Below are 910,265 nucleotides of genomic sequence, written 5' to 3'. Positions count from 1 at the left end.
CGTCACTCAGCCAACGAAGGAAGCACCCCAAGGGTCGGATAGGACGCCATCGCGAGCACGTGCCGATCGTGTACCGAATCCCTGCATCAACGGCCAAGGACTGACATGACCCGAAGGACATATGCAGGGCCCATCATCGACGTCTCGTTCGACGCGGACGTCTGCTGGCACGCCGCCGAGTGTGTCCGGGGCATGCCGGAGGTCTTCGACGTGTCCAAGCGCCCCTGGATCGATCCCACCCGGGCCGACACAGAGGACTCCGCCCAGGCCTTGCGGCGCGTCGTGGGGCGGTGCCCATCCGGTGCGCTCGGCATCATCGAGTCCGGAACCGGACGACTGTCATCCGCGTAGTCCCCGTCATCCAACGCCGCGCCGCGCCGACCAACTCGTCCGTCGAACTCCGGGCACCTGTCCACTCGCCGTCCCTCGTGACCGACCAACCGGCTGCCATGACCGCTCGACTAGACGGCGTAGCGGTCGCTCCACTCACCCACGCTGATTCTGCGCCGGACGGATCGCCCCGGTCTGCGCGCATCCCTAGGAGACCCCATGCGATGGCGACCCGCCCTGGCGTCGAGCCTGCCCCGGACGACGAGACCAACCCCCGTGATCAAGATGCTCCTGGGCGCGGCCCTGACGACTGCCCTGGTCGGAACCGCCCTGTCGGGGACGTCTCAGGCATCGCCGCCAGAGGTCCGCGCGGAGCCCGCGGGGCCTCCTGGCTCGAAGGATGCCGGTCGCTGGCAGGTCGAGCCGCTGTCGGGGGATCGGTACGTCGTTCGGTGGACGTCGCCGAAGAGTCTCCCGATGACCTCTGATCGACCGACGATCCGTGGCGCAGGGTTGTCGTTCGGGCCTGCGACCGTACGCGACGACGGCCGGACGATCGAGGCGGTCGTGGTCAGTGCGTCGGTGCCCGATCCGGCCATGCTCGACGTCGCTCTGTCGGGCGACCATCTCGAGGAGTCACTTCCCGCCCGCTCCTTCCGCGCTCCTCTCGACGATCCCACTCTGAAGGGTCTGCCATCCACCCTCCCGCTGCCGGCACCTGACCCGGGCGTCGCTGGACCGCACGCCACGTCGACGAGTGACTACGAGTTGCCGCGGCTGAAGGTTCCGGGCCTGCTCGAGCCGATCGAGATGGTCGGACACGTCGTCGAGCCCGTGGCTGACGCCGACACCGGCAACCGGCCGCTCGTCCTCTTCATCCCCGGGCGCCACGCGGTCTGCTATGACCCGGACGACCCTGAGGCAGTCTCGACCCGGTGGCCGTGCACCGGTCGGTTCGACGAGGTCCCGACCCACCTCGGTCACCACTACCTGCAGCAGGTGCTCGCATCGCAGGGTCACACGACGGTGTCCGTGGGCTTCAACGGCGTGAATGCACAGGACGACGCGCTCGGCGATGGCGGCGCCGACGCCCGGGCCCGGGTCGTCCTGCGTCACCTCGACCACTGGGTCGGGCTCGCCCGCGACCGGCAGGTCGACCTGGACCAGGTGATCCTGGTCGGTCACAGCCGCGGCGGCGAGGGGGCCAGCCGCGCCGCGACACGGATACCGCTCTCCGCGCCGTACCGCGTCGCCGGGCAAGTGCTTCTCGCGCCGACCAACTTCGCCACGAACACCGCGCCCTACGTGCCGACCGTGACCGTCCTGCCCTCCTGCGACGGGGATGTCGCCGACCTCCAGGGACAGGGGTACACCGATACATCCCGCGACGTCATGACCGACGACACCTCTCTGAAGAGCTCGGTCCTGGTCATGGGTGCCAATCACAACTTCTTCAACACCGAGTGGACCCCGGGCGTCTCCGCGGCACCGTCCGTCGACGACTGGGGTGGACCGGCAGACCAGCCGTGCGGACGCCGGACTCCCGAGCGTTTGACCGCTCCCGAGCAGCGCGCCGTCGGCACGGTCTACGTCGCCGGTGCCGTCGGTCTCTTCACGGGTCAGGTGGAGTACCTCCCGCTCTTCGACGGCTCGGCCGCCACGACCCCGTCCGTTGGCGACGCCGACGTCCGATCGCATGCGATCGGCGGGGGCCGTGACGTGCGACGGCCGGGGATCGAGGCGACACCGACGACGTCCTCCGGGAGTGCCAGGGCTCGCCTGTGCACGGGACGAGTCAGCAGTGGCCAGGTCCGGATCGAGGACTGCCTGCAGCGGGCCCGTGCCGTCACCCCGCACTGGGTCGCGTACGGCGACAGGACTCCTCGCCGCATGTTCTGGGAGATGACCTGGTCCCGGTCCGGCGCCGTCGCGGGACTGCGATTCGATCAGCCGCTGGACCTCGACTCCGCACGACTGGAGATGCGCACCATCGTCGCCCCCGGGATCGCCGCCGAGCTGCGGGTCCGGATCACCGACGGTGCCGGCGACAGCGACACCCTCCCTCCCGTGGGGGGAAGCAGTCTGCCTCCGCTCATGGCAGCCGGGAGTGCCTCCAAGATGTGGGCACAGTCAGTCCTGGTCGACGCGAGCGCGGCACGCGGGGTCGACCTCAGTGACATCCGCTCGGTCGAGCTCGTCGGCGGCGCCGGCGGGGGCAGACTCTGGGTGGCGGACCTCGCCGCGGCGCCGCTCACCCTCGCGTCCGTGCCGGCGATCCGGGCACCCCAGGTCCATCTCGGCGAGCTCACCATCGCCGAGGGAGATCCGAGCGGCGACCGACCGACGATGCGGACTGCTCGGGTGCCCTTCGCCATCACCGGCACGGTCACCCGGCCCGGGCGGCTGCTCGTGGTCACCGACGGACTACAGCCCGTGAGCAAACAACGCTTCACCGTCGAGATCGCACCCGGTCAGACCACGGGCTCGATTCCGGTCCGCTACCGCGTGGACCGGCTCGACTCGGGGCCTGCCGGCGCGTCGTACATGGCCGTGTGGCCGTTGCTGGGGCTGGCCACCGACGACTATCTCGGGAATCTCGTGGTCCGCGACGATGACCCCACGCCGGCGGTACGACTCCACCTGACCCGCAGGGTGCAGGAAGGGCAACCGATCGTGATGACGGCCCGTCTCGTCGAGTCCGTCGGCTACGCCTGGCGAGTCACCCTCGAGTTCGTCGGCGGTTCCGGCCCGCGCGCGCTTCGAGGCACCGACCTGCGGCGCCCCTGGCTCCGCCGCCAGGGCATCACCGGCGACCTCGACCGCCCTCTGTCCCGTCTCGGATTCTCACTGACGGGCTCCGCCCCTGGAGGCCGAAGGACGATCCGGATCGAGATCCCCACACGCCGGGACCGAGCAGCCGAGCCGCCCGAGCGGGTCGCTATCGCCTACTCCGACAGCATCGGCGGGAGGCCTCCGCGCACCAGCACCGTGGTCGTTCGCGATCGAAGGTGACGGGGCATCCGTGTCGGGTGGTTCGATCCGGCCATGAGCAACGGGTGGCGGGTGCCCCGGCAGGCGCCCTGCGCCGCGGGGGAGTGACGACGGTCCACGGGACGAGCGCAGATCTGCGCGTTTCCGCCGCTACCAGGGAATCGAAAGATCCACATCGTGGCCCCCACAGCTTGTGGGGGCCACGGTCGTTTCCAGGCACCTCGAGTGTCGACGGTGCCGGCACAGACGGGTAGGACGTCGGGGGCTGGCTCCCAGCTGGCCGAGGACAACAGCTGGGCGCAGTCGGTCGCGCATCGGATCTGGAGATGGATCGCGAAGACGCCTGCACGGTCCTCCTGGATGGACACCTAGAAGCGTCCGGCTGAGGTCCACGTCATCGTGAGCTTCGAGGACCGCGACGCGCAGCGCATGCTCGTCCGCGGCGACACGCTGTTCGCCTACGTCCCGATGTCCGCCGCAAGTCCACCTCTGACGAGCCGGCCCGCACGTGGAGCAGCCCGGCACCGGTCGGGCTCGCACCGCTCAGCTGAGATATCGCCGCATGATCAGGCGCGGCATTCCGCTCGCGACGGCGTCGGTGGCACCCACGACGCCGAATCCGGCACGGTCGAACATCGACTTCGTTCCGACGAACGCCATGGTGAGGTCCATCCGGTCCGGCGGGTCGACCGGGTGCGCCTCCACGGCAGGAGCGCCGTGCGTGGCGGCGTAGGCGACCGCACCTTCGAGCAGTGGTGCTGTCACGCCTTGTCGACGGTGGCCCGGGCGAACCACGACGCACACGATGCTCCACACGGGGAGGTCGTCGATGGGCCGGATGAGGCGCGAGCTGGCCAGGCGAGTGATCTCGGCGCGGGGCCCGATGTTGCACCATCCCACGGGCTCGCCATCGCGGTAGGTCACGACCCCGGGCGGATGGTCACGCTCGCAGAGAGTCCGCATGGCCTGCTCCCGGCTTCCGCCACCCAGTTGCTCGATCTCACCAGCCCGCAGCCTGTGGGACAGGCACCAGCAGTGGTGGGCGCGTCGAGTGCGGTTGACGACGTCGGCGAAGTCCTCGAAGCGGTCCGGGGTCAGGGGATGCGTCTCCCACGTCATGGGGCCAACTCCATCACGCCCCCGCGCTCACGGTCGCCGCATGAGCACCGTGCGCCCGGGCACGCAGCACCGGTCGAGGCGCGGCGCTCCCGCGTACAGTCGTGGGGGATGGCTGAGCCGCACGCTCCCGATCGCTCGGTGGGCACCCTCGGGTTGACCTTCGTCGCGGTCGGCGGCGTGGTCGGGTCCGGCTTGCTGTTCGCCCCGCTGTTCGCGGCGCAGCAGGCCGGGCCTGCCGCCATCCTCGCGTGGCCGGTCGCGGGCCTGATGTTCACCGTGATCGCGCTGGTGTACGCCGAGATCTCCGCGATGCTGCCGGTGGTCGGCGGTCTCGGGCTGCTGCCCACCTTCAGCCACGGGCAGGGGGTGGGGATCGCGATCGGGTGGGTGGCCTGGGTCGGCTACGTGACCGCCGCACCGATCGAGACCCAGGCCATGCTGGAGTACGCCAGCAACGAGCGGGCCTTCGACTGGCTCTTCGTGGCCGAGGCGTCCGCGAGCGGACAGAGCGCCCTGAGCCTGCCGGGGCTGGGGGCCGCGGCCGTGGTCCTCGTCGCGTTCACGGCGCTCAACGCCTTCGGCGTGGCGCTCTTCACCAGGGTCAACACCGCGCTGACCTGGGTGAAGCTCGTCATCCCGGTGGTCATCGCCCTCGCGCTGCTCACCCGGTTCTCCACCGCGCCGATCCGCGAGACGGGGTTCGCTCCCGAGGGGATGGTCGGGGTGCTGAGCGCCGTCACCACCGGCGGCGTCGCCTTCGCGTTCCTGGGGTTCCGGCATGCGCTCGACCTCGCCGGCGAGGCGAAGCGGCCGCAGCGGACCATCCCGGTCGCGCTGGTCGGGGGCATCGCGATCTGCACCGTGCTGTTCACCGTCCTCCAGCTCGGCTTCATCGGCGCGACCGACCCCGCCGACCTCGATCGCGGGTGGGCCGGCCTGGGCCGCGGCGGCGCGAACGGCCCGCTCGCCGCCCTGCTGTCGGGCCTCGGCATGGCGGTGCTCGCCCGCGTCGTCGTGGCGGACGCCGTGCTCGGGCCGTTCGGCGCGGGACTGGTCTCCACCGCCTCCACCGGCCGGCTCGCGGTGGCGGTCGCCCAGAACGGCCTCTTCCCCCGCGCCCTCTCGGTCTTCTCGCGCCACGGCGTCCCGCTGCGGGCGATGCTGCTGAACCTCGCAGCCGGGCTGGTGCTGCTGGTCGCCTTCCGCGACGGCTGGTCGGAGCTGCTCGCCTTCAACTCCGGCGCCATCGTGCTGTCGATGTGCCTCGGCCCGGTCACCGTCCTCGCCCTGCGCCGCCAGGTCCCCGACCGCCGGCGGCCGTTCCGGCTGCACGGGGTGTCGGTGCTGGCGCGGGTCGCCTTCGTCGCGATCAGCCTGGTCATCTACTGGACCGGGTGGGAGACGATGAGCAAGCTGACCATCCCGATCGGTCTCGGCGTCGCGGTGCTGGCGTGGCGCGCCGTCCGCGACCCGCAGCTGCGCCGCTCCCTGAGCCTGCGCTCGCTCGTCTGGCTGGGCCCCTACTACGCGGGGCTGCTCGTGCTGACGTTCGCCGGCAGGTTCGGCGGCGGGCGCGAGTGGCTGCCCCTCGGGGTCGACATGGTCGTGGTGGCCGCGTTCGCGCTGGTGCTGTTCGAGTGGGGCGTGCGCTCGGCCCTGCCCGCGTCGGCGGCGGCGGCGGCGGTCGCCGCCGTCCCGGAGGACCGGTCCTGAGGGGGCGTGGGTGCTCAGCGCCGGCGGCGGCCCAGGAGCCAGGCCGTCGGGCAGCCCAGTAGCACCACGGCCATCTACCGCGCCGTGGTGGCCGCCCGGGCGCAGGCAGCCCTGGCCCTGGGGGTGGTCCACCTGCACCGCGACTGCACCGAGATGTCGCGGCCCATCCTGAGCGCAGCGGGCTGGTCGCGGTGACGACCACGACGCCGTACCTCTGCTCACTCGCTGCGCCCCGGCAACCGAGCTGACCACGCACGGCGGGCGGGGTGATCCTGCCCCGCCCGCCGATGCGGACCGGTCACGCCTGCCCGGTGGCGGAATCGCGTCGGCGCGGCCAGGCGTGGACGACGGCCACGGTGAGGGCGACGCCCGCGCCGAGCAGCCACCACGGGAAGCCCACCGCGGCGCGGGGCCCGTCGCCCGGGACAGCGTCCTGGGGCACCTCGCCGACGCGTTCGCCGGTCACCAGGATCCGGTGGCTGTTGACGCCGAGCGGGGTGCAGGTCACGAGCGTGACCAGGTCCTTGCCGGGCACCGGTCGCAGCGCCTCGGTCTCGTCCGCCTCGACGACCTGGGTGCTCCTGACCCGGTAGGCGATCGCGGTGCCGAAGACGTCGACGACGAACCGGTCGCCGACCTCGACCTGGTCGAGGTCGTCGAACATCGTGGCCTCCGGCAACCCGCGGTGGGCCGCGATGACCGCGAGCGTGCCGCGTCCGCCGACCGGCAGGTGCGAGCCCTCGAGGTGGCCGGCTCCCTGGCGCAGCACCTCGTCGGAGGTGCCGTGGTAGATCGGCAGGTCGACGTCGATGCCGGGGATGACCACGTGGCCCATCACACCGGAGCCGTTGATGTCGAGGATCGAGTCGTAGTCGAGGGAGGGGTCGCGGGGAGCGCCGCTGCCGGACGGCTTGCGGGACCCCGCCTCGAGGAGGGCGCCGCTGGTCAGGGCGGCGTTGTAGCGCTTGGCCCGGCGGAGGTGCGCGGCCACCTCCGCCGGCGCGGCGCGGCGCAGGTCCGCCTGGTAGGCCTCGGTGACCTCGGCCTGGTTGACGGCGCTGAACCAGCTCGCTGCGCTCGGGTAGAGCAGCATCCCGCTGCCCAGCACGACGAGCAGCGCCACGACGACCGGACCGGCGACGAACGAGGCCGTCCTTCCCCCCGTGCGGGGGGAAGGACGACCCGTCCGTGCGGTGCGCATCGGCAGCTGGTCGCCTGCTCGTCGGTCAGGACCGCGCCGCACGACGGCGCGTGGCCACCGAGAGCGTCAGCGCCAGGCCGAGCACGAGGGCTCCGGCCGCGAGCAGCGCCGCGCGACCCTCACCACCGGTGTCGGGCAGCTCGGGCGTGACCTGCTGCACGTTCTCGATGGTGACGTCGACGCCGGTGGTGGCGCCGGTGCTGACCGCGACCGGGGTGTAGGCGTCGTCGCCGCTCGGGGTGACGAAGCCGGCCGGGGCCTGGACCTCCTTGAGGACGTAGCACCGCGTGGTCGCGCTCGCCTTCTCGTTGACGCTGTCGCTGACGAACAGGCCGTCGACGGAGATCTTGCCGTCCGCGTCCGAGGTGAAGGTGGACTTCCCGTCCACGGTCAGCGGCGACCCGGTGGGAGTGGCCGCGGTGCAGCTCGTGGCGTAGGGGTCGGCGGCGGCGTAGACCTGGAACTGCGCGCCCGCCAGGCCGGTCCCGGGGCTGGCGGCGTCGGTCTTCTTGATGACGAGGTCGCCCCAGCTGGTCTCGACCGTGTTGGAGGTGAGCCCGTTGGTCTCGGTGGGGTCGTTGACGAACACGGTCGCCTCGTTGGTGATCGTGCCGTCGCCGATCGACTCCACGGTGCCCTCGAAGGTCGTCACGAGCCGCTGGTCGGCCTGGGTGGCCAGCCAGGTCAGGCCGGCGGGGGTGAAGACGACCCGCACGGTGTTGCCGTCGACCTCGACGGTGTAGTAGGAGGCGTCGACCTTCGCGCCGTCGAGGGTGACGCCTGCGACGCCGACCGAGCCCAGGCGCGGGTCGAGGACGTCCTGCACCACGTAGCTGTCGAAGCCGGTGCCGGGGGCGAGGCCGGGCACCCGGGTGGTCACCGGGAAGGAGACCGTGCTGCCCAGGCCGAGGCCGTCAGCGGGCTGAGCGGTGACCGACTTGGTGATGTCCACGAGGCTGTTCTTGGGGTAGACGTGCACGTCGTAGAGCCAGCCGTCCTCGAACGGCAGCGGGATGGTGACGATGAACGGGTGGGCCCGCTGGACGACGGACGTGGGCGCGTCGGTCTCGACGACGACGTACGCGCCGATCCGGTCGAGGTCGAGGCGGGTCGTGCCGTCGGCGCCGGTGGTGCCGACGTCCTTCGCGGCACCGACGGTCCACGGGCCGCTCGGCGCGCCGGGGCCACCGGTCAGGGTCTTGCCGTCGGCGGACACCTCGAGATCGTCGAGGTGGTCCCAGTTGCGGGGGACGGTGAGGTCGACGGGCTTGCCGTCGGCGTCGAGGATCTCGTAGACGGTGAACTCCACGCCTGCGACCGGCGGGGACGGGATCGGGGTCCCGGTGCCGTCGGGGTTCTGCTCGGCGCCGGTGCCGACCTGGTTCTCGTGCTTGTGCACGATGATCGAGCCGGTGGCGTCCTCGTCGATGTTGCCGAAGCTGGGCGCTGCGGTCGCGCCGGTCGCCATCCCCAGGGCGGTCCCCAGGGTGAGCGTCCCGGCGGCGAGCATGGTGAGGAAGCGCCTCCTCCGGGTCCTGCCTGTGTGTGACACGGTTATCCATTCCTTCCTGGCGTCCGGGCTGCTGAGCGCACCCGGATGACCTCGCGCCACGGTCGTGGCGCTGGCTGTGGGGCCACCGGACGTGGTGCCGGTGGGGGTCAGGTGTTGCGGGCTCGGCGGGCGCGAGCGCCGCGTCGGAAGCCGAGGAGTGCCCCGAGGGAGAGCAGGAGCACCCCGCCCGCGAGATAGGCGTCGCGACCGAGACCACCGGTCGTCGGCAGTGCGAGGGACGGCACCGACTGGTTGACGAAGCGGTAGACGGCGTGGGTCCCGGCCGGGACGGTGACCGGGTCGTCGGGGTCGACCGCGCGCCACGTGCTACCGCCGTCGGTGCTGAGCTCGACCCGGTCGAGGTGGTAGCCGTCGGGTGCGGTGTCCGTGGGGCGCTCGCCGATCCGGTAGGGCTCGCCCGGACGGACCTCCCAGGTGGGGGCGCCGTCCAGCGTCGCCGCGCCGGGCGTCTCGTGGTCGGCGAGATCGAGCTCCGAGGCTCCGGGCTGCGCCGACAGGGTCCAGTCGTCCGGCTCGGCGTCGCCGTTCTCGACCTGCTTGAGGAGGGACAGCCGGGCCGTGGTGTTGGCGATCAGGCAGGAGACGTCCTGGCCGGGGCGCAGGGTGACCTCGTCCCCGGTCGCATCGACGGGGCGATCCGTGCGCGCGTCGACGCACTGCCAGCCCTCCTCGGTGGGGACGTACTCGTCGGGACCGCGCTCGCTGAGCTGGTAGGCGACGTCCGCGGAGACCTCGACGGTGGTGCCGCTCGCCGCGTCCTGGTGGCCGGCCAGCGCGTCCGCCGGGCCGGTTGCCGAGAGCCGCCAGTCGGCCGGCGACCGGTCGCCGTACTCGACCTCCTTGAGCAGGGTGAGCCGCTGGGCGCAGGTGACCTCGTTGGTGATCTCGTAGCGGTTCGCCGACTGCGCGAGCGTCACCGACGCGGTCGCCGTTCCGTTCTGCAGGTCCACGCCGCCGCTCGGCAGGCCGTCGCCGGTGAGGGTGCTGCGGGTGATCGTGCAGCCGGCGACCGCGTCGTCGATCACGACGCTCTCGCCGATCCGGACCTCGTCACCGGGCTGGTGGCCGGCCTGCCACACGCCCCACTCGGGGTCGGTGCCGGCCGTCGGTTCGAGCGTGGGACGGGCCACGAGCCCCTCGGGCTGGCTGCCGTGCGGGTGGCGCTCGCCGTCGACGACCCAGGTCTTGTCCACCCGCAGGCGGGCGGGCACCTCGAGGCGGTAGTCCTCGACCTCGCCGCGCTGCGAGACGCCCAGGGGCTTCTCGGCGGTCGCGCGGTCCTCGGCGATCCGGACCCGGAGGTAGGTGTGGGTGCCGGCGGGGCTGGTGTCGGCCGGCACCGTCCACGTCAGGTCGACGGAGTGCGGGCCGCCCGCCGCGCATTCCGCGGTGGCCGAGCGCTCGCCGGGGTCGAAGGACCCGTCGCCGTTCCAGTCGATCCAGGCCGAGACGTAGGACGTCCCGGTGCTCGGGCCGTAGCAGGCGACGTCCTCGACGACGAAGGGCTGCGGGCTCGACGCGTCGAGCACCCTGGCCGGCAGGGCGAACCCGTCACGGGCCAGGCTCGAGGCGCCCAGGCCGTCCTCGTCGGCGGTGCCGTGGACGTCGTCACCATCGGCCGGGACGCTGTCGCGATAGCTCTGCTCGGCGTCGACGCTGTCGCCCAGGATGCTGCGCCTCGGCAGCTCGTAGCGCGCCTGCGCAGCGGTGGACAGGTTGGTGGTGACGCCCTTGCGGATCACGCCGTCGGTCCACTGGGGCTGGAGCAGCGCGCCCGCCCGGCCGTAGCTGAGCGGCGCGTCGCCGAAGTCGCTGGTGAGCACGTAGCCCAGAGCGATCGCGCTGTAGCCACGGCCCTGGGTCTCCACCCGGGCGGACACCTGGGCGGCGTCGGAGGTGTTCTCCAACAGCGCTACCGCGGTCGGCCCGTGGCCGTTGGGGTCGGGAGTGGGCCATTCGTAGCCGTTCTGGTTGCTGCACTCCTGCCCGTCGACCCCCATGCGCAGGGCGCTGCCCTCCCAGGTCGCCACGCTCGATGCCTGCGTGCAGGTGCGCTCCTGCTCCAGCAGTCGCCACGTCGCGTTCGGGTCGGTGGCGCGGGCCTGGACCCACTCCGGGCCGATGTTGTTCCCCGTGAAGGCGAAGTTGCGCGAGCTCGAGGCCTCCGCGTCCGCGAAGACGATGCCGTCCAGTGGCATCGGCTCGCCGTCGAGGCTGGCACTGCAGGAGAAGTCGAAGGACATCCGGGCGCCGTCGGTCTCGGCGGCGGCGACCGGGGAGGGCGCGCTGTCGGGCACGCCCGGGTTGGGGTTGCCGAGCCCGATCACCATCTCGTTGGGATTGCGGTAGTCGTCTGGGTAGGTCGGTGTCCTGCCCGGCGTCTGCTCGGCGTACCCGGCGCCGCCGATGTTGTAGAGGTCGTCCAGGGCGTCGCCCGCCCAGCTGCCCGGGGTGTAGGCGACCAGGGGAGGCGTGAGTGTCTCGCCGGTGGTGGAGCCGTTCGGGCCGGTCTCGAGCGACGGCTCCCAGCGCAGCCCGCTGACGGTGCAGTCGACGCGGAGGGTCTGGTCGCCGAGCCGGCGGGTCGTGGTCACCGTCTTCGTGCTCTGCGGGTCCTGCAGGACGATCTCGTTGTTGCGGGACCCCCACTGGACCCAGTCGATGAGGTCGACGTACCGGCCCTTGCTCGTGGGGTGGTCCGCGAAGGCGGCGTCGGCCGGCTGTCGGCCGGCGGCGACGTCGATGGTCGCCAGCCCGGTGGCGGCCAGGGCCAGCGCCGCGGCGATCCGTACGCCGCGGCGACAGGCCCGGCGCTCTCGGTGGTGGCTCATCTGTCGAACTCCCGGTGTGAGGCGTGCTGGTTCACCGACAACTCGATAAATCTGCTGGTGCGATATCTGCATCGGCAACTATAGGCGCGGCAGATACCCGCGGTAGGCGGGGGGTGCCCGCTCGGGGGTCAGCCGGGGCCGGGGGTCAGCCGGGGCCGGGGTCAGCCGGGCCCGGCTCGCAGGGCCGGCGGTGGTTACGTGCCGTCGGCGAGGCGGCGCAGATAGGTGAGCACGTGGTGGGCCTCGGCCGCGCTCTGGAACGGTGCGACGCTCTTGCGGGCCAGCTCGCGGTGCCCCGCCACGGCCTTGCGGGCGAGGTCGAGCCCCGCGGGGGTCAGGGACACGAAGACGACCCGCCGGTCGCGGTCGTGAGCGCTGCGCTCGACGAGGTCCCGTTCGACGAGGCGGTCGATCACCTTGGTCGCGGAGCCGCTGCTGTAGAAGATCGCCTGGGCCAGGTCCTGCATGCGCGTGCGGTACCCGTCCGCCTCGAGCAGGCGCCGCAGGACGTCGAACTTGGGCCTGGTCAGTCCGTGCTCGTCCTTGAGGTGGGCCTCGAAGACGCGGATGAGCCGGTCGTGCGCGTGGACCAGGGCGTGCCACGTCTCGCTGGCGTCGAGGCTGGTCTCGCTCATGGCCGCCTTTCCGCACGAGCCGCAGGTGTCGGCGGGCGTCGGCCCGCCGGCGCGGACTCTACCGCCGCGCCGGCGCGAGGTCCGAGGCCGGCTCGTCGAAGAAGAAGGTCACGTCGCGGACGGCCGACGCGCCACCGCCCTCGAGAGGGGCGATCAGCCGACGCGCCAGGTCGGGGCGATCTCGCGCCGGTAGCGCCCGCCCGCGACCTTGGCGAAGGCGAAGGCGACCGGTGCCGGCACCTGCTGGTGCATGCCTGCCACGTCGGAGGCGTCGGCGCCGTCGCGCAGCCACTCGACGAGGTTGCCCATGCTCGAGAAGTGCGCCCGCTTGACCTGCTTGAGGGCCGCCTTCATCGAGGGCGCGTCCTGGTAGGCCGCCGTGATCGGCTCGAGGTCGCGCTCCTCGTGGGCGAGGTGGTCGAGGAGGACGGTCGAGAACTGTGCGACCGCCGTCCGGGCGGCGCCGGCCTGCGTGGAGGTCGGCGTGGTGCGCAGCGCCCGCACCTCCCGGCTGGCGACGTCGAGGGCGTCGCGCATCGCCTGGTGCTCGCCGTCGAGGGCGGCGAGCGAGGTCAGGTCGGCGTCGGTCTGGCGCAGCGCGGGCCAGAAGTACTCCTCCTCGAAGTCGTGGTGGTCGTGGAGCTGTTCCTCGAAGAAGTCCCAGGCCACCACCAGTTGGTCGGCCCGTGCCTGGGAGCCGTCGGGGAAGGAGGCGAGTGCGGCGTCGAAACGCGCGATGTCCCGCCGGAAGGCGGCGTGGATGACGGTGTTCATGGTCAGGTGCTCGGTCATGGTCGGACTCCTCGGGGAGGTGACGCCGGAGGCGACCGGCGGGACTCGCTCGTGTGGACGTCCCGCCCTGGCCCGCGGGGCGGGTGCAGGGCGCAGGCGTCGTCCGAGGTGGAACGTGAAGGTCCCTCGACGGTAGGAAGGCCCGCCGCCGGCGGTCAAGAGGATTGACGGCGGATCGCGTGGGGGAGCGGTCGGTGTCCCTAGGGTGGCCACCGTGGACGACGACACCGAGGCCGCCGCCCGGGGGTCGCGCCGCCGGGAGCGCACCCGCGCCCTCCTCCTCGACGCGGCGGAGTCGCTGATGTCGCAGCGCGCCCCCGAGGAGATCAGGGTCGAGGACGTCGCCGCGCAGGCGGGGATCTCGGCCGCCTCGGTGTACGTCCACTTCGGGACCAAGGACGGCCTCCTCGCCGCCGTCACCGAGCGGGTCCTGGCCGTCGCCACGGAGGCGCTCCGGTCGGCGTACGCCGCGGAGACGTCCCCGCTCGAGCGCTTCGCCGGCGTCGGCTCGGCGTACCTGCGGCTGCTCCTGGACCACCCGGCGGTGGTGAAGTACCTGACCGTCACCGGCGAGCGCGGTCCCCGTACGCCGGTCGAGGACGAGGTGGTCGCGCGGTTCAGCCAGCTGCGAGAAGAGTTCGAGCAGAGCATCCGCGACGCCGTGGAGACCGGCGCGATCCGGCCGGTCGACCCGGAGCTGCTGTCGTACTTCCTCTTCGGCGCCTGGAACGGGGTCGCCGCGCTGGCGCTGCGCCGGGACGCCCTGGTGCTGGCGCCCGAGCGCGTCGAGCTGGCCGTGATCGAGGCCGGACTGGCCCTGCTGGAGGGCCTGATCCTCGATCCGCCGTCCGCGTGACGTGGTTGACTGGAGTCTGACTCCAGATTGCCTTCCCCGAAAGCGACCGTGATGACGCAGACCACGACGCCCCCGACGCCGAGCCCCCTGGCCGCCCCCGAGACCTGGGACGTCGTGGTCGTGGGGGCCGGACCGGGCGGCCTCACCTGCGCGGCGTACCTCGCGGCCAACGGCAAGCGGGTGCTGGTGCTGGAGGCCAACCAGGTGGTCGGCGGCAGCACCCAGGTCTTCCGCCGCGCGGGCAACAAGTTCGAGTTCGACGTCGGCACCCACTACGTCGGCGAGTGCGGCCCCGGCGGCCGGATGCAGACCGCTCTCGCGGGCCTGGCGCTGACCGAGCGGATCAACTGGCTGCGCCAGCGCCCGGAGGGCCACTGCCAGATCATGATCCCGGGCACGACGTTCCAGACGCCGACCGGTTGGGACACCTACCTCGAGCGGCTGGTCGCGGCCTTCCCCGAGGAGGAGGCGGGCCTGCGCCGCTGCGTCACGGTGATGCGCACCATCGCCACCCGCGAGCGGCCGCGGCGGCGTCCGTTCGCGCTGCTGCGCTGGGGGGTGCGGCCGATCACGACGCTGATGGCCGCGTGCGGACTCAGCACCGACGCGCAGGCGGTGATCCTCGCCGAGAACGGCGACTACACCTGGCCCCCGCACCGGACGCCGACCGCCATGCACGCGGGCTTCCTCCACCACTACCTGCAGGCCGGCGCCTACTACCCGCGGGGCGGTGGCCAGGTCATCGGCGCGCACCTCACCGACGTGGTCCAGACCCACGGCGGCCGGGTCCGCACCAAGGCCCGGGTCGAGCAGATCCTCATCGAGGACGGCCGCGCCGTCGGCGTCCGGCTCCGCGGCGGGGAGGAGATCCGCTCCGAGGTCGTGGTCTCCGCGGCCGACTTCAAGAAGACCTGGGCCGAGCTGGTCGGCGCGGAGCACCTGACCCGACGGCTGCGGCGCAGGCTGGCGAACCTGGAGATGACGCTGCCGATGTTCGCGGTGTACGTCGCGCTCGACGTCGACCTGCGCGAGCGGGACACGCCGCCGCTCGCCTGGGTCTGGCCGACCAACGACGTCGACGGCTACTACCGCGAGGTCGCCGCCGGCCGCTGTCCCGAGCGGATGCCGGTGGGCATCAGCTGCCCCACCGCCAAGGACCCCGAGGGGACGCACTCGGCACCCCCGGGCTACTCGACGCTCGAGCTCGTGAGCTGGGCGCCCAAGGAGCACGCCTTCTGGAACGTGGAGTCCGGCCCAGCCGACGGCGGGGCCTACGGCCGCGAGGAGCGCTACCTCCAGCTGAAGGAGGAGCTCACCCAGCGCGTGCTCGACACCGCCGAGCTGATGATCCCCGACCTCCGGGAGCGGATGGTCTTCTGCGAGGCGTCCACGCCCATCACCCAGGAGCGCTTCACCCTCACCACCGACGGCTCCTGCTACGGGATCGCGCCGCTGCTGAAGAACCTCGGCCCGTTCCGGCCGCGGGTCACCACGCACCTCCCGGGCCTGTTCCTGGCAGGGGGCAGCACCGAGCACATGTTCGGCATCAACGCCACGATCCACGGCGGCATGGGCACGGCCGGCGCCGTACTCGGTCGCGACCTGTTCCAGGAGGTGCGCGACGGCGCGGTCTTCGTCGACGAGGCTCGGCTGACGGAGATCACCGAGGACTTCGACCCGCTCCTCGCGTCGAAGCCGGGCTCGGTCATCCGCCGGCCGGCGCGCCGCCGTCCGCGGGTCGACGCCTGACCCGATCCGCCACGAAGCTCACGCTCGGACGGCAAAGGTTCGTCGTCCAGGCGTGAGGTTCATCGGCCGACCGATGAAACTTTCGGGAGCGCCGGCAGGACGGATCGGAGCCCGCCACACCCCGCGGCGAGCACGCAGACGGCGGCGGCGAGCAGGAAGGTGACCGGCAGCCCGGCCAGGTCCGCGAGGCTCCCGGCGGCCGAGGAGCCGGCCGCCTGCCCGAGGACCAGGGCGATGAAGACGGCCGCCGTGCCGCTCGCCGCCCGGAGCGGGACCAGCTCGGCGGTCCAGGCGATGAGGGCGGAGGACGCGGCCACGAACGCCCACCCGAAGACGCCGCACGCGAGGACCGCGACCGGGAGCGGCCCGGGGATGGCGAGCACCGCGATCGCGAGGGCCACGGCACCGGTGGTGACCAGCCAGGCGCGGGGCGCGGGGCGTCGAGCGAGCGCCGGCGCGGTCAGGACGGTCGCGGTGCCCCCGACCCCGAGGGCGATCCAGGCCAGCACGGACGCGGAGTCGCTGGTCCCCGACGAGACCAGGTGCGCCCGGCCGTAGGTCCACACGGTCGCCGAGGCCGCGCCGAGCAGGAACGCCCCGACGGCGGGTCGGAGCAGGGCCGCGAGCCACCGGCCGCTGCTCGGGGGCGGGTCGACCTGGGCCGGCGTACGTCCCGGGCGGTCGAGGAGCAGGACGGCGGCGCCCGCCGTCGCAGTGAGCACTGCGCTGGTCGCGAACCCGACGCGCCAGTCCGGGAGGAGCAGCGCGAGCAGCCCGGCGACCACGAGGCCCGGGCCGGTGCCGGCGTTCACCGTCGCCTGCGCCCGGCCCACCCGGGCAGCGGAGAGGTTCCGTCCCACCACCGCCACCAGGCCGGGGGAGGCGAGCCCGGCTCCGGCCGAGGCCAGGACGGCCGACGGCACGAGGACCGTCGTGGTGGTCGCCACCGCCATGGCGATCGACCCCGCGGCCGCGGTCGCCACCGCGCCGAGGACGAGCAGCCGGGGTCGGCCGCCGGCGACGAGCCCGGCGAGCGCCCCGACGCAGTACGCGGCCGACGCCCCCGACGAGACCTGGCCCGCGGCCGCGGAGCTCATCGGCACGGACGCCTGGATGTCGGGCAGGAACAGGCCGTAGGCGAGACGCACGAGCCCGTACGTGCCGGCGATCAGGCAGGTGCCGGCGACCACGAGGGCGAGCTCGCGGTCGACCTCGAACGATAACGACCGTTTCACTTCGTCAGCATAGAGTCCCAGGTGTGGGCACCCGCGACTCCACCCGGAACCGACTGCTGGACGCCACCGACGAGGTGGTCTTCGCCGGCGGCGACACGACCGCGCCGGTCGACCGGATCCTCGAGCGGGCGGGCGTCTCGCCGGCCACCCTCTACCGCGCCTACGGGAGCAAGGAGGAGCTCGTCGCCGCGGCCCTCGACCGTCGGCACCGCGAGTGGCTCGACGCCTGGGACGCGGCCGTCGCGCGTGCGGCCACCGACCGGGGGCGGCTGCTGGCGGTCTTCGACGCGCTCGAGGAGTTCGAGGCGCGGGACGACGGCGCCCGGTGGTGCGCCTTCCTCGGGACCGCCGCCGGGTACGCCGACCCGCCGCCCGTCCTCGCTGCCGCGGTGCGCCAGGACAGCGACTCCCTCCGGGTCCGACTGCAGACGCTCGCCGAGCCGGTGGCCGGCCCCCGAGCGGGGGAGCTCGCCGAGGCCGTCCTCCTGGTTGTCTCCGGCCACCTGGCCATGCGCCTGCGCCCCGGGGCGGCCGGCGCCCCCGTGTCCGCGGCCCGGGAGGTCGCCTCCGTCCTGGTGGACCACGCGGCCCGGGCTCGCCGGTAGTCGCCAGCGCCATGATGTGAGCGCTCACAATCTGAACGTCCCCTCCCGCGTCCAGCCCTTGACTGGCGGGATGTGAGGGCTAACATCTGTGGCACTCGTCACATCGTCGGACGCGTTGCCGCGACCGACACCCCCGGCGATCAGCGACCCCGCACGACACCCCTCCGACGACAAGGGTTCGGCATGCGCATGAGAAGGACACGACTGGTCTCCGCGATGGTGGCGCTGGCGACGGGGGGAGCGCTCGCGCTCACCTTCGTCACCCCCAGCGCCGCCCAGGCGGCGGAGATCGGCGAGGACATCGTCACCAACGGCGGGTTCGAGGACACCGCGGTCGCCCCCTGGGTCGGCCGCGGGGGAGCGACCGTCGCGCGCACCACCGAGGACAGGGCGACGGGTCAGGGCAGTCTCCTGGTCTCCGACCGCCCCAACTCGGTCAGCGGGGCCCTCCAACGGCTCCCCGTCGAGGCCGGCGCGACGTACGACGTCTCGTTCAAGGTGAAGTACACCGACGCCGCCTCCTCCTCGCCGGTCACGTTCAACGGCACGGTGGACTACGGCTCGGCCGAGGGCGGCGCGCAGTACGTCGTCCTCGTGAACGCGTCCGTCCCCCGCGACCAGTGGACGGAGGTGTCCGGTGAGGTCACCGTGCCCACCGGCCGGAGCCTGACCAACTACCAATTCTACGTCGAGAACACCTACGACCTGCCCGCTGGCGCCTACCCCGGCTCGTTCCTCCTCGACGACGTCAGCTTCGTGAAGACCGCCGAGGGTGACGGCACGGACCCCGAGCCGGTCGCCGATCCGTTGGAGCGCAACGACAACACGGCGGAGGGCAGCTACGGGGCCTTCGCCAAGACCCCCGGCACCGACGCCGCCTCGCGCCGCGGCAACCCGCTGGTGACGCAGAACTTCGGCGCCGACCCGTGGGCGATGGAGTACCAGGGCCGCACCTACGTCTACTCCACCAACGACACCCAGGAGTGGCCGGAGTACCTGCAGACCGGGGAGGACAACAACTACGGGTCCATCAACCAGATCAACGTGTGGTCCAGCGCCGACATGATGAACTGGACCAACCACGGGTCCATCAACGCCGCCGGGCCCGACGGCATCACCCGCAACGCCACGCCGCGGCCGGCCAACTCCTGGGCCCCCGCAGCGACCGCGAAGGACGTGGACGGGGACGGGTCCGACGAGTTCTTCCTCTACTTCGCGAACAGCGCCGGCGGGATCTGGGTCCTGCAGGGTGAGTCCCCGGTCGGCCCCTTCACCTCCCCGCTCGACCGCGCGCTCGTCGGCTTCGACACCCCGGGGGTCCGGGGCAACACCGACCCCGACGCGACCGACGTGGTGTGGCTCTTCGACCCGGCCGTGCTGGTCGACGACGACGGTGAGGCCTACCTCTACTTCGGCGGCGGCGTGCCCACCACCGACGGCGGCGCCAACGACCCCGACACCGCCCGCGTCATCCGGCTCGGCGACGACATGGTCAGCACTCAGGGGGAGGCGAAGCTGATCGACGCCCCGGCGATCTTCGAGGACTCCGGCATCCACAAGGTGGGCGACACCTACTACTACACCTACTGCACCAACTTCTCGCACACCGTCCCCGGCCTCGGCCGCGGCGACATCGTCGTCATGGAGTCCCAGAGCCCCATGGGCCCGTGGTCGGCGCCCGAGCTGGTCTTCCCGAACCAGAACCGGTTCTTCGGCGTCGGCGGCAACAACCACCACGCGTTCTTCCAGTTCCAGGACGACTGGTACCTGACCTACCACGCCCAGACCCTCGACCTGGCGCTCCAGGGACAGGGCAACACGGCCGGCTTCCGGAACGCGCACATCGATCCCGTCACCATCGCCGAGGACGGCACGATCACCGAGGTCGTCGGCACCTACGAAGGTCCCGGGCAGCTGAAGGCCCTCGACCCGTACGCCCGCCCGATCTCCGCGGAGACCATCGCCTGGCAGGCCGGGACCCGCCAGGGGTACGTCGGCGCCGCCACCTTCGAGGGGCAGACCCCGACGCCCAAGCTCACCAGCGTGCACGACGGTGACTGGACGTCGTTGGCCGGCGTCGACTTCGGCGAGGCCGGCGCCACCGGCATCACGGCGCGCGTGCTGCCCCGGGCCGGCGGCACCATCACCGTCAGCACCTCGCCGGACCCGGCGGACGCCGCCAGCGTCCTGAGCACGATCGCGGTGCCGGCGGGAGGGGACGAGTGGACCGAGGTGACGGCTGAGCTCCCCGCCGGCGCGCTCGCCGGCGTCCAGGACCTGTTCTTCCGCTACGCCGGGGAGGGCGAGGACCAGCTGTTCGACGTCGAGAGCTGGACGTTCACCGACGGATCGGTCGTCGAGCCGACGGAGACCTCCGTCATCGTGGCCGACGCCATCGTCGTCTACGGCCGGACCGGCTCGCTCCGGGTCACCGTGGTCGGCGCCGACGCCGGTGTCGTCTCGACCCGGGTCGGCGGCCGCACGGTGACCGCGACGGTCGACCGGCGCGGGCGGGCGACGCTGTCGCTCCCGGCCAGGACGCTGCGCCCGGGCACGAGGCGGCTCGCGGTGCGCTACGCAGGCACCGAGCAGTACGCCCCGAGCTCGGCCACCGCGGTGGTGAGGGTCAAGAAGGCCCGCGCCGAGGTGGTCGCCTCCGCGGCGTCGAGGGTCGAGGCGGGCACGGTCCTCACCGTGAAGGTGCGGGTCAAGGTCGACGGCGTGACCCCGACCGGGGACGTCAGGGTCGCGCTCCGGCCCGGCAATGCTGCGACGGAGACCGAGGCGCTCAGGAACGGGGTCGCCACCGTCAGGATCCGGGTGCCGAGGGGCACGAGGCCGGGCGCCACGACGCTGCGGGTCTCCTACCAGGGCAGCCGCTACGTCCGTTCGGACACGACGACGCGGACGATCAGGGTCACTCGCTGACCCTGGGCGGTGCGAGCAGGGCCGACGGTGGCAGCACGCACCGTCGGCCCTGTTGTCGATGAGTCCGCAGCGTGGGCGCCCTCGCGTACCTAGCCGGGCTCCCGGTTGGCCACCAGCGGGGACAGCCACCGGCTGGCCGGGTCGGCGTCGACCAGCAGCGACCGGACCAGGATCGAGAGCGGGACCGCCAAGATGGCGCCGAGGGGACCGATCACGCCTGCCCAGAAGATCAGGGAGAGGAAGGTGAGGGTGGAGGTCAGCCCGACCGTGTTGCCGACGACCCGGGGATGGATCACCGAGCCGATCACGAAGTTCACCCCCAGGTAGATCAGCACGACCGCCAGCAGCAGACCGGGGCCGCCCTCCAGCAGGGCGAGGACGGCGGGCGGCACGAGCCCGATCAGGAACCCGACGTGGGGGATGTAGCTGGTGAGGAACGCCAGCAGCCCCCACAGCAACGGATCCGGGACGCCCAGGAGCTCCAGGGCGACGGTGTCGAGGACAGCGGCGATCAGGCCGAAGACCGTGGAGACGAGCAGGTACCGCCGGGTGTCGTGGGCGAAGCTGCGGAGGGCGGCGACCAGGTCGGGGCGTCCCCGGCCCGCGGCGGCGAGCTGATCCGAGAACGTCCGTCCGTCGGCCAGCATGAACAGCACAAGCGCCAGCATGAGGACCAGGCCGGAGACCAGCCCGTAGACGTCGGACAGCGCATCGGTGGCCACACCCACGACCTTGCCGAGGTCCAGCCCGTCCCCGACGTTCCGGATCTGCTCGGTCGAGACCCCCGCCCGCTCGAGCAGGCGGATCCCGTCCGAGACCATGTCGTTGAAGTCGTCCTCGTACCGGCGGAGCAGCGTGGCGAACTTGGCGGTGGCCGCCACGATCGACACCGCCAGCCCGATCATCACGGCGGTGACCAGCAGCAGGCACAGCACCGTCGACGCCCAGCCCCACACGTGGCGGTCCAGCCTGACCCGCAGCGGGTGCACGGCGATGGTGAGGACCAGGGCGAGGAAGGCGGGACCGATCAGGCCGGCCGAGGTGCGCATGCCGGAGATGACCAGGAACGCCGCCGCGAGCCCCAGCAGCACGACCAGGCCCCGCGGCAGCCCGGGCCTCTCGGATGACGTCGTCGGCACGGGACTCCCTCCCGCTCGGCCGCGCCGCGACGTACCCGAGCTGGTCCGGCTCCACGTGACTCGGTCCACCGGCGCCGGAGTGGTGGACCCCTACCGGGCTCGACGATACGCCGGCGCTGCGTCGATGCTCGCTGAGTCGGTGCGGCCGGAGCCTCCGTGGGTCCACGCGGGACAATGCAGACATGGTGGAGCAGAGCGCATGGATGCAGCAGGTGGCGGCAGACCCGGACCACTCGTCCTGGTACGTCGAGCGGTTCCGCTCGATGGCCGCAGCCGGTCACGACCTGGCCGGCGAGGCGCGCCTGATCGACGCGATGGTGGGGCGTGGGGCGCGCATCCTCGATGCAGGCTGCGGCCCCGGTCGCGTGGGTGCCGAGCTGGCCCGGCGCGGGCACGACGTGGTCGGCGTCGACGTCGACCCGGTGCTGATCGAGGCGGCTGGCGAGGACCACCCCGGCCCTCGCTGGATCGTCGAGGACCTGGCCGAGCTCGACCTCCGGGCCCACGGTGTCACGGAGCCCTTCGACGCCATCGTGTGTGCCGGGAACGTGATGACGTTCCTGGCGCCGAGCACCCGCGATGAGGTGCTGCGGCGCTTGAGGAGGCACGTCCATGCCGAAGGTCGTGTCGTGATCGGCTTCGGGGCCGGCCGCGGCTACGAGTTCTCCGAGTTCCTGACCGATGCCGGCCGAGCCGGGTTCGAGCCAGACCTGTTGCTGTCCACGTGGGACCTGCGACCGTGGCGTGCGGAGTCCGATTTCCTGGTCGCAGTCCTCAGGCCCATCTAGCCGGGCTCCCCGTCGCGGCGCGACCCAGGTCAGCGCTGGGGCTCAGGTGCCGGCCGGGGGGTGGCGTCCTTGATGAAGTTCCCGCTGATCCTCTCCTCGCCGCAGGGCTTGAACATCGACACGACGTGGCGCCGCGGGTCGTCCGGGTCGACGCACGCGGTGGCGGGGTCGCCGGGTGACCAGTTCCGGTCATTGACGGAGTGGTGGTCGTAGCCAACCCGCCCACGGCGAGCACGCCGACGACCGCGACGCACCCGATCGCCTTCATGCGCTCAGGGTCCCACGGTGGCGACGACGAGCGTCGAGTGACGCGAAATGGCTGCCGATCGGGCTGAAGAGCGGCCATTCCGCGTCACTCGACGGGGCGGCTACCTCCGCGTCACGCGGAGGGTGACCCGCTTGCTCCAGGCGGCCTCGTACTCCTCGCCGGCGACGACGAGCAGGCGGAGGCGGTGGGTGCCCGCGGCGAGACGGGGGAGCACGACCGTGCGGCTGCCGCGGACCTTCGTGGTGCGGATGACGCGGCCGCCGTCGTACACGAGCACCGTGGCGCGTGCGGAGGAGATGCCGGAGACGCGCGCCTTCAGCTTCGCCCGCTGGTCGACGCTCACCTTCTTCTTCACCAGCCGCACGGACACCGACGGGGCCGCGCGGGCGACCTTGAGCGTGGCGGTGGCCGCGCTGCCGGCGACGGTCGTGGACCCGGCGTACGTCGCGGTGACCAGGTGCGTGCCGACGGGCAGGTTCTTCGGCAGGGTCACGGTGGCCGTGCCCCCCTCGAGGGTGCCGCTGACCGTGCGGCCCGCGACCTCCACCGAGACGGTGCCCCGCGCTGACGGGTCGGACGCCACGGACACGGTCGCCGTGGTGGCGGTGCCGTACGTCGTGGCCGTGCGGGCGAGCGTCAGCGAGGTGACCGACGCGGCCGGACCGCTCCAGGACAGTGCCGGGGCGTGCTCGGTGCGCATCCCGGCCTTCGCCTGCTGCTCGAGGGCGTACCCCATGCCCAGCACCTCGGCGTCGTCCCAGGCCCGGCCGACGATCTGGACGCTGTTGGACTGGCCCTCGGCGCTCGTCCCGATCGGCAGGACGGCCGTCGGCAGGCCCGCCGTCTGGGTGATGACGCCCGACGCGCGGTCGGAGCTGAAGATCGCCGACGACGCGTCGTTGTTGCCGGCGCTGGTCAGGAAGCCGGGGTAGATCACCGCGTCGACCGGCGTGATGGCCTCCGCGGACTCACCGAAGGCGGTGGTCATCCAGCGATCGGCGCTCTCCTTGTACGCATCGCGACGGGCCAGCAGGTTCGTGACGCTGGCGTCGTCCATCGGCTGGGCGGTGTAGTTGCCCGACACGTTGTACGGCAGGTTCGCCGGGTGCTCCATGAGCTGCTCGGTCGTGTACGGGAACGTCGCCGGCCGCTGCTCGGCGATGTAGCGCTCCCAGCCCTCGGCACCCGCGTTGCCCGTGGTGGGGAAGCTCCCGGTGGGTGCGGGCGGGGCGGTCTGCCCGGTGGCGAGCGGGACCAGCCTTCCGCCCGCGGCCTCGATCGCCGTCCTGGCCTGCTCCAGGGCGACCTGGCCGGCGTCGTCGTCGGTGATCGCGCTGGACCGGAAGGCGGACGGGATGTAGCCGACGGCCTTGCCGCGCAGGGCGTCGGTCCGCAGGGCCGACTTCCACTCCGCGGGCCGCAGGCTGTTGTCGACGCGGGAGGTGAGCAGGTCGTCGGGGTTGTTGCCGGTGGTCCGGGTGGCCGTGGCGTCGAGCATCGAGGCCAGGTCGGTGACCGACTTCGCCATCGGGCCGGCGTAGTCGGTGGCCCAGGTCAGCGGCATGACGCCGTTCGTGCTCGTGAGGCCGTCGGTGCCGCGGAACGTGGCGAGGCCGGCGCCGGTCGCCGGCGCGTAGAGCGAGACGCCGGTCTGGGTGCCCATGGCCGCCGCGGCGAGGTCCGCCCCGACCGCCGTGGCCGAGCCGCCGCTGGAGCCGAAGGAGGTCTTGGACGGGTAGAGCGCGTTCCAGGTCTGCTTGAAGCCGCTCTCGCTGAACGAGCCGGAGTTGGCGAACTCCGAGAGGTTGGTCTTGCCGATGATGACGGCGCCGGCGTCCCGCAGCCGCGCGACCTGCCAGGCGTCCGCGCCGGGCTGCCAGTCCCGCAGCGCCAGGGTGCCGCCCGAGGTCGGCATGTCCTTGGTGTCGTAGAGGTCCTTGAGCGCGATCGGGACGCCAAGGAGGTCGCCGGTGCGGCCCGCGGCGCGGGCCCGGTCCGCGGCGAGCGCCTGGGCGACGGCGTCCTTGGCCACGGTGATGAAGGAGTGGAAGCCGAGCGCGCCGTCGTCGTAGGCCTCGATCCGGTCGAGGTAGGCCTGGGTGATCTCCACCGAGGTGACCTCGCCGGCGACCATGGCGGCCTGCAGGTCCGCGATGGTCTTGCCGGTCACGTCGTAGGCGACCTCGGTCGTGGTCTCCGCCTCGGGGTCGGCCGCGGGCAGGTCCAGCGGCTCGGCGCCGGCGCAGGCGGCGTCGTAGGCGGAGATGTCCCAGTTCTGCAGCGTGCAGATCTCGTCGAGCGTGAGGGTCGAGAAGTCCGGCGCCGCGGCCAGCCCGGCGGTGTCGGTGGCGATCTGGGTGGTGTCGCCGAGCGCGCCGACGACGACGTACTGGACCAGCGACTCGGTCTCGCCCGGCTCGACGGTCAGCTCGCGCACGAACCCGAGGTCGTTGGACCGGCTGCCGGTCGGGACGTACGCCGTGGCGAAGGGGTCGGACTGCTGGTCGCCCAGCTCGTCCACGCCGGACCCGGTCACGACGCCGGTGGGCCGGGTGTTGCCGGGCGTCGTCGCTGCGATCCAGGTGTCGGCCGGGTCGACGGCGGCGTCGCCGCTGCTCGAGGCGCTCACGGTCGCCTTGTTCGGGCTGGGGGTCCCCGTCGCCGGGGTGGTGAAGCCGGAGCCCAGCGAGCCGCCGAAGGAGACCTCGAGCGTGACCGGCTCGGTCGCGGTGTTGGTGAAGGTGTCGAAGAAGCTCGTGGTGTTCGTGGCGGTCGTGACCTGGACCTTGCGGCTCAGCAGGACGTCACCGAGCCGCACCGACCGGGTCGAGCGGTAGGAGCCCGGAGCGCCGGCCGTGAGCCCGAAGCCGCGCATCATCTCGTCGTTCATCCGCGGCTCCTCGCCCGCGGGCGCGTCGACGTGCACGAAGATGTTGCCGAACCCCTCCATCCGCGAGCCCGAGACGTTGCGGATCGATCCGGTGTCGAGCCCCGGACGGCGCGCGTCGTTGATGAAGACGTTGGCGCCGTTGGCCGTCGTCAGGTTGGTCAAGGCCTGGGCCGGCGGCGTGACCGCGAGGACGCCGAGGCCGACCGCCGCGGCCACCGGGGCGGCGGCGAGGCGGACGGTGCGGCGTCCGAGGTGGCGAAGGGACATGGAGGAGCGCGCCTTTCGTGGCGGGGGAGGAGGACGCCCATTCCTAGGCGGCCCGTGTGTCGGGCCGTGGTGGGCTGCATTGCGCGGGTGTAACGAAAGCCGGGTCCGGCGGGCCGGAGTCCTTGCGCCCGGTCTCGGGCGCCCCTACTGTCTGGCCGTCGTCCGGACAGGTGTCCAGCAGAGGATCCGCCCGGGGCAGGAGGAGACCGAGATGGCGAACGCCGTGATGCCGGAGATCGGGTGCTACGGCCTCGCCGGGCACACCGACAACCCCCGCGACCTGGTCGGCGAGGCGCGCCTGGCGGAGGAGCTCGGCATCGGGTCGATCTTCCTGTCCGAGCGGTTCAACGTGAAGGACGCCGGCGTCATGGCGGGCGCGGTGGCGGCGGTGACCGAGCGGCTCGGCATCGGCACCGCGGCGACCAACCACAACACCCGGCACCCGTTGGTGACCGCCACGATGGCGACGACCGCGCACCGGATGTCGGGCGGCCGGTACGCCTTCGGGCTCGGCCGCGGCTTCGGCGTGCTGTTCGACGTGATGGGGCTGCCCCGGGTGACCGGTGCCCAGCTGACCGACGCCGTCGGGATCTACCGCGACCTCTGGCACGGCCGGGCGGTCGTCGGTCACGACGGGCCCGCGGGGGCCTACCCCTACCTCTCCCAGGACAGCTCCTTCGACGAGGACATCCCGATCCTGATGACCGCGATCGGCCCCCGCAGCCTCGAGCTCGCGGGACGCCTCGCCGACGGCGTCGTGCTGCACACGTTCATGACCGACGAGACCGTCGCCCGGTCCGTCGCGACGGTCCGCCGCGCCGCCGAGGAGGCCGGCCGGGACCCCGCGTCGGTCCGGGTCTGGTCGGTGCTGGCGACCGTCCAGGACTCGCTGCCCGAGGAGCTGCGGCTGCGCAAGCTGGTCGGCCGGCTCGCGACCTACCTGCAGGGGTACGGCGCGGTGCTGGTCGAGGCGAACGGGTGGGACCCGGCCGTCCTGGACCGGTTCCGCGAGGACGAGCTGGTCCGGGGGCACCAGGGCGCCTTCGACGCCGTGGGCACCACCGAGGACCTCCGCTACCTCCGGGACGAGGTGCTGCCCGCCGACTGGCTGGCCGCCTCGGCCACCGGCGACGCGGCGAGCTGCGCCGCACGCATCCAGGACCAGCTCGACGCCGGGGCCGACAGCGTGGTCCTGCACGGCGCCACCCCGACCGAGCTCGCCCCGGTGCTGGAGGCCTGGCGCGGGGTCCGGCCCGCCGCCCTCGACCGGCTCCCCGTCAACCCGGGGAAGGCCCGCGGCTGAGCCCCAGCCGATCTGGCGGAGGGTCTTGCGCTCCCGGCGGGCGCAGGACACACTGGACAGGTGTCCAGCCATGTGTCCGTCTCGCCTCGGCAGAGCCTGAACCCCCGGCAGGCCGAGACCGCCGCGCGGCTGCTGGCCGCCGGACGGGAAGAGCTGGAGGCGGTCGGCCACGAGGCGCTCACGGTGCGCAGCGTCGCCCTGCGCGCCGGGGTGTCCCCGGCCACGGCGTACACCTACCTGGCCTCGAAGAACCACCTGTTCGCCGAGCTGTTCTGGCGGTTCCTGACCGAGGACGAGCACCCCGGCCCGGTGGGGGACACCCCGCTCGCCCGGGTCCGCTCGGTCATCGAGCGGCTCTCCGAGCAGCTGGCCTCGGCCCCGAAGCTGGCCGCCGCGGTGACGCCGGCGCTGCTCGGGTCCGACCCCGACGTGGAGCGGCTCCGGCTCCGGATCGGCGCGGAGCTGGTGGGCCGGTTCCGGTCCGCGCTCGGCGAGGACGCCGACCCGGCGCTCGTCGAGGCCATCGCGCTGGCGTTCTCCGGTGCGCTGCTCCAGTCCGGGATGGGGCTGCTGGGCTACACCGAGATGAAGGAGCGGCTCGACGCCGTCGTCGCCGTGATCATGAGAGGCAACACATGAGTCTCCTCCAGAGCACTCCGATCGTCTTCGATCCCTACGACTACGCCTTCCAGGAGGACCCCTACCCGGTCTACCGGCGCTGTCGCGACGAGGACCCCCTGCACCACAACGCCGAGCACGACTTCTGGGTGCTGACCCGGCACGCCGACATCCAGCAGGCGATGCGCAGCGAGGGCACCTACTCCAACGCGATGGGCGTCTCGATCGACAAGAGCGCCTGGGGTCCCGACGCGCACAAGGTGATGTCGTTCCTCGGCATGGACCCGCCGCGCCAGCAGCGGCTGCGCTCGCTGGTCTCCAAGGGCTTCACGCCCCGCCGGGTGCGCGAGCTCGGTCCGCGGATCCAGCAGCTGACCGACCACTACCTCGACCAGTGCCTCGAGCGCGGCACCTTCGACTGGATCACCGACTTCGCCGGCCGGCTCCCGATGGACGTCATCTCCGAGATGATGGGCGTGCCCGAGGCGGACCGGATCGAGGTACGCCGGCTCGCCGACCTGGTCGTGCACCGCGAGCCCGGCGTCCACGACGTGCCGCAGGCCGGCATGGAGGCCAGCCTCGAGCTGGTCGTCTACTACGCCGACATGGTCGAGCAGCGCAAGAAGCGCCCGACCGAGGACCTCACCAGCGCCCTGCTCGCCGCGGAGATCGACGGCGACCGGCTCACCGACGAGGAGATCATCGCCTTCCTCTTCCTGATGGTGGTGGCCGGCAACGAGACCACGACCAAGCTGCTCGGGCACGCGCTCTTCCACCTCACCCGGCACCCCGAGCAGTACGACCGGGTCTTCGCCGACCCCGCCCAGCCCGACGACCTGGTCGTCCCGTGGATCGAGGAGACGCTGCGCTACGACACCTCGAGCCAGATGGTCGCGCGGCACCTGCTCGCCGACGTCGAGCTGCACGGCAAGGTCGCGCCGCAGGGGTCCAAGGTGCTGCTGGTGCTCGGCGCCGCGAACCGCGACGACCGGGTCTTCTCCGACCCCGACCGCTACGACATCTTCCGGGACAAGGACGAGGTCGCCCAGCTGCTCAGCTTCGGCGGCGGCCGGCACTTCTGCCTGGGGGCCAACCTCGCGCGGCTGGAGGCCCAGATCGCGCTGCGGGAGCTGGTCCGCCGGGTCCGCCACGTCGAGGTCGACCACGACCTCTCGGTGCGGGTGCACTCCATCAACGTCCGCGGCTTCGCCTCGGTCCCGGTGCGGATGGAGACCCGCTGATGCCCAAGCCCGTGCACCCCGACCGGCGCCCCGCGGTCATCACCGGCGCGTCCTCCGGGATCGGCGCCGCGACGGCGCTGGCGCTCTCGGCCGCGGGGCACCCCGTGGCGCTCGGCGCCCGGCGCGTCGACAAGCTCGAGGAGCTCGCCCACCAGATCCGGGAGGCCGGCGGCGAGGTGTCCGCGCACGCCCTGGACCTCACCAGCGACGAGTCGGTGCAGACCTTCGCCGCCAAGGTCGGTGCCGACCTCGGCGAGATCGAGGTCGTGGTCTCGAACGCCGCCCAGCTGGGCCCCGGCGCGATCCACGAGGTGGACAGCGCCCGGTTCGCGCGCGAGCTCGACGTCAACCTCGTCGGCGCGCACCGCCTGGTGCACGCGTTCGTGCCCGCCATGGCGGAGCGCCGGCGGGGCGACCTGGTCTTCGTCTCCTCCGACGTGGCGGTGCGCGCCCGCCCGTTCATGTCGTCCTACGCGGCCGGCAAGTGGGGCCTCGAAGGCATGGTGAACGCGCTCCAGATGGAGCTCGAGGGCACCGGCATCCGGGCCTCGATCGTGCGCCCCGGACCCACCCAGAGCGAGGCCGGCTCGGACTGGGACGAGGAGCTCGCCGCGTTCGTCATCACCCAGTGGGTCCGATTCGGCCTGGCCCGCCACCCCCGCGTGCTGCGCGCCTCGGCGATCGCCGACGCCATCACCGCCATCGTCACGGCGCCTCGGGGCGTCCACCTCAACCTCATCGAAGTCACCCCCGAAGCGTCCGTGGAGGACCCGTCATGAGCGTCACCAGCACCGACGGCCAAGCACTGCTGGCCGACATCCCCGAGGTCTCCACGATCCTGGACGACCAGAGCCCCGAGGTGCCCGAGATCATCCGCGGCACCGGGCACCTCCCGGAGATGCGGGTCGACCCGATCGGGCTCTTCGACCGGCTCCGCGCGGAGTGCGGCGACGTCGGTCGCTTCCGCCTCGCCGACCGCGACGTCGTCCTGGTCAGCGGCGCCGAGGCCAACGAGGCGTTCTTCCGGGCGCCCGACGAGCTGCTCGACCAGGCCGCGGCGTACCCCTTCATGACGCCGATCTTCGGCGAGGGCGTCGTCTTCGACGCCTCGCCCGAGGAGCGCCAGCAGATGCTGAAGAACCAGGCGCTGCGCGGCGACATGATGCGGGGGCACGCCCAGACCATCGAGGGCGAGATCCGCCGGATGGTGGCCGACTGGGACGACGAGGGCGAGATCGACCTCCTCGACTTCCTGGCCGAGCTGACCATCTACACCACGTCCGCGTGCCTGATCGGCAAGCCGTTCCGCGAGGAGCTCGACGGACGCTTCGCGCAGTACTACCACGAGCTCGAGCGCGGCACCGACGCCATCGCCTACGTCGACCCGTACGCCAAGATCGAGAGCTTCGAGCGGCGCGACGCCGCGCGGGTGCAGCTGGTCGCGCTCGTCCAGGACATCATCGACCGGCGTACGCAGCGCGGGAAGGTCGCGCGGGAGGACCGCGACCTGCTCGACGTGCTGATCTCGCTGGACATGTCGGCCGACTACATCACCGGCATCTTCATCTCGATGATGTTCGCCGGCCACCACACGACCAGCGGCACCGCGTCGTGGGCGATGATCGAGCTGCTGCGGCGCCCCGAGGTGATGGCCGACGTCGTGGCCGAGCTCGACGAGCTGTACGCCGACGGCTCGGAGGTCTCCTTCCAGGCCCTGCGCTCGATCCCCGTGCTGGAGTCCGCGTTCAAGGAGACCCTGCGGCTGCACCCGCCGCTGATCATCTTGATGCGCCTGGTCCGCGAGGACTTCGAGCTGCTCGGCTACACGATCCCCGCCGGCACCGTGATCGCCGCCTCGCCGCGGGTCTCCAACCGCCTCGAGCCGGACTTCCCGAAGGCGCAGGAGTTCGACCCCTCGCGCTACCTCGACCCCCGCCAGGACGACCTGCAGAACCGCTGGACCTGGATCCCGTTCGGCGCCGGCAAGCACCGCTGCGTCGGCAACGCCTTCGCGATGATGCAGATGAAGGCGATCTTCTCGGTGCTGCTGCGCGACTTCGAGTTCGAGATGACCCAGCCCTCGGAGAGCTACCGCGACGACACCTCGAAGATGGTCATCCAGCTCGAGCAGCCGGCCACCGTCCGCTACCGGCGCCGGAGGAAGTGAGCCCGCCATGAGGGTCGTGGCGGACCTCGGCCTGTGCCAGGGCCACCAGATGTGCACCGGCGAGGCGCCCGACGTCTTCGCCTTCGACGAGGACACCGACCTGGTGGTCCTCACCCAGGAGCACCCCGACGAATCGCTGCGCCCGCAGGTCGCGGCCGCGGTCAAGTACTGCCCAGCGATGGCGCTGGCCATCGAGGAGGAAACCCATGAGTGAGCTGTCCCGTGCCGAGATCGAGGAGTTCTGGGAGTCCTGGCTGGAGGTGAACCGCGAGGCCGAGCGCACCGGCGACTGGCGGGTGATGGCCGACGAGTACGCCCTGGACGCCACCTACGGCTGGATGTACTCCGTCGACGAGCACTTCATGGCCGTGGGCCGCGACCAGATCCGCGACTGGGCCATCGGCATCGAGATGGACGGCTTCGACGGCTGGCACTACGACTACCAGGTCGCGGTCATCGACGAGAAGAAGTCGATGATCGTCGGCTTCTGGAAGCAGCGCTCCGGGATCGTCGACGACAAGTCCGGCCAGGAGTTCGAGATCCTCGGCCTCGGCGGCAGCTGGTTCGGCGTCGAGCGCCAGGTCGGCGGGCTCGACGACGGGCAGATCAAGATCGCCTGGCAGCGCGACTGGTTCGACATGCCCTCGACCACCCACACGTTCGTGGAGATCCTCAAGTCCGGCAAGGCGCCCGAGACGCTGCTCAAGCGGATGGAGGTCTCCGGCCACGGGGTGCCCGGCCACTACCACCTGAACGACCTGCCCTCGACGGTGTGGCCGCCGCCGGTCGAGGAGGGTCGCTACCTCGTGGAGCCGACGGCTGCGGAGCCGTCCGCGTGAGCGCCCTGGCCACGCCGCCGGCCCAGCAGCTCGTCGACGGCAAGCTCTCCGGCGCGAGCGACGGCGCGACGTACCCGATCCTGAACCCGGCGACCGGCGCCGAGATCGGCGTCGCGCCCGACAGCACCGCCACCGACGTCGAGGCGGCGATCGCCGCGGCGCGCCGGGCCTTCGACGAGACCGACTGGTCGACCAACACCGAGCTGCGGGTGCGCTGCCTGCGGCAGCTGCACCAGGCGCTCCTCGACCACGCCGAGGACTTCCGGGCGCTGACCACCGCCGAGGTCGGGATGCCCGGCTTCATGATGGGCGCCGCGGGCTTCGACGTCCCGGTCGAGAGCCTGAAGTGGGTCACCGACCTCGTGGAGTCCTACGAGTTCGAGACCGACCTCGGCGTCGCCGCGCCGATGGGGATCAAGTCCCGGCGCACCGTGCGGCGCGAGGCGGTCGGCGTGGTCGCCGCGATCACGCCGTGGAACGTCCCGACCCAGATCAACCTGGCGAAGGTCGGCCCCGCGCTCGCGGCCGGGTGCACCGTGGTGCTCAAGCCCGCCCCGGACACCCCGTGGGTCGCGGCCGAGCTCGGCCGCCTGGCCGCGGAGCACACCGACATCCCGGCGGGCGTGTTCAACGTCGTCACGCCGCGCTCCAACGAGGTCGCCGCCCAGCTGACCTCCGACCCCCGGGTCGACATGGTCTCCTTCACCGGCTCGACGAACACGGGCCGGGCGATCATGGCCGCCGCGGCCCCGACGCTGAAGCGCGTCTTCCTCGAGCTCGGCGGCAAGTCGGCGGCGATCGCCCTCGACGACGCCGACGTGGCCGCGGTCGCCGGCGCGACCGCGTTCACCGCCTGCATCCACGCCGGTCAGGGCTGCGCGATCACCACGCGCCTGGTCGTCCCGCGGGACAGGTACGACGAGGCGGTGCAGGTCGCCGCGAGCACGATGGAGTCGATCGGCGCCAAGGACCCGGCCGACCCCGGCGCGATCTGCGGCCCGGTGATCTCGCAGGTCCAGCGCGACCGCGTCGCCTCCTACCTCGACCTCGCGGTCGAGGAGGGCGGCACCTTCGCCACGGGCGGCACCGTCATCGACCAGGACGGCTACTGGATCCAGCCCACGGTCATCGCCGGGCTCGACAACTCCTCGCGCGTGGCGCAGGAGGAGATCTTCGGCCCCGTGCTCGTCGTCATCCCGCACGACGGCGACGACGACGCGGTCCGGATCGCCAACGACTCGGCGTACGGCCTCTCCGGCTCGGTCGACTCCGGCTCGCTGGAGCGCGCCAAGGCCGTCGCCGCCCGGATCCGCACCGGCACGCTGGCGGTGAACGGCGGCGTCTGGTTCAGCCCGGACGCGCCGTTCGGCGGCTACAAGCAGTCCGGCCTGGGACGCGAGATGGGCGTCGCCGGGTTCGAGGAGTACCTCGAGACCAAGACCATCGCCGAACCGGCTTAGGGAGAAGACATGCGTTTCGAGAACAAGGTCGTCATCGTCACGGGCGCCGCCCAGGGCATCGGCGAGGCCTACGCCAAGGCGCTCGGCGCCGAGGGCGCGTCGGTCGTCGTGGCCGACCTCAACGAGGAGTCCGGCGAGCGGGTGGCCAAGGAGATCGAGGCGGCCGGCGGCACGGCGATGTTCGTGCGCACCGACGTCTCGTCGGCCGAGTCGGCCCAGGCCGCGGTCGCCCGGACCGTCGAGGTGTACGGCGGGCTCGACGGGCTGGTCAACAACGCCGCGATCTACGGCGACATGCAGTTCGACCTGCTGATCAGCGTCGACTGGGACTACTACCGCAAGTTCATGTCGGTCAACATGGACGGCGTCCTGGTGATGACCCGGGCGGCGTACCCCGCCATGCAGCAGCGCGGGGCGGGCGCGATCGTCAACCAGTCCAGCACCGCGGCGTACCTCTACTCCGGCTTCTACGGGCTGGCGAAGGTCGGCGTGAACGGGCTCACCCACCAGCTCGCCCACGAGCTCGGGGGCATGAAGATCCGCGTCAACGCCATCGCGCCGGGTCCCACGGACACCGCGGCCACCCGCACGCAGGCCGGCGGGGCGTCCAAGGAGCTGGTCAAGGGCCTGGCCCTCAAGCGGATGGGCCAGCCCGAGGACATGGTCGGCGCCTGCCTCTTCCTGCTCTCCGACGAGGCATCGTGGGTGACCGGTCAGATCCTCGCCGTCGACGGCGGACAGACGTTCCGCGCATGAGCACCGTCGGCTTCGTCGGCCTCGGGATGATCGGGAAGCCGATGGCGCTGCGTCTCGCGGCCTCGGAGCTCGACCTGCTGGTCCACGACGTGGCGCCCGAGCCCGTGGCCGAGCTGGAGGCGGCCGGCGCGAAGGCGGTCGGCAGCGTGGCCGAGCTGGCGGCGTCGGTCGAGGTGCTGTGCGTGATGGTGCGCGACGACGACCAGGTGCGCGAGGTGCTCGGCGAGGCGCTCGGGGCGGCAGGGGAGGGGCTGACGGTCGTCATCCACTCCACGGTCGCGCCCGGCACGCCGGCGCAGCTCGAGGATGTCGCCGCGCGGCACGGCGTACGCGTGCTGGACGCGCCGGTCAGCGGCGGCCCCACCGGGGCGGCCGAGGGCACGCTCGCGATCATGGTGGGGGGCACCGACGACGCGTTCGCCGCGGCCCGGCCCGCCCTGGAGGTGATGGGCGCCAAGGTCGTGCACGCCGGCGAGATCGGCGCGGGCACGCGGTTCAAGCTGGCCCGCAACCTGATGCACTTCGTCTCCTTCACGGCCGCCACGGAGGCGATGCGGCTGGCCGAGGCCTCCGGGCTCTCGCTGAAGGACCTCGGCGCCGTGGTGCGGCACACCGACGCGATCACCGGGGGGGCCGGCGCGATCATCCTGCGCGAGACCACCGCACCGATCGACCCGGCCGACTTCTGGCACGGGGTGATGACGCACGTCGTCGCGCTGGGCGAGAAGGACCTCGGCTTCGCGATCGAGCTCGCCGACGACCTCGGCGTCGACGTACCCCTCGCGCGGATGGCGCGGGAACGACTGGCGAAGGGACTGGGCCTGTGAGCGACGGAGCCGGCAAGTTCGACGACCTCCCCGAGACCCGGCGGCGCGGGCTGGAGAAGATGGAGGAGGTCTACGGGTTCGAGATGACCGACGGCACCGGCGACTTCTTCGGCTACACCGCCGACCACCTGTTCGCCGACATCTGGAACCGGCCGGGGCTCAGCAACCGCGACCGCCGGCTGCTCCTCATCGGCCTGCTCGCCGGCTCCGGGGGACAGGACGTGCTGACCATCCAGATCCCGGCCGCGCACGCCGCCGGTGAGCTTGACGACGAGGCGCTGCGCGAGATCGTCATCTTGATGTGCCACTACGCCGGCTGGCCGATCGGCTCGCGGATCAACGCGATCGTCGAGGACACCATCGCCAAGGCGGCGCGGAAGAAGGCGAAGCGCGAGGCTCAGGACGAGAGGTAGGCGGTGACCGCGTCGCGCAGGCCGATGCGCGCCTCCTCGATGTCGAGGTAGGTGCTCATCCCGTGCTCGACGCGGAGCCCGCGCATCGCGGCGGGCAGCATCGCCCGTACCCGCGCCAGCCGGACCCGGTCGACGTCGAGACCGGCGAAGGCGGTGTCCACCGCGCCCGCCCAGTGCACGTCCCAGGCCGCGATTGCCCGCGCGGTCCGGGGGAAGGCCACCTCGAGCTCGCCGCGGTCCTGGGGGAGCGCCGTACGCAGCTGGTGTATCGCGCGGGAGATCGGGAGGTCCAGCGCCCGCCAGAGCATCTCGACGACGGCGTCGACGCGCTCGGCGAGGTCGGTCTGGTCGGGCATGTGGTCGAGCATCGGTCCGCCCTCGACCGCCACGAAGTCGAGAACCGCGGCCCAGAGCCCGTCCACGTCGCCGAACTGGTGCTGCACCGTCCCCCAGGTCACGCCGGCCTGGCGGGCCACGAGGTTCGCGCTGACCGACTCCGGGCCTCCGGTGGCCAGGCAGCTCACCGCCACCCGCAGCACGTGCTGGCGGGTCTGCAGGCCCCGCCGGTTCAGGCGGGTCCCCTTCGCGCTGAGGCCGGTGCCCTCCGTGCCGTTCGTGCCGTTCGTGGTCGTCGTGCCGTCCACAGTCTCTCCCAGGTCGTCGTCCCGGCATCTGGACCAGGTGGTCTGTCCCGGGTGGATTTCGCGTGACCCGGATCACGCAAAGCGGCCCGTGTGGCGCTCGGATGTGCGATCTTCGCATTGGCACCTCGATGACCTATTCCCATAGTACCTTGGATGAGGTTTGATGTGTCCGCGATCACATCGGTCGCCTTCGGGAGGAGAAACACAGATGCGTTATCAGCGACTGGCCCGGGTGGGAGCCGTAGCGGCCAGCATGCTGCTGCTCGCGCCGGCATGTTCGTCGGACCGCGAAGGCAGCGACCCCGGCGAGGGGGGTGGCGGCGAGACCACTGCGGCCGCCGCCGACCTGCCGACCGACACCTTCGGCGACCTGGAGTCGCCCTGCGGCGAGGGCGACGCCAAGGGCTCGACCGACCAGGGCGTCACCGACGACTCGATCACGATCGGGTACGGCGACGACAAGGGCTACCCGGCCACGCCCGGCCTGAACCAGGAGATGGGCGACGCGATGGACGCGTTCATCGAGTGGTGCAACGGCCTCGGCGGCATCAACGGTCGTGAGCTCAAGGGCAACCGGTACGACGCCGCGATCTTCGAGTCCGCCCAGGTCATGAAGGAGTCCTGTGCGCAGGACTTCATGATGGTGGGCCACGGCTTCGGTCTCGACGAGAACGCCGAGCCGGAGCGGATCAAGTGCAACATGCCGACCGTCCCGGGCTTCACGATCTCGCCGGCCGCCTCGATGGGCCCGATGCACTACCAGGGCATTCCCGGACCGGTCGACGGCTTCAACGTCTCGACCCAGGAGATTCTCCTGGACCTGTACCCGGAGTTCGCCAAGGTCGGGATGGTCAACAGTGACTCGCCCGCCGTCGACCAGGGCCTGCAGCGCTACTTCGACAACTGGGAGGGCGTCGGCAGCGACGTCACCGACTGCGGCATCCGGCTGAAGTCCGCCGGTGGCGACAACTACCGCGCGATCATCCAGAAGTACAAGGAGTGCGGCGTCACCACGCTGTTCACCTTCACCCCGCCGTCGCCGCCGATCTACTCGTTCCTCGAGGCCGCGAAGGTGGAGGGTCTCGACCTGATCATGGGCTCCGAGGCGACCTGGTACCTCGACGCCGTGCTCGACGCCAACGTCGGCGAGCTCACCGAGGGCGTCAAGGTCGGCATGCAGTTCCAGCCGTTCGAGAACGCCGACGTGATCCCGGCCGTGGCCGACTACATCTCCATCCTCGACGCCACGGGCGGCGTGCAGGGGCTGCTCGGCATGCAGTCGGCCTCCTCGTTCCTGCTCTGGGCCCAGGTCGCCAAGGACTGCGGCTCCGAGCTCACCCGCCAGTGCATGGTGGACGGGCTCTCCCAGGTCACCGCCTGGACTGCTGGCGGTCTGCACGCCGAGAGCAACCCCGGCGACAACCGGACCCCGGTCTGCGGGCTCCTCACCGAGGTCAGGGGCGATGCCTACGAGCAGATCTTCCCGGAGGAGAAGGGCGAGTTCTTCTGCGCCGAGGAGCGGAAGGCTCCCGCGTCGGCCTGGGGCGGCATCGAGCTGACCGAGGACCGGATCGCCACGAAGTACCTCACCGACGACGTCCTGACGCCGTCGCGCTGAGCGCCTCATCGGTGCGGGGTCCGGTCGCCGCCGGCGGCCGGGCCCCGCACCACCGTCCGAGCTTGCTGACGTTGTTCCTGAAGTAGTTCCCGGGGAGGGACTTCGTGGACCTGTTCCTGACCTACACACTGGTCGGTCTGGTGATGGGCGCGGTCTATGCGATCGCCGCCTCCGGCCTGGTGCTCACCTACACGACGTCGGGCGTCTTCAACTTCGCCCACGGCGCGCAGGCGATGCTCTCGGCGTTCCTGTACTGGCAGCTCACCGTGGGCTGGGGCGTTCCCGTCCCGGTCGCGTTCGTCCTGGTGGTGCTGGTCATCGGCCCGGTGACCGGGGTGCTGCTGCACCGCACCCTGATGCACGGTCTGCGCGACGTCGCCGAGGTGACCAAGGTCGTGGTGACCGTGGCCGTGCTGCTCAGCATGGTCTCCCTCTCCCAGTGGATCTGGAACCCCTCCGAGCCCCGGTCGATGGAGATGCTTTGGGGCAACGCGAGCTCCTTCGAGCTGCTCGGGGTCCGGATCCGCTACCACGAGCTGCTCTGCCTGGTCGCTGCCGGCGCCCTCGCGATCGGCCTGCGGCTGCTGTTCACGCGCAGCCGCGTCGGCGTGACGATGCGGGCCGTGGTGGACGACCCCGACCTGCTGCGGCTCAACGGCTACAACCCCGACCGGGTCGCGATGGCCTCCTGGGCGGTCGGTGCGGCGCTCGCCGCGCTGGCTGGGGTCCTGGTGACTCCCGTCGCCGGCGGGTCGCTCGAGGCCAACACCCTCACCCTGCTGGTGATCGACACCTTCGCGGCCGCGATGTTCGGTCGGCTCAAGAGCATCCCGCGGACCTTCGTGGGCGCGATCTTCCTCGGGCTCGCCTCGACGTACGTGCTGGCCTACGCGCCGACCGAGTGGGACTGGGTCGGCAACTTCAAGACCGCACTGCCGATGATCGTGCTGTTCCTGGTGCTGCTGGTGCTGCCGCAGGAGCGGCTGCGCGGCGCCCAGCAGCGCACCCGGGAGCGGGCCCGGGTCCCCTCGGTGCGCTTCGCGGCCGGGTGGGCCGTGGCGTTCGTGGCGATCATGTTCGTCGTCACCCAGGTCGCCGACCCGCTGATGCTCGGGCCCTGGGCGGCGGCGCTGACGTTCTCGATCATCGCGCTCTCCCTGGTCCCGCTGACCGGGTACGCCGGCGAGATCAACCTCGCCCCGCTGACGTTCGGGTCGATCGCGGTGATCGTGGCCTTCCACGTCGGCGTCCGGGGGACCGGCCTGGACTCGCACCTGTCCTGGCAGGGGATGGTGGCCGGTGTCGCCGCCGCCGCGGTGGTGGGCGGCCTCGTGGCGCTGCCGGCGCTGCGGCTCCGCGGGCTCTACCTGGCCCTGTCGACGATGGCGTTCGGCGGCCTGGTCTCCGCGCTGGTGCTCAGCGAGGTGACGCCGCGCGACTGGCCGATCTGGGGCGAGAACACCATCTTCCCGGCCGCGGTCATCACCATGCCGCCGCTGGACGCCGGACCCCTGGACCTCAGCGAGGACGCGACCTTCCTGATGTCGCTCGCGGTCGTCTTCGCGCTGCTCGGGGTCGCGGTCATCGCGCTGCGCAACAGTGGCTACGGGCGCCGGCTCGCGGCGATGAAGGACAGCCCGGCGGCGGCGGCGATGCTCGGGCAGTCGCTGGTGCGGCTGAAGCTCAGCGTCTTCATGCTGTCGGCGGCGATCGCCGGCCTCGGCTCGATCCTGATGGCCACCGCGGCCGGCTCGGTCGCCCCGGACAACTTCATCATCACCGCCAGCCTCGCGCTGGTGATGCTCACGGTCGTGGGCGGGGTGAGCTACGTCAGCGGTGCCCTGTTCGGCGGCTTCATGGTCGGGATGGGGTTCTCGCTGATCAACGGCACCTTCGGCGCCCTCGCGGCCGACAGCGCCATGTACTCCGGGTTGTTCGGCTCCCTGAGCCACCTCTTCGCGATCGCGATCGCGCTGACCGGGATCGGCGTGAACCGCAACCCCAGCGGCCTGGTCAACGACATCTGCGAGTCCTACCGGCCGCTGCGCAACGCGATGCCCGTGCTGTACGTCGGCCTCGCGGCCGGGGCGGTCCTGCTCGCCCTGAACCTGGCCGAGGTGATCGGCGACTGGAGCCTGGCGATCGGGATCCTCTGCGTGGTCATGCTGCTGCCGGTGCTGGGGCGGATGTGGATGCCCGACCGGGTGATGACCGCCGGCGAGCTCGCCGCGCACCGGGCCAAGGAGGCCGAGGTGGATCCGGAGCTGAAGGCCCTCGACCGTCCACTGAGCGCCGAGGAGCGCTACGACCTCGACACCTATCTCGGCCTGCCGCCCCGGGTGCTGCCCGCCCTGGACGAGGCCCCCCGCGACGCCCCGGAGGTGGCTCGTGTCTGACGCAGCGAACCGGACGACCCCCTTGCTGGAGACCCGCGGCATCAGCGTGCGGTTCGGCGGCAACACCGCCGTCGACGACGTCAGCCTGAGCGTGCAGCCGGGCTGCGTGACCGGGCTGATCGGGCCCAACGGCGCCGGCAAGACCACGCTGTTCAACACGGTGACCGGCATGCAGCGCCCCACCTCGGGGCGGGTGCTGCTCGACGGCGCCGACATCACCGGCCGGCCGGTCGCGAAGCGGGCGTCCCTCGGGATCGCCCGCACCTTCCAGCGCCTGGAGCTGTTCCTCACGCTGAGCGTGCGCGACAACGTCCGGGTGGCCGGCGACATCGTCAAGGCCGGGCGCCGGCTGCGCGGCGCGTCGTACGACGTCGAGGCCGAGACCGACCGGCTCCTGGAGCTGACCGGGCTGACCCCGATCGCGGACATGGAGGTCTCCGCGATCCCGACCGGCCGTGCGCGCGTCGTCGAGGTGGCCCGGGCGCTGATGACCCGCCCCCGGCTGCTGCTCCTCGACGAGCCGGCCTCGGGACAGACCGAGCAGGAGACCGAGGAGTTCGCCGAGATGCTGGCCGGGCTCGCCGAGTCCGGGCTCGGGATCTGCCTGGTCGAGCACGACCTGCCGCTGGTGATGAAGCTGTGCCGCACCATCCACGTCCTCGACCAGGGCCGGCTGATCGCCTCCGGCACGCCGGCCGAGGTCCAAGCCTCGCCCGAGGTGGTCGCGGCCTACATCGGCGGAGAGGTCCTGGCATGAGCATCACCATCAACGACCGGCCGGTCGGGCCGAGCGAGCCGGAGGTGGTGCCGCCGGTCCTCGAGCTCGTGGGGGTGCGCGCGGCGTACGGCCCGATCCAGGTCCTGCACGGCGTCGACCTGACGGTGCGCCCGGGCCAGGTGGTCGCGCTCCTCGGCCCCAACGGCGGCGGCAAGACCACCACGGTCAAGGTCGCCGCGGGCCTGCTGCCGACGACCGGCGGCGAGCTGCGCTACGCCGGCCACAAGGTCGACGGCGTCAACGCCGAGACCGCCGCGAAGATGGGCGTCTGCCTGATCCCGGAGGGTCGCGGGGTCTTCGCGAACCTCACCGTCCGGGAGAACCTCTGGCTGGCGACCGGCACCGGCGCCTCCCGCGAGCAGGTCGAGGAGCGCGCCTACTTCCGGTTCCCGATCCTCCAGGACCGCCGCAGCCAGCTGGCCGGCTCGATGTCGGGGGGCGAGCAGCAGATGCTGGCGCTCTCCCGCGCGCTGGCCACCGACCCGGCCGTGCTGCTGCTCGACGAGCTGTCCATGGGGCTCGCCCCCATGATCGTCACCCAGATGTACGACACCGTGGCCCAGCTGGTCGAGGAGGGGATCTCCGTGCTCGTCGCCGAGCAGTTCGCGCGCACGGTCCTCCCCATCGCCGACGTGGCCGCCGTGATGCTGCAGGGCCGGATCGCCGCCACCGGCACTCCGGCCGAGATCGAGGACACCCTGTCCGCCACCTACCTGGGGGGATGACTCCAACTCCATGACCGCCAACACCGCCGAGGAGACCACCGTGACCAGCCGTCCCGGCTCACGCAGCGAGACGTTCACCGACGCCGTCTCCGAGAAGAAGCTCAAGAGCGGCCGCGCCTCGCGCGACAGCACCGTCCGCGGCATCGGCCTGGCCGCGATGATCATCGGGGTGGTCGGCGCGTTCCTGGCCTACCAGCTCTCCCTGGGCTACGACGACAGCCGTGAGATCGGCTCGGCCCAGATCCTGGCCGTCGCCTTCACCGCGCTCACCGTGCTCGGCGCCGGGCTCTACATCACCGGCGCGCTCTCCCAGCTGATGCGGCTGTGGCTGCTGCGCCAGGTCGTGGAGTCCCAGGAGCGCCACGACGAGATGGTCGCCGCGCTCCGCGACTCCCGGGTCTAGGCACCAGCGGCGCTCGCCGTACCCGCCCGTGCTCCGGCGCGGGCGGGTCCGGCGAGGTCAGAGCCGACCCGCCGGCGCCGGGATGTCGGCGTACGTGAGCAGCCCGGGCCGGGCGGCCACGACGTGCCGGATGGCGTGCACGACCGGCATCGCGGTGATCGTCATGCCGATCCCGTGCATGTCCTCGACGGTGAGCGTCTCCAGCGGCTGGTCGGGCATCAGGCCCAGGGTCAAGGTGACCTGCGGGGAGCCGTCGACCTCGATCCGGTAGGCGTGGTCGGCGGGCATCTCGGGCTCGAGGCGACGGTCCATCACCCACCGCTGGTGGAGCTCGATGACCTCCCGCTCGTCCACGATGCCGACGAACCGGACGTCCAGCCCCGCCACGGTCCCGGCGGCGATCGGCCGCCCCGGCAGGTCGAGGTCGCGGACGGCGGCCGCGAAGTCCACGCGGCACTCGACCCGGTCGACCTCGAGGCCGAGGCAGTCCGCGAGGACGTGCACCCCGTCCTCGAAGACAGCGACCGCGGCCCGGACGTCGTCGGCGTGCCCGGGGTCCCCGACCGGGCGGCCCCAGCCGAGCCCGTCCATGTTCGCGTCGCTCGCGAACTGGCTGACGTCGACGGACTCCACGGAGCGGACGTGCCGGACCTCGCGGCAGATGCCGGTCGCCACGGCGGCCAGGAGCTGGGCGTAGCCGGGGTTCATCCCGCTGCCGAACAGGCTGGCGCCGCCGGCCAGGGCGGCGTCCTCGAGCCGGGCCCGGGTCCCGCTCGGGAGGCTGTGCCCGGTGAGGAACTCCGCCGTGGTCACGACGTCGACCCCGCTGCGCAGGATCCGCTCGACCGTCTCCGGCTCGAAGTGCAGCGGCGTGTAGACGACGCAGTCCGGGGAGGTGGCGAGCAGGGCGTCGACGTCCCCGCTGGCCAGGACGCCGCAGGGCTCGGGGAGCCCGCACAGCAGGGCGACGTCCTGGCCGGCCTTGTCCGGGCTCCACGCGTAGCAGCCGGCCAGCTCCAGGCCGGGGTCGCGGAGGATCGCGCGCACGGTGGCCCGGGCGACGTTGCCGGTGGTCCACTGCACGACCCGGAGGGGTACGGCGTCGGTCGGGGTCATGGGCACGCTCCTCAGAGCAGGTCGGTGATGGCCTTGAGGCCGTTCTCGTAGAGCACGCCCGGCAGCATCCCGCCGTCCATCTCGATGGTCGTGCCGTTGATGTAGTCGGCCTGGCCCGAGCACAGGAAGACGACGGTGCGTCCGACCTCCGCGGGCGTGCCGGCCCGGCCGAGCGGGACGTCCTTGAAGTACGTCGCGCCCTCGCTGTCCTCGCCGAGCACGAACTGCTGGAAGTTGTCGGTCATCGTGGGGCCGAGGGCCAGGCAGTTGACGCGCGCCGTGGGACCCCACTCGATCGCCAGCGACCGGGTCAGGTGGTCCAGGCCGGACTTGGCCGCGCCGTACGACACCAGGGTGGGGGCGCCCGCGGGGTGGCCGGCGCCGCTGGAGATGTTGACGATGCTGCCGGTGCCGTCCTGGTTGCGCATCTCGCGGTAGACCCGGAGCGCGAACCACAGCGGGCTGATCAGGTTCATCTGCACGGCGAAGGCGTGGAACAGCGCGCTGCGCTCGAACTCGTCGGCCGCCCGCGGGGAGCCCTGGATCTTCTGCACCAGCTCGGGGACCGCCTCGGGGCTGGGGGAGGGGACGGTGCCGCCGGCGTTGTTGACGAGGATGTCGATCCGGCCGAACTCCTCGACGACCCGGGTCACGAAGGCCTCGATCGAGGCGATCTGCCCCTGGTCGCACACCCACTGGCGGGAGCGCTCGGCCCCGCCCTCGACGGTCTCGGCCCCGGGCAGGCCCGGCAGCTCGCCGCGGGAGCAGCCGATGACCGTGGCCCCGGCGCGCAGGAGCTCGTGGGCGATGCCCACCCCGACGCCGCGGCTGGTGCCGGTCACGATGGCGACCTTCCCGGACAGGGGGAGGTCGGTGGACGGCGCGGATCCGGTCATGGCGCCGAAACATAATCCACTCTATGGTTCGTCGGCAAGGACCAGAAAGGGGCGCCTCCCATGACGCGTCGTGTCATCCAGTTCTCCACCGGCAACGTCGGTCGCGAGTCCCTCCGCATGCTCATCGAGCGGCCCGACCTCGAGCTCGTCGGCGTGCACGCGTCGTCCCCGGGCAAGGTCGGTCAGGACGCCGCGACGCTGGCCGGGCTGGCGGAGCCGACCGGCGTCCTGGCCACCGACGACCGGGACGCCCTGGTCGCGCTGGGCGCCGACTGCGTGGTGTTCACCGCCCAGGCCGAGACCCGGCCCGAGGAGGCGCTGGCGGACCTCTGTGCGTTCCTCGCCGCGGGCAGCGACGTGGTCTCCACCTCGTTCGTGTGGCTGGTCAACCCCGCCGGCGCCGACGCCTGGCTCCTCGGGCCGGTGGAGGACGCGTGCCGGGCCGGAGGCTCCTCGCTCTACGTCAACGGGATCGACCCCGGCTACTCCGGGGACACGCTGGCGTACGCCGCGCTCGGGCTCGCCGGCACCGCGACCAAGGTCGTCGTCCAGGAGATCTTCGACTACGCCGACTACGACGACGGCGACTTCACCGGGGTCACCTTCGGGTTCGGCCGGCCCGCCGACGCCGACCCCGTGATGATGGCGCTCCCCGGCGTCGTCGCCTCGGTCTGGGGCGGCAGCGTGCGCCTGCTCGCGGACGCCCTGGGCGTCGAGCTCGACGAGGTGCGCGACCGGTGGGAGAACTGGCACACGCCCACGCGGATCGGCTGCACCATGATGGACGTCCCGGCCGGCGGGGTCGCCGCCGTCCGGTTCGCCGCGGAGGGCGTGGTCGACGGGGAGCCGGTCATCGTCGTGGAGCACGTGAACCGGCTGACCGAGACCGCCGCGCCGGACTGGGGCTACCCGCCCGTCGGGCACACCGGCGTGCACCGGGTCCGGGTCGAGGGCCACCCGGGGATCGAGATCAACAGCCACGTCGGCCTCGGGGACGTCGCGACCACGCACGCCGGCGTCGTCTCGACCGCGGCGCGGGTGGTCAACGCCATCGACGCCGTCTGCGCCGCGCGTCCCGGGGTGCTCACGGTCGACGACCTCCCGGTGAACCTCGTCGGCCGGGTGATGTCATGAGCCCATGGACTCCTTCAAGGCCACCGGTCTGACCCCGGGCTCGGCCCCGACCCGGCCGGGGACCGGACGCCAGGCCCGCGCCGAGGCCACCCGGTCCCGGATCATCGACGAGACCGTCGACTGCGTCCTGGAGCAGGGCTTCAGCGCGGCCAGCGCCAAGCACATCGCCGAGCGTGCGGGCGTCACCTGGGGCGTCGTGCAGTACCACTTCGGGGACCGTGACGGGATCCTCGCCGCGGTGGTCGAGGCGGGACTGGTCTCCCTGGTCGACTCCATGAGCTCGGTGGAGATCCCCACCGGGTCGCTGCGGGAGCGGGTCGAGGGCCTGGTCGAGGCCGGCTGGAACGCCTACACCTCGCCCCTGACGCGGGCCGGCCTGGAGATCCTGGTCGCCACCCGCACTGCCCGGGGCGCGACGCTGGAGTCCCAGCTCGAGCCGTTCGGGCGCGAGGTGGCGCGCCTGGCCCGCACGGTGCTCCCGGAGGCCGGCAACGCCGGCCGGGTCCTGTTCCTCGCGCTGCGCGGACTCGCCCTGGACCAGCTGCTCCACCCGACGACGAGGGACTCGCGCGCCGACCGGGCTGCGATCGTCGAGGCCGTCCTGTGCCAGCTCGGGGACGCCGCAGCGCGCGACTGAGCGGGGCTCAGCTGCGGCGGGCGCCGGGGTGCGTGCGGTCGCGGGGGGCGTTGAACGCCCACAGCGTGTACTGGTCGACGCGCTCGACCAAGGTGCGGAGCCGGCGCGGGTCGGCGCGGTGGCTGCGGGGCTGGGTGCTGCTGCGAGTGGCGTTTGTGATGACGTCCTCCGGGGTGCGATCGAGTCCTGCGGGCAGGACGCTTGAGTCTCGTGCGGTCCTGGGGGGAACACCTGCCCGGGGCCAGACATGCCCCGGACGCGCCGGAGACCGACGTGAGTCCGTTCACTCCGGCCGACCGCGTGGTGGGGTGTCCTCATGGCGATCTGGATCAATCCCGCCTGCAGCAAGTGCCGGCTGGCGACGGAGGCGCTCGACGCGGCCGGCGTGGAGTACACCGTGCGCCGCTACCTCGACGACCCGCCCACGCGCGCCGAGCTCGACGAGGTCCTGGGCCGGCTCGGTCTCGAGCCGTGGGACGTCACCCGCACCGGGGAGCCCGAGGCCGCCGCGGTCGCGGCCCTCGGGCGCACGCCCGAGGACCGGGACGCCTGGGTGCAGGCGCTGGTCGACCACCCCCGGCTGATCCAGCGGCCGATCCTCACCGCCGACGACGGCACCACCGTGATCGGCCGCGACCCGGAGTCCCTGGCCAGGGTCCTGCCCTGAACCCAGCATGAGATGCAGCGTGCCCGCCGGTCCCTGCGGGGACCGGCGGGCACGAGCGACGACCGTGCGCGGCCGACTAGCGCTTGATCGCCTTGAACGCCACGGAGAAGACCCCGGCGTCGTCGCGCGGCAGGCCGCGGCAGCTGTACTGCGGGTTGGCGGCGGGGTCCGCGGCACCGCAGCGGAACCGGGTCGAGGCGTTGACCAGGGTGATGGTCACGCTCCGCACCGACTTCTTGCCGAACGCGACCTTGGTCTTGCCCTTGCCCTTGCGGTTCAGCGAGATCGAGGTCCGCTCGACCTTGCCGCTCTTCTTGCGGACGGTGACCACGGCGCCGGGCGAGGCCTTGCGCGAGGGGCCGTCCACCCGGATGCGCACCTTCCAGCGCTTGCCGCGCAGGCCCTTGCCGGGAACCACGCGGGCGTGCTGGGCGGCAAGGTGGTTGATCGCGACCGAGCCGCTGACCGAGCGACGCGACTTCTGCAGCACCGCGGAGTTCACCGGCGGCTCCGGCCAGGACTTGCCCTCGGGGTAGGTGCGGCCGGGCGTGACGTTGGCGGCCGCGAAGGACCGGTAGACCTTGTCGAACCCGCCGCGGCGCTTGAGGACCTTCTTCAGGGCCCCGGTCGAGTAGGGGTTCTTCCGGCCCTTCGGCGAGGCGCGCTTCCAGACGTCCTTGACGATCCCCTTGCCGAAGCGGCCGCCGAGGTACTCCCAGAAGACCCAGTTGCCGTACTGGTTGGACGCCGTGCTCGAGAAGGTGTCGAGCGGCAGCCACGGCGCCTGGACCTGGCTCGAGGGCAGGAACTGGCGGTTGTCGTTCACCTTGTCGGCGAACCGCTCCTCCATCCAGGTGGCGGTCGACTCGAGCAGCCAGCGGTCCTCGGTGTAGTCGTAGGCGAACTGGACGGCGTGGAAGAACTCGTGGGCCGCGGTGACCTTCAGCGTCGGCTTGGGGGCGGTGCCGAACTGGGCCCGGGCGAAGTCGTTGTCGAGCACGCAGTAGCCCATGGCCTTCCCGGCGTACTTGCGGCCGGGGCGGACCCACTCGGGCACGCAGTAGCCGTACAGGCCGCGGCCGCCGAGGTCCTTGAGGTAGACGTCGAACTTGCCGTTGCCGCCGTTGTTGCGGGGGGCGCGGCGGTCGCCGAGCGGCTTGCGGAAGCCCAGCTTGCCGACCTGGTGCTTCCACACCTTGTCCATCAGCTTCAGGTTGTAGCGGACCCAGCCCTTGCTCGGCGGGGCGTCGGCGGTGCTGGTGACGTAGTGGACGCAGACCTTCTTGCCGCACTTCTTCCGCGACGGCACGGCGTACCCGTCGCCGAGGCGGTCGTCCGCCCCGTCGGTGGGCCGGGCCATCAGGTCGCGGGCCCGGGCCTGCTCGTCGGGGTCGAGCCGGGGCAGTGCGACGAGCAGGTCGCGCATCGCCAGCGTCCCGTGGGGGGCCTCGGCGTCGCCCGACTTCGCGGAGTGCGGGGCCGGCTCCTCGGCGAGCAGCTCGGTCACGGTGGCGAGCGCCTGCTCGGCGTCGTCCTCGCCGGTGGCCGCCGGGACGGGGGCGAACGGCGCCGGGTCGAACAGGTCGTCCGCCGAGGCGGCGCCAGCCGGGAGGAGGGTCAGCGCGAGGGCGAGCGCCACTCCGACGGCGGCAGGGGTACGGCGCAACGAGGCCACGTGTTCTCCATCTCCAGGGGAACGGCGCGTCCGGGAGCGGCGCCGACGCGGTGAGCCTGCCGCATTGTCCCCCCGCGGCAAAACCATCGGCGTGTCACGCCGTGCCGGAGATCTTCTCGATCAGGGCCGTGGTGGAGATCGCGGGGGTGCGCGGCAGGTAGACGACCTCGCAGACGTCGCCGAGGTCGTCGAAGCGCCCGGCCCAGTCGTCGCCCATCACCAGCACGTCGGCGGCGTACTGCGCGATGTAGTCGCGCTTGAGCTCGAGGCTCTCCTCGACGAAGACCTCGTCGACCGGCTTGAGGGCGGCGACGATCGCGAGTCGCTCGGCCTGGCTGAAGACCGGCTCGCGCCCCTTCTTGCTCAGGTTGAGCGCGTCGGCCGACACCCCGACCACGAGGCGGTCGCCGAGCGCCGCTGCTCGTTCGATGACCCGCAGGTGACCGACGTGGAAGACGTCGAAGGTGCCGAAAGTGATGACCGTGCGCGACATGGCGGTGATTGTGTCATCACCCCACCGGCAACAATCGTCCCGTGGCCCCGACGCAGATGATCTCGACCGACCCCCTCGCCGACGAGCAGCGGCGCCGCGGCCTGCGGCAGATGCGCACCGTGGCGGTCTCGCTGCTGCTGCTCGCGGCGGCGGTGTACGTCGTGACGCTGGGGGAGGACGGCGTCCTCGGGTTCGTCAACGCGGGCGCGGAGGCCTCGATGGTGGGCGCGATCGCCGACTGGTTCGCGGTGACCGCGCTGTTCCGGCACCCCCTGGGCCTGCCGGTGCCGCACACTGCGCTGATCCCCAAGCGCAAGGACCAGCTGGGGCAGGGGCTCGAGGAGTTCGTGGGGGAGAACTTCATGCAGGAGGCGATCATCCGCGAGCGGCTCGCCGCGGTGGGCCCGTCGCTGCGGGTGGGCCGGTGGCTCAGCGACCCGCGCAACGCCAAGCGGGTCGTCGACGAGGCGGCCGAGGTGGGGGCGATCGCGCTGAGCAAGGTGCGCGACGACCACGTGGAGTCCCTGGTCCGCGACGCGCTCGTCCCGCGGTTCCACGAGGAGCCGATCGCCCCGCTGCTCGGCGGGCTGCTCGGCGAGACGCTGCGCGACGACCTCCACCACGGGCTGGTCGACATCGCCCTGCACGAGCTGCACGACTGGCTGGTCGCCAACCCCGACACCGTCGCCGAGGTTCTCGTCGAGCGGGCGCCGTGGTGGACGCCGCCGAGCATCAACGAGCGGGTCACCGCCCGCATCCACGTCGAGCTGGTGAACTGGGTGGCCGACATCCGCGAGGACCCGCGCCACCACGCGCGGCAGGCGCTCGACTCGATGCTCGCCCAGCTCGCCCGCGACCTGCTCGAGGACCCGGACACCCAGGCCCGGGCCGAGCGGCTCAAGGACCGGCTCCTGGACCACCCGCAGGTGCTCGCCTCGGCGGTCTCGCTGTGGAACGCGCTGCGCCGGGTGCTCACCGGCTCCCTCCAGGACCCCGACGGGGCGCTCCGGCAGCGGCTGATCCTCGAGGTGCACGCCTTCGCCGAGCGGCTCGCCGAGGACGCCGACCTGCGGGAGCGGCTGGACCGCCGGGCCGCGGACGCGGTGGTCTTCGCCGTGGAGCGGTACGGCGCGGAGGTCACCGCGGTCATCACCCACACCATCGAGCGCTGGGACGGCAAGGAGGCGGCGGACCGGATCGAGCTGCACGTCGGCCGCGACCTGCAGTTCATCCGGATCAACGGCACCATCGTCGGCGGACTGGTCGGCGTGTTGATCCACGCCGTGTCGCTGCTGGTTCACTAGCCCCATGGCCGAACCGTTCGACGTCCCCATCCGCGACGACTCGATCCGGCTGGGTCAGTTCCTCAAGCTCGCGAACCTCGTCGAGTCCGGCGCCGAGGCCAAGCCCGTCATCGCCGCCGGCGCGGTGACGGTCAACGGCGAGGTCGAGACCCGTCGCGGCCGCCAGCTCGTCAAGGGCGATGTCGTGGTGCTCGGCCCGCAGGCAGCCCGCGTTGCCGACGAGGCGTCGTACGACGACGGGCTGCCGTGGTGAGTCTGGTGAGCCCGGCTACCGCGGAGCGGCGGCCAGTGCGTCGCGGTCCAGCTCGCGGTGGGAGCGGTAGCCGGCGTTGCCGAGGGTGAGGTCGAGCTCGGCGAGCAGGCAGCGCAGCACGTGCTCGACGCCGGCCTGGCCGGCGAGCGCGAGGCCGTAGAGGTACGGGCGGCCGAGGAGGACGGCGTCCGCCCCCAGCGCCAGCGCCTTGACCACGTCGGGGCCCGAGCGGACCCCGGAGTCGAAGAGCACGGCCATCCGGTCGCCGACCGCGTCGGCGATGGCCGGCAGCTGGTCCAGCGAGGCCGCAGCCCCGTCGACCTGCCGGCCGCCGTGGTTGGACACGACGACCCCGTCCAGGCCGTGCTCGGCGGCGAGCCGCGCGTCGTCGACGTGCTGGACGCCCTTGAGCAGGATCGGCCCGTCCCAGCGCTCGCGCAGCCAGGGCAGCTGGCCCCAGTCCAGGCCGGGGTTGGGGAAGACCGACGCGAAGGCGATGCCGGCGGCGCCGGGGTCCTCCTCCGGCGACTTCTCCAGCCGGCGCAGGAACACCGGGTCGCTGGTGTAGTTGGCGGTGCCCACGGACTGCAGGAACGGCAGGTAGCCCCGGTCGAGGTCGCGCGGACGCCAGCCGAGCAGCGTCGTGTCGACGGTGACGACCAGGTGGGTGTAGCCGGCCGCCTTCGCCCGGGCCAGGAAGCTCTCGCACAGCTCGGGGTCGGTCGGCCAGTAGAGCTGGTACCAGCGCGGGCCGTCGCCGTTGGCCTCGGCCGCCTCCTCGATGGAGTGGCTGGCCTGGGTGGAGTGCACGTAGGTCAGCCCCATCCCCGCGGCCGCGCGGGCGGTCGCGAGCTCGCCGTCGGGGTGGGCCAGCGTCTGCACGCCGACCGGCCCGAGCAGCACCGGTGCGGCCATCGCCGTGCCGAGCACGTCGGTGGCGAGGTCGCGCACGGCGTGGTCGCGCAGCATCCGCGGCACGATCCGCCACCGGTCGAACGCGGCGACGTTCGCCCGCGCCGTGGCCCCGCCGCCGGCGCTCGGGACGACGTACCCCATCGCCTCGGGGGAGAGCACCTGGGCCGCGTGGGACTCCAGCGCGGTGAGGTCGGTGGTGATGTCCGGGGCCTGGTCCAGGAACATCCCGTGGAAGTAGATCGACGACTGGTGGTCGCCGAAGTGCGGCATCGTCCGGGGGCCTGTCAGGAGACGCCGAGCAGGTCCACCACGAAGATCAGCGTCTCGCCGGGCTTGATCACGCCGCCCGCGCCGCGGTCGCCGTACCCCAGGTGCGGCGGGATCACGAGCTGGCGGCGGCCGCCGACCTTCATGCCCTCGACGCCCTGGTCCCACCCGGAGATGACCTGGCCGACGCCGAGCCGGAACTTCAGCGGCTCGCCGCGGTTGTACGACGCGTCGAACTCCTCGCCGGTGGAGAGGGCCACGCCGACGTAGTGCACCGAGACGGTGCTGCCCTTGGTGGCCTCGGGGCCGTCGCCCTCGGTGACCTCGGTGACCACGAGGTCGGTGGGCGGGGCGAAGTCGGGGAACTCGATCTCGGGCTTGTCCATGTCGCCAGCCTAGATCAGTCCGGCTCAGGCGACGCGCGGGTCCGGCTCGGACGGGGCCAGCCAGCGGGTCAGCGCGGCGTCGACCTCGGTCGGGATGATCGGCTTGGTCAGGTAGTCGTCCATGCCGGCGTCCAGGCACCGCTGGCGCTCGCCCTCGACGGCGCCGGCGGTCAGCGCGATGACCGGGGTGCGCCGCCCGTCCTCGCTGCGCCGCAGCTCGCGCGTCGCGTCGTACCCGTCGACCTCGGGCATCTGGCAGTCCATCAGCACCGCGTCGTACGACGACCGCCCGAGGAGGGCGAGCGCCTCGCGGCCGTCGTCAGCGACCTCGGTGCTGAACCCGAGGTGCTCGAGGATGCCGACGGCGACCAGCTGGTTGATCTCGCTGTCCTCGACGACGAGGACGTGCCCGCGGTACGGACGGTCCTCCGAGCGCGGCGCCAGCACGCCGGAGACCGGACGCTCCGAGCCGCGTGTCTGCAGCGCCTGCACCAGGGCCTCGCGCAGCCGGGCGAGGTGCACCGGCTTGGTGAGCCGGGCGGAGATGCCCGCCTCCTCCGCGGCGGCGGCGCTGATCTCCGGCCCGGAGGTCAGCAGCACCATGGCCGGCCGCGGCGGGCGGCCGCGCGTCACGGCCTGGGCCACCTCGATGCCGTACATGCCGGGCATGCACATGTCGAGGACGGCGAGCTGGTACGGCTCGCCGCGCGCGGCGGCCTCGCGCAGCATCGCGAGGGCGATGTGGCCGTCCTCCGCGACGCTGGGCACCAGGCCCCACGCGGCGGCCTGCTCCTGCAGGACGACGCGGTTGGTGTGGTGGTCGTCGACGATCAGCACCCGCACGCCGGCCAGCACGTCCGTCGCCGACGTCGCCGTCGGCCGGGGGTCGCGCGCCGGCTGCAGCGGGACGGTGAACCCGAAGGTGCTGCCCGCGCCGAGGGTGGAGGTCACGTCGATCTGCCCGCCCATGGCGGTGACCAGCTGCTGGGAGATCGCCAGGCCGAGGCCGGTGCCGCCGTAGCGGCGGGTGGTGGAGGAGTCGGCCTGCGCGAAGGCGTCGAAGAGGTGGACGCGGTCCTGCGGGGCGATCCCCACGCCGGTGTCGCGGACCTCGAACCGCACGGCGAGCGACCCGTCGCTGTTCCGTCCGGCGAGCCGGACGGAGAGGACGACCTCGCCGCTCTCGGTGAACTTCACGGCGTTCCCGAGCAGGTTGAGGAGCACCTGGTGCAACCGGGTGGGGTCGCCGCGCAGGTCGAGGGGGAGGTCGGGCGTGCAGTAGGCCAGCAGCTCGAGGCCCTTGCCCTGCGCGGACTCGGCGATCAGCGCGGTCGCCTGCTCGACGACCTGGGAGATGTCGAGGTCGACGTCCTCGAGCTCGAGGTGGCCGGCCTCGACCTTCGAGAAGTCGAGGATGTCGTTGATGATCGTCAGCAGCTGCTGGCCGGCGCCCTGGACGCCCTCGGCGTACTGCCGCTGGCGGTCGTCGAGGTCGGTGTTGAGCAGCAGACCGGTGAGCCCGATGACGCCGTTCATCGGGGTGCGGATCTCGTGGCTCATGGTGGCCAGGAACGCCGACTTCGCGCGGGAGGCGTCGAGCGCGGCGTCCCGGGCGGTGGCCAGCTCGAGCTGGGTGCGGCGATCGGACTCCAGCAGCCGCGCGGTCCGCACGAAGGTGAGCGTGAACAGCACGGCGAAGCCGCCCACCTGGGCCCACACGTCGCGAGGCTCTGCCGGCCCCAGGTCGAGCAGCGGCAGGACCAGCGGCACGAGCAGGGGGAGCACGGCCATCCCGGCGCTGCGCCGGACGCCCTTGCTGCTCGGCTCGGCGTCCTCCTCCGCGACGCGGGCGACCGGGACGAACAGGGCGCGGGCGATCAGCGCGGTGCCGATCACCCAGCCGACGGCCAGCAGCGAGGCCGGGCTGCCCTGGTCCGCCAGGAGGGCAGCGGTGTCGGCGGCCAGCCAGCAGCCGACGCCGGCGGTCAGCCGGACGGTCGTCCAGGACCGCGAGCGACGGTCGAGCAGCACCCTCAGGACGAGGGCGAGCAGGACGGCGTCGAGCAGCGGGTACGCCGAGACCAGGACCCGCTCGCGGAGCGAGGTGTCGTGGGGACCGAAGAGGGTGTCCTCGATCGAGAGGGACCAGAAGACCAGGAAGCTGACCACCAGCACGGTGATGACGTCCAGGACGGCGTCGACCCCGGCGCCGCGGAGGCGTCGCGCCAGGACGACGACGAGCGCCGCCCCGACGTACCCGTAGCTGGCCAGGTGCAGCAGGTCGGTCCAGCTCGCCTGGCCGCGGACCGGCGTCGTGCCCTGCAGCGCGCCGATCACCTCGACCAGCGCCAGGCAGAACAGGCCGACGACGATCAGGCTCGCGACCAGCCGTCCCCGGGCACGGGAGCGCCCCGCGTCGTGCCAGCTGGCGTACGCCGGCAGGGCGACCGTGCCGACGAAGCTGAGCGGGCCCACGACGGCGGCGCCCGGCAACGCGACGAGCTCCCAGAGCGCGTGCACCGCGACGCAGACGAGGCCGCCGACGTAGAGAGGCAGCATCGGCCGACCGCCAGGCACGTGCAGGTGCATCGTCCACCCTTCCTCGGGGCCGCGCGGGCGCGCAGCCGTCGTACGACGTCCACCGAGGCATCGGCTCGCGCAAGGTCGGGCTGAGGACTTGTGGGCCACGACGCCGGGATGCCGGGTCGCCCCTGATCGACCGCGCGGCGGCGTGCGACCATGTGGCCCGCCCGGTGCGCCGCCCGGGCCGGCGGGAGCGGACGAGGTGGACGTGGACGACGACGCGCGGCAGGAGCCGGACCCCGCGAAGCCACCCGCCGACGAGCGCGCACCCCGGCGGCGGCTGTCGGTCTGGTCGGAGACGCTGATCCTGCTCGCGACGGCGCTGGTGCTGTCCTTCCTCGTCAAGACGTTCCTGGTCCAGGCCTTCTACATCCCGTCGGGCTCGATGGAGCCGGGGCTGGAGGTCAACGACCGGATCCTGGTGCAGAAGGCCTCCTACTGGCGGGGCACGCCGGAGCGCGGCGACACGATCGTCTTCGAGGACCCGGGCGGCTGGCTCGGGCCCGGCGAGGACGCCGGTCCCACCACGCCGGTGGCCACGGCGCTCGGCAAGATCGGGCTGTACCCGACCGGCGGGCACCTGGTGAAGCGGGTCATCGGCGTCGCCGGCGACGTCATCGAGTGCTGCGACGACGACGGCCGGCTCCTGGTCAACGGCGAGCCGCTCGGCCGTGGGTTCACCAAGAACCCCCAGGAGTGCGACGGCCCGATGGTCAACGACTGCCAGAGCGACTGGAGCGCCGGACCGGTGCCCGAGGGCTACCTGTTCGTCATGGGCGACCACCGCAACGCCTCGGCCGACTCCAGCGTGCACCTCTGCCGCAAGGACGAGACCGACTGCGTGCCCGGCGCGGAGTTCGTGCCCACCGACCTCGTCGTCGGCAAGGTCTTCGCCCGCGTCTGGCCCGCCGACCGGTTCTCGATCCTGGACACGCCCGAGACCTTCAACGCCCTGGACTGACGGCGTACCTCGGCGGCGCACCAGGCCCCGCGAGTCGGCGCTTGTGTTCGCGGCCCGGCGGGACACAGGTCCCGTCGGTGGTTGAGCAGCGAGGAGCGCCAGCGACGAGCGTTGTCGAAACCCGGTGATCCGACAGGCAACCCCGACCCCGGCGTATCGAGACCCGCGAGTCGGCGCTTGTGTTCGCGGCCCGGCGGGACACAAGCGCCGACTCGGCGGGTGTTTCGGTGGGCGTGTCGAGACCTCCGCCTTGAGCTCCGACCACCGGCGGGGGTGGCGGAGGTCTCTCGGCTCACCGGGTCTCGACAACGCTCAGGCGCAGAGCGCCTTCGCTGCTCGACCACCGGCGGGCGCAGAGCGCCTTCGCTGCTCGACCGCCGGCGGGACACAAGCGCCGACTCGGCGTTCCTGGGGATGCGGTCAGGTCTGGTGGACGTAGCTGTCGAGCTGGTCGCGCTCGAACTCCAGCTGGCCGATCTTCTGCTTGACGACGTCGCCGATGCTGATGATCCCGACCAGGCGGCCGTCGTCGACGACGGGCACGTGCCGGAAGCGGCGGTCGGTCATGACGTGCATCAGCTCGTCGAGGTCGGTGTCGGGGTCGCAGGTGTGGACGTCGGAGGTCATGATCGCGCCGACGGTGTTCTCGACGACCGTGCCGTCGCGGTGCAGGCGTCGTACGACGTCCCGCTCGCTGACGATCCCGTCGACGCTGGTGCCGTCGCCGCTCACGATCAGCGCGCCCACGTTGTGCTCGGCCAGCAGCGCGAGCAGCTCGCGCACCTCGGCATCGGGACCGATCGTGACGACGGTCGTGCTGGGCTTGGCCTTGAGGACGTCACCGATGCGCATCTGCACCTCCAGGGTCGCGGAATCCTGACCGTAGCGGCGCCGGGACCCGGCGTACACCCTCGTCTTGCGGGCCGCTCAGGACGGGGGACGGCGGGAGCGCAGGTCGGAGACCGAGCCGGGCCCGCTGCGGCGTACGTCGGGGTCGTCGTCGTCGTCGGGGAGCGCGCCGAGGAAGGACAGCGCAGCCTCGTGGAGGTGGCCGTTGGAGGCCAGGGCGTTGCCGCCGAAGGGGCCGTCGGTGCCGTCGAGGGAGCCGAACCTTCCGCCGGCCTCGCGCACGATCACGTCGAGCGCGGCCATGTCGTAGACCTCCAGCTCGGGCTCGGCGGCGAGGTCGACGGCGCCCTCGGCGAGCAGCATGTAGGACCAGAAGTCGCCGTACGCCCGGGTGCGCCAGCAGCGCCGCATCAGCGCCAGGACGTCGTCGAGCCGGCCGCGCTCCTCCCAGCCCTGCAGCGAGGCGTAGGCGAACGACGCGTCCTCGAGGCGGCGTACGTCGGAGACCTGGCACCGGGTCGCCTGGTGCAGCGAGCGGCCGGTCCACGCGCCCTTGCCGACCGAGGCCCACCAGCGCCGGTGCAGCTGCGGCGCGGAGACCACGCCGAGCACGACCTCGTCGTCGACGACGAGCGAGATGAGCGTGGCCCAGACCGGGACGCCGCGCACGAAGTTCTTGGTGCCGTCGATCGGGTCCACGATCCAGCGGCGCCGGCTGTCGCCGCTGGAGCCCTCCTCCTCGCCGGTGATCGCGTCGCGCGAGCGGGTTCGGCCCAGGGTGCGCCGGATCATCTCCTCGACGGCGCGGTCGGCGTCGGTGACGGGGGTGGTGTCGGGCTTGCTCATGACGTGGAGGTCGAGGGCCTTGAACCGCGCCGTCGTGAGCGAGTCGGCGTCGTCCGCGAGCAGGTGCGCGAGCCGCAGGTCGTCGGTGAAGTCGGTGGGCACGGGCACAGGCTAACGATGAGCCTTTTGGTTTAACGTTCACCCATGGAGATCAACGGTCTGCCGCTGCACGCGCTGGTCATCCACGGCGCGGTCGTCCTGGGGCCGCTCGCCGCCCTCCTGGCCCTCGCGTACGTCGTCCCGCGCACCCGCGACTGGGCGCGCTGGCCGATGGTCGCGGTCGCCGTGGTGGCGGCGTGCTTCGTGGTGCTGGCCTACCTGTCGGGCAACGACCTGCTCGACAGCAACCCGGCCCTCGGCCAGCTGCCGGACGTCGCGACCCACCAGGACCGCGCCACGGTCGCGCTCTGGGTGACGCTGGTGTTCGCGGTGGTGGCCGTCGTCGCGGGGGCGCTGCACCGCCGCTCCGGCGCCGTCCGCCTGCTGCTCTCGGGGGCGCTCGCCGTCCTCGCCGTGGCCACCCTCGTCGCGGTGGTGCTGACCGGCGACGCCGGCGCGAAGGCGGTGTGGGGCGGGCTCTAGTGGAGCGGGCCGCTTCGCGCGGCCAGCAGCCGGCGGAACGACGAGACCCGGTCGGGGTCGGCGGTGCCCGCCGCGAGCGCCTCGTCGAGGCCGCACTCCGGCTCGTCCTCGCCGTGCGTGCACCCGCGCGGGCACTCCTCGGTCAGCTCGTCGAGGTCGGGGAACGCCTCGATCAGGTGCTCCGGCTGGACGTGCGCCAGCCCGAAGGACCGGATGCCCGGGGTGTCGATGATCCAGCCGTCGCCCCCCGGGAGCGCGAGCATGTACGCCGAGGTCGAGGTGTGCCGGCCGCGCCCGGTCACGACGTTGACGTGACCGACGGACCGGTCGGCGTCCGGCACCAGCGCGTTGACCAGCGTGGACTTGCCGACGCCGCTGGAGCCGACCAGCACGCTGGTGCGGCCGGCCAGCTGCGCGCGCACCTCGGCGAGGTCGCCGCCGCGCTCGGTGACCACCCACGGCACCCCGAGCGACCGGTAGGTCGAGAGCAGCGTCTCGGGGTCGGCGAGGTCGGCCTTGGTGAGGCAGAGCAGCGGCTGCATCCCCGCGTCGTACGCCGCGACGAGCGCGCGGTCGATCAGGCGCGGCTGGGGCTCGGGGTCGGCGAGCGCGGTGACGATGACGAGCTGCTCGGCGTTGGAGACGATGATCCGCTCGACCGGGTCGTCGTCATCGGCGGTACGCCGCAGCACGGTGCGCCGCTCGGTGACCTCGACGACGCGGGCCAGGGTGCCGGGGGCGCCGCTGACGTCGCCGACCACCCGCACCCGGTCGCCCACGACCACGGCCTTGCGGCCCAGCGACCGGGCCGTCATCGCGGTCACCGTCCGGCCCTCGACCAGCAGGGTGTAGCGGCCCCGGTCGACGGTGACCACGACGGCCTCGACCGCGTCGGCGTGGGCGGGCCGCTCCTTGGTGCGCGGGCGGGTGTGGCGCCGGGGACGGTCGTAGTGCTCGACGTCCTGGTCGGAGTAGCGGCCCGACGACATCAGAACAGCCCGGACCAGAAGCCGGGGAAGTCGGGGAAGGTCTTGGCCGTCGTCGCGACGTCCTCGACCAGGACGCCGTCGACGGCCGCGCCGACGATCACGCCGGCGTGCGCCATCCGGTGGTCGGCGTAGGTGTGGAAGACCCCGCCGGTGAGCGGGGCCGGGCGCAGGTCGAGCCCGTCGGGACGCTCGGTGACGTCGGCGCCGAGCCCCCCGAGCTCGGTGGCGAGCGCCGCCAGCCGGTCGGTCTCGTGGTGCCGGATGTGGCCGACGCCGCGCAGGTGGGACGGCGTGCGGGCGAGCGCGCAGAGGGCGGCCACCGCGGGCGTGAGCTCGCCGACGTCGTGCAGGTCGAGGTCGACGCCCTGGAGCTCGGTGGGACCCGTGACCCGCAGCCCCGCGTCGGTCAGCGCGACCTCGCAGCCCATCAGGGTCAGGATCTCGCGCAGGGCGTCGCCGGCCTGGGTGGTCTCGCGCGGCCAGTCGCGCACCGTGACCGTGCCGCCGGTGGCCGCCGCGAGCCCGAGGAACGGGGCGGCGTTGGAGAGGTCGGGCTCGATGACGTGGTCGGCGGCGCGGACCGTTCCCGGGGCGACCGTCCACCGGTTCGCGTCGGAGTCGTCGACCTCGACGCCGTGGTGGCGCAGCACCGCGACGGTCATGTCGAGGTGGGGGAGCGAGGGCACCGGCTTGCCCTCGTGGCGGACGTCGACGCCCTGCTCGTAGCGGGCGCCGGCGAGCAGCAGCGCCGAGATGAACTGGGAGGACGCCGACGCGTCGACCACGACCGTGCCGCCGCGGACCGAGCCGGTGCCGTGCACCGTGAACGGCAGCGAGGTGCCCTCGACCCGGACCCCCAACTCGCCGAGCGCGGTCAGCACCTCGCCGACCGGGCGGGACCGCATGTGGGCGTCGCCGTCGAACGAGATCGTGCCGCGGGAGAGCCCGGCGATCGGCGGCACGAACCGCATGACGGTGCCAGCGAGGCCCACGTCGACCGTCGCGTCGCCGACGAATGGCGCCGGCGTCACGGTCCAGTCCTCGCCGCTGGTGTCGACGGCCGACCCGAGCGCGGTGAGTGCCGCCGCCATCAGCGAGGTGTCCCGCGATCGCAGCGCGCGGCGTACGACGCTGGGCCCGTCGGCGATCGCCGCCAGGACCAGCGCCCGGTTGGTCAGCGACTTGCTGCCGGGCAGGGTGACGACGGCGTCGACGGGCCCGGTGGCGCGCGGCGCGGGCCAGGGGTCGGGGAGGCTCGTCACGCGCGGCACTCTAGCGGCGGGGTCAGGACACCTTCGCCTTCACCAGCCGAGCCTCGCGGCCCGCGGCCTTGGCCAGGTGCTTGGCCTCGCGGCGGGCGTCCTTGGCGGCCCGGCCGGCGCGCCAGGCCACGCCCGGCTTGCCCTCGGTGTCGCCGGCGGCGATGAGCAGCCCGCCCAGGATCGAGGCGTTCTTGGCGAAGTGCAGCTTCTGCTGGGTGCGCTGGGCCGGGTCCTGGGTCTCCCAGAAGCGGTGCCCGGCGGCGGTGGTCGGCACCAGCGAGGCGGCGAGGACGAGCGCGGAGACCCGCGGCATCCGGCCGGTGGCGAAGGCGAGCGCCGCGGCGATCTGCACGCCGGCGTTGAGCCGGACCAGCGTCGCGGGGTCCTGGGGCAGCGGGACACCGGCGTTCTTCGCGATCGGCACGACCTTGTCGGTGACGGGCTGCGCGCGGGTGGCGGCCGCCTCGGTGTTCTTCAGGGCGTTCGTGGCACCGACCAGGAACGTCGAGGCGAGGAGGGGACGGGCGAGGAGGCGGCTGGCGATCATGGCCTCCACTTACCCCGGCAGGGGCCGGTCCACGCCCGCTGGAGGTCCTAGGGTGGACCCATGTGCGGCCGCTACGCGTCCACCAGGCGCCCGGAGGACCTCGTCGAGGAGTTCGAGATCGCCGAGGCGATGGTCGCCGCGCCGCTCGAGCCCGACTGGAACGTCGCCCCCACCAAGGAGGTGTACGCCGTCGTCGAGCGGCCGCCGTCCCGGGAGTCCGAGGAGCCGCCGCAGCGGCAGCTGCGGGTGCTCACCTGGGGGCTGGTGCCGTCGTGGGCGAAGGATCCCTCGATCGGCAACCGGATGATCAACGCCCGGATGGAGACGGTGGCCGAGAAGCCGGCGTACAAGCGGGCGTTCGCGAAGCGGCGCTGCCTGCTGCCGGCCGACGGCTACTTCGAGTGGTACCCCACCTCCCAGAAGGGGAAGTCCGGCAAGCCGCTGAAGCAGCCGTTCTTCATCCGTCCCCAGGACGGGTCGACGCTGGCGATGGCCGGGCTCTACGAGATCTGGCGGGACCCGACGCGCGAGGAGGACGACCCGGCGCGGTTCCGCTGGACGTGCACGGTGATCACCACGGACGCCGAGGACACCCTCGGTCACATCCACGACCGGATGCCGCTGATGGTGGAGCGGGACCGGTGGGGGCAGTGGCTGGACCCGACGGCCTCCTCCGACTCGCTGCTCGACCTGCTCACGCCCGCGGCGCCGGGCCGGCTCGAGGCGTACGCCGTGTCGACGCGGGTCAGCAACGTGCGCAACAACGGGCCCGACCTGGTCGAGCCGCTCCCGCTCGAGGACGTGCCCGACGACGTCGTCCAGGACGTGCTCCGATGAGCGCCGGGCCCTCGGCGACCGGTCCGGTGGAGCAGCGGATCGACACGCCGCACGGCGAGGCACGCCTGATGACGTACGCCGCGGACTCGCCCACCGCGACGCTGCTACTCAGCCACGGCGCGGGCGGCGGCGTGGACGCCCGCGACCTGGTGGCGCTGGCGGGCGCGCTGCCCGCGCTCGGGCTCAGCGTCGTCCTGCTCGAGCAGCCGTGGCGGGTCGCGGGGCGCAAGCTCGCGACCCCGCCGCCGACGCTGGACGCCGCCCTGCTCGCGGCCGTGGCGGCCCTCCGGGACGGGGCGGCGGCAGGCCCGCTGGTGCTGGGCGGGCGGTCCGCCGGCGCGCGGTCGGCGGCCCGGTGCGCCACCCGGGCCGGCGCGGCGGGCTGCCTGGCGCTGTCCTTCCCGCTGCACCCCCCGGGCCGGCCGGAGAGGTCCCGGCTCCCCGAGCTGCTCGGCGCGGGCGTCCCGGTCCTGGTCGTCCAGGGCGAGCGGGACACGATGGGCACGCCCGACGAGTTCCCGCCCGGGGTCGAGCTCAGCGTGGTCCCGGACGCCGACCACGGGCTCCGGGTGCCGGCCCGCGCCGTGGTCTCCCAGCAGGAGGCGATGGAGATCGTGGTGGAGTCCGCGCTGGAGTGGGTGGTGCGCGAGGTGGCCGGGAATGGCACGCCTGGCCCCGGCGTTCAACCGACGTGATGGCCCTGCTCGACGCACCCGCCCCCGGCGTATCCTGGGAGGCGATGACTGACTTCACCGATGCCGCGCTCGACGACCTCGAGACCGTCGACGTCGCCACCGAGACCGACGCCGAACGGGCCGCGCGCTTCGAGCGCGATGCCCTGCCGTTCCTCGACCAGCTCTACTCCGCCGCGATGCGGATGACCCGCAACCCGGCGGACGCCGAGGACCTGGTCCAGGAGACCTTCGCGAAGGCGTTCTCGTCCTTCCACCAGTTCCGGCCCGGCACCAACCTCAAGGCCTGGCTCTACCGGATCCTCACGAACACCTTCATCAACAACTACCGCAAGAAGCAGCGGCAGCCGCAGCAGTCGATGGCCGAGGACGTCGAGGACTGGCAGCTCGCCCGCGCGGAGTCGCACACCTCCAGCGGGCTGAAGTCGGCCGAGACCGAGGCGCTCGAGCACCTGCCCGACTCCCAGGTCAAGGACGCGCTGCAGCGGCTCCCCGAGGAGTTCCGGCTCGCGGTCTACCTCGCCGACGTCGAGGGCTTCGCGTACAAGGAGATCGCCGAGATCATGGACACCCCCATCGGCACGGTCATGTCGCGGCTGCACCGCGGCCGCCGTCAGCTGCGGGACATGCTCCAGGGCTACGTCCGGGCCAACGACCTGCGGCCGGTGCCCTCCGCGCGTCAGGGGAGCGACGCATGAGCGACCGCCCCGACCACGCCGGCGACGCCGGCCACGTGCACGACCACGGCCCCGAGGACATGTCGGCCGGCGAGTGCGCCGACTACCTCGAGCAGATCGTCTACTTCATCGACAACGAGCTCGCCGAGGCCGACTGCGACGCCGTCCGCGTCCACCTCGACACCTGCAACCCCTGCCTGGAGAAGTACGACCTCCAGCGCACGGTGAAGTCGGTCGTGGCCCGCTCCTGCTCCGAGGCGGCTCCCGAGGAGCTGCGCCGCCGGGTCATGCTCCGCATCCGCGAGGTGCAGGTCCGGATCAGCGAGGGCTGAGCGGCTCCCGAGCTGGGCGATGCGCCGCCCGACGGTGTGGGCTCCACCACTAAGGTGGCCCCCTTACTCGTCGGTACGGCGGTTCGCCCGCCCCACAGCTCGGGAGTCCCATGTCCACTGCTCGTCTCCGCCCCCTCCGCTCGCTCCTCGTCGGCGGGGCCACCCTGGTGCTGGCCCTGGCGCTCGGCTCGGCCCCCGCGGCCGCCGGCACGCCCAGTGATGTCGTCACCGGTGGCGACCCGATCGACTACGTCGCGCTCGGCGACTCCTACAGCGCGGGCCCCCTGGTCCCGGCCCAGCGGCTGGACCCGCTCGGCTGCCTGCGCTCGACGAACAACTACCCGGCCTACCTCGCCGGGTACTTCGGCGTCCGCAGCTACGTCGACGTCACCTGCTCCGGCGCCCAGTCCGCCGACCTGACCAAGCGGCGCCAGTCGACGATCGTGCCGGGGCCGAAGCCCGCGCCGCAGGTCGACGCCCTCTCCAAGGAGACCGACCTGGTGACGATCGGGATCGGCGGCAACGACTACAAGCTGTTCGGCTCGATGATCGAGGTGTGCGAGGCCGTGGCCGAGCTCGCGCCGAAGGGGGCGCCCTGCCGCCGCCACTTCACCAACCGCAAGGGCGTGGACACCAAGCTCCGCGACGCCGCGAAGATCCAGGCGAACGTCGGTCGGGTGGTGCGGAAGGTCCACCGCCGCGCGCCCGGCGCCGAGGTGTACGTCGTGGGCTACCCCCGACTGCTCCCGGAGCGCGGCACCTGCAACGCCGTGACGTTCGCGGCGGGTGACTACCGCTGGGGCAACCGCGTCGAGCGGCGCCTCAACCGGTCGCTGAAGCGCGCCGCGAAGCGCCAGGGCGCGACGTACCTCAACCTCTACCCGGCCTCCCGCGGTCACCACGCCTGCGCCGGCAGCGAGGCCTGGATCAACGGGAGCACGCTCGACCCGCTCCGCGCCGCGAACTTCCACCCGTTCCAGCGGGGGATGCGGGGAGCCGCGGAGGAGATCTACCGCAAGCTGACCGGCGGTGGGACGGCCCCCGACCACGCGGTCGCCCAGCCGCCGCTCGCCTTGTCGGCACGGACGGCCACCACCCCGCCGGCGGGTGTCACCTCGTCGTGGCGCACCTGGCTGGACGAGCAGCGCGGCTGACGCGCTGACCGTCCCGGCATCGACCCTCGCCCGCCCCGCCGATCACGTCGGCGTGGCGGGCGAGGTCGTTCGGCCCCCGGAACGCAACGAACCCCCGGCCCAACGGGCTCGGGGGTTCAGTGCGAGTGGCTGCGCTCAGGCGTTGGGGCGCTTGCCGTGGTTCGCGCCCTTCTTCTTGCGAGCGCGGCGCTTGCGGCCGGTCTTGCCCATGGTGTTCTCCTCAGGATCGGGGTCGACCCGTGAGAGGGCCGGAGCACAGTGTCTCAAATCGGCGGGGCGAGGGCGAATCAGGGGGTCAGTCGGGCCAGGAACCGCTCCGCGTCGACGACGACCCGGGTGACCTCGCCGGAGGCGACCACCTTCGCCGAGCCCGCGTTGCGGGCGGCGACGGTGAAGCGGTGCAGCCGGCCGTCGACGTACGCCGTCGAGGCGGTCACCTCGACCTGCTGGCCGACCGTGGACGGCGCGAGGTGCTCGAGGGAGACGCGGGTGCCGACCGAGGTCGCGCCGGGGGAGAGGGACTCCTCGATCGCGGCGCAGGTGGCGGCCTCGCACCACGCGAGCATCCGCGGGGTGCCGAGCACGGGCAGCGAGCCCGACCCCAGCGCCGCCGCGGTGTCCTCGTCGGTCACCGTGAACCTCAGCGTGGCCTCCACCTCAGAGCTCCTTGCGGAAGGCGATCAGGTCGACCTCGGGCAGCGGCCGCCAGTCGCGGTCGGGCATCCGGGTGAAGCCGAGCCGCTCGTAGAGCCGGTGCGCGTCGCTCATCTCGCGCAGGCTGGAGAGCGCGACCGCGGACGCACCGTCGGTCCTGAACCGGTCCAGCACCAGCTCGACCAGCGCCCGGCCCACCCCGCGGCCCTGGGCGGTCGGCGCGACCGCCAGCATCCGGAACTCGCCCTCGTCGTCGGTGGCGATCTCGCGCCACCGCGACCCGGGCGGGCAGATGGTGACGCAGCCGAGCAGCTCGTCCGCGGCGGACGTCGCGACCCACAGCTCGGCGTCGTGGTCGCGGGAGGCCGCGTCCTCCAGCCGCGCGACGTAGTCGTCGTGCGCGGGGTCGCCGATGAACGGCTGGTAGGCCGCCACGGTCACGGCTCCGGCGGAGAGGTAGTCGGCCTGGGTGGCGCGGCGCAGGACCAGGTCGTCGGCGAGATCCGGCATCGGCTCAGACACCGAAGGTGCTCCGGGGGTACGCCGCGTCCACGTCGGTGATCACGTTGACCAGGTACGGCACGTTCGCCGCGAACGCCCGGTCGAGCGCCGGCCCGATCTGGCGCGGGTCGGTCACGGTCTCGCCGGCGCCGCCGAGCGCCCGGACGACCCCGTCGTACGCCGTGCCGGGCGCGAGGTCGGCGGCGACGTCGTACCCGTAGAGCATCTGCATGGGTCCCTTCTCCAGGCCCCAGGCGGAGTTGTTGCCCATCACCATGACCACGGGGAGGTTGTGCCGCACCAGCGTGTCCACGTCCATCAGCGAGAACCCCGCGGCGCCGTCGCCGAGCAGCAGCACCACCTGCGCGGACGGGCGCGCGATCCGGGCCGCGATGGCCGCGCCGAGGCCGGCGCCCAGGCAGCCGTAGGGGCCGGGGTCGAGCCAGCCGCCGGGGCGCTTGGGCTCGACGTACTTGCCGGCGAAGCTGACGAAGTCGCCGCCGTCGCCGATGACCACGGCGTCCGCCTCGAGGCGGGGCACCAGCTCGCCGTAGATGCGGGCCGGGTGGATGGGGTCGGCCTCGGCGCCGAGCAGCAGGGCGTCGCGGGCCGCGGCGGCGCGCACCGTGTGCTGGAGGTCCGTGGTCCAGTCCGACCAGTCCCCGCCGGAGAACCGGCGGTGCAGGCCGTCGAGCGCGGCGGTGAGGTCGCCGGCGACGGACGCCGCGAGCGTCGCGTGCGCGGAGACCTGGCCGGGGGAGTCGGCGACGTGGACGACCTGCGCGTCGCCGAACACGCCGTAGGAGAGGCGGAAGTCGAGCGCGGTGCCGACCACGATGACCAGGTCGGCCTCCTTGAGCGCCTTGCCCCGCGCCTTGGTGACGAGCAGCGGGTGGCCGCCGGGGACGACGCCGCGGCCCATCCCGTTGGTCAGCGTCGGCACCGAGGTGCCCTCGACCAGGCGGAGCGCGGCCTCCTCGGCGCCGTCGGCCCACACGTCGGTGCCGAGCACGAGCACCGGGCGGCGGGCGGCGCCGAGCAGCCGCGCGACCGTGTCGAGGGCGTCGGGGTCGGGGTCGAGCCCGTCGGGTCGTACGCCGGTCGGCGCCGGGCCGGTCGACTCGGCGAAGAGCTCGTCCATCGGCACGTCCACGAACACCGGGCCGCGGTGCGGCGACCCGGCCAGCGTGAACGCCTCGGCGAGGCCGGGGAGGATCTCGGCGGCGGTCGGGATCGTCCGGGCGAGCTTGGTGACGGGGGCCAGGATCGGCGGCTGGTCGAGCTCCTGGAGGCTGCCGCTGCCCCAGCGCTTCTGGGGGGCCCGGCCGCCGACGACCACCATCGGGGAGCCCGCGAACTGCGCCTGCGCGATCGCGCTCACGCCGTTGGTCACGCCCGGACCGGCGGTCAGCACGGCGAGGCCGGGCACGCGGGTCAGCTTGCCGGTGGCCTCGGCGGCGAACGCCGCGGTCTGCTCGTGGCGGACGTCGAGGAGCCGCATCGGCGGGTCGGCGTGCACCGCCCCGTCGTACATGGGGAAGACGTGCGCCCCGGAGAGGGTGAACATGGTCTCGACGCCGTGCGCGCGGGCGACGGCGACCGCCAGGGCGCCGGCGTGGCCGGACAGGGTCTCGGACGTGACGTCGGTCATGCCCGGAGGCTACCCGCGGGTGTCCCCCGAGGGCGCGAGGGTGTGCGGGTTGGTCGACCGGAGCGCCTCGACCACCACCAGCAGCAGGTCGGACCGGACGGCGGGCGGGCGCGGCCCCAGCGCGAGCTGGAGGTGCAGCGCGCGCAGGAACGTCTCCGCGTTGCCGCCCGCGAGGTGCGGGTCGCGGCCGTCGTACGACGAGCGGGTGCGGGCCCCGGCGGCGAGCCGCGCGACCCAGGGCTCGAGCACGTCGAGCGGGACGGTGTCGCGCCGCAGCACGGCCAGGACCGCGGCCGCGAGCCGGTCCGGCTCCCCGTGGGTGAACAGCCGGTCGACGGGGAGCAGCACCCGGTCGGCGACGACGTCGAGGACGACGGTGAGCTCGGGGGCTCCCAGGTGCGGCGAGGCGGCGAGGGAGGCCAGCGCGTCGGCGCCGTGTGCGACCGCGCGCGCCCAGCCCTTGTCGGGCACCCAGCCGCGCAGGTCGTTCTCGCGCAGCAGCCAGGTGGCGAGCCGGTCGCCCCACTCGAGGACCTTCCCGACGGGCACCAGCGGGTCGGCGTTCGCGCGGGCGAGGCACTCGCCGAGGAGCAGCGCGGAGTAGCTGCGCCGGAAGACGCCGTCCGACTCCGGCTCGCCGAGACCGGGAGCCAGGCCGGTGGCCATGCCGTCGCCGAGCCCGACCAGCAGGTCGTCGTACACACCGCGGTGGATCCAGGTGGAGAGGGTCGGGTAGGCGAGGCCGTCGCGCACCGCCGGGTCGGGGTCGCCCAGCATCCGGGTGAGCTCGGCGGTCAGGTCGTCGAGCGGCCGGTCGTCGGGCACCGCCAGGCCACCCGCCTGGACCTGCTGCCAGTAGGAACCCGCCATGCGCTCCATGGTGCCAGGGACCGGGTCCGGTCCAGACCGGTGGTCTCACGGGATGGCTCGGGACCTGCCGGCGGCGGGTGGGGGAGCCTCTAGCCTTGCCGGGTGCCGACGATGACCGAGCTGGTGCGCAGCCACACCGACCTCGACGACGACGACGTCGCGTGGCTCCAGCTGCTGCAGGCGGACTGGCAGATCATCGCCGACCTCTCCTTCGCCGACCTGGTGCTGTGGCTGCCGGACCGGGAGGGCCGCGGCTTCTGGGCGGCGGGGCAGATGCGGCCGACGACCGGCCCCACGGCGTACGTCGACGACGTGGTCGGCACCTTCGTGCCCGCCGGCCGCCGGCCGATGCTGGACACGGCGTACGGCCAGGGCCGGCTGGTCCGCGAGGGCGACCCGGAGTGGCGCGACGACGTCCCGGTGCGGGTCGAGACCATCCCGGTGCGCCGCGCGGGACGGGTGATCGCGGTCGTGGGCCGCAACACCAACCTGCTCGGCGTGCGCACGCCCAGCCGCCTCGAGCTCTCCTACCTCCAGACCGCGGCCGACCTGACCCAGATGATCGCGCACGGCCACTTCCCGGCCCCGGGGCAGCGCAGCGACCACGCGGACTCACCGCGGGTCGGCGACGGGTTCCTGCGGGTCGACGCCGGCGGCCGGGTGGTCTACGCCAGCCCCAACGCGCTGTCGGTCTACCGCCGGCTCGGGCTCTCCGGCGACCTCACCGGCCTGGCGCTCGCAGACCTGACACGCGACCTGGTGCCCCCGCGGCGGCGTCCCGACGAGGAGACGCTGAGCGCGGTGCTCGGCGGGCGCGCCCACCGCGACACCGAGATCGGCTCCGACGCGGTGTCGCTGATCGTGCGCAGCATCCCGCTGCGTCCCGAGGGCGAGCACATCGGCGCGCTCGTGCTGGTCCGCGACGTCACCGACCTGCGCCGGCGGGACCGCGAGCTGGTGACCAAGGACGCCACGATCCGCGAGATCCACCACCGGGTGAAGAACAACCTGCAGACCGTCGCCGCGCTGCTGCGCCTGCAGGCCCGCCGGATCGACTCCGAGGCGGCCAAGGCCGCGCTCGAGGAGGCGGTACGCCGGGTGGGGTCGATCGCGATCGTGCACGAGACGCTGAGCCAGGCGGTCGAGGAGACGGTCGCGTTCGACGAGATCGCGGACCGGCTCGGGGCGATGGTGACCGAGGTCAGCGCGATGGGCGGGCGGGTCCGGGTGCGGCGGGAGGGGTCGTTCGGGCACCTGCCGTCCGAGGCGTCGACCGCGCTGGCGATGGTCCTCACCGAGGTGCTGCAGAACGCCGTCGAGCACGGGTACGCCGACGACGACGACGAGACGTCGACCGGGGAGATCCTGGTGCGCGTGGAGCGGATCGTCGGGCGACTGCACCTCACCGTCGACGACGGCGGCCGCGGCCTGCCGTCCGGGTTCACCCTGGACGGGTCGACGAACCTCGGGCTCTCGATCGTGCGCACGCTGGTCGAGTCCGAGCTCGGCGGTCAGCTCGAGCTCGGACCGGTGCCGGACGGGCCGGGCACGCGCGCGGTCGTCGACGTACCCCTGGACTAGGCGCCTGGAGCAGTCCCTGAGTGGTCGTGGAGCAGCCCAGGGGCGTCAGGCGGTGCGGACCCGGGCGCGGGCGTTGCGGCGCTTGAGCGCGCGACGCTCGTCCTCGCTGAGGCCGCCCCACACACCGTGGTCCTGCCCGGCCTCGAGCGCCCACGCGAGGCACTGCTCGCGCACCTCGCAGCGTCGGCACACCTGCTTGGCCTCCTCGATCTGGAGGATGGCCGGACCGGTGTTTCCGATCGGGAAGAACAGTTCCGGGTCCTCGTCGAGGCACGCGGAAAGGTGGCGCCAATCCATGGCTGGGAAATCCCTCATCTCTGTACGTACGTGCGTGCAGGCCAGTGGTCTGCTCGAACCTGCGGGCGCTCGGGGCACCATGAAGTGATGCATCTTCGAACGCCAGTCCAGACTGTCAAGGTCCGGAGCGCGGCACAAGGGTTGCTGTGGTCTCGTTCGTCACAGAGGACACACCGACCTTCCGGTACCCCCTGAACACCAGCCTACTCTCTGAGGTGTGATCCCCTCGCGCACCGACCTGCCCCGACCGCTCCTCCTCGCGGCCGCCCTGGCCGGCGCCGAGGCACTGGCGCTGCTGGTCAGCGCCCTGCTCGAGCTGGTCAACGTCTCCGCCGTCCGGGTCACCATGGGCGTCTCCACGGCCGTCTTCTTCCTCGTGTGCGCCGCCGGCCTGGGACTGAGCGCCTGGGGCCTGACCCGGCTCGCCACCTGGTCGCGGTCGCCGGTCGTGCTGGCCCAGCTGATCCTGCTCGGGGTGGCGTGGAGCTTCCGCGGCGGCGACACCACGCTGGTCGCGGTCGGGCTCGCGATCGTCGCGGTGGCGGTGCTCGCCGGCGTCCTGCACCCGGCCAGCACGGCAGCGCTCGTCGACGACCCGACGGGGGAGCGGACCCGGGAGGAGCAGGGCGGCTAGTCGGCCTGCTCGAGGGAGGTCCGCAGCCGCTCGAGGGTGCGGTTCAGCAGCCGGGACACGTGCATCTGGGAGACGCCGATCTCGGCCGCGATCTGCGACTGGGTCATGTTCTTGAAGAACCGGAGCAGCAGGATCTTCTTCTCCCGCGCGTCCAGCCGGTCGAGCAACGGCTTGATCGACTCGCGGATCTCGACGTGCTCGAGGCCCTGGTCGTCGACCCCGATCGCGTCGAGCATGCTGGCGGTGCTGTCGTCGGAGTCGTCGGTGGCGTCGAGGGAGAGGGTCGAGTAGGCGTTGCTGGACTCGATGCCCTCCACGATCTCCTCCACCGTGCAGCCGATCCTCTCGGCCAGCTCGCGCGCCGTCGGCGACCGGCCGAGGCTCTGGGTCAGCTCGGCGCTCGCGGTGCCGATCTGCATCCGCAGCTCCTGGAGCCGGCGGGGGACCCGGATCGCCCAGCCCTTGTCGCGGAAGTAGCGCTTGATCTCGCCGATGATCGTCGGCGTGGCGTAGGTGGAGAACTCCACCCCGCGCTCGGTGTCGAAGCGGTCGATGGACTTGATCAGCCCGATGGTGCCGACCTGGACGAGGTCCTCCAACGGCTCGCCGCGGTTGCGGAACCGCCGTGCGCAGTGCTCGACCAGGGGCAGGTGCAGGTGGACCAGCGCGTCACGGGAGCCGTCCCGCTCGGCCTGGGTGCTCGCCTCGCCCTGCAGCACGGCGAACAGCTCGGCGCTGCGCCGTCGGGTGATCTCCACCGCGGTCGAGGGAGGAGGGCCCGCTGGGGGGATCGGCTCCGGGGATGCCCCGTTCATGTCAGGCGTCGGAGTCGGGCTGGCCGAGGTGGAGGCTGGAGCGCATCGTCATGGTGACGGCGAACCGTCCTGCGGTCGCGTCGACGGCCGCGCTGCTCGCGAGGGTGGTCAGCACCTGCCACGCGAAGCTGTCGGGGTCGGCGGCCGCGGGCGCGGAGGAGCTGACCGCGACCGTGATTGTGAGCTCGCCCGGCAGCACCCGGAAGTGGCACTCCAGCGTGGCGCCCGGATCGGCCTCCGGCAGCACCAGGGCACAGGCCTCGCCGACGGCGATCCGCAGGTCCTCGATGTCGTCGATGGTGAAGTCGAGACGCGCAGCGAGCCCGGCGGTGGTGGTGCGCAGCACCGACACGTAGGCCCCGTCGGCCGGGAGCCGCAGCTCGACGTCGGCGCCCGCGGCCCGCGGGTCGGAGTCGGTGAATGCCATCTCTGTCCTTCGTCGTGGGGACCTGCGGTGACCATAGGGCATCGCGGCGGGCACCAGGTGAACGCGTTCCGAACGTGTCCTGGGGCTCACTCCAGCGATGTTCGGGCCAGGAGGTCTCAGGTCCCCCCGTGCCCCGGCCGATAATCGGGCTAGGACCTCCGATCTAGGTGTCCTAGGAAGGAGCCTCGTGCTCCGTTTGCCCCCCGGTGCCCACCGCCTCGTCACGCCCGCGCCCCCGCGCCCGTCGACGACCCGCACGCGGCACACGCTGTTCTCCGTCTCGGCCACCCTGCTCGTGAGCGGCATCGTCGTCCTGGTCACGACGTTCGCCGGCTCTCCGGCGGCCCACGCCGCCCAGGGCGGGGTGGGGCTCGGCACCGCGACGCCGTACGCCGTGCTGGCCGGCCAGTCGGTGTCCAACACCGGCCCGTCGGTGATCTCCGGTGACCTCGGCGTCAGCCCCGGCACGGCCGTGACGGGCTTCCCGCCCGGACTCGTGCGGGCCGGGACCGTCCACGCCGCGGACGCTGTCGCCCGGCAGGCGCAGGACGACCTGACCACGGCGTACGTCGACGCCGCGGGACGCGGCCCGGCGGTCGACCAGACCGACAAGAACCTCGGCGGACAGACCCTGGTCCCGGGCGTCTACCGCGCCTCGACAGACCTGGCGCTGAGGGGCACCGTGACCCTCGACGCCCAGGGGGACCCGGCCGCGGTCTTCATCTTCCATGCCGGCTCCACCCTGACCACCGCGTCGAGCAGCGTCGTCGCGCTCGCCAACGGCGCCCAGGCGTGCAACGTGTTCTGGCAGGTCGGCAGCTCGGCGACGATCGGGACGACCACCACCTTCGTCGGCAGCGTCATGGCCCTCACCAGCATTACGGCGGGCACCAGCGCGACGATCGCCGGCCGGCTGCTGGCCCGCAACGGCTCGGTGACCCTGGACTCCAACACGATCACCCGGCCCGCGTGCGCCACCGCCCCGCCGGTCCCGACCACCACGCCGACGCCGACGCCGACGCCGACGCCCACGCCGACGGCTACACCGACGGCTTCCCCGACGGCGCCCCCCTCGGCCACCCCGTCGGCGGACCCGACGGACCCGACGGACCCGGCGGACCCCTCGACCCCGTCGAACCCCTCGACCCCGTCGATCCCCCCGGCGGACCCGGAGAGCCCGAAGGGCCCCTCGGGTCCGGGAGGACCGCCCGCGTCGTCGCCGCCGGGCACGCCGGGCACGCCCGGCACGCCTGACGGTCCGTCCGGACCGCCGTGGGTGCCCGAGGGGCACCCGCCCACCGGACATGCCGCGTCCGATGCCGCCACGGTCCCGGGCGGCCCGGCCGGCGGGACGTGGATCGGCCTCGGCCTGATCGTCCTGGGCGGGCTCGCCGCGCTCGGCGGGAAGAAGGCCCGGCGGCCGCACCGCCGGCACTGATGGCGAGTCACCGTGGAGCCCGTCGGCTGGGGCGCGGAGTCGCCCTGGCGGTCTGCGCGGCCGCTGCCGTCGCCTGCGTGAGCGTCGGGGTGGCTGGACGTGGTGACGGGCACGCCATCTCGGCGACCCCCGGTTCGACCTCGAGCCCCGCCCTCCCGGCGACGGATCCGCAGGTCGCGGGGGAGCGCGTCCCCCGCGGCGTCCGAGCGCCGGTCCGTCTCGCCATCCCCGCCATCGGTGTCTCCACGCCGCTGGTGGGGCTCGGCCTGGAGGAGGACCGCACCGTCGAGGTCCCCGAGGACGCCGACCGGGCGGGGTGGTTCGAGCTCGGGCCCCCGCCGGGCGTGACCGGCTCGTCGGTGATCCTCGGCCACGTCGACTCCGCCGCCGGGCCGGCGGTCTTCGCCCGGCTCGAGGACCTGGAGCGCGGCGACGTCGTCGAGGTCGGCCGCGCGGACGGCTCCGAGGTCGCCTTCGAGGTGCTGCGCCTCGAGCTCTACCCGAACGCCGAGTTCCCCGCCCAGCGGGTCTACGCCGCGAGCGGGGCCCGGCGTCTCAACCTGGTCACCTGCGCAGGCGACTACGACGCGGGTCGCGGCGGCTACCAGTCGAACCTGGTCGTCTACACGCGTCAGGTCGCCCGGACCTGAATGCACTGACGCCGCCCCGGTCGCGTGGACCAGGACGGCGTCGAGGGTGGAGCAGCAGGCCGCAGGCCTGCGGAAGGGCTCAGCCCTTCTTGGTCTCCCAGAAGATCTCGGCGATCTCGTCGATCTTCGCGAGCAGCTGGTCGGCGACGTCGGCGTCGAGGACGGCCTTGGTGCCGCCGCCACCGCCGGCGAGCTTGGTCGCCTCGTTGAACAGCGTGTGCAGCTGCGGGTACTTCTCGAAGTGCGGGGGCTTGAAGTAGTCGGTCCACAGCACCCAGAGGTGGTGCTTGACCAGGTCGGAGCGCTGCTCCTTGATCAGGATCGCCCGGGTGCGGAAGTCCGGGTCGTCGTTGTCGGCGACCTTGGCGATGATCGCCTTGATGGACTCGGCCTCGAGGCGGGCCTGAGCCGGGTCGTAGACACCGCAGGGCAGGTCGCAGTGGGCGGAAACCTCGATCGTGGGGGCGAACAGTCGCGCGAACATGCGGGTCCTCTCGTCTTCGTCGTTCGTCGTCGCTTCGGGGATCAGCCAGGTGGCTGCGCCTCACGCCGCGACCACGCTGGCTGCGAGACTACTCCGCGTGTCGCACGCAGCACGAGTGGTCCGACGGCTGGCGGGACGGGTGCCCCGGCTGGGGCTGGCCCGCGTGTCGGGCGCCTCGATGGCGCCCACGCTCGCGGCAGGCGACCGGCTGGTGGTCGACCACCGCGGGGCGGTCCGCCCGGGACGGCTGGTGGTCGCGCGGTTCGCCGACGGCACGCTCGCGGTCAAGCGCGCGACCGAGCGGCGTACGACGGCCGCGGGGGACCCGGCGTGGTGGCTGCTGAGCGACGACCCGGCGGCCGGGGTCGACTCGCGGCACCGCGGCCCGGTGCCCGAGCGCGACGTCCTGGCGGTGGTGCGGGCACGCCTCTGGCCCCGCCCCCGCCCGGGCCCCCTGCTGTGACGGAGGCCACCTGGTCGGCCTCCGGGCGACCCCCGGCGGGGCATGCCCGCTGTGCCAGACTGCGGAGACCCACGCAGCCCCGCACGGCTCCTGGTTCCGCGGCACCACCCTGTCCGCGTCGAGCTGTCCGAGCCCTGTCCGCCCCGCGCCTGGAAAGTCCGACTGATGAGCGACCACCTGACCCCGAGCCCCACCCCGCTGCCGCACCCGCACGCGGGTGACCCGGTCTTCGACCTCCACGTCGGCGGCAAGATGGAGGTGCGCTCCACGGTCGCCCTGACCGGGCGCGACGAGCTCTCGATGGCGTACACGCCGGGCGTGGCGCGGGTCTGCGAGGCGATCGCGGCCGACCCGGCGATGACCCAGCACTACACCTGGGTGCCGAACACCGTGGCCGTGGTGACCGACGGCACCGCGGTCCTCGGCCTCGGCGACATCGGCCCGGCAGCGGCGATGCCGGTGATGGAGGGCAAGGCGGTGCTCTTCAAGCAGTTCGGCGGCGTCGACGGCATCCCGATCTGCCTGGACACCACCGACGTCGAGGAGATCATCGAGACCGTCGTCCGGATGGCGCCGAGCTTCGGCGGGATCAACCTCGAGGACATCTCCGCCCCGCGCTGCTTCGAGATCGAGGACCGGCTCAAGGCCCTGCTCGACATCCCCGTCTTCCACGACGACCAGCACGGCACCGCCGTGGTGGCGCTCGCCGCGCTCACCAACGCCCTGCGGCTGACCGGCCGCAGCTTCGACACCACCCGCGTCGTGATCGGCGGCGCCGGGGCGGCCGGCGTGGCGGTCACCAAGATCCTGCTCGAGGCCGGGATCACGGACGTCGCCGTCACCGACCGCAAAGGCGTCCTGCACTCCTCACGCGAGGACCTGACCCCGGTGAAGCGGGCGCTGGCGGCGATGACCGCCGACCTCACCGGCCGCACCGGGTCGCTGGCCGACGTGCTCGTCGGCGCCGACGTCTACATCGGCGTCTCGGGCGGCAACGTGCCCGAGGAGCACGTGGCGCCGATGGCGCCCGACGCGATCATCTTCGGGCTCGCGAACCCCACCCCGGAGGTGCTGCCCGAGGTCGCCCACCGGCACGCGCGCGTCGTGGCGACCGGCCGCTCGGACTTCCCCAACCAGATCAACAACGTGCTGGCGTTCCCGGGCATCTTCCGCGGGGCGTTCGACGCGCACGCCTCCGCGATCACCGAGGGCATGAAGCTCGCGGCCGCGCAGGCGCTGGCGGCCCTGGTCGGCGACGACCTCGCGGAGGACATGATCATCCCCTCGCCGTTCGACCCGCGGGTGCCCGGCGCGGTCTCCTCCGCGGTCGCCGAGGCCGCCCGACGAGACGGCGTCGCACGCCGCTGACACCGGCTGGGTAGGTTCCTTCCCATGTTCGCCGTCTACGCCGACCGGTTCTCCAAGAGCGACCCCGTCTCCGCCCTCCAGGTGGGGGAGCGGCCCGACCCCGAGGTGCCCGACGGCTGGACGACGGTGACCGTCAAGGCCGCCTCGCTCAACCACCACGACCTGTTCTCGCTGCGCGGCGTCGGCCTCCGCGAGGAGGCGCTGCCGATGATCCTCGGCTGCGACGCGGCGGGGTACGACGAGGACGGCAACGAGGTCGTCGTGCACGCGGTCGTCAGCGACCCGGCGTGGACCGGTGACGAGACCCTCGACCCGCGGCGCTCCCTGCTCTCCGAGCGGCACCAGGGCACGTTCGCCGACAAGGTCGCGGTGCCGCGCCGCAACGTCGTCCCGAAGCCGCCGTCGCTGTCGTTCGAGGAGGCCGCGTGCCTGCCGACGGCCTGGCTGACGGCGTACCGGATGCTCTTCACCCGCGGGGACCTGAAGGCGGGGGAGACCGTCCTGGTGCAGGGCGCCGGCGGCGGGGTGGCCACCGCCGTCATCACGCTGGCCCGCGCCGCCGGGCTGCGGGTCCTCGCCACCAGCCGCGACGAGGCCAAGCGCGCCCGGGCGCTCGAGATCGGCGCCCACGAGGTCTTCGAGTCCGGCGCCCGGCTGCCGGTCAAGGTCGACGCGGTGATGGAGACCGTGGGCAAGGCGACCTGGTCGCACTCGATCCGCTCCCTGCGCCCCGGCGGTCGGATCGTCACGTCCGGCACCACCTCCGGGCCCGACCTCGACGACGCCGAGCTGACCCGGATCTTCTTCCTGCAGCTCAGCGTCATCGGCTCGACGATGGGCACCCGTGACGAGCTGGCGTCGCTGGTCTCGCTGCTCGACGCCTCCGGCGCGCGGCCGCTGATCGACCGGGTGCTGCCGATGTCCGACGCGCGGGAGGGCTTCGCGGCGATGGCCGGCGGCGACCTGTTCGGCAAGATCGTCTTCACGCGCTGATGGCCCGCCACCCCGCCCGCCACCCCGCTCGCCACCTGGTCACCGGTGCCGGGTCCGGCATCGGGGCGCTGCTGGCCGAGCGGCTCCGGTCCCGCGGCGACGAGCTCGTCCTGCTGGCGCGCTCGGAGGCCCGGGCGGCTGACCTGGGTGCGGCGCACCCGGGCGCGTCGGTGCTGGTCGCCGACCTCGCGGACCCCGCCGCCCTCGAGGAGCTGGCGCTGCCCGGCCGGCTCGACTCGGTGGTGCACGCGGCCGGGGTCGTCGACCTCGGTCCGGTCGCCGAGCTCAGCGCCGCGTCCTGGCAGGAGCAGCTCGCGGTCAACCTGGTCGCGCCGGCGGTGCTCACCGCCCGGGCGCTGCCGGCGCTGCGGGCCGCGCGCGGCACGGTCGTGATGGTCAACTCCGGCGCCGGGCTGGTCGCCCACGCCGACTGGTCGGCGTACGCCGCCGCCAAGCACGGGCTCCGGGCCCTGGCCGACTCGCTGCGGGCCGAGGAGGCGCCGCACGGCGTCCGCGTGAGCAGCGTCTACCCGGGCCGGACCGCCACCCCGATGCAGGAGCGGGTGCACGCGCAGGAGGGCCGGGAGTACGACGCCGGCGCGTGGATCGACCCGGCGACCGTCGTGGACGCGATCGTGCACGTCCTGGACCTCGCGCCGGACGCGACCGTGCCGGACCTGACCATCAAGCCGGGCCCGCGCGCCTGACGCCGGCCGGGCGGGGGCTCAGGACCGGGACTCCCAGTTGCTGGCCCCGACCAGCACCATCCGCAGCTGCGTGCGGGTCGCCTCGATGACGTGCTTCTCCACGTCCGGGCGCGCCGCGGCGTCGACCAGGGACTCGGCGGTCGCGACCATCGCGGTCACGATGAGGTTGGAGAGCACCGCGAGGTCCTCCGCCGACCAGCTCTCGGTGCCGGGCAGCCGGGCGAGGTCCGTGGCCAGCTCGCGCTCGCACAGCTCGATCTCGTGCCGGATGGCCTCGCGCACCGACAGCGGTCCCGCGGTCCGCTCGCGGGCGATGAAGGAGAAGTGCGCCCGGTTCTGACGCACGTGCGAGGCGAGGATGTCGACCGAGCGGTCGGCGATGTCGGAGTACGACGGGCGGCCCTGGCGGATGTCGCGCAGCGTCGCGCGCAGGGACACGAACGACTCGTCGACCAGGGCGAGCCCGAGCGCCTCGATCGACTCGAAGTGCCGGTAGAAGGCGGTCGGCACGATGCCGACCTCCTTGGCGACCTGGCGCAGGGACAGCGCCACCAGGCTGCTGTCCACGCACAGGGAGAGGGCGGCGTCCAAGATGGCACGCCGGGTGCGTTCCTTGCGCTCGCCACGGGTCTCCGTCACGACGGTCGATCCTATCAGTGTACATGTGTGCACCATCACGGCTCGCCCCGGTTGACCGGGGCGTCCGGCGGGGCAATGGTTGGGTGTACGAACGTGCACCGAATCTCCGGAAGGAGCCCCATGAGCGTCGCCGGCACCCTCCTCCGCTCGCGGGCCCTTGCCGCGCTGACCTCCCCGCACGGCGTGGACCGCTACCTCGAGCTCGTGAACCCGATGTGGGCCGCCCACGAGGTGCGCGCGCGCATCGTCGGCGTGCACCGCGAGGTCGACGTCCCGGGCCACCCGCCCGTGGCCACGCTGACCCTCCAGCCCACCGCCACCTGGCGCGGCCACCGCGCCGGCCAGCACGTGCAGGTCGGCGTGGAGGTCGACGGCGCCCGGCGCACGACGCGGGTCTTCACGATCTCCAGCCCCGACTCCCGCCCGGGCGACCGGTTCACGATCACGCTGCGGGCCAACCCCGGGGGAGTCGTGTCCCGCTTCCTCGCGGAGCGCGCGCAGCCCGGCACGGTCCTGCACCTCTCGCAGGCGCAGGGGGAGTTCGTGCTGCCCGACCACGTCCCCGAGCAGATCCTGCTGGTCTCCGGCGGGTCCGGCATCACCCCGGTGATGTCGATGCTGCGCTCGCTGCAGCGCCGCACCCACCGCGGCCGGATCACCTTCCTGCACTACGCCCAGAGCCCCGAGCACCAGATCTACGCCGCGGAGCTCGACGAGATCCGCCGCTCCGGCGACGGGATCGACGTGCACCTGCTGCATCCCGAGCTCGGCGACCCGGCCCTCTCCCCGGCGTACCTGCACCGGCTGCTGCCGGGCTACCAGGACGTCCCCACCTGGGCGTGCGGCCCCGAGCCGCTGATGAAGGCCGTGCAGGCGGCGTACGACGGGTCCGACGCGCTGCGCACCGAGTACTTCCGCCCGCCCCGGGCCTCGTCCGGCGACGCCGGCGGCGAGGTCGTCTTCGAGCGGTCCGGGAAGGCGGCGCCGAACGCCGGCACGCCGATCCTCGACCAGGCCGAGGCCCTCGGCCTCACGCCAGAGTCGGGCTGCCGGATGGGCATCTGCTTCTCCTGCGTCTCGCGCAAGACCGAGGGCACCGTCCGCAACGTCCTGACCGGCGAGGAGTCCTCGCTGCCCGACGAGGACATCCGCATCTGCGTCTCCGCCCCCGTGGGCGACTGCTCCGTCGACCTCTGACACTCCCAGGAGGAACCATGAGCACCACCGACACCACCCCGACCGTCCGGCTCACCGCCGAGCAGCTCGACCAGCTCGGCGAGGAGCTCGACGCCCTGCGCCAGCGGATCATCGCCGACCTCGGCGAGGCCGACGCGACGTACATCCGCGACATCGTCAAGGCGCAGCGCGCCTTCGAGGTCGCCGGCCGCGCGCTGTTCTACCTGCCGCCGGCCTGGCCGCTGGCCGTGGCCTCGCTGAGCATCTCCAAGATCCTCGACAACATGGAGATCGGCCACAACGTCATGCACGGCCAGTACGACTGGATGGGCGACCCGGGCCTGAACTCCCGGATGTACGAGTGGGACAACGTCTGCCCCAGCGAGCAGTGGAAGAACAGCCACAACTACATCCACCACACCTACACCAACATCCTCGGCAAGGACCGCGACATCGGGTACGGCGTCCTGCGCATGGACGAGGACCAGCCCTGGCACCCCTACTACCTCGGCAACCCGGTCTACGCCCTGCTGCTGATGCTGTTCTTCGAGTGGGGCGTGGCGATGCACGACCTCGAGGTCGAGAACCTCGTCGCCGGCAAGCGCAAGGTCTCCGAGAACGCCGCGCTGCACGCCGGCATCATGCGCAAGGTCAAGCACCAGGCGCTCAAGGACTACGTGCTGTTCCCCGCGCTGACCGGGCCGCTGTTCCCGCTGACCTTCGCCGGCAACGCGACCGCCAACCTGGTCCGCAATGTCTGGGCGTTCAACATCATCTTCTGCGGGCACTTCCCCGCGGGCGTGGCGACGTTCTCGCAGGAGGAGTGCGAGGACGAGACCCGCGGCCACTGGTACTACCGCCAGCTGCTCGGCTCGGCCAACATCACCGGCGGCAAGCTCTTCCACATCCTCACCGGCAACCTGTCCCACCAGATCGAGCACCACCTCTTCCCCGACCTGCCGGCGCGCCGCTACCCGCAGATCGCCGGCGAGGTCCGCGAGGTCTGCGAGCGCTACGGACTGCCGTACAACACCGGATCGCTCGGCAGGCAGCTCGGCAGCGTGGCCCGCAAGATCTGCCGGATGGCGCTGCCCGACCGCCCCGAGGAGACCCGCACGCCCGGCCCCGTTGTGGCGGAGCCCGCCGCCGCATGACACTGGACGCATGAAGGACCAGCTGAGCAAGGCCGAGATCCGCAAGGACGCCGTCCAGGGGACCGTGGAGGCGGCCGCCGCCGCGGCCGGACAGGTGGCCACCATCGTGACCACCGCCGTCCGGGACGTCGCGGTCGCGGTGGGCGGGTTCGCCACCGAGGTCTTCGAGATCCGCGACTCCGCCCGCCGGGCGTCGCTGGAGCAGGGTCACCCGGAGGACTGAGGCGAGTCCTGGGTGGGGACAATTCACCGGTCGACCGGTGAATCTTCCCCTTGACCGATGAAACTCCGTCGGTCAAGCGCCCGTTCCTCCGGTCGACCGGTGAATCTTCCCCCCAGCGCGACCGCGGGCCGGCGACCGGTCAGGCGAAGGACATCCGGAACCCGGCCATCCGGAACGACGCCAGCGGCCGGTGGCCGGCGAGCCAGCCGAGCGGTCCGTCCGGGGCGAACTCCCAGGTGCCGCGGCACGGCAGCGCCTTGCCGGAGCCGCGCAGCTGGGCGGTGGCGGGCTCGGTGTGGTCGTCGATCGGCGGCTGCCAGGTGCTGCCGCGGAACGGCGTACGCAGCGTGGCGCGGGAGACGTCGGTGAAGCGGGCGTGCGCAACCGGCTGCCGCTCGATCGAGGTCGACCACTCCGTGCGGGTCACCGGCCCGCGGTAGCTGGACTCCAGGGCGAAGTCGCACAGCCCCTTCGGGATCGCCCAGAGCCCACGGCCGCCGGCCACCGAGGCGGGGGAGTCGACCCAGATGTCGGTGATGCTGACCGCCCGGGACCCGCCCTCGGGGCGGACCGGACGGGCGACGAGCAGCTCGGAGTAGGTCAGCGGACTGCCCGCCTCGTAGGAGACGAACGCGGCGCCGTAGAGCCCGGCGGGCCGGAGCTCGTCGACCGGCTCCCGCAACCGGAACAGTGAGAGCCAGAGCTGGCCCACCATGTTCCACGGGGCCGGCGGGTACTCCACGTCGTACGCCGGGTCTGCGGGGCTCGTCATGTGCTCACCCTAGGCGGGTCGGACGGGCTGCGGGGCCGGTCCGGCTCAGTCCTCGGGATCGTCGAGCCGGGCCAGCCAGGTGGCCAGCCGCTCGACGGCCGACTCGTGCTCCGGGTAGGCGTCGGTGAACGCCTGGAGCTGCTCGGCGAGCCACGCCAGGGTGACCTCCTCGTCGCCCCGACGTCGCTGCAGCTCCTCGATGCCGCGGTCGGTGAAGTACATCTGCCCTCCTGTCTACGTCCCCGGCGCTGCTTCCCGGCTCACCGGGTCTCGACACGCGGGTCACGGCCTCGCAGGCTCGGCCGTGCCGCTCGCTCGACCACCACCGACGGGTCCGCTGTCGCGTCCCCGTCAGGCGAAGGCCTGCTCGAGGAGCTCCTTCTGCTCGGCCTGGTGCCGCTTGACCGTGCCGACCGCGGGCGACGACGACTCGGGCCGGGTGACCGGCACGACCTTGGCGTCGACCTCGGGCCAGGCGTTGAGCGCGTAGTGCGGCCACGGGCCCATGTTGCGGGGCTCGTCCTGCACCCAGCGCACCTCCTTGAGGTGCGGGTAGCGCGCGATCTCGGCCTGGATGTCGTCGAGCGGACGCGGGTAGAGCTGCTCGATCCGCCCGATCGCGAACCGCTCGCCGTTCTCCCGCTTGGCGCGATCCACCATCAGGTCCCAGGTGACGCGCCCCGAGCACAGCAGCAGGACCTCGACCTTGTCCGGGTCCGCCTGCGCGTCGGTGATGAACGGGCGGAAGGACCCGGAGGTGAAGTCCTCGGGCTGCGAGGCGGCCTCCTTGCGCTTGAGCATCGACTTCGGCGTGAAGACGATCAGCGGCCGGTGCTTCTCCCCGAGCGAGTGCTGGCGCAGCAGGTGGAAGTACGACGCCGGCGTGCTGGGCTGGGCGACCACGAACGCCTCGTCGGCCGCCATGGTGAGGAAGCGCTCGATGCGTGCCGAGGAGTGGTCGGCGCCCTGGCCCTCGTAGCCGTGCGGCAGCAGCAGCACGACACCCGACTGCTGGCTCCACTTGCTCTCGCCGGCGGTGATGAACTCGTCGATCACCGTCTGCGCGCCGTTGACGAAGTCGCCGAACTGCGCCTCCCACAGCACCAGCGCCTCGGGGCGGGCGACGGAGTAGCCGTACTCGAACCCGAGCGCGGCGTACTCCGAGAGCAGCGAGTCGTAGATGTAGAACCGGGCCTGGTCCTCGGTGAGCGAGGACAGCGGCGTCCACTCGTCGGCGTTGAGCCGGTCGATGATGGTGCCGAACCGGGACACGAACGTCCCGCGCCGGGAGTCCTGGCCGGCCAGGCGGACCGGCCGGCCCTCCATCAGCAGCGAGCCGAGCGCGAGGATCTCGCCGGTGCCCCAGTCGATCGGGCCGGCAGTGATCGCCTGCGCGCGCCGCTGCAGCTGCGGCATCACCTTGGGGTGCACGGTGAAGCCCGGCGGCGGGGTGACGTAGGCGTCCGCCATCCGCTTGAGGTAGTCGACCGGGACGGCGGTCTGCGCGTCGCCCGCCGGCTTGTCCGGGTAGTCGGGGACCGTGGTCCACTCCGAGGGCTGGGTGCTGGCCTCGCGCACCTCGGTGAAGACCCGCTCGAGCTGCTGCTGGTAGTCGCGCAGGACCTGCTCGGCCTCCTCGACGGTGATGTCGCCGCGGCCGATCAGGGACTCGGTGTAGAGCTTGCGGACCGAGCGCTTCTGCTCGATGAGGTCGTACATCAGCGGCTGCGTGTACGACGGGTCGTCGCCCTCGTTGTGACCGCGCCGGCGGTAGCAGACCAGGTCGATGACGACGTCCTTGTTGAACGTCTGGCGGTACTCGAACGCGAGCCGTGCCACCCGGATGCAGGCCTCGGGGTCGTCGCCGTTCACGTGGAAGATCGGCGCCTGGACCATCCGCGCGACGTCGGTGGCGTACAGCGAGGAGCGCGAGGACCCCGGCGAGGTGGTGAAGCCGACCTGGTTGTTGACGACCACGTGGATGGTGCCGCCGGTGCGGTAGCCGCGCAGCTGGCTGAGGTTGAGCGTCTCGGCGACCACGCCCTGGCCGGCGAACGCCGCGTCGCCGTGGACGAGCAGCGGCAGCACCGGGTAGTCGGCGCCACGGTCGAGCACGTCCTGCTTGGCGCGCGCGATGCCCTCCAGGACCGGGTCGACCGCCTCGAGGTGCGAGGGGTTGGCGGCCACGGAGACCTTGACGGTCTCACCCGACCCGGAGACGAACTCGCCCTCGGCGCCGAGGTGGTACTTCACGTCGCCCGAGCCCTGCACGGTGCGCGGGTCGATGTTGCCCTCGAACTCGCGGAAGATCTGCGAGTACTTCTTACCGACGATGTTGGCGAGCACGTTGAGCCGGCCACGGTGGGCCATGCCGATGCAGACCTCGTCGAGGCCCGACTCGGCGGCGGCCTCGCAGATCTCGTCGAGCACCGGGACCGTGGTCTCGCCGCCCTCGAGGCTGAAGCGCTTCTGGCCGACGAACTTGGTCTGCAGGAAGGTCTCGAAGGCCTCGGCCTGGTTGAGCTTCAGCAGGATCCGGAGCTGCTCCTCGCGGGGCGGCTTGGAGTGCGGCTGCTCGACCCGCTCCTGGACCCACTGGCGCTGCTCGGGGTCCATGATGTGCATGTACTCGATGCCGGTGGTGCGGCAGTAGGAGTCGCGCAGGATCCCGAGGATCTGGCGCAGCTTCATGAACCGCCGGCCCTCGCCGCCGAACGAGCCGGTGGCGAACTCACGGTCGAGGTCCCACAGCGTGAGGCCGTGCGACTCGATCTCGAGGTCGGGGTGGCTGCGCTGGCGGTACTCCAGCGGGTCGGTGTCGGCCATCATGTGGCCGCGCACCCGGTAGGCGTGGATCAGCTCGAGGATCCGTGCCTGCTTGCTGATCTCGTCGTCGTGGGACGCGGTGATGTCGTTGGACCAGCGGATCGGCTCGTAGGGGATCCGCAGCGACCGGAAGATCTCGTCGTAGAAGTCGTCCTGGCCCAGCAGCAGCTGGTGCACGCGCTTGAGGAACTCACCCGACTGGGCGCCCTGGATGACCCGGTGGTCGTACGTCGAGGTCAGCGTCATGACCTTGGAGATCGCGTTGCGGGCGATCGCGTCCTCGGAGGCGCCCTGCCACTCCGGCGGGTACTCCATCGCGCCGACGCCGATGATCGCGCCCTGGCCCTTCATCAGGCGGGGGACCGAGTGGCTGGTGCCGATGCCGCCGGGGTTGGTCAGCGAGATCGAGGTGCCCTGGAAGTCGGTGACACCGAGCTTGCCGTCGCGGGCCTTGCGGACGATGTCCTCGTAGGCGGTCCAGAAGCCCGCGAAGTCCATGACCTCGGCGCCCTTGATGCTCGGCACGAGCAGCTGGCGGCTGCCGTCGGGCTTGGGGACGTCGATCGCCAGGCCGAGGTTGATGTGCGCGGGGGTGACCAGGTTCGGCTTGCCGTCGCGGACCTCGAAGCCGTTGTTCATCTCCGGCATCGACTTCACGGCCTTGACCAGCGCGTAGCCGATCAGGTGGGTGAAGGAGACCTTGCCGCCGCGCGCGCGGGCGAGGTGGTTGTTGATGACGGTGCGGTTGTCCCAGAGCAGCTTCACGGGCACCGAGCGCACCGACGTCGCCGTGGGCACCTCGAGGGAGGCGTCCATGTTCTGGGCGGTGCGCGCCGGGGCGCCGCGCAGGACGGTGTAGGTCGGCTCGCTCTTCGCGGGCTCGGCGTCGGTCGGCCCGGCGTCCTTCGCGGAGTCCTTGGCGGTGGCCTTGGCGGTGGCCTTGGCGGCGGGCTCCGCGGCCTTCGCGGCCGGCTTCGCGGCCGGCTTCGCGGCCTGCTTGGGGGGCTCCGCGGCCCTCTTCTCCGCCGCGGGCTTGGCAGCCGGCTTCTCGGCGGCCTTCTCCGGAGCCTTCTCCGCCGCCGGGGCGGCCTGCGGCGCCTTCGCGGGAGCGGACGCGCCGGCGCCGTTCGCGCCACCGGTGCCGTTCCCGGACTTGAAGAACGCGGCCCACGTGGGATCGACGCTCCCCGGGTCGGCCTGGTACTGGTCGTACATCTCCTCGACCAGCCACTCGTTCGCACCGAACTCGTCGGACGGGGGACCCGAGTGGGGGGACTGCTGAGGAGACTGGTTGCCTGGGGACTGCGGCACGACTTGCTTCGCCTCTTCCGATGAGCGCGCGTGGATGGGTTTCCGGTGCCCCAGGCTAGTCCCCCACGCCAGCAATTGCAGGGGTCCGGGGCGCCAGTCGGACAGGCTGTCGTGCGTTGTACGTCACGACGCCGCGCCGCTGCCCATCGTACCGACGACCCGAGGAGCCCCGCACCATGACGACGACCCGACGGTGGAGCCGTGCGAGCGCTGCGGCAGCCCTCGTCCTGGCGCTCGTGGCGAGCGCCTGCAGCGGCGACGACGGGGACGACGACGAGGAGCCCGGCGCCCCCGCGAGCCCCCCGGCCGCGGCCGCCGGCGTCGAGACCACCGCGACGATCGGGCGGGTCAGCGGCAGCAGGCTCCCCGGACCGCGGAAGAAGCAGGTCCGCGACCAGGTCACGAAGGTCCTCGACCCCTGGATCGACGCGGCGTACGTCGGGGGCACCTGGCCGCGCTCGGACTTCGACGACGCGTTCCGCGGGTTCACCCGCGGCGCGCGCCGGGACGCGCGCGCCGACCTCGACCTGATGAGCAACGCCGACATCGGCGAGCGGGTCGACTCGGTGACCGCCACGCGCCGCCGGCTCCGGCTCGACGTGCTGGCCGTCGCCGGCCGGGCCGTCGGGGTCACCGCCCGCGTGCACCTGGCCTTCCGCACCACCGGCGAGGTCGAGCGCCGGGAGTCGGTGCGCGGCCGGCTGTTCCTGACCCGGGGCGAGGACGGCTGGCGGGTCTTCGGCTACGACCTCTCCGCGGGCACCGTCGGTCCCCGGGGCGCCACCAACGGCAAGAACGACACGAGGGGGAGCACCCGATGAGCGGCACGACGACCTACCTGGGACGTCAGCGGGTCCGCCGGGCCCTGCGCACGGTGGCGCTGGCCTGCGTGCTGGGGGTGGCGGCCCTGGTCGTGCCCGACTCGGCGCCGCACTCCGAGCAGGTCTCGCTGGTCAAGGTCGACCGCGCGGCCGGGGTCGACGTCGACCCCGACGTGGTGTGGATCCTGGCCGTCGGCTCCGACGCACGCCCGGGGGAGCAGATGAACCGCACCCGCGGCGACGCCCTCCAGCTGGTCGGCATGGACACCCGCACGGGGGCCGCGACGACGATCGGCATCCCGCGGGACTCCTGGGTCCCGATCCCGGGCCACGGCTCCAGCCGGGTCAACGCCGCGCTCACGTACGGCGGCCCGCAGCTGCTCGGCGAGACCGTCGGGGACCTGGTGGGGATCACGCCGGACTACGTGTTCGTGACCCGCTTCCCGTTCTTCGAGGACCTGGTCGACGACATCGGCGGCATCGAGGTCCGCAACCCGCGGCCGTTCTCCGACGTGAACCTCAAGGACGACGGGTTCCGCGCGGGCCGGATCCACCTCAACGGCTACGACGCGATGGCCTTCGCCCGGATCCGCAAGACCCTGGCGGGCGGCGACTTCGACCGCTCCGCCAACCAGCAGATCGTGCTGCGCGGCATCCACGCGAAGGTGCGGGGGCGCGCCGACGAGAGCGGCTTCATCGAGCGCGGCGTGCTGAGCGTGATGGAGCACCTCTACACCGACCTGCCGCCGGCCGAGCTGTTCCGGCTGGCCCAGGCCGTCGCCCAGGTGGACCCGGGCAGGATCACCGGCTGCGTGCTCCCGGGGAGCATCGGCAACGTGGGCGGCGCGAGCGTGGTGCTGCCGAACGTGACCACCGCGCGGCGGTACGGCGACCTGGCGCGCCGGGACGCGACGATCGAGCGCTGCTGAGGCGGTCTCCGGACCCACGTGACGTGGGTCCGGACCGGTGGATCGGCCGGTGATCTAGGAGTGCCTCCGGCAGGATTCGAACCTGCGACACCTGGTACCGGAAACCAGTGCTCTATCCCCTGAGCTACGGAGGCAAGCGCTCAGTGAGCGCGGTCGAACCGTACCTGCCCTGGTCCGTGCGAGGGAAACCGGTCCCCGCCGATACGCTGGTGGGGTGACTCCCGCGCAGCTCTCCACGACCATCGTCGACGGCCTCACGGCCCTCGTCGAGCAGGGCGTCCTCGCCCTGCCCGACGGCGTCCCCGCGGAGGTCACGGTGGAGCGACCGCGGCAGAAGGGCCACGGCGACTACGCCACCAACGTGGCCCTCCAGCTGGCGAAGAAGGCCGGCACCAACCCGCGGGCGCTCGGCGAGCTGCTCGCCGAGCAGCTGCGCGCCGCCGACGGGATCGCCGGCGTCGAGGTCGCGGGCCCCGGCTTCCTCAACATCAGCGTCGAGGCGGGCGCCCAGGGCCTGGTCGCGGCCGACATCGTCGCGGCGGGGGACTCCTACGGCCACACCCGGACGCTGGCCGGCCAGCGGATCAACGTCGAGTTCATCTCTGCCAACCCGACCGGCCCGCTCCACCTCGGCCACACCCGCTGGGCGGTGCTCGGCGACGCGGTCGCCCGGGTGCTCGCGGCCGCCGGCGCCGAGGTCGCCCGGGAGTTCTACATCAACGACCGCGGCGTGCAGATGAACCACTTCGCCGAGTCGATCATCGCGGCCGGCCTCGGGGACCCGACGCCCGAGGGCGGGTACGCCGGCGCCTACATCGCCGACCTGGCCAAGGCGGTCGAGGCGGCCAGCCCCGGGATCTTCGCGCTCCCCGCCGAGGAGCGGCTGGCGGCGGTGCGGGCGAAGGGCTACGAGCTGCAGCTCGCCGAGCAGCGCGAGCAGCTCGAGGCCTTCAACACCCACTTCGACGTGTGGTTCTCGGAGCTGTCGCTGCACGAGTCCGGCTCGGTCCCGGAGACGCTCGCGCACCTCAAGGAGCTCGGCCACGTCTACGAGGAGGGCGGCGCGCTGTGGATGCGCACCACCGACTTCGGCGACGACAAGGACCGGGTGCTGATCAAGTCCGACGGCGAGCTGACCTACTTCGCCTCCGACACGGCGTACTACCTGAACAAGCGCGAGCGCGGCTTCGACCGCTGCATCTACATGCTCGGCGCCGACCACCACGGGTACGTCGGGCGGCTGCGGGCGATGGCGGCGTGCGTCGGCGACGACCCGGACCAGACGCTCGAGGTCCTGATCGGGCAGCTGGTCAAGATCCTGCGCGACGGCGAGGAGCTCCGGCTCTCCAAGCGGGCCGGGACGATGGTGACCCTCGAGGAGCTGTCCGACGAGATCGGCGTCGACGCGCTGCGCTACTCGCTGGCGCGCTACCCCGCGGACTCCCCGCTGGTGCTCGACGTCGCCGAGATCACCCGGCAGTCCAACGACAACCCGGTCTTCACCGTCCAGTACGCCCACGCGCGGGTCGCGAGCCTGCTGCGCAACGCCACCGACCTGGGCGTCGAGGCCGCGTCGCACCCCGAGCTGCTCACGCACGAGAAGGAGGGGCTGCTGCTGCGGGCCCTCGCGGAGTTCCCGCGCGTCGTCGCCAGCGCGGCCGAGCTGCGCGAGCCGCACCGGGTGGCGCGCTACCTCGAGGAGCTGGCCGGCACCTACCACCGCTTCTACGACGTCTGCCGGGTGCTGCCGATGGGCGACGAGGAGACCACCGACCTGCACCGGGCCCGGCTGCTGCTCGTGCAGGCGACGCGCACGGTCCTCGCCAACGGTCTGGGGCTGCTCGGGGTCTCCGCGCCCGAGCGGATGTGACCGGCCGATGACCCACGAAGCCGGCTGGGCGCACGCGCCCGGCGCCCTCCGGGGGCCGTCGTGGCTGCGCGAGCCGGAGGACCCCGACGCCCTCGTGGCGCACCTGTGGTCCTCGACCGCGCACAAGGTCGACGGCGTGCTGCACGTCGGCGGGGCGGCGGTGGCCGACGTGGTCGCCGAGCACAACACCCCGGCGTACGTGCTCGACGAGGCGGACTTCCGGGCCCGGGCCCGCGCCTTCCGCGACGCGTTCTCGGCCTACGAGGTCTTCTACGCCGGCAAGGCGTTCCTGTGCACCGCCGTCGCGCGGTGGGTGCAGGAGGAGGGGCTCAGCCTCGACATCTGCTCGAACGGCGAGCTCAGCGTGGCGCTGCGGGCCGGCTTCGACCCGGCCCGGATCGGCCACCACGGCAACAACAAGTCGGTCGCCGAGCTGCGCCGCGCGATCGCGGTGGGCGTCGGGCGGATCGTCGTCGACTCGCTCCAGGAGCTCGAGCGGATCGAGATGATCACCGCGGAGACGGGGCTGCGCGCCCGCGTGATGATCCGGGTCACCGCCGGCGTGGAGGCGCACACCCACGAGTACATCGCGACCGCCCACGAGGACCAGAAGTTCGGCTTCTCGATCACCTCCGGCGACGCCTTCGAGGCGGTACGCCGCGCGGAGGCGGCCCCGGGCATCGACCTGCTCGGGCTGCACTCCCACATCGGCAGCCAGATCTTCGACTCCTCCGGCTTCGAGGTCGCGGCCCGGCGGGTGCTCGCCCTGCACGCGCGGGTCTCCGAGGAGCTCGGCGTGACGATGCCCGAGATGGACCTCGGCGGCGGCTTCGGCATCGCCTACACGACCCAGGACGACCCCGCCGACCCCGCGCAGCTGGCCACCGAGATGACCAAGATCGTCGAGCACGAGTGCCGCGCGCTCGGCGTCCCCGAGCCGCGCCTGTCGATCGAGCCGGGCCGCGCCATCGTCGGCCCCGCCATGTGCACGGTCTACACCGTCGGCACGGTCAAGCCGGTCCGCCTCGACGGGGGCGCGGTGCGTACCTACGTCTCCGTCGACGGCGGGATGAGCGACAACATCCGCACCGCCCTGTACGACGCCGACTACTCCTGCACGCTCGCCTCCCGCTCCTCCGCGGCGCCGCCGGTGCTGTCGCGGGTGGTCGGCAAGCACTGCGAGGCCGGGGACATCGTGGTCAAGGACGAGTTCCTGCCCGGCGACGTCGCCCCCGGCGACCTGGTCGCGGTCCCCGGCACCGGCGCGTACTGCCGCTCGATGGCCTCCAACTACAACCACGCACTGCGGCCGCCGGTGATCGCGGTGCGGGACGGCGTGGCGCGCGTCCTCGTGCGCCGCGAGACTGAGGACGACCTGCTCGCGACGGACATGGGTGATTCTTGATGGAGGGCGCGAAGCCGCTCAAGGTGGCGGTGCTGGGCTGCGGCTCGGTGGGCTCGCAGGTGGTGCGGCTGCTCCAGGAGCAGGCCGGGGACCTGACGGCGCGCGTGGGCGCGCCGGTCGAGCTCGTCGGCGTCGCCGTACGACGACTGGACGCGACGCGTGAGGTCGAGGTGCCCGACGGGCTGCTGACCACCGACGCCGAGGCGCTCGTCGCCCGCGACGACGTGGACCTGGTCGTCGAGGTGATCGGCGGCATCGAGCCGGCGCGGTCGCTGATCCTGTCCGCGCTCGAGCACGGTGCGAGCGTCGTGACCGCCAACAAGGCGCTGCTGGCCGAGGACGGCCCGACGCTGTTCGAGGCCGCGGAGAAGCACGGCCGCGACCTCTACTACGAGGCCGCCGTCGCCGGCGCGATCCCGATCCTGCGGCCGCTGCGCGAGTCGCTGGCCGGTGACCGGGTCACCCGGGTGCTCGGCATCGTCAACGGCACCACGAACTTCATCCTCGACAAGATGGACACCGCCGGCAGCGGCTTCGCCGAGGCGCTGGAGGAGGCCCAGGAGCTGGGGTACGCCGAGGCGGACCCCACCGCCGACGTCGAGGGCTTCGACGCCGCTGCCAAGGCCGCGATCCTCGCCTCGCTCGCCTTCCACTCCCGGGTCACCGCCTCCGACGTGCACCGCGAGGGCATCTCCGAGGTCACCGCCGCCGACGTGCAGTCCGCACGCGACATGGGCGCCGTGGTCAAGCTGCTCGCGATCTGCGAGCTCCGCCCCGGGCCCGGGGGAGAGGACGCGGTCGCCGTGCGGGTGCACCCCGCGATGATCCCGCGGTCGCACCCGCTGGCGTCGGTCCGCGAGGCCTACAACGCGGTCTTCGTCGAGTCCGAGGCCGCGGGCCAGCTGATGTTCTACGGGCCGGGCGCCGGCGGCTCGCCCACCGCGTCCGCGGTCCTCGGCGACCTGGTCACCGTCGCGCGCAACACCCTCGCCGGCACCCGCGGCGCCGGGGAGTCGGCGTACGCCGACCGCGCGGTGCTGCCGATGGGGGAGACCCGCACCCGCTACCACGTGGCGATCGACGTCGAGGACCGCGCCGGCGTGCTGGCCCAGGTCGCGCTGGCCTTCGCCGAGCACGACGTGTCCATCCAGACGGTCCGCCAGGAGGGCCGGGACCTCGACGCGCAGCTCGTCGTGGTCTCCCACGAGGCCACCGACGCCCAGCTGAGCGCCACCGTGGACCACCTGCGGGGCATGGAGATCGTGCGCGAGGTCACCTCGGTGATGCGCGTCGAAGGAGACGCCGAATGAGCACCACGGCCGTGCCGACCCGCACCCACCAGTGGCGCGGGGTGATCGAGGAGTACCGCGACCTGCTGGAGATCCCCGCGGGCACCGCCGCGGTGACGCTCCGCGAGGGCGGCACCCCGCTGGTCCACTCCGAGTGGCTCTCCGGGCTGACCGGGGCCGAGGTCTGGCTCAAGGTCGAGGGCGACAACCCGACCGGCTCGTTCAAGGACCGCGGCATGACCGCCGCGATCTCGGTCGCCAAGCACGACGGCGCCGAGGCGGTCGTCTGCGCCTCCACCGGCAACACGTCCGCGTCGATGGCGGCGTACGCCGCGAAGGCCGGGCTCAAGCCGCTGGTGCTGGTGCCGGAGGGCAAGATCGCCGCCGGCAAGATGGCGCAGGCGATCCTGCACGGCGCCCAGGTGATCATGGTGCGCGGCAACTTCGACAACTGCCTGATGCTCGCCAAGGGCCTGGCCTGGGACTACCCGGTCGCGCTGGTGAACTCGGTGAACCCGGTGCGGCTCGAGGGCCAGAAGACCGCGGCGTTCGAGATCGTCGACTTCCTCGGCGACGCCCCCGACTACCACCTGCTGCCGGTCGGCAACGCCGGCAACATCTCGGCGTACTGGCTCGGCTACGGGCAGTACGCCGACCTCGGGGTCGCCACCAAGCGGCCGGTCATGCGCGGCTTCCAGGCCGAGGGCGCGGCGCCGCTGGTGACCGGCGAGCCGTTCCCCGACCCCGAGACCCGTGCGACGGCGATCCGGATCGGCAACCCCGCGTCCTGGAAGCTGGCCGAGGCCGCCCGCAACGAGTCCGGCGGGTCCTTCGAGTCGGTCAGCGACGACCAGATCCTCTCCGCCCAGCGCGAGCTGGCCTGCCACGACGGCGTCTTCGTGGAGCCGGCGTCGGCCGCGGGGATCGCCGGGCTGCTCCAGCAGCTGGCCGCGGGGGAGTCCTACGCCGGCAAGCAGGTGGTCGTCACCGTCACCGGCCACGGGCTCAAGGACACCGTCACCGCGCTCGAGGGGTTCGGCGCGCTCGTCGACACCGTCGTCGACGCCGACGTGACCGCCGCGGCCGAGGCCGCGGGTCTCGCCTGAGCGCGTCGATGCCCGATCCCCTCGCCGGCTTCGTCACCGGACCCGTCCGGGTCTCCGTGCCGGCCACCTCGGCCAACCTCGGTCCCGGCTTCGACTCGCTCGGCCTCGCGCTCGACCTGCGCGACGAGCTCGAGGGCGAGGTGCTGCCCGACGGCCTCGTCGTCGAGGTCCGCGGCGCCGGGGCGGACGCCGTACCCCTCGACGAGCAGCACCTGGTCGTCCGCGCCCTGCGCGCGGCGTTCGACGTCCTCGGCGGCCAGCCGCCGGGGCTCCGCCTGACCTGCGCGAACGTCGTCCCGCACGCCCGGGGGCTCGGCTCGTCGTCCGCCGCCATCGTCGGGGGCGTGGCGCTCGCCCGTGCGCTGGTGACCGACGGGGCCCGGCTGCTCGACGACGACGCCGCGCTCCGGCTGGCCGCCGACCTCGAGGGCCATCCCGACAACGTCGCGCCCGCGCTGCTCGGCGGGTTCGTGATCTCCGGCCGCGAGTCGGGGGAGTGGTACGCCGTCCGCTCGCCCGTCGACGCCCGGCTCGGCGCGGTCGCGTTCGTGCCGCCCGACCCGGTCTCGACCGAGGTCGCCCGCGGGCTGCTGCCGGCCGAGGTGCCGCACGCCGACGCCGCGGCCGACGCGGGACGGGCGGCCCTGCTGGTCGCGGCGCTCGCCGGCCGGCCCGAGCACCTGCTCGCCGCCACCCGCGACTTCCTGCACCAGGCGTACCGCCGCCCGGCCATGCCGGCCACCCTCGACCTGGTGGCGCAGCTGCGGGCCGAGGGGCACGCCGCGGTCGTCTCTCCGGCGCCGGACCCACCGTCCTGGTGCTCGTCGACGGCACCGACGTGACCGGTGTCGAGCGGCTGGTCGGACGCTGCCCCGAGGGCTGGGCCGTGCACCGCCTCGGGCTCGACCCGCGCGGCGCCGTCGTCCTCGGCTGACCGGCCGCCGCCGCGCTCCACCGGCTGTCACGCGGTGTCCACCACTGTGGTGCGGTGCTGCAGCACCGCGGTACAGCTGCGAACACCGCGTGACAGCGGACAATGCCATCCGCCCGTCGTCCGCAGCCGGGTGGGGAGCTGGTGGTACATTGACGCCGCGCCGCTCAGCTCGGCGTGGTACCTCACCGGACCTCCTCCTGGACGTTCCCCGGGTGCCCACCCTCTCCTTCACCGTGCGGGACACCGCAGCACACCCCCGCGTGCCTCGAGCACGGCGGCGGGAGGGTCCGACCAGCAGCCGTGTCGCCCGCCGGGCGCACGGCACTTTACGTGGGAAGGACCTCACGTGACCGAGACCATCGACTCCTCGTCCGCTGCTCCCGAGCCGTCCGGCTCGGCGCCCAAGAAGCGCGGCGCGGGACTGAACTCCATGCTCCTCGCCGACCTCAAGGGCCTCGCCGGGAGCATGGGGATCGCCGGCGCCGGCGGGATGCGCAAGGCGCAGCTCGTCGACGCGATCAAGTCCGCGCAGGCCGGTACCGCCGGCAGCCGCCCGGCTCGTACGACGGAGCAGCCCGCCCAGGACAAGCCCGCCCAGGACAAGCCCGCCCGGGACAAGCCCGCCCAGGACAAGCCCGCCGAGCAGCAGCAGGCCGCGGCGCCCGCGTCGGAGCGTGCGGACCGCCCGGAGAAGCAGGACCAGCCGGAGCCCCAGGCCCAGCAGCCGCGGCGCACCCGCCAGCGGCGCGAGAAGCAGCCCGAGCAGGACACCAGGCAGGACACCGGGCAGGACCAGGCGCCCGACACCAAGCAGGACCAGCGGCCTGCCCAGGCCGAGCAGCAGCGCGAGGAGCGGCAGGCCAAGCGCGACCAGGAGCAGGACCGCCAGCAGCAGCGCGAGCGGCAGGCCAAGCGTGACCAGGACCAGGACCGCCAGCAGCAGCGCGAGCGGCAGGCCAAGCGCGACCAGGACCAGGACCGCCAGCAGGACCGTCAGCAGGACCGTCAGCAGGACCGTCAGCAGGACCGCCAGGGCCACCAGCAGCAGCGCGACCAGGACCAGCGGCGCGACCAGGAGCAGGAGCGCCAGCAGCAGGAGCGGGACGCCGCCGACGACGCCGATGGCCGCGGCCGCAACCGCCGCCGTCGCGGGCGGGACCGCGAGCGTCCCCGCCCGGGGCAGCCGGTGAGCAGCAGCGGGCGCAACGAGCCCGACACCACGATCCTCGAGGACGACGTCCTGGTGCCGGCGGCCGGCATCCTCGACGTGCTCGACAACTACGCGTTCGTGCGGACCAGCGGCTACCTGCCCGGCGCCGACGACGTGTACGTGTCGCTCTCGATGGTGCGCAAGTACGGCCTCCGGCGCGGTGACGCCCTGGTCGGCCAGGTGCGCCAGCCCCGCGAGGGGGAGCGCAAGGAGAAGTTCAACCCGATGGTGCGCATCGACAGCGTCAACGGGGCCGAGCCCGACGCGTCGCGCCACCGCGTCGAGTTCAGCAAGCTGACGCCGCTCTACCCCACGGAGCGGCTGCGCCTCGAGACCGGCCACGACAACCTGATCGGCCGGGTCATCGACATCGTCGCGCCGATCGGCAAGGGCCAGCGCGGCCTGATCGTCTCGCCCGCGAAGGCCGGCAAGACGATGGTCCTGCAGTCGATCGCGAGCTCGATCACGGCCAACAACCCCGAGTGCCACCTGATGGTGGTCCTCGTCGACGAGCGCCCCGAGGAGGTCACCGACTTCGAGCGCTCGGTCAAGGGCGAGGTCATCTCCTCGACGTTCGACCGGCCGCCCGCGGACCACACGATGGTGGCCGAGCTCGCGATCGAGCGGGCCAAGCGGCTCGTCGAGCTCGGGCACGACGTCGTCGTCCTCCTCGACGGCATCACCCGGCTCGGGCGCGCCTACAACCTGGCCGCGCCGGCGAGCGGCCGGATCCTCTCCGGCGGCGTGGACTCCGCGGCGCTCTACCCGCCCAAGAAGTTCTTCGGGGCCGCGCGCAACATCGAGAACGGCGGCTCGCTGACGATCCTGGCGACCGCCCTGATCGAGAGCGGCTCGAAGATGGACGAGGTGATCTTCGAGGAGTTCAAGGGCACCGGCAACATGGAGATCCGGCTGCGCCGGGAGTTCGCGGACAAGCGGCTCTTCCCCGCCATCGACCCGATCCAGTCCGGCACCCGTCGCGAGGAGCTGCTGCTGTCGAAGGAGGAGCTCGCCATCGTCTGGAAGCTGCGCCGGGTGCTCGCCAACCTCGACGGCCAGCAGGCGCTGGAGCTGCTCCTGGAGCGGCTGCGGAAGGCGCAGAGCAACTACGAGTTCCTCACCCAGGTGCAGAAGAGCACGCCGACCGTGGGCGGCGACGACTGAGAGTTGCGTTGTGGACCGGACGACGGCGGCTTGCGGCTAGGCTGCGGCAAGACCATCGCGGGCGCTGCCCGCGGGGATCATGGCAGGAGGAAAATAGGTGGCACGGATCCTGGTCGCGGACGATGACGTCGACATCCGCGAGCTCGTGGAGTTCAAGCTCTCGACGCTCGGGCACGACATCACGGCCGTCTCGGACGGCCAGGCGGCCATCGAGGCCTGCCAGGCCGAGCGGCCCGACCTGGCCGTGCTCGACGTGATGATGCCGGGGGTCTCCGGGCTCGACGCCATCCGCGTCATCCGGGCCGACCCGAGCCTCGCCGACCTGCCGGTCATCCTGCTCACCGCCCGGGCGCAGGAGTCCGACGTCGAGACCGGCTTCGACTCCGGCGCCGACGACTACATCACCAAGCCGTTCAGCCCCCGTGAGCTCGCCTCGCGGGTCGAGGCGCTGCTGTCGCGGTCCCAGTAGACCTCCGGGAATGCCGCCGATTACCCCGGTGTTTCCAGAGGTGGCACACTGCAGTGCTGGTTCCGGTTCACGGCGTCCGCACCGCGCGGCGACGACCCGGCGACTGAGAGGACAAAGGACATGAAGAAGGACATCCACCCCGCGTACGTCGACACCCAGGTGACCTGCACCTGTGGCGCGTCGTTCGTCACCCGCAGCACCGCGACGTCCGGCAAGCTCCACGCCGACGTGTGCTCGCAGTGCCACCCGTTCTACACCGGCAAGCAGAAGATCCTCGACACCGGCGGCCGCGTCGCCCGGTTCGAGGCCCGCTACGCCAAGGCAGCCAAGAAGTAGCTGTCCCCGAGCGCCGGTTCCTGCCCACGGGCGGGGACCGGCGTTCGTCATTTGTCCGTCTCGCCGTACGACCAGAGGAGCCCCCGTGTTCGAGGCCGTCGAGGGCATGCTCGCCGAGCACGCCGCGCTGGAGGCCCAGCTGGGCGCGCCGGAGACGCACGCCGACGCCCGGCTCGCCAAGCGACTCAACCAGCGGTACGCGCAGCTCTCCGCGGTGATCGGCGCCTGGCGCGAGTGGCTGCACCTCGGCGACGAGGTGGGTGCGGCCCAGGAGCTCGCGGGGGAGGACCCGGCCTTCGCCCAGGAGGTCGAGGCGCTGCTCGCGCAGCGCGCGGTCGCCGAGGAGCGGCTGCGCCACCTGCTCGTTCCCCGTGAGGCGACCGACGACAAGGACGCGATCCTCGAGGTCAAGTCCGGCGAGGGCGGCGAGGAGTCGGCGCTGTTCGCCGGCGACCTGCTGCGCATGTACACCCGGTACGCCGAGTCGCGGGGCTGGCGCACCGAGGTGCTCGACGCCACCGAGTCCGACCTCGGCGGCTACAAGTCGGTGACGGTGGCGGTCAAGGCCCGCGGCGCGTCCGAGCCCGGCGAGGCGCCGTACGCGCTGCTGAAGTTCGAGGCCGGCGTGCACCGGGTCCAGCGGGTGCCGGTCACCGAGTCGCAGGGCCGGGTGCACACCAGCGCCGCCGGCGTCCTGGTGCTGCCCGAGGCCGAGCAGGTCGACGTCGAGATCAACGACAACGACCTGCGCATCGACGTCTACCGCAGCAGCGGGCCCGGCGGCCAGAGCGTGAACACCACCGACTCGGCCGTCCGGATCACCCACGTCCCCACCGGCATCGTGGCCAGCTGCCAGAACGAGAAGAGCCAGCTGCAGAACAAGGAGCAGGCGATGCGCATCCTGCGTGCCCGGCTGCTCGCCGCCGCCCAGGAGGCCGCCGACGCCGAGGCGAGCGACGTACGCCGCAGCCAGGTCCGCACCGTCGACCGGTCCGAGCGGATCCGCACCTACAACTTCGCCGAGAACCGGATCTCCGACCACCGCACCGGCTACAAGGCCTACAACCTCGACCAGGTCCTGGACGGCGACCTCCAGCCGGTGCTGGCGTCCTGCGTGCGGGCCGACCTCGAGGCCCGCCTCGAGGCGCTCGAGCAGTGAGGGAGCGGCGCACGGCCCGCGACCTGCTCCGCTCGGCGGTCGAGTGCCTCCGGGCGGCGGAGGTCCCGAGCCCCGAGCACGACGCCGGCGCGCTGCTCGCCCACGTCCTGGGCACCGAGCGCTCCCGGCTCTTCCTCGTCGAGCAGGTCGCCCCCAGCGCCGTGGAGGAGTACGACGCGCTGGTCGCGCGCCGCGCGAAGCGCGAGCCGCTGCAGCACCTCACCGGGGTGGCGTACTTCCGGCACACCGAGCTCCAGGTGGGTCCCGGCGTGTTCGTGCCGCGGCCCGAGACCGAGCTGCTCGCCGGGTGGGCGGTCGACCGCGCCCGCGAGCACGACGAGGCCGTCGTCGTCGACCTGTGCACCGGGTCGGGGGCGATCGCCCGCGCGGTGGCGACCGAGGTGCCCGGCGCGCGGGTGCACGCCGTCGAGCTGGATCCCGCCGCGCACGCCTGGGCCGAGCGCAACCTCGCCGGCACCGGCGTCGACCTGCGCCTCGGCGACCTCGCGGACGCGTTCGAGGACCTCGCCGGCACCGTCGACGTGGTCGTCTGCAACCCGCCGTACATCCCCCTGGACGCGTGGGAGTCGGTCGCGGCCGAGGCGCGCGACCACGACCCCCACCTGGCGCTGTTCTCCGGCGACGACGGCCTCGAGGCGATGCGGGTGCTGGAGCGGCGCGCGGCCCTGCTGCTGCGCGGCGGGGGAGTGGTGGGCGCCGAGCACGCCGACCTCCAGGGCGAGTCGGCGCCGGCGGTCTTCAGCGGCACCGGACGCTGGCGCGACGTGCGCGACCACCCCGACCTGGCCGGTCGCCCGCGCTTCCTGACGGCGCGACTGGCACGATGATCCCGTGACCGAGCGCTACTCCACCGCCTCCGACGACGAGCGGGAGGCCGCGGTCGAGGCCGCCAGCCTGGCCGTCCAGCGCGGCGAGCTCGTGGTGCTCCCCACCGACACCGTGTACGGCGTGGGGGCCGACGCCTTCGACCCCGCCGCGGTCCGCGCGCTGCTCACCGCGAAGGGCCGGGGCCGCGAGATGCCCCCGCCCGTGCTGGTCAGCTCGGCGACGACGCTCGACGCGCTGGCGACGCGGGTCCCGGACTACGCCCGGGCGCTGGTGGAGGAGTTCTGGCCGGGGCCCCTGACGCTGGTGTGCCACCAGCAGACCTCCCTGCAGTGGGACCTCGGCGACACCCGCGGCACCGTCGCCGTCCGGATGCCCGACCACCCGGTGGCGCTGGAGGTCCTCGAGCGCACCGGCCCGCTCGCCGTCAGCTCGGCCAACCGCACCGGCATGCCCGCCGCCACCGACGCCGACCAGGCCGAGGAGATGCTCGGCGAGGCGGTCGCGGTCGTCGTCGACGCGGGGGAGTCCCCGGGGGGCGAGGCCTCCACGATCGTGGACTGCACCGGCACCCAGGGCCGGGTCCTGCGGCGCGGCGCCCTCGACCTCGCGACCCTGAACGCCGTGCTCGAGCCGCTCGGGGCGATGCTCACGGACGAGGGCTAGCCGGAGTGCGCGAGTACGTCCTGGTCTTCCTCGTCGCCGCCGTGGTGACCTACCTGCTCACGGTGATCGCGCGCGAGATCGCGCTGCGCACCGGCGCGGTCGCGAGGGTGCGCGACCGCGACGTGCACGACGAGCCGATCCCCTACCTCGGCGGGCTGGCGATGCTCGGCGGCCTGGTGGCGGCGTACCTGGTCGCGCGCGAGCTGCCCTTCCTCTCCCTCGGCGGCCCGTTGGTGTTCCGGGACGCCGGCGTGGTGCTGATCGCCGGGGCGCTGATCTGTGCGGTGGGGGTGCTCGACGACCTCTTCGAGCTCGACGCGCTCACCAAGCTCGGCGGCCAGGTCCTGGCCGCGGCGTTCCTCATCGGCTTCCAGATCCAGTACGTCTTCTTCCCCTGGACCGACGGCCAGCAGTTCTCGCTGGACGCCGCCCAAGGGGCGCTGCTGACCGGGTTCGTCGTCGTCGCGACCGTCAACGCGGTGAACTTCGTCGACGGCCTGGACGGCCTGGCCGCGGGCGTGGTCGGCATCGGGGCGATCGCGTTCTTCGTCTTCTCCTACGAGCTGACCCGGCTCAACAGCGCCGACCGGGCGACCACGGCAGCGCTGCTGAGCGTGTGCCTCGCCGGCGCCTGCCTGGGGTTCCTGGTGCACAACTTCCACCCGGCGCGGCTGTTCATGGGCGACAGCGGCTCGATGCTGATCGGGCTGGTGCTCTCCGCGAGCGCGGTGACGCTGACCGGCCAGTTCTCCGGCTCGCAGCTGAGCCAGGGCGGGGCCGGGGCCCAGGCGAGCCTGCTGCCCACGCTGCTGCCGCTGCTGCTGCCCGTCTCGATCCTGCTGGTGCCGCTGCTCGACCTGGTGCTGGCCGTCGTCCGCCGCACCCGGGCCGGGCGCTCGCCGTTCGCCCCGGACAAGGAGCACCTGCACCACCGGCTCCTGGAGATCGGCCACTCCCAGCGTCGCGCGGTGGCGATCATGTGGCTCTGGGCGGCGCTCGTGGCCTTCGGCACCGTGCTCGCCAGCCTGTACGCCGGCCCGGCGATCTGGATCTCGCTGGCGGCGGCGACCGCGGTGACCGTCGGGCTGACCTTCCTGCTGCCGGTGCTGCACAAGCCCCGGGTGCTCGAGGTGCTCGACGAGGCCCCCGAGTCCTGACCGGACGTACCCGGCCCTGGATCGTTCCAGTTCGGCCCGTCCCGGACTTTGTGATAGTTTTCACGAGCGGCCCGAGAAGGGCCGCTGACGACCGCGAACCCCACCGAGAACGGCCGCCGGCATGACGACCCAGAGCACCCGCAGCTCCCCGCGGAGCCGCCGCAGCGGCGGCGCGGTGATCCTGCTCGGTGCCGGGCTCGGCGCCCTCGCGGTGGGTCTCCTCGGCGCGGCCGCGGGCGCCCTCTTCGGCGGCGCCCAGGCTGCCCTCGGCGCCCTCGTGGGCGCCGCGCTCGGGGTGGGCGTGCTCGCCTTCGGTGCGGCCACGGTGCACGTCGTCGCGGGCCTGCTGCCGTCGGCCTCGCTGCTGGTGGCGCTGATGACCTACGCGCTCCAGCTGCTCCTCGTGCTGGTGGTGCTGGCGGCCCTCGACGACTCCGCGGTGATGGGGGAGACCCTGTCGCGCGAGTGGCTCGCCGGGTCGCTCATCGTCTCGGTCCTCGCCTGGGTCGTCGCGCAGGTCGTGATGGCCACGCGCGTGCGGATCCCGACGTACGACGATCCGTCGACGACGGGTCGGGCCGGTGGTGAATCGTGAGCCCCCAGCCTGCTAGGGTCCGGACCGCAATGAGTCAGCAGGGGCGGTCGGATGCTCCCGAGGACACGCCCAAGGACGACCCTTGGCAGGCATTCAGCCAGATCGTCGCGGGCGTGCTCCTCTACGGCGGCCTCGGCTGGTTGGCGGATCGCTGGCTGGACACGTCGTACCTCGTGGCCGTCGGGATCGTCATCGGTGCCGGGCTGAGCCTCTACATGGTCCTGAAGCGGTTCGGCCACCACGCGCCGCCGACATTCCCCGAGAAGTGACGTACATGAAGGAGACACGGCGTTGATCGCTGGCAACCTCGCAGCCGCGCTCGTCCCGCTGGCCGGTGGCGGTGGCTTCACCCCGCCCGGCCCGGCGGACTTCGACCTGCCCCCGATCTTCGGCGGAGTCACCAAGCCGATGGTCATGGTGGTCCTCTCCGCGGTGCTGATCTTCGCGGTCACCTACGCCATGTCGCGCAAGGCCGAGCTCGTCCCCGGTCGCCTGCAGTACGCCGGGGAGTGGGCCTACGGCGGTGTCCGCAACGGCATCGCCCGCGACATCATCGGCGCCGAGCACTACATGAAGTTCGTGCCGTACCTGTTCACGCTCTTCGCCTTCGTGCTGGTGAACAACTACTTCGGCCTGGTGCCGCTGATCCAGTTCCCGACGTTCTCGCACTCCGGGTACGCCTACGGCCTGGCTCTGCTGAGCTGGCTGCTCTACAACGGCGTCGGCATCTGGAAGCACGGTCCGCTGGGCTACCTCAAGCACACCTGTGTGCCCGCCGGCGTCCGCGGCCCGGTGCTGCTGCTGATCGCACCCCTGGAGTTCCTCTCCAACATCCTGGTCCGCCCGGTCACGCTGGCCCTGCGTCTGTTCGCGAACATGTTCGCCGGCCACCTGCTGCTGATCCTGTTCGCGCTCGGTGGCGAGTACCTCCTCTTCGACGCGTTCTCACCCATCAACGCGGTCGGCGGCGTGCTCGCCTGGGTGATGTTCTTCGGTGTCTCGGTCCTGGAGCTGCTGGTCATGTTCCTCCAGGCCTACGTCTTCACCCTGCTGACCGCCATGTACGTCTCAGGTGCTGTCGCCGACGAGCACTGAGCAGCGCACTGTGCCCGTCGGGCATCGTGAGCACCACGAATCTGTTGCAGTACCAAACCGAAAGGAACACTCACCGTCATGAATGGTGACATCAACGGCTCGCTCAACATGCTCGGCTACGGCATCGCCACGATCGGCCCCGCGCTGGCCGTGGGCCTGATCTTCGCGGCCTACATCAACGGCGTCGCCCGTCAGCCCGAGGCCCAGTCGCGCCTGCAGTCGATCGCGATCCTCGGGTTCGCGCTCGCCGAGGCGCTCGCGATCATCGGCATCGCGCTCGCCTTCGTCCTTTCCTGACGCGCGACCCTCAGACCGGAGTGACCCATGCGTGAATCGATCCAGGCGGCGGAGGAGCTGAATCCGCTCATCCCGCACGTCTCGGAGATCATCCTGGGGGCAGCCGTCTTCCTGGTGCTGCTCGCAGCGATCTGGAAGTTCGTCGTCCCCAACTTCGAGCGCGGGTTCGCAGAGCGGACCAAGGCGATCGAGGGCGGACTCTCCGCCGCCGAGACCAAGCAGGCCGAGGCCGACGCCAAGCTCGCCGAGCTCGAGCAGCGGCTTGCCGACGCTCGGCACGAGGCGGCTCGGATCCGCGAGGAGGCCCGCGAGCAAGGGGCCGCCATCGTGTCCGAGATGCGCGAGCAGGCCCAGACCGAGGCTGCCCGGATCGTCGACCACGGCAAGGCGCAGATCGAGGCGGAGCGCCAGCAGGCGGTCACCTCGCTCCGTGCCGAGGTCGGCACCCTGGCCACGACGCTGGCCGGCCGGATCATCGGCGAGAGCCTCGACGACGACGCGCGCCAGTCGCGGGTCGTGGAGCGGTTCCTCGCCGACCTCGAGGCCGGCACGCCCGGGAGCGGGGTCAACTGATGAGCCTGCGCGGTGCCTCGGCCGACGCCTTCGCGGCGCTCGACGCCGAGCTGGAGACGGCCCTCGGCTCGGCCAGCGGAGCGTCGGTGTCGAAGGTCGGCGACGACCTCTTCGCCGTCTCGGTGACGCTGCGCTCCGAGGGGGCACTGCGTCGGTTCGCCTCCGACGGCTCGATCCCGACCGAGGCCAAGACCGGCCTGGTCCGGGAGGTCTTCGGTGGCAAGATCGACGAGATCACGCTGGGCCTGCTGAGCACGGCCGTCTCCCACAAGTGGACGGCCACCCGCGACCTCGCCGACACCCTCGAGCACCTCGGTGTCGTCGCGATCGTCCGCTCCGCGGGTCCCGACGCGGGTCGGCTCAGCGACGAGCTCTTCGAGCTCGCCCAGCTGGTCAAGAAGCACCCGGAGCTGCGCGACGCGCTCTCCGACCCGGTGCGCTCGCTCGAGGACAAGGCGGCGCTGGTGCACGGGCTGCTCGACGGCCGGGCGCTCCCGGCCACGACCACCCTGGCCGTCAAGGCGCTCTCCGGCACCCACCGCACGGTGGGCGTCGCGCTCGAGCAGTTCCAGCGGACCGCCGCGGAGGTGCACGGCCAGGGCGTTGCCACGGTCCGTGCCGCCCGCGAGCTGTCCGGACCCGAGCGGGAGCGCCTCCAGCAGGCGCTGACGCAGCAGTACGGCCGTCGGGTCCACCTCAACCTCGTCGTCGACCCGAGCGTCCTCGGCGGCATCCGCGTCGAGATCGGTGACGACGTCATCGACGGGACGGTCTCCAGCCGGCTCGACGACGCGCGCCGCCGGCTCGTGGGCTGACCCCACACCACCCAGACCTGAGCAGAGACAAGAGAGAAGGCACAACGATGACGGAGCTCTCCATCCGTCCGGAGGAGATCCGCGACGCGCTGCAGAAGTACGTCGCCGACTACCGGCCCGACGTGGCCAGCAAGGAAGAGGTCGGCACGGTCGCGGAGGCCGGCGACGGCATCGCCCGCATCAGCGGCCTCCCCTCGGCGATGGCCAACGAGCTGCTGGAGTTCGAGGACGGCACGCTGGGCCTCGCCCTGAACCTCGACACCCGCGAGATCGGCGCTGTCGTCCTCGGTGACTTCGACAAGATCGAGGAGGGCCAGACGGTCCGCCGGACCGGCGAGGTGCTCTCCGTGCCCGTCGGCGACGGCTACCTCGGCCGGGTCGTGGACCCGCTCGGCAACGCGATCGACGGCCTCGGCGACCTCGCGACCAACGGCCGCCGCGCGCTCGAGCTCCAGGCGCCCTCGGTGGTGCAGCGCAAGTCGGTGCACGAGCCCATGGCGACCGGCATCAAGGCGATCGACGCCCTGACCCCGATCGGGCGCGGCCAGCGCCAGCTGATCATCGGTGACCGTGCGACCGGCAAGACCACGATCGCGATCGACACGATCATCAACCAGAAGCAGTACTGGGAGACCGGCGACCCGACCAAGCAGGTCCGCTGCATCTACGTCGCGATCGGCCAGAAGGGCTCGACCATCGCCTCCGTCCGGGGCGCGCTGGAAGAGGCCGGTGCCCTGGAGTACACGACCATCGTCGCGGCTCCCGCGTCGGACTCGGCGGGCTTCAAGTACCTCGCCCCCTACACCGGCTCGGCCATCGGCCAGCACTGGATGTACGAGGGCAAGCACGTCCTCATCGTCTTCGACGACCTGACCAAGCAGGCCGAGGCCTACCGCGCCGTGTCGCTGCTGCTGCGCCGCCCGCCGGGCCGTGAGGCCTACCCGGGTGACGTCTTCTACCTGCACAGCCGGCTGCTCGAGCGCTGCGCCAAGCTCTCCGACGAGCTCGGTGCCGGCTCGATGACCGGCCTGCCGATGGTCGAGACCAAGGCCAACGACGTCTCGGCGTTCATCCCGACCAACGTCATCTCGATCACCGACGGCCAGATCTTCCTGCAGTCGGACCTGTTCGCGGCCAACCAGCGCCCGGCGATCGACGTCGGTGTGTCGGTGTCCCGCGTGGGTGGTGCCGCGATGACCAAGGCGATGAAGGCCGTCACCGGCTCGCTCAAGGTCGACCTGGCGCAGTTCCGCGCCATGGAGGCGTTCGCGATGTTCGCCTCCGATCTCGACGCCGCCTCGCGCCAGCAGCTCGACCGCGGCCAGCGCCTGATGGCGCTGCTGCGGCAGCCCGCCTACTCGCCGTACCCGGTCGAGGAGATGACGGTCTCGCTGTGGCTGGGCACCTCCGGTCGTCTCGACCGGGTCCCGGTCGACGACGTGCTCCGCTTCGAGGCGGAGTTCCTCGACTACCTGCGCCGCTCGCACGAGGGCATCCTGTCCGCGATCCGCGAGTCGCTGAAGTTCGAGGACGACACCGCCACCGCGGTCGAGGACGCCTACAACTCCTTCCTCGACCAGTTCGAGACCTCCGAGGGCGGGTCGATCAAGGTCGGCCACGAGGCTGCCGCCGAGGCCCTCGAGGACGAGGACCAGGAGACGATCGTCAAGCAGAAGCGGGGCTGACCCATGGCCCTCTCGCTGCGTGAGTACCGCGCGCGGATCAAGTCGACGGAGTCGATGAAGAAGATCACGCGCGCCATGGAGCTCATCGCTGCGTCCCGCATCATCAAGGCGCAGCAGCGGGCGAAGGCGGCCGCGCCGTACGCCCGTGAGCTGACCCGCGCGGTCTCGGCGGTGGCGACGTTCTCGAACGTCGACCACCCGCTGACCCGCGAGGAGGAGAACCCGAAGCGGGCCGCGGTCCTCATCGTCACGAGCGACCGCGGACTGGCCGGCGCCTACTCCTCGAGCGTGCTCAAGGAGGCCGAGCGCCTCGCGGAGAAGCTCCGCGGTGAGGGCAAGGAGCTCGACGTCTACATCTGCGGACGCAAGGGCGAGGCGTACTACAAGTTCCGCAACCGCCCCGTGGTCCGCGTGTGGACCGGCTTCTCCGACCAGCCGTCGTACGACGTGGCGGCCGAGGTCGGCCACGCCCTGATCGAGTCCTTCCTCAAGGACCAGGGCGAGGGGGGCGACGTCGACGAGGTGCACGTGGTCTACACCCGCTTCCGCTCGATGCTCACCCAGGAGCCGACCGCCGTGCGGCTGCTGCCCCTCGAGGTCGTGGAGGCCGAGGAGGGTGGGCCGGAGGACGAGTCCGTGGGCCGCGCCGCCGGAGAGGTGCTCCCGCTCTACGAGTTCGAGCCGTCCGCCGAGGAGGTGCTCGACGGGCTGCTCCCGCAGTACGTCCAGAGCCGGATCTTCTTCTCCCTGCTGCAGTCGGCGGCCTCCGAGCTCGCCGCCCGCCAGAAGGCGATGAAGTCCGCGACCGACAACGCCGACGAGCTGATCAAGAAGTACACGCGCGTCGCCAACCAGGCCCGCCAGGCCGGCATTACCCAGGAAATCAGCGAGATCGTCGGTGGCGTCAACGCGCTCGCCGACTCCAACGCCGGGAGTGAGTGAGAGACATGACTGCCACTGTGGAAGAGACCCAGCAAGACTCGAGCGCCGGGAGCACCGGGCGCATCGCCCGGGTCACCGGCCCGGTCGTCGACGTCGAGTTCCCTGCGGACGCGATGCCGGAGATGTACAACAAGCTCGAGGTGGACCTCGAGCTGAACGGTGAGACCAAGACGCTCGTCCTCGAGGTCGCGCTGCACATCGGCGACGGCATGGTCCGCGCCATCTCGATGCAGTCGACCGACGGACTGGTGCGCGGCGCCACCGTCACCGACACCGGCGGGCCGATCACGGTCCCCGTCGGCGACGTCACCAAGGGCCACGTGTTCAACGCGGTCGGTGACGTGCTGAACCTCGAGGAGGGCGAGACCCTCGACATCAAGGAACGGTGGGGCATCCACCGCAAGGCGCCGGCCTTCGACCAGCTCGAGGCCAAGACCACGATGTTCGAGACCGGCATCAAGGTCATCGACCTGCTGACGCCCTACGTCAACGGCGGGAAGATCGGCCTGTTCGGTGGTGCCGGCGTCGGCAAGACCGTGCTGATCCAGGAGATGATCGCCCGCGTCGCCAAGGACCACGGTGGTGTGTCGGTGTTCGCCGGTGTCGGCGAGCGCACCCGTGAGGGCAACGACCTCATCGAGGAGATGACCGAGGCCGGCGTCATCGGCCAGACCGCCCTGGTCTTCGGCCAGATGGACGAGCCGCCGGGCACCCGCCTGCGGGTCGCGCTGTCCGCGCTGACGATGGCGGAGTACTTCCGCGACGTCCAGAACCAGGACGTGCTGCTCTTCATCGACAACATCTTCCGGTTCACGCAGGCGGGCTCGGAGGTCTCCACCCTGCTCGGCCGGATGCCGTCCGCGGTGGGCTACCAGCCCAACCTGGCCGACGAGATGGGTCAGCTCCAGGAGCGGATCACCTCGACCCGAGGCAACTCGATCACCTCGCTGCAGGCGATCTACGTGCCCGCGGACGACTACACCGACCCGGCGCCGGCGACGACGTTCGCCCACCTCGACGCCACCACGGAGCTCTCGCGCGAGATCGCCTCGCTCGGCATCTACCCCGCGGTGGACCCGCTGACGTCGACCTCCCGGATCCTCGACGCCCAGTACATCGGGCAGGAGCACTACGACTGCGCCATCCGGATCAAGCAGATCCTGCAGCGCAACAAGGAGCTCCAGGACATCATCGCGATCCTCGGTGTCGACGAGCTCTCCGAGGAGGACAAGATCATCGTCTCCCGGGCCCGTCGCATCCAGCGGTTCCTGTCGCAGAACACCTACGTGGCCAAGCAGTTCACCGGCATCGAGGGCTCCACGGTCCCGGTGAAGGACACCATCGAGGCGTTCAACAAGATCGCGGACGGCGAGTACGACCACGTCGCCGAGCAGGCGTTCTTCATGTGCGGCGGTCTGGACGACGTCGAGGCGAAGTGGGCCGAGATCCAGAAGGGTCTCTGATGTCCGAGCACCTGCAGGTGGAGCTCGTCGCGGCCGACCGCACGGTCTGGTCCGGCGAGGCCACCATGGTGATCGCGCGCACCACCGAGGGTGACGTGGGCGTGCTGCGCGGCCACGCGCCGATGCTGTCCCTGCTGACCGAGGCGGTCGTCGAGATCGCCGAGGCCGACGGCGGCATCGTCGTGGCGGCCGTGGACGGCGGGTTCCTCTCGGTGGCCGGCGACCGGGTCTCGATCCTCTCCGAGCGGGCGCAGCTCGCCGGCGAGATCGACGCCGACGAGGCCCGCCGCGAGCTGGAGGCGGCGCGGGCGCACGACGTCGACGACCCGCGCGAGGCCGAGCGCCGGATCCGCCTCGCCGAGGCCCGGATCCGGGCGACCGAGAAGGCCTCCTGAACCACCCTGGAGGCGGGGGTCCGGTCCGCCGGACCCCCGCCGTCCACCCCCGTGGGTGCCCGCTAGGGTGAGCCCTTGAGGACCGGGGGGACCCCCGACGGAAGGGGGACGGGATGCCCTGGTGGCAGTGGCTCCTGGACGCCGTCGTCCTTCTGGTCGGCCTCGTCGTCCTCCTCGCCGTCGCGCTGATCGTCCGCCGTCGGGTGCTCTCCCGCCACGGCGGCACCTTCGAGCTCAGCTACCGCGTCCGATCCGAACGGATCGGGCGCGGTTGGCTTCTCGGTCTCGGTCGCTACTCCGGCGAGACGCTCGAGTGGTTCCGGATCTTCTCGCTCTCGCCCCGCCCGAAGCGCACCTGGCAGCGCTCGGAGCTCACCTTCGTGGGACGCCGCGCGCCGTCCGGGCCGGAGGAGATGGCGCTCTACCCCGACCACCTCGTCATCGCGGTGACCAGCCGCCGCGACGGCCCGCTGGAGCTGGCGATGAGTCCTGCGTCGCTCACCGGCTTCCAGGCGTGGCTCGAGGCGCGTCCGCCCGGCACCGACTGGAACCAGAGGCGCTGACCGCCTGACCCGCGGGCTCCGATGCTGCGCAGCGGCGCGGCTTCTGGTGGACTTCCGGGGTGTCCGACGCCGTCCTCGCCGCCCGCAACGCCGCCGGCCTGTCCTTCGCGCTCAACGGGCTGCTCTTCGCGACCCTGGTCTCCCGCATCCCGGCGGTCCGCGAGCACCTCGACCTCGGCAACGGCGCCCTGGGCCTGCTGCTGCTCGCCATCGCGGCCGGCTCGGTGCTCGCCCTGCCCCTCACCGGCGCGCTGATCCAGCGCTCGAGCGCGGGCGCCGTGGTGCGCCTCGGCGCGGTCCTGGACGCGTGCGGGCTGGTGCTCGCCTCGGTCGGCGCCGGCGTCGTCGAGGAGGTCGGCCTGACGGCGGTCGGCCTGTTCGTGCACGGCATCGGGATCGGGATCTGGGACGTCGCGATGAACGTCGAGGCGGCCGAGGTCGAGCGCGAGCTGGGCCGCACGGTGATGCCGCGCTTCCACGCCGGCTGGAGCTTCGGCTCGATCGCCGGTGCGGCCCTGGGCATCCCGATGGCGGCGGCCGACGTACCCCTGCCCGTGCACCTCGGGGCCGTCGCCGTCGTGGTGGTCGTGGTCGCGGTCTGGTCGGCCGGGCGGTTCCTGCCCGCGTCGCCACCGGTCGAGGACGAGCACCGGCCCACCAGCGCGGCGTCCGCCTGGACCGAGCCGCGGACCCTGGCGATCGGCGTCATGGTCCTCGCGTTCGCGACCGTCGAGGGCACCGCGAACGACTGGCTCTCGCTGGCGCTCATCGACGGGTACGACGCGCGGCACTGGGTCGGCGTCACGGGCTACGCGCTGTTCGTGTGCGCGATGACGACCGGGCGGATGCTGGGCCCGGTGCTCCTCGACCGCTGGGGGCGGGTGCCGGTGCTGCGGCTCTCCGCCGTGACCGCGGGCGCGGGCATCTTGCTGGTGGTCCTCGGCGGCGTCTGGCCGGTGGTCGGGCTCGGGATCCTCGCCTGGGGCCTGGGCGCCTCGCTCGGCTTCCCGGTCGGCATGAGCGCGGCCGCCGACGACAGCAGGCACGCCGCCGCCCGGGTCAGCGTGGTCGCCACCATCGGGTACGGCGCGTTCCTGGCCGGCCCGCCGCTGCTCGGCTTCCTCGGCGACCGGATCGGCACCCTGGAGGCACTGCTGGTCGTCGCCGCGCTGATGGTCCCCGCGGCGCTCACGGCGTCCGCCGCGCGGCCCGCGGCGCGGCCGACGGCCGAGCGGCCCACGGTCGAGCGGGCCTGAGCGGCGTCAGCGGGCGTCAGCCGGTGCGGGTGCCGAGCTGGTGCCCGGGGTGGACCGCGACGTACCGCCGCACCGGGACCGGGTCGCGGCGCTCGTAGCCGTGGGGGAGCCACACGTCCCCGACCTCGGAGAGGTAGACGACCTGCCAGTGGTAGAGCCCGGTGAACGCGCGCGGGTCGGCGCGCAGCACCGCGGCGTACCGCTTGACGCCCCGGACGTACGCCGGGTGGTTGTTGTAGGCGTACAGCGCCCGGTCGAGGCGGCCGCTGCGGCCCCCGCCGCGGTCGGCGAGGTAGCGGGCAGCGGCGAGGATCGCGTCGCGCGGGTCATCGATGTCGCCCTTGCCGTACGCCGCCCAGGTGGCCGGCATGAACTGCATCGGCCCGCGGGCCCCGGCGACCGAGGTGCCGCGGATCCGGCCCATGCCGGTCTCGACGAGGTTGATCGCGGCGAGCACCTCCCACGGCACGCCGTACCGGCGCTCGCCGAGGCGGTAGTGGGCGAGCAGGCGGCGGGCCGGCGCAGGGGCGACGATCCGCCACGCCGGGAGGCTGTCGGAGAGGCTGCTGTGCATCCCGCGGAAGTCGCGCCGGGCGGCGACGTGGGCGCGGGCGGCGGCTCGGAGGCGGGCCGGCAGCAGCCGGTAGGTCCGCGGCTGCCAGCGCTCGGTGCGGGCGAGCTGGCGGTAGAGGACCTGGGCGTCGAACGCGGCCTGGCGCACCTCGGCGGCGGGGGCCGTCCCGCCCCGCACGGTCCGCTCGGCGTCGACGATCCGCTCGGCGAGCTGTTCGGGGGACGCCGCCGGCCGGGGGGCGCGCAGGACTGCTGCGGGCTTGGCGTCCCGACCGGTCGATGGCGTGGCCTCGTTGGTGAAGGACAGCTCCGCCGCCGGCTCCTCCGGCTCGGGGGACCCGCCGCAGCCGGTGAGGACCAGGGCGGCGACCAGCACCCCGAGCGCGCTCGAGCGGGTCACCCCCGCTCGCCGCCCGGGACCCACAGGACGTCGCCCTGCTCGCGGTTCGCGTGCCGGGCGAGGATGAAGAGGAGGTCGGAGAGCCGGTTGAGGTAGGTGATCGCGACGGTGCTCATCGTCTCGGCGTGCAGCTCGTGGGCCGCCCACGCGGACCGCTCGGCACGGCGTACGACGGTGCGCGCGACGTGCAGGTGGGCCGCGCCCGGCGTACCGCCGCTGAGGATGAAGGACCGCAGCGCCGGGAGGTGCTCGTTGTAGGCGTCGCACCAGGCCTCGAGCCGGTCGACGTACTCCTGCTCGACCCGCAGGGGCGGGTACTCGGGGTCCGCGACGATCGGCGTGCAGAAGTCGGCGCCCACGTCGAAGAGGTCGTTCTGCACCCGGGTCAGCACCGCGACCACGTCGTCCTCGAGCCCGCCCTGCGCGATCGCCAGGCCGAGGGTCGCGTTCGCCTCGTCGACGTCGGCGTACGCGTGCAGCCGCAGGTCGTTCTTGGTCGTGACGCTCATGTCGCCCAGTCGCGTCTGTCCCGCGTCGCCGGTGCGGGTGTAGATCCGGGTGAGGTTGACCATGGCTTCGAGCGTAGTCCGACACACGCCGGCTGGATTCGCGGCCCGGAACGACACGGGTGTGTCGGACTACCCCGGCTGGGCCTCGGCGGCGTCGACGAGCTGACCCACCGCGCGGACGTAGGCCGCCACCCGGGAGCCGGAGGCGGGGAAGTCGGTCACGGGCACGCAGAGCACCACCGACGCGCCCCGCTCGCCCTCGAACCGGTACGCCGTGGGCTCGGCCACGGGCCGGTAGCCCTCGAACGGCTCATGGTCGGCGGGGGAGGGCGCCTCCTGGCCCGAGGGCGGCACCGGGCGGACGGTCAGGCCGAGCCGCATGCCCGCGACCCGCCGGCGCCGGGCGAGGAGGTCGGGGTCCGCAGCCAGCACGGCCCGTGCGGCGACCCAGTCGGGGTCGTGCACCGGGACCCGACCCTCGTCGGGGTCGTCGCCGAAGTCCATGGCCATCTCGGGCGCCGCGTCGTCGGCGGTCTCCATGCGCTCCGGCGACGGCAGCGCGAACCACTGCAGCACGACGTCGAGCGGGGGCGTGGGCTCTCCGTCGTCCGTGGTCCCGCGGCTCCCGGGCCCGGTCCCGCCGTAGCGGTCATCGCCCTCGCCGTCGCCCTCGCCGTCGTCCTCGTCGTCCAGGCCCACGACCAGCAGCGACTCCGCCTCGTCCCACTCCCACTGGCCCGGGTCGACCTTGCCCCGCGCGAGCACCGCGTCGTACGCCGGCCGCCCGGCCGCGACGACCGCCGCGGCCACCCAGTGCATCGTGTCGCTGCCCCGGATGCGCCGCGGCCACCGGCACCCGGTGACCAGCCGCTCCTCGTGCTCCTCGACGAGGTCGCTGAACTCCTCGCCCTCCCCGTGCTCGCGCAGCAACGCCTCCAGCCGGGCGCACGACGCGTCGTCCGCGACCCCGCCCAGCGTGCCGATGAGGTCCCAGAACCGCTCCGGTGTCATGCCGGGACCCTAGGCACTCGGCGGGTAGTCCGGCACGTTTCGGTCGCGAAAGGGCCCCGGACCCGACCGGAACGTGCCGGACTATCCCGACTCGTTGAAGAAGACACCACCGACACGACGAAACTCGTGGGGCTGGTGGTGCAACCAAACGGCCGCGCGGAGCGTCATGGTGGGTAGCAGGACCACATCGGGGGCTGCGGCGCCGGGAGGCCAGCATGGAGATCACGACGGACGGGCCGACGCTCGTGCTCGGTGGCTCGTTCGACGTGCGCAGCACGATGGAGGTCCGCAACGCGCTCTACGAGCTGCTCGCGGCGCACGACGGGGACGTCGTCGTCGACCTCAGCGAGGTCGAGCACATCGACGTCACCGCGCTGCGGGTGCTGGCGGTCGCCACCCGCCAGTACGGCCGCACCGGGCATCACCTCGTGCTGCGCGGCTGCCGTCCCGCCGTGCTCCGGATGCTGCACCTGTCCCACCTGATCCGGGTGCTCGAGGTCGAGCGCTCGGCCGCCACCGCCTGATCGCGCGCGTGCTCGGCGCCCGGTGTCGGGTAGGCCACAGTCTCGCCCGGTTACCAAGCGGTAGGTCTGGTCCTACCCTTCACACCATGACCGACCAGCAGCGACCGGTTCGCGACCGCCCGTGGGTGATGCGCACCTACGCCGGCCACTCCACGGCCGAGGCGTCGAACGCGCTCTACCGGAACAACCTCGCGAAGGGGCAGACCGGGCTCTCGGTCGCCTTCGACCTGCCGACGCAGACGGGCTACGACCCCGACTCCCCGATGGCGCGGGGAGAGGTCGGCAAGGTCGGCGTCCCCGTCCCGCACCTGGGCGAGATGCGCAAGCTCTTCGACCAGATCCCCCTGGGCGAGATGAACACCTCGATGACCATCAACGCCACGGCGATGTGGCTGCTGGCGATGTACCAGGTGGTGGCCGAGGAGCAGTACCCCGACCTGTCGCCGGAGGAGGTCGCCGCGCAGCTGGCCGGCACCACCCAGAACGACATCATCAAGGAGTACCTCTCCCGGGGCACCTACGTGTTCCCGCCCGAGCACTCCCTGCGCCTGATCAGCGACATGATCGCCTACACGGTCCACCAGATCCCGAAGTGGAACCCGATCAACATCTGCAGCTACCACCTGCAGGAGGCCGGCGCGACGCCGACGCAGGAGCTGGCGTACGCGCTGTGCACCGCGATCGCCGTCCTCGACCAGGTCAAGGACTCCGGACAGGTCGACGAGCAGGACTTCGAGAAGGTCGTCGGCCGGATCTCGTTCTTCGTCAACGCCGGCGTGCGGTTCGTCGAGGAGACCTGCAAGATGCGCGCGTTCGTGCAGCTGTGGGACGAGATCACCCGCGACCGGTACGGCGTCCAGGACCCCAAGATGCGCCGGTTCCGGTACGGCGTGCAGGTCAACTCGCTGGGCCTGACCGAGGCGCAGCCGGAGAACAACGTCCAGCGGATCGTGCTCGAGATGCTCGGCGTCACGCTGTCGAAGAACGCCCGCGCCCGCGCGCTCCAGCTGCCCGCCTGGAACGAGGCGCTCGGCCTGCCCCGCCCCTGGGACCAGCAGTGGTCGCTGCGGCTGCAGCAGGTGCTGGCCTTCGAGTCCGACCTGCTGGAGTACGACGACATCTTCGACGGCTCGCACGTGATCGAGGCCAAGGTCGCCGAGCTGGTCGAGAGCGCCCGCGCCGAGATCGACCGCGTGCAGGAGCTGGGCGGCGCGATCGCGGCCGTCGAGTCCGGCTACATGAAGCAGGCCCTGGTCTCCAGCCACGCCGCCCGCCGCGGCCGGATCGAGTCCGGCGAGGAGATCATCGTCGGGGTCAACAAGTTCGACACCACCGAGCCCTCGCCGCTGACCGCCGACCTGGACGGGGCGATCATGGCCGCCGACCCCGAGGCCGAGCGCACGGCGGCCGCGAGCGTCGAGGCGTGGAAGGCCGCGCGCGACGAGGACGAGGTCGCGGCCGCGCTGGCAGCGCTGGCCGAGGCCGCCAAGACCGAGGCCAACCTGATGGGCCCGACCCTGGCCGCCGTCCGCGCCGGCGCGACGACGGGGGAGTGGGCCGGCACCCTGCGCGAGGTCTTCGGCGAGTTCCGCGCCCCCACCGGCGTGAGCGGCGCCGTCGGCGTCGCCGAGGTCGGCGCCGGGCTGGCCGCCGTGCGCGAGCGGGTCCGGGCGACCGGCGAGGAGCTGAGCGGTGGCGGCGGCGGTCGGCTCCGGCTGCTCGTGGGCAAGCCGGGCCTCGACGGGCACAGCAACGGTGCCGAGCAGGTCGCCGTACGCGCTCGTGACGCGGGGTTCGAGGTCGTCTACCAGGGCATCCGGCTGACGCCCGAGCAGATCGTGTCGGCCGCCGTGGCCGAGGACGTGCACTGCGTCGGGCTCTCGATCCTGTCGGGGTCCCACATGGAGCTGGTCCCGGCGGTCCTCGAGGGGATGCGCGCCGCGGGCATCGACGACGTCCCGGTGATCGTCGGCGGGATCATCCCCGACTCCGACGCCCGCCGGCTCAAGGAGGCCGGCGTCGCGGCGGTGTACACGCCCAAGGACTTCGGGCTCACCGAGATCATGGACGGGATCGTCGACGTGATCCGAGCGGCCCAGGGCCTGGACTGACCGTGTCCTCCCGTCTCGTCCTCGCCCGGCACGGACTGGCCGAGTACGAGACGGACCTGGTCACCGACGACGGCGGCACCCTGAGCGCCGAGGGACGTGAGCAGGCGCGGGCGCTCGGCGCCCGGCTGGCCGGCGAGGGCATCGACGCGGTGTGGTGCAGCCCGCTGTCGCGGGCCGTGCAGACCGCCGAGATCGCCGCCGGCGTGCTGGGCGTCGGCGTCACCGTCCGCGAGGGCCTGCGGGAGTACGGCGTGGGCTTGCTCGCCGGCACCGACGGCAGCGAGCGCGAGGTCATCGGGCCGGTGTTCGACCGCTGGGTCGACGGCGACGACGCGGCGCTCATCCCAGGCGGCGAGGCGGTCGCGGGAATCGTCGCGCGGATGACCCGGGTGCTGGACGAGGTCGCCGACCGGCACGAGGGCGGGAGCGCGCTGGTCGTCAGCCACGGCGGCGCGATCATGGCGACCGTGCCGGAGCTCCTCGCCCGGCCGCGGCGTACCGCCTGGGACCTGCTGCTGGACGGGGGTGGGTTCGTCGAGCTGGTCCGCGACGGCCCGGTGTGGACGAGGAGATGAACACGGAGATGAACACCGTGTTCGCGGTCACACAGGGAAGGCAAGCCTTACCTGCCTGGGGTAGGGTCCCCACCGTGGCGAAGAAGACCAAGACCGCGAAGCTCCCCAAGACGGAGTGCTGCGTCTCGAAGTCGAAGTGCGACCGGTGCCCGCTGCGGATGCTGCAGGAGGGCAGGCTGCCCGAGGGGTATACGGTCAAGAAGCGCAAGCTCGTCCGGGTCGACGGCAAGAAGGTCACCAAGAAGCGGCTCGCGAAGGCCGCCTGACCCGCCACTTCCACGCACTGGAGCCCCGATGCCCGCCGCTCGCTTCACCGACCAGCTCAACGTCCAGATCGGCAACGAGCTGGCCGCCCACAACCAGTACCTCGCCTGCGCGGTCCACTACGACGCGCTGACGATGCCGCGGATGGCCGCGTTCTTCTACGCCCAGGCGCTCGAGGAGCGCGAGCACGCGATGATGATGGTGCAGTACCTCCTCGACACCGACACCGAGGTCGTCATCCCCGGCGTCGACGCGCCGATCTCGACGTTCGCCGACGTGACCGAGCCGGTCGCCCTCGCGCTCGCGCAGGAGAAGCGGGTGACCGAGCAGATCAACGGCCTGCTGCGGATCGCCCGCGAGGAGTACGACTTCGCGTCCGAGCAGTTCATGCAGTGGTTCATCAAGGAGCAGGTCGAGGAGATCGCGACGATGTCCGACCTGCTCGCCGTGGTGACCCGCAACCGCGACGACGTCGACGACATCGAGGAGTACGTCGCGCGCGAGCCCGGCGACGCCGGGCCCGACCCCACCGCCCCGCGGGTCGCCGGCGCCTGACCGCTCCCGTGAGCCGGGTGATCGTGGTCGGGGCCGGGGTGGTCGGGCTGACCTGCGCGGTCCGGCTGCTCGAGGCCGGCCACCGGGTCGACGTCGTCGCGCGCGACCTGCCGCGGGAGACGACGTCCGCGGTCGCGGCCGCGATCTGGTACCCGTACCGCGCGTTCCCGCCCGAGCGGGTGGGCGCCTGGGGGGCCCGCACGTTCGAGGTGCTCAGCGGGCTCGCCGGGGACGCGGCGTCCGGGGTGCGGATGGTGCCCGGCACCGAGGTGCGCATGACCCCGGCCGACCCGCCGTGGTGGGCCTCGGCGGTGCCCTCCCTCGAGCGCGCGACCGACCTGCCCGCGGGGTACGCCGAGGGCTGGTCGTTCACGACGCCGGTGGTGGAGATGCCGGTGCACCTGGACTGGCTGCGCGCCCGCGTCCACGACCTCGGCGGCACCCTGACCCGGCTGAACCTGGCGGCGCTGCCCCTCGGCGGCGACGTCGTGGTCAACTGCGCCGGCCTGGGCGCCCGGCTGCTCGGCCAGGACCTGAGCGTGACCCCGGTGCGTGGCCAGGTGGTCGTGGTCGAGCAGGTCGGCATCGACCGCTGGTGGCTCGACTCCGCCGCGCCGACGTACGTCGTGCCCCGCACGCACGACGTGGTAGTCGGCGGCACCGACGAGGAGGGGGAGTGGAGCCGCACCCCGTCACCGGAGACGGCGCGCGACATCCTGGCGCGGGCGACCCGGCTGGTGCCGGCGCTCGCCGACGCCCGGGTGCTGCGGCACCGGGTCGGGCTGCGTCCCGCACGCCCGGTGGTGCGGGTGGAGCGCGTGGGCCGGGTCGTGCACTGCTACGGCCACGGCGGCGCCGGGGTCACCCTGGGCTGGGGCTGCGCCGACGAGGTCGTCGCCCTGGTCTCCTGACCAGGCGTCCGGCGCGCGGTGCGGCGCGGTGGCAGGCGGGGCGGTGCCGCTAGGCTCCACTCCGTGAAGGAGGGGCGCACCGACGGAAGCCTCTTCCGCAAGCTGTTGGACGCCGCGCCCGACGCCACGGTCATCGTCGACCAGGACGCCACCATCGTGATGTCGAACAAGCAGATGGAGAACGTCTTCGGCTGGACCAGCGAGGACCTCGTCGGCCAGCCGGTCGAGGTGCTCGTCCCGGGACGGTTCCGCGGCAACCACGACGCCTACCGCAACGGCTTCATGTCGACCCCCGCATCCCGCCCCATCAACGGGGTGGCGCTGCACGCGCTGCGCCGGGACGGGCAGGAGGTCCCGGTGGAGATCTCGCTCTCGCCGCTGGAGACCGACGAGGGGCTGCTCGTCTCCGCCGCCGTCCGGGACATCACCGAGCGGCTGCGGATGGAGGAGGCGTCGGTCCGGATGCGCGACGAGCTCATCGCCACCGTCTCCCACGAGCTGCGCACGCCGCTGACCTCGATCATCGGCTACACCGAGCTGCTCGCCGACCTCGACGAGTCCCAGGTCGGGCCCGTGGCCCGGTCCCTGGTCGCCGTGATCGAGCGGAACGCCGCCCGCGAGATGCGCCTGGTCGACGACCTGCTGACGATGGCCTTCCTCGACGGCGACCGGCTCCGGATCGTCCGCGAGCCGATGGACCTCGCGGAGGTCGCCCGCCGGGTCGTCACCGACCACCGCTCCGCCGCCCCCGAGGGGAGCCTGCGCCTGGTGCTGGAGGCGGACGAGCCGGCGCCGGTCTCCGGCGACTTCTACCGGCTGGTCCAGGTGGTGGAGAACCTGGTCACGAACGCCCTCAAGTTCAGCGCCGCCGGCGACGAGGTCACGGTCCGGGTGACCGCGACGCCCGACGCCGCCGTGCTGGAGGTGGCCGACACCGGCGTCGGGCTGCACCCCCACGAGCAGGCCCTGGTCTTCGACCGGCTCTACCGCACCCCGGGAGCGGTCGCCGCGCACACCCAGGGCGCCGGGCTCGGGCTCTCCATCGTGCGCAAGATCATCGAAGCCCACGGCGGGCAGGTCACCGTGGACAGCGCGCCGGGCGTCGGCACGACCTTCCGGGTCGCGCTGCCGTACGACGCCCCCGACCCCGCGTAGGCGAGCGGGCTCAGTCCCGCAGGCCGCGGTCGACGGCGAGCACGGGTGAGCGGCTCACTCTTCGACCCCTGAGGGAACTGTGGTGGATCCGTTCAACCTGCTTGAACGGATCCACCACACTCCGGGCGGTCATGTGGATCCGCTCGATGACCTGCGCCCTCTACGGGGGCTGACGCTAGAACAGTCGGTGGCTCGGGTCGTCGAGGCCCCGGAGCGCGTCGTAGTCGACGACCGCGCAGGAGATGCCGCGGTCGGTGGCGAGCACGCGCGCCTGCGGCTTGATCTCCTGCGCGGCGAAGATGCCGCGCACGGGGGAGAGCAGCGGGTCGCGGTTGAGCAGTGCGAGGTAGCGGGTGAGCTGCTCGACGCCGTCGATGTCGCCGCGGCGCTTGATCTCGACGGCGACGCTGAGCCCCTCGGCGTCGCGGCACATCAGGTCCACCGGCCCGATCGCGGTCGGGTACTCGCGGCGTACCAGCGTCAGCCCGGGCGCCAGGGTCGCCGGGTGCTCGGCCAGCAGCTCCTGCAGGTGCTTCTCGACGCCGTCCTTCTGCAGCCCGGGGTCGACCCCCAGCTCGTGGACCGACTCGTGGAGGACCTCCTCGATGAGGATCCGCAGCGTGTCGTCGCTCTTCGACGTCACCGTCCACTCGACCTGGCCGTCCTCGGTGGTGCCCTCACGCAGGGTGCACGGCGGGGACATCCAGTTCAGCGGCTTGTACGACCCGCCGTCGGAGTGCACCAGCACCGAGCCGTCCGCCTTGATCATCAGGACCCGGGTGGCCATCGGCAGGTGGGCCGTCAGCCGTCCGGCGTAGTCGACCTGGCAGCGGGCTACGACGAGTCTCACGGGCGGTGAATCTACCGGCGTCCGGCCGGACCGTTGCGCACGGGACCGGGGTCGGGTTGGCTGGGTCGGCATGGCGGGTCTCGGCGCGGTCCCTTCGGCAGGTGTGGCGGCGGGGGCCGACCCCGGCTGGATCAGCAGCGTCGAGGAGGCGATCAACGACGCCTTCGACCCGTTCGCCACCGCGGTCACCTCGGTGGTCTTCTGGGAGCTGCCGCTCGGGGAGTACTCCTTCCCGCTGATCGTGCTGTGGCTGGTGGTGGCCGCGGCGGTGTTCACCGTCTACTTCCGCGGGGTGCAGTTCACCTCGCTCGGCACCGCCGTGGCCCTGGTGCGGGGCACGTACTCGCGGCAGAGCGACCCGGGCGAGGTGACGCACTTCCAGGCGCTCGCCTCGGCGGTCTCCGGCACCGTGGGGCTCGGGAACATCGCCGGCGTCGCGGTGGCCGTGACCATCGGGGGACCGGGCGCGACGTTCTGGATGGTCCTGGCCGGGCTGCTCGGCATGTGCACGAAGTTCGTCGAGTGCACCCTCGGCGTCCGCTACCGCGAGGTCCACGAGGACGGCACGGTGACCGGCGGCCCGTTCCGCTACCTCCCGGTCGCCTTCGAGCGGCTCGGGCCCGTGGTGAGCAAGGTCGCCGTCACGGTGTTCGCGGTCGCGCTCATCCTCTTCGGCGCCCTCGGCGGCAACGCCTTCCAGTCCAACCAGACCTACGCCCAGGCGGTCGAGATCACCGGCGGCGACGACGGGTTCCTCGCCTCCTCCGGTGCCGCCCTGATCTTCGGGCTCGTCCTCGCCGCGCTGGTCGGGGTGGTGATCCTCGGCGGCGTGCGGTCGATCGCCCGGGTGACCTCCAAGCTCGTGCCGTTCATGGCGGTCCTCTACATCGGGGCGTGCCTGCTGGTCATCCTCGGCAACGTGAGCGAGGTGCCGACCGCCCTCGGCACCATCGTCTCCAGCGCGTTCGACCCCGAGGGGGTGACCGGCGGCGCCGTCGGGGTGCTCATCGTGGGCTTCCAGCGGGCGGCGTTCTCCAACGAGGCGGGGGTCGGCTCCGCACCGATCGTGCACTCGGCGGTGAAGACCAAGCACCCCGTCTCCGAGGGCTTCGTGGCGATGCTCGAGCCGTTCATCGACACCGTGGTGATCTGCACGATGACCGCGCTGACGATCGTCATCGCCGACACCCCGCTGTACGCCGACCTGCTGGACGCGTCCGCGGCCGGGGAGACGGTCACCAACGACACCGGCGTCGTGCTCACCTCGCGCTCCTTCGACTCCTTCCTGCCCGGCTTCGACAACGTGCTGGCCCTCGCCGTGGGGCTGTTCGCGTTCTCCACCCTGATCACCTGGAGCTACTACACGCTCAAGGCCTGGACCACGCTGGTCGGACGCAGCCCCGCCAAGGAGAACGCCTTCAAGCTGCTCTTCTGCGTCTTCACCGCGCTCGGCGCGGTCGTCGACCTGGGCTCGGTGCTCTCCTTCGCCGACGCGATGCTCTTCATCTGCGCGGTGGTCAACCTGTCGGCCTGCTACCTGCTGCTGCCGAAGGTCAAGGAGGAGTTCCGCAGCTTCCGGGCCGGCCTGCGGTCCGGTGAGATCGCCGAGGTGCCGCGCGACGAGCGCGCGTCGGGCTGACCTGGGAGGATGCCACGGTGAGCCCGCGACCCGCGCCGTACGCCGTCCGCCTGGCGCGCCCCTCCGACCTGCGCCACCTCGCCGCGATCGAGGACGCGGGCGGTGCGCTGTTCGAGGGGCTGTGGGGCGACCTGGGAGGGGACCCGCTGACCGACCCGCCGCCGACCGGAGGGCACCGGGCCGACCGGCCGGGGTTCCTGCTCGTCGCGGGCGACCCCGTGGTCGGCTTCGTGCACGTCCTGGAGATCGAGGGCGCGGCACACCTCGAGCAGCTCTCGGTGCACCCCGACGCGATGCGCCAGGGGGTCGGGACGGCGCTGGTCCGCGCGGCGCTGGAGGAGGCCCGGTGGGCCGGGCACGAGGAGCTGTCGCTGTGCACCTACCGCGACGTGCCGTGGAACGGGCCGTTCTACCGCCGCCTCGGGTTCACCGAGGTCGAGGACCCCGAGCCGTGGCAGCGACGCCTGCGCGAGCACGAGACGGCGCTGGGGCTGGACCGCCACGGGCCGCGGGTGGTCATGCGCGTCGCGCTCGGGCGACCAGCCGGGACCTAGTCTGGGGGCGTGGTGCAGACGCTCTTCATCCTGCTCGTGGTCCTCGGCCTCGTGGTCGCCTACGGGGTCTCCCAGCGACGCGGCCGGCGCCGCGAGCTGGAGCGTCAGGAGCAGGCCCTCGCGCCGGTCCGGCGCACGGCCGCGGAGGACGTCACCGCGCTCGGCGAGCAGCTGCAGGCGCTCGACCTGGAGGTCGCGGGCCGGGAGCTCGACCCGGGCGCCCACGCCGACTACCAGCGCGCGCTGGACGCCTACGAGTCGGCGAAGGCCGCGGTGGACGCCCTCGAGCGACCTGAGGACGTCCGCGGCGTCACCGAGATCGTCGAGGACGGCCGCTACGCGATGGCGTGCGTGCAGGCGCGCGTCGAGTCCCGGCCGCTGCCGTCCAGGCGGCCGCCGTGCTTCTTCGACCCCCGGCACGGCCTCTCCGAGATCGACGTCCCGTGGCGCACCCCGGCCGGCGACGTCCGTGAGGTGCCCGCCTGCGCGCTGGACGCCGACCGGGTGCGCCAGGGCGCGGAGCCCGACGTGCGCAAGGTGATGGTCGGCGCCCACCGGGTGCCCTACTGGGCGGGCGGCGCGGCGTACCAGCCCTACGCCGCCGGCTACTTCGGGGCGTTCGCGCCGATGAACTGGATGTTCATGGGGATGATGTTCGGCGGCCTGGGCGGGTTCGGTGGCTTCGGGGGTGACGGCGGCGGCGACGGCGGTGACAGCGGCGGTGACGGCGGTGACGGCGGTGACGGCGGTGACGGCGGCGGTGGGGACAGCGGTGGTGACGGCGGCGGCGGCGGAGACGGCGGCGGCGACTTCGGCGGGTTCGGCGACTTCGGTGGCTTCGACTTCTGAGGACGTGTTCGGGGTCACTGTTACCGGGCGGTAATACGTGTCATGATCCGGGCCATGACGACCTCCCCTGAGTCCTCCGCGCGCACCTTCTCGACCATCGGAGTGGTCGGTCTCGGCACCATGGGCGCCGGCATCGCGGAGGTCTTCGCCCGGCACGGGTACACCGTGGTCGGCGCCGAGAAGGACGACGAGGCGCTCGAGCGCGGGCGCCAGCACCTCGAGCACTCGACGGACCGCGCGGTCAAGCGCGGCAAGCTCACCGAGGAGGAGCAGGCGGGCCTGCTCGGCCGGATCACCCTCACCACCGCGCTCGCCGACCTCGCCGACGCGGACCTGGTCATCGAGGCCGTCGTGGAGTCGATGGACGTCAAGAAGGCGATCTTCCGCGAGCTCGACGGGATCGTCGCGCCGGACGCCGTGCTGGCCACGAACACCTCCTCGCTGTCGGTGACCGAGCTCTCCACCGCCACCGCGCGGCCCGGCCGGGTCGTGGGCGTGCACTTCTTCAACCCCGCGCCGGTGCAGGACCTGGTGGAGATCGTCCGCACCGTCGTCACCGAGGAGGCCGTGCTCGCCGACGTGAAGGCGCTGGTCGAGGCGCTCGGCAAGAACCCCGTCGTGTGCGGCGACAAGGCCGGGTTCATCGCCAACACCCTGCTCTTCGGCTACCTCAACCACGCGGTCGCGATGTACGAGGGCAAGTACGCCTCCCGCGAGGACATCGACGCCGCGATGCGCTACGGCTGCGGCTACCCGATGGGCCCGCTGGCGCTGCTCGACCTGATCGGCCTGGACACGGCGTACGAGATCCTCGAGACGATGTACCGCCAGGGCCGCGACCGCCTGCACGCGCCGTCGCCGGTCCTCAAGCAGATGGTCACCGCGGGCCTGCTGGGCCGCAAGACCGGACGCGGCTTCTACACCTACGAGGCGCCCGACAGCCCGGTCGTCGTCCCCGACGACAAGACCCCCTCCGCCGACGAGAAGCCTGAGCTCCGGCGCGACATCCGGAGCGTCGGCGTCGTCGGCACCGGCACGATGGCCACCGGCATCATCGAGGTGTTCGCGAAGAGCGGCTTCGACGTGACGTACGTCGGCCGCAGCCAGGACAAGGTCGACGGCGTCGTCGCCGCGATCACCAAGAGCTTCGACAAGCAGATCCAGCGCGGCCGGGCCACCGAGGAGACCAAGACCGAGGTGCTCGGCCGGCTCACCGGGTCGATCTCGCTCGACGACCTCGCCGACGTCGACATCGTGGTCGAGGCGATCGCGGAGGACCTCGCGGTCAAGACCACGCTGTTCGCCAACCTCGACGACATCTGCAAGCCCGGCGCGATCCTCGCCACCACGACCTCGTCGCTGCCGATCATCGCCTGCGCGCAGGCCACGAGCCGTCCCCAGGACGTCGTCGGCATGCACTTCTTCAACCCCGCGCCGATCATGAAGCTGGTCGAGGTCGTCTCGACGGTCTCGACCTCCGAGGACGTCACCGAGACCACCCGCGCCCTGTGCGAGCGGGTCGGCAAGGTGGCCGTCTCCTGCGCCGACCGCGCCGGGTTCATCGTGAACGCGCTGCTCTTCCCCTACCTCAACGACGCGGTCAAGATGCTCGAGGCGCACTACGCCACGGCCGACGACATCGATACCGCGATGAAGCAGGGCTGCGCGCTGCCGATGGGCCCCTTCGAGCTGCTCGACGTGGTCGGCAACGACGTGTCGCTGGCGATCCAGCGCGAGCTCTACCTGGAGTTCCGCGAGCCGGGCTTCGCGCCGGCGCCGCTGCTGGAGCACCTGGTCACCGCGGGCTACCTCGGCCGCAAGACCAAGCGCGGGTTCCGCGACTACAGCGCGCGCTGACCCGCGCGGGCCGCGTCACCAGGTGACGCGGAGGTCGAGCGCCGACGACGGCACCTGCGGGTCGTCGGCGTCGACCGTGGCGAGCAGGTGCGCCTCGCGGTGGCCGGCCCCGCGCCCGTTCGGCCTGAGCGCGAGGCCCTCGACCTTGGCGACCCGGCCGTCGAGCGCGGGCAGCATCGCGCGCGCGGCGACCTCACCGTCGACCCCGCCGTCCACCAGGACGGCGAGGGCGGAGGCGACCACCGGGCCGTCGTCGTAGGCGTTCGGGCTGTCCTCAGCCGCGGCGCTGACGAGCGTCGTCCGGTCGTCGACGGCGACCGCGTCGGTGACCGCGAGGCCGTCGCCCAGGTGCACCTCGCGCGGCCGCGCGATCCGCACGCTGGCGGGGTCGAGGGATCCGCGGGTGGCGGCGACCAGGTCGTCGAGGGGTACCTCGAGGCTCGCCGACGGCAGCCCGCCCGCGGGGCGGCCGCGATGGAACCAGCGCACGGTGCCGCCGGCCACGGCCGCGCCCTCGAGGTTGAGCTGGTCGGGCGGCACGCCGAGGACCTCGGCGACCCGGGGGTACAGCGGCGCCAGGTCGCCGACGACGGGCTCCCCGCCGGGCTCCGGCACGAGGACCGAGCGCATCCGGGCCGGGGTGGACCCCGACCCCAGGAGCAGCACGCCGTCCTCGGCGCCGTCCCTCCCGGGGACCGGGCAGGCCGCCTCCAGGTCGGGCTTGAGGTGCTTGGTCCCGTGCGCCTCGTCGAAGACCTCGTGCCCCGCGACCGCGGGCAGCAGCCGCACGGGGTCGCCGGCGCCGTCGCGCCACCAGCAGGCGTGGGTCGCGTCGTCCTGCGCGACCAGCCAGCCCCCGCCGTACGGCGCGACCGCGGAGGCGGCGCGCACCGGCGAGCCGTCCCGGAACCGGAGCGGCAGCACGCGGTCGACGCTGATCCGCACGACGTCCTCAGCCGCGGACGTACCCGCGCCGCACGGTGCGGTCCAGGATGCCCAGGGTGGCGCGCAGCGCGTTCTCGCTGAGCACCGGGAAGATCCCCATCGCGCGCCAGTCGGGGTGGATGTCGGACCAGTCGTAGAACGAGGTGACCAGCGTGCCGTCGCTGCCGTCGGGGTCCGGCTCGAGGCGGTAGCCGTAGACGTGTCCGATCTGCGGGCGCACCCGGCCGAGCACGGTCCAGGAGATCAGCCGGTCCGGCTCGAGGTCGCGGATCGTGACGGTGACGTCGTAGCGGCCCATCTCGGGGAAGTCGTTGAGGGACTCGCGGTCCATGTGCACGGTGAAGGTGTCGCCGGCCGCGGCGACCGGCTCGCCGGTGGCGCCCTGGAGCATGCCGGAGGAGTCGATCGCGATGTGGCCCTGCGGGTCGCAGAGGACGGCGAACACGTCCGCCGCCGGTGCGGCCATCAGGCGGCTGGTCTCGATGCGCTCCTCGCTGCTCTCCTCGGTGGTCATGGAGGGATGGTGCCACGGGTAGCGTCCCGTCCGTGCGCAGATTCGTGACGACCCTGCTGGCGCTCGTGACGACGGCCGTGATCACGACCGTGGCCGCCCCGGCGTACGCCGTGGAGCAGCTGCCGGTCGGCACCGACGTGGACTACCAGCTCGGCGGGGTGCGGTCGGTGCCGGACCGGGTCGGGATCGTCGTGCGGGACCGCACCGAGGCGCCGACCGGGCGGTACGACGTCTGCTACGTCAACGGGTTCCAGACCCAGCCCGGTGCCCGCGGGTTCTGGCGGGACCGGATGCACCTGGTGCTGCAGCGCGACGGCCGGCCCGTCGTCGACGAGGACTGGGGCGAGTGGCTGCTCGACCTGCGCACGTCGGCGAAGCGCCGCCAGCTGGCGCGCATCGTCGGGCGCTGGACGGCCGGGTGCGCGCGGGACGGCTTCGACGCGGTGGAGTACGACAACCTCGACTCCTTCACCCGCAGCCACCGGCTGCTGAAGCGGCGCCACGCCGTCGCGTACGCCCGGCTGCTGGTGCGGGCGGCGCACCGGTCCGGGCTCGCCGCGGGCCAGAAGAACCTCGCCGGCCTCCGCGGCTCGCGGATCGGCTTCGACTTCGCGGTGGCCGAGGAGTGCGGCCGGTACGACGAGTGCGGGCGCTACGTCGCGGCGTACGGCCGGCGGGTGGTGGTGGTGGAGTACCGGCGCCGTGACTTCCGCGCCACCTGCGCTGAGCACGGCGACCGGCTCCCCGTCGTGCTGCGCGACCGCGACCTGACCCCGCGCGGCCTCCGGGCCTGGTGCTGACTAGCCTCGGCGCCATGGCTTCCGCGTCCCGCTCGTCCGGCCTCCACACCACGGAGCTGGGGGAGTCCGGACCCCTGGTCGCGTTCTGCCACGGCCTCTTCGGGCAGGGCAAGAACTGGACCACCGCCGCCAAGGCGCTCGCCGTCGACCACCGGGTGCTGCTCGTCGACATGCCGCACCACGGGCGGTCGGCGTGGCGGGAGCGCTTCGACTACGTCGAGATGGCCGACGAGGTCGCGGGGCTGTTCTCCGCCGACGACCCGGTGGCGCTGGTGGGGCACTCGATGGGCGGCAAGGCGGCGATGGTGCTCGCCCTGCGCCACCCCGAGCTCGTGGAGCGGCTGTGCGTCGTGGACGTCGCGCCGGTCGCCTACCCGGAGCGCAGCGAGTTCGGCGGCTACATCGAGGCGATGCTGGCCCTCGACCTCGACGGACTCGAGCGGCGCAGCGACGCCGACGAGGCGTTGACCGAGGCTGTGCCGCACCCCACCGTGCGCAGCTTCCTGCTGCAGAACCTCCGCCGCGACGGCGACGGGTGGGCCTGGATGCCCAACCTCGAGGTCCTCGGCCGCGACCTCGACCTGCTCGGCGGCTGGCCCGAGGAGGCGCTCGCCGACGCCCCGCCGTACCGGGGCCGCACGCTGTGGATCGCCGGCGAGACCTCGCCGTACGTCGAGGATGAGTACGCCGCCGCCATGGACCGCTGGTTCCCGAACACCCGCCGGGTCACGGTGAAGGGCGCCGGCCACTGGGTGCACTCCGAGCAGCCCGAGGTGTTCCTCGAGGTCCTGCGCCGCTTCCTCGCCGGCTGACCTCCGGCTCGCCCTCCGGTGGTTGAGCAGCGAAGGCGCTCTGCGCGTCGCCGGTGGTTGAGCAGCGAAGGCGCTCTGCGCCTGAGCGTTGTCGAAACCCGGTGGGCCGAGCCGGGGCCTCGATCACCACGCTCGACCACCGAATCGCTAGCGTCGCCGCATGAGTGACCAGGTCGACTCGGCGGAACAGTGCGTCTTCTGCGGGATCGTGGCCGGGACGATCCCCTGCGCGAAGGTGGCCGAGGATGCGACGACGTTCGCCTTCATGGACATCGATCCCGGCTCGGACGGCCACCTACTGGTGATCCCGAAGCGCCACAGCGCCGACCTTGTCCAGATCCCCGCCGAGGACCTGACTGCTACCACGCTGGCCGCCCAGCGGATCGCGATCGTCGCGCTTTCCGAGCTCGGCGCCGACGGGGTGAATCTGCTCCACTGCAGTGGCGTCGCAGCGTGGCAGACCGTCTTCCACTTCCACCTGCACGTGATCCCGCGCTATCGCGACAAGGGCAAGGACCGGCTGGAGCTGCCGTTCGAGCCCGGCAGACTGGCTGACACCGAGGCCATCGCCGAGCGCGCGAGGAAGCTCGCCGCCGCGCTCTAGACCTGTCAGGTCCCAGCGGCCTACGTCCGTCGGTGGAAGGTGATCTTGCCGTCGGGACGGCAGGTGCTGGCGTACGCCGGGTCATGGGCCCGGGCATGGTGCTTCGGACACAACAACCGGGCGTGGTCGATGTCGGTGACTCCGCCTTGGCACCAGGCCGGGTCGTGGTGGGCGTGGCACATGCCGGGTGGCCAGTCGCAGCCCTCGGCGGTGCACCCGCCGTCCCTGATCGCGAGGGCGATGCGTTGGGTCTTGGTGTGGAAGCGGCGGGTGCGGCCGAGGTCGAGGACCTGGGACTTGCCGCCGAGGACGGCGGGGATGATCCCGGCCTCACAGGCCAACCGGCGGGCCTGTCCGGCGCTGATGGTCGCGCCGGTGTCGAGGTGCGCGACGCCGTGGCCCCCGCGGAACGTCTCGAGGCCCATCAGCACCACCGCGGTGGCGTTGACGCCACCGGCCTCGGGCAGCACCCCGGCCGGGATCCGTTCGATCAGCTCGCAGAACGCTTGTCCGAGCCGCTCCGGACCCGGGCGCCGCACGGGCAGCGTCCCGTGGCGGGCGGTTTGGGCTTTCGGTGCGGCGATGGCGTGCAGGGCCTTCTTGAGCATCTGGGCTTGGGCGGTGGGGAGCTGGAACTTCCCGTAGGTGGTGCCGTGGCCGTCGTCGGTCATCGTCAACCGGGTGTGTGCCCGGGCGCGTTCTTCCTCTGCCTCGATCACCCTCGCCTCGTGGGCCTCCCCGATCTCGGGGGCGACCACGTCCAGCAACCGCTTGCCGAGGCGGCGTAACGCGACCGGGTCGTGATGGGCTGCCTCTGTCAGCAGCACCTCAACCGCGCGATCGCGGACATCCACCTCGATGTCGTCGGGGAGTGCGTCGACGGCGTCAGTGATGACGAGTGCTTGGTCGGGGTTCACCCGTCCTTCGGACAACGCGACCCGGACCGGCTCAAAGGTCTCCCTGTCGAGGGATTCGGCGAGGCGCATGAACCGGTGGGTCGAAGTGCGGGACTGCCGGGTGGTGACGGCCAACCAGTTCGCCAGCGATGTCGCGCCGTTGGTCTCGGCGGTGCCGGCCTGTTGGGCGCGGACCGCGACCCTCGCCTGGAGCTCGGTGATCTCGGACTGCAACCGGTTCAGCTCGACCAGCGCCTGACCCGCGGCGTGGGCGTCCATGGAAACCAGCCAGGCGTCGCGCATCGCGGCGACGTTGTCCGCGGTGCGCGCGACCAGCCCGGTGACCGGGTGGACCCCTGCGACGGTGGCTGCTGACATGGCTCCATTCAAGCCGTGACCACCGACAGTTCCGGGGTCTGAACGGGGTCTCCACAGGGCGCTCAGATCACGACTCGATCACGAAAACCGACACCCCTCCACAACCCAAGTTGCGGACTGTGGACACCGCTCACCCCCGGTGGTCGAGCAGGGACGAAGTCCCGGTGTCGAGACCCCCGCAACCGACGTACAACCCCGACCGAGGCCCTGCCTCACCTCACCGGGTTTCGACATCGCTCAGGCGCCGGGGCGCCTTCGCTGCTCAACCACCGGCAACCGGTGGTCGAGCAGGGACGAGGTCCCGGTGTCGAGACCCCCGCAGCCAAGCCGCCCACCCCGATCAAGGCCCTGCCTCACCTCACCGGGTTTCGACAACACTCAGGCGCAGAGCGCCTTCACTGCTCAACCACCGGAGGGACCCGCCGTCGTACCGGTGGTCGGGCAGCGAGGAGCGCCCGCCGTACCGGTGGTCGGGCGATGTCGAGACCCCTGCAGCCGACGTACCACTTCGATCGAGGCCCTGCCTTCCCTTACCGGGTTTCGACATCGCTCAGGCGCCGGGGCGCCTTCGCTGCTCAACCACCGGGTGATGCCTCGATCGAGGCCCTGCGTTACCTCACCGGGTTTCGACATTCGCTCAGCCGCCAGGGCGCCTTCGCTGCTCAACCACCGGTGATGCCTCGATCGAGGCCCTGCCTCACCTCACCGGGTTTCGACAACGCTCAGGCGCCGGGGCGCCTTCGCTGCTCAACCACCGGTGACCCGCGGGGCGCCTTCGCTGCTCAACCACCGGGGGCGTCAGCCGGGGGTGGACTGGCGGGCGCGGTAGGCGGCGACGGCGTTGCGGTTGCCGCAGGCGGTGGAGCAGAAGCGGCGGGACCGGTTGCGGGAGAGGTCGAGGACGACGCCGCGGCAGTCGTCGTCGGCGCAGACGCCGAGGCGGGACATCTCGTCGGCGCGGATCACGTCGACCATCGCCATCGCGGTCTCGACCAGGAAGCGGGTGGCGAGGGGGGCGTCGTCGGCGACCGCGTGCAGGTGCCAGTCCCAGTCGTTGTGGCGGACCAGCCGGGGGAGTGCGCGAGCCTCGGCGAGCATCCTGTTCACGAGCTCGACAGCGTCGTCGCGGTCGGCGGTGAGCAGGTCGTAGAGCCGCGGGCGCAGCTCGCGCACCGCCTCCAGCTCGGCGCGGGTGCGGTCGTGCCGTCCGGTGTACCCGAAGCTCGTGAAGAGCTCGTCGAGGTCCGCGACCGTCTGGAGGGTGTCCGGCTCCAGGCCGGAGTTGGCCAGCGTCGCCGCGGCCTGGAGGGCCACCTCCGTGTCATGGGTGAATACCACGTTGACAGGTTACCGTAGGCGACGTACTGTCATGAACCATGACGACGATGACTCATGACACTCCTGCGTCGCCGTCCGTCGCGCCCGGATCCCGTCTGGCCGCCGGCCTCGTGCTCGCCGTGGTCTCCGCGGTGTCCTTCGGCATGTCGGGGGCGCTGGCCAGCGGCCTGCTCGACACGGGGTGGACGGCGGGGTCGGTCGTGCTCGTCCGGGTCGGCCTCGCCGCGGTCGTCGTCCTGCCGCTCGGGCTGGTCGCGCTGCGCGGCCGCTGGTCGCTCGTCCGGCGCAACGCCGGCCTGATCACGATGTACGGCGTCCTGGCCGTCGCGGGCGCCCAGTTCTGCTACTTCTCCGCCGTGTCCCACATGCAGGTCGGGCCCGCGCTGCTCATCGAGTACACCGCGCCGGCGGCAGTCGTGGTCTGGCTCTGGCTGCGCCACGGCCAGCGGCCCGGTCCGGTCACCCTCGTCGGCGCCGGGCTTGCCGTGCTCGGGCTGGTCCTCGTGCTCGACCTGATCTCGGGCGCCGACCTCAACACCGCCGGCGTCCTGTGGGCGCTCGCGGCGATGGTCGGCGCGGCGACGTACTTCGTCATCTCCGCCGACGAGTCCAACGGGCTCCCGCCGCTGACCCTCGCCGCGGGCGGCCTGGTCGTCGGGACGGTCGCGCTCGGGCTGCTCGGTCTCGTGGGCCTGATGCCGATGACGGCGACGACCGACCCCACGTCGTACGCCGGCCGCGAGGTCGCGTGGTGGGTCCCGCTGGTCGTGCTGGGCCTGGTGACGGCCGCCGTCGCCTACGTCACCGGCATCGCCGCCGGACGCCGCCTCGGCTCTCGGCTCGCGTCGTTCGTGGCGCTGCTCGAGGTGGTCGCGGGCGTCGGGTTCGCCTGGCTGCTGCTCGACGAGCTGCCGCGGCCGATCCAGCTGCTCGGCGGCCTGCTCATCCTCGCCGGCGTGGTCGCGGTGAAGCTCGGCGAGCGCACGGTCCGCGCCGAGGAGCCGACCCCCGCCTGAGAAAGTCGGCGCCGGGGTGCAACATCCCGGCCCGCCCCGCCGTGTGTTGTGCATGGATGTGGGAGTGACCGACTTCGAGGCGTGGGCGGAGACCCGGCTCGCCGGGCTGCTGCGCTTCGCCTACCTGGTCACCGGCTCCCAGCAGGCCGCCGAGGAGGCGGTCCAGTCGGCGCTCACCCGCGCGTGCGAGCGGTGGTCGCGGGTCAGCCGCACCGAGGACCCCGACGCCTACGTGCGCCGGATGGTGGTCAACGAGCACGTCTCCGGCTGGCGGCGGGCAGGCCGGCGGGAGGTCCCGGTCGCCGAGGTGCGCGACCAGGTGCGTGACACCGCCGTCGACCCGACGGCGCTCGTCGACGAGTCCGACGCGGTCTGGCGGGTCTGCTCGACCCTCCCGCGCCAGCAGCGCGCGGCGGTGGTGCTGCGGTTCTACGAGGACCTCGAGTACGCCGAGGTCGCGTCGCTGCTGGGCTGCTCGGAGTCCACGGTCCGCTCTCACGTCCACCGGGCCCTCACCGCGCTGCGGGCCGCCCTGACGACGCAGGAGGACCGATGACCGACGACCTCGAGCAGCTGGTGCGCGAGAGCCTGCACGCGCGGGCCGAGCGCGTGGACACGACCGCCCCGCTGGTGGGCCGGGCCCGCCGGTCGGTCCGTCGGCGCCGCGGCGCCCGCGCCGGACTGGCGGCCGCCGCGGCCGTCGCCGCCGTGGTGGGCGTCCTGAGCGTCGTCGACGGCACCGACGCCGTGGCGCCGGAGCCCGGTCCGAGCCCGACCGAGGCCGTCGACCCCGCCGAGCCGGCCCGGGACACGTGGCGCACCGAGTACTGGCACGATGTCGCCGTCGACGTCCCCACCGACTGGACCTGGGGGCCGGCACCGATGCGCACGGCCGGCGGCGGCCTCTACGTCTGCGGTGGCCGTCCGAGCCGGCCCTACGTCGGTCGCCCGGTCTTCATGTCGGACGCGTGCTTCGGCGGGGACTCCCTGGGTGACCCGGCGGCGCCGTACGTCTGGCTGGGGGCGCCGCTCGAGCCCGGCACCGTCGACGTCGGCGACGGCTACACCCAGGAGACGGTCGAGGCTGCCGGCACCACCGTCACCGTCGCCACCCGCGACGCCGGGATGCGTGAGCGGATCCTGGCGACCGTGCGCGCCGACGCCGCGCCGTGCGGCCCGGCGCAGGGGCAGGACGACGACACCGTGTGTGCGTTCGAGCTGGACCCGAGAGGACGTCCGAACGACCTGCGGTACGCCGCGCCGCTCCCCGCCGACGCCGGCGCCGCCTTCGAGGGGGCCTTCGACCGGGCCCGGCCGTTCCCCATCGACCGCCGGTGCGACGTGGGGCGCCCGACCGAGCTCGTCCTCGTCGCCGTGGCCGACCGCCGCTACGAGGTCACCATGTCCTCGAGCGGCTGCTCGCTCGTCGCGAGAGGAGAGGTCGACCTGCGCAGGCTCACGCCGGAGCTCGCCCGTCCCTGGGTGGTGGGCGGACTGGGCACCACCCTGTTCGGACCCACCGGCGGCCTGGGCGGCACGCTCGCCGACTTCGTCGGGGAGCGCCGCTGAGCCGCTACCGCGCGTCCTGCCTTTTGACGTGGACCTCGCGGACCAGCAGCAGGATCGCCGCGGCGGTGGGGATGGCGAGCAGCGCGCCGACGACGCCGAGCAGCGCCGCGCCGACCAGGGCGGCGATCACGGTGACCGAGCCCGGGATGTCGACCGAGCGCGCCATCACCCGTGGGTAGATCACGTAGTTCTCGAACTGCTGGTAGATGACGTAGAAGATCACGCAGAAGATGCCACTCTCCACGTCGGTGGCGAACGCGATCGCGGTGACGATGACCGCGCCGATGGTGGCGCCGATCATCGGGATCACGTCGAGCAGGGCCACCACGAACGCCAGCGCCACGGCGTACTCACCCAGTCCGATGGCGAACAGGAAGACCAGCGAGGAGAGGCCGGCACACAGGGCGACCACGAAGGCGCCGGAGACGTAGCCGCCGATGCTGTCGACGATCCGGTCACCGAGCTTGGTGACCCGGTCGCGGCGCGAGGCGGGGGCCAGGCGGTAGAGCGCACCGGTGGTCGTCTTCATCGAGGCGAGGAAGTAGAGCGTCAGCACCAGGATGATGAAGGCGTTGAAGAGCGCCCCGAGCACCGCGAGACCCACCCCGAGCGCGCCGCCGAAGACCGTGGAGGCGAAGTCGCCGTTGGCGACGTAGTCCTGGAGCTTGTCGAGGACCTTGAACTCGGCGTTGAGGTCCTGGATCCGCTTGCTGCGCTGCAGCTGGTCGATCCAGTCCGGAGCGTTGTCGGTGATCTTGCGGATCTGGTCGGTGATCACCGGGACGATCGCGACGAAGAACAGCCCCAGCGCCACGAGGAACCCGACGATGACCGTCAGCACCGCCCAGGGGCGGGCCAGTCCGCGCCGCTCCAGCCACTGCACCACGGGGTGGAGCCCGGCGGCGATGAAGAACGAGACGATGACCAGCACCAGGGTCGAGCCGATGCCGGTGAGCTTGTCGAAGAGCCACCAGGCCAGGGCGAACCCGAGCCCGCCGACCAGGCCGACGAAGAACGGCGCCTGGTGGTCCAGCGGGGGACCGGGACGGCCGAGGTCACCGCGTGAGGTGCGTGCTCCGGGTCCGTCGTCGACGGTCACCGGCGCGGTGTCCGCCGTGGCGCCGGCGCTGTCGGCGCCGGCGCTGTCGGGCGTGCTCGGAGGAGGTACGGCGGGGGCCGGCGCGGCCGCCCGCTCCTCGCTCAAGCGTCGTCCTCGCCGAAGCCCGCGACCACGTCGCGCAGCGAGGCGAGCTGGGCGGTGATGGCGTCGCGGCGCTTGCGGAGCCGCTCCAGCTCGGCGCGGGTCTGGGCGAGCTCGCGCTCGGCCTCCGCGTCGCCGGTCGAGCTGATCGACTCCGACTGGGTGCGGGCGGAGGTGACGATCTGCTCGGCCTCGCGACGGGCGCGGGAGAGCAGCGCCTCGGCCTCGGACTGCGCCTGGCGCCGGTGCTCGGTGGCCTGGTTGGTGGCCTGGCGGGCGCGCTCCTCGGCGGCCGACGCGCGCAGCTCGGCCTCCTCGACGAGCTTGCGGGTCTCGGCGGTGGCGCTGTTGTGGAAGTCGGTGGCCTCGCGGGCCAGCCGCTCCTTCTCCACCGCGAGCATCCGGCGGGCCTCCTGGACCTCGCGGTCCGCGGACGCGCGGGCCTGCTCGACCTCGCGCTGCGCCGAGGTGCGCAGCTCGGTGGTCTCCTGCTGGGCGGCGAGCCGCAGCTGCTCGGACTCGCGCCGTGCGGAGGCGAGCAGGTCCTCGGCCTCGGCGCGGGCGAGGTTGCGCTCCTGCTCGGCGTCCGCGACCGCGCGGCTGCGCTGCTGGTCGAGCTCGGCGAGCTGCACGGTGCGCATGTCCTCGGCCTCGCGGGCGGCGTCGGCCCGGATCGCCTTGGCGTCGCGGGCGGCCTGCTCGCGGATCTCCGCGGCGTCCCGCTCCGCGAACGTCCGGATCTCGGTGGCCTCCTCCTCCGCGAGGCGCAGCATCGCGCTCGCGCGGCCCCCCAGGCCGGCGTACGAGGGGTTGGCGTTCTCGGCGAGCTCGTGCCGGGCCGCCTGGAGCTGCTCCTCGAGCTCGGTGGCGCGACGCTCGGCGTCCGCGAGGGTGGCGCCGAGGCCGGCCCGCTCGGAGGCGAGCTGGGCGAAGGCGCCGTCGACCGCACTCGGGTCGTAGCCGTTGCGGCGCACGACGGGGAACGACGGGGTGGTGACCGTCGTCGACGGTCCGGCCGCGCGCTGAACCGGGGGACGGGCGGGAGCGGACCGGGTCGCGGGCGGCGCGACGGCCGGACGCTGGCCGGCCGGGGCCGGGGCGTTCCGCTGCTGGTCCACGACGGGGATGACCTGGGTCGTCTCGGCGTCGACCGGCTCCTTGTCCGACTCGTCGTCGAAGATGGACAGGCCCTGGTCACTCATGGTCGAAGCATCCTTCTTCCGGTCGGGGGGAAGTTCGCCCCCATCCTCCACGATCGGCGGGAAAGAACCCACCCCGGTGCGACGGGTGTCGGGCACCGGGGTGGGTGGCTGCGGCGTGCCGCGGGGGGAGGTCCGCTCAGACCCCGCGGAACCGGTTGATCGCCGTCTCGTGCTGGGCGCGGAGCTCGTGGTCGCGCACCCCGAGGCCCTCCTCGGGAGCCAGGCAGAGGACGCCGACCTTGCCCTGGTGCTTGTTGTGATGGACGTCGAGCGCGGCCTGGCCGACCTCGTCGAGGGTGTAGGTCCGCGACAGGGTCGGGTGGATCTTGCCCTGGGCGATCAGGCGGTTGGCCTCGAACGCCTCGCGGTAGTTGGCGAAGTGGCTGGAGACGATGCGCTTGAGGTTCATCCACAGGTACCGGTTGTCGTACTCGTGCATGTACCCGGTCGTCGAGGCACAGGTGGTGATCGTGCCGCCCTTGCGGGTCACGTAGACCGAGGCGCCGAAGGTCTCGCGGCCCGGGTGCTCGAAGACGATGTCGATGTCCTCGCCGCCGGTGAGCTCGCGGATCTTCTTGCCCAGGCGCTGCCACTCCTTGGGGTTCTGCTCGGTGCCGTCCTCGTTCCAGAACTGCCAGTTCTCCTCGGAGCGGTTGATGATCATCTCCGCACCCATGGAGCGCACGATCCGGGCCTTCTCCTCGTTGGACACCACGCAGATCGGGTTGGCGCCACCGTTGAGGGCGTACTGCGTCGCGAAGCCGCCGAGGCCGCCGGAGGCGCCCCAGATGAGGACGTTGTCGCCCTGCTTCATCTGGCCGGCGTTCTTGGAGACCAGCTGGCGGTAGGCGGTCGCGTTGACCAGCCCGGGGGAGGCGGCCTCCTCCCAGGTCAGGTGGGCAGGCTTGGGCAGCAGCTGGTTGGACTTGACCAGCGCGATGTGGGCCAGGCCGCCGAAGTTGGTCTCGAAGCCCCAGATCCGCTGCTGGGGGTCCATCATCGTGTCGTCGTGGCCGGCGGGGTCCTCGAGCTCGACGGAGAGGCAGTGGGCGACCACCTCGGTGCCCGGCTTCCACCTCGTCACGCCGGGGCCGGTCTTGAGCACGACGCCGGCCAGGTCGGAGCCGACCACGTGGTAGGGCAGGTCGTGGCGCTTGGTGAGCTCGGAGAGCCGGCCGTAGCGCTCGAGGAAGCCGAACGTGGAGACCGGCTCGAAGATCGAGGTCCAGACGGTGTTGTAGTTGATCGCCGAGGCCATCACCGCGACGTACGCCTCGCCGGGACCGAGCTCGGGGAGGGCTACGTCCTCGACGTGCAGGGACTTGCGCGGGTCCTTCTCCCGGGTGGTGAGGCCCTCGAACATGTCCACCTCGTCCTTGTGCACCGTCACGGCGCGGTAGGACTCGGGGATCTCGAGGTGGGCGAAGTCCTCCGCTGTCGTGCTCCCTGGGTCTTCTGAGGCGGCGAGGATGGCGTCGAGGATGTGCTGCACGTCGGCTCCTGGGGTCGGGGTGGTGGGCGGGACATTACCCACCGGTAACAGGTCGGGACACCCCCTGTGACCCACGTCGCGTCAGCGGGCCGGCTGCACCAGCTCGACGAGCACGCCGCCGGCGTCCTTGGGGTGCACGAAGTTGATCCGCGAGTCGGAGGTGCCGCGCTTCGGGGCGTCGTAGAGCAGCCGCAGGCCGCGCTCGCGCAGCACCGCGCTGACCTGCTCGACGTCCTCGACCCGGTAGGCGACCTGCTGGCAGCCGGGGCCGTTGCGGTCGATGAACTTCGCGATCGTGGAGGTCTCGTCGATCGGCGCGAGCAGCTGGACGTGCGAGCCGGAGTCGCCGACGGCCATCATCGCCTCGCGGACGCCCTGCTCCTCGTTGACCTCCTGGTGGGCCAGGGTCATGCCGAGGGTGTCGCGGTAGAACGCGATCGCCTCGTCCAGGTCGGGCACCGCCATGCCGACGTGGTCGATGGCGGTGAACAGGTGCTGGGGCAGGCCGGAGGAGGGGGTCGCGTCGCTCATGACGCCATCGTCGTATGTCGGGCGCGGCACCCGCGACCGGTTGTGACATGCGCCTCACGTGCCCCGGCTCGCAGCCCCTCGCCACGCATGTGACCGGTGGGTAGGGTCCGGGTCATCGGCCCGTCCGCCCCCAGCTGGAGGAACCCATGTCAACCGTGATCGTCGCCGGGGCACGCACCCCCATCGGCCGCCTCAGCGGCGGCTTCAAGGACCTCACCGCCGCCCAGCTCGGCGGCCACGCCATCAAGGGCGCCTTGGCGAAGGCCGGGGTCTCCGGCGACCAGGTCGACTACGTGATCATGGGTCAGGTCATCCAGGCCGGCGCCGGGCAGAACCCCGCCCGGATCGCCGCGGTCGAGGGCGGCATCCCCATGCGCGTCCCCTCGATGACGATCAACAAGGTCTGCCTCTCCGGCCTGAACGCGATCGCGCTGGCCGACCAGCTGGTCCGCGCCGGCGAGTGCGAGATCGTGGTCGCCGGGGGCATGGAGTCGATGACCAACGCCCCGCACTTCCTGCCGAAGTCGCGCGAGGGCATCAAGTTCGGCGACGTCAAGCTCGTCGACTCGATGGCCTACGACGCGCTGTACGACCAGTTCACCTCGCAGGCGATGGGCCTGCTGACCGAGGAGTGCAACGCGGCCAGCGCCAACCTGACCCGCGAGGAGCAGGACACGTTCGCGGCGTACTCCCACCAGAAGGCGGCCGTGGCCTGGAAGAACGGCGTCTTCGACGACGAGGTCGTGCCGGTCTCCATCCCGCAGCGCAAGGGCGACCCGGTCGTGGTCAGCACCGACGAGGGCGTGCGCGGCGAGACCACCGCGGAGTCGCTCGGCAAGCTGCGCGCGGCGTTCTCCAAGGAGGGCACGATCACCGCCGGCTCCTCCTCGCAGATCTCCGACGGCGCGGCCGCCGTGGTCGTGATGAGCAAGGCCAAGGCCGAGGAGCTCGGCCTGGAGTGGCTCGCCGAGATCGGCGCCCACGGCCAGGTCGCGGGCCCGGACTCCACGCTGCAGCTGCAGCCGGCCGTCGCGACGGCCAAGGCGTGCGAGAAGGAGGGCATCAGCCCGACCGACCTCGACCTGGTCGAGTTCAACGAGGCCTTCGCCGCCGTCGGCATCTCCTCGGCGCGCGAGCTCGGCCTCGACGACGCCAAGGTCAACGTCAACGGCGGCGCGATCGCACTCGGCCACCCCGTGGGCATGTCCGGCGCCCGGGTGGTCCTGCACCTCGCGCTCGAGCTCAAGCGTCGCGGTGGCGGCGTCGGCGCGGCCGCCCTGTGCGGCGGCGGTGGCCAGGGCGACGCGTTGATCGTGCGTGTCCCGAAGGGCTGAGCAGGACCTCGAGGGCCTCGTCGCGCGCGCCCGCGCCGGCGAGGCCCGGTCCGTCGCCCGGCTGATCTCGCTGGTCGAGGACGAGTCGCCCCGGCTGCGCGAGGTGATGGCGGCGCTCGCGCCGCACACGGGTGGGGCGCAGGTCGTGGGGATCACCGGCTCGCCGGGGGTCGGGAAGTCCACGACCACCAGCGCGCTGGTCCGTGAGCTGCGCGCCGCCGGCAAGCGGGTCGGCGTGCTCGCGGTCGACCCGTCCTCGCCGTTCTCCGGCGGCGCTCTGCTCGGTGACCGGGTGCGGATGCAGGACCACGCGTCCGACGACGGCGTCTACATCCGGTCGATGGCGGCGCGCGGCCACCTCGGCGGGCTCGCCTGGAGCACCCCGCAGGCGATCCGGGTGCTCGACGCCGCCGGGTACGACGTGGTCCTCGTGGAGACCGTCGGGGTCGGGCAGAGCGAGGTCGACGTCGCCGCCCAGGCCGACACCACGCTGGTGCTCCTCGCCCCGGGCATGGGCGACGGGATCCAGGCGGCGAAGGCCGGGATCCTCGAGATCGGCGACGTGTACGTCGTGAACAAGGCCGACCGGGACGGCGCCGACCAGGTACGCCGCGACCTGCGCTCGATGCTCGCGCTCGGCGAGCGGGCCGAGGGCGCCTGGCAGCCGCCGGTCCTGGCGACGGTCGCGCAGGCGGGCACCGGCCTCGCCGAGGTGCTCGGCGCGATCGACGAGCACCACGCGTGGCTGGACGCCACCGGCGAGCTCGCGCGGCGGCGTACCCGTCGGGCGCGGAGCGAGATCGAGGCGATCGCGGTCACGGCCCTGCGATCGCGGTGGGCCGGCGTGCACGGCCGCAGCGAGCTCGACGGGCTCGCCGCGCGCGTGGTGGCGGGGGAGTGCGACCCCTACGCCGCCGCCGACGAGCTGCTGGCGGCGTCCGAGGACACCTGACGGCGCCTGACCGGCTCGGCCGTCAGGCGAGCTCGCGGGACGCGGTCGCGACGAAGGCGGCGAGGTTGGCGTCGGTGAGCGCGGTGCGCGCCACCGTCCCGACCGGGTCGAGCCGGGCCGCCGCCGAGCGGCAGACCACCCCGAGGAGGACGCCGGCGGCGACCGGGAGGAGACCGTCCAGGAGCTTGCCCATGCCCGGAGCATCGGCCGGCCCGGGTCGCACCTGTGGGGAAGTCGCGAACCGGGCCGGGTCCGCCGGCCTACCGGCCGCGGACGGCGACGTCGACCCAGACCGCGCGGTGGTCCGAGGACGGGAACGGGAACTCGCCGGTCAGCCGGGACAGCGGGTCGGAGGGCACCGGCCAGAAGACCCCGGCACCGCGCACCCGCAGGTCCCGCGACGGGAGCACGTAGTCGGCGCGCAGGTTCCCCGGCGCGGTGTCCGCGAAGTCCGCGGTGTCGTACGCCGGGTCCGAGACGTGGAGGGCGTTCGCGCCGCCCTGCCGGGCCGCGGCCTCCCGGCCCCCGGCCGAGCGCGGCAGCGGGTCGGTCACCTGCCGCAGGTCGAGCAGCTGCTGGATGGCGCCGTCGACCGAGTCGCCGTCGGCCGGGTCGCTGTTCTGGTCGCCCGCGATCACGAACGAGGCGCGGCGGTCCAGCCCGCCGGTGCGGCCGCGGTCGTCGTACATGTAGTCCTCGCCCGAGACGTAGTCGGCCCAGAACCGGATCTCGTCGTGGTTGCGACGGCCGTTGCGGTCCTCGGGGCCGTCGAAGGTGGGAGGCGTCGGGTGGGAGACGAGGAAGTGCACGGTCTCGCGGCCGATCCGGACGGGCACGTCCCAGTGGGACTTGCTGGACAGGCGCAGGTCGGCCCGCTCGGCGCGGGAGTACCAGTCGGTCGGCAGCAGCGAGCCCGGCATGTCCTTCCACAGGAAGCGCTGGAAGGTCCGCACCTGCTTGCGGTCGATCGGGTAGCGGCTGAGGACGGCCATGCCGTACTGGCCCTCGAACTCCCCGAAGCCCTGGGCGTCGTTGCCGCCGCCGACCGACCCGTTGTTGTCGAGGTCGTGGCCGGTGGGCACGCCGGTGTTGGACGGCGCGACGAAGGTGTGGTGGTAGCGGATCGGCCGGGCACCGTGCTGGCCGACCTCGAGGTAGTTCTTGCGGAACAGGTCGACGGCCTTCCCGCCCGGCACGAAGTCCACCTCGTTGAGCAGCAGGACGTCGGGCCGGGTCCGCTGCACGATCTCCGCGACCGCGGCCGCCTGGGGGTCGTCCGGGGTCGAGAGGTCGGAGACCAGCTCGCCGGCGCTCGCCCGGTTGAGCGAGGCGTTGAACGTCTGGAACCGCACCTCCCGCTGCCCGTGGTGGTGCTTCCCGGCGGCCGACGAGCCGCTCGTGGCGCTCGTGGCGCTCGACGGGGCGGCCGTGGTGGCCGCCGTGGTGAGCATGGACGCGGCGATGACGGTCGCGGTGAGGACCGCGGCTCCCCGAGAGAGGTTCATGCGGGGAGCGTCCCCATCCCGGGGGGCGGGAAACCGAACCGGGGATGACGTCGGGGTGCCGCAGGCGTGTCCCTAGGATTGGGCGCATGAGCCAGCAGCCGTTCTCCCGACCCGGTGCCATCGACCTGTCGGCGTTGAAGCGACCCGCCCCGAGCGCCCCTCCGGCGGGCGGTGCGCCCGGTGCCCCGGGGGCGGGCGGCGGCCCGGCCGCGGCCGGCGCGGGGGGCGCGGCGGTCGGCGGCTCGGCGTACGCCGTGCAGGTCACCGAGCAGACCTTCCAGGACGTCGTCGAGTCGTCGATGACGGCCCCGGTGCTGCTGTGCTTCTACTCCCGCACGCGGATGCCCGAGAGCGGCCGGCTCGCCGACGACCTGGCCACGCTGGCCGACGAGTTCGAGGGCCGGTTCCTCGCGGGCCTCGTCGACATCGACGCGGCTCCCGGCATCGCCCAGGCGATGCAGATCCCGTCCATCCCGCTGGTCGTCGCCGTGATCGACGGGCGCCCGGCGCCGCTGATGCAGGACGCGCTGCCGCTCGAGGAGCTGCGGGCCGCGCTCACCCAGGTCGTCCAGCAGCTGACCGCGCAGGGGATGACCGGACGCCACCAGCCCCGCCACGGCGGACCGGTCGCGACCGAGGACGGCGAGCCGCCGGTCGACCCGCGCTACGCGCCCGCCCAGGACGCGATGGAAGCGGGCGACTTCGACCGCGCGGTCGCGGAGTACCAGGCCCTGGTCACCGCCAACCCCGCCGACGCGGAGGCCGCCGCCGGGCTGGCGATGGCGAAGGTGCTGCAGCGGGTCCAGGGTGTCGACGCGGGGGCCGCGCGCGCGGCCGCCGCGTCGAGCCCGGACGACGTCGCGGCGCAGACGCTGGTCGCCGACCTCGACCTGTTCGACGGGCAGGTCGAGGACGCCTTCGCGCGGCTGGTCGAGCTGGTCCGGCGTACGTCGGGCGACGAGCGTAACGCGGCCCGCGAGCACCTGCTCGGCCTGTTCGCCGCGGTCGGCAACGACGACGCCCGGGTGCTGAAGGGCCGTCAGGCGCTGGCGTCGGCGCTGTTCTGAGTCGCCGCCGCCGCTAGGCGGCCAGGGCGGCCAGGACCGCGCTGACGGCGGGGGAGCCGGCCATGCTGCGGCGGTGCACGGCGACCACGTCGCGGGTCGGCACCGGGTCGTGCGCGGGGAGGGCCACCAGCCCCGCGCCGAGCGGCTGACGGCCCAGGCGCGGGACGAGCGCGATCCCGAGCCCGGAGGAGACCATCGCGAGGTGGGAGTCGAACTCCATCGCGGTGTGCGCGATGCGGGGCAGGCGCCCGGTGCCGTCGTACATCCGGTGCAGCCACTCGCGGCAGATCGTGCCCTCGGGGGTCGCGACCCAGGCCTCGTCGACGAGGTCGGCCGGCGCGACCCGGTCGCGGCCGGCCAGCGGGTGGTCGGCGTGCACGACCACGTCGGCGACGTCCTGCGCGACGAGCGTGGTGTCGAGGTGGTCGGGGACGGCGAGCGCGACGTCGCCCCAGCGGTGCACGACCCCGACGTCGGTCTGGCCGCTGGCGACCAGGTCGACGGTCTCCCAGGGCTCCCGCTCGGTGAGGGTGACGGTGAGGTCGGGGTGGCGGTCGAGGAGGTCGCGCACGACCGGCGCGACCAGGCCGCGCATGGCGGTGGAGAACGTCGTGAGCCGGAGGTGGCCGGAGACCGCGCCGGCCTGGCGGTGCAGCCCGGACTCCAGCTGCTCGAGGTCGGTCAGCAGCCGGCCGCCCTCCTCGACCAGGTGTCGGCCGTGGCCGGTGAGCATCACGCCGCGGCCCACCCGCTCCAGCAGCGGGACCCCGGTCTGCCGCTCGAGGCGCTTGACCTGCTGGGAGACGGCGCTGGGCGTGAAGCCGAGGGCGTCCGCCGCCGCCACGACCGAGCCGTGGGTGGCGACCGCGCGCAGGGAGGTGAGCGCACCGAGATCGATCATGCAGCGATGCTACCTAGTCACCCTCACGAGGATTCGCTGGTGCTTCATGGTGCCGGCGCGAGAGGCTGACCGGGTGGACCGCCGTGACTCCCTCCTCGCCGCCCTCGTCGCCGCCGTGTGGGGGTTCAACTTCGTCGTCATCGACTGGGGGATGGGCGGCGTGCCGCCGCTGCTCTTCCTGACCGCCCGGTTCCTGCTCGTGGTGTTCCCCGCGGTGCTCCTGGTCCGGCGGCCGGCCGTGCCGTGGACGACGCTGGTCGCGGTCGGGACGTTCATGTCGACCGGTCAGTTCGGGTTCCTGTACGTCGCGATGGCGACCGGCATGCCCCCCGGCCTGGCCGCGCTGGTCCTGCAGGCGCAGGTGGTCTTCACGATCGTGATCGCCGCGGGCGTGCTCCGCGAGGTGCCGACCGCCGCGCAGGCGGCCGGCGTGGTGCTCGGCTCGGTGGGGCTGGCGGTCGTCGCGGCCGGCCGCGGGGGACACGTGCCGGCCACCGCGCTCGCGCTCTGCCTGCTCGGCGCGCTGTCGTGGGGCATCGGCAACGTGGTCTCCCGGGCCGCCGGGGTGTCGGGCGGGCTCTCGCTCACCGTGTGGTCGGCGACCGTCGTACCTCTCCCGCTGCTGGTGCTCGCGCTCCTCGTGGAGGGGCCGGCGGGGCTCGCGGACGGGGTGGCGGCGTTCGGCTGGGAGGCGGCGCTCTCGACGCTCTACACCGCGGGACTCGCCTCGCTGCTGGGGTACGGCCTGTTCAACTCGCTGCTGGCGCGCAACCCCTCGGCGGCGGTCGTCCCGTGGGTGCTGCTGGCGCCGGTCGTGGCGATGACCTCCGCCTGGCTGCTGCTCGACCAGTCGCCGAACGCGGCCGAGGCGGGCGGCGGCGCGCTGCTCGTGGTCGGCGTGCTCGTGGCGCTGCGCTCCCGCCGTACGCCGGTCGTCGGCGACGTCGCCGTACCCAGCGGTGCGCAGGCAACCGTCACGGCACCCGGAACGGTTGCCTGCGCACCGCCCGGACGCGGCTAGCGCCCCGACTCGGTGTACGCCGGGCCGTCGCCGCGCAGCCCCGCGAGCGCGGAGCGGACCCGCCGCGCGGTGAAGTCGGCGCACCGCTCGTCGACCTGCTCGAGGGTGCAGAACTCCGCGGAGCGGATCTCGCGCTCCTGACGCACCACCTGCTCGAGGACCGACGCGTCGTGGGCGCCGCCGTCGAAGACCAGGCAGAGCGCGTCGTCCCAGCCGCTCCACGGCGGCAGCCAGTCGGTGAGCACCAGCGGGCCGGCGGGCAGGGTGAGCCCGAGCTCCTCCTCGACCTCGCGCGCGACCGCGACGTGCGGCGACTCGCCGACCTCGACGACGCCGCCGGGCAGGTCCCAGTCCTGCTTGTAGGTGAGCTGGCACAGCAGCACCCGGTCGTCGGTGTCGCGCGCCAGCAGCTGGGCGATCGCGCGCTTGCGGGGCAGGAAGGAGTTGAGCAGCGCCCGGAACCCCTCCGGCTCGTGCACCGGCACGTCGCTGGCCAGCCGCGCGTAGACGATCCGGTCGACCGGCGAGCCGTCGACGGTCACGCCGCGCATGATCCCCTCGCGGCGCATCCCCGACCAGGTGGCGACCCGCTGCGCCGCCTCGTCGTCGGGGTCGACCAGCGCCTCCACCCGGGCGTGGGTGGCGAGCGCGGCGGCGACCTCGCGGCGTACGACGTCGACCGGCTCGTCGGGGGCCCAGCTCAGCCGGGCCACCCCCTCCGCGACGGTGTGCGCGACGGTCTGCTCGGTCGTCGGCTCCTGGGTCACGCGCTCAGGCTAGTCGGCGGTCTCGGCCCGCCGGAACCACACCGTGGCCAGCGGGGGGACGACGATGTCGGCGTGGGCGGGCTGGCCGGAGTGCTCGCCGGCGACGCCGGTGATGGCGCCCATGTTGCCCACCCCGGACCCGGTGTACGCCGAGGCGTCGGTGTTGACGACCTCCTCCCACGTGCCCTCGGCGGGCAGGCCGAGGCGGTAGTCGTGGTGGGGGACCGCGGCGAAGTTGGCGACGCAGACCACGTCGGGAGCCCCCGGCGCGCGGCGCACGAACGAGAACACGTTGTGCCCCGCGTCGTTGGCGTCGATCCAGGAGAAGCCCTCGGGCTCGTGGTCGAGCCCCCACATCGCCGGCGAGGAGGTGTACGTCGTGTTCAGGTCACGCACCAGCGCGTGCACGCCGTGGTGCTCGGGGTGGTCCATCAGCCACCAGTCGAGCTCGCGCGACTCCGCCCACTCCGACTCCTGGCCGAGCTCGGCGCCCATGAACAGCAGCTGCTTGCCGGGGTGCGCCCACATGAAGCCGAGGTAGGCGCGCAGGTTGGCGAGCTGCTGCCAGCGGTCGCCGGGCATCTTGCGCAGCAGCGAGCCCTTGCCGTGCACGACCTCGTCGTGGCTGATCGGCAGCACGTAGTTCTCCGACCACGCGTAGACCAGGGAGAAGGTCATCTCGCCGTGGTGGTGGGCGCGGTGCACCGGCTCGTTGGCCATGTAACGCAACGAGTCGTGCATCCAGCCCATGTTCCACTTGAAGCCGAAGCCGAGGCCGCCGGCGCTGGTCGGCTCGGTGACGCCGGGCCAGGAGGTGGACTCCTCGGCGATCGTCACGATGCCGGGCACCCGCTTGTAGACGGTGGCGTTCATCTCCTGGAGGAACTGCACCGCCTCGAGGTTCTCGCGGCCCCCGTGCTTGTTCGGGGTCCACTCGCCCTCCTCGCGGGAGTAGTCGAGGTAGAGCATCGAGGCGACGCCGTCGACGCGCAGGCCGTCGGCGTGGAACTCCTCGAGCCAGTAGAGCGCGTTGGCGTAGAGGAAGTTGCGCACCTCGTTGCGCCCGAAGTTGAAGATGTGGGAGCCCCACTCCTTGTGCCAGCCGCGCTGGGGGTTGGGGTCCTCGTAGAGCGGGGTGCCGTCGAACTTGACCAGCGCCCACGGGTCGGTGGCGAAGTGCCCCGGCACCCAGTCCAGGATCACGCCGATCCCGGCCTGGTGGAGGCGGTCCACGAGCAGCTTGAACCCGTCGGGGTCGCCGAAGCGCGAGTCCGGCGCGAAGTACGACGTGACGTGGTAGCCCCACGAGCCGCCGAACGGGTGCTGCATCACCGGCATCAGCTCGACGTGGGTGAACCCCAGGTCGGCGAGGTAGCCCGGCAGGTCCTCGGCGAGCTCGGCCCAGGACCAGAAGCTGCCGTCGGGGTGCTTCTTCCACGACGCCAAGTGCATCTCGTAGACCGACATCGCCTCGGCGACCGGGCGCTTGTCGGGCCGCGCGGCCATCCAGGCGTCGTCGCCCCAGTCGTAGGTCGACTCGAAGACCAGCGAGGAGGTCGCGGGCGGCGTCTCGGCCCAGGCCGCCATCGGGTCGGCCTTCTCCCGCCACTCGCCGTCCGCGCCGAGGATCGCGTACTTGTACGACGTGCCGGTGCCGATGTCGGGCACGAACAGCTCCCACACGCCAGAGCTGCCGAGCTGGCGCATCGGGTGCTCGCGGCCGTCCCAGGCGTTGAAGTCGCCCTGGAGGCGTACGCCGCGCGCGTGCGGCGCCCAGACGGCGAACGAGGTGCCGGTGACCGGCTCGGAGAAGCCCGCGTAGTGGTGCACGCGCGCCCCGAGCACCGTCCAGAGCAGCTCGTGGCGGCCCTCGTTGATCAGGTGCAGGTCGACCTCGCCGAGCGTCGGCAGGAACCGGTAGGGGTCGTCGACGACCAGCGGCTCCCCGTCGTAGGCGACCTCGACGCGGTAGTCGGGCACGTCGGCGACCGGCAGCACACCGACCCAGACGCCCTCGTACTCGTGCTCGAGGCGCGTCTCCTCGGTGCCGTAGCGGACCACGACCGAGGAGGCGAGCGGCCGCAGCACCCGGACGGTCACGCCGCCCTCGTGGGGGTGCGGGCCGAGCACGCCGTGCGGCTGGCCGTGCTCGCCGCGCACCACCAGCGCCAGCTCCTCCTGGGGGACCGGCTTCACGGGTGCGGGGGTCTGCGGGGAGTTCGCGGGGGTCATCGGGCTCCGATCCTGGTGATCGCGGCGAGGGGGATGGACACCCAGCTCGGGCGGTTGCGCGTCTCGTACACGGTCTCGTAGACGGCCTTGTCGGCGACGTAGGCGTCCAGGAGCAGGCGCTGCTCCTCGGTCGGCTCGCCGCCGGCGTAGGCCACCAGGAAGTGGTTGCGGTTGCGGTGGGCCCACTCCTCGGCCCGGTAGGCGAGCTGGCTCGCCTCGTGGGGCTCGTGCTCGGTGTGGGTGCGCTCCACGACGTGCGGGGCGTACTCGAAGGAACGCAGCATCCCGGCGACGTCGCGCCAGGGGGAGTCGGGCAGCCGGCGCTCGGCCAGCGGCTTCGCGGGCTCGCCCTCGAAGTCCACGATCTTCCAGCCGGTCGAGGTGCGCAGCGTCTGGCCCAGGTGCAGGTCGCCGTGGATGCGCTGGACGTCGAGGCCGGGCAGCCTCGCCACCCGGTCGTACGCCGCGCGCAGGGCGTCGGCGTGGTTCGCGAGCTCGGGGACGACGGCGAGGGCGGCGTCGAGACGGCGGTTCATCGCCGCGGCGAGCTCGCGCGCGGCGTCCGCGCCCCGCCGCTCGGTCGGGAACTGCTCGGCCAGCGACTCGTGCACCTCGCGCAGCGCGTCGCCCAGGCGCGAGGACTCGCCGGCGAAGTCGCCGCCGACCTCGTTCGCGTGCAGGTCGGCCTCGGCGAACAGGTCGCGCACGCTGGTGAGGGCGAGGTCCCAGCCGTCGGTCGCGGTGCGCAGGAACTGCTGCAGCATCGCGAGCTGGACGATCTCGCCGTCGGGCCGCAGGTGCTCGAGCCAGCCGTACAGGGCCGGCACGTGGGTGGAGCCCGCGACGGTGAGCTTCTCGTGGATCTCGATGTCGGGGTTCACGCCGGGGGTGACCTTGCGGAACACCTTCATCAGCGCGTCCTCGCCGTACGCCACCGAGGAGTTGGACTGCTCGCCGGAGAACAGCGTGGAGTGCACGCTGGTGTCCACGGTCCACCCCGGCAGCCGCCGGAAGTCGAGGGACTCGTGGCGGTGGCTGCCCACGGGCTCGGCCGCCGCGAACGAGATCAGCCAGTGGGCCATCGCCTCGCGGTCGTGCAGGGCGTCGTAGGCGTGCACCCAGCCGTCCTCGGCGTCCTCCCACCAGCCGACGAAGGCGTGGTCGAGGCGCGACTGCGCCTCGACGTAGAACGCGAGCGGCACCTGGTAGAGCTCGGTGCCGCCCTCCTCGTCGTGGTAGGTCAGCTCGACGAGGTGCAGCACGACCCGGGGGCCGTCCTCCGCGCCACCGGGCACGTCGCCGACGCGCTCGACGTCGGAGACCTCGAAGGGGCGGCCCTTGCCGCCGAACCAGCGGGTCTTGCCGAGGTAGTCGACGAGGACCTGGGGGTCGATCGGGGGAGTGCTCACAGCAGCTGACCCTCCTCGGGGTTCTCGGGCGGGGTCAACCGGAACCAGTAGAACCCGTAGCCGGCCAGGGTGAGCAGGTACGGGAGCTCCCCGATCACGGGGAACGGCACGCCGCCGAGCAGCTCCACCGGCCGGCGCCCCTCGAAGCGGCGCAGGTCGAGCTCGATGGGCTGGGGGAACCGGGAGAGGTTGTTGACGCAGAGGATGACGTCCTCGTTGCCCTCCTCGTCGACGTACTCGCGGGCGTAGGAGAGCACCGTCGGGTTGGAGCCGCCGAGGTCGTGGAACGCGCCGAGGCCGAACGCCGGGTGGTGGCGGCGGGCGTGGATCATCCGCCGGGTCCAGTGCAGCAGCGAGGAGGAGTTCTCCAGCTGCGCCTCGACGTTGACCGACTCGTAGCCGTAGATCGCGTCCTGGACCACCGGCAGGTCGAGCTTGCCGGGGTTGGCCGAGGAGAAGCCGGCGTTGCGGTCGGAGGTCCACTGCATCGGGGTGCGGACGCCGTCGCGGTCACCGAGCCAGATGTTGTCGCCCATGCCGATCTCGTCGCCGTAGTAGAGCACCGGGCTCCCGGGCAGCGAGAGCAGCAGCGCGTTGAACAGCTCGATCTGGTTGGTGTCGTTCTCCAGCAGCGGGGCCAGCCGCCGGCGGATGCCGATGTTGGCCTTCATGCGGGGGTCCTTGGCGTACTCGCCCCACATGTAGTCGCGGTCCTCGTCGGTGACCATCTCGAGGGTCAGCTCGTCGTGGTTGCGCAGGAAGATGCCCCACTGGCAGTTGTGGGGGATCGCCGGCGTCTGCTCGAGGATCTCCGAGATGGGGAAGCGCGACTCGCGGCGGACCGCCATGAAGATGCGCGGCATCACCGGGAAGTGGAAGGCCATGTGGCACTCGTCGCCGCCGACCTCGAAGTCGCCGAAGTACTCGACGACGTCCTCGGGCCACTGGTTGGCCTCGCACAGGAGCACCCGGCCGGGGTAGTTGTCGTCCACGAACTTCCGGACGACCTTCAGCACCTCGTGGGTCTCCGGCAGGTTCTCGCCGTCACCGCCCTCGCGCTCGAACAGGTAGGGCACCGCGTCGAGGCGGAAGCCGTCCATGCCCATGTCGAGCCAGAACTTCATCGCGTCCATCATCGCGTCGAGGACCCGGGGGTTGTCGAAGTTCAGGTCGGGCTGGTGGGAGAAGAACCGGTGCCAGAAGTACTGCTGGCGCACCGGGTCCCAGGTCCAGTTCGACGGCTCGGTGTCGACGAAGATGATCCGGGCGTCCTGGTACTTGTCGTCGGTGTCGGACCAGACGTAGAAGTCGCCGTACGGGCCGTCCGGGTCCGAGCGGCTGGCCTGGAACCACGGGTGCTGGTCGCTGGTGTGGTTCATGACGAAGTCGATGATCACCCGGATGCCGCGCTCGTGGGCTTCGTTCAGGAAGTAGCGGAAGTCCTCGATGGTGCCGATCTGGGGGAGCACGCCGGTGTAGTCGGCGACGTCGTAGCCGCCGTCGCGCAGCGGGCTCGGGAAGAACGGCGGGATCCACAGGCAGTCGACGCCGAGCCATTCCAGGTAGTCGAGCTTCTCGACCAGGCCGCGGAAGTCGCCGGTGCCGTCGCCGTTGGAGTCGCGGAACGACCGGACCAGGACCTCGTAGAAGACCGCGGTCTTGAACCAGTCGGGCGTCGAGTACGCCGCCTCGCCGGCGTCCACGCCGGAGTCGGTGTGACCGTCGACGATCGGGTCCTCTCCCAGTGCGGGCCCCTCGTCGATGGGCGTCGGCCCGGTCTCGAGGGAGTCTGGCTGGGTCTGGGTCACGCGGTCCTCCTGACCGTCAGGACATGGGCGGGCTCGTGGTAGGGGTCGAGCCGGACGTAGTTGTTCGCGCCCCAGCTCCACTCCTCGCCGGTGATCTCGTCGCGCACGAGGAACGTGTCGCCCCACTCGCGGCCCATCGCGGGCAGGTCGAGGTGGACGGTCGTCTCGCGGGTGGCGTGCGGATCGAGGTTGACCACGACGATGACGGTGTCGTCGCCGTCGAGGGTCTGCTTGGAGAAGCACAGGACGCTCTCGTCGTCGGTGCTGTGCACCACGACGTTGCGCAGCAGCTGGAGCGCCGGGTGCTGGCGGCGGATCTCGTTGAGCCGGGTGAGGTACGGCGCGAGGGTGCGGCCCTCGCGCGCCGCGCCCTCCCAGTCGCGGATCCGGATCTGGAACTTCTCGGAGTCGAGGTACTCCTCGCTCCCCGGCTTGATCGCGACGTGCTCGTAGAGCTCGTAGCCGGCGTACACGCCCCAGCTCGGCGACCCCGTCGCGGCGATCACCGCGCGGATCTTGAACGCCGCCGGGCCGCCGTACTGCAGGTAGGCGTGCAGGATGTCGGGGGTGTTGACGAAGAAGTTCGGCCGCATCAGGTGGTCGGACTCCGAAGAGAGCTCGAGGAGGTACTCCTCGAGCTCCCACTTGGCGGTGCGCCAGGTGAAGTAGGTGTAGCTCTGGTGGAAGCCCACCGCGCCGAGGCCGTGCATCATCGCCGGGCGGGTGAACGCCTCGGAGAGGAACACCACGTCGGGGTCGGTGCGCCGGACCTCCTTGAGCAGCCACTCCCAGAACGCCAGCGGCTTGGTGTGCGGGTTGTCGACGCGGAAGATCCGCACGCCGTGCGACATCCACAGCCGCACGATCCGCAGCACCTCGCGGCAGATGCCGGTCGGGTCGTTGTCGAAGTTGACCGGGTAGATGTCCTGGTACTTCTTGGGCGGGTTCTCGGCGTACGCGATGGTGCCGTCGGCCCGGGTGGTGAACCACTCCGGGTGGCTGGTCACCCACGGGTGGTCCGGCGCCGCCTGCAGCGCCAGGTCGAGCGCGACCTCGAGGTCGAGCTCCCGGGCGCGGGCGACGAACGCGTCGAAGTCCCCGAACGTGCCGAGCTCGGGGTGGATGGCGTCGTGGCCGCCGTCCTTGCTGCCGATCGCCCACGGCGAGCCCGGGTCGTCGGGGCCGGGGGTCAGGGTGTTGTTGGGTCCCTTGCGGTTGACCTCGCCGATCGGGTGGATCGGCGGCAGGTAGATCACGTCGAACCCCATCTCCGCGACGGCGTCGAGCCGCTCCGCCGCGGTGCGCAGGGTGCCGCTGGTGATCGTGCCGGTCTCGGGGTCGCGGGTCGCGCCCTCGGAGCGCGGGAAGAACTCATACCAGCTGCCGTACAGCGCGCGCTGCCGGTCGGCGTACGCCGGGTAGGGGCCCTCGACGGTGACCAGCTCGCGGAGCGGGTGCGCGACCAGCAGCGCCTCGAGCTCGGGGGACTGGAGCACGGCGAGGCGTGCGCCCGCCGGGCGCTCGGTGTCGGCGCAGGCGGCCAGCGCGGCGGTGAGCAGCTCGTGCCCGGCCTTCTCGGTGCGGGGGAGCTCGGCCTGCACGCGCTCGAGGATCAGCCGGCCCTCGGTGAACATCAGCTCGACGTCGATCCCAGCGGGGATCTTGATGCCCGCGGCGTGCTGCCAGGTCGCGATCGGGTCGGCCCAGGACTGGATCTCGAAGGTCCAGGCGCCGACGACGTCGGGGGTCACCCAGGCGTCGTAGCGGTCGGGCACCTCGGCGTGCTTGGTCATCCGCACCGGGTCGCGGCGGGTGCCGCTCGGGTCGGTGAGCACCACCTCCGCACCCAGCTTGTCGTGGCCCTCCCGGAAGACCGAGGCCGAGACGGGGAAGGGCTCTCCGACGGTGGCCTTGGCGGGCAGTCGCCCGAGGTCGACCACGGGCTTGACGTTCATGACAGGGATGCGTCCGACCATTGCTCCAACTTAACGAGGGCGTGCGGCGGGCATTTCCGTGCCGCCAGGGACGTCCGAGGTGTACCCACTCGCCCCGGAACGAACCAAGGAAAGCAGGGTGCCGGCGCGGTGGCGGACGGGGGGTTGGATCGTTCCAGTGGAGACGCTAGCGTCGCTCCGGTGCGCGCCATCCGACGGTTCACCGTCCGCCCCGTCCTCCCGCCTGCCCTCGCGGCGCTGAGCGACCTCGCCGGCAACCTGCGCTGGTCCTGGCACCCGGCGACCCAGGACGTGTTCGCCGAGGTCGACGGCGCGCTCTGGGAGTCCACCGGCCGCGACCCGGTGCGCCTGCTGGGCGCCGTGAGCCGCACGCGGCTCGAGGAGCTGGCCGCGGACGCTGGGTTCCTCGGCCGGCTCGGGGCGGCGCGCGCGGACCTCGCGGCGTACCTCGCGGAGGACCGGTGGTACCAGCGCACCGGCGGCGACGGCCCGCGCGCGATCGGCTACTTCTCCCCGGAGTTCGGCATCACCTCGGTGCTGCCGCAGTACTCCGGCGGCCTCGGCATCCTCGCCGGCGACCACCTCAAGGCGGCCAGCGACCTGGGCGTGCCGATCGTCGGCGTCGGGCTGCTCTACCGGCACGGCTACTTCAAGCAGGCCCTCTCCCGCGAGGGGTGGCAGCAGGAGACCTACCCGGTCCTCGACCCCGACGGGCTGCCGATCTCGCTGCTGCGCGAGCAGGACGGCACCGGGGCCCGGATCACGATCGCGATGCCCGACGGCCCGGACCTGATCGCCCGGATCTGGGTCGCCAGCGTCGGCCGGGTGCCGCTGCTGATGCTCGACACCGACGTCGAGGGCAACCCCGACCACTACGTCGACGTCACCGACCGGCTCTACGGCGGCAACAGCGAGCACCGGCTGCGCCAGGAGCTGCTCCTCGGCGTCGGCGGCGTGCGCGCGCTGCGCACCTACGCCCGGATCACCGGGCACCCCGAGCCGGAGGTCTTCCACACCAACGAGGGGCACGCGGGCTTCCTCGGGCTGGAGCGGATCCGCGAGCTCACGGTCGCCGAGGACGGGCCGCGGCTCGACTTCGACACCGCGCTCGAGGTCAGCCGCGCCTCGACCGTCTTCACCACGCACACGCCGGTGCCGGCGGGCATCGACCGGTTCGCGCTCTCCCTCGTCGAGCAGTACTTCGGCGCCGCGGGGGCGACCCCCGGCGTACCGCTGGAGCGGATCCGGGCGCTCGGCGCCGAGGACTACGACGGCGGCGACCCGTCGGTCTTCAACATGGCGGTGATGGGCTTCCGGCTCTCCCAGCGGGCGAACGGCGTCTCCCAGCTGCACGGCCACGTCTCCCGCGGCATGTTCAACGGCCTGTGGCCCGCCTTCGACGAGACCGACGTGCCGATCGGCTCGATCACCAACGGCGTGCACGCGCCCACCTGGGTGGCCCGCGAGCTCTTCGAGCTGGCGGCGCGGCACGGGGCCGACCCCGAGGGCGACCACACCGACCCGTTCTGGGCCGTCGCCGACAAGGTGCCCGGCACCGAGGTGTGGGCGGTCAAGCGCCAGCTGCGCGAGCGGCTGGTGCTCGACGCCCGCCGCCGGGTGCGCCGGTCGTGGGAGAAGCGCGGCGCGGCGGACGCCGAGCTGACCTGGATCGACGACGCGCTCAGCCCCGACGTGCTGACGATCGGCTTCGCGCGCCGCGTCCCGTCGTACAAGCGGCTCACGCTGATGCTCCGCGACCCCGCGCGGCTCAAGCGGCTGCTGCTGGACCCCGAGCGCCCGGTGCAGCTGGTGATCGCGGGCAAGGCGCACCCCGCCGACGACGGCGGCAAGCGGCTGATCCAGGAGATGGTGCGGTTCGCCGACGACCCGGAGGTGCGCCACCGCATCGTCTTCCTGCCGAACTACGACATCGCGATGGCCCAGCCGCTCTACCCCGGCTGCGACGTGTGGCTGAACAACCCGCTGCGCCCCTACGAGGCGTGCGGCACCTCGGGCATGAAGGCGGCGCTGAACGGCGGCCTGAACCTCTCCATCCTCGACGGCTGGTGGGACGAGTGGTACGACGGCGAGAACGGCTGGGCGATCCCGTCCGCCGACGGCGTCGAGGACCCCGACCGCCGCGACGACCTCGAGGCCGACGCGCTGTACCGCCTGATCGAGCAGGAGGTCGCGCCGCGCTTCTACGACGTCGACGAGGACGGCGTGCCGACCCGCTGGGTCGAGATGCTCCGGCACACGCTGAAGTCGCTCGGGCCGAAGGTGCTCGCCACCCGGATGGTCCGCGACTACGTGCGCCAGCTCTACGCCCCCGCCGCGGCCAACGCCCGCCGGCTCGACAGCGACTACGCCGGTGCGGCGGAGCTCGCGGCCTGGAAGCGGACCGTGCGCGCCGCGTGGCCCGGCGTACGCGTCGAGCACGTGGAGAGCGACGGCGTCGGCGACGCCCCCGAGGTCGGCGCCACCATGCACGTGCGGGCGTTCGTCGCCCTCGGCGGCCTGCGGCCCGAGGACGTGGCGGTGCAGCTGGTCCACGGCCGGCCGACCGGCGAGGACGTGCTGGTCGAGACCACCATCGACGAGCTGGCGCTCGCGGAGACCTACGAGGGCGACCGGCACCGCTTCGACGGCGACGTGGTGCTCGACCACGCCGGCGCCTTCGGCTACACGGTCCGGGTCGTGCCCCGCCACGCCTCCCTCGTCTCGCCCGCCGAGCTCGGCGTGGTCGCTCTCCCCGGCGCCTGACCGCCGACCCGTCGGCCCTGGGCTGTCGACGGCGCGCGTGGTGGGATGCCGGGATGAGCAAGGTCACCGAGGAGAGGAACCGGCGGCTGCTCCGGGTGCGCGACCTGATGGACCGCAGCTATGCCGACGCGCTCGACGTCCCCACCCTCGCCGGGCTCGCGTGCGTGTCCGAGTCCCACTTCATCCGCACCTTCCGCGCCGTGTTCGGCGAGACGCCGCACCGCTACCTCCAGCGCCGGCGGGTGGAGCGGGCGATCTGGCTGCTGCGCACCACCGACCGCAGCGTGACCGACATCTGCGTCGAGGTCGGCTTCACCAGCCTCGGCACCTTCAGCCGGGTCTTCCACGAGATCGTGGGCGAGAGCCCCACGGCGCACCGGCGCCGCGGGTCCGTGGGCCCCGTCCCGAGCTGCTTCGCCCACGCCTGGCTGCGGCCCGCGAGCACAGCGATTTCGGAGAAGCGGGCGTCCGTGTCCCAGCACTAGCGTCGACCCATGATGAAGCGACTGAACATCTCCGGCATCTACGTCCTCGACCAGGACGAGGCCCTCGACTTCTACGTCGGCAAGCTCGGCCTCGAGGTCGACACCGACCTCGACCTCGGGTTCATGCGGTGGCTGACCGTCTGCGTGCCCGGGGACCCCGACCACAAGATCCTGCTCGAGCGGCCCGGGCCGCCGGCGATGAGCGAGGAGACCGCGGAGCAGGTGCGGGAGATGGTCAGCAAGGGGGCCGCGGGCGGCCACCTGTTCTTCGCCGTCGACGACGCCCACGCGACGTACGCCGAGCTGAGGACGCGCGGCGTCGAGCTCACCGAGGAACCCACGGAGCAGGCGTACGGCATCGACTTCGGGCTGCGCGACCCGTTCGGCAACCACGTGCGGGTCGCCCAGCTCAAGCAGGGGTGACTGCTCAGTCGGACAGGTGGGGCAGCAGGCTGAGCTCGCGGACCAGCGCGGCGTAGCGGGACCGGCCCAGGCCCGTGGAGATCTCGTCCTCGACGCTGCGCTCCGCGGCCCGCAGCCGGCCGGCCAGCTCGGTGCCCATCGGGGAGAGCGCCACCACGACCCGGCGCTTGTCGGCGGGGTCGATGCGCCGTACCACCAGCGCCCGGTCGACGAGCCGGTCCACGTGCCGGGTGAGGGTTGCGCTGGGCACCACCGCAGCGGTGGCGACCGACGCCATCGGCAGGCCCGGCCGGGCGAGCAGGACCGCCATGATCCGCCAGTGCTCCACGCTCAGCCCGGCCTCGGCGAGCACCGGGCCCAGGCGCAGCCGGACGGTGTGCTCGGCGTGGGCGAGCAGCAGGCCGAGGCTGGGGCCGACGAGGTCGCCCGTGTCCTCGCCCATCCGGCCCGCCAGCTCCTGAGGAGTCATTCGTCTCATCTCACGTCTTCCCGAGCACGTCCGCGCCGCGCCGCCCTATCGTAGGCGACCGTCCGGGCGGGCAGCGTCGCTCTCTGGTCACGCCGAGCCCCACCGCGCACCGGAGGTCCCCGTGCAGGTCGACGCGACGAGGCGGGGCGCCCGGGAGGCCGAGACGCTCTCGATCGCCTTCGTGGTCCCGCTCCAGGGCCCGACCGGCCTGTACGGCCCGTCCTGCCTGACGTGCGGGCAGCTCGCCGTCGAGCAGCTCAACGCCGCGGACGGGATCGCCGGGCGCCGGGTCGAGCTCGTGGTCGTCGACGCCGGCCGCTCGCCGGAGGCGGTCGCCGAGGAGGTCGGGTCGCTGGTGGACCAGGGCCGGGTGCAGGCGGTCGCCGGCTGGCACATCTCGGCGGTGCGGGTCGCGATCACCCGACGGGTCGGCGGCCGGGTCGTCTACGCGTACGCCGCCATGCACGAGGGTCGCGACGACACCCCCGGCGTGTTCATGCTCGGCGAACGCCCGGTCAACCAGCTGCTGCCGGCCGTCCACTGGATGCGCGAGCAGCTCGGCGTCGGCCGCTGGGCGGTGGTCGGCAACGACTACGTCTTCCCGCGGGTGACCGCGGCCACCACGCGGGCCGCCCTCGAGGACTCGGCGGCGGAGATCGTCAGCGAGACCTACGTCCCGCTGGGGACGACGGACTTCCGCGGCGTCCTCGACGGGCTCGACCCGGGCCGGGTGGACGGCGTGATCATGCTGCTGATGGGTCAGGACGCGGTGCGCTTCAACCGCCAGTTCGCCGGTCGCGGGCTGAGCGGGTCGCTCGTCCGGCTGAGCCCGGCGGTCGAGGAGAACACCCTGCTCGGGGGCGGGGCCGGCGCCCACGACGGGTTGTACGCCGCCGCGGCGTACTTCGACGGGATGGGCACGGCGGAGAGCACGGCGCTGAGCCGCGACTACCACGACCGGTTCGGCCCGTGGGCGCCCGCGCTGAACGCGGTCGGGGAGTCCTGCTACGAGGCGATCCTCTTCCTCGCCCGGATGGGCCGGGTGTGCGGCGGCGTCGACGTGGCGGACGTCGCGGCGATGACCTCGGGCCAGTTCTACGACAGCCCCCGCGGCCTGCTGCGGCTCGACGGCAACCTGCTCAACCAGGACGTCTACCTCGCGGCCGCCCGCGGCCTGGAGTTCGAGGTGCAGCAGCAGATCGCCCGGACGACCTGAGGGCGTCACGGGAGCCGCACCGTGGCCCGGGCCTGCGCCCAGGTGTCCGCGAGGACGGCCTGGTGCGCCTCGGCGGCCAGCCGCCGCACGAGGGTGCCGCCGCCCTCCAGGTCGAACCGGTCCGGGCCGGGGTCCCCCGGGAGGTCGGCGCCGAGGAGCAGGACCGACCCGAGCACCCGGTGCCCGCCGAGGAGCATCCCCGCCGTGTCCGGGGCGAGGCCCAGGTCCTCGACCAGCACCGGCGCCCCGTCGACGCGGGCCTCCAGCCGGCTGCGGAGCGTGCCGGGCCACTCGCCGTACCGGCCGAGCACGAGGGTCTCGCGCAGCGCCAGCCGGGCGGTGGGGGCGAGGTCGACGACCGTGCGGCGGTCCACCTCGGAGCCGGACACGGCGACGAACGGCTCGCCGTGCCAGACCAGGGTCGCGCCGGCGGCGAGCTCGACGTGGACGTCCCACCGGGCGCTGCCGCCGCGCATGTCGTACGCCACGGTCCCAGCCGGCTCGAGCAGCTCCAGCGCCGCTCCGGGGCCGACCCGGACCCAGGTCGTGAGCACGTCGCCGGCGAGCAGCAGCGCGCCCTCGGGCACCAGCGCCACCCGGGCCGTCCGCTCGTCGGCGGCGACCAGCATCGGCCGGAGCACGGGCCGGTCCGGGCCGCCCACCGCGTGCATCCCGACCCGCAGCCTGCCGCCCTCGGCGGGGCGGTCCACGGTGATCGTGGTGCGGCTGCCCTCGCCCTCGCCCTCGCCCTGGACGCCGCCGCCGTCGGCCCGGTCGGGCGCCCGGTCAGGCGTGGACGTGGTCATGGCTGTGGGCCGCCATCGGTCCGGGGTCGCGGGGGACCAGCGACCCCGTCCGGTGCCGGTCCAGCTGGGCGCGGACCCAGCCCGTGAGCGCGGCCACGGACTCCGGGTCCGTGCGCGAGAGCGCGACCACCGGACCGCCCTGGCGCGCGGTGTGCGCGTCGGCGACCATCTGCGCGCAGTCGACCCCGACGTACGGCGCGAGGTCGGTCTTGTTGACCACCAGCAGGTCGGCGCGCTCGATGCCGGGCCCGCCCTTGCGCGCGACGTCGCCGCCGCCCGCGACGTCGAGGACGAAGACCTGCACGTCGACGAGCGCGGGGGAGAAGGTGGCGGTGAGGTTGTCCCCGCCGGACTCGAGCAGGACGACGTCGAGGGGGTCGAAGTCGGCCTCCAGCTGCTCGACGGCGATCAGGTTGGCGGTGATGTCGTCGCGGATCGCCGTGTGCGGGCAGGCGCCGGTCTCGACGGCGCGGATCCGCTCGGCGGGCAGCACCCCGGCGGAGCGGAGGAAGCGGGCGTCCTCGTCGGTGTAGATGTCGTTGGTGACCACCCCGAGCCGCAGGGAGTCCGACAGCTCGCGGCACAGCAGCGCGATGAGGGAGCTCTTGCCGGTGCCGACGGGGCCGCAGACCCCCAGGCGCAGGGCACGGGCGGGACCACCGGTCCGGTGGGACGACGTCTCAGGCACTGAACAACCTCCGGGAGCTGACGGCGTGGGCCTCGGCCCACACCTCGATCTGGGGTGCCCCCGCGGCCGGGACGGCCTCGGGGGTGGTCAGGGGGGCGACCTCGGCGGCCAGCCGGTCCACCTCGGGCAGGGCGTCGAGCACCCAGCCGGTGGCCTCGGCGGGGTCCAGCGGCAGCAGCTTCAGCGCCGCCGCGGTCACCGTCTGCACGTCGTCGTAGCCGACGAGGCGGGCCAGCGCGGTGGCGTCCAGCTCGCAGGCGACCGCCGCCGCGGCGAGGGCCAGGGCGCGCGAGGGCCCCGCGGCGGCGGCGACCGCACGCACCGGCTCGCTGTCGGGCCAGAGCCGCTCGGCCAGCCGGAGGAAGGCGCGGGCCTGCGCCCGGGAGGTCCGGCGCATCGCCGCGCTGGGGGTGCGGGCCGCCCAGGCCCGCTCGACCGGCTCGACGGGGCGGCCGGCCTCGAGGTGGTGCCGGGCGACGACCGCGGCGGCCGCCTCCACCCGGGTGACGGTCCGCAGCCGCGTGCGCAGGTACGCCGGCACGTGCGCGGCGGTCAGCCCGTCACGGACCGCGGGCTCGAGCCCGCCGGACTGGGTGTGGCCGGCCACGGGCAGGCGGGCGTCGGACAGCAGCATCAGCAGCAGGTCCCGGGACACGGCGGCCACCTCAGAAGAGGGAGTAGAGCTGGGCGAGCGGCAGCTCCTGCGCGGGCGCCGGCTCGATCAGTACGCCGTCGACGGTGATCGCGAACGTCTCCGGGTCGACCTGGATGTCCGGGGTCGCGCTGTTGTTGACCATGTCCGCCTTGCCGACCGCCCTGGTCGGGGTGATCGCGGCGAGCCGGCGGCGGAGGCCGAGCCGCTCGGCGAGCCCGTCCTCGAGGGCGGCGGGGGCGACGAAGGTGACGGCGTGGTCGGCGCCCGCCCCGTCCGCGGGGTCGACGAGGGTGTGCCGCATCAGCACCGGCTGGGGGGTCGGGATCGACGCGTTGGGGTCGCCCAGCGCGCCCCACACGAGCGCGCCGCCCTTGAGCACCGCCTCCGGGCGGATGCCGAAGAAACGGGGGTCCCACAGCACCAGGTCGGCGAGCTTGCCGGGCTCGACCGAGCCCACCTCGTGCCCGACGCCGTGGGCGATCGCCGGGTTGATCGTGTACTTGGCGACGTACCGCTTGGCCCGGGCGTTGTCGGCCGGCCCGCCGAGGTCGGCGTGGTCGCCCAGGCGGTGCTTCATCACGTGGGCGACCTGCCAGGTCCGGCAGATCACCTCGCCGATCCGGCCCATCGCCTGGGCGTCCGAGGACGTGATCGAGAGCGCGCCCAGGTCGTGCAGCACGTCCTCGGCCGCGATCGTGGTGGCGCGGATCCGGGACTCGGCGAAGGCCAGGTCCTCGGGGACCTGCGGGTTGAGGTGGTGGCAGACCATCAGCATGTCGAGGTGCTCGGCGACGGTGTTGACGGTGTGCGGCAGGGTCGGGTTGGTCGACCCCGGGATCACGTGCGGCAGGCCGGCGACCCGCAGGATGTCGGGCGCGTGGCCGCCGCCGGCGCCCTCGGCGTGGAAGGCGTGGATCGAGCGCCCGCCGATCGCGGCGACGGTCGACTCGAGGTAGCCGGCCTCGTTGAGGCTGTCGGAGTGCAGGGCCACCTGGAGGCCGTGCTCGTCCGCGGCCCGGAGCGCCGCGTCGATCGCGGCCGGGGTGGAGCCCCAGTCCTCGTGCACCTTGTACGCCGCGGCGCCGGCGAGCGCCTGCTCGGCCAGGCCCGCGGCGCTCACCGTGTTGCCCTTGCCGAACAGCAGGACGTTGAGGGGCATCGAGTCCAGCGCGCGGTGCACCGTCCGGAGGTGCCAGGCGCCCGGGGTCACCGTCGTCGCCTTCGAGCCCTCGGAGGGTCCGGTGCCGCCGCCGCCCACGGTCGTGATCCCGGTCGCGAGCGCCTCGAGGAGCTGGGAGCGGGAGATCAGGTGCACGTGGACGTCGACGGCGCCGGCGGTGAGGATCCGGCCCTCCCCGGAGACGACGTCGGTGGACGGGCCGATCAGCAGGTCGGGGTGGACGCCGTCGGCGATGTCGGGGTTGCCGGCGCGGCCGAGCGCGACGATCCGGCCGTCCCGGATGCCCACGTCGGCGCGCACCACGCCCCAGTGGTCCAGCACGACCGCGTTGGTGATGACGGTGTCCAGGGCACCCTCGGCGCGGGTCGCGGTGCCCTGCGCCATCGACTCGCGGATCGACTTGCCCCCGCCGAAGACCGCCTCCTCGCCGCCGAAGGTCAGGTCCTGCTCGACCATGACCCACAGGTCGGTGTCGCCGAGGCGGACCTGGTCGCCGACGGTCGGCCCGTACAGCGCGGCGTACTCGGCGCGGGTGATCTCAGCCATCGGCCCGGACCTGGATGCCGGGGACCCGGCGGCGACCGCGCAGCGCGACGACGTCGACCTCCCGCGACGCGCCGGGCTCGAACCGCCGCGACGTGCCCGAGGGGATGTCGAGGCGGAAGCCGGCCGCGGCCACCCGGTCGAAGTCGAGCGCGGCGTTCACGTCGGGCAGGTGGATGTGCGAGCCGATCTGCACCGGCCGGTCGCCGGTGTTGAGGACCACGAGCGTGCGCCGCTCGTCGGGACCGCGGTCGGCGTTGATCTCGACGGTGCCGGGCGCGACCCGGATCGCGCCGGGACCGCTGGTCTGGTGGGACATCGTGGAACTCCTCGGGGAGGTGCGGTGTGGGGGGCGGCGGGGGCCGGTCAGGCGATCGGGCGGTGCAGCGTGACGAGCTTGCGGCCGTCGGGGAACGTGGCCTCGACCTGGACGTCGGTGACCATCTCCGCGACGTCGGGCATCACCTGGTCGCGGGTCAGCACCTCGCGGCCGCGGGTCATCAGGTCGGCCACGCTCGCGCCCTCGCGGGCGCGCTCGATGACCCAGGTGCTCAGCAGCGCCACGGTCTCGGGGTGGTTGAGCCGGACGCCGCGGGCGAGGCGGTCGCGGGCCACCATGCCGGCCACGGCGAGCAGCAGCTTCTCGGTGTCGCTCGGGGTGAGGTGCATGCTCAGACCGCCATCGCCGTGCGGACGTCCTCGACGGCCCCGGGGCCGCCCTCGCCGCTGGACGTCACCCGCCCGGACTCCAGCACGTAGTAGCGGTCGGTGACCCGCAGCGCGAACCCGACGTGCTGCTCGACGAGCAGCACGGAGAGGTCCCCCCGCGCGGTGAGGTCGGCGATCACCCGCTCGATCTCGGCGACCACGTTGGGCTGGATGCCCTCGGTGGGCTCGTCGAGGATCAGCAGCCGCGGCTCGGTCAGCAGGGTCCGCGCGATGGCGAGCTGCTGGCGCTGGCCCCCGGAGAGCAGGCCGGCCCTGCGGCGCAGCAGCCCGGTCAGCGCCGGGAAGGTGTCGAGGACCTCCCCGAGGAGGCGCTGGCCCTCCGGGCGCCGGTCGGCCACCAGCCGGAGGTTCTCCATCGTGGTGAGCTGGGGGAAGGCGAGCTGGCCCTGGGGCACGTAGCCCAGGCCGCGGCGTACCCGTTGGTGCGGCCGCATCCGGGTCACGTCCTCGCCGTCGAGCAGGATGGTCCCGTGCTTGGCCGGGAGCAGCCCGACGGCGGCCCGCAGCAGCGTGGTCTTGCCGGCGCCGTTGTGCCCCATCACCGCGACCGCGCCGCCGCGCGGGACGACCAGGTCGACGTCGTGGACGACCGTGGTCCGGGCGTACCCGACGCTGACTCCCGTGAGCTCCAGCATCAGACCACCTCTCCGGCCGCCTCGGCGGCGACCGCCTCGGGATCGGCGAGGACGGCGTCGCCGGTGCGGCCCAGGTAGACCTCCTGGACCCGCTCGTCGGCCTGGATCTCGGCGACGGACCCCACGGTGAGCACCTTCCCGGCGTGCATGACGGTCACCTTGTCGGCGAAGCTGCGGACGAACTCCATGTCGTGCTCGATGACCACGATCGTGCGCTCGGAGCCGATCCGCCGGAGCAGCTCCCCGGTCTCCTGGCGCTCCTCGGCGCTCATCCCGGCGACCGGCTCGTCGAGCAGCATCACGCGGGCGTCCTGGACCAGCAGCATGCCGATCTCCAGCCACTGCTTCTGCCCGTGCGCGAGCACCCCTGCGGGGCGGTCGCGGAGCGCCGTCAGCCCGACGGTCTCGAGCGCCCGCTCGACGTACTCGGGCATCGAGCGCCGGGCGAGCGCGAGCTGCCAGGCCCGGCGGTGGACCCCGCCGGCGATGTCGAGGTTCTGCGCGACGGTGAGCTCCTCGAAGACGGTGGCGGTCTGGAAGGTGCGGCCGACGCCGAGCCGCACGATCCGGTGGGACCGCATCGAGAGCAGGTCGCGGTGGCGGTACCGCACCAGGCCGGTGCCCGGCACCAGGCCGGTGATGGCGTCGACCAGGGTGGTCTTGCCGGCGCCGTTCGGACCGATCAGGAAGTGCAGCTCGCCCTGGAGGAGGGTCAGGTCGACGCTGTCGACCGCCTTGAAGCCGTCGAAGTCGACGGTCAGGCCCTGCACCTCGAGGTAGTCCAGGCCGCGGGCGGTCATGCCGCGCCCCCCGTCCCGGCGCGGGTACGCCGGGTGGCCGCGGCCCACAGCCGGGGCGGCAACGAGGCCAGGCCGGCGGGGATGAGCAGGATCACCACGATGAACAACGCTCCCTGGAAGTAGGTCCACTGGTTGGGGAAGGACTCGGAGAGCGCCGACTGGCCGTAGCCGACGGCGAGCGCGCCGAGCGCCGGTCCGAGCAGCGAGGCACGACCGCCGAGCGCCACGCCGGCGATCAGCAGGATCGAGGCGGTCGCGTTGACGTCGGAGGGCGAGATGATCCCCGCGATCGGCGCGAACATGGCGCCGCCGATGCTCGCCATGACGGCCGCGATCACGAACGCGACCAGCTTGATGTTCGCCGGGTCGTGGCCCAGGAAGCGGACCCGGTCCTCGGCGTCGCGGGTGGCCACGAGCAGCTCGCCGAACCGGCTGCGCTGGAGGTGCCAGGCCAGCACGAGGCAGCCGATCAGCAGCCCGGCGGCGATGGAGTAGAGCATCCGCCGGTTCACCGGGTCGTAGAGGTTGTAGCCGAAGAACGACGGGAAGCTGTTGAGGCCGTTGAAGCCGCCGGTCTGCTTGATCGTCGCGACCAGCAGCGTGGCGAACGCGACCGCGAGGGCCTGGTTGAGGATCGCGAAGTACGCGCCCCGCACGCGGCGCTTGAAGATCGCGAAGCCGAGGACGGCGGCCACGACCGCCGGCACCACCACGATCGCGACCAGGGTGAACGCCCCGCTGCGGAACGGCTCCCACCAGCCGGGCATCGTGCCGTCGCCGTAGAGCACCATGAAGTCGGGCACGTTGCCGGGGCCGGCGGCCTCCAGCTTGAGGTGCATCGCCATCGCGTAGCCGCCGATGCCGAAGAACACGCCCTGGCCCATCACGAGCATCCCGCCGCGCCCCCAGGCCAGGCCGATGCCGACGGCGGCGATCGCCCAGCAGCAGTACTTGCCGAGGTTGCCGAGCCGGAAGTCGCTGAGGACGGCCGGCGCGACCACGAGCAGGGCCAGCGCGAGCAGGCCGATGCCGAGGAGGCCGCCCCAGGTCCGGAGCAGCCCCGCGACCCGGGCCGGAGCCGCCGTACGCCGTGGCCCGGTCATGCCAGCCCCCGGGTGCGCACGGTGAACAGCCCCTGCGGGCGGACCTGCAGGAAGATGACGACCAGGGCGAAGGTGACCACCTGGGCCGTGCTGCCGCTGAACCAGTCGGTCAGGAAGGCGGTCACCACGCCGACCAGCCAGGCGGCGATCACGGTGCCCCGGAGCTGCCCGAGCCCACCGGCGACGACGACGAGGAACGCCGGGATGATGTAGGTGGTGCCCAGGTTGGGGTTGGTGCCGGAGGCGAGGGCGAGCGCGACCCCACCGATGCCGGCCAGCCCGGAGCCGACGAAGAAGGTGATCCGGTCCACCTGCCGGGTCGAGATGCCCATCGTCTCGGCGAGGTCCCGGTTCTGGACCGTCGCCCGGATCTGCCGGCCGAACGGGGAGTACTTGAGCAGCGCGGCCAGCCCTCCGAGCGCGGCGACCGCGAGCGCGATCGTGAACATCCGGGTGTAGGGCCAGTTGTAGCCCAGCACCGCGAGGCTCCCGTCCAGCCAGCCGGGCTGGCGGACCGGGTCGCCCTGGGCGCCGAAGAGGTCCTTGGCGAGCTGCTGGAGGACCATGCTGACGCCGACGGTCACCAGGAGCGTGTCGAGCGGGCGGTGGTACATCCAGCGGATGACGCCCGCCTCGAGCGCCAGCCCCAGCAGCCCCGCCACGGCGAAGGCGACGGGGATCGCGAGGAGGACCGAGAAGTCGGCGTTGGTGACGACCTGCTGGGTCAGGTACGTCGCGTAGGCGCCGGCCATCAGGAACTCGCCGTGGGCCATGTTGATGACGCCCATCTGGCCGAAGGTGAGGGCCAGGCCGAGGGCGGCGATCAGCAGGATCGCGGCGGTGGACGTGCCGGTGAGCAGGGGCGTGGTGAAGGACTCCATGCCGACCTTTCCCGAGTCGGGGTCCCGCGCCGTGCCGGCGCGGGACCCCGTCGTGTGCTGGTGATCAGGGACAGGGACGCGTCACTCCGCGTTCGGGTCCCACCAGTCGTAGCCCTCGAGGAACGGGTCGGGCTCGATCGGCTCCTCGGAGCTCCACACCACGTCGAACTGGTTGTCGGCGTTGATCTTGCCGATCAGGCCGGTCTTGGCGATGTGGTGGTTGTCGCCGTCGATGGTGACCGTGCCCTCCGGCGCGTCGAAGGAGACGCCGTCCGAGGCGGCGTTGATGTCGTCGACGGCGAAGGAGTCGGCCTTCTCCACGATGTTCTTGTAGAGGTGGAGCGAGGTGTACGCCGCCTCCATGGGGTCCGAGGTCGGGCGGTCCGCGCCGTACTCGGCCTGGAAGGCCTCGATGAACGCCGTGTTGGCGGGGGACTCCACGGACTGGAAGTAGTTCCACGCGGCGTACTGGCCGGTGACGTCCTTGCCCATCGCCGGCGCCTCCTCCTCGGCGATCGAGACCGAGATGATGGGGGAGGAGTCCGGGCCCAGGCCCTGCTCGTAGTAGGCCTTGATGAAGCCGACGTTGGACGAGCCATTGATCGTGTTGAACACGAAGTCGGGCTTGGCGTCGACGATCTTGGCGACCTGCGTCGACCAGTCGTCGCTGTCGAGCGGGACGTACTCCTCGCCGACGATCTCGATCCCGAGCTCGGCGGCGTACTGCTTGATGATCTTGTTCGCCGTCCGCGGGAAGACGTAGTCCGACCCGGCCAGGAACAGGGTCTTGGCGCCCTCGCTGGCGAGGAAGTCCATTGCCGGGATGATCTGCTGGTTGGTCGTCGCGCCGGTGTAGTAGATGTTCTCCGACGCCTCGAGCCCCTCATACTGGACCGGGTAGAACAGCAGGCCGCCGGCGCCCTCGACCACCGGCAGCATCGCCTTGCGCGACGCGGAGGTCCACCCGCCGAAGACCGCGGCCACGCAGTCGCTGGTGAGCAGCTTCTGGGCCTTCTCGGCGAAGACGGCCGGGTCGCTGGCGCCGTCCTCCTCGACGGGCTCGATCTTCTTGCCCAGGATGCCGCCGTCCGCGTTGATCTCCTCGGCGGCGAGCAGCAGCGAGTCGCGGACGGTCTGCTCGCTGATGGCCATCGCGCCGGACGTGGAGTTGAGGAAGCCGAGCTTGATGGTCTCGCCCGAGGTGTCGACACAGCTCTCGGCAGCCGGGCTGCCTTCGTCGTCGGCGGACTTCGAGCCGCCACAGCTGCTCAGGACCAGGGCGGCGGCCAGGATGGATGCGGAGCTCGTCGCCAGACGAGCGCGGGACTTGGACACGGATGGAACCTCTCGGGAGAACCACACCTCACGAGCACGACGTCGTGCTCTCTTGCCGAGGACCGTAGGAACGCCCGGTTACCAGTTACTACCAAATGGAATTAAATCCGTGTTACGGATCAGGCCTCGAGGACGACGACCGTGCGCCGGCCGATGGCGATCCGCTCGCCGGCCTGGACGCGGGTCCCGACGGGGAGGTTGACGTCGGTGGAGAGCACGACCACGCCCTCCTGGACCCAGTCGTTCTCGGGCAGCTCGACGCGCTGGGGGAGCCAGCCGGAGTTGAACCAGAGCATGAACGAGGTGTCCACGAGCTGCTCGCCGCGGGGGCCGGGCTCGCGCAGCGGGGCGCCGGAGACGAACATCCCGACGGTGCGCAGCTCGGGGTCGTACCAGTCGTCGCCGGTCATCTCGCGGCCGCTCGGGTGCAGCCAGGCGAGGTCCTTGGGCCCGCCGCGGATGGTCGGCCGGCCCTCGAACCAGTGCCGCTGCCGCAGCGCGGGGTGCTCACGGCGCAGCCGCAGCGCGAGCTTGGTGATCTCGTAGACGTCGAGCCACGCGTCGTCGGGCCGCCAGTCGATCCACGAGGTCTCGTTGTCCTGGCAGTAGGCGTTGTTGTTCCCGCCCTGGGTGCGGCCGCGCTCGTCGCCGGCGGTGATCATCGGGACGCCGTTGGAGAGGCAGAGGGTCGCCATCATGTTCGCGGCCTGCCGGCGGCGTACGGCGACCAGCGCGTCGTCGTCGGTCTCGCCCTCGAGGCCGTGGTTCCAGGACCGGTTGTTGTCGGTGCCGTCGCGGTTGTCCTCGCCGTTGGCCTCGTTGTGCTTGTGCTCGTAGCTGACCAGGTCGCGCAGCGTGAACCCGTCGTGGGCGGTGATGAAGTTGACCGAGTTGTACGCCGAGCGGCCGTCGTCGGCGTACAGGTCCGAGGAGCCCGCGAGCCGGGTGGCGACGGTGCGGATCCCCGAGGTGTGGTTGCGCCAGAAGTCGCGGATCTCGTCGCGGTACTGGTCGTTCCACTCCACCCACGGCGGCGGCATCCGGCCGACCAGGTAGCCGTCCATCGAGGCGTCCCAGGGCTCGGCGATCAGCTTCACGTGCCGCAGCACCGGGTCCTGGCCGATCGCGAGCAGCAGCCGGCTGTTCATGTCGATGTCGTAGCCGGTGCGGGTCAGCGCGGACATCAGGTCGAAGCGGAACCCGTCGACGTGCATCTCGGTGACCCAGTAGCGCAGCGAGTCGAGGATCAGCCGCAGCGCCTGCGGCTCGCCGGCGGCGACGGTGTTGCCGCAGCCGGTGACGTCCCAGTAGGTGTCGTCGAAGATCTCGAGGCCCGACTCGGCGTCCCGCTGCGGCTTCACCCGCTTGTAGAAGCCGCGGTCGTCGAGGCCGCGGAAGGACAGCGTCGGCCCGAGCGCGCCGCCCTCGGCGGTGTGGTTGTAGACCACGTCGAGGATCACCTCGAGGCCCGCGGCGTGCAGGGTCTTGACCAGGTGCTTGAACTCCGCGACCTGGCCGCCCCGGTCGCCGCTGGAGGAGTAGCCGGCGTGCGGGGCGAAGTAGCCGATGGTGTTGTAGCCCCAGTAGTTCACGGTGCCCCGCTGGAGCAGCGCCGGCTCGGAGAAGAACTGCTGCACGGGCAGCAGCTCGACGGCCGTGACGCCGAGGTCGTGCAGGTAGTCGACGACCGCCGGCGTCGCGAGGCCGGCGTACGTGCCGCGCAGCTCCTCGGGCACCCGGTCGTGCAGCTTGGTCATGCCCTTGACGTGCGCCTCGTAGATCACCGTGTCGCGCCAGCGGCGGCGCATCGGGGCGTCGCCCTCCCAGTCGAACGACGGGTCGACCACGACGCTGCGCCCGGTGTGCGGCGCGGAGTCCTGCTCGTCGCGGAGCGTCGGGTCGTCCTGGTCGTACCCGAACAGCGCCGGTGCGGGGTCGATGGTCCCGGACGTGGCGAGCGCGTAGGGGTCCAGCAGCAGCTTGTGCGGGTTGAACCGGAACCCCTGCGCGGGGTCCCACGGGCCGTCGACGCGGTAGCCGTACCGGGTGCCGGGGGCGATGTCGGGCAGCGCGCCGTGCCAGATGCCGAGGGAGCGCTCGGTGAGCTGGTGGCGGGTCTCGGCGCCGTCGTCGTCGAAGACGCAGAGCCAGCACGCGGTGGCGTTGGGCGCGTGCACGGCGAAGTTCGTCGACTGCGGCGACCAGGTCGCGCCGAGCGGCCAGTTCTTGCCGGGCCAGACCAGCGCCCGCTGACCGAGATGCGTCCAGATGCCAGGGCTCACGGTCTCCATCGTCCACGATGGTGGCAGAGTGCCGGACGCGAACGGCGCACGGGAGGGGAACAGCCATGGGAGAGCTCGTACGGCTCGAGGTCGAGGACGGGGTCGGGACGATCCGGCTGGACCGGCCGAAGATGAACGCGCTCGACGTCCGGATGCAGGAGGAGATCCGGGCGGCGGCGACCGAGGCGACCGAGCGCGACGACGTCCGCGCCGTCGTGCTGTACGGCGGCGAGCGGGTCTTCGCGGCCGGCGCCGACGTCAAGGAGATGGCCGACATGTCCTACACCGACATGGTCAAGCGCTCCGGCGGGCTGCAGTCGGCGTTCACCGCCGTGGCCCGGATCCCCAAGCCGGTCGTCGCCGCGATCACCGGCTACGCCCTCGGGGGTGGGTGCGAGCTGGCGCTGTGCGCCGACGTCCGCTTCGCCGCCGACGACGCGGTCCTCGGCCAGCCCGAAATCCTGCTCGGCATCATCCCCGGCGCCGGCGGCACCCAGCGGCTCACCCGCCTGGTCGGCCCGTCCCGGGCCAAGGACCTGATCCTCACCGGCCGGTTCGTCCAGGCCGAGGAGGCGCTCGCGATCGGCCTCGTCGACCGGGTGGTCCCCGCCGAGCAGGTGTACGCCGAGGCGGTGGCCTGGGCTGGCCAGTTCAGCCGCGCCGCGGCGTACGCCGTGCGGGCCGCGAAGGAGAGCATCGACCGCGGCCTCGAGGTCGACCTGGAGACCGGGCTCGAGATCGAGCGCCAGCAGTTCGCGGCGCTGTTCGCGACCGAGGACCGGACCATCGGCATGCGCTCGTTCGTCGAGAACGGGCCGGGCAAGGCCGATTTCGTCGGTCGCTGACCGCCGTCCGGGCGTCCTCGTCGGCTCCGCCCCGCGCGCCGAGGTTTGCGCACGGCGGCGCTGTGCCATCCTCCCGTCGTGGCGAAAGAGAGCAAGACGGTGGAGCGGTCCGGCGCGGCGAAGATCCGGGTGGTGGCCGCGCAGGTGGTCTGGTTGCTGTGCGCGCTCCTCGCGCTGGTCCTCGCGGTCGGCGCCCTGCTCGTCGCCATCGACCAGACCAACGAGTCCAACGGCCTGGTCTCCTTCATCCTCGACCTCGCCGACGCGGTGGACCTCGGGGTCTTCGACCGCAGCAACGGCGTCATGGAGTTCACCACCCGGTCGGCCAACGCCCTGGTCAACTGGGGCCTCGCGGCCGTGGTCTGGCTGATCATCGGCCGGCTGCTGGACCGGCTCATCCGCCCCTGACTGTGAGGTAGCCAACCGTCCCGCCGGTTCCTTGCGTGGTGACCGGCCGGTAGCCTCACCGTCACATTCGAGTGCACAGGAGGGGCCTCGCGGCCATCACCATGAACATTGTTGTCTGTGTGAAGTACGTGCCCGACGCCACTGCCGATCGGCAGTTCGAGTCGGACAACACCGTTGATCGCGTCGGCGTCGACGGGCTGCTCTCAGAGCTCGACGAGTACGCCGTCGAGCAGGCCCTGCAGCTCAAGGAGAAGGCCGGTGACGACACCACGGTGACGGCGCTCTGCGTCGGCCCGGAGAAGGCGGTCGACGCCGTCCGCAAGGCGCTGCAGATGGGCGCCGACCAGGGGATCCTGGTCACCGACGACGCGATCGCCGGCTCCGACTACATCGCCACCTCGCTGGTGCTGGCCAAGGCGCTCGAGAAGGCCGGTGCCGAGAAGAAGGTCGACCTGGTCCTCTGCGGCATGGCCTCGACCGACGCCTCCGGCAGCGTCGTCCCGGCGATGCTCGCCGAGCGGCTCGGCCTGCCCCAGGTCACCTTCGCCTCCGTCGTGGAGACCCAGGGCGACCAGGTGCGGGTCAAGCGCGACTCCGACACCGCCACCGAGGTGATCGGCGCGACCATGCCGCTGGTGCTCTCGGTGACCGACCAGACCGGCGAGGCGCGCTACCCGTCGTTCAAGGGGATCATGGCGGCGAAGAAGAAGCCGCTGGAGACCTGGGCGCTGTCCGACATCGGCGTGGACGCCGGCGAGGTCGGCCTCTCGGTGGCGTGGAGCGCGGTCGAGGAGACCGCCGCCCGCCCGCCGCGCACGGCCGGCGAGATCGTCAAGGACGAGGACGGCTCCGGCGCCACCGCGCTGACCGAGTTCCTCGTGTCCAAGAAGTTCATCTGAGGACTGGGGAGTAGTAGAGATGTCTGAAGTCCTGGTCGTCGTCGACCACGTCGACGGCGCGATCCGCAAGCCGACCTACGAGCTGCTCACCCTGGCCCGGCGCCTGGGCGAGCCCGCGGCGGTGTTCTTCGGGTCTTCCGCGAAGGGTGCCGAGGTCGCCGAGAAGCTCGGCAAGCACGGCGCCGAGAAGGTCTACGTCGTCGACGACGCCGAGATCAAGGGCTACCTCGTGGCCCCCAAGGCCGAGGCGCTCCAGCAGCTGATGGAGAAGGCGTCCCCGGCCGCGGTGCTGTTCGTCTCCGGCTACGAGGGCAAGGAGGTCGCCGCCCGCCTGGCGATCAAGACCTCCTCCGGCCTGATCACCGACGCCGTCGACATCGAGGACGGCGGGGTCACCACCCAGTCGGTCTTCGCCGGCAACTACACCGTCAAGGCCAAGGTCACCCACGGCGTCCCGCTGATCACGGTCAAGCCCAACTCCGCCCCGGTGGAGGAGGTCGGCGCCGCCGGCACCGTCGAGGAGTTCGCCGCGACGATCTCCGACGGCGCCAAGACCGCGCAGATCGTGGCCCAGCAGCCGCGCAAGGCGACCGGTCGCCCCGAGCTCACCGAGGCCGCGATCGTGGTCTCCGGCGGTCGCGGCACCGGCGGCAACTTCGAGCCGGTCGAGGGCCTCGCCGACGCGCTCGGCGCGGCCGTCGGCGCCTCGCGCGCCGCGGTCGACTCCGGCTGGATGCCGCACACCTTCCAGGTGGGCCAGACCGGCAAGACCGTCTCGCCGCAGCTCTACGTCGCCAACGGCATCTCCGGCGCGATCCAGCACCGCGCCGGCATGCAGACCTCGAAGACCATCGTCGCGGTCAACAAGGACGACGAGGCGCCGATCTTCGAGCTCGTGGACTTCGGCGTGGTCGGCGACCTGCACGCCGTCCTCCCCGCCGCCACCGAGGAGATCAACAAGCGCAAGGGCTGAGCCTTTCGGCCCACGGACGTGGGAGGTTCGCCGGCACCTGGTGCCGGAGAACCTCCCACGTCGCTATTTCCGGACCGGGCAGCCCGGTCCGCACGCGGTCGGCGTCCCACTCCAGCCCCGGGATCTCAGCACCGCACCGACCGTGGCGGCCAGCCGGCAGGGCTGGAGCACCTGGGCCCAACCCGCGCGCAGCGTGACGCTGCCGCCGGCGGCGGAGGCGAGGTCGCGCTCCAGGTCGTGCCAGCGGTCCCGGATCCGGTCGTGGCCCAGCCTGCCGTCGAGCTCGACGACCGTCGCCAGCCCGACGTACTCGACGTCGCGGTACGTCGGCCGGGCGCCCAACCCGTCCCGGCGCTGCCGGTGCCCGGTCGGCAGGCCGTGGGGCCGCTCGACGTCGCGGAGGTACCGGCGCTCGAGGGCGGAGTAGGCCCCGCCGGCCACGTCGTCGAGCACCTCGGCCAGCAGGCGGCGCCGGGGGAGCCGGACGAGTTCGGCCAGGATGCCGGCGAGCCGGGCCGGGGTGGTGAGGCGTTGCTGGCAGGCGTCGGCCAGGACGGCGACCGCTGCGTCCTCCCGGCCCGCCTGCGCCGCGGTCGTGAGGACGGCGTGCTCCACCCGCACCCGGGGTGGCCCCAGGTGCAGGAGCGTGTGCGCTTCGAACGCACTCGACCGCGACGTACGGACACCGGGAGGGTCGTGCACCCGTCGGTGGTGGGCGACGACCACGTCGATCGGGGCCGCCTCCGTGCCGGGTGCGGTCAGACCCCAGGCCCGCAACGCCGAGGGCCCCGACAGCGCGGCCGGCGCGTGGACCAGGACGGCCGCCCAGGCCCGTTGCGGCCACGTCCGCGGGCCGGTGTGCGCGACGTACACCCCCTCGTGGACGCGGGCCCACTCGCGGCGGCGGAGGAGCCGCTCGATGTCACCGTCGCCGCCGCCCGCGGCGACCACCTGGCGTCGCGAGACGACCTGCTCCTGGTCCGCCAACAGGCGCGCCACCTCGTCCCCGTCCACCGCTCGACCCTGTCGCCGTCGGCGCGCGCCTGCCACCCGTCGTCGGCGCCCTGTGGATGAGGCCGACCTGGGAGGTTCTCCGGCGCCAGGTGCCGGAGAACCTCCCAGGTCCTCAGCGACCCCGGCGGCCCGGCTCCTTGATCACGCCGATCTTCGGGACGACCACCCGGCGTGCGCCGGGCTTCCCGCGGAGCCGGATCTTGCGCAGCGCCACGTTGTTGCCGGTGTCGGACTCGACGAGCCGGTTGCGGGGGTTGGCGACGACCGCGATCCAGTACTTGCCGTTGGGGAGCCCGCGCAGGTCGAAGGACTGGCCCGCGCGGAACTGCTCGTAGGTGTCGCCCCAGCCCGCGGCGAGCACCTCCCGGATGGAGAGCGAGGAGTAGTCGCCGCAGGCTGTCTCCAGGTCGTCGTTCTCGACGTCCCAGTCGGCCGCCGGCACGGTCAGGTCGACGGCGTCGGTGTTGGCGAGGCAGAACGCCTCCTTGCGCGACCGGACGACCTGGGTCTTGTCGGCCCGCAGCAGCGTGTAGGTCGCGAAGTCCTTGAAGTGCCAGTGCTGGTGGGACGGCTTCTTGTCCCAGTGCATGTGGCCGACCTCCTGGTAGCCGGTCTGCTCGCCCTCGGCGTCGAAGAAGTACTGGTAGGCCTCCATCTCGTCCTCGCCCTCCTTGCGGAAGCCGTCGACGACCAGCGGGCTGTCACCGGCGTTCCAGACCGTGGCCGAGAACCGCAGGAAGTTGCCGCTCCTCGCCATCCCGATGCCCCAGGCGGGCAGCGAGCGCAGGTCGGGCACCGGTCCGTCGGGGGGCGCGGCGGCGGGCCCGGACGGCGGGGCGGCCGCCGGCCGAGCGCCCGGTCCTGAGACGCGCGGGGCGGGGGAGGCGGGGCGGCGGCCCTCGGGGCCAGCCTCGTCCTTGACCACGAGCCGGGTACGCCGGGTCGCCTCGGCCCGGGAGAGCCCCATCGGCCTCGCGTACGGCGCGGCGATGCGCGCGACCATGGTGTACCGGCCGGCGCCCAGGCGCAGCGGCCGGTCGTACCCGAGGATGGTGCTCGCCCAGCCGTCCTGCACGCCCTGCACGGCGCCCAGGCTGTAGGGGTTGTACGCGCAGGTGCGGGGGTACGACGAGGTCGCCGCCGCGTCCGGACGCACCCGCTCGGTGGTCCCGCCGAAGCAGGCGTGGGCGCTCATCCGCACCGGGTCGGCGCCCTTCCTCTTGAAGGTGAGGCTGACGAAGCCCTTCAGGGAGCCGAGCCGGCGCATCGCGCCACGGGGCAGCACGACGTCGCCCCGCGACTCCGAGCGCCAGACGGCGCGGACCGGCTGGTCGTACGCCGACCGGGTCGCCCACACCTCGAACGGCTCGCCCTCGGCGACCAGGCGCAGGCCGAGGTCGGTCCAGACCTTGCCGCGGTAGCCGTGCACGGTCTGCCTCGGCGGGGCCCAGAGGGAGACGGGTGCGGCGGCGGCCGCCCGGGTCGTGGGTGCGGACGGGGCGCCGGCACCGGCGGGCAGGACGGCGAGGGTGGTCAGCGCCAGCCCGCCCAGGGCCGTGGCGGCGAGGAGGCTGCGGAGGGGGCGACGGGGCACGGGTGCTCCTCGGGGTTCGGCAGGGTGCGGACGGGTCGGACGAAGGTAGGACGCCACCCGGCGCCGGATGGTTGCCTCACTACGCTGGACCCATGAGCTCGATGCCGGACACCGCCACCCCGCACGCGGTCACCGAGGTCACCGAGGCCGCCGTCCGGGCCCGCGAGGCCGCGCAGGTGCTGGCCCTCGCCACCCGGGCGCAGAAGGACGCGGCGCTGCTCGCGATGGCCGACGGGCTGCTCGCGGCGTCCGACGACCTGCTCCGCGCCAACGCCGAGGACGTCGCCCGCGCCGAGGAGACCGGCACGCCGGCGGGCATCGTCGACCGGCTGCGGCTGACGCCGGACCGGGTCGCGGGGATGGCCCAGGGGCTGCGCGACGTCGCCGGGCTGCCCGACCCGGTGGGCGAGGTCGTCCGCGGCGGCACGCTCGCCAACGGGCTCGAGCTGCGCCAGGTGCGGGTGCCGTTCGGCGTGGTCGGCATCATCTACGAGGCCCGGCCGAACGTGACCGCCGACGCCGCCGGCATCTGCCTGAAGTCCGGCAACGCGGTGCTGCTGCGCGGCAGCTCCAGCGCCCGGTCCAGCAACGCCGCGGTCGTCGCCGTCCTGCGCCGCGCGGTCGCCTCCGTCGGGCTGCCGGCCGACGTCGTGCAGTCGGTGCCGGGGGAGACCCGCGAGAGCGTCACGGCGCTGATGCGGGCCCGCGGCCTGGTCGACCTGCTGATCCCGCGGGGCGGCGCGGGGCTGATCCGCACCGTCGTCGAGGGGTCGACGGTGCCGGTCATCGAGACCGGCGTCGGCAACTGCCACGTGTACGTCGACGCGGCCGCCGACCTCGACAAGGCGCTGGCGATCGTGCTGAACGCGAAGACCCACCGCACCAGCGTCTGCAACGCCGCGGAGTCGCTGCTCGTGCACGCCGACGTCGCCGAGACCTTCCTGCCCCGGGTCGTCGCCGCCCTGCAGGACGCCGGCGTCACCGTCCACGGCGACCCCGCGTTCACGGCGTACGACGGGGTGGTGGCGGCGACCGACGACGACTACGCGACGGAGTACCTCTCCCTCGACATCGCCGCGGCCGTGGTCGGGTCGCTCGACGAGGCGGTCGCCCACATCCGGCGCTGGTCGAGCCAGCACAGCGAGGCGATCGTCACCGAGGACCTCGGCGCGGCCCGGCGGTTCGTGGCGATGGTCGACTCCGCGGCGGTGCTGGTGAACGCCTCGACGCGGTTCACCGACGGGGGCGAGCTCGGCTTCGGCGCCGAGATCGGCATCAGCACCCAGAAGCTGCACGCCCGGGGACCGATGGGCCTGCCCGAGATGACCTCGACCAAGTACGTCGTGACCGGCGACGGCCATGTCCGCTGACCCCTATAGACTCCCCGCATGCTCAACGTCCTGACCACCGTGCTCGCTGCGGAAGAGACCCACCACGAGATCGACCAGGCCCTCTCCTGGGGCATCGGCGCGCTCGCCCTCGTGATCCTGCTCGGCATGCTGGCCGGGCTGATGGCGTTCGGAGCCGGCCGCGACCACAGCTGACGGGCAGCCGGTCGCCCGTCCCCGCCGCGTCGGGGTGATGGGCGGCACGTTCGACCCCATTCACCACGGCCACCTCGTCGCCGCGTCCGAGGTGCAGGCCTGGTTCGACCTCGACGAGGTCGTCTTCGTCCCCACCGGCGACCCGTGGCAGAAGTCCGACCGCGAGGTCTCGCCGGCCGAGCACCGCTACCTGATGACGGTCATCGCGACCGCCGCCAACCCGCGGTTCACGGTCTCCCGTGTCGACATCGACCGGCAGGGCCCGACGTACACCCGCGACACGCTGCGCGACCTCAGCGCCCAGATGCCCGGGGCGGAGCTGTACTTCATCACCGGCGCCGACGCGCTCACCGAGATCTTCACCTGGCGCGACCCCGACGAGCTGTTCGCGCTGGCCCGGTTCGTGGGCTGCACCCGGCCCGGCTACACCATGGACCCCGACACGCTCGCCTCGATCCCCGCCGACCGGGTGACGATGGTCGAGATCCCCGCCCTGGCCATCTCCTCCTCCGACTGCCGCGAGCGCGGGCGTCGCGGGGAGCCGGTCTGGTACCTCGTCCCCGACGGGGTCGTCCAGTACCTCGCCAAGCACGACCTCTACCCCGCCAAACCGACCGGAGATCCCGCATGACTGCCACTGACCACGCGCTCGAGCTCGTGGCGGCCGCCGCGCGCGCGGCGTCCGACAAGCTCGCCACCAACATCATCGCCTTCGACGTCAGCGAGCAGCTCGCCATCACCGACGCCTTCGTGCTCGCCTCGGCGAGCAACGACCGCCAGGTGAAGGCGATCGTCGACGAGGTCGAGGACAAGCTTCGCGAGATCGGGTCCAAGCCGATCCGCCGCGAGGGCGAGCGCGACGGCCGGTGGGTGCTCATCGACTACGGCGAGATCGTCGTGCACGTCCAGCACGAGGAGGAGCGGCAGTTCTACGCCCTCGAGCGGCTCTGGCGCGACTGCCCGGCGATCAAGCTCCCCGCCGACGTGACCGGGCCGCGCCCGGCGTGACCCCGGGCCGCACCCTCGTCCTGCTGCGCCACGGCCGGACGGCGTACAACCACGCCAAGCGGGTCCAGGGCCAGCTCGACGTCGAGCTCGACGAGGTCGGCCGGACGCAGGCCGAGGCGGTCGCCCCGGCGGTGGCCGCGCTCGACCCGGCGCTGCTGTGGTCCTCGGACCTGGCCCGCGCGCGCGAGACCGCGGCGTACGTCGAGAAGGCCACCGGCCTGGCCACGACGCACGACGAGCGGCTGCGCGAGATCCACCTGGGGGAGCGCCAGGACCTCACCCACGAGCAGTACGCCGCCCGCGCGCCGGAGGAGTTCGCCCGGTTCCGGCGCGGCGACTACGACGCCGCCCTCGGGGGCGAGCCCACCGCCGCTGTCCGCGCGCGGATGGTCGCCGTCCTCGGTGACCTGCTGGCCGCCCTGGGTCCCGGCGAGACCGGGGTCGCGGTCTCGCACGGCGCGGCGGTGCGGGTCGCGGTCGGTGCGGTGCTGGGCTGGCCCGACGACCTGTTCCACACGCTGCGCGGCCTCGACAACTGCGGCTGGGTGGAGCTGCGCGAGGACCCGGACGCCGGCTGCCTGCGGCTCGCGGCGTACAACCGGGTGGTCGCTCCCGAGGGCACCCCCGGATTTCGTTTCGTCGAGGCGTCTGGCTAGTATTCCGCAGGTCGATCACCGGAGACGGTGACGGCAGCACGGGGCTGTGGCGCAGCTGGTAGCGCATCTGCATGGCATGCAGAGGGTCAGGGGTTCGAGTCCCCTCAGCTCCACCGAAGGTGCAAGGACGGCGGCGGTTTCCTCAGGTGAGGGAGCCGCCGCTGCTGCTTCTCAGCCCTCGTCGCGCTCGAGGAAGTCGCCGGCCGTCCGGCCCACCAGCGAGGCGAGCTCGTCGATCGCCGGGTCGTCGTGGCGCCGGAAGCTGAAGCACGACTTGCCCCGCATGCGACGACGCAGGTCAGGGGAGACGCCGTCGAGCAGGGCCGGGTCCCGGTAGATCGGCATGTAGTGGAACGAGACGTTGCTCTTCCGGGCCGCGATGGAGGCGAACATCTCGGGCTCGGGTGCCGGCGTCTCGAGGTAGACCGAGCCGGGCTCGTCGACCTTGACTCGGCACGTGGCCAGGAACGGCACGAGCAGCTCTCGGAGCCGGGCGAACGTGGCGACCAGCTCATCGGCGTCGGTGTCCATCCCTGATGCTAAGGCGCGACCGAGGGGGTTCGGTGGCTCCCGGGGTCCTCGTGGTCTAGGTTCTAGAACGTGTTCCAGTTCACAGCGCCCAGGAGTGCCCGATGACCGACTTCGACCTCTCGACCGTCTTCCGGACCGTGGCCGCGGCGGTGCCCGACCAAGAGGTGGTCGTGTGGCGCGACCAGCGGGTGACGTACGCCGACATGGACCGCCGCATCGACGGCCTGGCGCACTACTTCGTCGAGCGCGGGCTGGGGTGCCGCACCGAGCGGGACGCCGGCCTCGCGGGGCACGAGTCGGGCCAGGACAGCGTCGGGATCTACCTGCGCAACGCGCCGGAGTACCTCGAGGCGATGCTCGCGGGCTACCGCGCCCGCGCCGCGTCGTTCAACATCAACTTCCGCTACGTCGAGGAGGAGCTGCTCTACCTGCTCCTCGACGCCGGCACCCGGGCGCTGGTCTACCACGCCGAGTTCGCGCCGATGGTGGCGGCGGTGCGGGACCGGCTGCCGGACCTCGAGGTGCTGGTCCAGGTGGCCGACGAGTCGGGCAACGCCCTGCTGCCCGGCGCCGTGGACTACGAGGACGCGGTGGCCACTCCTGCCCCGGCCGCCGGCATGCCGACGCCCTCCGGCGACGACCTGTTCCTGCTCTACACCGGCGGCACCACCGGCATGCCCAAGGGCGTGCTGTGGCGCCAGCACGACATCTACGTCTCCTCGATGGGCGGGACGCCGTTCGGCGCGAGCGAGCCGTTCGCGTCGTACGAGGCGATCGGCCAGGCGGCGCGGGAGGCGAACGGCGGCATGGGGCTGCTGATCATCCCGCCGCTGATGCACGGCGCGGCGCTGTGGGCGACGTTCTTCGCGATGACCTCGGGCGGCAAGATCGTCTTCCCCGACGACGTGCGGTCCTTCGACCCGGCCAACGCGCTCGCCCTCGCGGCCCGGGAGCGGGTGGCGAGCATCCCGACGGTCGGGGACGCGATCGCGCTGCCGTTGGTCGAGGAGATGGAGCGGACGTCGTACGACCTGTCGAGCCTGTTCGCGCTCGGCAACGGCGGCGCCGCGCTCACCACCGGCGTGCGGGAGCGGCTGTTCGCGGTCGCACCGCACGTGATCGTCCTGGACTCCGCGGGTGCCTCGGAGACCGGGCTGCAGATGAGCCAGGCGGTGGGCAAGGGCGGCTCCACCGAGGCGATGGTCTTCACGCCGAAGCCGGACACCGCGGTCGTCGACGACACGATGACCCGCGTGCTCGCCCCCGGGGAGAGCAACGGCTGGCTCGCGCGCAAGGGCCACATCCCGCTGGGCTACCTCGGTGACCCCGAGAAGACCGCGCGCACCTTCCCGGTGGTCGACGGTGTGCGCTGGGCGGTGCCGGGCGACCGGGCGAACTTCCTCGAGGACGGCCGGATCCAGCTGCTCGGGCGCGAGAGCGTCACCATCAACTCCGGCGGCGAGAAGATCTTCGCCGAGGAGGTCGAGCGGGCGATGGCCGCGCACCCCGCCGTCCGCGACGTGGTCGTGGCCGGGCGACCCTCGCAGCGCTGGGGGAGCGAGGTGGTCGCGATCGTCCAGCTCGAGGAGGACGCCGAGGCGACCGACGAGGACCTGCTCGCCGAGTGCGGCCGCCACGTGGCGCGCTACAAGCTCCCGAAGGCGATCGTGCGGGTGCCGTCCGTGCAGCGCAGCCCCGCCGGCAAGGCCGACTACCGCTGGGCCAAGGCCCAGGCGGGCGGCGAGCCGGCGGCGTCCGTCTGAGGTCGTCGGCGCTGGGGCACCGACGGGCGGTGACGGGTCGGTCACGCAGGTAAGGCTTCCCTTTCTGGAATCATTCCAGAAAACCTGCTTGGCTGGGGGCTTCCCAACCGAGAGGAACTCTCCGTGTCCGACCTCCTGCACGCCGGTGCCCCCACCCACGTCGCCCGCCCGGCCTTCCAGGCCTCGCCCCGGCTGGCCGAGCACCTCCAGCAGGTGCTGGTCGACCTGACCGACCTGCACCTCCAGGGCAAGCAGGCGCACTGGAACGTCGTCGGCCTCAACTTCCGGGACCTGCACCTCGCGCTCGACGAGGTCGTCGACGCGGCCCGCGAGTTCTCCGACACCGTCGCGGAGCGGATGCGCGCGATCTACGTGACTCCCGACGCCCGCGCCGCCACCGTCGCCGCGCGCACCAGCCTCGCCGAGTTCCCCGCCGAGGAGGTCAACACCTCCGTGACCGTCGACCTGATCGCCTCGGCGCTGTACGCCGTCGCGGGCACCATGCGCCGGGTGCACGACGAGGTCGACGCCGAGGACCCGACGTCCGCCGACGTCCTGCACGCCGTGCTCGAGCGCCTCGAGCAGCTCGCCTGGATGATCGACTCCGAGAACCGGGTCGCCGGCAAGAGCCTGCCGCGCCCCGTGCACCGCTGACCGACCACCCAGGGGGACCGGGTCGCCCCCGCTAGGAGACCTCCTCGAGGTCGTCCCAGTCGACGCTGGCGAGCCGGGCCTGGTACTCCGCGACCAGGCCCGGCCAGTTCGTGGTGATCCGCGTGCCGTCGACGTACCAGCTGTCGCACCCGGCGAAGACGCTCTCGCGCAGCCGGTCCTGCATCTCGCGGTCCCAGGCGTCGTACCGCTCGGGTCGGACGCCGACCACCCGCGCGTCCCCGTCGGCGATCCGGCGGGCGACCTGGGCGACGTAGGAGGCCTGCGCCTCGAGCATGTTCACGATCGAGCTGCCGCCGAGGTTGGTGTTCGGCCCGTAGATGCAGAACAGGTTCGGGAACCCGGGCACGCTCAGGCCGAGGTGGGCGCGGGCGCCGTCGGCCCACGCCGCGTGGAGGTCGCGGCCGCCGACCCCGGTGACCGTGAGCGGCTCGAGGAAGCTGGTGGCCGCGAAGCCGGTGCCCCACACGACGACGTCGACCTCGTGCAGGCGGCCGTCTGCGGTGCGCACCCCGGTGGGCTCCAGGCCGGTGACGGCCTCGGGAACGACCTCGACGTGGGGGCGTGCGAGCGCCGGGTACCAGTCGTTGGAGAACAGCACCCGCTTGCAGCCGATCGGGTCGTCGGGGACCAGCCGGCGCCGCAGCCCGGCGTCCGGCACCTGGCGCCGCAGCTGTGCGCGCCAGGCCAGCCGCAGCCCGCCGAGCACCAGCCGGCCGGAGCGGGAGTGCCCGCCCTGGGCGCCGGTCAGCAGCTCGGTCACCCGGAACCAGGCGCGCCGTTCGGCGGCGACCAGGCGGGGGAACCGGCGCAGGACGCGCTGGTGGACCGGGCGGTAGGCCTGGTCCGGCTTCGGCACGATGTACGGCGCGGAGCGCTGGAAGACGGTCAGCGCGCCGACCCGGTCGACGATGCCCGGGACGAACTGGATCGCGCTGGCCCCGGTGCCGACCACCGCGACCCGCTTGCCGGTGAGGTCGAGGTCGTGGCGCCACTGCGCGGAGTGGAACGACGGCCCGTCGAACCGGCCCGGCAGCGCCGGGACCACGGGGTTCGAGAGCTGGCCGAGGGCGGCGACCACGAGGTCCGCCTCGTACGTCGTGGGGCCGTCCGGGCCGACCGCGTCGACGGTCCAGCAGCGCCGCGCCTCGTCGTACGTCGCCGCGGTGACCTCGGTCCCGAAGCGCACCAGGTCGCGCAGGCCGTCGCGGGCCGCGGTCTCGCGGAGGTAGTCGAGGATCTCCGGCTGGGTGCCGTAGCGGCGGCTCCAGTCGGGCTTGACCGCCCACGACCAGGAGTACAGCGGCGACGGCACGTCGCACGCCGCACCCGGGTAGGTGTTGTCGCGCCAGACCCCGCCCACGTCGTCCCCGCGCTCGAGCACCACGACGTCGGTGACGCCCTGCTCACGGAGCGCGTGCACGGCTCCCAGCCCGCCGAACCCGGCTCCGACCACGACCACCCGAGGCTGTCCCATGGCCGAGACGCTAGGTCCGCGGGACGGACGGATGCGCCGCACGGGAGCGGTCGGGTTGATGATTCCGGACATGCGCCTGCCCCCGCCCGCCGCCGCGGACTGGCAGTTCCCGCGCGCGGTCGCGGGCGTCGCCGTCCTCGTGCGGTACGCCGCGGCGCGCGGCGTGGCGCCGTCGCTGCTGCTGGCCGGCACCGGCCTGCGCCCGGCCGACCTCGACCTGCCCGACCGGGACGTGACCGCCGCGCAGGAGCTGCGGGTGGTGCGTACGCTGCAGCGGATCCTGCCGGGGTCGGGCGCGGCGGTCGGCGCGGCGTACCGGCCTGAGACCTTCGGCGCCTTCGGCTACGGGCTGCTCGCCAGCCGCACGGTGCTGGACGCGATGGAGCTCGCGCTGCGCTTCATCGACCTGAGCTTCACCTTCGCGATCCCGCGTGCCGAGGTGGTGGGCGAGGAGGTGGTGGTGACCGTGGACGGCAGCGGGCTGCCGCGCGACGTCCGCGCGTTCCTGGTCGCCCGCGACGCGACCGCGATCAACACGGTGCTCGCGGGGCTGGTGCCGGGCGGCGTCGGCGCGGTGCTGACGCTCGGCGAGGACGCGGCCGAGCTCCGGCTGCCCGTCGCCGAGCTGGACCGGCCGCTGCCCACGCGCGGGTCGCCGGAGACGGCGGCGGCGGTGTGCCGCGACGTGGTCGCGCCGCGGCGCTCGCGGACCGGGCTGGTGCGCGACGTGCAGGTGCTGCTCACCCAGCGGCTGCCCGACGGCGCCCCGATGGCCGCGGTCGCCGCCGGGCTCGGGCTGACCGAGCGCAGCCTCCGCCGCCGGCTCACGGCCGAGGGCACCGGCTACCAGGCGCTGCTGGACGAGGTCCGGTCCTCGATCGCGTGCTCCCTCCTCGGCGGGCGCGCCACCATCCCCGTCGCCGACGTCGCCGACCGGCTCGGCTACACCGACCCCGCCGCGTTCGTCCGGGCCTTCCGCCGCTGGACCGGCACGACGCCGGGGGCGTACCGGGCCGGTTGTCGGTTTCCCCGGATCACCGGGGAAACCTGATGTTCTCGGCCGTCGTTCTCCCTGAGAACATCAGGTTCTCCCTGATCACCGGGGAATCCGACCGCCGCCGCATCGCGGTCAGGTGATCGTCATCCCGCCGTCGACGGCGAGCGTCTGGCCGGTGACGTAGCCGGCGGCGTCCGAGGCGAGGAACACGACCGCGGCGGCGAGCTCGCGCGGGTCGCCCTTGCGGCCGACGGGGATCCGGGCCTGCTGGGACTCCAGGTAGCCGGGCGGGTACTGGTCGGTCATCTCGGAGGTGAAGAACCCCGGCGCCACCGCGTTGACCCGGATGCCCTTGCGGCCGGTCCACTGCTGGGCGAGGTCGCGGGTGAGGCCGATCAGCCCGGCCTTGGACGCGGCGTACGCCGCCTGGGGGAGGCCCGCGGTGGTGAGGCCGAGGACCGAGGAGATGTTGATGATGCTGGACCCTGGCGCCATCACCCGGCCGCAGGCCTGGGCCATCCAGTAGCAGCCGTTGAGGTTGACGTCGATGACGCCGCGGAACTGCTCGGGCGTCTCGCGGGTGGCGGGCACCGCGCTGCCGATGCCGGCGTTGTTGACCAGGACGTCGACCCGGCCCAGCTCCTCGACCGCCCGGGTCACCAGGTGGGTGCACGCGTCGGGGTCGGCGACGTCGGTCGCCACGCACACCGCGCGGCGCCCCGCCGCCTCGACCAGGGCCGCGGTCTCCGCGAGCCGGTCGGCGCGACGGGCGCCCAGCACAATGTCGGCGCCGGCCTCGGCCAGCGCCTGGGCGAACGCGACGCCGAGGCCGCTGGAGGCGCCGGTGACGATGGCCACCCGGCCATCGAGGCGGAACAGGTCGGTGACGGTCATGCGCCGCAGCCTAGGACGGGATCCCCAGCGTCTCCCGCAGGGCGTCGGCGGCGCTCACCTGCGGTGCCCAGCCGAGCTCCTCCTTCGCCCGGGAGGTGTCCATCACCGCGGGGTGCGCGAGCGCCTCCACCCACTGCGCCGGCTGCGGCAGGCCGGGTACGGCGGCGGCGAGCCGGGCCGCGGCGTGCGCGGGACCCGTCGGGAGCGGCACGGGGATGCCGCCGAGGATGCGGACGACGTCGCCGGCGGTCAGGGTGTCGTCGGCGGCGATGTTGTAGGCGCCGGGCGGGCCGGCGGCCACCACGCACTGCAGCAGCGCGCGGCCGACGTCCCCCTCGTGGACGAGCTGGATCGGCAGGTCGGGCACCGGCACCGGCACCGGCGGCAGCCGCCGGGGGAGCCACGGGAGCAGCGCACCGGCCCACGCCGGCAGCGTCACCTTGCCGCCGACGGCGTTCGGGCCGACCACGATCGGTGGCCGCAGCAGGTAGAGGTCCATCTCGCCGTGCTCCTCGGCCTCCTCGCGCAGCAGCGTCTCGAGCTCGGCCTTCTCCTGGGCGTAGAAGAGCCGGTCGGCGGGCCGGGTCGGCCAGTCCTCCGTGATCCCGACCGGGTTGTCGGCGTGGAAGCCGTACGCCGCGACCGAGCTGGCGTAGACGAACCGCCGGGCGCCCGCGGCCGCGGCGGCGCGGAACGCGTTGAGGGTGCCCTCGACGTTCACCGCGCGGCTCTGCTCGGGCGACCCGCCGACGATGAGGAACGCCAGGTGCACCACCACGTCGGCGCCCGCGAACGCCTCCGCGAGCGCGTCGGGGTCGCGCACGTCGCCCTGGCGGTACGTCGCCTTGCGCCAGCCGAGCTCGGCGGGGTCGACCGCGCTCCGGGCGACGCCCACCACCCGGCGTACCCGGTCGTCGGACTCGAGCAGCGGCATCAGCCCGGAGCCGAAGGTGCCGGTGGGGCCGGTGACGGCCACGGTGAGGTCGGTCTCGGTCATGGCGGCCCCGTACCCCGCGCTAGGATGGCCCCATGCGCAGCGCCCTGCTCCTTACCTAGCCGCGTCGACGAGCACGACCCGACGCGGCCGCCCCTCGTGACCGAGGGGCTTTTTCGTGCCCGGAGCCACCCAGTCGAGCCAGTCGAGACAGTCGAGACAGCGCGGAGAGAACCAGATGAGCGAGCACCACACCGAGCAGCCCGGGCCGGCGTACGACGTCGCGGCCGTCCAGGAGAAGTGGCGCCCGGTCTGGGAGCGGCTGGACCCCTTCCGCGCGGGGTCGGCCGGCGAGGGCGCGGAGAAGCGCTACGCGCTGACGATGTTCCCCTACCCCTCGGGCGACCTGCACATGGGGCACGCCGAGGTGATGGCGCTGCACGACGTGGTCGCGCGCTACTGGTGGCAGCGCGGGTACGACGTGCTGAACCCGATCGGCTGGGACTCCTTCGGCCTGCCCGCCGAGAACGCCGCGATCCGCAACGACGAGCACCCGGCGACCTACACCTACGCCAACATCGAGACCCAGGCCGAGTCGTTCCGGCGGTACGCGGTGTCCTTCGACTGGTCGCGCCGGCTGCACACCTCCGACCCGGAGTACTACCGGTGGACGCAGTGGCTGTTCCTGCGCTTCCGCGAGCGCGGGCTGGCCTACCGCAAGAACAGCCCGGTCAACTGGTGCCCGAACGACCAGACCGTGCTGGCCAACGAGCAGGTCGTCCAGGGCACCTGCGAGCGCTGCGGCGCCGAGGTCACCAAGCGCGAGCTGAACCAGTGGTACTTCAAGGTCACCGACTACGCCCAGCGGCTGCTCGACGACATGGACGCGCTGCAGGGCACCTGGCCGGACCGGGTGCTGGCGATGCAGCGCAACTGGATCGGCCGCTCCGAGGGTGCGCACGTCGACTTCGACATCGCGCTGGCCGACGGCGGCACCCGCACCGTCCGGGTCTTCACGACCCGCCCGGACACGCTGTACGGCGCGACGTTCATGGTGATCGCGGCCGACGCGAAGCTGGCGGCCGAGGTCGTCGCGCCCGACCGGGCGGACGCGCTGGCGGCGTACCTCGAGGAGGTCCGGAAGGCCTCCGACATCGACCGGCTGGCGACCGACCGCCCCAAGTCCGGCGTCGACCTGGGCGTCACCGCGACCAACCCGGTGACCGGCGAGCAGGTGCCGGTGTGGGCCTCGGACTACGTGCTGGCCGACTACGGCACCGGCGCGATCATGGCCGTGCCCGCCCACGACCAGCGCGACCTGGACTTCGCCCGGGCGTTCGGCCTGCCCGTGCGCCGCGTCGTGGACACGGGGGAGGAGAACCCCGAGGAGACCGGCGTCGCGACCACCGGCGACGGCAGCTACGTCAACAGCGGGGAGCTCGACGGCCTGGGCGACAAGACGGCCGGCATCGCGCGGATCATCGAGCGGCTGGAGGCCGACGGCCGCGGCACCGGCACCGTCAACTTCCGGCTGCGCGACTGGCTGCTGAGCCGCCAGCGCTTCTGGGGCGCGCCGATCCCGATCGTGCACTGCCCCGACTGCGGCGAGGTCCCGGTGCCCGACGACCAGCTGCCGGTGCGGCTGCCCGAGAACCTCAAGGGCGCCGACCTCAAGCCCAAGGGCACCTCGCCGCTGGCCGCGGCCGAGGACTGGGTCAACGTCGACTGCCCCTCGTGCGGCGGCCCGGCCAAGCGCGACAGCGACACGATGGACACCTTCGTGGACTCCTCGTGGTACTTCCTGCGCTACCTGGACCCGCACTACGAGGACGGCCCGTTCGACCCGGCGCAGGCGCGGGAGTGGATGCCGGTCGCGCAGTACGTCGGCGGCGTCGAGCACGCGATCCTGCACCTGCTCTACAGCCGCTTCTTCACCAAGGTGCTGCACGACATGGGGATGCTCGACTTCGTCGAGCCGTTCTCGGCCCTGCTGAACCAGGGCCAGGTGATCAACCAGGGCAAGGCGATGAGCAAGTCGCTGGGCAACGGCGTCAACCTGGGCGAGATGATCGACCGGTACGGCGTGGACGCCGTCCGGCTGACGATGGTCTTCGCCGGCCCGCCCGAGGACGACATCGACTGGGCGGACATGTCGCCCGGCGGCGCCGTGAAGTTCCTGCACCGCGCCTGGCGGCTGGCCGGCGACGTCACCTCCGCGGCCGGGACCGCCCCCGAGGGCGGGGACGTGGCGCTGCGCAAGGTCGTCCACCGCACCCTGCACGACGCCGAGCAGCTGCTCGAGGGGCACCGCTTCAACGTCGTGGTCGCCCGCACCATGGAGCTGGTCAACAGCACCCGCAAGGCGATCGACTCCGGCCCGGGTCCCGAGGACCCGGCGGTGCGCGAGGCGGCGGAGGCGGTGGCGATCCTGCTGTCGCTGGTCGCGCCGTACACCGCGGAGGAGATGTGGGAGCGCCTGGGCCACGAGCCCACCGTCGCCCGCGCCGGGTGGCCCGCGGTCGACCCCGCGCTGCTGGTCGAGGACTCGGTGACCGCCGTCGTCCAGGTGCAGGGCAAGGTCCGGGCCCGCCTGGAGGTCGCGCCCGACATCAGCGAGGCCGACCTGGAGCAGGTGGCCATGGCCGACCCCGCCGTGGTCCGGGCGATCGACGGCAAGCCGGTGCGGAAGGTCGTCGTGCGGGCCCCGAAGCTCGTCAACGTCGTCGTGTGAGCGGTTCCTCGTCTAGCGTTCGGGGCATGCCGGTCCGGATCGTCACTGACTCGACCGCGATGCTGCCGCCGGGGCTCGCCGCCGAGCGGGACATCGCGGTGGTCCCGCTGCAGGTCGTCATCGGTCCGCGCGTCCACGACGAGGGGGCGGAGGGGGCGCGGCCGGAGGCGGTCGCGGCCGCGCTGCGCTCGTTCACGCCGGTCAGCACCTCGCGGCCGGCTCCCGCGGTCTTCGCTGACCTTTACCGCCGGCTGGCCGACGAGGGGGCGGAGGAGATCCTCTCCATCCACCTCTCCTCGGACATGAGCGGCACCTTCGAGTCCGCGCAGCTGGCCGCGCGGGACGCGCCGGTCCGGGTCGTGACCGTCGACAGCCGCCAGGTCGGCGTGGCCACCGGGTACGCCGCGCTGGCGGCCGCCGCGGTCCTCGCGGCCGGCGGCGGCGCCGACGAGGCGGCCGAGGCCGCCCGGGCGCGCGCGGCGGCCTCCTCCTCGCTCTTCTACGTCGACACGCTCGAGTACCTCCGCCGGGGCGGCCGGATCGGCGCCGCCGCCGCGCTGTTCGGCGGCGCCCTGGCGGTCAAGCCGCTGCTGCGGATCGAGGACGGCCGGGTCGGCCCGCTGGAGCGGGTCCGCACGTCGGGCCGTGCGCTCTCGCGGCTCGAGGAGCTCGCGGTGTCGGCGGCGGGGGACCAGCAGGTCGACGTCTGCGTCGCCCACCTCGCCAACCCCGACCGCGCCGCCCAGCTCACCGAGAAGCTCGGCGAGCGCCTCGCCGAGCAGCTCACCGACGGCGACGGCACCCGCGACGTGTGGTGCGGCGAGCTGGGCGCCGTGCTCGGCGCGCACGTCGGGCCGGGCATGATCGCGGTCTGCGTGGCGCCCCGGCTCTGAGCCCGGTCCTCGTGCACGGACGGGCGGGGCCCGGTGGGCCATGAGTCGTCCACAGTCGAGCCTCTGGACCGGCTCGTCCCCAGGCCCGCGCGCACGCCGCCGGGTGGTCGCCGTACCTCCCTAGGTTGCTGGCATGCGCAGCCGCCGACCGAGCACCGAGCACCAGGAGGCCGTCTCCCGACGGCTCGCCCAGCTCAGCGCCGAGCTCGCTGCCGCGCGTCCCGAGGGGCCGGTGGCCGGGTGGGAGGCCGGGTCGGCGGCTGGCGGGGACGACGGCCGGGCGTGGTGGGTCGACCACACGCGCGTCTCGGGGCGCTCGCTCCCGCCACCAGCGGCGCCGCTGCCGGTGCCGGCGGCGCCGGCAGCGGGGTCCGAGGCGGGCCCGCCCCCCGCCGTACCTCGTCCGGGGCGGCACGCCGCGCGCCGCCGGCTGTCGCTCCGCCGGGCGGCCGACGACCTGGTGCCGGACACCCTCCGCGGACGGGTGGCGATCGGCTCCGCGCAGCTCGCGGTGGTGGCGGTCCTGGTGGCGGTCGGGCTGGCGGTCACGTGCTGGTGGGTGGTCCGCAGCGACGCCGACCCCGTCTCCGGGCGGCTGACGGCCGCGCCCGCCGGGGCGCCGCTGGCCACCCCGGCCGCGCTGGCCGCCCCTTCTCCGTCGGTCCCTGCGGCGCCGGGGGGCGCAGGGGCCGGCGGGGCCGACGCCGCCGGCACCGTCACCGTCGACGTGGCCGGCAAGGTGCGGCGACCGGGCATCGCGGTCCTCGACGCCGGCTCGCGGGTCGTCGACGCCCTCGAGGCGGCCGGGGGAGCGCGGCACGGGGCCGACCTGTCGGGGCTCAACCTCGCGCGAGTCCTCGTCGACGGCGAGCAGGTCCTCGTCGGCGTCGCCGCCCCGTCGCTCCCGGCGGCCGTGGCCCCGTCCGGGGCGCCCCCGGCCGCGCCGGGCGGGCCGCTGGTCGACCTCAACACCGCGACCACGGTGCAGCTGGAGACCCTGCCCGAGGTGGGACCGGTGACCGCGCAGGCGATCATCGCCTGGCGCGACCAGCACGGCGGCTTCACCGCGGTCGAGGAGCTGCTCGAGGTCGACGGCATCGGTGCCGCGACGCTGGCGACCATCGCCCCGCACGTGACGGTGTGAGGGCGCCGCGTGCCGATCGAACGGGGGAGCCGCCCGACCTCCGGATGCCGCTGCTGGGTCTCGCCGCGTGGCTGGGCGGGCTCGCGGCCCACCTCCTGTCGGTCGCCGAGGTCGCCGCCGCGGGAGGCGCGGCCGTCGTCGCGGTCGCGGTGCTGGCCCGGAGGCGGGGCCGGCGGGCGGCGCTGACCGGGGCGGCGGCGCTGCTCGTCGCGACCGCGGTGGGCGGCGTCGCGCTGGTCCGGCACGAGCAGGTCGGCCGCAACCCGGTCGCCTCCCTCGCCGACGCCCGAGCGGTCGTCACGCTCGCCGCGTCCGTGACCTCCGACCCGCGCACCGTGTCGGGACGGTACGGCGACCGGGTGCTGGTCCGGCTGCAGGCCCGGGAGGTGACCGGCCGCGGCCGCACCCACCGGCTCCGGACGCCCGTGCTGGTCATCGGTGACGCGTCCTGGCGGACGGTCCCGCTCGGCACCACGGTGCGCACCACCGGGCGGCTGGCCCCCGCCGAGGACGGCGACGTGGCGGGGGTGCTGGGCGCTGCGGGCGACCCCGAGGTGCTCGCGCCCCCCGACGTCTGGTGGCGGGGCGCGGGCCACGTCCGGGAGTCGCTGCGCGACTCCGTCGCCCACCGGCCGACGTCCCAGCGGGCGCTGGTCCCCGCGCTGGTGAGCGGCGACGACTCCGGCGTCCAGGGGAGCCTCGCCGACGACTTCCGGACGACCGGGCTGACCCACCTGCTCGCCGTGTCCGGCACCAACCTGACCCTGGTCGTCGGGTTCGTTCTGGTGCTCGCCCGGTGGCTGCGCGTCCGCGGCCGGTGGCTGTACGCCGTCGGCGCGGCCGGCATCGTCGGCTTCGTGCTGCTGGCCCGCACCGAGCCGAGCGTGCTGCGCGCCGCCGCCATGGGCACCGTGGGACTGGTGGCGATGGGCACCGACGGCCGTCGCCGGGGTGCGCGGGCCCTCGGGGTCGCGGTCGTGGTGCTGCTGCTCGTGCAGCCCGCGCTCGCGGTGTCCATCGGGTTCGCCCTCTCGGTGCTCGCGACCGCGGGGATCCTCGTGCTCGCCCCCGGCTGGCGCGACGCGCTGGCCCGCTGGACGCCGCGCTGGCTGGCCGAGGCGGTCGCCGTACCCGCCGCGGCGCAGCTCGCCTGCACACCCCTGGTCGCCGCGATCTCCGGCCAGGTCAGCCTGGTCGCGGTGGCCGCCAACCTGCTGGTCGCCCCCGCCGTCGGGCCGGCGACGGTGCTCGGGCTGATGGGTGGTCTGGCCGGACTGGTCTCCGACCACCTGGGCCGGGCGGTCGGCACGCTCGCCGCCTGGTGCGTCGCGTGGATCGTGACCGTCGCCCGGCGGGGTGCCGAGCTCCCGACGGCGGCGGTCGACTGGGGCACCGGCGTCCTGCCGCTCACCCTGCTCACGCTGCTCAGCGTCGCGGTGGCCCTCCTGGCCCCGCGGGTGCTGCGCCGCCCGTCGACGGGACTGGCCTGCGCCGTCCTCGTGGTGGTGGTCGTCGCCGTCCGCCTGCCGACGCCCGGCTGGCCACCCGCGGGCTGGGTCCTCGTCGCCTGCGACGTCGGGCAGGGGGACGCGCTGGTCGTACGCGCCGGACCCGGTGCGGCGATCGTCGTGGACGCCGGACCCGACCCACCGGCCGTCGACCGCTGCCTGGACCGGCTCGGCATCACGGCGGTGCCGCTGGTGGTGCTCACCCACTTCCACGCCGACCACGTCGACGGGCTCGCCGGGGTGCTGGAGGGCCGGGAGGTGGGGGTCGTGGAGACCAGCCCGGTGCTCGACCCCACGTCCGGCGTCGCCGCGGTCGAGCGTGCCGCGAGCGCGGCCGGCGTACCCCTCCGTCCTGCCGTGCCGGGCACCCGCGCCGTCGGCGAGGCCACCGTGCAGGTCCTCGCTCCCGCCGTTCCGGTGCGCACCGGTCCCGGCGACGGGAGCGCGGCCAACGACGCCAGCGTGGTGCTGCTGGTGGAGGTCGACGGGGTGCGGGTGCTCCTGACCGGCGACCTCGAGCCGCCCGGCCAGGCTGCGCTCGCCCGGTCGCTTCCCGGCCTCGCCGTCGACGTCCTCAAGCTGCCCCACCACGGCAGCCGGCACCAGGACCCGGCGTTCCTCGCCTCCCTCGACGCGGACGTCGTGCTGGTCTCCGTGGGCGCCGACAACGACTACGGGCACCCCGCGCCGGAGGCGGTGGAGCCGCTCCTCGCGTCCGGGGCCGACGTCCTCCGCACCGACCTCGACGGCGACCTGGCGGTGCTCGCCACCGGCGCCGACGGGCTCGGAACGGCGACCCGGGACTGACCGGCACCCTGACCTGCACGGGCCGTCGGAGCGCTGTGGCAGGCTGGCCCCACCATGGCGAGAGGTCCGAGTGCAGCAGACGTCCTGGGTCGCGTCACCCTGGTGACCGGCAAGGAGGAGTTCCTCAACGAGCGCACGGTCCAGGCCGTCCGCGAGGCGGTCCGGCGCCACGACGCCGAGGCCGAGCTGAGCGAGACCACCGCCTCCGACCTGTCGCTGGCGACCCTGGGCGAGATGGCCGCTCCCTCACTGTTCTCCAGCATCCGGTGCGTGGTCGTGCGGGGCCTCGAGCAGCTGCCCGAGGAGTCCGTCGACGGCCTGCTGGCGTACGCCGCGGCGCCGTCCGACGAGGTCGCGCTGGTGCTGGTCCACGGCGGCGGCCCCAAGGGCTCCGGGGTGCTCACCAAGCTGCGCAAGCTCCCCACCGTGACCGACTCCCGCTCCGGTGAGCTGAAGGTCTCCGAGCTCCCGGCCTTCGTGGCCGGCGAGGTCCGCAGCCACGGCTCGAGCATCGACCGCGCCGCCGCAGACTTCCTCGTGCAGTCGGTCGGCCAGGACCTCCGCTCGCTGTCCGCGGCGGCCCACCAGCTCACCCACGACTTCCCCGGCGAGGCGCTCGACACCGAGAAGGTCAAGCGCTACTTCGGCGGGCGCGCCGAGGCCAAGTCCTTCGCGGTCGCCGACGCGGCGTTCTCGGGTCGGCGCCAGGCCGCGCTCGAGGAGCTGCGCTGGGCGCTCGACGGCGGCACCGCGCCGGTCCTCGTGACCTCGGCGTTCGCTGCGGGAGCCCGCGGGCTGGCTCGTTTCAGGTCCGCGCCGTCGCGGATGCGCGACAACGACCTGGCCCGCGAGGTCGGCGTCCCGCCGTGGAAGCTGCGCACGATCCGCGACCAGGCCCGCGGCTGGACCGACACCGGGATCGCCCGTGCGATCCGGGCGGTGGCCCAGGCCGACGCCGACGTCAAGGGAGCCGCCACCGACGCGTCGTACACCCTCGAGCGCCTGGTCCTCACCGTCACCGGCCTGCGCGACCGCTAGCTCCTCCCGCACCCCACGAGGTAGTCCGGCACGTTCCGGTCGGGTACGGCGGGGTGTCGGCAGCCGGAACGTGCCGGACTGTCCCGGAGAACCCGGCCGGTGGCACGTCGGGGTAGTCCGACACACAGTCGCTGTTTCCGGGCCTGAGAACAGCACGGGTGTGTCGGACTATCGCGTCAGCGGCTCAGCGGAGGTAGTCCGGCACGTTTCGGTCGGATACAGCGGGGTGTCGGCGGCTGGAACGTGCCGGACTATCCCGGGGAAGCCAACGCGAAAAAGGCGCCGCCCCCGAGGGGACGACGCCTTCGCGTGCCGGGCTCAGAGAGCGGCGGACTTCCGGGCGATCGCGGACTTGCGGTTCGCGGCCTGGTTCTTGTGGATCACGCCCTTGGAGGCGGCCTTGTCGAGCTTCTTGGCGGCGTCGCGGGCGGCCACGACTGCGGCGTCCTTGTCACCAGCCTCGGCGAGCTCGCGGAACTTGCGGACAGCAGACTTGAGTCCGGTCTTCACGGCCTTGTTGCGCTCGTGAGCCTTCTCGTTCTGCTTGTTCCGCTTGATCTGGGACTTGATGTTCGCCACTACTAAGCCTTCGTCCTCGGTTGTGGATGCTGCTCGGAGGTGTTGCAGAAGTCAGATGCGGTCGGCGCAGGCTGCTGCCAAGCACGCGACGAACAAGGTTAGCAGCGGCGCCGGAGGCCTCCCAAATCGTCCTCCGCCGAGGTCACGACCAGCCCCGTCGCTCCGCGAGCCAGTCCCAGACGACGTCGCCCTGCCACCGCTGGAAGTCGCGCAGGTACGGCGAGGTGGGCGGCACCCGCTCGTCGGCCTGCCGCCAGAAGTAGCCGACCAGCAGCGCCAGCAGGACGTCGACGTGCTCGCGGGGCACGTCGCGGGTCAGCGGGAGCCGGGCCAGCAGGGCGTCGACGTCCAGCCCGTCGCCGCGCGGGCCGATCATCAGCATCACGGTGTCGAGCCAGGGGGCGCCGACCGCGGGCCAGTTCCAGTCGCAGAGCAGCACCCGCCCGTCGGCGGCGAGCAGCAGGTTGTCGTCGCGGACATCGGTGTGCACCAGCGTGTCGCCGGCCGTCACGGCGGCGAACCCGGCGGCCAGGCCCGCCGCCTCGTCGAGGTGCGGCAGGTCCGGGCGGGTGGCGCGCAGGTGGTCCCAGGCGGCCGGCCAGTCCGCGAGGTCCTCGGCCAGCGGGTCGAGCTCGAGCTCGGCGGGAGGCGGGGTCAGCACCGGGACCATCCGCTCGAGCACGGCCGCCGCGGCCTCCAGGTCGGCCGGGCGCCACGGGCGCGGCGGCGTACCGCCGTCGACGTGCTCGATGCCGAGGACCACCCAGTCCTCGCGGTCGTGGAGCCAGAGCAGCCGGGGAGCCGGCGCCTCCGGCGGGAGCGCGGCGAGCTTGCGTGCCTCCTCGCGGTAGGAGAGCGCGAAGCTGCGCTGCGCCAGCACCGACGCCGCCTTCACGAAGTGGCGGCTGCCGTCCGCGCACTCCAGCACCGAGGCGAAGCCCGGGGTGTACCCCCCGCCCTGCGAGGTGGCGGCGACCACCGGCGAGCCGCACTCGCGCTCGACGAGGGCCCGGACGTGCGGCGGCAGGTGCGCCCACTCCAGCCGCCGGGCCGTGCGGCCGTGGGGGACGGGGCTCGGGAGGGGGCGGGTCACGCCCACATCCTCGGTGCTCAGGCCCGGCTCGTCGCAGGGAGGGCCGCGACGCGGGCGGACTCGGGTCGCCAGCCCGGCGGTCCGAACACGTAGCCGAGCTTGTCGCGCAGCGTGGGCGCGCGGCGTACGTCGCGCAGGATCGCGGCGTACTCGTGGGTCTGGAGGCGGAGCAGGTTGTGGGTGCCGACCGGCGTCGTCAGGCCGTACGTCGGCCGGTGCAGCTCGGGCTGGAAGCTCCCGAAGAGCCGGTCCCAGACGATCAGGATGCCGCCGTAGTTGCGGTCCAGGTACTCCGGGTCGCTGCCGTGGTGGACCCGGTGGTGCGAGGGGGTGTTGAGCACCAGCTCGACCGGCCGCCACAGGGTGCCGACCCGCTCGGTGTGCACGAAGAACTGGTAGACCAGCGAGACCGAGAAGCCGAGGAAGACCAGCGCCGGCGGCACGCCCAGGAGCGGCAGCGGCGCCCAGGCGACCAGCTCGTGGGAGTTGTTCCACTTCTGGCGCAGGGCGGTGGAGAAGTTGAAGTACTCGCTGGAGTGGTGGGCCTGGTGGGTCGCCCAGACCAGCCGGACCCGGTGCGCGACGCGGTGCGCCCAGTAGAAGAAGAAGTCGACGCCGAGCAGGGCGATCGCCCAGGTCCACCAGGCGTCCGCGGGCAGGTGCCACGGGGCGACGTAGGCGAACAGGACGGAGTAGACGACCAGGCCGAGGCCCTTCCACAGCGACAGGGCCAGGACCGACACCGCGCCCAGGCTGAGGCTGGTCACCGCGTCGCGCCGGTCGTACGCCGGCTTCGCGCCGTCCTCGACCTCGTCCTCCAGCAGGTGCGCGGCCACCGCCTCCACGAGCACGAACAGGACGAAGAACGGCATGGCCAGCGCCACCGGGTCGCGCAGGGCCTCGGGGATCGAGTGCCAGAGGTCAGTCACGGAAGCATCATGCCGTCCCGTCGAGTCGGGGTCAGGCGTTCCGGCATGGGAGGATGTCGGGGACCGTCCCGACCCCGTACGTCGAGAAGAGCCCGTGCCTCCCAGCCTTCCGCAGCCCGGCCAGACCGATCCCGCGATCATCAGGAACTTCTGCATCATCGCGCACATCGACCACGGCAAGTCGACCCTCGCGGACCGGATGCTGCAGCTCACCGGCGTCGTCGACGCCCGCGCCGCCCGGGCGCAGTACCTCGACCGGATGGACATCGAGCGCGAGCGCGGCATCACGATCAAGAGCCAGGCCGTGCGGATGCCGTGGACGGTGCCGGCCGGCAACGACCAGGCCGCCGACCCCGGCAACTACGTCCTCAACATGATCGACACCCCCGGGCACGTCGACTTCACCTACGAGGTCTCCCGCTCCCTCGAGGCGTGCGAGGCGGCGGTGCTGCTCGTCGACGCGGCCCAGGGGATCGAGGCGCAGACGCTCGCGAACCTCTACCTCGCGATGGGTGCCGACCTGCACATCATCCCGGTGCTCAACAAGATCGACCTGCCCGGCGCGAACCCCGACAAGTACGGCGCGGAGCTCGCCGGCCTGGTCGGCTGCGAGCCCGAGGACGTGCTGCGCGTGAGCGCGAAGACCGGCGTCGGCGTCGAGGCCCTGCTGAACGAGATCGTCAAGCAGACCCCGCCCCCGATCGGTGACGCCGACGCGCCCCCGCGCGCGCTGATCTTCGACTCCGTCTACGACACCTACCGCGGCGTGGTCACCTACGTCCGGGTCATCGACGGCAAGCTCACCCACCGCGACCGGATCAAGATGATGTCGACCGGCGCCGTGCACGAGATGCTCGAGGTCGGCGTGATCAGCCCCGAGCCGGTCAAGGCCGGCGACCTCGGCGTGGGCGAGGTCGGCTACCTGATCACCGGGGTGAAGGACGTCCGGCAGTCGCGTGTCGGCGACACCGTCACCAGCCAGCACCACGGCGCGACCGAGGCGCTGGGCGGCTACAAGCACCCCAACCCGATGGTCTACTCCGGGCTCTACCCGATCGACGGCGACGACTACCCGACGCTGCGCGACGCCCTGGAGCGGCTGCAGCTCAACGACGCGGCGCTGACCTTCGAGCCGGAGACCTCCGGCGCGCTGGGCTTCGGGTTCCGGATCGGCTTCCTCGGCCTGCTGCACATGGAGATCACCCGCGACCGCCTCGAGCGCGAGTTCAACCTCGACCTCATCTCGACCGCGCCCAACGTGGTCTACGAGGTCGTCATGGAGGACGGCACCGAGCTGGTGGTGACCAACCCGAGCGAGTACCCCGAGGGCAAGATCGCCGAGGTGCGCGAGCCGGTCGTCAAGGCGACGATCCTCAGCCCCAGCGACTACATCGGCACGATCATGGAGCTCTGCCAGCACAAGCGCGGCAACCTGCAGGGGATGGACTACCTCTCCGAGGACCGCGTCGAGATGCGCTACACGCTGCCGATGGGCGAGATCGTCTTCGACTTCTTCGACCAGCTGAAGTCGCGCACCAAGGGCTACGCCTCGCTCGACTACGAGCGCTCCGGCGAGCAGGCCGCCGACCTGGTGAAGGTCGACATCCTGCTGCAGGGCGAGCCGGTCGACGCGTTCTCCGCGATCGTGCACCGCGAGGCGGCGTACTCCTACGGCGTGATGATGGCCGGCAAGCTCAAGGAGCTGATCCCGCGCCAGCAGTTCGAGGTGCCGATCCAGGCCGCGATCGGCGCCCGGGTGATCGCGCGCGAGAACATCCGCGCGATCCGCAAGGACGTCCTCGCCAAGTGCTACGGCGGCGACATCACCCGCAAGCGCAAGCTGCTCGAGAAGCAGAAGGCCGGCAAGAAGCGGATGAAGAACATCGGCACCGTCGAGGTGCCGCCGGAGGCGTTCGTCGCGGCGCTCTCCACCACCCAGCCGACCGAGAAGGCCGGCAAGAAGTAGCGCGGGTGCCCCTGACCCTGCCCGACGGCGTGCTCGCCTTCGCCGCCCGCGGGCCGGCGTGGGCGACCTGGGTCGAGCGCCTGCCCCGGCTGGTCGACGACGTGGTCGAGGAGTGGGAGCTGGTCGCCGACGGCCCGGCGACGCACGGCTGGACCGCGCTCGTGCTGCCGGTGACCGACCGCGACGGCACCCCGGCCGTCCTGAAGCTGGTCTGTCCGGGTGAGGAGGAGGAGCAGGAGGCGCTGGCCCTGCAGCGGTGGGGCGGCGACGGCGCCGTCCGGCTGCTCCGCGCCGACCCCGGGCGGCGCCTGCTCCTGCTCGAGCGGCTGCACCGGCGCGACCTCACCGAGGAGTGGGACCTGGCGGCGTGCGAGGTGGTCGCGGGCCTCTACGGTCGGCTGCACGTGCCCGCACCCGGCCGGCTGCGCCGGCAGACGGCGTACGTCGAGCGCTGGACCGACCAGCTCGCCCGGCTGCCCCGCGACGCCCCGGTCCCGCACCGGCTGGTCGAGCAGGCGATCTCCCTCGGTCGCGACCTGGTGGCCGACCCCGCGAGCCACGGGACTCTGGTGCACGGCGACCTGCACTACGAGAACGTGCTCGCCGCGGACCGCGAGCCGTGGCTGGCCATCGACCCCAAGCCGGTGGACGGCGACCCGCACTCCGAGCTGGCGCCGATGCTGTGGAGCCGGTGGGACGAGCTCGCGGGCGACGTCCGCGGGGGAGTGCGGCGGCGCTTCCACACGCTGGTCGACGCCGCCGGGCTGGACGAGGACCGGGCCCGCGACTGGGCGGTCGTGCGGGCGGCGCACAGCGCGATGTGGGAGCTCCAGGACCACCCGGACGCGCCCGACCGCACCTGGCTGACCGCCTGCATCGCGGTCGCCAAGGCGGTCCAGGACTGACTTTCCGGATTCGTGAACGGTCCCCGGCGCCTGGGAGGATCCGCGGGTGGCCCACCTCGTCTCCGTCAACGTCGGCACCCCCCGGGAGGCGCCCTGGGCGGGGATCGGGCGGACCAGCATCGACAAGGTCGCCGTGGCCGGCCCGGTCGACGTCAGCCGGCTCGGACTGGCAGGTGACCAGGTCTCCGACACGGTGCACCACGGCGGGGTCGACCAGGCCGTCTACGCGTTCGCGCGCGAGGACCTCGACGCCTGGGGCGCCGAGCTCGGCGAGGAGCTGCGCGACGGCCAGTTCGGCGAGAACCTCACCACCGCGGGCCTCGACGTCAACGAGTCCGAGATCGGGGAGCGCTGGCGGATCGGCGACGTGCTGCTCGAGGTCGCCTCGGTGCGCACGCCCTGCAACGACTTCAAGGTGTGGATGGGGCGCAGCGGCTACGACAACCGCGCCTGGGTCAAGCGGTTCGCGCTCGTCGGTCGCCCGGGACCGTACCTGCGGGTGCTGGCCGAGGGCCCGATCGCCGCGGGCGACCCGCTCGAGGTCGTCCACCAGCCGGGGCACGGCGTCACCGTCTCGATGATGTTCCGCGCCATCTTCACCGAGCCCGCGCTGCTGCCGCGGCTCCTGGAGGTCGACGGGCTGGCCGCCAAGGTGCGGGTCAAGGCCGAGGCGTACGTCGCCGCCTGCCGGTGACCTGGGCGGTCCTCCGCCTCCTGACGTCCTCCGGGACGTCATGCGGTCCGGCGGGTATCGGCACCAGGTCGGATGACGTCCCGGCCGGCGACCCGCACCTCACCGCGATCCCGACGCCGATCCCGACCCCGGCCGCGACCCCGGCCGCGACCCCGGCCGCGACCCCGGCCGCGACCCCGGCCGCGACCCCTGGTGCGGTCCACACCGGCCGTCCGAGTCGGCGGGAACGGTTACCGGCGGGTTCGGAAGTGACGTAGGTTACGCCTCATCAGCCCGCGCCGGGAGGGTCGGGTGACCCGCCTCCTCCGGTCAACCAGCAGGAGAGACATGCCCGTCAACCACGACACGAGCTTCGTCGACCACCTCGACCCCAACGTCGCCGTGCAGTTCCTCGACCGGGTCAAGGCCTCGCAGGACGCGGAGGCCTACCGCTTCCCGCGCGGCGAGGCCTGGGAGTCGGTGACCTGGAAGCAGGCGGGGGAGCGCGTCTCGCAGCTCGCCGCCGGACTGCTCTCGCTCGGGATCGAGTCCGAGCAGCGCGTCGGGATCGCCTCCAACACCCGCTACGAGTGGATCCTGGCCGACCTGGCGATCATGTGCGCCGGTGCCGCCACGACCACCGTCTACCCGTCGACCAACGGCGAGGACACGGCGTACATCCTCGGCGACGCGGAGTGCCGCGTGGTCTTCGCCGAGGACGACACCCAGGTCGCCAAGCTGACCGCCCACAAGAACGAGCTCCCGCACGTCATGAAGGTCGTGGTCTTCGACGGCGCCGGCGACGGTGACTGGGTGATCACCCTGGACGCGCTGGCCGAGCTCGGCGACGCCTACCTCGCCGAGCACCCCGACGTCATCGAGCAGACCGCGAAGTCGATCGCCCCCGACCAGCTCGCGACGCTGATCTACACCTCCGGCACCACCGGCCGGCCCAAGGGCGTCCGGCTGCAGCACCGGTCGTGGGTCTACGAGGGCGCGGCGATCAAGGCGCAGAACATCCTCCACGAGGACGACCTGCAGTTCCTCTGGCTGCCGATGGCGCACTCGTTCGGCAAGGTGCTGCTCTCGACCCAGCTCGCCTGCGGGTTCGCCACCGCCATCGACGGCCGCGTGGAGAAGATCGTCGAGAACCTCGGCATCGTGAAGCCGACGTTCATGGGCGCCGCGCCGCGCATCTTCGAGAAGGCCCACGGCCGGATCGTCACCATGCAGCAGAGCGAGGGTGGCGCCAAGGAGAAGCTCTTCCTCAAGGCCTTCGAGGTCGGCATCAAGGTGCAGCGGCTCCAGCGCGAGGGCAAGCCGGTGCCGTTCGGGCTCAAGGTGCAGCACGGCCTGTTCGACAAGCTGGTCTTCAGCAAGGTCCGCGACCGCTTCGGCGGACGGGTGCGGTTCTTCATCTCCGGCTCCGCCGCGCTCAACCAGGAGATCGCGGAGTGGTTCAACGCCGCGGGCATCCTGATCCTCGAGGGCTACGGCATGACCGAGAACGCCGCGGGCGCGACGGTCAACCACCCCGACGACTACAAGATCGGCTCGGTCGGTCCCGCTCTGCCGGGTGCGCAGATCCGGATCGGCGAGGGCGACGAGGTGCAGATCAAGGGCCCGCACGTGATGGAGGGCTACCACAACCTCCCCGAGGAGACCGCGAAGGCGTTCACCGAGGACGGCTGGCTGCGCACCGGCGACAAGGGCAGCATCGACGCCGACGGGTTCCTCACGATCACCGGCCGGATCAAGGACCTGTTCAAGACCTCCGGCGGCAAGTACATCGCCCCCTCCTCGATCGAGTCGAAGTTCAAGGCGATCTGCCCCTACACCAGCCAGTTCATGGTCTTCGGCAGCGAGCGCAACTACGTGGTCGCGCTGGTCACCCTCGACCCCGACGCGATGGCGGGCTGGGCCGAGGAGAACGGCATGTCCGGCGCGTCGTACTCCGACATCGTCACCTCCGAGGCCGCCAAGAAGATGGTCGCCGGGTACGTCGAGGAGCTCAACAGCCGGCTGAACCGCTGGGAGACCATCAAGAAGTGGGAGATCCTCGACCACGACCTCACCATCGAGTCCGGTGAGCTGACCCCCTCGATGAAGGTCAAGCGCAACGTCGTGGAGGACAACAACCAGGAGCGGATCGCCGCGCTCTACGCCTCCTGATCCACCTGCTCCACCAACGCTCCAGTACGCCGAGTCGGCGCTGGTGTCCGGGTTCTCCACAGGACACAAGCGCCGACTCGGCGTTCTCGGCGGACACAAGCGCCGACTCGGCAGTTGACTGGTTCGAACACATGTTCGACAATGGGGTGTGTCCGCAGCCGCCTCCTCCCTGACGCCCGACGTCCCCGACGTCGCGCAGCTGCGCGAGCGGATGCAGCGGATGACCGACGGCGTCGCGCGGGTGCCGCTGCCGGTGCACCCGGCGCTCTCCGGGGTGGTCTCGCTGCACGCGGGGTCCAGCTACGAGGTCGACGGCCTGGCGCTGGCGATGACCCTGCTCGCCGGTCCCTCGCGGGCGGGGGACTGGTGCGCGGTCGTCGGGGTCCCCGACTTCGGGGCCGAGGCCGCGGCCGAGCTCGGCGTCGACCTGGGGCGCACCGTCCTGGTGCCCGACCCCGGCGAGCAGTGGCTCGAGGTGACCGCCGCGCTCGTCGACGTCACCCCGGTGGTGCTGCTGCGCCCGGGCGGCCGGGTCACCCCCGCCGTGGCCGAGCGGCTCGGCGCCCGGCTGCGCAAGCGCTCGGCCGTCCTGCTGGTCCAGGGGTCCTGGCCGCGCAGCGAGGCGCGGCTGAGCGCCGACGAGCCGGCCTGGTCCGGGCTCGGCCGCGGCCACGGCCACCTCAGCGCGCGCCGCGTCTCGGTGTCGGTACGCCGCGGCGCGGCCCCGCCCCGGCGCACCGACCTCTGGCTGCCCGACCCCGCCGCCGGCGTACGCCGTGCGGTGCCGGGGACCGCGCCACTGACCGCGCCGCGCGTCGTGCGCGAGGCCGGCTGATGCCCGGCCGGACGCGCGGTCCCGACCAGCGGGTGCTGGTCGTCTGGTGCCCCGACTGGCCGGTGACGGCCGCGGCCACCGAGGCCGGCCTGCCCCCCAGGGTGCCGGCCGCCGTCTTCCACGCCAACCTCGTCCAGGCCTGCAACGGGCCCGCCCGCGCCTCCGGCGTACGCCGGGGCATGCGCCGCCGTGACGCGCAGGGGCGCTGCCCCGAGCTGGCGGTGCTGGCCGCCTCGCCCGACCGCGACGCGCGCACCTTCGAGGACGTGCTGGCCGCGGTGGAGGAGATCCGGCCGGGGGTGGCGCCGCTGCGTCCCGGGCTGGTCGCGCTGCGCTCGCCCGGCCGGTTCTACGGCGGCGAGGCGGAGGCGGGCGCGGTGCTCGCCGAGCGGCTGGTGACCCTCGGGGTCTGGGACAACCGCACCGGGGTGGCCGACGAGCTGTTCACCGCCGAGCAGGCGGCCCGCCGGGCCCGTCCCCAGGAGAGCCTGGTGGTGCCGGCCGGCGGGTCCGGGCAGTTCCTGCGTGAGCTGCCGGTCGACGTCCTCGACGAGCCCGACGCGGTGAGCCTGCTCAAGCGGCTGGGGCTGCGCACCCTCGGCGACCTGGCCCGGCTGCGGGCGGTGGAGGTGCGCGACCGGTTCGGCCCCCACGTCGCCTGGGTGCACCGGGTGGTCGCCGGCGAGGGCTCGGTCCACCTCCCGACCCGCACGCCGCCGCCCGAGCTCGCCCGGCACGTCGACTTCGAGCCGCCGCTGGACTCCGCGGAGACCATCGCCTTCAGCGTGCGCCGCACCGCCGACGACCTGGTCGCCGGGCTGGCCCACCTGGGCCTGGTCTGCACCGAGGTGCGGGTCGAGGCGCGCTGCGAGGGCGAGGACCCCGAGGGCCGGCCGGCCTCGTCCCGCACCTGGCTGCACCCGCGCTTCTTCACCGCCGCCGACCTCGTCGACCGGCTGCACTGGCAGCTCCAGGGCGGCTTCCGGGCCGGTGACGTGCGCTCGCCGGTGGCCCGGGTGCGGTTCGTCCCCGAGACCGTCGTCCCCGACGCCGTCCACGCCGACGCCCTCTGGGGCGGCACCGACGAGCGGGTCGGCCGCGGCATCGCCCGGGTGCAGGGGATGCTCGGCCACGACGCGGTCGTCGTCCCGGTGCTGCAGGGCGGCCGCGGCCCCGCCGACCGGCAGGCGTGGGTGCCGTGGGGGGAGCGGCCGACCGGGCTGCGACCCGCCGGGCCGCCGTGGCCGGGCTCGCTGCCCCCGCCGGCGCCCGCCCGGGTGCTGCGCACCCCCTGGGCCGCGGAGGTGTACGCCGAGGGCGGGCGTCCCGTCACCCTCGACGACCGCGGCACGCTGACCGCCGAGCCGGCCGTGTTCCGCGCCTCGCCCGACGAGGACCGCCAGCCGGTCGCGGCGTGGGCCGGTCCGTGGCCGGTCGAGGAGCTGTGGTGGGAGCCGGGCGGGCGCCGGGTGGCGCGCTTCCAGGTGGTCGGCGTCGACGGGCGGGCCTGGCTGCTCACCCTCGACGGCGGGGTCTGGTGGACCGAGGCGGGCTACGACTGATGGGCTGGAACAACCCCGCCAACATGTCCTGGGGCGAGCTCGAGGCCCGGCTCTCGGGGCGGCCGCGGCCGCAGGACCCGGAGGCGCCGATCTCCACGCGCAAGCGCGCCCAGGCCGAGGTCGACGTACCCCTCCCCACCGGGCCGGTCACGCCGTACGCCGAGCTGCACTGCCACAGCAGCTTCAGCTTCCTCGACGGCGCCAGCGGCCCCGACGACCTCGTGCACGAGGCGGTCCGCCTCGGCCTGCACGCGCTGGCGATCACCGACCACGACGGGTTCTACGGCGCCCCGCTGTTCGCCGAGACCGCCCAGCCGCACGCCCTGCGCACCGTCTACGGCGCCGAGCTCTCCCTCGGCCTGGACCGGCCGCAGCTGGGCGTGCCCGACCCCGAGGGGAGCCACCTGCTGGTCCTGGCCCGCGGCGTCGAGGGCTACCACCGGCTCGCCGGGGCGATCACCGACGCCCAGCTCCGCGGCGACGAGAAGGGCCGGCCGCTCTACGACCTCGACGAGCTCGCGGAGCGCGCCGGCGGTCCGTCGGACGGGCACTGGCTGGTGCTCACCGGCTGCCGCAAGGGCGCGGTGCGCCAGGCGCTGGCCGCGAGCGGGCCCGCGGTCGCGGCGGCCGAGCTCGACCTGCTCGCCGCCCGGTTCGGGGCCGGCAACGTCGTGGTGGAGCTGACCGACCACGGCCTGCCGCGCGACTCCGCCGACAACGACCTGCTCGCCGCGGTGGCCGCCGACCGCGGGCTGCCGGTGGTGGCCACCAACAACGTCCACCACGCGCGCCCCGAGGGGCACCGCCTGGCCGCCGCGATGGCGGCGGTGCGGGCGCGGCGCAGCCTGGCCGAGATGGACGGCTGGCTGCGTCCCTCGGGCGCCGCGTCGCTGCGGTCGGGCGAGGAGATGGCGCGCCGCTTCGCCCGGCACCCCGGCGCGGTCGCGCGCAGCGTGGTGCTCGCCGACGAGGTCGCCTTCGACCTGCAGAAGGCGTCCCCGCGGCTGCCCAAGAAGGGCATCCCCGAGGGGCACACCCCGATGAGCTGGCTGCGCGAGCTGACCGAGCGCGGCTTCGCCGAGCGGTACGCCGGCCGCCCGCTCGAGGCGGAGGCGCGGGCGAAGGTCGAGCACGAGCTGACCGTGATCGACCGCAAGGACTTCGCCGGCTACTTCGTCATCGTCCACGACATCGTCGAGTTCGCCCGCTCGCAGCGGATCCTGTGCCAGGGCCGCGGCTCGGCGGCCAGCTCGGCGGTCTGCTACGCCCTCGGCATCACCGCCATCGACCCGGTCTTCTACCGGCTGCCGTTCGAGCGGTTCATCTCCGCCCACCGCGACGAGGAGCCCGACATCGACGTCGACTTCGACTCCGACCGGCGCGAGGAGGTGATCCAGTGGGTCTACGAGCGCTACGGCCGCCACAACGCCGCGCAGGTCGCCAACGTGATCGGCTACCGCCCCAAGATGGCGGTCCGCGACGCCGCCAAGGCGCTCGGGCACGCGCCCGGCCAGCAGGACGCCTGGTCCAAGCAGATCAGCTCGTGGAGCGAGGTCCGCTCGGAGAACCCCGGGCCCGACAGCGCCCCCGAGCCGGTGGTCTCGCTGGCCAACGCCCTGCTGGGGGCGCCGCGCCACCTCGGCATCCACTCCGGCGGGATGGTGCTCACCGAGCGGCCGATCGGCGAGGTCTGCCCGATCGAGCGGGCGCGGATGGACAAGCGCACCGTCCTGCAGTGGGACAAGGACGCCTGCGAGTTCATGGGGCTGGTGAAGTTCGACCTGCTCGGCCTCGGGATGCTCTCCGCGCTCGACCACATGATGCGGATCTCCGAGACCCACCTCGGCGAGCCGTGGGAGCTCAGCACCGTGCCCAAGGAGGAGCCCGCGGTCTTCGACATGCTGTGCCGGGCGGACTCGGTGGGCGTCTTCCAGGTCGAGAGCCGGGCCCAGATCGGCACCCTGCCGCGGCTGCGGCCGCGCACCTTCTACGACCTGGCGATCGAGATCGCGCTGATCCGTCCCGGGCCGATCCAGGGCGGGGCCGTGCACCCCTACATCCGCCGGGCGACCGGCCGCGAGCCGGTGACCTACCCCCACGAGGAGCTGCGGCCGGTCCTCGAGCGCACCCTCGGCGTCCCGCTCTTCCAGGAGCAGCTGATGGACATGGCCAAGACCATCGGCGACTGCACGCCCGACGAGGCCGACCTGCTGCGCCGCGCGATGGGGTCCAAGCGCGGTGTCGAGCGGATCGAGAGCATCAAGGACAAGCTCTTCGCCGGCATGCGGCGCCGCGGCATCCACGGCGAGGACGCCGAGGCGATCTACCTGAAGATCCTCTCCTTCGCGAACTTCGGCTTCGCCGAGAGCCATTCGCTCTCCTTCGCCAAGCTCGTCTACGCCAGCTCCTGGTTCAAGCTGCACTACCCGGGCGCGTTCCTGGCCGCGCTGCTGCGCGCCCAGCCGATGGGCTTCTACTCCGCGCAGTCGCTGGTCGGCGACGCGCGCCGCCACGACGTCCGGGTGCTGCGTCCCGACCTGACGCACTCCGCGGCGGTCGCCGACCTCGAGCTGCTGCCCGGTGCCGAGCCCGGCCCGACCGGTCTGGACGCGTGCCTCGAGGACCACCCCCGACGTACCGAGTTCGTCGAGGGCACCCCCGACCCGACGCCCGTCCACCGCCGCGACACGGCGTACGCCGTCCGCCTGGGGCTGGACTCCGTGCGCGGCATCGGCGCGGACGTGGCCGCCCGGATCGTCGCCGCCCGGGAGGAGCGGCCCTTCGACGACCAGGTCGACCTGTCCCGGCGGGCCGGGCTGGAGCCCCGCCAGCTCGAGGCGCTCGCCACCGCGGGGGTCTTCGAGAGCGCCGGGCTGAGCCGGCGCCGGGCGCTGTGGAACGCCGGCTGGACCGAGCGCGACGACCAGCTCGAGGGGCTGCGGGTGACCGGCGAGGCGCCGCAGCTCCCGGAGATGGACGAGGTCGAGACCACGATGGCCGACCTGTGGGCCACCGGGATCACCCCGGAGGCGCACCCGTTCGTGCACCTCCGCGACCGGCTGCGCGCCGGCGGGGTGCTGTCGGTCGCCGACCTGGCCACCGCCGAGGCGGGTCGGCGGGTGACGGTGGCCGGGATGGTCACCCACCGGCAGCGGCCCGGCACCGCCGGCGGCACGACGTTCCTCAACCTCGAGGACGAGACCGGCATGCTCAACGTCATCTGCGCCGCGGGGGTCTGGCGTCGGTACCGCCAGGTCGCCGCGTCGTCGGCCGGCATGGTGATCCGCGGGATGCTCGAGCGCGAGGACGGCGCCACCAACCTGGTCGCCGACCGGCTCGGCGCGCTCGAGGAGCTCTACCCGCAGGCCGGCCAGGCGCTGCGGGCCCGGCACCGCTCGCGTGACTTCCAGTGATCGAGGACGCGACGGAGCGTGTCGAGACCCGGTGGGCCCACACGCCGCGTCGTACGCACGCCTGAGACCATGGAGGCGTGCCGTCCGCTCTTCCCCCCGGCGACCCGGTCCCGGCCGACGGGTCGCTGCCCCCCGCAGCGCTGACCGGCCTCGGGGAGCGACCCTTCGGCCTCTACGTGCACGTGCCGTTCTGCGTCGTGCGGTGCGGCTACTGCGACTTCAACACCTACACCGCAGAGGAGCTCGGGCCGGTGGGCGGCGCGCCCGGCGCCTCGCGGGGGACGTACGCCGAGGCCGCGATCGCCGAGGTCCGCCGGATCCGGCGGGTGCTGGGCGACCGGGACCTGCCCGTCTCCACCGTCTTCTTCGGCGGCGGCACGCCGACGCTGCTCAGCCCGGCCGACCTGGGCTCGGTGGTCGCGGCGATCAACGCCGAGCTCGGCCTCGCCCCGGACGCCGAGATCACCACCGAGGCGAACCCCGACAGCGTCACCGCCCGCGACCTCGAGGAGCTCCGCGCGGTCGGCTTCAACCGGATCTCGTTCGGCATGCAGTCCTCGGTCGACCACGTGCTCCGGGTCCTCGACCGCACCCACGACCCGGCGCGGGTGCCGGACGTCGTGGCCTGGGCCCGCGCCGCGGGGTTCGACCCGGCCGAGGGCGGCAGCCTCAGCCTGGACCTGATCTACGGCACCCCCGGCGAGAGCCTCGCCGACTGGGAGACCACCGTGGAGTCCGCGCTCGCCTGCGCGCCCGACCACGTCTCGGCGTACTCCCTCATCGTGGAGGACGGCACCGCCCTGGCCCGGCAGGTGCGCCGCGGGGTGCTCCCGATGCCCGACGAGGACGACCTCGCCGACAAGTACCTGCTCGTCGACGAGCGGCTCAGCGCGGCCGGGCTGGAGTGGTACGAGGTCTCGAACTGGTCCACCGGCCCCGACACGAGGTGCCGGCACAACGTCCTCTACTGGACCGGCGCCGACTGGTGGGGCGTCGGCCCCGGCGCGCACTCCCACGTCGGCGGGGTGCGCTGGTGGAACGTCAAGCACCCCGCGGCGTACGCCGACCGGCTCGCCGCCGGTGTCAGCCCCGCGCACGCCCGCGAGGTGCTCGCCCCCGAGGACCAGCGCGTGGAGCGGGTGCTGCTCGAGGTGCGGCTGCGCGACGGGCTGCCGCTCGACGTGCTCGACGCCGCCGGCCGCGCCGCGGTGCCGCGGGTGGTGGCCGAGGGCCTCGGCGTGACCGCGGGGGACCGGCTGGTGCTCACCCAGCGCGGCCGGCTGCTGGCCGACGCCGTGGTCCGCGACCTGCTGCCCTGAGAAACCCCTAGGCTGCCCCCATGACGCAGGGACCGCACGAGGACGACCCGACGCAGCCCTACGGGCAGCAGCCGCCGTACACCCAGCCCCCGACCCAGCCGTACGCCGCCGGCTACCCCGGCTACCCCGGTTTCCCGGGTGCCCCGGGTGCGGTCCCCGGGGCGCCGTACGGCGTGCACCCGACCACGGGCATCCCGTACTCGGAGAAGTCCAAGCTGGTCGCCGGCCTGCTGCAGATCCTGCTGCCGCTCGGCATCGGCCGGTTCTACCTGGGCGACAGCGGCATGGGCGTGGCCCAGCTGCTGGTCACGATCTTCACCTGCGGCGTCGGCGGGCTCTGGCCGTTCATCGACGGGATCATCATCCTCGCCACCGACAGCAAGGACTCGCAGGGCCTGATGCTGCGGAGCTAGGTGCGTGCTGAGTTCGGGACCCGACTGGGTTTCGAGACGGCTCGCTCGTCCTTCGCAGGCTCAGTCCGAGCTCGCGACGAAATCGATGAGCTCCTCGACGCGACCGAGGAGGGCGGGGTCGAGGTCGTGGTAGGACGAGACGCGGCCGAGGATCTGCTTCCACGCACGGGCGATGTCGGCCTGGTCGCGGTGCGGCCAGCCGAGATGCTGGCAGACGCCCTTCTTCCACTCGATCGTGCGCGGGATGTCGGGCCAGCGCTCCAGCCCCACCCGGTCGGGCTTCACGGCGGCCCAGACGTCGATGAACGGGTGACCCACGATCAGCACGTGCTTGCCGATCGGGGACCGGGCCACCGACTGCGCGATCCGGCTCTCCTTGGACCCGGCGACCAGGTGGTCGACGAGCACGCCCACCCGCCGCTGCGGGCCCGGGCGGAAGTCGCGGAGGTGCTCGGCGAGGTCGTCGACGCCGTCGAGGTACTCGACCACGACGCCCTCCACCCGCAGGTCGTCGCCCCAGACCTTCTCGACCAGCTCGGCGTCGTGCCGGCCCTCGACGAAGATCCGGCTGGCGCGGGCGACCCGGGCCGGGGCGTTCGGGACGGCGACGGACCCGGACGCGGTGTGGGTCGGCTTCGCCGGGGCCGTGCGGTGCACCGGGGCGGTGAGGATCACCGGGCGACCCTCCAGCAGGAAGCCGGGGCCGAGCGGGAACGTGCGGCGGCGCGCGCGGCGGTCCTCGAGGGTCACGGTGTCCAGGTCGCGGTCGACGGCGATGATCTCGCCGCACCAGTCGGTGGTGACCTCCTCGACGACCGCGCCGATCTGCGCCGGGGTCTCCACGGCCCGGCCGCGCTTCGGGGCGCGCCAGTCGGTGGAGAGGACGTCGGAGCCGTATCGGTCTGCCACGACCGCCACGCTAGGCCTCGGCGCCGACGGCGCCGGGGACGCGCGCCGCTCAGTCCTGCTGTGACGTGTCCGACGTCTCAGCGGCGTCCTGGTCGGCGTCCTGCTCGCCGTCCTGGTCGGCCTGCTTGCCGCCGGTGAGCAGGTCGTCCACGGACTCGCCGGGTTCGAGTCCCTCGGCCAGCGGGTTGTCGTCGGCGGGCACCAGGTCGTCGGGCAGCGCCTCGTCGGGGACGCCCGTGGTCGCGTCGGACTCGTCGGTGGTGTTCTCGTCGCGGTTCGTCATGGGCGAGCAGGTACCCGCTCAGACGAGAGGCAGGCGTCGCTGGCCGCGGGGCAGGTGCTCGTACCCCCGGCGTACGGCGTCCACCAGCCGCTCGCGCGGGTAGGGCCACTCGGTGGCCTCGAGCGCCTGGGCGGCCGGCACCCCGCGGGCGGCCAGGTCGCGGATCGTCTCGGCGACCACGCCGATCGCGTTGCGCTGCTCCTCCACGAAGGCGCGGTCGACCGGCGCCCCGTGGCCCGGGACCACCACGCTCGCGGACGTGGTCAGCCCGAGGACGATGTCGAGGCTCCACGGCCACTCCAAGGGGTAGCAGTCGGACCCGAAGCCCGGGACGCCGTCGGTGAGCATCGACTCCTCGACCAGGTCGCCGGCGAGCAGGACGTCGGCGTCCGGCACGCGCAGGACCAGGTCGCCGCCGGTGTGCCCGCGCCCGGGGTGCACCAGCTCGACCTGCCGGTCGCCCAGGTCGAGCGCGACCGCGGAGGAGAACGTGTGGTCCGCCGGGACCACCTCGGTCGCGCGCACCTCGTCGCCGCGGGGGTCCTCCGGGTCGGCGTCGTACAGCGCCTTGGCGCGCTCGCCGGCCTCGACGGTCCGCTCCGCCGCGGTCTCGTGGGCGTGGATCGGGACCGCGCCGTACGCCGTGCGCAGGGTGCCGTTGCCGAAGGTGTGGTCGAAGTGCTCGTGGGTGTTCACGATGCCCAGGACCGGGCCGACCCCGAGCCGGCGTACGTCCTCCACGACCTCGCGGGCGGCGACGGCGGAGGCGGTCGTGTCGACGAGCAGCACGCCGTCGGCACCGCCGACCAGGCTGACGTTGACGTCGAACCACGCGTAGCGCGCGACCCAGACCCGGTCGGCGACCTCCGTGAACGGCATCCCGGCAGGCTAGCCGGGAGGACCTGTCGCCGGTGTCAGCGGAGCCCGGAGTGCAGCTCGCGGCGCAGCAGCTCGCCGAGCTCGGCGGGGGTGCGCGCGGCGCGGGGGAACTCGACCCGGGCGACGTGCCCGCCGTCCACGTCGACCCAGTGCACGTGCACGCCGGTGGTCGTCAGGTCGCGCAGGGTCACGCCCAGCACGTCGGGCAGCGGCGTCCCGGTGGCCGTCGCGACCGCGTGCCGCAGCTCGTCCTGATGGCTGGTGCCGGCGTGCTCGGCGGAGCGCTGGAGGTAGCCGCGGTTCAGGTGGTGCACGGGGGAGCGGAGGGCGTCGGAGGGGACCCGCACCGAGGCCTCGCCGGTCTCGGTCCCGAGCAGCGTGAGGTCCACCTCGAGGGTGACCCGCACCCGGGACGCGTCGCAGCAGGCGCACGCCTCCGCCGCGTGGGCGCGCAGCTGGCCGGCCAGCGTGAGCCGGTGGTCCCGCTCGGGCGAGCCCGGCTCGCCGAGCCCGCTGCGCAGGGTGAGCAGGACGTTGCGCCGCTCCTGGCCGGCTGCCGCCAGCGGGCTGTCCGCCGGGCACGAGAACGTCGGGGTGCCGCCCGCGTCCTGCATCCCGACGGTGTCGTCGAGGACGGCGTCCGGGCACCCGTCCACGACCAGGCCGACCGAGGCCGGGCAGGACAGGATGCTGCGGGCGAGGGCGACGTGCTCCGCCGGGTCGAGCAGGGGTCGATTGGTGCGGTCCACCGTCATGCACGCCTCCAGGTCGCGTTCAGCAAGGCAAGCCTAACCTTTGTCCGTCCCGAGGGGAAGGTGTGTCCACTGGCACGCCGCGTACACCGGTCCCGCCTTGTAGCATTGGCACTCCAGACGCGCGAGTGCCAAAAGGCCGCTCGCACCGGCGACGAGGAGGCGGGATGCAGGAGGAACGTCGGCTCGCGGTCCTGCGGGCCATCGTCGAGGACTACGTCGCGACCGAGGAGCCGGTGGGCTCCCGCGCGCTGGTCGAGCGCCACCGGCTCGGGGTCTCCCCGGCCACCGTCCGCAACGACATGGCCGCGCTCGAGGACGAGGGCTACATCACCCAGCCGCACACCAGCGCGGGCCGGGTCCCCACCGACAAGGGCTACCGGCTCTTCGTGGACCGGCTCAGCACCGTCAAGCCGATGAGCACCGCCGAGCGGCGCGCGATCTCGACGTTCCTCGACGGCGCCGTCGACCTCGACGACGTGGTCCAGCGCTCGGTGCGGGTGCTCTCCCAGCTGACCCGCCAGGTGGCGGTCGTGCAGTACCCCACGCTCTCCCGCTCCACGGTCCGCCACGTCGAGCTCGTGCCCCTGGCCCCCGCCCGGCTGCTCGCGGTGCTGATCCTCAGCACCGGACGGGTCGAGCAGCGGGTCGTCGAGCTCGGTCGCGACCTGACCGACGACGACCTCGCCGGGCTGCGCGCCCGGGTCAACCGCGCCGCCACCGGTCAGGTGATCGCCGACGCCGCCACCGCGCTGCGCGCCATGGTGCCCGAGCCGACGGCCGGCGACGCCGCCGGCGACGGCCCCCAGGACGGCAGGGACGACGGTGGCGTCACCGCCGCGGTCGTGGACACGCTGGTGGAGGCGATGGTCGACCACCGCTCCGACGAGCGGATCGCCGTCGGCGGGGCCGCCAACCTCGCGCGGTACGGCGACTCGTTCGACTCCGCGGTCCGGCCGCTGCTCGAGGCGCTCGAGGAGCACGTGGTGCTGCTCAAGCTGCTCGGTGAGGCCAGCACCGGCGGAGCGGTCACGGTGCGGATCGGCGCCGAGGGGCCCTACGAGCAGTTCGCCTCGACCAGCGTGGTCGCCACCGGGTACGGCCCGCGCGACCAGGCGCTGGCCACCCTGGGCATCGTGGGCCCCACCCGCATGGACTACCCCGGCACGATGGCGGCGGTGCGCGCGGTCGCCCGCTACGTCTCCCGGATCCTCGACGAGGGCTGAGCCCCGCCAGCGTCCCGCCCCGACCCACAGACTCAGCACCACAGACTCAGGACCACAGAAGGAACCCCACGTGAGCCAGGACCCGTACGAGCTTCTCGGTGTCGCCCGCGACGCGGACGCCGACGCCATCAAGAAGGCCTACCGGCGTCTCGCCCGTCAGCTGCACCCCGACGTGAACCCCGACCCCGAGACCCAGGAGCGGTTCAAGGAGGTCACCCGGGCCTACGAGGTGCTCTCCGACCCGCAGAAGCGGGCGGCGTACGACCGCGGCGGCGACCCGTTCGGCGGGGCCGGCGGGTTCGGCCAGGGCCCCGGGTTCTCGTTCACCGACATCATGGACGCGTTCTTCGGCGGCCAGGGCCCGGGCGGCGCGGGCGGTCCCGGCGGCCGCGGCCCGCGGTCCCGGTCGCGCCGCGGCCAGGACGCGCTGATCCGGCTCGAGATCGAGCTGGCGGAGGCGGCGTTCGGCGTCACCCGCGAGCTCAACGTCGACACGGCCGTCCAGTGCAGCACCTGCCACGGTGAGGGCGCGGCGCCGGGCACGCACGCCGTGCCGTGCGAGACCTGCCGGGGCCAGGGCGAGGTCGCCCACGTGCAGCGCTCGTTCCTCGGCGAGATTCGCACCCTGCGCCCCTGCGCGGCCTGCCGCGGCTTCGGCACGATCATCCCGGAGCCGTGCCGCGAGTGCTCCGGCGACGGCCGGGTCCGGTCGCGCCGCGCGCTGACCGTGAAGATCCCCGCCGGCGTCGACAACGGCACCCGCGTGCAGCTCGCCGAGCAGGGCGAGGTCGGTCCCGGCGGCGGGCCGGCGGGCGACCTGTACGTCGAGATCCACGTCGCGCCCCACGAGACGTTCACCCGGCAGGGCAACGACCTGCACTGCACGGTCACCGTGCCGATGTCGGCCGCCGCGCTGGGCACGACGTTCACGCTGCCCACCCTGGAGGCGGACGTCGAGCAGGGCGCCGACTCGGGGGTGGAGACCTCCTTCGAGCTCGAGGTGCGGCCCGGCACCCAGTCCGGCACGCAGCAGGTGCTGCGCGGCCGCGGCGTACCCGGCCTGCGCGGTGGGCGCGGCGACCTGATCGTCACGATCGCCGTCGAGACGCCGACCCGGCTCGACGCCCGCCAGGAGGAGCTGCTGCGCGAGCTGGCCGCGATCCGTGGCGAGGAGGACCCGACCGGGCAGGTGAAGCCGGGCTCGAAGTCGGTCTTCGGCCGGCTGCGCGACGCGTTCAACCAGCACTGAGCCACCGATGTCGCTGCCGGTCCACCTCGTCCCGTCGCTCGCGGGGGTCTCGGTCGGCGCCCCGGTGACGGTCGAGGGCGACGAGGCGCACCACGCGGTCGCCGTACGCCGGCTGCGGGTGGGGGAGTCGGTCGTGCTCACCGACGGCGCCGGCACCTCGGTGGTCGGCGAGGTGAGCTCCACCGGCAAGCGGGTCTTCGCGGTGACCGCGACGTCGGTGGACGTCGTACCCGCCCCGGAGCCGGTGGTCACCGTCGTCCAGGCGCTGCCCAAGGGCGACCGCGGCGAGCTCGCGGTCGAGGTGCTGACCGAGGTGGGCGCGGCCCAGGTCGTGCCGTGGGCCGCGTCCCGCAGCGTCGCGGTCTGGAAGGGCGAGCGGGCCGAGAAGGCCCTCGGCCGGTGGCGGGCGACGGCCCGTGAGGCGGCGAAGCAGGCCCGCCGGTCGTGGTTCCCGGAGGTCGCGCCGCTGGCGAGCACCGCCGAGGTGGTCGCGCTGGTCGAGGCGGCGTCGCTCGCCGTGGTGCTGCACGAGGACGCCACCCTCCCGCTGGCGTCGCTCGACGTGCCCGCCTCCGGGACGGTGCTGGTCGTCGTCGGTCCCGAGGGGGGCCTGACCAAGGAGGAGGTCGCGGCGTTCGTGGCCGCGGGCGCCGCGTCGGTGCGGCTCGGCGGCGAGGTGCTGCGTACGTCGACCGCCGGCGTCGCCGCGGTCGCCGCGCTGCTCTCCCGGACCCCGCGCTGGGGCGCCCCGGACTAGCGCGCCAGCAGGCGTTCGACCCGCGCCGACTCCGACGCGAGCCCGGACTGCTCGCTGCGGGTGAGCGGCCGCAGCGTCTCCAGGACGTGCACCCGGCCGTCCTCGACGCGCCACAGCCCCTCGAGCCAGCCGTCGACGAAGAGCGCGTTGGCGGTCCCGCCGTTCACGCCCATCCACGCGTTCCGCTTCTCGGGGTCGGTGACCCGGTCGCGCCGCGCGTGCGAGAGCCAGACGTTGTCGTAGCAGCCCAGCAGGCGCACCGGCGCCGGGACGTCCTCGTCGGCGAGCTCGCCGTCCGGGACGTCGTACAGGGTCCGGCCGGCGTCGTCCTCGTGCCGGACGAGGTCCGTCATCGCCGCCAGCACCGGGCCCAGCCGGGTGACCGCCGACCAGGCGGTGACGTCGGCCGCCGTCGCCGGCCCGAAGGCGCGCAGGTAGCGGCGCACGACCTCCGGGACGTCCGGGGGTGCGGCGTCCCAGCCGTCACGGCCGAGCCACGCGTCGGCGTACTGGTAGACGACGCCGCCGGACCGCTTCCAGCACCCGCGCGGGGGCAGCTGGGCCAGCGGCGCGGCGAGGCGCGCGACCTGACCGAGCGCGGTGGCCGGCCGGTCCGGGAAGGCCTCGGCCAGCCGCTGGGCGAGCTCCTTCTGGGCGAGCGGCCCGTCGGCGAGCGCCGCGCGGAGCGCCGCGGCGAACGCGGCGCGGTCCACGTCGGCGGCGCCGCGGACGTTCTGGCTGCTGCGCAGCTCCTGCTCCATCCGCGGCTGGGTCCAGGCCCGTAGCGGAAGCGCGTCCTCGGCCGCGAGGAGGTGGATCGTCCCGCGCATCGTCAGCAGCCGGACCAGGGTCCGGTCCTCGAGCCCGCGGGTGACGTCGGCGGGGTCGAGCTCGGAGAGCCGGGCGGCGAGCGAGAGGTACGGCGGCAGGTTCTCCTGGGCCTGCAGCCCCACCAGGTGCCGCGCCTCGTCGACCACCGCGGCGTCGACGCGCTCCAGCAGGTGCTGGCGCTGCAGCAGCGTCCGGTTGAGCCGCCTCCGGCTGAGCCTCACGCCCGCAACCTACGCCGACCCGGGGACAACCCCGCCGAGTCGGCGTGAGTTGACGCCGGGGAGCGCCAACTCACGCCGAGTCGGCGTACAACTCACGCCGACTCGGCGTAGGTTCTCCACAGCTACTCGACGGTGATGGTCTTGCTGTCGGCGTGGGGGCCGGGGCCCTCGCCGGCGGAGGGGTCGTCGGTCATCGCGACGAAGGTGTACTCGCCGGGCGCGAGGCCGGACACGTCGACCTCCGCCTCCCAGGGCCACAGCCGGTCCATCCAGCCCTCGGCGGTCGTGAAGCCGTCGAGGACGACCTTCCGGCCGCGCCGTACCTCCCACGGCACGGTGGCCTCGAAGGAGCTCGCGACCCCGCTGGCGGTGAAGGTGCCGGACACCGTCGCGCCCTCCTCGGGCGCGGTGACGTTGACCAGGCCCAGCACCTCGAGCGGCGGCCGGGCGGTGACGCCGCGGGCGGTGTCGACGCCGAAGAGCGTCACCGGCGCCCCGTCCAGGAACACCCGCACGGGGGAGCGCTCCTGCTGCACGCCCTGGAGCGTGAGGACCAGCTGCTGCGCCGCGAGCACCGACTCCTCCGAGGAGTCCTGGCCGGCCGGCGTCGTCCAGGACTCGTCGGCCAGCTCCACCCGGAACCCCTCGCGGTCGTGGGCGACGCTCGCGAACGCGCCGTCGGGGTACGCCGTCCGGTAGTCGGGGTCGAGCGCGTCGCCGGCGGTCATCAGCGCGGCCGCCGCCTCGAGCGGGTCCTCGGCCCCGACCCGGCGGAACTCGCGGAACAGCCGCGACCCCTGGGGAGTGTCCGCGACGAAGTAGACCGGCACGGTGACCGTCTCCTCGGTGGCCCCGTCCTCGGAGGGCGACGGCGACCCGGACGGCGACGTGGACGGCGACGTGGACGGCGACGTGGACGGCGGTGCGGACGGCGAGCCGCCGACGGGCGTGGGGTCCTCGGCGCGCGGCTCGTCGTCGTCGCCGCAGCCGACCAGGGCGACGGCGAGGGCGGCGGTCAGCGCGAGCGCGGCGACGCGGGTGCGGGGAAGGGTGGTCATGGCCCCATCCTCGGCCCCCGGGACGGGTTTCCGTGGGACCATGGCCCGGGAGGGAGCACCTGTGAACGACAACGACTGCCTGTTCTGCCGGATCGTCGCCGGGGAGATCCCGGCGGAGACCGTGCGCGTCACCGAGCGCACCGTCGCCTTCCGCGACATCAACGCGCAGGCGCCGCTGCACGTGCTCGTGGTGCCGAAGGACCACTACGCCGACGCGGCCGCGCTCGCGGCCGGCGACCCGGCGGCCTCGGCCGAGCTGGTCACGACCGCCGCGGCGGTCGCCGCCGCCGAGGGGTACGACGACTACCGGCTCGTCCTCAACACCGGAGCCGGCGCTGGGCAGACCGTCTTCCACACCCACCTCCACGTGCTCGCCGGCCGGCCGCTCTCCTGGCCGCCCGGGTGAGGCGCCTCCGGGCCCTGGCCGCAGCCGGCGTGCTCCTGCTCGCGGCCGCCTGCTCCGCCGGCGCCGACGAGGGCGGCACCGAGGACGGCGACGCCCGACCGGCCCCGACGACCAGCCCAGCCAGCCCGTCAGCCAGCCCGACCAGCCCGTCAGCCAGCCCGACCAGCCCGTCAGCCAGCCCGACCGGCTCCCACTCCGCCCACGCCGCGGCGAAGCCGGGCAGGCAGACGCCCCTGCGTCGCGGCGAGGACCGGCGCACGCTGACCATGCAGGCGTCGTACACGCCGTCCGCGCCGACCGGCGTCGGCACCGACGACTACCGCTGCTTCCTGCTCGACCCCGAGCTCGAGCGCGACTCCTGGCTCACCGGCACGAACGTGCTGCCCGGGGACCCCGACGTCGTCCACCACGTGATCCTCTTCCGGGTCCCTCCGGAGAAGGTGGCCGAGGCGGAGGCCAAGGACGCCGAGTCCGCCGACGAGGGCTGGACCTGCTTCGGCGGCACCGGGCTCGCCGGGGAGTTCGCCAACGTCGACGACGCCCCGTGGCTGGGTGCCTGGGCGCCCGGAGGCGACGAGGCCGTGACCCGTGCCGGGTACGGCGTGGACCTGCCGCGCGGCAGCCGGATCATCATGCAGGTCCACTACAACCTGCTCTCCGGCGCCGCGTCCGACGTCTCCGCGACCCAGATCCGCACCATGCCTCGCTCGACCGACCTCACGCCCCTGCACACGTTCCTGATGCCGGCGCCGGTCGAGCTGCCGTGCCGGCCGGGCCGCGACGACGGTCCGCTGTGCGACCGCACCGCCGCCGTCGAGGACGCCAAGGCACGGTTCGGGCAGGGACCCGGGTCCACGGCGGACATCCTCTACTTCCTGTGCGGCGGCGAGCCCCGGGCCTCGCGGACCACCTCCTGCACGCGCCGGGTGCAGCAGCCGGTCACGATCATCGGCGCCGCCGGCCACATGCACCTGCTCGGCCGCTCGCTCCACATCGAGGCCAACCCCGGCACCCCCGAGGCGCGCACCGTCCTCGACATCCCGCTCTGGGACTTCGACGACCAGGGCTCCCGGCCGGTAGGGCCGGTCGGCCTCGACGCCGGGGACACCGTGGAGATCACCTGCACCCACAGCCAGCGGCTGCGCGACAAGCTGCCGGCGTTCGCCGGCCAGCAGGAGAAGTACGTCGTGTGGGCCGACGGCACGACCGACGAGATGTGCCTCGGGATGCTGTCCGTCGCGTTCGGCTGACCCCCGGACCGCTCAGGGTCCGAGGTCGCGCACCAGCCGCAGCACGTAGAACACGACCGGCATCGCGAAGACCACGAGCATCACCCAGGCGGTGATCCGGTGCAGCGGCTTGGTGGCGTCGAGCTTGCCCGCGAAGTCGAGCAGCGCGCCGTCGGGGACCCGGTGGTCCAGGCCCATCCGCCGGGCGTCCTCCGGGAGGTGCTGCCCCGGGAACCAGGACGGCGGCGCGTCCTCGTCACCTCGGTCCCAGGAGTCCTCGTCGTCGTCCCAGGCCCCGTCGACGGGCTCCCGAGGCGCGGCCATGCGTCCACCGTACGTCGCCGGCCGCGCGACCGCCCGCAACCGGCTCGATGCGTGCGGACCGCTCCCGTAGCATGGAGCGCGCTCCAGCACCTTCCGGAAAGGCCGCCCGCACGGGCATCCATGACAGACAGCCACCACGACGGGGCCCCGCAGGGCCCTCGACCGACCACCCGCCACACCGTGGTCGTGCCGAACAGCATCAACATGGTCAGCCTCCTGGGGCCGGGTGATGAGCACCTCGGCATCATCGAGGGGGCCTTCACGGCCGAGATCCACGTCCGGGGCAACCGGATCACCCTCCACGGCGAGCCCGGCGAGGTCGCGCTCGCCGACCGCCTGGTCGAGGAGCTGGTCGCGATCATCCGCACCGGCCAGGGCGTCACCTCGGAGACCGTCGAGCGGGTGATCACCATGCTCCGCGCCGAGACCACCGAGCGCCCGGCCGACGTGCTGAGCCTCAACATCCTCTCCAACCGCGGCCGCTCGATCCGCCCCAAGACGCTGAACCAGAAGCGCTATGTCGACTCCATCGACAAGCACACCATCACCTTCGGCATCGGCCCCGCCGGCACCGGCAAGACCTACCTGGCGGTCGCGAAGGCGGTCCAGGCGCTGCAGTCCAAGCAGGTCAACCGGATCATCCTGAGCCGGCCCGCGGTCGAGGCCGGCGAGCGGCTCGGGTTCCTGCCCGGCACGCTCACCGAGAAGATCGACCCCTACCTGCGGCCGCTGTACGACGCGCTGCACGACATGCTCGACCCCGAGCTGATCCCCAAGCTGATGGCGGCCGGCACCATCGAGGTCGCTCCGCTGGCGTTCCTTCGCGGCCGCTCGCTCAACGACTCCTTCATCATCCTCGACGAGGCGCAGAACACCACGCCGGAGCAGATGAAGATGTTCCTGACCCGGCTCGGGTTCGGCTCCAAGATCGTGGTCACCGGCGACGTCACCCAGACCGACCTGCCCAGCGGGCAGAAGTCCGGCCTGCGTGCGGTCGAGGCGATCCTCGACGAGGTCGAGGACATCTCGTTCAACCGGCTGACCAGCCACGACGTGGTCCGGCACCGGCTCGTGGGCCGCATCGTCGCGGCGTACGACGACCACGACGCGCGCGCCGAGTCCGCCCTCGAGCGCAAGCAGGGGCCCCGCCCGTGAGCATCGAGGTCCTCGACGAGTCCGGGCACGACCTCGACGTCCAGCACCTGGCGACGCTGAGCCGCTTCGTGATGGACCGGATGCGGGTCCACCCGCTCGCCGAGCTGTGCATCAAGGCCGTCGACGAGGCGACCATCGCCCAGCTCAACGAGCAGTGGATGGACAAGGAGGGCCCCACCGACGTGCTGGCCTTCCCGATGGACGAGCTGCGTCCCGGCCTGGTCGACGAGGACCCGGAGGAGGGCGTGCTGGGTGACCTGGTGCTCTGCCCCGAGGTCGCCGTACGCCAGGGCGAGACCGCCGGGCACGGCACCACCGCCGAGCTCGAGCTGCTCACCGTCCACGGCATCCTGCACCTGCTCGGCTACGACCACGCCGAGCCCGAGGAGCACGCCGAGATGTTCGGGCTCCAGGACCGGATCCTCGCCGAGTGGCGGGCCGAGGACCGTGACGAGCCCGGCGCCGAGACCCGCGCCGACGGGGCGGCCAGGTGAGCTCCGGCGATATCGGGCTGCTGGTCTCGGCAGCCGCCCTGGTGGTCCTCGCGGGCGCCTTCTCCGCCGCCGAGGCCGCGCTCGCGTCGTTCTCCCACGCCCGCGCCGAGGAGCTCGCCGCCGAGCGCAAGCCGGGCTCCAAGCGGCTGCTGGCGATCCTCGGGGACCCCGCCCGCTACCTCAACACCGCGCTGTTCCTGCGGCTGCTGTGCGAGATCGCCGCGATCGTGCTGGTCACGCTCCAGATCGACGAGCAGTTCGACGGCGCGTGGTGGGAGAGCGTGCTCACCGCCATCGGCGTGATGCTCGTCGTCTCGTTCGTGGTGATCGGGGTCGCGCCGCGCACCCTGGGCCGCCAGCACAACGAGGCGGTGGCCCTGTTCTCCGCCGGCCCGGTCGCCGTGGTCACCAGCGTGCTGGGCCCGCTCCCGCGGCTGCTGATCCTGATCGGCAACGCGCTCACCCCCGGCAAGGGGTTCGACCAGGGCCCGTTCTCGACGGAGACCGAGCTGCGCGAGCTCGTCGACCTCGCGGAGGCCTCGTCGGTCATCGAGACCAGCGAGCGCAAGATGATCCACTCGGTCTTCGACCTGGGCGACACGACCGTGCGCGAGGTGATGGTGCCGCGCAACGACGTGGTCTACGTCGAGCGGCACAAGAACCTGCGGCAGACCATGTCGCTCTTCCTGCGCAGCGGCTTCTCCCGGGTGCCGGTCATCGGCGAGAACCTCGACGACATCGTCGGGTTCGCCTACCTCAAGGACATCGTGCGCCGCGACTTCGAGGCCCCCGACGCCGAGACGACCGAGCGGATCGACTCGGTGATGCGGCCGGTGCAGCACGTGCCGGAGTCCAAGCCGGTCGACGAGCTGCTCCGCGAGATGCAGGCCCGGCGCCAGCACATCGCGGTCGTCGTCGACGAGTACGGCGGCAGCGCGGGCATCATCACCATCGAGGACCTGCTCGAGGAGATCGTCGGCGAGATCACCGACGAGTACGACGAGGAGGGCGTCGAGGTCGAGCGCCTCGACGAGGAGGGCACGGTCCGGGTCTCCTCGCGCTTCCCGGTCGACGACCTCGAGGAGCTGTTCGGCTTCGACGTCGAGGAGGAGGACGTCGACTCGGTCGGCGGCCTGATGGCCAAGCACCTCGGCCTGGTGCCGATCCCGGGCTCGACGGTCCTGGCCCACGGGCTGCGGTTCGTGGCCGAGGACGCCGCGGGGCGGCGCAACAAGATCAGCACCGTACGGATCTCCCGGGTCGGCCGCGACCCGGAGGCCGCCGAGCAGGAGGAGAGGGACACCGCGGATGCCTGACGCCACGCTGTCGGCCGAGGACGCCAAGCTCGTCACCCTGGCGCGCGCCACCCGGGCGCGCACCCGCGCCGCGGAGGGCGCCGCGCTCCGCGACGCCGACGGACGCACGTACGCCGGCGCCACCGTCGCGCTGCCCTCGCTCAGCGTCTCCGCGCTGGGCGTGTGTGTCGCGATGGCGGTCGCCTCCGGGTCGACCGGGCTCGAGGCGGCGGTGCTGCTCACCGACGCCACCGAGGTCTCCGAGGACGACCTCGCGGCCCTGCGCGACCTCGCCGGGCCGGGGGTCACCGTCCACCTCGGCGACCCCCGCGGGACGGTCGGCTCGACCCTCTCCACCTGACCCTCCCGTCAGCGCGAGGAAACCCCGCCGACACGGCGGGGGAGTACCTTTGCTGGGGTGACACCGGCGGGCTCCCGCGCGAGGACACCCACCGCCGCCTGGCAGCAGCACGGGCGCGCGGTCGAGAGGCTGCGCGCGTCGTACGCCGCCATCCCGCCGGGCGCCCCGGTGCGGCTGGCGAAGCGGACCTCGAACCTGTTCCGCCCCCGCGCGGCCACCGAGGTCCCGGGCCTCGACGTCAGCGGCCTCACCGGCGTGATCGAGGTGGACACCGCGGGCCGCACCGCCGAGGTCCAGGGGATGTGCACCTACGAGGACCTCGTCGACGCCACCCTGCCCCACGGCCTGGCGCCGCTGGTCGTCCCGCAGCTGCGCACGATCACGCTGGGCGGTGCGGTCACCGGCCTGGGCATCGAGTCGACCAGCTTCCGCCACGGGCTGCCCCACGAGTCCGTGCTGGAGATGGACGTGCTGACCGGCGACGGCGAGGTGGTCACGACCGCGCCGGGGGACGAGCTCTTCGACACCTTCCCCAACAGCTACGGGTCCCTGGGCTACGCGACCCGGCTGCGCATCGAGCTCGCGCCGGTCGCGCCGTACGTCGCGCTGCGCCACGTCCGGGTCGAGCCGCGCCTGCTCCCGCGGACGATCGAGTCGGTCGTGGCGACCGGCGAGCTCGACGGCGTCCGGGTCGACGGGCTGGACGGCGTCGCGTTCGCGCCGGACGAGGTCTACCTGACCGTCGCGACCTGGCAGCAGGAGCCGGGGGAGACCAGTGACTACACCGGCCAGGAGATCTACTACCGCAGCGTCCGGGACCGCGGGACCGACCTGCTGACCGCGCACGACTACCTCTGGCGCTGGGACACCGACTGGTTCTGGTGCTCCGCGGCGTTCGGGGTGCAGCACCCGGTGGTCCGCCGGCTCTGGCCGCGGCGCTGGCGGCGCTCGGACGTCTACCACCGTCTGGTCGGCCTCGACGAGCGGTGGGGCATCGTCGCGCGCCTCGACCGGCGCGCCGGCCGCCCGCAGCGGGAGCGGGTCATCCAGGACGTCGAGGTCCCCGTGGACCGGCTGCCCGAGTTCCTCGCCTGGTTCGACGGCGCCGTCGGGATGCGGCCGGTCTGGCTGTGCCCGCTGCGCCTGCGCGGGGCGAAGGAGTGGCCGACGTACCCGCTCGCGGCCGGCACGACGTACGTCAACGTGGGCTTCTGGGGCACCGTCCCCGTCGGTCCCGACGCCCCCGACGGCCCGGTGAACCGGGCGGTCGAGGAGCGCGTCCACGCCCTCGGCGGGCACAAGTCGCTCTACTCCGAGGCGTTCTACGACCGGGAGACCTTCGACCGCCTCTACGACGGCGCGCACCTCGCGGAGGTCAAGCGGCGCCACGACCCCGACCACCGATTGACCGACCTCTACGACAAGGCGGTGCGAAGACGATGACCTCCTCCCCGAACGGGACCATGCCGATCGGCGACGCGCTCGAGCTGCTGCTGCGCGACGGGCTGCCGGTCCGCTTCACGGCGTACGACGGCTCGAGCGCGGGCCCCGCGGACTCGCCCGTCGAGCTCGAGCTGGCCAACCAGCGGGGGCTGCAGTACCTGCTGACCGCGCCGGGCGACCTCGGGCTGGCGCGGGCGTACGCCGCGGGCGACCTGCGCCTGCACGGCGTGCACCCGGGCGACCCCTACCCGGCGATGCAGCTGATCCTCCACCACACGAAGTTCCGGCGGCCCGGCCCGGCGGAGCTGCTGACGATCCTGCGCGGCCTCGGCCTCGCGAACCTCCGGCCGCCCCCGCCGCCGCCGCAGGAGCACCTGCCGCGCTGGCGACGCCTGGTCGAGGGCATGCGCCACTCGATGCGCCGCGACGCGGAGGCGATCCAGCACCACTACGACGTCTCGAACGCCTTCTACGAGCACGTCCTGGGCCCGTCGATGGCCTACACCTGCGCGGTCTACCCCGAGAAGGACGCCAGCCTCGAGCGGGCGCAGGCCGAGAAGCACGACCTGGTCTGCCGCAAGCTCGACCTGCGGCCCGGGCAACGGCTGCTCGACCTCGGCTGCGGGTGGGGCGGGATGGTCGCCCACGCCGCGGAGCACTACGGCGTGCGCGCGCTGGGCGTCACCCTCTCCCGCCCCCAGGCGTCCTGGGCGCAGGCGGCGGTCGAGCGGCGCGGCCTCGGCGGCCGCGCCGAGGTGCGGCACGCCGACTACCGCGAGGTGCAGGAGACGGGCTTCGACGCGATCAGCTCGATCGGGATGACCGAGCACATCGGGATCCGCGCGTACCCGGCGTACTTCTCCTTCGTCCGCGACCGCTTGCGCGACGAGGGCCGGATGCTCAACCACTGCATCACCCGGCCGCACAACCGGCCGGTGGCGACCGGGGCGTTCATCGACCGCTACGTCTTCCCCGACGGCGAGCTGATCGGGTCCGGGCGGATCATCACGGCGGCCCAGGACGCCGGGCTCGAGGTCATGCACGAGGAGAACCTCCGCGCGCACTACGCGATGACCCTGCGCGACTGGTCGCGCAACCTGGTGGAGAACTGGGACGCCTGCGTGGCCGAGGTGGGGGAGGGCACGGCGCGGGTCTGGGGCCTCTACCTCGCCAGCTGCCGGCTGGGGTTCGAGGGCAACGTCGTGCAGCTGCACCAGGTGCTCACCGTCCGGACCAGCCCCGAGGGCTCCGACGGATTCCCGCTGCGACCCTCGTGGTGACTAGCCTGCTCCGGTGAGCACCCGGGCCCGGCAGTACGACGCGCAAGTGCTGCGTCGCGAGCGGCTCACGCCGCACCTGCTGCGGCTGGTGCTCGGCGGCCCGGGGCTGGCGGAGTTCGCCTCGACCGGCGTGCCGGACGAGTGGGTCGGCCTGGTCGTCCCGGGACAGTTCCAGAGCCGCTACTACACCGTGCGGTCGTGGGCCGACGGCGAGCTGATGATCGACGTCGTCGTGCACGACGTCGGCCTGGTCACCGAGTGGGCGCAGCTCCAGGGTCCGGGGCAGGTGGTCGGCGAGACGGTGACGGTGACCGAGCCCAAGGGCTCCTTCGCCCCGCCGCCCGGCGCCGGGTGGCTGATGCTGGTCGGCGACCTGACCGCGCTCCCCGCGATGGCGCGGATCGCCTCCGAGACCGACCTGCCGACGCGGGTCTGGGCCGAGGTGCCGGAGCGGCCCGAGGGCTACCTGCCGGACGGGGTCGACGTGACCTGGCTGCCGCAGCCCGGCGACGGGCAGAGCGCGCTCGCCGAGGTCGTGACCGACCTGGAGTGGCCGCCCGGGGAGGGCTACTTCTGGATGGCCGGCGAGTCGGCGCAGATGCGCGCGATCCGCAAGCACCTGATGCGCGAGCGGCGGTTGCCCTCCACGGCGTACGACGTGATGGGGTACTGGCGAGGGGTGACCCAGCGCCAGCCCCGCGCGGTGGACCCGGGCCCGATCTGGCGGGCCGGCAAGGCCGCGGGCAGGACCGACGAGCAGATCTGGGCAGACTACGACGCAGCGAGGGATGGCACATGAGCGAGCACAAGAGTGGGTTCGCCTCGTTCGTCGGGCGCCCGAACGCCGGCAAGTCGACGCTGACCAACGCGCTGGTCGGTCAGAAGATCGTGATCACCAGCTCCAAGCCGCAGACCACCCGCACCGTGGTCCGCGGCATCGTGCACCGCCCCGACGCCCAGTTGGTGCTGGTCGACACCCCGGGGCTGCACCGGCCGCGCACCCTGCTGGGGGAGCGGCTCAACGACCTGGTCAAGACGACGCTCGCCGAGGTCGACGTGGTCGCGGTGTGCCTGCCGGCCAACGAGAAGGTCGGCCCCGGCGACCGGTTCATCGTCGCCGAGATGGCGAAGGTGCGGCGCACGATCAAGGTCGCCGTGGCGACCAAGACCGACCTGGCCACGCCGGAGCAGATCGGCCAGCACCTCCTCGACATCCAGCGGCTCGGCCAGGAGGCCGGCATCGAGTGGGCCGAGATCGTCCCGGTCTCGGCGAAGGACGGCGACCAGGTCTCGCTGCTCGAGGACCTGCTGGTGGGGCTGCTGCCGGAGGGGCCGCAGCTCTACCCCGACGGCGAGCTCAGCGACGCTCCCGAGGAGACGATCGTCGCCGAGCTGATCCGCGAGGCCGCGCTCGAGGGCGTCCGCGACGAGCTCCCGCACTCGATCGCGGTCGTGGTCGAGGAGATGCGGCTGCGCGAGGACCGCCCCGAGGACAAGCCGCTGCTCGACGTGCACGCCAACCTCTACGTCGAGCGCGACTCCCAGAAGGGGATCGTCATCGGCCACAAGGGCAGCCGGCTGCGCCAGGTCGGCACCGACGCCCGCAAGCAGATCGAGGCCGTCCTCGGCACCCCGGTCTACCTCGACCTGCACGTCAAGATCGCCAAGGACTGGCAGCGCGACCCCCGCCAGCTCCGCAAGCTCGGCTTCTGACCCGACCCGCCCGGCCTAGTCGGGGACCCAGCACAGGCCGTAGGTCTGGCCGTCGGCCCACTGGGCGGGGGTGGGCCACTCGTAGCCCCAGCGGAAGTCGAGGGGGTCGGTGGCGGCCGCGCGGCCGGCGTCCTCGCAGGGCGTCTGGCCGGCCTGCCGGACGGCGCCCGCGCCGGGGTAGCGGCCGGCGGGCAGGTCGACGACCGCCACGGCCCGCCACGAGTGGGCGGCGCTGCACACCACCCGGGCGAACGCCGGGGCGTCGGGGGCCGCGGTGCCGCACATCCCGTAGCGGTCCCGCCCCGCGGGCCGGCCGAGCGCGCCGGCCACCCGTCGGGCGAGCGGAGCCAGCCGGTCGGGGCCGGCCACGGCGATCACGTCGCAGCGGAACCACCGGGCGCCCTGGTCGGACTCCTCGAGGGTCGGGGTGAACCACACCGCCCGCAGCATGCTGAGCCGCCGGTCGTCCTCGGTCCCGCCGAGGAACCCGCCGAGCCGCCGGGGACACGTGGTCGCGACCTGCCTGCGCACCCGGGCGGAGTCGACGGCGAGCAGGTGGCCGTCGACGACGGTGTCGAGCTCGCCGACCGCGAAGGTCCGCGCGGTGTGCCTGCGGGCGCACGGCACGGGCTCGGCGTCGACCGTCGGCGCCAGCGCCTCGGCGTACGTCAGCCGGTAGCAGGCGCCGGTCTCAGGGGCCGGTACGGCGGCCGCGCTCGGCCGTGCGGTGGGTGACGCGCCGTCGGCGGAGGGGGACGTCGAGGGCTCGGGGTCGCCCGGCTCCTCACTGCCGGAGCAGCCGGAGAGCAGGGACCCGAGCAGCACCGCGGCCAGCAGCACACGCGCGGTCACGTCGGCGTCTTGACCCAGCAGATCGAGCGCCGGTTGCCGAGCTTCCACTCGGCCTCGTGGAACCGGGTGTAGGCGAAGTCGTAGCTCTCGGGGAAGTCCAGCCAGTAGCCCACCGACGACTGGCAGTAGTCCCGGCTGGTGACCTCCACGAGCCGGTCGCCGGGGTACGGGGCCTTCTTGTCGCCCACCTTGATCGTGGTGACCGCGCGCCAGTCGTGCTCCTCCGAGCACGGGGTCCGCGGGGCGCCCGCCACCGACGGCCCGGCCACGCACGCCATCCACCGGTCCGGGGGGAGCCCCTCGAGCATGCCCTCGGCGTCGGCCGGCAGCTCGAGGTACGCCGGGGTCTGCTCGCCGCCGCCGACCAGGTCGCAGCGGTACCACCGCGCGCCGTCGTCCCAGGCCGCCTCGGAGGGGCGGAACCAGGCCCAGCTCAGCACCGTGCGCAGCACCGTGCTCTCGTCGGCCTCCAGGAAGTCCATGAACGCGTCCGAGCAGGACCGGTAGGCGAACGCCCCCAGGCGCTCGTCGTCCCACGCCACGTCGGCGAGGTCCTCGGGCAGCTCGTCGACCAGGATCGTCTGGGCGGTGTGCGGCTCCTCGCAGGACACCGGCGGCGTGGCGTTGCTGCGCGCTGCGACGTCCTCGGGCGTGAGCACCCGGCAGGCGCGGTCCTCGGGCGGCTCGACGGAGTCGGCGGGGTCCGGCCGGTCCTGGGAGCCCTGCCCGCAGCCGGCGAGGAGCACGACGCTCCACGCGACCGCCAGCGATCGGCGGGGGAGCGCCCGGGGCCCGGTCACGCGCACGCAGGCCTCCTCGGTCTCGTCCGGCTGCGTTCGATCGTAGCCCGGCGCGCCTGCGGCCCCGCGGACCGGACGGCAGACCGGACGGCCTAGGAGACCCGGACGGCCGGCGCGGTCTCGGGGGTCTCGGCGACCTCGTCGCGGAGGTTCTTCAGGATCCGGGAGAGCAGCCGGGAGACCTGCATCTGGGTCACGCCGAGGTCCGCGCCGATCTCCTCCTGGGTGCGGTCCTCGAAGAAGCGGAGGTAGAGGATCCGGCGGTCCCGCTCGGAGAGGCGGCGGACGACGGGTGCGAGGGCGACCCGGGCGTCTGCGGCGTCGCGGTCGTTGTCCTCGTCGGGGATGAGCGCGCCGAGCGTGGTGGGCGACTCCTGCCCGACCGGCAGGTCCAGGGACGTCGGCTGGAAGCACCCGAACGCCTGCAGCGCCTCCTGGTACTCCTCGAAGCCGATCTCGAGGTGCGCCATGACCTCGGCGTCGGTCGCCTCGCGGCCGAGCTGCTGGCCGAGGTCCTCGATGGCGTGGTTGACCCGCCACTGCAGCTCCTGGATCCGCCGCGGCGGGCGCACGGTCCAGCCCTGGTCGCGGAAGTAGCGCTGCAGCTCGCCCCGGATCGTGGGCACGGCGTAGGTGAGCAGGTCGTTGCGCAGGTGCGGGTCGAAGCGCATGACCGCCTTGGTGAGGCCCTCGTAGGCCACCTGCACGAGGTCGTCCTGGGCGATGCCCCGGTTGCGGTAGCGCGAGGCGACGGCCTCGGCGACGCCCCGGTTGATCAGGACGACCTCCTCGAGCAGGCGCCGGCGGGTGGCGTCGTCGACGTCCCGTGCCCGGTCGAGCAGCTCGGCAGTGCGATCCGAGCGCTGCTGCCGGGTCAGTCCGCGGTCTCCGTCGCGCGGTGCGGCGGCCCGCGGGCGCTCCGCCTTGGGTGCAGCAGATCGGTGCTGAAGCTCTGTCATGGCTGTCCATCCCGAGTGACGGGTCCTCGCCGTGTGCTCAGCGAGTCAATGGGCTCGCTCGGCCGGACGCTCTCCGTGGGAGAGGCTGTTCAGGGCCTGGGGCCCACCGTCGTACTGCTGTCTGATACCCGTCGCCGGAACCCCCCAACCCGCGCCAGGCCCGAATCACCCCTTCGGGCGGGCCGGACCACTTGGGCCGCCCGCCCCGGGCGGACCGTTTCGCCCTGGGTGCCCCGGGTACCGCAGGGGCGACCCGGGGGCGACAGCGGGACGACAGCGGGACGAGGGAGACGGCGGATGAAGGCAGTGACGTGGCAGGGCCGCATGGACATGCGCTTCGAGGACGTGCCGGACCCGGTGCTCCAGGTCGGCACCGACGCCATCGTGCGGATCACCTCGACCGGGCTCTGCGGCTCCGACCTGCACCTGTACGACCCGCTGACGCCCTTCATGACCCCCGGCGACATCGTCGGGCACGAGCCGATGGGCGTGGTGGAGGAGGTCGGCTCCGAGGTGCGCGACCTCAAGGTCGGCGACCGCGTGGTCGTGCCCTTCAACGTCAGCTGCGGCACCTGCTGGATGTGCAGCCGCGACCTCTACAGCCAGTGCGAGACCACCCAGAACCGCGAGCACGGCACCGGCGCCAGCCTCTTCGGCTACAGCAAGCTCTACGGGCAGGTCCCCGGCGGGCAGGCAGAGCTCCTCCGGGTGCCCTTCGCCGACAAGCTGCCCATCAAGGTGCCCGAGGGCCCCGTCGACGACCGGTTCCTCTACCTCTCCGACGTGCTGCCTACCGCCTGGCAGGCGGTGGAGTATGCCGACGCGGGCGCCGGCGGCACCCTGCTGGTGCTCGGCGCCGGCCCGATCGGTGACATGGCGGCGCGGATCGCGATGATGCGCGACCAGCGGGTGATCGTGGTCGACCGCGTGCCCGAGCGGCTCGCCCGGGTCACCGCCCGCGGCGCCACTGCGCTGGACCTGGAGGACGGCGAGGTGGCGGAGCGCGTGCGCGACCTCACCGACGGTCGCGGGGCCGACGCCGTCATCGACGCGGTGGGCATGGAGGCCCACGGCTCGCCGATCGCCGAGGTCGTCCAGAAGTCGCTGCGCCTCCTGCCCAAGAAGGTGCAGGAGACGATGATGCTGCACGCCGGCGTCGAGCGGCTCGCCGCGCTCTACAGCGCCTTCGAGGCGGTACGCCGGGGCGGCACGGTCTCGATCTCGGGGGTGTACGGCGGCGCCGCCGACCCGATCCCGATGATGCAGCTCTTCGACAAGCAGCTGCAGCTGCGGATGGGCCAGGCGAACGTGCACCGCTGGAGCGACGACATCCTCGAGGTGCTCGGCCGCGACGAGGACGTGCTCGGTGTGGAGGGCTTCGCGACCCACCGGCTGCCCCTGTCGGAGGCCCCGGCGGCGTACAAGTCCTTCCGGGACAAGGAGGACGGCATGGTCAAGGTGGTCTTCACCCCCTGACCCGCCCGGGCAGGACGACGGCACGAGGAAAGGCAGTCGCGTGAGCGCGGACGAGGAGCTCAGGGCTCAGCTCGACGACCTGCTCGGCATGGACACCGACACGGAGTCGGTGCTCCGTGCGTTCGAGCAGGCGCCGTCGCTGCTCGCCGTGTGCGAGGGCGTCGACCTGGTCCTGACCGCGCTCAACGCGGCGGCGCGCGAGGTGTACGGCGACCGGCTGGGCGTGCCGCTCCGTGAGGCGCTCGGCCCGCTGGGCGAGGACATCGCGACCTGGACCGAGGAGGCCTACGGCTCCGGCACCCCCGTGGAGGGCCGGCTGTGGCGGATCCCCGGGCCGCGCGGGGACGACGCCGTAGACGTCCGGTGGCTGCGGTTCTCGCTGGTCCCGGCCCGCGGGCCGGACGGCGCGGTCTGCGGCGTGATCAGCCTGGCCGTCGACGTCACCGACGAGGTACGGGCGCGCGCGGACGCGGAGCGCCAGGCGGCGGACCTCCAGCGCCGGCTCGCGGCGGCCAGCGACAACCTGGTCTCCCTGCAGGACGCCCTGCTCCCGGAGAGCCTCCCGATCGCCCCCGGCCTCCGGCTGGCGGCGCGGTACCTCCTCGCCGAGGACGGCGCCCGCGCCGGCGGGGACTGGTTCGACGCCGTGGCGCTCGAGGACGGTCGGGTGGTGCTCACGGTCGGCGACGTCGTCGGTCACGGGGTGCGCGCCTCGGTGGTCATGGGGGAGCTGCGGACGCTGTTCGAGGAGCGGGTGCGCCTCGACGGCGACATCGTCGCGGCCCTCGAGGTGCTCGAGCGCCGGGCGTCCCGGGTGCCCCAGGCGCGGGCCGCCACGGTCTGCGCCGCGGTCCTCGACCCGGCCGACGGCAGCTTCGAGTACTGCACCGCCGGGCACCCACCGCCGCTCGTCGTCTCGCCGACGGGCGACGCGTCGTACCTCCCGGTGACCGGCGCGGGTGCGCTGGGCTCGGGCATGCCCTTCCGGTCGCAGCGCCACGTCCTCGCGGAGGGCGACCTGGTGCTGCTCTACAGCGACGGGCTCGTGGAGCGGCCCGGCCGGTCTGCGGTGCAGAACACCCTGGACCTCTCCCGGGTGGCCGCGGAGGTGGTCAGGGCCGCTGCGGACGCCGATGAGCCCGCGGCGGCGGCGGTGGCCCGCGAGACCGTCGCCCGGCTGATCCGCGAGACCGGGTTCGGCGACGACATCACCGTGCTCGCCGCCCAGCGGGCGACCCCGCCCGACCCGCTGACGATGACCGTGCCGGCGTTCCCCGACACGCTCCGGGCGGTCCGCCAGAACCTCGGCGACTGGCTCGCCGGGATCGGCGTGGGCCAGCTCGACGAGCTCGCGCTCCAGCACGCCGTGGGCGAGCTGGTGAGCAACGCCGTGGAGCACGCCTACGAGCCGGACCGGGCCCGCCAGGAGGCGGTGGTCTCGGTGCGCGCCGCGCTCCTGGCGGGCGGAGTCGTGGAGATCGAGGTCTCCGACCGCGGCACCTGGCGCCCGCCCGGTCCGGCCGGGACCCGCGGTCGCGGCCTGGCGATGGCGAGCGGGTTCTCCGACGACCTGCACGTCGTCCACGGCGAGCAGGGCACCCGGGCGGTGCTGCGCCAGCGGCCGACCACGGCCGTCGACCTGCTCACCGGGGCGACCATCGGCGGGGCCACCGGGCCGGACGAGCCGATGGGGATGCGGCAGGAGGACGGTCTGGTCGAGCTCAGCGGCGCCCTGGACCAGCGGTGCGCCGACGAGCTGCGACGCCGGCTCTCGCACGCGACCCGTGGCGGCATCATCGACGTCGTCGTCGACCTCACGACCGTGACGTTCCTCGGCAGCGCCGCGGTCCAGGTGCTCTTCGACGCCATGCTCACCGGACGCGAGGGGGAGCGTCCGGCGCTCACCCTGGTGGCGCCGCCGGGGTCCGCGGCGCAGCACGTCCTGGAAGTGGTGCGGCTCCCGTACGCCGTGGAGCGAGGCAGCACGCCCCGGGCCTGAAACCGAGCGGGCCGACGGTGAAGGTCCTGAATTCACCCGCGGGGGTGAACCCCTGGGCTGTACCTGGTGGTGTAGACCGCCTAGGGTCGAGTCATGGAAGAAAGGCCGTTCGCGGCGACCGCAAGCCCGGGTCTGCTGAGTGTCAGTGGGTCCGTGGACGAGTACGCCGTCATCGCGCTGCGCAACGCCCTGCGCGAGCAGACCGACGAGTACACCGCCTCCCTCGCGATCGACCTCTCCGACGCCGACTACCTCCCCAGCGTCGCCGTGAGCGTGCTCGTCTCGGCGATGCGCGCCACCGAGCAGAACGGCGCGGAGCTCGCCCTCGTCGCCGCCCAGGGCACGATCGCCCAGCGCGTCCTCATGGTGTGCGCCCTGCCCTACCGCGACTCCGTCGAGGTGGAGACCACCCCGCCCGACGCCCCGGTCATCGCCTGACCCGTCCCGGTCCGACTGCTCCGGTCCTAGTCCATGAGTCGAGCGCTCAGGAGTCGAGCAGCGCCGCGACGGTGCCGCCGAGCTCGTAGGCGGCCGACCGGTCGTCCTCGCTGACGTCTCCGACGACCTCGAGGACCTCCGCCACCTGCCGCCACGGCAGCGCGCCGACGATGCCGAGTACCGAGCGCACGGCGCCGGTGGTGTCGTAGCGGCCGTGCACCCAGAGCCCGAAGGGCTTGCGGGCCCCGCCGCCGGGGCCGCCCGCCGACCCGTCGTCGGTCAGGGCGCCGCCGGCCTGCAGGAAGACCGTGTCGAAGAAGTGCTTGAGCGCCCCGCTCATGTACCCGAAGTTCGCGGTCGTCCCGAGCAGGTAGCCGTCGGCCGCGAGCACGTCGTCGGCGTCCGCCTCCAGGGCGGGGCGGACCACGACCTCGACGTGCTCGATCCCGTCCGCGCCCGCCCCGGCGAGGACGGCGTCCGTGAGCGCCTGCACGCCGGGCGTGGGCGAGTGGTGGACGACGAGCAGCCGGGGCATGCGCGACCGGGATGGGGTGTCTGCGGAGCGGGGTACGCCGGGGGTCAGCGCAGTGCGTCGACCTGCTCGCCGAGGCCGTGCTCGGCGGTGAGGTCGTCACGCATCTGGCCGAGGATGCGGTTGAGCAGGCGGGAGACCTGCATCTGGGTGACGCCGAGCTCCTCGCCGATCTGCTGCTGGGTGCAGTCCTCGGCGAAGCGCAGGTGCAGGATGCGGCGGTCGCGCTCGGAGAGCTGACGCATGACCGGCTGCAGCATCACCCGGGCCTCGAGTGCCTGGCGGTCGGCCTCGTCGTCGATGGTGAGCAGGTCGCCCACCGTGACGTCGCCCTCCTCGCGGACGGGGTGGTCGAGCGAGGCGGGCTGGAAGCAGCCGCGGGCCTCGAGCGCCTCGAGGACGTCGGTGACCGGGACGTCGAGCTCGGTGGCGATCTCGGCGGCCGGCATGGTGGTGCCGTCCTGGCGGCCGGTGCGGTGCAGGTGGTGGACCTTCGCGTGGATCTCCTGGATCCGGCGCGGCGGGCGCACGGTCCAGCCGTGGTCGCGGAAGTAGCGCTTGAGCTCACCGGACATGGTCGGCACGGCGTAGCTGAGGAAGTCACGCTCCTGGGCGACGTCGAACTTGCGCGCCGCGCGCACCAGGGCGCAGGCGGCGACCTGCTCGAGGTCCTCCAGCGGGACGCCGCGGTTGCGGAACCGGCGGGCGACGGCGTGGGCGACCTGGAGGTTCAGGACGACCACCTCGTCGAGCAGCCGGTCGCGGTCCGCCGTGTCGGTGGCCGCCTCGGCAAGGAGGGAAGCGGTCTTCTCGCGCCGGATCTCGTCCGGCGTCTCGCGGTGAAGCGCTCCAATACTCATGGGTACTACTTGCCCCTCCCGGGACGCGGTTGAAACTCCAACCAGGACTTTCCACCCGATGGGGTGAGTTCGTCGCCGGTCCGACCCGGTCTGGCCCGGTCTGGCGCGTGGCGGGACGGGGGCCGCGGTTCCGGTACGTTGTCGGCCCATGGGGGCGCTGCCGACGATCGTGATCGTGGACGACGCGGCCGACGTCCGCTCCCTGGTCCGGACCCGGATCCGGCTCTCGCGCCGGCTCGAGGTCGTGGGCGAGGGCAACGACGGCCGCGAGGCGGTCGACCTGGTCACCCGGCTGCGGCCCACGATGCTGCTCCTCGACGTCTCGATGCCGGGGGCCGACGGCCTCCAGGTCCTGCCCGCGGTCCGTGCTGCCTCGCCCGAGACCCTGGTGGTGATGTACAGCGGCTTCGAGCGCCAGGGCCTCGCCGAGCGGACCGCCGAGCTGGGCGCGGCGGCGTACCTGAAGAAGTCGGGGTCGCTCGACACCCTCGTCGACGAGCTGCTCGGCGTCCTCGACGGGCGGCGCCCCTCGTCCCCGGCGACGACCACGACCGACCCGGGCGACTCCGGGGGCCGGCGCGACCCGGTGCTCGAGGCGCACCTGGAGCGGTTCCGCGAGGTGTTCGAGGACGCGGCCATCGGGATGGCGACGCTGACCCTCGCCGGACGCGTGGTGCGCGCCAACCGGAGCCTCGCGTCCCTGACCGGCCGCTCGATCCAGGAGCTGGTCGGCCTCGACTACGCCGAGCTCGTCGAGGACGTCCCCGACGGCCTCGACCGGCTGCTGCGCGCGGTCGAGGCGGGGGAGGACGTGGCCCAGGTCGAGCATGCCGTGCCGGGGCTCGACCTGCGCCTGCTGACCACGCTGACGCCGGTCCGCGACGTGCACGGCGTGCCGCTCTACCTCTTCCTCCAGGCCCAGGACGTCACCCGGCAGCGGGGTGCGGAGGAGCAGCTGCGGGAGACCGAGCGACGGTTCCGGATGCTGGTGGAGGCGGTCCAGGACTACGCGATCTTCATGCTGGACCCCGACGGGCACATCGCGAGCTGGAACGTCGGCGCCGAGCGCACCAAGGGCTACACCGCCGCCGAGATCATCGGCCAGCACTTCCGGGTCTTCTACCCGCCCGAGGTCCAGGAGGCGCGGCACCCGGAGCACGAGCTGCAGATCGCGCTGCGCGAGGGCCACTACGAGGAGGAGGGGTGGCGGATCCGCAAGGACGGCACCCGCTTCTGGGCGCACGTGACGATCACGGCGGTCCGTGACGAGGACGGCAGGCACGTCGGGTTCACCAAGGTCACCCGGGACAGCACCGAGCGTCGGTCGGCCGACGAGGCGCTGCGCCGCAGCGAGCAGCGGTTCCGGATGCTGGTGGAGGCGGTCCAGGACTACGCGATCTTCATGCTCGACCCCGACGGGCGGATCGCGAGCTGGAACGCCGGGGCGCAGCGCAGCAAGGGCTACCTCGCGGACGAGATCATCGGCCGGCACTTCCGGATCTTCTACCCCGTCGACGTGCAGCAGGCGCGCCATCCCGAGCACGAGCTGGCCACGGCGCTGCGCGAGGGCCACTACGAGGAGGACGGGTGGCGCGTCCGCAAGGACGGCACCCGCTTCTGGGCGCACGTGACGATCACGGCCGTCCACGACGAGGCCGGCCGGCACCTGGGCTTCGCCAAGGTCACCCGCGACACGACCGAGCGGCTGCGCGCCGCGGAGCAGGAGGCCCGGGCCGCCGAGGCGCTCTCGGCCGCCAACCGGCTGCTCCAGGAGGCCGCCGACGAGCAGGCCCAGTTCCTCGCCATCACCGCGCACGAGCTGCGCGGACCGGTGGGCGTGCTGGGCATGTCGGCCGAGACCCTGCACCGGCACTGGTCGGACCTGGTCGAGGAGGAGCGCGCGGAGTTCCTCACGAGCATGGTCGACAGCGCCGCGCAGCTGAACCGCCTGCTCTCCGACCTGCTCACCACCTCCCGGCTCCAGGCGCGCTCCCTGGACCTGCGCCCGGAGCCGATCCAGGTGCGCCAGCACCTGACGACGCTCGCCGCGACGCTGCGGAAGACCCACCCCCAGGCGGAGGTGGTCCTCGACGGCGACGAGGACGCCACGATCTTCGCTGATCCCGGAAGGCTGACGCAGGCCGTGGACAACCTGCTGACCAACGCGCTGCGGCACGGTCGCTCGCCGATCCGCATCGAGACGCGCACCCACGAGGACCGCGTCGACCTCGTGGTGACCGACGCGGGCACGGGCGTGGTGCCGGAGATGCAGGAACGGCTCTTCGAGCGGTTCGCCACCGGCGACCGTGGCGGCACCGGCCTCGGGCTGCACATCGTCCGCGAGCTGGCCCGGGCGCAGGACGGCGAGGCGGCGTACGACGAGCAGGCGCAGGCGTTCGTGCTCAGCCTCCCGCGCGCCCGGGTGGACGCCTCCGCAGCGGGCGCCCCGTGAGCACCGCGGGCGGGGAGGGCAACCCGCCGGCCGCGCCGATCCGCGTCCTGCTGGTCGACGACGCCGCCGACGTCCGGCGGCTGGTCCGCACCGCGCTGCGCTTCCGGGGCGGGTTCGAGGTGGCGGGGGAGGCCGCCACCGGAGCGCACGCGGTCGAGCTGGTGGCCGCCCTGCAGCCCGACGTCGTCGTGCTCGACCTGGGCCTCCCCGACCTCGCCGGCCGCGACGTGCTGACCCGGGTGCGCGAGTCCGCGCCGGAGACGCGGGTGGTGGTCTTCTCCGGGGCCGAGGCCGACGACCGCACCTGGTACGAGGAGCGGTCCGACGGCTACGTGCTCAAGAACGACGACCTGGACTACCTCGTCGACCTGCTGGTCACCGTGGGCCGGTCCCACCGTGCCGTCGCGTCTGTCGACCTGCCCCAGGAGCTGGGCAGCGTCCGCCAGGCCCGGTCGCTGGTCCGGCAGGCCCTCGACGACTGGGAGCTGCGGCACCTCGAGGAGGAGGCGGTGCTCGTGGTCAGCGAGCTGGCGACCAATGCCTTGAGCCACGCCCGGTCGTCGTACCAGGTGCGGATCTACCACAACCCCAGCACCGTCCGGATCGAGGTGCGGGACGGGGGCACGGGGACGCCGGAGCCCCAGCCGGCCAGCGCGACCCGCGAGGGTGGCCGCGGCCTGCTCCTGGTCTCCGCGATGTCGGTCTCGTGGGGCCTCGAGCAGACCCCCCAGGGCAAGGTCGTGTGGGCCGAGCTCGCCCACGGCCGCGCCTGAGCCACGTAGGCTGCCTCCCGTGAAGACCAGACTGACCTGCCCCTGCGGGACCGTGATCGTCGGCGCCGACGAGGACGAGCTCGTCGCCCGCACCCAGGAGCACCTCGCCGCGGAGCACCCCGGCCTCGAGTACGACCGCGACTCGATCCTCTTCATCGCCACCTGACGGCTGGCCGGACCCGGCCCGGTCTCCACCCGGAAGGGTGAGTGGCACCCGATGTCGTTTTGCCGGGGGTCCGCCGGGGAATCACTGGAGCAGGAACAGATCGCCCCCGCCCCGGCTCACGCAGATCGGCGCGGGGGCGAGCTGTGTGCGGGGTCGCCGCCGCTCAGCGGCGCCGCAGCCCGCACACCGCCGGGCCCTCCAGCACCTCCCCGTCGACGTCGAAGCGGGATCCGTGCAGCGGGCAGTCCCAGCTCTTCTCCGCGTCGTTGAAGCGCACGACGCCACCCAGGTGGGTGCACACGCCGGAGACCCGGCGCTCGACGCCGCCGACGACGGACACGCCGGTGGGGGTGCCCACCCGGTCGTAGCGCACGGTGCCCTCGCCCTCGCCCGGCGTGGGACCGAGCCCGGGGTGGAGCGCGGGCCGCAGCCAGCCGTCGACCATCTCCACGCCGACCTCGGCGTTCAGCCTCGCGGAGTCGAGCAGGCCACGCAGCTCGGCTGTGTGCCAGGGGCGCAGTGCGTCCGCCCAGTCCATCCGGCCGCCGAGCATCGTCGCGCTGAGCGCGAGCGCCGCGGCGACGCCGTTGGTCATCCCCCACTTGGAGTAGCCGCCGGCCACCATGAGGTCCTCGCGGCCCGGCACCAGCGGCCCGGCGAACGGCAGGGCGTGGTGGGGCAGGTAGTCCTGGGCGGACCAGGCATGGGTCTCCTCGGCTCCGGGGAACCACTGCGCCGTCCAGGACCGGAGCTCCTCGATCCGGGACTGCTCGGAGACCGGGGCGCCGACCTTGTGACCGTTGCCCCCGACCAGCAGCAGCGGCCCGTCCTCGTCCGGGACGTCCCGCAGCGATCGCGAGGGGGAGTCCGCGGAGAGGTACATGCCGTCGACCATGGCGTGCGGCGTCCGGAACGCCAGCCCGTAGGAGCGGGAGGGCTTCATCCGGGCGAAGAACCCGCCGCGGTCGAGCACCGGCATGTTGGTCGCGACGACCACCGAGCCCGCCTGCAGCTCGCCGTGGGCGGTCAGCACCCGCACCGGGTCCTGGCCGGTCACGCCGGTGACCCGGGCTCCCTCGACGATGCGGACGCCGTGGGACGCCGCCTCGAGCGAGAGGGCGTCGAGGAGCTCGCACGGGTCGAGCTGCACCTGGTCGTCCATCCGGACCGCGCCCCGGGTGGGGTAGGGGAGCGGCACCTCGTCCTGCCAGGTCACGTCGAGGCCGGCGGCCCGGCACGCGTCGAGCTCGGCCCGGAGGGAGCGCTCGCCGCTCGCGCCGTTCGCGTAGGTGTACGCCGGCCGCCGCTGGAGCGGCACGCCGTGCTCCTCGCAGAAGCGGACCACCCAGGCCTGTCCCTCGCGGTTCGCCTCGGCGTACTGCCGCAGCACCTGCTCGGGGTGGCGGCGGGCGATCCGGCTGTAGTGGGTCCCCTGGAGCAGGCTGACCTTGGCGGTGCTGCGCCCGGTCGTCCCGACGCCCACGTGGTCGGCCTCGAGGACCGCGACCGACCGGCCGGCGCGGCCGAGCAGGAGGGCGGTCGTGAGACCGGTGATGCCGCCGCCGATGACCACGACGTCGTAGGCGCCGGAGAGCTCGGTGACCTCCTGGGGTGTGCGCGGGTGCCGGTCCTGCCAGAGCGAGACCAGGGTCATGCCTTGGTCTCCCCGCGGTCGCCGGAGTCATCGGAGCCCTCGGAGTTGTTCACCCGGATCTCGCGCCCGCGGCGGACGTCCTCGGCGTCCTTCTTCTCGGCCTTCTCGATGTTGCGGGTGTCGCGGGGCGGCAGCTGGAGGGTCTCCTCGGCGGCGACGCCGGACTGCAGCTCGCGACCGCGCTCGAGCTCGGCGTCGAGCTCGGCGCCGAAGAGCAGGGCGAGGTTGGTGATCCAGAGCCACAGCAGGAACGCGATGACGCCGGCCAGCGCGCCGTACGTCTTGTCGTAGGAGGAGAAGTTGGCGACGTAGAAGCCGAAGGCCGCCGACGCCAGGATCCAGGTGAGGATCGCGATCAGCGCGCCGACGGAGACCCAGCGGAACTTCGGCTGCTTGACGTTGGGGGTCGCGTAGTAGAGCAGGGCGACCATGAAGACGACGACGGCCAGCAGGATCGGCCACTTGGCGATCTGCCAGATCAGGACGGCCGTGCTGCCCAGGCCCACGGCCTCGCCGACCGACTCGGCGACGGGACCCGTGAGCACGAGGGCCAGCAGGACGGCCGCGGCGAGCACGACCAGGACCGCGGTGAGGAGCAGCATGGCGGGGCGGAGCTTCCAGACCGGCCGGCCCTCGCGGATCTCGTAGACCCGGTTCATCGCCCGGCCGAACGCCCCGACGTACCCGCTGGCCGACCACAGGGCGCCGGCGATACCGAGGATCAGGGCGAGGCCCGCGCCCGGCGCGTTGGCCAACTCGCGCAGCGTCGGCTCGATGCTGTCCACCACGCCCCCGGCGCCGATGTCGCCGAGGATCTTGAGGATCTCGTCGACCGCCTTGGGGCCCTGGCCGACGACGCCCAGCACCGAGGTCAGGGCGATCGCGGCCGGGAACAGCGCGAGCACCGAGTAGTAGGTGAGCGCGGCGGCCAGGTCGGTGCACTGGTCGTCGCTGAACTCGCGGACCGTCTTGCGCAGGACGTAGATCCAGGAGTGCTTGTCGAGGTCAGCGGGGGAGTCGACCTTCCCGCTGTCGGGGTCGGTGTCGGGGTGCGGCCGGTCGGTCAGCTCGGACTGCGGGCCGTCGTCTGCGTGCGCCATGCGGGGCCGGTGCCCAGCACCGGCCCCGCTGATGCGCTCAGACCGTGGTGGCGAACCGGTCCCAGACGCGGTGGAACGCCATCTGCGCCGAGACCTCCGTGAAGACGTCCGCAGCGCTCTCGCCGGTGACGATGCCCGCGTCGGCGGGAGCCACGCCGGACGCGGTCAGCGCGGCCACGCCCTCGCCCCAGGCGCCGATCACCTTGGCGTGCCGGTGGCACTCCTGCACCATCAGCACGACCCGCGGGTCGACGGTGACGGTGTCGGCGGCGCCGGCCTTCTCGTCCCGGTTCGCCAGGGCGTCGGGCGCCGGCTTGGGCGAGCCGGCGAGCAGCAGCACGTCGTACTCCACCGACCGGCCGGTCGCGAACGTCCGCTGCACGGGCATCGAGTCGATCATGCCGCCGTGCGGGCCGATCAGCAGCGGCACCATGCCCGCGGCGTGGATGGTGCGCCGCAGCGCGGCCACGCCGGAGAGGTCGCCGTCGGGGTCCACGACGATCCCGACCATCCTGCCGTCGGGCGGGAACGGCCCGCCGATCTGGGAGAGGGCCGGGCTCGGCTCGCTGTCGATCAGCGGGACCGTGGGCTCCGGCGCCGGCAGGCCGAGGCCGGTGGCCACCTCCTGGCAGAGGACGGGGTCGATGTTGGCCAGGCACTGCAGCTGGCGCTCCTTGATCACCTGCTCGTAGCACTTGCCGAGCTCGAAGGTGTAGGCGCGCACGATGTGCTCCCGCTCCACGCCGGTCATGCTCAGCCAGAACTGGCGCACCTGGCTGTAGTGGTCGTCGAACGACGCCGGGTTGGCGCGCACCTTCGTCGCCTCGGCAACCTTGGCGGCCACCTCGACGAAGGCGCGGGTCTGCTCGTCGGAGAGGTCCGCGCCGGCCGCGAACGGGCAGCCGCCGTCCATCGAGTTGGGCTGGTACGGCGCGACCCCGGCGTGCACCGCGTGCTGGTGGAAGCCGTCGCGGAGCATGTCGTTGACCGGGGCGTGCGGCCGGTTGATCGGGATCTGGTTGTAGTTCGGGCCGCCCAGGCGGGAGAGCTGCGTGTCGATGTAGGAGAAGAGCCGCGTCTGCAGCAGCGGGTCGTCGGTCACGTCGATGCCGGGCACCAGGTGTCCCACGTGGAAGGCGATCTGCTCGACCTCGGCGAAGAAGTTGGTCGGGTTCGCGTTCAGCGTGAGCTTGCCGATCGGCTGCACCGGGGCGAGCTCCTCGGGCACGATCTTGGTGGGGTCCAGGAGGTCGATGCCGGCGAACATCTGGTCCGGCTCGTCCGGGAAGACCTGGACGCCGAGCTCCCACTCGGGGAACGCGCCGGCCTCGATGGAGTCGTAGAGGTCGCGGCGGTGGAAGTCGGGGTCGAGCCCGCCGACCATCTGCGCCTCCTCCCAGGTGAGGGAGTGCACGCCCAGCTTCGGCTTCCAGTGGAACTTCACCAGCGAGGTGCCGCCCTCGGCGTCGACGCACCGGAAGGTGTGCACGCCGAAGCCCTCCATCATCCGGTAGGACCGGGGGATGCCGCGGTCGGACATGTTCCACATCGTGTGGTGCTGGGCCTCGGTGTGCAGCGACACGAAGTCCCAGAAGGTGTCGTGGGCGCTCTGCGCCTGCGGGATCTCGCGGTCCGGGTGCGGCTTGCCGGCGTGGATGACGTCGGGGAACTTGATGCCGTCCTGGATGAAGAACACCGGGATGTTGTTGGCGACCAGGTCCCAGTTGCCCTCCTCGGTGTAGAACTTCGTCGCGAAGCCCCGGGTGTCGCGGACGGTGTCGGCGGAGCCGCGCGAGCCGAGGACGGTCGAGAAGCGCACGAAGACCGGGGTCTCCTTGCCCTTCGCGAACAGGCCCGCCATCGAGATCGACGCGGCGGTGCCGTAGCCCTCGAAGACGCCGTGCGCGCCCGCGCCGCGGGCGTGCACGACCCGCTCCGGGATGCGCTCGTGGTCGAAGTGGGTGATCTTCTCGCGGAGGTGGTGGTCCTGCAGGAGGGTCGGGCCCCGCGAGCCCGCCTTGAGGGAGTGGTCGGTGTCCCGCAGCCGGGTGCCGGTGGCCGTGGTGAGCCAGGTGCCCTGCTGGGCGCGGGCGGTGGGCGACGACGGAGCGCCGCCGGTCGCCGTACGCACCTCGGGGGCGGCCTGGTCGGGCTTGGGGGGCAGCGGGTCGTGCGGGGTGGTCGGCTCCTCGAAGGTGGGCGGCGCCGATCCCGGCGTACCGGGGATCTTGGGTTCGGCCAGCTCGCTCGCCTTGTCGGCGACGGCGCTGGCGGCGTTTTCGATGGTGTCCTTCGCGGCCTTGGCCGCTTGCTTCGGGTCCATGCCTTCCCGTAACCCGGACGGCCCTGCGGGACACCCCCCGGCGGTCGATTGTCGTTCGCGCGCACGGGGTACTTTCAGTGTCATGATCGAGACCCTCACGGCAGTGCCGGCCGGCTTCCTGGACTCCGCTCGCGGGCGGGGTCGCGGGTGCTGACCCCGAAGGCCCGCGGTCGCCTGAGCGCGGCGGTCGTGGAGACCCTGACCGCCGGCAAGACCGACGTGGCGGCCGTGGACCCCGAGTCTCCCGAGGACGCCGCGATCGCCCTGTGGTCGCTCTACGAGCTGCACTACCGCGGCTTCGACGACGTCGACGACGCGATGGAGTGGCACCCCGCGCTGCTGGGGGTCCGGCACGAGCTCGAGCAGGACCTCGAGGCGACCCTGCGGTCGCGCTACACCCCGCACGCCTACGAGGGCGACCTCGCCGAGGCGCTGTTCACCTACGTCGCCGAGCACGACGGACCCTCGATCGCGCGCCACGTGCAGACCGGGGCCGACGAGCAGCAGGTGCTCGACCTGGTCCGGCTCCGATCGGTCTACCACCTCAAGGAGGCCGACCCGACCTCCTGGGTGGTCCCGCGGCTGCCCGCCGCGCCGAAGGCGGCGCTGGTGGAGCTGCAGTTCGACGAGTACGGCGGCGGCGACCCCAACAAGCTGCACCACCACCTGTGGGCGCTGAGCATGGACGACCTGGGGCTGCGCGCGGAGTACGGGGCGTACGTCGACGACGCACCGCTGGAGATCCTGGAGCAGAACAACGCGATGTCGCTCTTCGGCCTGCACCGCCGGCTCCGCGGGGCGGCGATGGGCCACCTCGCGGCGTTCGAGGCGACCAGCTCGATGCCCTCGCGGCGGATGGTGCAGGGCCTCGAGCGGCTCGGGCTGAGCGACCAGCTGGTGCGCTACTACGCCGAGCACGTCGAGGCCGACGCCGTCCACGAGCAGCTCGCGGCCCGGATGATCTGCGGCGCCCTGGTCGCCGAGGAGCCGGCGCTGGCCGACGACGTGTTCTTCGGCGCGTTCAGCTGCCTGGACCTCGAGGACCGCTTCGCCCGGATGCTGCTCGACCAGTGGGGCGTCGCCGCGTGAGCGACGGTCGGAGCTTCGACCACCCCGACATCGTGCTGTGCCCGGGTGGGCCGATGCTGCTGCGGGGCAAGCACACCCTCGAGGACACCGACGGAGTCGTGCACCGCACCCACCGGCCGGTCTCCGCGGTCTGCCGCTGCGGCAAGTCGGCCACCAAGCCGTGGTGCGACGGCACGCACAAGCTGCTGCCGCCGAAGCTGCGCCCCAGCTAGCTGCGCACGCCGAGTCGGCGCTTGTGTCCGCGCAAGTACGCCGAGTCGGCGCTTGTGTCCGCGGCCGGTACGCCGAGTCGGCGCTTGTGTCCGCGCGAGTACGCCGAGTAGCAGCCTCCCTCGGCGTGCCGGGTCCCTTGCCGGGTCTCGACACCGGGACTTCGTCCCTGCTCGACCACCGGAGGCGGGACTTCGGCACGCCGAGTAGCAGCCTCCCTCAGCGTGCCGGGTACCTTGCCGGGTCTCGACACCGGGACTTCGTCCCTGCTCGACCACCGGAGGCGGAATCTCAGTACGCCGAGTAGCAGCCTTCACTCGGCGTCGCGGGTGCCTTGCCGGGTCTCGACATCGGGACTTCGTCCCTGCTCGACCACCGGAGGCGGGACCTCGGCACGCCGAGACGCAGCGAGGGCTACTCGACCACCGAGGTCAGGCGCGCGACGACGCCCCGCTCGTACTCCCGGACCTCGGCCAGCCGCAGCGGGCCGTCGAGCGCGGCGCCGAGCGAGTCGGCCTGCGCCCGGGTGCCGAGCTGGAGCAGGGCGGAGCCGCCGGGGAGCAGGTGCTGCTCGGCGGCCGCGACGCAGGCCCAGGCGACGCTGAGCCCGTCGTCGCCGCCGTCGATGGCGAGCAGCGGGTCCTCGGGGAACCGGCCGGTCTCGGCACGGCGTACCCACGGCGGGTCGGCGATCACCAGCGCGAACCGCTCGTCGGGCCGGATCGCGGCGTCGATCGCGCCCTCGCGCACCTCGACGAGCTCCGCCAGCCCGGCGGCGGCGGCGTTGCGGCGGGCGAAGGCGCAGGCGACCGGGTTGAGGTCGACGCAGACCAGGTGCCGGGGCTCGTGGGCCACGGCGAGCAGGCCGATCTGCCCGGCGCCGCTGCACAGCTCGAGCACCGGGCCCTCGGGTCCCGTGCGCAGCAGCTCGGCACCCCAGACGGACTGGGCCGCGGTCCAGGGACGAGGCCGCAGCACCCGGTCGTCGAAGACGATCTCGAGGCTGCCGAAGTCGACGGTCTCCTCGGCCAGGGCCCCCGCGGTCACAGACGGCCCTCGACGACGAACGCCAGCCGGCGCAGCGTCTCGACGTTGCGCCACGCCAGCGGGACGTCGCGGAGCGCCTTGGGGCCCAGCGCGGCCGGCCCGGAGACGGCGTCCTCCTCGATGACGACCTCGGTGTCGGCGCCGGAGGGCTCGAGGCGCAGGACGACCTCGGCCTCGCCGGCCGGCCAGGCGCGGGCGCGCAGCTTCAGCAGCGAGCCGGGCCGGGCCTCGAGGACCTCGCTGTTGTCGTCGATGAGCAGCGGCCAGGTGCCGACGGAGTGGTAGAGCTTCGAGCCCACGGCGGGCCAGCTCTCGTCGACCTCGCGCATCCGGGAGGCGCCGACGACCCACAGGGGGTAGAGCCAGCCGTCGGCGAGCACCGACCAGACCTGGTCGGGCGTGGCGTGGATCAGTCTGCTGTTGCGGCTCATGCGGCGGCACCTCGGCTGCTCGAGAACGGGGCGGAGGAGGTGTTGGACCCTCCGGGGGCGTCGACGGGCTGGTCCTGGACGTTCTCGTCGCCGCCGAGGATCGCGCCCATCACGACGAAGATGGCTCCGACCAGGATGAAGACGGCGATCGCCCAGCCCGCCATGGCGCGGTTCGAGAGCTTCATGACCGGGACGGTACCCAGGGGGTGCCCGGCCACACGACGGCCGGCATGGCATCCGCCACGTCCCGGGCCGCCCAGGACGGGCCGCGCGGCGTACGGCGGCGTCGGTTAGGGTGGACCTGTCATGCCGCGACTCCTCCTCCTTCGCTGCCGCAGCGAGGTCTGAACGCCGGACCCCCTCGCTGCGGGTGAGTGCTGCGCGACCGGCTCCCGGACCAACCCCGCGAAGAGGACCCCGTGACCATCTCCCCGCAGAACCCCAGCGGCATGCCGCACGACCGCTACCGCGCCTTCCCGCCCGTCGACCTGCCGGACCGCACCTGGCCGTCCCGCACGATCACCCAGGCCCCGCGCTGGTGCGCCGTCGACCTCCGCGACGGCAACCAGGCGCTGATCGACCCGATGTCGCCGGCCCGCAAGAAGAAGATGTTCCAGCTCCTGGTCGACATGGGCTACAAGGAGATCGAGGTCGGCTTCCCGAGCGCGAGCCAGACCGACTTCGACTTCGTGCGGATGCTGATCGAGGAAGACCTGATCCCCGACGACGTCGTGATCCAGGTGCTGACCCAGGCGCGCGAGGAGCTCATCGAGCGCACCTATGAGTCGCTGCGCGGCGCGAAGCAGGCGATCGTGCACCTCTACAACTCCACGAGCACCCTCCAGCGCCGGGTGGTCTTCCGCCTCGACATGGACGGCATCGAGGACATCGCCGTCCAGGGCGCGCGGATGTGCCGCAAGTTCGAGGAGCGGATCCCCGAGACCGAGGTCTTCTACGAGTACTCCCCGGAGTCCTACACCGGCACCGAGCTGGAGTTCGCCGTCCGCGTCTGCAACGCCGTGCTCGAGGTCTTCGAGCCCACGCCCGAGAAGCCGGTCATCATCAACCTGCCGGCGACCGTCGAGATGGCCACCCCGAACATCTACGCCGACTCGATCGAGTGGATGAGCCGCCACCTCCACCACCGCGAGAACGTGGTGCTCTCGCTGCACCCCCACAACGACCGCGGTACGGCGGTCGCGGCCGCCGAGCTGGGCTACCTGGCCGGCGCGGACCGGATCGAGGGCTGCCTGTTCGGCAACGGCGAGCGCACCGGCAACGTCTGCCTGGTCACCCTCGGCCTCAACCTGTTCACCCAGGGCGTGGACCCGGAGATCGACTTCTCCGACATCGACGAGGTCCGCCGCACGGTGGAGTACTGCAACCAGCTGCCGGTCCACCCGCGGCACCCCTACGGCGGCGACCTGGTCTACACGGCGTTCTCCGGCTCCCACCAGGACGCGATCAAGAAGGGCCTCGAGGACCTCGAGCGGCAGGCGGCCGAGCAGGGCGTGCCCGTGCGGCAGCTGCCCTGGGAGGCGCCGTACCTGCCGATCGACCCCAAGGACGTCGGCCGCAGCTACGAGGCGGTCATCCGGGTCAACAGCCAGTCCGGCAAGGGCGGCGTGGCCTACGTGCTGAAGAACGAGCACAAGCTCGACCTGCCGCGCCGCGCCCAGATCGAGTTCAGCCGGGTCGTCCAGGAGCGCACCGACGCCCTCGGCGGCGAGATGACGCCGGACGCGATCTGGGAGGTCTTCCGGGCCGAGTACCTCACCCGCGAGACCCCGCTGCGCCTGGACTCCGTGCACACCTCGTCGGCGGCGGGGGAGAAGGACGAGCTCACCGTCGGGGTGTACGTCGACGGGACGCTGCGCAGCCTCGAGGGCAGCGGAAACGGTCCGATCGCGGCGTTCGTCGACGCGATCAACGGGCTGGAGCACGAGCTCGACGTGCGGGTCCTCGACTACGCCGAGCACGCCCTGTCCGCCGGCGGCGACGCCCTCGCCGCGGCGTACGTCGAGTGCGCGGTCGGCGACGAGATCCTCTGGGGCGTCGGGGTGGACGCGAACATCGTCACCGCGTCGCTCAAGGCGGTCATCAGCGCGGTCAACCGGCGCGCCTGACGTCCGGCAGCGGGTCGGGGGTCCCCTCCACTACATTGCGGGGCATGTTGGTCTCCGAGCGGATCGGCCAGTTCTTCCTCGAGGGTGAGCACGGTCGCGACCGGCTCGAGTACACCGAGTACGGTGCGGGCGACTCCTGGGTCGTGCTGCTGCACGGCCAGCTGATGCCGCGCCGCATGCAGCAGCCGCTGGCCCGGGCGCTGGCCGCCGAGGGGCTGCACGTCGTGACCCTCGACCTGCTCGGCCACGGCCGCTCCGACCGCCCGGCGGACCCGCACGCCTACTCGACGTCGGCCTGGGCCGAGCAGGTGCTGGCGCTGCTGGACCACCTCGGCGCGCCGCAGGCCGTCGTCGGCGGCACCTCCCTGGGGGCCAACGTCTCCCTGGAGGTCGCCGTGCTCGCGCCCGAGCGGGTCCGCGGGCTGGTCCTGGAGATGCCGGTCCTCAACAACGCCCTGGAGGCCGGCATCCTCGCCTTCGGGCCGCTGCTGTTCGCGGCCCGGTTCCTGCCGTTCACCGTCAACGGCCTGCGGCTGCTCACCCGCCCGGTGCCGCGCGGGATCGTGCCGTTCTGGGCGGGGATCGTGCTGGACACCCTCGACCAGCGGGCGGACGCGGTCGCGGCGGTCGTGCACGGCCTCTTCTTCGGCCGGGTCGCGCCGTCCTCCGACCAGCGCCGGGCGATCCGTACGCCGGCGCTCGTCGTCGGCCACCCGGCCGACCCGATCCACCCGGCCGCCGACGCCGCGATGCTGGCCGACGAGCTCCCGAACGCCACGTTCCTCCGGGCCCGCAGCATCCTGGAGTGGCGGCTGCGGCCCGAGCGGCTCGACCAGGCCGCAGCCGGCTTCGCGCTCGGCTGCTGGCGGACCCCAACCGGCACGCTGGCCAGCACCACGGGGCGTCGGCGCGGCGGCACGCGCTAGACGGCGCACAATGGTGGGGTGCCTCTCTACCGCGACGAGGCGATCGTGCTCCGCACCCACAAGCTGGGCGAGGCCGACCGCATCATCACCCTGCTGACCCGTCACCACGGACGGGTGCGCGCGGTGGCCAAGGGCGTCCGGCGGACCAGTTCGCGGTTCGGGTCGCGGCTCGAGCCGTTCACCCACGTCGACCTGCAGCTCGCCGAGGGCCGCAACCTGGACACGATCACCCAGGCGGAGACCCTGTCCCTCTTCCACGCCGGGCTCGGGCTCGACTACGACCGCTACACCGCCGGGACGGTGATGCTCGAGACCGCCGAGCGGCTGGTCTCGGAGGAGAAGGAGCCCGCGCTGCAGCAGTTCCTGCTGCTCGTCGGCGGCCTGCGCGTCCTGGCCTCGGGGGAGCGCGGCCCCGGTCAGGTGCTCGACTCCTACCTGCTGCGCTCGCTCGCGGTGGCCGGCTACGCGCCGTCGTTCGCGCACTGCGCCCGCTGCGGCCTCGAGGGCCGGCACCGCTGGTTCAACCCGTCGATGGGCGGGGTGCTCTGCTCGACCTGCCGGGTTCCCGGCTCCGCGAGCCCCGCACCCGAGACGCTGGCGCTGCTCGGTGCGCTGCTCGCCGGCGACTGGCCCGAGGTCGAGGCGGCCGAGCCCCGGCACCTCAAGGAGGCCGGCGGCCTGGTCGCGGCGTACCTCGCCTGGCACCTGGAGCGGGGGCTGCGCTCGCTGGCGTATGTGGAACGCTGACGCCGTGAAGCGCTCCGTCCGCAGCCCGGCCCCGCACCCCTCCGGGGCCACCCCGCCGGCGGTCCCGCGGGACCTCGTGCCCCGCCACGTCGCGATCGTCATGGACGGCAACGGGCGCTGGGCCAAGGACCGCGGCCTGCCCCGCACGAAGGGCCACGAGCAGGGCGAGAGCTCGCTGTTCGACGTGGTCGAGGGCGCGATCGAGATCGGCGTCAAGGCGGTCTCGGCGTACGCCTTCTCGACCGAGAACTGGAGCCGCTCGCCCGACGAGGTCCGGTTCCTCATGGGGTTCAACCGCGACGTGATCCGCCGCCGCCGCGACGAGATGCACGAGCTCGGGGTGCGGGTGCGCTGGGCGGGCCGCGCGCCCCGCCTGTGGCGCTCGGTGGTCAAGGAGCTGCAGGCCGCCGAGGAGCTCACCCGCGACAACGACGTGCTGACCCTCACCATGTGCGTCAACTACGGCGGTCGCGCCGAGCTGGCCGACACCGCGCGCAGCATCGCCCGCGAGGTCGCCGCCGGCCGGCTGGACCCCGAGAAGGTCGACGAGAAGGTCTTCGCCCGCCACCTCTACGTGCCCGAGCAGTCCGACGCCGACATGGTCTGGCGCACGTCGGGGGAGCAGCGGCTCTCCAACTTCATGCTGTGGCAGGCGGCGTACAGCGAGTTCGTCTACTCCGACGTGCTCTGGCCCGACGTCGACCGGCGCCACCTGTGGGAGGCGATCGAGGTCTACGCCCGCCGGGACCGCCGGTACGGCGGGGCGGCGCCGAACCCGGGCTGAGTTTGTCCAGGGAAGGCGGGGACACCGGGGTCAGCATGCGCCAACCCCCCTCCCTGCGACTGGTCGACGCCGTCCGGGCGTTGGTCGTCACCGGTGAGCCCGATCCGCGGATGCTGCAGGTCGCCTTCGCGGCCTTCGTCGGCACGGACTTCGCGATCCGCGGCCTCGGGGGCGGCGACCTCGAGCTGGCGGGCTGGCCCGGCGCCGGCCTCGCGCTCACCGTGCTCGCCACGGTGCTGGCCTTCGTCGTGCCGTGGCACCGGCTCGGTCCGCAGTCGGTCACGGTGCTGCCGGTGCTGGACATCGCGGCGCTCGGCGCGATCCGGGTCACCCAGGACGGCAGCGCCGCCGGGATCCTGGTCGTGGTGCCGGCCCTGTGGCTGGGTCGTCAGCTCGGTCAGCGGGGCGCGGTGGTCGTGGTCGTCGCCGTCGCGGTGCTGGCGGCGCTCCCGAGCATGATCATTCTCGGCACCGACCCCGTCGCCGTCTCCCGCGCGCTGCTGATCACGGTCGTGGCCGGGTGGAGCGCCCTGGCGATCGCCTACAGCCTCGAGCGGATCCGCAGCGAGCGGGACGAGGCGGAGCGGCGCGGCGCGGAGCTCGCCGAGGCGATGGCCACGATCGAGCAGCACCAGCGGGCCTCGCAGGCCATCTTCGACGCGGTCGACGTGGGGCTGGTGCTCCTGGACAGCGACGGTCGGTACCAGGGCTTCAACCGGCGCCAGGCCGAGTTCCTCGACCTGGGCTACCCCGACGGCTACCGCGGCCGGGCCGGCCAGGTCGGGCTCGTGTTCGGCCCCGACGGCGGCACGCGGCTGCGGTCCGAGGAGACCCCGGCGTACCTCGCGGCCGGCGGCGAGGAGTTCGAGGACCGCCGGGTCTGGGTGGGGTCGGACCCGCTGAGCCGCCGCGCGCTCTCGGTCTCGGCGCGCTCGCTGCGCGGACCGGACGGCGTCCTCGAGGGCGCCGCCCTCGCCTACAAGGACGTCACCGAGCTGATGCGGGCGATGGCGGTCAAGGAGGACTTCGTCGCCCTGGTCTCCCACGAGCTGCGGACCCCGCTCACCTCGATCGCCGGGTACGTCGAGCTGCTGCAGGACCGCTCCGACCTGCCGGACGGGGTCGACCGGCAGCTCGAGGTCGTCGAGCGCAACGCCCAGCGGCTGATGCGCCTGATCGGGGACCTGCTCGAGAGCGCCCAGCTGACCGCCGCGAGCGCGCTCCCGCTCGTCCGTCGCCGGTGCGACCTGGCGAGGATCGTCCGCGATGCCGTCGAGGCGGTCGGTCCGGCCGCCGACACCGCGGGCCTCACCCTCGCGGCCGACCTGCCCGACGAGCTGTGGGTGTTCGCCGACTCGCTGCGGATCGCTCAGCTCGTCGACAACCTGCTCTCCAACGCCGCGAAGTACACCCCCGCCGGGGGCAGCGTCGCCGTCTCGCTCGGCATGGACGGGACCCGGGCCGAGCTGGTGGTCCGCGACTCGGGGATCGGCATCGCCGCGGCGGACCGGGACCGGCTCTTCACCCGTTTCTTCCGCGGGGTCCAGGCGGAGCAGCAGGCCATCCAGGGGGTCGGCCTGGGGCTGAGCATCTGCAAGAGCATCGTGGAGAGCCACGGCGGCCGGATCGAGGTCGAGAGCGAGCTCGGCGTCGGGAGCGTGTTCTGCGTGCGGCTACCGCTCGGGGTCTGAGGGTGCGGTCGCCGGGTGGAGGTTTCCCCGGTGATCCGGGGAAACCTGACGTTCTCAGCCATCGCGACGGCCGAGAACATCAGGGAAAGCCTGAGAAGTCGCGGCGGGCGCGCGGGACGTCGTACGACCTGGTCGCCATCACCGCCACTTCGTATGACGTCCCGGGCGGACACCAGCGCCGACTCGGCGGTCCCGGGCGGACACAAGCGCCGACTCGGCGGACCAGCGCGGACACAAGCGCCGACTCGGCGTCACCCCGGGATCCGTAGGCTCGGAGGCGTGACCCTCGCACCCCCGGAGACCCTGGCCCTCGACGACCGCTTCGCCCGTGAGCTGCCGGAGCTGGCGCTGGCGTGGCAGGCGGAGGAGACACCGGACCCGCGGCTGCTGGTGCTCAACGAGCCGCTGGCGGTCGAGCTCGGGATCGACCCCGCCGCGCTCCGCACCGAGGCCGGCCTCGGGCTGCTGACCGGCACCCGCCCGCCGGCGGGGGCGACCCCCGTCGCGCAGGTGTACGCCGGCCACCAGTTCGGCGGGTTCAGCCCGCGGCTCGGCGACGGCCGCGCGCTGCTGCTCGGCGAGCTGACCACCCCCGACGGCCGGCTGCTCGACCTCCACCTCAAGGGCTCCGGCCGGACCCCGCTCGCCCGCGGCGGCGACGGCCTGGCCGCCGTCGGCCCGATGCTGCGCGAGCACGTCATCAGCGAGGCCATGCACGCGCTGGGCATCCCGACCACCCGCTCGCTCGCGGTCGTCGCGACCGGCCGGCAGGTACGCCGCGAGACCCTGCTGCCCGGCGCCGTGCTGGCCCGGGTGGCGAGCAGCCACCTGCGCGTCGGCAGCTTCCAGTACGCCGCGGCGAGCGGCGACGTGGACCTCACCCGCCGGCTCGCCGACCACGCGATCGCCCGCCACCACCCGGCCGCGGCCGAGGCGGACCAGCCGTACCTCGCGTTCTTCGAGTCCGTCGTCGCCGCGCAGGCCCGCCTGGTCGCGCGCTGGATGCTGGTCGGCTTCATCCACGGCGTGATGAACACCGACAACATGACGATCTCCGGCGAGACCATCGACTACGGCCCGTGCGCGTTCCTGGAGGGCTTCGACCCCGCCACCGTCTACAGCTCGATCGACCACGGCGGCCGCTACGCCTACGGCAACCAGCCGGTGGTCGCCGAGTGGAACCTCGCCCGCTTCGCCGAGGCGCTGCTCCCGCTGCTGCACGACGACGAGCAGCAGGCGGTCGCGCTGGCTGTCGAGTCGCTGGAGTCGTTCCGGCCGGCGTACGCCGCTGCCTGGTCGGCCGGGATGCGCGCCAAGCTCGGCCTCCCGGACGGCCTCGACGATGCCGTCGCGGCTCCCCTCGTCGAGGAGCTGACGGCGCTCATGCAGTCCGGCAAGGTCGACCTCACGTCGTTCTTCCGCGCCCTGGGCCGCGCCGCCCGGGGCGACGCCGAGCCGGCCCGCGGCCTGGTCCTGGACCTGCCCGCCTTCGACGCGTGGCTGGAGCGCTGGCGCGCGCTCGGCCCCGACGGCGACGCGATGGACCGCGTCAACCCGGTCTACGTGCCGCGCAACCACCTCGTCGAGGAGGCGCTCGCGGCCGGCACGGCCGGCGACCTGGCCCCGCTCACGGACCTGCTCGAGGCCGTCACCGCGCCGTACGACGAGCGGCCCGGGCTGGAGCGGTACGCCGCGCCGGCGCCCGGTGACTTCGGGGAGACCTACCAGACGTTCTGCGGCACCTGACCGGGCCCGCCGACCCCGCCCTCGACGAACGCGCGGAGCGCGCCGCCGTCGTCGGCCCAGGCGGCGCGGAACGACGGGTGCAGGCGGAGGGCGTCGACCTCGCCGGCGGGGATCCACCGGTGCGCCTCGCTCTCCGCCCGGTCCTCCAGCTCGAGCAGCGAGCGGGGCTCGGCGAGCACGGTCTCGTACTCCCAGCCGCCGCACGACGCGACGTACGAGCCCCGGACGTCGACCGCGCCGGCGTCGACGCCGAGCTCCTCGTGCGCCTCGCGCAGCGCGGCCTCGACCGCGGACTCGTCGGCCTCGCGGGCACCGCCCGGGACCGACCAGGTCCCGCCCTGGTGGGTCCAGCGCGCCCGCCGTTGCAGCAGCACCCGGCCGGAGTCGGCGAGGAGCAGCCCCGCCGCGCCACGTCGTCCCCAGTGCGCGTGCCCGTGCCCGCAGATCGCCCAGCCCATGCCCCGAGACTAGGCTCGCCCCGATGAGGTCCCACGTCTCGCAGGTCGCCAGAGCTCTGGCCGCCTGGCTCGCCTACGGGCTCGCGGCGGCGCTGGTCGTGCTCCCCGTGGCCGTGGTGTGGGCGCTGCAGGACGCGTCCTTCGAGGACCGCCTCGGTGCGTTCCCGGTCGAGGTCTCCCTCGCGCACAACGGCGTCTCGACGCTCGACACCGGCATCCTGGGCGAGCTGTACTGGGAGCGCACCGGCACCGCCGGGCTCGGCGCGTCGATCCGCTCGACCGGGCCGCCCGAGGCGGGCGGCACCCTCTCGTCGTACGTCTCGCCGGAGTTCCTCCGCGCCAACGCCGCCTTCGTCGACGACCCGAGCGAGGTCGCCCGGGCGTACGGCCACGAGCTGCGCTCGGAGGTGCTCGGCCGGCTGCTGCGGGCCGAGGTCGTCGCGGCCGTGGTGCTCGGCGGGCTGCTGGCGCTGGCGTTCCGCGGCCGCCCGCCGCCCGTCCCGGCGTCCCAGCGCAGCCCGGGCCGCCGCGTCGCCCTCACCGCAGCGGGCCTGGTGGCCGCGACCGGCGTCTCGACGTTCGTCGCGGTGCAGGGCTTCCAGGCCTGGGACGGCAACCGGGAGATCGAGGCCGGCTACCCGATGCCCGGCGTGGAGGGCCTCAGCTTCAGCAGCGCCCAGACCGTCGAGGTGGCCCAGCAGGTCCAGCCGTTCATCGAGAAGAACACCGAGCGCATCCGGGCGGACGCGCGCCGGTACGAGGCCACCGCGACCGAGGCGCTCGAGGACGCCCTGCCGCTGCACGACCTGGCACCGCGCGAGGGCGAGCGGGTCGTGCTCGCCGAGGCGGACCCGCAGGGCAGCCTGGTCGGCACCCGGGTGCGCCGGGCGCTCTACCCGATGCTCGCCGAGGAGCTGGGCGAGGACGCGACCACCGTGCGCACGATCTCCGGCGACATCAGCTCCAACGGCACCGTGGCCGAGGAGGGGTTCGTGCGCGGCGAGGCCGCCGCCAGCCCCGACGTGCCGACCGTCGCGGTGAAGGGGGACCACGACTCCGAGACGACCGTCACCCAGCTCGAGGAGAACGACGTCCAGGTCCCGGACCTGGAGGTCGTCGACGTCGACGGACTGCTCCTCGCCGGTGCCGCCGACCCGGCGTTCAAGGCGCTCTTCGGCGGCCTGGTCACCAACGACTCCGGGCGCGAGGAGGACGAGGTCGGCGCGGACCTGCGGGAGGTCGTCGACGCCGAGGTCGAGGACGGCGAGGGGGTGCTGGCCCTGCTGCACCAGCCCCGCGCCGTCGCCGGCTACCTCGGCGTCGCGAGCACCGCGGAGCTCACGGTCACCGAGGGCCGGGAGACCACGCCCTGGGACGACGGCGTCCCCGACGCGCCGCCCGGCGGGGTCAACATCGGGCACCTCCACGACGCCGAGGGGCCGTGGGTGCTGTGGAACACCGGCGAGGACCCCGACGACCTGGTCACCTGGACGGTCGTCAGCCAGCTCGGGACGTCCGGCGGCGTCGAGGAGACGCCGACGTTCAACCGGTTCTCGACCCCGTTCTCGGTGCCGCTGAAGACCGTCTCGGTGCAGCTGCAGTACGTCGACGCCGACACCGGCCTGCACACCGGCTGGGCCGGGATCGACATCTCGCCGGAGGGCGCCGTCACGATCACTGACCGGATCGACCTGGGCCTCCCGGGCGGCGAGCCGCTGACCCGCGAGGAGCTCGGCCTGCCCTGACGCCGGTCCAGACGATCCGGATACGCCCCCGCGGGTCGGCAACCAACGGGGCTCGGGAGGCGTCATGGTAGGTGAGGAGCCCGACGGTGCTCCCGTCCGACGAGGAGACGCACGTGACCGCAGGGGAACCGCTCGCGCCGCTGGAGCCCGTCGTCCCGGTCGGGGACGCGTCCCGGCTGCCCGCCCCACACCTGCGCCTGGTCGTGGAGCCGGACGTGGAGCACGAGCACGAGTGGCGGCTGCGTGGCGTCGAGTTCGACGACGGCGGGTCGGTCCGCGAGTTCGGGTGCGGCTCCTGCGACGCGGTCTGGTTCGACTGATCCCGCGCGGCCCGGGGCGAGGAGGGCCGAGACCCGGTCGTTAGGGTGACGCCGTGACCCGCCGTACGACGTACCGCCTGACCTCCGCCGCCGCGGCCGCCGTCCTCGTGGGCGTCCTGGGCGCCTGCTCGTCCGACGACGAGGGCAGCGCCGAGGACCCGGCGTCCTCGCCGACCCCGTCGGCCACGCCGTCCTCGGCCGCTCCGTCGACCACCGAGTCGACCGCGCCCGAGTCCCCGAGCCCGTCGGCGAAGCCGGCCGGGCCCCAGCTGGACGTCGAGGTGTCCGGCGCCGACGTCGGCCCGAACGCCGAGGAGATCGAGCTCGAGGTGGGGGAGCCGCTGACGCTGCGCTTCGACTCCGACCGCGCGGGCGAGCTGCACGTGCACTCCCGGCCCGAGCAGTACGTCGAGTTCGGGCCCGGCCGGTCCGAGCAGAAGCTCGTCATCGACTCGCCCGGCGTGGTCGAGGTCGAGGAGCACGAGTCCGGCGTCGTGATCGCCGTCCTGCGCGTCGGCGGCTGACCGGATCGGGTCCGGGAGGATTGAGTCAGCCCCGGATGTGGCACTGGGGGAGCATGACCTCGCTGGTGCTCCCCGCCGTCCCGCGTTCGACGAGCGTCGCGCGCCGCGCGATGGTCGTCTGCCTCGGGAAGTCCGGCGTGCCGGCCGACCAGATCGACGACGCCGCGGTCGTGCTGAGCGAGCTGGTCACCAACGCCGTGCTGCACGGCGGCCGGAAGACCACCGACGACCACCTCGAGGTCACCTGGACCGTCCTGCGCGACCGGGTCCGGCTCAGCGTCCGCGACTCCGGGCGGTGCGGGCGACTCGCGCCGGGCCGCGCCTGCTCCGGGGCCACCTCGGGACGTGGCCTCCGGATCGTCGAGCACCTCAGTGACCGCTGGTGCGTGCAGGAGAACGGCGGCACGCTCGTGACCGCCGAGCTGGGCCTCGTGGGCTGACCGGATCTGCCGTCTGCTGGGATGGGTGGGTGGACCTCGCCTCGCACCTGAGCAACCTCCCGCCGGACCCCCGCGTCGTCGTCAGCGGCAACCACGCCACCCCGTGGCACACCCTGGCCCTGGTCGACGCGGCGCTGCCGTCGTACCGGCTCTGGATGCTCAACGCCCAGCCGGGCATCCCGGACCGCGACGGGGTGGTGCTGGAGACCTCGTTCGTGGGGCCCGGCATGCGGCGCAGCCCCCGGCTCTCCTACGTGCCGTCCCGGCTCTCCCTGGTGCCGACCCTGTTCGCCTCGGTGATGCCGCCGGACGTGGTCGTCCTGCACACGACCCGGCCGCGGGGCGGCAAGGTCTCGCTCGGCATCGAGGTCAACGTGCTGCCCGCGGCCGTCGAGGCGGTCCGGCGCCGCGGCGGCCTCGTGGTCGCCCAGGTCAACGACAGCCTCCCGTGGACGTACGGCGACGCCGAGCTCGACCTGGAGCTCGTCGACGTGCTGGTCGAGGCCGACGAGCCGCTGGCGCACGCGCCCGTCGTGGGCGTCGACGAGCCCTCGGCGCGGATCGGGGCGCTCGTGGCCGAGCGGGTGCCCGACGGTGCGACCCTGCAGGCCGGCATCGGGGCGGTGCCGGACGCGACCATGCGCGGCATGGTGGACCGCCGCGGGCTGCGGATCTGGACCGAGATGTTCTCCGACTCCGTGCTGGCGCTCGAGCGGGCCGGCGCCCTCGACCCCGCGGTGCCGGTGACCGCGTCGTTCCTCTTCGGCTCCCAGGAGCTCCTCGACTGGGTGGACGGCAACGAGCGGGTGCTGATGGCGCGCACGGAGGTCACCAACGACCCGGGACGGATCGCCCGCAACCCCGCCATGGTCAGCGTGAACACCGCGCTGCAGGTCGACCTGTTCGGCCAGGCCAACGCCTCGCGGATCCAGGCGCGCATCCACTCCGGCTTCGGCGGGCAGACCGACTTCATCGTCGGGGCGCTGCACAGCCCCGGCGGCCAGGCCGTGATCGCGCTGCGGTCCTGGCACCCCAAGGCCGACGTCTCGACGATCGTCCCGCTCGTCGACGAGCCCGTGACGTCGTTCCAGATGAGCGCCGTGGTGACCGAGCAGGGGGTCGCGGAGGTGTTCGGGCACACGCAGGGCGAGCAGGCGCGGCGGCTGATCGAGCACGCCGCCCACCCCAGCGTGCGCGAGGAGCTGCGCGAGGAGGCCGTCGAGCTCGGCCTGCTCGGTCCCTGAGCGTCGGTCCCTGAGCGCTACCCGGGAGCCGGGACGACCAGCCGCCGCCCGGTCACCTCGCGCGGACGGACGAGGACCCACAGCGGGCGCGGCCCGGCGGGCCACGGCTCGACGGGCGGCGGCGTCCCGTCGTCGCCGGTGTACCAGAGGTGCGCCGTCCCCTTCACGAGCACGCTCCACCCGGTGTGGCCGGCGTCGTCGAACCGGTCGCACTCCACGGCGACCCGGCTGTCGTCGGCCTCCCGCGCCAGCGCGGCGTACGCCGTGGTCCGGATCCAGAGGGTGCGGTCGGTGATCCCGTGGTTGACCGGCACGACGACCGGGCCCTCGGGCCCGGTCCAGGCGATGCGGCTGACGGTCTGCTGGGCGAGCAGCGTCCAGCACTCGTCCTCGGAGAGCGTGGCCAGCCGGCCCCCGTCGCGGGGGGCCGGCTGGGAGCTCGGTCCTGTCGGCGCCATGGTCAGCGGAGGACGGGGAACTTCTGGACCAGACCGGTCCGGCTCCACGGACGGCCCAGTCCCCAGGTGTCGCCGGCGCGGAGGGCGGCGAGGACGACCAGGGTGAGGGCGCTGAGCAGGTGGTCGTCGATGACCGGGTTGTTCTCCGGGGGCAGGACGACGGTCCACATCAGCACGTAGAGCAGGGCGCCGGCACCGGCCGCGAGGCGCATGCCGATCCCGAGGAGGAGCGCGAGACCGATGCCGGCCAGGCCGAGCATGAAGAGGGTGTCGGCCCACCAGGCGCCGGCGATGTCGTTGTACAGGCTCTTGAAGGGGCCGTCGGCGCCGAAGGCCAGGAAGCCCTCCGTGGGGCTGCCGCCGTTGATCCAGGCGGCGTCGCCGAACCGGTCGACCGCGCCGGTCTCGTCGCGGCCGGTGCTGAAGCCGAGGGCGAGGAGCTTGTCGAAGAAGGCCCACAGGAACGTGAAGCCGAAGCCGATCCGCAGGAGGGCCAGGGCGTGGCGGGCGAAACTGCCGACCGTGACCTCGTCCTGGGCCGTGGGGGTGACGTGGCGTTCGGTGGCGGTGTGCTCGCCGTGGACGGTCATGGCGGTGTTCCTCTCACTCGATGGTGCCTGTCGATGTGCCTCCAGGCTCCCGCCGATCCGCGTGCGGCGGGAGAGGCGGCGGTCACGGCTCCGTGCGGGTCTTTGGTCCCGTCCCCGGGCGGCAGGCGCGATGATCGGTCCATGAGGTCGGAGATCGAGCTGGACGCCGAGGACTGCCGCGCGCTCCTCGCCCGGGGGGTGGTCGGACGCCTCGCCTTCTGGGCGTACGACGGGCCGCGCATCCACCCCGTCAACTACGCCGTCGTCGGTGATGCCGTCGTGGTCCGCACCACGCCGACGTCGGGGCTGGCCCGGCTGGCCCGGGAGGAGCCGGGCGCCACGGTCGCCTTCGAGGTCGACGGCATCGACCACGCCGACCAGCACGGGTGGTCGGTGCAGGCCCGCGGGCCGCTGGCGGAGGTCACCGACCCCGACGAGCTGGCCGAGGTGGAGCGGACCCGGCCGCCGCGCACCTGGGCGCCGGGGGAGCGGACGGTCCTGGTCCGGCTGCGGTGGACCGAGCTCACCGGGCGGCAGCTCGGCACCGGCTGGGACGCGACCCGTACGGAGGGCTACGGCAGGGTCACCTGATCCGGGTCGGCCCCCAGGAGGCCAGCACGTCCCGGACCGGACGGCGCAGGGTCCGCGGCAGCGTGCTCCGCGCGATCTCCTGCCAGGCGAGGCGGACCACCAGCTGCGGGTGCAGGCTGCCGTCGAGCACCTCGTGGCGCAGGGCGTCCCGGGTCTCCCGCACCTCCACCACCTGGCTGACGGGGACGACCGAGAGCTGCTCGTCCGTGGCCCGCAGCCACAGGGCGCTCAGGGCCTCCCCGGCCCGCAGCCGGTCCTCCGGGGCGTCGTGGTCGGTGCCGAGGACGAGCACGCCGTCCGAGCCGGCGAGCAGGTCGTCGTCGGAGCCGCGGTCCACCCACAGACGCTGCTCCTCGCGCAGCCCGGGGTCGGCCGCCTGCGCGTCACGGGCCCGGGCGCACAGCAGCTCGGTCCGGTGCCGACCCGGCAGGTCGACCACGGGCACGACCACGACGCCGGCACCCGACGCGCTCGCCGCGAGGTCCTCGAGCAGGCCGGCGGCGACCGGCCACGAGGTGAACCGGCGCCGGTCGGTCACCCGGGCGGCGATCGCGGCGAGGTCGCGGGCACCGGTCGGCGACGGCGTCGACGGGACGAGCCGCGTCCGGGCGAGCAGGTCCGGGCGCCCGGGGTCCGGGAGCCGGTCGACGGTGGTGGACCAGCCGTGGGCCGCGGCCGCCAGCGTGAGGTGGTGCAGAGCCGCGCCGCAGCTGATCAGCAGGTTGCGCCCGTCGGGGTCAGACGCCGTGAAGAGACGGCTCTGGTCGGCGTACAGCTCGATCGTGTCGCCCGCGGCCCGCCACCCCCACGGCTGGGAGTTGTGCACGCTCGGCGCCCGGCAGGCCAGCCCGAGCAGGGCGTGCACGTCGGCCGGGGCAGGCGCGCTGCTGGCCATGCTGCGGGACGGCATGGATCCTCCTGGGTGGGTCGGGTACCCCCGATGGTCAGCCCCGACCCCGCCTCCTCATCAGGGTCCAAGGTCCCGAACCGACGGGCCGACGGCCCGGGCGTCGGCCCGGCGCCGTCCTCGGCGGGGCCGCGAGCCGCTAGGTTCGGGGCATGGCCGACGACCAGCGGGCCCCGATCCGCGTGTTCCTCCTCGACGACCACGAGATCGTGCGCCGCGGCATCCGCGAGCTGCTGGAGAGCGACGGCGACATCGAGGTCGTGGGGGAGTCCGGCCTCGCCGAGGAGGCGACCCGCCGGATCCCGGCGCTGCGCCCGGACGTCGCGATCCTCGACGGCCGGCTGCCCGACGGGTCCGGCATCGACGTCTGCCGCGAGATCCGATCGGTCGACCCCTCGATCCGGGCGCTGATCCTCACGTCGTACGACGACGACGACGCGCTGTTCGCTGCGATCATGGCCGGCGCCGCCGGGTACGTCCTCAAGCAGGTCCGCGGCAGCGACCTCCTCGACACGGTACGGCGGGTCGCCGACGGCCAGTCGATGCTCGACCCCGCGGTCACCGCGCAGGTGCTGGAGCGGCTCCGCTCCGGACCGCCCAGGGACGAGGGGCTGGAGCGGCTGACCGGGCAGGAGCAGCGCATCCTGGACCTGATCGCCCAGGGGCTGACCAACCGGCACATCGCGCAGGAGATGCACTTGGCGGAGAAGACCGTGAAGAACTACGTCTCCTCGTTGCTCGCCAAGCTGGGTCTCGAGAGCCGCACCCAGGCCGCGATCTACGTCAACCGCCGCAAACCCTGAGTGCCCCCGCCCGGGATTGGTAGCGTGCGGCGCATGGAGCCGGAGCCGCCGTCAGGGGTGGAGCAGTCCCTGGGGCTGGCGGAGGCGGACTTCGACGAGCTCCTCCGCGAGGTCCTGGGGCGGGTGCACGGCGTGCTCGACGAGCAGACCCGGCTGCGGCTGCTGCTCGACGCCGTCATGACGATGGCCGCCGACCTCTCCCTCGACAGCGTCCTGGCCCGGATCGTCGAGGTCGCCAGCCGCCTGGTCGGCGCACGGTACGCCGCCCTCGGCGTCATCGGCGGCGGTCCGCACCGGCCGTTGAGCACCTTCGTCCACCACGGCATCGACGACGAGACCGCGGCGAGGATCGGCGCGCTGCCGCGCGGGCACGGCATCCTCGGGCTGATCATCGACACGCCCGCGCCGCTGCGGCTGCACGACCTCGCCGAGCACCCCGCGTCGTACGGCTTCCCGCCGGAGCACCCGCCGATGAGCTCCTTCCTCGGGGTGCCCGTGCGGATCCGCGGCCAGGTCTTCGGCAACCTCTACCTGACCGAGAAGGAGGGTGGCGGCGACTTCACCGACTCCGACGAGGCGATCGTCGTGGCCCTCGCGGCGGCGGCCGGCGTGGCGATCGAGAACGCCCGGCTGTACGGCGAGGCCGCGCAGCGCCAGCGGTGGCTGACGGCGACGGCCGAGGTGACCCGGCTGCTCGTCGGCGGCGAGGCCGCCGGGTCCACCGACGAGGCCCAGGTCGAGGCCGACGCGCTGGCGGCCGTGGTGTCGCTGGCCTGCGACGCCGCCCGGGCGGACGCCGCGTGGGTGCTCCGGCCCGGCGTGGACGGTCCGGCCGTCGTGGTGGACGGCCCGGCCGCCGTCGCCGACGTCGGCGCCGCCGGCCTCGGGGCGCCCGACGGCCGCGATCGCGGGGACCTCGGACCCGCCGTCACCGTCCCCCTCCAGGTCACGGAGGGGCCGGGCGCCCTCCTGGTGCTGGCCTGGACCCACGAGTCCGCGCACCACCGCGAGCTCGACCTGTCCCTGCCGGCGGCGTTCGCCGAGCAGGCGGGGCTGGCCGTCCAGGTCGTCCGGGCCCGCGCGGCCCAGCAGCGGCTGGTGATCTTCGAGGACCGCGACCGGATCGGCCGGGACCTGCACGACCTCGTGATCCAGCGGCTCTTCGCGGTGGGCCTCGGCCTCCAGGGGACCGCCCGCCGAGTGGAGCAGGCCGAGGTCGCCGCCCGTCTCGAGGAGGCCGTCGACGAGCTCGACGCCACCATCAAGGACATCCGCCGCTCGATCTTCGCCCTCGGGGAGAGCGACACGGGCTCCGACCTCCAGGGCGAGGTCACCCGGATCGTCGAGCGGGCCGCGCAGACCCTGAAGTTCCGGCCGTCGCTGCGCTTCGACGGCCCGGTGCGCACGCTCGTGCCCACCGACGTCGCCCCGCACCTGCTCGCCGTCCTGGGGGAGGCGCTGTCCAACGCGAGCCGGCACGCGAACCCCTCCGCGGTCGACGTCCACCTCTCCGTCGGCAAGGACGTGTCGCTCACGGTCAGCGACGACGGCCGCGGGCTGCCCGAGGAGCGCCGGGAGAGCGGGCTGCGCAACCTGCGCCAGCGCGCCCAGGCCCTGGGCGGCACCTGCGAGGTGGAGTCGGCCCCCGGTCAGGGGACCACGGTGCGCTGGAGCGTCCCGGTCCGCCGCTTCGGCGCCTGAGCAGCGGCCGGGATCCCGGGAGAGGCCGGGGAGTACGCCGTGGCCCGCAGCCCTCAGCGCGCGACCGGGCCGGTGTAGGTGCCCCGCCCGGTCGGCAGCGGCAGGTCGAGCGTCGTCCGGATGCCCGGGGCGGCCGCACGCACGTCCGGGATCGCGTTCACGATCCGGCCGCAGGCCGCCACGATCGCGGCGTGGTTGTGGTCGCCGTGCTCGCTGCTCGGCACCACGTCGACCACGTAGCTCGGCTCGCCGATGATCTCGACCCGGTAGGAGCCGCCGCCGCTCGCCGGGCGCGCCCAGTCGGGGCGGAGGTCGTCGCGGGTCCGGGTCACGTGCTCGACCACGATGGCCGGGTGGCCGGCGACCATGCCGCTGATGGAGAACTTCAGGGCGGCGATCGTGCCCTTCTCGATCCGGCCGGCGGCGATGTCGTAGCCCTCCGGCGCCGGCTCGGCCTCCCAGTGCTCGACGACCTCGTCGACCTCGATGCCGAGACCGTCGGCCATCATCCGGATCGCGGTGCCCCAGGCCAGCGCGAGCACGCCGGGGAGGAAGAGCAGCGGCGTGTCGGTGACCGGCTTGCCGAAGCCCATCAGGTCGAACATCACCTCCGCGCCGTCGTACGTCGCGTAGTCGGCCAGCTCGTAGCACCGGATCTGCTCGATCCGCTGGCAGGTGCTGGCCAGCGCGAGCGGCACCAGGTCGCTGGCGAAGCCGGGGTCGACGCCGGTGATGTAGAGGCTCGCGCCGCCGGCGCGGGCCGAGGCCTCGACCTTGTCGATCACCTTGGCGGGCATCGTGCCCCAGGGGTACTGCAGGGTGCCCGGCGCCGAGCCCACGACGTCGATGCCGGCCTCGAGCAGCCGGCGTACGTCGTTGGTCGCCTCGACCGGGCGGGTGTCGCCCATCGCGCAGTAGACGACGCACTCGGGGGCCGCCGCGATGAGCGCGTCCAGGTCGCCGACGGCGGCGACGCCCGTGACGGTGTCGACGCCCGCGAGCTCCCCGGCGTCCTTGCCGACCTTCTCCGGCGTGGACGTGGAGACCGCCACCAGCTCGAACCGGTCGTCGGCGATGAGCTGGCGAAGGGTCAGTCGGCCGGCGTTGCCGGTGCTGACCTGAGCGACGCGGATGGGCATGGCGACTCCTGAACTGGAACGTGTTCTACCTGTCGGAAAACGATGTTATCGTCCCGCGCATGGGACGTGTCGAGGGCAAGGTCGTGCTGATCAGCGGGGGCGCGCGCAACATCGGCGGCGCCAGCGCCCGGCTGCTGATCGCCGAGGGGGCGCAGGTCGTGATCGGCGACCTGCTCGACGAGGAGGGCGCGGCGCTGGCCGAGGAGCTGGGTGACGCCGCCCGCTACGTCCACCTCGACGTGACCCGCGAGGAGGACTGGACCAGCGCGGTCGAGCACACCGTCGCGGAGTTCGGCCGCCTCGACGTGCTCTTCAACAACGCCGGGATCTTCAACGGCGGCAAGCTGCAGCGCTACCGCACCGACCAGTGGCAGCAGATGCTCGACGTGAACCTCACCGGCGCCTTCCTCGGCGCCCGCGCCGCGGCCGACGCGATGATCGCCGCCGGCGGCGGCTCGATCATCAACACCTCCTCGATCGAGGGCCTGCGGGGCACGCCCTGGGCGCACGGGTACGTCGCCTCGAAGTGGGGCCTGCGCGGGCTCACCAAGTCCCTGGCCCTCGAGCTCGCCCCGCACGGCATCCGGGTGAACTCGCTGCACCCGGGGCGGATCAGCACCCCCGCCACCGACGCGATGCCCGAGGACCTGATCCCGATCCCCCTGGGCCGCCCGGGCACCTGCGAGGAGGTGGCGGCGTTCGTGCTCTTCCTCGCCGGCGACGAGTCGTCCTTCGCGACGGGGGCGGAGTTCGTGATGGACGGCGGGACCGTCACCGCCATCCCGACCAAGATCTGAGCGCCGCGCCCCGGCGTACGGCGATGACGCGACAGCCGCTCACCGCGGAGCAGGTGTACGACGCGGCGCTGGCGATCCTCGACGAGGACGGCCTCGCCGGACTCAACGCACGGCACCTGACCCGCCGGCTCTCCTGCTCCACCAAGACGCTGTACCAGCTGGTCGGCAACCGCGACGCGATGGTGCGCGGCATCGTCCGGCACGCGTTCCTCCGGATGGACCTGGAGTTCCGGCCCGGACCGGACTGGCGCGACAGCCTGCGGAGCTGGGCGCGGACCCTGCACGCGGCGCTGCTGGCCCGGCCCTACCTCGGCAGCCTGATGACCGTCGAGGACCGGGACGCCACGGTGGCCTATGTGAACCGGCTGGTGGACGTGCTGGTCGAGGCCGGGTTCCGCACCCGGACGGCCGTCGAGGTCGCCGGCAACGTCGGCCACTGGACGATCGGCTCGACCCTGCTCGACCTCCGGGCACCCGGCGAGTGGGACCAGCCCGAGCGCTTCGAGGCCACGCTGGACTGGCTGGTGCGGGGCATCGACCAGGCCGTAACCCAGGGCCGAGAGGAGCGTTGAGCCCCGCGTGAGGCGATCCTGGCGACGAGTCCCGACCTGGCTGGCGGCCTGCTCCGTCGGCGTCCTGCTGAGCCTCGCCCCCACGGCCCCACCCGCCGGGGCGGCCGCGGCGGCGGCGGTCTACCACGTCAGCGCCACCGGCAGTGACGCCGGCAACGGCAGCCACGCCTCGCCCTGGCGCACGATCGCGAAGGCGACCTCGTCCGCGCCGGTCGGCGCCGTGATCATGGTCGGCACCGGCACCTACGCGCCGTTCACCGTCACCAAGGCGGGCCAGACCGTCACGGCGGCGCCGGAGGCGTCCGTGGTGGTGCAGGGTCGCGCCGGGGTCCAGGACGTCGTCCGGATCGCCGCTCCCACGGCGACGGTGAAGGACCTGACGGTGAAGGGCTGCGTGCCGAACCCGAACCCGGCCGGCGGCTTCAACGACAACGGCAGCAGCGCGGTGCGCATCCACGACGGCGCCCACGGGGTGACCGTCGCGGGTCTGAGGATCCGCGACAGCCGCGGCACCAACAGCCACGGACTGCGGTTCGGCTGCTACGGCATCCTCGCCCACGGCGCCAACGCGTCCAAGATCGTCGACAACGACATCGCCGGCACCGGCTCCGGCGTCTACGTCATGGGCGGCGGGGCCGGGACGCTCGTGGCCGACAACCGGATCCACGACAACGACGTGCTGATCCGCAACACCCCGGGCAACGACGACGACTACGGCGCCAACGGGATCAGCTTCGCCAACGTGAGGTCGCTCCCGGGCCCGGTGGTCACCAGGAACATCATCAAGGGCAACTTCGGGCCGTCGTCCGACTACGGCTTCGACGGCGGCGCGGTCGAGATCTTCAACTCCTCGCACGTCTCGGTCCTCGCCAACACCATCGCCGACAACGAGAACGTCCTCGAGACCGGCAACAGCCCGAACGGCCGCAACCTGCTGGGGGAGTGCATCGGCAACGTGTTCGCCGGCAACACCGTCAGCGGGCGTGCGCCCGGCAGCAAGCTGGACCGGTCCATCGGAATGATCCTGCGGTGCGCCACCGGCATGGTGGTCAAGGGCAACAGCTTCACCGGCATCGACTGGTGGGTCTACGAGATCACCACGGGCGACAAGTTCGCCAGCAACGTCAACGGCCTGACGATCACGGGCAACTCCGTGATCGCCGACCAGAAGGTGTACGCCCTCGGGGTCGACCCGTTCGCCACGGCGCTGGTGCTCGACGCCAACCGGATCCGCCACACCGGGAAGATCTTCGCCAACCACGCCGACGGATCGACCAGCCCGGACCTGGCCGACTGGCAGCGGCGCACGCTGCGGGACCTGACCTCCACCAGTCTCTGACCCCGGTGCCGACGATGTCTCGGGTGGGCCGGGTGCTCGCCGGTGCGGTCGCCGTCGTCGCCGCGACGGTGCTCCCTCTGGCGGCGTGGACGGCCGGTGCCAGCCGGTTCGGCCCGGCGGACCGCGATCCGCACGGCTTCGGCCTGATCCTCGGCGCGGTCCTGGCGATCGCCGCCGCCGTGGTCCTCGCGGCGGCGGCGCCCCTCGCCGTCCCGGCTGGTCAGCGGCCGCGGGTGCAGGTCCTGGGCGCGTCGCTCCTGGTGGTCGTCGTCGTGCTGGTCGTCGCCGCGGTCCTCACCGCCTGAGAGCGCCCGCTCAGGGCGACGCCGTCGGTGCCGGCGTCGTCGGGGTGCTCGACGGCGAGGGGGCCTGCTCGGGCACCTCGGCGGGCGACTCCGACGGCTCCTGGGTCGGCTCCACCGAGGGCGCCGGGTCCGACGGCTCCTCGGCGGGCCCCTCGGACGGGGCGTCGCTGGGCGCGGATCCGTCCGTCGGACCGGTCGGGTCCTGCTCGGGCCGGTCCTGGCGGTCCTGGTCCTCGTTGCCGTCGTCATCGGACGACGAGCCGTCGCCGGTGAACGTCGAGCTCGAGTCCCTGTCGCTGCCGCCGGTGTAGGAGGACACGCTGCGCCCGGTCACCGCCTCGAACGAGGCGATCACCACCAGGGCCAGCAGGAAGGCGCCCGCGGCGCTGAGGCCGATCCGCTTCCACGGCAGCAGGGCCAGCCGCTCCCGCAGGCTGGCCGTGGGCTCGCCCCCGTCCAGCGCGGCGCGGGCACCGTCCAGCTGGTCGTCGGCCGCATCCAGGTGCGCCTGGACCGCCCCGGTGTCGTTCCGGCGGCCGGCCCGTCGTACCTCGGCCTGGGCGAGGCCCGCCTTCTGCAGCGCCGCCTCCTGCGCCTTGGCCATCGTGCGCTTGCTCCGGGCCAGGCCCTGCGCGTAGAGCTGGCTCGACACGGTCACCAGGACGCTGCCGAGCGCGGCGCCGATCAGCGTGCCGGCCGCACCGAGGGTCGAGAGCAGGACAGCGGTCGTGACCGCCGCGAGCGCGCCCGCGATGGTCTTCACCCAGTCGATCTTGGTCTGGTCGTCGTCAGTCATCTCGGTCCAGAGTGCCAGCGTGGGCCGCATAGTTCACATGCGCGCCGGACCCCGGCGGACGACGCCAGGCGTGCTGCGCCCGCGACCGTGGCACGTCTCACCCAGGGGGCGCCGGCAGGAGGGCCTGACCGCCTCCGTGTCGGTGCGTGCCTGCGATCCTGGAGGCGTGACGACGACGGAACGGCGGCCGGCGAGCCGCTGGCTGGGGCCGCTCGTCGCCGATCTCGCGTGCGTGCTCGCGCTGGCGGTCGGTGGCAAGAACTCGCACGACGCCGGTGACTCCGCCTGGGCGGTGCTCGCCATCGCGTGGCCCTACGCGCTGGCAGCCGGACTTGCGCACGCCTGGCTGATCTCGAGCGGCCGGCGGACATCTCGGGCCTGGCCCGAGGGCGCGATCGTGCTGGCGGTGACCTACGTGCTGGGCATGCTGCTGCGCGCGATCTCGGGTCGCGGCCTCGCTCCCGGGTTCCTCGTCGTCGCCGCGCTCTTCCTCGCGGTGACGATGCTGGGCTGGCGGGCCGTGGCGCTGGTCTCCACGCGTCGTCGCGCCCGGCGCGCGGCGTAAGCGCCCGGCTCAGGCGGACTACTCGCCGGTGAAGAGCGGCATCGGCTCGTGCGCGACGTCGGCGGCGAGCAGGGACGGGTCGAGGGCGAGCGCCCGCAGCGCCTCCACCGGGACCTGCCAGTCCGCCTCCTCGACGTCGGCGCCGCGGACGTACTCCGACGCGCGGGTGCTGACGTTGTCGGCCGAGTCGACGGCGACGACCCGTGACCAGGCGAAGGTTCCGGGGTCGCGGCCCTCGACGTCGGCCATGGTCAGCAGGCGCGGTGAGTCGCCCCCGACCTGCGAGATCGGCCCCACGCTGGTCGTGAGCAACGAGCCGTCCTCCAGGGTGGTCTCGGTGCACTCCGCGAGGGTGCCGCGGGCGAGCCCGGAGGCGCAGGCGCCCTCGAACGGGTAGTTCTCACGGTCCTCCTGCGCGAAGCCGCCGACGGTGAGGTTGACCCGCGGGGTCCCGGCGGGCCGGTAGTCCAGCAGGAACACCTGGGCGGCGGGGTCGCCCGGCTCGACCGGCCGGCCGAGCACGTCGTTGACGCTCCAGCGCGGCTCGCCCAGCGCACCGGCGTACGGCGTGAACCCGTCGGCCGCGACGGCCTCCATGACCTGGTCGAGCGGTCCCGAGCGCAGCACCGGCTCCGGGGCCTCCTGGGCGACCGGGTCCGCGTCGCTCCCGCGACCGATCACGCCGGTCCCGTCGAGGGCGGCGACGGCCGTGACGGCGGTGACGGCCAGCGCGCCCGCGCCGGCGACGAGCCTGCGCAGGCGGAGGGTCTGGCGACGACCGGTGCGCATCGCGTCGGCGGCGCTCAGCCGGACGGGTGGCTCGTCGGCGAGGTGCTCGCGCAGCAGGGTCGAGAGGTGGTGCTCGGTCATCAGTGGCTCCAGGGCTCGGTGAGGGTCGGGAGGTGCTGGCGCAGCGTGGCGATGGCCTTGGCCGTGTGGCTCTTGACCGTCCCCTCGGCGAGCCCGAGCGCTGCGGCGGTCTCCGCCACGGAGCGGTCGTCGACGAACCGCAGCGCGATCACGGCGCGCTGCTGGGGCGGCAGGGTCGCCAGGGCGGCGGCGAGGTCGAGGGGTACGTCCGGCTCGACCACCGCCCGGTCGGGTACGACGCCGCCGACGACGTCGCGCGGCCGGCGGGTGATCCAGCTCAACGACTCGTTGACGACGGCCCGGCGCACGTAGGCCTCGAGACCGTCCCGCCTGATCCTGGGCCAGGCCCGGTAGACCTTGACGAACGCTCGTTGGGTCGCGTCCTCCGCCGCGTGCCAGTCGTGGGTGACGACGTAGGCCACCCGGCGCAGGGCGGCGACGCGAGCACCGTAGAAGTCGGAGAACTCCGTGTCCCGGTCGGCTCGCTGCATACCGTTCATACTCCGCCGACCCCGCCGCAGGTTCACCCCGCGCGGGAATCGGCCACGCTGCACGGCGGTGATCACCAGCCTGTGTGAAACGGTTCAGGCCCGAGGTCGTCGGCGGGATATCCGGGGGACCGTGACGGGATCCGGTCAACCTGAGCCGGTTCCCTAGCCGTCCGAGAAGGAACATGAAACGCTTCAGCGCGCGTGACGGTCGCCACGCGATGGCGGGCTGCCCCGGCAGCCGTGGGCTCGACGGATGGGGAACCAGTGACACGACTTCTGGCGCACGGCAGCAGGCTCGGAGCGGCGGTGCTGACCGCACTCGGCCTCCGATCGCGGATTGCCGGCATGATCGTCCTGGCGCTCGGCCTGAGCGGGCTGGTCGCTGTCGGCGGGGCCGTCGGGACCGCCGCGCAGGCGCAGGCAGCGCCGCCGCGGGTCTGCGAGGCCGCGCTGAGCAGCGGGAACAACAAGGTCGTGCTGCTGAAGCTCCCGGCGACGGGGACCACCGGCGCCGACTCCTACGCGGGCGGCCACCTGGCGCCGGCCCGGGCGCAGGAGTGGACCGACTACTCGCTCGAGGGCGACGCCAGCACGCCGAACACCCTCGCGGTCTCGTTCCGCCAGAACGCCAACAACGGCCCGTCCCTGCAGTTCGCCGCCGGGAAGAACAGCCTCGGCCCGCTCCGGCTGAACAACGGCGGCTGGGCGGCCGACGGCAACCTCCCGCTGCCGGCCGGCACGCTGCAGCCCGGTGAGCCCTTCCACTTCAAGATCGACGTGCGCGGCCAGCAGGTCACCGTCTCGATCGACGACGTCCAGGTCGCGCAGTACTCCCGTCCCTGGATCCCGGCGTCGGGGACGATCGGCATCCGGGTCGACGGCGGCGAGACCGGGACCCTGGACAACCTGGTCGTGCGTCGGCTCGACACCGGCACGTACCTCTATGCCGACGACTTCGAGGACCGGGCCATCGGCACGAGCGGCGCCACCGCCGCCGGCTACGACGGCCTGGAGGTCGTCAGTGTCTGCACCGTGCCGGACTCCCCGGAGGACGCCTACTGGATCTGGAGCTCCGACGCGACCTCGGTCAACAACTGGACCGCCTTCCGCAAGACCTTCACCGTCGACGACGTCGCCGAGCTGCCCGCGACCGTGAACGCGCGGATCGCCGCCGAGACCAAGTACTGGCTCCACGTCAACGACGAGCTGGTGGTCTTCGAGGGCAGCGTCAAGCGCGGCCCCAACCGCCACGACTCCTACGTCGACAACGTCGACCTGCGCCCGCACCTGAAGGCGGGGGAGAACACCGTCGCGGTCCTCGCCGTCTCCTACGGGCGTGGCGGGTTCGCCGGACCGTACGCCGGCAAGGCCGGGCTGTTCTTCGAGGCCCCGGACCTCGGCCTGCGCTCGAACGACACCTGGAAGGCGCGCAAGCTCGACGCCTACGGCTCGATGTCGGTGGACACCAACTACCGGCTCGCCGAGCCCAACGTCCGCTACGACGCCCGTGCCGAGGTCGCCGGCTGGGAGAGCTGGACGAAGGCGGACTTCGACGAGGCCGCCTGGCCCGCCGCGGTCACCTCCGGCAACGAGGGCAGCTCGCCCTGGAACCTCCTCGTCGACCGGCCGATCCCGCTGCTGAAGTACGACGAGCAGTACACGACGTTCGCCGTCACCGACCCCAAGGTCAAGGTCACGACCACCGCCGGCGGCGGCACCCAGTACGAGGTGCGGATGCCGGTCAACCACCAGCTCACGCCGTACGTGAAGCTGGGCGCGGACACCGAGCCCGGCAGGACCGTCGGTCTCAAGACCGACCGCGCCACCGTGCGGGGCTCCGGGATCGAGCAGGCCGTCCAGGCCGAGTACGTCACCAAGGCCGGCGCCCAGGACTACGAGTCGCTGGTGTGGATGAACGGCGACAAGCTGTTCGTCACCGCCCCCGCCGGTGCTCAGGTCGAGGAGCTCGGCTACCGCCTCTCCGGCTACGACACCGAGTTCGACGGCTCGTTCACCTCCGACGACGAGTACCTCAACAAGCTCTGGACGATGGCGCGCGACACCCTCTACGTGACGATGCGCGACTCCTACATGGACTGCCCGGACCGCGAGCGGTCGCAGTGGTGGGGCGACGCGACGAACGAGCTCGAGGAGGCCTTCTACGCCCTCGACCCCGCGGCGGCCGACCTGGCCCGCAAGGGCATCACGAACCTGATGGGCTTCCGCGACGGCGACCTGATCCCGACCCAGGCGCCCGCGGCGAGCTTCTCGGAGCTCCCGGCCCAGTCGCTGGCCGGCCTGATGAGCTTCTGGATGTACTACGAGTACTCCGGGGACGCCACCGCGCTCGAGGAGACCTACCTGCCCTCCGTGGCCTACCTGCGGACCTACAACATGGCGGCCGACGGCCTCCTCAAGCACGACCGCGGCGGCACCTGGCACTGGCACGACTGGGGCTACAACGAGGACGGTCGCCTGATCGACACCCTCTGGTACTACATCGCCCTCCAGTCCACGATGAAGTCGGCCGACGCCCTCGGCGTGCCGGCGGACGACGCCGCGATCACCTGGATGCAGGGCCGCGCGGACTCGATTCGCGACAACCTCGACAAGCTCTGGGTCGAGGGCAAGGGCTACTACGAGTCCACCGGTGACGGGCGCGCCGACGACCGCGCCAACGCGCTCGCGGTGTACGCCGGGCTCGCGAAGCCGAGCCAGTACGAGCAGATCCGCGACGTGCTGGTCAACATCAAGAAGGCCAGCCCGTACATGGACAAGTACGTCCTCGAGGCGCTCTACCTGATGGGCTACCCGGACGACGCGGTGGCGCGGATGAAGGACCGCTACGCCCCGATGGTCAACGACCCCGAGCACTCCACGCTCTGGGAGTTCTTCGCCGGTCCCGAGCAGGACGCCGCCGGCACCTTCAACCACGCCTGGACCGGCGGGCCGCTGACGATGATGAGCCGCTACGCGGCCGGCATCCAGCCGATCGAGCCGGGCTTCGCCGAGTTCGCCGTACGCCCGCAGCTCGGTGCGCTGAAGACCGTGGGCGCGAAGGTGCACAGCGTCGGCGGGAAGATCCAGGTCGGCATCGACGCGCGCAACCGCCAGGTCTACGCGCTCGACGTCCTCGTCCCCGCCAGCACGGTGGCGCAGGTGCACCTGCCGACCGTCGAGCTGTCGGACGTGACGGTGTCCGGCACGCCGCTGAGCGAGGCCGCCGGCGTGCTGGGCGCCGAGGTCGACGAGGAGACCGGCGAGACCGTGGTGCGGGTCGAGGCGGGGGACTACTCCTTCGCCGTCGCGTCGCCGCCCGCGGCCGTCTCCCTGCCCGCGGTCGGCACGGTGAGCGCGGGCGACACCGTCTCGGGCTCCGTGCAGGTCGAGAACACCGGCCGCTCGCGGATCGACACGATCTCCGCCGTCGTCGACGTGCCGGGGCTCACCGAGCCGATGACCCTGACCGGCGGCCCGCTGGCGGTGGGGGAGAGCACCGAGCTCCCGTTCACCCTCGTGGTGCCCCAGGGCGCCCGCAACGGCTCGACGTACGACGCCGAGGCCGAGGTGACGGTCTCGTACGACGGTCAGCAGCGGGTCTTCGACCTGAAGACGACCGGCTTCCTGCGCGTCGCCGCCGACGTCACGGTCGACCAGGTCGTCCTCGGCGAGCGCGTCGGCGCCTACCCGAAGACCGGGCGGTGGACGGTCACCACGATGGTCCACAACAACGGCAGGACGCCGGTGACCGGACGGCTGGTGGCGCGGTCGGTGGACCGCGTCCTCGAGGCCGGCGCCCCCTCCGAGCTCGTCACGGTCCCGGCCGGCGAGTCCCAGCAGGTCGAGGTCACGGTGCACGGCGGTGGCGAGTACTGGCTGCCGATGATGCAGTCCGCGACCGTCGACTTCGTCGACCGCGGCTCCGTGCTCGCGACCGCGACCAGCGGCACCCGGCTCAAGTGGTACGGGCCGAAGGGCCAGGGCTGGAACGCCACCGGTGCGGCGGCGATGGAGGGGACGAGGGACTTCGTCGACTTCGGCGACGGCGGCTCCGGATCGACGGGCAACGCCCCGGCGAACGTGCGACCCGGCCCGACGGAGCTCGCGCACAACCTGCGGTGGAACCTCGACGCCGGCATCCCGGTGGGCGGCACCAACAGCGAGGGCGGGCTGACCCGCCGGTTCACGTGGGCGCGTGACGCCAGCTGGTACAGCGTCGATGTCGGCGTGACCACCGGCGAGCCGTTCGTGCTGAGCATGCGCGAGACCGCGGACACCTCGGTCGCGAGCACCGTCGCGGTGGTTCAGAAGCAGCCGAAGCTCTACAAGATCCTGGTCGACGACGTGCTCGTCCGCCAGGTGAAGTACCTGGTGCCCAACGAGGGCGTCGTCGGCAACACCCTGGCCAACTACCAGGTGCTGGTGGACGACCCGGCCGCGCTGGACGCTGACGGCGACGGGAAGGTGACCGTCAAGTACCGCTACGACGGTCCCGACCAGGGGTTCTACGACCCGTCGCTGACCGACCTGTGGGTCTCCGACCCGGCCGCCCCGGCGGTCGACGACCAGGCCCCGACCGTGTCCGCCGCGCCGGCGGACACCACGGCGTACGGCGACCGCGGGTGGATCACCGAGCCCACGACCCTGGTCGTCACGGCCGTCGATGACGTCGACGGGTCGCCGACGGTGACGGTCGCGCTCGACGACGCGCCCCGCACGCCGTACACGGCACCCGTGCCGGTGGGCTCCGACGGCACCCACGTGCTGCGGTACGCCGCCTCGGACGCCTCGTCGAACACCTCTGCCGAGCAGTCGCTCACGGTGAGGATCGACGGCACGAAGCCGGTGCCGGCGTTCGGGGCCTGGCCGACCGGGGTGATCCGGGAGGGCGAGGTGCCCGCCGAGCCCGCGTGCCAGGGCACGGACGCGACCTCGGGCGTGGCGTCCTGCGTGCAGAAGGGCTACTCGACGGAGGTCGGCGCGCACACGATCACCCAGACGGTGGTCGACAACGCCGGCAACCGGGCCCGCGCGACGATGGACTACGTCGTCGTCGCGGCCGATCCCGACGAGCCCGCCACGGACACGGTCACCAAGGTGAAGCTGAACCAGTCGCAGCTACGCCTGGTCAAGGGCGGGAAGCTCCGCCTGGAGGAGGGCGTCTACTACAGCGAGGGCAGCCCGTCGTACCACGGCGCGGTCGTCTGGACGTCGTCCAACCCGAAGGTCGCGAAGGTCAGCTCCGCCGGTGTCGTGAAGGCGAAGAAGAAGACCGGCAAGGTGAAGATCACCGCGACCAGCGTGAGCGCCGGCGCCTCCGGCAAGAAGCTGTCGGCCAAGATCACGGTGTCCGTCGTCGCGAAGAAGCCGAAGGCGAAGGTCACCAAGGTGCGCGCCTCCGTGCCGAAGACGGTCAAGGTCGGCCAGTCGGTCTACGTCACCGGAAAGTACGCCCCGGCGAAGGCCACCGGCGTCAAGGTCAGCTACCGGTCGTCGGCACGCGGGGTGGCCGAGATCGACGCCGCCGGCCGGATCCTCGCCAAGAAGAAGGGCACGGCGAAGATCGTCGTGAAGGCCGGCGGAAAGGCGAAGACCTTCATGATCACCGTCAGGTAGTCAGCGCGAGAGGCGGGCGGCCCGGCATCGGGCCGCCCGCCTCCGTGCGTCACCGGCTGCGGGCCGTCAGGCCGCCGACGTGGTGCCGGCCGTGGTCCTGGCGCTGCCAGGTCTTCCACTTCTTGCCGTGGCCGGGCTCGGTCGCCACGCCGTTGACCGCCGAGGTGTCCTTGGCGAAGGTCAGCACCGCCGTGGCGATCGCGTCGGAGTTGACGTTGAGCGCCCCCATGTTGATGTTGCCCCGGAGCCAGTAGTCCTCGTCGAGCTGGTCGTAGAGTGCCTCGTCCTGGCCCTCCCCGGTGAGGTTGTCGCACGGCTGGTGGTAGCACGGGTCGTACGCCGCGCCCGCCACGCCGCCGTACAGCGCGGCCTCCTCCTCGGTCTTGACCCCCTCGGCGCCGGTGAACAGGCCACCGGCCGGGATCCCGACGGCGATGAACGGCCCGTAGTCGGAGCGCCCGGAGAACTCGCTGTCCTGGAACGGCTGCCCGCGCCGGGTGTAGAACCGCTCGAAGACGTCCTCGATCTGCGCCGAGCCCTCGGGGATGAAGCCCTCGGGTGCGGTGCCACCGGAGTTGTCGCCGTCGTACACGCCGAACATGTAGTTGGGCGAGGCGACCATGTCGAAGTTGAGGTAGAGCGCGATCGCCGCTGCCTCCTCCTCGCTCAGCTCGGCGACGTAGTGCTCGGAGCCGAGCAGGCCGCTCTCCTCCGCGCCCCACCAGGCGAACCGGACCCGGTTGGCAGGCTTCACCTTCATCTTCGCCATCTTCAGCGCGACCTCGAGCAGCGCGGCGCTGCCGGAGCCGTTGTCGTTGATGCCCGCACCCTCCTGGACGCTGTCGAGGTGGGCGCCGGCCATCACGACGTTGTCCCGGCGGCCCTTGCGGGTCTCAGCCAGGACGTTCCAGGTGGTGCGCTCCTCGGACGTGTACTCGACCGTCACGGTGACCGTGGCGCCCGGCGTGGCCGCGAGGTTCACCCCGGTGTCGTAGGACGCGAAGACCGCCGGGATGGTCAGTCCGGTCGCGTCGCCGATCATGCCGACCAGACCGGTGCGACCCGGCTGGCCCTCGTTCATGACGACGACGGCAGCCGCACCCGCCGCCTGGGCGTTGAGCACCTTCACGGAGAACCCGCAGGTGCCGCGCTGGACCAGCGCGATCGACCCGGCGGTGAAGCCGGCGAAGTCCTCGGGCTCGCACCCGCTGGTGTTGGTGCCGACCGGTGCGGCCGGGTCGAGCACCAGGCCGACCGGGACCAGGGCTCCGGTGGCGGTGCCCTCGGGCGAGCCGGTGTCGAAGTTGTTGCGCAGGAAGTCCTGCTCGTCGACGAACTCGGTCGGCTGCGGGCTGACCCGGGCCAGCTCGGAGTTCTCCTCGAAGTAGTCGAAGGTGAACTCCTGGACGGTGGGCCGGTATCCCGCGTGCCGCAGCGTCCTGGCGACGTACCGGACGGAGGACGCGTAGCCCGGGCGCCCGGCAGCGCGGTCGCCGTCCTCGTCGGCGACCTCCTGGAGGGCTCGGAGGTGCTTGAGCACGCCCTGGGCCGAGACGGCCTTGGTGAGCTTGCGGACGGAGTCGTGCTTCCCGTGGTGGCCGTGCGAGCCGTGGCCGTGGTGGTGGCCGTGGTGGCCGCCGCGTGGTGGGTCGGCGTACGCCGGGACGGTGGCGGCCGCGCCGAGCACGGCCAGCGCGACACCCGTCGCGGTGAGGTCCCTGAGGGATCTGGACATCGTTGTCGGTCTCCTTCGTCAGGCCCGGCGGGGCTTGCCGGGTCCAGCGAGGCTAGGACGGCACTTCCGCGGTTGAACAGGGCGACGAACGCACGCACCCCCCGCTACGGGGGCGGACGGGGCAGAAATCCCCAGAATTGTGGATGGCCCGACGCATCTACCTGATCGTGCACTTCACCTCCGATGCGAGCCTGTACGACCAAGTCGGTCTCATCGAGGAGTTGCGAGATCTGCTCGGCGTCGAGGTCGACGTGCTCTCTGACGGGGCTCACGCAGCTCGTCGCCGAAGCGCTGCCGCACCGCATCGGCGAGGCCGTCTCACGCCTCCCGGACGAGCTCACTGACCGTCACCGAGGGGCACCGGGTTCTCGAGGACCGGTTACCCCGGGACGTATCGGGGCCTCGCCCCCGAGCAACCCGGCTCTCGCCCGTAGGGTGGCGGCCGCTCGTGGATGCCGACCGCGGGACGTCATCTCGTCAGTGAAGGAAACGTATGTGCCGAGTGCTCGCCTACATCGGGCCCGAGATTCCGCTCGAGAGCTTGCTGCTCACGCCGTCGAACAGCCTGGTCAATCAGGCTCTCGATCCTGAGCACTACCCAGACCTGCAGCTGGCAGGCTGGGGATTCGGTGCCTGGAGCGAGCACCTGCTCAAGCCGGAGGATCCCTTCATCTACCGCCGGCCCATGCCTGCCTTCTACGACGACAACGCCAACCGCATCATCCCCAGTCTCCAGGCGAGCACGGTGCTCGCCCATGTGCGCGCAGCCGTCTACAACTCGACGACCGTCATGGTCGACGAGAACTGCCACCCCTTCTCCTTCGAGAAGACTCCCTGGATCATCGCGCAGAACGGCGACATGCCGAACTGGATGCTCCTGCAGAGGGAGCTGCTGCAGCACTGCGAGGACAGGTACCTCAAGCAGATGCGGGGCACGACGGACACGGAGTTCCTCTACGTGCTCCTGCTCTCCCTGCTCGACGGCGACAGCGACGAGGACGTCCAACGCGCGATCGAGAAGATGGTCCACCTCATCTCCCAGGCGATGGAAGCCCTCGATCTCCCTGCCCTGACGAAGATGAAGATGGCCCTGGTGTCGCCGGACCGGATCATCGGAGTCAACACCGGCCTCGGGCACCAGGGCGAGACCAACCCGGTCGGGGACTGGAAGAAGCTGCGGGAGTCCGGTCCGGGCACAGAGGACTTTGCCCTCTCGATGCTCCTGGAGCCGATGTACATGCTGATGGGTCGCCACGTCCCGAGCGACGGCACGTCCTTCGACTTCGAGGCGTGCGACGAGAACGAGGCATCGGCCGCCGTGTTCGCCTCCGAGGCCCTGACGGACGACGCCGAAGGCTGGTCGCACGTCGAGTTCGGGGAGATCGTGTTCCTCCAGAAGACGGGTGACCACGTGTCCAGGACCGTCAACAGGTTGTCGGTCTAGGCGCGCCCCCACGCCAGGGGCGGTGGGTTGAAGCCGATTCCTACGTGCCCTCAAGCGGCGGAATGACGCGAGCCGGGGCTCCGGGCTCCTTGCGGTCGCCCAGCACACGAGGACGCTGAGGACGCCTGGCGTCCCCGACCGAGCCGTCCGGTCAGCTGACGCGCGATCGCCACTCGTGCGGGCCAAGGCCCCGACACTCAAGTGGACCTGGGCGACGACCTTCGAGGACTTCGCGCCGCACTAGTACGTGAAGGGCGGTCGGACGCCTGACTTCACCCGCGACGACAGTCGCCGCGTGGGGCGGGCGGTCCGCACATTCGGTGAGGCAGGAAGTTCTGAAAGCGCACGAACCTCTACCTGTTCACGAGGACCGGGCGCCGGAAGATGTGGTGCATGTTCGGTGATGTGCCGAAGTCACCCGGCATCGTCAACCTTGCGCACACTGAGCGCACGTACGGTCCGCAGCGAGACTTCGATGAGCAACGACTCACGATGCTGCGGCTCGAGAGCGACGATGCCTGAGCGCGTGCAAGCGGCGATCTACTGCCGGATCAGCAAGGACCTCGACCAAAAGCAGGAGGGCGTCGACCCCAGGAGGAGGTCTGCCGCGGGCTTGCCGAGCGCCTCGGGTGTGGGTCTGCGTCGAGGATGCGCTCCTCACAACGTGCAGACCCGGCCCCGAGCGGTTTCCACGTCCTGGCTGTCGCGCGTTCCCTGGGTGCACGTCTGATCGCACGGCTAGCGTCTCGCTGTGTCGAACTTCGAGAACGTCAAGGACATCATCGCGATCGTTGCCGCGCCACTGTCGGTCATCGCAGGTGGTCTGTTCGCGGCGCGAGCCTCTGCAAAGCAGGTCGAGGCGTCCAACGACGACCGAGCGCGCGAACGTGATCATGCCGAAAAGGTTCGTGCCGGCGGCGTTGGAGATGGCGACAGCGACCGGCCCGTCGGCGTGGTCGCGGAGCCCACGCGGAACCCGTTTCGAGGACAGAACGAGTCTCCTCGCGGCGGTGGTGGGCTGTCCGGGTTCGTGGTTCACGAGCGCGACTGTGCGTCTTGGGTCGGCGCACGCACTCGGAGCCCGAGGGTCCGCTGACCCCAGGGGCGTCGGGTGCTCTCCCGTCGCAATCGCAGCGGGGGAGTGCGATATCACGACAAACTCGCAGAGATCGGGGCCGCAACGACTTCCTACCCAGTTCTAGGGCATTATCTCCACCCCGCCCCCTGACGCCGTTAGGTTGCCAAGCATCCGCATTCTAGGGGGCACCCACGATGCTCAACCTCATTCGCCGTGCCGCGACGGTTCTCGGCGCAGTTGCGGCAGTGATACTGCTGGGCGCAACAGCAGCGTCGGCTGACTGTCACGGGAACGGAGTCAACTCCGGGAACGGATACAAGTTCGTAGGGGCGCCAGGTAGTCAGCAGACAATGACCTGGTCCCTGCCGGACAGGAGCACCTACGTGCGGTCAGAAACCGGGGCCGCGATGAGTTTGAGCATCTGCTTGGAGGCCCGTTCGGACTGGATGACGCAAAGCGGTCACTACGACGCCCGCGCTGCCCGCAATTGTGATGACGGCAGTTCCGTCGCGGGCACCTGGAAGGAACCATCGAGTTGGGGCGGACGGGCCGTCACCGGGCTTCAGAAAGCAGCCGGATGCAAGTACGTGCAAACGGCAGATCCGTCATATGCCGACTGCGACTACGTAGAGGAGTCGGTGGGCGGATGCCCGTTCCAGAGCGGTGCGGCCCGGGCGTGGACCGCTTCGAGTCATGCGATGTTTCTCAGGCGTCAGAACGGCCAGCTTGAATCGAACAACGGAGGCGATGTCAATGCTGCCGACCGCTGACCCGATCGCGGCCCTCTTGGATTCTGCCTGGGCGTCGCGCACGCTTCGGGCCCTAGGGCTCGGCCTGCTGCCGGCGTTCATCCTGGGTGCGTGCGGCACCTCTACCGACGAGCCCCGTTCCGGCCCCGGTGCGGACGATGCCGAGTTTGCCGCAACCGCTACGGAGACACAGGCGCGTGCGGATGCGCTCCTTGAGGCGATCGCGGGAGATGAGCTTGAGCGGGAGGCGGCCCACTTCTTGGAGTTCAAGCAGTTGAACCGGACGTTTGACGAGTGCATGGCGACAGAGGGCTTCAAGGTCCCTTCTGGATTTCTGCCAATCTGGACGGGCTACCGCGCCAACGGCACTTCCGGGGCGTGGATGGGGGCGCTGGGTCGTGCGCCGTCGATAGCTGCTCTCGCTACTGCTGAGTCCATTCGCGCCGGAGAGGGAGGCGACGAGTTCGGTGCCGCCGTGGAGAAGGACGCCTACCAAAGAGCCGTAGGGCGCTGTTCCGTCGACGAGCCGGTCGTTGACCTGGGCGACCGTCCCGGTGTCCCGGAGGGCGCCGACGACCTAGGGGTGCGGTTCACGGCACTCATCGAGCAAGTTGATGCCCAGCTAGGCTCGCTCGATCCTTACCGGGAGTGCATGAGCAAAGCCGGGTTCGACCTCCCCGCCGACGGCGCTCAAGGTTGGCAAGGCCTTCACCTCTACCTGACCGGGCAGATGCCGCTTCCGCCCGTTCCAGGAGAGGAGGCGAGCCGGGCCTGGTCCTCCTACCTCGAGTTGGAGGCTGCGGCCTTGGACTCTGACGAAAGATGCCGGAGCGCGAAGTACCAGGAGGGCCTCGCTCTGCTGGAACCGCTGCTTGACGAGTTCGTGTCGGTGTACGCCGAGGAGATCGCCCGGATCGAGGCAGGTTGGGAGCGGTCCGTGCTCGCTGCCCGCACATCAGGATTCGGCGCCGGTGGCTAGCTCACGGCCGGAAGTCGCACGTCGAGCAGGCGACGCCGTGAAAAGGGACCGGTGGGCGCGTCGCGCCGTTCTGAGCGCGGTTGCGGTTGTGGTCGTAGCGCTCGTCGCCTCTGCCTACGTCAACGCGCGCGGGCCGGATGCAGATTGCTCCCGCTCCCCCCAAGCCCATCCCGAAGACGCAGTCGGAGTACCTGTGGCGCGGATCCGGGAGTACCTCGCCCAGAAGTACGCAACCGAGCCGCGGTACGTCTCACCACTACCGGATGGCTCGGACGGCTACGAGTTCTCGGTGCTCGATGCTTCCGGCCACCACAACCACGGCCGGGTCCGCGCCGAACGCGCCCGGCGGGGTGGGGGCTGGCTGATCGTGACGACCAATACCTGCGGCGACTAGTCCCAGCCCGCGACCCTACCCCCGCCGGCCCTGGGCCCGAGCTCTTCCTTGGCCTGGGCGCAGCAGTCGCGCACCCCGGGTCCTTCGTCAGGGGTTCTCAGCTGCTGGCGAACGTAGGGGTTCGGGTCAGGGGCGGAGCTCCGGTGCCCGTTCGAGGATCGGGTCGTCGGGGGCTAAGGTGACGTCGCGTGGGTGGGCGGCCTCGATGCGGTTCAGAACCGCGGAGGAGACCCCGAGGATCCGCGAGGCCGCTGATCGGGACTTCCCGCGTGCGGTAAGGCCGCGGGCCGCGGTGGCGTAGCGGGCCTCGCGTGAGCGCGCGTAGGCCTTCTCCTCGACTCCGCGGACGTAGGAGACGAACTGGTCGCGCAACCGCGGGTCGACGTCGTCGAGGTACGGCTCGAGCATCGAGCGTCTAGCAGCGGTCCGGTGGGCGAAACCGACCTGGTCGCGTACCTGCGCGGGGAGGCGGTCGAGGAACGCGGTCGCCTGACGCACCATGTCCCTCTCGGCCTCGTCGTGCAGGCCGCGGCTCCACGCCAGGGCACTCGTGTGGGCGACGACGCGGCGAATGACGCGCGGATCGGTGCCGGTGGCTTCTCCTTCGAGGTGTGCCGCGACGATTTCAGCGACGTCGGCCTCGGGCAGGAGCGGATGGTATGCGGGCAACGCCATGACTCTCGGGGCGAGCTGTTTTGCGTCGGCGTCCAGTTGGGCGCCGCGGACAACGTTGAAGACGCCGAAGCGGAGGAGCGACGAGATGCCCTGGAATCCGAGCGACGCGCCGAGAAGAAGCAGCAAGCGCGGCAACGCCATGAGCAAGCCCAAGAGGGCGCGTTGGTCGCCACGGCAGCCCTTCGCGGCGAGATTGCATCAAGTGTCGGGAACCGTCACAACGAGAGCACCGAGGTCGTCCGCAGGTTCATGGAGGCTACGGCTCGGTTCACCCTCGAACTTGGCGAGAGTGAGACTGCCAAGATCCAGGCATTGGTAGCCGACTACATCTCGGGCGGTAGCGGGAGCCCGTCATGGGAGGCGCTCGACGAAGCGCTGGCCGCCTACTCCAACGCTCTCGCGACGTACAACTACTGGGACCCCGAGGACGACGATTCCTGACGGGCACGACAGCCGCATCTGAGCCTAGAAGGTCATGCCGAGAAGCCTCCTCGGTACATGCTGGCCGGCCCTGAGCGGTCTCCATCGAGCGTGGGCGTTACTCCCAGCGGTTTTTGTCTGTCCAGCGGAAGCGGTTGTCGTCCATCCGACGCTTCTGCAGGTTGTGAGCCGACTTCAATACAATCGCGACGAACCCCACGCCCGCCGCAATCATCGTCTTCTCCAGGCCATCCAGCGGCCTTTGGTCATCAGTCATAGAAGCTCGCTCAGCCGTCTCCGCAGCCCGTCTCCTGCGCTCGTTGCTGAACTGGGCGCGGTGCTCCTCACGGCGGCTTCGTGCCTCTTCGCGGAGCCGTGCCCTGCGCTCTTGGTCGTCAGTCATCAGTCTTCCTCGTCCATGCCGTCTGAGGTTAGCGCCGGAGCGCGCATACCCGCTCGGAACGTCCCCGCCGAACCGTGAGCCGTAGGCGCACATCGCGGTGTTGCCGGACGCCACCTGAACGGCGCCTGGGGCCGGGTCGAGGGGACTTCCTCGCAATGTGCTGAACCGGCCCCGAGCGGACACCAACGTCAGGGCGTGCGAACGACCCAGCCTGCGCCGAGTTTGCGCTCGGTCCACCGAGCAGCCGTCTTGAAGGCCACGCCCGTGCCGCCTCGCGTGTCGGTCCTGGACACGAGCGGAAGCACGAAGGTCCGCCCGTTCTGCGCGAACCACCAGCCATCGAGCGCCCGGCGAGCCTGACGGGCCTTGCCTGCCGGGACCTGAATGACGCCGATGGAGCGCTTACCGTGACCGGCGGGGACGTAGGTGATCTCGGCCCACCGGCGACCCTCGTAGCCGTACTGGTCAAGGACGGTCGCGAGCCATGCGCCGTGGCCGCGTCCGTCGATGCGGTTGGCGGTGCGAGAGGTCGCGTCGTTGCAGTAGGGCTCGCACTCTGGGGCGGCGGCGGCCGTGCCAGGGCCAACCGAAAGGGCCAGGGCACTGGCCAGAGCGCATGCGGTCATTCGGAGCCCGAGAGTCATGTCATCAACGGTAACCGCGGCGCTTCCCTCGGACCTTCGCTTTGGCGTGAACGGCCGAGCAGTCTTCGGCGAGACTGGGTATGTCAAAGATAGGGTTTTGACGAGGCAAAGCCGCATGGCCACGCATGCCGTGACGGGCACGCGTCCGATCTCTAAACGCCGCGTCCTTCGCGGGGGTATGACGCCGGTGTTGACGCGTCACTTCAGACGCTACTCGGTGAGTACAGGCCGACGCTCGTGCGAGTGAGGACCGCAAGCGTCCGAGCGCTCGTAGAGTGCGGACGTGAGCATCTCGAATTGGGGACCTTCAGAGATCTCGGCAGCAGCGGCGGTTGGCGGGCTAGTCGTTGCGGTCGTTGTTGCGAGCTTCGCTGGGGTGCAACTGCGACAGGCGAAGCGCCTCCGCGAAGAGCAGGCGCGCCCGTACGTGATCGTGGATGTTGAATTCCGAGGCACTGGCGTGAGCATCGTGGTCCAGAACATCGGCTCGACACCGGCTTACGACGTTCGGGTCACCTTCGACAAGCCTCTTCAAACCACGATGACTCGCGGGAAAGACCTGCAGGATATCGCGATCTTTACTCGCCCAATCCCCATGATCGCTCCAGGACGGACGATCCAGGTCCCGTTCGACCGCATGCCCGACCGGCTGAAACGCCGCGATCTGCCGACGGAGTACGTAGCGACGGTGGAGTACCGGGACTCCCGGAGGTGGGGGACGCGTGAGGAATACCCGTTTGATCTTGCGACATACGAGGACACCTTAGTGCCGAAGAAAGGCCTACCCGAAGTAGCCCGCGCCGTCGAGGAATTGAACAAGAGCTTAAAGTCGATGAAGACGCACAACGCCTTAAGGGTCCTTACTTCAGACCGTGATCGGGAGACTCGTCGGGAGTCGCGAGAGATTGCCGTGGAGCAGTTCGCCCGTTCAGTTCGGCGTAGTGGCCCAGTCGCCGGGTCGCGCATGTACTTGACGAGTTGGGTCGAGCAGAACCGGTGGCGGTGGGGCGGCTGACCTTGGTTCGAGGTTTGCATACCGCCGAAACTTGGAAAATTCCGCGCCGCCGCGAAGCGTTAGTCGGGTCCAGTCCCAAGGTCGATCTAAGCGGACTAGGCGGTACGACGCCGGGTTTTCGGTCAGTTTCACAGGCCGTCCAAAGATGGCTCCCAAGCGCTTAGCTCTGCCGTTCGTTCGCCTCCTTCTGCTTCATTCTGACGGCCCAGTAACCCGCGCCTGCTACTGCGGCGAGGAGAGTACTGGTCCCGACGGTCCAGAGGCGATCGCTCCAGGTCATCATCACGAGAGGTGCCACGCCCGCGACGATGACCATGATCGAGACAGTGACGTAAAAGAATGCACCGCGCGTGGCGGCTGCCTCTTGCCGCTGAAGGACATCAGCGATGGTCTCCAGCGTGGCTAGGTGATCGGCACCATCCTCGACGCTAGCTTCCAGTACGGCAGCTTTGGTGGTGTCGGGAATGTGTCGAGTCGCCGGGAGAGTTGCGAGTTTCGGCAGAAGGTTCTCGAGGCTGGAATCGAATCTGCTTGACGCGTCCAGTTGAGCGGCTGCCTGCTCCCGAAACTTCTGCATCGAGGTCAAGAGGCCGGGCGTGAGAAACCGGTTCGCATCGAACTTTGGCATCACCCTATTGATCGTGTCTCGCAACTGGGCACGGTGCGGCGCCCACCACTCCTCGTACGCCGTGTCAAACGAGCGCTGCTGGGTCTCATTGAGGATGCCGTTGTCAGGTCTCTGCAGCGCCTGGATCGTCCCGATGCTCATACGGCGGACCATCGCTGGCGTGAAATGTTCAGGCGGGTTGGTGGGGTCCCAACGCCACCCATCGTCGGGTTCGTCGTCCTCAAGCGCATCCAGATCGAGGTCCACCACAGGAGACATGATGCAGGACGGACACCCTTGTGGGTCTTTCGTCGCCGACCTAGGTCGCTGCTCGAGACTCGCGGGCCCAAGGAGGGATAGGTCTGGGTTAGGTGTCGCCTTGAGAGGCTCTTGTACTAGCAGCGGCGGGGAGCGGACAGGGCCTCGCAGGGGCAGTCGGTCGTTCCCGGAACCAGTTGCGGGCGCCAAACTTGCTAAACAGACGCTCGAAGAACGCCTCGATGGCATACCCCAAGCAGTAGTTACGCCCTGATGCGGTACGTTCTTTAGCCTGTTACCAGATCTTCTTCTGGTGCGGGTGACACCGAACGCGCGGCGGCCCCACTGCCCGCGATAGACGCATGGGGGAAGAATGAAAAGTTTCGACACTCGCGCGTATAGCGTTTCTGATTTTGCCGAATGGCACGCGGCTGGGCGGCTCGTGCTAGATCCCAAGTTTCAGCGCCGATCCGTCTGGACCCGCCAGGCGAAGTCCTATCTGATAGATACCGTTCTCCGCGGAAAACCCATGCCCAAGGTGCTGATCACCCAGTCGCTGGTGGACGGCCAAAATGTCAGAACCGTTGTGGACGGGCAGCAACGCCTGCGAGCGATTCTCGAATTCCTTGATGGTAGTTTTACGGTTCTTCATGGACACAATGAGGAGTATTCGGGAACCGAATACGACGATCTGCCAGGCGACGTGAAACAGGCGGTCTGGCAGTATGAAATCGGCGTGGATGTTCTGTTCGAGACGGAACTTAGCGAACTGCTTGATACTTTCGCTCGTTTGAATACCTACTCGGTGAAGCTCAATGCAACCGAGCTGCTGAATGCCACATACCTTGGAGCGTTCAAGACCACGGCCCACGCCCTTGGGCACAAGTATGCTCAGTACTGGATGGATTCGAAGGTGTTAACTGCACCTAAGGTCGCCCGTATGGCTGAAGTGGAACTCTCCGCCGACCTCCTGGGGGCCCTCATGGACGGCGTAACTCCCAAGAAGAACGTCCCAGCACTTTACAAAAAGTATGACTCTGAGGGTGCTGAGGTCGCGGTAAGTCGCGCAGCGAGAGAGTTCCATGAAGTGATGCGGTTCATCGGCGACGTTTTCGATCCGCAAGACTTGGCGTTAACTAACTTCAACAGGGTCCATCTCTTTTACTCACTGTTCGTCTCGGTGGCGAACATGCTCACCGGGCGTCCAGATCTTGGGATTAGTCGGCCAAGCGCCGTTGTTCCGCACAGAGTGAGGATCGTGCTCGACGACATTTCTGCTGAGTTCGATGAATACGCCGCAGGCGATATTAGCGCCGGAGACGGCGGGCTCGACAAATTTGTGGATGCGTCTAGGCGTGCAACGACGGACGCGGATAAGCGTCTCCTCCGCTCTGTGTTCATCAGCAAACGACTCCATGCCTGACTCCCCGACCAGCAGTTCTCTGGACGTGTGGGCAGTCTTCGCCTTAGGGATCGACGGGTGTCGAAAGGTGCGATCCGATGTTATCGAGGCGGCTATCCCTCCCGCGAGTATGCATTTAGTCTACGAGTCGATTCTGCTCCGAGCATTTCGCACGCTGGAGACAGGACTGGAGCAAACATTCTTCACTTACATGCTGGGCGGCGCTACGGTCGCCGGGACTCCAGTGGCCAGTTGCTTGCAGGCACGAGGTATAGCGCATGTTCAAGAAGTGCTCTTAGGGTCGGGCAGCAAGTTCGTTGAGTGGACAGACGCTAGGACCATTAGAAATCGATCGCTCCTGTTTTTTAATCCGGAGAACCCGATCGATCTCAGTTTGGCGACCTCAGCTCAAGCTATGGATTGGATGAGAAGTCTTAGAAACCATATTGCGCATGACAGCGTCGAAAGCAAGAACAAGTACGTCCGCGCCCTCGAATCCATCCTGACTGTGGCCCCGACTTCGCCTCCCACGGCGGGCGAATTTCTGGCCACACGTCCCAGCAGGGGCCCAATGAAGAGTCGTGAGCCTCTCTCATATTTCCTTGACCAGTGCGAGATTCTCATGAAGAACGCTGTCGAATATGCAGAGTCGCCACTAGAAAACTAGTGCGGCCATGTGCGCGCGAGCGACACGTTCGCTGCAAAGACGCGAACTTATTTACCACGGCTGATGCGCCGCCAGCGCACCACCCCTCCCGGGCGTCCGTGTCCTGGTCGACGCCGGGCGCCGCTGCGTCTATCTGGGCGGATAGACGCAGGTCGAGCTCAGGGGTCGTTGAGGTGGGACGGCGTGCTGTCGGCGACCACCGCTCCGCGTTGGCCCAGCGGGCGCTCAGGACCGGTGGTGGAGTCGTACCCGGTCTGCCTCTCCGACTCACCGTTGACCGCCGCTCCGAGCACGATGAGCAGGACGGTGACCCACAGCCAGAACATGCTGATCGCTACACCGGCGAGCGAGCCGTAGGTGGTCCCGTAGGTGCCGAGGTTCTGCACGTACGTGAACAGCGCAGCGGAGGTGGCTGCCCACAGCACGGTGGCACCGATCGCTCCCCACGTCGTCCATCGCCATTGGGGGTTCTTGCGGTCCGGGGCGAACCGGTAGAGGACAGCAAGCATCGTGCCCATCACGACTGCCAGCATCGGCCAGGCCGCGATCGCCGCCACCCCGCGTACGTAGCTGGGAGAGTCCTCGATGGTCCGGGAGATCATGCCGGCAAGGGCGATCACCGCGCCCAGCAGGAGCGCCCCGCCGAGGACGAAGAGCAGGCCGAGGAAGGTCCGTCGCAGAAAGCTTCTCGTCTCTGTCTCGTGGTAGGCCACGGTCAACGCATCGATGAGAGCCACCATCGCGGTCGTGGCGGTCCAGAGCGCCAGCGCGAGCCCGGCCAGGCCGCGCACGGTCAGCACCCCCGTCGAGGCAGTGGTGATGCTGGTCAGCTGGTCGGTGACGAGCAGCTCGACCTGCGGCGGCAGCACCTCCGCCCCCCGAGCGAGCTGACTCCTCGCCTGAGCGGGCGTGTTGAGGACGCCGTAGACCGAGAGGGCGGTCACCAGCACGGGCGCGACCGACAAGACTGCGAAGAACGCGACCCCGGCGCTGAGGAAGGGAAGACGGGCCTCCACCAGATGCCGCGCGGCTCGCTCCAGCAGTTGTCGCCAGCTCCGGACCGACAACTGGGAGGGGGCGAGAGCATCCTGCGCCCCGCCGCCCGTGGGGTCGTCCACGCTTCGCGTCACCGGACTCATCATTCGCTCCGGTTGCGCGGGTGTCGATGCCCAGGTACGACCGCCATGAGCGGGGCGGCACCAGAGGCGATCCTGGGCAGCCACGTCCGCCGTACTCCGCGCGGAGTACGGCGAAGTGTCTGCCGTGGCCAGACGCGTCAGCCCCGCCTGCTTGGCAGCGTGATCGCCATGACTACTGAACTCAAGGCGCCCGACCACACCGGTGCCGACCAGAGACCGAAGAGATCACGGACCAAGACCCTGCTGCCCTGGCTCGTGGTGGCCGTGTGGGTCGGGCTGCTGGTGGGCGGCTACTCACTCGCCGGCAAGCTCGACTCGGTGACCCGCGATGGGCAGGCCGACTATCTGCCGGCCAGCGCCCAGTCGACCAAGGTGCTCCAGGCCGAGGCCGGCCTGCCCGGCGGCGAGAACGGCCTGCTCATGGTCGTGTACGAACGGCCGGGCGGCCTCCAACCGGGCGATCGGGAGGCGGTCGAACGCGGCCAGGCCGAGCTGGCGGAGCGGTTCGGCAACGACCCCGACGCACTGCCCGAGATCGTCGACTCCGACGACGGCACGGCCCTGATGTACGCGCTTCCGCTCGACCGTGATGCGGTCGCCGAGGAGGCCGGCGCCACCGCGGATGCGCGTGCCCTCCTCGACGACCGGCCGAGTGGCCTGAACGCCTATGCCACCGGCCCGACCGCGCTGGGGGCCGACATGGACGAGGTCTTCGACGCCGTCGACGCGACGTTGATGCTCGCTACTGCCGTGGTGGTGGCGCTCCTGCTGATCCTGACGTACCGCAGTCCGCTGCTGTGGCTGGTCCCTCTCGCCTCGGTCGGGGTCGCGGCGATCACGTCGATGGGCACCGTCTACGCACTCACCCAGATCTTCGACTTCACCATCACGAGCATGAGCTCAGCGCTGCTGATCGTGCTGGTCTTCGGCGCGGGCACCGACTATGCCTTGCTCCTCGTGTCTCGCTACCGCGAGGAGCTGCACCGACACGATCGGCCGATCGACGCGATGCTGCCGGCGCTGCGTGGCGCTGGCCCGGCCATCCTCGCTTCGGCGGCGACGGTGGTCGCCGGCTTGTTGTGCCTGCTGGCCGCGGATCTCAACAGCATCAGCAGTCTCGGCCCGGTGGGCGCGGCGGGCATCGGGGCGGCACTGCTGGTCATGCTGACGCTCTTCCCGGCCCTGCTGGTGGTGCTCGGGCGCCGGGTCTTCTGGCCGTTCGTTCCGCGGCTCGGGGGTGAGGCACACCAACCCCGTTCCGGGTGGGCTCGACTCGGCGAGCTGGTCGCGCGTCGCCGCGTCGTCAGCTGGGCGGTTCCGCTGGTGATCCTGGGCGGTCTCGCGCTGGGCACCGTGGGTGCCAGCGGCTCGCTTCCGCAGCTGGACCAGTTCGCCCGTTCGACACCGGACTCGGTGACCGGGGCGAAGCTGATCGAGGCGCGCTATCCCGACGAGAGCGGTCAGCCGCTCACCGTGATGAGTCGGCCGGACCAGAGCCGCGAGGTCCTGGCCGCCGTCGAAAGTACGCCGGGGGTCGCCCAAGCCGAGGTCGGCCGGGCCAGCGACGACTGGGTGGAGATCTCCGTGCTCCCGGTCGACTCTCCAGACAGCGCGGGTGAGACGGCAACGATCGAGCAGCTGCGGGAGAACCTGCGCAAGGTCGCCGGTGACGCCGCGCTGGTCGGCGGTCCGAGCGCCGAGAGGCTTGACGAGGCCGAGACCAACAAGACCGACCGCAACCTGGTGATGCCGCTGATCCTGCTGGTGGTGCTTGCCATCCTCGGGCTGCTGCTGCGGGCGATCGTGGCTCCGCTGGTGCTGGTCGCCACCGTCGTGGTGTCGTACTTCGGAGCCCTCGGGCTGTGCAACCTGTTGTTCGACCAGGTGCTCGGATTCTCCGGGTTGGAGTCGTCGGTGCCCCTGATCGGGTTCCTCTTCCTGGTTGCGCTCGGTGTCGACTACAACATCTTCTTGATGACCCGGGTACGTGAGGAAGCCGTCCGGCACGGCACGGTCGAGGGCACGAAGCGTGGCCTCGCCGTGACAGGTGGCGTGATCACCTCGGCCGGCGTCGTGCTGGCGGCGACGTTCGCGGTGCTCGCCTCGCTGCCGCTCGTCATGCTCGTCGAGATTGGGATACTGGTCGCCGTCGGCGTGCTCATCGACACCTTGCTGGTGCGGTCCATCGTGGTTCCCGCGCTGACGATGTCGCTGGGTTCGAGGATCTGGTGGCCCAGCAAGCTCTCGCGGGCGAGTGAGGACAGTGTCGATGACCGTCTGTGAACGATGACGGCGCTCCGTCCGTCAGTGGCCGATTGGCTGCTGGCGGCGGGGTCGTTCGTGGTCGGCCTCGTCGTCGCGTTCACGCTCCAGGCGGTCGACTTCGACGGCGAACGACGCGTGGATCTGTGGGCGATCGCGCTCCTGGGCGCGATGTCGGCGCCGTTGCTGGCCCGCCGGCGCTGGCCGATCCCCGTCGTCCTCGCGGTCCTCGCCGTGTCGACGCCGTACCACCTCCTCGACTATCCCCATGAGGCCACGATGCCGGCCTCGCTGGTGGCGGCGTTCACGGCGGCGCGCTACAGCGAGCCACAGCGGCGGGCCGTCGCCGCCCTGGTGGCGGTGGGTGCGGTGACCGTGCCGGTCGTCGCCGACGAGGCGTCGGGGGCACCTGGCGATGCTCTCCTCGGCGTCGGCTGGCTGCTCATGGCCTTCTTCGCCGGGCTCGCGGTCCGCTTCCATCAGGCCTGGAAGGCCTCCGTCACTGCGCGGCTCGAGCAGGAGCGTGCCGGCGAGGTCGAGCGGCGGGTCGCCGAGGAGCGGGTCCTGATCGCCGCCGAGCTGCACGACGTCCTGGCACACGGCCTCGCGGTCGCGAACGTCCAGGCGTCCGTCGCTGCGCACCTGATCGACCAGCTGCCGAGGCGGGCCGATGCACCGCTGCGGGAGCTGTCCAGCACGCTGCACAACCTGTCGGACACGAGCCGAGCCACGCTCCACGAGCTGCGTGCCATCCTGGACGTCCTGCACGGTGGCGAGGCCGAGCCCACCGAGCCAGCGCCCCACCTCGGCGAGCTGCAGCGCCTGGTGGACATGGCCGAGGCGGCTGATGTTCGGGTCGACGTGGAGGCTGCCGGGCTCCCGGACGAGTTACCGTCGACGGTGTCCGTCGTGGCCTATCGGATCATCCAGGAGTCGCTGACCAATGTCATCCGACACTCGACGGCCACGCACGCGACCGTCCGACTCGACCAGGACGGCCACCGGCTCCGGATCGCGGTCCTCGATCACGGGCCCGCGCGACCGGACTCGACCGTGACACCGGCCGGCTTCGGGATCGTCGGGATGACAGGGCGAGCACAGGCCGTCGGCGGCGAGCTGTCCGCCGGGCCCGACGAGTCCGGAGGATTTGAGGTGCGGGCCAGCCTGCCGCTCCCAGAGATCTGGCGGGTGCCGTCGTGATCCGGGTCCTGCTCGCCGACGACCAGGCTCTGGTGCGCGGCGCGTTCGCGCTGCTGGTCAACTCCGCTGATGACATGGAGGTCGTCGGGGAGGCCGGCACCGGCGACGAGGCGGTGACGCTCACCCGGGACCTACGCCCCGACGTCGTCTTGATGGACATCAGGATGCCGAGCACCGACGGCATCGAGGCGACTCAGCAGATCTTCGCTGCCGACGGATCGAGCGGCACCAAGGTGCTGATCCTGACCACGTTCGAGACCGACACCAACGTCCTGCGCGGCCTCCGCGCGGGGGCGTGCGGATTCCTGCCCAAGGACACCCGTCCGGACGCGCTGCTGGCCGCCATCCGCACCGTCGCGGCGGGCGAGGCGCTGCTGTCGCCCGGCGCGACCAGGGCGGTCATCACCCGTGCGCTGAGTCGCCCGGACGCGCCGGCGCCCGAGCGGCTGGCCAGCCTGACGGCGCGCGAACGCGAGGTGCTCCGGCTGGTCGCCGCGGGCCGAAGCAACCAGGAGATCGCGGACGAGCTGGTCCTCAGCCCGCTGACCGCCAAGACTCACGTGGGCCGCATCCTCGCGAAGATGGGTGCTCGAGACCGGGTCCATCTCGTGATCGCCGCGTACGAAGCAGGGCTCCCCTAGGCGCTTCGCCGAGCAATGACCCGCCTGGGCGGGTCCGGAGATCCCGCCCTCGCCAACGGCGAGACAGGGACGTCAGTCATTGTCGGCGGTTCGGTGGGGGTCTCGATACGCCTCGCTCGTTCCTCGCTCGGCTACTCGACCAGCGAGGACTGTCGCTCGGCTACTCGACCAGCGAGGACCCTGCGGCCCCGATGCAGGTCAGACCCGAGAGTGCGGACGGGCTGGCCTGTAGGCCGGGTTCTGTCCTCGGGTCCCTTGCGGGGGTCCCGAGGGGCGACCATCCATCTACGACGACCGTTGCCGGCCGCCTCCAGCGGTCTACCCGCGCACTCGGGCGGGTCACCCTCGAACGTGCGCGCATCGCGGTCCGGAGACCTCGACTTCTTGACCTTGCTCCCGGTGGGGTTTGCCTAGCCGGCCCGGTCGCCCGGGCCGCTGGTGGTCTCTTGCACCACCGTTTCACCCTTACCGGCTCCGGAGAGCCGGCGGTCTGTTCTCTGTGGCACTGTCCCGCGGGTCACCCCGGGTGGGTGTTACCCACCACCGTGCCCTGTGGAGCCCGGACCTTCCTCGCCGCGCTCCCGAGGGAGCACGCCGCGGTCGCCCGGCCAGCCCATCCGCACGGACAGGATGGCACAGCCGCGCGGAATCCTGGGCCTCGGCCGCGTGTTGACGCACCATGAGAAGCATGGACAAGGAGCTCACCGCGCCGCCGATCGTGTTCCCGGGCCGGGGCGGCCCCGAGTCGGCGTACCGGGTCGCCCACGACCTGCTGGTACGCCGCGCGCCGGTGGAGGCGCTCGAGGTCCTGGAGCCGGCACTCGCCGAGGACCCGGGCAACACCGGGCTGCGGGCGCTGCGCGCCTGGGCCTACCTGATCCAGGCGCGGCTGCGGAAGGCCGAGGACGAGCTGCGCGCGCTGGTCGAGGAGACGCCCGACGACGTCTGGGCCCGGCACGCGCTGGGCCGGGCGCTGGAGCGGCAGACGCGCCTCGAGGAGGCGCTGCCGCACCTGCGGCTGGCGTTCGCGATGAGCGGCGACCTCGACCACGAGCTCGCGGTGCTCCGCGTCGAGCGGCAGCTGCTCACGCGCGACGACTGAGCCCGACGTACGCCGCCCGCCCGGGACGTCATACGTGGTGGCGGTGACAGCGACCGAATCGCATGACGTCCCGCGGGACGTCATGCGAAGTGGCGGTCATCGCGACCAGGTCGTATGACGTCCGCGCCGGGGGAGGGCGGGGATCAGCCGCTCGACCACGCCGCCCACAGCCGGGCGTAGCGCCCGCCGGCGGCGACCAGCTCGTCGTGGCTGCCGAGCTCGACGGGGACGCCGTGCTCGAGGACGAGCACCCGGTCCGCGGACTGCGCCTGGACCAGGCGGTGGGCGATGGTGACGGCAGTACGTCCGGCGGTCACGGCGTCGGCGGCGCGCTCGAGGTCGCGCGCGCCGGCAGACCCGGCCTCCGCCGTCGCCTCGTCGAGGACGACGACCCACGGGTCCGCGAGGAGCACCCGGGCCAGGGCGAGCTGCTGGGCCTGGGCGGGCGAGAGCGTCACGGTTCCCGCGCCGACCTCGGTGTCCGCGCCGTCCGGCAGGGCGGCCACCCAGTCGGCGGCACCGACCGCTGCGAGCGCCGCGACGACCGCCTGGTCGTCGGCGTCGGGCCGGGCGAGCAGCAGGTTGTCGCGGACGCTCCCGGCGAAGACGTGGACCTCCTGGCTGACCGTGGCCACGACCGGGCGGTCGCCCGCCGCGGCGTCTCGTACGTCGACGCCGCCCACGCAGACCGATCCGCCGGTGGGCGCGAGCCGGCCGGCGACCACCAGCCCCAGGGTGCTCTTGCCGGCGCCGCTCGCCCCGACCACCGCGAGCCGCTCCCCGGGCGCGATCTCCAGGTCCACCCCGGCGAGCGCCACCAGGTCGCCGTACCGGTGTCGTACGTCGAGGACCGCCACGCTGCTGTCGCGCGGCGTCGTCCCGCCCTGCGCGCTGCCGGCGGGGAGCAGCGCGACGCCGGCGAGCCGGGTCAGGGACGCGCCGGCGGACTGGACCTCGTCGAAGAGGAAGAGCACCGCCCCGACCGGGTTGAAGAGCCGGTGGAAGTACAGGGCCGCAGCCGTGACGGCACCGATCGACGCCGCGTCGGCGCGGACCAGGGCGAACCCGGTCGTGAGCACCAGCAGCAGGCCGGCCGCCTCGGCTGCGTTGGTCCGGCCGCCGAACCGCATCAGCAGGTCGAAGACGTCGATCGAGAGCCGCGCCGAGCGCCAGGACGCGCGGTCCACCGTCTCCTGCTGCGCGTCGGCCAGACCGTACGCCCGCAGGGTGCGGCTGCCGTGCACGCCGGTCAGCAGCGCCTCGGCGCGGTCGCCGTTCGCCTCCCGCTCGCGCCGGTAGTAGGGGCCGGAGCGGGGCAGGTACCACCGCAGCGCGGCGACGTAGAACGGCGCCGCGGCGAGCCCGGCCAGCCCGAGCCGCCAGTCCAGCGCCGCCAGGCCGACGACCGTGAAGAGGATGGTGACCACCGAGTTGACCAGCAGCGGCACCGCGTCGGTCAGCGACCCGGCGAGCACCCGGACGTCGTCGCTCACCCGCGACAGGAGGTCGCCCGACCCGGCGGCCTCGAGCTCCTCGGTCTCCAGACGGAGCGCCCGGTCGAGCACGTCCTCGCGGAGCTCGGCCAGCGCCGGCTCCGCGGCCCGGGCCAGGAACCCGACCGACAGGGTCGTGGCCACCGCCGTCACGACGGCGGCCCCCGCGATCCAGGCCGCCGCGACCGCGACGTCGGACGCGGTGCCGCCGCGGGTCACGAGGTCGACGATCCGGCCGAGCTGCCAGGGTCCGACCAGGCCGGCGGCGCCGACCAGGGCGAACATCGCGGCGGCGGCGAGGAACGGTCCGCGGCGGCGGCCCAGCAGGGTCCGCGCGAGCCGGGCGGCCTCCGCCGCGGTGGAGACGGGCAGGCGGGTCATCGCAGCACCGCCGCGGCGTACGCCTCGTCGCGGACGAGGTCGGCGTGGGTGCCGCGGGCCCGGACCAGGCCGTCCCGCAGGTGCACGACGACGTCGGCGCGCGCGAGCAGCGCCGGGCTGCTCGTCAGCACCACGGTGCTGCGGGTGCCGGGACCGTCCGGGTGCCGGAGCGCCCGCAGGCCCTCGGCGATCCGGGCCTCGGTCACGGTGTCGACCGAGGTGGTCGGGTCGTGGAGGACCAGGACGTGCGGGTCCGCGGCGAGGGCGCGGGCCAGCCCGAGCCGCTGGCGCTGACCGCCCGAGAGCGTGGTCCCGCCGACCGTCACCTGCTCCGCCGTCCCGGCGGCGGCCTGCGCGACCAGCTCGTCCGCGGCCGAGGCCGCGAGCACCCGCTGGAGCTCGTCGGGGCCGAGGCGGCCCGTGGGGTCGATGTTGCTGAGCACGGTGCCCTCGAAGAGGTCGACGTGGTGGTCGGCCACCAGCAGGACGGAGCGCACCTGGTCGACGGTCTGCGCGGTGAGCGCCACTCCGCCGACGAGGACGGCGCCGGAGTCCGGGACCGCCTCGCCGCGCAGGAGGGTCATCAGCGCCGCGGCCTCCGTCGGGTCCTCGACGACCACGGCGGTCAGGGTGCCGGGCTCGGCGGCGAGGCTGACGTCGCGCAGCGGGCCGAAGCCGACGGCGTCCAGGGCCAGGGGAGCGCGCGAGGGCGCGGCCGGGGCAGCGGCCGGGGTGTCCGCCGCGAGCACCAGGGGAGGGGAGGCGAGGAAGGAGGCGATCCGCCCGGCGGAGGCACGCGACTGGGCGAGCTGGGCGATCAGGTAGGTGAGCATCCGCAGCGGCTCGCTGAGGAACTGGCTCAGCCCCACGACCGCCACCAGCTCGCCGATCGCGAGGTCCCCCTCGACGGCGCGGACGCCGGCCACCAGCGCCACGACGGCGAGGAACACGCCGCTGAGCCCGCTGGTCATGCCGTGCATCAGGCCTTCCCAGCGCGCGGCGCCCACGCTGGCGGTGGCGGCCTGCCGGCTCTGCCGGCGGTAGCGGTCAAGGGCGACCTCCTCGGCGCCGATCCCCTTGAGCGGCCGGGCGCCGCGGACGAAGTCGCTGGCCAGGCCGGTGGCCCGGCCGAGCGCCTCCTGGCGCACCTCGCTGCGGCGCGCCAGCCGGGGGGAGAGGGCCTGGGTCACGCCGAGCACCGTGGGCACGCCCACCAGCACGACCAGCGCCAGGACCAGGTCGATCGCGGCCAGCACCACGGCGCTCACGACCAGGCCGACGACGGCGGCGGCAGTGAAGCTGACCTGTCGGAGCACGGCGGCGACCATCTCGGCGTCCGTCGTCGCGACCGTGAGCACGTCCCCGGGGAGCCGGTCGGTCCGCGCGCCGCGGGGGGAGAGGACGTGCGCGGAGACCTCGGTGCGCAGGGCGTGCGACTCGGTCTGGAGGGCGCGGAGGCCGATCCGGGCGCCGTACCGGTAGCTCAGGCTGAGCACGACGAAGTGCCCCGCGAGCACCACCGCCCACCACGCCATCCGGGCCACGTCACCGGTGACGACCGCGCGGTCGATGATCACGCCGATCAGCACCGGGACCAGCAGCTCGGCCACCTGCCAGACCGTCACCAGCGCGACGGAGGCAGCCAGGGGACGGCGCTGGCGGCGCAGCGTACGGCGCAGCAGCGCGCCGGACGTGCGGGGTGCGGCGTCGGTCAGGTGCGGCTCGGGGACGTGGGTCTCGGTGCTCAAGCGACGTCGGAGTCCATCGCGGCGACGAAGTCGGACTTCACCCGGCGCCAGGCCTCGTCGGTCATCGTCCGGCGCCAGTACGGCGAGCAGGACATCGCGCTGCGGTCGATCCCGCGCTCGGCGATCAGGTGGCGGCGTACCTCCCGGATCTCGTCGGCCTCGCCGTGGACGAAGGCGTGCACCCGGCCCGGGGGGACGTCGAGCGCGCGGAGGGAGGAGAGGATCAGCCCGCCGGGGTCGGGAGCGCCGGCCCGGTGCAGCCAGAGCAGGTCCAGGTCGCCCGGGGTCTCCAGCGGCAGCTCGTGGGCGGCGTCGTCGCAGACCAGCCGGACCACGACCGGCACGCCCGCCGGCACCGCGGAGAGCGAGGCGGCGATCGCCGGCAGCGCCGACTCGTCGCCGACCATCAGGTGCCAGTCGGCCTCCGGGTCGGGCAGGTACCCGCCGGCCGGCCCCTCGAGGACCAGGACGTCGCCGGGGCGCGCGTGCGCGGCCCACGGCCCGGCCACGCCCTCGTCGCCGTGCACCACGAAGTCGATCGTCAGCAGGCCACGCTCGGCGTCCCAGACGCGCACGGTGTAGCGACGACGCGCCGGCCACCACTCCTTGGCGTGCGACTCGCGCACCTGCGCCGGCTCGAAGACCGGCCCGTACGGCGCGCCCGCGGGCGGCAGGGCGAGGTTGACGTACGCGTCGGTCGCCGGGGGCAGGGCGAACCCCGCGAGGCCCTCACCCCCCAGGACGACCCGCACGATCGTCGGGGTCACCCGAGTCGTGGACTCCACACGGCCGTGCATGAGACCCCCTCCGAATTATCTGTGCTTAGGTTAGCCTTACCAACGATCGAGCCGAGAAGCGGGTGTCGCCCTCGTGCCCGAACGCGGCACGCCGTGCCGCACCTTCCCATGTCGAAAGGACACACCCGTGCGCCCTCTCCGTCTGCTGACGGCCTCCCTCGGAGCGATGACCCTCGTGCTCGCCGGCTGCGGCGGCTCCGACGAGTCGACCGAAGCCAAGGACGACCCGACCGATGCCACCACGACCTCGGTCGAGTACCCGATCACCATCGAGCACGCGCTCGGCACCACGACCATCGAGGAGGCGCCGGAGCGCGTCGCCTCGGTGAACTGGGCCAACCACGAGGTCCCGCTCGCCCTCGGCGTCGTGCCGGTCGGCATGGCCGCGGCGAACTTCGGCGACGACGACGGCGACGGCGTGCTGCCGTGGGTCAGCGAGAAGCTCGAGGAGCTCGGCGGCGAGGAGCCGGTGCTCTTCGACGAGACCGACGGCATCGACTTCGAGGCCGTCGCGGACACCGACCCGGACGTCATCCTGGCGGCGTACTCCGGGCTCACCCAGGAGGACTACGACACCCTCACCGAGATCGCCCCCGTGCTCGCCTACCCCGAGGCCCCCTGGTCCACGGAGTGGCGCGACATGATCCTGCTCAGCAGCCAGGCGATGGGCATGCCCGAGGAGGGCGAGGCGCTGGTCGCCGACCTCGAGGACGAGATCGCCGCGACCGTCGCCGAGGTCCCCGACCTCGCCGGGAAGTCCGCGATGTTCCTGACCCACGTCGACACCGCCGACCTCAGCGAGGTCAGCTACTACACGACCCACGACACCCGCGCGAAGTTCTTCGACGACCTCGGCCTGGCCACCCCGGCGAGCGTCGAGGAGGCGTCCGCGGAGACCGACCAGTTCTCCGGCACGCTGAGCGCCGAGCAGATCGACACGCTCGACGACGTCGAGATCATCGTGACCTACGGCGACCAGGAGCTCGTGGACGCGCTGAAGGGGGACCCGCTGCTCTCGAAGATGCCGGCCGTCGCCAACGACGCGATCGTGCTGCTGCCGGACAGCCCGCTGGGCACCGCCGCGAACCCGACCCCGCTCTCGATCTCCTTCGTGCTCGAGGAGTACGTCGGGATGCTCGCTGACGCAGCCGGCGCCCAGTAGCCGCTCGTGACCGACCTCTCCACCGCTGCCGCTCCGGGCACCGTCGCCACGCGACGCCCGGGGCGGCAGCGTCTCGCCTGGCTGCTCGCCGTGGCCGCGGTGCTGGGCGCCCTGATGGTGCTCTCGGTCGCCGTCGGCTCGCGCGCCGTCGGCTGGTCCGACATCCTCGCCGCGCTCGGCGGGTCGAGCGAGACCCTCGAGGAGGCCGCGGTCACCAAGCGGATCCCGCGCACGCTGCTCGCGGTCGTGGTCGGCGCCGCGCTCGGCCTCGCCGGCGCCGTCATGCAGGGCGTCACCCGCAACCCGCTCGCCGACCCGGGGATCCTCGGCGTCAACATGGGCGCCTCGCTGGCCGTGATCACCGGGATCGCGTGGTTCGGCCTGACCTCGGCGTCCAGCTTCATCTGGGTCGCGATCGCCGGCGCCGCCCTCGCCGCGGTCTTCGTGTACGCCGTGGGGTCGCTCGGGCGGGGCGGCGCCACGCCGTTGAAGCTCGCCCTCGCCGGCACCGCGACGTCCGCGGCGTTCGCCTCGTTCATCACCGCGGTCGTGCTGCCCCGCAACGACATCGCGGGTGGCGTGCGCTCGTGGCAGATCGGCGGCGTCGGTGGGGCGGCGTTCGAGACGATCCGCCTGGTCACGCCGTTCCTCCTCGCCGGGCTGGTGGTCTGCCTGCTCTCCGCGAAGTCCCTGAACTCCCTGGCCCTCGGCGACGACGTCGCGGCCGGCCTCGGCGAGCGGGTCGCGCTGATCCGGGGGACCGCCGCGCTCGGCGCGGTGCTGCTCTGCGGCGCGTCCACGGCGGTCGCCGGGCCGATCGGCTTCGTCGGCCTCGTGGTCCCGCACCTGTGCCGGATGCTGATCGGGGTCGACCACCGGTGGCTGCTCCCGTTCTCGGCGCTCGGTGGGGCGATCCTGCTGGTCGCCGCGGACGTGCTCGGCCGGATCGTGGCCCGCCCCAGCGAGATCGACGTCGGCATCATCACCGCGCTCGTCGGCGCCCCGTTCTTCATCCACGTCGTCCGCCGCCACAAGGTGCGTGCCCTGTGAACGGCCCGCGCCGGTGAGCGCCCCGACCGTCGAGCGCGTCGTCCGCTCCCGCCGGCGGCGTACCGCCCGACGGCGCAGCGTCGTCGTCGTGCTCCTGGTCCTGGTCGTGGCGGCGTTCGTCGCCAGCCTGATGATCGGGCGGACCTACTACCCGCCGGGCGAGGTGCTCGGTGTCGTCCTCGGCCAGGACGTCCCGGGCGCCTCCTTCACCGTGGGACGGCTCCGGCTGCCCCGGGCGGTGCTCGCGCTGGTCGTCGGCCTCTGCTTCGGGCTGGCCGGGGTGACCTTCCAGACGATGCTGCGCAACCCGCTGGCCAGCCCCGACATCATCGGCATCAGCACGGGGGCGAGCGCCGCCGCGGCGTTCGCGATCGTGACCCTGTCGCTGGACGGCCCGGTGGTCTCGGTCCTGGCGATCACCGCCGGGCTGGGGGTCGCGCTGCTGATCTACGTGCTGTCGTTCCGCGACGGCGTCGCGGGGACCCGGCTGATCCTGATCGGCATCGGCGTCGCCGCGATGCTCGAGAGCGTCATCGCCTACATCCTGAGCCGCGCCGCCGCGTGGGACCTGCAGGAGGCCACCCGGTGGCTGACCGGCAGCCTGAACAGCGCCAGCTGGGACGACGTGCTGCCCACCCTGCTCGCGCTCGTGGTCCTCGGCCCGGTGCTGCTCGCCCGCGCCCAGCACCTCGAGATGCTCCAGCTCGGCGACGACGCGGCCTCCGCGCTGGGGGTGCGGGTCGAGCAGACCCGGCTGGTGGTCATCGTCGCCGCCGTCGGCCTGGTGGCGTTCGCGACCGCCGCGGCCGGGCCGATCGCGTTCGTCGCGTTCCTGGCCGGGCCGATCGCCGCCCGGATCGTCGGTCCCGGCGCCTCGCTGCTCGTCCCGTCCGCCCTTGTCGGCGCGCTGCTCGTGCTGGTCGCCGACCTGGCCGGCCAGTACGCCTTCGGGCACCGCTATCCGGTGGGGGTCGTCACCGGCGTCCTCGGGGCGCCGTACCTCGTCTACCTCATCGTCCGCTCCAACCGCGTGGGAGGAACCCTGTGACCACTCGGCACACGCTCCGGGTCGAGGAGCTGACCCTCGGGTACGGCGAGCGGACGGTGATCGACGAGCTCGCGCTGGCCGTGCCGGCCGGTCGGCTGACCGCGATCGTCGGCGCCAACGCGTGCGGGAAGTCGACGCTGCTGCGCTCGATGACCCGGCTGCTCGCGCCCCGCCAGGGCCAGGTGCTGCTCGACGGCAAGCAGGTGCACCGGATGCCCGCCAAGGAGCTGGCCCGCACCATGGGGCTGCTCCCGCAGGCGCCGATCGCTCCGGAGGGGATCACGGTCAGCGACCTCGTCGGCCGCGGCCGCAACCCGCACCAGGGGATCCTCGCCCGGTGGAGCGCCGAGGACGACCGTGCGGTCGCCGAGGCCCTCGAGGCCACCGACACCGTCGCCCTCGCGGACCGGCCGGTCGACGAGCTCTCCGGCGGCCAGCGGCAGCGGGTCTGGATCGCGATGGCGCTGGCCCAGCGGACCGACATCCTGCTGCTCGACGAGCCCACGACGTTCCTCGACGTCAGCCACCAGGTCGAGGTGCTGGACCTGCTCGTCGACCTCAACCGCGCCCGCGGCACCACCATCGTGATGGTCCTGCACGACCTCAACCTGGCCGCGCGGTACGCCGACCACCTCGTCGCCCTCGCCGACGGGCGGCTGCACGCGGCCGGCACCCCCGAGGAGGTGCTGACCGAGGCGACGGTGCAGGCGGTCTTCGGGCTCGACTGCCGGGTCATCGACGACCCGGTTTCCGGTCGTCCGCTGATGCTGCCGATCGGGCGGCACCACGTCGACCCGGTCGTCCCCGCGGACGTCGTCGTGCCGGCGGACGTCATACGAAGTGGCGGGTACCGCGACCAGATCGGATGACGTCCCGGCGGACGTCGCGGGACGTCATACGAAGTGGCGGTGATGGCGACCGGGTCGTATGACGTCCGCGGGACGTCGCGGGACGTCGTACGACGTGGCGGCAATCGCGACCAGATCGGATGACGTCCGGGCCGGCTCAGGGCTCGGTGAGCACCTCGGCGCCGGTGGCGGTGACCAGCAGGGTGTGCTCAAACTGCGCGCTGCGGCGCAGGTCCTTGGTGACGACCGTCCAGCCGTCGTCCCACATCGTCCACTCGTGGGTGCCGAGGTTGAGCATCGGCTCGATGGTGAACGTCATGCCGGGCTCGATGAGCGTGTCGTAGTGCGGGTCGTCGTAGTGCGGCACGACCAGCCCGGAGTGGAACGACGTGCCGATGCCGTGGCCGGTGAACTCGCGGACGACGCCGTACCCGAACCGGGCGGCGTAGGACTCGATGACCCGGCCGACGACGTTCATCCGGCGGCCGGGCCGGACCGCCTTGATGCCGCGGGCCAGCGCCTCGCGGGTGCGCTCGACCAGCAGCCGGGACTCCTCGTCGACGTCGCCGGCGAGGAAGGTGGCGTTCGTGTCGCCGTGCACGCCGTCGAGGTAGGCGGTGATGTCGATGTTGACCAGGTCGCCGTCCTGGACGACGCGGGCGTCGGGGATGCCGTGGCAGACGACCTCGTTGACGCTCGCGCAGAGCGACTTCGGGAAGCCGCGGTAGCCCAGCGTCGACGGGTACGCGCCGTGGTCGCAGAGGAACTCGTGGCCGATCCGGTCCAGCTCGTCGGTGGTCACGCCGGGGACGACGTGCCGCCCGACCTCCTCGCGCGCCTGGGCAGCAAGCCGGCAGGCGGCCCGCATCCGCGCGATGGTGTCGGCGTCCTTGACCTCGCTGCCGGTGAACGGCTGGGGCGCCGGCTGGTCGACGTACTCCGGACGGGGGATCGAGGACGGCACGGCCCGCCGGGCCGAGATGGTCGCAGGTGCCACAGGAGTCACGGGGGACGAGTGTAGTTTCAGCGCCATGAGCGACTCGAAGGTGCCGGAGTACTGGTTCTGCCTCATCCACAAGACGGTCGAGGGTCCCGACGGCTGCCGCAACCAGGACCGGCTCGGTCCCTACTCCTCCGAGGCCGAGGCCTCGCGCGCGCTGGAGAAGGTCGAGGAGCGCAACGAGGCCTGGGACAACGACCCCGACTGGAACGACGCCGACGAGGTCGACAAGCCCGAGGACTGAGGGCACCCGCGGTGGCGCGCACCCGTCCCTACAACCCGAACGCGACCTCGCCCTGGCCGTTCGTCGGCATGGCCGGGCTGGCCTCGGTGCTGTTCCTGTACGGCGCGAGCGTGCTGCTCGTGCCGTGGTACGCCGTGGCCGGGCTCGTCGTGCTGTGGGTGGTGCTGTTCGTGCAGGCGTGCCGCTGGTGGACCCCGCGGCCGGTCGGTGTGGCGGTGCTGCCGGCCGTTGCCGTGGCGGTCTGGGTCGGCGTCGTGCTGCTCACCGCGACGGGTGGTTGAGCGTGTCGAAACCCGGTGAGTCGACGTACGGCGGTGGTCGAGGTCGGCTCGTCGGCTGCGGGGGTCTCGACACCGCTCACCCGCTAGCGCGGCTTCGCTGCTCGACCACCGGTGCCGGCGCGGCTTCAGCGGGGGCTGATCCGCAGGACGCTGTCGTTGCCGCCGCCGTTGGAGGTGGTGACCAGCAGGTCGCCGTCCGGCGCCGTCGAGACCGAGCGCAGCCGGCCGTAGCGGCGCAGCACGCCGGGCACCGTGACCGACCTCAGCTTCCCGCCGCGGGTGAAGCGCAGGAACAAGAAGCGCTCCCCGCCGAGCGCCGCCACGGCGAGCGACCCGTTCAGCGAGCCCCAGTCGCGGCCGCGGACGAACGTCGCGCCGCTGGTGGCGATGGTGGGCGTGCCGGAGCGCCACCGCGCGCCGCGCTGCTTGCCGGGCAGGGACCGGTCGGTCATCGGCGAGGACTCGTCGTACCCGGGGCCGGGCTGCCAGCCGTAGTCGCCGCCGCGGACCAGCTTGTTGACCTCGTCGTCGCGGTAGCTGCCGTGCTCGACCGACCACAGCGAGCCGTCCTTGCGCTGGGCCAGCCCCTGCACGTTGCGGTGGCCGTAGGTGTAGACGTAGCGCTTCGCGCGGTGCTTGCTGCCGGCGAACGGGTTGCGCCTCCAGGGCTTGCCGGTGAAGCGGTCCAGCCGCAGGGTCTTGCCGCCGAGCGAGCGCAGGTTGCGCGGGTTGCGGGACACGCCCGCGTCGCCGGTGCCGACCAGCAGCGACCCGTCCGCGGCGATCAGCAGGCGGCAGCCGCCGTGGCGGCCGCTGGTCGCCGGGAGGCCACGGAGCAGCGTCCTGATCCGGCTCACCTTGGTGGCGTCCTCGTCCAGCTCCCAGGCGACGACGCGGACGTCGCGCCCGCCGCGCCGGAAGCCGCCCTGGCAGGTGTAGATCCGCCGGTTGCTCTCGAACGCGGGGTCCACCGCGAGCGACATCAGGCCGGTCTCGCCGGAGACCCAGACCTTCCCGCTCGGGAAGTCGACGGCCCGGGTACGGCCGGAGGGGTCGGCGACCAGCAGGCGCGCGCTGTCGCGCTCGGTGACCAGCAGGCGGCCGCCGTCGATCGCCTGGACGTCCCAGGGGATGTCCAGCCCGGTGAGGACCCGGCGTACGCGCAGGCGCGGGGCCTTCCGCTTCTGGGCGGACGCGCCGGCGGACGCGACCGCGCCGCCGCCGTCGTACGGTGCGGCGACGGCGGCGGAGGGAACGGCGGCGGAGGGGAGGGCCGGCGCGAGCAGCCCCAGCGAGACGAAGGCGGCCGTGGCGACCGAGATCCTGAGCATGCCCTCACCGTAGTCCGCGAGCGCCCGCCCGGACGGCCCGCGGACCGGCGTCTCAGAAGGTGTGCTCGGGCCCCGGGAAGCTGCCGTCCCGGACCTCGTCCGCGAACGTCCGGGCGGCGCCCAGCAGCACGCCGTGCACGTCGGCGTACTGCTTGACGAAGCGCGCCATCTTGCCGGTGCGCAGGCCGAAGGCGTCCTGCCAGACCAGCACCTGGCCGTCGCAGCGGTTGCCGGCGCCGATGCCGATCGTGGGGATCCCGACGGCGGCGGTGACCTCGGCGGCCACGTCGCCGGGCACCATCTCCATCACCACCGCGAACGCGCCGGCCTCCTCCAGGGCGCGGGCCTCCGCGACCACCTGGCTCGCGGCGTCGCCGCGGCCCTGGACCCGGTAGCCGCCGAGGGTGTGCTCGCTCTGGGGGGTGAAGCCGATGTGCGCCATCACCGGGATGCCGCCCTCGACGAGCTTGCGCACCTGGGGGACCATCGCCAGCCCGCCCTCGAGCTTCACGGAGTGGGCGTTCGCCTCCTTCATGAAGCGGACGGCGGTGAGGTACGCCTGCTCCGGCGAGGCCTGGTAGGAGCCGAACGGGAGGTCCGCGACCACGAGCGCCCGCTTCGCCGCGCGGGTCACGGCGCGGACCATCGGGAGCAGCTCGTCGACCGTGATCGGCAGCGAGGTCTCGTTGCCCAGCACGTTGTTCGAGGCGCTGTCGCCGACCAGGAGCACCTCGATGCCGGCCTCGTCGAAGGTCTGCGCGGCGTACTGCTCGTAGGCGGTGAGCATCGCGAACCGCTCGCCGCGCTGCTTCATCTCGCGCAGGTGGTGGGTGCGGATCCGCCTCGCCGGCGTGCCGCCGGCGGGTGCGGGCTGCTGGGCCGGACCGGTGCCGTACGGCGCGGTCTCCTCGCTCATGTCGAGCTCCGTCCTGGTCGATCTCGCGGCTCCCTGACGGAGTCCACGGACGGCCCCCAGGCTAGGCCCGAACGGGGTGCACAGCGGTCGTGACGCTGGTCACGGGCCGGCCGGTCTGCCCACGGCGCCGGCGGCGGCCTCCAGGTCGGCGACGACGATCTTGCGCATCTGCAGCATCGCCTGGGCGGCGGCCTGGGCACGCGCGGGATCGGGGTCGGAGAGCAGCTCGTGCAGGCGGGTGGGGACGACCTGCCAGGACAGGCCGAAGCGGTCCTTGAGCCAGCCGCACATCGACTCCTCGCCGCCGTCGACCAGGGCGTCCCAGTAGTGGTCGACCTCGGCCTGGTCGCGGCAGGCGATGCTGAACGAGACCGCCTCGGTGAAGCCGGCGTGCCCGGGACCGCCGTTGATGCCCTGGAAGGTGGTGCCGTCGAGGGTGAACTCGCCGGCCATCACGGTGCCCGGCTCGCCCGGGCCGGCCTCGGTGTAGCGGGCCAGGTGGCCGATCGAGGAGTTCGGGAAGATCCCGGTGTAGAACTCGGCCGCCTGCTCGAGGGTGTCGTCGAACCACAGGCACGGCCGGATCGATGTCGTGGGCGTCATGCCGGGTTGACTCCCGACCGCGGCCGAACTCATCGAACCCGCCCCAACCACGGGCCACCGTGCGAGCGTTCGTGGGTCGAGGAGGTCGGATGGACCAGCGCGAGCTGACCGAGGAGTTCACGGCGTGGGCGGCCGGCGTCGAGCGACGGCTGCTGCGCTCGGCGTACCTGCTCACCGGCGACCAGCACCGCGCCCAGGACCTGGTCCAGGAGGCGCTGGTCAAGGTGGCGCTGCGCTGGCCGCGGCTGCGCGACGGCAACCCCACGGCGTACGCCCGCACGATCGTGGTGCGCGACAACGTCTCGTGGTGGCGCCGGCGGCGGCACGAGGTGAGCGTCGCGGCGGTCACCGAGGAGGCGGTCTCCTCCGACCCCGACACCGCGATGGTGGTACGCCGGGCGCTGGCGCGGCTGAGCCCCGGACAGCGCGCGGTGGTGGTGCTGCGCCACTTCGACGACCTGACCGAGCGGGAGACCGCGGAGGTGCTCGGCATCGCCGTCGGCACCGTCAAGAGCCAGAACGCCGCGGCGCTCGCGCGGCTGCGCTCCGGCGCCCCGGAGCTGCTGGACCTGATCGGGAGGACCCGATGAACGACCTGCCCCTGCACGACGTCCTGGACCGGGCCACCGACGGCGTCGAGGCGCCCGGCCTCGCCGCGGGCGCGCTCGCCGAGGCGCGGCGTCGCCGGCTGCGGCGCCGCGGTGCCGTCGCCGTGCTGACCTCGTCCGCCGCGGTCCTCGCCCTGGTCATCGGCGTCCGGGTGGCCGCCGACGACCCGCGTGCCGAGCAGACGCCCGCGGACCCTGCCTCGCCCACGGCGACCGATCAGCCGGTCGCGCCGCCGATCCCCGCCCGGCTGGTGCAGGACGTCTGGGACCCGCGCGGGGTCGAGGGGCTCCCCGTCCTCGACCTGGGGGTGCCGCGGGTGCTGCCGGTGGCCACGACCGGCTCGGTGACCAAGGCGGTCGCGCTGCTCGACGGTCCCGACGGGGCGCTGCTGGTCGGTGCCGACGGCGGGCAGGCGGTGCTGGACCTGCCGCGCGGCATCGGCCGGGGGGACGTGGTGCTCTCGCCGGACGGCACCACGGTCGCCGCGGTGGGCGCGGCCGGTCTCGCCTGGCGGCCGCTCGCGGACGGCGAGTGGCGGACCGCCGACATCGCGGAGGTGAGCACCGGCGAGGCCGGCCTCTCCTGGCTGCCCGACAGCAGCGGCGTCGTCGTGCAGGACCACCGGAACGCCGTCGAGGTGGATCTCGCCGGCGGGTCCCAGCGCGAGCTGCCCTTCCTCGCCGAGCACGCGCCGTACGACGTGGCGCCGGACGGGACGGTCGTGCACACGACCGCGCTGGGCGAGCTCCGCGAGTGGCGGGACGGCGAGGAGCTGGGCCGCACCTGGACGTCGCCGCTGGAGGGCATCCAGCGGCTCGCCGCCTCCGACACATCGGTCGCCCTGGCACGCTCGGACCTGAGCTACGCGCTGCCGAGGAAGCCCCAGGACGCGGACGCGCTGGTCGCGGTGGAACGCTCCACCTTGCGGACGCGGGCGTTCCTCCCGGTCCGCGACCGCAGCGGCTACTACGTCGGTGGCGAGAACCTCGCGCCGGTCGGCTGGCTCGACGACGACACCGTCCTGGCCTCGGTGCTGCCGCTCGGCGACGCGACGGAGTACCTCGTCGCCTGGGACGTGGAGTCCGGCGAGCTCTCCCAGGTGACGTGCTGGCCCGCGTCGTACGCAGTGTCGTTCGCGACCGACCTGCTCTAGCGTGGCGGCATGTGGTCCGAGATCGGCGCCGACGCGTACGCCCGCTTCATGGGGACGTACGCCGAGCCGCTGGCGGACGCCTTCGTGGAGCTCGCCGACCCGCGTCCGGGCCAGCGCGTGCTCGACGTCGGCTGCGGGCCGGGGACGCTGACGGCCCGGCTGGTCGACCGGCTCGGTGCGGACGCGGTCGCGGCCGTCGACCCCTCGCCGCCGTTCGTGGCGGCGGCGCGCGAACGCTGCCCGGGCGCCGACGTCCGCGAGGCCGCGGCGGAGGCGCTGCCGTTCGCCGACGCGTCGTACGACGCGGCGCTCGCGCAGCTGGTCGTGCACTTCATGGACGACCCGGTCGCCGGGCTGCGCGAGATGGGCCGGGTCGTGCGGGACGGCGGGCTGGTCGGGGCGTGCGTGTGGGACGAGCGGGTCTCGGGGCCGCTCGCGGTGTTCTGGGCGGCGGCGAGCGACGTGGGCCCGGGGGTGCCGGACGAGCCGCGCGCCGGGACGCGGTCGGGGCACCTGGTCGAGCTCTGCGAGGCCGCCGGCCTGCGGGTGGAGGCCGACACCCGACTCGAGGTCACGGCGCGGTTCGGCTCCTTCGAGGACTGGTGGACTCCGTACACGCTGGGCGTCGGCCCGGCCGGCCAGTACGTCGCCGGGCTGGCGCCGGCGGAGCGCGACCGGCTGCGGGAGGCGTGCGCCGCGCGGCTGCCGGACGGCCCCTTCGACGTCACCGCCGCGGCGTGGACGGTGCTGGCCCGGGCCTGACCCGACGTCGGCCGGCGCATGCCGGGGTCGGTGCGTGGGAAACTCCCGGGCGTGGACTTCTACTCCGCCTACGCCCATGGGTTCGCCCGCGTCGCCGCGTGCACGATCCCGATCGCGATCGCCGACCCCGCCACCAACGTCCGCACCGTGCTCGAGCAGGCGCGCGCCTGCCACGACGACGGCGTCGCCGTCGCGGTGTTCCCCGAGCTGTGCCTCTCCGGGTACGCCCTCGACGACCTGTTCCTGCAGGACCCGCTGCTCGACGCGGTGGTGGCCGCGATCGAGGAGCTGGTCGCGGCCTCGGCCGACCTGTTGCCGGTGCTGGTGGTCGGCGCGCCGATCCGGCACGGCAACCGGGTCCTGAACACCGCGGTCATCATCCACCGCGGCCGGGTCCTCGGCGTCGCGCCGAAGTCGTACCTGCCGACGTACCGCGAGTTCTACGAGCGCCGCTGGTTCGCGCCGGGCGACGACATCGGCGGCACCGTGGTGCTGGCCGGCCAGGAGGTGCCGATCGGCCCCGACCTGCTCTTCGACGCCACCGACGTGCCGGGCCTGGTGCTGCACGTCGAGGTCTGTGAGGACATGTGGGTGCCGGTGCCGCCCAGCGCCGAGGCCGCCCTCGCCGGCGCGACCGTGCTGGCCAACCTCTCCGGCAGCCCGATCACGGTCGGGCGCGCCCGCGACCGGCACCTGCTCGCCGCCTCGGCGTCCTCGCGGTGCCTGGCGGCCTACGTGTACGCCGCGGCCGGGCAGGGCGAGTCGACCACCGACCTGAGCTGGGACGGCCAGACGATGGTCTACGAGCACGGCGAGCTGCTGGGGGAGAGCGAGCGGTTCCCCGACGGGCCCCGCCGTACCGTCGTCGACCTGGACCTGGACCGCACCCGCCTCGAGCGGATGCGCACCGGCACCTTCGACGACAACCGGCGCACGATCGGCCCGGAGCACCGCACGGTGCAGTTCGAGCTCGAGCCGCCGGCCGGCGACATCGGGCTGCGGCGCAAGGTGGACCGCTTCCCGTTCGTGCCCGACGACCCCGAGCGGCTCGCCCAGGACTGCTACGAGGCCTACAACATCCAGGTCTCCGGCCTGGAGCAGCGGCTGCACTCGATCGGCCACCCGAAGGTCGTCATCGGGATCAGCGGCGGCCTGGACTCCACGCACGCCCTGATCGTCGCGGCCAAGGCGATGGACCGGCTGGGCCGGCCGCGCACCGACATCCACGGCTTCACGCTGCCGGGGTTCGCCACCGGCGACACCACCAAGGGGTACGCCTGGCGGCTCGCGGAGTCGCTCGGCATCACCATGGAGGAGATCAGCATCACCGCTGCGGCGGGCCAGATGCTGGAGGACCTCGGCCACCCGTTCGCGAAGGGCGAGGAGGTCTACGACATCACCTTCGAGAACGTCCAGGCCGGCCTGCGCACCGACTACCTGTTCCGGCTCGCCAACCACCGCGGCGGCATCGTGCTCGGCACCGGCGACCTCTCCGAGCTGGCGCTGGGCTGGTGCACGTACGGCGTCGGCGACCAGATGTCGCACTACACGGTCAACGCCGGCGTCCCGAAGACGCTGGTGCAGCACCTGATCCGCTGGGTGATCAGCACCCACCAGTTCGAGGCGGAGACCGACGAGGTGCTCCAGGAGATCGTCGGCCAGGAGATCACCCCGGAGCTGATCCCGACCCGCGAGGACGAGCTGCCGCAGTCCACCGAGTCGTCGGTGGGGCCGTACTCCCTGCAGGACTTCACGCTCTTCCACGTCCTGCGCTACGGCCAGCGCCCCTCGAAGATCGCCTTCCTCGCCTGGCACGCGTGGCACGACGCGGACACCGGCGGCTGGCCGCCCAACTACCCCGACGACCGGCGGGTCGAGTTCGAGCTCGCCGAGATCCGGCGGTGGATGGACGTCTTCATCCGCCGGTTCTTCGCCTCGCAGTTCAAGCGGTCGGCGCTGCCGAACGGCCCCAAGGTCTCCGCCGGCGGCACGATGTCGCCCCGCGGCGACTGGCGGATGCCGTCCGACGCCAGCCCGGCCGCCTGGCTCGCCGACCTGGAGCGGGTGCCGCAGGACTGACCCGCGTCACCGGTGGTTGAGCAGCGAGCGAGCCGTTCCGGTGGTCGAGCAGCGAGCGCCAGCGACCCGTTCCGGTGGTTGAGCAGCGAGCGCCAGCGAGCGTGTCGAAACCCCCGCAGCCTGCGCGCGGACCGTGACCACGGCGTCGTACGTCGGGTCACCGGGTTTCGACACGCTCAGGCGCTGCGCGCCTTCGCTGCTCAACCTCCGGGGGTGGCGCTGCGCGCCGTTCGCTGCTCGACCTCCGGGGTCGTGCGGCCTTCGTTGGTCGAGTGCCTCGCGAGGGACGAGCGAGGTGTATCGAGACCATCGGGTTCTGGTCGCGGACACAAGCGCCGACCCGGCGTCGTACGTCGGGTTGCGGGGTCTCGACATCGCTCAGGCGCTGCGCGCCTTCGCTGCTCGACCTCCGGAGTGGCGCTGCGCGCCTTCGCTGCTCAACCTCCGGGGGTGGCGCTGCGCGCCTTCGCTGCTCGACCTCCGGTCAGAGGGGGTCGGCGGAGCCGAGGCGCCAGAGGGCGACGCCGTGCAGGCCCTGCCGGGTCGCGAGGCGCTCGCGGCGGCGCAGGGAGCGGCGGTCGGACCACCAGACGACGGTGCCGTCGTCGAGGCGGGCGCGCCACTCGCCGACCGCGGCCCGCCAGACCGGCCGCCCGCCGCGGGAACGCACCAGCGCCCGCGCGCCGGCGACGGTGACGGTGCGACCGACGCGACCGCGGGACGGCCAGGTGTAGCCGTAGCCGGCGACCCCGAGGTCGACCTGCTCGCGCGGCACCGCCCGCAGGAGGGCGCGGAGCGAGCGGCGCTGCCAGTCCAGCGACCCGATCGGCCCGGGGCCGGACCAGGTCGGGCCGTGCTGGTCGTACGCCATCAGCTGGACCACGTCGACGGCGCGGGCGAGGGCGCCGAGCCGGTAGCCGGCGGCCCGGTAGGCCTCGACCGTGCCGCGTGCCGAGACGTCGACGGACACGGAGGCCTCCGCCGGCATCCGGCGCTGCAGCTCGGCGGCGAGCAGCACCAGCCCGGGGCCGTCCGGGGGGCGCAGCCGCTCGAGGTCGAGGTTCACGCCGTCCCAGCCGCCCGCGGCGACCAGGCGGGCGACCCGCGCCGCCACCCGGCGCACCCGGTCGTCGTCGCGCAGCAGCCGCGCCGCCGCACGCTGGTCGAAGCCCTCCAGCCGGTTGCTCCAGTTGTTCACCAGCAGCTCGGTGCGCACGCCCTGCGCCCGGGCCACGCGGCCCAGGCGGAGGGTGTCGCGCGGCGGCCGGGTCGTGCCGCGGCCGGACGCCCGGATGCTCACGCCCACGACGGTCAGGGTGCTCAGCCGGGGCGCGTCCCGGACGACGACGGCGGGCGGCGTGCTGCCCAGCGCGTAGCCGGTCAGGTCGGGCGCGGCGACCGCCGGGACCGGCGCGAGGAGGAGCGCGGCGGTGGCGAGGAGGACGGAGAGCGGGCGCACGCGCATGGCGTCACCCTAGGGCCGCTACGGTGGCGCGATGCACCGGTTCTCCGGCGTCCTGCTCGTCGATCCCCGTGGGTGGGTCCTCCTCCAGGAACGCGACGAGCACCCCGCGATCGACCCCGAGAAGTGGGGCCTCGTCGGCGGGCACGTCGACGACGGCGAGGACTTCGAGCCGGCCGCCTACCGCGAGCTCGCGGAGGAGACCGGCGTCGTGCTCGAGCCGCCGGCGCTCCGCTTCTGGCGCGAGTACGACGTGCACCACGACGCCTACGACAGCGACGACACGATGCGGGTCTACCTCGCGCCCACGACGCTCACCGACGCCGACATCGTGGTCGGCGAGGGGCGGCGGATCGTCTTCGTCGCCCCTGACCAGGCCCGCCGGCTGCCGCTCACGGCATCGGCCAGCAGGATCGTCCCCGAGTTCCTCGACTCCGACCAGTACAGGAGCATGACCCGATGAGCCCCAGCGGGAAGTTCACCGTCATCCCCGTCCCCAGCGACGGCGCCGAGGACGTGGTCGTCGGCACCACCGGCCGCGACGAGGGAGCCGTGTTCACCGGCACCGCCGACGGCGCGATCTACCGGGTCAGCCACGACGGCTCGCACGTCGACCGGATCGCGCAGACCGGCGGCCGCCCGCTCGGCATCGAGCTCGACGGCGACGGCCGCCTGATCGTCTGCGACGCGAAGCGGGGGCTGCTGCGGATCGACACCGCCAGCGGCGCCGTCGAGCAGGTCGTCGACAGCGTGCGCGGCACCCGGATGCTCTTCTGCAACAACGCGGCGGTCGCCTCCGACGGCACCGTCTTCTTCAGCGACTCCTCGACCGCGTACGGCATCGAGCGCTGGAAGGACGACTTCCTCCAGAACACCCGCACCGGCCGGCTGCTCCGCCTCGACCCCGACGGCACCGTCGAGGTGGTGCTCGACGAGCTGGCCTTCGCCAACGGCGTCGCGCTGAGCCAGGACGAGGACTTCGTCTGCGTCGCCGAGACCGGCGCGCGGACCGTCGTACGCCGCTGGCTCACCGGCGACCGCGCCGGCATGCGCGACCTGCTCTGCCAGGACCTGCCCGGCTACCCCGACAACATCGCCCGCGGCAGCGACGGCCTGATCTGGGTGACCATCTCCAGCCCGCGCGACCCTGTGGTCGAGCGGCTGCAGACGGCGCCGATGCCGGTGCGCCGGGTGGCCACCAAGATCCCGCAGCGGCTCCAGCCCAAGCCCCAGCAGACCGTCCGCGTGCAGGCGTACGACGACCGCGGGCGGCTCGTCCACGACTGCGACGTGCCGGTCGCCCAGCACCGCGGCGAGTACCACATGGTCACCGGCGTGCGGGAGCACGAGGGACGGGTCTGGATGGGCAGCCTGCACGAGCCCGCGATCGCAGTCCTCACCCTCTGACCACGTACGATCGCGCCATGGGTCTCCTCGAGTCGATCACCGGCCCGCGCGACCTGCGCGACCTCTCCGACGACCAGCTGACCGCCCTCGCGAGCGAGATCCGCGACCTGATGGTGGCCACCTGCTCCCGCTCCGGCGGCCACCTCGGCCCCAACCTCGGCGTGGTCGAGCTGACGCTGGCGATCCACCGCGTCTTCGACTCCCCGCACGACCGCGTCGTCCTCGACACCGGGCACCAGTCCTACGTCCACAAGCTGCTGACCGGCCGCGTCGAGGAGTTCGCGAAGCTCCGCCAGGAGGGCGGGATGTCCGGCTACCCGAGCCGGGCGGAGTCCGACCACGACCTGGTCGAGAACTCCCACGCCTCGACCGCGCTCAGCTACGCCGACGGCATCGCCAAGGCCTACGCCATCCGCGGCGAGGAGCGGCACACGGTCGCGGTCATCGGCGACGGCGCGCTCACCGGCGGCATGGCCTGGGAGGCGCTCAACAACATCGCGATCGCCAAGGACAGCCGGCTGGTCATCGTCGTCAACGACAACGGCCGCTCCTACACCCCGACCATCGGCGGCCTCGCCAACGCGCTCACCACGCTGCGCACCAACCCGCGCTACGAGCAGGTCCTCGACCTGGTCCGCAAGCGCCTGCACGCCGTCCCCGGCGTCGGCCCCGCGGCGTACGACGCCCTGCACGCGATGAAGAAGGGGCTCAAGGATGCCGTGGCCCCGCAGGGCCTCTTCGAGGACCTCGGCCTGAAGTACGTCGGGCCGGTCGACGGCCACGACCGCCCGGCGATGGAGCAGGCGCTGGCCCGGGCCAAGCGGTTCGGCGGCCCGGTGATCGTGCACGCGATCACCCGCAAGGGGTTCGGGTACGACGCCGCGGAGCGCCACGAGGCCGACCAGTTCCACAGCCCGCAGCCCTTCGACATCGCCACCGGCGAGGAGAAGGCCCGCGGCCGGATCTGGACCGACGTGTTCGCCGACGAGATGGTGCACATCGGTCAGCAGCGCCAGGACGTCGTCGCGATCACCGCCGCGATGATGCACCCGGTCGGGCTCGACCAGTTCCAGGCGCGGTTCCCCGAGCGCACCTTCGACGTCGGCATCGCCGAGCAGCACGCCGCGACGTCCGCCGCCGGCCTCGCGATCGGCGGCCTGCACCCGGTCGTCGCCGTCTACGCCACCTTCCTCAACCGGGCCTTCGACCAGGTGCTGATGGACGTTGCGCTGCACCAGTGCGGCGTCACCTTCGTGCTCGACCGCGCCGGCGTGACCGGTGACGACGGCGCGAGCCACAACGGCATGTGGGACATGTCGTTCCTCCAGGTCGTCCCCGGGCTGCGGCTGGCCGCGCCCCGCGACGCCACCCGGCTGCGCGAGCTGCTCAACGAGGCCGTCCAGGTCGACGACGCGCCCACCGTGGTCCGGTTCCCGAAGGGCCCGCCGCCCGCCGACATCGAGGCGGTCGGCAAGGCCGGCGGCGCCGACGTCCTGGTGCGCAACGGCCGCAAGGACGTGCTCGTCGTCGCGGTCGGCTCGATGAACGAGATCGCCGTCGACGTCGCCGACCGCCTCGTCGCCCAGGGCATCGGCGTCACCGTCGTCGACCCGCGCTGGGTGAAGCCGGTGGACCCCGCGATCGTCGAGCTCGCCCGCGAGCACCGCCTGGTGGTCAGCATCGAGGACAACGGCAAGGTGGGCGGCTGCGGCGCCGTGCTGCTCCAGACGCTCAACGAGGCCGGCGTGACTACGCCGTTCCGCCTGCACGGCGTGCCGCAGGAGTTCCTCGGCCACGCCAAGCGGGCGGCGATCCTGGAGCGGATCGGGCTCACGCCGCAGGCGCTCGCCCTCGGCATCGTCGAGGACATGACCTCGATGACCGAGGATCGTTCTCCCCTCGATGCCGAACGCCACGCCTGACCCCTCCGCACGCCGCCGGCGCGCCCGCTGCGCCGTCGCCGGGCTGCTGCTCGCCCCCCTCCTCGCGTCCTGCGCCCTGCTGGGCGACGACGACGAGCCCGCCGGGCCCGGGTCGTCGTACACCCCGCCGCCCGACGTGGTCGCCGGCCTGGAGCGCGCCCTGGGCGCGCGGGCGCGGGCGGTCGCCGGCGCCGACCGGCGGGCGTTCGAGCGGGGCCTCGGGCGCGACGCCGGCCTGCGCCGCGAGCAGCTGACCTGGTTCGCCAACCTGCGCCAGCTCCCGGTCGCGGAGCTGCGCTACACCTTCGACCCCGCCGACCTGGTGCGCGACGGCGACGACTACTGGGTGGTCGTCGAGGAGCACCTCCGGCTGGACGGGTACGACGCGGTGCCCGTCGTCCGGCCGGACCGGTTCCGGTTCCGGGCCCGGCCGAACCGCCCGGAGCGGCTGGTGCTCACCTCGGTCACCGACGAGGCCTGGGAGCGCGAGAACGACGTCCGCCCGCAGCCGTGGGACCTCGGCCCGGTGGAGGTACGCAGCGGCGCCGGCGTCCTCGGGGTCTTCGACGCCGCCAGCCTGCCCGCCTCCGGCACGCTGCTGCGCTCGGTGGAGCGCGGCATCGACGAGGTCTCCGCGGTGGTGCCCTACGACTGGTCGCGCACGGTCGTGCTCTACGCGCTCTCGGACCCCGCCTTCCTGGGCACCATCGACGACGTCCCCGGCGGCGACCCCGACGAGCTGGACGGTGTCGCCTTCCCGGTGGCCGCCGCGCCGGGGGAGGAGGAGCTGGCTGCGACCCGGTTCGCGCTGCACCCGCGGATGCTCGACAAGCCGGGGGCGGCCCGCGACCGGCTGGTCAGGCACGAGCTGACCCACGTGGTGCTCGGCCCCCGGGACGACACGGTGCCGGTGTGGCTGAGCGAGGGGATCGCCGAGTACGTCTCGGTCAGCCCGCTGCCGCCCGCCGTACGGGTGGTCCCCGCCGCCGCGGTCGCCGCCGCCGAGGCCGGGTTCGACGAGATGCCCGCCGACGGCACGTTCAACGGCGACGCCTCCGACGAGCACTACGCGCTGGCCTGGTGGGCGTGCGAGTACCTCGCCCGCAGCTACGACGAGACGGTGCTCTGGACGCTGCTCGACGAGATGGGCGCCCCGGGCGCCGACCCCGACCGGCTGCTGCGCGACCGGCTCGGGCTGCGGCCCGGGGACCTCGCCGAGAAGGCTGGGCGGCTGATCGTGACCACGTTCGGGGAGCGGCCGCCGGCACCGCCGACGCCGATCCCGACGCCGTCCGAGATGCCGCCGCTGACGCCGGTCCCGTCCCCGTCACAGACCGACGGCGCGGGGGAGACCCCCGCGCCGTCGGCGGGACGGTGAGCCGGGTGGCCTCCGGACCGGGGCGGGGGACCATTCGCCCTGAGGGTGCTGCTCAACGAGGCCGGGACGACCCCGCGCCGCCCTGGGCACGATCGGTGCCAGGGTCCCGGGGGCGCAGGGTCCCAAGCATCTCGTCCCAGTGCCGTAGGGGCAGCAGGTGGCCCTCTCCCGGGAAGACGACAAGCTGAGCGTCCGGCAGTTGCTGCGCGAGCCACTGGCCATGGGACGCCGCCACCATCTGGTCGCGGTCGCCGTACCAGAGGTGGACCGGACAGCCGACGTCGTCGAGGTCGACCCCCCACGGCCCGACGAAGGCGACGTTGTCCCAGGCGATGGCCATGGGACCCTGCCGCAACGCCTCACGAAACGAGACGAAGAGCGCCTGCCTCGCGGCGGGGTCGGCGACCACCTCAGGGTCGCTGAGACCCCACAGCCAGTCGACCCAGGGTGCCTGCTCGTCGTCGAGGACCGACATCATCGCGGCGAGGAGGTCCTCGTTGCCGACGAAGAACTGCTCGGCCGCCCGGGCGGGCTGGTCGGGGAGGTAGGCGAGCGCACGGAGGTCGTTGTCCTCCAGTGTCTCGCGGGCACCCGGCATCTGCTGCACGGGCGCGAGCCCGCCCGACACGCCGACCTGGGTCACGCGGTCCGCCAGCACCGCGGCGGTGGCCAGGGCGTACGGTCCGCCACCTGACCAGCCCGAGGCCGCGAACTGCCCCACCCCGAGGGTGTCGGCGATGACCTCCACGTCCCTCGCCACGAGCTCCAGGCTGCTCGGAGCGGGATCGGACCGGCCATAGCCGGGCCGGTCGAAGGTGATCAGCCGCACGCCCATCCGGCGGGCTGTCTCCGCGCCGAAGTCCACCTCCAGCCGCGAGCCGGGCGTGCCGTGGAAGTGCACGACGGGGGCGCCGTCCGGCTCTCCGGTGTCGCGCACCATGACTGACCGTGCACCGACGGAGACGTCCAGCTCGACCATGGCGGTGAGCCTAGGGCGTGACGGCGGGTCGGCGGGGCGATCATCCGAGCCTGCGAGGCCGGCCTCGGCGGCGCCTGATCAGGCGCCGCCGGGCTCAGCGGACTCGCACCGCCGGGGATCTCAGAGGAGCAGGACCAGCAGCAGGATCACGGCGATGACCAGGGCGGCGACGGCAATGGTGCGGGTGTTCACGAGTGCTCCGATCAGCAGGTTGGATTGACGTCCTACCTTGCCCCGCCCGACGGTCCGGCAAACGGTGGTCAAGGACACGTCTTCCCCGCCATCCGGACGCCGGACCGCCAGGAGGCCATCGGTCAGTGGAAGCTGCCCAGCCCCTCGCGCTCGAGCAGCATGGTCAGCCCGCCGTTCCAGAACGCGAACCCGGCGCCGGTGATCATCGCCAGGTCCAGGTCCTCGGCAGCCGCGACGACGCCCTCCTCGAGCATCAGCCGCACCTCCTCGGCCAGCCCGGTCAGCACCGTGGTGCGGACCTCGGCGGGCTCGAGCACGACCGGCTCGGCCGGCGTCTCGAGCAGCGCCTCGACCTCGGGGTCGAGCTGCCCGTCCGGACCGAAGTACGCCGGCTTCCGCGCCGCCACGACCCGCTGCAGCGCGGGCGAGACGTAGAAGCGGTCGGGGAACGCCGCCGCCAGCGTCTCGGTGTTGTGCAGCGCGATCGCCGGCCCGACCAGCGCGATCAGCGTGAACGGCGGCATCGGCGCCACGCCGGCGAAGGACCCGTCCACGGTCGTGATCGGCGTCCCGGCGTCGACGATCCGGCTGACCTCGCTCATGAACCGGCCCAGGAGCCGGTTGACGATGAACGACGGGCTGTCGTTGACCAGGATCGTGGTCTTCTTCAGTGCCTTGCCGGTGGCGAACGCGGTCGCCAGCGCCACGTCGGAGGTGGCCCCGCCCTTGACGACCTCGAGCAGCGGCATCACCGCGACGGGGTTGAAGAAGTGGAAGCCGACGACCCGCTCGGGGTGCTCGAGGTCGGCCGCCATCTCGGTGATGGAGAGCGAGGAGGTGTTGGTGGCCAGCACGCACTCGGCGGAGACGACCTTCTCGACGTCGGCGAAGACCGACTTCTTGACCGCCATCTCCTCGAAGACCGCCTCGATGACGAAGTCGGCGTCCGCGAAGACCTCCGCCTTGTCGACGGCGCCGGTGACGAGCGCCCGGAGCCGGTTGGCCTTGTCCTGCCCGACCCGGCCCTTGGCGAGCAGCTTGTCGACCTCGGCGTGGACGTAGCCCACGCCCTTGTCGACGCGCTCCTGGTCGAGGTCGGTCAGCACGACCGGCACCTCGAGGCGGCGCGCGAAGAGCAGCGCGAGCTGGCTGGCCATCAGGCCGGCGCCCACGATGCCGACCTTGGTGACCGGGCGTGCCAGCGACCGGTCGGGGGCGCCGGCGGGCCGCTTGGCCCGCTTCTGCACCAGGTCGAAGGCGTAGAGCGACGCGATCATCTCGGGGGTGCGGGAGAGCGCCTCGAGCGCGTCGTCCTCGGCGGCGAAGCCCTCCTCGCGGGTCGCGGTGCGCGCGGCCTCGATCAGGTCGACGGCGAGGGCGGCGGCCGGGCTGGCGCCACCGGTGCGCGCCGCCACGACCTGGCGGCCGCGGGCCACCGCAGCCGCCCACGCGTCGCCGCGGTCGACCTCGGGCCGCTCCACGACGACCTCGCCGGTCAGCACCCGGGCCGCCCAGAGCAGCGACTGCTCGAGGAAGTCGGCGCCGGAGAAGCAGGCGTCGGCGAGCCCGAGCTCGTACGCCGCGCGGCCGCCGAGGGTCTTCCCGTTGTTGAGCGGGTTCTCGACGATCAGGGTGACCGCGCGGTCCGCGCCGACCAGGTTCGGCACCAGGAACGCGCCGCCCCAGCCGGGGACCAGGCCGAGCATCACCTCGGGCAGCCCGAGCGCCGCCGCGCTGTCCATCACCGTGCGGTGGTGGCAGTGCAGCGCGACCTCGAGGCCGCCGCCGAGGGCGAGGCCGTTGACGAAGCCGAACGACGGCTTGGCCCGCCCGGCGGCCCCGTCCTGGAGCTTGCGGAAGACCGCGTGCCCGAGCTCGGCGACCACCCGGACGGCGTCCGCGCCGCCCCCCGAGATCGAGGTGAGGTCGGCGCCGGCCGCGAGGATGAACGGCTTGCCGGTGACGCCGATCGAGGTGATCTCGGCGTCGGCGAGGGCGGCGTCGATCGCGGCGTTCAGCGCGAGCAGGCCGCGCGGCCCGAAGGTGTTGGGCTTGGTGTGGTCCTCGCCGTTGTCGAGGGTGATCAGCCCCATCACGCCGGCGCTGCGCCCGTCCACGGAGGGCAGCGTGACCTTCCGGAGCTTGGCGTCGGTGACGCGCTCGGCGTCGGAGGAGATCTCCTGGGCGCGGGTCAGCAGGGTCGTCAGGTCGCTCATCAGGCAGCCTCTCCAGTCCAGTGCGGGTTCTCCCAGATGACGGTGCCGCCCATGCCGATGCCGATGCACATGGTGGTCAGCCCGTAGCGGACCTCGGGGCGCTCCTCGAACCGGCGCGCCAGCTGGGTCATCAGCCGCACGCCGGAGGAGGCCAGCGGGTGGCCCGTCGCGATCGCGCCGCCGTAGGGGTTGACGCGCGGGTCCTCGTCGTCGATGCCGAAGTGCTCGAGGAAGGCGAGCACCTGCACGGCGAACGCCTCGTTGACCTCGAAGGCCTCGATGTCGTCGATCGTCAGGCCGGCCTGCGCCAGGGCCTTCTCGGTCGACGGGATCGGCCCGGCGCCCATCACCTCGGGCTCGACGCCCACGTAGGAGTAGGACACCAGGCGCATCCGCACCGGGAGACCGAGCTCGCGCGCGGTCTCCTCGTCGGCGAGCAGGGCGGCGGTCGCGCCGTCGTTGATGCCGGCGGCGTTGCCCGCGGTCACCTTGCCGTGGGCGCGGAACGGCGTCCGCAGCGCCGCGAGCGACTCCATCGTGGTGCCGGGCCGCATCGGCTCGTCGGTGGTGGCCAGGCCCCAGCCGAGCTCCCGGGAGCGGGTCGCGACCGGAACCAGGTCGCGCTGCAGCGCGCCGGCGTCGTACGCCGCGGCGGTCTTCTGCTGCGAGCGCACGGCGTAGGCGTCCACGCGCTCCTTGGTGATCGTGGGGTAGCGGTCGTGCAGGTTCTCGGCCGTCTTGCCCATCACGAGCGCGTCGGGGTCGACGATCCGCTCGGAGAGGATCCGCGGGTTCGGGTCGACGCCCTCGCCCATCGGGTGGCGGCCCATGTGCTCGACGCCGCCGGCGATCACGACGTCGTAGGAGCCGAACGCGATCCCGGACGCGGTGGTGGTCACCGCGGTCATCGCGCCGGCGCACATCCGGTCGATCGCGAAGCCCGGGACGCTCTGCGGCAGGCCTGCGAGGAGCGCGGCCGTGCGGCCGATCGTGAGTCCCTGGTCGCCGATCTGGGTGGTGGCGGCGACCGCCACCTCGTCGACGCGCTCCGGCGGGAGCGAGGGGTTGCGGCGCATCAGCTCGCGGATGCAGGTGATGACCAGGTCGTCGGCACGGGTCTCGGCGTACTGGCCGTTCGCCTTGCCGAAGGGGGTGCGCACGCCGTCGACGAAGACGACCTCTCGCAGCTGTCGGGGCACGGTTCTCCTGAGGTAGCGGGTGCAGGGTGGGACGGCGCTTAGATTACCCGCCGGTAACAACGGCGGTGACCGCTCCCGGACGTGTGCGCGGTCACCCCGACCTGCCCACTAGGGTTGCCCTCGTGACGCAGGAATCCAGGCTCGTGCACATCGTCGACGAGGTCCCCGACCTCGACGAGCGCACCGGCGCGGATCGCGACGCCCTGACGATGGTGCTGGTGCTCGACGGGTTCCTCGACGCCGGCAACGCCGCGGCGCGGGCGGCCCAGCACCTCGCCGACCTCGACGACGGCGGCTTGGTGGTGGCGACCTTCGACGTCGACCAGTTCCACGACTACCGCGCCCGTCGGCCGGCCGTGTCGTTCGTGCGCGACCACTACGAGGCGTACGACGCGCCGCGGCTGGTCGTCCGGCTGCTGCACGACAGCGGCGGCACGCCGTACCTCCTGCTCCAGGGGCCCGAGCCCGACAACCGGTGGGAGGCGTTCTGCCGGGCGGTCAAGGACGTCGTGGAGCGCTTCGGGGTGACCCGCACGGTCGCGATGGGCTCGGTGCCGATGGCGGTGCCGCACACCCGGCCGATCGCGCTGACCTCGCACGCCAACGACCCCTCGCTGATCACCGGCGAGAGCCCGTGGCGCGGCGAGCTGCGGATCCCCAGCAGCGCGCAGGCCCTGCTCGAGGTACGCCTGGGGGAGTGGGGGCACGCCGCGATGGGCTTCGTCGCCCACATCCCGCACTACCTCGCGCAGCTGGACTTCCCGCGCGCCTCCGCGGCGCTGCTCGAGCAGGTCGAGATCGCCGGTCGGCTGACCATCGACCTCTCCGGGCTGAACGCCGACGCCGAGGACCGGGACGCCGAGGTGGCCCGCTACCTCTCGGCCAACGAGGAGCTCGGCGACGTGGTGGCCGCCCTGGAGCGGCAGTACGACGCCTTCGAGCGTGCGGAGGAGTCCGGCGCGAGCCTGCTGGCCGCCGACGAGCCGCTGCCCAGCGGCGAGGAGCTCGGCCAGCAGTTCGAGCAGTTCCTCGCCGGCCTCGAGAACCCCGACGACGACAAGGGGACCTGAGTGCCGCGCGACGCCGACGCCCTCGTGGCGCTGCTGGACCTCGAGAAGATCGACGATGACCTGTTCCGGGGGGCGACCGAGACCTCCCTGCTCCCGCGCGTCTACGGCGGCCAGGTGGCGGCCCAGGCCCTGGTGGCGGCGACCCGCACGGTCGACCCGGCGTACGCCGTCCACTCGCTGCACTCCTACTTCCTGCAGCCCGGCGACCCGGCCGCGCCGATCATCTACGACGTCGAGAACCTCCGCGACGGCCGCTCCTTCGCCACCCGCCGCGTGCTCGGCCGCCAGCACGGCCGCCCGATCTTCGCGCTGACCGCGAGCTTCCAGGTCGCCGAGGAGGGCTGGGCGCACCAGGACGTGATGCCGCAGGTCACCTCGCCCGAGGACTCGATCGACCCGCGGGAGGCGATGGCCGAGCTCGACCCCGACCGCGACACCAGCGGCGACAGCGAGTGGGACGTCGCCGCGCTGCGGTACGTCGGCAGCTCCGGCGACGGCCGGCTCGCGGAGGACGCCGAGCACCCCGCGGTCCAGCGGTGCTGGCTGAAGGTCTCCTCGGCCCTGCCCGACGACCCGCTCCTGCACGCGGCGGCGTTCACCTACCTCTCCGACATGTTCCTGATCGGGGCCGCCCTGGTGCCCCACGGGGCGCGGGTCGGCGACGGCTCGACCCTGGTCGCCTCGCTGGACCACACGATCTGGTTCCACCGGCCGTTCCGTGCCGACGAGTGGTGGCTCTACGACCAGACCTCGCCGTTCGCCGGCGGGGGGCGGGGGCTGGTGACGGCCGGGGTGTTCACCCAGGACGGCACGCTCGTCGCCACGGTCGCCCAGGAGGCGCTGCTGCGGAAGTTCGACCCGTCCCGGGTGCGCCGGTGAGCGCGGACGACGCCGGGGCGGTGGAGGAGCTGGTCGCGCTCCTCGACCTCGAGCAGATCGACCTCGACCTGTTCCGCGGCAGCCAGCCCGACTCCGAGCGCGCCCGTGTGTACGGCGGGCAGGTCGCCGCGCAGGCGCTGGTCGCGGGCACCCGCACCGTCGACCCGGCGTACGCCGTCCACTCGCTGCACTCCTACTTCCTGCGCGCCGGCGACTACTCCGTGCCGATCGTGTACGACGTCGAGCGGATCCGCGACAGCCGCGCGTTCCAGACCCGCCGGGTCGTCGCGCGGCAGCACGGACGGCCGATCTACTACCAGACGCTGGACTTCCAGCTGCCCGAGGACGGCATCGAGCACCAGGACGCCCTGCCGGCGGTCGGCGGTCCCGACGAGGGCTTCGACCTCGTCGGGCTGATGCGCGGTCGCGGGACGAGCGACGCCGACGCGCTGGGCCGGGAGTGGTCCGCGCTCGACGTCCGCTACCTCGGCAACTCGCAGACCGGGCTGCCCGCGCATGCCCGGCACCAGGCCCAGGCGCGGATGTGGATCCGGCTGCGCGACCGGCTCCCCGACGACCCGGTGGTGCACCTCGCGGCGTTCACCTACGCCAGCGACGTCAGCCTGCTCGGCGCGTCGATGGTCGCCCACGCCGACGCGCACCCGAACACCACGCAGATGGCCTCGATCGACCACACGATCTGGTTCCACCGGCCGTTCCGCGCCGACGAGTGGTGGCTCTACGACCAGTGGTCGCCCTCGGCCAGCGGCGCCCGCGGGCTCTCGCTCGGGCGGGTGTTCCTCGAGGACGGCACGCTCGTGGCGACGCTCGCCCAGGAGGGGCTGATCCGGCCGAGGGGCTGAGCGGCGCCACCAGCGCTGAGGGACGCTAGGCCGCGGCCGGCAGCACGCCCGGGACGTCCACGACGGCCACCGTCGTGATCGGCGCGGAGCAGTTCGGCAGGGGCTCGGACACCCTGGCAGCCGCGATCGTCCACTCTCCGTCGCGCTCGGCGACGTAGACCTGACCCGGTACGTCGCACTCGACCGCCACGACGGCGACACCCAGGCTGTGCCCCGCGTGCACGTCGTAGCCCGCGACTGCCTCCCGGACCTCCTCGGCCAGGGAGTCCGGATCGAGCCGGCGCAGGAAGGCCGACAGCGCGGCACCCTCGACGGGTGCGAGCACGTCGGCCACGGGACCTCCACCACCGGTCTCGCTGAGGAGCGCGACGACCACGGGGTCGGCCGACGGCGAGCCCGTGGGCGACCCGATCGGTGAGCCGCTGGGCGCGGTCGGCGAGGTGTCCACTTCGCCGACGGTCGAGTCGGAGTCGGAGTCGGAGCAGCCCGCCAGCAGGATCAGCGGGACGACGAGCAGGGTCGCGAGGGAGTGACGCACGATGGTGGGACGCCTCCGCTCGTCGGCCGGTTCCCGTCCTCCAGCGGCGCCGGCAGACCCGGAGTAGCCTCCGTGGGCACGCCGGCCCCGGTGCCGCGGCGGGACGGAGACACTCGGTGATGTTCGTACGTGCGGGGCTCGGGGCGGCGACGCTGGTCCTGGCGGGGCTGGTGGTGACGCCGGCAGGGTCGGCCGAGTCGGCGGCGGACCCGACCTGCGCCGGCAAGACGCCGACGATCGTGGTCCCGGCCGGGGCCACCGGCACGGTGACCGGCACGGAGGGCGACGACGTGATCCACGTCGTCAAGGGTCGCAATCTCGAGGTGGTCGACGGGCTGGCGGGGCACGACACGATCTGCGCCACGCACCGACGCGCCGGTTACCTTGACCTCCTCGGTGGCGACGGGGACGACGAGCTCATCGGATCAGGGACGCTGTCGGGCGGGCCCGGGAACGACGTGATCCGTGGGATGAACGCCGACAACGGTCCGCTGAGCGGCGGCGAGGGCGACGACCTGATCGTGACGTCCGGCGACCTCTCATCCACGATCGAGCCAGGGGCGGGGGACGACACGATCGTCTCGGGCACGACGAACGGGGACACCGTCGTGGCAGCCGGTCACGGGGTCGTGGTCGATGCGGAGGCACGGACGATCGACGGGGACGGCGACCACGACGTCTGGCGCGGTGTCGTGGGCGTCCGGGGAACCCGGGGCCATGACGTGTTCCGCGGATCGGAACGTGCGGACCACTTCTGGGGGCAGGACGGTGGCGACCTGATCGACGGCCGGGGAGGCGACGACGGCCTCGCTGCCGTCCGTGCGGAGCGGCTGCACGGCGGGTCGGGCGACGACGTCCTCACCGCCTACTTCGGCGGTCCGGCGTTCGGCGGCTCCGGGCGGGACGAGATCAGCACCCGCCAGGACCTCAGCGACTGGGAGCACGCCCCCTCGTCCGCCACCACCACCTTCCGCCTGTCCGGGGGCCGGGGCGCCGACACCTTCAAGGTGGGGCCACCGACCGTGGACTACAGGGTGGTCAAGCACCCCTCGCTCCGGTGGCGCGGCGTCATCGCCGGCGGTCCCGGCGAGGACCGGTTCATCCTGGAGCAGTTCATCATCCTCCACACGAGGCTGCGTGCCGACCTGCGCACCGGCGTCGCGCGGTTCACCCAGGCCGAGGCCGCCCTCCGGAGCATCGAGAGCCTGGTCGGCGGACCGAAGCGCGACGTCCTGCGAGGCGGGCCCGGGAGCAACACCCTGATCGGGAAGGGCGGCCGCGACCGGCTCGTGGGCGGACCCGGCCGCGACGTCGCCGACGGCGGTCGCGGCGTGGACACCTGCCAGGCGGAGCTCCGTAGGTCCTGCGAGCGCCGCTGAGCGTCGGTCCGGGTGGTGCCCGGGACGTCTCAGAGCGCCGTGGTGCGTCCCGCCAGGTGTGGCGCGCCGTCCTTGGGTCGGGTCAGCGAGAAGGCGTACCCGTCCTCCAGCGGCGCCGAGCCGAAGGCGACCGTGCCGGGCAGCAGGATCGGCTTCTTGAAGGCGACGTCGATGCGGACGGCGTCCGGCAGCCGGTTCTCCAGCGCGGCGACGCACCGGGCCTTGCTCCACATCCCGTGCGCGATCTGGCGCGGGAAGCCCAGCGCCCGCGCGGTCAGCGGGTAGAGGTGGATCGGGTTGTGGTCGCCTGAGACCGCGGCGTACCGGCGGCCCAGGTCGGCCGGCAGCCGCCAGGTCAGGCCGTGCGGCGGCGCGTCCGGGTACGACGGGCCCCCGGGCGCGGACTCGGACCGTTCGTTGGTCGAGCCTGTCGAGACCCGGCGGAGGTACGTCGAGGTGCTCTCCCAGACCGGCTCGCCCTCGGCGGTGACCTCGGTGACGAAGGAGTACGCCGTGCCCTTGGGGTGCGGCGCGGGGGCGCCGACCGCGACCGAGACCTCGAGGGTCTCGCCGACCCCGATCCGGCGGTGGGCGGTGACGGAGTTCTCGACGTGCACGGTGCCGATGGCGGGCGCGGGGAACGCCTGGTCGCTCATGATCGCCATGTGCAGCGGGAACGCCAGCAGGTGCGGGTAGGTGACCGGGACCGTGTCGCGCGACGGGAAGCCGCAGACCTCGGCGTACCGCTCGACGTGGGCGCGCTCGACGGTCACCGGCGGCCGGCTCAGCCGGATCCCGCTGAACTCCTCGACCGGCGACTTGCGGATGCCGGGCAGCTGGTTGACGACGGGGATGCTCGGCAGCGCCGCCTTGAGCAGGGTCGGGAGGGCCATCTCAGGCGCCCAGCATCATCTGGCCGCAGACCCGCACGACGTTGCCGTTGACCGCGGTCGATCCGGGGGAGCCGAGCCAGGCGATGGTCTCGGCGACGTCGACCGGCAGGCCGCCCTGGGACATCGCGTTGAGCCGCTGGCCGACCTCGCGGGTCGCGAACGGCACCGCGGCCGTCATCTGGGTGATGATGAACCCGGGCGCCACGGCGTTGATCGTGATCCCGCGGTCGAGCTCGTCGGCGAGGGAGTCGACGAAGCCGATGATGCCCGCCTTGGACGCGGCGTAGTTGGTCTGGCCGACGTTGCCCGCGATGCCGGCGATGCTCGCGACGCCGATGATCGAGCCGTTGTCGTTGATCACCTGCTGTTCGAGCAGCTCGCGGGTGATCCGCTCGGGCGCGGTGAGGTTGACCGCGACGACGGACTCCCAGCGGTCACCCTTGCTGTCGGGAGCCATGTTCGCGAGCTTCCGGTCGCGGGTGATGCCGGCGTTGTGGACGACGACGTCGACGCCGCCGTGCTTCTCCTTGAGGTGGTGCGCGATCCGCTGCGGCGCGTCCTTGCCGGTGATGTCGAGGGTCAGCCAGTCGCCGTCGAGCTCCTTCATCAGCGACTGCAGCTCGCTGGCCGCCTGCGGCACGTCGACGCCGACGACGGTGGCGCCGTCGCGGTGCAGCACCCGGGCGATCTGCTCGCCGATGCCGCGGCTGGCGCCGGTGACCAGCGCGACCTTGCCGGCCAGCGGGGTCGTCCAGTCGGCGACCTCGCCGGCCACCGTCGTGCCGTGCGCGCCGATCCGGACGACCTGGCCCGAGACGTACGCCGACTTCGGCGAGAGCAGGAAGGCCAGCGTCGAGGCCAGCGCGCCCTCCGCGCCCTCGGCCACGTAGACCAGCTGCACGGTGCCGCCGCGGCCGATCTCCTTGCCGAGGCTGCGGGTGAAGCCCTCCAGCGCGCGCTGGGCGACCCGCTCGGCGCCCTCGACCTGCTCGGGCGGGGTGCCGATGACGACCACGCGGGGGCAGGTGTCCAGGCTGCGCATCAGCGGCGTGAAGAAGTCCCGCAGCGCGACCAGCTGGTCGGAGGAGGTCAGCCCGGTGGCGTCGAAGACCAGGCCCTGGTACGTCGCGTCGGCGTCGGTCGCGGTCGTGCTCGCGATGTCGAGCTCCTCGAGGATGCCCGGGAGCGACTCGACCAGCCGGCCCCGGCCGCCCACGGCGACGGTGCCGTCGACGAGCGGCGAGCCCGCGGCGTACCGCTCCAGCCGCATCGGGCTGGGGAGCCCGAGGTTCTTGACGAGGAACTTGCCGATCTGCGAGGACGCGAAGTCCTGGTAGCGGTCGCTCATGACACTCCATGTAACTAGACGTGTAACTCGGAGTCCACATTTCGTGACGTGCCCCTCATGTCCTTCTCTGGGCGCGCGTCGCGGGGAAGACTGATGACATGGAGACCAGTACCCGCCGCGTCGCCGTCCTCGGCGGCAACCGCATCCCGTTCGCCCGGTCCAACTCGGTGTACTCCGACGTCTCGAACCAGGACATGCTCACCGCCACGATCGACGGGCTCGTGGCCCGGTTCGGCCTCGAGGGCGAGCGCCTCGGCGAGGTCGTGGCCGGCGCCGTGCTCAAGCACTCCCGCGACTTCAACCTGACCCGCGAGGCGGTGCTCGGCTCCCGGCTCGCCCCCGAGACCCCGGCGACCGACATCCAGCAGGCCTGCGGCACCGGCCTGCAGGCCGCGATCCAGGTCGCGAACAAGATCGCGCTCGGCCAGATCGACGCCGGCATCGCCGGCGGCACCGACACCACCTCCGACGCGCCGGTCGCGATCAGCGACAAGCTGCGCAAGAAGCTGATGAAGGTCAACGCCGCGCGCGACACCAAGAGCCGCCTGACCGCCCTCGGCGCGATCCGCCCCGGCGACATCGGCCTGGAGATCCCGCAGAACGGCGAGCCGCGCACCAAGCTCTCGATGGGCGAGCACGCCGCGCTGACCGCCCTGGAGTGGCGGATCACCCGCGAGGCGCAGGACGAGCTGGCCGCGACCTCCCACCAGCGCCTCGCCGCGGCGTACGACCGCGGGTGGTTCGACGACCTGGTGACACCGTTCCGCGGCGTCGAGCGCGACAACAACCTGCGGCCCGACTCCACCGCCGAGAAGCTCGCCAAGCTCAAGCCGGTCTTCGGCAAGGGCGAGGCCGCGACGATGACGGCCGGCAACTCCACGCCGCTCACCGACGGCGCCTCCGCGGTGCTGCTGGCGACCGAGGAGTGGTCGCAGGAGCACGGCCTCGAGGTCCAGGCCTACCTCGTGGACTCCGAGACCGCGGCCGTCGACTACGTCCACGGCAACGAGGGCCTGCTGATGGCCCCGGCGTACGCCGTCCCGCGGATGCTGGAGCGCCAGGGCCTCTCGCTGCAGGACTTCGACTTCTACGAGATCCACGAGGCGTTCGCCTCGCAGGTGCTCTCCACCCTCGCGGCGTGGGAGGACCCGGTGTTCTGCAAGGAGCGCCTCGGCCTGGACGCCCCGCTGGGCTCGATCGACCGCGACAAGCTGAACGTGCACGGCTCCTCGCTCGCGGCCGGCCACCCGTTCGCCGCCACCGGCGGCCGGATCGTGGCCACCCTCGCCAAGCTGCTCGCGGAGAAGGGGTCGGGCCGCGGCCTGATCAGCATCTGCGCCGCGGGCGGCCAGGGCGTCGTCGCCATCCTGGAGCGCTAGGCCGGGGCTCTAGGCCGGGGCGACCGAGCAGGGCACCCCGTTGACCGCGAGGGTGCCGCTCGGGACGTCGAGCAGGTCGCCGGGGTTGAGCAGGTTGCTGTTCACCCCGGCGTGGGCGTGCGCCACGGCCATCCGGGTGCCCGGGCGGTCGTGTCCCCACCCGTGGGGGAGCGAGACGACCCCGGGCATCATCTCCGCGCTGACCTGCACCGGGAGCTCGACCTCGCCCTCGGTGGTGGTGACGCGCGCGAGCTGACCGTCCACCAGTCCCGCGGCGTCGGCGTCGCGCGGGTGGAGCAGCAGGGTGCAGCGGTCCGCGCCCTTCATCAGGCTCGGCACGTTGTGCAGCCAGGAGTTGTTGGACCGCAGGTGGCGGCGGCTGGTGAGCACGAGCCCGGGCTCGGCGCGGTCCAGGCGGGCCAGCAGCCGCGGCACGTCGTCGCTCAGCAGGTCGTGCACCAGCTCGATCGTGCCGCTCGGGGTGGAGAGCACCTCGTCGAGCCGGCCCGCCTGCAGCTCGGCGAGGTCGAGACCGCCGGGGTGCTCGCGCAGCCGGGCCAGCGTCAGGCCGTCGGGGCGCGCGCCGAGCGAGTCGCCGAACGGGCCGAGCCGGATGCCGAGGTCGACCAGGCGCTCCGGCCCGGTTCCGGCCAGGGCTGCGAGCGCCGCGTCCGCGTCGCGTCCGGTCAGCGGGGTGCCGGCCGTCGCGCAGAGGGACTGCACCAGGCCCCCGACGTACACCTCGTCCATGGCCGGTACGTCGACCTCGGGCACCGGCGTACCGAGCAGCGCTCCGCCGAGGCGGAGCAGGATCTCCCACTCGTCGGGGCGGTCGCCCTGGAGCGGGAACACCGGGTCCGACCACTTCAGGCAGGACCGCAGCGCGTACATCCAGTAGAGGTCGTCGGCGTGGCCGTGCTCCAGCGGTGAGGTGCCGGGCAGCACGACGTGCGCGTGCCGGGTCGTCTCGTTGAGCCAGTTGTCGACGGCGATCAGCGCGTCCAGGCTGCCCAGGGCGCGGTCCATGCTGGCGGCCGCGGGTGCGGAGACGGCCGGGTTGCCGGCGACGGTGATCAGGGCCCGGATCCGTCCCGGCCCGGGGGTCTCGATCTCCTCGGGCAGGCAGGTGACCGGGTACTGCCCGAGCACCTCCGGGGCGCCGCGGACCCGGCTGCGGGTGCGGCCGAAGCGCCAGCCCGGCTGGTCCTGGTCCGGCGGCTTGAGGAACATCGGCGACCAGGCGCCCGCGATCGGGAACAGGCTGCCGCCGACCCGGTCGACGGCGCCGAGGGCGACGTTGAGGACGAAGATCAGCCAGGTCGACAGGGTGCCGAACTCCTGGGTGCAGGTGCCGATCCGGCCGTAGAGGACCGGGCTGCTCGCCGCCGCGAGGTCGCGGGCGAGCCGCCGGATCCGGTCGGCCGGGACGCCGGTCGGCCCGGCGACCCGCTCGGGCGTGAACGGCTCGGCGAGCGCGAGCACCTCGGCCAGGCCGCTCACCTTGCCGCGCAGGTGCTCGTGGTCGCGCAGCAGGCCCTCCTCGGCGAGGGTGCGCAGCACGGCGAAGAGCAGCAGCGCGTCGGTCCCGGGGCGGACCGGCACCCACTCGCTGGCCTGCTCGGCGGTGCGGGTCCGGCGGGGGTCGACGACGACCACCGAGCCGCCGCGCTCGCGGATCGCCCGCAGCCGGCCGAGCACGTCGGGCGCGGAGAGCATCGAGCCCTGGCTGGCGGCGGGGTTGGCGCCGAGGACGACGAGGTGGTCGGTGCGGTCGAGGTCGGGGACCGGCGCCTCCCACATGCCCCCGAAGAGCAGCGCGCCCACGACGTTCAGCGGCCACTGGTCGACCGTCGCGGGGGAGTAGTAGGTCTGCATGCCGACCGCCTGGCCCATGCCGATGACGGCGCCGATGTAGCGGCTCAGCGAGAGGTTGTGAGCGACGGGGTTGCCGACGTACACCGTGACCGCCGAGGCGCCGTCCTCGTCGAGCACCGGGCGCAGGACTCGCTCGACCTCCGCCCAGGCCTGGTCCCAGGACACCGGGCGGTGCACGCCGTCCGGGCCCTTGACCATCGGCTGCCGCAGCCGGTCGGGGTCCTCGTGCAGGTGGCCCAGCGCCGTGCCCTTGGGGCAGAGGTAGCCGCGGGACCAGACGTCGTCGGGATCGCCCGTGATCCGGCCGACGCGACCCGCGTCGTCCACGGTGACGCGGAGGCCGCACATGGCCTCGCAGAGCGGACAGGTGATGCGGTGCTCGCGGCTCACGCGAGGAGGGTAGGACTTCCGGACGCCCGGCGTCCCGATATCAGCGGGAGGCCAGCGCCAGCGCCGAGGCCACCAGGTAGTCGCGCACCTGCTCCGGGGAGATCTGCCCGACGGTGGGTACGCCGGGGGCCGCCTCCTTGACCAGGATGCCGACCCGGGCGAGCTGCAGCGCGCCGAGGCCGCTGGCGTACAGCGTGTTGGCGAGCAGCGTCGGGTCCTCCACGCCGAGCTCCTCGAGCGCCCCGCTGAGCACGGCGAGGCACGCGGAGATGCTCCGGCCGAGGCGGAACAGCGCGCCCTCCGAGATCTCGTCGAGCAGCTCGGGACCGGAGCGGCGCATCAGCGCCTGCGCGCAGTCCACGAACGCCGGGTGGGCCAGCCCGTAGTCGACGAAGGCGCCGACGATCGCGGCGAGCCGGTCGGTCGGCGTACCGCCCTCGGCGGCGTCGAGGTCCTCGCGCAGCTCGTCGAGGTAGCTGACCAGGGTGAGCGCGAAGAGCTCCTCCTTGCCGGTGAAGTGCCGGTAGACGATCGCCCGGTTGATCCCGACGGCGCGCGCGATGTCCTCGATCTGCGCGTCGCGCACCCCGCGCTCGTCGAAGAGCGCCCGGGTCGCCGCGATGATCTCCCGCTCGCGGACCCGGCGCCGCGCGGCCGCCGCCGAGCGGCGTCCGTCGGTCTCGGGGGCCCGTGTCGCCATGGGACCGATGCTAGCGAGGGTGCAACTCCGAGTTGCACGACTGTGACGCGACCGACGGGTGCCCGGGCGCGATCAGGTGCTGGGCCGGGTCGTCGTCTAGCGTGCGCACGTGAGTGCTCAAGCCCCGTCCGCCGTCATCCTCGTCCGCGCCCAGAACTACCTGCCCAACCCCGCGACTGCGGCGGACAACGCCTTCCAGGCCGACGTGCCGGACGGGCGCTCCGACGCCGCCGTCTCGGCGCTGGCGCTCGCGGAGATGGACGCGCTGGCCGCGACCCTGCGGGACGCCGGCGTCCGGGTCCACGTCTTCGACGACGAGGATCACACCCGGCCGGACTCGGTGTTCCCGAACAACTGGATCTCGACCCACGCCGGGGGCAGCGTCGCGGTCTTCCCGATGTACGCCTCGAACCGCCGCCACGAGCGGCGCGCCGACGTCCTGGAGATGCTGAAGTCGGAGTACCGCGTCCAGACGATCGTCGACTACTCCGGCCTCGAGCCCGACGGGATCTTCCTCGAGGGCACCGGCGCGATGGTCCTCGACCACGTCTCGCGGGTCGCCTACATGGCGCGCAGCCACCGCAGCGACGCCCACGTCCTGGAGCGGTTCTGCACCGACTTCAACTACGAGCCGATGGCCTTCGACGCCGTCGACAGCGCCGGGGTCCCCGTCTACCACACCAACGTGCTGGCCTGCGTCGGCACCGACGTCGCCCTGATCGCCCTCGAGATGATCCCGGACAGGGTCCGGCGCGAGCAGGTCCGCGAGCGGCTCAGCGTCAACGGCCGCCAGGTCGTCGAGCTCACCGAGGAGCAGGTCCGGGAGTTCGCCGGCAACGCCGTCGAGCTCTGCGGTCGTACGCCGGAGGGCCGCCGCGGCTACGTGATGGCGATGTCGGCCCGGGCCCACCGCAGCCTCCGCCCCGACCAGGTCGCGGTCATCGAGGAGTCCGCCACCATCGTCTCGGTCGACATCCCCACCATCGAGCTCGCCGGGGGATCGGTGCGCTGCATGATCGCCGGCGTGCACCTCGACCGCCGTCCCGTCGTCGTCGACCCCGAGCTCAGCGACGCCGTCCTCGCCATCAACGAGGACCACCCGGTCACCCCGGACGGGCGGTACGTCGACGCCGACCACGCCGACCACCCCGACCGCGCGGACAGCGCCGCCTGACGGGGTCGATTGGTCAGCGCTCGGCGACGTTCACGCGTACGTCGAGTCCGTCACGTCCGCGACGTCCGGCGTCGTCCGCACCGATGATCCCGCCGAGCATCCCGACAAGCACGCCGATCGCGACCAGCTGACCGATCGGGGCGCCGTCGTAGGTCGATGGCCTGGTGCGCTGCCAGGCGTACCAGTCGCTCCGGCGGAAGCTCGCCAGCGCGGCGAGCGCCACCGCCGTGGTCGAGAGCGCGACCACGGCGTGGGCGGCCTGACCCAGGTCGTCGACCGAGACCAGCTCGACGAGCTCACCGAGGACGGCCAGGACCAGCACGACCCAGGCGAGCACGAACCGGACGGTGCGGGCCCGGACGACACCGGCGGACACGTACCCCAGGACGAGCGCGCCGAGGACGACGGACAGGAAGAGCGACCCCACGTCGCCGACCTGGGGGCCTCGGCGGAGCAGCAGCTCCGCCTGGCCCACCACCGACGCCCAGGCGACCACCCAGATCGACAGCGGCAGCGGTGGCGTGGCTCCCGGCAACTCGACTGGTCCCTCGGCGTTCACGGCGTGATCCTCGCACCGTGCACGTGTGCGTTCACCGGGAAACCGCGAACGGGTTCGCGGATACTGGGGTGATGGACGACGACGCACCGAGGGTGACCGTGCGCGACGCCGCTGCGGCCGTCGAGTGCGTGTTCGACGGCGCCTGGGCAGACGAGGTCTGCCGCCGTTGCGACCCGGTCTTCGACGCTGCCGGCGTCGGCTTCACCAGGCAGATTGGCTACGACTCGGACGGGGAGTCTCGTCGATCCTGTGGGAGGCGGACCCCTCCATGTTCGCCGAGAAGTACCCGGACAGCGGGGTCGTCGAGGCCTACGGAGGGCAGTGGGCCGACGTCCGCTGCATCGACTGGTGGGTCTACGTCGAGGCCGAACGGCGACAGTGTCGAGTCAGCGTCGAAGGATGGAACCTTCCTGATCTCCGGCTGGACCTGACCGGAGCAGGGGACGGCTTCGCTCTCGCTGACCTGTTCGCCCGGCTTCTCGCCGTGCCGTCGCCGAGCGTCGGGGCTGGTTGACCTCCACCCACCGGTGGTCGAGCAGCGAGGAGCGCCAGCGACGAGCGATGTCGAGACCCCCGTAGCCGACGTACAACCTCAACCCAGGCCCCAGGTCAGCTCACCGGGTTTCGACATCGCTCAGCCACCGGTGGTCGAGCAGGGACGAAGTCCCGGTGTCGAGACCCCGCAGCCGACGTACCACCTCGATCAAGGCCCCGACTTGGCTCACCGGGTTTCGACAACGCTCAGGCGCAGAGCGCCTTCGCTGCTCAACCACCGGTAACCGGTGGTCGAGCAGGGACGAAGTCCCGGTGTCGAGACCCCCGCAGCCCACACATCCACCTCAACCAAGGCCCCGACTTGGCTCGCCGGGTTTCGACATCGCTCAGGCGCCAGAGCGCCTTCGCTGCTCAACCACCGGCAGGGCGCGACCGCTGCTGCTGGCCGGCTGGTCCCTCAGTCGCCCCAGCGCAGGTGGTAGGCCACCAGCGGTTGCATCGCCGCCAGCAGGTCGCGACCGCGGGGCGTGAGCCGGTAGCGGACCGAGACCGGCGTCGTGGGGATCACCTCGCGCTCGACGAGGTCGTGCTCCTCCAGCTCGCGCAGCCGGGCGGTGAGCAGGCGCGCGGACAGGCCGTCGACGGCCGCCTCGATCTCCCCGAACCGCGACGCGCCGCGGCCGAGCGCGAGCATGATCGCGCCGGTCCACCGCCGGCCGACGAACTCCAGGCCGGCCGTGGCCTCCCGGCAGGTGGCGTCGTCGATCAGCTCCTGGCGGCGGGGGGTCGAGCTCGTGGTCACTTACCTATGGTAACCCGGTTACCCGAGGTTGCGCCACGGGTTCGCGCGACGGATGCTGGGGGCATGCCCGACTACGGTCACCCCTTGCGCTTCGGCTCCTTCATCACCCCGGCGGCCGGCTCGCCGCAGCGGCCGGTCGAGCTCGCGGTCCTCAGCGAGGAGCTCGGCTACGACCTCGCGACGTTCCAGGACCACCCCTACCAGCCGTCCTTCCTCGACACCTGGACGCTGATGTCGTACGCCGCCGCCCGCACCGAGCGGATCCAGCTCGCCGGCAACGTGCTCAACCTGCCGCTGCGCCCGCCCGCCGTGCTGGCGAAGTCGGTGGCCAGCCTCGACCTGCTCTCCGGCGGCCGGGTCGCGCTGGGGCTGGGCGCCGGCGGGTTCTGGGACGCGATCGAGGCGTACGGCGGGACCCGTCTGACCCCGGGCGAGGCGGTGGACGCGCTGGCCGAGGCGATCACAGTCATCCGCGGCGTGTGGGACACCTCCGACCGGTCGGTCCTCGCCGTCGACGGCGCCCACCACCGGGTCCACGGCGCCAAGCGCGGCCCGGCGCCCGCGCACGATGTACCGATCTGGCTCGGGGCGCTCAAGCCGCGGATGCTGCGGCTGATCGGGCGCGCGGCCGACGGTTGGCTGCCCTCGATGCCGTACCTGAAGCCCGGCGACCTCGAGCGCGGCATGCGCGTGATCGACGAGGCGGCCCGGGAGGCCGGCCGGGATCCCGCCGAGGTCGTGCGGCTGCTGAACATCGCCCCCGACACGGCCGCCGACGAGCTGGTGCGCCTCGCCGTCGAGGACGGCGTCAGCACCTTCATCGTGATGGGCGACGACGAGGGCGGGCTGCGCCGCTTCGCGGGTCTCTTCGGCGAGGTGCGCGAGCGGGTCGGCGAGGCTCGCGCGAGCTCCGGGGTGCGCGAGCGCTCACGGGTCCGTCGTGCCTCGGCCCTGGCGAAGCGGCGTCCCGGCATCGGGTACGACGACCTGCCGCCCGAGCTGGCCGAGCGCGCGGTCGAGCCGGGCGACCCGGCGTACGCCCGCTACCTCTCCGGCTACCTGCGTGGCGGCGCCCCCGGCCTCGTGCTCCGGCCGCGGACCGTCGCCGAGGTGCAGGCCGCGGTCGCCGTCGCCCGGGAGCACCGCGAGCTGCCGCTCGGGGTGCTCAGCGCCGGGCACGGCATCTCCGGCCGCTCCCTCAACCACGGCGGGCTCGTCATCGACGTCAGCGCGCTCGACACCGTCGAGGTGCTCGACCCCGACACGGGCCGCGTCCGGCTCGGCCCCGGCGCCCGGTGGGCCGACGTGGCCCGCACCCTCGCGCCGTACGGGCTCGCGATCAGCAGCGGCGACTACGGCGGCGTGGGCGTCGGCGGGCTCGCGACCGCGGGTGGGGTCGGCTGGTTCGCGCGCAGCCACGGCCTGACCATCGACCACCTGACCGCGGTCGAACTGGTGCTGGCCGACGGCCGGGTCGTGCGCACGAGCGCCGACCAGGAACCCGACCTGTTCTGGGGCGTGCGCGGCGCCGGGGCGAACTTCGGCATCGCCACCTCCTTCGAGCTCACGGCCGCCCGGGTCGGCACGATCGCCTTCGCCCAGCTCGCCTTCGACGCCAGCGACACCGCGGCCTTCCTGGAGGGGTGGGGTCGGGAGATCGAGGCCGCGGACCGCAGCGTCACCGGTCAGGTGGTCCTCGGCGCGCGGCGGGGCGGACAGCGGGTCGCGCAGGCGATGCTGGTCGTCGACTCCGACAACCCCGACACGATCATCGAGCGCCTGCAGCCGATCGCCGATGTCGCGCCGCTGCTGCAGCAGCAGATCGCGCTGGCGACGTACGACGAGGTGATGAGCCTGTTCAGCAGCGACCAGCCGCAGCAGGGCCGCGGGGAGCCGCACAGCCACTCCGGTCTGGCCGACCACCTCTCGCCCGGGCTGGCGGCCGAGGTCGCCGAACTGCTCGACGCGGGCACGTCGTACTTCTTCTCGATCCGCGCGGTCGGCGGCGCGGTCGCCGACGTCCCGAGCGGCGCCACGGCGTACGCCGGCCGCAGTGCGGCGTTCTCGCTCTCCGGCTTCGGCACCGGCCCGGCGTTCGACGAGGCCTGGGAGCGGCTGGTCCCGCACCTGTCGGGCAGCTACCTGAGCTTCGAGACCGGCACCGGACAGCAGTGGCTCGAGCGCGCCTTCCCGCCCGCGCACCTCGCCCGGCTCCGCGACCTCAAGCGGCGCTACGACCCCACCGGCCTGTTCCGCGACAACTTCTTCATCGACCCGGCGGCCGACGCCGTGGAGGGTCCGGCCGCCTGACCGCCCCGCCCGCCGGCCTACGTCCGTCGGTGGAAGGTGATCTTGCCGTCGGGACGTGGGCTGCTGGTGTACGCCGGGTCGTGGGCGCGGGCATGGTGTTTCGGACACAACAATCTGGCGTGGTCGATGTCGGTGACTCCGCCTTGGCACCAGGCCGGGTCGTGGTGGGCATGGCACATCCCGGGTGGCCAGTCGCAGCCTTCGGCGGTGCACCCACCGTCCCTGATCGCGAGCGCGATGCGTTGGGACTTGGTGTGGAACCGGCGGGTCCGGCCGAGGTCGAGGACCTGGCTGGGTCCGCCGAGGACGGCGGGGATGATCCCGGCCTCACACGCGAGCCGGCGGGCTTGGCCGGCGCTGATGGTGGCGCCGGTGTCGAGGTGCGCGACGCCGTGTCCGCCGCGGAACGTCTCGAGGCCCATCAGCACCACGGCGGTGGCGTTGACGCCACCGGCTTCGGGGAGCACCCCGGCGGGGATGCGTTCGATGAGCTCGCAGAACGCCTGGCCGAGCCGCTCCGGGCCGGGCCGCCGCTCGGGCAGCGTGCCGTGGGCCGCGGTCTGGGCTCTGGGTGCGGCGATGGCGTGCAGGGCCTTCTTGAGCATCTGGGCTTGGGCGGTGGGGAGCTGGAACCGGCCGTAGGTGGTGCCGTGGCCGTCGTCGGTCATCGTCAACCGGGTGTGTGCCCGGGCACGTTCCTCCTCGGCCTCGATCACCTTCGCTTCGTGGGCCTCGCCGATCTCGGGGGCGATGACGTCGAGGAGTCGCTTCCCGAGCCGGCGGAGCGGGACCGGGTCGTGGTGCGCGGCCTCGGCCAGCAGCACCTCAACGGCACGGTCTCGGGTCTCGGCCTCGATGTCGTCGGGGAGGGCGTCGACGGCGTCGGTGATCACCAGCGCCTGGTCGGGGTTCACCCGGCCCTCGGACAACGCGACCCGGACCGGTTCGAACACGTCGCGATCCAAGGACTCGGCCAGCCGCATGAACCGGTGGGTGGTGGTGCGGGACTGCCGCGTGGTGACCGCCAGCCAGTTCGCCAACGACGTCGCGCCGGTGGTCTCGGCGGTGCCGGCTTGTTGGGCGCGGACCGCAACTCGGGCCTGGAGCTCGGTGATCTCGGACTGGAGCCGGTCCAGCTCCACCAACGCCTGGCCGGCTGCGGCGGCGTCCATGGAGAACAGCCACGCATCGCGCATCGCGGCGACGTTGTCAGCGGTGCGCGCGACCAGCCCGGTGACCGGGTGGACCCCTGCGACGGTGGCTGCTGACATGGCTCCATTCAAGCCGCCGCCACCGACACTTTGGCTCCCCAGATGCCTACTCCACAGGGGCCATAGATCACGACTCGATCACGAAGATCGGAAGCTCTCCACAGCCCGCTTCGGGGCTGTGGAACCGCGCGGACCGGTAGGTCCAGAGGGCATGATCGACGAGGTGAGCACCCCGCCGGCGGTCGAGGCCCTGGCCCGGCACCTGCGTTCCCTGGGCTGGGTGACCGACCTCTTCGTCGGCGGTTCCGCAGCCACCGGTGACCACCGGCCCGGGGTGAGCGATCTCGACCTCGTCGCTCTCGTCGACCGACCGATCGACGGGGAGCGCCGGTCGGCTCTCGTCGCCGTCCATCGCGATCTGGACGCTAGGTTCGCAGAGGCATCCCTCGGGTGCATCTATGTCGTGGCTGCCTCCCTCTTCGACCCCGTCGCCCGTCATCCAACCTGGACGCACGGCGCACTCGTCGACCGCGCCCTCTCGGGAATCGTGAGGGCGGAGCTCGACCGGCATGGGTTCGCCGTCCTCGGACGCCCGCCGCAGACCGTGCTGCCGCCCATGAGCGACGACGACGTGCGCCGTGCCGCGCAGGCCGAGCTCACCGGGTACTGGGCAGCGGCAGTATGCCGCCCGTGGTGGTGGCTCGACCCGGTCATCACCGATCTCGGTCTGACCTCCATGGCGCGCGGGCGACACGCCCTGGCGACAGGCAGTCTCCTCACCAAGACCGCGGCGATCGAGGTGGCGGAGGTCCCCGAGTGGTTGCGCTCCGACCTCCGTGCTCGACGCGACGGATCGCCCGCCAAGTCCCCGCGCCTGCGCACCGCCTGGATTGCCTGGTGCGACGCACGTCGTACCACCGCCGCGGCCCGTCGATGGCGTCCCTCTGACTGAGCCCGGTGAGGGACGCCGTCCCCGTGCAGCGTCCCCACCACCTCGATCGAGGCCCCAGCTCGGCTCACCGGGTTTCGACAACGCTCAGGCGCCAGGGCGCCTTCGCTGCTCAACCTCCGGCGACCGGCGACCGGTGGTCGAGCAGCGAGGAGCGCCAGCGACGAGCGTTGTCGAGACCCCCGCAGCCAACGCGGAGTCCTGGATTGAGGCCCTGCCTTCGCTCACCGGGTTTCGACACCGCTCAGGCGCCAGGGCGCCTTCGCTGCTCAACCTCCGGCAACCGGTGGTCGAGCGTTGTCGAGACTGTGAGTCTTTCCTTGCAGCCCTGATCACTGATGGGCTGTGGGTACGACGGCCGCGGGCGTGACCCCTGTCGAGACTGGCCCTGCGAGTCCTTGGGGACTTAGAGGTGCCTTCCTCGGGACTTGTCCGCTCGTGGTCGTCGGCCCCGGCCCAGGTCGGAGGAGCTGGCCTGATCAGGAGCTTGACCGCCTGGCGTTAGCGGCGCCCGACGTGTCTCATCACAGTCCTGCCGATTCTCCGTCCCGGACCGGAACCACGTCCCCGTCCCGGCAAGGAGAGAACGCATGACCAGTCTGACTGACTCGATCGACCTGCGGGAGGTAGTCGACGTCGTCATCGGCGTCGACACCCACGTGCACACCCACTCGGCTGCCGTCGTCGATGCCCGTACCGGTGGAGTGCTCGGTGAGATCACCGTCGAGGCCACCTGCGAGGGCTACGCCGAGCTCATCGAGTTCACCGAGCGTCACGCCGCGCTGCGTGCCTGGGCGATCGAGGGAACCGGCAGCCACGGCGCCGGCCTGACCCGGGTCCTCAGCGAGCGCAGCGAGGTCGTCATCGAGCTCGACCGGCCCGTGCGGGCCAAGCGCCGCAACGGCGCGAAGTCCGACCCCCTCGACGCGATCCGCGCCGCCCGCGAGGCCCTAGCCCGACCCCGACTCGGCACCCCACGCACCGGTGGCGACCGCCAAGCCCTGGCCGTCCTGGTGACCGCACGACGCTCAGCGATCCAGGCAGCCGGCGATGCGCAACGGCAACTGTTCGCCCTGATCATCGCCGCCCCCGAACAGATCCGGAGCCGCTTCCGAGGCCAGCAACTGAAAACGATGATCCGCACCGCCGCCGCGATGCGCACCCACACCACCTGGGACCTCGAGACCACCACGACCGTGACCACACTGCGGACCCTGGCCCGCCGCAGCCAACACCTGCAGGCCGAGGCCGACGACTACGAGAAGACCATCACCGCCATCGTGAAGTCCTGGCGCCCAGACCTCCTCGACCAACCCGGGATCGGACCGATCACCGCCGCGATCGTGCTGTGTGCCTGGTCCCACCCCGGCCGCATCCACTCCGAAGCAGCCTTCGCGATGCTCGCCGGCGCCGCACCCATCCCCGCCAACTCCGGCCAAACCACCAACCGCTACCGCCTCAACCGCCACGGCGACCGACAACTCAACCGCGCCCTGCACACCATCGCCATCACCCGGCAACGCTGCCACCAACCCACCCGCGACTACACCGCCCGCCGTGCCACCGAAGGCAAGAACCCCCGCGAGATCCGCCGATGCCTCAAGCGCTACATCGCCCGCGACCTCTACCGACGCCTCGAGAACCCACCATCACCCCTTGACGCAACATAGGAGCGTCCCCCGCAGCCAACGCGCCCACCTCGATCGAGGCACCAGCTCGGCTCACCGGGTTTCGACATCGCTCAGGCGCAGGGCGCCTTCGCTGCTCAACCACCGGCGACACCCCCAGGGCGCCTTCGCTGCTCAACCTCCGGGGACACCCCAGGGCGTCCTTCGCTGCTCAACCTCCGGGGACGGACACAGGGGCCGACACCGGGACTGCTGGCTGACGCTCATAGGCTCACCCGGTGAGCGCGACGTTGGTGGCCAAGGACCTGGCCGGCGGCCACGGCCACCGCATCCTCTTCGAGTCCCTCGACCTGACCGTGGCGCCCGGGGACGTGGTGGGCGTCGTCGGGGCCAATGGCGCCGGCAAGTCCACGCTGCTCCGGCTGCTCGCCGGGGCCGCAGAGCCGATGGCCGGGTCGGTGTCGCGGGCGCCCGCCGACGCGTTCGTCGGCTGGCTGCCGCAGGAGCACGACCGGGTGCCCGGCGAGACGGTGGCGGCGTACGTCGCGCGCCGTACCGGCGCGACCGCCGCCACCGAGGCGATGGAGGCGGCTGCCGCGGCGCTGGGCAGCGACGTACCCGGCGTCGACGACGCGTACGCCGTCGCCCTGGACCACTGGCTCGCGAGCGGCGCCGCGGACCTCGAGGACCGGCTGCCGCCCGTGCTCGCCGACCTCGGCCTGGACGTCGGCCCGGACGCGCTGATGACCTCGCTCTCCGGAGGCCAGGCCGCGCGCGCCGCGCTGGCCGCGCTGCTGCTGAGCCGCTTCGACGTGGTGCTGCTCGACGAGCCCACCAACGACCTCGACCTCGACGGGCTGGAGCGGCTGGAATCGTTCGTCCGCGGGCTGCGCAGCGGCGTGGTGCTGGTCTCCCACGACCGCGAGTTCCTGGCGCGGTGCGTCACCCGGGTCGTCGAGCTGGACCTCGCACAGCACCAGGTGTCGGTCTACGACGGCGGGTACGACGCCTACCTCGACGCCCGCGCCGTGGCCCGGCGGCACGCGCGGGAGGCGTACGAGGAGTTCGCCGACAAGAAGGCGGACCTCGTCGGGCGGGCCCGCACCCAGCGCGAGTGGAGCTCGCAGGGGGTGCGCAACGCGATGAAGAAGAGCCCCGACAACGACAAGATCCGTCGCCGTGCCCAGACCGAGTCGTCGGAGAAGCAGGGGCAGAAGGTGCGCCAGATGGAGTCCCGGATCGCCCGCCTCGACGAGGTGGAGGAGCCGCGCAAGGAGTGGGCGCTGCAGTTCAGCATCGCGGCCGCGCCGCGGTCCTCGAGCGTCGTCGCGACGCTCAACGAGGCCGTGCTGCGCCGGGGCGACTTCACCGCCGGCCCGCTGTCGCTGCAGGTGAACGCGGGGGAGCGGATCGGCATCACCGGGCCCAACGGCGCCGGCAAGACGACCTTGCTGCGGCTGCTGCTGGGCCACGAGCGCCCCGACGCCGGCTCCGCCTCGCTGGGTGCGTCGGTCGCGGTCGGCGAGATCGACCAGGCGCGCACCGGGCTGCCCGAGGACCGCACCCTCGGCGACGCGTTCGAGGCCGTCGTACCCGACCAGACGCCGGCCGAGGTGCGGACGCTGCTCGCGAAGTTCGGGCTCAAGGCCGACCAGGTGGGCTCGCTGGTCGGGCGGCTCTCGCCGGGGGAGCGCACCCGCGCCGCGCTCGCGCTGCTCCAGGCGCGCGGCGTCAACCTGCTCGTCCTCGACGAGCCGACCAACCACCTCGACCTGCCCGCGATCGAGCAGCTCGAGCAGGCGCTGGCGGCGTACGACGGGGCGCTGCTGCTCGTCTCCCACGACCGGCGGCTGCTGGAGAACGTCGACCTGGACCAGCGCTGGCACGTCGAGGCCGGCCGGGTCTCGGTCCAGCTCAGCGCGCGCTGACGAGGGGTCCTCGTGACGACACTCTCGGTGGACGGACGGCGGTACGAGGTCGCTCGCGCTACGGAGTCCGACGTCGCCGCCCTGGTGGCCCTGCTGGCCGACGACGTCCTGGGGGCGCAGCGGGAGTCGGCCGACCTGGCGCCCTACCTGGCGGCCTTCGGCGAGATCGACCGGGACCCCAACCAGCTGCTCCTCGCCGTCCGTGACGAGGGAGGCGACGTCGTCGGCACGATGCAGCTGACGCTCATCCCGGGCCTCGCGCGGGGCGGGACGAAGCGCCTCCAGGTCGAGGGGGTCCGCCTCGCACCCAGCACGCGCGGCTCCGGGCTCGGCACCGCCCTGTTCGACTGGGCGCACGAGTACGGCCGGCGGCACGGCGCGACTCTCGCCCAGCTGACCTCGGACAAGACGCGCGCCGACGCCCATCGGTTCTACGAGCGGCTCGGCTACGAGGCGAGCCACGAGGGGCTCAAGCGGCCGCTGTGAGGACCCGGGCGCACCGGCGCCACCTCACGCCAGCGCGCGCACCGTCTCGATCGTGTCCGCCTCGTCGGCGGTCTTGTCGTCGCGGTAGCGCAGCACCCGCGCGAAGCGCAGCGCGAGCCCGCCGGGGTAGCGCGTCGAACGCTGCAGCCCGTCGATGGCGATCTCCACGACCTGCACCGGGTGCAGCGGGACGACGTAGTGGTCGCGCATCGTCGACCGGTCGACCGCGAGCTCGGTGAACCGCTCGGTCTGCCAGGCGAGCATCTCGTCGGTCATCCCCTTGAACGTCTTGCCCAACATCGTGAAGCCGCCGGTGTCCGGGTCGCGCGCGCCGAGGTGGATGTTGGACAGCGTCCCCTCGCGGCGGCCCGAGCCCCACTCGACCGCGAGCACGACCAGGTCGAGCGTGTGCACCGGCTTCACCTTGACCCACGCGGCGCCGCGCCGGCCGGCGTCGTACGGCGCGGCGAGCTTCTTCACCACGACGCCCTCGTGGCCGGCCGCGAGCACCTCCGCGACGAACGACTCGGCGGCGTCGAGGTCGTCGGTCACCACGCGCGGGACGCGGTACGCCTCCGGCACCAACCCCTCGAGCACGGCGAGCCGCTCGTCGCCGGGCGCGGTGAGCAGGTCGCGGCCGTCGAGGTGCAGGACGTCGAAGAAGTACGGCGTGACCCGCACGCCGGCCGCCTGCGCGGTGCGCGACGCCGTTTCCTGGAACGGGCGCGGCCGCCCGGCGTCGTCGAGCACCAGCGCCTCGCCGTCGAGCACGAACGACTCCGCCGGGAGCGACAGCGCGAGCTCGACCACCTCGGGCAGGCGGGCGGTGATGTCGTCGAGGGACCGCGTCGCGATCCGGACCTCGTCGCCGGAGCGGTGCACCTGGATCCGGATCCCGTCCAGCTTGGTGTCGACGGCGACCGTGCCGCCGCCGGCCTTGGCCACCGCCTCGGCGACCGTCTTCGCCGACGACGCGAGCATCGGCAGCACCGGACGACCGACCTCCAGCCCCACCTCAGCCAGCGCGGCAGAGCCGCCGGTGAACGCCCGGCCCACCACCGCCACGGTCGAGCCGGCGAGCATCGCGGCGCGGCGGACGACCGCGAGCGGTACGCCGGCCGCCGCGGCGACCGCCTCCTGCACCAGCGCGTCGAGGGCGCCCTGTCGCACGGCGCCGGTCACGACCCCGCGCAGCCAGGCCTGCTCGGCGTCGGTCGCGCGCCCGAAGAGGGACGCGACCGCCGCGGACCGGGTCGCCTGCGACCCCGGTCCCTCGAGCGCCGCGAGCGCGTCGAACGCCGCGTGCACCTCGAGCACCGACAGCGACGGCGTCTCTGCGGGAGATGGCGGCGAAGCGAGGCCGCGCCCACCGAGGCCGGTGCGGCGCTGGAGCAGCGCGCCCCCGACGTACGCCGTGACCACCTCGAGCTCGTCGGGCTCCGCGGTCGCGAGCAGCGCCGCGATCGCCGCGACCTTGGCCTTGCGGGAGCGGGTCGCCGCCACGGTGGCGGAGGTGGCGACGACGTCGGCGAGCAGCATCCGGCCATTCTGACCGGTGCGCAGAGTCCGAGAGCTGAGCATCCGTGCTCAGGCGCCGGCCACACGCGCACGCGAGAGTGGAGGTGTGCCACGGGACGAGCCGTGGGCCCGGACGACACGAGCGAGAGACGGTCGATCATGCGCGCAGCCCTGACAGCCACGACGACGGCCGTGCTCACGGTGAGCGCTTGGCTGTCCTGGCTGGGCTTCCACGCCCCGAGGTTCGACGACCCGGTCACCGGTCAGAGCAGCGGACCGTACGAGACGTGGCAAGGGGTCGGCCTCGGCCTCACCTTCCTCGTCATCGTCGTCGCAGCCGCCTGGTTCGGCTCGCCGTACGCCGCTGCGGCCGGCCCACCGACCGGCCTGGTCCTCATCGCCTCCGTCGACTGGGGGACCGCTCCCGACGCCGACGGCCTGTGGATCATCGGCGTCACGATGCTCGGCTTCTGCGCGGCGGCCGGCGCTGTCGTGGTCGTCGTCGCCACGACGCTCGCACGGCGGTACCTCCTCGAGACGAGTGAGCGAAGGGCTCCGGCGCGCGGCGGACCGGCCGGATAGCTCAGCTCGCGTCGGCGTCGGCGTCGGCGTCGGCCTCGGCCCGCGCTTGCCGCCGGCGCTCGTGATTCGCCGTCACGAGCAGACCGCAAAGCCCCGCGATCCACACACTGTGGCTCATCGCATCGAAGAGGCCGGCCTCGGTGATGACGAAGGCGATGCCGACGGTGAGCACGATCAACGCAGCGCTCTGGGCCAGCGTCGCGGCGGCTGTCGCGATGGTGGCCGGCGCCGTGCGGGCTGGACGTCTCTGCACGCGGTCATCATCGGCTACCAGGATGGCGAGAGGCAGCGTTTCCGGCGAGGCGGTGCCGTCTCCCGACGCCCTCGCCCGACATCGGGTGATGATGAGGCGATGACGACCTACTCCGGCACGAACGAGTTCGAGGGTGCGACCTTCGTCCAGGCCAGCTTCAAGGGCGCCGCCCTGCGGTTCTCCGACGTCAGCGGGGTGACGATGCGCGGCGTCGACGTGGACGGGCTCGACATCGACAGCCACGACCTGTTCTTCGGCAGCCTCCTGGTCAACGGGGTGGACGTGGTCCCGCTGGTCGATGCCGAGCTCAACCGGCAGTTCCCGGGCCGCGAGCTCCAGAAGTCCCAGACGCCCGAGGGCCTGCGGGAGGGCTGGGTCGCCGTGCAGGCCGCGTGGCAGACGACGGTGGCGGACACCCCGTCGGACCTGGTGGACGCCCACGTCGAGGGGGAGTGGTCCTTGGCCCAGACCCTGCGGCACCTCGTCCTGGCGACCGACGCCTGGCTCCGTGGCGGGATCCTGCGGGTGCAGCAGCCGTTCCACGAGATCGGCCAGATCTTCACCGGCGCGGGCGAGATGGGCTTCGACATGTCCGTCTTCCGCGCGGACCCGCCGTCGTACGACGAGGTCCTCGCGGTGCGTGCCGAGCGTCAGCAGCAGGTGACCGACTTCCTCGCCACGGCGACGGCCGAGCTGCTCGCCGAGGAGCGCGAGAACCCGTGGGGCGGGGGCGACTGGCATCCCAGCGTCGGTGACTGCGTGCGCGTGATCCTGGAGGAGGAGTGGGCGCACCTGCGCTACGTCCGACGGGACCTCGCGCTGCTGCGCCCGGCCACGGCACCGTGAGAGGTCTGGCGTTCGGGGCGTGATGTTCCGGCGACTGGCGATCGACGCGAACGACCCACCTCGCTTGGCACGCGCACTACCTCGCACGACCGGGCGGCGGTCGACCTCGGCGTCGGCGGAGTGCGGTGAAACCGTGGCGACCTGCCCCGAGGACCGGTTTTACTACGTCGTCATGCGTTGACCCCGAGGCGGTCGCCCTCCCGCACGGGGTCCCGACAGAAGCCGACACCAGGACCCAGAGGATCGATGAAGCCCTACCTGCACAGCACCCCCACGGTGACGCTCACGACGTCGGCGGCCCCCGAGCTGGCCCTCGACGTCCTCGTGGGCACACTGAGGGCCGCGAAGTTCAAGCAGCGCGAGCGCGAGCCCGGCCGGGCCCGGCTGCGGGTCGGGACGTTCATGAGGGCGTTCCTCCTCGACGGCGACTGGATCCTGGCCACGGTGGTGCCGCCTCTTCGGACCTGGCTGTTCCGGGCCACCGTGGACCTCACCGTCGTGGAGGTGGAGCCGTCGACCCAGGTGCAGGTCAGGATGCACAAGATCTCCGAGGGCCGGCGGGCAGTCCCCTACACGCTGGCGGCGGTCGACGCCGCCGTCCAGGCCCTGCGCGGGCTGGGGCACCCGACCGACCTGGGGGAGGTCTGGTCCGGGAAGTGACCCCGTGACGCGGCGCGCGGTGGGTCGTTCCAGAGGCGTGACCCTCTTCCGCACCCGGCGCGGCGCCGCACTCGCCGCCACCCTCGCCGCCGCGCTCGTGGCCACCCCGGCCCTCTCGGACGCCGCTACCAGCGCCTCCTCCGCGCCGCCCCTCAGCAAGACCGTCCGGGCGCTGCTCCCGTCGCTGGGCGAGGGCGTCCCCGTCACCGCCTTCGACGCCCGCGCCGGCCTGCGCCCGCTGGCCCCGACCGCGACGCAGCGCTCCGCCGTCGCGCGGATCGCGGGCGCGGCGGTCACCTGGAACGCCGAGGGCACGCCCCGCACCATCGCCCGCACCGGCGGCGTCCTCGCCGGGCCGAGCGCCGGCTCGCCGGTCGACATCGCCCGCTCCTGGCTGGCCGGCCACGCCACCGCCTTCGGGCTCTCCTCCGCGGACGTCGCCGACCTCGCCCTGATCCGGGACCACGAGCTGCCCGGGGTGGGCGCGAAGGTCGTGAGCTTCAGCCAGACCTTCGGCGGCGTCGAGTCCGGGTACGGCGGCGTGCTCACCGTCCTCGTCGACCGGGACGGCCGCGTCGTCAGCTACAGCGGCAACCCGGTGCGCAGCACGTCCCTGCTCGGCTCCTTCGACCTCAGCCCGCTCGAGGCGGTCACGAGGACGGTCGGCGACCTGCTCCCCGGCCTCGACCTCGCGCCGACGGCGACGGGGGAGACCCAGGCCGGCTACCAGGTGTTCAGCAAGGGACCGCTCGCCGACGTGCTGCGGGTCCGCAAGATCGCCTTCCCGACGCCGACCGGCGGGCGCGCGGCGTACGCCGTCCTCGTGGTCAAGAGCCTCGACGAGGCCTGGGTCGTGATCACCGACGCCACGACCGGCAAGCCGCTGCTGCGCAAGTCGCTGGTGGCGCACTCCGAGGGCACCGTCTACGAGAACTACCCCGGCGCGGCCAAGGGCGGGAAGCCGAAGATCGTCAGCTTCGGCCCCACGAAGCAGTCGCCCGCGGGCTGGCTCGACCCCACCGGTCTCGCCGGGCTGCCCGGCATCACCACGCTCGGCAACAACGCGAACACCGCGATCGCCTGGACCGTCCCGCTGGTCGCGGCCGACCAGTACAACCGCCCGGTCAGCCCCACCGGCCAGTTCAACTTCCCGTTCCCGGACTCCTGGGCGACGTCCAACGGCGCCACCGGCTCCTACATCGCCGACGCCAACGCCGCCGCGACCAACCTCTTCTACCACCACAACCGGATCCACGACGAGCTCTACGAGTTCGGCTTCACCGAGACCGCCGGCAACTTCCAGCTGGTCAACAACGGTGCCGACGGCCTGGGTCTCGGCGGCGACCCGATCATGGGCGGCGCGCAGTCCGGCGCCCTCAACCTGACCGAGCCGGTGCTGCCGCTCGGCCGCAACAACGCCAACATGCTGACCCTCCCGGACGGCATCCCGGCGTTCACGAACATGTACCTCTGGGAGTACTCCGACGACGTCTTCGAGGCACCCGCGCGGGACGGCGACTTCGACGCCAGCATCATCGAGCACGAGTACGTCCACGGCCTCTCCAACCGGTACGTCGGGGGCGGCGGGCTCGGCTCGCTCGGCACCGTCCAGTCCGGGGCGATGGGGGAGGGCTGGGGCGACTGGTACGCGATGAACGACCTGTTCCGCCGCGGCCTGACCCGCACCGCCGTGACCGCGCCGTACGTCGGCGACCCGCAGCGCGGCATCCGCAACTGGAACTACGCCACCAGCCCGGCGACGTACGGCGACTACGGCTACGACATGTCCGGGCCGGAGGTGCACTCGGACGGCGAGATCTGGACCGCCACCCTGTGGACGCTGCGCGAGAAGATCCTCGGCGCCGTCGGCGGCGACCACGTCAAGGCCAGCGACATCGCCCAGCACCTGGTCACCGACGCGATGCCGATCTCGCCCCCCGCGCCGTCGTTCCTCGACATGCGCGACGCGATCCTGAAGGCCGCCGAGCTGCGGTACGGCGACCGCTACACCGCGCTGGTCTGGAAGGCGTTCGCCGAGCGCGGCATGGGCGTCTCCGCCCGCACGGCGGGGGAGACCGACACCGACCCGAAGCCCGGCTTCGACGTGCCCGGCGCGAAGCAGAACGGCGTGCTGCGGCTGACGCTGGTCAACGACTCCACCGGCAAGCCGGCCAAGGGCGTCCGCGTCCTCGGCGGGATGTTCGAGGGCCGCGGCACGCCCATCCTGGTGACGAACACGAAGGGCAAGGGCACGGCCGCGATGGTCCCGGGCACCCGCCGGCTGACCCTGCAGGCGCCGGGCTTCGGCATCCAGCGGCTGTCGGTGCCGCTGAAGGCCGGCACGGTCACCCGCAAGACCGTCCGCCTCCGACCCAACCTGCTCTCGCAGTCGTCGGGGGCCAAGGTCGTCAAGGCGACCAGCCAGGCCACGGCGCTGCCGGCGTCCAACCTCGTCGACGACACCGAGACCAGCAGCTGGCAGACCGCCGCGCGGACCGCGCCGTACAACTCGGGGCCGGACCAGTCGGTGACCGTGAAGCTGAAGAAGAAGTCCACGATCCGCACCGTGGCGGTCAGCGTCCTCAAGCCGATCGGTCTGCCGCGCTTCGCGGCGGCGCGCAACGTCCTGGTGCAGACCTCGAAGGACGGCAAGAAGTGGCGCACCGTCCAGGCCGCGAAGTTCCGGTTCCGGGGCCCGCGTCCTGCCGTCCCCGACCTGGCGCTGAAGACCTACCGGCTGCGCAAGCCCGTGGAGGCGCGCTTCGTGCGGGCGGTCGCGGAGTCCGTGCTCGGCTCGACCGCGGAGAGCGCGTCCACCGCCGTCGTCGCGGAGGTGCAGGCCTTCGGCACCGCGAAGGGGATCACGCCGAAGCAGCCCAAGCCCGACAAGCCGGTCACCTCGCACGGCTCGGTCGCGGTCGGCAACCCCGCCCAGGGGTCGCTGCTCGGGCTCGACCCCTACCGGCCCGGCGTGACCGAGCTGTCCTGGGCGGCGACCTGCCCGGGGCTGCCGTCGGCGAACGGCGTGGACGCGTGGATGACCAAGCTCCCCGCCGGCGCGGGCGACGGCATGCACGTCGCGACGTACCGCGGCTCGGTGCCGATCGGGGAGTTCTTCGTCTACGCCTACGACGAGGACTGCGCCCCGATGACCGGCGGCTTCGCGCTCTTCGACGAGGAGACGCCGATCCCCGCGGGCGCGGCGTACCTCGGCTTCCTGCTGCTGTACGGCGCGGGCGCGGAGTTCGACGTCACGATCACCGAGCCGCGGTAGCCGCCCCGACGTACGCCGCGAGGTGGCGGCCCGTGAGCGTGTGCGGGTCGGCCACCAGCGCGGCCGGCGTGCCCTCGAACACCACCCGGCCGCCGTCGTGGCCGGCGCCGGGGCCGAGGTCGATGATCCAGTCGGCGTGCGCCATCACCGCCTGGTGGTGCTCGATCACGATCACCGACTTGCCGCCGTCGACGAGCCGGTCGAGCATCCCGAGGAGGTTCTCCACGTCCGCGAGGTGCAGGCCGGTGGTCGGCTCGTCGAGGACGTAGACGCCGCCCTGCTCGCCCAGGTGGGTGGCGAGCTTGAGCCGCTGCCGCTCGCCGCCGGAGAGCGTGGTGAGCGGCTGGCCGATGGTGAGGTAGCCGAGCCCGACGTCGGCGAGCCGCGCGAGCACGCGGTGCGCGGCGGGCAGCTTCGCCGGGCCGTCGGGGGCGAAGAAGGCCTCCGCCTCGGTCACCGACATGGTGAGCACCTCGTTGATGTCCTTGCCCCCGAGCTCGTACTCCAGCACCTCGGCTTGGAACCGCTTGCCCTCGCAGACCTCGCAGGTCGTCGCGACGCCCGCCATCATCGCCAGGTCGCTGTAGACCACCCCGGCGCCGTTGCACGCGGGGCAGGCGCCCTCGGAGTTGGCGCTGAACAGCGCCGGCTTCACCCCGTTGGCCTTGGCGAACGCCTTGCGGATCGGCTCGAGCAGCCCGGTGTACGTCGCGGGGTTGCTCCGCCGCGAGCCCTTGATCGCGCCCTGGTCGATGACGACCACGCCCTCGCGGCCGGCGACCGACCCGTGGACCAGCGAGCTCTTGCCCGAGCCGGCCACGCCGGTGACCACGACCAGCACGCCCAGGGGGACGTCGACGTCGACGTCCTGGAGGTTGTGCCGGTCGGCCCCGCGGACCTCGAGGACGCCGGTCGGCTCGCGGGTCGAGTCCTTGAGAGTCGCCCGGTCGTCGAGGTGCCGGCCGGTGATCGTGTCGCTGGCGCGCAGCCCCGCCACCGAGCCCTCGTAGACCACCTCGCCGCCCCCGGCCCCGGCGAGCGGGCCGAGGTCGACCACGTGGTCGGCGATCGCGATCGTCTCCGGCTTGTGCTCCACGACGAGCACGGTGTTGCCCTTGTCGCGCAGCCGCAGGAGCAGGTCGTTCATCCGTTCGATGTCGTGGGGGTGCAGCCCGATCGTCGGCTCGTCGAAGACGTAGGTGACGTCGGTCAGCGAGGACCCGAGGTGGCGGATCATCTTGGTCCGCTGGGCCTCGCCTCCCGAGAGCGTGCCCGACGGGCGGTCGAGGGAGAGGTAGCCCAGCCCGATCTCGACGAACGAGTCCAGGGTGCCGCGGAGCGCCTCGAGCAGCGGCGCGACCGACGGCTCATCGAGCTCGTGGATCCAGGCGGCGAGGTCGCTGATCTGCATCCGGCAGAGGTCGGCGATGTTCCGGTCGCGGATCTTCGAGGACCGGGCCTGCTCGCTGAGCCGGGTGCCGTCGCAGTCGGGGCAGGTGCTGAACGCGACCGCCCGCTCGACGAACGTGCGGATGTGCGACTGGAGGGCGTCGACGTCCTTGGCGAGGAACGACTTCTTGATCTGCGGGACCAGGCCGAGGTAGGTCAGGTTGATCCCGTCGACCTTGATCTTGGTGGCCTCCTTGTACAGGAGGTCGTCGAGCTCGCGCTTGGTGTACTTCCCGATCGGCTTGTCGGGGTCGAACCAGCCGCAGCCGCGGTAGATCCGGCCGTACCAGCCCTCCATGCTGTAGCCCGGGATGGTGATCGCGCCCTCGTTGAGCGACCGGTCCGCGTCGTACAGCGCGGTGAGGTCGATGTCGTTGACCGCGCCGCGGCCCTCGCAGCGCGGGCACATGCCGCCGAGGACGTTGAAGGTACGGCGCTCCTTGGTGGTGCGGCCGCCCTTCTCCACGGTCACGGCGCCGGCGCCGCTGATCGAGGCGACGTTGAACGAGAACGCCTGGGGGGAGCCGATGTGCGGCGTGCCGAGGCGGCTGAAGAGGATCCGCAGCATGGCGTGGGCGTCGGTCGCGGTGCCGACGGTGGAGCGCGGGTCGGTGCCCATCCGCTCCTGGTCGACGATGATCGCGGTGGTCAGCCCGTCGAGCACGTCGACGTCCGGCCGCGCCTGGCTGGGCATGAACCCCTGCACGAACGCGCTGTAGGTCTCGTTGATCAGCCGCTGCGACTCCGCGGCGATGGTCCCGAACACCAGCGAGCTCTTGCCCGACCCGGACACCCCGGTGAACGCCGTGAGCCGGCGCTTCGGCAGCTCGACGCTGATGTCCTTGAGGTTGTTCGTCCGCGCGCCGTGGACGCGGATCAGGCCGTGGCTGTCGGCGACGTGCGTGGTCATCGGTTCTCCCTGTCCTGGCGGGTTCTCCCGCAGCCTCCCAGAGACGACCGACTCATGCCTGGCTCATGCCTCGCTGATGCCGACCGACGCGAGCAGCCGGTGCCCGAGCGCCTCGACCGCGGCGCGCAGCTCGGGGCCGCCCTCGACGCGGAACGGCGCCGGCAGGCCGGCCACCTGCTCGGCGTACCAGGCGGGGTTGTCGGTGGAGCCCACCAGCCGCGTCGCGTCCGGGCCGGCCGGCTCCAGCCGTCCGAGCGTCCGGGGGACGCAGGGCGCGACCCGGTCGAGCGGCGCGTCGATGAGCACCGCGACGTCGTGCTCCCAGCCCACGGCGAGGTTCTCCTCGAGCGCCGCGACCGGGTCGAGGTCGGCCGGCGGCTCGAAGCCGGTCTCCAGGACGTGCACGCTCGTGACCCGGTCCACCCGGTAGGTCCGGACCGCGTCCGCGGCGACGGAGCGGCAGAGCAGGTACCACCGCCCGTACCGGACGACGAGCGCCCAGGGCTCGGCCTCGAGGTCACGCTCGCTGCCGGAGCCGGTGCGGTAGCCGAGCCGGACCCGCCGCCGCGCCGCGCACGCCTCGACCAGGGCCACGGTCGTCGCGGGGTCCGGGCGGGACGCACCACGGTCGGGGACCGGCGCCGCCGTACGCCGCAGCGCCTCGGCCTGGGCGGCGACCGGGCGCGGCAGCACCCCGAGCAGCTTGCCGAGAGCGCTGCCCACCGGGTCCGCGGGGTCCGCGGCGTCGTGGTGCCCGTCGAGCGCGGCCATCACCAGGCCCAGGGCCTCGGGGGCGGTGAACAGCAGCGGGGGCGGGCGGACGCCGCGGCCCAGGCGGTAGCCGCCGGCCGGGCCGCGCACCGACTCGACGGGGATGTCGGCCTCGCGCAGGATCTCGACGTACCGCCGGGCGGCGCGGGCGGTGACCCCGAGCCGCCGGCCGAGGCGCTCGGCGGTGATCCCGGGGCTGTTCTGCAGCAGCTCGAGCGCCAGCAGGGCCCGGGCGGTGGGGCTGCCGTCGACGCTCATCAGGCTCCGCTCCGATCAGGAAGTAGATCGTCCGCAATCGACCCTAGCCTGGTCGGATGACGACTCTCCAGGACCGCCCGCACACCGCCCTCGTGGTCATCGACGTCCAGAACGGCGTGCTGGCCGGCGCCCACGACCGCGACGCCGTGGTCGCCAACGTCGCCGCGCTCGTCGACCGCGCCCGCACCGAGGAGGTGCCGGTGGTCTGGGTGCAGCACTCGCACCCGGAGCACCTCCCGCACGGCAGCGACGACTGGCAGTACGTCGCCGAGCTGAAGGTCGACGAGGCCGAGCCGGTCGTGCACAAGACCTACGCCGACTCCTTCGAGGAGACCGACCTCGAGCAGGTGCTGGCCGAGCGCGGCATCGGCCGGCTCGTGGTCGCCGGCGCCCAGACCGACGAGTGCATCCGCGCGACCCTGCACGGCGCGCTGGTGCGGGGGTACGACGCGACGCTGGTCGCCGACGCGCACACCACCGAGGACCAGAGCCAGTGGGGCGCCCCCACGCCCGACCTGGCGATCGCGCACACCAACCTCTACTGGGAGAACCACCGCGCCCCGGGCCGCGTCGCCGGGGTCGTCCGCACGGCCGACGCGACCTTCGCCTGAGCCCGCCGACGGAGCCCGCCGGCCTAGCGGGCGAGGTGGTGGTCGAGCAGCGCGCGCATCCGGTCGCCGTCGAAGCTCGGCTCGTGGCCGGCGTGCACGGTGCCGACCGCGCCGGCCGGGAGCGCGGCGAGGCGGCGGAGGCTGCGGCCGTAGTCGTCGGGGTCCGAGCCGGTCAGCCCGTCGAGGAGCACCTCGTCGTCGTACAGCACGTCGCCGGTCCACAGCGTGCCGCGGTCGCGGTCGTGGAGCGCGATGCTGCCCGGTGAGTGCCCCGGCAGGTGCAGCACCTCCAGCGTGCGGTCCCCGAGGTCGAGCACGTCGCCGTCGTGGAGGGCCCGGGTGGGCCGGACCGGGTGCAGGACGTAGTCGTCCGGGCGGTACGCCGGGGAGGGCGGCGCCTCCAGCAGGCTCGCCGGCAGGTCGAGGTCACCGCCGAGGACGCGGGCCAGCTCCGGGCCGCGCAGCGAGCCCCGGCCGGGCTGCTCCCACGGCTCGGCCGGGTGCGCCCACACCTCGTCGAACTCGTGCGCGCCACCCATGTGGTCGAGGTGGGCGTGGGTGAGCACCACGACGAGGCCGGGGTCGCCGAGCAGGTCGGGCAGCGCCGCGCGCAGGGGGACCACGCCGAGCCCGGAGTCGACGAGGACGGAGCGGCGGCTGCCGCGGACCAGCCAGGTGTTGGACCGGAGGAACGGGTGCACGTGCGGCTCCTGGACCAGCGTCACCCCGTCGCCGACCTCGGTCACGGAGAACCAGTCGCTCACCGCACCAGCGTCCCTCACCAGCCGGGCGGCAGCGAGGTGAAGTCGGGCGCGCGCCCCTCGGCGAACGCGGCGAGCGCCTCCAGGTTGGCCGGGCCGCCCATCAGCTCGGCGAACGCGGCGTTCTCCCGCTCCCGGGCGGCGCGGACCCCCTCGCGCAGCGGCTCGGTCATCGTGCGCTTGACCGCCACCAGGGAGGAGATCGGGCGCGCGGCCAGAACCTCGGCGTGCCGGAGCGTCTCGGGCAGCAGGTCGTCGGGCTCGCAGACGCGCCAGACCAGGCCCATCGCCAGCGCCTCCTGCGCGGAGACCCACTCCGCCGAGAGCAGCAGCCAGGCGGCGTCCTGCCGGCCCACCAGCCGGGGGAGCAGGTACGACGACGCCGCCTCCGGCGCCACCCCGAGCGAGGTGAAGGGGCACTTGAGCCGCGCGGTGGAGGACATGAACGCGAGGTCGGCGAAGCCCAGGATGGTGGTCCCGATCCCGAGCCCGATGCCGTTGACGGCGCAGAGCAGCGGCTTCGGGAAGTCCGCGAGCGCGTCCACCAGCCCGATGAACCCGTGCTCGCCGCGCTGGAAGTCGGGGTCGGTCGCCATCCGGTGCATCTCGAGCAGGTCGGTGCCGGCGCTGAACGCGCGGCCGGCGCCGGTGATCACCACCACGGCGACCGTGGGGTCCTCGGCGGCGGCCAGCAGCGCCTCGGCGGTCGCGTCGTAGAGCGCCTCGTCGAAGGCGTTGAGGGCCTCGGGACGGTCCAGGGTCAGGGTCCGGACGCGGTTCCGGTCGGTGGTCTGCAGGGCCATGGCAGGGAGACTAGAACAGGTTCCACCCCGGTGTCGGCGGTGTGTTCAGACGTGTCGGAGGTGTCGGATACCGTCGCCGGGGTGAGCTCCCGGACCTGTGTGTGGCGTCCCGGCCGGCCCTGCTCGGTCCGCGGGATGCTGCTGCACCGCCGCCGCGGCGCGGGCGACCCGACGTACCGCCTCGACGGCGAGCGGCACTGGCGCGGCCTGCGCACCCCGGAGGGCCCGGCGACGCTGGTGGTCTGGTCCCGGCCCGGCGACGGCGAGGTGCACGCCGAGGCCTGGGGCCCCGGCGCCGACTGGGCGCTCGCCTCGGTCCCGGGGCTGCTCGGCGACGACGACGACCCCAGCGGCTTCGAGCCGCGGCACCCGGTGCTCGTCGAGGCGGCGCGGCGCCACGGCGAGGTCCGGATCGGGCGCAGCGGGCTGGTGATGGAGTCGCTCGTGCCGGCGATCATCGAGCAGAAGGTGACCGGCCAGGAGGCGTTCGCCGGGTTCCGGATGCTGGTGCACCGCTACGGCGAGCCCGCTCCCGGCCCGGGCGCCGACCGGGGCCTGTGGGTGCAGCCGACCCCGGACGCGCTCCGCACGGTGCCGTCCTGGGAGTGGCTGCGGATGCACATCGACCCCGCACGCTCACGCGCGGTGGTCACCGCGGCGCGGGTCGCCGAGTCGCTGGAGCGCACCGCCGGGCTTCCGCACCGCGAGGCGGAGCGCCGGCTGCGCTCGCTCCCCGGCGTCGGCGTCTGGACCGCCGCCGAGACCCTGCAGCGCGCCCACGGCGACCCCGACGCGGTCTCCTTCGGCGACTACCACGTCGCCCAGGACATCGGCTGGGCGCTGACCGGCGAGCCGTTCGACGACGACGCGCTGGCCGAGTTCCTCGACCCGTGGCGCCCGCACCGCGGCCGGGTGCAGGCCCTGGTCGTGGCGGCGGGGCTCCGGCGGCCCCGGCACGGCCCCCGGATGGCCCCGCGCACCCACCTGCCGGCCCGGGTCACCCGCCGCTGAGCGCCGCTACGGGGTGTCGTGCCGGAGGTCCTTGCCAGGACGGTCCCGCGGCGGCACGGTGAGCACCGTGACCGACCGAGACGAACCGAGCCGCGCGGGTCCGCTCGTCGTCGGCCTGCTCGCCACCCTGTGGTTGTCGACCGCGGCCGTCGTCCTCTTCGTGACGTCGCTCGTCGCCCTGTGGGTGGGGGTGCCGGCCTGGGTCGTCGCCGTCGGGATCGTGGCCGTGCTCGTCGTGCTGGCGGTGGCGTCGTGGCGGGTCCGGAGCGCGGGGGCAGCGCTCAGAGGAGCGGGCGCAGCGGGGCGAGCGTCGCCTCGGTGAACTTCCGGTGCAGGTCGCGTGCCTCCCACTCCGCGCTGGTGAGCTCGAGACTGTTGCCCTGGTCGACCGCGAAGATCTCCTCCAGGGTCTGCGCGAAGGCCTCGTCGAAGACCTCCACGTTGATCTCGTAGTTGCCCTGCAGGCTGAGCCGGTCGATGTTGGCGGTGCCGACCGTCGACCAGGTGCCGTCGACGGTGAGCGTCTTGGCGTGCACCATCGCGTCGCGGAACCGGAAGATGCGCACCCCGGCGTCGAGGAGCTGGGAGAAGTACCCGCGCGAGATCCAGTCCGCGACGATGTGGTTGGACTTCAGCGGCACCAGCAGGCGTACGTCGACCCCGCGCCGCGCGGCGGCCTTCATCGCGTCGGCGAAGTCCTGGTCGGGGGTGAAGTAGGCCTGCGTCATCCAGACCCGGACGCTCGATCGTGCGATCGCCTCGAGGTAGACCGACCGGATCGGGAACATCCACAGCTTCGGCACGTTGCGGTGGAACCGGATGACCGGCTCCCAGGTCGAGGCGGTCTCCAGCAGCAGTGGCCGCTCGCTGGCGCGGATGCGGCGCCGCCGGTTGAGGTTCCAGAAGTCGGCGAAGGCGCGCTTGAGGTCCCACACCGCGGGTCCGGTGATCCGCACGTGGGTGTCGCGCCACTCGGTCTCGTACGCCGAGCCGATGTTGTAGCCGCCGACGAACCCCTCGTGGTCGTCGACCACGAGGATCTTGCGGTGGTCCCGGCCGTAGCGGGCGACGTCGAAGAACCGCCACCCGGCGGGGTAGAGCGGGTAGCGCAGCACCTTCATGTTCGACGGGAAGCGCTTGAACCGGGGCGAGACGACGAGGTTGGCGAAGCTGTCGTAGATGCAGTAGACCTCGACGCCCCGGTCGGCGGCGGCGGCGAGCGCGGCCTTGAAGCGCTCGCCGATCTCGTCGCCCTTCCAGATGTAGGTCTCGAAGAGGATCTGCCGCTGGGCGCCGTCGATCGCGGCGAGCATGTCGGCGTACAGGTCTCGGCCGTAGGTGTAGGTCCGCAGCGTGCTGTCGCCCACCGACACGGTGCGCGGCGGGGTCACCGGGAACGGCTTCGGCTTCTTCCCGCGACGACGGTAGGAGTCGACGAGCGACATGCCGACCGCAAGGGCGAGCTGGACGCCGAACACCGTCAGCAGCGTGCGCCGGGCGATCCGCACGATCCGCTCGGGGACGGACTGGACTCGGCTACCCACCGGGTCAATCTAGCGACCCGGCTGCGATGGGGAACCGGAGGCCGTCGGCGCGCGTCTGCACGGCATGCGATCGCGCCTGCTGCCGGCCCTTCCCGCTCTCGTCCTGGCCGCGGCGGGATGCGGCGCGGAGACCGGCACGAGCGACCCCCCGCCCGCGTCGTCCGCAGCGGCGTCGACGGTCGGCCCGGGCTGGCGGACGCTGCCGCCGGGCCCGCTGAGCGGGCGCATCGGCTCCTCGGTGCTCGGCCTCGACGAGCGGCACGTCCTGGTCGTCGGCGGTTGGGAGTGGCTGTGCCCGCCGACCGCGGACTGCTTCTACCCCGACTCTCCCCGGCTGGCCGACGGTGCGGTCGTGGACCTGGCGACCGGGGAGTGGCGCGAGGTCGCGGACGCCCCCTTCGGGTTCAGCCATGCGGTCGGCGCGGTGCTCGACGGGGACGCCTTCCTCCTCGCGTCGTGCCGGTCGGGGGCGGACTGCACGGGCCCCGCGGAGCTGCTGCGCTACGACCCGGACGCCGACACCTGGGACGTCCTCGCCACGGTGCCGCGCGGGCGCAGCGGCGTCTCGGCCCTGGTGCCGTACGACGGGCGCCTGCTGGCCGTCTCGGGCACCGACGAGCAGGGCGAGAGCGCGGACCGGCTCCTCGACCCCGTCACCGGCGCCGGGACCGACCTGCCCGACGACCCGCTGCCGGAGGTCTTCGACCGGTTCGTCGTCGCCGACGGTGACCGGCTGCTCGCCTTCGGCTCGACCGAGGGGGAGGGGGGCGGCAAGCTCGCCGCGGCGTACGACGGCGCCACGGGGACGTGGACGAGGCTGCCGGGCGCCCCGTCGGAGGGCTACCAGGCGTGGAGCGTCGCGGGCCGGGTGTGGCTCAACGGCCACTTCGGCGACGACGGCGGCGCGGTGCTCGACCCCGCGACCGGCACCTGGGGCCCGTTGCCCGCCGACCGGCCGTCGGGCGCGGGCGATCTCGCGGGGGTCGTCGGCGACGGCGAGGCCGCCTACGAGTACGACCACGGCTGGGTCGTCGACGCGGTGCGCGGGCGCTGGGTGGAGGTCCCCGACCAGACCCCGGCGACGTACGACGAGACGGTGGCCGCCGTCGGGTCCGCGCTGGTGGTCGCGGGCGGGCAGGACTGGTCCGAGCGGGCGGACGGCCCGGCCGGTCGCCTGGTCGCCGACGTCCGGGTGTGGCGGCCGAAGACGGGCTGAGCGACGGGCCGATCCGGGCCGATCCGGGCTTGTCGGTGCGCCCGCCTACGCTGGTTGCATGCGCCCTGTCACCGATCTCGAGCGCCGGGTGGCGCCGTTCAAGGTCGAGTCCGACTACCAGCCATCCGGCGACCAGCCGGCCGCGATCAAGGAGATCACCCAGCGGATCCGGGCGGGGGTCGAGGACGTCGTCCTCCTCGGTGCGACCGGCACCGGCAAGACCGCCACCGTGGCCTGGGTGACCGAGCAGCTGCAGCGCCCGGTGCTGGTCATGCAGCCCAACAAGACGCTGGCCGCCCAGTTCGCCAACGAGCTGCGCCAGCTGTTCCCGAACAACGCCGTCGAGTACTTCGTCAGCTACTACGACTACTACCAGCCCGAGGCCTACGTCCCGCAGACCGACACCTACATCGAGAAGGACTCCTCGATCAACGAGGAGGTCGAGAGGCTGCGGCACAGCGCGACCAACTCGCTGCTGACCCGCCGCGACGTGATCGTCGTCAGCACCGTCTCCTGCATCTACGGCCTCGGCACCCCGCAGGAGTACGTCGACCGGATGCTGCGGCTGCGCGTCGGCGAGGAGCACGACCGCGACTCGATCCTGCGCCGGCTGGTCGAGATCCAGTACACCCGCAACGACATGAGCTTCACCCGCGGCACCTTCCGGGTCCGCGGCGACACCCTGGAGATCTTCCCGGTCTACGAGGAGCACGCGGTCCGGATCGAGTTCTTCGGCGACGAGATCGAGCGGCTGATGTCGCTGCACGCCGTCACCGGCGAGGTGCTCACCGAGGACGAGGAGCTCTACGTCTTCCCCGCGACCCACTACGTCGCCGGCCCGGAGCGGATGGAGCGGGCTATCCGCGGCATCGAGCTCGAGCTCGAGGACCAGCTGGCCAAGTTCGAGCGCGAGGGCAAGCTGCTCGAGGCCCAGCGGCTGCGGATGCGCACGACGTACGACATCGAGATGATGCGGCAGGTCGGGTCCTGCTCGGGCATCGAGAACTACTCGATGCACATCGACGGCCGCCCGCGGGGCTCCGCGCCGAACTGCCTGCTCGACTACTTCCCCGAGGACTTCCTGCTCGTCGTCGACGAGTCCCACGTCGCGGTCCCGCAGATCGGCGGCATGTACGAGGGCGACATGTCCCGCAAGCGCAACCTGGTCGACCACGGCTTCCGGCTGCCGAGCGCGATGGACAACCGGCCGCTGCGGTGGGAGGAGTTCCTCGACCGGATCGGGCAGACGATCTACCTCTCCGCGACCCCCGGCGACTACGAGCTGGACAAGGTCGGTGGCGACACCGTGGAGCAGATCATCCGGCCCACCGGCCTGATCGACCCCGAGGTCGTCATCAAGCCGACCAAGGGCCAGATCGACGACCTGATCCACGAGATCCGGCTGCGCACCGAGCGCAACGAGCGGGTCCTGGTCACCACGCTGACCAAGAAGATGTCCGAGGACCTCACCGACTACCTCCTCGACGCCGGCATCCGCACCCGCTACCTCCACTCCGAGGTCGACACCCTGCGTCGCATCGAGTTGCTCCGCGAGCTCCGGATGGGCGAGTACGACGTGCTGGTGGGCATCAACCTGCTCCGTGAGGGCCTCGACCTGCCCGAGGTGTCGCTGGTGGCGATCCTCGACGCTGACAAGGAGGGCTTCCTGCGCTCCGACAAGTCGCTGATCCAGACCATCGGTCGCGCGGCCCGCAACGTGTCCGGCCAGGTGCACATGTACGCCGACAAGATCACCCCCTCCATGGAAAAGGCGATCGAGGAGACCAACCGGCGCCGCGAGAAGCAGGTGGCCTACAACCTGGCCGCGGGCGTCGACCCCCAGCCGCTGCGCAAGAAGATCGCCGACATCACCGAGATGCTGGCCCGCGAGGACGAGAACACCCAGGCCCTGCTCGAGACCTGGGCCGGCACCGCGGCCAAGGGCCGCGCCGGGGGAGTGAAGGCCAAGCAGCCGGTGCCCGCCCTGCGCTCCGGCGACGCCGGCAAGCACGCCGCCGACCTGGCCGGCATGCCCAGCGCCGACCTCGCCCAGCTGGTCCAGGACCTCACCGACCAGATGCGCAACGCCGCCGCCGAGCTGCAGTTCGAGCTCGCCGCCCGGCTGCGCGACGAGATCTCGGAGCTCAAGAAGGAGCTCCGCCAGATGATGGAAGCAACGAAGTGAGGAGGGAGCGCCGACCGAGGGGTCTCGATACGCCCCTCGTTCCTCGGGGCTACTCGACCAGCGAGTGGCTCGTGACCTCGTTGGTCGAGTAGCGAGCGCCAGCGAGCGTATCGAGACCCCTCACGAGGAGACCCGCAGGACGGCCGTCCGCGAGGTCCGGGGCAGCACCTAGGATCGACGCCGTGAGCGACCCGGCGCCGTCCTTCCGGGTCGGGCTGACGGTCTGGCTGGTCGGGCTCGCGGTCTACGTGCTGGCGGTCTTCCACCGGTCCTCGCTCGCGGTCGCCGGGCTCGAGGCGACCGAGCGGTTCGGCATCTCGGCCTCCCAGCTCGCGACGTTCACGATGCTCCAGCTCCTCGTGTACGCCGCGATGCAGGTCCCGGTCGGGCTGCTGGTCGACCGGTTCGGCTCGCGCAGCGTGCTGCTGACCGGGGCGCTGCTGCTCTCCGCGGCACAGGCGGCGTTCGCGCTCGCCGAGAGCTACCCGGTCGCCCTGGTGGCGCGGTTCTTCGTCGGCCTCGGGGACGCGATGACGTTCATCTGCGTGCTGCGGATCCTCGCGGTCTGGTTCCCGCCGCGCAGGATCCCGATCTTCACCCAGCTGACCGGCACCGTCGGCCAGCTCGGCGCGATCGGGGCGGCGGTCCCGATGACCTGGGCGCTCGGCAGCGTCGGGTGGACCCGCGCCTACCTGGTCACGGCGTCGTTCGGGGTGGTGCTGGCCGCCGTCGGCGCGGTGTTGCTGCGCGACGCCCCCGCGAGCCGCAACCTGCGCGGGACGCCGCTCTCGCCGGCCGCCGCCCGGGCCAGCCTGGCGGCCTCGTGGTCCCACCCCGGCACCCGGCTCGGCTTCTGGATCCACTTCTGCACCCAGTCGAGCGCCACCACGCTCTCGCTGCTGTGGGGCTACCCGTTCTTCGTCCGCGGCGAGGGCCGCTCGAGCGCCGAGGCGGGCCTGCTGCTCACGCTCATCGTGGTCTCGGTGGTGGTCGCCGGACCGGTGCTCGGCTGGTTCGTCGCCCGGCACCCGTGGCACCGCTCCTCGATGGTCCTGGGGATCGTCGGCGCGATCGCCGCCACCTGGACGGTGGTGCTCGCCTGGCCGGGCCCGGCGCCGTTCGCGCTGCTGGTCGTGCTGGCCCTGGTGGTGGGGGTCGGCGGGCCGGGGTCGGTGATCGGCTTCGACGTCGGGCGCACCTCCAACCCCGCCGAGCGGCTGGCCAGCGCGACCGGGATCATCAACGTCGCCGGGTTCGTCGCCAGCCTGCTGCTGGTGGTGGCGATCGGGCTGGTCCTCGACTGGCGCACGCCGGGCAGCAGCACCGACTACCAGCCGGCGGCGTTCCGCTGGGCGATGAGCGTGCAGTACGCCGTGTGGGCGCTCGGGCTGGTCCAGGTGCTGCGCTACCGGCGCCGGGCACGCCGCGTGATCGACCGGGTCGCGCTGGAGGCGGGGGCGACCGGGTGAGCGACGGAACCGACCGCCCGCGGGTGTGATCCGCAGCACACCGGATACCGGACGGGTATGACAACCGAGCGGACGGCGGCGATGACCGCGACCGAGCGCAAGCACGACCCGACCGCGTGCCGCGGGTGCGGCGGTGCCAAGGTGCCCCGGCTGACGGCCGGCGCCCGCCCGTTCGTCGCGAACGGGCCGCCGCTCTGCGCCGACGTCCCGATCCGGCTGGTCTGCCCCTCCTGCGAGTGACGCGACGCGCTCCGCTCGCCTAGGTTCGACCCATGACCCCCGAGGCCCTGCTGGCCCACTGCCTGGCCAAGCCCGGCGCGTGGCCGGACTTCCCGTGGGGCGAGGGACCGGGCGGGCACGACCACCCGGTGATCAAGGTCGGGCCCGGGGAGCGCGGGAAGATCTTCGCGTTCGTCGGCGCGACCGGCGTCGGGGTCAAGGCCGGCCCGACCCGCGAGGTGGCCGACGAGTGGCTGGCGCGCTACCCCGGCGCCGCGAGCGTGATGGCCTACCTCGGCCGGTCGGGCTGGAACGACCTGGCGTTCGGGAACGCGATCCCCGACGAGGAGCTGCTGGAGGCGGTCGACGAGTCCTACCGGCTGGTGGTCTCCCGGCTCCCCAGGGGGCTCCGGCCGGCCGGCTGGGACTGCTGACGCCGAACCTTCCGGGTGCGGTCAGCGCGTGGGGCCGTGCACGCTGCGGCTCACGGTGAGCCCGACCAGGCGGGCGACCACGAGCGCGACGTACAGCACGCCGACGACCATCTCGATCATCACCAGCGACCGGGCGTGGTCGAGGACCGGCACCACGTCGGAGAGGCCGACGCTGGTGAGCGTCGAGAACGACAGGTAGAGCAGCTCGAACCAGTCGCGCTCCGTACCGCCCTCGGCGCCGATGAAGGACCCCGGCCAGATCACCTGGACGGCGACGAAGACGTACGCGAAGCCCCAGGCGACGACGGTGAACGCCGCGCCCGTCGCGAACAGCTCGTCGCGGGTGACCCGGTCGTCGTGGAAGAGGTAGCGGACCATCCCGTAGGAGACGTAGAAGTAGAACGGCGCGTGCAGCAGGGCCGAGACGAGCACGATCCAGCCGGTGTCCGGTGAGAACGCCTCGAGCACCGTGAACACCATCCCGGGGCCGCCGAGGCAGATCGCGACCCACAGCAGGGCGGGGGAGCGGCGCACCGCCCAGAGCGCGGTGAGCACGATCCCGAGGTGCACCACGCCCAGCAGGGCGCGCCCGGGGGTGGAGTCGCGCAGGAACGGATAGATCAGCACCGCCAGCAGCTGCGCACCGAGGAGCACCGCGGAGGGGTGCTTGCCGAACACCGGAAGGACCTGGTGCCGCCGCTCCCGCGTCCCGGCCTCGGCCGGGGGGTCGCCGAGGTGGCCGGTCACGCGCCGTCCCCCTTCGGACGCAGCGCCCGGGCCTGCTTCTTCTCCAGCTTCCGCGCGTGGTCGGCGATGATGTCGTCGCGTCGCAGCAGGGTCTGGAGCAGGTTCGCGCCGGTCCCGAGCATCACGAACGCGGGCCAGAAGAAGCCCCCGAACATCACCACTGCCCAGATCACCAGGCAGATGACTGACGGGACGAGGAAGGTCGCGACCGCCTCCCGCAGGTCCCTGCGCCAGGCGGCGACGGCCAGCTCGTGGATCGTCTCCGGCGTCGCCCGCGCGAGGTCGGTGGAGGGCGGCCGGGCCGCGGGGACGGCGGGCACCAGGTCGCCGACCAGCGGGGGGAGGTCGCCCAGGGTGCGCGCCGCGGCGGCGGCCGCGCGGCGCTCGTCGAGCTCCTCGAGGTCGAGCCGGCCGTCGGCGTACGCCTCGTCGAGCACGCCGTGCACGACGTCGCGGTCACGGTCCGAGGCGCGCAGCCCGGCGTACGCCGGGTCGCGGGGGTCGTGCGCGAACGACGACCAGGGCGAGGAGGGGTCCACAGGTCGCATCGTCCCCCATCTGGAGGGTCCGCGGGAAACCCCGTCCGCCAAGGGATGGGACGGATGCCACAAATATTCCGCGGGGGCGGGACCTCCTGGCGATGTGGTCGTTGTCACGAACGAGAACACGTTCTATGGTCAGCGCGGCCGTCGGCCGTCGGAGCAGGGGGAGGTGACCGAGGTGGCGTTCTCCGCTGTGTCCGTGGTCCGGGGGCCCGGTGAATTGACCGCCATGGTCGTCGACGTCACCAAGCGTCTGTTCACCACCCACTTCCAGGTGCGGGAGTGGATCGAGCAGGCCTGGTTCATCACCAGCGTCACGCTGATGCCGACGATCCTGGTCTCGGTGCCCTTCGGCGCGGTCATCTCCCTGCAGGTCGGCAACCTCACCGGTCAGCTCGGCGCCCAGTCCTTCGCCGGCGCCTCCGCCGTGCTGGCCGTCGTCCGCGAGGCCGCGCCCATCGCCGCGGCCCTGATCATCGCCGGCGCCGCGGGATCGGCGATCTGCTCCGACCTCGGGGCGCGCAAGATCCGCGAGGAGATCGACGCGATGGAGGTGCTGGGCGTCGACCCGATCGCCCGGCTCGTGGTGCCCCGCGTGATGGCCACGGTCTTCGTCGCGATGATGATCAACGGCCTGGTGATCTCCGCCGGCATCGGCGGGGCGTACTTCTTCACCGTCATCATCCAGGACGGCTCGGCGGGCGCGTTCCTCTCCTCCTTCACGGCGCTGGCGACGCTGCCCGACCTCTACATCAGCATGGTCAAGGCCGCGGTCTTCGGCTACCTCGCCGCGATCGTGGGCGCCTTCAAGGGGCTCAACGCCGGCGGCGGCCCCAGCGGCGTCGGCCGCGCGGTCAACGAGTCGGTGATCGTCGCCTTCATGCTGCTGTTCTTCCTCAACGCGATCATCACCGCGATCTACTTCCAGGTCGTCCCGCAGGCAGGACTCTGAGATGGCAGCCATCGGCGAGGTCGGCGCGACCCTCCTGCGCGAGCGACGCGAGCGGCTCGAGGAGTACGGCGACCAGCTGCTGTTCTACCTCAAGGCCCTGGCCTGGACGCCCCGGGCGATCCGGCGCTACCCGCGCGAGATCCTCAACACCCTCGCCGAGGTGTCCTTCGGCGCCGGCGGCCTCTCGGTCATCGCCGGCACGGTCGGCGTGATCGCGTTCCTGGCGTTCTTCGCCGGCACCGAGGTGGGCATCCAGGGGTACGCCTCGCTGAGCCAGCTGGGCGTCTCGAAGTTCACCGCCTTCATCTCCGCCTACTTCAACACCCGCGAGGTCGCGCCGCTGATCTCGGCGATCGCGCTGGCCGCGACCGTCGGCTGCGGCTACACCGCCCGCCTCGGCGCGATGCGGATCAGCGAGGAGATCGACGCGCTCGAGGTGATGGGCATCCCGTCGCTGCCGTTCCTGGTCACCACCCGGATGATCGCGGCGTTCATCGCGGTGATCCCGCTCTACATCGTGGCGCTGAGCGCGTCGTACCTCTCCCCGCGGCTGATCACGACGATGATCTACGGGCAGTCCGGCGGCACGTACGACCACTACTTCCTGCAGTTCCTGCCGCCGATCGACATCCTCTGGTCGTTCTTCAAGCTGATCATCCTCGCGGTCGCGATCATCCTGATCCACTGCTACTACGGCTACACCGCGTCCGGTGGCCCGGCCGGGGTGGGCATGGCGGTGGGCAAGGCGATCCGCACCAGCATCGTGACCACCGTCGTCGCCGACTTCTTCCTCAGCTTCGCGATCTGGGGCTCGACCACGACCGTCCGGATCACGGGGTAGCCGGGTGCTGGTCAACGTCCACCACGACAGCCCCGCGGAGCACCGTCGCCTCCTCGTGGCCGGGGTCGTCTTCCTCACCGTCATCGCGACCCTGATCTGGCTCTCGATCGCCGTCTACAACAAGAAGTTCGAGGCGGCCACGATGGTGACGTTCAAGGCCGAGCGGGCGGGCCTGCAGCTGGCTCGGGGCGGCGACGTGCGGCTGCGCGGCGTCCTGGTCGGCCAGGTGCGCGACATCAGCCAGGACGGCGAGGAGGCGGTGATCCTGGTCGCGCTGCGTCCGGCCGCCGCCGCCGAGGTCCCGCAGAACATCCGCGCGGAGATCCTGCCGACCACTCTCTTCGGGCAGAAGTTCATCTCCCTGGTCGAGCCCGAGAACCCCTCCGAGGAGGCGATCCGCGACGGCGCTGTGGTCGAGTCCGACCGGGTGGAGACCAACGTCGAGCTGAGCCGGATCCTGGCGGACCTGTTCCCGCTGCTGCGCTCGGTCTCCCCGGGCCAGCTCAACGCCACGCTCTACGCCCTCGCGTCCGCCCTGTCCGGCCGCGGCGAGCGGATCGGCGTCCTGCTCGAGGACCTCGACGGGTACGCCGGCCGGCTCACCGAGCGGCTGCCGACGTTGCAGCGCGACCTCGAGCTGCTGGCCGACGTCTCCCAGACCTACGAGCGGGCCACCCCCGACGTGCTCCGGCTGCTGCGCAACGCCACCGTCTCCGCCCGCACCATCGCGGACAAGGAGGCCGAGCTCGCCTCCTTCATCGACGACGTCACGGGGCTGGCCGAGACCAGCGCCCGGGTGCTCCGCGACAACGAGGAGGGCATCATCCGGCTCGGCGAGCTCTCCCGGCCGCTGCTGCGCCTGCTCGACACCTACTCACCGGAGTACCCGTGCCTGCTCGAGGGGCTCGACGTCTACACCGCGAAGCTCTCAGAGATCTTCGCCAACAGCCGGGTCAACCAGGTCCTCGAGCTCGGCTCGGTGCAGAAGCCGGCGTACGACGCCAACGACCGGCCGGAGTACGGCGAGGTCGGGCACGGTCCGTGGTGCGCCGGGCTGCCGAACCCGCCGGGGCCGGTGAGCACCCCGCTGGACGACGGCAGCGACCAGGACGAGATCACCCAGTCCTCCCCGTTCCGCACCGTCGCCCCGGGGTCGTTCCGCAACCCGACCAAGGGCTACTCCGGCACCGCCCCCGAGCAGCGGCTCGTCAACGTGCTGCTCGCCTCCGAGGCGGACCTCTCGATGCGGGAGCTCGGCTCCCTCTCCGCCCTGCTCTACGGACCGCAGGTCCGGGGGACCACGGTGCAGCGATGAGGGGGGCGACGTGAGCACGCGCAACACCGCGACCATCGTCTCGGCGCTCAAGCTGGGCGTCTTCACCGTCGTCTCGCTGCTGGTGACCGGGCTGCTCGCCGTGATCATGGGCAACATCGGCTTCGGCGAGAAGCAGACCGTGCACGCGATCTTCACCAGCGCGAGCATGCTCCAGGAGGGCGACGACGTCCGGATCGCCGGCATCCCCGTGGGGGAGGTCAAGGAGGTCGAGATCCACGAGCGGCAGCAGGCCCGGGTGACCTTCGAGGTGGAGGCCGACGTCCCGCTGACCACCGCCAGCCGCGCCGAGATCCGCTACCTCAACATCGTCGGCGACCGCTACCTCGCGCTCGAGGAGGGCGACCCGGCGGCGAAGCCGCTCGAGGACGAGGCGACCCTGCCGGTCAGCCGCACCTCGCCGGCGCTGGACCTCACCGCGCTCTACAACGGCTTCCAGCCGCTCTTCGCCGCGCTGGACCCGGCCTCGGTCAACGAGCTGTCGAAGAACATCATCGAGGTGCTGCAGGGGGAGTCCGGCACGGTCCAGAGCCTGCTCTCGCGCACCGCCTCGCTCACGAACACGCTCGCCGACCGCGACGAGCTGATCGGCGAGGTGATCACCAACCTCGACCGGCTGCTCACCACCGTCGACCGGCGCCGCGGGCAGCTCTCCGAGCTGGTCGTGGGGCTCAAGGACTGGATGGGCAACCTCGCCCGCGACCGGGTCGCGATCGGCAGGTCCGTGCAGAACCTCTCCGCGCTCACCGACACCGTCGCCGACCTGCTCACCCGGGCCCGTCCGCTGCTGAAGGAGGACGTGAAGGAGCTGCGGCAGCTGATGACGCTGCTGGCGAAGAAGGAGAACCTCGAGGTGCTCACCGGTCTGCTCGAGCGGCTCCCCGAGGCGATGACCGACCAGACCCGGATCGGCACCTACGGGTCCTGGTACAACTACTACCTCTGCGACTTCGAGGGCAGCATCACGCTGCCGAAGATCGCCGGCATCGACCTGACCTTCCTCCAGGACTCCCTGAACGACCTGTCCTTCCACAGCACCGCGCCGAGGTGCCAGTAATGGCCGCCCGCGGACGCAGCGACGCCCAGGTCCTCCGCTTCGGCGCGATCGCCCTGGTGGTGCTGCTCGTCGTGATGGCGGCGGCGTTCAACCTGCAGAAGTTCCCGGGCTTCCGCGGCACCGGGTACCACGCGGTCCTCACCGATGCGAGCGGGCTGCGGGCCGGCCAGATGGTCCAGGTCGCCGGGCAGCGGGTCGGCCGCGTGGGGGGCCTCGCGGTCGAGGACGGCAAGGTCGTCGTCGACTTCGAGGTGGACGCGGGCGTCGAGCTCGGCCCCGACACCCGCGCGTCGGTCGAGGTCCTCAACCTGCTGGGGGAGAAGTACCTCGAGCTGGTCCCGGAGGGCAAGGGCGACCTCGAGCCGGGCGGCACGATCCCGGTCGAGAACACCCGGGCGGCGTACGACATCGTCGACGTGCTCGGCGACCTGACCACCACCACCGAGGCCATCGACGACCAGCAGCTCGAGGAGGCCTTCGACGTCATCTCCGCGACGCTCGACGGCGCGGCACCCGAGATCCAGGGCTCGTTCACCGGTCTCTCCCGGCTGTCGCGGACCATCGCGACCCGCGACGAGGAGCTGGCCGGGCTGCTGGACCGCGCGGAGTCCGTCAGCGGGCTGTTCGCCGACCGGCGCGGCGACCTGGTGCAGCTGATGGACAGCAGCAGCCTGGTCTTCGACGAGCTCGACCGCCGCGAGGAGGCGATCCACCGGCTGCTGGTGAACGCCGAGACCCTCGCGATCCAGCTGCGCGGGCTCGCGGAGGACAACGAGAAGGACCTCGCGCCCGCGCTCGCCGAGCTGCGCACCGTGACCACGATGCTCCGCGACCGGCGCACCGAGCTGCGCAAGACGGCGGCCGCCGTCGGCCCGTACGCCGACATCCTGGGCAACATCGTCGGCACCGGCCCGTGGTTCGACGCCTACCTGGTGAACCTGCTCGGTCTCGGCACCGGCGAGTTCCTCCCCGGACCGAGGAGCTGACCCGATGTCGTCCCAGACCCAGTCCCGCGCGCTCGCCGCGGCCGTCGCCGTCATCTTGGTGGTGACCCTCGCGCTGGTGCTCCTGGGCCGCGACGAGACCCGCGGCCAGAAGAAGCTGACCGCTCACTTCGCCAGCGCGGTGAGCATCTTCGTCGACACCGAGGTCCGCATCCTCGGCGTCCCGGTCGGCAAGGTGACCGCCGTCGTCCCCGAGGGCGACTCGGTCCGCGTCGACATGCTCTACGACGCGGAGTACGACGTCCCGGCCGATGCGCGCGCGGTCATCGTGACCCCGACCCTCGTCTCGGACCGGTTCATCCAGCTCACCCCGGTGCACACCGGCGGGAAGGCGATGGCCGACGGCGGCGAGATCCCGCTCCGGGAGACCGCGACGCCGGTGGAGCTCGACCGGATCTACGAGAGCCTCTCCACCCTGGCCAACGCGCTCGGCCCGAACGGCGCCAACCGCAACGGCTCCCTCGACACGCTGCTCGCGCGCGGCACCGAGGCCCTCGAGGGGCAGGGCGGGACCGCCAACCAGATGATCCGGGACCTCTCCGCGGCGGCGCAGACCTTCGGCGACAACAGCGGCGACCTGTTCGGGACCGTCCGCCAGCTCAACGCCTTCACCGGGACCCTCGCCCGCAACGACGCGCTCGTCGACGAGTTCATGGGCGACCTGGCCCGGGCGACCAACCAGCTCTCCGGGGAGCGCGAGGAGCTCGGCCGCGCCCTCGAGGCGCTCGCCGGGGCCGTGGGCACCGTCCGCACCTTCGTCAAGGAGAACCGGGAGGCCCTCGTCGGCGAGGTCGAGGACCTCACCGACGTGCTCGACGTGCTCGTCGCCGAGAAGGAGTCGATCATCACCGCGGTCGAGAAGGGGCCGCTCGGGATGGGCAACCTGGCGCTGGGCTTCGACACCAAGACCGGGTCGCAGAACGCGCGGATCCAGGTCGGGCCCAACGTCGAGGACCTCGACGGCTTCCTGTGCGCGCTCGTCACCAACGCCCAGGTGCCGCGCGCCGGCGTCGTCTGCAAGCTGCTCGAGGGCCTGCTCGAGCCGCTCGGGCTGCAGCTCCCCGCCGGCGGCACGCCCCGGGGCACCGGCGACACCCGCGTGCCCGGCGAGGCGGTCCCCGCCCAGGGGCTGCGCGAGCTGCTGGGGGGTGGCCCGCGATGACCGCCCGTCCCGTGCCCCGCCCCGTGCGGCGCGTGCTCGGCGCGGTGGCCGTGCTGGCCGTGGCGGCGCCGCTCCTCGCGGCCTGCGACTTCGACGGCGCCTACGACCTGCCGCTCCCCGGGAGCCCGGTCAGCGGCGAGGAGACGTTCACGGTCACCGCCGACTTCGACGACGTCCTCAACGTCGTCCCGCGGTCGCCGGTGATGGTCAGCGACGTCGTCGTCGGCGAGGTCGACGAGGTCGAGCGCGACGGCTGGAACGCGGAGGTGACGCTGCGGATCCGCAGCGACATCGAGCTGCCCGACAACGCCGTCGCCGAGATCCGCCAGACCAGCCTGCTGGGGGAGAAGTACGTCGACCTCGGCGAGCCCGTGGGCGCGCCGCGCGGCCGGCTGGGGGACGGCGACCACCTCGAGCTGGACGCGACCGGCCGCAACCCGGAGGTCGAGGAGGTGCTGGGCGCGCTCTCGTTCGTGCTCAGCGGCGGCGGGGTCGGCCAGATCCGGCAGATCTCCGACGAGGTCAACGCGCTGATGAGCGGCCGCACCGACGACGTGAAGAGCCTGTTCCGCCGCCTCGACGAGCTCGTGGGGGGCCTCGACGAGCAGAAGGGCGACATCATCGGCGCGATGGAGGCGCTCAACCGGCTGGCCCGGACGCTCAACCAGGAGACCGAGACCATCGACGCGGCGATCCGGTCCACCGGGCCCGCGCTCGAGGTGCTCAACGAGCAGCACGACCAGCTGGTCGCGATGCTGGGCGAGCTCGACCGGCTCGGCGAGGTGGGCACCCGCGTCATCAACGGCACCAAGGAGAACCTCCTCGCCGACCTCGAGCACCTGCGCCCGATCCTGCGCCGGCTCAACGAGACCGGGGACTCGCTCCCGCGCGGCCTCTCGCTGCTGATCAGCTTCCCCTTCCCGGAGGAGGCGCTGGAGATCGTCAAGGGCGACTACGCCAACGCGAAGTTCGCGCTCGACGTCTCCCTCGAGGGGCTGACCCAGATCCTGGAGCCCGGCGACGGCGGCGGGGGCGGCGGCCTGCCGCTGCCCGACATCCCCGGCCTGCCGGACCTGCCCGACATCCCGCTGCCCGACCTCCCCGGCCTCCCGTCGCTGCCGGGCGTCGGCCGGGGTGCGGACGGCTACACGCGGGACTCCACGATCGGCACCGGCGGCGGCCTGCTCGAGGGGGGTCTCGGATGACCCGGGGCGTGAAGACCCGGCTGCTGGCCTTCGTGGTCCTCGCCGCCGTCGGGGTGGTCTACGTCGCGGGCAGCTACCTCGGCCTCGTCGACCGGATCCTCGGCCGCGGCATCGAGGTCGAGGCGACCCTCCCCGGCTCCGGGGGCCTCTTCGAGGGCAGCCAGGTGACCTACCGCGGCGTCAAGGTCGGCGAGGTCGACGCCATGCACGTCACCCGCACGGGCCTGCGGCTGGACCTGGCGCTGGAGGAGGGCACCGAGATCCCGGAGGACTCCCGCCTCGAGGTCCACAACCTCTCCGCGGTCGGCGAGCAGTACCTCGACGTGATCCCGCCCGACGACTCCGGGCCGTACGTCGAGGACGGCGACGTCCTGGTCGGGGACGAGGACAGCCTCCCGGTCGGCGAGGACGACCTGCTCGTCGACCTCGACGAGCTGGTCCGCTCGGTCGACCAGGACAACCTCAACACCGTCATCGAGGAGCTCGGCACCACGTTCCAGGACACGGCCGACCCGCTGGAGCAGATGGTCGAGTCCGGCTCGGACTTCCTCGAGGCGGCCCTGGCGAACGAGGAGGCGACCTTCGGCCTCCTCGACAACGGCCGCACGGTGCTCGAGACCCAGCAGCGGCACCGCACCGACATCCGGGTCTTCGCCCGGTCCCTCGCCGACCTGACCGGCGAGCTGCGCGGCCGGGACCCCGAGCTGCGCACCGTGCTGGAGGGTGGCGGCTCGGCGGTCCGCGAGGTCGAGGCGCTGGTCGCCGGCCTCGAGCCGACGCTGCCGGTCTTCATCGGCGACCTCGTCACCCTCAACCAGATCCTGACCACCCGACTCCCCGCCTTGGAGCAGCTCCTCGTGACGTTCCCCAAGATCGTGGCCAACGGCTTCACCGGCACGCCCGGTGACGGCTACGGCCACATCAACCTCCAGCTGGCGCAGACGCCGGGACCCTGCCGCGACGGCTTCATGCCTACCGACCAGTGGCGCCCGGCGTCCGACCTCACCGATACCGAGATCTTCCCCGCGGAGTGCCGCGAGGGGCCGCCGGCGAACATGCGCGGCTCGAAGTACGCGCCGCGCTTCGGTGGCGACGCCGGCCGCGCCCCCTACGGTCGGGCGGTGACCGACGACCCCCCGGTGACCATCGGCCGCGCCGGCGGCCTCCAGGACCTGTTCGGCGATGACTCCTGGCGCTGGATGCTCCTCGGCCCGGTGGGCGCCTCGTGAGCCGCCGTTGGTCGCTCGCCACCGCGGTGCTCGGTGTCCTCGCCGTCGCGCTGGCGGCGGCGATCGCCGTGACCGCCCTCCGCTCCGACGACGGCCGCAGTGCCCTGGAGCGCGCCGTTACGGGGTCCGCGGACGCTGCCGAGACCGACCTGAGCCGGACGCACCGCGAGGTGGCCGAGGCCGCCCGCGAGCTGACCCTCGCCTTCCTGGAGGTCGACCACCGCGACATGGAGCCGCTCACGAAGGCCGTCCTGGACCGGGCGACGGGGGAGTTCGCCGAGCAGTACGCCGCGAGCGTCGAGGACCTCGTCGACTCCGCGGAGCGCAACGAGTCGGTGAGCTCGGGCGAGGTGCTCTCGCTGGGCATCGGTGACCTCGACGCCGACTCGGCGCTCGTGTACGTCGCCGCCGACAGCGAGGTCGCCAACCTGACCACCGAGGGCACCAAGCAGCCGCGCTACTACCGCCTCCAGATCGACATGGTGCGCGAGGACGATCGCTGGCTGGCCTCCAACGTGCAGTTCGTGAGCTGACCCGATGACCGATGTCCTGGCCCGCGACGAGCGGATCTGTCCCTTCTGCGCCGAGACCATCAAGGCCGCCGCGATCCGGTGCCGCTACTGCAGCTCCGACCTGGAGCCGGCAGCGGCGACGGCGACGGTCGTGGACGCCGAACCCGCCGACGACCTCGACTACCCCGTGGACCCCGAGACCCCCGTCGACCCCGAGCCGTCGGTGGCGCCGGCGGACGAGGTGCCCTCCAGCGAGCCGCGCAAGCCGCGTCGCACGCCGCGTCGCTGGCCGGTCGCGGTGCTCCTCGTGCTGGTGGTGGCCCTGGCGGTCGTCTTCGTGCGGATGCTCGTGGTCGACGAGCCGGAGCCGCCGGCTCCCACCGGCCTGAGCCCGCTCGCGCCCGGGTCGACGTTCACGAGCGAGAGCGTGAAGTCGGCCGGGCTCAGCGCCGCCACCCGGGCCGCCGAGCAGGTGCTGTCGTACTCCGCGACCACGCTGGAGGAGGACCTCGAGGGCGCGCTGCCGCTCCTGGGCCCGAAGATGCAGGAGGAGTACCGCACGACGATCGACGCGATCCGGGAGCAGACCGAGAAGAACGAGGCGGTGGTCGAGGCCGCCGTGGTGGCCGCGTCGGCGATCTCCGCGAGCGACCACGACGTCAAGGCGCTGCTCTTCGTCAACCAGACGACGACCGGCAAGCACCTGGAGCGGCCGCGCGCCGACCTCAACCGCGTGGTGGTGACCCTGCACCGCGACGCGGGCGACTGGATCGTGACGGACCTCGACGCGCTCTGATAGAACTAGCCGGTAGCGTCTAGAACACGTTCTAGTCCGGAGCTCGGGGGGTAGGAGGAGGGATCGCCGTCGTGACCGCAGCCCGCGAGGCCCCCGTCCGCGCGGAGACCGACGTCCTCATCGTCGGGGCCGGCCCCACCGGGCTCTTCGCCGCCTACTACGCCGGGTTCCGCGGGCACCGGGTGGCGATCGTCGACTCCCTGCCCGAGCTCGGCGGGCAGATCACCGCGATGTACCCCGAGAAGGCCATCCTCGACGTCGCCGGGTTCCCGTCGGTCAAGGGCCGCGACCTCGTGGCCGGGCTGGTCGCCCAGGCGGCGACCGCGGCCCCGGCGTACTTCCTGGAGCGGACGGCCACCGACCTCGAGCACCACGTCGACGGCGTGGTCGTGCGGCTCGACGACGGCACCGAGATCACGGCCGGCGCGGTGCTGATCACCGCCGGCATCGGCAAGTTCAGCCCCCGGCCGCTGCCGGCCGGCGAAGGCTGGCTGGGCCGCGGCCTCGCGTTCTTCGTCCCGAGCTTCGCGCCGTACGCCGGCAAGGACGTCGTCATCGTCGGCGGCGGCGACAGCGCGTTCGACTGGGCGCTGCACCTGGAGCCGATCGCCCGGTCGGTGACCCTGGTGCACCGGCGCGACGCCTTCCGCGCCCACGAGCGCACCGTCCAGCAGGTGCGGGACTCCTCGGTGCGGATCATCACCCGGGCCGAGGTGACCGCGCTCTCCGGCACCGACACGGTGCAGTCCGTCGACGTCACGGTCGACGGCGAGACGACCACGCTGCCGGCGCAGGCGGTGGTCGCCGCGCTCGGCTTCATCGCCGACCTCGGCCCGCTGCAGCAGTGGGGGATCGAGGTCGCCAAGCGGCACGTCGTGGTCGACCCCGCCATGCGCACCAGCCTGCCGCGGGTCTTCGCGGCGGGCGACATCACGGAGTACCCGGGCAAGGTCCGGCTGATCGCCGTCGGCTTCGGCGAGGCCGCGACCGCCGTCAACAACGCGACCGTGGCGATCGACCCGACCGCGAAGGTCTTTCCGGGCCACTCCAGCGAAGGGAGCTGAGGAGCAGCATGAAGATCAAGGTGGACTTCGACCTGTGCGAGTCCAACGGGCTGTGCGAGGCGATGGCGCCCGAGGTGTTCGAGCTCGACGACGACGACTACCTCCAGGTCAAGGCGGACGAGACGTCCCCGGAGAACCTCGAGAACGTCAAGCGCGCTGTGGCAGCCTGCCCGCGCGCCGCAATCAGTCTGGAGGACTGAGAACATGACCGACCTGCTTTCCCTCGACGGCCGCGTCGCCGTCGTCACCGGCGCCGGCGCCGGTCTCGGCCGCGCCGAGGCGCTGGCCCTCTCCGCCGCGGGTGCCCGGGTGGTGCTCAACGACCTTCCCGGTGCCGCCGACGACGCCGCCGAGGAGATCCGTGGCCGCGGGGGCGAGGCGAGGGTCGTCGAGGGCGACGTCGCCGAGCGCAGCACCGCCGACGCGATGGTCGCCGCCGCCGTCGACGGCTTCGGCAGCCTCGACATCGTGGTCAACAACGCCGGCATGACCCGCGACCGGATGCTGTTCAACATGTCCGACGAGGAGTGGGACGCGGTCATCCGCGTGCACCTGCGGGGCCACTTCCTGCTGACCCGCAACGCCGCGTCGTACTGGCGGGCGAAGGCGAAGGAGACCGGCGCCCCGGTCGACGCGAGCGTGGTCAACACCGCCTCCGAGGCGTTCCTCAGCGGCCCTCCGGGACAGGCCAACTACGGCGCCGCCAAGGCCGGCATCGCCGCGCTGACGGTCTCGACCGCCCGCGCGATGGCGAGCAGCGGCGTGCGCGCCAACGCGATCTGCCCGCGGGCCCGCACCGCGATGACCGCGCAGGTCTTCGGCGAGGACACCTCCGGCGAGGAGGTCGACCCCTACTCCCCGGAGCACGTCGCGCCGCTGGTCGCCTACCTCGCCTCGCCGGCCGCCGCCGCGATCACCGCCCAGGTCTTCGTCGTGTACGGCGGGATGGTGGCGCTCGTCGCGCCGCCGACCCTCGAGCAGCGCTTCGACACCACCGGCTCGACCTGGGACCTCGGCGAGCTCGACAAGCAGCTCGGCGGCTACTTCGAGGGCCGCGACCCCGCGAAGGGGTTCTCCGCCGACGAGATCATGCGGCTCCAGGCGTGAGGCCGGGACGCCTGGCCGGCAAGGTCGCCATCGTCACCGGCGGCGCGATGGGCCAGGGCGCGGCGATCGTGCGCGCGTACGTCGCCGAGGGCGCCTCGGTCGCCGTCGCCGACGTGGCCCAGGAGGAGGGGCAGGCGCTGGCCGACTCGCTGTGCGCGGAGGCGGGCGCCGAGGTGGCCCGCTTCACCCGCCACGACGTCAGCGACGAGGCCTCCTGGGCCGCGCTGGTCGCCGACACCGACGAGCGGTTCGGCCCGGTCGGGATCCTGGCGAACAACGCCGGCATCCTCCGCTTCGGGCAGGTCGAGAGCCAGGACCTCGCCGAGCTCGAGCTGATGTTCCGGGTCAACCAGCTCGGCCCGTTCCTCGGCATGCGCGCCGTGGCCCGGACCATGCGGAAGAACGGTGGCGGCTCGATCATCAACGCCTCCTCGACCGAGGGCCTCGGCGGGATGGCCGGCACCGTCGCGTACGGCGCCACCAAGTTCGCCGTCCGCGGCATGACCAAGGGCGCCGCCCACGAGCTCGGCCAGCACGGCATCCGGGTCAACTCGGTGCACCCCGGCATGATCGACACCCCGATGACGCGCGTGCACGGCGGCGACGCCGCCATGGAGTACGGCGCCTCGAAGGTGCCGCTGCGTCGCGTCGGGCTGCCCGAGGACGTCGCGCCGCTCTACGTCTTCCTCGGCAGCGACGAGTCCTCCTACATCAACGGCGCAGAGATAGCGATCGACGGCGGGGTCACCGCGACCCACGCCTTCGGCGGATAAGGGATACCGATGGCCAACCAACGCAGCCAGATCGTCATGTCCGAGGACGAGATCGACACGTTCCTCACCCAGCAGCGCAGCGCCACCATCGCCACGATGGGGCCCGCGGGCCAGGTCCACCTGGTCGCCATGTGGTACGCGTGGTTCGACGGCCACCTCTGGATCGAGACCAAGGCGAAGTCGCAGAAGGTCGTCAACCTGCGGCGCGACGGGCGGATGAGCTTCCTCGTCGAGGCCGGCCACACCTACGACCAGCTGCGCGGGGTCTCCCTCGAGGGCGCCGGCGTCGTGGTCGAGGACCCGGAGGTGGTGTGGAAGGTGTGCGTCGACATCTTCGAGCGCTACAACGCGCCGTACACCGAGGAGCTGCGGCCGTTCGTGGAGCTGATGGCCAAGAACCGCGTCGTGGTCCGGCTGGACGCGGACCGGGTGCGCTCCTGGGACCACCGCAAGCTCGGGATGGACCCGATCACGCTCGGTGGGTCGACGGCGGCGTTCCTGGAGTAGCCGCTACTCGCGGAGCAGCAGCCGGACCGCGGTCTCCATGTGCTGGGCGGTCTCGGCGGCCGTGGTGCGGCCGGTGACCCAGCCGACGAGCGAGGACAGCCACACGTCGCCGATCACCCGGGCGATCGCCACGTCGTCCTCGGTCTGCTCGACCTGGTCGGGGTGCATGGCCCGGGTCATCATCTGGGTGAGCAGCATGCCCACGGTGTGGATCTCGGTGCGCACCGAGGCGTCGGCGAACATGAACGCCCGGGTCAGCGCCTCCGTGAGGTGAGGGTCGCCCTGCATGCCGCGGGTGGTGCGCTTGAGCACGTGGACGACCCGCTCGGCGGCGGTGTCGCCGGTGACCGGCCGGTCCCGCATCGTGGCGTCCGAGCGCTCGAGCTCGCGGCCGAGCGCGGAGACGAGCAGGTGGATCTTGGACGGGAAGTAGCGGTACAGCGTGCCCAGGGCGACGTCGGCCCGGTCCGCCACGGCCCGCATCTGGACGGCGTCGAAGCCGCCCTGCGACGCCAGCTCGATGGTGGCGTCGAGGATGCGCTTGCGGCGCTCGCGCTGCGCGGCCGATCCGAGCTCGTCGGCGCTGAGCGAGTTGGCAGTGCTCACCAGGGGGTCCCCATGCCTTCGTGTGCCTTCGTGGGTGTGGTCATCGTCACGACGGCGGGACGACGGGGTCGCCTCGGCCAGGACGGCGAAACCAGGTACGGTCCTGAGGCTAGCAAGTCGTGGGGCATGATAGGAACACGTTCCACTTCGTCCGGCCCGGCGCGTCACCGCCTCCGGCACGTGTCCGGATGCCGTCACCAAGAAGGGACGCGACGATCATGCGCGTGGCTTTGCTGTCCTATCGCAGCCACCCCCACACCGGGGGCCAGGGGATCTACCTGCGACACCTGAGCCGGGAGCTGGCCAACCTCGGGCACACCGTCGAGATCTTCTCCGGGCAGCCCTACCCCGACCTCGACCACCCCGACGTCCGCCTGACGAAGGTGCCGAGCCTCGACCTGTACCGCCAGCCGGACCCGTTCCGGGTGCCGAAGCTGCGCGAGTTCCGCGACCTCGTCGACGTCGAGGAGTTCGCGACCATGTGCATGGCCGGCTTCCCGGAGCCCAAGACGTTCAGCACCCGGGTCGCCCGGCTGCTGCGCGACCGGGTCGACGACTTCGACATCGTCCACGACAACCAGGTGCTCGGCTACGGGATGCTCGACATCGAGAAGCACGGCCTGCCGCTGATCACCACGCTGCACCACCCGATCACCTTCGACCGGCGCATCGACATCAGCCAGACCCGCAACCCGTGGCGCAAGCTCACGCTCAGCCGCTGGTACGGCTTCCTCCGGATGCAGCGCAAGGTCGCGCGCCAGGCGCGCAAGATCCTCACCCCGTCGGAGGCCTCCAAGCGCGACATCGCCACGGACTTCGGGGTCGACCCTGCCCGGATGCAGGTGATCCTGCTCGGGGTCGAGGACGGCTTCGTGCCGCCCACCAAGCCGCGCGTCGCGGGCCGGATCCTGGCGATGGCCAGCGCGGACGCGCCCATGAAGGGCATCGCGACGCTGCTTGAGGCGTTCGCCAAGCTGCGCACCGAGCGCGACATCGAGCTGGTGCTGGTCACCAAGCCGCGGCCCGGCGGCCGCACCGAGCGGCTGATCGCCGAGCTGTCGATCGGGGACTCGGTCCGGTTCGTGCACGGCATCAGCGACGCCCAGCTGATCGAGCTGATGGGCTCGGCCGAGCTCGCGTGCGTGCCGTCCCTCTACGAGGGCTTCTCGCTGCCGACCGCCGAGCTGATGGCCTGCGCGACCCCGCTGGTCGTCTCGCGGGCCGGCGCCATCCCCGAGGTCGTCGGCCCCGACGGGCTGTGCGCCGACCTGGTCACGCCCGGCGACGTCGGCGAGCTGACCGCCGCGCTGGGCGCCCTGCTCGACGACCCCGAGCGGCGCGACCGGATGGGACGCGCCGGACGGCAGCGGGTCCAGGAGCTGTTCAGCTGGCGCGCGGTCGCGGCGACCGTCGCGACGGCGTACGAGGAAGTGATCGCCGACTATCGGCGCGACCGTGAGGAGACCAACCGTGCTGACCGTTGACTTCGACCGCCTGGGCCTCAAGCCCGGCGACCGCGTGCTCGACATGGGGTGCGGCGGCGGCCGGCACGCGTTCGAGATGTACCGCCGGGGGGCGGACGTGATCGCCTTCGACATGGACGCCGACGAGCTGGCGGGGGTCCGTGAGGTCTTCCTGGGCATGAAGGACGCCGGCGAGGTGCCCGAGGGCGCCGAGGCCGACGTCAAGGAGGGCGACGCCCTGGCGCTGCCCTTCGCCGACGGCGAGTTCGACCGGATCATCGCCGCCGAGGTGCTCGAGCACGTCCCGGCCGACATCCAGGCGATCCAGGAGCTGGTGCGGGTCCTGCGGCCGGGCGGCACGCTCGCGGTGTCGGTGCCGCGGTGGTTCCCCGAGGTCGTGAACTGGAAGCTCTCCGACGACTACCACAACGTCGAGGGCGGGCACATCCGGATCTACACCGACAAGGAGCTCTCCGACAAGCTGGTCAAGGCCGGCCTGGAGCTGGAGGGCAAGGCCTACACCCACGGCCTGCACGCGCCGTACTGGTGGATCAAGTGCGCCGTCGGCGTCACCAACGACGACCACCCGCTCGCGAAGGCCTACCACCGCCTGCTCGTGTGGGAGATCATGAAGCAGCCCAAGGCCCTGCAGCTCGCCGGCAAGGTCCTCGACCCGCTGATCGGCAAGAGCATGGTGCTCTACCTGCGGAAGCCGCATGTCTGAGGAGCTGCCCTCCGTCCGGGACGTGCTCACCGGGCAGCAGGTGGCCGACACCGCGCGGTCCATCGCCGCCATGCAGGAGCCGTGCGGGGCGATCCCGTGGACGACGGGCGAGCACGCCGACATCTGGAACCACGTCGAGGCCGCGATGGCGCTGCTCGTCGGTGGCCAGGTCGAGGCGGCCGAGCGCGCCTACCGCTGGGTGCCGACCATGCAGCGCCCCGACGGCTCGTGGCCGATGAAGATCGTCGACGGCCGGGCCGAGGACGAGCGCGGCGAGGTCAACATGAGCGCCTACCTCGCGGTCGGCGTGTGGCACCACTGGCTGGTCCGCCACGACCCGGCGTTCGTCGCCGAGCTGTGGCCCTCGGTCCGCGCCGGCCTGGACTGGGTGGTCTCCCAGCAGGTCGCCTTCGGCGGCATCAACTGGACGCCCACCGAGTCGCTGAGCCTGCTCGCCGGCTCCTCCAGCATCTACCACTCGCTGCGCGCCGGCGTCGCGCTCGCCGAGCTGCTCGACGACCCGCAGCCGGAGTGGGAGCTCGCCGGCGGCCGGCTCGGGCACGCGCTGCGCGAGCACCGCGACCTGTTCGCCGACAAGTCGACGTACTCGATGGACTGGTACTACCCGGTCCTCGGCGGCGCGGTGCGCGGTCAGGCGGCGTACGACCTGCTCGCGACGCGGTGGGACGACTTCGTCGTCCCGGGTCTCGGCATCCACTGCGTCGACACCAACCCCTGGGTCACCGGGGCGGAGACGTGCGAGCTGGTGATGGCGCTGGACAACATCGGCGACCACCGCCGTGCGCTGACGCTGCTCACCGACATGCAGCACCTGCGCGAGCCCGACGGGCGCTACGGCACCGGCTGGGTCTACGCCGGGGAGAACCCGGACGTGCGCTGGCCCGCGGAGCACACGACGTACACGGCGGCTGCGGTGGTCCTCGCCGTGGACGCGCTGGGGGAGACCCACGGGCACAGCACGCCGGGCTCGGGGATCTACCGCGGGACGTCGCTGGCGCCGCACTTCAGCGAGCTCGCGCTCGAGTGCGGGTGCCCGTCAGCCGACGGCGTCACCCGCGTGCCCGGCCGTACGACGTAGCACCCGCATCGACCCGACCGCCTCGACGTCCTCGAAGCTGCCGCTCTCGAGGGCGCGCAGGTAGACGTGGTACGGCGCCTGGCCACCGTCCGCGGGGTCGGCGAAGACGTCGTGGATGACCAGGTGGCCGCCGGGCATCAGCCAGCGCGCCCACCCGGAGTAGTCGTTCTGCGCGTGCTCCTCGGCGTGCCCGCCGTCGATGAACAGCATCGAGAGCGGGGTGCGCCAGTGGGCGCTCACCGTGGTGCTGCGGCCGACGACCGCGACGACCTGCTCCTCGAGGCCGGCCAGCGCGAGCGTGCGACGGAAGACCGGCAGGGTGTCCATCAGCCCGAGCTCGTCGTCGACGAGCGAGGCGTCGTGGTGCTCCCAGCCGGCCTGGTTCTCCTCGGAGCCGCGGTGGTGGTCGACGGTGAACACCGTGCCGCCGACCTCGCGTGCGGCGGCGCCGAGGTAGATCGCGGACTTGCCGCAGTAGGTGCCCACCTCGAGCGCGGGGCCGTGGGGGAGCCGCTCGAGCGCGACGCGGTGCAGCAGCGCCCCCTCGTCCTCGGGCATGAAGCCCTTGGCGGCGCGGGCGTGGTCCAGCAGGTCGGCGGGCATGTCCGTCACGGAGCCAGCCTAGTAGAGTTAGAACACGTTCTAGTCTGCGGCCGGAAGGGTTGCCATGTCGATCGGGATCTCCGACGAGCACGTCGAGCTGGCGAGCAGCCTGCGCAAGTGGGCGGCGTCGCTGGACGGCCCGTCCGTGGCGCGTGCCGCCGAGGAGGACGCCGCTGCTGACTTCGCCGCGACCTGGGCGGCGATCGGCGAGATGGGCGTGGCCACGATCGGGCTGCCCGAGGCGGCCGGGGGCGGTGGCGGCTCCGTGCTCGACGTCGCGGTCGCACTCGAGGCGTGCGCCCACGAGCTGGTGCCGGGGCCGCTGCTCGGGCCGGCGGTCGCCGCGCTGCTGCTCGGGGAGTCGCCGCTGGCGGCCGAGCTCGGGGAGGGGGCGGTCGTCGCCCTCGCCCTCTCCGACGTCGTGTGGGACGCGCCGTCGGCGACGCAGGTGCTGACCGCCGACGACTCCGGCTCCTGGTCGGTGCTGCCGCGCTCCGCGGTCGAGGTCACCGACGCGCTCGGGGTCGACCTGAGCCGGCGCCACGGCACCCTCCGCGTGCTCGACGAGTCGGCGCGGGTGCCGGTGCCGCACCTGGACGCCGAGCTGGTCCGTCGTACCGCCGTGACGCTGGGGGCCGCCGAGGCGGCCGGCCTGGCGCGCTGGTGCCTGGAGACGGCGGTCGAGTACGCGAAGGTGCGCGAGCAGTTCGGGAAGAAGATCGGCAGCTTCCAGGCGATCAAGCACCTGTGCGCCGAGATGCTCGAGACCGCCGAGTCCGTCACCGCGGCCGCCTGGGACGTCGCGTGCGCCGCCCAGCGCGGCCTCGCGGGCGCCGACGACGACCAGTGGGCGTTCGCCGCCGACGTCGCCGCCGCGATCGCCTTCGACGGGGCGCTCTCGGTCGCCAAGTCCTGCATCCAGGTCCTCGGCGGCATCGGGTTCACCTTCGAGCACGACGCCCACCTGTACTACCGCCGCGCCGCGGCGCTGCGCGCCCTCCTCGGCGGCCGGGACGACGCCGCCGAGCGGCTGACGGCGCGGGCGGTCGACGGCGTACGCCGGCGGCTGGAGGTCGACCTCGACGGCCGCGACGCGGAGCTCCGCGACGAGGTCCGGGCGCGGGCCGGCGAGATCGCCGCGCAGCCGGAGGAGCGCCGACGCGAGGCGCTGGTCGAGGCCGGCTACCTGACGCCGCACTGGCCCGCGCCGTACGGCATCGGCGCGGACGCGGTCGCCCAGATCGTCATCGACCAGGAGCTGGAGCGGGCCGGGGTCACCCGGCCGGACATCGTGATCGCGGGCTGGGCGCTGCCGACGATCCTCGAGCATGGGACCGACGAGCAGCGGGAGCGCTTCGTGCGGCCCTCGCTGCTCGGTGAGCTGGTCTGGTGCCAGCTGTTCTCCGAGCCGGGGGCCGGCTCGGACCTGGCGTCGCTGCGCACCCGCGCCGTGAAGGTGGACGGCGGCTGGCGGCTCACCGGGCAGAAGGTGTGGACCTCGGTCGCGCAGAAGGCGGACTGGGGCATCTGCCTGGCGCGCACCGACCCCGACGCCCCGCAGCACCGGGGGATCACCTACTTCCTGGTGGACATGCGGAACAGCGAGGGGATCGACGTACGACCCCTGCGGGAGATCACCGGCGAGGCGCTGTTCAACGAGGTCTTCCTCGACGACGTGTTCGTGCCCGACGAGCTCGTGGTCGCCCAGCCGGGCGACGGCTGGCGGCTCGCGCGGACCACGCTGGCCAACGAGCGGGTCGCGATGGCGAGCAGCCGGCTGAGCAAGAGCACCGAGCGGGCCGTCGCGCTGGTCGCGGACGGCCGGGGCTCGGCGGCGCAGCGGGTGGCCGTCGGGCACTCCGTCGCGCTGTCCACGGTGTGCTCGCTGCTCGGCGTCCGCACGGTGCTGCGGTCGCTGGCCGGGCAGGGCCCCGGGCCAGAGTCGTCGGTGGCGAAGCTCCTCGGCGTCCGCAACCGCCAGGAGGGCTCCGAGCTCGTCGTCTCCCTGCACGGCGACCGCGTGGTCGTCGCCGGCAGCGACGACCAGGTGCGCGCCGACATGTGGGAGATGCTCAACACCCGGTGCCTCTCCATCGCCGGTGGCACCACCCAGATCCTCCGCAACGTCGCCGGCGAGCGGATCCTCGGCCTCCCGCGCTAGACGTCCGGTGGTCGAGCAGCGACCTCCGGTGGTCGAGCAGCGAGGAGCGCCAGCGACGAGCGTTGTCGAGACCCCCGCAGGGTGGCTGGGGCTTGGATCGGCGTCGTACGTCGGCTTTCGGGGTCTCGACAGCGATCGCCGGTGGTCGAGCAGCGAGGAGCGCCAGCGACGAGCGTTGTCGAGACCCCCGCAGGGTGGCTGGGGCTTGGATCGGCATCGTAGGTCGGGTGACGGGGTCTCGACAGCGATCGCCGGTGGTCGAGCAGCGAGGAGCGCCAGCGACGAGCGTTGTCGAGACCCCCGCAGGGTGGCTGGGGCTTGGATCGGCATCGTAGGTCGGGTGACGGGGTCTCGACATCGCTCAGGCGCCGGGGCGCCTTCGCTGCTCGACCACCGGGAACGGCGCCAGGGCGCCTTTCGCTGCTCGACCTCCGGTGGTCGAGCAGCGAGGAGCGCTAGCGACGAGCGTTGTCGAGACCCCCGCAGGGTGGCTGAGGCCTGGATCACCGTCGTACGTCGGCTCACCGGGACGCTCCTATGTTGCGTCAAGGGGTGATGGTGGGTTCTCGAGGCGTCGGTAGAGGTCGCGGGCGATGTAGCGCTTGAGGCATCGGCGGATCTCGCGGGGGTTCTTGCCTTCGGTGGTGCGGCGGGCGGTGTAGTCGCGGGTGGGTTGGTGGCAGCGTTGCCGGGTGATGGCGATGGTGTGCAGGGCGCGGTTGAGTTGTCGGTCGCCGTAGCGGTTGAGGCGGTAGCGGTTGGTGGTTTGGCCGGAGTTGGCGGGGATGGGTGCGGCGCCGGCGAGCATCGCGAAGGCTGCTTCGGAGTGGATGCGGCCGGGGTGGGACCAGGCGCACAGCACGATCGCGGCGGTGATCGGTCCGATTCCGGGTTGGTCGAGGAGGTCTGGGCGCCATGACTTCACGATGGCGGTGATGGTCTTCTCGTAGTCGTCGGCCTCGGCCTGCAGGTGTTGGCTGCGGCGGGCCAGGGTCCGCAGTGTGGTCACGGTCGTGGTGGTCTCGAGGTCCCAGGTGGTGTGGGTGCGCATCGCGGCGGCGGTGCGGATCATCGTTTTCAGTTGCTGGCCTCGGAAGCGGCTCCGGATCTGTTCGGGGGCGGCGATGATCAGGGCGAACAGTTGCCGTTGCGCATCGCCGGCTGCCTGGATCGCTGAGCGTCGTGCGGTCACCAGGACGGCCAGGGCTTGGCGGTCGCCACCGGTGCGTGGGGTGCCGAGTCGGGGTCGGGCTAGGGCCTCGCGGGCGGCGCGGATCGCGTCGAGGGGGTCGGACTTCGCGCCGTTGCGGCGCTTGGCCCGCACGGGCCGGTCGAGCTCGATGACGACCTCGCTGCGCTCGCTGAGGGTTCGGGTCAGGCCGGCGCCGTGGCTGCCGGTTCCCTCGATCGCCCAGGCACGCAGGGCGGCGTGACGCTCGGTGAACTCGATGAGCTCGGCGTAGCCCTCGCAGGTGGCCTCGACGGTGATCTCACCGAGCACTCCACCGGTACGGGCATCGACGACGGCAGCCGAGTGGGTGTGCACGTGGGTGTCGACGCCGATGACGACGTCGACTACCTCCCGCAGGTCGATCGAGTCAGTCAGACTGGTCATGCGTTCTCTCCTTGCCGGACGGGGACGTGGTTCCGGTCCGGGACGGAGAATCGGCAGGACTGTGATGAGACACGTCGGGCGCCGCTAACGCCAGGCGGTCAAGCTCCTGATCAGGCCAGCTCCTCCGACCTGGGCCGGGGCCGACGACCACGAGCGGACAAGTCCCGAGGAAGGCACCTCTAAGTCCCCAAGGACTCGCAGGGCCAGTCTCGACAGGGGTCACACCCGCGGCCGTCGTACCCACAGCCCATCAGTGATCAGGGCTGCAAGGAAAGACTCACAGTCTCGACATCGCTCAGGCGCCAGGGCGCCTTCGCTGCTCGACCACCGGAACGGCGCCGGGGCGAGGAGCGCTAGCGACGAGCGTTGTCGAGACCCCCGCAGGGTGGCTGGGGCCTGGATCACCGTCGTACGTCGGCTCACCGGGTCTCGACATCGCTCAGGCGCCGGGGCGCCTTCGCTGCTCGACCACCGGAACGGCGCCAGGGCGCCTTCGCTGCTCGACCACCGGTGGTCAGGCGGACTGCTGCTCGCGGCGGTACTGGTTCCAGTGCCAGTGCAGGTAGCGGTCGATCGCGCGGACGACGTGCGAGCTCCGGATCGACGGGAAGACGTCGAAGGCGTGCTGGGCCCCGGGGAGCTCGGAGTAGACGACGGTGCGCTTGGAGACCTGGCGCAGCTTCTCCACGAAGAGCCGGGCCTGGTCGACGCCGACGAGGCTGTCCAGCGCTCCGTGCAGCACGAAGAAGTCCGGCGCGTCCGGGGTGATCCGCAGGATGGGGGAGGCGTCCTCGAACGCGTCCGGGTCCTCGGACCAGCGCTTCCTCAGCACGCGCGGCGCGAGGAACGAGTCACGCATCAGCTCCGCGCTGCGCAGGCCGGTCGACCCGGCGAAGTCGTACACGCCGTAGTGCGGCACGGCGACCTGGACGGTGGTGTCGACGTCCTCGAAGCCGGGCTGGTACGCCGGGTCGTTCGGCGTCAGCGCGGCGAGCGCGACCAGGTGGCCGCCCGCGGAGCCGCCCGTGATCGCGATGTAGTCGGGGTCGCCGCCGTGCTCGGCGATGTGCTCGCGGATCCAGCCGATCGCCTTCTTCACGTCGATCACCTGGGCCGGGAACGGGTCGCGCGGCGCCAGCCGGTAGTTGATCGAGACGCAGACCCAGCCCTTCGCGGCCAGGTGCTGCATGAGCGGGATGCCCTGCTGCTCCTTGGTGCCGATGGTCCAGGCGCCGCCGTGCACGTGCAGCAGCACGGGCGCGCCGCCCTCGGGGACGCCCGCGGCCGGGGTGTAGATGTCGAGCAGCCCGCGCCGGCCGTGCCGCTCGTCGTACACGACGTTCTTCTCGACCCGGACCTCCGGGTTGCGCATCCGGAACGGGTTGACCAGGCGGCGCCACGGGACGGCGAGGTCGGCGGGGGTCGGGGCGGCGTCGAGCTGGCCGACGTAGTCGAGCCCGAGCGCCTCGGTCAGCGACTCCTCCGCCTGGTCGCCCACCCGGCGCGCCTGCCCGATCAGGAACGCGAGGCCGGCGAGGTTCGCGGCGGCGAGGGCGAGCCCGAGCCGGCTGCGGTCCCGGCCACGCGCGAGGTGCGTGGCCGTGTCGGCGGCGGTCAGCGCGAGCACGTGGGGGGCGAGCTCGCCGATCAGCCAGGCGGGGAAGAATGCTGGAATGCCGGTGCGGAAGCCCGGAACGGGGCGGATCGCATTGGCGGTCAGGGCGGCGGTGACGACCTGTCGACGCAGGAAGGACATGGCCTTCAGGCTAGTCGGAACCCGAGCCGCTCTGGCTCGTTGAGACCAAGAACATGTTCTCGTTCTGAGCGAAAGTAGACACATGGAACGCCTCTCCGGGCTCGACGCGAGCTTCCTGTACCTCGAGACGCCCGCCCAGCTGATGCACGTCTGCGGGGTCATCGTGCTCGACCCCAGCACCATCCCGGGCGGCTACAGCTTCGCGGGCATGCAGGCCGCGATCGACGAGCGCGTGCGCGACGTCCCGGCGTTCACGCGCAAGCTCCGCCGGGTGCCCCTGGGCCTGGACCACCCGGTCTGGGTCCGCGACCGGCAGTTCGACATCGAGCGGCACGTGCACCGGCTCGCGCTGCCCGCGCCCGGCGGCTACCGCGAGCTGATGGACCTGACGGGGCACCTCGCCGGCCTGCCGCTCGACCGCTCGCGGCCGCTGTGGGAGATGTGGGTGATCGAGGGGTACGACGGGCGCGGCCGCGACGAGCAGGACCACGTGGTGATCTTCTCCAAGATGCACCACGCGACCGTCGACGGGATCTCCGGCGCGAACCTCATCTCCCACCTGTGCAGCCTGGAGCCGGACGCGGAGCCGCTGAAGCTGGGGGACGCCGGCACCTTCGGCCACCACCCCAGCCACCTCGAGCTCCTCGGCCGCGGCGTCGTCGCCAACGCCACCAAGCCGCTGCTGGCGGCGCGGCTGCTCGCGCCGTCGGTGTCCCTGGTGACCCGCACCGTCGAGCGGGCGTTGAGCGGCACCGCGATGGCGGCGCCGCTGACCGCGCCGCGGACCTCGTTCAACGGCACGATCACCGGGCACCGCGCGATCGGCCTCGCCGACCTCGACCTCGACGACATCAAGGCGGTCAAGCGCGCCACCGGGACCACGGTGAACGACGTCGTGCTGGCCGTCGCCGGCGGTGCGCTGCGCGGCTACCTCGAGGACCGCGACGAGCTGCCCGAGGACTCGCTGCTCGCGACCGTCCCGATCTCGGTGCGGGAGTCCTCGCGCCGCTCCAGCGGCGCGAACAAGGTCTCGGCGCTGTTCACGACCCTCGGCACCGACGAGGAGGACCCGCTGGTCCGGCTCACCGAGATGGCGGAGCGGAACAGGAACGCCAAGGAGCACGCCGACGCGATCAGCGCCGACGCCCTCCAGGACTGGGCGGAGTTCGCCGCGCCCCGCACGTTCGGCCTGGCGGTGCGCGCGTACGCCGGCCTCCGGCTGGCCGAGCGGCACCCCGTGGTGCACAACCTGGTGATCTCCAACGTCCCGGGCCCCCCGGTGCCGCTGTACTTCAACGGCGCGCTGATCGAGTCGCTGACCCCGCTCGGCCCGGTCTTCCACGGCGCCGGCGTCAACATCACGGTGATGTCGAACAACGGGAACGTGCACGTCGGCGTCATCGCCTGTCGCGAGTCGATGCCGGACGTCGACGACCTCGTGCAGCGCTTCCCCGCGGAGCTGGCGGCGCTGCGGGAGGCGGTGTCGGCCCACGGCGGCGCGACCCCGATCGACGGTGCCCGCGCCCGTGCCGAGGAGCGGCAGGCCTAGGAGACCTTCGGGCGGCGGTCCCGCCGGCGCGCCTGCACGGTCACCACCGCCTCGACCGCAGCGGGGACGAAGCGCTCCGCTGCGAGCACGCAGGCCGCGTGGCCGGCGTCGACCTCGTGCGTCGTCGCGCCCGGGATCGCCCGGGCGAGCGCCACCTGCCGCGAGGACGGGATGATGCGGTCGCGGGAGGTCACCACGACCGCGGTCGGGACGTCGATCCGCCCGAGCCACGGCCGGGAGTGGTGCCGGCCCAGGGCGGCGAGGGCCTGGCCGACCGCCCACGGGCTGGTGCTGCGGAACTCGTGCATCGCCCAGTCGTGGACGTCGTGGGGCTCCAGCGCCAGCGCCCGGGCCGCCGACCGCGTCGCGCGCACCGCGGTCCGGGACCGGGAGAGCTGGCGGGTGGCGAGCATGCTGATCCCCATGCCGGCGAAGAACGCGCGCTCGGCCGCGTTCACCTGGAAGCGGTCGCTGGTCGCGGCCAGCACCAGTCCGCCGACCCGGTCCGGGTGCTGGCGCCAGACCCGCTGGGCGACGATCCCGCCCATCGAGTAGCCGGCCACGATCACCTGCTCCAGCTCCAGGACGTCGAGCAGGGCGGCGACGTCGTCCGCGCAGTCGCGCAGGGAGAAGTCCTCGCTGCGGATGCCGCGCCCGTGCCAGCGCTGGTCGAGCGTCACCACCCGGAAGCGGCGGGCCAGCGGCTCCACGGCCGGGTACCAGGTCAGCAGCCCGGTGCAGCCCAGCGCGTGCAGCAGCACGACGGTCGGGGCCCCCGGGGTGGGTCCCGGGGTGTCGGTGACGTACGTCGAGCCGCGGCCCGGCAGCTCGACCATCCGGCCGGCGGGGATCCGCGCCCAGGGCAGGTAGACGCTGCGGCGCAGGGCGCGGCGCGGTGAGATCGGTGCCATGGTGCTCCCCCCTCGACGGCTGTGCCGGTTCAGGGTAGAACACGTTACAGTTTCGGGAGTTCCCGACGTGCGGGAAGGTGAGGAGACGGCGTGAGCTCGGACGGTTTCACCCAGGCGGACCCGGACCGCGCCGACGCGGTCGAGGCGGTCCGCGCGGTCGTGCGCGAGGCGCTGGACCGGTCGGCGAACTGGTCGGACCTGGCTGCCGCAGGCCTGCTCGGCCTGCCGGTGCCGGAGGCCCACGGCGGCGAGGGGCTTGGCCTCGAAGAGGTCGCCGTGCTGCTCCGCGAGACCGGCGCGCGCGCCGTCCACCTCCCGGTCTGGGAGACCCTCTGCTGCGGCGTGCTCACGGTCGCGGCCGCCGGCACCGAGGGGCAGCAGGCCGAGCTCCTCCCCGGCGTCGTCACCGGCGACGTGGTCCTGACCCCCGCGCTCCGCGAGCCGGGCGCCGGCCTCGCGCCGCGCCCCGCCACGACGTACGACGAGGACGGCGGGCAGGGCACCGTCTCCGGCCGCAAGGTCGGGGTCTCGTACGCCGAGGACGCCACCCGCCTGCTGGTGACCGCCACCCACGGCGACCGGGCCGTGGTCGCTCTCGTCGACCCCAGCGGCCCCGGCGTCACGCTGCTGCCCTCGACGTCCTCGACCAAGGAGCCCCAGCACACCGTCGTGCTCGACGGCGCGCCCGCCGAGCTGCTCGGCGGCCCCGACGACGCCGACGCGGCCCGGGTGCTGCGCGAGCACGCCGTCGCCGGCCTGGCGCTGCTGGCCGGCGGCCTGGTGACCGGCGCCCGCGACCTGACCGCGGAGTACGTCCGCAACCGCGAGCAGTTCGGCCGGGTGCTGGCGCAGTTCCAGGCGGTCGCGATGCAGGTCGCCGACGTCTACATCGCCTCGCGCACCCTCGACCTCGCCGCGGCCAACGCCGCGTGGCGGGTCGGGCAGGGCATCGACGCCACCGACGACCTCGCCGTCGCGGCGCACTGGGTGACCACCGAGGCCCCCGCGGCGCTGCGCACCTGCCACCACCTGCACGGCGGGATGGGCGTCGACATCACCTACCCGCTGCACCGCTACTTCTCCTGGGTCACCGACATCGTGCACGCCCTCGGCACCCGCGCCGAGGACGTCGCGGTCGAGGACCCGGCGGCCAAGAACCTCGAGCTCAGCAAGGCCCAGCGCGACCTCAAGGCCGAGCTCCGCGCGTACTTCGGCGGCATGGCCGACGAGAACGAGCACCGCGACATGGGCCTGGACCGCCACGGCGAGACCTACCAGCGGATCGTGCGCCAGATGGGCTCCGACGGCTGGATGGGCGTCGGCTGGCCGAAGGAGTACGGCGGCCACGGGCTCGGCGAGGTCGAGCAGACGATCTTCGCCAACGAGGCCCAGTACTCCGACGTGCACCTGCCGGCGGTGACGCTGCAGACCGTCGGCCCGACCCTGATCCGCTACGGCACGCCGAAGCAGAAGGACCTGTTCCTCAAGCGGATCCTCGAGGGCGACGTGCACTTCGCCATCGGCTACAGCGAGCCCGACGCCGGCACCGACCTGGCCTCGCTGCGCACCAGCGCCCGCCGCGACGGCGACCACTACGTCGTCAACGGCCAGAAGCTCTGGACGACCGGCGGGCACCAGGCCGACTACGTCTGGCTGGCGGTCCGCACCGATCCCGACGCCCCGAAGCACAAGGGCATCTCGATCCTCATCGTCGACACCACCGACCCCGGCTACTCCTTCACCCCGATCATCACCGCCGACGGCGCGCACCACGTCAACGCGACGTACTACAACGACGTGCGGGTGCCCGCCGACATGCTGGTCGGCGAGGAGAACCAGGGCTGGAAGCTGATCACCACCCAGCTCAACCACGAGCGCGTGATGCTCGGCCCCGCCGGCCGGATCGAGGGGCTGCGCGACCGGGTCGCGGAGTGGGCGGCGAAGGCCGGGGTGCTCGACCGGCCCGACGTGCGCCAGGTGATGGGGCGGGTGACCGCGGTGTTCCGCGTCAACGAGCTCCTCAACTGGGAGGTGGCGCGCGCCGGTGCGTCCGGCGAGGTCTCGGTGGGCGACGCGTCGTCCTCCAAGGTGTTCGCCGCCGACCAGGTGCAGCACCTCGCGGCCGACCTCGTCGGCCTCGTGCACCGGTACGGCGACCCCGCGGACCCCGCGACCGACCACCTGCTGGCCTACCTCGACGCCCAAGCCAAGCGGAACCTGGTGCTGACCTTCGGCGGCGGGGTCCAGGAGGTCCAGCGCGAGCTGATCGCGATGTTCGGCCTCGGCCTGCCGCGGGTGCCCCGATGAGCGCCCCGACCAACGAGACCGACGTGCGCCACGAGCAGATCATGGCCGAGGCCGAGCGGATCAAGGCGCTCGGCGAGGCCGCCGAGCGCGAGGCCCGCGACCCGGTGAACCAGCCGACGATCAACGCCTGGCTCGACGCCATGGACTACCAGAACCCGCGCTTCGCCGCCGGGGAGGCGCCGCCCTCGATGGCGCAGGTCTGGACGATGTACGGCCTGCGCGGCCGGCCGCCCGCCGACGACCCGCTGCACGGGATGATGGGGGTGCTGACCGACGCCGGCTACACCGCCGTCCTCGGCACCAACTGCGAGCAGACCTACGAGCGCACGCTCCAGGTCGGCGAGCAGGTCCGGGTCACCACCGCCCTCGACTCCGTCGTCGGGCCGAAGACCACCGGGATGGGCGTCGGCTACTTCGTCACCTCCCGCAGCACCTGGTACGTCGGCGACGAGGTCGTGGCCACGATGCTCTTCCGGGTCCTGAAGTTCGCCCCGAAGGGGGCGGTCTCGTGACGGTCCGGCCGATGGTCAACCGCGACTCGCAGTTCTTCTGGGACGGCACCGCCGCCGGGGAGCTGCGGATCCAGCACTGCCCGTCCTGCGAGGCGCTGCGCTTCCCGCCCGGCCCGTCCTGCCCGCGCTGCGGTGCCTTCGACCAGGGGTACGTCGTGGCCGCCGGCACCGGCACCGTCTTCTCCTACGTCGTGCACCGGCACCCGCCGGTGCCCGGCAAGGAGCTGCCGATCGTGCTCGCGCTCGTCGACCTCGACGAGGGCGTCCGGATGGTCGGCGAGGTGGCCGACGCCGTCGGTCCGGACGGCCAGCCGGAGATCGAGATCGGGACCCGGCTGCGGGTGGACTTCCACCGCGTCGACGACGACCTGACGCTGCCCGTGTGGCGGCTCGAGGAGGAGCAGCGATGAACGCCGGCGACACCATCCCCGCCTGGGAGCTGCCGCTCACGCCGACGCTGGTGGTGAGCACCGCGATCGCGACCCGCGACTTCCAGGACGTCCACCACGACCGCGACATCGCGCAGGCCGCGGGCTCCAAGGACATCTTCGTGAACATCCTGACCTCGACCGCGCTGGTCGAGAAGTACGTCGTGGACTGGGCCGGCGCCGACACCGACGTCGCGGGCATCGCGATCCGGCTCGGCGCCCCGGCGTACCCCTACGACACGCTGACCTTCCGCGGGGAGGTCGAGTCGGTCGAGGACGGCATCGCCACGCTCAAGGTCATCGGCTCGGTCTCGCTGGGCGACCACGTCATCGGCACCGTCCGGGTGCGCGCATGAGCGGCCTCTCGCGCCGCGCGGCGATCGCCGGCATCGGCGCCACCGAGTTCTCCAAGGCGTCCGGCCGCTCGGAGCTGCAGCTCTCGGTCGAGGCCGTGCGGCACGCGCTCGACGACTGCGGCCTGACCGTCGCCGACGTCGACGGGCTCACGACGTTCACGATGGACACCTCCTCGGAGATCGCGGTCGCGCGCGAGCTCGGGATGGCCGAGCTGCGGTTCTTCAGCCGGATCAACTACGGCGGCGGCGCGGCGTGCGCGACGGTGCAGCAGGCCGCGATGGCGGTCGCCACGGGCGTCGCGGACGTCGTGGTCTGCTACCGCGGCTTCAACGAGCGCTCGGGGAACCGGTTCGGCCAGTTCTCGACCGACGCCGCGACCCAGGTCAACACCAACGGCCTCGACAACGCCTGGACCTACCCGATGGGCCTCGGCACGCCCGCGGCCACCGTGGCGATGCAGGCGCGGCGCTACATGCACGAGTACGGCGTGACCTCGGAGGACTTCGGCCGGGTCGCGGTCGCCGACCGCCGGCACGCCGCGACCAACCCGCACGCGTTCTTCCACGGCAAGCCGATCACGCTCGAGGACCACCAGGCCTCGCGGATGATCGCCGACCCGCTGCACCTGCTCGACTGCTGCCAGGAGTCGGACGGGGCGGTCGCGCTGGTCGTCACCTCCGCCGAGCGGGCGCGCGACCTGCGCCAGCCCCCGGCGTACGTCGTGGCGGCGGCGCAGGGGAGCGGCGCCGACCAGTTCGTGATGACGTCGTACTACCGCGACGACATCGGCATCCCCGAGATGGGCGTCGTGGGCCGCGAGCTGTGGCGGCAGTCCGGCCTCGGGCCGCAGGACATGCGGATGGGCATCCTCTACGACCACTTCACGCCGTACGTCCTGATGCAGCTCGAGGAGCTCGGGTTCTGCGGCCGCGGCGAGGCTCGCGACTTCGTGGCCGACGGCCGGATCGAGGTGGACGGCGCGTTCCCGCTGAACACCCACGGTGGCCAGCTCGGCGAGGCCTACATCCACGGGATGAACGGCATCGCCGAGGCGGTCCGCCAGGTCCGCGGCACCTCGGTCAACCCGGTCGACGGCGTCGAGCACCTGGTGGTCACCGCCGGCACCGGCGTGCCGACCAGCGGGCTGGTGCTCGGCGCCTGAGCGCCGGGCGGGTCAGTCCGCCAGTCGCAGTGGCACGTCGAGGCCGACCTCGTCGGCGGCCAGGTCGAGGACTGTCTCGCACACGCCGTCCGCCAGGTCGCAGCTGACGACCTGCCAGCGCCGGGGCTCGGCAGACACCGGGCCCCGGTAGCGGGCCAGCACGAAGTGGACCGACCCGGCGCCGAAGGCGGCCTGCTCGATCCGGTCGCCCGCGGGCAGGCGGGGGAGGTCGAGCGGGACGCTGCCCCCGTTGACGGCGTCGTGGACCTGCCAGTCCGCCGGGTCGTCGGTGCCGTCGCCGACCCCGTCCCGCCGCTGGGACAGGACGTAGCGCCCGTCGGCCGAGACCGCGGCCGCGCCGCCGCCGGGGACCGACGTCACCGGGCCGTCCGCGTCGCCGTACTCCAGGGTCATGTCGCCGGGGTCCTTGGACCTGGTGACGATGGTGCCGTCCGCCGCACCGACGACCCAGCGGTCGGCGTACGGCGACTCCCGCAGCGGCTCGCCGGGCTCCCAGACCAGGTCGCCTCCGGGCGTCCGCACCCACACGGTCTCGCCGTCGACCGCGGTCGCCGTGGCGGTGGTGACCCACGCGTCGTCCGCGGGGGCCTCGTCGGGGAGCGGCTGCCGGGTCAGCTCGCGGTCCTCGACCGTGTCGTGGACGACGAGCTCGGGGGTCTCGCCGGAGGGGTCGACCCACGCCGCCCATCCCGAGGACAGGGAGCCGGCGACGACGCCCCGCTCCGGGGCGGCCTCCCCGATCCGGCGGGTGCGGCCGAGGGAGTCGGCGTGCACGACGTCGCCCTCGAGGTCGACGTAGACCACGCCGTACGCCTCGCCCTCGGCCACCGCGGCGTGCGAGGCGATGAACGCCTCGATCTCGTCCGCGGCGTCGTTGCGGACCGTGGTGCGGTCGAGGTGGAGGACGTCGTCGGCGGCCCAGGAGACGTCGACCGGGTTGTCGACGACCGGACCCTCGGGGCCCAGCGGCCGGACCTCCCGCGGGTCGTCGTCCTGGGCGACGACGACGACCGCGAGGACGGCGGCGGCGGCGAGCCCCACGACGACCCCACCGACGACCCCACGGACGACGCCGCGGCGACGTCGTCCTGCGCGGGCCGCGACGGCGTCGACCGGGGCGGGGCCGACCGGGATCCGGGGCCACTCGGTGCGGAAGAGCTCGGCGACCTGCTGCTCGTTCATCGGGACTCCTCGCTGAGGTGGCGGCGCTCGATCGAGGCCAGCGCCCGGGACACGCGGCTCTTGACGGTGCCGACGGCGACGCCCAGTGCCTCGGCGGTCTGGGCCTCGGTGAGGTCGGCGCCGAACCGGAGTACCAGCACGGCGCGGTGGTCGGCGGAGAGCCCGGACAGCGCGGACACCAGGGCGGAGCGCTCGGCGACCGTCGTGTCCAGGCCGATCCCACCGTGCCGCGGCTCGGGCTCCGGGAGCGTGTCGGTGGGCTGCTCGCCCCACCAGCGCCGACGTCGGCTGGTCGACCAGCAGTTCAGGAGGGTCCGGTAGACGTAGGCGTCGACGTCGTCGGCAGCACGGACGCGGTCCCACGACCGCAGGCACCGGGCCAGTGCGGTCTGGGCGACGTCCTCGGCCTCGTGGGGGTCGCAGCCCAGGGACACCAGGGTCCGCACCAGGTCGCCCCACCGGGCGCGCATGTAGGCGGCGAAGTCCTCGTCGGGAGGCCGGGGGTCACTCATGCCCACTAGACGCCCGACACCGCCAGGAAGGTTCCCACGGTCCTCGGCTCCTCGGAGCGGTCGGTCAGCGACCGCCGGCGCGGTCGCCCGGGCCGAGGTCGAACCAGAGCTCGCCGCGGTAGCGGTTGTTCGCCGAGTCGAAGGTGCCGTCGACCCACCCGACGTACCAGCCGGCGGAGATGGTGTTGTCGCGCAGCGTGAGGATCCTCGGGGTGCAGCCGCCGTAGCAGCCGAAGCCGAAGGAGTGGGCGCCGGTGAGGCGGACCCGGTTGCGCTCGGCGACGGTGCCGTTCACCGGGCCCCACACCTGGGCGCCGCCGCGCGTCATCAGGAACGTCCCCTCGTCGAGGCGGCTGGAGACGCGGTTGCGGAGGTAGCGGGTGCCGGACGTGCGGGAGCCGCCGAGCTCGGTGAAGGCGAGGTTGTCCACCGCGCGGTTGTGGTCCACGCGGGTGCCGACGGCCTGGTAGACCTCGACGGCCGCGCCGTCCTCGCCGTAGTCGGGCGACGGGGCGCGGTGGCCGGTGATCAGGTTGCGGGTGACCCGGGCGTGGTCGCCGTTGATGTCGACGCCCTGGGCGCCGTGGTCGTCGTCCCCGCCGGTGGTGCCGGGCGCCATCAGGTCGTTGTCGTGGAGCCGGCTGTGGCTGACCAGCGCGTGGTCGGCGCCCTCGCGGACCCAGACGCCCCGGACGCTGCCGGTCGCCCGGGCGTCGGTGACGGTGTCGTGGTCGCCGTCGACCACGAAGCCGGCCTCGCCGCAGCGCAGGGCGGCGACGCGCGACACGACGACCCAGTCGCCGGCGAGCCGGACGCAGGGGTTCTGGCCGGCGACGGCCGGACGCCGTCCGCGGCCGTAGTCGGTCACGGTGATCGGCGCGCCCCGGGTGCCGGACGCCCGCAGGTCCAAGGCGCCGATGTGGGTGCGGCCGGCGCGCAGCCGGACGGTGTCGCCCGGGCGGAGCGCGGCGGAGCCGACCTTCGCCAGGGTGCGCCAGGGCTGGGCCTTGCTCCCCGCGGCGTCGTCGGAGCCGCGGGCCGGGTCGACGAAGAACGTGCGGTCCCCGGACGCGGCGCTCTCGGCGACGGCCTGGGTCGGCGCGGCGAGGGTGACGCCGACGGTCGCGGCGAGGGTGGCGAGCAGGAGAGCGGGTACGGCGGCTCGGGGGGACCGCAGGGGGGAGTGCATGACCGAGTCATCGGCCCCGCGGCGGCCGTCCTGAGCACCCTGGGGGGTATGTGAAGGGAGCCTCAAGGTGGGCGATCGAGTTCAGAGGCATCGGGATCACCGTCTCGCGCAGGGGATACCTCCCAGGGTATGTCGGCACACCACGTCGAGCCGGGGCCCTAGGGTTCGGGTCGTGACCGACCTCCCCGTGCTGGACGCCGAGGAGCAGCGCGTGCTCGGCGCGCTGCTCGAGAAGCAGCGGACCGTCCCCGCGTCGTACCCCCTCACGCTCGGCGCGCTGCGCACGGCCTGCAACCAGACCTCGAGCCGCGACCCGGTCGCCGACTACGACGAGCAGACCGTCGAGCAGGTCGCTCGCCGGCTCAAGGACCGCGGCCTGCTGCGGATCGTCTGGTCGGCCACCGGGCGGCGCACGCTGAAGTACCACCAGGCTCTCGCCGAGGTGCTGGAGCTCGAGGAGGACGAGCGGGCGCTGCTGACCGTGCTGCTGCTCCGCGGCCCGCAGGCGCCCGGCGAGCTGCGCACCCGCACCGAGCGGCTGCACGAGTTCGCGGACCGCGCCGAGGTCGAGGCCTGCCTGGCCCGGATGGCCGAGCGCGGGCTGGTCGTCCAGCAGCCGCGACAGGCCGGCCAGCACGACCCGCGGTGGGCGCACCTGCTCGGGGACGCTCCTGCTCCCGTGGGCGCCGCCGTCGCGGACCCCGCGTCCGCGGTGGACCGCGAGACGCCGCTGGCCGACGGCGCCGCGGCGCGGGACGACCGGGTGCGGGCCACGTACGGCGCCGTCGCCGCGACGTACGCCGAGCGGTTCGCCGACGAGCTCGACGGGCAGCCGTTCGAGCGCTGGCTGCTGGACCGGGTGGCCGCCCACGCCACGGGTGCGGACGGCGGCCCGGTGGTCGAGGTCGGCTGCGGGCCGGGCCGGGTCACGGCGTACCTCGCCGCGGCGGGCGTGGACGCCCGCGGGCTGGACCTCACCCCCGAGATGGTCGAGCAGGCCCGGGCGCTGCACCCCGGGGTCCGGTACGACGTCGGCGACCTGCGGCGGCTGATGCGGCCCGAGAACGCCACCGGCTGGCGCGCCGTCCTCGCGTGGTACTCCCTGATCCACCTCGCCGAGTCCGAGCTCCCCGACGCGCTCGCCGCCCTGGTGCGCCCGCTCGACACCGACGGGTGGCTCGTGGTCGCCGTGCAGGCCGGCGCCGGGGTGCGGCGGATGACGAGCTGGTTCGACGCCGAGGTGCCGCCGCTCGACTTCGTGCAGCACGACCCGGCCGCGGTCGTGGCGCTCGTCGAGGCGGCGGGGCTCGTCGACGTCGAGTGGTACCACCGCGGTCCCCTCACCGCGCGCGGTGAGACCACCTCCCGGCTGTACGTCGTCGGCCGCAAGGCCTGAGTCGGGCCCGGATCCGGCCGCGCGCCGGCGGGGAGGATTCACCGGTCGACCGGTGAATCTGACGCTTGACCGACGGAGTTTCGTCGGTCAAGCGGAAGGTCCGTCGGTCCAGTACGGCGACCCGCGGCCGCGCGGTCACACCCGGCCCGCCTCGAACGTCAGCAGGACGACGGAGCGAGTGGGAGGGTGACCGGCGTGGGACAGACGGAGGACTTCGAGGCCGAGCGGCCACGCCTGGTGGCGATCGCCGGCCGGGTGCTCGGTGACCGGGCGGAGGCGGAGGACGTCGTGCAGCAGGCGTGGCTGCGCCTGCACGGCACGGACGCCGAGATCGAGAGCCTCCCGGCTTGGCTCACCACGGTGACCACCCGGCTGTGCCTGGACCGGCTGCGGTCCCGTACGCCGGTGCCCGTCGAGGAGGTCGAGGAGCTCGGGCCGGGGGACACGGTCCCGGACCCGGCCGACGACGTCGCGCTCGCCGACACCGTCGGTCTCGCGCTGCACGTGGTGCTCGACCGGCTCTCCCCGCGGGAGCGGGTGGCCTTCGTGCTCCACGACAGCTTCGGCTTCGAGTTCCCCACCATCGCGGCCGTCCTCGACACCACCCCGGCCGCGGCCCGCAAGCTCGCCTCGCGGGCCCGGGCGAAGGTCGCCCAGCCCGTGCCGGAGGACCGGCTGGCGGACTGGGAGGTGGTCGACGCCTTCATGGCGGCAGCCAGGAACGGCGACTTCGACCGGCTGCTGCGCCTGCTGGCGCCGGACGCCGTGGTGTCCGCGGACGACGCCGCGATCGCCGCCGGCACCCCTCGGCAGATCGAGGGCCGCGACGAGGTGGCGACGTTCTTCAACGGCAGCGCCCAGGCGGCGCTCCCGGTCTTCGTCGGCGACCGGCCGGCCACCGCCTGGTTCCACCTCGGCGAGGCGCGGGTCGTCTTCGACTTCAGCGTCGGCGACGGGCTGGTTCGCGCGATCACGTTCCGCGCCGCGCCCGACGTCCTCGCGCAGGTGGTACGCCGGGACGGCGGCCGGCCGCGCGGCTGACGCCGGTCACACCCGGCCCGCCCCATTCGTCAGCACCATGAACCCAGAGAAGCCACACCCGGAGGAGGGCACCATGAAGACCATGACCTGCCGCCAGCTCGGCGGACCCTGCGAGCTCGCGCACCGTGGGGAGACCGCTGACGACGTGATCGCCGCCCAGGACCAGCACCTCAAGGACGCCGAGAAGGCCGGCGACGCGACCCACCAGGAGGCCCGCGACGCGATGAAGGGCCGCTGGCGGCACCCCAAGAAGTCGCTGGGCTGGTACCGCGACATGAAGCAGGCCTTCGCCGACCTGCCGGAGGGCTGACGCGCGACGGCCCATGCCGCCGTGCGGGCGCAATCCCGCCGTGCCGAGGAGCGTTCCGCCCCGCGACGCCCGATCACGCGCCCCATCTCCGCGCGAGATAACGTTGACATGGATGTGATGCTGACCGACAGGAGGCGCAGGTGCGGATCGGCGAGCTGGCACAGCGCACCGGCGTCCCCGCGCGGATGCTTCGCTACTACGAGGAACAAGGCCTGATCTCACCTCGACGCCTCGACAACGGCTACCGCGAGTACGACGAGTACCTGGTCGACCGCGTCATGAAGGTGCGCGGCCTGCTCGACTCCGGGATCCCGACCCGGATCATCGGCGACATGCTTCCCTGCCTCGGCGAGTCGACAGAGATCGTCGTCGTGGATCCGGACCCCGAGCTGCGCGAGCTCCTCGTGCGTGAGCGCGACCGCATGACCGAGCGCGTCGCGTTCCTCGAGCACAATCGCGACGCGCTCGACCGCTACCTCGAAGCGATGGACCGCAACACCGAGCGGGAGCGCTCGTCCACCCCCTAGGTGCACCCGCGTCGGTTTGACCTTCACACTGGTGTGAATGTTTCACCATGGACGCGTGGCGCTGACCGAAGGAAGAGACGACATGACGAAGCTCGGCATCATCGGGAGCGGCGCGATCGGCGCTGCGATCGCGCGCCTCGCGGTGGCCGCGGGGCACGAGGTCCTGCTGGCGAACTCCCGCGGTCCCGAGTCGCTGGCCGAGCTCGTCGGCGAGCTCGGTGCCGGCGCGCGCGCCGGCGAGGCCGCCGAGGCGGCCACGTTCGGCGAGCTGGTCGTCGTCGCGGTGCCGCTGACGGCGTACGAGGCTCTCCCGGTCGAGGCGCTCGCCGGGCGGACGGTCCTCTCGACGGGCAACTACTACCCCTCGCGCGACGGCCGGATCGAGGTCCTCGACTCCGGCGCCATGACCACGGCCGAGTACGAGGAGTCGCTCCTGCCCGGAGCCGTGCTCGTCAAGGCGTTCAACAACATCGTCGCCCATCACATCCCCGCGCTCGCGCGGCCGGCGGGGGCTCCCGACCGCTCGGGTCTCGCCGTCGCCGGTGACGACGTCGACGCGAAGCGTGCGGTGTGCGCCCTCATCGACACCCTCGGCTTCGACCCCGTCGACGCCGGCAGCCTGGCCGAGTCGTGGCGGTTCGAGCCCGAGTCGGGCGCGTACACGACGATCTACGTCGCCGATCCCGAGCTCTTCGCTCGGGACTGGCTCGCCGACCCGGGCGCCCCGCTCCCCGCTCAGCGCCTGCGCGAGCTGCTGGCCGCGTCGCATCGCCCGGACGTGGCCGGACGCGCGTTCTGAGCATCCCCACGTCTCGACAAGGACTCCCATGACCCGTCGCACGATGATCCTCGGCATGCACCTGGGAACCGGCTACGGCTCCCAGGCCCTGGCCTGGCGGGCGCCCGGCGTCGACCCGGGCAACTACACGAGCTTCGACGCCCAGGTGCGGTACGCCCAGGCAGCCGAGCGCGGGAAGTTCGCCTTCCTGTTCCTTCCCGACTCGCTGGCGATGACCCGGGACCTGGACCGCCAGGTGCCCCAGGCCACCCTCGACCCGATGCTCACGCTCGCCGCCATCGCCCGCTCCACGGAACGCATCGGGCTCGTCGCCACCGGCTCGACGACGTTCAACGAGCCGTACAACACCGCTCGGCAGTTCAAGACCCTCGACGTGATGAGCCATGGCCGCGCCGGGTGGAACGCCGTCACGACCAGCGACCCGGCGGCCGCCGCCAACTTCGGCCAGGAGATCGCCGACCGACCAGCACGCTACGGACGCGCCCACGAGACCATCCAGGTCGTCCAGGCCCTGTGGGGCAGCTGGCAGGAGGATGCCTGGGTGAAGGACGCCGCGACGGGCGCCTTCGTCGACAGCTCGAAGGTCCAGCCCGTCAACCTGCAGGGCAGGTACGTCGCCTCCCGCGGCCCGCTGCCGATCCCGCCGTCCGAGCAAGGGCAGCCGGTCATCTTCTCCGCCGGCGGAGGCGAGTACGGACTGACCATCGCGGGACGCTACGCCAGCGGGGTCATCGGCGCCGCCTTCACCATCGACGACGCCCGCGCCCAACGTGAGGCCGCCCGAGGAGCGGCACGTCAGGCGGGCCGCGACCCCGACGAGGTCAAGTACTTCGCAGGCGTCATGCCGGCCCTGGGCCGCACCGTCCCGGACGCGCTGGCCCGTCGTGCCGCCCTGAACCGGGACCTCTTCCCGAGCCGCGTCCCCTACCTGGGAACCATGCTCGGGCTGTCGCTCGATGCCAGCCAGCTGGACGCGCCGCTCACCCCGGCCCAGCTGACCGCGGCGCGCGCCAGCCCCGTCGACCCGAGATCGGCGAAGGCCCTCGAGATCGCACGCGAGGGCTGGACCCTCGCTGAGATCCTGGCCCACGGCATCATCGACTACCACCCCACACCCGTCGGGCCGGCCACGGTCGTGGCGGACCACCTGCAGGAGTGGTTCGAGGCCGAGGCCGTCGACGGCTTCTGGGTGTCGCCCGACGTCAACGAGACCGACGTCGACACCTTCGTCGACGAGGTCGTCCCGATCCTCCAGGACCGCGGGCTGTACCCCCACGACTACGCCGGCACCACCCTGCGCGACCATCTCGGCGTCCCACGCCAGTACGGCCTCGACCCGCGCACCACGAGGGCGAGCTAGCCCCCAGTCAGTGCGCGGGCAGCCCCGGCCCCGCCGACTGCTCGGCCTCGGCGAGCTGGGCGCTGCTCGACCGCATCAGCACGAAGGCGACGACGGCCCCGACGGCGGTGATCGCAGCGGCCCACCAGAACACCGTGGTGTAGCCGTGGATGGTGGCCTCCACCAGCACCCGGGGGCCCGGGTTCTCGGTGGCGTAGTCGGTGACCGCGTTGGCGAAGAACGTGGAGAGCAGCGCGGTCCCGACCGAGCCGCCGACCTGCTGGGCGGTGTTCAGCATGGCCGAGGCGACGCCCATGTCCTGCCAGTCCACGCCGAGGGTGGCGGTCGCGAAGGTGGTCGTGAACAGGAAGCCGGCGCCGATGCCGACCAGGACGAGTGACGGCAGCACGGCGACGTACCCCGAGCCGGTGTCGATCTGGGCCAGCACCACCATGCCCAGGGCCGCCAGCGCGAGCCCGGAGACGATCAGGGTGCGGGGGCCGAGCCTCGGCAGCAGCATCCCGGAGCTCACCCCGGAGACGATCATGATCGTCACGTTGAGGGGCATGAAGGCGAAGCCCGCCCGGATCGGCGAGTAGCCGAGGTTCTGCTGGAAGAAGTAGGTCACGAACAGGAAGACGCCGAACATCGCGATGCCCAGGACCGCGATCGCGAAGTACGACCCGCCCCGGGTCGCGTTCCAGACCACGTGCAGGGGCAGCAGCGGCTGGCGGACGCGGCGCTCGACCAGGACGAAGGCGAGCAGCAGCAGCGGCGCCGCCACCAGCGACACGAGGGTGACGGGGGAGCCCCAGCCGCGCGCCTCGGCGGAGGAGAAGCCGAAGACCAGCGCGAACAGGCCGAGGGTGGCGGTGGCCACGCCGGGCCAGTCGATGCTGCGGCCGTGCGCCTGCGCCGCAGCCTCGTGCTGCCGGTCGTGCGTGCGGATCACCCGGATCGCCACGAGCGCGGCCGGGACGGCGAACGCGAGGTTGACGTAGAGGCACCAGCGCCAGGAGAGCCACTCGGTGAGCACGCCGCCGAGCAGCAGGCCGATGCCGGCACCGACACCGGCGAGGGCGCCGAAGATCCCGAACGCCTTGCCCCGCTCGGCCGGGTCGCTGAACGTGACCGAGAGGATCGCCAGGGCGGCCGGCGCCAGCAGGGCGCCGAAGAGCCCCTGCCCGGCTCGGGCCACGACGAGCAGCTCGAAGGTCGAGGCGGCCCCGCCGAGGGCGGAGGCGACGGCGAACCCGAAGAGCCCCACGACGAACATCTGCTTGCGCCCGAACAGGTCGCCGAGCCGCCCGCCGAGGAGCAGCAGGGAGCCGAAGGCGAGCGCGTACGCCGTCACGACCCACTGCCGGCTGCCGTCATCGAAGTGCAGGTCGGCCTGCGCAGACGGGAGCGCGATGTTCACGATGGTGCCGTCGAGCACCACCATCAGCTGCGCGACGCCGACGATGGCCAGGATGATCCACCGGCTGGCGTGGTTGGGGTCGACCGTGCTGGTCGCCGCCCCCTGGGACCCTGGGCTGCTGGTCAACGGGTTTCTCCTCGTACGTGATCGGCGCAGGCAGGGGAGACCCGCCCGCGGGGGGCGGTCTTGGCGTCCTTGCCCTGACGCCGATCGACCGAGGGACGTACGGCGAGCCGGGGAGACCGGATAAGGCCAGGCCGTTCGAACCTCTCGCGGACAGGGTCGAGATGACGCCGCCCGCGACCACGGACGTTAGCACCGGCCTCGGACGTCGGCCGAACCCCCGAGGGGCGCCTGCGGCGTTGTGTGGTTGATCGGTTGAACCTGGTTGAACCGATCAACCACACAACCAGCGGGAGCGGCCGGGTGAGGGCCGGCTGAGGGAGCCCGACACTCACCCGGTCCAGGTGCGTTCCCGCACGTCGAGCTCCCGGCCGTCACCGAGGTCGAGCACCGCGGGCACCGCCTGCAGCGCGTCCCAGGCCGGGTCCCATGGGCCCTCGTCGACGAAGACCGTCCAGCCGGGGAGCACCTCCGTGCTGGCGAGGGTCGTGGCCCGGGACCGCCCGTCGGGGAGCTCGATCGTCGGTGCCACTTGTCCCCGGGCGAGGCCGAAGAGCCGGTAGTAGGGGTCGCGGAACCCGTACATGTCGATGCGGTGGCCGTCGTACAGGGTGGCCTGGTCGGGCTCGTCGCCCGCCTGGCCCGGCCAGGCCACGGGCATCGTGCGCAGGATCCGGTCGTCGACCCGGACGCCGGCCGCGACGTACGTCGTGCTGGCCCCGGGGTCGCTCAGGTCGAGCGAGCCCCGGGCGGCGTACAGCACCTCCTCGTGGTCGCCGAGCCGACCGAGGTCGACCACCTCGCCGACGACCTCGCCCTGCTCGTACTCGCCGGTGAGCCGCACGCCGCCGGGGAGGCGCACGGATCCCGGCTCGGGCCGGGCCGGCGTGGCGGTCGGGGACGCGGTGGCCGTCGGCGACGGGCTGGACACGGGCGGTGCCTCGCGGCCGCGCTCCACGTCGTCCTGCTGCACGGCGACGCCGACCACCACGGTCGCGGCGACGGCGAGGACCCCGAGGCCGGCGGCGGCGCGCCGCCGGACGACGTGCCGCCGAGCGCGGCGGGTGATCGCCGAGACGTCCGGCGGTCCGACGGCGTCCGGCTCGGCCGCGACGAGCTCGAACATCCGGCGGTCGGTGTCGGTGTCGTTCACGAGTCGTGTCCTCTCGGGTGGGTCGAGGCCGCGCCGGCGTCGCGCACGCGGGCGAGGGCGCGGGAGGCGGTGCTGCGCACCGTCCCGGGCGCGATCCCGAGCCGGTCCGCGACCTCCTTCTCCGGGGTGTCGAGGTAGTAGCGCCAGACGATGATCGAGCGCTCGCGGGGGGACAGCGGGGCGAGCAGGTCGAGCAGCTCGCTGCGGTCCTCCAGGGCGCCGCCGTGGTCGGTGCCGCCCGGTCGATCGGGCGCGTCGGCCACGGGGACCGCCCGACGGCGACGGGTCGAGTCGATGTAGGCGTTGACCAGGGCGCGGTGGACGTAGGAGTACGCGCCGTCGCGCTCGACCCGGTGCCAGTGCGCGTAGCTGCGGGTGAGCGCGGACTGGAGGACGTCCTCGGCGTCATGGGTGTCGTGGGTGAGCAGGTACGCCGCGCGCCGCAGCCGCGGCCACGCCGCCTGCACGAACTCCTCGAACTCCCGGTCCCGGGACCCTGTCATCGCTGCCTCTCCGCCGCCTGTCGCCCTCACCCCTCTCTACGCACGCCGGGTGCGCGAGGTTGAGCGGGGCCGACGGGCGTCGGTCAGCCGGCGGTGCTCAGCACGACGTCGGCGAGGACGGGCGCGCCGTCGCGCTCGCCGCCGGCGACGGTGGCCGAGCCGAGGACGCGGCCGTCCTCGCGCCAGCCCTGCACGCGGATCGTCTCGCCGGGGAAGACCACGCCGGCGAACTTCGCCGCGAAGCCGGAGACCGCGGCGGCGTCACCGTCGAGCAGCTGCTCGGTGAGCGTGCGCAGCACGATCCCGTAGGAGCACAGGCCGTGCAGGATCGGCGCGGGGAAGCCGGCCCGGGCCGCGAAGTCCGGGTCGGCGTGCAGCGGGTTGCGGTCGCCGCAGAGCCGGTAGAGCAGCGCCTGCTGCGGGAGCACGTCGTACGCCGTGTCGGCGTCGGGCGCGCGGTCGGGCGGGGTGACGGGTGTCGAGGACCCGCGGTCGCCGCCCCAGCCGCCCTCGCCCTTGACGAAGATCGAGGAGCGGGTGGTCCACAGCTCCGCGCCCTCGGGCGACGTGGCGACGGCCTCCTGCCAGATCACCGCCGCCTTGCCCTTGTCCCAGATGTCGCTGATCCGCGTCGACACCTGCGCGGTGCCGGAGGTGGGCAGCGGGCCGGTGACGCTGATCGACTGCGAGCCGTGCACGACCTGGGCGAGGTCGATGTCGCAGCCCGGGAGGTCGAGCGGCGGCGGGTCGGTGTCGTGGAAGGTCGGCGCGACCACGCCGAACGACGGGAGCACCTGCAGGTCGGGCCCCTCGAGGGTCCAGGACAGGTCGGTCGCGCCGATGCCGAGGTGGTAGAGCAGGACGTCGCTCTCCTGCCAGGAGAACTCGCGGCTGCCGAGGTCGGCGCCGATCGCGACCGTGGGATCGATGGGCATCAGGCGGTCTCCGAGACGTTCGAGTGCGGGGCGGTGTGCTGGGCGATGTCCTCGGCGGCGAGGTAGCCGAAGACGAGGGCGGGGCCGATCGTGCCGCCCGGGCCGGGGTAGGTGTGACCCATGACCGAGGACGAGACGTTGCCGGAGGCGTAGAGCCCGGTGATCACGGACCCGTCGGGGCGCAGCACCCGGGCGCGCTCGTCGGTGACCAGGCCGCCCTTGGTGCCGAGGTCGCCCGGGACGATCTTGACGGCGTAGAACGGGCCCTCGTCGATCGTGTGCAGCGACGGGTTCGGCTTGACCGTGGGGTCGGAGTAGTACTTGTCGTAGGCGCTCTCGCCGCGGTGGAAGTCGGCGTCGACGCCGGTGCGGGCGAAGCCGTTGAACCGCTCGACGGTGCGCGTGAGGCTCTCGACCGGGACGTCGATCTCGGCGGCGAGGTCGGCGAGGGTGGCGCCCTTGCGCACGATGCCCTCCTTGAACCACCGGCCGGGGAACGGCTGCCGCGGCATCAGCCCGGCGAAGACGTAGCGGTTGCGGTAGCGCTGGTCGATGACCATCCACGACGGCACGTGGCCGACGCCGGTGGCCTCGCCGCGGTAGATCTCGTGCACCGCCTCGACGTAGGGCAGCGCCTCGTTCATGAACCGCTCGCCGGCCTGGTTGACGATGATCGAGCCGGGCAGGTTGCGCTCGGCCAGGCAGAACCACGGGCGGCCCGGGAGCGGGATCGTCGGGCCCCACCAGGCGTCGTCCATCAGGCCGGACTCGGCGCCCGCGGCGACGCCGGCGAGCAGCCCGCCGCCGGTGTTGAACTGCGAGCCCGTCGTCCAGTCGGCCGACGTCGGCTGGGGGAGGTGCTTCTCGCGGAGCTCGGTGTTGCGCTCGAAGCCGCCGCTGCCGAGGACCACGCCGCGGCGCGCCCGGACGACGACCTCGGCGCCGTCGCGGCGCACGCGGACGCCGACCACCCGGCCGTCCTCGATCACCAGGTCCTGCAGGTCGGCCTCGTAGTGGACCGGCACGCCCGCGTCCCGCAGGCCCTGGCGCAGCCCGATCGCGATCGCGTTGCCCATCGCGTACATCCGCTGGCGCCGCATCAGGCTGACCATCCGCCGGATGGTGACCTTCATGATCGTGAGCGGGCCGCGGATGGTGCGCATCCCGAGGCTCATCTTCCGGAAGTCGGCCTGGGTCACGATCATGTTCGCCGGCGCCTTCGTGTACGCCGGGTGCAGCCGCTCGAGCTCCTCGCCGAGGAACCGCGCGTCCAGCGGGATCGGCTCGACGGTGCGGCCCTTGGCGCGGCCGCCGGGCCGCTCGGGGTGGTAGTCGGCGTAGTCGGGGACCCAGGTGAACCGGACCGGGGTGCGGGCCTTGATGAAGTCCATCACCTCGGCGCCGCGGTCGATGTAGGTGTCGCGCCGCACCTTCGGCACGACGTCGCCCACGATGGAGTCGAGGTAGAGCTTGGCGTTCTCGAGCGCGTCGTCCTGGCCGACCGCCTTGAGGGCGTAGTTGCCCGGGATCCAGACCCCGCCGCCGCTGCGCGCGGTCGAGCCGCCGAAGTAGGCGCTCTTCTCCAGCAAGACCGTGTCCAGGCCCCGGTCCGCAGCAGCGAGCGCCGCCGACATCCCGGCCGCACCGGCCCCGACCACGACCACGTCCACCTCGGTGGGCAAAGGCCCGCTTCCAGGAGCTCCCGTACGACCCGTCATGGCGCGAAACTGTAACAGGTTCTACTCTTGCTCCCGTGACCGAACACCATGCTGCGGAGGCCGCCGTCGAGGCAGCCGTCAGGCGGCTGAGCGAGGCCCAGACGACCCGCGTGCCCTGCGCCGCCGTGCGCGACCTGATCGGCACCGACGACCTCGCCGCGGCGTACGCCGTGCAGCGCGGCCTGGTCGAGGCGCGCCTCGCCGGCGGCGTGACGGTGGTGGGCCGCAAGATCGGCGCCACCTCCGAGGCCGTGCAGCGCCAGCTCGGCGTCGACCAGCCCGACTTCGGCTACCTGCTCAGCGACATGGACGTCAGCGACCAGCACCCGATCTCCATGCGCACCCTGGTCCAGCCGCGGGTCGAGGCCGAGGTCGCGTTCGTCCTGGGGCGCGACATCGACCAGGACGACATCACCCTCGACGTCGTCCGCGCCGCCGTGGACGTCGCCCTGCCGGCGCTGGAGATCGTCGACTCCCGCATCGCCGACTGGGACATCGGGTTCACCGACACCGTCGCCGACAACGCCTCCAGCGGGCTGTTCGTCGTCGGCCGCGACGGCCGCTCGCTCGACGACCTCGAGCCGCGCGAGGTGACGATGTCGCTGAGCATCAACGGCGAGGAGCGCTCCGCCGGCACCGGCGCCGCCTGCCTCGGCGACCCCCTGGAGGCGCTGCGCTGGCTGGCCGTCCAGGCCCGCCGCTTCGGCGACCCGCTGCGCGCCGGCCACCTGATCCTGTCCGGGGCCCTGGGCCCGTTCGTGCCGTTCGCCCCGGGGGACCGGGTCGAGGCCACCATCAGCGGCTTCGCGCCGCTCACCGTCGAGTTCGAGGAGAAGGCGTGAGCCAGAGACTGACCGCTGCCATCGTGGGGCCGGGCAACATCGGCACCGACCTGATGTACAAGCTGCTGCGCTCGGACGTGATCGAGCCGCGCTGGATGATCGGGGTCGACCCCGCGTCCGAGGGCCTCCGGCTCGCGTCCGAGAAGGGGCTCGAGGCCTCCCACGAGGGCGTGGACTGGCTGCTCAAGCAGGACGTCCTGCCCGACCTGATCTTCGAGGCGACCTCGGCGTACGTGCACCGCGAGTACGCGCCGCGCTACCAGGAGGCCGGCATCCGCGCGGTCGACCTCACGCCGGCCGCGGTCGGCCCCGCGGTGATCCCGCCGGTCAACGGCGAGGAGCACGTGGGCGCGATGAACGTCAACATGATCACCTGCGGTGGCCAGGCGACGATCCCGATGGTGGCCGCGGTCTCGCGCGCCGCGACGGTGTCGTACGCCGAGATCGTGGCGTCGGTGTCCTCGATGTCCGCCGGTCCCGGCACCCGCGCCAACATCGACGAGTTCACCCGGACGACGTCCGCCGGTGTCCGGACCATCGGCGGGGCCGAGCGGGGCAAGGCGATCATCATCCTCAACCCCGCCGAGCCGCCGATGATCATGCGCGACACGATCTACTGCGCGATCCCGCCGGAGTCCGACCGCGACGCCGTCGTCGCCTCGGTCGTGGCGATGGAGAAGGCGGTGCAGGAGTACGTCCCCGGCTACCGGCTGCTCCAGGAGCCGCAGATCGACGAGCCCTCGGACGCCACCCAGGGACAGGTCAAGGTGAGCATCTTCGTCGAGGTCGAGGGCGCCGGTGACTTCCTGCCGCCGTACGCCGGCAACCTCGACATCATGACCGCCGCCGCCACCCAGGTGGGCGAGAGCATCGCCCGCTCGATCATCGGGAGCCCCGCATGAGCACCACCACCGACAGCCGGGACACCCTGGCCCGCACCTGGTCCGGCACCCACGGCGAGGAGCCGTGGGGGAAGCTCGACCTGCGGCTCACCGACACCTGCCTGCGCGACGGGTCGCACCACAAGCGGCACCAGTTCACCGCCCAGGAGGTCCACGACATCGTCGAGGCGCTGGACACCTCGGGCATCCCGGTGATCGAGGTGACCCACGGCGACGGCCTCGGCGGGTCCTCGTTCAACTACGGCTTCTCCCGGACCCCGGAGCAGGAGCTGATCCGGATCGCGGCCGAGACCGCGAAGCGGGCCAAGATCGCCTTCCTGATGCTGCCGGGCCTCGGCACCAAGGACGACATCCGGGCCGCCCAGGACAACGGCGGCCAGATCTGCCGGGTCGCCACGCACTGCACCGAGGCCGACGTCTCGATCCAGCACTTCGGGCTGGCCCGCGAGCTCGGGCTGGAGACCGTCGGGTTCCTGATGATGAGCCACACCCAGCCCCCCGAGGTGCTGGCGAAGCAGGCCCGGATCATGGTCGACGCCGGCTGTCAGTGCGTGTACGTCGTCGACTCGGCCGGCGCGCTCGTGATGGAGCAGACCGCCGACCGGGTCTCCGCGGTGGTCGCCGAGATCGGCTCGCAGGCCGACGTCGGCTTCCACGGCCACGAGAACCTCGGCCTCGGCGTGGCCAACACCGTCATCGCCGCCCGCGCGGGCGCCACCCAGATCGACGGCTCCGTGCGCCGCTTCGGCGCGGGCGCCGGCAACACGCCGCTCGAGGCGTTCATCGGCGTGTGCGACAAGCTCGGCTGGACGACCGGCGTGGACTTCCTCCAGATCGTGGACGCCTCCGAGGACGTCATCAAGCCGGCGATGCCGGAGGAGTGCCAGCTCGACCGGATGACGCTGATGATGGGGTACGCCGGGGTCTACTCCTCGTTCCTCAAGCACGCCGGCAACGCCGCGGACCGCTACGGCGTCCCCGGCGCGAAGATCCTGCTCGAGGCCGGCCGCCGCAAGCTGATCGGCGGCCAGGAGGACCAGCTCATCGACATCGCGCTGATGCTCAAGGCCGAGCAGGACAAGGCCGCCGCGAACTCCTGACGGAATGCCACGGGGCCGGGTCCCTGACGACGCGCACGAGCGCGTCGTCAGGGGGCCGGCCCCGTCGCCGTGCGCGGCGACGCCCCGTTCTCGACCAAAACGAGAACGTGTTCTAGTATTGGCGTCGTCCTTCCACCACAGGAGATCCCCATGTCCCAGGCTGTTCTCGACGGCGTACGCGACCTGCTTCCCACCTTCCGCGAGCGCGCCGACGAGGCCGAGCGCCTCCGCGTGGTGCCCGAGGCTTCGATCAAGGAGCTGGAGGAGACCGGGTTCTTCCGGCTCCTGCAGCCGAAGCGCTTCGACGGCTTCGAGGCGGACCCCGTCACCTTCTACACCGCCGTGCGCGACATCGCGTCCGCGGACGGGTCGACCGGCTGGGTCTCCAGCGTGGTCGGCGTGCACCCGTGGCAGGTCGCGCTCTTCGCCGACGAGGCCCAGCAGGCGGTCTGGGGCTCAGACACCTCGACCCGGCTGAGCTCGTCGTACGCCCCGACCGGCAAGGCCACGGTCGCCGACGGCGGCTACCAGCTCTCCGGCAAGTGGAGCTTCTCCTCGGGCTGCGACCACTGCAGCTGGGTGCTCCTCGGCGGCCTGGTGTTCAACGACGAGGGCAACGTCGTCGACTTCAAGACCTTCCTGGTGCCGCGCGAGAGCTACACGATCGTCGACGTCTGGCACATGGTCGGCCTGCGCGGCACCGGCTCCAACGACATCGTCGTCGACGACGTGTTCATCCCCGAGGCGTTCACGCTGTCGATGGGGGAGACCGGCCAGTGCCGCGGCCCGGGCCAGGAGCAGAACACCTCCGACCTCTACAAGCTGCCGTTCCACTCGATCTTCACCGGCACCATCACCACGCCGATCATCGGCATGGCGCGGGGCGCGTACGCCGAGCACGTCGAGATGCAGCAGAAGCGCACCCGCGCGGCGTACCTCGGGGAGAAGGCGTCGCTCGACCCGTTCTCCGCGGTCCGCATCGCCCGGGCCAGCAGCGAGATCGACGCCGCCTGGGCGCTGCTGACCAACAACATCCGCGAGGAGATGGCGCACGTCGCCAAGGGCGAGAAGATCCCGCTCGGCGTGCGGCTGAAGGTGCGCCGCGACCAGGTGCTGGGCAGCCAGCGGGCCATCGACGCGATCGACGCGCTGTTCGAGGCGTCCGGCGGCCGCGCGCTGGCCGAGGGCACCTACCTGCAGCGGGCCTGGCGCGACGCGCACGCCGGTCGCGTGCACGCCGCCAACGACCCCGAGCGGGCGCTGCAGATGTTCGGCGCCCACGAGTTCGGCCACAAGATCGACCCGGGGATGTACTGATGGACTACTCGCAGGAGGCGACGCGTCGTTCGGCCAAGGCCCTCGACGTCACGCTCAACTACTACGAGGCCGCGCCCGACACCCAGCCGCCCTCGATCGGCGGCGGGCTGCCGCTGGTGATGCTGCACGGCGGCGGTCCGGGCGCCTCGGCGTGGTCGAACTTCGGCCGGGCGCTGCCGCACTTCGCCACCCAGTTCCGCACCCTGCTCGTCGACCAGCCCGGCTTCGGCGGGTCCGACAAGCCGCCGGTCGTCGGCAACTACTACCGGCACGCGGCCGACCACGTCGTCGCCCTGCTGGACGAGCTCGGGATCGAGCGGGTCCACCTGCTCGGCAACAGCCTCGGCGGCGGTACGGCGATGCGGCTGGCGCTGACCCACCCCGACCGGGTGGGCCGGCTGGTGCTGATGGGTCCCGGCGGCCTGTCGCTGAACCTGTTCCACGCCGACCCCACCGAGGGCGTCAAGCGGCTGATGGAGTTCGGGGCGAACCCGACCCGCGAGGCGCTGCGGGCGTTCATCTCCACCATGGTCGTCGACCAGAAGCTGGTCACCGACGAGCTCGTGGAGGAGCGGTACGCCGACGCCACGGCGCCCGGCGCGCAGGAGGCGATGCGCTCGATGGGCATGTCCTTCTGGAACCCGGAGACGGCCGAGGACGGCATGCTCTGGCGGGAGGCGCACCGGCTCCGCAAGCACACCCTGCTCACCTGGGGCCGCGAGGACCGGGTCAACCCGCTCGACGGCGCCATGGTCGCCCTCAAGCTGATCCCGCGCGCCCAGCTCCACGTGTTCCCCAACTGCGGGCACTGGGCGCAGATCGAGGCGGCCGAGGAGTTCGCCGAGATCACCACCGCTTTCCTCTCCCACCACGTCGAACGGAGCACGTCGTGACCATCGACATCAAGTCCATGGGGTACGTCCGCGTCGCCTCGACCGACCTCTCCCAGTGGACGACGTTCGCCGGCAAGGTGCTCGGGCTCGCCGCGGGCCGCGGCCCGAACCCCGACCACCAGTACTGGCGCATCGACGAGGTCTCCGCGCGGCTCGTGGTCTTCCCCTCCGACGTCGACCGGCTCGCCGTCACCGGGTGGGAGCTCGCCGACCACCGGGCGCTGCAGGAGGCCCGCGAGCACCTTCAGAAGGCCGGCGTCGCGTTCGAGGAGGGCACCCGCGAGGAGCTCGACGAGCGCCGCGTCCAGGAGCTGATCCGCTTCAGCGACCCCTTCGACAACGTCTTCGAGCTCTTCCACGGCATCACCTACGAGTCGCGGCCGCTGGTCACGCCGTACGCCGCGAAGTTCGTGACCGGCGACCAGGGGATGGGGCACATCGTGCTGCCCGTGCACGACGACGTCGAGGCGCTGCGCTTCTACGCCGACGTGCTCGGCTTCCGGCTGCGCGACTCGATGAGCATGCCGGGCGAGTTCGTCGGGAAGGAGCCGGGCTCGAAGGTCTGGCTGCGCTTCCTCGGCGTCAACCCGCGCCACCACTCGCTGGCGTTCCTGCCGATGCCGAACCCCGCCAAGTGCGTCCACATCATGCTCGAGGTCGACGAGCTCGACCACGTCGGCCGCGCGCTGGAGCGGGTCCGCAAGCACGGCGCCCCGCTGTCGGCCACGCTCGGGCGGCACATGAACGACGAGATGGTGTCCTTCTACGTGAAGTCGCCCGCCGGCTTCGACGTCGAGTTCGGCACCGACGGGCTCACCGTCGAGGACTCCCGGTGGGTCGCGCGCGAGTCCACCGCCGTCTCCTACTGGGGCCACGACTTCGGTGGCGGCCAGTAGTGGCTAGCGTGGGGCCCATGGCAAGCCACTCGGCTCCGGACGTCCCGGAGGGCATGAGCCCCGACGCGCGCGAGACCTGGCCGAGCTCCGAGCTGATCGCCTCCTGGCTCGGGGACGAGGCCTACGAGCTCGAGCCGCTCGGGCCGGCGGAGGGCGCCCCGGTGCCCGCCGACGACCCCGAGGCCCAGGCGGCCGCGCGGCGCTTCCGCGACGTGCTGGGCCGGTTCGCCTCCGGCGTCACGGTGGTGACCGCGATGAGTGGCGGGGAGCCCGTGGGCATGACCTGCCAGTCGTTCTCCAGCGTCTCCCTCGACCCGCCGCTGGTGCTGTTCGTGCCGGCCAAGACCTCCCGGGCGTGGCCGCTGATCCAGCGCTCCGGCAGGTTCTGCGTGAACTTCCTCGCCGACGGGCAGGCCGAGCTCTCCAACCAGATGGCCAGCCGCGGCACCGACAAGTTCGCCGGCGTCGCCTGGCACCCGGCCGAGGTCTCCGGCTCGCCGGTGCTCGAGGGCACCCTCGCCCACGTCGACTGCTCCGTGCACGCCGTCCACGAGGCCGGCGACCACCTCGTCGTCATCGGCCGGGTGCTGCACCTCGCCACCAGCGCCGAGGACCCCGACCAGACCGACGCGCCCGCCGAGGACCCGCTGCTGTTCTACCGGGGCTCGTACCGCACCACCGGCTGAGTCCCCCTTTCCGCCGACCCGTCACATTTTCGGCGTTTTTCGCGGTGTGTCGCCGGGGCATCGACGGGTCGACCCCGCGGCCTGTGGATGAGCGGTACGCCGTCCCGCGCCGCCGTCGCACAGTGCGGGGGTGATGCGACCACCCGCGGTGATCCCGCCGCTGACCGACCGGCACCCGGCGCTGCCCCTCGCCGTACCCTTCACGACCGCGCAGGCCGCCGCCGTCGGCGTGACTCCCGACGTGCTGACCCGGCTGACCCGCTCGGGGGTGCTGCGCCGCGTCTTCGACGGCGTGTACGTCGACGCCGCCGCGCCGGACACGACCCTCCACCGCGTCCGCGCGCTGGCGCTGGTGCTCCCGCCGAGCGCCGTCGTCTGCGACGAGTCCGCGGCCTGGGCCCACGGCGTCGATCTCGAGCCGCCGCAGGCGCGTGTCGTGGCGCCGCCGGTGCAGGTCTTCCAGCTGCCCGGTCACACCCGCGTGCGCAAGGCCGGGTGCGCCGGCGGCGAGCGCGGCCTGCGTCCCGAGGACGTCGAGGTGCTGGACGGCGTACCCGTGCTGTCGCCGTTGCGCCTCGCGTGCGACCTCGGCCGGCTCCGACCACGTGACCAGGCGATGGCCGCGATGGACGCGCTCGCCCGGCAGGCCGGGTTCACCGGCGCCGACGTCGAGCGGTGCCTGCCCCGCTTCCGTGGCATGCGCGGGGTCGTCCAGCTCCGCGACCTCGCGCCGCGCACCGACGCCCGGGCGATGTCGGTGCTCGAGTCGTGGGTGCGGCTCCGCTGCCAGGACGGCGGTCTGCCGGCGCTCACGCCCCAGGTGGAGGTGCGTCGCGGCGGCGAGCCGTGGGGCGAGCTGGCCGTGCTGGACCTGGCCAACGAGCGGCTGCGCTTCGCGGTCGAGTACGACGGCGCGGACTGGCACACGTCCCCGGAGCAGCGCGCCCGGGACGAGCGCCGGCGCGCGTGGCTGCGGGCGGAGGGCTGGTGGATCGTGGTGCTCACCCGGCGGGACGTGCCCACCCACGACCGGCAGGTGACCGTCGACGTCGTACGCCGGGAGCTGGAGCGCTGCCTGCGGTCGACCCGTCGATCCTTCGGCGACACGCCGGCATGAACGCCGAAAAAGTGACGGGTCGGCGGGAAAGGCGGGTCAGAGCTCGACGAGGCGCCGGTGCTCGTGGGCGGAGCCGAAGAGGTGGCCGAGGGAGTGGGCGCGCTTGAGGACGAGGTGCGCGTCGTGCTCCCAAGTGATGGCGATGCCGCCGTGCAGCTGCACGGTCTCGGCCGCGACCTTCTCCAGCGCACCGGTGCAGTACGACGCCGCGACGTGCGCCAGCTGGGCGGCTCCCGGCGTGCCCGCGGCCACGGCGTACGACGCCGCCCAGGACGCGGAGCGCGCCATCTCGACGAGCACCAGCAGGTCGGCCATCCGGTGCTTGAGCGCCTGGAAGGAGCCGATCGGGCGCCCGAACTGCACCCGCTCCTTGCTGTAGGCCACGGTCATCTCCAGCCCGCGGGCGGCCGTGCCGACCTGCAGGGCGGCGACACCGACGGCGCCGACGATCGCGGCCCGCTCCCGCGCCGGCCCGGCCGCGCCGATGCGGGTGGCCGAGCCCAGGTCGACCGAGACCCGGGCGAGGCGGAGGGTCTGGTCCATGGTCGGTGTCCAGGTCCGCCGCGCGGTCGCCGGGTCGACCTCGTAGAGGTCCCCGCCGGCCGCGACCACGAGCACGGTCGCCAGGTCGCCGTCGAGGACGTCGACCGCCTCCTCGGCGGGCTCGCCGTCGCCGAGGTCGGCGTACGCCGCCACCTCGCCGGCCGCGATGCGGGGGAGCAGGCGCGCCTGCGCCTCGTCGTCGGCCGACGCCAGCAGCACCTCGGTGGTGACGAGCGAGGACAGCAGCGGCGAGGGGACCAGCGCGCGGCCGAGCTCCTCGAGCACGACCGCGGTCTCCAGGAGGGTCGCGCCGACCCCGTCGTGCTCCTCGGGCACCGCGAGCGCGGCCACGCCGATCTGCTCGCACAGCGTGCGCCACAGCGCCGCGTCGTACTGCTCGACCCGCGGGTCGGCCTGCTTCGCCAGCAGCGACCGCACGGTCGCGGCCAGCTGCTCCTGCTCCTCCGACAGCGCGAGCTCCATCAGCTGCCCGTCCTCTCGAGCAGCCCGTCCAGCAGCCTCGCCCGGTGGTACGCCGGGGTGCCCCACGCGGTCACGAGGGCGCGGATCTTGGTGATCCACACCGACAGGTCGAACTCCTGGGTGTAGCCGATCGCGCCGTGCACCTGCAGCCCCGTGCGGGAGGCGAGGTACGCCGCGTCACCGCACGCGATCTTGGCCGCGGACGCCGGCACCTCGCCGAGCGCGGCGCCGAGCACCAGCGGGCGGGCGAAGTCGAGCGCGATCCGCACGTCGGCCAGCGCGTGCTTGATCGCCTGGTAGGAGCCGATCTCGCGCCCGAACTGCCGGCGCTGCTTCACGTACGTCACGGAGTCGGCGAGCACCCGCTCGCCGGCCCCGAGCAGCTGTGCGGAGACCGCGAGGACGGCGAGGTCGAACGCCTCGGGGTGCGTCTCGCCGGTGCCGGAGACCTCGAAGAGCCGGCGGGTCCGGTCGACCGAGGTGAGCGCGTCGCCGACGACGCTCGCCTCGGTGGTCCCGACGTACACCCGGTCGGCGACGTCGGCGTCGAGGGCGTACGGCACGTGCGGCGGCAGGGCGAGGGTCGCGATGCCCTCGAGCTCCTTGCCGAGCGCGACCGGCAGGTACGCCGCGGACTCGACCCAGGGGCCGGGCACGGCGTGCCGGCCGAGCGCCTCGAAGGCGATGACGACCTCGACGGGCGAGGCGTCGGTGGCCAGCGAGGTGACACCGAGGTCGGCGAGCCGGCGCCAGAGCGCCAGCCCGCGCTCGTGGTCGCCCTCGGCCCAGGCGCGGGCGGCCGCGACGGGGTCGGAGGCGGTCAGCAGGCTCTCGAGCGCGGCGGCGAAGTCGCGCTGGTCGTCGTCGAGCACGAACCTCATCGGGCGGCTCCCTTCGGCTCGCGGGGGAGGCCGAGGATCCGCTCGGCCACGATGTTGCGCTGGATCTCGTTGGTGCCGGCGTAGATCGGCCCGGACAGCGAGAAGGTGTAGCCGTCGAGCCAGGTCGACGCGAGCTCGGCCCCGGGGCCGAGCAGGTCGAGCGCGGTCTCGTGCAGGGCGATGTCGAGCTCGGACCAGAAGACCTTGTTGACCGAGCCCGCGGCGCCCATGTCGCCGCCCGCGGCGAGCCGCGTGACGGTGCCCCAGGTGTAGAGCCGGTAGGCCTGGGCGCGGACCCACGCGTCGACGACCCCGTCCGCGGCGGACGCTGCTGCGTCGGGCTGCGCGCGGTAGAGGTCGACGAGCCGGTCGGCGGCGGCGCAGAACCGGCCGGGGGAGCGCAGCGAGAGGCCGCGCTCGTTGCCCGCGGTCGACATCGCCACCCGCCAGCCGTCGCCGGGCGCGCCGAGCACGTCGGCGTCGGGCACGAAGACGTCCTCGAAGAACACCTCGGCGAACCCGGCCTCGCCGTCCAGCTGGGCGATCGGGCGCACGGTGACGCCGTCGGCGTCGAGCGGGAACAGGAAGTAGGTCAGGCCGGAGTGCCGCTGCGCCTCCGGGTCGGAGCGGAACAGGCCGAAGCCCCAGTGGGCGTACGACGCCCGCGAGGACCACGTCTTCTGGCCGTTCAGCACCCAGCCGCCGCGCTCCTCGTCACGCCGGGCGGTGGACCGCAGCGAGGCGAGGTCGGAGCCGGCCTCCGGCTCGGACCAGCACTGCGCCCAGATCCGCTCACCGGTCGCCATCGTCGGCAGGAACCGGTCCTGCTGCTCGGGGGTGCCGTGGTCGAAGATGATCGGCGCGAGCAGGAAGATGCCGTTCTGGGAGACCCGGCCGGGCGCGCCGGCCCGGTAGTACTCCTCCTCGAAGACCACCCACTCCACCAGCGACGCCTCGCGCCCGTGGTAGGCCTCCGGCCAGGAGACGACCGACCAGCGGGCCTCTGCGAGCCGTCGCTCCCACTCCTGGTGGGCGGCGAAGCCCTCGGCGGTGTCCATCGACGGCAGCGGCTCGGCCGGCACGTTCGCCGCCAGCCACTCCCGCGCCTCCGCCTGGAAGGCGCGCTCGGACTCGGACAGGGTCAGCTCCACGGCTCAGGCTTCTTTCTTCGTTGTCGGTGGTCGAGTAGCCGAGGAACGAGGCGGGGTGTCGAGACCCCTCAGCTCGTTCTTCAGCACCTTGCCGGACAGGTTGCGCGGCAGCGCGTCGACGAAGGCCACCTGGCGCGGCGCCTTGAAGTTGGCGAGCCGCTCGCGCGCGAACGCGACGACGGCGGCCTCGGTCAGCTCCGCGCCGGCGGCCGGGACGACGTACGCCCGGCCGACCTCGCCGAGCCGCTCGTCGGGGACGCCGACCACGGCGACGTCGGCGACGCCGTCGAGGCGGGCGAGCGCCTGCTCGACCTCAGCGGGATAGACGTTGAAGCCCCCGGAGATGTACATGTCCTTGAGGCGGTCGGTGATCGTCAGGTTGCCGGCCTCGTCGAGCGTGCCGATGTCGCCGGTGTGCAGCCACCCGTCGGCGTCGATCGCCTCCGCGGTGGCCACGGGGTCGTCGAGGTAGCCGAGCATCACGTGGTCGCCGCGGACCAGCAGCTCGCCGGTCTCCTCGGCGATCCGGACCTCCATGCCGGGGATCGCGCGCCCGCAGGTGGTGGCGACCAGCGCGGCCGGGTCGCCCGCGCGGCACATCGTCACGACGACGGCCTCGGTCATGCCGAACGCGGTGACGACCTGGTCGACGCCGAGCTCCTCGCGCATCCGCTCGATCAGCACGACCGGCACGACGGCGGCGCCGGTCACGGCCAGCCGCAGCGAGGAGAGGTCGCGGTCCGCGCGCCCGGGGGCGCCGAGCAGCGAGGTGTAGATCGTCGGCGCGCCCGGGAGGACGGTGATCCGCTCGGCCTCGATGAGCCGCATCGTCTCCTCGGGGTCGAAGGTCGCCACCGGGTACAGCGTGGCGCCGGTGAGCAGCCCGGTGATGATGCCGACCTTGTAGCCGAAGGAGTGGAAGAAGGGGTTGACCACCAGGTAGCGGTCCGCCGCGGACACCCCGCCCAGCGCGCCCCACACCTCGGCGACGCCGACGGTCTGGCGGTGCGCGGACATCGCGCCCTTCGGCCGGCCGGTGGTGCCGGAGGTGAACAGGATGTCGGCGACGTCGTCGGGGGAGACCCCGGCGGCGACCACGTCGATGTCCCCGGCGTCCCGCGCCTCGACGTCGCGCAGCCGGACCAGGTCGACGATCTCGCGCACGCTCACCAGGTCGCTGGCGGCGCGCAGGTCGGCGACCTGGGTGCGGCCGAGGAACCCGTCGGCCACGACCACGAGCACCGCCTGCGTGCGGTCCACGATCTCGGCGACCTCGTGGGCGGTGTAGCGCGAGTTGGCCGGCACCAGCGTGCCCCCGGCGTACGACGTGGCGAGCGCGGCGACCACCCAGTCGACGCTGTTCGGCGCCCACACCACGACCCGGCCACCGGGCTCCAGGCCGCGGGCGCGGTAGCCCGCGGCGGTCCGTCGTACCCGCTCGAGCAGGGCCGCGAACGAGACGGACATGCCGTGCTCGACGTACGCCGCGTTGTCGCCGTAGCGCTCCGCGGCCTCCCGCAGTGCCGCGGGGATGGTGCCTGCCACCGGACCTCCTGAGCCAACCAAGCAATTGCTTGGTACTGTAGCACCCGTGGACCTGACCTACTCGACCGACGACGAGGCCTTCCGTGCCGAGGTGCGGGCGTTCCTCGAGGACTCCCTGAGCGGCGAGTGGGGCGAGCTGCGCGGCCTCGGCGGCCCCGGCAAGGACCACGAGGCGGTCGAGGAGCGGCTGGCCTGGAACCGGCACCTCGCCGCCCACGGCTGGACCTGCGTCGGCTGGCCGACCGAGCACGGCGGCCGCGGGCTGACCCTGTGGCAGCAGGTGATCTTCCACGAGGAGTACGCCCGGTCGAACGCCCCCGCGCGGGTCAACCACCTCGGCGAGGAGCTGCTCGGCCCGACCCTGATCGCGTTCGGCACCCCCGAGCAGCAGCAGCGCTTCCTGCCCAAGATCGTGGCGGTCGAGGAGCTGTGGGCGCAGGGGTACTCCGAGCCCGGCGCCGGCTCCGACCTCGCGAACGTGCAGACCAAGGCCCGTCTCGACGGCGACCAGTGGGTCGTCGACGGCCAGAAGGTGTGGACGTCCAACGCGCACTTCTCGCAGTGGATCTTCGTCATCGCCCGCACCGAGCCCGGCTCGCAGCGCCACCACGGGCTGAGCTTCCTGCTGATGCCGCTGGACCAGGAGGGCATCGAGGTCCGGCCGATCGAGCAGCTCACCGGCGGGTCGGAGTTCAACGAGGTCTTCCTCTCCGGCGCCCGCACCGACGCCGACCTCGTCGTCGGCGACCCAGGCCAGGGCTGGAAGGTCGCGATGGCGCTGCTCGGCTTCGAGCGCGGCGTGTCCGTGGTCGGCCAGGTCGTCGGCTTCGCCCGGGAGCTCGCCGGGGTCGTCGAGGTCGCGCGCGGCAACGGCGCGATCGACGACCCGGTGCTCCGCGACCGGCTCGCCTCGCTCAAGGTCGAGCTCGAGGTGATGCGGCTCCAGGCCCTCCGCGGGCTCTCGAGCGACGACGCGGGCGCGGCCTCGGTGTTCAAGCTCGTCTGGGCCGGCTGGCACAAGCGGCTCGGCGAGGTGGCGATGGACGTCCTGGGCGCCGAGGGGCTCACGGCCCGCGGCGCGCCGTACGACCTCGACGAGTGGCAGCGGCTCTTCCTCTTCTCGCGTGCCGACACCATCTACGGCGGCAGCGACGAGATCCAGCGCAACATCCTGGCCGAGCGGGTGCTCGGCCTCCCCAGAGAGGCACGCGGATGACGAGCACGAGACCTGAGCAGCCCGCCCCGGCGTACGTCCCCGGGCACGACCTGCTGGCCGGCAAGGTGGTGGTCGTGACCGCGGCCGCCGGCGCCGGCATCGGCGCCGCCGTCGTACGGCGGGCGCTGGAGGAGGGCGCGAAGGCGGTCGTCTTCAGCGACACCCACGCCCGCCGGCTCGCCGAGGCCGAGGAGGCGCTGGCGGCCGAGTTCGGCGCCGACCGGGTGCGCCAGCAGGTCTGCGACGTCACCGACGAGGCGCAGGTCCAGGCGCTGCTCGACACCGCCGACGAGCTCGGCGGGGTCGACGTGATGGTGAACAACGCCGGGCTCGGCGGCACCGCGAGCGTGCTGGAGATGACCGACGAGCAGTGGTCGCGCGTCCTCGACATCACGCTGACCGGCACCTTCCGCTGCGTCCGGGCCGCGGGGCAGCGGATGACCGCCGCCGGCACGCGCGGCGTGATCGTCAACAACGCCTCGGTGATCGGCTGGCGCGCGCAGGAGGGGCAGGCGCACTACGCGGCGGCCAAGGCCGGCGTGATGGCGCTGACCCGCTGCTCGGCCATCGACCTCGCCCCGCACGGCATCCGGGTCAACGCGGTCTCGCCGAGCCTGGCGATGCACCCGTTCCTGGCCAAGGTCACCTCCGACGAGCTGCTCGCCGAGCTCAAGCAGCGCGAGGCGTTCGGTCGCGCGGCCGAGCCGTGGGAGGTCGCCAACGTGATGGTGATGCTCGCCAGCGACTACGCGTCGTACATGACCGGCGAGGTCGTCTCCGTCAGCTCCCAGCAGGCCTGAAGACTGATCCCATGACCGACGCCGCCCCGAACCGCCGCTCCGAGCTGCTCGCGATCGCCGCGCGGCTCTTCGCCGACAAGGGCTTCAAGAACACCACGGTGCGCGACATCGCCGAGGCGGCCGGGATCCTGTCTGGCAGCCTCTACCACCACTTCGACTCCAAGGAGTCGATGGTCGACGAGATCCTCTCGACCTTCCAGGAGTCGCTGTTCGCGGCGTACGACGAGGTGCTCGCCGGCGACGAGGACGCGCGGACCAAGATCGAGCGCTGCGTGCGGCTCTCGTTCGCCGCGATCGACGAGCACCCGCACGAGGTCGCGATCTTCCAGAACGAGGCGGCGTACCTGCTCTCGTTCGAGCGGTTCGGCTACCTCGCCGAGCGCAACGCCCAGTCGCGCGCGCTGTGGATGACCCTGCTCACCGAGGGCATCGAGACCGGCGTGCTGCGCGACGACCTCGACGTGACCCTGACCTACCGGTTCATCCGCGACACCGTCTGGGTGGCCGTGCGGTGGTACCGCCCGGGCGCCGGCCACAGCCACGAGGCCATCGCCGACCAGTACCTGACCATCCTCCTGGACGGGATCGCGACGTCGTCGACGTCGTGACCCGCCGCCGAAAGGAAAATCTGATGCCCGAGGCCTACATCGTCGACGCCGTCCGCACCCCGGTCGGCAAGCGCGGGGGCGCGCTGGCAGGCGTGCACTCCGCCGACCTCGCCGCGCACACGCTGGGCGCCCTGGTCCGCCGTACCGGCATCGACCCGGGGGCCGTGGACGACGTGATCCTCGGCTGCTGCGACACGCTCGGCTCGCAGGCCGGCGACGTTGCGCGCACCGCATGGCTGGTGGCCGGGCTGCCCGACCACGTGCCGGGCGTGACCATCGACCGCCAGTGCGGGTCCTCGCAGCAGGCGGTGCACTTCGCGGCGCAGGGCGTGATGTCGGGGACCCAGGACCTCGTGGTCGCCGGCGGCGTGCAGAACATGAGCGCCATCCCGATCTCGGCGGCGATGCTGGCAGGACAGCAGTACGGGTTCTCGACGCCGTTCGCGGAGTCGCCCGGCTGGCAGGAGCGGTACGGCGACCAGGAGGTCAGCCAGTTCCGCTCCGCGGAGATGATCGCCGAGAAGTGGGACATCTCCCGCGAGGACATGGAGGCCTTCGCCCTCGCCTCGCACGAGCGGGCCCGGACCGCGATCGCGGAGGGCCGGTTCGCCGCGGAGATCGAGCCGGTGACCCTGCCCGACGGCACCGTCCTGGATACCGACCAGTGCCCCCGCGAGACCTCGCTGGAGAAGATGGCCGGCCTGCAGCCGCTCGCCCCGGGCGGCCGGATCACGGCCGCCGTCGCCTCGCAGATCTGCGACGCCTCCAGCGCGATGCTGATCGCCTCCGAGGCCGCGGTCGCCGAGCACGGGCTCACCCCCCGGGCGCGCGTGCACCACCTCTCGGTGCGCGGCGACGACCCGGTGTGGATGCTGACCGGCCCGATCCGCGCCACCCGGCACGCCCTGGAGCGCACCGGTCTCACCGTCGACGACATCGACCTCTTCGAGTGCAACGAGGCGTTCGCCTCGGTCGTCCTGGCCTGGATGGCCGAGCTCGACGTCCCGCACGAGAAGGTCAACGTCAACGGCGGCGGCATCGCGCTGGGCCACCCCATCGGCGCCACCGGCACCCGGATCATGACCACCCTGCTCAACGAGCTCGAGCGCACCGGCGGCCGCTACGCCCTGCAGACGATGTGCGAGGGCGGCGGCCAGGCCAACGTCACCATCATCGAGCGCCTCTAGCTCGCACCCCACCAACGCCGAGTCGGCGCTTGTGTCCGCTTTCTGCACAGGTTGACTGTGGAGAACCCGGACACAAGCGCCGACTCGGCGGATGTGTGGGTCAGTGCTGGCAGATCAGGCCGCCGTCGACGATGATCTCGGTGCCGGTGACGAACGAGGCCTTGTCGGAGAGCAGGAAGGCGACGACGGTCGCGACCTCGGCGGGCTGGCCCATCCGGCCCAGGGGAGCGGCCTGCTCGTAGCCGGTGCGGATCTCGTCGACCTCCAGCGCCGGCGCGATCATCGGCGTGACGATGAAGCCGGGGCAGACCGCGTTCACGCGGATCCCCTCCGGGCCGAGCTGGGCGGCCATCGACCGGGTCAGGCCGAGCATGCCGGCCTTGGAGGCGCAGTACGCCGGGATCCAGGGGTTGGCGGCGATGCCCTCGATGGAGGCGATGCCGACCACGGACGCGTTCGCGGCCTCCCGCAGGTACGGCAGCATCTCCTGCACCAGCAGCGCGTGGGCGCGCAGGTTGACGTCGACGACGGCGTCCCAGGAGTCGGCGGTGAAGGAGCCCACCGGCTCGACCGCCACGCGGCCCGCGGCGTGCACCAGGCCGTCGAGGCCGTCCAGGGCCGCGGCGGCGTCGGCCACCGGGCCGGCCAGGTCGCCGCTGACGTCGACGACGGTGCCCGGCATCCCGAGCCCCGCGGCGACCTCCAGCACGCCCTCGGCGAGGTCCCACAGGGCGACCTTGCGGCCCGCGGCCACCAGCTCCTCGGCGCACGCCCGTCCGATTCCGGACGCGGCACCCGTGACGATCACTCCGCTCATGGCTTCATCAGCACCTTCAGGCAGTCGGCCGTGCGCGCGGCAACGGCGGCGTAGGCGTCCGCGGCGTCGGCCAGCGCGAACTCGTGGGTGAAGATCCCGGTGGTGTCGATCCGGCCGTGCTGGACCAGCGGGAGCAGGGTGGACCACGTCGACTGGATCGGCGCGGTGGTCATTCGCAGGGTCACGTTGCGGAATAGCGCGCCCAGGATCGGGAGCGGGTACGGCGCGAGCCCGTGCACGCCGACCACCGAGACGGTCCCGCCGGCGCGCACCGCCCCGAACGCGTCGTCGAGGGTGGCGTCCAGCGCGACCGCGTCGATCACCGCGTCGGCGCCGCGGCCGTCGGTGGCGGCCAGCACCGCCTCGACGGTCGGTCCCTCCAGCGCGACGGCGCCGGAGGCGACCGCGCGGTCGCGGCGCCCGGCCACCGGGTCGGCGACCAGCACCCGCGCGGCGCCCGCGGCGTACGCCGCCCGCACGGAGCAGAGCCCGACCGCGCCGAGCCCCAGCACCACGACCGTGGCGCCGGGCCGGACGTCGGCCCGCTGCGCCGCGGTCCAGCCGGTTGCGAGGTTGTCGGTCAGGAGCAGGGCGGCCTCGTCGTCGAGGTCGTCGGGCACGCCGAGCAGCTGGAAGTCCGCGACCGGTACGGCGAGCAGGTCGCTCTGGGCGCCTCCGAGCTCGCCGGCGCCGAACACCTTGCCGCCGCCCTGGACGCAGGTCACGGGGTCGCCGGTGGCGCACCCCGCGCACGCCCCGCAGCCCGCGACCGAGGAGACCAGGACCCGGTCGCCGACGGCGAACCGGCGTACGTCGGGCCCGACCTCGACGATCCGGCCGACGGCCTCGTGCCCGACCGCGACCGGGAAGAGCGGCAGGTCCCCGTCGTAGAAGTGCAGGTCGGAGCCGCAGATCGCGGTGGCCTCGACGGCGATGACGGCTCCGTCCGGGCCGGGGAGCCCGGGATCGGGCCGCTCCTCGACGCGGACGGTGCCCGGGGACTCGATCACGACGGTACGCACGCGCCGAACCTAGGGGAGTAGACACATCTCCACAAGTGTGTACCTTGCGTCCATGCGCAACCCGCACGCCGGAGAGCCGTTCACCGCGGACCAGATGAGCGACGAGGCGGTCGCCGCCGCCCTCGAGGACGTCTCGGTGCCCACCCTGCTGCTCTCCTGCCTGCACATGACCGAGGGGGAGGCCGCCCGCGAGGCGATCCTCGAGGGACCGCTGCGTCCGCAGGGGCTGTTCCTCAACGAGGTGCAGGGCTACATGTCCCCGGAGGACCAGGCCGCCGCCCGCGCGTTCGCGCTGGACGTGATCCGCGACTGGCGGGACCGCGGCTGCCCCGAGCCCGAGCCGGTCGGCCCGGACCTGCTCAAGCGGATGATGGACTGGCTGGTCTGCGCCGACGTGCCCCCGGAGTACGTCCCGATGATGCTGGAGGAGATGGAGCTCGACGGCGCCGACGCACGCGCCACCGGCCGGCCCGTCGACCCCGGCGCGGCCGCCGACCTGCCGGTGGTGGTCATCGGCTGCGGCATGTCCGGGCTGCTCGCCGCGATCCGGCTCCAGGAGGCGGGGTTCCCCTACACCGTCATCGAGAAGAACGACGGGGTCGGCGGCACCTGGTGGGAGAACCGCTACCCCGGCGCCCGGGTCGACGTCGGCAACCACTTCTACTGCTACAGCTTCGAGCCCAGCGACGCGTGGACCGAGTTCTTCGCCCAGCAGCCCGAGCTCCAGGCCTACTTCCAGGGCGTGCTGGAGCGGCACGACGTCGGTCGCCACGTCCGGTGGGGCACCGAGGTCACCGACGCGACCTGGGACGAGGCCAGCGGCACCTGGGCCGTCCGGCTGGACACGGGCGAGGTGCTCACGGCGCGGGCCGTGATCTCGGCCGTCGGGCAGCTCAACCGCCCGCACGTGCCCGACGTGCCCGGTGAGCTCACGGTGCCCTCGTTCCACACCGCCCGCTGGGACGACGACGTCGACCTGACCGGCAAGCGCGTGGTGATGATCGGCGCCGGCGCGACCGGGTTCCAGCTCGCCCCGGCGATCGCCGACCGGGTGGGGCACCTCACCATCCTGCAGCGCACGGCGCAGTGGATGTTCCCGAACCCGAACTACCACGAGCCGGTCGGGCCGGGGGTGCGCTGGGCGCTGCGGCACCTGCCGTTCTACGGGCGCTGGTATCGCTTCCTGCTGTTCTGGCCCGGCTGCGACAGCGGGCTGCCGGCGGCCAAGGTCGACCCCGACTGGGAGCCCCAGGAGCGCTCGGTCAGCGAGATCAACGACCTCACCCGGGTGATGTTCACCGACTGGATCGCCAGCCAGGTCGAGGACGACCCGGAGCTGCTGGCCAAGGTGGTGCCCGACTACCCGCCCACCGGCAAGCGCACCCTGCAGGACAACGGCAGCTGGCTGCGCACCCTCCAGCGCGACGACGTCGATCTGGTCCGCGCGGGCGTGGACCGCCTCGCGGGCGACGGCGTGGTCGACTCCGACGGCACCTTCCACCCCGCCGACGTGGTCGTCTGGGCGACCGGCTTCCGGGTCAACGACCTGCTCCTGCCGCTGCGGATCACCGGCCGCGACGGGGTCGACCTCCGCGAGCACTGGGGGCTGCGCCCGCGCGCCTACCTCGGCATGACGGTGCCCGGGTTCCCGAACTTCTTCTGCCTCTACGGGCCGGGCACCAACCTGGCCAGCGGCGGCAGCCTGATCTTCCACTCCGAGTGCGAGGTGCGGTACGTCGTGCAGTGCCTCCAGGCGCTGGCCGACGGCGGTCACCGGGCGATCGAGCCGCGCCAGGAGGTCTACGACGACTACTACGAGCGCACCCAGGCCGAGCTCAAGACCTACGTCTGGTCCTCCCCGCACATCGAGCACAACTTCTACAAGAACGCCGAGGGCGACGTGCACGTCCTCAGCCCGTGGCGGCTCGTGGACTTCTGGACCTGGACCCGCGCCCCCGACCTCGACGACTACGAGCTGTCGTGACCGGCGTCCGGGACCGCCTCCTGGACGCCGCCGAGGCGTGCCTGCGCCGCGACGGCATCCGGCGTACGACGGTCGCCGGCGTCGCCGAGGAGGCCGGGGTCTCGCGGGCCTGGCTGTACCGACACTTCCCGAACAAGGCCGCCCTGCTGGGCGCGGCGCTGATCCGCCTCGACGTGCAGTTCTGGGCGCACTCCGACGAGCGGGTCCGGGCCGCCGAGGGCCTCGCGGCCAAGGTCGCCGAGGCCGTCGCGATCGCGCGCTCCTCGCACCTGGGCCCGTTGGCGCTGGAGCTCAAGGAGCGCGAGCCCGAGGCGCTGGCGGCGGTCCTGGGCGACTACGTGCGCGACGTGGCGCCGGGGATGGCCCGTTTCTGGGAGCGGCACCTGGTCGAGGCCCGCGAGCGCGGCGAGGTCCGCGCGGACCTCGACGTGGCGGGCGCCTCGGAGTGGGTGCTGCGCGTGATCATCTCTCTGGTGACGCTCCCCGGCGCGGCCGTCGACCCCGACGACCCCGACTCGGTGCGGGCGTACCTGCAGACCTACCTGGTCCCCGCGCTGACCTGACACACGATCACCCCATCCCGAGGAGACCCCATGGACCCCGCCGCCTTCCCGACGCTCGACCCGGAGCTCGCGCCGATCGTGGCGCTGCTCCCCGACATGAGCGAGTCCCTGAGCGACGTCCCGGCCGCCCGGGCGATGCTCGACGGGTTCGCGGTCGACGGGCCGGTGCCCGGGGAGGAGCTGGTCGAGACCCACGAGGAGCAGGTGGGCGGCGGGACGGTGCGCTTCTACCGTCCGCGCGGGGCGAGCGGCCGGCTGCCCGCGCTGCTCTACCTGCACGGCGGCGGCTTCTGCCTCGGCGGCCTCGCGCTCGAGCACCCCCTGGTCGTGGAGCTGTGCCACTCGCTGGGCGCGGTCGTCGCGCACGTCGACTACCGGCTGGCGCCGGAGCACCCGTACCCCGCCGGGCTCGAGGACTGCTACGCCGCCCTGCAGGCGCTCGCCGCGCGCGACGACGTCGACCCGGACCGGGTCGCCGTCCACGGGCAGAGCGCGGGCGGTGGCCTCGCCGCCGCCGTCGCGCTGCTCGCCCGGGACCGCCGCGGCCCGGCGCTCTGCTTCCAGGCGCTCGGCATCCCCGAGCTCGACGACCGCCTCGACACCCCGTCGATGCGGACGTTCACCAGCACCCCGATGTGGACGCGCGGCCAGGCCGAGCTGTCCTGGCAGCACTACCTGGCGGGCCAGGAGGCGGACCGGTACGCCGCGCCGGCCCGCGCCGACGACCTCGGCGACCTGCCCCCGGCGTACGTCGTGACCTGCGAGCTGGACCCGCTGCGCGACGAGGGGCTGACCTACGCGATGCGGCTGCTCGCGGCGGGGGTGTCGGTGGAGCTGCACTCGTTCCCCGGGACCGTGCACGGGTCGGGGATCGCCCGCGACGCGGCCGTGGTCAGGCGGATGGACGAGGAGCTGCTCGACGCGCTCCGGCGCGGGCTCGCCCCGCGGCCGCAGCCTCAGCCGTAGCAGATCCAGAGGCCGATCGCGCCCGGCACCAGGCCGAGGAGCAGCCACGGGGAGAGGATCGACTTCTTGTGGATCGCCAGGGCGACCGCGAACGCGATCACCCCGAACGCCGACGCGATCAGGTTCAGCCCGATCCGCGCGGCGTCCTGCGACTCGTCGACGAAGACCGCGGAGACCACGAGGCCGACCGAGAGGTGCAGGATCGTGGTCGCCGCCAACGCCGAGAGCACCCACTTCTGCACGCCCTCGATGCCCATCCCGCCGGGACGCTGCGCGGGCCTGGGGTTGTCCGGGTCCATCAGGTGGCGAGCCCGTCGGGGTGCCGGCTGCTGGGTCATGCCCCGAGCCTACGGCCCGAAAAGCAGGTGCGGCCCGGGGGTGCCCGGCGCATGCTCGACCGATGGAGACCGTCACCGACCTGCGGCTGGACGTGGTCGCTCCCGACGACGCCGGCGCGGTCCGCGAGTACGTCGAGGTGCACCGCGCCGTCCGCCTCGTGGACTCGCCGTGGCAGCACCCGCTCACCGAGCACCAGGCGGTCGGGCAGCTGCGGCACGGGTGGGACGGCGAGCCGTCGGTCGGGTACGTCGGCCGGGTCGCGGGACGGCCGGTCGCGGTGGCGTCGTACGGCACCAGCGAGTACGACAACCGGCACCTGGCCTGGACCGACGTGCGCGTGCACCCCGACCTCCGGCGGCGCGGTCTCGGCAGCGCGGTGCTCGCCGGCCTCCGCGAGCGCGCCCGCGCGGAGGGGCGCACGTCGCTCGGCACCGACGGCTGGGAGTCCGCGGCCGCGGTCGCCTTCGCCGCCCGGCACGGGCTCGCGCAGCGGGCGGTCGACGTGAACCGGCGCCAGCACCTCGCCGAGCTCGACCGGGACGCCCTCGACACGGCGTACGCCGGGGCGCTGCCGCACGCGACGGCGTACGAGCTGGTCCGGATGCCCGGCCGCAGCAGCGACGAGGAGCTGCCCGCGCTCGCGGTGATGACCGCCGCCATCAACGACGCGCCCACCGACGACCTCGACCTCGAGGACGAGGTCTTCCCGCCGGAGCGGGTCCGCGCCTACGAGGAGGCGCAGCTGCAGCGCGGGCACCGCCTCCACCGGGTCGTCGCCCGGCACCGAGCGTCGGGGGAGCTGGCCGGCCAGACGGTCGTCACGGTCGACGGGGAGCGGCCGACCCTGGCCGAGCAGCACGACACCTCGGTGGTCGCCGCGCACCGCGGCCACCGCCTCGGCCTGCTGCTCAAGCTCGAGATGCTGCGCTGGCTCGCCGAGACCCAGCCGCAGGTCGCGACGATCGACACCTGGAACTCCGAGTCCAACGGCCCGATGATCGCGGTCAACGAGCTGCTGGGCTACCGGGTGCTGGGCCGGGTGCTGGTCTTCCAGGGACCGGTCAGCTGAGGTACGACGCCCCGCGCCGCAGCTCCTCGGCCGCCCGGGTGACCACCCGGTCGATCAGCTCCTCGCAGCTGGGCAGGTCGTCGAGCACGCCCACGACCTGGCCGGACGCGAGCACGCCGGCGTCGGTGTCGCCGTCGACGAGCCCGGACTTCAGCATCGTCGGGGTGTTGGCGGCGAGCGCCATCTGGCCCAGCGAGCGGCCCTGGCTCTTCTTCATCTCCCGGCCGTCCTTGGCGAGGTCGACCCAGGACATCCCGCTCGAGCGCTTGAACTCCAGCGTGCGGCGGACCGTCGGGCCGAGCCGCTTGACCGCGCTGGTCTCCTCGAGCTCCTGCACCAGCCGGGTGCGCAGCATCCGGTGCGGCATGCCGTCGACCTTCGCGGTGACCACGGTGCCGTCGAGGCCGTAGGAGAGGTAGAGCTCCTTGACCGCGTCGGGCACCGCGGAGTCGCGGGTAAGCAGGAAGCGGGTGCCCATGCCGATGCCGGCCGCGCCGTACGACAGGGCGGCGGCGAGGCCGCGGCCGTCGAAGAACCCGCCCGCGGCGATCACCGGGATGTCGACCGCGTCGAGCACCGAGGGGAGCAGCAGCGTCGTCGGCGTGGAGCCGGTGTGGCCGCCGCCCTCGCCGCCCTGGATCATCACCGCGTCGGCGCCCCAGGAGGCGACCTTCTTGGCGTGCTTGGGCAGTCCCACGCTCGGGATCACGACGATGTCGTGCTCCTTCAGCGTGGCGATCAGCTCCGGCTTCGGGGCCAGGGCGAAGGACGCGACCTTGACGCCGTGCTCGATCAGCAGGGCGCAGCGGGCCTTGGCGTCGCCGGCGTCGGCGCGCAGGTTGACCCCGAACGGCTGGTCGGTGCGGCCCTTGACCTCGACGATCGCCTTCTCGAGCTCCTCGATGGTCATCGTGGCGCTGGCCAGGATGCCGAGGCCGCCGGCGTTCGCCGTACCGCTCACCAGGCGCGGGCCGGCGACCCAGCCCATCCCGGTCTGCACGACCGGGTGGCGGACACCGACGAGCTCGGTGAGGGGGGTGCGGAGCAGCTGCTCGATCACGACGTCTTCTCCTGGGCGGTCGCCTGGGGGACCTCCTTGAAGCGCAGGCCCTTGGGGTCCAGCACCTCCCGGATCAACACCTGCTCCTCGGTCGTGGGCTCGCGCGTGGTCGGCACGTCGGCCGGCACGTCGAGCGCGAACCCGGTCGCCTCGCGGACCTCGTCGACGGTGACGCCCGGGTGCACGCTGAGCAGCCGCACCGTGTCGTCGGGGCCGCCGACGTCGAGCACGGCGAGGTTGGTGACGATCCGGTGGATGTCGTTGAACCGCGCGGCCGCGGGGCCGGCCTCGCGGGCGCGGCGCGGGCCGACGCCGGAGACGATGTCGACGTGCTCGACGAAGACGCGGGTGGAGTGCTTGGGCACCCAGTACGACGTCCGGTTGTTGACGGTGTTGCCCGGCGCGCCGCGGGAGCCGAGCAGCTGGCGCTTGGGGCGGTCGAAGTCGCCGATGGCCGAGATGTTCTGGTTGCCGTCGCGGTCGACCTGGGTGGCGCCCATCATCACGTGGCGCTTGCCGTGGGCGACCACGTCGAAGACCTTCGGGAACGGGATCCAGCCCTCGACCACGTCGGCCTTCGCGAACAGCGGCGGCACCCCGGCGAGGAACAGCGACTCGCCGTCGGAGATGACCAGGTCGGGGTTGCTGGTGAGCTTGGCCAGCCGGACGCCGAGCATCGGCAGCAGGCCCATCGGGCTGGCGAAGATCTCGCCGTCGTCGCGGAACGCGTCGGCGATGGCCGCCGCGCAGATGTCGGCTCGGGTGCTGGTCGTCTCGGGGGCGGTCATCCCTTCTCCTCCTGGAGCTCGCGCACGGCCGCCTGGTAGGCGGCCTCGTCGCCGGAGAGGAAGCGCTGCTCGAAGGCGGCCCACTCCTCGTCGGTGCCGGACGCCGCGGCGGCGTACGTCCTCTGGAAGCGCTCGTCGCGCTCGTAGTCGGGCGTGCAGGTGGTGAAGTGCGCGCCGTTCGGGGTCTCCACGACGCCGTCGACCAGCATCCGGCTCAGCAGCAGCCGCTGCACCGGGGTGTCCACGGTCAGGCCGGCGGTGTCGACGACCTGCTCGACGGAGAGGAACGTGCGGTCGGCGGCCATCGCGAAGAGGTCGTCGAAGTACGGGTCCGGGCCGAGGTACGTCGCGTTGCCGTGCTGGTCGGCGCGGTTGAGGTGGACCAGCGCGACGTCGAGGCGCAGCGCGGGGACCGCGACCAGCTCCTCGTGGCCGTGGCCCTCGTCGTACGGGCTGGTGACGGTCTTGATCCACGGGTTGTTCACCAGCACGTCGGAGCCGAGCCCGGCCCGCATCGGCAGGAACGGCAGCCGCTGGGCCGCGGCGCGCAGCCCGGTCTGGAACATCCCCTCGTCGAGCTCGACGACCTCGGGGATGGTGCCCTGCTGGCGGGCGCGCTGGAAGTTCGGCTCCAGCGGCACGGAGTCGAGGGAGACGAAGGCGTAGACGAGCTTGCGCACCTTGCCGGCGCGGACGAGCAGGCCGACGTCGGCGCCGCCCCAGCTCACGATCGTCAGGTCGCGCAGGTCGCTGCGCAGGATCGCGCGGACCAGCGCCATCGGCTTGCGCCGCGGGCCCCAGCCGCCGATGCCGATGGTCATGCCGTCCTCGAGCTGGTCGACGACCTGCTCGATGCTCATGCGCTTGTCGCGCGGGCCTCTCATCGCTTGCTCTTCTCCGTTCCTGCGAAGTCATCACGCAGCTCGTCGCTGACGCCGGCGAGGTTCAGCTCGAAGGTGAACCCCTGCTCGAAGCGGTAGCTCTTGTTGACGTCGATCGGGTCGATCCCGTTGAGCGCCTCCTTGGCGGCGCGGATCACCCGGGTGTCCTTGGCGGCGATCTCGCCGGCGACCTTGAGGGCCGCGTCGTCGAGCTCGGCGCGCGGCACGACCTCGAGGACACTGCCGTGCTGCACCAGCTCGCTGGCCTTGATGGTGCGGGCCGTGAAGTAGAGGGTGCGCATCAGGTGCTGGGGGACCAGCCGGGCCATGTGGGTCGCCGCGCCCAGGGCGCCCTGGTTGACCTCGGGGACGCCGAAGTAGGCGTCGTCGCTGGCGATCACGCAGTCGGCGTTGCCGACCAGCCCGACCCCGCCGCCGAGGCAGAACCCGTTGACCGCCGCCACGACCGGCACCGGGCACTCGTAGACGGCCTTGAAGGCCGCGAAGCAGCCCTTGTTGGCGCCGATGAGCGCGTCGAAGCCGCTGGTGTGCTGCATCTCCTTGATGTCCACGCCCGCGTTGAAGCCGCGTCCCTCGGCACGCAGCACCACCACGTGGGTGTCCATGTCGCGGCCGGCCTCGTCGAGCGCCGCCGCCACGTCGTACCAGCCCTGGACGGTCAGTGCGTTGACCGGTGGGTGGGCCATGGTGACGACGCGGATGCCGTCGTCGCGCAGCTCCGAAGTGATCGCCATGTGTGCCAACCTAACACTTGCTTGGTAGGGTTCGCCGCATGCCGCTCGCCCTGGACCTGACCGGTCGCACCGCTCTCGTGACCGGGGGCACCCGGGGCATCGGCCTCGGGATCACCCAGGCCCTGCTCGCCGCCGGCGCCACCGTCGTGACCTGCTCCCGCTCGGCGGTCGAGCCGGTGCCCGGGACCACGCACCGCGTCTGCGACGTGCGCGACGCCGACGCCGTCCAGGAGCTCATCGGCTCGCTGGACCGGCTCGACATCCTGGTCAACAACGCCGGGGGAGCGCCCGCGACCGACGCCGCGACGGCGTCCCCGCGCTTCCACGAGAAGATCGTCGGCCTCAACCTGCTGGCCCCGCTGGTCTGCGCGCAGGCCGCGAACGCGGTGATGCAGCGGCAGGAGACCGGCGGCGCGATCGTCAACATCTCCTCGGTCTCGGCCAACCGCCCGGCGCCCACCATCGCGGCGTACGGCGCGGCGAAGGCCGGCCTGGACTCGCTCACGACGTCGCTGGCGATGGAGTGGGCCCCGCGGGTGCGCGTGAACGCCGTCGACGTCGGGCTGTGCCGCACCGAGCAGACCGACGACCACTACGGCGACGACGCCTCGGTGGCCCGGATCGAGCAGACCATCCCGCTGCGCCGGATGGCGCGGCCGGAGGAGGTCGGGAACGTCGTGGCGTTCCTGGCGAGCGACCTGGCGTCGTACGTCTCGGGCGCGACCGTCGCCTGCCACGGCGGGGGAGAGACACCCGCCTTCCTGTTGGTCCAGAAGGGACTGTGATGAGCAAGCTTCTCGAGGGACGCGTCGCGATCGTGACCGGAGCCGGCCGGGGGATCGGCCGCGCCCACGCGCTCGAGCTCGCCGCGCACGGCGCCGCGGTGGTCGTCAACGACTACGGCGTCTCGCTCGCGGGTGAGGACACCGGCGAGACCCCCGCCGAGTCCGTGGTCGCCGAGATCGAGGCGGCCGGCGGGCGGGCGGTCGTGAACACCGCCGACGTCGCCGACTTCGCCCAGGCCGCCGCGATGGTGGAGCAGGCCGTGTCCGCCTTCGGCGGGCTCGACGTCCTGGTCAACAACGCCGGCTTCGTGCGCGACCGGATGCTGGTCAACACCTCCGAGGAGGAGTGGGACGCCGTCATCCGCGTGCACCTGAAGGGCCACTTCGCGCCGCTGCGCCACGCCGGCGCGTACTGGCGCGCGGAGTCCAAGGCCGGCCGCACCCGGGCGGCGCGGGTCATCAACACCTCCTCCGGCGCCGGGCTCCAGGGCTCGGTCGGGCAGGCGACGTACTCCGCGGCCAAGGCCGGCATCGCCGGGCTGACCCTCGTCGCCGCGCAGGAGATGGGCCGGTACGGCGTCACCGTCAACGCGATCGCCCCCGTCGCCCGCACCCGGATGACCGAGGGCGCCTTCGACACCTCCGCGATGGCGCTCCCCGAGGACAACTCGCCGATCGTCGCCTGGCTCGCCTCCGTCGACGCCGGCGACGTCACCGGCCGGGTGATCGAGATCGAGGGCAGCACCATCACCGTCGAGAACGGCTGGTCGCACGGCCCCTCCCGCGACCACGGCTCCCGCTGGCCCGCCGACCAGGTCGGTCCCGCCCTCCGCGAGCTGCTCGCTCAGGCGCCCTCGCCGGAGCCTGTGTACGGCGCCTGAGGGAGACGATTCACCGGTCGACCGGTGAATCGTCCTCTTGACCGACAGAGTTTCATCGGTCAAGAGGAAGGTCTGTCGGTCCAGTACGTCAGGCGACGCGACCCAGGGCGAGCGCGCGGCGGATCCGCTCCACAGTCCGCTCGGGGTGCTCCAGGTCGGCCCAGGTGATCCGGATGACGCGGAACCCCGTCAGCTCGCGCAGCAGGTCCTCGCGCGCCTTCTCCCGGAGCACCGCCTCCTCGACCGACTCGCCGGGGCGGCGCAGGGCCAGGTACTTCTGCGCGCCGTCGAACTCGAGGATCACGCCGAGCTCGGGCCAGGCGAAGTCCACCCGGCCCGCGACCTCGCCGGCCGGGCCGCGGACGACGTACTGCAGGACCGGCTCCGGGATCCCGTGGTCGTGCAGCATCAGACGCGTCCGTGTCTCGCCGACCGACTCCGACCGGCCGTCGGCGAGCTGGATGACTCGATAGAGGTGCAGGCTGTTCGGCCAGCTCTTCATCCCGCTGCGCAACCGGTGGTCGAGGCCCTCCGGGGTGACCAGGCCCTGGTGGAGGTACCAGTCGAGCACGGCGACCGCGGGATCCCTGCCCACGATGCTTGCCGTGTCCATGGCCGTCCGCTCCGGCGCGGTCACCCAGTGGCCGTTTCGCCGGGCGATGTCACCGACCCGGCAGTCGCCGCGGTGGTGCCGCACCGACGCGCCGTTCCTCTCGATCGTGCCGTCGAGGTGGGTGACGTGGACGTCCGCTAAGGGCAGCCCCCAGCTCGGTGCGCCGTCCAGCAGGCAGGCGCTCACGTGCGACGCCGCCACGTCGTCGCCGTACTGCCGCATGACGGCCGAGACCAGCATCAGGTGGCGCCGGGCGTCGTACGCCGCGGTCCAGCGCTCCGTGAGGGCGTACGCGCCCTGCCGGATGCGGACGATGCCGCCTCGTCGGCGTTGACGCAGGATCCACCTGTCGTCGAGCCCCGCCGCAAGCAGGTCGCGTCGAAGCAGTACGCCGTCGTCTGTCGCCAGTTCCTCAAGCATCCGTCGAGGTTGCTATGCGGGGACGGCATCCGCCAGCGCCGCCGCGGACGCCTGTGGAGAACGGGGCTCGCTCGGCGTACTCGACCGAGGAACCTTCCTCTTGACCGACGAAACTCCGTCGGTCAAGAGGACGATTCACCGGTCGACCGGTGAATCGTCCCCCGGCCGGCTGCCTCAGATCCGCTCGAGCACCGTGCCGGTCGCCATGGCACCACCGGCACACATGGAGATCAGGGCGGTGGAGGCGTCGCGGCGCTCGAGCTCGTGGAGGGCGGTGGTGATCAGGCGGGTGCCGGTGGAGCCGACGGGGTGGCCGAGCGCGATGGCGCCGCCGTTGACGTTGACCTTGTCGAGGTCGACGTGGTGCTGGCCGGCCCAGGAGAGGACGACGGAGGCGAAGGCCTCGTTGACCTCGAAGAGGTCGAAGTCGGAGATCGCCATGCCGGTGCGGTCGAGCAGCCGCTGGGTGGCGTCGATCGGGCCGTCGAGGTGGTAGTACGGGTCGGAGCCGACCAGGCAGTGGGTGACGATCCGGGCGCGCGGCTGGAGGCCGAGGGCCTTGGCCTTGTCCGAGTCCATGATCAGGACGGCGGAGGCGCCGTCGGAGATCTGCGACGACGTGCCGGCGGTGTGCAGGCCGTCGGGGAGCACGGTGCGCAGGCCGGCCAGCCCCTCGAGGGTGGTCTCGCGCAGGCCCTGGTCGGTGTCCACGAGCCGGGTCTCGCCGGTGGGGTTGCCCTCGTCGTCGAGCACGGGGGCCTCGATCGGCGCGATCTCCCGCTTGAACCGGCCCTCGTCGACGGCCACGCGCGCCTTCTGCTGCGACGCGAGGCCGAACGCCTCCAGGTCGGCCCGGCTCAGGCCGCGGTTGCGCGCGATCCGGTCGGCCGCCTCGAACTGGTTGGGCATGTCGATGTCCCAGTCGTCGGGCCGCGGGTCGCCGAGGCCGGCCGGGACGTTGCCGCCCAGCGGGATCCGCGACATCGACTCGACGCCGCAGGCCACGCCCACGTCGATGGAGCCGGCCGCGATCATGTCGTGCACGAGGTGCGCCGACTGCTGCCCGGAGCCGCACTGCGCGTCGACGGCGGTGGCGCCGGTGCGCTGGGCCAGGCCGGCGTGCAGCCAGGCCCGGCGGATCATGTCGTTGGACTGCTCGCCGGCCTGCGTGACGCAGCCGCCGACCGCCTGGTCGACGTACGCCGAGTCGAGGCCGGCGCGCTCGAGCACCTGCGACTGGGCGAACCCGAGCAGGACGGCCGGGTGGATGCCCGCGAGGTGGCCCCTCCGCTTGCCGAGGGGGGTGCGGACGGCGTCGACGATGACAGGGATACCCATGAGGCAAAAGTAGAACACGTTCTCGTTCGTCACAAGCGGGCGCCGAAATCCGGCGACGGATCCGAGCCGACCGCTTCCGGAACCTACCGAGAGTATGTAATCTCGAGCACACTAGAACGTGTTCCAGAACTGAAGGGTGTCCTTGGTGTCCACGACCGCCTCCGCTCCGCCTGAGCTGCCGATCGGGTTCGACCCGACCGACCCCGACGTGATGCGGGAGGGGATGCCGCACGACGAGCTGCTCGCGCTGCGTCGTACCGCGCCGGTGTCCTGGGTCGAGCAGCCCGCCTCGGCCCGCGGCGGCTTCCCGGACCACGCCGGCTACTGGGCGCTCAGCCGGCACGCCGACGTCGCCGCGGTGTCCAAGGACAACGCCAACTTCTCCACGCGCCAGAACGGCGTGATCATCCGGTTCGCCCCGGAGATGACCAAGGAGGAGCGCGAGCAGACCGGCTTCCTGCTCATCAACCACGACGCGCCCGAGCACACCAAGCTGCGCCAGATCGTCTCCCGCGCGTTCACGCCGCGGGCCATCGGTGCGCTGCACGACGGGCTGAAGGTCCGGGCCCGCGCGATCGTCGAGGAGGCGCTCGCCAGCGGCGAGGGCAACTTCGTCGAGCAGGTCGCCGCCGAGCTGCCGCTGCAGGCGATCGCCGACCTGCTCGGCGTGCCGCAGGAGGACCGCGGCAAGCTCTTCGAGTGGTCGAACCAGATGATGGCGTACGACGACCCGGAGGTGGAGGGTGACCAGCAGGTCGCCTTCATGGAGATCCTCGCCTACTCGATGGCGCTGGCCGACGAGCGCCGCAAGAACCCCGCCGACGACATCATCACCCGCCTGGTGACCGCGGACGTCGACGGCCAGGGCCTCAGCGACGACGAGTTCGGCTTCTTCCTGATCCTGCTCGCGGTGGCCGGCAACGAGACCACCCGGAACGCGATCACCTGGGGCATGCACGCCTTCATGCACGACCCCGCGCAGTGGCAGCTCTACCGCGACCAGCGCCCGGCCACCGCGGTGGACGAGATCATCCGCTGGGCGACGCCCGTGACGGTCTTCCAGCGCACCGCGATCAACGACGTGAACGTCGGCGGCGTCGACGTCGCCGCGGGCGACCGGGTGGGCCTGCTCTACGCCAGCGCCAACTTCGACGAGGACGTCTTCGAGGACCCGTTCCGCTTCGACATCCTGCGCGACCCCAACCCGCACCAGGCCTTCGGCGGGCACGGTGCGCACTACTGCATCGGTGCCAACCTCGCCCGGCTCGAGGTGGGGCTGATCTTCGACGCCATCGCCGACCTCGCGCCCGACATCCGGCCGCTCGGGGAGCCCAGCCGGCTGCGCAGCGGCTGGCTCAACGGCGTCAAGGAGCTCCGGGTCGCCTACCGGTGACCCGCACCCCAGAAAGGAACCAGCAGTGACCGCCACCGACGTCCTCCCCGAGGGGTTCGACTTCACCGACCCGTTCCTGAACGAGTCGGCGCTCCCGCACGACCAGTTCCGCCTGCTGCGCCAGCAGGCGCCGATCTGCTGGATCGAGCAGGCCCCCGGCACCTACGACGGGATGTCGGAGGAGTCCGGCACCGGCTACTTCGCCGTGACCCGGCACGCCGACGTCTCGGCGATCTCCAAGAACAGCAAGGCCTGGTCGAACGCCGAGAACGGCGCGATCGTCCGGTTCTCCGAGGGGATGCCGCGCGAGCAGGTCGAGATGCAGCGGGTGATCCTGCTCAACCAGGACGCCCCGGAGCACACCGCGACCCGCCAGATCATCTCCCGCGGCTTCACCCCGCGCTCGATCAACGAGCTCGAGGACGTGATGCGCGAGCGCGCCGCCAAGATCGTCCAGGACGCCGTCGCGCGCGGCACCGGGAACTTCGTCGAGGAGGTGGCCGCCGAGCTCCCGCTGCAGGCGATCGCCGACCTGATCGGCGTGCCCCAGGAGGACCGGCGCAAGCTCTTCGACTGGTCCAACCAGATGCTCGCCGCCGACGACCCGGACTACGCCGGCGACCCGGACGTGGCGGCCGCCGAGATCCTCGGCTACGCGATGGGGCTGGCCGCGGACCGGCAGGTCAACCCGCGCGAGGACCTGATCACCAAGCTGATCAACGCCCACAAGGGCGAGCGCGGCCTGACCGACGACGAGTTCGGCTACTTCGTCATCCTGCTGACCGTTGCCGGCAACGAGACCACCCGCAACGCGATCACGCACGGGATGGACGCCTTCCTCGACAACCCCGAGCAGTGGGAGCTGTGGAAGGCCGAGCGGCCCGCGACGATGATCGACGAGGTCGTCCGGTGGGGCACGCCGGTGACGGTCTTCCAGCGCACCGCGCTCGAGGACGTCGAGATCGACGGCGTGACCATCCGCAAGGGGCAGCGCGCCGCGATGTTCTACGCGAGCGCGAACTTCGACGAGGACGTCTTCGAGGACCCGTTCCGCTTCGACATCACCCGCGACCCCAACCCGCAGCTCGGGTTCGGCGGCCACGGGGCGCACTACTGCGTGGGCGCCAACCTCGCCCGCCAGGAGATCCGGCTGATCTTCGACGCGCTGGCCGACCACGCGCCGGACATCAGCAAGCTCGCGGCGCCGGTGCGGCTGCGGCACTCCTGGATCAACGGCATCAAGGACCTGCAGGTCCGGTACGCCTGAGCCCGTCGACCAGGCTCAGGAAGCGCCCCGGGCGGTCAGCACCAGCGGACCGTCCGGGGTGATCGCCACAGTGTGCTCCATGTGCGCGCCGCGGGAGCCGTCGGCGCTGCGCAGCGTCCAGCCGTCCGCATCGGTGTAGATCTCGTCGGTGGTGTGCAGGAACCACGGCTCGATCGCGATGACCAGCCCGGCCTGGAGCTTGTAGCCACGCCCGGCGCGGCCGTCGTTCGGGATGTGCGGGTCGCCGTGCATCGTGCGACCGACCCCGTGGCCACCGAACTGCGTGTTGATCCGCAGGCCCGCCCCCCGGGCGACCTCCGCGATCGCCGCGGAGATGTCGCCGAGGCGGTTGCCGACCCGGGCCGCGTCGATCCCGGCCTCGAGTGCGCGGCCGGTCGTCTCGATGAGCGCCAGGTCCTCCTCGCGCGGCGTGCCGACCACGAGGCTGAGCGCGGAGTCGGAGACCCACCCGTCCACGGCGGCGGCGAAGTCCACGCTGAGCAGGTCGCCGTCGCGCAGGACGTAGTCGTGGGGGAGCCCGTGCAGCACGGCGTCGTTCACCGACGTGCACAGCACCTTCCCGAACGGCGAGGCGCCGAACGACGGGTGGTAGTCGATGTAGCAGGACTCCGCCCCGCGCTCTCGGATCATCTCGTGGGCGACCGCGTCGAGCTCGAGCAGGTTCACCCCGACGTCCGCGACCTCCGCGAGTCGGGTGATCACGTCGGCGACGAAGCGCCCGGCGGGGCGCATCTGCTCGATCTGGGCGGGGGTCCGGAGCTCGATCACGGGCCGATCCTAGGCGTCCGGTGGTCACCGGGCAGAACCGTCGACGGGACCGTCCGCCCGGCGCGCCCTCCCGTTCGCGCCGGGCGGACGCCCGGACCTCGCGTGCGGGTCAGCTGGTCGGCCGCTCCGCGCCGACCACCCACATCGCGAAGAACTGGGAGCCGCCGCCGTACGCGTGCCCGAGGGCCCGCCGTACGCCGTCGACCTGGTGCTCGCCGGCCGCGCCGCGCACCTGGAGCGCGGCCTCCCCGAAGCGGAGCATCCCGGAGGCGCCGATCGGGTTGGACGAGAGCACGCCGCCGGAGCAGTTGACCGGCAGCACGCCGTCCATCGCGGTGCCGCCGGACTCGGTGAGCTTCCAGCCCTCGCCCTCACCGGCGAAGCCGAGGTTCTCCAGCCACATCGGCTCGAACCAGGAGAACGGCACGTAGATCTCGGCGGCGTCGATCTCCTCCAGCGGGTTAGTGATGCCGGCCTGCTTCCACAGCGCGGCGGCGGCGTCCCGGCCGGCCTGCGGGTTCACCTGGTCGCGCTCGGCCGCCGAGGTGGCCTCGGAGCGCATCACGGTGCCGTGGATCCAGGCGGGGTTCGGCGAGGCCTGGGCGGTGTCCTCGTCGACGATCACCAGCGCGCAGGCGCCGTCGGAGGACGGGCAGGTCTCGTCGTACCGGATCGGGTCCCAGAGCATCTGCGAGGCGAGCACCGTCTCGACGGTGGTGCCCTCGTTGTGGAGGTGCGCATAGGGGTTCTTCAGCGCGTTGGTGCGGTCCTTGGCGGCCACGATCGCGCCGATGTGGGTCGGCGCGCCGGAGCGGCGGATGTAGGAGCGCACGTGCGGGGCGAAGTAGCCGCCCGCGCCGGCGTGGACCGGCATGTTGAACGGCACCGGCACCGACAGCGCCCACATCGCGTTGGACTCCGACTGCTTCTCGTAGGCGACGGTGAGCACCCGGCGGTGCACGCCCGCCTGCACGAGCGAGGCGGCGACGATCGCGGTCGAGCCGCCGACCGAGCCGGCGGTGTGCACCCGGAGCAGCGGCTTCCCGGCCGCGCCGAGCGACTCGGCGAGGAACAGCTCGGGCATCATCACGCCCTCGAACAGGTCGGGCGCCTTGCCGACGACGATCGCGTCGATGTCGTCGAGCGTCATCCCGGCGTCCTCGAGCGCGCGGTCGATGGCCTCGCGGCACAGGCCCGCCATCGAGACGTCCTCGCGCTTGGCCCGGTGGTGGGTCTGGCCGATGCCGACCACGGCGGCGGGCTGCTTGGCCATCAGCTGCGTCCTTCCAACGTGCACACGAGGTTCTGCTGCAGGGCGGGTCCGCTGGTCGCGTGCCCGAGGGTCCGGGATGCCTCGCCGGACCAGATCCGGCGCGCGGCCTCACCGATCCGGATGCCACCCGCGGAGAACATCGGGTTGCTGGTCAGGGCGCCCCCGGAGGGGTTGACCACGACGTCGTCGGCCAGGCCGAGCTCGCGGCGCAGCACCAGCTCCTGGTGGCTGAACGGCGCGTGCAGCTCGGCGACCTCGACCCCCGCGACGCCGACGGCCTGCGCCGCGCGGGCGGCCGAGGGCGACCGGGTCAGGTCGCGGGTGCCCATGCTCATCGGGTCCACGTAGTGGGAGATCCCGTCGATCCAGGCGGGCCGGTCCTGCACCTCCCGCGCGCGGTCGCCGGCGGCGAGCACCAGCGCCGCGGCGCCGTCGGTCACGGGCGCGCAGTCGTGCTTGCGCAGCGGGTCGGCGTACACGGGCCGGGCGAGCAGCTCCTCGACCGACGAGCCGCCCTTGCGCACGGCGTACTCGTTCTTCTCGGCGTCGGTCAGCGAGCGGTTGGCGACCTCCGCCATGGCGCGCTCGTCCCAGAGACCCGCGTCGATGCCGGCGCGGGCCTGGAGCCCGGCGAGGCTGACGGTGTCGGGCCACAGCGGCGTCATCGTGTACGGCTCCAGCTGCAGCGCGAGGGTACGGCGCAGCACGCCCGCCGAGCTCTTGCCGAACGCGTAGACGACCGCGGTGTCGACCTCGCCGGTCTGGATCTTCAGCCAGGCCTCGTACATCGCCCAGGCCAGGTCCATCTCGACGTGCGACTCGTTGACCGGCGGGATGACGCCGATCGCGTCGACCGCCTGCACGAACGAGAACGACCGGCCGGCCAGGTAGTCCGAGGACCCCGAGCACCAGAACCCGACGTCCCTGCGGGTCCAGCCGGTCTGCTCGTAGCACTCCTCGAAGAGCGGTACGAGCAGCTCCACGCAGGTGGGCGACCCGTCGAACTCCTTCATCTGTCGCTGGGCGAACCCGACGACCGCAACCTCACGCATGTGCCGGCCCCTCAGAGGTGGTGCTTGTAGGTGTCGTAGTCCGCGTCCGGGTCTCCGGTGGGACTGAAGTGGCTGATGTTCTCGATCGTCGTGCCCCACTCGTCGCGGGGCTTCCAGACCGCCTTGACCCGCATGCCCATCCGGACCTCGTCGGCGGGGATGTCGAGGATCAGGTGCAGGACGGCGATGTCGGCGCCGTCGAGGAGCACGTACGCCGAGACGTACGGCGGCTTGATCCGCTGGCCGAGGAACGGCACGTTGACGATGCAGAACGTCGTGACCGTGCCGGTCTCGGAGAGCTCGACCTCCTCGGTGGTGGCGACGCCGTCGACCGGGCACGCGCTCCGCGGGGGGACGTAGACCTTGCCGCACGCGGGGCAGCGCTGGCCGAGGATCCGGCCCTCCGCGAGGCCGCGGTAGAACGCCGACTCCTCCGGCGACGCGGCGTAGAGGTAGTCGAGCGCGACCGGCGTGATCACCTTGGTGACCGGGTCGGTCCCCGGCTGGGACGCCGCGGCGCCGGCGTCGGCGTCGTCGAGCTCCGCGACGGGCTCGAAGCACACGATGTCGGTGATCGCGCCGACCCGCTCCTCGGCCCAGCGCACCCGCACCTGCATGCCGGTGCTGACCTGGTCGGGGGAGGCGACGTCGAGCGCGTGCAGGAGGGGCGCGTCGGCACCCTCGAGGGTGACCAGCGCGAACGCGAACGGGCGGTCGAAGGGCTGTCCCGCGACCGGCTCGGGCACCCAGGTCCAGGACGTGACGGTCCCGGTCGAGGCCACCTCCACGAAGTCGGTGACCTGCTGGTGGGTGACCGGGTCGAACTCCGGCGGCGGGACGACGACCCGGCCCTCGGAGGTGCGACCGCCGACCACGACCCCGTCGCGCAGGCCGGTCAGGAACCGCCCGAGGACGGGTCCGGTCGAGCGGGTGTAGTCGAAGGCGACCGTCACCGGCGCGCTGAGGGTGCGAGACATGGACCTGAAAGTAGAACACGTTCTATGTTGTGACAAGGGTCTCCGAAGGGATGTCGGCATGAAACTTGGACTGCAGCTCGGATATTGGGGCGCCCAGCCGCCCCACGGCGTCGGCGAGCTGGTCGCCGCCGCCGAGGACGCGGGCTTCGACGCGGTGTTCACGGCGGAGGCCTGGGGGTCCGACGCGTTCACCCCGCTGGCGTGGTGGGGGCGGGAGACCTCCCGGATCCGGCTCGGCACCTCGATCGTGCAGATGTCCGGCCGCACGCCGACCTCGATCGCGATGCACGCGCTCACGCTCGATCACCTCAGCGGGGGCCGGGTGATCCTCGGGATGGGCGTGAGCGGGCCCCAGGTCGTGGAGGGCTGGTACGGCCAGCCGTTCGCCAAGCCGCTGGCCCGCACTCGGGAGGTCGTCGACGTCATCCGCCAGGTGCTCGCCCGCGAGGCGCCGGTCACCAACGACGGGCCGCACCACCCGATGCCGTACGCCGGGCCGGGCGCCGTCGGCCTGGGCAAGCCGCTGAAGTCGATCGTGCACCCGCTGCGTGCCGACATCCCGGTCTGGCTGGGCGCCGAGGGGCCCAAGAACGTCGCGCAGACCGCCGAGATCGCCGACGGCTGGATCCCGATCTTCTACACGCCGAAGTCGGCGGGCATGTACCGGCCGTGGCTCGACGAGGGCTTCGCGCGCCCCGGCGCCCGGCGTACCCGGGAGGACTTCGAGATCGCGGCCACCTGCCACCTCCAGATCGTCTCCGGCGCCGAGGAGAAGCAGCAGGTCCTCGACGGCATGAAGCCGGTGGTCGCGCTCTACATGGGCGGGATGGGCGCCCAGGAGGCCAACTTCCACAACCAGGTCTTCGTGCGGATGGGCTACGCCGACCTCGCGGCCGAGGTGCAGCGGCTCTACCTCGGCGGCGAGAAGGACCGCGCCGCGGCGCTGGTCCCCGACGAGCTCGTCGACGACATGCACATCGTGGGCACCGAGGGCGAGGTGCGGGAGAAGGTGGCGGCCTGGGAGGAGACCGGCGTGACCACGCTGATGCTCAGCTTCCGCTCGCCCGAGGACGTACGCCGGGTCGCGGAGCTGCTGGCCTGACCTGGATGTCCGCGGCGTCCCCTACGGTGGGCGCCGGGCGCCGACGGCGGCGTCCGTGAGGACGAAGGAGTCGGCATGGCCAAGCAGGACCGGGACGTCGAGAAGATCTACGCGACCGAGGAGGTCGTCGCCAAGCTGCGTCGGCTGGCCGACGCGCTCGAGCAGGGCACGTCCTTCCGCATCCAGATCGCAGGCGAGCGCGTCCGGGTGCCGGCCCGCGCGGAGTTCTCCATCGAGCACGAGCGCGAGGACGGCGAGGAGGAGATCGAGTTCCAGCTGACCTGGTCCGTCGACGAGGCCGACGCCGAGGAAGCCGACGAGGGCGACGAGCGCGAGGTCGTCTGACCCTCCGCAACCCTTCCGCAACCCTTCCGCAACCCTGGCGCACAACTGGAACACGTTCTAGTGTCCGTTCCATGACGGACGAGATGCGTGTCGGGACCCACAACGGCCACCTGATGGCGGCCGCGCTCAAGCGGCACCGCGACAAGCCCGTGATGCACCTGGGGGAGACGACGCTGACCGGCGGCGAGACGGCCGCGCGGGTCAGCCAGTACATCCAGGCGTTCGAGTCGCTGGGGGCCGGGCGCGGCACCGCCGGGGCGCTGCTGGCGCTCAACCGGCCCGAGGTCCTGTTCATCATCGGCGCCGGCCAGACCCAGGGCTACCGGCGCACGTCGCTGCACCCGCTGGGCTCGCTCGAGGACCACGCCTACGTCATCAACGACGCCGAGATCACCACGCTCACCATCGACCCGGTGCCGATGTTCGTGGAGCGGGCGCTCGGCCTGCTCGAGCGGTGCCCGAAGCTGGAGAAGGTGCTCACGATCGGCCCCGTCCCCGACGAGCTCAGCCACGTCGGGCACGACCTGAACGCCGCCGCCGCGGCGTACGACCCGCGGCCGCTCGAGGCGGTGACCCTCGACCCCGACCACGTCGTCTCGATCACCTACACCGGCGGCACTACCGGCAAGCCGAAGGGCGTCATCGGCACCACCCGCGCGATGTCCACGATGACCCAGGTGCAGATGGGGGAGTGGGAGTGGCCGGAGTCGCCGCGCTTCCTGATGTGCACCCCGCTCTCGCACGCCGGCGCGGCGTTCTTCGTGCCGATCGTGCTCAAGGGCGGCTGCCTCTACGTGCTCGCGAAGTTCGACCCGGCCGAGGTGCTCCGCACGATCGAGGAGCAGAAGATCACGGCGACCATGCTGGTGCCCTCGATGCTCTACGCGCTGATGGACCACCCCGACTCGCACACCCGCGACCTGTCCTCGCTCGAGACGGTCTACTACGGCGCCTCGGCCATCAACCCGGTGCGGCTCAAGGAGGCCATCGACCGGTTCGGGCCGATCTTCGCCCAGTACTACGGCCAGTCCGAGGCGCCGATGGTCATCACCTACCTTGCCAAGCAGGACCACGTCACCGGCGACGACCGTCGGCTGGCCTCCTGCGGGCGGCCCTCGGCGTTCCTGCGCACGGCGCTGCTCGACGAGGAGGGCAACCCGGTGCCGGTCGGCGAGCCGGGGGAGATCTGCGTGGCCGGGCCGCTGCTCGCGGGCGGCTACTGGAACCTGCCGGAGGCCACCGCCGAGACCTTCCGGGACGGGTGGATGCACACCGGCGACGTGGCCCGGGAGGACGAGGACGGGTTCTGGTACATCGTGGACCGCACCAAGGACATGATCGTCACCGGTGGCTTCAACGTCTTCCCGCGCGAGGTCGAGGACGTCGTCGCCGAGCACCCGGCGGTCGCGCAGGTCGGGGTGATCGGGACGCCGCACGAGAAGTTCGGCGAGGCGGTCACCGCGATCGTCGTGATGCGCGAGGGCGAGGAGCTCACCGAGGGGGTCGTCGCGGAGATCCAGGCGATGGTCAAGGACCGCAAGGGCTCGGTGCAGGCGCCGAAGCAGGTGATCGCCGTCGATGCCCTGCCGCTGACCGGGTTGGGCAAGCCGGACAAGAAGGCGCTGCGGGCGCGTTTCTGGACCGGCGACCGCTCGGTCGGCTGAAAGTTAGCCGCAGGAGCGTCCAAGGCGCATACTGGTGTCAATGACAACCTCATCTGCCCCGAAGCGTCGTCACCTCGCCAGCAGCCCGTTCAAGCCGGACCCCGAGCCGGTGATCGAGGAGTTCGCGATCGGCGACCACGTCTCGCACGACGCGTACGGCGTGGGCCGGGTCGTCGGCCTCGAGGCGCACGCGGTCACCGTCGACTTCGGGAACCAGACGGTCCGCGTGCCGAGCCCGTTCTCGAAGATGACCACGCTCTAGTCCTCACGGACGTGCGGAAACCGCTGCGCAGCGGTTCCGTGCGGTGCGACCATCCGGTCGGTGAGGATCCTGCGCTCAGAGTTCTTCCGGTGGCTGCTCCTCAGCCTCGCCGTCGCAGCATTCGGCGTCGTCGGCATCCTGCGGGTGCCTAGCACCGACGCCTCGACGGTCGGCGACGTCGCAGGGTTCGGGTTCCGGCTGGACGGACAGCAGTGCTACCTCACGGTCACCTACAAGGTCCGTGGCACCTCCTACCGTTTCCAGTCTCCTCGCGGACAGGAGTGGTGCGGCTACGAGCCGCTCTACCGGCGGGATGGCTCCGTCGTCGTCTACTACGACTCCTCCGACCCGGGGACTGCGACGCTCACGCCACGCGGGGCGACCCCGATGGTCGCTGTCGTCCTGGGCCTGGTGACGGCTGCCGCCTGTTGCGTCCTGCGGCTGGGACGGCCCCGCCGACGAACCGTGCTCCCGCACGCCACCACCGTCACGGCGACGACGACCCGCTGAGGGCCGGGGTCCGGAGCGCCGGCGTCACCCGGCGTCGAGGCGCGCGACCTCCTCGGCGCTGAGCTCGAGGTCCGCCGCGGCGGCGGAGTCGAGGATCGACTGCGGCCGCTTCGCGCCGGGGATCGGGATCACGACCGGCGACTGCGCGAGCTCCCAGGCCAGGGCGACCTGCTGGGGGCTGACGCCGTGCGCGTCGGCCACCTCGGCGTACGCCGGGTGCTTCTCGGCCAGGTCCTTCGCCGACCCGAGGCCGCCCAGCGGGCTCCACGGCAGGAACGCGAGCCCGAGCTCCTCGCAGACGTCGATCTCCGGTCGGCTGCTGCGGAACGCGGGGGAGAACTGGTTCTGCACGCTGACCAGGCTCTCGCCGAGGACCGCGTGCGCGGCCCGGATCTGGTCCGGGTCGGCGTTCGAGAGCCCGACCATCCGCACCTTGCCGGAGTCGGCGATCTCCTTGAGCGTGCCGATCACCTCGTCGTACGGCACGTCCGGGTCGGGCCGGTGGTGCTGCCACAGCGCGATCTGCTCGACCCCGAGCCGCTCCAGGCTGGCGTCGACCGCCGCCCGCAGGTGTGCCGGCGTCGAGTCGGTCGCCCAGCCGCCGCCGTCGGTGCGCACGTGGCCGCCCTTCGTGGCCAGCAGCACCCGGTCGCGGACCCCGAGCTCGTCGAGCAGCGAGGCGATCAGCCGCTCGTTCTCGCCCTGCGCGCCCGCGCCCTTCTCCTCGCCCGGCCCGTAGGCGTCGGCGGTGTCGAACAGCGTGACGCCCGCGTCGACCGCGGCGCGCACGGTGTCGGCGAGCTGCTCGCGCGGCTGCGTGCCGGTCTGGTCGAACGTCATCAGGCCGAGCCCGATGGCGCCCACCTCGTGCCGGCCGACGGTGTCGTTGCCCAGGGTGCGTGTCCTCATGGGTCCTCCGTTACCCATTCGGCGCCCGTCCTGCCCCGCTACGGTGGGCGCCGTGACCGAGGGGCCGACCAGGGACGCGATCGCCGCCGCGGCGCGGCAGCAGTTCATGGCCGCCGGGTACGCCGCCACGTCGGTCCGCGGGGTCGCCGCGGCCGCGGGGATCGACCCGTCGCTGGTGATCCGGCACTTCGGGTCCAAGGAGCAGCTGTTCCTGGAGACCGTCGAGGTGGACGGGCCGTTCGCCCCGGCGCTCGAGGGCCCGTTCGAGGGGATGGGCGAGCGGCTGGTCGCGCTGGTGCTGGAGGACCGGATGGCCGGCGTCCTGCGCACGCCGTACCGCGCGATGATCCGTGCCTCCGACAGCGCCCCGGTGCGCGAGCGCCTGGTCGCCGCGATGGAGGCCACCCTGGCCCGGCCGCTCGCCGCGCGGCTCACCGGCCCGGACGCCGAACTGCGCGCGCACCTGGTCGCGGCCCAGGTGGGGGGCCTGCTCGAGGCGCTGGTCATCCTCGAGGACCCGGTGGTCTTGGCAGCCGACCCGGCCGCCGTCGCCGCGCTCTACGGACACGCGCTGTCAACACTGTTGACACCCGGCCCGGGGTGACCGACGATCGGCCCATGACCAGCCGCTACGCCGACCTGTCCCGCGCCGAGCTCGCCGTGCTCGTGCCGGAGCTGCTCCTCATCGGGCAGCTCATCGACCGGTCCGGGATGGCGTGGTGCATCTCCGCGTTCGGGCGCGAGGCGATGGCGCAGATCGCCATCGAGGAGTGGGCGGGCGCGAGCCCGATCTACACCCGCCGGATGCAGCGGGCGCTCGGCTACGAGCCGCCGGTGCCGAACCACGGCGACGTGGTCACGATCTTCAAGGGCCTGCAGCTCGACATCGGCGCCCCGCCGCAGTTCATGGACTTCCGCTACACCGTCCACGACCCCTGGCACGGCGAGTTCCACCTCGACCACTGCGGCGCGCTCATGGACGTCGAGCCGATGGGCCCGGAGTTCGTCCGCTCGATGTGCCACGACATCGAGGACCCGACGTTCGACGCCACGGCGGTCGCCACGAACCCGCGCGCCCAGGTGCGCCCGGTGCACCGGCCGCCGCGGGTGCCCGCCGGCCGGAAGCCGCACTGCCGCTGGACCGTCGACATCGACGAGTCCCACCCGCCGGTCTCCCCGCTCCCCGCCTTCCACGTGGTCGCCGCGACCCGGGCCGCCACCGTCGAGCTCGACCCCATCGACCCGGCCGACGAGGGCGCCGGCGACTACACCGGTCCGCTGCTCGCCGACCTCGACTTCGCGGCGTTCTCGCGCTCGGCGCTGGTCCGGATCGCCGACGAGGTGTGCCTGCAGATGCAGCTGCTGAACCTCTCCTTCGTGCACGCGGTCGAGCAGCGCGCCGCCGACCAGGAGCAGCTGCGCGAGGTGTGCCTCAAGCAGCTGACCGGGATCGCCGGGATCGCCGCCGAGCGGATCCACCGCGCGCTGGGCCTGCCGGGCGGCGCCGAGGGCGCGCTGCGGGTCCTCGAGCTGCACCCGCTCCTCAACCCCGCGGCGTACGTCGGGGCGTCGGTCGCCGAGGGCGTCCTCACCGTGCACACCGATCCGGACGACTCCGACGCGCAGGCCGACGGCGCCTGGGTCGCCCTGTGCGGCCCGGGGTCGACCGCGCCGCTCGAGGCGCTGGTGAGGGGCGTGGACCCGCGCCTCGACGTCGAGGTGACCGGGTCGGAGCGCGACTGGACCCTGCGCGTCGTCGAGGGGGCGGACCCGGCGCCGGAGGCCGGCGAGGTCGCGGTGACCCGGTTCAGCACGGGGGCGGCGTTCGTCTTCGAGCCGCGCCGGTCGCTCCCGATCACTCCCGTCTGAGCGGCGCGCCCGGCGGTACGGTGCGGGCGTGCCCCTCCTCAACGGACCGTACGGCTACGGCGGGGTCACCAAGTCGCTGCACTGGCTGACCGTGCTGCTGCTCGTGGCCCAGGTCGTCGTCGGCTACACGATGGACGCCGACGACTCCGGGCAGGGCCGGGGCCGCGGCCGCGGCCGCGGGGGAGACAGCGGCCGGGGCCGTGGTCGGGGCCGCGGGGGCGAGGATGACGGGCTGGGGCTCTTCGACGGTCCGCTCGACCTCGTCGACCTGCACGTCGTGCTCGGGCTGGCGCTGGTGGCGCTCGCCCTCACCCGGATCGTGTGGCGTGCGCGGACCCCGCTCCCGCCGTGGGACGAGCGGCTCACCGACCGCGACAAGCGCCTGGTGACCGCGACCGAGCGCACCCTGCTGGGGTTGCTCGTCCTCGTCCCGGCCACCGGGGTCGCGCTGGTGCTGGGCGGCGACGACCTGCTGTGGCTGCACGTGGCCGGCCACGTCGCGCTCTACGCGACCGTCGCCGTGCACGTCGCCGTGGTGCTGCGCCGCGGCCTGGTCGGGCGGATGCTGCCCGGGGGCCGGGCCCGCGTCAGGACCCCGTGAACTGCGGCTTGCGCTTCTCGGCGAAGGCGCGCGGACCCTCCTTCGCGTCCGCGGAGGCGAACACCGCCGCCCCCACCTTCGCGTCGGCACGCCAGGCGTCGTCCTCGTGCATGCCCTCGGAGTCGCGCATGGTGCGCAGGATCGCCTGCACGGCGAGCGGCCCGTTGGCGGCGATCGCGTCGGCGATCTCGTGCGCCTTGGCGAGGGCGGTGCCGTCGGGCACGACGTGGCCGATCAGTCCGATCTCCTTGGCCTCGGGCGCCTTCACGTGCCGGCCGGTCAGCAGCAGGTCGGCGGCGACCGTGTACGGGATCTGGCGGACCAGCCGCACCGCCGAGCCGCCCATCGGGTAGAGGCCCCAGCGTGCCTCGGAGATGCCGAACTTCGCCGACTCGCCGGCCACCCGGATGTCGGTGCCCTGGAGGATCTCGGTGCCGCCCGCGATCGCGGGGCCCTCGACCGCGGCGATGAGCGGCTTGGTCAGGCGGAAACCCTTGAGGAGTCCCTTGATGACCGTCGGGTCGTACTCGCCGGACTCGAAGCTCTCGGAGGGCGCCCGCTTCGACATCGACTTGAGGTCCGCGCCGGCACAGAAGTAGCCGCCCGCGCCGGTGAGGATGCAGACCCGGATCTCGGGGTCGGAGTTCACCCGGTCCCAGGCCTCCTCCATGATCGCGAGCATCTCGCCCGAGAGCGCGTTGCGCGCCTCGGGGCGGTTCATGGTCACGACCAGCGTGTGGCCGACCTGCTCGACGAGGCAGTGGGGTGCTTCAGGGGTGGTCATGGCGGGATGCTAGCCAAGAATGAGAACGTGTTCTAGTGTCGCGGCGTGCCTCTGAACATCGCTGATCTGGTCGAACATGCCGTCGACGCCGCCCCCGAGAATCTCGCTGTGAAGGTGGGGGAGCGGACGCTGACGTTCGCGGAGCTGGAGGTCGACGCCAACCGGCTCGCGCACTACCTGCAGGCCCGGGGGGTGCAGCCGGGGCAGCACGTGGGGATCTACGCCAAGAACAGCATCGAGCACGTCGTGGCGCTGCTCGCGGTGCTCAAGGTGCGCGCGGTGTCGATCAACGTCAACTACCGCTACGTCGAGGGCGAGCTCGACTACCTCTTCGACAACTCCGACATGGTCGCGCTGATCCACGAGCGCACGTACGCGCCGCTCGTCGCCGCCTGCTACCCCAAGCACGACAAGCTCGACGCAGTCGTGGTGATGCCGGACGTGATCGACCCCGACGACCAGAGCGACGTCTCGTCGTACGGCGGGGTGCTGTGGGACGACGCCCTCGCCGGCCAGAGCGCCGAGCGCGACTTCGGCCCGCGCAGCGCCGACGACGTGCACATCATCTACACGGGCGGCACCACCGGCTTCCCGAAGGGCGTGATGTGGCGCCACGAGGACTTCTGGCGCACCCTCGGCGGCGGCATCGACTTCTACACCGGCAATGTCCTCACCGAGTTCGACCAGGCCGAGCAGGCCAAGCAGCCGGGCCGGATGGTGACCTTCCCGCTCAGCCCGCTGATGCACGGCGGCGCGCAGGCCGGCCTGCTCATGCACCTGTTCGCCGGCCACCTGACGATCATGGAGCCGAAGTTCGACCCGGCCCGCACCTGGCAGGTCATCGACCGCGAGAAGGTGCAGCTGATCTTCATGACCGGCGACGCGATGGCCCGCCCGCTGATCGAGGAGTTCGAGCGCCAGGCCGCCACCGGCTCGCCGTACGACGGGTCCAGCCTGTTCGCGGTCTCCAGCAGCGCCGCGATCTTCAGCCCGCCGGTCAAGGAGCGCTGGATGGCGGCGTTCCCGAACGTCGTGTTCAGCGACGGGATCGGCGCCTCGGAGACCGGGTTCCAGGGCATGGGCATGCAGGAGAAGGGCAAGATCAGCAGCGACGGTCCCCTGGTCGCGCTGGGCCCGAACAGCGTGGTCATCGACGACGACAACCGGATCCTCGACCTGGCCACGAGCGTCGGCAAGGTCGGCCGCCTCGGTCGCGGCGGCTCGGTCCCGATCGGCTACTACAAGGACCCCGCCAAGTCGGCGGCGACCTTCCTCGAGATCGACGGCGAGCGCTACTCGGTCCCCGGCGACAACGCGCGGGTCGAGGAGGGCGCCAAGGTGACCCTGCTCGGCCGCGGCTCCAACTGCGTGAACACCGGTGGGGAGAAGGTCTACCCCGAGGAGGTGGAGATGGCGATCAAGCGTCACCCCGCCGTGTACGACGTGCTGGTGGTCGGCATCCCCGACGAGAACTACGGCCAGGCCGTGGCGGCGGTCGTGGAGCTGCGAGAGGGCGAGTCGCTCGAGCTCGGCGACCTCCGCGACTTCCTCCGCGCCCACCTCTCCGGCTACAAGCTGCCGCGGACGATGACGATCGTCGACCGGGTGCCACGCAACGCGACCGGCAAGGCGCAGTACCCACGCGCCAAGGAGATGCTCCTCGGAGCCACCGTGACGGGAGCGAACAGCTGATGCGCACTCCGCTCTGCGAGGAGTTCGGGATCGAGTACCCGATCTTCGCCTTCACCCCGTCCGAGCACGTGGCGGCCGCGGTCTCGCGCGCCGGCGGCCTCGGCGTCCTCGGCTGCGTGCGGTTCAACGAGACCGACGAGCTCGAGAAGACCCTGAGCTGGCTCGACGAGAACACCGACGGCAAGCCGTACGGCGTCGACATCGTGATGCCGATGAAGATCCCCACCGAGGGCAAGTCGATCGACCTCAAGGCGATGATCCCCGACGAGCACATCTCGTTCGTCGAGCAGACGCTGCAGAAGCTCGGCGTACCTCCGCTCCCGGAGGGCGAGGGCCGTGAGGGCGTGCTGGGCTGGCTGCACTCCGTGGCCCGCTCGCACCTCGACATCGCGCTGCAGCACCGCCCGGTGCTGATCGCCAACGCGCTCGGCTCCCCGCCGGTCGACGTGATCGAGAAGTGCCACGAGCACGGCATCAAGGTGGCCGCGCTCGCCGGCGCCGCGAAGCACGCGATGAGCCACGTCGCCAACGGCGTCGACATCATCATCGCCCAGGGCTACGAGGCCGGCGGCCACACCGGCGAGATCGCCTCGATGGTGCTGCAGCCCGACATCGTCGACGCCGTCGGGCCCGACGTCCCGGTGCTCGGCGCCGGCGGCATCGGCTCCGGCCGGCAGATCGCGGCGTCCCTGGCGCTCGGCTCGCAGGGCGTGTGGACCGGCTCGATCTGGCTCGGCACGGACGAGTACCGCAACCTCTCCGCCAACCACGGCGCCTGGGAGACCGCGTTCACCCGCGCGACCTCCTCGGACACCGTGCGCACCCGGATCTACACCGGCAAGCCGGCCCGCCTGCTCAAGACCAAGTGGGTCGAGGCCTGGGCCGAGGACGACGCCCCGTCGCCGCTCCCCATGCCGCTGCAGAACCTGCTCGTCGCCGAGGCGCACAACCGGATCGTCGCCTCCAACGACCCCGACGTCATCTCGATGCCGATCGGCCAGATCGTCGGCCGGATGGACGCGGTCAAGCCCGTCGCCCAGGTGATGGCCGAGATGATCGCCGAGTACGAGGACACGATCGCCCGCCTGAACACGATCTGAGCCCCGCTGGACCACCGGCGGGGATCGGCTCCGGTGGTTGAGCAGCGAGGAGCGCCAGCGACGAGCGTGTCGAAACCCCTGCAGGCCGAGGCAGGGCGCTGAGTCACCGGGCGTGGGGCTGGGGTCTGCGGTCGGGTGCGGGGGTTTCGACACGCTCAGGCGCCGGGGCGCCTTCGCTGCTCAACCACCGGCGGGGATCGGCTCCGGTGGTTGAGCAGCGAGGAGCGCCAGCGCTGGTCTCCGGTGGTTGAGCAGCGAGGAGCGCCAGCGACGAGCGTGTCGAAACCCCTGCAGGCCCAGTCAGGGCGCTGAGCAGGATCGCCGTCCTCCACAGGACGCGAACGACCCGGAGTCCCGGTGCCGGGGCGGGGGCAATACGTAGCTCATGGCTTGGACCTACATCCTCGAGTGCGCCGATGGCAGCTACTACGTGGGTAGCACGATCGATCTCGAGCGCCGGGTGGGCGAGCACGACGCGGGCGTCGGTGCGGCGTACACGTCGCTCCGTCGGCGCCGACCGGTCCGCCTCGTCTGGGCCGCGGAGTTCGCGCGGGTCGAGGACGCGTTCGCCTACGAGAAGCAGGTGCAGGGATGGAGCCGGGCGAAGCGTCGGGCGCTGATCGAGGGCAGGTACGACGGTCTGCCGGCGCTCGCTCGGGGTCGTTGGCGTGGCGATCCGGGCTCGGGGTGACGTCGGCGGTCGGGTGCGGGGGTTTCGACACGCTCAGGCGCGGGGCGCCTTCGCTGCTCAACCACCGGCGGGGATCGGCTCCGGTGGTTGAGCAGCGAGGAGCGCCAGCGACGAGTGTGTCGAAACCCCGCAGGCCGAGGCAGGGCGCTGGTCGACCGGGCGTGTGCTTGAGGTCGGCGGTCGGGTGCGGGGGTTTCGACACGCTCAGGCGCGGGGCGCCTTCGCTGCTCAACCACCGGGTGGAGTCAGTACGGCGTGGTGCGGGCGACGGCGAGGGCGCGCTTGAGGAGGAACGGCGCGGCCTGCCTGCGGAGCCAGGGGCGGCCGGCCCAGAGGTAGCCGTCGACGTACGTCGCGGCGAGCTGCGCGACGTCGGCGGGGAGGCCCCAGCGGGGGTCGGCGACGTCGGCGGTCGGCGGGATGCCGAGGGTGACGCAGTGCTGCTGCTTCTTCGTGCGGCAGGTGGGCGCGCTGTCGAAGTCCCCGCCGTGGAGGTCACGGTGCTGCTCCCAGGTGAAGCCCCGGCCGTTCTGGGCGGTGTCCACCGTGAAGTGCTTGCCGGTGATCCCGCGGGCCTCGAGGGCCCGGACGACCTCCGCGCCGAAGCGCACCTGGCGCTCGGTGGTCTCGTAGTGGGTGGTGTTGAGGTGGAAGCCGCGCGCGTGCTGCACGCCGGCGCGGGTGAGCAGCCGCACCGCCTCGGCGGGGTCGAGGTGGTTCCAGCCGGCCGAGCCCGCCTCGACGTACACGCTGGTGCGGGGGAGCGCGGAGAGCTTCCGGCTGGCGTGCGCCACCAGCCGCGAGAGCACCTTCGAGCCCCGCGGCGCGCACATCGCGAACGGCCCGTCGGGCTGCAGCACGATCGCGGCGCGGGTGTCGCCGACGGCGCGGGCGAAGCGCGCGATCCAGCGCTTGTAGCTGGCCTTCTCGCGCGCGGTCGGCAGCCGGCGGCAGGCCTCGTGCTCCCACGGCACCATCCGGAAGACCGTCATCTGCACGAGGACGTCGTCGTCGCCGCCGGTGGTGTTGGCGACGTACTCCTCGACCTTGGCGCCGATCTGGCCGTCGGGGATCCAGGCCCCGAACCACTTCGCCTTCGGGGCCAGCGCGATCTTCGCGAGCAGCCGGCGGTTCTTCCCCGAGGAGCGCTGGTACGGCGCCCACGCCATCTCGGCGCCGCCCCGGTAGACCCCCCAGCGATGACCGGCGAGCGGGTTGTCGCTCGCGCGGGCGAGCGCGGGAGCGGGCGGGACCGCGGTCGCCTCCGTGGTCGCGGCGAGGACGCCTCCCGTCAGGACGAGGGAGACCAGGAGCGCGAGGAGCAGGCGGGGGACGCGGGGGAGCACGCCGAGGCGATCGGCAGGTCCGGGCCGGCAATCAAGGAGAACGGCCCGGACCTCGCCGGTCGCCCGGCTGCTCGGTCAGACGGAGGCCGGCTCGCCGGCCGGGGCGTACGACGTCCCGCGGGCCGCGCGGGTCCACAGCACGCCGTCGCCGGGCGTCGGGCCCTGGGCGGCGAGCTCGCGCTTGAGCACCTTGTTCGTGGCCGTGCTCGGCAGGTCGTCGGCGATCCGCACGAAGCGCGGCCACGCCTTGGGCGAGAGGTCCGGCTGGGCCGCGAGGAACGCCTCGAGCTCGGCCGGGGCGAGCGTGGCCTCGTCGCGGAGCACCAGCGCCGCCATCACCTGGTCGCCGACGTGCTCGTCCGGGACGGCGTACACCGCGACCCGGCTGACCACCTCGAGCCGCTGCAGGATCCGCTCGATCGGGCCGGCGGCGAGGTTCTCGCCGTCGACGCGCATCCAGTCGGCCGTGCGGCCGGCGAGGTAGATCCAGCCGTCGGCGTCGCGGTAGCCGAGGTCGCCGGACCAGTACATGCCGTGCCGCATCCGGTCGGCGTTGGCCTGGTCGTCGTTGTAGTAGCCCTGGAAGTAGCCGGCGCCCTCGACGTTGACGATCTCGCCGACCGCCTGGTCGGCGTTCGTCAGCGCGCCGTGCTCGTCGAAGACCGCGACCGGGCACTCCGCGACGGTCTCGGGGTCGTAGATCGCCACGTTGTTCAGGCCCTTGCCGATCGAGCCCTTCGGCGTGCCGGCCTCCCGGGTGATGATCACCGCGAGCTCCGTGGAGCCGAACCCGTCCATCACGGCGCACCCGAAGCGGCGGGAGAACTCGTCGATGTCCCGGTCGCTGGCCTCGTTGCCGAAGGCGTGGCGCAGCGGGTTGTCGGCGTCGTCGGGCTGCTCGGGCGTGGCCAGCACGTACGCGAGCGGCTTGCCGACGTAGTTCATGTAGGTCACGCCGTAGTGGCGGACGTCGGCGAGGAAGCGCGACGCCGAGAACTTCGTCGGCACCATCGCCGCCCCGCTGCCGATCGCGACCGCCCAGCCCGCGACGACCGCGTTGGAGTGGAACAGCGGCATCGAGAGGTAGCAGACGTCGTCGGCGGTGATCGCGAACCGGTCGATGAGGTTCATGCCCGAGAACAGCACCATCAGGTGGGCGACCTGGACGGCCTTCGGGTCCCCGCTGGTGCCGGAGGTGAAGATCATCATGAACGTGTCCATCGCCCCGACCTCGCGGTGCGGGACCAGGCTCGCCACGTCGGTCGCCGACCCGGCGAGGAGCTCGGCCCACTCGGCGGACGCGGTGTCGAGCACCCGGACGTCGCCGAGGTCGAGGCCGTCGAGCAGCGGCCGGTGCTCGGCGTCCGTGACCAGGATCTGGCACTCCGAGCGGCGGACGTCCTTGACCAGGCCCTCGCCGCGACGGGTGGTGTTGATCCCGCAGAGGACGTAGCCGCCCAGCGCGGCCGCGGCCATCGCGCGCAGCATGTCGGGCGTGTTGCCGAGCAGCACCCCCACGTGCAGCGGCCGGCCCGGGTCGGCCAGCTCGATCATCGCCGCTGCCTCGGTCGCGGCCTCGGTGAGGTGCTCCCGCCAGGTCCAGCGGCGGTCCTCGGTCAGCACGGCCACCGAGTCCTCCTCGGCGCGCTCCCGGAGCAGCTCCTGCACGTTCTCAGCCACGCGTCCACCCTCATCTCGTCCGACTTGACGCGTGTCAACTTATGGCGTGGCTCACATGCAGGTCAAGGGATTCAGGCGTACGTCGTGTCCCGGGCCGGGCGCCGCCAGACCGTCCCTCCGGACGGGTCGCCGCCCTCGGCGGCGAGCTCGCGCTTGAGCACCTTGTTGGTGGCGGTGCGCGGGAGGGTGTCGAGCACCCGGACCAGCCGCGGCCAGGCCTTCGGCGACAGGTCGGTCTGCGCGGCGAGGAACTCCGCCAGCCCGTCCGGGGTCAGCTCCCCGCGCAGCACCAGGGCGACCGCGACCTGGTCGCCCACGGACTCGTCCGGCACGGCGTACACCGCCGCCTCCTCCACCGCGGGGTGCCGCAGCAGCACCCGCTCGACCGTGGCCGCCCCGAGGTTCTCGCCGTCGACGCGCAGCCAGTCGCCGGTCCGGCCGGCGAAGTAGACGAACCCGTCGGCGTCGCGGTAGGCGAGGTCGCCCGACCAGTACATGCCGCTGCGCATCCGCTCGGCCTCGGCCTCCGGGTCGCGGTAGTAGCCGGCGAAGGCGCCGCCGCCGGTGGTGTTCACCAGTTCCCCGGTCGCCTCGTCGGCGTTCAGGAGGCCGCCGTCGGGGCCGAAGACCGCGTCCGGCGTCTCCTGCTCGGTCACGGGGTCGAGCACGGCCATGCCCGGCAGCGGCCGCCCCAGGCTGCCCGGGGGCATCCCGGGCACCCGCTGCACGATGACGGCGTTCTCGGTCGAGGAGTAGGAGTCGACCACCGTGCACCCGAAGCGCCGGGCGAAGGCGTCGATGTCGCGCTCGTTGGCCTCGTTGCCGAACACCAGCCGGAGCGGGTTGTCGGCGTCGTCGGGCTGCTCGGGCGTGGCCAGCACGTAGGTCAGCGGCTTGCCGACGTAGTTGGCGTACGTCGCGCCGTACCGCCGCACGTCGGGGAGGAAGCCCGAGGCGCTGAACCGCGGCGCGAGCGCGACCGCCGCGCCGGTCGCCAGGGCCGGCGCCCACCCCGCCATCACCGCGTTGGAGTGGAACATCGGCATCGCGAGGTAGGCGACGTCGTCGGTCCCGAGCTCGAACCGGCCCCCGAGCAGCGCCCCCGGGCCGGCCACCTTCGCGTGGGTGACGTTGACCGCCTTCGGCTCCCCGGAGGTGCCCGAGGTGAAGATCAGCATCAGCAGGTCGTCGGGCGCGACGGCGACGTCGGGCACCCCGGCACCGGCGCGCTCCGCGAGCGCCGCCGCCCAGGCGGGGGAGTCCAGGCGGACCACCGGCACCCCGAGGTCGACGTCCTCGAGGAGCCCGGCGTGCGCCTCGTCGACGAGCACGACCTGGGTGTCCGACCGGCGTACGTCGGCCACCAGCGCGGCGCCGCGGCGGGTGGTGTTCAGCCCGACGACCACCTGACCGGCCAGCGCGGCGCCGCCGAGGACCAGCAGGAACTCGGGCACGTTGTCGAGCAGCAGGCCCACGTGGGGCGGCTGTCCGGCCGGCAGCAGGTCGGCGAGCACCGCCGAGCGCACCGCGGACTCCTGCACGACCTCGGCCCACGACCAGACCCGCTCGGCGCCCGGACCGCCCGCCAGGAGGCCCGGCGTCGGGTCCTCCGCGCGCGCCAGCAGCTGGTCCCGCACGGTGGGCGTCATCCGCTCACGCCGGCTCGGCGGCCAGGGTGCGGCCGATGTGCAGCGCCTGCTCGGTGGCGCCGCCGTGCAGGAACTCGAAGCGCTTCGCCGCGGTGAAGTAGCGGTGCGCGGGCCCGTCGAGGTCGATGCCGACGCCGCCGTGCACGTGCACGGTGGTGTGCGCGACGCGGTGGCCGCTGTCGGCCGCCCACAGCTTCGCCATCGCGACCTCGGTGTCCGCCGGCTGCTCCTCGTCGAGCAGCCACGCGGCCTGCCAGAGCATCAGCCGCTGGCCGAGGGTGTCGATGTAGCCGTCCGCCAGCCGCTGGCTGACCGCCTGGAAGGTGCCGATCGGGCGGCCGAACTGCTCGCGCGTCTTCGCGTACGCCGCGGTCAGGTGCAGCGCCCCCTCGGTCACGCCGAGCTGCTCGGCCGAGGCGGCGAGCAGCAGCAGGTTCCGCAGCCGGTGGGCCGCGGTGCCGTCGGCCGGCCCGAGCAGCCGGTCGGCGCCGAGGAGCACGCCGTCGAGGTCGAGCCGCGCGACGGTGTCGCCGTCGGAGAACTGCTGGGAGGTCACCGTCACGCCGGTGTCGTCGGGCGCGACCAGGAAGACGCCGACCCCGGTGGGGGTCTGGGCCGGGACCAGGAACAGGTCGGCGTACGGCCCGGCGGGCACCACCGCCTTGCTGCCGCTGAGCCGGTGGTCGGCGCCGTCGTCCGCGGCCGTGGTCGTGGGCCGCGCCGGCGCGAACGCCCGCTCCTCGGCGACCGCGGCGGTCAGCACCAGCTCGCCGCTCGCGGCACCGGGCAGCCAGCGCTGCCGCTGCTCGTCGGTGCCGAGCTCGGCCAGCACCCGGGCGGCCGGGCCGTGGACGGCGAGGGGGACGGGCGCGACGGTGCGACCGACCTCGACGAGCACGCGGCACAGCTCGACGACGCCGAGCCCGGCGCCGTCGTACGCCTCGGGCAGCGCGAGCCCGAGCAGCCCGGCGCCGCCCAGCTCGGCCCACAGCTCGCGGTCGAAGCGGTCGCCCGCCAGCTCGACGGCGCGCATCCGCGCGGGGGTGGCCCGGTCGGTGAGGATCCGGGCCGCCAGCGCGGCGGCCTCGTCCTGCTCGGGGGTGAAGGTGAAGTCCATCAGGCTGCCTCTCGTCTCATCGGATCTCGACATCGGTCGGCGCCGGGGCGCCTCCCTGCTCGATCACCGCTTCGCCGCGGGCAGGCCGAGGCCCACGTAGCCGATGATGTCGCGCTGGATCTCGTTGGTGCCGCCGCCGAAGGTCATCACCAGCGAGCTGCGGTACATCCGCTCGATCCGCCCCGCCAGGACGGCGTCCTCCTCGGTGCCGCGGAGGCCGGCGAGCGGGCCGACGACCTCCATCAGCGAGCGGTAGACCTCGGTCGCCAGCTCGGAGCCGTAGATCTTGGTCGCCGACGCCTCGGCGGGGGACAGGTCGACCCCGTGGTCGGCGTCGGAGGCGAGCTTCCAGTTGAGCTGGGTGAGCATCTCGACCCGGGCGTGCGCGCGGCCGAGCGCGATCTGCACCCACTCGGAGTCGATCACCCGCTGGCCGTCGGGGTTCTTGGTCTCCTGGGCCCAGGCGCGCACCAGCCGCAGAGACTGGGTCAGCGGGGCCGAGGAGGTCAGCGCGACCCGCTCGTGGTTGAGCTGGTTGGTCATCAGCGACCAGCCGCCGTTGAGCTCGCCGACCAGGTTGGTCGCGGGCACCCGCACGTCCTCGTAGTACGTCGCGCTGGTGCCGACGCCGGACACCGTGTGCACCGGGGTGTAGGAGAACCCGGGCGCGTCGGCCGGCACCAGGATCATCGAGAGACCCTTGTGTCGCGGCAGGTCGGCGTCGGTGCGGCACGCCAGCCAGATCCAGTCGGCGTACTGGATCAGCGAGGTCCACATCTTCTGGCCGTTGATGACCCACTCGTCGCCCTCGCGGACGGCGCGGGTGCGCAGCGAGGCCAGGTCGGTGCCGGAGCCGGGCTCGGAGTAGCCGATCGAGAAGTGCAGGTCGCCGGCGAGGATGCGGGGGAGGAAGTACTCCTTCTGCTCGTCGGTGCCGTACCGCATGATCGTCGGCCCGACCGTGTTCAGCGTCAGGTAGGGGATCGGCACGCCGTGGTCGGCCGCGACGTCGGTGAAGATCAGCTGCTCGACCATCGAGCGCGCCTGGCCGCCGTACTCCTCCGGCCAGCCGATGCCGAGCCAGCCGTCGGTGCCCAGCCTGCGGATGACGTCCTTGTAGACGCCGGCCTCGCCGAACTCGCCGGTCGCGGAGGCCAGGCCGGCCCGCACCTCCGGGGTGACCAGGGCGGCGAAGTACTCGTGGAGCTCCTCCCGCAGGGCGAGGTGCTCGGGGTCGAGAGCGAGGTGCATGGGTCCCCCTCGGGAGTGGATGATGGGACGCGCGCTGGCACCGCCGTCGCAAAAACTATAACCTGTTCTCGTTTTGGTCCACCGGTACCAGCGACCCGTCCGGGCCGACCCACAGGAGGCACGCATGAGCGACACCAGGTTCCTCGACCAGGGCACCGCGCCCGCCCGCTACGCACGGGGCTGGCACTGCCTGGGCCTGGCGGAGTCCTTCCGCGACGGCAAGCCCCACGGGATCGAGGCGTTCGGCACCAAGCTCGTGGTCTGGGCGGACTCCCAGGGCGACATCAACGTCCTGGACGGCTACTGCCGCCACATGGGCGGCGACCTGACCCAGGGCGAGGTCAAGGGCGACGAGATCGCCTGCCCGTTCCACGACTGGCGCTGGGGCGGCGACGGCAAGTGCAAGCAGATCCCCTACGCCCGGCGGGTCCCGCTGCGCGCGCGCACCCAGCGCTACCCCGTGGCGATCCGCAACCAGCAGGTGCTGGTCTGGCACGACGTCGAGGGGTCCGCGCCCGACCACGACGTGCTGCCGCCGGAGCTGCCCGGATTCGCCGCGGGCGAGTACACCGACTGGGAGTGGGTCTCCGAGCACATCGAGGGCTCGCACTGCCGCGAGCTGATCGACAACGTCGTCGACATGGCGCACTTCTACTACGTGCACTTCGCCTTCCCGACGAGCTTCCGCAACGTCTTCGAGGGCCACGTCGCGACCCAGTTCATGGAGTCCAAGGGCCGCCCCGACAAGGCCGGTGGGTACGGCGACGCCGAGATGTTCCTGAAGTCCGAGGCGACCTACTACGGGCCGTCGTACATGATCAACTGGCTCGACACCGAGTACAAGGGCTTCAACACCGAGGTCGTGCTCTTCAACTGCCACGTCCCGACCGGGCCGGACTCCTTCCTGCTGCAGTACGGCATCGTGGTGAAGAAGCCCGAGGGCATGGACGACAAGACGGCCAACTTCATCGCCAAGAAGTACGCCGAGATGTTCGGCAGCGGCTTCCTGCAGGACGTGCACATCTGGAAGAACAAGGTCCCGGTCCAGAACCCCCTGCTGTGCGAGGAGGACGGGCCCGTCTACCAGCTGCGCCGGTGGTACGAGCAGTTCTACGTCGACGCCGCCGACATCGCCCCGGAGATGACCGACCGGTTCGAGTTCGAGGTCGACACGACCAAGGCCAACGAGTTCTGGCAGGAGGAGGTCGCCGAGAACCTCCGCAAGAAGGCCGAGGCCGACGCCGCGCCGAGCGAGGACGCCGAGAGCCCCCAGATCATGACCGGCACCTGAGATGGCGTCGTTCGTCCCGAGCAGTCCCGACACCCTCGAGGACCAGCGGCTCTACACGCGCGCCCGGCTCACCGACGTCGCGTGCCTGGACTGCCTGGCCACGGTCGGCGTGAAGAAGAACAGCGAGCACCACACGTCGGTCCAATGGAACGGCGAGGCGCGGGCGCACTGCCCCGACCTCGGTCGCCGCACCGGCGGACGCGACCTGTACCCCGCCTGCCCCCGCATGCTGGCGAGCATCGAGGCCGCCGCACGCGACGGGCAGATCCCCATCGGCGCCGAGGACGGTTACTGACCCCCATGGACACCCAGTCCTTCGAGCTGGAGGTCGTCGACGTCGTCGAGGAGACGGCCGACGCGCACTCCATCACCCTGGCCCTGCCCGAGGTCGACGCCGAGCACTTCGGCTACCGGCCCGGGCAGTTCCTGACCGTTGCCGTGCCGAGCGACCAGACGGGCGTGGCGGCGCGCTGCTACTCGCTGTCCAGCAGCCCGGTGGGCGGCGGGCCGCTGACGATCACGGTCAAGCGCACCGCCGACGGCTACGCCTCCAACTGGATCTGCGACCACGTGCGCGAGGGCGACACCCTCCGGGTGCTGCCGCCGAGCGGCATCTTCACCCCGGCCTCGCTCAGCGCGGACCTGCTGCTGTTCGCCGGTGGGTCCGGCATCACGCCGGTCATCTCGATCACCCGGACCGCCCTGCAGCAGGGCACCGGCCGGATCGTGCTGTTCTACGCCAACCGGGACGAGCGGTCGGTCATCTTCGCCGAGGAGCTGACCCGGCTGGCCGCCGAGCACCCCGACCGGCTGATGGTCGTGCACTGGCTGGAGTCGGTGCAGGGACTCCCGAGCGCCGAGCAGATGAAGGCGTTCGCCTCCGCCTACCAGTCGTACGACGCGTTCGTGTGCGGGCCGGCGCCGTTCATGAAGATGACCGTGTCCGTGCTCAAGGAGCTCGGCTTCCCCCGGGAGCGCCGGCACCAGGAGAAGTTCATCTCCCTCGGGGGCAACCCCTTCGGCGACCTGCACGACGTGGAGGTCGCCGAGCACGAGATCGAGGTGGCGCAGACCGACCCCGACGAGGTCACCGAGGTGGTCGACGGCGACGAGCCGCAGCCGCAGGGACCGGTCCACCTCGAGGTCGAGCTCGACGGCGAGCAGCACGTCTTCGACGACTGGGCCCCGGGCACCAAGCTCCTCGACCACCTGGAGGCCAAGGGCGTGAAGGCGCCGTACTCCTGCCGCGAGGGGGAGTGCTCGGCGTGCGCCATCCGGCTCCTGGAGGGCGAGGTCAAGATGCTCCACAACGACGTCCTGGACGACGACGACCTCGCGGACGGCATCCGCCTGGGCTGCCAGGCCGTGCCGGTCACCGACACGGTCAAGGTCACCTACAGCTGAGGGTCACCAGCCGCGGGTGCGCCACTCCGCGAGCGACGGGCGCTCCGCGCCGATCGTCGAGTCGTTGCCGTGGCCGGGGTAGAACCACGTGGCGTCGGGGAGCCGCTGGAAGAGCCGGGTCTCGACCTCGTCGATGAGCTGGGCGAAGGCGGCCTCGTCACCGAACGTGTTGCCGACCCCGCCCGGGAAGAGCGAGTCGCCGGTGAACAGGTGCGGGTGACCGTGCGGGTCGTCGTACAGGAGCACGATCGAGCCGGGCGTGTGGCCCGCGACCGCCAGGACCTCGAGGCTGGCGTCCCCGACCGCCACCCGGTCGCCGTGCCGCACCCGCCGGGTGACGGGGACGCCGGTCTGCGAGGTGATCGCGTCGGCGTCCGGCTCGCCGGCGACCACGTCGGCGCCGGTCGCCTTCACCACGTCGGCCAGGGCCCGGTGGTGGTCCCAGTGCTGGTGCGTGGTGACCACGGTGGTCAGGCCGTCCGAGCCGATCAGCGGCAGCAGCACCTCGGGCTCGGCCGCCGCGTCGACCAGCACCTGCTCGCCGGTGGTCGTGCACCGCAGCAGGTAGCAGTTGTTCGACATCTGCTCGTCGACGGCCACCTTCGTGATCGTCAGGCCGGTCAGCTCGCGGGTGTCGGGCTCGCCGCCCGGCACCACCTCTCCGGTGTAGCTCACCATGCTCCCGTCCGCGGCAACGCGCCGCTCTCGCTCGTCAGTCCGGCCCCGTCGCCGCGGCCGGTCAGCCACCAGCCCAGGTCGGTCACCGGACCGGACACCGTGGGCCCGCCCTCGGCGACCGTCCAGGACCGTCCCAGATCGGTGGCCTGGACCACGAACCCGGACGACCATCCTCCTCGGCGGACCATGGCGTCCACCAACCGGGCTGCGAACGCCTCGTCCCAGTCGGCGGTGCGGTACGTCGTCGCGAGGTCGACGTGGTGCACCTCGACCTCCCGCAGCCGCATGTCCGGCACCTCCGCGGCGAGGAAGGTGCGGTGGCTCCCGGGGGTGCGCTCGAGGCGTGTGCCCCAGGCCTCGCCTGGGACGGCCGCGAGGGCGTCGCCGAGGGCGGTCACCGACGCCAGGAGCCGGTCCCGGACCTCGCCGTGCCGGGCCGCGGCGAGCCCCGCGATGTCCTCGCCGCGCCGCTCGGGGGTGGCGTACATCGGCACCGTGCGGCCCGCGACCAGGCCCGTCAGCGCCCCGGTCAGGCCCTCGGCGTTCAGCGCGAGGTGGGCGACCACGTGGGCGCGGGTCCAGTCCGGCAGCCCGCTCGGCGCCGTCCAGTCGGCGTCCTGCAGCCGGTCGACGGAGCGGACCAGGCGCTGCGTGGCCTCGGGCAGCAGGGCGACCGTGGTCGGGTCGGGGATGGGGGTGGGCACCCGTTCATCCTCGCCGGAACGCGGGCGCTCCGCCAGCACCCCGTACCACGAGCGGATGCCGGCCGACGGCATTGTCGGTGCCGCGTGAGATCGTGTCGTGGTCATCTCTGGGCCTCCGGCGCGCGCTCCCGTGCGCTTGAACCGCCCCGTAGGATGGCGAACGTCTGTTCGAACGACTGAGGGACTATTGGTGGCAGACCAGCTGATCATCCGGGGCGCCCGGGAGCACAACCTCAAGGACGTCTCCGTCGACCTGCCGCGCGACTCGCTGATCGTGTTCACGGGGCTCTCCGGCTCCGGGAAGTCGTCGTTGGCCTTCGACACGATCTTCGCCGAGGGCCAGCGCCGCTACGTCGAGTCGCTCTCGGCGTACGCCCGCCAGTTCCTCGGCCAGATGGACAAGCCCGACGTCGACTTCATCGAGGGCCTCTCGCCCGCGGTCTCGATCGACCAGAAGTCCACGTCGAAGAACCCGCGCTCCACGGTCGGCACGATCACCGAGGTCTACGACTACCTCCGCCTGCTCTACGCCCGCGCCGGCCGGCCGCACTGCCCGGTCTGCCACGCCCCGATCGAGCGGCAGACGCCGCAGCAGATCGTCGACCGCATCATGGGGCTCGAGGAGGGTCGCCGCTTCCAGGTCCTGGCGCCGGTGATCCGCGGCCGCAAGGGCGAGTACGTCGAGCTCTTCCGGCAGCTGCAGGCGCAGGGCTACTCCCGCGTCCGGGTCAACGGCGAGACCCACCCGCTCGACGAGCCGCCGAAGCTCGACAAGCAGAAGAAGCACACCATCGAGGTCGTCGTCGACCGGCTCGCGGTCAAGCCGTCCTCCAAGCGCCGGCTCACCGACTCGGTCGAGACGGCGCTGCTGCTCGCCGGCGGCCTGGTGCTCTTCGACTTCGTCGACCTCGCCGAGGACGACCCGCAGCGCGAGCTGAAGTTCAGCGAGAAGATGGCGTGCCCCAACGACCACCCCATCGACACCGACGACCTCGAGCCGCGGTCGTTCTCGTTCAACTCGCCGTTCGGCGCGTGCCCGGCCTGCCACGGCCTCGGCACCCGGATGGAGGTCGACCCCGAGCTGGTGGTCCCCGACGAGCACGCCACCCTCGGCGAGGGCGCGATCCAGCCCTGGAGCCAGGCCCACGTCGCCGACTACTTCCTGCGGCTGATGGGCGCGCTGGGCGACGAGCTCGGCTTCGACCTCAACACCTCCTGGTCCGAGCTGACCCCGAAGGCGCGCAAGGCGATCATCGAGGGGCACCCCACCAAGGTGCACGTGGTCACCCGCAACCGCTACGGCCGCGAGCGCGCCTACTACGCCGAGTTCGAGGGCGTCCGCTCCTACATCGAGCGGCGCCACCGCGAGGCCGAGACCGACACCAGCCGGGAGCGCTTCGAGGGCTTCATGCGCGAGGTGCCCTGCCCCACCTGCGCGGGCAGCCGGCTCAAGCCGGTGTCGATGGCGGTCACCCTCGGCGGCAAGAACATCGCCGAGGTCTGCGCGCTCTCCCTCGACCGGGCCGCGGAGTTCCTAGGCTCGCTCGAGCTCTCCTCGCGGGAGAAGCAGATCGCCGAGGTCGTGCTGCGCGAGATCCAGCAGCGGCTGCAGTTCCTCCTCGATGTCGGGCTCGACTACCTCTCCCTCGACCGGGCCTCCGGCTCGCTGTCGGGCGGCGAGGCGCAGCGCATCCGGCTCGCGACCCAGATCGGCGCCGGCCTGGTCGGCGTCCTCTACGTGCTCGACGAGCCGTCGATCGGGCTGCACCAGCGCGACAACCAGAAGCTCATCGAGACCCTGGTCCGGCTCAAGGAGCTCGGCAACACGCTGATCGTCGTCGAGCACGACGAGGAGACCATCCGGGTGGCCGACTGGGCCGTCGACGTCGGCCCGGGCGCCGGTGAGCACGGCGGCCAGATCGTGCACAGCGGCACCGTCCAGGAGCTGCTCGACCACCCCGACTCGATCACCGGCCAGTACCTCTCCGGGCGCCGCGAGATCCCGGTCCCGGAGGTACGCCGCCCGCGCACGACCGGGCGCGAGCTCACGGTGGTCGGGGCCCGCGAGAACAACCTGCGCAACATCGACGTCACGTTCCCGCTCGGCCTGTTCGTGGCCGTGACCGGTGTGTCCGGCTCCGGCAAGTCGACGCTGGTCAACGACATCCTCTACAGCTCGCTGGCCAAGCAGCTCTACAACGCCCGGGCGATCCCGGGCCGGCACACCCGGATCACCGGGCTCGAGCACGTCGACAAGGTCATCCACGTCGACCAGTCGCCGATCGGCCGCACCCCGCGGTCCAACCCCGCGACGTACACCGGGGTCTTCGACCGGGTCCGCAAGCTCTTCGCCGACACCCCCGAGGCCAAGATGCGCGGCTACCTCCAGGGGCGGTTCTCCTTCAACGTCAAGGGCGGCCGCTGCGAGGCGTGCCAGGGCGACGGCACGATCAAGATCGAGATGAACTTCCTGCCCGACGTCTACGTCCCGTGCGAGGTCTGCCACGGCGCCCGCTACAACCGCGAGACGCTCGAGGTCCACTACAAGGGCAAGACCATCGCCGAGGTCCTGGACATGCCGATCGAGGAGGCCGTCGACTTCTTCGCCGCGGTCCCGGTGATCTCGCGCTACCTCCGCACGCTGGTCGAGGTCGGCCTCGGCTACGTCCGGCTGGGCCAGCCGGCGACCACCCTGTCGGGCGGCGAGGCGCAGCGCGTCAAGCTCGCCACCGAGCTGCAGCGCCGGTCGACGGGGCGCACGCTCTACGTCCTCGACGAGCCGACCACCGGCCTGCACTTCGAGGACATCCGCAAGCTGCTCGGCGTCCTCGGCCGGCTCGTCGACGCGGGCAACACCGTGCTGGTCATCGAGCACAACCTCGACGTGATCAAGACCGCCGACTGGCTGGTCGACATGGGTCCCGAGGGCGGCTCGGGCGGCGGCACGCTGGTCGCCGAGGGCACGCCGGAGCAGGTCGCCGCCGTCCCCGAGAGCTACACCGGCATGTTCCTGGCGCCGGTGCTCGAGGGCCGCCACGCCAAGCAGCCGACCCGCAAGCTCCCGGCCGCCTCGGCGCCCGAGCCGCGCGGCCGTACCGCCGCGTCGGCGTCCAAGCGGGGCGAGCGGGTCCAGGCGAGCCGCGCGAAGGGCGGCACGCGGACCTCGTGACCGGGACGTCAGCCAGGTAGTGTCATCTTCAACCACTGATACCCCACTGCCGAGAGGATCTCGACCGTGACTCGCGACGACTCCACCAGCACCTGCGCCTGCCTCAGCCGACGGCACGCCCTCGCCGGCGCCGCGACCGTCGGTCTCGGCGTACCGTTCCTGGCCGCGTGCGCCGGTGACGACAGCGGCTCCGCCAGCGACCCGGCCGGCGGGTCGTCCTCGTCCGGTGGGGGCACCCCGTCCGGCGGGGGCGGCGGCACGGGCGGCGGCGGTGGCGGTGCCGGCCTGGCCTCGGCCGCCGACATCCCGGTCGGCGGCGGCGTCGTGTTCGCCGACGAGTCCGTGGTGATCGTGCAGCCCACGGAGGGTGACTTCCGCGGCTGGTCGGCGGTCTGCACCCACCAGGGCTGCAAGGTCGACGGCGTCGAGGACGGCGTCATCGTCTGCCCGTGCCACCACAGCACGTTCTCGATCGAGGACGGCGCCCCGCTGGGTGGTCCGGCGACCTCACCCCTCGGCGAGGTCGCGCTCACCGTCGACGGCGACTCCATCACCCTGGCCTGAGGCCACCGCCCGCCACCGCCGGTCGCGCACCGACGGCCGGCGGTCCAGGCGCTCGTCCAGGAGCCGGCCCGCCTCCTCGAGGCGGCCGCCCCGCAGCAGGGCCGCGATCCGGGTCTCCTCCAGGACCTCGCGCTGGGCGTCCGAGCCGCCGAGGCGGCGGCTCGGGCCGGCGAGCCGGGCCAGCGCGTCCGCGGCCTCGGACGCCCGCCCGTCGGCCAGCATCCGGAGCGCGCGGGCCAGCGGCGCCACCACCTCCCGGTGGACCGGGTGGTCGTGCGCGTCGCTGCGACGCGCGAGCCGGTCCAGGCCCGCGCCGTCCCCGACCGCCAGCAGCACGACCGCGGCGTGCAGCGCGAGGAACGGCGTGGCCGGCCGCTCCAGCACGTCGTGCCCGGTGACCGCGACGACCGCGTCCAGGCCCGGGACGTCCGTGGCGCCCGGGGTGAGCGCCCACCGGAACAGCAGCGACCCGGTGTCGACGAGCGCGCGGCACCCCAGGCCGAGCTCGGGGCGCAGCTGGCCGGCGTGCCGACGGCGTACGGCGTCCAGGTCGCCCAGGGACAGCTCGTGCAGCGCGGCGTGCCAGGAGAAGTGGCTCGCGCCGTCGGTCGTCCGCCCCTCCTCGGCGATCCACCCGTCCATCCAGGCGAGCCCGGCCGCGTGGTCGCCGGTCTCGTAGTGAGCGTGGGCGCGGGCGTGCGCGGCGTGCCCGGCGGCCGGCTCGACGGCGAGGGACCGGCACGCCAGGTCCATCGCGTCGTCGTACCGGCGCTGCTCCTGCCGCACGAACCCGAGCAGGCCGGCGAACCACCAGTCCTCGCCGTACGCCGGGGCGGCGCGCTCGACCAGCGCCCAGGCCTCCTCCGGCACCTCCGTCGCGCCCGCGAACGCGATGGTGGGCACTGCCGAGGAGAGCAGCAGGGCGTCGCGCGGGTGGTCCTCGAGGTGCCGGAGCAGGGGGCGCGAGTCGCCCCGGACGTGGGCCAGGACGGCGTGCACGTGGCTGCGCTCGCGCTCGGTGCCCCGGGCGGCGTGCAGGGCGGCGTCCCGCATCCGGGCGCCGAGGTCGACCTCGAGGCACATCTCGTGGCCGAGGAGCGCCAGCGCCGCGTGGCCCAGCGCGAACGTCGGGTCGATCGCCACCGCGGCCGCGATCCCCGCCGCGGCGCCGTGCCGGAGGCGGAGCAGGTCGCCGAGGCCCCGGTCGTACGCCGCCGCCGCCTCCGGGCTGGTGGTCAGGGCGTACCCGTAGCGGTCGCGACACGGCATGAAAGGACAGTAAGTCAGTAGTGCAATGAAGGAAAGCGGACGCGCGGGGGCGGCGCACCCGACCCGGCCCTCGAACATGAGTACGCGTACCGATGCCTGGACGCCCGAGGTCCGCGAGGGTCGAGCCATGACGACCACGGCGGCCCCGGACACCACCAGCCAGCACCAGCGGATCCTCGCCGTCACCACCCTGGTGATGGCGAGCCTCGCCTGCCTGGGAGCCCTCTGGGGCTTCGTCGAGACCCGGCAGGCGGTCGCCGACGACGAGTTCCTCGCCGAGCTGGGCTACGTCGTCGTCATCGCCCTCGCGGCAGCGGGGGTCCTCGGCGCCGCCCTGACCGGGCTCGGCCTGTGGGTGCGGTCCCGGACGGCGGCGTCGTGGCTGCTGTGGTCGGGCCTGGTGGTCGTGGTGGCGCCGTTCGTGCTGGGCGTGCTCCTCCTCGGCCTCGCCTGAGCGCGGTCCTGTCCCCGCCGGACCGTAGGGTTGAGGAGTGCCTCCCGCCCGCCCGTCACGCGCCGCCCGAGGCCCGCTGTCCTACCGTCCAGAGCCCGGCTCGATCCCGACCCAGCCGGGCGTCTACCGGTTCCGCGACCCGCGGGGGCGGGTGATCTACGTCGGCAAGGCGAAGAACCTGCGGGCCCGCCTCTCGTCGTACTTCCAGGACATCGGCAACCTCCACCAGCGCACCGCCACGATGGTGACGACCGCGGCGAGCGTCGAGTGGACGGTCGTGAACACCGAGGTCGAGGCGCTCCAGCTGGAGTACTCCTGGATCAAGGAGTTCGACCCGCGGTTCAACGTCAAGTACCGCGACGACAAGTCCTACCCCTGGCTGGCCGTGACCGTCGGCGAGGAGTTCCCCCGGGTGATGGTCGGGCGCGGGGCCAAGAAGCGCGGCACCCGCTACTTCGGTCCCTACAGCCACGCCTGGGCGATCCGCGAGACCGTCGACATCCTGCTGCGGGTCTTCCCGATGCGCTCGTGCAGCAACGGCGTGTTCAAGCGCTCGGCGCAGATCGGCCGGCCCTGCCTGCTCGGCTACATCGACAAGTGCTCCGCGCCGTGCGTGGGCAACGTCAGCGCCGAGCAGCACCGCGAGATCGTCGACGACTTCTGCGACTTCATGGGCGGCCAGACCCGGCCGTTCATCCGGCGCATCGAGAAGGAGATGTACGCCGCCTCCGACGCGATGGACTTCGAGAAGGCGGCCCGGCTGCGCGACGACCTCGGCGCGCTCAACCGGGCGCTCGAGAAGCAGGCCGTGGTGCTGGGGGACGGCGCCGACGCCGACGTGATCGCGCTCGCCGAGGACCCGCTCGAGGTCGCGGTGCAGATCTTCTACGTCCGCGGCGGGCGGATCCGCGGCCAGCGCGGCTGGGTCGCCGACCGGGTCGAGGACGGCGAGACCCCCGAGCTGGTCCAGGACTTCCTGCTCCAGCTGTACGCCGGCGACCCCGAGTCGGTCCCGCGCGAGATCCTGGTGCCGGCGCTGCCGCCCGACGTCGAGGTCTTCGAGGAGCTGCTCTCCGAGCTGCGGGGGAGCCGGGTCGCGATCCGGGTGCCGCAGCGCGGCGACAAGAAGACCCTCCAGGAGACCGTCGCACGCAACGCCGGGCAGGCGCTGGTCCTGCACAAGACCCGGCGCGCCAGCGACCTGACCACCCGCAACCGCGCGCTCGAGGAGATCCAGCAGGCGCTCGAGCTCGACGAGGTGCCGCTGCGGATGGAGTGCTACGACGTCTCCAACCTGCAGGGCACCGAGGTCGTGGCGTCGATGGTGGTCTTCGAGGACGGCCTGGCGCGCAAGAGCGAGTACCGCCGGTTCGTGATCCGCGGCGTCGACGGCCAGAACGACGTCGCCTCGATGCACGAGGTGATCACCCGGCGGTTCCGCCGGCTGCTCGACGAGCAGGCGCGCTCCGAGGTCAAGCCCGGCGACGACACCACCGGCCCGATGCTGGTCGACCCCGAGACCGGCCGCCCCCGCAAGTTCGCCTACGCCCCGGGGCTGGTCGTCGTCGACGGCGGGCCGCCGCAGGTCGCGGCCGCCCAGCGCGCGCTCGACGAGCTCGGCATCGACGACATCCCGGTCTGCGGGCTCGCCAAGCGGCTCGAGGAGGTCTGGCTGCCCGGCCAGGAGGACCCGGTCATCCTGGCGCGGTCCTCCGAGGGGCTCTACCTCCTCCAGCGGCTGCGCGACGAGGCGCACCGGTTCGCGATCGGCCACCACCGCTCCCGCCGATCCAAGTCCATGGTCGAGAGCCTCCTCGACGACGTGCCCGGGCTCGGCGAGGTCCGCCGCCGGACGCTGCTCAAGCACTTCGGCTCGCTGAAGAAGCTCCGCACCGCGACCGTCGAGGAGATCGCCCAGGTGCCCGGCATCGGCACCCGTACCGCCACCGCGATCAAGGATGCGGTCACGGAGTCCGCGGAGACCCGTCAGACTGTCTCCGTGAACACCGCGACCGGCGAGATCGAGGAGGGCTAGAGGTGGACGCACCCGTGCCCCCGGGAGAGCTGGTGGTCGTCACCGGGATGACCGGCGCCGGCCGCAGCACGGCCGCCAAGGAGCTCGAGGACCTCGGCTACTACGTCGTCGACAACCTGCCGCCCAGCCTGCTGCGCGACGTCGTCCGGCTGGTCGACGAGAGCCGCGGCACCGGGCAGCCGATCGCGGTGGTCGTGGACATCCGCTCCGGCTCGTTCTTCGGCTCGCTCCAGGCCAACCTCGAGCAGGGGGCGACCGGTCGGCAGACGACCCTGGTCTTCCTCGACGCGAACGACGAGGTCCTGGTCCGTCGCCAGGAGGCCGTGCGCCGCCCGCACCCCCTCCAGGGCGGCGGCCGGCTGCTCGACGGGCTCGAGCGGGAGCGCCGGGTGCTGGCCGACCTGCGCAGCACCGCCGACCTGGTGATCGACACCAGCGCGCTCAACGTCCACCAGCTCACCAGCCGGATCTCCGAGGCCTTCGGCACCCCCGACACCACCCGGCTGAAGGTGACGGTGATCAGCTTCGGCTTCAAGTACGGCATCCCGGTCGACGCCGACTTCGTCGCCGACATGCGCTTCCTGCCCAACCCGCACTGGATCCCCGAGCTGCGTCCCGCCACCGGCAAGGACAGCGAGGTCTCGGCGTACGTCCGCAGCCGGCCGGGCGCCGAGGAGTTCCTCGACGGCTACGTGCCGGTGCTCGCCGGGGTCGCGGAGGGCTACCTCCGCGAGGGCAAGCGGTTCATGCGGGTGGCCGTCGGCTGCACCGGTGGCAAGCACCGCAGCGTGGCGATGACCGAGGAGATCGTCAGCCGCCTGGTCGAGCGCGGGTTCGCCGCCCGCGCCGTGCACCGCGACCTGGGCAAGGAATGAGCGGCCAGCGCGCCCAGTCGGTCGTCGCCTTCGGGGGCGGGCACGGGCTGCACGCGTCCCTGCGCGCCCTGCGGCGGCTGGTCGACGACCTGACCGTCGACGAGCTGACCGCCATCGTCACGGTCGCCGACAACGGCGGCTCGTCCGGACGGCTCCGCGGGGAGTTCGGCGTGCTGCCGCCCGGCGACCTGCGGATGGCGCTGGCCGCGCTCTGCGGCGACGACGAGTGGGGGACCACCTGGTCCAAGGTGCTGCAGCACCGGTTCGCCGGAGAGGGCGACATGCGCGGGCACGTCGTCGGCAACCTGCTGATCGTCGGGCTCTGGGAGCTGCTCGGCGACCACGTCGACGCCCTCGACCGGGTCGGCCGGCTGCTCGGCGCGAAGGGGCGGGTGCTGCCGATGGCGCTCACCCCGATGGACATCACCGCCGAGGTGCGGGGCGCGGACGACACCATCACCGTGGTCCGGGGCCAGGTCGAGGTCGCCACGACCGACGGGGTGATCGTCGGCATCGCGCTCGACCCGCCCGACCCCGAGCCGTGCCCGGAGTCCGTGGCGGCGGTCGAGGAGGCCGACTGGGTGGTGCTCGGCCCCGGGTCCTGGTTCACCTCCGTGATCCCGCACCTGATGGTGCCGGAGATGCGCGACGCGCTGGTCCGCACCGACGCACGGGTGATCGTGGTGCTCAACCTCGTCGAGCAGGCGGGGGAGACACCCGGGTTCGGGCCCGCCGACCACCTCGCCGTGCTCGCCGAGCACGCGCCGGACCTCAAGGTGCACACCGTCCTCGCCGACCGAGCCAGCGTGGGGGAGGACCTCGCCGAGCTCGCGGACCTGGTGGCCGCCACCGGAGCCGAGCTGGTGGTCGACGACGTCGCCGAGCACCCCGGTTCGCCCCGGCACGACCCGGCGCTGCTCGCCGCGGCGTACGCCCGGATCCTGGAGCGTGGCTGAGGTCACGGGGGCCGTGGGGTGCCCCTCGGGGTGTTCCCCGAGGTGATTGACTCGCGTGCGAGGATCGGCGCATGGCGATGACGGCGCAGGTGAAGGCCGAGCTGGCCAGCACCCTGACCACGAAGACCTGCTGTCGCAAGGCGGAGGTCGCTTCGATGCTCCGCTTCGCGGGGGGCCTGCACATCGTCAACGGCCGGATCGTGGTGGAGGCCGAGCTCGACACCGGTGCCGCCGCCCGACGGCTGCGCACCGACATCGCCGAGGTCTACGGGCACCAGTCCGAGGTCGTGGTCGTGCAGGGCAACGGCATCCGCAAGGGCAGCCGCTACCTCGTCCGGATCGTCAAGGACGGCGAGGCCCTGGCCCGCCAGACCGGGCTGCTGGACCAGCGCGGGCGCCCGGTCCGCGGCCTGCCGCCCGCGGTCGTCTCCGGCGGTGGCTGCGACGCGGTGGCCGCCTGGCGGGGCGCGTTCCTCGCGCACGGCTCGCTGACCGAGCCGGGTCGCTCGTCCTCCCTGGAGGTCACCTGCCCCGGTCCGGAGGCGGCGCTGGCGATCGTCGGCGTGGCCCGCCGGCTCGGCATCCAGGCCAAGGCGCGCGAGGTCCGCGGCGTCGACCGGGTCGTGATCCGCGACGGCGACGCGATCGGCCAGCTGCTCACCCGGCTCGGCGCCCACGAGTCGCTGATGGCGTGGGAGGAGCGGCGGATGCGCCGCGAGGTCCGGGCCACCGCCAACCGCCTCGCCAACTTCGACGACGCCAACCTGCGCCGCTCGGCGCGGGCCGCGGTCGCGGCCGGTGCCCGCGTGGAGCGGGCGATGGAGATCCTCGGCGACGAGGTCCCCGACCACCTCAAGCTCGCCGGCTCGCTGCGCCTGGAGCACAAGCAGGCCTCGCTCGAGGAGCTCGGCCAGCTGCACGAGCCGGTGCTGACCAAGGACGCGATCGCCGGCCGGATCCGCCGCCTGCTGGCGATGGCCGACAAGCGCGCCGAGGAGCTCGGCATCCCCGACACCGAGTCCTCGCTGACCCCGGAGATGCTGGCCGAGGAGGCCTGACCCGGTTACCGGGACGTACACCGGGACGCCCCGGCGGACGTGGCCGCGCTGCGTATAGGGTCGAAACGTCAGCCCGACGTCCCCGTCCCGAGGAGCAAGCGCAGTGACCGTTCGAGTAGGCATCAACGGGTTCGGCCGGATCGGCCGCAACTTCTTCCGCGCCGTGCGCGCGTCCGGTCTCGACATCGAGATCGTCGCCGTCAACGACCTCACGGACAACACCTCCCTGGCGCCGCTGCTGAAGTTCGACTCGATCCTCGGCCGGCTCGACGCCGACGTGACGGCCACCGCCGAGGAGATCCGGGTCGGCGACCAGGTCATCAAGACCTTCGCGGAGCGCGACCCCGCCAACCTCCGCTGGGCCGACCTGGGCGTCGACGTCGTCGTCGAGTCCACCGGCTTCTTCACCGACGCCACCAAGGCCCGCGCCCACGTCGACAGCGGCGGCGCCAAGAAGGTCATCATCTCCGCGCCGGCCTCCAACGAGGACGTCACCGTGGTCATGGGCGTCAACCACACGACGTACGACCCCGCCGCGCACACGGTGATCTCGAACGCCTCGTGCACCACCAACTGCCTCGCGCCGATGGCCAAGGCGCTCCACGACGGCCTGGGCATCAACAAGGGCCTGATGACCACGATCCACGCCTACACCGCGGACCAGAACCTGCAGGACAACATCCACAAGGACCCGCGCCGGGCCCGGGCCGCCGCGCTCAACATGGTCCCGACCTCGACCGGTGCCGCGAAGGCCATCGGCCTGGTGCTGCCCGAGCTCAAGGGCAAGCTCGACGGCTACGCCATGCGCGTGCCGGTGCCCACCGGCTCCGCCACCGACCTCACCTTCGAGGCGGGCCGCGAGACGTCGGTCGACGAGGTCAACGAGATCGTCAAGGCCGCGGCCGACGGCAAGTTCCTCCGCTACTCCACCGACCCGCTGGTCTCGACCGACATCGTCACCGACCCGGCGTCCTGCATCTTCGACGCGCCGCTGACCAAGGTGCTCGGCAACCAGGTCAAGGTGCTCGGCTGGTACGACAACGAGTGGGGCTACTCCAACCGCCTCGCGGACCTGATCGACTACATCGGCGAGACCCTCTGACCGTGGGGGACTACTCCACGCTGGGCGACGTCGCCGGCAAGCGCGTCCTGGTCCGCTCCGACCTCAACGTCCCGCTCGACGGGACGAGGATCACCGACGACGGCCGGGTGCGCGCGAGCGTGCCGACCATCCGGGCGCTGGCCGAGGCCGGCGCCCGGGTGGTGGTCGTCGCCCACCTCGGCCGCCCGAAGGGCGCGCCCGAGGACCGCTACTCGCTGCGCCCGGTCGCGGCCCGGCTCGGCGAGCTGCTGGGCCAGGAGGTCGCGTTCGCGACCGACACGGTCGGCGACTCCGCCCGTTCGGTCGTCGACGGGCTCGGCGACGGGCAGGTCGCCGTCCTCGAGAACGTCCGGTTCAACCCGGGCGAGACGAGCAAGGACGACGCCGAGCGCGGCGCCTTCGCCGACCAGCTCGCCGCCCTCGCCGACGCGTTCGTCTCTGACGGCTTCGGCGTGGTGCACCGCAAGCAGGCGTCGGTGTACGACGTCGCGCAGCGGCTCCCGCACGCCATGGGCGGCCTGGTCGCGACCGAGCTCGAGGTGATGAAGCGGCTCACCGAGGCCCCCGAGCGGCCGTACGCCGTGGTCCTGGGCGGGTCCAAGGTCTCCGACAAGCTCGGCGTGATCGACAACCTGCTCGGCAAGGCCGACCGGCTGCTGATCGGCGGCGGGATGGTCTTCACCTTCCTCAAGGCCCAGGGCCACGAGGTCGGAAAGAGCCTGCTCGAGGACGACCAGCTCGAGGTCTGCCGGGCCTACCTGGCGCGTGCCGAGGAGTCCGGCGTCGACATCGTGCTGCCGACCGACGTGGTCGTCGACACGGCGTTCCCGTCCGGCGACCGCACGCCGGAGCCCCGCGTCGTCCCTGCCACGGAGATCCCGGCCGACTGCCTCGGCCTCGACATCGGGCCCGACTCCGGTGCGGCGTTCGCGGCGGCGCTCGCCGACGCGCACACGGTGTTCTGGAACGGCCCGATGGGCGTCTTCGAGGTCGCCGCGTTCGCCGAGGGCACCCGGGCTGTGGCCCAGGCGCTGACGGAGGTCGACGGCCTCTCCGTCGTAGGCGGCGGCGACTCCGCCGCCGCCGTCCGGGCGCTCGGCTTCGAGGAGTCGGCGTTCGGACACATCTCGACCGGTGGTGGCGCGAGCCTCGAGTACCTCGAGGGCAAGCAGCTCCCCGGCATCAAGGTCCTGGAGGACTGAACGCATGGCGAAGGCTGCGGCCCGGGTCCCGCTCATGGCGGGCAACTGGAAGATGAACCTCAACCACCAGGAAGCGGTGGTGCTGGTCCAGAAGCTCGCCTGGACGCTGTCGGACAAGCGCCACGACTACGCGAAGGTCGAGGTGCTCGTCGTACCGCCCTTCACCGACCTGCGGTCGGTGCAGACGCTCGTCGACGGTGACCGGCTGTCGGTGAAGTACGGCGCCCAGGACGTCTCCGTGCACGAGTCCGGCGCCTACACCGGCGAGATCTCCGCGTCGATGCTGAGCAAGCTCGGCTGCTCCTACGTCGTCGTCGGGCACTCCGAGCGGCGCGAGCACCACGGCGAGACCGACGAGGTCGTCAACGCCAAGGCGCACCGGGCGCTCGCGGCCGGCATGACGCCGATCGTGTGCGTCGGGGAGGGCCTGGAGACCCGCCAGGCGGGCGAGCAGGTGGCCGTCGTGGTCGAGCAGGTCCGCGGCTCGCTGGCGGGGTTCTCCGCCGAGCAGGTCACCGGGCTGGTCGTGGCCTACGAGCCCGTGTGGGCGATCGGCACCGGTGAGGTCGCCACCCCGGCCGACGCGCAGGAGGTCTGCGCCGCGGTGCGTGCCTTCGTCCGCGAGGAGCACGGCGACGCCGCGGCGGACGCCGTACGCGTGCTGTACGGCGGATCGGTGAAGGCCGCCAACGTCGGCGGGATCATGGCCGAGGACGACGTCGACGGGTGCCTGGTGGGCGGCGCGAGCCTCCAGGTGGACGAGTTCGGCGGCATCTGCCGCTACTACGACATGCCGGTCCTGTGACCGCGGCAGACGTGACGTAGGATTCCGACACGTGACTACCGTCTTCACCGTCGTGCTCATGATCACGAGCGCCCTCATGATCCTCATGGTGCTCCTGCACAAGGGACGCGGTGGCGGCCTCTCCGACATGTTCGGAGGCGGCGTCTCCAGCTCCCTGGGCGGCTCCTCGGTCGCCGAACGCAACCTCGACCGGTTCACGGTCGGCATCGGCGTGATCTGGTTCGCCTGCGTGATCGCGCTGGGCCTGCTGCTCGCCTACCCGTAACTAACGACGAACAGACAGGACGGCGTCACGTGGCTGGTGGAGGAAACGCGATTCGCGGGAGCCGGGTCGGGGCCGGCCCGATGGGCGAGGCCGAGCGGGGCGACGCCGCGCCGCGGCAGGCGATCACCTACTTCTGCTCCCGGGACCACAGCTCGGTCGTGGCCTTCTCCATCGAGGCGACCGTCCCGGACTCGTGGGACTGCCCCAAGTGCGGGCTGCCCGCGGGCCGCGACTCCGACAACGCCCCGCCGGCGACCAAGGTCGAGCCGTACAAGACCCACCTCGCCTACGTGAAGGAGCGGCGCTCCGACAAGGAGGCGGCCGACATCCTCGACGAGGCGCTCGCCCTGCTCCGCTCCCGCCGCAAGTCGGGCGACCTGATCTTCTGACGTTCTCCGGCGCCGGCTAGGTACGCCGAGTCGGCGCTTGTGTCCGCAGGGGTACCCCGAGTCGGCGCTTGTGTCCGCCGACTAGATCCAGCGACTGAGCCCGCGCCGCACTCGCGCCCGCTGCACGAGCTCCACGATCCGCCGGTCGCACGTACGCCGGGGACCGAAGACGTCGGCCGCCACGAACGGCTCGACGAGCCAGCCCGCGTCCGCGGTCGCCGTACGACGGTCGCGGTCGTGGGCGCGCTGCTCGGGGCTGGTGTGCCACTCGTCCCCGTCGTACTCGAAGCCGCCCGCGAGGTCCTCGTCGCCGAGGTCGAGCCGCGCGACGAAGCGGCCGCGGTCCCACACCTCGACCTGCGGGCGCATGGTCAGCACGCCGTTGTCGATGCAGCGCAGCCGCAGCACGGACTCACCGGGTGACTCCGAGCGCCCGTCGGCGTGCGGCGCGACCGCGCGGAGGGTCCGCACCCACCGCATCCCGCGGAAGCGCTCGACCCCGGCCAGGAGCTCCTCGCGGGTGAACGCGCCGGTGCGCAGCATCGCGTCGAGACCGGTGATCGCCTCGTCGGTCCACCGCACCCGGCCGAGGTCCCACGCGGTGCGGATCGGGGTCGTCACCGCGAGCCCGTGGACCTCGGTGACGTCGCCGCGGGTCAGGTTGCGCTCGCCGCTGTCGGCGAGGCCGTTGCGCAGCCGGCCGTGCCCCGAGGGCCGGAACAGCGAGAGCGGCCGCAGGTCGAGGTGCTCGCCGGGCGCGAGCACCATCTCCGCCCCGAGCAGCCAGCCCGCGTGCCGGTCGACCACCACGCAGTCGGGAGGTACGACGAGCGCGAGGCACGCCGCCCGGAGCGCGACGTCGTCGCGCAGCGCGGCCGCGACGTACACACCTCGGAGCGGGCGGCGCAGGAGGCCGTGCTCGACGAGGTCCCGCAGCTGTCGACGGGACACTCCGGACTCACGCGCCGCCGCAAAGGTGAAGGGAGCGTCGGCCGGGAGCGGGAAGGTCTCGTCCAGGCGGCGGTGCTGGAGGCAGTCCAGGAGGTCCATGACCCGAGGGTCCGCGACCGTACGCCGCGGCGCAGCCCCGCGCCGTCAGCCTGTGGAGAACCCGGACACAAGCGCCGACTCGGCGGGGAAGGGGGTCAGAGACGGGAGGCGGAGGCCCGGTCGAGGAACCAGATGGTCTCCTCGCGGCCGGTGACGCCGGCGGCGGGGACGTCGTGGCGGTCGACCGGGGCGTCGGGGGTGCCGGAGTGCGCGCGGGCGACCGCCTCGGCCTTGCCCTCGCCGCTGACCAGGAACCACACCGAGGTGGCCCGGCCGAGGGCCTCGAAGGTCAGCGAGACCCGCTCCGGCGGCGGCTTGGGGGACCCGGTGACACCGACCGTGTCGACGCCGGCGACGTCGAGTGCCGGGTGGCCGGGGAACAGCGACGCGACGTGCCCGTCGGGACCGACCCCGAGCATGACGACGTCGAAGCCGCCCGAGGCCGGACCGTGCTCCCGTAGCGCCTCGGCGTACGCCGCGGCCGCGGCGTCGACGTCGGCCGCGGCGTCGGTGGCGGGCACCTCGTGGACGTTCGCGGCGGGCACGCCGAGGACGTCGAGGAACGCGGCGCGGGCGTCGACCGCGTTGCGGTCGGAGGAGTCGGGGGCGACGAAGCGCTCGTCGCCCCACCAGACGACGACGTGCGACCAGTCGACGGGGGAGGAGGCGGCGAGCCGGGCGACCTCGCGGTGCAGCGCCTCGGCGATGCTGCCGCCGGTGAGCACGATCTGCGGGAGGTGCCCGGACTCCTGGGCGTCGGCGAGCCGGGTGAGGAGCTCGCCGGCGACCGCCGTGGCCAGGCCGGCGGCGTCCTCGTGGACCTCGATGCGGGGTGTGGTCACCGGCGTGCCTTCTTCCTGCTGGCGGTCTTGCGGGGGGCCTTCGTGGAGGTCTTGGCGGTCTTCGTGTCCGCCTGCCGGGTGAGGTAGCGGGCGGTGGCGGCGTACACGTCGTCCTCGTCGAGCCGGCGGAGCTCCTCGGCGAGCAGGGCGGGCAGCTCGCGGCGCTTGAGCGCGATCGGCCGGTCGGGACGGTCGGGGGAGGAGAAGGTGGCGAGCCGCCCGTCGGAGCGGGTGATCCGGATGGGTCCCTCGGCGGTCTCCATCACCACCTCGGTGATGCCCGGCCCGCCGGAGCTCCGGCGGGACACCTCGACGCCGAGCCGGTCGGCCAGCCAGGCGACCAGCAGGTCGGCGGACGGGCTGACCCGCTCCGCCTCGACGGAGGCGGCGGTGACCTTCAGGTGCTGCTGGTCCAGGGCGGCGGCGAGCAGGGCCCGCCAGGGGGTGATCCGGGTCCAGGCGAGGTCGGTGTTGCCGCGCACGTAGCGGGCGCACTGGGTCTGCAGGACCGTCGAGCGGGCCCGGGTGGCCCCGGCGGCGTCGGTGATCCGGCGCTGGCTCAGCCGCCCGAGCGGGTCGGCGGCCGGGTCGGCGGGCGGGTCGTTCGGCCACCACACCGCGACGGGGGAGTCGGGCAGCAGCAGTGGGAGCACGACCGACTCGGGGTGCTTGACCACCTCGCCCTTGAGCCGGATCAGCGCGGTCTCGCCGCTCCAGCCGGAGCCGGTGCCGACCTGGGCGTTCACCACGCCCGTGCCCCGGCCGTCGCCGAGGATCACGCCGAGGACCCGGGCCGGGTGCTCGTGGGCTGCCTGGCGGGCGACGTGCATCGCCTCCTCGGCCTCGTCCTCGTCGACGACGATGATGAGCGTCATCACCATGCCCATCGCGGGGCTGCCGGCGCGGATCCGTGCGCGCACCAGCTCGGCGGCGATGCCGGCGGAGTCGGTGTCGGTCAGCTCGATCACGGGGTGCTCCTCGGGGTCGTCACGGGCGCCGCCAGACCCGGCCGTCGCGGGCGAGCATCGCGTCGGCGGACTCGGGACCCCAGCCGCCGGACGGGTACGGCTCCGGGGCGCCCTTGCGGGCCCACGCCTCGAGGACCGGGTCGAGGATCTTCCAGGACAGCTCGACCTCGTCGCGGTGCGGGAAGAGTGGCGGGTCGCCGAGGAGCACGTCGAGGATCAGCCGCTCGTAGGCCTCCGGGGAGGACTCGGTGAACGACCCGCCGTAGACGAAGTCCATGTTGACGTCGCGGATCTCCAGCTGGGTGCCCGGCACCTTGGACCCGAACCGCACCGTGATCCCCTCGTCGGGCTGCACCCGGATCACCAGGGCGTTCTGGGTCAGCTCCTCGACCGAGGTCGCGCTGAACGGCTGGTGGGGGGCGCGCTTGAACACGACCGCGACCTCGGTGACCCGGCGGCCCAGGCGCTTCCCGGTGCGCAGGTAGAACGGGACGCCGGCCCAGCGCCGGTTCTCGACGTGCAGCGTGACGGCGGCGTACGTCTCGGTGGTCGAGTGCGCGTCGACGCCCTCCTCCTCGAGGAAGCCGGTGACCTTCTTGCCGCCCGCCCAGCCCGCGGCGTACTGCCCGCGCGCGGTGGTCAGGTCGAGGCGGCGGGGGAGGGAGACCGCCGAGAGCAGCTTCTGCTTCTCGGTGCGCAGGCTCTGGGCGGAGAAGGACGCCGGCTCCTCCATCGCGACCAGGGCCATCAGCTGGAGCAGGTGGTTCTGGATCACGTCGCGCGCGGCGCCGATGCCGTCGTAGTAGCCGGCCCGGCCGCCGATGCCGACGTCCTCGGCCATGGTGATCTGCACGTGGTCGACGTACTGCGCGTTCCACAGCGGCTCGAACATCGTGTTGGCGAACCGGACCGCCAGGATGTTCTGGACCGTCTCCTTGCCGAGGTAGTGGTCGATCCGGAAGACCGAGTCCTCGGGGAAGACGTCCGCGAGGACGCGGTCCAGCTCGCGGGCCGACTCCAGGTCGTGGCCGAAGGGCTTCTCCACGACCACGCGCCGCCAGGACCCGTCCGGGGACTCGGCGAGCCCGTGCTCCTTCAGCTGGCCCACGACGTCGCCGAAGAACCCCGGCGGGATCGCCAGGTAGAACGCGTGGTTGCCGCCGGTGCCGCGCACCTCGTCGAGCTCCTCGACGGTACGGCGCAGCTCGGCGAACGCGTGGTCGTCGTCGAAGTTGCCCGGGACGAAACGGATCCCCTCGGCGAGCTGGCGCCAGACCTCCTCGCGGAACTCGGTGCGCGCGTACGCCTTCACCGAGTCGTGCACGATCTGGGCGAAGTCCTGGTCGGCCCAGTCCCGGCGCGCGAACCCGACGAGGGAGAACCCCGGCGGCAGCAGGCCGCGGTTTGCCAGGTCGTAGATCGCCGGCATCAGCTTCTTGCGCGACAGGTCGCCGGTGACCCCGAAGAGCACCATCCCGCACGGTCCCGCGATGCGGGGGAGCCGCCGGTCGGCCGGGTCCCGCAGCGGGTTGACGTACGCCGTCATCGCCGGTGCTCGCGGTAGTAGTCGATGAGCGCCCGCGTCGAGGGGTCCTGCTCGGCGAGCGCGTCGGCATCTCCGGCGAGCGCCGGGCCGACCTCCTGGGCCAGCTGCTTGCCGAGCTCGACGCCCCACTGGTCGAAGCTGTCGATGCCCCAGACGACGCCCTGGACGAACGTGAGGTGCTCGTAGAGCGCGACCAGCTGGCCGAGCACCGCCGGCGTCAGCGCCGGGGCCATGATCGAGACGGTCGGCCGGTTGCCGGTGAACACCCGGGCCGGGACGACGGCCTCGTCGGTGCCCTCCGCGCGGACCTCGTCGGCGGTCTTCCCGAACGCCAGCGCCCGGGTCTGGGCCAGGAAGTTGGCCAGGAACAGCTCGTGGACGTCGTTCTCGCCGTCCACCAGGGGGTACGCCGGGTTCGCGAACGCGATGAAGTCGGCCGGCACCAGCCGGGTGCCCTGGTGCAGCAGCTGGTAGAACGCGTGCTGGCCGTTGGTGCCGGGCTCGCCCCAGAACACCTCACCGGTCTGCGTGGTGACCGGGCTGCCGTCCCAGCGCACGCCCTTGCCGTTGGACTCCATCGTCAGCTGCTGGAGGTACGCCGGGAACCGGTGCAGCAGCTGGGAGTAGGGGAGCACCGCGTGGCTCGCCGCGCCGAGGTGGTCGGCGTACCAGACGTTGAGCAGGCCCATCAGCGCCGGCACGTTGCGTGCGGTCTCGGTGGTCCGGAAGTGCTCGTCCATCGTGTGGAAGCCGGCGAGCAGCTCGGCGAACCGCTCCGGACCCACCGCGATCACCAGCGACGTGCCGATCGCGGAGTCGAGGGAGTAGCGGCCGCCGACCCAGTCCCAGAACCCGAACGCGTTGTCGGGGTCGATCCCGAAGTCGGCGACCTTGTCGAGCGCGGTGGAGACCGCGACGAAGTGCTTCGCGACCGCGTCCGCGCCGTCGCCTGCGGCCGCCTCGCCGAGGCCGTCGAGCAGCCACTGCTTGCACAGCCGCGCGTTGGTGAGCGTCTCCAGGGTGCCGAAGGTCTTGCTGGAGACGATGAACAGCGTCGACGCCGGGTCGAGGCCGGCGAGGGTGGTCGCGGCGTCGGTCGGGTCGATGTTGCTGATGAACCGGCACTCCAGCCCGTCCTGGCGGTACGGCGCCAGCGCCTCGTAGGCCATCACCGGACCCAGGTCGGACCCGCCGATGCCGATGTTGACCACCGTGCGGATCCGCTCGCCCGTGGCGCCGGTCCACGCACCGCTGCGCACCCGCTCGGCGAACGCGTAGACCCGCCCCAGGACCTCGTGCACGTCGGCGACGACGTCCTGGCCGTCGACCTCCAGGGTGGCGTCCGCGGGCAGCCGCAGCGCGGTGTGCAGGACCGCGCGGTCCTCGGTGACGTTGACGTGGTCGCCGCGGAACATCGCGTCGCGGCGCTCCGCCAGCCCGACCTCGTCCGCGAGCGCGAGGAGCGCCGCGAGGACGTCGTCGTCGACCAGCGACTTCGACAGGTCCACGACCAGGTCGCCCGCGGTGAAGGTGAGCCGGGCGGCCCGGTCGGGGTCGGAGGCGAACCAGCCGCGCAGGTCGGGGTCGAACCCCTCCGCCCGGGTCGCCAGGCGCGACCAGGAGGGGGTCGACGTCGGGTCCACGGGCGCGTCGGTCACTTCCCGACCTTCTCCATCTGGCCCTCGACGGTCTCGACGAGCTCGATCCAGGACTTCTTGAACTTGTCGACGCCCTCGTGCTCGAGGGTGACCAGCACGTCGGGGAAGTCGACCCCGATGGCGGTCAGCCGCTCCAGCAGCGCCCGCGCCTCGTCGGCCTGGCCGGAGACCCGGTCGCCGCGCACCTCGCCGTGGTCGGCGAACGCCTCGAGGGTCTTCTCCGGCATCGTGTTGACGGTGTCGGCGACGACCAGCTCGGCGACGTAGAGGGTGTCGTCGTAGTCGGGGTTCTTCACGCCGGTGGAGGCCCACAGGGGACGCTGCGGGTTGGCCCCGGCCTCGGCGAGCGAGCGCCACCGGTCGCTGGCCAGGACCTCCTGGAACGCGCCGTACGCGACCCGGGCGTTGGCGACGGCCGCCTGGCCGCGCAGCGCCAGCGCCTCGTCGCTCCCGATCGCGTCGAGGCGCTTGTCGACCTCGCCGTCGACGCGGGAGATGAAGAACGAGGCGACCGAGCGGATCGTGGACAGGTCGTGCCCGGCGGCCCGCGCCTGCTCGAGGCCGGACAGGTAGGCGTCCAGCACCTCGCGGTAGCGCTCCTCGCCGAAGATGAGCGTCACGTTGACGCTGATGCCCTCGGCGACGGCGGCGGTGATGGCCGGCAGGCCCTCCTTGGTCGCGGGGATCTTGATCAGCGCGTTGGGGCGGTCCACGGCCGCCCACAGGGCCCGGGCCGAGGCCAGGGTGCCGTCGGTGTCGTTGGCGAGGTCGGGCTCGACCTCGATCGACACCCGGCCGTCGTGCGCCGTCTGCTCGGCCACGGGGGCGAAGACGTCGCAGGCGTTGCGGACGTCCTCGGTGGTCAGCTCGAAGACGACCTCCTCGACCGGCCGGCCGTCGGCGACCAGCTTGCGCACCTGGTCGTCGTACCGCTCTCCGTTGGCGATGGCGCTCGCGAAGATCGTGGGGTTGGTCGTGACGCCGACCACCGACTTCTCCTTGACGAGGTCGGCGAGGTTGCCGGTCTCGATGCGCTCGCGCGAGAGGTCGTCGAGCCAGATGGACACGCCCGCGTCGGCGAGCGCCTTCAAGCGGTCAGTCATGGTTCCTCCTGGGGTCGAGACGGTGGGCCCGGGACCGGACCCTGGTGGGGTACCCCGACCTCAGTCGGTCGAGACCCGGATGCTGTCGCGCGCGGCGTCGGCCACGGCCTCGCCGGTGATGCCGTACTCCTGGTAGATCCGCTGGTAGTCCGCCGAGGCGCCGTAGGTGTCGATGGAGACGATCCGGCCGCGGTCGCCGACGATCTCGCGCCAGCCCTGCGCCACGCCGGCCTCGACCGAGACGCGCGCCTTCACGGTCGGCGGGAGCACCGTCTCGCGGTACGCCGGCTCCTGCTCGTCGAACCACTCCCGGCACGGCATCGAGACCACGCGCGCCCGGATGCCGTCGGCGGCGAGCAGCTCGCGCGCGGCCACGGCCACCTGCACCTCGGAGCCCGTGCCGATCAGGATGACGTCGGGCAGCCCGCCGTCGGTGTCGAGGAGGACGTAGCCGCCGCGGTGCACGTTCGAGGTGTCGGAGAAGCCGTCCTCGCCGCGCGGGAAGACCGGGACGTTCTGGCGGGTCAGCGCGATACCGGCGGGCCGGTCAGTGTTGCTCAGCACCGCCTTCCAGGCCGCCGCGGTCTCGTTGGCGTCCGCCGGTCGGACGACGTCGAGGCCCGGGATGGCGCGGAGCGCGGCGAGGTGCTCGATCGGCTGGTGGGTCGGGCCGTCCTCGCCGAGCCCGATGGAGTCGTGGGTCCACACGTAGGTGACCGGCAGGCCCATCAGCGCCGCCAGCCGCACGGATCCGCGCATGTAGTCGGAGAAGGTGAGGAAGGTGCCGCCGAAGACGCGGGTGCCGCCGTGCAGGGCGATGCCGTTGAGGATCGCGCCCATGCCGTGCTCGCGGATGCCGAAGTGCAGCACCCGGCCCTCGAGCGGGTCGCCGTCCCACTGGTCGGTGGAGCGGACCTTCGGGGCGAAGGACTTGGCGCCCTCGATGGTCGTGTTGTTGGACTCCGCGAGGTCGGCGGAGCCGCCCCACAGCTCGGGCATGACGCCCGCGACGGCGTTGATGACCGCGCCGGAGGCCTTGCGGGTGGCGACGCCCTTGGGGTCGGCGTCGTAGCTGGGCAGCACGGCGTCGAGGTCGTCGGGCAGCGCGCGGGTCTGCATCCGCTCCCAGGTCGCGATCACCTCGGGCGAGGCGGCGGCACGCCACGCGGCGAACCGCTCCTCCCACTCGGCCTGCTGCTGCTTGCCCCGCTCCACCAGCGACCTGGTGGCGGTCAGGACGTCGTCGGCCACCGTGAAGTGCTGGGCGGGGTCGAAGCCGAGGATCTCCTTGGTGGCCGCGACCTCCTCCTCGCCGAGGGCGGAGCCGTGGGACTTGCCGGTGCCCTGGGCGTTCGGGGCGGGCCAGGCGATGACGGTGCGCAGCACGACCAGGCTCGGCTGGTCGGTGACCTCGCGGGCCGCGGCGAGCGCGGCGTGCAGGGCCGGGACGTCCTCGGTGTAGCCGGTGCCGTCGTGGGTCCAGTCGACGGTCTGCACGTGCCAGCCGTACGCCTCGTACCGCTTCGCGACGTCCTCGGTGAACGCGATGTCGGTGTCGCCCTCGATGGAGATCCGGTTGGCGTCGTAGACGAGCGTGAGGTTGCCGAGCTGCTGGGTGCCGGCGATCGAGGACGCCTCGGCGCTCACGCCCTCCTGCAGGTCGCCGTCGCTGCAGATCGCGTAGACGTGGTGGTCGAAGACCGAGTCGCCCTCGGCGGCCGACGGGTCGAGCAGGCCGCGCTCGCGGCGGGCGGCCATCGCCATGCCGATCGCGTTGCCGACGCCCTGGCCCAGGGGACCGGTCGTGGTCTCGACGCCGGCGGTGTGGCCGTGCTCGGGGTGGCCCGGGGTCTTGCTGCCCCAGGTGCGCAGGGCGCGGAGGTCGTCCATCTCCAGCCCCCAGCCGCCCAGGAACAGCTGCACGTACAGCGTGATCGAGCTGTGCCCGGCGGAGAGCACGAACCGGTCGCGGCCGTGCCAGTGCGGGTCGGCCGGGTTGTGGCGCATCACCTTCTGGAAGAGGAGGTACGCCGCGGGCGCGAGGCTCATCGCGGTGCCGGGGTGGCCGTTGCCGACCTTCTGCACGGCGTCCATCGCCAGCACCCGGGCCGTGTCCACCGCCTTGTCGTCGAGCTCGTTCCAGTCCAGACCAGCAGCAGTGCTCACGGGGATCCTCTCGGAGGGGGTCGGGCACCTCCGAGCCTACTCAACCCGCGGGCTAGACTCACATGCGCTCCACGCTCCCCAGATCCCGCGAGGAACTCCGTGACGTACGTCGGCCAGTCGGCCTCCGCTGCTCCGCAGCGTGACCCGGAAGACCCGACCGACAAGGTAGGGCTGCGCGACGTCGTCGCGGCGTACGTCGGGCTCACCAAGCCGCGGGTCATCGAGCTGCTGCTGCTCACCACCGTGCCGGTGATGTTCTTCGCCGACCGGGGGATCCCCCCGCTCGGCCTGGTCGCGGCCACGGTCGTCGGCGGCACGTTGTCGGCCGGCTCGGCGTCGGTCTTCAACTGCGTCTACGACCGCGACATCGACGAGCAGATGCGCCGCACCCGGCGGCGCGCCCTGCCGCGGCACATCGTCTCCCCGCGCTCGGCGCTGCTGTTCGGCGTCGTGCTGGGCGTGCTCTCGACGGTGGTCCTGGCGGTCTGGGTCAACGCGCTCTCCGCCGCGCTCGCGGTCGCCGCCAACGCGTTCTACGTCTTCGTCTACACGATGCTGCTCAAGCGGCGGACGACCCAGAACATCGTCTGGGGCGGGCTGGCCGGGTGCTTCCCGGCGCTGATCGGCTGGACGGCCGTCACGGGCGAGCTGTCCTGGGTGCCGATCATCCTCTTCGCCGTGGTCTTCTTCTGGACCCCGCCGCACACCTGGGCGCTGGCGCTCCGCTACCGCGAGGACTACGCCAACGTCGACGTCCCGATGCTGCCGGTCGTGGTGCCGGCCCGGCAGGTCGCCCGCCAGATCGTGCTCTACAGCTGGGTGATGGTCGCGACCTCCCTGCTGCTGTGGCCGGTCGCCGAGACCGGGCTGGTCTACCCGGTCGCGGCGCTCGTCCTGGGGGCCGTCTTCCTGGTCGAGGCGCACCGCATGTGGGGTCGCGCCCGTGACACCGAGGACCTGTCGGTGATCCAGCCGATGCGGCTGTTCCACCACTCGAACCTGTACCTCTCGCTGCTGTTCGTCGCGGTCGCGCTCGACCCGCTGCTCACCCGCTGACCCGGCCGGGCCGGGCGCCCGACGGGCCCGCCGGGCCCTCCTGGTGACCAGTACCACCCCTGTCGGGGTGTGATCCCCCCGTGGTCGGGCATAACCAAGGTGGGTCGGTCATCGTTGGCCCAGCTGTACTGGAGGGCCCCTCGGGGCCCGCCAGGTGCGACCGGGGGGTCGGGACATCCGTCCTCCCATCCACAAGGGGGGACAGAATCTGATGACGGCACATCCGCGCCGACCGAAGGAACCACGGATCAGCATCGTGGTCCCTGCGCTCAACGAGGCACGCAACCTGGCGCGGGTGCTTCCCCAGCTGCCGGCGGCCCACGAGGTGATCCTCGTGGACGGCGGCTCGGTCGACGGCACCATCGGCACCGCCCTCGAGCTGATGCCCGACATCGTCGTCGTCGAGCAGGTACGCCGCGGCAAGGGCAACGCGCTCGCCGCAGGGTTCGCGCAGGTCACCGGGGACGTCATCGTGATGTTCGACGCCGACGGCAGCGCCGACCCGGCCGAGATCCCGCGCTTCGTCCAGGCACTCGTCGACGGCGCCGACTTCGCCAAGGGCACCCGGTTCCGCGCCGGCGGCGGGAGCGCCGACATCACCCCGGTGCGCCGCGCCGGCAACGGGTTCCTCAACGCGCTGACCAACCGCGCGTTCCACACCGCCTTCACCGACCTCTGCTACGGCTACAACGCCTTCTGGGCCGACCAGCTGCCGCTGCTCGACCTGCCCGACCACGACGAGCCCGGCCCGGCCGGCGGCGCGATGCGGTGGGGCGACGGGTTCGAGATCGAGACCCTCATCAACTGCCGCTTCGCCGCGTCCGGCGCCCGGATCACCGAGGTCCCGAGCGTGGAGCGGCTCCGCATCTTCGGCGAGAGCAACCTGCACGCCGTCAAGGACGGCCTGCGGGTGCTGCGCACGGTCCACACCGAGCACCGCCGTGCCCGGCGCCGGGTCCAGGAGGCCCTGCAGCGCCCCGTCAGCCGTCCGCAGCACACCGTCGAGCGGCCTCGCATCTCCGTCGCGTCATGATCGGCGCGACCCGGGTCGCGATGGTCGCTGCACGGGCACAGCCGGAGATCGGCGGCATCGAGTCCCACGTCGCGGAGGTCGCCACCCGGCTGGTCCGCGAGGGCGTGGACGTCGAGGTGCTGACCACCGACCGCACCGGGCGGCTGCCCCGGGTCGAACGCGTCGACGGGTACGTCGTGCGGCGCTTCCGCGCCTTCCCGCGCCGTCGTGACTGGTACCTCAGCCCCGGCCTGTTCTGGGCGCTGCTCCGGTCCCGGCACGACCTCGTGCACGTGCAGGGGATCCACACCCTGGTCCCGCCCGTGGCGATGCTGGCGGCGCTCCTGCGGCGCGTCCCGTACCTGCTGACCTTCCACAGCGGGGGGTCCTCCTCGGCCTTCCGGGAGCGGGCGCGCGGCCCGCAGTTCCGCCTCCTCGCCCCGCTGCTCCGGCGGGCCGACGCCCTGGTCGGCGTCTCCGGCTACGAGGCCCGCCGCTTCCAGCAGTTCGTCGGCCCCTCGATCCGGGTGCGGCTGATCCGCAACGGCGGCGGCCTGCCCCGGCTCGTCTCGGCGATCGCCCCCGACCCGGACCTGGTCCTGAGCGTCGGCCGGCTGGAGCGCTACAAGGGCCACCACCGGGTGGTCGAGGCGCTGCCGCACCTGCTCGCCGCCCGGCCCGAGGCCCGCGTCGAGATCCTCGGCAGCGGGCCCTACGAGGACGAGCTGCTCGTGCTCGCCGAGCGCCTCGGCGTCGCCGACCGGGTGTCGGTGCGGTTCGTGCCGCCGGTGGAGCGGGCCGCCATGGCGCGGTCGCTGGCCGGCGCGGGCGTCGTGGCCCTGCTCAGCGACTACGAGGCGCACCCCGTGGCGGTGATGGAGGCCCTGGTCGCGGGCCGGCCGGTCGTGGTCAGCCGGACGTCCGGGCTCACCGAGCTCGCCGACCTCGGCTGGGCGCGCGGCGTCGAGCCGGACGCCGACCCCGCCGTCGTCGCCGCCGCGATCGAGGAGCAGCTCTCGACCCCGGTGCGCCCGTCCCCGGCGGAGCTGCCGACCTGGGAGTCCTGCGTCGAGTCGCTGCTCGAGGTCTACCGCGAGGTGCTGCCCGCTGCGGTGCGGCCGTCGGAGGCGTCGTGAACCGTCTGCTCGAGCGCCCCGTGGACGACCCTGCGCCGACGGGGAGCTCCGTCGTCCGTCGCCTCCGGGCCCAGCCGGTCGGCTCCGCGTCCCTGGCCGGCACGGCGGGGCTGTTCGCCCAGGCGGTCGCCTACGCCTTCGGCTGGTCCGGGGAGGCCCTCGCGGCGCAGGTCTTCTGGTACCTCGGCCTGGTCGTCATGGTCTCGGCCTTCGCGGTGCTGCTGACGGCGGGCGGCCTGCGCGGCAGCCAGCGCCTGGCGGGATCCCTGGTCTTCACGCTGCTGCTGCACGCCTCCTGGCTGCTCTCCAACCCGGTGCTCGCCGCCCGCTTCGACGAGTCGCTCCACGTCACGACGCTGCTGGGCCTCACCCAGGACGGCTGGTTCACCGGCAACACCATGCTGCCGGTCAGCCCGCACTACCCGGGCCTCGAGCTGGCCGCGGCCGGCGTCCACTGGCTCACCGGGCTGCCGTTCATGGTCTGCCAGATCGTGGTGGTGCTGCTGGCCCGCACCACCTTCGTCCTGGCGCTGTTCCTGCTCGCCACCCGCGTCGGCCGCTCGTCCCGGGTCGGGTCGGTCGTCGTGCTGCTGTACGCCGCGAGCCCGCAGTTCTACTTCTTCAACGCCCAGTTCAGCTACCAGACCGTCGCCATCGCCCTGCTGCTGGCGGCGCTGTGGTTCCTGGTCCAGGCCTACGACGCCGCCGAGCACTGGCCGTGGTCGCGCCTGGTCGGCGCCCAGGTCTGCCTCGCGGCGCTGGCCGTCACCCACCACCTCACCAGCTGGGTGACGCTGGTGACGCTGCTGGGCCTCACCCTGCTGATGCTCGCGGGGTCCGAGAAGCGGCGCGCCCGGCTCACCGGGACGACCCTCGCGGTCGCCGTGACGGTCACCGCGGCCTGGACGGCGGTGGTGGGTCCGCTCATCGCGCGCTACCTGGGCCCGGTGTTCACCGACGCCGGCAACGAGCTGCGCCAGGTGCTCGCCCTCGACGGCGGCGGCCGGCGGATCCTCGCCGACGGGGGCGGCGAGCCGATGCCGACCTGGCAGGTCGTGATCATGACGGCCGCCATCGTGCTGTGGTGCCTGCTGCTGCTGCCCTCCGGCTGGGCCGCGATCAAGGGCCGGACGCTGCGCCGGACCCCGGCGCGCTGGCTCCCGCTCGCGCTCGCCGCGGCGTACCCGCTGCTCCCGCTGGCACGGTTCTCGCCGAGCGCGGGGGAGGTGGCCGACCGGGCCTCCACCTTCGTGGCCCTCGGGCTGGCGCTCGTCGTCGCGATGTGGGCGGTGACCAAGCAGGCCGAGCTGCGCGGCCTGGTCGCCGGCGGCGCGGTCGTCCTCGTGGTCGGCGGCACGCTGCTGGGCGGCGGCCCCGACTGGCAGCGGCTGCCGGGTCCCTACCTGGCCGGCGCGGAGCAGCGGTCGGTGGACCACGACACGGTCGCGGCGGCCCAGTGGGCCGGCCGCTACCTGCCGGAGGGGTCGCGGATCGCCGCCGACACCACGATGGACCGGGTGATGCCGAACTTCGCGCCGGTCGTGCCGGTGACCCAGGGCTCCGGCTCGCTCAACGTCACGCCGGTCTTCGCCGCGCGGTGGATCCGCCCCCCGGAGGTCGCCCTGCTCCGCGACGCCGCGGTCGACTTCGTCGTCGTCGACACCCGCACCGCGGGGGAGACCGTCCGGTCCGGCGACTACTTCGAGGCCGGGAGCGTCTTCGGCCCCGACGCGGTCACCATCTCCCCGGAGAGCGTCCAGAAGTTCTCGGTGGCCGCCGGCTTCGACCTGGTGCTCGACGGGCCGGTGCGCATCTACGACGTCCGCTCGCTGCGCGGCGTGCCGGAGACCTTCGCCGACCGCGAGAACCCCGGCCTGCCCGGCAGCTGGTCGCCGGTGCAGGCGGTGATCAGCCTGCTCCTGCTGCTCGTCTCCGCGGCGCTGCTGCTGCTCCGCGGCCTCCGCGGCGCCCGGGCGCAGACCGTGACGCTCCTCTCGCTGCCGGTGCTGATGCTGGTCGGCGTGCTCGGCGTCGCCTTCGCGATGTCCCAGGTGGCCGGCACCTGCTTCCTCCTCGCCGCCACCGTCGGGCTGTGGAGCGTCATCGGCGAGCACACCCGCCGGCTCTCGCGCCCGCAGTGGGTCCGGGTGCTGGTCTCGCCCGCGGCCGCCTCGGTGCTCCTCGTGGCCGGCGCGACCGGGATCGCCACCCACGCCGCGTGGGAGGGCCAGCTGCCCGACCGCGAGCTGCCGCCGCCCCTCGTCGGGACCGCGCCGTGACGGCCCCCGAGACGGCCCCGGTGGTGCGCCGCGACTCCGGGATCCTCGCGCCGTTCCGCTCGCTGCTGACCGCGCAGGTCATCGGTACCTCGCTGGGCCTGCTGTTCTGGATCGCGGTCGCGCGGCTGGTCCCGGGCCGCGAGGTCGGGGTGGCCGCCGCCGCCATCAGCACGCAGACGCTCCTCGGCGCGGTGACCGCCCTGGGGCTCGGCACGCTCCTGATCGCCGAGCTCCCGCGGCACCCCGGTGCGCGCCAGCGGGTGCTGGTGCTGCGGTCCCTGGCCTTCGTCGGCCTCGCCGCGGTCGTGGTGGGCGGCGGCGTCGCGCTGCTCGCCCGCGCCGGGCTGCTCGGCCCCAACCTCGAGGCGGCGGTCCAGGGCCTCGGCGCCCTGGTGCTCGTCGTCGGGGTCGCCGTCGCCGGCTGGGCGGTGGTGCTGGACGAGGCCGTGCTCGGCCTGCGCCGGTCCCGCGTCCAGGTCGGCCGCAACCTCGCGGCGTCCGGGCTGCGGTTCCCGCTGGCCGCCGGGCTGCTGCTCGCCGGCCACCGCGACGCGCTCGTGCTGATGGCCTGCTGGGTGCTGCCGCTGCTGGTCTCGCTCGTCGGCGCCCTCGGCGTGCTCCGGCTGCCGCGCGGCGACGGCGCGCCGCACCTGCGCGCCGACCTCACGGCGTACGCCCGCCCGGCGCTGCGCCACCACGCGCTCAACCTGTCCCTGGCCGCGGGCGCCCAGCTGATGCCGGTCGTCGCCGCCGTCACCCTCACCCCCGTCGGCAACGCGCAGTTCGCCATCGCGTGGTTGGTGGCGACCTTCGTCTTCCTGCCGCCGTACCTGCTCGCCGTGGCGCTCTTCGCGCACGGCGCCAACGTCCCCGTCGAGGAGTTCCGAACCAGCATGGCCACGACCCTGCCTGCCTCCCTCTGCCTGAGCCTCGCGCTGTGCGCCGGCGCCTGGCTCCTCGGCCGACCCGCCCTGGAGGTCTTCGGCGGCGGGTACGCCGCGGAGTCCTGGACGCTGCTCGCGCTCCTCGTCCCCGCCGGCCTCTGGATGGTCGTCAAGGACCACCTCGTCGCGCTCTGGCGGGTCCAGCAGCGCTTCGGCCTCGCCACCCGGCTGCTCAGCCTGAGCGTCGTCCTCGAGGTGACCGGCGCCGCCGTGGGCGCCGTCGTCGCCGGCGGCACCGGCCTGTGCCTGGGCTGGTTGTCGGCCATCGCCCTCGAGGTGCTGCTCGCGATCCCGCTGCTGCGGTCCTCCTTCGGGGGCCTGCCCTGGCAGCGGCCGGCGCTGTCCGCCCTGTCGACGCGCGCCCGCACCGAGCAGGGGGCCGCGTCCTGGGCGATCGCCGGTGCGGCCTCCGTGCTCGCCGTCGCCGTGGCCTTCGGGGTCGTCGCAGCCGTCACCCGCGACGACAGCGGCGGGTCGACGGAGGAGGCGGCGATCGAGAAGACCTCCTGCCCGCCGACCGACAACCAGCCCGGCCCGCTCGTCGACCTCGGCGTCCAGGGCGCCACCGGCGACCCGGCGCGGCCGAACCTCGACCAGGCCGAGCTCCGCCGCCTCGTCGGGCTCGCCGCCGACGCCGGCGCCCAGGTCGTCTCGACCAGCTACTCCTGGCGCACCGGCCAGCCCCGCCGCGGAGGCCCCTACCAGTGGGCCGGTCTCGACGCCATCGTCGACACCGCGATCGCCCGGGGCCTGGACGTGCGCGTCCAGCTCGTCGGCCTCCCGCGGTGGGCCCGCGAGGGCGACTCCGGGATGGCGGCGGGGAACCCCAAGTGGCGCCCGCCGGTCGAGGGCCGCGAGCTCGAACGGTGGGCCGGCTTCGTCGGCGACGTGGTCAAGCACCTGCGCGGCCGGGTCGACTACCTCGAGGTGTGGGACGAGCCGAACAGCCCGGACTTCTGGGCGACCGGACCCGACCCGGCCGCGTTCGCGCGCCTGCTCGAGGTGAGCTACGACGCCGTGAAGGCGGTCGACCCGTCGGTGCGCGTGATCTCCGGCTCCCTCGCCGGCAACGACCTCGGCTACCTCGAGCAGGTCTACGACGCGCTGGAGGAGGAGGACCGTCCCGAGCGGCCCTTCGACCTGGTCGGCCTGCACCCGTACACCAACGGCGCGCCGCCCGACGTGCGCGAGCCCGAGATGCGCTACGAGAAGGAGTTCGGCCAGGTCGACCACAGCTTCCTCGGCTACCGGGACATCCACGGGCTGATGACCGAGCGCGGCGACGGCGAGGTGCCGATCTACGTCGGCGAGTTCGGCTACTCCACGGAGCCGTTCCGCGGGACCACCGCGGTCAGCGACGAGGTGCGCTCGGAGTACCTCACCCAGGCCTTCGCCGCGGTGACCTGCACGCCGTACGTCAGCGCGATGTCGTGGTACTACCTGCACCCGACCCCCTGGAACCCGGAGTCGTGGACCCTGCTCGACGCGTCCTGGAGCCCCAACGCGACCTACGACGCGCTCCGGGTGTGGTCGACCGCGGTGCAGGCGGTCAGGTGAGGCCGGACCCCGCCCCGGTCGCGGTCCCGAGGACCCCGCTGCGCGCGGACCCGGGGGTGCTAGTTTTCGAGACCCGGACGGATGCGGCGTCCGTTCCACGACGTTCCAGGAATCGGGAGGCCGGGGGTGCGAGGCATCTCGGGACTGGGCACCGCGATCGCGGCGATGCTCGTCTGTCGCTGCGGGCACGTCCGTGCCGCGCACCAGCACCACCGTCGCGGCAGCGACTGCGCGCTGTGCCCCGGCACCTGCCCCCGCTTCCGCCCGCACCGCGTCCTCGCCAGGTCCGAGCGGTGACGGCGGCGCCGGCCTCCCCGAGGACCGCGCCGTGACCCTGCCGGTGCTGATGTACCACGCCGTCGGCACCCCGATGCCGGCGCGGCTGGCCGACCTGACCGTGCCGCCGGCGCTGCTCGCCGAGCAGCTCGCGGCGCTCACCGAGGCGGGGTACGCCCTGCTCGGCCTCAGCGACGCGCTCGCCGCGCACGCCGACGGACGCGCCGCGGTGGCGCTCACCTTCGACGACGCGTACGCCGACTTCGTCGAGAACGCCACCGGCGTCCTGGCGACCGCCGGGGCCGGCGCCACGCTCTACGTGCCGACCCGCGACCTCGGCGGGACCGCGTCCTGGCTCGCCGACGGCGCCGCGTCGCTGCCGCTGATGTCCGCCTCCGACGTCGTCGACGTGGCGGCGGAGGGCATCGAGGTCGGCAGCCACGGCGCCGTCCACGTCCCGATGGACGTGCTGCGCCCGGTCACGGCGGCCGCCCAGCTCGGCGAGAGCCGGGTGGTCCTCGAGGACCTCGTCCAGCGCCCGGTGGTCGCGTTCTGCTACCCGCACGGCTACCACGCGCGCCGGCTGCGCCGGCAGGTCGCGGCGGCCGGCTACGAGCACGCCTGCGCCATCGGGCACCGCCTGCACACGACCGGGCAGGACCGGTACGCCGTCCCGCGGCTGCACGTCACCGCCGACCACGACCCCGAGGCGCTGGTCGACCTGGTCGCACGCGGACCCGGGGGACTGCGCCCCCTGGCGAAGCGCGCCGCCACCCCCGCGTGGCGGACCGCCCGGCGGGTGGCGCTGCGCACGACCGGAAGGACCTGGACATGAGCACGAGCGACGCGGGAGCCACGGGCGTCACGGTCGGCGTGGTGGTGTGCACGCACGCCGCGGAGCGCCGCGAGCAGCTGCAGGCCGCCGTCCGGTCGCTCGCGGAGCAGACCCGGGTGCCCGACGACGTGGTCGTGGTGGTCGACGGCGACGAGACGCTCGCCGAGCTGGTCCGGGCGGCGGTGCCCGGCACCCGGGTGCTGTGCCTGGGCCACAACCAGGGCGTGTCGGTCGCGCGCACCCGCGGCGCGGCGGCGCTGGGGACCGACCTGGTGGTCTTCCTCGACGACGACGCCGTGGCGGACCCCGGCTGGCTCGCCGGGCTGCTGGTGCCGATGTCGGACCCGCAGGTGCTGGGGTCCAGCGGCCGGTCGGCCGCGGTGTTCGGCGGCGCCCGCCCCTCCTGGCTGCCCGAGGAGTTCCTCTGGGTGCTGGGCTGCAGCTACCGCGGGATGCCCACCGCGCCCGCGCGGGTCCGCAACTTCTACGGCGGGTGCGCCCTGGTGCGGCGCGACGTCTTCCTCGACCTCGGCGGGTTCGACCCGGCGGTGGGCCACCACGGGGACGCCGTCGGCGGCGGCGAGGAGGCCGACTTCTGCCTGCGGGCGGCCCGGGAGACCGGCGGCGAGTTCGCGTTCGAGCCCGCGGCGCTGATCCAGCACCACGTGCCGGCGTCCCGGCTCACCTGGCGCTACTTCCTCACCCGCTGCCACGGCGAGGGCCGGATGAAGGCCCGGATGGCCCGCCGCGCCCCGAAGGGCGCGCTCGGCCCGGAGCGCGCGTTCGCCCTGGCGGCACCGGTCGCCGTGCTGCGCGCGATCGGGCGCGGCCGGCCGGCGCAGGCCCTGGGCATCGTGGTGGGCTGCGTCGCCGTCCTCACGGGGCTGGCGCGCGACAGCCTCCCCGGCCAGCGCCGATGAGGGTGCTCCTGCTCGCTCAGCTGTACCCGCCGGTGATCGGCGGCGAGGAGCGGCACGTGCGCAACCTGGCGGTCGCGCTGGCCGCCCGCGGCCACGAGGTCCACGTGGCGACGTACGACACCGGGGAGCCGGCGCAGCAGGACCCCGGCGTCGCCGTCCACCTGCTCGACCACGTCGGTCGGCGCCTGCCCGGGCTCTACCCGACCGCGGACCGGCCGCTGGCCCTGCCGGTGCCCGACCCGCTCACCACCCGCGACCTGGCCCGGCTGGTCCGCGACCTCGCGCCCGACGTGGTGCACGCGCACAACTGGATCGTCTCCTCGTACGTCGCGCTGCCGGCCGCCCGGCGGCTGCCGCTCGTGCTGTCCCTGCACGACTACAGCCACGCGTGCGCCACCAAGCGGCTGATGTTCCTCGACGGCGAGCCGTGCTCGGGCCCCTCGCTCCGCAAGTGCGTGCCGTGCGCCGGCCAGCACTACGGCCGGGCTCGCGGTCCGGTGATCGCGGGCGCGGTCGCCGCGGGGTCGCCGCGGCGACGGGGCGTCGTGGACCTGTTCACGCCGGTGAGCCGCTTCGTGGGGGAGGCGAACCGGCTCGACCAGCAGGGCGTGCGCTGGGAGGTCGTCCCGAACTTCGTGCCCGACGAGCTCGTCTCGATGCCGGAGCCGCCGCGCGACCCGGCGCTCCCCGGCACGCCGTACCTCTTCTTCGCCGGCGACCTGAGCGAGCAGAAGGGCGTGCACACGCTGATGGAGGCCTGGCGGCGGCTGCCCGACGGACGGCCCGACCTGGTGCTCGTCGGCCGGCCCGCGGACCGGCTCGGCCCGCTGCCGGAGGGCGTCCACGTCCACCACCACTGGGACCACCCGCGGGTGCTGTCCGGGTTCCGGCACGCGACGGCGGCGGTGCTGCCCAGCGAGTGGCCCGACCCGTGCCCCACCACGGTGCTGGAGGCGATGGCGACGGGCGCGCCGCTCATCACGACCGGGCGCGGCGGCATCGCCGACATGGTGGTGCCGGGGGAGTCCGCGCTGGTGGTGCCGCCGGGCGACCCCGCCGCGCTCTCCGCGGCGATCGGTGCCCTGGTGGCCGACCCGGCGCGGGCGGCCGCGCTGGCCGGGCGCGGGCGCCAGGAGGTGGGCCGGTTCCTGCAGAGCTCGGTCGCGGCCCGCTTCGAGGAGCTCTACGCCGACGTCAGGGCGTCCGCGCGGCGCGGCGGGTCGCCAGCAGCGCCCAGCTGAGCGCGGCGGACGTGAGCGCGGCGCCGAGCATGTGCACCGCGACCAGCAGCTCGGGCAGGTCGTTGAAGTACTGCACGAACCCGAGGACGCCCTGCAGGACCTCGATCGCCAGCAGCAGCGCCACCGCCCGCGCCGCGACGTCGGCGTGCGCGCGGCGGGCGAGCACCAGCATCGCGAGGGTGAGCGCGACCAGGACGTAGACCGCCCACGCGTGCACGTGCGAGACGACCTGCGGGTCCAGCCCCGTGCGGCGGGAGTCCAGGTCGCCGCTGTGCGGGCCGCTGCCGGTGACGATGGTGCCGAGCCAGAGCACCAGCCACCCGACCGCGAACGCGGCCAGGGCGAGCCGGCGCAGCAGCGCCGGGGCCTCCGGCCGCTCGGGGCCGCGCAGCTCGTCGAGCAGCAGGACGCAGATGCCGATGATCGCCATCGAGACGAGGAAGTGCAGTGCCACGACGTACGGGTTCAGATCGGTGAGCACGGTGATGCCGCCGAGCACCGCCTGCGCCGGGATGCCGAGCGCGACCGCGACCGCGAGGTTGCGGGCCCGCCGCCGGCCGGAGCGCGCCGCGGCCACGACGCACGCGATCGCGATCACCACGAGGATCCAGGTGAGCATCCGGTTGCCGAACTCGATCACGCCGTGCGCGCCCAGCTCGGGGTGGGTGACGAAGGACTCCTCGGTGCAGCGGGGCCAGGTCGGGCAGCCGAGGCCCGAGGAGGTCAGCCGGACGGCGCCGCCGGTGACCACGATCAGGATGTTGGCGACCAGGTTGGCCACCGCCAGCGGCCAGAGGTACGGCGCGCGGCGGGTGCTGGTCTCGGGGGGTGCGGTGGTCATTCCCATCGGAAGGTCCTCGCGGTCAGGGCGGAGCCGACGACGGCCCAGCCGGTCAGCACGGCCAGGCTCGTCCACGGCGTGGTGCCGTCGGCCAAGGCGTCGCGCATCCCGTCGCCGAGCGCGCCGGACGGCAGCCAGCGGACGACGTCGCCGAACGCGCCGTACGCCGAGCTGGGCAGCACGACGGCGCCTCCGGCCATCAGCAGCAGGTAGACCAGGTTGGCCGCGGCCAGCGTGGCCTCGGCGCGCAGCGCGCCGGCGAGCAGCAGGCCGAGCGCAGCGAAGGCGGCGGTGCCCGCGACGATCGTGAGGACCACGCCGGGGACCGAGACCGTCGGGTTCCAGCCGAGCAGCTGGGCCACGAGCGCGATGACGAGCACCTGGAGGGCCTCGACCAGCAGCAGGGCGCCGATCTTGCCGGCGAGCAGACCGGTGCGGGGGAGCGGGGAGCTGCCGAGACGCTTGATCACGCCGTACCGCCGCTCGAACCCGGTCGCGATCGCCAGGGAGGTGAACGCCGTCGACATCACCGCGAGCGCGAGCACGCCCGGGGTGAAGACGTCGACCGCCGGGTCGGAGAACTCCAGGCCGACCCGGTCGGCGCCCTGCACGGCGCCGACCAGCACGATCAGCGGGATGGCGACCGCGAGCAGCAGCTGCTCGCCGTTGCGCAGCATCAGCCGGGCCTCCATCGAGGCCTGGGCGAGCACCATCCGGTGCAGGGGGGCCGCCCCGGGGCGGGGGGCGAAGGCTCCGGTCGGCGCGCTCACGTGGCCAGCTCCCGTCCGGTCAGCTGCAAGAAGACGTCCTCGAGGTTGCGCGAGCCCAGGGTCAGCGACTCCGGGAGCACGTTGTTCTCGTCGCACCAGCGCGAGACCCGGGACAGCGTCGAGGCGTCCGCCGGGCCGGTGACCAGCAGGCTCACCTCGTCGAGCTGGGTCACCTGGGTGCCCTCGCCGAGCGCGGCGCGCAGCGAGTCCGGCGAGCCGGGCGGGAACGGGCGGGTCACGACCAGCCGGATGGTGGCGGTGCGGCTGCCGCGCGTCAGCGCCAGCGGCGTCCCCGACGCGATCAGCCGGCCGTGGTCGATGATGTGGATGTGGTCGGCCAGCCGCTCGGCCTCGTCCATGTAGTGGGTGGTGAGCACGACCGTCGCCCCGTCGCCGCGGAGCTCGGCGAGCAGGTCCCAGGTGGTGCGCCGCAGCTGCGGGTCCATACCGGCGGTGGGCTCGTCGACGAAGACCAGCTCGGGCCGCCCGACCAGCGCCATCGCCAGCCCGAGGCGCTGCTGCTGGCCCCCGGAGAGCCGCCGGTACGGCGTCCGCCCGCAGTCGCCGAGCCCGAGCCGCTCGGCCAGCACGTCGACGTCCAGCGGGTGGGCGTGCAGCCGGGCGACGTGGCGCAGCATCTCCATCGCGCGCACGCCGCTCCACGCGCCGCCGCCCTGGAGCATCACGCCGATCCGGGGCAGCAGCTCGCGCCGCTGGCGCACCGGGTCGAGCCCCAGCACCCGCACGGTCCCGCGCTGGGGACGGCGGTAGCCCTCGCAGGTCTCCAGCGTCGTGGTCTTGCCGGCCCCGTTGGGTCCGAGCACCGCGGTGATGGAGCAGCGGTCGACGGCCAGCGAGAGCTCGTCGACGGCGAGCTTGTCGCCGTACCGCATCACCAGGCCGTCGACGACGACTGCAGGGGCGGCGTCGGGCACCACCACAGTCTAGGAAGCCCGCCCGCGGACCGGCTGCCCGGGGCGACGGCCTACCGTTCGGTGCGTGAACGACTGGGTCCTGGGTCTGGTGCTGGCGCTCACCGCCGTGGCGGCCGTCGCCACCGTCGTGATGCTCGTGCGCGACCAGAGCCCGCCGAGCGACGCCTACTTCGCGCTCCTCGGCCTGCTCGCGCTGGTGCTGCTCGGCCAGGCCGTCTGGGGGTGCGTCGCCCTGGCCGGCACCGACCGGGACGTGGACGGCATCACGTTCGTGGCCTACCTGCTCACCGCGCTCCTCGTGCTGCCCGTCGGCGCCGCGATGTCCCTGATCGAGCGCACCCGGTGGGGGACGACCGCGCTCCTGGTCACGCTGCTCGCGGTCGCGGCCTGCGAGGCGCGGCTGAACACGCTGTGGAGCGTCGGTGCCTGACCCGACCGACTCCCCGGCCGACACCCCGATCGGCCCGGACCACCTGTTCTCGGGTCCCGGGCGGGTGCTGGTCGTGGCGTACGGGATCTTCGCGGTCGCCGCGACCGGCCGCTCCCTGGTGCAGCTCGGCACCGACGCCGACCGCGCGCCGCTGGCGTACTCGCTCTCGCTCCTCGCCGGCGTCGTCTACCTGGTGGCGACCACCTGCCTGCTGCTCGGCGGCCGCCGAGCCTGGTACGTCGCGGTCGCGGCGTGCTCGGTCGAGGCGGTCGGCGTGCTGGCCGTCGGGACGCTGAGCCTGGTCGCCACCGACCTGTTCCCCGACCGCACCGTGTGGTCGCACTTCGGGGAGGGCTACGGGTTCCTCCCGCTGCTGCTGCCGGTCGCCGGACTGGCCTGGCTGAGACGCACGTCACCACCCCGCCGGGGGTAAGGGTTGCCTTGCTTGAAGGGCCCGAAGCAATAACGGCACACTGGTGTTGTGGAATTCGACGGGACGCACGACCAGCCGACGCGTGAGCGCGTCGCCCGGTCGATCCTCGTCAACGGACCCTCCACCGCGGCAGCGCTGGCCGAGCGGCTCGCGCTGACCCCGGCGGCGGTCCGCCGCCACCTCGATCAACTGCTCGAGGAGGGGGCGGTCGAGGCCCGCGAGGCCCGGATCGGCGCCCACCGCGGCCGCGGGCGCCCCGCCAAGGCGTTCGCGCTCACCGAGACCGGCCGCGACCGCTTCGACCAGCAGTACGACGACCTCGCCGTGCAGGCGCTGCGCTTCGTCGCCGAGACCGGGGGCGAGGACGCCGTCCGGCAATTCTCCAGGCGGCGCGTGGCGTTCATCCAGGAGAGGTTCGAGGGCGTCCGGCAGGCGGACCCGTCGCTGTCCCCCGCGGAGGTGCTCGCCGAGGTGTTCACCGCCCAGGGGTACGCCGCGTCGGTGCGCCACCTGCCGCTCGTCGACGGGCGAGGCGTGGGGGAGCAGCTGTGCCAGCAGCACTGCCCGGTCGCCCACGTCGCCCACGAGTTCCCCCAGCTGTGCGAGGCCGAGACCGAGGCGATCAGCCGCGTGCTCGGCCGCCACGTCCAACGCCTGGCCACGATCGCCCACGGCGACGGGGTCTGCACCACCTGCATCCCCGGTCAGCCGACCACCACCGCGAACGAGAAGGAGCGGGTCACCTCATGACCTCCATCGAAGAACTCAACCCCGAGCTCCAGGGCATCGGACGCTACGAGTTCGGCTGGGCCGACACCGACACCGCCGGTGCCAACGCGAAGCGTGGTCTGAGCGAGGAGGTCGTCCGCGACATCTCCTCGAAGAAGAGCGAGCCCCAGTGGATGCTCGACCAGCGCCTCAAGGGCCTCAAGCTCTTCCACCGCAAGCCCATGCCGACCTGGGGCTCCGACCTCGGCGGCATCGACTTCGACAACATCAAGTACTTCGTGCGCTCCTCGGAGAAGCAGGCCGCAACCTGGGACGACCTGCCCGAGGACATCAAGAACACCTACGACAGGCTCGGCATCCCCGAGGCGGAGAAGCAGCGCCTGGTCTCCGGCGTCGCCGCGCAGTACGAGTCCGAGGTCGTCTACCACTCGATCCGCGAGGACCTCGAGGAGCAGGGCGTCATCTTCGTCGACACCGACACCGCGCTGAAGGAGCACGAGGAGCTCTTCAAGGAGTACTTCGGCACCGTCATCCCGGTCGGCGACAACAAGTTCTCCGCGCTCAACACCTCGGTGTGGTCCGGCGGCTCGTTCATCTACGTCCCCAAGGGCGTGCACGTCGACATCCCGCTGCAGGCCTACTTCCGGATCAACACCGAGAACATGGGCCAGTTCGAGCGCACCCTGATCGTCGCCGACGAGGACTCCTACGTTCACTACGTCGAGGGCTGCACCGCGCCGATCTACAGCTCGGACTCGCTGCACTCCGCGGTCGTGGAGATCATCGTGAAGAAGGGCGCCCGCGTCCGCTACACGACCATCCAGAACTGGTCGAACAACGTCTACAACCTGGTCACCAAGCGCGCGACCTGCGAGGCCGGCGCCACGATGGAGTGGGTCGACGGCAACATCGGCTCCAAGGTGACGATGAAGTACCCCGCGATCTACCTGATGGGCGAGCACGCCAAGGGCGAGACGCTCTCCATCGCGTTCGCCGGCGAGGGCCAGCACCAGGACGCCGGCGCCAAGATGGTGCACGCCGCGCCGAACACCTCCAGCTCGATCCTGAGCAAGTCGGTGGCGCGCGGCGGCGGGCGCACGTCGTACCGCGGCCTGATCCAGATCAACGAGGGCGCGCACGGCTCGAAGTCCAACGTGCTGTGCGACGCGCTGCTGGTCGACCAGATCAGCCGCTCCGACACCTACCCCTACGTCGACATCCGCGAGGACGACGTCTCCATGGGCCACGAGGCCAGCGTCTCCAAGGTCTCCGACGACCAGCTCTTCTACCTGATGTCGCGAGGCATGGAGGAGGACGAGGCGATGGCGATGATCGTCCGCGGCTTCGTGGAGCCGATCGCCAAGGAGCTCCCGATGGAGTACGCCCTCGAGCTCAACCGGCTCATCGAGCTGCAGATGGAGGGGGCGGTGGGCTGATCCGCCCACGCCCCCGTCCGACCGCGACCCTGAGAAAGCGAACCCGTTTTGACCGTGACTGATGCTGCCCGCGAGAGCGTGGAGTCGGCCCTGGAGCAGGCTCCGGTGGTCAGCCACCTGAACCCGCCCCCGTCGTACGACCTCGCCGACCACCCGGTGCCCACCGGCCGGGAGGAGATCTGGCGGTTCACCCCGCTCAAGCGACTCCGCGGAGTCCTGGACGGCGAGGCGTCCGACGCCACGCTGACCCGGACGACCTCGCTGCCCGAGGGCGTCACGCTGACGACCGTCGGCACCGAGGAGGCCCGCACGCTCGGCGAGCTGGCCCCCAACGACCGGCCCTCCGCCCTGGCGGCGGAGCTGGCCGGCAGCGTGGCGCTGATCGACGTGCCCGCCGACCTCGAGCTCGACGAGCCGATCGTGGTGCGCCTGCACGGCGAGTCGGCCGACGACCTGGTCTGGAGCCGGCTGATCATCCGCGCCGGCCGCTTCTCGCGGGCGACCGTCGTCCTGGCGCACACCGGGTCGGCGCGCTACTCCGCGATCACCACGGTGCTGGTCGGCGACGGCGCCGACCTCAACGTGCTCACGCTGCAGGACTGGGACGACGACGCGGTGCACCTCGCCCGTGATGGCATCCGGGTCGGGCGTGACGCGAAGGTCCGGCACACCGCGGTGTCCTTCGGCGGCGACGTCGTCCGCATGCACGCCAACGTCGAGTACGCCGCCCCCGGCGGCGAGGCCGAGCTCCTCGGGCTCTACTTCGCCGACGCCGGCCAGCACCTCGAGCACCGGCTCTTCGCCGACCACAACGCTCCGAAGACCAAGAGCAACGTGGTCTACAAGGGCGCGCTGCAGGGCCAGGGCGCGCACACCGTCTGGATCGGGAACGTGCTGATCCGCCAGGTCGCCGAGGGCATCGAGACCTACGAGGAGAACCGCAACCTGGTGCTCTCCGACGGCTGCCAGGCCGACTCGGTGCCCAACCTCGAGATCGAGACCGGCGAGATCGAGGGCGCGGGCCACGCGTCGGCGACCGCCCGGTTCGACGACGAGCAGCTGTTCTACCTCCGCTCGCGCGGCGTCTCCGAGAAGGAGGCCCGCCGCCTGGTCGTGCACGGCTTCTTCAACGACCTGATCCGCAAGGTCGGCATCCCCGAGGTCGAGGAGCAGCTGCTCGCCACGGTCGAGGCCGAGCTCGCCAAGAACGTCCTGCGGGAGGACTGATGGCGTTCGTCCGAGCCTGCGCGCTCGCCGACGTCCCGACCGACGAGGCGCTCGGCGTCACGATCGGCTCCCTCGAGGTCGCGGTCGCCCGCGACGGCGACGAGGTGTTCGCGCTGCACGACCTGTGCAGCCACGCCGCCGTGCCGCTCAGCGAGGGCGAGGTCGCCGACTGCGCCGTCGAGTGCTGGCTGCACGGCTCCCGCTTCGACCTCCGCACCGGCAAGCCCACCGGCCTCCCGGCCACCGAACCTGTCGCGACCTTCCCCGTGCAGGTCCGCGACGACGCCGACGGCAGCGCTGTCTACGTCGACACCACCACCACCCTGAACGGAGTCACCCCCGCATGAGCGAGCTCGTCATCAAGGACCTGCAGGTGTCCGTCAAGACCGACGACGGTCCCAAGGAGATCCTCAAGGGCGTCACGCTGACCATCCGCGACGGCGAGACGCACGCGATCATGGGGCCCAACGGCTCCGGCAAGTCGACCCTGGCCTACTCGATCGCGGGCCACCCGAAGTACGACGTCACCGGCGGCACTGTCACGCTCGACGGCGAGGACGTGCTGGCCATGTCGGTCGACGAGCGGGCCCGCGCCGGCCTGTTCCTCGCGATGCAGTACCCCGTCGAGGTGCCCGGCGTCTCGGTCTCCAACTTCCTGCGCACCGCCAAGACCGCCATCGACGGCGAGGCGCCCAAGCTCCGCACCTGGGTCAAGGACGTCAACGGCGCCCTCCAGCGGCTGAACCTCGACCCGACCTTCGGCACCCGCTCGGTCAACGAGGGCTTCTCCGGCGGTGAGAAGAAGCGCCACGAGATCGCCCAGCTCGAGCTGCTCGACCCGAAGGTCGCGATCCTCGACGAGACCGACTCCGGCCTCGACATCGACGCGCTCAAGATCGTCTCCGAGGGCGTCAACCGGTTCCGCCACCAGGAGGGCAAGGGCGTCCTGCTGATCACGCACTACACCCGGATCCTGCGCTACATCGAGCCCGACTTCGTGCACGTCTTCGTCGACGGCAAGATCGCCGAGCAGGGCGGCGCCGAGCTCGCCGAGCAGCTCGAGGCCGAGGGCTACGACAAGTACCTCAAGGCCGGCGTCTGAGATGACCCAGACCCAGCTGGCGGGTCTCCTCCCCGAGCTGGAGGTGATCCGGGACGACTTCCCGATCCTCGGTCGGACGCTCGCGGGCGGCCTGCCGCTGGTCTACCTGGACAGCGCCAACACCTCGCAGAAGCCGCAGGTCGTCATCGACACGATGGTCGACCACCTCGAGCGGCACAACGCGAACGTCGCGCGCGCGATGCACCAGCTCGGGGCCGAGTCGTCCGAGGCGTTCGAGGCGGCGCGCGACAAGGTCGCGACGTTCCTGCACGCCCCCAGCCGCGACGAGGTGATCTTCACCAAGAACGCCTCCGAGGCGCTGAACCTGGTGGCGAACACGCTGGCCTGGGCCCGCGGCGACCTCGCGCTCGGCGAGGGCGACGTGGTGGTCACCACCGAGATGGAGCACCACTCCAACATCGTCCCGTGGCAGCTGCTCACCGAGCGCACCGGCGCCACGCTGCGCTGGTTCGGGCTCACGGACGACGGCCGGCTGGACCTGTCGAACATCGACGAGCTGATCACCGTGCGCACCAAGGTCGTCACGCTGACCTGGGTCTCCAACATGCTCGGCACCATCAACCCGGTCGCCGACATCGCCCGGCGCGCCCACGAGGTCGGGGCGCTCGTCGTCCTCGACGCCTCGCAGGCCGCGCCGCAGCTGCCCGTCGACGTCGTCGCCTCGGGCGCCGACGTGGTGGTCTTCACCGGCCACAAGGTCGTCGGGCCCACCGGCATCGGCGTGCTGTGGGGCAAGCGCGAGGTGCTCGACCAGCTGCCGCCGTTCCTCGGCGGCGGCGAGATGATCGAAACCGTCCGGATGGAGCGCTCGACGTACGCGTCGATCCCGCACAAGTTCGAGGCCGGCACCCCGCCGATCGTCGAGGCCGTCGGCCTCGGCGCCGCGGTCGACTACCTCTCGCACATCGGCATGGACGCGATCCACCGCCACGAGCAGGCGATCACGGCGTACGCGCTCGAGGGCCTGGCCACGATCCCCGGCCTGCGCGTGCTCGGCCCGCTGGACGCCGCCGACCGCGGCGGGGCGATCGCCTTCGAGATCGACGGCGTGCACCCGCACGACGTCGCCCAGGTGCTCGACTCGCGCGGCATCGCGGTGCGCGCCGGTCACCACTGCGCCCGGCCTGCGCACGCCCGCTTCGGCGTCCAGAGCACGACCCGGATGTCGTCGTACCTCTACACGACGCCGGCCGAGATCGACGCGCTCGTCGAGGGCCTCGAGTACACCCGTTCCTACTTCAAGGTGGGCCAGCGATGAGCCAGGACCTCGACGCGCTGTACCAGGAGATCATCCTGGACCACTACAAGAACCCCCTCCACCGCGGCCTCCGCGACCCCTACGAGGCCGAGGTGCACCACGTCAACCCGACCTGCGGCGACGAGGTGACGCTGCGCGTCCACGTCGCCGACGGCCGGGTCGAGGACGTGTCGTACGACGCCGTCGGCTGCTCGATCTCGCAGGCCTCGACCTCGGTGATGGCCGACCTGGTCATCGGCAAGCCGGTCGGGGAGGCGATGGCGATCCACGAGCAGTTCCTGACCCTCATGCAGGGGAAGGGCACCGTGGAGCCCGACGAGGACGTCCTCGAGGACGGCATCGCGTTCGCGGGCGTCGCGCGCTTCCCAGCCCGGGTCAAGTGCGCACTTTTGTCGTGGATGGCCTGGAAGGACGCCACGTTGCAGGCCGGTTCGCCGGCAGAGAAGGAGACATCCCATGACTGATGCCCCACTGATCGACCACAGCGACCTGCCCGACGTCCCCGAGGCCACCGGCGGGGGCACCGCGACCGTCTCGGTCGAGGACGTCACCGAGGCGATGAAGGACGTCGTCGACCCCGAGCTCGGCATCAACGTCGTCGACCTCGGCCTCGTCTACGACCTGCACCTCGACGAGTCCAGCAACCTCGTGATCGACATGACCCTCACCTCGGCTGCCTGCCCGCTGACCGACGTGATCACCGACCAGACCGAGAGCGCGCTCGAGGGCCTGGTCAACGACGTCGCGATCAACTGGGTCTGGATGCCGCCGTGGGGCCCGGACAAGATCACCCCGGACGGCCGCGAGCAGCTCCGAGCCCTCGGATTTAATGTCTGAGGCACTGCCGCGCGAGGTACGAGCGGGGCAGTGACCCGAAGAGGTCGAGCAAGCCCGCGGGTGAGCTTGCGAACCCGCGACGGGCGTGCCGAGACCTGAGTCGGTGCACGGAAGCGAGAGGCGCGCGTGCGCCAAGATCGCCCTGTGATGGACTGCTCCGGTGACGAGCGTCCTGGTGCCGGCAGCCCGCTTCGAGCGCTGGGTCCTCAACTTCCGCGGCCGCCACGGGGAGACCGGGCTGACGGTCGTCGACGGAGCCCTGGCGGGCGCGGCGGATGACGGCTCGACGTTCACGGCCCGGCTGCCCTTCGCCGCGGCGTACGACGGGCTGCCGGACGCCGCGGGCTTCGCGGCGGGGGTGGTCGCGCCGGGGGACTGGGGCCTGCTGCTGGTCCGCAAGGGCGGCTTCGCGGTGGCCCGGCTGGCGGGGGTGCAGACCGTGGCGTCCAAGGTCGGCCAGCGGCACGTCCAGGGGCGCACGAAGGCTGGCGGGCAGAGCCAGCAGCGGTTCGCCCGACGGCGCGACAACCAGGCCCGGCAGGCCTACGAGGCGGCCGCCGACCACGCGGCGCGGCTGCTCGAGGGGCTGCGCGGACCGGTCGTGGCCGGCGGCGACCGGCCGGCGGTCGAGGAGGTCCTCGAGGACCCGCGGCTGCGGCACCTCGCCGTCCTCGACCCGTGGCTCCCGGTCCCCGACCCGCGGCGCGCGGTGCTCGAGCAGGCCCTCGTCGACGCCTGCTCGGTGCAGGTCGTCGTGACGAACGCGGACGCCTCGTGACCGCCGTCCGGATCGTGATCATGGCGGACACGCACGTCCCGAAGCGCGCCCGCGACCTGCCGCCGCAGCTGTGGGCGGCCGTCGAGAGCGCGGACGTCGTGCTGCACGCGGGCGACTGGGTCGACGTGTCCCTGCTCGACGTGCTGGAGGCGCGCAGCGCCCGGCTCGTGGCGTGCTGGGGCAACAACGACGGGCGGGCGCTCCGTGACCGGCTCCCGGAGGTGGCGCGGGTCGCGCTCGGCGGCGTGCGGTTCGCCGTCGTCCACGAGACCGGTGACGCGAAGGGCCGCGAGGCGCGCTGCTCCGCGGCGTACGACGACGTCGACGTGCTGGTCTTCGGGCACAGCCACATCCCGTGGGACACCGTCACCGCGACCGGCCTCCGGCTGCTCAACCCGGGCTCGCCCACGGACCGGCGCCGGCAGCCGGCGTGCACCTACCTGACCGCGACAGCGGCGGAGGGCGCCCTCACCGACGTCGTCCTGCACCGGCTGCCGCCGCGCAGCTGAAGGCTCACCTCACCGGGATCCGGCCCCGGTTCTGCCACCATGAGCCTCATGTGGCAGCCCGAGCCCGGCTGGCACCCGCTCCCGGGTGGCACCGGCACCTCCACCCTCGGGGTGTGGCGCACCGTCATCGGCCACCAGCCGGTCGTCGTCAAACGGCTCGCGGCGCCCGGCGAGGACGACCCGGCCGAGCTCAGCGATCCCCGCCACTTCGCCTACTGGCGGCGTGCGGCCGACGTCGCCACCACCTGCCTGGTCGACCGTACGCCGGGGCTGCGAGCACCCGTCACCGCGGTGGAGGAGGACGGTGAGGGGATCACGCTCACCCAGGAGTGGGTCGAGGACGCCGCGTCCAGCGGGCTCTTCGGCGCGAACGCGCTGGGCCGCTTCGCCGGCGTCGACCTCGGCGGGGTGCGGTGGCTCGCGCGCGACCAGCTGCGCGACCGGATGCGGCGGGTGGAGCACCGCGGTGGCTGGCGGACGCTCTCCCGGACCACCGTCGCCGACGTGGCGGACCACCTGTGGGGACGGCGTACAGCGTTGCTCGACGAGCTCGACGGCCTGGCCCAGGTGGCTCAGCACGGCGACCCGGTGCCGGCCAACCTGCCCGGCCGCGTCGGTGACGACGTGGTGGCCATCGACTGGGGGATGCTCGGGCACGGCCCCGTGGGGGCCGACCTCGGGTACTTCATGCTGTCGGCGCGTGAGGCGTTCGAGCCGCTCCTCGAGGCCTACCTGATGGGGTTGCCCGCCGGCGTCGCGACGCGGGAGGAGGTCGCCCAGGGCGCCCGGGTCACCGCCGTCCTCACGGCACTCAACCACGCGGAGTGGGCACTGGCGCGGGTCGCCGGGGGTGAGGGCGCGCTCGCGGGCAAGTTCCGCCACCCCGCCGTGGCGCCGCACCTGCGGGCGCTGCAGCGCCAGCTGCCTCAGGTGGAGGCACTGATGCAGGGACGCGGCTAGCTAGGCGTCCTGCTCGGCCAGGGCGAGGTCGACCCAGAACACCGAGCCGACGCCGGGCGTCGACTCGACCCCCATGAACCCACCGTCGCGCTCGGCGAGGGAGCGGGACAGGGGAAGGCCGAGCCCGGTGCCGCGGATGCCCGGACCGGCGAACCGCACGAACGGCCGGAACACCTCGTTCTGCTGCTCGGCGGTCAGCCCGGGTCCGTCGTCGCGCACGCCGATCCGCACCCGTGGCCGGCCGAGCTCGTCGACGGCCCGGGTGGTGGTGACGCGCACCGTGCCACCCTCCCGGTGGTGGGTGATCGCGTTGCCGACGAGGTTGGTGAGGATCTGGCGCAGCGCCGCCGGGGTGGTGCGGACGATCGTGCCGGGAGGGACCGCGGTCTCGACGGTGACCCGGGCAGTGAGGGCCGGCGTACGCAGCCAGTGCACGACGTCCGCCAGGGCGTCGGCGACGTCGACCGCCTGCGTCTCCGCGCCCCCGCCGAGCTCCTCGCCGGTCCCGAGCAGGTCCTCCACCACCGCGTGCAGCTGCTCAGCGGCGCGCAGCACGATGTCGGCGTCGTGCGCCACGGAGGCGGCGTACCCGGTCGTGTCCGTGCTCGTCCGATCACGAGCGTCGTCCCCTAGGAGCTCTGCCATCCCCAGGATGGCGGTGATCGGCGTCCGCAGCTCGTGGCCGACGGCCGCGAAGAAGTGCTCCTTGCTCTCGTGCGCGGAGTCGCCGCGGTTGATCGCTTCCACCAGCGCGAGCTGGCCCAGCTCCTCGGTCATCCGGGAGGCGAGGACGGCGCTCAGCAACCGGACATCCGCGACGTACGACGCGGGCCAGGGTCCCGGCTCCTCCCGGGCGAGCCCGAGGCTGCCGAAGAGGACGCCGTCGCGCACGATCGACCGGGAGACGAGCGCGCGGACGTTGCAGCCCATCAGCTCCTCCCGGTCCTGGTTGGCTTCGGTCGGAAGTCGAGCGGTGTCGCTGACGACGACCACGTCCTCACGCGCGTGCTGCGAGAGCCAGGGGAGCGAGAGGGCTTGGTCGGGTCCCGCGCCTTCGGGAGGTGCCACGGAGCAGCTCGCGCCGGGGGCGGTCCACTCGCGGAGCCACGCGCGCTTGCCGAGCGGGACCCACCCTTCCGTGCGCTCTGGTGCCGCGCTCGTCAACGCGACGGTGACGCCGTCAATGCCCGCCTGAGTCGACAGCAGTCCGACGACCTGCTCGACCGAGGACGCGATGTCGTGGGCGTCAGTCAGGAGCGTGGCGGCCAGGGCGGTGGCGGCTGGCCCGGCGCCGACCGGGTAGGAGACGGCCTGAAGCCCGCTCTCAACTTCGGAGGACGTCGACACTGTCGTGACCCTACCCGGCGTGACGGCGCCGGTGTGCGCGCACCAGGGAGGGCCGGGGGGACAGCCCGCGGTCGGCGTTCACCGTGGGCGGGTGGTCGACGTGCAGGGCCAGGTCGGCCGACCACTCGACGAGTCGGGCGAGCTGGGCGAGGCCGAGGTTGCGGCCGGGACAGGCGTGCGGTCCCGCACCGAACGGGAGCCACGCGCCGGGGCGCCGATCGGTGCCGATCCAGCGGAGCGGATCGAGCTCGCCGAGCGGCGAGGATCCCGCGTCGGGGCCCGGTACGAGGCGGGGGAGGAGACCGAGGGCGAGCGGGCTGACCAGCACGGGGGTGTAGGCGGGCACCTCGGTGCCCTGGAGGACCGAGTCGGCGACGGCGATCCGCGGCAGCACCCAGGTCGGCGGGAAGAGTCGCAGCACCTCCCACACGAACGGCACGGCGAGCTCGGGGTCCTCGCGGATCAGGCGGTGCAGGTCGGGGCGGGCGGCCAGCTGGGTGAGGCACCAGGCGCCGGATGCGATCGGGACCTGCACGCCGGCGGCCAGCGCCGTGGCCAGCGCCGGTGCCTCCGCGGAGCCGACCTCCTGCAGAGCCCCGATCAGACGGCGTCGCGCGCTGTGCTCGGCGCGCCGGTGGGCGGACCACCGCCGCGGCGGGCGTGCGGCGGAGATGACCGGGCCGAGGGAGTCCACCCAGGCGAGCACCAGCCCGGCGATCCGGTCCCGGTCCGCGATGCCGAGGGCCGGCAGCATCGCCGCCGTCGTGGACCGGGCCACCGGGTCACGGAGCAGCACCAGGGTGTCGATCTCGGTCGACTCGACCGGGACCGCCGTGTGCGCGAGCTCCTCGGCGAACACCGCGGCGCCGACGGCGACGGCTTCCGGGGCGAGGGGAGGAGTGTCCTTCGCCTCGCGCCCGTGCCGCCGGACGGGCTGGCGGCTCACGTCGTACGGGAGCACGAAGTCCTCGGGGGCGGTCAGGACGGTGCGAGCCGCCTCGAGCGTCGTGACCACGACGTGCCCGTCGGGCGGGATACGGACCGGCGCTGGCGAGCCGGCCGCACGAACGACGGCGCCGAGGACGCCCGGAGGCTCCTCGGCGCCGTCTTGAGGCGTGGTGTTGCTCAGGCGTTCGGCCGGCGCCACGTGTAGTACGCGCGCAGGCTGCGACCAGCCTGGGCAATGGCACGGCGCTGACGGAAGTTACTCAACATCTGGTGTCCTCTCCTCGGTTTCCCCACTCGAGATTGAAACGTAGCGGGTCCGGGGTGATCCGTCACCGGTTTGAAGTACGTGTCTCAATTCGTGCCGTAGATGGCGTCGAGGACCTCGGAGATGTCCTGGCTCCGGAACGGCTTGGCGAGCACGTGGGTGATGCCCAGCTCGTTGAGCACGGGGCGCTCGGTGTGCGCGGAGGCGCTGATCACCACGATGTTCAGGCCCTCGGTGTGCTCGGGGTGGGCGCGCACCCACCGGACGACCTCGACCCCGGTCATCCGGGGCATCGAGAGGTCGAGGAGCAGCAGGTCGAACGGCCGTCGGGCCATCAGCTCGACCGCCTCCTGGCCGTCCTCGGCCTCGACCACGTCACCGTGGCCGAGCTTCTGGAGCATCCGCGAGGCGAGCATCCGCACGGGCTCGAAGTCGTCGGCGATGAGTACCCGCAAGGAGGGGGGCGCCGAGGCGTCGCCGGAGGTCATACCCGAACGGTATCGCTGTGACGGGGTCGGGCGGGACGCCGGATCAGACGCGGCTCGCCGAGAACGTGTCGCACGCCTCCAGGGAGCCCTCCTCGAAGCCGGTGCGGAACCAGCGGGCGCGGGAGGCCGCCGAGCCGTGCGTCCAGGACTCCTCGGTGACCTGACCCTGCGTCTTCTGCTGGATCCGGTCGTCGCCGACGGCGGACGCGGCGGCGAGTGCCTCCTCGATGTCGCGGTCGGTCAGCTCCGTGATCAGCACGTTGCCGTCGGCGTCCTCGGTGCTCGTCGCGGCGCGGGCCCACATCCCGGCGTAGCAGTCGGCCTGGAGCTCCAGGCGGACCGCGTCGCTCTGCGGGCCTTGCTGGGTCCGCACCTTGCCCATCGCGCCGAGCAGGTCCTGGACGTGGTGGCCGTACTCGTGGGCGAGCACGTAGGGCTCGACGAACCCGCCCTGCGGGCCGCCGAGCTGGCGGGCCAGCACGTCGTCGAAGAACGTCGAGTCGAGGTAGATCCGCTGGTCCCCGGGGCAGTAGAACGGGCCCACGGCAGCGGTCGCGGGCCCGCAGCCGGTCTGGACCGAGTCGGTGAAGGTGACCAGCTGGTCGACGGGTCGGAACCGGGGGCCGAGCTCGTCGGACCAGAAGTCGTGCAGCGAGTTCTCCACCGCGACGCGCCGGCAGTCCAGGCTCTCGTTGGCGTCGGCACCGGTCTCGCACGCGGCGTACCGCTCGCTGTCGTCGAGCCGGCTGCTGTCCAGGGCGGTGGCACCGCCGAGTCCGGTGCCCCCGCCGCCGCCGACGAGCTGGAACACGACGAAGACCAGGACGACCACGACGATCCCCCCGATCCCGCCACCCACCGGCAGCCCGCCGGGCATCCCCATCGCGGACCTGCCGCCACCGCCGCCACGGCGGCCGCGGCCGGCGTCCCCCACACGTCGGGTGTCGAGACGAGCCTTCGGGTTGAACCGCATCCGTCCTCCTTGCTGCTCCGATTCCTGCCGGACAGGTACCCGCAACTAGACTCGGCCCCCTGATGATCACCGCCTCCCAGCTCGAAGTCCGCGTCGGCGCGAGGCTCCTCATGGAGGACGTGAGCTTCCGCGTCGCCGCCGGCGACAAGGTCGGCCTGGTGGGCCGCAACGGCGCCGGCAAGACCACCCTGACCAAGATCCTGGCCGGCGAGGCGCTGCCGGCCGCCGGGACCGTCACCCGCACCGGCGAGGTCGGCTACCTGCCGCAGGACCCGCGCACCGGCGACCCCGAGGTGCTCGCCCGCGACCGGATCCTCTCCGCGCGCGGCCTGGACGACGTCGTACGCCGGCTGCGCGAGGCCGAGGAGCAGATGGGCAGCGACGACCCGACGGTGCGCGACCGCGCGATGCGCCGCTACGGCCGCGCCGACGACGAGATGCACGCCGGGGGCGGGTACGCCGCGGAGTCCGAGGCCGCGACGATCGCCGCCAGCCTCGGCATCGAGGACCGGCTGCTGGGCCAGCCGCTCAAGACCCTCTCCGGCGGGCAGCGGCGTCGGGTGGAGCTGGCCCGCATCCTGTTCTCCGAGGCCGAGGTGCTGATCCTCGACGAGCCGACCAACCACCTCGACGCCGACTCCATCGTGTGGCTGCGGGAGTTCCTCAAGTCGCACCGCGGCGGGTTCATCGTGATCAGCCACGACAACGCCCTGCTCGAGCAGACGGTCAACAAGGTCATGCACCTCGACGCCAACCGGTGCGTCATGGACGTCTACAACATGGGCTGGCGCAACTACCTGCTGCAGCGCGAGACCGACGAGAAACGCCGCAAGCGCGAGCGCGCCAACACCGAGAACAAGGCCAAGACCCTCACCGACCAGGCCAACAAGATGCGCGCCAAGGCGACCAAGGCCCAGGCCGCGCAGTCGATGCTCAAGCGGGCCGAGAAGATGATGGCCGGCCTCGAGGGCGAGCGCGCCGCCGACAAGGTGGCCCGGATCAAGTTCCCCGCGCCCGCCCCGTGCGGCAAGACCCCGCTCACCGCGGAGGAGCTGTCGAAGTCCTACGGCTCGCTCGAGGTCTTCACCGACGTCGACCTGGCGATCGACAAGGGCTCGCGGGTGGTCATCCTCGGGCTCAACGGCGCCGGCAAGACCACGATGCTGCGGATCCTCGCCGGCGTCGACCGCCCCGACACCGGGCGGGTGGTGCCGGGTCACGGGCTCAAGGTCGGCTACTACGCCCAGGAGCACGAGACCCTCGACACCAATCGGACCGTGCTGGAGAACATGCGCAGCGCCGCCCCCCAGCTGACCGACACCGAGGCCCGCAGCGTTCTGGGGTCGTTCCTCTTCTCCGGCGACGACGCCAACAAGCCCGCCTCGGTGCTCTCCGGCGGGGAGAAGACCCGGCTCGCGCTCGCGAGCCTGGTGGTCTCCAGCGCGAACGTGCTGCTCCTCGACGAGCCGACGAACAACCTCGACCCCGCCTCCCGCGAGGAGGTGCTGGGCGCGATCCGCGGCTACGAGGGCGCGATCATCCTGGTCACCCACGACGAGGGCGCCGTCCGTGCGCTCGAGCCGGACCGGGTGCTGCTCCTGCCCGACGGCGACGAGGACCTCTGGAACGAGGGGTACGCCGACCTGGTCTCCCTGGCCTGATCGCGGCCGTCTCGACGTGTGGGTGGTGCCGTCTACCCTTCCCGCATGACCCCAGACGAGCTCGCCCAGGCCGGACTCGTCGTCGAGAGGTCCGGTCCGGTGGTGACGGTGACCCTGCACCGTCCGGAGGTCCGCAACGCGCAGACCCCGGCCATGTGGCGGGCGCTCGGCACCCTCGGCGGCTCGCTCGACGACGACGTGCGCGTGGTCGTGCTCCGGGGTGCGGGCCAGAGCTTCTCGGCGGGGCTGGACCGCGCGATGTTCGACACGGCGGCCGGCCGGGAGGGCGTGGAGACGCTCGCCGACCTCCTGGAGCTGCCCGACGAGGAGGTCTCGGCGACCATCGAGGTCTACCAGCAGGGGTTCACCTGGCTGCGCGACCCGCGCTTCGTGTCCGTGGCCGCCGTCCGCGGGTACGCCATCGGCGCCGGGTTCCAGCTCGCCCTCTCCTGCGACCTACGGGTGGTCTCCCACGACGCCCGGTTCTCGATGAAGGAGCCCGCGCTCGGTCTGGTGCCCGACCTCACGGGAACAAAGCCGCTGGTCGAGTGCGTTGGGTACGCGAGGGCGCTCGAGATCTGCGCCACCGCCCGGATGGTCGAGGCCGACGAGGCGGTGCGGATCGGGCTGGCGATGACCGCCGTACCGGCTGCGATGCTGGACGCGACGGTCGCCGACCTGGCCGGCGCCCTGTCGGCACCGATGGTCGGTGCCGTGCGCGAGACCAAGGCGTTGCTGCAGGGAGCGGGGGACCGCACCCTCGACGACCAGCGGAGGCTGGAGCGCGAGGCGCAGGTGCGGCGGTTCCGCGACCTGGCCCGGTGGCACGCGGCGGGATAACCCGAAGGAGGACCACAGTGTCCGGGATGTACGGCGCCGGCTCGGCCTGGCGACACCTCAGGTCCGACCGCAGTGTCGTCGACAACCGCATCGAGGGGCACACCGTGCGCCGCGTCGTCGGGTTCGCCCGGCCGCACCGCGGGCTGATCTCGGTCTTCCTGCTGCTGACCGTGATCGACGCCTCGACCGTCGTGGTCACCCCGCTGCTGGTGCAGCGGGTCGTCGACGACGGCATCCTGGCCGGCGACGGCGGCCTGGTCACGGTCCTGGCGCTGGTGATGGCGGGGTTCGCGATCTTCAGCGCCGTCCTCGCGGTGCTCAGCGGCTGGTTCTCCTCCCGGATCGGGGAGGGGCTGATCTTCGACCTCCGCACCCAGGTCTTCGCCCACGTCCAGCGCCAGTCCCTCGCGTTCTTCACCCGCACCCAGACCGGCGCGCTGGTCTCGCGGCTCAACAACGACGTGATCGGCGCCCAGCGCGCCTTCACGAGCACGCTCTCGAGCACGGTGTCGAACAGCATCGCGGTGGTAGTGGTCGGCATCACCATGCTCGCGCTCAGCTGGCAGGTGACGCTGCTGTGCCTCGCGCTCTTCCCCGTGCTGCTGCTGGTCTCCCGCTTCGTCAGCGGCCGGCTGGCGGGCCTGACCCGGCAGCAGATGGACGGCAACGCCGACCTCGGCAACGTGATGACCGAGCGGTTCAACGTCGGCGGCGCGATGCTGCTGAAGCTCTTCGGACGCCGCGAGGAGGAGGACGAGCTGTTCGCCGAGAAGGCGGCGCGCGTCCGCGACCTCGGCATCCGGATCACCCTGGTCACCCGCATCTTCGCCGCGACCATGATGGCCGTGCCGGCGCTCGCGGCCGCGCTCGTGTACGGCGTCGGCGGGCACCTGGTCATCGACGACACGCTCACGGTCGGCACGCTCCTTGCGCTCGCCACCCTGCTGCTGCGCCTGCTCGGACCGCTGCAGGGCCTCTCCAACGTGCGCATCGACGTGATGACGGCGCTGGTCAGCTTCGAGCGGGTCTTCGAGGTCCTGGACCTGCCCTCGCTGGTGCAGGAGAAGCCGCAGGCGGTCCGGCTGCGTCCCGACGCGTCGCGCCTGGAGTTCGACCACGTGGGGTTCACCTACCCCCGGGCCGACGACATCTCGCTGGCCTCCCTCGAGCGGATCTCGCGGGTCGACTCGCGCGACCACGCGCCGGTGCTCCACGACGTCTCGTTCGTCGCCGCGCCCGGCCAGATGGTCGCCCTGGTGGGGCCGTCCGGGGCGGGCAAGACCACCGTCACCCACCTGGTGGCCCGGCTCTACGACGTCCAGGAGGGCGCGGTCCGCATCGGCGGCCACGACGTCCGCGACGTGACCCTGCAGTCCCTCGAGGACGCGGTCGGCTACGTCACCCAGGACGCCCACATGTTCCACGACACCGTCCGGGCCAACCTGCGCTACGCCCGCCCCGGCGCCACCGACGAGCAGATCTGGGCCGCGCTCGAGGCCGCGCAGGTCGCCGGGCTGGTGCGGGCGCTGCCCGACGGCCTCGACACCGTCGTCGGCGACCGCGGCTACCGCCTCTCCGGCGGCGAGCGCCAGCGGCTCGCGATCGCGCGGCTGCTGCTGAAGTCGCCGGCCATCGTGATCCTCGACGAGGCCACCGCCCACCTGGACAGCGAGTCCGAGGCCGCCGTCCAGCGCGCGCTCGACGCGGCGCTCGAGGGCCGCACCTCGCTGGTGATCGCGCACCGGCTCTCGACGGTCCGCAACGCCGACCTGATCCTGGTCCTCGAGGACGGGCGGATCGTCCAGTCCGGCACCCACCTCGAGCTGCTGGCCCGGGGTGGCCTGTACGCCGACCTCTACCGCACCCAGTTCGTCGAGGGCGACGGCACCCCGCCGGAGCCGGCCGAGGTCGGGGCCCGCTAGCTGTGATGCCCAGCCACGTTGGTCGAGGACCTGCGACGACACGGTCTGAGGCGATGGATGGGTGAAGGCCTCCCGGTGTGGAGTGGAGCTATCTAGGAACCGCTTCACACCCAGGAGGCCTTCGTGTCCCACGCTACCCATGCCAACGCTGCGCTGACACCACGTGCTCGGCTACGTCTGGCGCGTCTGATAGTTGACCAGGGCTGGCCGATTCCGAGGGCCGCGGAACGCTACGACGTGTCCTGGCGGACCGCGAAGAAGTGGGCCGATCGGTACTGCGCCGAAGGACCCGCCGGCATGGCCGATCGGTCCTCACGCCCGCACCACCAGCCGAACCGGACACCGGCGCCGGTGGTGCGCAAGATCGTGCACCTGCGCTGGAAGCAGCGTCTCGGACCAGTCGAGATCGGCGACCGGCTTGGCATGGCGTCCTCGACCGTGCATGCGGTGCTGGTGCGGTGCCGGCTCAACCGGCTCACCCACGTCGACCGGGCGACCGGGGAGCCCATTCGCCGCTACGAGCACGAACGCCCCGGCGACCTGCTCCACGTCGACGTCAAGAAGCTCGGCAAGGTGCCCGACGGCGGCGGCTGGCGCTATGTCGGCAAGCAGCAGGGCGAGAAGAACCGGGCCGCGACGCCGAACAAGCCCCGCAACAAGTACCGCGGCCCGTTGATCGGGACTTGCTACCTACACACCGTGATCGACGACCACTCCCGCGTCGCCTACGTCGAGGCCCACGACGACGAGACCAAGGAGACCGCCGCACTGGTCCTGCGCAACGCGGTGGCCTGGTTCGGCCAGCGCGGCGTCACCGTGCAACGGGTGCTCAGCGACAACGGCAGCTGCTACAAGTCCCACCTGTGGCGCGAGACCTGCGCCGAGCTGGGAATCACACCGAAGAAGACCCGGCCCTACCGACCACAGACCAACGGCAAGATCGAACGGTTCCACCGCACCCTGGCCGAGGGCTGGGCGTTCAAGAAGTTCTACAACTCCGAAGCCGCCCGACTCGCGGCTCTGCCAGCATGGATCCACCAGTACAACCACCACCGGCCCCACTCAGCAATCGGAAAGGCTGCACCCATCACCAGGTTGAACAACCTGGCTGGGCATCACAGCTAGCTGGTGCGCGCCGCCTGGCGGCGCTCCCGGCGGGCCCGGAGCTCCTGCTTCTCGCGCTTGCGGCGGTCCGGTCCGCCGCGCCACTCGTCGTAGGCGAACCAGACGAAGCCGACGATCGCCAGGATGCCGAAGAAGAACCACTGCAGGCCGTAGGCGAAGTGCGGCCCCTCGTCGAGCTCGGGGAGCTCGACCTGCTCCAGGGTCGCGTCGGCCTCGGCGGGCGGGGGGTCCTCGGAGCGGAGCTCGACCCACCCGCCGTACACCTCCCGGTCGATGGCCTCGCCGATCGCCTCGCTGTCGACGGCGCGCGCCGAGAGGTCGTCCACGCGGGTGCTGTCGCCGGACCCGTCCTGCCGCACGTACCCGGTGACGGTGACCTCGCCCGCCGGCGGCTCGGGCACGTCGCCGATGTCGCCGCCCTGGTTCACGGTCGGCATCCAGCCCCGGTTCACCAGCAGGGCGGTGCCGTCCTCGGTCACCAGCGGCACCACGACGTCCACGCCGGTGCCCTTCTCGCTGGGGCTGGTGCTGTAGCGGATCAGCACCGTGTCCTCGGGGGCGTAGGTGCCCCTCGCCGTCACCACCCGCCACTCCTGGTCGCGGGCGACGTCCCCGCCGGGGGCGAGCACGTCCTCGACGGGCGCGGGGGCGAGGTCCTCGTTGGCCCGCACGGAGGCGTTGTCGGACCGGCGCTGCTCGAGGCGGTCGAACTGCCACTGGCCGAGCCACCACGTGGCGGCGCCGGTGAGGACGATCGCCAGTGCGAAGAGAATCCACCGGCGGCTGAGCAGGAAACCGAGCGACCGCACGTCATCGAGGCTAACCGTGACCCCCGCTGGCCTAGACTGCAGGGGTGTCCATCCGGGAGCTCTCCGACCGCTACGGCCGTGTCGCGAGGGACCTCCGCGTCTCGCTGACCGACAAGTGCAACCTGCGCTGCTCCTACTGCATGCCGGCCGAGGGCTTGGACTGGCTCGAGAACGAGCGGCTGCTCACCGACGACGAGGTCGTCCGGCTGGTGCGGGTGGGGGTCGAGCGGCTCGGGATCAGCGAGGTCCGGTTCACCGGCGGTGAGCCGCTGGTGCGCCGCGGGATCGTCGACATCGTCCGCCGCAGCCGCGCGCTCTCCCCGGACCTCGAGCTCTCCCTGACCACCAACGCCCTCGGGCTCGCGCGCACCGCCCCCGCGCTCGCGGAGGCCGGTCTGGACCGGGTCAACGTCAGCCTCGACACCGTCCGCGCCGGGACGTTCCACGAGATCACCCGGCGCGACCGCCTGCACGACGTGGTCGCCGGCCTCGAGGCGGCGTACGCCGCGGGGCTCGGGCCGGTGAAGATCAACGCGGTCCTGCTCCGCGGGGTCAACGACGACCAGGCGCCCGAGCTGCTCGGGTGGGCCGTCGAGCGGGGCTACCACCTCCGGTTCATCGAGCAGATGCCGCTGGACGCCCAGCACGGCTGGGACCGCACCACGATGATCACCGCCGACGAGATCCTCGCGCGGCTGGCCGCGGCGTACGACCTGACTCCGGCGGTGGAGCCGCGGGGGAGCGCACCCGCCGAGCTCTGGCTCGTCGACGGCGGCCCGGCCACGGTCGGCGTGATCGCCTCGGTGACCCGGCCGTTCTGCGGCGACTGCGACCGCGTGCGGCTCACGGCCGACGGCCAGGTGCGCAACTGCCTCTTCGCCCGCGAGGAGTCCGACCTGCGCGCCGCGATGCGCGCCGGGGCCAGCGACGAGGAGCTCGCCGACCGCTGGGTGATCGCCATGCGCGGCAAGCGCGCGGGTCACGGCATCGACGACCCGACGTTCCTCCAGCCGGACCGGCCGATGTCCGCGATCGGCGGCTGAGCGCTCAGGAGTGCGGCTCGACGTCCTTCAGGAACCCGCGGGCGCCCAGGAAGTCGGAGAGCGACGCGCGGTGCTCCTCGCAGGCCAGCCAGGTCTTGCGGCGGTCGGGGGTGTGCAGCTTGGGGTTGTTCCAGAGCAGCGCCCAGGTGGCGGTCTCCTGGCAGCCCTTCGCCGAGCAGGGGTCGGTCACCGGTGTCCCTCGATCTCGCGGCGGTACGCCGTGTCGGCGAGGTCGAAGGTGTCGGTGCGGGTGGTCACGGCGTTGGCCATCACCACGGCGACGTAGGGCAGGATCAGCGCCCCGGCGATGAGGATCGGCCACAGCCAGTCGACCCCGGCGAGCGCGGCCACGATGGCGCCCACGAAGCACAGCGAGCGCAGGCTCATCGACATCAGGTAGCGGCGCTGGCGGGTCGCGATGTCGTCGGCGCGGTTGGCGGCCGCCGTGGTGATGCGCACCGCCTCCGGGGGGTGGGAGCGGTCGCGGGCCATGCCCCCAGCCTACGCCGGAGATGGTGGCCTACGATCGGCCTCCCACGACGTACGGAGGACCCCCATGACGAACCGCACCTACCGCGTGACCGAGATCGTCGGCACCTCTCCCGTCGGCATCGACGAGGCGGTCCGCAACGGCATCGAGCGGGCGTCCCAGACGCTCCGTCACCTCGACTGGTTCGAGATCACGCAGGTGCGCGGGCAGATCAAGGACGGCACCGTCGAGCACTTCCAGGTCGGCATGAAGGTCGGCTTCCGGCTCGAGGACGACTGACCCCGGACCGACCCCGGAACGCTTTTTCGCGTACCCGTCGGTAGTCGCTAGCGTCGCGTGACGTGAGCGAAGCCACCCAGACACCCCCCGGCAGGTCCGTCCTCGTCACCGGCGGCAACCGCGGCATCGGCCGCGCGATCGCCGAGGCGTTCGTCGTGAACGGCGACCGGGTCGCGGTCACCACCCGCAGCGGTGGCGCGCCCATGGGCACCCTCGACGTCCGCTGCGACGTCACCGACCCGGTGGCCGTCGAGGCGGCGTTCGCGACCATCGAGGCCGCGCACGGCCCGGTGGAGGTGCTGGTCGCCAACGCCGGCGTCACCGACGACACGCTGCTGCTCCGGATGTCGGAGGACCAGTGGTCCCACGTCCTGGAGACCAACCTGACCGGGTCCTTCCGGCTGACGAAGCGGGCGGCCAAGGGGATGCTGCGGCTGCGGCGCGGCCGGATCGTGCTGATCTCGTCCGTCGTCGGCATGCTCGGCTCCGCGGGGCAGGTCAACTACGCGGCGTCCAAGGCCGGCCTGGTCGGCATGGCCCGCTCGATCGCGCGCGAGCTGGGCTCGCGCTCGATCACCGCGAACGTCGTGGCCCCGGGCTTCGTCGAGACCGACATGACGGGCGTGCTCACCGACGAGCAGCGCACCGCCATCAAGGCGCAGGTCCCCCTCGGGCGCTACGGCACCCCCGAGGAGGTCGCGCAGACCGTGCTGTGGCTGACCGGCCCCGGCGCCGCGTACGTCACCGGGGCCGTCATCCCGGTCGACGGTGGACTAGGGATGGGGCACTGACATGGCAGGGATCCTCGAGGGCAAGAACATCCTGGTCGCAGGCGTGACCATGGACAGCTCGATCGGCTTCGCCACCGCGAAGGTGGCCCAGGAGCAGGGCGCGACCGTGCTGATCTCCAACTTCGGCCGGGCGCTCGGCATCACGCGGCGGATCGCCAAGCGGCTGCCGACCGAGCCGGCGGTGCTGGAGCTCGACGTCACCGACCCCGAGCACCTCGCGCGGCTCGAGGGCCTCGTCCGCGAGGAGCTCGGCCCCGACGCGGGTCTCGACGGGGTCGTCCACTCCATCGCGTACGGCAACCCCGAGACGCTGCTCGGCGGCAAGTTCCTCGAGGGACCGTGGGAGGACGTCGCGCAGGCGGTGCACGTCTCGGCGTACTCGCTGAAGTCGCTGGCCACCGCCTGCCGCCCGCTGATGGGCTCCGGCGGCTCGATCGTCGGCCTCACCTTCGACGCCACGGTCGCTTGGCCGGCGTACGACTGGATGGGCGTGGCGAAGTCGGCGCTCGAGTCCTGCTCGCGCTACCTCGCCCGCGACCTCGGGCCGCACGGGATCCGCTGCAACCTGGTCTCGGCCGGTCCGCTCAAGACCCTCGCGGCCCGGGCGATCCCCGGTTTCGAGGAGCTCGAGGCGATGTGGTCGGAGCGCTCGCCGCTGGGCTGGGACAACACTGACCAGGAGCCGACCGCGAAGGCGGTGTGCGCGCTGCTCTCCGACTTCTTCCCCGCGACGACCGGCGAGGTCGTGCACGTCGACGGCGGCTTCCACGCGATGGGGGCCTGACCGCGTCCGCTGGGTAATCTCCCGCCCGTGACCGCACTCGTCGAGCTCCGGGTCCTCGAGGGACCGAACCTCTACTTCCCCCGGGCGGCCATCAAGCTGACCCTCGACATCAGCGGCCTCGCGGCGGCGTCGGAGGACACCGCGGTGCGCTTCGCCCGCCGGATCGGGCTGCGGAGCACCCGGCCGGGGGCGCCGGACTCGGGCTTCCGGCAGCAGTTCGCGCTGCGCGCGGTGGCCCGGCTGGTGCGGGCGGTGGCGAAGGAGTCGGGGACCTCGTCCCTGGCCGTCCGGGTGCGGCCGACGTCCGACCCGCACCAGGTGGTCGTCGCCTACCCCTGGAAGCACCGCGGGCGCTCGCAGGAGATGGGCCTCGCCGTGGCGGGCGTGCTGGACGCGGTGCCGGCCGACGACGTGGAGGAGGCGGTCAGCGCGGCCGCCGTCCGGGTCGCCGCCGCCGAGCCCGGCGACCTGCCGCGCACGATCAAGCCCCGGATCCCGGTGGTCGCGGTCACCGGCACCAACGGCAAGACCACGACGTCCCGGATGGTCGCCCACATCGGGCGGGTGGACGGGCGGGTCGTGGGCTGGTCCAACACCGACGGGATCTACCTCGACGGGGAGCTCGTCGAGGCCGGCGACTACTCCGGGCCCAGCGGGGCCGGCCGGGTGCTCGAGCACCCCGAGGTCGAGCTCGCGGTGACCGAGACCGCCCGCGGGGGGATCCTGCTCAAGGGCATCGGGCTGACCCGCAACGACGTCTCGGTGGTCACCAACGTGACCGCCGACCACCTCGGCCTGCACGGCATCGACACCGTGGACCAGCTGGCCGAGGTGAAGGCGGTCGTCCCGCGGATCACCCGCAGGAGCGGGTGGGCGGTGCTGAACGCCGACGACCCGCGGGTCGACGCCATGCGCCACGTCATCAAGGCGCGGCCGTGGGTCTTCACCCGGACCCCTGACTCACCGGCGGTCCGGGAGGTGCTCACCGGCGGCGGTCGGGTCACGACGGTGATCGACGGGTGGGTCTCGGTGCTCTCCCCGAACGCCGACCCCGACCCGCTGGTGGAGCTGGTCGACGTCCCGATGACCCTGGCCGGGCTGTCCCGCTTCAACGTCGAGAACACCCTGGCGGCGGCCTCGGCGGCGCTCGCCGTCGGCATCGACCGCGACGTCGTGGTCAAGGGGCTGCAGACGTTCCTGCCCGACGCCGAGCACAACCCGGGCCGGATGAACGTCTTCAGCCTGGGCGAGGTCTCGGTCGTCGTCGACCTCGCGCACAACGAGGCCGGTCTCGAGGCGCTGGTGGAGATCATGAACGGCGTACGCCGTCCCGGCGGCCGCGTGCTCCTCGGGCTCGGCGTCGTGGGCGACCGGACCGACGAGCTGATCGAGAAGCTGGGCGAGCTCGCCGCCCGCGACAGCGACGTGGTCGCGATCGGCCACAAGGAGCGCTACCTGCGCGGCCGCACCCCCGAGGAGCTGGAGACGCTGATGCGCGCCGGCGCCGAGCGCGTCGGCGTCGCCGGCGTGCCGGCGTACCCGACCGAGGTGGGGGTGCTCTCGGCGCTCGTCGGCCAGGCCCTCCCGGGCGACGTCGTGGGCCTGATGTGCCACGCCGAGCGGGAGGAGGTCTACGCCTGGATCGCCGAGCAGGGCGGCACGGCCGACGACCCCGAGACGCTCGCGGCCAAGGTGCGGGTGGCGACCGGCAAGGCCTGAGCTCAGGCGTACGACGGGTCGTCGCGCTCGCCCGAGGCGATGTCGACGTCGCCCTCGACGAGCAGCGCGACGAGTCCGGTCTCGGACCGGGTCTCGTGCAGCTCGTTCGGCTCCCAGACCGCCGCCTGCCCGGGCTCGAGGACGACGGGGTCGCCGTGCGAGCCGGAGACCACGGCGTCGCCGGAGAGCACCACCAGCAGCTGCCGGCCGGCGGCGGGGTGCCGCCCGACGACGCCGCCGGGTCGCAGCCGCACCGTCACCAGGTGCGCCTCGGCGGTGATGCCGAGGCCGGTGACGTCGAACCCGCGGCTGCCGTGGGCGTCGACGGGCCGGCCCGCCCGGGCTCCGAGCGTGAGGACCCTCATGCCTCCGCCGGGCCGCCGGACACCAGGTCGGGGTCGGCGGCGGGGGCGTCGGAGGAGACGCCGGCGCCGGCCTGCGCCTGCGAGGACCAGGTCTCGAGCTCGCTCATCACCGCCGCGTGCTTGTCGACGCAGAGGACGAGCAGGTCGCCGCGGTTGGCCCGGGACATCGCGTGCCGGACCGCCGAGATCTCGTCGAGCACCTCCTCGACCTGCTTGCACCGGGCGCCCTCGGCCATCGCCGCGCGGACGCCCTCGAGCACCAGGCTGGCGACCACGCCGCGCTCGCGCCCGCGGAGGGACTCGTCCTCGCGGACCACCACCACGTCGAAGTGCTGGGCCGCGATGTGGCCGAGCTCGCGCATGTCCTCGTCGCGGCGGTCGCCCGCCGTGGCGATGATGCCGATCCGCGAGGGCCGGGCCAGGTCGTGCGAGGACGACATCGAGTCGCCCACCCGGTCGACGAAGTCGCCGAGCATCCGCATGCCCGGCGCGTTGTGGCAGTAGTCGACGATGACGTTGACGCCGTTGACCTCGACCTCGTTGAGCCGGCCGGGGGAGAGGTAGTAGTTGGTCGAGAACGACCGCAGGCCCTGACGGATGTCGTGGAGCGGAGCGCCGGCGGCGAAGGCCGCCGCCGCCGCGCCCAGGGCGTTCTGGACGTTCATCCGGGCGCGGCCGCCGAAGGTCGCGGGCAGCAGGTGGGTCCAGGCCAGCTGCATCTCGCGCGGGCCGTGCTTGACCACGATCATCTCGCCGCGCTCGGAGGGGTTCAGCACCAGCGCCTTGCCGCCCCGGCGGCAGTGCGCGTCGATCATGTCCCGCGTCTCGGACCCCGGCTCCTCCATCGAGAACCACACGACCTGCCCCGAGCAGCGGCGACGCATCTCCCGCACCAGCGGGTCGTCGGCGTTGAGGACGGCGTGCCCGTCGCGCGGCACCGCCTCGACGAGCACCGCCTTGACGTCGGCGAGCTGCTCCACGGTGTCGATGCCGCGCAGGCCCAGGTGGTCGGGCTGGACGTTGAGGACGACGGCGACGTCGTTGCGCTCGTAGCCGAGGCCCTCGCGCAGGATGCCGCCGCGGGCGACCTCGAAGACGGCGGTGTCCACGCGGGGGTTCTGCAGCACCATCCGGGCCGACCGCGGGCCGGAGGCGTCGGCGCGGATCACCAGCCGCTCGTCGATCACGACGCCGTCGGTGGAGGTCATGCCGACCTTGCGGCCCATGCCCTTGAAGATGTGGCTGATCATCCGCGCGGTGGTCGTCTTGCCGTTGGTGCCGGTGACGGCGATGATCGGGATCCGCGAGGTCGACCCCGGCGGGAACAGCATGTCGACGACCGGCTTGGCGATGAACTGCGGCTCGCCGATCGTCGGGTGGGTGTGCATCCGGAAGCCCGGAGCCGCGTTCACCTCGCAGATCGCGCCACCGGTCTCGCGGACCGGCTCGGTGATGTCGGGGCAGATGAAGTCGATGCCCGCGATGTCCAGCCCGACCATGCGGGCCGCCTCCTCGGCGATCTCGACGTTCTCGGGGTGCGCCTCGTAGGTGCGGTCGATGGAGATGCCGCCGGTGGACATGTTGCCGGTCAGCGCGAGCCGCACCGTGGTGCCCTCGGGCGGCACGTCGCTCATCTCGAAGCCCTGGTCGCGCACCAGCCCGACGGCGGTGTCGTCGACCTTGATCCGGGTCAGCACCTTCTCGTGGCCCACGCCGCGCCGGGGGTCGGCGTTCGCGAGGTCGACGAGCTGCTCGACCGTCGAGGTCCCGTCACCGGTGATCGAGGCGGGCACGCGCTCGGCGATGGCGGCGACCCGCCCGTCGATGATCAGGCAGCGGTAGTCCTTGCCGGTGACCATCGACTCGACGATGACCGTGCCCCGGCGCGACTCGCCCAGGGCGACGTCGTACGCCTTGCGCACCTCGGCGGCGTCCTGGAGGTTCAGGCAGACGCCGCGGCCGTGGTTGCCGTCGAGCGGCTTGACCACCACGGGGTAGCCGATCCGGTCCGCGGCGCGGACGCACGCCTCCTCGGTGCGCACCGACTCCTGCTTGGGCACCGGCAGGCCGGCCGCGCCGAGCAGCGAGGTGGTGAGGTCCTTGTCGGAGGCGATGTCGACGGCGATCGCCGAGGTCGCCGAGGTCATCGTGGCGCGGATCCGCTTGGCGTGGACGCCCTGCCCGAGCTGCACGAGGGAGTACTTGTTCAGCCGCAGCCACGGGATGTCACGGGAGACGGCCTCGTCGAGGATCGCCTGGGTCGACGGGCCGAACGCGGTGCGCTGGGCGCGGGTGATGAACGACTCCAGCTCCTCGTCCCAGTCGAACCCGGGGTCGGCCTCGACGAGGTGGTTCACCAGGCGTACGGCGAGTCGCGCGGCCGCGAGGCCGACCTGCTCGTCGGCGTACCCGAACACGACGTTGTACTGGCCGGGGCTGCCCTTGACCTGCCGGGTCTTGCCGCGGCGGACGTCGTGGCCGACGACCTGCTGCAGGGCGAGCGCGGTGTGCTCGGCGACGTGGCCCAGCCAGGTGCCCTCGACCAGCCGCTCGACGAACCCGCCGCGTCGTCCGCGTGAGCAGGAGTGCTCGCGCAGCCCCGGCAGCATCTCGAGGAGGTTGTCGGTGAACCCCGGCAGCGTGTTGGTGGGGAACTTCTCCAGCACGCCGAGGTCGACGACGAGGTGCACGGCCTTGTCGTAGGACCACACGTTGGCCCCGCGGTAGACCCGCGTCTCCAGGATCGTCAGGTCGGGGGTGGGGCGCTCGGTCATGCGGTGGTTCCGTTCTGCGGGAGGGGGATGGGCTTCTTGGTGCGCAGCGCGAGCCGGCGTCGGAGCGCGCCCGGGGAGGCGTCGGCGGCCGCGATGTCGCGGGCGAGCCTGCGCAGGTCCTGACCGGCCTCGGCGAGCTCGGCGACCTCCTCGGGGTCCACCTCGTGGCTCCGGGGGAGCAGGGTCCGCGACCCGAGGTCGAACGCCGAGCCCTCCGGGAGGACGTGCAGCACCACCCCGCTCGCCAGCAGCGGCGCCGACCGCTTCGCCTCGAAGGCGTTGGTGACGATCCGGGAGGGGTCGAAGACGGTGACCGCGCCGCGGCCGAGCACCCGCAGCACCTGCCGCTCGCCGACGCCGTCCTCGTCGTCCCGGGCCGGCTCGTGCTCGACGATGGCCGCGGTGTCCTCGTCGACGCCGATCCCGAGCAGCTGGGGTGACTGGGCCACGATCATCAGCAGCCGGCCGTAGCGGTTGCGCTGGTCGAAGTGCTGGTCGATCACCGAGGACTCGAGCAGCCCGAGGCCGGCGGCGACCTGGGTCATCCGCTGCTTGGGGGTGGAGCCGCCGACGCCGAAGGCGACCATGTGGCTGGACTGGATGCTCGCGCCCGCCGACGTGCCGGCCACGACCACGCCGCGCTCGTGCGCCTCGACGATCGCGTCCCCGAGCGGCGTCCCGCAGACGATGGCGGAGAGCTTGAGCTGGTTGCCCCCGGTCATGAAGATGCCGGTCGCGCCGGCCAGGGCCGCCACGAGCGCGGGGTCGTGGGCGTCGTCGCGCGACTCGGGCCGCACCGCGACCACCTCGGCGGCGCCCTCGCTGCGGAAGAGCGCGTCGTACACCTCGACGACCTCGTGACCGAGCGACGACGCGGTGGGCACCACGGCGATCCGCGCCCGGTCGCCGCCGCTCCGGGCGACGAACTCCTTGAGGATGGTGCGCCGCCGGAGCTTGTCCTCGGCGCCACCGATGATCATGAGAGGTCCCCTGGGCATGACAGTCACCCTAGGTGGTGGGACAGTGTCGAGCGTGAGCGACCAGACCCGAACCCTCGTGGTGATGCGGCACGCGAAGGCGGAGACCGACGGACCGACCGACGCGGAGCGCCGGCTGGCCGGGCGCGGGGAGGCCGAGGCCCGGGCCGCCGGCGTCTGGCTCGCGGCCCGCGGCCTGCAGCCCGAGTCGGCGCTCGTGTCCGCGGCGGTGCGCACCCGCCAGACCTGGGACGCCGTGGCGGAGGGTGCCGGCTGGGACGCCGACCTGGCGACGTACGACGAGTCGCTGTACGCCGCCGGCCCGGAGAGCGCGCTGGACCTGGTCCGCCAGGTCGAGGACGACGTCCGCACGCTCGTCGTGATCGGCCACAACCCGACCATGGCCACCCTCGCCCAGCTGCTCGACGACGGCGAGGGCGACCCGGAGGCGAGCGCCGCGATGCTGGGCGGCTACCCCACCAGCGCGATGACCGTGCTCGAGGTCGACGGCCCCTGGTCGGACCTGGACGAGGCCGGCGGCCGGGTCGTCGCCTTCCACGTCGGGCGCGCCTGAGCCTGGCCTCAGACCGGCGGGCGGGGCGTGACGATGCCGGCCTCGGCGTCGGCGGCCTCGATCTCCTCGCGGGAGATGCCGAGCAGGTAGAGGATCGCGTCGAGGTAGGGGACGTTGACGGCGGTGTCCGCGGCGTCGCGCACCATCGGCTTGGCGTTGTAGGCGATGCCCAGGCCCGCGGCGCTGAGCATGTCGAGGTCGTTGGCGCCGTCGCCGATCGCGATGGTGGCCGCCACGCTCACCCCGGCCTGCTCGGCGAACTCCCGCAGCGCCCGGGCCTTGCCCGCCCGGTCGACGACGTCGCCGACGATCCCGCCGGTGAGCACGCCGTCGACGATCTCGAGCTCGTTGGCGCGGGCGAAGTGGATGCCCAGGTCGGCGGCGAGCCGGTCGGTGACGTGGGTGAAGCCGCCCGAGACGATCGCGAACCGGTAGCCGAGCCGGGCGAGGGTCCGCACCAGTGTCCGGGCACCGGGGGCCAGCTCGACCGCGTCGTACACCTCGTCGAGCACGGACGCCGGGACGCCCTCGAGCAGCCTGACCCGGGCGCGGAGCGACTCCTCGAAGTCGAGCTCGCCGCGCATCGCCGCCTCGGTGATCGCGGCGACCTCGTGCTCGCAGCCGGCGTGCGCGGCGATCATCTCGATCACCTCGCCCTGGATCAGCGTGGAGTCGACGTCCATGACGATCAGCCGCATCCCGCGGCGCAGCAGGTTGGCGGGCTGGACGGCGACGTCGATGCCCTGCGCGGCCGCCTCCACGGAGAGGACGGCGCGCAGCGCCTCGGGGGAGGCGCCGGAGACGTGCAGGTCGATCGCGGTGACCGGGTAGCGCGCCATCCGCTCGATCTTGTCGATGTTGGCGCCGCTGTCGGCGATCCGCCCGGCGACGGCGGCCATCGCGGCGGCCTTGAGCGGCGCGCCGATGACGGTGACGTGCGAGCGGCCCTCGGGCCGCGGCCGGTTGTCGCCCGTGCCCCGGTCGACCTCGACGCTCATCCCGAGCGCGTCTGCGGTCGCGTGGATCGCGTCGCGCAGCTTCCTCCAGTCCCGCGGCGCGGTCACCAGCAGGCCGAGGATGAGCCGCCGGCGGAGCAGGATCTGCTCGACGTCGAGGACCTCCACCCCGGCCCGAGCCAGGGTCGCGAGGAGCGCCGAGGTCACCCCGGGCCGGTCCTTGCCGGTCAGCGTGATCAGGAGGGTCTCGGGCTTCGCGTCGCTGGCCATCGCCGCGAGGCTATCGCTGCGGCGCGCGGGTGTCGGTGCCGACGTCCACACTGGGCGCATGGACGCCGACCTCCGCGCAGTCGAGACCCTGACCCGCTTCTCCGACGCCCTCGAGACCCGGGACTGGGAGGGGCTGGCGGCGCTCCTCGCGCCCGGGTTCAACGCTCACCTGCTGCACACCGGTGAGACCTTCGACCGCGACGGGTTCGTGGCGTTCAACCGCGACTACCCCGGGGACTGGTCGCTCACCCGCGAGGACGTGGTGGCCGCCGGGAGCCGGGGCGTGCTCCGGTCCCGGGTCCGCGACGACCGCGCGACGTACCACGCGGCGTCCTTCGCCACGCTCGACCACGACGGCCGCATCCTCGACCTGGTCGAGGTCTGGACCGACGCCGTCACCGGGGCAGCCGGGGACGCGGGCGCCGAGCCCCACCTGCACCACGGCGTCGACTACCTCGAGCTGGGCGTGACCGACCTCGGGGCTGCCCAGGCGTTCTACGCCGCGGCCCTGGGCTGGGCGTTCGTGCCCTACGGGCCGACGTACGCCGGCATCCGGGCGGTCTCGGGACGCGGGGAGCGCGGCGGCCTGAACGCCGCCGCGTCGCCGTCCCCCGGCGGTCCGCTCGTGCTGCTCTGGTCCGACGACCTCGACGCCACCCTGGACGCGGTCGTGGCGGCCGGGGGCGCCGTCATCGAGGGTCCCGAGGACTTCCCGGGCGGGCGGCGGTTCCGGTTCGCCGATCCCGACGGCAACGAGCTCGGCGTGTGGACGTCGACCTGACCGGCGGCGGGTCAGGCGGGGGGCCAGGCCTCGGGGGAGCAGGCGGCGACGAGCGCCCGGCGGCCGGCCCGGGCCAGGGGCCGCAGCGCGCCGCGCCGGGCCTCGGCCTCCCCGGCCGACACCGCGCCGCCGTCGTCCTCGAGGGCGAGCTCGACGATCTCCAGGGCCTGCAGACCGCGCCCGGCCAGGTCCACGCACCGGGGCGGCACGCCCGCCGGGGCGAGCACGGGAGCGCGGTGCCGGAGGTTCATCAGCCGGTCGGCGACCTCCGGGCGCCACCGGGCGACGTCGAGGTCGGCGAGGGAGGAGGCCGTCTCGAGCAGGGCGGCCCGCAGGCCGCGGTCGGCCTCCCCGACGTCCGGCACCTGCCGGCGCTCGGCGGGGTGCGCCACCCAGCTCACCGCGGCGCCGACGCGCACGGGCGCCAGCCCGACCCCGGCGCCGACCGCGACCACGGCCTCGCCCGCCTCGAGCGCGGCGTCGTTGAAGCGGCGCGGCCCGCCGAGACCGACCGGGTCGCCCTCCACCGGGAAGGCGGCGCCGAAGCCGGTCGCCCCCTCGGCGCGGAGCCTGGCCAGCCCGCCGACGAGCGTCTCGGCGGCGTCGTCGCCCCCGAGCCCGAGCGCCGCGAGGCCGGCGACCACGTGGGTCGCGTCCTCGCCGATCACGGCGTCCACGACCAGGTCCGGCACGACGTGCCCGCGCAGCCAGGAGGTGCCCCACCAGGCGAACCGGGCCGCGGCCGGGAGGGGTTCGCTCACGGCCGGAGACTGTACGCCGGGGGCGCGGGCCGACTCGATAGGGTGACCGCCATGAGCGCCGTGCTGGACTTCGTCGACGTCACCGTCCGACGTGGTCAGGCCACCCTGCTCGACGAGGTGAGCTGGACCGTCGAGGAGGACGAGCGCTGGGTGGTCCTCGGTCCCAACGGCGCCGGCAAGACCACGCTGCTCCAGGTCGCGTCCGCCCAGATGCACCCCTCCGACGGCGTCGCGGGCATCCTCGAGGAGGTGCTCGGCACCGTCGACGTCTTCGAGCTCCGGCCGCGGATCGGGCTGACCAGCGCCGCCCTGGCCGAGCGGATCCCACGCGGCGAGCGGGTCCACGACGTCGTCGTCTCGGCGTCGTACGGCGTGGTCGGGCGCTGGCGCGAGGAGTACGACTCCCTCGACCACGACCGGGCCTCGAGCCTGCTGGTCGAGATGGGCGCCGGTCACCTCGCCGACCGCACCTTCGGCACCCTCAGCGAGGGGGAGCGCAAGCGGGTCCAGATCGCCCGGGCGCTGATGACCGACCCCGAGCTGCTGCTCCTCGACGAGCCCGCCGCCGGGCTCGACCTCGGCGGCCGCGAGGACCTCGTCGCCACGCTGTCGGTGCTCGCGCTGGACCCCGACTCGCCGGCGACCGTGCTCGTCTCCCACCACGTCGAGGAGATCCCGCCGGGGTTCACCCACGCGCTGCTCCTGCGCCAGGGCCGGGTCGTGGCCGCCGGGCTGCTCGACCAGGTGCTGACCGAGGCCAACCTGGCCGCGACCTTCGGGATGCCGCTGACGCTCCAGCACGAGGACGGTCGCTGGTCGGCGCGTCGACGCACCCGGCACCGGTAGGGTCAGCGACATGGAGCGCGCATGGACTGGCTGAGCGACAACCAGTGGGTGGCCTGGCTCTCGTTGGCCGTCGGCTTCGGTGTCGTGGAGGTGTTCAGCCTCGACCTGGTCTTCGCGATGCTGGCCCTCGGCGCGCTCGCCGGCGTGATCCCCGCAGCGCTCGGCGCCGGCTTCGTCGTCTCCTTCCTCGTCGCGGTCGCCACCGCCACGGCGACCCTGTTCCTGCTGCGCCCGCCGCTGATCAAGAAGCTGCACAGCGGCCCCGACCTCACCATGAGCCACCACCGTCTGGTCGGCCGCCAGGGCCTGGTCACCGCCCGGATCTCCGGGGTGAACACCGGTCAGGTGCGGCTCGACGGCGACCTGTGGTCGGCCGCCCCCTACGACGACACCCTGGCGATCGAGCCGGGCGAGACCGTCGAGGTCCTCGAGATCCGCGGCGCCACGGCGTACGTCCACCCCGTTCCCACGCTCGAACCCTGACCCCCCTGGAAGGAGCACCCCTGTGGGTGGACTCATCGTCCTGATCCTGCTCGGCCTGCTGTTCATCTTCGTCGTCACGATCCTGGCCAAGACCGTGCGGATCGTGCCGCAGGCGCGGGCCGGCATCGTCGAGCGCTTCGGCAAGTACAAGCAGACCCTGCCGGCCGGCCTCAACATCGTCATCCCGTTCATCGACAAGGTCCGCTACCTCATCGACCTGCGCGAGCAGGTGGTCAGCTTCCCGCCGTCGTCGGTGATCACCGAGGACAACCTGACGGTCGAGATCGACACCGTCATCTACTTCCAGGTCATCGACCCGGTCGCGGCGACCTACGAGATCGCCAACTACATCCAGGCCGTCGAGCAGATCACCATGACCACGCTGCGCAACATCGTCGGTGGCATGGACCTCGAGCAGACGCTGACCAGCCGCGAGACGATCAACTCCGGCCTGCGCGGCGTCCTCGACGAGGCCACGGGCAAGTGGGGGATCCGGGTCGGCCGGGTCGAGATCAAGAGCATCGACCCGCCGCCGTCCATCAAGGACACCATGGAGAAGCAGATGCGCGCGGACCGCGACAAGCGCGCCGCGATCCTCACCGCCGAGGGCCAGCGCCAGTCGGCGATCCTCACGGCGCAGGGTCAGAAGGAGTCCGCGATCCTCTCGGCCCAGGGTGACCGCGAGTCGCAGATCCTGCGCGCCCAGGCCGACCGCGAGGCCGCGATCCTGCGGGCCCAGGGTGAGGGCCAGGCCATCCAGACGGTCTTCCAGGCCATCCACGACGGTCGCCCCGACCAGTCGCTGCTGGCCTACCAGTACCTCCAGATGATGCCGAAGATCGCCGAGGGCGACGCCAACAAGGTGTGGATCGTCCCGAGCGAGATCGGCAAGGCGCTCGAGGGCCTCGGCTCGACGATGACCAACCTCCAGGGCATCCCCAAGGAGGTCGACGGTCCGGCCAAGCGGATCGACATGGGCGACACCGAGCCGCTGGTGGAGAGCACGACCACCGCCGACACCGAGGTGAGCAAGGCGAACGCCGCGGTCGAGGCCGCCATCGCCGAGGCGGCGTCCGCGGCCAACCCGCGGTCCGCCGCGTCCACCGCACCTGTCGCACCGACGCCGAGCGAGGCGGGCGACCCCGAGCCGCCTGCGGCACCGCCGGTCTCCTGACCCGGTGCCGCCCCTGCTCGAGGCGGCCGCGATCCTGCTCGCCGGCGTCGCCGCCGGTGGGATCAACACCGTCGTGGGGTCGGGAACGCTGATCACGTTCCCGACCCTGCTCGCCTTCGGCGTGCCGCCGGTGACGGCCAACGTCTCCAACAACATCGGGTTGGCGCCCGGCTCGGTCTCGGGCGCGATCGGCTACCGGCGCGAGCTCGTCGGCCAGCGCGCCCGCGTGCTCCGGCTGGCGAGCGCGTCCTTGATCGGCGGCGTGGTGGGCGCGGTGCTGCTGCTGGTGCTGCCCGCCGACGCCTTCGAGACCGTCGTGCCGGTGCTGATCGGCGTCGGCGTGCTGATGGTGCTCCTCCAGCCGCGCATCTCGCGGGCGGTCGCGTCGCGACGGCGGGCCGCGGCCGGCGTACGACCCGACCCGCGGTGGACCTGGCCGGCCACCCTGGCCACCGGTGTGTACGGCGGCTACTTCGGTGCCGCCCAGGGCGTGATCCTGATGGGCGTCCTCGGCATCGGCATCGACGAGTCGCTGCAGCGCCTGAACGCCGTCAAGAACGTCCTGGCGGCGATCGTGAACGGCGTCGCGGGGCTGGTCTTCGTCGTCGTCGCCGACGTCGACTGGTGGATCGTGCTGCTCATCGCCGTCGGGTCGGTGGTGGGCGCGCAGCTCGGCGCCGCTTTCGGGCGCCGGCTGCCCCCCGCCGCGCTCCGGGCCGTCATCGTGGTCGTCGGCCTGGTCGCGATGGCGGGCTTCCTGCTCTGACCGGGGCGCGCGGCGTACCGTCAAACAGGCAATAGTCCCGATCTCGCCGGTCCCGCACGCCGCTCGACGCGGCTCACACGACCTATTGCCTGTCTGGCGTCACGCGGGGAGGTCCACTGGTCGGTCAGGACCGCTTCGTCCGGAGCCCCAGCACGCCGGCCAGCATCGCGCCGACGGCGGGCCCGATGAGGGCGCCGCCGGTCTTCTGGGTGACCGAGCCGTCCTGGATGCCGAGGTAGCCGGTGCCGGCGTCCGCGGCGTCGACCAGGATCCCGAGCAGCACCAGGTTGCGCCGGGCCTTGCCCGTCGCCAGCAGGGTGGCGGCGCCGAGGACGACCTCGCGCGAGCCGAAGAGCCGGGTGACGTACGTCAGCTGCGGGTTGAGCTGGGGGTCGAGCTGGAACATCGTCCCGGCGCGGTGCGGGTCGGCGAGGGCGACGGCCCCGATGGCGATGCGGCCCAGGGACAGTCCGGTCACAGGATTCATGGCCCGGACCCTAGCGTGACAGTCTCGCTGTCATGGACCTCTACGACGCGATGCGGACGACCCCCGCGGTCCGCGAGTTCACCGACGACCCGCTGCCCGACGAGGTGCTGCACCGGATCCTCGACCACGCCCGGTTCGCGCCGAGCGGCGGCAACCGCCAGGGCACCCGGATCGTGGTGGTGCGCGACGCCGCCACCCGGGCCCGGCTCGCCGAGCTGAACGAGCCCGCCGTGCGGCGGTACGTCGCGCAGATCGGCGCCGGCCAGAGCCCGTGGAACCCGCTCGAGCCCCCGCTCCCCACGCCGGAGGAGATCGCGGCGACGCCGGTGCCGGAGTCGTTCACCCGGCCGGTCCTGACCGCCGCCGCAGTGCTGGTGGTCCTCGTCGACCTCGACCTGGTCGCGGCGACCGACCAGCACCTCGACCGGGTCGGCCTGGTCTCCGGGGCCTCGGTCTACCCGCTGGTCTGGAACGTCCTGCTCGCCGCACGCGCCGAGGGCTTCGGGGGCACCATCACGACGATGGCGGTCGCGGAGGAGCCGGCCGTGCTGGAGCTGCTCGGCGTCCCGGGGCACTACGCGCTGGCGGCGGTGGTCCCGCTCGGGAGGCCGGTCCGCGAGGTGACCAGGCTCCGGCGCGTCGAGGTCGGCGAGTTCGTCACCCGGGAGCGCTTCGACGGTGAGCCGTTTCTGACCGGGGCGCTGCGGCGGGATCGGGGCTAGGGTCACGACGCATGGACATGCTGAGGGGCGAGCGGATCGCCGAGGCCGGCCTGACCGACTGGCGCAAGCTGGCCCAGGGACTTCATGCTCGCTACCTGGTCGATGACTTCGGCGCCGGCGCGCGGCTCGTCGCCGCGGTGGGCGAGGCGGGTGACGCGCTGGGCCACCACCCGCGCGTGTCGATGGGCACGGGGTACGTCGACCTCGAGCTGGTCACCGAGGACGCCGTCTACCGCGACGACGAGGGCACCGAGCACGTCGTCGAGTGGGTGACCCAGCAGGACGTCGACCTCGCGCGCCGGATCACCAAGATCGCCGCCGAGCACGCGGTCGACGCCGACCCGGCCTCGGTCAGCGAGATCGAGCTCGGGCTCGACACGGCGCGCTCTGCGACGATCGCCCCGGTGTGGGCCCTCCTGCTGACCGGGAGCGCGGAGTCCCAGGGCCGCGGGAGCCCCAGCGACGAGGTCCGGGACGCCACGGGCCGCGTGCCGAACCTGTGGTTCGGGGACGCGGACGAGGCCTCGGCGCAGCGGTTCCACCTCGAGGTCTACGTGGCCCCCGAGGCGGCCGAGCAGCGGATCGCCGCCGCCGTCGCCGCGGGCGGGATCGTCGTCGACGACAGCGACGCACCCGCTCTCACCGTGATCGCCGACCAGGACGGCAACCGGGGCGTCGTCTGCGTCGACGTGTCCGCGGCGACGCAGGACTGACCCGCCGACCCGGCCGACGCGCGCGGCTCAGGGGCGACCGGGACGCAGGCGCGGGCTCCACCGCCCGCCGGGCTCGCCCCAGCGGTCGCCGTACCAGACGGCATCGGCCTCGTGGCCGGCGAACGCGTCGACCCGCACCCAGCGCGGGGCCTCGAGGCAGTCCCTGGGGATGGTGAGCCGGACCCGGTCGCGCCGGAGAGAGACCGCCTCGCGGAGGCTCGGGCACGTCACGCCGCCGCCGCCGATGATGGTGCCGCTGGTGATGCCGCACGAGTCGGTCGACTCGGCCGCGGCGTCGTACCACCAGGTGCTGGGCCGCCTGCCGGGTGACGTCATCACCCCGGCCACGAAGTCGCGGCCGGGAGTGCGCACCTCGTGGGCCACGGTCAGTGCCCTTCCGGGGCGGAGGTCGGCATAGCGGGTCGTGATCCGGAGCCGGTCACGTCCGTGCCGGACCCGCACGCGGACCAGGTCGCCGTGCGTCCGTGCCGAGCCGTCGTGCCGGGTCACCGTCCCGCAGGGCAGCGGCTCGGGGTCGTAGGTGGTGCCGACGACGTCGCCGGTGTCGTCGGTGCCCGTCCACACCGCGGCCTGGGCGGGCGCGGGCAGGAGCAGGCCGGCCACGAGCAGCGGCGCGAGAAGCAGGAAGCGCATCACGAGGCGGCACCGCGCCGGACGCGGGGGCCCATCGGGCCGATCACCCGGTCGTTGTCCGCGCGGCCCTCGGGCACCCACCGGTCGTGCAGCGTCGAGTCGCCGCTGCCGTCGCCGTACGCCGTGGCCGCGGCGCGCACCCAGCGCGGGTTCCGCAGGCAGGAGCGGGGGATGACCGCGACCACCCGGTCGCGACGGGGGAGCACGCGCGCCTCCAGTCCCGGGCACTCGGGGCCGCCCGAGTTGACGAAGTACATGCCGCACTCGTTGGCGTCCTCGGCGGCCGCCTCGTAGTCCGGGGCTCGCGCCAGAAACGTCCGCGTCTTGCCGCGGCGCCGGTCACGGCTGACGTCGAGCTCCCAGGTGGTCGCCGCCGTGCGCAGGAACAGGTCGGTCGAGTGCTGGCCGCGGCGCGAGAGGTCCCGGAAGTCGACGACGAGACGTACGGCGGCGCGCCGGTGGGTCACCGCCAGCCGGACGATGTCGTGCGACGACTCCTCGGGGCGGACCTCGTCGGTGTAGGTGCCGCAGGGCGGCGGCTCGGGCTGGTAGGTGCTGGCGTGCACGTCACCGGAGGCGTCCGCGCCCTCCCAGGTGTCGGCGTGGGCGGCGGGCGTCGGCAGCAGGAGCAGCCCGGCGAGGAGCGGCGCGAGGAGGAGGCGTCGGAGCACGGGAGCATCCTCCGCGAATCGACCGCCGCTCCGCAGCGGATCGGCTCAGTCCACGTACGCCGCGTGCCAGCGTCCGAGCTCGTCGTACGCGCGGGCGCGGGGCTCGGGCAGCGAGAGCACCACGTCGTGGCGCGCCCCCTCGATGGCGACGTAGGTGACGTGCGTGCCGACGGCGGTGGCCCGGCGCCGGATCTGGGCGACGTCGAGGACGATGTCGTGGCCGTGGACGTCGGGACCCATCTCCAGCGGCTGCGCCGACGCACCGGAGGTCAGCACCAGCACCGGGCACGGCACGGCGAGGCCGCGGTGCAGGCGGGTGTGGCTGGTGCGGATCGCGCGCAGCCACCCGGCGTACACGCTGAAGGACTCCAGCGGCTTCCAGGTCAGGTCGAAGTCCCACTCGCCGTCGTGGTCGCGGTGCAGGCTGCGGCCGTAGAAGCCGGAGACCTTGCGGGGGATCTCCCGCAGCGGCCGGCGGCGGCCGACCTGCTTGACGACGACGGTGCCGACGGTGCGCAGCAGCATCCCGCCCTGCATGTCGAACCAGGGGGAGTTCAGGACCAGCCCGGCCAGGGCGTCCGGCCGGCGCTCGTCGGCCCACAGCGAGGTGGTCAGCCCGCCGGTGGAGTGGGCGGCGACCACCACGTGGTCGTGGCCGTCGCGCTCGGTGATCCGCCGCCAGGCCTCGTCGATCTCGGCGAAGTACTCGGTGAGGTCGGTGATGTAGTTGGCGGTCTGGTGCTCGCGCAGGGAGCGGCCGTACTTGCGCAGGTCGAGGGCGTAGAAGTCGTACCCGCGCTCGGCCCACCAGTCGGCGAACGCGGTCTGGAAGAAGTAGTCGGCGAAGCCGTGCACGTAGAGCACGGCGCGGCGCGAGGTCGGCGTGGCGCCGCGGCGTACCAGCGTGGCGACGACCGGTCCCTCGTCGTCGTCGGGCAGCTCGATGGTCTCGGCGAGGTACGGCTCGCCCAGCACGTCGGTGACGGCCGGCTGCGGGTCGCGGGCGCTCATGCGCGCAGTCTGGCAGTACGCCGCTCGCGGATCGCGAGGGCCCGGTCGGGGTGGTTGGTGGTCACCAGCCAGGCGCGCCCGGGCTTGAGCCAGTAGCGCATCGACTTCTCGGTGTCGATGGTCCACACCAGCAGCGGCAGCCCGCGCCGGCGCGCGAAGCGGGCGATCCCGAACCGGGCGAGCGTGTGGTTGGCGACCATCAGGTTGGCGAGCGAGGCGCGGTAGCGCATCCGGGGGAGCAGCTCGGAGAGCCGGATCCGGACGGCGGTCCGCACCGGCAGGCCCCGGACGCGGCGGCCCAGGGAGAGCCCCGTCAGGATCGGGAGGCCGCGCTCGTCGGACCACAACCGGACGGCGCGGACCGACCGGTCGTCGAGGGTGGTGACGATGATCTGCTCGGGGCCGAGCACCTCGACCGCCCGCTCCACCGCGGCGATCTCGTGCTCCCCGCCGGGGGAGGCGAACTTGAGGTCGATGTGCGCCTTCGCACGCCCGGCCAGCGCGACCAGCACCTCCTCGTAGCGCAGGAAGTGCGGCGCTCCGGCGGCGAGCTGGTCGAAGGTCACGTCGCGCACCCAGCGCTTCTCGCCGTCGACCCAGACCCAGTCGTCGTGGAAGAGCACCAGGGTGCCGTCACCGCACCGGTGCACGTCGAACTCGACGTACTCCACGCCGGTCTCCAGCGCCCGGTCGAGCGAGGTGCGGGTGTTCTCCAGGGCCCGGTCGCCGCCCGCACCGCACCGGTGGGCGCTGAGCAGGACCTCGGGGCGCGGCCTCACCGCTGCGCGGCGTACGCCGCCGCGGCGCGGACCAGGCCGGCGAGCAGGCCGACGTCCTCGACCGTCTCGGGGTGCCACTGGACGGCGACGCAGAACCGGTTCCCGGGGGACTCCATGGCCTCCAGCGTGCCATCCTCGGCCCGCGCGGCTGCGACGTACCCGGGATGTGAGCGCACCGACTGGTGGTGGTGGCAGCGGACCTCGAGCCGCTCGCCGACCAGCGCGGCGACCGTGGAGCCCGGCTCCGTGGCGACCGCGATCGTCCCGAACGCGTCGCCGCCCGGGCTGTGCTGCTCGTGCGCGACGACGTCCGGCGTGTGCTGGTCCAGGACGCCGCCGGCGTGCACCGCCATCAGCTGCATGCCGCGGCAGACGCCGAGCACCGGCAGGCCCGCGGCCTCCGCGGCGTCGAGGAGCGCGGCCTCCCAGCCGTCGCGGTCGGGGCGCCAGCCCGCGGTGCGGGGGTGCGGCTCCGCGCCGTACCGCGCCGGGTCGACGTCCGCCCCGCCGGTCACGACCAGCCCGTCGACCCGGCCGACCACCGCCTCCGCCGCCCCGTCCTGCGCCTGCGGGGGCAGCAGCACTGGCACCCCGCCCGTGGCCTCCACCGCGGCGGCGTACTGCGTGGGCAGCAGGTCGGCGCGCTGGCGCCACACCCCCCAGGCCGCGTCCTCGCGGTAGGTGGTGAGGCCGATGACGGGGGTGACCATCAGAGCGGGGTGACGTAGGCGCCGGAGATGCCGCCGTCGACCAGGAAGGTGTTCGCGGTCATGAAGGAGGAGTCGTCGGAGGCGAGGAACAGCACCGCCGCCGCCATCTCCTCCGGCTCCCCGAACCGCCCCATCGGCACGTGCACGAGCCGCCGGGCGGCGCGCTCGGCGTCCGCGGCGAACAGCTCCTGCAGGAGCGGGGTGTTCACGGGTCCGGGGCAGAGCGCGTTGACGCGTACGCCGCGGCGCGCGAACTGCACGCCGAGCTCGCGGGTCATCGACAGCACGCCGCCCTTGGAGGCGGAGTAGGAGATCTGCGACGTGGCCGCTCCCATCACCGCGACGAACGACGCGGTGTTGATGATCGAGCCCTTGCCCTGCTCGAGCATGTGGGGGAGCGCGGCCTGGCAGCACAGGTAGACGCTGGTGAGGTTGACCTCCTGCACCCGGCGCCAGGCGTCGAGGTCGGTGTCCAGGATCGAGGCGTCCTCGGGCGGTGAGATGCCCGCGTTGTTGAACGCGATGTCCACCGAGCCGTAGGTGTCCTTGGCGGTCCGGAACAGCGCGTCGACCTGGTCCTTGTCGGTGACGTCGACGTGGACGTAGGTGAGCAGGTCGGTGCCGCCGAGCTGGCCCACCAGCTGGTGGCCGCGCTCGTCGTCGATGTCGCCGACGACGACCTTGGCGCCCTCCTCGACGAACCGCTGGACCGTGGCCAGCCCGATGCCCGAGCAGCCCCCGGTGACGACCGCGACCCGGTCCTGGATGCGTCCTGCCATGGTGGTGCGAGCTCCTGTCACTGGGCGATTCAGTGGGCGATGAAGACGTTCTTCTCCTCGGTGAACGCCATCGGGGCGTCGGGTCCCAGCTCGCGGCCGAGGCCGGAGGCCTTGTAGCCGCCGAACGGCGTCCAGTAGCGCACCGCCGAGTGGGAGTTCACCGAGAGGTTGCCGGCCTCGACGGCGCGGGCGACGCGCAGGCCGCGGCCGAGGTCGGAGGTGAAGATCGAGCCGGACAGGCCGTACTCGGTGTCGTTGGCGAGCTCGACGGCGTGCGCCTCGTCGTCGAAGGGCATCACGGCGACGACCGGTCCGAAGACTTCCTCGCGCCAGATCCGGGCGCCGGGGTCGTGGAGCGTGACCACCGACGGCGGCACCCAGTAGCCGTCGCCGCCGGGGGCCGCGCCGGCGAAGGCGACGTCGACCTCGTCGAGGTAGGACCGGACCCGCTGCTGCTGCCGGGCGGAGATCAGCGGCCCCATCTGGGCGTCCTCGGTCGACTCGGGATCAGCCACGCGGAACGCCTGCACCGCCGGCTCCAGCAGCGCCAGGAACTCGTCGTACGCCGACCGCTCGACGAGGATCCGCGAGCGGGCGCAGCAGTCCTGGCCCGCGTTGTCGAAGACCGCGGACGGCGCCGCGGCCGCCGCGGCGGCGAGGTCGGTGTCGGCGAAGACGATGTTGCTGCTCTTGCCGCCCAGCTCGAGGGTCACCCGCTTCACCTGCTCCGCGCAGCCGGCCATGATCTGCTTGCCGACCGCGGTGGAGCCGGTGAAGCACACCTTGCGCACCAGCGGGTGGGTCACGAACCGCGCGCCGACGACCGCGCCGGCGCCGGGCAGCACCGTCAGCACGTGCTCGGGCAGGCCCGCCTCGAGCGCCAGCTCGCCGAGGCGTACGGCGGTCAGCGGCGTCAGCTCCGCCGGCTTGAGCACGACGGTGTTGCCGGCCGCGAGCGCCGGTGCGAAGCCCCAGCCGGCGATCGGCATTGGGAAGTTCCAGGGGACGATGATGCCGACCACGCCGAGCGGCTCGTGGAAGGTGACGTCGGTGCCGCCGGCCACCGGGATCTGTCGCCCGAAGAGGCGCTCGGGCGCCCCGGCGTAGTAGTTCAGGCAGTCGCGGACGTTGCCGGCCTCCCAGCGGGCGTTGCCCCAGGTGTGCCCGGCGTTGCGGACCTCCAGCTCGGCGAGCTCGTCCACGTGGGCGTCGACGACCGCGGCGAAGCGGCGCAGCAGCGCGGCGCGCTCGCCGGGCCCGACGGCACGCCAGGAGGCGAACGCCTCGTGGGCCGCCGCGATGGCCGCGTCGGTGTCCGCCACCGAGGCCAGCGCCACCTCCGTGAGCGGCCGGGCGGTGGCGGGGTTGAGCACGGTGTGCAGCTCGGACATCTCCAGAGCCTCTCAGAGCCTCTCGAAACCGCGGCGCAGCTCCCAGTCGGTGACCGCCGCCTGGTAGGCAGCGAGCTCCACGTCGGCCATGTTCGTGTAGTGGTCGACGACCTCGTCGCCCAGGGCGGCCCGGGCCACCGCCGAGGTCGCGAACGTCTCGCGGGCGGCGGTCATCGTGGCCGGGACTTTGGGCAGCCCGGAGGTGTAGGCGTTGCCCACGAGCTCCTCGCCCAGCGGCAGCTCGTTCTCGATCCCGTGCAGGCCGCCGGCGATCATCGCCGCCAGGGCGAGGTAGGGGTTGGCGTCGGCGCCCGGCACCCGGTTCTCCATCCGGGCGCCCGCCCCCTGGCCGACCAGCCGGACCGCGCAGGTGCGGTTGTCCAGGCCCCACGCGATGGTGGTGGGCGCGAACGAGCCGTCGGCGAACCGCTTGTAGGAATTGATGTTCGGGGCGAAGAGCAGCGTGAAGTCGCTGATGGTCGCGAGCACGCCGGCCACGAAGTGGTCGTAGAGCGGGGTGCGGGCGCCGTCCTTCCAGAACACCAGGTCGCCGTCGGTGCCCCGCAGCGAGAGGTGGATGTGGCAGGAGCTGCCCTCGCGCTCGTCGTACTTGGCCATGAAGGTGATCGACCGGCCCAGCTGGGCGGCGATCTCCTTGGCGGCGTTCTTGTAGACCACGTGGTTGTCGGCCGTGGTCATCGCGTCGGCGAACAGGAAGCCGATCTCGTGCTGGCCGAGGTTGCACTCGCCCTTGGCGCCCTCGACGTCGAGCCCGGCGTCGTACATGTGGTTGCGGATGGCGCGCAGCAGCGGCTCGACGCGGGAGGTGCCGAGGATCGAGTAGTCGACGTTGTACTGGTTGGCCGAGGTCAGGCCGCGGTAGCCCGCGTCGTGGGCGGCCTCGTAGGAGGTGTCGAACGCGATGAACTCCAGCTCGGTGCCGGCCACCGCCGCCCAGCCGTGCTCGGCGCAGCGGTCCAGCTGGCGCTGCAGGATGGTGCGCGGGGACTGGACGACCGGCGTGTGGTCGGGCCAGACCAGGTCGCACTGCACCATCGCCGTGGCGGGCAGGTGGGTGAGCAGCCGGATGGTGCGCTCGTCGAGGACGAACTCCATGTCGCCGTAGCCCTTCTCCCACGAGGACATGGCGTAGCCGTCGACGGTGTTCATGTCGACGTCGACGGCGAGCAGGTAGTTGCAGCCCTCGGTGCCGTGGCCCACCACGTGGTCGGCGAAGTAGCGCCCGTGCAGGCGCTTGCCCTGGAGCCGGCCCTGCATGTCGGCGAACGCCACGATCACCGTGTCGATCTCGCCCTGCGTGATCCGCCAGACCAGGTCGTCCATCGCCAGGTGCCGCTCGTTGCGCAGGTCCATCCCGATCCCCGTCCCGTTCCCTAGCCCACCAGGCCGCGCAGCAGCGCGGCCGTGTCGTCGCAGTGTTCCTCCATCGCCCGGCGGGCGAGCTCGGGCCGGCCGCCGAGGATCGCGCGGACGACGGCGGCGTGCTGCCGGTCGGAGTGCGCGATGTTGGCGTCGAGGACCGGGATCGCGAGCAGCATCTCGTGCAGAGTGGCCTGCACCGAGGTGACCGCCTCCACCATCCGCGGGGAGCCGCTCAGCGTCGCGATCGTCAGGTGGAACCGGGAGTCGGCCTGCCGGTGCGCCGCGGGCTTGCCGGACTCCGTGACGTCCTCGAGCGCGCGCTCCAGCTGCCGGCGGGCGGCCGGGTCGGGCGGCAGGCTCGCGGCCAGCGCGGCGGCGCCCGGCTCGACGACGCGGCGGAACTCCAGGGCGTCGTGCCAGTCCCGCCGGCGCTCGGGGGTGATCCGGGCGGCGGCGCGGGCGGACGGCGTACGCGGGCGGAGGGTGACCACGGTGCCGCCGCCACGGCCGCGGGTGGTCTCGACCAGTCCGGCCTGGCGGAGGGCGGCCATCGCCTCGCGCAGGGTCGCCCGGGAGACCTCCAGGCGCGCCGCGAGCTCGCGCTCGGGCGGCAGCACCGACCCCAGGGGGTAGACGCCCAGCCGGATCGCGGTCGCCAGCCGCTCCACGCAGGCCTCGAAGGCGTGGTGCCCGCGCACCGGCCGCAGCACCGCCTCGGGCAGTCCGGACGCGGGGGCGGCGGTCATGCGGCACATCCTCGGAGTCGGCGCCCGTCCGCGTCAACGGCGCGTTACATATTGGTCTGAGTTCAGACCTTCTTCGTGCCGGACCCTCGACAGCGATCCGCACCCGGGTCTAGTTTCCGGGACCAGGACGACGAGAGGAGCCACCGTGGCCGAGGACACCAGCACCCCCCAGGGCCGGCAGCGCCGCCCGGGCGTGACCTACTCACAGGCGGCGGAGGGCTACTTCGAGGCCCGCCAGCTCAAGCGCAGCGCCGGGTTCTGGGGCCTGTGGGGCATCGGCGTGGCCGCCGTCATCTCCGGTGACTTCTCGGGCTGGAACTACGGCATCGGCGAGGCCGGCTGGGGCGGCCTGCTCATCGCCGCCGTGATCATCGTCGTCATGTACTTCGGCATGCTCTTCTCCATCGGAGAGATGTCGGCGGCAATGCCGCACACCGGGGGCGCGTACTCCTTCGCCCGCGCGACGATGGGCCCGTGGGGCGGCTTCGTCACCGGCCTCGCCGAGACCATCGAGTACGTCTTCACCACCGGCGTGATCGTCCTCTTCTCCGCCGGGTACGCCAACGCCGCCACCGACGAGCTCGTCGGGCTGGACCTCGGCGACCACATGTGGATCTGGTGGCTGCTGCTGTACGTCGCCTTCGTGACCCTGAACTCGGTGGGGGCGGAGCTGTCCTTCAAGTTCGCGATCGTCGTCGCGGTCATCTCGATCGGCATCCTGGTGCTCTTCGCGGTCCTCGCCTTCGCCCAGGACGCCGTCGACTTCGGCTCGCTCGACGACATCGCGCCGGAGGGCGACAACAGCCGGTTCCTTCCGTTCGGCTGGGAGGGCGTCCTGTACGCGCTGCCCTTCGCGATGTGGTTCTTCCTCGGCATCGAGGAGCTCCCGCTGGCCGCCGAGGAGTCGCACGACCCGGCCACCGACATCCCGCGCGCCGGGATCATCGGCCTGATCACCCTGGTCGCCTGCGGCGCGCTGGTGCTGTTCCTCAACCCGGCGGTGACCGGCGCCGCCGCGGTCGGCGCCTCCGACGAGCCTCTGCTCGACGGCTTCCGCGCGTTCCTCTCCGACGACTGGGCCGCGGCCCTCTCGGTCTTCGCGCTCATCGGCCTGCTGGCCAGCCTGCAGGGGATCATGTTCGCCTACGGCCGGAACATGTACTCGCTCTCGCGGGCCGGCTACTACCCGAAGTTCCTCTCGGTCACGGGCGAGCGCAAGACGCCGTTCGCGGCGCTGGTCGCCGGCGCCGTGATCGGGTTCGCCGTCCTCGTGCTGGTCGACTTCATCGCGTCCCGCAGCGACGACCTCGCCGAGACCGCGAACGCGATCGTGCTGAACATCGCCGTCTGGGGCGCGGTCCTCGCCTACATCCTGCAGATGGTGTCCTTCGTGCTGCTGCGGCGGAACTTCCCGACCGCGGAGCGCCCGTACAAGAGCCCGGTGGGCGTCGCCGGCGCCGTGGTGGCGGGGATCATCGCCGCGGTCACCTTCGTCGGGCTGTTCCTGAATCCCGACTTCCGGGAGGCGATCATCGCCATCGCGGTGCTGTACGCCGTGGCGCTGGTGCTGTTCGCGATCTGGGGACGCCACCGCCTGGTGCTCTCCCCGGAGGAGGAGTACGCGATGAGCGGCGGGCTGCACCGCGACCCGGCCGTCGAGCACTATGGCTCGGGCGCGGGGGGCGACGTGCCCTAGGCTCCCCGAGGTGAGCGGAGCGCTGGACCGATGGAGCGACCGGTTCTCGCGCTACGCCCACGAGCGGGTGCTGGGCTGGCGCACCGGGTCGCGCCAGAGCCAGAAGCTCGTCCTCTACGTGCTGCTGACCTGCGTCGCGGTCTCGTTCGTCGTCTCGATGATCGACTACTCGCTGATGCCGATCACGGCGTACTTCCTCTGGTTGCTCCTCGGCATGCTGCTCCTGCGGTTCCGGCCGCTCGCGGTGCTGGCGGCGGTCACCTCGGCGGCCGCCGTCACGGCCACGCTCACCAGCGCCCCGCTGAGCGGCGCGCGGGTCGCCGCCCTGGTCACGCTGGGGCTCTCGGTCGCGCTGATCCTGTTCCAGTCCAGCCGCCAGCGCTCGGGGCTGCCGGCGGCGCTGGGCGAGGCGATGCTCGCCGACCTGCGCGAGCTCCAGAAGGCCCAGGGCACGATCCCGCCGCTGCCGCCGGGCTGGAGCTCGCAGTCGTCGATGATCGCCGCCCACGGGGTGGGGTACGCCGGGGACTTCCTGGTCGCCGACCTGGCTCGCGACGGCCAGCAGTTCGAGATGGTGCTGGTCGACGTGTGCGGCAACGGCGTCGCGGCCAGCCCGCGGGCGCTGCAGCTCTCGGGCGCCCTCGGCGGCCTGATCGGCGCCCTGCCGCAGCGCGAGCTGCTCTGGGCCGCGAACGACTTCCTGCTCCGCCAGACGGCCGACGAGAGCTTCGCGACCGCGGTGCACGTGCTGGTCGACCTGCGGTCGGGGGAGTACGGCATCGTCAGCGCCGGCCATCCGCCCGCGCTGCGCTGGGACGCCCAGGCGCAGGAGTGGATGATCGACAACGCCCGCGGGACGATGCTCGGCATCGACCCCGAGCCCGACCTGCACGCCAGCGCCGGCGTGCTCCGTCCCGGTGACGCGCTCATGTTCTACACCGACGGCGTGGTCGAGTCGCGCGACAACGACCTCGACACCGGCATCGCGTGGCTGCGTACCACCGGGCGCGACGCGATGGCCGCCGGCCTCGACGGCGCCGCCCGCCGGATCATCCGCAAGGTCGACCGCGGGGACGACGACCGCGCCGTCCTCATCCTCGCCCGGACCCCGTGACCCCCGCGCCGGGGGAATACCGGACCCGTCGGGGAGGTTGACGGCGTAGTTCGGGATTCAACGACAACCGGAGGCAGCTGTGCAGATCGGCATCTTCAGCGTCGGGGACGTCACCCCCGACCCCACGACCGGACGCACGCCGACCGAGAACGAGCGGATCAAGGCGACGGTGGCGATCGCCCAGCACGCCGAGGAGGTCGGGCTCGACGTCTTCGCCACCGGCGAGCACCACAACCCGCCGTTCATCGCCTCCAACCCCACCGCGACGCTGGCCTTCATCGGCGCCCGGACCGAGCGGATCATCCTCTCCACCGCGACCACGCTGATCACGACGACCGACCCGGTGCTCATCGCCGAGGACTACGCGAAGATCCAGCACCTGCTCGACGGCCGCGTCGACCTGATGATGGGCCGCGGCAACACCGGCCCGGTCTACCCGTGGTTCGGCAAGGACATCCGGCAGGGCATCAACCTCGCCGTCGAGAACTACGGCCTGCTGCGCCGCCTGTGGACCGAGGACGTCGTCGACTGGGAGGGCCGGTTCCGCACGCCGCTGCAGGGCTACACCTCCACGCCGCGCCCGCTGGACGGCGTACCTCCGTTCGTGTGGCACGGGTCGATCCGCAGCCCCGAGATCGCCGAGCAGGCGGCGTACTACGGCGACGGCTTCTTCCACAACCACATCTTCTGGCCGGCCGCGCACACCCAGCAGATGGTCGAGCTCTACCGCCGCCGCTTCGAGCACTACGGCCACGGACCGGCCGACACCGCGATCGTCGGGCTCGGCGGGCAGTTCTTCATGCGGCCCAACAGCCAGGACGCGGTGGACGAGTTCCGTCCGTACTTCGACAACGCCCCGGTCTACGGCCACGGCCCGTCGCTGGAGGACTTCACCGAGGCCACGCCGCTGACCGTCGGCTCGCCGCAGCAGGTGCTCGAGCGGACGCTGTCCTTCCGCGAGTACGTCGGGGACTACCAGCGCCAGCTGTTCCTCGTCGACCACGCCGGGCTGCCGCTCAAGACGGTGCTCGAGCAGCTCGACCTGCTCGGCGAGATCCTGCCCGCGATGCGCGCCGGCTTCGCCGAGGGTCGCCCCGCGCACGTGCCGGACGCGCCCACGCACGCCTCGCTGCTGGCGAAGGCCGAGGCCGCGGCCCTGCAGGAGGTGTCGGCATGACCGGGATCGTCGTGGTCAGCGCCGGCCTGAGCGTGCCGTCGTCGACCCGCCTGCTGGCCGACCGGCTCACCGAGGCGACCACCGCTGCCCTTGGCGAGGCCGAGGTGACGCGGATCGAGCTGCGCGACCTCGCCCACCAGCTCACCGACCGCCTGCTGACCGGCTTCGCCACCGGCGAGCTGGCGGAGGCGATCGAGGCGGTGCGCGGGGCGGACGGCCTGGTGGTCGTGACTCCGGTGTACTCGGGGTCGTACTCCGGCCTGTTCAAGACCTTCGTCGACGTCCTCGAGCCCGGTGCGCTCGACGGCAAGCCGGTGCTGATCGCCGCGACCGCCGGCACGGCGCGCCACTCCCTCGTGCTGGACCACGCCCTGCGTCCGCTCTTCTCCTACCAGCGCGCGGTCGTGGTCCCCACCGGCGTGTTCGCCGCCACCGACGACTTCGGCGACGCGGGTCTCGAGGACCGCATCCAGCGCGCCGCCGGCGAGCTCGCCGCCCTCGCGGGCAAGGTCGACGCGAGCGGGACGGCCCACCGCCGGCGCTCGGTCGACGACGAGCTCGCCGACCCCACGCCGTTCGAGGAGCTGCTCCGCCGGGCCTCGCAGGCCTGACGCCAGGTCGTCAGCCCCGCTCCACCAGCCGAGCCGATCCGGGCGAGCGTCGCTGCGCGCTCACGTCGACTCGGCCCCGTCCGATGAACACGACGATCATCGTGGCGATCACCACGCCGTTGAGCAGGTGCCACCCGACGTGGGTGCCGAGCGGCAGGCTCGCGCAGAGCTCGCGGTCGACGGTCCGCAGGGCGAGGGAGAGGACGAAGGTCGCGGCGCCCAGGAGCATGCCGAGCGCGGCGCGGCGGTCGCGGCGCGCGACGAGGACTGCCATGAGCGCCATGGCCGCCGGGATCGGGGCGTACCCGATCGACCCGTTCGCCGTGAAGCCCACGACACCGGCAGCCGCCAGGGTCGCCACGGTCGCCAGGACGAATCCGGCCGCTGCGGCCATGCCGGCCCACCACGGCGCGTGGAAGAAGCGGACCACGGCGAACCCGATGAACAGGAGCACGAAGACCCTGATCGGCCACACGTCCGCCTGCAGGGCCCAGCGGGTCGCGTGCGTGTGGAAGAGGTAGGACCCGAGACCGATGGAGCCGGCGGACAGTGCCAGGAGGAGCGCGGGCCTGTCATCGGCCGCGCGTGCCATGCGCCACGTCACCACCGCCACGACGATGAACGACAGGTTGGACAGCGCGTTGAGCGGCTCGGACCAGTAGCCCGCGTCGGTCCGCTCGCAGTAGCTGTCGATGACGTCGGCCCAGGTCACGGGGGCAGGCTAGGCGCTGTGTCCACGGACCAGCGTGTCCGAAGCCGGGTGAGACCAGATCGACGCCTGGGCGCGTCTTCTCTACGTACGGCCCGCTCGATCGAAAGGAGGCACCGTGCGAGGGAGCAGGCGAGACGACGCTGAGTTCACCGAGTTCGTGTCCCAGCAGTCCGACCGGCTCTACCGGAGCGCCTACCTGCTGACCACCTCGCCGCACGCGGCCGAGGACCTGCTGCAGACCACGCTCGCCAAGATGTTCGCCGGCTGGCGCCGGCTCCGCACCACCGACGACCCGGTGGCCTACTCCCACCGCATCCTGCTCAACGCGTTCCTCTCCGAACGGCGACTGCGCCGCAGCAGCGAGCTGCCCATGGGGGAGCTGCCCGAGCACCACGCCGCCGGCACCGCCACGCCGTCGGAGGACCTCGCCGACCGGGTCACGCTGATGGCGGCCCTGGCCGAGCTCGCCCCGCTGGACCGCGCCGTGGTGGTCCTGCGCTATTGGCACGACCACAGCGTCACGACCACGGCCGCGGACCTGCACCTCACCGAGGCCGCAGTGAAGAACCGCGCCAGCCGGGCCCTGCGCCGGCTGCGCGACCTGCTCGCCGACGACCTCGACATCCCCAGGAGCGCCCGATGAACGACCTCGACCCCTTCGACGGACCTGCCCCCCACCTCAGCGAGCGGATGGAACGCGCCGTCGGCGGTCTGCGCGCGCCCGACGTCGCCGCCCGCGCGATGGCGCGAGGACGTCGGCAGCGCACCCGCCGCCGCCTGTCCTACGCCGCCGGCGGCATCGCCGCGGCCACCGCCCTCGTGCTCGCCGTCCCGACGTTCGCCACCGACGGGCCGGAGCGGGGGCAGGACCCCTCTGGACCCACGATGGCCGCGGACCCCGCCGCCACGAGCTCGACCTCCGCGAGCCCCACCACCGCACCGCCCGGCACCGGGGGAGCCGCGGTCGACGAGTGCGGCGCGACGGGGACCGGATGGTGGAGCAAGCCCACGACGCAGATCCAGGCCGACCTGTCGGCCCTGCTGCCCGAGGGCACCCGGATCGGCGATTCCGAGGAGCCCGTGACCGGCATGTGGGAGGGCAACCTGGTCGCCGGCGACGACGCGGACTTCGCCAGCCTCACCCTGCTGCCGCCCCCGGGCGTCCTGGGCCCGGTGCGGACCCTCGAAGAGGTCAGCCGGCTGGGGCGTTGCGGCGGTGGAGCCAATGAGCCCATGCAGGCGGTGAAGCCCTGCGAGGAGCTCACCAATCACCTGGCCTGTGAGGAGATCCGGTCCGACGACGGCACGCTCGTCGGCGTCGTCACCGAGCACGCCGAGGAGACGATCGTGGACGGTCGGGAGCAGCCCACCGACCGGACCTACTTCATGGCCGTGGCTGCCGGTCCCGACGGTGGGCACGTGGAGCTCTACGTCGCCGAGGGCACCCGGGCGGACCGCCCGCTCACGGTCCACGACCCGGCCGACGAGCCCGCGCTCACCCTGGACCAGGTCCGCGAGATCGTCGCCGATCCGGTGTGGATCAGCTGACGCTCTTGACCTGGACCCTGGTGGAGGTTGTCGAATGCTGGCATGACCCACGCGGGCCTCGACGACGCCTACGACCGTCTCCGGTCCACTGGACCGGAGTTCGACGGCTGGCTGAGCAACCACGGCCCGATGGCAGCCGAGGCCCTCGCCCGCCATGGACACGAGGACCGGATCTCCGCGTGGCTCGACGGCTACTGTCGGCGCCTGGAAGGCGCCCCCGGCCGGTCCGGGAGGATCGATGACTGGCGCGCGGCCCTGGGTGACCCACAGCGGTTGGGCGACTGGCTCGGCTGGTTCGAGGAGGAGCTCCGGGAGCATCCCTGGACCCACGTGCTCCACACCTGGTGGCCCCGGCTCGTCCCTGGCATCGCTGCGGGAGCGACGCACGGAGTGATCCGGGTCGGGCACGCGGTCCGTGTCCTGCGCGACGAGGGCGAGACGCCGGCACGGGTCGCCGAGCTGGCTCAGGGGCTGGGCTACTGGGCGGCGCGCTGGCAGCCGGTGCCCGGTGCCGCCAGCCCGGGCGGTCCCCTCAGCGCGAACGCCGCTGTCGCGGCCGTGCCGTCGATTCCTCATCAGGTCGGGGGGATCGGGTCCCGGCTCGCGCAGCTGGAGCACGTGGACGGCTGGGCCGAGGCACAGCGAGCCATCGCGGCTTCCTCCGATGGGGAGAGATTCCTTCGCGACGTGGTGAACGCCGCCGTACGGCGATACGCCACCCACGCCCACGGCAATCCGGTGATGCTCGTCCACGCGGCGACGGCCCCGAACGCAGTCCTGCGCGTCCTGCCCTCGCTGCCCGGCGACCAGTGGGCTGCCAGCGCCGCCGCCGCATGGTCCGCCTCTGCCGCGATCCATGCCGCCTACAGCCCCGCGACCGGTGCGGCACCGCCCACGCCCCCGGCGACCGCCGCCGACGCGTTCGACCGAGCCACCCAGCACGGCGACGAGCACGTCATCAAGCTGGCCGACACCGCCCTCGACACGTACTCGTGGACCGGGGACGACCTCGCGCTCGCGGCCGTCGAGCGGGCAGCCCGCCTCGTCGATCCCGCGTAGGCGTACGTCGCGGACAGGCCTCTCACTGGGTGTGTCCCTCTTGGCTGGGGCGAGTTGCGTAGGCACCGCGGGAGCCGCGCGGACTGGCCCCCTTTCGGATGACGGTGCGTGAACCTACGGAGTTCGCGCCCCCCATTCGTGCTCGAGCATCGCGTACTCCACCTCGTCCAACCATCCGAGCTCGCGGTGCCAAAGTGCCTCGACCGCGTGGCGCTCGCGGCGCATGCCCGCCTGTTCGAGCACACGCACAGACGCGACGTTGTCGAGATTCGCACCGGCGGTCACCCGGCGCAGGCCGAGCCCGTCGAAGGCCGCCTGCAGCAGGGCACGAGCAGTGGCACGGCCGACGCCCTGACCAGCGGCTTCGGGATGCACGATGTAGCCGATCACACCGTCGGTGCCGGTGGGGTGGCCCGGCTGACCGGCGCCATCGACAATGTCGAGGAACCCCATGGCCACGACCTGTCCATGTCGCTCCACGACACAGGAATAGTCCGTCGCGCTGTCGGGCACCCCTAGCCATTCGTGCTTGAGATCGTCTGGATCGACGTAGGTGCGCACCATGAACCGGTTGACGTCAGAGTCATTGCGGATGGACTGCAAAGCCTCGATGTCTGCCTCCGTGGCCTCTCGGAAGAGCAAGGTGCCCATCCGCACAGGCCAAGGACTGGCACGCACCGCGGGCGGCGCGGATCCGCGATCCTCGCCGTCGACGGAATCGACTCGTTCGTTCACGGGCCGCATCGTCCCACGCGAGCCGAAAGACGTTCTGTAGGCGGATCCGGCGTCGCGGCCCGCCAAGGGACACACCCAGTCAGACCGCGAGGTCGAGGATGACGTCGTGGAGCCAGGCCTCGAGGGGTGGTCGGGTGTGGTCGGTGCCGGGGAGGTCGGGGGCCCGGGCGGGGTGCTGGTGTCCGGTGGGCATCCGCCAGTCCACGACGTGCCGGCCGCGGGCGTCGGGTCCGGCGCGGGTGGTGGCGCTCCAGCCGAGGGCCTGCTTGGCGAGGTTGCAGCGTTCGCAGAGGTCTTGGAGGTTGGGGCCGGTGGTGGGTCCGCCGTGCTGGTGGTCGGTGACGTGGTCGATCACGCGGGCGGGGGCGTCGCACCAGGGGGTGCGGCAGGTGGCCAGGTCGCGGGTCTCGATGAACCGGGCCAACCCGGTGGGTGCGCAGCGGGCGGTGGAGTCCATCGCGACCAGGGTCCCGGTGCCCGGGGTGGTGTAGAGCCGCCGGATCCACAGCTGCGCCTTGTCCAGGGCCTCGGCGGCCAGGGCTCGGGCCCAGCCGGCGGGGACGGGGCCGTAGCCGAGGAGGTGGGCGGGTTCGTCGTCGCCGGCGAACAGGGTGCGGTCGGTCATCACCAACCGCACCTCCACCGGGAGGGTCGTGGGTCCGGCAGCCTCGGTCCCGGCCGTGTGGTGGCGCGTTCGACGAGGGTGTCGGCCATCACCTGCCCCCGGCTGCGGGGGTCACCGGTCGCGCGGGCGGAGTCCGCGGCGGCCCGGAGCGCGGCGTACACCCCCACGCCTTGGGCGACCGGGAGCAGGGCGGTGACCCAGGTCATCGTGTCCGGGGCGGGCCGGATCGTGACGGTGCGCTCCTCGACCGCCTTCGCGGCCCGGGCGGTGAACGAGGCGGCGTCGAGGCGGTAGGCGTGCTTCTTGGCGGTGTCGGCGAGCTCCCGGTCGCCCATCTCGATCGCCGGGGCGTACCCGGGCCCGCCGGCGCACAGCAGCCGGTCGACCTCGCGGCGGTCCTGGAGGTCGAGGCAGCCGGTCTCCCGGGCCACGATCGTGGCCCGCCACTCCGAGAGCAGCCCGCGACGCATCAGCTCCGCGGTGTGCGGCAGCTCGACGGTCATCACCTTCGCAAACCCCAGCAGCTTCGAGGCCCGGACCGGGGAGACCCGCCGGCCACCCCACCTGCGCGGCGACCCCCTCACCCAGCCGCCGCGCCGGGACCCCCGCGTCGCGCTGGACCTGGCGCACCGAGGCGTCCAGGTCGACCGCGTCGCGGGCCTGCAACGCCTCCGCGGCGCACTTCAGCTCCTCCAGGAGCCGGATCCGATCCACCCGGTCCGCGTCCGAGCCAGCCGAGGGCGCATCGGCCAGGGCCGTGACCCACCCCGCCAGCTCAGAGACGCCCTGTTCGAACATGTCTTCGAATCTAGAGCAGACCACCGACAGTCCCGGTCCGCTCTCGTCAGGCGTGGAACAGGTCCTCGAACCCGGCGAGCGGGACGATGCCGGAGGCCGCGGCTGCGAGGCCGGCGTCGGCGGTGACCAGCCGGTCGGCCCGGAGCGTGGCCACGGCGAGGTACTCCGCGTCGCCGCGGTCGCTCGTCGCCGCGCGCGAGCCTCAGGAAGGTCGGTGGGTCGACGGCGAAGCGCGTCATCTCCTCAGACTTGGCGCCGAGACGTCCCCCTGGACCTAGCCTGGGCAGATGCCTGTGCACCTGGTGGCGGTGACCTTCGACGTCCCCGACCCGGCCCGGACCGCGGCGTTCTGGGGCGCCCTGCTCGGCCGCGCGGCCGTCGAGGACGACGGCGGGGTCCTGATGCCGGGTGACGCGACGCAGGTGGGACTGCGGTTCGGCGGGGGTACGACGGACCCCGAGGGCCCGGCCCGGCTGCACCTCCACCTGACCAGCACCAGCGAGGACGACCGGGCCCGGACGATCGAGCGGGCGCTCGCGCTCGGCGGCCGGCACCTCGACGTGGGCCAGCTCCCGGAGGAGGACCACGTCGTGCTGGCCGACCCCGTGGGCGGCGCGTTCTGCGTGATCGGGCCCGACAACGGGTTCCTGGCGGGCTGCGGTCGCCTCGGCGAGGTCACGTGCGACGGCAGCCGGAACGTTGGCCTGTTCTGGAGCGCCGCGCTCGGGTGGCCGCTCGTCTGGGACCAGGACGAGGAGACCGCGATCCAGTCCCCGCACGGCGGCACCAAGGTCTCGTGGGGCGGGCCGCCGTACGACTCGAAGCGCGGGCGGAACCGGCAGCGGCTAGAGCTGGAGGCGACCGACCCCGCCGAGGTGGCGAGGCTGGTCGCGCTCGGGGCCACCGTGCTCACCGAGCTGCCGGACACGGTGGAGCTCGCCGACCCGGACGGGAACGAGTTCCGCGTGCGCGCGAGGGGCGGATGACGGGCTCAGAGGGGGAGCGGGTCCGAGGGGTCGAGCGCGATGCCGTGCCGCTCGAGGATCTCGTCGAGGACCGCCCAGATGGCCCGGGTGAGCTGGTCGATCATCTCGTCGAGGGTCACGTCCCCGGGGCGCTCGAGCCAGCGGGTGGCGGCCGCGTCGACGTACCCGACCAGGCCGTAGCCGAGGGGCTCGGCCGGGACGCCCTCGATCCCGAGGAGCTCGAAGTAGGTGTCGAACAGCGCTGAGAGGTGCTGGGCGATGCTGCTCTTGACGTCGGTGACCGCGTCGGGACCGTCGGCCGATCCGGACAGCGAGCGCTTGGTCAGGTAGCGGTACAGGTTGCCGTGCTCGGTCAGCCACCGCAGATGGGTCGAGACGGCGGTGCTGATCATCTCCATCGGCGAGCCCTGGGGGTTCCACACCGGCTCCAGCTCGGCGGTCACGAGCTCGACGGCCCGGGCGGCGATCGACCGGTTGAGGTCGGCGGCGCCGGCGAAGTGCTTGTACAGGCGCGTCCGGGCCACCCCGGCGCGCTGGGCGATCTGGTCGGTGGACACGTCCGGGCCGTGCTCGGCGATCGCGTCCAGGGCGGCCTCCACGAACTGCGCGCGGCGCCGCTCGTGCTGGCCCGACCAGCGCGCGGCGCGGCCGTCCACCGCGGCGGGCTCGCTGGTCATGGTTGCCATCGTAATCCTCGGGTGACGGTGGGGCGGGGGTTCACGGTGATGGGTACATCGAGTACCGTACACCTTGCGGGTACGGTCCGTACCCGCAACTGCGGACGACTCTCGGAGGCCTGCATGACCCTCTTGACGCACCACGCCGACCCCGTCACGAGCGGCGACGAGGACGTGTCCCGCCGGCTGCTGGACTCCGCGGCCGCGCTCTCCTACGACCCGGCCGTCGACGTCGACTGGGACGCCCCGCTGGACCCCGCCCACTACGGGCTGAACCCCGAGTGGTCGACGCTCTACGGGACGCCGCTGTGGGAGGAGATGACCGAGGAGCAGCGGGTCACGCTGACCCGGCACGAGGTCGCGTCGATCATGAGCACCGGCATCTGGTTCGAGATGATCCTGCAGCAGATGGTGCTCCGCGACCAATACGTCAAGAACTACGCCGACGCCGAGTTCCAGTTCGCGCTCACCGAGATCGGCGATGAATGCCGACACTCGATCATGTTCGCCCGCGCGTGCGAGAAGCTGGAGATCGACGCCTACTTCCCGACCCGCCTGAGCATCGAGCTGGGTCGGGTCTTCAAGTCCGCCGCCGGGGGTGAAGCCGCGTACGGCGGGATCCTGGTCGCCGAGGAGGTCCTCGACGTCATGCAGCGCGACTGGATGCGGGGCGAGAACGTCCTGCCCCTGGTCCGCCGGACCAGCCAGATCCACGTGGTGGAGGAGTCGCGGCACATGAAGTTCGCCCGCCAGGAGATCCGTGAGCGGATGGCGGGGGCGAGCGCCACGCGCAAGCGGACCAGCAGCGTCGTGATCGCCGCCGCGGCGTACTTCATCGTCAAGAACATGGTCAACGAGGGCGTGTACGCCGCCGCGGGGCTCGACCCGACGACGGCCATCGCAGCGGCGCGCAGCAACGAGCACCACAAGACGATGGTCCGCAACAGCTGCTCCCACCTCATGCACTTCCTCGCCGAGGTGGGGCTGCTCAGCCGGCCGGCGATGCGGATCTACCAGCGCGTCAACCTGATCTGAGCCGAGCAGCGCGCCCGGAGCACCCGCACCCACGAGCACGAGAAGGACGCCGCCTTGGCCTTCGCGATCACCCAGACCTGCTGCGCCGACGCCTCGTGCGTTTCGGTGTGCCCGGTGAACTGCATCCACCCGACACCCGAGGAGCGGGCGTTCGGCAGCACCGACATGCTGCACATCGACCCGAAGACCTGCATCGACTGCGGGGCGTGTGCCGACGTGTGCCCGACCGACGCGATCTTCCCCGTGGACCGGCTCGTGGGGTCGGACCGGGCGTATGCGCAGATCAACGCCGACTACTACGCGGACGACGAGCAGGCCCTCGAGTGGGACCCGCCGGCGTTCCCGACCTCCCTGCCGTCGGGGCGTCGGCCCCTGGACGTGGCTGTCGTCGGCTCCGGTCCGGCCGCGGGGTACGCCCTCGAGTCGCTCCTCACCACCAACACCCGGGTCACTGTCTATGAACGCCTCGGGCGCCCTGGCGGGCTCCTGCGGTACGGCGTGGCCCCCGACCACCTCGCGACCCGCCGGATGGCGGAGCGGTTCGCCGCGCACCACCTGAACCCCCGGGTCCGGGTCCGCCTCGGCACCGAGGTCGGCACCGACGTGAGCCACGCCGAGCTGCAGGAGCGGCACGACGCGGTCGTGTACGCCGTCGGTGCCTCAGCCGACCGGCGACTGGACGTTCCCGGCGCGGAGCTGGTCGGTTCGCTGTCGGCGCGTACGTTCGTCGGCTGGTACAACGGGCATCCCGATGTTCCGCAGGACGCCGTCGACCTCTCGACCGAGCGCGTCACGATCATCGGCACCGGCAACGTCGCCCTCGACTGCGCGCGGATCCTGCTGTCCGATCCCGACCGCCTCGCCGCGACCGACATCGCCCCGCACGCACTCGCCGCCCTGCGTCAGAGCCGGGTGCGCCAGGTCGTGATCGCCGGCCGCCGGGGTCCGGCGGACGCGTCGTACAGCCGTGGTGAGCTGATCGCGCTGCAGCAGCACGCGGACTTCCGGCTCGTCGTGGTCGAGACGCCTGGCGTCGTGGCCGAGATCGGGACCGCCGGGCCGGCCTCCAAGGCGTCCTGGCTGGCGGGCGTCCCGACCCAGCCGGTGGCGGCCCTGTCCGAGCCGCCGACCGAGCGCTGCCTCACCCTGCTGTTCGGGAGCAGGGCGACCAGCTTCCGCGCGGCGCCGGGCGGTCGCATCGGGACGGCACGGCTCGAGGTCAGCGGCTTCGAGGCGGCCGTGGACGTCACCACCGGACTGGTGCTCAGCTCCATCGGCTACCGCGGCACCCCAGTCGCGGGCCTGCCCTTCGACGACGTCACCGGCACGATCCCCCACCAGGCAGGGCGCGTGGTCGACCCCGTGACCGGCTCGCTCGTCCCGAGCACCTACGTCACCGGGTGGATCAAGCGCGGCCCGTCCGGGGGGATCGGTGCCAACCGGCTGTGTGCCCACGAGACGGTCACCGCCGTGCTGCGGGATGCCGCCGACCGGCCGCCGAGGCGGCTCAGTGCTGGTAGGTCCCGTGGAGGATCGCCCGGCCGATCGACTTGAACGCGAGGTTGAAGGAGACGACGGCCGGGGAGGCGTCGGAGTCCACCCCGAGCGTCTCCTCCTGCACCGCGTGCACGACGAAGAAGTACCGGTGCACCTGGTCCCCCTCCGGGGGAGCGGCACCGGTGAACGCCTTCGAGCCGGCGTCGTTGCGGCACATGAACGCGCCGCCGGGGAGCTCGGCACCCTCGACGCCCAGGCCGGCGTCCAGCGAGGTGACGTCGGCGGGCAGGTCGACCAGGACCCAGTGCCAGAAGCCGCTCGGGGTCGGGGCGTCGGGGTCGAAGCAGGTGACGGTGTAGCTCTTCGTGCCCTCCGGCGCCCCGCTCCAGGACAGCTGGGGCGAGCGGTCGCCGCCGCTGGCGACCTGGTCGTCCTTGAGCGGCTGCCCGTCGGTCACGTCCTCGCTGGTGACGGTGAACGTCGGCACGGGCGGCAGCAGGTCGTACGGGTTGGGGCTGACGGGGCGCTCGAGGCTCATCGTGCTCCTATCGCAGGGGGCGGTCGGTCCGAACCTAGTCCGGTCGCTGAACCCGTGCCCACCCCCGGCCGACCCCACACGGGATGATGGGGAGGTGGACGACGAGCTGCCGACGTACCCCGCGGGCCTGCGGCTCTCCGAGCGACGCGTGGTGGTCGTCGGCGGCGGGCACGTCGCCCAGCGCCGGGTACCGCAGCTGATCGCCGCCGGCGCCGACGTGCACGTCGTCTCGCCGCAGGTGACGCCCGCGATCGAGGGGCTGGCCGGGGCCGGCGAGGTGACCTGGCACGAGCGGGGCTTCGAGGACACCGACCTCGACGACACCTGGTACTGCATCGCCGCCACCGACGACGGTGCGGTCAACGAGCAGGTCAGCGCCGCGGCGGAGGTACGCCGGGTGTTCTGCGTCCGCTCCGACGACGGCACCCGCGCCACCGCGTGGACGCCGGCCACGGGCCGTCACGACGGCGTCACCGTGGCGGTGCTCGGCAACCGCGAGCCGCAGCGCTCGGCCCGGATCCGCGACGAGATCGTCGAGCAGCTGCGCGAGGGCACCATCGCCGCCCGTCGGCAGCGGGACCGCACGCCCGGGGTGGTCCTCGTCGGCGGGGGGCCGGGCGATCCCGAGCTGATCAGCATCGCCGGCCGCAAGGCGCTGATGGACGCCGACGTCGTGGTCGCCGACCGGCTGGCGCCGCGCGAGCTCCTGGGCGACCTGCCGGCCGACGTCGAGCTCGTCGACGTCGCGAAGCTGCCCCGCGGGCGCAGCGCCCAGCAGGAGGAGATCAACCGGGTCATCGTGGAGCGCGCGCTGGCCGGCAAGCGCGTGGTCCGGTTCAAGGGCGGGGACAGCTTCGTCTTCGGGCGCGGCTACGAGGAGGTCCTCGCCTGCCGCGAGGCGGGTGTGCCGGTCACGGTGATCCCCGGGATCAGCAGCCCGGTCGGCGTCCCCGCCGTCGTCGGGATCCCGGTCACCCACCGCGGTGTCGCCCACGAGTTCACGGTGCTCTCCGGGCACCTCCCGCCCGGGCACCCCGAGTCGCTCACCCACTGGCCCGCCGTCGCGCAGCTGACCGGCACACTGGTGCTGATGATGGCCGTCGAGAACGCTCCCGCGATCGCGACGGCGCTGCTCGACGGGGGTCGTGACCCGAGCACGCCGGTCGGGGTGGTCTGCGACGGCACCATGCCGGCCGAGCGGACGGTCCTGGCCACCCTCGGCACCCTCGCGGAGGAGCTCGCGGCGCAGGACGTGCGCCCGCCGGCGATCATCGTGGTCGGCGACGTGGTCGCCGTCGCCCACCCCGAGCACTTCGCCGACCACTGATGGGCACGCACTGATGGCGACCTTCGTCGAGATCGACGACCCGGCGGACCCGCGCCTGGCCGACTACCGCGACCTGCGCGACGTGGAGCTCCGCAAGCACCTCGAGGCCGAGCACGGGCTGTTCCTCGCCGAGGGCGGGAAGGTGGTGCGCCGTGCCGTCGAGGCCGGGTACGCCGCCCGCTCGTTCCTGATGGCGCCGCGCTGGCTCGACGGGCTCGCCGACGTCCTGGCCAGCACCGACGCGCCCTGCTACGTGGTCTCCGAGGCGCTCGCCGAGGAGGTGACCGGCTTCCACGTGCACCGCGGCGCGCTGGCCTCGCTCGAGCGGCGGCCGCTGCCGTCGGTGGAGGACGTGCTCGAGGGGGCCCGCTCGGTCCTGGTGCTGGAGGAGATCGTCGACCACACCAACGTCGGCGCCATCCTGCGCTGCGGCGCCGCGCTCGGCTTCGACGCCGTGCTGCTGGCGCCCCGGTGCGCCGACCCGCTCTACCGGCGGGCGGTGAAGGTGGCGATGGGCGCGGTCTTCACGATGCCGTGGACCCGCCTGCCCGACTGGTACGACGCCCTGCCGTCGCTGTCCGCGGCCGGCTTCACGACCGTGGCGCTCACCCTCGCCGACGACGCCACCGAGATCGAGCACGCCGTCGCCGGCCTGGACAAGGTCGCGCTGGTGCTCGGCTCCGAGGGCCACGGCCTCTCCGCCCGCTGGGAGCAGGCCGCCGACCGCCGCGCGATCATCCCGATGGCGGCGGGGATCGACTCGCTCAACGTCGCCGCCGCGACCGCGGTGGCCTGCTACGTGACCGCGCGCCGCTGACGTCGTACCGTCCCGCCATGGACCAGCAGCCGGCCGACTCGCCGTACCACCGCAGGCTCCCGATCGGGGAGCGCCTCTCCGCCCGCCCGCTGGTCGAGGACCGGTTCTCGAGCTTCGAGGACGCCGTCCTCAGCAAGCTCGAGCCGATGCTGGTCCCCGAGGCGCCCCGCGCCGGCGAGCTGGACCGCTCGGAGTGCCCGCACTGCCGGCCCTCGCCCCACACCATCTGGTCCGACGGCACCTGGCAGGTCCGGGCCGGCTTCGCGCCGATGGGGATCCCGTACGTCGGGGGCATCGCGCCGCACGAGCACGTGCGGCTCGAGGACGCCCCGGTGGACCTGCTGGCCGGGCTGGGCCCGCTGATGCAGCGGGTCAGCGCGGCGGTGAAGGCGATCCCCGGCGTGGCCCGGTGCCACTTCGGCCGCTGGGGCGACGGCAGCGAGCACTTCCACCTCTGGGCGCTGGCCCGCCCGGCCGGGATGATGCAGGGCCGCGGCGCGATGCTGGCGTTCTGGGACGACGTGCTGCCGCCCCTCGACGACGACCTCGTCGCCGAGCACCTCCGGGTGGTCGCCGAGCACCTCGCGGCCGGCGGGGGAGAGGCCTTCCCCGCTCAGACGCCGAGCTCGTAGATCGTCTCGAGCCCGTCCTCCTCGTCCCACTGCTCGCCCACCACGACGAACGGGTACTGCCGCGCCAGCGCCAGGGACGGCTCGTTCTCCGGGGAGATGGTCAGCCGCAGCACGGTGACCGAGGGCTCCGCGCGCGCCCGCTCGATCAGGCCCTCGAGGACGGCGCGGGCGTAGCCCCGGCGGCGGTACGCCGGGTCCACGCCGTACCCCGCCTCCACCATGCCCCGCTCGTCGGGGGCGGCGTGGAATCCGCCCGCGCCGACCGTCAGCCCCGCGGCCTCGTCGCGGACGATCCCGGTGATCCAGGGCAGGTCCTCGGGTGACTCCACGGCCTGCCGGGCACGCATCCGCCAGGTGCCGATCCGCTCCGCGGAGACCAGCCACGGCGTGAGCGGCACCGGTGCCAGCGGCGCGGCCGCGGCCAGGTCGCCGTCGGCCAGGGCCCGCAGCGCCTCGGGGGAGAGCTGGACGATGCGGACCCGCGGGCTCACGCGGGCCAGTCCGGGGGGTACTCGTCCGCGGCCTTGTCGTGGGCCTTCTGCAGCTTCTTGCGCTGCTTGATCGGGAGCCGGTCGCCGAAGACGGTGCCGAGGGTGTGGTCGGTCTCGTGCTGCAGGCACCGGGCGAGCAGGCCGTCGCCGGTGAACGTGACCGGCGTCCCGTCCAGGCCGGTGCCGGTGACCGTCGCGGTGTCCGGGCGGGCACAGTCGACGAACGCGCCCGGGAAGGACAGGCAGCCCTCCTCGGCGACGTCGAGCTGGCGGTCCTTGCCCTCGGGCAGGGTGAGCACCGGGTTGCAGACGACGCCGACCGTGCGCTCGCCGCTCGCGTCGGGGCAGTCGAAGACGAAGACCGCGCGGTCCACGCCGATCTGGCACGCCGCGAGCCCGACGCCCTCCGCGGCGTACATCGTCGCGACCATGTCGGCGACCAGCGACCGCAGCTCCTCGTCGTACGCCGTGACGGGGGCCTGGGGGTGGTGCATCACGGGGGTGCCCCAGCGGGTCATCGGGCGGACGGTGCCGCCCTCGGGGAGGGGGCCGTACGGCGCGTGCTCGGGGGGCTCGGGGTGATCGGACACGGCGAGAATCGTAGGCCATCGGGGGCGTGTGACCCGGCCCACGGAGCAGTGCTGTAGCCCGGTGTGTAACTCAGAGTTACCTTGGTGCCATGTCCCTGATCCAGAGCCTCAGGCCCGGCGGCAAGCACGGGCTGTCGTCGAAGGAGACGCGCGACCCGATCGGGTACGCCGTCGCCGCGCTCAACCGCCTCGCCCAGAGCGACGTCCTGGACCGGGTCGGCCTGCGCAAGCAGGCCGAGCAGGCGGTCTTCACCACGACCCGGAGCGGGTTCAAGACCGTCACCGCCGCGAGCCGCGGCTTCGCGCGGGCCGGGCGGAAGGGCAGCCCCGGCGCCCGCCCGACCCCCACGGCCGGCCGCGGCGTCTTCGACCTCACCCCGACCGAGGACGAGCAGATGCTCGTCGACGTGGTCACCGAGCTCGCCGACGAGGTCCTGCGCCCCGCCGCGGCGGAGGCGGACGAGGCGTGCGCGGCCCCCGAGGCCGTGCTCAAGGCGGGGCTCGAGGTCGGGCTGCCGATCCTCGGCGTCCCCGAGGCGCTCGGCGGCATCTCCGAGGAGCGCTCGGCGATGGCCGGCGCGCTGGTCGCCGAGGCGCTCGCCAAGGGCGACATGGGCCTCGCCGTCGCCTCGCTGGCCCCCGGCGCGGTCGCGACCGCGCTCGGCCTCTGGGGCTCGGAGTCCCAGCAGCAGACCTACCTCCCGGCGTTCAGCGAGGCCGAGGTGCCGGCCGCGGCGCTCGCACTGTCCGAGCCCACCGTGCTCTTCGACGCCCTCGAGCCCTCGACCACCGCGGAGCGCACCAGCGGCGGCTACGTCCTCAACGGCGTGAAGTCGGCGGTGCCGCGCGGCGCCGAGGCCGAGCTGTTCGTCGTCGGGGCGCGCCTGGACGGGAAGCCGGTGCTCTTCCTCGTCGAGTCCGGCACCCCCGGCCTCGAGGTCGTCGCCGACCCCGGCATGGGCGTCCGCGCCGCCGCCATGACCCGGCTGGTGCTCACCGACGTCACCCTCCCCGAGGGCAGCGTGCTCGGCGAGACCGACGGCACGACGTACGCCGAGTGCGTGCGGCTCTCCCGGCTGGCCTGGTGCGCGCTCGCCGTCGGCACCGCCCAGGCGGTCCTCGACTACGTGACGCCGTACGTCAAGGAGCGCGAGGCGTTCGGCGAGCCGATCGCCCACCGCCAGTCGGTGGCGTTCATGGTCGCCGACATCGCGATCGAGCTGCAGGCGATGCGGCTGCTCACCTGGAAGGCCGCCTCCCGCGCCGCGGCGGGCAAGGACTTCGCCCGCGAGGTCGCGCTGGCCCGGCGCCTCTGCGCCGACAAGGGCATGCGGATCGGCCTGGACGGCGTGCAGCTGCTCGGGGGACACGGGTTCGTCAAGGAGCACCCGGTGGAGCGGTGGTACCGCGACCTGCGGGCCGTCGGAGTGATGGAAGGCGTGGTGATGGTCTGATGAAGCACCCCATTCGAAGGCTCGCTCCGCTCCGCTCCGAACGGGGGCCCCGCCGATGATCTCCCTGGACGACCCGAGGAAGTTCCGCACCCTGGCGGGCCAGGCCCACCAGGTCGCGATGAACATGCTGCGGCCGATCTCGCGCAAGTACGACCTCGCCGAGCACACGTACCCGCAGGAACTCGACATGCTCGCCGCGATGATCGACGGGCTCGCCGAGTCCGGCGCCAGCGAGGGGGCCGGCGCGGCTGGCGTACGCCGCGAGGAGACGCCCGCCGAGAGCGACGGCGTCAAGAACGGCGCGAACCTCGCCTCGGTGATGTCGATCGCCGAGATGTGCTGGGGCGACGTGGGGCTGCTGCTCTCGATGCCCCGCCAGGGCCTCGGCAACTCCGCGATCGCCTCGGTCGCCGACCAGGAGCAGCACGAGCGGTTCGACGGCGTGTGGGCCGGCATGGCGATCACCGAGCCCGGCACCGGCTCGGACTCCGCCAACATCAAGACCACGGCGGTGCTGGACGGCGACGAGTACGTCCTCAACGGCGAGAAGATCTACGTCACGGCCGGCGACCGCGCCGACCACATCGTGGTGTGGGCGACCCTGGACCGGTCCCTGGGCCGCGCGGCGATCAAGTCCTTCGTGGTGCCGAAGGGGACGCCGGGCATGCGCGTCGACCGGCTCGAGCACAAGCTCGGCATCCGGGCCTCGGACACCGCGACGATCATCTTCGAGAACTGCCGGGTGCCGAAGGAGAACCTCCTCGGCTCGCCCGAGGTCGACCCCAAGCAGGGCTTCGCCGGGGCGATGGCGACCTTCGACAACACCCGCCCGCTGGTCGCGTCCATGGCGGTCGGCTGCGCGAAGGCGGCCCTCGACCTCACCCGCGACCTGCTGGAGCAGGCCGGCGTCGTCGTCGACTACGACCGCCCCGCAGCGGCCCAGTCGGCGGCCGCCGCGACCCTGCTGCGGCTCGAGGCCGACTGGGAGGGCGCCCGGCTGCTGATGCTCCAGGCGGCCTGGATGGCCGACAACCGCCAGCCCAACTCGCTGGAGGCCTCGATGGCCAAGGCGAAGGCCGGCCGGGTGGGCTCCGACGTCACGCTCAGCTGCGTCGAGCTGGCCGGCACGCTGGGCTACAGCGAGGCCGAGCTGCTCGAGAAGTGGTCGCGCGACTCCAAGATCCTCGACATCTTCGAGGGCACCCAGCAGATCCAGCAGCTCATCGTCGCCCGCCGGGTCCTGGGGCTCACCAGCGCCGAGCTGAAGTAACCGCACCCGGCACCGCCGCACACGGCGAACGCCCCCGCCTCCCTCACGGGAGACGGGGGCGTTCGTCGTACGACGGGCGCGGGCTCAGCCCTTGTCGGGGTCGGCCGCCCTGCTCATGGTCTCGGCCTCGCTGGTGACCGCCTTGACCGTGGCGGGGTCGAGCAGCGGCTCGGTCCCGACCTGCTGGAGGTCGGTCGCGGTCGTGTCCGGGTTGGTGGCGACGTCGGCGCCCCGGGTGCCGGCGGAGGTGATCGTCTCGGTGCCGGCCCCACCGGCGAGCTCGGCCGCGGAGAGCGGCGTCGTCCCGGCCGCGGTCTTCTTCGCGGCCGGAGCCTTCTTCGCCGCCTTCTTGGCAGGCGCCTTCTTGATCGCCGAGGCGATGTCGGCCGGGGTCACGTCGACGTCGGAGGCGTCCGCCGCGGCGTCGATGCTGGTCGCCGCGGGCGCGGTCTTCTTGGCCGTCTTCTTCGCGGCCGCGCCGCGCTTGGTGCCGGCCTTGGCGACCGAGCCCTTGGCGGTCGTCGCCTTGGTCGCGGCCTCCTTGACCACCTTGGTGGCGACGTCCTCGACCGGGACCCGCACCGGCTCGTCGGCCGAGGCGGCCTTCGCCTTCGGCGTCGGTGCGGCCTTCGGTGCGGCCTTCGCCGCCGCCTTGGGGTCCGCCTTCTTGGCGGTCTTCTTCGCCGGCGTGGCGGCCTTGGCGGTCTTCATCGGCTTCACCGGGTCACCGTGCGGCCGGGACGGCGCCGCGACCTTGATCGCCTTGGCGCCGGCGGCCGGCACGGGGGCGCCGGCGGTGCCGGGCCCGGGCTCGGCGGTCTTCTCGGTGATCTTGCCGGTGGGCTCCGCGGTGGGCGCGACCGGCTTCTTCTGGCCGGCCACCAGGCCCGTGACGGTGCTGACGGTGCCGGAGGCGACGCCCCAGGCCTGCCCGACTGCGTGGCCCACCACCTTCTGACCGGTGCCGATCGGGTCCTTGACCGTCTCGACTGCGGCGTCGACGAGCTTGCCGAGGGGGTTCTTGCGGGCCACGGGTGCAACCTTTCGTTGGGCGTCCAGGATGTCGTGAATCCCTTACCCCGTCTGGGCTCAGGACACGCTGCGGAAGGGATCATGGTCGGCCAGGAGCTTGTCCACCCGCGCCTGGTCGAGGCGCGAGACGACGTACTGGTCCTCCTGGGCGTCGCGGATGCACTTCGCGAGCGTGAACGCCGACGTGGTCAGCCACAGCGTGGTGACGGCGAGGAACGCCCGGGTCCACGGGTCGACCGGCAGGTAGAGGACCGCGAGCAGCAGCGCGGCGAGGGCGACGGCGAAGGAGATGCCGGCCTGGGCGAAGAAGGCGGTGGTGTTGCGGGTCTGGGTCGGTGTGCTCATGGGACCAGCCTGGCCGGGCGGCCGGCGACGCGAATCCGCCGACGTACCCGGTCGAGCGTGAGTACGGGGGCTCAGGTACGGGCACCGTCCCCGCCATGAAGGTGTACGCCGACAGCTCGACGAGGTTCTCCCTCCAGCTCCTGCTCGACGCCCTGTTCGTGGCCTGGGTGCTGACCTGGATCTGGGCCGGCACCAAGGTCCACGACGGGGTGATGGCGCTCGCCGCGCCCGGGCTGAAGGCGGAGTCCTCGGCCGGCAGCCTCTCCGACTCCCTGTCCGACGCCGGCGACTTCCTCGGCGGCGTGCCGTACGTCGGGGACGGCGCGGCGACCCCGTTCGACCAGGCCTCCGGCGCCGCCGACTCGCTGGCCGAGGCCGGCCGCGCGTCGGTCGAGGCCGTGGAGTCGCTGGCGTTCTGGCTCGGGCTCGGCATCGCGGTGGTCCCGGTCCTGCTGCTCGCGGTGATCTACCTGCCCGGCCGGGTGCGCTGGGTGCTGGAGTCCACGGCGGGCCAGCGGTTCCTCGACGGGCCGGCCGACCTCGAGCTGTTCGCGCTCCGCGCGATGGGCAACCAGCCGCTGCACGTGCTGGCCAAGGTCACCGACGACCCCGCCGGGGCGTGGCGCCGGGGCGACGCCGACGTGATCGCCCGGCTCGCCGACCTCGAGCTCCGGGCGGCCGGCCTGAGCGCCCCCGGGACCGCGGCCGCCGTGCCGACGAGGGCGCTCTGATGTCCGGCGAGAGCGAGCGGAGCGAGCGCAGCGATCTGATCATCGCGACGCTGGACGACGCGTTCGCCCCGCTGATGGCCGCCGACCCGGTCGCCTTCCGCGGGAAGTACCGCACGATGGCCTCCGACCCGCACGCCTTCTACCGCGGGACCGCGTGCCTGTTCTACGCCGACGTCACCGGCCAGGACGACCCGTACGCCGACGCGCGCAGCGGCCGGATCTGGGTGCACGGCGACCTGCACGTCGAGAACTTCGGCACCTACCTCAACTCCGACGGCCGGCTGGTCTTCGACGTCAACGACTTCGACGAGGCCTACCTGGGGCGTTTCACCTGGGACCTGCAGCGGTTCGCGGCGTCGCTGGCGCTGGTCGGCTGGCAGAAGGCGCTGCCCGAGGACGACGTGCGCCGCCTCCTCGGCCGCTACGTGCGGGCCTACCTCGCCCAGGTCGACGAGTACGCCGGCAGCGACGAGGACGCCTACGAGTTCGCGCTGCACCTGGACAACACCGAGGGCCCGATCCACGCCGCGCTCGTCTCCGCGCGCCAGCGGCGGCGCGCGGACCTGCTCGACGCCTCCACCCTCCGCGTCGACGGCGTACGCCGCTTCCGCGAGGGCGACCACGTGCGCCGGCTCTCGAAGCGCGAGCACGCCAAGGTGGTGCGCGCCTACGAGCGGTACCTGGACTCGATCCCCGAGGACAAGCGCTCGCCCCGCGCGCTGTTCTACGACCTGCGCGACGTGGTGGGCAAGAGCGGGTTCGGCATCGGGTCGGCCGGCCTGCCGGCGTACAACCTGCTGATCGAGGGCACCAGCCAGGCCCTCGACAACGACGTGGTGCTGTCGATGAAGCAGGCCAACGTGCCGGCGATCAGCCGGTTCGTCGACACCGCGTCGGTGGACGCGTTCTTCCAGAACGAGGGGCACCGCACCGTGGTCAGCCAACGGGCCCTGCAGGTGCACACCGACCCGCTGCTGGGCTGGACCGAGATCGACGGCACCGGCTACGTGGTCAGCGAGATCTCGCCCTACGAGGTCGACCTCGACTGGGTGGGGCTGACCGAGCCCGACGAGATCGCGAAGGTCGTGGACCTGCTCGGTCGAGCGACCGCCAAGATCCACTGCGCGTCCGACGAGGACAGCGACCAGGACCTGGTCGACTTCCAGGTCGAGGAGGCGCTCGTCGCGAGCCTCGAGGGGCGGCGGCGCGAGTTCACCGCCTGGGTCACCGACTTCGGCCTGGCGTACGCCGACCGCGTGCGCGCCGACCACGCGCTCTTCGTGGAGGCGTTCCGGGAGGGCCGGATCGGGGTCTCCTCGACCTGAGTCCTCCTGGTCTGCGTCCGGCGCTAGGCCGGGAGCGGGACCAGGCCGGCGCCCCCGGACGGGGTCGCCACGAGGTGCGCCGGCGCCCGGAAGCCCTCCAGCACGAACGCCGCGTCGATGGCCCGCGCGACCGCGGCCACCCGCTCGTCGGGGACGATCGCGACGCTCGAGCCCCCGAACCCGCCGCCGGTCATCCGGGCCGCCAGGGCGCCGGCCTCGACCGCGATCGCGACCGCGGCGTCGAGCTCGGGGGTGGAGATCTCGAAGTCGTCGCGCATCGAGGCGTGCGAGCGCCGGAACGTCGCGCCGACGGCGTCCCAGTCGCCACGCTCCAGGGCGTCGACCGTCTCGGTGACCCGGGCGATCTCGGTCACCACGTGACGCGCCCGGCGGCGGACCCGCTCGTCCGCGATGCCCTCGACCGCGTCGAGGGTGGCCTCGCGCAGCGACGGGACGCCGAGCAGCCGGGCCGCCTCCTCGCAGTCGTCGCGGCGCGAGCCGTAGCCGCCGTCGGTGAGCGCGTGGCTGACCCGGGTGTCGGTGACCAGCAGGGTGCGGCCCGCGAGGTCGAGCGGCACCTGCCGGGTCTCGTCGGCGCCGAAGTCGATGAGCAGGGCGTGGCCCTCCCGCGCGAGGAGCGCGACGTGCTGGTCCATGCCGCCGGTCGGCGCGCCCGCGACCTCGGTCTCGGCGCGGATGCAGGCGGCGGCGAGGTCGGCGCGGTCGGCGTCCGGCGCGACCGCGACGGCGACGGCGCACTCGAGCGCGGCGGAGCTGGACAGCCCGGCACCGAGCGGCACGGTGCCGTCGACGTACACGTCGGCGCCCTCGACCCCGAGCCCCGCCTCACGCAGGGCCCACAGCACGCCGCCGGCGTACGCCGCCCACCCGGACGGGCCGCCGGGGGCGAGGTCGTCGAGGGTGCCCTCCCAAGGCTCGGCCTGCCGGCTGTCGATCCGGACCCGGCCGTCGGTGCGCGGCGCGAGCGCGGCGTACGTCGCGTGGGGGAGCGCGACCGGCAGCACCAGCCCGCCGTTGTAGTCGGTGTGCTCGCCGATCAGGTTGACCCGCCCGGGGGCCCGGCCCACCCGCGCCGGGGGGCCGCCGTACGACTCCTCGAAGGCGCGGCGCACCGACGCCGCCAGCTCCTCCGGGACACCCGGCTCGACCTGGTCCACCTGCGGCTGCATGGCTCCAACCTGCCAGAGACCCGGTAGATTTCTGCTACGTGCAGTTCCTTGACGGTGCGACCCCCCCGTACGACCTGACCTACGACGACGTCTACATGGTGCCGCGCCACTCGGCGGTGGCCAGCAGGTACGACGTCGACCTCGCCACCAGCGACGGCACCGGCGCGACGCTGCCGATCGTGGTCTCCAACATGACCGCGATCGCGGGCAAGCGGATGGCCGAGACCGTGGCCCGGCGCGGCGGGCTGGTGGTGATCCCGCAGGACATCCCGGTGCCGGTCGTCGCCGACGTCGTCGGCTGGGTCAAGCGACGGCACCTGGTCCTGGACACCCCGATCGAGCTGGCGCCGGACGCGACCGTCGCGGAGGCGCTCGCGCTCATCCCGAAGCGGGCGCACCGCGTCGCCGTGGTGGTGACCGACGGCTGCCCCGTGGGCGTGGTGACCGCCGAGGACTGCGCCGACGTCGACCGCTTCGCCCAGGTCCAGCAGGTGATGCGGCCCGTGGAGGTCGTCGTCCCCGCCGACATCGACCCGCGGAAGGCGTTCGACGCCCTGGACGCCGCGCGCGCCCCGGTGGCGGTCGGCGTCGACGACGCCGGGCGGCTGGTCGGCGTGCTGACGCGCACCGGCGCTTTGCGGGCGACGCTCTACCGCCCGGCGGTCGACGCGTCGGGCGGGCTGCGGATCGCCGCCGCCGTCGGGGTCAACGGCGACGTCGCCGAGAAGGCCGCGCGCCTCGTCGAGGCGGGCGTCGACGTCCTCGTGGTCGACACCGCGCACGGCCACCAGGACCGGATGCTCGACGCGCTCGCCGCGGTGCGCCGGGTCGCGGGCGGCGTGCCGATCGCGGCCGGCAACGTGGTCTCCGCGGAGGGCACCCGCGCGCTCGTCGAGGCGGGCGCCGACATCGTCAAGGTCGGCGTCGGCCCGGGCGCGATGTGCACGACGCGGATGATGACGGGCGTCGGCCGCCCGCAGTTCTCCGCCGTCCGGGAGTGCGCCGCCGCGGCCCGCGAGCTCGGCCGGCACGTGTGGGCCGACGGCGGGGTGCGGCACCCCCGCGACGTCGCGCTGGCACTGGCCGCGGGCGCGTCGAGCGTGATGATCGGGTCCTGGTTCGCCGGCACCCACGAGTCGCCCGGCGACCTCCTCGAGGACGCCGACGGCCGCGCGTACAAGGTGTCCTTCGGCATGGCCTCGGCCCGGGCGGTCGCGAACCGCACCTCGCAGGAGTCGGCGTACGACCGCGCGCGCAAGGGGCTCTACGAGGAGGGCATCTCGTCCTCGCGGATGTACCTCGACCCGCAGCGGCCCGGGGTGGAGGACCTGATCGACCAGATCTGCTCGGGGGTGCGGTCGGCGTGCACCTACGCCGGCGCGGCCACGCTGGAGGAGCTGCACGAGCGGGCGCTCGTCGGCCTCCAGTCGGCCGCGGGCTTCACCGAGGGTCGTCCGCTGGCGACGTCCTGGTGACGCCGCCGCCCGTCCGGTCGGCCTGGACGGAGATCACGAAGTCGTCGCCGTGCTCGGTGACGCCCGTGATCACCGCCTGCTCGACGGCGTCCACGGCGTACTGACGGCGCAGCACGACCGGGTCCTGGCGCAGGTCCTTCACCAGCGCCACGGACAGGCCGATCATCACCAGCACGAACGGCAGCGCCGCGACGATCGTGAGCGACTGTAGGCCGGAGAGGGCGTCGGCGCCGCCGGCGAGCAGCATCACGGCCGCGACGGCACCGGTGGCGACGCCCCAGAACACCACCGTCGCACGCCGGGGGGCCGTGGAGCCGCGCTCGGAGAGCGTGCCCATCACGATGGACGCCGCGTCGGCGCCGGAGACGAAGAAGATGGCGACCAGCAGCATCACGACGACGCTCGTGACCGTGGCGAGCGGGTAGTTCTCCAGGGTGGTGAACAGCTGCGACTCGAGGCCGTCGGCCCCCGCGATGTCGGTGCCGGTCTGCTGGAGCTTGATGGCGGCGCCGCCGAAGACGCAGAACCACACGAGGCTGACCAGGCTCGGGACGAGCAGCACGCCGGTGACGAACTGCCGGATGGTGCGGCCCCGGGAGATCCGGGCGATGAACATGCCGACGAACGGCGTCCAGGAGAGCCACCAGGCCCAGTAGAAGACCGTCCAGGTCTGCAGCCAGGCGTTGGTCTCGTCGCCCGCGGCGCCGGTGCGCGCGGCCATCATCGGCAGGTCGGCGACGAAGCTGCCGAGCGAGGTCGGCAGCAGGTCGAGGATGAAGACGGTCGGGCCGGCGACGAAGACGAACGCCGCGAGCGCGACGGCGAGGACCATGTTGGTGTTGGAGAGCCACTGGATGCCCTTGGCGACGCCGGAGACCGCCGACGCGACGAAGGCCGCCGTCAGCAGGGCGATCACGCCGACCAGGAGGGCGTTGCCGACCTCGCCGATCCCCGCGACGATCTCCAGCCCGCTGCTGATCTGGAGCGCACCCAGGCCCAGGGACGCCGCGGACCCGAAGAGGGTGGCGAAGATCGCCAGGATGTCGATGAGCTTGCCCCAGGGCCCGTGCGCGTGCCGACCGATCAGCGGCTCGAACGCGGCCGAGATGAGCTGCACCCGCCCCTTGCGGTAGACGCCGTAGGCGATCGCCAGGCCGACGACCGCGTAGATCGCCCACGGGTGCAGGGTCCAGTGGAAGAGGGTGGTGGCCATCGCGTCCTGCACGGCCTCGGGGTCGCCCGCCGCGCCGGTGCCGGGCGGGGGCGTCACGAAGTGGCTGATCGGCTCGCTGACGCCGTAGAACATCAGCCCGATCCCCATGCCGGCGCTGAACATCATCGCCACCCAAGAGACCGTCCGGAACTCCGGCTCCTCCCCGTCGCGGCCGAGGGTGATCGCGCCGTACCTGCTCAGCGCCAGCCACAGCACGAACACCACGAAGCCGCTCGACGTCAGGACGAAGAGCCAGCCGGTGTTGGCCATCGTCCAGCCGAGCGAGTCACCGGAGATCCGCTGGAGGGAGTCGGTGCCGAAGAACCCCCAGGCGAGGAACGCGACCGCGATCGCGGCGGTGACGCCGAAGACGACGCGGTCCAGGCCGGGGGCGCCCGGCCGGCGCACTCGAGCGACGTCGAGGACGGGGTGGCGGGGCGGCTGGTCGGGGCGCTTGTGGTCGGTGCTCGTCGACATGATCACGAGCGATTCTACCGACGTGGGAGCGCCCTACACGCGTTCGTGAGGACGCTCACGGCGTCCCGTGCTCAGCCGCGCGAGCTCCGCTCGGTGCGTCCGCGCACGATCCCGATGAAGTCCTGGATGCGCGGGTCGTCGTTGTCGACCAACCAGGCGAGCCCGATCTTCGTGGGCGCCAGGTCGGTCACCGGCCGGGTCACGACGTCCTTGCGGTGGTGCAGCCGCGCGACCGACATCGGGAGCACCACGATCCCGGTGCCCGAGGCGACCACCTCGACGGCGTCGCGCACGGTCATCGGCGGCCAGTCCAGCTGGTCGGCGTCCGGCGTCCAGCCCGAGGGGTGGGGGAGGACCAGCTGCTCGTCGACGAGGTCGGCGGTCTCGACCTCCTCGGCGGCACTGACGAGGTGCTCGCGTCCGGCGACGACGACCTGGACCTCGTCGTACAGCGGGATCAGGTGCAGGCCGTCGCGGTCGACGGGCAGCCGGACCAGGCACATGTCCAGCGTGCCGTCGCGGAGCCCCGCCTCCTGGGCGTCCTCCTCGACCGGCACCAGGTCGAGCGGCACCCGGCTGCGGGCGCGCCAGGTCGAGGCCCACTTGTCGGGCGTCGCGCCGGTCACGAACCCGACGCGGAACGGCTCTCGGCTCACGGGGGGAACCCTAGACGCCCGCGCCGGGCGCCCCGCGGTCAGGCGTGGGTGGCCACGAGGGCGGCGAGCTCGCGGTTGAAGGCGGGCAGGTCGTCGGGGTTGCGGCTGGTGACCAGGTTGCCGTCGACGACGACCTCCCGGTCGACCCAGGTGCCGCCGGCGTTGCGGACGTCGGTCCGGAGGCTCGGCCAGGACGTGAGCTCGCGTCCGGAGACCGCGTCGGCCTCGATCAGGGTCCAGATCGCGTGGCAGATGGCCGCCACGGGCTTCCCGGAGCCCATGAAGTCGCGGACGAAGGCGACGGCCGGCTCGTGGGTGCGCAGCGCGTCGGGGTTGGCCACCCCGCCGGGCAGCACGAGCGCGTCGTACTGGTCGGGGGAGACGTCGTCCACCACCGCGTCGACCGGGAACGTGTCGGCCTTGTCGAGGTGGTCGAACGCCTGCACCTCGCCGGGCTCAGTGCTGAGCAGCACCGGGGTGCCGCCGGCCTCCTGCACCGCCCGCCACGGGTCGGTGAGCTCGACCTGCTCGATGCCCTCGGTGGCGACCAGGAAGGCGACGGTCTTGCCGGACATGGCCTGGTTGTTCACGGGCGTTCCTCTCGTGGGGTACGGGGGCCGGTAGCCCGAGAGGAAGGGGACGAAACCGTGGCTCCCACGCTGGTGTACCGGGCGCCGATGCGCTCGCGGCGCGACGACGTCGACCACGGGGCGGCCGTCGAGCGCGCGCTCGCGCTGGGTCTGTGCGGCGTCGGGGGCCGGCTCGAGGGGCGGCCTCGCGACGCGGCCGACGCGGTCGCGATGACCGACGCGGCGCACGGCGAGCGGGTGGCCCGCCGGCTGGAGCGGTTCCAGGGGCTGCCGGACGGCACCGTCGTCTGGACGCGGACGCCCGACGGGCGCTACGCCCGCGGGACGCTCACCGGGCCGTGGCGCCACGCCCCCGACCCCGCGGCGTACGACCTGGACCTGGTGCACGTGCGCCCGTGCGCCTGGGACGAGCCGGTCGAGGAGCACCGGGTGCCGGCGGCGGTGGTCGCGACGTACCGGCGGGGCGGGCGCAACCTGCAGCGGGTCCGCGGGGCCGAGGAGGACTGAGGTCGGCGCGGTTCAGACGGCGACCGAGACCTCGGCGCGCCAGCTGACCGAGTGCGCCATCCCGACCGCCGCCACCTGGGAGGAGACCTCCAGCTTGGCGAGGATCGACTTGACCTGGGTGCGGACGGTCGCCTCGGACACGACGCTGGTCCGCGCGATGTCGCGCACGCAGTGGCCCTGCATGAGGTGGGCCAGCACCTCCTGCTCGCGCCGGGTCAGCGATCGGAGCCGGTCGTCGCGGCCCTCGCGCTGCCGCCGCTGGTCGGCCCAGAGGCGCACCAGCCGGTCGCGCTCGGCGCGGTCGATCACCGGCAGGCCCTGGTTGATCCGACGCACCACCGCCAGGATCTCGTTGAGCGGCCGGGTCTTCCCGATCACCGTGCGGGCACCGTGCCGGAGACACTCCCCCCACCGCGCGGGGTCGTCGCTGCCGGTGACCACCACGACCTGGGCGCCGGACGCCACGAGCGGCGCGACCATCCGGACGCCGTCGCCGTGGTGGCCGAGGTCGAGGTCGAGCAGCACGATGCGCGGCCGCAGCCGGAGGGCCGCGGTGAGCGCGGCCGTCGGCGAGGACCCGCACTCGTCGTCGCGCACCCGGCGCGCGTCGTACCCCTCCACCGAGAGCGCGAGCTCGAGGGACTCCGCGAACAGCGCGTGGTCGTCGACGACCAGCACGCGGACCTCGCTGCGTGCCATCTGCTGGGTCATGCGGGTCTCCTCCGGCTCGTGACCTGGACGCCACCGGCGCCCCGTAGGTCGAGTCTTCGACGACCGGGGCCGGTCCCGTGGCGGGTTCGGGTGCCGGCTACCCCATATCGGGGACGGCGCCGACCCGGGCCGTCAGTGCTCGGGCTCCCACCCGAAGTGGGTCCGGAGCTGACGGTTCCACCGGTTCGCCGGCAGCCGGGGGTCCAGCAGCGCCATGCCGAGGCAGTACTTGCTCAGCGAGAGGGGGCGGACCCCCAGCCGCCGGAGCATCCGGTCGACCGGCGACTCCGTCCCGGCCGTCTTGGACTCCACGACCACCAGGTCGCCGACGGGTCCGAACCGCCGCCCGGCGCCGTCGTGGAAGCCCAGGTTCACGTCGCAGGTCAGCCGGAAGCCGAGCTCGGGCGCCACGAGGGTGGACCGGTGGTAGACGGTCGTGAGGACCTCGCGCAGCACCGGCGTCGAGATGCTGTGACCGACCCTCGCGTCCGCGAGCGCGCGGGCGCCGGCGTCGAGCTCGTGGCGGGCGTCGAAGGAGTACGGGAAGCGCTCCTTGACCGTCTCGCCGTGGGCGCCGACGCTCTTGAACTCCAGCAGGCACTCGCCGGAGTCCAGGTAGGCACGGGTGCGGACCTTGACCCGCCGCCGGCGCCCGTGGGCGTGCTGGCGGTACGCCGCCAGGTCGGGGGTGTCGAAGTACACCGACTCGTAGCGGAAGAGCCGGAGGTCGCCGATCTGCAGCACGCACAGCTCGTCCTGCATCCGGTTCACGAGGTCGGTCAGCAGGCTCAGCGGGACGAGGTACTTCCGGTCCACCCGGGTCTGCAGCTCGGCGGCGGCCAGCACGTCCTCGAGGGTGAGGCGTCGAAGTCGCGAGGTGGCCTCGGCCACCGTGGCCTCGGGGGTCACGGCCTAGCACGATCGGTGCTGAGCAACGGAGCGCCGACGGGCGCCGCGCCGTCCCGCGTCGCCAGGCCCACCAGTCCCTCGTGCGAGGGGACCTGGCCGACGCCCGCCGCCGGCGGCGCCGGGAGGTCGCGCGCGGAGGGGTGGTCGGCGGCGGGGGCACGCAGGGTCGAGGCGGTGGACACCCGGTAGCGGACGTCGACCACCGTCAGGTCCCGCACGAAGTCGAGCTCCTGCACGATCAGGTGGCGCACGTCGATGCCGAGCCGGGTCTCGAGGTGGGCCCGCAGCAGCGCCTCGTCGGAGATCGCGGAGTCGAGGACGAGCAGCTGCCGGCGGGCACGCGGCAGCAGCCGGGGGTGGTCGGCGGCGTACATCACGGCCACGACCAGCGCGATGAGCAGCGGCACGAGGTACGTCGGGCCGGAGCCGACCCCGGCCAGCAGCCCGAGCACGAGGGCCACGAAGTAGTAGGCGATCTCCTCCTGGGTGATGCTGTCGGACCGCAGCCGGATGATGGAGAGGATGCCGAAGAGGCCCAGGCCGAGACCCGCCCCGACCGCCCCGGACGCCAGCATCGCGGTCGCGCTGAGGATGGCGACGTTCAGGGCGAGGTAGGCCAGCACCAGGTCGCGGCGCTGGTGCCGCCGGAAGTAGAGGGCGACCACGACGGAGATCGCGACCAGGTCGCAGGCGATGGGCAGGGCGGTGGCGGGGACGGTCATCGGTTCTCCTCCGAGCGGGCGTGCAGGCGGCGGGTGCTGGCGTGGTGGCAGGCGGGCGTCACGGTCGCCCGGCCTGGGGCAGGAGGAGCGACCACATGGTCGCGGCCCCGGAGGCCGCGTCCGCGGTGGCGGTCAGGGGGCCGTGGGGGCCGGCGGGCACGGGGCCGCCGGAGTCGGCCAGCAGGCTGCAGACCCGGCCGGCGTTCGCGCCGCAGGCCGCCTGCCGCCGCACCGTGCCCTCCGGGTGAGCCAGGCTCGTGGTGGCCGAGGACTTGTCGGCCCAGTACGAGACCACCCAGTCGCCGGCCGCCGCCTCCACGGCGGGCGCCGGGTGGCCGGCCCGGACGACCGTCTCGGTGGCCTTGGCGAGCCGGGGGGCGAGCATGTCCCCGCCGTACGCGGCGACGGTCAGGGTGTACTTCGCCGCGGCGTCCATCGAGAGGCGCACGGTCCTGCCGGCGTCGCCCGCAGCGGCCTCCTTGAGGTACACGAGGGTGTGCAGGGTCCCGGACGTGGCGCTGTCGGCCAGGGTCCACCCGCCGACCCCGGTGGGGCTGCCGACCGTCCGGGTGGCGTCGTTGAGGCTGAGCACCATGACCAGCCGGTCGCCGGCCGTCGTCCCGGAGGGGATGACCGCGTTGGGCGTGGACACGTTGCCCTGGTTGACGCTGCTGGCGACGTGGGTGAGCGGGCGGGCCGCCACCGGGGTGAGGTCATGACTCGTGGTCGCCGTGCCGCCGCTGTCGTCGGTCACGGTCAGCTGGACCACGACCGGACCGCCCGCGGCGTAGGCGTGGGTGGCGGTGCTCGACTCCGCGGTGGTCGCGCTGCCGTCACCGAAGTCCCAGGCGTAGGAGACGAGGGAGCCGTCGGGGTCGGTGGACGCCGCTGCCTCGAAGCGGCAGGCGAGGAAGGTGCAGTCCGCCGTGAGGGACGCCGTCGGGGCGGCGTTGTGCCGGGTCACGGTCACCGGGACCACGACCGAGCCCTCGGCGCCCTCGTCGTCGGTGACGGTCAGCCGGACCTCCCGGGTGCCCGAGGTCAGGAAGTCGTGGGTCGTCGTCGCGCCGGCCGCGGTCGCGCCCTCGCCGAGGTCCCAGGCGTAGGAGGCCACGCCGCCGTCGGGGTCGGTCGAGGCCGTGGCGTCGAAGTCGCAGCGGGTGCCGTCGCAGGCGTAGGTGACCGCGGCCGTCGGCGGCTGGTTCGGCTCCACGGTGCGCAGCACCACGGACCACGTGGTGGCCGTCGCGCTCGCCGCGTCCGCGGTCGCCACCAGGTCGCCGTACCGCCCGCTCGGGACCGGGCCCCCGGAGTCGGCGAGCGCGCTGCACACGTGGCCGGTGCCCGTGCTGCAGAGCGCCTGGCGGCCGGTCACCACGCCGGGCAGCGCGAAGCCGGTCGTGGCGGAGGACTTGTCGGCCCAGTAGGAGACCACCCAGGAGCCGGACGGGACCTCGACGGCGGGCGTCGCGTGGTCCGGCCGCAGCACGGTCTCCGCGAGGCTCGCCTGGACGAGGGCACCGGGGCGTGCGCCGGCGTACCCGGCGACGGTCATCGTGTACTTGGCTGCCGCGTCGAGGGTGACGGTGACCCGCCTGCCGGCGTCGGCGGCAGCCGCGACCTTTGTGTAGAGGCGGGTCTGCATGCTGCCGGAGGTGGCGGTGCCCAGGACGGTCCAGCCGGTGACGCCGGACGGCGAGGACAGGGCTCGGCCGGTGGTGTTGAGGGAGAGCGCCAGGACCAGGCGGTCGCCGGCCGACACCGATGCCGGCACGGTCACGTTCGGCGTCGCGACGTTGCCCTGGTTCGCCGCGCCGGCGACGTAGGCCACCGTGCTCGGTGCGGGCGCCGCGACCACGTGCTGCGTCGACGACGCCCGGCTGGTCGCTCCGTCGTCGTCGGTGGCGACCAGCTCGACGGTGTAGGTGCCGGGGCGCGCGTAGGCGTGGTCGGGTGCGGAGCCCGTCCCCGTCGTACCGTCCCCGAAGTCCCAGGCGAGGTCGGCGACGGTGCCGTCGCCGTCGGTGGTCGCGCCGGCGTCGAAGGCGCACTCGAGGAAGTCGCACGTGGCGGTGAAGGAGGCGGTGGGCGGGGTGTTCGGCCTCACGACGGAGACCTGCCGGGTGACCGAGGAGGTGAGGCCGCCGTCGTCGGTGACGGTGAGCGTGACGTCGTAGGTGCCGGTCTCGGCGAAGTCCTTGCGCGGCGCCGGGCCGCCGCCCTCCTCGCCGTCGCCGAACGTCCACTCGTAGGACGAGATGCTGCCGTCCGGGTCGGTCGAGCCGCCCGCACCGCCCGCGTCGAAGGCGCACGCGAGGCCCGCGCAGTCGGCGGTGAAGGCGGCCGTCGGGGCCGCGTTCGGCAGCACCGAGGCGAGGAAGACCGCCCGCCCGCGCCAGTCGGTGGTCGCGTCGGCGACGGTCGCGGTTCCGGTCAGGGTCCCGGCCGCGAGGCTGGTCCGGAGCAGCTGGCCGGTGGGGTCGACGACGTACAGGGCCGTGCCGTCGAGGAACATCCCCTGCGCGGTGCCCCAGCTGATCCCGCCGGTGCCGACGACGGTGTGCTCGACTCCGCCGACGATCCCGCTGTCGGGGGAGAACCACCGCCAGGACAGGCCGGGCTGGCCGCTCCGGCTGTAGTAGACGCGGCCGTCGGCGTAGGCCATGCCGGTCACCCCGGCCAGCTGGCCGTACCAGGCCGGGAGCACGCCGGCGTAGGTCTGCCCGGCGGGGCCACTGCCGGTCGGGACGCCGCTCCACAGGGGGTCGAGGTAGGGGTTCACCGGCGTCGCAGGGCCGAAGGCCACGCCGTCGAAGGAGCGGCGGTGGAGGAGACCGTCCGCGGCGCCGTAGAAGAGGGTGCGGCCGACCATGAACGCCCCCCGCACCGTCGTCCAGTCGAGACCGGACGCCGTGGTGACGTCGTGGCGGGACGCCACGGCGGAGCCGTCGAAGGAGATGACGCTGGCGACGTCGGAGCTCGACCGGGCCCCGGTGTCGACCACCTCGACCGCGTTGACCAGCGGGTCGCCCGCGACGTGGGTGAAGTCGATGTCGACGACGCCGTCGCTGACGACGTCGAAGGCCTTCATCGTGCCCTTGCCGACCCCAGGATCGACGTTCGGGTCGTGGCCCGAGAGCCGGGTGACCCCGTCGATCGCGACGGAGAACCGGCGTACGGACGTCGACCGACTGGCGAAGAAGATCCGGACCTGCGCCCGGGTCCCGCTCGCCACCGGGAGCGTCCACCGCATCTCGTTGCCCCCTGGCGGGTCGTAGCGCTCGGAGGTCCAGATGCCCGGCGGGGCCGACGCGGGCACCCCGACCAGGTTCGCCGCGGTGAGCGCGCCCCGCGAGGCGGTGGTGCTGCCGCTGGTGCGGAGCGGGCTGGTCGCCCCGGTGTCCGACGCCCAGTCCGGCCCGCCGTCCACGGACGCGAGCGCCGGCCCGCCGGCGTTCACGCGGTGGAGCACGTTGGTGGCCGCCCGCGGCGCCCCGACGTACACGTTGCCCGGCAGGGTCCCGGTGCTGGTCGAGGCGGTGTCGTAGCCCTCGCTGTAGGGGAAGAAGGCGATCCGCGGACGCTGGTAGCGGCGGTTCCCGACCCAGTCGGTGTCGCTGACCACCCACACGCCCGCCTCGGTCTCGACCACCTCGTAGGCCGCCTCGCCGCGCGGGTTGCGACCCGGGTTCCACCGCAGCGGCACCCCCGACCGGGGGTCGAGGGCCGCCAGGCCGGGTCGCGGCACCGCACCCTGCGCCGCGCGGTCGGCGCCGCTGGGGTTGTTGAGCCAGCGCTGGTGCCCGCCGACGTACACCGCGGAGCGGGTCACCTCCACCCCCCAGAGCGTGTCGCCGCCGGTGGAGGCCGTCCAGGTCGGCGTGAGCGCCGTGCCGACGGCGTGGGTCTCGAAGCGCGCGGCGGTGTCGCAGAGCGTGCCGCTGTTCGGGCCGCCGGTGGTGGCCACGACGAAGAACGACCCGTCCGGGGACATCTCGACGTCGCGCATGTAGCTGTCGTAGGCCTGGGGGCCGCAGACCGGCGCGTATTGCGCCGTGGACCAGTCCGTCGACACCGAGGCGACGTCCCCGGTCAGGTCGAGCATGACGATCTGGTTGCGGGCGTGCCCGGCCACCGTGCGGAAGTTGCCCACCACCACCAGGCGGTCGCCGGCCGGGGTCACGCCGGCCTCGCGGGGGCCCACCGGGCCCTGCGCCCCGGAACCGGTGTTGTTGTGGTGGCCCGAGACCGTGAGGTCCAGGAAGGGGTCGAGGGCGCCCGTGCTCGCGTTCAACGTCACCAGCTGGCCATGGGTCACGCCGCCGACCTTCGTGAAGAAGCCGCCGATGAACAGCCGGTTGCCGGGAAGCAGGTCCATCGTCTGGATGCCGCCGTTGGTCGTCGGTGCCCGGAACGACGAGACGGCCAGGCCGGTCCTGACGTCGAGCAGCTGGAGGTGGTTCGGACCCTTGCCGTTGATCTTGGTGAAGTCGCCGGCGACGTAGACGGTGTTCGCGGTGGGGCCCGGGAGGAGCTGCTGGACCGCGCCGTCGACGGTGGGGTTGAACGTCGGGCTCACCGCGCCGGTGGCGGCGTCGAAGACGACCAGGTTCTGCCGCGTGTGCGGCGTGCCGTTCATGGGGTCGGCCACCTGGGTGAAGTGCCCGCCGGCCACCATGACCTCGCCGACCTGCACGATCTTGCTGACCTCGCCGTCGAGCACCCACGGCGTCCGCTTGCTGGGGACGTCGCCGGGCATCCGGCCGTCGGCGGCCGCGGTCGTGGAGGCGGCCGGGGGAGCGGCGCCCGCGACCGCAGCGGTCGGCGCCGACAGCGCTGGCAGCGCTGAGAGCGCGAGCACCGCGACCGCGGCGGTGACGATTCGACGACGCACGGGTGCCTCCGAGGCTCTGAGGGGTGCCGGAGGCAGGTGTGGGCCCCCGCGGGTCATGTCAGTGGACGAGGCGGCGCCTCGGCGCCGTGCGCGCCGGAGGTGCCCACAATTGGGGAGGGGCGGGCAGGGCCGACAGGCCGGGGGGCTCCCTGATTTCGGGGATAGCGGACCGCCGCCCCCACGCAGTGCCGGTGCGCGTACCAAGGTCACGCGGAGGGCCCGCGGTGGATCACCACCAAGCGGCTCCGACGACGCGACGAGGAGTGCAGCGATGATCGGATCGAGGAACGCGCGAGGCCTGCGGGGCGGGGTCGCCGCCGCCGTGGTGACCGCCGTGGTGGCTGCCCTGCTCGGGGTGACGGGGTACGTCGCGCCGCCCGCTCACGCGGTCGACGTCATCACGTTCCGCGCGGCGGCCGAGGCCGTCTTCAACCAGCCCACGGCCCGGGTGACGATCCCCGCGTCGGTGCGGGCGGGCGACGGCATGCTGCTCTTCGTCACCAGCAACAAGGCGCTGGCCTCGATCACGGTCGACCCCGCCGGCTGGACCCGTGAGGGCAGCCGGCTCGCCAGCACCGACACCGAGACGATCCTGTACAGCCGCGTGGCCACGGCCACCGACGCGGGCCGGAACGCCGCCGTCGACTTCTCCGCGACCACGAAGTCGACGATCACGCTCGTCGCGTACGACGGGACCGCCGCCGACCCGGTCTCGGCGTTCTCCTCCGCGGCGGAGACCGTGAACCGGGCGACCCACACCACGCCGAGCGTCAACGTCACCGCGGCGGGCTCCCACGTCGTCTCGTACTGGGCCGACAAGTCGGCGAGCCAGACGACGGGCTGGACCACCCCGGCCGGCCAGACCCGGCGCAGCATCGCGCTCGGCACCGGAGCCGGGCGGATCACGTCCCTGACGACCGACGCGGTCCCGGCCGCCGTCGGCGTCCGGGCCGGCACCGCGGCGACCGCCGCCGTCTCGACGGCGAAGGCGACGATGTGGAGCGTCGTCCTCCAGCCCGACCCCACCGCGGAGCCCAACGTGGCGCCGGTGGCGTCGTTCACCGCCAGCTGCCCGCAGGCGACCTGCACCGTCGACGCGTCCGGCTCCTCCGACACCGCGCCCGGCACCGTCTCCTCCTACGCCTGGGACTTCGGTGACGGCACCACCGCGACCGGGGTGACGGCGAACCACACCTACGCCACACCCGGCACCAAGACGATCACCCTGCGGGTCACCGACGACCAGGGCCTGACCTCCGCTCCGGCCACGCGCACCGTCGAGGTCCGGGCCGCCACGGGTGGGGAGCCGGCGCCCGGCCACACCCGCCTGGTGCCGGACAAGCCGCGTGCCAACACCCCGGTGATCGGTAACGGCGAGATCTGGGACATCGAGGTGGTGCCCAGCCTGAACCGGGTCTTCATCGCCGGCACGTTCACCTCGCTGGCCAACCAGGTGTCGCCGACCACCACCGTCAACCAGGCGGGGCTGGCGTCGTACAACTACGTCACCGGCCAGATCGACACCGCGTTCCGCCCGACCTTCAACGGCGGGGTGACCTCGGTGGAGGCGACGCCCGACGGGAGCAAGCTCTTCGTCGGCGGCAGCTTCAACACCGTCGGCGGGGTGACCCGCCAGAAGGTCGCGAGCCTCGACCTCACGACGGGGGCGCCGCTGAGCACGTTCAGCTTCGCGCAGAACACCAACAACCAGGTCACGGCGCTCGCCGCGTCCAACTCGACGCTGTACGTCGGCGGGCGGTTCACCCGCCTGAACGGCGTGCTCAAGGGTGCCCTCGCCGCGGTGAACACCGCCTCCGGAGCGGTCGACACCTCGTTCAGCAACGACATCACCGGCGGCATCGGGGTGAACGGTGCCCTCGGCGTGCCGCAGCTCAAGCTGACCCACGACGGCAGCAAGCTCCTGGTCGTGCACACCGGGCGGCAGATCGCCGGCGCGGACCGCTACGGCATGGGCATCATCGACACCGTCTCCAAGCAGCTGCTCCCGTGGCGGAGCACGCTGTGGGACGACAACCTGGGCCGCGTCGGTGGCGTCACCCGGATCTACGGAGGCGACATCGCCCCGGACGACTCCTACTTCGTGGTCACCAGCGGGTCCGGCGGGGACGCGCCGCCGCTGAGCGACACCGCGATCGCCTACCCGCTGACCGCGGCGGCGGTGCAGGACCCGGACGTCCAGCCGATGTGGATCTCCCGGCACTTCGACAGCATCTACTCCGTCGCCGTCACCGAGCAGGCGGTCTACCTCGGGGGCCACTTCCAGTTCATCGAGTCGCCCAGCTCCGACGACCCGTGGCCCGGCCTCGACAACGTCGGCTACGGCACCGGCCAGGGCCTCGCCGGCTACGGCCTCGGCGACCAGGTCGTCCGGCGTGACCACATCGCGGCGGTCTCGCCGACGACCGGCAAGGCCGTCGAGTGGAACCCGACCGGCGGCTCCAACTCCTTCGAGGGCAACAAGGCGATGGAGGCGACCCCCCGCGGTCTGTTCATCGGCGGCGACGGGATGTTCCAAGGCGGCGTCCGCACCGGCCGGGTGGCGTTCTACGACTTCACCACGGTCACCGCCCCCGCGCCCCTGCCCGACACCACCATCAGCACCCCGATCGAGGGCCGGGTGGTCGCCAACAACACGCCCTTCTCGGTCACCGGCACGGCGCGGGTCGCGACCGGGAGCGTCGGCCGCGTCCAGGTGCGGATCCAGGACCGGGACAGCGGCCAGTACCTGACCTCCGGCAACACCTGGACCTCGACGGACACCGCCGTCAACGCCACCCTCGACCCCGGGACGACGTCACGCACCTGGCGCCTCGAGAACCGGATCGTCACGACCAACCGGAACCTGCTGGTCAGTGCCCGCGCGTTCACCGCACCGACCGGCGGGACGGGCGACGCGACGCCGGCGACGAAGAAGATCGAGTCGTTCAGCACCGAGGACCAGACGCCGACGACCAACATCACGGGGCCGAGCGGCATCCAGGCCTCCCCGACCTTCACGGTGACCGGCACCGCGACCGACGACAAGGGCGTCAACTCGCTGAGCTTCTGGTTCCGCGACGAGCAGAACCGCTACCTGCAGGCGGACGGCAGCGTCAGTGACATCTTCAACACCTTCCGCGGGACGCCCGACGTCATCGGCGCGACCAACGCGACCTGGTCCTACGACGTGACCCTGCCGCACGAGGGCGTCTGGCGGGGCAGCGCGACCGCGACCGACACGATCGGCCAGGCCGACCTGCGCAGCGCCACCCGCGACTGGACCGTCGACTCCAACGCCGTGGCGCCGACGGTGACCATCCAGCAGCCGGTCGAGATGACGCCGCCGTTCGCCGCCAACCCGGTCAACGTGGAGCCGGGGGGCCGGATCACCTTCGCGGGCACCGCTGCTGACGACGAGGGCCTCAAGAACGTCGAGATCACCCTGCGGAACAACTCCACCGGCGAGCGGCTCAGCGCCGACGGCAGCTGGGGCGCCAACGTCAGCGCAGGCAACCACCGGATCTCGCCGGTCGACATCGGCGGCTCCACCTACAACTGGAGCTGGACGACGCCGTTCAACCTCACGCCCGGCAGCTACGCGTTCACCGTCCGGGCCACCGACGACGACGACCTCAGCACGTCCTCGACCAACCAGGGCCGGCTGACCGTCAACGCCCAGATCGCCGGGGACGCGGCGCCCGACACCACGATGGGCTTCACGGCTCCGACCGACGAGTCGCTCGCGGTCACCCTCGCGGGCACCGCGACCGACGACAAGGGGGTCGCCAGCGTGCGGGTGACGCTGCAGGACCGGGACACCGGCCGCTACCTGCAGCCCAACGGGACCATGTCCGCCACCCCCGCCGTCCGGGAGGCGACCCTCGCCACCCCGGGCGGCACCACGACGACGTGGTCGCTCGCCCTGACCCTGCCCACCGGCGGGAACTGGTCCTTCACCGCGATGTCGATCGACACGGCGGGCCAGCAGGACTCCTCGACGGCGGGCGCGACCGCGACGTACGCGGCGTACCCCAGCGACGGGCCGCCCACCCTGAGCGAGACGCTCGGCCAGCCGCAGAGCGGGGCGAGCTTCGCCGACGGCAAGATCGTCGTCACCGGCCGGGCCGAGGACGCCCCGGACGCCAGCGCGAGCATCGCGCGGGTGGAGGTCGGCATCGTCAACGCCGCCGGCCAGTGGATGAGCTCCGCCGGCGCGTTCACCAGCACTACGGCCAGCTACCGCACCGCCTTCCTCAACAGCCCGGGCAGCGTGGGGTCCAACTACTCCTTCACGACGCCGGTCATCCCGGCCGGCACCTACAGCGTCCGGGTCCGCCCGGTCGACGTGCACAACCAGATCGGGACGGAGCGGATCTCGACCGGCGTGACGGTCACCCAGCCGAGCAACACCCCGCCCGTCGCGAGCTTCGCCTACAGCTGCAGCCAGAACGTGTGCACCTTCGACGGACGCGGGTCCACCGACGAGAACACGGCCTCGCTCACCTACGCCTGGAACTTCGGCACCCAGGGGACCGCCAGCGGGCCGCTGCCCACGAAGACCTTCACGGCACCGGGCACCTTCCCGGTCACGCTGACGGTCACCGACGAGTGGCGGGCCAGCGGCACCTCCGTGGCGCAGAACGTGACGATCGCCGAGCCGGCGGGCAACAGCGCCCCCACGCCGACGTTCGTGCAGAGCTGTCAGGGCCTGACCTGCTCGGTGAGCAGCCAGGGCACCACCGACCCGAACAGCGGGGACGTCATCAGCTACTCCTGGAACTGGGGAGACGGCACGACGCCGAGCACCGGTGCGTCCCCGGCCGCCCACGTGTACGCCGGCTCGGGCACCTACACGATCACGCTGACCACCAGCGACGGCTGGGGCAAGTCGGCATCGACGACCCGCACCTTCACGCTGAGCGAGCCGGCGGGCAACCGGGCGCCGCAGGTGGACTTCACCGCCTCGTGCGCGTCCTTCACGGTGTGCCAGATGAACAGCGCCGGGACGGTCGACCCCGACGGCGACGCGCTCAGGTACTCCTGGGTCTGGGGAGACCAGACGACGCCGTCGACGACGGCCAACCCCGCGCACACCTACGCCAGCCCCGGGACGTACTCGATCGTCCTGACGGTGAGCGACGTGTGGGGCAAGTCCGCGACCGCGACCCGCCAGGTGACGATCACGGAGCCGGGGGACAACCGGGCCCCGACGGCCGTCATCGCCTCCGGCACCTGCTCGGCGATCACCACCTGCGTCCTGAGCGGCACCGGGAGCAGTGACCCGGACACCGCGGCCGGCGACGGCATCCGGAACTACCAGTGGAGCTGGGGGGACGGCACGCCGGACACCCTGGGCACCAGTGCCAGCCAGTCGCACGTGTACGACGTGGCAGGGACCTACACGGTGACGCTCCGGGTGCTGGACAAGTGGGGTCGCGCCAGCGCCCCGGTCACGATCGCGGTGACGACCCAGCCCGAGCCGGCCACCAACGCCGCACCGACGGCCGTCTTCACGCCGACCTGCACCGGACGGACCTGCTCGGTCAGCGCCGCGGGCAGCGCCGACGCCGACGGAGGGATCCGCAACTACACCTGGAAGTGGGGCGACGGGACGGTGGACACCGTGACCACGACGACCAGCTCGTCCCACGTCTACGTCGCGGCGGGCACCTACACGGTGACGCTGGTGGTCGCCGACAACTGGGGCAAGAAGACCACGGTCACGCGGCAGGTCACCATCACCTGAGGGGGCCCGTGGCGCCGGGGGACGGCGCGACCAGGATCACGCGTCTTGATCGCCGAGTTCGGCGACGTCGGAAGATCATTGTGTGGTATGCGTTACCGTCCCTGGAATGCATACCCATACCCCGGCGGGCATGACTCGTCGCAACGCCTTCCGTCTCCTCGGCGCCGGCGCGGCTGCCGGCGCCGTCGGCGCCGGCACGCTGGCGCCGGCCGCCGCCGCCGCCGAGCGGGGGCTCCGTCATCTCGGACCCAACACCGTCATCGCCTCCGGGGGGCCGCTGATCGGCATGAGCGCCCCGGCCCGGCTCTGGGACCGCCGCGTCCAGCAGGTCGGCCCGGGGATCAGCGCGCGGCGGATCTTCGCCGACCTCGCCAGCGGCCCCGACAGCCAGCTCCGGCTCGTCGAGCAGGCGCACGCCGACGGCATGCTGCCGGTCATCTCCTACAAGGTCGGTGGGGACGTCGCAGGTGCCGCCGCCGGCAGCTTCAACGCCGTCGCCGAGGAGGCCGCGGCGAGGCTGGCCTCCTACGAGAAGCCCACGGCGGTCAGCTTCTGGCACGAGCCGTACGGCGACCTGAGTGGAGCGGAGTACGTCGCCGCGAGCACGCAGCTGCTCCCGATCCTCCGCCGTGGCAAGCTGCGGGTCGGGCCGATCCTCAATGGCTGGCTGCTCGACGGCAAGGTGTCGGAGTTCGCCGCGTACTGCCCCGACGAGCTCTTCGGGCTCTGGGACTGGTTCGGGATCGACACCTACGAGTCCGGCACCCAGGAGTCTCCCGGCAGCCGGAAGCCCGCGGACCGGATCCCCGCCCTCGCGGCGTACCTCGGGTCACGGGGATACGGCGACCTGCCGATCGGGGTCGGTGAGTACAACGGACACAGCGCCGCGTCCATCGCCGACGTCGGCGACGCGCTCTTCTCGACGCCGAACGTCTGGTTCGGCTGCGTGTGGAACTCGGCCGGCGGCGGGGGGTGGGCGCTCAGGGGCGACCGCCTGGACGCGTTCCGCGCCACGCTGGCCGACCCCCGCCGTGCCCGCATCGCTCAAGCCTGACTGCCGGGCCTGACCGCCTGCGGTCAGCGGGGCGCGTTCCGCTCTATACCACGTCACCGTTGCGGTCCGGCGTACCGTCGATGGAATGAACCCCGATACCCCTCCGGGCATGTCCCGTCGCGCCACCCTCCGTCTCCTCGGGATGGGCGCAGCGGCCAGCGTCGGCGCCGGGACGTTCGAGCCCGCCGCCGCCGCCCCTCGTCGCGGACCCACCTCCGTGACCGGGTCCGGCGGGGTCCTGGTCGGCATGGGCGCCCCGGTCCGGTACTGGGACCAGCGCGTCCGCGAGGTCGGCCCGGGGATCAGCGCCCGGCGGATCTACGCCGACCTCGCCGATGGCGCGGGCAGCCAGATCCGGATCGTCGAGCAGGCCCACGACGACGGCATGTTGCCGGTCATCTCCTACAAGGTGGGCGGGGACGTCACCGGCGCCGTCAACGGCAGGTACAACGGGGTCGCCGAGGATGCGGCGGCGCGGCTGGCCTCCTACGGGAAGCCGACGGCCGTCACCTTCTGGCACGAGCCGTACAACGACCTGACCGCGGCGAACTACGTCGCCGCGAGCAAACAGCTGCTCCCGATCTTCCGCCGCGGCAAGCTGCAGGTCGGGCCGATCCTCAACGGCTGGCTGCTCGACAACAGGCAGTCCGACTTCGCGGCGTTCTGTCCCAACCAGCTGTTCAGGTTCTGGGACTGGTTCGGCATCGACAGCTACGAGTCCGGCACCAAGCAGAATCCCGGCAAGCGGAAGCCCGCCGACCGCATCCCGGCACTCCGGTCCTACCTCCGGTCGCGTGGCCACGGAAGTCTGCCGATCGGCATCGGTGAGTACAACGGCTACAGCGGTCGGACCATCTCCGACGCCGGCGACGCCCTCTTCACGACGCCGAACGTCTGGTTCGGCTGCGTGTGGAACTCCGGGGACTGGGTGCTCTCGGGTAACCGCCTGGCGGCGTTCCGCCGGACCCTGGCCCGGTCGGCCTAGCACCTCCGGGGGACGCGCCCATCCCGGTCGCCGTCACCGCGCCCGAACGGCCTCTCCCCGTGCTGGTGGTCAGGTCCGGGTGGTCAGCGGGGGGTGATGGCGGTGGAGCGGGCTGAGGGTGGGCTGGTGCCGATGGCGTTGATGGCGACGACCTCGAAGCGGTAGGTGCCGGCGGCGAGGGTGAAGTCGCGTTGCCGGACGGCGGCGCCGAGCTGGCGTGAGCTGGTGCGGGAGAGGACGGTGGCGTCGTCGGCGGCGGAGCTCATCCGCAGTGCGGTGACGACGTAGCCGGTGATGGCGGAGCCGCCGTTGGTGGTGGGCGGGGTCCATCGGGCGATGGCGGTGAGCGCGGAGTCTGTGGTGGGTCCTGCGGTGGGGGTGCCGATCACTGGTGCGCCGGGTGCGGTGGTGGTGTTGGCGGGGGTGACCGTGTTGGAGAGGGCGGAGAAGGCGCTGGTGCCGGCGGTGTTGAGGGCGGCGACCTGGAAGCGGTAGGCGGTGCCGTTGGTGAGTCCGGTGACGGTGAGGTTGGTGGCGGTGGCTGCGGCGTTGCGCAGCGTGCCGACCTGGGTGCCGGCGTTGTTGACGACGCGGACCTGGTAGCCGGTGATGGCGGAGCCGCCGGTGTCGGTGGGTGCGGTCCAGCGGACGGTGGCGCTGGTGTTGGCGGCGGTGGCGGTGCCGATGGTGGGGGCTGCGGGTGCGGTGGCGCCGGGGCTGTGGCTGGCGGTGCCGGGGGTGCCGGTGCCGGTGGAGAGGGTCCAGGCGGCGGGGTCGTTGTTGTCGGCGGTGGGGTCGGTGAGCTCGAGGGACTGGCCGGTGGTGGGGGTGGGCCAGCCGGGGCCGCCGTAGGTGACGGTGTCGGCGGTGCTGCCGTCGGGTCGGGTGAGGGTGAGGGTGCCGGTGGCGGGGAGGTTGCCGTCGTAGCGGTCGCCGATGAAGACGGTGGGTGAGTAGGTGGTGCGGAAGGTGGGGTCGTCGTTGGCGAAGGTCATGGTCTGGCCGGGGAGGATGACGGTGCCGGGTTGGATGGTGAGGTCGACGCCGGTGAGGGTCCAGCCGGTGAGGTCGATGGCCTGGGTGCCGGGGTTGTAGAGCTCGAGGAACTCGGCGGTGTCGCCGCCGGTGGGGGTGTGCTGGATCTCGTTGATCACGATGGTCGGTGCGGCGGGCTGGTTGCCCGGAACCCGCGGGTCCGAGGCGAAGACCGTCCTGCGGGCCGCGATGGACCGGAACAGCTGGGTGCGCTGCGCTGCTGCCTGGGCTGGTGGTGCGGTGGCGACGGTGACCACGGCGAGGGAGGCGGTCAGGGTGGCGGTGGTGGCGGTGAGCGCGGCCAGCGTGGCCCGGGAGGCGAGGGTGGGTCGGGATGAGGTCATGTCGTCCCCCTGGGGGCGTCGTCGGGCTGCGCCCGAGTCCGGGCGACGGCGGCTGGCCGTCTGTTCGGGACGCTAGGGCGATGCCGGACCCCTCGAATCGCCGATATCGGTGATAGGTCGCGGGAGCCGGCCGGCGCGGGTGGTCAGGCCGGTGCGGCGGCCGGGGCGTCGGCGGGCCTGCGGGGGCGGACCACCGCCCGGAAGGCCTCGAGCCCCAGGGGCCCGCGCCACCGCCAGACCGCGGCCGCCTGCACCAGGACCCCGACCGCGAGGACGCCGGCGTCGGCGGGCGGGGCGAGGTCGGTGCCGAGGACGACGAGGTCCACCGCGCCGAAGCAGGCGACCGCCAGGAGGCAGACCCGCGCCGCGGACGGCGTCACCGGCCACATCCGGAGGTCACGACGGACCTGCCGCAGCGGCAGCAGGTTCCGCACCACGATCGCGACGGACCAGGCGATCGCAGCGCCCCGGATCCCGTCGAGCGGGATGAGCACGAGGTTGAGCCCGATGTTGACCGCGAGCGCGACCGTGCTGTTCCGGAGGCTGAGCCAGCTGCGGCCGGCCATCAACAGCACCGCGTCGACCGGGCCGCAGGCGGTGGCGAGCAGCATGGTCAGCGCGAGGATGACGACCACGTCGGACGCGGCGGCGTACCCCGCTCCGAAGAGGCCCATCAGCAGGGGCGAGAAGCCGGCGAGGGTGAGGAAGAACGGCCAGGCGGCCAGCACGCTCCAGGTGGTCGCAGCCTGGAAGACCGAGCCGGCCGCGGCGGCGTCGCCGCGGGCGAACAGGGCGCTGACATGGGGGGAGAGCGCCTGCTGGACGGCCTGGACGAAGAGCTGCCCCACCACGATGAGCCGGGTGGCGGCGGTGTAGAGCGCGGCCTCGGTGGGTGACGCCAGCGCGGCGACCAGCACGATGTCGGAGCGCTTGAGCGCCGTCTGGGTCACCCGGGCGACCGCCCGGGGGGCGGTGAACGCCCAGAACTCCCGAGCCACGGACCTCCAGGGGGTCGCGGGCGGTCCGGACGCCGTCCGCGCGGTCACCAGCGACCGCAGCCAGAGCCCGCCGGCTGCGAGCCCGACCACGTAGGGCAGGCACCAGGCCAGGGCGAGCGCCGCCGGGCCGCCGCCGGCCAGGTGGACCCCGAGCACCGCCAGCGCCTGCAGGCCCAGCCGCCCGAGGTTCTCCACCACGACCGTGGGGCGCATCGTCCCGGTGCCCCGGGTCGCGGCCACGGCCAGGTCGTGCAGCGCGGCCACCGGCAGCACCACGGCGAGCGCACGCAGCATCGCGCTCATGGCCGCCGCGTCGTCCGCTCCGACCAGGGCGCCCGCCAGGCTCGGCGCGAGCTGGTGGAGCAGCACGGCGGCGACGAGGGAGGAGGCCAGCACGGGTGCGGCGGCGACCGCCAGCGTGCGCGGCAGGTCGCGCGGGCGTCCGCCCGCCAGCTGGGCGGGCACCACCTTCACCAGCCCCGTGTCCGTGCCCAGGAGGATCACCGACTCGAGGATGAGGAATACCGAGGTGGCCGCGAACAGCGTGCCGGCGAGGGCGGGCGGGAAGCCGTTGGTGACGATGAGGACCAGCAGCACGCCGAACACCGCGCTGCACGCGGCACCCGCGACGCTGGCGGTCCCGCGTCGGGCGAGCTTCTCGAGGTTGCCCCGGTGGATCATCGGCGCAGGTGCCGCACGGTGCGCTTCACCCCGTTCGGTACCCCGGCGGACGGCGCCGCCGGGTCCGCCTCGGCGTCCTCGCCGATCAGCGTCCGCCGGCCGGCCGCGGTCCGGTCGACGAGGACGGCGGCCAGCGGGGCCGACGACGGCGGAGCCGTGGCGGTCAGGTGCTCGACCACCGAGCGGCGGGTGCGGCCGACGCTGACGACGACCAGGCCGAGGTCGGTCGCCGCGAGGACGGCCTGTCCCTCGGGGGTCCCCGGCTCCGGGCAGTCGACGACGACCAGGTTGCCGGCCTCGGCCAGCGCCGTCACGACGGCGCGCAGCCGGTCAGCGGTGAGCAGCTCCCGGCTGCGGTGCGTCTGCTTTCCCGCCGGAAGGACGCAGAGCAGCGGCTCGGCGGTGGGCTGCAGGAGCTCGAGCACGTTGAGCCGCTCGTGCAGGAGCAGCTGCGCGAGGCCGTCCTGCACCACGAGGTCCCCGGCCGCCTGCTCGGCGCGGGGGCGCACGAGGACGACCCGGTGCCCGGCCAGGGCGAGGGACTCCGCCAGCGCCTCGGCCACCGGCGCCCCGGGGTCGTGCGGACCGGCCGGGACGACCGCCACGGCATCGGGTCGAGGGTCGAGGGCGAGCAGCGCTCCGCGCAGCCGGCGGACCGACCGCTCCGTCTCGTCCTTGTCGTCCCGGGCGAGGACCCCGGGACGACGGCTCCGCGGCGGAGCGGCGCAGAGCACGGGCACGCCGAGCTCCTCCACCTCGTCGGGGGACCGGACGACGCCGCGGAAGCGCTCGAGCAGGACGGCGAGCAGGCAGCCCAGCACCAGCCCGAGCAGCGCCCCGCCCACCGGTGCGCCGGCGGCCAGGAGGTTCGCCGGGCGCTGCGCCGGGCCGGCCGGCCCGATCACCGACCCGGCCGAGGCCTCCTGGGTCTCCAGCGCGGTCCGCTGGGCGCGGAGGCTGACCAGCTGGTTGCGCAGGGCTGTGGCGAGCTCTGACTGGAATCTACGCTCCGCCGTGGTGCCCTGCTGGGCCGCGCCGGCGGCGGCACGCAGGTCGGTCAGCACGGTCATCGTCTGGGTGCTGACCTCCTCCACGCGGGAGGACGTCACCTCGTCGGCGCGGCGGGTGCGGTTCTGGAGGTACGCCTCCGCGACGGCATCCGCGACGAGCTGCGCCTCGGCGGCCGACCCCGACGTGAAGGTGACCTCGAGCACCTGGGTGTTGGGCGGGACCACGACCTGCACCCGGCGCTCCAGGGCCTGGAGGGTCAGCGACGGGTCGCTGGCCGCGACGACGCCGAGCACCTCCGCCGAGCGGGCGACCTGCGCCTCCGTCTCCAGGCTGATCTGCTCGTCCTGGCGGACCGCGGTCGGCGACGGCACGAAGGGGTTGCCGGCGACGGGGTTGACCAGGACGCGCGCCGTGCTCGTCCAGGTCGTCGGCAGGGACGCCGCGTACAGCCAGCCACCCAGCCCGCCCAGCACGACCAGCAGGGTCACGACCAGGATGTGGCGCTGGGCGGCGCGGAAGGTCGACACCGGACCGCGGGTCGGGGCGTGGTCAGGAGACATGGTGGTGGTCCTCTTCCGGAGTGGTGGGGTACGGCGGGTCGCCGCGACGTCGGGTCGCAGGGCGGAGAGCGGTGCGGGAGACGCCCGGACGGCGGGACCGGTCGCGCGCGGCTCCGAGGAGGCAGCCGCAGAGGACGCCGGCCATCGCGCCCGAGGTGAGCGGCACCTCCCGGTTGGCGTAGTCCGCCGCCTGCGGGGGGACCGCGGGGGTGATCGGGTCGACCGGCTCGTCGTGGGCCTCCTCGAGGCCGGCCAGCCCGAGCTCGAGCTCGTGGATCTGGGCGGTGAGCGGGTCGTACGCCGCGACGACCGTCCCGCGCGCCTGCGCCTCGGCCAGCAGCTGCTCCTGGTCGAGGACGAGCTGGCGCAGCCGGAGCACCTGGTCGGTGGTGAGCGCTCCGAGGCTGGCGCGCCGCGCCCGCCCGAGCGCCGCGACGGCGGCGTCGGCGGCCCGGGCGGCGGCCACGGGCGAGGCGGCGGAGACGGTGACGTGCAGGACCCGCGTGTGCGGGGACGCCGCGACGGAGAGGTGGTCGGTCACCGCGGCCTCGTCGACGCCCACCTCCTGGGCGACGGCGCGCAGCACCTCGGGGGTCAGGAGCAGCTGGGCGTCGGTGTCGATGGTGACCGGGGGCGGGACGAGCTCGACGGTGGAGGCGGTCACGTACTTCGGGACGGGGGCGAGGACGACCGACGTCGTGGCCGAGTAGGAGGCGGGCTGGCCCAGCGACCACACGAACCCCGTGAGCAGCCCCAGGGCAGCGAGCACGGCGATCGTGGTGCGGTGGCGGCGGGCGAACGCCGAGTAGTCCGACCACAGCGGCAGCCCGGGCGGCGCGGTCAGTCCACCCACGCCGGCTCCCGCTGCAGGAGGGTCGCGAGGGACTGGTCGTGGCCGCGGAAGTGCTCGCGCAGCCTGCGTCGCGTGGTCTGCGGCATCGGCGAGCTCGGCCGCCCGTTCCACCGGTCGAAGCGGTCGGGGAGCACCTGCGGCAGCTGGAGGAAGTCCAGCAGCGCCGCGTAGGTCGTCTCGGGCGTGGTGAAGAAGGACTCGCTCTCGACCACGTGCACCCGGTCGGCCGGGACGTGGTCGTGGATCCGGCGGAGCTGCTCGTCGTACTGGCCGCGGCGGACGTAGGCGTGGTGGCGGTGGCTGAAGCTCTGGTAGCCGGGATCGGCCAGCATCCGCTCGACCTGGCCGGACAGGCGGCCGTCCTCGAGCTCGAGCGCCTCCTCGAACCCCGCGTGCTCGAAGCCCCGCGCGTGCTCGTGCTTCCAGGCCGAGTACGCGCGCTCCACCGGGTCGCGGAGCATGGCCACGAGCCGGACCTCCGGCAGGTGCCGGGCGATGCGCTCGGCGGCGCAGGGGTGGAACATGTAGTAGCCGCTGGCCTCGAAGGTGACCGGCGCGCCGGCGTGGCCCGCGGCGCCGCGCTGGAGGCGCGCGAGCGTCGGGAAGTGCCCCTGGTACCAGGCGAAGTCGCGGTCGTAGTGGACGTCGAAGTAGTTGACGCCCTTGTGGTAGTTCGCGGCGTGCACGAGCGGGTGCGACATCAGGGCGCGGAACAGCGAGGTCGTGCCCGCCCGCTGGGCGCCCACCATGATGAACGACGGGAGCTGCCGGCGGGCCGCGGTCGCGGCGCCGACGCGGACCGAGACGGCCCGGCCGACGGTCTTGACGGGGTGCGGAACGGCGTGGCGAACAGTCATGGTCGTCCTTGGGTCGGAGGGTCCGTGGGCTCGTCGAGGAGCCGCTCGAGCAGGGAGAGCACCCACGAGGTGCGGCGCTCCAGCGCCGGCGTGGCGCCGTGGGTGAGCGCCTCGACGTAGCGCACCCCCACCTCGAGCAGGTACAGGCGGAGCGTGAGGCCGTGCAGGGACACCGGCACGCGGAAGGGACGCAGGCTCACCGGGAGCGAGTCCAGGAAGACCCGCTCCTGGGTGCGGGCCTGCCGGTCCCCGGGGCGGACCGCCTGGGCGGCGAAGTGCAGCCCGTCGAAGCCGAGGGGGACGTCGGCGTCGTAGCGCTCCCAGTCCCAGACGTGCAGCGTGCCGCCGCCCATGCCCATGTTCCAGGCGCCCCAGTCGCCGTGCCAGCCACCGAACCGGAGGGTCGTCGGACCGCTCGCGGCCTCGACCGCGCGGACCACGGCGGCGAGTCGGGCGCCGTACGGCTCGTCCCGGAGGAGGGAGGCGTTCCGGCGGGTGCGGCACCACCAGCTGCTGTCGGCCAGCGCGGCGTCCCGGGTGCCGCTGAGCAGGGCCAGCTCGCGCGCGGCCGCGGACCGTGCCGGGGGCGGCACGCGTGCGTCCCGGTCGGTCGCGAGCGGCGAGACCACGAGCACCTCGAGCCCCGACCAGCGACCGTGGTGGAGCAGCCGGGGCACGCGGAAGGTCCGAGGTCGGTGGCCCACCGTCGTCAGGGACGCCGCCTCGCGCCGGACGAGGTCGGTCGTCAGCTCGTTGTGGCCGATCTTGGCGTACGCCCGCAGGACCCCGGCGCGGTCGAAGACCTGCAGCACCGGCTTCTGGTTGACCCGGCGGGTGCCGAGCAGCACCCCGATCCGGACGTCGTGCCCGAGCGCGTCGGCGAGGTGGTCCTCGACGGACTCGGCGCCACCCGGGGCGGCGGGGACCCGCAGCACCGGCCACGGGACCAGGCCGAGCGCGCGCGACCGGACCGAGCGCTCGAGCAGGTGCCGGGCCGGGCGCATCAGCCGGGACGCCGGGCCACCGAGGCGCTGCACCATCTCGGCCGAGCCGGGGACGTCGACCGGGACCAGCATCCGCGGGCGCCGCTCGCTCGGGAAGACGTAGGCGGCACGGTGGGTGCCGCCACCACCCGGGCCGCGCCGGGTGACGTACGGCGCGTCCCACGGCGCGGGCCACAGCAGCCGCGCCACCTCCTCGGCGTACGACCCCGACGGCGCTGCGGGCGGGCGCCGGTCCGCGCTCATGGCGCCACCTCCTCGGGTGGGAGGTCGGAGCGGGCCATCAGCCCGACCGCCACCATCACGGTGAACATCGCCGAGCCCAGGGAGTCGTAGACGAAGAAGCAGAGGACGGCGACCAGGAGCACCGTGCAGGTCGTGACGTCCAGGGGTGCCGGTCCTCGGGCACGCCGGAGGAACTGCAGGGCGAAGAACGAGAGGCACAGCGCCGTGCCGACGAACCCGGTGGTCATCACCAGGCGCCAGATGAAGCCCTGGGTGCCGAGCGGCGGGGCGGCGCACTGGTGGCACGAGTCGGTCTCGCCGCCGGCCAGCGAGCTGAAGCTCCCCTGCATGGTCCGGGTGGTGCCGTAGCCGAGGAGGGGCGACCCCTCGGCGGTCGTCGTCAGCACGGTCTCGGCGGTGCCGGCGCGGCGGTCGTTCGAGTGCGGCGTCTCGACCCGGAGGAGCAGCGTGTCGTAGAGCGGGGAGGAGACGAACACGATGCCGCCGACCACCAGCGCGGCCACCAGGGCCTGGAGCGCGCGCCCGCGGCCGTTGACCGCGAGCCGGACCGCGGCGTACACCGCCGCGACCGCGAGGGAGATCCACAGGCCGCGGTTGAGCGAGAAGGTGATCGGCAGGACGGCCGCGACCAGCACCACCGCACCGAGCGGGCGCCGCCAGCCCGCGTCCCGCCCGAAGCAGGCGAGGACGAAGAACGGGAGGTAGAGCGCGAGGTTGTTGCCCCAGGCGTTCGAGTACGGGAAGGGCGCCGTCGGCCGGGGCTGGTCGTAGCCGAGGAAGTCGCTCGAGGACGACAACGAGGGGTGGACGAGGGTGCGCACGAAGTTGGTCGACACCAGGCTGTCGGGCAGGAGGAGCTCGACCGGCGACTCGAACTCCAGCGTCGGGGCGGCCAGCGCCAGCAGGCCGAAGCTGGTCGTCACCACGAACATCCATGCCAGCAGCCGCACGATCCGCTGGGTCGACACCTCGCGCGCGGTGTTCGCGACGTACAGCATCGCGACCGTGGTCGCGAGGTACCACAGCGCCCAGACCGAGAAGTTGGCCAGCCGCCCCATGCTTCCGCCCGGCACCGTGCCCGGGGCGGTGGCGTGGAAGAGCAGGGCGCCGGCCCCCATCCAGACCAGGAAGAGCAGCCAGGGGGCGAATCCGCGGGGCACCCGCAGGCCACCCTGCCGGCGCAGGATGACCGTCATCGCGATGGCGACGACGAAGAAGATGACCTGGGCGAGACCGAGTGCCCACCACAGCGGGAAGCCGAGGTAGAGGACGCTCAGCGGCCACCCGGGTCCGAGCAGGCGGCGGGGCGGCCGCGGCCGGGCGAGGGGGCGCGCCGGGACCGCCGGGAGCGCACCGATCGTGAGGGACATCAGGCGACCCGCTCGGCGACGGCTCCGGGGCGGCCGCCGACGTACCCGTAGTGGATGAGCTGGGGGAGGGTCAGCGCGGTGACCACCCGCCGAGCGCCCGCGGGCAGCGCGGAGCGCCACGCGTCGTCGAGCCGCAGGTCGATCTGGCCGGTCACGAACCGGGTCCGGCTGCCGGCGATGCCGTGGCTGTGGCCCAGCGCCACGCTGTGCCGCCCGACGTGGGCGAGCCAGCCGTCGGGTGCCAGGCCGACGTCGGTGAGCGCGCGCTCGAGCGTCGGTCGCGGGTCGGCGACGAGGTCCTCGTACCGCACCCGGGCGGCGTACGGCGCGGCCGAGCCGAGGAGGCCGCACTCGAGCTCGAGGGCCGACCACAGCACCGCCAGGCGGTGCGGCGGGTAGGTCCCCATCGTGTCGCCGTCGGCCGACTGCGGCTTGCGCACGCCGGCCTTGCCCCAGGAGTGGGCCACCCCCCGGGAGTCGCGGACGAGGTGCAGGATGCGGAGGTCGAGGTCCTCGATGCGGCGCAGGGCGAAGAGCTGGGCGGTGGACTTGCTCGCGTCCACGACGATGTCGGCCCCCGACACCGACGCCACCGCCCGGTAGAGGCGGTGGTGGACGTCGAGGTACTCCTCCAGCTCGCGCAGGTACGTCGGGCTCGCGACCCCGGTCGCCATCCGGGGGACGTGCCGCTGCCGCACCACCCGGGGCTGGAGGTCGGCCATCCGGCGGGTCACCTCGGACCACCCGCCGAACGCCTCCTCACCCACGGCGGCCCAGAAGGGGCACCGGCTGAAGGGGGTGCCGCAGCCGCAGCGCTGGTCCTGCATGGCGACGCGGGAGAAGATCGCGTTGAGCTCGCCGACGTTGACAGCGCCCGGGATGGCGCCGAGCATGCGTTCGAGCAAGGTGCTGCCGGACCGACCGACACCCGCGATGTACAGCACCTTCACGACGACTCCCTGGTGGTGGTCCCTGTGCCGCGTCCCCCACGGACCGGTCACCCTCCGGGACGCTAGGTCCGCGGCTGCGGCCGTCAGGGGGATCCCGGGGACTCGTCCCCCAAATGAGGTACCGGGCCCGGGGGGAGGAGAGGAGGAGCAGTGCGCAGAGCGGGCAGACGACCCTGGGTGGGCGCCGTGGTGGCCGTGGTGGCCGTGGTGGCCGTGGTCCTGACGGGCTGCGGAGGCGACGCGGCGGGACCGGACCTGCGTCCGGATACGCCGCAGCCGAGCTCGACGAGCACGCGTGCGGCCGACCTCTCCGGCGCCGACCTGTGGTTGTCCTTCGAGGAGGAGACGCTCGGCTACGACGGCGCGACGGCCTACCCGGACGCCGCCGGCGGACCGGGGGTCGGCCGGGTGCTCGTGGCCAGCGGGGGAGCGGTGCGACCGGCTGCCGGTGCGGACGACAGCGCCGTCTCCATCGCCTTCCCCGCGCCGTGCCGGGCGGTCAGCGGGTGTCCGCGTGGCCTGGTCGAGGTCCCGCCCACGCGCTCGCTCGACGCCGGGACGGACGACTTCGAGTTCGGCGCGACGGTCTGGCTGGCCGCGGACCAGGCGACCGGCGCCTCGAACATCGTGCAGAAGGGACGGTTCGGCAGCGGTGGCGGCCAGTGGAAGCTGCAGGTCGACAGCGAGGCGGGCTTCCCGAGCTGCCAGGTGCGCTCGGGCGACGAGGTGCTGGTCGTGCGCTCGGACACCACGGTCGCGGACTCGGCGTGGCACCGGGTGGTCTGCCGGCGCGACGGTGAGGGGCTCGCGATCACCGTCGACGGGTCGGTGGCCCGGCGCGCGGGCGCGACCGGGTCGGTGACCAACGACGAGCCGATCCGCGTCGGCAGCCCCGGCCTGGGCGACGACGACGACCAGTTCCACGGTCGCGTCGACGACGTGTACGTCCGGATCGACCGGTGAGGGCACCGGCCGGCGCGGTGGCGGTCACACCGGGCGAGCCACCCACTCGGCGGCGAGCAGCTCGGCGAACGCCTGCTCGGTCGGCCTGTTCATCTCCAGCGACCCGTCGGGGGCCTTCACACCGGAGTTGAAGTACGACATCGAGACGATGCTGCTGCTGCGTGCGTACGCGGCGGCGTCGCGCAGCCACTGGGCGGCGGCGCCCGGGTGGGTCGGGTCGTCGCGGGAGCCGAACTCGCCGATGGCCAAGGGGCGCTCGCCGGTCCAGGCGACGACCTCGTCGACCCGGCTGCCGAAGCTGCGCCAGCTCTTGCCGTTCGTCGGCGACCAGGGGTTGTAGACGTCGATCCCGAGCATGGGCGCCTCCTCGACGATCCACGCGGTCGGGTCGACCGCGCCGCGCAGCGGCTCGAAGCTCCAGTGCTGGATCACGGGGACGACGCTCACCTGCGGCGCGGCACGGGCCGCCAGGTCGATCACGTGACGCTGCATCGCGACGAAGTCGCGCGCCTGCATCCCCACCGCTCCCGCGTCGTTCTCGGGCTCGTGGTGCACGGTGAAGAAGATCGGGGCGTCCAGCCGGCCGAGCCGGCGGAGGATGTCGCCGAGCCAGGGGTCGTGGTGGCCCGCCGCGACGTCGCGCCAGGACCCCGGCGGCTTGGTGGAGACGTGCGGGAGGCGCTGGTGGGCCAGGTCGTCGCGGCAGCGCCACACCAGCTGCGCCGTCTCGTTGGGGTCCGGGCGGAAGTAGGAGCGGTGCACCGAGAGCGTCGACCCGAGCTCCCGTTCCCACGCGCGCAGCGGCCGGCCGTAGGGCAGCGACGCGCCCAGGTAGAGGGTGCCGGGGGGCGGTTCTCCCGCCCACGCCGGGGTGTGCGGCGCGGCGCCCGGACCCGCGCCGGCGCGGGTCGAGGGTGGAGCCGCAGGAGTGGGCGTCGGCGTTCCCGAGCCGTCCGGGGCGTCGCGGCAGGAGGTCGCCGCGGCCGCGATCGCGGCGGCGGCGCCGCAGCGCAGCAGTGCCCGGCGCGGAAGTGGCATGGCAGGGAACCTAGCCGCGGCGGGAGACCGGGGCGGCCGGCCCACGGCCTCGTACCGCAGATGGGGGAGGCGGCGGGTCGTCACTCCGGGGAGCCGGTCCAGCGCGTCCCCCAAAATTGAGGAACCCGTCGTACGAGGTCGCCGGAGGGCGACGAGGCGCGACCACGATCCGAGCATGAACTCCCTCGCGTGGTCCGGTCAGCCCGGGCCTGCCGCCCACCACCCGGCCGGGCCGGTGCTGATGGTCAGCACCCAGGGTGGCCACCTGGCGCACCTCCTGGCCCTCCGCTCCTGGTGGGAGAAGCACGGGCGGGTCTGGGTCTGCCCCCGGACGCCCGACGTCGAGGACCGCCTCCGTGGCGAGCGGGTCGAGTGGTCCCACTCGCCGACCACCCGCAACGTGCCGAACCTCCTGCGCAACGCTGCGCTCGCCGTACGGCTCCTGTGCCACGAGCGCCCGTCCCTGGTCGTGAGCGCCGGCGCCGGGGTCGCCGTCCCGTTCTTCGCCGCCGCCTGGTCGCTCGGCATCCCCACCGTCTTCATCGAGGTCTACGACCGGGTCGACACGCCCACGATGACGGGGCGCCTGTGCGCGCCGTTCACGACCCGACGCATCGTGCAGTGGCCCAGCCAGCTCACGTTCTACCCGGACGCCCGTCTCGTGGGGCCGCTGCTGTGAGCGCGCTCGTGCTCGTCCTCGCGGGGACCGACCACCACCCCTTCGACCGGATGGTCGCCTGGGCCGACGACGCGGCGGTGCGGCATCCCGAGGTCCACGTCGTCGTGCAGCACGGAGCCTCCCGCCCGCCGGTCGTCGCCGAGGGGAAGGACTTCCTCGGGCACGACCAGCTCGCCGGGCTGCTCGAGGCGGCGTCGGTCGTCGTGTGCCACGGTGGTCCCGGCCTGATCACGGAGGCCCGGGAGGCCGGCCACGTCCCCCTCTGCGTGCCGCGGGACCCGGCGCTCGGCGAGCACGTCGACGCCCACCAGCAGCGCTTCGCCGCGATGGTCGGGCGCGTCGGGGTCGTGCGCGAGGTGCTCGACCGCGCGACCTTCGAGGTCCAGCTCGACGCCGCTCTCGCGGAGGGCGCGCACCGCGGTGTCGGCCTCGCCACGGTGCACGAGCTCCGGGACAGCGCGCGCGCCAAGGTCGCGGCGGAGCTCGACGAGCTGCTCGCGGTGGTGCGTCCCCAGCCCCGGACCCGTCGGCGGAGCCATGCCGGCCGCTGAGCGACGTCCGGTTGCGGTCGCCGCTCCGAGCAGCGGCACCACGACCACGACGACCGTCCTCTACCTCGGCGGTTTCGGCCGCTCCGGCTCGACCCTCGTCGAGCGGGTGCTGGGCGCTGCCCCCGGGTGGGTCAACGTCGGCGAGCTCGTCGACCTCGCCCGCTCGGTCGCCCCCGCCGACGAGCGGTGCGGCTGCGGCGAGCCGTTCTCCCGCTGCGCGGTGTGGCAGCGGGTCGGCGACCTGGCCTTCGGCGGCTGGACCGAGGACGTGCTCGACCGCCTCGTCCGGCTGCAGCGAGTGGCCGCCCGCCAACGACACCTGCCCGGCCTCGTCGTACGGCGCGGCGCGGTCCCGCCGCCGCTCGCCGACCTGCGCACGGCGTACCGGAGCATCTACCGCGCCGTCGCGGAGGTGACCGGCGCCCGAGTCGTGGTCGACGCCTCCAAGGGCCCGGCGCTCGGGCAGGCGCTCGCCGGAGCCCCCGGGCTCGACGTCCGGGTCCTCAACGTGGTCCGGGATCCGCGCGCGGTCGCGTGGTCCTGGAGCCGGCACGTCGAGCGCCCGCACGCGACCACCGGGCGCGACGAGATGTGGCGGATCCCGGCCCGGCGGGCCGCCGCCCAGTGGAGCGCGCTGCAGCTGGAGATGGAGATGATCGCGGCCGTGGGTGGCGTGCGGTCGGCACGGCTGCGCTACGAGGACTTCGTCGCCGACCCGGTCCCGTCGCTCGTGCGGGCCACGGCCGCCCTCGGGCTGCGCCTGGACCCGGGCGACCTGCCGGCCGTCGAGGGCGGCCGGGTGCACCTGGGGCCCAGCCACGGCCTCTCCGGCAACCCCGGGAGGTTCCGCTCCGGCGACCTCGCCCTCCGGCGCGACGACCGCTGGGCCGACGAGATGCCGGCGGCGGACCGGGCCGTCGTCACGGCCCTCACGCTGCCCCTGCTCACCGCCTACGGCTACCTCGCGACCCCCGGGTCGCCCACCACGACCGGCCACCCTGACCGGCACGACCCCGAGGGGCGCATGTGAACGCACAACGATCGACGACGGCGGAGTCGACGACGACCACGCCGCTGGTGAGTGTCGTGGTCCCGACCCGGGGCCGGCCCGAGCTCCTGGCGCAGACGCTGGCCACCATCACCGCCCAGGACTACGCCGGGTCGATGGAGGTCATCGTGGTCCACGACCAGGAGGACCCCGATCCCTGCCTGGTCGGGCTCTCCCGCCCGGGTCGGGCGGTGCGGCCGATCGTCAACACGCGCACCCCGGGGCTGTGCGGCGCCCGGAACTCCGGCCTGCTGGCCTCGAGCGGCAGTCTCGTCGCCAGCTGCGACGACGACGACCTCTGGCACCCGACCAAGGTGCGCCGCCAGGTCGACCGGCTCCTCGCCGACCCCGAGCTCCTCGCGGTCGGCGCCGGCATCCGGCTGCTCATGGGAGACCGAGGCGACGTCGACTGGCCTGCGCGCGAGGCCGTCGTCTCGCACGAGCGGCTGCTGTCGAACCGCGTCAAGGAGCTGCACAGCTCGACCCTGATGATGCGTCGCTCGGCCTTCGACCGGGTCGGCCTGTACGACGAGGACCTGCCCTTCAGCTACGGCGAGGACTACGACTGGTTGCTCCGGGCCAGCAGCGCCGGCCGGATCGGCGCCGTCCAGGACGTGCTCGCGGACATCCGCAAGGACGTCCCGTCGTGGTTCCGCGAGCGCTCGCGCAACACCGCGACCGCCCTGGAGTACCTCCTCGACAAGCACCCCGACTTCCGGCACCGTCGGCGCGGCCACGCGCGGATCCTCGGACAGATCGCCTACGCCCGCGCGGCGGCCGGCCAGCGCCGGCACGCGCTGGGGATGGCCGGCCGGGCCCTGTGCCGCTACCCCGCGGCGCCGCAGGCCTGGCTCGCGATCGCCATCGCCAGCCCGGGCGTCGAACCGCAGCGGATGCTCTCCGCGGCGCGCCGCGTGGGGCGGGGGCTCTCATGAGCCGGCTGCCGAACTTCCTGTACGTCGGCCCGGACAAGGCGGGCTCGTCGTGGTTGCACGAGATGCTGCTCAAGCACCCGGACGCCTACCTGACCCCGGCCAAGGACCTGTACTTCTTCGACCGGTACTACGACCGGGGGCTGGAGTGGTACGCCGCGCAGTTCCGCGCCGCGCGCGGCGAGGCGGTCGTCGGTGAGGTGTGCCAGGACTACCTCTTCCACCCCGAGGCGGCGGCGCGCATCCACGCGACGCTGGGCCCGGTCAAGGTGATGGTCTGCCTGCGCGACCCCGTCGACCGCGCGTGGTCGTCGTACCTCTACATGCGCAAGCACGGCATCGGCCCGGACACCTTCGCCGAGGCCCTCGAGAGCCGGCCGGAGCTCCTCGAGCACGGTCGCTACGCCACCGGCCTCGACCGCTTCCTCGAGCGGTTCCCGCGCCACCTCGTCCACGTCGGCGTCTTCGACGACCTCGAGGCGGACCCCCAGGGCTTCCTCGACGCGGTGACCGACTTCCTCGAGATCGACCCGCTGCCCCTGGAGGCCAAGGACCTCGCCGCGCGGCTGCCCGCAGCCCGGGCGCGCTCGGTCCGCCTGGCCGGCGCGGCTCGGCGGAGCGCGGACTGGGTGCGCGAGCACGACGGCGCGCGGCTGGTCGGCATGGTCAAGCGGTCGCCACTGGTGCACCGGGCGCTCTACCAGCCGATCGACCGGCGGGCGGTTCGTCCCGAGGCGGGCGACGTGTCGGCCGTCCGGGCGGCCCTGGCCCCCGAGGTCGACGCCCTCGAGCGCACGTTCGGCTTGCCGCTGCGGGAGTCCTGGGGCTGGTAGCGCCCCGGTCAGCCGGGCTCCACGACGCAGCCCTCGCCGTGGCGCGGGAGCACGGCGGAGCCGGACTCCCACCGGAACGGGCAGTCGAGCACGACCTCCGTCCCGGTCGGGTCCCGGCGCTCGAGGAGCTCCCCGGCGTCGGTCGAGAAGACGAGCACCCGCGCCTGTCCGCGGTGGTTGGCCAGCAGGGCGGCCACCCGGGACCCGTCAGGGGAGAGCGAGGCCTGCCGGAGCATCAGGTGCGGGGAGCCCGCGGGGTCGAGGGTGCCCCGGTCCACCTGGAGCCGGAGGGAGCGCTCGGGAGTCGTCTCGAGGTCGGTGACCACCCAGGTCAGGCCCGCGTCGCCCCGTTCACCCTGGCTCCGGAGCCACCCGAGGGAGTCGTCGTCGACGAACCCGGTGGGCGTGCCGGGGGCGCCCCAGTGGCCGACGAGGCTCGTCGCCGTGTCGACCAGGTTGACGTCACCGTCGGCGACCGGCACCAGGACGAGGGCGCTGTCCGGGGACCACTGGTGGGCGAACCCCTGGGTCGCGGCGACACGCGACGCCGCACGTGGCTCGGTCTGGTCCGATCGCAGCAGGTACAGGGTGAGGATCCGTGCTGGCTCCGGCCCCCGGGCGTAGGAGAGCCAGCGGCCGTCGGGGCTCAGCCCGGGCGCTTCCGCTCCGTCGAGGTCCGGGTCGACGGTGAGGGTCGTGCCGTCGCTGCGGGTCACCACCCAGACGCCCCCGTCGGACTCGGCTCGGACGAAGGTCGCTCCGGCCGGCGGCGCGGCGTCGGTCTGGTCCGTTCCGGTGAGGCTCGCGACCCCGACGGCGGCACCGAGGGCCGCGACCGCTGCCCCACCGGCCGCGAGCGCGCGGCGACGGGGTCCAGCGTCAGTACGCACCACGGTGGGTGAGCACGGCGCCGACGGTCCGCCGCAGGATCCGCAGGTCCAGCCGGAACGACCAGTTGTCGACGTAGTGCAGGTCGAGCCGGACGGTGTCCTGCCAGCTGAGGTCGGAGCGGCCGGAAACCTGCCACAGCCCCGTGAGACCGGGGCGCACCGCCAGCCGCCGGCGGGTGTCCCCGTCGTACGCCGCCACCTCGGCGGGCAGGGCGGGCCGCGGGCCGACGAGGGACATGTCGCCGAGCACGACGTTGGCGAGCTGGGGGAGCTCGTCGATGGAGTAGCGACGCAGGTGGGCGCCGAGCCGCGTGATGCGGGGATCGCGCCGGATCTTGAACAGCACCCCGTCCGCCTCGTTCACCAGGACGTCCGTCCCGGGGTCGGCGCGCATCGTGCGGAACTTGTAGATCACGAACTCCCGCCCGTCCTGTCCGACCCGGACCTGGCGGAACAGTGCCGGCCCGGGCGACTCCAGCCGGATGAGGATCGTCACGGCGAGCAGCACCGGGCTGATCAGGCACAGCGCGATCGCGGCGAGGATCCGTTCCGGCACCCAGGTCACGGTCCGCAGGCGGGCGGCGTGCCGCGAGGGGCGCACCTCCACGAGCGGCTGGCCCTCGACGTGCCACGTGGTGGCACGGGTGGGGGCGACGTCGAGCGGTCCGGGGGCGAGGAGCAGCCGCCGTCCCGACGCCTCCAGCTCCCACTGCAGCCGGCGCAGCACCGGCGGGTGGTGGCTGTCGCTGGGGATCAGGACCACGACGCGCGCACCGGCCCGGTCGGCGACGGCAGGGAGGTCGAGGAGCCCGCAGCTGGGGCGGTCGGGCTCCTCCTCGGCGGAGGGACCCGCGACCAGCACCGGTCGTACGTCGCCCCGTGGCTGAGCACGCCGGAACGCGGCGGTGACGTGGTCGAGCGTGGCGCTGGACGCGCCCGCGACGACGACGGGCGTCGAGGCGGGCGCGGGCAGGAGGAGCCGGGCCACGGCCACCGGGACGGCCAGCGCCGCGGCGAGGGCGAGCGCCTGACCGGAGGTGAGGCCGGACGCGAGGGAGAGGGGGAAGGCGCCGTCCGGCAGCTCCGCGGCCACGCAGCCGCACAGCGCGAGCACGCCGGCGGGGCGCACCAGCGCCCTCAGCCGGTCGGCACGGGCCCGCTCGCTGTCCGGGGGCCAGGCCTGTCCATCGGCGAGGAGGAGCCCCGCCCAGAGGAGGAGCGCCCCGACGACCGCGACCGGCCCCGGCGCGGGTCCGACGAGGAGGAGTGCGGCGACTCCCGCGAGGGTCGCGGTGATGTCGCAGAGGGCCGGCAGCAGGTGGGGGACCGGCCGCGTCGCGGGCCGTGCGGGGGTCTCGCGCGTGTCGAGCGCACCGGGGAGCGGTCGGGGGGCGAGGACCAGCGGGTCGGCAGGGACCGGCCCTGCCGGGAGCGGGAGCGGGAGCAGCACATCCGTCACGACCGACCACCTCCCTTCCGAGGGGCTCGAGGCCCCGTTCCACGTCCCGTCAACCTAGGCAACGCGGGGGTGGGCGGGCATGCCGTAAATCGGGCAAGAGCGCCGTCGGGCTAGTCCTGCGGGAAGCTCCAGCCGACGTGGTAGGCCAGGCCGACGGCGGCCAGCTGGGAGGAGACCTCGAGCTTGGCCAGGATGGCCTTCACCTGGGTCCGCACGGTCGCCTCCGAGACCACGCCGTGGGCCGCGATCTCCCGGACGGTCTTGCCCCGGACCAGGAACGCGAGGACCTCGCGCTCCCGCCGGGTCAACCGCTCGAGCCGCTCCCGCGCCTCCTGCTTCTCGCCGCGCTGCTCGTGCCAGAGCTGGAGCAGCTGCTCGCGCTCGGCCACGTCCATGACGGGGAAGCCCTGGGAGAGCCGACGAACCGTGGAGAGGATCTCGTTGAGGGGTTGCGCCTTCGTGACGACCTTCCGGGCGCCGAGGCGCAGGCACTCGCCCCACCGGGCTCGGTCGGGGGAGGAGGTGACGACGACGACGTTGACGCCCGCCTTCGCGAGCGGCCCGATCAGGCGGGAGCCGTCACCGAGGCGGCCGAGGTCGAGGTCCAGCAGGACGATGCGGGGGTGCGCGGCCAGCACCGTCGAGAGGACCGCGGCGAGCGACCCGTGGTCGTCCGGCAGCGCCACGCGACGGACGTCGTACCCCTCCATGGACAGCGACAGGTCGAGGGAGTCCGCGAAGAGGGTGTGGTCCTCGACGATGAGGACGCGGACCGCGCTACGCGTCCCGCTTGCCGCCATCGTCGGCGTCCCCCCAGTCCTCGCTCGCTTCGGGCAACGAGGCGACGAACGTGGTGCCGGCCCCGGGGCAGGACAACACCACGAGGTCGCCGCCCTGCTCGGTCATCAGGCGGTGGGCGATGTGGAGGCCGATCCCCTGGCCGTTCGAGCCCGGACCGCGTCTGCCCCACGCGAAGAGGTTCCCCGCGACGTCGGGAGGGATGCCCGGGCCCTGGTCGCTGACGTGGATGCGGATCGAGGAGCCGACCCGCCGCACGGTCAGCTCCGTTCCGGTGCCGGCGTGCTGGGCGGCGTTCTCGAGCAGGATGTTGACGACCTCGGCGATGTCGTCGGGACGGCAGCTCGCCTTGAGCCCGCAGGACTCCCAGTGGACCACCCGTCCGCGCTCGCGGTGTGCCGTGACGACGGGCTCGAGCAGCGTGTCCAGGTCGGTCTCCTCCGGCCGGGCGACGTGTCGCTTGTCCATCAGGCGCAGGAGCCGGGCCGCCTCGGCGTCGACGGCCCGTTCGAGTGCTCGCCGACGGTCGGGGGTCATCGAGAAGGACTCGTGATGCAGCAGCGTGGAGGCGTTGGCGATGCCCGCGAGGGTCGTCCCGATCTCGTGCAGTCGCGCCCGGTCGATCCGGACGCCCGCCTCGAGGTGCTCGACCCGGTCGTGGAGGCTCCGTACCGTGCTGCGCTGTCGCTGGAGGAGCACCTTGAGAAGCATGTACGCGGCGTCGAGCAGCACCGCCGTGCCGAGGACGCCGAGGCCGATCGCGACGCCGTTCCCGGCCTCGTTGGCGGGGTAGGGGGAGATCATCAGGTGGCTGAGCCCGAGGACCACGGCGACCACCCCGATGCGTGCTCGCAGCCACCTGGGGGAGTGCGGCAGCCGGAGGACCAGCGCGGCGGTGAGAACCTGTCCGGCGAACAGCACGAGCGCGAGACCTCGGAGCTGGTTCTCGGTCAGTGCCGTCGTCGGGAGCCCCAACGCCGCCATCCGGGCGACGGTGACCAGGACGCCGCCGACGACGGCGACGAGCAGCGGGTCGACGGTCAGAGGGCGGCGCGCTGCGTTCGCGGCCATCACCACCATCAGCGTCTGGACGGCGAGGTCGATCCCGGCGAGCCACCCGGCGTGCTCGCCCATGGCGCCGGGCTGCGCGATCCGGATGGCGGCGACCCCGAGGCCCTGGACGCCGACGAGCGTGACCACGGCAGTCAGCCAGGCGGTCGTCTCGTTGTGCGCGAGGCGCCAGCAGACGTACAGCAGCATCCCGCCCACCAGCACGGACGGGTAGACGACCAGCTCGTGGACGAGTGCGGCCCGGTCGAGGTCCCGCGTCGCCGGCACCAGCCACATGACGATCGCGATCGGGAGCGCGATGAAGAAGGCCAGTGCCAGGATCCGCAAGCCGGCGCGGAGCAGGTCCTCAGCCCGGTACGTCATCATCCAGCGCCTCCACGGTCCCCCCTCGGACTGCTGCTGGCGGCCCGGTCCGGCAGCGCGCGTGGACTCGTTCCCCACGGAGAGGAACGTAGAGCCGCCCTCTGGGCCTGCCTTGACGTCCACAGGGACGACCGTGGCCTGCTCGGCGATGGACGGCACATGAAACTCCGCTCGCATACCATATCTTGGGGAAACGCTTCCACGCCTGCCGCGGAACGGACGTCTGTACCGGCGCCGGAGATGGCATCCTCATCCTGCAGATGAGGTATCGCCGTGCAGGTTCCCCGTACCCCGGTGTGCTCGGGAACGTCACCTTTTCGGGTGACGTTCTCCTCCGGTGGGTTCTCGGAGCGGGTTCGGGTGGTGAGGTCGGTGGCGCAGAGGCGCGCACCGGCGTGAGGAGCGGGGGTCTGCGTCCTCGCGGCGCACGGAGGGAGCGGCCGGCGTGCAGGCACACATGGTGACCGGTCGACCGGTGCACGTGCTGGCTGACCACCAGCTGATGGGTGAGGCGGTCGCGGCCGCGCTGAACAGCCGCGGTCGGTCGGTGGCCACCATGCGCTGGCGCTTCGGTCCGGCCCGCGCCGCGGTGGGACCGCCGGAGCCCGGGGGCTCCGGACCGTGGTCCGGGGTGCTGGTCTGCGACCTCGACGATCCGTTGTCCCTGGCCGCCGCACGGTGCCTGGTGAGCCGCGGCACCGAGATCTGGCTCGTGATCGCCCCCGGCCGGGTCGACGCCCGGTGGGGAGCCCTGCTCGCCGCGGGTGCCGAAGGGATCCTGTCCGCGGGGTCGAGCCTGGAGGAGCTGTACGGCGCGCTCGAGCGCCTCGAGGCCGGGGAGGGGATCCTCGAGCCCGAGGTGCGCTCGGCGGCGTTCGACGCCTGGGCCGCGCTGCCGGAGGAGATCCGGCAGCTCGTGGCCCGCCTGGAGCGGCTCACCGCCAGCGAGCGCGACGTGCTCGCCGGCCTGCGGGACGGGATGCCGGTCGGCGTGCTGGCCTGGGAGCGAGGGGTCTCCGTGGCGACCGTCCGGTCGCAGGTGCGTGCCGTGCTGCGCAAGCTGGCCGTGGGGACGCAGATCGCCGCGGTCGCCGCGCTCGCCCGGCTGGAGGAGTCGGAGCTGTTCGGGGAGTGAAGGCCCGGCGCCCACCGGCAGGCTCGTCGAGCCCTCCTCCGCATCGCAGCCACTGCCGCCGTGGGGGTAGCGGTCAGGGACACCTGCGAGCGACCAGGCCGGTGGGGCCGGGTACGGGCGACGATGCCGTACTGCGGGGGCTCGTTCATCGCCGATCTGGGGGATGCCCGAGACCGACGAGGCTGGTCCGTCGGACCCTCGCTGCCCCGTCAAACGCCGACAGCCCCACGCTGAGGGCTCGGGGCCATCAGGTGGGGCTGTCTTCTGTGTCCGAGGGGGGACTTGAACCCCCACGCCCGATAAAGGGCACTAGCACCTCAAGCTAGCGCGTCTGCCAATTCCGCCACCCGGACGAGTGCGGACGCAACCGTAGCAAAGCGTCTGGGGATTCCCCGCATCGGCCCCGGCCCCTCCCGGTGTCATGCTTGCGCCATGGCGAACACCCCCCAGGACGACGCCCACGAGGCCGCTCAAGACCCCTCTCACGACCCCGCCGCGGAGGTCGTCGACCTCTGCCGCGAGCTGATCCGGATCGACACCTCCAACTACGGCGACCAGGAGGGCCCGGGGGAGCGGAAGGCCGCCGAGCTCGTCGCCTCGCTGCTCGACGAGGTCGGCATCGAGTCGCGTCTCTACGAGCCGGAGCCGGGGCGTACGACGGTCGTGGCGCGGTGGGGCGGGTCCGAGGGGGACGCGCTGCTCCTGCACGGCCACCTCGACGTGGTGCCGGCCGCCGCCGAGGACTGGCAGGTGCACCCGTTCAGCGGCGAGGTGCAGGACGGCTACGTCTGGGGCCGCGGCGCGGTCGACATGAAGGACTTCGACGCGATGCTGCTCAGCGTCGTCCGGGCCCGGCAGCGGGCCGGCCGGGTGCCGGAGCGGCCGGTGGTGCTCTGCTTCACCGCCGACGAGGAGGCCGGCGGCCACCGCGGCGCCCAGGTGATCGTCGAGCAGCACCGCGAGGAGCTCGAGGGGTCACCGAGGCGGTCGGCGAGGTGGGCGGGTTCAGCACCACGGTGCGGGGGCGCCGGGTGTACCTCGTCGAGGCGGCCGAGAAGGGGATGGCCTGGATGCGCCTCACCGCCCGCGGCCGGGCGGGGCACGGCTCGATGATCAACACCGACAACGCGGTCTCGCGGCTCACCGCCGCGGTCGCCCGGATCGGCGCCTACCAGTGGCCGGTGCGCCTCACGCCCACGATGGAGGTGCTGCTCGCCGCGGTGGCCGACCTCGCCGGCACCGAGGCGACCCCGGAGAACGCGCCCGCGCTGATCGAGGAGTTCGGGGGAGCGGCGCGGATGCTCGGCGCGGTGATCAGCAACACCGCCAACCCGACGATGCTGAGCGCGGGCTACAAGGTCAACGTCATCCCGACCGAGGCGACCGCGCACATCGACGGCCGGTTCCTGCCCGGCTACGAGGACGAGTTCTTCGCCACCCTCGCCGAGCTCGTCGGTGAGGGGATCGAGGTCGAGCACCTCTCCCACCAGCAGCCCTGGGAGACGCCGTACGACGGCGACCTGGTCGGCGCGATGCACCGCTCGATCCTGGCCGAGGACCCCGACGCGATCGTGGCGCCGTACCTGATGAGCGGCGGCACCGACGCCAAGCACTTCCGCAAGCTCGGAATGCGCTCGTACGGCTTCGCGCCGCTGCGGCTCCCGGCGGACCTCGACTTCACCGCGCTGTTCCACGGGGTCGACGAGCGGGTCCCGGTCGACGCGCTCGAGTTCGGCGCCCGGGTCTTCGACCGGTTCCTCGACGACGTCTGAGCGGCCCTCAGGCGGTGCGGACCGCGCGGATGATGCGCCGCCGCAGGATCACGCGGCGGGTGCCGTCGGAGCCGATCCGCACCCGGTCGAGCTCCCAGCCGCCGTGCTCGGCCCGCTCGACCAGCAGCTTGGTGACGACGTTGCGGGGGAACTCGCGGGAGAACGACACCCGGTCGAACTCCCACTCCACCCCGCGGGAGAGCGTGCGGGCGGGTGCGCGCGACACGCTCAGTCCCTGCTGACGTCGTCGAGCGCGTCGACGATCTCGCTGGGCAGCGTGAGCTCCTCCACGCCGAGTGCGCCGCGCAGCTGCGCGGCCGTGCGGGCGCCCACGACGGGGGCGGTGACGCCGGGACGGTCGCGGACCCAGACGAGGGCGACCTCGAGCGCGGTCCACCCGAGCCCCTCGGCGGCCCGGGCGACCGCCTCGACGATGCCCGCGGACCGCTCGGTGAGGTAGGGGTCGACGAACGTCGAGAAGTGGCGGGACGCCGCGCGGGAGTCCGAGGGGGTGCCCGTGCGGTACTTGCCGGTCAGCACGCCGCGGCCGAGCGGCGACCACGGCAGCACGCCCAGCCCGAGGGCGGCGCACGCCGGCAGCACCTCCTCCTCGACCCGCCGGTTGAGCAGGGAGTACTCGACCTGGGTCGACGCGAGCACCGCGCGTCCGGGGACCGCGCGCTGCCAGGTCGCGGCCTGGGCGGTCTGCCAGCCGGAGTAGTTGGAGACCCCGACGTACGACGCGCGGCCGGAGCTGACCGCGAGGTCGAGCGCGGTCAGCGTCTCCTCCACCGGGACGTCGTCGGACCACACGTGGACCTGCCACAGGTCGACGTGGTCGACGCCGAGCCGGCGCAGCGACGCGTCCAGCGTGGTGAGCAGGCGGCCGCGCGACACGTCGTACGACCGGCCGCCGCCGGGGGTGCCGCGGATGCCGGCCTTGGTGGCGATCACGACCTCGTCGCGGGCCACGACGTCGCCGAGGAGCGTGCCGATCAGCTCCTCGGAGGCGCCGTTGCCGTAGCCGGCGGCGGTGTCGAGGAGGGTGCCGCCGGCCTCGGCGAAGGCGACCAGCTGGTCGCGCGCCTCGTGCTCGTCGGTGTCCCGCCCCCATGTCATCGTGCCGAGACCGAGTCGTGAGACCTTGAGCCCGGTGGCGCCCAGAGACCTGTGCTGCATGGCGACAAGGTAGTCGGCGACACCCCGCGGCTCCGTGTCGGCTCGCCCAGCGGGCGACCGTAGGATCCCCTCCCGTGTGGGACTTCCTCAAGGCCGTCGTGCTCGGCACCATCCAAGGCCTCACGGAGTTCCTGCCGATCTCCAGCAGCGCCCACCTGCGGATCTTCCCGGAGCTCTTCGGCTGGGGGGACCCCGGCGCGGCCTTCACCGCCGTCATCCAGATCGGCACCGAGCTGGCCGTGCTCATCTACTTCCGGCACGACATCTGGCGGATCGGGTCGACGTGGACGCGCTCCCTGGTGCGTCCGGAGCTGCGGGGCGAGCTCGACGCCCGGATGGGCTGGTTCATCATCATCGGCTCGCTGCCGATCGTGCTGCTGGGCATCGCCCTGAAGGACGTGATCGAGGAGGACTTCCGCAGCCTCTGGGTCATCGGGACCGCGCTGGTGGTGCTCGGCGTCGTCCTCGGCATCGCCGACCGGGTGAGCCGCAGCAACAAGCAGATCCGCCAGATCACCCTGCGCGACGCGGTCCTGATGGGGCTGGCGCAGGCGTGCGCGCTGGTGCCGGGCGTCTCCCGGTCGGGCGCGACGATCTCGATGGGCCGGTTCCTGGGCTACGAGCGGGAGGCGGCAACGCGGTACGCCTTCCTGCTGGCGATCCCCGCGGTCGTCGGCGCCGGGCTCTACGAGCTCAAGGAGATCCCGCACGGCGACAACAGCTACGGCTGGGGGCCCACGATCGTCGCCACGGTCGTCTCCTTCGTCGTCGGGTACGCCGCGATCGCGTGGCTGCTGCGCTACGTCTCGACCCGGTCCTACACGCCGTTCGTGCTCTACCGGGTCGCGCTCGGCGGGCTGACCCTGGCGCTGGTCGCCGCCGGCGTGCTCAACGCCTGAGGGCCCTCACAACCAGCCCGAGCGCTTGAAGAGCACGTAGAGGCCGGACGCGGCCGCGGTCATCAGCGCCAGCGCGAACGGGTAGCCGAAGGACCACTTCAGCTCGGGCATGTGCTCGAAGTTCATGCCGTAGACCCCGGCGATCAACGTCGGCACCACCACCAGCGCCGCGCCGGCGGAGATCTTGCGCATGTCGTCGTTCTGCTGCACCGAGATCTGCGCGACGTGGGCGTCGAACGCGCTGGAGAGCAGGCTGTCGAGGGCGTCGACCGCCTCCGCGGCGCGCGCCACGTGGTCGGCGACGTCCCGGAAGAACGGCGTGGTCTCGGGGTCCATCCCGGGCACCTGGCCGGAGGCGAACCGGTCCATCGGGTCGCGCAGCGGCATCACCGCACGCCGTACCTCGGCGATCTCGCGCTTGAGGGTGTAGATGCGCTCCGAGGGCTTGGTGCGCAGGTCGGAGAAGACCGCGGCCTCGACCTCGTCGACGTCGGTCTCCAGGGACTTGACGACCTCGGTGTAGCCGTCCACGACCGTGTCGCACACGGCGTACACGACCGCTGACGGGCCGTGGGTGAGCACCGCGCCGTTGGCCTCCAGGCGGCGGCGCGCGGACTGCAGCTCCGAGCCCTGCCCGTGGCGCACCGAGACGACGAAGTCATGGCCCACGAACAGGCTGATCTCGCCGGTCTCGACGGCGTCGTGCTCGTCGATGTACCAGAGCGTCTTCAGCACCAGGAACAGGCTCTCGTCGTAGCGCTCCAGCTTGGGCCGCTGGTGGGCCTTGACCGCGTCCTCGACCGCGAGCGGGTGCAGGTCGAAGGTCGCCGCGACCTCGGTCAGCTCCTCGGTGGTCGGCTGGTGCAGGCCCACCCAGACGAAGTCACCGGGCTGGTCGGCGCGGCGGCGCACGGGCTCCAGGTCGGCGGTGCACCCGTCGAGCTCGACGCGGGCACCGTCGCGGTAGAGGGCGATGTCGACGATCACCGGACCACCGTACGACGGCGCGCGGGCGGGCCCCCCCGCTACAGTCCGCCGCATGGCAACCGTCGTCCTCCTGCGGCACGGCCGGACCACCGCCAACGCGTCGGGCATGCTCGCCGGGCGCCAGGCCGGGGTCCGCCTCGACGGGACCGGGAGGACCCAGGCGCAGCGCGCCGGGGAGCGGCTCGCCGCGGTGGGCCTCGCCGCCGTCGTCTCCAGCCCGCTCGAGCGCTGCCGGCAGACCGCCCGCGCGGTGCTCGACCAGCAGGCGGGGTCGCCGCCGCTGCTGGTCGAGCGGGGCATCACCGAGTGCGACTACGGCGAGTGGCAGGGCCGCCCGCTGCGCGAGCTCGCGAAGGAGGACCTGTGGAAGGTCGTCCAGGCGCAGCCGTCGGCGGTGCAGTTCCCGGGTGGCGAGACCATGTCGCAGATGCAGGCCCGCGCCGTCGCCGCCGTACGTCGCCACGACGCGGAGGTGGAGGCCGAGCACGGCCCGGGCGCCGTCTGGGTGGCGGTGAGCCACGGCGACATCATCAAGTCGGTGCTGGCCGACGCGCTCGGCATGCACCTCGACCTGTTCCAGCGGGTGAACGTCGACCCGGCGTCGATCTCGATCGTGCGCTACACCGCCGCCCGGCCCGCGGTGCTCGCCACCAACACCCACGCCGGGGACCTCGGCTGGCTGGTGCCCCCACCGGACGCCTCCGGCGACGCCGCCGGTGACGCCGTCGTCGGCGGCGGCGCGGGCCCTGACGAGCCCGCTGGGTCGCAGTCATAGGGTGAGTGCCATGCCCCTCGTCCACGGCTTCGACCCACCGGAGCGCTTCGTGACCGGGACGGTCGGACCTCCCGGGTCGCGGACGTTCTTCCTCCAGGCCCGCAGCGGAGCGCGCCTGGTGTCCGTCGCGCTCGAGAAGCGCCAGGTGGCCGTCCTGGCCGAGCGCGTCGACGAGCTCCTCGACGACGTGATGAGCAGCGACACCGACGCGCCGGTCGTGCCCGCGGTCGCCCCGCTGGGCCTGGAGGACACCGCCCCCCTCGAGCAGCCCATCGAGGAGGAGTTCCGGGCCGGCACGATGACGCTCTCGTGGGACCCCGCCGACAGCCGGGTCGTGATCGAGGTCTTCCCCTACAGCGAGGCCGCGGTCGTCAGCCCCGACCAGCTCGACGAGGACATCATCGAGCCCGAGCCCGACGAGGTGCTGCTGGTCCGGCTGTCGCCGGGCGCGGCGCGGGCCTTCGTCAAGCGCAGCGAGCAGGTGCTGGAGGCAGGTCGGCCCAGCTGCCCGTTCTGCGGCGGGCCGATCGACCCCGAGGGGCACCTCTGCGTGCGCGCCAACGGCTTCCGCAGACGGGACCCGTGAGGGAGCCCGCCGCGGACCTGCTCGAGGGCGAGCTGGTCCTGAGCGGGCGGATCATGCCTGCGTCCAACGCCACCTTCCTGGGGCACCTGACCACGGACGAGGGCGAGATCCAGGTGGTCTACAAGCCGGTCGCGGGGGAGCGGCCGCTGTGGGACTTCCCGGACGGCGACCTGGCCAGCCGCGAGCGCGCGGCGTACGTCGTGTCCGAGGCGCTGGGCTGGAACGTCGTGCCGCAGACGTGGCTGCGCGACGGTCCGCACGGGCCCGGGATGGTGCAGCGCTGGCAGGAGCCGGACGCCGCCCAGGAGGCGGTGACGCTGGTGCCGGAGGGGGAGGTCCCCACCGGGTGGCGGCACGTCTTCGACGGTCTCGACGGACGGGACCTGCCGGTGTCGCTGGTGCACGAGGACTCGGTCCCGCTGCGGCGGATGGCGATCCTCGACGTCGTCGTCAACAACGCCGACCGCAAGGGCGGGCACGTGCTGGCGATGGCCGACGGGCACCGGTACGGCGTCGACCACGGGATCGCCTTCCACCACGAGCACAAGCTGCGCACGGTCCTGTGGGGCTGGCTCGGCGAGCCGCTGTCCGACGAGGAGGTCACGGCGGTCCGGGACCTCGGGACGGCGGCGCGCGGGCCGCTCGGCGACGCCTTGGCGCCGCTGCTCACCGACCGCGAGATCGACGCCTTCGCCCGGCGCTGCCGCCGCCTCGCCGAGCACGGCGTGATGCCCGTGCCGCGGGGGGAGTGGCCCGCGATCCCGTGGCCGCCGTTCTGACCCGCCTCCTCTAGAGTCAGGGCATGCGCGCCTGGCCCTCACCGGAGATCCCGACCCTGCCGGTGGCCGGACCGCCCGTGGCCCTGCACGACACCGTCACCGGGCAGCTCGTCACCACGCGGCCCGAGGGGCCGGCCCGGCTCTACGTCTGCGGCATCACGCCGTACGACGCCACCCACCTGGGCCACGCCGCGACGTACCTCGGCTTCGACCTGCTGAACCGGGCCTGGCGCAACGCCGGCCACGAGGTCACCTACGTCCAGAACGTCACCGACGTCGACGACCCGCTGCTCGAGCGCGCCACCAAGGTCAAGGTCGACTGGGTGGAGCTCGCCGAGCGCGAGACCGAGCTGTTCCGCCAGGACATGACCGCGCTGCGGGTGCTGTCGCCGGCCCACTACGTCGGCGCGGTCGAGTCGATCCCCGACGTCATCGAGCTCATCGAGCGGCTGCAGGCCGCCGGGGCGATCTACCGCGTCGAGGACGACCTCTACATGTCGGTCACCGCCGACCCGGCCTTCGGCGAGGAGTCGGGGATGGACCGCGAGGAGATGCTGCGGATCTTCCCCGAGCGCGGCGGCGACCCCGACCGGCCCGGCAAGAAGGACCCCCTCGACTGCGTCGTGTGGCGCGGCGAGCGTCCCGGCGAGCCGTCCTGGGAGAGCCCGTTCGGCCCCGGGCGGCCCGGCTGGCACGTCGAGTGCGCCGCGATCGCGATGCGCTACCTGGGCGGCGACTTCGACGTCCAGGGCGGCGGCAGCGACCTGGTCTTCCCGCACCACGAGATGTGCGCCGGCCACGCCCAGGTCGCCGAGCCCGGGACCCGCTTCGCGCAGGTCTACTCGCACGCCGGGATGGTGGCGTACGACGGCGAGAAGATGTCGAAGTCCCGCGGCAACCTGGTCTTCGTCTCCGCGCTCCGCAACAGCGACGTCGACCCGATGGCGATCCGGCTGGCGCTGCTCAACCACCACTACCGCTCCGACTGGGAGTGGACCGACGCCGAGCTCTGGACCGCGGTCGACACCCTCGCCGACTGGCGCCGCGCCCTCGCGCTCGGCGCCGGCGCCCCCGCCGGCCCGGTGGTCGAGGAGGTGCTGGCCGCCCTCGCCGACGACCTCGACGCCCCCCGCGCCGTCGCCGCCGTCGACCGCTGGGCGCGCGCCACCCTCGGCACCGACGGCCTCGCCGACACGTCCGACCCCGACGCCGCCATGGCGGTGCTCACCGTCATCGACGCCGCCCTCGGCCTGGCGGTCTGACGCCCCCCGGCGTCGGCGCCGCGGGTCGGCGAGTCGTTGCGGTTTGTGACCAAACCGCAGAGATTCGGCGGCTTCGTCTGCGGTTTGTGACCAAACCGCAGGCATCCGGGCGGCGCTGGTGTGCCGGATCCGGAGAGTGCGCCGGGCCGGAGTCACCCCTGCGGTTTGGTCACAAACCGCAAGGATTCGGCCGCTCCGCGTGCGGTTTGTGACCAAACCGCACGCGTTCGGCGGCCCCGGACCCGGGCGGAACGGCTAGTTCTCGTCCTGGCGCCGCTTGAGGTACCGCTCGAACTCCCGGGCGATCGCCTCGCCGGAGGCCTCGGGGAGGTCGGTGGTGTCGCGGGTCTCCTCGAGGGCGCGGACGTAGTCGGCGACGTCCTCGTCCTCCTCGGCGAGCTCGTCGACGCCGCGCTCCCAGGCGCGGGCGTCCTCGGGCAGGTCACCGAGGGGGATGCTGACCTCGAGCAGGTCCTCGAGCTGGCCGATCAGCGCGAGGGTCGCCTTGGGGCAGGGCGGCTGCGCGACGTAGTGAGGTACGGCGGCCCAGTACGACACCGCGGGGATGTCGAGGCGCATGCACGCGTCCTGGAAGACGCCGACGATGCCGGTCGGGCCCTCGTACGTCGACTGCTCGAGCTTGAGCCGGTCGACAAGCTCGGGCTCGGTGGCGGTGCCGGTGACGGGGATGGGCCGGGTGTGCGGGGTGTCGGCGAGCAGCGCGCCGAGCGTGATCACCAGCTCGCCCCCGAGCTCGTCGCAGGCCGCGAGCAGCTCGGCGCAGAACTGCCGCCAGCGCATGTTCGGCTCGATCCCGCGCAGCAGGATGACGTCGCGGTCGAGGTCCGGCGGCGACGCGACCGCGATCTGGGTGCTCGGCCAGGTCAGCCGGCGGTGGCCGCGGTCGTCGGTGCCGACGACGGGGCGGTTGACCTGGAAGTCGTAGAAGTCCTCGGGGTCGATGGCGCCGACCACCCGCGCGTTCCACACCGTCATCAGGTGGTCCACCACTGACGACGCCGCGTCGGCCGCGTCGTTCCAGCCCTCGAAGGCGGCGATCACCACAGGATCGACCAGGTCCGCAGCGTGCTCGATCTCGATCACCGCACCAGCCTAGTCAGCCGCGGGGATTTCGCCGTCGCCACGCGGCGATGTCACGATCTGGTCATGCGGTCCAGCCCGTGGACACAGGTTCCTAGGCTGGACGTGGCCGCCGGCTCCCGGCCGGCCCCGAGAGGAGTCCTTCGTGGTTGATCCGGCGCACCCGACGTTCGAGCAGGACCTCCGTCCTGACTGTACGGAGGCGTTGGACGCTGCCCTGCGCGCCCGAATCCTGGTCATCGACGGCGCGATGGGCACGGCCATCCAGCGGGACCGGCCCGACGAGGCCGGCTACCGCGGCGAGCGGTTCGCCGACTGGCCGAGCGATCTCCAGGGCAACAACGACCTGCTCACCCTCACCCAGCCGGACCTCATCGCGAGCATCCACCGCGAGTACCTCCAGGCCGGCGCCGACATCATCGAGACCAACACCTTCAACGCCAACGCGGTCTCGCTGTCCGACTACGGCATGCAGGACCTCGCCTACGAGCTGAACCACGCCGCAGCGCGTCTGGCCCGTCAGGTGGCCGACGAGGTCGCGACCCCCGAGAAGCCGCGGTACGTCGCGGGCGCGCTCGGCCCGACCACGCGCACCGCCTCGATCTCGCCGGACGTCAACGACCCCGCCGCCCGCAACGTCTCCTACGACCAGCTGGTCGCGGCGTACCTCGAGGCCGCCCGCGGGCTCGTCGACGGTGGCGCCGACCTGCTGATGATCGAGACGATCTTCGACACCCTCAACGCCAAGGCCGCGATCTTCGCGGTCGAGACGCTCTTCGAGGAGCACGGACGCCGCTGGCCGGTCATCGTCTCCGGCACCATCACCGACGCCTCCGGGCGGACCCTCTCGGGCCAGGTGACCGAGGCGTTCTGGACCTCGGTGCGCCACGTGCGCCCGATCGCCGTCGGGCTCAACTGCGCGCTGGGGGCCAAGGAGATGCGCCCCTACATCGCCGAGATGGCGCGGATCGCCGACTCCTTCGTGTCCTGCTACCCCAACGCGGGCCTGCCCAACGCCTTCGGCGAGTACGACGAGGCGCCGGACGAGACCGCCGCGGTCGTGGCGGAGTTCGCCGACGCCGGCTTCGTGAACCTCGTCGGCGGCTGCTGCGGCACCACCCCCGACCACATCGCCGCGATCGCGCAGGCGGTGGAGGGCAAGCAGCGCCGCGAGCCCGTGGCCGTCGCCCCGGCGATGCGCCTCTCGGGGCTCGAGCCGTTCACGATCACCGAGGACAGCCTCTTCGTGAACGTCGGCGAGCGCACCAACATCACCGGCTCGGCGAAGTTCCGCAACCTGATCAAGGCCGGCGACTACGACGCCGCGCTCACCGTCGCGACCCAGCAGGTCGAGAACGGCGCGCAGGTCATCGACATCAACATGGACGAGGGCATGATCGACGGCGTCGCGGCCATGGACCGCTTCACCAAGCTGATCGCCAGCGAGCCCGACATCAGCCGGGTGCCGGTGATGGTCGACTCCTCCAAGTGGGAGGTGATCGAGGCCGGCCTGAAGAACGTCCAGGGCAAGGCGATCGTCAACTCCATCTCCATGAAGGAGGGCGAGGAGGCGTTCCGCGAGCAGGCCCGACTGGTCCGGAAGTACGGCGCGGCCGCGGTCGTCATGGCCTTCGACGAGGACGGCCAGGCCGACAACCTCGCCCGACGCAAGGCGATCTGCGAGCGCGCCTACCGGATCCTGGTCGACGAGGTCGGCTTCCCGCCCGAGGACATCATCTTCGACCCCAACGTCTTCGCGGTGGCGACCGGCATCGAGGAGCACGCGTCGTACGGCCTGGACTTCATCGAGGCCACCCGCTGGATCAAGGAGAACCTGCCCGGGGCGAAGGTCTCCGGCGGCATCTCCAACGTCAGCTTCTCCTTCCGCGGCAACAACCCGGTCCGCGAGGCGATCCACGCGGTGTTCCTCTTCCACGCCATCGAGGCGGGGCTGGACATGGGCATCGTGAACGCCGGCGCCCTGGTCGTCTACGACCAGGTCGAGCCCGAGCTGCGCGAGCGGATCGAGGACGTCGTCCTCAACCGCCGTCCCGACGCCGCCGAGCGGCTGCTGGAGATCGCCGAGGCGCACAACAAGGCGGGGGAGGCGGTCGAGGCGACCGCCGAGGAGTGGCGCTCGCTGCCCGTCGGCGAGCGGATCACCCACGCCCTGGTGAAGGGGCTCGACGCCCACGTCGAGGCCGACACCGAGGAGCTCCGCCAGGAGATCGCCGCCCGCGGCGGCCGCCCGATCGAGGTGATCGAGGGCCCGCTGATGGACGGCATGGACGTCGTCGGCGACCTGTTCGGGGCCGGCAAGATGTTCCTCCCGCAGGTCGTGAAGTCCGCGCGGGTGATGAAGAAGGCCGTCGCCTACCTGATCCCGTTCATCGAGCAGGAGAAGCTCGACAACCCCGAGCTGGCGACCGTCAAGGAGACCAACGGGACGATCGTGATGGCGACCGTCAAGGGCGACGTCCACGACATCGGCAAGAACATCGTCGGCGTGGTGCTGCAGTGCAACAACTACGAGGTCATCGACCTCGGCGTGATGGTGCCGGCGCAGAAGATCCTGGACACCGCCCGCGAGGTCGACGCCGACATCATCGGCCTCTCCGGGCTGATCACCCCCTCGCTGGACGAGATGGTGACGATGGCCAGCGAGATGCAGCGGCTGGGCCTCGACATCCCGCTGCTGATCGGCGGCGCCACCACGTCGCGGGCGCACACCGCGGTCAAGGTCGACCCCAAGTACGACGGGCCGGTCGTCTGGGTCAAGGACGCCTCCCGCTCGGTGCCGACCGCGGCCGCGCTGCTCCACGAGACCCGCCGCGAGAAGCTGCTGGCCGACGTCCGGGCCGACTACGACTCGCTGCGCACCCGGCACGCCGCGAAGACCGACCGCCCGCAGCTGTCGTACGAGGACGCCGTCGCCAACGCCACCCCGATCGCGTGGGAGGGCTACACCCCGCCCGCGCCGCGGCAGCGGGGCGTGCACGTGCTCGACGACTATGACCTCGCCGAGCTGCGCGAGTACATCGACTGGCAGCCGTTCTTCAACGCCTGGGAGATGAAGGGGAAGTTCCCCGACATCCTCAACAGCCCCTCGCACGGCGAGACCGCGCGCAAGCTGTACGACGACGCGCAGGCGATGCTCGACCGGATGATCGCGGAGAAGTGGATCACCGCCCGCGGCGTCTACGGGTTCTTCCCCGCCAACGCCGAGGGCGACGACACGCTCGTGTACGCCGACGACGACCGCAGCGAGGTCCGCACCCGCCTGCACCACCTGCGCCAGCAGGGCAAGCATCGCGGCGGCATCCCGAACCGCTCGCTGTCCGACTACGTCGCCCCGGCGTCGACCGGCCTCGCCGACCACGTCGGCGCCTTCGCGGTCACCGCCGGCATCGGCCTGCCCGAGCGGGTCAAGGCGTTCCGCGACGACCTCGACGACTACAACGCGATCCTGATCGAGGCGCTCGCCGACCGGCTCGCCGAGGCGTTCGCCGAGCGGCTGCACCAGCGGGTCCGCACCGAGCTGTGGGGCCACGTCGACGACGAGCAGCTGAGCAACGAGGACCTGATCGCCGAGCGGTACGCCGGCATCCGCCCCGCCCCGGGCTACCCGGCCTGTCCCGACCACACCGAGAAGCTCACGCTCTGGGAGCTCCTCGACGTCGAGGCCAACACCGGCATCGAGCTCACCGAGTCGATGGCCATGTGGCCGGGCGCCTCGGTCTCGGGCTGGTACCTCAGCCACCCCGAGTCGCAGTACTTCGTCGTCGGCCGGCTCGGGCGCGACCAGGTCGCCGCGTACGCCGAGCGCAAGGGCTGGACGCTCGCCGAGGCCGAGCGCTGGCTCTCCCCGAACCTCGGCTACGACCCCGATGACTGAGCCGACGACCGGGCCCGGCGGCCTCCCGGCCGCCGTCCTGTGGGACCTGGACGGCACCCTCGTCGACACCGAGCCGTACTGGATCGAGACCGAGTACGCGCTGGCCGCCGAGCACGGCGGCACCTGGTCCGAGGCGCACGCCCTGAACCTGGTCGGCAACGACCTGCTCGACTCGGCGCGCTACATCCGCGAGCACATGGGCATCGACCTGCCGCCGGAGGAGATCGTCGAGGCGCTCCTCGACGGGGTCGTGGCCCGCGTCGAGCAGTCGGTGCCGTGGACCGCCGGCGGTCGCGAGCTCCTCGAGGAGCTCCGGGGCGCCGGGGTGCGGTGCGCGCTCGTGACGATGTCCTACCAGCGGTTCGTGGCGCCGATCCTGGCCCAGCTGCCGCCCGAGACGTTCCAGGTCATCGTCACCGGCGACCAGGTCGAGCTCGGCAAGCCGCACCCGGAGGCGTACCTCACCGCCGCGGCGGCGCTCGGCGTCCGCCCGGAGGACTGCGTGGCGATCGAGGACTCCAACACCGGCGCCAAGTCGGCCGAGGCCGCCGGCTGCACGGTGGTCGTGGTGCAGAACCACGTGCCGGTGCTCGACGGCCCCCGCCGCGTCTTCCGCGACACGCTCGTCGGCCTTTCTCCCGCGGATCTCGGCGCGTTGCGCCTGCCGTGAGGCAGGGTGTGTGCCCGTGAGCACCTACGAGTCGACGTCCCCCACCCCGCCGATGCCGGTCTGCAGCGCCTGCGGCAGCGAGTCCCTGGAGCCCGGGTTCATCGAGGACGCCGGGGAGCACTCCCAGGGCTTCGCGCGGTGGATCCCCGGCGCGCTCGAGCGAGGGTTGTTCGGCGGTGCACGGCGGATGGGCAAGCAGCGGTACGTCGTGGACGCGGCGCGCTGCGGGCGTTGCGGTTTCCTGATGCTCTTCGCGACCCAGCCCGCCTGAGTCCGGTCAGGACGGCGCGTCCACGCCCCGCTCCGGCAGCGGCGGGGGAGTGCCGCCGAACTCCGGGCAGATCGCCTGGTGGGCGCACCAGCCGCACAGCGGGCTGCGGCGCGGGCGCCAGTCGCCGGACTCCTCGGCGGTGCGGATCGCCCGCCAGACCGCCTCGACCTTGCGCTCGGTCGCGCGCAGGTCGTGCTTGTCGGGGACGTAGCGGATGATCTCGCCGCTGCCGAGGTAGACCAGCTGGAGCATCGCCGGCACCACGCCGCGGGTGCGCCACAGGACCAGCGCGTAGAACTTCATCTGGAACAGCGCCTTGGCCTCGAAGCCCGGCCCGGGCGCCTTCCCGGTCTTGTAGTCGACGACTCGGATGGCGCCGTCGGGGGCGACGTCGACCCGGTCGACGAAGCCGCGCAGGAGCAGCTTGGACTCGAGCAGGCTCTCGACGTAGAGCTCGCGGTCGGCGGGCTCGAGCCGGCGCGGGTCCTCGAGGGTGAAGTAGCGGTCGAGGACGGTGCGGCACGACGCCAGCCAGGCCGTGATCTCGGGGCCGCCGTCGCCGAACATCTCGACGACCTCCGGGGCCGCCTCGACGACCTGCTCCCACGCCGGGCCGAGGAGCTCGCCCGCCTGCTCGGGGGTGCGGTCGGCGGCGGGGAGGTCGAAGAGGTCCTCGAGCACCTTGTGCACGACCGTGCCGCGCACCGCGTCGGGGGAGGAGGGCTCCGGGAGCCGGTCGACGGTGCGGAAGCGGTAGAGCAGGGGACAGGTCAGGAAGTCGCCGGCCCGGCTCGGCGAGAGCGCGCCCAGCACGTCGACGCCGTCGACCGGCGTCGAGACCCGTTGGGCCGGGGACTCCTGCTGCACGCTCACGATCCGCACCCTAGGCGACTCCACCGACAGTCGGCCGCACCCGCCGGTCCGATAACCTCGAGGGGTGACGGACCAGCAGCGGCGCCCGTCGGGCACCTTCAAGGTCGGCACCGTCGCGGGCAGCGACGTCCTGGTCAGCTCCTCGTGGTTCCTCGTCGCGGGGCTGATCGCCGTGCTCCTGGCCCCGCTGGTCGAGCGGACCGCCCCCGGCCTGGGCCCGGGCAAGTACGTCGCCGGGTTCGCCTTCGCCGTCGTCCTCTACCTCTCGGTCCTGCTGCACGAGGCCTCGCACGCCGTGGTCGCGCAGCGGATGGGCTTCCCGGTCACCTCGATCACGCTGCACTTCCTCGGCGGCATGACCGCCATCGAGGGGGAGGCACGGACCCCGCGCCAGGAGTTCTGGATCGCCGTGGTCGGACCGCTCACCTCCCTGGCCGTCGGGGCCGCGGCGCTCGGCGCCGTGCTCCTGACCTCGCCCACCGGACTGATCGGCCTGGGGCTCGAGGGGCTGGCGGCCGCCAACCTTCTGGTCGGCGTCCTCAACCTCGTTCCCGGCCTGCCCCTCGACGGCGGCCGGGTGCTCAAGGCCGCCGTGTGGGGCATCAGCGGGGACGTCCACCGCGGCACGCTCGTCGCCGGCTGGGGCGGCCGGCTCACCGCCGCCGCCGCGCTGGCCTGGCCGCTCGCCCAGGAGCCGCTGACCGGTATCGAGCCCGACCTCGTCGACCACGTGATCGCGGTCGTCATCGCGCTGTTCCTCTGGACCGGGTCCTCCGCGGCGATGCGCTCGGCCCGGGTACGCCGCCGGCTGCCGCACCTCGTGGCGCGCGACCTGGCCCGTCGTACCCTCGCCGTCCCCCCGGAGCTCCCGCTCGCCGAGGCCGTCCGGCGCGCCCAGGACGCCGAGGCGGGCGGCATCGTCACCGTGACCAGCGGCGGCGAGCCGGTCGGGCTGGTCAACGAGGCCGCCCTGCTGGCCACCCCCGAGGAACGCCGCCCGTGGGTCCCCGTCTCCTCGGTGTCGCGCACCCTCGACCCGGGGCTGCGGCTGCCGGTGGACATCACCGGCGAGGACCTGGTCATGGCGATCAACCAGCACCCGTCGGCGGAGTACCTCCTCGTCGACGCCGACGGGGCGGTGTACGGCGTGCTGGCGACCGCCGACGTCGATCGGGCGTTCCGCGGCCTGCCGCACTAGGGTGCTGCCCCGTGCCCGAGCCCACCGACCCGCCCGAGAACGCCGCCGTCGACCCCGTCGATCCCGTCGAGCCTGCTGACCCCGACGTCGACCCCGACGCCTGGTCCGGCGTCCACCGCGGCCCGCTGCGCGTCGGCGAGTGGGTGCGGCTGGTGGACCAGAAGGGCCGCCGCCACAACTTCGAGCTGGTCCCGGGCAAGCGGTTCTTCTCCAACCGTGGCCACCTCGAGCACGACGACCTGATCGGGCGCGAGGAGGGGTTCACGGTCGTCTCGTCCGCAGGCGGGGAGTACCTCGTCTTCCGGCCGCTGCTCTCGGAGTTCGTCGTCTCGATGCCGCGCGGCGCGGCCGTGGTCTACCCCAAGGACGCCGCCCAGATCGTGGCGATGGCCGACATCTTCCCCGGCGCCCACGTCGTGGAGGCCGGGGTCGGGTCCGGCGCGCTGACCTGCTCGCTGCTCCGGGCCGTCGGCCCGCACGGGCGGGTGACCTCCTACGAGCGCCGCGAGGAGTTCGCCGACGTCGCGCGCCGCAACGTCACGCAGTTCTTCGGCGGCGACCACCCGGCCTGGAGCCTGCGGCTCGGGGACCTCGCCGAGGAGCTCCCCGCCTCGGGGGAGCGCGTCGACCGGATCATCCTCGACATGCTCGCACCCTGGGAGTGCCTCGACGCCGCCGCCGGCGCGCTGCGGCCCGGCGGCATCGTCTGCGCGTACGTCGCCACGACCACCCAGCTGTCGCGGTTCGTCGAGACCGTGCGGCTGCACGGCGGGTTCACCGAGCCGCAGCCGTGGGAGTCGCTCGTGCGCGACTGGCACGTCGAGGGGCTCGCCGTCCGGCCGGGCCACAAGATGATCGGCCACACGGCGTTCCTGGTGACCGCCCGGCGGATGGCGCCCGGCCAGCGGCCGCCACTGAAGAAGCGGCGTCCCGCGCCCGGCGCCTACGGGCCCGACTACGCCGGGCCGCGGCCCCCCGGCGTACCCCTGGACGAGCCGGCGCAGGAGCCCGGGGAGGGCTGAGGCCCGACATCGCCCGGACGTTCCGGCCGGTTGTCCCCGCCCGCGGGTAGGGTCGCAACCACAGGAGGTGCGCTGACATGACTGCAGACGACCCGTTCGGCACCGCACGGCCCGACCATGGTGGCGCGAGCCCCGAGGAGCTCGCGAGCCAGGTCCGGTTCCTGGAGGCCGAGGTGGGCGACCTCCGTCGCCGCCTCTCCGACGGCCCGGGCGGCTCGCGGGGGCTCGAGCTGCGGCTCTCCGACGCCGAGCGGTCGCTGGCCGCCGTCACCGGCCAGAACGAGCGCCTCGCCCAGACGCTGCGCGAGGCCCGCGACCAGATCATGAAGCTCAAGGAGGAGGTCGACCGACTGGCCCAGCCGCCGGCCGGCTTCGGCACCTTCCTGCAGCGCAACGACGACGATTCCGTCGACGTCTTCACCGGTGGCCGCAAGCTCCGGGTCAACGTCAGCCCGAGCGTCGAGGTGGACTCCCTGCGCCGCGGCCAGGAGGTCATGCTCAACGAGGCGCTCAACGTCGTCGCCGCCCTCGACTACGAGGAGGTCGGCGAGGTGGTGATGTTCAAGGAGCTGCTCGCCGACGGCAACCGCGCCCTGGTGATCGCCAACGCCGACGAGGAGCGCGTCGTCCGCCTCGCCCAGCCGCTGCGCGAGGACACGATCCGGGCCGGCGACTCGCTCCTGCTCGACTCCCGGGCGGGCTACGTCTACGAGAAGGTGCCGAAGTCGGAGGTCGAGGAGCTGGTCCTCGAGGAGGTCCCCGACATCGCCTACGAGTCGATCGGCGGCCTCGGCAACCAGATCGAGATGATCCAGGACGCCGTCGAGCTGCCCTACCTGCACCCCGACCTGTTCCGTGAGCACAAGCTCAAGCCCCCGAAGGGCGTGCTGCTCTACGGGCCTCCCGGCTGCGGCAAGACGCTGATCGCCAAGGCGGTCGCCAACTCGCTGGCCAAGAAGGTCGCGGCGCGCACCGGCCAGGAGGGGAAGTCCTACTTCCTCAACATCAAGGGCCCCGAGCTGCTCAACAAGTACGTCGGGGAGACCGAGCGGCACATCCGGCTGGTCTTCCAGCGGGCCCGCGAGAAGGCCAGCACCGGCACGCCGGTCATCGTCTTCTTCGACGAGATGGACTCGCTGTTCCGCACCCGCGGCTCCGGGGTGTCCTCCGACGTCGAGAACACCATCGTCCCCCAGCTGCTCAGCGAGATCGACGGCGTCGAGCTGCTCGAGAACGTCCTGGTGATCGGCGCCTCCAACCGCGAGGACATGATCGACCCCGCGATCCTGCGGCCGGGCCGGCTCGACGTGAAGATCAAGATCGAGCGCCCGGACGCGGAGTCGGCGCGCGACATCTTCAGCAAGTACCTCACCCCCGACCTGCCCCTGCACGCCGAGGACGTCGGCGAGTTCGGCGGGGACCGCGACGCCACCGTCGCCGCGATGATCCGGGCGACGGTCGAGCGGATGTACACCGAGACCGAGGAGAACCGCTTCCTCGAGGTGACCTACGCCAACGGCGACAAGGAGGTCCTGTACTTCAAGGACTTCAACTCCGGCGCGATGATCCAGAACATCGTCGACCGCGCCAAGAAGATGGCGATCAAGGACTTCCTCGACCACGACCAGCGCGGGCTCCGGGTCTCCCACCTGCTGCAGGCGTGCGTCGACGAGTTCAAGGAGAACGAGGACCTCCCCAACACCACGAACCCCGACGACTGGGCCCGGATCTCCGGCAAGAAGGGCGAGCGGATCGTGTTCATCCGCACGCTGATCACCGGCAAGCAGGGCACCGAGCCGGGTCGGTCCATCGACACGGTCGCCAACACCGGGCAGTACCTCTGAGCCGGGGGCCTGTCCGTGACCCCGCGTAGGCTCGCAACATGAGCGTGCGGCGGGTCATGGGGACCGAGGTCGAGTACGGCATCACCGTGCAGGGACAGCCGCTGGCCAACCCGATGGTGGCCTCCTCCCAGGTCGTCAACGCCTACGCGTCGGCCACGGTGAAGGCACGGCGCGCCCGCTGGGACTTCGAGGAGGAGTCGCCGCTGCGCGACGCCCGCGGCTTCGACATGGCCCGCGCGGCCGCCGACCCGACGCAGCTGACCGACGAGGACCTCGGCCTGGCCAACGTCATCCTCACCAACGGCGCCCGGCTCTACGTCGACCACGCGCACCCGGAGTACTCCACGCCGGAGGTCACCACCCCGCTCGACATCGTCCGGTGGGACAAGGCGGGGGAGCAGATCATGCTCGACGCGCAGCGGCGGGCCAGCCAGCTGCCCGGCGGGTCGCCGATCCTGCTCTACAAGAACAACACCGACAACAAGGGCGCGTCGTACGGCGCCCACGAGAACTACCTGATGCGCCGGTCGACGCCGTTCGCCGACATCGTCAAGCACCTCACGCCGTTCTTCGTCTCCCGCCAGGTCGTGACCGGCGCCGGGCGGGTGGGCATCGGGCAGGACGGCCGGGCTGACGGCTTCCAGATCAGCCAGCGCGCCGACTACTTCGAGGTCGAGGTGGGCCTCGAGACGACGCTGAAGCGACCGATCATCAACACCCGCGACGAGCCGCACGCCGACCCCGAGAAGTACCGCCGGCTGCACGTGATCATCGGCGACGCCAACCTGGCCGAGGTCTCGACGTACCTCAAGGTGGGCACCACCTCGCTGGTGCTGGCGATGATCGAGGACCGGTTCATCCCCGTCGACCTGTCCGTGGACGGCCCGGTCGCAGCGCTGCGGGCGGTCTCCCACGACCCCACCCTGCGGCAGACCGTGACCCTGAAGGACGGCCGCCGGCTCACCGCGGTGCAGCTGCAGCTGGAGTACCTCGACCTCGCCCGCAAGTACGTCGAGGACCGGTACGGCGCGGACGCCGACGCCCAGACCGTCGACGTCCTGGCCCGGTGGGAGTCGGTGCTGGACCGGCTCGAGCGCGACCCGATGTCGTTGGCCCGCGAGCTGGACTGGGTGGCGAAGCTGCAGCTGCTCGAGCAGTACCGCCAGCGCGACGGCCTCGACTGGGACGACGCCAAGCTGCAGCTCATCGACGTCCAGTACTCCGACATCCGCCCGGAGAAGGGCCTCTACCAGCGGCTGGTCGCCGGCGGCCGGATCGAGCGGCTGCTCGAGGAGGCGTCGGTGACCGCCGCGATGCACGACCCGCCGGAGGAGACCCGGGCGTACTTCCGCGGCCGCTGCCTGGAGAAGTACGCCGAGCACGTGGCCGCCGCGTCGTGGGACTCGGTCATCTTCGACCTGCCCGGACGCGAGTCGCTCCAGCGGGTGCCGACCATCGACCCGCTGCGCGGCAGCAAGGCCCACGTCGGCGCGCTGCTCGACCGATGCCGAACCGCGACCGAGTTGTTCGCCGCTCTCACCCGATGAGTGGCTAGGGTCGGGGTATGGCACAGGAGCAGAAGCAGCCGCGCAAGGCCTCCGAGACCGAGGAGGCCGTCGAGACGGCGCCGGAGACCGACGTCGCCGAGCGCAAGGAGGTGCTCGACAACGACGTCGACGACCTCCTCGACGAGATCGACGACGTCCTGGAGACCAACGCCGAGGACTTCGTGAAGTCGTTCATCCAGAAGGGCGGGGAGTAGGTCTTGACCGACCCTCGCCTCCCCGCTGCCTTCCTGCAGCCGGGCGTCTCGTCCTTCGCCGACTTCCTCGCCGACCAGGCGCCCGACCTGCTGCCCTCGCGCCGCGCCGTACCGCCCGGCAACGCCGGTGACCTCGCGCCGCACGGCACCACGATCGTCGCCGCGACCTTCCCCGGCGGCGTCGTGATCGCCGGCGACCGGCGCGCCACCATGGGCAACATCATCGCCCAGCGCGACATCGAGAAGGTCTTCCCGGCCGACGAGTTCTCCGCGGTCGGCATCGCCGGCACCGCCGGTCTTGCAGTCGAGATGGTGCGCCTCTTCCAGACCGAGCTCGAGCACTACGAGAAGATCGAGGGCAGCACGCTCTCGATGGACGGCAAGGCCAACCGGCTCGCCGCCCTGATCCGCGGCAACCTCGGGATGGCCATGCAGGGGCTGGCCGTCGTCCCCCTCTTCGCCGGCTACGACATGCGCGTGGGCCAGGGCCGGATCTTCAGCTACGACGTCACCGGCGGCCGGTACGAGGAGACGGCGTTCCACTCCGTCGGCTCCGGCGCGCTCTTCGCCCGTGGCTCGCTGAAGAAGCTCTACCGCGAGGACCTCGGGCCCGAGGACTGCGTGACGGTCGTCGTGCAGGCGCTCTACGACGCCGCCGACGACGACTCCGCCACCGGCGGACCCGACCTGGCCCGGCGGATCTTCCCGGTCGTCCAGATCATCACCGCGGAGGGCGGGCGGCGGATGTCCGACGACGACGTCGCCGAGATCGCCGACCGCGTCATCGCCGGGCGGATGAGCCGGCCCGACGGGCCGGCCGCCCCGCTGACCGGAGGTGGCGCGCGATGAGCATGCCGTTCTACGTCTCGCCCGAGCAGCTGATGAAGGACCGGGCCGACTTCGCGCGCAAGGGCATCGCCCGGGGCCGCTCGGTCGTGGCGGTCCAGTACGCCGAGGGGATCCTGTTCGCCTCCGAGAACCCCTCGCAGGCCCTGCACAAGGTCAGCGAGATCTACGACCGGATCGCGTTCGCCGCGGTCGGCCGCTACAACGAGTTCGAGAACCTGCGGATCGCCGGCGTACGCCTCGCCGACATGCGCGGCTACGCCTACGACCGCCGCGACGTGACCGGGCGCGGGCTGGCCAACGCCTACGCCCAGACGCTCGGCACGATCTTCTCCAGCGGCGGCGAGAAGCCGTACGAGGTGGAGATCTTCGTCGCCGAGATCGCCGACGACGCGGCCGACGACCAGATCTTCCGGCTGACGTACGACGGCCAGGTCGCCGACGAGCACGGGTACGCCGTGATGGGCGGCGCCGCGGAGTCGGTCTCGCGCTACCTCAAGGAGCGCTACCAGGCCGGCGGCACGATGGCCGACACCCTGCGGCTGGCCGTGGCGGCCCTGGGCCACAACGACACCGAGGACCGGGTGATCGCGGTGCGCGACCTCGAGGTCGCCATCCTCGACCGCACCCGCACCCAGCCGCGCAAGTTCCTGCGGCTCGGCCCCGCCCGCCTCGAGGGCCTGCTCGGCGGCCGCGGCCCGGAGGACCCCTCCCAGCCCGTCACCAGCAGCCCGCCCGGCACCGCTCCCGCCTCCATGGTCCGCGACGACCCCGGCGACCCCACCGACCAGACCAGCGGCCACATCCCGCCGCTCGAGGACCCGGTCACCGGCGAGCCCCCCGTCGCGCCGCCGGAGTAGCCCCTGCGGTTTGGTCCCAAACCGCAAGGGGCAGTCAACGGTCCCACCGATCCCAGGAGCGACCATGCCCCGCCGTACCGCCGCTGCCCTCGCCGCCGTCGTCCTTTCCACCGGCCTCGTCGCCGCGCCCCAAGTCTCGGCAAGCGCGGCGGGTGACTCCTGCATCTCCAAGAAGGAGTACCGCAAGGTCAAGCAGGGCATGACCCGCCCCCAGGTCAAGCAGGTCACCGGCACGAACGGCAAGTCCCTGGGCCGCGCGGAGGCGAGTCAGGACTACATCATCGAGAAGCGACGCTACCGGGTCTGCACCTCCCGCAAGGGCGCCGCCGAGCTCGGCTTCGTCAGCGTGATGGGCGGCCCGTACAAGCTGACCCGCAAGACCGTCGACTGGCGCTGACCGGCGCCCCCACCCGCTGATCGTAGGTCTGCGGTTTGGGACCAGCCCGCAGGTCCAGGCCGCGAGTTCCTGCCGTTTGGGACCAAACCGCGGGCTCGATCCGCCTGCCGCAGACGTTGTCCACAGCCGCCGCCGGCGGCCGTTTTCGCCGGACCCTGCGTGCGCAGGGTCAGGAGCATGGACGGTCGAGACGAACCTATCCGTGGCGAGGTCAGGCTCGCAGGACACCGGCGGGTGAGCCACGGGCTCTACCTCCCGTTCCGGGACGGCCTGAGCGAGGACGAGGAACGGCTCCGCGAGCTGCGTGCGTACCTCCTGGTGCTGCCCGAGTCCACCGTCTTCACCCACCTGACGGCCGCCTGGCTCATGAACTGGCGGCTGCCCCACCTCCCCGAGCAGATCCCGGTGTTCGCGGCCGTCGACATCGGCGACGAGGCGCCACGCCGGCACGGCCTGATCTGCTCACGGCTGGTGCCCGACCGCGGCCCGCCGGCGAAGCGGCGCGGCCTGCCCGTCGACGCCCCTGAGGAGATCCTGCTGCGGGCGGCCCGGGACCTCGGGGTCCTGGACCTCGTCATCCTGGTCGACTCCGCCCTCGCGAACGGCGACCTCGACCCGGCCCGGATGGATGCGCTCCTCGCCAGCCGCCGCCCCGGGGTGCGGGTGCTCCGGTCGGCGTACGAGCTCGCGAACCCCCGATCCGAGTCCGCCGGCGAGACGGTGCTGAGGGTGTTCCACGAGGCGATCGGTGTCGCGGTGCAGGCCCAGGTGGATCTCTTCGACGCCGTGGGAACCCTGATCGGGCGCGCTGACCTGATGGTCACCGGCACGACTGCGGTCCACGAGTACGACGGCGCGTACCACCGGGACCAGCGCCAGCACCGCCGCGACTTGCGACGCGAGCGAGCGCTGGCGGGCACGCCGTACGTGCGCCGAGGCTTCGTCCTGGACGACCTGCTCAACCACCCCGGCGTCGTCATGCACGAGATCGACCGCGCGCTCGGGCGCCCGCACCATCCGAGTCGACTCGAGCGGTGGAGGCGCATCGTCGACAACTCGCTCTACTCCGAGAAGGGCCGCGCCCGGGTGATGAATCGGTGGCGGCGACAGAACGGCATCATCGATTGGGCGAAAACCACATGATTCGGCGCCAAGATCTTGCGGTTTGGTCCCAAACCGCAGCGCGCGAGCGCCGAGCCCGGCGGCGGTTCGTGGGCGAGATCACCGTGGTCGGCCTAGGCTGAGGCCGTGGACCGGCGGATCTTCGGCATCGAGAACGAGTACGGCGTGACGTGCACGTTCAAGGGCCAGCGCCGTCTCAGTCCGGACGAGGTGGCGCGGTACCTGTTCCGCAAGGTCGTGAGCTGGGGGCGCAGCAGCAACGTCTTCCTGCGCAACGGCGCGCGGCTCTACCTCGACGTGGGCAGCCACCCGGAGTACGCCACGCCCGAGTGCGACGACATCGTCGAGCTGGTCACCCACGACAAGGCGGGGGAGCGGATCCTCGAGGGGCTGCTGCTGGACGCCGAGCAGCGGCTGCACGACGAGGGCATCGCCGGCGAGATCTACCTGTTCAAGAACAACACCGACTCCGCGGGCAACTCCTACGGCTGCCACGAGAACTACCTGGTCGGCCGGGCGGGGGAGTTCAGCCGGCTCGCCGACATCCTGATCCCGTTCCTGGTGACCCGCCAGATCGTCGTGGGCGCCGGCAAGATCACCCAGACCCCGCGCGGCGCCAGCTTCTCGGTCTCCCAGCGCGCCGAGCACATCTGGGAGGGCGTCAGCAGCGCCACCACCCGCAGCCGGCCGATCATCAACACCCGCGACGAGCCGCACGCGGACGCCGAGAAGTACCGCCGCCTGCACGTCATCGTCGGCGACTCCAACATGAGCGAGACCACGACCATGCTCAAGGTCGCCAGCTGCGACCTGGTGCTGCGGATGATCGAGGAGGGCGTGGTGATGCGCGACCTCACCATGGAGAACCCCATCCGCGCCATCCGCGAGATCTCCCACGACGTCACCGGCCGCCGCAAGGTCCGGCTCGCCAACGGCCGTGAGGCCAGCGCCCTCGACATCCAGCAGGAGTACCTCACCAAGGCCCGCGACTTCGTGGACCGCCGCGGGATCAGCACGCCCACCATCGAGGCCGCCCTCGACCTCTGGGAGCGCGGGCTCAAGGCCGTCGAGTCCGACGACCTCGGCCTGGTCGACACCGAGATCGACTGGGTGATCAAGTGGAAGCTGATCGAGGCCTACCGGGCCCGCCACGGCCTGCCGCTCGGGCACGCCCGGATCGCCCAGCTCGACCTCGCCTACCACGACATCCACCGCGGCCGCGGCCTCTACTACCTGCTGGAGAAGCGCGGCAAGGTCGCCCGGGTCACCAGCGACCTGAAGATCTTCGAGGCCAAGTCGGTGCCGCCGCAGTCCACCCGCGCGCGGCTGCGCGGTGAGTTCATCCGCAAGGCCCAGGAGCGCCGCCGCGACTTCACCGTCGACTGGGTGCACCTGAAGCTCAACGACCAGGCTCAGCGCACCGTGTTGTGCAAGGACCCGTTCCGGGCGCACGACGAGCGGGTGCAGCGTCTCATCGACGGCATGTGAGTCCGCTGGGCGCGGCCGGGACCGCGCCGGTTAGGGTCTGTCCGGCAACGTCACGTCTCGCTCGAAGGTTGGACTCGTGCTCCCTCGTCTGCACCGGCCCCTGGCCGCCCTGGTTCCCGTCCTGCTGCTCGGCCTCGCGGCCTGCGGCGACGACGACGGCACCTCGCCCAACGCGATCGACGGCCTGGCCGGGTTCGACGCGGTCGAGATCAGCGGGGAGCCGGGCAGCAAGCCGACGGTGACCTGGAAGGACCAGCTCGAGGCCGACGACCCCGAGGTCGAGGTTCTCACCGAGGGCGACGGCGAGGAGGTCGCCGCCGGCGACTCCGTGCTCGCCAACCTCTGGATCGGCAACGGCTTCAGCCAGGAGGAGACGTACACGACGTACGGCGAGGGCGGCGCGCAGGAGCTGGTGCTCGACGAGGAGCAGCTCGCGCCGATCTTCCTCGAGGCCCTCGAGGGCCAGACCCGCGGCTCGCGGGTCGCCGTCGTCGCCTCCGCGGAGGAGGCGTTCGGCGAGGCCGGCAACCCCTCGCTGGGCATCGGCAACCAGGACACCGTCCTGATGGTCGTCGACCTGGCCCCGGCGCCGCTGGCGGCCCCGCAGGGCGCGAAGCAGCAGCGGGCCGCGTGGATGCCGCGCCTGACGGCCGCGAAGGGCGCCATCACCGGCTTCGACTTCACCGGCACCCCCGAGCCCACCGCGAAGCTGCAGCAGGGCTTCCTGATCAAGGGCGACGGGCCGGTCGTGGAGAAGGGCCAGGCGATCACCGTCGACTACCTCGGCCAGGTGTACGGCGGGGCCAAGCCGTTCGACGAGAGCTACTCCAAGGAGCCGACCAGCTTCCCGATCGGCACCGGCGGCGTCATCAAGGGCTGGGACCGGGCGCTCGCCGGCGTCCCGGTCGGCAGCCGGGTCGTCCTCGCGGTCCCGCCGGACCTCGGGTACGGCACGGAGGGCAACAAGCAGGCGGGCATCAAGGGCACCGACACGCTGTACTTCGTCGTCGACGTCCTCGGCGCCGCCTAGCAGAATCGACCCGGGCGACCGCCCGGCGGGACGAACGGGCAGGGGAGTCGGATGACGGTGCGCAAGACCGAGCGGCTGCTCAACCTGCTCATCATGCTGCTGGTCCAGCGCCACTTCGTGGCCAAGGACCGGATCCGCTCGATCCTCTACCCGGGCTCCTCCGACGAGGCGTTCGAGAAGATGTTCGAGCGCGACAAGGAGGAGCTGCGCAGCCTCGGCGTCCCGATCGAGGTGGGGTCCATGGACGCCTACTTCGACGACGAGCCGGGCTACCGGATCCGCCCCGACGAGTTCGCGCTGCCCGACGTCGCCCTGCTCCCCGACGAGGCCGCCGTCGTCGGCCTGGCCACCCGGGTCTGGCAGCACGCCCGGCTCGCCGAGGCCACCACCGACGCGGTGCGCAAGCTCACCGCCCTCGGGGTCGACGTGGACACCTCCGCCCTCGACATCGTCGAGCCCCGGCTGAGCGCCGACGAGCCGTCGTTCGACGTGTTCTGGGAGGCCACCCAGGAGCGCACCCCGGTCGAGTTCGACTACGCGCGCCCCGGCCAGGACACCGTCACCACCCGCCACCTCCAGCCCTGGGGCGTCGTCCGGTACGCCGGGCGCTGGTACGTCGTCGGGCTCGACACCGACCGCGGCGAGGAGCGGGTCTTCCGGCTCTCCCGCGTGCAGGGCGAGGCCCGGCGCGCCGGCGAGCCCGGGTCGTACGACGTCCCGCCGGGCACCGACGTCCGCGAGGTCGCCCGCCGGCTGGCCCCGGCGCCGACCCTGGAGCAGGCGACGCTGCTGGTGCGCTCCGGCGCCGGGCTGACGCTGCGCCGCGGGGCCGACCACGTCGAGACCGGCGTCCCCGGACCCGACGACCGCACCTCCTGGGACCGGGTCGTCACGACCCGTGGCGCGCTCGGGCTCGCCGACGAGGTGCTGGGGTACGGCGCCGACGTCTGCGTCGAGGGACCCCCCGAGCTCCGGGACGCCGTCGTCGCGCGGCTGCGCGCCGCGGTCGGGACGGTGGCGTCGTGAGCACCGCCGCCGGGGCGAAGGACCAGGTCGCCCGCCTGCTCACCCTGGTGCCCTACCTCAACGCCCGCGGCCCGGTCCGGCTCGAGGACGCCGCGCGCGACCTCGGCGTCGGCCCCAAGCAGCTGCTCTCCGACCTCAAGGTGCTGCTCATGTGCGGGCTGCCGGGCGGCTACCCCGACGACCTCATCGACGTCGACCTCGACGCGCTGCAGGACCCCGAGGGCGACGGCGTCATCCGGGTCTCGAACGCCGAGTACCTCGCCCGGCCGCTCCGGCTGACCCCTACGGAGGCGACCGCCGTCATCGTCGCGCTGCGGGCCCTGCGCAACGGGGCCGAGCGGGAGACCCGCGAGGTCGTCGACCGCGCGCTGGCCAAGCTGGAGGCGGCCGCCGCGGAGGGCACCGCCGCGCCGCGCATCGACCCGGGACAGGACGCCGGCGACCCCGACCTCGCCCTGCTCGCGCAGCGCCTCCAGGGGGCCGCCGACCGCCGCCGCCAGGTCGCGCTGACCTACTACGTCCCCTCGCGCGACGAGGAGTCCGAGCGGCGGGTCGACCCGCGCGGCGTGGTCACCGCCAACGGGTTCGCCTACCTCGACGCGTGGTGCCACAGCGCGGAGGCCCCGCGGCTCTTCCGCCTCGACCGGATCTCGCAGGCCACCGTGCTCGACGACCCGATCCGCTCCGAGCCCGAGCCGCCCCGCGACCTCGCCGACGGGCTGTTCACCCGCTCCGAGGAGGTCACCCGGGTGACCCTGCGTCTCGAGGCGCCGGCGCGCTGGATCGTGGAGTACTACCCCGTCGAGGAGGTCCGTCCGGGCCCCGACGGCACCACCGAGGTCGACCTCCTCGTCGCCGACGAGCGCTGGCTGACCCGGCTGCTGCTCCGGCTGGCCCCGCACGGGTCGGTCGTCGTCCCGGCCGAGCTCGACGCGTCGTTCAGGTCCGCGGCACTGGAGACGCTCCGGCTGTACACCTGACCCGGCGTACGATGACCAGGACCACCATTCGTCTGTGAGGACATCATGACCCCGTTCGCAATCGGCGGCCTCGGCACGACCGAGCTGCTCATCATCCTGGCCGTCCTGGTCCTCCTGTTCGGTGCGTCGAAGCTGCCGGAGCTGGCCCGAGGCAGCGGGCGCGCGCTGCGCATCTTCAAGGCCGAGACCAAGGGCCTGATGGACGACGACGAGGACCCCGCCACCAAGACCCCCGAGCAGCGCGAGCTCGAGGCCCGGCAGGCGCAGGTGGACGCCGAGGCCGAGCGCCGCCGGCGCGGCGACACCACCATCTGACCCCGGTCCGTGTCGATCTCAGGGATCGTCAGCCTCTTCAGCGGCCGCCCGCACCACCCCGTGGGCGACGACGGCAGGATGGCGCTCACCGACCACCTGCGCGAGCTCCGCGCCCGGCTGCTGCGCTCGGCCGTCGTGCTGCTGGCGGTCTTCGTCGTGGCGCTGTTCTTCTACGACCAGCTGCTCGAGCTGATCCGGCGCCCGTACGACGACGCACGCCGCGCCCTCGGCGAGGAGGTCGAGGCGGAGATCGTCATCAACGGCGTCACCGCGCCGCTGATGCTCCAGCTCAAGCTGTGCGGCGTCGCGGCGCTGGTCGCGTCCAGCCCGTACTGGCTGCTCCAGATCTGGGGCTTCATCGTCCCGGGGCTGCACCCGAGCGAGAAGCGGTGGACGCGGGTCTTCGCCGCCGTTGCCGGGCCGCTGTTCATCGCCGGCGTGGCCCTGGGCTACTGGGTGCTCCCCAAGGGCGTGGAGGTCCTCATCGGCTTCACCCCCGCCGACGTCACCAACCTCCAGGAGTTCGGGGAGTTCTTCTCCTTCATCACCCGGATGCTGCTGGTCTTCGGCATCGCGCTGGAGATCCCGCTGTTCGTGATCATGCTGAACCTCGCCGGCGTCGTGTCCGGGAAGACGATCGGGCGCTACCGCCCCTGGATGGTCCTCGGCACCTTCGTCTTCGCGGCGGTCGCGACCCCCTCGACCGACCCGTTCTCGATGCTGATGCTCGCGATCCCGATGCTCCTGCTGTTCTTCCTCGCCGAGCTCGTCGCGCGCCTGGTGGACCGATCGCGCGGGCGCGGCGAGGGCAGCACCGACCAGTGGTCCGACGACGAGCTGTCCCCGATCTGAGATGAGGCCCGAGCTCCGCGACATCGACCCCTTCGACCTGCCCGAGTGGCTGGGCGTCTCCGACGTGACCTGGTCCGCGGAGTCCGGCGTACGCAGCGGCCGCGACGTGCGCGGAGCGCTGAGCGCCGACGGCGAGGACGACCTGCCGTGCGACCTGCTGGCCGTCGACGACGCCTGGCCGGAGCCGGTCGCCGACGACGAGACCCGGGTGCACGCCCACCAGGCCTGGCGGCACGGCCAGGTGCACCTGGTGCGCCGCGCGGACCGGCTCACCCTGGCGGTGCCGGGGTCGGGGTTCTCCGCCGACCTGGTGCTCGACGCCCTCGGTCGGCTGGCGAAGGCCGTCGGCGCGTCCCCGGACGACTACGCGGCGCGCCTGCGGATCGGCGCCGAGCGCGGCCCCTGACCACTAGGGTCCGGGTGTGCCTCGCGAGATTGCCCTGCTGACCAACCCCACCGCTGGCAACGGACGAGGTGCACGAGCCCGCGCCGCCGTCCTGCCGCGGCTGCAGGACGCGGGCCTGCTCGTGCGCGACCTCGTGGGCCGCGACGCCGACGAGGCGCTCGACCTGGCCCGGGGAGCGGTCGCCGACGGCGTGGAGAGCCTCGTGGTCGTCGGGGGCGACGGGATGGTGCACCTGGGCGCCCAGGCGGCCGCGACCAGCGAGACCTCCCTCGGCATCATCCCGGCGGGCACCGGCAACGACACGGCCCGCTACTTCGACCTGCCGCGCCGCGACCCGGCCGCGGCGGCCGACCGGGTGGTCGCCGGCCGCACCCGCACGATCGACCTCGCCCGCAGCGGCTCGACGTACTACGTCACGGTGCTGTGCGCCGGGTTCGACGCGATCGTCAACGAGCGCGCCAACCAGATGTCGTGGCCGCGCGGCCAGATGCGCTACAACCTCGCGACCGTGGCGGAGCTGCGCACCTTCGCGCCGCTGTCGTACACCCTGGAGATCGACGGCGTCACCCTGCGCACCGACGCGATGCTCGTCGCGGTCGGCAACGGCCCGTCCTTCGGCGGCGGCCTGCGGATCACCGAGGGCGCCCGGCTCGACGACGGCCTGCTCGACGTGGTGATCATCAAGCCGATCAGCAAGGCCGCGCTGGTGCGCACCTACCCCCGGCTGTTCAAGGGCACGCACACCACGCACCCGGCGTACGAGCACCACCTGGCGAAGTCGGTCACGGTGGCCGCGCCGGGCATCGTGTCCTACGCCGACGGCGAGCGGTTCGGGCCGCTGCCGCTGACCGTGGAGTGCGCACCGGGAGCGCTCACCGTCCTGGCTTAGGCCCTCGCGTAGGTTGGAGGCATGAGCACCGGCGAGCTGTCCCCGGCGGAGCGCTACGCGTCGTACCGGCAGCACCGGGAGCACCCGGTCCTCAAGGACTTCCAGGCCCTGCACGACTTCCCTCTCGACGACTTCCAGCTGCGCGCCTGCCGGGAGATCGAGGAGGGCCGCGGCGTGCTCGTCGCGGCGCCGACCGGCTCCGGCAAGACGATCGTCGGCGAGTTCGCGATCCACCTGGCGCTGCAGACCGGCCGCAAGGCGTTCTACACGACGCCGATCAAGGCGCTCTCGAACCAGAAGTACCACGACCTGGTCGCCCGCTACGGCCCCGACCAGGTCGGCCTGCTCACCGGCGACAACACCGTCAACGGCGAGGCGCCGATCGTCGTGATGACGACCGAGGTGCTGCGCAACATGCTGTACGCCGGGTCGCGGACGCTCCTGGGCCTCGGGTTCGTGGTGATGGACGAGGTGCACTACCTCGCCGACCGGTCCCGCGGCGCGGTGTGGGAGGAGGTGATCATCCACCTGCCCGAGTCGGTGGCGCTGGTCTCGCTCTCCGCGACGGTCTCGAACGCCGAGGAGTTCGGCGAGTGGCTGGCCACCGTGCGCGGCGAGACCGCGACCATCCTCGAGGAGCGGCGCCCGGTGCCGCTCTACCAGCACGTGATGGTCGGCAAGCGGCTCCTGGACCTGTTCGCCGACTCCGACGTCGACGCGGCCGCCGGCTTCGTCAAGGAGGGCGCCCCGGTCAACGGCGAGCTGATGAAGGTCGCCCGCGACGACTGGGCCTCCTCCCGGATGAAGGACCGCCGATCTCCTCGTGACCGGCGCCCGGGCCCCAAGCAGGTCGGCAACGGCCGCCGGGTGTGGATCCCCAGCCGGTACGACGTGATCGACCGCCTGGACCGCGAGGGCCTGCTCCCGGCGATCGTGTTCATCTTCAGCCGGGTCGGGTGCGACGCGGCGGTGACGCAGTGCCTGAACGCCGGCGTACGGCTGACCACGCCGGAGGAGCGCGACACGATCTACGCCTACGTCGAGGCCAGCTGCCGGCACCTGCCCGACGAGGACCTGCACGTCCTGGGCTACCACGACTTCCTCGACGGCCTGACCCGCGGCGTCGCGGCGCACCACGCCGGGATGCTGCCGGCGTTCAAGCAGTGCGTCGAGGAGCTATTCCTGCGCGGGCTGTGCAAGGTCGTCTTCGCCACCGAGACCCTCGCGCTCGGCATCAACATGCCGGCGCGCACCGTGGTGATCGAGAAGCTCTCGAAGTGGAACGGCGAGACGCACGCCGACATCACGCCGGGGGAGTACACCCAGCTCACCGGCCGCGCCGGCCGCCGCGGCCTGGACACCGAGGGGCACGGCGTCGTGCTGTGGCAGCCGGGGATGAACCCGCGCGAGGTGGCCGGTCTCGCCTCGACGCGCACCTATCCGCTGCGCTCGTCGTTCCGGCCGTCGTACAACATGGCCGTCAACCTGGTGCACCAGTTCGGGCGGGACCGCTCGCGCGAGCTGCTGGAGCAGTCGTTCGCGCAGTTCCAGGCCGACAAGGCGGTCGTCGGGCTGGCCCGCCAGCTGCGCAAGGCCGAGGACGCGCTCGACGGCTACCGCGAGTCCGCGACCTGCCACCTGGGCGACTTCATGGAGTACGCCGCGCTGCGCCGGCGGATCTCCGATGTGGAGAAGGACGCCAACCGCGCCCGCAAGGCCGACCGGCGCGACGAGGCGCTGGAGTCGCTGCGCGCCCTGCGGCCCGGCGACGTGATCCAGGTGCCGACCGGCAAGTTCGCCGGGTACGCCGTCGTCGTCGACCCGGGCTGGTCCGAGGAGGGGCCGCGGCCCTACGTGGTGACCGCGGACCGCCAGGCCCGGCGGCTCGCGATGATCGACTTCTCGGCGCCGGTGCAGTCGCTGGGGCGGATCCGGATCCCGAAGAACTTCAACGGCCGCAACCCCCAGATGCGGCGCGACCTGGCGTCCGCGCTGCGCAGCCGCACGCACGACCTCGCGCCGCCGCCGCCCGGACGGCGTACCCCCGACCGCTCGGCGCTCGCGCGCTCGGCGGCCGACGACGAGGTCGCCGAGCTGCGCGCGCAGCTCAAGGCGCACCCCTGCCACGACTGCCCCGACCGCGAGGACCACGCGCGCTGGGCGGAGCGCTGGTTCAAGCTGCACCGCGACGCTCAGACGCTGAAGCGGCGCGTCGAGCAGCGCACGAACACCGTGGCGCGGCAGTTCGACAGGGTGTGCGAGGTGCTGACCGCGCTCGACTACCTCGACGGCGAGACCGTCACGCCGCGCGGGCGGCACCTGATGCGGCTCTACTCCGACATGGACCTGCTGGCCGCCGAGTGCATCCGCCAGGGCCTCTGGGACGACCTCGACCCCTCCGGGCTGGCCGCCGTGCTCTCGGTGCTGGTCTTCGAGGCTCGCCGCCCCGACGACGCGTCGTCCCCGCGCCTGCCGGGCGGCCAGGTGCGCGACACCATCGGCGCCATGGTCCGGCTGTGGGGCGACCTGGACCGGCTGGAGAAGGATCACAAGCTCGACTTCCTCCGCCAGCCCGACCTCGGCTTCGCCTGGATCGCCTACCGCTGGTCCGAGGGCGACGAGCTCGACGACGTCCTGGGCGCGAGCGAGCTCGCGGCCGGCGACTTCGTGCGCTGGATGAAGCAGCTGCTCGACCTCGCCGGCCAGGTCGCCGACGCCGCCGGCGACTCGCCGCTGCGCCAGACCGCCCGCGACGTCGTACGCCGGGTCCGCCGCGGAGTCGTCGCCTACTCCGGGCTTGCTGCCGACGACTGAGGCTGTGTGTGCTCGCTCGGGTCCGTGGGGGCCCGGGGCTCAGATGGTCGCCGTTTGGTCCCAAACCGCAGAGAATCGGCCCGGATCGTTGCGGTTTGTGACCAAACCGCAGCACCTTGACCGCACCCGCCCGGCCGGGGCCAGGCGGGTGCGGGGCGGGGACACCGTCCGCCCGAGTCCGGGCCGGGAGGCCGTGGTTTGGTCACAAACCGCAGGAAATCAGCCCCGAAACCTGCGGTTTGTGACCAAACCGCAGGGTCGAGAACCAGCGGTGGGGCGTCAGCGCCCGGCGGCGGCGTGCACGGCGTCGTGGACGGGGGTGTCGCCGTTGACCAGGGCCCACTGGTGGCCGATCGACTCGGGGGTGTCGAGCACGGCGGCGACGACGGCGGCCACGTCGGCGCGGGTGACGGAGCCGCGCGGGACGTCCTCGCCGAGGGTGACCAGGCCGGTGGCGGGCTCGTCGGTGAGCGCGCCGGGGCGGATGATCGTCCAGTCCAGCCCGCTGTCGCGCAGGGCGGCGTCGGCGTCGCGCTTCGCCTCGACGTACGCGCGCCACACGTCCTCGGTGTCGTCGGGGATCGGGTCGTCGACGCCGATGGCGGAGATCTGCACGAAGCGTCGTACGCCGGCGATCCGGGCGCCCTCGATCGACTTCAGCGAGCCCTCGAGGTCGACGGTGCGCTTGCGCTCGATGTTGCCGTCGGGGCCGCCGCCGGCAGCGAAGACGACGGCCGTGCAGCCCTCGAACGCCGCGGCGAAGGCGTCGGCGTCCTGCTGCTCGATGTCGAGCAGCCGGACGACGGCCCCGCGGCTCTCGAGCTCGTCGCGGTACTCCTCCTTGCGCACCAGCGCCACGGGCGTGTGCTCGGTGCGGCGGAGCTCGACGAGCAGGTGACGGGCCACGTGTCCGTGGCCCCCGACGATCGCGATGCGGTCCATGGAGCCACCGTACGGAGCGGGCGGTGAGTCAGCGGTCGAGCGCCTGCACCAAGCGCTCGGTCGGGGACTCCAGGCCCCACCGCTCCGCGAGCTCGCGGACCTTCTGCTCGTCGCGCGGCTTCGCCGGGAGGAGCACGTCGCCGCGGTCGAGCGGCAGGTCGCGCGCGACCGCCACGACCGTCGGGGCGACCTCGAGGTAGTCGGCGGCGGCCTTGATCTTGCCGCGCGGCCCCGGGCCCATGTCGGAGTCGGGGTCGTTGGCCGCGGCGATGATCCCGGGCATGTCCCCGAACCGCTCCAGCAGCGTGGCGGCGGTCTTCTCACCGACGCCCTTGACGCCGGGCAGGCCGTCCGAGGCGTCGCCGCGCATGGTTGCGAAGTCGGCGTACTGGCGTGCGTCGATGCCGTACTTGTCGCGCACCCACTGGTTGGTCACCCGCTCGTGGTTGCCGACCCCGCGGGCGATGTAGAGGACGCGGACGTCGGCCTCGTCGTCGACGAGCTGGAACAGGTCGCGGTCGCCGGTCACGATGTCCACCGGCTGGCCGGCGTTCGTGGCGAGGGTGCCGATCACGTCGTCGGCCTCGTACCCGTCGTGCCCGATCACCCGGATCCCGAAGGCGTCGAGCACGTCGAGGATGATCGGCACCTGCACCTGCAGGGCATCCTCGACCTCCTCGACGTCGGGCGCGGTCTCGACCTCCTCGACGACGCGGTGGGCCTTGTACGTCGGGATCAGGTCGACCCGCCACTGCGGGCGCCAGTCGTTGTCCCAGCAGCAGACCAGGTCGCTGGGGTGGTACTGGTCGACGAGTCGGCTGATGAAGTCCATCAGCCCGCGGACGGCGTTGACCGGGGTCCCGTCCGGCGCCGTGATCTCGGGGACCCCGAAGAACGCCCGGAAGTACATCGAGGCGGTGTCGAGGAGCATCAGGCGGCCGGTTTTCTGGCTGGTCACGCCGCCGATCCTGCCACGCCGCGGTTACGCTGTCGGCCGTGAACCCCTCCGAGGTCGAAGGCACCGATCGGTTGATCCTCGAGCTCCTGGCCGCCGACGGCCGGATGTCCTTCACCGACCTCGGCAAGGCCACCGGGCTGTCCACCTCGGCGGTCCACCAGCGGGTCAAGCGGCTCGAGCAGCGGGGCCTGATCCTCGGGTACGGCGCGCGGGTGAACCACGAGGAGCTCGGGATGCCGCTCACGGCGTTCATCTCGATCCGCCCGATCGACCCCTCCCAGCCCGACGACTCCCCGGAGCGGCTGCGCGACATCGCCGAGATCGAGTCGTGCTGGTCGGTCGCGGGGGAGGAGTCCTACGTGCTCAAGGTCCGGGTCGCCACCCCGCGCCACCTCGAGGAGCTGCTGGCCCGCATCCGCGCCGCCGGCAACGTCTCCACGCGCACCACGATCGTGCTCTCCACGTTCTACGAGAACCGGCCGGTCGGGGTCGAGGGCCCGCACTGACGCGGGCCCCCGCCGCCCTCAGTACGCCTGCAGCGCAGCCGTACGCCGCGAGGCCTCGGCGACCTCGGCGGCCTTGAGTGCGGACTCGTCGAGGCGACCGTGCTCGGCCCACCAGGCCTGGCCGGACGCGGGCAGCGTGTGGATCGGGTCGTAGTACTCGTAGGTGCGGCTGAGCGCCTCGGGGTCGGCGGCCTCGATGGAGGTGCGGTAGTTCTTCGTCCAGTGCGAGATGCCGTGCTCGGTGTCGTACGACGCGAGCTGGTGCACCCAGCGCTTCCCGACGAACGGCACGTCGCAGACGATCCGCGGCGTCGCGAAGCCCGGGAGGTAGCCCATGATGTGGTGCTGGAGCCGCTGGGCGTCGGCGACCGAGACCCGCCAGTGCTCCGAGTACGGGATCATGTCGCACATGTAGAAGTAGTAGGGCATGATCCGCGCCCCGTCGAGGAGCCGGAAGCACAGGTCGAGCAGGGCGTGCGGGTCGGCGTTCACGCCGTTGAGCAGCACCCCCTGGTTGCGGACGTCGCGCAGGCCGGCGTCGAGCATCGCGCCGGCGGCCTGGGCGACCAGGGGCGTGACGGACTGGGCGTGGTTGGCGTGGGTGTGCATCGCCAGCGAGACGCCGCGGGCGCGGGCGAGGGACGCGACCCGGGTGACGCCGTCGACGACGTCGGGCTGCAGCCAGTGCTGGGGGAGGCCGATCAGGGCCTTGGTCGCCAGCCGGATGTCGCGGATGTTCTCGATCTCCATCAGCGAGGTCAGGAACGCCTCGAGCCGGGGCCAGGGCATGTTCGCCACGTCGCCGCCGGAGACCACGACGTCGCGCACCGAGGGGGTACGGCGCAGGTAGTCGAGCATGTCGCCGAGCCGGTCGTTCGGCTTGCCGGCGAACTTCAGCTTGTCGATGACCGCGGTGGAGTTGCCGACCAGGTCCATCCGGGTGCAGTGGCCGCAGTACTGCGGGCAGGTCGGCAGCAGCTCGGCGAGCACCTTGGTCGGGTAGCGGTGCGTGAGCCCCTCGGCGACCCACATGTCGTGCTCGTGGAGGGAGTCGCGCGCCGCGTGCGGGTGCGAGGGCCAGTCGGTGCGCCGGTCGCTGAAGACCGGGAGCATGTAGTGGCGGATCGGGTCGGCGTAGAAGGCCTCCGTGAACGCCTCGGTCACCGAGCCCGCCCCGGCCGGGTCGAACGTCGGGACCATCGTGTTGAGCATCTGCGGCGGCACCAGCATCGACATGGTCGCGCGCTCGGCCTGGTCGCGCTCGAGGTCGGCGTAGAACCGGTCGTCGAGCAGGTCGCCCATCAGCTCACGGAGCTGGCGGACGTTCTTGACGCAGTGCGCCCGCTGCCACTGCACCGACGCCCAGTCCTCGGCGGTGACCTCGCGCCAGCCCGGGAACCGGGTCCAGTCGGGCTCGACGAGCTCCACCGCCCGGTAGGGGTAGGGCTGCCCGGTCTCGTCCTCCACGAGGGACGCGATCGACGTCTCGATGCTCATGGGCACAGCGTGCCACAGGATCTACGTCACAACGAAGCGCACGCCGAAGATCTTCCGGTCAGAGCAGGCCGCTGGCCGCGAGCGTGCGGCGTACGGCGGGGTGGTCGGCCGCCAGGCCGTACCGGCGCGCGTAGACGCCCACCACCAGGTCGCGCAGCGGCGGGCCCTCCCCGGACGGGGCACCCAGCGGCGCGTCCATCAGCAGCAGCGCCGGCGCGTGGCCGTCGTCGTGCGGCGGGAAGTACTCCCGCACCGGCAGCAGCCGGCCGCCGAGGCGCTCGTAGAAGACGATCCGGCGCCGGTGCTCCTCGACGGCGTGGTCGGCGAGCCCGGGCTCGTCGGGGTCCTCGACGTCCCAGACCAGCCGGGTCCGGCCCTCGGCGGCCAGCAGCGCGGTCAGGTCGGCCCACATCCGCGAGCCCACGCCGCGGCCGCGCGCCCCCACGGCGTAGTAGCGCAGGAACGTCCACCCGGTCTCCCCGAGGTCGCGCACCAGCGCGAAGCCGGTCGGTCCGTCGTCCTCGACGCGCACCAGGAGCCGGTCCGCGAGCAGGTCCTCGAACGGCGCGGTCAGCTCGTCGGGGAAGGCGCTCTCGTAGATCTCCCGGACCCGCGCCACCTCGGCGTCCGTCAGGCTCGCCACCGCCACCAGCGTCACGACTCGTGCACCACCTCTCCGTCGAGCAGGGTCATCAGCACCTCGAGGTCGCGGATCCCCGCAGGGTCCACGGTCGCGGGGTCCCCGGAGAGCACCGCCAGGTCGGCGCGCTTGCCCACCGCGATCGTGCCGCGGTCGCGCTCCTGGTGCGAGGCGTACGCCGACCCGAGCGTGTACGCCGTGAGCGCCTCCAGCCCGGTGATCGCCTCCTCCGGACCGCACGGCGCCCCCGAGTCGGTGCGCCGGTTGACCATGTCGTGCATCCCGCGCAGCGGCGCCCCGTCGACGACCGGCCGGTCCGAGCTGCCCGGCGGCGTGATGCCGGCGTCGAGCAGCGAGCGGTAGCGGTAGGCCCACCCGGCGCGGTCGGGCCCGAGCGCGCGGAGCATGCCGTCGCCGATCTCGCCGACGAACCGCCCCTGCGGCACCGGGACGACGCCGAGGTCGGCGGCGCGGCGCACCTGGTCGGGTCGGGAGACGCCGAAGTGCTCGATCCGGTGCCGTACGTCGGGGCGCGGCCACCGCCGCTGTGCCTCGGCGTACGCGTCGAGGACCAGGTCGATCGCGGCGTCCCCGATCGCGTGCGACGCGACCCGCCAGCCCGACCGGTGCGCCTCCAGGATGGTGCGGGTGAGCGCGTCCGCGTCGGCCTGGAGGTAGCCGCGGGAGCCCGGGGTGTCGGCGAAGTCCTCGGTCATCGCGCAGGTGTGGCCGATCAGCGAGCCGTCGGAGAACACCTTGACCGGGCCGATCCGGAGCCGGTCGTCGCCGAGCCCGGACCGGATGCCGAGGTCGAGGCCGCGCACGATGCCGTCGTCGGCATGCGCGGTGAGCGGCCGCAGCGCGTCGGCGGCGACCATCAGCTCGACCCGCACCGGCAGCCGGTCGGCGTCGCGCGCCTGCTGGTAGGCGGCGACCTCGACCGGGCTCTTGCCGATCCAGCCGCCGCCGACGCCGGCCTCGACGACGCTGGTGATGCCCTGGGAGAGGTAGACCCGGCCGGCGCGCTCGATCGCGTCGACCAGCGTGGCGACGGGGTAGGGGAGGACCAGGCGGGAGAGCAGCTGCTGGGCCTGCTCCTGGAGCAGCCCGGTGGGCCTCCCGTCGGCGTCGGTGACCACCAGCCCGCCCGGGACGTCGACGGGCGCGTCGGCGATCCCGAGCTCGGCCAGCACCGCGCTGCTCACCGTGCACATGTGCCCGGAGGTGTGCCGCAGCCAGACGTGCCGGCCGGGAGCGGCGCGGTCGAGGGCGTCGCGGTCGGGGTGCGCGCCGAGCTTGTTCTCGTCGTACCCCGCGCCGACGACCCACGCGCCGGGCGGGGTCTCGGCGGCGCGGGCGGCGACCGCGTCGTACAGCGCCTCGAGGGTGGGCACCCGCAGGTCCACCTCGGCCAGCGAGAGGCCGTACCAGGCCATGTGGTTGTGGGCGTCGTGGAAGCCGGGGGTCACCACGGCGCCGCCGAGGTCGACGACCCGGCGGGCGGGGACCTCCTCGAGCGCCACGATCCGCCCGTTCAGGACGGCGACCGCCGACGCGACGTCGCCGCGGCCGGGTCCCTCGAGGGTCCGCACCCGCGCGCCGGTCAGCAGCAGGTCGGCCTGCAGGCTCACAGCTTCGCCTTCTCGACCCGGTGCGACGCGGTCAGCGGCAGGTCCTCGCGGAACTCCCAGAACCGCGGCACCTTGAAGCCGGCCAGCCGCTCGCGGCACCACGCGTCGAGCTCCTCGGAGGCGGCGCCCGGGGCCACGACGTACGCCTTGACCTCCTCGCCGCGGATCTCGTCGGGCACGCCGACGACCGCCGCGAGCCGGACGTGGGGGTGGGTGAGCAGCACGTCCTCGACCTCGCGCGCGGCGATGTTCTCGCCGCTGCGGCGGATCATGTCCTTGAGCCGGCCGGTCAGGTAGAGCCGGCCCTGGTCGTCGACGCGGGCCAGGTCGCCGGTGGGGAACCAACCGTCGACGAACGGCGAGTCGTGGCCGAGGTAGCCCTCCATCATCCCGGGGCCGCGCAGCCACAGCTCGCCGTCGACCAGCCGGACCTCGCGGTGCCCGGCGGGCCGGCCGAGGCACCCGGAGCCGATCAGCTCGTCGTGGTCCTCGGCCCCGACCCGGATGTCGGCGCCGGTCTCGGTCATCCCGAACGCCTCGTACCAGGGGGCGCCCCAGCGCTCCTCCAGCTCGGCGTGCAGCGCCGGCGGGATCGCCGAGCACTGGACGGCCCGGACCCGGTGGTCGCGGTCGCGCTCGTCGGGGGGCATCTTCAGCAGCAGCGTCGGCATCGCGGCGAGGCAGTAGAAGTAGGTCACCTCGTGCTCGCGGACCTTGGCCCAGAACGTCGAGGGGTGGAAGCCGTCGAGGGCGACCAGGTGGGCGCCGGCCAGCAGCGCGGTCACGACGTTCCACTGGGGGTCGAGGTAGAAGAACGGCTGCGCGGTCAGCATCACGTCGGCGGACGCGAGGTGCGGGAACTCCTGCACCAGCGAGTCGCCAAGGGTGGTCCAGTAGCGGTGGGTGAGCACGCAGCCCTTGGGGTGGCCGGTGGTGCCGGAGGTGTACTGCACGTTGACGACGGCGTCCGGGTCGACGGGGCCCTGCGCCCACGTGCCGTCCGGGACGAGCTCGTCGACGAGCAGCACCGAGGCCACCGGCGCCAGCAGCGCGTCGTACGCCGGGGAGGTGACGGCGACGCGGGCGCCCGCGTCCCCGACCACGTGACCGATGTCGGCGGAGCGGTACCGCACGTTCATCGGGACCATCGCCGCGCCCAGCCGCATCAGCGCGAGCCAGACCAGCGGGAACTCGGGCTGGTTGTCGAGCATGACCGCGACCCGGTCGCCCGGGCGGACGCCGCGCTCGTGCAGAGCCTGCGCGTACGCCGCCGACCGTCGGGCCACGTCCGCGAACGTGAGCCGCTCGGCCGGGCCGGACTCGGGGTCGAAGGTCCAGGCCGGTCGGTCTGGCCACCGCTCGGCGGCGGCCAGGAGGTGGTCGACGAGGCTGGGCCCGGCCTGGGGATCAGCCTGGGGATCAGCCACGGGATCAGCCACGGCCGAACGCCTCGCGCGGGGCCTCGTTCTCCCCGGACAGCGAGGTGAGCAGCGCGTGGTCGACCTCGCGCCCGAGCGCCTCCTCGAAGCTGGCGTCGAGCCCGTCGTCGAGGACCCGCTTGGCGAGGCTGACCGCCAGCGCCGGGCGCGCGGCGACCCGCTCGGCGAGCTCGAGGGCGACGGTCTCGTGCTCGCCCGGCGGCACGACCCGGGCGACCAGCCCGATCTCGCCGGCGCGGACGCCGCTGACCCGCTCGCCCAGCAGCATCAGCTCCTTGGCGCGGGCCCAGCCCACCAGCGCGGGCAGCAGCCGGGAGATCCCGCCGGTGACGCTGAGCCCGACCTCGACCTCCGGGAAGCCGAACTGGGCGTCCTCGGTCGCCACGACCACGTCGCAGGCCAGGGCGAACTCGCAACCGGCGCCGAGGGCGTGGCCGTGCACCGCCGCGACCACGGGACCCGGGAACGAGCGGACCAGCCGGGTGACGTCCTGGATCGCCTCCAGGCGCGCGCGGGTCTCCAGCGGCGTCTCGACCGGCTCGGGCTCCTTGAGGTCGTGGCCGGCGCAGAAGGACCGGCCGCGCCCGGCGAGCACGACCGCGCGCGCCCCGTCGTCCGCGGCCCGGCGCAGGGCGGCGGCCAGGCCGTCGGTGAGGGCGGGCACGACGGCATTGAGCCGCTCCGGCCGGTTGAGGTGCACCCGGGCCACGGCGCCGTCGCAGGTGTAGTCGACCGCCACGGTCGCTCCTTCCAGTCCTGCCGCCGACGGCGTCTCGGTGCGCCGGGCGGCAGGCAGACGCTACGCCGAGCGGGCCCGGGGGGACCACCGGGTGCCGCCGGCGCCGTGATCGAGGGGCTCGCGTTAGCAGGCATCGGCGCGGCGCGCCGGGGAAGTTGCGCGACACGCCGTGGTGGTCTGGATTCACGGTGAATTTCTGGTGACGAGCAGGGGTGCGCTGACCTGCACGGACGCGTGTTCGTGCAGGTCAGCGACGTATTGACAGTGCCGCTCGGCACCGGGGAAGGTGTGCTGTCCGCTCATGCAGATCGTGGTAGGTGGACCGGCGTCCGAGTGGCCGTGTCGGAGGATGGGGTACCACCCATCCGTCCAACACTGTTCGCGGAGGTCGGCCCGCTCCACGAGGGCGGATACGGGAGGATCCCGGACCCCCTAGACAACAGCCCGGGCTCGGCAGCCGGTCGGTCTCGGGTTGGACCGAAGGGTTTCGGGATCCTCCCGGGGCTCTGCAGACCCCGCCCCGGTACCTTGGCCAGTGTGCTGACCCGGTCCCTCCTGGCCCTCGTGGCGGGCGTGGTCCTCTCCCTGGCCTTCGAGCCGGTGGCCGTCCCGGTGCTGCTCGTCCCGGCCGTCACGACGTTCTTCCTCGCCGTCCGCGGGCTCCGTGGCCGCGGCGGCGCGCTGGTCGGGCTGGCCTTCGGGCTGGGGTTCTTCGTCGTGCACCTGTGGTGGCTGCGCTCGGTCGCCACCGCGGCCTGGATCGGCCTCGCCGTGGCGGAGGCGCTGTTCTTCGCGCTGCTCGGCGCAGCGGTGGCGGTGCTGGTCCGGCGCCGGTTCTGGCCCCTGTGGGTCGCCGGCGCCTGGGTGACGGTCGAGATCTGGCGCAGCAGCTGGCCGTTCAGCGGCCTGCCGTGGGGACGCCTGGCGTTCGCGACCGTCGACACGCCCGTCGCCGACGCGCTGCCGTACGTCGGCATGGTCGGCGTCAGCGCCCTGCTCGCGCTGCTCTCCGCGCTGCTCGCGTGGGTGGTCGTCGCCCGCGGGCGGGACCGCTGGGTCGCCCTCGGGGTGACGGGCGCGGTCGCCGTGCTGACCCTGCTGCCGGGGCTCGCGCCGTACGAGCCCGTCGAGACGGGGGAGGCGACCGTCGCGGTCGTGCAGGGCGACGTCCCGGGCCCCGGCAACGACATCCTGTACGACTCCGACGGGGTCACCGAGAACCACGTCGACGCGACCGTCGAGCTCGCCGCGGCCGTGGAGGCGGGGGAGCAGGAGCGCCCCGACTTCGTGCTCTGGCCGGAGAACTCCACCGCCCGCGACCCGTTCGGCACCGACGTCATCGGCGAGGGCATCCGCGAGGCGACCGCCGCGATCGGCGTCCCCGTGCTGGTCGGCGCGATCGTCGACGCCGGCGAGGACCACGTCCTGAACCAGGGCATCGTCTGGGACCCGGAGACGGGCGCGGGGGACCGGTTCACCAAGCGGCACCCGGTGCCGTACGGCGAGTACATCCCGTTCCGCCGCTACCTCGACATGAACTTCGGCGAGCTGGCGCGGATCCGCCGCGACATGCTCAGCGGCACCCGCGTGGAGCCCCTCGAGGTCGCCGGCGTCCAGGTCGCCGACGCGATCTGCTTCGACATCGCCTACGACGACGGGATCCAGGACCAGCTCACCCGGGGCGCGGAGCTGCTGGTCGTGCAGACCAGCAACGCGACGTTCATCGAGACCGACCAGATCGACCAGCAGTTCGCTATCACCCGGCTGCGGGCCATCGAGTCCGGCCGCTGGGTCGCGGTGGCCTCCACCAACGGCGTCTCGGGGGTGATCGCGCCGGACGGCGAGGTGGTCGCCACCGCCGACCCGCGCACCACCGACGTCCTCGTCGAGCGGGTCGGGCTGGTCGACGACGTCACCCCCGGCACCCGGGTCGGGGCCTGGGTGGCGCGGGTCTGCGTGCTGGTGACACTGGTCGCACTGCTCGCCGGGGCCCTCACGTATCGTCGGAGCGTGAGGCACACGGCGTGACCCCCGACCCGACGTCCCACGGCCTGGGCCGTGTCGTGATGGTGGTGCCCACCTACGACGAGGCGGAGAACCTCGCGTGGATCTTGGAGCGGCTGCGCCGCGCCCAGCCCGGGGTCGACGTCCTCGTCGTCGACGACGACTCCCCGGACGGCACCGGCCGGATCGCCGACGGGCTGGCCGCCGCGGACCCGCAGGTCCACGTGCTGCACCGCAGTGCCAAGGGCGGCCTCGGGGCGGCGTACCTGCACGGCTTCCAGCACGCGCTGGCCGAGGGGTACGACGTGATCGGCGAGATGGACGCCGACGGCTCCCACCAGCCCGAGGAGCTGCACCGGCTCCTCGACGCGCTCCACGAGGCCGACCTGGTGATCGGCTCGCGCTACGTGCCGGGCGGGTCGGTGGTCAACTGGCCGCGCTCGCGCGAGTGGCTCTCCCGCGGCGGCAACCTCTACGTCCGGCTGCTGCTCGGCGTCCCCGTGCGCGACGCCACGGCGGGCTACCGGCTGTTCCGGCGGAGCACGCTGGAGAAGATCGACCTCGCGTCGGTCCGCTCGACCGGCTACGTCTTCCAGACCGACATGGTGACCCGCGCGCTGCGTGCCGGGCTGACCGTGCGCGAGGTGCCCATCGAGTTCGTCGAGCGGGAGCGCGGCGACTCCAAGATGAGCAGCGCCGTGGCGGCCGAGTCGCTCAAGCGGATCACCCTGTGGGGGCTGCGCGAGCGCCGCGACCAGGTACGCCGCGCGTGGCGGGTCGGGCCGGCCGGCCGGGGCGGGGCCCACCGATGACGCGCCGACGCGGGAACCTGCGGTGGCTCCTCTTCGTGCTCTTCGTGGTCGTACCGCTCGCCGAGATCTACGTGCTGATCCAGGTGGGCCAGGTGATCGGCGCCTGGTGGACGGTCCTGCTGCTGGTGCTCGACAGCATCTTCGGCTCGTGGCTGATCAAGCGCGAGGGCGGGCGGGCCTGGACAGCGCTGCGCTCCACGCTGCAGAGCGGCCGGATGCCGGCCCGCGAGATCGCCGACGGGGCGCTGATCCTGGTCGGCGGCACGCTGATGCTCAGCCCGGGGTTCGTCACCGACGTGTTCGGGATCCTGCTGATCCTGCCGTTCACCCGGCCGGTCCTCCGGCGGCTGCTGACCCGCGTGGTCGCGGCGCGCCTGGTCGTGGTGCCCGGAGACGTACGACGCCCCGGACCTGGATCCGGGGGATCCGTGGTCCGGGGCGAGGTCGTCGACGAGCCCTGACGCTCCGCGGGGGAGGGTCAGGCGGTCGCCTTCCGCTTCTTCTGGTTGGCCCGGTGCAGGTGCGCCGGACCGATCTCGCCACCGCGCAGCAGCTCGAGGCGCTCCTTGAGGATGTCCTCGAGCTCCTTCTCCGAGCGGCGCTCCAGCAGCATGTCCCAGTGGGTGCGGGCCGGCTTCTCGGCCTTGACCTCCGGGACGATGCCGGACGTGCTCAGCCCCTCGGCTCCGCAGCGCGGGCACTCCCAGTTGGCCGGGACGTCGGCCTCGACCGACATGGTGATCTCGAACTCGTGTCCGTTCGTGCAGCGGTATCCGACCTGCTGACGAGCCGCGAACTCGATGCCGCGCTCGTCCTCGAAGCTCTGGCCCCCGAGTCGGGCACCACGCAACGTGCGCTCCGCCATGAGGCACCTCCGTTATCTTCCCCGTGCTGACAGAGAAGGGCGTGTCGCCCTGCTCGAAGTCTTCAACGGTACTGAGCGGTCTGAGATTCCGACAATTCGCGAGGGATCCCCCACAGCGCGGATTCTCGGCTTGCTCTCAGGTACCCCCCGGGTCGGGGGTCACACCGAGGTGCCGCCGCTCACACGCGGCTCACACCACGGAGGGGACCCGGTTGCCGGCGTCCCGGATGCCGCGCTCGGTGTCCACGCGCATCAGCAGCAGCCCGCCGACCAGGAAGAACACGACGAGCGCGAAGATCGCGGGCCGGTAGGAGTCGGTCAGCGCGAGCACGATGCCGAACGTGGCGGTGCCGAACCACGACGTACCGCGGTCCATCGCGTGGTAGAAGCTGAAGTACGCCGCCTCCTTGCCGCGGGGGATCAGCAGCGAGAAGTAGGAGCGCGCCAGCGCCTGGGTGCCGCCGAGGACGACGCCGATGGCGACGCCGAGGATCAGGAACAGCGGCACGTTGCCCGCTGGCAGGAACAGCGCGACCGTGACGATCGCCATCCAGATCGCCAGCCCCACCAGGATCGTGCGCTTGGCGCCGTACCTCGCCGCGGCGCGGCCGAAGATCAGCGCACCGCCGAAGGCGACGAATTGCACGATCAGGATCGTCGCGATCAGGATCGTCTGGCTGTGGTCGAGTTCCTCCGCGCCGTAGACCGAGGCGGAGGCGATCACCGTCTGGATGCCGTCGTTGAAGAACAGGTAGGCCAGCAGGAAGGTGAGCGCCACCGGGTAGTTGCGCAGGTCGCGGAGCGTCGCGCGCAGCTGGCCGAAGCTCTGGCGCACGACGCCGCCCTCGTGGCTGTCCACGACGTGCGCGGGCTCGTGGTCGCGCAGCCGGAGGTACGGGATCAGCGTGAACCCGGCCCACCACACGGCGGCCGACAGCATGCAGAGCCGGGCGGCGAGGCTCTCGCTGAGCCCGATCGCGTCGTGGCCCAGGAAGACCACGAGGTTGAGCACCAGGAGCAGGCCGCCGCCGAGGTAGCCCCACGCCCAGCCGCGCGAGGAGACCCGGTCCCGCTCGTCCTCGGTCGAGATGAGCGGCAGGATCGAGTCGTTGACCACGCCGGCGGCGCCGAAGCAGAGGTTGCCGCCGACGATCCCGATCGCCGCCAGCCACCAGTTGTCCCCGGTGGACAGGAAGATCAGGGTGGCGAAGGCGGCGCCGGTCCAGGCGAACAGGCCCAGCAGACCCTTCTTGTTCGCCGTGCGGTCGGCGTACGCGCCCAGCGGCGGGAGCAGCAGCGCCGAGAGGATCGTGGAGACGGTGATCAGCCAGAAGAACAGCGACCCGGGCGGCAGGGTGAGGGGACCCCACTCGAACCGGCCGTCCTCACCGCCGACGGCGTTCTCGGCGAGGTTGATGAAGTACGGGCCGAAGAAGACGGTGCCGATCGTGGTGGTGTAGGCGCTGTTGGCCCAGTCGTACCAGTACCACGCCTTCTGCTCGTGCTGCCGGTCGAGCGGGCTCAGGTCGGCGATGCCCGGTCCGGTGGTCGTCATGCGTCATCCCTCCACTGTCCGCGCTCGGCGAGCACGGCCTTGAGCACATCGGTGCGGTCGGTGAAAAGCCCGTCGACACCGCGGTCGAGCAGCTCGCGCATCTCGGCGGGGTCGTCGACGGTCCAGACGTGCACGTGCTTGCCCGCGGCGTGCGCGCGGCGCACCAGGCTGCGGCTGGCAACGGTCAACGGTCCGCGGCGGTGCGGCACCTGGAGCGCCCCGACCCGGCCGCGGGTGACCAGGTCGGCCAGCCGGCCGCTGGGCAGCACCAGGAAGGCGACCACCTCGAGGGGGTCGGCCGCGGTGGGCACCCGCCCACCGGTGAGCCGGCGGAACCGCCGCAGGCGGCCGGGGGAGAAGGACCCGACGAGCACCCGGTCCCAGGCGTCGCGCTCGGCGAGGAACGTGGCGAGCACCTCGACGGCGCCCTCGGCCTTGAGGTCGATGTTGAACCGGGCCGTGGGGAACTCGTCGAAGAGCTGGGCGAGCGTCGGCACCTGCTCGCGGCCGGCGACGCGCGCGGCGCGGACCTCGGCGTACGTCAGGGTCGCGATCTCGCCCTGGCGGTCGGTGACCCGGTCGAGCACGGCGTCGTGGAAGGCGAGCAGCACCCCGTCGCGGGTGACGTGGACGTCGGTCTCGAGGTAGCGGTAGCCGAGCGCGACCGCGTGCCGGAAGGCCGCCAGGGTGTTCTCCAGGCCCTCGATCTCCGGGTGGTACGCGCCGCCGCGGTGGGCCAGGGCGACCACGCCGCCCGGAGGGTCGAGGACGGCGTCGAGGTAGGCGTACCCCGTGCGCGGGGGCACCGACCGACCAGTCACCGGAGCAGTATCCACGGGGCGGGCGCCCTCAGGCGGATCCGGGGCCCGCCGGGCGCGGTTCCGGCGCCGGCGGGTCGTGGGGCCGGGGGTGCAGGTTTCCCCGGGCGGTGTCTGACGGTCTAAGCAACACCGGGCATCTTGAACGGTTCGGACAGTAGCTGGTTGAGGGCTTGTCCGGGGGTGCGCCAGCCGAGGGTTTCGCGGGGTCGGCTGTTGAGTCGTCGGGCTGCTTCGGTGAGGTCGGCGGGGCTGTACTGGCGCAGGCTGACGCCCTTGGGGAAGTACTGGCGCAGTAGCCCGTTGGTGTTCTCGTTCGATCCGCGTTGCCACGGTGAGCGGGGGTCGGCGAAGTAGATGGCCATGTCGGTGGCCATCGTGATCGGGCGGTGCATCGCCATCTCCTTGCCGTTGTCCCAGGTCAGTGACCGCTTCAGCTCCGCCGGCAAGGTGTTCAGCGTCGGCACGATCGCGTCGTGGAACTCGCTCGCGGTGTGCCGTCCAGGTAGGTGGATCAGCATCACGAACCGGGTCGTGCGCTCCACCAGCGTCCCGATCGCCGACCCGTTCTCCCGGCCCATGATCAGATCGCCCTCCCAGTGACCGGGCACCGCACGGTCGGCCGCCTCGGCGGGCCGCTGACTGATCGAGATCGTGCCGACCAGCTTCCCGCGTCGCTCCTCGGGACGGTTCTGCGGCCGGCGTTGCGCACGGCTGCGGCGCAGGTGCGCGGCCAGGTCGCGCTTCAGCGCACCGCGGGACTGGATGTAGATCGACTGGTAGATCGTCTCCGCGCACACCCGTCGTTCGGGGTCCTCGGGGTGCTCCACCGCCAACACGTTAGCGATCTGCCGCGGCGACCAGTCATCGCCCAGCTTCGCGATCACGAAGTCCCGCAACGGACCCGGCCGGGCCAACTTCGCGGTCTTCGGGCGGCGTGCCCGAGCCTCGGTGCCCTGCTGGGCACCCAAGGGCCGGTAACCGCCGGACTTGGTGGTGTTGCGAGCCAGCTCGCGAGAGACCACCCCAGGGTCGCGACCCAGTTCCCGAGCGATCTCACGCACCCCCGCACCCCCGGCACGCAGCAGCCCGATCGACTCCCGGTCCTGCAACGTCAACGGCCGACGCACCCGCGGCCCCGGCTTCACCAGCGTCGGCTTCACCCCACCAGCCTGGCGGAACCACAGGTTCCCCGCGTCCTTCGAGGCACCCAACGCCATCCCCGCCTGACCCGGCGACAACCCCGCCCGCACCAGCGACCAGAACTCCCGCCGTACCTCTCGGGGAACCAACACTCCATGCGGCACCACCACCACCCCAATCGATCAGGGTGTTGCTACGACCCGTGGACACCGCCCCGGATCACCGGGGAAACCTGATGTTCGGGGCCATCGCGATCCCTGAGAACATCAGGTTCTCCCTGAGAAGTACGCCGCCCGCCCGCCCTGCGCCGCGGACCGAACTCAGATGTCGCGGAACGGCTCGATCTGGGCGCCGAGCAGGTTGAGGCGCTCGGCGAGGTCCTCGTAGCCGCGGTGGATGACGTAGGTGCCGCGCAGCACCGAGGTGCCCTTCGAGGCGAGCATCGCCAGCAGGATCACCACGGCCGGGCGCAGCGCCGGAGGGCAGACCAGCTCGGTGCCGGTGAACGACGTGGGGCCCTCGATCATCACCCGGTGCGGGTCGAGCAGCTTGACGTGCCCACCGAGCTTGTTGAGGTCGGTGAGGTAGATCGCGCGGTTCTCGTAGACCCAGTCGTGCAGCAGCGTCTGGCCCTCCGCGACCGCGGCGATGACCGCGAAGAACGGCAGGTTGTCGATGTTGAGGCCCGGGAACGGCATCGGGTGGATCTTGTCCAGCGGGGCGTGCAGCTCCGAGGGCAGCGTGGTGAGGTCGAGGAGCCGGGTGCGGCCGTTCTCGGCGACGTACTCCTCGGAGCGCTGGTACTGCAGGCCCATCTCCTCCAGCAGCGCGAGCTCGATCTCGAGGAACTCGATCGGCACGCGGCGGATGGTGATCTCCGACTTGGTCACGATCGCCGCGGCGAGCAGCGACATCGCCTCGATCGGGTCCTCGCTGGGGGCGTAGTCGACGTCGACGTCGATGTCCTCGACGCCGGTGACGGTCAGCGTGGTGGAGCCGACGCCCTCGATCTCGACGCCGAGCTTCTGCAGGAAGAAGCAGAGGTCCTGGACCATGTAGTTCGACGACGCGTTGCGGATCACGGTGGTGCCGGGGTGCAGCGCCGCCGCCATCAGGGCGTTCTCGGTGACGGTGTCGCCACGCTCGGTCAGCACGATCGGGCGGCCCGGCTCGATCGCCCGGTTGACGTAGGCGTGGTACATCCCGTCGGTCGCCTTGACCTCGAGGCCGAACGGGCGCAGCGCGGCCATGTGCGGTTCGACGGTGCGGGTGCCGAGGTTGCAGCCCCCGGCGTACGGCAGCTCGAAGGTCTCCGCGCGGTGCAGCAGCGGGCCGAGGAACATGATCACCGAGCGGGTACGGCGGGCCGCGGCCTCGTCGATGTGCCCGAGGTCGAGGTCGTGCGGCGGCACGATCTCCAGGTCGTTGTCGGCGTTGAGCCAGCGGGTCTGCACGCCGAGGCTGCCGAGCACCTCGAGCAGGCGGTTGACCTCCTCGATCCGCGCGACCTTGCGCAGCGTGGTGCGGCCGCGGTTCAGCAGCGAGGCGCAGAGCAGCGCGACGCCGGCGTTCTTGGAGGTCTTGACGTCGATGGTGCCGGAGAGCGTCGTGGGCCCGGTGACGCGCAGGTGCGTCGGCCCGGCGCCGACGGCGACGATCTCGGAGTCGAGCGCGGCGCCGATGCGGGCGAGCATCTCGAGGGAGAGGTTCTGGTGGCCCTTCTCGATCCGGTTGATCGCGCTCTGGCTGGTCGCCAGGAGCTCGGCCAGCTGCTGCTGGGTCAGGCCCCGGTGCTTGCGGGCGTCGCGGATGAGATTCCCGATCCGGCCCTTGTATCCCTCGCTCATGCGACCAAGATAACTCACATGTGAGATACCGCCAATCGTGGACGCGCCTGCAAGGATTGCCGCCATGCGAGCCACCACGATCCACGGCCCCGGGGACATCCGCGTCTCCGAGGTCCCCGACCCGACCATCGAGGCACCCACCGACGCGATCGTGAAGGTGACCGCCGGGTGCATCTGCGGCTCCGACCTGTGGCCCTACCGCGGCGAGAACGACATCACCGAGGGCGCGACCATCGGGCACGAGTGCATCGGCGTGGTCGAGGAGGTCGGCGCGGCGGTCACGTCGTTCAAGCCCGGCGACTTCGTCATCGTGCCGTTCGACCACTGCGACGGCACCTGCCCGCACTGCCTGGCCGGCGCGCACAGCGCGTGCGTCAACCTCGGCATGACGGTGAGCGGCCAGGCGGAGTACGCCCGGGTCACCCAGGCCGACGGCAGCCTGGTCGCCACCGACGGGATGCCGGACGCCGCGCTGCTGCCGTCCCTGCTCGCGCTCTCCGACGTGATGCCGACCGGCTGGCACGCCGCGGTCTCGGCCGGGGTCCGCCCCGGGGGCACCGTCGTGGTCGTGGGGGACGGGGCCGTCGGCCTGTGCGGCGTGCTCGCCGCCGCGACGATGGGGGCGGAGAAGATCATCGCGATGTCCCGGCACGCGCCCCGCCAGGAGATCGCCCGCGCGTTCGGCGCCACCCATGTCGTCGCGGAGCGCGGCAAGGAGGGTGGCGCGATCGTCAAGGAGATCACCGAGGGCATCGGGGCGGACGCCGTCCTCGAGTGCGTCGGCACCGACGACGCGGTGCGCACCGCCTTCGGCGTCGCCCGGCCCGGCTCCACCGTCGGCTTCGTCGGCGTCCCGCACGGCGTCCAGCTGCCGGTGCGCACGATGTTCGGCAAGAACGTCGGCCTCGCGGGCGGCATGGCGCCGGTCCGCCGCTACCTCCCCGAGCTGCTCGGGCTGGTGCTCGACGGGACGATCGACCCGGGGCGGGTCTTCGACTCCCGGCTGCCGCTCGACGAGGTCGCCGAGGGCTACCGCGCCATGGACGAGCGCCGCTCGATCAAGGTCATGATCGAGCCGTGAGCGGCTCCGACGTGCTCAGGCTCGGCCCGCTCCTGCGGTACGTCGACGACACCACGGCCACCGTCTGGGTCGAGACGACGGAGGCGGCCACCGTGGTCGTCGCCGCGGGGGACCGCGCCGCGACCACGCGCACGTTCGCGGCCCACGGGCACCACTACGCGCTCGCCGAGCTCGACGGCCTGGAGCCGGGCGGCCACCACCCGTACACCGTCGACGTCGGGGGAGTGCGGGTCTGGCCGACGCGGGAGCAGGAGTACGGCGAGAGCGTGATCGCCACGCTGCGTCCCGGGAAGCCGCTGCGGATGGCGTTCGGCTCCTGCCGGGTCAGCGTCTCCCACGACGAGGAGGGCCACGAGGCCCACGGCGTCGACGCGCTGCGCGCCTACGCGATGCGGATGGCGGGCATCACCGGGGACGGCGACGGCCAGGACACCGGCGGGTGGCCCGACCTGGTGCTGTTCCTCGGCGACCAGGTGTACGCCGACGACACCAGCGTGGAGATGAAGCGCTTCATCGAGGAGCGCCGCGACCCCAGCGAGTCGCCCTGGTACGAGCTCAAGGACTACGAGGAGTACGCCCACCTCTACCGCCTCGCGTGGAGCGACCCTGCCAACCGCTGGCTGCTGTCCACCCTGCCGAGCGCGATGATCTTCGACGACCACGACATCCGCGACGACTGGAACACCAGCCTCAGCTGGCGGCGCGAGATGGAGCAGACCGACTGGTGGCACGAGCGGGTCGTCGCCGGGCTCGCGTCGTACTGGGTCTACCAGCACCTCGGCAACCTCAGCCCGGCCGACCGCGCCGAGGACCCGCTGTGGCAGCGGATCTCGACGTACGACGGGGAGGCCGAGCTCGACATCAGCGCGGAGCTCGACGAGCTCGCCGACGCCGCCGACCAGCGCCCGGACTCCTACCGCTGGAGCTTCTCGCGCGACTACGACACCCAGGCCCGGCTGGTCGTCATCGACTCGCGCGCGGCGCGGGTGCTGGAGCCCGAGCGCCGCTCGATCCTCGACGACGAGGAGATGGCCTGGCTGGACAAGCGGATGCGCGGAGACGTCGACCACCTGCTCGTCGGCACGTCGCTGCCGTTCCTGCTCGCGCCGGCGATCCACCACGCGGAGTCGTTCAGCGAGGCGCTCGCGACCGGGCGGTTCGGGCGGTGGCTGCGGCCGGCGGGGGAGTCGCTGCGCCAGGCGGCGGACCTCGAGCACTGGGCGGCCTTCCAGGAGGGCTTCGCGCGGGTCGCGCGGATGGTCCTGGAGGTGGGGTCGGGCCAGCGGGGACGCGCGCCGCGGACGGTCACCTTCCTCTCCGGCGACGTGCACCACAGCTACGTCGCGGAGGCCGAGCCGGATCCCCTGGAGAACGTCGAGGTGACGACCCGGATCATCCAGGCGGTGTGCTCGCCCATCCGCAACCCGTTGCCGCGGTTCATGCGCGGGGTCACCGCGCTGGCCGGCAAGGGCCGGGCGCGCCCGACAGGAGCGCTCACCCGCGGGCGGATGCCGCGCTCGCCGCTGCGGTGGCGGCTGACCAAGGGTCCCTGGTACGACAACAACCTCGCCGTGCTCGAGGTGCTGCCCGACGGGCTGCGCCTGGAGTGGTGGTGCGGGCGCGTCGAGGACGACGACGACCGGCCGGCGCTCCGCAGCGTCGCGGTCGTCGAGGGGATCGGCTGAGGTCAGGCGGGGCCGGGAGTTTCATCGGCCGGCCGATGAAGCTCCCGCCTGGACGATGAACCTTTGTCGTCCCAGCGTGAGCTTCGTGGTGACGCGACCCATGCGGCGAGGCCGGCGGCCTCAGGCGGATCGGGGCTGAGCAAGCAGCTGGCGCTCGCCGGGCATCGCCACCGGCGGGCAGGTGCACGCGTCGCCACACGCCAGGAACGTGTGCGTCCCGTGGCCGCAGCGCGGGCAGGGCAGGTCGTGCGAGAGATGGACGTCGTTGGTCTGGACGGTGTCCCACATGGTCGGGCTCCTTCCTCTCGTCGTGGTGGCCGGGGTTCTCCTGAAAGTACGGCCGGCCGGGGACAAACCTGCGGAGAACACCCACGACACCCCCAGGATTGGCCATCCGAGGTGTGCTGTCGGAGCCGCCGGGTGCCGTCGGCGCTGAACGCCGACCTGAACCGGCCCGGCCGCCGCCTAGGCTGACGCGCATGCCGAGCCGCCAGGACATCGTGACCTTCCACGACCCGCCGGCACCTCCGGGGGAGTCACCCTGGGTCGACGGCGCCGGGCCGGAGGTCGGGGTCGACCTCGCCGACCCGCACCCGGCCTGGCCCGACGCCTTCGCGGAGATCGCCGCGCGGATCCGGGACGCGTTGGGCTGGCGGGCGATCTCGATCGAGCACGTCGGATCGACGTCGGTGCCCGGCCTGGTCGCCAAGCCGATCATCGACGTCGACCTGGTCGTCGCCGACCCGACCGACGAGGCGGCGTACCTCCCGGCGCTCGAGGCCGCCGGGTTCGTCCTCCGGGTCCGGGAGCCCTGGTGGTTCGAGCACCGGGCGCTGCGCCTGCCGCAGCCGAGGTGCAACCTGCACGTGTTCGGCCCCGACAGCCCCGAGCCGGTCAAGCACCGGATCTTCCGCGACTGGCTGCGCGGCAACGCCGACGAGCGCGCCCGGTACGCCGCGGCGAAGCGCTCGGCTGCTGCCGCCGCCAACGCGCAGGGGGAGCACACCATGCAGTACAACGCCCGCAAGGAGCAGGCGGTCCGGGAGATCTACGACCGGGCCTTCCGTGCCGCCGGGTTGGTCACCGACTGACGGTCGACCCGCGACGCCGTGGCTGTCCGACGCCCAGCTGCGCTGGCTGGTCGACCGGCTCGCCGAGCTGATGGCCGACCTCGCTGCGGCCGTCGTCCGTCGCACCGGGGAGACCGAGGTGCTGGGCGCCGACAACGGATAGCCTCATCCGGTGCCTCCGGACCTCGGTCAGCTCAGTCCGCGGCAACGCGAGCTGGTGGACCGCTGGCTGCCCGGCGCGACCGTCGAGCGGGACCACAGCTGGGGACTGGTCGGCACGACGGTCCTCGAGCTGCGCGGGCCGGACGGCGCCTCGTACGTCGTCAAGGCCGGCGACGCCGGTGACCACCACATCGCTCGCGAGCACGCCGCGCACCGCCAGTGGCTCGAACCGTGGACGTCGATCGGGCGCGCACCGCGGCTGGTGCACGGCGATGTCGAGGCCAGGCTGCTGGTCACCGAGTACCTCCCGGGGGAGCTCGTCGAGGGGACCGCGCACGAGTGGGATCCCGACACCTATCGCCAGGCCGGCGGGCTGCTGGTGCGCCTCCACGGGCAGTCCGCCGTGCTCGACGACGGCGAGTTCGAACGGCGGCAGAAGGAGGAGACGCTCGCGTGGCTGGGTCGTCCGCACCGGATCGCTGCCGAGACCGCGGCAGTGCTGACCGAGGAGGTCGAGACCTGGCCGAGCCCGCGGTCGGTGGTGGTGCCGACGCACGGCGACTGGCAGCCGCGCAACTGGCTCGTCCACGAAGGACATGTCGGAGTCATCGACTTCGGGCGCGCCGACGTCCGGCCGGCGTACACCGATCTCGGACGGCTCGCCGCGCAGCAGTTCCGGACCCGGCCGGAGCTCGAGGAAGCCTTCCTCGACGGGTACGGCAGCGATCCTCGCGAACCCGACACCTGGCTCAGGCTGCGCATCCGCGAAGCCGTCGGGACAGCAGCGTGGGCCTTCAAGGTCGGGGACGAGGCGTACGAGCAGCAGGGGCACCGGATGATCGCGGACGTGGTCGAAGAGCTCCTCGCGAACACCGGCGACTGAGAAGCAGCCATGCGTGCCCATCTCGGGGTCATCCCCGATGTGGCGGGACTCGGGCTCGCCTAGGTTCAGGTGATGACCGAGATCAGCCTCGAGGACATCGTGCACGCGGTCTTGAGGTCGGACCACGACGCCGCAGAAGACTCGATCGAGATCGCCCGCGAGGAAAGTTCAGGCGACGACGCCGTGGTCGCCGTGTCCTTCCGGACGACCGAGGGCGACCCCCGACGCGCTTTCCTCAGCCTGACTCGTGACCGCGAAGGAGCGTGGCGAGCCTCAGGTGGTTGGTCGGGCGGTCCGGGCGCGCCAGGACCCGACGAGGTCTTCGTGACCTCCGGCGGGTGGGGCTGCAGCGGATCCAGACAGCACGCCGTGCTCGGTGGCTGGGTCGCCGAACCGTCGGCGTTCACCGCACGGCTCGCCGACCCGACGACCGGTCAGGTGCTCACAGACCAGGTCGTGAACGAGGTCGTCGTCTTCATGTCCCCAGGAGAACTGCCACTCCGGTATGCGCAGGTCGAACTGCTCGACCAGAGCGACACCGTCCTCCGACGAGCTCCCGTCTACCGCACTGCGCCGCGGTCAACCCGGCAGTCGCCGACCATGCAGGAGGTGGGAGGGGGAGTGGTTCGTCGAGGCCGCCGGCACGGAGCCCAGAAATCAGCTGGCAGCGTGCACGCACCTGGCGAAACGCTCAGTGCCGTGACGACCAGCGACGTGTGGGACGAAGAGACCGCCGCCAGGTACGACGCCGACGCCGAGGTTCACTTCGCCCCAGATGTGCTGGATCCAACCCTCGACCTCCTCGAGCGCCTGGCTGAGGACGGTCCAGCATTGGAGTTCGCTATCGGGACCGGCCGGGTCGGGATCCCGTTGGCAGCGCGCGGCGTTCCCGTGACGGGAATCGAGCTGTCCGAGCCGATGGTGGCGCAACTTCGCCGCAAGGTGGACGAGCAGCAGATCCCCGTGCTCGTGGGGGACATGGCCACCACGGCGGTGCCCGGCGCCGGGACATTCTCGCTCGTCTTCCTCGTCTGGAACAGCATCTCGAACCTACGAACACAGGCCGAGCAGGTGCAGTGCTTCAAGAACGCGGCACATCACCTCCGGCCAGGCGGTCGATTCGTCATCGACCTCTGGGTGCCGCCGATCCAACGGCTCCTACCTGGCGAGGAAGCAGTCCCCATGAGCGTTGGCGAAGGCCACCTCGTGTTCGACACCTATGACCTGCTCACCCAGGAATGCACGTCGCACCACTACCACCGGGACGACGAAGGAACCGTTCGGTACGGGGCCGGGCACTTCCGGTACATCTGGCCGGCTGAGTGTGACCTCATGGCTCAGCTGGCTGGCTTGGAGCTCGAGTCACGGTGGGCTGACTGGAAGGGGAGTCCGTTCCTGGCCACCAGCGACACCCACGTTTCTGTGTGGCGCAAGACCTGACCAAACGCATCGCCGTCCGGGACCGACCGATGACTTCTCGACGTCCTGCTGGTCTGGTTGTGCCGAGGACCGACTCACGGGGAGGCTGACGCCGTGCGGAAACTGACCTACGGCATGAACGTGAGCCTGGACGGCTACACCGCCGCGCCCGGCGACGACATCGGCTGGGGCGTGCCGAGCGAGGAGATGTTCCAGTGGTGGTCGGACCGGGTCGGTGCGACGGGCCTGGCCCTGTACGGACGCAAGCTGTGGGAGGCGATGAGCTCCCACTGGCCGACCGCCGACCAGCAGCCCGGAGCCACACCGGCGGAGATGGAGTTCGCCCGTCGCTGGCGGGACATGCCGAAGGTGGTGTTCTCCTCGTCGACCGGCGCGGTCGACTGGAACACCCGCCTGGCCACCGGTGACGCGGTCACCGAGATCACCCGGCTCAAGGGCGAGGACGGCGGCCGCATGGACATCGGCGGCGCCACGCTCGCCGCGGCGGCCATGCGGGCCGGACTGATCGATGAGTACGTGCTGGCCACCGCACCGGTCCTGGTGGGCGGCGGCACGCCGTTCTTCACGGCCCTGGACAACTGGGTGAACCTGAGCCTGGTGGAGACCCGGCAGTTTCCTGACGGTGTGGTCCTGACCAGGTACGAGACCAGACGCTGAGCGCTACCAGTCACATCCCCTTCTGCCACCGAGAAGCGAAATCAGCGATCATGGCGACCATGGTGTCTCGCACATCGAAACTTCTGTATCGACGCGATCGATCCGTACTCCCAGGTCAGATGGTGGTCAGAGGTGTTGGAGGACTTCCGACTCCTCGACGAAGCGGAGATGGGGCCCGACGAGGAGGAGTGCTGGCTGGTGGGACCCGATGACCGCGAGATCATCTTTGCCCGGGTGCCCGAGACGAAGACGGTGAAGAACCGTATGCACCTCTGCATTCGCCCGACCGACCGCACCCGCGAGGAGGAGGTCGACCGGATCATGGTGCTGGGCGCCACGTTCGTCGACGATCGGCGCGACGGACCTGACAAGGGGTGGGCGGTGCTCGCAGACCCAGAGGGCAATGAGTTCTGCGTCCTCACCCGTTACACCCCAGGGCCTGACGAGCGAGGGTGACCTCGCATCCGAAGCGGGAACGGGAGCTCGTTAGCCGGGAGTATGAGATCCGGCGCCCTGGGCGACTCACTCGATACCGTTCTCACCGGAACGGCGAACGAGGGGGGCTCGGGCATGGCTGTGCAGGCAATCGACCTTCGGGTTGACGACGTTTCGGCGGCAACTCAGATGCTGTCCGCGGCGTACGGATGGCGCGTCCTCTCGGACGACCCGAACTTCGGGGAGCTGGACGCGGGCGGTCTCCGCGTGATGCTTTCCCGGGACGCCATGGTCCCGTGGGGCGAGCTCAACGGCTTGATCCTTCACCAGTACGTCGACGACGTCGGGGTGGCCGTAAATCGCGCCGTCGCTGCAGGAGCAGAGCTGCTCGCTGGGCCTCTCCGGACTGACTGGGGCACCGAAGCCGCCTACCTTCGCGGGCCTGACCAACTCATCGTCGACCTGTGCCGCGATGTCTGATCGGCAACGCCAGTGACGGATCTCCAGCGGGGTGCGCGGCCGCTCTCGCAGATCAGAACACTCCCGTTGATTCTTCGCCGATAACTGACATTATGTCAGGTTCTGCGTTTCGGGGGGTCCTGGATGATGATTCTCCGACCGCCTCCACTCCCCAGCTCCCGGGAGCGTCATGACTCGCATCCTGCACCTCTCGGACACGCACGTGTCCGCCAGCGGGCCCGACATGGACGGGGTCGACGCCGTGGCGGCGCTCGATCAGATCCTGCTCGACGCACGCCACGTGCCGGACCTCGACGCGGTCGTCGTCAGCGGCGACATCGCCGACGACGGGTCGGCCGCCGGATGTCAGATGGTCCTCGACCGGATCGGCTCCTTCGCGGCCGAGCGCGGTATCCCCCACATCTACAGCACCGGGAACCACGACGCCCGGGATCCCTTCCGCACGGTGCTCGGCAGCGGGCACCTGGGCCCCGACGGCGCTGATCGCGGCGAGCCGCTCGCTCCCGAGGCCGACCTGTGCGCGGCGGTGAGTCATCTCGGTGGGCTCCGCGTCATCACCTTGGACAGCCTGGTCCCCGGTTCCGTCCACGGCCTGCTCGACGAGCACCAGCTGGAGCGCCTCCCGGCGACCCTGGCCGACCCCGCACCGGCCGGAACGATCCTGGTGTTCCACCACCCACCCCTCCACCTGGCCTGGGTCCCGAACGTGGCCAGGGTCGTCCTCCAGAACATCGCGGACCTCGAGCAGGTCGTCCGAGGAAGCGACGTCCGCGCCATCCTCACCGGCCACCTGCACTTCCAGCTCAGCGGCCAGCTGGCCGGCATCCCCGTCTGGGTGACGCCGGGTGTGGTGACCCGCATCGACACCACGGCACCACCCCACCTCGTCCGCGGCGTGCTGGGCGCCGGCGCGACCGTGGTGGAGCTCCCCGACGGAGCCGACCCGGCGTTCCATGTGCTCGTCGCCCGCGACCCACGCGCGGGCGAGCAGGTCTACCTCTACGACGCCGCGAGCGGTGCGGAGGTCGTCGAGCCGCCGTGACCGGCGCTACCGGGCGCGCCGTACGATCGAGTCCGAGCCGTCAGGGCTCGACCGGACGAGGGAGCCGTACCCGGAACGCGACAAGACGGCCACGCGGGAGCTCCTCATGGCGTGGTTCGTGCTGGTCCTGTCCGGTGTCCTCGAGGCCGTCTGGGCGACGGCGCTCGGCAAGTCCGAGGGGTTCTCCCGCCTCGTCCCGACCCTGGTCTTCGCGGTGGGGATCGTCCTGAGCATGGGCGGGCTCGCCTACGCGCTGCGCACCCTGCCGGTCGGGACCGGGTACGCCGTGTGGGTGGGCATCGGCGCCGCGCTCACCGTGGCGTACGGCATGGCGTCGGGGACGGAGGCGGTCTCCCCCGTCAAGATCGTGCTGCTGATGGGTCTGATCGGCTGCGTCGTCGGTCTCAAGCTGAGTCACTGAGCGGCCTGAGCCGACCTCAGCGGACGTGCAGTGTGGCGCGCTTCTTGGCCCGGAACACGTCGGACCCGACGTGACCGCCACCGTCGTTGTACGGAGTCACGCTGATGGTGGCGACCGCGAGCAGCGCAGGGACGGCTCCGAGGCGGGAGGAATGACGCATCTGTCAGGCCGACGCGCTGAGGGTGGCGCGGCGGGCGCGGGCGCGGCGTACCGACATGTGCTCGTAGCTGCTGGCGGGGGTACGGCGGGCCTCGACCTGGCGGGCGGCGACCGCGGTGACGTAGGCCTCGCGGCGACGGGCGACGACGCCGGTGGGGCGGGTGGCGGGGCGGACCGCGGCCGGCTCGAGCGCGGCGTTCATCGCGTCCTTGAGCAGCACCAGTGCCTCGGCGCGCATCTGGGAGATCCGCGACTCGGTCACGCCCAGCTCGGCAGCGAGCTCGGCCATCGGGCGCTCGTCGAGGAAGTAGCCCTCCACGACCGCGCGCAGCCGCTCGGGAAGCTCGACGATCGCGGCCTCGAGGTACTGCAGACGCTCGGTCATCTCCACCGCGGCGTCCGGTCCGGGCTCGACCGAGGGCACCAGCTGGGCCAGGGACTGCTCGGCCTCCCCCGCGTCCAACGAGACCACGCCGGCGCGGGCCACGTCCTTGGCGCACCGCTCCACGACATCGACGCTGACACCGAGCATGGCGGCGACCTGGTCGTTGTCGGGCACCCGACCGTCCTGGACCGCCAGGGTGTTGCGCGCCGACTCGATCTCCCGGCTGCGGCGACGTACCGAGCGCGAGGCCCAGTCCACCGAGCGCAGCTCGTCGAGCAGCGCACCGCGGATCCGGGTCGAGGCGTAGGCCGCGAAGACCACTCCCCGCTCGGGCTCGAAGGTCCGCGAGGCCTTGACCAGCGCCACCAGACCCGCCGAGCGCAGGTCGTCACGGTCCACGTGCGCCGGCACCCGGGCCAGCACCTCACGGACCAGGTGACCCACCAGCGCCACGTGCGACTCCACCAACGCGTCACTCTCGATCCGCGTCAACGTGCCGGTCAGCGCCTGTACCTGCTCCCCCTGCGTCATGCCTCCATCACAATCGACGCGATTATGAAGAACGACAACACCTCGTCAAGGAATCCTCAAGATCGGGGCCCATTCCTCAGGAAGACGTCCTGCCGGACGGTGTGCAACGCCCGTGACGCACCGCGGGCCCGCCACCAGCGGTGACGGACCCAGGGGCGTGGCGCGGAGCCGGGGGCTCAGGCGGACGCGCTGAGGGTGGCGCGGCGGGCGCGGGCGCGGCGTACCGACATGTGCTCGTAGCTGCTGGCGGGGGTACGGCGGGCCTCGACCTGGCGGGCGGCGACGGCGGTGACGTAGGCCTCGCGGCGACGGGCGACGACGCCGGTGGGGCGGGTGGCGGGGCGGACCGCGGCCGGCTCGAGCGCGGCGTTCATCGCGTCCTTGAGCAGCACCAGTGCCTCGGCGCGCATCTGGGAGATCCGCGACTCGGTCACGCCCAGCTCGGCAGCGAGCTCGGCCATCGGGCGCTCGTCGAGGAAGTAGCCCTCCACGACCGCGCGCAGCCGCTCGGGAAGCTCGACGATCGCGGCCTCGAGGTACTGCAGACGCTCGGTCATCTCCACCGCGGCGTCCGGTCCGGGCTCGACCGAGGGCACCAGCTGGGCCAGGGACTGCTCGGCCTCCCCCGCGTCCAACGAGACCACGCCGGCGCGGGCCACGTCCTTGGCGCACCGCTCCACGACATCGACGCTGACACCGAGCATGGCGGCGACCTGGTCGTTGTCGGGCACCCGACCGTCCTGGACCGCCAGGGTGTTGCGCGCCGACTCGATCTCCCGGCTGCGGCGACGTACCGAGCGCGAGGCCCAGTCCACCGAGCGCAGCTCGTCGAGCAGCGCACCGCGGATCCGGGTCGAGGCGTAGGCCGCGAAGACCACTCCCCGCTCGGGCTCGAAGGTCCGCGAGGCCTTGACCAGCGCCACCAGACCCGCCGAGCGCAGGTCGTCACGGTCCACGTGCGCCGGCACCCGGGCCAGCACCTCACGGACCAGGTGACCCACCAGCGCCACGTGCGACTCCACCAACGCGTCACTCTCGATCCGCGTCAACGTGCCGGTCAGCGCCTGTACCTGCTCCCCCTGCGTCATGCCTCCATCACAATCGACGCGATTATGAAGAACGACAACACCTTGTCAAGGATTCCTCAAGATCGCGTGTCGCGCTGGTCAGGCGCGGCGGCGACGAGCTCGCCGATCTTGTCGATCCGGTGCTCGGGGTTGTCGTGCTCGTCGGACCAGTAGTTGCCGACCGCGTGGTCCTCGGGCGTGGCGCACGTGGAGAGGGTGACCATCGCCCGGGTCGGCGCGACCCCGGGCCGCCCCGGGACGGCCGCGCGCTGCTGTCGCAAGGACCTCGGCGAGCGGAACGACGTCTCCCGGGTGCCGGTGATCCGGTAGGTGTAGCGGACCCCGTCCGCCACGACGTGCACCCGGGCGCCCGGTCGCAGCCGCGGGAGGAACTCGAAGGCGCGCGTCGAGGAGAGCCGGTGCGCGGTCACCTGGTAGTTCCCGATGCCGCCCGGGCCGGTGCCGCCCGCGGGGCCGTGCGGGCTGGCCGCGAGCCCCCGGTTCTGGATCGCGGTGCCGGGCGCGTCGTCGGTGCGGCCGCGGTAGGGCACCACGACCAGGTCACGGATCCCCAGCGCCGGGATGGACAGCACCGCCCGCGCCGGACGGCCCGCGCTCGGCTCGGGCCCCGGGGGCGGGGTCGGTGTCGGCTCTGCCGGGGCCTCGGGCGAGGCCGGGGGCACCGGCGAGGCTGCCGGCGCAGGTGCGGCGGACGCCGACGCGGCCGTCGTACGCCGGGGCTGGCCCGGCCCCTCGTCGGCGGCGCACGCGACGATCGCCGGGGCGAGCAGCAGCACGAGGAGCCCCGGCAGCGGGCGCGAGCCGACGGCCATGGATCGAGGTTAGCCCCGGCGAGGTTGGGTTACCGACGCCTCATGAGCAGCGCTGACAACGAGAAGCTCGAAGCCGTGCAGGCCGTCGTGGACCGCGTCACCTCCTGGCAGGACGGCGCCACCGAGGGCACCGTGGCCAGCGAGCTGCGCAAGGGCGCCTCCGAGGTCGGGGTCGACCTCAGCGACGACGAGATCGCGAAGCTGGCCGACGCCATCGAGGACAAGCACGGCGCGGTCTCGGCCGCCGAGGTCCTCTCCTGACCAGCCACCGTTCGAACAGGTCCGACGGTCCCGACGAGCGGCACCGGCGGCCGGACGGCGTCACCGACGCCACGGTGGCCGCGCTCGGCAAGCTCTCCGAGGCGCTGGAGGCGGTCGAGGCGGCCCGCGGCTTCCTCTACAGCTTCCACCGGCTCAGCGGCACCGCCGACCTCACTCTCGGCGACTCCGTCGCCGAGCTGCGGGACGCCGGGCACACCGAGCTCGCCGACCGCGTGGAGCGGGAGCTCGTCGGCCGCAACGTGATCGAGGGGCGCTGGACGTTCCAGATCGTCGAGGCGTACGACGACACCTACTACGGCGCGTTCAAGGAGCTGGAGAAGGCCGCGCGCGACGAGCTCGTCGGCGGCCGCCGCCACCTCCACGAGGCGGAGATGAAGGAGGAGCGGCGCACCGCCGGCCTCGAGCACCACGCGGCCACCCCCGACGACGGCACCTGAGGCCCGCTTTCAGCGCCAGTGCGCCGGCCGGGCGACCCGGTCCGGGATCCGGGTCGACGCGTCGCCCCGGGCGCCAGCCGCCTGCGGCGTCGTCAGGAACAGCACGTCGGAGAGGTCCGCGCCCGACAGGTCCGCGCCGCGCAGGTCCGCACCCAGCAGGTCGGCGCGACCGAGGTCGGCGTCCCGGAGGTCGGCGCCGATCAGCAGCGCGCCGCGCAGGTCCGCGTCGCGGAGACCGCGCCTGCGCAGGTCGGCGCCCACGAGGTCGGCCCCGGCCAGCGACGGACCCCCGCGCCGTACGGCGCCGCTGACCGCGGCGAGCGCGGGGCCGACCTCGCGCCGCAGGGCGTCGGTGTCGACCGCCAGCAGGGTCGCGGGGTCCGAGCCGACCAGGTCCGCGAGCCGCTCGCGCAGCCGGGCCACCTCTCCCCCGAGCCGGCCCGCCTCCTCGAGCAGCACCAGCATCTCGTGCAGGCCGCGGACCACGTCGAAGACGGCGATCACCTCCGGGTCCGTGCCGTCCGGGCCGGCCGGGCGGTCGGCGTACACCACCTGGGTCACCTGCTGGCCGGCCCCGAAGCACTCGAAGACCGTGCACCCCGTCATCCCGCGGGGCCGCAGCTCGGCGTGGATGCCGCACGCGTGCCCCGGGGTGAGGTGGCGGCAGGGCTCCCCCGCCCGCTTGTCGAACGCGAAGTCCGCCGAGCGCCCGAACGGCAGCACGACGCAGCACAGCCCCACGCAGCGCGAGCAGTCCGAGACCAGGTCCACCCGGTCATTCTCGTGCACCGACCTAGGCTGACGCGCATGAGCGTCCCCACCCGCACCCTCGCCGACGGGCAGACCATCCCGGGCATCGGCTTCGGCACCTATCCCCTAAGGGGCGACGAGTGCGTCGAGGCGGTCACCAGCGCCATCGAGGCCGGCTACCGGCTCATCGACACCGCGGTGAACTACGGGAACGAGCGCGAGGTCGGCGAGGCCGTCCGGCGCTCGGGTGTCCCCCGCGACGAGCTCGTCGTGACCAGCAAGCTCCCCGGCCGCCACCACGGGTACGACGACGCGCGGGCGAGCGTGCGCGACTCCCTGGAGCGGCTCGGCCTCGACCGCCTGGACCTGCACCTCATCCACTGGCCCAACCCCCGCGTCGGCCGGTACGTCGAGGCGTGGCGGGCGCTGGTCGACCTGCGGGAGGAGGGGCTGATCCGCTCGATCGGCGTCTCCAACTTCGCCGAGCCGCACCTGGAGCAGATCATCGCCGCGACCGGGGTGACGCCCGTGGTCAACCAGGTCGAGCTGCACCCCTACTTCCCCCAGCGCGAGATGCGCGCCGTCCACGAGCGTCTCGGCATCCTGACCGAGTCGTGGAGCCCGCTCGGCAAGCGGCAGGCGCCGTTCGCGGAGCCGCCGGTCGCGTCCGCCGCCGAGCGGCACGGCGTGACCCCGGGCCAGGTGATCCTGCGCTGGCAGCTCCAGCTCGGGGCGGTCCCGATCCCCAAGTCGGCGACGCCGGAGCGGCAGCGGGCCAACCTCGACCTGGCCGGCTTCGAGCTGAGCGCCGAGGAGGTCGAGGCCATCACGGCACTCGGGCGACCGGACGGGCGGCTCTTCGACGGCGACCCCGAGACGCACGAGGAGCTGTGAGCACGCCCGCCACGCCGTACCTGCACGTCGACGCCGAGCGGCTCCGGACCAACATCCGGCGGCTCGCCGACCGGGCCGCCGACGCGGGGGTCGCGCTGCGTCCGCACGCCAAGACCCACAAGTGCCCCGAGATCGGCCGGCTGCAGCTCGACGCCGGCGCGGTCGGCCTCACCGTCGCCACGATCGGCGAGGCGGAGGCGTTCGTCGAGGGCGGGTGCGCCGACGTCTTCGTCGGCTACCCGCTCTGGGTGACCGAGGGCGCCGGCGCGCGCCTGCGGTCGCTCGCCGAGCGGGCGACGGTCGCGTTCGGCGTCGACTCCGCGGCGGGAGCCGAGCAGGCGGGCCGGTGGCTGGCCGGGTCGGGGATCGAGGTCCTGGTCGAGGTCGACAGCGGCCACCACCGCACCGGCGTACCCCCGGACGAGGCCGGCGCCGTGGCCGCGGCGGCCGAGCGGGCCGGGCTGCCGGTGCGCGGGGTGTTCACGTTCCCCGGGCACAGCTACGCCCTCGACGCGCTGCGGTCGGCGGCGCAGGACGAGGCCGCCGCGCTGGCCGCCGCCGCCGCCTCGCTGCGCGCGCAGGGCATCGAGCCCCGCGTGGTCAGCGGCGGCTCCACCCCGAGCCTGCGGGACGCCGACCTGGGGGTCCTGACCGAGCTGCGGCCCGGGGTGTACGTCTTCGGCGACGCCCAGCAGTGGGAGCTCGGCACCACGGCACCCCAGGACGTCGCGCTGACCTGCCGCGCGACCGTGGTCAGCCACGCCGGCGGCCGGCTGGTCCTCGACGCCGGGAGCAAGGCGATCGGCGCCGACCGGGCGGCGTACGCCACCGGCTGGGGCCGGCTGCCCGCCCTCCCGGACGCCCGGGTCGTGCTGCTCTCCGAGCACCACGCCGTGGTCGACGTCGCCGGCGCACCCCTCCCCCCGCTGGGCTCGGTGCTCGACCTGGTGCCCAACCACGTGTGCGCGGCGGTCAACCTCCACGACGTCCTGTGGGTCGGCGAGGACCGCCTGCTGCCCTGGGCCGTGACCGCCCGCGGCCGGAACGCGTGATCCCCTCCCCTACGATCGGCGGCATGCCTTCCGCCAAGCGATCCCTCGCCGTCCTGGCCGCCCTGGCCTCCGTCAGCCTGCTGGCCGGGTGCGGTGAGGAGAGCGACAGCCCCACGAGCACCGCGTCGGAGTCCGACGCCGTGTCGACGCCGTCCGGCAGCACCAGCCCCACGGAGGACGCGGCCGAGGGCACCGGCGTGGCCTGCGAGTACATCGAGGACGCGGTGAGCGAGCCGGCCAAGGAGGTCGACCTGCCGCCGGGCGACGCGACCGTCAGCGGCGAGGTGCCGGTCACGATCGAGACCAGCATCGGCGACCTGTCGGCGACCCTGGACGCCGAGAAGGCCCCGTGCACGGTCAACTCGTTCGTCTCGCTGGCGGAGCAGCAGTACTACGACGACACCACCTGCCACCGGGTCACCACCGCGGCGGAGTTCGGCGTCCTCCAGTGCGGCGACCCGACGGGCACCGGCATGGGCGGCCCGGGCTACCAGTTCGGCGACGAGCTCACCGGCGACGAGGTCTACACCGCCGGCACCATCGCGATGGCGAACGCCGGCCCGGACACCAACGGCAGCCAGTTCTTCCTCGTCTACGCCGACACCCGGCTCGACCCGGCGTACACCGTCTTCGGCACGCTCGACGAGGCCAGCGTGAAGCTGGTCGCCGACGCCGCCGCCGCCGGCACCCAGGAGGGCGGCCCCGACGGCACGCCCAAGACCGCCGTCGACATCAGCGCGGTCACGGTCGGCTGACCGGCCGGGGAGGATTCACCGGTCGACCGGTGAATCCTCCGCTTGACCGACGAAGCTTCGTCGGTCAAGAGGAAGGTCTGTCGGTCCAGGACGCCGCGGGACCCCCTCAGAGCGGGAACCTCACGCCCGTCAGCTCCTCCGAGCGCGCCCAGAGCGCCTGGGCCAGCGCGGGGTCGAGCGCGCGCCGGCTGCGTCCGACGGCGGTCGGCCCGCCGCGCAGCTCGCCGATCCCGTCCGGGCCGACGAAGGTGTTTCCGGGGACGTCCATGGTCGCGGCGTACAGAACCGGCAGCGCGCCCTGCCACGCCGGCATGCCGACCAGCCTGTGGCCGTGCCGGCCCACGAACGTCTTGACCGTGTTGCCGGTGTTGCCGGTGACCTGCGTGGCGGTCGACCCCGGGTGGGCGCCGGTGACCCGCAGCGACGAGCCGGCCGCGGTCAGCCGCCGCTGCAGCTCGGCGAGGAACAGCATGTTGGCGAGCTTGGAGTCGGCGTACGCCGCGTACGCGCGATAGGGACGGCGCTCCCAGCAGAGGTCGTCGAGGTCGAGCGCCCCGTGGTGGTGCGAGCGCGACGAGACGACGACGACGCGGTCGGTCAGGCGCGGCAGCAGCAGGTTGGTGAGCGCGTGGTGGCCGAGGTGGTTGGTGGCGAGCTGCATCTCGAAGCCCTCGGCGGTGCGCGAGAGCGGCAGGCCGAGCACGCCGGCGTTGTTGATGAGTACGTCGACGTCTCCGGTCGCGTCCGCGAACGCGCGCACCGAGTCGAGGTCGGCGACGTCGAGGATGCGGACGTCGACGTCGCCGTCCATCGCCGCGGCGGCCCGCTCCCCGCGGTCCCGGTTGCGGACGGCGAGGGTCACCCGGGCACCGCGCTCGGCGAGCGCCTTCGCGGTCTCCAGGCCGATGCCGCTGCTGCCGCCGGTGACGACGACCCGGCGCCCGTCCTGCCGGGGCACGTCGGTCCAGCGCCCCGACCGCGCCATCAGTCGGCCACCGGGCCCGCGACGTACCGCACCGGGTCACCGACCTGGACGGTGCGGCCGACCGAGCACAGCCGGCCCTCGATCTGCTCCAGCGAGCGCGGCAGCACCTCCCGGGCGCGGTCGCCGTCGGCGCCCTCCGGGAAGGTGACGTCGAAGGTCACCCGCAGGTCGACGAGGTGGTTGCCGTGCTCGTCGCGCACCTTGTGGCCCTCCGAGCGGGCGGCGAAGGACGCGAACGGCGCGCGCTTGCCGGTGAGGTGCTCGAGGTCGATGGCCCCGCAGCCGGCGAGCGCGGCGAGGAGCAGCTCGACCGGGGTGAACGTCGGGTCGTCCCCGCTCCCCATCGGCAGCGTCCCGCCGCGCGCGTTGACCGCCTCGAAGGTGAGGTCGCCGGTGCGGCGGACGTCGACGGACCGGTGGGTCTCGGGGGTGCGCGGGGCGTCGCTCATGGCCGACAGCGTGCCAGAACGACGCGCCCGGGACGGGCGCGTCCGGTCAGCGGGTACGGCGCGAGGTACGGCGGGCGCGGCGCACGGCGTCCATCGCGAGCGCGACCTCGCGCTGGGCCGGGGAGTCGAGGTCCGAGCGGATCCGTCCGGCGACGATCCCGCGGGCGAGGTGGAGGTGAGCGTGGGCGTTCACGGTGCTGCGCGTCCTTCCGACCCGGGGTCGCCGGGTCAGGCTGGGTCTGGTCGCCCCGTCACGGTGTCAGGGGCAGAGCCGCGGTGGCGGCCCTTACAGTCTGGTGGGCCGGCCCGCCCCGGACCCCATCGCTGCCCCCGTGATTCCCCACACACCGGCGGCGTCCCTCGCCCGCCCCGCGTCCGCCCCCCTGTCAGGCTCGAGGGATGACCACCACGACCCGTGAGATCCACCTGGCCGCCCGACCGCAGGGCTGGCCGACGCCCGAGGACTTCCGCACGGTGGAGGTCGAGCTGCCCGACCCCGGCCCCGGCGAGGTGCTGGTGCGCAACACCGTCATGTCGGTCGACCCCTACATGCGCGGCCGGATGAACGACGTGAAGTCCTACGTGCCGCCGTACCGGCTCGACGCGCCGCTCGACGGCGGCGCGGTCGGCGAGGTCGTCGCGTCGGGCGACGACTCCCTCTCCCCCGGCGACACCGTCCTGCACCAGCTGGGCTGGCGGGAGCACGCGCTGGCCCCGGCCCGCTCCTTCCGCAAGATCGACACCTCGGCGGTCCCCGCGTCGGCGTACCTCAGCGTGCTCGGCATGCCCGGGCTCACGGCGTACGTCGGGCTGACGCGGATCGCGGAGGTGCGGGAGGGCGACACCGTGTTCGTCTCGGGTGCCGCCGGCGCCGTCGGCTCGCTCGCCGGGCAGATCGCCCGCAAGCTCGGCGCCGCGAAGGTGATCGGCTCCGCCGGGTCGCCGGAGAAGGTGGCCTGGCTGACCGGCGAGCTCGGGTACGACGTGGGGCTGGACTACAAGGCGGCCCCGATCGGCAAGCAACTGGCCGAGCACGGTCCGGTCGACGTCTACTTCGACAACGTCGGCGGCGACCACCTCGAGGCCGCGATCTCGGCGATGGGCGACTTCGGCCGGGTCGCGGTGTGCGGGATGATCGCCGACTACAACGCCGAGACCCCGCAGCCCGGCCCGCGGAACATGATGATGATCGTCAGCAAGCGCCTGACGATCCGCGGCTTCATCGTCACCGACCACGCCGACGCCGCCGGGGAGTTCTACGAGCGGGCCGGCGCCTGGGTCGCCGCGGGCGAGCTGGCCTACCGCGAGACCTACGAGGACGGCCTCGACCGCGCCGTCGACGCGTTCCTCGGCGTCCTCAGCGGCGCCAACACCGGCAAGATGCTGGTCCGCCTCTGACCGACTGTGGACGAGCCCGCCGAGTCGGCGCACATGTGCGCCGACTCGGCGGGGTTCTCCACAGCAGGGGTCAGCGGACGACGACCCGCAGCTGCTTGACGCCGTCCACCACGTGGTCGAGCGGGCCGAGGGTGCTCTCCCGGACGAACGAGACGCCGCGCGGCTTGCCCGGCTTGGCCGGGCCGCGCAGGTAGAACTCCTCGTAGAAGTCCTCGTCGTACCCGCCCATGATCTTCTCCGGGCTGCCGAACTGGATCCGCACCTCGTCGCGGCGCTGCTGATCGGCCAGCGCCTGGGCGACCTTCGTGACGTTGCGGCCGGACGCGCTCGACCAGCTCGAGCCCCCGCCCTGGACCTGGAGCACCAGCCGGCCGGCGGCCCGCTTGGGCACCGCGATCGGGTCGACCGGCAGCACCAGGCGACCGGCGCTGCCCTTGAGCAGGACCCGGATCCGGACGTTGCGGCCGGCCTTGGCGATCACCGGCGCCTTGCGGCTGACCGGCACCCACTCGCCGCGGCGCAGCTGCTGGACCGACCCCACGGTGTGGGTCGTGAGGTCGTCGTCGACCGTGGCCCGGGCCTCGACCGAGGAGAGCGTCACGCCGTCGAGGTAGGACAGGTGCGAGACCACCTCCGCCACGCTGTACGCCGGCTCGAAGGAGAGGTCGCTGCCGGTGTACCGGTCGGTGAACCCGAGGCTGAAGGGGGTGCCGTCCTCGGTGCCCTCGATCGTCCAGGAGAGCAGCTCGCTGCCGCGCGCGGGACCGTCGAGGACCCGGTCCTGGTTGCTCATCAGCTGGTAGAAGGTCACGTCGGCGGCGAGCTCGGGCAGCGACACCGACGAGGCGCCGGTCCGGCTGCGCCCGGCGTACGCGACGTGGGAGACGACCTCGATGGCGGCCGGTGCGGCACCGAAGGCGCCGGTGACGCCGGTGAGCCGGTCCTCGGTGACGGTGCCGGTGACGGGGGCGATGTTGGCGACCTTGAACGGCGCGCCCAGCGAGTCGGGCTGCACGTAGACGGCGTCCGCCGGGTGCAGTCCCATGGTCGTGGTCCCGAACAGCCCCATCGGGTGGCCGAACCCGACCACGCGGCCCGCGCAGACCGAGGTGACCGTGCCGACGCTGGCCATGGTCACGTCGCCGTGGGAGCCCGAGACACCGAGGTTGCCGCCGGCGACCATCGTCTCCGGGCCGGCCGCCCTCGCCTCGGAGCGGCCGAGCACGTAGCTGGCCTTCTCCAGGAAGTCGGAGCCCTTCGCCTGCGCCTGGGCGAGGCGGCGGGCGCTGACCCCCGTGACGCCGAGCGGCATCGGGAGCTCGCGGAAGCCGCGCTCGGCCTGGGCGGGGCTGATCCCGGCGCGAGCGGCCACCGTGCGGGCGTCCGCCCGGCCGAGCGGGATCCGGGCGTCCGGCTTCGCCGGGTCGGCCAGGTAGGTGTCCATCTCCTCGAACGGCGTGATGCCGGCGATCGGCGAGGGGCCGTAGGCGAGCCCGTAGGCGACGGCGCCGATGAGGCGGCCGTCCTCGGCGTACACCGGGGAGCCCGACATCCCCTGCCAGATGCCCCCCGTGCGGTCGAACTCCGGCATGTCGAGCTCGACCATGACCATGTCGAGGTCCGGACCGATGCCGTCCTCGAGCACGCCGAGGACCTCGCCGGTGAAGCCGGTCGGGGTGGTGCCGCGCACGACCGTCAGGCCATCGACGGCGTCGCCGGCGGCGAGCTCGGAGACCGGGTACGGCGCGACGCAGTCCGCGGCCGGGTCGGCCGACGAGGCGGGGCCGGCGAGCACGGTGGCGCCGAGGGCCGGGAGCCCCAGCATCAGGGTGGCTGCGGTGGCCAGCGAGAGGAGCCGTCGGCGACGGGTGGGCAGGGTCATGCGGGTTCCCTCCGGGTGCTGGGACGGCCCGTGCCGTCCTCGCGACAGCCCGATGCCTCCTGGGAGGCGCGAGGTTGCCGAGCGGAGCGTAAACCGCACCCGGGGCGCCTGACCCGCGAATGGAGGTTCCCGCCCGGGCATAGGCTGCGGAGGTGACCGCCGCCCCCGCCCGGAGCCTCCAGCACACCGAGGCGCAGGCCCGCGCCGCCCTCCTCACCGTGGAGTCGTACGACGTGCGCCTCGACCTCGCCTCCGACGAGGCCACCTTCGGGTCGGTCACGACTGTGCGGTTCACCAGCCGCGGCGGGCCGACGTTCATCGACCTCAAGCCGCTGCGCGTCCACGCGCTGCGCCTCGACGGCGTCCCGCTGGACCCGGACACCCTGGACCGCGGCCGGCTGCCGCTGGAGACGACCGAGGGCACCCACGAGCTCGTCGTCGACGCGGTGATGCGCTTCCGCAACGACGGCGAGGGGCTGCACCGCAGCGTCGACCCGGCCGACGGGCGCCACTACGTCTACGGCATGTCGTTCATGGACGCCGCGCCGAGCATCTTCGCCTGCTTCGACCAGCCCGACCTGAAGGCGCCGTACACCTTCCACGTCACGGCGCCGCGCGCGTGGACCGTGCTCGGCAACACCCCCGCCACCCAGGTCGAGCCGGGTGTCTGGGAGCTCGAGACCAGCCAGCCGCTCTCGACCTACTTCGTGACGCTGGTGGCCGGTCCCTACCACCTGCTGACCGCCGAGCACGACGGCATCCCGCTCGGGCTGAGCGCCCGCGCCAGCCTCGCCGGGGCGCTCGAGGCCGACGCCGACGAGCTGTTCACGATGACCGGGCAGTGCTTCGACGAGCTGCACCGGCTCTTCGGCATCCGCTACCCGTTCGGGAGCTACCACCAGGCGTTCGTGCCGGAGTTCAACGCCGGCGCGATGGAGAACCCCGGCTGCGTGACCTTCCGCGACCAGCTCGTCTTCGCCACCCGGGTCACCCGCGGCATGCGGATCAAGCGCGCGGCGACCGTGGCGCACGAGATGGCGCACCAGTGGTTCGGCAACCTCGTGACCCCGCGCTGGTGGGACGACCTGTGGCTCAACGAGTCGTTCGCGGAGTACCTCGGCAACCGGGTCACCGCCGACGCCACCGAGTACGGCGACGCGTGGGTCGACCAGGCCTACAACCGGCGGATGTGGGGGCTGACCGCCGACCTGGGGCCGGGCACCCACCCGGTGGCGGGCAACGGCGCCACCGATGCGGTCTCCGCCCTCCAGGACTTCGACGGCATCTCCTACGCCAAGGGATCCAGCATTCTCAAGCAGCTGGCCGCCACCCTCGGCGACGAGGTGTTCTTCGGCGGCGTCGTCGACCACCTCGAGCGGCACCGGTTCGGCAACGCCACCATGGACGACCTCTTCGGCAGCTGGGAGCGCGCCGGCGCCGCCGACCTCGCCGCCGTGCGCACCCAGTGGCTGCGCACCGCCGGCCCGGACACGATCGTCCTGGACCGCGCGGCCGGCGTGCTGCGGCGTACTCCCCCGGCGGCGCACCCCGCCGACCGCACGCACACCTTCCACGTCGCCGTCTGCGACGTCGACAGCTGGCGGGCCGACCGGGTCTCGGTGGAAGGCCCGGAGACGGCGTACGACGCGGGCGGGGCCCCGGCGCTGCTCGACCCCCAGCAGGAGACCTGGGCGCTGACCTACCCCGACCCGGAGACGATGCGCGCCCTCCCGGGGCTGCTGCCCGGGATCGGGGACCCGCTGCTGCGGGCCGCGGTCTGGAACGGCGTCCGCAGCGGGCTGCACGTGGCCGCGCTCGACCCGGCCGACCTCGTCGACCTGGTCGTGGCGAGCGTGCCGGTCGAGGACACCGAGGACGCCCCGGAGTCCGCGAGCCCCCGGCGCACCCTCCCCTGGCTCTTCCAGACCCTGCTGCCGCTGGCGCCGGCGGGGTCCGTGGAGCGCGTGCACGCGGCCGCGGTCGCCAAGATCGACGCCACCCCGCCCGGGTCGGAGCACCAGCTCGCGGCGTACCGCACCGCCGTCCGGTCCGCCACCGACCCGGACCTGCTGCGGACCTGGCTCGCCGAGCCGCCCGCCGGCATCGACGCCGACCCCGACCTGTGCTGGCGGGTGCGGTGCCGGCTCGCCGTGCTCGGCGCCACCGACCGCGCCGAACTGGACGCCGCGCTGGCCGCGGAGCCGACCGGCCTGGCCCGCGTCGAGCACACCCGCGCGGTCGCGTCGCTGCCGACGGTCGAGGCCAAGGAGTTCGCCTGGGCCCGGTTCACCGGGGCCGCCGACGTCGCCAACTACGAGGTGGAGGCCGCGGGCCTGGGCCTGTGGCGCCCCGAGCAGCGCGAGCTCACCGAGCCGTACGTCGAGCGCTACTTCGCCGACCTGCCCGGCACCGCCGCGGTACGCAGCGGATGGGTGCTCGCGGAGGCGGCGGAGGCGTTCTTCCCGGCGACGTCGCTGGAGCAGACCACCGTCGACCGGGCCACCGCGCTGGCCGCGCGGCCCGACCTGGACCCGTCCGTGCGGCGCCGCCTGCTGGACGCGACCGACCGGCTGCAGCGGATGCTCGCGGTGCGGTCGGCGTACCCCTCGGGGTCCTCGTGAGCCTGCGGCCGCGCCGGCCGGGGCCGACCGTCCGGACCCGGGTGCGCGAGCTGCGCCCGGACGGCGAGCGCCGCCGGGAGGACCGGCTGGCGACCGAGGAGCCGATGGAGATCCGGGTGGCCTGGCCGGGAGCGCCGGCGCGCCGGGCCTGGGTGACGATGCGGACCCCCGGGCACGACTTCGAGCTCGCGGCCGGCTGGCTGCGCCACGAGGGCGTGACGGGCGGCGTCGGGACGGCCGGGACGACCGGGGCGACCGGGGTCGCCTCCGTCGCCTACTGCACCGACGAGACGCTGACCCCCGAGCAGGACCTGAACGTCGTCACGGTCACCCTCGACGGGCCGCCGGCGGTCGACCTCGGCCACCGGCACGGCGGGCACGCGAGCGGGTCCTCGGCGTGCGGGGTGTGCGGCAAGGACAGCGTGGCCGCGGTGCTCGACGTACCCCGCGGCGAGCGGTGGGCGGGCGCCGTACCGTCCGACGACGTGGTGCGCACCCTGCCGGACCGGCTCCGCGACCACCAGCAGGTCTTCGCCCGCACCGGCGGCGTGCACGCGGCCGCGGCGGCCGACGCCGACGGCACCCTCCTCGTGGTGCGCGAGGACGTCGGGCGCCACAACGCCGTCGACAAGGTCACCGGCGCCCGGGTGCTCGCCGGCGAGCCGCCCGCCGTCGCCTGCCTGGTGGTCAGCGGCCGGGCCGGGTTCGAGCTGGTGCAGAAGGCGGTCGCCGCCGGCACCGGGTCGCTGGTCGCCGTCGGGGCGCCCACCAGCCTGTCGGTCCGGCTGGCCGAGGAGGCGGGCCTCGTGCTCTACGGGTTCACCTCCGCGAGCCGCTGCGTGCGCTACGCCTGAGGCGCGTGTGCCCGGGCTCATGGGGCGCCTCCCGGCGTGGGGACGACGGGCTGTCGGTGCCGCCTCCTAGGTTCGACGCGTGCGCATCCTCCACACCTCCGACTGGCACCTGGGCCGGTCGTTCCACCGCGAGGGGATGCTCACGCACCAGGCGGCGTACGTCGACCACCTGCTCGACGTGGTCGCGTCCGAGGAGGTCGACCTCGTGGTGGTGGCCGGCGACGTCTACGACCGGGCGCTCCCCCACGTCGACGCGGTCCGGCTCGCCGACGAGACGCTGGCTCGGCTCGCCGCGTCCCGGGCGCGCGTGGTGCTCACCAGCGGCAACCACGACTCCGCGCAGCGGCTCGGGTTCAGCTCGCGGCTGATCGACGCCGCGGGCGTCTTCATCCGCACCGACCCGCGCACCGTCGGCACCCCGGTCATGCTCGAGGACGAGCACGGCCCGGTGGCGGTGCACGGCATCCCCTACCTCGACCCCGACGCGGTCCGCGAGCCCTGGGGCCTGCCCGGCCGGTCCCACGAGTCGGCGCTCACCGAGGCGATGCGCCGGGTCCGTGCCGACCTCGCGGGCCGCTCCGCCGCGACCCGCTCGGTCGTCCTGGCCCACGCGTTCGTCGCGGGCGCGCAGCCGAGCGACTCCGAGCGCGACATCAGCGTCGGCGGGGTCTCGATGGTGCCGACCTCGGTCTTCGACGGCGTCGACTACGCCGCGCTGGGTCACCTCCACGGCCGCCACACGCTCACCGAGTCGGTCCGCTACAGCGGGTCGCCCCTGGCCTACTCCTTCTCCGAGACCGACCACCGCAAGGGCTCGTGGCTGGTCGACCTCGGCCCGCGCGGGGTCACCTCGACGACGTTCGTCGAGGCGCCCGTGCCGCGGCGGCTGGCCCGGCTGCGGGGGCGGCTGGAGGACCTGCTCGTCGACCCGGCACTGGCGGCGCACGAGGACGCCTGGATCCAGGTCACCCTCACCGACACCGCCCGGCCCACGCAGGCGATGGACCGGCTGCGGCGGCGCTTCCCGCACACGCTGGTTCTCGGCTTCGAGTCGGTCGCCCCCGGGCTCGGCAGCCTGCCCGCGGCGCGCACCCACGGCCGCACCGACCACGACATCGCCCGCGAGTTCATGCTCGAGCTGCGCGGCGGTCCCCCGGAGCCCGACGAGGCCGCGCTGCTGTTCCGCGCGGTCGACTCCTGCTGCGACGACCCCGACCTCGACCCCGGGGTGGGCTGATGCGCCTCCACCACCTCGAGGTGACCGCGTTCGGGCCGTTCGGCGGCACCGTGAGCGTCGACTTCGACCACCTCTCCGGCGCGGGGCTGTTCCTGCTGTCCGGCCCGACCGGCGCCGGCAAGACCAGCATCCTCGACGCCGTGTGCTTCGCGCTGTACGGCGACGTCCCCGGCGACCGCAGCACCGCCCGCCGGCTCCGCTCGGACCAGGCGGCGCCGACCACCACGCCGCGGGTCGAGCTCGAGGCGACGCTCTCGGGACGGCGGTTCCGGCTGGTCCGGTCGCCGGCGTGGGAGCGGCCCAAGAAGCGCGGCACCGGCACGACCACCCAGCAGGCCTCGGTCACCGTCTCCGAGCGCGTCGACGGCGCCTGGGTGCCGCTGACCAGCCGGCTCGACGAGGCCGGACACCTGGTCTCCCGCCTGGTCGGCATGAACCTCACCCAGTTCACCCAGGTGGCGATGCTCCCCCAGGGCCGCTTCCAGGCGTTCCTGCGCTCCCGCTCCGAGGACCGCCACAAGCTGCTCCAGCAGCTCTTCCGCACCGGTCGCTTCGAGGACGTCGAGCGCTGGCTGCGCGACCGGCGGGTCGCGCTGCGCCGCGAGTGCGAGGAGGCCCACCAGGAGACCGCCGATCTCGTGAGCCGGGTCAGCGAGGCGGCCGGCCGGCCGCTGCCGGAGGGCTGGGACGTCCGCGACCTCGCGGGCCCGGCCGCCGACGGGTCGCTCGCGGCGTGGACCGCCTCCCTCGTGCGCGACGCGCGCGGCGCCCTCTCCTCGGCAGGCGCCGCGGCGGCAGTCGCGTCCCAGGCCGAGTCCGTGGCCCGGGAGGCCCTCGACGCCGGGCGCACCACGGCCGAGCGCCAGGCGCGGCTGGAGGCGGCGGCCGCCGAGCACGCCCGGCTGCTGACGGTGGCCGGCCAGCACGCCACCGACCGCGACCGGGTCGCCGCCGCGGGGCGCGCCGCGACGGTGGTGCCGCTCTGGCGGGTGGCCGAGCGCGCCCGCCTCGCGCACGAGGCGGCGACGGCGGCCGTCCCCGCGGGGACCTGCCGCGACGCCACCGCGACCGAGGCCGCCGCGTGCGCCGACCACGCGGCGCGCGTCCGGGCGCTGCGTCCCCGGGCCGCCCGCCTCGAGGTGGTCGACCGCGAGCTCGCCGCGCTCGACACGCGCGGTCGCTCCGTGGCCGAGGCCGCCGCGCGGGAGGGCGCACGCCTCGCCGAGCTGCCCGCCGAGGTCACCGCTGCACGCGACCGGCTCGAGCGCGCCCGCGCGGCCGCCACCGAGGCGGTCGAGGTCGCCGCGCGGCTGGCGGCGCACGCCCAGGTCGTCTCGCTCACCGAGCAGCTCGCGGCGGCCCGCACCGCCCACGACGAGGCGCGCGAGCTCACGCTGACCCTGCGCGGCCGGGCGCTCGACGTACGACAGGCGCGGCTGGAGAGCATGGCCGCCGAGATCGCCGGGTCGCTGGCCGTGGGCCAGTGCTGCCCGGTCTGCGGGTCCGCGGAGCACCCCGAGCGCGCCCGCGCGGCCGACGGCGCCCCCGACGCAGCGGCCGAGCGCGCCGCGCAGAAGGCGGCCGACGCCGCCGCCGCGACCGAGCACCTCCGCGACGTCGAGGCCCGCGACCTCGCCACCCGGCTCGCGCACGCCTCCGAGCGCGCGGGCACCGAGCTCGATCCCGCCGCGCTGGCGACCCGCCTCGAGGGGCTCCGCGCCGCCGCCGACGGTGCCGACGCGGCGGCGCGGGCGCTGGCCGCCCGCGAGCAGGAGTGCACCGAGACCGGCGAGGCCCTGCGCCGGCACGCGGCGGAGGCGGCTGCCGTCGCCGCGAGTGCCCGGCTGCTGGGCGCCGAGGCCGCCGACCTCCGCGCCGAGCTCGCCGACGTCCTCGCCGACGCCGCCACCGACTCGCCCGACGGCCTGCTCGCCGACCTGCTGGCCGACCTGGTCGACCGGGAACGGCGCTGCCGGGCGCTGCTGCGGGCGCTCGACGAGCGCGACGCCGCGGCGACGGCGTACGACGAGGCCCGGCGGGAGCTGGCAGAGGCCGCCGCCGAGGCCGGCTTCGACGACCCCGCGGAGGCGGTCGCCGCCGCGCTCGACCCCGTCGCGCTGGAGCGGCTCGCGGCTCGGGTCGAGGACCACGAGCGCCGGCTCGCCGCCGCCCTCGCCGTCCTCGACGAGCCCGGCGCCGACGAGCTCGGCCTGTTCCCCGCACCCGACCTGCGCGCACTCACCGCCGACCACGACCGCACGCTGGCGGCGCTGGCCGAGGCGCGCTCCGCGCAGGAGACCTGGACCGGACGGGTCGAGCGGCTCACCCGGCTCGGCGCCGACCTCGGCGACGCGCTCGACCGGTGGGCCCCGGTGCGCGCCGACCACGAGCTCACCACGCGGCTCGCGGCCTTCGTCGAGGGCAAGTCCCCCGACAACCGGCTGCAGATGCGGCTCTCCGCCTACGTCCTGGCCTACCGGCTCTCGCAGGTCGTGGCCGCCGCCAACGAGCGGCTGGCGCGGATGAGCGACCAGCGGTACTCCCTCGAGCACACCGGACGCCGCGGCGCCGGCGAGACCCGCGGCGGCCTGAGCCTGCTGGTGCGCGACGACTGGTCGGGCGAGTCCCGGGACCCCGCGACCCTCTCCGGCGGCGAGACGTTCGTGGTCTCGCTCGCGCTCGCGCTGGGGCTCGCCGACGTGATCACCCAGGAGACCGGCGGCGCCGACCTCGACACCCTCTTCGTCGACGAGGGCTTCGGCTCGCTCGACGCCGACACCCTCGACGACGTCCTCGACACCCTCGACTCGCTGCGCGACGGCGGCCGGGTCGTCGGCGTGGTCAGCCACGTCGCCGAGATGCGCGACCGGATCCCCACCCGCCTGGTGGTCACCAAGTCGCGGGCCGGGTCCACCGTGGCGGTCACCGGCTGACCGCTGGCCCGGACCCGGCGGCCGCTCGACCCTGCGGTTTGGTCACAAACCGCAACGAAACAGCGCGAAAACCTGCGGTTTGTGACCAAACCGCAGGGTGCCGCGTGCCGGGCGCACCGATCCCGGAGCGACCCGGAGGGGGTCGGGTAGGTTCACCGGCATGAGTGGCCAGCAGGTCGATCCCACCTTCCTCTCGCTCCCCTACCGCGACCTCGGCGACGTGGCGCTGGCTCGGGCCCGCGAGCTCGGCGCGAGCCACGCCGACTTCCGGTTCGAGCGGATCCGCTACCAGGGCCTCAGCGTGCGCGACGGCGTCCTGCAGAACGCCAGCGACAGCGAGGACCTCGGGTTCGCCGTCCGGGTCGTGCACCAGGGCGCCTGGGGCTTCGCGGCGGGCGTCGTGCTCACCCCCGACGAAGCGGTACGGGTCGCCGACAGCGCCGTCGCGGTGGCCAAGGTCGCCGCGCGGATGACGGCCGACCCGGTCGAGCTGGCGCCCGAGCCGATCCACGACGACGTCACCTGGGTCTCGTCGTACGACGTCGACCCGTTCGCCGTCCCCGTCGCCGAGAAGGCCGCCGTGCTCGTCGACTGGACCGACCGGCTGCGCACCGGCGCGGCCGTCGACCACGCCTCGGCGTACCTCCACCAGGTGCTGGAGAACAAGTACTACGCCGATCTCACCGGCACCCGGACCACCCAGCAGCGGGTCCGGCTCCAGCCCGGGTTCGAGGCGATGGGCGCCGGTGCCGACACCTTTGACGCGATGGCGAGCATCGCGCCGCCCGCCGGCCGCGGCTGGGAGTACATCGTGGGCGGCGGGCCCGGGACGGCCTGGGACTGGGACGACGAGATCGAGCAGGTCCCCGAGCTGCTGGCCGAGAAGCTGAAGGCGCCCAGCGTCGAGGCCGGCAGCTACGACCTGGTCATCCACCCGAGCAACCTGTGGCTGACCATCCACGAGTCCATCGGGCACGCTACGGAGCTCGACCGCGCCCTGGGCTACGAGGCCAACTACGCCGGGACGTCGTTCGCGACGTACGACAAGCTCGGCGTCCTCCAGTACGGCAGCCCGGTCATGAACGTCACCGGCGACCGGACGATCGAGCACGGCCTCGCCACGATCGGGTACGACGACGAGGGCGTCGCCACCCAGCAGTGGGACATCGTGCGCGACGGCGTGCTGGTCGGCTACCAGCTCGACCGCGCGATGGCCCGGATGAAGCCCGAGCTCGCTGGCCCTGGCTTCCCGGAGGGCCGCTCCAACGGCTGCGCGTACGCCGACTCCCCCGGCCACGTCCCCGTCCAGCGGATGGCCAACGTCAGCCTGCAGCCCGCCGAGGACGGCCCGAGCACCGAGGAGCTGATCCGCCGGGTCGAGCGCGGCATCTACGTCGTCGGCGACAAGTCCTGGTCCATCGACATGCAGCGCTTCAACTTCCAGTTCACCGGCCAGCGCTTCTACAAGATCGCGGACGGCGAGCTGGTCGGGCAGCTCCGCGACGTCGCCTACCAGGCGACCACGACCGAGTTCTGGGGCTCGATGGAGGCGGTCGGCGGACCGCAGACCTGGGTGCTGGGCGGCGCGTTTAACTGCGGCAAGGCCCAGCCCGGCCAGGTCGCGGCCGTCAGCCACGGCTGCCCGACGTCCCTGTTCCGCGGCGTCAACATCCTGAACACGACCGACGAGGCAGGCCACTGATGACGACCCCGCTGTCCCCGCAGTCCTTCGTCGAGCACGCGGTCGCGACCACGGTCGCCGACGACTGCGTGGTGATCGTCCGCGACGCCACCAGCGCCAACCTCCGCTGGGCCAACAACACCCTCACCACCAACGGCGTGATGCACGGCGTCTCGGTCACGGTGATCTCCTTCGTCCGCACCTCCGGCGGGGTGGCGACCGGGTCGGTCACCGGCAGCGCCACCACCCAGGCGCAGGTCACCCAGCTGGTCGAGGCGGCCGACGCCGCGGCCCGTGCCGCGTCGCCCGCCGAGGACGCCGCCGACCTGGTGCGCGACCGGGTCTCCCCCGACTGGGACGAGCCGGCCGTGCCCACCGACATCCACGTGTACGACGCGCTGGCGCCCGCGCTCGGCGAGGCGTTCGGCCGGGCCCGGGCCGGCGGCCGGGTGCTCTACGGCTTCGTCAACCACGAGCTGACCACGACGTACCTCGGCTCGACGACCGGCCTGCGCCTCCGGCACGTGCAGCCCACCGGCCACCACGGCTGCACCGGCAAGACCGCCGACCTCCGCGGCAGCGCCTGGGTCGGCGGCGCCACCCGCGACTTCACCGACGTCGACCCGCTCGCGGTCGAGGAGACGCTCGCGCAGCGGCTCGCGTGGGGCGCCCGCACGGTCGACCTGCCGGCCGGCCGCTACGACACGATCCTGCCGCCCGCGGCCGTCGCCGACCTGATGATCGACGCCTACTGGTACGCCGGGGCGCGGGTCGCCCACGAGGGCCAGTCGGTCTACAGCCGCCGCGGCGGCGGCACCCGGGTCGGCGAGCGGATCGCGAAGCCGGGCGTGCACCTGTACTCCGACCCGGCGTACCCCGGGCTGGAGTGCGCGCCGTTCAACCTCGCCACGGCCTCGGGCAACGAGACGAGCGTCTTCGACAACGGGCTGCCGCTCGGGCGCACCGACTGGGTGCAGGACGGGATGCTGACCGGGCTGCTCCAGACCCGCCACTCCGCGGCGATGACGCAGCTGCCGGTGACGCCCGCCGTCGACAACCTGGTGCTCGACGTCGACGGCGCCGCGGCGTCGCTCGACGAGCTGGTCGCGGGCACCGAGCGCGGCCTGCTGCTGACCTGCCTCTGGTACATCCGCGAGGTGGACCCGCAGAGCCTGCTGCTGACCGGCCTGACCCGCGACGGCGTGTACCTCGTCGAGGACGGCGAGGTCACCGGCGCGGTCAACAACTTCCGGTTCAACGAGAGCCCGATCGACCTGCTGAACCGGTTCTCGCACGCCTCGCGGACGGTGCCGAGCTTCAGCCGCGAGTGGGGCGACGACTACTTCTCGCGCACCGCGACGCCCGCGCTCCGGGTGCCGGACTTCAACATGTCGAGCGTCTCGCAGGCGCTCTGAGGCGACCCGCTCAGGACCGGGCGGCGCCGCGCTCCGCGAGGCGTACGGCGGCGTGCAGCACCAGGTCGGCGGTCTCGGGGTCGGCGGCCGCCTGCTCCGGGACCAGTCCGCCGAGCAGCGCGGCCGGCTGGGTCAGCCACGCCCAGACCCGCCACGGGTCGGTGCCGGCGGCGAGGAGCGGCTCGAGCACCGGCGCCAGGTCGCGGCGTACCTCGCCCTCGGGGGTCAGCTGGAACGCCGGCACCACGGCCTGCCCGTCGACGTCGACCACGAGCAGCCGGTGGCGGGAGGCCCCCTTGTGCACCGTGAACCGCGCCGCGTTGACCGACGTGCCCCGCAGCTGCGCGAGCGACTCGTAGGAGTGCCGCGGACTCGCCAGCAGCTGCTCCCGCAGCCGGGCGCGGCGGGCGACCTGCACCAGCGCCACGGGGACGGCGTGCTCCGGCTCGGTGCCCTCCTCGTGCAGCACCTCGTCGAGCTCCGCGAGCTGGTCTCGGGTGAGCGTCTCGCCCGTGCGGGGGTCGGTCCAGACGGCCCGGCCCGCGTCGTCCCGGACGAAGGTCGGCAGGCCCGCCGCCGCCAGGTGCGCGGCGAGGCCGAGTCCCTCGAGCCAGGTGGCCAGCCGGTCGCCGAGGTCGCCGAGGTCGTCGGGCTCGCCGTGCGCCGAAGTCATGACCCCAGCCTGCCGTACGCCGCGGCCCGGCGCGGTCAGCGGGTGCCGGCGCGGGTGACCGGCTCGGCCGCGTCCTCGGACTCCCAGCGCAGCAGGTCGCCCGGCTGGCAGTCGAGGACCTCGCAGAGCGCCTCGAGGGTGGTGAACCGGACCGCCTTCGCGCGGCCGTTCTTGAGCACCGCCAGGTTCGCGGGGGTGATCCCGATCTGCTCGGCGAGCGCCCCGACCGACATCTTGCGCCGGGCCAGCATCACGTCGATGTCGACGACGATCGGCATCAGATCACCTCGTCCAGCTCGGCCTGCAGCTGCTGTGCCTCGGCGTCGCGGTCGACCGCCTGCGCCAGCAGCGCCCGCATCACCAGGACGACCAGCGCGATCCCGGTCACCACCCCGCCGGCACCGCCGATCAGCAGCACGATGCCCGGCGCGACGGCCTCGCCCGGGGCCAGCACCCAGGCGAGGGCGAACAGCAGCAGCGCGGCCGCGGCGACCGCGCCGATGATCACGTCGACGTAGCGGAACGCGCCGTGGGAGAAGACCGTGCCCCGCCGGACCATGGTCAGCAGCTGCCAGATGCACACCATGACGACCTGGGTGGTGAGGATCCCGAGCACGAGGAGGACCACGAGCGGGGTGCGCAGCTCCAGCACGTCGGGGTCGGCACCCTCCATGTCCGCGGCCAGCAGCGGCACCATCACCGTCTGCACCCCCAGGGAGCCCACGAGCGCCAGCGCCAGCACGACGCGCAGCGCGAGGATGGTCAGTCGTCCCATGGTCCCGCTCCTTCGATCGCCTTTCGTTCGGAATCTATCGTTGATCGATAGGCGGCACAAGGCTCGCGACTCGTCCGAAGTGCCGCGGACCGGGCGGACCGTCCCCTAGGGTCGTGCCGACCTCCCCGGGAAGGAACCCATGTCTCTCCTCGCGCGCCCGGCCGCCCTCCTGGCCGCCTCCGCCCTGCTGCTCACCGGGATCACGGGCATCGTCGCGCCTCCGGCCGGCGCCGCCGAGGGCTCCGCACCGGTCACGGCCGACGACGAGCTCACCGTGATGACGGGCGGGCTGGGCGTCGTCGACGTGCTCGCCAACGACACCGACCCGGACGGGGACGACCTGGCCGTCTGCCGGCTCGCCGACGTGCCCCAGGCCCTCGAGGTCATCCCGAGCGAGGACGGCGAGCTGGCCGTCGGCGCGCGCCGCAGGGCGGGCACCTGGACGATCACCTACTACGCGTGCGACTTCGACTACCTCACGCCGGCCACGCTGACCGTGACGGTGGAGAAGCCGCTGCCGGTCCGGGTCGCCGTGCAGAAGCTGCCGCAGCGTCCGGGCCGGCTCAAGGTCGTGAACCGGAGCGGCTTCCCCGTCCGGTTCCTGTGGGGCTCGGCTCAGGAGCGGCGTCCCGACGGCGCGGTCCGGGTCCGGGACCGCGCGGTCATCGTGAAGGTGCAGCGCCGCTCGCTGGTCTGGGCGGCGTCGGGGCGCCCCGCGACCACCGCGGTGGACCGCGGCGTCGTACGCCGGATCGGCCTGCGGCAGGGTGCGGAGGAGCTGCCGCCCGGTGCGCCCTCGAAGGCCTCCCGGGCCCCGCGCCGGCCGGGACGTCATACGAGCTGGGTCCGATAGCCACCACCCCGTATGACGTCCCGGCGTCAGCTCAGGCGAACGCCTCCGGCGGCGGGCAGGCGCAGACCAGGTTGCGGTCGCCGTACGCCTGGTCGATGCGGGCCACCGGCGGCCAGTACTTGTCGGGGTCGATCCCGGTCGGGAAGACCGCGAGCTCGCGGGAGTAGGGACGGTCCCACTCGCCCACGAGGGCGCGGGAGGTGTGCGGCGCGCCCCGCAGCGGCGACTCCTCGGGGGTCCACTCCCCCGCCCCGACCCGGTCGATCTCGGCCTTGATCGCGATCATCGCGTCGCAGAACCGGTCGATCTCGCGCAGGTCCTCGGACTCGGTCGGCTCGACCATCAGGGTGCCCGAGACCGGGAACGACATCGTCGGCGCGTGGAACCCGTAGTCGACCAGCCGCTTCGCGACGTCGTCGACGCTCACGCCGGTCTCCTTGGTCAGGGCGCGGACGTCGAGGATGCACTCGTGGGCGACCAGCCCGCTGTGCCCGCGGTAGAGGACCGGGTAGTGCTCGCCGAGGCGGGATGCCACGTAGTTGGCCGAGAGCACCGCACTGGCGGTGGCGCGGGTCAGCCCCTCGGCGCCCATCAGTCGGATGTAGGCCCACGAGATCGGCAGGATGCCGGCGGAGCCGTACGGCGCGGCGCTGATCGGGCCGATGCCCTCGCGCTTGTCGGTCTCGGGGTGCATGCCGTGCGAGGGCAGGTACGGCGCGAGGTGGGCGCGCACCGCGACCGGGCCGACCCCGGGGCCGCCGCCGCCGTGCGGGATGCAGAAGGTCTTGTGCAGGTTCAGGTGGGACACGTCGCCGCCGAACTCGCCGGGCTTGGCGTAGCCGAGCAGCGCGTTGAGGTTGGCGCCGTCGACGTACACCTGGCCGCCGTGGCCGTGCACGACCTCGCACAGCTCGGTGATGGTGTCCTCGTAGGCGCCGTGGGTCGACGGGTAGGTCACCATGATCGCGGCGAGGTCGTCGGCGTGCTTCTCGCACTGCGCCCGCAGGTCCTCGAGGTCGACGGTGCCGTCGGCCGCGGCCTTGACGACCACGACCCGCATGCCGGCCATCACCGCGGACGCGGCGTTGGTGCCGTGGGCCGACGACGGGATCAGGCAGACGTCGCGCTCGGCGTCGCCGTTGGCGCGGTGGAAGGCGCGGATCGCCAGCAGGCCGGCCAGCTCGCCCTGCGACCCGGCGTTCGGCTGGATCGAGACCCGGTCGTAGCCGGTGACCTCGGCCAGCCAGCCCTCGAGCTCGGCCACCAGCTGCCGGTAGCCGTCCGCGTCCTCGGCGGGCGCGAACGGGTGCAGGTCGGCGAAGCCGGGCAGCGAGACCGGCTCCATCTCCGTCGTGGCGTTGAGCTTCATCGTGCAGGAGCCGAGCGGGATCATGCCGCGGTCCAGCGCGTAGTCGCGCGCCGAGAGCCGCCGCAGGTAGCGCAGCATCGCGGTCTCGCTGTGGTGGCTGGAGAACACCTCGTGGGTGAGGTACGCCGTGCGCCGGCGCAGCCCGTCGGGCAGCGCGTCGGCGGTGGCCGCGTCCACCTCGTCGAGGTCCATCGGGTTGTCGGACCGGACGCCGAAGGCGTCGAGCAGCCGGACGAGCGTCGAGCGCGTGGTGCACTCCGAGGTGGAGACCCCGACCCGGTCGGCGTCGACGAGCCGCAGCTGCAGCCCCAGCTCGCGCGCCGCGGCGACGACCTCGGCGGCGCGGCCGGGGACCCGCACCTCCACGGTGTCGAAGAACTCCGGGTGCACGACCTCCAGCCCGCCCTGCGCGACCGCGGCGGCCAGCACCGCGGCGTACCGGTGGGTGCGGGTCGCGATCGCGCGCAGCCCCTCGGGGCCGTGGTAGACGGCGTACATCGAGGCGACCACGGCCAGCAGCACCTGGGCGGTGCAGATGTTGGACGTCGCCTTGTCGCGGCGGATGTGCTGCTCGCGGGTCTGCAGGGCCAGGCGGTACGCCGGGCGCCCCTCGGCGTCGACCGAGACCCCGACCAGGCGGCCGGGCAGGTGCCGCTCGAGCCCGGCGCCGACCGCCATGTAGCCGGCGTGCGGGCCGCCGTAGAAGAGGGGGACGCCGAAGCGCTGGGTGGAGCCGACCACCACGTCGGCGCCCAGCTCGCCCGGTGCCTCCAGGACGGTCAGCGCCAGCAGGTCCGCGGCGACGACGACCAGCGCGCCGCGCTCGTGGGCGGCCTCGGCGACCGGCCGCGGGTCGAGCACCCGGCCGGAGGCGCCGGGGTACTGCACCAGGACGCCGCAGAGCTCGCCGTCCGGGAGCCCCTGGCTCAGGTCGGCGACCACGACCTCGATGCGCATCGCCTCGGCGCGGGTGCGGACCACCTCGATGGTCTGCGGCAGCGCGTCGGCGTCGACGACGAAGGGTCCGGACGCCTTGCGGTTGCCCCGGCGTACCAGCGTCATGGCCTCGGCGGCGGCGGTGCCCTCGTCGAGGAGGCTGGCGTTGGCGGTCGGCAGGCCGGTGAGGTCGCCGACGACGGTCTGGAAGTTCAGCAGCGCCTCGAGCCGGCCCTGGGAGATCTCCGGCTGGTACGGCGTGTAGGCGGTGTACCAGCTCGGGTCCTCGAGCACGTTGCGCCGGACGACCGGCGGCGTGATCGTGGCGTGGTAGCCCAGGCCGATCATCGCCTCGCCGGGCCGGTTGGCGGCCGCGAGGGCGCGCAGCTCGCGGGCGGTGGCGTCCTCGGTGAGCGCCGGCGGCAGGTCGAGGTCGGCGGCGGAGCGGATCCCGCCCGGGACCGCGGCGTCCATCAGCGCGTCGAGGGAGTCGAAGCCGAGCCGCTCGAGCATCGTCTCGACGTCGGCGGGGGTGAGCCCGATGTGACGGTCGACGAACGGCAGCGCGGCGTCGAGCTCGGAGAGCGGGGGGACGTCTGACACAGGGGCTCCTCTGCTGGGCAGATTCCGGGATGGGTCGATCCGGTCCCCTCCCCCTCTGTCGAGGGCGGCGTCGCCCCTCCAGAGTCGCCTGCTCCACACGGTCCTGAGGCCTGAGAGGTTCCGGGGAGGAATTGCCCCTTCGGCGCCCCGGGCCGGGTGGTGCTCAGTGGTCCGGGGACTCTCCCGTGCGGGATGGTCAGCGCCCCCGAATCTACCAGCAGGGGACGCGAACGGCCCGCCACCACGAGGGTGACGGGCCGGACGGGTGCTGCTGGGTGCGCTGCTTGCCTGAGCCGCTCAGCCGGCGGTGCGGGCGGCCCGCCGCGCGGCGAGCTCGTCGCCCGCGCTCGGCGCGGCGTTCTCGTCGTCGGAGGCGGTGCGCTCGCTGGGCAGCTCGGCGAGGGTGCCCTCGATCTCGCGCCACACGCCGCCGATGGCGATGCCGAAGACGCCCTGCCCGCCCTGGAGCAGGTCGATGACCTCGTCGCTGCTGGTGCACTCATAGACCGAGGCGCCGTCGCTCATCAGCGTCACGCGGGTCAGGTCGTCGGTGCCGCGCTCGCGCAGGTGATGCACGGCGGTGCGGATCTGCTGCAGCGAGATGCCGGCGTCGAGGAGCCGCTTGATCACCTTGAGCAGCAGGATGTCGCGGAAGGAGTAGAGCCGCTGGGTGCCGGAGCCGCTGGCCCCCCGCACGGTCGGCTCGACCAGGCCGGTGCGGGCCCAGTAGTCGAGCTGGCGGTAGGTGATCCCGGCCGCGTTGCACGCCGTCGGACCGCGGTACCCGGTGTCGCTGGGCAGCGGCGAGACGTCGTCGGTGAAGAGGAGTCCCTGCTCGTCGGCGGTCTCCGCGGCGCGCGCGGCCTCGACGTTCGGTTCCTGCTCGTGCTCGTGCACACGGTCCTCCGTGGGTCTACTCCGTGGGACGTAACTACCGGGGAAGGAGCCGGTGCCGCGCACGGGGCGCAACCACAGCGATGGAGTTACAACAGAGACAGTTCAAGGTAGGCCGCGAACGCGGGTCGGTCAAAGCCCTCCGCGGCGTGTCGCAACCCTCAACCTCTACTTGAGGGTGAGGGTACGGAGCCCACTCACTGGGCTTCGAAGTCCTCCGGCGTGACCTGGTCGAGGAACTCGCGGAACTTCTCGACCTCGTCCTCCTGCTCGGCGGGCACGGCCAGACCGGCCTCGTCGAGCACCTCCTCCGAGCACAGGATCCGGCTCCCCGTACGCAGCGCGAGGGCGATCGAGTCCGACGGCCGCGCGCTCACCTCGGCACCAGACCCGAGCACCAGCGTCGCGAAGAACACGCCGTCCTTGACGTCGGTGATGCGGACCTCGGTCAGCTCGTTGCCGGTCGCGGTCAGCACGTCCTTCATCAGGTCGTGCGTCAGCGGCCGCGGGGGCACGACGCCCTGCTGGGCGAACGCGATCGCGGTCGCCTCCACCGCGCCGATCCAGATCGGCAGGTAGCGCTCCCCTGTCACCTCGCGCAGCAGCACGATCGGCTGGTTCGACGGCATCTCGACCCGGACACCCATGACATCGACTTCGCGCACGTGTTCACCCTACTCCCGAACGGTGACGGACCTCGGGCGACCGCCACCCGGCGTACTTCTCAGGGAGAACCGGATGTTCTCGGCCGTCGCGACGGCCCCGAACATCAGGTTTCCCCGGATCACCGGGGAAACCCGACGGGCCCTACGACGACCGCAGCCCCGCCTTCACCAGCGTGGCGTGCAGGCGTACGGAGAGGGCGGCGATCTCGCTGACCACCTCGTCGGCGCGGGCGGCGGCGGCGGCGTCGCGGCTGCGCTTGTGGGGGGCGACGACCTGCTCGACCAGGCCGACCTCGCGGTCGGCGGAGGTCTTGAAGGCGCGCAGGTGGCGCGGCTCGAAACCGAAGTCGGCGAGCTCGCGGGCGGTCTGCGCGATCACCAGCGAGTCGGTGTCGTAGTGGCTGGTGCCGGTGCGCGGCGCGACCAGGCCGTACTGCTCCAGCTGGTCGAGCAGCTCCTCGGAGATGCCGGCGATCTTGACCAGCTCGCGCCGCGAGAGGCGCAGCTGGTCGTGGCGCCGGAACGACTCGGCCGACGGCAGCCCGTCGGAGGCGAGCGCCACCGTGGGCACGGTAGGCACCACGCCCTCGATCGGCGGCGGCTCCAGGCCCCGGTCGATCGCGTCGAGGTGCTCGCCGATGACCTTCAGCGGCAGGTAGTGGTCGCGCTGCATCCGCAGCACGTAGCGCAGCCGCTCCACGTCCGCGGCGGAGAACTTGCGGTAGCCCGCCGGGGTGCGCTCGGGCTTGATCAGGCCCTTGTCCTCGAGGAAGCGGATCTTGGGGATGGTCACCCCCGGGAAGTCCGGCCGGAGCCGGTCCAGGACCTCCCCGATGTTCATCCGTGCCCGTGACCCTCCGGACGCGGCGCCCGCGGGCTGCGTCGCGGCCACGGGCTCAGGCGCTCTCGTGCCCGGAGAAGAACACCAGCCGGTACTTGCCGATCTGCACCTCGTCGCCGTCGGTCAGCTGCACCCGGTCGATCCGGTCGCGGTTGACGTAGGTGCCGTTCAGGCTGCCCACGTCGCTGACCGTGAAGGTGCCGCCCTCGCGGGTGAACTCCGCGTGCCGGCGGGAGACGGTGACGTCGTCGAGGAAGATCTCGCTGTCCGGGTGGCGCCCGGCGTTCACCAGGTCGGCGTCGAGGAGGAACCGGCTGCCCGAGCCGGGCCCGCGCTGGACGACCAGCAGGGCGTGGCCGGTCGGCAGCGCGTCGACGGCGGCCGCGTCGACGGGGTTCAGCTGGCGGTCGGAGGTGTCGGACTTGTCGCCGACCCCGATCTGGATCGTCGCGGTGGAGTCGCTGACCGGCTCACCGACGCCCGTCTCGGCCGCAGCGGGCTCGGCGGGGGTCAGCCGGGTGCCGCACTGGGAGCAGAAGCGGGCGTCGGCAGGGTTCTGCTTGCCACACGCGGTGCAGAACGGCATCGGTCATCCTCCGGGGAGTCGGACGTCCTCCAACCCTCAAGGCCGGGTTGAGGTTGACGGTTGTCCGAACCTATCAGCCAGGTCCGGACGATCAAGCCGGTGTCAGGACTCGATCGTGAGGAGGTACGCCGGGGCGTCCATCAGCTCGTCGAGCTCGGTGCGGTCCGAGGGCACGACCTCGAAGAGCCAGCCGCCGCCGTACGGGTCGTTGTTGACCAGCTCGGGCGTCGCGTCGAGGGTCTCGTTGCGCCCCACGACCTCGCCGGAGACGGGGGCGTAGATGTCGCTGACCGACTTCGTCGACTCCAGCTCGCCGCAGGTGGTGCCGGCCTCCACGACGTCGCCGACCTCGGGCAGGGAGACGTAGACGATGTCGCCGAGCGCGTCCTGGGCGTAGTGCGTGATGCCGATGCGCACCGAGCCCTCCTGCTCACCGGGCGTCCGCACCCACTCGTGCTCGCTGGTGTACTGGAGTTCGTCGGGATACAAGGGTTCTCCTCGGTGTCGGACGCCGGACCGCCGGCGCGGGGAATGACGGGCAGGCTACTGCCCGCGGGCTACTCGTCGGGGGCGGGCTGGGCGAACTCCGGCGCGACCGGCTTCCGCACCGCCTGGATCTCCAGGGTGCCGGGATCCTCGAGCTCCAGCTTCCCTCCGGCGCTCTCGACCTGGAACCGCGGCCCGAGGGGGAAGGTCAGGGAGTTCTCGAGGTTGTGCGGGTCGCCGATCACGTCGAGGACGTACGGCGCCTGCAGCTGCTGGCCGTCGACCACCACGCCGCCGGCGCCGGCCGAGAACGAGCTCTGGGCGACCAGCCGGACCTGGCCGTTGATCTGGATCGCCTCCGCGCCTCCGGTACGCAGCTCCTGGACCATGTCGAGCAGCACCACGGGCGGCACCTGGGCCGACACCTCCTCGACCGTGACCCGCAGGCCGGGGCCGCGGACCGGCACCGTGCCGGCCAGGACGGCGAGCGCCTCGGACTCCGTGCGGGCCTGGGCGAGCGCGGCCTGGCGACTGTCGGAGTCGGAGAGCAGGTCGTCGCGGGTGCGCTCGAGGCGGTCGATCTCGGTCACGGCGCGCTGGCTGGTGCCCGCGAGGCCGGCGAGGACGTCGATGAGGTCCTGCTGGCGGTAGCCCGTGAAGTCCTCCTGGTCCACGCCGGTGGAGCGGACCTGGGTGATCGCGGCGAAGGCCAGCGCGGCGAGCAGCACGGCCACGACCGCCTGCCCCCGCGAGGGGCGGGTCAGCGCGGAGCGCAGCCGCTCGCGCCCGGTGGGCGGGCGGGGCGGATCCGGCCGGGTGGGCTCAGGCATGGAAGAGGTGCCTCCGGATGGCGGCGACGTTGGAGAAGATCCGGATGCCCAGCACCACGACCACGCCGGTGGTGAGCTGGCCGCCGACGCCGAGCCGGTCGCCGAGGTAGACGATGCCCGCCGCGATCACCACGTTGCTGAGGAACGAGACGACGAAGACCTTGTCGTCGAAGATCCCGTCCAGGTAGGCCCGGAGGCCGCCGAAGACCGCGTCGAGGGCGGCGACGACGGCGATCGGCAGGTAGCGCTCGAGGGACACCGGGACGTCCGGCTCGAAGACCAGGCCCAGGACGATCCCGACGAGCAGGCCGAGTGCGGCGATCACGGTGCGGTCCCCTTGTCGGTGGGCTTGTCGACGTCGTCGTCGGTCAGCGGCGTGGCGAAGCTCAGCCTCTTCTCCCGGGCGGCCGGAAGCACGATCGTCTCCTCATTCTGCATGGTGAAGCCGAATCCGTAGCGCTCGCGTACCGCCTCGAACGTCGCGAACGTGGTCGTGTCGGACACGTTGGCGGCCAGCCGGCCCCCGTCCCCGATGGCCAGCAGGGTGTACGGCGGCAGCAGCGCCCGGGAGTCGACGTTGATCGCGACGTCGGAGTTGCTGATCGTGGTGAGCACGCTGAGCCGCTGCCCGTTGAGCGAGACCGCCTCCGCACCGCCGGCCCACAGCGCGTTGACGAGGAGGAAAAGGTCCTCCTTGCGGACCTCCTCGTCCCCCTGCTCGGGGTCCTCGACCGTCATCCGTACGCCGGGTCCGCGGACCTCGACGTACCCGGTGCGGACCTGGACGCGGCGCAGCTCGTCGCGCGCGGACTGCAGGATGCCGCTGACCTCGGTCAGCCCCTCGTCGAGCTCGGCGTTGCGCTCGCGCAGCAGGGCGATCCGGTCCTGGAGCCCCGAGACGGCCGTGCGCTCCTCGGTGATCCGCTGGATCAGCTGCTCGCGGCCCTCGCTCTCGACGTCGGCGTTGCGGGAGGTCTGCACCGCGGCGACCGAGATCAGCAGCCCGAAGACGGCGACCACCACCGCCCCGGTGAGCCGCGGACGGCCGCGCGGCGGCCCGGCACCGCGCTCGATCCGGCGCTCGGCGGCGTGCAGGTAGTCCTCGTCCATCGACTGCTGGGTGATCAGGGTCAGCAGCGGCATCGTCACCCGGGGAGGCAGCCGCGGGTCGCGCGGTCCGGGGGTCGGCTCACTCATGGCGCACCGGGGGGCGGCGCTCGGTCGTCGCGAGGAGCTTGCGGACCTGCCAGGCGTAGAGCAGGCCGGCCCACCAGTAGAGGCCGACGCCCCAGAACGCGAAGGCCCACCCGAAGACCTCGGAGAGCGTCGCGACCACGCCGTCCCCGTCGCCGAGGAGCAGGAGCGGGAACGCGTAGAGCAGGTTGAACGTCGCGGCCTTGCCGAGGAAGTGCACCGGCAGCGCGCTGTACCCGCGGGTGCGCAGGAACGGCACCAGCCCCCACATGAGCAGGTCGCGCAGCGGCAGCGAGATCGCCAGCCACCACGGGATGATGTCGCGCATCGCCAGCCCGACGACGACGGCGAGGATGTAGAGCCGGTCGGCGACGGGGTCGAGGACCTGCCCGAGCAGCGTGGTCTGGTTCAGCCGGCGCGCCAACCAGCCGTCGGCGTAGTCGGTGAACCCGGAGACCATCAGGAGCGCGAGCGCCCAGCCGTCGGCCTCGGGACCCAGGACCAGCCACAGGAAGACCGGGACGCCGGCCAGGCGCACCGCGCTCAGGAGGTTGGGCAGCGTCCACACGCGGTTGGTGCGCGTCTCGTCCGCCACGTACTGCCTTCGTTCCTCATCGCTGGTACCGCTGGCCATCACTCCGTGGCCACCATAAGTCGTGGGCGGGTCAGACCGGGTCCTCGGCGTGGGCCGCGTCGCGGATCTCGCCGATCAGCTCCTCGATGACGTCCTCGAGCGTGGCCAGGCCGAGGGTCCGTCCCTCCGGGTCCACAACGCGCGCCATGTGCGCCCCGCGCCGCTGGAGCTGCTCGAGGGCGTCGTGGAGCAGGTCCTCGTGGGTGACCGGGGCGAACGGGCGGATCCACTTGTCCTCGACCGGCCGCTGGCGGCGCTCCTCGTCGGGCTCCAGCACGTCCTTGATGTGCAGGTAGCCGAGCAGCTCGCCGTCGTCGGCCTCGACCGGGAACCGGCTGAAGCCGGTGACCGCGCACAGCGCCTCCACGTCGGCGGCGGTCGAGCCGCGGCGTACGGTCGTCAGCGTCGCGGTGGGCATCAGCACGGCCGCCACGGTCTTCTCGGTGAAGCCCAGGGCGCCGGCGAGCCGGTCGTACTCCTGCTCCTCGAGGAGGCCCTCCCCGCGGGACTCCTCCACGAACGCGGCGACCTCCTCGCGGGTGAAGCTGGAGCTCACCTCGTCGCGCGGCTCGACGCGCAGCAGGCGCAGGGTGCCGTTGGCGACGGCGTTGAGCGCCACGATCACGGGGCGCAGCACCGTGACCACGCCGAGCATCGGCGGGCCCAGGACGATGGCGGCGCGCTCGGGGCCGGCGATCGCGATGTTCTTCGGGACCATCTCCCCCAGCACCACGTGCAGGAAGACCACCACCCCGAGGGCGACGACGAACGCCGCGGGGTGGACCAGCCCGTGCGGGAGCCCCAGCGCCTCGAAGCCGGGCTCGAGCAGGTGGGCGACGGCGGGCTCGCCCACGGCGCCCAGGCCGACGGAGCAGATGGTGATGCCGAGCTGGGCGCCGGCCATCATCAGCGACAGGTTCTCCATGGCGTGCAGGGTCGTGCGCGCCATCCGGGAGCCGTTCAGCGCCAGCGGCTCCACCTGGCTGCGCCGGGCGGAGACGAGCGCGAACTCGGCGCCCACGAAGAAGGCGTTGGCCGCGAGCAGCAGGACGGCGATGAGGATCGCGGTGGTGTCGCTCACGACCGGTCCCCCGTCCGCTCGCCCCGCGCGTCGGTGGCGGGTTCCCCGTCGAGCACGCGCAGCGAGAGCCGGTCGACCCGCAGGCCGTCCATGTGCTCGACGCTGAGCACCGCGAGCCGCTGGCGCGGGTCGTCGGGGTCGGAACGGTCCGGGACCGGCACCTCGGCGATGTCGCCGCGCTCCGGGATCCGGCCGAGCACCTTGAGGACCAGGCCGGCCACGGTGTCGTAGTCCTCGTCGTCGGGGAGCGGGACGCCGGTGATGTCCTCGATCTCGTCGGGGCGCAGCAGCCCCGACAGCGACCAGGACCCGTCCCGGCGGTGCCGGGCCCGGGCGCCGAGCCGGTCGTGCTCGTCGGAGATGTCGCCGACGATCTCCTCGATCACGTCCTCGAGGGTGACGATGCCGGCCTGCCCGCCGTACTCGTCGAGCACCACGGCCATCTGGAAGCCGTCCTCGCGCAGCAGCGCGAGCAGCGGGTCGAGCCGCAGCGAGTCGGGCACGACGATCGGCTTGGCCATCAGGTGCTTGACCTTGGTCGTCGAGCGCTCGTGCAGCGGCAGCGCGACGGCGTGCTTGACGTGGACGGTGCCGACCACGACCTCGTCGGCGTCGAGGACCGGGAAGCGGGAGTGCCCGGTCTGCCGGGCCAGCTCGATGACCGCGCTGGCGCGGTCGTTGACGTCAAGCGAGTGGGTCCGCACCCGCGGCGTCATGATCTCGCCGGCGGAGCGGGTGCCGAACTCCACCGAGCGCTCCATCAGCTCGGCGGTGTCGGCGTCCAGGGTGCCCTCGGTGGCCGAGCGCTGGATCAGCGACGCCAGCTCGCTCGAGCTGCGCGCGGAGCGCAGCTCCTCCTGGGGCTCGATCCCGAGCCGGCGCACGAGCGCGTTGGCGGAGCCGTTGAGCAGCTTGATCGGGACCTTGTTGATCGCCGTGAACGCCCGCATCGGGCCCTGGGTGGCGCGCGCGGTCTCCATCGGCAGGGCGATGGCGAAGTTCTTGGGCACCAGCTCGCCGAACAGCATGGTGAGCACGGTGCTGAGGACCAGACCGGTCGCGATCGCGAGCGGGCCGACCGCGCCGGAGGGGGTGCCGACGCTCTCGAGCGGGCCGCGGATCAGCTCCGAGATCGCCGGCTCGGCCAGGAAGCCGATCCCGAGGTTGGTCAGCGTGATGCCGACCTGGGCGCCGGAGAGCTGGGTCGACAGGCTCCGCAGGGCGGTCTGGACGCCCTGCGCGCTGACGTCTCCGCCGGCGGCAGCCTGCTCGACACGACCGCGGTCGACGGTCACGAGGGAGAACTCGGCTGCCACGAAGATCCCGCAGAGCGCCACCAGCAGCAGCGCCAGGGCCAGGAGCAGGAGAGCGGTGATCATCGGTGCTCCCCCTCGGGGAGCTGCTTACTTTGAGAGCCGTCCATGGGCGGTGCTAGGTGTCCTCACGAAAGGGGTCGGCCAGGTCGCCCGAGTGTACCGACCTCCTCGGCGACCTGCGCGATGCAGGGCGCCGGACTCGCGCTGCCGCGCCGGGACGTCATACGACCTGGTCGCTACTGCCGCCGGCTCGTACGACGTCCCGGGCACGCCGCGGGCGGAGAGGCCGCGCGCCCGGGCCGCCACCCTCGGTGACGACCCGGGCGCGAGCCGGGGAGCGGTCGATCAGCTGAGGTCGACGTCGCACTCGTCCTTGGCGTGCTCGGTGATGTTGTCCGTGGCCTCTTCCATGTCGGCGCTGATCTTCTCGATCTCTTCGCCGAGCGTCTGGAGCGCCTCGGGGTCGGCGTCCTGCATCGCCTCGGGGTCGTCGAGGTCCTCGAGCGAGAGACCCGCGTCCTCGAGCCGGTCCTCCATGTCCTGGGTGGCGTCCTGGACCTTCTCCCAGTCGTCGGACACCTCGTCGGGCGCGTCGTCGGCGAGCTGCTCGGCGGTGTCCTGGTACTCGCGGAAGCCGTCTGCACCCTCCGGGCCGTCGGCGAGCGACTGCTCGGCGTCCTTGAGGCCGTCGCAGTAGGCCTCCGTGTCGCTGCCGCCGCACCCGGTCAGCAGGCCCATCCCGAGCACTGCCGCCGCTGTCCACGTCCCGATTCGCCGCACGTTCGTCTCCTCTGGTCGGTGGCGCGTCCGTCCGGGCGCGCCTGCCCGCACCTTTCCACATGGTCCGGCTCGCCGGACTCCCGACCGACGGCCCGGCGCGGCGCGCGACTCATGCCGACGGGCCCGCGGGGTACCGCTGGCTCATGGGAATCATGAAGAAGCTCGCAGCCGCCGGCGTCGTCAAGAAGGCCTACGACGAGGCGCGGAAGCCGCACAACCAGGCGAAGATCAAGGGCGCCATGGCGAAGATCCAGGAGCGCCGTGGCGGTGGCGGGGCTCGTCCGCGCTGAGTCGGGTCAGAGCCCGCAGTGCACGGCGAAGAAGCCGCGCAGCTCACCTCGGCGGGCATCGCCGATCGGCAGGTGGAACGACGCGACCTCGGAGAGGCCCGGGGCCAGGGTGCGCACGCCGATGAGCGTGCCCACCTTGTCCTCGGCCAGCGCGTGCGGGTCGCACCGGGTCGGCACCAGTCGCAGCACGACCTCGACCGGCGGGTCGTCGACGCCGAGCGGCACCGGGGCGGTCGTGCCCACCGTCGGTGACCCCTCGGTCCCCCGGAACAGCACGGTGTCCTCGAAGCCCCCGAACGCCACGTCGTCCCGCTCGCCGGTGGGGGTCATCGTGACCGGCAGCTCGAAGACCGACTCCCGGCCCCGGCCCACCACGCGCGTCTCCCCGAGGTCGAGCGTCGCCGCCTCGGCGAAGGTCTGCGCCGCGCAGTCCCGGTCCAGGAACAGCCCGATCGCGCCGTACCGGTCGGTGGCCGTGGTCTCGGAGACCTGCTCGGGGCCGTCGTCGACGCGGTAGGTCAGCCGGACCTCCGCGTCCGACCCCTCCCCGCACCTCCCGGTCGGCACCTCGAACTCCAGGTCGGCCTCGTTCTGGAAGGTCTTCTCCCCCGTCCAGGTCACCTCGCCGAAGCGGGGCGAGAAGACCTCGGCGCGCAGCACGGTGACGAACCGCTCGGGCTCATTGACCAGCCGGACGAACGCCGTGCGGGTCTGGCGCAGCATCCGCGACTGGTCGACGTACGCCGTGAGCCCGGCGGGCAGCGCGGTCTCCTCGGGACCCCCGCGCTCGTCCGAGGCGTCGTCGGCGCAGCCGACCGCCAGCGAGAGGAGCAGGACGCCCGCCGCGAGCGGGGTGCCCGCGCGCGGGACGGGACCCATGTCCGCATGGTGCCACGAACCGGTCCCGACGGCCCGCGCGTTCTGGGAGCGCCCGGGGCGGGTACCTGCCGCGCATGAGCGAGCACGACACGAGCCCGTCCGACCACGACCCCCGGGTCGTGGTGGTGACCGGCGCCTCCAGCGGGATCGGCCGCGCGACCGCGGTCCGCGCAGCCTCGGCGGGCGACCACGTCGTCCTCGTCGCCCGCGGCCGGGAGGCGCTGGAGGAGGCGGCGGCGGAGTGCGAGGAGGCCGGCGCCGCGTCGACGCTGGTGCTCACCGCCGACGTGGGCGACGACGCGCAGGTCGCCGACGTGGTCCGGGCGGTGCTCACCGAGCACGGTCAGCTCGACGCGGTCGTCAACAGCGCGGGCGTCGTCAGCTACGGGCGCACCGAGGAGGTGCCGGCCGACGTCTTCGACGGCGTGATCCGCACCAACCTGCTCGGCTCGGTCAACGTGGCGCGCCACGTCATCCCGGTGCTGCGCTCGCAGGAGGAGGGCACGCTGGTCCTGGTCGGCTCGGTGATCGGCCACATCGCCGTACCGACGATGAGCCCGTACGTCGTGAGCAAGTGGGGCATCCGTGCGCTCGGCCGCCAGCTCGAGCTGGAGAACCGCGACCTGCCCGACGTCCACATCGAGTACGTCGCCCCGGGCGGTGTGGACACCCCGATCTACCAGCAGGCCGCGAACTTCGCCGGCTTCGAGGGGCGACCGCCGCCGCCGGTCTCGAGCCCCGAACGGGTCGCGCAGCAGATCGTCGACAGCTTCGACCGACCCCGCCTGCGCTCCCAGCTGAGCCTGGCCAACGAGGTGATCCGCTTCGGCTTCGCCGTCCTCCCCGCCGTGTACGACACCCTCGTCGCGCCGCTCTTCGACCTCGCCGCGAAGGACCTCGACCGCCCGGTCGAGCCGCACAACGGCAACGTCCTGGACACCCAGCAGGACGGCAACCAGGTGCACGGCGACCAGGGCAGCGCCCTGGGCGGCCTGGCCCGCAACCTGGTCCGCATGGTCCAGGAGGTGGCGGTCCGATGAGCGCGACGTACGACGCCGTCGTCATCGGCGCCGGGCCCAACGGGCTGGTGGCCGCGAACCACCTCCTCGACGCCGGGTGGTCGGTGCTGGTCCTGGAGGCCCAGCCGGACGTGGGCGGCGCGGTGCGCAGCGACAGCGACGTGCACCGCGACTACCTGCACGACACCTTCAGCGCGTTCTACCCGCTGGCCGCGATCTCCCCGACGATCCGCTCGTTCGGGCTCGAGCAGCACGGCCTGGAGTGGTGCCACGCACCCGCCGTGCTCGGCCACCCGCTGCCGTCGGGCGAGTGGGCGATCCTGCACCGCGACCGCGAGGTCACCGCCGGGCTGATGGAGGCCCAGCACCCCGGCGACGGCGAGGCCTGGCTGCAGCTGTGCGCGGAGTGGGACCGGATCGGCGACCACGTCATCGGCGCCCTGCTGGCACCGTTCCCGCCGGTGCGGTCGGGCCTCGCGGCGCTCGCCACGTTGCCCAAGGTCGGCGGGCTCGACTTCGTGCGCACCATGCTGACCCCGGCCGCCGACCTCGGCCGGCACCGGTTCGGCGGCTTCGCCCCGCGGATCCTGCTCGCGGGCAACGCCGGCCACGCCGACATCCCGCTCAACGCGCCGGGCTCGGGGCTGATGGGCATCCTGCTGACGATGCTCGGCCAGACCGTGGGGTTCCCGGTGCCGCGGGGCGGCGCGGGGATGCTCACCCAGGCCATGGCGGACCGCGTGCGTTCGCTGGGCGGCGCGATCCTCTGCGAGAACACCGTGACCCGGATCGAGGTCGACGGGGGCCGCGCGACCGCCGTACGCACGGCGAACGGGGAGCGGTACGCCGCGCGGCACGCGGTGATCGCCGACGTCGCCGCCCCGAACCTGTACGGCGGGCTGGTGCCGGCCGAGGACCTCCCGGCGCGCACGATGCGGTCGATGCGGTCCTTCGAGATGGACCCCGGCACGGTCAAGGTCGACTGGGCCCTGGACAGCACCATCCCGTGGGAGACCCCGCCGCCGTACGCCCCCGGCACCTTCCACGTCGCCGACTCCGTCGAGCAGATGGGCGAGGCGCTGCACCAGGTGACCTCGCAGTCGATCCCGGCGCGGCCGTTCATGCTCGCCGGTCAGATGACCACCAGCGACCCCAGCCGCTCCCCCTCCGACACCGAGTCGTTGTGGGCCTACAGCCACGTGCCGCAGGACGTCGTCCGCGACGCCGGCGACGGCACCATCCGCGGGGTCTGGGACCGCGACGACTGCGAGCGGTACGCCGACCGGATGCAGGCCCGGATCGAGGCGCTGGCGCCCGGGTTCGGCAGCCGCGTCGTCGGCCGCCGGGTGCTCGGCCCGCGCGAGATGGAGTCGATGAACGCCAACCTGATCGGCGGCGGGATCAACGGCGGCACGGCCCAGATCCACCAGGAACTGGTCTTCCGGCCGGTCCCGGGCATGGGGCGCGCGGAGACGCCGGTGAAGGGGCTCTACCTCGGCTCCGCCTCGGCCCACCCGGGCGGCGGGGTGCACGGTGCCCCGGGCATGAACGCCGCGCGCGCGGCGCTCGTGCACCGGCGGGTGCGCCGGGTCGTCGGTCCGTTGCGCCGCTCCCGCTGACCCTCACGTCGGGGTCTGGCGGCCGATCCCGCCGCGGGGCACCCGCCCCTCGGGCGCATGCCGAATCCCGACCAATCCGGATCCGGCCCGGCTCCGAACCCCGAGTCAGCACCGCGGGGGTTGGGTACCCCGCGGGTGACGAGGGAGATCGAGTCGGATGATGCTGGGACCGAGGTTGCAGTGGTCGCGAGGCGCTCCCGCGAGTCTCCCCCACCGGGCGTACGACGACGTGGCCGACGCCAGCGCCGCGCTCGTCATCGACGCCTACTCCTCCTCGTTCGGGATGGCCTCTCGGCTGCTGAGCGAGCCGGTGCGCAGCCACGTCCGCAACGTCTACGCGCTGGTGCGGGTCGCCGACGAGATCGTCGACGCGCCCCGTCCCGACCAGGTGCCGGCGCAGCAGCGCACCGCCCTCGACACGCTCGAGGAGGAGACGGTCGGCGCGATGCAGAGCGGGTCGAGCAGCAACCTGGTGGTGCACGCGTTCGCCCGCACCGCCCGCGCCTGCGACGTCGACACCTCGCTGGTGGCCCCGTTCTTCGCCTCGATGCGCACCGACCTCGAGCGCACCGAGCACGACGAGGAGAGCCTCGCGGCGTACGTCTACGGCTCGGCCGAGGTGGTCGGGCTGATGTGCCTGCGGGCGTTCCTGGTCGAGGACCCCCGGCGGACCAGCCGGTACGACGACCTGGCGCCCGGCGCCCGGCGCCTCGGGGCGGCGTTCCAGAAGGTGAACTTCCTGCGGGACCTCGGCGAGGACGCCCACCTGCTCGGCCGGCGCTACCTGCCCGGGCTGGACCCGGCCCGGATGGACGCGCGGGCGCGGGACCGCTGGCTCGACGACATCGACGGCGACCTCGCGGCCGCCGCCGACGTGGTGCCGCGGCTGCCGCGCAGCAGCCGGCTCGCGGTGTGCGCCGCGCACGACCTCTTCGCCGAGCTGTCCGCGCGGCTGCGGGCCACGCCCGCCCCGGAGATCGCGCGCCGGCGGGTCCGGGTACCGCACGCGGTGAAGGCCCGGATGATCGCCGGCGCGGTGCTGCGCGGCGGTCGGCCGCGTCCGTCGGCACCTCCCTCGGCCTCCCCGGCGGCGCGCGGGTGAGCGCGGCGCCGCGGCGGGTCGTGGTGGTCGGCGGCGGCGTCGCCGGCCTGGGCACCGCCGCGCTGCTCGCCCAGGACGGCCACGACGTCGAGCTGCTGGAGAAGAACGACGCGCTCGGCGGGCGCGCCGGCAGCTGGGAGCACGGGGGCTTCCGGTTCGACACCGGCCCGTCCTGGTGGTTGATGCCGGCGGTCTTCGACCACTTCTTCCGGCTGCTCGGCACCAGCACCGCCGAGCAGGTCGACCTGCGCCGTCTCGACCCCGGCTACCGGGTCTTCTTCGAGGGACAGGCCGAGCCCCTCGACGTCGCCGCCGACGAGGCGGGCAACCGGGCGCTGTTCGAGTCGGTGCAGCCCGGCGCGGGCGAGGCGCTGGGCCGCTACCTCGACTCGGCGCGGGAGGTCTACGACCTCGCGGTCCAGCAGTTCCTCTACACCAGCTTCGACTCACCCGCCGCGTTCACGGGGCGGCGGGTGCTGGCCAACGGCCCGCGGCTGGCCGGCCTGCTGACCCGGTCGCTGGAGAGCCACGTCTCGTCGTACTTCTCCGACCCGCGGCTGCGGCAGGTGCTGGGCTACCCGGCCGTCTTCCTCGGCTCCTCCCCCGACCGCGCGCCGTCGATGTACCACCTGATGAGCTGGCTCGACCTCGCCGACGGCGTCCGCTACCCCGACGGCGGCTTCACCCGGCTGGTCGAGGCGATGACCCGGCTGGCCGTCGAACGGGGCGTGCGGATCCGCACCGGGGCCGCCGCGACCGCGATCGAGGTCGGACCGCGACGGTCGCGCTCCGCCGTACCCTCCCGGCGGCGGGCCGCAGTGACCGGCGTCCGGTACGCCGACGCCACCGGCGAGCACGTCGTCCCCGCCGACGTCGTGGTCGGTGCGACCGACCTGCACCACCTCGAGACCCGGCTGCTCCCGCGGGCGTTGCAGACCTACCCGCAGCGCTGGTGGGACAAGGCGGTCTCCGGGCCCGGCGCGGTGCTGGCCTACCTCGGGGTGCGCGGGTCGCTGCCCGAGCTCGAGCACCACTCGCTGTTCTTCACCAAGGACTGGACCGACAACTTCGACGCCGTCTTCGAGCAGCCGACCCGGGTGCCGGACCCGGCGTCGCTCTACGTCTGCCGGCCGTCGGCGACGGACGCCTCGGTCGCGCCGGCGGGCCACGAGAACGTCTTCGTCCTGGTGCCGGTGCCGCCGGACCCCGGGCTCGGGCACGGCGGGCTGGACGGCGCCGGGGACCCGGCCGTCGAGGCCGTGGCCGACCGCGCCGTCGAGATGGTGTCGCGGTGGGCGGGCATCCCCGACCTCGCCGAGCGGGTCGTCGTACGCCGCACCGTCGGGCCGGGCGACTTCGTCACCGACCTCAACGCCTGGTCGGGCGGCGCGCTCGGACCCGCGCACGTGCTGAGGCAGAGCGCGTTCCTGCGCGCCGGCAACGCCTCGCGGCGCGTCGACGGGCTGCTGTACGCCGGGTCGAGCACCGTGCCCGGCATCGGCCTGCCGATGTGCCTGATCAGCGCAGAACTGGTGCTGAAGCGGCTGCGCGGTGACCGGTCGGTCGGGCCGACGCCGGAGCCCGCGGCACGCGACCTGTCGGGCCGCCGATGACACGGTCCCGCGACGACGCGCAGGCCTACGCGCAGTGGTCCCGCCTGCACGGCGGGATGGACCCGACGACGTCGGCCTGGGTGTCCGGGTGGGTGCGCCTCACGCACGCCTGCGCCCGCCCGCTGGCCCGGCGCGGGGTCCACCCGGACGCGGTGACCGTGGCCGGCGTACTCCTCACCGCGGCGGTGCCGGCCCTCGCCGCCCTCGGCGCCGCGTGGCCGCTGCTCGCGACCGTGGTGCTGGTCGTCGCCGCGGTGCTCGACGGCGTCGACGGCGCCCTCGCCGCCCAGACCGGCACCGACTCCGCGTGGGGACGGGTGCTCGACCCGCTCGCCGACCGGTGCTCCGACCTGCTGCTCGTCCTCACGCTCGTCGTCCTCGGGGCGCCGCTGTGGCTCGGCGCCGCCGTCGCCGTCGGCACGCTGTTGCTGGAGTCGCTGCGGGCCACCGCACAGGCCGCCGGGATGCCCGGCCCGGGAGCGGTCACCGTCTGGGAGCGCCCGTCGCGGGTGATCGTCCCCGCCTTCGCCACCGCCTGCTGGACCGCCGAGTGGGCCGCCCGACGCACCGGCATCGACGTCCTCCCCGACGTCGACGGCGCCGTCCTCGCCACCGCCTTCGCCGGCATCGCGCTCGCCCTCACCGTGGTCGGCCTGCTGCACCTCGTCATCGCCGTACGCCGTACTTTCGCCGGTGGTTGAGCAGCGAAGGCGCCCGAGGGTGCAGCCGGTGGTTGAGCAGCGAAGGCGCCCGAGGGTGCAGCCGGTGGTTGAGCAGCGAAGGCGCCCTGCGCGTCGCCGGTGGTTGAGCAGCGAAGGCGCTCTGCGCCTGAGCGATGTCGAAACCCGGTGAGGGAAGGCAGGGCCTCGATCGAGGTCGTACGTCGGCTGCAGGGGTCTCGACACCGGGACTCGTCCCTGCTCGACCACCGGTACAGCGGCGGATGCTTCCGGAGGTTGAGCAGCGAAGGCGCTCTGCGCCTGAGTGATGTCGAAACCCGGTGTGAGAAGGCAGGGCCTCGATCGAGGTTGTACGTCGGCTGCAGGGGTCTCGACAACGCTCGTCGCTGGCGCTCCTCGCTGCTCGACCACCGGCACGGCGGCGGTCCCTCCGGTGGTTGAGCGTTGTCGAAACCCGGTGACGTGAGGCAGGGCCTCGATCGGGGTGGGCGGGGACGCTGCGGGGGTCTCGACAACGCTCGTCGCTAGCGCTCCTCGCTGCTCGACCACCGGTACTGGAAGCGCTGCTGGGGCGGTGTCCACAGCTGCGATCCGTGGCTGTGGAGAGGTGTCGGTTTTCGTGATCGAGTCGTGATCTGAGGACCCTGTGCAGAGCCCGTTCAGACCCCGGAACTGTCGGTGGCCACCGCTTGAATGGAGCCATGTCAGCAGCCACCGTCGCAGGGGTCCACCCGGTCACCGGGCTGGTCGCGCGCACCGCTGACAACGTGGCCGCGATGCGCGATGCGTGGCTGTTCTCCATGGACGCCGCCGCAGCCGGGCAGGCGCTGGTCGAGCTGAACCGGTTGCAGTCCGAGCTCACCGAACTCCAGGCGAGGGTCGCGGTCCGCGCCCAACAGGCCGGGACCGCCGACCAGAGCGGTGCGACCTCGCTGGCGAACTGGCTCGCGGTCACCACCCGCCAGTCCCGCACCACCACCCACCGGTTCATGCGACTCGCCGAATCCCTCGACCGGCAGACCTTTGAGCCGGTCCGGGTCGCGCTCTCCGAAGGACGGGTCAACCCCGACCAGGCACTGGTGATCACCGACGCCGTCGACGCCCTCCCCGACGATCTCGACAGGGACATCGAGGACAAGGCGGTTCAGGTGCTGCTCGCCGAAGCCGCCCACCACGACCCGGTCGCGCTCCGCCGCCTCGGGAAGCGCCTGTTGGACGTGGTCGCCCCGGAGATCGGGGAAGCCCACGAGGCCAAGGTGATCGAGGCCGAGGAGGAGCGCGCTCGGGCGCACACCCGGTTGACGATGACCGACGACGGCCACGGCATCACCTACGGCCGCTTCCAGCTCCCCACCGCGCAGGCCCAGATGCTCAAGAAGGCCCTGCACGCCATCGCGGCCCCCAAAGCCCAGACCGCCCGCCACGGCAGCCTTCCGGTACGGCGACCTGGGCCGGAGCGGCTCGGACAAGCGTTCTGCGAGCTCATCGAACGGATCCCGGCCGGGGTGCTCCCCGAAGCCTGTGGGGTCAACGCCACCGCCGTGGTGCTGATGGGCCTCGAGACGTTCCGCGGCGGACACGGGGTCGCGCACCTCGACACCGGCGCCACCATCAGCGCCGGCCAAGCCCGCCGGCTCGCGTGTGAGGCCGGGATCATCCCCGCCGTCCTCGGCGGCAAGTCCCAGGTCCTCGACCTGGGCCGCACCCGCCGGTTCCACACCAAGATCCAACGCATCGCGATGGCCATCCGCGACGGCGGGTGCACCGCCGAGGGCTGCGACTGGCCACCGGGCATGTGTCACGCCCACCACGACCCGGCCTGGTGCCAAGGCGGGGTCACCGACATCGACCACGCCCGACTGCTGTGTCCCAAGCACCACGCCCGGGCACACGACCCGGCGTACGCCAGCACCCCACGTCCCGACGGCAAGATCACCTTCCACCGGCGGACGTAGGCCGGCGTGGGCGGATGGGCTGCGGGGGTCTCGACACCGCTCGTCGCTGGCGCTCCTCGCTGCTCGACCACCGGGGGACGGGGCGCTCCTCGCTGCTCGACCACCGGGTCGCTGGCGCTCCTCGCTGCTCGACCACCGGTGGTGTCGTTCCGCTCGGACTGATGGCTCGACAGATCCTTGGGCGGACAACCAGAACCGTCCGGCAGGCGTCCTACATCGTGACCGTAGGAATCCCCTCGGAGACCAAGGAGCGCCGAATGCGACGCCCGCTGACAGCCTTGCTGACTTCCCTCGCCGTCGTCCTCCTCCTCGCGGGCTGCGCCGCCGAGAGCAGCTACGGCACCGACAGCGCTCGAGGGACGGGCGAGACCACCAGGTCGACGAATCCCAGTCCCCCGGCGACCCCCGACACCGCGACCCCCGACACCCCGGCCTTCCCCGGAAGCACGGAACAGCAGATGAGCGAGGGGTCGGGCGGATCGGACCTGGTGCTCGTGGACGTCCGGTTTCGCGAGGCCGCGGGGTTCGACCGGGTCGTGCTGGAGTTCACTGGCCGGGGCACACCGGGCTGGGCAGTCAACTACGTCGACGAAGCAGTCCTCGAGCGCAGTAGCGAAGTCGTCGCCCTGGGTGGCGACGCGGTCTTGGACATCTACGCGTCGGGCACCACCTGGCCCGCGCCGGACTACTACACCGGTCCCCGCCGGGTCACCGCACCGAGCGGCGGCGCCGTCGACGAGGTCTACGTGGCCGGCACCTCCGAGGGCACCACCCAGGTCCTCGCCGGGATCAACGACGGGGCCGCCCCTTTCCGGGTCTTCGCACTCGCGGCGCCCGCACGTCTGGTCGTCGACGTGGTCGACGTGGTCGACGTGGCCGACGCTGCCAACCAGGACGGCGACTGACTCCCGATGGCCATGGGCGCGTGGCCGCTCGCGCTCATCGGTGCGGGGTACGTCGCCGCGGCGAGCCTGTTCCTCGCGGCGGTCCACGCGCGTGCGGCCCCGACCGTGCGGCACGAGGCCCTCGCCTGGGCCGTGCCGTGGCTGGGCGCGGTCGTCGTGTGGGCCGCGATCATCGGTGCGGTGCAGCTCGAGAACACCGCGTCGCACTACCTGAGCAGCACGGCGGTGGGGCTGGTCCTCGGGACCCTGTCCTTCCTCGGATGGCAGCTGCTGGCTCTCGCTGGCCGACAGTTCCTGGCGTGGCGTGCGCCTGGACCGGCGTAGGGTCCGCCCATGTTCGGTATCGGTCTCGTCGAGGTCCTGGCGCTCGTCGCCCTCGCGGCTCTCCTGGTGTGGCTGCTGAACCGACGCTGAGACCGGACGCGCGAGTCAGGCCGGTCCGACGAGGCCGGCGACGATCTCGGCCGACAGCATCACCAGCGGCAGGCCGCCGCCGGGGTGCGCCGAGCCGCCGACCAGGTAGAGCCCGGGCACCGGCGAGCGGTTGGCGGGGCGGAGGAACGCCGCGCGGGCGCCGTTCGAGGACGTGCCGTAGATCGAGCCGCCCGGCGTCAGGGTGCGCCGCTCGAGGTCGGCGGGGGTGAGCACGGTCCGGTGCCGCACCCGGTCGCGGACGTCGAGGCCGCGCTCGGCCATCAGGTCGAGCACCTGGTCGGCGTACGACGCGGCGAGGCCGGGCTGGTCCCAGTCGGTGCCTCCCGCGGGGTCGTGCCGGGGCGCGTTGACCAGCACGAACCAGGCGCCGGTGCCCGGACCTGGTACGACGGCGGGGTCGTCGGGCGCCGAGACGTAGACCGTCGGGCGCGGCACGGGACGCGGCGGGCCGTGCCGCCCGAAGACGGCGTCGAACTCCGCGTCGTAGTCCTCGGCGAAGAGCACCTGGTGGTGCGGCTGGTCCGGCGGCGGGTCGTCGACCGCCAGCAGCAACACGAACCCGGACAGCGACGGGGTCGCCCGCCGGATGCGCGCCGCCGCCCGCCGCGCGACCGGCCCGCGGACCAGCCGCTCGTAGACCTGCGTGGCGTCGGCGTTGGCGACCACGAAGTCCGCCTCGACCGTGCTCCCGTCGGCCACCCGCACCCCGCACGCTCGTCCGTCCGCGTCGGTGAGCACCTCGATGACCCCGGTCCCCGTGACGACCTCGCCCCCCAGCGCGGTCACCCGGTCGCGGAGCACGGTGGCGATCCGCCCGAGGCCGCCGGGGACGTACCAGGAGCCCCAGGCCTGCTCGGCGTACGGCACCGCGGCGAGGGCGGCGGGTGCCTGGCGCGGGTCGGACCCGGTGTAGGTGGCGTAGCGGTCGAGGAGCATCCGCAGCCGCGGGTCCCGGAGGTACGCCGCCCCGAGGCCGCGCAGGGTCCGCCACGGCGCGACGGTGGCGACGTGGTCGAGCCGCCGCGAGAGCCGGAGCAGCCCGCGCGCCGACACCGGCGACTCCAGGAACGGCTCGTGGGTCACGTCCCAGATCCGCTCCGCCCGGTCCAGGAACGCCGACCACTGGGCGCCGCGGCCCGGTCCCAGCGCCGCGTCGAGCGCGGCCGGCACTGCGCCGAGCTCGCCGGGCAGGTCGAGGACGACGCCGTCGGGGAACGTGTAGCGGCAGGCGACGTCGAGGCGCTGCAGCGGCAGCACGTCCTCGGTCCGCACCCCGGTGGCCTCCAGGAGCGCGTCGAGGAGGTGCGGCATCGTCACCAGCGACGGACCGGTGTCGAAGACGAACCCGTCGTGGACGAGGGTCCCGAGCTTGCCGCCGACCTCGTCGGCCTGCTCGAGCACGAGCACGGAGTGGCCGAGCGACTGGAGGCGCGCGGCGGCGGCCAGTCCCCCGACGCCCGCCCCGACGACGACGACGCGACTCATGCGGCCACCTCGACGGGCCGGCCCTTCCACCGCAGCCGTCCGCGCCGCCGCGCGAGCACGGAGTCGCCCGTGAGCCCGGCCAGCAGGACGACGGAGACGGGGTGGGCGAGCGCGTCGGGCAGCGCGCGGCCTCCGGTGGCGCGGGCGACGAGCACCCGCGAGGCGACGCCCGCGGCGTACCCGACCATCCCGGCGCGGGAGCCGCGCACCGCCGCGGCGGCCGGGAGCACGTGCGTGAGCAGCAGCAGGGTCATGGTCGCGGCGGCGCCGGCCGGCGACCCGAACGCCGACCACAGGGACTTGCCGTAGCCGGCCCGCAGCTCGGGCCACCCGTCGTACATCCGGCAGGTGGCGACGTCGCTTCCCTCGCCGACGACGCCGCGGCCGCCGGACCGCTTGAGGGCCCGCAGCAGCGCGATGTCCTCGAGCACCTCGCCGCGGACGGCGGCGTGCCCGCCCGCGCGGTGGTACGCCGCAGCGTCGACCGCGAGCAGCTGGCCGTTGGCGGCGGTCAGCGAGGGTCGCGGGGAGCGCTCCGCGAGCCCGAGCGGCAGGGTGCTCATCCACGACCACTGCAGCAGCGGCTGGACCAGCCGCTCGCCGAGCCCGGTCGCGTGCTGCCGCGGGTAGGGGCAGAACAGGTCGAGCCCGGCGTCGCGCAGCATCGCGACGGTCGCGGTCAGCCCGTGCGGCTGGACGCGGACGTCGGCGTCGACGAAGGCCAGGACGCTCGCGCCCGACTCCGCCGCCGCGTCGGCGAGTTGCTGGCAGGCCCAGGGCTTGCCGAGCCAGCCCGCGGGGGTCGGCTCGCCGCGGCGTACGTCGACCCGGGGGTCCCGGGCGAGCGCGGCGAGCACCTCCGCGGTGCCGTCGGTGGAGCCGTCGTCGAGGACGATCACCCGCGCCGGGCCGGGCCAGCGGTCGACCGCGGCCAGCAGCGTCGCGGCGCACAGCCCCACGTCGTCGACCTCGTCGCGGACCGGCAGCAGCACGGCGAGCGCCTCGGGTGCCGGCACAGCCGCCGGGTCCGGACGCCGCAGCCGGCGCAGGTTGTCCAGGGTGAGGACGAGCGAGGCGAGGCCCAGGCCGGCGCCGACCCGGACCAAGGACACGAGCACACCTCTCATCGGCGCGCCCGCCGGAGCAGCACGACAACCAGCGGCACCGCCACCAGGCCCATGACCAGGCCGCCGACCAGGGCGACCGGCGGCCGGCCGAAGAACGCCAGGTGCGCCAGGACCGAGGAGAAGTAGGTCCACAGGTAGACCGCGAGCGGGACGGCGTCGGTGCGGAGGTCGGTGCGCAGGTCCGGGCCGCCCGCCGGGACCCGCGGGACAAGCGGGACAAGCCGGTCCAGGACGGCCACGAGGACGAGCGAGACCAGCAGCCAGCCGGCGAAGTTGGTGAGCGGGATGCCCTCGACGCCCGGGAGCGCAGGGTGCGGGTCGTCCCAGGCCCAGTGGCCCAGGTCGACCATCTGCGGGTCGAGGAAGACGTCCCACGCGGTCAGCGCCCACGCGCCGACCAGGGCGGTCAGCCACCGGGAGCGCCCCGCGGTCAGCCACCGGGCGACCACCAGGGCGGGCCACGCCATCATCACCCAGGCGAGCGGCACCAGCGCCGGGACGCCGAGGACCTCGAGGCCCAGGGTGCCGGTGTAGTCGTAGCCGCCGAACGGGAACCCGGTGCGCACCCCGACGGCCTCGGCGACCAGTCCCCCGCCGCCGGCCACCACGAGCAGCGCCCCGGCGGCCGCGGGTCCGCGGGTGCCCGCCACGTCGAGCAGGGCGGCGGCGGAGAGCAGCAGCACGCTGGCCGCGGTCAGCGGCAGGTTGCCCCCGTCGGTGAACGGGAACGCCATCTGCACGAGGACGGCCGCGCCCGCGAGCAGCGCGGCGGCGGGACGCAGGACGGGCCGCGTCGCGACGGTGGTGCTCACGGCGTCCTCCCCTCGTAGGTGCCCTCGACCTCGAGGACGGCGAGCCGCGCGAACAGCTCCTCGGCGTACCAGCGGGACGGCTCGGTCTGCTCCACCGCGGCGCGGTGTGCGGGCCGACGGTAGGCGAAGTCGACGAGCGCGGCGGCGGAGTCCCAGATCGAGAAGGTGCCCTGCAGGCCCACCGGCGCCTCCCCGACACCCACGGCGAGCCGCAGCCCCGGCGACCCGGCCAGGTCGGTGACGACCGGGGGCACCGCGCGCCAGAAGGACAGCGCGCGCGTGGGCCGCAGCCGGGCGCGGGTCACGGCCGCGACGGGACCGGTCCAGCGGTCGTCCGACGAGGTCACGGCGCCGCCGAACGGGTCGACCCCCGACCAGCGGCCCCGCGAGCCCAGGGGGCGCATCCGCACCCGCAGCTGCTCGTGGGACGAGGCCGACCAGGAGCGCAGCAGCGGCGAGGCCGCCCACGCGTCGGCGGCGTCCGCGCCGTCCCAGACGGTGAGCAGCGCCCAGTGGTGCGGGTCCGCGTCGCGCGGCGTGAAGGTGCGGGCCGAGCCGGTGCCGAGCAGCTTGGCGAACCGCAGGCCCGGTACGTCGCGCAGCGCCCGGCGCCCGGTCGCCATCCGGCCGAGCGCGGGCAGCACCCGGTCGACGCCCCACACGTGCACCTCCGCGACGACTCCGGGCACCGGTCCCCCGCTCATCCGCGCACCCCGCTGACCCGCTCGTCCAGGGCCCGGGTGGCGACCCAGCCGAGCAGCACCTGGACGTGCAGGACGTAGAGCCACAGCCCGACCGCGACCACGCCGCCGACGAAGCCGAGCCCCCCGAAGGGGATGCCGACGTCGACCGGCAGGGACAGGAACAGCTGGAAGCCGTGCAGGAACCCCGCGAGGCACGAGCCGGTCGCCAGCGCGCCCACGATCGCCACCCACCACCGCGGCCGGCCCGGCACCACCATCCGGAACACCCACGCGAGCGGCACCGACAGCACCAGCCACACGGTGGTGAACCCGACGAGGATCCGCACGAGCAGGTCCCGGGTGCCGCCGCCCCCGCCCTCGGGCGCGAGCGGCACGAGCGCGTGCCCCACCGAGAGCAGCGCCCAGGTAAGCAGCGGCAGCGCCACCAGCAGCGCCATCACCATCACCCGGGCCCGCCACCCGGTGAACCGGTCCGGCTGCGGCGCCAGGGTGAGCGCCGCGCGCCGGAGCCCCTCGCCGTAGAACGACGCCGGCAGCAGCACGATCAGCGCGCCGACCACCCCGAGGCCGGCGCCCGCCTCGACCAGCACGTCGTACGACGGCCGCCCGCCCATGTCCGGCGGCACCAGCACCCGCAGCTCGCTGAGCCACGCGTGCGCGCCGTCCGCCCCGCGGGTCCAGGTCGTCGACCACAGCGCGAGCAGCAGCCACGGCACGACCGCGATCGCGGCGTAGTAGGTCAGCGTCGCCGCGGCCGCCGCGAGGTCGCGCCCGGACAGCAGCCGTCCCATCCCGCGGCCGAGGCCTCGCACCTCGGCCACCAGCCGGCTCCCCGCACCCGCGCCCGTCACCGGATCCTGGCCCCCTCGCGCAAGGATGGGCGCATGCGCGAGCTCACGTACGCGGCGATGCTGGTCTTCGTCGTCGTCGCCACCCTGCCCCTCGAGGTGCTGCTGCGCACGCGCGTGTACGCCCGGCTGCGCCGGCTCGGGCTGGTGCTGCTGTGCGCCGGGCTGCCGTTCGCGCTCTGGGACCTCGCCGCCGTCGCCGCGGGGCACTGGGAGTTCGACACCTCGCAGACCCTAGGCGTCGTGCTGCCCGGGGGCCTCCCCGTCGAGGAGTGGCTGTTCTTCGTCGTGGTCCCGCTCGCCTCCGTGATGACCCTGGAGGCGGTCCGGGGCGTGCGCGGGTGGACCGTCGGCGACGAGCCGGAGGAGCAGGCGTGACGCACACCGAGGCCTCGCTGCTGGGCATCGCCGCGACGGTCGTCCTGGACCTCTGGGTGCTGCGCACCGGGCTGCTGCGCCGGCGCGCCTTCTGGACGGCGTACGCGATCGTGCTGTTCTTCCAGCTGCTGACCAACGAGTGGCTGACCTCGCGCGGGGTCTTCCGGTACGACGAGGACGCGATCCTCGGGTGGCGCATCGGTCATGCCCCGGTCGAGGACTTCCTCTTCGGCTTCGGGCTGGTGGCGCAGTCGATGATCTGGTGGGTGTGGTGGGGCCGCCGCGGGGTCCAGCAGGAGCCGGCCCTCGGTCCGCGGCCCGAGCTCACGCGATTCGCCACGCGCAGGCATCGGTGAGCGCCGCCAGCGCCCGGCGTACCCGGTCGTCGGCCGGCAGGTCGTCGAGGACGGCGTGCGCCTCCGCGGCGAGGTGCGCGATCCGCTCCTCCACCCGGTCGAGGGCGCCGGAGTCGCGGAGCACCTCGCGGACCGCCTGCAGCCCCCGCTCGTCGAGATCGGGGTCGCCGACGTGGCGGCCCAGCACCTCGCGGCCGGCGCGCCCGGCCCGCTCCTCGGCGTACGCCACGAGCAGGGTGCGCTTGCCCTCGCGGACGTCGTCGACCGCCGGCTTGCCGGTCACGTCGGGCTCCCCGAAGACCCCGAGCACGTCGTCACGCAGCTGGAAGGCCTCGCCCACCTGGAGGCCGAGCGCGCGGTAGCCGTCGAGCAGGTCGCTCGGGGCGCCACCGAGGGTCCCGCCGAGCAGCAGCGGGTGCTCGACGGTGTACTTGGCGCTCTTGTAGTGCAGCACCCGGCGCACCTGCGCGGTGGTCGAGGCGGCCCGGGTCTGGCCGAGCACGTCGAGGTACTGCCCGGCGAGCACCTGGTCGCGCATCTGCGACCAGACGAGCCGCGCGGCGTCGCCGTACGCCGAGGCGCGGGCGCCGTCGGCGAGCAGGTCGTCGGACCAGGTCAGGCACAGGTCGCCGGCGAGGACCGCGACGGCCGCGCCGTGCTCGTCGGGGTCGCCGAGCCGGCCGCTCGCGCGGTGCTCGTCGGCGAAGCCCCGGTGCACGGTGGGCCGGCCGCGGCGGGCGTCGCTGTGGTCCATCAGGTCGTCGTGCACCAGCGCGGCCAGGTGGAAGAGCTCGAGCGCGGCGGCCGCCTCGGCGGCGCCGGGAACGTCGTCCGCCCCGGCCGCGCCGCGGGCGCCCCACAGGCAGAACGCGGCGCGCAGCCGCTTGCCGCCGACGATCGCGTCGCGCAGGGCGGTGACGACGGGCCGCAGCTCCAGGCTGACGTCGACGAGCACGGTGCCGTGGCCGGCGAGCCGGCCGGTCAGCAGGTCGTCGACCGCGGCGAGGCCGACGGGGTCCAGGTCGCGGGGACCCGGCGTGCCCGGGGTCCCCGGGTGGCGGACGTCGGACACGCTCACCGTCCGGCCCCGGCCGGCCGGGAGCCGGGAGACCGCGGGTCCCGACTAGGTTGGCTCTCCGGACCGCGCATGGCGGACCGGTACCCACGGACGAGAGGCAGCCACGTGAACGTGCAGTTCTGGCAGGTCTCGGGCTACGAGGCGAACGCCGACATCGACGACGAGCCCGTCGCCGGCACCCCCCTGCACCGCGGCACCAACACCCACGACGGAGCGGTCGTGTGGGTCTTCCACGACGAGCTTCTGGGGCGCTGGCAGGAGATCGACCCGTCGCTGATCCCCCCGTCGGGCGAGGGCACCGCGGACTGACCCGCCCACCCGGGCGGCCCGGCATGCGGCCGACCGCCGGGGGTACCCGCCCCCATGCGATCACTGGCCGACCAGACCGTTGCCGAGCTCGGGGGCACCTGGAGCATCCTGAACCGGCAGAAGCGCGACCACGTCCTGCTCGAGGAGCTGCTCCAGCAGCTGGAGGCGACCTCGGGGGCCGAGCAGGACGCCGTCCTGAACCGCATCGCCCGCCTCGTCTTCCCGCACGCCTTCGCGGAGGAGTCCGTGCTGTGGCCCGAGCTGCGCCGGGTGCTGCCCGACGGCGACGCCCTCACGCTCCAGGTCGAGAAGGAGCACCAGGAGGTCAACGAGCTCTGGGTGGCCCTGGAGAAGGAGACCTCCCCGAGCCAGCGGCGGCTGCTCATCGACCGGCTGGCCGCGGTGCTCCGCGAGGACGTGCGTGACGAGGAGGACGTCCTCCTCCCCCGCTTCCAGGACGCCGTCGACGTACGCCGGCTGCGCCAGCTCGGCGTCGCCTGGGAGGCGGTACGGCGAACCGCGCCGACCCGGCCGCACCCCGTCGTGTCCCGCCGTCCTCCCGGCAACGCCCTCGCCGCCCTCCCGCTGACCGTGCTCGACCGCAGCCGCGACGTCCTCGACCGCGTCGCGCAGGACGGACCGGAGCAGGCGCGCGTGCAGGCCTCCGCCGCGAGCCGGACCCTGGCCCGCGCCGCGGGGCGGGTCGAGCACTGGGCCCCGCTGCGCCGCGGCGAGCGCCCCGAGACCCACCGCGACTGACCCCGCCCCCGGCGGTCGAGCAGCGAGGAGCGCCCCGGCCCCCGGCGGTCGAGCAGCGAAGGCGCCCCGGCCCCTCGGTGGTCGAGCAGCGAAGGCGCCCTGGCGCCTGAGCGATGTCGAGACCCCGGCAACCCGACGTACGACGGTGATCGAGGCCCCGGGCACGCTGCGGGGGTCTCGACAACGCTCGTCGCTGGCGCTCCTCGCTGCTCGACCACCGGCACTCCCCGGTGGTCGAGCAGCGAAGGCGCCCCGGCCCCTCGGTGGTCGAGCAGCGAAGGCGCCCTGGCGCCTGAGCGATGTCGAGACCCGGCAAGCCGACGTACGGCGGTGATCGAGGCCCCGGGCAGGCTGCGGGGGTCTCGACAACGCTCGTCGCTGCTCGACCACCGGGGACGGCGGTTCCGTCCTCAGGTCGCGGAGGCCGCCAGGTGGTGGCGCGCGGTGTGCCGGGCGAGGAGGAGAAGCAGGACCGCCGCGGCGGCGAGCAGTCCCTGGGGGGTGGCGGTCAGGAGGCACAGGACCGCCAGCAGCAGCTGGACGAGGGTGCAGGAGCTCAAGCGCGGAGTCATGGTGGTGCCTCTCAGGTGAGCAGGAGCATCGCGGAGCCGACCGCGAACGCGGGGATAGTGGTGAGCACGGTGGCCAGCAGGGCCGACCGGTGCTCGAGGGCCAGGAGAGGCAGCAGCGCGTCGCCGTCCTGGCTGATGGTGTTGGCGACCAGCGTGGGCAGCGGCATGCCGCCGACCAGGAACATCCCGGCGAACACGATCTGGATCGCGCACCCGGGGATCAGCCCGATCAGCGCGCCCACGGCGACCCCGGTCAGGCCGAGCACCGGGAGCTGGGACCCGTCGAAGCCGGTGACGTGGCTGAGGAACGACCAGGCCAGGTACGCCGCGGCGACCCAGACGGTCACGAACGCCACCTCGTGGCCCCCGTGCCGGAGCACCTGGGACAGCGAGCCGGGGGTCGCGGTGACCGTGTCGTCGTCGGCGAGCTTGCCGCCGCCGCAGAAGAAGGCGACGGTCGCGAGCGCCGTCCCGGCGACCCCGAGGACCAGGTAGAGGCTCGCGGGGTCCTGGAGCTGGAAGGTGACCGGCAGGCTGATCGCGGCGCCGGCCCCGAGGGTCACCCAGAGCAGCGCCGGCAGCACCCCCACGGCGTGGAGCGCCGCACCCGCCCCGGCGAGCGCCGGCTCGCGCAGGGCCGCCGGGACCGCGGCGGGTGCCGGCGGTCCGGGCGCCGGACGTACGGCGGGGTGCGGCTCCCGGCGCCTGCGGGGCTCGAGCCCGAGCGCGTCGACGGCGTACCCCGTCGCCGCGCCCGTGGCCAGCAGCAGCACCTTGAGCTGCAGGGTCAACATCGGCTCGGCGGCCAGCAGCACCCAGGTCGCGTCCCCCATGGTGGCGACGAGGGCGGCCACCGCGGCGCCGTACGACACGGCGCCACGGGCGTAGGCAGCGACGACGAGGATGGCGCCACCGCAGCCCGGCGGCATGGTCATCGCCGCGGCGACCAGGGGCCCGAGCCCCCGATGACGGGCGAGGAGCTCGTCGATGCGTCCGCCCCACCGGTAGCGCGCCCACCCGAAGGGGGCGACCAGCAGTGCGACGAACACACCCACCTGCATGAAGGCGTCCGCGAGGGGACGCAGGACGAGCTCGGTCATCGGGGGCTCCTCGGCGTGGCGACGGCGTCAGTCGTTGGGCGTCAGCGCGTCCTTGGCCTTGGAGAGCAGGTTCTCGCCGCCCTGGGCGTAGGCGCCGCCGGCGTTCCCGGGCTTGCCGGGGCCCTTGTGGCCGTCGTACGTCGCGAACAGCAGCGGGTCCGGGGCGGGGACGTCGTTGATGTCGTTGGCGAGCGGGCGGCCCTGCTCGAAGACGATCTCCTGGTCACCGACGAGCGTGGTGCCCTGGGCCCAGCGGCCCTCGTGGGCGGTGCTGCCCTCGTGGAAGCTGTAGAAGGTGCGGGCGGCATCGGCGTTCTCGACGTCCTTGAGGGAGTCCTCGAGCCCGTCGGTGTAGCCGTCCTCGATGAGCTGCTCGATCCCGAGCAGCCACTGCTGCTGGTGGAAGGTGTCGCGGCCCAGGTTGAACTGCAGCGTCTCCTTGACCCCCGGGTCGTCGGTCATCTGGTAGACGCGGGCGGTCTGCAGCCGGCTCTGTGCCTCGGCGGCGACGTTGCTGCGGAAGTCGGCGAGCAGGTTGCCGCTGGCGACGATGTAGCCGCCGTTCCACGGGACGCCCTGGCTGTTGGTGGGCATCGCGGCGCCGCCGGTCACGATCGCGTGCTGGACGTTCTGCCCGCCGAGCACCGCGGCGAGCGCCGGGTTGGCGGCGGCGGCCTCGGCCTGGGTCTCGCCCGGCGCACCCTCGAGCAGGCGGGCCATGAGCGTCACCAGCATCTCGACGTGGCCGATCTCCTCGGTGCCGATGTCGAGGATCATGTCCTTGTACTTGCCGGGGATGCGGCAGTTCCAGCCCTGCCAGAGGTACTGCATCATCACGGTCATCTCACCGAACTGACCGCCGATCAGCTCCTGGAGCTTGGCCGCGAAGAGCGCGTCGGGGCGCTCCGGCTTCACCTCGTTCTGCAGCGCGATGCTGTGTAGGAACATGGGTCTCTCCTTCTCTTTCTCCGCCGGCCCGGTCGGTCCCGTGGCCTGGACGAGGACGACTCTCCCGGGCGGTCGTGTCGCGTTCCGTCGTCGCGCGCGCCGTCCGCCGCGTCCGCGCCGCCGTGTCCCGGACCGTCACGACCCCGTCGCAGGACCGTCCCTGCGCCGTCACCGCCGCGTGTCCCAGGACGTCTCAGCTCGTGACCCGGGCGGCATGGATCCGCACCACCCGGGACACCGGCCCGGGGCCCCGACCGAGACCCTGGGAGGGAACATGGACGCTCCACGCACGGCACCCGTGCGACTCTCGCTCCTGGGCGGGTTGGCGGCCCGCTTCGACGACCAGCCGCTCCAGCTGACGCTCGCCGCACAGCGGGTGCTCACGGTGCTCGCCGTCCAGCACCGGCGCTCCCCGGCGACCAGGTCCGCGCTCGCCGAGCGCCTCTGGCCGGACGCCCCGCCCGACCGTGCCGCCTCGAACCTCCGCTCGACGCTCTGGCGGATGCCGCGACCACGGGGCCGGACCCTGGTCGTCTCCTCGGCCACGCAGGTGCGGCTCTCCGACGACGTGGGCGTCGACCTGTGGGACGCCGAGGACCTGGTGCGGGCGCTGTGCGCGGACGGCGACCCCGACGCCGACCGGCTCGACGACCTCGGCCTGCTCGACATGGACCTGCTGCCCACCTGGCAGGAGGACTGGCTGGTGGTCGACCAGGAGAGCCACCGACAGCGGCGGCTGCACGCCCTGGAGCGCTCGTCCCACGCGCTGCGGGAGCGCGGGCGGTTCAACGACGCGCTCACCGCCGCCCTCGGCGCCGTACGGTGCGAGCCGCTGCGGGAGAGCGCGCACCGCAAGGTGATCGAGGTGCACCTCGTCGAGGGCAACCAGGCAGCAGCGCTGCGCCAGTACGACACCTACCGCCGGATGCTCGCCGACGAGCTCGGGCTGCGTCCCTCCCCCGAGATCCGCCGGCTCGTCGGACCGCTGCTGGGGCGACCCGTCGACCACTGACCTGTCGGACCGGCGCGTAGTGGCCCAGGTCACAGGCATGTAGTTCTGACCCATGGTCACCTGTTGGTGAGCCGCTACGGGACGACCGTCCCCGAGCTGCGACCCCTGTCGGGGAGCCACGGACGTCATACATGGGGTTGTCCGCGGTCCGGCGATACTGAAGGAGCACCACATGGCTAACACTCAGACCACCGCCAACCACGGCACCACCCACGCCGGCCGGCGGATCAGCACCGAGACCAAGGCCTCGTTCAAGACCACCGAGCTGATCGCCTACGTCGTCGCCGTGATCGGCGTGCTCGTCGCGTCCGCGATCGTCGACGCCAGCGACTTCGGCGCCCAGGAGGCGTGGTACTACATCACGCTCCTCACCATCGGTTACATGATCAGCCGCGGCCTGGCCAAGTCCGGCAGCCGCGACTTCTACGACGACGTCCCGGGCAACGACGCGCGTCACTGATCCACGAGCACAACCACGCGCCGCGCGCGTGCAGGACGGGCCCGCCACTCTCCGGAGCGGCGGGTCCGTCCGCGTCCGGGACCGCCGCAGGTTTGGAAGCAGCCGGACGCGATACGGGACGTCATGACCAGCGATCCGTGGCGCGTGGCCGTCGTGAGCCGGCACCCCGTCGTCCTCGAAGGCGTGCGCTCGCTCCTCGCCACGGAGCCGGAGCGCCTCGCCGTGGTCGACCTCTCCCTCACCGACGGCCACCTGGCCGGGCTCGACGTCGTGCTCTACGACCTCGTCGGCCTCGCCGAGGCCCACGGCGACGACCTCGCCCACCTGGTCCGGGCCAACACGACCGTCCTGGGCATCGAGCGCGACCACCGCGCCGAGCTCACCAGCCTCGCCCGTCGGCTCGGCGTCACGGCGGTGGTCCCGCTCAGCGCGACGGCCGACGAGCTGGTGTCCCGGGTCTGCGCCGCAGCCCGCGGCGAGAAGGTGGAGGACGCGTGCCTGAGCCGCGCGCGACGATCGGGGGCGCGCCTGAGCCCGCGCGAGCTCGAGGTCGTCGCCGCCATCGCCGCCGGCCAGACCAACCAGCAGATCGCCGACAGCCTCCACCTGAGCGTCAACACGGTGAAGACCACCATCCACCACACCTACGCCAAGATCGGGGTGCGCCACCGCGCCCAGGCGGTCGCCTGGTTCCTGGGACCGCACGCCGACGGCTGACCGTCACACCAGGCCGTCACGCCAGGCGGTCGCTCGCCCGTCCGGGCTCGGCCCCGAAGGCCACCACGCGTGCCCGCTCGTGCTGGCCGTGCCAGTCCAGGCACAGCACGGTCGCGTCGTCCCGGAGCTTCCCGCCGGTGGCCTCGAGGGCACCGTCGGCGAGGGCCCGCACCACCTCGCGCGGGTGCAGGTCCCTGCTCTCGCGGATCGCCACGGGGACGGCGGCGTCCAGGGCGTTGCGCTCGAGCATGCCGTCGGTCAGGAGGACGACGCGGTCCCCGGGTTCCAGGTCCAGGCTGGTGCTGGCGTAGGTCGCGTCCTCGAACATCCCGAACGCGAGGTCCACGCGGAGGTCCAGCGAGGTCAGCTCGGAATCCCGCAGCAGGTACGGCGCGACGTGGCCGGCGTTGACGATCTCGAGCCTGCCGGTGTCCAGCGCCAGTCTCCCCACGATCCCGGTGGCGAAGTCCTCGCCCTCCGCCAGCCGGTGCTTGCAGATCGCGGCGTTCGCCGCCGCGGCCTGGTCCACGAGCGACATCCCCGCTCGGCGAGCGCCCCGCAGCGCCGCGAGGCACATGCTGGCCACGAGTGCGGCGTTGACGCCGTGGCCCATGGCGTCGGTCAGGGACAGGTGCAGGACGTCTCGGGCCAGGCTGTAGTCGAAGGTGTCGCCGCCGATGCTCGCGGCCGGCTCCAGCCACCCCGCGAGGGTGAACGCGGCCGCCTCGCAGGTGCGTGCGGACGGGAGCAGCCGCTGCTGGATCTCGGCAGAGAGCTCGTAGTCCTCGGTGCGCTGGCCCCACTCGTACAGATCGGTGTGCCGCCGGTTCGCGATCACCACGAAGGCCAGCAGGTGCGCCACCCGGGCGACCTCCGTGACGGTGCCGGGCTCCGGGTCACCGGGGAGGAAGAGCTCCAGGAGGCCGATCGACTCCCCCCGCTCGGTCACCGGCGCCAGGACCCGGTGCCGGCCGGGCTCGCCGGCGGCGGACGCGACCACCTGCACGGTCTGCGTGCGCATGGCCTGCTCCACGGGGCCGCCGTCGAGCGGCAGCCGGGTCGCGGTCTCCTCGCCGTGCCGGCGCTGCTGGCCGCCGTCGTCCGCGCCGTCGTCCGCACCGGCGATCGGCAGGTGGGCCAGCCGCACCAGCGCCCGACCGGAGGCGTCGGTGATCAGGAAGGAGACCTCGAGGGCGCCGAACACCTGGCCCAGCTCGAGGGCGACCTTCTCCGCGGACTGGACCGGGGACGCCGCCTCGGCTGCCGCCAGCACGCGCCCGATGTCCATCTCTCCCCGCGTCACCAGCGAAGCATAGGTGTGCTCGACCTCCCGCACGTCGCTTCCCACCCGCCCCCTAGCCTGTCGCCCGTGACTCCTCCCACATCCCGCCGCGGTGCTGTCGTCACCGGGGCCGGCCGCGGCCTCGGCCGCCAGCTCGCCGCCCTGCTCGCCGACCGCGGCCACCACGTCCTGGTCACCGACGTCGACGAGGCGGCCGCACGGGATGCCGCCGCCGAGATCGGGCGCGGCGCGACGGCCCTCGCGCTCGACGTCCGCGACCACGCGCAGGTCGAGCGGGCGCGCGACGCCGTCCTCGAGCAGACGGGACGGCTCGACGTCTGGGTCAACAACGCCGGCGTGCTGATCACCGGTCCGGCCTGGGAGCAGGACGAGGCCACCCGGCGGACGATGCTCGAGGTGAACGCGCTCGGCACCATCAACGGCACCGTTGCGGCCGTCGACGCGATGCGCGGCAGCGGCGGCGGTCACGTCGTCAACGTCGTCTCCCTCGCCGGGCTCACGGCCGTGCCGGGCGAGGCGGTGTACGCCGCGTCCAAGCACGCCGTCCTCGGCTTCAGCCTGAGCACGATGGCCGACCTGCGGATCGCCGGGGTCCGGGACGTCACGATCTCCTGCGTCTGCCCCGACGGCATGTGGACGCCGATGCTCCACGACAAGCTCGACGACCCGGGCGCCGCGCTCTCCTTCTCCGGTCGGCTGCTGCAGCCCGAGGAGGTCGTCGAGGCGGTCCGCGGGGTGCTCGACAAGCCCCGGCTGGTCACGACGGTCCCGGCCGGGCGGGGGCTCCAGGCGCGCTTCGCCGACGCCCTGCCGACCCTCGGGCTGCGGGCCGCTCCGTTCATCGCCGCCCGCGGGCGTCGTACGCAGCGCAAGCTGCTAGCTCAGGGCGGCCCGCGCCCCCGGGGCTGACCCGGCCCCTCAGCCCGAAAGCGTCCGCACAGGCACCTGCGTCAGTAGCCTGGCGCGCATGCCGACGACGACGCCCCTCGCCTACGACCCGATGGACGTCGCCATCGACGTCGCGCCCTACGAGACCTGGCGCCGGATGCGGGACGAGGCGCCGGTCTACCACCACGAGCGACTGGGGTTCTACGCGCTGTCGCGGTACGCCGACGTGTCGGCCGCGCTGCGGGACACTGCGACCTACAGCTCGGCGCACGGCAACGTCCTGGAGTTCCTCTCCGAGCGCGAGCTGGAGTCCGGGATGATGATCCTCACCGACCCACCGGCGCACACCCGGCTGCGGTCCCAGGTGGCCCGGGTGTTCACGGTGCGCCGGATCTCCGCCCTCGAGCCCGAGATCCGCAGGATCTGCGACGAGCTGCTGGAGCGGTGGACCCCGGGCGAGAACTTCGACCTGGTCCAGGACTTCGGCGCGCTGCTCCCCGCCATCGTGATGACCTCGTTGCTCGGCGTCCCGGACGAGGACCGCGAGCCGGTCCGCAGGACGATCGACACGATGTTCCACGTGCTGCCCGACGTCGGCATGTTCAACGACGTCTCCGGCGCCGCGATGGGCGAGCTCGAGCGCTACCTCGACGACCTGCTCACCCGGCGCGCCGCTGACCCCGGCGACGACCTGCTCTCCGGGCTCGTGCAGTCGGAGCTGAGCCGCCGCGAGTGTGTCGAGTTCGCGATGCTGCTCGCCACGGCCGGCACCGAGACCGTGGGCCGGCTGCTCGGCTGGGCGACGGTCGTCCTCGACCAGCACCCCGACCAGCGCGCGGCGCTCGCCGCGGACCCGGCCCTGATCCCGGGGGCGGTCGAGGAGCTGCTCCGCTTCGAGGGCCCCTCGCCGGTGCAGGGCCGGTGGACCACGCGGCCGGTGACCCTGCACGGCGTCACCATCCCGGCCGGCTCCAAGGTGCTGCTGCTGACCTCCTCCGCCGGCCGCGACGAGCGCAAGTACGCCGACCCGGACCGCTTCGACGTCCGCCGCGACATCGACCACCACGTCTCGTTCGGGTACGGCGTCCACTTCTGCCTCGGCGCCGCCCTCGCGCGGCTCGAGAGCAGGATCGGGCTCGAGTCGATGCTGGCCCACCACCCCACCTGGGTCGTCGACCACGAGCGCTCCGTCCGCGCCCACACCTCCACGGTCCGGGGCTGGGAGCACCTGTTCGTCCGCTAGCCGATCCTCGGGCGCGGCCTCACAGCCAGCCCCGGCGCCGGAACACGACGTACAGCACTGCGCACATCGCGCTCATCAGCAGCAGCGCGAAGGGGTAGCCGAGCCGCCAGTCCAGCTCCGGCATCACCCGGAAGTTCATCCCGTAGACCGTGGGGACCAGCGACGGCGCGAACAGGATCGCCGCCCACGAGGAGATCCGCTTGACCTCCTCGGACTGGCGCAGGCTGGACTCGGTGAGCCGCTGGATCTCCTCGTTCTGGCGCTGCCCGACCAGGGTCGCGTTCACGGTGAGGATGTTCTGGAGCAGCACGCGGAGGCCCTCGACCCGCTCGATGAGCCGGATGGCGTGGTCCTCGACGTTGCGCAGCGAGCGCTGGAGCTCCTCGTCCACGTGGTACTTCTCGAAGCCCTCGGTGAGTCCCTCGAGCATCCCGAGGAGGGGCCGGGTGGCCCGCTGGAAGCCGGCCAGCTCGCGGGAGAGCGCGTAGATCCGCCGCGAGACGCCACCGTCCTCGGCGAACACGGCCGACTCGATCTCGTCGATGCTGATCTCCAGGCCGTCCACGACCGGCTCGTACTCGTCCACGACCTGGTCGAGGATCGCGTACAGCACCGCCTCCGGACCCAGGGCCAGCAGCGCGGGGTCGGCCTCCATGCGGCGGCGGATCGCGGCGATGTCGGGTGACTCCGCGTGCCGCACCGTGACCACGAAGTCCGGTCCCGTGAAGACGTGCAGCTCACCGAGCTCGACGCGGTTCTCCGCGGCGACGTACGAGGCAGGACGCAGCACGGTGAACAGCACCCCGCCGTACCGCTCCAGCTTCGGCCGCTGGTGGGCGCTCACGGTGTCCTCGACGGCGAGCGGGTGCAGCGCGAACTCCGCCGCGATCGAGTCGATCTCCCGCCGCGACGGGCGGTACAGACCGATCCAGCCCATCCCGTGCCGCTCCCGCAGCAGCTCGTAGGTCACCTCGAGGGTCTCGGGCTCCAGCTTGCGACCGCCCTCGCAGTAGACGGCGTTGTGCACGATTCCCATGCGACGAGGCTGACAGGGGCGGCGCGCCGTAGACCGCAGGTAGGCGTCAAGGTCGCGTACAGGTCTTCTCAAGGACCCGTCAGGACGAGGGATCGGGTCCCGGTCCCGAGGCAGGATCCGAGCATGACCGATGCAGATCTCGCCCAGCTCCTCCGTTCCACCATGCATGCCTTCGACGCCACCCTGCGGGCCACCCTCGCCGGGGACGAGCACGCCGCGGGAGAGGTGCTCCGCGGGTCGGGCGCGCGTCGGGGGGAGCAGTCCGCGGCGCGGGAGGCGGTGCTGGCGAGGACCTGGGTGCCCGGGCCGACGAAGGCCGAGCAGCTGGAGTACGTCGCGGACCTCGGGTGCGTCGGAGAGCTGGTGGACGAGCTGGCGCGTCACGTGGTCGCGGGCGGCGACCCGCACGCCCTCAGCCCGACGAACCAGCTGACGGTCGCGGTGCTCCTCGACGCCGGCGGCCGGCGCCTGCGCCAGCTGGCCGACAGCCCGGTCGGGCCCTTCCTGCAGCCGTCCCACCTCGGCTGCGGGAAGACCCTGCTGGAGGTGGCCGACCACGGCACCCACGGCGGCTCCCCGACCGCGGCCCTGTGCGCCGGCCTGGCCGCCGTCCTCCTCCGCGCGACGCGGCACGCGTCCCGCGCTGCGTAGGAGTCAGCCGCCGTCGCGGCTGAGCAGCCGCTGGCGCACGAGCGCCTTGCGGCTCCACACCCGCTGCTGGAGCGCGAGGGTGCCCCACCCGGCGAGGACCATGCCAGAGACGTTGAGGGCCAGCTGGAGGACGCTGCCCCACACCTCGTCGGCCGCGCCGAAGGCGATGCCGAGGGCGATGTTGCCGGCAGCGGGAACCGTGGTGACGGAGATGAAGACCCCGGACAGCCCGCCGACCTTGGCCGAGGTCAGGGAGAGCACGCCCGCAGCCGCGGCGATGAGCGCGACGATGAAGGACCACTTGTCGGGTGCGTAGATGAAGCCGGTGCCGGGGCGCTCACCGGTGACGTCGGAGGTGACGACCCACCCCGACGCGCGCGCCGCCAGGGCGGCGAGCGTGGTGACCGCGATCCCGACCCCGAACCCCACCAGGAGCGTGCGGGCGGCCCGGGCGAACAGGGTGCCGCGGCGCCGTACCGAGGCCAGGCCCAGCGCTGCGATCGGGACGAACTCCGGTCCCAGCACCATGGCTCCGATGACCAGGACCTGGGAGTCCACGACGATGGCGACGCTCGCGAGCAGCGTGGCCAGCGTCATGAACGACAGGTAGGTCCAGTTGAGCTCGGACTCCTCGTAGGCGCGCTGGGTGACATCGGCCCAGACGACGGCGTCGGCGCTGGAACCGGGGGTGTGGCGTTCGGCGGCGAGCCCCGCGCGCGAGACCCAGGTGGTCACCGGCTCGATGTGGATCCCGCCGTGCTCGGCGAGTCCGAGGCCGATCAGCCGGTCGATCAGCTCGTTGGCGGCCTCGCGGGCGAGGTCGGCCAGCACGATGTCCCCCACGGGCTCGAGGGACGCCCCGCGCAGCACCGCGAGGTGGCTCACCGCCGGGTCGCCGGCGAAGACCGCCAGCACCTGGTCGGTCAGGTGGGCGGGCGAGGTGATGCGGAGGTGCTGCATCAGGCGCCGGGCCTGGGAGTGGTCGTCACAGCGCGGAGGCTAGCGACTGCGGGCCTCCCCTGTCCTCGGCGCTGCGGCTGGTGACCTGTGCGTTCCCGGCTTTCCCGGGAACGGCTCAACGCCCCCTGCGCGGTGGCACCTGCTTGGCGACGACCACCTGGTAGCGGGTGTAGTGGAAGCGCCCGTTCGGGTAGACGACGCGGTCGGTGCAGCTGATCAGGACCAGGCGGTGCGGGCCAGTGGTGCGGAAGAACCGACGCGGGAGGCGTGCGTTCCGAGGGAAGCTCGCCTTCTGGACGACGGAGAACCGGACCTGTTGCCTGCCGGAGACCACCTCGACCGCCTGCCCCCGATGGGCCTGGCTGAGCCGGCGCAGGGCGCCGGGTCTGTCGTGCCGGTCGGAGACGTGGCCGCCGATGACCGTGGTGCCGATCGCGTCGTCGTAGCCGGCGGACTTGCGGAGCCAGGAGACCATGCCGACGTCGCGGGGAAGCTCCATGGCGCCACGTCGGACGCCGGCCCTCAGCACGGCCGCGTCGAGTCCTATCGCCTTCGCACGGACGCGGGGCAGGCTGCCGCGGGCAGCGGGCGGTGACAGCAGGGTCCCGGCGAAGCCGCCGTTGACGGCCGGCGGCCGGTAGGGGCGCTTCGCGACCGTGAGGGTCTCCGACCTCTGGCCACACCGGTGCGTGGCACGGGCGACCGAGGCGGTGGGCCTCGTGCTCACCCGCCACGTGTACACGCCGGGCTCGGAGACGCGGACCGAGGGAGTCCTCGTCCATCCCCGACGTGCCTGCCAGGTCACGGACCTCTGCAGGTGAGCCGGCCGGCAGCGAGCGGCCGCTCGACTGGAGAACGGGCCGTAGAGGCGCGCGGTGGCCTTGACCCGGGTGCCTCTGCCGAGTCCGGTCAGTCGTACCCGGTCGTGGATCCGCTCCCCCGGCGTGACCCGCCTGTCGGAGACCCGGGTGGCGATCCGCGGCGTGTACCCGACCAGGGGGAGGCCGACGACCGCGGAGCTGGGGTTCGAGGCGACGGGTCCGGCCTGCGGGTCGCGGCCGCCAGCGGTCGCCGTGTTCTCGACGAACCCGGCCCTGACGTCGGCGGCGGTCACCCGATACTGCGCGGTGCAGATCGTGCTCGCCCTGGGCGCGAGCGTGGTGGCCCGGCAGGTGAGGCCGCGAAGCCGCCCGGTCCCGCTGAACGCGGTCTCGGCGATGTCCAGGCCACTGACCGTCGTGTTCCCGGTGTTGGTGACCTTGAAGCGGTAGTCGATCCGGTCAGCGCCGCGTTGCGGGCGACCCGACGCCGACTTCTGCAAGGTGAGCTCCGGGGTCGAGATGACCGGGACGCTCGCCGAGTCGGGTGGCGAGCTGACCGGGTCGCCGCTGGGACCTGTCCCCGTGGCGTGCGCGCTGTTGACGAGCGGCGCTGCCCGGTCGACGTCTGCCTGGGTGGCGGTGTAGGTGGCCTCGCAGCGAGCTGCCTGTCCCGGCCCCAGGGTGGTGCGGTCGCAGACCGGGGTGCTGATGGCGGCGCCGGTGCCGTTGAAGGCGTCGTCGGAGACCGCGACGCCCGCGACGGGGACGTTGCCGGTGTTGGTGACGCCGAACTCGAAGCGGACGGTGTCGCCGGCCTGGACCACCGCCGACGGGAGCGCGGACTTCTCGAACGCCAGCGACGGAGCCGGGGTGGACGGGACCGTGGCGCTGTCGTCGTTGGACGTCACCGGACCGCCTCCGGGATCGGACCCGGTCGCGCGAGCGGTGTTGGAGACGGAGCCGGCGGCGACGTCGGCCGCCTGCACGGTGTACGTCGCCGTGCACGTCGTGGACGTGCCAGGTTGAAGTGTCGTCGCGGCACAGACGGGGGTGCTGGGTGTCCCGGCCCCGGAGAAGGAGACCTCCGTGACTGCGATCGCCGAGACGGGGACGTTTCCGGCGTTGGTGACCTCGAACGAGTAGGTGAGGACGTCGCCGACGTCGTACGGCCCCAGCGCAGTGACCGACTTGGCGAGCTCGAGCTCGGGAGCCGGCGCGTCCGGCGTGTTGGTGACCGTGCACACGTAGTCGTCAGCGTCGCCGATGGTCAGGGACCAGTTGGCTATCTCCAGCTGTGGCACGGGGACCGGGCCGTCCTCGCTGACGCACGACAGCGAGCCGGTGTAGTCGGTCGGCAGCGACGGCGACGCGTCGGTGAGGTTGTCCGTGACGAGGTAGGTGCGCCCGCGTACGACCGGCTGGTTGATCGAGGACACAGACGTCTGGGTCCCCGTCGTCGTGACGTCGACGACCGGGTCCCCAGCGGCGTCGAGGAGGGCGACGGTGAACTGGTCGTCGGTCACCAGCCGGCCGCCCACGTTCTTGACCACCGTGACAGTCGCGAGCGGCGTGTGGCACATGGCGCCGTCGTTGTTGGCCGAGTTCGGGCCGCCGGACAGCTTGAAGGCCTCCGTCGTCCGCGGGTCGACGCGGAAGATGTTGCCCGACCGGTTGTTGCTGACGTAGAGGTAGGTCCCGTCGCTGTACGCGGCTCCGAAACCACCGGCCTCTCCGGCGAGGGCGTCGAGCACGCCCAGGTCGGTGAACTGGTGGGTCGTCGTGTCGAACGAGACCAGCACGCTGCGATACCGACCCCCGACGCTCTGGACCACGACCCCGTACAACGTGCCGTCGATGAAGGCCCAGTCGACCGGGAAGCCGGCGGTCGACGTCGCCGTCCCCTGGTCCACCAGGGTCGGCGGGTCGTCGGTCAGATCGACCTCCGCCCAGGGTCCGTTCACCTCGAGGAGCCACAGGTGCCCTCGCTCGTCGACGTCGCCCGAGCTCCACATGATGTCGGTGCGCAGCCGCTGCTCGTCGTTGCTCGGCACGCCGAGGGGCGTCAGCGCCAGGTCCGCGCCGATCCGGACGATCTGCTTGCTGTCCTTGTAGTAGCCGTACATGAAGTCGTCGCGGTCGTTGTACCCGACGCCGTTGACGTAGCCATCGATCGTCCCGGCGCGCGTCGACGCTCCCGTCACCAGATCGACGGCGTACACCTCGGTCTCGAACTGATAGGGCGACTGGAAGAGGTACGCCGTCGTCGTGCACTCAAACGCCACTTCGTCAGCATGCGCAGCAGGTGGCGAGACGACCTCGACGGCGAGCATGCTCGTCGCCACCAAGGCGGAGGCCACGACCCACCACAGTGCCCTGCGGAGACGCCGCCCGCGCGGACGCTTCCCCCGACCGACCGACGTCTGCACAGCGAAGCTCCCTTGCCCGGCGATGCTCCACCATGCACACGACGGGTCGGCGAACTCCTCATTCATTTCGAATGATCTTCGGCCGGCCCGGTCAGCGCTGCGGCTTGACCAGCGGGAACAGGATCGTGTCGCGGATGCTGAGGCCGGTGAGGTTCATGACCAGCCGGTCGATGCCCAGCCCCATGCCGCCGGTCGGCGGCATCCCGTACTCCAGCGCCTGGAGGAAGTCCTCGTCGACCTGCATCGCCTCGGCGTCCCCCGCGGCCGCCAGCAGGGACTGCGCGACCAGCCGCTCCCGCTGGTCGACGGGATCGATCAGCTCGGAGTACGCCGTGCCCTGCTCGGCGCCGAAGATGACCAGGTCCCACTTCTCGGTGAGCCGCGGGTCGTGCCGGTGCGGCCGGGTCAGCGGGGCGTTCTCCTTGGGGAAGTCGGTGTAGAAGACCGGGGTGGTGGTCCGGCTCTCGCAGAGCTCGCCGTAGATCTCCTCGAGCACGAAGCCCCAGGACGGGTCGAGGTCGAGCTCGAGGCCGATCTGCTCGGCGTGGCGGAGCAGGGTCCGCAGCGGGGTGTCGGTGGTGACCTCCTCGCCCAGCGCCTCCGAGACCGCCTGGCAGATGGTCCTCACCGGCCACTCCCCCGACAGGTCGTGCTCCACGACCTTTCCGTCCGGGCCCGGGCGGCGGGCCACCGGCGCGCCGTACACCGCGGTCGCGGCCTCCTGGATCAGCTCCTGGGTGAGCACCCGCATGGTGTCGTAGTCGCCGTAGGTCTCGTAGACCTCCAGCGAGGTGAACTCCGGGTTGTGCTTGAAGTCGGCGCCCTCGTTGCGGAACTGCCGGCCGACCTCGAAGACCTTCTCCATCCCCCCGACCAGCAGCCGCTTGAGGTGCAGCTCAGTCGCGATCCGCAGGTAGAGGTCGAGGTCGTAGGCGTTGATGTGGGTCTCGAACGGGCGTGCGTTCGCGCCGCCGTGGACGGTCTGCAGGATCGGGGTCTCGACCTCGGTGAACCCGCGGGCCCGCAGCGAGTCCCGGACGCTGCGCACCACCGTCGCCCGCTGGTAGGCGATCGCCCGCGACTCGGGCCGGACGATCAGGTCGACGTACCGCATCCGGACCCGGGCGTCGGGATCGGTGAGCCCCTCGTGCTTGTCGGGCAGGGGCCGCAGCGCCTTGCTGGTCAGCACCACCGTCTCCGCGCGGACCGACAGCTCGCCGCGGTTGGTGGTGACCACGGTCCCGGTGACGCCCACGTGGTCGCCGAGGTCGATGGAGTGCTCCCAGAAGGCCAGGTCGTCGGCCGAGACGTGCGCCGCGTCCACCATCACCTGGAGGTCGCCGCTGCCGTCGCGCAGGGTGGCGAAGCCCAGGCGCCCCATGTCCCGCTTGAGCAGCACCCTGCCGACCACGCTGACCGTCGTCGCGGTCTCGGTGCCGGGCGCGAGGTTCTCCGGGACCAGCGCGCGGACCTCCGCGAGCGTGTGGGTCCGCGGCGCGGTGACCGGGTACGGGTCGATCCCGGCGGCCCGGATCCGGTCCAGCTTCGCGCGGCGTACCCGCATCTGCTCGGGCAGGTGCTCGGGCGACACGGCCTCGGCGACGACGTCGCGCGGCGGCGGGACGAGCGCGAGGACGGCGGCGGCGTGGTCGGGCCCGCCGGTCTGCAGGCCGTCCTCCCCCTGCTGCCCGCGCGCGTGGCGGCGCAGCATCGCGATCGACGGCGCGGTGAGGAACCCCTCGGCGCTGCCCGCCGCCATCCCCACGCGGGGCAGGTCGGAGGTGTACTCGTAGCCCAGGTAGCGCGGCTGCCACTCGGGGAGGTACTTGGCGTTGGAGCGGTAGAGCGACTCCAGCTGCCAGTTCCGGCTCGCCAGCAGCAGCCCCTGGCGCCACAACCGGGCGACCGGGGCGGCGCCGATCTCGGCGCCGCGCTCGAAGGCCTCGCGGAACATCGCGAAGTTCAGTGAGACCGGCCCGATCCCGAAGGTCGCCGCCTCGTCGGCGAGGCTGGCGACCATCAGCTCGACGAGCCCGTTGTCGGACGTCGGGTCGCGCCGCATCAGGTCCAGCGACAGCCCGGTGCGCCCCCACGGCACGAAGCTCAGGAACCCGCGCAGGCCGCCCTCGGCGTCGTACGCCGCGACCAGCACGCAGGCCCCGTCGAGCGGGTCGCCGAGCCGGCCCAGCGCCATCGAGAAGCCCCGCTCGTCTCCCCCGTCTCCCCGCCACGACGCAGCGGCGTCGTCCAGGGCCGCGAAGTCGGCCTCGGTCAGGCTCGCGTGCCGCAGCACCCGGGTGGTGTAGCCGCGGCGACGCAGGCGGGAGACCGACTGGCGCACCTGCTTCATGCCGGGGCCGGTGAGCGAGAACGCCGTCAGGTCGACGACCGCCTCGTCGCCGAGGTCGAGCACCGAGAGGCCGGCGTCGGCGTACGCCAGGGCGCCCTCGTGGCCGGCGCCCATCACCGCCAGCGACCATCCCTTCGCCCGGGCCTGGTCGCGCCATCGCGCGATCGCGTCGGGCCAGGACGCCGGGTCGCCGACCGGGTTGCCGCTGGCCAGGCTGACCGAGCCGACGGTGCGGTAGGAGACCCCGGCCCGCGCGGTCTCCGGGGAGCCGGTGTCCCACACGACCGCCTTGTCGCGCCGGGTGGCGAAGTAGCCGAGCGAGTCGTGGTCCCCGAAGTCGCGCAGCAGGGTCCGCACCCGGGCCTCGTCGGCCACCCCGAGGGTGCGGGTGTCCCGCGACGCCCGGAACAGGATCAGCGCGGCGCCGAGCACGACCACGGCGCCGAGCACCCCGATCACCAGGCGCACCCACCACGGAGCCTCGGCCGCGGGCTCGGAGCCGATCCGCCCCAGGTCGATCAGGATCGCGTCGAGGACGTAGCGGAGCGACGCCGGGTAGCTCGCGGAGCGGCCGAAGGCGCTGACCAGGGCACCGCCGCCCAGCACGGTCACCAGGCCGCCGCCGAGGAAGACCGCCAGCGCCGTCCACAGGCTCCCCGGCGCGCGGCGGGCGACGAACTGGTGGCGCACCGCGACCGCCAGGACGATCACCGCCCCGACGAGCACCAAGCCTGCGGCGGACAGGACCACGTCCTCCCCCCGGGACACCGAGAGCACCCTCCCGACCTCGGGGACCCCGAGCCACCACACGACGACGACCCACCACGCCGCGAGCAGCCGGCGGCGCAGCGCGACGGCCGTGACCAGGAGAAGGGCGGCGTAGACCAGGCTGGGGACGATCGGGATGGTCAGCTGCGAGAGGGGGTCGGCGGACTGCTCGAAGTAGCGGTGCCAGGGCGGCACCACCGCCACCACCGCGGCCAGGGCGGCGAAGAGGAACCACGCGCCCGCGAACCGGTCCGGCCACCGGTCGTCCGCGGGCAGGTGGCGGCGCAGGCGGCGCTCGGACTCGCCGCTCATGTGGGTGGCCGCGCTGCCCGGTCGCGCGCCGCGCGTGCCGCGAGCACGCCGAGGCAGCCCAGCCAGGCACTGATCGTGACGACGTTGACCCGCTGGCTGACGCCGGCCACCCACCGTCGGCCGGCGGAGGGCCGCGCGTAGCCGTACACCAGGCTGCTGCCCGAGCCGAGGCAGAGGACCCACCCCGCAGCCCGGTGGAACCAGCGGGGTCCGCGGTGCCGCGTGGTCGCCCAGGCAGCGGCCACACCGAGGTAGAGCGCCGAGTCGGAGACGATGCTGGCGCCGTCGTGCAGGTCGCTGCGCGGGCGGCGGTCGACCTGGTCGCGGACCACGCCCGGACCGCACGGGGTGGGGACCAGACCGGCGGTAGCCGCCCCGACCGCGAAGACGGCGGTGGCGCCGGTGACGACCTCGCGCCCCGGACCGGCCGGGAGACCGGCGCGCACCGCCGGCAGCAGGGGCAGGACCAGCGCGGCGCAGCCGACCTCGCCGGCTCGGTACACCCACGCCTGCGACTCGCCCGGAGCCGCCAGCTCGCTCACGGCGTGGCCCAGGCTCGCCGACCCGCGGCGTACCCAGTCCAGCACGAAGTTGGCGTAGAGGACCCCGGCACCGAGGCCGAGGACGGCGGGCAGCAGCGGGCTGCGCCACGGCGCCCGGGTCATGCCGACGCCTTCGCCGGGGTCGTGCGGGCCCCCGCGCCGGTGGCGTAGTCCCGGGCCTCCTGGCTGGACAGCGCGAGCAGGACCAGGATGCTGCCGCCGACCGTGAGCAGCTGGCCCAGACCCACCGGCGGCCGGTGGCCGACGAACGAGACGGTCATCGCGGTCACCGCGGTCACCGAGCACCCGGCGACGAGCAGGAGCCGGGCCCAGTTCCAGGCAGCGAGGGTGGCGAGCGCCAAGGCGCCCTCGCAGACGGCGAGGATCGCGACGGTCACCGCCAGCACCGTGGTGGACTCCTGGACGACGTACACCGTCGCGCCCACGGCGTACGTCGAGGCGCGGGCGAGGGCGACCCCGGACCCGACCAGCACCGACTGCGGGACGTCGGTCGCCCGCGCCGCCGGCGCGGAGGCGTGCGCGCCGCCTCGGCCGGGGGCGCAGCGCACGTCGAGGATCGGCAGGTCGCCGTCGGTGCGGATCCGGTCGCCGCCGCCGTTGCGGTGGTGGTAGCCGGAGGAGAAGTTCTCGATCACGCCGACCTGCGCGGCGGGCACCGCGTCGCACACCGTGGCGACGACGAAGTCGCGCTCGACATCGGTGTCCTCGTCGATGCGGTGGGTGAACTGCAGGGTGAACAGCGACAGGCCGACGCCGCGGTCGAAGGTGGCCGCGGCCAGCCAGTCGGCCCGGAAGCCCCCCGGCAGGAGCCAGCCGTCCGGGCAGCGCCAGAACCGGATGTGGTGGCGCTGCGAGGGGCTGCCCGCGACCTCCTGCTCGTAGGCGAAGTCCTGCCTGCGGTCGAAGAGGTGCAGCGGGCTCACCGGTGCGCCGGCGTAGCTGCGCCCGCGCAGCACGCCGCGGACGATGCCGGCCGCGCTCCGGACGTCGAGCTCGTCGGCCAGCGTCCACCCGGCGAGGGTCATCGCGCCGTGGACCTGGTCCTCGTCCCCGAGGAACCCGAGGTTGACGGGGTCCCCGAGGAGTCCGTCGCTGGTGCGGGTGCGCCCGACGAAGTAGCCGGGCAGGTAGATCGCGGTGAGGATCCGGTGCAGGCGCGGCAGCACGAGGTAGCTGAAGAACACCCAGAAGACGAGCAGCAGCAGCGTGGGCCACCCGGGGCGGACCCCGTCGCGCAGCAGGACGTAGGCGAACCAGACCGCGATCACCCCGGAGAGCGCGAACAGCCAGCCGTCGAGCACGTCGCTCCACGGGGTCCTGCGGTCCTGCGAGCGCCTGCGCCGCATGGGAGCCAGTGTGCCTGACGTCACCTCGGGAACTCCCGGCTCCGCTAGCGTGGATCGATGGTCCTGGGGTTGCTCGCTGCCGCCGGGGCCGCGCTCTGCTACGGCGTCAGCTCGGTCCTCGAGGCCGTCGCCGCGCGCGGTGCCGACGCGGTGGAGGGGCTCGACCCGCGGCTGCTGGTCCGGCTGCTCCGCTCCTGGACGTACGTGCTCGGGGTCTGCCTGGACGGGCTCGGGTTCCTGCTCAGCCTGGTCGCGGTCCGCAGCCTGCCGCTGTTCGTGGTGCAGTCGGTGGTCGCCAGCTTCCTGGCGATCACCGCCGTCCTGGGCGCGCTGTTCCTGCGGATGCCGCTGAGCCGGGCCGACCGGCTCGGGATCACGGTGGTGGTCGGCGGGCTGGTGCTGGTCGGCCTCTCCGCCACCGAGGACCGCAGCGTCGAGGTCAGCGACGCCGAGCAGTGGGGTGTCCTGGCGGCGACCCTGGTGCTGGCGCTCGCCGCGGTCCCGCTCGCACGCGTGCCGGGGGCCGTGGGAGCCCGGGCCCTCGGCGCCGTCGCCGGCCTCGCGTTCGGCGCCACGGCGGTCGCCTCCCGGATGCTGCCCGGGAACCTGTCGCCCCAGCACCTCCTGCACGAGGTCGGCCCGCTGCTGCGGAACCCGGCGACGTACGCCCTGGCGGTCGCCGGCGTCGTCGCGCTGCTCACCTACTCGATCGCCCTCCAGCGTGGCAGCGTCACCCAGGCCACCGCTCCCCTGGTGGTCGGCGAGACCGTCGCCCCCGCGCTGGTGGGGCTGCTCCTCCTCGGCGACCAGCCCCGCCCGGGGTGGGGCGCGGTCGCCGCGGTCGGGTTCGTGCTCGCCGTGGCCGGCGCGGTCAGCCTGGCCCGCCACGGCGACGTGTCGGCGTCAGCGGCCTGAGAGGGCCTGACGGGGCCGTTCCAGCCGCCGGGAAGCACGCGGCGACGTGGGCAGCCGGCTCGCACTTCTCAGGGAGAACCTGACGTTCTCGGGCATCGCGATGGCCGAGAACGTCAGGTTTCCCCGGATCACCGGGAAAACCGGCCCGGGTACGCCGCCGGCCGCGTGGCGGCGGTCAGGTGACCGGTGGCTCCGCGGGCTTCTCGAACCGGATGGGCTCGCCCCGGTCCAGGCGCTCCCGCTGGGGGACGACGGTGTACTTCGGGTCCTTGGCGGACTCCTGCCCGGCCTCGAAGACGCCGAACCGGGTGCACGCCGACCCCGCGAGCAGGGCCAGGCCCGACCCGACCGCGATCACGCGGCTGCGGCCCGCGAGCAAGGAGCCCGCGGCGCCGGCCACGGTGAGGGCCTTGGCTGCCTTCATCAGGCGCCCCGCCTTGCCGTGGTGCAGGGGCTCGGCGGTGATGCCCATGGTGTGTTCCATCCGCTGCTCCATGACCAGCTCGAGCACCGCGCCGCCCAGCGCCATCCGGCGCACCGGACCGGTCTCCTCCAACGGCGAGGTGATCAGCCCGAGGCCGGCCGAGGCGGCGGCCGCCGAGCCGACGAAGACGAAGGGCAGCTCCTTGTACGCCGCGTGCCACGACGGGGTGGCCGTGTCGGAGAGCAGCACCGCGGTGTAGGCGGCCACCGGTGGGGCGAACAGTCCGGCGAGCAGGCCGGCGGGCCGGTCGGCGTACGCCGCGAGCCGCAGCGGCCCGCCGCGCAGGCGTGGGGGCAGCATCGAGACCACCTCGGCGGCGGCGGCCACCCCGGCGAAGGGGCCGTAGATCGACAGGATCCAGGTGCCGACCGACATGGGCGAGGTGAGCTTCGCCACCCGCAGCATGTTCAGGAACCTGCTCGGCATCCCGAGGTCGTGCACCAGCGCCACCATGGAGACCGTCAACGCGGCCAGCGCCCCCAGTCGCCCGGACCGCCGCAGCGTCGGTCGGCCGGTCAGGTCTGCGCCGGCGGCGATCAGCGAGGACCCGGCGGCGACCCCGCCCGCGAAGAGATAGATCGGGATGTCGTTCTCCCACGGCGACGGCTTCACGATCGGCCGGCCGTAGTAGGAGGTGAACGTCGCCTCGGGGACCATCGACCGGTCGCCGCCGCCCTTGCGGCGGCCGCCACGGCGTCTCGTGCGCCCGCCTGCGGAGCCCGGGGTGGCCTCGATGCCGGGAGTGGTCATCGGCGCCGTCCCACGAAGGAGAGGGCGGCGCCGGCGAGCAGGACCAGCGCGGCGGCCCCGGCGCGGGTGAACATCTCGGGCAGGTCCTTCGTGGTCACCACCGGGTCGGGCGGGAAGCCGTAGACCTCCGGCTCGTCCATCAGCAGGAAGAAGGCGCCGGTCCCGCCGACGCCGTCCTCGGGATCGTTGCCGTAGAGCCGGGCGTCCATGATCCCGGCCTCGTGCAGCTGCTCGACACGGGCGTTGGCCCGCTCGCGGAGCTCCTCGACGTCACCGAACTGGATCGACTGGGTCGGGCACGCCTGCGCGCACGCCGGGGTCTTCCCGGAGCCGAGGCGGTCGTAGCAGAGCGTGCACTTCTGCGCGATGCCGACGTTCTTGGACCCCTCGGGTCCCTTGCGTCGCTCGATCACGCCGTAGGGGCAGGCCGGGACGCAGTACCCGCAGCCGTTGCAGATGTCGTCCTGGACGACGACGGTGCCGAACTCCGAGCGGAACAGCGAGCCGGTGGGACAGACGTCGAGGCAGGCGGCGTGGGTGCAGTGCTTGCAGACGTCCGAGGACATCAGCCAGCGGAAGTCCGGGCGGTCGACGGCGTCGTCCTCGCCGCTCTCCGGGAGCATCACCCCGGGCGGCGCCATCCCCGGCATCCCCAGGTCGACGGCCTGCTGCCCCGCCGCCTCCTGGGCCTGCCGACGCAGCCCGGACTCCTGCTCCCCCATCCGCTTCGGCTGCTCGATGAACGCGACGTGCCGCCACTGGTTGGCGTTCAACGAGAAGCTGTTGTCGTAGGACGACCCGAGCAGGTCGAAGTGCGTGGCGGGGACGTCGTTCCACTCCTTGCACGCCACCTCGCAGGCCTTGCACCCGATGCAGATGCTCGTGTCGGTGAAGAAGCCCTTGCGTGGGGGACGGTCCTCCTCGTAGCCCGCGTCGGCCGCCGGGTCCACCGGTCCGAAGAGGCTGTGCTTGCCGGCCATCATGGTCCTCCGGTGGGGTCGGGGGTCTCGTCGCCGGCGTCAGGGACGTCGGCGTCGATCCCGGCGGTCACGATCGGCCGGGCTGGGGCGTGCAGGACGCCGGCTCGGCGCTGGTAGCCCTCGACGAAGGCGAGCAGCGCACGGCCGGTGGGGCGGCGACCGGGTTGGACGTCGCAGGTGCCCGCCTTGGTCTCCTGGATCAGGACGTTCGGGTCGAGGGCGACCCCGAAGAGGTCGTTGGCGGAGTCGCCGGTGACCAGGCCGCCCGTGCCCCAGTGGTAGGGCAGCCACACCTGGTGGATGGTGCGCCCGTCGACGCGCAGCGGCGAGAGCCGGTCGGTCACCAGCACCCGGCCCTCGACCGCGGAGCGTGCCGTGACCACGTGGCACCACCCGCCGTTCTCGAGGCCGCGCTCCGCGGCGAGCTCGGGAGAGACCTCGATGAACATCTCGGGCTGCAGCTCCGCCAGCCGCGCGACGTAGCGGCTCATGCCGCCGGCCGTGTGGTGCTCGGTCAGCCGGCTCGTGGTGAACACGAACGGGAAGACCTCTCCGTGCTTCTCCGGCGGGCTCGGGTTGAGCCGGTTCTCGGGGCGGGAGTACTCCTTGCGCGTGGGGTTGCCCTGCTGGGCGTGGATCGGGTTGCGGAACGGCGACTCGACCGGCTCGTAGTGCGTCGGCAGCGGACCGTCGATGAGCCCCTTCGGGACGAAGAGGGACCCCTTCCCGTCGCCCTGCATGATGAACGGGTCGACGCCCTCGATCGCCACGACCCCGTCGCTGCCCTCCGGTGCGCGGTAGGAGGGGGGCTTGGTCACCTCGAAGTCGGGGATGTCATGACCGGTCCACTCGCCTGCCTCGCCCCGGTCGGCGTCCCACCAGACGTAGGCCTTCCGCTCGCTCCACGGCTTGCCCTCGGGGTCGGCGGAGGCGCGGTTGTACAGCGTGCGCCGGTTGGCCGGCCAGGCCCAGCCCCACTCGGGTGCCACATAGCTCTGCTCCGAGCCGGGCTTGCGCCGGGCCGCCTGGTTGACGCCGTCCTTGAAGACTCCCGTGTAGATCCAGCAGCCGCCGAGCGTCGAGCCGTCCTCCTTCATCTCGGTGAAGGACGACAGCGGCCGGCCGGTCGCGATGTCGAAGCCGTTGATCTCCATGAGCACGGCCTCGGCATCGGGGTCCTGGGTCTCGCCCACCGTCGGGTAGTCCCACGCGAGGTCGAGGAGCGGTCGGTCCCTGGCCTCGGTGGAGCCCTCCAGCCGGGCGCGGATCATCCGGCCCAGGTGGTAGAAGAACCACAGCTCCGAGCGGCAGTCGCCCGGGGGCTCGATGGCCTTCTCCCGCCACTGCAGCATGCGGTGGGTCTGGGTGAAGGTGCCCTCCTTCTCCACGTGCGAGGCCGCGGGCATCAAGAACACCTCGGTGCGGCACTCCTCCGGCACGATCTCGCCGGTCTCGACCTCCGGCGAGTTCTTCCAGAACGTCGCGCTCTCGATCGCGAAGAGGTCGCGCACCACCATGAAGTCCAGGTTGGCCATCCCGAGACGCTGGGCCTTGCCGTGGGCCGAGCCGACAGCCGGGTTCTGCCCGAGCAGGAAGTAGCCCTTCACCTTGCCGTCGATCATGTCGAGCACCGTGCGGTAGGTGCCGTGGTCGCCGCTGATCTTCGGCAGGTAGTCGAAGCAGAAGTCGTTCTCGGCGGTGGCGGCGTCGCCCCAGTAGGCCTTGAGCAGGTTGACGCCGTAGGCGCGCGCGTTGGCCCAGTACCCCTTCGAGCCCGGGTGGTTGATCCCCTCGAGCCAGTCGTCGAGGGAGTCGTCGGTCCCGGCGGTGGGCATCGGGAGATAGCCCGGGAGCAGGTTGAACAGGGTGGGGATGTCGGTGGAGCCCTGGATGCTGGCGTGCCCGCGCAGCGCCATGATGCCGCCACCGGGGCGTCCCATGTTGCCGAGGAGGAGCTGCAGGATGGCGCCGGTCCGGATGTACTGGACGCCCACGCTGTGCTGGGTCCACCCGACGCTGTAGACGAGCGCCGTGGTGCGCTCGCGGCCGGAGTTCTCGGCGAACGCCCGCGCCACCTCCAAGAAGGCCTCGGTCGAGACGCCGCAGGTCTGCGAGACCAGCTCGGGGGTGTAGCGCGCGAAGTGCCGCTTGAGGATCTGGTAGACGCACCGCGGGTCCTGCAGCGTCTCGTCGCGCTGGGGGTCGCTCTGCACGCCAGCCCCGTGGGTCTCGTGCTGCATGCCGCTGGCCGTCTCCCGCTGGGTGACGGGGTTCTGCTCGTTGGCGTTGTCCTGGGAGCCGCCCTCCCCGGCGTACTGCCAGCTGGTGGGGTCGTAGGTGCGGGTCGCGGGGTCGAAGCCGGAGAACAGCCCGTCGAGGTCGTCGGAGTCCTGGTAGTCCTCCCCGACGATGACCGCCGCGTTGGTGTAGGCCACGACGTACTCGCGGAAGTCGAGCTCGTTCTGCAGCACGTAGTTGATGACGCCGCCGAGGAACGCGATGTCCGTGCCGACCCGCAGCGGGACGAAGGTGTCCGCGAGCGCGCTCGTCCGCGTGAACCGGGGGTCGACGTGGATCACCTTGGCACCGCGCGCCTTGGCCTCCATCACCCACTGGAACCCGACGGGGTGGGCCTCGGCCATGTTGGAGCCCTGGATCACGATGCAGTCAGCGTTGGCCAGGTCCTGGAGGAACCCGGTGGCGCCGCCGCGCCCGAACGAGGTCCCCAGACCGGGGACCGTGGCGGAGTGTCAAATACGCGCCTGGTTCTCGATCTGGATGGCGCCCATCGCGGTGAACAGCTTCTTGATGAGGTAGTTCTCCTCGTTGTCGAGGGTCGCCCCTCCGAGGCTCGCGATGCCCAGCGTGCGCCGGACCGTCTTGTCGTCGTCGAGGTCCTGCCAGCTGTCCGCGCGGGCCTTGACCACGCGGTCGGCGATCATCTCCATCGCGACGTCGAGCTCGAGGTCCTCCCACTCGGTGCCGTAGGGCGGGCGGTAGCGCACCTTGGTCTCGCGCAGCGGGCTGGTGACGAGGTTCTTGCTCGCGGAGCCCTTGGGGCACAGGCGGCCGCGGGAGACCGGGCTGTCGGGGTCGCCCTCGATCTGGACGACCTGCTCGTCCTTGACGTACACGCGCTGACCGCAGCCCACGGCGCAGTACGGGCAGACGCTGCGGGCGACCCGGTCGGCGGTCTCGGTGCGGTCCGAGAGGTCCTCGGTCTGCTGGGACCGGGCAGCCGGGCCGCGACCGAGCGGGTCCGGCCCGCTGAGCTGGCGCACGACGGGCCAGGACAGGAAGGTCTTGCTCACCCGCTCACCGAAGCCCATGCCACGCCTTCCGTAGGTCGCCGACCGTTACCCCCCAGAGTGCTTCCTCATCCTCGCAGACGACTCACCGGATGACGAGGGGGAACTCGCCGGCGGGGACCAGCTCCCCGATGACGGGGTGCCCGGGCAGCTCCCCGGCGACCAGCAGCCCTCCCGAGGTCTGGGCGTCCGCGAGCATCACCAGCTCGTCGTCGTCCACCGTCGCGTCCAGGTGGGGGCGGACCCAGTCGAGGTTGCGCCGGCTCCCCCCGGGCACGAAGCCCTCCGCGACCGACTCCCGCGCGTCGGCGAGGTAGGGCACCGCCGCAGCGTCGACGACCGCCGTGACGCCACTGGCCCGGGCCATCTTGTAGAGGTGGCCCAGCAGGCCGAAGCCCGTGACGTCCGTGGCCGCCCGGATCCCGGCGGCGACCGCCGCACGCGAGGCGTCCCGGTTCAGGGCCACCATGGTCGCCACGGCCTGCTCGAAGCGCTGCCCGGTCGCCTTGTGCCGGTTGTTGAGGATGCCCAGCCCCAGGGGCTTGGTCAGGGTGAGGGCGGAGCCGGCACTGGCGGCGTCGTTGCGCAGCAGGGCGTCGGCATCGCCGAAGCCGGTGACGGCCAGGCCGTACTTCGGCTCCGGGTCGTCGATGCTGTGCCCGCCGGCCAGGTGGGCACCGGCCTCCAGGCAGACGTCGGCACCGCCACGCAGGACCTCGGCGGCGAGCTCGAACGGGATCCGGTCCCGCGGCCACGCGAGCAGGTTGACCGCGAGCAGCGGCTCGCCACCCATCGCGTAGACGTCGGAGAGGGCGTTCGCCGCGGCGATCCGGCCCCAGTCGTAGGCGTCGTCGACGACCGGGGTGAAGAAGTCGGCGGTCGCGATCACCGCGCGCCCGCCCGGACCCTCGTCGATCCGCACGGCGGCGCCGTCGTCGCCGTGCTCGAGGCCCACGATGAGGTCACCGACCCCGGTGCCGACCGCCCGACCGCCGGGCAGTCCCGCCAGCACCCGCTCGAGCTCACCGGGCGGCACCTTGCAGGCGCACCCGCCGCCGGCGGCGTACTGCGTGAGTCGGACGTCCGAGTGCTGGCTCATGGAGCCAGGCTAGGAGGTGTGGCCAGGGCCCCTCCCCTACAGTGAGCCCCGGAGGCGTTCCTCGTCTGGTGATGGGCGCGGTCCTCAAAACCGTAGTGGCCGAGCATCTCGGTCAGGCGGGTTCGATTCCCGTCCGCCTCCGCCAGCCAATGGATGTCCGCTGGGCCGGCTCCGGTCCGATGTCGGTCGGAGGTGGGACGTGACGGACCCGCGCAGTGCCACGCCCCGCACCGACGCCGTGCTGGGCGACCCGCGACTCCTGGACGCGACCCGACGCCTCGGCCCCGACCTGGTCAAGCGCGTCGTGGCGACGACGCTCGACCGCTGCCGGGCCGGCGAGGTGGCGCCGGGGGACGTCGTGGCGGAGGTCGTGGCCGACCTGCCGCGGCTCGCCACCGCGCTGAGCCCGGTCCTCAACGCCACCGGCGTCGTCGTCCACACCAACCTCGGGCGGGCGCCTCTCTCCGCAGCCGCCGTGGAGGCCCTCGGCGTGGCCGCCGGCACGACCGACGTCGAGCTGGACCTGGCGACCGGTCGGCGCGGACGGCGCGGACGCACGGCCATGGCGGCGCTCGCAGCGGCCGTGCCCGACGCCGGTGGTGTGCACGTCGTCAACAACGGCGCCGCCGCCCTCGCCCTGGTCACCTGTGCCCTGGCCGCCGGTCGCGAGATCATCGTCGCGCGGGGGGAGCTCGTGGAGATCGGCGACGGCTTCCGGATCCCGGAGCTGCTGGAGTCCCTGGGCGCCCGGCTGCGCGAGGTGGGCACGACCAACCGGGTCCGCCTGTCCGACTACGCGGCCGCCGTCAGCGAGCGCACGGCGTTCGTGCTGAAGGTCCACCCGTCCAACTTCGTGGTCTCCGGCTTCACCTCGTCGGTCGGGATCGGGGAGCTCGCCTCGCTGCCGGTGCCCGTGGTCGCGGACATCGGCTCCGGCCTGCTCGCGCCGCACCCCAGGCTCCCCGACGAGCCGAGCGCCGCATCGGCCCTGCGCGCCGGCGCCGACCTGGTCACGGCGTCCGGCGACAAGCTGCTCGGGGGCCCGCAGTGCGGGCTGATGCTCGGTCGTGCCGATCTCGTCGAGGCCCTGCGCCGGCACCCCTTCGCCCGAGCGCTGCGGGTGGACAAGCTGACGCTGGCAGCTCTCGAGGCGACCCTGACCGGACCGCCGCCGCCGGTCGTCTCCGCGCTCGCGGCCGACCCCGCCGACCTCCTGGCGCGGGCCGAGCGAGTCGCCGCCCGGCTCACGGGCGTCGTCGACGCAGCGGCCCTGCCGTCCCGCGCCGCCGTGGGCGGCGGGGGCGCCCCGGAGGTGTCGCTGCCCAGCGCCGCCGTGTCGTTGCCCGCCCACCTGGCCGAACCGCTGCGCTGCGACCGGGTCCAGCCGGTGATGGGCCGGATCGAGCGCGGTCGGCTGCTGCTGGACCTCGTCGCCGTCCCTGCCGAGGACGACGCGCTGCTCGTCGACGCCGTGCTGCGGGCGGCGTCGCGTCCCGACCTCCCGGACCACGCGTAGTGCACGTCATCGCCACGGCAGGACACGTCGACCACGGCAAGTCCGCCCTGGTCGAGGCGCTGACCGGCACCGCGCCCGACCGTCTCGAGGAGGAACGGCGACGAGGACTGTCCATCCAGCTCGGCTACGCCTGGACCTCCCTCCCCGGCGTGGGCGACCTCGCCTTCGTCGACGTCCCGGGGCACGAGCGCTTCGTCACCACGATGCTGGCGGGAGTCGGGCCGGTGCCGGCCGTGCTGTTCGTGGTCGCCGCCGACGACCCCTGGATGCCCCAGGCCGCCGAGCACCTCGCCGCGCTGGACGCGCTGCAGGTCGAGCACGCCGTCGTGGCCGTCACGCGGAGCGACCTCGCCGACCCGGGTCCCGCCATGGACCGGGCCGCCGCGGAGCTGGCGAGCACCTCGCTGCGTGGCTCCCCCGTCGTGTCGGTGAGCAGCCGGACCGGCAGCGGGCTGCCGGAGCTGCGGACCAGGCTGGTCGAGCTGGTCACTGGCGTGCCGCCCGCCGATCCGCGCGCCGACGTCCGGCTGTGGCTCGACCGCCGCTTCACGATCAGCGGCGCCGGGACGGTCGTGACCGGCACGCTCCCCGCGGGGACCATCGCCGTCGGTGACCGGCTCAGCACCGGGACGGCGACCGTGCGGGTGCGCGGCGTCCAGGCGCTCGGGCGGGTGGTGGAGTCGGTCTCCGGCCTCGCTCGGGTGGCGCTCAACGTCTCCGGGGACGTCGCGGACCTCGATCGCGCCGGCAGCCTGACCACCCCTGGCGCGCACCACTGGACGGAGGTCGTCGACGTCCGCATCGCCGGCGACGTGACGCGGCTGCCGTCGCACCCGATGCTGCACGTCGGCGCCCTCTCGCTCACGACGCGATGCCGGCCGCTGGCCGACGATCTCGTGCGGCTCACCCTCCCGCAGCCGCTGCCCCTGCGCGTGGGCGACCGGGCCCTCGTCCGGGACCCCGGCAACCGCCAGGTGTGGGGGGCGCACGTCCTCGACCCGCTGCCCCCGCCGCTCCGGCGGCGGGGTGCCGCGGTCGAGCGCGCCGGCGCGCTGCACGAGGTCACCGGCGTACCCGATCTCGCCTCGGAGGTACGACGTCGCGAGGTGGTGGACCTCGACACCCTCCGTCAGCTCGGGGTGCCCGCCTCGACAGCGGTCGAGTCCGTCGTCAGGGCCGGACGCTGGGTGATGAGCGCCGACCGGGCGGAGGCGGCGGCCGCCCAGGTCCTCGAGCTCGTCACCGACCACGACCGGGCCCGGCCGCTGGACCGGGGGCTGCCGCTCGCGGTGCTGGCCGACCGTCTCCACCTGCCCTCCCCCGAGCTCGTGGCCGCTGTGCTGCGCGAGCCGCTCCGACTCGTGGAGGGACGCGTGCTCGCCCCCGCTGGCGACGTCCTCCCCGTGGAGCTGGAGCGGGCCCTCACGAGGCTCGCTGAGGAGCTGTCCACGAACCCGTTCCAGGCGCCGACCGCGGACCGCCTCCGTGACCTCGGGCTGGACCCGACGCGGGTGGCCGCGGCGGCGAGGGCGGGTCGCCTGCTCAGGCTCGCGCCGGGCATCGTGCTGATGCCGGGGGCCGAACGGCGGGCGGTCGAGGCGCTGGGGGTGCTCCCTCAGCCGTTCACGACCAGCCAGGCACGCTCGCACCTAGGGAGCAGCCGCCGCGTCGTGCTCCCCCTGCTGGAGCACCTCGATCGCGCCCGGCTCACCCGACGGCTCCCCGACGACCGACGCGTCGTCCTCGAGGGGTCCTCCGGCTAGCGCTTCTCCTCGACCGAGGGAGCGTGCTCGGGCTGGTCCTTGAGGAACAGGTACCAGTAGGAGCTCGCCACGAAGATCACCGCGCCCACCAGGTTGCCCGTGCCCGCGAGCAGCCAGTTCAAGGTGACGTCACCCCAGGTGATGCCCGGGACGTCGTTGAACATCGCGGCGGGCAGGAAGAACATGTTGGCGACCACGTGGTCGAAACCCATCGCCACGAAGGCCATGATCGGGAAGAAGATGGCGAGGATCTTCCCCGACACCGAGGTCGCGGCGATGGACATCCACACGGCCAGGCAGACGAGCCAGTTGCACCCGACACCCCGCAGGAACGTCTCCCACGCCGTGTGGACCGTGGCCTTGTCGTGGGCGATCGCCGCGAGCCGCTCGTAGGTCATCGCCGCGGTGGTCCCGGGATCGGCGTCGGCGCTGCCGATGACCCCGGTCTGCACGGCCAGGAAGAAGGCGACGAACACGGCCCCCACCAGGTTGCCCACGAGCACCAGGGCCAGGTTCCGGGCGACGACGGCCACCTCGACCTTGCCGCTCATGGCGCTCAGCGGGACGAGCATCATGTTGCCGGTGGCCAGGTCCGACCCCGCGATGATGACGAGGACCAGGCCCAGGGTGAACGCCGCGCCGGTGAACAGCGTCGGGAGCGTGCCCCAGGTGGCGGGGTCCAGCCCGGAGGAGATCGTGATGGCCACCAGACCGCCGAAGGCGATGTAGGCCCCGGCCAGGAACGAGGCGACCAGGACACGGTCCCAGGTGCGGGCGACCTTCTTCGTGCCGGCCGCCACTGCTGCCTCGGCGATCTCCTTCGGCTCTCGAGCAGTCATGGGAACCTCCGTCGTGTCCGTTGGATACCCCAAGACCCAGGTGCCCAGAAGCGGGACACCTACGCGGACCGATCACCGCAGCGAGGCGCGCACCGCGACGCTCAGCGCGTCCACCACCAGGCACACGGCGACCAGCGCGAGCACGGTGGTGGCCATCGCCGGGTAGTCGAACCCGGCGCGTTGCTGCTCGAGCAGGCTGCCCAGGCCGCCGGCGCCCACGACCCCGACGACTACGGTCTCCCGGGCGGTGACCTCCCAGCGGTACAGGCTGAGCGCGATCAGCTGACCGGCTGCGGCCGGCACGGAGGCATAGGCGAACGACGCCGCCGGCGGTGCGCCGAGCTCGGTCAGGGCCTCGCGGGGTCGCTGGTCCAGCTCCTCCACGACCTCGGCGAAGAGCCTGCCGAGGATGCCGAAGGTGTAGACGCCGAGGGCGATCGCCCCGGGCAGCGGCCCGGGGAAGACCACGAACAGCACCAGCAGCGCCCAGACCGGCGGCGGGACGGCACGGGTGAGCAGCAGCAGCTGCCGGGCGACCCAGCCGAGCGCACGGCGTGGTCGGGAGCCGGAGCCGCGGGCGGCGACCAGGGCCACAAGCAGGCCCAGGACGGCGGCGAGGGTGATGGCCACGACCGACATCTGCAGGGTCTCCACCGCAGCGGCGCCCAGCTCCGACCACCCCCCGGCCGGCAGGCTCGGCGGCACCAGGTCGTCCACCAGCCGGCTGAGCCGGTCGGCCGTCCGCGCGGAGAACCACCGCTCCAGGTCCGGAGCGAGGTGCCACACCGACCCTGCCGCCAGCAGGGCGGCGACGGCTCCGGAGAGCGGCCAGCGCCGCCGCGAGGTGCCCCGGCGCAGGTACGCGCCCCAGCGGTCGATGACCGCGCCGAGCACCAGGAGGGCGTAGATGCAGGTCCACATCCGGCCGTACTGCAGGCCCTGGAAGGCCAGGGTGAGCTGCAGGCCCAGTCCCCCGGCACCGATCATGCCCAGGATCACCGCGGACCGGATCGAGCACTCGAAGCGGTAGAAGGCGTACGACGTCGCACCGGGGAGCAGGGAGGGAAGCAGCCCGTAGGACAGCGCGGCGACCCGTCCGGCCCCGGCCTCGCGGAGCAGGTCGTACGGACCGCGATCGGCCTCGTCGAGCAGCTCGGAGAAGACCTTGGCGGTGATCGCGCCGAACGGCACCGCGATCGCCAGCACGCCGACCAGCGGGTCGCGTCCCAGGACGCTGACCAGGAGCAGCCCCCACACCGCCTCGTGCACGCCCCGGGGCAGCGCGACCGCCGCCCGCGCCAGCAGCAGGCCGCCGGCGCGGACCACCCGGGCGGGTCCGGACGCCGATCCCGGCGCCCACCAGGTCTGGCTCATGAACGGCGCGACCAGGATCCCCAGCACGACCGACAGCAGCGTGCCCAGGACACCGAACGCCAGCGTGGTCGCGCTCGCCTCGAGCGTCGTGACGAGGACGTCGCGGGACAGCTCCGGTCTCGCAGCGGCGGCCCAGAACTCGCCGAACGACGGCAGCCCGGCGGGGTTCAGCACCCCGTGGCCGCCGTCGAGGAAGCTCCACAGCGACCAGCCGAGCACCAGGGCCCACACCAGGAGCCAGGCACGGCCGGAGACGCGTCCCCGGGGTGCCGTACGACGCGGGTCGCGGCGCGATCCGCGCGGTGCCGGGACCCGGCCGGGCGGCGCCGCCCCCTTCAGCCCGGACCCCTCGAGCGAGGCGATCCCGGACAGGTCGGTCATCCGCGCTCGAGGGAGTACAGCTCGTCGTACAGCCGGGCGTCGACCCGGTCGGCGGGCCGGTCGAAGACCACCCGCCCGCCACGCAGACCCACCACCCGGTCGCACCGCCGCACGGCGAGGTCGAAGTCGTGCAGGCTCACCACCAGGGTGCGAGCCGGGGTGGCGACCGTCTCGCAGAGCAGCCGCATCACCTCGTCGGCGCGGGCCGGATCGAGGCTGGAGACCGGTTCGTCGGCCAGGACCAGGTCGGGGTTCTGGACGAGCACGCGCGCCAGGGCGACCCGCTGCTGCTCTCCGCCGGAGAGCCGGTCGGTGCGCGTGAGCAGCTTCTCGGCGATCCCGAGGCGGGCCAGGGCAGCGCGGGCGGTCTCCGTCTCCCGCGGCCGCACCAGCGAGGTCAACGCCTGCCAGGTGCTCCACCGCCCCAGGTGACCGGCGTTGACGTTGTGCACGACGCGGAGGCGGCCCACCAGGTGCAGGCTCTGGTGGATGGTGCCGGTGCGGCGGCGTACGTCCGCCAGCGCCGCGGCCGGCGGGCGGGAGAGGGACTGACCGAGCACCTCGACGTCGCCGGCGTCGGGGCGGGCCGCTCCGGTGCACAGGCGCAGCAGGGTGGACTTGCCGGCTCCGCTGGGGCCGACCAGGGCCACCCGCTCCCCCGCGCGCACCACCAGGTCGACGTCGCGGAGCGCGGCGTGGCCGCCGTACGAGACGCTCACGCCGCGCAATGCGACGACGACGGTCATCAGGACACGAGCCCGAGCTTGCGGCCGATCTCCTCGATCCGGTCGTAGCTGTCGACGTCGGCCGGGACGAGCGCGCCCGCGCCGTACTTCTCGAGGAGGTCCTTCTCCTCCGGCGTCGACCCGTCGATCGCCAGCAACGCCTCGCGCAGCTCGTCGGTGAAGCCGTCGCCGAGACGCTCGTCGACCTCGGGCCCGGCCAGCCAGTGGTAGTCGCTGTAGGTCGGCGTGGTGAAGACCTCCACCACCTGGTCGAGGTCGACGGTGCCGGCGGCCTTCCGTGCCTCCCAGACCTGGATGTTGAGCACGCCGCCCTCGTAGGACCCCGCCTCGACCAGGTCGATCGTGGTGTCGTGGGACCCGGAGTAGCCGGGCCTGCCCTCGAACTCCTCGGCGCTGTCCACGCCGGCCTCCTCGAGGAAGTACTCCGGCATCAGCCGCCCCGAGGTCGACGACTCGCTGCCGAACGTGAACCGCCTCCCCTCGAAGACGGTCAGGTCCTCGACGTCGTCGACCGGGTCGATCCCGGCGTCCGCGTTGGCGATGAAGACGCTGCGGAACTCGGGGTCGATGTCCCGCTGCGCCAGCAGGGTGGCGCCCGGGGTCTGCAGACGGGCCTGCACCCCGGTCAGACCGCCGTAGAAGACCATGTCCAGGTCGCCTGCGCGGAAGAGGCTCACCGAGGCGGCGTAGTCGGTGACCGGGACGTACTCGACCTCGACGTCCAGCTCCTCGGAGAGGAGGTCTGCGAGGGACTCCTCGCGAGCCGTGAGCTCGGCCGGGTCCTGATCGGGGATCGCGCTGATCCGCAACGTCGCGCCGTTGCTGCCCTCCCCCGAGTCGCCGTCGCCGTCGCCGCAGCCGCCGAGGAACGCGAGCAGGACGGCCAGGACGGCAGGGCAGAGACGACGCAGCGACATGAGCTACCTCCGCAGGAGAGACCCGACAACGCACCGTACCCAAAGTGCCGCCCTCGCGCTCCTGGGCGGAGGCGGCAGCTCTCGCTCACCCGAGCCGGGGCAGCCCGCCGACGCGGTCCGGCGGGTCTGACCGGCCATGCGGCCTCGCAGATTCTCCTCGCCGCTCCCGCTGGTGTCGGATCCTTCTGCGCTCCGGGCGCGTGAGCCACACGTGGAGGGCGATCAGCCCCCAGGCGGCCGCGGTGAGCGCGATGCCGGCCGGTTCGTCCATGGCTCCAGTCAACGTGCGGACCGCCCTCGACGGCATGGGTGCCACCACCCATCTTCGGTCCCGCGGACCGTTCCGGCCCCGGCATCCCGGTAGATTTGTCACGGCTCGTCATCGACCCCGGGAGGGACCCCACCAGTGCTCGTGCTCATCGCCGCTGTCCTCGCGGCGGGAGCACTCTCCCCCTGGGTGGTGCTTCACGTCGGCCGTCGGGCCTTCCTGCTCATCGCGCTCGTCCCGCTGCTGGGCACTGCCTGGGTCGCCGCCCAGGGGCCGTCCGTCACGGACGGCGGCACGGTGGTCGAGGTCCACCCCTGGGTGGGCAGCATCGGCATGGAGCTCGCCTTCGCGATGGGCACCCTGCAATGGGTGCTGGCGCTCATCGTCCTCGGCATCGGCGCCCTCGTGCTGGCGTACTGCGCCTGGTACTTCGACGACTCCGACATGGGGGTCCCCCGGTTCGCGGGCGTGCTGGTCGCGTTCATCGGCGCGATGCTCGGTCTCGTCCTGGCCGACGACCTCCTCGTGCTCTACGTCTTCTGGGAGCTGACCACGGTCTTCTCCTTCCTCCTCATCGGCCACGACCCCGACCGCCGCACCAGCCGGCGCGCGGCCATCCAGGCGCTGGTGGTCACCACCTTCGGCGGCCTGGTGCTCCTCGTCGGCGCGCTGCTCGTCGGCCGGGCCGCCGGGACGTTCCGGATCTCCGAGATCCTCGCCGACCCCCCGGCCGGCACGGCGGTGACCATCGGCGTGCACCTCCTGCTCGTCGGCGCGGTCAGCAAGTCCGCGCTGCTCCCGTTCCACTTCTGGCTGCCGGCCGCCATGGCCGCCCCCACTCCGGTCAGCGCCTACCTGCACGCCGCCTCGATGGTGAAGGCGGGCGTCTACCTCGTCGCCCTGCTGGCCCCGGCCTTCGCCGGCGTCGCGGGGTGGCGGGCGGTGCTGCTCACTCTCGGCGTCGCGACGATGGTGCTCGGCGGCGTCCGTGCCCTGCGCCAGCACGACCTCAAGCTGCTCCTCGCGTACGGCACCGTGAGCCAGCTGGGGTTCCTCGTCCTGGTGCTCGGCGTCGGCACGCGCAGCGCGACGCTCGCGGGCCTCGGCATGCTGCTCGCCCACGCGCTCTTCAAGGCGACGCTGTTCCTCACCGTCGGTGTGATCGACCACAGCACCGGCACCCGCGACCTGCGCAAGCTGACCGGACTGGGCCGCCGGATGCCCGTGCTCGCCGTGGCGGCGACGCTGGCGGCGGCCTCGATGGCCGGGCTGCCCCCGCTGCTGGGGTACGTCGCGAAGGAGAGCGTGCTCGTCGCGCTGCTCGACGTCGCCCGCGAGGGGGACGGCACCGGCCTTGCCGGCCTCGGCGGGTGGGCGCTGCTCGCGGGGGTGGTCCTCGGCTCCGTCCTGACCGTGGCGTACTCCGCCCGGTTCGTCTGGGGCGCCTTCGGGAACCGAGAGCTCCAGGCGCCCCCGACGCTCCATGCCCCGCCGCCGGGGTTCGTCGCGGCGCCGGTCGTCCTGGCCGCCCTGTCGCTGGTCCTCGGCCTGCTCGGCGCGCCGCTCACCTCGCTGCTCGCGGGCCAGACCGACACCCTGCCGGCCGGTGCGCACGAGCCGGAGCTGACCCTCTGGCACGGCGCCGGTCTCCCGCTGCTGCTCACCGCCCTGACCATCGCCGCCGGCGCCCTGCTCTTCGTGGCGCGCGAGCCCGTCGCGCGGTTCCAGGCCCGGCTGGCCCACGACTGGAGCCTGGAGCGGGGCTACCGGGCGAGCATGCGGATGCTGGACCGGGGCGCGGTCGAGGTCACCGGTGTCGTGCAGCGCGGCTCCGCCGCGGCGTACCTCGCGATCATCCTGCTCGTGGTGGTGGTGCTGCCCGGCTCGACCCTCCTCGATGGTCTCGGCGACCTCCGGATCCGGGCGTGGGACACGCCCGCCCAGGCGGCGGTCGGCGTCGTGATCGTCGCCGCCGCGGTGATGGCCGCCCGCAGCCGCCGTCGGATCCGGGCGGTCCTGCTCGTCGGCGTCACCGGCTACGGCACCGCGTTCCTCTTCGTCCTCCACGGCGCTCCGGACCTCGCGCTGACCCAGGCGCTGGTCGAGACCCTGACCGTGGTCGTCTTCGTGCTCGCGCTGCGCCGACTGCCGGAGTACTTCACCGACCGGCCGCTGAGCCGGCAGCGCTACTTCCGCGCCGCCCTCGGCGGGGCGGTCGCCGTCGTCACCGCCGGCTTCCTCCTCGCGGCCAGCACCGCCCGCACCGCGGAGCCGGTCTCCGCTGCGCTGCCCGAGGAGGCGGTCGAGTACGGCGGGGGCGGCAACATCGTCAACGTCATCCTCGTCGACACCCGCGCGTGGGACACGCTGGGTGAGATCGCGGTGCTCGTGGCCGCGGCCACCGGCGTCGCGAGCCTCATCTTCGTCAACGCGCGCGGTGCCGAGATCCGGCGCGTGCACGACATCCCCTACCCCGCCGGCGTCAAGAAGATCGCGACCCGGCCCGGCCGTCGGGCCTGGCTGCCCGGGTCGCGCACGCTGCCCCCGGACAAGCGCTCGATCATCTTCGAGGTCATGGTGCGGCTGGTCTTCCACACCCTCGTCGTCATCTCCCTCTACCTCCTGCTCGCCGGCCACAACGCGCCCGGGGGCGGCTTCGCCGCCGGCATGACCACCGGGCTCGCGCTGGTCGTGCGCTACCTCGCCGGCGGTCGCTACGAGCTGGACGAGGCGGCGCCGGTGGACGCCGGTCGCCTGATCGGCTCGGGGCTGGCGATCGCGGCCCTGGCCGCGGTGTTCCCGATGGCGTTCGGCGGCGAGGTGCTGCAGTCCGCGGTGCTCGACGTACCCCTGTGGTTCCTGGGCGAGCTGCACCTGGTCACGTCGGTCCTCTTCGACGTCGGCGTCTACCTCGTCGTCGTCGGCCTGGTGCTCGACCTGCTGCGCGCCCTGGGCGCGCACATCGACCGCGACATCCAGCGATCCCGGCGACGGGCGGAGGCGGAGGCCGCATGACCGTCAACCTCACCTTGGTGCTGACCTCGGCAGCGCTGCTCGGCTGCGGGGTCTACCTGCTGCTCGAGCGCAGCCTCTCCCGGGTGCTGGTGGGCCTGGTGTTGATCGGCAACGGGGTGAGCCTGGCCTTCCTCGTGGCCGGTGGTCCGGCCGGCCGGGCGCCGATCGTCGTGAAGGGCGAGGACACCGGCGGTCTCTCCGACCCGCTCCCGCAGGCGATGGTGCTGACCGCCATCGTCATCACGCTGGCCACCACGGCGTTCGTGCTGGCGATGGCCTACCGGAGCTGGCAGCTCAACGGCCACGACGACGTCCAGGACGACGTCGAGGACGCCACGGTCCGCCGGCTGGCCGGCATCGACGTCACCTCCGAGGCGTACGACGCCACCACCTCGGACTACCCCGGCGACGACTCCAGCGGCGACCCGGGCCAGGACCCCGGGGACGACCCGCTCGCGGCCGACGCCGCCGAGATCAGGAGGTCCAGGTGAACAGCCTGGTCCCGCTCCCCGTCCTGCTGCCGATCCTGGGCGCCGGGGCGTCGCTGGCTCTCCTGCACCACCCCCGGATCCAGCGCTGGCTCAGCCTGGGCGTGCTCGCCGGGGTGGTCGGCATCGCCGCCCTGCTCCTCGTCGAGGCGGACCGCCACGGTCCGCAGACGGTCTGGATCGGCGGGTGGCCCGAGACGCTCGGCATCGTGCTGGTCGCCGACCGACTGGCGGCGCTGATGCTGCTCGTGAGCGGGCTGGTGACGCTGGCGGTCCTGGCCTACTCGGTCGGCCAGGGCATGACCGAGGACGAGGAGGGCGCGCCGATCTCGGTCTACCACCCGACGTTCCTCGTCCTGGTCGCCGGCGTCGCGAACGCCTTCCTCGCCGGCGACCTGTTCAACCTCTTCGTCAGCTTCGAGATGCTGCTGTTCGCGAGCTACGTGCTGCTGACCCTCGGCGGGACGGCCACCCGGATCCGGGCCGGCACCATCTACGTGCTGGTCAACCTGCTGTCCTCGACGCTGTTCCTCATCAGCCTGGCGGTGACGTACGCCGCCACCGGCACGCTGACGCTGGCGCACCTCGCCGTGCGGCTCGCCGAGCTGCCCGACCACGTGTCGCTGATGATCCAGCTGCTGCTGCTCACGACGTTCGCCATCAAGGCGGCGGTCTTCCCGCTGTCCTTCTGGCTCCCCGACAGCTACCCGACGGCACCGGCACCGGTCACCGCGGTCTTCGCCGGCCTGCTCACCAAGGTCGGCATCTACGCGATCCTGCGGATGCAGACGCTGATGTTCCCGCACAGCCCGCTGACCGATCTCTTGCTGTGGGCCGCGCTGCTCACCCTGCTGGTCGGGATCCTCGGCGCGGTCGCCCAGTCCGACATCAAGCGCATGCTGTCGTTCACGCTCGTCAGCCACATCGGCTACCTGATGCTGGGCGTCGCGCTCGCCAGCCGCGCAGGCACCGCGGGCACGACGTTCTACGTCGTCCACCACATCACCATCCAGACCGCGCTGTTCCTGGTGCTCGGGCTGGTCGAGCGCCGGGCCGGGAGCACCGCGCTGATGCGGATCGGCGGCCTCGCCCGGATCGCGCCGTTGCTGGCGGTGCTCTTCTTCGTGCCGGCGATGAACCTCGCCGGGATCCCGCCGTTCTCCGGGTTCATCGGCAAGGTCGGGCTGTTCCAGGCGGCCCAGCAGGACGGCGGCTGGTTGCCCTGGACGCTGGTCGGCGCCGGTGCGCTCACCAGCCTCCTGACCCTGTACGCCGTGGCGAAGACGTGGGCGGTGGCCTTCTGGCGCACGCCGCGGGAGGCCCACGAGGCACTGGAGGCCATCGGTGGGGGCGGCGAGCCCGTGCCCGGCCACGACACCGGCATCGTGCACGAGCACCGCGGCCACGTGCACACCGCCACCGGGGTCGTGTCCAAGCAGGACATCGAGGAGGCCCGCCGGCTCGGCGACGACGACCTGCCCGACCGGGACTTCTACACCCTCATCCAGGACGGCGAGGACAGCCGGGACTCGCCGGTCGGCATGCTGGTGCCCGCCGCCGCCCTGGTCACGCTGAGCGTGCTCCTCACCGTGGTCGCGGGACCGCTCTACGACTACAGCGACCGGGCCGCCGACGACCTGCACGACCGCGAGCCGTACCTCTCCTCGGTGCTCCGCGAGGAGGACCGATGAGCCCGGTGACGCGCACGCGGCGCGACGGCACCACGCGACCGGCGCGACACCGGGCCGTCCAGCCGTTCGCGGTCGCCTGGCTGACCCTGGTCTGGTTGGCGCTGTGGGGCGACCTGACGCCGCTGCTCGTCGTCGGCGGGGTGCTGGTGGCGGTGGGCGTCTGCGTGGTCTTCCCGCTCCCGCCGATCGACCTGGCCGCCCGGGTGCGCCCCCTGCTCCTGCTGGGCGTCGTCGTCCGGTTCCTCCTCGACGTCGTACGGGCCAGCATCCAGGTCGCCGGCGTCGTCCTGCGCAGGCGGCCGGTGCGCAACGCCGTGGTCGCGGTCGACCTGGAGAGCGCCTCGGACTTCGTGATGACGCTGGTGGCCGCGATGCTCTCGCTGATCCCCGGCTCGGTGGTCGTCGAGGCACGCCGGTCCACCCACACGCTCTACCTCCACGTGCTGGACGTGCCGGACGCGGAGGCGGCCGAGGCGTTCCGGCGCGACGCCCTCGCCCTGGAGCAACGACTGCTCCGCGCCCTGCCGCCCCGCCCGGTCGAGGAGGCCAGGTCATGACCGTCGTCCTCGTCCTCGCCGGCACCATGCTGTTCGTCGCGGCGATCCTGCTGGTCGTGCGGATGACCCTCGGACCGACGATCCTCGACCGGAGCGTCGCGCTCGACGTGCTCGTCGCCGTCACGGTGTGCGCGATCGGCCTCCACGCCGCACACACCGGAGTCACGTACGCGCTGCCGGTCGTGCTCGTCCTCGCCGGCTGCGGGTTCGTGGGCGCGGTCAGCGTCGCCCGCTACGCCAGCCGGAGCGACGACGTCGAGTCCGGCGGCGACGACGACCGCGGTGGTGCCGCATGAGCTGGACCGACCTCGCCGACCTCGCCGCAGCGGGGTGCTTCCTCCTCGGCGCGCTGCTGGCGCTGATCGCCGCCATCGGCGTGGTGCGGATGCCGGACCTGCTCAGCCGGATGCACGCGGCGACCAAGCCCCAGGTCCTCGGCACCGTGCTCGTGATGCTCGGCGTCGCCCTCCGGGTGCGGCAGCCCAGCGTCTTCGGTCTGCTGGCGCTCGTCGTCCTGCTCCAGATGGTCACCAGCGTCGTGTCCAGCCACATGGTCGGCCGGGCGTCGTTCCGCGCCGGTCAGGTCCGGCACGACCTGCTCGTCGTCGACGAGCTCACCGACGACCTCGAGCACCGGGAGCCGCGCGGCGCTCCGTGAGCCGGGGGTTGCCGGTGCCTACGTCCGCGGAGGATCCTGGCCCCGACGAGGGGGTGGGGCGGTGAAGGACATCTGGTTCCCCCTAGCGCTCCTGGCAGTGACGGGCGGTCTCCTGCTGGTCGCCGGGCACGTCGCGATCCACCTCGTCCTGAGACACCGGTGCCCCGACGACGTGCGCGAGCAGGCCGTCGCGGGCGCCGCCGCGCACCACGCCCTCGCGGAGCGGGCGACGGACGTGGTGCTCCTGGACCCCGTCGAGCCGGTCCGCTCCCCCGACGGCCGCATCGACGTGGACGCCACCGTCCGGCGCGAGGGCCTCCGGCACTGGTGGCTCTACCTCTTCCCGGGCGGACGCACGACGGCCGCTCACCATCGGCGGCTCCTGCGCCTCGCCCTGGAACGGACCAGGCGCGAGGAGGACTGATCGCTCGCCGGCGGCTGGTCGCCGCCGATCCGCGTTCGTACGGCGCCCCCGGCGCAGCCGATCACGACGAGACCACCGAGGACGGTGGTGGCGGCGAGGTGCTCGTCGAGGAGGAGGGCTGCCCAGGCGATGCTCAGGACCGGCTGGACCAGCTGGACCTGGCTGACCTTCGCCATCGGCCCGATGGCCAGCCCTCGGTACCAGGCGAAGAATCCCAGGAACATGCTGACCACGGACAGGTAGCCGAAGGCGGCCCATTCCGCCGGCGATCCCGTCGGTGTCTGCGCCGCGACGGCGAACCCGGTCAGGACCGTCATCACCGGCGCGGCCACGACGAGCGCCCACGACACCGTCTGCCACGCCCCCAGGTCGCGCGCCAGCAGCCCGCCCTCGGCGTACCCGACCGCGGCGGCGAGGACCGCGGCGAACAGGAGGAGGTCGGCGCGGTGCAGGGCACCGGGTCCACCGCTGCCGACGACGGCGAAGAACACGGCCGCCAGCGCCCCGGCCGCCGAGTATCGCCAGAACGCAGGGACGGGCCGTTCCCCGGTGCGGACCACGACCACCACGGCGGTGACCGCCGGCAGCAGCGCGATGACGACCGCGCCGTGGCTGGCGGGGGTGACGGTCAGGGCGTACGAGGTCAGCACGGGGAACCCGACGACGATGCCGGCAGACACGATGCAGACCCGGACCCACTGTCCCCTTCGGGGGCGACGCTGTCGGGTCAGCGCCAAGGCAGCGGCCGCGAGCAGGGCCGCGACGACGGCGCGCCCCGAGCCGATGAACAGCGGCGAGAGCCCTCCCACGGCCACCCGGGTCAGCGGGACCGTGAGGGAGAACGCCACGACCCCCAGGAGACCCCAACGCAGACCCGTGGCCGCGCCAGGGAGAAGTAGCGGCGGCGAGAAGAGGCGAGTAGCGCTACTGTGCTGCGTCATGACCGACGATAGCAGCGATCGGATCGTCGCCGCCGTTCGGCGATGGTTGGCCGAGGCGCCGCCCGGAGCCCGCCTGCCCTCGACCCGGCAGCTGGTCGCGGAGCACGCCGCTAGCCCGGTCACGGTGCAGAAGGCGTTGCGCGCGCTCGCGGTCGCCGGTGCGATCGAGTCCCGTCCCGGAGTCGGCAACTTCGTGCGCGAGAGCCGCGCCGTGCGCAGCACCGACCACGGGTGGCAGACCGCGGCGCTCGGCGCTCCGCGAGCGGTGTTGCCGCGGATCGCCGGGGCCCTGCGCGCAGCGCCCGAGGACGCCCAGGCCCTGCACTCCGGCTACCCCGAGCCGGGGCTGCTGCCGGCCCGCCTGGTGCGAACGGCGCTGACCCGGGCGACCAGGGGTGGCGCGGCCACGACGCGACCGCCCGCTGCGGGGCTGTGGGAGCTCCGCGCCTGGTTCGCCGCCGAGATCGCCGGCGCCACACCGGCCGACCATCCAGCACCGACCGGCAACGACGTGATCATCACGCCGGGCAGCCAGAGCGCCCTGACCTCGGCGTTCCGCGCGCTGGTTCCGCCGGGACACCCCCTGCTGGTCGAGTCCCCCACCTACTGGGGCGCGATCCTGGCTGCCCACCAGGCGGGCGTCCACCTGGTACCGGTGGCCAGCGACGCCGAAGGACCGGTCCCCGCCCAGCTCGACCGAGCGCTGAGGGAGACCGGTGCACGCGCGATCTACGTGCAGCCGACCTACGCCAACCCGACCGGCGCCCAGTGGTCGGCGCGGCGCAGCATCGACGTGCTCGAGCTCGCCCGCCATCACGGCGCATTCCTCGTCGAGGACGACTGGGCACACGACTTCGCCATCGACACCGAGCCCCGTCCGCTCGCCGCTCTCGACCCCACCGGCCATGTCGTCTACGTCCGCTCGCTCACCAAGAGCACGTCGCCGTCCCTGCGGGTCGGCGCCATCGCCGCGCGTGGCCCGGTGCTCGATCGGCTGCTGGCCGACCGGGCGGCGGAGTCGCTCTACACCAGCGCGGTCCTCCAGCAGGCCGCCCTCGAGGTGGTCACCGACCCCGGGTGGCGCTCGCACCGGCGACGTCTGCGGTCGCAGTTGCGCGAGCGCCGCGACCTGCTGGCCCGAAGCATCCGCGACCACGCCCCGAGCCTGACCGTCGACCACCTCCCCGCCGGCGGGCTCCACCTCTGGGCCCGCCTGCCCGACGGCACGGACCTCGACCGGCTCGTCCGCGCGTGCGAGGACCGCGGCGTGTGGGTTGCGTCCGGGGACGAGTGGTTCCCCACGGAGCCGGCGGCTCCCTACCTGCGGCTCAACTTCACCGGACCGGACCCGGCGTCGTTCCCCACGGCTGCGGCCAGCATCCAGGCTGCCGTCTAGTCGCTGTAGGCGGTCGTCGTCTGCGTCGCGCAGGTTGGACACCCGTAGGACCGTGCCGCTCTTCCCCGCGGGTGCGGTGCTGTGGCTGCCAGGCAGGCCTCGTCGGGGGTCGACCGCACCCGGGCAGGTCTGCCTGTGCAGGCGGGTCCTTGAGCAGCCAGGGCCGAATTCCTCTGTCTGGAGTCGGTCCGGCCCATGAAACTCGACAGGAGGTCGCACCCGTCCGGGTGCCGGTCCCTCGACAACGTGGAGGCAGCACTCGTGTGCACGGCGACGAACTACACCGCGAAAGACCACTACTTCGGTCGCAACCTCGACCTGGAGTTCTCCTACCGCGAAGCGGTGACGATCACCCCCCGCAACTTCCCGTTCCCGTTCCGGAAGGTCGCCGACATGGCGACCCACCACGCGATCATCGGGATGACGACCGTGGCCGACGGCTATCCCCTCTACTACGACGCGACCAACGAGAAGGGGCTGAGCATGGCGGGGCTCAACTTCCCCGACAACGCCGACTACAAGCCCGAGACCGCGGGGATGGACAACGTCACGCCGTTCGAGTTCATCCCCTGGATCCTGGGGCAGTTCGAGACGGTCTCAGAGGTCCGGGAGGCCCTGAAGAAGCTCGTGCTGGTCGACATCTCGTTCAACGCGGAGTTCCCGCTCTCCCCCCTCCACTGGATCATCTCCGACCGCGACGAGTCGCTGACGGTCGAGTCCGTCAAGGACGGGCTGCGGGTCTACGAGAACCCGGTGGGCCTCCTCACCAACAACCCCACTTTCGACATCCAGATCTTCAACCTCAACAACTACGCGAGCATCTCGCCCAGCCAGCCGGAGAACCATTTCTCCAAGAAGCTGCACCTCGACGCCTACAGCCGGGGGCTCGGCGGCGTCGGCCTGCCCGGCGACCTCTCCTCGATGTCCCGATTCGTCAAGGCGGCGTTCACCGCCGCCAACTCGGTGTCCGGAGAGTCCGAGTCCGAGGCGATCAGCCAGTTCTTCCACATCCTGGGCAGCGTCGAGCAGCAGCGGGGCTGCGTGGAGGTCGGCGACCGGTACGAGATCACGATCTACTCCTCCTGCTGCAACACCGACCGGGGGATCTACTACTACAAGACCTACGAGAACAGCCAGGTGACCGCCGTCGACCTGCACCAGGTCGACCTCGACGGGAACACCCTCTCCAGCTATCCGCTCGTCACCGGGCAGCAGATCCTGGCGCAGAACTAGCGGGTCCCCCGCCCCTTCTGGCCTCGGCCTACGAGCGCGCCGTGCCCGAGCAGGCCGGTCTGGCCGCCGCCCCGAGCTGCCCCGACGCCGCCGCGCCCGGTCGGCCAGCCTGCCGCGCCGGGTCGGCGTTCAGGCAGGCACCGGCGCCGCTCACCCCCGCGGAGCTGCGACGTCTCCCCCACCTCCAGACCCACCTCCGGATCGGGGACATCGCCCAGCGGCTGCACGTCCCCGCAACACCGTCGCCCCGGAGGTCTCGGCGATGCACCGCAAGCTCGGGGTCCGATCGCGGGGCGAGGCGGTCCAGCAGGCGACGTTGCTCGGGCTGCTCGGAGGGTGAAGCCGGTCCCATCCCCTGCGGTCCGGCTCTGAGGCTGTGGTTGAAGGCCGGCTAGTCGGACGGGGTCGGGATGGTGTCCTCGGTGTCGAGCTTCTCGATCGCGTCGATCAGCGAGTCCAGCTTGTCCGGGCAGTAGGTCTTGACCACGGCCAGGTCGTAGGCGACGAGGGACGGGTCCAGGGCGAGGCGGGGCTGGTGTCGGGCGTTGGTGCCGAACTGGGAGAACGCGAGCTGCTGCTGCAGACCGGCGACGTTCTTGCAGCTCACGCCGCCGTCGGTGCCGTACAGCGCGGTCGCCGTGGACGGGTCGACCTCGGGGAGGTCGACCGCCGCCAGTCTCTCGTTGAGCTGCTCGGCGAGGTCCTCGGCCTTGGCGCTGTCGGGATCGGACGCCGTACCGGCGGCGGTGCACCCGCACAGCGCGACGCCGGCTACGACCAGCCCCACCGTCCGGCGTACGGCGGGACGGGCAGCTCGTGAACGCATCGCGGTCATGGGACTCAGGCCCCTTCGTCGGGCGCGCCGGACTGGGGGTGTCCTCGGGAGGACTCGACCTTCCACTCCGGCTTGCGCAGCTGGTGCAGGAGGAACGGCCAGATGCCGAGGGCGATGATGCCGGCGACGAGGATCAGGAGGTAGGTCCCCTGGGAGATCGAGTCGCCGTCCCCCGAGGGCCTCACGAAGCCGAGCAGGAAGGCCGCGGCGCTCGCCAGGAACCCGATCGACCCGACCACCGGCATCAGCGGCGTCCGGAAGCCGCGGGGCACGTCGGGGTGGGTGCGACGCAGCCGCATCGCCGCCAGGAACATGAGCATGTACATGATCAGGTAGAGCTGCACGGCCATCGCGGTGAGGATCCAGAAGACCGACTGCACGGACGGCAGCACCGCGAACAGGACGGCCAGGACCGTCACGACGAGCCCCTGGACCATCAGGATCGGGACCGGCATGCCCCGGTCGTTGGCACCCTGCAGCCGCGGGGGGAGGTAGCCCTCCCTGCCCACGATGAGCAGGCCACGGCTCGGCCCGGGGATCCAGGTGACCACCGAGGCGAGGATCCCGACCACGATCAGCACGGCCATGGCGGTGGTGCCCCAGGACATGCCGAGACGGGTGAAGAAGACGTCGAAGGCCTGCAGCACGCCCTGGGTCAGGTTGAGGCTGGAGCCGGGCACCCCGACGGAGATGGCCAGCGTCGGCAGGATGAAGACGAACAGGATGAGGACGACGGACACGGCGATCGCCTTCGGGAACTCGACGGCGGGCCTGCGCATCTCCGTCACATGGACCGCGTTCATCTCCATCCCGGCGTAGGAGAGGAAGTTGCTCACGATGAGCACGATGCTCGCCAGCCCGGTGTACGTCGGGAGCCACTGTGCGTCCTCGGGCGGCGGGAGGTGCGAGGAGGCGCCGTCCTGCCAGTAGAGGACCGCGAAGATGATCAGCGCCGCGGCCGGCACGATCGTGCCGATCAGGAACCCCCAGGTCGCCACCTTGGCGAACGCCGCGACCCCGCGGGTCGCGATGAGGGTCGAGAACCAGAACACGACGAGGATCACCAGGCCGGTGAAGAGGCCCGAGTTCGCGAGGTCGCGGTCGAAGGCGTACGCCAGCGCGGAGGCGAAGAACGCCAGCTGGACCGGGAACCAGGCGACGTTCTGCATCCACTGCTGCCAGACGGCGACGAAGCCGATGCGGTCGCCGTACGCCTCCCTCACCCAGACGAAGACCCCGCCCTTCCACCCGCTCGCCAGCTCCGCGGCCACGAGCGCGACCGGCACCATGAACACGATCGCGGGCAGGACGTAGAGGAAGATCGACGCCCAGCCGTAGGCGGCCATGGCCGGCAGGCCGCGCACGCTGGCGACCGCCGTGGCGATGAGGACCGCCATCGACGTCCAGCTGATCAAGGAGCGGCGCGGCGCCGAGCCCTCCGGAGCCGTCGGCAGACCGCCTTCGCGAGTAGCCATCTCGACGCCTTCCGGTGATTGCTCCGAGGAACGACGCTAGTTGCCCGTCGTGGGCGGGGCAACCCTGATGGGTGACGCCGGGGCCTCCCGGCCACGTCGCCTGCTGGCCCCGGGCCGATGCAGAGATCCGTGCTGTACTGGAGGTCCCGGACGCGGGCAGTGCCGAAGCGTCCGGCTGCCGACCGTCGAGAAGCGAGGGCCGTGGTCCCATGAACTACTGGGTCAGCGTCATCTTTCGAGCCATCCCGCTGGCCATGATGGGCGTCTGCGTCGGGTTCGGCGTCTACGTCTGGAACGCCGGTGATGCGCCGGGCAACTTCGTGGCCGGGCGCGTGGTCACCTTCCTCGGGGCGATCTGCCTGTGCCTGTTCTGCACCGCGGCCACGATCATCCGGCAGCTCATCGGCCGCTTCAACGCCGTCGACCGGGTCCTCTACCCCGCGCTCGGCTACCTGGCGGCGATCGGCACCGCGGCGTACGGCATCTCCGTGTTCGCCGGCGCCTCCGGCCGCGGTCAGGACCCGGAGTACGTCGCCGGGCACGTCGTCCTCGGCCTCGGCCTGATCTGCGGTTGCGTGGCCACCGTGGCCACGGCCTCCACCAAGTTCACGCTCATCCCGGCGAACTCCGCGAAGCCGGCCGGCGTCCGGACGCCGCCGCCCGGGGCGTTCTCCCCGGGTGTCCTCGCCGTGCTGGCTGCGGTCCCGGTGCTGCTGGCCGCGGTCGCCTGGTCCTTCGGGATCGGCAACCTGCTGCTGACCCCCTCGCCGAGCAGGTTCACGGTGGGGCACGTGGTCAGCGGCCTCGCGATGATCTGCACGAGCCTGATCGGGCTGGTGTGGAGCATCCTGCGCCAGGTCCAGGACTCCTACGGCCCGCGGGACCGCATCGGGTGGCCCTGGCTGGTGATCGCCATGGGCACCACCAGCATGGTCTGGGGGATCGTGCTGCTGGTCCTCGATGACGAGCCGTACTACCAGACTCCCGGGTTCGTGATGATCGGCCTGGGCCTGGTCTGCTTCAGCATCCTCAGCAAGGTGGGCCTGCTCGCCCTGGTCTGGCGACGTACCTTCAGCCTCGCCGACCGGGTTCCTCTGATCCCGATCGTGACCGCGCTCAGCTGCCTGTTCCTGGCGGCGTTCGTCTTCCAGGCCGCGTTCACCGACTCCAACGTCTTCATCGCCGCCCACGTGCTGGTGGGGCTGGGCGCGGTCTGCTTCACGCTCTACTCGATCGTCTCCATCCTGGAGAGCGGCACGTCCTCGAAGGCGGACTGAGCTGCACTTCCGCGTCGTCGTCGCGCTAGGCCAGGACCGAGACGATCGACACCGTCGCGGACGCGGTCAAGCACGCGAGGACGACGCCGCGGAACCGGGACGGCGAGATGCGGACGAAGAGCAGGTCGCCGAGCCGCCACCCCAACGGGCACACCGCAGCGCCGGCGGCGGCCAGTGCCACGACACCCGCGTCGACCTCACCGAGCGCGACCAGCGCCGCCACTGCCACCAGCTCCTGGCACCAGAACACCGTCTGGAGGGTGCCTCGAGAACGGGCCGGCGGGAGCTGCATCGACTGCAGCGTCAGGACCAGGGGCGGCCCGTTGGCCCCGGTCGAGGTGAGCAAGGCGCCGCTCGCCAGGCCCGATCCCCACTGCGCACCCGCGCCCGCGGGCAGGCGCACGCGGAAGGCGAGCAGCAGGACGAGGGCGATGACGACTCCCGCGATGAGCAGCGTCAGCACCGACTCGTCGAACTGCGTCAGCATCACGAGTCCGAGCGGCATGCCGACCAGTCCCCCGACGACCATCCGCGACGCCGGCGCCGTGACGACGTGCTTGCGTTCGCGGACGCTGGAGACGGAGGTGAGCGCGAGACCGACCACGGTGGCGATGACGACTGCCTGCACCGCGTCGGTCAGCGCTGCGAGGGGTGGCACCGCCATCAACGCGAACCCGAACCCCGTGACGGCCTGGGTGGCCGCGGCCAGGCAACAGACCATCGCCGCCGCGACCAGGAGCTCCACCGCCATCAGGCGTCCCGGGTGGGACGGACGCTGCCGGAGGGCTCAGCCACAGATGGAGGGCGGTGCGGGAATCCTGTCGGCCAGGCTCGTGGTCATCGGTGGCTCTCTGCAGGACGTGAACAACAGCAGGGCTCACCATCGGGCACCGTGCGACCTGATGGGTCCGTCGGTCCCGCTGAGCGACATCCGTACAGGACGGAGCGCGAACCCTAGGGCCCGCCGATCCTCAGGCTCCTGACCACGGGGGTGATCCGGGCGTCCGTGCTCGCCACCACCAGCCGGTACTGCAGGTAGCGGCCGTCAGGCGCCGTCGGGGCCTGACCGTCCGGAACGGTGGTGAACCCGCTCCAGGTCTGGTCCGGGGTGGCGGTGTCCCCGACGCGGACCTGGATCTCGAGCATGGTTCCGGCGGGCACGTCGGCGTCCCGAGTGACCGCACCCCACCGTGAGGTGTCCCCCGCGTCGAAGACCCGAGAGCTGAAGGTGCCGTCGACCGCGTAGCGGCTGGTCTGCAGGGCGTCGACCACCAGCGCCGACCCGCCCGCGTTGAACTCGCTCACGATGGGGAGCAGAGGGTCCGGCGCCGTCATCGGGGCGGTGTGGCGCAGCCTGCCGTCGACGTACCAACGGACCTCGGCCGGCGACCACTCGATCCGGTAGGTGTGGCTGCTGCCGACCAGCTCGGTGCCCAGCCCCACCGAGACACCCGAGGACGAGCGTGCGTAGACCTGATCGGGGTTGTTGCCGACCCCGAAGGTGAACCAGGGACTGTTGAGGTCGGCGTCAGCGCTGAGCCCGATGTTCTGGAACGGGGCGGCGGTGAACGTCGCCTGGGCCTCGATCGCCGCGTATCGCCCGCTGGGGCCGGACACCGCGGTCCCGTCCACCGAGAGCGCGCCACCGGCGATCGCGGCGGTGCCGCCATCGGTCCACGGAACGCTCCTGGCGGTCCAGCCGACGGGCAGGTCCGGGTCGTCGAAGGCCAGCACGTCCGTGCTGGAGGCCAGGCCCACCGCACCGTCACCGTCCGGACGTACGGCGGTCCCGTCCGTGGTGCCCGCTCCGAAGTCGGCCTCGCTGGAGTCGGTCACTGCCGGTGCGTCAGGTGGTGGGGATGCCGCGCTCGTCGTGAAGCTCCACGACATCGGGGTGGTGAGCGCGTTCCCGGCAGCGTCCTTGATCCCCGTGCCCAGGCGGGCGGTGTGGCCGGTGTCGCGCGCGAGCGCCGCATCGGGGGTGAAGGTGGCGGTCCGGCTGCGGGCGTCGTAGCCCACGGTGCCGTCGACAGGTGTCCCTGCGGCGTCCACGGCGAACGTGGCCGCCGTGACGGTCGCGGGGTCGACGGGCTCGGAGAACGTCGCCCTGACGGTCGCCGTCGGACTCACGTTCGTGGCTCCGTCGTCCGGGGCCGTCGAGGTGACGCTCGGGGGTGTGGTGTCCGGCCGTGCCACCCGGTACGTCGCGGTCCACACGCCGTCCTGGGCGGGGAAGACCGCGTAGCTGACGCCCTTGACCACCCGCGTCGTCGGTGTGACGGAGCCGCCCGGGCCGACCAGGGTGAGGAGCTCGCCGCCCGTGTTCGTCGGGACCATGGCCTCGAGGCCGCGGGCGCCGGCCCCGACGTCGATCGTGAAGGTCAGCTCGCCGGTCCCGGCCGCCCAGCCGAGGTCCCCGAAGCTGGAGGCGTTGCGTCCGTCGGTCCAGGTCAGCAGCTGAGCGGCGCTGATGACCGGGACGCCGCGGGCCTTGGCCGCGGCGACGATGTCCGTGGCGATGGGCTCGCTGCGCGGGCTGTCGGTGTGGATGTTGGTCACGAACGTGCCGTAGTAGCCCTGGGGCCCGAGCGCGTTGTCCAGGAGCACCTCGGCCGTCTTCGGGTAGGACTGGCCGGACTCGTCGGTCATCTGGGTCGTCGCCTGGTAGGCGTCCACGAGCTGGCCGTCGGTGGTCGCGAACCGCTGGGCGAACCCGGACCCGGTGAACAGCCCCGGCACGTCGCGCACCCAGCCGGGCGGCCAGTAGTAGTAGTTGGTGTCCAGGTGGATGCCCTGCTTGGCGAGCTCCTCCGGCACGGTGGTGTAGTCGGTCCACGAGATGCAGTGGTTGCGCGAGGTCGCCGACGGCTCGATCCCGGGGTACTTCGCGGCGAGGTCGGCGAGCTGGGCCGCGAGCCCGTCGGCGAACTGTGTCCGGGACCAGCTCTGGCACTGCGTGTTGGGGTGCAGCCCGATCTCGAAGCCCTGGTCCTCGTAGCCCTTCGCCTCTGCCGCGGTCATCGCGGCGTCGGGGTAGGTGGGGAAGAGGTAGTTCGTCGAGCGGATGCACTCCCAGTCCGCGACCGAGCAGCCCGCCGGGCTCGCCGCGACCTCCTGGTCGAAACGGTAGGACACGTCGCCGCCGTCGTGCTGGTCAGAGGTCATCACGACCGCTGCCTTCTCACCGTTCGGCAGGTACCAGAACCGGGGCAGCGGCTGGGCGTCCAGCGACCCTTCGGTCATCACGTTGGCCAGCAGCCGCTGCTGCTCGTCGGCCTGCGGGATGGCGACCTTGCTGAGGTCCACGTAGTCCGGCTTCGGGTCCCCGGCCATGGCGCCGTAGAACAGGTCGTCCGACCGGTGGGGTCCCGCCTCGCCGTCACGGTTCTGGTTGACCCAGGCCGGGTTTCCCTGCCGGGTCAGGACGACGGACCTCGCGAGGTCGTAGGTGAAGGCCGCCGCCGACCCACCGGCGGTGCCGACCTGGCGCGTGGTGACGGCCGGGTTCGCCGTGGCCGTGCTCGACGTGCTGTAGAGCGTGGCCACCACCTGGGTCCCCGAGGCGGTTCCGTAGCGGTCCGCGGTGCCGTGGAACTGCAGCGTCTCCCCCACGATGCCGGTGCCCGGGTCCGCGGAGGTGTCGACCTTGAGGTACCCCTCGGACAGGCTTCCGGCGGGCCCGGTCAGGCCGAGCAGCCCGGCGAGCTGGGGGTCGGGACGCAGCGCGACCAGGTCGCCGCCGTTCTCGACCCACGTGGTGAGGGCCCCCACCTGGGCGGAGGTCAGGGTGGCCTCGCCGAGCACGACCGTCTGGTACGGCGCCAGTCCCGCGGCGGTGAGGTCGCCCCTGCCGCCGGTGGTGAAGTGGTTCAGGCCCTCGCCTCGCAGCAGCTCGGGGAGGTAGCGGCCGAAGCCCCCGCCGCCGACCGCGAGCACCGGGCCGCCCGGCCCTTGGTTCGGGTCGGGTCGTGGAGCGGCCCCGGCGCGCGTGGTGAACGACCAGGTGTCGTCGGTGGCCAACCGGTTGCCGGCCAGGTCCGTGATGCCGTCCTCGCCCCCGCGCAGGGTGACGGTGTAGACGGTCTCCGGTGCCAGTCCCCCGGACGGCGTGAGGGTCACGGTGGCGCCGCTGGTCTGCCGGGTCGCCGGGACCGGGCCGGCCGGACCGACGAGTGCCAGGTTGGTGGCCGTGACCGAGCCGGGGGCGACCTGCTCGTTGAAGGTCACGGCGACGGACGTGCCTTGGGAGACCCCGGTGGCGCCGGGGCCGGGGAGCCGGTTGCTGATCACCGGTGCGCTGGTGTCCGGCGGCAACGCGCCGGTGTTGAAGACCACGTCGGCCCAGTAGTTCGCCGGCGTCGGCGACGCCGCGGTGGGGAAGCCACCGCCGTAGCGGTAGACGCCGTTCGGCCCGTCGGTGCCTGATTGCAGCGCGGTGACCGGTCCATTGGTCACCGGCGCTCCGACCAGACCGCCGGCGGTGTAGGCGTACCGGCCGGTCGGTGAGAAGTAGGTCGCGAGGTAGGTCTCGCCCGGGGTGAGCGACACCGGGGTCGCGAGCGGGATCTCCTGCCAGCCGGTGACACCGGCCGGCAGGGTCGCCGTCCCCTCGCCGAGGACGGTCCCCGCGGCCGTGTAGAGGCGGCCGGTGAACGCATCACCCTCGGTGTAGGGCTTGTAGAAGCGGATCGCGGAGACGTACCCGCCCTGGGAGACCCGCAGCTTGACGCCGACCTCGATGGACTGGCCGCTGTCGGGGCCGGCTGCGACCCCTCCGGGGCCGTCTCCGAAGGCCGTGTACGCGGTGGTGCTGCCCGCGAGGGTGTCGAAGGTCCAGGTCACGTCCGCAGCCAGGGGGTTGCCGGCGAGATCGGTGATCCCACGGGCACCGCCCTCGAGGGTCGCTGTGTAGGTGGTGTCGGCGGCCAGCGGGGCGGCGGGTGTCAGCGTCACGGTCCTGCCGTCGGTCGTCACGGTCGCCGGGACCGGCGTACCACCCTGCGTCAGGGTGAACGTCGTGTCGGTCACCGTCGAGGCCCGGACCGGCTCGCTGAAGGTGGCCGAGACGGCCGTGGAGGTGTCCACGCCGGCGGCTCCGGCGGCCGGGCTCCGGCTCGTCACCGTCGGGCCGGTCGTGTCCGGGCCGGGCTGGAACGTGAGGTCGACGAAGTAGTTGGTGTCGTTGAAGGACTCGGTCGGGAACGCACCGGGCGTGCCGCTGTAGATGCCGTTGCGGGCGGTCGAGGTCGACTGGGGCGCGGTCAAGGGGCCGGATGTGTGGTCCCCGGCCGTGAAGTAGCCCGCTTGGGCGGCGTAGTAGCCCGCCGGGACGGAGTAGGAGGCGATGTAGGTCGAGCCGGCCTGGATGGACAGCGGGGTGTCGAAGTAGGCCGTCTGCCATCCGGTCGCGGTCTCGTCGGTGAACGTGACGTCGCCGAGCAGCTGCTGGGTGCTGGCGTTCCACAGCCGTCCGGTGTGCAGACCGGTGTTCTGGGTGCCCTTGTAGAACCGGATCCCGGTGACGAGCCCGTCTGCGGAGCTCCGGAACCGTACGCCGAGCTCGTAGTCCTCGCTGTCGGTGGCGATCCCCGGGGTCACGTCGCCGAACAGGGTCACCGCGGCGGAAGCCGCCGTGGTGAAGGACCACGTGTGGTCCGCGGCGAGCGGGTTGCCGCTCACGTCGGTGACGCCGGCAGCGCCACCGACGAGCGTCGCGGTGTACTCGGTGTCGGTCGCGAGCGGTCGATCGGGGACCAGGGTGGCAGTGGGGCCCGAGGCGGACACGGTGGCCGCCACGGCAGGCCCCCCGGCGGTCGGCGTGAGCGTGAAGGTCGAGCCGGTCACGCTCGCGGCCCTGACCGGCTCGTCGAACGTCGCCGTCACCGGCGCGGTCGTGGACACGTTCGTGGCCCCGGCCACGGGCGTCGTCGAGGAGATGGTGGGCGCGGTGGTGTCGTCCTCGTTGGTGAACACCACGTCGGCCCAGTAGTTGGGACCGGGGTTGCTCGGCGCGGTGTCGGGGAAGCCACCGCCCGCGCCGTACCTGAAGACGCCGTTGGGCCCGTCCTCGCCGGCCGCGAGACCGCGCAGCGGCGGGTTCACGGCGGCCGTGACCAGGCTGTCCGGGGAGCCGGGGTTCGTGATCGCGAACTGACCGGACTCGGAGTAGTAGGACGCGACGTAGGTGGTGCCGGGCGATATCCGAACCGGGGAGACCAGCGGCAGCACCTGCCACCCGGACCCGCTGAGCGTGGTCGGGTCGCTCCAGCCCAGCAGCGTGCCGGTGCTGGAGTAGAGCCTGCCGGTGAAGCTGCCGGTCTCGGCGAGGGGCTTGAAGAAGCGCACCGCCCTGACCTGGCCGGCCTGGTCGCTGCGGAACTTCACCCCGAGCTCGAGCGGTGTTCCGTCGCTGGCGTCGCGCGCCGTGCTCGGCGCCGCGTCGGGGAAGATCGAGCACGGTGTTCCCGTCGTGCAGACGCGGTCGGCCACGGTCACCGTGACGGGCGGGCTCGCGGGACCGGTGTTGACGCTGTCGTCGGTGGCCCGGCTCAGGATCCTGACGGTGCTGCCCTCGGCCGTCGGGGGGGTGAACGTGTAGCTCCACCGCGCCCGGCCCTCGGCGGGGTGCCACGTCTCGCCGCCGTCGGTCGAGACCTCGACGCCTCCGACGAGTCCGCCGACGTCGGTGGCGGTGCCCGTGATGGTGACGCTGCTGCCGGACCGGACCGTGCCCCCGTCCGTGGGAGCCGTCACGACGGAGGTGGGAGCGGTGGTGTCGGTCGACGCGTCGGCGGGATCGAGCTCGTCCTGCAGCGTCGTCGGCTGGACGACCATGTCAGCGAAGAGGTTCACGGTGGCCTGCTGCATCGCGGTGACCGGCGTGCTGCTGCCGCGGTCGTGCTGACCGTCGAGGCCCCACGACCACTGGATCGTGCCCGCGCCGAACACCAGCGCATCACTCTGCTGGTCGCGGTGCAGGGTGAGGGTGTGCCGGGCGGTGCCGCCGCCCTCGAAGGCCGAGCCGTAGGACGAGGGGACGACCTTCTCCACTCCGGTGACCGTCGTGTCGGAGAGCCGGATCTGTCCGGCCGGTCGCGAGCCGTTGTCGAGGTCCTCGTCCCACTCGTAGCCGATGACCTCGTCGCCGAAGGTGTCAGCGCCGGGGCTCGATGCCACCGAGGAGCCACGCCACAGGCGCAGCTGCCCGTCCTGGGGCGTCACGGTCATCGACGAGGAGCCACCGTTGACGGAGAAGATCGTGCCGGTCAGACCGTTCTCGGGCTTGTTGACGGAGTCGGGGTCGCGCGGGTCGCGCCAGGTGCCGGTCCAGTCGCCGGACGGGTCGGCGTTGTTCGGGTAGTCGAGGGTCTCCTTGTAGGACACCAGGGTCCGGTGAGGGGTCGAGGCGCCGTCGATGCTGTCCTCGAAGCGGGTGCGCCAGAAGGCTTCGTTCCCGCTGAAGAACGCGAGATTGACGCCCGCGTCGCGGGCCGCCTCGACGTTGTCGCGCTGCGCTCCGGACCAGTACTCGTCGTGGCCCACGGACAGGTAGGCCTGGTGCTCGAGCAGCTCCGCCCCGGAGCGGTGGGCGTCCACCCCGGCGATGTAGCTGACGTCGTACCCGTTGCGCTCGAGCCAGCGGATCATCGGGTACTCGGCGTTGAAGACCGAGTCCTCGGGCGCGTAGTCGCGCGTGGTGATCGGCCTGTTGTAGCTGACCTTGTGGGCCCGACCGTTCGCGCCGCCACCGGTCCCGGGTCCGTCACCCCAGTAGAGACTGGCGCCGCCGTAGCGGTTGTAGGCCTGCCAGGTCGTGTCGGCCGTCTGGAAGACCATGTCGGAGCCGCCGGTGTCGTCGCGCACCACGAACGGCACGTGGCTGGCGCCACCGGTGTCCGTGCGGACGAGACGACCGATGTACACGCCGGACACGGCGCTGTCGGGGACCGCCCAGGTCGCCGACACGCTCCAGTTGCCGCAGTCGGCGATGCCCGTGGTGTTGCGCAGGCAGGACGGCTGGTCGGTCGCGGTGGTGTCCGTGGCGGGGATGGTGGCGACCTTCCGGGCGCCGTCGCCGTCGTACCAGCCGAGCCGGTAGACGTCGATGCGGAAGGAGTCCGCCGTGGTGTCCACCTTGAACCGCACGGTGTCGCTCGACGCGGCGCTGATGTCGGTGGCGAAGCCCTGGATGCTGCTGTCTCCGGCGCCGCTGACCTGCCACTCACTCGCCGGCGAGCCCTGCTGCTGGTTCTCCGCGGCCACCGTGTTCGCCGCCGTGGGGAAGGTCAGCGCGTTGCTGGGGTCGCTGACCGGTCCGGTCCACGAGCCGACACGCACGGCGACCCGGTACACCCACGTGCCGTCGGGAACACCGGTGTCCCCGCAGCTGGTCGCCGAGACGGTGCCGGAGCAGGTGCCGCCAGGAGTGCGGGGCTCACCGCCGCCCACCGGGTAGGCGGTGACTTGATAGCCGACCGGCCCGACTCCATCGGGCAGGCTCGCGGACTGCCACGTCACTGTGGCGCCGTCCGGACCGTTCGCGGACGCCGCGACGCCGGTGGCCGCGGGAAGTGCGATCGTCCTCGCTGCCGCAGCGCTGGGCGGCGAGGAGAGGATCCAGGCGGCCACGGCCACGTCGACCACGACGAACATCATCACGACCGCCGCCGTCATGAGCGACCTGCGCACCCTGCGGCGACGGGGTGTCGTTCTCGTGCTCCCCCGCTGTGACCTGCCCGTCACCGGACCGCCCACCCCGAGTACCGAAGCGAGAAGACCGCGCCCTGACAGGCGTCAGGCGCCACCGCCCTCATCCGGACCGGCACCCGCAGCACGCGCGTCTTGCCCTTGGCCACGCGCATCGAGCCTGCCCACCCGGGCGACCTCACCATGGAGGTCGCACATCCGGACTTGTTCGTCGACGCAACGGTGACGACCACCCTGCGGACCTTGATCGCCCACGCACGGTTGTTCGTGATGCGCAGCACCGCACGGCGCTCCGCACCCGGGTACAGGTCGTCGACGCCGCCGCTGATCGTGAACGCAGGCTTCGGCCTGGTCGGGCCGCTGGCCGCGACGGTGGCGGAGCCGGCGAGCAGCCCGACCGCCAGCAGCACGACGGCGAGGGCCAGCCAGCGCTGAACGACGGGAGTGGACGAGCTCATGGTGGCCTGCCTTGGAAGAGCGGTCTGGGCGTGCAGTGGGCGGAGCGCCGCCGAGCCGAGGGCCCGGCGGCGCTCCGCTGCCGTCACGAGGCGGTGTTGGCCTGGACCGTGATCTCCTCAACGACCAGGTCCACGCCTTGGCAGGAGTCGGGAGCGTCACCCATGCTCAGCACGTCGCTGAGGGTGACGTCGACGGTGGCGCCGGAGGCGATGACCGGCACGGCACTGAGATCGACCGGGTCGGAGCTCGCGGTGACCAGGCACTCTGCGGGAGTGATCGGTCCGGCGATCGTGGCGGTGGTCAGCTTGACCGGGTAGCTGTTCGGGTTCGTCACCTTGATGAAGACGTCCCCGTCAGTAGAGCCCGGGTACAGGTCTCCGGTCGCGCTCCCAGGCGCCACGGTCAGGTCGCCGGCCGTCCCGGCCCTGGCGGAGCCGCTGCCGGTGCCGGTGATCTGCCAGGCCGCGATGGCGGCGCCGGCCACCAGCAGCACGACGAACGAGGCAATGATGGTGATCTTCTTGGACCGCTTCATGCGATTTCCTCCGGTATGCGGGAGGGATCGCATGAACGACGTCGCCCACCTCGGCTCGTCGCGGCTCGTCTGACCCACTGCAACGCAATCCCGAGCCGGCGGTCCCCCACGCTCCCCCCGGGATGTGGACTTCTCTGTGGGTTCCTGGCACTCATCTCAAACTAGGAGCCGAGGTCGTCGACGAGCTCAAATCCACCTGGCTATCGCCGAGATTGGTGACGGCGAAGGGTGTTCGCTGCGCGGCTTCCACCCCTCCGGGTGAAAGCGTCTCGGCCCTTCCAGGCTCTCCGGACCTCCCGGGGCGGCTCACCGATCCATGTCGGCGCGGGTCCGCGGCGTTGGACGACCACGGGACGTCCGGCTCCTAGCCGGACTTGTCGGTCGTGAACCGGCCGCCGAGGAGCACTCAAACGCGTCCGGATCCCGACCCATGACCACGATCGGATGGTCTCTCTTCACGCCCGTATGTGGCTCCAGACCCGTCCGGTGTGACCGGTAGTGGCCAAGACCCAGGCGAACCCGGGACTGCTCAGCGCTCGGTTGTCACCTTGACGTCAGGATCCTTTGATGGCGGCGGGGAGGCCGTTCCGATTGGATTGGATCGAGGTCCTCGTGATCGCACACCTACCGCGCGCGCCTTCTCACAGGTGAGGCCGACCATGCGGTAGGCGGACATCCCGCTATCGATGACCGGGCGTTGGTGTCGAGAATCAAGTGGTCCTCGAGCAGATCGACCCCAAGACGGGCTACATCGGACTGACAAGTGTCCGCTTCTGCCACTGAGTCCCCGGCTCGTCCGCCGATGAGCGGGCAGGGCAAGGGTTCCCGTCGACTACGGGGAGTCCCAACGCCCGAACTCTGTGGCCGCGAACACCCAGCCACTGGCGGAGTGTCGGGCCGTTGCTCGGCGCACGGCCGCTTCGATTGCGGTGAGTGGTACCTCGCCGTTCGCCCGGAATTGCCAGATCAACCCGCCGCCGGTCTCGACGTCGTTACTCATCCACCACTCGTCTCGGTATCCCAGGGCGTCGATAGCGGCTTCGACGGCCTTGATCGCGGCCGCGACCTCCGATTCTTCGTCGACCTCTATCCCGGACAGCTCGAGCGTCAGTCGTCGTGGAAGTAGGTACGTCCCGGATGGGAAGTCGCCGGCGACGGTCAAGGCCGGCTGCTGATCGTGCAAGAGGCTGGGACGCACGACCGCTGAGACTGCTGGCAAGCTCGACGAGCGCGTGCCCCCCGGCTCATCCGGATGTGAAACCAAGACCGGTGTGTCGTCGGGTCGCCCCTCCATTGCCAGTCGAAGTTCGCCCAGGGTGATGGGGGTCGAGGCGTGCACATAGTCGTCGCGCTCGACACGCGGTGGAACCGAGCGAATCTGATTCTGAGTCGCTGCGAGTGTGTTCCAGTCTCGGAAACCGTGCTGATGTGCCACGAGTTCCAGCGTGAGCGAGTGGGGTACGTCGAAGCCGGCCGCCGCTAGCTCCTGGCGCAAGAGTCGCGCGCGGTCTTTGGCGATTGCGGGAGTCATCACTGTGTCCTCCGGTGCGGCATGCCGGGGTTCGGTGCCCGCGTTGCCGGTCCGGCCGCACGGCAGGATCGATGACTTGGTAGGAAGGCGTGCGCTTCACCGATGCCAATTGAGGCTGCGGGCGGCAGGTGGCACTGACCAAGCGAGAGCCTAACGCGGCCGGGCGCTCGCCCGACAGTAGCTTCAACGACCAGAACGTCCGCTTCTGCCGCAAGTCGGGTGTCCGCCGCCTCGACTTCCGTTTAGCCGGGCCAACAGCGCCTAGCATGTGGCCCACAGGCGGACGGGTCGCCCCCGAGCAAAGGTGTGTCATGAGCAACGACGACAAGAAGAGTGAAGACAAGGATCTCAGGGAGCCGACGCCGTCTCCCGACTCGGGCTTCGGGCACGAGGAGAGCGGGCAAATCGAGCCGATCAAGTCAGTGGAAACCCCCCTTCCTGAGAGTCCCGCTCACGAAGACGACGACTGAGTAGGTACCCATGCCAACGACCCTGACGGGTCTGTTGATCTTCGTTGTCCTGTTGGCCCCGGGCTTCGTCTATGTCGTCGTGACCGAACGGGGGCCATTCACTCGCGCTTCGCACTCGGTGCTGCGGGAGACGGCCTCGATCGCCTTGGTCAGCTTGTTGTGCGACCTCGTGGCCTTGGCCGTGTATGGGCTGGCAGCCGCAGTATCTAAGGGCCGTCTGACGTCACTTCGGGCACTGATCGAGGACACCAGCGGGCTGTGGACCGAGGACCGCGTCCGCATGCTGCTCACCGGGCTCAGCCTCCTGCTCCTCGCGTGCCTGGCCGCACTAACGGTTGCGGCCCTGGTCAACAACACAAACGGTTTCGCCGCGATCAAGGCGCACAGACCGATCTCGTGGGTCCTACCCGCCAAGGGCTCGCGGACTGAGTCTGCCTGGTGGGTAGTGCTGAGACACGAGCATCGAGACCTCCACCGCAGGGTCACGTGTTACCTCGCGGACGGCACCCGCGTGCGGGGCTGGCTCAGAAACTTCAACCCCGCGGCCAACGAGAGCCAAGACCGGGAGCTGACTCTTACCGCTCCGATCCGCCTCACCGCCGGCGATGGCACCCATCGCAAAATCAAGAGCGGGAACATCACTATCAGCGCCCACCAGATCCAATTCCTACATGTCGACTACTACGCGGAGTTCGGCGAGTCCAGCGGGCCTCAGGACCCGCGCGGCGTGGCGCAGTCGTAGTGTCGCCAGCGACCTCGGCTGCTACTCCTGAAGCCCTACCAGCCCACGGGCTAGCGCTGCCTGAACCCACCGATTCTGCTCGTTTGTCGCATCTCGGCAACGTCGCGCCGCAACTGCCCGCAACGCGCCGCGGATGGCCGGCGAGCATCCGGATCTGCCGATGTGCGGATGCCTCACTCGCTCTGCTGGGAGACGTCCAGTCGGAACCGACCGGCATCGCCGTAGTCAAGCATCAAGGTTCCTGAACCGACTCGGTCGATGCGGACGGAGTCAACGCTCTGCCCCAGTTCGCCTATGGCCAACTCGTCGATAATCGCTTCGATGATGTCCTCGGTGGTGAGTGGGGGCACGACGGCAGTGTTACCGACAAACTCACTCATCTGCCGCGACTCGCTCGCATCCCCTGTGACCCGCCCGTGACCGACCACGCGTCGCCCGGATCTCCAGCGCACTTCGGACCAACCGATTGCCCGGGGCTGACTAGCGGCGCGTGAGCATGCCGCGGACCCGCACGGCGATCCGGCGCGGGGGCAATTCCGGCGTCGACGGCGCGGCCTCCGCCCGCGCGAGCTGGCGCTCGAGCTTGGCGATCCGGTCCTGCTTGCGACCGAGCTCGACCTCGTGGCGCTCGCGGACCTGGTCGGCGGCGAGGGCCGCGACGCCGGCGGCGATCTCGACGGCGATCTTCGGGTCCGGCGAGGTCTCCTCGACGGCGATCGTCCGACGGTGCGGGCGCAGGGAGTCGGGATCGCCGACCACCCGCACCGAGGTCGTAGCCAGGAGGTCGGCCCGGGCGGTGTTGATCTCGTAGGCCTGCTCGGCGGCCCAGCTCGGCAGCGACCGGCTGCTCGCCGCGTCCCGCGGCTGCTTCCGCAGGTAGTCGACCAGCGGGCTCCGGATGGTCCGGACGTAGGTGCCCTCCGTCCAACCTCGCTCCAGGGCGGCCCGGTCCAGCTGCCGCAGCAGCTCGGTGCTGGCGCGGTCCAGCGAGACGTTGCGGGCGCGCACTTTGGGCGTGAGCGTGCCGCGGGGCAGGTCCAGCAGGTCCTCGAAGGTGTTCGGGAGGACGGCGTGGTCCCCCTCCTCGACGACGATCACCGTGACGCGCTCGGGCCCGGCGGCCGCGCTCCAGTCGCGGATCTGGCGCTCCAGGTCGTGGATGCTCCAGAACGCCGCCGCACTGGGGTCGTCGGGCCCGCCGAGGAGCACGGAGCGCAACCAGTCGTCGTACGACGGGATGCCCACGAGGCGGCGTACCCGCTGCTGCCACATCGACGGCAGCAGCGCGTCGATCGGCCGCACCGCCATGACCACATGCACCGCCTCGTCACCGAGCGACCGGACGACCTCCGCCGCACCTTCCGCGCCCAGCACCGACAGCGACTCGCTGCTGATGCACACCCGATCGGCCGTCGAGGACCGGACCTCGGCGACCAGCTCGTCCCAGTCACCCGTCCGGTCGCCGGGCGGACGCCGTACGTCGATGGTCGCCGCCTTGGGTCGGTGTCCCGTGCCGGGATAGTGCACGCCGTGCGCGGCGAGCTCGGCGCGGCTGTGGTGCATGGCCAGCTGGATGGTCGTGGTGCCGGTCTTGGAAGGTCCGACATGGATCAGTCGGGCGCCCAGGGGGACAGCGAGGTCGCTCATCAGTGGCCTCTCGGATATGCAGTCGTCAAGACTGCGCCGCGGCGACTGCCACGGCGGCGCCGACCGTACAACGGAGCCAGCCAGGGGATCCGGAGATTGTCGATATCGCCTCTGCATGGGAGACCGGCTGGTCCACCGCCGCTCGCCGCGACTCAGGTGTCCATGTCGAGCCGGCCCCGTCGTGTGGGTGAGCACCCGGCAGGTCGATTCGACGGCGTGAACGAGCCAGCAAGGCGGGCAAACGTCCATTACTCAGCACGTCTTTGGCGCATAGGCGCGGCATCAGACGGAAACGGCGCAAATCGAGAACCGCCTCTGACCCGCGTTTCCGCAGGTCAGAGGCGGTGTTTCGGTCGGGCTGACAGGATTTGAACCTGCGACCCCTTGACCCCCAGTCAAGTGCGCTACCAAGCTGCGCTACAGCCCGAACACTCCCGGAGCGTGGCTCCACGAGCGTGTGAACACTACAACAGCAGGCCCCGCGCCTCGGAATCGGGCTCGGTCTCGCGGGCGGACCTCAGCGCTTCCGCTTCTCCCGCGGGCGCTGCTGCAGGATGATCGGGGTGCCGACGAAGCCGAATTCCTCGCGCAGCCGGCGCTCGATGAACCGCTCGTACGACGCGTCCAGCTTGCCGCTGGTGAAGAGCACGAACATCGGCGGCGCGGTGCCGGCCTGGGTGCCGAACAGGATCTTCGGCTGCTTGCCGCTGCGCACCGGGTGCGGGTGCTCGGCGACCAGGCGGCCCAGGAAGGTGTTGAGCGCGCCGGTGCCGATCCGGGTCTCCCAGCCCTTCAGCGCCCGGTCCAGCGCCGGGACCAGGCGGTCGACGTGCCAGCCGGTGCGGGCGGTGACGTTGATCCGGGGCGCCCACTGCACCTGCACGAGGTCGCGCTCGACCTCGCGCTCGAGGTAGTAGCGGCGCTCCTCGTCGACGAGGTCCCACTTGTTGAACGCGATGACCAGCGCACGGCCGGCGTCCCGCACGGTCTGGATGATCCGCAGGTCCTGCTCGGAGAGGGTCTCCCCCGCGTCCACGACCAGCACGGCGACCTCGGCGCGGTCGATCGCGGTCGTGGTGCGCAGCGAGGCGTAGTACTCGTGGCCCGACGCCTCCTTGACCCGCTTGCGGATGCCGGCGGTGTCGATGAAGCGCCAGGCGCGGCCGCCGAGCTCGATCAGCTCGTCGACGGGGTCCACCGTGGTCCCGGCGACGTTGTCGACGACGACCCGCTCCTCCCCCGCCAGCCGGTTCAGCAGCGAGGACTTGCCGACGTTGGGCTTGCCGACGATCGCGATCCGGCGCGGACCGCCGACCTCGGCGTCTCGCTCCGGCGGCGGCTCCGGGAGCGCCTCCAGGATGGCGTCCAGCATGTCGCCGGAGCCGCGGCCGTGCAGCGCGGAGACCGGGTAGGGCTCGCCGAGTCCGAGGTTCCACAGGCCGTACGCCTCGGCCTCGGTGCGCTGGTCGTCGACCTTGTTCGCAGCCAGCACGACCGGCTTGCCGGACTTGCGAAGGATCTTGACGACGGCCTCGTCGACGTCGGTGATCCCGACGGTGGCGTCGACGACGAACAGCACGGCGTCGGCGAGCGTCACCGCGATCTCGGCCTGGGTGGCGATGGCGTGCGCGAGGCCGCGGGCGTCGGGGTCCCAGCCGCCGGTGTCGACGACGGTGAAGGCGCGGCCGTTCCAGTTGGCGTCGTACGAGACCCGGTCACGGGTCACGCCCGGGACGTCCTCGACGACCGCGGCGCGGCGGCCGATGATCCGGTTCACGAGCGTGGACTTGCCCACGTTCGGGCGGCCGACGACGGCGAGGACCGGCACCGGGCCCTGCGGCTCGTCCGCGGACGAGTCGTCGGTGGGCAGGTCTGGTCCGGATGTCATGGTGCTCCTTGGTCGGTGACCCCGGTGGCGGGATCAGGGTCGAGGTCGCCGGGCGGAAGGGGGCCGGGCAGGTCACGGCCGGTCAGCGCCTTGGCAGAGGCGAGGTGCACCAGGAGGTGCTCCCTCAACAACATCGAGGTGTGCTCGACTTGTTCCCTCGTTCGTGGCCAGGGTACGGCGGGCACGGTGTACGGCGCGCCGAAGACGACGTCGATGCGCGCGCCGCGGTGCGGCAGCGAGCCGCTGCGGCCACCCGGGTCGCGGGTGCCGAAGAACACCACCGGGACGACCGGGGCGCCGGAGGCCAGGGCGAAGTACGCCGCCCCGCGGTGGAAGCGCTCCAGCTCGCCGTTGCCGCGGCGACCCTCGGGGAAAATGCCGCCGCACGCCCCGTCACGCAGCACCCGCATCATCGACTTCACGGCGCCGGGGTCGGGGTGGAACCGGTCGAGCCGGATCTGGCCGGAGAGCCGCAGGAAGCGCCCGATCGGCCCGTCGAACATCTCCTCCTTGGTGAAGACGTGCACCGGCCGCGGGGTGAAGATCGCGAGCAGCGGGCCGTCCAGCACCCCGACGTGGTTGGCCGCGAGCAGCACCGGGCCGTCGGTGGGCACCAAGTGGGCGCCGTGGACGTGCAGGTCGTACCGCTTGCGCAGCAGCCAGGAGGACGGCCGCCGCAGGGGGTGCAGCAGGATCCGCCACGGGAACCGGGTGCGGTCGCTGCGCGGGAGGGCTCGGTGGTCCGCGTGCTCGGGCGGCCGGCCCGTGCGGATGCTCACGCGGCGCTGTCCACGAGCGCCACGACCTGGTCGATCACCTCGTCCAGGGTGTACGCCGTGGTGTCGAGGTGGGCGGCACCGTCGGCTCGCACCAGCGGCGCGGTGGTGCGCCCGGAGTCGATCTTGTCGCGGGCGAGCAGCGACTGCTCGGTGGCGGCGACGTCGCTGCCACCCTCCTCGGCGGCACGGCGGGCGGCCCGGGCCGCCGGGTCGGCGGTGAGGTAGACCTTCACCTGGGCGTCCGGGGCGACGACCGACCCGATGTCGCGGCCCTCGACGACGATGCCGCCGTCGGCGGTCGCCTCGCGGATCGTCTCGCGCTGCAGCTCCAGCAGGCGGGCCCGGACCTCCGGGACGGCGCTGACCGGGGAGACCGCGGCGTTCACGTCCTCGGCGCGGATCGCCAGCGCGACGTCCTCGCCGTCGACGGTGATCGTCGGGGCCAGCGGGTCGGTGCCGGACTCGATCTTCGCCTCGTCGGCGCGGGCGGCGACCGTCGCGGCGTCGTGGACGTCGACGCCTGCGCGCAGCATCCACCAGGTGATCGCGCGGAACATCGCGCCGGTGTCGAGGTAGCGGAGCCCGAGCCGGACGGCGACGCCGCGCGAGGTGCTCGACTTGCCCGATCCGGACGGCCCGTCGATGGCGACGACGAGTCCGGTATGCGGTCGATCAGGGCTGGTGCTCACGGGCCCGCAGCCTACCGGTGCGTGGTCCAGTCCCGAGACTCGAGGGATTCGAGCAGGTGCTCGGCGCGCCGCTCCTCGACGACGAGCTCGACCAGTCCGACCGGGCGACCCGGGTCGTGGTCGATGCGGATGTCCTCGATGTTGACCTCGCTGGCCACCGTGTCGGCGAAGAGTCGCGCCAGCTCGCCGGGATGGTCGGGCACCGAGACCCACACCGACCGCATCGGCCGCGGCGGTCCGCCGTGCTTGCCGGGGATCGCCCGGGTCCCGGCCACGCCGCGGGCCAGCACGTCGACCAGCGCCGCCCGGTCGCCGCCGCCGACGGCGTCCATCACCTGGTCGAGCTGGGCGCGCACCTCGGCCAGCAGCGCCAGGACGGCGTCCGCGTTGGCGCTGACGATCTGCCCGTAGAGGGCGGGGTCGCCCGCCGCGACCCGGGTGACGTCGCGGACGCCCTGGCCGGAGAGCGCCAGGTGGTTCTCGGGGGCGTCGGTGAGCCGGGCAGCCGCCAGGCTGGCGAGCAGGTGCGGGACGTGCGAGGTGCGGGCGACCGCGCGGTCGTGCTCCTCGGGGGTGAGCCACACCGGCGTCGCGCCGCAGACCCGGACCAGCTCCTCGACCAGCTCGACGGCGTCGACGTCGGCGTCCGCGTGCGGGGTGACCGCCCACGGCCGGCCGTCGAAGAGCGACGAGGTCGCGGCGAGCGGGCCGGAGCGCTCGCTGCCGGCCATCGGGTGGCTGCCGACGTACCGGTGCGCCCGCGGCTCCCCCGCCACCGCGGCGAGCGGCCCGGACTTCACCGAGCCCACGTCGGTGACGACGGCGTCGGAGCCGCGCAGCGCCCGCCGGATCTGCTCGGCGAGGTGGTCGGGCGGGACGGCGACGACGACCAGCTGGGGGCGGTCCTCCGGCGTCCGCGGCCGGCCGGCGCCGAGGCCGGACGCCGTGCGCAGGTGCTCGCCGGAGACGTCGGTCAGCAGCACCTCGAGGCCGGCGCGGCGGCACGCGAGACCGATCGAGGTCCCGAGCAGGCCGGCGCCGACGACCTCGACCGGGCCGACCAGGTCACCCATCCAGGTCACCCATCGGACTCGTCCGGGACCGACCGCGTGCGGGTCAGGTCGGAGCGCAGCGCGGCCGCGCCGTGCAGGTAGACGTGGGTGATGTCCGCGCGGGGCAGGTCGGTCTCGACGTGCGCCATCATCCGCACGACCCGCGGCATCGAGCCGTCGATCTCGAGCTCGCGGGCGCAGATCAGCGGGACCTCGCCGAAGCCGAGCCGGCGCGCGGCGTACGCCGGGAACTCCGAGACCAGGTCGGAGGTGGCGGTGAAGATCACGGAAATGAAGTCGTCGACCTCCAGGCCGTTGGACGTCATCACGTCGGTGACCATCTCCGCGACCCGCTCGAGCATCTGCTCGCGGTCGTCCTCGTCGAGCTGGGTCGCGCCCCGCACTGCTCTCGTCGCCACGTCGCGAACACTACTCAGGCTGGTAGTCCCCGACCGACCAGTGGTTGCCCTCCGGATCGGCGACGCTGCCGCCGCGGCCGCCGTACTCCTGGTCGACCATCGGGCGCAGCACGGTCCCGCCGGCGGCGACGGCCCGGTCGAAGACGGCGTCCGGCTCGTCGGTGACCAGGTACGCCGCGGAGGTGCCGACGTTGTCGACGGCGGCGTCGGGCCGCCGGGAGCCGAACATGATCCCGCCGCCCCCTGGCCACAGCCACTCGGCGTGCACCACGACGGAGGGGTCGTTCTGGTCGCGGTGCGTCGCGTGCTCGGTGAAGCCGACCGCGGCCAGCCACGCGATCATCGCGTCGGCGTCCCGGAAGGACAGGGTGTGCCAGAGTCGGATGTCTGATGCGCTCATGCCCTCAGCCTGCGCCGTCGGCCGGCTCGGCGTCTTGGACGAACGGGAACTCCTCGCGCAGCCAGGTCGCCGGCGGGCACCCGGCCAGCGCGGTCCACTCGCGGGTGAGGTGCGCCTGGTCGGCGTACCCGCAGGCGGTCGCCACCTCCGCGAGCGGACGGCGGCCCACCATCGCGCGGCTGCGCTGGAGCCGAGCGACGCGCTGCAGCTGCTTCGGTGCGACGCCGGTCTCGGCACGGACCAGCGTGGCGAGGTGCCGCCGGGAGTAGCCGACCTCGTCGGCGACGGCCTGCACGGCCACCCCGCGGGTCAGGCGGGCCAGCGCCCGCCCGACCTCGGGCCTGGGGACGCGGACGTCGGCGCGCGCCACGACCGCGAGGAGCGCGGCCGCGACGACGGCGGCGCGGGCGCCGTACGGCACCCCGGCGACCTGCTCGGGCAGGTGGCGGAGGCCGGGCGCGATCTCCCCGACCTCGAGCAGCTCGCCGGCGAGGTCCGCGGCCGGCACCCCGAGCAGCACCCGGGCGCCCAGCGGGGTCAGGCCGAGCTGGACACCCCGCTGGACCCCGCCGTGCCGGATCTCGGCGGGCAGCGTGTGCAGCCCCGACACGCTGGACCACCCCACCGTGCGGGTGTCCGGCCGGCCCGCCCAGGCCACGTCGAGCGGCTCCCCGACGGGGAGCACCAGGGTCAGGGCCGTCGACGGCAGCCCGCGGTGCACCCCGGGCACTCCCGTGTCGACGTCGTAGGCCACCAGCGAGGAGACGTACGGCGCGAGCGGGGCGGGGACGCCGGCCACGGACCCACGGTAGCCGCGGCTACAGCTTGGCGCGGTCCAGCAGCTCGCCGAGCTCGTCCAGCGTCAGGTCCCGCACCTCGCCGGAGAGCAGGCCCTTCAGCACCACCGGGCCGATCTGGGTGCGGGTCAGCCGGCGGACCGGGTGGCCGAGGTGCTCCATCAGCCGCCGCACGATCCGGTTGCGGCCCTCGTGGATCACCAGCTCGACGATCGACTTGGTCTTGCCGGCCTCGATCATCCGCACCCGCGACACCGTGACCGGCCCGTCGTCCAGGGTGACGCCGTCCAGCAGCGACTTCAGGGTGCGGCGGTAGATCTCGCCCTCGACCTCCGCGACGTACGTCTTCTCCACCTCGTACGACGGGTGCGCGAGGCGCTGGGCGAAGTCGCCGTCGTTGGTCAGGATGATCAGCCCGGCCGTGTCGGTGTCGAGGCGGCCCACGTGGAAGAGCCGCTCGGGCCGGTCGGCGACCAGGTCCTGCAGCGTGCGGCGGCCCTCCGGGTCCGACATCGTCGAGACCACGCCGCGGGGCTTGTTGACCGCGAGGTAGACCTTCTCCGAGACCGGCGGCAGCCGCTTGCCCTTGACCCGGATGACGGCGGTGCGCGGGTCGACCTTGGTGCCGAGCCGGGTGACGACCTCGCCGTCGACCTCGACCGCGCCCTCCAGCATCAGCTCCTCGCACTTGCGGCGCGAGGCGACGTTGGACATCGCCAGCAGCTTCTGCAGCCTGATCAGGCCGTCCTCGTCGGTCTCGATCCCGTCGCTCATGCCGTTTCCGTCCCGCCGTCTGGTTCGGTGCCGTCGCCGCTGTGCGGCGACGGGTGGTGCGCCGGGGCCGCCGGCGGCGGCTCCGGGGTGACCCCGGGGGTGGCCTCGGGGGTGGCCTCGGGAGTGGCCTCCGGCTCCGGCTCGGGGAGCGGCGTCGGCGCCGCCATCTCGGCCAGCTCGTCCTCGAGGTCGTCCATGTCGGGCAGGTAGGGCGCCAGCTCGGGCAGCTCCTCGATCGAGGTGACCCCGATCCGCTCCAGGAAGTAGCCGGTGGTCCGGTAGAGGTTGGCGCCGGTCTCGTGGTCCTGGCCGGCCTCCTCGACCAGCCCGCGGGTGAGCAGGGTGCGCATCACGCCGTCGACGTTGACGCCGCGGATCGCGGAGACCCGGGCCCGCGAGATCGGCTGCTTGTAGGCGACCACCGCGAGCGTCTCCAGCGCGGCCTGGGTCAGCCGCGCCTGCTGGCCCTCGAGCACGAAGCCCTCGACGACCACGGCGTACTCCTCGCGGGTGTAGTAGCGCCACCCGCCGGCCACGTTGCGCAGCTCGAACCCGCGGCCCTGCTCGTCGTACTCCGTCGCCAGGGCCTCGAGCGCCGCGACCACCTCCGGGACCGGGTAGCCGACCGCGGCCGCCAGCGCGGAGACGTCCAACGGCTGGTCGGCGACCATCAGCACCGCCTCCAGGGACGGCCGCAGCGCCGTCACCGGCACCGCGAGCCGCTCGTCGCTCTCGTGGGTCTCGCTCACAGGTCCTCGTTCTTCTCGTCGTCGGCAGGGGGTACGACGGCCGCGGGCTCCGGCGGCGCGCCCTCGAACTCGTCGGTGACCAGGTCCTCGGCGTCGACGTCGTCGGCGCCGGTCCAGCGGACGGTGAGCTCGCCGAGCGGGGTGACCTGGTCGAAGGCGACCGCGCCCTCGCGGAACAGCTCGAGCAGGGAGAGGAACCGGGCCACGGTGGTGAGGGTGTCGGGCGAGTCGCCGCACAGGGCGCGGAAGGTCAGGGTGCCGCTGCGGCGGAGCCGGTCGACCACGATGCCGGCCTGCTCGCGGACGCTGACGGTGTTGGCGTGGATGTGCTGGAGGCTCACCTCGAGCACCGGCTTGGGCTCCAGCGCCCGTGCCGCCAGGGCCGCGAACTGCTCGAGCCCGATCCCGATCAGCACCTCCGGCAGCAGGCTCGCGAACCGGTCCTCGAGCCCGACGGCGCGCGGGTGCCGTCGCGACTCCCCCGCGAGCCGGGTCTCCAGCACCTTGGCGACCGCCTTGAACGCCTTGTACTGCATCAGGCGCGCGAACAGCAGGTCGCGCGCCTCGAGCAGCGCGAGGTCCTCCTCGTCCTCCACGTCGCCCTGCGGAAGAAGCCGGGCGGCCTTGAGGTCGAGCAGCGTCGAGGCGACCAGCAGGAACGACGTCGTCTGCTCGAGGTCCCACACCGGCCCGCCGGCCTTGACGTGGGCGATGAAGTCGTCGGTGACCTGGGAGAGCGCCACCTCGGTGATGTCCAGCTTGTGCTTGGCGATGAGGCTCAGCAACAGGTCGAACGGGCCCTCGAAGTTGTCGAGGTGCAGCTCGAAGCCGGGGGTCTGCTCGGTGGTGTCGACGCTCATCCCTCGGTCAGCCGGCGGACCAGCGCGCTGTCGTCGCCGTTCTCCTCGTAGTCGGCCAGCACCAGCGCCAGTGCCTCGCGCACGAGCCGGCCGCGGTCCACCGCGAGCCCCTGGCCCCGGCGCAGGGCGAGCCGGGCGTGCTCGATGTCGAGCAGCTCGTCGGAGGTGACGTAGACGGTCATCTTCTCGTCGTGGCGCACCCGCCCGCTCGGGCGCTTGCGGCCCTCGGGCTCCTCGGCGACGGCGTCGTCGGGCTCGGGGCGGTCGGGGACGGCGCGCACCGACTTCGGCGGCTCCTCCCCCTCGACCGTCGGCCGGAACAGGTCGTCGGCCGACGGCAGGCTCACGCGTCGGGGCACCGCGCGAGCACCTCCCTGGCCAGCTGGCGGTAGGACTCGGCGCCCGCGGACGCCGAGGCGTACGACGTGATCGGCTCGCCCGCGACCGTGGAGTCGGAGAACTTCACGGTGCGCCGGATGACGGTGTGGAAGACCTTGTCGCCCCACGCCTGGACCAGCCGGTCCATCACCTCGCGGCTGTGCAGCGTGCGGCCGTCGAACATGGTGCCGAGCACCCCGTCGATCTCCAGGCGCGGGTTGAGCCGCTCGCGCACCTTGTCGATGGTGGTCTTGAGCAGCGCCACGCCGCGCAGCGCGAAGTACTCGCACTCCAGCGGCACGATCACGCCGTTGCTCGCGGTGAGCGCGTTGACGGTGAGCAGGCCCAGGGACGGCTGGCAGTCGATGAGGACCACGTCGTACTCGGCGATGGCCGGGGCCAGCACCCGCTGCAGGGTCTGCTCGCGGGCGACCTCGTGGACCAGCTGCACCTCGGCGGCGGAGAGGTCGATGTTGGAGGGCAGCAGGTCCATGCCCTCGACGCCGGTGGGCACGATCACGTCGTGGACGTCGACGTCGCGCTCCATCAGCAGGTTGTAGACGGTGAGGTCCATCTCGTGCGGGTTCAGCCCGAGGCCGACCGACAGCGAGCCCTGCGGGTCGAAGTCGACGAGCAGCACCCGGCGGCCGTACTCGGCCAGCGAGGCGCCGAGGTTGATCGTCGTCGTGGTCTTGCCGACCCCGCCCTTCTGGTTGCACATCGCGATGACGCGCGCGTGGCCGTGCTCGGCCACCGGCGTGGGCTCGGGCAGCACGGGCATCGGACGACCCGTCGGTCCGAGCTTCGCGGGCTCGGGCGCGGGACGCTCGAACGGCAGGGGCTGGGTCAAGGAGGACTCTTCTCCGGTCTCAGGGGCGGTGCCGGGCGGGGCGGGTGGGCGGACGAGCGGGGGCATCTGCGGAGCGGCGCTGCCGCCCGGTCCGGGGTACGTCGCGCCATCAGCCATTCGACCGCTCCTCGCTCGTCGTCCCACCAGCGGTGGTACGTCCAGTCTGCCTCTCCGGAGCCCCGGACAATTGTCGACACGACGACACGGGGGCGGACTTCCGCGCGAGCCTAGGTGCCGGGTCCGACGGCCCACAACCCGGGCTGCGGGACACCGTCGTCATGCACCGTCCGGAGGGCGCGGCTGTGCACTTCTCCCCGGTCAGGTGCACAGGCAGGGGCCTGCCTGTGGAGCAATCTGTGGAGGAACGCCGGGGTGCCGGAGCCGGTCTCAGGACGCCACGAGGTCGGCGTACTCGGGGTGCTTGTCGATCCAGCCGCGGATGAACTCGCACCGCGGGACGACCGAGCGGCCGTCCTGGGCGCGGACGTCGTCGAGCCCGGCCCGCGCGATCGCGGACCCCACGCCCTGGCCCTCGAACCGGTCGTCGACCTCGGTGTGGGTGAACACGACCCGGTCGCCGTCCACGACGTACTCGGCGAAGCCGGCGAGCTCGCCGTCCACGTGGGCCTCGTAGCGCTGCTGGTCCCGGTTGTGGTTCGTCTGCACCTCGCTCATGCCCAGACCCTACGCACCGCGCGGCTGTGCGGACATTCGCGCCGACTCACCGACGCCGAGTCGGCGCTTGTGTCCGCAGGCGCGCTCAGTCGAGCCGGCGGAAGGCGGTCGTGGCCAGCACCAGCTCGCCGGCCTCGTCGGTGGCGTCGAGGTCGGCGGTCGCCTCGACGACCCAGTCGTGGTGGCCCTCCGGGTCGTGCAGGGTCTGCCGGACCCGCCACAGGCGCGCGCTGACGTCGTCCTCGACGCCGGCGGGCGTGCCGGTCGCCTCCTCGACCACCAGCAGCCGCGGGCCGCGCGCGTCGGCGTCGAGCAGGACCCGGTCGTGCTCGGCGTAGTAGTCCTCGATCGCGGCGTCCCAGGCCGAGCGCGTCATCGCGACGGCGCGCGGGGGGTCGGTGCGGTCGGCGGCGGCCCGCTCCAGGGCCATCAGCCCGTCGAGATCGTCGCGCGCCACCAGCTCGACCCGGCGCCACATCGCGTTGCGGACCATCACCATGAACGCCCGGCCCTGCCGGGACAGCGGCCGCGGCGGGGGCGGCGGCTCGTGCAGGGCGACGTCGCGGCGCACGTGGTCGGGGTCGTTGAGCGCCTCCCACTCGTCGAGGAGCGAGGAGTCGGTCTGCCGGATCGTCTCCCCCAGCCACTCGATCAGCTCCTCGAGCCCGGGCGTGCGGTGGCTCTCGGGGACGGTCTGGCGCAGGGTCCGGTAGGCGTCGGTGAGGTAGCGCAGCACCAGGCCCTCGGAGCGCGCCAGCTGGTAGCGGGAGACGAAGTCGGTGAACGACATCCCCTGCTCGTACATCTCGCGGACCACCGACTTCGGGCCGAGCGCGTCCTCCGGCAGCCAGGGGTGCGACTGGCGGTAGATCTCGTACGTCACCCCGAGCAGCTCGGCGAGCGGCTGCGGCCAGGTGATCTGGTCGAGCAGCGCCATCCGCTCGTCGTACTCGATGCCGTCGGCCTTCATCTCGTTGACGGCCTCGCCGCGCGCCGTCCACTGCTGGGCCATCAGCACCTGCCGGGGCGCCTCCAGCACGGCCTCGATCACCGAGACGATGTCGAGGTCGTGGTCGTCGGCCTCCACGTCGAGGACGTCGAGCGCGGCCAGCGCGAAGTGCGCCAGCGGCTGGTTCAGCGCGAAGTCGGCGGGCAGGTCGACGGTGAGCACGTACCGGCGGCCGTACTCGTCGAGCTCGGGCAGCCGGGTCAGCACGCCGGAGTGCAGCAGGGACCGGGCCAGCCGGAGCGCGCGCCGCGCGAGCCGCAGCTGCTGGCGCCGGTCCTCGTGGTTCTCGGTGAGCAGCCGCCGCAGCACCGGGAACGCGTCCTCCTCGCGGGCCACGACGTTGAGCAGCATCGCGTTGTCGACCTTCATCCGCGAGACCAGCGGCTCGGGCGTGCCGGACACCAGCTTGTCGAAGGTCTGCTCGGTCCACACCACCGAGCCCTCGGGCGGCTTGCGCAGCTGCGCCTTGCTCTTCTTCTTCGGGTTCGCGGCGTTCTTCGCCTCCGACTTGGCCTTGGCGCGCTCGTTCTCGATGGTGTGCTCGGGCGCCTGGACCACGACGTACCCGGCGGTGTCGAAGCCCGCGCGGCCCGCCCGCCCGGCGATCTGGAGGAACTCCCGCGACCGGAGCACCCGCTGGCGGTTGCCGTCGAACTTCGCCAGCCCGGTGAAGAGCACCGTGCGGATCGGCACGTTGATGCCGACGCCGAGGGTGTCGGTGCCGCAGATGACCGACAGGGCGCCCTGCTGGGCGAGCTGCTCGACCAGGCGGCGGTAGCGCGGCAGCATCCCGGCGTGGTGGACGCCGATGCCGCGCTTGAGCAGCTTGGACAGCGTCTTGCCGAACCCGGCGGCGAAGCGCACCTCGGCGAGCCGCTCGGTCATCCCCTCGGGCTTCGGGATCCACCCGGCGTTCAGCAGCGAGGTGGCGTGGTCGACCGCGGCGGCCTGGGTGAAGTGCACGACGTACACCGGCGCCTGGCCGGTCGTGACCAGCTCCTCCAGCCGCTCGGGCAGCGGGTCGAGCGACCACGAGAACAGCAGCGGCACCGGCCGCTCGGCCTGGTCGACCACTGCGGTCTCGCGGCCGTTGCGCCGGGTCAGGTCGGCGGCCAGCTCGGTGACGTCGCCGAGGGTGGCCGACATCAGCAGGAACTGGGCCTGCGGCAGCTCCAGCAGCGGCACCTGCCAGGCCCAGCCCCGGTCCGGCTCGCCGTAGAAGTGGAACTCGTCCATCACGACCAGGCCGACGTCGGCGCGGCTCCCCTCGCGCAGCGCGATGTTGGCCAGCACCTCGGCGGTGCAGCAGATGATCGGCGCGTCGGGGTTCACCGCCGCGTCGCCGGTCAGCATGCCGACGTCGTCGGCGCCGAAGACCTCGCAGAGCGCGAAGAACTTCTCGCTCACCAGCGCCTTGATCGGCGCGGTGTAGAACGACACCCGGTCGGTCGCCATCGCCGCCTTGTGCGCGGCCACCGCGACCAGCGACTTCCCGGACCCGGTGGGGGTCGCGAGCACGACGTTGTTGCCGGAGAGCAGCTCGAGGACCGCCTCCTCCTGGTGCGGGTAGAGCTCCAGGCCGAGCCCCGCGGCGTACGACGTGACGTCGTCGAGCACGTCGCTCATGCGCGCGCCGGGTCGTCCGAGGGATGACGGACGGCGCGGCTCATGGCCCCATCCTCCCTGGCGCCACCCGCCATCAGTCACGCGCCCGGGGGTGGGCGGTCGCGAAGACCTCGCGGAGGTTGTCGACGGTGACCAGCGTGTACACCTGGGTGGTCGTGACCGAGGCGTGCCCGAGCAGCTCCTGGACGACGCGGACGTCGGCCCCGCCGTCGAGCAGGTGCGTGGCGAACGAGTGCCGCAGGGTGTGCGGCGAGACGTCGCGGGTCACCCCGGCGCGGTCGGCTGCGCGCTGCAGCACGGCCCACGCCGACTGCCGGGAGAGCCGCCCGCCGCGGGCGTTGAGGAACAGCGCCGGCGTGCCCTTGCCCGCGGCCACCAGCTCGGTGCGGGCGCGCACGAGGTAGGCCTCGACCGCGGCCCGGGCGTAGGACCCGACCGGCACGATCCGCTCCTTGCCGCCCTTGCCGCGCAGCAGCACCGTGCCGACGGCGTCCTCCCCGCTGACGGGGACGTCGAGGTCGTCGACGTCGAGGCCGACGGCCTCGGAAATCCGCGCGCCGGTGCCGTAGAGCACCTCCAGCAGCGCCCGGTCCCGCAGCGCCAGGACCGTGTCCGGTGCGCCCGCGGCCTCCAGGATCGCCTCCACGTCGGAGAGCGGCAGCGCCTTGGGCAGCCGCTTCGCGGGCGCGGGGGGCTTCACGGCGCTCGCCGGGTCGGTCGCGGCCAGCCCGTCGGAGACCGCGAACTTGTGGAAGCCGCGCACCGCGACCACCGTGCGCGCCGCGGACGTCGAGCTCAGCGGCGGGTGGTCGGCGTCGCCCTCGCGCAGCCGCATCAGGAAACCGCTGACGTTCGCCTCCGAGACCGCGGCGAGGTCTCCGATGCCGACCGAGGCGAGGTACTCCTGGTAGCGGCGCAGGTCGCGGCGGTACGACGTCAGCGTGTTGGCGGCGAGACCGCGCTCCACCGAGAGGTGGTCGAGGTAGGTCCGGACGGCGCGGGCCAGGTCAGCGCCCTTCACGTCAGCGCCCTTCACGTCAGGCAAGGGCCTCCTCGAGCGCGCCCTGGAGGTCGACCGCGTCGATGCCGACGGCCTCGCCGACGGGCGCGTTGGTCAGCCGTCCCGCGTGCGTGTTCAGCCCCAGCGCCAGCGACCGGTCGTCGCGGCAGGCCCGGGCCCAGCCCTTGTCGGCCAGCGCCACGGCGTACGGCAGGGTCGCGTTGGTGAGGGCGTACGTCGAGGTGTTCGGCACCGCGCCGGGCATGTTCGCCACGCAGTAGAACGTCGAGCCGTGCACCTCGTACGTCGGGTCCGCGTGCGTGGTCGGGTGCGTGTCCTCGAAGCAGCCGCCCTGGTCGACCGCGATGTCGACGAGCACCGAGCCCGGCTTCATCGCCGCGACGAGGTCGTTGGAGACCAGCTTCGGGGCCGCGGCGCCCGGGATCAGCACCGCGCCGATGACCAGGTCCGCCTCGGTGACCTGCTGCTCGATCGCGAGGCGCGAGGAGGCCAGCCCGTGCACCCGGTTGTTGTAGCGCCAGAACGAGAGCCGCAGCTTGTCCAGGTCGGTGTCCAGCAGGGTCACGTCGGCGCCCATGCCGAGCGCGATGTTCGCGGCGTTCTGGCCCGAGACGCCGGCGCCGATGATGACGACCTTGGCGTTGGCGACGCCGCCGACGCCCCCCATCAGCACGCCCCGGCCGCCCTGCGCCTTGAGCAGCGAGTGGGCGCCCACCTGGGGCGCCAGGCAGCCGGCGACCTCCGACATCGGGTAGAGCAGCGGCAGCCCGCCCGAGGGCAGCTGCACCGTCTCGTAGGCGAGGGCGGTGACCCGGCGGGTCATCAGCTCCTCGGTCAGCGGCTTGTCGGCGGCCAGGTGCAGGTAGGTGAAGAGGGTCAGCCCCTCCCGCATCCGGGGGTACTCCTCGGCGACCGGCTCCTTCACCTTGAGCACCAGGTCGACCCCGCCGTCGGTGCCCCAGGCCTCCTCGGGCGTCGCGACCATGGTCGCGCCGGCCGCGGCGTACTCCTCGTCGAGGATCGAGGAGCCGACCCCGGCGCCCGCCTCGACCACCACCTCGTGCCCGTGCGCGACCAGCTCGTGCACCCCGATCGGGGTGATCGCCACGCGGTACTCGTGGTTCTTGACTTCCTTCGGGACGCCGACCTTCACCGTTGTCCTCCTCGACTCGTGGAGCGCTCGGACCCTGCCAGGCCGCGCGCCTGCGCAGCCAGTATCGCCGTGACCAGGGGCGCGTCCGCGACGCGACCCGCCAGCACCGCGGCGAGCAGGTCGGCGAACGGCACCCACGCCGTCGTCATGTCCGCCTCCTCGTGCTCGAGCACGAAGTCGCCGCGGTCGACCTCGCGCAGGCCGCGGGCGAGGTAGAGGTGCTGCACCTCCGCGGTGATGCCCGGCGAGGGCCAGACCGAGGTCAGGTGGGTCCACTCCGAGGCCTCGAGCAGCGCCTCCTCCCGCAGCTCGCGCCGGGCGACGTCCAGCGGCTCCTCGCCCTCCGCGTCGCACAGGCCGGCGGGCAGCTCGACCAGCCGGTGCCGGGCCGCGTGGCGGTACTGCCACAGGCACAGCACCCGCTCGTCGTCGTCGATCGCCAGCACCACCACCGCGCCCGGGTGCTCGAGCACGAACCGGGTGAACGGCTCGCCGTCGGGGTCGCCCGGACGTCGTACGTCGTCGGCGCGCAGCGCCACCACCCAGTCGCCGCGGTGCAGGTCGCGGGTGGCCGAGACCGGCCACTCCTCGGGTTGGTCGGAAAGCTCCGGGGTCGACATGTGCGCGACGGTAGCGTGTCGCCATGAGCGAGCAGCAGGATCCGCAGGAGCCGCACAGCCTGACCCGGGCCGAGGCCGAGGAGCGCGCGGCACTGCTCGCCGTCGACCGCTACGACATCGAGGTCGACCTCCGCGGGCTGCTGGCCGGCGAGCGGTGGTCGTCGGTCTCGACGGTGACCTTCCGGTGCCACCGACCTGGCGCGAGCACGTTCGTCGACGTCGTGGGCGAGGTCCGCAGCGCCACGCTGAACGGCGAGCCCCTCGACCTCGCGGCCCTCGAGCGCGGGCGGCTGCCGCTGACCGGCCTCGCCGACCAGAACGTCCTGGTCGTCGCGCTGGACCAGGACAACACCGGCGAGGCCCAGGGCATCCTGCGCACGGTCGACGCCACCGACGACCTCGTCTACGTCTGGACCTCCCTGGAGCCCGACGAGGCCCGGCGGCTGTGGGCGTGCTTCGACCAGCCCGACCTCAAGGCGCCGCACGCGTTCACCGTGCACGCCCCGGCGGACTGGACGGTCCTGAGCTGCTCGGCGCCGGGACCCGTGGCGGACGCGACGGACGGTGCGGGCGGCCGCACCTGGGCGTTCCCGGACACCCCGCCGCTCTCGACGTACGTCGTCGTGGTCAACGCGGGGCCGTTCCACGAGATCCGCAAGCGCCGTGGGGACCACGACCTCGGGCTGTACTGCCGCCAGTCGCTGCGACCGGTCCTCGAGCGCGACGCCGCGGACCTGTTCACCATCACCGAGCAGGGCCTGGCGTTCTTCGGCGAGCGGTTCGGAACGCCGTTCCCCCAGGAGCGCTACGACCAGGTCTTCGTGCCCAACATGGGCGGCGCGATGGAGAACTGGGGCTCGGTCACCCACGGCGACGACCTCCTCCCGCGCTCCGAGCCGACGCCCGACGACCGGTACTGGACGGCCGCCTTCGTGCTGCACGAGATGGCGCACATGTGGTTCGGCGACCTGGTCACCATGCGCTGGTGGGACGACCTGTGGCTCAACGAGGCGTTCGCGTCCTGGGCGGCCACCTGGGCGATGGCCTCGGCGACCGAGCACACCGACGCCTGGGCGACGTTCCTCGCGGCCGAGAAGCTGGCCGGCTACGACGAGGACATGAGCCCGGCGGCGCACCCCATCCGCACCGAGGTCGCGGACGTCGCGCACGCGATGGCCAACTTCGACGGCATCACCTACTACAAGGGCCAGGCGGTGCTCCGCCAGCTCGTCGAGTACGTCGGGGAGGAGGCGTTCACGCGCGGGCTGCAGGCGTACTTCGCCGAGCACGCGTGGGGCAACACCACCCTGGCCGACCTCGTCCGCGCGGTCGGCGAGGCCTCGGGGCGCGACCTCGAGGACTGGACGGTGACCTGGCTGGACCGCGCCGGCACCGACACCCTCGTGCTGCAGGGCGACCAGCTCGTCGGCACGTCGCCCGACGGCGGGCTCCCCCGCCCGCACCGCCTCGCCATCGGCTCCTTCCGCCGCGACGGCGACCGCCTCGAGCGGATCGCCAGCACCTCGGTCGAGCTCGTGGGCGACCGGGCGCAGGTCACGCTGCCCGACGCCGACCTGCACCTCGTCAACGACGGCGACCAGACGTTCGCCGCGACCCGGGCCGACGAGGCGTCGACGCGCGCGCTGCTCGCCTCCGCCGGCGACCTGCCGGACGCGCTGTCCCGTGCGGTGGCGGTCGCCACGGCGTGGGACCTGCTGTTCAAGGGCGAGGCGCCGGCGCGGACCGTCGCCGACTGCCTGATCGGCGTGCTCGAGCACGAGGACTCCCCCGCCGTGGTCGAGTCGTTCCTCGGCCGGACGCAGTCGGTCGTCGAGCGCTGGCTGCCGACCGCCGATCTCGCCGCGGTGCAGGAGCGCCTCGCCGACGTCGCCGTCGGGATCGCGCAGCGTGCCGGGCTGCGCAGCGCGGGCCTCCGCGCCCTGGCGGCCAGCGCCACCCGCGAGGACCACTTCGCGATCCTCGACGGCGCCGCGGCCGAGAACACCGACCTCGCCTGGCGCTACCTGGCCCGGCGCGCGGAGCTCGGGCACGCGGTCGAGGACGAGGTGCAGCGGCTGCTCAAGCACGACCCCGATCCCGAGGCTCCGATCCGGGCGATCGGGGTCCGCGCCGCCGCGGCCGACGAGGCCGGCAAGGCCGCGGCCTGGGCGGCGCTGTTCACCGAGAGGTCGGTGCCGGCGGGCGGGCTCACCGCCGAGGTCGCCACCCGGTTCTGGCGACCCGGCCAGGAGGAGCTGCTGCTCCCCTGGGCGCACCGCTGGTTCGACGAGATCACCTCGCTGCCGCGCGGCGGGCTGCTCGGCACCATGTCGCTGGTGCGGGCGAGCTACCCCACCCTCGCCGACGACGACGTCCTCGAGCGCGCCCGCTCGGTGGCCGAGTCCGACGTACCGGCTCCCGTGCGGGCGATGCTGCTGATGGGCGCCGACCGGCTCTCCCGGATGCTGCGGGCCCGCGCGGCCTGAGCTGCCTGGGAAGACTGATCCACGTGACCAGCGACTACGACGGCTTCGCGCGCGCCTACTCGGCCGAGAACGAGATCAACCTGTTCAACGCCTACTACGAGCGGCCCGCGATGCTCGGCCTCACCGGCGAGGTCTCCGGCCGCCGGGTCCTGGACGCGGGGTGCGGCTCCGGGCCGCTGTCGGCAGCGCTGCGCGACCGGGGCGCCCTCGTCACCGGTCTCGATGCGAGTGCCGCCATGATCGACCTGGCCCGCCAGAGGCTGGGCGAGGACGCCGACCTCCACGTCGCGGACCTCGGCGCGCCGCTGCCGTTCGCCGACGCCGAGTTCGACGACGTCGTCGCATCGCTCGTCCTGCACTACCTGGAGGACTGGGCCGGCCCCCTCGCGGAGCTGCGACGGGTGCTGAGGCCCGGCGGGCGGCTGATGGTCTCGGTGAACCACCCCGCCACCTACCGGATCGTCTTTCCCGAGGCCGACTACTTCGCGGTGACGAAGTACTCCGACGACTTCAGGTTCGACGGGCAGGTGACGTGGCTGACCTTCTGGCACCGCCCGCTGCACGCCATGGCCGACGCCTTCGCTGCCGCGGGGTTCCGCATCGCCACCATCAGCGAGCCACCTCCGGCGCCGGACACTCCCCCGGAGGTGCTGCCCCCGGGCCTCGCGGAGGGCCGGTCGTTCATCTGCTTCCTCTTCTTCGTCCTCGAAGCCGTCTGAGGCCACGCGGGGGTCCTGCACGACGTCCCGAACCGGGTCGCGCTCGACGCGGCCGTCGTGCTCCGGGCCCTGGCACGAGTCGACGCCGCCATGGCGGAAGCCGCGGTGAGCGGGTCGCCGACCGCGACGTACCTCGCTGGAACCATGGCCGCGTCGTCGAGCACCGGTTCTCTTTACCTCCTACGCGTCGAGGCGCCACGCCAGCTCGTCGACGACACACCGCTCCACTCAGCGATGGTCACTTTCTGGCTCCGCCAAGATCAACAGGACACCGGTCTGGCCGAGGTCGTGGCCGAGGTGGTGAACGCCTGGCTCCTCGACGAGTGGCCACTGGCCGCGCATGCCTTTCGCGTCCTCCCAGGAGAGCGGTCCTCGTGCGCTGCCCTCGACCGCCTCGGTCTGAGGAAGCTTCGTCTCTCTTTCCTCGGCGACGAGCGGCCCTACCTCTGGTACCTACGATCGATCTGGCAATTGTCACGAGCGGCAACCGAAAGCTGATGGCTACGCTTCGATCATGAGTGACGGCGACTCCCAGCCCTCGCCCTCGGTCACCGCCGAGGCCGAGTCCCTGCTGTCGGTTCTCGAGCGCAACCGGCGGACCTTCGCGTGGAAGACCTCGGATCTCGAGCAGGAGGGCTTGAGCGCCACCACTGCCGCGAGCGCGATGACCTTGGGTGGTCTCGTCAAGCATGTGGCGCTGGTCGAGGCAGACTGGCTGGCTGTCAAGCTCGCCGGCCAGGAGTACGGCCCCCCGTGGGACGCCGTCGATTTCGACGCCGATCCTGACTGGGAATGGCGCACCGGGGCGCTGGACACTCCCGAGGATGTCTACGCACTCTGGCGAGACGCGGTCGGGCGCTCGCGCGAGATCGTCGCCGACGTGATCAACGAGCGCGGTCTCGACGGACCCGCGGCCTTCACCTGGCCGGACGGGCGCACTCCGACAGTCCGCTCGATGCTCTTGGACATGATCGAGGAGTACGCCCGCCATACGGGTCACGCGGACATCTTGCGCGAGGCAGTGGATGGTCGCGTGGGTGAAGGCGCGCCGAGGGACTTCACCTTCTAGAACGCCGGCAACGGCCGCGATCCGCGCGGATCGGTCGTCAGCCAGTGAGTCGAGGGGCGCGGCATGAGCAGGTACCTACGCGCGACCTACACAGCGGGGCATCAGGCATCCGTCTCGAGCTGGAGCACCGCCCGCTTCCGATGGCTGCCGGACGACAAGGCTCGATCATCGCGACCTTCGACGATCACGCGAACCTCGGCGGCAAGACCTGCCACTGTCGCTGGAACCAGGTAAGCATCCGCTCCCGCCGCCATGGCGCGGGTGACCGGTCCAGCGATCCACGTACCAGATTCCGGGTCGTCGAGCTCCGTCACGATGAGCCGCGCTGAGGGGAACTCGGCCCGCAGAATGCCCAGCGCCTGCCCGCTCAAGGGTGGAACGAGGAGCACGTCGATCGTCTCCGGCGCAGTCCTGATGTCCACCACCGTGAAGTCGTCGCCCAATGCCGCCGACAGGTACGCCCGCACCCGCTCGTCGACCTTCATCCCCGTTGCCACGACCTTCACCCCCGGCCGACTATTCACCTGCGGATCGGGACGGCTCACCGCTGCTGGAATCACCTGCCCGACGAGCACTCGTGGCAACGCAACGACAGCGCCCACCTCTTTTCCGCCCTCGACCAAGAGAATCTCGTCGCCGACTTGAAGCGAGTGGAGTTGCTCGCGAAAAGCAGCAGGGAGATCTGATAGGTCGAAGCGGGCAGCCACTCCATGAGTATGCGGCGCAATCAACGTCAATCGCGGCAGATAGGTGCGGCGGCCATGAGGTGCGAGGTCTCGTCGTCAGGACGAGCTTCCGGCTGACGGAACGCCGCTGACGGGGTCGGACGGTCGCGTGGATGAGGGCCCTACTTCGACTCGACCGTGGCCATCGGCTCGACGGCGGCGTCCAGGGCGGTGACGGCGTCGCTCCATGCGGGGTCGCCGGGGTAGAGCTGGGAGCGCAGGTAGGCCCCCCTGCGCCGCCGCGAAGGGGAGGTCGTCCTGGCCCTCGAGGCCGACACCCAGCACGTTGTCACCGTAATCCGTGCCCACCGGCCCGCCAGCCGCTCGCGAGGGCCTCCTCATGGACCGCGCCACCGGTCGTGCCGGTCCGCACCGGGCACCGCGAGATCCGGGTGTCGCGCCCACGCGGATGAGCCTGATATTCGTCTCGTTGGCCTTGATGATGTTCCGGTGGAGCAACCGTCGGCTGACTGGGTGGCCATCTCCGCGCGATTCACGCCGGGGTGGCCGTGGCCTGAGGACTCCTACGGCCTGGGACCGATGTACGGCGACGACGGATGGTGTCGGGGCTGCGGCACTCCGCTGGTGGAGCAGTCAGGCGCACTCGTCATGCAGGGCAGCGCGTTCCCGACGGCCGACGTCTGGATGCCGAACTGGCTCTTCGACGTCGTCTGCCTTTCGGAACGACTCGCTCCCATCATTTCGGAACGCTTCCGCGTCCACCTGGGCGAGGTGCACACGCCGCGTGTGGGTCCGACCGGAGCGCGGCAGGTCCTCCCCACGCAGACGGCCGACCCATGGCACCGGAACGACGAGCTCGCGAACGCTGTGCGAGCCCGGCACGGCGAACAGGAGGGCGAGCGGACCGGCTCGACCTGCGGACGCTGTGGCCGCTGGAAGTGGCTGCCCGTCAGCGAGAACGAGGCACCGATCGTCGCTAGTGCCCTCACGTCCGCCTCCGACGTGATCGTCTCTCCCGAGACCTTCGGGGACGGTCTGGCGTCGTTCCGGCACCTGCTCTTCCGGCGGCCACTCGCTGAGACCCTGGTGACTGCCAGCCCCCGCAACTGGGATCTGGTCGAGGTGGAGATCAACTAGACGGCACTGGTCGAGCGCCTGGTCCTTGCACGACCGACGCCCGGCCGAGCGTCGTTCAGGCGTAGCCGAACGTACCTATCGCGGCCGGTACGAGGCCCCGTCCCGGCTCAGTCGTCGAGCGCCGGCTCCGGATCGCGGCGCAGGCCGCTCTCGTCGATCGGGAACCGCAGCTCGCGCTGCCGCTCGAGCGCCGCGCCGACCAGTCCCGCGAACAGCGGGTGCGGCCGGGTCGGGCGGGAGCGCAGCTCGGGGTGCGCCTGGGTCGCCACGTAGTAGGGGTGCACGTCGCGCGGCAGCTCGACGAACTCGACGAGGTCGTGCTCGGGGTTGATGCCGGAGAAGACCAGGCCGGCCTCCTCGAGCTGGTCGCGGTAGGCGTTGTTCACCTCGTAGCGGTGCCGGTGGCGCTCCTCGATCAGCGGGGCGCCGTACGCCTCGCGCACCAGCGTCCCCTCGCGCAGCGCGGCCGGGTAGAGGCCCAGGCGCATCGTGCCGCCGAGGTTGCCGGCGCCGTCGACGTACTCCTTCTGCTCGGCCATCGTGGCGATCACCGGCTCCGGCGTCTCCGGGTCGAACTCGGTGGACCCGGCGCGCTCGAGGCCGAGCACGGTGCGGGAGTACTCGATAACCATGCACTGCAGGCCCAGGCAGAGGCCGAGGGTCGGGATGCCGTGGGTGCGCGCGAAGGTCAGCGCGCCGAGCTTGCCCTCGAGGCCGCGGATGCCGAAGCCGCCGGGCACGCAGACCGCGTCGACGTCGGCGAGGTGCTTGGCGGCCCCCTGCGGGGTCCGGCACTCGTCGGAGGCGACCCAGCGCAGGTTCACCTTCGCCTCGTGCGCGAACCCGCCGGCGCGGAGCGCCTCCACGACCGAGAGGTAGGCGTCCGGGAGGTCGACGTACTTGCCGACCAGGGCGATGGTGACCTCCTCCTTGGGGTGGTGCACCCGGCGGAGGAGGTCGTCCCACACCGTCCAGTCGACGTCGCGGAACGGCAGGTCGAGGCGGCGTACGACGTAGGCGTCCAGGCCCTCGCGGTGCAGCACCTTCGGGATGTCGTAGATCGACGGCGCGTCGGCGCAGGTGATGACGGCCTCGGTGTCGACGTCGCACATCAGCGCGATCTTGCCCTTGATGCCCTCCGGCAGCTCGCGGTCGGCGCGGCACACGATCGCGTCCGGCTGGATGCCGACCTGGCGCAGCGCGGCCACGGAGTGCTGGGTCGGCTTGGTCTTCAGCTCCCGCGACGGGCCGATGTAGGGCACCAGCGAGACGTGGATGAAGAAGCAGTTGTCGCGGCCCACGTCGTGGCGGACCTGGCGCGCGGCCTCGAGGAACGGCAGCGACTCGATGTCGCCGACCGTGCCGCCGACCTCGGTGATCACCACGTCGACCTGGTCCGGACCCTCGCCGGCCATGGCGCGGATCCGGTCCTTGATCTCGTTGGTGATGTGCGGGATCACCTGCACGGTGTCACCGAGGTAGTCGCCGCGGCGCTCCTTGGCGATGACGCTGGAGTAGACCTGCCCCGTCGTCACGTTGGCGATCTGGTTGAGGTCGGTGTCGAGGAACCGCTCGTAGTGCCCGATGTCGAGGTCGGTCTCGGCGCCGTCGTTGGTCACGAAGACCTCGCCGTGCTGGAACGGGTTCATCGTCCCCGGATCGACGTTCAGATAGGGGTCGAGCTTCTGCATGGTCACCCGGAGGCCGCGCGAGCGCAGCAGCCGACCCAGGCTCGAAGCCGTGAGTCCCTTTCCCAACGAGGAGGCGACGCCTCCGGTGACGAACACATGCTTGGTGGGGGCGCCGGGTCTCACGGAACTCCATGCTATCCGAGAGGGACGGCTCCCTCTGCACCAGACGCCCCGAAGGAGCCTCCGGCGCCGTCCAGCTCGCGGATCAGGGCCAGCACCGCGGTCACCTGGCCGAGCGTCCGCTCCACCCCGTCGACGGTGCTGACCTCCTCGGACACGGCGTTCGCACGCAGCAGCTCCAGGTCGCCACCGGCACGGCCCGACGTCGTGTCGCCCGCCACGACCACGCCGGCCGAGGTCTGCGCGAGCCCGTCCAGCAGGCCCGCGACCAGGTCGGCGTCCGCGTCGTCGCCGAGCAGCACCAGCACCAGGGGCGCGCGGCCGGCGTCCGGGTCGACGGAGGTGAGCAGGTCCGCGCCGACCAGGCTCTCGCGGATCGCGCTCGTGTCGCCGTCCGCCTCCTCGCCCGCGGGCACGGTCGAGGCGGCCGCGACCCCGATCAGCTGGCCCATCCGGACGTACGTCGGGGCCTCGGTGTCGACGAGCCCCTCGGGCAGCTGGGTCAGCAGCTGGCTGCCGAGCGTGTCGACGAGGGTGCGCTCGGTGGGGTCGAGCAGCGCCTCGCGGACGTCGTAGCGCCCGGACACGGTGCCGCCGGCCGCCTGCACCTGCGCGGTCACCGCCGCCGCCTGCTCCTCGTCGACCCCGGGCATGGTGAGCAGCGCGGTGGGGTGCGCCTCCAGGCCGTCGGCGTAGAGCGTGGCGGCGGCCTCGCCGGCGAACTCGTCGCCGAGGGCCGCGGCCCGCTGGGTCTCGTCGGCCCGGCGCTCGGCGGCCGGCGCGGTGGCGTCGTCCGCACGGCCGATCTCGCTGAGCGGTCCCCCGCCCAGCACGATCCCGACGGCCAGCGCCAGGAAGACCGCGACGAGCGACATGACGTGGTGGCGGTAGGTGATCACAGCGCACCTCCCAGACCGAGCACGTCGGCCAGCTGGTCGATCCACTCCTGGCCCACCGGGGTCACGGAGACCGCGGCGAGCAGGGCCAGCAGGCCAGCCAGCATGACCAGGAGCAGGTGGACGGGACGGACGCGGCCGGAGTACAGCCGCGGGACGGCGGAGGCGTCGACGAGACGGGCGCCGAGCCGGAGCCGGGTCAGGTAGGTGCTGGCGAGGCCGCCGCGCCCGCGGTCGAGGAAGTCCTCGAGGCTGGCGTGCAGGCCCACGCCCACGACCAGGGCGGCGTCGCCGGCGTCGACGAGCAGCAGCGCGGCGTCCTCGGCCGTCGCACTCGTGGTGAAGACCAGCGGGCGGACGCCGAGCCGCTCCAGGCTCTCCGCCCCACTCGGCCTCCCCGGGTCGACGCGGACGACCACGTCGCGGGCGGCCTTGAGCACGGCCACGCTGGGCCGGTCGGCCTCGTCCGCGCCGTCGACGACCACCACGTCGGGACGCCGCCCGCGGGCGTGCAGCTCGTCGGCGGCTCGACCGACGGCGACCAGCACCGGCTCCTGCTCACGCAGGTAGGGGCGTACGGCGTCCAGCTCGGCGCGCAGCTCCGGGCCGCCCACCACGACCATCGTGGAGCGGCCGGCGAACCGGGTCGCGGTCCGCGGGATCCCCTGGCCGTGCAGCAGCAGGTCCTGCTCGCGGCGCAGCAGCTCGGTGCTGGTGCGGGTCAGCGACTCCAGCTGGGTGACCAGGCCGGACCGCGCCGCGGCGAGCTCGGCGGCGATCGTCTCGTCGTCCAGGGCGCGGCCGGCCGCGAGGACCGCGCCGTCGGGCCCCTCGGCGTACACCCGGCCGTCGTGGACCCGGACCGTCCTGCCGTCGGTGAGGGCGGCGAGGCCGTCCGTGCCGAGCGCGTCGACCATCGGCACTCCGGCCGCGATCAGCTCCTCGGGGCCCAGGTTCGGGAACCTGCCGGAGATCATCGGCTGCGCGTTGAGGACCGCCGCCGCTCCGGCGTCGACGAGCGCCCGGGCGGCGTTCCGATCGAGGTCGACGTGGTCGATGACGGCGACGTCACCGGGGCGGAGCCGAGCGGCGACAGCGGCCGCCTGGCGGCCCGTCCGGAGGGTCCCGGAGATGCCCGGGAGGTCGGTCGTGGGGTGCGTGCGGGTGGGGAGTCTCATGACCGGTCCAGTGTCACAAACCGCCCCCGCGGGCCTCCGGACCCCGCCCGGCCGGGCGCGTCGGCGTGGGCGATGTCACGGCCCCCGCCACGGGTCGGCGGGTCAGTGCAGGGCGCGGGCCGGCCCGGCGACCTCGAGCAGCTCGCGGGCGTGCGCGAGTGCGGTGTCGGAGTCGGCCATGCCGGCGAGCATCCGGGAGAGCTCGCTGACCCGCTGCTCCTCGTCGAGCACCGTGAGGCCGGAGCTGGTGACCGAGCCGTCGCTGGACTTCTCGACCACCACGTGCCGGTCGGCGTACGCCGCGACCTGGGGCAGGTGGGTCACGACGAGCACCTGCGCGGTGCGGGCGAGCTGCGCGAGCCGCCGGCCGATCTCGACCGCGGCGGTGCCGCCGACGCCGGCGTCGACCTCGTCGAAGACGAACGTCGGCACCGGGCTGGTGCCGGCGAGCGCGACCTCGAGCGCCAGCATCACGCGGGAGAGCTCGCCGCCCGACGCGCCCTTGTGCAGGGGCCGGGGGTCGGCCCCGCGGTTGGCGGCGAGCAGCAGCTCGACCTCGTCGACCCCGGAGGCCGCGTGCCGCAGCCAGCGCTTCCCGACCCGGAGCGGGGCGCCGCGGGTCAGGCTCTCGGGCGCGGCGACCTCGTGCTGCCGGACCTCGACGCTCAGTCGGGCGTGCGGCATCGCGAGCGTCGTCAGCTCGGCGGTCACCGCCTCGGCCAGCCGGCCGGCGGCCTCGGTGCGCGCTGCGGAGAGGGCACCGGCGGCCTCGGCGAGCTGCTCGCGCACCGCCTGCTGCTCGGCACGCAGCTCCTCGATCCGCTCGTCGGTGCCGTCGAGGTCGAGCAGCCGCCGGGACGACTGCTCGGCCCACGCCAGGACCTCGTCGATCGTGTCGCCGTACTTGCGGGTGAGCGCGGTCAGCGCCGCCCGGCGCTCGGACACCGTGGCCAGCCGCGCGGGGTCGGTCTCGAGCCGGGAGGCGTACGACGCGACGTCGGCGGCGACGTCGGAGAGCAGGTAGGTGACCTCGGCCAGCCGGTCGGCCAGCTCGCCGGCCTCGGCGTCGTGCTCGCGCACCCCGTCGAGCGCGGTGCGGGCCGCCGACGCGGTCGCGAGCGCGTCGGGGTCGCCGTGCTCGCTGGAGAGCCCCTCCCGGGCCTGCTCGGCCGCGGTGCGCAGCGTGTCGGCGAACCCGAGGCGCGCCTCCTCGGCCGAGAGCGCGGCGTCCTCCCCCGGCTCGGGGCTCACCGCCTCGACCTCGGACAGCCCGAACCGCAGCAGGTCGGCCTCCCGCGCCCGGTCACGCGCCGTGGCGACGACCTCGGCGAGCTCGCGCTCGGTGGCGTCGAGCCGGTCGTGCAGGGCGGTGTACGCCGCGGCGAGCGCCGCCAAGGGCTGCCCGCCGAAGCGGTCCAGCGCCTCGCGCTGGGCGCGGGCCTGGAGCAGCCGGTGCTGGTCGGACTGCCCGTGGACGGCGACGAGCGACTCCGAGACCTGCGCCAGCGTGGCCACCGGGACCGTCGCCCCGCCGACGAACGCCCGGGAGCGCCCCTCGGCGGAGACGTTGCGCGCGAGCACCACCCGGTCGTCCTCGACGGCTCCCCCGGCGTCCTCGACCGCGGCGGCGAAGTCGGGCAGGTCCGCGGTGTGCACGACGCCCTCGACGCGGGCGGTCCGGGCGCCGGAGCGCACGGCGCCGCTGTCGGACCGGCCGCCGAGCAACAGGCCCAGGGCGGTCACGATCATGGTCTTGCCGGCACCGGTCTCACCGGTGATCACGGTCAGCCCGGGACCCAGCTCCAGGACCGAGGCGTCGATGACGCCGAGCGAGCCGATCCGGATCTCCTCAAGCATCGGGCTCCTGCCGACGCCGGCGCTCGGCCGAGCCGCGCCAGCCCTCGACCGGGAGGCCGAACTTGCGCACCAGGCGGTCGGTGAACGGCGCCTCGTGCAGCCGGACCAGGCGCACCGGCGTCTCGCCGCGGCGTACCTCGATCCGGGCACCGGGTGGCAGGTCGAAGGCCCGCCGGCCGTCGCACCAGAGCACGCCCGCCCCGTCGGTGCGGGCGAGCAGCTCGACGGCCAGCACCGAGGTGGGTGCGACCACGAGGGGTCGGGCGAACAGCGCGTGCGCGCTGATCGGCACCATCAGCAGCGCCTCGACCTCCGGCCAGACCACCGGGCCGCCGGCGCTGAAGTTGTAGGCGGTCGACCCGGTCGGCGTCGCGCACACCACGCCGTCGCAGCCCCACCGGGACAGCGGCCGTCCGTCGACCTCGACGACGACCTCGAGCATCCGCTCGCGCGAGGCCTTCTCGACGCTGGCCTCGTTGAGCGCGAAGGTGCGGCTCACGCACTCACCGTCGCGGTAGACCAGGACCTCCAGCGTCATCCGGTCCTCGGCGACGTAGCGGCGTTCGACGATCGCGTCGATCGTGGACTCCACGTGGTCGTGCTCGGCCTCGGCGAGGAACCCGACGTGCCCCAGGTTGACGCCCAGGACCGGGGTGCCGGCCCCGTGGGTGATCTCCGCGGCGCGCAGGATCGTGCCGTCGCCGCCGATCACCAGCGCGAGCTCGCAGCCCTCGCTGGCGTCCGCCTCGGCGGCGGTCAGCTCGATCGGCGGGTCGTACGCCGCGGGGTCGAGCCCGAGGTCGCGGGCCTCCGACTCGATCAGCCGGACCACGATCCCGTGCCCGGTCAGGGCCTTGCAGCAGGCCAGCGCCACCTCGCGCGCGTCGTCGCGGCCGGTGTGGGCCAGCATCAGGACACGCCGTGGGCTGGTCATGGGTCCACCCTCTCACCCGGGACCCCCAAGGACGCGGCACCCTGCACGACGCGGTGGACGTCGTCGTCGGTCACCGTCGCCGGCCCCCGCCGCAGCCACAGGAAGAACTCGACGTTGCCCGACGGTCCGGGCAGCGGGCTCACGGTCACCGACCGCGCGCCCCAGCCGCGCCGCGCCGCCGCGGCAGCGACCGACGACACCGCCTCGGCCCGCAGCGCCGGGTCCCGGACCACGCCGCCCTTGCCGACCCGGTCCTTCCCGACCTCGAACTGCGGCTTGACCATCAGCGCGAGGTCGCCGTCCGGGCTGGTGACGCCGAGCAGCGCGTCCAGGACCAGCTCGAGGGAGATGAAGGAGAGGTCGCCGACCACCAGGTCGACCGGGCCGCCGATCAGCTCCGGCGTGAGGTCGCGGACGTTGGTGCGGTCGTGCACCACCACCCGCTCGTCCTGCCGGATCGGCCACGCCAGCTGGCCGTACCCCACGTCCACGGCCACCACCTGGGCCGCACCGTGCCGCAGCAGCACGTCGGTGAACCCGCCCGTCGACGCCCCCGCGTCGAGGCAGCGCCGACCGCGGACCTGCAGTCCCTCCGCGCCGAAGGCCGCCAGCGCGCCCGCGAGCTTGTGGCCGCCCCGGGAGACGTAGTCGGGCCGGTCCGGGTCGTCGACCACCACCAGCGCGACGTCGGTCGTGACCCCGGTCGCGGGCTTGGTCGCCACCGCACCCTGGACTTTGACCCGCTTCGCGGCGATCAGCTCGGTGGCGTGCTCGCGCGACCGGGCCAGTCCTCGGCGGACCAGCTCGGCATCCAGGCGCAGGCGGCGAGGGGGCACGGTGCGCCCGCGCTCAGCGCGCGTCGTTCGGGACGTCGAGGGCGCGCCGCAGCTGCTCGTGCGCCGCCTCGAAGACCCCGACGTGCTCCTCGATCGGCCGCTCCTCGAGCTGGGCGATCGCCGCGAGCACCGCGTCCACCTGCTCCACCCCGGTGCGGACCCCCTGGTCGTCTGCGGACACGTCCGCCGACACGTCCGCCGGAGCAGTCACGTCGTCCGTCGAGGGGTCCTGGCTCATGGGGTCGAGGCTATCGCGACGTCCGCCGTGTCGAGGACCTCGCCGGTGCGGTCCAGGTGGTCCCAGGCCGCGACGGCCACCGCTCGCCACCAGTCGTCGGGCGCGCCGTCGCCCTCGACGACCAGCCGCCCGCCCTCTGACCGGGCCCGCCAGCCGCCAAGCACCGCCTCACCGTCCGCGAGCTCGGGGGACGCACAGGGCTCCGAGAGCCCGCCGAGGTCCGCCGAGACGTACGTCGGGCGCTCCTGGGGACGCGCGGCCACCAGCTCGGCCAGACCGGTGACGCCGGTCAGCACGAGCAGCGAGTCGACCCCTGCGTTGCGGGCGCCCTCGATGTCGGTGTCGAGCCGGTCGCCGACCATCAGCGGACGCTCCCCGCCGACGCGTCGCACCGTCTCCTCGAGCAGCGGCCGCTCCGGCTTGCCGGCGACGACCGGGGTCACGCCGCTGAACCGCTCGATGGTCTCCACCAGCACGCCGTGGCCCGGGGCCACGCCGTACGCCGTCGGGATGCTGTGGTCGCGGTTGCTCGCCACCCACCACAGCCCTTCGCGGATCCGCACCGCGGCCCGCATCACGTCGCGCCACAGCACGTCGGGGCCGTAGCCGCTGACCAGGGCCTCCGCGTCGTCCTCGACGTCCACCGGGACGAACCCGCGCTCGGTGAGCGCCTCGCGCAGCCCGTCCGTGCCGAGCAGCACCACCCGGGCGCCCGGGTCCAGCCGCTCCGCCAGCACCTGCGCCGCGGCCTGCGCGGAGGTCACCACGTCCGTCTCTTCGGCCGCGACGCCGAGCTCGCGCAGGTGAGCGGCCACCCGCCCCGGGGGGCGGGCCGCGTTGTTGGTGATGAAGGCCAGCCGCATCCCGTCCCCGCGCGCCCGGTCCAGGTGCCCGGGAGCACCCGGGACGGCGTCGCCGCCGACGTAGACCACCCCGTCCAGGTCCAGCATCGCCAGGTCGTGGCGCCGGCTGAGCGGAACGTCGGACGAGCCGAGCATCAAGACACCTCCGAGTCGTGTTGTCGAGGCACCCTACGATGCGACGGTGGACTCCAGTGCCGTGGTCACGCCTCCGTACGTGGCGGGACCCCTGCACCTCCGGCCGTTCCGGGGCCTGATGCTCGCCCCCTCCCGGGTCGGCGACCCGTCGTCGGCCCGTGCGTTCGCCCGGCCGTACGCCGCGGTCGCGACCCGTCTCGGGCGGTGGCAGGCGCGTGGGCAGCTGAGCCACGACCCCACCCCCGCGCTGTACCTGCACGAGTACACCGCCGGCGGCATCACCGTGCGCGGCCTGGTGGGCCTCCTCGACATCTCCCGGCGCGCGACCCGCCTCGAGGAGAGCGCCGTCCTCCCGCACGAGGGCATCCATCCCGCCCAGGCCGACGACCTCGCGGACCGGATGGGCGAGATGGAGCTCAACCCCGCCCCGATCCTGCTCGTGCACCGCGCTCCCGCCGCCGTCCGGACCATCCTCGACCGGGTGCGCACCACCTCCCCGGACCATGCGTTCACCGACCGGGCCGAGCAGCACCACCGGATCTGGGCGATCACCGACGACGCGACCATCGCGGACCTCGGCAGCGCCACCGCCGGCTCCCGCGCGCTGATCGCGGACGGACACCACCGCTACGCGGCCTACCTGCGGCTCCACCAGCGGCAGCCGGGCGGCGCCGCCGACACCGGACTGGCGATGCTCGTCGACCAGGACGACACCCCGCTCTTCCTGGGCGCGATCCACCGGGTGCTCGCCGGCGTCCGGATCGAGGACGTCGCCCGCGCCGCGGAGTCGGTGGGCGCGCGCTTCGTCCCCTCGAGCGCCGCGCCGGCCGTGGCCGCGCTCGGGCGTCACACCCTGGTCCTCACCGACGGCGCCGCGTGGGCGACGCTCACCCTGGACGTGCCGGCCGACCGGGCGGCCGTCGAGGAGCTGCACGACACCCTGGTGCCGGTGCTCCCCCGCGGGCCGCGTCGGATCACCCACCACCACACCGTCGAGGACGCGCTCGCCCACGCCGTACCGGAGTCCGACCTGGCGGTCCTGCTGCCCGCCCCGGACGTCGACCTGGTGCTCCGGATCGTCGCTGCGGGACGCCTGCTGCCCGAGAAGGCGACGTCCTTCCAGCCGAAGCCGAGCCTCGGGGTGCTCATCCGCTCGCTGCGCGACGGATGAGCCGCCCGCTGGCCACCTCGATCTCGACCCGCGACGCGGCCCCGCCCGCGGCACGGAAGAACCGACGCCGCACCGCGCCGGCCACCTCGACGACGTCGCCGGTCCGCCAGCTCGTGGCCGACCGCAGCACCCGGCCGGACCACACCGCGCAGTCGAGCACGTCGACCGTCTGACGCGATCCCGACCGCTCCCCGGTGCGACCCACCACGAGGCGGAAGGTCCACACGCTGTCGCCACTGGGCAGCACCCGCTCCTCGGGGTCCTGCGAGAGTCGGCCGCGGAGCCGGACCTCGTTGACCGGGGCCGGGGCCACTCCATCCTTTGTCACCTGTGCGGGCATCGCACCTCACCTCCGACGGCAACGCTCGTGAGCCGCACCGACACCGAGGGAAAGCGAGCTCAGCCCTGGGGAGGAACGAGCCACAGCCGGCCGCTGTGGACGACTCCTGGCGCGGGGTCCGCGATCACGCCCGATGGGGGAAGGTGATGCGCATCAGCCGGCTGTCGGCCCAGTCCTCGAGGCGGGTCGGCCGGATGGTGCCGGGGTCGTGGGGCTGGTTGAGATCCGCGACGATCTCCGCCAGCACCGCCTGACGCTCAACGGGGTCGGTCACCGGCGTGGCCCGCGCAGGCAGATCTGCCCGGATCCCGTTCTTCAGGTGGAAGGTGAAGTCGGGATGGGCGAGAGGGTTCGCATGCCAGCCGGTGGCAGCCCCGCCGGCGCCGCTGCACAGGTAACTGCTGCCCGCGGCCCGGTAGAAGAAGATCTCGAGGCGGCGTCGCCGGCCGGTGCGGCGCCCCACTGTCGTGATGTCGATGATCCGTTCCCTGGTGCCCGCGGCGGGGGTGATCTCGATGGCTCGCCGGATCTCGTCGGGCCTCCGCCGGCCGGCAACCTCGTCGACGGGCTCGGCACCATCGGTCACCGGTACGCCGAGCTGTTGGGCCGCGCCCAGATGACCGACCTGTTCCGCATCGTGATCGCCGAGCTCCCGCGATTCCCCGAGCTCGCCAACGCACAGTTCTCGCAGGGGAAGATGCCCTACTTCGAGTCCGTACGCGCTACCTGCAAGCCGAGGACGAAGCGGGAACGGCCCGGGTCGACGACGTGGAACTCGCCGCTACCCAGTTCCTGGGCATGATCTCGAACTACGTCTTCTGGCCGTCACTCCTGGTGCCGGGCTGGGACGTGAGCGCCGAACGTGTCGCTCAGGTGGTCGACGAGGCCGTCCGCACCACCGCGGCCCGGTACGCCGCGACTGGACCAGGCCGACCACCGACAACTGACCAGGGAACGCGGTCGCGGAGTAGCTCGACACCCTCGCCCCGCGGCGAGGCGCACCATCGTGCGGTGCGAGCGGTCACTCACCAGACGTCGAGCGACACCACCAGGGCGAGGACGAGAACTCCCACCACCGCGGCCAGGGTGAGCAGGCTCGCGCCGTTCGCCGTCGCTGTGTTTGTTCCCTTCGCTACCTGAGCCCGGCCGGCGAGGAGCAGCCCCAGGAACACGACGACCAGCAGCGGCGCGAGCAGCAGGATATTCACGTCCGGAGCCTTTCACGAGATGCCGAGAAAGAGTCCGCACACCCGCGAAAATGCCGTGAAATGCAGAACAGGGCCACCCACGAGGGGTGACCCTGTTCTGAAGAATTGTCCGGCGGCGTCCTACTCTCCCACAACCTCTCGGTTGCAGTACCATCGGCGCTGAAAGGCTTAACTTCCGGGTTCGGGATGGGACCGGGTGTTTCCCTTTCGCTATGGCCGCCGTAACTCTTGCGGTACCGGGCTCTCGCACACCAACCCATATGCGGGGTGGTGGGGAACCGGGCACCAAGCTCTATGCAATGAGTCATTGCAAGTCATTGGTGGGTGGTTCTTGGATTCGTGGACGCGAACATTGGCAGATCGTTGTAGGTCTAGCTGAGTGGTTGTAAGACAAGCCCTCGGCCTATTAGTACCGGTCGGCTAGGCATTGCTGCTGTACACCTCCGGCCTATCAACCCAGTGTTCTGCTGGGGGCCTTACCCCGTCTAGCGGGTGGGAAACCTCATCTTGAAACGTGCTTCCCGCTTAGATGCATTCAGCGGTTATCACTTCCGAACGTAGCTAACCAGCCGTGCCCCTGGCGGGACAACTGGCACACCAGAGGTTCGTCCATCCCGGTCCTCTCGTACTAGGGACAGCCTTTCTCAAGTTTCCTGCGCGCGCGGCGGATAGGGACCGAACTGTCTCACGACGTTCTAAACCCAGCTCGCGTGCCGCTTTAATGGGCGAACAGCCCAACCCTTGGGACCTACTCCAGCCCCAGGATGCGACGAGCCGACATCGAGGTGCCAAACCATCCCGTCGATATGGACTCTTGGGGAAGATCAGCCTGTTATCCCCGGGGTACCTTTTATCCGTTGAGCGACGTCGCTTCCACATGCCGACGCCGGATCACTAGTTCCGACTTTCGTCCCTGCTCGACATGTCTGTCTCACAGTCAAGCTCCCTTGTGCACTTACACTCAACACCTGATTGCCAACCAGGCTGAGGGAACCTTTGAGCGCCTCCGTTACATTTTAGGAGGCAACCGCCCCAGTTAAACTACCCATCAGGCACTGTCCCTGATCCGGATTACGGACCTAGGTTAGACATCTAGTACGACCAGAGTGGTATTTCAACGTTGACTCCACACTCACTGGCGTGAGCACTTCACAGTCTCCCACCTATCCTACACAAGCCGAACCAAACACCAATACCAAACTATAGTAAAGGTCCCGGGGTCTTTCCGTCCTGCCGCGCGTAACGAGCATCTTTACTCGTAGTGCAATTTCGCCGAGTCCACGGTTGAGACAGCGCCCAAGTCGTTACTCCATTCGTGCAGGTCGGAACTTACCCGACAAGGAATTTCGCTACCTTAGGATGGTTATAGTTACCACCGCCGTTTACTGGGGCTTAAATTCTCCGCTTCGGTGTTACCACCTAACAGGTCCTCTTAACCTTCCAGCACCGGGCAGGAGTCAGTCCGTATACATCGTCTTACAACTTCGCACGGACCTGTGTTTTTAGTAAACAGTCGCTTGGGCCTGGTCTCTGCGGCCATCACCGCTTCCCCCAGCTAGTGGGTTCACGGATCCGGCCCCCCTTCTCCCGAAGTTACGGGGGCATTTTGCCGAGTTCCTTAACCGTGGTTCGCTCGATCGCCTTGGTATTCTCTACCTGATCACCTGAGTCGGTTTGGGGTACGGGCGGCGCATAGCTCGCTAGAGGTTTTTCTCGACAGCATAGGATCACCCACTTCGCCATACGGCTCCGTATCGTGTCTCAAGTTCGACATCAAAGTCAGTCGTCCGGATTTACCTAGACGACACCCTACGCACTTACCCGTGGACAACCATCGCCACGGCTGGGCTACCTTCCTGCGTCACCCCATCGCTTGACTACTACCAGCTCGGGTCCCGCGCTCCCCCACAAGCTCTCACCCCGAAGGGATCGATGCTCATGGCTTCGGGCGGTTAGCATCACCAGGTTCGTCATGGGCGCTACTTTGCCGGTACGGGAATATCAACCCGTTGTCCATCGACTACGCCTGTCGGCCTCGCCTTAGGTCCCGACTTACCCAGGGCAGATTAGCTTGACCCTGGAACCCTTGATCATTCGGCGGCAATGTTTCTCACATTGCATTCGCTACTCATGCCTGCATTCTCACTCGTGTCGCGTCCACCACTGGATCACTCCGCAGCTTCACTCGCGACACGACGCTCCCCTACCCATCCACACGCCTGAACCAACCTCAAGGGCGGCTTAGCTTAATATGTGAATGCCATAGCTTCGGCGGATGACTTGAGCCCCGCTACATTGTCGGCGCGGAATCACTTGACCAGTGAGCTATTACGCACTCTTTCAAGGGTGGCTGCTTCCAAGCCAACCTCCTGGTTGTCACTGCGACTCCACATCCTTTTCCACTTAGTCACCGCTTAGGGGCCTTAGCTGATGGTCTGGGCTGTTTCCCTCTCGACAATGGAGCTTATCCCCCACTGTCTCACTGCCGCGCTCTCACTTACCGGCATTCGGAGTTTGGCTAACGTCAGTAACCTTGTAGGGCCCATTAGCTATCCAGTGCTCTACCTCCGGCAAGAAACACGCGACGCTGCACCTAAATGCATTTCGGGAGAACCAGCTATCACGAAGTTTGATTGGCCTTTCACCCTATCCACAGGTCATCCCCTCAGTTTTCAACCTAAGTGGGTTCGGTCCTCCACGCGGTCTTACCCGCGCTTCAACCTGCCCATGGATAGATCACTTCGCTTCGGGTCTTGATCGTGCTACTCAGGCGCCCTATTCAGACTCGCTTTCGCTACGGCTACCCCACACGGGTTAACCTCGCAACACAACGCAAACTCGCAGGCTCATTCTTCAAAAGGCACGCCGTCACAGCAGTAAACTGCCGCTCCGACGGATTGTAGGCACACGGTTTCAGGTACTATTTCACTCCCCGCCAGGGGTACTTTTCACCTTTCCCTCACGGTACTTGTCCGCTATCGGTCATCAAGGAGTATTTAGGCTTAACAGGTGGTCCTGCCAGATTCACACGGAATTTCAGGAGTTCCGTGTTACTTGGGATCCCACTCAGCAGATCAAGGCTTACACATACGGGGCTATCACCCTCTACGGCGCGGCTTTCCAGCCGACTTCCACTTCACCTTGATTTTCTTACTGCTCGACCCGCCGGCAGACGGATCAGAATGGTCCCACAACCCCACACACGCAACCCCTGCCGGGTATCACACGCGCATGGTTTAGCCTCATCCGATTTCGCTCGCCACTACTCTCGGAATCACTTTTGTTTTCTCTTCCTGTGGGTACTGAGATGTTTCACTTCCCCACGTTCCCTCCACACGCCCTATATATTCAGGCGCAGGTAACTGGACATGACTCCAGCTGGGTTCCCCCATTCGGACACCCCCGGATCACAGCTCGGTTGCCAACTCCCCAGGGCTTATCGCAGGCTCCTACGTCCTTCATCGGCTCTTGATGCCAAGGCATCCACCGTGTGCCCTTCATAGCTTGTCTCACAAACACTCAACAAGAACTACAAAGATCAGAAGACAACCACCCCAATCAGGGTGAGTCGTCTCTTATCAAGCGGCCAACCCACAAGGGGCCGACCGCAAGATGCTCGCGTCCACTATCCAATTAACAACCAACCAGCCCACCAACCCCCACCCACACCCAACAGGCGCATGAGCGGACAAAGGAGGCACACCAACACTGAAGAATCGAATCTGATTCCTCAAAGCTCAACAGTGTGTCAGGGAAACCAACCAGCAACCAGCACCCAGGTTCCACGCCCCACCCCCGAACAAGTTCGGGACCAGGACAGTACTGAGGGACACCAACCACCGGCCGGCACTCTTCATCGACGATTCCACTAGTGAGTAGCACCACCGCGGCCACCGTTGTTGGTGAACCGACTCATGGCCACTGACTCCTTAGAAAGGAGGTGATCCAGCCGCACCTTCCGGTACGGCTACCTTGTTACGACTTCGTCCCAATCGCCAGCCCCACCTTCGACGGCTCCCTCCCACAAGGGGTTAGGCCACCGGCTTCGGGTGTTGCCGACTTTCGTGACGTGACGGGCGGTGTGTACAAGGCCCGGGAACGTATTCACCGCAGCGTTGCTGATCTGCGATTACTAGCGACTCCGACTTCATGGGGTCGAGTTGCAGACCCCAATCCGAACTGAGACCGGCTTTTTGGGATTCGCTCCCCCTCACGGGATCGCAGCCCTTTGTACCGGCCATTGTAGCATGCGTGAAGCCCTGGACATAAGGGGCATGATGACTTGACGTCATCCCCACCTTCCTCCGAGTTGACCCCGGCAGTCTCCTATGAGTCCCCGGCATAACCCGCTGGCAACATAGGACGAGGGTTGCGCTCGTTGCGGGACTTAACCCAACATCTCACGACACGAGCTGACGACAGCCATGCACCACCTGTATACCGACTAAAAGGGCCCCTATCTCTAGGGGTTTCCGGCATATGTCAAACCCAGGTAAGGTTCTTCGCGTTGCATCGAATTAATCCGCATGCTCCGCCGCTTGTGCGGGCCCCCGTCAATTCCTTTGAGTTTTAGCCTTGCGGCCGTACTCCCCAGGCGGGGCGCTTAATGCGTTAGCTGCGGCACGGAATCCGTGGAATGGACCCCACACCTAGCGCCCAACGTTTACGGTGTGGACTACCAGGGTATCTAATCCTGTTCGCTCCCCACACTTTCGCTCCTCAGCGTCAGGTAATGCCCAGAGAACCGCCTTCGCCACCGGTGTTCCTCCTGATATCTGCGCATTTCACCGCTACACCAGGAATTCCGTTCTCCCCTGCATACCTCTAGTCTGCCCGTATCGAAAGCAAGCACCGAGTTAAGCCCGGTGTTTTCACTCCCGACGCGACAAACCGCCTACGAGCCCTTTACGCCCAATAATTCCGGACAACGCTCGCACCCTACGTATTACCGCGGCTGCTGGCACGTAGTTGGCCGGTGCTTCTTCTGTACCTACCGTCACTCTCGCTTCGTCGGTACTGAAAGAGGTTTACAACCCGAAGGCCGTCATCCCTCACGCGGCGTTGCTGGATCAGGCTTCCGCCCATTGTCCAATATTCCCCACTGCTGCCTCCCGTAGGAGTCTGGGCCGTGTCTCAGTCCCAGTGTGGCCGGTCACCCTCTCAGGCCGGCTACCCGTCGAAGCCTTGGTAGGCCATTACCCCACCAACAAGCTGATAGGCCGCGAGCACATCCCCCACCGAAAAACTTTCCACCACCATCCCATGCAGGAAGTGGTCGTATCCGGTATTAGACCCCGTTTCCGAGGCTTATCCCGAAGTGGAGGGCAGATTACTCACGTGTTACTCACCCGTTCGCCGCTCGTGTACCCCCGAAAGGGCCTTACCGCTCGACTTGCATGTGTTAAGCACGCCGCCAGCGTTCGTCCTGAGCCAGGATCAAACTCTCCGTTGAAAACAACACCCACACAACCAACCCACCCCAACGAAGGGACAGACCAGCCGCATGGAAAAAGAGATGCCCCTGACAGGAGAAACTGACTATTGTCAGAATCATTGTCAAAGAAACCATCAACCATCAACTCCACCACAAAGGCGAAGAACATGATCGACGGGGCATAACAAACTAATTCGTCGACTATGACACACTGTTGAGTTCTCAAGAATCAGACGCGCTCGGACTTGGTCTTGCGAACCGCCTCCGGGGCAACCTGCAGAAACTTACCTGTTCGGCTTGGCTTCGTCAACTCGGTGAGTGACTCGGCCGTAGTTCCTGGCCGGGACGTGCGGCACCCACGTTGTTTGGCCTCTCGGCCCGAGTGTGGGAGCCGCTTGCCGCGGCGAGATGAAACATTACACCTGGCCTGGGGGCGTGCCAAATTGGGGGGGTCAGGAGCGCAGCGGCTTGGCCGGTCGGTACGCGGAGACGGTCGGCTCCCCCGTGATCCAGTACCGCCAGGGCCGCTCCGGGGCCCCGCGCAGACCGACCCGCGGCCCGGTCGAGACCGCGGCGACCGGGTCGCCGAGCTCGAGGCGGACGTCGCCGGTGACCAGGTCCGCGCCGCCGTGGGCGAGCTCGATGCCCAGCGTCTTGCACAGCCGGGCAGGCCCACGGGCCAGGTCCCGGTCGCGGACGCCGGGCCGGCGGGCCCGGGCCTCCTCCAGGCCGTCGACGACCTCGCCGGCACGGAGCAGGACCGCGCCGGCCTCCCCCGCCGGCCGGTCACCACGTTGCAGCACACGTGCATGCCGTAGGTGAAGTAGCAGTAGAGGTGGCCGGGAGGGCCGAACATGACGGCGTTGCGGGCCGTCCGCGCCCGGTAGGCGTGCGACCCGGGGTCGAGCGGGCCGGCGTACGCCTCCACCTCGGTGAGCCGGACCGCCACGTCGCCGTGGCGGACCGTGGCGCCCAGCAGGCGCGGCGCGACCTCCTCCACCGGTCCGGCGAGGAGGTCGCGCAGGTCAGGCGAGCCGCTCACGGTGCCGCGCCGCGACGGCGACGGCCTCGGCGAGCTGCTCGCGCACCCGGACGGGGGCGGTGCCGCCCCGGCCGGACCGCGACGCGACCGAGCCCTCGGCGGTGAGCACCTCCCGCACCTCCGGCGTCAGCCGCGGGTCGATCTCCGCGAACTGCGCGTCGGTGAGGTCGGCCAGCTCGACGCCGAGCTCCTCGCAGCGGCGCACGCAGGCGCCGGCGAGCTCGTGCGCGACGCGGAACGGCACGTCCTGGCGGACCAGCCACTCCGCGACGTCGGTGGCGAGCGAGAACCCCTGCGGGGCGAGGTCGGCGAGCCGCTCCCGGTCGAAGACCAGGGTCGCGACCATCCCGGTGAACGCGGGCAGGAGCACCTCGAGGGTGTCGACGGAGTCGAAGACCGGCTCCTTGTCCTCCTGCAGGTCGCGGTTGTAGGCGAGCGGCAGCGCCTTGAGGGTGGTGAGCAGCCCGCTCAGGTTGCCGACCAGCCGGCCGGCCTTCCCGCGCGCCAGCTCGGCGATGTCGGGGTTCTTCTTCTGCGGCATGATGCTCGACCCCGTCGACCAGGAGTCGTGCAGCGTCACGACGCCGAACTCGCGGGTCGACCAGAGGATGACGTCCTCCGCGATCCGGCTGACGTCGACGCCGACCTGCGCGGCGACGAAGGCGAGCTCGGCGACGAAGTCGCGCGCAGCGGTCCCGTCCATGGAGTTCGCGCTGGACCCGGTGAACCCGAGCTCGGCGGCGACCGCCTCGGGGTCCAGGCCCAGGCTCTGGCCGGCCAGCGCACCGGAGCCGTACGGCGAGTCCGCGGCGACACGCGCGTCCCAGTCGGCCAGCCGGTCGACGTCGCGCAGCAGGGGCCAGGCGTGCGCCAGCAGGTGGTGGGCGAGCAGCACCGGCTGCGCGTGCTGGAGGTGGGTGCGGCCCGGCATCACGGTCGGCACCGGGTCCAGGTGCTCGGCGGCCTGGGCGACCAGCGCGTCGACGAGGTCGAGCACCTGTGCGCCGACGATGCGCGCGTGGTCGCGGAGGAACACCTTGAAGAGCGTGGCGATCTGGTCGTTGCGGCTCCGGCCGGCGCGCAGCCGGCCGCCGACCTCGGCGCCGACCTCCTCGAGCAGCAGCCGCTCCAGCGCGCCGTGCACGTCCTCGTCGGACGGGTCCGGGTGCAGCTCGCCGGCGGCGTACCGCTCCCCCAGCACCTCCAGGCCGCGCAGCAGCTCGGCGTGGTCGGCATCGGCGAGCAGGCCGGCACGGTGCAGCGCGTTCGCGTGGGCCCGCGACCCGGCCAGGTCGTACGGCGTGAGCCGCCAGTCGAAGTGCGTCGAGCGGGACAGCGCCTCGAGCTCCGGGGAGGGACCGCCGGCGAACCGGCCGCCCCACAGCTTGCCCTCGTTGGTGCCGCCCATCAGTCGGTGCCCATGTCCATCGCGGCGTGGTCGAGCGCCTCGTCGTCGAGCGTGTCCTCGACGTCGGCGCGGGCGATCGACTCGGCGCCGCCGGGCTCGATCTCGCCGAACAGGTTGCCGTTCTCGACCAGCACGTGGCCCTGGTCCTGCGGCTGGCTGGCGTACTGCTCGAGCTTGCTGCGGGAGTCGGCGATGTCGAGGTTGCGCATGGTGAGCTGGCCGATCCGGTCGGTGGGACCGAAGACGGCGTTGTCGGTGCGCTCCATGGACAGCTTGTCGGGGTGGTAGGAGAACGACGGTCCGTCGGTCGCCAGGATCGTGTAGTCCTCCCCGCGCCGCAGCCGCAGCGTCACCTCGCCGGTCACCAGCGACGCGACCCAGCGCTGGATGGCCTCGCGCATCATCAGCGCCTGCGGGTCCAGCCAGCGGCCCTCGTAGAGCAGCCGGCCCAGGCGCCGCCCCTCGTAGTGGTAGTTGGCGACGGTGTCCTCGTTGTGCACGGCGTTCAGCAGCCGCTCGTAGGCGATCCACAGCAGGGCCATGCCCGGCGCCTCGTACACGCCGCGCGACTTGGCCTCGATGATCCGGTTCTCGATCTGGTCGGACATGCCCAGGCCGTGCCGGCCGCCGATCGCGTTGGCCTCGGTGACCAGCTGCACCGCGTCGTCGTACGTCGTGCCGTTGATCGCCACCGGCCGGCCCTGGTCGAAGCGGACCGTGACGTCCTCGGTGGGGATCTCGACCGCCGGGTCCCAGAACTTCACGCCCATGATCGGCTCGACGACCTCCAGGGAGACGTCGAGGTGCTCGAGGGTCTTGGCCTCGTGGGTGGCGCCCCAGATGTTGGCGTCGGTGGAGTACGCCTTCTCCTTGCTGTCACGGTAGGGCAGGCCGCGCTCGGTGAGCCACTGGCTCATCTCGGTGCGGCCGCCGAGCTCGTGCACGAAGTCGGCGTCCAGCCACGGCTTGTAGATGCGCAGCTGCGGGTTGGCGAGCAGGCCGTAGCGGTAGAACCGCTCGATGTCGTTGCCCTTGAACGTCGAGCCGTCGCCCCAGATGTCGACGCCGTCCTCGTGCATCGCGCGCACCAGCATCATCCCGGTCACCGCCCGGCCCAGCGGGGTGGTGTTGAAGTACGCGCGGCCGCCGGAGCGGATGTGGAAGGCGCCGCACGCGAGCGCGGCCAGGCCCTCCTCGACCAGCGAGGCCCGGCAGTCGACCGCGCGGGCGATCTCCGCGCCGTACTCACGCGCCCGGTCGGGGACGCCGCTGATGTCGGGCTCGTCGTACTGGCCGATGTCGGCGGTGTAGGTGCACGGGACCGCCCCCTTGGCGCGCATCCAGGCCACGGCCACCGAGGTGTCCAGGCCCCCCGAGAACGCGATACCGACCCGCTGGCCGATGGGGAGGGACGTCAGGACCTTGCTCACGTGGGGTCTTCCTTCTGGTGGTGGGTGTCGGCCAGGGCCAGGAACCGGTGGGCGAGCGCGTCGCCGCCCTTCGGGTCCCGGCCGATGACCAGGAGGGTGTCGTCGCCCGCGATGGTGCCGAGGATCTCGGGGAACTCGGCCTTGTCGAACGCGGAGGCGAGGAACTGGGCGGCGCCCGGCGGGGTGCGCAGGACGACGAGGTTGGCGCTGGCCTCGGCGCTCACCAGCAGCTCGCCGCAGAGGCGGGCCAGCCGGGCCGCGGCCGCGGCCGTCTCCCCCGGGGCGCTCGGCCGTCGGTCGCCGCCCTCGGCCGGGACGGCGTACACGAGGGCGCCGGAGGCGGCGCGCACCTTCATCGCGTCGAGCTCGACGAGGTCGCGCGAGAGGGTCGCCTGGGTGACCCGGACGCCGCTCTCGGCGAGCAGGTCGGCCAGCTCGCCCTGCGAGCGGATCTCGCGGTGGCTGACCAGGTCGACGATGCGGCGGTGGCGGGCGTTCTTGGTGGCCGGGCGCATCGCGGACTCGCTCACGGTGACCCCGTCCCGTCCGTCGCACCGTCGGCCAGCAGGAACGCGAGCACCGCCTTCTGGGCGTGCCGGCGGTTCTCGGCCTCGTCCCAGACGGCGCTCTGCGGGCCGTCGATGACCTCCGCGGCGATCTCCTTGCCGCGGTACGCCGGCAGGCAGTGCAGCACCACGGCGTCCTGCGCCGCGTGGGCGAGCAGCTCGGTGGTGAGCGACCAGGGCCCGAAGACCCGCTCGCGCGCCGCCTCCTCGCCCTCCTTGCCCATCGAGACCCAGGTGTCGGTGACGACGACGTCGGCGCCCCGGACCGCCTCGACCGGGTCGGGGACGGCGGTGGCCGACCCGCCGGTGGTGGCGGCGATCCGGTGCGCGCGGTCGAACATCGCCTCGGCCGGCAGGTAGCCCTCCGGGGCGCTGATCCGCACGTGCATGCCAGCGGTGGCGCCGGCGAGCAGCCAGGAGTTCCCCATGTTGCACGCGCCGTCGCCGACGAACGCGACGGTCAGCCCGGCGAGGCCGCCGCACCGCTCGCGCACGGTCAGCAGGTCGGCGACCAGCTGGCAGGGGTGGAACTCGTCGGTGAGCGCGTTGACGACCGGGACGCCGGCGTGCGCGGCCATCAGCTCGAGGTCGGACTGCTCGAAGGTGCGCCACACGACGGCGGCGACCTGACGGCCGAGCACCCGGGCGACGTCCTCGACGGACTCGCGGACGCCGATGCCGGCGAGCCGGCCCTCGACCAGCATCGGGTTGCCGCCGAGCTCGGCGATGCCGGCCGCGAACGAGACCTGGGTGCGCAGCGTCGGCTTGTCGAAGACCATCGCGACCGACTGCGGCCCGGCCAGCGGGCGCGCGTCGTACGGCGCGGCCTTGAGGCGGGCGGCCAGGTCGAGGACCTGTGCCTGCTCGGCGGGGCTCAGGTCGTCGTCGGCGAGGAGATGGCGGGTCACGACTCGGCCTGGTCGTACGCCGCGTCCAGGATCGCCGGCCACGCCGCGAGGAAGGCGTCGGCGTCCTCGGTGGTGAGCACCAGCGGCGGCGCGAGCCGGATCCGGCCGGGGGTCGGGTTGTTGAGGATGAACCCGTGCGCGAGCGCCGCGGTGAACACCTGGGCGGACACCTCGGCGGAGAGGTCCAGCCCGACCAGCAGGCCCTGGCCGCGCACCTCGGTCACCCGGGGGTCGGCGGCGAGGCCGTCGCGGAGCCTGGTGCCCAGCGCGGTCACGTGCTCGAGGAGGCCCTCCTCCTCGATGGTGCCGATCACGGCGAGCGCGGCGGCGCAGGCCACCGGGTTGCCGCCGAAGGTGGTGCCGTGGTTGCCCGGCTCGAACAGCTCCCCCGCGGCGCCCAGGCCGATGCAGGCGCCGATCGGGAACCCGCCCGCGAGCCCCTTCGCGACCGTCACGATGTCGGGACGGACCGACGCCGGGTCGTGGGCGAACCAGCGGCCGACGCGACCCATGCCGGTCTGCACCTCGTCGAGCCAGAGCAGCGCCCCGTGCTCGTCGGCGGTACGGCGGGCCGCGGCGAGGTAGCCGTCCGGCGGCACGATCACGCCGGCCTCGCCCTGGATCGGCTCGAGCAGGATCGCCGCCGTCTCATCGGTGACCGCGGCGGCGAGCGCCTCGGCGTCGCCGTACGGGACGAAGGTGACCTCGCCGGGCAGCGGCTCGAACGGCCTGCGGTAGGCCTCCTTCGAGGTGAGCGCCAGGGCGCCCATCGTGCGGCCGTGGAAGCCGCCCTCGGCCGCGACCACGTGGGTGCGGCCGGTGCGCCGGGTCAGCTTGAACGCGGCCTCGTTGGCCTCCGCGCCCGAGTTGGTCAGGAAGACGTGGCCGCCCCCCTCGCGGCCGGCGAGCACGAGGGACAGCAGCCGCTCGGCGAGGTCGACCTGGGGGCCGGTGGTGAAGAAGTTGGAGACGTGGCCGAGCGTCTGCAGCTGCGTGGTGACGGCCCCGACGAGCGCGGGGTGCGCGTGGCCGAGGGCGTTGACGGCGATGCCGCCGAGCAGGTCGAGGTACCGGGTGCCCTCGGCGTCCCAGACGTGCGCGCCCTCGCCGCGGACCAGCGCGAGCTTCGGCGGGCCGAAGGTGTTCATCAAGGACGCGGCGTACCGCTCCTGGATCGGGGTGGCGCTCACGGGGTGTCCCTCGCCTTCCGGGTCTTGGTCTCGACGCCGGGCAGCACCTGGGTGCCCACGCCCTCCTGGGTGAACAGCTCGAGGATCACCGCGTGCGGCTCCCGCCCGTCGACGACGGTGGCGCGCGGGACGCCCTCCTGGACGGCCTTGAGGCAGGCGCCCATCTTGGGGACCATGCCGCTGGCCAGGGTAGGCAGGATCTCGGCGAGCGCCTCCGGGCTGATCTCCCCGATCACGTCCTCGGAGTCGGGCCAGTCGAGGTAGAGCCCCTCCACGTCGGTGAGCACGAGCAGCTTCTCCGCGCCCAGGGCCACGGCCAGCGCGGCCGCGGCGGTGTCGGCATTGACGTTGTGGACCACGCCGTGGACGTCGGGCGCGACGCTGGAGACCACCGGGATCCGGCCCGCCTCGATCAGGTCGAGCACCGACTCCGGGCGCACCCGCGTCACCTCGCCCACGAGCCCGAGGTCGACCTCCTCGCCGTCGACGACCGTGCCGGTCTGCTCGGCGGTGAACAGCCCGGCGTCCTCGCCCGAGCACCCGACGGCCAGCGGCCCGTGCTCGTTGATCAGCCCCACCAGCTCGCGCTGGACCTGGCCGACCAGCACCATCCGGACCACGTCCATCGCCTCGGGGGTGGTGACGCGGAGGCCGCCGCGGAACTCCGAGTCGATGCCGAGGCGGTCGAGCATCTGCGAGATCTGCGGCCCGCCGCCGTGCACGACGACCGGGCGGAACCCCGCGAAGCGGAGGAACGCGATGTCCTCGGCGAAGGCCCGCTTGAGGGTGTCGTCGGTCATGGCGTTGCCGCCGTACTTCACCACCACGATCTTGCCGTGGTAGCGCTTGAGCCACGGCAGCGCCGCGGCGAGCGTGCGCGCCTTGGCCTGGTCGGGCTTGCCGGTGTCGAAGCTGCCGTCGGGCAGCGTGCTGTCGTTCATGAGGAGTACGCGCTGTTCTCGTGGACGTAGGCGTGGGTCAGGTCGTTGGTCCAGACGGTCGCCCGCTCGGGTCCCGCCTTGAGGTCGACGGTGACGCTGACCTCGCGGGGGCCGAGGTCGACCTCGGCGGGGTCGGCGTGCGGCGTGGACTGCCGGCAGACCCAGACGCCGTTCATCGCGACGTCGAGGTCGGCGGGGTCGAACCGCGCGTCGGTGGTGCCGATGCTGGCGAGCACCCGGCCCCAGTTCGGGTCCTTGCCGAAGACCGCGGCCTTGAACAGGTTGCTGCGGGCGATGCTGCGGCCCACCTCGACGGCCTCGTCCTCGGTCGCGGCGTTCACCACGGTGATCGCGATCTCGTGGTCGGCGCCCTCGGCGTCCTGGAGCAGCTGCATCGCGAGGTCGGTGCAGGCCTGGGCGAGCGCCTCGGTGAAGTCGGGCAGCGACGGGGTGATGCCCGAGGCGCCGCTCGCCATCACCGTGACCGTGTCGTTGGTCGACATGCAGCCGTCGGAGTCCAGCCGGTCGAAGGAGACGCGGGTGGCGGCACGGAGCGCGGTGTCGAGGTCGGCTGCCGGGACCACCGCGTCGGTGGTCAGCACCACGAGCATGGTGGCCAGCTGCGGGGCGAGCATGCCGGCGCCCTTGGCCATCCCGCCGATGCGCCAGCCGGTGCCCTCGACGACGACCTGCTTGCTGACCGAGTCGGTCGTCATGATCGCCTCGGCGGCGTCCTGGCCGCCGGCGGCGGAGAGCCCGGCGTACGCCGCGTCGACGCCGTCGAGCAGCGCCTGGCGGTCGTTGGCCAGCCCGATCAGCCCGGTCGAGCAGACGACGACGTCGACCGCCCCGATGCCGAGGTGGCCGGCGACCTGCTCGGCGACCGCGTGGGTCGTCTGGAACCCCTCGGGGCCGGTGTAGCAGTTGGCGCCGCCGGAGTTCAGCACGACCGCGCGGACGGTGCCGTCCTTGACCACCTCCTGGCTCCACAGGACGGGGTTGGCCTTGCAGCGGTTGGCGGTGAACACGGTGGCGGAGTCGTACGTCGGGCCGGCGTTGACGACCAGCGCGACGTCCTTGCCGCCGCTGGTCTTGAGCCCGGCCGCGACGCCGGCGGCGGTGAACCCGGCGGGGGTGGTGACGCTCATTTCTTCTTCTTCTGCTTCCTGACGGGAGGGACGGGGACGGCGATGGCGACGGTGTGCCCCCGTCGTCGCCACGCCTCCGCCGCGCGCTCGGCGTCCCCCACCGGGAGCAGCACCCAGTCGGTGTCGTAGGTCGAGATCGTGAAGACCGCGATCCGCTCCTCGGCCAGCGGGACGAGCAGCGCGGCGAGCACGCCGACGTCCTCGGGGTCGAGGGGGCCCTGCACCGCGAAGGCGGTCAGGCCGCGGCGGGCCGCGGTCTTGGTCGGCACGTCGCGACCCGCGCAGACCAGCGAGGTCTCCGTCGCGGTCGCGGTGATCGAGAACAGCGAGGCCGACTCCGCCCACGCCGGCACCTCCGAGCCCGGAGGGAGCCGGATCACGGCGAGCTTCTCCGGGAACTGCTGGAGGGTGTACGTCGGGCCGGCGGGCTGCTGCTCGGTCGGCTGGTCGGTCGGCTGGTCGGGCTGGTCGGCGGTCACGGGGCGATCCCTACTGTGGTGAGGCCGAGGCCCTCATCGAGGCCCAGGGCGAGGTTCATGCACTGCACGGCGGCGCCGGCGGTGCCCTTCGCGAGATTGTCGACGGCGCCGACGGCGACCAGCCGGCGTACCGTCTCGTCGGCGGTGACCTGGAGGTGCACGGCGTTGGAGCCGGTCACCGACTTGGTCTGCGGCCACTGGCCCTCGGGGAGCAGGTGCACGAACGGCTCGTCGGCGTACGCCTTCGCGTAGGCGGCGCGCAGGTCCTCGGCGCGGACGCCGTCGACCAGCTTTGCCGAGCAGGTGGCCAGGATGCCGCGCGCCATCGGCACGAGCAGCGGCGTGAAGCTCACGGTGACCGGCGCGCTGCCCTCCGGCAGCAGGCCGGTGAGGTTCTGGGTGATCTCGGGGGTGTGCCGGTGGCTGCCGCCGACGCCGTACGCGCTGGCGTTGCCCATCGTCTCGCTGCCCAGCAGGTGCGGCTTGGCGGCCTTGCCCGCGCCGCTCGTGCCGGAGGCCGCCACGACGACCACCTCGGGCTCGACCAGCCCGGCGGCGACCGCGGGGGCGAGGGTCAGCGTGGAGATCGTCGGGTAGCAGCCGGGGACCGCGATGCGGGTGGCGCCGGCGATCTGCTCGCGCTGTCCGGGCAGCTCGGGAAGGCCGTAGGGCCAGGTGCCGGCGTGCGGACCGCCGTAGAAGCGGTCCCACTCCCCCGCGTCCCGGAGCCGGAAGTCCGCGCCGCAGTCGACGACGACGACGTCGTCACCGAGCTGCGCGGCGACCTCGCCGGACTGACCGTGCGGGAGCGCGAGGAAGACCACGTCGTGACCCGCGAGCACCTCGGTCTCGGTCGGCTCGAGGATCCGGTCGGCCAGCGGCACCAGGTGCGGCTGCAGCACGCCCAGCGGCTGTCCGGCGTTCGAGGCGCCGGTCAGGGCGCCGATCTCGACCTGCGGGTGACCCAGCAGCAGGCGGAGCAGCTCGCCCCCGGCGTACCCGCTGGCTCCTGCGACGGCGACCCGTGTCCGTGATGACATGTGCATAAACATACATGCCCCTGCATGTTCATGAGGCACCGGTCCGAATCCCGGTCGACCCCGTCGGTGGCCGGGGTTACGTTCGCGGCATGGCCACCTTGGAGTACCCCGCCTACCTCGGTCACATCCGCGAGGAGTCCCGGCGGTTCCGCGACGTGCTCGCCGGGTGCGACCCCGCCGCGCGGGTGCCGGCCTGCCCCGAGTGGGACGCGGCCGACCTGGTCTGGCACCTCGCGGAGGTGCAGTGGTTCTGGGCGCGCACCGTCCGCGACCGTCCGGCGCCGCCCGACGACGGCCCGCACCCCGAGCGGCCCACGACGTACGACGGGCTGCTCGCGGCCTTCGACGCGCACTCCTCCTCCCTGGTCGCCGAGCTCGAGGCCGCCGGTCCCGACGCCCCGGCGTGGCACTGGGCGCCCGTCCAGACCGTGGGCACCAGCTACCGGCGCCAGGCGCACGAGGCGCTGATCCACCGCCTCGACGCCGAGCAGACCGCCGGCACGGTCACCCCGCTCGACCCCGCGCTCGCCGGCGACGGCGTCCTCGAGCTGCTCGACGTGATGTACGGCGGGGAGCCGCCGGCGTGGGGGCGGTTCGAGCCGTCGGCCCACCACGTCCGGGTCGACCTCACCGACCTCGGCACGTCGATCTGGGCGCAGCCGGGCCTGTTCGTCGGCACCGAGCCGGAGTCCGGGAAGGTCTACGACGGCCCGCACGTGCTGGTCGTGGGCGACCCGGGCACCGACCCGGACGCCGTGGTCGCCGGCGCGGCGCCCGACCTCGACGCCTGGCTGTGGCGCCGCCGCGACGACACGGGCATCGCGATCACCGGCGACCGGGCGGCGTACGACGGGTTCCGGGTCGCCGTCGACCAGCCGCTGGACTGAGCGGCGCCCAGCCGGCGCCCAACCGGCGCTCAGCCGGCGCCCAGCAGGCCGTCGGTCGCCTTCGCCAGCCGGGCCGCGAGGGCCTCGGTGGCCGTCGCGGCGAAGGTGTCGGTGATGTGCGTGCCGCCGCGGTAGACCAGCACGTTGCCGATCACCGCCGGGCACTGCTCCCCGTCGGGGCACAGGACCGGGGACATGTCGACCACCTCGACCCCCGGCACCCGCTCGGCGGCGTCGACCTGGAGGGACGCACCGGAGCTGGTCTGGCCGGCGGCCTTGGCGTTCATGCAGCGGGTGAGGTCCTCGAGGTTCTCCTGGACGCAGTCGGGGACCGTGCCGCTCACCGGCGCCGGGGTGTCCAGGATCGGGACCAGCCGGGCCCCGCTGTCGACCACCCGCTGCCAGTAGGTGACCAGGCCGTCGACCATCGGCTCGCGCTCGTAGTCCGCCTCGGACTCCCCGCCCTCGGGGAGCGCCTTGGAGTGCCGGGTCACGGTCAGCACGACCTCGGGCCGCAGCTCCTCGATGGTGCTCAGCGCGCGCGGCGACCACGCGTCGCACGAGGGGTTGCGCTTGTCCTCGACCAGCCGGATCGCGTCGGCGAACGGGCAGCCGTTCTTCGAGATCAGCACCAGCCGCCAGCCCTCGCGGGTGGCGATCCTCTCGATCGGCGTGAACCACTGGACCGCCTTGGAGTCGCCGACCAGCACCACGGTGCGCGCGCTGTCCGTGTCGCCGAACTCGCAGACCTCGAACCCCTCGGCGTCCCGCGGCACCACGCAGCCCTCGGCGTGGGTGGCAGGCAGGTCGGCGTACGCCTCGAGCGGCGAGGGGCGCATCCTCTCGACCGTCCGGACGGCCGACCAGTCGGTGTCGGCGAAGCGGGGGTCCTGGAGGGCGCGGGCCCCGGGCGCCTCGCGGGGTGACGCCGGGCCGACCGTGTCCACGAGCGAGAACGACGCGACCAGGGCGACGCCGGCCGCGGCGGCCACGACCATGCTGAGCGCCCCGGCGGTGAGCGCCGGCCGCGGCCGGGCCAGCCGCGGCGCGCGCCGCAGCGGGTTCTCGACGTACCGGTAGGACAGCCAGGCGGGGACGGCGGAGGCCAGCACCACCAGCAGGCCCTCGCGGACCCGGAGGTCACCCCAGATCCCCTCGGCGGCGATGAGGAACGGCCAGTGCCAGAGGTAGAGCGAGTACGACAGCGCGCCGATCCACACGGCCGGCGCCAGGCCCAGCAGCCGGCCCACGCCCCAGGGCGCCGCGGTCCCGCCGCCGGCCAGGATCGCCGCCGCCGTGCCCAGCACCGGGAGCAGGGTCGCCGGCCCCGGCCACACGGTCGTCGAGTCGAGGACCAGCACGCTGGCCGCGACCGCCGCGAGCCCGAGCCAGCCCAGGACGCCGCGCACGGCCGCCGGCAGGCGGACCAGCGTCGGGAACGCGATCGCGAGGAGCGCCCCGACACCGAGCTCCCAGACCCGGGTGGTCGAGACGAAGAAGGCCAGCCCGGGCTGCGCCACGGCGTACGACAGGGTGAAGACGAAGGAGGCCACGGTCACCAGGCCGATGCCGACGAGCAGGGCGGTCCGCCAGCGGTGGCGGAACAGCGCCACCAGCGCGGCGATCAGCAGCGGCCAGACGACGTAGAACTGCTCCTCCACCGCCAGCGACCAGTAGTGCTGCACGGGCGACTGGCCGACCTGCTCGGCGAGGTAGTCGACCTCGCGCAGGCCGAGGCGCCAGTTCACGACGTACCCGGCGGCCGCGACGATGTCGCCGCCGTACTCCTTGCGGCTGGTCACCGGCAGCCAGAGGTAGGCAACGACGGCGCTGAACGCGAGCACCAGGGTGCTGGCGGGCAGCAGCCGGCGCGCCCGGCGGGCCCAGAAGTCGGCCAGCCCGAGTCGGCCGCTCCGCTCGATCTCGCGGACCATCAGGGAGGTGATCAGGAAGCCGGAGATCACGAAGAACACGTCGACGCCGACGTAGCCGCCCGGCGTCCAGGCCAGCCCCGCGTGGTAGATGAGCACGGAGAGGACGGCCACCGCGCGCAGGCCCTCGATGTCGGGCCGGAAGGCGGAGGGGGGCGCCTCCGCGGACCGGGGCCTCGAGGTGCTCACGCGGCTAGAGGCTAGTCGTCCGCCTCCCACTCCTGCCCCCTGGGAAGTCCCGTGTCGCGCCCGGCGCGCCGATAGGGTCGAGGAAACCCCTCCCCCTGCGCTCGCGCGGACCCGAGACCCAGGAGCCCCGATGGCCCGCCCTCCCCTCGCCCGCCTGGCCGCAGCGACCGCGACCGGTCTCCTGCTCTCCGGCCTCCTGGCGGTCGCGCCTTCCGGCGCGAGCGCCGTGTCCGTGCCGGCCGAGCGCCGGGCCCCGAACCCGACCGGCACCAACGCCGGCAGCCCCGCCAACGGCGTCGGCAACCTCAAGGTCAGCCTGGTCGCCACCGCGGACGGCCGGATCCGGGTCTCGTGGAAGCGGCCCGGCCCCGCGCGGCGGCTGAAGAAGTTCGTGGTCAAGGTCGGGCCCAGCCGGCACCTCGACGCCCGGGTGCGCACCTACCGGGTGAGCCGCACGCGGCAGTCGGTGGTCGTGGACCACGCCGCCGACGTGGTGCCCGCCTCCGGCAACTACACGTTCGTCCGGGTCTCCGCACACCGCCGGAAGGGCGGCTCTGGCGGCAGCCCCGGCAAGTGGATCCAGGCGCCGGTCACGACGCCGTGCACGGCCGCCCCCGAGGACCGGCTGACCGTCGCCACCTTCAACCTGCGCACCTGGGCGGCCGACAAGTCCGACGACCTCGCCAAGTGGTCGGTCCGGGGCCCGAACGCGGTCGCGGAGGTCCTGCGCAGCGGCGCCCGCGCCGTCGCCGTCCAGGAGGCCAGCGGCTCGACGAAACCCCAGTACGGCGGCCGCAGCCAGGCCCAGTGGATGCTCGACCGGCTCAACCAGGAGGACCCGGGCGCCCGGTGGGTCGACGCGCTCACCCCCGCGAGCTACAAGCCGCCGAAGGGCCGCAAGCCCGGGCTGGTCGGCACCCGCGTCTTCTACGACGCGAGCAGGTTCGACCTGCTGGACTCCGGACTGCACCGCATCGTGGTCCCCGGGTGGAGCAAGGACTCGCTGATCCCGTGGGCCCGGCTCCAGGCCATCGGCGGCGACCAGGCGCCGTTCGTGCTCACCTCGAACCACCTGCGGGTGGGCCCGGACCGGGCGGCGTACCGGATCCGGGTGCGGCAGACCAGGCAGACCCTCGGCCACGTCCGGGACCTCCGCTCGCGGTTCGGCGACACGGTGATCGTGGCGGGCGACCTGAACTCGACCGCGAACCAGCTGCCGATGAACTACGTCCAGCGGACGCTGATCCGGGCCGGCCTGTACGACGCGTTCGCGACCACCGACCTCGTCGGCGCGCAGTACCCCACGACCAACGGCTCGAGGTACCCGGTGCCGAAGACGCCGCTGAGGCGGGACTACATCCTCAGCTACGGGCCGGTCCAGGGGTCGTGCTCCTACCGCAACCAGGCCTACCAGCGCCCGTCGCAGGAGGCCTCCGACCACTTCCTGCAGGTCGCGACCCTGCCGCTCCCCGCGATCTAGCGGGGAGCGGCCGGGTCAGGCCCGCTGGACCGCCCCGGTGCGCTCCTCGGCCGCGGCCACCGCGGCGTCGCGGGCCGCGGCGATCTCGTCCTCGGTCAGGGTCCGGTCGGGTGCGCGGAACCGCAGGGCGAACGCCAGCGAGCGGTGGCCCGCGCCGACCTGCGCGCCGGCGTACACGTCGAAGAGCCGCAGCGACTCCAGCAGCGGGCCGGCGCCGTCGCGCAGCGCGGCCTCGACGTCCGCGGCGGGCACGGTCTCGGGGACGACCAGGGCGACGTCCTCCTTGGCGACCGGGTAGGTCGAGAACGACGGCGCGGGCCGCAGGTGCACCGCGTGCTCGAGCAGCACCTCGAGGTCGACCTCCGCGGCCACCGAGCGGGCCGGCAGGCCGAAGGCCGCACAGACGCGCGGGTGCAGCTCCCCCGCGTGCCCGACCACAACGTCGCCGAGCAGCAGCGCTGCGCAGCGGCCGGGGTGCCAGGGCGCCAGCGCATCGGCGCGGGTGCCGAGTTCGAGGCCGAGGGCGTCGGCGACCGCCCGCACGCCGCCGACGGCGTCGGTCCAGTCGACCGGGCGCCCCGGGCCCCACCAGCCGGAGGGCGCCGCCTCGCCGGTCGCGACCAGCCCGAGGTGCAGGGGCTGGTCCGGCAGGGCGGCCGTCAGCTCGGCGAGCTCGGCGTCGGTCGGGCGCCGGTCGACGGGAAGGATCGGGGCCGGGCCGGCGTCGCGGGGCAGGACGACCGAGGCCGTCTCGAAGATCGCGACGGAGCCGGACCCGTGCCCGACGTTCCGCGCTGCGGTGCGCAGCAGGCCCGGCAGCAGCGTGGTCGTCATCGCCGGGGCCTCCGCGGAGAGCGGGTTGGACAGCCGCAGCACCGAGCGGCGCGGGTCGTCGGCGTCCAGGCCGAGCGCGTCGAGGTCGGCGTCCCCGACGAACGGGAAGTCGACGACCTCGACCCAGCCGGCGCCGGCGAGGGTCCGGCCGACCCGGCGGCGCAGCGCCTGGGGACGGGTCAGTCCCCGACCGCCGGGCGCCTTCGGCAGCACCGACGGGATCTGGTCGTAGCCGCGGAGCCGGACCACCTCCTCGACCAGGTCGTACGGGTCGACGAGGTCCGGGCGCCAGGGAGGCGGGGTCGCCGCGAGGGAGTCGCCCTCGCGGACGACCGTGCAGCCCACGGCCTCGAGGTCGGCGACGACCTGCTCGGGGTCGATGTCCACCCCGGAGATGCGGGCCGGGAGCGAGGCCGCCATCGCGACCGGCTCGATCGCCGGCGGGGTGCCCACGACCGTGTGACCGGGGTCGGCGGTGCCCCCGCCGTACGTCGTCAGCAGCTCGACCACGCGGTCGGCGGCCGCCTCGCAGATCGTCGGGTCGACGCCGCGCTCGTTGCGCTTGCCCGCCTCGGAGCTGATCTTGTGGCGCTTGCCGGTGCGGAACATCGAGACCGCGTCCCAGTGCGCCGCCTCGACGAGGACCCGGGTCGTGGACTCCGACATCTCCGTCGTCGCGCCGCCCATCACGCCGCCGAGGCCGATGATGCCGGAGTCGTCGGTGACGACCAGGTCCTCCGCCGAGAGGGTGCGGCGGGTCCCGTCGAGCGTCGTGAGGGTCTCGCCCTCGGTCGCGCGGCGGATCCGCAGCGCGCCCTGGACCTTGTCCGCGTCGTACCCGTGGATCGGCCGGCCGGTCTCGAGCATCACGTAGTTGGTGATGTCGACGGCCAGCGAGATCGGCCGCATCCCGGCGGCGGTGATGCGCCGGGCGATGAAGTCGGGCGTCGGGGCCGTCGGGTCGAAGCCGGAGACCGTGCGTGCCACGAACACCGGGCACCCGGTCGGGTCGTCGACCACGACCGGCCAGCCGGCGTCGTCGGCCGGCGGTACGTCGCGCAGCGCCGGGTCGCGGAACCCGCTCGCGCCGGCCACGGAGACCTCGACGTCCCGGGCGATGCCGCGCAGCGAGAGGCCGTAGGCGCGGTCCGGGTTGACCTCGAGCTCGATGATCTCCTCGTCGAGGCCGAGCAGCGGCCGGACGTCCTGGCCGGGCTCGCCGGAGTCGGGCGGCAGCACGATGATGCCGTCGTGGTCCTCGCCCAGGCCCAGCTCGGCGGCCGAGCAGATCATGCCGGCCGACACGTGGCCGTAGGTCTTGCGCGCGGAGATCGCGAAGCCGCCGGGCAGCACCCCGCCCGGCAGCACCACGGCGACCAGGTCGCCGGGTGCGAAGTTGTGGGCGCCGCAGACGATGCCCTGCGGCTCGCCGGTGCCGTTCGCGTCGCCGACGTCGACGGTGCACCAGTTGATGGTCTTGCCGTTCTTCTGCGGCTCGGGCTCCATCGTGAGCACCCGGCCGACGACGAGCGGGCCGGTGATCTCGGCGCCGGGGCTGTGGATCGCCTCCAGCTTCAGCCCGGTCATCGTGAGCCGCTCGGTGAGCTCCTCGGTGGTGACGTCGGCGGGGACCTCGACGTACTCCTTGATCCAGGACAGGGGGGCCTTCATCGTCGATTCCTCAGATCTCGGTGCCGAAAGAGGCGCTGAAACGGACGTCGCCCTCGAAGAGCGGACGCAGGTCGCCCAGGCCGTGGCGGAACATGAAGCTCCGGTCGATGCCCATGCCGAACGCGAAGCCGGTGTAGACCTCGGGGTCCACGCCGCACGCGACCAGCACGCGCGGGTTGACCACCCCGCAGCCGCCCCACTCGATCCAGCCCTCGCCGCGGCAGGTGCGGCAGTCGGCGGAGTCGATCCCGCGGCACACGAAGCAGCGCACGTCGACCTCGGCGGACGGCTCGGTGAACGGGAAGTACGACGGCCGGAAGCGGGTGTCGATGCCCTCGCCGAAGAGCTGGGCGGCGAGGTGGTCGAGCGACCCCTTCAGGTGGGCCATCGTGATGCCCTCGTCGACAACGAGTCCCTCGACCTGGTGGAACATCGGGCTGTGCGTGGCGTCGTACTCGTCGGTGCGGAAGACCCGCCCCGGGCAGGCGACGTAGATCGGCGGCCGGCGGGTGAGCATGGTGCGCGCCTGGACGGGCGAGGTCTGGGTGCGCAGCACGACGTGGTGGTCGACCGGCTCGGTCCAGAAGGTGTCCTGCAGGGTGCGGGCCGGGTGGTCGGGCCCCAGGTTGAGGGCGTCGAAGTTCAGCCACTCCGCCTCGACGACCGGACCCTCCGCGATCTCCCAGCCCATGGCCACGAAGATGTCGGCGATCAGCTCGGACTGGAGCGTGATCGGATGCCGGCCCCCACGGCGTGCCCGGTCGGTGGGCAGCGTGACGTCGACGGCCTCCTCGACCAGCATCCGCTCCTCGTGCTCGGCCTCGAGGACCGTCTGCCGCGCGGCGAGCGCCTTGTTCACGGCGCCGCGGGCCTGGCCGATCCGCTGCCCGGCCTCCTTGCGCGCCTGCGGCGGGAGGGCCCCGATCTCGCGGTTGGCCAGCGCGAGCGGCGAGCGGTCACCGGTGTGCGCGGTGCGCACCTGCTTCAGCGCGTCGAGGTCGGTCGCCGCCGCGATCGCGGCCAGCGCGTCGTCGCGGGCGGCCTCGACTTCCTCCGGCTTCAACGGGGTGACCTCCACGGGGTCGTAATCGGTGTTGGGACCCGACATCACTGCCTCTCCGACCTCTCACGAGGACCACGCGCGCGCCGGCTGCGCCGGCGACCGGGCAAGTCTAGGAACCCCCGCCGCCGGCACGCGAACCGGTTCCGTCCGCGGGGCCCTGCGCGCGGCGCCGGACGTGCACACTGAAGTGTCGTACGTCACACCTACTCCGCAACCCCTCTCGGGAGGACCCATGACCGCCACGGCACTCGAGGTACCGATCGACATCGACGTGATCCGGGAGACCATCCACACCGACGGCATCATCGGCTGCCCGGGCGCCTTCTCCCGCGCGTGGGTCGAGCAGCTGCGCGAGGACGTCGAGGCGGCCTTCGCCGAGGCGCAGTCCCGCGAGGGTGGCGCGGTGGGGCGCGGACCGAACCGCTACTACGTCGAGATCCACCCCGAGGCCCTGCGCGGCTTCGTCGACCTCGTCGACCACCCGTGGGTCCGGGCGACGTGCGAGACCGTCCTCGGCCCCGACTACCAGATCGTCGAGGTCGGCTTCGACATCCCCTTCGCGGGTGCGCAGAACCAGCCGTGGCACCGCGACTTCCCGGCGCCGCGGGAGACCCTCGAGGAGGGTCGCCTCACCTCGCTGGCCTTCAACGTGACCTGCGTGGACACCGAGGAGGACATGGGTCCCTTCGAGATCGCCCCGGGCACCCACTGGGACGAGGGCGAGGAGTTCGACCACGGGATGTTCCCGCCCAAGAACGAGTACAGCCGCTTCGAGGAGCGCGCGGTCCGCAAGTACCCCCGGATGGGCGACATCTCGGCCCGCTCGGCGCTGACCGTCCACCGCGGCACCAGGAACGAGTCGGCGACGTCGCGTCCCGTCCTCGTCCTCGGTGTCGACGCCCCCGGCGCCGGCAACGACGAGAAGCACGACCTCGCGGTCACCCGCACGTACTGGGAAGGCCTGCCCCAGCGGGTGCGCGACCACCTCGACTGCCCGATCGTCGAGGAGCTGACCCCGATCACCCAGAAGCACACCATCGAGGGCCTGGTGATGGGCGAGGCCTGAGCGTCCGCGGTGTCGCGCCTCAGGTCGAGCGGGTGGACCTACTCGCAGGCGACACCGTCGCCGTCGCCGTCCAGGTGCGCGCCGTACCCCGGATGACCCCGGCGCACGGGCGTGGCGCCGGCCGCGCGGGCGGCGGTGCAGCTCTCGAAGGCCGACGCGCCCCCGGGCGTCCCGGCCGGCGGGGTGCCCGTCACCGGCGCCCCGGGGTCGCCGAGCTCGTGGTCGACGCGCACGGGCGCCCCCGACCCCGGCACCGGGGCCTGGCCCGGGCAGGACGCGAGCACCCGCTCGATCGCCTGCCGCTCCGCGGGCGTGACCCAGAGGCCGTACTTCGCCTTCACCCCCACCTGGCGCGCGACGTAGGAGCATCGGAACCGCTTGCTCGGCGGCAGCCAGGTGGCCGCGTCCCCGTCGCCCTTCTGCCGGTTGGCGGAGGCGTCGACCGCCAGCAGGTTCATCGGGTCGTTGGCCAGCGCTGCCCGATTGCGGATGTCCCACCGGTGCGCGCCGGTGGCCCACGCGTTCCCCAGGGCCACGACGTGGTCGATGTCCACCAGGGTCCCGTCGCCGTAGACGAAGTCGATGCTGGTCGCGGTGTAGGGGTCCTCCAGCGTCCCGGCGGTCACGACGCAGTCCCGCGAACCCGCTCTCACCGCGCGGTCGGTGAGCTGCTCCCGGAGGACGTCGTTGCGGGTGTCGCAGCCGTTGCGGTCCGCGTCCAGCCAGGCAGGCCCGAAGTGGGCGCGGTCGTAGCCGGTCATCGGCGCACGGCCCTTCACCGGCAGGCTCGCCAGCAGCGCCGCGGCCGTGGTCGCACCGGAGCCGGTTGCTCCTGGCGCCGCGGGCGAGGGAGCGGGTGAGGCAGCGGGCGAACCGGGTGCGGCCGGGTCCGTGCCGGCGTGCGGCGTCTCGATCGGGTCGAGCCCGCACCCGCTCGTCAGCGCGAGCGCCGCCACGAGGGCCGTCACCGTCCGCGCCCACCGGCGTACCGGGCGGACAGGCACGCCGGACGTTGGCGGCAGGAGGTCGAGCACGGGACGAAGCATCCCCGAAGGCCCACGGCACGCGTCACGCGGCTCGCGCGCCGCGGCTCCGGACGTCCTACGAACCGGTCGCCACAGCAACCACCTCGTACGACGTCCCGCGCAACGTCCGCGCAACGTCATGCGAACCGGTCGCCACAGCAACCACCCCGTACGACGTCCGCGGATGGCGGCGGTCGCGGCGCCGGACGTCATACGAACCGGTCGCTATTGCCGCCATCTCGTACGACGTCCCGCGCAACGTCCGCGCAACGTCATGCGCCCCGGTCGCCACAGCAACCACCTCGTACGACGTCCCGCGGGCCGGCGCCGTGCCTCACTCCGCCCGGCGGTCCTCCCCCGGCCAGCTGGTGACGATGCGGGCACCGCCGCCGGGACGGTCCTCGATCACGATGTTGCCGCCGTGCGCGCGGACCAGGCCGTGCACGAGGTAGAGCCCGAGCCCGGAGCCGCCGCGCACGCCGCCCTTCCAGAACTTCGTGAAGACGCGGCGACGCAGCTCGACCGGGATCCCCTCGCCCTCGTCGTCGACCGTGACCTGCACACCCGGGCCGTCGCCGACGGTGGTGGGGCGCAGCGTCACGCGCACGGTGCCCTCGCCGTGCCGGACGCCGTTCTCGACCAGGTTCGTGACCACCTGGGTGAACTTGTCGGGGTCGACGTGCACCTCGGGCAGGTCCGGGCCGACGTCGAGCTCGATCGGGCGCGCGGTGCCGGCGGCGACCGAGTCCACGATCCGGCGCACCAGGACCGCGGCGTCCGAGGGCCGCGGGTAGAGCTGGAGCCGTCCGGTGTCGATCCGGGCCACGTCGAGCAGCTCCGCGATCAGCCGGCTGAGCCGGTCGGAGTCCGCGTGCACCGTGTGCAGCATCAGGATCTTCTGCTCGTCGTTGAGCTTGTCCCAGCGGTTCAGCAGCGCCTGCACGAACCCCTTCACCCCGGTCAGCGGCGAGCGCAGCTCGTGGGCGACGGTCGCCACCAGGTCGGAGCGCTCGCGGTCCAGGCGCGCCCGGCCCCGGCCGGAGCGCAGCGTGACCACGACCCGCGACACCGGGCGGTCGAGCGCGGCGCGGTGCAGCCGCGCCGCGACCAGCACCTCCTCGCCGTCGGGCAGCAGCCAGGACTGCTCGGGGACGGCGGTGCGGGTGGCGAGCCCCTCGTAGGGCCGGTTGAGCCGGTACCAGTGCTGGCCCTCCTGGTCCTGCAGGGCCAGCACGTCGCCGAGCTCCCCGCCGACCGCGTCGTCCGCGGCGACGCCGAGCATCTGCGCGGCGACCTGCGAGACCAGGGTGACGACCCGGTCCTGGTCGGCCACCACGACGCCGTCCGGCAGTGCGTCGGCGAGCGCCTGGGCGCTGTGCTCCGGGTCTCGCGCGGGGTCGGCCACGCGGAGCACTGTACGGCGGGTCAGGCCCGCTGGGCCCGCGCCGAGGCGTACAGGCAGAGCGCGGCGGCCGTGGAGAGGTTCAGGCTCTCGGCGCGCCCGTGGATGGGGATCCGCACCCGGTGGTCGGCCAGGTCGGCGAGCTCGGACGGGAGCCCGCGCGCCTCGTTGCCGAACAGCCACGCGGTCGGCGCCGCCAGCAGCTCGTCGGCCTCGAAGAGGTCGACCTCGCCGTCGCCGTCGGCGGCCAGCACGGTCAGCCCGGCGGCCTGGGCGGCACGGACGGCGGCCTCGGCGTCGGGCTCGACGGCGAGCGGCAGGTGGAAGAGGCTGCCGACGCTGGCCCGGACGGTCTTGGGGTTGTAGGCGTCGACCGAGCTGCCCGCGAGGACGACCAGGTCGGCGCCCGCGGCGTCGGCACTGCGTACGACGGTGCCGGCGTTGCCCGGGTCGCGGACGTCGGCGCAGATCGCCAGCAGCCGGCGCGGCGTGCTGAGCAGGTCGGCCAGCGGCCGGTCCAGGTGGCGGCAGAGCGCCACGACGCCGGCCGGGGTGACGCTGTCGCTGAGCGAGGCCAGGCCCCGGTCCTCGACCAGGGTCCAGGGGACGCCGTCGGGCAGCGCCGCGACCAGGTCGGGGTGCTGCTCGGTGGCGGCGACGGTGGCGAAGACCTCGACCACGCAGCCCGGCGCGGACAGCGCGCCCTCGACGGCCTTCGGGCCGTCGGCGAGGAACAGCCGCCGCTCGGTGCGTACCGAGCGGCGGCTGAGCCGACGCGTGTCCTTGAGGCGGCTGTTGCCGGCCGCCAGGGGGGCGGTCAGACCGTCGCCTCCGCCTTGGGGGCGTTGACGTCCTCGGGGAGGGCGGCCTTGGCGACCTCGACGAGGGCGTTGAACGACGCCACGTCGTTGACGGCCAGCTCGGCCAGGATCTTGCGGTCGACCTCGACACCGGCGAGGCCGAGGCCCTGGATGAACCGGTTGTAGGTCATGCCCTGGGCGCGAGCCGCGGCGTTGATCCGCTGGATCCACAGCTTGCGGAAGTTGCCCTTGTTCTTGCGGCGGTCGTTGTAGCTGTAGACCAGGGAGTGGGTGACCTGCTCCTTGGCCTTGCGGTACAGCCGCGAGCGCTGGCCGCGGTAGCCGCTGGCCCGCTCGAGGGTCGTCCGGCGCTTCTTCTGGGCGTTTACCGCCCGCTTGACGCGTGCCACTGTGTTACTCCTTGGTGCTCAAAGACGAATGGGGTGCGGAGAGGGAGGGCTACAGGCCCAGCATCTTCTTCGCGCGGGGGACGTCGGCCTTGGCGACCTCGACGGTCCCGCTCAGCCGACGGGTGACCTTGGACGCCTTCTTCTCCAGGTTGTGGCGCTTGCCGGCCTTCTCGCGAAGGATCTTGCCGGACCCGGTCACGCGGAAGCGCTTGCCGGCACCGGAGTGGCTCTTGTTCTTCGGCATCTCTGTCTCTCTCTCAACGGTCCTGGCCGGCACGGTGGTGCCGGCAGGAGCTGCTCGGGCGGTCTGGACGGGCGTGCGCTCAGGCTTCGATCTCGGGATCGAGGTTCTCGGAGCGACCGCGCTCCTTCTTCTGCGCCACGGGGCCGGCGGCGTGCGCGGCGTCGCGCTCGGCCTGCTCCTCGGCGACGACCGCGGCGCGCTCGGCGGCACGGGACTCCTTGGCCGCCTGGGCGTCGACCTTGGCGTCGGCCTTCTTCTTGTGCGGGCCGAGCACCATGACCATGTTGCGGCCGTCCTGCTTGGGCGAGGACTCCACGAAGCCGAGGTCGGCGACGTCCTCGGACAGGCGCTGCAGCAGCCGGAAGCCCAGCTCGGGGCGGTGCTGCTCGCGACCGCGGAACATGATCGTGATCTTGACCTTGTCGCCGGCCTTCAGGAACCGGACGACGTGGCCCTTCTTCGTCTCGTAGTCATGGGCGTCGATCTTCGGACGAAGCTTCATCTCCTTGATGATGACGTTCGTCTGGTTCCGGCGCGCCTCACGAGCCTTCTGGGCGTTCTCGTACTTGAACTTCCCGTAGTCCATGAGCTTGCAGACCGGGGGGCGGGCCATCGGGGCGATCTCGACGAGGTCGAGGTCGGCCTCCTGGGCGAGGCGCAGGGCATCGGCCGTCGGCACGATGCCGACGGTCTCGCCGCTGGGTCCAACGAGGCGGACCTCGGAAACCCGGATCCGGTCGTTGATACGAAGCTCGGTGCTGATGTGTCCTCCAGTGGTCAGGTGGTCGGACTCCGCGTCCCCGGGCCCAGATGGCCCGAAAATCAACGAAGGCTCCCGCTGTCTCAAGCGGAAGCCAGTCGCGACACGTCACCGCGAGGTGATCGCACCACCGAGGACGGCCGCCGGACGTCGAGCGCCTGGCGAGGTCTTCGGGACCGGACCCGACGACCTGTGGAGCAGTGCGGTCGATGCGGGTGGGAGACGATGTAGCAGAGCCTCCGCTTGCAGACCGGTCCTCCGTGCAGGCACGACGGGCCGATCGGTCTTCCCCAGGATAGCCGATGACCGGGCGGACCCACCAATCCGGCGCAGGGCTACGGCGTCCCCTCGGCCGGCGCGATCCAGCCGTACCGCTCCCCCACCCGCGCGAGCGTCCATCCGGCGGCCAGCGCGGCGAGGTCCTCGCCTTCGATCACCAGGGTGGTCGGGCCGGCCAGGTCGACCACGAGGGCGGCCGCCCCTTCCTGGATCGCCGACTGCGCGGCGAGCCGGGTCGGCACCGGCACCGGTCGCGCCTGCGGGTCCCAGGCCCCCAGCGTCTCGGTGCCGGTGAACGCGAGCAGCGCCAGCCGTCCGTCGGCGCCGGTCAGCAGCACCGCGGCCATGTCGCTGGTCTTGTCGTGCGCGAGGCCGGCCTCGTCGACCTCGACCTCGCCGAGCACTGCCACCACCGGCACCAGCACCCGGCTGCGCTGCAGGGCCGCGACCGCTCCGGCGTACGCCGCGGGGTCGCCGCGGCGGTCGGCGTACGCCGCCAGGGCGGAGGCGACCTCGTCCGGCACCGCGCCGGTGTCGTCGGGGAAGGCCGGCCCGAGCAGGCTGCGTCGCTCTCCGCCTCCGGTGTCCACGGGCCCATCCTCCCCCGCGCCGCCTGGCGGCGCGGTGCCGCCCCGTGTGGGACGCTGGGGTGCGTGGACGACGCGAGCTGGGCAGCGCTGACCCTGAGCCTGACGGTGCTGGGCGGGATCTGGACGTGGTTCGCGTTCCGCCGCCGTGGCCTCGCCTCCGGCGTGCGGGGGCTGGGCCTGACGCTGCTGCCGCTGGCGGCGTACCTGACCAAGACGCTGCGGATGTTCACGCGGATCGTGGACGCCGTCACCGACTGGGCGCTCGCCCTCGCCTTCAGCCCCACCGTCTGGGCCGGCGTGCTGCTGGCCGGAGCGTCGGTGGCGCTGCTCGTCGGCGCCCGGGCGCTGGAGTCCCGCTCGCCGCGGTCCGGCGCTCGCCCGCCGAAGCGGCTCGACCGGTCCGGGAAGCCTGCGACGGGCACCGCCCCGGCGATCGCGGACGACGACCTCGCCGACATCGAGGAGCTGCTGCGCCGCCGGGGGATCTCCTGATGCTCGCCGACCTGCCCGCCGACTCCTCCGTCGAGCGCCACCGGCTCTGGGCGCGCCTCGACGGCGCGGTGGCGGCGCACCCGACGCCCCTGCCGACCCCGCTCGCGGTCGTCGACCTCGACGCGTTCGACGCCAACGCCGACGACCTGGTCCGCCGCGCGGCGGGCAAGCCGCTGCGGGTCGCGTCGAAGTCGGTGCGGGTGCCCGACCTGCTGCGCCGGGTGCTCGCCCGGCCGGGCTTCGAGGGGGTCCTCTGCTACACCCTCGCCGAGGCACTCTGGCTGGAGGAGCAGGGGATCAGCGACGACCTGGTCGTGGCCTACCCCACCGTCGACCGCGAGGCGCTGGCCCGGCTGGTGGCCTCGCCGCAGGCCGCCGACCGGATCACGCTCATGGTCGACGACGTCGCCCACCTCGAGGTCGTCGACTCGGTGCGGTCCTCGACCGCGGTGCCGGTGCGCGTGGCGCTCGACGTCGACGCCGGCCTCCGGCTCGGGCCGTCCCACGTGGGCCCGAAGCGCTCCCCGCTGCTCGAGGTCGAGGACGTCGTCCGCCTCGCGCGCGCCGTCGTCGACCGTCCCGGCTTCCGGCTGGTCGGCGTGATGACCTACGAGGGCCAGGTCGCCGGGGTCCCCGACGTCGTCCCCACCCAGCGGGCCAAGTCGCTGGTGGTGCGGCAGCTGAAGGCGGCCTCGGTCTCCCAGCTCGGGGTCCGGCGCCGCGACATCGCCGACGCGCTCGCCGACCTCGTCGACCTGGAGTTCTGGAACGCCGGCGGCTCGGGCTCGGTGGAGACCTCCGCCGCCGACCTCGTGGTCACCGAGATCGCCGCGGGCTCGGGCCTGCTGGTGCCGACGCTCTTCGACCACTACCGCTCGTTCCGGCCCCGGCCGGCGGCGTTCTTCGGGCTCCCGGTGACCCGGCGACCCAGCGAGCGGGTCGCCACCGTCCACGGCGGCGGCCTGGTCGCCTCCGGGGCGACGGGCGCCGACCGGCTGCCGACGCCGTGGGCCCCGGCCGGCCTGGAGCTCACGTCGCTGGAGGGGGCGGGCGAGGTGCAGACCCCGCTGACCGGTCCCACCGCGGCGCGGCTGCGGATCGGCGACCTGGTCTGGTTCCGGCACGCCAAGTCCGGCGAGCTCTTCGAGCACACCACCTCCGCCCACCTGCTCGCCGGCGACGCCCTCGTCGGCCAGACACCCACCTACCGTGGTCACGGCCTCGCCTTCTGAGACCGCGCTGCGGCTCGCGCTCGCCCGGCCCGCCCGGCTGGGCGGCGGCAGGCTGATCTGCGTCGACGGGCCCGCCGGGTCGGGGAAGAGCACCCTCGCCGCCGGGATCGCCGCGCTCGACCCCCGGACCGTCGTGGTCACCACCGACGACCTGCTCGACGGCTGGGACGGACTGCCCGGCCTGCCCGCGCTGCTCGACGACCTGCTGGCACCGCTCGCCCGCGGCGAGGACTCGTCGTACCTCCGCTACGACTGGCACGCCGGGCGGTACGCCGAGCGGGTCGCCGTCCCGCGGACCCCGCTGCTCGTGGTCGAGGGGGTCGGGTCGGGCGCCCGGGTGCTCGCGGACCGCCGGTCGCTGCTCGTCTGGGTGAGCGCTCCCGACGACGTGCGGCTGCGGCGCGGGCTCGCCCGCGACGGCGCCGCCGTCGCGCCGCACTGGCGGCGGTGGATGGCCGCCGAGGCCGCCCACTTCGCCGAGGAGGGCACGGCCGCGGCCGCCGACCTGCGCGTCGACGGCGCCACCCACCAGATCGAACCGCTCCGAAGCCAACCCATCGGCTGACCGAGGCGTCCTACTCCCGTGAAGGTCTCCCGCCCGGTCCTCGCCGCCCTCGCCGTCCTGGTGGGGGTGGCCCTGGTGGCCCTCACGCTGGTCGCGGTCTCCCCCGACCGCCCCGCCCCCGGCGCTCCGGCGCCGGCGGCCCCCGCGACGTCCCCGACGGCGACGACTGCGCCGCCGCTCCCGGCGCGCGAGGCCCGGGTGGAGCGCCCGAACATCGTGGTCGTGATGGCCGACGACATGCGCGCCGACGACCTGCAGTTCGCGCCCGCCGTACGCCGCCTGGTCGGCCGCACCGGGGTCACCTTCGCCAACTCGTTCTCGCCGTACCCGCTGTGCTGCCCGGCCCGGGCGTCCTTCCTCACCGGCACCTACGCGCACAACCACCGCGTCTACTGGCACGAGCCGCCCTCGGGCTACGGGGCCTTCGACGACTCCCGCACGCTCGCCACGTCGCTGCGGGCGCGGGGCTACCGCACCGGGTTCATCGGCAAGTACCTCAACCGCTACGGGCTGGACACCTCGCGGGTGAGCGGCCGCCCCTCGCACACCTACGTCCCGCGGGGCTGGGACGAGTGGCGAGCCGCGGTCGAGAACCCGGGCGGCCTCGGGTTCAGCGGCGGCACCTACGACTACCTGGACACGCCGTTCAACGTCGACGGCCGGATCGACGACGGGTACGGCGGCCGCTACCAGACCGACGTGATCGGCGACTTCTCCGTCGGCATGGCGCGCCGGCTCGCGGCCCGCCGGGCGCCGTTCCTGATGTACGTCAACTACGTCGCGCCGCACGTCGGCGAGCCGGTCGAGGCCGACGACACGCGGGACGTCCGCAACGACGACGGCGACCTGGTCGACCTGCGCTCGCCGGCGCGGCCCGCCTGGGTGCGGGGCCGCTTCGACGCGCTGATCCCGCGCGGGCGGGGTCTCCCCCGCGGCGGCGGGCCGGCGGAGCGCGACGTCCGCGACAAGCCGTCGCCCTTCGCGGACCTGCCCGAGGTCAACGCCGCCGAGCGCCGGGGCCTGCGCGACCTGACCCGGCAGCGCGCCGAGTCGATCTACGTCATGGACCGGCAGGTGGCGCGCCTGGTCCGGGAGCTCCGGCGGTCCGGGGCGTGGTCGGACACCGTCCTCGTGTTCACCTCCGACAACGGCTACTTCCTCGGCGAGCACCGGCAGCGCTCCGGCAAGGTGCGCGCGCACGAACCGTCGCTGCGCGTGCCGCTGCTGGTGACCGGCCCCGGGCTCCGCCGCGGCGCGACCTCCTCGGACCCCGTGACGACCGTCGACCTGACCGCGACCCTCCTCGACCTCGCCGGCGCCCGCCCGCCCCGCCGCCTCGACGGGCGGAGCGTGGCCGACGCCCTGCGGGACGGGGACCAGGGCTGGCTGCGGCCGGTGCTGACCGAGGCCACGCACACCGGGGGCGTCGGCCGGCGGTCGCCCGGCTTCGCCGGGCCGCGGACCTCGATCGGGGTGCGCACCGGGCGCTACTCCTACGTGCGCAACCGCGCGGGGACGCACGAGCTCTACGACCTGTGGCGCGACCCCCTCCAGCTGCGCAACGTGTACGGCGAGCGCTCCTACCGGGCCGACCAGCGGCTGCTGCAGGAGGTCTGGTGGCGGCTACGCAACTGCCGGGGTGCCGGGTGCCGGGTGCGGCTGCCGGAGTCGCTGCAGCTGGACGCTGCGTCGCTGGGGCGGCGCACCCGCGCGTACTGGCGTGCCGTGGACAGGACCTACGGCTACCGCTGAGGTCTCTCTAGGGTGGACCGATGCTCCCCCCCAGCGGCGACCAGTTCGAGATCGCGGCGGGCGGCTACCGCGCCGTCGTCACCGAGAGCGGCGGGGCGCTCCGCCTGCTCAGCCATGCCGGCCGCCAGCTCGTCGACGGTTTCGACGAGCGCGCGACGTCCTCCGGGGGCCGGGGGCAGCTGCTGGTCCCCTGGCCGAACCGGGTCCGCGACGGCAGGTACTCCTTCGGGGGCGCGGAGCACCAGCTCCCCCTCACCGAGCCGGCCCGGCAGAACGCCTCCCACGGCCTGGTCCGCTGGGTGGCGTGGACCCTGGAGGAGCACACCGCGCACTCGGTCTCCCTCACCTACCGGCTGATGGCGCAGACCGGCTACCCGTGGCTGCTGGACCTCCGCGTCGTCTACGACCTCTCCGCCGACGGGCTCACCGTCACCCAGACCGCGACGAACCTGTCCCCGGAGCCGGCGCCGTACGCCAGCGGGGCGCACCCCTACCTCGTGGTGGGGGCGGGTCCCGTCGACGGCCTCGAGCTCACCCTGCCGGCCGCCACCCGGCTGCCGCCCGACCCGGAGCGGCTGCTGCCCACCGAGCGCGAGCCGGTGGACGGCACGCCGTACGACTTCCGGGTGACCCGCCCGCTGCGCGACGTACGCCTCAACGACGCGTTCACCGACCTCGAGCGCGACGAGCGCGGCGTGGCGACCGTGGTGCTCCGCGACCCCGGCTCCGGGCTGGGCGTGGCGCTGTGGGTCGACGACCGGCACCCGTGGCTGCTGGCCTACACCGCCGACGACGTGTCGGTCACGGCCCGGCGCTCGCTGGCGGTGGAGCCGATGACCGCTCCCCCGGACGCGCTCCGCTCCGGCGACGACCTGGTGGTGCTGGGCGCGACCGGGTCCGCCGACGACGAGGTCTCGGCGACCTGGGGCATCCGCGCGGTCGACTGAGCTCCGGCGCGTCCCGCGTCAGGAGTTGGGCGGCTGGTCCACGAGCGCGCGGAGCTCGCGCACCGCGCGCTGGGCGCGGGCGCCGTCGGAGCCCTGGATGCCCATCGCCGAGATCGTCTGGCCGTCGGCGAGGTCGAGGGTCACCCACGGGGCCCCGGGGGGCAGCCGGACGGCGACCACCTGCGGCCACTCGAGCTCACGGCGTCGGTAGCCGTTCACGATCACCAGCCGCTCGCGCTCGGCCACGACCCGGGAGCGCACCAGCGCGTTCATCGCGAACGCCCCCAGCAGCCAGAAGACGACGAGCGTCCCGATCTGGAACCCGGTGAACTTCGCCCGGGTCACGTCGCTCATGGCGAGCCAGGCGGCGAGGAACAGCACGAGCAGCAGGACCCCGGCGACGGCGCCGGCGATCCGCGGCCCGATCGGCCGCCACGTGTGCGGCAGCACGACGGCGTGGTCGGGGGGCTCGGCGGGCCGTGCGGGGTCGCTCACGTCAGAGCCGGCAGGCGTGGATGTCGGTGAGCAGGATGCCGCGGGCGCCGATCTGGTAGAGCTCGTCCATCAGCCGGTGCGCGCCGTCGCGGGGCACCATCGCGCGGACGGCGACCCAGCCCTCGCGGCGCAGCGGGGAGATGGTCGGGCTCTCGATGCCGGGCGTGAGGTCGACGGCGGCGCCGACGTGGGCCTCCTCGATGTCGTAGTCCATCATCACGTAGCCGCGGGCGACGAGCACGCCCTCGAGCCGCCGCTTGAAGACCTCGAACGCCGGCGGCACCGACCCGCGGCGGGTCACCAGGACCGCCTCGGACTCCAGGATCGTCTCGCCGAAGGTCGCCAGGCCGGCCTGCCGCAGCGTGCTTCCGGTCTCGACGACGTCGGCGATCACGTCGGCCACGCCGAGCTGGATGCTGGTCTCGACGGCGCCGTCGAGGCGGACCACGCTCGCCTCGATGCCGCGCGCCTCGAGGAACGCCCGCACCACCCCGACGTACGACGTGGCGATGCGGGTGCCGGCGAGCTGCGCGACGTCGGAGAAGGCGCCGTCCGGACCGGCGAACCGGAACCGGCTGCGGCCGAAGCCCAGGCTCAGCGCCTCGTCGGCCTGGGCGGCGGAGTCGAGCAGCAGGTCACGGCCGGTCACGCCGGCGTCGAGGGTGCCCTCGCCGACGTACAGCGCGATGTCGCGGGGGCGCAGGTAGAAGAACTCGACGCCGTTGTCGGGGTCGCTCAGCGTGAGCTGCTTGGCGTCCTCGCGCTGCCGGTAGCCGGACTCGCGGAGCATCTCGGTGGCGGCCTGGGACAGCGACCCCTTGTTGGGGACCGCGATGCGGAGCAGGGACATGGGGATCTCTCAGAGGTGGGCGTAGACGTCGTCGAGCTCGATGCCGGTCGCGAGCATCAGCACCTGGGCGTGGTAGAGCAGCTGGCTGATCTCCTCGGCGGCGCGGTCGGCGCCCTCGTGCTCGGCGGCCATCCAGGACTCGGCGGCCTCCTCGACCAGCTTCTTGCCGATGGCGTGCACGCCGGCGTCGAGCTCCGCGACGGTGCCGGACCCCTCGGGGCGGGTCAGGGCCTTCTCACGGAGCTCGGCCCAGAGCTCCTCGAACGTCTTCACGGACCGCAACTCTAGGCGGTCGGCCCGGCCCGGCGACGGCCGGTGTCAGGCGTCGCGGCCACGGCGTACCTGCGCCAGGGTCCGGGCGGTCAGCAGCGCCGCGGCCGTGGCCTCGTAGCCCTTGTCCTCCCGCGACCCCTCGAGACCCGCCCGGTCGAGCGCCTGCTGCTCGTCGTCGCAGGTGAGCACGCCGAACCCGACGGCCACGGTGTGGTCGAGGGCGACCCGGGTGAGGCCGTCGGTGGCCGCGGAGCAGACGTACTCGAAGTGCGGCGTGCCGCCGCGGATCACGACGCCGAGCGCCACCACCGCGTCGTACCCCTCGGCCGCGAGGGCGGAGGCGACGACGGGCAGCTCGAAGGTGCCCGGCACCCGGACGACGAGCGGCTCCTCGACGCCGAACGCCTCGAGCGCCCGCTCGGCGCCGGCGAGGAGCCCGTCCATCACCTGGTCGTGCCAGCTCGCGGCGACGACGGCGACCCGGAGGCCGCGGCTGTCGACGGGCTGCTGCTGGGGTGCTCCGGCGCCGCTCATCGGGGGTCTCCGCTCTCTCGGACGATCGCCTGCTGGGTGAGCTCCTCGACCACCGACTCCGGGGAGACCAGCGACGAAAGGCCCGGCAGCACGTGGCCCATCCGGTCGCGCTTGGTCAGCAGGTAGGCCAGGTTGTGGTCGTTGGGGTGCGGGGTGAGCGGGACCCGCTCGGCGACCGGCACCCCGTAGTCCTCGAGGTTGGTGACCTTGTCGGGGTTGTTGGTCATCAGCCGGACGCTGGCGACCCCGAGGTCCTTGAGCACCTGGGTGGCGGTGCCGTAGTGCCGGGCGTCGGCCGGGAGGCCGAGGTCGAGGTTGGCGTCGACGGTGTCGCGCCCGCCGTCCTGCAGCTGGTAGGCCTGCAGCTTGGCGACCAGGCCGATGCCGCGCCCCTCGTGGCCGCGCAGGTAGACCACGACGCCGCGGCCCTCCTCGACGATCCGCTCCAGCGCCTCGTCGAGCTGCGGGCCGCAGTCGCACCGGCGGCTGCCGAAGACGTCCCCGGTGAGGCACTCGGAGTGCACGCGGGTCAGCACCGGCTCGGGGCCGCTGATGTCACCGTGCACCAGCGCGATGTGCTCGGAGCCGTCGACGGTGATCGTGTAGCCGTACGCCGTGAAGTCGCCGAAGCGCGTGGGCAGCCGGGTCTCGGCGACCCGCTCGACGAGGTTCTCGTGGCGGCGGCGGTACTTGACCAGGTCCTCGATGGAGATCATCGCGAGCCCGTGCTCGTCCGCGAACTCCCGCAGCTGGCCGGCGCGCTTCATGGTGCCGTCGTCGTTGACGACCTCGACCAGGACGCCGGCCGGGGTGAGCCCCGCGAGCCGGGCCAGGTCGACGGCGGCCTCGGTGTGGCCGCGCCGGACCAGCACGCCGCCCTCGCGGTAGCGCAGCGGGAAGACGTGACCGGGGCGGGTGATCTCCCACGGCTCGGTGGCCGAGTCGGCGAGCACCCGCACGGTGTGCGCGCGGTCGGCGGCGGAGATGCCGGTGCTGACGCCGTCGCGGGCGTCGACGGAGATCGTGTACGCCGTCCGCATCTTGTCGCGGTTGTGCGGGGTCATCAGGGGGATCTCGAGCCGGTCGAGCATCTCGGCCGGCATCGGCACGCAGATCACGCCGCTGCTGTGCCGGATGGTGAAGGCCATCAGCTCCGGCGTCGCCTTGCTGGCGGCGAAGATGATGTCGCCCTCGTTCTCGCGGTCCTCGTCGTCGACGACGACGACCGCCTTCCCGGCGGCGATGTCGGCGACGGCGCGCTCGACGCTGTCCAGGCGGACGCGGTGGGTCATGCGGGAACTCCTTGCTCGAGGTCGACGGGCCCGACGGGGTCCCGGTCGGTGCGGCGCTCCACGTGCCACCAGGTGAAGAACCCGAGGACGCAGAAGCCGCCGTAGAAGAGGTACATGCCGGCGGTCGGGTAGTAGCCCGCGTCCACCAGGGTCGCGACGCCGACCACGTCGACGGCGACCCACAGCAGCCAGAACTCCACCCAGCCGCGGGCCATGCCGTACGTCGCGAGCAGCGACCCGGCGAGGATCCAGGCCTCGGTGGTGGGGCTCCACGAGCCGACCCGCTGCAGCAGGAGGTACGCCGCGGCGTACCCGACGACCGCGAGGCCGAGGAGCCCCAGCCGCTCCCGGCCGGTGGCCCACCGCGGTGCGATCGCCCCGCCGTCGGCGGCGGCGCCTGCGCGCCGGGACGCCGACCAGAGCCACCAGCCGTACAGGCTCGCGACGATGAAGAACACCTGGCGACCGGCCTGGCCCCACAGCGGCTCGGCGACCGCGCCGCTGAGCTCGCCGCTGACGAAGACGGTGAAGAGCAGCACGTTGCCGGCCAGGCCGATCGGCCAGGCCCACACGAGGCGGCGCATGCCGAGCAGCGCGCTGGCGAGGCCGAAGAGGTTGCCCACGACCTCCCGGGTCGAGAGGTGGCCGCCGGCGACGCTGATGGTGCCGTGCAGGAGCTCGTCGAGCATCAGCGGCCACCGTCCCGGTGGGCGAGCAGCTTCTCGACGTGCTTGGCGATCACGTCGACCTCGAGGTTGACCCGGTCCCCCGGCTGCCGCGACCCGAGCGTCGTCCGGGCGAGGGTCTCGGGGATCAGGCTGACGGTGAAGGACTCCGGGCCGGCCTCGACGACGGTCAGGCTCACGCCGTCGACGGTGATCGAGCCCTTGTCGACCAGGTAGCGGCCGAGGTCGGCCGGCATCGCGACCTCGACGACCTCCCAGTGCTCGCTGGGCGAGCGCCGGACGACGTGGCCGACCCCGTCGACGTGGCCCTGGACGATGTGCCCGCCCAGCCGGGTCTGCGCGGTGACGGCCCGCTCGAGGTTGACCCGGTCCCCCGGCTGCACGCCGCGCAGGCTGGTCTTGTCGAGCGTCTCCTGCATGACGTCGGCGGTCCAGGTGTCGTCGGTGCGCGCGGCGACGGTGAGGCAGCAGCCGTTGACGGCGATCGAGTCGCCGAGCGCGGCGTCCTCGAGCACGGTGGCGGCGCGGACGGTCAGGCGCACGGCGTCGCCCTGGTCCTCGACGGTCTCGACGGCGCCGAGCTCCTCCACGATCCCGGTGAACATTCAGGCTCCTTCTTCCGGCGCCAGGGTGAGGCGCACGTCGGGCTGCTCGCCGTCCAGCGGTGGCAGCACGGTGACGTCGGTGACGCGCGGACGGAACGCATCGGCGACGGTGGTGATTCCGAGGTCGCCCACGGCGGGCAGGCCCGCGCCGAGCAGCGCCGGCGCGACGTACGCGACGATCTCGTCGACGAGCCCCGCCCGCAGGAAGGCGGCGGCGAGCGTGGGGCCGCCCTCGAGGAAGACGTGCCGGCGGTCCCGGGCGAACAGCGCGGCCAGGGCCGCGTGCGGGTCGCGGGTGCGCAGGTGCACCGTCTCGGCGGCGCCGTCGAGGACCCGCCGGTCGGCGGCGAGGTCGCGCTCCCCCATCACCGCGCGCAGCGGCTGCTGCGGGAGGGGTACGTCGTGCTCGTCGCGGACCGTGAGCCGGGGGTCGTCGACCGCGACCGTGCCGGTGCCGACCAGCATGGTGTCGCAGCGGGCGCGCAGCCGGTGGGTGTCGATCCGGGAGGCGCGCGAGCTGACCCAGCGGCTGGTGCCGTCGGCCGCGGCGCTGCGGCCGTCGAGGGTGGTGGCGAACTTCCAGGTCACGAACGGGCGGCCGCGCTCCATCGCGAGGCTCCACTCCCGGTTGACGGCGCGGGCCTCGTCCTCGAGCAGCCCCTGCTCCACGTCGATGCCGGCCGCGGCGAGGGTCTGCGCGCCGCCGGTGGCGACCGGGTTGGGGTCGGCCTGGGCGAACACCACCCGCCGTACGCCCGCCTCGACCAGGGCCTGCGCGCACGGGCCGGTGCGGCCGGTGTGGTTGCAGGGCTCCAGGGTGACGACCGCGGTGGTGCCGCGGGCCGCGGCGCCCGCCCGGGCGAGCGCGTCGGCCTCGGCGTGCGCGGTGCCGGCGCCGCGGTGGTGGCCCTCCGCGACGGTGCTGCCGTCGTCGGCGAGCAGGACGCAGCCGACCCGGGGGTTGGGGCCGAGCGGGACGCCGGCCGTGGCCGCCAGCTCGAGGGCGCGCGTCATCGCGCGCCGCTCCGCCTCGCTGACCGCCATCTCGCCTCCGTCCGGTGTGCTCACGGACTCCGGGGCGACGGCGTGGCGACCCCGGCGCGCTCGTCCATCCGGGTACGGAGGACGGCGGTCGGTGTGCCACCTTGCGTGCGCTTCCCATCCGGACTCTCACCGTCGGTCCAGGAGTTACACCTGATCAACCGGTCACTGGCGGTGACCGGGTCGCGGACTTTCACCGCCGGTTCGGAATTACACCGACCCCAGAGCACGCGAGCTGTTCACAACTCGTCGGCACCGAGTCTGCCACAGCCACCGCGCCCGCCGCCGTGAGGCCTGCCACGTCGTGGACGCCGACTCGGCGTACCGGACCCGGAGGCGCGGCGCGCCATCCCCCACGGCTCGCGGCCTAGCGGGCGGCCGCCGCCTCGGCGCGCGCCCGCAGCTCCGCGACCATCCGGTCCGGGTCGTCGGCGGAGTAGACCGCGGACCCGGCGACGAAGACGTCCGCGCCGGCCGCGGCGCAGCGCTCGATCGTCTCCAGGGAGACGCCGCCGTCGACCTGCAGCCAGGTCTCGACGCCGTGCTTGTCCATCAGCGCGCGGGCCCGGGCGATCTTGGGCAGCACCAGGTCGAGGAACTTCTGGCCGCCGAAGCCGGGCTCGACGGTCATCAGCAGCAGCATGTCGAGCTCGGGGAGCAGATCCTCGTACGGCTCGACGGGGGTCGCGGGCCGCAGCGCCATGCTGGCGCGGGCGCCCTTCGCCCGGATCTCGCGGGCGAGCCGCACCGGTGCCGCGGCGGCCTCGACGTGGAAGGTCACCGAGCCGCAGCCCGCCTCGACGTACGCCGGGGCGTGGCGGTCGGGCTCGGCGATCATCAGGTGGGCGTCCAGGGGGACGTCGGTGCTGCGCGCGAGCGCCTCGACCATCGTGGGCCCGAAGGTCAGGTTCGGGACGAAGTGGTTGTCCATGACGTCGACGTGCACCCAGTCGGCGCTGCCGATCCGGGCCACCTCCGCCCCGAGGGCGGCGAAGTCGGCGTTGAGGATGCTCGGCGTGATCTGGATGCCCACGGGTGAGGATCCTAGGGCCGGTGGAGACGACCGTGCCCGGCCGGTCCCCCGAGGGGACCGACCGGGCACGTGGCGCGGAGCGGGGTCAGACCAGGTCGAACCGGTCGAGCTCCATCACCTTGGTCCAGGCCGCGACGAAGTCGCGCACCATCTTCTGCTGCGCGTCCTGGCCGGCGTACACCTCGGCGAGGGCCCGCAGCTGGGAGTTCGAGCCGAAGATGAGGTCCACGGGGGTCGCGGTCCAGCGCAGGTCGCCGGTGGCGACCTCGTGGATCTCGTAGACGTTCTCGTCGGTCTCCGACGCCTTCCACTGCGAACCCGGCGCGAGCAGGTTGACGAAGAAGTCGTTGCTCAGCACGCCGGGACGCTCGGTCAGGACGCCGTGCGCGGCGCCGTTGACGTTCGCACCGAGCACCCGCAGGCCGCCGACGAGGACGGTCATCTCCGGGGCGGTCAGGTCGAGCATGTAGGCGCGCTCGAGCAGCTGGGTCTCGGGGCGCAGCTTGTCGTTGGCCCGCAGGTAGTTGCGGAACCCGTCGGCCCGCGGCTCGAGCACCTTGAAGGAGTAGGCGTCGGTCTGCTCCTGGGTGGCGTCCGTGCGGCCCGCGCGGAACGGCACGGTCACCTCGACGCCGGCGTCCCGGGCGGCCTTCTCGACCCCGGCCGAGCCGGCCAGGACGATGAGGTCGGCCAGGGAGACCTGGGCACCGCCCGCGGCGTTGAACTCCGACCGGACGGCCTCGAGCTTGTCGAGGACCCGGGCGAGCTGCTCGGGCTGGTTGACCGCCCAGCCGCGCTGCGGCTCGAGCCGGATCCGCGCGCCGTTGGCGCCGCCGCGCTTGTCGGTGGTCCGGAACGTCGCGGCCGAGGCCCACGCGGTGGAGACGAGCTCGGAGACCGAGAGACCGGACTCGAGCACCGCCGCCTTGAGGGTCTCGACGTCGGCGTCGCTGACCAGCGGGCCCTCGACGGCCGGGACCGGGTCCTGCCAGATCTGCTCCTCGGGCACCCAGGGGCCGCGGTAGCGGGCGATCGGGCCCATGTCGCGGTGCAGGAGCTTGTACCAGGCCTTGGCGAAGGCGAGGCGGAACTCGTCGGGGTTCTCCAGGAACCGGCGCGAGATCTTGTCGTACTCCGGGTCGAACCGGAGCGCCAGGTCGGAGGTCAGCATCCGCGGCTCACGGCGGGGGTCGCCCTCGTGGGCGCCCGGGACCATGTCGGCGCCCGCGCCGTGCTTGGGCCGCCACTGGTGCGCCCCGGCCGGGGACTCCATGAGCTCCCAGTCGTAGGCGTAGAGGATGTGGAAGAACTCGTTGTCCCAGCGGGTCGGGTGGTAGGTCCAGGTGACCTCCAGGCCGGAGGTGATCGCGTCACCGCCCTTGCCGGAGCCGAACTCGCTGCGCCAGCCGAGACCCTGCTCCTCGAGGGGGGCGCCCTCGGGCTCCGGGCCCACCAGGCTGGCGTCGCCGGCGCCGTGGGTCTTGCCGAAGGTGTGGCCGCCGGCGATCAGCGCGACGGTCTCCTCGTCGTTCATCGCCATCCGCGCGAAGGTGGTGCGGATGTCCTTGGCGGAGGCGAGCGGGTCGGGGTTGCCGTTCGGGCCCTCGGGGTTGACGTAGATCAGGCCCATCTGCACGGCGCCGAGCGCCTCCTCGAGCTCACGCTCGCCGGTGTAGCGCTCGTCACCGAGCCAGGTGTCCTCGGGGCCCCAGAAGATCTCCTCGGGCTCCCAGACGTCCTCGCGGCCGAACGCGAAGCCGAAGGTCTCGAAGCCCATGTCCTCGAGCGCCACGTTGCCGGCGAGGACGATCAGGTCGGCCCACGAGAGCTTCTGGCCGTACTTCTGCTTGACCGGCCACAGCAGCCGGCGGGCCTTGTCCAGGTTGGCGTTGTCGGGCCAGCTGTTGAGCGGGGCGAACCGCTGGGCGCCGTCGCCGGCGCCGCCGCGGCCGTCGAAGATGCGGTAGGTGCCGGCCGAGTGCCAGCTCATCCGGATGAACAGGCCGCCGTAGTGGCCGAAGTCCGCCGGCCACCAGTCCTGGGAGGAGTGGAGGACCTCGACGATGTCCTGCTTCAGCGCGTCCACGTCGAGGGTCTCGACCTCGGTGCGGTAGTCGAAGTCCGGGTCGAGCGGGTTGCTCTTCGAGGAGTGGGCGTGCAGGACCGAGAGGTCCAGCATGTTGGGCCACCAGTCCTGGAGGCTGTGCGGGCGACCGCCGGTCTTCGGCTGCGGCGAGGGGATCGCCGGGTTCTCGCTCTCGCTGCCGTGCGCCGCCGCGGAGTCGTGCATGACCGGGCATCCGGCCTCGGCCTTGCGGTCCACCCCCTGGGGGCTCGTGGGGGCGTTGTCCTGGGTGTCGCTCATCTGGTTCCTTCCAAGGTGGCGTTCGCAGCCGTGGGTGCGGTGGAGCAGTCGGGGCAGGTGCCCCAATAGACGACCTCGGCCTCGTCGAGCGAGAAGCCGTGGTCGTCGGAAGCGGTCAGGCAGGGAGACTGCCCGACCGCGCAGTCGACGTCCTCGATGGCGCCGCAGGTGCGGCACACGACGTGGTGGTGGTTGTCCCCCACCCGCGCCTCGTACCGGGCGGTGGCGCCGGCGGGCTGGATGCGGCGGACGAGCCCGGCGTCGGTGAGCACGCGCAGCACGTCGTACACCGCCTGGTGGGAGACCGCGCCGAGACCGGCGCGGACCTGACCGATCACCGTGTCGGTGTCGGCGTGCGGGTGGTCGTGCACCGCGCCAAGCACCGCGAGGCGCGGACGCGTCACCCGGAGCGAGGCCTTGCGCAGCAGGTCCTCGAAGTCCGGTGTGGTCATGGGACTGAGTCTGGACCCTTTTCTTGAACGGATCAAGATTGACACGCGTCCCGGGACCGGCTACCGGTTACTCCTCCTCCGGGAGGTCGGGCGTCTCCGCGCCCTCGCGCTCGTCGCGGTCGGCCCACTCCAGCAGCGGGGCGATGTCGAAGGGGTGGGCGTCGATGTCGGCGTGCAGGTCGCCGAGCTCGGCGTACCGCTCCGGGACGGTGAAGATGGTCAGGTCGTGCGGGTCGACGTCGGCGACCTCGTCCCAGCGGATCGGGGTCGAGACCCGGGCGTCGGGGAAGCCGCGGACCGAGTACGCCGCGGCGATGGTGTGGTCGCGCGCGTTCTGGTTGTAGTCGACGAACAGGTGGTGGGGGTCGCGGTCCTTGCGCCACCAGGCGGTCGTCACGTCGTCGGGCGCACGGCGCTCCACCTCGCGGGCGAAGGCGAGCGCGGCCCGCCGTACGTCCTGGAAGCCGTGGTCGGGCGGGATCCGGACGTAGACGTGCAGCCCGGAGCCGCCGCTGGTCTTGGGGTAGCCGACCGCGCCGAGGTCGTCGAGCACCTCGCGGGCGACCTGGGCCACCCGCTGCACCGTCGCGAAGTCGCACAGCGGCCCGGGGTCGAGGTCGATGCGCCACTCGTCGGGCTTCTCGGTGTCCGTGCGCCGGCTGTTCCAGGGGTGGAACTCGACCGTGGACATCTGCACCGCCCAGATCACGCTGGCGAGCTCGGTGACGCAGAGCTCGTCGGCCTCGCGGTCGAAACGCGGGAAGTGCAGCCGGACCGTCTCCACCCAGGGCGGCGCGCCCCGGGGCACCCGCTTCTGGTGCACCTTCTCCCCCGCCAGCCCCTTCGGGAAGCGGTGCAGCATGCAGGGCCGCTCGAGGAGGGCGTTGACGATGCCGGGGCCGACCGCGAGGTAGTACTCGACGAGGTCCAGCTTGGTCGCGCCGCTCTCGGGAAAATAGACCCGGTCGGGGTTGCTCACCCGCACCACCCGGTCGTCGACCTCGATCTCGACCGCCGGCGGCTTGGTGGGCATGACGCCAACCTAGGGGGTCGCGCGGACTACCTTGCGGACGTGGACCTCGACCAGCCCCCGGTGGTGCGGATCTCCGTCGACCCCGGGCAGCGACCCTCGACCCGCGCGTGGCCGATGACCGTGCCGGCCGTGGCCCAGCTGGTCCGCGAGGGGCTGGACCTGCCGAAGGGCGTCACCTTCCTGGTCGGCGAGAACGGGTCGGGCAAGTCGACGATCGTGGAGGCCGTGGCGATGGCGTACGGGCTCTCGCCGGAGGGCGGCTCGACCCAGGGCCACCACTCCACCCGGTCGACCGAGTCGCCGCTCGGGTCGGCGATGACGCTGCGCCGGGGCATCGGCGCCGGTCGCTGGGGCTTCTTCCTGCGCGCCGAGACGATGCACGGCTGGTACACCTTCAGCGAGCAGACCGGCGGCGGCCCGGCGTACCACGAGATGAGCCACGGCGAGTCGTTCCTGGAGGTGCTGCGCACCCGCTTCGACTCCCCCGGGTTCTACTGCCTCGACGAGCCCGAGGCAGCGTTGTCGTTCTCCTCGACGCTGGCGCTGATCGCCGCCCTGGGTCGGGTCGTGGCCGACGGCGGGCAGGTGCTGTGCGCGACCCACTCGCCCGTGCTGGCCGCCATGCCGGGCGCGACGATCCTGGAGGTCGGCGACTGGGGACTGCGTCGTACGACGTGGGACGAGCTGGAGCTGGTCCAGCACTGGCAGGCCTACCTCGACTCCCCCGGGCGCTACCTCCGCCACGTGCTGGACTGAGCCGTGTCACGCCCGGCGGGGTCCGAGGAGTCTGATCTGGTGTGACGAGCAACGAGGGCGACGAGTTCGCGACCTTCGTGCGGGAGACCGCGACCCAGCTGCACCGCGCGGCGCTGCTGCTCACCGGCGACCAGCACCAGGCCGAGGACCTGACCCAGTCGACGTACGCCAAGGTGTTCGCCTCCTGGCGCCGGGTCTCCCGGGCGGACAACCCGCTCGCCTACGCCCGCACCACCCTGCTCAACACGTTCCTGTCGCACCGTCGGCTGCGCCGCAGCAGCGAGCTGCCGACCGACCTGGACCTCGGCCCGGAGCTCACCTCCGACCCGCCCGACCCCGCGACCCGCCTGGACCTCCTGGACGCGCTCGCCACCCTGCCCCCGCTCGACCGGGCTGTCGTGGTGCTGCGCTACTGGGAGGACCGGAGCGTGGCCGACACCGCCGTCGACCTCGGCCTCACCGAGTCCGTGGTCCGCACCCGTGCCCGGCGGGCCCTGCAGCGGCTGCGACCGCTGCTGCTCGCCGACCTCACCGAAGGGAAAGCCCCATGAGCGACCAGGACGCCGACCGCCTCGGCACCGCCCTGCACGACCGGGTCCGCGACGAGCGGCCCGACCTCGACCGCCTCGTCGCCGGCGCCGCCCGCGCCGGCTCCCGCATCCGCCGCCGACGGCGGGCCGGGGCGAGCCTGGCCGCCGTCGTCGGCGTCGCCACGGTGGCTCTCCTGGGCAGCCAGCTCACCGGCGGCTCGTCGGGTACGGCGGGCGGCGGGCCCGGGTTCGCCGGCCAGCCGAGTGCCTCGACCACACCGACCCCGTCGACGGGTCCGCTGTCCCTGAGAGCCGACCTGCAGGTCCGACCCCAGGACCTCACGGCGATGGAGAACGCCGAGGACGGCCGCCCGCAGACTCCCGTCCCCGTCCGGGTCGATGCCCCCGGCTGGCGGTGCGGCCCGCCGGCGGACGAGAAGCTCGCCTGCGAGTCCGGATCGGCCGTCGTGACGGTCACCGTGCGTCCCGCGAGCAACCGCGCGTCGTACCTCGACCCCGCCAAGGCGGACGTGGTGCCGGGCGTGCCCACCTTCGTCAGCGACGTGCACGGCCGGTTCTTCGCGACCGTGGCCCCCGGCCCCGGCGCGACGCAGGCCCAGGTCGACGCCGTGGGCGCGGGTCTCGTCTGGGACTAGCCCCGCCGCAGGAGGGCGAGGAACATCGCGTCGGTGCCGTGGCGGTGCGGCCAGAGCTGGACGGTGCCGGGGATCGGGCCGGCGCAGTCGGGGACCTGCGGCAGCAGCGCGGTCGCGTCCTCGAGACGTACGTCGGGACGATGGTCGAGCACCGCGGTGACGACGCCGGAGGTCTCGGCGAGCACCGGGGAGCAGGTCGCGTAGAGGACGACGCCGCCGGGCCGGACCAGGTCGAGCGCGGAGCCGAGCAGCGCCCGCTGCAGGGCGACCAGGTCGACCAGGTCGTCGGGGCGGCGCCGCCAGCGGGCCTCGGGGCGCCGGCGCAGCGCGCCGAGCCCGGTGCACGGCGCGTCGACCAGCACCCGGTCGAAGGTCGCGGGACGGAACGGCGGCGTGGTGCCGTCGGCGGCGAGCACCGCGACCGTGCCGCCACCGGCGGCGGCGACCGCACGGCGTACCAGCCGGGCGCGGTGGGGCTGGCGCTCGGTGGCGACCAGCGAGGCGCCCCGCTCCGCCGCGATCGCCGCGAGCAGCGCGGCCTTGCCGCCGGGGCCGGCGCAGAGGTCGAGCCAGCGCGCGTCCGACCCCTCGACGGTCGCGACCGCGAGCGCGGCCGCGACCAGCTGGGAGCCCTCGTCCTGGACGCCGGCGCGCCCCTCGGCCACCGCCGGTACGGCGCCCGGGTCGCCGCCGTCGAGCACCACCCCGTACGGGGAGTACGCCGTGGGCGTGCCGGGCAGCTCCTCGCGCGTGGACCAGCCGGGCCGCGCGACCAGGGTGACGCGGGGCGGCTCGTTGTCGGCGGCGAGCAGCGCGTGCAGCTGCTCGGGCCCGACCGCCCGGCGCAGCTCCTCGACGATCCAGGCCGGGTGGCTGAACGCGACCGAGGCGTGCCGGACCGGGTCCGCACCGGGGTCGGGCGCGATCCGCTCGATCCACGCGTCGAGGTCGCGCTCGGACACCGCGCGGAGCACGGCGTTCGCGAAGGAGGCCGCACCCGGGCCGGCCTTGGCCCGCGCGAGGTCGACGGTGGTGCTGATCGCGGCGTGCGGCGGTACCCGCATCGCCAGCAGCTGGTGGGCGCCCAGGCGCAGCGCGTCGAGCACCTTCGCCGCGACCTGCGCCAGCGGCCGGTCGATGCAGGCGGCGAGCACCGCGTCGTACGTGCCCTGGCGGCGCAGCGTCCCGGAGACCAGCTCGGTGGTGAACGCCGCGTCGCGGCCGGAGAGCCCGTGCTCGCGGAGCACGCCGGGCAGCACGAGGTTGGCGTAGGCGTCGTCGACCCGGACCGCCTTGAGCACCTCGAGCGCCGCGACCCGGGCGGGGTCGGTGCGCGCGCGGTCGGCCCGGCGGCCGCCCTGCCGGCGCGGCTCAGCCATCGCCGAGGTGCTCTCGCACGAGTCGCTTCGGCGCTCGGGCGGCCCAGGCGTCGGTGATCACCTCGGCGAGCTCGGCGCGGCCCAGCTCGCCCAGCCGCGACTGCTGCACGAGCACGGCGTTGGTGCGCGCGAAGTGGTCGATGGTGAAGAACGGCAGCCGCGCGTCGTCGACGAGCGCCTGCTTCTCGGCCGGTCCCGGCGTGACGATGACCAGCAGGTCGTCGTACTCCTCGCCGGTCCCGGGGTCGACGGCCGAGGCGTGCGGCTTCCGGAAGAGCACGAACCCCCGCCCGCCGACCAGGTACGTCGGGACGTCGCCCCACGAGGTGCCGAGCTCGACCTCGGGCAGCGCGCGGCAGATCTCGTCGACGTCCCCGGGCGTCGCCGGGCGGTCCGCGGCCGGGTCAGTCGGCACCGAGGACCGTGCCCGTCTCCAGGCGCACGCCGCGCGCCCAGTCGGCTGCCGGCATCTGCTTCTTGCCGAACGCCTTGACCTCCCCGAGCCGCACCGCGTGGGTGCCGGTGCCGACGAGCACGGCGTTCTTGCGGACCTCGAGCGTGCCGGGGGCGAGCTCGACGTCGGGCTCCAGCGCGACCGGACCGACCTTGAGCCGCTCGCCGGCGTGGGTGGACCAGGCCCCGGGGCCGGGCGTGCACGCGCGGATCCGGCGGTCCACCGCCGCCGCGGGCTCGGTCCAGTCGACCCGGGCGTCCTCGACGGTGATCTTCGGCGCCATGCTGATGCCGTCCACCGGCTGGGGGCGCGCGTCGATGGTGCCCTCCTCGAGGTGGTCGAGGGTGGTGACCAGCAGGCCGGCCCCGCCCTCCGCGAGCCGGCCGAGCAGGTCGCCGGCGGTGTCGGTGGGCCGGATCCGCTCGGTCATCACGCCGAACGTCGGGCCGGCGTCCATCTCGCGGACGATGCGGAACGTCGTCGCGCCGGTCACCTCGTCACCGGCCCAGATCGCGTGCTGCACCGGCGCGGCCCCGCGCCAGGCGGGCAGGCAGGAGAAGTGCAGGTTGACCCAGCCCAGCGGCGGGATGTCCAGCGCCGACTGCGGCAGCAGCGCGCCGTACGCCACCACCGGGCAGCAGTCGGGCGCCAGCGCCCGCAGCTCGTCCTGGAACGCCGGGTCGCGCGGGTGCTCCGGCTTCAGCACGGGTACGCCGAGCTCCGCGGCCCGCTGCGCCACGGGGCTGGCGAGGAGCTTGCGTCCCCGTCCCGCGGGCGCGTCGGGGCGCGTGACCACGCCGACCAGCTCGTGCCGCGAGGCCGCGATCGCGTCCAGCGCGGGGACCGCGACCTCCGGGGTGCCGGCGAAGACCAGCCGCATCAGAGACCCAGCCCTCGGGTCGGGTGCGGGCTGACCTTGACGGTCGGTCTCTCGAGGCCGAACCACTCCGACTCCCGGATCGCCTTCATCGCGGCCTTGCGGGTGTCGCCGTCGAGGCGGTCGAGGAACAGCACGCCGTCGAGGTGGTCGGTCTCGTGCTGCAGCGCCCGGGCGAGGTACTCGGTGCCCTCGATGGTCACCGGCTCGCCGTGCATGTCGAACCCGCGGGCCACGGCCCGCAGGGCGCGCCGGCAGTCGAAGGTCAGGTCCGGGATGGACAGGCAGCCCTCCGGCCCGTCCTGGGTCTCCTCGGACAGGTCGAGGACCGGGTTCACCAAGTGGCCGACCTCGCCGTCGACGTTCCAGGTGAAGACCCGCACGCCGACCCCGATCTGCGGTGCCGCGAGACCCGCTCCGGGCGCGGCGAGCATCGTGTCGGTGAGGTCGGAGACCAGCCGGCGCAGCTCCTTGTCGAAGTCGACGACCTCGATGGCGGGCCTGCGCAGGACCGGGTCACCGAAGAGGCGGATGGGCTGGACGGCCACGGGGCTCCTGTCGGGTCGGGGGAACACCCAGCCTAGTGAGGGGGGCGGCGGTGGTTACCGGAGCCTCATGCTGCGCGACGTCCGGGACTACATCGACAAGCTCCACATCAACGGTCACACCATCGGAGAGGACGTCGACGACGACCCCGTCCTGCTCGATCCGCAGGGCCGGGCGGTCGACACCTGGCGGGAGGGCTACCCCTACGAGGAGCGGATGGGGCAGCAGGAGTACGAGGAGACCAAGTACCGGCTGCAGGTCGAGCTGCTGAAGTTCCAGCGCTGGGCCGCCGACTCCGACACCAAGCACGTGCTGCTCTTCGAGGGCCGCGACGCCGCCGGCAAGGGTGGCACGATCCAGCGGTTCATGGAGCACCTCAACCCCCGGTACGCGCGGACGGTGGCGCTGTCGAAGCCGAACAACCGCGAGCAGGGCCAGTGGTACTTCCAGCGCTACGTCCGGCACCTGCCGTCCGGCGGCGAGATGGTGCTCTTCGACCGGTCCTGGTACAACCGCGCCGGCGTCGAGCGGGTGATGGACTTCGTCTCCCCGTCGGACTACGAGCAGTTCATGTCCCAGGTCCCGCAGTTCGAGCGGATGCTCGTCGACAGCGGCATCTCGCTCACCAAGTTCTGGTTCTCGGTCACCCGCTCGGAGCAGCGCACCCGGTTCATCATCCGGCAGGTCGACCCGGTGCGGCAGTGGAAGCTCTCCCCCATCGACCTGGAGTCCCTGGACAAGTGGGACGACTACACCGAGGCCAAGGAGGCGATGATCCGGCGCACCGACACCGACTGGGCACCGTGGACGACGGTGCGCAGCAACGACAAGAAGCGCGCCCGGGTCAACGCCATGCGGCACTTCCTCTCCCGCTTCGACTACGAGGACAAGGACCCCGACGCCGTCGGCGTGCCGGACCCGCTCATCGTGGAGCGCGGGATCGACGCGGTCGACGACTGACCGCACGCGGCGAGGTGTGCTGCAGGACCGCCGGCACGACGACGTCCCAGGTCGAGGGTGGCGGGGGCTCGTGACCGACCCCGGCCAGGGCCAGCAGGGAGCCGTGCCGGACCGCCCGCGCGAGCGCCCGCCCGTGACCGAGGGGGAACAGCGGGTCAGCGGTGCCGTGGACGACGAGCGTCGGGGCGGCGAGGTCGAGCAGGGTGCCGTGCGGGTCCGGCCCGGGCTCGAGCAGCGCATGGTTGCCCATCGACGCGAGGTCGGCGGACCGCGCGACCACCCGGCGGGCCACGGCCCGCACCCGTCCCTCCTCGAAGCCGGCGCGCATGAAGGCGCGCTGCTCGGCCACCAGCCGGTCCACGACCGCGGGACCGTCCGCCCAGTCCGGGGCGGGCCGCCGCCCGAGGGCGCGGAGGGACTCCGCCATCTCGGGCGTCATCGGCGGCAGGCCGGAGGGCGCGCCCTCCAGGGCCGGCGTCGTGGAGACCAGGGTCAGCGTGGTCACGAGCCCGGGGTGCTCGACCGCGATGCCCTGCGCGACCGCGCCGCCCATCGACATGCCGACCAGGTGGGCGGAGGCGACGCCGAGCGCGTCGAGCAGCGCCACGGCGTCGGCGCGCAGGTCGGCCCCGGTGTAGCCCGGCTCCCCCGGCGGGTACGTCGTCGAGCGACCGGTGTCGCGGAAGTCGTAGCGCACCACGTGCCGCTGCCCGGAGGCGAGCCGCTCGCAGAGGCCGTCCTCCCACCAGTCCATGGAGCACGACATCCCCGCGATCAGCAGGATCGCCGCGTCCGTGGGATCGCCGAAGGTCTCCACGCACAGGTCGACGCCGTTGACCCGCAGCAGGCGTTCCATGTCGGGACAGACCGGCCGCGCGGACCGGACTCATCGCGCCGGTGCGTCACAGGGAGTACGGGTCGACCTGGATCCGCACCGGGTCGAGCTTGCGGCTCGAGCGCACCCGCTGCACCTCGCCCAGCGCGTGGGCCAGGGCCGCGCCCCGGGCCCGGGGCACCCGGACGACGACACGCGAGCCCTCCTCGGTCTCGACCGGCCCGAGCACCTCGGCGCCCTCCGGCAGGTCGAGCAGGGTCACGGCGTCGTCGACGGCGCCCGGGTCGCCGCTGAGCGTCGCCAGACGGGACGCCGGCGGCAGGTGGGCAGCCTGCCGCTCCGCCGACTCGCGGTCGGCGAAGCCGCCGTGGTCCCAGCGCACCAGCGCCTGGACCGCCGGGTGCGCGGGGTCGCCCACCACGAGCGCGCGGCCGCCCGGCCGCACCAGGCCCACGGCGTTGCTCCACCGCCGCAGTGCCTCCTCGTCGGTGCGCAGGTCGGCCCGCCCCAGCGCGAGCCAGGCGTCGAGCAGCACGACCGCGGCGTACCCGCCCCGGGCGACCGGCTCCGCGCCGGGGGTGGCGACCACGATGGTGGGCCGGTCCTCGACCTCGGCCAGCACCCGGTCGCCGGACGACGTCAGCACCCGGACGCCGGGGAACGCCCGGCCCAGCTCCTCCGCGGTGCGCGCGTCGCCGAGCACGGGGGCGCGCAGGCCGTGGTGGCCGCACTCCGCGCACGCCCAGGCCTCCGCGGCGGTGCCGCACCAGCGGCAGGCCGGCGGCGCCGTCGGCCCGGACAGCGCCAGCGGGCCCGCGCAGGTGCCGCACCGGGCCGGGGTGCGACAGCGCTCGCAGGCCAGGCTGGTCGCGTAGCCGGTGCGGGGGGTCTGCACCAGCACCGGCCCGGCGGCGAGGCCGTCGCGGACCGTGTCGCGCACCTGGCGCGGCATCCGGGCGGCGCGCGCGTGCACGTCGCGCTCGACGTCGAGGTCGGTGGCACCGGCGACGGTCACGGTCAGCGCCGCGCGGACGGCGGCCCGGGGGGCGACGAGCTCGCGGGCCCAGCCCGTGCGCAGCAGGTACGCCGCCTCGACCGTGCGCGCGAACCCGCCGACCAGGGCCGCGGCGTCCTCCCGCTCCGAGCGCAGCAGCAGCACCTCCCGGGCGTGGGGGTACGGCGCGCGCGGCTCGGCGAGCAGGTCGTCGCCGTCGTCCCAGACCGCCACCAGGCCCAGGTCGTGGACGGGCGCGAACGCCGCCGCGCGGGTGCCGACGACGACCCGGCGGGCGCCGCGGCTGACCGCCAGGAAGTCGCGGTAGCGGCGGGCCGGGCCGGAGTCGGCGGTCAGCGCCACGTGGTGGCCGGGGCCGAGCACCTCACCCAGCGCGCGGTCGACGCGGTCGACGTCGCGGCGGTCGGGCACCACGAGGAGCGCGCCGCGGCCCCCGGCGAGGGTGGCGGCCGCGGCGTGGGCGAGCAGCAGCGGCCAGTCCGTGCCGGGGCGGGCCCCCCACACCGCCCGCGGGCTGCCGCCGGCCGCGAGGTGGGCCAGGAACGCGGTGGCGTGCTCGTGGTCGGCCCACGCGGCGCGGGCCGCATCGGCGTCGTGCCGGGCGGGGGCGTCGGGCGCCGGCGACGGCTCCTTCTCGGTGGTGGCGTGCCGCGCCGGGACCGCGAGGCGGAGCACGTCGGACCGGGTGCCGGCGTACCGCTCGGCGAGTTCGGCGGTGAGCGCCGCGACCTGGGGGGCGAGCACCGGCTCGGGGCTCACCACCCGGCGCAGCGGCGCGAGCCGCCCCGGGTGCTCGGAGGTCGCGGCGCGCGCCACGACGTACCCGTCGACGTCCTGGCCGGCGAAGCGCACCTTGACCCGCACGCCCGGCTGCGCGGCCTCGGCCATCGTGGCCGGGACGGCGTAGTCGAAGGGCCGGTCGAGGTGGGCGAGCGGCAGGTCGACCAGCACCCGGGCGACCGGGTCGACCTCGCTCACCGGGGCCTCGGCGACCTTGCGCGCGCGGGTGGCGCGGGCCTTCGCCTGGGACGCCGCGACCGTCGCCCGGACCATGCCCGGCAGCAGCTCGGGCTGCTCGGGCAGGGCCGGCGGCACGCGGCTGCCGGGCGGGTCGGGGCTCATGGCCGCATTGATACCAGCCGGCGCCCCCCGTCCCGCCGGGGCCTGGGAGATCAGGCCTGGACGGCGGCCTTCAGCGCGTCGGCGCGGTCGGTGCGCTCCCAGGTGAACTCCGGCAGCTCGCGCCCGAAGTGGCCGTACGCCGCGGTCTTGGCGTAGATCGGGCGCAGCAGGTCGAGGTCGCGCAGGATCGCGGCGGGGCGCAGGTCGAAGACCTCGAGCACGGCCTCCTGGATGGCCTCGTCGGAGACGATGCCGGTGCCGAAGGTCTGCACGAAGACGCCCACGGGCTGGGCCTTGCCGATCGCGTAGGCGACCTGGACCTCGCAACGGCGGGCCAGGCCGGCCGCGACGACGTTCTTGGCGACCCAGCGCATCGCGTAGGCGGCCGAGCGGTCCACCTTCGAGGGGTCCTTGCCGGAGAAGGCGCCGCCGCCGTGGCGGGCCATGCCGCCGTAGGTGTCGACGATGATCTTGCGGCCGGTGAGCCCGGCGTCGCCCATCGGGCCGCCGACGACGAAGCGGCCGGTGGGGTTGACCAGCAGCCGGTAGCCCTCGGAGGGGAGGTCGAACGTCGCGAGCACGGGGTCGATGACGTGCTGCTTGATCTCCTCCTCCAGCTTGGCGAGGTCGGTCTCCTCGGAGTGCTGGGTGGACAGCACGACGGTGTCGACGCGCACAGGGCGGTCGTCCTGGTCGTACTCGATGGTGACCTGGGTCTTGCCGTCGGGCCGCAGGTTGGCCATGGTGCCGTCCTTGCGCACCTCGGCGAGCCGCTCCGCGAGCCGCTGGGCGATCACGATCGGCAGCGGCATCAGCACGTCGGTGTCGTCGCAGGCGTAGCCGAACATCAGGCCCTGGTCGCCGGCGCCGCGCTGGTCGAGCTCGTCCTCGGAGTCGCCGACGCGGGCCTCGATGCCCTGGTCGACGCCCTGGGCGATGTCGGAGGACTGGGCGCCGATCGCGACCTGGACGCCGCACGAGGTGCCGTCGAAGCCCTTCTCGGAGGAGTCGTAGCCGATGTCCAGGATGGCCTTGCGGACCAGGTCGGCGACCGGGGCGTAGGCGTTGGTGCGCACCTCGCCCGCGACGACCACGAGCCCGGTGGTCAGGAGGGTCTCGACGGCGACGCGGAGGTTCTCCTTGTCGGGGTCGTTCTCCATCAGGTAGTCGAGCACGGTGTCGCTGACCCGGTCGGCGATCTTGTCCGGGTGGCCCTCGGTCACGGACTCCGAGGTGAAAAGACGTCCAGCCACAGTGCTACTCACTCCCGCTCGGCGAACTCGATGAGTCCGATGATATTTGAGGTCCCAGGATGCAAGACAGCCGTCTCACGGGCCGAATCGACGCGCCACCTGGTCCCAGATGACCTGGGCCAGCGCGGCCTTGGTGCCCCGGGGCACCTCGACGGACCCGCCGTCGGCGGCCAGGATGACCGCCTCGTTGTCGGGGCTGCCGAAGACCGCTCCCCCGCTGACGTCGTTGACGACCAGCAGGTCGCAGCCCTTGCGGGCCAGCTTGGCGCGCGCGTGCTCGAGCACGGTGCCGGACGCGTCGCCGGTCTCGGCCGCGAAGCCGACCACGACGCTGCCGGGGTGGCCGCGCTCGGTGCTGAGCTCGTGCAGGACGTCGGGGTTCTGCACCAGCTCCAGGGGCGGCGCGGAGCCGTCGTCGGCCTTCTTGATCTTGCCCTCGCTGACCGTGACGGGGCGGAAGTCGGCGGGGGCGGCGGCCATCACCACCGCGTCGGCGGACGCCGCGGCGGCCACGACCTCGTCGCGGAGCTGGGCGGTGGTCTCGACGTGCACGACCTTGACGCCGGCAGGGTCGGGGAGCGCGACGTTGGCGGCGACCAGCGTGACCTCGGCGCCCCGGGCGGCGGCGGCGCGGGCCAGCGCGTACCCCTGGAGGCCCGAGGAGCGGTTGCCGAGGAAGCGGACGGGGTCGAGGTACTCGCGGGTGCCGCCGGCGGAGACCACGACCCGGCGGCCGGCGAGGTCGGTCACCACGGACGACGCGGAGGAGCCGGCGGACCCGGTGGCGGAGCGGGCCAGCACCTCGCGGGCGAGCTCGAAGATCTCGCCCGGGTCGGGGAGCCGGCCCTTGCCGGTGTCGGCGCCGGTGAGCCGGCCCTCGGCGGGCTCGACGACCACGACACCGCGCTCGCGCAGGGTGGCGACGTTGGCCCGGGTGGCGGGGTGCTCCCACATCTCGGTGTGCATCGCCGGGGCGAGCACCACCGGGCAGCGGGCGGTGAGCAGGGTGTTGGTGAGCAGGTCGTCGGCGATGCCGTGGGCGGCCTTGGCCACCAGGTCGGCGGTCGCGGGCGCGACGACGACGAGGTCGGCGGTCTGCCCGATCCGCACATGCGGCACCTCGTGCACCGAGGTCCAGACGTCGGTGGCCACCGGCTTGCCGGACAGCGCCGCCCAGGTGGGGGCGCCGACGAACTCCAGCGCCGCGGCGGTGGGCACCACGGTGACGTCGTGGCCGGACTCGGTGAGCCGGCGGAGCAGCTCGCAGGCCTTGTAGGCGGCGATGCCGCCGGAGACGCCCAGCACGACGCGGGGCATGACGCGGGGTGCCGGAACCGAACCGGGCCGCGCCCCCGAAGGGGACGCGGCCTCGTGGTCGTCGCTGATGCTCAGCGGGGTGCTCTGGCTACTCGGAGTACGTCGCGTCGGCCGCGGCGGCCTTCGCAGCGGCCTCCTCGGCGGCGAGCTCGGCCGGGTCGACGTCCTCGCAGGTGAGCAGGTCCTCGTTGATCTCGCGGAGCGCGATCGACAGGGGCTTCTCCTGCACGTGGGTGTCGACCAGCGGGCCGACGTACTCGAGCAGGCCCTCGCCGAGCTGGGAGTAGTAGGCGTTGATCTGGCGGGCGCGCTTGGCGCTGTAGAGCACCAGCTTGTACTTGCTGTCCGTCTTGGTCAGCAGGTCGTCGATCGAGGGGTTCGTGACGCCCTCGGCGGCGATGTTAGGAGAAGACACGCTGGTGAGCCTCACAGATCGGTAGGGGGATGCACCATCAAGGCTACCAACTCCTCGGCGGCAGCGTGAATCTCGTGGTTGACGATGCTCACGTCGAACTCCGACTCGGCCGCCAGCTCCTCGCGCGCGGTGACCAGACGGCGCTCCCGCTCCTCCGCGGTCTCGGTGCCGCGGCCGACGAGCCGGCGCACCAGCTCGTCCCACGAGGGCGGCTTGAGGAAGACGAACAGCGCGTCGGGCATCGTCTCGCGGACCTGCCGGGCGCCCTGCAGGTCGATCTCCAGCATGGCGGGGTGCCCGGAGGCCAGCGCGAGCTCCACGGGCTGGCGCGGGGTGCCGTAGCGGGCGGCGCCGTGCACCACGGCCCACTCGAGCAGGTCCTGCTCGGCGACCATCCGGTCGAACTCCTCGTCGGAGACGAACCAGTAGTGGACGCCGTTCTCCTCCCCCGGCCTCGGCCGGCGCGTGGTCGCCGAGACCGAGATCCAGACTTCGGGGTGGGTGGCCCGCACGGCGGCGGCGACGCTCCCCTTGCCGACGGCGGTGGGACCGGCGAGCACGACGAGCCGCGAACGGCGCTCGGGCGTCACGCAGGATCGCGAGGGGTGAACTCGGCCTCCAGGGCCGCGACCTGCTTGGACCCGAGCCCCCGGACGCGGCGGCTCTCGGCGATGCCGAGCCGCTCCATCGTCTGGCGCGCGCGCACCTTGCCGAGGCCGGGCATCGACTGGAGCAGGTCGACGACCCGCATCTTGCCGATGACCTCGTTGGTCTGGCCCTGCTGCAGCACGTCGACGATGGAGGCGCCGGAGTTCTTCAGCCGGTTCTTGACCTCGGCCCGCTCCCGGCGGGAGGCGGCGGCCTTCTGCAGAGCCGCCTGGCGCTGTTCGGGGGTGAGCGGAGGCAGTGCCACGTAGAGGTCCTTCGTCGAGAGAGCAGCCGGTGCGAGGTCAATCTAGTCAGAACCGGTCGCGGGCGGCAATCGCCCGGTCCCCCGGCCGGGATCAGCGGCTGAGCGGGGTCTGGCACACGTCGCGCGACTGCTGCTGGAGGGCGTCGAGCGCACCGGCGGTGGCCGGGGAGACCAGACCCTCGGCGGCGGCCTCGATGCGGGCGCGCTCGTCGCGGCCCAGGCCCGGGGGCGGGTCCTCGCCGTCGTACGCCGCGGGGTCGACGTCGGCGTCGGCGAGGGCCTCGTCGAGCGCCTCGAGGCTGCCGACCACCTGCTCCCACTCGTCGCGCACGTCACGGGGCGCCCGCTCGCTGAGGTCGCGGAACGGGCCCAGGGCGTCGAGCAGCGCGGTCGGACCGCCCTCGGCTGCGATCTCGGTCAGCCGCTCCTGGTGCTCCTCGACCGCGGCGCAGTAGTCCTCGGTCGGGTCGCCGCCCCCGCACGCCGCCAGCGGGACCAGGGCGGCGAGCACGGCCGCGCCCAGCGCGACCCTCATGCACGCCCCAGCTCGTCGTTGGCCCGGCGTACGGCGTCGCGCATCGCGCCCGCGTCGGGGCCCAGCCGCAGCACCTCGCGGGAGGAGCTCGGCAGCACCAGCGCCGCCGCCGACCCGAAGATCCGGCGTACGTCGGCCGCCGTGCCGCCCTGCGCGCCGTACCCGGGGGCCAGGACCGGCCCGTTGAACGCGAGGTCCTCCCCGGTGCCGCCGATGGTCGCGCCGATGACCGCGCCGAGGCTGCCCAGCGGCTCCGCGCCCGCGTTGAGCCGGCGCAGGTGCGCGAGCACGCCGCCGGCGACGGTGCCGCCGTCCTCGGTGCGGGCGTGCTGGACCTCGGGGCCCTCCTTGTTGGAGGTGAGCGCGAGCACGAAGACGCCGGCGCCGTGGGCGCGGGCGGTCTCGATCATCGGGTCCAGCGAGCCGAACCCGAGGAAGGGGCTCGCGGTGATCGCGTCGGCGGCGAGCGGGGAGGACGGGTCGAGGTAGGCGTCGGCGTAGGCCTGCGAGGTCGAGCCGATGTCCCCGCGCTTGACGTCGAGCAGCACCAGCGCGCCGGCCGCCCGCGACTCCGCCACCACCCGCTCCAGGACGGCGACCCCGCGGCTGCCGAACCGCTCGTAGAACGCCGACTGCGGCTTGACCACCGACGCGTGCGGCGCGAGCGCCTCGACCGCGGTGAGCGCGAACCGCTCCAGCCCGGCGACGTTGTCGGCCAGCCCCCAGTCGGCCAGCAGCGCGGCGTGCGGGTCGATGCCGACGCACAGCGGCCCGCGCGCGGCGACGGCGGCGTGCAGGCGGGCGCCGAACGGCGGGGGCTGGGTCACGAGGGCTCCTCGGTCAGGCCGGCCGCGATCCGCGCGGCGGTCGTGGGGTCGTGCAGGAGGGCGGTGCCGACCTGGACGGCGCACGCCCCGGCGGCGAGGAAGGAGCGCGCGTCGGCGGTGTCCGCGATCCCGCCCGCGGCCACGACCGGGAGGTCGGGCAGCGCGGCCGTCACCTCGGCGACGCAGCGCAGCGCCAGCGGGCGGACGGCGGGACCGCTCAGCCCGGCGGGCCGGCCGTCGGGCAGCGCCGCGGGCTGGGCTCCCCCGACGACGACCGCGTCGGCGCCGGCCTCGGCGACGGTGCGGGCGGCCTCGACGACGCGCAGCACGTCGGGGCGGAGCTTGACCAGCAGCGGCAGTCCGCGCGGCAGGTCGCGGGCCACCGCCGCGACCACCCCGGCCGCGACGAACGGCTCGCGCGCGTCGAGCAGCCCGGCCGCGACCGCGTCGGGGAGCGCGAGGTTCAGCTCGAGGGCGGCGACGCCGGGCGCGCGGCCCAGCCGCCGGCAGACCTCGGCGTACTCCTGGATGGTGGCGCCGACGACCGAGACCACGACCCGAGCGCCCTGCTGGAGCAGCCAGGGCAGCTCGCTGGCCAGGAACCCCTCGAGGCCCGGGCCGGGCAGCCCGGTGGCGTGCAGCAGCCCGGACGGCGACTCGACCACCCGGGGTGGCGGTCCGCCGGGGCGGGGGTCGAGCGCGATCGACCGGGTGACGAAGGCGCCGTACGTCGACAGCGGGGCGTACGCCGCGAGCTCGCGGCCGGTGCCGCCGCAGCCGGCCGCGACCAGCACCGGGGACGGGAGCGGGAGGCCGGGGATCACGCGGACCGGTCCTCGAGCTCGGCCCAGCGCACCCGGTCGCCGCGGAAGACCGGGCCGTCGGCGCAGGCCCGGACGGTGCGGGCGACGCCGTCCTCGCCGACGACCGGCACCGGGCAGCCGTGGCAGAGCCCGGTGGCGCAGGCCAGCGGCTGCTCGACGGCGGTCTGGCTCCAGGCGCCGGCGTCCTCCGCGGCGGCGGCGACGGCGTGCAGGGTGGCGACCCGGCCCCCGGCGTACACGACCTCGGCGCCGGAGCGCTCGAGGACCCCGACGACGACGTCGGCGACCCGGCCCTTCATCCCGACCGACCCGTCGCGGGTGACGACGGTGACCGCGCGGGCCGAGCGCCGGGCCTCCAGCGCGGAGAGCAGGTGCGCCTCGTCGTCGGCGGCGACCAGCAGGTTGACCGCGCAGCCGCGCTCGCGCAGCCGCTCGGCGAGCGGGAAGAGCGGCGCCGCGGCGTACCCCTCGCCGACGAGCAGGCAGCTCACCGGCTCCTTGGGCAGCGCGAACGGCCGGCCCAGCGGGCCGGTGACCTCGACCCGGCTGCCGGGGGTGAGGGCGGCGAGCCACCGGGTGCCCGGGCCGACCGGCTCGACGACGAGCTGGAGCGCGGGCCCGTAGCCGCCGACCGGGCGGACCTGGTGGACCCACAGCGCCCGCCGGGCCAGCCGGGTGGCGCCGGTCGTCTCGCCCACGGAGAGCGCGACGAAGGTGCCGGGGCGGAACCGCTCGGCCACGTCCGGGGCCACCACGGTCAGGTGCGTGTAGGCGCCGACCACCTTGGTGGCCAGCACCTCGCCGGTGACGTGGACCGGGCCGGGGGCGGGGGTCATCGGGTCGCCCCGACCCCGCGGACGACCCGCCGCGGCCACCCCGGGCCCTCGTAGACGAACGCGGTGTAGCCCTGCAGCAGGTCGGCGCCGGCCGCGAGCCGGTCGCGGGCGTCCTGGACCGTGGTGATGCCCCCGACGCCGATGAGCGTCAGGTCGGGGCCGACCCGCCCGCGGAGCAGCCGGAGCACCTCCAGCGAGCGCGCGGCCAGCGGCCGCCCCGAGAGCCCGCCGGCGCCGATCGCCTCGACCTCCGCCGCCGGGCTGCGCAGCCCGGAGCGCGAGATCGTGGTGTTGGTGGCGATGACGCCGTCGAGCCCGATCGCCACCGCGAGGTCGGCGACCGCCAGGACGTCGTCGTCGGCGAGGTCGGGCGCGATCTTCACCAGCAGCGGCACCCGCCGGTCCGCGACCGCGAGGTCCGCGGTGCGCCGCACGTGCTCGAGCAGCGGGCCCAGCCGCTCGACGGCCTGCAGGCTGCGCAGCCCGGGGGTGTTCGGCGAGCTGACGTTGACGACGAGGTAGTCGGCGTGCGGCGCCAGCAGCCGGGCGGACTTCGCGTAGTCGGCCTCGACCGCGGCCTGGTCGTCGTCGGGCACGAGCTTGGTCTTGCCGATGTTCACGCCGACCACCGGGCCGGGTCGCCGGCCACCGGAGGAGCTCGCCCGAGCGGCGAGCCGCCGGGCCACGGCCTCGGCGCCGTCGTTGTTGAACCCCATCCGGTTGACCACGGCGCGGTCGGGGACGAGCCGGAACAGCCGCGGGCGCGGGTTGCCCGGTTGCGGCTCCCCCGTGACGGTGCCGACCTCGACGTGCCCGAAGCCGAGCGCCCCGAGGGCGTCGATGCCGACGGCGTTCTTGTCGAAGCCGGCCGCCATCCCGAGCACGTTCGGGAACCTCAGCCCCAGCGCGTGCACCGGCGGGCCGGGGGTGCCGAGCCGCGCCAGCACCGGGCGCGCGGCCCGAACCGCCCCGAAGCCGAGGTGGTGGGCGCGCTCCGGGTCGATCCGGGTGGCGACCCGGTCGAACAGGACGTCGTACGCCGAGGTCACCTGCGTGCCCACTCCTGCAGGCTCCGGACGCCGATGTCGCCGCGCCGGGTCGCCTCGATGCCCTGCACGGCCGCGCCGAGGCCGGGCACCGTGGTGATGCACGGGACGTTCGCGCGGACCGCGGCGGTGCGGATCTCGTAGCCGTCGAGGCGGGCCTGGCTGCCCACGCCCGCGCCGTACGGCGTGTTCACGATCAGCTGGACCTCGCCGTCGTCGATGAGCTGGACGGTGGTCTTCTCCCCGTCCGGGCCGGGCCCCTCGAAGTGCTTGCGCACCACCGTCGAGGCCACGCCGTTGCGGCGCAGCACCTCGGCGGTGCCCTGGGTCGCGAGGATCTCGAAGCCCATGTCGGCGAGCACCTTGACCGGGAAGATCATCGCCCGCTTGTCCCGGTTGGCCATCGAGACGAAGACCTTGCCCGACGTGGGCAGCGGACCGAACGCCGCGGCCTGGGACTTCGAGAACGCCGTGCCGAAGTCGCGGTCCAGCCCCATCACCTCGCCGGTCGACTTCATCTCCGGGCCGAGCACGGTGTCGACCTGGGCGCCGTCGGGGGTGCGGAACCGGTTGAACGGCATCACCGCCTCCTTGACCGCGATCGGCTGGTCCGCGGGCAGCGAGCCGCCGTCGCCGGACGCCGGCAGCACGCCCGCGGCCCGCAGGTCGGCGACCGACTCCCCCAGCATGATCCGCGCCGCGGCCTTGGCCAGCGGGGTCGCGGTCGCCTTGGACACGAACGGCACCGTGCGGCTGGCGCGCGGGTTGGCCTCCAGGACGTAGAGGATGTCGGAGCTCAGCGCGAACTGGATGTTGAGCAGCCCGAGGACGCCGACCCCGCGGGCGATGCCCTCGGTGGCCTCCCGGATCCGCTCGATCTCCCGCGCGCCGAGCGTGATCGGCGGGAGCGCGCAGGAGGAGTCGCCGGAGTGGATGCCGGCCTCCTCGATGTGCTCCATCACCCCGCCGAGGAAGAGCTCCTCGCCGTCGAAGAGGGCGTCCACGTCGATCTCGATCGCGTCGTCGAGGAACCGGTCGACCAGCACCGGCGCGCGCCGCGAGATCAGCCCCGCGGCGACGTACTTCTCCAGGTAGGCCTGGAGCGCCTCGTCGCCGTACACGATCTCCATGCCGCGCCCGCCCAGGACGTACGACGGCCGCACGAGCACCGGGTAGCCGATCTCGGTGGCGATCTCCTGCGCCTCCGGGTACGACGTGGCGGTGCCGTGCTTGGGCGCGACCAGGCCCGCCTCGGCGAGCACCCGGCCGAACGCGCCGCGCTCCTCGGCGAGGTCGATCGCGTCGGGCGAGGTGCCGACCATCGGGACGCCGTTCGCGGCGAGCCCCTGCGCCAGGCCCAGCGGCGTCTGCCCGCCCAGCTGGCAGATGACGCCGGCGACCGGGCCGGCCAGGGTCTCGGCGTGCACGACCTCCAGGACGTCCTCGAGCGTGAGCGGCTCGAAGTAGAGCCGGTCGGAGGTGTCGTAGTCGGTGCTGACCGTCTCGGGGTTGCAGTTGACCATCACGGTGTCGTAGCCGACCTCGCTCAGCGCGAGCGAGGCGTGCACGCAGGAGTAGTCGAACTCGATGCCCTGGCCGATCCGGTTGGGCCCGGAGCCGAGGATGATCACCGCCGGCCGCTCCCGGGGCGCGACCTCGCTCTCCTCGTCGTAGGAGGAGTAGTGGTACGGCGTCTGCGCGGCGAACTCCGCCGCGCAGGTGTCCACGGTCTTGTAGACCGGCCGGATCCCGAGCGCGTGCCGGACCCCGCGCACCACGTCGGCGCTCATGCCGCGGATCTTGCCGATCTGGAGGTCGGAGAAGCCGTGCCGCTTGGCCTTGCGCAGCAGGCCGGGGGTGAGCTCGGTCGCCGCGGTGACCTCGGTCGCGACCTCGTTGATCAGCATCAGCTGGTCGACGAACCACGGGTCGATGCCGGTGGCCTCGAAGACCTCCTCGGGCGTCGCGCCGGCGCGGATCGCGTCCATCACCTTGCGCAGCCGGCCGTCGTGGGGGGTGCGGATCTCCTCGAGCAGCGCCGCCTTGTCGAGCTCGACCCACTCCTGGTGCCAGTCGAAGACCGCGTCGGAGGCCTCCAGCGAGCGCAGCGCCTTCTGCAGCGCCTCGGTGAAGCTCCGGCCGAACGCCATCGCCTCGCCGACCGACTTCATGTGCGTGGTCAGCGTCGGGTCGGCGCCGGGGAACTTCTCGAACGCGAACCGCGGGACCTTCACCACGACGTAGTCGAGCGACGGCTCGAAGGACGCCGGCGTCTCCGCGGTGATGTCGTTGGGGATCTCGTCGAGGGTGTAGCCGATCGCCACCTTCGCCGCGATCTTGGCGATCGGGAAGCCGGTCGCCTTGGAGGCCAGCGCGCTCGACCGGGACACCCGCGGGTTCATCTCGATCACCACGAGCCGGCCGTCGGCGGGGTTCACGGCGTACTGGATGTTGCAGCCACCGGTGTCGACGCCGACGGAGCGGATGATGCCGATCGCCATGTCGCGCATGTGCTGGTACTCGCGGTCGGTGAGCGTCATCGCCGGCGCGACGGTGATCGAGTCGCCGGTGTGCACGCCCATCGGGTCGAGGTTCTCGATCGAGCAGACGATCACCACGTTGTCGGCGGTGTCGCGCATCACCTCGAGCTCGTACTCCTTCCAGCCGAGGATCGACTCCTCGAGGAGCACCTCGGTGGTCGGGCTGGCCGCGAGGCCCGCGCCGGCGATCCGGTGCAGGTCGGTCTCGTTGTAGGCCATGCCCGAGCCCGTGCCGCCCATGGTGAACGAGGGCCGCACGACGACCGGGTAGCCGAGCTCCTCAGCGGCCGCCAGGCAGTCGTCCATCGAGTGGCAGATCGCCGACTTCGCGGACTCGCCGCCGAGCTCCTCGACGATCTTCTTGAACACCTGGCGGTTCTCGCCGCGGTCGATCGCCTCGATGCTGGCGCCGATCAGCTCCACGCCGTACTTCTCCAGCACGCCCTCGCGGTCCAGCGCCATCGCGGCGTTGAGCGCGGTCTGGCCGCCGAGCGTCGCGAGCAGCGCGTCGGGGCGCTCCTTGGCGATCACCTTCTCGACGAACTCCGGGGTGATCGGCTCGACGTACGTCGCGTCGGCGAACTCCGGGTCGGTCATGATCGTCGCCGGGTTGGAGTTCACCAGGATGACCCGCAGGCCCTCCTCGCGCAGCACCCGGCAGGCCTGGGTGCCGGAGTAGTCGAACTCCGCGGCCTGGCCGATGATGATCGGCCCGGAGCCGATCACCAGCACGGACTTGATGTCCTCGCGCTTGGGCATGCTCAGGCCTCGCTCTCGGTGGTCGGGTTCCGCGGGTCACGGCGCTCCGACATCAGTTCGGCGAAGCGGTCGAAGAGGTACGCCGCGTCGTGCGGCCCGGCGGCCGCCTCGGGGTGGTACTGCACCGAGAAGGCCTTGAGCCTCCCTGGTTCGGTGGTCGAGCCTGTCGGGACCCGGAGCTCGAGCCCCTCGACCACGTCGTCGTTGAGGCAGACGTGGCTCACCGTCGCCTCCCCGTACGGCGTGCTGGTGACACCCTCGAGCGGGGCGTCGACGGCGAACCCGTGGTTGTGGGCGGTCACCTCGACCCGGCCGGTGGTGCGGTCCATCACCGGCTGGTTGATGCCGCGGTGGCCGTAGGTGAGCTTGTAGGTGCCGAAGCCCAGCGCGCGGCCGAAGAGCTGGTTGCCGAAGCAGATGCCGAAGTAGGGCAGCTCCTGGGCGAGCGCCCCCTGCAGCACCTCGACCTGGTGGGTCGTGGCGGCGGGGTCGCCGGGCCCGTTGGAGTAGAACAGCCCGTCGGGACGCACCGCGAGCACGTCGTCGAGCGTCGCGGTGGCGGGCAGCACGTGCACCTCGATCCCGCGCTCGGCCATCCGGTGCGGCGTCATCGTCTTGATGCCGAGGTCGAGCGCCGCGACGGTGAACCGCCGCTCACCGTGCGCCGGGACGACGTACGCCTCCTGGGTGGAGACCTCGCTGGAGAGCTCGGTGCCGGCCATCGCGTCGGCCTGCCGGACCCGCTCGAGCAGCGCGGCGGGGTCGGTCTCCACCGAGGAGATGCCGACGCGCATCGCGCCGCGCTCGCGCAGGTGCCGAGTCAGCGCGCGGGTGTCGATGCCGGAGATGCCGACCACGCCCTGGTCGCGCAGCTCGTCGTCGAGGGTGCGCCGGGAGCGCCAGCTCGAGGGCCGGCGGGCGGGGTCGCGCACGACGTACCCGGCCACCCAGATCCGACCGGACTCCTGGTCCTCGTCGTTGATCCCGGTGTTGCCGATGTGCGGCGCGGTCATCACGACGACCTGGCGGTGGTACGACGGGTCGGTCAGCGTCTCCTGGTAGCCGGTCATGCCGGTGTTGAAGACCGCTTCGCCGAACGTCTCGCCGGGGGCGCCGTACGCCTCGCCGGTAAAGGTGCGACCGTCCTCGAGGACCAGGATCGCAGGGGCATGCAACGGCACGCCGACCTCCTTCTCCGCCTCACGGGACGGATCGTTAAAGGATGTTCGAACGCAGCGACCCTATCAGCGCCGGACCGTCCTACGATCAGGCCATGCTGTCCCGGACGGCTGTCCTGGAGCGCGACGAGGAGCTCGCGGCGCTGGTCCACGCCGCTGGTCGCGCGGCGACCGGAGCCGGCTCGGTGGTGCTGGTCTCCGGGGAGGCCGGGATCGGCAAGTCCAGCCTGGTCGGCGCCCTGCACGACGTGCTGCCCGACGCCCGGCTGCTCACCGGCCGGTGCGACGACCTGGCCACGCCCCGGCTGCTGGGCCCGATGAGGGACCTGGCCGGCTCCGTCGGGGCCGACCTCGCCCGCGCGCTCCGGTCACCCGGCGAGCGGGACGCGCTGTTCACCGCCCTGCTCGAGGAGCTCGACTGGCGCGGCCACGCGACCCTGCTGACCGTCGAGGACGTGCACTGGGCCGACGAGGCGACCCTGGACCTGCTCCGGTGGCTGTCCCGGCGGGTCGCCGAGCTGCCCGCGGTGCTGGTGCTGACCTACCGCGACGACGAGCTGGACGGCGGCCACCCGCTGCGTCGGCTGCTGGCCGCCCTCGCCACCGCCCGGTCGGTCGTCCGGCTCCCGCTCGGCCCGCTGTCCTCGACGGCGGTGTGCACCCTCGCCGGGGCCGCGGCTGCCGACGCCGTGCTGGCGGTCACCGGGGGCAACCCGTTCCTGGTCCACGAGGTGCTGGCCGCCCCCGGCCCGCCGGCCAGCACCGTGCCCTCCAGCGTCCTCGACCTGGTCCTGGCCCGGCTGCACCGGCTCGACCCCGCCTCCCGGGACGCCGTGGAGCGGCTCAGCGTCATCACCTCGACCGTGGACCGCCCCCTGGTCGACGCGCTGGTGCCCGGCGGGCTGACCGCCCTGGCGACCGCCGAGGAGCAGGGGCTCCTGGTCGTAGAGCCGCGGCAGGTCGCGTTCCGCCACGAGCTGACCCGGCGTGCCGTGGTCGACGCGCTGCCCGCAGCGCGGCGTACGTCGCTCAACGCGACCGCGCTCGCCGTCCTCGAGGCGCGTCCCGACCACGACCCGGCCCAGCTGGTGCACCACGCGATCGAGGCCGGCGACCCCGCCGCGGTCCTGCGGCACGGCCCGGCGGCCGCGGCGGCCGCGGAGACCGGGCGCGCGCACCGGCAGGCGGCCGACCACCTGCGTGCGGTCCTGGTCCACCGCGACCGGCTCGCCCCCGCGGACCTCGCGGACCTCCTCGAGGCCTCGGCCCGCGCCTGCTACACCGTCGGCGACCGGGAGCGCAGCGCCCTGGCCGACCAGGACGAGGTGGTCCGGATCCGGCGCGGGCTGGGCGACCCGGTGCGGCTCGGCGCCTCGCTGCGGATGCTCTCCCGGGTCGCCTGGTGGCAGGGCGACCGCCGCCTGTCGGAGCAGGCCGCGGCCGAGGCGGCGTCCGTGCTGGGCGGGACCGGGGACCGCCGCGAGCTCGCGCTCGCCCTCAGCAACCTCTCCCAGCTCGCGATGCTGGCCGACCGGATGGCGGAGGCCACCCGGACCGCGGAGCAGGCGATCGTGCTGGCCCGCGAGGTCGGCGACCGCGCCGTGTACTCCCACGCCCTCAACAACCTCGGCACCGCCCGGTGGGCCCAGGGGGACCCCGCCGGACGGCGGCTCGTCGAGGAGGCGCGCGAGGTCGCCCTGGCCGCCGGCCTGTCCGAGCACGCGAGCCGTGCCTGGTGCAACATCGTGTGGCAGCTGCTCGTGCACCTCGACCCCGACGAGGCGGGCCGGGAGCTGGTCGCGGGGATCGAGCACGCCGAGGCCGACGAGCAGGTCATGTTCTGGAAGTACCTCACCGTCGAGCGCGGCCTGGTCGCCCTCGCGGGGGCCCGCTGGGCCGCGGCGGTCGCGGACGCGGAGGTCGGCCTGGACGCCACCAGCCCGATCCGCTGCACCGCGCTGTTCGTGCTCGGCCGGGCGGCGCTCCGCACGGGGTCACCGGCCGACGACCTGGTCGAGGAGTGCTGGCGACTGGGCCGAGACCTCGACGAGCTGCAGCGGACCGCGCCCGCCGCGGCCCTGGCCTGCGAGTCCGCGTGGCTGCAGGGCGACCTCGTCCGGGTACGGCGCCTGGGGCGCGAGGTGTACGACGAGGCCGTGCGGCTCGGGTCGCTCCCGTGGCGGGTGGAGCTCGCGCACTGGCTCTGCCTCGCCGGGGACCCGGTCGACCCGGCGGACCTCGCCGGCACCACCCACCCGCACGCGCTCTCGGCGCGCGGCGACTGGCGCGGCGCGGCCGACGGGTGGGACGCGGCGGGCTACCCCTACGAGGCGGCCGCGGCGCTCACGCGGAGCGACGACGACGGCGTGGTGCTCGCCGCGCTGGCGCGGCTCGACGCCCTGGGCGGGGTCCGCCTCGCGGCCCGGGTCCGCGAGGACCTGCGCCGGCGCGGCGCCGTCCGCGTGCCGCGCGGCCCGACCCCGGCGACCCGGGTGAACGTCGCCGGGCTCACCGCCCGGCAGCTCGACGTCCTCGCCCTGGTCGCCCAGGGCCTGCCCAACGCGGTCATCGCCGAGCGGCTGGTGCTCTCGGTGCGCACCGTCGACCACCACGTGGCGGCGTTGATGGCCAAGCTCGGAGCGGCCTCCCGCAGGGAGGCGGTCGCCCGGGCGGAGGACCTGGGGTGGCCCGCCGGCTGAGCGCCGGGCCGCACGCCGGCCGGACGCAAGGCCGGACGCAAGGCCGGACGTAGGCCTCTTGCGCGGGGCCGAGAACTGGTGTGACGTCGCTTGTGCGGGGATGCAGAGCGGCCTGAGAGCAGGTCCTGCCCACCGCTCTCGGGAGGTGGACGTCCATGAGCTCGATCCTGACGACCCGGCCGGCAAGGGCGCTCCGCGTCGCCGTCGTGCTGACCCTGACGAGCGTGCTCCTGGTGGTGGGACGCCCGGCACAGGCCAAGCCGATCGTCGATGAGGACCCAGCCCCGACGCCGCGCTCGGCCTTCACCGAGCTGCAGGTCGGGACCATCAGCGGGGACCTGGGAACCGACGTCAGCTCCTACAATGCCCCCGCCGGCTTCGATCCGCTCGGCGGATACCCGGCGACGGTGCCCGCCGGGTCGACCGCCAACCCCCGCGACTACTTCGGCCTCATCCAGGCGTTCGACTCCTCGGGGACCCAGGCCCTGACCTACTGCATCGACCTCTTCACCAGCACCGGGGCCGGCGTCAACTACGAGCGCGGTGAGTGGAACGAGGCCAACGTGCCCAACCTCGGCGACGTCGGCTACATCCTGGAGAACTACTACCCGACCGTGCCCGACCTGCCCGCGGGCGTGCCCGACACCGTCAAGGCCGCGGCCGTGCAGGCCGCGATCTGGTTCTTCACCGACAACCTGGTGCTCGACGCCACCCAGGAGCCGCAGATGTACGCGCTCGTCTCGGCCATCGTCGCCGACGCCCTCGCGAACAGTCCGGCGACGGAGCCCGCGCCGCCGGCGCTGAGCATCTCGCCTGCGTCCGCGTCGGCACCGTCGACGGGCGAGCTGGTCGGTCCGTTCACGGTCACCGCAGACGGCCCCTCGACGCTCCGCCTCCAAGGGGTGGAGGTCTTCAGCGACGCCGCGGGCACCCAGCAGCTGGTGGCGGGAGACACGGTTCCCGCCGGTGCGCGGCTCTGGGTCCGCACGATCAGCCCCGACACGCCACAGGGCTTCGCCCTGGAACGCGCGCTGACGGTCCCGGAGAGCACCGTCTACGTCTACGACGGCACCAATCCGGGTCGGACGGACGCCCAGAAGCTGATCCTCGCGCAGACGAAGACGCTCGAGGTCGTCGCCGGGGTGCGGATCACCCCGTACGCCGCCGGGGGCATCGACGTCATCAAGACGATCAGTGGTGCCGGCGCCGGGCGGCAGGACCCGGTGGTCATCCGCGTCGTGTGCACCCCGGCCGACGGGGGCGCGCCGGTCGAGCGCCGGGTCAGGATCCCTGCCGGCAGGCGCGCGGGTTCCCGGACCGTCGCGGTCACCGGGCTGCCCGCCGGCGCCACCTGCCGGATCACCGAGCCGCGGAACGGCGAGAACCGCCGGGTCAACCTCACCGCGACCTCCATCGAGCCGAGGAACGTGACGATCGCCGAGGGCGCGGTCACCCCGGTCGCGGTCACGAACACCTACGAGGCCCAACCGAGCGTCCTGAGCCGTACCTCCGACAAGCGGGTCAGGCCGGGTGAGCCCCTCTACGACCGGGTCCGCCTGACCGGTCTCGCGCGCGGGACGACGGTGCCGGCGACGGCCCGTCTCCACGGCCCCTTCGCCTCCCTGTCCGCAGCGACCTGCCGGCCGGGGACCCTGGCGCGGACGGTCACCTGGCGCGCGGGCGCCGGGTGGTCCCGGTCGCCGGCCGTGCGGGTGCGCGCACCCGGTGTCTACACCTGGCAGGTCAGCACCCAGCGGACCGCGGCGAACGGTGCCGCGACGACGCGGTGCGGCGTGGCCGCGGAGACCACGACGGTCGCGAAGGCGCCGTACCGGGCTCCGGTGGTCGCCGGCGGGTTCTCCGGCACCCTGCCGCGCTCCGCCCCGTGGTCCGCGCGCGTGGCGCCGACGGTCATCCGGGCCCCGAGGATCGGCCTCGACGCGACCGTCGTGCCCACCACGATCACGCGTGGAGAGATGCGCCTGCCCGGGGACGTGGGCGTCACCGGCTGGCTGCGCAGGTCGGCGGGGCTCGGTGACCGGATCGGCGCCGCCGTGGTGGCCGGGCACGTCTCGGACCGGCAGGACCGGCCCGGTGCGCTGTGGGGCCTGAGCCGAGCCAGGAAGGGCCAGTTCGTCACCGTGGCCAAGGGCGGCACGACCCACCGCTACCGGGTGAGCAGCACCGCCAGGTTCGAGCGGACGCGGCGCCTGCCGCAGCGG

At 72.9% G+C, this 910,265-nt stretch carries 863 protein-coding genes, 5 tRNA genes, 3 rRNA genes, 1 other RNA gene, 5 pseudogenes and 3 riboswitches (1 of these 880 running past the window's edge); of the genes and pseudogenes, 472 read left to right on the top strand and 405 right to left on the bottom strand.

Annotated elements, in window-relative coordinates:
- Positions 1-105: 105 nt before the first annotated feature.
- Together H4O22_RS13620 and H4O22_RS13615 are read left to right on the top strand one after the other, a co-directional pair.
- The gene (locus H4O22_RS13620) at positions 106-351 is read left to right on the top strand and encodes a (4Fe-4S)-binding protein (RefSeq protein WP_182523922.1); all 246 of its coding nucleotides are present in this window, start codon (positions 106-108) and stop codon (positions 349-351) included.
- Between the two features lie 255 nt (positions 352-606).
- A complete protein-coding gene (locus H4O22_RS13615; RefSeq protein ID WP_182523921.1) occupies positions 607-3,342 on the top strand; it encodes an alpha/beta hydrolase family protein in 2,736 nt (911 codons plus the stop codon).
- Between the two features lie 522 nt (positions 3,343-3,864).
- Here the strand turns inward: H4O22_RS13615 and H4O22_RS13610 are convergent.
- Positions 3,865-4,440, bottom strand: coding sequence for a GNAT family N-acetyltransferase (locus tag H4O22_RS13610; RefSeq protein WP_182523920.1), 576 nt, complete (start codon positions 4,438-4,440; stop codon positions 3,865-3,867).
- A 108-nt stretch (positions 4,441-4,548) separates the two neighbouring features.
- Here H4O22_RS13610 and H4O22_RS13605 point away from each other — a divergent pair, with 108 nt between their 5' ends.
- Together H4O22_RS13605 and H4O22_RS13600 are read left to right on the top strand one after the other, a co-directional pair.
- Positions 4,549-6,153: an APC family permease gene (locus H4O22_RS13605; RefSeq protein ID WP_182523919.1), complete on the top strand. Its 1,605-nt coding sequence runs from the start codon at positions 4,549-4,551 to the stop codon at positions 6,151-6,153.
- Positions 6,154-6,159: 6 nt separating this feature from the next.
- Positions 6,160-6,348 (top strand): hypothetical protein, encoded by a 189-nt coding sequence (locus H4O22_RS13600; protein WP_182523918.1) that lies wholly within the window; start codon positions 6,160-6,162, stop codon positions 6,346-6,348.
- 103 nt (positions 6,349-6,451) lie between these two features.
- Here H4O22_RS13600 and H4O22_RS13595 read toward each other — a convergent pair whose 3' ends face one another.
- The 5 genes from H4O22_RS13595 to H4O22_RS13575 all read right to left on the bottom strand — a co-directional run bounded on the left by H4O22_RS13595 (position 6,452) and on the right by H4O22_RS13575 (position 13,185).
- Entirely contained in the window at positions 6,452-7,276 is an 825-nt protein-coding gene (locus H4O22_RS13595; RefSeq protein ID WP_182523917.1) for a class C sortase, read from the bottom strand.
- 103 nt (positions 7,277-7,379) lie between these two features.
- Positions 7,380-8,906, bottom strand: a complete 1,527-nt coding sequence (locus tag H4O22_RS13590; RefSeq protein ID WP_280530163.1) for a SpaH/EbpB family LPXTG-anchored major pilin — start codon at positions 8,904-8,906, stop codon at positions 7,380-7,382.
- A gap of 107 nt (positions 8,907-9,013) precedes the next feature.
- Positions 9,014-11,758 carry a CshA/CshB family fibrillar adhesin-related protein gene (locus H4O22_RS13585; RefSeq protein ID WP_182523915.1) on the bottom strand — a complete coding sequence of 915 codons (2,745 nt, stop codon included), beginning with the start codon at positions 11,756-11,758 and terminating at the stop codon, positions 9,014-9,016.
- A 194-nt stretch (positions 11,759-11,952) separates the two neighbouring features.
- Positions 11,953-12,393 carry a MarR family winged helix-turn-helix transcriptional regulator gene (locus H4O22_RS13580; RefSeq protein ID WP_182523914.1) on the bottom strand — a complete coding sequence of 147 codons (441 nt, stop codon included), beginning with the start codon at positions 12,391-12,393 and terminating at the stop codon, positions 11,953-11,955.
- A 153-nt stretch (positions 12,394-12,546) separates the two neighbouring features.
- A complete protein-coding gene (locus H4O22_RS13575; protein WP_182523913.1) occupies positions 12,547-13,185 on the bottom strand; it encodes a hemerythrin domain-containing protein in 639 nt (212 codons plus the stop codon).
- A gap of 214 nt (positions 13,186-13,399) precedes the next feature.
- Between H4O22_RS13575 and H4O22_RS13570 the strand changes: the two genes are divergently transcribed.
- On the top strand, positions 13,400-14,041 hold the full coding sequence (locus H4O22_RS13570) for a TetR/AcrR family transcriptional regulator (protein ID WP_182523912.1): 642 nt from the start codon (positions 13,400-13,402) through the stop codon (positions 14,039-14,041).
- 51 nt (positions 14,042-14,092) lie between these two features.
- The gene (locus H4O22_RS13565) at positions 14,093-15,790 is read left to right on the top strand and encodes a phytoene desaturase family protein (RefSeq protein WP_182523911.1); all 1,698 of its coding nucleotides are present in this window, start codon (positions 14,093-14,095) and stop codon (positions 15,788-15,790) included.
- A 59-nt stretch (positions 15,791-15,849) separates the two neighbouring features.
- On the opposite strand, the gene H4O22_RS13560 is transcribed toward H4O22_RS13565, so the two are convergent.
- Positions 15,850-17,025, bottom strand: coding sequence for an MFS transporter (locus H4O22_RS13560; RefSeq protein WP_182523910.1), 1,176 nt, complete (start codon positions 17,023-17,025; stop codon positions 15,850-15,852).
- Between the two features lie 23 nt (positions 17,026-17,048).
- Between H4O22_RS13560 and H4O22_RS13555 the strand changes: the two genes are divergently transcribed.
- A complete protein-coding gene (locus tag H4O22_RS13555) occupies positions 17,049-17,630 on the top strand; it encodes a TetR/AcrR family transcriptional regulator (RefSeq protein ID WP_182523909.1) in 582 nt (193 codons plus the stop codon).
- 189 nt (positions 17,631-17,819) lie between these two features.
- Complete coding sequence (locus H4O22_RS13550; RefSeq protein WP_182523908.1) at positions 17,820-20,558, top strand: family 43 glycosylhydrolase; 2,739 nt, start codon at positions 17,820-17,822, stop codon at positions 20,556-20,558.
- A gap of 89 nt (positions 20,559-20,647) precedes the next feature.
- Here the strand turns inward: H4O22_RS13550 and H4O22_RS13545 are convergent, their stop codons facing one another.
- Positions 20,648-21,697, bottom strand: a complete 1,050-nt coding sequence (locus H4O22_RS13545; protein ID WP_244962971.1) for an AI-2E family transporter — start codon at positions 21,695-21,697, stop codon at positions 20,648-20,650.
- Between the two features lie 182 nt (positions 21,698-21,879).
- Here H4O22_RS13545 and H4O22_RS13540 point away from each other — a divergent pair, with 182 nt between their 5' ends.
- Positions 21,880-22,485: a class I SAM-dependent methyltransferase gene (locus tag H4O22_RS13540; RefSeq protein ID WP_182523907.1), complete on the top strand. Its 606-nt coding sequence runs from the start codon at positions 21,880-21,882 to the stop codon at positions 22,483-22,485.
- Positions 22,486-22,853: 368 nt separating this feature from the next.
- On the opposite strand, the gene H4O22_RS13535 is transcribed toward H4O22_RS13540, so the two are convergent.
- Complete coding sequence (locus H4O22_RS13535) at positions 22,854-25,910, bottom strand: amidase family protein (protein WP_182523906.1); 3,057 nt, start codon at positions 25,908-25,910, stop codon at positions 22,854-22,856.
- A 211-nt stretch (positions 25,911-26,121) separates the two neighbouring features.
- On the opposite strand from H4O22_RS13535, the gene H4O22_RS13530 reads away from it, so the two are divergent.
- From H4O22_RS13530 to H4O22_RS13480, 11 genes are read left to right on the top strand one after another with little or no spacing between them, the layout of a single operon-like run.
- A complete protein-coding gene (locus H4O22_RS13530) occupies positions 26,122-27,213 on the top strand; it encodes a TIGR03857 family LLM class F420-dependent oxidoreductase (protein ID WP_182523905.1) in 1,092 nt (363 codons plus the stop codon).
- 60 nt (positions 27,214-27,273) lie between these two features.
- The gene (locus H4O22_RS13525) at positions 27,274-27,852 is read left to right on the top strand and encodes a TetR/AcrR family transcriptional regulator (protein WP_182523904.1); all 579 of its coding nucleotides are present in this window, start codon (positions 27,274-27,276) and stop codon (positions 27,850-27,852) included.
- Positions 27,849-29,072, top strand: coding sequence for a cytochrome P450 (locus H4O22_RS13520; protein WP_182523903.1), 1,224 nt, complete (start codon positions 27,849-27,851; stop codon positions 29,070-29,072). The genes H4O22_RS13525 and H4O22_RS13520 overlap by 4 nt, the downstream gene beginning before the upstream one ends.
- Positions 29,072-29,851: an SDR family oxidoreductase gene (locus H4O22_RS13515; RefSeq protein ID WP_182523902.1), complete on the top strand. Its 780-nt coding sequence runs from the start codon at positions 29,072-29,074 to the stop codon at positions 29,849-29,851. Before H4O22_RS13520 ends, H4O22_RS13515 begins: the two co-directional genes overlap by 1 nt.
- Positions 29,848-31,239 (top strand): cytochrome P450, encoded by a 1,392-nt coding sequence (locus H4O22_RS13510; protein WP_182523901.1) that lies wholly within the window; start codon positions 29,848-29,850, stop codon positions 31,237-31,239. Before H4O22_RS13515 ends, H4O22_RS13510 begins: the two co-directional genes overlap by 4 nt.
- A gap of 7 nt (positions 31,240-31,246) precedes the next feature.
- Positions 31,247-31,453, top strand: coding sequence for a ferredoxin (locus H4O22_RS13505; RefSeq protein ID WP_182523900.1), 207 nt, complete (start codon positions 31,247-31,249; stop codon positions 31,451-31,453).
- On the top strand, positions 31,446-32,078 hold the full coding sequence (locus H4O22_RS13500) for a nuclear transport factor 2 family protein (protein ID WP_182523899.1): 633 nt from the start codon (positions 31,446-31,448) through the stop codon (positions 32,076-32,078). The genes H4O22_RS13505 and H4O22_RS13500 overlap by 8 nt, the downstream gene beginning before the upstream one ends.
- A complete protein-coding gene (locus tag H4O22_RS13495; protein WP_182523898.1) occupies positions 32,075-33,538 on the top strand; it encodes an aldehyde dehydrogenase in 1,464 nt (487 codons plus the stop codon). Before H4O22_RS13500 ends, H4O22_RS13495 begins: the two co-directional genes overlap by 4 nt.
- 9 nt (positions 33,539-33,547) lie before the next feature.
- Positions 33,548-34,294, top strand: coding sequence for an SDR family oxidoreductase (locus tag H4O22_RS13490; RefSeq protein ID WP_182523897.1), 747 nt, complete (start codon positions 33,548-33,550; stop codon positions 34,292-34,294).
- Positions 34,291-35,121, top strand: coding sequence for an NAD(P)-dependent oxidoreductase (locus tag H4O22_RS13485; protein WP_182523896.1), 831 nt, complete (start codon positions 34,291-34,293; stop codon positions 35,119-35,121). The genes H4O22_RS13490 and H4O22_RS13485 overlap by 4 nt, the downstream gene beginning before the upstream one ends.
- Positions 35,118-35,534 carry a carboxymuconolactone decarboxylase family protein gene (locus H4O22_RS13480; protein ID WP_244962970.1) on the top strand — a complete coding sequence of 139 codons (417 nt, stop codon included), beginning with the start codon at positions 35,118-35,120 and terminating at the stop codon, positions 35,532-35,534. The genes H4O22_RS13485 and H4O22_RS13480 overlap by 4 nt, the downstream gene beginning before the upstream one ends.
- Here H4O22_RS13480 and H4O22_RS13475 read toward each other — a convergent pair.
- Positions 35,519-36,178, bottom strand: coding sequence for a TetR/AcrR family transcriptional regulator (locus H4O22_RS13475; protein WP_182523895.1), 660 nt, complete (start codon positions 36,176-36,178; stop codon positions 35,519-35,521). The two genes, H4O22_RS13480 and H4O22_RS13475, sit on opposite strands and share 16 nt — an antisense overlap.
- A gap of 253 nt (positions 36,179-36,431) precedes the next feature.
- On the opposite strand from H4O22_RS13475, the gene H4O22_RS20775 reads away from it, so the two are divergent.
- The 5 genes from H4O22_RS20775 to H4O22_RS13450 all read left to right on the top strand — a co-directional run bounded on the left by H4O22_RS20775 (position 36,432) and on the right by H4O22_RS13450 (position 42,098).
- Entirely contained in the window at positions 36,432-37,796 is a 1,365-nt protein-coding gene (locus tag H4O22_RS20775) for a type 1 periplasmic-binding domain-containing protein (protein ID WP_220451167.1), read from the top strand.
- 104 nt (positions 37,797-37,900) lie between these two features.
- On the top strand, positions 37,901-40,192 hold the full coding sequence (locus tag H4O22_RS13465; RefSeq protein WP_182523893.1) for a branched-chain amino acid ABC transporter permease: 2,292 nt from the start codon (positions 37,901-37,903) through the stop codon (positions 40,190-40,192).
- Entirely contained in the window at positions 40,185-40,949 is a 765-nt protein-coding gene (locus H4O22_RS13460; protein ID WP_182523892.1) for an ABC transporter ATP-binding protein, read from the top strand. The genes H4O22_RS13465 and H4O22_RS13460 overlap by 8 nt, the downstream gene beginning before the upstream one ends.
- Positions 40,946-41,695 (top strand): ABC transporter ATP-binding protein, encoded by a 750-nt coding sequence (locus H4O22_RS13455; protein ID WP_182523891.1) that lies wholly within the window; start codon positions 40,946-40,948, stop codon positions 41,693-41,695. The genes H4O22_RS13460 and H4O22_RS13455 overlap by 4 nt, the downstream gene beginning before the upstream one ends.
- Before the next feature lie 10 nt (positions 41,696-41,705).
- Entirely contained in the window at positions 41,706-42,098 is a 393-nt protein-coding gene (locus tag H4O22_RS13450) for a hypothetical protein (protein WP_220451166.1), read from the top strand.
- Between the two features lie 57 nt (positions 42,099-42,155).
- Here H4O22_RS13450 and H4O22_RS13445 read toward each other — a convergent pair whose 3' ends face one another.
- On the bottom strand, positions 42,156-43,214 hold the full coding sequence (locus tag H4O22_RS13445; RefSeq protein ID WP_182523890.1) for an NAD(P)H-dependent amine dehydrogenase family protein: 1,059 nt from the start codon (positions 43,212-43,214) through the stop codon (positions 42,156-42,158).
- A gap of 11 nt (positions 43,215-43,225) precedes the next feature.
- Entirely contained in the window at positions 43,226-44,110 is an 885-nt protein-coding gene (locus H4O22_RS13440; protein WP_182523889.1) for an SDR family oxidoreductase, read from the bottom strand.
- Positions 44,111-44,170: 60 nt separating this feature from the next.
- Here H4O22_RS13440 and H4O22_RS13435 point away from each other — a divergent pair, with 60 nt between their 5' ends.
- The 3 genes from H4O22_RS13435 (at position 44,171) to H4O22_RS13425 (ending at position 46,548) form a co-directional block, all read left to right on the top strand.
- Positions 44,171-45,244, top strand: a complete 1,074-nt coding sequence (locus H4O22_RS13435) for an NAD(P)H-dependent amine dehydrogenase family protein (protein WP_182523888.1) — start codon at positions 44,171-44,173, stop codon at positions 45,242-45,244.
- A gap of 4 nt (positions 45,245-45,248) precedes the next feature.
- On the top strand, positions 45,249-45,881 hold the full coding sequence (locus H4O22_RS13430) for a TetR/AcrR family transcriptional regulator (protein WP_182523887.1): 633 nt from the start codon (positions 45,249-45,251) through the stop codon (positions 45,879-45,881).
- 316 nt (positions 45,882-46,197) lie between these two features.
- Positions 46,198-46,548, top strand: a complete 351-nt coding sequence (locus H4O22_RS13425; RefSeq protein WP_182523886.1) for an ArsC/Spx/MgsR family protein — start codon at positions 46,198-46,200, stop codon at positions 46,546-46,548.
- A 76-nt stretch (positions 46,549-46,624) separates the two neighbouring features.
- On the opposite strand, the gene H4O22_RS13420 is transcribed toward H4O22_RS13425, so the two are convergent.
- Positions 46,625-48,223: an MXAN_6640 family putative metalloprotease gene (locus H4O22_RS13420; protein WP_182523885.1), complete on the bottom strand. Its 1,599-nt coding sequence runs from the start codon at positions 48,221-48,223 to the stop codon at positions 46,625-46,627.
- A 94-nt stretch (positions 48,224-48,317) separates the two neighbouring features.
- Positions 48,318-48,716 (bottom strand): FAD synthase family protein, encoded by a 399-nt coding sequence (locus tag H4O22_RS13415; RefSeq protein WP_182523884.1) that lies wholly within the window; start codon positions 48,714-48,716, stop codon positions 48,318-48,320.
- A gap of 41 nt (positions 48,717-48,757) precedes the next feature.
- On the opposite strand from H4O22_RS13415, the gene H4O22_RS13410 reads away from it, so the two are divergent.
- Both H4O22_RS13410 and H4O22_RS13405 read left to right on the top strand, forming a co-directional pair.
- Complete coding sequence (locus H4O22_RS13410) at positions 48,758-50,020, top strand: DUF445 domain-containing protein (RefSeq protein ID WP_342356050.1); 1,263 nt, start codon at positions 48,758-48,760, stop codon at positions 50,018-50,020.
- Positions 50,021-50,024: 4 nt separating this feature from the next.
- Positions 50,025-50,273: an RNA-binding S4 domain-containing protein gene (locus H4O22_RS13405; RefSeq protein WP_182523883.1), complete on the top strand. Its 249-nt coding sequence runs from the start codon at positions 50,025-50,027 to the stop codon at positions 50,271-50,273.
- 15 nt (positions 50,274-50,288) lie between these two features.
- On the opposite strand, the gene H4O22_RS13400 is transcribed toward H4O22_RS13405, so the two are convergent.
- The 3 genes from H4O22_RS13400 to H4O22_RS13390 are packed head-to-tail and all read right to left on the bottom strand — an operon-like array spanning position 50,289 to position 54,400.
- Positions 50,289-51,458, bottom strand: a complete 1,170-nt coding sequence (locus H4O22_RS13400; RefSeq protein WP_182523882.1) for a lactate 2-monooxygenase — start codon at positions 51,456-51,458, stop codon at positions 50,289-50,291.
- A 14-nt stretch (positions 51,459-51,472) separates the two neighbouring features.
- Positions 51,473-51,841: an FKBP-type peptidyl-prolyl cis-trans isomerase gene (locus H4O22_RS13395; RefSeq protein ID WP_182523881.1), complete on the bottom strand. Its 369-nt coding sequence runs from the start codon at positions 51,839-51,841 to the stop codon at positions 51,473-51,475.
- A 24-nt stretch (positions 51,842-51,865) separates the two neighbouring features.
- On the bottom strand, positions 51,866-54,400 hold the full coding sequence (locus H4O22_RS13390; protein ID WP_182523880.1) for a hybrid sensor histidine kinase/response regulator: 2,535 nt from the start codon (positions 54,398-54,400) through the stop codon (positions 51,866-51,868).
- Positions 54,401-54,632: 232 nt separating this feature from the next.
- Between H4O22_RS13390 and lepB the strand changes: the two genes are divergently transcribed.
- On the top strand, positions 54,633-55,385 hold the full coding sequence (gene lepB / locus H4O22_RS13385; RefSeq protein ID WP_244962969.1) for a signal peptidase I: 753 nt from the start codon (positions 54,633-54,635) through the stop codon (positions 55,383-55,385).
- A gap of 420 nt (positions 55,386-55,805) precedes the next feature.
- Here the strand turns inward: lepB and H4O22_RS13380 are convergent, their stop codons facing one another.
- On the bottom strand, positions 55,806-56,237 hold the full coding sequence (locus H4O22_RS13380; RefSeq protein ID WP_182523879.1) for a CBS domain-containing protein: 432 nt from the start codon (positions 56,235-56,237) through the stop codon (positions 55,806-55,808).
- Positions 56,238-56,312: 75 nt separating this feature from the next.
- Entirely contained in the window at positions 56,313-57,182 is an 870-nt protein-coding gene (locus H4O22_RS13375) for an inositol monophosphatase family protein (RefSeq protein WP_220451165.1), read from the bottom strand.
- A 42-nt stretch (positions 57,183-57,224) separates the two neighbouring features.
- Between H4O22_RS13375 and H4O22_RS13370 the strand changes: the two genes are divergently transcribed.
- Positions 57,225-57,662, top strand: coding sequence for a DUF2231 domain-containing protein (locus tag H4O22_RS13370; RefSeq protein ID WP_182523877.1), 438 nt, complete (start codon positions 57,225-57,227; stop codon positions 57,660-57,662).
- On the opposite strand, the gene rsgA is transcribed toward H4O22_RS13370, so the two are convergent.
- The 3 genes from rsgA to H4O22_RS13355 are packed head-to-tail and all read right to left on the bottom strand — an operon-like array spanning position 57,659 to position 60,460.
- Positions 57,659-58,651 carry a ribosome small subunit-dependent GTPase A gene (gene rsgA, locus H4O22_RS13365; RefSeq protein WP_182523876.1) on the bottom strand — a complete coding sequence of 331 codons (993 nt, stop codon included), beginning with the start codon at positions 58,649-58,651 and terminating at the stop codon, positions 57,659-57,661. The genes H4O22_RS13370 and rsgA overlap by 4 nt on opposite strands.
- Positions 58,651-59,913 carry a 3-phosphoshikimate 1-carboxyvinyltransferase gene (aroA, locus tag H4O22_RS13360; protein WP_182523875.1) on the bottom strand — a complete coding sequence of 421 codons (1,263 nt, stop codon included), beginning with the start codon at positions 59,911-59,913 and terminating at the stop codon, positions 58,651-58,653. Before aroA ends, rsgA begins: the two co-directional genes overlap by 1 nt.
- Positions 59,914-59,935: 22 nt before the next feature.
- A complete protein-coding gene (locus H4O22_RS13355) occupies positions 59,936-60,460 on the bottom strand; it encodes a DoxX family protein (RefSeq protein ID WP_182523874.1) in 525 nt (174 codons plus the stop codon).
- A 60-nt stretch (positions 60,461-60,520) separates the two neighbouring features.
- On the opposite strand from H4O22_RS13355, the gene H4O22_RS13350 reads away from it, so the two are divergent.
- From H4O22_RS13350 to H4O22_RS13330, 5 genes are all read left to right on the top strand, one after another.
- Positions 60,521-61,297, top strand: a complete 777-nt coding sequence (locus H4O22_RS13350) for an SOS response-associated peptidase (protein WP_182523873.1) — start codon at positions 60,521-60,523, stop codon at positions 61,295-61,297.
- Positions 61,294-61,992, top strand: a complete 699-nt coding sequence (locus tag H4O22_RS13345) for an alpha/beta hydrolase family protein (RefSeq protein WP_182523872.1) — start codon at positions 61,294-61,296, stop codon at positions 61,990-61,992. The genes H4O22_RS13350 and H4O22_RS13345 overlap by 4 nt, the downstream gene beginning before the upstream one ends.
- Positions 61,993-62,036: 44 nt before the next feature.
- Positions 62,037-62,687, top strand: a complete 651-nt coding sequence (locus tag H4O22_RS13340; protein WP_182523871.1) for a sigma-70 family RNA polymerase sigma factor — start codon at positions 62,037-62,039, stop codon at positions 62,685-62,687.
- Positions 62,684-62,998 (top strand): mycothiol system anti-sigma-R factor, encoded by a 315-nt coding sequence (gene rsrA, locus H4O22_RS13335; RefSeq protein WP_227465464.1) that lies wholly within the window; start codon positions 62,684-62,686, stop codon positions 62,996-62,998. The genes H4O22_RS13340 and rsrA overlap by 4 nt, the downstream gene beginning before the upstream one ends.
- 110 nt (positions 62,999-63,108) lie before the next feature.
- Positions 63,109-64,152 (top strand): SGNH/GDSL hydrolase family protein, encoded by a 1,044-nt coding sequence (locus tag H4O22_RS13330; protein ID WP_182523870.1) that lies wholly within the window; start codon positions 63,109-63,111, stop codon positions 64,150-64,152.
- Between the two features lie 135 nt (positions 64,153-64,287).
- On the opposite strand, the gene H4O22_RS20885 is transcribed toward H4O22_RS13330, so the two are convergent.
- The 5 genes from H4O22_RS20885 to H4O22_RS13310 form a co-directional block, all read right to left on the bottom strand.
- On the bottom strand, positions 64,288-64,362 hold the full coding sequence (locus H4O22_RS20885; protein WP_369759046.1) for a 50S ribosomal protein bL37: 75 nt from the start codon (positions 64,360-64,362) through the stop codon (positions 64,288-64,290).
- Between the two features lie 77 nt (positions 64,363-64,439).
- Positions 64,440-64,808 (bottom strand): thioesterase family protein, encoded by a 369-nt coding sequence (locus tag H4O22_RS13325; RefSeq protein WP_244962968.1) that lies wholly within the window; start codon positions 64,806-64,808, stop codon positions 64,440-64,442.
- Position 64,809: 1 nt separating this feature from the next.
- The gene (locus H4O22_RS13320) at positions 64,810-65,316 is read right to left on the bottom strand and encodes a GNAT family N-acetyltransferase (RefSeq protein WP_182523869.1); all 507 of its coding nucleotides are present in this window, start codon (positions 65,314-65,316) and stop codon (positions 64,810-64,812) included.
- Between the two features lie 4 nt (positions 65,317-65,320).
- Entirely contained in the window at positions 65,321-66,958 is a 1,638-nt protein-coding gene (locus H4O22_RS13315) for an acetolactate synthase (RefSeq protein WP_182523868.1), read from the bottom strand.
- A 9-nt stretch (positions 66,959-66,967) separates the two neighbouring features.
- Entirely contained in the window at positions 66,968-67,828 is an 861-nt protein-coding gene (locus H4O22_RS13310) for a DUF2785 domain-containing protein (RefSeq protein ID WP_182523867.1), read from the bottom strand.
- A 111-nt stretch (positions 67,829-67,939) separates the two neighbouring features.
- On the opposite strand from H4O22_RS13310, the gene H4O22_RS13305 reads away from it, so the two are divergent.
- Positions 67,940-69,409 (top strand): histidine kinase N-terminal domain-containing protein, encoded by a 1,470-nt coding sequence (locus H4O22_RS13305; protein WP_227465579.1) that lies wholly within the window; start codon positions 67,940-67,942, stop codon positions 69,407-69,409.
- A gap of 45 nt (positions 69,410-69,454) precedes the next feature.
- Here the strand turns inward: H4O22_RS13305 and H4O22_RS13300 are convergent, their stop codons facing one another.
- Positions 69,455-69,706 (bottom strand): WhiB family transcriptional regulator, encoded by a 252-nt coding sequence (locus H4O22_RS13300; protein ID WP_182523865.1) that lies wholly within the window; start codon positions 69,704-69,706, stop codon positions 69,455-69,457.
- Positions 69,707-69,923: 217 nt separating this feature from the next.
- Between H4O22_RS13300 and H4O22_RS13295 the strand changes: the two genes are divergently transcribed.
- Positions 69,924-70,340, top strand: coding sequence for a hypothetical protein (locus H4O22_RS13295; protein WP_182523864.1), 417 nt, complete (start codon positions 69,924-69,926; stop codon positions 70,338-70,340).
- Here the strand turns inward: H4O22_RS13295 and H4O22_RS13290 are convergent.
- The gene (locus H4O22_RS13290; RefSeq protein ID WP_319804072.1) at positions 70,337-71,098 is read right to left on the bottom strand and encodes an RNA polymerase sigma factor SigF; all 762 of its coding nucleotides are present in this window, start codon (positions 71,096-71,098) and stop codon (positions 70,337-70,339) included. The two genes, H4O22_RS13295 and H4O22_RS13290, sit on opposite strands and share 4 nt — an antisense overlap.
- 58 nt (positions 71,099-71,156) lie before the next feature.
- Complete coding sequence (locus H4O22_RS13285) at positions 71,157-71,582, bottom strand: ATP-binding protein (RefSeq protein ID WP_182523862.1); 426 nt, start codon at positions 71,580-71,582, stop codon at positions 71,157-71,159.
- Positions 71,583-71,769: 187 nt separating this feature from the next.
- Here H4O22_RS13285 and H4O22_RS13280 point away from each other — a divergent pair, with 187 nt between their 5' ends.
- Together H4O22_RS13280 and H4O22_RS13275 are read left to right on the top strand one after the other, a co-directional pair.
- Entirely contained in the window at positions 71,770-73,020 is a 1,251-nt protein-coding gene (locus H4O22_RS13280) for an ice-binding family protein (protein ID WP_220451164.1), read from the top strand.
- Between the two features lie 77 nt (positions 73,021-73,097).
- Positions 73,098-73,670, top strand: coding sequence for a class F sortase (locus tag H4O22_RS13275; RefSeq protein WP_220451163.1), 573 nt, complete (start codon positions 73,098-73,100; stop codon positions 73,668-73,670).
- A gap of 79 nt (positions 73,671-73,749) precedes the next feature.
- Here the strand turns inward: H4O22_RS13275 and sodN are convergent, their stop codons facing one another.
- Complete coding sequence (sodN, locus tag H4O22_RS13270; protein WP_182523859.1) at positions 73,750-74,154, bottom strand: superoxide dismutase, Ni; 405 nt, start codon at positions 74,152-74,154, stop codon at positions 73,750-73,752.
- A 97-nt stretch (positions 74,155-74,251) separates the two neighbouring features.
- Between sodN and H4O22_RS13265 the strand changes: the two genes are divergently transcribed.
- From H4O22_RS13265 to H4O22_RS13250, 4 genes are all read left to right on the top strand, one after another.
- Positions 74,252-74,617 carry a S24/S26 family peptidase gene (locus H4O22_RS13265; RefSeq protein WP_244962967.1) on the top strand — a complete coding sequence of 122 codons (366 nt, stop codon included), beginning with the start codon at positions 74,252-74,254 and terminating at the stop codon, positions 74,615-74,617.
- 165 nt (positions 74,618-74,782) lie between these two features.
- Positions 74,783-75,985: an NAD(P)-dependent malic enzyme gene (locus H4O22_RS13260; RefSeq protein WP_182523857.1), complete on the top strand. Its 1,203-nt coding sequence runs from the start codon at positions 74,783-74,785 to the stop codon at positions 75,983-75,985.
- Positions 75,986-76,009: 24 nt separating this feature from the next.
- On the top strand, positions 76,010-76,978 hold the full coding sequence (locus H4O22_RS13255; protein WP_182523856.1) for a zinc-binding dehydrogenase: 969 nt from the start codon (positions 76,010-76,012) through the stop codon (positions 76,976-76,978).
- Positions 76,978-77,685, top strand: a complete 708-nt coding sequence (locus H4O22_RS13250; protein ID WP_182523855.1) for an SDR family oxidoreductase — start codon at positions 76,978-76,980, stop codon at positions 77,683-77,685. Before H4O22_RS13255 ends, H4O22_RS13250 begins: the two co-directional genes overlap by 1 nt.
- Before the next feature lie 18 nt (positions 77,686-77,703).
- Here H4O22_RS13250 and H4O22_RS13245 read toward each other — a convergent pair whose 3' ends face one another.
- The gene (locus H4O22_RS13245; RefSeq protein WP_244962965.1) at positions 77,704-78,324 is read right to left on the bottom strand and encodes a TetR family transcriptional regulator; all 621 of its coding nucleotides are present in this window, start codon (positions 78,322-78,324) and stop codon (positions 77,704-77,706) included.
- A gap of 120 nt (positions 78,325-78,444) precedes the next feature.
- Between H4O22_RS13245 and H4O22_RS13240 the strand changes: the two genes are divergently transcribed.
- Genes H4O22_RS13240 through H4O22_RS13230 form a run of 3 tightly spaced genes read left to right on the top strand, consistent with a single transcriptional unit; the run spans position 78,445 to position 80,877 of the window.
- Positions 78,445-79,521: a ferredoxin reductase gene (locus H4O22_RS13240; protein WP_182523854.1), complete on the top strand. Its 1,077-nt coding sequence runs from the start codon at positions 78,445-78,447 to the stop codon at positions 79,519-79,521.
- Positions 79,522-79,538: 17 nt separating this feature from the next.
- Positions 79,539-80,654: a fatty acid desaturase family protein gene (locus H4O22_RS13235; RefSeq protein WP_182523853.1), complete on the top strand. Its 1,116-nt coding sequence runs from the start codon at positions 79,539-79,541 to the stop codon at positions 80,652-80,654.
- A 10-nt stretch (positions 80,655-80,664) separates the two neighbouring features.
- Positions 80,665-80,877: a hypothetical protein gene (locus H4O22_RS13230; RefSeq protein ID WP_182523852.1), complete on the top strand. Its 213-nt coding sequence runs from the start codon at positions 80,665-80,667 to the stop codon at positions 80,875-80,877.
- Between the two features lie 139 nt (positions 80,878-81,016).
- Here the strand turns inward: H4O22_RS13230 and H4O22_RS13225 are convergent, their stop codons facing one another.
- From H4O22_RS13225 to H4O22_RS13215, 3 genes are all read right to left on the bottom strand, one after another.
- The gene (locus tag H4O22_RS13225) at positions 81,017-81,649 is read right to left on the bottom strand and encodes an acetoacetate decarboxylase family protein (protein WP_182523851.1); all 633 of its coding nucleotides are present in this window, start codon (positions 81,647-81,649) and stop codon (positions 81,017-81,019) included.
- A 45-nt stretch (positions 81,650-81,694) separates the two neighbouring features.
- On the bottom strand, positions 81,695-81,871 hold the full coding sequence (locus tag H4O22_RS13220; protein WP_182523850.1) for a DUF6104 family protein: 177 nt from the start codon (positions 81,869-81,871) through the stop codon (positions 81,695-81,697).
- Between the two features lie 129 nt (positions 81,872-82,000).
- Positions 82,001-85,786, bottom strand: coding sequence for a multifunctional oxoglutarate decarboxylase/oxoglutarate dehydrogenase thiamine pyrophosphate-binding subunit/dihydrolipoyllysine-residue succinyltransferase subunit (locus H4O22_RS13215; protein WP_220451162.1), 3,786 nt, complete (start codon positions 85,784-85,786; stop codon positions 82,001-82,003).
- Positions 85,787-85,962: 176 nt separating this feature from the next.
- Between H4O22_RS13215 and H4O22_RS13210 the strand changes: the two genes are divergently transcribed.
- Together H4O22_RS13210 and H4O22_RS13205 are read left to right on the top strand one after the other, a co-directional pair.
- Positions 85,963-86,607, top strand: a complete 645-nt coding sequence (locus H4O22_RS13210; RefSeq protein ID WP_182523849.1) for a hypothetical protein — start codon at positions 85,963-85,965, stop codon at positions 86,605-86,607.
- Complete coding sequence (locus tag H4O22_RS13205; RefSeq protein ID WP_182523848.1) at positions 86,604-87,536, top strand: LCP family protein; 933 nt, start codon at positions 86,604-86,606, stop codon at positions 87,534-87,536. Before H4O22_RS13210 ends, H4O22_RS13205 begins: the two co-directional genes overlap by 4 nt.
- A 61-nt stretch (positions 87,537-87,597) precedes the next feature.
- Here the strand turns inward: H4O22_RS13205 and H4O22_RS13200 are convergent.
- Positions 87,598-87,670: transfer RNA gene (locus tag H4O22_RS13200), tRNA-Arg, on the bottom strand.
- 80 nt (positions 87,671-87,750) lie between these two features.
- On the opposite strand from H4O22_RS13200, the gene argS reads away from it, so the two are divergent.
- From argS to H4O22_RS13080, 24 genes are all read left to right on the top strand, one after another.
- Entirely contained in the window at positions 87,751-89,406 is a 1,656-nt protein-coding gene (gene argS, locus H4O22_RS13195; RefSeq protein WP_182523847.1) for an arginine--tRNA ligase, read from the top strand.
- Positions 89,407-89,413: 7 nt separating this feature from the next.
- Positions 89,414-90,811: a diaminopimelate decarboxylase gene (gene lysA, locus H4O22_RS13190; RefSeq protein ID WP_182523846.1), complete on the top strand. Its 1,398-nt coding sequence runs from the start codon at positions 89,414-89,416 to the stop codon at positions 90,809-90,811.
- The gene (locus tag H4O22_RS13185; protein ID WP_182523845.1) at positions 90,811-92,121 is read left to right on the top strand and encodes a homoserine dehydrogenase; all 1,311 of its coding nucleotides are present in this window, start codon (positions 90,811-90,813) and stop codon (positions 92,119-92,121) included. The genes lysA and H4O22_RS13185 overlap by 1 nt, the downstream gene beginning before the upstream one ends.
- Positions 92,118-93,206, top strand: coding sequence for a threonine synthase (gene thrC, locus H4O22_RS13180; protein ID WP_182523844.1), 1,089 nt, complete (start codon positions 92,118-92,120; stop codon positions 93,204-93,206). The genes H4O22_RS13185 and thrC overlap by 4 nt, the downstream gene beginning before the upstream one ends.
- An 8-nt stretch (positions 93,207-93,214) precedes the next feature.
- Positions 93,215-94,048, top strand: coding sequence for a homoserine kinase (thrB, locus tag H4O22_RS13175; RefSeq protein WP_244962962.1), 834 nt, complete (start codon positions 93,215-93,217; stop codon positions 94,046-94,048).
- 438 nt (positions 94,049-94,486) lie between these two features.
- A complete protein-coding gene (gene rho / locus H4O22_RS13170; RefSeq protein ID WP_182523843.1) occupies positions 94,487-96,514 on the top strand; it encodes a transcription termination factor Rho in 2,028 nt (675 codons plus the stop codon).
- Between the two features lie 97 nt (positions 96,515-96,611).
- On the top strand, positions 96,612-96,983 hold the full coding sequence (locus tag H4O22_RS13165; RefSeq protein WP_182523842.1) for a response regulator transcription factor: 372 nt from the start codon (positions 96,612-96,614) through the stop codon (positions 96,981-96,983).
- Positions 96,984-97,103: 120 nt separating this feature from the next.
- Positions 97,104-97,319: a 50S ribosomal protein L31 gene (rpmE, locus tag H4O22_RS13160; RefSeq protein WP_182523841.1), complete on the top strand. Its 216-nt coding sequence runs from the start codon at positions 97,104-97,106 to the stop codon at positions 97,317-97,319.
- Positions 97,320-97,404: 85 nt separating this feature from the next.
- Positions 97,405-98,478 carry a peptide chain release factor 1 gene (prfA, locus tag H4O22_RS13155; RefSeq protein ID WP_182523840.1) on the top strand — a complete coding sequence of 358 codons (1,074 nt, stop codon included), beginning with the start codon at positions 97,405-97,407 and terminating at the stop codon, positions 98,476-98,478.
- Complete coding sequence (gene prmC / locus H4O22_RS13150; RefSeq protein ID WP_182523839.1) at positions 98,475-99,326, top strand: peptide chain release factor N(5)-glutamine methyltransferase; 852 nt, start codon at positions 98,475-98,477, stop codon at positions 99,324-99,326. Before prfA ends, prmC begins: the two co-directional genes overlap by 4 nt.
- A gap of 4 nt (positions 99,327-99,330) precedes the next feature.
- Positions 99,331-99,990 carry an L-threonylcarbamoyladenylate synthase gene (locus H4O22_RS13145; protein ID WP_182523838.1) on the top strand — a complete coding sequence of 220 codons (660 nt, stop codon included), beginning with the start codon at positions 99,331-99,333 and terminating at the stop codon, positions 99,988-99,990.
- A 5-nt stretch (positions 99,991-99,995) separates the two neighbouring features.
- Entirely contained in the window at positions 99,996-101,147 is a 1,152-nt protein-coding gene (locus H4O22_RS13140; protein ID WP_182523837.1) for an MraY family glycosyltransferase, read from the top strand.
- Positions 101,148-101,268: 121 nt separating this feature from the next.
- Positions 101,269-101,742: a hypothetical protein gene (locus H4O22_RS13135; RefSeq protein WP_182523836.1), complete on the top strand. Its 474-nt coding sequence runs from the start codon at positions 101,269-101,271 to the stop codon at positions 101,740-101,742.
- Positions 101,743-101,771: 29 nt separating this feature from the next.
- A complete protein-coding gene (locus tag H4O22_RS13130) occupies positions 101,772-102,011 on the top strand; it encodes an AtpZ/AtpI family protein (protein ID WP_182523835.1) in 240 nt (79 codons plus the stop codon).
- Between the two features lie 22 nt (positions 102,012-102,033).
- Positions 102,034-102,837 carry a F0F1 ATP synthase subunit A gene (gene atpB, locus H4O22_RS13125; protein ID WP_342356049.1) on the top strand — a complete coding sequence of 268 codons (804 nt, stop codon included), beginning with the start codon at positions 102,034-102,036 and terminating at the stop codon, positions 102,835-102,837.
- Positions 102,838-102,915: 78 nt separating this feature from the next.
- Positions 102,916-103,134, top strand: coding sequence for an ATP synthase F0 subunit C (locus H4O22_RS13120; protein WP_153324497.1), 219 nt, complete (start codon positions 102,916-102,918; stop codon positions 103,132-103,134).
- A 27-nt stretch (positions 103,135-103,161) separates the two neighbouring features.
- On the top strand, positions 103,162-103,707 hold the full coding sequence (locus H4O22_RS13115; protein WP_182523834.1) for a F0F1 ATP synthase subunit B: 546 nt from the start codon (positions 103,162-103,164) through the stop codon (positions 103,705-103,707).
- Entirely contained in the window at positions 103,707-104,522 is an 816-nt protein-coding gene (locus H4O22_RS13110) for a F0F1 ATP synthase subunit delta (protein WP_182523833.1), read from the top strand. Before H4O22_RS13115 ends, H4O22_RS13110 begins: the two co-directional genes overlap by 1 nt.
- A gap of 47 nt (positions 104,523-104,569) precedes the next feature.
- Complete coding sequence (gene atpA, locus H4O22_RS13105) at positions 104,570-106,207, top strand: F0F1 ATP synthase subunit alpha (protein ID WP_182523832.1); 1,638 nt, start codon at positions 104,570-104,572, stop codon at positions 106,205-106,207.
- Positions 106,208-106,210: 3 nt separating this feature from the next.
- Positions 106,211-107,149, top strand: coding sequence for a F0F1 ATP synthase subunit gamma (locus tag H4O22_RS13100; protein WP_182523831.1), 939 nt, complete (start codon positions 106,211-106,213; stop codon positions 107,147-107,149).
- A gap of 5 nt (positions 107,150-107,154) precedes the next feature.
- Positions 107,155-108,612: a F0F1 ATP synthase subunit beta gene (atpD, locus tag H4O22_RS13095; RefSeq protein ID WP_182523830.1), complete on the top strand. Its 1,458-nt coding sequence runs from the start codon at positions 107,155-107,157 to the stop codon at positions 108,610-108,612.
- The gene (locus H4O22_RS13090; RefSeq protein WP_182523829.1) at positions 108,612-109,007 is read left to right on the top strand and encodes a F0F1 ATP synthase subunit epsilon; all 396 of its coding nucleotides are present in this window, start codon (positions 108,612-108,614) and stop codon (positions 109,005-109,007) included. The genes atpD and H4O22_RS13090 overlap by 1 nt, the downstream gene beginning before the upstream one ends.
- Before the next feature lie 113 nt (positions 109,008-109,120).
- Complete coding sequence (locus tag H4O22_RS13085) at positions 109,121-109,570, top strand: DUF2550 domain-containing protein (protein ID WP_182523828.1); 450 nt, start codon at positions 109,121-109,123, stop codon at positions 109,568-109,570.
- A gap of 59 nt (positions 109,571-109,629) precedes the next feature.
- A complete protein-coding gene (locus tag H4O22_RS13080) occupies positions 109,630-110,826 on the top strand; it encodes an MFS transporter (RefSeq protein WP_182523827.1) in 1,197 nt (398 codons plus the stop codon).
- Between the two features lie 16 nt (positions 110,827-110,842).
- Here the strand turns inward: H4O22_RS13080 and H4O22_RS20410 are convergent, their stop codons facing one another.
- The 3 genes from H4O22_RS20410 to H4O22_RS13065 all read right to left on the bottom strand — a co-directional run bounded on the left by H4O22_RS20410 (position 110,843) and on the right by H4O22_RS13065 (position 113,319).
- Complete coding sequence (locus H4O22_RS20410) at positions 110,843-111,799, bottom strand: lytic transglycosylase domain-containing protein (protein WP_220451161.1); 957 nt, start codon at positions 111,797-111,799, stop codon at positions 110,843-110,845.
- Positions 111,796-112,371 (bottom strand): cob(I)yrinic acid a,c-diamide adenosyltransferase, encoded by a 576-nt coding sequence (locus H4O22_RS13070; RefSeq protein ID WP_182523826.1) that lies wholly within the window; start codon positions 112,369-112,371, stop codon positions 111,796-111,798. The genes H4O22_RS20410 and H4O22_RS13070 overlap by 4 nt, the downstream gene beginning before the upstream one ends.
- A gap of 66 nt (positions 112,372-112,437) precedes the next feature.
- Positions 112,438-113,319 carry a hypothetical protein gene (locus tag H4O22_RS13065; RefSeq protein WP_182523825.1) on the bottom strand — a complete coding sequence of 294 codons (882 nt, stop codon included), beginning with the start codon at positions 113,317-113,319 and terminating at the stop codon, positions 112,438-112,440.
- A gap of 215 nt (positions 113,320-113,534) precedes the next feature.
- Here H4O22_RS13065 and H4O22_RS13060 point away from each other — a divergent pair, with 215 nt between their 5' ends.
- From H4O22_RS13060 to H4O22_RS13030, 7 genes are all read left to right on the top strand, one after another.
- Complete coding sequence (locus H4O22_RS13060; protein ID WP_182523824.1) at positions 113,535-113,843, top strand: STAS domain-containing protein; 309 nt, start codon at positions 113,535-113,537, stop codon at positions 113,841-113,843.
- 86 nt (positions 113,844-113,929) lie between these two features.
- Positions 113,930-115,954 (top strand): protein meaA, encoded by a 2,025-nt coding sequence (locus H4O22_RS13055; protein WP_182523823.1) that lies wholly within the window; start codon positions 113,930-113,932, stop codon positions 115,952-115,954.
- A 2-nt stretch (positions 115,955-115,956) separates the two neighbouring features.
- Positions 115,957-116,529 carry a histidine phosphatase family protein gene (locus H4O22_RS13050; RefSeq protein WP_182523822.1) on the top strand — a complete coding sequence of 191 codons (573 nt, stop codon included), beginning with the start codon at positions 115,957-115,959 and terminating at the stop codon, positions 116,527-116,529.
- Positions 116,530-116,603: 74 nt separating this feature from the next.
- Positions 116,604-116,795 carry a hypothetical protein gene (locus tag H4O22_RS13045; RefSeq protein ID WP_182523821.1) on the top strand — a complete coding sequence of 64 codons (192 nt, stop codon included), beginning with the start codon at positions 116,604-116,606 and terminating at the stop codon, positions 116,793-116,795.
- A 28-nt stretch (positions 116,796-116,823) separates the two neighbouring features.
- On the top strand, positions 116,824-117,348 hold the full coding sequence (locus tag H4O22_RS13040) for a ferritin (protein ID WP_182523820.1): 525 nt from the start codon (positions 116,824-116,826) through the stop codon (positions 117,346-117,348).
- An 8-nt stretch (positions 117,349-117,356) separates the two neighbouring features.
- Positions 117,357-118,259: an FAD-dependent oxidoreductase gene (locus H4O22_RS13035; protein ID WP_182523819.1), complete on the top strand. Its 903-nt coding sequence runs from the start codon at positions 117,357-117,359 to the stop codon at positions 118,257-118,259.
- A 63-nt stretch (positions 118,260-118,322) separates the two neighbouring features.
- Positions 118,323-119,414, top strand: coding sequence for a sensor histidine kinase (locus H4O22_RS13030; protein ID WP_182523818.1), 1,092 nt, complete (start codon positions 118,323-118,325; stop codon positions 119,412-119,414).
- A gap of 175 nt (positions 119,415-119,589) precedes the next feature.
- On the opposite strand, the gene nucS is transcribed toward H4O22_RS13030, so the two are convergent.
- Positions 119,590-120,264, bottom strand: a complete 675-nt coding sequence (gene nucS, locus H4O22_RS13025) for an endonuclease NucS (RefSeq protein ID WP_182523817.1) — start codon at positions 120,262-120,264, stop codon at positions 119,590-119,592.
- 103 nt (positions 120,265-120,367) lie between these two features.
- Between nucS and H4O22_RS13020 the strand changes: the two genes are divergently transcribed.
- The 4 genes from H4O22_RS13020 to H4O22_RS13005 are packed head-to-tail and all read left to right on the top strand — an operon-like array spanning position 120,368 to position 125,163.
- Positions 120,368-121,903 carry an alanine/glycine:cation symporter family protein gene (locus H4O22_RS13020; protein ID WP_244962961.1) on the top strand — a complete coding sequence of 512 codons (1,536 nt, stop codon included), beginning with the start codon at positions 120,368-120,370 and terminating at the stop codon, positions 121,901-121,903.
- Positions 121,904-121,920: 17 nt separating this feature from the next.
- Positions 121,921-122,457: a GNAT family N-acetyltransferase gene (locus H4O22_RS13015; RefSeq protein WP_182523815.1), complete on the top strand. Its 537-nt coding sequence runs from the start codon at positions 121,921-121,923 to the stop codon at positions 122,455-122,457.
- Between the two features lie 9 nt (positions 122,458-122,466).
- On the top strand, positions 122,467-123,306 hold the full coding sequence (locus H4O22_RS13010; RefSeq protein ID WP_244962960.1) for a hypothetical protein: 840 nt from the start codon (positions 122,467-122,469) through the stop codon (positions 123,304-123,306).
- A 54-nt stretch (positions 123,307-123,360) separates the two neighbouring features.
- A complete protein-coding gene (locus H4O22_RS13005) occupies positions 123,361-125,163 on the top strand; it encodes a 3-hydroxyacyl-CoA dehydrogenase family protein (protein ID WP_244962959.1) in 1,803 nt (600 codons plus the stop codon).
- Between the two features lie 15 nt (positions 125,164-125,178).
- Here H4O22_RS13005 and H4O22_RS13000 read toward each other — a convergent pair whose 3' ends face one another.
- Entirely contained in the window at positions 125,179-126,108 is a 930-nt protein-coding gene (locus H4O22_RS13000; protein ID WP_182523813.1) for a DUF6910 family protein, read from the bottom strand.
- A gap of 7 nt (positions 126,109-126,115) precedes the next feature.
- On the bottom strand, positions 126,116-126,622 hold the full coding sequence (locus tag H4O22_RS12995; RefSeq protein ID WP_182523812.1) for an SRPBCC family protein: 507 nt from the start codon (positions 126,620-126,622) through the stop codon (positions 126,116-126,118).
- A 32-nt stretch (positions 126,623-126,654) separates the two neighbouring features.
- Between H4O22_RS12995 and H4O22_RS12990 the strand changes: the two genes are divergently transcribed.
- The 3 genes from H4O22_RS12990 (at position 126,655) to H4O22_RS12980 (ending at position 128,838) form a co-directional block, all read left to right on the top strand.
- On the top strand, positions 126,655-127,422 hold the full coding sequence (locus tag H4O22_RS12990; protein ID WP_220451160.1) for an endo alpha-1,4 polygalactosaminidase: 768 nt from the start codon (positions 126,655-126,657) through the stop codon (positions 127,420-127,422).
- A gap of 14 nt (positions 127,423-127,436) precedes the next feature.
- Entirely contained in the window at positions 127,437-128,234 is a 798-nt protein-coding gene (locus H4O22_RS12985) for an alpha/beta fold hydrolase (protein ID WP_182523810.1), read from the top strand.
- 160 nt (positions 128,235-128,394) lie between these two features.
- The gene (locus H4O22_RS12980; protein ID WP_182523809.1) at positions 128,395-128,838 is read left to right on the top strand and encodes an HIT family protein; all 444 of its coding nucleotides are present in this window, start codon (positions 128,395-128,397) and stop codon (positions 128,836-128,838) included.
- Positions 128,839-128,858: 20 nt separating this feature from the next.
- On the opposite strand, the gene H4O22_RS12975 is transcribed toward H4O22_RS12980, so the two are convergent.
- Positions 128,859-130,112, bottom strand: coding sequence for an HNH endonuclease signature motif containing protein (locus H4O22_RS12975; RefSeq protein WP_182523808.1), 1,254 nt, complete (start codon positions 130,110-130,112; stop codon positions 128,859-128,861).
- Between the two features lie 798 nt (positions 130,113-130,910).
- On the bottom strand, positions 130,911-131,450 hold the full coding sequence (locus H4O22_RS12970; protein ID WP_182523807.1) for a CGNR zinc finger domain-containing protein: 540 nt from the start codon (positions 131,448-131,450) through the stop codon (positions 130,911-130,913).
- Positions 131,451-131,488: 38 nt separating this feature from the next.
- Between H4O22_RS12970 and H4O22_RS12965 the strand changes: the two genes are divergently transcribed.
- The 3 genes from H4O22_RS12965 (at position 131,489) to H4O22_RS12955 (ending at position 134,035) form a co-directional block, all read left to right on the top strand.
- Positions 131,489-132,466 (top strand): EamA family transporter, encoded by a 978-nt coding sequence (locus H4O22_RS12965; RefSeq protein ID WP_182523806.1) that lies wholly within the window; start codon positions 131,489-131,491, stop codon positions 132,464-132,466.
- A gap of 64 nt (positions 132,467-132,530) precedes the next feature.
- Positions 132,531-133,022, top strand: coding sequence for a SigE family RNA polymerase sigma factor (locus H4O22_RS12960; RefSeq protein WP_342356048.1), 492 nt, complete (start codon positions 132,531-132,533; stop codon positions 133,020-133,022).
- The gene (locus H4O22_RS12955) at positions 133,019-134,035 is read left to right on the top strand and encodes a hypothetical protein (protein ID WP_182523804.1); all 1,017 of its coding nucleotides are present in this window, start codon (positions 133,019-133,021) and stop codon (positions 134,033-134,035) included. Before H4O22_RS12960 ends, H4O22_RS12955 begins: the two co-directional genes overlap by 4 nt.
- Before the next feature lie 4 nt (positions 134,036-134,039).
- On the opposite strand, the gene H4O22_RS12950 is transcribed toward H4O22_RS12955, so the two are convergent.
- The 4 genes from H4O22_RS12950 to mce form a co-directional block, all read right to left on the bottom strand.
- Positions 134,040-135,239, bottom strand: a complete 1,200-nt coding sequence (locus H4O22_RS12950) for an AI-2E family transporter (protein WP_244962958.1) — start codon at positions 135,237-135,239, stop codon at positions 134,040-134,042.
- Complete coding sequence (locus H4O22_RS12945) at positions 135,236-136,438, bottom strand: coiled-coil domain-containing protein (RefSeq protein ID WP_227465468.1); 1,203 nt, start codon at positions 136,436-136,438, stop codon at positions 135,236-135,238. Before H4O22_RS12945 ends, H4O22_RS12950 begins: the two co-directional genes overlap by 4 nt.
- Before the next feature lie 136 nt (positions 136,439-136,574).
- On the bottom strand, positions 136,575-137,930 hold the full coding sequence (gene ccrA / locus H4O22_RS12940; protein ID WP_182523803.1) for a crotonyl-CoA carboxylase/reductase: 1,356 nt from the start codon (positions 137,928-137,930) through the stop codon (positions 136,575-136,577).
- Between the two features lie 81 nt (positions 137,931-138,011).
- Complete coding sequence (mce, locus tag H4O22_RS12935) at positions 138,012-138,461, bottom strand: methylmalonyl-CoA epimerase (protein ID WP_182523802.1); 450 nt, start codon at positions 138,459-138,461, stop codon at positions 138,012-138,014.
- Positions 138,462-138,607: 146 nt separating this feature from the next.
- Between mce and H4O22_RS12930 the strand changes: the two genes are divergently transcribed.
- Both H4O22_RS12930 and meaB read left to right on the top strand, forming a co-directional pair.
- Complete coding sequence (locus H4O22_RS12930; protein ID WP_182523801.1) at positions 138,608-139,795, top strand: acetyl-CoA C-acetyltransferase; 1,188 nt, start codon at positions 138,608-138,610, stop codon at positions 139,793-139,795.
- On the top strand, positions 139,779-140,747 hold the full coding sequence (gene meaB, locus H4O22_RS12925; RefSeq protein ID WP_182523800.1) for a methylmalonyl Co-A mutase-associated GTPase MeaB: 969 nt from the start codon (positions 139,779-139,781) through the stop codon (positions 140,745-140,747). Before H4O22_RS12930 ends, meaB begins: the two co-directional genes overlap by 17 nt.
- A gap of 22 nt (positions 140,748-140,769) precedes the next feature.
- On the opposite strand, the gene H4O22_RS12920 is transcribed toward meaB, so the two are convergent.
- Both H4O22_RS12920 and H4O22_RS12915 read right to left on the bottom strand, forming a co-directional pair.
- Complete coding sequence (locus H4O22_RS12920) at positions 140,770-140,940, bottom strand: hypothetical protein (RefSeq protein WP_182523799.1); 171 nt, start codon at positions 140,938-140,940, stop codon at positions 140,770-140,772.
- Positions 140,941-141,007: 67 nt separating this feature from the next.
- Positions 141,008-142,252, bottom strand: coding sequence for an endonuclease/exonuclease/phosphatase family protein (locus H4O22_RS12915; RefSeq protein ID WP_220451159.1), 1,245 nt, complete (start codon positions 142,250-142,252; stop codon positions 141,008-141,010).
- Positions 142,253-142,338: 86 nt separating this feature from the next.
- Between H4O22_RS12915 and H4O22_RS12910 the strand changes: the two genes are divergently transcribed.
- Positions 142,339-143,319 carry a co-chaperone YbbN gene (locus tag H4O22_RS12910; protein ID WP_182523798.1) on the top strand — a complete coding sequence of 327 codons (981 nt, stop codon included), beginning with the start codon at positions 142,339-142,341 and terminating at the stop codon, positions 143,317-143,319.
- A gap of 13 nt (positions 143,320-143,332) precedes the next feature.
- Here the strand turns inward: H4O22_RS12910 and H4O22_RS12905 are convergent, their stop codons facing one another.
- Positions 143,333-144,220 carry a LysR family transcriptional regulator gene (locus H4O22_RS12905; protein ID WP_182523797.1) on the bottom strand — a complete coding sequence of 296 codons (888 nt, stop codon included), beginning with the start codon at positions 144,218-144,220 and terminating at the stop codon, positions 143,333-143,335.
- 73 nt (positions 144,221-144,293) lie between these two features.
- Here H4O22_RS12905 and H4O22_RS12900 point away from each other — a divergent pair, with 73 nt between their 5' ends.
- Positions 144,294-145,241 (top strand): EamA family transporter, encoded by a 948-nt coding sequence (locus H4O22_RS12900; protein ID WP_182523796.1) that lies wholly within the window; start codon positions 144,294-144,296, stop codon positions 145,239-145,241.
- Here H4O22_RS12900 and H4O22_RS12895 read toward each other — a convergent pair.
- From H4O22_RS12895 to H4O22_RS12875, 5 genes are all read right to left on the bottom strand, one after another.
- The gene (locus H4O22_RS12895) at positions 145,238-146,008 is read right to left on the bottom strand and encodes an NUDIX hydrolase (protein WP_182523795.1); all 771 of its coding nucleotides are present in this window, start codon (positions 146,006-146,008) and stop codon (positions 145,238-145,240) included. The genes H4O22_RS12900 and H4O22_RS12895 overlap by 4 nt on opposite strands.
- Positions 146,009-146,017: 9 nt before the next feature.
- A complete protein-coding gene (gene glgB, locus H4O22_RS12890) occupies positions 146,018-148,240 on the bottom strand; it encodes a 1,4-alpha-glucan branching protein GlgB (RefSeq protein ID WP_182523794.1) in 2,223 nt (740 codons plus the stop codon).
- The gene (locus tag H4O22_RS12885) at positions 148,237-149,649 is read right to left on the bottom strand and encodes a maltokinase N-terminal cap-like domain-containing protein (RefSeq protein ID WP_182523793.1); all 1,413 of its coding nucleotides are present in this window, start codon (positions 149,647-149,649) and stop codon (positions 148,237-148,239) included. Before H4O22_RS12885 ends, glgB begins: the two co-directional genes overlap by 4 nt.
- Entirely contained in the window at positions 149,646-151,379 is a 1,734-nt protein-coding gene (gene treS, locus H4O22_RS12880) for a maltose alpha-D-glucosyltransferase (RefSeq protein WP_406603318.1), read from the bottom strand. The genes H4O22_RS12885 and treS overlap by 4 nt, the downstream gene beginning before the upstream one ends.
- A 74-nt stretch (positions 151,380-151,453) precedes the next feature.
- The gene (locus H4O22_RS12875; RefSeq protein WP_182523792.1) at positions 151,454-153,433 is read right to left on the bottom strand and encodes an alpha-1,4-glucan--maltose-1-phosphate maltosyltransferase; all 1,980 of its coding nucleotides are present in this window, start codon (positions 153,431-153,433) and stop codon (positions 151,454-151,456) included.
- Between the two features lie 159 nt (positions 153,434-153,592).
- On the opposite strand from H4O22_RS12875, the gene glgP reads away from it, so the two are divergent.
- The 3 genes from glgP to H4O22_RS12860 are packed head-to-tail and all read left to right on the top strand — an operon-like array spanning position 153,593 to position 157,083.
- On the top strand, positions 153,593-156,175 hold the full coding sequence (glgP, locus tag H4O22_RS12870; protein WP_182523791.1) for an alpha-glucan family phosphorylase: 2,583 nt from the start codon (positions 153,593-153,595) through the stop codon (positions 156,173-156,175).
- Between the two features lie 53 nt (positions 156,176-156,228).
- Complete coding sequence (locus H4O22_RS12865; RefSeq protein WP_182523790.1) at positions 156,229-156,660, top strand: helix-turn-helix domain-containing protein; 432 nt, start codon at positions 156,229-156,231, stop codon at positions 156,658-156,660.
- A 9-nt stretch (positions 156,661-156,669) separates the two neighbouring features.
- Positions 156,670-157,083, top strand: a complete 414-nt coding sequence (locus H4O22_RS12860; protein WP_220451158.1) for a VOC family protein — start codon at positions 156,670-156,672, stop codon at positions 157,081-157,083.
- Between the two features lie 4 nt (positions 157,084-157,087).
- Here H4O22_RS12860 and H4O22_RS12855 read toward each other — a convergent pair whose 3' ends face one another.
- Positions 157,088-157,552: a MarR family winged helix-turn-helix transcriptional regulator gene (locus H4O22_RS12855; protein ID WP_227465472.1), complete on the bottom strand. Its 465-nt coding sequence runs from the start codon at positions 157,550-157,552 to the stop codon at positions 157,088-157,090.
- A gap of 121 nt (positions 157,553-157,673) precedes the next feature.
- On the opposite strand from H4O22_RS12855, the gene H4O22_RS12850 reads away from it, so the two are divergent.
- A complete protein-coding gene (locus H4O22_RS12850) occupies positions 157,674-158,768 on the top strand; it encodes a substrate-binding domain-containing protein (RefSeq protein ID WP_182523789.1) in 1,095 nt (364 codons plus the stop codon).
- Between the two features lie 5 nt (positions 158,769-158,773).
- Here the strand turns inward: H4O22_RS12850 and H4O22_RS12845 are convergent, their stop codons facing one another.
- The 12 genes from H4O22_RS12845 to glgX form a co-directional block, all read right to left on the bottom strand.
- Positions 158,774-159,574, bottom strand: a complete 801-nt coding sequence (locus tag H4O22_RS12845) for an urease accessory protein UreD (RefSeq protein ID WP_182523788.1) — start codon at positions 159,572-159,574, stop codon at positions 158,774-158,776.
- A complete protein-coding gene (ureG, locus tag H4O22_RS12840) occupies positions 159,555-160,262 on the bottom strand; it encodes an urease accessory protein UreG (protein WP_182523787.1) in 708 nt (235 codons plus the stop codon). The genes H4O22_RS12845 and ureG overlap by 20 nt, the downstream gene beginning before the upstream one ends.
- A complete protein-coding gene (locus tag H4O22_RS12835; protein ID WP_244962956.1) occupies positions 160,255-160,917 on the bottom strand; it encodes an urease accessory protein UreF in 663 nt (220 codons plus the stop codon). Before H4O22_RS12835 ends, ureG begins: the two co-directional genes overlap by 8 nt.
- A 10-nt stretch (positions 160,918-160,927) precedes the next feature.
- Complete coding sequence (locus H4O22_RS12830; protein ID WP_182523786.1) at positions 160,928-162,643, bottom strand: urease subunit alpha; 1,716 nt, start codon at positions 162,641-162,643, stop codon at positions 160,928-160,930.
- Positions 162,636-162,959, bottom strand: coding sequence for an urease subunit beta (ureB, locus tag H4O22_RS12825; protein ID WP_182523785.1), 324 nt, complete (start codon positions 162,957-162,959; stop codon positions 162,636-162,638). The genes H4O22_RS12830 and ureB overlap by 8 nt, the downstream gene beginning before the upstream one ends.
- A gap of 47 nt (positions 162,960-163,006) precedes the next feature.
- Complete coding sequence (locus tag H4O22_RS12820; RefSeq protein ID WP_182523784.1) at positions 163,007-163,309, bottom strand: urease subunit gamma; 303 nt, start codon at positions 163,307-163,309, stop codon at positions 163,007-163,009.
- A 2-nt stretch (positions 163,310-163,311) separates the two neighbouring features.
- Positions 163,312-164,004: an urea ABC transporter ATP-binding subunit UrtE gene (gene urtE / locus H4O22_RS12815; RefSeq protein WP_182523783.1), complete on the bottom strand. Its 693-nt coding sequence runs from the start codon at positions 164,002-164,004 to the stop codon at positions 163,312-163,314.
- Entirely contained in the window at positions 164,004-164,804 is an 801-nt protein-coding gene (urtD, locus tag H4O22_RS12810; protein WP_182523782.1) for an urea ABC transporter ATP-binding protein UrtD, read from the bottom strand. Before urtD ends, urtE begins: the two co-directional genes overlap by 1 nt.
- A complete protein-coding gene (urtC, locus tag H4O22_RS12805) occupies positions 164,801-165,907 on the bottom strand; it encodes an urea ABC transporter permease subunit UrtC (RefSeq protein WP_182523781.1) in 1,107 nt (368 codons plus the stop codon). The genes urtD and urtC overlap by 4 nt, the downstream gene beginning before the upstream one ends.
- Positions 165,904-166,788: an urea ABC transporter permease subunit UrtB gene (urtB, locus tag H4O22_RS12800; protein ID WP_182523780.1), complete on the bottom strand. Its 885-nt coding sequence runs from the start codon at positions 166,786-166,788 to the stop codon at positions 165,904-165,906. The genes urtC and urtB overlap by 4 nt, the downstream gene beginning before the upstream one ends.
- Positions 166,789-166,869: 81 nt before the next feature.
- Positions 166,870-168,123, bottom strand: a complete 1,254-nt coding sequence (urtA, locus tag H4O22_RS12795; RefSeq protein WP_182523779.1) for an urea ABC transporter substrate-binding protein — start codon at positions 168,121-168,123, stop codon at positions 166,870-166,872.
- A 119-nt stretch (positions 168,124-168,242) separates the two neighbouring features.
- Entirely contained in the window at positions 168,243-170,414 is a 2,172-nt protein-coding gene (glgX, locus tag H4O22_RS12790; protein ID WP_425325965.1) for a glycogen debranching protein GlgX, read from the bottom strand.
- 56 nt (positions 170,415-170,470) lie between these two features.
- Between glgX and H4O22_RS12785 the strand changes: the two genes are divergently transcribed.
- From H4O22_RS12785 to H4O22_RS12770, 4 genes are all read left to right on the top strand, one after another.
- Complete coding sequence (locus H4O22_RS12785) at positions 170,471-171,250, top strand: enoyl-CoA hydratase/isomerase family protein (RefSeq protein WP_182523777.1); 780 nt, start codon at positions 170,471-170,473, stop codon at positions 171,248-171,250.
- A gap of 78 nt (positions 171,251-171,328) precedes the next feature.
- The gene (locus H4O22_RS12780) at positions 171,329-171,658 is read left to right on the top strand and encodes a hypothetical protein (RefSeq protein WP_182523776.1); all 330 of its coding nucleotides are present in this window, start codon (positions 171,329-171,331) and stop codon (positions 171,656-171,658) included.
- A gap of 119 nt (positions 171,659-171,777) precedes the next feature.
- Positions 171,778-172,557, top strand: a complete 780-nt coding sequence (locus tag H4O22_RS12775) for an electron transfer flavoprotein subunit beta/FixA family protein (protein WP_244962955.1) — start codon at positions 171,778-171,780, stop codon at positions 172,555-172,557.
- 19 nt (positions 172,558-172,576) lie between these two features.
- Entirely contained in the window at positions 172,577-173,530 is a 954-nt protein-coding gene (locus H4O22_RS12770) for an electron transfer flavoprotein subunit alpha/FixB family protein (RefSeq protein WP_182523774.1), read from the top strand.
- A gap of 63 nt (positions 173,531-173,593) precedes the next feature.
- Here the strand turns inward: H4O22_RS12770 and H4O22_RS12765 are convergent, their stop codons facing one another.
- Positions 173,594-174,544: a hypothetical protein gene (locus H4O22_RS12765; protein ID WP_220451443.1), complete on the bottom strand. Its 951-nt coding sequence runs from the start codon at positions 174,542-174,544 to the stop codon at positions 173,594-173,596.
- A gap of 112 nt (positions 174,545-174,656) precedes the next feature.
- Positions 174,657-176,138 carry a lysyl oxidase family protein gene (locus H4O22_RS12760; protein ID WP_182523773.1) on the bottom strand — a complete coding sequence of 494 codons (1,482 nt, stop codon included), beginning with the start codon at positions 176,136-176,138 and terminating at the stop codon, positions 174,657-174,659.
- A gap of 92 nt (positions 176,139-176,230) precedes the next feature.
- Here H4O22_RS12760 and H4O22_RS12755 point away from each other — a divergent pair, with 92 nt between their 5' ends.
- The 6 genes and pseudogenes from H4O22_RS12755 (at position 176,231) to H4O22_RS12730 (ending at position 179,459) form a co-directional block, all read left to right on the top strand.
- Entirely contained in the window at positions 176,231-177,508 is a 1,278-nt protein-coding gene (locus tag H4O22_RS12755) for a glutamate-5-semialdehyde dehydrogenase (RefSeq protein ID WP_182523772.1), read from the top strand.
- 18 nt (positions 177,509-177,526) lie between these two features.
- Positions 177,527-177,682 (top strand): hypothetical protein, encoded by a 156-nt coding sequence (locus tag H4O22_RS12750; RefSeq protein WP_182523771.1) that lies wholly within the window; start codon positions 177,527-177,529, stop codon positions 177,680-177,682.
- Positions 177,683-177,704: 22 nt separating this feature from the next.
- Positions 177,705-178,313: pseudogene (nadD, locus tag H4O22_RS12745) on the top strand (nicotinate-nucleotide adenylyltransferase); the annotation flags it as partial.
- Positions 178,310-178,690, top strand: a complete 381-nt coding sequence (gene rsfS / locus H4O22_RS12740) for a ribosome silencing factor (RefSeq protein WP_182523769.1) — start codon at positions 178,310-178,312, stop codon at positions 178,688-178,690. The pseudogene nadD and the gene rsfS, both read left to right, overlap by 4 nt.
- Positions 178,687-179,346: a histidine phosphatase family protein gene (locus H4O22_RS12735; protein WP_182523768.1), complete on the top strand. Its 660-nt coding sequence runs from the start codon at positions 178,687-178,689 to the stop codon at positions 179,344-179,346. The genes rsfS and H4O22_RS12735 overlap by 4 nt, the downstream gene beginning before the upstream one ends.
- Before the next feature lie 40 nt (positions 179,347-179,386).
- Positions 179,387-179,459 (top strand) — tRNA-Ala (locus H4O22_RS12730).
- 58 nt (positions 179,460-179,517) lie between these two features.
- Here the strand turns inward: H4O22_RS12730 and H4O22_RS12725 are convergent.
- Positions 179,518-179,877, bottom strand: coding sequence for a hypothetical protein (locus H4O22_RS12725; RefSeq protein ID WP_182523767.1), 360 nt, complete (start codon positions 179,875-179,877; stop codon positions 179,518-179,520).
- 101 nt (positions 179,878-179,978) lie between these two features.
- Here H4O22_RS12725 and H4O22_RS12720 point away from each other — a divergent pair, with 101 nt between their 5' ends.
- Both H4O22_RS12720 and H4O22_RS12715 read left to right on the top strand, forming a co-directional pair.
- Positions 179,979-181,640 (top strand): acyl-CoA synthetase, encoded by a 1,662-nt coding sequence (locus H4O22_RS12720; RefSeq protein ID WP_182523766.1) that lies wholly within the window; start codon positions 179,979-179,981, stop codon positions 181,638-181,640.
- Between the two features lie 123 nt (positions 181,641-181,763).
- Positions 181,764-182,294 (top strand): Dps family protein, encoded by a 531-nt coding sequence (locus H4O22_RS12715; protein WP_244962954.1) that lies wholly within the window; start codon positions 181,764-181,766, stop codon positions 182,292-182,294.
- A gap of 31 nt (positions 182,295-182,325) precedes the next feature.
- On the opposite strand, the gene H4O22_RS12710 is transcribed toward H4O22_RS12715, so the two are convergent.
- Positions 182,326-183,789 carry a flavin-containing monooxygenase gene (locus tag H4O22_RS12710; protein WP_182523765.1) on the bottom strand — a complete coding sequence of 488 codons (1,464 nt, stop codon included), beginning with the start codon at positions 183,787-183,789 and terminating at the stop codon, positions 182,326-182,328.
- Between the two features lie 70 nt (positions 183,790-183,859).
- On the opposite strand from H4O22_RS12710, the gene H4O22_RS12705 reads away from it, so the two are divergent.
- Positions 183,860-184,840, top strand: a complete 981-nt coding sequence (locus H4O22_RS12705; RefSeq protein ID WP_182523764.1) for a helix-turn-helix domain-containing protein — start codon at positions 183,860-183,862, stop codon at positions 184,838-184,840.
- Positions 184,841-184,918: 78 nt separating this feature from the next.
- Here H4O22_RS12705 and H4O22_RS12700 read toward each other — a convergent pair whose 3' ends face one another.
- Together H4O22_RS12700 and H4O22_RS12695 are read right to left on the bottom strand one after the other, a co-directional pair.
- The gene (locus tag H4O22_RS12700) at positions 184,919-185,680 is read right to left on the bottom strand and encodes an SDR family NAD(P)-dependent oxidoreductase (protein ID WP_182523763.1); all 762 of its coding nucleotides are present in this window, start codon (positions 185,678-185,680) and stop codon (positions 184,919-184,921) included.
- A 10-nt stretch (positions 185,681-185,690) separates the two neighbouring features.
- Positions 185,691-186,677: an NAD-dependent epimerase/dehydratase family protein gene (locus tag H4O22_RS12695; RefSeq protein ID WP_182523762.1), complete on the bottom strand. Its 987-nt coding sequence runs from the start codon at positions 186,675-186,677 to the stop codon at positions 185,691-185,693.
- Positions 186,678-186,852: 175 nt separating this feature from the next.
- Here H4O22_RS12695 and leuS point away from each other — a divergent pair, with 175 nt between their 5' ends.
- From leuS to holA, 5 genes are all read left to right on the top strand, one after another.
- The gene (leuS, locus tag H4O22_RS12690) at positions 186,853-189,345 is read left to right on the top strand and encodes a leucine--tRNA ligase (RefSeq protein WP_182523761.1); all 2,493 of its coding nucleotides are present in this window, start codon (positions 186,853-186,855) and stop codon (positions 189,343-189,345) included.
- A 26-nt stretch (positions 189,346-189,371) separates the two neighbouring features.
- Entirely contained in the window at positions 189,372-190,238 is an 867-nt protein-coding gene (locus H4O22_RS12685) for a DegV family protein (protein WP_182523760.1), read from the top strand.
- 133 nt (positions 190,239-190,371) lie between these two features.
- Positions 190,372-191,382 (top strand): ComEA family DNA-binding protein, encoded by a 1,011-nt coding sequence (locus tag H4O22_RS12680; protein WP_182523759.1) that lies wholly within the window; start codon positions 190,372-190,374, stop codon positions 191,380-191,382.
- 44 nt (positions 191,383-191,426) lie between these two features.
- The gene (locus H4O22_RS12675; RefSeq protein ID WP_182523758.1) at positions 191,427-193,697 is read left to right on the top strand and encodes a ComEC/Rec2 family competence protein; all 2,271 of its coding nucleotides are present in this window, start codon (positions 191,427-191,429) and stop codon (positions 193,695-193,697) included.
- Between the two features lie 102 nt (positions 193,698-193,799).
- Positions 193,800-194,735 carry a DNA polymerase III subunit delta gene (gene holA / locus H4O22_RS12670; protein WP_244962953.1) on the top strand — a complete coding sequence of 312 codons (936 nt, stop codon included), beginning with the start codon at positions 193,800-193,802 and terminating at the stop codon, positions 194,733-194,735.
- Positions 194,736-195,053: 318 nt separating this feature from the next.
- Here the strand turns inward: holA and rpsT are convergent, their stop codons facing one another.
- The 3 genes from rpsT to H4O22_RS12655 all read right to left on the bottom strand — a co-directional run bounded on the left by rpsT (position 195,054) and on the right by H4O22_RS12655 (position 197,336).
- On the bottom strand, positions 195,054-195,314 hold the full coding sequence (rpsT, locus tag H4O22_RS12665; protein WP_182523756.1) for a 30S ribosomal protein S20: 261 nt from the start codon (positions 195,312-195,314) through the stop codon (positions 195,054-195,056).
- A gap of 142 nt (positions 195,315-195,456) precedes the next feature.
- Complete coding sequence (locus H4O22_RS12660; protein WP_182523755.1) at positions 195,457-196,407, bottom strand: phosphotransferase family protein; 951 nt, start codon at positions 196,405-196,407, stop codon at positions 195,457-195,459.
- 17 nt (positions 196,408-196,424) lie between these two features.
- Positions 196,425-197,336 carry a sterol desaturase family protein gene (locus H4O22_RS12655; protein WP_244962952.1) on the bottom strand — a complete coding sequence of 304 codons (912 nt, stop codon included), beginning with the start codon at positions 197,334-197,336 and terminating at the stop codon, positions 196,425-196,427.
- Positions 197,337-197,430: 94 nt separating this feature from the next.
- On the opposite strand from H4O22_RS12655, the gene lepA reads away from it, so the two are divergent.
- The 9 genes from lepA to H4O22_RS12610 all read left to right on the top strand — a co-directional run bounded on the left by lepA (position 197,431) and on the right by H4O22_RS12610 (position 210,594).
- Positions 197,431-199,302, top strand: coding sequence for a translation elongation factor 4 (lepA, locus tag H4O22_RS12650; RefSeq protein WP_182523754.1), 1,872 nt, complete (start codon positions 197,431-197,433; stop codon positions 199,300-199,302).
- 5 nt (positions 199,303-199,307) lie between these two features.
- Positions 199,308-200,207, top strand: a complete 900-nt coding sequence (locus tag H4O22_RS12645) for an aminoglycoside phosphotransferase family protein (RefSeq protein ID WP_182523753.1) — start codon at positions 199,308-199,310, stop codon at positions 200,205-200,207.
- 46 nt (positions 200,208-200,253) lie between these two features.
- Positions 200,254-200,901, top strand: coding sequence for an MOSC domain-containing protein (locus H4O22_RS12640; RefSeq protein WP_182523752.1), 648 nt, complete (start codon positions 200,254-200,256; stop codon positions 200,899-200,901).
- Between the two features lie 327 nt (positions 200,902-201,228).
- Positions 201,229-203,052, top strand: a complete 1,824-nt coding sequence (locus H4O22_RS12635; protein ID WP_182523751.1) for an AMP-dependent synthetase/ligase — start codon at positions 201,229-201,231, stop codon at positions 203,050-203,052.
- A 148-nt stretch (positions 203,053-203,200) separates the two neighbouring features.
- Positions 203,201-203,887: a hypothetical protein gene (locus H4O22_RS12630; RefSeq protein ID WP_182523750.1), complete on the top strand. Its 687-nt coding sequence runs from the start codon at positions 203,201-203,203 to the stop codon at positions 203,885-203,887.
- Positions 203,887-205,449 carry a DNA polymerase Y family protein gene (locus H4O22_RS12625; protein ID WP_182523749.1) on the top strand — a complete coding sequence of 521 codons (1,563 nt, stop codon included), beginning with the start codon at positions 203,887-203,889 and terminating at the stop codon, positions 205,447-205,449. Before H4O22_RS12630 ends, H4O22_RS12625 begins: the two co-directional genes overlap by 1 nt.
- Positions 205,449-208,862 (top strand): error-prone DNA polymerase, encoded by a 3,414-nt coding sequence (locus H4O22_RS12620; protein WP_182523748.1) that lies wholly within the window; start codon positions 205,449-205,451, stop codon positions 208,860-208,862. Before H4O22_RS12625 ends, H4O22_RS12620 begins: the two co-directional genes overlap by 1 nt.
- Positions 208,863-208,939: 77 nt before the next feature.
- Positions 208,940-210,181 carry a radical SAM family heme chaperone HemW gene (gene hemW / locus H4O22_RS12615; RefSeq protein ID WP_182523747.1) on the top strand — a complete coding sequence of 414 codons (1,242 nt, stop codon included), beginning with the start codon at positions 208,940-208,942 and terminating at the stop codon, positions 210,179-210,181.
- A 20-nt stretch (positions 210,182-210,201) separates the two neighbouring features.
- Complete coding sequence (locus H4O22_RS12610; RefSeq protein WP_182523746.1) at positions 210,202-210,594, top strand: TM2 domain-containing protein; 393 nt, start codon at positions 210,202-210,204, stop codon at positions 210,592-210,594.
- 60 nt (positions 210,595-210,654) lie between these two features.
- Here H4O22_RS12610 and H4O22_RS12605 read toward each other — a convergent pair whose 3' ends face one another.
- From H4O22_RS12605 to H4O22_RS12590, 4 genes are read right to left on the bottom strand one after another with little or no spacing between them, the layout of a single operon-like run.
- Positions 210,655-211,503 carry a DUF3097 domain-containing protein gene (locus H4O22_RS12605; protein WP_182523745.1) on the bottom strand — a complete coding sequence of 283 codons (849 nt, stop codon included), beginning with the start codon at positions 211,501-211,503 and terminating at the stop codon, positions 210,655-210,657.
- Between the two features lie 49 nt (positions 211,504-211,552).
- The gene (locus tag H4O22_RS12600) at positions 211,553-211,786 is read right to left on the bottom strand and encodes a hypothetical protein (RefSeq protein WP_182523744.1); all 234 of its coding nucleotides are present in this window, start codon (positions 211,784-211,786) and stop codon (positions 211,553-211,555) included.
- Between the two features lie 18 nt (positions 211,787-211,804).
- The gene (locus tag H4O22_RS12595) at positions 211,805-212,665 is read right to left on the bottom strand and encodes an MBL fold metallo-hydrolase (protein ID WP_182523743.1); all 861 of its coding nucleotides are present in this window, start codon (positions 212,663-212,665) and stop codon (positions 211,805-211,807) included.
- Between the two features lie 35 nt (positions 212,666-212,700).
- On the bottom strand, positions 212,701-213,420 hold the full coding sequence (locus tag H4O22_RS12590) for a hypothetical protein (protein WP_182523742.1): 720 nt from the start codon (positions 213,418-213,420) through the stop codon (positions 212,701-212,703).
- 164 nt (positions 213,421-213,584) lie between these two features.
- Here H4O22_RS12590 and hrcA point away from each other — a divergent pair, with 164 nt between their 5' ends.
- The 3 genes from hrcA (at position 213,585) to H4O22_RS12575 (ending at position 216,649) form a co-directional block, all read left to right on the top strand.
- Entirely contained in the window at positions 213,585-214,643 is a 1,059-nt protein-coding gene (gene hrcA, locus H4O22_RS12585; protein WP_182523741.1) for a heat-inducible transcriptional repressor HrcA, read from the top strand.
- A gap of 70 nt (positions 214,644-214,713) precedes the next feature.
- Positions 214,714-215,892, top strand: coding sequence for a molecular chaperone DnaJ (gene dnaJ, locus H4O22_RS12580; protein ID WP_182523740.1), 1,179 nt, complete (start codon positions 214,714-214,716; stop codon positions 215,890-215,892).
- 7 nt (positions 215,893-215,899) lie between these two features.
- Positions 215,900-216,649, top strand: coding sequence for a 16S rRNA (uracil(1498)-N(3))-methyltransferase (locus H4O22_RS12575; protein ID WP_182523739.1), 750 nt, complete (start codon positions 215,900-215,902; stop codon positions 216,647-216,649).
- Here H4O22_RS12575 and H4O22_RS12570 read toward each other — a convergent pair.
- Together H4O22_RS12570 and H4O22_RS12565 are read right to left on the bottom strand one after the other, a co-directional pair.
- Positions 216,646-217,701, bottom strand: a complete 1,056-nt coding sequence (locus H4O22_RS12570; protein ID WP_182523738.1) for a winged helix DNA-binding domain-containing protein — start codon at positions 217,699-217,701, stop codon at positions 216,646-216,648. The two genes, H4O22_RS12575 and H4O22_RS12570, sit on opposite strands and share 4 nt — an antisense overlap.
- Positions 217,702-217,823: 122 nt before the next feature.
- Complete coding sequence (locus H4O22_RS12565) at positions 217,824-218,759, bottom strand: Gmad2 immunoglobulin-like domain-containing protein (RefSeq protein WP_182523737.1); 936 nt, start codon at positions 218,757-218,759, stop codon at positions 217,824-217,826.
- 61 nt (positions 218,760-218,820) lie between these two features.
- On the opposite strand from H4O22_RS12565, the gene H4O22_RS12560 reads away from it, so the two are divergent.
- Both H4O22_RS12560 and H4O22_RS12555 read left to right on the top strand, forming a co-directional pair.
- Positions 218,821-219,165, top strand: a complete 345-nt coding sequence (locus H4O22_RS12560) for an HIT domain-containing protein (RefSeq protein WP_244962951.1) — start codon at positions 218,821-218,823, stop codon at positions 219,163-219,165.
- A complete protein-coding gene (locus H4O22_RS12555; protein ID WP_182523735.1) occupies positions 219,162-220,415 on the top strand; it encodes a hypothetical protein in 1,254 nt (417 codons plus the stop codon). The genes H4O22_RS12560 and H4O22_RS12555 overlap by 4 nt, the downstream gene beginning before the upstream one ends.
- A gap of 12 nt (positions 220,416-220,427) precedes the next feature.
- Here H4O22_RS12555 and H4O22_RS12550 read toward each other — a convergent pair whose 3' ends face one another.
- Positions 220,428-220,718, bottom strand: coding sequence for a hypothetical protein (locus tag H4O22_RS12550; RefSeq protein ID WP_182523734.1), 291 nt, complete (start codon positions 220,716-220,718; stop codon positions 220,428-220,430).
- 120 nt (positions 220,719-220,838) lie between these two features.
- Here H4O22_RS12550 and H4O22_RS12545 point away from each other — a divergent pair, with 120 nt between their 5' ends.
- From H4O22_RS12545 to era, 8 genes are read left to right on the top strand one after another with little or no spacing between them, the layout of a single operon-like run.
- On the top strand, positions 220,839-221,873 hold the full coding sequence (locus tag H4O22_RS12545) for a PhoH family protein (protein ID WP_182523733.1): 1,035 nt from the start codon (positions 220,839-220,841) through the stop codon (positions 221,871-221,873).
- Positions 221,870-222,367: an rRNA maturation RNase YbeY gene (gene ybeY, locus H4O22_RS12540; protein WP_182523732.1), complete on the top strand. Its 498-nt coding sequence runs from the start codon at positions 221,870-221,872 to the stop codon at positions 222,365-222,367. Before H4O22_RS12545 ends, ybeY begins: the two co-directional genes overlap by 4 nt.
- Positions 222,364-223,683 (top strand): hemolysin family protein, encoded by a 1,320-nt coding sequence (locus tag H4O22_RS12535; RefSeq protein ID WP_182523731.1) that lies wholly within the window; start codon positions 222,364-222,366, stop codon positions 223,681-223,683. The genes ybeY and H4O22_RS12535 overlap by 4 nt, the downstream gene beginning before the upstream one ends.
- A complete protein-coding gene (locus tag H4O22_RS12530; RefSeq protein ID WP_182523730.1) occupies positions 223,676-224,023 on the top strand; it encodes a cytidine deaminase in 348 nt (115 codons plus the stop codon). The genes H4O22_RS12535 and H4O22_RS12530 overlap by 8 nt, the downstream gene beginning before the upstream one ends.
- 57 nt (positions 224,024-224,080) lie before the next feature.
- Entirely contained in the window at positions 224,081-225,466 is a 1,386-nt protein-coding gene (locus H4O22_RS12525) for an FAD-binding oxidoreductase (RefSeq protein ID WP_182523729.1), read from the top strand.
- A complete protein-coding gene (locus H4O22_RS12520; protein WP_182523728.1) occupies positions 225,463-226,746 on the top strand; it encodes a class I SAM-dependent methyltransferase in 1,284 nt (427 codons plus the stop codon). The genes H4O22_RS12525 and H4O22_RS12520 overlap by 4 nt, the downstream gene beginning before the upstream one ends.
- 13 nt (positions 226,747-226,759) lie before the next feature.
- Positions 226,760-227,545 carry a siderophore-interacting protein gene (locus H4O22_RS12515; protein WP_182523727.1) on the top strand — a complete coding sequence of 262 codons (786 nt, stop codon included), beginning with the start codon at positions 226,760-226,762 and terminating at the stop codon, positions 227,543-227,545.
- Entirely contained in the window at positions 227,542-228,459 is a 918-nt protein-coding gene (gene era, locus H4O22_RS12510) for a GTPase Era (protein ID WP_182523726.1), read from the top strand. The genes H4O22_RS12515 and era overlap by 4 nt, the downstream gene beginning before the upstream one ends.
- 15 nt (positions 228,460-228,474) lie before the next feature.
- Here era and H4O22_RS12505 read toward each other — a convergent pair whose 3' ends face one another.
- The 3 genes from H4O22_RS12505 to H4O22_RS12495 form a co-directional block, all read right to left on the bottom strand.
- Complete coding sequence (locus H4O22_RS12505) at positions 228,475-229,311, bottom strand: septum formation family protein (RefSeq protein ID WP_182523725.1); 837 nt, start codon at positions 229,309-229,311, stop codon at positions 228,475-228,477.
- Positions 229,308-230,117 (bottom strand): septum formation family protein, encoded by an 810-nt coding sequence (locus H4O22_RS12500; RefSeq protein ID WP_182523724.1) that lies wholly within the window; start codon positions 230,115-230,117, stop codon positions 229,308-229,310. Before H4O22_RS12500 ends, H4O22_RS12505 begins: the two co-directional genes overlap by 4 nt.
- 86 nt (positions 230,118-230,203) lie before the next feature.
- Positions 230,204-231,070 (bottom strand): sigma-70 family RNA polymerase sigma factor, encoded by an 867-nt coding sequence (locus tag H4O22_RS12495; RefSeq protein WP_182523723.1) that lies wholly within the window; start codon positions 231,068-231,070, stop codon positions 230,204-230,206.
- A gap of 297 nt (positions 231,071-231,367) precedes the next feature.
- On the opposite strand from H4O22_RS12495, the gene H4O22_RS12490 reads away from it, so the two are divergent.
- The 3 genes from H4O22_RS12490 (at position 231,368) to H4O22_RS12480 (ending at position 234,983) form a co-directional block, all read left to right on the top strand.
- A complete protein-coding gene (locus tag H4O22_RS12490) occupies positions 231,368-232,546 on the top strand; it encodes an alcohol dehydrogenase catalytic domain-containing protein (protein ID WP_182523722.1) in 1,179 nt (392 codons plus the stop codon).
- A 40-nt stretch (positions 232,547-232,586) separates the two neighbouring features.
- Positions 232,587-234,545 carry a SpoIIE family protein phosphatase gene (locus tag H4O22_RS12485; RefSeq protein ID WP_182523721.1) on the top strand — a complete coding sequence of 653 codons (1,959 nt, stop codon included), beginning with the start codon at positions 232,587-232,589 and terminating at the stop codon, positions 234,543-234,545.
- 93 nt (positions 234,546-234,638) lie between these two features.
- Positions 234,639-234,983, top strand: coding sequence for an STAS domain-containing protein (locus H4O22_RS12480; protein ID WP_227465475.1), 345 nt, complete (start codon positions 234,639-234,641; stop codon positions 234,981-234,983).
- A 46-nt stretch (positions 234,984-235,029) separates the two neighbouring features.
- Here the strand turns inward: H4O22_RS12480 and H4O22_RS12475 are convergent, their stop codons facing one another.
- Positions 235,030-235,518, bottom strand: a complete 489-nt coding sequence (locus tag H4O22_RS12475) for a flavodoxin family protein (RefSeq protein WP_182523719.1) — start codon at positions 235,516-235,518, stop codon at positions 235,030-235,032.
- A 44-nt stretch (positions 235,519-235,562) separates the two neighbouring features.
- Complete coding sequence (locus H4O22_RS12470) at positions 235,563-236,375, bottom strand: sigma-70 family RNA polymerase sigma factor (protein WP_182523718.1); 813 nt, start codon at positions 236,373-236,375, stop codon at positions 235,563-235,565.
- A gap of 148 nt (positions 236,376-236,523) precedes the next feature.
- Between H4O22_RS12470 and H4O22_RS12465 the strand changes: the two genes are divergently transcribed.
- Genes H4O22_RS12465 through H4O22_RS12455 form a run of 3 tightly spaced genes read left to right on the top strand, consistent with a single transcriptional unit; the run spans position 236,524 to position 239,766 of the window.
- Positions 236,524-238,827, top strand: a complete 2,304-nt coding sequence (locus tag H4O22_RS12465) for a PAS domain S-box protein (protein ID WP_182523717.1) — start codon at positions 236,524-236,526, stop codon at positions 238,825-238,827.
- Complete coding sequence (locus H4O22_RS12460; protein WP_182523716.1) at positions 238,824-239,600, top strand: response regulator; 777 nt, start codon at positions 238,824-238,826, stop codon at positions 239,598-239,600. Before H4O22_RS12465 ends, H4O22_RS12460 begins: the two co-directional genes overlap by 4 nt.
- 19 nt (positions 239,601-239,619) lie before the next feature.
- Positions 239,620-239,766: a DUF1059 domain-containing protein gene (locus H4O22_RS12455; RefSeq protein ID WP_182523715.1), complete on the top strand. Its 147-nt coding sequence runs from the start codon at positions 239,620-239,622 to the stop codon at positions 239,764-239,766.
- A 163-nt stretch (positions 239,767-239,929) separates the two neighbouring features.
- On the opposite strand, the gene H4O22_RS12450 is transcribed toward H4O22_RS12455, so the two are convergent.
- Genes H4O22_RS12450 through H4O22_RS12440 form a run of 3 tightly spaced genes read right to left on the bottom strand, consistent with a single transcriptional unit; the run spans position 239,930 to position 244,843 of the window.
- Entirely contained in the window at positions 239,930-241,420 is a 1,491-nt protein-coding gene (locus tag H4O22_RS12450; RefSeq protein ID WP_182523714.1) for an FAD-dependent oxidoreductase, read from the bottom strand.
- Positions 241,417-242,520 carry a YihY/virulence factor BrkB family protein gene (locus tag H4O22_RS12445; protein WP_182523713.1) on the bottom strand — a complete coding sequence of 368 codons (1,104 nt, stop codon included), beginning with the start codon at positions 242,518-242,520 and terminating at the stop codon, positions 241,417-241,419. Before H4O22_RS12445 ends, H4O22_RS12450 begins: the two co-directional genes overlap by 4 nt.
- A gap of 37 nt (positions 242,521-242,557) precedes the next feature.
- Positions 242,558-244,843, bottom strand: a complete 2,286-nt coding sequence (locus tag H4O22_RS12440; RefSeq protein WP_182523712.1) for a catalase — start codon at positions 244,841-244,843, stop codon at positions 242,558-242,560.
- A gap of 147 nt (positions 244,844-244,990) precedes the next feature.
- Between H4O22_RS12440 and H4O22_RS12435 the strand changes: the two genes are divergently transcribed.
- Complete coding sequence (locus tag H4O22_RS12435) at positions 244,991-245,932, top strand: iron-containing redox enzyme family protein (protein WP_244962950.1); 942 nt, start codon at positions 244,991-244,993, stop codon at positions 245,930-245,932.
- Complete coding sequence (locus tag H4O22_RS12430; RefSeq protein WP_244962949.1) at positions 245,929-246,144, top strand: CDGSH iron-sulfur domain-containing protein; 216 nt, start codon at positions 245,929-245,931, stop codon at positions 246,142-246,144. The genes H4O22_RS12435 and H4O22_RS12430 overlap by 4 nt, the downstream gene beginning before the upstream one ends.
- A gap of 412 nt (positions 246,145-246,556) precedes the next feature.
- Here the strand turns inward: H4O22_RS12430 and H4O22_RS12425 are convergent, their stop codons facing one another.
- Genes H4O22_RS12425 through H4O22_RS12415 form a run of 3 tightly spaced genes read right to left on the bottom strand, consistent with a single transcriptional unit; the run spans position 246,557 to position 247,805 of the window.
- The gene (locus H4O22_RS12425; RefSeq protein ID WP_182523711.1) at positions 246,557-247,189 is read right to left on the bottom strand and encodes a methyltransferase; all 633 of its coding nucleotides are present in this window, start codon (positions 247,187-247,189) and stop codon (positions 246,557-246,559) included.
- On the bottom strand, positions 247,186-247,620 hold the full coding sequence (locus H4O22_RS12420) for an SRPBCC family protein (RefSeq protein WP_182523710.1): 435 nt from the start codon (positions 247,618-247,620) through the stop codon (positions 247,186-247,188). Before H4O22_RS12420 ends, H4O22_RS12425 begins: the two co-directional genes overlap by 4 nt.
- Positions 247,617-247,805, bottom strand: a complete 189-nt coding sequence (locus H4O22_RS12415) for a hypothetical protein (protein ID WP_182523709.1) — start codon at positions 247,803-247,805, stop codon at positions 247,617-247,619. The genes H4O22_RS12420 and H4O22_RS12415 overlap by 4 nt, the downstream gene beginning before the upstream one ends.
- Positions 247,806-248,069: 264 nt before the next feature.
- Between H4O22_RS12415 and leuA the strand changes: the two genes are divergently transcribed.
- The 6 genes from leuA to H4O22_RS12385 all read left to right on the top strand — a co-directional run bounded on the left by leuA (position 248,070) and on the right by H4O22_RS12385 (position 255,640).
- Positions 248,070-249,746, top strand: coding sequence for a 2-isopropylmalate synthase (gene leuA / locus H4O22_RS12410; RefSeq protein ID WP_182527117.1), 1,677 nt, complete (start codon positions 248,070-248,072; stop codon positions 249,744-249,746).
- 44 nt (positions 249,747-249,790) lie between these two features.
- On the top strand, positions 249,791-250,672 hold the full coding sequence (locus H4O22_RS12405) for an alpha/beta fold hydrolase (RefSeq protein ID WP_182523708.1): 882 nt from the start codon (positions 249,791-249,793) through the stop codon (positions 250,670-250,672).
- Between the two features lie 18 nt (positions 250,673-250,690).
- Positions 250,691-251,419, top strand: a complete 729-nt coding sequence (gene recO / locus H4O22_RS12400) for a DNA repair protein RecO (RefSeq protein ID WP_182523707.1) — start codon at positions 250,691-250,693, stop codon at positions 251,417-251,419.
- A 4-nt stretch (positions 251,420-251,423) separates the two neighbouring features.
- Positions 251,424-252,203 carry an isoprenyl transferase gene (locus H4O22_RS12395; protein ID WP_244962948.1) on the top strand — a complete coding sequence of 260 codons (780 nt, stop codon included), beginning with the start codon at positions 251,424-251,426 and terminating at the stop codon, positions 252,201-252,203.
- Positions 252,204-252,238: 35 nt separating this feature from the next.
- Positions 252,239-253,894, top strand: a complete 1,656-nt coding sequence (locus H4O22_RS12390; RefSeq protein WP_182523705.1) for a sensor histidine kinase — start codon at positions 252,239-252,241, stop codon at positions 253,892-253,894.
- A gap of 279 nt (positions 253,895-254,173) precedes the next feature.
- Entirely contained in the window at positions 254,174-255,640 is a 1,467-nt protein-coding gene (locus tag H4O22_RS12385; RefSeq protein WP_182523704.1) for a protein adenylyltransferase SelO, read from the top strand.
- Here H4O22_RS12385 and H4O22_RS12380 read toward each other — a convergent pair.
- Entirely contained in the window at positions 255,616-256,098 is a 483-nt protein-coding gene (locus H4O22_RS12380) for an NUDIX domain-containing protein (protein ID WP_182523703.1), read from the bottom strand. The genes H4O22_RS12385 and H4O22_RS12380 overlap by 25 nt on opposite strands.
- Before the next feature lie 23 nt (positions 256,099-256,121).
- Here H4O22_RS12380 and H4O22_RS12375 point away from each other — a divergent pair, with 23 nt between their 5' ends.
- The 5 genes from H4O22_RS12375 (at position 256,122) to H4O22_RS12355 (ending at position 260,371) form a co-directional block, all read left to right on the top strand.
- Positions 256,122-257,843 (top strand): hypothetical protein, encoded by a 1,722-nt coding sequence (locus H4O22_RS12375; protein WP_182523702.1) that lies wholly within the window; start codon positions 256,122-256,124, stop codon positions 257,841-257,843.
- Between the two features lie 113 nt (positions 257,844-257,956).
- Positions 257,957-258,163, top strand: a complete 207-nt coding sequence (locus H4O22_RS12370) for a hypothetical protein (RefSeq protein ID WP_182523701.1) — start codon at positions 257,957-257,959, stop codon at positions 258,161-258,163.
- Positions 258,164-258,216: 53 nt separating this feature from the next.
- Positions 258,217-258,687: a hypothetical protein gene (locus tag H4O22_RS12365; RefSeq protein WP_182523700.1), complete on the top strand. Its 471-nt coding sequence runs from the start codon at positions 258,217-258,219 to the stop codon at positions 258,685-258,687.
- Positions 258,688-258,740: 53 nt separating this feature from the next.
- Entirely contained in the window at positions 258,741-259,127 is a 387-nt protein-coding gene (locus H4O22_RS12360; protein WP_182523699.1) for an ATP-binding protein, read from the top strand.
- Between the two features lie 29 nt (positions 259,128-259,156).
- The gene (locus H4O22_RS12355) at positions 259,157-260,371 is read left to right on the top strand and encodes an acetyl-CoA hydrolase/transferase family protein (protein ID WP_182523698.1); all 1,215 of its coding nucleotides are present in this window, start codon (positions 259,157-259,159) and stop codon (positions 260,369-260,371) included.
- A gap of 17 nt (positions 260,372-260,388) precedes the next feature.
- On the opposite strand, the gene H4O22_RS12350 is transcribed toward H4O22_RS12355, so the two are convergent.
- Positions 260,389-260,829, bottom strand: coding sequence for a pyridoxamine 5'-phosphate oxidase family protein (locus tag H4O22_RS12350; protein ID WP_182523697.1), 441 nt, complete (start codon positions 260,827-260,829; stop codon positions 260,389-260,391).
- Positions 260,830-260,831: 2 nt separating this feature from the next.
- Entirely contained in the window at positions 260,832-261,419 is a 588-nt protein-coding gene (locus H4O22_RS12345) for a hypothetical protein (protein ID WP_182523696.1), read from the bottom strand.
- Between the two features lie 141 nt (positions 261,420-261,560).
- Here H4O22_RS12345 and H4O22_RS12340 point away from each other — a divergent pair, with 141 nt between their 5' ends.
- Positions 261,561-262,010: a pyridoxamine 5'-phosphate oxidase family protein gene (locus tag H4O22_RS12340; RefSeq protein WP_182523695.1), complete on the top strand. Its 450-nt coding sequence runs from the start codon at positions 261,561-261,563 to the stop codon at positions 262,008-262,010.
- On the opposite strand, the gene H4O22_RS12335 is transcribed toward H4O22_RS12340, so the two are convergent.
- A complete protein-coding gene (locus H4O22_RS12335; protein ID WP_182523694.1) occupies positions 262,003-262,920 on the bottom strand; it encodes a nitroreductase family protein in 918 nt (305 codons plus the stop codon). The genes H4O22_RS12340 and H4O22_RS12335 overlap by 8 nt on opposite strands.
- A 149-nt stretch (positions 262,921-263,069) precedes the next feature.
- On the opposite strand from H4O22_RS12335, the gene H4O22_RS12330 reads away from it, so the two are divergent.
- Together H4O22_RS12330 and H4O22_RS12325 are read left to right on the top strand one after the other, a co-directional pair.
- Positions 263,070-263,720: a response regulator gene (locus H4O22_RS12330; protein WP_182523693.1), complete on the top strand. Its 651-nt coding sequence runs from the start codon at positions 263,070-263,072 to the stop codon at positions 263,718-263,720.
- Between the two features lie 33 nt (positions 263,721-263,753).
- Complete coding sequence (locus H4O22_RS12325; protein ID WP_182523692.1) at positions 263,754-265,421, top strand: GAF domain-containing sensor histidine kinase; 1,668 nt, start codon at positions 263,754-263,756, stop codon at positions 265,419-265,421.
- A gap of 53 nt (positions 265,422-265,474) precedes the next feature.
- Here H4O22_RS12325 and H4O22_RS12320 read toward each other — a convergent pair whose 3' ends face one another.
- Entirely contained in the window at positions 265,475-266,560 is a 1,086-nt protein-coding gene (locus H4O22_RS12320; RefSeq protein ID WP_182523691.1) for an NAD(P)H-dependent amine dehydrogenase family protein, read from the bottom strand.
- Positions 266,561-266,619: 59 nt separating this feature from the next.
- Between H4O22_RS12320 and H4O22_RS12315 the strand changes: the two genes are divergently transcribed.
- From H4O22_RS12315 to H4O22_RS12300, 4 genes are read left to right on the top strand one after another with little or no spacing between them, the layout of a single operon-like run.
- Complete coding sequence (locus H4O22_RS12315) at positions 266,620-267,357, top strand: SDR family oxidoreductase (RefSeq protein WP_182523690.1); 738 nt, start codon at positions 266,620-266,622, stop codon at positions 267,355-267,357.
- Between the two features lie 23 nt (positions 267,358-267,380).
- Positions 267,381-267,929, top strand: coding sequence for a TetR/AcrR family transcriptional regulator C-terminal domain-containing protein (locus H4O22_RS12310; RefSeq protein WP_182523689.1), 549 nt, complete (start codon positions 267,381-267,383; stop codon positions 267,927-267,929).
- 7 nt (positions 267,930-267,936) lie between these two features.
- On the top strand, positions 267,937-269,268 hold the full coding sequence (locus H4O22_RS12305) for a right-handed parallel beta-helix repeat-containing protein (protein ID WP_182523688.1): 1,332 nt from the start codon (positions 267,937-267,939) through the stop codon (positions 269,266-269,268).
- A 5-nt stretch (positions 269,269-269,273) separates the two neighbouring features.
- A complete protein-coding gene (locus H4O22_RS12300) occupies positions 269,274-269,573 on the top strand; it encodes a hypothetical protein (protein ID WP_182523687.1) in 300 nt (99 codons plus the stop codon).
- A 10-nt stretch (positions 269,574-269,583) separates the two neighbouring features.
- Here H4O22_RS12300 and H4O22_RS12295 read toward each other — a convergent pair whose 3' ends face one another.
- Positions 269,584-270,369 (bottom strand): hypothetical protein, encoded by a 786-nt coding sequence (locus H4O22_RS12295; protein WP_182523686.1) that lies wholly within the window; start codon positions 270,367-270,369, stop codon positions 269,584-269,586.
- A 166-nt stretch (positions 270,370-270,535) separates the two neighbouring features.
- Here H4O22_RS12295 and H4O22_RS12290 point away from each other — a divergent pair, with 166 nt between their 5' ends.
- Entirely contained in the window at positions 270,536-270,934 is a 399-nt protein-coding gene (locus H4O22_RS12290; RefSeq protein ID WP_244962947.1) for a DUF3054 domain-containing protein, read from the top strand.
- Positions 270,935-270,952: 18 nt separating this feature from the next.
- On the opposite strand, the gene H4O22_RS12285 is transcribed toward H4O22_RS12290, so the two are convergent.
- Both H4O22_RS12285 and H4O22_RS12280 read right to left on the bottom strand, forming a co-directional pair.
- Positions 270,953-271,804 carry a hypothetical protein gene (locus tag H4O22_RS12285; RefSeq protein WP_182523684.1) on the bottom strand — a complete coding sequence of 284 codons (852 nt, stop codon included), beginning with the start codon at positions 271,802-271,804 and terminating at the stop codon, positions 270,953-270,955.
- Entirely contained in the window at positions 271,804-272,295 is a 492-nt protein-coding gene (locus tag H4O22_RS12280) for a sigma-70 family RNA polymerase sigma factor (RefSeq protein WP_182523683.1), read from the bottom strand. Before H4O22_RS12280 ends, H4O22_RS12285 begins: the two co-directional genes overlap by 1 nt.
- Before the next feature lie 345 nt (positions 272,296-272,640).
- Between H4O22_RS12280 and H4O22_RS12275 the strand changes: the two genes are divergently transcribed.
- On the top strand, positions 272,641-277,911 hold the full coding sequence (locus H4O22_RS12275; RefSeq protein WP_182523682.1) for an alpha-L-rhamnosidase-related protein: 5,271 nt from the start codon (positions 272,641-272,643) through the stop codon (positions 277,909-277,911).
- A 49-nt stretch (positions 277,912-277,960) separates the two neighbouring features.
- Here the strand turns inward: H4O22_RS12275 and H4O22_RS20770 are convergent, their stop codons facing one another.
- On the bottom strand, positions 277,961-279,646 hold the full coding sequence (locus H4O22_RS20770) for a M28 family peptidase (protein WP_182523681.1): 1,686 nt from the start codon (positions 279,644-279,646) through the stop codon (positions 277,961-277,963).
- Positions 279,647-280,148: 502 nt separating this feature from the next.
- On the opposite strand from H4O22_RS20770, the gene H4O22_RS12265 reads away from it, so the two are divergent.
- From H4O22_RS12265 to H4O22_RS12250, 4 genes are all read left to right on the top strand, one after another.
- The gene (locus H4O22_RS12265; RefSeq protein ID WP_220451156.1) at positions 280,149-281,090 is read left to right on the top strand and encodes a class II glutamine amidotransferase; all 942 of its coding nucleotides are present in this window, start codon (positions 280,149-280,151) and stop codon (positions 281,088-281,090) included.
- Between the two features lie 751 nt (positions 281,091-281,841).
- Positions 281,842-282,186 carry a hypothetical protein gene (locus tag H4O22_RS12260; RefSeq protein ID WP_182523679.1) on the top strand — a complete coding sequence of 115 codons (345 nt, stop codon included), beginning with the start codon at positions 281,842-281,844 and terminating at the stop codon, positions 282,184-282,186.
- Between the two features lie 332 nt (positions 282,187-282,518).
- On the top strand, positions 282,519-282,938 hold the full coding sequence (locus H4O22_RS12255; RefSeq protein ID WP_182523678.1) for a hypothetical protein: 420 nt from the start codon (positions 282,519-282,521) through the stop codon (positions 282,936-282,938).
- Positions 282,922-283,896, top strand: a complete 975-nt coding sequence (locus H4O22_RS12250) for a hypothetical protein (protein ID WP_182523677.1) — start codon at positions 282,922-282,924, stop codon at positions 283,894-283,896. Before H4O22_RS12255 ends, H4O22_RS12250 begins: the two co-directional genes overlap by 17 nt.
- Before the next feature lie 520 nt (positions 283,897-284,416).
- Here the strand turns inward: H4O22_RS12250 and H4O22_RS12245 are convergent.
- The gene (locus H4O22_RS12245; RefSeq protein WP_182523676.1) at positions 284,417-284,698 is read right to left on the bottom strand and encodes a hypothetical protein; all 282 of its coding nucleotides are present in this window, start codon (positions 284,696-284,698) and stop codon (positions 284,417-284,419) included.
- Positions 284,699-284,719: 21 nt separating this feature from the next.
- Between H4O22_RS12245 and H4O22_RS12240 the strand changes: the two genes are divergently transcribed.
- On the top strand, positions 284,720-285,406 hold the full coding sequence (locus H4O22_RS12240; RefSeq protein ID WP_182523675.1) for a hypothetical protein: 687 nt from the start codon (positions 284,720-284,722) through the stop codon (positions 285,404-285,406).
- Between the two features lie 97 nt (positions 285,407-285,503).
- Here H4O22_RS12240 and H4O22_RS12235 read toward each other — a convergent pair whose 3' ends face one another.
- Both H4O22_RS12235 and H4O22_RS12230 read right to left on the bottom strand, forming a co-directional pair.
- Entirely contained in the window at positions 285,504-285,788 is a 285-nt protein-coding gene (locus tag H4O22_RS12235) for a hypothetical protein (RefSeq protein ID WP_182523674.1), read from the bottom strand.
- Positions 285,789-285,976: 188 nt separating this feature from the next.
- Positions 285,977-286,432: a hypothetical protein gene (locus tag H4O22_RS12230; RefSeq protein WP_182523673.1), complete on the bottom strand. Its 456-nt coding sequence runs from the start codon at positions 286,430-286,432 to the stop codon at positions 285,977-285,979.
- A 283-nt stretch (positions 286,433-286,715) separates the two neighbouring features.
- On the opposite strand from H4O22_RS12230, the gene H4O22_RS12225 reads away from it, so the two are divergent.
- Positions 286,716-287,447 carry a hypothetical protein gene (locus H4O22_RS12225; RefSeq protein WP_182523672.1) on the top strand — a complete coding sequence of 244 codons (732 nt, stop codon included), beginning with the start codon at positions 286,716-286,718 and terminating at the stop codon, positions 287,445-287,447.
- A 160-nt stretch (positions 287,448-287,607) separates the two neighbouring features.
- Here the strand turns inward: H4O22_RS12225 and H4O22_RS12220 are convergent, their stop codons facing one another.
- Positions 287,608-288,324 (bottom strand): hypothetical protein, encoded by a 717-nt coding sequence (locus H4O22_RS12220; protein ID WP_182523671.1) that lies wholly within the window; start codon positions 288,322-288,324, stop codon positions 287,608-287,610.
- Between the two features lie 361 nt (positions 288,325-288,685).
- Here H4O22_RS12220 and H4O22_RS12215 point away from each other — a divergent pair, with 361 nt between their 5' ends.
- The gene (locus tag H4O22_RS12215) at positions 288,686-289,735 is read left to right on the top strand and encodes a DUF262 domain-containing protein (protein WP_182523670.1); all 1,050 of its coding nucleotides are present in this window, start codon (positions 288,686-288,688) and stop codon (positions 289,733-289,735) included.
- Between the two features lie 804 nt (positions 289,736-290,539).
- Here H4O22_RS12215 and H4O22_RS12210 read toward each other — a convergent pair.
- On the bottom strand, positions 290,540-291,499 hold the full coding sequence (locus tag H4O22_RS12210; protein ID WP_220451155.1) for a YihY/virulence factor BrkB family protein: 960 nt from the start codon (positions 291,497-291,499) through the stop codon (positions 290,540-290,542).
- A 189-nt stretch (positions 291,500-291,688) separates the two neighbouring features.
- Between H4O22_RS12210 and H4O22_RS12205 the strand changes: the two genes are divergently transcribed.
- The 3 genes from H4O22_RS12205 to H4O22_RS12195 are packed head-to-tail and all read left to right on the top strand — an operon-like array spanning position 291,689 to position 295,623.
- Positions 291,689-293,803 (top strand): MMPL family transporter, encoded by a 2,115-nt coding sequence (locus tag H4O22_RS12205; protein ID WP_182527115.1) that lies wholly within the window; start codon positions 291,689-291,691, stop codon positions 293,801-293,803.
- Between the two features lie 24 nt (positions 293,804-293,827).
- Positions 293,828-294,982, top strand: coding sequence for a sensor histidine kinase (locus H4O22_RS12200; RefSeq protein WP_244962946.1), 1,155 nt, complete (start codon positions 293,828-293,830; stop codon positions 294,980-294,982).
- The gene (locus H4O22_RS12195) at positions 294,979-295,623 is read left to right on the top strand and encodes a response regulator (protein WP_182523668.1); all 645 of its coding nucleotides are present in this window, start codon (positions 294,979-294,981) and stop codon (positions 295,621-295,623) included. Before H4O22_RS12200 ends, H4O22_RS12195 begins: the two co-directional genes overlap by 4 nt.
- Before the next feature lie 213 nt (positions 295,624-295,836).
- Here the strand turns inward: H4O22_RS12195 and rnpB are convergent.
- Positions 295,837-296,239: RNase P RNA component class A (gene rnpB, locus H4O22_RS12190), an RNA gene on the bottom strand.
- 72 nt (positions 296,240-296,311) lie between these two features.
- Here rnpB and H4O22_RS12185 point away from each other — a divergent pair.
- Complete coding sequence (locus tag H4O22_RS12185) at positions 296,312-296,725, top strand: tetratricopeptide repeat protein (RefSeq protein WP_227465481.1); 414 nt, start codon at positions 296,312-296,314, stop codon at positions 296,723-296,725.
- A 143-nt stretch (positions 296,726-296,868) separates the two neighbouring features.
- Here the strand turns inward: H4O22_RS12185 and H4O22_RS12180 are convergent, their stop codons facing one another.
- The 3 genes from H4O22_RS12180 to H4O22_RS12170 are packed head-to-tail and all read right to left on the bottom strand — an operon-like array spanning position 296,869 to position 301,144.
- Complete coding sequence (locus tag H4O22_RS12180; protein WP_182523666.1) at positions 296,869-298,599, bottom strand: ABC transporter ATP-binding protein; 1,731 nt, start codon at positions 298,597-298,599, stop codon at positions 296,869-296,871.
- On the bottom strand, positions 298,596-300,347 hold the full coding sequence (locus H4O22_RS12175) for an ABC transporter ATP-binding protein (RefSeq protein WP_220451154.1): 1,752 nt from the start codon (positions 300,345-300,347) through the stop codon (positions 298,596-298,598). The genes H4O22_RS12180 and H4O22_RS12175 overlap by 4 nt, the downstream gene beginning before the upstream one ends.
- Positions 300,344-301,144 carry a siderophore-interacting protein gene (locus tag H4O22_RS12170; protein ID WP_182523665.1) on the bottom strand — a complete coding sequence of 267 codons (801 nt, stop codon included), beginning with the start codon at positions 301,142-301,144 and terminating at the stop codon, positions 300,344-300,346. Before H4O22_RS12170 ends, H4O22_RS12175 begins: the two co-directional genes overlap by 4 nt.
- Before the next feature lie 127 nt (positions 301,145-301,271).
- On the opposite strand from H4O22_RS12170, the gene H4O22_RS12165 reads away from it, so the two are divergent.
- Genes H4O22_RS12165 through H4O22_RS12150 form a run of 4 tightly spaced genes read left to right on the top strand, consistent with a single transcriptional unit; the run spans position 301,272 to position 305,273 of the window.
- On the top strand, positions 301,272-302,306 hold the full coding sequence (locus H4O22_RS12165) for an iron-siderophore ABC transporter substrate-binding protein (protein ID WP_220451153.1): 1,035 nt from the start codon (positions 301,272-301,274) through the stop codon (positions 302,304-302,306).
- A gap of 6 nt (positions 302,307-302,312) precedes the next feature.
- Positions 302,313-303,356 carry a FecCD family ABC transporter permease gene (locus tag H4O22_RS12160; RefSeq protein ID WP_244962945.1) on the top strand — a complete coding sequence of 348 codons (1,044 nt, stop codon included), beginning with the start codon at positions 302,313-302,315 and terminating at the stop codon, positions 303,354-303,356.
- Positions 303,357-303,369: 13 nt separating this feature from the next.
- Positions 303,370-304,404: a FecCD family ABC transporter permease gene (locus H4O22_RS12155; RefSeq protein WP_182523664.1), complete on the top strand. Its 1,035-nt coding sequence runs from the start codon at positions 303,370-303,372 to the stop codon at positions 304,402-304,404.
- On the top strand, positions 304,401-305,273 hold the full coding sequence (locus H4O22_RS12150; RefSeq protein ID WP_182523663.1) for an ABC transporter ATP-binding protein: 873 nt from the start codon (positions 304,401-304,403) through the stop codon (positions 305,271-305,273). The genes H4O22_RS12155 and H4O22_RS12150 overlap by 4 nt, the downstream gene beginning before the upstream one ends.
- Before the next feature lie 136 nt (positions 305,274-305,409).
- Here H4O22_RS12150 and map (H4O22_RS12145) read toward each other — a convergent pair whose 3' ends face one another.
- The gene (gene map, locus H4O22_RS12145) at positions 305,410-306,258 is read right to left on the bottom strand and encodes a type I methionyl aminopeptidase (RefSeq protein ID WP_244962944.1); all 849 of its coding nucleotides are present in this window, start codon (positions 306,256-306,258) and stop codon (positions 305,410-305,412) included.
- 25 nt (positions 306,259-306,283) lie between these two features.
- Here map (H4O22_RS12145) and H4O22_RS12140 point away from each other — a divergent pair, with 25 nt between their 5' ends.
- Positions 306,284-306,496 (top strand): hypothetical protein, encoded by a 213-nt coding sequence (locus H4O22_RS12140; protein WP_182523661.1) that lies wholly within the window; start codon positions 306,284-306,286, stop codon positions 306,494-306,496.
- 11 nt (positions 306,497-306,507) lie between these two features.
- Positions 306,508-306,777, top strand: a complete 270-nt coding sequence (locus H4O22_RS12135) for a hypothetical protein (RefSeq protein WP_244962943.1) — start codon at positions 306,508-306,510, stop codon at positions 306,775-306,777.
- 125 nt (positions 306,778-306,902) lie between these two features.
- Here the strand turns inward: H4O22_RS12135 and H4O22_RS12130 are convergent, their stop codons facing one another.
- From H4O22_RS12130 to H4O22_RS12120, 3 genes are all read right to left on the bottom strand, one after another.
- The gene (locus H4O22_RS12130; RefSeq protein ID WP_182523660.1) at positions 306,903-308,108 is read right to left on the bottom strand and encodes a PQQ-dependent sugar dehydrogenase; all 1,206 of its coding nucleotides are present in this window, start codon (positions 308,106-308,108) and stop codon (positions 306,903-306,905) included.
- 52 nt (positions 308,109-308,160) lie between these two features.
- Positions 308,161-309,024 (bottom strand): 3-methyl-2-oxobutanoate hydroxymethyltransferase, encoded by an 864-nt coding sequence (gene panB / locus H4O22_RS12125; protein WP_182523659.1) that lies wholly within the window; start codon positions 309,022-309,024, stop codon positions 308,161-308,163.
- Positions 309,025-309,123: 99 nt separating this feature from the next.
- Positions 309,124-309,627 carry a VOC family protein gene (locus H4O22_RS12120; RefSeq protein WP_182523658.1) on the bottom strand — a complete coding sequence of 168 codons (504 nt, stop codon included), beginning with the start codon at positions 309,625-309,627 and terminating at the stop codon, positions 309,124-309,126.
- 89 nt (positions 309,628-309,716) lie between these two features.
- On the opposite strand from H4O22_RS12120, the gene H4O22_RS12115 reads away from it, so the two are divergent.
- The 4 genes from H4O22_RS12115 to H4O22_RS12100 are packed head-to-tail and all read left to right on the top strand — an operon-like array spanning position 309,717 to position 314,230.
- Positions 309,717-310,217 carry a SigE family RNA polymerase sigma factor gene (locus H4O22_RS12115; protein ID WP_182523657.1) on the top strand — a complete coding sequence of 167 codons (501 nt, stop codon included), beginning with the start codon at positions 309,717-309,719 and terminating at the stop codon, positions 310,215-310,217.
- The gene (locus H4O22_RS12110) at positions 310,214-311,389 is read left to right on the top strand and encodes a hypothetical protein (protein ID WP_182523656.1); all 1,176 of its coding nucleotides are present in this window, start codon (positions 310,214-310,216) and stop codon (positions 311,387-311,389) included. The genes H4O22_RS12115 and H4O22_RS12110 overlap by 4 nt, the downstream gene beginning before the upstream one ends.
- 9 nt (positions 311,390-311,398) lie before the next feature.
- Positions 311,399-312,151, top strand: coding sequence for a class I SAM-dependent methyltransferase (locus H4O22_RS12105; RefSeq protein WP_182523655.1), 753 nt, complete (start codon positions 311,399-311,401; stop codon positions 312,149-312,151).
- Positions 312,152-312,202: 51 nt separating this feature from the next.
- Entirely contained in the window at positions 312,203-314,230 is a 2,028-nt protein-coding gene (locus H4O22_RS12100) for an NAD(+) synthase (protein WP_182523654.1), read from the top strand.
- A gap of 484 nt (positions 314,231-314,714) precedes the next feature.
- Here H4O22_RS12100 and H4O22_RS12095 read toward each other — a convergent pair whose 3' ends face one another.
- Complete coding sequence (locus H4O22_RS12095) at positions 314,715-315,695, bottom strand: glycosyl hydrolase family 18 protein (protein WP_182523653.1); 981 nt, start codon at positions 315,693-315,695, stop codon at positions 314,715-314,717.
- A 31-nt stretch (positions 315,696-315,726) separates the two neighbouring features.
- Between H4O22_RS12095 and H4O22_RS12090 the strand changes: the two genes are divergently transcribed.
- The 4 genes from H4O22_RS12090 to H4O22_RS12075 are packed head-to-tail and all read left to right on the top strand — an operon-like array spanning position 315,727 to position 320,399.
- The gene (locus H4O22_RS12090; protein ID WP_182523652.1) at positions 315,727-316,155 is read left to right on the top strand and encodes an NUDIX domain-containing protein; all 429 of its coding nucleotides are present in this window, start codon (positions 315,727-315,729) and stop codon (positions 316,153-316,155) included.
- On the top strand, positions 316,152-317,099 hold the full coding sequence (locus tag H4O22_RS12085; protein WP_182523651.1) for an SMP-30/gluconolactonase/LRE family protein: 948 nt from the start codon (positions 316,152-316,154) through the stop codon (positions 317,097-317,099). The genes H4O22_RS12090 and H4O22_RS12085 overlap by 4 nt, the downstream gene beginning before the upstream one ends.
- 17 nt (positions 317,100-317,116) lie before the next feature.
- Positions 317,117-319,021 (top strand): 1-deoxy-D-xylulose-5-phosphate synthase, encoded by a 1,905-nt coding sequence (gene dxs / locus H4O22_RS12080; RefSeq protein WP_182523650.1) that lies wholly within the window; start codon positions 317,117-317,119, stop codon positions 319,019-319,021.
- Positions 319,002-320,399, top strand: a complete 1,398-nt coding sequence (locus H4O22_RS12075) for a hypothetical protein (RefSeq protein ID WP_182523649.1) — start codon at positions 319,002-319,004, stop codon at positions 320,397-320,399. The genes dxs and H4O22_RS12075 overlap by 20 nt, the downstream gene beginning before the upstream one ends.
- A gap of 52 nt (positions 320,400-320,451) precedes the next feature.
- Here the strand turns inward: H4O22_RS12075 and H4O22_RS12070 are convergent, their stop codons facing one another.
- The 4 genes from H4O22_RS12070 to H4O22_RS12055 form a co-directional block, all read right to left on the bottom strand.
- Positions 320,452-321,378, bottom strand: coding sequence for an alpha/beta fold hydrolase (locus tag H4O22_RS12070; protein ID WP_182523648.1), 927 nt, complete (start codon positions 321,376-321,378; stop codon positions 320,452-320,454).
- A 120-nt stretch (positions 321,379-321,498) separates the two neighbouring features.
- A complete protein-coding gene (locus H4O22_RS12065; RefSeq protein WP_182523647.1) occupies positions 321,499-321,642 on the bottom strand; it encodes a hypothetical protein in 144 nt (47 codons plus the stop codon).
- Between the two features lie 50 nt (positions 321,643-321,692).
- Positions 321,693-323,786, bottom strand: a complete 2,094-nt coding sequence (locus H4O22_RS12060; RefSeq protein ID WP_182523646.1) for a 3-hydroxyacyl-CoA dehydrogenase NAD-binding domain-containing protein — start codon at positions 323,784-323,786, stop codon at positions 321,693-321,695.
- Positions 323,786-324,985: a thiolase family protein gene (locus tag H4O22_RS12055; protein WP_182523645.1), complete on the bottom strand. Its 1,200-nt coding sequence runs from the start codon at positions 324,983-324,985 to the stop codon at positions 323,786-323,788. Before H4O22_RS12055 ends, H4O22_RS12060 begins: the two co-directional genes overlap by 1 nt.
- A gap of 122 nt (positions 324,986-325,107) precedes the next feature.
- Here H4O22_RS12055 and H4O22_RS12050 point away from each other — a divergent pair, with 122 nt between their 5' ends.
- Genes H4O22_RS12050 through H4O22_RS12040 form a run of 3 tightly spaced genes read left to right on the top strand, consistent with a single transcriptional unit; the run spans position 325,108 to position 327,797 of the window.
- The gene (locus tag H4O22_RS12050) at positions 325,108-326,055 is read left to right on the top strand and encodes a PAC2 family protein (protein WP_182523644.1); all 948 of its coding nucleotides are present in this window, start codon (positions 325,108-325,110) and stop codon (positions 326,053-326,055) included.
- Complete coding sequence (locus tag H4O22_RS12045) at positions 326,056-326,934, top strand: acyl-CoA thioesterase (RefSeq protein WP_182523643.1); 879 nt, start codon at positions 326,056-326,058, stop codon at positions 326,932-326,934. It abuts the gene before it with no gap.
- Positions 326,931-327,797 (top strand): acyl-CoA thioesterase, encoded by an 867-nt coding sequence (locus tag H4O22_RS12040; RefSeq protein ID WP_244962942.1) that lies wholly within the window; start codon positions 326,931-326,933, stop codon positions 327,795-327,797. Before H4O22_RS12045 ends, H4O22_RS12040 begins: the two co-directional genes overlap by 4 nt.
- Before the next feature lie 25 nt (positions 327,798-327,822).
- Here the strand turns inward: H4O22_RS12040 and H4O22_RS12035 are convergent, their stop codons facing one another.
- Entirely contained in the window at positions 327,823-328,335 is a 513-nt protein-coding gene (locus H4O22_RS12035; RefSeq protein ID WP_182523642.1) for a hypothetical protein, read from the bottom strand.
- A 119-nt stretch (positions 328,336-328,454) separates the two neighbouring features.
- Here H4O22_RS12035 and H4O22_RS12030 point away from each other — a divergent pair, with 119 nt between their 5' ends.
- Positions 328,455-329,714: a calcium-binding protein gene (locus H4O22_RS12030; RefSeq protein ID WP_182523641.1), complete on the top strand. Its 1,260-nt coding sequence runs from the start codon at positions 328,455-328,457 to the stop codon at positions 329,712-329,714.
- Between the two features lie 29 nt (positions 329,715-329,743).
- On the opposite strand, the gene H4O22_RS12025 is transcribed toward H4O22_RS12030, so the two are convergent.
- Both H4O22_RS12025 and H4O22_RS12020 read right to left on the bottom strand, forming a co-directional pair.
- Positions 329,744-330,607, bottom strand: a complete 864-nt coding sequence (locus H4O22_RS12025) for a MaoC/PaaZ C-terminal domain-containing protein (RefSeq protein WP_182523640.1) — start codon at positions 330,605-330,607, stop codon at positions 329,744-329,746.
- Between the two features lies 1 nt (position 330,608).
- Entirely contained in the window at positions 330,609-331,955 is a 1,347-nt protein-coding gene (locus H4O22_RS12020; protein ID WP_182523639.1) for a 3-oxoacyl-ACP reductase, read from the bottom strand.
- Between the two features lie 98 nt (positions 331,956-332,053).
- Here H4O22_RS12020 and H4O22_RS12015 point away from each other — a divergent pair, with 98 nt between their 5' ends.
- Positions 332,054-333,334 (top strand): acetyl-CoA C-acetyltransferase, encoded by a 1,281-nt coding sequence (locus H4O22_RS12015; RefSeq protein ID WP_182523638.1) that lies wholly within the window; start codon positions 332,054-332,056, stop codon positions 333,332-333,334.
- A 9-nt stretch (positions 333,335-333,343) separates the two neighbouring features.
- Here the strand turns inward: H4O22_RS12015 and H4O22_RS12010 are convergent, their stop codons facing one another.
- On the bottom strand, positions 333,344-335,599 hold the full coding sequence (locus H4O22_RS12010) for a molybdopterin-dependent oxidoreductase (protein ID WP_220451150.1): 2,256 nt from the start codon (positions 335,597-335,599) through the stop codon (positions 333,344-333,346).
- 40 nt (positions 335,600-335,639) lie between these two features.
- Positions 335,640-336,299 (bottom strand): TetR/AcrR family transcriptional regulator, encoded by a 660-nt coding sequence (locus tag H4O22_RS12005; protein ID WP_182523637.1) that lies wholly within the window; start codon positions 336,297-336,299, stop codon positions 335,640-335,642.
- 109 nt (positions 336,300-336,408) lie between these two features.
- Here H4O22_RS12005 and ctlX point away from each other — a divergent pair, with 109 nt between their 5' ends.
- Positions 336,409-337,473 (top strand): citrulline utilization hydrolase CtlX, encoded by a 1,065-nt coding sequence (gene ctlX / locus H4O22_RS12000; protein ID WP_182523636.1) that lies wholly within the window; start codon positions 336,409-336,411, stop codon positions 337,471-337,473.
- Positions 337,474-337,486: 13 nt separating this feature from the next.
- Here the strand turns inward: ctlX and H4O22_RS11995 are convergent, their stop codons facing one another.
- Positions 337,487-338,032, bottom strand: coding sequence for a hypothetical protein (locus tag H4O22_RS11995; protein ID WP_182523635.1), 546 nt, complete (start codon positions 338,030-338,032; stop codon positions 337,487-337,489).
- A gap of 268 nt (positions 338,033-338,300) precedes the next feature.
- Between H4O22_RS11995 and H4O22_RS11990 the strand changes: the two genes are divergently transcribed.
- A complete protein-coding gene (locus H4O22_RS11990) occupies positions 338,301-338,546 on the top strand; it encodes a hypothetical protein (protein ID WP_182523634.1) in 246 nt (81 codons plus the stop codon).
- 438 nt (positions 338,547-338,984) lie between these two features.
- Here the strand turns inward: H4O22_RS11990 and H4O22_RS11985 are convergent, their stop codons facing one another.
- Entirely contained in the window at positions 338,985-339,329 is a 345-nt protein-coding gene (locus H4O22_RS11985) for a winged helix-turn-helix transcriptional regulator (protein ID WP_182523633.1), read from the bottom strand.
- A 63-nt stretch (positions 339,330-339,392) separates the two neighbouring features.
- On the opposite strand from H4O22_RS11985, the gene H4O22_RS11980 reads away from it, so the two are divergent.
- Positions 339,393-341,639, top strand: coding sequence for an LLM class flavin-dependent oxidoreductase (locus H4O22_RS11980; protein WP_182523632.1), 2,247 nt, complete (start codon positions 339,393-339,395; stop codon positions 341,637-341,639).
- A 17-nt stretch (positions 341,640-341,656) separates the two neighbouring features.
- Here H4O22_RS11980 and H4O22_RS11975 read toward each other — a convergent pair whose 3' ends face one another.
- Entirely contained in the window at positions 341,657-342,910 is a 1,254-nt protein-coding gene (locus H4O22_RS11975) for an HNH endonuclease signature motif containing protein (protein ID WP_182523631.1), read from the bottom strand.
- Between the two features lie 151 nt (positions 342,911-343,061).
- Here H4O22_RS11975 and H4O22_RS11970 point away from each other — a divergent pair, with 151 nt between their 5' ends.
- The 4 genes from H4O22_RS11970 (at position 343,062) to H4O22_RS11955 (ending at position 347,841) form a co-directional block, all read left to right on the top strand.
- Positions 343,062-343,802 carry a nucleotidyltransferase domain-containing protein gene (locus tag H4O22_RS11970; RefSeq protein WP_182523630.1) on the top strand — a complete coding sequence of 247 codons (741 nt, stop codon included), beginning with the start codon at positions 343,062-343,064 and terminating at the stop codon, positions 343,800-343,802.
- 587 nt (positions 343,803-344,389) lie between these two features.
- On the top strand, positions 344,390-345,469 hold the full coding sequence (locus H4O22_RS11965; RefSeq protein WP_182523629.1) for an IS110 family RNA-guided transposase: 1,080 nt from the start codon (positions 344,390-344,392) through the stop codon (positions 345,467-345,469).
- 236 nt (positions 345,470-345,705) lie between these two features.
- Positions 345,706-347,355, top strand: coding sequence for an ABC-F family ATP-binding cassette domain-containing protein (locus H4O22_RS11960; RefSeq protein ID WP_182523628.1), 1,650 nt, complete (start codon positions 345,706-345,708; stop codon positions 347,353-347,355).
- Positions 347,356-347,367: 12 nt separating this feature from the next.
- Positions 347,368-347,841 carry a GNAT family N-acetyltransferase gene (locus tag H4O22_RS11955; RefSeq protein ID WP_182523627.1) on the top strand — a complete coding sequence of 158 codons (474 nt, stop codon included), beginning with the start codon at positions 347,368-347,370 and terminating at the stop codon, positions 347,839-347,841.
- Positions 347,842-347,865: 24 nt separating this feature from the next.
- Here the strand turns inward: H4O22_RS11955 and H4O22_RS11950 are convergent, their stop codons facing one another.
- The gene (locus tag H4O22_RS11950) at positions 347,866-349,380 is read right to left on the bottom strand and encodes an ATP-dependent DNA ligase (RefSeq protein WP_182523626.1); all 1,515 of its coding nucleotides are present in this window, start codon (positions 349,378-349,380) and stop codon (positions 347,866-347,868) included.
- Positions 349,381-349,518: 138 nt separating this feature from the next.
- Here H4O22_RS11950 and H4O22_RS11945 point away from each other — a divergent pair, with 138 nt between their 5' ends.
- Entirely contained in the window at positions 349,519-349,941 is a 423-nt protein-coding gene (locus tag H4O22_RS11945; protein WP_182523625.1) for a hypothetical protein, read from the top strand.
- Position 349,942: 1 nt separating this feature from the next.
- Here H4O22_RS11945 and H4O22_RS11940 read toward each other — a convergent pair whose 3' ends face one another.
- Positions 349,943-350,194: a hypothetical protein gene (locus tag H4O22_RS11940; protein WP_182523624.1), complete on the bottom strand. Its 252-nt coding sequence runs from the start codon at positions 350,192-350,194 to the stop codon at positions 349,943-349,945.
- A 99-nt stretch (positions 350,195-350,293) separates the two neighbouring features.
- On the opposite strand from H4O22_RS11940, the gene H4O22_RS11935 reads away from it, so the two are divergent.
- The 3 genes from H4O22_RS11935 to H4O22_RS11925 all read left to right on the top strand — a co-directional run bounded on the left by H4O22_RS11935 (position 350,294) and on the right by H4O22_RS11925 (position 354,974).
- A complete protein-coding gene (locus H4O22_RS11935; protein ID WP_182523623.1) occupies positions 350,294-351,040 on the top strand; it encodes a DinB family protein in 747 nt (248 codons plus the stop codon).
- 246 nt (positions 351,041-351,286) lie between these two features.
- Complete coding sequence (locus H4O22_RS11930) at positions 351,287-351,700, top strand: hypothetical protein (RefSeq protein WP_182523622.1); 414 nt, start codon at positions 351,287-351,289, stop codon at positions 351,698-351,700.
- Between the two features lie 37 nt (positions 351,701-351,737).
- Positions 351,738-354,974 carry a M36 family metallopeptidase gene (locus H4O22_RS11925; RefSeq protein ID WP_182523621.1) on the top strand — a complete coding sequence of 1,079 codons (3,237 nt, stop codon included), beginning with the start codon at positions 351,738-351,740 and terminating at the stop codon, positions 354,972-354,974.
- Here H4O22_RS11925 and H4O22_RS11920 read toward each other — a convergent pair.
- Both H4O22_RS11920 and H4O22_RS11915 read right to left on the bottom strand, forming a co-directional pair.
- A complete protein-coding gene (locus H4O22_RS11920; RefSeq protein ID WP_182523620.1) occupies positions 354,958-357,333 on the bottom strand; it encodes an ATP-binding cassette domain-containing protein in 2,376 nt (791 codons plus the stop codon). The genes H4O22_RS11925 and H4O22_RS11920 overlap by 17 nt on opposite strands.
- Before the next feature lie 63 nt (positions 357,334-357,396).
- Positions 357,397-358,362, bottom strand: a complete 966-nt coding sequence (locus tag H4O22_RS11915) for a helix-turn-helix transcriptional regulator (RefSeq protein ID WP_182523619.1) — start codon at positions 358,360-358,362, stop codon at positions 357,397-357,399.
- 56 nt (positions 358,363-358,418) lie between these two features.
- On the opposite strand from H4O22_RS11915, the gene H4O22_RS11910 reads away from it, so the two are divergent.
- Positions 358,419-358,973 carry an isochorismatase family protein gene (locus tag H4O22_RS11910; RefSeq protein ID WP_182523618.1) on the top strand — a complete coding sequence of 185 codons (555 nt, stop codon included), beginning with the start codon at positions 358,419-358,421 and terminating at the stop codon, positions 358,971-358,973.
- A 23-nt stretch (positions 358,974-358,996) separates the two neighbouring features.
- Here the strand turns inward: H4O22_RS11910 and H4O22_RS11905 are convergent, their stop codons facing one another.
- Entirely contained in the window at positions 358,997-359,737 is a 741-nt protein-coding gene (locus H4O22_RS11905; protein ID WP_182523617.1) for an MBL fold metallo-hydrolase, read from the bottom strand.
- A gap of 14 nt (positions 359,738-359,751) precedes the next feature.
- Complete coding sequence (locus tag H4O22_RS11900) at positions 359,752-360,537, bottom strand: enoyl-CoA hydratase/isomerase family protein (RefSeq protein WP_182523616.1); 786 nt, start codon at positions 360,535-360,537, stop codon at positions 359,752-359,754.
- Between the two features lie 81 nt (positions 360,538-360,618).
- Between H4O22_RS11900 and H4O22_RS11895 the strand changes: the two genes are divergently transcribed.
- Positions 360,619-361,548: a DNA-3-methyladenine glycosylase family protein gene (locus H4O22_RS11895; RefSeq protein WP_244962941.1), complete on the top strand. Its 930-nt coding sequence runs from the start codon at positions 360,619-360,621 to the stop codon at positions 361,546-361,548.
- Between the two features lie 67 nt (positions 361,549-361,615).
- A complete protein-coding gene (locus tag H4O22_RS11890) occupies positions 361,616-361,870 on the top strand; it encodes a hypothetical protein (protein WP_182523615.1) in 255 nt (84 codons plus the stop codon).
- On the opposite strand, the gene H4O22_RS11885 is transcribed toward H4O22_RS11890, so the two are convergent.
- Entirely contained in the window at positions 361,830-363,092 is a 1,263-nt protein-coding gene (locus tag H4O22_RS11885) for a phospholipase D-like domain-containing protein (RefSeq protein ID WP_244962940.1), read from the bottom strand. The two genes, H4O22_RS11890 and H4O22_RS11885, sit on opposite strands and share 41 nt — an antisense overlap.
- Before the next feature lie 64 nt (positions 363,093-363,156).
- Here H4O22_RS11885 and H4O22_RS11880 point away from each other — a divergent pair, with 64 nt between their 5' ends.
- From H4O22_RS11880 to H4O22_RS11860, 5 genes are all read left to right on the top strand, one after another.
- Positions 363,157-364,308 (top strand): Kelch repeat-containing protein, encoded by a 1,152-nt coding sequence (locus H4O22_RS11880; protein WP_182523614.1) that lies wholly within the window; start codon positions 363,157-363,159, stop codon positions 364,306-364,308.
- Between the two features lie 58 nt (positions 364,309-364,366).
- Positions 364,367-366,493, top strand: a complete 2,127-nt coding sequence (gene uvrB / locus H4O22_RS11875; protein WP_182523613.1) for an excinuclease ABC subunit UvrB — start codon at positions 364,367-364,369, stop codon at positions 366,491-366,493.
- 182 nt (positions 366,494-366,675) lie between these two features.
- Entirely contained in the window at positions 366,676-367,962 is a 1,287-nt protein-coding gene (locus H4O22_RS11870) for an MFS transporter (RefSeq protein WP_244962939.1), read from the top strand.
- Between the two features lie 57 nt (positions 367,963-368,019).
- On the top strand, positions 368,020-368,202 hold the full coding sequence (locus H4O22_RS11865) for a hypothetical protein (RefSeq protein ID WP_182523612.1): 183 nt from the start codon (positions 368,020-368,022) through the stop codon (positions 368,200-368,202).
- A gap of 32 nt (positions 368,203-368,234) precedes the next feature.
- On the top strand, positions 368,235-368,615 hold the full coding sequence (locus H4O22_RS11860) for an MmcQ/YjbR family DNA-binding protein (protein ID WP_182523611.1): 381 nt from the start codon (positions 368,235-368,237) through the stop codon (positions 368,613-368,615).
- A 21-nt stretch (positions 368,616-368,636) separates the two neighbouring features.
- Here the strand turns inward: H4O22_RS11860 and H4O22_RS11855 are convergent, their stop codons facing one another.
- Both H4O22_RS11855 and H4O22_RS11850 read right to left on the bottom strand, forming a co-directional pair.
- Positions 368,637-369,362: a potassium channel family protein gene (locus tag H4O22_RS11855; RefSeq protein WP_244962938.1), complete on the bottom strand. Its 726-nt coding sequence runs from the start codon at positions 369,360-369,362 to the stop codon at positions 368,637-368,639.
- Complete coding sequence (locus tag H4O22_RS11850) at positions 369,359-369,901, bottom strand: DUF1707 SHOCT-like domain-containing protein (RefSeq protein ID WP_220451149.1); 543 nt, start codon at positions 369,899-369,901, stop codon at positions 369,359-369,361. The genes H4O22_RS11855 and H4O22_RS11850 overlap by 4 nt, the downstream gene beginning before the upstream one ends.
- 181 nt (positions 369,902-370,082) lie before the next feature.
- On the opposite strand from H4O22_RS11850, the gene H4O22_RS11845 reads away from it, so the two are divergent.
- From H4O22_RS11845 to H4O22_RS11775, 15 genes are all read left to right on the top strand, one after another.
- Positions 370,083-370,856: an MlaE family ABC transporter permease gene (locus H4O22_RS11845; RefSeq protein WP_244962937.1), complete on the top strand. Its 774-nt coding sequence runs from the start codon at positions 370,083-370,085 to the stop codon at positions 370,854-370,856.
- Between the two features lies 1 nt (position 370,857).
- A complete protein-coding gene (locus H4O22_RS11840) occupies positions 370,858-371,697 on the top strand; it encodes an MlaE family ABC transporter permease (protein ID WP_182523609.1) in 840 nt (279 codons plus the stop codon).
- Positions 371,698-371,701: 4 nt separating this feature from the next.
- The gene (locus H4O22_RS11835) at positions 371,702-373,012 is read left to right on the top strand and encodes an MCE family protein (protein ID WP_182523608.1); all 1,311 of its coding nucleotides are present in this window, start codon (positions 371,702-371,704) and stop codon (positions 373,010-373,012) included.
- A gap of 10 nt (positions 373,013-373,022) precedes the next feature.
- Positions 373,023-374,087, top strand: a complete 1,065-nt coding sequence (locus H4O22_RS11830; protein ID WP_182523607.1) for an MCE family protein — start codon at positions 373,023-373,025, stop codon at positions 374,085-374,087.
- Positions 374,087-375,073: an MCE family protein gene (locus tag H4O22_RS11825; RefSeq protein WP_182523606.1), complete on the top strand. Its 987-nt coding sequence runs from the start codon at positions 374,087-374,089 to the stop codon at positions 375,071-375,073. The genes H4O22_RS11830 and H4O22_RS11825 overlap by 1 nt, the downstream gene beginning before the upstream one ends.
- A 4-nt stretch (positions 375,074-375,077) precedes the next feature.
- The gene (locus tag H4O22_RS11820) at positions 375,078-376,253 is read left to right on the top strand and encodes an MCE family protein (RefSeq protein WP_182523605.1); all 1,176 of its coding nucleotides are present in this window, start codon (positions 375,078-375,080) and stop codon (positions 376,251-376,253) included.
- On the top strand, positions 376,250-377,458 hold the full coding sequence (locus H4O22_RS11815) for an MCE family protein (RefSeq protein ID WP_227466716.1): 1,209 nt from the start codon (positions 376,250-376,252) through the stop codon (positions 377,456-377,458). Before H4O22_RS11820 ends, H4O22_RS11815 begins: the two co-directional genes overlap by 4 nt.
- Positions 377,455-378,687, top strand: coding sequence for an MlaD family protein (locus H4O22_RS11810; protein ID WP_182523604.1), 1,233 nt, complete (start codon positions 377,455-377,457; stop codon positions 378,685-378,687). Before H4O22_RS11815 ends, H4O22_RS11810 begins: the two co-directional genes overlap by 4 nt.
- Positions 378,684-379,220 carry a hypothetical protein gene (locus H4O22_RS11805; protein WP_182523603.1) on the top strand — a complete coding sequence of 179 codons (537 nt, stop codon included), beginning with the start codon at positions 378,684-378,686 and terminating at the stop codon, positions 379,218-379,220. The genes H4O22_RS11810 and H4O22_RS11805 overlap by 4 nt, the downstream gene beginning before the upstream one ends.
- A gap of 4 nt (positions 379,221-379,224) precedes the next feature.
- Positions 379,225-379,995 (top strand): hypothetical protein, encoded by a 771-nt coding sequence (locus tag H4O22_RS11800; RefSeq protein WP_182523602.1) that lies wholly within the window; start codon positions 379,225-379,227, stop codon positions 379,993-379,995.
- Between the two features lie 71 nt (positions 379,996-380,066).
- A complete protein-coding gene (locus H4O22_RS11795) occupies positions 380,067-381,059 on the top strand; it encodes an NAD(P)/FAD-dependent oxidoreductase (RefSeq protein WP_182523601.1) in 993 nt (330 codons plus the stop codon).
- A gap of 8 nt (positions 381,060-381,067) precedes the next feature.
- On the top strand, positions 381,068-381,259 hold the full coding sequence (locus tag H4O22_RS11790) for a ferredoxin (RefSeq protein WP_182523600.1): 192 nt from the start codon (positions 381,068-381,070) through the stop codon (positions 381,257-381,259).
- A 4-nt stretch (positions 381,260-381,263) separates the two neighbouring features.
- Positions 381,264-382,166, top strand: coding sequence for a 3-oxoacyl-ACP reductase (locus tag H4O22_RS11785; protein ID WP_182523599.1), 903 nt, complete (start codon positions 381,264-381,266; stop codon positions 382,164-382,166).
- Positions 382,163-382,939 carry an SDR family NAD(P)-dependent oxidoreductase gene (locus tag H4O22_RS11780; protein ID WP_182523598.1) on the top strand — a complete coding sequence of 259 codons (777 nt, stop codon included), beginning with the start codon at positions 382,163-382,165 and terminating at the stop codon, positions 382,937-382,939. The genes H4O22_RS11785 and H4O22_RS11780 overlap by 4 nt, the downstream gene beginning before the upstream one ends.
- 9 nt (positions 382,940-382,948) lie before the next feature.
- Entirely contained in the window at positions 382,949-383,446 is a 498-nt protein-coding gene (locus H4O22_RS11775; RefSeq protein WP_182523597.1) for a pyridoxamine 5'-phosphate oxidase family protein, read from the top strand.
- A gap of 3 nt (positions 383,447-383,449) precedes the next feature.
- On the opposite strand, the gene H4O22_RS11770 is transcribed toward H4O22_RS11775, so the two are convergent.
- On the bottom strand, positions 383,450-384,052 hold the full coding sequence (locus tag H4O22_RS11770; protein ID WP_182523596.1) for a TetR family transcriptional regulator: 603 nt from the start codon (positions 384,050-384,052) through the stop codon (positions 383,450-383,452).
- A 218-nt stretch (positions 384,053-384,270) separates the two neighbouring features.
- Between H4O22_RS11770 and H4O22_RS11765 the strand changes: the two genes are divergently transcribed.
- The 3 genes from H4O22_RS11765 to H4O22_RS11755 are packed head-to-tail and all read left to right on the top strand — an operon-like array spanning position 384,271 to position 387,338.
- Positions 384,271-385,536 (top strand): glycosyltransferase family 4 protein, encoded by a 1,266-nt coding sequence (locus tag H4O22_RS11765; RefSeq protein WP_182523595.1) that lies wholly within the window; start codon positions 384,271-384,273, stop codon positions 385,534-385,536.
- On the top strand, positions 385,523-386,239 hold the full coding sequence (locus H4O22_RS11760) for a class I SAM-dependent methyltransferase (RefSeq protein ID WP_182523594.1): 717 nt from the start codon (positions 385,523-385,525) through the stop codon (positions 386,237-386,239). Before H4O22_RS11765 ends, H4O22_RS11760 begins: the two co-directional genes overlap by 14 nt.
- The gene (locus H4O22_RS11755) at positions 386,232-387,338 is read left to right on the top strand and encodes a prenyltransferase/squalene oxidase repeat-containing protein (protein WP_182523593.1); all 1,107 of its coding nucleotides are present in this window, start codon (positions 386,232-386,234) and stop codon (positions 387,336-387,338) included. Before H4O22_RS11760 ends, H4O22_RS11755 begins: the two co-directional genes overlap by 8 nt.
- On the opposite strand, the gene H4O22_RS11750 is transcribed toward H4O22_RS11755, so the two are convergent.
- Positions 387,297-387,941, bottom strand: a complete 645-nt coding sequence (locus H4O22_RS11750) for a class I SAM-dependent methyltransferase (RefSeq protein WP_182527102.1) — start codon at positions 387,939-387,941, stop codon at positions 387,297-387,299. The two genes, H4O22_RS11755 and H4O22_RS11750, sit on opposite strands and share 42 nt — an antisense overlap.
- Positions 387,942-388,005: 64 nt before the next feature.
- Between H4O22_RS11750 and H4O22_RS11745 the strand changes: the two genes are divergently transcribed.
- Complete coding sequence (locus tag H4O22_RS11745; protein WP_182523592.1) at positions 388,006-390,102, top strand: acyl-CoA dehydrogenase family protein; 2,097 nt, start codon at positions 388,006-388,008, stop codon at positions 390,100-390,102.
- 535 nt (positions 390,103-390,637) lie between these two features.
- Here H4O22_RS11745 and H4O22_RS11740 read toward each other — a convergent pair.
- Both H4O22_RS11740 and H4O22_RS11735 read right to left on the bottom strand, forming a co-directional pair.
- On the bottom strand, positions 390,638-391,717 hold the full coding sequence (locus H4O22_RS11740) for an IS110 family RNA-guided transposase (RefSeq protein WP_182523591.1): 1,080 nt from the start codon (positions 391,715-391,717) through the stop codon (positions 390,638-390,640).
- 514 nt (positions 391,718-392,231) lie between these two features.
- Positions 392,232-393,473, bottom strand: a complete 1,242-nt coding sequence (locus H4O22_RS11735; protein WP_182523590.1) for an alpha/beta hydrolase — start codon at positions 393,471-393,473, stop codon at positions 392,232-392,234.
- 82 nt (positions 393,474-393,555) lie between these two features.
- Here H4O22_RS11735 and H4O22_RS11730 point away from each other — a divergent pair, with 82 nt between their 5' ends.
- Positions 393,556-395,022: a WS/DGAT/MGAT family O-acyltransferase gene (locus H4O22_RS11730; RefSeq protein WP_182523589.1), complete on the top strand. Its 1,467-nt coding sequence runs from the start codon at positions 393,556-393,558 to the stop codon at positions 395,020-395,022.
- Here H4O22_RS11730 and H4O22_RS11725 read toward each other — a convergent pair.
- Positions 395,019-395,933, bottom strand: coding sequence for an alpha/beta fold hydrolase (locus H4O22_RS11725; RefSeq protein ID WP_182523588.1), 915 nt, complete (start codon positions 395,931-395,933; stop codon positions 395,019-395,021). The two genes, H4O22_RS11730 and H4O22_RS11725, sit on opposite strands and share 4 nt — an antisense overlap.
- A gap of 90 nt (positions 395,934-396,023) precedes the next feature.
- Here H4O22_RS11725 and H4O22_RS11720 point away from each other — a divergent pair, with 90 nt between their 5' ends.
- The 5 genes from H4O22_RS11720 to H4O22_RS11700 are packed head-to-tail and all read left to right on the top strand — an operon-like array spanning position 396,024 to position 400,699.
- Complete coding sequence (locus tag H4O22_RS11720; protein WP_182523587.1) at positions 396,024-398,240, top strand: acyl-CoA dehydrogenase family protein; 2,217 nt, start codon at positions 396,024-396,026, stop codon at positions 398,238-398,240.
- The gene (locus tag H4O22_RS11715) at positions 398,237-398,752 is read left to right on the top strand and encodes an FAS1-like dehydratase domain-containing protein (RefSeq protein WP_182523586.1); all 516 of its coding nucleotides are present in this window, start codon (positions 398,237-398,239) and stop codon (positions 398,750-398,752) included. The genes H4O22_RS11720 and H4O22_RS11715 overlap by 4 nt, the downstream gene beginning before the upstream one ends.
- Positions 398,749-399,162 carry a Zn-ribbon domain-containing OB-fold protein gene (locus H4O22_RS11710; protein ID WP_244962936.1) on the top strand — a complete coding sequence of 138 codons (414 nt, stop codon included), beginning with the start codon at positions 398,749-398,751 and terminating at the stop codon, positions 399,160-399,162. Before H4O22_RS11715 ends, H4O22_RS11710 begins: the two co-directional genes overlap by 4 nt.
- Positions 399,159-399,536 carry a MaoC family dehydratase gene (locus H4O22_RS11705; protein ID WP_182523585.1) on the top strand — a complete coding sequence of 126 codons (378 nt, stop codon included), beginning with the start codon at positions 399,159-399,161 and terminating at the stop codon, positions 399,534-399,536. The genes H4O22_RS11710 and H4O22_RS11705 overlap by 4 nt, the downstream gene beginning before the upstream one ends.
- Positions 399,533-400,699, top strand: a complete 1,167-nt coding sequence (locus H4O22_RS11700; RefSeq protein ID WP_182523584.1) for a lipid-transfer protein — start codon at positions 399,533-399,535, stop codon at positions 400,697-400,699. The genes H4O22_RS11705 and H4O22_RS11700 overlap by 4 nt, the downstream gene beginning before the upstream one ends.
- Before the next feature lie 12 nt (positions 400,700-400,711).
- On the opposite strand, the gene H4O22_RS11695 is transcribed toward H4O22_RS11700, so the two are convergent.
- The 3 genes from H4O22_RS11695 to H4O22_RS11685 all read right to left on the bottom strand — a co-directional run bounded on the left by H4O22_RS11695 (position 400,712) and on the right by H4O22_RS11685 (position 403,603).
- Positions 400,712-401,902: a hypothetical protein gene (locus tag H4O22_RS11695; RefSeq protein WP_182523583.1), complete on the bottom strand. Its 1,191-nt coding sequence runs from the start codon at positions 401,900-401,902 to the stop codon at positions 400,712-400,714.
- On the bottom strand, positions 401,899-402,414 hold the full coding sequence (locus tag H4O22_RS11690; protein WP_182523582.1) for a SigE family RNA polymerase sigma factor: 516 nt from the start codon (positions 402,412-402,414) through the stop codon (positions 401,899-401,901). The genes H4O22_RS11695 and H4O22_RS11690 overlap by 4 nt, the downstream gene beginning before the upstream one ends.
- A 64-nt stretch (positions 402,415-402,478) precedes the next feature.
- Positions 402,479-403,603, bottom strand: a complete 1,125-nt coding sequence (locus H4O22_RS11685) for a right-handed parallel beta-helix repeat-containing protein (RefSeq protein WP_182523581.1) — start codon at positions 403,601-403,603, stop codon at positions 402,479-402,481.
- Between the two features lie 172 nt (positions 403,604-403,775).
- On the opposite strand from H4O22_RS11685, the gene H4O22_RS11680 reads away from it, so the two are divergent.
- The 6 genes from H4O22_RS11680 to H4O22_RS11655 all read left to right on the top strand — a co-directional run bounded on the left by H4O22_RS11680 (position 403,776) and on the right by H4O22_RS11655 (position 409,036).
- Positions 403,776-404,999, top strand: a complete 1,224-nt coding sequence (locus H4O22_RS11680; RefSeq protein ID WP_220451148.1) for a DUF480 domain-containing protein — start codon at positions 403,776-403,778, stop codon at positions 404,997-404,999.
- Positions 405,000-405,194: 195 nt separating this feature from the next.
- Positions 405,195-406,040, top strand: coding sequence for a sigma-70 family RNA polymerase sigma factor (locus H4O22_RS11675; protein ID WP_182523580.1), 846 nt, complete (start codon positions 405,195-405,197; stop codon positions 406,038-406,040).
- 73 nt (positions 406,041-406,113) lie between these two features.
- Positions 406,114-406,350 carry a hypothetical protein gene (locus H4O22_RS11670; protein ID WP_182523579.1) on the top strand — a complete coding sequence of 79 codons (237 nt, stop codon included), beginning with the start codon at positions 406,114-406,116 and terminating at the stop codon, positions 406,348-406,350.
- A gap of 140 nt (positions 406,351-406,490) precedes the next feature.
- A complete protein-coding gene (locus tag H4O22_RS11665; protein WP_182523578.1) occupies positions 406,491-406,877 on the top strand; it encodes a MerR family transcriptional regulator in 387 nt (128 codons plus the stop codon).
- 82 nt (positions 406,878-406,959) lie between these two features.
- Positions 406,960-407,676 (top strand): NADPH-dependent F420 reductase, encoded by a 717-nt coding sequence (locus H4O22_RS11660; protein WP_182523577.1) that lies wholly within the window; start codon positions 406,960-406,962, stop codon positions 407,674-407,676.
- Positions 407,677-407,704: 28 nt separating this feature from the next.
- Positions 407,705-409,036: an NtaA/DmoA family FMN-dependent monooxygenase gene (locus tag H4O22_RS11655; protein WP_182523576.1), complete on the top strand. Its 1,332-nt coding sequence runs from the start codon at positions 407,705-407,707 to the stop codon at positions 409,034-409,036.
- 7 nt (positions 409,037-409,043) lie between these two features.
- Here the strand turns inward: H4O22_RS11655 and H4O22_RS11650 are convergent, their stop codons facing one another.
- From H4O22_RS11650 to kstD, 5 genes are all read right to left on the bottom strand, one after another.
- Positions 409,044-410,561 carry an MFS transporter gene (locus H4O22_RS11650; protein ID WP_220451147.1) on the bottom strand — a complete coding sequence of 506 codons (1,518 nt, stop codon included), beginning with the start codon at positions 410,559-410,561 and terminating at the stop codon, positions 409,044-409,046.
- Between the two features lie 328 nt (positions 410,562-410,889).
- Entirely contained in the window at positions 410,890-411,711 is an 822-nt protein-coding gene (locus H4O22_RS11645; RefSeq protein WP_182523575.1) for a hypothetical protein, read from the bottom strand.
- On the bottom strand, positions 411,708-412,214 hold the full coding sequence (locus tag H4O22_RS11640; RefSeq protein WP_182523574.1) for a SigE family RNA polymerase sigma factor: 507 nt from the start codon (positions 412,212-412,214) through the stop codon (positions 411,708-411,710). Before H4O22_RS11640 ends, H4O22_RS11645 begins: the two co-directional genes overlap by 4 nt.
- Positions 412,215-412,297: 83 nt before the next feature.
- On the bottom strand, positions 412,298-413,149 hold the full coding sequence (locus tag H4O22_RS11635; RefSeq protein WP_182523573.1) for a MaoC family dehydratase: 852 nt from the start codon (positions 413,147-413,149) through the stop codon (positions 412,298-412,300).
- Positions 413,149-414,831, bottom strand: a complete 1,683-nt coding sequence (gene kstD / locus H4O22_RS11630) for a 3-oxosteroid 1-dehydrogenase (protein WP_244962935.1) — start codon at positions 414,829-414,831, stop codon at positions 413,149-413,151. Before kstD ends, H4O22_RS11635 begins: the two co-directional genes overlap by 1 nt.
- 71 nt (positions 414,832-414,902) lie before the next feature.
- On the opposite strand from kstD, the gene H4O22_RS11625 reads away from it, so the two are divergent.
- The 8 genes from H4O22_RS11625 (at position 414,903) to H4O22_RS11590 (ending at position 422,620) form a co-directional block, all read left to right on the top strand.
- On the top strand, positions 414,903-415,709 hold the full coding sequence (locus H4O22_RS11625) for a 2-keto-4-pentenoate hydratase (protein ID WP_182523571.1): 807 nt from the start codon (positions 414,903-414,905) through the stop codon (positions 415,707-415,709).
- Positions 415,706-416,611, top strand: a complete 906-nt coding sequence (locus H4O22_RS11620; protein WP_182523570.1) for an acetaldehyde dehydrogenase (acetylating) — start codon at positions 415,706-415,708, stop codon at positions 416,609-416,611. The genes H4O22_RS11625 and H4O22_RS11620 overlap by 4 nt, the downstream gene beginning before the upstream one ends.
- Positions 416,608-417,711 (top strand): 4-hydroxy-2-oxovalerate aldolase, encoded by a 1,104-nt coding sequence (dmpG, locus tag H4O22_RS11615; protein WP_182523569.1) that lies wholly within the window; start codon positions 416,608-416,610, stop codon positions 417,709-417,711. Before H4O22_RS11620 ends, dmpG begins: the two co-directional genes overlap by 4 nt.
- A 150-nt stretch (positions 417,712-417,861) precedes the next feature.
- Positions 417,862-419,028: a 3-hydroxy-9,10-secoandrosta-1,3,5(10)-triene-9,17-dione monooxygenase oxygenase subunit gene (hsaA, locus tag H4O22_RS11610; RefSeq protein ID WP_182523568.1), complete on the top strand. Its 1,167-nt coding sequence runs from the start codon at positions 417,862-417,864 to the stop codon at positions 419,026-419,028.
- The gene (gene hsaD / locus H4O22_RS11605) at positions 419,028-419,921 is read left to right on the top strand and encodes a 4,5:9,10-diseco-3-hydroxy-5,9,17-trioxoandrosta-1(10),2-diene-4-oate hydrolase (RefSeq protein ID WP_182523567.1); all 894 of its coding nucleotides are present in this window, start codon (positions 419,028-419,030) and stop codon (positions 419,919-419,921) included. Before hsaA ends, hsaD begins: the two co-directional genes overlap by 1 nt.
- Complete coding sequence (gene hsaC, locus H4O22_RS11600) at positions 419,918-420,817, top strand: iron-dependent extradiol dioxygenase HsaC (RefSeq protein ID WP_244962934.1); 900 nt, start codon at positions 419,918-419,920, stop codon at positions 420,815-420,817. Before hsaD ends, hsaC begins: the two co-directional genes overlap by 4 nt.
- A 17-nt stretch (positions 420,818-420,834) precedes the next feature.
- Positions 420,835-421,503 carry a flavin reductase family protein gene (locus H4O22_RS11595; RefSeq protein ID WP_280530162.1) on the top strand — a complete coding sequence of 223 codons (669 nt, stop codon included), beginning with the start codon at positions 420,835-420,837 and terminating at the stop codon, positions 421,501-421,503.
- 130 nt (positions 421,504-421,633) lie between these two features.
- Positions 421,634-422,620, top strand: a complete 987-nt coding sequence (locus H4O22_RS11590) for a type IV toxin-antitoxin system AbiEi family antitoxin domain-containing protein (protein WP_182523566.1) — start codon at positions 421,634-421,636, stop codon at positions 422,618-422,620.
- Between the two features lie 36 nt (positions 422,621-422,656).
- On the opposite strand, the gene H4O22_RS11585 is transcribed toward H4O22_RS11590, so the two are convergent.
- The 4 genes from H4O22_RS11585 to H4O22_RS11570 are packed head-to-tail and all read right to left on the bottom strand — an operon-like array spanning position 422,657 to position 427,223.
- Positions 422,657-423,646, bottom strand: coding sequence for an acyl-CoA dehydrogenase family protein (locus tag H4O22_RS11585; protein WP_182523565.1), 990 nt, complete (start codon positions 423,644-423,646; stop codon positions 422,657-422,659).
- A complete protein-coding gene (locus H4O22_RS11580; RefSeq protein ID WP_182523564.1) occupies positions 423,646-424,527 on the bottom strand; it encodes an acyl-CoA dehydrogenase family protein in 882 nt (293 codons plus the stop codon). The genes H4O22_RS11585 and H4O22_RS11580 overlap by 1 nt, the downstream gene beginning before the upstream one ends.
- Positions 424,524-425,678, bottom strand: a complete 1,155-nt coding sequence (locus tag H4O22_RS11575; RefSeq protein WP_182523563.1) for an acyl-CoA dehydrogenase family protein — start codon at positions 425,676-425,678, stop codon at positions 424,524-424,526. Before H4O22_RS11575 ends, H4O22_RS11580 begins: the two co-directional genes overlap by 4 nt.
- Positions 425,679-425,681: 3 nt before the next feature.
- Positions 425,682-427,223: a FadD3 family acyl-CoA ligase gene (locus tag H4O22_RS11570; protein WP_182523562.1), complete on the bottom strand. Its 1,542-nt coding sequence runs from the start codon at positions 427,221-427,223 to the stop codon at positions 425,682-425,684.
- A 46-nt stretch (positions 427,224-427,269) separates the two neighbouring features.
- Between H4O22_RS11570 and H4O22_RS11565 the strand changes: the two genes are divergently transcribed.
- Genes H4O22_RS11565 through H4O22_RS11550 form a run of 4 tightly spaced genes read left to right on the top strand, consistent with a single transcriptional unit; the run spans position 427,270 to position 431,034 of the window.
- Positions 427,270-428,439, top strand: a complete 1,170-nt coding sequence (locus tag H4O22_RS11565; protein ID WP_182523561.1) for an acyl-CoA dehydrogenase family protein — start codon at positions 427,270-427,272, stop codon at positions 428,437-428,439.
- On the top strand, positions 428,436-429,239 hold the full coding sequence (locus H4O22_RS11560) for an SDR family oxidoreductase (RefSeq protein WP_182523560.1): 804 nt from the start codon (positions 428,436-428,438) through the stop codon (positions 429,237-429,239). Before H4O22_RS11565 ends, H4O22_RS11560 begins: the two co-directional genes overlap by 4 nt.
- An 11-nt stretch (positions 429,240-429,250) precedes the next feature.
- Positions 429,251-429,847 carry a TetR/AcrR family transcriptional regulator gene (locus H4O22_RS11555; RefSeq protein WP_182523559.1) on the top strand — a complete coding sequence of 199 codons (597 nt, stop codon included), beginning with the start codon at positions 429,251-429,253 and terminating at the stop codon, positions 429,845-429,847.
- A gap of 23 nt (positions 429,848-429,870) precedes the next feature.
- A complete protein-coding gene (locus H4O22_RS11550) occupies positions 429,871-431,034 on the top strand; it encodes an acetyl-CoA C-acetyltransferase (protein WP_182523558.1) in 1,164 nt (387 codons plus the stop codon).
- Between the two features lie 100 nt (positions 431,035-431,134).
- Here H4O22_RS11550 and H4O22_RS11545 read toward each other — a convergent pair whose 3' ends face one another.
- Entirely contained in the window at positions 431,135-431,851 is a 717-nt protein-coding gene (locus tag H4O22_RS11545) for an SDR family NAD(P)-dependent oxidoreductase (RefSeq protein WP_182523557.1), read from the bottom strand.
- Entirely contained in the window at positions 431,848-432,873 is a 1,026-nt protein-coding gene (locus H4O22_RS11540; protein WP_182523556.1) for an alcohol dehydrogenase catalytic domain-containing protein, read from the bottom strand. The genes H4O22_RS11545 and H4O22_RS11540 overlap by 4 nt, the downstream gene beginning before the upstream one ends.
- Positions 432,874-432,925: 52 nt before the next feature.
- On the opposite strand from H4O22_RS11540, the gene H4O22_RS11535 reads away from it, so the two are divergent.
- The 3 genes from H4O22_RS11535 to H4O22_RS11525 are packed head-to-tail and all read left to right on the top strand — an operon-like array spanning position 432,926 to position 436,386.
- Positions 432,926-434,857 (top strand): flavin-containing monooxygenase, encoded by a 1,932-nt coding sequence (locus tag H4O22_RS11535; protein WP_182523555.1) that lies wholly within the window; start codon positions 432,926-432,928, stop codon positions 434,855-434,857.
- On the top strand, positions 434,854-435,420 hold the full coding sequence (locus H4O22_RS11530) for a TetR/AcrR family transcriptional regulator (protein WP_182523554.1): 567 nt from the start codon (positions 434,854-434,856) through the stop codon (positions 435,418-435,420). Before H4O22_RS11535 ends, H4O22_RS11530 begins: the two co-directional genes overlap by 4 nt.
- Before the next feature lie 30 nt (positions 435,421-435,450).
- Entirely contained in the window at positions 435,451-436,386 is a 936-nt protein-coding gene (locus H4O22_RS11525; RefSeq protein WP_182523553.1) for an alpha/beta hydrolase, read from the top strand.
- Here the strand turns inward: H4O22_RS11525 and H4O22_RS11520 are convergent.
- A complete protein-coding gene (locus H4O22_RS11520) occupies positions 436,377-436,724 on the bottom strand; it encodes a hypothetical protein (RefSeq protein ID WP_182523552.1) in 348 nt (115 codons plus the stop codon). The two genes, H4O22_RS11525 and H4O22_RS11520, sit on opposite strands and share 10 nt — an antisense overlap.
- A gap of 62 nt (positions 436,725-436,786) precedes the next feature.
- Between H4O22_RS11520 and H4O22_RS11515 the strand changes: the two genes are divergently transcribed.
- The gene (locus tag H4O22_RS11515; protein ID WP_182523551.1) at positions 436,787-437,794 is read left to right on the top strand and encodes a GNAT family N-acetyltransferase; all 1,008 of its coding nucleotides are present in this window, start codon (positions 436,787-436,789) and stop codon (positions 437,792-437,794) included.
- Here the strand turns inward: H4O22_RS11515 and H4O22_RS11510 are convergent.
- The 4 genes from H4O22_RS11510 to H4O22_RS11495 are packed head-to-tail and all read right to left on the bottom strand — an operon-like array spanning position 437,787 to position 441,278.
- Positions 437,787-438,854 carry an NAD(P)H-dependent flavin oxidoreductase gene (locus tag H4O22_RS11510; protein ID WP_182523550.1) on the bottom strand — a complete coding sequence of 356 codons (1,068 nt, stop codon included), beginning with the start codon at positions 438,852-438,854 and terminating at the stop codon, positions 437,787-437,789. The genes H4O22_RS11515 and H4O22_RS11510 overlap by 8 nt on opposite strands.
- Entirely contained in the window at positions 438,851-439,642 is a 792-nt protein-coding gene (locus H4O22_RS11505; protein ID WP_182523549.1) for a CoA-transferase subunit beta, read from the bottom strand. The genes H4O22_RS11510 and H4O22_RS11505 overlap by 4 nt, the downstream gene beginning before the upstream one ends.
- Positions 439,639-440,526 carry a CoA transferase subunit A gene (locus tag H4O22_RS11500; RefSeq protein ID WP_182523548.1) on the bottom strand — a complete coding sequence of 296 codons (888 nt, stop codon included), beginning with the start codon at positions 440,524-440,526 and terminating at the stop codon, positions 439,639-439,641. The genes H4O22_RS11505 and H4O22_RS11500 overlap by 4 nt, the downstream gene beginning before the upstream one ends.
- A complete protein-coding gene (locus H4O22_RS11495; RefSeq protein WP_182523547.1) occupies positions 440,523-441,278 on the bottom strand; it encodes an enoyl-CoA hydratase family protein in 756 nt (251 codons plus the stop codon). Before H4O22_RS11495 ends, H4O22_RS11500 begins: the two co-directional genes overlap by 4 nt.
- Before the next feature lie 38 nt (positions 441,279-441,316).
- Between H4O22_RS11495 and H4O22_RS11490 the strand changes: the two genes are divergently transcribed.
- Together H4O22_RS11490 and H4O22_RS11485 are read left to right on the top strand one after the other, a co-directional pair.
- Entirely contained in the window at positions 441,317-442,063 is a 747-nt protein-coding gene (locus H4O22_RS11490; protein WP_182523546.1) for an SDR family oxidoreductase, read from the top strand.
- Positions 442,063-442,944 (top strand): SDR family oxidoreductase, encoded by an 882-nt coding sequence (locus H4O22_RS11485; RefSeq protein ID WP_182523545.1) that lies wholly within the window; start codon positions 442,063-442,065, stop codon positions 442,942-442,944. Before H4O22_RS11490 ends, H4O22_RS11485 begins: the two co-directional genes overlap by 1 nt.
- Positions 442,945-443,032: 88 nt before the next feature.
- Here the strand turns inward: H4O22_RS11485 and H4O22_RS11480 are convergent, their stop codons facing one another.
- Entirely contained in the window at positions 443,033-443,977 is a 945-nt protein-coding gene (locus tag H4O22_RS11480) for a type IV toxin-antitoxin system AbiEi family antitoxin domain-containing protein (protein ID WP_182523544.1), read from the bottom strand.
- A gap of 174 nt (positions 443,978-444,151) precedes the next feature.
- Positions 444,152-445,315 carry a steroid 3-ketoacyl-CoA thiolase gene (locus tag H4O22_RS11475; RefSeq protein WP_182523543.1) on the bottom strand — a complete coding sequence of 388 codons (1,164 nt, stop codon included), beginning with the start codon at positions 445,313-445,315 and terminating at the stop codon, positions 444,152-444,154.
- Positions 445,316-445,460: 145 nt separating this feature from the next.
- Between H4O22_RS11475 and H4O22_RS11470 the strand changes: the two genes are divergently transcribed.
- Both H4O22_RS11470 and H4O22_RS11465 read left to right on the top strand, forming a co-directional pair.
- Complete coding sequence (locus H4O22_RS11470) at positions 445,461-446,708, top strand: cytochrome P450 (RefSeq protein WP_244962933.1); 1,248 nt, start codon at positions 445,461-445,463, stop codon at positions 446,706-446,708.
- Between the two features lie 25 nt (positions 446,709-446,733).
- The gene (locus H4O22_RS11465; protein ID WP_182523542.1) at positions 446,734-447,975 is read left to right on the top strand and encodes a cytochrome P450; all 1,242 of its coding nucleotides are present in this window, start codon (positions 446,734-446,736) and stop codon (positions 447,973-447,975) included.
- Between the two features lie 15 nt (positions 447,976-447,990).
- Here H4O22_RS11465 and map (H4O22_RS11460) read toward each other — a convergent pair whose 3' ends face one another.
- The 4 genes from map (H4O22_RS11460) to H4O22_RS11445 all read right to left on the bottom strand — a co-directional run bounded on the left by map (H4O22_RS11460) (position 447,991) and on the right by H4O22_RS11445 (position 452,066).
- Positions 447,991-448,764 (bottom strand): type I methionyl aminopeptidase, encoded by a 774-nt coding sequence (gene map, locus H4O22_RS11460; protein WP_182523541.1) that lies wholly within the window; start codon positions 448,762-448,764, stop codon positions 447,991-447,993.
- A 109-nt stretch (positions 448,765-448,873) separates the two neighbouring features.
- Positions 448,874-450,037: a thiolase domain-containing protein gene (locus H4O22_RS11455; RefSeq protein WP_182523540.1), complete on the bottom strand. Its 1,164-nt coding sequence runs from the start codon at positions 450,035-450,037 to the stop codon at positions 448,874-448,876.
- Positions 450,037-451,089 carry a thiolase domain-containing protein gene (locus H4O22_RS11450; protein WP_182523539.1) on the bottom strand — a complete coding sequence of 351 codons (1,053 nt, stop codon included), beginning with the start codon at positions 451,087-451,089 and terminating at the stop codon, positions 450,037-450,039. The genes H4O22_RS11455 and H4O22_RS11450 overlap by 1 nt, the downstream gene beginning before the upstream one ends.
- Positions 451,090-451,100: 11 nt before the next feature.
- Positions 451,101-452,066: a Zn-ribbon domain-containing OB-fold protein gene (locus H4O22_RS11445; RefSeq protein ID WP_182523538.1), complete on the bottom strand. Its 966-nt coding sequence runs from the start codon at positions 452,064-452,066 to the stop codon at positions 451,101-451,103.
- Positions 452,067-452,124: 58 nt separating this feature from the next.
- Here H4O22_RS11445 and H4O22_RS11440 point away from each other — a divergent pair, with 58 nt between their 5' ends.
- From H4O22_RS11440 to H4O22_RS11420, 5 genes are all read left to right on the top strand, one after another.
- Positions 452,125-453,168, top strand: coding sequence for an LLM class F420-dependent oxidoreductase (locus tag H4O22_RS11440; RefSeq protein WP_182523537.1), 1,044 nt, complete (start codon positions 452,125-452,127; stop codon positions 453,166-453,168).
- Positions 453,169-453,243: 75 nt separating this feature from the next.
- On the top strand, positions 453,244-453,513 hold the full coding sequence (locus H4O22_RS11435) for an amphi-Trp domain-containing protein (protein WP_182523536.1): 270 nt from the start codon (positions 453,244-453,246) through the stop codon (positions 453,511-453,513).
- Positions 453,514-453,584: 71 nt separating this feature from the next.
- Positions 453,585-455,177: a fatty-acid--CoA ligase FadD8 gene (gene fadD8, locus H4O22_RS11430; protein WP_182523535.1), complete on the top strand. Its 1,593-nt coding sequence runs from the start codon at positions 453,585-453,587 to the stop codon at positions 455,175-455,177.
- 40 nt (positions 455,178-455,217) lie between these two features.
- Positions 455,218-455,439, top strand: a complete 222-nt coding sequence (locus tag H4O22_RS11425) for a CarD family transcriptional regulator (RefSeq protein WP_182523534.1) — start codon at positions 455,218-455,220, stop codon at positions 455,437-455,439.
- Positions 455,440-455,499: 60 nt separating this feature from the next.
- On the top strand, positions 455,500-455,949 hold the full coding sequence (locus H4O22_RS11420; protein ID WP_182523533.1) for a DUF3592 domain-containing protein: 450 nt from the start codon (positions 455,500-455,502) through the stop codon (positions 455,947-455,949).
- A gap of 24 nt (positions 455,950-455,973) precedes the next feature.
- On the opposite strand, the gene H4O22_RS11415 is transcribed toward H4O22_RS11420, so the two are convergent.
- Positions 455,974-456,858 carry an aldo/keto reductase gene (locus H4O22_RS11415; protein WP_182523532.1) on the bottom strand — a complete coding sequence of 295 codons (885 nt, stop codon included), beginning with the start codon at positions 456,856-456,858 and terminating at the stop codon, positions 455,974-455,976.
- Positions 456,859-456,910: 52 nt separating this feature from the next.
- Between H4O22_RS11415 and H4O22_RS11410 the strand changes: the two genes are divergently transcribed.
- The 3 genes from H4O22_RS11410 to H4O22_RS11400 are packed head-to-tail and all read left to right on the top strand — an operon-like array spanning position 456,911 to position 459,328.
- Entirely contained in the window at positions 456,911-457,462 is a 552-nt protein-coding gene (locus H4O22_RS11410) for a TetR/AcrR family transcriptional regulator (protein WP_220451145.1), read from the top strand.
- A gap of 14 nt (positions 457,463-457,476) precedes the next feature.
- Positions 457,477-458,727, top strand: a complete 1,251-nt coding sequence (locus H4O22_RS11405; RefSeq protein ID WP_182523530.1) for a hypothetical protein — start codon at positions 457,477-457,479, stop codon at positions 458,725-458,727.
- 28 nt (positions 458,728-458,755) lie between these two features.
- Positions 458,756-459,328, top strand: a complete 573-nt coding sequence (locus H4O22_RS11400) for a cytochrome b/b6 domain-containing protein (protein ID WP_182523529.1) — start codon at positions 458,756-458,758, stop codon at positions 459,326-459,328.
- Here the strand turns inward: H4O22_RS11400 and H4O22_RS11395 are convergent.
- The gene (locus H4O22_RS11395) at positions 459,315-460,112 is read right to left on the bottom strand and encodes a crotonase/enoyl-CoA hydratase family protein (RefSeq protein ID WP_182523528.1); all 798 of its coding nucleotides are present in this window, start codon (positions 460,110-460,112) and stop codon (positions 459,315-459,317) included. The genes H4O22_RS11400 and H4O22_RS11395 overlap by 14 nt on opposite strands.
- 45 nt (positions 460,113-460,157) lie before the next feature.
- Here H4O22_RS11395 and H4O22_RS11390 point away from each other — a divergent pair, with 45 nt between their 5' ends.
- The 3 genes from H4O22_RS11390 to H4O22_RS11380 all read left to right on the top strand — a co-directional run bounded on the left by H4O22_RS11390 (position 460,158) and on the right by H4O22_RS11380 (position 463,595).
- Positions 460,158-461,804 carry an acyl-CoA synthetase gene (locus H4O22_RS11390; protein WP_182523527.1) on the top strand — a complete coding sequence of 549 codons (1,647 nt, stop codon included), beginning with the start codon at positions 460,158-460,160 and terminating at the stop codon, positions 461,802-461,804.
- Positions 461,804-462,904: an NAD(P)H-dependent flavin oxidoreductase gene (locus H4O22_RS11385; RefSeq protein WP_182523526.1), complete on the top strand. Its 1,101-nt coding sequence runs from the start codon at positions 461,804-461,806 to the stop codon at positions 462,902-462,904. Before H4O22_RS11390 ends, H4O22_RS11385 begins: the two co-directional genes overlap by 1 nt.
- Before the next feature lie 385 nt (positions 462,905-463,289).
- Positions 463,290-463,595, top strand: coding sequence for a GIY-YIG nuclease family protein (locus H4O22_RS11380; protein ID WP_182523525.1), 306 nt, complete (start codon positions 463,290-463,292; stop codon positions 463,593-463,595).
- A gap of 245 nt (positions 463,596-463,840) precedes the next feature.
- On the opposite strand, the gene H4O22_RS11375 is transcribed toward H4O22_RS11380, so the two are convergent.
- The 5 genes from H4O22_RS11375 to H4O22_RS11355 form a co-directional block, all read right to left on the bottom strand.
- Positions 463,841-464,941, bottom strand: coding sequence for a glycoside hydrolase family 6 protein (locus H4O22_RS11375; protein ID WP_182523524.1), 1,101 nt, complete (start codon positions 464,939-464,941; stop codon positions 463,841-463,843).
- A gap of 75 nt (positions 464,942-465,016) precedes the next feature.
- A complete protein-coding gene (gene fadD1, locus H4O22_RS11370) occupies positions 465,017-466,621 on the bottom strand; it encodes a fatty-acid--CoA ligase FadD1 (protein ID WP_182523523.1) in 1,605 nt (534 codons plus the stop codon).
- A gap of 71 nt (positions 466,622-466,692) precedes the next feature.
- On the bottom strand, positions 466,693-468,270 hold the full coding sequence (locus tag H4O22_RS11365) for a long-chain-fatty-acid--CoA ligase (protein ID WP_182523522.1): 1,578 nt from the start codon (positions 468,268-468,270) through the stop codon (positions 466,693-466,695).
- A gap of 4 nt (positions 468,271-468,274) precedes the next feature.
- Complete coding sequence (locus tag H4O22_RS11360) at positions 468,275-469,387, bottom strand: acyl-CoA dehydrogenase family protein (RefSeq protein ID WP_182523521.1); 1,113 nt, start codon at positions 469,385-469,387, stop codon at positions 468,275-468,277.
- A gap of 63 nt (positions 469,388-469,450) precedes the next feature.
- Positions 469,451-470,638, bottom strand: coding sequence for an acyl-CoA dehydrogenase family protein (locus H4O22_RS11355; RefSeq protein WP_182523520.1), 1,188 nt, complete (start codon positions 470,636-470,638; stop codon positions 469,451-469,453).
- 124 nt (positions 470,639-470,762) lie between these two features.
- On the opposite strand from H4O22_RS11355, the gene H4O22_RS11350 reads away from it, so the two are divergent.
- The 3 genes from H4O22_RS11350 to H4O22_RS11340 are packed head-to-tail and all read left to right on the top strand — an operon-like array spanning position 470,763 to position 473,333.
- Positions 470,763-471,929 carry a 3-ketosteroid-9-alpha-monooxygenase, oxygenase component gene (locus H4O22_RS11350; RefSeq protein WP_182523519.1) on the top strand — a complete coding sequence of 389 codons (1,167 nt, stop codon included), beginning with the start codon at positions 470,763-470,765 and terminating at the stop codon, positions 471,927-471,929.
- Between the two features lies 1 nt (position 471,930).
- On the top strand, positions 471,931-472,224 hold the full coding sequence (locus H4O22_RS11345; protein ID WP_182523518.1) for a hypothetical protein: 294 nt from the start codon (positions 471,931-471,933) through the stop codon (positions 472,222-472,224).
- Positions 472,225-472,229: 5 nt separating this feature from the next.
- Complete coding sequence (locus H4O22_RS11340) at positions 472,230-473,333, top strand: 2Fe-2S iron-sulfur cluster-binding protein (protein WP_182523517.1); 1,104 nt, start codon at positions 472,230-472,232, stop codon at positions 473,331-473,333.
- Positions 473,334-473,336: 3 nt separating this feature from the next.
- Here H4O22_RS11340 and H4O22_RS11335 read toward each other — a convergent pair whose 3' ends face one another.
- On the bottom strand, positions 473,337-474,011 hold the full coding sequence (locus H4O22_RS11335) for an MBL fold metallo-hydrolase (protein WP_182523516.1): 675 nt from the start codon (positions 474,009-474,011) through the stop codon (positions 473,337-473,339).
- Complete coding sequence (locus H4O22_RS11330; RefSeq protein ID WP_182523515.1) at positions 474,005-474,715, bottom strand: maleylpyruvate isomerase family mycothiol-dependent enzyme; 711 nt, start codon at positions 474,713-474,715, stop codon at positions 474,005-474,007. Before H4O22_RS11330 ends, H4O22_RS11335 begins: the two co-directional genes overlap by 7 nt.
- Before the next feature lie 190 nt (positions 474,716-474,905).
- On the opposite strand from H4O22_RS11330, the gene uvrA reads away from it, so the two are divergent.
- Both uvrA and H4O22_RS11320 read left to right on the top strand, forming a co-directional pair.
- Entirely contained in the window at positions 474,906-477,884 is a 2,979-nt protein-coding gene (uvrA, locus tag H4O22_RS11325) for an excinuclease ABC subunit UvrA (protein WP_182523514.1), read from the top strand.
- Between the two features lie 66 nt (positions 477,885-477,950).
- Complete coding sequence (locus H4O22_RS11320) at positions 477,951-478,448, top strand: Rieske (2Fe-2S) protein (protein ID WP_182523513.1); 498 nt, start codon at positions 477,951-477,953, stop codon at positions 478,446-478,448.
- Here the strand turns inward: H4O22_RS11320 and H4O22_RS11315 are convergent.
- Positions 478,392-479,717 carry a tetratricopeptide repeat protein gene (locus H4O22_RS11315; RefSeq protein WP_182523512.1) on the bottom strand — a complete coding sequence of 442 codons (1,326 nt, stop codon included), beginning with the start codon at positions 479,715-479,717 and terminating at the stop codon, positions 478,392-478,394. The two genes, H4O22_RS11320 and H4O22_RS11315, sit on opposite strands and share 57 nt — an antisense overlap.
- 127 nt (positions 479,718-479,844) lie before the next feature.
- On the opposite strand from H4O22_RS11315, the gene H4O22_RS11310 reads away from it, so the two are divergent.
- From H4O22_RS11310 to H4O22_RS11265, 10 genes are all read left to right on the top strand, one after another.
- A complete protein-coding gene (locus H4O22_RS11310; protein WP_182523511.1) occupies positions 479,845-480,171 on the top strand; it encodes a hypothetical protein in 327 nt (108 codons plus the stop codon).
- Between the two features lie 37 nt (positions 480,172-480,208).
- The gene (gene uvrC / locus H4O22_RS11305) at positions 480,209-482,206 is read left to right on the top strand and encodes an excinuclease ABC subunit UvrC (protein ID WP_182523510.1); all 1,998 of its coding nucleotides are present in this window, start codon (positions 480,209-480,211) and stop codon (positions 482,204-482,206) included.
- 2 nt (positions 482,207-482,208) lie between these two features.
- Complete coding sequence (gene rapZ / locus H4O22_RS11300) at positions 482,209-483,081, top strand: RNase adapter RapZ (protein ID WP_280530161.1); 873 nt, start codon at positions 482,209-482,211, stop codon at positions 483,079-483,081.
- Positions 483,078-484,037 carry a gluconeogenesis factor YvcK family protein gene (locus H4O22_RS11295; RefSeq protein WP_182523509.1) on the top strand — a complete coding sequence of 320 codons (960 nt, stop codon included), beginning with the start codon at positions 483,078-483,080 and terminating at the stop codon, positions 484,035-484,037. Before rapZ ends, H4O22_RS11295 begins: the two co-directional genes overlap by 4 nt.
- Before the next feature lie 71 nt (positions 484,038-484,108).
- Positions 484,109-485,095 (top strand): DNA-binding protein WhiA, encoded by a 987-nt coding sequence (gene whiA, locus H4O22_RS11290; protein WP_182523508.1) that lies wholly within the window; start codon positions 484,109-484,111, stop codon positions 485,093-485,095.
- Positions 485,096-485,198: 103 nt separating this feature from the next.
- On the top strand, positions 485,199-486,197 hold the full coding sequence (gap, locus tag H4O22_RS11285) for a type I glyceraldehyde-3-phosphate dehydrogenase (RefSeq protein WP_182523507.1): 999 nt from the start codon (positions 485,199-485,201) through the stop codon (positions 486,195-486,197).
- Between the two features lie 2 nt (positions 486,198-486,199).
- Positions 486,200-487,399, top strand: coding sequence for a phosphoglycerate kinase (locus H4O22_RS11280; RefSeq protein ID WP_182523506.1), 1,200 nt, complete (start codon positions 486,200-486,202; stop codon positions 487,397-487,399).
- Positions 487,400-487,403: 4 nt separating this feature from the next.
- Positions 487,404-488,204 (top strand): triose-phosphate isomerase, encoded by an 801-nt coding sequence (gene tpiA / locus H4O22_RS11275; RefSeq protein WP_182523505.1) that lies wholly within the window; start codon positions 487,404-487,406, stop codon positions 488,202-488,204.
- A 31-nt stretch (positions 488,205-488,235) separates the two neighbouring features.
- Complete coding sequence (secG, locus tag H4O22_RS11270; protein ID WP_182523504.1) at positions 488,236-488,469, top strand: preprotein translocase subunit SecG; 234 nt, start codon at positions 488,236-488,238, stop codon at positions 488,467-488,469.
- A 29-nt stretch (positions 488,470-488,498) separates the two neighbouring features.
- Positions 488,499-488,858, top strand: coding sequence for an RNA polymerase-binding protein RbpA (locus tag H4O22_RS11265; protein WP_182523503.1), 360 nt, complete (start codon positions 488,499-488,501; stop codon positions 488,856-488,858).
- An 81-nt stretch (positions 488,859-488,939) separates the two neighbouring features.
- Here H4O22_RS11265 and H4O22_RS11260 read toward each other — a convergent pair whose 3' ends face one another.
- The 7 genes from H4O22_RS11260 to tkt all read right to left on the bottom strand — a co-directional run bounded on the left by H4O22_RS11260 (position 488,940) and on the right by tkt (position 498,119).
- A complete protein-coding gene (locus H4O22_RS11260) occupies positions 488,940-489,908 on the bottom strand; it encodes a type IV toxin-antitoxin system AbiEi family antitoxin domain-containing protein (protein ID WP_182523502.1) in 969 nt (322 codons plus the stop codon).
- A 95-nt stretch (positions 489,909-490,003) separates the two neighbouring features.
- A complete protein-coding gene (pgl, locus tag H4O22_RS11255; RefSeq protein WP_182523501.1) occupies positions 490,004-490,750 on the bottom strand; it encodes a 6-phosphogluconolactonase in 747 nt (248 codons plus the stop codon).
- Positions 490,747-491,718: a glucose-6-phosphate dehydrogenase assembly protein OpcA gene (locus tag H4O22_RS11250; RefSeq protein WP_182523500.1), complete on the bottom strand. Its 972-nt coding sequence runs from the start codon at positions 491,716-491,718 to the stop codon at positions 490,747-490,749. The genes pgl and H4O22_RS11250 overlap by 4 nt, the downstream gene beginning before the upstream one ends.
- A gap of 19 nt (positions 491,719-491,737) precedes the next feature.
- Entirely contained in the window at positions 491,738-493,264 is a 1,527-nt protein-coding gene (zwf, locus tag H4O22_RS11245) for a glucose-6-phosphate dehydrogenase (RefSeq protein ID WP_182523499.1), read from the bottom strand.
- Complete coding sequence (gene pgi / locus H4O22_RS11240) at positions 493,261-494,922, bottom strand: glucose-6-phosphate isomerase (RefSeq protein WP_182523498.1); 1,662 nt, start codon at positions 494,920-494,922, stop codon at positions 493,261-493,263. The genes zwf and pgi overlap by 4 nt, the downstream gene beginning before the upstream one ends.
- Positions 494,919-496,025 carry a transaldolase gene (tal, locus tag H4O22_RS11235; RefSeq protein ID WP_182523497.1) on the bottom strand — a complete coding sequence of 369 codons (1,107 nt, stop codon included), beginning with the start codon at positions 496,023-496,025 and terminating at the stop codon, positions 494,919-494,921. The genes pgi and tal overlap by 4 nt, the downstream gene beginning before the upstream one ends.
- 60 nt (positions 496,026-496,085) lie before the next feature.
- The gene (tkt, locus tag H4O22_RS11230) at positions 496,086-498,119 is read right to left on the bottom strand and encodes a transketolase (RefSeq protein WP_220451399.1); all 2,034 of its coding nucleotides are present in this window, start codon (positions 498,117-498,119) and stop codon (positions 496,086-496,088) included.
- Positions 498,120-498,290: 171 nt separating this feature from the next.
- On the opposite strand from tkt, the gene H4O22_RS11225 reads away from it, so the two are divergent.
- The 9 genes from H4O22_RS11225 to H4O22_RS11185 all read left to right on the top strand — a co-directional run bounded on the left by H4O22_RS11225 (position 498,291) and on the right by H4O22_RS11185 (position 509,447).
- A complete protein-coding gene (locus H4O22_RS11225) occupies positions 498,291-499,247 on the top strand; it encodes a heme o synthase (protein WP_182523496.1) in 957 nt (318 codons plus the stop codon).
- Positions 499,248-499,458: 211 nt separating this feature from the next.
- Entirely contained in the window at positions 499,459-500,280 is an 822-nt protein-coding gene (locus H4O22_RS11220; RefSeq protein WP_182523495.1) for a glycosyltransferase family 2 protein, read from the top strand.
- Positions 500,277-501,395 (top strand): glycosyltransferase family 4 protein, encoded by a 1,119-nt coding sequence (locus H4O22_RS11215; RefSeq protein WP_182523494.1) that lies wholly within the window; start codon positions 500,277-500,279, stop codon positions 501,393-501,395. Before H4O22_RS11220 ends, H4O22_RS11215 begins: the two co-directional genes overlap by 4 nt.
- Positions 501,392-503,674 (top strand): hypothetical protein, encoded by a 2,283-nt coding sequence (locus H4O22_RS11210; RefSeq protein WP_182523493.1) that lies wholly within the window; start codon positions 501,392-501,394, stop codon positions 503,672-503,674. The genes H4O22_RS11215 and H4O22_RS11210 overlap by 4 nt, the downstream gene beginning before the upstream one ends.
- Positions 503,671-506,175 carry a hypothetical protein gene (locus tag H4O22_RS11205; RefSeq protein WP_182523492.1) on the top strand — a complete coding sequence of 835 codons (2,505 nt, stop codon included), beginning with the start codon at positions 503,671-503,673 and terminating at the stop codon, positions 506,173-506,175. The genes H4O22_RS11210 and H4O22_RS11205 overlap by 4 nt, the downstream gene beginning before the upstream one ends.
- Positions 506,176-506,301: 126 nt before the next feature.
- Positions 506,302-506,472, top strand: coding sequence for a hypothetical protein (locus tag H4O22_RS11200; RefSeq protein WP_182523491.1), 171 nt, complete (start codon positions 506,302-506,304; stop codon positions 506,470-506,472).
- Positions 506,473-506,503: 31 nt separating this feature from the next.
- Positions 506,504-507,286 carry a polysaccharide deacetylase family protein gene (locus H4O22_RS11195; protein WP_182523490.1) on the top strand — a complete coding sequence of 261 codons (783 nt, stop codon included), beginning with the start codon at positions 506,504-506,506 and terminating at the stop codon, positions 507,284-507,286.
- The gene (locus H4O22_RS11190) at positions 507,283-508,206 is read left to right on the top strand and encodes a glycosyltransferase family 2 protein (RefSeq protein ID WP_182523489.1); all 924 of its coding nucleotides are present in this window, start codon (positions 507,283-507,285) and stop codon (positions 508,204-508,206) included. Before H4O22_RS11195 ends, H4O22_RS11190 begins: the two co-directional genes overlap by 4 nt.
- Positions 508,203-509,447, top strand: coding sequence for a glycosyltransferase family 4 protein (locus H4O22_RS11185; RefSeq protein ID WP_182523488.1), 1,245 nt, complete (start codon positions 508,203-508,205; stop codon positions 509,445-509,447). The genes H4O22_RS11190 and H4O22_RS11185 overlap by 4 nt, the downstream gene beginning before the upstream one ends.
- On the opposite strand, the gene H4O22_RS11180 is transcribed toward H4O22_RS11185, so the two are convergent.
- Genes H4O22_RS11180 through H4O22_RS11170 form a run of 3 tightly spaced genes read right to left on the bottom strand, consistent with a single transcriptional unit; the run spans position 509,401 to position 511,993 of the window.
- On the bottom strand, positions 509,401-510,288 hold the full coding sequence (locus H4O22_RS11180; protein ID WP_227466108.1) for a COX15/CtaA family protein: 888 nt from the start codon (positions 510,286-510,288) through the stop codon (positions 509,401-509,403). The genes H4O22_RS11185 and H4O22_RS11180 overlap by 47 nt on opposite strands.
- Positions 510,285-511,058, bottom strand: coding sequence for an ABC transporter permease (locus tag H4O22_RS11175; RefSeq protein WP_319804159.1), 774 nt, complete (start codon positions 511,056-511,058; stop codon positions 510,285-510,287). The genes H4O22_RS11180 and H4O22_RS11175 overlap by 4 nt, the downstream gene beginning before the upstream one ends.
- Positions 511,055-511,993 carry an ABC transporter ATP-binding protein gene (locus tag H4O22_RS11170; protein ID WP_244962932.1) on the bottom strand — a complete coding sequence of 313 codons (939 nt, stop codon included), beginning with the start codon at positions 511,991-511,993 and terminating at the stop codon, positions 511,055-511,057. Before H4O22_RS11170 ends, H4O22_RS11175 begins: the two co-directional genes overlap by 4 nt.
- Before the next feature lie 64 nt (positions 511,994-512,057).
- Here H4O22_RS11170 and H4O22_RS11165 point away from each other — a divergent pair, with 64 nt between their 5' ends.
- From H4O22_RS11165 to H4O22_RS11105, 13 genes are all read left to right on the top strand, one after another.
- Positions 512,058-512,423 (top strand): hypothetical protein, encoded by a 366-nt coding sequence (locus tag H4O22_RS11165; RefSeq protein WP_182523486.1) that lies wholly within the window; start codon positions 512,058-512,060, stop codon positions 512,421-512,423.
- Positions 512,416-512,856 (top strand): hypothetical protein, encoded by a 441-nt coding sequence (locus tag H4O22_RS11160; protein WP_244962931.1) that lies wholly within the window; start codon positions 512,416-512,418, stop codon positions 512,854-512,856. Before H4O22_RS11165 ends, H4O22_RS11160 begins: the two co-directional genes overlap by 8 nt.
- A 48-nt stretch (positions 512,857-512,904) precedes the next feature.
- Positions 512,905-513,606, top strand: a complete 702-nt coding sequence (locus tag H4O22_RS11155) for a helix-turn-helix transcriptional regulator (RefSeq protein ID WP_182523485.1) — start codon at positions 512,905-512,907, stop codon at positions 513,604-513,606.
- Entirely contained in the window at positions 513,603-515,021 is a 1,419-nt protein-coding gene (sufB, locus tag H4O22_RS11150; protein WP_182523484.1) for a Fe-S cluster assembly protein SufB, read from the top strand. The genes H4O22_RS11155 and sufB overlap by 4 nt, the downstream gene beginning before the upstream one ends.
- A gap of 54 nt (positions 515,022-515,075) precedes the next feature.
- Positions 515,076-516,248 carry a Fe-S cluster assembly protein SufD gene (gene sufD, locus H4O22_RS11145; protein ID WP_244962930.1) on the top strand — a complete coding sequence of 391 codons (1,173 nt, stop codon included), beginning with the start codon at positions 515,076-515,078 and terminating at the stop codon, positions 516,246-516,248.
- Positions 516,248-516,595, top strand: a complete 348-nt coding sequence (locus tag H4O22_RS11140) for a non-heme iron oxygenase ferredoxin subunit (protein ID WP_182523482.1) — start codon at positions 516,248-516,250, stop codon at positions 516,593-516,595. Before sufD ends, H4O22_RS11140 begins: the two co-directional genes overlap by 1 nt.
- Positions 516,592-517,350, top strand: coding sequence for a Fe-S cluster assembly ATPase SufC (gene sufC, locus H4O22_RS11135; protein WP_182523481.1), 759 nt, complete (start codon positions 516,592-516,594; stop codon positions 517,348-517,350). Before H4O22_RS11140 ends, sufC begins: the two co-directional genes overlap by 4 nt.
- A gap of 1 nt (position 517,351) precedes the next feature.
- Positions 517,352-518,629 carry a cysteine desulfurase gene (locus H4O22_RS11130; RefSeq protein ID WP_182523480.1) on the top strand — a complete coding sequence of 426 codons (1,278 nt, stop codon included), beginning with the start codon at positions 517,352-517,354 and terminating at the stop codon, positions 518,627-518,629.
- A complete protein-coding gene (gene sufU / locus H4O22_RS11125; RefSeq protein WP_182523479.1) occupies positions 518,626-519,093 on the top strand; it encodes a Fe-S cluster assembly sulfur transfer protein SufU in 468 nt (155 codons plus the stop codon). Before H4O22_RS11130 ends, sufU begins: the two co-directional genes overlap by 4 nt.
- Positions 519,086-519,466, top strand: coding sequence for a metal-sulfur cluster assembly factor (locus tag H4O22_RS11120; protein WP_182523478.1), 381 nt, complete (start codon positions 519,086-519,088; stop codon positions 519,464-519,466). Before sufU ends, H4O22_RS11120 begins: the two co-directional genes overlap by 8 nt.
- 160 nt (positions 519,467-519,626) lie before the next feature.
- Entirely contained in the window at positions 519,627-520,244 is a 618-nt protein-coding gene (locus tag H4O22_RS11115; protein WP_182523477.1) for an acVLRF1 family peptidyl-tRNA hydrolase, read from the top strand.
- Entirely contained in the window at positions 520,241-520,753 is a 513-nt protein-coding gene (locus H4O22_RS11110; RefSeq protein ID WP_244962929.1) for a metallophosphoesterase family protein, read from the top strand. Before H4O22_RS11115 ends, H4O22_RS11110 begins: the two co-directional genes overlap by 4 nt.
- 48 nt (positions 520,754-520,801) lie before the next feature.
- Positions 520,802-521,713, top strand: a complete 912-nt coding sequence (locus tag H4O22_RS11105) for a phosphotransferase (RefSeq protein ID WP_182523476.1) — start codon at positions 520,802-520,804, stop codon at positions 521,711-521,713.
- Here H4O22_RS11105 and H4O22_RS11100 read toward each other — a convergent pair whose 3' ends face one another.
- The 4 genes from H4O22_RS11100 to ypfJ form a co-directional block, all read right to left on the bottom strand.
- On the bottom strand, positions 521,714-522,781 hold the full coding sequence (locus tag H4O22_RS11100) for a sensor histidine kinase (protein WP_182523475.1): 1,068 nt from the start codon (positions 522,779-522,781) through the stop codon (positions 521,714-521,716).
- 289 nt (positions 522,782-523,070) lie between these two features.
- Positions 523,071-524,075 (bottom strand): cytochrome P450, encoded by a 1,005-nt coding sequence (locus tag H4O22_RS11095; protein WP_182523474.1) that lies wholly within the window; start codon positions 524,073-524,075, stop codon positions 523,071-523,073.
- 284 nt (positions 524,076-524,359) lie between these two features.
- Positions 524,360-524,761, bottom strand: coding sequence for a response regulator (locus tag H4O22_RS11090; RefSeq protein ID WP_182523473.1), 402 nt, complete (start codon positions 524,759-524,761; stop codon positions 524,360-524,362).
- A 43-nt stretch (positions 524,762-524,804) separates the two neighbouring features.
- Positions 524,805-525,734 (bottom strand): KPN_02809 family neutral zinc metallopeptidase, encoded by a 930-nt coding sequence (ypfJ, locus tag H4O22_RS11085; protein WP_182523472.1) that lies wholly within the window; start codon positions 525,732-525,734, stop codon positions 524,805-524,807.
- 62 nt (positions 525,735-525,796) lie between these two features.
- Here ypfJ and H4O22_RS11080 point away from each other — a divergent pair, with 62 nt between their 5' ends.
- The 4 genes from H4O22_RS11080 (at position 525,797) to H4O22_RS11065 (ending at position 531,282) form a co-directional block, all read left to right on the top strand.
- A complete protein-coding gene (locus H4O22_RS11080; protein ID WP_182523471.1) occupies positions 525,797-527,395 on the top strand; it encodes an ABC-F family ATP-binding cassette domain-containing protein in 1,599 nt (532 codons plus the stop codon).
- Between the two features lie 45 nt (positions 527,396-527,440).
- Positions 527,441-528,235: an enoyl-CoA hydratase/isomerase family protein gene (locus tag H4O22_RS11075; protein ID WP_182523470.1), complete on the top strand. Its 795-nt coding sequence runs from the start codon at positions 527,441-527,443 to the stop codon at positions 528,233-528,235.
- A gap of 26 nt (positions 528,236-528,261) precedes the next feature.
- Positions 528,262-530,157 carry an ABC transporter ATP-binding protein gene (locus H4O22_RS11070; RefSeq protein ID WP_182527089.1) on the top strand — a complete coding sequence of 632 codons (1,896 nt, stop codon included), beginning with the start codon at positions 528,262-528,264 and terminating at the stop codon, positions 530,155-530,157.
- 123 nt (positions 530,158-530,280) lie between these two features.
- Entirely contained in the window at positions 530,281-531,282 is a 1,002-nt protein-coding gene (locus H4O22_RS11065; protein WP_182523469.1) for an IS481 family transposase, read from the top strand.
- Here the strand turns inward: H4O22_RS11065 and H4O22_RS11060 are convergent.
- Positions 531,279-532,091, bottom strand: a complete 813-nt coding sequence (locus tag H4O22_RS11060) for an SURF1 family cytochrome oxidase biogenesis protein (protein ID WP_182523468.1) — start codon at positions 532,089-532,091, stop codon at positions 531,279-531,281. The two genes, H4O22_RS11065 and H4O22_RS11060, sit on opposite strands and share 4 nt — an antisense overlap.
- 44 nt (positions 532,092-532,135) lie before the next feature.
- On the opposite strand from H4O22_RS11060, the gene moaA reads away from it, so the two are divergent.
- Entirely contained in the window at positions 532,136-533,134 is a 999-nt protein-coding gene (gene moaA / locus H4O22_RS11055; RefSeq protein ID WP_220451143.1) for a GTP 3',8-cyclase MoaA, read from the top strand.
- A 4-nt stretch (positions 533,135-533,138) separates the two neighbouring features.
- On the opposite strand, the gene H4O22_RS11050 is transcribed toward moaA, so the two are convergent.
- Together H4O22_RS11050 and H4O22_RS11045 are read right to left on the bottom strand one after the other, a co-directional pair.
- Complete coding sequence (locus tag H4O22_RS11050) at positions 533,139-533,324, bottom strand: acetone carboxylase (protein ID WP_182523467.1); 186 nt, start codon at positions 533,322-533,324, stop codon at positions 533,139-533,141.
- Positions 533,321-533,626, bottom strand: a complete 306-nt coding sequence (locus H4O22_RS11045) for a DUF3099 domain-containing protein (RefSeq protein ID WP_182523466.1) — start codon at positions 533,624-533,626, stop codon at positions 533,321-533,323. Before H4O22_RS11045 ends, H4O22_RS11050 begins: the two co-directional genes overlap by 4 nt.
- A 64-nt stretch (positions 533,627-533,690) precedes the next feature.
- Here H4O22_RS11045 and H4O22_RS11040 point away from each other — a divergent pair, with 64 nt between their 5' ends.
- The 4 genes from H4O22_RS11040 (at position 533,691) to H4O22_RS11025 (ending at position 537,197) form a co-directional block, all read left to right on the top strand.
- On the top strand, positions 533,691-533,903 hold the full coding sequence (locus H4O22_RS11040; protein WP_182523465.1) for a dodecin: 213 nt from the start codon (positions 533,691-533,693) through the stop codon (positions 533,901-533,903).
- A gap of 62 nt (positions 533,904-533,965) precedes the next feature.
- Positions 533,966-534,694, top strand: a complete 729-nt coding sequence (gene fabG / locus H4O22_RS11035; RefSeq protein WP_182523464.1) for a 3-oxoacyl-ACP reductase FabG — start codon at positions 533,966-533,968, stop codon at positions 534,692-534,694.
- Position 534,695: 1 nt separating this feature from the next.
- Complete coding sequence (gene fabI, locus H4O22_RS11030; protein WP_182523463.1) at positions 534,696-535,478, top strand: enoyl-ACP reductase FabI; 783 nt, start codon at positions 534,696-534,698, stop codon at positions 535,476-535,478.
- A gap of 27 nt (positions 535,479-535,505) precedes the next feature.
- A complete protein-coding gene (locus tag H4O22_RS11025; protein WP_182523462.1) occupies positions 535,506-537,197 on the top strand; it encodes a Mur ligase family protein in 1,692 nt (563 codons plus the stop codon).
- A gap of 2 nt (positions 537,198-537,199) precedes the next feature.
- Here H4O22_RS11025 and H4O22_RS11020 read toward each other — a convergent pair whose 3' ends face one another.
- From H4O22_RS11020 to H4O22_RS11010, 3 genes are read right to left on the bottom strand one after another with little or no spacing between them, the layout of a single operon-like run.
- A complete protein-coding gene (locus H4O22_RS11020) occupies positions 537,200-537,562 on the bottom strand; it encodes a cupin domain-containing protein (protein WP_182523461.1) in 363 nt (120 codons plus the stop codon).
- The gene (cphA, locus tag H4O22_RS11015) at positions 537,559-540,336 is read right to left on the bottom strand and encodes a cyanophycin synthetase (RefSeq protein WP_182523460.1); all 2,778 of its coding nucleotides are present in this window, start codon (positions 540,334-540,336) and stop codon (positions 537,559-537,561) included. The genes H4O22_RS11020 and cphA overlap by 4 nt, the downstream gene beginning before the upstream one ends.
- Entirely contained in the window at positions 540,333-541,334 is a 1,002-nt protein-coding gene (locus H4O22_RS11010; RefSeq protein WP_182523459.1) for a cyanophycinase, read from the bottom strand. The genes cphA and H4O22_RS11010 overlap by 4 nt, the downstream gene beginning before the upstream one ends.
- A 34-nt stretch (positions 541,335-541,368) precedes the next feature.
- Between H4O22_RS11010 and H4O22_RS11005 the strand changes: the two genes are divergently transcribed.
- The gene (locus tag H4O22_RS11005) at positions 541,369-541,887 is read left to right on the top strand and encodes a SixA phosphatase family protein (RefSeq protein WP_244962928.1); all 519 of its coding nucleotides are present in this window, start codon (positions 541,369-541,371) and stop codon (positions 541,885-541,887) included.
- Between the two features lie 8 nt (positions 541,888-541,895).
- Here H4O22_RS11005 and serB read toward each other — a convergent pair whose 3' ends face one another.
- Entirely contained in the window at positions 541,896-543,113 is a 1,218-nt protein-coding gene (serB, locus tag H4O22_RS11000) for a phosphoserine phosphatase SerB (RefSeq protein ID WP_220451142.1), read from the bottom strand.
- 58 nt (positions 543,114-543,171) lie between these two features.
- On the opposite strand from serB, the gene H4O22_RS10995 reads away from it, so the two are divergent.
- Positions 543,172-543,894, top strand: a complete 723-nt coding sequence (locus tag H4O22_RS10995; protein ID WP_182523456.1) for a VOC family protein — start codon at positions 543,172-543,174, stop codon at positions 543,892-543,894.
- Positions 543,895-543,905: 11 nt separating this feature from the next.
- Here the strand turns inward: H4O22_RS10995 and H4O22_RS10990 are convergent, their stop codons facing one another.
- Positions 543,906-544,655: a hypothetical protein gene (locus H4O22_RS10990; RefSeq protein WP_182523455.1), complete on the bottom strand. Its 750-nt coding sequence runs from the start codon at positions 544,653-544,655 to the stop codon at positions 543,906-543,908.
- Positions 544,656-544,706: 51 nt separating this feature from the next.
- On the opposite strand from H4O22_RS10990, the gene H4O22_RS10985 reads away from it, so the two are divergent.
- From H4O22_RS10985 to H4O22_RS10970, 4 genes are read left to right on the top strand one after another with little or no spacing between them, the layout of a single operon-like run.
- On the top strand, positions 544,707-545,501 hold the full coding sequence (locus H4O22_RS10985; RefSeq protein WP_182523454.1) for an ABC transporter ATP-binding protein: 795 nt from the start codon (positions 544,707-544,709) through the stop codon (positions 545,499-545,501).
- A 21-nt stretch (positions 545,502-545,522) separates the two neighbouring features.
- Complete coding sequence (locus H4O22_RS10980) at positions 545,523-545,984, top strand: NfeD family protein (protein WP_182523453.1); 462 nt, start codon at positions 545,523-545,525, stop codon at positions 545,982-545,984.
- 22 nt (positions 545,985-546,006) lie between these two features.
- Complete coding sequence (locus H4O22_RS10975) at positions 546,007-547,158, top strand: SPFH domain-containing protein (protein WP_182523452.1); 1,152 nt, start codon at positions 546,007-546,009, stop codon at positions 547,156-547,158.
- Between the two features lie 4 nt (positions 547,159-547,162).
- Positions 547,163-547,924, top strand: a complete 762-nt coding sequence (locus H4O22_RS10970) for a sulfite exporter TauE/SafE family protein (RefSeq protein ID WP_182523451.1) — start codon at positions 547,163-547,165, stop codon at positions 547,922-547,924.
- A 124-nt stretch (positions 547,925-548,048) separates the two neighbouring features.
- Here H4O22_RS10970 and H4O22_RS10965 read toward each other — a convergent pair whose 3' ends face one another.
- Positions 548,049-548,411 carry a DUF4267 domain-containing protein gene (locus H4O22_RS10965; protein WP_182523450.1) on the bottom strand — a complete coding sequence of 121 codons (363 nt, stop codon included), beginning with the start codon at positions 548,409-548,411 and terminating at the stop codon, positions 548,049-548,051.
- A gap of 32 nt (positions 548,412-548,443) precedes the next feature.
- On the opposite strand from H4O22_RS10965, the gene H4O22_RS10960 reads away from it, so the two are divergent.
- Both H4O22_RS10960 and H4O22_RS10955 read left to right on the top strand, forming a co-directional pair.
- Positions 548,444-549,133 (top strand): nitroreductase family protein, encoded by a 690-nt coding sequence (locus H4O22_RS10960; RefSeq protein ID WP_182523449.1) that lies wholly within the window; start codon positions 548,444-548,446, stop codon positions 549,131-549,133.
- Between the two features lie 11 nt (positions 549,134-549,144).
- Positions 549,145-549,846 carry a 4a-hydroxytetrahydrobiopterin dehydratase gene (locus tag H4O22_RS10955; RefSeq protein ID WP_182523448.1) on the top strand — a complete coding sequence of 234 codons (702 nt, stop codon included), beginning with the start codon at positions 549,145-549,147 and terminating at the stop codon, positions 549,844-549,846.
- Between the two features lie 27 nt (positions 549,847-549,873).
- Here H4O22_RS10955 and H4O22_RS10950 read toward each other — a convergent pair whose 3' ends face one another.
- The 9 genes from H4O22_RS10950 to H4O22_RS10910 are packed head-to-tail and all read right to left on the bottom strand — an operon-like array spanning position 549,874 to position 557,970.
- The gene (locus H4O22_RS10950) at positions 549,874-550,500 is read right to left on the bottom strand and encodes a hypothetical protein (RefSeq protein WP_182523447.1); all 627 of its coding nucleotides are present in this window, start codon (positions 550,498-550,500) and stop codon (positions 549,874-549,876) included.
- Positions 550,500-551,171 carry a hypothetical protein gene (locus tag H4O22_RS10945; protein ID WP_182523446.1) on the bottom strand — a complete coding sequence of 224 codons (672 nt, stop codon included), beginning with the start codon at positions 551,169-551,171 and terminating at the stop codon, positions 550,500-550,502. The genes H4O22_RS10950 and H4O22_RS10945 overlap by 1 nt, the downstream gene beginning before the upstream one ends.
- 45 nt (positions 551,172-551,216) lie before the next feature.
- Positions 551,217-552,182, bottom strand: coding sequence for an alpha/beta hydrolase (locus H4O22_RS10940; RefSeq protein ID WP_182523445.1), 966 nt, complete (start codon positions 552,180-552,182; stop codon positions 551,217-551,219).
- A complete protein-coding gene (locus H4O22_RS10935) occupies positions 552,179-552,961 on the bottom strand; it encodes a glycerophosphodiester phosphodiesterase (RefSeq protein ID WP_182523444.1) in 783 nt (260 codons plus the stop codon). The genes H4O22_RS10940 and H4O22_RS10935 overlap by 4 nt, the downstream gene beginning before the upstream one ends.
- Positions 552,958-553,671, bottom strand: a complete 714-nt coding sequence (locus H4O22_RS10930) for a gamma-glutamyl-gamma-aminobutyrate hydrolase family protein (RefSeq protein WP_182523443.1) — start codon at positions 553,669-553,671, stop codon at positions 552,958-552,960. Before H4O22_RS10930 ends, H4O22_RS10935 begins: the two co-directional genes overlap by 4 nt.
- Positions 553,671-554,450, bottom strand: a complete 780-nt coding sequence (locus H4O22_RS10925; RefSeq protein WP_182523442.1) for a 3-oxoacyl-ACP reductase — start codon at positions 554,448-554,450, stop codon at positions 553,671-553,673. The genes H4O22_RS10930 and H4O22_RS10925 overlap by 1 nt, the downstream gene beginning before the upstream one ends.
- A gap of 29 nt (positions 554,451-554,479) precedes the next feature.
- Positions 554,480-555,841, bottom strand: coding sequence for an aldehyde dehydrogenase family protein (locus H4O22_RS10920; protein WP_182523441.1), 1,362 nt, complete (start codon positions 555,839-555,841; stop codon positions 554,480-554,482).
- A gap of 12 nt (positions 555,842-555,853) precedes the next feature.
- Positions 555,854-557,215, bottom strand: coding sequence for a glutamine synthetase family protein (locus tag H4O22_RS10915; protein WP_182523440.1), 1,362 nt, complete (start codon positions 557,213-557,215; stop codon positions 555,854-555,856).
- A 20-nt stretch (positions 557,216-557,235) separates the two neighbouring features.
- Complete coding sequence (locus H4O22_RS10910; RefSeq protein WP_227466110.1) at positions 557,236-557,970, bottom strand: FadR/GntR family transcriptional regulator; 735 nt, start codon at positions 557,968-557,970, stop codon at positions 557,236-557,238.
- A 145-nt stretch (positions 557,971-558,115) separates the two neighbouring features.
- On the opposite strand from H4O22_RS10910, the gene H4O22_RS10905 reads away from it, so the two are divergent.
- The 4 genes from H4O22_RS10905 to H4O22_RS10890 all read left to right on the top strand — a co-directional run bounded on the left by H4O22_RS10905 (position 558,116) and on the right by H4O22_RS10890 (position 562,568).
- On the top strand, positions 558,116-559,666 hold the full coding sequence (locus tag H4O22_RS10905) for an amino acid permease (protein WP_220451141.1): 1,551 nt from the start codon (positions 558,116-558,118) through the stop codon (positions 559,664-559,666).
- Positions 559,667-559,676: 10 nt separating this feature from the next.
- The gene (locus H4O22_RS10900) at positions 559,677-560,780 is read left to right on the top strand and encodes a PP2C family protein-serine/threonine phosphatase (RefSeq protein ID WP_182523437.1); all 1,104 of its coding nucleotides are present in this window, start codon (positions 559,677-559,679) and stop codon (positions 560,778-560,780) included.
- A 79-nt stretch (positions 560,781-560,859) separates the two neighbouring features.
- A complete protein-coding gene (locus tag H4O22_RS10895) occupies positions 560,860-561,957 on the top strand; it encodes an LLM class flavin-dependent oxidoreductase (RefSeq protein ID WP_182523436.1) in 1,098 nt (365 codons plus the stop codon).
- Positions 561,954-562,568 carry an FMN reductase gene (locus H4O22_RS10890; protein ID WP_182523435.1) on the top strand — a complete coding sequence of 205 codons (615 nt, stop codon included), beginning with the start codon at positions 561,954-561,956 and terminating at the stop codon, positions 562,566-562,568. The genes H4O22_RS10895 and H4O22_RS10890 overlap by 4 nt, the downstream gene beginning before the upstream one ends.
- Before the next feature lie 10 nt (positions 562,569-562,578).
- Here H4O22_RS10890 and H4O22_RS10885 read toward each other — a convergent pair whose 3' ends face one another.
- The gene (locus H4O22_RS10885; RefSeq protein WP_182523434.1) at positions 562,579-563,280 is read right to left on the bottom strand and encodes a ceramidase domain-containing protein; all 702 of its coding nucleotides are present in this window, start codon (positions 563,278-563,280) and stop codon (positions 562,579-562,581) included.
- A gap of 115 nt (positions 563,281-563,395) precedes the next feature.
- Between H4O22_RS10885 and H4O22_RS10880 the strand changes: the two genes are divergently transcribed.
- From H4O22_RS10880 to H4O22_RS10870, 3 genes are read left to right on the top strand one after another with little or no spacing between them, the layout of a single operon-like run.
- A complete protein-coding gene (locus H4O22_RS10880; RefSeq protein WP_182523433.1) occupies positions 563,396-563,923 on the top strand; it encodes a SigE family RNA polymerase sigma factor in 528 nt (175 codons plus the stop codon).
- Positions 563,920-564,828 (top strand): hypothetical protein, encoded by a 909-nt coding sequence (locus tag H4O22_RS10875; protein WP_182523432.1) that lies wholly within the window; start codon positions 563,920-563,922, stop codon positions 564,826-564,828. Before H4O22_RS10880 ends, H4O22_RS10875 begins: the two co-directional genes overlap by 4 nt.
- Before the next feature lie 42 nt (positions 564,829-564,870).
- Positions 564,871-565,887 (top strand): questin oxidase family protein, encoded by a 1,017-nt coding sequence (locus H4O22_RS10870; protein WP_182523431.1) that lies wholly within the window; start codon positions 564,871-564,873, stop codon positions 565,885-565,887.
- Between the two features lie 114 nt (positions 565,888-566,001).
- Here the strand turns inward: H4O22_RS10870 and H4O22_RS10865 are convergent, their stop codons facing one another.
- The 3 genes from H4O22_RS10865 to H4O22_RS20400 form a co-directional block, all read right to left on the bottom strand.
- On the bottom strand, positions 566,002-566,622 hold the full coding sequence (locus H4O22_RS10865; protein ID WP_220451140.1) for a GNAT family N-acetyltransferase: 621 nt from the start codon (positions 566,620-566,622) through the stop codon (positions 566,002-566,004).
- A 79-nt stretch (positions 566,623-566,701) separates the two neighbouring features.
- Positions 566,702-567,247: an HNH endonuclease gene (locus tag H4O22_RS20765; RefSeq protein WP_220451139.1), complete on the bottom strand. Its 546-nt coding sequence runs from the start codon at positions 567,245-567,247 to the stop codon at positions 566,702-566,704.
- Positions 567,247-567,750, bottom strand: a complete 504-nt coding sequence (locus tag H4O22_RS20400) for a DUF222 domain-containing protein (RefSeq protein ID WP_244962926.1) — start codon at positions 567,748-567,750, stop codon at positions 567,247-567,249. Before H4O22_RS20400 ends, H4O22_RS20765 begins: the two co-directional genes overlap by 1 nt.
- Before the next feature lie 582 nt (positions 567,751-568,332).
- On the opposite strand from H4O22_RS20400, the gene H4O22_RS10855 reads away from it, so the two are divergent.
- Complete coding sequence (locus tag H4O22_RS10855; RefSeq protein WP_182523430.1) at positions 568,333-569,031, top strand: VOC family protein; 699 nt, start codon at positions 568,333-568,335, stop codon at positions 569,029-569,031.
- A 5-nt stretch (positions 569,032-569,036) separates the two neighbouring features.
- On the opposite strand, the gene H4O22_RS10850 is transcribed toward H4O22_RS10855, so the two are convergent.
- Positions 569,037-569,708, bottom strand: coding sequence for a TetR/AcrR family transcriptional regulator (locus H4O22_RS10850; RefSeq protein WP_182523429.1), 672 nt, complete (start codon positions 569,706-569,708; stop codon positions 569,037-569,039).
- Positions 569,709-569,831: 123 nt separating this feature from the next.
- Between H4O22_RS10850 and H4O22_RS10845 the strand changes: the two genes are divergently transcribed.
- Together H4O22_RS10845 and H4O22_RS10840 are read left to right on the top strand one after the other, a co-directional pair.
- Positions 569,832-570,743: an AurF N-oxygenase family protein gene (locus H4O22_RS10845; protein WP_182523428.1), complete on the top strand. Its 912-nt coding sequence runs from the start codon at positions 569,832-569,834 to the stop codon at positions 570,741-570,743.
- 105 nt (positions 570,744-570,848) lie between these two features.
- Entirely contained in the window at positions 570,849-572,297 is a 1,449-nt protein-coding gene (locus H4O22_RS10840) for an FAD-dependent oxidoreductase (protein WP_342356063.1), read from the top strand.
- Here the strand turns inward: H4O22_RS10840 and H4O22_RS10835 are convergent.
- The gene (locus H4O22_RS10835; protein WP_182523426.1) at positions 572,251-572,778 is read right to left on the bottom strand and encodes a YbhB/YbcL family Raf kinase inhibitor-like protein; all 528 of its coding nucleotides are present in this window, start codon (positions 572,776-572,778) and stop codon (positions 572,251-572,253) included. The genes H4O22_RS10840 and H4O22_RS10835 overlap by 47 nt on opposite strands.
- Before the next feature lie 94 nt (positions 572,779-572,872).
- Here H4O22_RS10835 and cobA point away from each other — a divergent pair, with 94 nt between their 5' ends.
- From cobA to H4O22_RS10820, 3 genes are read left to right on the top strand one after another with little or no spacing between them, the layout of a single operon-like run.
- Positions 572,873-574,105 carry a uroporphyrinogen-III C-methyltransferase gene (gene cobA, locus H4O22_RS10830; protein ID WP_182523425.1) on the top strand — a complete coding sequence of 411 codons (1,233 nt, stop codon included), beginning with the start codon at positions 572,873-572,875 and terminating at the stop codon, positions 574,103-574,105.
- A 13-nt stretch (positions 574,106-574,118) separates the two neighbouring features.
- Positions 574,119-574,922 (top strand): TrmH family RNA methyltransferase, encoded by an 804-nt coding sequence (locus H4O22_RS10825; RefSeq protein ID WP_182523424.1) that lies wholly within the window; start codon positions 574,119-574,121, stop codon positions 574,920-574,922.
- 17 nt (positions 574,923-574,939) lie between these two features.
- Positions 574,940-575,554 carry a hypothetical protein gene (locus tag H4O22_RS10820; RefSeq protein WP_182523423.1) on the top strand — a complete coding sequence of 205 codons (615 nt, stop codon included), beginning with the start codon at positions 574,940-574,942 and terminating at the stop codon, positions 575,552-575,554.
- On the opposite strand, the gene H4O22_RS10815 is transcribed toward H4O22_RS10820, so the two are convergent.
- Positions 575,536-576,045, bottom strand: a complete 510-nt coding sequence (locus H4O22_RS10815; RefSeq protein WP_220451136.1) for a GNAT family N-acetyltransferase — start codon at positions 576,043-576,045, stop codon at positions 575,536-575,538. The genes H4O22_RS10820 and H4O22_RS10815 overlap by 19 nt on opposite strands.
- Positions 576,042-576,563 (bottom strand): peptide deformylase, encoded by a 522-nt coding sequence (gene def / locus H4O22_RS10810; protein ID WP_182527085.1) that lies wholly within the window; start codon positions 576,561-576,563, stop codon positions 576,042-576,044. The genes H4O22_RS10815 and def (H4O22_RS10810) overlap by 4 nt, the downstream gene beginning before the upstream one ends.
- Positions 576,564-576,724: 161 nt before the next feature.
- On the opposite strand from def (H4O22_RS10810), the gene H4O22_RS10805 reads away from it, so the two are divergent.
- Positions 576,725-578,089, top strand: a complete 1,365-nt coding sequence (locus tag H4O22_RS10805) for an acyl-CoA dehydrogenase family protein (protein ID WP_182523422.1) — start codon at positions 576,725-576,727, stop codon at positions 578,087-578,089.
- Positions 578,090-578,144: 55 nt separating this feature from the next.
- The gene (locus H4O22_RS10800; RefSeq protein WP_182523421.1) at positions 578,145-579,359 is read left to right on the top strand and encodes an acyl-CoA dehydrogenase family protein; all 1,215 of its coding nucleotides are present in this window, start codon (positions 578,145-578,147) and stop codon (positions 579,357-579,359) included.
- An 84-nt stretch (positions 579,360-579,443) separates the two neighbouring features.
- Here the strand turns inward: H4O22_RS10800 and H4O22_RS10795 are convergent, their stop codons facing one another.
- Positions 579,444-580,391, bottom strand: coding sequence for a hypothetical protein (locus tag H4O22_RS10795; RefSeq protein WP_182523420.1), 948 nt, complete (start codon positions 580,389-580,391; stop codon positions 579,444-579,446).
- Positions 580,392-580,448: 57 nt separating this feature from the next.
- Positions 580,449-580,736, bottom strand: a complete 288-nt coding sequence (locus tag H4O22_RS10790; RefSeq protein ID WP_182523419.1) for a YiaA/YiaB family inner membrane protein — start codon at positions 580,734-580,736, stop codon at positions 580,449-580,451.
- Positions 580,737-580,831: 95 nt separating this feature from the next.
- Between H4O22_RS10790 and H4O22_RS10785 the strand changes: the two genes are divergently transcribed.
- Positions 580,832-581,467: a hypothetical protein gene (locus H4O22_RS10785; RefSeq protein ID WP_182523418.1), complete on the top strand. Its 636-nt coding sequence runs from the start codon at positions 580,832-580,834 to the stop codon at positions 581,465-581,467.
- Positions 581,467-582,792, top strand: coding sequence for a DUF2252 domain-containing protein (locus H4O22_RS10780; RefSeq protein WP_182523417.1), 1,326 nt, complete (start codon positions 581,467-581,469; stop codon positions 582,790-582,792). Before H4O22_RS10785 ends, H4O22_RS10780 begins: the two co-directional genes overlap by 1 nt.
- A gap of 23 nt (positions 582,793-582,815) precedes the next feature.
- Here the strand turns inward: H4O22_RS10780 and galK are convergent, their stop codons facing one another.
- Entirely contained in the window at positions 582,816-583,982 is a 1,167-nt protein-coding gene (gene galK / locus H4O22_RS10775) for a galactokinase (protein WP_182523416.1), read from the bottom strand.
- Positions 583,983-584,020: 38 nt separating this feature from the next.
- Between galK and H4O22_RS10770 the strand changes: the two genes are divergently transcribed.
- On the top strand, positions 584,021-585,457 hold the full coding sequence (locus tag H4O22_RS10770; protein ID WP_182523415.1) for a GuaB1 family IMP dehydrogenase-related protein: 1,437 nt from the start codon (positions 584,021-584,023) through the stop codon (positions 585,455-585,457).
- Here the strand turns inward: H4O22_RS10770 and H4O22_RS10765 are convergent.
- From H4O22_RS10765 to H4O22_RS10755, 3 genes are all read right to left on the bottom strand, one after another.
- Entirely contained in the window at positions 585,423-587,147 is a 1,725-nt protein-coding gene (locus H4O22_RS10765) for a BCCT family transporter (RefSeq protein WP_182523414.1), read from the bottom strand. The genes H4O22_RS10770 and H4O22_RS10765 overlap by 35 nt on opposite strands.
- Before the next feature lie 71 nt (positions 587,148-587,218).
- Positions 587,219-587,803 (bottom strand): LysR family substrate-binding domain-containing protein, encoded by a 585-nt coding sequence (locus H4O22_RS10760; RefSeq protein WP_182523413.1) that lies wholly within the window; start codon positions 587,801-587,803, stop codon positions 587,219-587,221.
- A gap of 38 nt (positions 587,804-587,841) precedes the next feature.
- Positions 587,842-588,393 (bottom strand): type 1 glutamine amidotransferase domain-containing protein, encoded by a 552-nt coding sequence (locus tag H4O22_RS10755; protein WP_280530159.1) that lies wholly within the window; start codon positions 588,391-588,393, stop codon positions 587,842-587,844.
- A gap of 57 nt (positions 588,394-588,450) precedes the next feature.
- Between H4O22_RS10755 and H4O22_RS10750 the strand changes: the two genes are divergently transcribed.
- Complete coding sequence (locus H4O22_RS10750; protein ID WP_182523412.1) at positions 588,451-588,900, top strand: GAF domain-containing protein; 450 nt, start codon at positions 588,451-588,453, stop codon at positions 588,898-588,900.
- A 12-nt stretch (positions 588,901-588,912) separates the two neighbouring features.
- On the opposite strand, the gene H4O22_RS10745 is transcribed toward H4O22_RS10750, so the two are convergent.
- From H4O22_RS10745 to H4O22_RS20760, 4 genes are all read right to left on the bottom strand, one after another.
- A complete protein-coding gene (locus H4O22_RS10745) occupies positions 588,913-589,611 on the bottom strand; it encodes a LuxR C-terminal-related transcriptional regulator (RefSeq protein WP_227466111.1) in 699 nt (232 codons plus the stop codon).
- Positions 589,612-589,743: 132 nt separating this feature from the next.
- Complete coding sequence (locus H4O22_RS10740) at positions 589,744-590,520, bottom strand: polyphosphate polymerase domain-containing protein (protein WP_182523411.1); 777 nt, start codon at positions 590,518-590,520, stop codon at positions 589,744-589,746.
- The gene (locus H4O22_RS10735; RefSeq protein WP_182523410.1) at positions 590,517-591,242 is read right to left on the bottom strand and encodes a DUF4956 domain-containing protein; all 726 of its coding nucleotides are present in this window, start codon (positions 591,240-591,242) and stop codon (positions 590,517-590,519) included. Before H4O22_RS10735 ends, H4O22_RS10740 begins: the two co-directional genes overlap by 4 nt.
- Before the next feature lie 58 nt (positions 591,243-591,300).
- Complete coding sequence (locus tag H4O22_RS20760; RefSeq protein WP_182523409.1) at positions 591,301-596,136, bottom strand: PKD domain-containing protein; 4,836 nt, start codon at positions 596,134-596,136, stop codon at positions 591,301-591,303.
- Positions 596,137-596,407: 271 nt separating this feature from the next.
- On the opposite strand from H4O22_RS20760, the gene H4O22_RS20585 reads away from it, so the two are divergent.
- The 3 genes from H4O22_RS20585 (at position 596,408) to H4O22_RS10700 (ending at position 603,921) form a co-directional block, all read left to right on the top strand.
- On the top strand, positions 596,408-601,882 hold the full coding sequence (locus tag H4O22_RS20585; protein ID WP_280530158.1) for a PKD domain-containing protein: 5,475 nt from the start codon (positions 596,408-596,410) through the stop codon (positions 601,880-601,882).
- Positions 601,883-602,012: 130 nt separating this feature from the next.
- On the top strand, positions 602,013-602,936 hold the full coding sequence (locus tag H4O22_RS10705) for a hypothetical protein (RefSeq protein WP_182523408.1): 924 nt from the start codon (positions 602,013-602,015) through the stop codon (positions 602,934-602,936).
- A 109-nt stretch (positions 602,937-603,045) separates the two neighbouring features.
- Positions 603,046-603,921 (top strand): hypothetical protein, encoded by an 876-nt coding sequence (locus tag H4O22_RS10700; RefSeq protein WP_182523407.1) that lies wholly within the window; start codon positions 603,046-603,048, stop codon positions 603,919-603,921.
- A gap of 83 nt (positions 603,922-604,004) precedes the next feature.
- On the opposite strand, the gene H4O22_RS10695 is transcribed toward H4O22_RS10700, so the two are convergent.
- The 8 genes from H4O22_RS10695 to H4O22_RS10660 form a co-directional block, all read right to left on the bottom strand.
- On the bottom strand, positions 604,005-605,300 hold the full coding sequence (locus tag H4O22_RS10695; protein ID WP_220451134.1) for a fibronectin type III domain-containing protein: 1,296 nt from the start codon (positions 605,298-605,300) through the stop codon (positions 604,005-604,007).
- Between the two features lie 143 nt (positions 605,301-605,443).
- Entirely contained in the window at positions 605,444-606,979 is a 1,536-nt protein-coding gene (locus H4O22_RS10690; protein WP_182523406.1) for an MATE family efflux transporter, read from the bottom strand.
- On the bottom strand, positions 606,976-608,550 hold the full coding sequence (locus H4O22_RS10685) for a Wzz/FepE/Etk N-terminal domain-containing protein (RefSeq protein WP_182523405.1): 1,575 nt from the start codon (positions 608,548-608,550) through the stop codon (positions 606,976-606,978). Before H4O22_RS10685 ends, H4O22_RS10690 begins: the two co-directional genes overlap by 4 nt.
- Entirely contained in the window at positions 608,540-609,403 is an 864-nt protein-coding gene (locus tag H4O22_RS10680) for a hypothetical protein (RefSeq protein WP_182523404.1), read from the bottom strand. Before H4O22_RS10680 ends, H4O22_RS10685 begins: the two co-directional genes overlap by 11 nt.
- On the bottom strand, positions 609,391-610,260 hold the full coding sequence (locus tag H4O22_RS10675; RefSeq protein WP_182523403.1) for a sulfotransferase family protein: 870 nt from the start codon (positions 610,258-610,260) through the stop codon (positions 609,391-609,393). The genes H4O22_RS10680 and H4O22_RS10675 overlap by 13 nt, the downstream gene beginning before the upstream one ends.
- A complete protein-coding gene (locus H4O22_RS10670; RefSeq protein ID WP_182523402.1) occupies positions 610,257-611,507 on the bottom strand; it encodes a hypothetical protein in 1,251 nt (416 codons plus the stop codon). The genes H4O22_RS10675 and H4O22_RS10670 overlap by 4 nt, the downstream gene beginning before the upstream one ends.
- Positions 611,504-612,877: a hypothetical protein gene (locus H4O22_RS10665; RefSeq protein WP_182523401.1), complete on the bottom strand. Its 1,374-nt coding sequence runs from the start codon at positions 612,875-612,877 to the stop codon at positions 611,504-611,506. The genes H4O22_RS10670 and H4O22_RS10665 overlap by 4 nt, the downstream gene beginning before the upstream one ends.
- Positions 612,877-613,827, bottom strand: a complete 951-nt coding sequence (locus H4O22_RS10660) for a sulfotransferase (protein WP_182523400.1) — start codon at positions 613,825-613,827, stop codon at positions 612,877-612,879. The genes H4O22_RS10665 and H4O22_RS10660 overlap by 1 nt, the downstream gene beginning before the upstream one ends.
- 177 nt (positions 613,828-614,004) lie before the next feature.
- On the opposite strand from H4O22_RS10660, the gene H4O22_RS10655 reads away from it, so the two are divergent.
- Complete coding sequence (locus H4O22_RS10655) at positions 614,005-614,790, top strand: laminin G domain-containing protein (protein ID WP_182523399.1); 786 nt, start codon at positions 614,005-614,007, stop codon at positions 614,788-614,790.
- 24 nt (positions 614,791-614,814) lie between these two features.
- Here the strand turns inward: H4O22_RS10655 and H4O22_RS10650 are convergent, their stop codons facing one another.
- Positions 614,815-615,828 (bottom strand): hypothetical protein, encoded by a 1,014-nt coding sequence (locus H4O22_RS10650; RefSeq protein ID WP_182523398.1) that lies wholly within the window; start codon positions 615,826-615,828, stop codon positions 614,815-614,817.
- 175 nt (positions 615,829-616,003) lie between these two features.
- On the opposite strand from H4O22_RS10650, the gene H4O22_RS10645 reads away from it, so the two are divergent.
- From H4O22_RS10645 to H4O22_RS10625, 5 genes are read left to right on the top strand one after another with little or no spacing between them, the layout of a single operon-like run.
- Entirely contained in the window at positions 616,004-616,507 is a 504-nt protein-coding gene (locus H4O22_RS10645; protein ID WP_182523397.1) for a glycosyltransferase family protein, read from the top strand.
- Entirely contained in the window at positions 616,504-617,058 is a 555-nt protein-coding gene (locus tag H4O22_RS10640; RefSeq protein WP_182523396.1) for a glycosyltransferase, read from the top strand. Before H4O22_RS10645 ends, H4O22_RS10640 begins: the two co-directional genes overlap by 4 nt.
- Positions 617,045-618,088, top strand: a complete 1,044-nt coding sequence (locus H4O22_RS10635) for a sulfotransferase (protein ID WP_182523395.1) — start codon at positions 617,045-617,047, stop codon at positions 618,086-618,088. The genes H4O22_RS10640 and H4O22_RS10635 overlap by 14 nt, the downstream gene beginning before the upstream one ends.
- Positions 618,085-619,041: a glycosyltransferase family 2 protein gene (locus tag H4O22_RS10630; protein WP_182523394.1), complete on the top strand. Its 957-nt coding sequence runs from the start codon at positions 618,085-618,087 to the stop codon at positions 619,039-619,041. The genes H4O22_RS10635 and H4O22_RS10630 overlap by 4 nt, the downstream gene beginning before the upstream one ends.
- Positions 619,038-619,871, top strand: a complete 834-nt coding sequence (locus H4O22_RS10625) for a sulfotransferase family protein (RefSeq protein ID WP_182523393.1) — start codon at positions 619,038-619,040, stop codon at positions 619,869-619,871. Before H4O22_RS10630 ends, H4O22_RS10625 begins: the two co-directional genes overlap by 4 nt.
- A gap of 8 nt (positions 619,872-619,879) precedes the next feature.
- Here H4O22_RS10625 and H4O22_RS10620 read toward each other — a convergent pair whose 3' ends face one another.
- From H4O22_RS10620 to H4O22_RS10605, 4 genes are all read right to left on the bottom strand, one after another.
- The gene (locus H4O22_RS10620; RefSeq protein ID WP_182523392.1) at positions 619,880-620,761 is read right to left on the bottom strand and encodes a hypothetical protein; all 882 of its coding nucleotides are present in this window, start codon (positions 620,759-620,761) and stop codon (positions 619,880-619,882) included.
- Positions 620,751-622,220: a sugar transferase gene (locus H4O22_RS10615; protein WP_182523391.1), complete on the bottom strand. Its 1,470-nt coding sequence runs from the start codon at positions 622,218-622,220 to the stop codon at positions 620,751-620,753. The genes H4O22_RS10620 and H4O22_RS10615 overlap by 11 nt, the downstream gene beginning before the upstream one ends.
- 110 nt (positions 622,221-622,330) lie before the next feature.
- Positions 622,331-623,020: a LuxR C-terminal-related transcriptional regulator gene (locus tag H4O22_RS10610; RefSeq protein WP_182523390.1), complete on the bottom strand. Its 690-nt coding sequence runs from the start codon at positions 623,018-623,020 to the stop codon at positions 622,331-622,333.
- Complete coding sequence (locus H4O22_RS10605; RefSeq protein ID WP_182523389.1) at positions 622,998-624,452, bottom strand: sensor histidine kinase; 1,455 nt, start codon at positions 624,450-624,452, stop codon at positions 622,998-623,000. Before H4O22_RS10605 ends, H4O22_RS10610 begins: the two co-directional genes overlap by 23 nt.
- A 460-nt stretch (positions 624,453-624,912) precedes the next feature.
- Between H4O22_RS10605 and H4O22_RS10600 the strand changes: the two genes are divergently transcribed.
- Positions 624,913-625,587, top strand: coding sequence for a helix-turn-helix transcriptional regulator (locus H4O22_RS10600; protein WP_182523388.1), 675 nt, complete (start codon positions 624,913-624,915; stop codon positions 625,585-625,587).
- 267 nt (positions 625,588-625,854) lie between these two features.
- On the opposite strand, the gene H4O22_RS10595 is transcribed toward H4O22_RS10600, so the two are convergent.
- Positions 625,855-625,940 (bottom strand) — tRNA-Leu (locus H4O22_RS10595).
- A gap of 79 nt (positions 625,941-626,019) precedes the next feature.
- Between H4O22_RS10595 and H4O22_RS10590 the strand changes: the two are divergent.
- Positions 626,020-627,359 (top strand): annotated as a pseudogene (locus H4O22_RS10590) (M20/M25/M40 family metallo-hydrolase).
- A 7-nt stretch (positions 627,360-627,366) separates the two neighbouring features.
- Here H4O22_RS10590 and H4O22_RS10585 read toward each other — a convergent pair.
- Positions 627,367-627,549 (bottom strand): DUF5703 family protein, encoded by a 183-nt coding sequence (locus H4O22_RS10585; RefSeq protein WP_182527080.1) that lies wholly within the window; start codon positions 627,547-627,549, stop codon positions 627,367-627,369.
- A gap of 38 nt (positions 627,550-627,587) precedes the next feature.
- Positions 627,588-628,538, bottom strand: a complete 951-nt coding sequence (locus H4O22_RS10580) for an aldo/keto reductase (RefSeq protein WP_182523387.1) — start codon at positions 628,536-628,538, stop codon at positions 627,588-627,590.
- A gap of 74 nt (positions 628,539-628,612) precedes the next feature.
- On the opposite strand from H4O22_RS10580, the gene H4O22_RS10575 reads away from it, so the two are divergent.
- Entirely contained in the window at positions 628,613-629,437 is an 825-nt protein-coding gene (locus H4O22_RS10575) for an undecaprenyl-diphosphate phosphatase (protein ID WP_182523386.1), read from the top strand.
- 6 nt (positions 629,438-629,443) lie between these two features.
- On the opposite strand, the gene corA is transcribed toward H4O22_RS10575, so the two are convergent.
- Positions 629,444-630,424: a magnesium/cobalt transporter CorA gene (gene corA, locus H4O22_RS10570; RefSeq protein ID WP_182523385.1), complete on the bottom strand. Its 981-nt coding sequence runs from the start codon at positions 630,422-630,424 to the stop codon at positions 629,444-629,446.
- A 52-nt stretch (positions 630,425-630,476) separates the two neighbouring features.
- Between corA and H4O22_RS10565 the strand changes: the two genes are divergently transcribed.
- Genes H4O22_RS10565 through mshC form a run of 4 tightly spaced genes read left to right on the top strand, consistent with a single transcriptional unit; the run spans position 630,477 to position 633,826 of the window.
- Positions 630,477-631,199, top strand: a complete 723-nt coding sequence (locus H4O22_RS10565) for a histidine phosphatase family protein (protein WP_182523384.1) — start codon at positions 630,477-630,479, stop codon at positions 631,197-631,199.
- Between the two features lie 10 nt (positions 631,200-631,209).
- The gene (locus tag H4O22_RS10560) at positions 631,210-631,785 is read left to right on the top strand and encodes a DUF3090 domain-containing protein (RefSeq protein ID WP_182523383.1); all 576 of its coding nucleotides are present in this window, start codon (positions 631,210-631,212) and stop codon (positions 631,783-631,785) included.
- The gene (locus tag H4O22_RS10555; RefSeq protein ID WP_182523382.1) at positions 631,782-632,564 is read left to right on the top strand and encodes an SCO1664 family protein; all 783 of its coding nucleotides are present in this window, start codon (positions 631,782-631,784) and stop codon (positions 632,562-632,564) included. The genes H4O22_RS10560 and H4O22_RS10555 overlap by 4 nt, the downstream gene beginning before the upstream one ends.
- Before the next feature lie 23 nt (positions 632,565-632,587).
- Positions 632,588-633,826: a cysteine--1-D-myo-inosityl 2-amino-2-deoxy-alpha-D-glucopyranoside ligase gene (gene mshC / locus H4O22_RS10550; protein WP_182523381.1), complete on the top strand. Its 1,239-nt coding sequence runs from the start codon at positions 632,588-632,590 to the stop codon at positions 633,824-633,826.
- Positions 633,827-634,081: 255 nt separating this feature from the next.
- On the opposite strand, the gene H4O22_RS10545 is transcribed toward mshC, so the two are convergent.
- Positions 634,082-634,930, bottom strand: a complete 849-nt coding sequence (locus tag H4O22_RS10545) for a PAC2 family protein (RefSeq protein ID WP_182523380.1) — start codon at positions 634,928-634,930, stop codon at positions 634,082-634,084.
- Between the two features lie 142 nt (positions 634,931-635,072).
- Between H4O22_RS10545 and metH the strand changes: the two genes are divergently transcribed.
- Genes metH through H4O22_RS10530 form a run of 3 tightly spaced genes read left to right on the top strand, consistent with a single transcriptional unit; the run spans position 635,073 to position 639,763 of the window.
- Complete coding sequence (gene metH / locus H4O22_RS10540) at positions 635,073-638,822, top strand: methionine synthase (RefSeq protein WP_182523379.1); 3,750 nt, start codon at positions 635,073-635,075, stop codon at positions 638,820-638,822.
- Positions 638,815-639,492, top strand: a complete 678-nt coding sequence (locus tag H4O22_RS10535) for an HAD family hydrolase (protein WP_182523378.1) — start codon at positions 638,815-638,817, stop codon at positions 639,490-639,492. The genes metH and H4O22_RS10535 overlap by 8 nt, the downstream gene beginning before the upstream one ends.
- 16 nt (positions 639,493-639,508) lie before the next feature.
- Positions 639,509-639,763, top strand: coding sequence for a hypothetical protein (locus H4O22_RS10530; protein ID WP_220451133.1), 255 nt, complete (start codon positions 639,509-639,511; stop codon positions 639,761-639,763).
- 6 nt (positions 639,764-639,769) lie between these two features.
- On the opposite strand, the gene H4O22_RS10525 is transcribed toward H4O22_RS10530, so the two are convergent.
- Complete coding sequence (locus H4O22_RS10525; RefSeq protein WP_182523377.1) at positions 639,770-640,636, bottom strand: RecB family exonuclease; 867 nt, start codon at positions 640,634-640,636, stop codon at positions 639,770-639,772.
- 64 nt (positions 640,637-640,700) lie between these two features.
- Between H4O22_RS10525 and H4O22_RS10520 the strand changes: the two genes are divergently transcribed.
- The 18 genes from H4O22_RS10520 (at position 640,701) to H4O22_RS10435 (ending at position 659,487) form a co-directional block, all read left to right on the top strand.
- Positions 640,701-641,834, top strand: coding sequence for a site-2 protease family protein (locus tag H4O22_RS10520; protein ID WP_182523376.1), 1,134 nt, complete (start codon positions 640,701-640,703; stop codon positions 641,832-641,834).
- 125 nt (positions 641,835-641,959) lie between these two features.
- Positions 641,960-642,856 (top strand): tRNA (adenine-N1)-methyltransferase, encoded by an 897-nt coding sequence (locus H4O22_RS10515; protein WP_182527078.1) that lies wholly within the window; start codon positions 641,960-641,962, stop codon positions 642,854-642,856.
- Positions 642,857-642,933: 77 nt separating this feature from the next.
- A complete protein-coding gene (gene arc, locus H4O22_RS10510; protein ID WP_182523375.1) occupies positions 642,934-644,700 on the top strand; it encodes a proteasome ATPase in 1,767 nt (588 codons plus the stop codon).
- A gap of 38 nt (positions 644,701-644,738) precedes the next feature.
- Positions 644,739-646,247 (top strand): depupylase/deamidase Dop, encoded by a 1,509-nt coding sequence (gene dop / locus H4O22_RS10505; RefSeq protein ID WP_182523374.1) that lies wholly within the window; start codon positions 644,739-644,741, stop codon positions 646,245-646,247.
- Between the two features lie 17 nt (positions 646,248-646,264).
- On the top strand, positions 646,265-646,462 hold the full coding sequence (locus tag H4O22_RS10500) for a ubiquitin-like protein Pup (protein WP_182523373.1): 198 nt from the start codon (positions 646,265-646,267) through the stop codon (positions 646,460-646,462).
- Positions 646,463-646,465: 3 nt separating this feature from the next.
- The gene (gene prcB / locus H4O22_RS10495) at positions 646,466-647,311 is read left to right on the top strand and encodes a proteasome subunit beta (protein ID WP_182523372.1); all 846 of its coding nucleotides are present in this window, start codon (positions 646,466-646,468) and stop codon (positions 647,309-647,311) included.
- Positions 647,308-648,168, top strand: a complete 861-nt coding sequence (gene prcA / locus H4O22_RS10490) for a proteasome subunit alpha (protein ID WP_182523371.1) — start codon at positions 647,308-647,310, stop codon at positions 648,166-648,168. Before prcB ends, prcA begins: the two co-directional genes overlap by 4 nt.
- Before the next feature lie 64 nt (positions 648,169-648,232).
- The gene (locus H4O22_RS10485; protein ID WP_182523370.1) at positions 648,233-648,565 is read left to right on the top strand and encodes a hypothetical protein; all 333 of its coding nucleotides are present in this window, start codon (positions 648,233-648,235) and stop codon (positions 648,563-648,565) included.
- Positions 648,566-648,799: 234 nt separating this feature from the next.
- A complete protein-coding gene (locus H4O22_RS10480; RefSeq protein WP_182523369.1) occupies positions 648,800-649,708 on the top strand; it encodes a hypothetical protein in 909 nt (302 codons plus the stop codon).
- A 105-nt stretch (positions 649,709-649,813) separates the two neighbouring features.
- A complete protein-coding gene (gene pafA, locus H4O22_RS10475; RefSeq protein WP_182523368.1) occupies positions 649,814-651,175 on the top strand; it encodes a Pup--protein ligase in 1,362 nt (453 codons plus the stop codon).
- 76 nt (positions 651,176-651,251) lie between these two features.
- Complete coding sequence (locus tag H4O22_RS10470) at positions 651,252-652,205, top strand: FKBP-type peptidyl-prolyl cis-trans isomerase (protein WP_182523367.1); 954 nt, start codon at positions 651,252-651,254, stop codon at positions 652,203-652,205.
- A 51-nt stretch (positions 652,206-652,256) separates the two neighbouring features.
- Entirely contained in the window at positions 652,257-653,231 is a 975-nt protein-coding gene (locus H4O22_RS10465) for a helix-turn-helix transcriptional regulator (protein WP_182523366.1), read from the top strand.
- Positions 653,228-654,211, top strand: coding sequence for a helix-turn-helix transcriptional regulator (locus tag H4O22_RS10460; protein ID WP_182523365.1), 984 nt, complete (start codon positions 653,228-653,230; stop codon positions 654,209-654,211). Before H4O22_RS10465 ends, H4O22_RS10460 begins: the two co-directional genes overlap by 4 nt.
- Before the next feature lie 45 nt (positions 654,212-654,256).
- Positions 654,257-654,526 carry a Sec-independent protein translocase subunit TatA gene (gene tatA / locus H4O22_RS10455; protein WP_220451132.1) on the top strand — a complete coding sequence of 90 codons (270 nt, stop codon included), beginning with the start codon at positions 654,257-654,259 and terminating at the stop codon, positions 654,524-654,526.
- A 9-nt stretch (positions 654,527-654,535) separates the two neighbouring features.
- A complete protein-coding gene (gene tatC / locus H4O22_RS10450) occupies positions 654,536-655,378 on the top strand; it encodes a twin-arginine translocase subunit TatC (RefSeq protein ID WP_182523364.1) in 843 nt (280 codons plus the stop codon).
- A gap of 1 nt (position 655,379) precedes the next feature.
- Positions 655,380-655,784, top strand: coding sequence for a hypothetical protein (locus H4O22_RS10445; RefSeq protein ID WP_182523363.1), 405 nt, complete (start codon positions 655,380-655,382; stop codon positions 655,782-655,784).
- A gap of 16 nt (positions 655,785-655,800) precedes the next feature.
- Positions 655,801-656,673, top strand: coding sequence for a diacylglycerol kinase (locus H4O22_RS10440; protein WP_182523362.1), 873 nt, complete (start codon positions 655,801-655,803; stop codon positions 656,671-656,673).
- Positions 656,674-656,694: 21 nt separating this feature from the next.
- The gene (locus tag H4O22_RS10435) at positions 656,695-659,487 is read left to right on the top strand and encodes a DEAD/DEAH box helicase (RefSeq protein WP_182523361.1); all 2,793 of its coding nucleotides are present in this window, start codon (positions 656,695-656,697) and stop codon (positions 659,485-659,487) included.
- Between the two features lie 279 nt (positions 659,488-659,766).
- Here the strand turns inward: H4O22_RS10435 and H4O22_RS10430 are convergent, their stop codons facing one another.
- Positions 659,767-660,429 carry an SDR family oxidoreductase gene (locus H4O22_RS10430; RefSeq protein WP_182523360.1) on the bottom strand — a complete coding sequence of 221 codons (663 nt, stop codon included), beginning with the start codon at positions 660,427-660,429 and terminating at the stop codon, positions 659,767-659,769.
- 28 nt (positions 660,430-660,457) lie between these two features.
- A complete protein-coding gene (locus H4O22_RS10425) occupies positions 660,458-661,360 on the bottom strand; it encodes a 5'-3' exonuclease (protein ID WP_182527076.1) in 903 nt (300 codons plus the stop codon).
- A 65-nt stretch (positions 661,361-661,425) separates the two neighbouring features.
- Between H4O22_RS10425 and H4O22_RS10420 the strand changes: the two genes are divergently transcribed.
- Positions 661,426-661,893 carry an Lrp/AsnC family transcriptional regulator gene (locus tag H4O22_RS10420; RefSeq protein ID WP_182523359.1) on the top strand — a complete coding sequence of 156 codons (468 nt, stop codon included), beginning with the start codon at positions 661,426-661,428 and terminating at the stop codon, positions 661,891-661,893.
- Positions 661,894-661,911: 18 nt separating this feature from the next.
- Here H4O22_RS10420 and H4O22_RS10415 read toward each other — a convergent pair whose 3' ends face one another.
- The 5 genes from H4O22_RS10415 to H4O22_RS10395 are packed head-to-tail and all read right to left on the bottom strand — an operon-like array spanning position 661,912 to position 667,839.
- Positions 661,912-663,390 (bottom strand): KamA family radical SAM protein, encoded by a 1,479-nt coding sequence (locus H4O22_RS10415; protein ID WP_182523358.1) that lies wholly within the window; start codon positions 663,388-663,390, stop codon positions 661,912-661,914.
- 58 nt (positions 663,391-663,448) lie between these two features.
- Positions 663,449-664,033 (bottom strand): GNAT family N-acetyltransferase, encoded by a 585-nt coding sequence (locus tag H4O22_RS10410; protein WP_182523357.1) that lies wholly within the window; start codon positions 664,031-664,033, stop codon positions 663,449-663,451.
- An 11-nt stretch (positions 664,034-664,044) separates the two neighbouring features.
- Positions 664,045-665,661, bottom strand: coding sequence for an amidohydrolase (locus H4O22_RS10405; RefSeq protein ID WP_220451131.1), 1,617 nt, complete (start codon positions 665,659-665,661; stop codon positions 664,045-664,047).
- Positions 665,658-667,088: an AMP-binding protein gene (locus H4O22_RS10400; RefSeq protein ID WP_182523356.1), complete on the bottom strand. Its 1,431-nt coding sequence runs from the start codon at positions 667,086-667,088 to the stop codon at positions 665,658-665,660. Before H4O22_RS10400 ends, H4O22_RS10405 begins: the two co-directional genes overlap by 4 nt.
- A gap of 4 nt (positions 667,089-667,092) precedes the next feature.
- Entirely contained in the window at positions 667,093-667,839 is a 747-nt protein-coding gene (locus H4O22_RS10395) for an enoyl-CoA hydratase/isomerase family protein (protein WP_182523355.1), read from the bottom strand.
- 537 nt (positions 667,840-668,376) lie between these two features.
- Between H4O22_RS10395 and lnt the strand changes: the two genes are divergently transcribed.
- The 3 genes from lnt to H4O22_RS10380 are packed head-to-tail and all read left to right on the top strand — an operon-like array spanning position 668,377 to position 671,116.
- Positions 668,377-669,867, top strand: coding sequence for an apolipoprotein N-acyltransferase (gene lnt, locus H4O22_RS10390; protein WP_244962925.1), 1,491 nt, complete (start codon positions 668,377-668,379; stop codon positions 669,865-669,867).
- Entirely contained in the window at positions 669,864-670,655 is a 792-nt protein-coding gene (locus H4O22_RS10385; RefSeq protein ID WP_244962924.1) for a polyprenol monophosphomannose synthase, read from the top strand. The genes lnt and H4O22_RS10385 overlap by 4 nt, the downstream gene beginning before the upstream one ends.
- The gene (locus tag H4O22_RS10380; protein ID WP_182523354.1) at positions 670,652-671,116 is read left to right on the top strand and encodes an FxsA family protein; all 465 of its coding nucleotides are present in this window, start codon (positions 670,652-670,654) and stop codon (positions 671,114-671,116) included. Before H4O22_RS10385 ends, H4O22_RS10380 begins: the two co-directional genes overlap by 4 nt.
- A gap of 17 nt (positions 671,117-671,133) precedes the next feature.
- On the opposite strand, the gene H4O22_RS10375 is transcribed toward H4O22_RS10380, so the two are convergent.
- From H4O22_RS10375 to H4O22_RS10355, 5 genes are all read right to left on the bottom strand, one after another.
- Positions 671,134-671,520, bottom strand: a complete 387-nt coding sequence (locus H4O22_RS10375) for an RNA polymerase-binding protein RbpA (RefSeq protein ID WP_182523353.1) — start codon at positions 671,518-671,520, stop codon at positions 671,134-671,136.
- A 190-nt stretch (positions 671,521-671,710) separates the two neighbouring features.
- Positions 671,711-673,075: an MFS transporter gene (locus tag H4O22_RS10370; protein ID WP_182523352.1), complete on the bottom strand. Its 1,365-nt coding sequence runs from the start codon at positions 673,073-673,075 to the stop codon at positions 671,711-671,713.
- On the bottom strand, positions 673,072-673,896 hold the full coding sequence (locus H4O22_RS10365; protein ID WP_319804225.1) for a glycerophosphodiester phosphodiesterase family protein: 825 nt from the start codon (positions 673,894-673,896) through the stop codon (positions 673,072-673,074). Before H4O22_RS10365 ends, H4O22_RS10370 begins: the two co-directional genes overlap by 4 nt.
- Before the next feature lie 119 nt (positions 673,897-674,015).
- The gene (locus H4O22_RS10360) at positions 674,016-675,200 is read right to left on the bottom strand and encodes an IS30 family transposase (protein ID WP_425325973.1); all 1,185 of its coding nucleotides are present in this window, start codon (positions 675,198-675,200) and stop codon (positions 674,016-674,018) included.
- Between the two features lie 156 nt (positions 675,201-675,356).
- Positions 675,357-676,883, bottom strand: a complete 1,527-nt coding sequence (locus H4O22_RS10355; RefSeq protein ID WP_182523350.1) for a helix-turn-helix domain-containing protein — start codon at positions 676,881-676,883, stop codon at positions 675,357-675,359.
- Positions 676,884-676,947: 64 nt separating this feature from the next.
- Between H4O22_RS10355 and H4O22_RS10350 the strand changes: the two genes are divergently transcribed.
- Together H4O22_RS10350 and H4O22_RS10345 are read left to right on the top strand one after the other, a co-directional pair.
- Positions 676,948-677,964, top strand: a complete 1,017-nt coding sequence (locus H4O22_RS10350) for a zinc-dependent alcohol dehydrogenase family protein (protein WP_182523349.1) — start codon at positions 676,948-676,950, stop codon at positions 677,962-677,964.
- Positions 677,961-679,649 (top strand): alkaline phosphatase D family protein, encoded by a 1,689-nt coding sequence (locus tag H4O22_RS10345; RefSeq protein ID WP_182523348.1) that lies wholly within the window; start codon positions 677,961-677,963, stop codon positions 679,647-679,649. Before H4O22_RS10350 ends, H4O22_RS10345 begins: the two co-directional genes overlap by 4 nt.
- A 120-nt stretch (positions 679,650-679,769) precedes the next feature.
- Here H4O22_RS10345 and H4O22_RS10340 read toward each other — a convergent pair whose 3' ends face one another.
- Positions 679,770-679,937 carry a hypothetical protein gene (locus tag H4O22_RS10340; protein WP_182523347.1) on the bottom strand — a complete coding sequence of 56 codons (168 nt, stop codon included), beginning with the start codon at positions 679,935-679,937 and terminating at the stop codon, positions 679,770-679,772.
- A 191-nt stretch (positions 679,938-680,128) separates the two neighbouring features.
- Between H4O22_RS10340 and H4O22_RS10335 the strand changes: the two genes are divergently transcribed.
- The 9 genes from H4O22_RS10335 (at position 680,129) to H4O22_RS10295 (ending at position 686,239) form a co-directional block, all read left to right on the top strand.
- Positions 680,129-680,740 (top strand): GrpB family protein, encoded by a 612-nt coding sequence (locus H4O22_RS10335; RefSeq protein ID WP_182523346.1) that lies wholly within the window; start codon positions 680,129-680,131, stop codon positions 680,738-680,740.
- Complete coding sequence (locus H4O22_RS10330) at positions 680,715-680,882, top strand: hypothetical protein (RefSeq protein WP_182523345.1); 168 nt, start codon at positions 680,715-680,717, stop codon at positions 680,880-680,882. The genes H4O22_RS10335 and H4O22_RS10330 overlap by 26 nt, the downstream gene beginning before the upstream one ends.
- Before the next feature lie 9 nt (positions 680,883-680,891).
- Complete coding sequence (locus H4O22_RS10325) at positions 680,892-681,764, top strand: phosphotransferase family protein (RefSeq protein WP_182523344.1); 873 nt, start codon at positions 680,892-680,894, stop codon at positions 681,762-681,764.
- 72 nt (positions 681,765-681,836) lie between these two features.
- Positions 681,837-683,204 (top strand): class I SAM-dependent DNA methyltransferase, encoded by a 1,368-nt coding sequence (locus H4O22_RS20575; protein ID WP_227466634.1) that lies wholly within the window; start codon positions 681,837-681,839, stop codon positions 683,202-683,204.
- Positions 683,205-683,297: 93 nt separating this feature from the next.
- Positions 683,298-683,861 (top strand): dihydrofolate reductase family protein, encoded by a 564-nt coding sequence (locus H4O22_RS10315; protein WP_182523343.1) that lies wholly within the window; start codon positions 683,298-683,300, stop codon positions 683,859-683,861.
- A gap of 87 nt (positions 683,862-683,948) precedes the next feature.
- Positions 683,949-684,317, top strand: coding sequence for a VOC family protein (locus H4O22_RS10310; protein ID WP_182527070.1), 369 nt, complete (start codon positions 683,949-683,951; stop codon positions 684,315-684,317).
- 114 nt (positions 684,318-684,431) lie between these two features.
- Positions 684,432-684,776, top strand: a complete 345-nt coding sequence (locus H4O22_RS10305; protein WP_182523342.1) for a VOC family protein — start codon at positions 684,432-684,434, stop codon at positions 684,774-684,776.
- 169 nt (positions 684,777-684,945) lie between these two features.
- Positions 684,946-685,818: a metallophosphoesterase gene (locus tag H4O22_RS10300; protein WP_182523341.1), complete on the top strand. Its 873-nt coding sequence runs from the start codon at positions 684,946-684,948 to the stop codon at positions 685,816-685,818.
- Between the two features lie 29 nt (positions 685,819-685,847).
- A riboswitch (guanidine-III (ykkC-III) riboswitch) is annotated at positions 685,848-685,912 on the top strand.
- A gap of 12 nt (positions 685,913-685,924) precedes the next feature.
- Complete coding sequence (locus H4O22_RS10295) at positions 685,925-686,239, top strand: DMT family transporter (RefSeq protein WP_182523340.1); 315 nt, start codon at positions 685,925-685,927, stop codon at positions 686,237-686,239.
- A gap of 163 nt (positions 686,240-686,402) precedes the next feature.
- Here the strand turns inward: H4O22_RS10295 and H4O22_RS10290 are convergent, their stop codons facing one another.
- From H4O22_RS10290 to H4O22_RS10280, 3 genes are all read right to left on the bottom strand, one after another.
- Positions 686,403-687,314, bottom strand: coding sequence for a sigma-70 family RNA polymerase sigma factor (locus H4O22_RS10290; RefSeq protein ID WP_182523339.1), 912 nt, complete (start codon positions 687,312-687,314; stop codon positions 686,403-686,405).
- A 176-nt stretch (positions 687,315-687,490) separates the two neighbouring features.
- Positions 687,491-688,402, bottom strand: coding sequence for a sigma-70 family RNA polymerase sigma factor (locus H4O22_RS10285; RefSeq protein WP_182523339.1), 912 nt, complete (start codon positions 688,400-688,402; stop codon positions 687,491-687,493).
- 56 nt (positions 688,403-688,458) lie between these two features.
- Positions 688,459-689,214, bottom strand: coding sequence for a sortase domain-containing protein (locus tag H4O22_RS10280; protein ID WP_182523338.1), 756 nt, complete (start codon positions 689,212-689,214; stop codon positions 688,459-688,461).
- A gap of 42 nt (positions 689,215-689,256) precedes the next feature.
- Here H4O22_RS10280 and H4O22_RS10275 point away from each other — a divergent pair, with 42 nt between their 5' ends.
- Together H4O22_RS10275 and H4O22_RS10270 are read left to right on the top strand one after the other, a co-directional pair.
- On the top strand, positions 689,257-689,475 hold the full coding sequence (locus H4O22_RS10275) for a hypothetical protein (RefSeq protein WP_182523337.1): 219 nt from the start codon (positions 689,257-689,259) through the stop codon (positions 689,473-689,475).
- Positions 689,476-689,549: 74 nt separating this feature from the next.
- Positions 689,550-689,933, top strand: coding sequence for a hypothetical protein (locus tag H4O22_RS10270; protein WP_244962922.1), 384 nt, complete (start codon positions 689,550-689,552; stop codon positions 689,931-689,933).
- Positions 689,934-689,942: 9 nt separating this feature from the next.
- Here the strand turns inward: H4O22_RS10270 and H4O22_RS10265 are convergent, their stop codons facing one another.
- On the bottom strand, positions 689,943-690,722 hold the full coding sequence (locus tag H4O22_RS10265; RefSeq protein ID WP_182523336.1) for a pentapeptide repeat-containing protein: 780 nt from the start codon (positions 690,720-690,722) through the stop codon (positions 689,943-689,945).
- 18 nt (positions 690,723-690,740) lie between these two features.
- Between H4O22_RS10265 and H4O22_RS10260 the strand changes: the two genes are divergently transcribed.
- From H4O22_RS10260 to H4O22_RS10250, 3 genes are read left to right on the top strand one after another with little or no spacing between them, the layout of a single operon-like run.
- Positions 690,741-691,577, top strand: coding sequence for an aldo/keto reductase (locus tag H4O22_RS10260; RefSeq protein ID WP_182523335.1), 837 nt, complete (start codon positions 690,741-690,743; stop codon positions 691,575-691,577).
- The gene (locus H4O22_RS10255) at positions 691,574-692,629 is read left to right on the top strand and encodes an alanine racemase (protein WP_182523334.1); all 1,056 of its coding nucleotides are present in this window, start codon (positions 691,574-691,576) and stop codon (positions 692,627-692,629) included. Before H4O22_RS10260 ends, H4O22_RS10255 begins: the two co-directional genes overlap by 4 nt.
- A gap of 23 nt (positions 692,630-692,652) precedes the next feature.
- On the top strand, positions 692,653-693,384 hold the full coding sequence (locus H4O22_RS10250) for a peptidylprolyl isomerase (RefSeq protein ID WP_182523333.1): 732 nt from the start codon (positions 692,653-692,655) through the stop codon (positions 693,382-693,384).
- Between the two features lie 106 nt (positions 693,385-693,490).
- Here the strand turns inward: H4O22_RS10250 and H4O22_RS10245 are convergent, their stop codons facing one another.
- From H4O22_RS10245 to H4O22_RS10235, 3 genes are read right to left on the bottom strand one after another with little or no spacing between them, the layout of a single operon-like run.
- Entirely contained in the window at positions 693,491-694,369 is an 879-nt protein-coding gene (locus tag H4O22_RS10245; RefSeq protein WP_182523332.1) for an oxidoreductase, read from the bottom strand.
- On the bottom strand, positions 694,369-694,818 hold the full coding sequence (locus H4O22_RS10240; protein ID WP_182523331.1) for an OsmC family protein: 450 nt from the start codon (positions 694,816-694,818) through the stop codon (positions 694,369-694,371). Before H4O22_RS10240 ends, H4O22_RS10245 begins: the two co-directional genes overlap by 1 nt.
- Positions 694,819-694,864: 46 nt before the next feature.
- Positions 694,865-695,011 carry a hypothetical protein gene (locus H4O22_RS10235; RefSeq protein WP_182523330.1) on the bottom strand — a complete coding sequence of 49 codons (147 nt, stop codon included), beginning with the start codon at positions 695,009-695,011 and terminating at the stop codon, positions 694,865-694,867.
- A 206-nt stretch (positions 695,012-695,217) separates the two neighbouring features.
- Between H4O22_RS10235 and H4O22_RS10230 the strand changes: the two genes are divergently transcribed.
- Positions 695,218-696,216, top strand: coding sequence for an NADP-dependent oxidoreductase (locus H4O22_RS10230; RefSeq protein WP_182523329.1), 999 nt, complete (start codon positions 695,218-695,220; stop codon positions 696,214-696,216).
- Between the two features lie 70 nt (positions 696,217-696,286).
- Here the strand turns inward: H4O22_RS10230 and H4O22_RS10225 are convergent, their stop codons facing one another.
- On the bottom strand, positions 696,287-698,098 hold the full coding sequence (locus H4O22_RS10225) for a SpoIVB peptidase S55 domain-containing protein (protein WP_182523328.1): 1,812 nt from the start codon (positions 698,096-698,098) through the stop codon (positions 696,287-696,289).
- A gap of 152 nt (positions 698,099-698,250) precedes the next feature.
- Between H4O22_RS10225 and pepN (H4O22_RS10220) the strand changes: the two genes are divergently transcribed.
- The 6 genes from pepN (H4O22_RS10220) to H4O22_RS10195 all read left to right on the top strand — a co-directional run bounded on the left by pepN (H4O22_RS10220) (position 698,251) and on the right by H4O22_RS10195 (position 708,839).
- Complete coding sequence (gene pepN, locus H4O22_RS10220) at positions 698,251-700,719, top strand: aminopeptidase N (protein WP_182523327.1); 2,469 nt, start codon at positions 698,251-698,253, stop codon at positions 700,717-700,719.
- Positions 700,716-701,573: a formate dehydrogenase accessory sulfurtransferase FdhD gene (locus tag H4O22_RS10215; protein WP_244962921.1), complete on the top strand. Its 858-nt coding sequence runs from the start codon at positions 700,716-700,718 to the stop codon at positions 701,571-701,573. The genes pepN (H4O22_RS10220) and H4O22_RS10215 overlap by 4 nt, the downstream gene beginning before the upstream one ends.
- A 79-nt stretch (positions 701,574-701,652) precedes the next feature.
- Complete coding sequence (locus H4O22_RS10210) at positions 701,653-702,810, top strand: exonuclease SbcCD subunit D (RefSeq protein WP_182523326.1); 1,158 nt, start codon at positions 701,653-701,655, stop codon at positions 702,808-702,810.
- Positions 702,810-705,743 (top strand): AAA family ATPase, encoded by a 2,934-nt coding sequence (locus H4O22_RS10205; protein WP_182523325.1) that lies wholly within the window; start codon positions 702,810-702,812, stop codon positions 705,741-705,743. Before H4O22_RS10210 ends, H4O22_RS10205 begins: the two co-directional genes overlap by 1 nt.
- Positions 705,744-705,903: 160 nt before the next feature.
- A complete protein-coding gene (locus H4O22_RS10200; RefSeq protein WP_182523324.1) occupies positions 705,904-707,445 on the top strand; it encodes a TldD/PmbA family protein in 1,542 nt (513 codons plus the stop codon).
- A complete protein-coding gene (locus H4O22_RS10195; RefSeq protein WP_182523323.1) occupies positions 707,445-708,839 on the top strand; it encodes a metallopeptidase TldD-related protein in 1,395 nt (464 codons plus the stop codon). The genes H4O22_RS10200 and H4O22_RS10195 overlap by 1 nt, the downstream gene beginning before the upstream one ends.
- Positions 708,840-708,849: 10 nt before the next feature.
- Here H4O22_RS10195 and H4O22_RS10190 read toward each other — a convergent pair whose 3' ends face one another.
- The 3 genes from H4O22_RS10190 to H4O22_RS10180 are packed head-to-tail and all read right to left on the bottom strand — an operon-like array spanning position 708,850 to position 710,287.
- A complete protein-coding gene (locus H4O22_RS10190; RefSeq protein WP_182523322.1) occupies positions 708,850-709,512 on the bottom strand; it encodes a hypothetical protein in 663 nt (220 codons plus the stop codon).
- A gap of 35 nt (positions 709,513-709,547) precedes the next feature.
- The gene (locus H4O22_RS10185; protein WP_182523321.1) at positions 709,548-709,790 is read right to left on the bottom strand and encodes a helix-turn-helix domain-containing protein; all 243 of its coding nucleotides are present in this window, start codon (positions 709,788-709,790) and stop codon (positions 709,548-709,550) included.
- Positions 709,790-710,287, bottom strand: coding sequence for a DUF2975 domain-containing protein (locus H4O22_RS10180; RefSeq protein ID WP_182523320.1), 498 nt, complete (start codon positions 710,285-710,287; stop codon positions 709,790-709,792). Before H4O22_RS10180 ends, H4O22_RS10185 begins: the two co-directional genes overlap by 1 nt.
- Positions 710,288-710,426: 139 nt before the next feature.
- On the opposite strand from H4O22_RS10180, the gene H4O22_RS10175 reads away from it, so the two are divergent.
- A complete protein-coding gene (locus tag H4O22_RS10175; protein ID WP_182523319.1) occupies positions 710,427-711,140 on the top strand; it encodes an Ig-like domain-containing protein in 714 nt (237 codons plus the stop codon).
- Positions 711,141-711,171: 31 nt separating this feature from the next.
- Here H4O22_RS10175 and gcvP read toward each other — a convergent pair whose 3' ends face one another.
- The 13 genes from gcvP to H4O22_RS10110 all read right to left on the bottom strand — a co-directional run bounded on the left by gcvP (position 711,172) and on the right by H4O22_RS10110 (position 723,355).
- Positions 711,172-714,048 carry an aminomethyl-transferring glycine dehydrogenase gene (gene gcvP / locus H4O22_RS10170; protein ID WP_182523318.1) on the bottom strand — a complete coding sequence of 959 codons (2,877 nt, stop codon included), beginning with the start codon at positions 714,046-714,048 and terminating at the stop codon, positions 711,172-711,174.
- Positions 714,049-714,136: 88 nt separating this feature from the next.
- A riboswitch (glycine riboswitch) is annotated at positions 714,137-714,244 on the bottom strand.
- Between the two features lie 101 nt (positions 714,245-714,345).
- Positions 714,346-714,945 carry a MerR family transcriptional regulator gene (locus H4O22_RS10165; protein ID WP_182523317.1) on the bottom strand — a complete coding sequence of 200 codons (600 nt, stop codon included), beginning with the start codon at positions 714,943-714,945 and terminating at the stop codon, positions 714,346-714,348.
- Between the two features lie 194 nt (positions 714,946-715,139).
- The gene (locus tag H4O22_RS10160) at positions 715,140-715,607 is read right to left on the bottom strand and encodes a bifunctional nuclease family protein (protein WP_182523316.1); all 468 of its coding nucleotides are present in this window, start codon (positions 715,605-715,607) and stop codon (positions 715,140-715,142) included.
- Between the two features lie 142 nt (positions 715,608-715,749).
- The gene (ftsR, locus tag H4O22_RS10155; protein ID WP_182523315.1) at positions 715,750-716,448 is read right to left on the bottom strand and encodes a transcriptional regulator FtsR; all 699 of its coding nucleotides are present in this window, start codon (positions 716,446-716,448) and stop codon (positions 715,750-715,752) included.
- Between the two features lie 55 nt (positions 716,449-716,503).
- Positions 716,504-717,034, bottom strand: a complete 531-nt coding sequence (locus H4O22_RS10150) for a zinc-ribbon and FHA domain-containing protein (RefSeq protein WP_182523314.1) — start codon at positions 717,032-717,034, stop codon at positions 716,504-716,506.
- A gap of 102 nt (positions 717,035-717,136) precedes the next feature.
- Entirely contained in the window at positions 717,137-717,523 is a 387-nt protein-coding gene (gene gcvH, locus H4O22_RS10145; protein ID WP_182523313.1) for a glycine cleavage system protein GcvH, read from the bottom strand.
- A 68-nt stretch (positions 717,524-717,591) separates the two neighbouring features.
- The gene (locus tag H4O22_RS10140) at positions 717,592-718,350 is read right to left on the bottom strand and encodes a DUF881 domain-containing protein (RefSeq protein ID WP_182523312.1); all 759 of its coding nucleotides are present in this window, start codon (positions 718,348-718,350) and stop codon (positions 717,592-717,594) included.
- Positions 718,343-718,675, bottom strand: a complete 333-nt coding sequence (locus H4O22_RS10135) for a small basic family protein (protein WP_182523311.1) — start codon at positions 718,673-718,675, stop codon at positions 718,343-718,345. Before H4O22_RS10135 ends, H4O22_RS10140 begins: the two co-directional genes overlap by 8 nt.
- Entirely contained in the window at positions 718,672-719,547 is an 876-nt protein-coding gene (locus H4O22_RS10130; protein WP_182523310.1) for a DUF881 domain-containing protein, read from the bottom strand. The genes H4O22_RS10135 and H4O22_RS10130 overlap by 4 nt, the downstream gene beginning before the upstream one ends.
- Positions 719,540-720,139: a cardiolipin synthase ClsA gene (gene clsA / locus H4O22_RS10125; protein WP_244962920.1), complete on the bottom strand. Its 600-nt coding sequence runs from the start codon at positions 720,137-720,139 to the stop codon at positions 719,540-719,542. The genes H4O22_RS10130 and clsA overlap by 8 nt, the downstream gene beginning before the upstream one ends.
- Positions 720,140-720,209: 70 nt before the next feature.
- The gene (locus tag H4O22_RS10120) at positions 720,210-721,259 is read right to left on the bottom strand and encodes a hemolysin family protein (RefSeq protein WP_182526839.1); all 1,050 of its coding nucleotides are present in this window, start codon (positions 721,257-721,259) and stop codon (positions 720,210-720,212) included.
- Complete coding sequence (locus H4O22_RS10115; protein ID WP_220451343.1) at positions 721,256-722,638, bottom strand: hemolysin family protein; 1,383 nt, start codon at positions 722,636-722,638, stop codon at positions 721,256-721,258. Before H4O22_RS10115 ends, H4O22_RS10120 begins: the two co-directional genes overlap by 4 nt.
- A gap of 282 nt (positions 722,639-722,920) precedes the next feature.
- Entirely contained in the window at positions 722,921-723,355 is a 435-nt protein-coding gene (locus tag H4O22_RS10110) for a hypothetical protein (RefSeq protein ID WP_182526838.1), read from the bottom strand.
- A 152-nt stretch (positions 723,356-723,507) separates the two neighbouring features.
- Here H4O22_RS10110 and H4O22_RS10105 point away from each other — a divergent pair, with 152 nt between their 5' ends.
- Complete coding sequence (locus H4O22_RS10105; RefSeq protein ID WP_182527265.1) at positions 723,508-723,645, top strand: hypothetical protein; 138 nt, start codon at positions 723,508-723,510, stop codon at positions 723,643-723,645.
- A gap of 6 nt (positions 723,646-723,651) precedes the next feature.
- On the opposite strand, the gene H4O22_RS10100 is transcribed toward H4O22_RS10105, so the two are convergent.
- Positions 723,652-724,524, bottom strand: coding sequence for a hypothetical protein (locus tag H4O22_RS10100; RefSeq protein ID WP_182526837.1), 873 nt, complete (start codon positions 724,522-724,524; stop codon positions 723,652-723,654).
- A 74-nt stretch (positions 724,525-724,598) separates the two neighbouring features.
- On the opposite strand from H4O22_RS10100, the gene H4O22_RS10095 reads away from it, so the two are divergent.
- From H4O22_RS10095 to H4O22_RS10060, 8 genes are all read left to right on the top strand, one after another.
- Positions 724,599-725,564, top strand: coding sequence for an SDR family NAD(P)-dependent oxidoreductase (locus H4O22_RS10095; RefSeq protein WP_182526836.1), 966 nt, complete (start codon positions 724,599-724,601; stop codon positions 725,562-725,564).
- A complete protein-coding gene (locus H4O22_RS10090) occupies positions 725,561-727,162 on the top strand; it encodes a phytoene desaturase family protein (RefSeq protein WP_182526835.1) in 1,602 nt (533 codons plus the stop codon). The genes H4O22_RS10095 and H4O22_RS10090 overlap by 4 nt, the downstream gene beginning before the upstream one ends.
- 229 nt (positions 727,163-727,391) lie before the next feature.
- The gene (locus H4O22_RS10085) at positions 727,392-728,264 is read left to right on the top strand and encodes a phytoene/squalene synthase family protein (protein WP_220451342.1); all 873 of its coding nucleotides are present in this window, start codon (positions 727,392-727,394) and stop codon (positions 728,262-728,264) included.
- The gene (gene crtI / locus H4O22_RS10080) at positions 728,261-729,877 is read left to right on the top strand and encodes a phytoene desaturase family protein (RefSeq protein WP_182526834.1); all 1,617 of its coding nucleotides are present in this window, start codon (positions 728,261-728,263) and stop codon (positions 729,875-729,877) included. The genes H4O22_RS10085 and crtI overlap by 4 nt, the downstream gene beginning before the upstream one ends.
- Entirely contained in the window at positions 729,874-730,578 is a 705-nt protein-coding gene (locus tag H4O22_RS10075) for a CDP-alcohol phosphatidyltransferase family protein (protein WP_182526833.1), read from the top strand. Before crtI ends, H4O22_RS10075 begins: the two co-directional genes overlap by 4 nt.
- Before the next feature lie 680 nt (positions 730,579-731,258).
- Complete coding sequence (locus H4O22_RS10070) at positions 731,259-732,512, top strand: HNH endonuclease signature motif containing protein (protein ID WP_182526832.1); 1,254 nt, start codon at positions 731,259-731,261, stop codon at positions 732,510-732,512.
- Between the two features lie 161 nt (positions 732,513-732,673).
- On the top strand, positions 732,674-733,417 hold the full coding sequence (locus H4O22_RS10065; protein ID WP_182526831.1) for an AMIN-like domain-containing (lipo)protein: 744 nt from the start codon (positions 732,674-732,676) through the stop codon (positions 733,415-733,417).
- Between the two features lie 12 nt (positions 733,418-733,429).
- Entirely contained in the window at positions 733,430-733,741 is a 312-nt protein-coding gene (locus H4O22_RS10060; protein ID WP_182526830.1) for a hypothetical protein, read from the top strand.
- A gap of 105 nt (positions 733,742-733,846) precedes the next feature.
- Here the strand turns inward: H4O22_RS10060 and H4O22_RS10055 are convergent, their stop codons facing one another.
- The 5 genes from H4O22_RS10055 to H4O22_RS10035 are packed head-to-tail and all read right to left on the bottom strand — an operon-like array spanning position 733,847 to position 738,801.
- A complete protein-coding gene (locus tag H4O22_RS10055; RefSeq protein ID WP_182526829.1) occupies positions 733,847-735,337 on the bottom strand; it encodes a phytoene desaturase family protein in 1,491 nt (496 codons plus the stop codon).
- Positions 735,334-736,449 (bottom strand): glycosyltransferase family 2 protein, encoded by a 1,116-nt coding sequence (locus H4O22_RS10050; RefSeq protein ID WP_220451341.1) that lies wholly within the window; start codon positions 736,447-736,449, stop codon positions 735,334-735,336. The genes H4O22_RS10055 and H4O22_RS10050 overlap by 4 nt, the downstream gene beginning before the upstream one ends.
- A gap of 11 nt (positions 736,450-736,460) precedes the next feature.
- Positions 736,461-737,276 carry a carotenoid biosynthesis protein gene (locus H4O22_RS10045; RefSeq protein ID WP_220451340.1) on the bottom strand — a complete coding sequence of 272 codons (816 nt, stop codon included), beginning with the start codon at positions 737,274-737,276 and terminating at the stop codon, positions 736,461-736,463.
- Positions 737,273-737,980, bottom strand: a complete 708-nt coding sequence (locus H4O22_RS10040) for a monooxygenase (protein ID WP_182526827.1) — start codon at positions 737,978-737,980, stop codon at positions 737,273-737,275. The genes H4O22_RS10045 and H4O22_RS10040 overlap by 4 nt, the downstream gene beginning before the upstream one ends.
- The gene (locus tag H4O22_RS10035; RefSeq protein ID WP_220451339.1) at positions 737,977-738,801 is read right to left on the bottom strand and encodes a YhjD/YihY/BrkB family envelope integrity protein; all 825 of its coding nucleotides are present in this window, start codon (positions 738,799-738,801) and stop codon (positions 737,977-737,979) included. The genes H4O22_RS10040 and H4O22_RS10035 overlap by 4 nt, the downstream gene beginning before the upstream one ends.
- Positions 738,802-738,864: 63 nt before the next feature.
- Here H4O22_RS10035 and H4O22_RS10030 point away from each other — a divergent pair, with 63 nt between their 5' ends.
- Positions 738,865-739,206, top strand: coding sequence for a lycopene cyclase domain-containing protein (locus H4O22_RS10030; protein ID WP_182526826.1), 342 nt, complete (start codon positions 738,865-738,867; stop codon positions 739,204-739,206).
- Positions 739,203-739,562, top strand: coding sequence for a lycopene cyclase domain-containing protein (locus H4O22_RS10025; RefSeq protein WP_182526825.1), 360 nt, complete (start codon positions 739,203-739,205; stop codon positions 739,560-739,562). Before H4O22_RS10030 ends, H4O22_RS10025 begins: the two co-directional genes overlap by 4 nt.
- On the opposite strand, the gene H4O22_RS10020 is transcribed toward H4O22_RS10025, so the two are convergent.
- Positions 739,531-740,634, bottom strand: coding sequence for a polyprenyl synthetase family protein (locus H4O22_RS10020; protein WP_182526824.1), 1,104 nt, complete (start codon positions 740,632-740,634; stop codon positions 739,531-739,533). The two genes, H4O22_RS10025 and H4O22_RS10020, sit on opposite strands and share 32 nt — an antisense overlap.
- Positions 740,635-740,745: 111 nt before the next feature.
- Here H4O22_RS10020 and H4O22_RS10015 point away from each other — a divergent pair, with 111 nt between their 5' ends.
- Positions 740,746-740,949, top strand: a complete 204-nt coding sequence (locus H4O22_RS10015) for a hypothetical protein (RefSeq protein ID WP_182526823.1) — start codon at positions 740,746-740,748, stop codon at positions 740,947-740,949.
- Between the two features lie 54 nt (positions 740,950-741,003).
- Positions 741,004-741,708 carry a hemerythrin domain-containing protein gene (locus H4O22_RS10010; protein WP_182526822.1) on the top strand — a complete coding sequence of 235 codons (705 nt, stop codon included), beginning with the start codon at positions 741,004-741,006 and terminating at the stop codon, positions 741,706-741,708.
- A gap of 410 nt (positions 741,709-742,118) precedes the next feature.
- Here H4O22_RS10010 and H4O22_RS10005 read toward each other — a convergent pair whose 3' ends face one another.
- From H4O22_RS10005 to H4O22_RS09995, 3 genes are read right to left on the bottom strand one after another with little or no spacing between them, the layout of a single operon-like run.
- Positions 742,119-742,280, bottom strand: coding sequence for a hypothetical protein (locus H4O22_RS10005; RefSeq protein ID WP_182526821.1), 162 nt, complete (start codon positions 742,278-742,280; stop codon positions 742,119-742,121).
- Positions 742,281-742,291: 11 nt separating this feature from the next.
- Positions 742,292-743,380: a putative manganese transporter gene (locus H4O22_RS10000; RefSeq protein WP_182526820.1), complete on the bottom strand. Its 1,089-nt coding sequence runs from the start codon at positions 743,378-743,380 to the stop codon at positions 742,292-742,294.
- A 27-nt stretch (positions 743,381-743,407) separates the two neighbouring features.
- Positions 743,408-744,328: a manganese catalase gene (locus H4O22_RS09995; RefSeq protein WP_182526819.1), complete on the bottom strand. Its 921-nt coding sequence runs from the start codon at positions 744,326-744,328 to the stop codon at positions 743,408-743,410.
- 274 nt (positions 744,329-744,602) lie between these two features.
- On the opposite strand from H4O22_RS09995, the gene H4O22_RS09990 reads away from it, so the two are divergent.
- The 3 genes from H4O22_RS09990 to H4O22_RS09980 all read left to right on the top strand — a co-directional run bounded on the left by H4O22_RS09990 (position 744,603) and on the right by H4O22_RS09980 (position 746,517).
- A complete protein-coding gene (locus H4O22_RS09990) occupies positions 744,603-745,340 on the top strand; it encodes an AfsR/SARP family transcriptional regulator (protein ID WP_182526818.1) in 738 nt (245 codons plus the stop codon).
- Between the two features lie 172 nt (positions 745,341-745,512).
- Positions 745,513-745,800 (top strand): hypothetical protein, encoded by a 288-nt coding sequence (locus H4O22_RS09985; RefSeq protein ID WP_220451338.1) that lies wholly within the window; start codon positions 745,513-745,515, stop codon positions 745,798-745,800.
- 123 nt (positions 745,801-745,923) lie between these two features.
- Positions 745,924-746,517 (top strand): helix-turn-helix transcriptional regulator, encoded by a 594-nt coding sequence (locus H4O22_RS09980; RefSeq protein ID WP_182526817.1) that lies wholly within the window; start codon positions 745,924-745,926, stop codon positions 746,515-746,517.
- Between the two features lie 16 nt (positions 746,518-746,533).
- Here the strand turns inward: H4O22_RS09980 and H4O22_RS09975 are convergent, their stop codons facing one another.
- Positions 746,534-747,820, bottom strand: a complete 1,287-nt coding sequence (locus H4O22_RS09975; protein ID WP_220451337.1) for a PP2C family protein-serine/threonine phosphatase — start codon at positions 747,818-747,820, stop codon at positions 746,534-746,536.
- 66 nt (positions 747,821-747,886) lie between these two features.
- Between H4O22_RS09975 and H4O22_RS09970 the strand changes: the two genes are divergently transcribed.
- Complete coding sequence (locus H4O22_RS09970) at positions 747,887-748,729, top strand: SDR family oxidoreductase (RefSeq protein ID WP_182526816.1); 843 nt, start codon at positions 747,887-747,889, stop codon at positions 748,727-748,729.
- A 58-nt stretch (positions 748,730-748,787) separates the two neighbouring features.
- Complete coding sequence (locus tag H4O22_RS09965; protein ID WP_182526815.1) at positions 748,788-749,951, top strand: cytochrome P450; 1,164 nt, start codon at positions 748,788-748,790, stop codon at positions 749,949-749,951.
- A 19-nt stretch (positions 749,952-749,970) separates the two neighbouring features.
- Here H4O22_RS09965 and H4O22_RS09960 read toward each other — a convergent pair whose 3' ends face one another.
- Positions 749,971-750,987 (bottom strand): magnesium and cobalt transport protein CorA, encoded by a 1,017-nt coding sequence (locus H4O22_RS09960; protein ID WP_182526814.1) that lies wholly within the window; start codon positions 750,985-750,987, stop codon positions 749,971-749,973.
- 123 nt (positions 750,988-751,110) lie between these two features.
- Between H4O22_RS09960 and H4O22_RS09955 the strand changes: the two genes are divergently transcribed.
- Positions 751,111-751,638 (top strand): hypothetical protein, encoded by a 528-nt coding sequence (locus H4O22_RS09955; protein ID WP_182526813.1) that lies wholly within the window; start codon positions 751,111-751,113, stop codon positions 751,636-751,638.
- Positions 751,639-751,641: 3 nt separating this feature from the next.
- Here H4O22_RS09955 and H4O22_RS09950 read toward each other — a convergent pair whose 3' ends face one another.
- The 5 genes from H4O22_RS09950 to H4O22_RS09930 all read right to left on the bottom strand — a co-directional run bounded on the left by H4O22_RS09950 (position 751,642) and on the right by H4O22_RS09930 (position 761,184).
- Positions 751,642-752,598: a DUF389 domain-containing protein gene (locus H4O22_RS09950; RefSeq protein ID WP_182526812.1), complete on the bottom strand. Its 957-nt coding sequence runs from the start codon at positions 752,596-752,598 to the stop codon at positions 751,642-751,644.
- Positions 752,599-752,713: 115 nt separating this feature from the next.
- Positions 752,714-755,701 carry a DUF7507 domain-containing protein gene (locus tag H4O22_RS09945; protein WP_182526811.1) on the bottom strand — a complete coding sequence of 996 codons (2,988 nt, stop codon included), beginning with the start codon at positions 755,699-755,701 and terminating at the stop codon, positions 752,714-752,716.
- Positions 755,702-755,936: 235 nt separating this feature from the next.
- Entirely contained in the window at positions 755,937-759,275 is a 3,339-nt protein-coding gene (gene lysX / locus H4O22_RS09940) for a bifunctional lysylphosphatidylglycerol synthetase/lysine--tRNA ligase LysX (protein ID WP_182526810.1), read from the bottom strand.
- Positions 759,272-759,940, bottom strand: a complete 669-nt coding sequence (locus tag H4O22_RS09935) for a DUF998 domain-containing protein (RefSeq protein WP_182526809.1) — start codon at positions 759,938-759,940, stop codon at positions 759,272-759,274. The genes lysX and H4O22_RS09935 overlap by 4 nt, the downstream gene beginning before the upstream one ends.
- Positions 759,937-761,184 (bottom strand): LssY C-terminal domain-containing protein, encoded by a 1,248-nt coding sequence (locus H4O22_RS09930; protein ID WP_182526808.1) that lies wholly within the window; start codon positions 761,182-761,184, stop codon positions 759,937-759,939. The genes H4O22_RS09935 and H4O22_RS09930 overlap by 4 nt, the downstream gene beginning before the upstream one ends.
- 57 nt (positions 761,185-761,241) lie before the next feature.
- On the opposite strand from H4O22_RS09930, the gene H4O22_RS09925 reads away from it, so the two are divergent.
- Complete coding sequence (locus H4O22_RS09925; protein WP_182526807.1) at positions 761,242-762,099, top strand: hypothetical protein; 858 nt, start codon at positions 761,242-761,244, stop codon at positions 762,097-762,099.
- A 175-nt stretch (positions 762,100-762,274) separates the two neighbouring features.
- Here H4O22_RS09925 and nrfD read toward each other — a convergent pair whose 3' ends face one another.
- From nrfD to selD, 5 genes and pseudogenes are all read right to left on the bottom strand, one after another.
- Positions 762,275-763,333 carry an NrfD/PsrC family molybdoenzyme membrane anchor subunit gene (gene nrfD / locus H4O22_RS09920; RefSeq protein ID WP_220451336.1) on the bottom strand — a complete coding sequence of 353 codons (1,059 nt, stop codon included), beginning with the start codon at positions 763,331-763,333 and terminating at the stop codon, positions 762,275-762,277.
- Positions 763,330-764,313: a 4Fe-4S dicluster domain-containing protein gene (locus H4O22_RS09915; RefSeq protein WP_182526806.1), complete on the bottom strand. Its 984-nt coding sequence runs from the start codon at positions 764,311-764,313 to the stop codon at positions 763,330-763,332. Before H4O22_RS09915 ends, nrfD begins: the two co-directional genes overlap by 4 nt.
- Positions 764,313-767,051: pseudogene (gene fdh, locus H4O22_RS09910) on the bottom strand (formate dehydrogenase); the annotation flags it as partial. The pseudogene fdh and the gene H4O22_RS09915, both read right to left, overlap by 1 nt.
- Positions 767,052-767,063: 12 nt before the next feature.
- Positions 767,064-767,624, bottom strand: a complete 561-nt coding sequence (locus tag H4O22_RS20900; RefSeq protein WP_220451334.1) for a dehydrogenase — start codon at positions 767,622-767,624, stop codon at positions 767,064-767,066.
- An 82-nt stretch (positions 767,625-767,706) separates the two neighbouring features.
- Complete coding sequence (selD, locus tag H4O22_RS09900; RefSeq protein ID WP_182526804.1) at positions 767,707-768,720, bottom strand: selenide, water dikinase SelD; 1,014 nt, start codon at positions 768,718-768,720, stop codon at positions 767,707-767,709.
- Positions 768,721-768,770: 50 nt separating this feature from the next.
- On the opposite strand from selD, the gene H4O22_RS09895 reads away from it, so the two are divergent.
- The 3 genes from H4O22_RS09895 to H4O22_RS09885 all read left to right on the top strand — a co-directional run bounded on the left by H4O22_RS09895 (position 768,771) and on the right by H4O22_RS09885 (position 771,999).
- Positions 768,771-768,865 (top strand) — tRNA-Sec (locus tag H4O22_RS09895).
- A 54-nt stretch (positions 768,866-768,919) separates the two neighbouring features.
- The gene (gene selA, locus H4O22_RS09890) at positions 768,920-770,236 is read left to right on the top strand and encodes an L-seryl-tRNA(Sec) selenium transferase (RefSeq protein WP_182526803.1); all 1,317 of its coding nucleotides are present in this window, start codon (positions 768,920-768,922) and stop codon (positions 770,234-770,236) included.
- Positions 770,236-771,999, top strand: coding sequence for a SelB domain-containing protein (locus H4O22_RS09885; RefSeq protein ID WP_182526802.1), 1,764 nt, complete (start codon positions 770,236-770,238; stop codon positions 771,997-771,999). The genes selA and H4O22_RS09885 overlap by 1 nt, the downstream gene beginning before the upstream one ends.
- Here the strand turns inward: H4O22_RS09885 and H4O22_RS09880 are convergent.
- The 4 genes from H4O22_RS09880 to H4O22_RS09865 all read right to left on the bottom strand — a co-directional run bounded on the left by H4O22_RS09880 (position 771,996) and on the right by H4O22_RS09865 (position 776,256).
- Positions 771,996-772,838 carry a formate/nitrite transporter family protein gene (locus H4O22_RS09880; protein ID WP_182526801.1) on the bottom strand — a complete coding sequence of 281 codons (843 nt, stop codon included), beginning with the start codon at positions 772,836-772,838 and terminating at the stop codon, positions 771,996-771,998. The genes H4O22_RS09885 and H4O22_RS09880 overlap by 4 nt on opposite strands.
- 72 nt (positions 772,839-772,910) lie before the next feature.
- Positions 772,911-774,593: a PhnE/PtxC family ABC transporter permease gene (locus H4O22_RS09875; protein ID WP_182526800.1), complete on the bottom strand. Its 1,683-nt coding sequence runs from the start codon at positions 774,591-774,593 to the stop codon at positions 772,911-772,913.
- Positions 774,590-775,339, bottom strand: coding sequence for a phosphonate ABC transporter ATP-binding protein (locus H4O22_RS09870; protein ID WP_182526799.1), 750 nt, complete (start codon positions 775,337-775,339; stop codon positions 774,590-774,592). The genes H4O22_RS09875 and H4O22_RS09870 overlap by 4 nt, the downstream gene beginning before the upstream one ends.
- The gene (locus H4O22_RS09865; protein ID WP_182526798.1) at positions 775,339-776,256 is read right to left on the bottom strand and encodes a putative selenate ABC transporter substrate-binding protein; all 918 of its coding nucleotides are present in this window, start codon (positions 776,254-776,256) and stop codon (positions 775,339-775,341) included. The genes H4O22_RS09870 and H4O22_RS09865 overlap by 1 nt, the downstream gene beginning before the upstream one ends.
- Positions 776,257-776,662: 406 nt before the next feature.
- On the opposite strand from H4O22_RS09865, the gene H4O22_RS09860 reads away from it, so the two are divergent.
- The 7 genes from H4O22_RS09860 (at position 776,663) to H4O22_RS09830 (ending at position 783,357) form a co-directional block, all read left to right on the top strand.
- On the top strand, positions 776,663-779,539 hold the full coding sequence (locus H4O22_RS09860) for a Na+/H+ antiporter subunit A (protein ID WP_182526797.1): 2,877 nt from the start codon (positions 776,663-776,665) through the stop codon (positions 779,537-779,539).
- Positions 779,536-780,030, top strand: a complete 495-nt coding sequence (locus tag H4O22_RS09855) for a Na(+)/H(+) antiporter subunit C (protein ID WP_182526796.1) — start codon at positions 779,536-779,538, stop codon at positions 780,028-780,030. The genes H4O22_RS09860 and H4O22_RS09855 overlap by 4 nt, the downstream gene beginning before the upstream one ends.
- Positions 780,027-781,718: a Na+/H+ antiporter subunit D gene (locus H4O22_RS09850; RefSeq protein WP_182526795.1), complete on the top strand. Its 1,692-nt coding sequence runs from the start codon at positions 780,027-780,029 to the stop codon at positions 781,716-781,718. The genes H4O22_RS09855 and H4O22_RS09850 overlap by 4 nt, the downstream gene beginning before the upstream one ends.
- Positions 781,715-782,275 carry a Na+/H+ antiporter subunit E gene (locus tag H4O22_RS09845; protein WP_182526794.1) on the top strand — a complete coding sequence of 187 codons (561 nt, stop codon included), beginning with the start codon at positions 781,715-781,717 and terminating at the stop codon, positions 782,273-782,275. The genes H4O22_RS09850 and H4O22_RS09845 overlap by 4 nt, the downstream gene beginning before the upstream one ends.
- On the top strand, positions 782,272-782,571 hold the full coding sequence (locus H4O22_RS09840; RefSeq protein ID WP_182526793.1) for a monovalent cation/H+ antiporter complex subunit F: 300 nt from the start codon (positions 782,272-782,274) through the stop codon (positions 782,569-782,571). Before H4O22_RS09845 ends, H4O22_RS09840 begins: the two co-directional genes overlap by 4 nt.
- Positions 782,568-782,933 carry a monovalent cation/H(+) antiporter subunit G gene (gene mnhG / locus H4O22_RS09835; protein WP_182526792.1) on the top strand — a complete coding sequence of 122 codons (366 nt, stop codon included), beginning with the start codon at positions 782,568-782,570 and terminating at the stop codon, positions 782,931-782,933. The genes H4O22_RS09840 and mnhG overlap by 4 nt, the downstream gene beginning before the upstream one ends.
- Positions 782,934-782,994: 61 nt before the next feature.
- A complete protein-coding gene (locus H4O22_RS09830) occupies positions 782,995-783,357 on the top strand; it encodes a hypothetical protein (RefSeq protein ID WP_182526791.1) in 363 nt (120 codons plus the stop codon).
- Here H4O22_RS09830 and H4O22_RS09825 read toward each other — a convergent pair.
- A complete protein-coding gene (locus H4O22_RS09825; RefSeq protein WP_182526790.1) occupies positions 783,300-784,298 on the bottom strand; it encodes a DMT family transporter in 999 nt (332 codons plus the stop codon). The genes H4O22_RS09830 and H4O22_RS09825 overlap by 58 nt on opposite strands.
- On the opposite strand from H4O22_RS09825, the gene H4O22_RS09820 reads away from it, so the two are divergent.
- Both H4O22_RS09820 and bsh read left to right on the top strand, forming a co-directional pair.
- Positions 784,297-785,694 (top strand): aminotransferase-like domain-containing protein, encoded by a 1,398-nt coding sequence (locus H4O22_RS09820; RefSeq protein ID WP_182526789.1) that lies wholly within the window; start codon positions 784,297-784,299, stop codon positions 785,692-785,694. The two genes, H4O22_RS09825 and H4O22_RS09820, sit on opposite strands and share 2 nt — an antisense overlap.
- Before the next feature lie 246 nt (positions 785,695-785,940).
- Complete coding sequence (gene bsh / locus H4O22_RS09815; RefSeq protein ID WP_280530190.1) at positions 785,941-786,927, top strand: choloylglycine hydrolase; 987 nt, start codon at positions 785,941-785,943, stop codon at positions 786,925-786,927.
- A 391-nt stretch (positions 786,928-787,318) separates the two neighbouring features.
- Here the strand turns inward: bsh and H4O22_RS09810 are convergent, their stop codons facing one another.
- Positions 787,319-787,753, bottom strand: coding sequence for a hypothetical protein (locus H4O22_RS09810; protein WP_182526788.1), 435 nt, complete (start codon positions 787,751-787,753; stop codon positions 787,319-787,321).
- Positions 787,754-787,767: 14 nt separating this feature from the next.
- A complete protein-coding gene (gene gadC / locus H4O22_RS09805; RefSeq protein ID WP_182526787.1) occupies positions 787,768-789,237 on the bottom strand; it encodes a glutamate/gamma-aminobutyrate antiporter GadC in 1,470 nt (489 codons plus the stop codon).
- A 209-nt stretch (positions 789,238-789,446) separates the two neighbouring features.
- Between gadC and H4O22_RS09800 the strand changes: the two genes are divergently transcribed.
- Positions 789,447-790,514 carry a DUF2776 family protein gene (locus H4O22_RS09800; protein WP_182526786.1) on the top strand — a complete coding sequence of 356 codons (1,068 nt, stop codon included), beginning with the start codon at positions 789,447-789,449 and terminating at the stop codon, positions 790,512-790,514.
- Between the two features lie 25 nt (positions 790,515-790,539).
- Here the strand turns inward: H4O22_RS09800 and H4O22_RS09795 are convergent, their stop codons facing one another.
- The 5 genes from H4O22_RS09795 to H4O22_RS09775 form a co-directional block, all read right to left on the bottom strand.
- Positions 790,540-791,265, bottom strand: a complete 726-nt coding sequence (locus H4O22_RS09795; protein WP_182526785.1) for a sulfite exporter TauE/SafE family protein — start codon at positions 791,263-791,265, stop codon at positions 790,540-790,542.
- A gap of 203 nt (positions 791,266-791,468) precedes the next feature.
- Positions 791,469-799,187 (bottom strand): DUF4082 domain-containing protein, encoded by a 7,719-nt coding sequence (locus tag H4O22_RS09790; protein ID WP_182526784.1) that lies wholly within the window; start codon positions 799,185-799,187, stop codon positions 791,469-791,471.
- A 65-nt stretch (positions 799,188-799,252) separates the two neighbouring features.
- On the bottom strand, positions 799,253-799,678 hold the full coding sequence (locus H4O22_RS09785; protein WP_182526783.1) for a hypothetical protein: 426 nt from the start codon (positions 799,676-799,678) through the stop codon (positions 799,253-799,255).
- Positions 799,679-799,761: 83 nt separating this feature from the next.
- Positions 799,762-800,214, bottom strand: a complete 453-nt coding sequence (locus tag H4O22_RS09780) for a hypothetical protein (protein ID WP_182526782.1) — start codon at positions 800,212-800,214, stop codon at positions 799,762-799,764.
- An 832-nt stretch (positions 800,215-801,046) separates the two neighbouring features.
- A complete protein-coding gene (locus H4O22_RS09775; protein ID WP_182526781.1) occupies positions 801,047-801,745 on the bottom strand; it encodes a DUF6225 family protein in 699 nt (232 codons plus the stop codon).
- Between the two features lie 311 nt (positions 801,746-802,056).
- On the opposite strand from H4O22_RS09775, the gene H4O22_RS09770 reads away from it, so the two are divergent.
- Together H4O22_RS09770 and H4O22_RS09765 are read left to right on the top strand one after the other, a co-directional pair.
- A complete protein-coding gene (locus H4O22_RS09770; protein ID WP_182526780.1) occupies positions 802,057-802,215 on the top strand; it encodes a hypothetical protein in 159 nt (52 codons plus the stop codon).
- 10 nt (positions 802,216-802,225) lie between these two features.
- Entirely contained in the window at positions 802,226-802,957 is a 732-nt protein-coding gene (locus tag H4O22_RS09765) for a DUF6338 family protein (RefSeq protein WP_182526779.1), read from the top strand.
- A 173-nt stretch (positions 802,958-803,130) separates the two neighbouring features.
- On the opposite strand, the gene H4O22_RS09760 is transcribed toward H4O22_RS09765, so the two are convergent.
- From H4O22_RS09760 to H4O22_RS09665, 20 genes are all read right to left on the bottom strand, one after another.
- A complete protein-coding gene (locus H4O22_RS09760; RefSeq protein WP_182526778.1) occupies positions 803,131-803,307 on the bottom strand; it encodes a hypothetical protein in 177 nt (58 codons plus the stop codon).
- Between the two features lie 130 nt (positions 803,308-803,437).
- Positions 803,438-804,604, bottom strand: a complete 1,167-nt coding sequence (locus H4O22_RS09755; protein ID WP_182526777.1) for a hypothetical protein — start codon at positions 804,602-804,604, stop codon at positions 803,438-803,440.
- A gap of 353 nt (positions 804,605-804,957) precedes the next feature.
- Positions 804,958-805,031 (bottom strand) — tRNA-Pro (locus H4O22_RS09750).
- A gap of 90 nt (positions 805,032-805,121) precedes the next feature.
- Positions 805,122-806,492 (bottom strand): ribosome biogenesis GTPase Der, encoded by a 1,371-nt coding sequence (gene der, locus H4O22_RS09745; RefSeq protein ID WP_182526776.1) that lies wholly within the window; start codon positions 806,490-806,492, stop codon positions 805,122-805,124.
- On the bottom strand, positions 806,489-807,271 hold the full coding sequence (locus H4O22_RS09740) for a lysophospholipid acyltransferase family protein (RefSeq protein ID WP_244963181.1): 783 nt from the start codon (positions 807,269-807,271) through the stop codon (positions 806,489-806,491). Before H4O22_RS09740 ends, der begins: the two co-directional genes overlap by 4 nt.
- On the bottom strand, positions 807,268-807,960 hold the full coding sequence (gene cmk, locus H4O22_RS09735) for a (d)CMP kinase (protein WP_182526775.1): 693 nt from the start codon (positions 807,958-807,960) through the stop codon (positions 807,268-807,270). Before cmk ends, H4O22_RS09740 begins: the two co-directional genes overlap by 4 nt.
- Positions 807,961-807,971: 11 nt before the next feature.
- Positions 807,972-809,033, bottom strand: coding sequence for a prephenate dehydrogenase (locus H4O22_RS09730; RefSeq protein WP_182526774.1), 1,062 nt, complete (start codon positions 809,031-809,033; stop codon positions 807,972-807,974).
- 5 nt (positions 809,034-809,038) lie between these two features.
- Positions 809,039-809,431, bottom strand: coding sequence for a chorismate mutase (aroH, locus tag H4O22_RS09725; RefSeq protein WP_182526773.1), 393 nt, complete (start codon positions 809,429-809,431; stop codon positions 809,039-809,041).
- 10 nt (positions 809,432-809,441) lie between these two features.
- On the bottom strand, positions 809,442-809,831 hold the full coding sequence (locus H4O22_RS09720) for a VOC family protein (protein WP_182526772.1): 390 nt from the start codon (positions 809,829-809,831) through the stop codon (positions 809,442-809,444).
- A gap of 4 nt (positions 809,832-809,835) precedes the next feature.
- Positions 809,836-810,630, bottom strand: coding sequence for a helix-turn-helix domain-containing protein (locus tag H4O22_RS09715; protein WP_220451332.1), 795 nt, complete (start codon positions 810,628-810,630; stop codon positions 809,836-809,838).
- A 19-nt stretch (positions 810,631-810,649) separates the two neighbouring features.
- Positions 810,650-811,402 carry a pseudouridine synthase gene (locus tag H4O22_RS09710; RefSeq protein WP_182526771.1) on the bottom strand — a complete coding sequence of 251 codons (753 nt, stop codon included), beginning with the start codon at positions 811,400-811,402 and terminating at the stop codon, positions 810,650-810,652.
- The gene (scpB, locus tag H4O22_RS09705) at positions 811,399-812,151 is read right to left on the bottom strand and encodes an SMC-Scp complex subunit ScpB (RefSeq protein WP_182527264.1); all 753 of its coding nucleotides are present in this window, start codon (positions 812,149-812,151) and stop codon (positions 811,399-811,401) included. Before scpB ends, H4O22_RS09710 begins: the two co-directional genes overlap by 4 nt.
- A complete protein-coding gene (locus H4O22_RS09700; protein WP_182526770.1) occupies positions 812,148-813,011 on the bottom strand; it encodes a segregation and condensation protein A in 864 nt (287 codons plus the stop codon). Before H4O22_RS09700 ends, scpB begins: the two co-directional genes overlap by 4 nt.
- Positions 813,008-813,370: a hypothetical protein gene (locus H4O22_RS09695; RefSeq protein ID WP_182526769.1), complete on the bottom strand. Its 363-nt coding sequence runs from the start codon at positions 813,368-813,370 to the stop codon at positions 813,008-813,010. Before H4O22_RS09695 ends, H4O22_RS09700 begins: the two co-directional genes overlap by 4 nt.
- The gene (locus tag H4O22_RS09690) at positions 813,355-814,305 is read right to left on the bottom strand and encodes a ParA family protein (protein WP_220451394.1); all 951 of its coding nucleotides are present in this window, start codon (positions 814,303-814,305) and stop codon (positions 813,355-813,357) included. The genes H4O22_RS09695 and H4O22_RS09690 overlap by 16 nt, the downstream gene beginning before the upstream one ends.
- Positions 814,306-814,626: 321 nt before the next feature.
- The gene (locus tag H4O22_RS09685) at positions 814,627-814,914 is read right to left on the bottom strand and encodes a GNAT family N-acetyltransferase (protein WP_182526767.1); all 288 of its coding nucleotides are present in this window, start codon (positions 814,912-814,914) and stop codon (positions 814,627-814,629) included.
- 85 nt (positions 814,915-814,999) lie between these two features.
- Positions 815,000-817,549 carry a DEAD/DEAH box helicase gene (locus H4O22_RS09680; protein ID WP_182526766.1) on the bottom strand — a complete coding sequence of 850 codons (2,550 nt, stop codon included), beginning with the start codon at positions 817,547-817,549 and terminating at the stop codon, positions 815,000-815,002.
- A gap of 73 nt (positions 817,550-817,622) precedes the next feature.
- The gene (gene xerD / locus H4O22_RS09675; RefSeq protein WP_182526765.1) at positions 817,623-818,570 is read right to left on the bottom strand and encodes a site-specific tyrosine recombinase XerD; all 948 of its coding nucleotides are present in this window, start codon (positions 818,568-818,570) and stop codon (positions 817,623-817,625) included.
- Positions 818,571-818,586: 16 nt separating this feature from the next.
- Positions 818,587-819,723: an alanine dehydrogenase gene (gene ald, locus H4O22_RS09670; protein WP_182526764.1), complete on the bottom strand. Its 1,137-nt coding sequence runs from the start codon at positions 819,721-819,723 to the stop codon at positions 818,587-818,589.
- Positions 819,720-820,343, bottom strand: a complete 624-nt coding sequence (locus H4O22_RS09665) for an NUDIX domain-containing protein (RefSeq protein WP_182526763.1) — start codon at positions 820,341-820,343, stop codon at positions 819,720-819,722. The genes ald and H4O22_RS09665 overlap by 4 nt, the downstream gene beginning before the upstream one ends.
- A 23-nt stretch (positions 820,344-820,366) precedes the next feature.
- Here H4O22_RS09665 and pepN (H4O22_RS09660) point away from each other — a divergent pair, with 23 nt between their 5' ends.
- The 4 genes from pepN (H4O22_RS09660) to H4O22_RS09645 are packed head-to-tail and all read left to right on the top strand — an operon-like array spanning position 820,367 to position 824,617.
- Positions 820,367-822,829, top strand: a complete 2,463-nt coding sequence (gene pepN, locus H4O22_RS09660) for an aminopeptidase N (protein ID WP_182526762.1) — start codon at positions 820,367-820,369, stop codon at positions 822,827-822,829.
- A 23-nt stretch (positions 822,830-822,852) separates the two neighbouring features.
- Complete coding sequence (locus tag H4O22_RS09655; RefSeq protein WP_220451331.1) at positions 822,853-823,548, top strand: class I SAM-dependent methyltransferase; 696 nt, start codon at positions 822,853-822,855, stop codon at positions 823,546-823,548.
- Between the two features lie 57 nt (positions 823,549-823,605).
- Complete coding sequence (locus H4O22_RS09650; RefSeq protein ID WP_182526761.1) at positions 823,606-824,046, top strand: hypothetical protein; 441 nt, start codon at positions 823,606-823,608, stop codon at positions 824,044-824,046.
- 16 nt (positions 824,047-824,062) lie between these two features.
- Complete coding sequence (locus tag H4O22_RS09645; protein WP_182526760.1) at positions 824,063-824,617, top strand: DinB family protein; 555 nt, start codon at positions 824,063-824,065, stop codon at positions 824,615-824,617.
- Between the two features lie 101 nt (positions 824,618-824,718).
- Here H4O22_RS09645 and H4O22_RS09640 read toward each other — a convergent pair whose 3' ends face one another.
- A complete protein-coding gene (locus H4O22_RS09640) occupies positions 824,719-825,324 on the bottom strand; it encodes a hypothetical protein (protein WP_182526759.1) in 606 nt (201 codons plus the stop codon).
- A 468-nt stretch (positions 825,325-825,792) separates the two neighbouring features.
- Here H4O22_RS09640 and H4O22_RS09635 point away from each other — a divergent pair, with 468 nt between their 5' ends.
- A complete protein-coding gene (locus tag H4O22_RS09635) occupies positions 825,793-826,440 on the top strand; it encodes a hypothetical protein (RefSeq protein ID WP_182526758.1) in 648 nt (215 codons plus the stop codon).
- Between the two features lie 107 nt (positions 826,441-826,547).
- Here the strand turns inward: H4O22_RS09635 and H4O22_RS09630 are convergent, their stop codons facing one another.
- The 8 genes from H4O22_RS09630 to H4O22_RS09595 form a co-directional block, all read right to left on the bottom strand.
- Complete coding sequence (locus H4O22_RS09630) at positions 826,548-828,254, bottom strand: CTP synthase (RefSeq protein WP_182526757.1); 1,707 nt, start codon at positions 828,252-828,254, stop codon at positions 826,548-826,550.
- Between the two features lie 11 nt (positions 828,255-828,265).
- Positions 828,266-829,150, bottom strand: a complete 885-nt coding sequence (locus tag H4O22_RS09625; RefSeq protein ID WP_182526756.1) for a copper transporter — start codon at positions 829,148-829,150, stop codon at positions 828,266-828,268.
- A complete protein-coding gene (steA, locus tag H4O22_RS09620; protein ID WP_182526755.1) occupies positions 829,147-830,325 on the bottom strand; it encodes a putative cytokinetic ring protein SteA in 1,179 nt (392 codons plus the stop codon). Before steA ends, H4O22_RS09625 begins: the two co-directional genes overlap by 4 nt.
- A 102-nt stretch (positions 830,326-830,427) precedes the next feature.
- The gene (gene recN / locus H4O22_RS09615) at positions 830,428-832,182 is read right to left on the bottom strand and encodes a DNA repair protein RecN (RefSeq protein WP_182526754.1); all 1,755 of its coding nucleotides are present in this window, start codon (positions 832,180-832,182) and stop codon (positions 830,428-830,430) included.
- Positions 832,175-833,116 (bottom strand): NAD kinase, encoded by a 942-nt coding sequence (locus H4O22_RS09610; RefSeq protein WP_182526753.1) that lies wholly within the window; start codon positions 833,114-833,116, stop codon positions 832,175-832,177. Before H4O22_RS09610 ends, recN begins: the two co-directional genes overlap by 8 nt.
- Positions 833,113-833,952 carry a TlyA family RNA methyltransferase gene (locus H4O22_RS09605; protein ID WP_182526752.1) on the bottom strand — a complete coding sequence of 280 codons (840 nt, stop codon included), beginning with the start codon at positions 833,950-833,952 and terminating at the stop codon, positions 833,113-833,115. The genes H4O22_RS09610 and H4O22_RS09605 overlap by 4 nt, the downstream gene beginning before the upstream one ends.
- 13 nt (positions 833,953-833,965) lie before the next feature.
- Positions 833,966-834,190 (bottom strand): hypothetical protein, encoded by a 225-nt coding sequence (locus H4O22_RS09600; protein WP_182526751.1) that lies wholly within the window; start codon positions 834,188-834,190, stop codon positions 833,966-833,968.
- Positions 834,187-835,188, bottom strand: a complete 1,002-nt coding sequence (locus H4O22_RS09595; RefSeq protein WP_182526750.1) for an HAD-IIA family hydrolase — start codon at positions 835,186-835,188, stop codon at positions 834,187-834,189. Before H4O22_RS09595 ends, H4O22_RS09600 begins: the two co-directional genes overlap by 4 nt.
- 46 nt (positions 835,189-835,234) lie before the next feature.
- On the opposite strand from H4O22_RS09595, the gene H4O22_RS09590 reads away from it, so the two are divergent.
- Positions 835,235-836,359, top strand: coding sequence for a DUF1015 family protein (locus H4O22_RS09590; protein WP_182526749.1), 1,125 nt, complete (start codon positions 835,235-835,237; stop codon positions 836,357-836,359).
- Here H4O22_RS09590 and H4O22_RS09585 read toward each other — a convergent pair.
- Entirely contained in the window at positions 836,334-836,672 is a 339-nt protein-coding gene (locus H4O22_RS09585; protein ID WP_244963180.1) for a single-stranded DNA-binding protein, read from the bottom strand. The genes H4O22_RS09590 and H4O22_RS09585 overlap by 26 nt on opposite strands.
- 151 nt (positions 836,673-836,823) lie before the next feature.
- Positions 836,824-837,285: a nitroreductase/quinone reductase family protein gene (locus H4O22_RS09580; protein WP_182526747.1), complete on the bottom strand. Its 462-nt coding sequence runs from the start codon at positions 837,283-837,285 to the stop codon at positions 836,824-836,826.
- A gap of 30 nt (positions 837,286-837,315) precedes the next feature.
- Between H4O22_RS09580 and H4O22_RS20570 the strand changes: the two are divergent.
- Positions 837,316-837,557, top strand: a pseudogene (locus H4O22_RS20570) (TetR/AcrR family transcriptional regulator C-terminal domain-containing protein); the annotation flags it as partial.
- 167 nt (positions 837,558-837,724) lie between these two features.
- On the opposite strand, the gene H4O22_RS09570 reads toward H4O22_RS20570, so the two are convergent.
- The 14 genes and pseudogenes from H4O22_RS09570 to argC all read right to left on the bottom strand — a co-directional run bounded on the left by H4O22_RS09570 (position 837,725) and on the right by argC (position 853,499).
- A complete protein-coding gene (locus H4O22_RS09570; protein WP_182526746.1) occupies positions 837,725-837,907 on the bottom strand; it encodes a hypothetical protein in 183 nt (60 codons plus the stop codon).
- Between the two features lie 107 nt (positions 837,908-838,014).
- Positions 838,015-838,131 (bottom strand): 5S ribosomal RNA (rrf, locus tag H4O22_RS09565).
- 162 nt (positions 838,132-838,293) lie between these two features.
- Positions 838,294-841,417 (bottom strand): 23S ribosomal RNA (locus H4O22_RS09560).
- 423 nt (positions 841,418-841,840) lie between these two features.
- Positions 841,841-843,359 (bottom strand): 16S ribosomal RNA (locus tag H4O22_RS09555).
- Together the 16S, 23S and 5S rRNA genes form the textbook arrangement of a ribosomal RNA operon.
- Positions 843,360-843,793: 434 nt before the next feature.
- Positions 843,794-844,383 (bottom strand): annotated as a pseudogene (locus tag H4O22_RS09550) (DNA-3-methyladenine glycosylase).
- Complete coding sequence (gene argH / locus H4O22_RS09545; RefSeq protein WP_182526745.1) at positions 844,367-845,791, bottom strand: argininosuccinate lyase; 1,425 nt, start codon at positions 845,789-845,791, stop codon at positions 844,367-844,369. The pseudogene H4O22_RS09550 and the gene argH overlap by 17 nt, the downstream one beginning before the upstream one ends.
- Positions 845,791-847,221 (bottom strand): argininosuccinate synthase, encoded by a 1,431-nt coding sequence (gene argG, locus H4O22_RS09540; RefSeq protein WP_182526744.1) that lies wholly within the window; start codon positions 847,219-847,221, stop codon positions 845,791-845,793. The genes argH and argG overlap by 1 nt, the downstream gene beginning before the upstream one ends.
- On the bottom strand, positions 847,218-847,751 hold the full coding sequence (locus H4O22_RS09535; protein WP_244963178.1) for an arginine repressor: 534 nt from the start codon (positions 847,749-847,751) through the stop codon (positions 847,218-847,220). The genes argG and H4O22_RS09535 overlap by 4 nt, the downstream gene beginning before the upstream one ends.
- On the bottom strand, positions 847,748-848,695 hold the full coding sequence (gene argF / locus H4O22_RS09530; protein ID WP_182526743.1) for an ornithine carbamoyltransferase: 948 nt from the start codon (positions 848,693-848,695) through the stop codon (positions 847,748-847,750). The genes H4O22_RS09535 and argF overlap by 4 nt, the downstream gene beginning before the upstream one ends.
- On the bottom strand, positions 848,692-849,885 hold the full coding sequence (locus H4O22_RS09525) for an acetylornithine transaminase (protein WP_280530189.1): 1,194 nt from the start codon (positions 849,883-849,885) through the stop codon (positions 848,692-848,694). Before H4O22_RS09525 ends, argF begins: the two co-directional genes overlap by 4 nt.
- Positions 849,882-850,826 (bottom strand): acetylglutamate kinase, encoded by a 945-nt coding sequence (gene argB / locus H4O22_RS09520; RefSeq protein WP_182526742.1) that lies wholly within the window; start codon positions 850,824-850,826, stop codon positions 849,882-849,884. The genes H4O22_RS09525 and argB overlap by 4 nt, the downstream gene beginning before the upstream one ends.
- On the bottom strand, positions 850,823-851,974 hold the full coding sequence (gene argJ, locus H4O22_RS09515) for a bifunctional glutamate N-acetyltransferase/amino-acid acetyltransferase ArgJ (RefSeq protein WP_182526741.1): 1,152 nt from the start codon (positions 851,972-851,974) through the stop codon (positions 850,823-850,825). The genes argB and argJ overlap by 4 nt, the downstream gene beginning before the upstream one ends.
- Positions 851,971-852,453, bottom strand: coding sequence for an ACT domain-containing protein (locus H4O22_RS09510; RefSeq protein ID WP_182526740.1), 483 nt, complete (start codon positions 852,451-852,453; stop codon positions 851,971-851,973). The genes argJ and H4O22_RS09510 overlap by 4 nt, the downstream gene beginning before the upstream one ends.
- Positions 852,450-853,499, bottom strand: a complete 1,050-nt coding sequence (gene argC, locus H4O22_RS09505) for an N-acetyl-gamma-glutamyl-phosphate reductase (RefSeq protein WP_182526739.1) — start codon at positions 853,497-853,499, stop codon at positions 852,450-852,452. Before argC ends, H4O22_RS09510 begins: the two co-directional genes overlap by 4 nt.
- Before the next feature lie 83 nt (positions 853,500-853,582).
- Here argC and H4O22_RS09500 point away from each other — a divergent pair, with 83 nt between their 5' ends.
- Positions 853,583-854,380 carry a maleylpyruvate isomerase family mycothiol-dependent enzyme gene (locus H4O22_RS09500; RefSeq protein WP_182526738.1) on the top strand — a complete coding sequence of 266 codons (798 nt, stop codon included), beginning with the start codon at positions 853,583-853,585 and terminating at the stop codon, positions 854,378-854,380.
- 29 nt (positions 854,381-854,409) lie between these two features.
- On the opposite strand, the gene H4O22_RS09495 is transcribed toward H4O22_RS09500, so the two are convergent.
- Positions 854,410-856,500 (bottom strand): acyltransferase family protein, encoded by a 2,091-nt coding sequence (locus H4O22_RS09495; RefSeq protein WP_182526737.1) that lies wholly within the window; start codon positions 856,498-856,500, stop codon positions 854,410-854,412.
- A gap of 130 nt (positions 856,501-856,630) precedes the next feature.
- Between H4O22_RS09495 and H4O22_RS09490 the strand changes: the two genes are divergently transcribed.
- The gene (locus tag H4O22_RS09490) at positions 856,631-857,980 is read left to right on the top strand and encodes an endonuclease/exonuclease/phosphatase family protein (RefSeq protein WP_182526736.1); all 1,350 of its coding nucleotides are present in this window, start codon (positions 856,631-856,633) and stop codon (positions 857,978-857,980) included.
- A gap of 15 nt (positions 857,981-857,995) precedes the next feature.
- Here the strand turns inward: H4O22_RS09490 and pheT are convergent, their stop codons facing one another.
- Positions 857,996-860,485 carry a phenylalanine--tRNA ligase subunit beta gene (gene pheT / locus H4O22_RS09485; protein ID WP_182526735.1) on the bottom strand — a complete coding sequence of 830 codons (2,490 nt, stop codon included), beginning with the start codon at positions 860,483-860,485 and terminating at the stop codon, positions 857,996-857,998.
- Positions 860,486-860,495: 10 nt separating this feature from the next.
- Positions 860,496-861,593: a phenylalanine--tRNA ligase subunit alpha gene (gene pheS, locus H4O22_RS09480; protein WP_182526734.1), complete on the bottom strand. Its 1,098-nt coding sequence runs from the start codon at positions 861,591-861,593 to the stop codon at positions 860,496-860,498.
- A gap of 187 nt (positions 861,594-861,780) precedes the next feature.
- Between pheS and H4O22_RS09475 the strand changes: the two genes are divergently transcribed.
- The gene (locus H4O22_RS09475) at positions 861,781-862,614 is read left to right on the top strand and encodes a phytanoyl-CoA dioxygenase family protein (protein WP_182526733.1); all 834 of its coding nucleotides are present in this window, start codon (positions 861,781-861,783) and stop codon (positions 862,612-862,614) included.
- Between the two features lie 38 nt (positions 862,615-862,652).
- Here the strand turns inward: H4O22_RS09475 and H4O22_RS09470 are convergent, their stop codons facing one another.
- From H4O22_RS09470 to H4O22_RS09440, 7 genes are all read right to left on the bottom strand, one after another.
- Positions 862,653-863,582, bottom strand: coding sequence for a GmrSD restriction endonuclease domain-containing protein (locus H4O22_RS09470; protein ID WP_244963177.1), 930 nt, complete (start codon positions 863,580-863,582; stop codon positions 862,653-862,655).
- Positions 863,583-863,973: 391 nt separating this feature from the next.
- Positions 863,974-865,044, bottom strand: coding sequence for a sensor histidine kinase (locus H4O22_RS09465; protein ID WP_244963176.1), 1,071 nt, complete (start codon positions 865,042-865,044; stop codon positions 863,974-863,976).
- Between the two features lie 20 nt (positions 865,045-865,064).
- Complete coding sequence (locus tag H4O22_RS09460; RefSeq protein ID WP_425325972.1) at positions 865,065-865,850, bottom strand: TrmH family RNA methyltransferase; 786 nt, start codon at positions 865,848-865,850, stop codon at positions 865,065-865,067.
- 8 nt (positions 865,851-865,858) lie between these two features.
- The gene (gene rplT, locus H4O22_RS09455) at positions 865,859-866,251 is read right to left on the bottom strand and encodes a 50S ribosomal protein L20 (protein WP_182526731.1); all 393 of its coding nucleotides are present in this window, start codon (positions 866,249-866,251) and stop codon (positions 865,859-865,861) included.
- A gap of 49 nt (positions 866,252-866,300) precedes the next feature.
- The gene (gene rpmI / locus H4O22_RS09450; RefSeq protein ID WP_182526730.1) at positions 866,301-866,495 is read right to left on the bottom strand and encodes a 50S ribosomal protein L35; all 195 of its coding nucleotides are present in this window, start codon (positions 866,493-866,495) and stop codon (positions 866,301-866,303) included.
- A gap of 79 nt (positions 866,496-866,574) precedes the next feature.
- The gene (infC, locus tag H4O22_RS09445; protein WP_227466685.1) at positions 866,575-867,321 is read right to left on the bottom strand and encodes a translation initiation factor IF-3; all 747 of its coding nucleotides are present in this window, start codon (positions 867,319-867,321) and stop codon (positions 866,575-866,577) included.
- A 269-nt stretch (positions 867,322-867,590) separates the two neighbouring features.
- Positions 867,591-868,124 carry an SseB family protein gene (locus tag H4O22_RS09440; protein ID WP_220451330.1) on the bottom strand — a complete coding sequence of 178 codons (534 nt, stop codon included), beginning with the start codon at positions 868,122-868,124 and terminating at the stop codon, positions 867,591-867,593.
- 63 nt (positions 868,125-868,187) lie between these two features.
- Here H4O22_RS09440 and H4O22_RS09435 point away from each other — a divergent pair, with 63 nt between their 5' ends.
- From H4O22_RS09435 to H4O22_RS09415, 5 genes are read left to right on the top strand one after another with little or no spacing between them, the layout of a single operon-like run.
- Complete coding sequence (locus tag H4O22_RS09435; protein WP_182526729.1) at positions 868,188-868,616, top strand: cellulose synthase; 429 nt, start codon at positions 868,188-868,190, stop codon at positions 868,614-868,616.
- Positions 868,616-869,848: an amino acid deaminase/aldolase gene (locus H4O22_RS09430; protein ID WP_182526728.1), complete on the top strand. Its 1,233-nt coding sequence runs from the start codon at positions 868,616-868,618 to the stop codon at positions 869,846-869,848. The genes H4O22_RS09435 and H4O22_RS09430 overlap by 1 nt, the downstream gene beginning before the upstream one ends.
- Entirely contained in the window at positions 869,826-870,413 is a 588-nt protein-coding gene (locus H4O22_RS09425) for a uridine kinase family protein (protein WP_182526727.1), read from the top strand. The genes H4O22_RS09430 and H4O22_RS09425 overlap by 23 nt, the downstream gene beginning before the upstream one ends.
- A gap of 18 nt (positions 870,414-870,431) precedes the next feature.
- On the top strand, positions 870,432-872,165 hold the full coding sequence (locus H4O22_RS09420; protein ID WP_182526726.1) for a sulfatase family protein: 1,734 nt from the start codon (positions 870,432-870,434) through the stop codon (positions 872,163-872,165).
- 20 nt (positions 872,166-872,185) lie between these two features.
- The gene (locus H4O22_RS09415) at positions 872,186-873,112 is read left to right on the top strand and encodes an aldose 1-epimerase family protein (RefSeq protein ID WP_182526725.1); all 927 of its coding nucleotides are present in this window, start codon (positions 872,186-872,188) and stop codon (positions 873,110-873,112) included.
- Positions 873,113-873,130: 18 nt separating this feature from the next.
- Here H4O22_RS09415 and H4O22_RS09410 read toward each other — a convergent pair whose 3' ends face one another.
- The 12 genes from H4O22_RS09410 to ligD form a co-directional block, all read right to left on the bottom strand.
- On the bottom strand, positions 873,131-873,607 hold the full coding sequence (locus H4O22_RS09410) for a PH domain-containing protein (RefSeq protein ID WP_182526724.1): 477 nt from the start codon (positions 873,605-873,607) through the stop codon (positions 873,131-873,133).
- A gap of 1 nt (position 873,608) precedes the next feature.
- The gene (gene hisG / locus H4O22_RS09405; protein WP_182526723.1) at positions 873,609-874,457 is read right to left on the bottom strand and encodes an ATP phosphoribosyltransferase; all 849 of its coding nucleotides are present in this window, start codon (positions 874,455-874,457) and stop codon (positions 873,609-873,611) included.
- Between the two features lie 9 nt (positions 874,458-874,466).
- Entirely contained in the window at positions 874,467-874,730 is a 264-nt protein-coding gene (locus tag H4O22_RS09400; RefSeq protein WP_182526722.1) for a phosphoribosyl-ATP diphosphatase, read from the bottom strand.
- A 45-nt stretch (positions 874,731-874,775) separates the two neighbouring features.
- Positions 874,776-875,264, bottom strand: coding sequence for a 6,7-dimethyl-8-ribityllumazine synthase (ribH, locus tag H4O22_RS09395; RefSeq protein WP_182526721.1), 489 nt, complete (start codon positions 875,262-875,264; stop codon positions 874,776-874,778).
- Positions 875,261-876,556, bottom strand: coding sequence for a bifunctional 3,4-dihydroxy-2-butanone-4-phosphate synthase/GTP cyclohydrolase II (locus tag H4O22_RS09390; RefSeq protein WP_220451329.1), 1,296 nt, complete (start codon positions 876,554-876,556; stop codon positions 875,261-875,263). Before H4O22_RS09390 ends, ribH begins: the two co-directional genes overlap by 4 nt.
- Positions 876,553-877,245, bottom strand: a complete 693-nt coding sequence (gene pnuC, locus H4O22_RS09385) for a nicotinamide riboside transporter PnuC (protein WP_182526720.1) — start codon at positions 877,243-877,245, stop codon at positions 876,553-876,555. The genes H4O22_RS09390 and pnuC overlap by 4 nt, the downstream gene beginning before the upstream one ends.
- A complete protein-coding gene (locus H4O22_RS09380) occupies positions 877,245-877,847 on the bottom strand; it encodes a riboflavin synthase (RefSeq protein ID WP_182526719.1) in 603 nt (200 codons plus the stop codon). Before H4O22_RS09380 ends, pnuC begins: the two co-directional genes overlap by 1 nt.
- Positions 877,848-878,891, bottom strand: coding sequence for a bifunctional diaminohydroxyphosphoribosylaminopyrimidine deaminase/5-amino-6-(5-phosphoribosylamino)uracil reductase RibD (gene ribD / locus H4O22_RS09375; RefSeq protein ID WP_244963175.1), 1,044 nt, complete (start codon positions 878,889-878,891; stop codon positions 877,848-877,850).
- 101 nt (positions 878,892-878,992) lie between these two features.
- Positions 878,993-879,122: riboswitch (FMN riboswitch) on the bottom strand.
- Between the two features lie 133 nt (positions 879,123-879,255).
- Positions 879,256-879,921 (bottom strand): ribulose-phosphate 3-epimerase, encoded by a 666-nt coding sequence (gene rpe / locus H4O22_RS09370; protein ID WP_182526718.1) that lies wholly within the window; start codon positions 879,919-879,921, stop codon positions 879,256-879,258.
- Positions 879,922-880,006: 85 nt separating this feature from the next.
- On the bottom strand, positions 880,007-882,286 hold the full coding sequence (gene katG, locus H4O22_RS09365) for a catalase/peroxidase HPI (RefSeq protein WP_182526717.1): 2,280 nt from the start codon (positions 882,284-882,286) through the stop codon (positions 880,007-880,009).
- Positions 882,283-882,738, bottom strand: a complete 456-nt coding sequence (locus tag H4O22_RS09360) for a Fur family transcriptional regulator (RefSeq protein WP_182526716.1) — start codon at positions 882,736-882,738, stop codon at positions 882,283-882,285. The genes katG and H4O22_RS09360 overlap by 4 nt, the downstream gene beginning before the upstream one ends.
- A 67-nt stretch (positions 882,739-882,805) precedes the next feature.
- Entirely contained in the window at positions 882,806-883,771 is a 966-nt protein-coding gene (gene ligD, locus H4O22_RS09355; protein ID WP_182526715.1) for a non-homologous end-joining DNA ligase, read from the bottom strand.
- A 39-nt stretch (positions 883,772-883,810) separates the two neighbouring features.
- Here ligD and H4O22_RS09350 point away from each other — a divergent pair, with 39 nt between their 5' ends.
- From H4O22_RS09350 to H4O22_RS09340, 3 genes are read left to right on the top strand one after another with little or no spacing between them, the layout of a single operon-like run.
- Positions 883,811-884,527 carry an AAA family ATPase gene (locus tag H4O22_RS09350; RefSeq protein WP_244963174.1) on the top strand — a complete coding sequence of 239 codons (717 nt, stop codon included), beginning with the start codon at positions 883,811-883,813 and terminating at the stop codon, positions 884,525-884,527.
- Positions 884,528-884,568: 41 nt separating this feature from the next.
- On the top strand, positions 884,569-885,078 hold the full coding sequence (locus H4O22_RS09345) for a SigE family RNA polymerase sigma factor (protein ID WP_182526714.1): 510 nt from the start codon (positions 884,569-884,571) through the stop codon (positions 885,076-885,078).
- Positions 885,075-885,713 carry a hypothetical protein gene (locus H4O22_RS09340; protein WP_182526713.1) on the top strand — a complete coding sequence of 213 codons (639 nt, stop codon included), beginning with the start codon at positions 885,075-885,077 and terminating at the stop codon, positions 885,711-885,713. The genes H4O22_RS09345 and H4O22_RS09340 overlap by 4 nt, the downstream gene beginning before the upstream one ends.
- Here the strand turns inward: H4O22_RS09340 and H4O22_RS09335 are convergent.
- From H4O22_RS09335 to def (H4O22_RS09320), 4 genes are read right to left on the bottom strand one after another with little or no spacing between them, the layout of a single operon-like run.
- Entirely contained in the window at positions 885,710-887,092 is a 1,383-nt protein-coding gene (locus H4O22_RS09335; protein WP_182526712.1) for an RsmB/NOP family class I SAM-dependent RNA methyltransferase, read from the bottom strand. The genes H4O22_RS09340 and H4O22_RS09335 overlap by 4 nt on opposite strands.
- A complete protein-coding gene (locus H4O22_RS09330; RefSeq protein WP_182526711.1) occupies positions 887,085-887,507 on the bottom strand; it encodes an MmcQ/YjbR family DNA-binding protein in 423 nt (140 codons plus the stop codon). Before H4O22_RS09330 ends, H4O22_RS09335 begins: the two co-directional genes overlap by 8 nt.
- The gene (gene fmt, locus H4O22_RS09325; protein ID WP_182526710.1) at positions 887,497-888,426 is read right to left on the bottom strand and encodes a methionyl-tRNA formyltransferase; all 930 of its coding nucleotides are present in this window, start codon (positions 888,424-888,426) and stop codon (positions 887,497-887,499) included. The genes H4O22_RS09330 and fmt overlap by 11 nt, the downstream gene beginning before the upstream one ends.
- Positions 888,426-888,971, bottom strand: coding sequence for a peptide deformylase (def, locus tag H4O22_RS09320; protein ID WP_182526709.1), 546 nt, complete (start codon positions 888,969-888,971; stop codon positions 888,426-888,428). Before def (H4O22_RS09320) ends, fmt begins: the two co-directional genes overlap by 1 nt.
- A 67-nt stretch (positions 888,972-889,038) precedes the next feature.
- Here def (H4O22_RS09320) and ppk2 point away from each other — a divergent pair, with 67 nt between their 5' ends.
- Positions 889,039-889,929, top strand: coding sequence for a polyphosphate kinase 2 (ppk2, locus tag H4O22_RS09315; protein ID WP_182526708.1), 891 nt, complete (start codon positions 889,039-889,041; stop codon positions 889,927-889,929).
- Here ppk2 and H4O22_RS09310 read toward each other — a convergent pair.
- The 14 genes from H4O22_RS09310 to carA all read right to left on the bottom strand — a co-directional run bounded on the left by H4O22_RS09310 (position 889,892) and on the right by carA (position 905,347).
- A complete protein-coding gene (locus H4O22_RS09310; protein WP_182526707.1) occupies positions 889,892-890,785 on the bottom strand; it encodes an alpha/beta fold hydrolase in 894 nt (297 codons plus the stop codon). The two genes, ppk2 and H4O22_RS09310, sit on opposite strands and share 38 nt — an antisense overlap.
- A gap of 46 nt (positions 890,786-890,831) precedes the next feature.
- A complete protein-coding gene (locus tag H4O22_RS20755; protein WP_182526706.1) occupies positions 890,832-892,901 on the bottom strand; it encodes a primosomal protein N' family DNA-binding protein in 2,070 nt (689 codons plus the stop codon).
- A gap of 50 nt (positions 892,902-892,951) precedes the next feature.
- Entirely contained in the window at positions 892,952-894,154 is a 1,203-nt protein-coding gene (gene metK / locus H4O22_RS09300; protein ID WP_182526705.1) for a methionine adenosyltransferase, read from the bottom strand.
- A 75-nt stretch (positions 894,155-894,229) separates the two neighbouring features.
- Positions 894,230-895,471: a bifunctional phosphopantothenoylcysteine decarboxylase/phosphopantothenate--cysteine ligase CoaBC gene (gene coaBC / locus H4O22_RS09295; protein WP_182526704.1), complete on the bottom strand. Its 1,242-nt coding sequence runs from the start codon at positions 895,469-895,471 to the stop codon at positions 894,230-894,232.
- An 88-nt stretch (positions 895,472-895,559) separates the two neighbouring features.
- Positions 895,560-895,886 (bottom strand): DNA-directed RNA polymerase subunit omega, encoded by a 327-nt coding sequence (gene rpoZ, locus H4O22_RS09290; RefSeq protein ID WP_182526703.1) that lies wholly within the window; start codon positions 895,884-895,886, stop codon positions 895,560-895,562.
- An 11-nt stretch (positions 895,887-895,897) separates the two neighbouring features.
- Positions 895,898-896,476, bottom strand: a complete 579-nt coding sequence (gmk, locus tag H4O22_RS09285) for a guanylate kinase (RefSeq protein WP_182526702.1) — start codon at positions 896,474-896,476, stop codon at positions 895,898-895,900.
- Positions 896,473-896,799, bottom strand: coding sequence for an integration host factor, actinobacterial type (mihF, locus tag H4O22_RS09280; protein WP_182526701.1), 327 nt, complete (start codon positions 896,797-896,799; stop codon positions 896,473-896,475). Before mihF ends, gmk begins: the two co-directional genes overlap by 4 nt.
- Positions 896,800-896,890: 91 nt before the next feature.
- On the bottom strand, positions 896,891-897,334 hold the full coding sequence (locus tag H4O22_RS09275; RefSeq protein ID WP_182526700.1) for a hypothetical protein: 444 nt from the start codon (positions 897,332-897,334) through the stop codon (positions 896,891-896,893).
- Complete coding sequence (pyrF, locus tag H4O22_RS09270) at positions 897,331-898,161, bottom strand: orotidine-5'-phosphate decarboxylase (protein WP_182526699.1); 831 nt, start codon at positions 898,159-898,161, stop codon at positions 897,331-897,333. Before pyrF ends, H4O22_RS09275 begins: the two co-directional genes overlap by 4 nt.
- Positions 898,158-898,985 carry a nitronate monooxygenase gene (locus H4O22_RS09265; protein WP_182526698.1) on the bottom strand — a complete coding sequence of 276 codons (828 nt, stop codon included), beginning with the start codon at positions 898,983-898,985 and terminating at the stop codon, positions 898,158-898,160. The genes pyrF and H4O22_RS09265 overlap by 4 nt, the downstream gene beginning before the upstream one ends.
- Positions 898,982-899,821 carry an iron-sulfur cluster-binding protein gene (locus tag H4O22_RS09260; RefSeq protein ID WP_182526697.1) on the bottom strand — a complete coding sequence of 280 codons (840 nt, stop codon included), beginning with the start codon at positions 899,819-899,821 and terminating at the stop codon, positions 898,982-898,984. Before H4O22_RS09260 ends, H4O22_RS09265 begins: the two co-directional genes overlap by 4 nt.
- A complete protein-coding gene (locus H4O22_RS09255) occupies positions 899,818-900,882 on the bottom strand; it encodes a quinone-dependent dihydroorotate dehydrogenase (protein ID WP_244963173.1) in 1,065 nt (354 codons plus the stop codon). Before H4O22_RS09255 ends, H4O22_RS09260 begins: the two co-directional genes overlap by 4 nt.
- The gene (gene carB / locus H4O22_RS09250; RefSeq protein ID WP_182526696.1) at positions 900,867-904,166 is read right to left on the bottom strand and encodes a carbamoyl-phosphate synthase large subunit; all 3,300 of its coding nucleotides are present in this window, start codon (positions 904,164-904,166) and stop codon (positions 900,867-900,869) included. Before carB ends, H4O22_RS09255 begins: the two co-directional genes overlap by 16 nt.
- 2 nt (positions 904,167-904,168) lie before the next feature.
- Positions 904,169-905,347, bottom strand: a complete 1,179-nt coding sequence (gene carA / locus H4O22_RS09245) for a glutamine-hydrolyzing carbamoyl-phosphate synthase small subunit (RefSeq protein WP_182526695.1) — start codon at positions 905,345-905,347, stop codon at positions 904,169-904,171.
- A 92-nt stretch (positions 905,348-905,439) separates the two neighbouring features.
- On the opposite strand from carA, the gene H4O22_RS20750 reads away from it, so the two are divergent.
- Together H4O22_RS20750 and H4O22_RS09235 are read left to right on the top strand one after the other, a co-directional pair.
- The gene (locus tag H4O22_RS20750; protein ID WP_182526694.1) at positions 905,440-908,043 is read left to right on the top strand and encodes an ATP-binding protein; all 2,604 of its coding nucleotides are present in this window, start codon (positions 905,440-905,442) and stop codon (positions 908,041-908,043) included.
- A 155-nt stretch (positions 908,044-908,198) separates the two neighbouring features.
- A protein-coding gene (locus H4O22_RS09235; protein ID WP_182526693.1) for a DUF5979 domain-containing protein crosses the window boundary here: on the top strand, positions 908,199-910,265 show its 5' portion. Its footprint extends 132 nt past the window's final position; the window shows 2,067 of its 2,199 coding nt (coding positions 1-2,067); its start codon is at positions 908,199-908,201; the stop codon falls past the right edge of the window.

Source organism: Nocardioides dongkuii (assembly GCF_014127485.1).
Classification (GTDB): Bacteria; Actinomycetota; Actinomycetes; order Propionibacteriales; family Nocardioidaceae; genus Nocardioides; species Nocardioides dongkuii.
The sequence above is the reverse complement of the archived record's forward strand: the minus strand, read 5'-3'. Positions and strand labels throughout refer to the sequence as shown.

Bases quoted from the DNA above. Each gene is read 5' to 3' on its own strand.
- H4O22_RS13505 (WP_182523900.1), top strand. From the start codon at position 31,247: ATGAGGGTCGTGGCGGACCTCGGCCTGTGCCAGGGCCACCAGATGTGC.
- H4O22_RS11550 (WP_182523558.1), top strand. From the start codon at position 429,871: ATGCCCGAGGCCTACATCGTCGACGCCGTCCGCACCCCGGTCGGCAAG.
- H4O22_RS13510 (WP_182523901.1), top strand. From the start codon at position 29,848: ATGAGCGTCACCAGCACCGACGGCCAAGCACTGCTGGCCGACATCCCC.
- H4O22_RS10950 (WP_182523447.1), bottom strand. From the start codon at position 550,500: ATGCGCTTCCTGCTTCTCGCGCCGCTGCTCGTGGCCGGCCTGCTCCTG.
- H4O22_RS09915 (WP_182526806.1), bottom strand. From the start codon at position 764,313: ATGGCCGGCAAGCACAGCCTCTTCGGACCGGTGGACCCGGCGGCCGAC.
- H4O22_RS11365 (WP_182523522.1), bottom strand. From the start codon at position 468,270: ATGACGCCCACCGTGCGGGACCAGCTGCTGGCGCGCGCGGAGGACCCG.
- H4O22_RS12090 (WP_182523652.1), top strand. From the start codon at position 315,727: ATGCACCGGTTCTCCGGCGTCCTGCTCGTCGATCCCCGTGGGTGGGTC.
- katG (WP_182526717.1), bottom strand. From the start codon at position 882,286: ATGAGCGACACCCAGGACAACGCCCCCACGAGCCCCCAGGGGGTGGAC.
- H4O22_RS20755 (WP_182526706.1), bottom strand. From the start codon at position 892,901: ATGAGCCCCGACCCGCCCGGCAGCCGCGTGCCGCCGGCCCTGCCCGAG.
- H4O22_RS12700 (WP_182523763.1), bottom strand. From the start codon at position 185,680: ATGACCGTCACCGACCTGTTCCGCCTCGATGGCCGGGTGGCCATCGTC.
- H4O22_RS10625 (WP_182523393.1), top strand. From the start codon at position 619,038: ATGAGCCGGCTGCCGAACTTCCTGTACGTCGGCCCGGACAAGGCGGGC.
- H4O22_RS10355 (WP_182523350.1), bottom strand. From the start codon at position 676,883: ATGAGCGAGGGATACAAGGGCCGGATCGGGAATCTCATCCGCGACGCC.
- H4O22_RS10195 (WP_182523323.1), top strand. From the start codon at position 707,445: ATGACGACCCCGCTGTCCCCGCAGTCCTTCGTCGAGCACGCGGTCGCG.
- H4O22_RS10485 (WP_182523370.1), top strand. From the start codon at position 648,233: ATGCCCCGCCGTACCGCCGCTGCCCTCGCCGCCGTCGTCCTTTCCACC.
- H4O22_RS12845 (WP_182523788.1), bottom strand. From the start codon at position 159,574: ATGACCACGTCCACGCCTGACCGGGCGCCCGACCGGGCCGACGGCGGC.
- H4O22_RS11800 (WP_182523602.1), top strand. From the start codon at position 379,225: ATGACCGATGTCCTGGCCCGCGACGAGCGGATCTGTCCCTTCTGCGCC.
- H4O22_RS13235 (WP_182523853.1), top strand. From the start codon at position 79,539: ATGAGCACCACCGACACCACCCCGACCGTCCGGCTCACCGCCGAGCAG.
- H4O22_RS13185 (WP_182523845.1), top strand. From the start codon at position 90,811: ATGGAGGGCGCGAAGCCGCTCAAGGTGGCGGTGCTGGGCTGCGGCTCG.
- H4O22_RS10820 (WP_182523423.1), top strand. From the start codon at position 574,940: ATGGACCAGCAGCCGGCCGACTCGCCGTACCACCGCAGGCTCCCGATC.
- H4O22_RS10685 (WP_182523405.1), bottom strand. From the start codon at position 608,550: ATGTCTCCTGACCACGCCCCGACCCGCGGTCCGGTGTCGACCTTCCGC.
- H4O22_RS11445 (WP_182523538.1), bottom strand. From the start codon at position 452,066: ATGTCTCGCACCCTCAGCGCGCCGGTGACGGTCGCCTTCGACTACACC.
- H4O22_RS13370 (WP_182523877.1), top strand. From the start codon at position 57,225: ATGGAGATCAACGGTCTGCCGCTGCACGCGCTGGTCATCCACGGCGCG.
- lysA (WP_182523846.1), top strand. From the start codon at position 89,414: ATGACCCACGAAGCCGGCTGGGCGCACGCGCCCGGCGCCCTCCGGGGG.
- H4O22_RS12130 (WP_182523660.1), bottom strand. From the start codon at position 308,108: ATGCTCAGGATCTCGGTCGCCACGGCCGCCTTCGTCTCGCTGGGGCTG.
- H4O22_RS12680 (WP_182523759.1), top strand. From the start codon at position 190,372: ATGCGCAGCCGCCGACCGAGCACCGAGCACCAGGAGGCCGTCTCCCGA.
- H4O22_RS10350 (WP_182523349.1), top strand. From the start codon at position 676,948: ATGCGAGCCACCACGATCCACGGCCCCGGGGACATCCGCGTCTCCGAG.
- H4O22_RS11555 (WP_182523559.1), top strand. From the start codon at position 429,251: ATGACCGACGCCGCCCCGAACCGCCGCTCCGAGCTGCTCGCGATCGCC.
- H4O22_RS11075 (WP_182523470.1), top strand. From the start codon at position 527,441: ATGACCCCAGACGAGCTCGCCCAGGCCGGACTCGTCGTCGAGAGGTCC.
- glgB (WP_182523794.1), bottom strand. From the start codon at position 148,240: ATGACCCCCGCGAACTCCCCGCAGACCCCCGCACCCGTGAAGCCGGTC.
- glgX (WP_425325965.1), bottom strand. From the start codon at position 170,414: ATGGAGACCGTGAGCCCTGGCATCTGGACGCATCTCGGTCAGCGGGCG.
- H4O22_RS11715 (WP_182523586.1), top strand. From the start codon at position 398,237: ATGAGCGCCCCGACCAACGAGACCGACGTGCGCCACGAGCAGATCATG.
- H4O22_RS11020 (WP_182523461.1), bottom strand. From the start codon at position 537,562: ATGAGGGTCCTCACGCTCGGAGCCCGGGCGGGCCGGCCCGTCGACGCC.
- H4O22_RS10030 (WP_182526826.1), top strand. From the start codon at position 738,865: ATGCGCGAGCTCACGTACGCGGCGATGCTGGTCTTCGTCGTCGTCGCC.
- H4O22_RS13400 (WP_182523882.1), bottom strand. From the start codon at position 51,458: ATGCCGCACTTCGGCGACCACCAGTCGTCGATCTACTTCCACGGGATG.
- ypfJ (WP_182523472.1), bottom strand. From the start codon at position 525,734: ATGCGGTTCAACCCGAAGGCTCGTCTCGACACCCGACGTGTGGGGGAC.
- H4O22_RS13130 (WP_182523835.1), top strand. From the start codon at position 101,772: ATGAGTCAGCAGGGGCGGTCGGATGCTCCCGAGGACACGCCCAAGGAC.
- H4O22_RS09430 (WP_182526728.1), top strand. From the start codon at position 868,616: ATGCTCGCCGACCTGCCCGCCGACTCCTCCGTCGAGCGCCACCGGCTC.
- H4O22_RS11415 (WP_182523532.1), bottom strand. From the start codon at position 456,858: ATGAGGACACGCACCCTGGGCAACGACACCGTCGGCCGGCACGAGGTG.
- H4O22_RS11695 (WP_182523583.1), bottom strand. From the start codon at position 401,902: ATGAACGAGCAGCAGGTCGCCGAGCTCTTCCGCACCGAGTGGCCCCGG.
- H4O22_RS12470 (WP_182523718.1), bottom strand. From the start codon at position 236,375: ATGAGTATTGGAGCGCTTCACCGCGAGACGCCGGACGAGATCCGGCGC.
- H4O22_RS12550 (WP_182523734.1), bottom strand. From the start codon at position 220,718: ATGGCCGCGCCTCGGGAGCCCGTCGACGGGGCCTGGGACGACGACGAG.
- H4O22_RS13055 (WP_182523823.1), top strand. From the start codon at position 113,930: ATGACCGACCAGCAGCGACCGGTTCGCGACCGCCCGTGGGTGATGCGC.
- H4O22_RS10260 (WP_182523335.1), top strand. From the start codon at position 690,741: ATGAGCGTCCCCACCCGCACCCTCGCCGACGGGCAGACCATCCCGGGC.
- rpmE (WP_182523841.1), top strand. From the start codon at position 97,104: ATGAAGAAGGACATCCACCCCGCGTACGTCGACACCCAGGTGACCTGC.
- H4O22_RS13485 (WP_182523896.1), top strand. From the start codon at position 34,291: ATGAGCACCGTCGGCTTCGTCGGCCTCGGGATGATCGGGAAGCCGATG.
- H4O22_RS11945 (WP_182523625.1), top strand. From the start codon at position 349,519: ATGCGCGCAGCCCTGACAGCCACGACGACGGCCGTGCTCACGGTGAGC.
- H4O22_RS12390 (WP_182523705.1), top strand. From the start codon at position 252,239: ATGCGCCAACCCCCCTCCCTGCGACTGGTCGACGCCGTCCGGGCGTTG.
- H4O22_RS09980 (WP_182526817.1), top strand. From the start codon at position 745,924: ATGACCAGCGATCCGTGGCGCGTGGCCGTCGTGAGCCGGCACCCCGTC.
- H4O22_RS12095 (WP_182523653.1), bottom strand. From the start codon at position 315,695: ATGCGCGTGCGCCCGCTCTCCGTCCTCCTCGCCACCGCCGCGCTCCTC.
- H4O22_RS12015 (WP_182523638.1), top strand. From the start codon at position 332,054: ATGGAGACCAGTACCCGCCGCGTCGCCGTCCTCGGCGGCAACCGCATC.
- H4O22_RS13355 (WP_182523874.1), bottom strand. From the start codon at position 60,460: ATGATCGCCAGCCGCCTCCTCGCCCGTCCCCTCCTCGCCTCGACGTTC.
- H4O22_RS13330 (WP_182523870.1), top strand. From the start codon at position 63,109: ATGTCCACTGCTCGTCTCCGCCCCCTCCGCTCGCTCCTCGTCGGCGGG.
- H4O22_RS09610 (WP_182526753.1), bottom strand. From the start codon at position 833,116: ATGACCAGCCCACGGCGTGTCCTGATGCTGGCCCACACCGGCCGCGAC.
- H4O22_RS12945 (WP_227465468.1), bottom strand. From the start codon at position 136,438: ATGAGTGACCAGGGCCTGTCCATCTTCGACGACGAGTCGGACAAGGAG.
- H4O22_RS10675 (WP_182523403.1), bottom strand. From the start codon at position 610,260: ATGACTGTTCGCCACGCCGTTCCGCACCCCGTCAAGACCGTCGGCCGG.
- steA (WP_182526755.1), bottom strand. From the start codon at position 830,325: ATGAGACTCCCCACCCGCACGCACCCCACGACCGACCTCCCGGGCATC.
- H4O22_RS11775 (WP_182523597.1), top strand. From the start codon at position 382,949: ATGGCCAACCAACGCAGCCAGATCGTCATGTCCGAGGACGAGATCGAC.
- H4O22_RS11705 (WP_182523585.1), top strand. From the start codon at position 399,159: ATGAACGCCGGCGACACCATCCCCGCCTGGGAGCTGCCGCTCACGCCG.
- H4O22_RS09720 (WP_182526772.1), bottom strand. From the start codon at position 809,831: ATGAGCGCATCAGACATCCGACTCTGGCACACCCTGTCCTTCCGGGAC.
- H4O22_RS11810 (WP_182523604.1), top strand. From the start codon at position 377,455: ATGACCCGGGGCGTGAAGACCCGGCTGCTGGCCTTCGTGGTCCTCGCC.
- H4O22_RS13345 (WP_182523872.1), top strand. From the start codon at position 61,294: ATGAGCGCCGGGCCCTCGGCGACCGGTCCGGTGGAGCAGCGGATCGAC.
- pheT (WP_182526735.1), bottom strand. From the start codon at position 860,485: ATGAAGGCCCCCCTGTCCTGGATCAAGGAGTACGTCGAGGTCCCCGCC.
- H4O22_RS12975 (WP_182523808.1), bottom strand. From the start codon at position 130,112: ATGTCAGCAGCCACCGTCGCAGGGGTCCACCCGGTCACCGGGCTGGTC.
- H4O22_RS12070 (WP_182523648.1), bottom strand. From the start codon at position 321,378: ATGGTCGAGCTGGACGTCTCCGTCGGTGCACGGTCAGTCATGGTGCGC.
- H4O22_RS10790 (WP_182523419.1), bottom strand. From the start codon at position 580,736: ATGAGCACACCGACCCAGACCCGCAACACCACCGCCTTCTTCGCCCAG.
- H4O22_RS12520 (WP_182523728.1), top strand. From the start codon at position 225,463: ATGACCTCCTCCCCGAACGGGACCATGCCGATCGGCGACGCGCTCGAG.
- H4O22_RS12325 (WP_182523692.1), top strand. From the start codon at position 263,754: ATGGAGCCGGAGCCGCCGTCAGGGGTGGAGCAGTCCCTGGGGCTGGCG.
- hisG (WP_182526723.1), bottom strand. From the start codon at position 874,457: ATGTCCCTGCTCCGCATCGCGGTCCCCAACAAGGGGTCGCTGTCCCAG.
- H4O22_RS10445 (WP_182523363.1), top strand. From the start codon at position 655,380: ATGAGGCCCGAGCTCCGCGACATCGACCCCTTCGACCTGCCCGAGTGG.
- H4O22_RS12215 (WP_182523670.1), top strand. From the start codon at position 288,686: ATGAAAAGTTTCGACACTCGCGCGTATAGCGTTTCTGATTTTGCCGAA.
- coaBC (WP_182526704.1), bottom strand. From the start codon at position 895,471: ATGCCCCGCGTCGTGCTGGGCGTCTCCGGCGGCATCGCCGCCTACAAG.
- H4O22_RS13085 (WP_182523828.1), top strand. From the start codon at position 109,121: ATGCCCTGGTGGCAGTGGCTCCTGGACGCCGTCGTCCTTCTGGTCGGC.
- H4O22_RS12350 (WP_182523697.1), bottom strand. From the start codon at position 260,829: ATGGCGCCGACAGGACCGAGCTCCCAGCCGGCCCCCCGCGACGGGGGC.
- H4O22_RS12320 (WP_182523691.1), bottom strand. From the start codon at position 266,560: ATGCCCATCCGCGTCGCTCAGGTCAGCACCGGCAACGCCGGCCGACTG.
- H4O22_RS10425 (WP_182527076.1), bottom strand. From the start codon at position 661,360: ATGCTCCTCGACACCGCCTCGATGTACTTCCGGGCGTTCTTCGGGGTC.
- H4O22_RS13040 (WP_182523820.1), top strand. From the start codon at position 116,824: ATGCCCGCCGCTCGCTTCACCGACCAGCTCAACGTCCAGATCGGCAAC.
- H4O22_RS09665 (WP_182526763.1), bottom strand. From the start codon at position 820,343: ATGTCGACCCCGGAGCTTTCCGACCAACCCGAGGAGTGGCCGGTCTCG.
- H4O22_RS09925 (WP_182526807.1), top strand. From the start codon at position 761,242: ATGGTCCTGGGGTTGCTCGCTGCCGCCGGGGCCGCGCTCTGCTACGGC.
- H4O22_RS12380 (WP_182523703.1), bottom strand. From the start codon at position 256,098: ATGGGCTGGGCGATCTGCGGGCACGGGCACGCGCACTGGGGACGACGT.
- H4O22_RS12575 (WP_182523739.1), top strand. From the start codon at position 215,900: ATGTCGCTGCCGGTCCACCTCGTCCCGTCGCTCGCGGGGGTCTCGGTC.
- H4O22_RS11345 (WP_182523518.1), top strand. From the start codon at position 471,931: ATGGCGTCGTTCGTCCCGAGCAGTCCCGACACCCTCGAGGACCAGCGG.
- H4O22_RS11220 (WP_182523495.1), top strand. From the start codon at position 499,459: ATGACGGCACATCCGCGCCGACCGAAGGAACCACGGATCAGCATCGTG.
- H4O22_RS10370 (WP_182523352.1), bottom strand. From the start codon at position 673,075: ATGACGACCACCGGACCGGGCATCGCCGACCTGAGCCCGCTCGACCGG.
- H4O22_RS10980 (WP_182523453.1), top strand. From the start codon at position 545,523: ATGGACTGGCTGAGCGACAACCAGTGGGTGGCCTGGCTCTCGTTGGCC.
- H4O22_RS10735 (WP_182523410.1), bottom strand. From the start codon at position 591,242: ATGACCGTCCCCGCCACCGCCCTGCCCATCGCCTGCGACCTGGTCGCG.
- H4O22_RS10965 (WP_182523450.1), bottom strand. From the start codon at position 548,411: ATGAATCCTGTGACCGGACTGTCCCTGGGCCGCATCGCCATCGGGGCC.
- H4O22_RS12545 (WP_182523733.1), top strand. From the start codon at position 220,839: ATGACAGACAGCCACCACGACGGGGCCCCGCAGGGCCCTCGACCGACC.
- H4O22_RS12995 (WP_182523812.1), bottom strand. From the start codon at position 126,622: ATGACCACCGAGGAGAGCAGCGAGGAGCGCATCGAGACCAGCCGCCTG.
- sufB (WP_182523484.1), top strand. From the start codon at position 513,603: ATGACCTCCATCGAAGAACTCAACCCCGAGCTCCAGGGCATCGGACGC.
- H4O22_RS13610 (WP_182523920.1), bottom strand. From the start codon at position 4,440: ATGACGTGGGAGACGCATCCCCTGACCCCGGACCGCTTCGAGGACTTC.
- H4O22_RS12785 (WP_182523777.1), top strand. From the start codon at position 170,471: ATGGGAGAGCTCGTACGGCTCGAGGTCGAGGACGGGGTCGGGACGATC.
- H4O22_RS12115 (WP_182523657.1), top strand. From the start codon at position 309,717: ATGGACCAGCGCGAGCTGACCGAGGAGTTCACGGCGTGGGCGGCCGGC.
- H4O22_RS12340 (WP_182523695.1), top strand. From the start codon at position 261,561: ATGAGGTCGGAGATCGAGCTGGACGCCGAGGACTGCCGCGCGCTCCTC.
- H4O22_RS13515 (WP_182523902.1), top strand. From the start codon at position 29,072: ATGCCCAAGCCCGTGCACCCCGACCGGCGCCCCGCGGTCATCACCGGC.
- H4O22_RS09275 (WP_182526700.1), bottom strand. From the start codon at position 897,334: ATGAGGGTCGCGCTGGGCGCGGCCGTGCTCGCCGCCCTGGTCCCGCTG.
- H4O22_RS11500 (WP_182523548.1), bottom strand. From the start codon at position 440,526: ATGAGAGGCCCGCGCGACAAGCGCATGAGCATCGAGCAGGTCGTCGAC.
- H4O22_RS10180 (WP_182523320.1), bottom strand. From the start codon at position 710,287: ATGGGACGACTGACCATCCTCGCGCTGCGCGTCGTGCTGGCGCTGGCG.
- H4O22_RS11970 (WP_182523630.1), top strand. From the start codon at position 343,062: ATGATCGACGAGGTGAGCACCCCGCCGGCGGTCGAGGCCCTGGCCCGG.
- sufC (WP_182523481.1), top strand. From the start codon at position 516,592: ATGAGCGAGCTCGTCATCAAGGACCTGCAGGTGTCCGTCAAGACCGAC.
- H4O22_RS12695 (WP_182523762.1), bottom strand. From the start codon at position 186,677: ATGACCGAGACCGACCTCACCGTGGCCGTCACCGGCCCCACCGGCACC.
- H4O22_RS11815 (WP_227466716.1), top strand. From the start codon at position 376,250: ATGACCGCCCGTCCCGTGCCCCGCCCCGTGCGGCGCGTGCTCGGCGCG.
- H4O22_RS09825 (WP_182526790.1), bottom strand. From the start codon at position 784,298: ATGACGCAGCACAGTAGCGCTACTCGCCTCTTCTCGCCGCCGCTACTT.
- H4O22_RS13225 (WP_182523851.1), bottom strand. From the start codon at position 81,649: ATGACGAGCCCCGCAGACCCGGCGTACGACGTGGAGTACCCGCCGGCC.
- H4O22_RS12185 (WP_227465481.1), top strand. From the start codon at position 296,312: ATGGACAAGGAGCTCACCGCGCCGCCGATCGTGTTCCCGGGCCGGGGC.
- H4O22_RS13285 (WP_182523862.1), bottom strand. From the start codon at position 71,582: ATGGCATTCACCGACTCCGACCCGCGGGCCGCGGGCGCCGACGTCGAG.
- H4O22_RS12865 (WP_182523790.1), top strand. From the start codon at position 156,229: ATGAGCAAGGTCACCGAGGAGAGGAACCGGCGGCTGCTCCGGGTGCGC.
- H4O22_RS11440 (WP_182523537.1), top strand. From the start codon at position 452,125: ATGAAACTTGGACTGCAGCTCGGATATTGGGGCGCCCAGCCGCCCCAC.
- leuA (WP_182527117.1), top strand. From the start codon at position 248,070: ATGCCGCACGACCGCTACCGCGCCTTCCCGCCCGTCGACCTGCCGGAC.
- ribH (WP_182526721.1), bottom strand. From the start codon at position 875,264: ATGAGCGGCGCCGGAGCACCCCAGCAGCAGCCCGTCGACAGCCGCGGC.
- H4O22_RS09595 (WP_182526750.1), bottom strand. From the start codon at position 835,188: ATGCTCGGCTCGTCCGACGTTCCGCTCAGCCGGCGCCACGACCTGGCG.
- H4O22_RS12955 (WP_182523804.1), top strand. From the start codon at position 133,019: ATGACCGACGACCTCGAGCAGCTGGTGCGCGAGAGCCTGCACGCGCGG.
- H4O22_RS09475 (WP_182526733.1), top strand. From the start codon at position 861,781: ATGACCGCCACGGCACTCGAGGTACCGATCGACATCGACGTGATCCGG.
- urtC (WP_182523781.1), bottom strand. From the start codon at position 165,907: ATGACCGGGCCACGGCGTACGGCGGCTCCGGCCCGGGTCGCGGGGCTG.
- H4O22_RS20775 (WP_220451167.1), top strand. From the start codon at position 36,432: ATGCTGCTGCTCGCGCCGGCATGTTCGTCGGACCGCGAAGGCAGCGAC.
- H4O22_RS12235 (WP_182523674.1), bottom strand. From the start codon at position 285,788: ATGACTGACGACCAAGAGCGCAGGGCACGGCTCCGCGAAGAGGCACGA.
- H4O22_RS13425 (WP_182523886.1), top strand. From the start codon at position 46,198: ATGGCGATCTGGATCAATCCCGCCTGCAGCAAGTGCCGGCTGGCGACG.
- urtB (WP_182523780.1), bottom strand. From the start codon at position 166,788: ATGGAGTCCTTCACCACGCCCCTGCTCACCGGCACGTCCACCGCCGCG.
- H4O22_RS10005 (WP_182526821.1), bottom strand. From the start codon at position 742,280: ATGACTCCGCGCTTGAGCTCCTGCACCCTCGTCCAGCTGCTGCTGGCG.
- H4O22_RS09935 (WP_182526809.1), bottom strand. From the start codon at position 759,940: ATGACCCGGGCGCCGTGGCGCAGCCCGCTGCTGCCCGCCGTCCTCGGC.
- H4O22_RS12770 (WP_182523774.1), top strand. From the start codon at position 172,577: ATGTCTGAAGTCCTGGTCGTCGTCGACCACGTCGACGGCGCGATCCGC.
- H4O22_RS12345 (WP_182523696.1), bottom strand. From the start codon at position 261,419: ATGACCGTCCACGGCGAGCACACCGCCACCGAACGCCACGTCACCCCC.
- H4O22_RS11355 (WP_182523520.1), bottom strand. From the start codon at position 470,638: ATGCACCTCGCTCTCGACCCCGAGCACCTCGCCCTGCGGGAGGAGCTC.
- H4O22_RS12230 (WP_182523673.1), bottom strand. From the start codon at position 286,432: ATGACTCTCGGGCTCCGAATGACCGCATGCGCTCTGGCCAGTGCCCTG.
- arc (WP_182523375.1), top strand. From the start codon at position 642,934: ATGACTGCAGACGACCCGTTCGGCACCGCACGGCCCGACCATGGTGGC.
- H4O22_RS12920 (WP_182523799.1), bottom strand. From the start codon at position 140,940: ATGGGCAAGCTCCTGGACGGTCTCCTCCCGGTCGCCGCCGGCGTCCTC.
- H4O22_RS09930 (WP_182526808.1), bottom strand. From the start codon at position 761,184: ATGCGGCGCAGGCGCTCGCAGGACCGCAGGACCCCGTGGAGCGACGTG.
- def (WP_182527085.1), bottom strand. From the start codon at position 576,563: ATGACCCGCTGGGGCACCCCCGTGATGCACCACCCCCAGGCCCCCGTC.
- H4O22_RS13250 (WP_182523855.1), top strand. From the start codon at position 76,978: ATGGCCCGCCACCCCGCCCGCCACCCCGCTCGCCACCTGGTCACCGGT.
- argJ (WP_182526741.1), bottom strand. From the start codon at position 851,974: ATGAGCGTCACCACCCCCGCCGGGTTCACCGCCGCCGGCGTCGCGGCC.
- H4O22_RS11685 (WP_182523581.1), bottom strand. From the start codon at position 403,603: ATGCACTCCCCCCTGCGGTCCCCCCGAGCCGCCGTACCCGCTCTCCTG.
- prcA (WP_182523371.1), top strand. From the start codon at position 647,308: ATGAGCATGCCGTTCTACGTCTCGCCCGAGCAGCTGATGAAGGACCGG.
- H4O22_RS12495 (WP_182523723.1), bottom strand. From the start codon at position 231,070: ATGACAGAGCTTCAGCACCGATCTGCTGCACCCAAGGCGGAGCGCCCG.
- H4O22_RS09685 (WP_182526767.1), bottom strand. From the start codon at position 814,914: ATGAGCGAGGTGCAGACGAACCACAACCGGGACCAGCAGCGCTACGAG.
- H4O22_RS20575 (WP_227466634.1), top strand. From the start codon at position 681,837: ATGACCGAGATCAGCCTCGAGGACATCGTGCACGCGGTCTTGAGGTCG.
- H4O22_RS10665 (WP_182523401.1), bottom strand. From the start codon at position 612,877: ATGTCCCTCACGATCGGTGCGCTCCCGGCGGTCCCGGCGCGCCCCCTC.
- whiA (WP_182523508.1), top strand. From the start codon at position 484,109: ATGGCGATGACGGCGCAGGTGAAGGCCGAGCTGGCCAGCACCCTGACC.
- H4O22_RS11900 (WP_182523616.1), bottom strand. From the start codon at position 360,537: ATGGCCCTGCAGACCACCGACCGGAACCGCGTCCGGACCCTGACCCTG.
- H4O22_RS10560 (WP_182523383.1), top strand. From the start codon at position 631,210: ATGCCCCTCGTCCACGGCTTCGACCCACCGGAGCGCTTCGTGACCGGG.
- H4O22_RS11880 (WP_182523614.1), top strand. From the start codon at position 363,157: ATGCGATCGCGCCTGCTGCCGGCCCTTCCCGCTCTCGTCCTGGCCGCG.
- H4O22_RS09335 (WP_182526712.1), bottom strand. From the start codon at position 887,092: ATGGCTGAGCCGCGCCGGCAGGGCGGCCGCCGGGCCGACCGCGCGCGC.
- pheS (WP_182526734.1), bottom strand. From the start codon at position 861,593: ATGTCGGGTCCCAACACCGATTACGACCCCGTGGAGGTCACCCCGTTG.
- H4O22_RS13350 (WP_182523873.1), top strand. From the start codon at position 60,521: ATGTGCGGCCGCTACGCGTCCACCAGGCGCCCGGAGGACCTCGTCGAG.
- H4O22_RS11825 (WP_182523606.1), top strand. From the start codon at position 374,087: ATGGCCGCCCGCGGACGCAGCGACGCCCAGGTCCTCCGCTTCGGCGCG.
- H4O22_RS09310 (WP_182526707.1), bottom strand. From the start codon at position 890,785: ATGGAACGCCTGCTGCGGGTCAACGGCGTCGACCTGTGCGTGGAGACC.
- H4O22_RS09870 (WP_182526799.1), bottom strand. From the start codon at position 775,339: ATGACCGTCGTCGTCGCATTGCGCGGCGTGAGCGTCTCGTACGGCGGC.
- H4O22_RS11260 (WP_182523502.1), bottom strand. From the start codon at position 489,908: ATGGACCTCCTGGACTGCCTCCAGCACCGCCGCCTGGACGAGACCTTC.
- H4O22_RS12205 (WP_182527115.1), top strand. From the start codon at position 291,689: ATGACTACTGAACTCAAGGCGCCCGACCACACCGGTGCCGACCAGAGA.
- H4O22_RS11455 (WP_182523540.1), bottom strand. From the start codon at position 450,037: ATGGCCAAGCAGCCCGCCGCCGTGGTCGGCATCGGCCAGACCCACCAC.
- ligD (WP_182526715.1), bottom strand. From the start codon at position 883,771: ATGCCCACCAAGCCGCCGGCGGTCGAGATCGAGGTCGACGACCGGGTG.
- mnhG (WP_182526792.1), top strand. From the start codon at position 782,568: ATGAGCTGGACCGACCTCGCCGACCTCGCCGCAGCGGGGTGCTTCCTC.
- H4O22_RS10855 (WP_182523430.1), top strand. From the start codon at position 568,333: ATGCCTGTGCACCTGGTGGCGGTGACCTTCGACGTCCCCGACCCGGCC.
- H4O22_RS12855 (WP_227465472.1), bottom strand. From the start codon at position 157,552: ATGACTCCTCAGGAGCTGGCGGGCCGGATGGGCGAGGACACGGGCGAC.
- H4O22_RS12075 (WP_182523649.1), top strand. From the start codon at position 319,002: ATGCCGAACGCCACGCCTGACCCCTCCGCACGCCGCCGGCGCGCCCGC.
- H4O22_RS10230 (WP_182523329.1), top strand. From the start codon at position 695,218: ATGACCACCACGACCCGTGAGATCCACCTGGCCGCCCGACCGCAGGGC.
- H4O22_RS12110 (WP_182523656.1), top strand. From the start codon at position 310,214: ATGAACGACCTGCCCCTGCACGACGTCCTGGACCGGGCCACCGACGGC.
- H4O22_RS10305 (WP_182523342.1), top strand. From the start codon at position 684,432: ATGGCTGTGCAGGCAATCGACCTTCGGGTTGACGACGTTTCGGCGGCA.
- H4O22_RS10295 (WP_182523340.1), top strand. From the start codon at position 685,925: ATGGCGTGGTTCGTGCTGGTCCTGTCCGGTGTCCTCGAGGCCGTCTGG.
- H4O22_RS13380 (WP_182523879.1), bottom strand. From the start codon at position 56,237: ATGCGCATCGGTGACGTCCTCAAGGCCAAGCCCAGCACGACCGTCGTC.
- H4O22_RS12600 (WP_182523744.1), bottom strand. From the start codon at position 211,786: ATGACGAACCGCGACGAGAACACCACCGACGAGTCCGACGCGACCACG.
- cphA (WP_182523460.1), bottom strand. From the start codon at position 540,336: ATGACCGAGCGCCCCACCCCCGACCTGACGATCCTGGAGACGCGGGTC.
- tpiA (WP_182523505.1), top strand. From the start codon at position 487,404: ATGGCGAAGGCTGCGGCCCGGGTCCCGCTCATGGCGGGCAACTGGAAG.
- H4O22_RS11045 (WP_182523466.1), bottom strand. From the start codon at position 533,626: ATGGCCCGCGACCGCTCCCACCCCCCGGAGGCGGTGCGCATCACCACG.
- H4O22_RS12450 (WP_182523714.1), bottom strand. From the start codon at position 241,420: ATGACCCTGGTCTCGCTCTGGCAGGACCGGCACCCGCGCACACCCCAG.
- H4O22_RS12030 (WP_182523641.1), top strand. From the start codon at position 328,455: ATGTTCGTACGTGCGGGGCTCGGGGCGGCGACGCTGGTCCTGGCGGGG.
- H4O22_RS13220 (WP_182523850.1), bottom strand. From the start codon at position 81,871: ATGTACTTCACCGACCGCGGCATCGAGGAGCTGCAGCGACGTCGGGGC.
- H4O22_RS11090 (WP_182523473.1), bottom strand. From the start codon at position 524,761: ATGACCTCCGGCGACGCCTCGGCGCCCCCCTCCTTGCGGGTACTCATC.
- H4O22_RS11750 (WP_182527102.1), bottom strand. From the start codon at position 387,941: ATGCCCGCCGACCTGCTGGACCACGCCCGCGCCGCCAAGGGCTTCATG.
- H4O22_RS11495 (WP_182523547.1), bottom strand. From the start codon at position 441,278: ATGGCGATCACTTCGGAGCTGCGCGACGACGGCATCCGCGTCGTCACC.
- H4O22_RS09840 (WP_182526793.1), top strand. From the start codon at position 782,272: ATGACCGTCGTCCTCGTCCTCGCCGGCACCATGCTGTTCGTCGCGGCG.
- fabI (WP_182523463.1), top strand. From the start codon at position 534,696: ATGGCAGGGATCCTCGAGGGCAAGAACATCCTGGTCGCAGGCGTGACC.
- serB (WP_220451142.1), bottom strand. From the start codon at position 543,113: ATGGCCAGCGACGCGAAGCCCGAGACCCTCCTGATCACGCTGACCGGC.
- H4O22_RS11725 (WP_182523588.1), bottom strand. From the start codon at position 395,933: ATGGCACCGATCTCACCGCGCCGCGCCCTGCGCCGCAGCGTCTACCTG.
- H4O22_RS13435 (WP_182523888.1), top strand. From the start codon at position 44,171: ATGACGCGTCGTGTCATCCAGTTCTCCACCGGCAACGTCGGTCGCGAG.
- H4O22_RS13620 (WP_182523922.1), top strand. From the start codon at position 106: ATGACCCGAAGGACATATGCAGGGCCCATCATCGACGTCTCGTTCGAC.
- H4O22_RS10805 (WP_182523422.1), top strand. From the start codon at position 576,725: ATGTCCCTGATCCAGAGCCTCAGGCCCGGCGGCAAGCACGGGCTGTCG.
- ureB (WP_182523785.1), bottom strand. From the start codon at position 162,959: ATGTCCCACCAGACCAGCGGTCCCGGCGCGATCCGGGTCGCGCCCGGC.
- H4O22_RS10925 (WP_182523442.1), bottom strand. From the start codon at position 554,450: ATGGCAGGACGCATCCAGGACCGGGTCGCGGTCGTCACCGGGGGCTGC.
- H4O22_RS12480 (WP_227465475.1), top strand. From the start codon at position 234,639: ATGGAAGAAAGGCCGTTCGCGGCGACCGCAAGCCCGGGTCTGCTGAGT.
- H4O22_RS13240 (WP_182523854.1), top strand. From the start codon at position 78,445: ATGAGCGTCGCCGGCACCCTCCTCCGCTCGCGGGCCCTTGCCGCGCTG.
- H4O22_RS12275 (WP_182523682.1), top strand. From the start codon at position 272,641: ATGATCGTCCTGGCGCTCGGCCTGAGCGGGCTGGTCGCTGTCGGCGGG.
- H4O22_RS10010 (WP_182526822.1), top strand. From the start codon at position 741,004: ATGCGATCACTGGCCGACCAGACCGTTGCCGAGCTCGGGGGCACCTGG.
- H4O22_RS10700 (WP_182523407.1), top strand. From the start codon at position 603,046: ATGTCCCGTCGCGCCACCCTCCGTCTCCTCGGGATGGGCGCAGCGGCC.
- H4O22_RS12620 (WP_182523748.1), top strand. From the start codon at position 205,449: ATGGGCTGGAACAACCCCGCCAACATGTCCTGGGGCGAGCTCGAGGCC.
- H4O22_RS10240 (WP_182523331.1), bottom strand. From the start codon at position 694,818: ATGAGCGACGCCCCGCGCACCCCCGAGACCCACCGGTCCGTCGACGTC.
- atpD (WP_182523830.1), top strand. From the start codon at position 107,155: ATGACTGCCACTGTGGAAGAGACCCAGCAAGACTCGAGCGCCGGGAGC.
- H4O22_RS10280 (WP_182523338.1), bottom strand. From the start codon at position 689,214: ATGGCCGTCGGCTCGCGCCCGCTGCCGGGGCTCCTCGTGCTGCTGCTC.
- H4O22_RS12985 (WP_182523810.1), top strand. From the start codon at position 127,437: ATGGCTTCCGCGTCCCGCTCGTCCGGCCTCCACACCACGGAGCTGGGG.
- H4O22_RS11405 (WP_182523530.1), top strand. From the start codon at position 457,477: ATGACCAGCCGCTACGCCGACCTGTCCCGCGCCGAGCTCGCCGTGCTC.
- H4O22_RS13230 (WP_182523852.1), top strand. From the start codon at position 80,665: ATGAAGGACCAGCTGAGCAAGGCCGAGATCCGCAAGGACGCCGTCCAG.
- H4O22_RS13300 (WP_182523865.1), bottom strand. From the start codon at position 69,706: ATGGATTGGCGCCACCTTTCCGCGTGCCTCGACGAGGACCCGGAACTG.
- H4O22_RS12610 (WP_182523746.1), top strand. From the start codon at position 210,202: ATGACGCAGGGACCGCACGAGGACGACCCGACGCAGCCCTACGGGCAG.
- H4O22_RS12295 (WP_182523686.1), bottom strand. From the start codon at position 270,369: ATGACTGACGACGACCAGACCAAGATCGACTGGGTGAAGACCATCGCG.
- H4O22_RS12490 (WP_182523722.1), top strand. From the start codon at position 231,368: ATGAAGGCAGTGACGTGGCAGGGCCGCATGGACATGCGCTTCGAGGAC.
- H4O22_RS11520 (WP_182523552.1), bottom strand. From the start codon at position 436,724: ATGACCCAGCAGCCGGCACCCCGACGGGCTCGCCACCTGATGGACCCG.
- H4O22_RS11980 (WP_182523632.1), top strand. From the start codon at position 339,393: ATGCCCGACTACGGTCACCCCTTGCGCTTCGGCTCCTTCATCACCCCG.
- H4O22_RS09960 (WP_182526814.1), bottom strand. From the start codon at position 750,987: ATGGGAATCGTGCACAACGCCGTCTACTGCGAGGGCGGTCGCAAGCTG.
- H4O22_RS12020 (WP_182523639.1), bottom strand. From the start codon at position 331,955: ATGAGCGACCGCTACCAGGACTTCGCGTCCTCGCAGATCGGCAAGTTC.
- H4O22_RS09880 (WP_182526801.1), bottom strand. From the start codon at position 772,838: ATGACTGCTCGAGAGCCGAAGGAGATCGCCGAGGCAGCAGTGGCGGCC.
- ftsR (WP_182523315.1), bottom strand. From the start codon at position 716,448: ATGAACATCGGGGAGGTCCTGGACCGGCTCCGGCCGGACTTCCCGGGG.
- H4O22_RS12475 (WP_182523719.1), bottom strand. From the start codon at position 235,518: ATGCCCCGGCTGCTCGTCGTCCACCACTCGCCCACGCCCGGCGTGCAG.
- galK (WP_182523416.1), bottom strand. From the start codon at position 583,982: ATGCAGCCGCAGGTGGACCAGGTCGAGCCGGGTGTCCCGGAGGAGCTG.
- H4O22_RS10465 (WP_182523366.1), top strand. From the start codon at position 652,257: ATGACGGTGCGCAAGACCGAGCGGCTGCTCAACCTGCTCATCATGCTG.
- pnuC (WP_182526720.1), bottom strand. From the start codon at position 877,245: ATGCTCGACGAGCTCCTGCACGGCACCATCAGCGTCGCCGGCGGCCAC.
- H4O22_RS11700 (WP_182523584.1), top strand. From the start codon at position 399,533: ATGAGCGGCCTCTCGCGCCGCGCGGCGATCGCCGGCATCGGCGCCACC.
- H4O22_RS10250 (WP_182523333.1), top strand. From the start codon at position 692,653: ATGCCTTCCGCCAAGCGATCCCTCGCCGTCCTGGCCGCCCTGGCCTCC.
- gadC (WP_182526787.1), bottom strand. From the start codon at position 789,237: ATGGCTACTCGCGAAGGCGGTCTGCCGACGGCTCCGGAGGGCTCGGCG.
- H4O22_RS13405 (WP_182523883.1), top strand. From the start codon at position 50,025: ATGGCCGAACCGTTCGACGTCCCCATCCGCGACGACTCGATCCGGCTG.
- H4O22_RS10115 (WP_220451343.1), bottom strand. From the start codon at position 722,638: ATGATCACCGCTCTCCTGCTCCTGGCCCTGGCGCTGCTGCTGGTGGCG.
- zwf (WP_182523499.1), bottom strand. From the start codon at position 493,264: ATGACGGCGTACGTCAACCCGCTGCGGGACCCGGCCGACCGGCGGCTC.
- H4O22_RS10245 (WP_182523332.1), bottom strand. From the start codon at position 694,369: ATGGCGCGGTCGGGGCGCTGGACCGACGTGCCCCGGCAGGACGGGCGC.
- H4O22_RS13440 (WP_182523889.1), bottom strand. From the start codon at position 44,110: ATGACCGGATCCGCGCCGTCCACCGACCTCCCCCTGTCCGGGAAGGTC.
- H4O22_RS13520 (WP_182523903.1), top strand. From the start codon at position 27,849: ATGAGTCTCCTCCAGAGCACTCCGATCGTCTTCGATCCCTACGACTAC.
- H4O22_RS12595 (WP_182523743.1), bottom strand. From the start codon at position 212,665: ATGCCGTTCACGGAGGTCGCCGACCGGGTCTGGGTCGCGCGCTACGCG.
- H4O22_RS10175 (WP_182523319.1), top strand. From the start codon at position 710,427: ATGTCTCTCCTCGCGCGCCCGGCCGCCCTCCTGGCCGCCTCCGCCCTG.
- H4O22_RS10040 (WP_182526827.1), bottom strand. From the start codon at position 737,980: ATGAGCGGGGGACCGGTGCCCGGAGTCGTCGCGGAGGTGCACGTGTGG.
- H4O22_RS12440 (WP_182523712.1), bottom strand. From the start codon at position 244,843: ATGGACCCGAAGCAAGCGGCCAAGGCCGCGAAGGACACCATCGAAAAC.
- H4O22_RS11485 (WP_182523545.1), top strand. From the start codon at position 442,063: ATGAGCAAGCTTCTCGAGGGACGCGTCGCGATCGTGACCGGAGCCGGC.
- thrB (WP_244962962.1), top strand. From the start codon at position 93,215: ATGCCCGATCCCCTCGCCGGCTTCGTCACCGGACCCGTCCGGGTCTCC.
- H4O22_RS10100 (WP_182526837.1), bottom strand. From the start codon at position 724,524: ATGGGTCCCGTCCCGCGCGCGGGCACCCCGCTCGCGGCGGGCGTCCTG.
- fadD8 (WP_182523535.1), top strand. From the start codon at position 453,585: ATGACGGACGAGATGCGTGTCGGGACCCACAACGGCCACCTGATGGCG.
- H4O22_RS12705 (WP_182523764.1), top strand. From the start codon at position 183,860: ATGCGCCTGCCCCCGCCCGCCGCCGCGGACTGGCAGTTCCCGCGCGCG.
- H4O22_RS12315 (WP_182523690.1), top strand. From the start codon at position 266,620: ATGGGACGTGTCGAGGGCAAGGTCGTGCTGATCAGCGGGGGCGCGCGC.
- H4O22_RS10435 (WP_182523361.1), top strand. From the start codon at position 656,695: ATGAGCACCGGCGAGCTGTCCCCGGCGGAGCGCTACGCGTCGTACCGG.
- H4O22_RS10375 (WP_182523353.1), bottom strand. From the start codon at position 671,520: ATGGCGGAGCGCACGTTGCGTGGTGCCCGACTCGGGGGCCAGAGCTTC.
- H4O22_RS09790 (WP_182526784.1), bottom strand. From the start codon at position 799,187: ATGACGGCGGCGGTCGTGATGATGTTCGTCGTGGTCGACGTGGCCGTG.
- H4O22_RS11840 (WP_182523609.1), top strand. From the start codon at position 370,858: ATGGCAGCCATCGGCGAGGTCGGCGCGACCCTCCTGCGCGAGCGACGC.
- H4O22_RS11315 (WP_182523512.1), bottom strand. From the start codon at position 479,717: ATGCCGTGTCGCGACCGCTACGGGTACGCCCTGACCACCAGCCCGGAG.
- H4O22_RS11745 (WP_182523592.1), top strand. From the start codon at position 388,006: ATGTCGATCGGGATCTCCGACGAGCACGTCGAGCTGGCGAGCAGCCTG.
- H4O22_RS10890 (WP_182523435.1), top strand. From the start codon at position 561,954: ATGACCGGGATCGTCGTGGTCAGCGCCGGCCTGAGCGTGCCGTCGTCG.
- H4O22_RS13070 (WP_182523826.1), bottom strand. From the start codon at position 112,371: ATGGTCAACCTCACCCGGATCTACACCCGCACCGGCGACGCGGGACAG.
- H4O22_RS12830 (WP_182523786.1), bottom strand. From the start codon at position 162,643: ATGGCTGAGATCACCCGCGCCGAGTACGCCGCGCTGTACGGGCCGACC.
- sodN (WP_182523859.1), bottom strand. From the start codon at position 74,154: ATGTTCGCGCGACTGTTCGCCCCCACGATCGAGGTTTCCGCCCACTGC.
- H4O22_RS13565 (WP_182523911.1), top strand. From the start codon at position 14,093: ATGACGCAGACCACGACGCCCCCGACGCCGAGCCCCCTGGCCGCCCCC.
- H4O22_RS13110 (WP_182523833.1), top strand. From the start codon at position 103,707: ATGAGCCTGCGCGGTGCCTCGGCCGACGCCTTCGCGGCGCTCGACGCC.
- H4O22_RS13005 (WP_244962959.1), top strand. From the start codon at position 123,361: ATGACGACCTCCCCTGAGTCCTCCGCGCGCACCTTCTCGACCATCGGA.
- H4O22_RS10845 (WP_182523428.1), top strand. From the start codon at position 569,832: ATGACCCTCTTGACGCACCACGCCGACCCCGTCACGAGCGGCGACGAG.
- leuS (WP_182523761.1), top strand. From the start codon at position 186,853: ATGAGCGAGCACCACACCGAGCAGCCCGGGCCGGCGTACGACGTCGCG.
- thrC (WP_182523844.1), top strand. From the start codon at position 92,118: ATGAGCACCACGGCCGTGCCGACCCGCACCCACCAGTGGCGCGGGGTG.
- recN (WP_182526754.1), bottom strand. From the start codon at position 832,182: ATGCTTGAGGAGATCCGGATCGGCTCGCTCGGCGTCATCGACGCCTCG.
- H4O22_RS10580 (WP_182523387.1), bottom strand. From the start codon at position 628,538: ATGCAGCACAGGTCTCTGGGCGCCACCGGGCTCAAGGTCTCACGACTC.
- H4O22_RS12720 (WP_182523766.1), top strand. From the start codon at position 179,979: ATGACCGACTTCGACCTCTCGACCGTCTTCCGGACCGTGGCCGCGGCG.
- H4O22_RS11920 (WP_182523620.1), bottom strand. From the start codon at position 357,333: ATGACCACGCACGTCGCCGACAGCCACGGCCTGATCCGCGTCCACGGC.
- H4O22_RS09680 (WP_182526766.1), bottom strand. From the start codon at position 817,549: ATGAGCGACGTGCTCGACGACGTCACGTCGTACGCCGCGGGGCTCGGC.
- H4O22_RS10705 (WP_182523408.1), top strand. From the start codon at position 602,013: ATGACTCGTCGCAACGCCTTCCGTCTCCTCGGCGCCGGCGCGGCTGCC.
- H4O22_RS11730 (WP_182523589.1), top strand. From the start codon at position 393,556: ATGGAACGCCTCTCCGGGCTCGACGCGAGCTTCCTGTACCTCGAGACG.
- H4O22_RS10635 (WP_182523395.1), top strand. From the start codon at position 617,045: ATGCCGGCCGCTGAGCGACGTCCGGTTGCGGTCGCCGCTCCGAGCAGC.
- H4O22_RS20770 (WP_182523681.1), bottom strand. From the start codon at position 279,646: ATGTCCAGATCCCTCAGGGACCTCACCGCGACGGGTGTCGCGCTGGCC.
- urtE (WP_182523783.1), bottom strand. From the start codon at position 164,004: ATGCTGGAGCTCACGGGAGTCAGCGTCGGGTACGCCCGGACCACGGTC.
- H4O22_RS12685 (WP_182523760.1), top strand. From the start codon at position 189,372: ATGCCGGTCCGGATCGTCACTGACTCGACCGCGATGCTGCCGCCGGGG.
- H4O22_RS11215 (WP_182523494.1), top strand. From the start codon at position 500,277: ATGATCGGCGCGACCCGGGTCGCGATGGTCGCTGCACGGGCACAGCCG.
- H4O22_RS11670 (WP_182523579.1), top strand. From the start codon at position 406,114: ATGAAGACCATGACCTGCCGCCAGCTCGGCGGACCCTGCGAGCTCGCG.
- H4O22_RS13580 (WP_182523914.1), bottom strand. From the start codon at position 12,393: ATGAGCGAGACCAGCCTCGACGCCAGCGAGACGTGGCACGCCCTGGTC.
- H4O22_RS10930 (WP_182523443.1), bottom strand. From the start codon at position 553,671: ATGGTCACCCCCGTCATCGGCCTCACCACCTACCGCGAGGACGCGGCC.
- H4O22_RS11820 (WP_182523605.1), top strand. From the start codon at position 375,078: ATGTCGTCCCAGACCCAGTCCCGCGCGCTCGCCGCGGCCGTCGCCGTC.
- H4O22_RS13540 (WP_182523907.1), top strand. From the start codon at position 21,880: ATGGTGGAGCAGAGCGCATGGATGCAGCAGGTGGCGGCAGACCCGGAC.
- H4O22_RS11080 (WP_182523471.1), top strand. From the start codon at position 525,797: ATGATCACCGCCTCCCAGCTCGAAGTCCGCGTCGGCGCGAGGCTCCTC.
- H4O22_RS11070 (WP_182527089.1), top strand. From the start codon at position 528,262: ATGTACGGCGCCGGCTCGGCCTGGCGACACCTCAGGTCCGACCGCAGT.
- H4O22_RS10335 (WP_182523346.1), top strand. From the start codon at position 680,129: ATGCCGAGCCGCCAGGACATCGTGACCTTCCACGACCCGCCGGCACCT.
- H4O22_RS10300 (WP_182523341.1), top strand. From the start codon at position 684,946: ATGACTCGCATCCTGCACCTCTCGGACACGCACGTGTCCGCCAGCGGG.
- H4O22_RS11425 (WP_182523534.1), top strand. From the start codon at position 455,218: ATGACAACCTCATCTGCCCCGAAGCGTCGTCACCTCGCCAGCAGCCCG.
- H4O22_RS13500 (WP_182523899.1), top strand. From the start codon at position 31,446: ATGAGTGAGCTGTCCCGTGCCGAGATCGAGGAGTTCTGGGAGTCCTGG.
- H4O22_RS10055 (WP_182526829.1), bottom strand. From the start codon at position 735,337: ATGAGTCGCGTCGTCGTCGTCGGGGCGGGCGTCGGGGGACTGGCCGCC.
- H4O22_RS13535 (WP_182523906.1), bottom strand. From the start codon at position 25,910: ATGTCCCTTCGCCACCTCGGACGCCGCACCGTCCGCCTCGCCGCCGCC.
- H4O22_RS11585 (WP_182523565.1), bottom strand. From the start codon at position 423,646: ATGGAGCTCGCGCTGTCGGAGGAGCAGGAGCAGCTGGCCGCGACCGTG.
- H4O22_RS11950 (WP_182523626.1), bottom strand. From the start codon at position 349,380: ATGCTGCTCGCCGACGTCGTCGCCACCTCCGCCACCGTGGCGGCGACC.
- H4O22_RS10765 (WP_182523414.1), bottom strand. From the start codon at position 587,147: ATGTCGACGAGCACCGACCACAAGCGCCCCGACCAGCCGCCCCGCCAC.
- nrfD (WP_220451336.1), bottom strand. From the start codon at position 763,333: ATGACCACTCCCGGCATCGAGGCCACCCCGGGCTCCGCAGGCGGGCGC.
- H4O22_RS13320 (WP_182523869.1), bottom strand. From the start codon at position 65,316: ATGCCGGATCTCGCCGACGACCTGGTCCTGCGCCGCGCCACCCAGGCC.
- H4O22_RS13210 (WP_182523849.1), top strand. From the start codon at position 85,963: ATGACGACGACCCGACGGTGGAGCCGTGCGAGCGCTGCGGCAGCCCTC.
- mce (WP_182523802.1), bottom strand. From the start codon at position 138,461: ATGAGCGACGCGACCCCCTCCTCCGGCCTGCCCCAGCACCTGTTCACC.
- H4O22_RS11335 (WP_182523516.1), bottom strand. From the start codon at position 474,011: ATGGTGAGCTACACCGGAGAGGTGGTGCCGGGCGGCGAGCCCGACACC.
- H4O22_RS09785 (WP_182526783.1), bottom strand. From the start codon at position 799,678: ATGAGCTCGTCCACTCCCGTCGTTCAGCGCTGGCTGGCCCTCGCCGTC.
- H4O22_RS13260 (WP_182523857.1), top strand. From the start codon at position 74,783: ATGAGCGACCACCTGACCCCGAGCCCCACCCCGCTGCCGCACCCGCAC.
- H4O22_RS13090 (WP_182523829.1), top strand. From the start codon at position 108,612: ATGTCCGAGCACCTGCAGGTGGAGCTCGTCGCGGCCGACCGCACGGTC.
- H4O22_RS11185 (WP_182523488.1), top strand. From the start codon at position 508,203: ATGAGGGTGCTCCTGCTCGCTCAGCTGTACCCGCCGGTGATCGGCGGC.
- argH (WP_182526745.1), bottom strand. From the start codon at position 845,791: ATGGGCGGCACCAACGAGGGCAAGCTGTGGGGCGGCCGGTTCGCCGGC.
- H4O22_RS11515 (WP_182523551.1), top strand. From the start codon at position 436,787: ATGGAGACCGTCACCGACCTGCGGCTGGACGTGGTCGCTCCCGACGAC.
- H4O22_RS11935 (WP_182523623.1), top strand. From the start codon at position 350,294: ATGACGACCTACTCCGGCACGAACGAGTTCGAGGGTGCGACCTTCGTC.
- H4O22_RS11435 (WP_182523536.1), top strand. From the start codon at position 453,244: ATGGCCAAGCAGGACCGGGACGTCGAGAAGATCTACGCGACCGAGGAG.
- H4O22_RS12980 (WP_182523809.1), top strand. From the start codon at position 128,395: ATGAGTGACCAGGTCGACTCGGCGGAACAGTGCGTCTTCTGCGGGATC.
- H4O22_RS12465 (WP_182523717.1), top strand. From the start codon at position 236,524: ATGGGGGCGCTGCCGACGATCGTGATCGTGGACGACGCGGCCGACGTC.
- H4O22_RS09765 (WP_182526779.1), top strand. From the start codon at position 802,226: ATGCCAACGACCCTGACGGGTCTGTTGATCTTCGTTGTCCTGTTGGCC.
- H4O22_RS12725 (WP_182523767.1), bottom strand. From the start codon at position 179,877: ATGGACACCGACGCCGATGAGCTGGTCGCCACGTTCGCCCGGCTCCGA.
- H4O22_RS12675 (WP_182523758.1), top strand. From the start codon at position 191,427: ATGCCGCTGCTGGGTCTCGCCGCGTGGCTGGGCGGGCTCGCGGCCCAC.
- H4O22_RS13585 (WP_182523915.1), bottom strand. From the start codon at position 11,758: ATGAGCCACCACCGAGAGCGCCGGGCCTGTCGCCGCGGCGTACGGATC.
- H4O22_RS13315 (WP_182523868.1), bottom strand. From the start codon at position 66,958: ATGACCGACGTCACGTCCGAGACCCTGTCCGGCCACGCCGGCGCCCTG.
- H4O22_RS13135 (WP_182523836.1), top strand. From the start codon at position 101,269: ATGACGACCCAGAGCACCCGCAGCTCCCCGCGGAGCCGCCGCAGCGGC.
- H4O22_RS10430 (WP_182523360.1), bottom strand. From the start codon at position 660,429: ATGGACCGCATCGCGATCGTCGGGGGCCACGGACACGTGGCCCGTCAC.
- H4O22_RS09340 (WP_182526713.1), top strand. From the start codon at position 885,075: ATGAGCGACCAGGACGCCGACCGCCTCGGCACCGCCCTGCACGACCGG.
- H4O22_RS10915 (WP_182523440.1), bottom strand. From the start codon at position 557,215: ATGGACCTGCGCAACGAGCGGCACCTGGCGATGGACGACCTGGTCTGG.
- H4O22_RS10200 (WP_182523324.1), top strand. From the start codon at position 705,904: ATGAGTGGCCAGCAGGTCGATCCCACCTTCCTCTCGCTCCCCTACCGC.
- H4O22_RS12245 (WP_182523676.1), bottom strand. From the start codon at position 284,698: ATGCTCGAGCCGTACCTCGACGACGTCGACCCGCGGTTGCGCGACCAG.
- H4O22_RS12360 (WP_182523699.1), top strand. From the start codon at position 258,741: ATGACCTCGCTGGTGCTCCCCGCCGTCCCGCGTTCGACGAGCGTCGCG.
- H4O22_RS10060 (WP_182526830.1), top strand. From the start codon at position 733,430: ATGGGCGCGTGGCCGCTCGCGCTCATCGGTGCGGGGTACGTCGCCGCG.
- H4O22_RS12445 (WP_182523713.1), bottom strand. From the start codon at position 242,520: ATGGCGCACGCAGACGACGGCCCGCAGTCCGAGCTGACCGACCGGCCG.
- H4O22_RS13115 (WP_182523834.1), top strand. From the start codon at position 103,162: ATGCGTGAATCGATCCAGGCGGCGGAGGAGCTGAATCCGCTCATCCCG.
- H4O22_RS13340 (WP_182523871.1), top strand. From the start codon at position 62,037: ATGACTGACTTCACCGATGCCGCGCTCGACGACCTCGAGACCGTCGAC.
- H4O22_RS13490 (WP_182523897.1), top strand. From the start codon at position 33,548: ATGCGTTTCGAGAACAAGGTCGTCATCGTCACGGGCGCCGCCCAGGGC.
- ribD (WP_244963175.1), bottom strand. From the start codon at position 878,891: ATGGCGGTCAGCGAGGCGGAGCGGCGCGCGATGACGCGCGCCCTCGAG.
- H4O22_RS12375 (WP_182523702.1), top strand. From the start codon at position 256,122: ATGAGGTCCCACGTCTCGCAGGTCGCCAGAGCTCTGGCCGCCTGGCTC.
- selD (WP_182526804.1), bottom strand. From the start codon at position 768,720: ATGAGCCAGCACTCGGACGTCCGACTCACGCAGTACGCCGCCGGCGGC.
- H4O22_RS09260 (WP_182526697.1), bottom strand. From the start codon at position 899,821: ATGACCCCCGCCCCCGGCCCGGTCCACGTCACCGGCGAGGTGCTGGCC.
- H4O22_RS10690 (WP_182523406.1), bottom strand. From the start codon at position 606,979: ATGATCCACCGGGGCAACCTCGAGAAGCTCGCCCGACGCGGGACCGCC.
- H4O22_RS12750 (WP_182523771.1), top strand. From the start codon at position 177,527: ATGCTCAACGTCCTGACCACCGTGCTCGCTGCGGAAGAGACCCACCAC.
- H4O22_RS12180 (WP_182523666.1), bottom strand. From the start codon at position 298,599: ATGACCCGCCTGCCCGTCTCCACCGCGGCGGAGGCCGCCCGGCTCGCG.
- H4O22_RS13445 (WP_182523890.1), bottom strand. From the start codon at position 43,214: ATGACCCCGACCGACGCCGTACCCCTCCGGGTCGTGCAGTGGACCACC.
- rsgA (WP_182523876.1), bottom strand. From the start codon at position 58,651: ATGTCGTCGGGCCGCTACTCCGACCAGGACGTCGAGCACTACGACCGT.
- H4O22_RS09820 (WP_182526789.1), top strand. From the start codon at position 784,297: ATGACCGACGATAGCAGCGATCGGATCGTCGCCGCCGTTCGGCGATGG.
- H4O22_RS10780 (WP_182523417.1), top strand. From the start codon at position 581,467: ATGTCCGGCGAGAGCGAGCGGAGCGAGCGCAGCGATCTGATCATCGCG.
- H4O22_RS10380 (WP_182523354.1), top strand. From the start codon at position 670,652: ATGACGCGCCGACGCGGGAACCTGCGGTGGCTCCTCTTCGTGCTCTTC.
- H4O22_RS12915 (WP_220451159.1), bottom strand. From the start codon at position 142,252: ATGAACCTCTCTCGGGGAGCCGCGGTCCTCACCGCGACCGTCATCGCC.
- H4O22_RS12625 (WP_182523749.1), top strand. From the start codon at position 203,887: ATGCCCGGCCGGACGCGCGGTCCCGACCAGCGGGTGCTGGTCGTCTGG.
- H4O22_RS10610 (WP_182523390.1), bottom strand. From the start codon at position 623,020: ATGGCGGCAAGCGGGACGCGTAGCGCGGTCCGCGTCCTCATCGTCGAG.
- H4O22_RS10835 (WP_182523426.1), bottom strand. From the start codon at position 572,778: ATGAGCCTCGAGCGCCCCGTCAGCCCCAACCCGTACGACCTGCTGCCG.
- H4O22_RS13310 (WP_182523867.1), bottom strand. From the start codon at position 67,828: ATGGCGGGTTCCTACTGGCAGCAGGTCCAGGCGGGTGGCCTGGCGGTG.
- H4O22_RS12860 (WP_220451158.1), top strand. From the start codon at position 156,670: ATGATGAAGCGACTGAACATCTCCGGCATCTACGTCCTCGACCAGGAC.
- H4O22_RS09990 (WP_182526818.1), top strand. From the start codon at position 744,603: ATGGACGCTCCACGCACGGCACCCGTGCGACTCTCGCTCCTGGGCGGG.
- H4O22_RS10185 (WP_182523321.1), bottom strand. From the start codon at position 709,790: ATGCCGATCGTCGTCGACATCGACGTGATGCTGGCCCGGCGCAAGATG.
- H4O22_RS10150 (WP_182523314.1), bottom strand. From the start codon at position 717,034: ATGCCGTTCTGCACCGCGTGTGGCAAGCAGAACCCTGCCGACGCCCGC.
- H4O22_RS12965 (WP_182523806.1), top strand. From the start codon at position 131,489: ATGACGACGATGACTCATGACACTCCTGCGTCGCCGTCCGTCGCGCCC.
- H4O22_RS12905 (WP_182523797.1), bottom strand. From the start codon at position 144,220: ATGATCGATCTCGGTGCGCTCACCTCCCTGCGCGCGGTCGCCACCCAC.
- H4O22_RS11595 (WP_280530162.1), top strand. From the start codon at position 420,835: ATGGCAAGCCACTCGGCTCCGGACGTCCCGGAGGGCATGAGCCCCGAC.
- atpA (WP_182523832.1), top strand. From the start codon at position 104,570: ATGACGGAGCTCTCCATCCGTCCGGAGGAGATCCGCGACGCGCTGCAG.
- H4O22_RS12310 (WP_182523689.1), top strand. From the start codon at position 267,381: ATGACGCGACAGCCGCTCACCGCGGAGCAGGTGTACGACGCGGCGCTG.
- H4O22_RS09690 (WP_220451394.1), bottom strand. From the start codon at position 814,305: ATGCCCCCGCTCGTCCGCCCACCCGCCCCGCCCGGCACCGCCCCTGAG.
- H4O22_RS10105 (WP_182527265.1), top strand. From the start codon at position 723,508: ATGAAGAAGCTCGCAGCCGCCGGCGTCGTCAAGAAGGCCTACGACGAG.
- H4O22_RS13120 (WP_153324497.1), top strand. From the start codon at position 102,916: ATGAATGGTGACATCAACGGCTCGCTCAACATGCTCGGCTACGGCATC.
- H4O22_RS13430 (WP_182523887.1), top strand. From the start codon at position 45,249: ATGGACTCCTTCAAGGCCACCGGTCTGACCCCGGGCTCGGCCCCGACC.
- H4O22_RS12285 (WP_182523684.1), bottom strand. From the start codon at position 271,804: ATGACCGAGCACCACCTCTCGACCCTGCTGCGCGAGCACCTCGCCGAC.
- H4O22_RS10985 (WP_182523454.1), top strand. From the start codon at position 544,707: ATGAGCGCCGTGCTGGACTTCGTCGACGTCACCGTCCGACGTGGTCAG.
- H4O22_RS09645 (WP_182526760.1), top strand. From the start codon at position 824,063: ATGAGTGACGGCGACTCCCAGCCCTCGCCCTCGGTCACCGCCGAGGCC.
- H4O22_RS10605 (WP_182523389.1), bottom strand. From the start codon at position 624,452: ATGACGTACCGGGCTGAGGACCTGCTCCGCGCCGGCTTGCGGATCCTG.
- H4O22_RS11105 (WP_182523476.1), top strand. From the start codon at position 520,802: ATGTGGCAGCCCGAGCCCGGCTGGCACCCGCTCCCGGGTGGCACCGGC.
- H4O22_RS11975 (WP_182523631.1), bottom strand. From the start codon at position 342,910: ATGTCAGCAGCCACCGTCGCAGGGGTCCACCCGGTCACCGGGCTGGTC.
- hrcA (WP_182523741.1), top strand. From the start codon at position 213,585: ATGCAGGAGGAACGTCGGCTCGCGGTCCTGCGGGCCATCGTCGAGGAC.
- H4O22_RS09780 (WP_182526782.1), bottom strand. From the start codon at position 800,214: ATGAAGCGGTCCAAGAAGATCACCATCATTGCCTCGTTCGTCGTGCTG.
- H4O22_RS12910 (WP_182523798.1), top strand. From the start codon at position 142,339: ATGAGCCAGCAGCCGTTCTCCCGACCCGGTGCCATCGACCTGTCGGCG.
- H4O22_RS09845 (WP_182526794.1), top strand. From the start codon at position 781,715: ATGAGCCCGGTGACGCGCACGCGGCGCGACGGCACCACGCGACCGGCG.
- H4O22_RS10850 (WP_182523429.1), bottom strand. From the start codon at position 569,708: ATGACCAGCGAGCCCGCCGCGGTGGACGGCCGCGCCGCGCGCTGGTCG.
- H4O22_RS11040 (WP_182523465.1), top strand. From the start codon at position 533,691: ATGACGAACCGCACCTACCGCGTGACCGAGATCGTCGGCACCTCTCCC.
- H4O22_RS10070 (WP_182526832.1), top strand. From the start codon at position 731,259: ATGTCAGCAGCCACCGTCGCAGGGGTCCACCCGGTCACCGGGCTGGTC.
- H4O22_RS11990 (WP_182523634.1), top strand. From the start codon at position 338,301: ATGTTCGCCGAGAAGTACCCGGACAGCGGGGTCGTCGAGGCCTACGGA.
- H4O22_RS09415 (WP_182526725.1), top strand. From the start codon at position 872,186: ATGCTCCCCCCCAGCGGCGACCAGTTCGAGATCGCGGCGGGCGGCTAC.
- rpmI (WP_182526730.1), bottom strand. From the start codon at position 866,495: ATGCCGAAGAACAAGAGCCACTCCGGTGCCGGCAAGCGCTTCCGCGTG.
- H4O22_RS12875 (WP_182523792.1), bottom strand. From the start codon at position 153,433: ATGGTCGGACGCATCCCTGTCATGAACGTCAAGCCCGTGGTCGACCTC.
- H4O22_RS09710 (WP_182526771.1), bottom strand. From the start codon at position 811,402: ATGAGCGACGGGATCGAGACCGACGAGGACGGCCTGATCAGGCTGCAG.
- H4O22_RS10910 (WP_227466110.1), bottom strand. From the start codon at position 557,970: ATGACCGCCGCCCCCGCGTCCGGACTGCCCGAGGCGGTGCTGCGGCCG.
- tal (WP_182523497.1), bottom strand. From the start codon at position 496,025: ATGACTGACCGCTTGAAGGCGCTCGCCGACGCGGGCGTGTCCATCTGG.
- H4O22_RS09360 (WP_182526716.1), bottom strand. From the start codon at position 882,738: ATGACCACACCGGACTTCGAGGACCTGCTGCGCAAGGCCTCGCTCCGG.
- H4O22_RS10225 (WP_182523328.1), bottom strand. From the start codon at position 698,098: ATGACCCTGCCCACCCGTCGCCGACGGCTCCTCTCGCTGGCCACCGCA.
- H4O22_RS11660 (WP_182523577.1), top strand. From the start codon at position 406,960: ATGACGAAGCTCGGCATCATCGGGAGCGGCGCGATCGGCGCTGCGATC.
- H4O22_RS11635 (WP_182523573.1), bottom strand. From the start codon at position 413,149: ATGCCCATCGATCCCACGGTCGCGATCGGCGCCGACCTCGGCAGCCGC.
- H4O22_RS10960 (WP_182523449.1), top strand. From the start codon at position 548,444: ATGGACCTCTACGACGCGATGCGGACGACCCCCGCGGTCCGCGAGTTC.
- H4O22_RS20765 (WP_220451139.1), bottom strand. From the start codon at position 567,247: ATGACCGACCGCACCCTGTTCGCCGGCGACGACGAACCCGCCCACCTC.
- H4O22_RS12415 (WP_182523709.1), bottom strand. From the start codon at position 247,805: ATGAAGCTCTCGAACCGCGCCATGGCGGGCTGGGCGATCGCCGTCTTC.
- H4O22_RS09985 (WP_220451338.1), top strand. From the start codon at position 745,513: ATGGCTAACACTCAGACCACCGCCAACCACGGCACCACCCACGCCGGC.
- H4O22_RS11690 (WP_182523582.1), bottom strand. From the start codon at position 402,414: ATGAGTGACCCCCGGCCTCCCGACGAGGACTTCGCCGCCTACATGCGC.
- H4O22_RS11545 (WP_182523557.1), bottom strand. From the start codon at position 431,851: ATGAGCGGAGTGATCGTCACGGGTGCCGCGTCCGGAATCGGACGGGCG.
- H4O22_RS11360 (WP_182523521.1), bottom strand. From the start codon at position 469,387: ATGGACTTCACCTTCACCCCCGAGCAGGACGAGGCCGCCGCGCTGGCG.
- ppk2 (WP_182526708.1), top strand. From the start codon at position 889,039: ATGCTGCGCGACGTCCGGGACTACATCGACAAGCTCCACATCAACGGT.
- der (WP_182526776.1), bottom strand. From the start codon at position 806,492: ATGACATCCGGACCAGACCTGCCCACCGACGACTCGTCCGCGGACGAG.
- H4O22_RS10075 (WP_182526833.1), top strand. From the start codon at position 729,874: ATGACACGGTCCCGCGACGACGCGCAGGCCTACGCGCAGTGGTCCCGC.
- H4O22_RS09955 (WP_182526813.1), top strand. From the start codon at position 751,111: ATGACCGATGCAGATCTCGCCCAGCTCCTCCGTTCCACCATGCATGCC.
- H4O22_RS11910 (WP_182523618.1), top strand. From the start codon at position 358,419: ATGACGACTCTCCAGGACCGCCCGCACACCGCCCTCGTGGTCATCGAC.
- H4O22_RS10670 (WP_182523402.1), bottom strand. From the start codon at position 611,507: ATGAGCGCGGACCGGCGCCCGCCCGCAGCGCCGTCGGGGTCGTACGCC.
- H4O22_RS13455 (WP_182523891.1), top strand. From the start codon at position 40,946: ATGAGCATCACCATCAACGACCGGCCGGTCGGGCCGAGCGAGCCGGAG.
- H4O22_RS10090 (WP_182526835.1), top strand. From the start codon at position 725,561: ATGAGCGCGACGTACGACGCCGTCGTCATCGGCGCCGGGCCCAACGGG.
- H4O22_RS12820 (WP_182523784.1), bottom strand. From the start codon at position 163,309: ATGCACCTCACCCCGAGCGACACCGAGAAGCTGCTGCTCGCCGTGGCC.
- H4O22_RS10800 (WP_182523421.1), top strand. From the start codon at position 578,145: ATGATCTCCCTGGACGACCCGAGGAAGTTCCGCACCCTGGCGGGCCAG.
- H4O22_RS09950 (WP_182526812.1), bottom strand. From the start codon at position 752,598: ATGCAGCACCTCCGCATCACCTCGCCCGCCCACCTGACCGACCAGGTG.
- H4O22_RS11475 (WP_182523543.1), bottom strand. From the start codon at position 445,315: ATGGGTATCCCTGTCATCGTCGACGCCGTCCGCACCCCCCTCGGCAAG.
- H4O22_RS09700 (WP_182526770.1), bottom strand. From the start codon at position 813,011: ATGAGCGTCGACACCACCGAGCAGACCCCCGGCTTCGAGCTGCACCTC.
- H4O22_RS12590 (WP_182523742.1), bottom strand. From the start codon at position 213,420: ATGACGGTGGACCGCACCAATCGACCCCTGCTCGACCCGGCGGAGCAC.
- urtD (WP_182523782.1), bottom strand. From the start codon at position 164,804: ATGACCGCCCGCGGCCTGGACTACCTCGAGGTGCAGGGCCTGACCGTC.
- H4O22_RS10290 (WP_182523339.1), bottom strand. From the start codon at position 687,314: ATGACGCAGGGGGAGCAGGTACAGGCGCTGACCGGCACGTTGACGCGG.
- H4O22_RS10340 (WP_182523347.1), bottom strand. From the start codon at position 679,937: ATGTGGGACACCGTCCAGACCAACGACGTCCATCTCTCGCACGACCTG.
- H4O22_RS11450 (WP_182523539.1), bottom strand. From the start codon at position 451,089: ATGCGTGAGGTTGCGGTCGTCGGGTTCGCCCAGCGACAGATGAAGGAG.
- H4O22_RS11295 (WP_182523509.1), top strand. From the start codon at position 483,078: ATGAGCGGCCAGCGCGCCCAGTCGGTCGTCGCCTTCGGGGGCGGGCAC.
- H4O22_RS20400 (WP_244962926.1), bottom strand. From the start codon at position 567,750: ATGACCGTCGAGCTGCCGCACACCGCGGAGCTGATGCGTCGCGGGCTG.
- H4O22_RS09855 (WP_182526796.1), top strand. From the start codon at position 779,536: ATGACCGTCAACCTCACCTTGGTGCTGACCTCGGCAGCGCTGCTCGGC.
- H4O22_RS11535 (WP_182523555.1), top strand. From the start codon at position 432,926: ATGCGCAACCCGCACGCCGGAGAGCCGTTCACCGCGGACCAGATGAGC.
- H4O22_RS11380 (WP_182523525.1), top strand. From the start codon at position 463,290: ATGGCTTGGACCTACATCCTCGAGTGCGCCGATGGCAGCTACTACGTG.
- H4O22_RS11580 (WP_182523564.1), bottom strand. From the start codon at position 424,527: ATGAGGTTCGTGCTCGACGACGACCAGCGCGACTTCGCCGCCGCGCTC.
- H4O22_RS12005 (WP_182523637.1), bottom strand. From the start codon at position 336,299: ATGGCGACACGGGCCCCCGAGACCGACGGACGCCGCTCGGCGGCGGCC.
- tkt (WP_220451399.1), bottom strand. From the start codon at position 498,119: ATGGACGCCGTGCAGAAGGTCGGCAACGGCCACCCCGGCACCGCGATG.
- H4O22_RS12250 (WP_182523677.1), top strand. From the start codon at position 282,922: ATGCTGCCGACCGCTGACCCGATCGCGGCCCTCTTGGATTCTGCCTGG.
- H4O22_RS12930 (WP_182523801.1), top strand. From the start codon at position 138,608: ATGTCAACCGTGATCGTCGCCGGGGCACGCACCCCCATCGGCCGCCTC.
- H4O22_RS11930 (WP_182523622.1), top strand. From the start codon at position 351,287: ATGAAGCCCTACCTGCACAGCACCCCCACGGTGACGCTCACGACGTCG.
- H4O22_RS10140 (WP_182523312.1), bottom strand. From the start codon at position 718,350: ATGCCTGAGCCCACCCGGCCGGATCCGCCCCGCCCGCCCACCGGGCGC.
- H4O22_RS11505 (WP_182523549.1), bottom strand. From the start codon at position 439,642: ATGACCGCCCCCGAGACGACCAGCACCCGAGCCGACATCTGCGCGGCG.
- H4O22_RS10275 (WP_182523337.1), top strand. From the start codon at position 689,257: ATGAGCAGCGCTGACAACGAGAAGCTCGAAGCCGTGCAGGCCGTCGTG.
- H4O22_RS11120 (WP_182523478.1), top strand. From the start codon at position 519,086: ATGACTGATGCCCCACTGATCGACCACAGCGACCTGCCCGACGTCCCC.
- H4O22_RS12060 (WP_182523646.1), bottom strand. From the start codon at position 323,786: ATGAGCGACCTGACGACCCTGCTGACCCGCGCCCAGGAGATCTCCTCC.
- H4O22_RS10955 (WP_182523448.1), top strand. From the start codon at position 549,145: ATGGACATGCTGAGGGGCGAGCGGATCGCCGAGGCCGGCCTGACCGAC.
- H4O22_RS11755 (WP_182523593.1), top strand. From the start codon at position 386,232: ATGTCTGAGGAGCTGCCCTCCGTCCGGGACGTGCTCACCGGGCAGCAG.
- H4O22_RS11740 (WP_182523591.1), bottom strand. From the start codon at position 391,717: ATGACCAGTCTGACTGACTCGATCGACCTGCGGGAGGTAGTCGACGTC.
- H4O22_RS13550 (WP_182523908.1), top strand. From the start codon at position 17,820: ATGAGAAGGACACGACTGGTCTCCGCGATGGTGGCGCTGGCGACGGGG.
- H4O22_RS12565 (WP_182523737.1), bottom strand. From the start codon at position 218,759: ATGACCACCCTTCCCCGCACCCGCGTCGCCGCGCTCGCGCTGACCGCC.
- H4O22_RS13100 (WP_182523831.1), top strand. From the start codon at position 106,211: ATGGCCCTCTCGCTGCGTGAGTACCGCGCGCGGATCAAGTCGACGGAG.
- H4O22_RS12140 (WP_182523661.1), top strand. From the start codon at position 306,284: ATGAGCGACTCGAAGGTGCCGGAGTACTGGTTCTGCCTCATCCACAAG.
- dmpG (WP_182523569.1), top strand. From the start codon at position 416,608: ATGAGCACCACCACCGACAGCCGGGACACCCTGGCCCGCACCTGGTCC.
- carB (WP_182526696.1), bottom strand. From the start codon at position 904,166: ATGCCCAAGCGCGAGGACATCAAGTCCGTGCTGGTGATCGGCTCCGGG.
- hsaA (WP_182523568.1), top strand. From the start codon at position 417,862: ATGTCCCAGGCTGTTCTCGACGGCGTACGCGACCTGCTTCCCACCTTC.
- H4O22_RS09490 (WP_182526736.1), top strand. From the start codon at position 856,631: ATGGCCCGCCCTCCCCTCGCCCGCCTGGCCGCAGCGACCGCGACCGGT.
- H4O22_RS10785 (WP_182523418.1), top strand. From the start codon at position 580,832: ATGAAGGTGTACGCCGACAGCTCGACGAGGTTCTCCCTCCAGCTCCTG.
- H4O22_RS10940 (WP_182523445.1), bottom strand. From the start codon at position 552,182: ATGAGCGCCCGCGACCCGCAGCCGGCCGTCACCGACGTGCTGGGCGAG.
- lysX (WP_182526810.1), bottom strand. From the start codon at position 759,275: ATGAGCGGCGAGTCCGAGCGCCGCCTGCGCCGCCACCTGCCCGCGGAC.
- H4O22_RS11490 (WP_182523546.1), top strand. From the start codon at position 441,317: ATGCCGCTCGCCCTGGACCTGACCGGTCGCACCGCTCTCGTGACCGGG.
- H4O22_RS09875 (WP_182526800.1), bottom strand. From the start codon at position 774,593: ATGACCGACCTGTCCGGGATCGCCTCGCTCGAGGGGTCCGGGCTGAAG.
- H4O22_RS12085 (WP_182523651.1), top strand. From the start codon at position 316,152: ATGAGCCCCAGCGGGAAGTTCACCGTCATCCCCGTCCCCAGCGACGGC.
- H4O22_RS11860 (WP_182523611.1), top strand. From the start codon at position 368,235: ATGACCCCCGAGGCCCTGCTGGCCCACTGCCTGGCCAAGCCCGGCGCG.
- H4O22_RS09800 (WP_182526786.1), top strand. From the start codon at position 789,447: ATGAACTACTGGGTCAGCGTCATCTTTCGAGCCATCCCGCTGGCCATG.
- H4O22_RS10825 (WP_182523424.1), top strand. From the start codon at position 574,119: ATGGCGACCTTCGTCGAGATCGACGACCCGGCGGACCCGCGCCTGGCC.
- H4O22_RS20585 (WP_280530158.1), top strand. From the start codon at position 596,408: ATGATCGGATCGAGGAACGCGCGAGGCCTGCGGGGCGGGGTCGCCGCC.
- H4O22_RS11915 (WP_182523619.1), bottom strand. From the start codon at position 358,362: ATGAGCGTCGACGGCAGCCCCACCGCCCGGGCCCTGCTGGCGCTCGAG.
- H4O22_RS13205 (WP_182523848.1), top strand. From the start codon at position 86,604: ATGAGCGGCACGACGACCTACCTGGGACGTCAGCGGGTCCGCCGGGCC.
- H4O22_RS10415 (WP_182523358.1), bottom strand. From the start codon at position 663,390: ATGAGCATCGAGACGTCGATCGCGTCCCTCGTGGAGGACGAGACCGGG.
- H4O22_RS10190 (WP_182523322.1), bottom strand. From the start codon at position 709,512: ATGACTTCGGCGCACGGCGAGCCCGACGACCTCGGCGACCTCGGCGAC.
- H4O22_RS11790 (WP_182523600.1), top strand. From the start codon at position 381,068: ATGAAGATCAAGGTGGACTTCGACCTGTGCGAGTCCAACGGGCTGTGC.
- dxs (WP_182523650.1), top strand. From the start codon at position 317,117: ATGGGTCTCCTCGAGTCGATCACCGGCCCGCGCGACCTGCGCGACCTC.
- H4O22_RS12120 (WP_182523658.1), bottom strand. From the start codon at position 309,627: ATGACGCCCACGACATCGATCCGGCCGTGCCTGTGGTTCGACGACACC.
- H4O22_RS10745 (WP_227466111.1), bottom strand. From the start codon at position 589,611: ATGACCCAGCAGATGGCACGCAGCGAGGTCCGCGTGCTGGTCGTCGAC.
- tatA (WP_220451132.1), top strand. From the start codon at position 654,257: ATGACCCCGTTCGCAATCGGCGGCCTCGGCACGACCGAGCTGCTCATC.
- H4O22_RS11965 (WP_182523629.1), top strand. From the start codon at position 344,390: ATGACCAGTCTGACTGACTCGATCGACCTGCGGGAGGTAGTCGACGTC.
- H4O22_RS11130 (WP_182523480.1), top strand. From the start codon at position 517,352: ATGACCCAGACCCAGCTGGCGGGTCTCCTCCCCGAGCTGGAGGTGATC.
- argB (WP_182526742.1), bottom strand. From the start codon at position 850,826: ATGAACGACAGCACGCTGCCCGACGGCAGCTTCGACACCGGCAAGCCC.
- H4O22_RS13530 (WP_182523905.1), top strand. From the start codon at position 26,122: ATGGCGAACGCCGTGATGCCGGAGATCGGGTGCTACGGCCTCGCCGGG.
- H4O22_RS12755 (WP_182523772.1), top strand. From the start codon at position 176,231: ATGAGCTCGATGCCGGACACCGCCACCCCGCACGCGGTCACCGAGGTC.
- H4O22_RS10205 (WP_182523325.1), top strand. From the start codon at position 702,810: ATGCGCCTCCACCACCTCGAGGTGACCGCGTTCGGGCCGTTCGGCGGC.
- H4O22_RS13605 (WP_182523919.1), top strand. From the start codon at position 4,549: ATGGCTGAGCCGCACGCTCCCGATCGCTCGGTGGGCACCCTCGGGTTG.
- H4O22_RS12170 (WP_182523665.1), bottom strand. From the start codon at position 301,144: ATGCACGGCCGTGTGGAGTCCACGACTCGGGTGACCCCGACGATCGTG.
- H4O22_RS13450 (WP_220451166.1), top strand. From the start codon at position 41,706: ATGACCGCCAACACCGCCGAGGAGACCACCGTGACCAGCCGTCCCGGC.
- H4O22_RS11385 (WP_182523526.1), top strand. From the start codon at position 461,804: ATGCGCACTCCGCTCTGCGAGGAGTTCGGGATCGAGTACCCGATCTTC.
- H4O22_RS10130 (WP_182523310.1), bottom strand. From the start codon at position 719,547: ATGAGTGAGCCGACCCCCGGACCGCGCGACCCGCGGCTGCCTCCCCGG.
- H4O22_RS11480 (WP_182523544.1), bottom strand. From the start codon at position 443,977: ATGCTTGAGGAACTGGCGACAGACGACGGCGTACTGCTTCGACGCGAC.
- H4O22_RS10065 (WP_182526831.1), top strand. From the start codon at position 732,674: ATGGCTCGACAGATCCTTGGGCGGACAACCAGAACCGTCCGGCAGGCG.
- H4O22_RS11735 (WP_182523590.1), bottom strand. From the start codon at position 393,473: ATGTCCTTCCTGCGTCGACAGGTCGTCACCGCCGCCCTGACCGCCAAT.
- H4O22_RS12255 (WP_182523678.1), top strand. From the start codon at position 282,519: ATGACCTGGTCCCTGCCGGACAGGAGCACCTACGTGCGGTCAGAAACC.
- H4O22_RS11180 (WP_227466108.1), bottom strand. From the start codon at position 510,288: ATGACCACCGCACCCCCCGAGACCAGCACCCGCCGCGCGCCGTACCTC.
- pepN (WP_182526762.1), top strand. From the start codon at position 820,367: ATGAGCGAGCAGCAGGATCCGCAGGAGCCGCACAGCCTGACCCGGGCC.
- H4O22_RS11525 (WP_182523553.1), top strand. From the start codon at position 435,451: ATGGACCCCGCCGCCTTCCCGACGCTCGACCCGGAGCTCGCGCCGATC.
- H4O22_RS13390 (WP_182523880.1), bottom strand. From the start codon at position 54,400: ATGCTGCCTCTCTACGTCGGCGGCCTCGTCTGCGTCGCGGTGCACGCG.
- H4O22_RS10650 (WP_182523398.1), bottom strand. From the start codon at position 615,828: ATGCCACTTCCGCGCCGGGCACTGCTGCGCTGCGGCGCCGCCGCCGCG.
- H4O22_RS11140 (WP_182523482.1), top strand. From the start codon at position 516,248: ATGGCGTTCGTCCGAGCCTGCGCGCTCGCCGACGTCCCGACCGACGAG.
- H4O22_RS10870 (WP_182523431.1), top strand. From the start codon at position 564,871: ATGACCCACGCGGGCCTCGACGACGCCTACGACCGTCTCCGGTCCACT.
- H4O22_RS10645 (WP_182523397.1), top strand. From the start codon at position 616,004: ATGAACTCCCTCGCGTGGTCCGGTCAGCCCGGGCCTGCCGCCCACCAC.
- H4O22_RS11785 (WP_182523599.1), top strand. From the start codon at position 381,264: ATGACCGACCTGCTTTCCCTCGACGGCCGCGTCGCCGTCGTCACCGGC.
- H4O22_RS09380 (WP_182526719.1), bottom strand. From the start codon at position 877,847: ATGTTCACCGGGATCGTGGAGGAGCTCGGCGCCGTCGAGACCGTCGAG.
- H4O22_RS10095 (WP_182526836.1), top strand. From the start codon at position 724,599: ATGAGCGAGCACGACACGAGCCCGTCCGACCACGACCCCCGGGTCGTG.
- H4O22_RS13415 (WP_182523884.1), bottom strand. From the start codon at position 48,716: ATGTCGCGCACGGTCATCACTTTCGGCACCTTCGACGTCTTCCACGTC.
- H4O22_RS12330 (WP_182523693.1), top strand. From the start codon at position 263,070: ATGGCCGACGACCAGCGGGCCCCGATCCGCGTGTTCCTCCTCGACGAC.
- H4O22_RS11560 (WP_182523560.1), top strand. From the start codon at position 428,436: ATGACGAGCACGAGACCTGAGCAGCCCGCCCCGGCGTACGTCCCCGGG.
- H4O22_RS12335 (WP_182523694.1), bottom strand. From the start codon at position 262,920: ATGCCGTCCCGCAGCATGGCCAGCAGCGCGCCTGCCCCGGCCGACGTG.
- H4O22_RS12710 (WP_182523765.1), bottom strand. From the start codon at position 183,789: ATGGGACAGCCTCGGGTGGTCGTGGTCGGAGCCGGGTTCGGCGGGCTG.
- H4O22_RS13575 (WP_182523913.1), bottom strand. From the start codon at position 13,185: ATGACCGAGCACCTGACCATGAACACCGTCATCCACGCCGCCTTCCGG.
- H4O22_RS11340 (WP_182523517.1), top strand. From the start codon at position 472,230: ATGGACACCCAGTCCTTCGAGCTGGAGGTCGTCGACGTCGTCGAGGAG.
- H4O22_RS10695 (WP_220451134.1), bottom strand. From the start codon at position 605,300: ATGACCTCATCCCGACCCACCCTCGCCTCCCGGGCCACGCTGGCCGCG.
- H4O22_RS09730 (WP_182526774.1), bottom strand. From the start codon at position 809,033: ATGGGTGACCTGGTCGGCCCGGTCGAGGTCGTCGGCGCCGGCCTGCTC.
- H4O22_RS10875 (WP_182523432.1), top strand. From the start codon at position 563,920: ATGAACGACCTCGACCCCTTCGACGGACCTGCCCCCCACCTCAGCGAG.
- H4O22_RS09995 (WP_182526819.1), bottom strand. From the start codon at position 744,328: ATGTTCCTACACAGCATCGCGCTGCAGAACGAGGTGAAGCCGGAGCGC.
- uvrB (WP_182523613.1), top strand. From the start codon at position 364,367: ATGCGCCCTGTCACCGATCTCGAGCGCCGGGTGGCGCCGTTCAAGGTC.
- H4O22_RS11765 (WP_182523595.1), top strand. From the start codon at position 384,271: ATGCGCGTGGCTTTGCTGTCCTATCGCAGCCACCCCCACACCGGGGGC.
- H4O22_RS13255 (WP_182523856.1), top strand. From the start codon at position 76,010: ATGTTCGCCGTCTACGCCGACCGGTTCTCCAAGAGCGACCCCGTCTCC.
- era (WP_182523726.1), top strand. From the start codon at position 227,542: ATGAGCGAGCACAAGAGTGGGTTCGCCTCGTTCGTCGGGCGCCCGAAC.
- H4O22_RS10995 (WP_182523456.1), top strand. From the start codon at position 543,172: ATGGACGCCGACCTCCGCGCAGTCGAGACCCTGACCCGCTTCTCCGAC.
- H4O22_RS11655 (WP_182523576.1), top strand. From the start codon at position 407,705: ATGACCCGTCGCACGATGATCCTCGGCATGCACCTGGGAACCGGCTAC.
- fmt (WP_182526710.1), bottom strand. From the start codon at position 888,426: ATGCGGCTGGTCTTCGCCGGCACCCCGGAGGTCGCGGTCCCCGCGCTG.
- sufU (WP_182523479.1), top strand. From the start codon at position 518,626: ATGAGCCAGGACCTCGACGCGCTGTACCAGGAGATCATCCTGGACCAC.
- H4O22_RS13060 (WP_182523824.1), top strand. From the start codon at position 113,535: ATGGAGATCACGACGGACGGGCCGACGCTCGTGCTCGGTGGCTCGTTC.
- H4O22_RS11010 (WP_182523459.1), bottom strand. From the start codon at position 541,334: ATGCCCAGGGGACCTCTCATGATCATCGGTGGCGCCGAGGACAAGCTC.
- argC (WP_182526739.1), bottom strand. From the start codon at position 853,499: ATGCACATGTCATCACGGACACGGGTCGCCGTCGCAGGAGCCAGCGGG.
- H4O22_RS10535 (WP_182523378.1), top strand. From the start codon at position 638,815: ATGACTGAGCCGACGACCGGGCCCGGCGGCCTCCCGGCCGCCGTCCTG.
- H4O22_RS09755 (WP_182526777.1), bottom strand. From the start codon at position 804,604: ATGAGCGACCTCGCTGTCCCCCTGGGCGCCCGACTGATCCATGTCGGA.
- H4O22_RS13065 (WP_182523825.1), bottom strand. From the start codon at position 113,319: ATGACACCGGAGCGGTTCTGGGACCTCATCGGCACGCTGGGCGGGGTC.
- H4O22_RS10920 (WP_182523441.1), bottom strand. From the start codon at position 555,841: ATGTCCGAGCTGCACACCGTGCTCAACCCCGCCACCGCCCGGCCGCTC.
- H4O22_RS09600 (WP_182526751.1), bottom strand. From the start codon at position 834,190: ATGAGCCAGGACCCCTCGACGGACGACGTGACTGCTCCGGCGGACGTG.
- H4O22_RS13305 (WP_227465579.1), top strand. From the start codon at position 67,940: ATGACCGAGCTGGTGCGCAGCCACACCGACCTCGACGACGACGACGTC.
- H4O22_RS11190 (WP_182523489.1), top strand. From the start codon at position 507,283: ATGAGCACGAGCGACGCGGGAGCCACGGGCGTCACGGTCGGCGTGGTG.
- H4O22_RS10500 (WP_182523373.1), top strand. From the start codon at position 646,265: ATGGCACAGGAGCAGAAGCAGCCGCGCAAGGCCTCCGAGACCGAGGAG.
- H4O22_RS12105 (WP_182523655.1), top strand. From the start codon at position 311,399: ATGTGGTCCGAGATCGGCGCCGACGCGTACGCCCGCTTCATGGGGACG.
- H4O22_RS11395 (WP_182523528.1), bottom strand. From the start codon at position 460,112: ATGACCACCCCTGAAGCACCCCACTGCCTCGTCGAGCAGGTCGGCCAC.
- H4O22_RS09500 (WP_182526738.1), top strand. From the start codon at position 853,583: ATGGCCACCTTGGAGTACCCCGCCTACCTCGGTCACATCCGCGAGGAG.
- mshC (WP_182523381.1), top strand. From the start codon at position 632,588: ATGCGCGCCTGGCCCTCACCGGAGATCCCGACCCTGCCGGTGGCCGGA.
- H4O22_RS12025 (WP_182523640.1), bottom strand. From the start codon at position 330,607: ATGGCCCTCCCGACCCTGCTCAAGGCGGCGCTGCCGAGCATCCCCGTC.
- rsrA (WP_227465464.1), top strand. From the start codon at position 62,684: ATGAGCGACCGCCCCGACCACGCCGGCGACGCCGGCCACGTGCACGAC.
- H4O22_RS09865 (WP_182526798.1), bottom strand. From the start codon at position 776,256: ATGTCGCTGCGTCGTCTCTGCCCTGCCGTCCTGGCCGTCCTGCTCGCG.
- H4O22_RS10565 (WP_182523384.1), top strand. From the start codon at position 630,477: ATGGCAACCGTCGTCCTCCTGCGGCACGGCCGGACCACCGCCAACGCG.
- H4O22_RS09390 (WP_220451329.1), bottom strand. From the start codon at position 876,556: ATGACCCACCGCGTCCGCCTGGACAGCGTCGAGCGCGCCGTCGCCGAC.
- H4O22_RS10000 (WP_182526820.1), bottom strand. From the start codon at position 743,380: ATGACCGAGCTCGTCCTGCGTCCCCTCGCGGACGCCTTCATGCAGGTG.
- H4O22_RS11350 (WP_182523519.1), top strand. From the start codon at position 470,763: ATGAGCGACACCAGGTTCCTCGACCAGGGCACCGCGCCCGCCCGCTAC.
- H4O22_RS10285 (WP_182523339.1), bottom strand. From the start codon at position 688,402: ATGACGCAGGGGGAGCAGGTACAGGCGCTGACCGGCACGTTGACGCGG.
- H4O22_RS12635 (WP_182523751.1), top strand. From the start codon at position 201,229: ATGCCCGTCAACCACGACACGAGCTTCGTCGACCACCTCGACCCCAAC.
- H4O22_RS20750 (WP_182526694.1), top strand. From the start codon at position 905,440: ATGCTGTCCCGGACGGCTGTCCTGGAGCGCGACGAGGAGCTCGCGGCG.
- dop (WP_182523374.1), top strand. From the start codon at position 644,739: ATGAGCGTGCGGCGGGTCATGGGGACCGAGGTCGAGTACGGCATCACC.
- H4O22_RS09770 (WP_182526780.1), top strand. From the start codon at position 802,057: ATGAGCAACGACGACAAGAAGAGTGAAGACAAGGATCTCAGGGAGCCG.
- H4O22_RS11640 (WP_182523574.1), bottom strand. From the start codon at position 412,214: ATGACAGGGTCCCGGGACCGGGAGTTCGAGGAGTTCGTGCAGGCGGCG.
- H4O22_RS09965 (WP_182526815.1), top strand. From the start codon at position 748,788: ATGCCGACGACGACGCCCCTCGCCTACGACCCGATGGACGTCGCCATC.
- panB (WP_182523659.1), bottom strand. From the start codon at position 309,024: ATGAGCGAGGAGACCGCGCCGTACGGCACCGGTCCGGCCCAGCAGCCC.
- H4O22_RS09775 (WP_182526781.1), bottom strand. From the start codon at position 801,745: ATGACTCCCGCAATCGCCAAAGACCGCGCGCGACTCTTGCGCCAGGAG.
- H4O22_RS13395 (WP_182523881.1), bottom strand. From the start codon at position 51,841: ATGGACAAGCCCGAGATCGAGTTCCCCGACTTCGCCCCGCCCACCGAC.
- rsfS (WP_182523769.1), top strand. From the start codon at position 178,310: ATGACTGCCACTGACCACGCGCTCGAGCTCGTGGCGGCCGCCGCGCGC.
- H4O22_RS09795 (WP_182526785.1), bottom strand. From the start codon at position 791,265: ATGGCGGTGGAGCTCCTGGTCGCGGCGGCGATGGTCTGTTGCCTGGCC.
- H4O22_RS11865 (WP_182523612.1), top strand. From the start codon at position 368,020: ATGACAACCGAGCGGACGGCGGCGATGACCGCGACCGAGCGCAAGCAC.
- H4O22_RS12405 (WP_182523708.1), top strand. From the start codon at position 249,791: ATGTTGGTCTCCGAGCGGATCGGCCAGTTCTTCCTCGAGGGTGAGCAC.
- H4O22_RS12280 (WP_182523683.1), bottom strand. From the start codon at position 272,295: ATGCAGCGAGCCGACCGGGACACGGAGTTCTCCGACTTCTACGGTGCT.
- H4O22_RS12530 (WP_182523730.1), top strand. From the start codon at position 223,676: ATGCCTGACGCCACGCTGTCGGCCGAGGACGCCAAGCTCGTCACCCTG.
- H4O22_RS11310 (WP_182523511.1), top strand. From the start codon at position 479,845: ATGACGACCACGGCGGCCCCGGACACCACCAGCCAGCACCAGCGGATC.
- H4O22_RS09810 (WP_182526788.1), bottom strand. From the start codon at position 787,753: ATGCGTTCACGAGCTGCCCGTCCCGCCGTACGCCGGACGGTGGGGCTG.
- H4O22_RS12420 (WP_182523710.1), bottom strand. From the start codon at position 247,620: ATGAGCCGCAACAGCAGACTGATCCACGCCACGCCCGACCAGGTCTGG.
- hsaD (WP_182523567.1), top strand. From the start codon at position 419,028: ATGGACTACTCGCAGGAGGCGACGCGTCGTTCGGCCAAGGCCCTCGAC.